We start from the raw sequence: 684,846 nt of genomic DNA on the forward strand, positions 1-684,846 counted from the left end.
TGTTTCAGCTGCTCTCTTCAGGTACTCCGTATCTCCTCCGAATGATCCGGCTTCTTGATACATCCAGTGGCAATCCAAAATAGAGCCAAATTATCACTCTGTTCACTCTTTAAGAGCCAAAATAGCTCATTATTCCCATAGATCCGGTTTCCACTCGAAATAAAGGGGTTATATAAAATCCTGAAAATTCAGGTAACCCGCTGCTCTCTCATCCGATACAATCCGGTTGCCAGGAATCCCATTCCATCTGATCCCGCCAGATCCCATGTACCCACAATGCAGATCGTCCATCTGGCAGCCGATCCTTTCGTACAACAGATCCTGTCACATAAACATCTGATACATCTGTTTACTTCCGGTTCCATGTGACATCTCCAGTGGAAATAGTGGGGTTTAATATCCAGTAGTGAATCATATAGTCTCTGCTTCAGTGAGCGGTTCGATGGTTGATCCGTATCAGGGGATGTGATTATGAGTGGACGATGAAGGCAACAGATCAATGGGTCTTTTTAAAAAATACCTCGGAAACAATAAGATCTTCAAAAACCGTGAGATTCTCAGGCATAGCTACCGTCCGCAGACGCTTCCCCACCGGACACCCCAGATTGATTCCATCGCGGCGGTTCTTGCCCCCTCGCTGCATAATGAAACCCCTTCCAATATACTGATCTATGGCAAGACCGGAACCGGAAAGACGGCATCCGTCCGGTATGTCGGCGCCGAACTTGAGAATGCCGGAAGCCACTTAAACACCACCTGCCGCGTCGTCCACTTAAACTGCGAAGTGATCGATACCCAGTACCGGGTGCTTGCCCAGATAGCAAAACTCGTCGAGAATGTTGATGACCTCAGCTCTGACCGGACCAGGACTCATATCCCGATGACGGGTTGGCCGACCGATCAGGTTTATGCTGAACTGAAGAATATCCTGGAGAACTCAGGCGGGGTTCTTGTCATCATCCTCGACGAGATCGACAAGCTCGTCAAGAAGAGCGGGGATGAGACGCTCTATAACCTCACCAGGATCAATTCCGATCTCGAACGCTCCAAGGTCTGTATCATCGGTATCTCAAATGATCTCAGGTTCACCGATTTCCTTGATCCACGGGTCCTCTCCTCCCTCTCAGAGGAAGAGATCGTCTTCCCCCCCTATAACGCCCCCCAACTCGTTGATATCTTAAAACAGCGTGCAGATGATGCATTTGTCCCGGGAGCACTTGATGACAATGTCATCCCGCTCTGTGCGGCGCTTGCCGCGCAGGAGCATGGTGATGCCCGCCGTGCACTCGATCTCCTTCGTGTCTCAGGGGAGCTTGCCGATCGGGAGAGCGAAAGTTCGGTGACAGAGAAGCATGTCCGCCTGGCACAGGACAAGATCGAGACAGACAGCATGGTGGAATGCATCGCCACCCTCCCCACGCAGAGCAAGGTTGTCCTCTATGCGATGCTCCTCCTGTACCGGATCAACCAGAAGATCTTCACAAGCGGAGAAGTGATGCGGTTATACCGTGAGGTGACCCGTGAGATCTCCCTCGAAACCCTGACCCACCGCCGGGTGACCGATCTCATCAGTGAGTTAAATATGCTTGGTGTCATATCTACTCGTGTCATATCAAAGGGACGATATGGACGGACGAAAGAGATATCCTTCGATGCCTCAACCGATCGTATCTGGGATGTTGTCCTTAAGGATCCTCGTCTTGTAGAGCATAAAATCTCCAGATTTAATGAAGAGCAAGCCGGTAAACTCTTTAGGTGAATAGAGTATGGACGAAAAAAACAGGGAAATCCTAAGGGTTCTTGAATCCGATTCGCGGATTGGTACCAAGGACCTTGGAACGATGTTGAATCTGTCAACACATGATATTGCGACACGGATCGCCGGAATGGAGAAGGCCGGAATTATACGAAAGTATACTGCCGTCATCGACTGGAAGAAAGCAGGCGACGATGGCGTCACCGCAGTTGTTGAGGTGAAGGTCAGCCCGGAGAGCGAATTTGGGTATGACAGGATCGCAGACCGTGTTGCCAGGTTCCCTGAAGTGAAGTCGCTCCGGCTTGTCACCGGAAGCTATGATCTTCAGCTGATCGTCTGCGGCAGGACGATGCAGGAAGTCTCGGAGTTCGTCTCCGGCCAGATCGCCTCCCTCGAGAGCATCAGGGAGACGGTGACCCATATCGTAATGAAAACTTACAAGGAGTATGGCTGTGAGTTACAGAGAAGTGAAGGGGTTGAACGTCTCCCCTATAGTTTCTGAGAGGGGACGCAACCACCCGCAGAGGAGCTTTGTCTCAGAGCGGGCGGAGATGATTCCCCCCTCCGGGATCCGGAAGTTCTTTGATCTCCTCCTCACGATGAATGACGTGATCTCACTTGGTGTGGGTGAACCGGATTTCAATACCCCCTGGAACGTCTCCGTTGCCGGTATCGACTCGATCGAACGGGGTGCAACAGCATACACCTCCAACAAGGGCCTGGAAGAGCTCCGGGATCTCGTCTCATCGTACCTCATCTCGCGGTACGGGACGAGCTATGATCCACAGAATGAGATCATCATAACGGGCGGTGTCTCCGAAGGCCTTGATCTCGCCGTCAGGACGGTCGTTGATCCTGGTGACGAGGTTCTTGTTGCCGATCCCTGTTATGTCTCCTACAGCCCCTGTGTGATGCTGGCAGGCGGCATCCCGGTTCCACTCCCCTGCCCGGCTGAGGACGAGTTCCGGGTCACCCCGGAAGCCCTGATGGAGAGGATCACAAAGAAGACCAAAGTCGTGATGCTCAACTTCCCCAATAACCCGACAGGGGGGGTGATGAAGCAGGGGGATCTCGAAGCGATCAGTGATATCATCGTGGATCACGATCTCCTCCTCATCTCCGATGAGATCTATTCCGAACTCACCTATGAGGGCAGGCATGTCTCACCGGCATCGCTTGATTCCCTCTGGGAGCGGACAATCACCTTAAACGGGTTCTCAAAGGCATACTCGATGACCGGGTGGAGGGTCGGGTACTTCTGTGCACCTCCTGAGATCACGAGTGCAGCACTCAAGATCCACCAGTATGTGATGCTCTGCGCACCCACGATGTCCCAGTTTGCTGCAATCGAGGCGCTGAAACATGCAGAGGATTCAAAAGACCGGATGGTTGCCGAATTCCGGATGCGGCGAAACCTCTTTGTGGCGGGATTGAACAAAATCGGTCTTCCCTGCCACCTTCCAAAGGGCGCATTCTATGCATTCCCCTCGATCGAATCAACCGGCCTCTCGGATGAAGAGTTTGCCGAGCGGCTTCTGGTCGAAAAGCAGGTCGCGGTGGCTCCCGGCAGCGCATTCGGCCCGTCGGGTATAGGCCATATCAGATGTGCCTATGCGGTCTCACGGGATGATCTGAGTGAAGCGGTCAAGAGGATTGGGGAGTTTATAGAGTCGCTCTAAAACTCCGCTATCCTTTCTGATTATCCACAGTGCATCCTGAATAATCCAAAACCGCCCCAACCCTTTCTCATTGTATCCTCTCGTTACAGGGGATCCGGATCAGAGGTATAATTGGATCAGAGATCCAATGAGAGACTATGCTCGCCGAGCAGGAGATCATTGCCAGGTTCTGTGAAGCCGGCCATCTGGTCGATCCGACCGTCGTCTCCTACCTCAGGGAGCGGGGAGATCCGGCTCTTATCTCAGGTATTCTTGCCGGTATCAGGAAGGATTGCGCCGTTGTCCTCCCCTCACATATCCCTTCGCTCACCCCGAAGAGGGATGGGATCAGGTTCACCGCCGATCCCCTCCTTGAGGTGGTTGAGGGGATGGAAGGATCAGCCGGTCCGGTCCGGCAGATCGAGGATTATGTCTCCCTCTTCAGGAACCGGTACGATTGTCTTGGCTCTCTCATCAGGAAACGATCCGGTGCGATCCCGATCGAGGCTCTGACCCACTCCTCCAGGTTCCGCGACAGCGAGGTCACCATCATTGGTATTGTGATTGATGTGAAGTCGACTGCAAAAGGGCACCGGATCCTTGAACTGGAAGATCCAACCGGAACGATGCCGGTCCTCTTCAATAATGGAAGGGATGGTTTTTCCGATGCAGAGCGGATCGTCCCCGATGAGGTTATCGGGGTCCGGGGCAAACCCTCCCCTGAAGGGAAACTCTTCTATGCGGATCAGCTCTTCCGCCCTGATGTTCCGGTTCAGCATGCCCCCTATACCCCGAAAAATTCCGGGAAGGTGGCACTTATATCAGATATCCATATCGGATCCGATACCTTTCTCCAGGAGCCCTGGGAGCGGTTCTGTGACTGGATCTCTGCTGCTGATGATATCAGCTATCTCCTTGTTGCAGGTGATCTGGTTGACGGTATCGGCATCTATCCCGGACAGGAGAAAGAGCTGACCATCCCCAATATCTATGAACAATATGACCGGCTCGGCGAGATGCTCCAGACGCTCCCTTCCTCGCTTGGGATCGTCCTTGCACCCGGAAACCACGATGTTGTCCGGGGTGCAGAACCCCAGCCGGTGATTCCGCCTGAGTTCCGGTCACAGTATCCAAAGAACTGTACTTTTGTGGAGAACCCGGCCGCCGTCTCGATTCACGGTGCCCGTGTGCTGATGTACCATGGCAGGAGCATCGATGATCTGATCGGGATGATTCCGGGTGCCCGGTATGAGGCGCCGGCAGAGATGATGGAGGCGATGCTGAAACGTCGTCACCTTGCCCCGACGTACGGGCGGAGGACACCTGTGCTCGCAACCGAAAAAGACCGGCTCTTAATCGATCCCGTTCCCGAGATCCTCCATACCGGGCATGTCCATATCACCGGCATCTCCCGGTACCGGGGTGTCCTTGCGGTGAATGCCGGGGCCTGGCAGTCCCAGACCGCCTTCCAGAAGCAGATGAATATCAACCCGACCCCCGGCCAGGCGGTTGTCGTCGATCTCGAACAAATGGAGCCGCAGATCTACGACTTCCTCTCCTGATCTTCTCCTCTTCATCCGATTACCCATATCTCCTGATTTGAACCCCTCTCTTCTGCAATGCAGGTGATAATTCGGTTTAAATATCTGAATCATCAATAGACAATTCATTCATGAAGCTGTACCACCTTCTTTATCTCTGCCTGGTTCTTGCGGCTGTCATCATCATATTCCCCTCGCCGTTTCAGTCGGGGTTCCAATCAGCGGCTGTATCCACCTTCTCCCTTGCCGGAGACAGCCTTGCAGGGATGGATCAGGATACAATGGCAATCTCTTCATATTCCTATGCCCTTGGATTTGATGGGAATAATACCCAACTCCTGCAGAAGAAGGGCGAATGCCTGTATAAGCAGGGGGAGTACCTCGGAGCGGCGGACGTGTATTCCCTTGCCGCTATAATCGACCCGGATAACCCGGCATACCCGGTTGGAAGAGGGCGTGCCCTCCTTATGGCTGGCGATTCTGATGGTGCGCAGGAGTGCTTCAATGAAGCCCTCATCCGCGATCCCGCTGATCCCGATGCCCTCATGACACGGGCGTCTGCCCTCCTCTCCCAGGGGCGTTATCAGGAGGCGATTGTGGATCTCGATTTGCTGATCGCTGCAAACCCTGAAAATGCAGAGTTCAGGATGTACCGGGGAGATGCATACATGTTCATCACCATGAACCATGATGCGGATATGAGATCGATGAAAGGTGCAGACCAGATCATGAGCTCTGGCGGAGAACATGCACGGCTCGCATCAAATGCCTACCAGAAAGCCTCAGAGGATTATATGAAAGCGATGGAGCTCAATCCCCTTCTGACACCTGCGGTGGCAACCCGGATGATGGCGCAGGCAGAGAATCAGGTTGAAACATTTGGGATGATCCTCTCCTCCCTCTGAGCTTTCCCGCCATACATTATGCCCTCTGCGCGCCAGGTTTATTCTCCCGAATAAGAGTTCGTTGATAGACGTAATCAACCAGATAAATTCCATATGATATATAAGGTTCTCGTTCCTTCTTCTATGGAAGGCATACTGAACACATTGGAGGTACCTTAACTATGGATCTTATCTACCTGGCACCTGTTGCTGCCCTTATCGCCCTTGCATTTGCAGGGTACTCCTTCATGATGGTGAAGAGAGAGGGGACAGGAACAGAGGTGATGCAGAAGATCGCCGCCGCGATTCATCTCGGCGCGATGGTCTATCTGAACCGCCAGTACCGTGCAATTGCAGTTTTTGTCGTTGTGCTGGCGATTGTTTTGGCAATCGGAATATCACCCCTCACCGCAGCATGTTTCATCCTCGGTGCGGTTCTATCGGCAACCGCCGGATACATCGGAATGTATACGGCAACCGCAGCGAATGTGAGAACCACAAACGCCGCCCGCCGTGGTATTGCAGAGGCATTCAGGGTCTCATTCTCAAGCGGGTCTGTTATGGGAATGGCCGTTGTCGGGCTGGGTCTCTTTGGACTCTCTCTCGCTTATCTCGCCCTCTCCGCAATGGGTCTTCCCCAGGAGACTGTCCTCTCGACCGTAACAGGTTTTGGTCTTGGAGCATCCTCGATTGCACTCTTCGCCCGTGTCGGCGGAGGCATCTTCACAAAAGCAGCTGACGTTGGTGCAGATCTCGTCGGAAAAGTCGAGGCAGGCATCCCCGAGGATGACCCGAGAAACCCTGCCGTCATTGCAGACAATGTCGGTGACAATGTCGGCGATGTTGCCGGAATGGGTGCAGACCTCTATGAGAGCTATGTCGGCTCGATCATCGCTGCGATGGTGCTTGGTATCACCGCAGTCCATACTGAGATGTATGCCGGCCTCGACCCGATGCAGCTCGTCCTCCTCCCGATGATGATCGCCGCACTCGGTATCTTCTCGGCAATCATCGGTTCATTCTTTGTCAGGACAAACAAGACCGAGTCCAGCGCCATTCACATGGCATTCAACAAAGGCCTGATTGTTGCAATTATCCTTGTTGTGATCGCGACATACTTCCTCGTCACAACCCTGATTGGACCACAGTATGTTGGCATCTTCTATGCCGCAATTGCCGGTCTCGTCGCAGGATTTGCAATCGGTCTCATCACCGAATATTACACATCCTATGACAGGGCACCGACACTCTCGATCGCCAAATCCGCCCAGACCGGATCCGCAACAACAATCATCAGCGGATTTGCAAAAGGCATGGAATCGACCGTTTTCCCGGTCTTCTTCGTTTCAATTGCGATCATCATCTCCTACCAGTTTGCAGGCCTCTATGGTATTGCAATCGCCGCAGTCGGTATGCTCTCGACGCTTGGAATCTCCCTTGCCGTTGATGCATACGGCCCTGTCGCAGACAATGCCGGCGGTATTGCAGAGATGTCACATCAGGATCCAAAGGTCCGGAAGATCACCGACACCCTCGACGCAGTCGGAAACACCACCGCCGCAATCGGAAAGGGCTTTGCAATCGGCTCAGCAGCCTTAACAGCACTTGCCCTCTTCTCTGCATACACCCTTGCAGTCGGTCTTAACATCATCGATGTCACGAACCCGATGGTCTTCGTCGGCATGCTCATCGGTGCCATGCTTCCATTCCTCTTCTGCGCACTCACCATGACCGCAGTAGGAAAGGCAGCATTCGAGATTGTTCTCGAGGTACGCCGCCAGTTCAAGGAGATCCCCGGACTGATGGAGGAGAAGGCGGATCCGGATTACGCATCCTGTATCGCAATCTCCACAAACTCCGCACTCCGTGAGATGATCGCACCTGGCGTCCTCGCTGTTGCAGCACCGCTCCTTGTCGGATACTTCCTTGGCCCCGCGGCTCTTGGCGGTCTCCTTGCAGGATCCCTTGTTGCAGGGTTCTGCCTTGCAATCACCATGGCAAACGCCGGTGGTGCATGGGACAATGCAAAGAAATACATCGAACAGGGCAACTATGGTGGAAAGGGATCTGATGCCCACAAGGCAGCAGTCGTCGGCGACACCGTCGGTGACCCCTTCAAAGACACCTCAGGTCCTGCCATCAACATCCTGTTGAAGCTGATGGCGATGGTGGCACTCGTCTTTGCCCCGCTCCTCATCCTCGTCTGAGGATGATAGCCTCACTTTTTTTTCTCTCTTCTTACGATCTCCTGGAAAATCCTTGCAGATTGTGATCTTGTGCAGATTGCGAAAAAAATCGCAGTTATCGCCATCTATAAAGTCAGGAAAAGCATTAGGTTCTTTATCAGGATGTGACTGATATGAAAAAAACACTCATTCCTCTCCTCCTTCTTCTCCTCATCGGCCTCTCTGCCTCGGCAGGCTGCATGATGGCTGATTCCGGGTACCAGTCTGCACCGGTGATGACCGAGTCTGTTGTTGCCTATGACAGGAACATGGCAGCTGACTCAGCCGCAGCCTATCCCGATCAGAAGGTGATCAAGGATGGATGGATCCGCCTTCAGGCCCGTGATACGAGGGTCGCCTCCGAGGAGATCACCGCAATCGCAGCCCGTTACCATGGCCGTATCCAGTCACTCTCCCTCACCTCGGGCGGGATGAGTGATGGCCGCGAGCAGTTCTCCGCACATATCGTTCTCAGGGTGCCTTCGGATTCGTTCGATGCAGTGATGCAGGAGATCGAATCTGTCGGCACCCTTACCCAGCGTGAGGTAAAAAGCCGTGATGTGACAGCTGAATATACCGATCTCCATGCCGAGAAACGGGCTCTTGAGAACCAGGTGAACCGTCTCACCGAGATCCTTGACAAAGCAGAGACGGTTGAAGAGATCCTGAAGGTTCAGACTGCGATTGATTCTGCACAGCTGAACCTTGACCGGGTGACGGGCAGGCTGAAGCTGCTTGAGTCGCAGATCGATGAAGCGGCCATCACGGTCTCGATCAGGGAAGGGGAACCGCTTGGGATCGATTCAGGGTTCTCGATTACCAGTATCGTAAACACCGGCATTGCTGCGTTCCTCTTTATGATCGGGATCATTATCGTTGCCGTCTTTGCACTTCTCCCGCTTGTGGTAATCGGCGGGGTTGCCTGGTATATAGTGAAAAAGAGAAGAGGATAGGAGAAAAATCCTCTTATAATTTTATCGTCCGAAGCGCCATCCGCATCTCAAGGCTGAGATCAAAATTTTTCACAGAATGGGTGAGCCATCCCGAGGAGACGAGATCGATCTCGCATCCGGCATAGGATCCGGCACTTGCCGGGGTGATGCCCCCGGAGAGCTCCAGCCTGACACGCTCCCGAAGATCGCCGTCTTTGAGGAGCTGAATCGTCATCATCACCGTCTCCGGATCCATATTGTCGAGCATTATGATATCAGCACCAGCAGCAGCGGCAGTACATGCATCTTCAGGTGTCTCCGCCTCCACCTCGATCACCCGGTACTGCGATACGCTCCGTGCACGGGTTATCGCCTCTTCAATACCAACAAGAGCGAGGTGATTATCCTTGATCAGAACAGCATCTGAGAGGGAGTTCCTATGGGGGTCCCCTCCCCCGAGTATAATCGCTTTTTTGTCAAAGAAGCGAAGTCCCGGCGCAGTCTTTCTGGTTCCGGCGATACGTGCGCCCGGTATCACCGAATCGATCAGGGCAGAAAAGCGACGGGTAGCGGTTGCAATCCCGGACATCCTCCCCATGAGATTCAGCACTGTCCGTTCTGCAAGGAGTATGCCATGAACAGGTCCGGTAATATCGAGGATCTGCTGCCCCGGATCGATCCAGTCCCCATCACGTGCGAGGGCTCGTGCCTCAACTCCGCATTCGGCAAAGAGGAAGATCGCCTCCTCGAGCCCTCCGACAACCCCGGTCTCGCGGGAGAGGATCGCAGCCCTCCCCTCAGTATCCGGGATAATTGATCCGGTCGTGATATCGCCATAGGGTGCGTCTTCAGCAAGAAACCGCCGGAGTGATTCATTCTGTATCATGCACTCTTCTCCAAAACAGCCATCATTGCCTCGACCGCTTTTCTGGCAGGCACCGCGATTTCGTCAGGGATCTTCACCTCGTGAATACCATCACGCAGTGACCGATGGAGGTCTTCGATCGTCGTCTTCTTCATATCCTTGCAGATTGCCTCAGGATCGACATGGAACTGCCGGTCAGGGTGGAGTTTTTTGAGCCGGTAACCCATCTCCCGTTCGGTGCAGATGAACCATTCATCGCATTCACATGCATGCTGCACCATGCCGCCGGTTGATGCGATCAGATCAGAGTCTGCCTGAATCTTTGGGGGGCATTCGGGATGGCAGACGATCCGCCACCCTTTCGACCTCGCCTCCCGGATCTGATCCTCTGTGAAGGCGCAATGGACATAACAGTGCCCACCGGGCGGGAGCGGGATAATCCGCTTCTCTGGAATCTGTTTTTGTACAAAGGATGCAAGATTGGCATCCGGTCCAAAGAGGATCGTCTCTGCATCGAGTGACCGGACAACGGCTGCTGCATTTGCTGAAGTACAGGTGATATCTGCGGCCGCCTTCACCTCCACACTCGAGTTCACATAGACGACAACCGCAGCACCCGGATACTTCTCTCGTGCCTCGTGAACCATTTCGGGTGTGAGGAAGTCGGAGAGCGGGCACCCGGCATCAGGTGCAGGGAGCAGGACAGTCTTTTCCGGAGAGAGGAGTTTTGCAGTCTCTGCCATGAACCGGACTCCGCAGACGACAAGCACAGGTTCAGTTGCCCCTGCTGCTTTGATCGCGAGTTCAAGGCTGTCGCCGACGATATCCGCAACATCCTGGATCTCTGCTGGCTGGTAGTTATGGGCAAGGATAAGGGCGTTTCTGGCGATTTTTAACTTTTGTATTTCTTCCTGGATCGTCATGTTCCGATCACCAGCGGGTTATCGAGATTCTTTAACAGGGAGAGGATGGAGAGGGCGGCAAGGTAGCTTGTTGCAGGATTATCGGGGCTTGGCACATTCCTCACCCGGATATATGCATCGCCAAACTCACCTTCGATGAAGATCTCATGGGTGTTTCGATCAGCTTCAGGATCCACCCAGAGTTCAACATCAACCTCATGCCCAGCTGCTAACGTGAGTGCTTCTGAGACATTGGTGTTCTTTGGATAGTTCCTGATACATTCGGTGGCTTTTCCCGAGAAGATCATCATCGGTTTTTCAGCCTCAATATTGAGTGATCTTGGGCTCTTTGTTGTCCTGAGGAGGAAGGTGGAGATCCCCGATATCTGTCCGACCTTTATATTGTCCAGTCCCATCACCGCACCGGAGGGGATATAGATCTTCTTTCCCTTCTCTTTGGCCAGCGTGACAAGCTTCTCGCAGAAGGCTGAATCTGAGAGTGCACCGACACTCATCACCACAAAATCACGGCCTGAGAGAAGGATCCTCTCTCCGTACTCCTGCGCGGCTGTAACCGAGGCCGCCTCGACGACAATATCAAAACCGGCTGATAAAAATGCATTAAAATCTGTGAAAGGAAGGGCACCGGATGCAGCTGCAAGTTCGTCTGCCCTCCCCTCAATCTGGTCAAAGACTGCTATAATCGAGAAACCATTCTGGTTCTTCGCTATGATATGGCCGATATTCCCGCAACCAAGCAGCCCGATCCTGATCATTGGTATTGTTATTGCATTTTCCCGGTATAAACGGTTCTGATCCGGATCAAACCGGTAGTCATCCTGCTCTTCCCGGGGATGACAGATGGCTGGTTACCGCCATCTCTCTCCCATCTCTCTTTTATTGCTTCTTCTCTTTCTTTGCCCTCTTCTTCTCCTGCTTTTTACTCCTTTTCTTCTCTTTCTTTGCTCGCTTCTTCTCCTTCTTCTCCTTCTTTGCCCCTTTCTCCTCCTTTTTCTTCTCTTTCTCCCCGATATTCACGGTTTTGCCTGCTTTCTCCTGAATCCCGGCATGGATCATGACCAGCATCATCTTGAAACGTGTGGCCGGCTGTACCGCATGGGGAATCTTTGCGGGCATGATGATCATCTCACCCTCTCTCAGATAGTGGGAAGAACCGGCGATCGTAATCTCCGCCTCCCCGTCGAGAGCAAAAGCCAGAGCATCAAAAGGGGCTGTGTGCTCGGAGAGACCCTGCCCCTCGTCAAAGGCAAAGAGGGTGACAGTTCCCTCACGGCTCATGATCAGTGTCCGGCTTGCTATTGTATCCTCCTTGTAGATGACCATATCACGTGGCATGATCGTTCTTCCGATGATAGATTCCTTCTCACCTTCAGGCATACAGAATGGATGGATCTGCCATGGTATGAAGCTTATGGCATACCGCCACCACTCTGTGTATTCAGCAATATGCGGCTATATAGGTCTTAAAATTGGATATTTAGATCAGAATGGATTCCAATTGAGGTTTCCCTCCTATTGGTGCCGTCCCCAGAATAATGATATTTAAATGTTGCGTACATAAATCCATGAAAATCGCTCGAAATCAGAATCAGGATTATTATATTAATTATTCCGTTCATTTTAAGGAATATGGTATCATAGTACTCTGGTGAGTTGAAATAATTATGGAATTATCTACCCGAATACCAAAACAAAACGAAGACTATACAGATATAGACCATGATGCACCCCAGTGGAAAGACTGGAGATGGCAGATTGCCCATACGGTCCGGGATCTGAATACCGTTGAGAAGGTGCTTGGAATCACGTTTCCGCCTGAAGAGCGGAAGAAGCTTGAAGAGACGATACAAAAATTCCCCCTCGCGGCAACCCCCTATTACCTCTCCCTGATCAAAACAGAAGACTATGCCCAGGATCCTGTCTTTCTCCAGTCAATTCCAAGACCCGACGAGCTGATCGTTGAAGAGTGTGAACTTGAGGATCCACTGGCAGAGGATAGCGACAGCCCGGTTCCCGGGATCACCCACCGCTATCCTGATCGGGTTCTCTTCCTCGTCTCAAATGTCTGTGCGATGTACTGCCGCCACTGTACGCGGAAGCGGCGTGTCGGCGACCGTGACCGTGTCCCGACATGGGAGGAGATGGAAGCAGGCATCGCCTATATCCGTGAACATCCCGAGGTCCGGGACGTCCTCCTCTCCGGCGGTGATCCCCTGATGCTCCCCGATGAGCTGATTGACCGTATCCTGACCGAACTCAGGGCAATACCTCATGTTGAGGTGATCCGGATCGGATCCAGAACTCCGGTTGTCCTCCCCTTCAGGATCACCGATAAACTCGTCTCTGTCCTGAAGAAGCACCAGCCGATCTGGCTGAACACCCACTTCAACCATCCGCAGGAGATCACCCCGACAGCCGAGCGGGCACTGGCAAAACTTGCCGATGCCGGAATTCCGCTCGGCAACCAGTCGGTCCTCCTTGCGGGTGTGAATGACTGCCCGAGGATCATGAAGGCGCTCGTCCAGAAACTGGTGAAAAACCGGGTCCGGCCATACTACCTCTACCAGTGCGACCTCTCAGAAGGTCTCTCGCATTTCAGAACCCCGGTCGGGAAGGGGATCGAGATCATCGAGAACTTAATCGGCCATACCAGCGGATTTGCCGTTCCCACCTATGTGATAGATGCACCCGGTGGCGGTGGAAAGATCCCGGTGATGCCCACCTATCTTATATCATATTCGACCAACAAGGTGATTCTCAGGAACTATGAAGGTGTGATCACAACCTACCGGGAGCCGGATCACTATACCACGATCTTCTGTGATCGCAACTGCAAGGATTGCTCACTCCAGCTGAACCTGAAAGGGGGCGAAGAGCAGCATGTTGTTGGTATTGCCCGGCTCCTCTCGGATTATGACGAGGCAACAGCCCTTGTTCCTGTAGATTCGGAACGGATGGCACGGAGAGATGACGAAGAGGAGTGATCCGGTAATCAGGGTTGGGGCGAGCATCATCCAGCATGGGCCCCACAACAACCGGATATATCTGATGCGGCTGGATCCGGATGACTGCGATCGCGTACTCAGATGGATCGAAGAGACGCTCGAAACAGAAAGGTACAGCAAAGTCTTTGCCAAAGTTCCCGCAACCTCTGCCCCGGCATTCCTGAAGGAAGGCTTCACCGTAGAGGCTGAAATCCCGGGTTTCTATCCTGATGGTACAGCCTGCTTCTTCCTGGGAAAGTACACCGATCCTGCACGGCAGAAGTACAATGGATCGGGGGTTTCAGAAACACTTGAGATCTCGTGGCAACGTGCAGGAACCGGCCATCCACCCCTGCAGGAAGGATTTTCTATCAGGGAGGCGTCCGGATCAGATGCAAAATCGCTTGCAGAGATCTATGCTTCGGTCTTTCCAACATATCCGTTCCCAATTGATGATCCGGATTATATCTCTGATCTGATTGTGAGCGGGGATGTCCGGTTCTTCCTCCTCCTTTATGGGGATGAGATCGTGGCTGTTTCGTCGGCTGAACTTGATTTCCTCTCAAAAACGGTCGAGATGACCGATTTTGCCACCCTCCCCTCTGCACGGGGGGCAGGTGCTGCCGGTGCCCTCCTTGCCCATATGGAAGGAAACGTCTTCAAGGATGGCTTCCATCTTGCCTATACGATCTGCCGGGGTGAGGAGCCTCCGGTGAATATCCTCTTTGCACGGGGAGGGTACCACTATGCAGGCACCCTGCCGAATAATACCCAGATTGGGGGAGGATTCGAGAGCATGAATGTCTGGTACAAGCCTCTCACTTCTGGCTCTTTGTAGCATTCACCAGACTCATTCCATCATCAAGGGTGGCGACCATATCACCGACATAGGTCTCGTTTGAGAGTCCGATCAGATCCATCGCACCTGTAAAGATCCCGATGAGCTCATTTGCGAGTTCAACAAGCCATTCGACAAATTGCATCATCGAATCAGCCGATCCAAGGGGGGCAGTGGGGTACTCTGCTGCCGAAGCGGTTATGGCACCAATTGGGGAGAAGAGGAGGATGATGGCGATAATGATCAATTCCCTTTTCATAGAATACAACTGATCTCTCCGACAGCATAATACAATTGCCTGCAAAGGATGAGAAAAACAGGCTATCAATAGTATTATCATACCTAAATCCTCAACTACCATTAAATGGCAGATGCGAACCCGAAATCATCTCCTATAAGCATCCTTTACGTTGATGATGAGCCCGCGCTCCTTGAAACCTGCACGCTCTATCTTCAGGAGTATAATGACCTCACCGTAACCACCTGCCAGAGTGCCGTGGAGGCGATCGATCTTCTCAGGACACGATCGTTCGATGTAATCGTTGCAGATTACGATATGCCGGAGATGGATGGGATCGCTCTTTTAAAACAGATCAGAAAAGAGGGGAATAAAACCCCGTTCATCATCTTCACCGGAAAAGGGTGTCAGGAGGTGGTGATTGAGGCGCTCAATTGCGGAGCGGACTTTTACATTCAGAAGATCGGAGAGCCTTCCTTTATCTTCCATGATCTCTCCAGGAAGGTGAGGTATGCAGTTGGCAGAATGAGAAGCGAGATCGCCAGGAAAGAGAGTGATGAGCGGTACCGTGCCGTTGTCGAGAGCCAGAATGACTTTATCTGCCGTTTTCTCCCTGATGGCACGCACCTCTTTGTGAATGATGCATACTGCCGCTACTTCGGACTTGATCGTAAATCTCTCATCGGAAACCGGTTTATGCCGGTGATCCATCCCGGTGATCGTGACAGGGTTAAGGGATTCCTCTCCCAACTCACAAAAGAAAACCCGGCCGGATCCATCGATCAGCGGATCATCATGCCTGATAACAAAGTGCTCTGGCAGCAATGGAATACCAGGGCAATCTTTGATGAAGATGGGCAGATCATTGAATATCAGTCAGTTGGCAGGGATAAAACCTACGAGAAAGAGACTGAAGAGCTTCTGTCCAGGAATGCAGAACGTGCAAAAAGGCAGAGGAAGGCGATCGCGGATCTTGCCCTTGATGACGCAATCCTCTCCGGGGATATGGAGGCTGCCCTGACGAAGATCACGAAGATCGTATCAGAGACACTTGAAACCAGAAGGGTGGGAATATGGACTTTTTCAAAGGACGGCTCCCTTCTCCAATGCCTCTCACTTTATGATGCAGAAGAGAAGAGACAGAATAATGAGATAACTCTGAAGACAGATGGATATCCTCGTTACTTTGATACTTTGAGGAGAAAGCACAGGCTCTGCGTTGAGGATGCCTCCTCGGATTCAAGGGTCAGTGAACTGAAGGATGGCTACCTTGCCCCTCTTGGGATCTCTACCATGCTTGATGTCGGTATTCTGAAGGATGGCAGCCTGATCGGTATCCTCTGTCTTGAAGATACAGGAGCTCCGCGGAGATGGCATGTGGATGAGGAGGGGTTTGCCATTATTGCCGCATCCCTTATCGCACAGCTCTTTGAAGGTGCTGAACGGAGGCAGGCAGAAGAGGCGCTGCGGGAGAGCGAGGAGCGTTTCAGGAGCCTTGCCGAGCATGCCGAGGATATTATATATCGGATCGATCTGCTGCCGGAGATTCATTTTACCTACGTGAACCCCGCTATAGAAGAGGTATCCGGATATGCCCCCCAGGATTATTATGATGATCCCGGGCTTGCAACGAGGATTATTCATCCTGATGATCGCCCCCTCCTCGAGTCGTCCCTCTCCGAAGAGTCATCCGGGATACCCAGCAGATTCCGCTGGATTAGAAAGGATGGTGAGGTGATCTGGATCGAACAGCGGATTGTCCCGATTCATGATAAGGAAGGTGCCCGGATTGCAATCGAAGGAATTATACGTGATATTACCGGGATAAGGCAGGCAGAGCAGGAGGCGCTTCTTGAGACCGATACACGCTATCGGTCACTCTTTTCCTCCATGCATGACGGCTATGCCCATCTTCAGCTGATCAGGGATTTTGATGGAAAACCATCAGATCTCAGGATAATTGAACTAAACCTCGCGATGGAGACGATCACCGGTCTTTCCGGTGATGAGGCTATCGGCAAAACTCTCCTTGAGGCACTCCCGAATCTTGAAAAAGCCTGGATAGAACGGTTTCATGCAACAGCAGATTCCGGTGAGCCTCATATGGCTGAATACCATCATCCGGGGCTGGATACCGACTATGAGGTACTGGTTTACAGCCCGGGAAGAGGAGAATGTGCCCTCCTCTTCCATGATATCACCGAGAAGAAGAAGCGGGAGGAAGAGATGGTACAATCACTCCGGGAGAAGGAGACTCTCCTTAAAGAGATCCACCATCGTGTCAAGAACAATATGCAGGTGATCTCAAGCCTCCTCATGCTTCAGAGAGAGAATATGCCGGATCCAATGATGCGTGAACTCTTCAGGGAGAGTGAGAACCGTGTCTTCTCAATCGCACTTGTTCATGAAAAGCTCTATAGGTCAGAGAATCTCTCCCGTATTCATTATGGCGAGTACCTTGAGATGATGGGGGATCATATTCTGGCTTCACGGAATATCAGCTCTGAGATGATCACCCTGAAGATTGATGCATCTGATATCTATCTTCCAATCGATAATGCAGTCCCTCTCAGCCTGATCACCAATGAACTTCTGACAAACTCCTTAAAGCATGCGTATCCTGATGGAAGGAAGGGAACCATCAGGATCAATCTTCAGAAGAAAGGGGGAGATATCCTGTACCAGTTCAGTGATGATGGGATTGTTTTTCCGGATGAAATTGACTTTCAGAATACCACAACACTCGGGATGGAGCTTGTGAACAACCTTGTCATGCAGCTGATGGGCAAAATCTCGTTGTATCGTGACGGGGGAACCAGATTTGAGATCATCTTTCCCCTCAAACCCAATGGAGAGGATGAAGAATGAGTGAAGCAATCATAATGATCGTTGAAGATGAAGCCGTAACCGCAATGGCTTTGAAGAGAAGCCTGACGAATATGGGTTATTCGGTCTGCGGGTTTTTTCCAACAGGGGAACAGGCCGTAACGAAGGCAGCTGAACTGAAGCCTGACCTGATCCTGATGGATATCAAGCTTGCAGGGAAGATGACAGGTATCAATGCAGCCGCAGAAATCCGGGCAACAAGCACAGTTCCTGTCATTTACCTGACGGCATTTTCAGATGATCGGGTGGTGAATGCCGCAAAGGTGACCGGGCCGTTTGGCTATATCCTGAAGCCGGTCCGGGAGCAGGAGCTGAAGACGACCATCGAGACGGCATTGTACAAGCATGCGATGGATATGAACCTGAGGGAGCATCAGGAGACGATTCGTGTCCTTCTGAATGCAACGCCGGATATACACTTCTTAATCGATACTGAGAAATCGATCCTCATGGCAAACCAGGCTCTTGCAAAAAAAGCGGGAAAAACGGTGAAAGAGCTTGTTGGTTCAAATGTGTACGATCTGGTCTCCTCCGGCTACCTCTCCCCCAGGATGGCCGGCCATTCATTACAGCCCGGACAGAGCAAAGGAGAGTTATTTATCGAGCAGTTGAACGAGCACTGGTATGACGTCGGGATCTATCCTATCGCAAGTCCTAAAGGCACCATAACAAAATATGCGGTTCATATCCATGATATCACCCGAATAAAGGTGATGGAAGAGAAACTAAGGCAGAATGAAGAGTTTTTCAAGTCTATCATCGACGATGTTGCGGATGTTATCGTTATCCTGAATGATGATGGCACACTCCGGCAAAAAAGCCCTTCACTGAACAGATACCTCGGATATTCGGAAGATACGATCCCGGGAATGAGGCTCTGGAATTATATTCATGATGACAGCCTTGCGGTAATCGAGAAGCTCTTTCATGATCTCGGGAAAAACCCGCTTGGCGTTCAGCCCTTCTCTCTGGTCTTCAGATCAGCTGATGGAAAGCCGGTTTATATCCGGGGAATCCTCAGTGATCATTCCGATGATGCCGATTACCTCTTTGATGGTCTGGTGCTGACCGGATGGGTGAGAAAAGAGCAGAAATAATCGGATCTGAATCATTTGAAAAGATAGTATTATTTCCTGTGAATGCTGAAATCGTCTCTATGCCAAACTCCGTGGATTCTCCGATCAGGATTCTGTATGTTGATGACGAACCGGGGCTCCTGATCATCGGTAAAAAACATCTGGAGAAGAGCGGGGAGTTTCTGGTTATTGGTTGCGAGAGTGCCCTTGATGCGATAGCTCTCCTGAAAAAAGAGCACTATGATACGATCATCTCGGATTTTCAGATGCCAAAATGCGATGGCATCTCTTTTCTGAAATATCTTCGGGAGAAGGGAGATGAGACGCCCTTCATCATTCTGACGGGAAAGGGCCGGGAAGAGGTGGTGATCGAAGCACTGAACAATGGAGCAGACTTCTATCTTGAAAAGGGTGGAGATCTGAGGGCACAGTTTGCTGAACTCATCAATATTATCAGGTACGCTACATCAAAAAAGAGGAGTGAGGATGCACTCAGGGAGAGTGAGGAGCGGTATAGGAATGTCGTCGAAGATCAGACCGAACTGATCTGCCGGTTTGCTGCAGATGGAAGAGTACTCTTTACAAATGATGCCTATTGCCGGTATTTCGGGGTTCCCTGCAAAGAAATCGTCGGGAGCAGGTTCAAGCCGGTGATTCATCCGGATGATTCAGGGAAGGTTTATCGTCTCTTCTCTTCGCTCACACAGGCTAAACCGAATGGAACTATTGACCAGCGGACGATCATGCCTGACGGACGTATCCTCTGGCAGCGATGGGACACAAGGGCGATCTTTGATGAAAATGGTTCAATACGGGAATTCCAGTCTGTCGGGCGGGATATCACCGATCTGATGGAACGGGATATGGAACTGAAGAGGGCGAATGAAGAGATCCTTGCTGCATACGAGCAACTGACAGCGATTGAAGAGGAACTGCGGGTACAGTACGATGAGCTGAAGACAACCGAAACTGCTCTTCTGAAGAGCGAGGGTCTTCAGCGGCTTATCCTGCAATCGCTTCCTGATTTTCTGATCAGGTTTGATCGGGAAGGGACATATCTTGACATCCTCAATTATCAGGAAGATCTCCTGATTCTCCCAAAAGACGAAGTGATCGGCCGCCGGGTAACAGATGTGATATCCGGGGAGATTGGAGTTCAGATGATTCAGGGGGTCCGATCGGCAATTGACAGAAATGAATTACAGACCCTGGAATACACCCTCCCTGTCCCGGCGGGAATATGCCATTTTGAAGCAAGGATTGTTCCCTACACAGAGAATGAAGTGATTGCTCTTATTCGTGATATTACTGATAAAAGGAAAGCAGAGGAAGCGGTTATTGAGAGTGAGAAACGCTACCGCTCACTTTTTGAGACCATGCACGATGGATATGCCCTCCACCGGGTGGGTGCTGATCCGGATGATGGTTGTGCCGCTATTTATGTCCTCGATGCCAATCCCTCTTTTGAAATGCTGATTGGAGAGCCTCGCGATAAGGTTGTTGGGAAGTTGCTCACCGAAGTCATTCCTGATGCAGATCCGCATCTCTTCGAACAGATTGTACACACAGCTAAAACCGGAGAATCTGCGGTCTTTGAGATCCGGTTGAATGATCCCGTGCGCTACGTTTTCGTCTCTGTTTACAGCCCGGGAGCAGGTGAGTGTGCCACACTCTTCCAGGATATCACAGAAAAGAAGATGCGGGATGAAGAGACGAAACAATCTCTCAGGGAAAAAGAGATCCTCTTAAAAGAGATCCATCACCGCGTGAAAAATAACATGCAGGTGATCTCAAGCCTGCTGATGCTCCAGAAAGAGACGATCCCCGATCCTGAGATGCGGGAGCTCTTCTCCCAGAGCGAGAGCAGGGTTTATTCGATCGCCCTTGTTCACGAGAAACTCTACCAGTCAGAGAATCTCTCACGGATTGAGTATGGGGAATACCTCTCCATGATGGGGGAGTACATCTTCTCATCCCGCCAGGTGAGGGTCGGGACGATTGCCCTTGATATCCATGCAGATGATATTTACCTCTCAATCGACAAGGCCGTCCCGCTCAGCCTGATCACAAATGAATTACTGACGAATTCACTGAAACATGCCTTTCCCGATGGCAGGAAGGGAACCATTACAATTCGTGTGGAGAAGAAGGAGAATACAATCACATACCGGTTTTCTGATGATGGAATCGGGTTTCCAGCCGATCTCGACTTTGAGAATACCCAGACGCTCGGGATGCAGCTCATCACAAGCCTTGTGAACCAGCTGCTTGGGACGATAAATCTCAGGCGGGAGAAGGGCACTGCCTATGAGATCGTATTTCCGGTTGATCCGGATGGGGAAGAGTCCGGGGATTCAGAAGAAGAGAAGGCCGTTCAAACCGCTGGATTACAGAATAAATAGTATTATTTCTACTCACACCGATTCCTCTTCATGCCAGTCTCGGGTCCGGGATCTGCTCCGATCTCCATCCTCTATATTGAAGATGAACCCGCACTTCTGGAGATTGGAAAACTCTTCCTGGAGGAGGATCTGCTTCTTTCGGTTGTTACCTGTGAAAATGTTCCTGATTCGATCATTTTACTCAAAGAGCGGCAGTTTGATGCCATCATCTCAGATTACCAGATGCCGGGGATGAATGGGATCGATTTTCTGAAGTACCTCAGGGAGAAGGGTGATCGGACGCCTTTCATTATCTTAACCGGGCAAAGCCGGGAAGAGGTGGTGATCGAGGCTTTAAACAGCGGCGCAGACTTTTACATCCAGAAAGGGGGCGATCCCCGATCCCAGTTTGCAGAACTGATAAATAAAATCCACTATGCGGTTGCCACCAGGCGTGGAGAGGCTGAGATAAAGAGAAGGCTTTGGTTTGAGCGATTGATCGGACTCATTTCATCACGGTTTGTTGCATCTGATGATATTGATCTGCCGATCAATGTGGCACTTGAAGACATCGGCTCTTTCTGCGGTGCATCCCGTTCATACATCTTCCTTTTACGGGAAGCTAGCGATGTAATGGATAACAGCCATGAGTGGTACGCAGATGGTGTTTCGCCTGAGATCGAAAATCTTCAGAACCTCCCCTGCTCCCACTTCCCCTGGTGGATGAAGAAGCTTCGTAATAATGAGATCATCAGGATCAGGGATCTTCATGAGATGCCCCCTGAAGCAGCTTCAGAAAAGAGTTTGCTGGAAAAACAGGGTGTCCGTTCATTGATTGCCATTCCACTGATGATGAGTGACGGGCTTACCGGATTTATCGGTTTTGATAATGTTGAGAGGGCCAGGGACTGGAATCAGGAAGATATCAATATTCTCAGGTTTTGTGGCGATATCATCGCAAGTGCACTGGGAAGAAGGCGATCTGAAGATGCACTCAGGAAGAGCGAGATCTTCAACCGCACACTCATAGACCACATTCCTGATTACATTGTCCTCTATGGAAACGATGGGAGGGTTATCTTTGCAAATCCAGCTACAGAACAGGCCTTTGGCTACCCGGTTGAAGAACTTGCAGGTGCTCATGTCCTTTCGTTTGTTCCTGAAGAATACCATGATCTGGTGAAGCAGAAACTGGTTGCACGGGCAGAAGGATTGCCGGTATCGCCATATGAGGTCGAAATCAGAACACAAGAAGGCGGCCGGATAACAGTGCTTGTCCAGGGGGCGTTTATGGAGTACCATGACACTCCGACCAATCTGCTTGTCCTGACAAACATCACCGATCGGAAGAGATCTGAAGAGGCGCTCAGGCAGAGCGAGGAGAAGTTCCGCTCTCTTGTTGAATACTCGATTGAAGCGATTGCAATTCTGGATCCGCAGGGAAGAATTGTGTTTGCAAATAGTTCTGCCGCCAAATTGCTTGATATCGAGGATCATGAAGAACTGATCGGAAGAAATGTTCTCGATTTTGTTGCAGAAGAGTCAAGAGATGGTGCGATCCGTGATCTCATGGCTGTTTTCCAGGGAAATGACGCATATCTTTCAGGATATACCATTCAATCAGCACTGGGGAAAAAAGTATTCGTTGAATGTGTTGGCAAGCAGATTGAGTATGATGGGATGAAAGCAGATCTTATTTCTGTCAGGGATATCACTGAGCGGAAACATTCTGACGAGGAGTTGCAGGCAGCAGACGAGCAATTACAGGCAGCACACCTGAGGCTGCTTGCGGTGCTGGATGGAATTAATGCCGCTGTATATGTGGCTGATATACAGACGCATGAGCTGCTCTTTATCAATAAGTATGCACGTGAGATTACAGGATTCACAGGTGATATTGAAGGGAAGAGATGCTGGTCTGTGATGAAACCGGGGCAGGAAGAACCCTGTGGATTATGCACGAATGCGATGCTCATGCAGCAGGATGGCAGCTATGCAGGAGAGTTCAGATGGGAGTTCCGGAATTCCGAAAACGGACGGTGGTATGACAGCCATGTGAGTGTGATACGGTGGATCGATGGCCGCTATGTCCGTCTGAAAACTGCTATTGACATCACCGAGCGGAAGATGGCAGACGAGGAGGCGCTCCAGGAGAGCGAGAAGCGGTATAGATCGCTCTTTGAATCGATGCATGATGGGTATGCCCACCAGGAGCTGGTCACGGATCCGGATGGCAGGCCGCGTGACTGCCGTTTTGTCGAGGTGAACCCTGCCTTTTCAAAAATCACCGGACTATCGCCTGAGATAATTACAGGAAAGAGTCTGCATGATGTTCTTCCTGAGATGGAGCCGGTGCTGATGGAATACTATGCAGAGGCAGCCAAAACAGGAGAATCGCAGGTTTTTGAACATGAGGAGGCTGGCCGGGATAAAACCTTCGAGGTATCGGTATACTGCTCAAAGGATGGGAAATGCACAAGCATCTTCCATGATATCAGTGAGAAGAAGAAGAGGGATGAAGAGACGAAGCGCTCTCTTCGTGAAAAGGAGACCCTTTTAAAAGAGATCCACCATCGTGTGAAGAACAATATGCAGGTGATCTCAGGCCTTCTGATGCTCCAGAGAAAGACGATCGATGATCCGACCATTCGCGAGCTCTTCCGGGAGAGTGAGAACCGGGTCTTCTCAATCGCACTCGTCCATGAGAAGCTGTACCAGTCTGAGAGCCTCTCCCGCATTAATTATGGCCAGTATCTCAGGACAATGTGTGAAACAATAATCACCTCCCGCGAGATCAGATCCGGAACAGTCAGCCTCCTGATTCATGCCGATGGGATCCACCTCTCAATTGACAAAGCTGTTCCCCTCAGCCTGATAACGAACGAGTTACTGACGAACTCCCTGAAACACGGGTATCCGGATGGAAGGAAAGGGACGATCACCATTACTATGGAGAGGCGGGATAATGAGATGGTATACCGGTTCAGCGATGACGGGGTTGGTTTCCCCGAAGATCTTGACTATACACAGACAGTATCGCTTGGCATGCGGCTTGTCACCAGCCTTGTGATGCAGTTGATGGGCAGTATCTCGATGAAGAGGGAGGAAGGAACACTCTTTGAGATCATCTTCCCGATTGAACCTGATGGAGGAGTATCAGAATGACGAAAGCGACAATATTGATAGTTGAAGATGAAGCCATCACCTCGATGGCATTGAAGAGCAGTCTTGAGGATATGGGCTATTTGGTCTGCGGGATTGCCAGGGCAGGAGAACTGGCAGTGCAAAAAGCAGAAGAGTTGAAGCCTGATCTCATCATGATGGATATCATGCTCGCGGGTGAGATGACGGGGATTGAAGCTGCTGAAGAGATAAGGAAGAACTATCATATTCCTGTCATTTTTTTGACGGCATTCTCAGATGATCAATATATCAATGAAGCAAAACTCACCGAACCATATGGCTATATCCTGAAGCCTGTCCGGGAGCAGGAGCTAAAGACAACCATCGCGATGGCATTTTACAAGAATGCGATGGACAGGATCGTCCGCGAACAGGCGGAGATCATCCGTGTGCTCCTGAATGAGACCCGTGATCTCCATTTCCTCATCGACAGGGATGGCTCCTTCATAGCAGTGAATGAAGCACTGGCAAAACGTGCTGGAAGAGGGGTTGACGAGTTGATAGGATCAGCGGTATCGGAGATGGTTGAATCCGGGTATCTCTCCCCGACGATGGCAGGCAAAACGCTGCCCCCTATCATGAATTATTCCCTGAAGTACGAGGAGGAGTTTGCAGGATCATGGTATGATATTGGTATTCATCCGATCTTCGATCCCGATGGGACTGTCCGCAAGTATGCCGTCCATATCCATGATACAAGCAAGATGAAGGTGATGGAGGAGAGGTTACGGAAGTATTCGGATATGCTGATGAAACGGCTCTTCCCGGGAAAAAGCATCGAGGAGGTCAGCCTTGATGATCTGGGTGATCTGGATGATCTGGTAACATCGGACTTTTTTGACGATCTTAAGGATGCATCTCAGGGATCTCGTTAAATCAGGACTCTATTCTCCCCCATCCTGTTTATCATCACCTTTATCTGAAGCCATAACGAACGATTGAAGAATGACAGAGTATTTTGCCCTCTCTGAGATCGATTCTGCGATCAGGCGCACCCGGGATCTTCTCTGGCCTTTCCGGAAAGGAATCTGGTTCCGCATCGCTCTTATTGCTCTCTTCATCGGCTGGGGCGGCGCCGGGTTCCCGCAGCCTACATGGTCTTCAGGCAGCAGCACCACGTCAGATGATCTCCCCATGGTTTTTATGCCCGAGGCCCTGCCCGATATGGCCGGGCTGATCATTGCCATCGTCCTCCTGATCATAGCTCTTGCCCTCCTCTTCATGCTGATTGGATCGATCTTCCAGTTCGTCTTTGTTGACTGCATACGAACGGGGAACGTGAAGATACGGGAATATTTCAGCCCGCGTGCCGGGATGGGTATCAGGCTCTTCCTCTTCCAGATTGGAATTGCAGTTCTCTTCCTCGTGCTTCTCGCAGCACTTATCATACCGCTCATCATTCTCGCCGGGGGTCTCGCGGGTCCTGCAGGTGGCATCTCACTGGTACTTACCCTCATTCTCTTCTTCCCGATCCTCATTGTACTTGCAATCATCGTCGGGATTATCCAGCTGATTACTATCGATTTCGTGGTGCCGATCATGATCCAGAAGGACTGTGGGGTGATTGATGGGTGGAAAGAGTTCTATTCGATCATCAGCAGACAGTGGATGCAGGGGATCATCTATCTGGTTGTCAGGTTCTTAGCAGCGCTTGGTGCCGGTGTGGTCATGATCCTCTTCACCCTTCTGGCGCTTGGGATCGTTGCCATCCCCTTTGCTCTCATCGGGCTCTTCCTGTACCTGCTGGTTCAGATGGCAAACCTCTCGTTCCTCCTTCTCCTCCTCATCCCATACCTGATCATCGCAATTCCGGTAGTTCTCCTGATAATGGTACCCTTCGTCACCTTCTTCCGCACCTACTCGCTTGCAGTGCTTGGCAGGCTCGATTCAGGGTATGCCATCCTCCCGGAAGAAGAGCAGGCACCTGCGTGATCATCTTCCCCTTACCTTTTTTGCCACAACCTGACTATACTCTGGATACGAGGAAGTCCCATGCACCCTGATGAGATCGAAAGAATTGCCCAGTCCCGCCTCCCCCTGATGAACCCTGTCACGCCAGAGATGATCAAGAGGGCAGGAGAGCTTGCTGCGATCAGTTCAGGCGATAATGTCTACGATATCGGCTGCGGAAACGGCACCCTTCTCTCCCTCTGGCATGATGCATATGGTATCCGGGGAACCGGTATCGAACTGAGAAAGGAATCGGCTGCCGCTGCAAAGAGAGCAGTCGATGAAAAAGGGGCGGCAGATCGGATTCAGATCATTGAAAGCGACGCCGCAGCATGGGAGCCGGATGAACGATCAGACTGTACTGTTGCCATCGGCTCTGCCTTCATCTTCGGGGGTGTAGTGCCTGCCCTCGCTCATTGTGAATCGATCACCAGACCCGGAGGCAGTATTGTTATCGGGGATCGCTACTGGCAGAGCGCCTCTGTTCCGCCGGAATTTGCGGTCCAGTGGCAGGAGATCCCCACTGAATACGGCCTTGTAGCCGCCGCCCGTGATCTCGGGCTCAGGTTACGGGCTGTGATCAGGGCATCTCCTGATGACCATGACCGTTATGAGAGCGCCATCTGGCGGCAGTGTATCAGGTGGCTTGACGAACACCCCTCACATCCTGAGCGGGAGGAGATTGAGGAGTACCTCTGCAAAATCCAGGATGAATATCTCGTCTATGGAAGGGAAGCCTTTGGATGGGCGATATGGATCTTTGGAAAGGGTGCCGAATGATGGTCCGGGGGAGTCAGCCTGGTATTTGAATGCAGCCAGTGCGGCGACTGTTGCAGCTATCTTGGTCTTGTCCATACCATAGAAGCCGATCTCGGTAATCTCCGGTATATTGTTTTGAACCGTTATTCCGGCGAGAGGACAACTGTTACGATCGATCCCGACAAAACCGCCCTTTTTCTGGATAAGAATCGTAAGAAGAGCACCTTTCTAGATCGCCCGGAAGCATGCCCCTTCTTCCGGTTCATCCCTGAGGAAGAGAAAGGCTACTGCTCTGTCCATGCAACACGACCCGATATATGCCGTGATTATGGATGCTGGCGCATGCTCATCCTTGATAGTAGCGGGAGGCGGGCAGGGCGGATCATGGAATCCCGCCATCTCGGATCAGATGATCCGGTTCTCCTTGCCATCTTTGCAGAAAGAGCTCATCTTCTGGAGAAACTATCTGATTTTGATTGGGATGATGCGGTCATCAGAATGATCAGATCAGCAGGGTATCTGGTGCGTACCTGAGCGGGTCTTTTATTTTCCAAACGACAAATAGATCAGGGTGCAGATCCAAACAGCCCTTCCCGCGCAAATCACCTCATTGCGAAGGCGGATTGCAGAACGCTTCTTCTTTCTAGGGCCGGTCTTCATCCTTGCACTTGAGGTATCCGGGGAATCGGGGCTTGTTGAGATCATCAATGCGGGACTCCATACCGGCTATGGCCTCCTCTGGGTCTTTGCAATCGCGCTCATCTATAAGTATGCCTTTGCCTATGGGATCGCCCGCTATACCCTCTCCACGGGGAAGACGATCTTCTCGGGCCTTCGGTCCATTCCTGGGCCGCGGAACTGGGAGGTCACCTTCATCACGATCATCTATATCCTCGAGATGCTTGCATATGGTGGTTTCCTCATTATCGCGGCGCATTTCCTCTATTACCTGCTCCCCATCGATATTCCGATCCAGGTGATTGCGATTGCAACCCTCGCCATGATCCTCCTTCTCCTCTGGAAAGGCAGCTATGAGCGGCTGGAAAAGGTGATCATCGGGATGATGATCCTCCTCTTTACCGGTATCCTCTTCAGCCTCCTTGCCCTCCATGTCCCGGTAACCGAGGTTGCAGAAGGGTTTATTCCGTACCTGGATCCCCATCAGTATATTGAGATTATGGCTCTCCTCGGGGCGGTTGGTGCCGGGTTGAACCTCCTCCTCTATTCGGTCTGGCTTCATGAGAAGACCGGCGGAAAGCCCTGCACCAGCGATCTTCCCGAGAAGATGCGGATCGTCCGGACCGATCTTCTCATCGGATTTGGTCTTATCGCCTTGATGAGCCTGGTATTTCTGGCGATTGGTGCCAATTACAGCCATTCATTCCATGCCATCGATGAGGGTGTCATCTCGGCCATTGCCGTCTCAACCCATCTCTTTATGACAATACCCCTCGCAGCCCCGGTATTCGTCCTCTCTTCGTTCATTCTGCTTGCGGGTGCAGCAATCTCCGGTATGGACGGGCGTGCGCGTGCGATCTGCGGTATCCTCCGGGAAGCGGGCGGTATTCAGATACCGGCAAAGAAACTGTACCGGCTGATCCTCCTTGCTTTCTCTGTTATCATCCTTGCTTCAATCTATATCGGAAGCCCCGAAGCCGTGATCAAGCATGTCTCTGTCGTCTCGTCGATCCTCTTCGCGGTTATCGGATTTGCCCTCATCTATATTGATAACAATCTTCCCCGGGGGCACCGGGGATCCCGCATCTGGCTTGCCGTCATGGCGATCGGATCCGGTATCTTTTTCCTTGTCGGATTGCTTGAGGAGGCGACGATCCTTGCATTTGGCGTACCGTTGATGGAACGGCTCGCAATGGTTCTCCTCGTCCTCTTCGTCTTTGTCAGATCAGATCTGGCCTCGGCATACCGGAGAGGGGTTGCGACAAAAACCGATCTTCTCTGGCTGATCCTCATCTTTGGAGCACTCTCGATATACGGGACATTCCGGGGCTTCAACTTTGAAGGTGTCCTCCTGAACTTCCGGGATCTCGGGCCGATCATCGCCGGACTCATCGGCGGTCCCATAGCCGGTGCGGCAGCCGGACTCATCGGTGGTCTCTACCGGTATTCGCTTGGGGGCTGGACTGCTCTTCCCTGTGCAATAGCCACGATCGTTGCCGGTATATTGGGAGGTGTGGTCGGGAGGCGATGGCTCCCTTTCACACCGCTCCGTCTTGCCATCCTCGGGGTGGCAGCAGAAGTGCTCCATATCCTTGTAATCCTCCCGCTTCTCACTATCGGGACCCCTTTTTCAGAGATACTGGATGTTATTCGCGCAACACTGCTCCCGATGTCGGTGGTGACCGCGGCCGGGCTGATCCTGTACCTTGTGATCGAGAATCAGTACAAGAAGGAGATTGATATGAAGGATCTCGTCTGCTGGATCAGAAAAGAGATCGATCCGGAGCTTGAGACTGAGAAGGATGATCTGTAGATCAGAGGTACTCAGCCTGCACGGCGAGCACACCGGCACTATCGACTGCTGCTGCATATTCTGCAAGCGGCTCTGCATTCACCTCGAGGAACCGGATACCAAACGGCACCTTTGAGAGGATCAGCTCTGCCTGATCGCGCTCACCGAGGATGATCAATGCAGCGGCAAGCGCCTCGACCGACGAGAGGACAAAGGGTTTTCCGAAATTGACCGGGTTTGCTGCGACAAGGAACGGAAGAGCCCTCCGCCCCCGGAAGATCGAGAGCTCTTCCCGTTCAAGCACTTCCCATGAACAGTCGAGGGCGGTGATCGAACGGATCCAACTCCGATCAGCTGGTGAGATGACTACTCCGGCGGTAGGGTCAAGGAGGAGCGTTCCCTTTGGCACCTGTCGGAATGACGGGACAACCCTGACAAAGCCATACCGCTCAAGCCGTTTAATGGTGCACTTCCTGGGATCACAGGTGTTGTCGCGGTACGAGATGAGAGGTATCATGACAGTACTATCTTGCGCCTCATATCACATCAAGCACCGCGATCAATCCATCAATGAGAAGCACCAATAAAGCTGTCATGTATGTGATGGTTGCACCCTGTATCCTCGATCCCTCTCTCCGGGCTGAAGGGATCACTCGGGATGAGGATCTCAGGGCATATGCAGGCTGCCTGAAAAGGTGCTCGGCATTCGGGCTTGAGGTTGTTCCTCTTCCCTGTGCAGAGACGCTCTATCTCGGAAGGAACCGGGCTCCCGGGACATTCACTGAGCGGCTGAACACACCTGAATTCGAACTTCTCATCGACAGGCTTGAAATTGAGGTGCGGCAGATCATCCTTCAGCGGGGGGAGCCGCTCTGCATCATCGGAGCAGACTCATCGCCTGCCTGCGGAGTGAACACCACCTGGTACAGCCCTGAAGAGAAAGTGAATCACCGCGGTGTGTTTCTCTCCCGATTCCGGGAAATACCGGCTATTGATGCGTTTGATTTCGCCCGGTACCGGGTCTATCTTGCGTCACCGCTTTTCACAGAAGCCGAACGCCGATACAATGAATTGATCAGGGATCTGCTTGCCACCCATTGTTTTGAGGTCTATCTTCCCCAGGAGGTGGGTCAGGATTCGGCATGCCGCGATAAGGATGCAATAGATCAGATCTTCCAGTCTCACTGTGAAGCACTCAAAACAACAGACTGGATGGTTGCGATTATTGACGGGGCCGATGCCGATTCAGGCACCGCATGGGAGATTGGGTATGCGTATGCAAAAGGGATACCCGTTGTTTCCCTCAGGACAGATTTCAGGAAAGCAGGTCATAACGAGCATGTGAACCTGATGCTGGAGCGATCATCTGTTGTGGTCACCAGAAAAGAGGATCTGCCGCACACCCTCATCTCCCCGCTTCACCACTGAGTCAGCCCTGCTTTGTTGCCATCAGGATCTCCCCGACAGCCCGGAAGAGATCCTCGACCTCATTGAAGACTGGCACCCTGCCTCTCCTGAGGACAGGAAAGCCGGGCTTCACCGAATCCCCTCCGGGAAGGGCAGCAACCACCATATTCGCTGTATGCTCGCCAAACCGAACGATCTCAAGTGCAAGCTGCTTTGGATCTGCTATTGCGGTCGGAGCAGAAATGATGATGGCAATATCCCAGAAATCCTGGTTCTTCAGGAGAATATCAAAGGCCTTTGCAAACCGTCCTGTGGTTGAATCCCCGATCATATCGATCGGGTTTCTGCCGCTCCATCCCGGTGGGAGGATTGCATCCATCTCAGCATGTACCCCGTCCGGGAGCATGACGAGATCGATTCCGTTCCTCTCTGCATAATCTGATGAGAGGACCGCAAAACCGCCCGCACTCGTCACGACAACAGCCCGGTTCCCTTTTGGATAGCCCTGCCCTGAGAGTATTGTCCCGATCTGGAACGCGGATCTGATCGAGTCGGCAGGAACCACTCCCCCCTGCCGAAATGCCGCACGATAGGTCTGGTAGTCGCCGGCAAGGGAACCGGTATGGGATGCAGCGGCTGCCCTCCCGATCCGGGATCTCCCGGCCTTGATCGCCACCACAGGTTTCTCTTTTGATACCTGGGAGACAGTCTCAAGGAACCGCTTCCCCTCGCGTATCTCCTCGATATAGAGTATGATTACAGAGGTATTCTCATCTTTTGCGAGGAGATCGATGTAATCGACGAAACTGATATCCGACTGGTTTCCGGCACTGATGATAGCAGAAAACCCGATCTCCTCCTGAATGCTCCAGTCCACAATCGTTGTTATCAATGCCCCGCTCTGTGAGATGAATCCAAAGGGTCCCGGGTTTGCAGAATTGTTGCTGAAGGTTGTATTGATCTGTTCCGGCGGCACCATGATCCCGAGGCTGTTTGGCCCGATGATCCGAAGCCCGTTCTTTCTCGCAATGCTGACGATCTCCTCTTCGAGCAGTTTTCCCTCCTCTCCGGACTCCCGGAATCCAAATGAGATGATGACCGCAGTTCTGACACCCTTCCGGGCACAATCCGAGATTATCGACGGAACTACCGCCGCAGGCACGGCAATCACCGCCATGTCAACCGCTTCAGGAATCCCCGTCACCTTCTGATATGCCCTCCTCCCGAGGATCTCCTGATGTCTGGGGTTTACCGGATAGAGCCTGCCGGGAAAAGAGAGGAGGTTTCTTGTGATTGTATAGCCGATCTTTCCCTGATCAGGGCTTGCGCCGACGATCGCAATTGACCGGGGCTTCAGTATAGCGGGATCAAGTGGCAAAAGAGCCATCTCCTCCTGTTTCTGCTGCTCCCCTTCGATGAACCGGGCATCGACTGCGATGCAGCCATCCTCATGGAGGATCAGGGGGTTGATATCAAATTCGGTGAATCCGGGGTGATCGAGGAAGAGATCAGCTGCTGCGGCAATCGCATTAACAAGCGCCTCCTCGTCGCGTGGAGGCTCATCACGGAATCCCCGTATCAGCTGATACCCTTTGATCTCCCGGATCATAGACCTGATCTCCTCTTTATCGAGAGGGAGGATCCTAATCGAAGTATCCCTGAGAAGTTCCACCAGCTTTCCGCCGAGCCCGAAGGTGATCGTCTTTCCAAATGCCGGATCGTTTGCTCCTCCAATCAGGATCTCGAGTCCCGGTGCCGCTTCCTCCTCGATCCGGACACCAATTATCCCGGCATCAGGCCGGAGATTCCCTGCCCTTTCGATCAGCCTGGCATATCCCTCTCTGAGTTCCCTTTCATCCTTGATTCCGAGTATGACACCACCAACATCGCTCTTATGGAGGATATCCGGGGACTCGATCTTCAGTACAACCGGATACCCGATCCTTTGGGCGATAGAAGACGCTTCGTCTTCGTCTCTCGCCAGCCCGTCCCGTGGCACCGGTATGCCGTATTTGGAGAGGATAGAATACGCATCCTGCCCGGATATATGCCTCACTGTCATAGCTACTCCGGAATAGGTCGGCAAGGCTTTATACCTTATCCCGGAGATGGCAGAATACGAATGTTTGTGGTGCTTGAGATCCTGATCCTTCTTCTTGTTGCAAAAGGTGCAGGAGAACTTGTTGAGCGGGCCGGATATCCCGCACTCGTCGGTGAGATCACAGCAGGTCTGATCCTTGGCCCCTCGCTTCTTGGGATCATCGAGCCAAACGAGGTGATCGGAGCCTTATCTGATCTCGGGCTGATCGTCCTCCTCTTCCTCTCTGGTATTGAGACCGATCTCAAGAATCTCGCTTCAGCAGAAAAAGCAGGGACATTAACAGCTCTTTTTGGTGTCGCTATCCCGTTCGCTTCAGGTTTCGGCCTCGGGTACCTCACCGGGATGGATATAATCACCTCTGTCTTCCTCGGGATCGCGCTTGCCATCACCTCAATCGGTATATCGGTTCGTACACTTGTTGATGAACATGCCCTCTCTTCACCGATTGGAAGCATCATCATTACAAGCGCCGTCATTGATGATCTGATTGGCATTCTCCTGCTTGCAACGCTCTCAGCCTTTGCCCTTGGTGGTGGTCTTGCCTCTGTTGCCGGCACTGCCATTCTGGCTCTCATCTTCCTCACCTTCATGGTGACCGGAGGCCGTCGTATCCTTGGGCGGTTGTATGCAAAGGTGCGGCGGCACGCGTCTCATGAGACCGCGTATTCGGCAAGTCTCATCATCGCTTTTTCCTCTGCTGCCGTAAGCCATATTATCGGCCTCCATCTTGCTATCGGTGCCTTTTTTGCAGGTCTTGCACTGAGTGATCGGATTCGGCCTGATCGTTCGATTGAGGGGAGTCTCTCGGATCTGGGACTTGGGTTTCTTATCACCATCTTCTTCGCATCAATCGGCCTTTCACTGACGCTCTCTGCTGAAACATTCCTTGATCCTCTTCTTCTTCCGCTGGTTCTGGTTGCATTCTCAGGAAAGATCATCGGCGGCTATATCGGATCCAGGCCATTTCTTCCAGACTCCGTAAGTGCTCTCATCGTCGGTATCGGACTCTGTCCGCGTGGAGAGGTGGCTCTTGTCGTTGCAACGATTGCGCTCTCTGCCGGAATCATCACCGCGGCTCTCTACACGACGGTGACGGTCATGGTGATAGCGACGGTGTTGATCGCTCCCCTCTTCTTCAGGATGGGATTCAAAGCTCTCCGGCGATCCGGAGATGCTGTATAATCCGGCAGATTTCAATCCTTCCCGCAACTCTGTTTTGAGAGTCGACGACAATGAGATCATCATGCCGGTTCCGCTGCATCAACTGCATCGCATTCAGGATAGAATCATCTTCATGAATTGTAATATGCTCCCTGCTCATCAGATCCCTTGCGGTTGCCCCCTCCTTCTTCAGGTGGCAGGTGATGCATCGTGCAGATCCTGATCCCCGTATTCCGACTGTCGGCAGAATCGATCCGATCAGATCAAGGGGTGTGATGACACCAAGGAACGTTCCCTCCGGTGCAGTTACCGGAATGTCCCCACACCCCTCAACCGAGCCTATTTGGATGAGATCGCGTATTGGAGTATCGGGTAAAATCGTTCGTGAGATCGGTGTCATGATCGATCGGACTTTATCTGATCGATCGTCAACTGGTGGTGCCATCTGTCTCAGTCCGGCAGATTGTACCTGATTGGAAAAAAAGGTTCGTATTGGTTATCTCCGCTTTGCAACAAAGAGGAGAACCCCAAGGAGCCCGATTGCTCCGATAACAGCAAACGGAAGGCTGCCTGATGGTGTGGGTGCCGGTGGCACGGGTTGCGGGGTGAGTGTTGCAGATACTGGTGTTGTCTGTCCTGCTGTCACTTCAAATGAACTCATCCAGTCACTGTATCCTGACATCTTCAGGGTGATTGAGTGGGTCCCCGCAGCGAGATCTGGTACCAGTACCGGAGAATAGCCGCGGAATAGGTTGTCAACATACACTTCGGCGCCGGATGGCCCTGACATGACATTTGCCTTGCCGGTTGTTGCCGGAGCGGTCTGTGGTGTCAGTGTTCCGCTGACGTACTTGATCCCGCCGCCGGTGACCGAGATTGTTGTGGTGTAGTCATAGTACCCGGGCTTTCTCAGCATGAGCGAGTGGGTTCCTGTTGAAACCCCGATGATATCAAAGTAATCGTTTGGATAGGTGTTTCCCTGGTAGTTACCATCAAGGTAGATCGATGCACCCGAGGGGTACGACTGGACTGAAACCGAGCCGGTGGAAGGGGTGCTTGGCGAGAGTACTACATTCTTGGTTGTTGTCTGGCCGGAATAGATCTGCACCGTTTGTGTGGATTTCTGGTATCCTGAGAGCCTGAGTTCGAGGGTGTGAGCCCCGACAACGAGATTACCGACAGTCATCGGTGCGTATCCACGGTAGGATCCGTCAACATAGACATCGGCCCCTGACGGGCTTGAGGTGATTGAGAGGTATCCGGTAGTCTGTGGGGTTGGTGAGAGGCTTGCATAGATATTCGTAGTCTGTCCTGAGTATGCAGTATAGACTGCTGACCAGGCATCATATCCGGGGTATTCCACCTGCACGCGGTGTGTCGTTCCCGCGGTAACCTGGGCTGTCACCGGAGTTGTTCCGATGTATCGCCCGTCAACCCTGACGGTTGCACCCCGCGGGCTGGAATCAATCGAGAAGTACCCGTCATAGACCGGCGTCGGTGTTGGTGCGATCGGCTCAAGTGTCACATGGACGTATTCGGTCTGTCCCGCTGAGGGTTGTGGTGCAGAGACCGTTTTTGCCTTGTACCCGGACTTTGAGACGATGATCGATCCGGGCGGTGTGCCGGTGGTATAGATCTTGATCTCAACCGGAGTTGTTCCTTCATAATGTCCATCCAGGTTCACGTCGGCTCCCGAAGGATCCGAGGTGACAGAGATGATCCCGACATCTCCCCCTATCTGGGCGGAGGCAGGAATCGCTGCACACAGCATTACAACGAATGCAGCCAGAATAATCGAACGTATCATCAGCATGGGATATCCCGATATACGAAACGAAATATGTACATATATAAGTATCGGATCTTTTTCCGGGATCAATTTATAAGAGATGGATGGCGTACATACATCCAATACGGACTATATCTTCCGGTTTTTCCAGATGTTGGGGCAGGTGATTGAAGAATGGATGAATATATCGAAATTGTGGAATTTGAGCTTGGAGGGGAGCACTATGCACTCGATATCCAGCTCGTCCGTGAGATCGTCGAGATGAAACCAATCACGGAGATTCCACGCACCCCCCCTTATATCAAGGGGATTATGAACCTGCGTGGTGAGATCACCACTATTCTCTCATTAAACCACCTCCTCTCCATCGCCGATCAGAGCGATGGTGAACGGAAGATAATCGTCCTCATTCCCGATGCCTCACAGGGCTCAAATGTCGGCATGATCGTCGATGATGTCCACTCGGTGATGCATGTTCCGGAATCTGATATCGATCTCTCCTGCGAGGGGTACGGTGACAGGGTGGCGGATTATCTTCGTGGCATTATAAAAATACCAAAAGAAGGCTATGAAGAAGAGACAGAACGCCTCCTCCTCTGGCTTGATATGAAGCGGCTTCTTGACAGCTTCTTCGCAGATGCCCAGCAGGTCTAGTGCCTTTTTGCAAACCCAATACAGAGTGCAGCTCCAATGAGTGCAAGAACCCATCCTGATGCTTCAGGTGTCGCTGGGATGGTTTCTGTAGGCTGGGGTGTCGGTGTCTCGATCTGCCTGAGCGTCCGTTCGATCGAGGTGGTATCTCCGTTATAAATCACCACATTCATCCCAAAAGGATAGTAGCCATCATGGGAGATGTCAACTGCATATCCTCCAACAGGAAGGGAGATACCAAGCGGCGTCTCTCCGGCATACTCGCCATCAATCTCAACCCGGGCTCCATATGGCTCAACCGTCACCTGGAGCGATCCCCGCTCTTCTGTTGTAAAAGAAACGGTGATCCCGCCGGTTCTGAGCGTCACCGGAATGATCTTGTATGACGCATCCCGGAGATTGCGACGGTCCACGGCCCGGTCGACCGCATACACGGTGTAGGTTCCGGCATCAAGACCGGTTCCGGCGGTATTCCATTTGTACTCCCATCTCCCTGACGAGGAGACTTTGGCGGTGGTAAACTGGCCATCAGCTGCCCTCAGTGAGGGGTTGTGCAGGGTAACTCCCGCGGAGTCAAGGTTTGGCCCGGTCACATAAAGGTAGATGGTTGTGGCTCCGGGGGCAGAACCAGCGAGCGTGATCGTCTCGCCGATCACCGCTTCAAGGGCGGCTCCGCCTGGTACGAGAAGGCCTGCGATCAGGATTATTGCGAGTAGAATCCGGTTCATATGATGATCTATGATGCTTCCCTGATAATGCAGTTTCCCTTCTCTCAGGAGGAACGAGTGCATCCGTACCATGGCCGATCAGATCTCCCCGGTTAGAGCGGAGCAGCCCTTCCCTGACGAGTGGGGCATTCTCCGGATCCATGAACCTGAGGAAAGCCCGCTGGATCGTTCTCTCCCTCTCCTTCGGGATATGCACCTTCTTCATCGTCTCTGGATCTATTCCTGTATGGTACATGGCCGTTGATCTGGTCATCGGTGTGGGGGTGAAGTCCTGCACCTGCTCGGGAGCAAGCCCGGTTCTTTTGATGTAGCAGGCCAGATCGATCATATCAGGAATGGTACATCCCGGGTGTGAGCTGATCCAGTAAGGGATCAGGTACTGCCTCTTCTTCTCTTCAGGCTGGTTCTCCTGAAAGACCCTTCTGAACTCTTCGAAAGCTGATATTCCGGGCTTGTTCATCAGTTCCAGAACATGCGGGCTTATATGCTCGGGTGCAACCTTCAGCTGGCCTGAGACATGGTGGTGGACAAGCTCCCTGATATACCCGGATCGATCGGCAAGCGCGAGATCGAACCGTACCCCGGAGCCACAGAAGACGTGTTTTATCCCCGGCATCTCCCGGAGCCGCTTAAGGAGTGATATCAGTGCGCCATGATCGGTTGAGAGGCTTTTGCAGTCCAGTCCGCAGGATCGGTCAGGACAGCCACCGGCAGTCTTCCAGAGGTTGCAGGAAAGGCCGTACATATTCGCAGACGGCCCTCCGACATCCTGGATCGTGCCCCGGAACGCTTTCATCCTGCTGATCCGATCCACCTCATTCGCAATCGAATCCTCGCTCCGGCTTGAGACTATTCTGCCCTGGTGATGGGCAAGTGCACAGAAGGAGCAGTCTCCAAAACAGCCACGGTGGCTGATGATCGAGAACCGGACCGGCTCAAGTGCAGGTATCGTCTCCCTGTACAGGGGATGGGCGGCGCGGGCAAACGGATGATCGTAGATGGCATCCAGCTCTGCTGTATCGGGGGGCGTCGCCGGGGGATTCTGGATCACGACTGTCTTTGGATGTGGCTGGGCCACTGCATGCCCCCGGATCGGGTCCTGTTCGCGGGCATGGGCGGCAAATGTTTCTGCATACCGGACTGTACTCTCCCTCACCTCCGCATAACCCGGAAGAATCACGAAATCCTGATGCTCGGAGATCTTCCATTCGGCAACCGGCATCGTCCAGCAGGTGCCGGGGATATCCCGGATGGATCGGATCGGATCCCCTGTACTCATCCGATCAGCGATCAGCCGCAGTGTCCGCTCACCCATCCCATAGACGAGCAGATCTGCAGGGGCATCTGCCAGTATGGACTGCCTGACAGAATCAGACCAGAAATCATAGTGTGCAAACCGCCTGAGGCTCGCCTCGATCCCTCCGATCACAATCGCGGTGTTCCTGAAGAGTGACCTGAGCTTGTTCGTGTAGACGATCGTTGCTCGATCAGGCCGTTTCAATCTCCCACCGGGCGAATATGAGTCCGTATGTCGGCGCTTTTTATTCGGGGTAAACGCATTCACCATCGAATCGACATTCCCGGCAGATACGGCAAAGAAGAGGCGTGGGGTGCCCAGTGCCAGAAAATCCTCGTCACTTTGCCAGTCCGGCTGCGGGATGATCCCGACGGTATATCCGGCAGACCAGAGATTACGGCCGAGGATCGCAGCGGCAAACGAGGGATGATCCACATATGCATCGCCTGAGACGATGATGATATCAAAGGAATCGATCCCGAGTTTCTCTTTCTCCCTCCCGCTGATGGGGAGGAATCGAGGCTCTTCAACAAGATTGCGGGTCATGTGAGACCGGTATCCCTGGCCCGGCGGAGTGTCAGGATGAATGCTGATCCCTCCTCCTGCCTTCCGGCAACCCTGTCAGTTACCCGGATAGATCCACCGTACCGCTCAGCCAGTGTCATGCAGATATAGAGCCCTATTCCAAGCCCCTTCTTCTTTGATCCGATCCTCAGGTTCCTGGTAAAGAGCTGTTCCTTATCTGCATCTGAAATCCCTGGTCCGTTGTCCTCAATGGTGACAATCACCTCATCCTCTTCTTCCCGGACAGAAACCCCGATCATTGAGCCTGATCCTCCGTATTTCATCGCATTACTGAAGAGATTAAAGAAGATCCCGGAGAGGAGCTCATCTGCATAGACAACTGCACCCGATGGTGTAAACCTGATATCAACCCCTGACGGCATTGCCCTTTGAATAACAGGATCGAGTGGGATCGGTTTCTGGCTCTCGTCTCCATCCTCGCGGATCGATCGGATCATCATAACATTACGATGGATCTCCGCTGCCGTGTCGAGTGCGGATCTGATGATACCTGTATATCTCTCCCTCTCCTTGTCATTCGCATCATTCAGGAGCTCAAGGCCTCCGCCGATGATCATATGGGCATTATTGACATCATGGACCAGAATATCAAGGAAGAGATGTGCCAGATCATTTGCCGTCTTCAGTTCATCCCGCATCATGCCTGATCGGATGGCACCGCCTATCTCTCTCCCGATACTCATCAGGAGAGACTGTTCATCAGTATCAAAACCTTCCCTCCCCTGGGAGATGAGGTTGATTGAACCGTGAACCGTCTCGTCAGAGATGAGCGGGATGATCCCAACAGCAGTCGGAAAGTTCGGATTAGTGACCTCCCTGATACCGATGATGCCCGATACCCGATCGTCATGGATCTCACAGAAGATGGGCTCTCCCCTTTTGTATACGGAAATATACGGTTCTTTTGTTGTGGGAAGGCAGATATGCACTCTACTTGCCGGGCGGCCGGGCAGACTCCCCCTGCTGACTGCAAGATGCGCTTCGCTTGTATCCGGGCGGTTTGTATAGATGGCAATGAGTGTATTCTCAAAGAGGGCATGAAGTTCGTCCGCTGCAACAGCGAGCGCATCCTCAATCTTCTCTTCGGTATGCATTGCGAGGATCACGGTGTTGGTCATCTGGAGGAGGCGGTACTGGGAAGCAACTTTTCGTTGTGCATCAATAAGGGGGGTGATATCTGTAATATTTGCCATGATCCGATTTCGTTCCCCAATCCTGATCGGTGTTAAGATCACCTCCGTCTTCCTCTCGATCCCTCCGGCAGCCGTATGTATCCACCCAAATTTTATGGGTCCCCGTTCCAGCTGGGCAAGCAGGATCCCCATCCGTGCAACAGAGGACTCTTCACCCGGTTGCATGGCAGGGGAGAGATCCGCTGGTGTTCTCCCGATCAGATTATCCGGGGCTATCCCGAAGAATTCCCCGGAGGCAGCATTTGCCCTTATAATCACCTCATCTTCCAGAATGAGGATACATTGCGGGGAGGATTCAAAGCACTCGTCGAGAAACAGATACTCCTGATCCCGGAATGAGGCATCCGCTTGAGAGCCACATTTTGGGCCTGCCTCATGGTACGCCGGATCAATCCTCTCTTTGTTAATAATGATTGAACTTCGTTCTTCTGGAGTAAAAACATTCTGGAGGCTCTCATCTCATTCTTCCCGGAAATACCCCCCGGATACAGCAGATGATGACAGGTGTAGAGGATACGGAGTAAAATACGGGAGATGATTTCACTCTCTTTTATGTCTTCATAAGAAAAGTGTCGGTTGGGAAGGTCTCCGGAATCTTCTCCTCGGTGATGTCTGTTATAATAGAGAGTATATACCGCATCTGCCCTTTGCTCGAGAAGATGGGTATCTTCTTTGTCCTGAGCATCCTCTGGTCTGATTCCCCGCCCCGTGAGAAGGTCTGGATCGCAAGAATGCTTTCCTGAAGTCTCTCAACCTCTGCGGTTGACCGTGCCCAGAAGGCAGCATACTCTTCAGGGAAGATCCGATCAGGCTTCTGCCCGACGAGAAATTCACGTGGAAATCCGATAAACTCTTCTGCCGCATGATTAAAGAAAACAAGGGTATTATCGTCCATCTCTTCAACTGCGACCATATCAGGGATGTTCTCAACAATAGAGGTGAGAAACTCCTTCCACTGGCGGACTTGCTTGACAGCACGGTTTCTCTCGGTGACATTCCTGAATGAACCCCGGTATCCGAGGAGTACCGGACGATTCTCTGCATCATTGATGATGATCGGGTTTCCCGAGAGCTCGATTGCGATCGACTGGTTATCCGGCTTCATAAAGTTGCATTCAACAAGCGGCCATGCAGTCCGGGCAGATATGGATGGTTGTATCGTTCGGAGAAACCGCTTCTTCTCATCATCTTTCATAAAGTCCGTAAAACGGCAGCCTATCATCTCATCGGGGGAGAGGCCGCAGACCGTCTCTGCACGTGGGCTGATGTAGGTGATCGCCCCTTTCTCGTCGGCTGCCCAGATCACGTCACTGATATCGGAGACAAGTGTCCGAAACATCTCTTCACTCTGCCGCAGTTTCTCTTCTGCCCTGACCTGGTCGGTGATCTCTTCAAGGATGATCGTAATGCCGGGACCCCCGTTATCAAAGACAGTCTGGATGATCTTCTGGCGGAAGAAATGCTCATCACCTCCTCTCATCAGCCGGATCACCTCACCTGATCCGATCTTTCTCCCGGGATCATTGATCTGGGCCATAAGGGCAGGGTGGGAGAAGATGGCAAGCCTGGTCTCTTCCAGGAGAAATCCGACTGTCTCCTCACGGGTGGTTCTGCAGAAGGAGAGGATCTGATCGTTAGCCTGGATGATCTGCCCTTCAGCATTCAGTATCATCACAAGGTCAGAGGAGCTGTTGAGCATCGCGTGTATCGGCACCCGCTGGGAGAGGAAGTAGACTTTTGCCTTCCCAAATGTCCGTTTATCAACTTGCCCTGCAACAAGGAGCATATCGAGGTACCGTGCAGCAGTATTGCGGTTGATACCAAGGGATGAGGCGATCTCGCCGACGGACATTCCGCGCGGATTGCTCCTGAGGAGTTCGGTGATCCGGCTCATTTCGGCGGGGTACGATTGCATCATAGTAGGTATAGCCTGATCGGGATAAATGTATTTCGACATTGCCGTGCATCAAAATTAGCATCAATGCCGAGCATTGAGGGAAACATTTATATTCTAGAATGGCATTTGTAGTAATGGACAACTGTGAATCCCATGGATTCCGGTATCGCCCATCCATCCAGATGAAGGCGTGCGTCCTGCCCCGGGTGCAGCCGACCTCAAGAATTCAAAGGTTCAGACATTCATTCCATAGTGTCCGGCTACACACCTCTCAATCGATCACGATAGCGTCAATCGATCACTACCCGGACAGTCAGATGGTTGCACCGGGGCACGCCACCTTCAACACCAGTCACTATATCCTGTGCCGTGCGGGCATGTACATACCCCTCCTCCTTTTAATTTTTTCTTACAAAATGAGCGATATGCTGGAGATTCAGGCTCTTTCAGGAATCAATGGGAATGCCTGAAAAAAGGCGTGGGGATAGAAAATTTTCATAGGATTTTGTATTTTGTCGTCCTCTGGAGGAGACGCCTTCCGATATCTGTTGAGATCCTCTCCATCGTCTTTGGATCAAGGTATCCTGCCTCTGATCCGCCCGCTTCAACCGAGACATCATCTGAGAACATCGTCCCGCCGAGATCGTCCCCACCTGATGCGAGAGCGATCTGTGTGAGCTTGATCCCGAATTTTCCCCAGGGAACCTGGATATGATCGAAGTTATCAAGGAAGAGCCGTGAAACGGCGATCATCAGGAGATCTTCCCTCCCGGTTGCGCCTGCGGGTGCGAGCCCCTTTTCATAGAGGGAGGTGTTCTGGTGAAGATACGACAGGGGCACAAGCTCGGTGAAACCCCCGGTCTCGTCCTGAACATCCCTGAGTATGCCGAGGTGTGTCATCCGATCTGTGGGTGATTCGGCAGATCCGTACATGATCGTTGATGTGCTTCTGATCCCGATGCCATGCGCCTCTTTGATGATCCCAATCCATGTTTCCGTATCCACTTTTGCCGGGCAGATCACCTTCCGGACATCATCGACCAGGATCTCAGCAGCAGTCCCCTGAAGGGTGCCAAGTCCTGCATCCTTCAGCCGCTCGAGTGCCTCGCGGGTAGAAATTCCGCTTTTGTGAGCGATATAGGCGACCTCATCAGGGCTGGCTGTATGAATATCAATACCTGGCGCCTCATCGTGGACAGTTCTGATAATCTCTGCATAACTCTCCATCGTGTAATCCGGGTGAACCCCGGAGAGGAGGCATATCTCGGTGATATCCCGTGAGAGGGCGAGTTTCACCTTCTGGCGGATGCGATCCGGGTCATCAAAGAAGGCATCCGGATCGCTTTTTTTCCGCCCGAATGCACAGAATCCACAGAGGTTTTTGCAGATATTGGTGATGTGGATATTCTGGTTCCTGACATAGGTGACGGCATCGCCGACCTTCTCCTCCCTGAGTTCATCTGCGGCGCAGCAGATGGAGAAGATATCTCTTCCTGTTGCATTCAGCAGATGGAGCCCTTCGTCATGGGTGAGGCGGTGGCCGCCGAGGCAGTCTTCAATCAGTTGCTTCGTCTGAATCATGGTTTTGCCCTTTAGTTCTTCTCTCTCCGCCTTGAGGCGATCAATTCCTGGATAATAATAATGGCGATAATAAGGATTGCAAATTCAACAATATGGAGTGGGAGATAGCCAACCAGCGGAATGGCAAAGAGGGCCTTGCCGATGATCCACTCATCCTGAACCGGTTCGATTCTGCCGATACCGGGATGTGTTGTAACCTGATCGATCACCGGGTTGTTGTCACCTTTTGTGATGATGCCGCCATGCGGATTCTGAAATGCAAGTTCATTTTCTGCGACCTCTGCATCGATCCTGACCAGAGCACGGTGGATGATCGGGTGGATACTGTCATCGCCATTTGGCCTGAAGATGATCACATCGCCCGGATGCCCAAATGAGCGATGCCCGGATGCCACGCCCTCTTCTGAAGTGATCAGAGCTCCAAACCGGTCTGGTGCAGCAACGAAGACGAGATCGCCGATCTGCATTTCGGGGAGCATACTCCCGGATTCTACAGCCACAACCGCAGGCCACGTTCCTGATGCCAGAAAGAGGATGAGTGCCACACCTCCGACAACACATGCAACCCAGAGGAGATCACGGGCAAGTGAAACCGCCGGATGATCGCTCTCTCTGAACCGGCTGATGAGGGACTTCTCCTCGGGCTCTTGTCTTTGGGCCCTCTTCGATAGAGTCATCTGTGTTTACTGTATGTTACGGCTCGTTCTTGATGCTTTCTCATTGGATGAGAAGAACCACTATTTCGATTATTTTCTATGAGGGGAACTATTTTATCAGCTTCCTCAACAGACATGTACTGATACGTCTATGCCCTGTACAATTATTGTTGGTGGCTTTTTTGGCGATGAAGGGAAAGGCAAGATCGTTGCCCACATCGCCCATCAGGATCACCCGACTATCATCTCCCGTGGTGGCGTCGGACCAAATGCCGGCCACACCGTTTTAGTGGGAGAGAAGGAATATGGTGTCCGGATGGTTCCATCCGGCTTTGTCTATGAAAAAGCCGATCTCTGTATCGGGTCTGGTGTTCTTGTTGATCCCAGAGTCTTTCTCCGTGAGGTGGATCTGGTCGGGGCATCCGGCAGGATCTATATCGATGGACGCTGCGGGGTCATCGAAGAGGAGCATATTACCCGCGACAGGGAGAGCGAGCATCTCTCAAAGAAGATCGGGAGCACCGGATCCGGGTGTGGGCCGGCAAATTCCGACCGCGTGCTCAGGATTTCCCGGCAGGCAAAAGACCTCCCGGAACTCGCTCCCTATATCGTCGATGTTGCAGAGAAGGTGAATGTCGCAATTAAGAACGGCGAAAACGTGATCCTCGAAGGTACCCAGGGTTTTGGGATCTCCCTCTACTTTGGAACCTACCCGTATGTCACAAGCAAGGATACCTCTGCATCCCAGATTGCAGCGGATTGTGGCGTCGGGCCGACACAGATTGATGATGTGATCGTCGTCTTCAAGGCATTCCCGACACGGGTCGGCGAAGGACCCTTCTCAACCGAGATGAGCCTTGACAAATCCCATGAGATGGGTATTATTGAGTATGGGACTGTCACCCACAGGGAGCGGCGGATCGGGAACTGGGATGGCCAGATGGCAAGGTATTCTGCCATGATCAATGGCTGCACCCAGGTTGCGATCACCGGTATTGACAGGGTTGATCCTGCCTGTTATGGAGCGACCAGGTACGATCAGCTCACCGAGACCGCAAAGGTTTTCATCCGGCAGGTAGAGGAAGATGTTGGATGCCCTGTGACTATCATCTCAACCGGGCCTGAACTTTCACAAATTATAGATCTGAGGACGAAGCGATGAAACGATGGCTGATGGATATTCTCTGCTGCCCTGTATGCAAAGGCGATATTATCCTCACAGTGACCGAGGAGAATGAAGAAGAGATCCTCGAAGGAAGCCTCAGGTGTGATGCCTGCCACCTTGACTATCCGATACATGAGGGAATTCCAAACCTGCTCCCTCCTGAGTCGGCAACAGATTAGGAGTCTTTGATCGAATGACTGTCGTTGATGTGCATCTGAACCGCCGGGGGGTTAATACCATCGAACTCTCCGCACGTGAGGCCCCGGTGGATGCAGGGAGCGACCTGTCCATTCGATTGAAAAACTATGGCTCTCCAACCCATGCCACAATAAGGACACAGAACGGGCATGGCTTCACAGATTTTCTCCATGAAAATCTCTATGTGGATGGTGATATTGATTACAGTATACCGATACGGGATTCTTCGGGGGACGGGATATTTGATCTCGAATTCATCACCGGATATGGCGCCAGAACAACCCGGATGAAGGTTGTGGTGAGCAAGGCATGCCCGGTTTGTATTCCTGAAGATGATGTGGAGGTGATGGAAGAGGAGCAGGTAAGAAGGAAGATGCCTCATATGCTTACCCTGATACCCTGTATCATTGCCTGCATCACCTACCTCGTCTGGCTCTCCTTCCGCGGTTCCACGCTTGCACCGGTTGATGCATTCGTCACCGTCTTTATCGTACTCCTTCTCCTGATTGGAGTCGTTACTGCATGCCGCTCTCCGGAACCATCCTGGTAGCGGCCCTTCTTATTGACCGGTGTATCGGGGATCCGCATACCCCGTACCATCCGGTTGCCCTCCTTGGACGGTTTATCGGATGGTGGGGACGGCCGTCCGAATACCGGCGAAGTTTCCACCGCATCGCCGGCTGCATCTTCTGGCTCCTGACCGTCATCCTCTTCATGCTCCCGTTCCTTCTCTTTGATCAGCTGGTGAGGGGATATGAAATATGGTGGCTCTACCTGCTCGCGGCACCGTTTCTCCTGAAGAGTACCTTCGCATGGAGATCCCTCGAAGAACATGCGTTCTCGGTGGAAGAAGGGCTCAGGGCAGATCCCGATGCCGGGAGATCCGCCGTCTCGATGATGGTCTCCCGGAAGACAGCCACACTCACCGACGAGCAGGTCCGATCCGCAGCATATGAATCGGTCGCCGAGAATCTTGTTGATTCGATCATCGCCCCTATCTTTTGGTTTGCAGTTCTCGGCCTCCCCGGAGCCGCAATGTACCGGGCAGCCAACACGATGGATGCGATGCTCGGGTACCGGGATGAGCGGGAGGCGCTTGGCTGGTTCTCTGCTCGTGCAGATGACGTGCTCTCCTATATCCCTGCACGGATTGCCGGTTGCCTTCTTCTGGTATGGTTTGCGCTCCGGGGACGGGGGAGAACTGCTCTCTCTATTCTCCGACGGGATGCAAAGAAGAGGCCGGGTTTCAATGGTGGCATTCCGATGGCGCTCATTGCGGGCGGATGCGGGATTGTATTTGATAAGCCGGATGGATACCGGATCGGGGACTCTCTCCACTCCCTTGGAGAGAGGGGAAGATGCGTGATCGCTGCTGTGCGGGGCGCGACTCTGATCTTTTCGCTCCTCCTGCTCCTCCTGTCTCTCTCTTCTTTTCTTCTATCCGGGGATATTTTCCCCCTTTTCCCTCTTCTGTGACGTATAATAAAGAATAAGGAGTATCTGGTGGCGGAATATCCTTCTTCTCCCATTCATATTGAAAACGCCTGAACAGGCCATGCTATAATTTATCGGTTCAACTGATCCATATAAACCCATGATTCTTGAAGAGCTGAAGTTTGGAACAGAGCTTCTGAAACGGGGTTTTGCATCCATGCAGAAGGGGGGCGTCATCATGGATGTTGTCTCCGCTGAGCAGGCGGTGATCGCAGAGAATGCAGGTGCAGTTGCTGTGATGGCACTCGAACGGGTCCCTGCTGATATCAGGAAAGCCGGGGGTGTCTCCCGGATGGCAGATCCGACAAAGATCGTTGAGATAACAGAAGCTGTCTCGATCCCGGTGATGGCAAAGGTCAGGATCGGCCACTTTGTCGAGGCACAGGTGCTCCAGGAGCTTGGTGTCGATATGATCGATGAGTCCGAGGTGCTGACACCGGCAGATGAGGAGTTCCATGTGGACAAGAAGGCATTCTCGGTGCCGTTTGTCTGTGGTGCCCGGAACCTTGGCGAGGCGCTCAGGCGGATCAATGAAGGGGCTGCCATGATCCGGACAAAGGGAGAAGCAGGCACCGGAAACGTCGTCGAGGCGGTCCGTCACATGCGGGCGATCCAGTCTGAGATCCGGATGCTGAAAGGAATGGATGATCAGGAACGGGCAGGGTATGCCCGGAAGATCGAAGCCCCTGTAGAGCTGGTTCTGGATGTGGCAAACCGCGGACGGCTCCCGGTTGTAAACTTCTCGGCAGGCGGAATCGCAACCCCATCAGATGCAGCACTGATGATGCAGCTTGGTGCAGACGGTGTCTTTGTCGGCTCAGGGATCTTCAAATCAGAAAACCCGGAGAAGATGGCAAAAGCGATCGTCGAGACTGTCCACCATTTCAATGATCCAAAGGTGATCGCAGAGGTAAGCCGCGGTCTTGGCGAGGCAATGCCGGGTATTGATGTCCATACCTTAACTCCAGATGAGAGGTTGCAGACACGTGGCTGGTAAGATCGGTGTGCTTGCCCTTCAGGGCGATGTATCTGAGCATGTAACTGCATTCGAAGATGCGCTTGGCCCGGATGGAGAGGTTTCCCTCTTCCGGGATGCATCCGATATTGAAAAGTTTGACGGGATCGCACTCCCGGGTGGTGAATCCACCACCATCATGCGGTTGATCCAGAAGGCGGGGATGCTCCGCCCCCTTCAGCAGTATGAGGGCGGTATCTTTGCCACCTGTGCGGGGATGGTGCTGCTTGCATCCGAGGTGCAGGATGACAGCCTCTTTGAACCGCTTGGTGTGATGGATATGACCGTAAAGCGGAACGCCTTTGGCCGCCAAAGGGAATCATTTGAGGCTGATATCGAATGTGTAGGTCTTGAAACACCCTTCCATGCGGTCTTCATCCGGGCGCCTGTGGTCACCCGTGTAGGGTATGGAACCGAGGTGCTTGCGTCCCTCCCGCAGGGGTACGTTGCGATCCGGCACGGCTTCCATATGGCGTTTTCATTCCACCCCGAACTTGGTGGGGACCTGAGGTTCCACCGGCTCTTCCTTGAAAGGCTCGGCCTCTGATATTCAGAGGTGTTCGAGCGCTTCTTTTCCAGTCATTCCGATGACTATGCCACGTTTTGTGGCGGGAACGTTAACTTCCTTCACCATCGCATCCAGGATCTCATCGATGGTGGCAATAGATGGTCCATCAACCGGTTTCATCGATAACGTACCTTTCTTTCTGTAAATTCTCTGACCCTGCTCTCCTTGGTTGATCATTCTCTCTCGTCCGACAAATACCTTCTGCCCGTCACCCACTCTTCGTTGATGTCCATCAAGATAGCTCCTATGAGTCTGAGGAGGGACTCATCATTCGGGAACACCCCTGCAACCCTTGTTCTCCGCTTCAACTCTTTATTCATCCTCTCCATCATATTTGTCGTTCTGATTTTCTTCCAGTGTTCTTTTGGAAACGCAGTATAACTCAAAAGTCCGGGGATGAATCTCTCGATAGTATTCGCTGCCTTCCTGTATCCTTTGTCATTTAACTCATCAGCGAGAGCCTGAAGCCTTTCCTCACTACCGTAGGCATCTCTCAGACAGTCACCGATCTCTTTCTGTATCTTGCGAGGGATATTCTTCAAAACTGCTCGTGTACAATGGACCTGACACATCTGCCAGGATGTTCCGAGGAACGCTCCTTCAACAGCCTTCTGGATCCCTGTGTGTCCATCAGAAACAACCATTTGAACTCCATCCAATCCTCTTTCCTTGAGGTCTTCGAAGATTGACAGCCAGAAATCTTCATTCTCGCATGCAGTGATGGTGACCCCGAGAACCTCTCTTCGATAGTCCTCACGAATTCCAGCAACAATCAAAGCTGCCTTGTTGACATATCGAACACCTTCTCTGACTTTAAAGTACGATGCATCAACGATGAGATAGGGAATCTTGTGTTCAATGGGTCTCGTGAGGAATGCCTGAACCTGCTCATCCAGATCTCTGGCCATCCGTGATACAGAGGCAGGAGAGAGCTGTTCGATACCAAGATGACTAACAATATCCTGGATCCTCCGTGTCGAAACACCTTGAAGATAGGACTCAACGATAGCGTTCACCAATGCCTTCTCAACACGGGAGTATTTCCCAAAAATCTGTGTTTCAAAGGGCATATTCCGAAACTGTGGTTTCTGAAGCGTCGTCTCTCCATATCGGGTTTTAAGCGTCCGTGACTTGTACCCGTTCCGAAGAGCCTTTCGCTCATCAGTTCGTTCATAATGACCGGCTCCTGCCTGTTGGAGCGCTTCCATAAGCATCACCTGGTTGAGGAACCAAGTGATCAGATTCTTCATGCCATTCTGATTATCGGAAAGATAATCTTCGATAAATGCATAGGTATCCATGGCCCTGTGTCTCCTTTCGACAAACTATGGTAGGCTGCAGGGCCAATTTAAATTTTACAGAAGATTTGTTACGTTACCGTTTCATCTTCGCTGCCGGGATACCGAACCGCTCAAGTGCAGCGATATCAAAGGCGCCGCACCCTATCATCCCTTCTTCTGTTTTGATGAAGACGAGATTCACAGGCCCGACAGGGATTGCATATCCGTCTGCTGACTGGTTATTGAGTTGAATTGTTGTGTGGATCAATTCTCTTCCCTCTGGTTTAATCATCCAGTGTTCCGAAATAGGAGACGATCCGATCTGCTATCGTCTTTGCAGAGCTCATGGCGACGGTATCGGATCGGACATCGCCCGGCAGGTATCCTCTTCCGATGATGTGGCCAAGGTATCCATATTCATGGGTTGAGAGGAATGCCTCAAGGGTTTCGAGTGCCCGCGAGCCTCCCTTATCTGCGCAGATGGTGATTGCCACAGCTTTCCGCCCGGCAAGACGGCGGTCATGATAAAGTGAGTAAGTACGGTCGATCAGGTTCTTCACCTGTCCGGATACATCAAAGTAATAGGTGGGAGATCCGATCACAAGGAGGTCCGCGTGTATCATCTTCTCTGCAATCTCCGGCCAGTCATCGTTTTTGATCGTGCACCACTTCTCTTCCTTGCATTTTTCGCACCCGATACAGGGATGGATATGTTTGCCTGCAAGGGTGATGTACTCAGTAGGAATCCCTTTTTCAGAGATATGGTTGAGCACCTCCTGAACAAGGATGGCGGTGTTTCCCCCCGCCCTCATACTCCCGGATATCCCAAGAACCTTCATAGGGGTATCCTTTGTCTGGTATGACTAATACCTTGTGATCGAGGCTACAAGACCAATGGATACAAATGCCTTGGTCACCTCTTCGGTTGGATCATCCGGTCGTACAAAGAGGTGGGATCTGCATCTACAATCAGAACATCCAAATTGCGGGATAAAATCACCCCCGATCGCCTCTGCCAGGGAACATTCAAGCCTGGATGATGTAGCTGCCGATACACTCGCAATAAGTGAGATTCCCCTGTCCTGAAGGAGATAATCGATATGCCAGTGCGGCTTCCGTCTGTCCTGTGATGTTGTGAGATGGCGCTGTACCCGGATGAGGCCGCCCGGACCAAGTGCGGAACCCACATAGATGGGGTATCCTTTTGGTATTGTGATACCGCCAAGTGCTCCAACCTGGATCGTTTTGGCGTCAGCCCTGAGGATCAGGGCATAGATCCCTTTATCCATAATATGTTCTGAGGCTCTGTTGCGTGGCGAGGAGGTGCTTTTTCGCACCTTCTGTCACCGGCCGCTCATGCCCCGGATAGAGGCTGTCCACGTCAAGGGGAACCAGTTTATCAACCGAAGCCCTGAGATCGGCAGTACTTCCGCCGGGAAAGTCTGTCCTCCCAAATGATCCATGAGGGAAGACGGTGTCACCGGAGATGAGTGCGCGTTCTGTTTCATCATAGAGACAGATACTTCCCCTGGTATGGCCCGGGGTATGGATCACCCGGAGTTCACCAATCCGGTCGCCGTCAGTGAGGATATGATCCGGTAGTATCATGGGGGGACGTGCACCGAAATTAAATGAGAGGCTCTCCACTTCAGATCGAAGGGCAATTGCATCCTCTTCATGGATATAGACCTCTGCCCCGGTCATCGCCTGAATTTCAGCAAGGTGGGCGATGTGGTCAAAATGGCCGTGCGTCAGAATGATCCTTTTAATCTGGTCGGAAAACCGCTCAAGCGCCATGGGAAAAACTCCGGCATCGATCAGCACCTCACCGATGATATAGGAGTTCGCCTGCCAGCCGCTACCGGGAATCCACTGGATTGGCATGCAGGATAATAAGCTCTCCAGACAGATGGTTCTTATGCACTCACTCATCAGGCAGTGCCAGTCCGGCCTGCCTTCAGGGCTGAACGATCTGGCAGAAGCAGAAGGCATCCCTCCGGAAAAGATGGCAAAATCCATCGCCAGTGGGCGTATTGCTGTTCCTGCCAACCAGCGGCGTGAGATCCGCCCTGCTGCCATTGGAGAAGGGTGCAGGGTCAAAGTGAATGTGAACATCGGCACATCCCAGGGGCGGTGTGATCTGGATCTTGAGATGAGGAAGGCTGAGGCAGCCCTCTCCGCGGGTGCCGATGCCCTGATGGATCTCTCGACAGCAGGGGATCTTACGGCGATCCGAAAGAAGATCCTCTCGCTGCCGGTGCCGGTTGGGACCGTTCCCATCTATGAGGCGATCAGGCGGGCGGGATCAGCTGCCGATCTCACCGCCGATCTCCTCTTCTCGGTGATCCGGGATCAATGCCGGCAGGGCGTGGATTTCCTGACCCTCCATTGCGGGGTGAACCAGGATGCGCTTGAAGCCCTCAGGATCGATCCCCGGATGCTTGGTGTCGTTTCACGGGGCGGGGCATTCCATGTGGCATGGATGGTAGCAACCGGCGAGGAGAACCCGCTCTACTCGGAGTATGACTATCTCCTTGAGATCCTTGCAGAAGATGATGTCACGATCAGCCTGGGTGACGGGATGCGTCCGGGTGCACTCGTTGACAGCGGCCGCCTTGCCAAGACGACTGAATACTTAACCCTCGGAAAGCTTGCCCGCGGTGCCCTTGATGCGGGTGTCCAGCGGATGATCGAGGGGCCCGGCCATATCCCGATCAACGAGGTCGCGTGGAATGTGAAGGTGATCAAAGAGGTGACCGATCATGCGCCCCTGTACCTCCTCGGCCCGCTCGTCACCGATATCGCGACCGGATATGATCATGTAGTAGGCGCCATCGGAGGGGCGATCGCCGCATCTTCGGGAGCGGATTTCCTCTGCATGGTCTCCCCCGCAGAGCATCTGGCGCTCCCCAATGTCGAAGAGATCATCGAGGGGACGCGTGTTGCCAGGATCGCCGCCCATGTCGGGGATATCACCCGGCGGGGGGGCGTGAGCGGGTCTCCCGAGGAGATTCGGATGGCTGTTGCACGGCGGGATCTCGACTGGGAGGCACAGTATGCCGAGATGCTCTTCCCAGACTATGCCCGTTCAATCCATGACCGGGACTCCGAGCGTGAGACCTGCTCGATGTGCGGGGATCTCTGTGCAGTGAAGATGGTGCGGGATCTTCTGCAGAAAAGGGAATAAGTGGGTCTGGGGATTGCCTTATGCAACCCCGATAATCCGCGCGGCAAGGTGTGCGGCGTTCTCGCCACCGTCGACTGCGACACAGGCGACCGGTACACCTTTTGGCATCTGGACGATGGAGAGAAGGGCATCAAGGCCACCCATCTGTTTCCCGGCGACCGGGACACCAATGACGGGTCTTTTGGTTTTTGAGGCGATAACGCCGGGAAGAGCGGCGGACATCCCGGCGATTCCAATAAAGACCTTTGCATCGCTTGCCCTGACATACTCCACAAGCAGTTCGGGGTCACGATGGGCAGATATTACCTTCTCCTCATAGCTCAGGCCATATTCATCGAGTGTTGCGCAGACTTTGCGAACGATCGCTTCGTCTGATTGGGATCCTGCGATGACAGCTACGTCGACCATAGGCTTCACTATCTATTAAGAGGTTTATCTTCTTATAGTACGGACGATCAGGATGCAGAACGAATTACTCCTTATGATGCCAGGGCCGGTGCCTATGCCGGAACGGGTGATAAATGCGATGAGCCGGCAGGCGATTAATCATCGCGGTGAAGAGTTTGGCGGGGTTTATGCAGACTGCGTCAGGGCTCTGAAGCCCTTCTTCGGGACCAAAAACGAGATCTTTCTCCTGAGCGGCTCCGGGACTGCCGGTATGGAGGCGGCGATTGGGAATGTCGGTGTCGGCAGAAAGATCGTCTCGCTGGTAAACGGCAAGTTCGGTGAGCGGCTTGCGGAGATTGGAGGGCGTTATGGCGATATTACGGCTATCGAATCAGAATGGGGGCACCCGCTCCGGCTTGATGCGCTTGCAGAGGCGCTTGAGAACGGTGCCGAAGTCGTAACGATGGTCCATAACGAGACTTCTGCCGGTATTCTCAATCCCGCAGCAGAAGTCGGGAAGCTTGCCCGGAAGCATGATGCCCTCTTCATCATGGACGGGATCACCTCCATCGGCGGCGAGAATGTGGCAGCAGATGAATGGGGAGCAGATATTGCGATCGTCGGCTCGCAGAAATGCCTTGCCGCCCCTGCCGGGCTCTCTGCGGTATCGGTATCGGAGCGGGCGTGGGAGCGCCTCTCAGAGAAACGCCCCTATTACCTTGATCTGAAGGCATATCGGAAGGCTGCATCGAAGAAGCCGATGGAGACCCCCTATACTCCGGCAGTGCCGCTCTTCTTTGCATTCCGTGAGGCATGCCTCATTGCAGAAGAGGAAGGTCTGGAAAACCGGATTGCACGCCACAGGAAACTTGCGGATGCTGTGCGTGCGGCGGCAGCTGCCTGGGGGCTTGACCTGCTGCCGGTATCAGATGCACTTCACTCGCCATCCAATACGGCAACCGCGATTCTGTATCCTGATGGGATCAGCGACTCCGATCTCCGTTCCGGTGTGAAGAAGACCGGTATCCAGATCGCAGGCGGCCAGGATCGGTTGAAAGGAAAGATCTTCAGGATCGGAACGATGGGTGCAGTCGGCACCTATGAAGTGCTTGCAACACTGGCTGCGGTGCAGGGCACCCTTCAGAAACTTGGATATACCCCGGCGGCAGATGGTGTTTCAGCCGCCCTTGAGGTGCTGGTATGAAGATAGGGATCGCAGACACGACCTTCGCACGGGTGAATATGGGTGCAGCGGCTATCGATGAGCTCAAGCGCCATGCCACCGTCAGTATTGAGCGGTATACAGTGCCCGGGATTAAGGATCTCCCGGTAGCCTGCAAGAAGCTCATCGAAGAACGTGGCTGCGATCTCGTGATGGCACTTGGGATGCCGGGCGGGAAGGATAAGGATAAACTCTGCGCACATGAGGCATCGCAGGGCCTTCAGCTCGCCATGCTGATGACGAACAAGCATATCATTGAGGTCTTCGTCCATGAGGATGAGGCAAAAGATGACCGCGAGCTTGCATGGCTCCTTGAACAGAGGACACGGGAGCATGCAGTAAATGCCGTCAAGCTGCTGTTCTATCCACGGGAGCTTGAGCGGGATGCGGGCACCGGCCAGCGGCAGGGATTCCCTGATGCCGGTCCTGCACGACAATAGGAGATGATGATTCTATGACAATTAAACTCGGATTTGTGGTTGCGGAGTTCAACCGTGACATTACCTACATGATGGAGATTGAGGCAGAAGAGCACGCAAAGTTCCTTGGAGCAGAGGTGATCGAGCGGTCATATGTTCCCGGAGCCTATGACATGCCGCTTGCCATCAAGAAGATGCTCAAAGACGGAAATGTCGATGCGGTTGTAACAATCGGCTGTGTCATCGAGGGTGCAACCGGCCATGACCAGATCGTGGTTCAGCATGCATCCCGGAAGATCATCGATCTCTCCCTTGAGTACGAGAAGCCGGTCGCCCTTGGCATCTCAGGTCCCGGTATGACCCGGCTTGAGGCACAGGAGCGGGTTGACTATGCCCGGAGAGCTGTTGAATCCGCAGTGAAACTTGTGCAGCGATTGGCATGAGGCATCTATCACGATCGATCGCTGCGATCACCCCGTCGGCGACGATGGCGATCGCCGATCGGGCAAAGGAGATGGAACGGAACGGGATCGATGTGATCAGCCTCTCCATCGGAGAGCCTGACTTCCCGACACCCTCGCATATTACTGAGGCGGCGATCGATGCCCTGCACAAGGGAGAGACGCACTATGCCCCCTCACGCGGGATTCCCGAACTGCTGGAGGCGGTTGCTGAAAAATTCTCGACCGAGAACGCCGTCCCTGCATCACCGGCCGATTGTATCGTGACTGCCGGGGCAAAGGATGCGATCCGGCTCCTCTGCCAGGCGGTGCTGAACCCCGGTGATGAAGCCATCATCCTTGACCCGTCCTGGGTCTCCTATGAGCCCTGCATCCAGATGGCCGGGGGAAAAGCCATCCATTATCCGCTTGACCCGGTCACCTTCCAGCCCGGGGAGTCGCTTGCGGAGGCGATTACCCCAGCAACCAGGATGATCATCGTGAATACGCCATCGAACCCTACGGGTTCGATCCTGACACGTTCATCGCTTGGGATGATTGCGGATCTCTGTTCCGATCACGATCTCCTTGCACTTTCAGATGAGATCTATGAGAAGCTCGTCTATGATGGAGCAGAGCACATCTCGCTTGCCTCGATTCATGACATGGCAGAGCGGACGGTCACGATAAACGGGTTCTCAAAGGCCTATGCGATGACCGGCTGGCGGCTTGGATATGCGGCCGGTCCGTCGCAGGTGATCAACTATATGAACCGGATCCAGCAGCACTCGGTCTCCCACCCGACGACTTTTGTGATGTGGGGCGGAGTTGCTGCATTGAAGGGCGATCGGTCCTGTGTTACAGAGATGCGGGATGAGTTCGCCAGACGCCGGAGTTTTGTCATCTCACGGCTCAGGCAGGCCGGGTTTGCATGTGCGCCAGCTGACGGCGCCTTCTATGCGTTTGCCAATGTCGGCGGCGATGACAGTGCCGTTGCCTCGGAATGGCTTGAGGAGAAGCATGTTGCGGTGACGCCGGGATCGGCGTTCTGTGCGCCTGGCTGGGTTCGGATGAGCTATGCGACATCGATGGAACGGCTGGAAGAGGCGATGGATAGGGTGTGTGGGGAGTGAGGAGATTTCTCTCATCCCGCTTGATGAGGATTTTACAATTATTCATTGGCATTATAATAATTTTATATATCTTTTACTTCATTGGTACAAATGATATAATTACTACATTAGAAAATGCCTCCATTCTTCTTATTATCTGTGCCATGTGTTGTTATTTTTTGAACAACCTGATAATGGCTTATAGACTTAAGTTGGTAATTGAAGAGATTGGGCAAAAAATTCGTTTTAAATTCGTTTTTTTATCTCATATGGCAGGAATGCTTCTCTCGGATGTAACTCCGATGAGAAGCGGATATGTATACACAGCATATCAACTTCATCAAAGGAATGTTCCACTCAGAAGTGGCATTGCAGGAATAACCAGTACATTCCTGTACGATCTCCTATTTAAATTAGGTTTGGCGATTATTGGTTTGTCCCTTCTTTACTACACCCTTTTCGGGGAGGACATTCTTTTTGTTAGTGTTGGGGTTGTTATATTTCTTTCATGTATAATACTCATTTATGGTATTCTGATGTATCCTCCGGAATGGGTACATAATCTCTTTCACCAAAGGGAGATAACAAAAAAAGCACTTGATCTTGGTGCGGAAAGCAAAAAAATCCAGAGATTATTACCTACTATTCTACTCGTTAGCGTTGTAGGATGGCTATTAAGAGGACTGGAATGGTTTTTTTTGGTATTATCAATTGGGATATTTTCCCTTTCAATTATCGACTGTCTTTTCCTGAATCCAACCCTGACACTCCTCTCAATGGTTCCTTTGACACCTGCCGGTCTGGGATTACAGGAAGCGGGTATAGCTAGTGTAATGGTGGCCTTGGGCGTCTCTCTGGCGATGGGAGTATCTTTCTCATTGCTACTGCGAATAACTGAATTATCTGTGGATTCAATTGGTCTTATTTATCTCCTGAAACGAACGGATAATTCATCTTTAATAGATTTCTATAACTCAATAGATGGAGATATAGATGAACAAGCTTACCATTCTGATCTCCTTGTTCAACGGTTTTTCCAAAGAAGGAAAACGTCAGCAATTGAAGAACATCTGCGATTAGAAAAGGGGCAGATTCTTCTGGATATTGCATGTGGCAGTGGGGTTCAGATCAGAGAGATTTGCAGGGATAAGGCTGGAGTAGCAATTGGTATTGATGCAAATATAAATGCGGTCAGATATGCACGTAGCCGATCACAATCAAATGAAGATTTTTTAATTGCAGATGCATCGTATCTTCCCTTTAAAAATGAAGCTTTTAATCGGATTATATGTGCTGAGATTATTGAGCACTTAATCGATCCAAATCCAACATTATCCGAGTCCTATAGGATTCTTAAAGAGAATGGCCGCTTGGTAGTGACGACGCCGAATGAACGTTCAATCTGGGGGATGTATGAATTGCTATGGGATCTCTTTGGAAGGGGTCGTAATTATGGTGAGACACATCTAAAATTCTATAATCGAAAAGATATGCATCAACTTTTCTCATCTTTTACCGGTGTGAATTGTATGACCTACCTCTGTTTCTCTCCTTTTATTGCACTGGTTGGATCTGAACGATTGCTAGCATTATGGGTCAGAATTGATCGAATCCTGGAAAGAATTGGAATGGGTGTGCTTCTGGTTGTTTCTGGTGATAAAAGACAAAAATAAAGGATCATTGACATAAACCCGGTCTTCGGCAGTAAAAATCAAACTATCAAACATTTGCGTACATAGTTTTATATGAGAGTACATGTTTAATATTCAATTGTTCCACTATGGCTCTTGTAGATGGCTCGAATGTCACCATATCCCATCTTGGGCTCGTTGCCGGTGTGTATGACTCGCTTGGGATCGGCAATCTCATTGATGAACTCATACCCAAGAAACGGCATCACATCGTCTCCCACGGCACCGCTGTCAAAGCACTTCTTCTCAACTCTCTTGGCTTTGTCGAACGGCGGCTCTATATCCGACATTCGGCAGCTAAATTTTCACGCATAATATTTTTCCACTCCCTGCCCGAACAGCCGCGTTATATCCTGTAATTCGTCTGTATAATTGAGAATACGGCACTCAACCCCTGTATCAGTCACTTCTTCGATCTGCCGAACCCGCCTGAACAGATGATAGATCCTAACTTTGCCATTAACAAGAAATAAATTTGTTCTTAGTGATGTTTGTATCGACAAAAATGCAAACAAAACTAAGAACTAATCAGGTTGAGCCGAATGAGAATATATCCTTTCCTATCGGCACCCTTCTCCTCATTGAAAGGCTGTATGAAACCCTGAATTTCTCCTCTGTTTTCGGGAAACACAAGACAAGAGGTATCGACATCAATAATCTGCTTCAAGCTCTTGTCAGCTACAAAATGACGGATAACTTCAGCATAAAGCGGTCTCACGAATGGATCAACCGGCCTGAAGTGCTTACCGAATTCTCTCTCCCTGCATTCAGCGAAAGAACGCTCTACCGTGTCCTTGAAACCCTTGGTGACAACCGGGAAGAGATCATCTCCGATATCCAGGACATCCTGTTTGAGAGGTATGAATTTGAGCATACTAACATCAACATGGACTGGACCAGCATTGTTCTTCACGGTACCAAGGCTCCACTTGGAAAGTATGGCTACAGTCGTGATCATCGGCCAGATAAAAAACAGATCACCGTTGGTATCACAGAACTTGCCGACCCGATCAATATCCCAATTGGGATGACAATTGAACCCGGCAATCTCAATGATCAGACCCATTTCAAGAAGACGTATCGGCAGTCAAGGAACCGGCTCAAAGAGGGATCTCTGGTAATATTTGACAAAGGAGCGAACAGTGTCACCAATACCCAGATGATCCGGGCAGATAATCTCCAGTACATCACCGGAAAGAAGCTCAACAAAAGCGACGACAAGATAATCGCCGAATTCGAGACATATAATCCTCAGATGGTTGATAAGGAATCAGGAATCCGCGGGATTAAACTCGAGAAGCCAAACAGTACGAACTATCTCTACTTCTCAGAAAAGCTGCAGAAAGAGCAACTGGAATCCAGAGCCAGAAAAGTCGTTCGGGAGATAAAAGAAGCAGAGGCCATTCAGGAGAGTATTGACAAGAATAAGGCTCTTCCGAAACGATTCCGGATAAACAATCTTCTTGTGGATGTGGACTACTCCATCCAGACAAAGTTGATTGAACTCTCTGAAGATGATGCTGTCAGGCTTCTTGAAGAGAAGTTCATCACTGGGAGAGAGGGATTCTTCTGCCTGAAATCGAGTAAGAATTTGACACTTACTGAAGCTCTCCAGACCTATCGAAAAAAGGACTCGATCGAGAAGATATTCAACTCACTCAAGAACGAGATCGAGATCAAACCATTGCGCGTATGGACTGATAATAGCATTTATGGCGCTCTAATCATTGGGTTTATTGCACAGTTGTTTGTCTCCCTGATCCGATTTGAGATCCCGGAACTGAAGCATACATCAACAAAATTCATCAAAACGGCGCTATTGAATTTGACAGTTACGGTTGATTCGTGGATGAGGAAGACAAAAAGGTTCATTCACTCCAATTTTGATGCCATTAACACGATGGTTTTACGGCATAATTGGGCAGTTACATGAAATATTGATGGGAAAATCGTCAACTGTCAAATACAGTTTCTCGATGAAATTCTGGAAAAATAAGATCACGATAGTGGATGCTCCCATTTGGTGGCCGAAGCCAAAGTGGCAAACTTAGGTTACAAAATAATATATTCTGAGAAAGGCAACAAAAGGACTCCTGCCTGAGGCGATCAGGTGCCGGATGGACAAGCGCGGCTTCTCAACACCGGAGGAGGTCTGGATGAGAGAGGCAATGCAACCCGAAATCCTAAAGCTCCTCACCTCCCCCTCATTCATATCACGCCCCTACTGGAATGCAGATGAGGTACTTGCAAGCTACCGTGACTTCGTCGAGGGACGTTCATCCTATTCAGGCGAGCTCTGGCGGATCATCTGCACCGAACTCTGGCTCAGGCAGTGTATTGACATGCGCGGCGACCCTTAAGATTGCAAGTACCAGAGACCTGAAGGATATAGTGGGGTATCCCCTTGGGGGTGGGCAGAAATGACAAAATTCCATAACCAAAGGGAGAATACAACCCTTATATCGAGAACATGAGTGACAGAAATTGACGAGAGTGACCTTTGAGCCCATCAAACCACCGATCTGACTTATAAAACCTCCCCATTTTTCCGTCATTCTGCGCTCTTCTGAAAAATCCCATCAATTTATACGTTATTTCCCTCATTTTTCCTGGTCTTCTCACCTTTTTTGCGCCCCTAAGAGGGGTTTTCAGTCAGGTTTATATACTCAGCGTACGACTGGCTCATGGACTCCAGCATTGAGTTCTCGGAAAAAGCAGGTCGAATTAAAGAGATTGAACAGGGAACCTCTATCTCAGAATTCCTGAGTTCATCGCATCTGCACACAATTGCACAGACCATTGAACGAGAATACTACCCCACAGGAAGCACCAGATTCCGTTATCCGGTTCATCTCCTGCTGAAACTCCTTATCATCAAGTGTTTCAGGAAACAATCCTATGCCCGGACAATTCTTCTCCTGACAGACGAGGATTGTTTTCATCTTGGGGCAGAGTTGGGCGAAGATGGGTACATCATACCCAATTCAGCAACACTCCACTACTTCGTGAAATACCGTCTCGGAGTCAAGGGGATGAAACGGCTCATGCACCTTGTCGGCGAGGCAATCCTTCTCTGGGCACAGAATGAGATGGTAGGTATCATTGATTCAACTCCGATTGAAGCTTCCCGGTACGACAAATATGCTCCGTTTCATCCGCACTACTCGGTGAAGATGGATAAAGCGCATATCTTCCATCTGGGACCATACCCTCTTGCAATGGTCTATTCGTATGGAACCGATGCTGATCCATCTCATCTTCTACCTCTTCTTAAACGGGTGAAGACATTGAATCCACGGCTCATCAATGTGCTGCTTGATGCAGGATATGACTCATTTGAAGCACATGCTCAGGTTTGGTATCATCTGAATGCCCGACCCTGTATCGATATCCGGGAAGGAGCAGTTCTCCAGAATGAAGGAAATGTTGAGAGAATCAGACACTGGGTCAACAAGCTCTGGAGAGCAGGGGGAGATATCCACGCTCCCCTGGCTCAACAGTTGAGATTCCTCTTCCAGAACGGAAGAGTGGAACAGGTCGGGATGCATTTCCGAAACAAGAATCTTCTCGACCCTGAATTCTCAGCAATCATGCGAAGCCGTGGTGAGTGTGAACGGGTACATGCCCGGATGAAGGCATCAGTTACCTTTCACCTCAGGAGGATTCAGCATGAAAGCCGGGAACTCTATATAATCCTCAACTTTGTTGTTTATCAAATGCTCCTCCTGACGGGGTTGCGTGCCGGGGTGAAGAACCCGACACACCTGAGTACGTTATTCTGAGGACTGATTCCTGCAGTCAGAAGAGGCAAACCCCTTGGTGAGAGGGGAATAAAGAGAGCGATAGCTTTGTCTTTTCAATGGGTTTTTGGGTAATCTGGCAGTGGAACCGTATCGCTGTTCAAGACAAGGGTAGGGATGTTGAGCTGCTGAGAGAGATCCTCAGTGCTCTTAATGGAGATCTGACGGAACAAATGACCCAGAATTTCATCCCATCAAATCAGGAGGGGTGTTGTTTTGATGGGCTCATACTGGTCTAAGCGGGATATTAATATCCTTGAAACAACCAAACTCTTCATATGGGAAAAAAGAAAACTACAAAGATTCCTGATGATGGCAAAAATACATCTATGGTTGAAAGAAATTATCAATATAATAAGAAATCCTTTTTCGAAATGATAAAATTCAACCGTACTTTTCAACTGGTTTTTTTCCTGACATTCATGGGTCTTTTCCTTCGCTTCTATCAGCTCGGATTCAACTCAATCTGGCTTGATGAGGCATCTACTCTTGTTTTTTCTCGCAAGTCAATAGTTGATATTTGGATGTTGACTGTAGGCGGGGGTGGGGAATTTCACCCTCCGCTTTTCTACTGGATGGAGCATATTATGCTCTTTTTTGGAGATAGTGAGTTTATCCTTCGACTCCTACCTGCACTCTTTGGTGCGCTAACAATTCCTTTGTTTTATCTTGCAGGTCGTGAGCTAATTGATAAACAAACTGGTATTATTGCATCTGCTCTCATTGTTATCTCACCATTTCATATCTATTATTCACAGGATGCACGCTCATATACAATGGCTCTTTTTTTCTTCACACTAACATTTTGGTTATATTGTGTTGCCAGACGCCATGGGGCAACCATTCATTGGTCACTTTTTGCTCTAGCTGGATCACTTACAATCTGGACACATTTTTATACAATTATTCCAGTTGGTGTAATGATTCTATTCGAATTATTCACTCGGGGTCGAGATTATTATCAAAAGGAGCGGAATATTCTACCCTTTGCAATTGGTGTCTCAATTCTTGGGATAACTCTTTTGCCTCTAATTATCGTAGTTTTTAATCTATTTTTCGCGATTACTGATATTGGTGCTGTATATGGGGTACAGGGCTTAGAACTAATAATCTCTACATTTGTCTCCTTTTCAGGATTTAATTCGATAATTGCGGCATTATTCTCCCTTCTTTTCCTCGGGGGTATGTTTGGTATACTTCGTAATAGGTGGGAAATTGGAATATTTCTTCTCCTTATTATGATAATAACCATTTTTATCTCAGTCATTCTCTCACATTCAATGCCGATGAATCCCCGATATTTAATGCCTATCTTCCTCCCCTTTATATTTGGTATGGCTGCTGTATTCAGGCTTATTCCCGAGGGTTTCCGCTCCCCCCACGTGCTCGGCGTAGCCGTTCTTGTCCTCTGCCTCATCCAGGTGCCGTTCCTCGCGGGGTATTATACAACCTATTCAAAGAATGACTGGCGGGGTTTCTCAGGAGTGCTCTCTGAGATAACGGAGCCAGGAGATGTAATAGTTCTAGTTCCGAGCTATATGCATCAGCCTTTTAACTATTACTATTCATATACTTTAGATGGAACACTTCAATCAGCTGCTAATACTGCAGATGATCTCGAAACTATCCGAATTTCTCATCAGGATAACAGGATCTTCTTTATTGTGACCGGCGACATCTTTGCGGCAGATCCATCTGGTGGAGCATATGCATGGCTTGAGAAGAATACCGGGTATGCTGGTTCGCTGACCGGGATACACCTCTTTGTGATCCCGGAGTGATGTGCTGTTGACAGGGAATCCCAAACTCTCCATTATTATACCAACCTTCAATGAAGCAGCGAATATCGGTCGGATGATAGATTCAATTCTTTCTATCCTCAGGAACAGTGGTATTCATGGAGAAGTGCTGGTTGTTGATGACTCTTCGCGTGACGGCACGATCCGGATTGTTCAGGAGATCGCAGCATCCAACCCTGAAGTCCGTATTATTGTCAGGGAGGACGATCCGGGCCTTTCACAGTCGGTTGTTGAAGGATTTTCAGCAGCAAAGGGCGATATCCTTCTTGTTATTGATGCAGACTTTTCGCATCCTCCATCAATGATCCCGGATATGTACAATGCTGTCTGTTCAGGTGCCGATATCGTAGTCGGAAGCCGTTATCTCAAAGGTGGTGGAATCGAAGACTGGCCATTGAAGCGCCGGATCATCTCCCTTGGCGCAACAGGCCTTGCCCGGATTCTTGTCCCTGAAGTAACCGATCCGGTGAGCGGCTTCTTCGCCCTCAAACGATCAGTCGTCTCTGATGCCCCTCTCCGCCCCAGGGGATATAAGATACTCTTAGAAGTTTTGGGAAGAGGCAGATGGGTGACAGTAACCGAGCTTCCCTTCACATTCCATGATCGGGAGGCAGGAGAGAGCAAACTCAGGATGAGCACTATGACTGAGTATGCTGCCCAGGTGAGCTCCATTGCACTCTCTGCCCTGATCTCACGGACAGGTCATGTCTACTCCGAATGGATGAGGCTGATCAAGTTTGGCCTTGTCGCCCTCTCCGGGTTCGTCGTCAATATGGGGCTTTTGTACCTGCTGACGGAGTATGCAGGGTTATATTACCTGGTATCCGCGGTGGTGGCGATTGAACTCTCCATCCTGAATAATTTCATCTTAAATGATCTCTGGACGTTCTCATCCCGGAGAGTGATTCACCGCTACTCCTGGATTAAGCGATTATTTGCTTTCCATATCATCGCCGCAGGGGGCCTGCTCATAAATCTTGGAGTTCTCTATCTCCTCACGGAATTTGGCGGAATCTATTACATGGTTGCAAATCTTGCAGGCATACTGGTAGCATTCCTCTGGAACTTCTTCTTAAACCGCCATCTTACCTGGAAGGGCGGAGTTCCCAAGCAGAACTGAGATCCCTCAATACCAATATTTTTCCTCTCTTCCACAAAAACAGGATAGGACAATGCTCCCTCCCCGCCCAGACGACCCGGCCACCCGCGAAAAGAAGCAGATCGCAGGGGTTGCAATCGCAAGCAACACCTTCCTCGTCATCCTGAAGCTGGCGATTGGTTTTCTCACCGGATCGGTTGCGATCATCTCTGATGCAGTACACTCGGCAACCGACATCATCGCCTCATCTATCGCATATTTTGCCGTCAGGAAATCTGCGCATCCACCGGATGATCAGCATACATACGGGCATGGAAAATTTGAGTCGCTCTCGGGACTCATCGAGGCGACACTGATCCTGCTTGTAGCATTATTCCTCATCTATGAAGCTTCAACTGCCCTGATGCGGGGGGAGAGCACCCTCGACCCCGATCTTCTCGGGCTCGGGATGGTGGCAGTCGGCGTATCTGCGATAGCAAATATCCTGATATCCCACAGGATGATGAAGATCGCCAAAAAGACCGAATCGATTGCACTTGAGAGCGATGCCTGGCATTTGAGGACTGATGTCTATACATCGGTCGGTGTCTTTGCCGGACTTATCCTGATACATTTCACCGGCATACTCCTTCTTGATGCAATCATCGCCCTTGGTGTGGCACTTGTCATCATCAGGACAGGGATCGGCCTTGTGAGGCGATCGCTTGCCGATCTCCTTGACACCCGTCTCCCTGAAGAAGAGGTGGAGCGGATCAGGGAGATCCTGATTGCTCACTGCACTGATTATGTGAACTTCCATGGCCTGAGAACAAGGAGATCCGGCCCTGAGAGGTTCATTGAGTTCCATGTGATGTTTGAGAATGATATCCTCCTCAGCACAGCCCATGATCTGGCAGACCACCTGGAGGCAGATCTGAAGACAGAGTTCCCGAGGTGCCATGTCACCGTCCATATGGAGCCCTGCCATGAGGCATGTGAGGAGTGCGGTGTTGCTCTCTGCCCTGCACGAAGAGAGTGATTGTAACTCCCCTATTCTCTCTTCTTAACCCGCCTTTTTTCGATGGCAAGAATATTTTTCCCATTCTCCCGGAGATAGGATACACCATCCATCATCTCCCTGACGAGATAGATGCCAAGCCCCCCAATCTTCCGCTCATCAATCCCGAGGGTTATATCCGGAGGTGGCAGGCAGAGCGGGTTAAATGGTTTTCCAGAGTCGATAAGGGCGATACTGATCTCCTCCTCTGAACACTTTACCATCACTTCTACCACTCCCTGCTCCTCTCCATATGCATAGGATGAAATATTCGTAAAGATCTCATCTGCTGCAAGCTGGATATCAAAAATCTCTTTTGGCTCTGCACCGGCTTTTTCCAGTGTCTCCTCCAAAAAATCCGCCAGATCCGTAAGGGATTGTATTTCAGCCGGGAATATTCTGCTCGCGAGCATCGGATATGTAATCTGTTATGTTCATAATGAAATATTCCTTCCCTCTCCGATGCAGTTCATCCATAAGGGTGAGAGAGAGGTTGGATTATGACAATCGTTGATCTATCACAGTTCTATTATGATCGTACAGGGAAGAGAAGAGGGAGATAATGTGGATCTTCATTGTGGAGAACCCGGATACCGGGCTGGGGATTTGGGGCAGTACTGATGGACTCTGCCGGGTTCTCAGGCATGCTGAAATAGTATGATTGCAGAGTGAGATGTATGCGCACCCCCTCATATCTCTTCATCGTTCTTCTGATTGGTATTTTCATCGGTGCCGGTGGCACACTGCTCATCAGCGGTTTAACACCAGACGTTCAACCCCTGCCTGATCGCGAGATCATCTTTCAGGTCTCAACGATAGATGCCCTCCTTGAGAGCGTCTATGATGGCGTAATGCCGGTATCGGATCTGAGCCTTTACGGCGATCTCGGGATCGGGACCTTCGACTCGCTTGATGGGGAGCTGATCATGGTTGACGGTGTTGTCTACCAGGCACGTGCAGATGGATCGGTTGTGGTTGCTCCTCTGGATCTTCTGGTTCCGCTTGCAGCAGTGACTTTTTTTGATCCCGATATCACGATACCACATCTATCGACCGGAAATTTTGCTGAATTTGAGGAATATATTGATGGAACAATCAGGTCGGAGAACCTGAAATATGCGATCCGGATAGACGGGATGTTCCCGAAGGTGACGGTTCGTGCCCCTCACAGGCAGGAGCGGCCATACCCTCGCCTTGTCAATGCCCTGGCTGATCAGTATATGGCAACCCATACCAACATCAGCGGAACTGCTGTCGGCTTCCGTCTTCCTGCGTATGTTGCCGGATTGAATGTTCCGGGATATCATCTCCATTTCATCAGCGATGATCGGAGTGTCGGAGGCCATATTGTGGATTTTTCCCTTGATTCTGTAACTGTATCACTTGATGAAACCCTTAACTTCATGATGCGGCTTCCGACAGAAGGAGGTTTCATAGATGCAGATCTCACAGCTGATCTCTCGGATGAGCTTACGGTAGTCGAACGTCCGGGGCAGGATTAGGCGGGATTTTCATGATGATAAGGATTAAGTGCAAATGTAACATATGTTTTACATTCTCAGGCACCTGAATCTGGTGCCGGTGGTGAACAGCGTATGGCATCAAAAATTATAACAGCACTCTTCAGGCCTGAAGAGTTCTTTGGGGAGCTTTCAAAAGAGGAGGCGGCATTTGCAGTGCCGTTTGGAATAGTCATTATCTATAGTATCCTCTCGGCAGTTGCCGGGTACCAGATGGCCGCTCTTATGGCCCCGATGTACGATGTTGCCCTCGAAGGGTATGGGGGTGTCATTGCGATCTTTGGAGCGATCGGTGGCTTCGTTGGAGGTATCATAGTCTGGATTGTTGCAGCGGTTCTCTTCTATCTGGTAAGCATGGCCTTCCATGGTGAAGGTTCGATGAAGAAAGTGCTTGAAGCAGTCGGGTATGGGATGGCTCCACTGATTGCCGCCGCCGGAATCGGGATTGCGTATCTTGCGATGGTCGCCGATCAGGTGGTTGCCCCGGTTATACGTGACATCATGGACACGACAGCTGCCGAAGAGGCGGTCGAGGCATTCATGAACCAGCCGGTAATGGCGGACTTCACCCTTCTCCAGACATTCCTTTCCGTTGTCTTCATGATCTGGGCGGCAAACATCTGGTACTATGGGATCCGTCATGCACGAAAGCTTACAGCACGGGATTCAGGGATCACAGTTATTATCCCGGTAGTCCTTTATCTGATTATAGTCATCGCATCATATGGGGTATTCTGATGAAAAAAGTAATGATCCTGCTGGTTCTTAGCATTGCACTGACATGTGGGATAGTTGGAACCAGCACCGCTTCCCAGATAGGTGTGATCGATGTCTCTCTCGATCCTGAGGTCTTCTTCCCCCATGATACCGGAACAGTAACTATCGTCATTAAAAATACAGGCACTGATTCGGTTGAATTATCACGAGTAAACCTTCAGGGAACCCGGAGTATCTATGTCATCGAGAGTCCGCATTACATCGGAGTGGGTAGGCTGGGTGCTGGGGATACGATGACAACCAGTTTTACTATACGTGCAGGAAACGAGGAGGGTATCTTCTATCCCCGCTTCTCCCTGAATTTTGTCCCGAGTGGCAATATGATGTTTCCGATTTCACTGAAGGTGGATAAAACTCCGATTGAAGCCGGTATCAAAACCCGCCCTGATACCTTCATGGAGGGAAAGAAAGATGTGGTTGTTGTCTCTGTCGGTAATCCGCGTGAAAATTCACTCTCCGGTGTCACTATCACCCCGCAGACAGGAATAGCAGATACTGTCCCAACAAGTATCTTCATTGGCACTCTCCAACCGGGAGAGAAAAAAGAAGCTGAATTTTCTGTCACCCCAACAGGAACAGGCGATATCACCTTCAATGTCGAATACCGCAATGGCCAGAACCGGCAAACCGTCCCCCTCACCATCCCGGTTGTGCCTGGCACCGCAAAGAGGGTTCCTGAGCCGATCGTTTCGAATGTGGAGGTCACATCAATTGCCGGTGGATACCGGATCACCGGGGATGTCTCGAATGCCGGCCTTGAAACTGCCCGCTCTGTCGTGATGACAACAAAGGATCCCGCTGAGCCGATCGATCCTTTCCGGGTCTATGTTGTTGGTGCACTTGATGCAGATGACTTCTCCTCGTTCGAGGTGACATTCACTGCAAAAGATGCCGAGACAGTACCTCTTGTGACCAGGTACCGGGATGATGATGGGAATCTCTACGAGGAGGTTACCCATGTGACGATTCAATCAGGACCGATGCCTGTTGCGGAACAGGATGGCATATCCCCGATGGTGATTGGGATCATCGGGCTCTCTGTTGTGATCGTCGCCGGAGCACTCCTCTACTCGCGTAAGAAGCGATGAAGGCAGCGATCCGGTTCCAGGATGTGACGAAAATATACTCCCTGAAGAGCGGAGACGTCACTGCTCTGGATCATGTGAGCCTCTCAATCGAGGAGGGGGAGTTCATCGCGATCATGGGCCCCTCAGGCTCAGGAAAATCCACTCTTTTGAATATGATGGGGTGTCTTGACACCCCAACAGATGGTGGGGTCTTCATAAACGGCCAGAATATCGGCGAGTTGAATGATGATGATCTGACGATCCTGCGCCGCCGGCATCTCGGCTTCATCTTCCAGCAGTTCAATTTAATCCCGCTTCTCTCTGCAATTGAGAACGTCAGGCTCCCACTCATCCTTAATGGAGGCGCAGATGTGTGCACAGATCGGTGCATGAACATTCTCTCGGCTGTCGGTATCAGCGAGGATCGGCTCGAACATAAACCCTCAGAACTATCCGGCGGCCAGCAGCAGCGGGTGGCGATTGCACGGGCATTGATTAACAACCCTGAGATCCTGCTTGCGGATGAGCCAACAGGGAACCTCGACACAAAAACCGGCGCCCAGATCATGGATCTCCTCTCACGTCTTCAGAAGGAGGAAGGGAAGACGATTATCATGGTTACGCACGATCCGACCCTCTCCCGGTATGCCGATCGCGTGATCAAAATTGTCGATGGGAGGATACAATGAACCGGCCGATATTCTTCCTCTTCGCCGTCAGGAACCTCAGGCTCCACTGGCTCCGATCCCTTCTGGCAATGATCGGCATCATCATCGGTGTTGTTGCAATCACCTCTATGGGAATCCTCGGCTCATCCCTCGTCCTCTCAATATCTGAGGATCTGACCACTGTTGGAGATACGATCGTTGTCGTGCCGCACACAGGGGGAAGTGTCATGGGGCGTGGCGGGGGGATTGCTTCAGATGACCTGATCACCTCCCGCCAGCTGGAGCGGATCATCCGTGCATCGGCTCCCCATACCGCGATCCCTGTCTATTCGGGCGGAGAGCGGATAAGGGTCGGCGGGGAGACCGGATTTGCTGCCATCTATGGAATGAGGACATCAGATGTCCCGCTCCTTCTGGAACTATCAGACGGACAGTACCTCAGGGGGGCTTCCGGTGCAATGGTCGGCCCCCGCCTTGCCGAGACCTATTCACTCAAGACAGGGAGCCGCTTTTCGATCGGGACTGTTGGCCAGAGCCTCCGGGTTGTGGGCATTCTGGAAGAGCGGGGGATGGGTTTTGACATCAACAGCGATAATGCAATCATCGTCTCTGATCGGTGGTTTGAGAGCATGTATAGCCCGGAAGGGTACAATAGCGTCATTGTGAAGGTACGGAGCCTGGATGAGATCGAAGCGGTGAAGGAGTCGATAGAAACCTCATTGAACCGGAGAGAGACCGAGGTGGATGTCTATGATACCCGTGCCATTCTCTCGACCATCCTTGAAACCTTTGGCAGGATCTCAACATTTACCATTGCGATCGGTGGAATATCCCTCATTGTTGCCGGTGTATCGATCTTCAATGTGATGATGATGTCGGTGATGGAGCGGTACCGTGAGATCGGTGTCCTCCGTTCAATCGGATGCCTCAGGCGGGAGATACGACGTATGTTCTTCTATGAATCGCTTTTGCTTGGGATCGCCGGTTCCCTTGTCGGAGGTCTCCTCTCAGTTGCAGGAGGGTATATCGCTCTTTTGATCATGCTCGAGAATACGAGCTATCTCCTTGCCCCTTCAAGCCTCATCTATATTCCCCTCGGCATGCTCTTTGGGGTGGGGACATCGGTCCTCTCAGGGCTCTACCCGGCATGGAAGGCATCGGAAGCAAATCCGATTGAGGCGCTTCGGCATGAATAACCTCTTCCGGAAGTTGGATTGAAAAGAATTATCCCTTATCTTTGAGAATGTACAGGAAAGGTGATCCGGTATCAGGACGATTCTTCTTGCAGGCGGGAGCGGGACCCGTCTCTGGCCACTCTCCCGAAGCAGATGCCCGAAGCAGTTCATCAATCTCTTTGATGAGACGCTCTTCCAGCAGGCATACCAGAGATCCCGCCTCCTCTCTTCCCCTGAAGAGATAGTCGTGGTGACCGGGGCAGACTACGAGTTTCTTGTGAAAAATCAGATTGAAGAGCTTGGGGATGAGGTGATCGATGATCGGATCCTGATCGAGCCATGTGGTAGAAACACACTCCCAGCGATTGCCTGGGGGATGCGCCTCTTCGAAACCGATCCCGATAAGCCGGTTATCATCTATCCGACCGATCACCTGATCGGGACCGGGATGGAAGAGGTGGTTGCCAGTGCAGCTCCGCTCGCAGCAGATCGCCTCGTTACCTTCGGTGTTGTTCCCGATCGTCCGCATACCGGTTACGGATACATCTCTCCCGGCGTTCCCCTCTCAAACGGCTATACGGTAGGTGCATTCCATGAGAAACCTGATCCGGTGGCCGCAGAGCAGTTCATCGCGGATGGAGCCCTCTGGAACGCCGGTATCTTCCTGATGACGCCCCGTGTATTCTTTGAGGAATGCAGCAAATATGCACCGGAGATTGCCGATGCGGATCTTCCTGATGCCTACCCACGGATCCCCTCCATCTCGGTTGATTATGGTCTCCTCGAGCATTCATCACGGGTGGCGGTTGTTCCCCTGACCGTTCCATGGAGCGACCTTGGCACCTTCTCTGCACTGCATGATGCAACAGGCCCTGATCAGGATGACAATGTCGGTGAAGCCTTCATGCTCGATTCCATTGGATGTACATTCATTCACCCTGAAGGAAAACGGGTTGCAGCTGTCGGGGTCTCGGATCTTGTTGTGGTGGATACCGACGATGCACTCCTTGTCTGCCACAGGAATGCAACAGAGCGTGTCCGCGAGGTGGTATCGGCTCTTTCAGCGCTCCATGACAGGACGGTTGAAGAGCATCGTCTCGTCCATCGTCCCTGGGGAACCTATCTGGTACTTGAAGAATCACAGTTCTTTAAGATCAAGCGGATCACGGTAAAACCGGGTGCATCTCTCTCGCTCCAGCAGCACCAGCACAGGAGCGAGCACTGGGTTGTCGTCTCGGGGTGTGCCCATGTCCGGATAGATGGCACCACCCAGGTACTCACACAGGGCGAATCGACCTTCGTCCGTGCAGGTGCAGTCCACCGGCTCGAAAACCAGGGGAAGATCCCGCTTGAGATGATCGAGGTACAGATTGGAGAGTATCTCGGCGAGGATGATATCATCAGGCTTAATGATATCTATGGCAGGTGAGGATGGCTTCTCGGGGCTCGAGGCGGCAATTGTCCTGATTGCGTTTATCGTTGTAGCCGGGATCTTTTCATTTGCGATTCTTGGAGCAGGTTTCTCCTCTTCAGATAAGGCGAAAGAAGTGGTGCTTGATGGCGGGAGATCGGGAACAGCAGTGATGGTCATGGGTTCAGTCGTCGGCCGGGCAGATGATACGACTCACTATATCGAAAAACTCTTCTTCTCTTGTGAGGCAATGGGCGAGCCTGTGCCGGTATCCGCAATCAGGTTCTCAATTCTGACACCTGTTGGGATATATGAGATCCCTTCGTCTTCGGTTGTACTCTCATGGCATAATCAGGTCACGGAGGATGGCTTCCTCTCAGAGGATGAGATTCTTAAGGTTGAAATACTTCCCGATGCCGGAGTACTGACAGCAGACACTCCATTTACCCTTATAATAAATCCCCTCCTGGGTGTACCTGTCAATGTCCGGTGCCAGGTGCCCCCTGCTCTTGCACGGAAAAACTACTACGAGGTGGGTAGTGGATGAGAATGGCCTCACCGGGCTTGAATCAGCGATTATCCTGATTGCGTTTGTGGTTGTCGGTGCAGTCTTCTCTCATGTGATCATCAGTGCAGGTATGGGCATCTCTGATGATGCAGGTTCCAAGGTGCATGAGGGTCTGTCCAGAGCTGGATCAAGCCTAGTTGTTGCCGGATCGATCTATGCAGTTGACCTGAATAATGATCCCAGGATTGCTGAAGGTATCCTCGTTCCCATCAGGCTTCTTCCGGGTTCGGATCCAGTGGATCTCCGGATGGTAACCATCAACCTCATCGGCAGGAATACGTATGAGACCATCGCTCCAAACGATCCTCTCTATACGCCTCTTCCAACAGCTCATTACTTTTCCATCAATTCACCGGCACCACCCGATCAGGATCCGATACTCTGCTCCGGGGATATGGTGACGCTCTTTATACGTCCGATGTACTTATCAAATTGCAAGCCGGGCCATTCACCCACGATTGAGATAATCACACCGGGTGTGCATCCCATCCAGATTCCTCTTAAATTTCCTGCATCCCTCACCCGGTATACCCGGGTCGGATGAGATGATTAAATCCGAAGGCTCAATATTCATGAATAACAGATTATTAACTGATTCGGATGGCTGAGATACCAAAGGAAGAGTACCTTGAAAAATGCACGACAGCATGTGCCGGATGTACATCATCATTATCTCTCCGGTATGTGCTGAAGGCGGCAGGACCGGATACGGTGCTGGTTGTTCCTGCATGCTGTACCAGTATTCTGCAGGGAATTTATCCCAATACCGCATTTAATATTCCTGTATACAATATTGCCTTTGCAGCGGCAGCAGCATGTGCGTCAGGGATGAGCGAGGCATTTGCGAGCATGGGGAAGAAGACCAACGTCATAGTCTATGCCGGTGATGGCGGTACCGTTGATATCGGGATCCAGGCTCTCTCCGGTGCCCTTGAACGGGGGACAGATTTCCTGTATATCTGCTATGATAACGAGGCATATGGAAACACCGGCATGCAGCGTTCTGGTGCAACCCCGATGGGCGCAAGGACGACAACGACACCCGGCGGCAAGACCGATGCGAAGAAGGATCTCGACAGGATCGTCGCTGCCCACAATATTCCGTACCAGGCGACCGCGACCCCTGCATATCCAAAGGATCTTTATGAGAAGGTGAAGACAGCACTTGCCACTCCCGGTCCATCGTTTATTCATATTCTTGCTCCATGCCCCCCCGGATGGCGGATTGCATCTGATATGTCGGTGACTGTTGGAAAGCTTGCGGTGAAGACCGGCTCCTGGGTACTCTGGGAGAGAAAATATGGCGAACTCAGAATCAGCTCCCCCTCAAAGGGTGCAATGAAGAAACGGGCCCCACTCAGGGATTACCTTTCTGTACAGGGGCGCTTCAAGGGAATCTCCGATTCGGCAGTCAATGAGCTGGAGCAGGCGATTGAGAAGAACCTTGCACAGCTCGCAAAAGAGGAGGCAGGAGAATGCTGACGGTAGCAACTGGAAACAAAGCGGTGGCTGCGGCTGTTAAAGAGGCAAAACCCGCAGTGGTTGCGGCATACCCGATCACCCCGCAGACGGAGATCGTTGAGCAGATCGCAGAATACGTCACTGCTGGTGAGATGGATGCACGGTATATCCCGGTTGAGAGCGAACACTCGGCGATGACTGCCTGTATCGGTGCTTCAATCACGGGTGTCCGTACCTTCACGGCGACGAGTTCTCATGGTCTCCTCTACATGCACGAGATGCTCCACTGGGCAGCCGGGGCCCGCCTTCCGATCGTGATGGCGAATGTCAACCGTGCCCTCGGTCCGGGATGGAATGTCTGGGCGGAACATACCGATGCCTTCTCCCAGCGGGATACCGGATGGCTCCAGTTCTTTGTTTCAACTGTCCAGGAAGCATATGATACCACATTGATGGCATTTCGGATTGCAGAAGACACCGGCATCCTGCTGCCGGTGATGGTAAATCTGGATGGTTTTGTCCTCTCGCATATTATGCAGTCTCTTGAGACGGTGGAGATAGGAGACTACATCCCTCCGATGGTGCTTCCCCATAAAATTGATATAGAGAATCCCACAGGGTACGGCACACTCACCGGACCAAATGATCACTTCAAGTTCCGGTGGGAGATTGAACGGGCAATGAGACATTCGCCTTCTGTGATCAGGGATGCAGAAGAAGAGTTTGCAAAGAGATTCGGACGGAAATACGGTCCTACTGACGAATATCTCTGCGATGATGCGGATATCCTGATCGTCTCGATGGGAACACTCGGAAAAGAGGCAGAGGTTGCAGTCGATATCCTCAGGAAAGAAGGCGTCAAAGCAGGATCAATGCGGATCCGCTGGTTCAGGCCCTTCCCAGAGCTCGATATCAGGGACCGCGATCTCGTCGTCCTTGACCGGGGATACTCGTTTGGGTTCGGCGGTGTGCTCACCGACTCGATCAAATCCCGGTACCGCGATGCCTCGATCTTCTCGGTGGTTGCAGGGCTTGGCGGCCAGGAGGTCACCTATGATGATATCGCTGAGTTTGTCAGGAATCGCCGTATGAATGAAGAATACTGGTTTGGGGTTGATGCCTGATGTTTGAGATCAGGATCCATTCCCGTGGCGGGCAGGGTGGTGTGACTGCCGCCCGGCTCCTTGCGATGGCTGCCTTCCTCGATAAGAAGCATGCAACAGCCGCTCCCTTCTATGGTGCTGAGCGGAGGGGTGCGCCGGTCACCTCGTTTGTCAGGATTGATGAGGAGCCGATAAAAATCTACTCACAGATCCGGTCCCCGAATCTCATTGTTGTCCTTGATGCAAGCATCATGGATACCGTTGATGTTCTTTTGGGAATTTTGGAGAATGGAACGGTGTTGATCAACAGCCCCCATCCGATTGATCTCCCCGGTGTCAATGTCCTCACCATCGATCTCACGGGTATTGCACTCTCAGTCGATCTCATCGTATCCGGGAGCCCCATTTTAAATACCCCGGTTCTTGGAGCACTTGCGAAGATGGGTGTTATCTCCCGGGAATCGGCGGAAGCTGCCATCCGTGATATGTTTGCAGATGAGCGGAATGTGAAAGCGGCAGAGGCTGCCTATAAGGAGCTGATTCTATGACCGATCCTGTTGCAATGAGCCGGCCAACAGAGGGGGCTGCCGGAAAGACCGGTTCCTGGCGGACGTTCCGTCCGGTGGTCGACCGTGAAGCATGCAATGCATGTGGACTCTGTGCCATGTACTGCCCTGATGGCTGTATCAATGAAGATCATGAGATAGACCTCGACTATTGCAAGGGATGCGGGATCTGTGCTCAGGAATGCCCCAAAAAAGCAATTAAAATGGAACGGGAAGAGCGGTAATCTCTCTCCCTCCTCTTTTTTCCCCTAAAATGTTCCCTTGAGAAAATATATATAGTATTGGTTCGTCTATAAACGTATAGTTCGTTCAAACACGAACACATTTCATGCCGTGTTCCCGGAGGGTATCGGCGCATACGCCCCCTGCTCTCTTCTTTTTTTGGGCGCGGAATAAAATGCGAGGTTTAGAGTATGGCAAATATCGTATCAGATGTAATATGCCCCTTCTGCGGGACACTCTGTGACGACCTTGAGGTTGAGCTGAGTGACGACGGCAAGAAGATCCTCGAGGTCTATCATGCCTGCGCAATCGGTGCAGAGAAGTTCCTCCACTCGCAGGCCGAGGACCGGATCACCCGGCCCCGGATGATGCAGGAAGATGGAACCACCAAAGAGGTCTCCTATGAGGAAGCGGCAAAATATACCGCAAAGATCCTCTGTGAAGCGAAGAAACCCCTGATGTATGGATGGTCATCGACCTCCTGCGAAGCGCAGAGTGTCGGCCATTCGGTTGCAGAAGCTGTCGGCGGTATCGTCGACAACACCGCAACCGTCTGCCACGGCAGTTCGCTCATCGCCGTCCAGGATGTCGGGATCCCCTCATGCACCCTCGGCGAGGCAATGAACCGTGCCGACCGTGTCGTCTTCTGGGGATGCAACCCGGCACACGCCCACCCCCGGCACATGTCGAGATACTCGGTCTATCCCCGTGGATTCTTCACCGGGAAAGGGTCAAAGAGCAGGAAAGTTGTTGTTATCGACCCGAGGAAGACCGATACCGCATCGCTTGCCGATGTCCATCTCCAGCTTGAGCAGGGCCGCGATTACGAACTCCTCTCGGCACTCCGGGTCGCGTTCCGTGGCGAGAAACTGCCCGATGTTGTTGCAGGCATCCCAAAAGACCAGATCTACGAAGCAGCCGATCTCTTAAAGAGCGGCCGGTTTGTGATCATCTACTTCGGGATGGGTGTAACACAGTCACTTGGCAAGAACCACAACATCGATATCGCGATCGCAGTCACCCGTGACTTAAACGACTACACAAAAGCCGCCATCATGCCGATGCGGGGCCACTACAATGTTACCGGCTCCGGCGAAGTGCTCGGCTGGCAGTACGGGTTCCCGTTCTGTGTTGATCTGTCACGCGGTATTGCCCGGTATAACCCTGGCGAGACCAGTTCAAATGATCTGCTGATGAGAGACGAGGTTGACGCGGTCTTTGTGCTCGGCTCAGATCCCGGCGCACACTTCCCGATCAGCTCGGTGAAGAAGATTTCAGAGCTGCCCTCAGTTGCAATCGACCCCCACCTCACCCCGACGACCGCGGTCTGCAAACTCCATGTCCCGGTCGCCTTTGTCGGTGTCGAGGTTGGCGGCTGCTGTTATCGTATGGACAATGTCCCGATCGAGTCGAGGAAGGTTGTTGATCCGCCGGAAGGCATGCTCACCGACCAGGAGTTCCTCGAGATGGTGCTCGCTGAAGTCAGGAAATGCAAGGGAGTGTAGACCACAATGGCAGAATACCTTATCAAAAACGGTTTTGTCTTCGACCCGGTCCTGGGAATCAACGGAGACAAGAAAGATATCGCCATCAAAGACGGCAAGATTGTCGAGAGTGTCGGCGCTTCAGCAAAGGTGATCGATGCTGCCGGGAAGACCGTGATGGCTGGTGGCGTGGATATCCACGCCCATGTTGCCGGACCGAAGGTGAATGTCGGCCGGAACTTCCGTCCTGAAGACAAGAGACAGGCAACCTATGAACCCGGCAAGGGCGTCAAGCGGATGTCCGGCGGGTTCTCGGTACCGACCGTCTTCAAGACCGGGTACAAGTATGCGGATATGGGGTATACCACCGTCATGGAAGCGGCGATGCCCCCGTTCTATGCAAAACATACCCATGAAGAGATGCGGGATACCCCGATCATCGACCAGGGTGCGTACCCGGTGTTTGGGAACAACTGGTTTGTCCTTGAATACCTCAAAAACGGCGAAGCCGAGAACACTGCGGCATATATCGCATGGCTGCTTCGGATGACGAAGGGTTTTGCGATTAAATGCGTCAACCCCGGCGGTACCGAAGCCTGGGGCTGGGGTCTGAACTGTACAAGTGTCCATGACCCGGTACCCTACTTCGATATCACTCCTGCTGAGATTGTGAAAGGGTTAATCGAGGCAAACGAATACCTCAGGCTGCCGCACAGCATGCATGTGCACAGCAACAATCTCGGCAACCCCGGGAATTACGAGACCACCCTTGATACCCTGAAGCTTGCCGAGGGGATTTCGGCGAAGAACAACTTTGGCCGTGAACAGGTGCTCCACCATACCCATATCCAGTTCCACTCGTATGGCGGCACCACCTGGGGCGATTTCGAGTCCCGTGCCGACAAGATCGCGGATTACGTCAATTCCCAGAAGAACATCACCTGTGATATCGGGTTTGTAACACTGGATGAGACGACGACGATGACCGCCGACGGTCCGTTCGAACACCATCTCTGTGAACTGAACCACCTGAAATGGGCAAATGTCGATGTCGAGCTCGAGACGGGCTCCGGTGTTGTGCCATATGTGTACAGCCCCGATGTCTTTGTCTGCGGTATCCAGTGGGCAATCGGTCTTGAGATCGCGCTCCTTGCAAAGGATCACATGCGATACCACATGACAACTGATCATCCGAATGCAGGTCCCTTCACCCGGTATCCCCGCGTGATGAAATGGCTGATGAGCGCAAAGGCCCGTGACGAGATGTTTGCCGGGATGAAGAACGAGGACAAGGTTCGTGACAGAACCGGCCTGAGCACGATGGATCGCGAACTCTCGCTGTATGAGATCGCGATGATGACCCGTGCAGGAACGGCAAAGGCACTGGGTCTCTCCCATATGTATGGGTCACTGACACCCGGCCTCTGCGGCGATGTCGCGGTCTACGATTACAACCCCGAGACTGCGTCTGATCCCGAAGCAATCGAGACGGCATTTGGTAAGGCTGCGTTCCTCTTCAAGCAGGGCGAGCTGATCATCAATGACGGCGAGATCGTTTCCAACGGGAACAAGAGAACGCTCTGGGTGGATGTGAAGACGAATGAGAACACGCAGGTCGAGCGTGATATCGCCCTGAAGTTCAACAAGTTCTACACGGTCTCCCAGAAGAACTACGAGGTGTATGCACACCACTATGTGCCAAACCCGTTCGTCTTTGAGATCGATGCTACTGTCTGAGGTGGGTGGAGAATGATGATGGCATCTGAATGTATGATACCGAGTGAGATGGATCTCGCTTTTAAGCTTGAGGATGAGGGAATTCTCCCCTCCCGGAGTGTTCGGGAACGGGTTGTTCTCTCCCCGGCATGCTGCACTATTCCGGTGCAGCGGATGCTCCTGATGCAGGAGATGCTGGTGGAGTTGTCAGAAGAACTACGTGAATAATACTCGAGAAAAAGGAGAGGTTGGTTATTCAGGCTACCCTGAATTTCCGATTTGCTTCAAGGGTCTCCTGGGAGATCTCGGTGACCCGTGTCACCATACTGGCGACCTCATCGATACTTGCCGATACCTCTTCGGTACCGGCTGCAGTATCTCCTGCCTCGTGTGCTGTCCTCTCCATCAGGGCGGCAACTTCGTGGATGCTTGCGGTGATCTCCTCAACAGTGGCTGCCTGCTCTTCAGTTGCACTTGCAACCTCTTCGATGCTTCGTGAGATCTTTCCGACCGAGTCGACGATCTCATTGAAAGCAAGAATCGTCTGCTGCATCTGATCTGATCCATCCCTGACGACAGTATTTGCAGTTTTCATCGCAGACGAAGCTTTTTCAGCCCCGGCCCTGAGATTGCCGATCATCTCGGTGATATGCTCGGCAGAGGATCGTGATTCTGTTGCAAGGGCTTTGACTTCAGCTGCAACAACCGCAAAGCCGCGCCCTGCATCTCCGGCACGGGCGGCCTCGATTGCTGCATTGAGCGCGAGCAGATTTGTCTGGTTTGCCAGATCCGAGATGACGCCGACGATCTTTCCGATCTCGACCATCTGGGTGTTGATATCCCTGATGATCCCATCGATCTCGGCGGTTGCGGTGGTGATCTCGGCCATGCCTGCATCTGCCCGCCTGGCAACCTTTGTTCCTTCCTGAGACTGCTCATCAGCGTTTCGTGAGAGTCCGGCAACAGATTCTGCACTTGCGGTAACCTCCTGGACGGCAGCAGAGAGATCTTCCATCGCCTGAAGAACCTGCTGGGCTGAATGGGTTGCCTTCTCGATATGGCCGCTTACGTTCCCGGTGCTACGGGCGATCTGCTGGGTGCCGGTGGAGACTTCGTCGATGCTCGTCTCGGCTTCGTTTGCTGCTTCCACCATCGCCTCCATCAGCCGGTTTGATCCTGCAATGAGGTGTGAGACATCTGCTGAGACTTTGTTTAAGGCAGTCTTCACGGCAATGAGATCCCCGCGGACATTGAGCTTATCATCGATATGGGCGGTGAAGTCGCCGTCAGCAAATGCGCTGGCGACACGGGTGATCTCCTTGACAGTATTATTTAAGACCCTCCCCATCCTGTCAAGGGATTTCCTGAACTCTTCCCACTCACCTTTCATCTGGATATTTGTATCGAATGTCGCAGAGAAGTCTGCCTGAGCGAATGCCCCGCATACACGCATTGCTTCGTGAACGGGTTTTGTGACCGCATCGAGCATGCCGTTTATTCCAAGCATGCATTCTTTAAACTCTCCCTCATGCCGCTCCGGGTCTGCGCGGATCTCAAAGTTACCCTCGGTCAGACCATGCATCATCATCTTTGCATCTCCCATCAGGTGATCAAGCGACTCCTTCAGGGTGGCAAGGCTTTTATCGAGTTTGGAGATTAAAGAGGCAAAATTTTTTGTATCTTCGTCAAAATGAGCGGATTGAAGATTGAATGAGGTGTCCCCCCTTGCGGCTTTTTTGAGGTTTGCGACTAACCGGGTGACTTCTGTAACCACAAAGGTATCCTGTTTCATCTTCCGGTTGATCTCAAGCGTCATATCGCGTGCACTGCATCGGGTTCCAAGTTGCCTTCCATCTTTATCCTTCGCAATCGTGCAGAGAAGCGATACCCAGTGTTCGCTTCCGTTCTTATGCTTGATCCTGAACTTTACTTCCTTCTCCTCTCGTTCCCGGACTGCAAGGGCAGCTTTCACGGAATCAAAATCCTCGGATTTGATGATCCTGCGGAAAAGATCCTTTTCTTTTCGAAAATCTTCAGGGGAATAACCAGTGATCCGCTGGCAGGAAGGCGATACATATAAAAAGGTCCCGTCTGGTCCCAGCAGGAATTCCCAATCCTGGGTTGCTTCAAGGACCTGACGAAAAATATCGTTTGGGTCTGGTATTGTCATGTGTTCTCTCCAACTCCTCTGCTATTCTCAAGTAATGATGGTTCAATTATTTCGAATAGCCTAAGCACTTGCTAATAACTGTGGTTTTTTATCTGAGATGCAATAAATGTATCTTTCTCTCTCCAGAAAGAAACCTTAGAAAAAATAGATTCTCTTGTTCATTGGGTAGAGAGTGTCCTCTCCTCCCGATTCTCAACAAGGATTAAGTATCTGATAGTAGAAGGGTTCTGTATGTTCCGTCTTTCTCTGTGGTGTACTCTTCTCTTAATCGCTATTCTCTGTACTGCAGGGTGTATCCAGTCTGAATCACCTGTTTCCCAGCCATTGCCCGCTCCGGTTGTAACCCCTCAAACGGAACCGGTGCATCCGGCACCCTCCCCAGTCATTCCAGAGCCATATATCGTCAAAGGAAAGGATATCTACGGGATGACTGCTGCTCTCACTTCCCAGGAGCAGGGGACGAATCTCCTTGTCACAGTGACACTTGACAAGACCAATACCATGGGGGTGACAACAGGTCCGGGCATTGAGATGTATGTGACATTCTTTGCGTACAACCTGATGGATCTTCCTGAAGGATACCTCCCACAGACACAGGCAGAGGTGAGGGAATCCGGTATTCCGTATAAAGTCCGGAAAGCAACGATGTATCCGATGAATGTTAAAAAGGTCACAGCAGAACTGCCGGTTGAATCATCCCAGGGACGCCTGGATCTGAAATATCCATACAATTATGGAGCAATCATAGAGAAAATATATTGATTTTGGTATGAACAAAACAATCAAATATGTTCAGGACTAGTATACTCTCATACTCATCTGGAGGTGAAGTCATGACAATCCGAATAAAACCAGCCAAACCTGTGATAACTGCTGAGGTACGGCCTTCAAGGAGGGTGCGGAGGCTTATGATGAACCAGACAGACTTTCCGGTTTCTTCAGAAGCTGTGATGAACCTTTTTGTCCTTGGACTCATGACAATCACCGTTTCAATAACCGGAATTACCCTTGGCATGGTTCTCAGACTGAGTGGTTTCTGATCCGGATTCTCTTCCCCCTACCCCTCCTCAATAATCTTAATATAATCGACCGAAGGGTCAAATCAGCTTCTTCTCCTTTCTATTTGATCTGAATTCTTCCACCCCAACCAGTCCTCTCTACCTGTTCCCACTTGACAGATACAATGACCGGGTCGATATCCCGGACAGTTGTTCCCACATACTCCGATCCTGCCGCCTCTGCAATAGCATAATGCCCATCGCCGCCTGATGCAAGCCAGCTATTGACAACGACAGTGTAACACTGGTCCTCCTTCATTTCTTCCCACCCTCTGGCCTCCAATACTTCGATTCTGCTCACTCGTCTGCCGGGAGTCATGAGCTCTGCCAGACTCTTCCCCTCGTACCTTCCGGTAAAGGGATCCCCCTCCGTATCGATGGTGAACCGTATACCAGATACCTGGAGGAATCCTCCGGTTGGCGGACGTTCACCGGGAAATATTTCATCCCCTGAAATCCTGAGTGCCGATGCCGAGATCTCAAGTGAATCCCTGATCTCTCTTCCCGTCATCTGCACGAGGACGAGTTCGCTACCAAATGGGAGGATCTCCTGCATCATCCCCCAGGATACCGGACCTGGAGAAAAGACCCGGTCGCCCCGGATCGACCCTCCATTTATAAACGCAATATCTGCCTCAGGGAACCAGTCCCGCCATGCATCGGTGATGAGATCTCCAACTTCGGCTTCGCCTCCCCTGACGATCATCTTCCGGGTATCGAGCGGGAAGCTGATCTCCCCGACCGGCTTCTTCATCTCTTCCTCATAAGCAGTGATGAAGGGTGCAAGTACTGCAGAGACGGCTGCGTCTTCCCCTTCCGGTTTGATAACCTCAAAACTCCAGTTGATCACCTCCCTGTAGCTGAGTGTCAGCCTGAGTATCCCGAGGTCATCTCCATATTGGCCGGCCTGGACGATAGGAACAATCCGGTTATCCGGATCCCGCACCTCTTTCTGGAGAACGATATGATCATGACCCCCGATGATTGCATGAATCCCGGCAACATTCTCTGCAAGACGCGTATCTTCCGCTTCTCCCATATGGGAGAGGCAGATGATAACGTCAACATCAGCATTCCGAAGGGATCGGACCGCCTCTTCTGCTGCCACACAAGGATCGGTGACGGTGATGCCTGGGCCGGTTGGAGCTATTGAACATAGTTTTGGTGTCATCAGGCCGAATATGCCTATTTTAAGCTCATCCTGCCCGATGATTGCCCATGGCTTGATGATATGGCTCAGGGTTTCATTTGTAACGATCATGTTAGCCGAGACGATAGGAAACCCTGCATAACCGGCAGCTCTGGCATATCCGCTCTCTCCAAACCCAAACTCATGGTTTCCGGGGCAGACTGCATCATACCCTGCTCTTGTCATGCCGCGATATTCCGGCTCTCCATGAAAGAGAGAATAGGGGGCGCCTATCAGGTCGTCCCCGCTTGACAGGAGGAGGGAATAATCCTCTTCGGCTCGTATTCTGTTGGCAGTTTCAGCGATAGCTGACAGACCCGGACTTTCTACTCCTTCGATGATCCCGGGCGGAAAGATTCTGCTCTGGAGATCAGAGGTTGTAAGGATCGCAAGGTGTATCTCTCTCTCCTGCACAGGCTGGGGAAAGGAAAGTGCTGCGAAGAGTATCATTCCAATAATGACAGCAGCGATGAGCAGGGTATAACGTTTGGACATCATGGCAGGTTTTCTTCTTATTCAAACAAAGGGGATGCGGGGTACCGGCTATCTGATCACCGGATCGCAGATATCCTCTTCGATGTCGCATTTGCCGATATACTGGAGATTGAACTTGTAAAACTGGGTGAACCCGCAGTTCCTGCACCGGACTGTGAAATGGTTGCACCCGACAAAGAGGTCATGGGTTCCAGTTATATGGCAGTTTCTGCACTCTGCTGTCGGCTCAAGGTTCCAGACATCATAACAGGATATCGGGGTGAATGATCCGCTTGAACCCACCTCATGGATGCGGGGGATGAAGACCCTCGTTGCGCCGCAGTTCGAGCAGATCACCTGTGCCTGCTGGGGCACCACTTTGATCACCTGATCGGCGTCTGCATGACAATGGTAACAATCTGTCTTATATTTGGTATAGATGAATCCGGTCTTCATAAAAGAGATTGAAGACGCACAAGAAGAAAAAAGTACCCCTCCCGAAAGGAGGGTCATATGATATCCTGTTTAAAAAGGGGTTGTAGTTGGGATCTTACATCATGCCGGGCATTCCGCCCATGCCGCCCATTCCACCCATGCCGCCCATTGCAGCCATCTCTTCCTCGCTTGGCATTCCGCCGCCCTTTCCGGACGAGGCGATGACGTCATCGATCCTGAGGATCATGACTGCAACTTCTGCTGCTGAGGAGATTGCCTGGGTCTTGACACGGAGAGGCTCGACAACGCCTGCTGCCTTCATGTCTGCTGCTTTTGCTGCGAAGACATCGAGGCCGAAGGTCTTTTTGCCCTGCTCGTGAGCTGCACGGAGGTCGACGAGCATGTCGATTGGGTCAAGTCCTGCGTTCTCTGCGAGGGTTCTTGGGATGATCTCAAGTGCGCTTGCAAATGCTTCGATTGCGAGCTGTGCACGGCCACCAACGCTGGATGCGTATTCACGGAGGCGGAGTGAGAGTTCAATCTCAGGAGCGCCGCCGCCTGCGACAACCTTCTTGTCCTCGACGACGACACCGACAACGCGGAGTGCATCTTCGATTGCACGCTCAAGCTCGTCGACGACATGGTCGGTTCCGCCTTTGATGATGATCGAGACTGCTTTTGGATTGTAGCACTCTTCAACAAAGATCATCTCTTCGCCTGAGACCTTGCGCTCTTCAATCTTGCCGGCTTTACCGAGCTCTTCGGTTGAGATTGCATCAATGGATGAGACGAGGGCTGCACCGGTTGCACGTGCAAGCTTCTCCATGTCGGATTTCTTGACACGGCGGACTGCGAAGATACCTGCCTTTGCAAGGTAGTGCTGGGCAATGTCGTCGATACCCTTCTGGCAGAAGACAACGTTTGCACCGGATGCGATGACCTTGTTGACGATCGTCTTGATCATCTTCTCTTCTTCATCAAGGAACATCTGGAGCTGATCGGGGCTTGTAATGCTGATCTCAGCGTCGACTTCGGTCTTCTTGAATTCGATTGCTGCGTTTAAAAGGAGCACTTTAGCATCTTTGACGAGCTTTGGCATGCCTGAGTGGACACGTTCCTTGTCAATGATCATGCCTTCGATGATCTCGGAGTCGTCGATTGAGCCGCCGACCTTCTTCTCGATCTTGACGTTCTCGGTATCGACGGTTCCGTCCTCATCGGTGACCATGGTGATTGCCTTTACAATGAGTTCACAGAGTTTCTCTTTTGAAGATTCTGCGCCCTTTCCGGTCATTGCGGTCTCGGCGATCTTGGTAAGGATGGCTGTGTCGCCCGGCTGGATGTCAAAGGCGATATCCCGTAAGATCTCCTGTGCCTTATTTGCTGCCTGACGATATCCCTGAGCGATGACTGTCGGGTGGACATCCTGCTCAAGAAGATCCTCTGCCTTCTTTAAGAGTTCGCCGCCGACGACGACTGCTGTGGTGGTTCCGTCACCGACTTCGTCATCCTGGGTCTTTGCGATCTCGACCATCATCTTGGCAGCGGGGTGCTCGATATCCATCTCTTTGAGGATGGTGACACCGTCATTGGTGATGACGACATCGCCGATGGTATCGACGAGCATCTTGTCCATGCCTTTTGGCCCGAGGGTTGTCCGGACGGCTGATGCCACTGCTTTTGCAGCTGCAATGTTCATACCCTGTGCATCGCGTCCCCGTGTCCGGGAACTGCCTTCTTTTAGAATGAGAATCGGTTGTCCTCCAAGTTGTGCTGACATGTAATATCACCAGTGTTTGTTGATAAAGTTGCTTTGTAGTTCTATATAAAGATTATTCAGGTATCAGATTGATGAGATCCGATCCCTCTTCCAGAGAATAAAGCTTTTCTTCCCCGATAACAAGAGTTTTTCCAATTTTTTTCTCTTTATCATAGTCAGAGAGAATGCAGAGGGATCGGGCATGGGCAATCTGGGAGAGGTTCCCGATGAGTGCCGCGCGCTTGACGGTTTTCTGTGCCGTACCAAAACAGGCAAATATTGTGTTTTTCTCGAAGAGGGCAACAAGCTGGAACGGAGCACGCCTGAATTGATGAAGTTCAAGACCCATCTCTTTCAGGTGGCCGGCGGGCGAGGCTGCCTCGATCTCATTCTGATAGATGCTCTCCTGAAGGTCATGTGGACGGTCGATGAAGAGGTCGATCGGCTGGACGATCGCTTCGTCAAAGAGTTCCTCGAGTTTCAATGCCATTTCAAGCGTTGTTCCCATACCGCTTTCGTATTTGCTGATGGTTCGCCGGGATACGCCGAGAATATGTGCAAGATCTCCAAGCGAGAGGTTTTGCCGCTCTCTCATCTCGCGGAGGCGTATCCCGTCGATGCCGACATACAGGCCGCCGGGCGAGGCATAGACAAGAGGGGGAACTCCTTCAACAAGGTAATCATAGAGGGTTGATGGTGCGACTGCAAAGAGGCCGTACCTGAGATAGACTGCACTCCGTTCCAGTGGTGCATCCCTTGCCCTCTCCCCGATGATGATAGGAACAGCCCTGAGGTGGTGTCCCATCGCCTCGAGATCGAATGCGATCTCTTCTGAGACCGAGTCGATCTGGGAGACGATCTTGATGATCACAAGTCCCTTTTTACCTGAAGCGAGCAGGTCAAAGCTCCGTGGTCTGAGGAGGCAACGCTCAGAGACATCATACCCTGCGGTAAGAAGAATACTAATCACCGTCTGGATGAGCCGCTCCTGTACCATCTCTTCTACAACCTACATGGTGAATCTAGGATAATAAAGGATCTGACGATGTCCCTTATGGGCTGGGAGAGCAGATCTATAGATATGTGGATCGGTATCGATGATACGGACTCTCCTCAAGGTATGTGTACCACCTATCTCGGGGCTCTCCTTGCCCGGCGCCTTGAGGAGTCCGGGATGGAGATCCGATCCCTCCGGCTCGTCAGGCTGAATCCGAATATCATCTGGAAGACGCGTGGAAATGCTGCCATTGCCATCGAAGCTGAGGGTGACCCGGACTCTGCCTTTTCGATCGCAACTGATCTCATCGAAGAGCTTGCCGATCTCTCCTGCGAGAAGACGAATCCCGGTCTTGTCGTCTGTGGGGAGATCCGCCCTCCCGCTGCTTTTGCAGAAGAGGCGATCACTGGTTTCTGTACAATTGAAGGCGCTATTGCAGCCTGTGGGGATGCCGGGGCACGATACAGGCTCTGGAAGAATGGACGAGGGATCATCGGAGCTGTCGCTGCTGTGGCAGCGGAGTTCTCAGATGCCACATCCGAGTATCTCGTCTATCGTGATGTGAATCTCCATACGAGCACTCGGTTTGTTGATCCGGTGAGCCTCAGGTTCGCAGAGGAGATGACGTATCCCGGGACATGGGATACCTGTGATCCTGGGAATAATCTGATCGTCTGTGTTCCGCACACCCCGGATCCGGTCCTCTATGGGATCAGGGGGAATGACCCGGTCTGGATCTCTCTGGCGAGGAATCTGGTCATCTCCGAGGCTCCGGTACTTGAGGCGATCTTTGAGACGAATCAGGGAACTGATGCCCATCTGCTTCGTGGATCGGTTGGAACCCTTGAAGAGGGGAGATCCTATTCTGTTCCCGGCATTGTTGCATCCCCTCCCAAAACAGGGATCGGCGGCCATGTCTCTCTTGAGATTACTGATGGCAAAGATCGCCTCACCTGCATGGCATATGAGCCGACAAAGGGATTCCGCGATAGTATCCGGGCGCTTGCACCGGGAGATCGTGTGTATGTCTGTGGCAGTTATAAGAAGAGATCCCTGAATATTGAGAAGATCCAGGTTCTCTCTGCACCCCCGTGCCGGGTTGCGGGAGCCCCCCTCTGCGAGTCCTGCGGCAAAAAGATGACCTCGGCGGGGAAAGATAAAGGGTATAAATGCCGGGTATGCGGGGCAAGGAGCCGGGAGCCCTGTATCAGCTATCAGGAGAGGACGATTCATCCGGGGTGGTATGAGGTTCCGCCTTCCGCCAGACGGCATCTTGCCCGTCCCCTCTGCCGGGGAGAGCCTGTTATTCCGGATTTTCCAAAGGATTACAGTCGGGAGGATTATATCTGATCCCGTCGACTCTTTGCTGATATGATCGATCTCTTTGCATTTGCTGAGGAGTCGGCTGCGTTTACCATGGCCACGATCCGGGATAAGCCGGTAAGGGTTCCTCTTTTGATGGGTATGGTCGCTATTTTCCCCCTGATTTATGGGTATACGGCACGGATTTACCGTGGAGGATCAAAACCCCCGGATCTCTCAAAGCCGCTCGAACTCCTCATTGACGGAATCAGGTTGACAATCGTCTCATTCATCTATGCACTCCCGTTTATCGGGGCGATCATCATCGTCGGATCACAGGGTGATCTCCTGCTGAATCTTATCACTCATGCCGAATCCGGCCTTCTCTTTTCAGAGATCGGTTTCGTCTTCTTTCTGATTGTTGGGATCATACTCCTGTATGCTGTTGTCATCCTCTTCTCGATGATCGGGGTGATCCGAACAGCCAGAACAGGGAAGATCCGCGATGCCTTTGCATTCAGTGCGATTTTGGCCCATATCAGAAGGATTGGTGTCGTCTCATATCTCTCTGCGGTTGTCTTCTATACCATCATCGCATTCCTTGTCTCTCTCCCGGCGGGATACATGATGGAACTCTCCCTGATCGGGTATATCCCGGCATTCTTCATCTATGCAATGGTGACGGTCTTTGCTGCCCGGTACTTCACCCTCGTCTTTGAATCCGGCCTCTCCGATTCATCCAATCAATAACCCAACCACTCTTCCTGGCAACCATTTTTCGAACAGAAGCGAGGTTTCATCTCTTCAGGAATGAAAAAACAACTGCATGTCACAGGAACTTACCCTTCATTTTACTGCCCGCGAGGATGCCCAGCAGTCTGTTCGCATCCTGAAGAAGTCAGGATCATCTGCCCGTCTCACTGTTGAGACGACACTCACCTCTCTGGAGGTGGCTTTTGGCACAATAGATTCGTTTGGGGCGTTTATTGGTTCATTATCTCATGAGGATGAGGGGGATGAAGAGGCGCTTGGGATCGCTTCTGAGATTGTCAGGCTTGAAGAGGAAGCATTCTCCCGGATCATTTCTGCGATAAAAGCTGACGGGGGCAGCTATCTCAGGGCCGCATATGAGAAGACCGATTCACTCTCTGATGAGGAACTGGCTTCCCTTACGCAGGATGCCCGCAGGGTTCTTGAGTATGTCAGGGATGGGTATGTAGAGGAGAAAGATGATCGCCTTCATGTCGTCAGGGAGGTTGATTCCGGGAGCCATATGATTGCTGTCCCGATTCCGCTCCTCCTCTTCCCTGAGAAAGAGGCACTTGAGGAGGCAGGGTTAAGGGGTGAGCGGGTTGTTTCATCAGAGACGCTCTTCTCTGTCCAGTTAGGGATTGATGTGATCTTCAGTTCGGATCCAACAGATCTCATTGATTCGATCCAGGGAACGAATCCTGAAGAGGAAAGTTTTGTTGCATTTCTCGAGCAGTTCTTCCTCCTGCTTACCCTGGCTGACGAGATCGTCTCGCTGATTCAGGAAGGTGCGGCAACACTGCTTGAAATCACTCAGAATATATCCGGGAAAACGGTACCCATTGATGAAGAAGCATATCCTCTCAGGTTTGATGTATCACAGGAGATGGTGCAGCAGCTTGTGGATGCACTCCGCTCTGCCGGGAGGATCACCGGAAAGGATGGGCGGTTGAAGGTTCGATAATAATAAAATTTATATACTTTCCATCCAATCATCGGTCTGGTGAGCATATGGCATACCGATGGAAGAATAAAATCGAGGTTGATGAAGCAGTTGTCGTGGTGATGAATTCTCTTGAGAAGGGTCCGGATCTCTCTCCGTGGCTTGTCAGGACGATTACTGCGGCGATCGATGATTCGGATCCGGCACTTGGCACCTACTTCTTTGAGGAGATCAACAGGCATGCGCCGGGTGCTGTCCGGTTCTTTATGACTGAAGATTGAATGGGGTTTGTATAAGGTTGGGGACAACTCCTCCATTCTCTTTTAATGAAAACCCGGACCAACCCTCCAAAAGCTAATGGCTTAATCATGCGGGAAGCTAACCTGTATATGGTTGAGTGAGGATGCAACACGAATGCAATGATCCGGTATGCCAGATGCATATCCGGCCGGGGATGACGGTATCGGAGCTTGTCGATGCGATGGGTGCAGCTGGTGCATATAACGGGGGATCGCTTGCCGAGGCGGTCTCTATCACCGAGGCGATGTTCTCTGATCCAAAGGCAACGCGGTTTTTTGGCCTTGCCGGGGCGATGGTGCCTGCCGGTATGGGTGGAATTGTCTCGGATCTCCTTGAATGCGGATATATTGATATTCTCGTATCAACCGGAGCCAACCTGACGCATGATATCATCGAGGCGATCGGGTGCCACCACTATCATGGAACCGAGATATGTGATGATGTCGATCTCAGGCACGAGCAGATCAACCGTATCTATGATGTCTATCTTCCGACCGAGGCATTCGAGCGGTTCGAGGAGTTTATGCAGGAGGTCTATTCCGAACTCCCAGAGGGCTCGGTCATCTCAATATCCTCCCTTCTCCGGCATATCGGAGAGCGGCTGGACTCCGGGATCCTTGCCACAGCAGCACGGAAAGGTATTCCTGTCTATTGCCCCGCTATCCAGGACTCAATGATAGGCCTCCAGTACTGGCTCTTCTCGCAGTCGGGCCGGGTTGTTATCGATGCGTTCCTTGATATGAAGGATCTGATGAACCGGTGCTTCTCGCTTGAGCGTGCCGGGGCACTCCTTGTCGGTGGCGGTGTTCCAAAGAACTTCATCTTCCAGAGCATGCTGATGACCGAGAATGGTTTCTCCTATGCCGTGCAGCTCACCGGCGATCGCCCCGATCTTGGCGGCCTCTCCGGGGCAACTCTTGACGAGGCACGTTCCTGGGGCAAGATCAACGAAGAGGCACGTGCAATGACGGTCTATGGGGATGCAACGATCACGCTGCCACTGCTTATTGCCGCCACCCTGGAGAGGCTGGTAACATGAGTACCCTGATCCTTGCCCTCGATGCCACCTCACGGGACAGGGCACTCGCGATTGCAGAATCGACTGCCCAGTACGTTGATGCGATCAAGATCGGCTACCCTCTTGTCCTTGGAGCAGGATTGTCGGTTGCCGGTGAGATTGCTGCACTCGGCGTTCCGGTGATTGCGGACTTCAAGGTGGCGGATATTCCAAATACCAACACACTCATCTGTGATTCTGTCTTTGATGCCGGCTGTTCAGCTGTTATCTGCCATGCATTTCCGGGGAGTGACTCGCTTGCCGCCTGTGTCGAATCCGCACATGCACATGGGGGAGAATGTTTTGTCGTCTGTGAGATGAGCCACCCCGGAGGAGCGGAATGGTTCTCCGGGGGGGTGGCCGAATCGTTCTGCAGGATGGCCGCTCTTGCCGGAGCAGACGGGATCATTGCACCGGCGACCCGGCCCGCCCGTATTGCGGCACTCCGGGAGCTTGTGGGTGCGATGAAGATCTATTCTCCCGGTGTTGGTGCCCAGGGTGCATCTCCTGAAGATGTAAAAGAGCTTGTGGATGGTGTGATCGTCGGCCGTGCAATTTATGGCGCAGAGGATCCCGGGGCCGCCGCAGCAGAGTACGCCCGCCGCTGCCGATGATGAGAAATTCGTTCTGACACCGGTTTATCGGTGGGTGATGAACCCTATGAGTCACTCTGAGGCAGACTGATCCCATGTCCCGTAGTGCCTGAATCTCCACTCTGTGTATCAGGGGGAATATTGATAGCTTCTGCGGGTGCATGCCATGTATGCGGCGGTGTCCACAGTGCGGAAGCAATGATCTCTTTCAGACTGTCGGAGGTTATATCCTAAGTTTGCCACTTTAGGTTCAGCCGCCCAATGGGAGCATCCACTACAGTGATCTCACTTTCCCAGAATTTCATCGGGAAACTGTATTTGACAGTTGACGATTTTCCAATCAAAAAATCATGTAACCGTCCAATTATGCCATAAAATCAGCGTGTTGATGGCATCAAAATTGGAGTGAATGAACCTTTTTGTCTTCCTCCTCCAGGAATCAACCGTAACTGTCAAATTCGTTAGCGCCTTTTTGATGAATTTCGTTGACGTATGCTTTAGTTCTGGGATCTCAAATCGGATCAAAGAGATAAACAACTGTGCAATAAACCCAATGATTAGCGCACCGTAAATGCTGTTATCAGTCCATACACGCAATGGTTTGATCTCGATCTCGTTCTTGAGAGAATTGAATATCTTCTCGATCGAGTCCTTTTTTCGATAGGTCAGAAGGGCCTCAATAAGTGTCAAATTCTTACTCGATTTCAGGCAGAAGAATCCCTCTCTACCGGTGATGAACTTATCTTCAAGAAGCCTGACGGCATCATCTTCTGAGAGTTCAATCAGCTTTGTCTGGATGGAGTAATCCACATCAACAAGAAGATTGTTTATCCGGAATCGCTTTGGAAGACCCTTATTCTTGTCAATACTTTCCTGAATGGCCTTCGCTTCTTTTATCTCTCGCACAACTTTTCTGGCCCTGGATTCCAGCTGCTCTTTCTGCAGTTTTTCTGAGAAGTAGAGGTAGTTCGTACTGTTTGGCTTCTCAATTTTAATCCCGCGAATTCCTGACTCCTCATCAACCATCTGAGGATTATATGTCTCAAATCTGGCGATTATCTTGTCGTCGCTCTTGTTGAGCTTCTTTCCGGTGATGTATTGCATATTATCTGCCCGGATCATCTGGGTATTGGCGACACTGTTCGCTCCTTTGTCAAATATTACCAGAGAATCCTCTCTGAGCCTGCCGCTTGATTGCTGATAGGTCTTCTTGAAGTGGATCTGATCATTGAGATTGCCGGGTTCGATTGTCAGCCCAATCGGGACATTGATTGGGTCGGCAAGTTCTGTGATACCAACGGTGATCTGTTTTTTATCTGGCCGATGATCCCGACTGTAGCCATACTTTCCAAGCGGCGCCTTAGTACCATGAAGAACAATGCTGGTCCAGTCCATGTTGATGTTAGTATGCTCAAAATCATACCTCTCAAACAGGATATCCTGGATGTCGGAGATGATCTCTTCCCGGTTGGCACCAAGGGTTTCAAGGACACGGTAGAGTGTTCTTTCGCTGAATGGAGGGAGAGAGAATTCGGTAAGCACTTCAGGACGGTTGATCCATTCGTGAGACCGCTTTATGCTGAAGTTATCCGTCATTTTGTAGCTGACAAGAGCTTGAAGCAAATTATTGATGTCGAGACCTCTCGTTTTGTGTTTCCCGAAAACAGAGGGGAAATTCAGGGTTTCATACAGCCTTTCAATGAGGAGAAGCGTGCCGATAGGAAAGGATATATTCTCATTCGGTTCAATCTGATTAGTTCTTAGTTTTGTTTGCATTTTTGTCGATACAAACATCACTAAGAACTGACTTATTTCTTGTTAATGGCAAAGTTGGGTTATATTGGATCAGAGTGGCGCTGCAAGCGATGCGGATACCAGGGAGCATTCGTTGTTGAATCCGAAGAGGAGATGCCGCATCCGGAGGCTCCAAAAACCGAATCTCCCGGTATGAATATCCCGCTCTGGATCAGGATACTCGCGATCATATTTCTTCTTATCATCATCTGGATCGCCCTGCCCCGGTGGTAGCTCAGGTATGAAGTACCGTACTGATGGGGTGTCTTCTATGACAAACATCTGATGCGCGTTTGATTTTTTTTAGTCTTTTGAATCCTTTAATCGATAAAATAACTGATAATTTCTGGAATTTGTAATGATCAATGAGGTTAATTAAACCCATGGTTCATTGTAGAGGTCTGCTATCTCAGAATTCTGTCATTCATCATTTAAATACAAAATACGGTGATAGATGCGATTTTAATTGTTCTCTAACAGGGTCAATCCGCACAAAGAAATGCTCCTCTTCTCAGGGTATGGATGGTTGTTTGAAGATAATTAACCTGTAAATGATAGTATTGTTAATTAAAAATTATTTACTAATGCAAAATGATAGTATTTATAAATTGATTTTCTGACCGTTATAATGCAGAGTGTCTCACAATAGTATCTCTCTATCAGAAGCTTCTGGAAAATTTTGTGTTCAGAAGATATGGTATATCAAAAATGGTGAATACATGTCAACGTTCATACATTCTATTTCAAATACATACCTCATTCTTCGTCCGTTTCTCAACCGAAAGGTTGTGAGTTCGCTGTTGATTTACGGAATTTTACCATTGCTATTTATCATCACTCTTTTTTTAGGTCATTTCGAAATATCTCCATTACAAGTCATAAAAATCCTTATAGCTCCAATAGCCAATCTTTTCCCCGGTAATCTCCTCCATATCAATCCCGACTGGACAGTAGCAGAACAGAATATCATCTATCAGATCCGACTTCCCAGAGCGATTGCAGCGGTGCTTGTTGGAGGTGGACTTGCAATTGCAGGTACAGCCTATCAGGGTCTCTTTAAAAATCCGCTTGTTTCCCCTGATATTCTGGGTGTCTCCTCGGGTGCCGGGTTTGGTGCGGCATTTGCACTCCTTCTCTCGGCCAGCTCATTGGTTGTGCAGCTATCAGCGTTCTTTTTTGGTATTGTTGCTGTTACAATCACGTATTTCCTTAGTAGAGTCTATCGCAGAACGCCAACCCTTATCCTTGTTTTATCCGGTATTATCGTCGGAGCTTTCTTTACCGCATTAATATCACTCACCAAATATGTTGCCGATCCCTATGATAAACTCCCCGCGATCACCTTCTGGCTGATGGGAAGCCTCGCATCGGTTAGATATACCGAGCTCTTCCTAATTGCTCCCCCACTTCTCATTTCAACATCAATTCTCATTCTGATCAGATGGAGGATCAACCTGCTTGCCGTTGGTGATGATGAAGCACGGACACTAGGAATCGATACGAAACGGATGTCACAGGTGATTATACTCTGTTCTACCTTCATCACCGCCGGGGCGGTATGTATTGCGGGCATCATCGGATGGGTTGGCCTTGTCGTTCCCCATCTTGGCCGGATGCTTGTTGGACCTGATAATAAAAAGTTGATTCCGGTCTCATTTCTTCTTGGGTCATCCTATCTGCTTGTTATTGATACCATTGCACGGAATCTGACGAGTACTGAGATCCCTCTTGGAATACTCACCGCGATCATCGGGGCACCATTCTTTGCATATCTGCTGGGTAAGCGTTCGGTGGGATGGACATGATTTTAGAAGTAGCGAATGCCGGTTTTTCCTATCCCGGGGGATCGCCGATCTTTTCGGATGTCTCGTTCTCTCTCAAGGGTGGTGAGGTACTCTGTATTCTGGGTCCTAACGGGATAGGAAAATCCACCCTCATCCGGTGCCTGGCAAATTTGCATTCCCTCTGTGATGGATCGATACACCTCTTTGGGAAGGATATGGCAAAAACCAGACCCGTTGATATTGCAAAAAAGATCGGGTATGTTCCACAGGCTCATGAGATCGTCTTTCCCTTTTCAGTCAGGGATTTTGTGCTGATGGGAAGGGCTCCCCACCTTGCGGCATTCTCCTCTCCTGGAAGGGAGGATTTTCAAAGAGCTGACGAGAAGATCGAACTCGTCGGGATCACAAAGATCGCAGAAAAGCCGGTGAACGAGATCTCAGGGGGGGAGTACCAGCTTGCTGTCATTGCCCGTGCCCTGACGCAGGATCCATCGATTCTGCTCCTTGACGAACCAACGTCGCATCTTGATTTCGGCAACCAGATTAAGGTACTCGATATCATCGACAGATTGGTGGAGACAGGTCTCTCGGTTATTATGAGCTCGCATTTCCCCGATCATGCTTTCCTTACATCCAATAACGTTGCCATCATGCAGTATGGCTCTTTTATGGCATATGGCCTGGCTGAAGATGTCGTTACCGAGGAGAACCTGAGACAGACATATGGGGTGGATGTCTCGATTAGCTTCAGTCCAAATGTTGCCCGCCATATCTGTGTGCCGCACAGGTCAGGAAAGTGCCGGTGCCATGATGAGATACACTCCATATGCAGGCACAATCAAGAGGAGATTGCCTGTGCCGGGGGGATGATGATGAGATAAGATCTTTATCATCTTCTGTTATGGCTGTCATCTGCTTACCCGGATACGTCTGATATGAGTATTGTGAGAGTATGAAGAGAAACCGATTGACAAATTGATCGCAATTCCTGTGAATATAGGTGAAATTATGAAGAAAACGCTATCATATGGAGTAATAACAACAATTCTTATGATGATCTGTCTGGCTACCCTGTCATGTGGTTGTACAGATGCCCAGACCGTTTCTGATCAGAGAGGAAGTACTACAAAGATCATCACGGATATGGCAGGTCGAACCCTGGAGGTTCCGTTGAAGATTGATCGGGTCATCAGCACCGTTCCCATGACCACATTTGCTGTGTATGCACTTGCACCTGAGAAACTGATCGGGATCAATATGAATCCAAATAAAATCAATGGTGAAGTGTATATTTCAGATCAGTTCCGAAGCCTTCCTAACATTGGCGGGTGGTTTGGAAAGCAGACCGGAAATTATGAGGTCTTCATGTCTATGAACCCGGATATCATCATTGCAGGAGAAGGCATAGGCGATTTTGCAACTGTGCTCGAAGAACATCAGCAGGTATTTGGTAATATTCCTGTTGTCGGTGTGCTGGATGCCAGAGATTCACGGGGATACGATAATGCGCTGATCTTCCTTGGTACACTTCTGGGTGAAGAAGAGAAGGCAGATGAGCTTGTGGAGTTCTATACGAGGGTATTATCAACCGTTACAGATCGTGTCTCCGTTATCCCGGAGGATGAGCGAGTCCGGGTCTATTATGCAGAAGGTCCAAAAGGGTTAATGACCGATCCAACCGGCTCTTTCCACTCTGAATTGATTGAAGTTGCAGGCGGGATCAATGTCGCAGACTGTGATGTCCTCCCTGGCGTTGGCCAGACGCCTGTTTCAATGGAGCAGGTGACAAGATGGAATCCTGATGTCATCATCGTCAGTGATCCCCCGTTCTATGCAGCGGTCTATTCCGATACGCTCTGGCAGTCGATTTCTGCGGTCAAAAACAAGCGGGTCTATCTCGTCCCCCAGTCACCATACCCCTGGTTTGACCGTCCACCAGGTATCAACCGGATCATCGGCATTCCCTGGATCGCAAAAATTCTCTATCCTGAGATATTCAGTGATCTGGATATGCCTGCGCTTACGAAGGAGTTCTATCTGAAGTTCTATCATTACGAGCTTTCTGAGGATCAGTTGAACACCCTTCTGGTCCCCCCGCTTCGATAGATGGTTTTTTGTCATAGAGTATCTTCGTTACACAACAGGATTATGGAAGGAAGAATGGATGTATGAAAACGGGAGATCCCTCATCTCCTAACAAATATTTTGGGATGTATCTAATGTCAGAGTCAATAGATAAACCGTTTAATGCAGATGGTGCAAAGAAGATGGATTCAATCGCAAAAGGTCCTTTTGCACCGATTTACCCGATAATTGCCGATCAGATTATGGATGTTTGCAAAATCACCAGTGGATCATGTATCGATCTCGGCTGTGGCCCTGCTCATCTTGCAATTGCGGTTGCCAGAGTGAGTGATCTTGCAATTGATGCGGTTGATAGTTCCCCTGATATGCTCACGATTGCAACTGAGAATATTAAGGAGGCAGGGCTATCCGGATGTGTAAGGGTTGTGAATGGAGATGTTCACGCTCTTCCCTATGAAGACTCTTCGGTTGATATCATCATCAGCAGAGGCTCTCTCTTCTTCTGGAATGATCTAAATAAAGCCTTTTTGGAGATATACCGGGTCCTTCGCCCGAATGGAAGGACATTTATTGGGGGAGGATTTGGAACAGATGCTCTGAAAGAGGAGATCTTCCGGAAGATGCGTTCAATTGATCCAAAATGGGAAAAGAATGCAGAAAAACGGTTGAAAATGCAGCAGTCCGATAAGATCCCAAAGGCGCTTGAAGCTGCTGGTGTTGCTGACTATGAGATCCGCCGTGATCTGGCAGGTTTCTGGATAATCATGAGGAAGTGAGTTTCATTGCGCTGTACTCTATGTGAAGTTGCGTGTTCGATCCCTGAAGGGGGATATGGCAGATGCAGTATGTATACGAACAATGGCTCTGCTATCGTCGAGCGGTATCCAGATTCCTTCCTTGCAGCTGCTCCAATCAGTATTGAGACACTACCGCTGCTTCATTTTTCCCCGGGAGGCAAATTTCTCCAGGTCTGTACGGTCGGTTGTAACCTTACCTGCCAGGGGTGCGTCTCTGAGATTCTTGTTCGCCATGCCGAGTCGCTTGGGAGTTCAGATAAAGCTCTGAAAATACGTGATGTCATCAGGATGGCTCTTGAAGAGGGGTGTATGGGTATTGCCTTTGCTCTAAACGATGTTATCGTCTCATTACCAACCTTCTACAGGCTGGCTGAAGCTGCACACCAAAACGGGCTTCTGATTGGATGCTCGACAAATGGATATATGACCGAATCCTCGGCAGCTGCACTTCTCCCTCATGTTGATTTTGTCAATATCGGATTGAAGGGTGTGAGTGCTGAACGGTATCGTTCCTGCGGGGCGAAGAGTGCGGATCCCGTCTATCGAACGATCCGTATGCTCCATGAAGGTGGCGTGCATGTCGAGGTTTCTCTGGTGCATATGAATGGCGGAGAGGATGAGGTGACAGGCACCGCCTCAAGGATTGCGGCTATCTCACGGGATATTCCCCTTCAGATAATGCGTTTTGTGCCTTTTGGGGATGCTGATCTCGTTCTTGAACCGACAATCTATGATAGTGAGGCATTATGTGAGCGTCTAAAACTCATGCTCTCCTGGGTTTATCTCTTCAATTCACCAGGTACTGACTATCTGACAACATATTGCCCTGAATGTTTCAGCCCGTGTATCGAGCGGGAATTTTATGGGCCGATGGGATCGCATATAACTGGGAATGTAAAGAAGCAATGCACGTGCGGGTATCATCTCCCTGTCAGGGGGATCATCCATAGGGAGAGCTTCTCAGAGTCTGGTATGATGGGAGGGTACCGGATAACGAGAGGGCTTGAGATGATATGGGCTATCCTCCATTGCCTTCAGGTTCAGGATAATGACACACTCGCCAGAATCTGGGCTGAGGTGCTTCAAAGCGGGATGCTGAAGAAAGAACTTCATGACAGGATGAACAATATTGAAGCATATGATGACCTCATTATGGATCTTGCCACCCGTTCTGGTATGATTGAGGAAGGCCAGGAACTGTCTGCGTATATTCGAACACGATATGAAAGCGTCCGAAGCAAGGTTGAATCCGCCCCCAAACCACGCGTATATTATGCCATGGGCCATCCACTCTTTGCCATTAATCCTGGCCGGTTTGAGGGTAGGCTCGTTGAGGCTGCCGGAGGCGAATATGTCAATAAAGCGATAGGAAAGGAGGGAAAACCCGGCATCAATATCTCCCGTGAGGAGATGATGGGGTTGAATCCCGAGTTTATCTTCACTTCAGGTTTTATCTCGTCTTCGGTGAGTGATACCTCCCGTTATTGTATGGAACATACTATTGATGTTCCGGCTGTCAGAGAGGGGAATATCTATTCGATGCACCCTACGTGGGACTTTGGAAGTCCTCGCTGGATTCTTGGTCTGATGACGATTGCAAATATTCTCCATCCCGATCGCTGCCAATTTGATATTGAAGATGAAGCACATCAGTTTTACACAAGGTTCTATGGGATACCCTATACATCAGTCTCGCCAAACCGGTCATTTGCACAACCCGGGGTTTTGCATGATTGATACGGTCTTCTGATGGCTGAATCCTTTCACCAGATCTTTTTTTTTGCATCAACCCGCATCCTTTTATCCACCTTCTCCCTAATACTCCGCATGCACCTGAGTGACGAACAGAAGAAGGCGATCGAGCGGTATTCCAGCCTTGATGACATCCCGGCGGATGAGCGGAAGTACAAATGCCATACCTGCCATCATATCGTGGATGAGGAGCCGTGCCCGGCCTGTGGCGAGACGAATCTCCAGCTGATGTGCCCGGTAGATCACTGCCACTGCCCGCACGATATCGTTGAGTCCCTTGAATACTGCCCGCTCTGTGGTGCTCCGGTCTGTCCCGAGTGCGGATCACATGATGTCTCCCAGATCTCGCGGATCACAGGATACCTCTCCGATGTCACCGGTTGGAATGCTGCAAAACAGCAGGAACTTAAAGATCGGGCCCACTACGATATTGGATGAGATATTATCTCCGTGAGAGCACTCTGGTGATTCGGGGGGATTTTGATGCCCTCAGCTCAGGGATCGGTGGCGGATCCGGCAGGGTTACGACCCTCCTGAACCATACGGTGCCGTATGGCTATGATGCGCCTGAGCCGGAGCGGACGCTTGGCCTGGTTGCCGCCTCATTTGGTCTTGGCAACTCTTTCTTCGGACTGATGACGGCAGTGTCGATGCGGCACCTGGTAGTGCTCCGATATGATTTTCTGACCCTCTTCATCACCGCCGGAACGACCCACCCGACACCGGAGGGGCCCGGCACCATCAATATCATCATCACAAGTACCGAAGGGTTCTCCGGATCCGCCCTCGCCGGGGCGTTCATCACCGCCACCGAGGCGAAGGTGCAGGCGCTCCGGGATCGGGATCGCTCCTATACCGGTACAACATCGGATGCGATCATTGTTGCATCGGAGGGTGAGGTGAAACACAAGTACTCAGGTCCCGTCTCTGAAGCAGGCAGCCGGATCATGAGCGCTGTCCGGCATGGGGTGGCAGTGGCACTTGATCGGTATGAAGGGAGAGTCCTCTCTGATAAGCCTGCATTTATCATCTACAGCCGGTTCAATGGCGGGGGATGGGTTGAATGGTCGCCTGTGAACTGCCCGTACTATCCCTGCCATTTCAAGGGGCAGCGGTGCGATCTCTGTTACTGCCCCCTGTACCCCTGCGGTGATGAATCTCTTGGCAGCTGGGTGCAGAGTTCATCGGGCGGCAGGGTATGGGCCTGCACGGAATGCACATTAAACCATGAGCCGGAGGTTGTCCGGCATCTGAAAAGAAATCCTGAGGCGGCCCTGAGTGAACTGAAGGCCGTCTCAAAGAGAAAATAACTTACTCTACTGCGATCCCAAGTGCTGAAGCGAGCTCCTCCAGCGGGATACCATGCACCATTGCGGCTTCGCGGACGGTCTCGTTGTGTGCGATGGCGCACCCGAGGCACCCCATGCCAAAGCTCTGGAGGATGCCTGCGGATTCCGGTTTCTCTTTAACGAGTTCCATTATCGTTGAATCGAGGGTGATCGACATAGAGAAAATTATTGACCTGTGACCTATTTATCTTTGTGTCCCCTGACACTTTCACCCCCCGGTCAGATCTATTATAACCCCTGCCTGCAGATGCATTGTTGGAGATCATTATGGATACCCACGAGATAATAGCTAGAATCTCCCAAAAACTGAAAGCACAGGACATTGTTCCGGATTCAGAGCGTATTGAAGCAAAGATTAACCGCCTTGTATCCGAGTTCGGGGTGCCGCCGGCAGAAGCTGAACGGACAATCCTCCAGGATATCCTGAAGGAGCATGGTAAACAGATCCCAAAGCCCCAGACCTCTTCATCTTTGGATATGACGCGGATTGCCGACCTTTCTCCCGGGGAATGGGTCACCATCGAAGGAAAGGTTGTCTCGGTCACCGATCCGCCTTCCCCTGCTGTTGCCCAGAAAGGAATTATTGCAGATGAATCCGGTGCAATCGGGTTTGTTATCTTTGCAAAAGGTGCCCCGGCACTTCTGAAGGCCGGTGAATGGTACAGGCTGGAGTCTGCTGTCGTCGACGAGTTCCGTGGTCTTGCGAACCTCAAGATCCACTCAGGTACAACCGTCACTCCGATCAACGAAGACCGCACGGTGACTCCTGTTTTCACCAGCATCGCTGACCTCTCTCCTGGTATCGCCTCGATAAAGGGGAAAGTTATCCAGAACTGGGAGGTCAGGCATGACCGGATGCAGCAGACCGGGCTTATTGGGGATGAGACCGGAACGGTGAAATTCCTCGTCTGGAAAGGGGGATCTGACCAGCAGCTTGCAATCGATCAGGTGTACTCTCTCCGTTATGCAGCAGTAGAGGAGTATAACGGCCGCCTCTCGGTAACCATCGATCCCGCTTCCTGCTCTCCGCTTGAAGATGGTGATATCGAAGTCCAGTCAACGGCTCCCGGTGCAATGGAGGAGGCACTCCCCCGGATAGAGGGGAAGATCATCTCTGTTGAATCGTCTGTCTCGGATGCAATTGCCGCACAGGGGATCATCGCAACAACTGAAGGTGCATATGCCTTTACCCTCTGGGCAAATGCCGGTATTTTGCCTCCTGAAAAGGGAATGTGCTATGCGATCGAGGGAGCCTCAAAAGGTTCATTCCGCGGCGCATCCCGGATATCTATGGGGGAAGGTGCACTGATCACCCCGATTGAGGATCGTTTCTTTCCACCCCCTCCACAAACAACGGTTGCCGATCTCTCACCCGGGATAGCCTCAATACGGGTTAAACTCGTCCAGGAGTGGGAAAGCCGGAGCGAAAGGATGCTCCAGACTGGTCTTGTCGGTGATGAGACTGGTGTTCTGAAGTTCATCCTCTGGAAGAATGAGGGTGTGGAAAAACTTCAGGAGAATACCGTCTATAACTTCTTCTATGCTATTGTTGATGAGTATAATGGACGATTATCTGTTAACCTGACCCAGGCGACTGCCCTTCCCGAAGAGGAGGGAGATATAGAGATTGCCCGTGATGGAACAGCGATCCAGGGCGCACTCGTCCATATCGCATCAGGATCGGGGATCGTGAAACGCTGTCCCGAGGAAGGGTGTAACCGTGTCCTCTCCCGCCAGAACTTCTGCCCGATCCATGAGTTCAAACCTGATTTCAAGTATGATCTCCGGATCAGGGGTACCCTGGATGACGGCCATATCGCACGGAACATCCTGCTTCCGCGTGAAGTGGTTGAATCTCTCTTCCAGATGACTCTTGCCGAGGCACAGGAGATTGCCGAGAACCAGCCGCTTGGAGCAGATGAAGTGATCCGCCAGCTTAACGAGCGGGCACTCGGCCGATACCTGAAAGTCACCGCCCGCCAGTTTGAAGATCTCTTTATTGCCAACCATGCTGAATGGCTTACCCCTGACATGAGCAGGCAGACTGCCCTTCTGAACCGTGCAGGAGGCGATCTCGCATGACACAAGCGCGTACCCAGAGTTATGTCCGTGAACCGGCAAAGCGTGTCTTTGCCGCGGAACTCCGCGATGCCCGCCACTCCTTCCGGGAAGGCGATGATGAGAAGAGCCCGACCTATATCCTCCTCCCGACAGGCGAGCGTTCAAACCGGATCTTCATCGTCGGTTCGCTCACACAGAAGGAGAAGCGTGGTGAACAGCACAGCATGTATCTAGCACGGGTTGCCGATCCTACCGGCACCTTCTTTGTCAGTGCAGGATCATACCAGCCCGAGGCGATGCAGCAGATCGCAAAACTCGAATCCCCGGCCTTTGTTGCAGTTGTCGGGAAGCCGAATGCATATGAGACACCTGACGGCAATGTCCTCATCTCGGTTCGTGCCGAGACGGTGACCGCAGTTGATCGGAATATGCGGGATCTCTGGGTGCTTGACTGTGCCGAGGCGACCCTTGACCGTATTGATGCGTTCGAGAAGAGCCCCGATGCCGAAGCAGCACAACGGGAATACAACCCGAATCTTGAATCCTATAAAAAGATGGTCTATGACGCCTTAACGGCGATCAGACAATAATTTTCTCTTTTTTCCAACCGTCCCACGCCTCGATGATCTCTTCGCCAGTAACAAACGGAAAGCCATGCTCCTCTCCATATGCCCGTGCCTTATCTTTCCCAAGGGCGTTTCCGGTCTCGTCATCGAGCATCTCACAGACGGTGACGGCCGGAGTCACCCCCGCCATGATGGCAAGGGCGATCGAGAGCTCGGTCTGGCCCTGCCGCTGGTCAAGGAGGGTATCTGCTGCACGGAGCAGTGCGGAATGACCCGGAGTGCGGAATTCTTTTCCGAATGGCGGGAGTCCGCCCCCGTTCATGGCTGATTGGACGTGTTCTGCGACCTTTGTGATCGTCAGGGCACGGTCATGGTCGGTGATGCCGGTGAAGGTCTCGCGGTGGTTCACCCAGAGCGAGAATGAGGAGTGGTTTTTCCGGTCATAGGGGACATCCCCCTCCTTCTCCCCAAGCTCGCCGCACCGGGAGAAGACATCTGTTGCAAACGGGAGACCGAGTCTCTTCGCCGCTTCCGGATGGATTGCGGTGCAGATTAAGCCCCCGCCATCCTTTCTCATTCTGAGAATATCCTGCGATGTCACCGCATCTGATCGGATCGAGAGATCGGTCTCGCGTTCCCGGTTGTCAAAGTCGTAGATGAGGACGAATTTCCCCTCTCTGAGTGCATTGATTGCGTCGTTAATCATATCCGATCTCCACCTCGATAATATCGTTATCTTCCAGCCCGAGTTCGTCCCTGAGCGGCACACCGGCAATGAGTTCGATGATATCCTCAGGGTAATGCGTCCTGCCTGGCACAATCAGGGCACAGGGGATCCCCTTGATCCGGCAGGGGAGGCAGCGTGCCTCACCAAATGTCCTGTGCTCGTCTGAAAAGCCTGGAATTGTCGTCCATTCAAGGGAATCAAGTTTCTTTCGTACTGGAATACTCTGCTGGATCAGCCTGAGATTCAGGGTGCCGGGGTATGGTTCAAATCCGCAGTTCATCCTGAACTGGTTTTTGTAATGGTCAAGGGACATGTAGTACCGGCCTTCCCCAAGCCCGGAGATGACCGCTCCTTTCAGGATGAAATGCCCGCCGGTTCTTGAGAAGATCCGGCAGTACTCGGCATGTTCACGCCTGAGGATCTCCTCCCCGGTTTTTGTCACCTCAACAGACTGGCCTGATGGATCGACGTTCCTTGTGATCAGGTGGGCTGAATCAAGCGACTTCAAACGGCGGGAGATCGTCTGTGGACTTGTCCCGAGGGTGGTGCCGAGGCTCTGGGTTGATATCCTGACCGGCCCGCGGCACCCCCCGAGAAGAGCAATTGCTTTTAGTACAGGAAGATCTCCCGCATCAGGCATCTGCATGATCATCAAATTTGGGAGGCTGCCTATTTATGGGTATCGAAACCGGTGAGGATCGGGGGTCGTCCGGGAACCCGCCTCATCGGGATCACTTCCGCCCCTTCAAGATTTCCTGCCGCCCAGAGGTAGCGCTCACGGACAGATGCAGGGAGATCTGTTTCCGGGATTGGGACAAATCCAAATCCGGAATAGAACTTTTTGAGGTGCTGTACTGCATACATCGTGAGTTCCTCGTTATAGCAGGCTTCAATAAGCGCTCCCACCACCTGCCGGGAGAATCCGCGGCCACGATAGGTTTCAGGGGTGTAGACGGCATCCACCTCATATCCGTCGGGATGCCGCCTGCATCGGGCAAGGGAGACGATCTGATCTCCGTCAAATGCACCAAATACCCGATCGGAATGTGGCTCTCCCTTCGTCTCATGGTAATCGATCCAGACCACATCTGCATCAGCAAACTCTTCTGATTTCAGTTCACGGATCTCAACTTTTCCGCCCCTCTGCTCCGGGATGAAGATCGGAATCCCTAATTCCAGTATGGAGGTACGATCAACTGCCGGGATCCTCCTTGGCAGGACGATGAGTGACGGGTGGAGGGTTGATGCGGCTTCTGCAATAGCTGTTGCCAGTCCGCTCTCCATTGGATGAACCGTAACGGCAGCCATTGGGGCATGGAGCGGAATATCCGGATCCGGATCCCCTTCGGTGAGGAGGTGTACCTGATATGCACTCACCTGGTCGAGAAAAGCCGCGATAACCTGTCCTGATCCTCGATCTGATGGCGCCCAGATGAGGAGGCAGTCGGTGATCGGCCGTGTATCCTCTTTGATCAGAGGAGGGATGAGCAATAGATCTCCCGGAGCAGCGAGCTCTTTCTCTGAGATGATCAGTGTCGCCTTTGACTCGCTTGCGAGACGTGCTGGTTCTCCTTCACCGATTGATCTGACCCGGATACCGGGGAGATCGATGATCCCGCCGTGAGGGATCATCACCTCACGTGCACCCGGAATCCTCTCAACCAGCGATTCGATTGCCGTCTTCTCCGGGTCAGCCATTACCAGAATACGTCGTGGATCCATCTTATCCTCCCCTCTTTCAGGTGATCCGGTACCCCTCCGGGGGAACAACCATCACAAACCGTGCACCAATACCCTCTCTCCCCTCTTCATGAATGGTGATCCCGGTGATGGCAAGAATCTCCCGTGTCAGGAAGAGACCCTGGCCGGATCGCTCGGTTCCCTCTGAGAAGAGTCTCTTCCTGGCATCATCCGGGATGCCGGGCCCGTTATCCTCAAAACAGATGAAACATTCACCCTCTCGGATCTGATACGTGATAACAAGGGCAGTAGCCCCCGCTGCTGCGGCATTCTCTATCAGATGCGTAAATGCTGCCGGAAGATGCGGATCGGCGAAGATCTCAAGCCGCTCTGTCCATGAATAAACGGTTATCCCTCCTGCATCAATCCTTGTTAAAACACCGGCAATCGTCTCCTGCACCGGCATCCAGGCAGATGGCCGGGATCCGATCTCACGGAAATCCCTGGATATGACGATCTGGCGCCTGATCCCATCGGCCGCTTTTTCGATCTCTTCAAGGAAGGTGAGAGTTGGCGGATCATCAAACCGGATACTTCCAATGGTGAGATGCCGGTACAGCTCTTCAAGCCGTTCCGAGAGTCCATGCCGGATGATCCCGCTCAGTGCTGTCAGCTGGCGGTTTGAGTTCTGGAGGGCGGATCGGATTCTTACCTCTTCGGTGATGTCGCGTATCGATTCGACAGCCCCGACGATCGCATTTCCTGTGTCATAGAAAGGGGTGGCTGCAATCTTCAGATGGGCACCTTTCCCATCATGCAATGCCGGAGCGATCACCTCAGCCTCCATCATATCCCCTCTCCTTCTGATCGCAGGATAACAGGTTTTCGCCTCGATCCCGGGGTTCATGGCACAGTCGATCAGGATTGGCCGCTTCTCTGCATAGAATGGAACCGAGTATGCGTACCCCCCCTTTCCAATCATCTTCATCTTCGGAATGCCTGTCATCTCCTCAATCGCCCGGTTCCAGGCGATCACTGTTCCGTTCTGGTCGATTGCAAAGGTTGCGTCCGGGAGAAACTCGATCAGATCATGAAGTTTCTGTTCGGACTGCCTCATTCGGATTGCCAGAAGCGATATGATCACTCCGATGATCACATAGACTGTTCCCCTTGCGATGATGTAGGCGGTGGTGAAGAGATCCTGGGGCATGAGCAGATATGCCGGGATACAGTAGATGATGGCAATCAGGAACGCAACAAAAGGGCCACGCCGGGGATACCAGTACCCGGCAATGATGATGGGGAAGTAGATCAGATGAGGAAAAACCGTGGTGATACCATACAAAAGCCCTATAACATTTGATGAGAGCGCCAGAATGGCAGCCACACCGACGATAATGATCCGCCGCCGCTCAATCGGATCGGAGAGGAATGGATGATTACGTGTTGCCATCTGCGCACCAGGTTACCTTGAGCCCATCTGAAAAACCCCTGCAGGGCAGTGAATCTCAAAGCGGCCGCCCTGCCGTGGGTCTCCTGTCTCTTTCAGCTCGATACCCGTGATCGCAAGTGCTTCACGTGCGAGGAAGAGGGAGAACCCCCTGCCCGGACTCTGTTCATGCGAGAAGAGCGCCTCTTTTGCGGGTGCAGGAATACCTATTCCATCATCCTCAAGAATGATACTGTAGCCTGCCTTTCGTTCCTCGCAGGTGATCTGGATCCTCTCTGCACGTCTTCTGATACAATCGTTGATAATCGCCCTGATCGCCTCTGCCGCAAAGGGATCGATATAGATTGAAAGTTCGGAGGGTATGGCAGCAGTAATCTCAACTGGATATTCACCCTCGGAGGGTACGAGTGATCCTGCCTTCTGCCATACCGGTGGATTCTCACCGATCTTCTGATACTCCTGGGTGAACCGGGTTGTCTGGATTGCCCGTCCAAGTCCGGTTATTCCGGAGAGGATGCTCTCTTTTGCTGTATCCGGATTCTCTTCAAGAACGCGTGCTGCATATTCGAGTGATTCATGGATCGCTCCAAGCTGGTTTAAGAGCCCGTGCCGGGTGATGCTCGTCACAAGGGAGAGTTTCCTGTGTGCCTCTGAAAGCGCCCTCTCGACCCGTTCACGCTCCATAATCTCAACCTTTAATACATCGTTCTTCTCATGGAGCTGTTCGTTCAGGCTGAAGAGTTCGTCGCGTGCCTCGGAGAGATCGATATTCTTCTGAACGGCAAGGGCATAGGTTGAGAGGAGAATATTCAGGATTGTCTCCCGGTTGGCATCAATATGGTAGCTGTTGCCGGAAATCTGGATGGTCAGGTCATCATCCTGGCTGCCTTTTTTTCTCTTCTCAAAAAAATCCTTCAGCCGATCTAGAATAAATACTGAATCAAAGGGTTTGATGATGAAGTTTTCAGCCCCTGATGAGACGCCATGCACGACATCTTCGGGATCGAAGAGCTGGGTGACGAGGAATACCGGAATAGTGCCATAATCTTTGATCTTCTCGCAGAGTTCATAGCCACTCATCCCCGGCATTACGATATCGCTTAAGACGAGATCGGGTGTCTCTTCGGCTATCCCCCTCAGGGCAGATTCTCCATCTACGGCAATAGTAACCCGGTACCCTTCGCCCTCAAGGATTCTGCGGAGATATTCTGCCTGGGTAGTACTATCCTCTACAATGAGAATGTGTTCTGTCTGCACCATCGCTCTTCCCTCCTTATTCCACGAACCGGTACCTTCCTTTCGGAACGGTTATCTGAAAACACGCTCCTCTTCCAGGCAGACCGCATTCATGGATGGCACAATCGCATGCCGCCAGAATATCCCGTGCCAGAAAGAGTCCAAGACCTGTGTTTTTTCCGAATCCCTGCTCAAAAATGCGGCTCTTTAATGTATCCGGAATGCCTATCCCGTCATCCTCGATGCTGATTATCAGTTTATCGTTCTCTTCCTCTGCTGTTATCCGGAGTGTTGAGACACCTTCTCCATGCAGAATCGCATTGTCAATGATGACACGAAAGACACGCTCGATCAATGGTTCGGCGTAGATCTCAACATCAGGGATTTCAGAATGAACCTGAATCCCCATTAAATCCATCATCCGGCGTGAGCTTTCAACCAAAGACAGGAGATCCAGCCATTCATGATCCATCATGCCAATCTTCTGGAAATCACGGGTAAACTCGATGATCCCTCCGATACGCCGTGAAGCCTGGCGAATCCTCTCCATCGCCTCTTCAACTGATACTTCTTCTTCTCTCGATTCAGCAAGTTCGAGATAACCTTCGATGATGGTCAGCTGGTTTCTGATATCGTCGCGGGTGATATTTGTCATCAGCTGGAGTTTTCTGTGGGCATCAGAGACCTCTTTCTCCATACGCTGCCGCTCCAGCATCTCCTGATGAAGTTCGTCATTTGTCTGCCGCAGTTCCTCCACATATTCCTGAAGCTGTTCGTTCATCCCATAGAGCTCGTCACGGGCTTCCTGAAGCTCGATATTTTTATTGACCGCTGTTGCATAGGTTGAGAGGAGGATCCGGAGGATCGTTTTTCTGTCTGATTTGATGGTATAGGTCTGTTCGCCGGGAGTGGCAATGATCAGATCCCCATCAAGTACGATCCGTCCGTCTTCAGCGGATTCAAGCATATTCAGGATGGTGTCGAGGAGAGAGACGGGATCGAAGGGCTTGATAATAAATCCATCGGCTCCGCTTGCAAGCCCGCGGATGATGTCCTCGGGATCAAAGAGCTGTGTGACGAGCACAACCGGTATGCTGCTCTTCTCTTTAATCTTCTGGCAGAGTTCATATCCGCCCATTCCGGGCATGATAATATCGCTGATGACGAGATCGATCGTCTCTTCATCCAGTGTCTCCAGTGCAGCCCTGCCATCAGAAGCTACAGAGACGATGAAGCCTTCTCGCTGGAGAATACGGCGGATATACTCGGCCTGGGTCGGGCTGTCCTCCACCACCAGGAGGTGGGTCTGCTTATGACTCATGAGGAGCAACCCCCCTGACAACCCTGAGGAATGCCTCCTTTTCAAAGACACTTTTCACGATATATGCATCTGCACCAACATGGATGCCATATTCCTGGTCTTCCTGTGAATCGAGTGAGGTCACAAGCACCACCGGTATGTGGGAGAGTTTCTCGTCACTTTTAATCGCCTCGGTGAGTGCGAAACCGTTGATCTTCGGCATATCAACATCTGATATGACAATATCATACTCCTCCCGCTTAAGCCTTTGGAGTGCTTCTGCCCCGTCAATTGCAGTGGCAACGGTGTATCCGACTTCCTCAAGTATCGATTTGAGGAACTCACGCGAGGTCACTGAATCTTCAACCACCAGTATCCGGCCGCTTTCCGGCTCGGATCTAAAGGGATGCTCAGCTCGTCTCTGGAGTGAAGAGGTGATCAGATCAAGGGGATCGATAACAAGTGCGATCGTTCCGTCATCGAGGATACCCGCTCCGGCAATCCTCCGTACATACCGGAGCTGGCTCCCAAGAGCCCTGACGACGATCTCCTGAACGCTGACGATCTCCTCGACATAGATGCCAAGCCTGCCTGCTCCGGAAGCGAGGATGATGACAGGGACTGGCCGGCCGTCATCCTGCCTGTTGAGTGGTTCATCCCGTCCAAGTGCCCTTTCAAGAGGAATAAGGCGGATAAGTTCATCCCCCAGACGTATCTCATCTGCCCCGGGCTGTATCCTGATCACCGATCTGATCTGCTGCATCGGTATCGCATAGGTCTGCCTGCCGGACCTGACGACGACGCCCCGGAAGTTTGAATGGCGGACCGGAACCGATATGCGGACACAGGTATTCTGTCCCGGAATAGAGGTTACAGAGACGGTTCCCCCGAGGCTGGTTGCCGCATCATCGACGATTGCAAGACCAAGCCCTCTCCCTGAGAGCTTGGTTACGGTAGTGGATGTTGAGAAGCCTGACTGTAGGACGAGGTTTAAGCTCTCTTCATCAGAGAGTCTGAGTGATTCTTCCTGGGTGATAATACCTTTCTCAACAGCTGATCTGCGGATCTCGGCAGGATCGATACCATTCCCATCATCCGAGACATCGATCCCGACACGGCTTCCGGCAAGGGGAACAACCCTGATATGTATCCTCCCCTTTGGATTCTTACCCCTGCTGATACGGGCGCCCGGATGTTCGATACCGTGATCGATCGCATTTCGTGTCATATGGAGCAGTGGATCCTTGAGGGCTTCGAGGATACGCCGGTCGATCTCGATCTCCCCGCCATCAACGATGAAATCCACCTGTTTGCCGGATGATCCCGCAACTTCCCTGACAAACATCTGGAATGGAACGAGAATCTGGGAGAAGGGGATCAGAACGGCTTCATGGATGGTTGCTGCAATGGAGAGTGCCCCCGACTCAAGCACGGTTCGCTCACGGGTATTTGACTGGACCTGGTTTGAGAGGTCGAATTTGAAAGAATCGATATACTCGCGGTTCTTCTTTAAAAAATGTATAATATGGTCAATTGCACGAATATCACGGTCATTAATCTCTCTTCCCGATTCGATTAAATCTTCGATGACGTGCATCTCGCTTGCGATCTGGACCTGTGCCCATTGCCATGATGCGACATCGAGCATCATGTGATCCAGTTCCCGCATCCTGTGGGCAAGCATGAGCCGTGCCGTTAAGAGTTCATCAGATCCGCCGATGAGGCGATCAAGGGTTTTGGTTGCAATCCTGATCGTCTCGGTCTCCCGTATCCGGGGAAGGTCGTTTCTTGGAGTATATGGTTCCTGCTCTTTCTGAGGGTGTGTAGTACTGTTCCTGACAGCCCGGAGTTCCCTGATGATTGCAACCGGAGATACCTTCTCTCCGGCAATGATCGATCGAATGACAAGAACGGCCCGGTGAAAGAGATCATACCCTGCGCTATCTGGGATATAGTCTCCACTCCGGACTCCGGAAAGTGCTGTTTCAAGGTGCTGACAGATCGATTCGATCTCACGGAGTGCTACTGCCCGTGCAGCACCTTTCAGGCTGTGTGTCCTCCGGTAGATCGACTCCGAGATGGCAGGATCGATTGTACCCCTGCCCCGTTCAAGGGCGATGAGATCCTCGGTAATGGATGCGAGGATCTCATCTGACTCATCCCGGAAGGTTGCAAGAAGACCCTCCCTCAAATCATCATCCCATCCCGGCATATCAGACGTGGTACTGTTCGGTGATCTTCTTCAGGCGGATACCGAGTTCATGCAGATCTTCTGCTGTCTTCTCAGCCTTCTGGGTGTTTTCAAGATTCTTCCTGGCAGCGTCCTGGATCTTCTCCATTGCATGTGAAATTCTGTCCATACCGCTCGCCTGCTCGGAGATCGAGTCAGCAATCTCATACGCTTCTTTGGATGAGTCAGCAACAGCTGATGCAAGCACTTCAATTGCCTCCCGTGCCTGTGCAGTCAGCCCGACGGTATCCTCAACCGATGCTGATCCCCGGTCGACTGAAACGACCGTTCCTGATACTCCACGCTGGATATCGGTCAGGATCGTCCTGATATGCGATGTTGCCTGTTTGGACTGTTCGGCAAGGTTATGAATCTCATCAGCAACAACGGCAAATCCCTTTCCGAATTCGCCTGCCTTTGCCGCCTCGATTGAGGCGTTGACGGCAAGAAGGTTCGATTGTTCTGAGATATCCGTGACTGTTGCAATGATCTCCCCGACAGCACTGCTCTGTTCAGAGAGCTTGACGACATTTGTCCCGATGACATCCATCTGGCGGCGGATCTGGTTCATACCGTCAAGGATCTCCTGGATTGATCGCTGCCCGTCTTTGCTGACGAAGCTGGTCTTCATCGCTTTCTCAGTAACCTCGCGTGTCTTCAGATTGGCGCGGTCGGTCTGTATCCTGACGCTTTCGACTGCATCTGTTGTTTCGTCAACGATCCTGACTGTCTGCGAACTCTCAGAGGATAGATGAGAGGTAACCGCGATGATCTCGCTTGATGCTGACGAGATGACCGAGATTCCTTCATACAGTTCTTCGGTGATCAGTTTCATCAGCCGTGATAACTCGATACCAATCGTGTTGAGCGCATCACGGTACGCGATGAACTCTCCTGCAACCGGAATGTCGGGATCAAACCGTGCTGTGAAATCTCCGGCCGCATAGTATCCGGCAAGCCTCATAGCTTCATTCACCGGCTCGGTGATCCGTTCAAGCGTCTTGTTGAAACCAGCGATGATCCTCCGGTAACTGCCGTGGAATGCCTTCTCATCGCCACGGATCTTCAGATCTCCCGCCCATGCGGCATCGGTCATCCTGAGAGTCTCTCTGTGGAGATGGTCAAGAGACTCCATCATCATTCTGATTGCAGGGCGGATCTCGTCACGCTCGTCCTGGATCTCAATCTCCTCGACATATTCCCCGTTTGCGAGACGTTTGATGTTTCCGACGATGTTCGTCTGGAGATTCTCAGCAAACTCGTCCATCGTCTCTGCCATGATCCCGATCTCATCTTTTCTTCTGAGATTCAGCCTGACAGAGAGATGGCCGCTTTTCAGCTCTTTGATCATGAGTACGACCTGTTGGAGCGGTTCAGATATCGATCTGCCGAAGAGGATGGCGACAACGGCTCCGACGATGATCGAGGAGAGCATAACAACAACGAGTGTATCACGGATTGTGTTGATTGGCCCGGTAAAATCAGAGAGATCTGCCCTCGAGACGATATACCAGTCGAGAGGTTCGAAGTAGGTGTAGACATCAACATAATCCATGCTGTCTGCCTGATGGTACAGTACCCCTTCCCCTTCGGATTTAAATGTGTTGAAGAACTCCTGGTCTGCCCAGTTCTCTCCCTCCTGCGTCGGATGGACGACGACGTTGCCGTTTCCGTCGATGACGTACATGTACCCGTTCTTACCGATGACAGTCTGGCGGATACTGTTCTTGACAACATCAAGGGTCTGCTTCTCTTCGGTTCCGACAAAGAGGATTCCGATAACGTTCCCAAATCTGTCTTTGATCGGCTCATATGCCGTAACGTACTGGATCCCAAACAGGTCGCGTGATCCATAGAATGTCCTGTCTCCGATAACCGAGTATTCATAAACATCCATGGTGAGCCATGTCCCTACAGCCCGGCCTCCCTCTTCATTTTTCACATTGGTGGCTATCCTGACGGCATGGTCATCATAGACCTGGAAGACCGTTGCCGCTCCACCGACGAGTGCCTGTACCCGGTCGACGATCTCGAAGTTGTCATTGACAACGTATTTACTCCCGTCTGCGCTGATAAGGGTCATCTGCCCGTCAATGATCTCCGGGGTGCCGTGCTGGTAGAACTGCTGGCGCAGGACATTCAGGTCGCTGTCCACCTTGCTCCTCGTTAAGGTGTAGACATCATTTGTCCACCCTTTCATGTCTACGCCCTGTGTCTGCAGGAGCGTTTCGATCTGCTGGGTGATGACGCCTGTAGAGCTTGTGTATGAAACCACCCCGACAAGCGATGTCGGAATGATCGCAAGAAGAAGGCAGATCACCAGGATCTTTGTTCCAACTTTCATATCTGAGAAGAACCGTATCATGCTATACCTCCCGGAGCGTTATTCCGGAACCGTTTTAATCTGAATGTTTGCTGTATTATCCTGTTCGTTGACCAGCATCGACTCATCTGTCAGGAGGGCTTTTCCATCAATGACGATCAGGTCTCCGACAATGCCGATGAGGTGGCTTTCTGGAATACCCGTCTCTGCTGTTGGCGGGGAGAATGGTTTTTTGAGATGTGATGTGCCCCTGATCCGATCGACAAGGAGGCCGAATGTCATCCTGCCATCCGAGAGGATGATCACGCGGTTGAAGTCGGTCAGTCCCACTTCGGGCATCCCGAAGAATTTCCTGAGATCAACGAGAGAGATGATTCTGCCCCTGACAACTGATATGCCGGTGATAAATGGAGGGATTCCGGGCACAGGAGTGATCTCTCCGGTCAGGATCACCTCCCTGACATACTGCATCTCGACAGCATATTCGACATATCCAAGTGAGAACCTGAGGATCTCCTGATAGGTGATCTGCTCATCCGTATTATCCGGAAGAGTGATTGAGCGTGCGCGGCGCTCAAGAATTGCCTGTGCCTCCCGGTCTTTTGGGGGCTCAATGGATCGGGAGAGCGGTACAAGAGAGAGATCGTCGATGATGATTGTCCCGTCTTCTGCAATGCTTGTGCCGGTCAGCTCTCCCGGGAATGTGGTTTTTAATGCCGTAATTCCTTCGATTGCAGTGGCACAGAGTGCAATCTCACCCTCTTTGATGGCTGTGATAATCAGGGAATCGGATGCCTGTATCACCCGTCTCTCTTTGAAATCGAGTGCAAGCACCGGTATCTGTTTCCCATGGAAATTGATCACTCCTCCTGACTCTTCATCGATGGTGACCACCTTGAGCGTGGATCGGATGATGCTGAGAGGGAGGGCATACTTTTTTCCGTGTTCGCAAAAGCGGAGGTGTTCTGTCATGGCAGATAAAAAGGTATCTTCTTCGTGACGAGATAACTGTTGTGAAACGGATGGTATCGACACCGGCACCGACTTCGTGAAATGTCGAACTTCTGTTCGTTAGATATATCTAATACGAAGCCATAGCAGTACAGGTGAAATCCGGACATCACCAGCAGCTGGCAGAAAAGATAGCGGGAGAGATCACACTCTCGGATATGCCCGGCAAAGCGCTCAAAAAATGGCGGACGAGCTTCAAAATTTCACCGGGCGTCCTTGCAGAGCACCTCGGTTTCTCTCCGTCGGTGATCAGCGACTATGAGAGCGGGAGGCGTAAAAGCCCCGGCACCGCTGTTGTCGGGAAGATCGTCGACAGCCTCTTTGCAATTGATGAGGCAAATGGCGGATCATATCTGGAGAAGTATTCTAAGATGCTCTTCTCAAATCTTGATGAGGATGTCATCTATGATCTCCATGACTTCTCAGATGCGGTTCCGATGGTCGAGCTTGCCGATCTCATCAACTGCCATCTCATCTGCGGCGATGCAGATCACAGTGTTGTCGGCTATACAGTCGTCAACAGTGTAAATGCAATACTTACGCTTTCGCCAAACGAATTTAACAGGATCTATGGGTGGAGTACAGAACGGGCACTGATCTTCACGGATGTATCCAGCGGCAAATCCCCGATGGTTGCGATCCGCGTCACCCCGTTCAAGCCACCCTGTGTGATTCTCCAGGGAATAGATCACGATCTGGTTCATCCCCTGGTGAAGAAACTGGCTGAACGTGACCGGATTAGCGTCTTCTCAACAGCAGATTCAGTAAAAGACATCATTAAAAAACTGAGGAAACAGGCATGGTAGGCATAATCACCTATGGGGCATATATCCCACGCTTCCGGATTAAGGTCGAGGAGATCGCCCGTGTTTGGGGGGCGAACCCGGCTGAGATCTCAGGCGGCCTTGGGGTCTATGAGAAGTCGGTTCCGGATCTTGACGAGAATACTGCAACCATTGCGGTTGAGGCGGCACGATCCGCGCTCGCACGCCGGAGGATTAACCCTGATGATATCGGGGCGGTCTATGTCGGATCCGAGTCGCATCCCTATGCGGTGAAACCGACAGCGGTCACCGTCGGCGAGGCGATCGGAGCAACACCTGTCATGACTGCGGCTGATTACGAATTTGCCTGTAAGGCGGGAACTGCGGCAATACAGACCTGTATGGGGCTTGTCGGATCAGGGATGATACAATACGGCCTTGCGATCGGTGCAGATATCGCACAGGGTGCACCTGGTGATGCACTGGAATATACCGCAGCTGCCGGTGGGGCTGCATTTCTGATCGGAAACGAGGATCCGATTGCAGAGATCAATGCCACCCATTCGTACACAAGCGATACCCCTGATTTCTGGCGAAGGGAAGGGCAGTCGTATCCAAGACACGGGGGCCGTTTCTCAGGCGATCCCGGGTACTTCAAGCATGTCCTTGGCGCAAGCCGCCTCCTCTTTGAGCGGGAAGGAAAAAAACCGGCAGATTACGATTATGCCGTCTTCCACCAGCCGAATGCGAAGTTCCCAACCCGTGCGGCCCAGATCCTCGGGTTTACAAAGGAACAGTACCTGCCAGGGCTTGTCGTCCCGACTGTTGGAAACACATACTCGGGTGCATCTCCGGTCGGCCTTGCGGCAACACTGGATATTGCAGAGCCGGGTGATCAGATCTTTGTCTGTAGCTATGGCTCAGGCTCTGGATCAGATGCCTTCGATATTACGGTGACAGATGCGATCACGTCGGTTATCGATCGATCACAGGCACCCACCGTTGCAGAACTCCAGAAGAATCTCAGGTATCTCGATTATGCATTGTATGCCAGACACAAAGGGAAGATAGTGATGCAAGAATGAGAGATGTGGCAGTAATCGGAATTGGCTGTTCGAAGTTTGGCGAGCGCTGGGATACCTCGTTCCGCGAACTATTTGTCGAGGCAGGGACCCTCGCAATCGAGGATGCAGGGATCGATGGCGAATCTATTGATGCACTCTATGTCGGAAACATGAGTGCCGGAAGGTTCGTTGAACAGGAGCATATCGGGGCATTAATTGCAGATTATGCCGGACTTACCCGTGCAGGCCATACCCCGGCGACACGGGTTGAGGCGGCATGCGCTTCAGGCGGCCTCGCCTTCCGGCAGGCGGTGCTTGCGGTTGCGTCAGGCATGGAGGATATCGTCGTTGCAGCCGGTGTCGAAAAGATGACCGATGCCGGGGATTCGACTGATGTCCTTGCAGCAGCCGCAGACCGTGAGTGGGAAGGGTTTGCAGGCGCAACATTCCCAGGACTGTATGCGATGATCGCAACAGACTATATGCACCGCTATTCGCTTACACGCGAGCAGCTTGCAATGGTTGCGGTCAAAAACCATTACCATGGATCGATGAACCCGATCTCGCAGTTCCAGAATGAGATCACAATAGACACTGTCCTGAGATCGACTCTTGTTGCCGATCCCCTCCGTCTCTTCGACTGCTCTCCTGTCTCTGACGGGAGTGCGGCGGTTGTTGTTGCACCGCTTGAAATGGCACGCGACTTTACCGATGCCCCGGTTACGGTGATCGGTACCGCACAGGCAAGCGACACGATAGCACTTCATGACCGGCGGGACATATCGACCCTTGATGCATCGGTTGCCGCCGGAAACCGGGTCTTTGAACGGGCACGGGTTGACCGGAAAGATGTTGATCTCGTTGAGGTGCATGACTGTTTCACGATTGCAGAGATCTGTGCTGTTGAAGATCTTGGATTTGTGAAGAAGGGTGAAGCAGGCATGCTCTATGAGGAGGGTCAGACCTATATCGGAGGTGACCTGCCGGTGAATACTTCGGGCGGCCTCAAAGCATGCGGCCATCCGGTTGGTGCGACCGGACTGAAACAGGTCTGGGAGGTTGTCACCCAGCTCCGTGGCGAGGCCGGGAAGCGGCAGGTTGATGGGGCTGAGATTGGCATGACCCAGAATGTCGGTGGATCAGGTGCAACTGTTGTCTGCCATCTCTTCAGGAGGGTGTAAAACTATGACTGTTGCGCGATTCTGGAGGAAGATTCCCCAGCGGTATAACCTGATCGGAACGAAATGCGAGAACTGCGGTACGGTCTTCTTCCCGCCACGTTCTCTCTGCCCGGATTGCCGGAGGGATGGAAAGATCGTTGATCACCACTGCTCCGGCCGGGGGAAGGTTGTCACCTATACGGTGATCAGAACAGCAAGCGACCAGTTCTCGAACCTGACTCCGTATGTCCTTGCGATCATCGAGCTTGAGGATGGTTGCCGTCTCACCTCACAGGTGATCTGCGATCCATCGGAGATCACCTTCGGGATGCCGGTTAGATCGGTCTTCAGGGTGATAGCAGAAGACGGGCCTTCCGGTATTATCCATTACGGGACGAAATTCGTCCCGTCATGACCTTTTTTAATGTCATAGGCCGCGTGCCATCTCCCGGCAGAGTACGATCGCAGGAACCGCTCGGTGATTTTGCAGCCCGGGAGAACCGATCCGATCCTCTCCCTGTATTTTCCCTCTTCTTCCTGGAGTGCATAGAGATGGATGGTGCCGCCGGGTTTTGTGATCTGATCGGCAACCGGCAGGAAATCTGCTGCGATCATCGGGAGATTCATCAGGACGCGGTCGAATGTGCCTTGGAAGAGTTCTCCAAGGCGGCGTGCGTCTCCGAGCATCGGGAGGACATTTCTGGTATGGTTTGTCAGGAGGTTCTCTCTCAGGAGATGGATTGCAGAGGGGTTCTTATCGCAGGCGAGGATCCAGGATGCCCTGCCTGAAAGGGCGATTGGAAACGGCCCCACGCCGCAGAACATGTCGCAGATCACTTCGCCTTCCTGTACAGCTGATTGGATCCTCTGGCGTTCTGTTGCAAGCCGGGATGAGAAGTACGCCTGCGAGAGATCGATTGTGAGCCGGTGGCCATACTCCGAGATGGTTGTCCGTGTGGTGGGAATGCCTGCCAGGGTAGTGAATGATTTTGTCCGGAATTCTCCTTCGACTGCTCCATCAGAATAGAGAACGGTATGGGTGGATGGGCGTGCTTTTAAGATCTCTTCTGCTCCCGATACATCATTCTCCTGCATAATCACAATACCGCCGACCTGTTCGTGCCGGGGCAGCGGCGGCGGTGCTTGTATCTCCTCAAAGAGGGCGCGCTCGGTACCGGGAGGCGAACCTGTGACAGGGATGAGGAGTTCTGATCCATCTGCCCTTGGACGGAGGGTGCGATCCAGTGTATCGCCTGCAATAAGCTCCTGCCGTCTTCTCTCCCCCTCAACTTTCTGAACCCTGACGGCCCATCCCTCTTTCATCAGTACAGGATGGTGCGGATACTTCTTATTGGTGTTTGGTTAATCACTCTGTATGGGAAAGGGTGTGCCGGAGATCCTCCGGGATGTATCTTTGGGTGTGCGGATGACAGAGCAGGATGCAACAGTCCTCCTCTCTGCAACCGGAAGGGACGTGCTCAGGATTGCAGAAGCAGCAGATGAGGCACGGGAGATTGCTGTTGGTGATGCTGTAACTTTTGTCAGGAACCAGAATATCAATGTGACAAATGTCTGCGTAAATTCCTGCGGTTTTTGTGGTTTTTCTAGAAAACCCGGTGATCCTAATGCCTATGAGCACACGCTCGAGACGGTTGTGAGGAAGGCAAGGGAGGCACTTGAACAGCACCAGATCACTGAGATCTGTTCGGTCTCAGGTCTTCATCCCGACTATGATGCCGATCAGTATGCCGGGATCATAGCGGCAATCCGTGAAGGTGCGCCGGGTGTTCATATCCATGCAGGAAACCCTATGGAGGTTGCATATGCGGCACGGCAGAGCGGGATTTCGACCGAAGCTGTCCTGAAGATGCTGAATGAGGCTGGCCTTGTATCTCTCTGCGGGACAGCTGCTGAGATCCTGGTTGATTCTGTACGTGACCGGATCTGCCCCGGCAAGATACCGACCGATGAATGGGTGCGGATTATTACCGAAGCCCACAGCATGGGTATCCCGACGACAGCGACCATCATGTACGGGCATATCGAATCAGATGCTGATCGCGCCCGCCATCTTGCGATAGTCAGGGATATACAGGATGAAACGGCTGGATTCACGGAGTTTGTCCCCCTTTCATTCATCCACCAGCAGACCCCGATCTACCAAAAGGGGCTCGCACGTGCCGGTGCTACCGGGAGGGAGGATATCCTGATGCATGCGGTATCCCGGTTATTCCTCGATAATATCAAAAATATCCAGGTCTCCTGGGTGAAGCTCGGGCAGAAGATGGCTCAGCTTCTGCTGATTGCCGGAGCAAATGATCTCGGCGGGACGGTCTATGAGGAGTCTATCTCAAAGAGTGCCGGGGCAGTCCAGACAGATTTCCTCGACCCGCTCGTGATGAAGCGGATGGCAGAAGATCTTGGACGACCTCTCCGTGAACGGACAACGCTGTATCAGCAGATCTGATAACCTATATAGGAACTGGCGTTCTTTTACTTTTATGGGATTTGCAAGCTGTGTTTACTGCGGAAGGGTGCTGACGGCTGCCGGTTCCGGTCCCCAGGGTGCTTCCATGGCTGGTGCCGAACGGGGAAGGAAGCTTCCTGTTTGCCTTGATTGCAGGAGGAGCAAGCGGGATCGTTCCCTCACGATGTGGCTTCGGATGTTGAAGAAGAATGATCGGATGCGGTGGGAGCGTATTGCAAAGTACCATTCCCGAAAAACAGGCGGCCAGATCACGATGGAAGTCAAGCGGGTTGAACGGGAACGGTGAGCTCTTCCCTGTTGCCCCCTCTTCAAAAGTTACATTGCCATGGATGAGTAAAGACTGATCATGGATCAGTATCGATCGGATCTGAGGGAAGGACGCCTGAAGCTGTACGCTCTTGAGAAGGTGCTGCCGCCAGACGACGCGGTATCTCTCAGGCGTGAGTATATTGAGGAGGAGACAGGATCTGATCTCTCTCCTCTGTCATCATATTCGATCCCGATTGACCGGGTGGTCGCCAGGAACTGCGAGAATATGATCGGCTGCGTCCAGATCCCGGTCGGGGTGGCAGGACCTGTTCCTGTGAAGGGTGAGTATGCTGACAGGACTGTATGGCTTCCGCTCGCCACAACCGAGGGGGCGCTGGTTGCCTCGGTGAACCGGGGCTGTTCTGCGATTACAAAAGCAGGAGGTGCAGAAGTCCGGATCCTCCGCGATGGGATGACCCGTGCCCCGGTCTTTGCTGCCAGATCTGTTGCCCATGCCCATGAGGTGGCGGCGTTTGCCGAAGATCACCTTATGGAGATCCAGGAGATTGCAGAATCGACAACCTCGCATGGCGAGCTGATCGGGCTTGTTCCCTATATCGTCGGAACCAGCGTCTTCCTGAGGTTTGAGTTTGATACCAAAGATGCGATGGGGATGAATATGGTGACGATCGCATCGCAGAAGGCAGCAGATTATATCGCAGAGGAGACCGGCGCCCGGCTGGTTGCACTCTCCGGAAATATGTGCACAGACAAAAAGCCAGCTGCGATCAATCTCGTTGAAGGGCGTGGTAAGACCGTGACAGCCGGAGTCTTCCTTCCCGATGCCCTCTGCCGTGACGTCTTCAAATGCAATGCTGCCTCTCTTGCCGAGGTGAATATGCGGAAGAACCTGGTTGGATCCGCCCGTGCCGGAGCGCTTGGCTTCAATGCCCATGCGGCAAATATCCTCGCCGCCCTCTATATCGCCTGTGGCCAGGATCCGGCTCACGTGGTGGAGGGTTCATCCTGCATTACAACAGCTGATCCTATGGATGGCGGGGTCTATGTGGCGGTGACGCTTCCTGCAGTGCAGGTTGGAACGGTCGGCGGTGGGACAGGGATTGCAACACAGGCAGCCTGCCTCTCTCTCCTTGGGGTTGCTGGCAGCGGGGATCCCCCCGGTGCACATGCAAAGGCGTTTGCCGAGATCGTGGCGGCAGGAGTGCTTGCCGGGGAACTTTCGCTCCTTGGGGCACTGGCGGCACAGCACCTTGCACGGGCGCATAAGGAGCTTGGGAGAGGGTGAAATCTTAGTTGGAGAGGAGGGATGCAAGTTCAAGGAACCATGGTATCTCTTCTCTTTGGCATTGATTGATGAATGAGTTGAGGATGCGTCTTCCCTCATCTCCTTTGAGATCGGAATTGTTTCCGGTAATCTCCTTTACCTGCCTTTCCAGTGAGCCTGGGATAAAGAAAACCTGATGCTTGATCGCATCCTTGGTCTGAAATGAGAATTCGGATTGCTGAAGGAGAATATCTTTTCGGAATCTCTCATTGGCCGCTCTTTTCAGTCTCTCCCGTGTCTTCTGATCGTCATCAAGGCAGAGCAACAACCTGTACTTTGGATTCATGTCTTCATAGAGGATAACGAAGTTATCGATGCAGTTCTTCCATCCATCTTCGTCTTTGATGAGAATTTGTACGCTTCTCCCTCTTCTGCCGATAAAATCCCGGACTTTGTTGGATTCGGGGGTTCGCTCTCGCGATTCTGTGAGATCTTTATTATGTACCAACTGATATCGAATTCCCTTCTGTTCAAGGAGAATTGAGAAGAAGATCAGGTCATGTACTCCTTCACAGAGGATTACTGTTTTTTCTGGCATACTCAGATGCCCCGAAGATCAAGTTTCAGCTCTTCGGTTACTCTGCGCCCCTCATCGACGGTATAATCATACTTCTCAATAGTCTCGCCGTCGCTTGTCATCTTTGAGATGAGGAGAAGTTCTTTTTCTGCATCATCCTCCGGATAATCCAGTGCTGTCTGGATGAGGTCATAACTGTGGGTTGTCATGAAGACCTGGACATTGAGTTTTGGAGCATAGGTGAAGAGGGTTTCAATAAAGATAGCGAGGTACTCAGGATGGAGGTGGTTTTCAGGTTCTTCAATGAGAAGGATTCCGTCCTGTGATTTACGCAGATAATGGAATAACGAGAGGAGTGTAATAAATCCGTCACCATGTGCGGATATTGGAATGGTTTCAATCTCATCTCCTCTTTTGTAGAGAACATTATTCTGGGTAAGCCGTTCAAGGTTCCGAACGAGGTTGTGTTCTTTGATGAATTGTTCAAGGAGGTGAATCTCTTCATCATCCATTCTTTTGGGAGAGAGCTTTTCTTTGTGAGATATTTTTATAATTGATTCTTCTTTTTTATTGATTGATGAATCGGATGAACTATAATTGCGAAAACTTTTTAATAAGAAAGTGTAAGTCATTGTATCTGTGAAACCTAAAAGCTTTTCATAACCCTTAATTTCTCCAATATTGCTTATAATTTGTTCCAATTGTTCAGTTACGAATTGTTTGTCAATTAGGTAGTAAGGTATAAATTGATTGCCAAGATCGGAGATTATTACAATAAAATCAATAGATTCAAATATTACTCCAAGATATGCCTCTCTGAAATCATCATCTTCGATATCCATTAGGAGGATTTGAATAATATAATCTCTAATCTGATCATAAGCTTTTGGATCTTCATTTCGTATTATATTGAGGGATCTATATATTTTAACGTGGTTGAGATTTGAGTGTACAATTGCCTTTGATTTGTCGGTTTTTATAAGATTTTCGATAATTCCCTCCTCGAAAAAACGCCTTCTCGCACCTCCAGTTCTGTTAATGTAAATAGCATCCAAAAGGGCAGTTTTTCCTGTATTGTTCTTCCCGCAGATGATATTCAGTTGCCGTGGAGCATAGTCGAGGCTCCCGATGGCTCTGAAATTCTCGATATGGAGTGTATGAATTCTGCCCATTATACCTCTTTTTCAGTCGTAACTATTTATAGGTAGGGTGATCAGCTTGTTTGCGTCTCCATTCTCCTCAATGACCCTGCCGCTCCATGGACTTTGCATCACAACTATCAAATTAAAACAAATTGATAGAAACTGATAGATCCCTCCCCTCTTTTGCTCTCCAAACCTTTATCGTAACAAAATGGCATTAAAAGAACTATGAAGAGCGGAGATTATGGATCTTCAGTACAGGCACTTGAGTCGGCCCTCCTCAGGTCAGATTCCGCCGGGGCAAGGGAGATCCTCAGGGGATCATGCAATCCCGATGAACCATATGCCTGCATATCCGCCCTGATCGAGCCTGCACTCAGGTCAATTGGCGAACAATGGGCTCTGGGGGATGCCGCCCTCTCCCAGATCTATGTGAGCGGGAGGATCTGCGAGGAGTACATCCGCAGCCTGCCGGTTCCTGTGTCAGGGATACGGCAGGATCAGCCGAAGATCGGGATTGTGGTTCTTGAAGATTTCCATACTCTCGGCAAAGAGACCGTTCTTGCAGCCCTCCATGCTTCAGGGTATCGTGTCGAGGATTATGGTGCCGGGACTACCGTTCCCGAGCTCCTTGAACTGATAAAGCGGGATGGAATCGAGGTGCTCTTCATATCTGCCCTGATGCTCCGTGCAGCACTTGAGGTCAGGCACCTGATGGATGGAATCCATGACGAAGGAATACCTGTCCGGGTGATCGTCGGCGGTGCTCCCTTCCTCTTTGATGAGCAGCTCTGGCAGGAGGTGGGAGCTGATGCCTTTGCCCATGATGCGGCAGAAGCTGTTGCTCTCCTGGAAGGAGGGAAGGTATGAGTGGGGATGAGATGACTCCGCTTGAGCGGACGCTGACTGCCCTCTCCCATAAAGAGCCGGATCGTGTTCCGCTCTTCCTGAATCTCACGATGCACGGGGCCCGTGAACTTGGCCTTTCGATTCAGGAGTACTATCAGAAGGTCGAACATGTGGTCAAAGGCCAGGAGCTTCTGATGAAGAAATATGGCAACGACTGCCTCACCGGTTTCTGCTATGGGGCGGCTGAAGTGGAGGCGTTTGGGGGGAGTGTCCGGTTCTTTGAGAACGGTCCGCCAAATGCCGGAGCCCCGCCCATCCGGAATCCCGAGACGATTAGCTCTCTTGAGGTACCGGATCCGGCTGAATGCCCTCCGCTTCAACGGATGCTCGAGGTAACCCGGATTTTGTCTGACCGGTATGGCGATTCTGTTCCGGTTGCGGGTGTAGCTATCTCCCCGTTCTCTCTTCCTGTGATGCAGCTTGGCTTCTCCCGCTATCTCGATCTCCTCCTCGGGGATGATCCCCTCTTCCGGGATCTGATGGAGGTGAATAGTGAGTTCTGCACCACCTGGGCGAACCTCCAGGTTGAAGCCGGTGCAACTGCTGTTGTCTACTTTGATCCGGTCACCTCCCCGACGATCATCCCACCTGAAGTTGCCAGACGGACCGGATGCCGGATTGCACGAAAGATCATTCCAACTATTCAGTGTGGGGTTGCCTATCACCTTGCCTCTGGCCGCTGCCTGGCGATTGCTGATGAGCTGAAAGCGTCCGGGGCGGTTGCAGTGGGCGTGTCGGCACTTGAAGATCTCAGTCTCCTGAAGGAGACGTTTGCCGGGAAGATGGCATTGATCGGGAACCTTGATGGCGTTTCGATGCGGCGGTGGTCGCAGCAGGAAGCAGAAGATAAAGTACGGGAGGCACTATCAAAGGCGGGTCCCGGAGGGGGTTTTATACTCTCGGATAATCATGGTGAGATCCCCTGGCAGGTCGGGGATTCTGTTCTCAGGGCGATCGCAGATGCTTCCAGAACCTATGGGAGATACCCGATCGCATGAAGGAGAGAGAGAGGCTGGTTGGCATCCTTGCCTGCAGGAACCTTGAGGAGGAGGTACAACTCGCCCTTCGGGGTTCAGTGTACGCGAGTATCAGGGCAATCTTCTTTACTCCCCATTGCAGTATGCCGCTCCCTGAGTGGAAGGAAGCGTTTGGAGAGGCATATGACGCACTCTCAAAAGAAGTTGATCAGATCTGTGTTCTGAGCTGCGGCTGCTCTTCCCCGATACCTGAGATTGGTTTCTCTGCCCACCTCCGGTCTCCGGAGATGTTCCTGGCGAAAAATGAACTCCGTTCGCTCTCCGGCCCGGGCGTCTATATGATCTTCTCGGGGTTTGCACGGAAGCAACGTTTGACATTTCCCTGCCAGATATCCCCGCCAGGTGAGCAGAAACCTCTTCATGATACCGGAATCAGGCGCGTTGTCCATCTCAGGACCCGTGATGATGGCACTGCCGATGCCGGTGCAAGGGAGCTGGCGGATCGGCTCTCTGTGCCTCTTTCAATTGTCCCTCTTGATCTGGATCTCTTCTCAGCCCGGCTCAGGGAGACACTCGCCTCGCTTGAGTCTGTTGCCCTCAGTGAAAGGACAATGGTGCAATTGAAAGGGCTTGAGGGGCAGGTTGCAGATTACACGATGGCATTTGATCTCCTGAGGGAAATTGCGGCGGCAGCCACGGAACAGCAGGTGATCAGACGGATCGATCACCTCTTCAGGCTTCTCTTCTCACCCTCGGTAATAGAACATTCTGATACCCCATATGAAGAGGGATCCTCAGGTATTGTTCTGCCGGTTGCTTATGGAGGTGAGGTGCTGCTCTGGTTCAGGCTCGATCACTTCGCACATCCTGAGTTTCTTGACGGGTACAGGAATACTGCTCGCGTCCTCCTTCCGGTTCTTGGCCTTGCGATCAGGAATGCCCGTACATACCAGCGTCTCCTTGATGCAAATGCAGAGAAGGATCAGGAGATAAACGTGAGAAAAGAGGTGCAGGATGCACTCTCTCTTGCGAATAAGAAGCTGAACATCCTGACGGCAATCACCCGGCATGATATACTCAATGATGTCATGGTTGCTGCCGGATATCTCTATCTCACCTCGGATCTCCCGGTATCAGATGAGGTGAAGAGCTATTTAAGAAAGCTGGAAGAGCAGGTGAGTGCGATCCAGAGGAAGGTTGAGTTCACCCGCGATTACCAGGATATGGGTGCACAGATCCCTTCGTGGCAGGATTTTGGATCATATGTCGATGCAATAGCCCCGGATATCCTCAAAGGCTCTTCTCTCTGCCTTGAGAACGAGATTGCGGATATTGAAATTCTGGCTGATCCAATGCTCGGAAAGGTGGTGCATAACCTCTGCCAGAATGCCGTCTTCCATGCAGCTTCCGGGAGCATTCTCCGCTTCAGGGTACTGGAGGACTCCGGGAATCTCGTGATTGTCGTGGCAGATGACGGTCCCGGTGTTCCTGATGAAAAGAAGGAATCAATCTTCAGGCCAGCATTTGGGAGGAGCCATGGATTCGGCCTCTACCTGGTATCAGAGATCCTCTCGATCACCGGGATCACCATTGTTGAAACAGGAACAGCCGGCGCAGGGGCGGAGTTTCAAATAAGGGTCCCCTCCGGAGGCTGGAGGAAAGCCGGGACGCCTCCCGGCGCCTGATAGTTCATCCGGTTATCATCCGGAGGATGCGGCGGAGGATGTAGGGGGTGACAAGTGTCATAAGAAGTGGTGCGATTCCTCCCTGTTTCTTCTTCTCCTCATCCGCCTTTGATTCCCCGATCTTTCTGATTTTATATGCTATGAGGGCACCAATTGCTATTCCGCCGAGGAATGTAAAGAAGAGGGCAGGGATCGGGTGCCTCCTGACACAGGAGAGGGGATCCCGGGAGGTACCTTTCTTACCGGCTTTCTTCTTTTTGTTCTCTTTCATACAGGATTACCTGAGTTTTGCGGCGATCAGGCCGACCATGAACCCAGCACCGGCTGCGATGGCGATCGAGGCGATAGGGTGATCTGCAACGAAACTCTCGACCGTCTCAACACGCTCCTGCATCATTTCCGCTTCTTTTTCCGCAACAGTCCTGATCGTCTCTTCCGCATCGTGAATGACTTCTTTAACCTTCTCCTGCACTTCAGCGGTATCCGGCATCTTCTCAGGCACGAGGCTCTGCAGGGTCTTTTCCATATCCTTCACAAGGGCTTCAAGATCCTCGCCTTCGATCTTGCTCCTGGCATTTTTAAGTTTTTTTGCTGCCTCTTCCATGGCAGCTGCTGCTTCTTTCTTCAGCTCTTCAAACTCTTTCTGGGCTTTCTCTTCCAGATCTGTTGCAGTCTCAGCAACCTTCTCCTCTACTTCCTTCTTTGTTGTCATGATATCACTCTCTCTGTAAATGGCATGGAATTCATGCCTTTCAACAGGTGTTTGTAGTTGGTTGTAGTATAAAAAAGGTCTGTATGGGTGGTCTTGCGTATGTGGTTTTATCAGAAAGAACAGTTTCCGTTCTCTTTTCCGGTCAGGTATCCGATGGCACACTGGATCACTTCCGGATTCTTCGGGAGATTGCCATGGCAAAACTGGTGCGGGCAGTTTGTAAAGAGCGAATTGTCAAGAGGAATGATCTCCGGCTGGATTCCGGGCATCAACGAGTCTGAATGTGGGATCACACCGTCCCCGTCAAATGTTGTATCCCATGTTCCATCCTCTTGAAAGATCCATGTTCTGCCGCCGAGTATTGGGAAAAACGATTCTGTGCGGGTGATATTCCTGCTGAGGATGCACCGGTACCGGATATCATCCCTGAGCCCCGCAGACTTCAATGTAGCCATGGTGACACTGCCGGGGCGGACCTCCTGCACAAGGCTGTCGTCTTCGGGATCATATCCGGCAGGGACAAAGATGCCTTCGAGCAATCGGATCATCTCCTCCCCGTAGACAGGATCGCAGAAGAGTTCTGCCATTGACGATCCATTATTCGGGGGGCCGATCCCGATGAACTGCCTCACCCTTTCAGCCTTCTCCTTTCCATCCTGGACTTCAAGGAGGAAGCGGGTGATATGGGTGCCCATTGAATGGGTGATGATATCGATCTCACCCTGGTACCGGTTTTTCCTCCGCATATCAGCGATGAAATCATGGAGGTCTTCTGCGACGGTGACCGGATGCGGATCGGGGTTCTCCACATAGCCAAAATTCCATGCGGGTATCCCGGCTGCCTCCAGTCCGGCAATCATCTTTTTCCAGATCCCGGGATGGCTGTTCCATCCATGGATCAGGAGAACGGGGCATGCGGTGTTGTGCATCAAATCTCAAACCTTCTTTCGTCCGTACACAAGCGCCCCATCCTTTGGGCAGACCTCGATACACCGGCGGCAGAGGTAACATTCAGATTTACTATCTTCTGCTTTCGCCTCGTTTGTGGGGCATGCCCTCTCGCATTTTCCACACTCAATGCATGCGTCTGTCCGCCTGATCTTATATATAGCTGGAAACGCTCCTATCTGGAGGATTGCCCCGACCGGGCAGACAATCCTGCAGAACGGGCGGTAGATCAGGATAGAAGTGAGGAGAATTACGATAAAGACGAGTGTTCCTGACGAGAGCGTGAGCTTAAAGAAGTCCGAAAAGCCGAAATAGTCGAGGAGCTCGATCCCGAAGAGAAATGCCCCTCCAATCATGGCAACAAGAAATAGTCCCCTGATTGCACTCAGGATGCCTTTCTGTTGCACGGGAATCTTCTTTGTCGGGATGGTGTAGGCAGCCTCCTGTACTGCTCCGATTGGGCAGAGGTACCCGCAGAAGTGGCGGCCAAAGAGAGCAGCCAGGAGTGTAAGGATGCCAAGTCCTATTATCCCGGAGAAAAGGATGGTGCCGATACGCTGTCCCTCTGCCAGATGTTCAACGAGCCCCTGGAACTGATGCGGGATCATCGGAGAGAAGGTGGCAAATCCGAAGATGATTGTGATAATGATGAGGAGGTGCCTGATTCTTGCAGAGAACTGTCCGCCTGCCCAGAGGTATGCAGAGACAATTGAGATGGTGACCGCGTAGACTACGCCTATAAGGAGAAGTGGGTTGAAATTGGCACCAAACATGGAAAAATATTGGCGATGAAGAATCAAATAGATTTGGGATGGAGAAACATCATCTTTTTAGGCAGGCATTTAGGCTCTTTTGAATCAGCTCTCTGTGATATGGAGGATATGGTTGATCGTGTATATGAGGAGGGTATCAGGATGGTGCCAACGCTCTTATACCCGTGTGATACACTACCATGCATGCCGGATGTGAAACGTGATGAGGTGGGACGGAGGGTCTTTTTGCTCAAACAACAGAGGAGCGTTGAAGGGGCAATAGCAATCATCCGTTCTGCACAGGGAAAGAAATGGAATGATATCCCCGAGGAGGATGTCGGGTCACTGCGCCAGATGCTTGAGGAACTCTGGATGCAGGCCGATCGGGAGACCTGGAAGAGCTACTCCTTCTCACGGCTGACACTGAATGATATCCGGGTGATTATTCAAATCGGGTATTCCCTGAAGAATGGTATGCTCACAAAGAAAGATGCTCAAAATCAGCTCAGCGAGATATTCGGGCGTACAACAAGTGAAAAATAAAATCATTGTATGTGTAAGGAAAATGAAAAAAGAGTTATAATTATTGTGCGCATCGCAATTGAAAACCAAATATTGGTTTAATTTTTTAAAATTTTTAATTTGGGTGTATTTTGAGCGCGTAAGGGTGGTATTTCTGGCCGAAATCTCCCGAATATCGGAATATTGCCTGTTTTAAAAACGGGCAATTTAGATAACTATAAATACTTTTATTGCAATTACACCTTTGATTTCCGATGGTTATGACCGCCGGAAGAAGGAGGTGCCCATCACGTTAAAAACTCCCCCCAGCCCGATTCTGTCCTGATTTCCCGAGGGTAACAATCTGCCCGCCAGAATCCGGTTTTCGGGGATGAGATAGATGAGGCCTGAGTGGTTTTTAAAGGAATCGGGATCAGCTGAACCGGAGGTGAAAACTCCGGGACTCTGCACATTATCCGCTTGCATGGGTACGAACAAAAAGGTGACTGGTGAGATATGGTGTCTGAACAATCGCTCCTGCAGACAATCCGGAAGAAAGAACTCGAGATGAATGTCTTAATTGAGGAGGCCCGATCTGAAGCTGCTGCATTGATCGAAGAAGCACGCAAAGATGCGGAAGCGATCATTGTGCGATGTATCGGCGCAGGTGAAGAACAGGGTAAAATCTACTATGAGAAGGAGATTGAGGAGATAAATAAAGAAATTGAAGCTATTGCCGAATGGAGACGGGAGGAAGAACTCGCCATTCGCAACCAATGGGAGAAGAACATACAAAAAGCGGTGGAGACACTCGTAGAACATGTAGGGGCCGGGTCGTAGGCGATGCTCCAGAGGATGGTTAAGGTTCAGGTATTGGGTCCGAAGAAGGATCTCGAATCTATCGTTGATACGCTCTACCAGGCTGGAACCATCCATCTGGAGGATGCCTCACGAAGTCATGAGCAGGGAGGTATCATCCTTCAGAGAGTTGAGTCCAGGGAGGCAGATACGATTGCTGCCAACCTCTCAAAGATTGAAGGGATTGCGCTGGTCCTTCCAAAAAAACCCCCGGATCTTAAAAAACAAACGGATATAATCCAAAGATTAAGCCAGAAGGGCCAGGAATCAATCCTTGAACGGGCCCAGGAGGTCATCCATGAACTTGAGGCAAAAACCAGGGATCTCATTACCCGGAAGACCGATCTTGAGTTTACTATTGCAAACCTCTCCCGATACCAGACGGTGATAGAGAAGATCCTCCCGATAGAAGGCCAGATTCCTGCACTTGAGGGCTTTGAGATTACCATTATCCTGATCCAGGGAGAATTTGAAGGAATCCTCGAGTTGATCAAGGAGAAACTCACCAGGATCACAAAGAACCAGTGTGAGCTGATCTCAGCCCCAATTGACGAGCAGAATATCGCAACAGTTGTTGTCTTTAACAGAAAGTATTCCAGCGACGTCCATACCCTCCTCTATTCACAGAATGTCAACGAACTCAGGCTTCCGCCCGAATACTTAAACCGTCCCCTCCCTGAGATTCTCGTTCTCAATGAAGAGAGACGGGTTGCTGCGGTTAAAGAAGTCCTTGAGGTTGAAGAAGAACTCAGAGAACTCTCACTCACCTGGCAGGATGAAGTTGGTGCCCTCGTCCGCCTCTTAAAAGACAGGCATGAGGAGATCAAGGTCTTCAACAAATTCGGCCAGACTGATTACACTTTTGTTATGCTCGGGTGGATTCCGAGGAAATTCCTGGCTTCCACAAAGAAGACCCTTCATGAGAGCTATGGCGATGAGGTTGTCATTGATGAACTGCCGACAACCCCGGATATGATGGATGAAGCGCCGACATTCTATGCTAACCCGGCAATTCTCAAGCCATTTGAGTACCTCCTGAGCGTCATCTCACACCCAAAGTACCGGGAGATCGATCCCACTCCGATCTTTGCCGTCTTCTTCCCGCTCTTCTTCGGGTTAATTGTGGGTGATATCGCGTATGGTTTCATTATTTTAGGCATTGCCGTCCTGCTAAAGAAGAAGTTTGGAGAGCGGTTTGACTGGATACATCCTCTCATGAACCTGATGATCATCGCCTCGTTTCCGACGATCATCTTCGGCTTTATATTCGGGGAGTTCTTCGGAGATTTTGGAGAGCATATGGGCTGGTTGCACCCCCTTGAGATCATGGGTGTCACCTGGCACCGGCTTGATGCCCTGATCCCGATGCTCGTCCTGTCAATTGCTATCGGGGTATTTCATATCATATTTGGCCTCTGCCTTGGGATCATCAACCAGTGTACCAAGATGCGATGTACAAAGTATGTCTGTGAATGCAGGAAGCATATCTGTGAAAAAGCAGGGATGATCATCGTCATCGTCAGCATCCTTATCCTGCTCGGATCAATTATACGGATTATACCGGAGATCCTGATGTATCCCGGGATGCTTATGCTTGCTATAGCCCTTGCCATGATCATCTATGGAGGGGGGGTGATCGCCAGTATCGAGGTCATCAGTATCATCTCCAATGTCCTCTCCTATGCACGTATTATGGCAATAGGGACTGCATCGGTCATTCTGGCACTGATTGCCAACCAGGTTGGAGGGATGATGGAGGTAGCGTTTGTCGGGGTGATAGTCGCTGCATTAATTCACCTGATGAATGTCCTGTTAAAGATGTTCGTTGCGTCTCTCCATTCATTCAGGCTTCATATTGTTGAGTTTGCTCCCAAGTTCTCTGAAGGAGGAGGAAAAGTCTATAATCCCTTTGGAAAGGGTGGCCGGGGTTGATTCGATGATATGAACAGCCTTTCTGGTGAAAGTGAGATGAACAACATGGCACAATCGCCATGCCTGGTGCGCAATATCTCCATATTCGATTCGAATCCCGATTTTGGGGCTTTTGTGCAGGTAATGAATGAGTCTGTCAAATAATACACATCTGGTACATAAAAGGAGTTGAGTAGGACTATGGATTTTGGTATGCCAATTGGGGCTGGCATCGCATTTGGGCTGGGAGCACTTGGTGCGGGGATCGCAATGTCGAGGATCGGTGCAGCAGGAGCAGGGACGGTGGCTGAAAAGCCTGAACTCTTTGGATATATGCTGATATTGCTTGCAATTCCGGAGACGCTTGCGATCTTTGGTTTCGTCATTGCTGCAATGATCCTGATCATGTAAACGGGGGTGGAAAACAGCACCACTGAAAGCCGGGGAATACCGGAGCAATCCCGGGGCTGTTCTCCAGTGGTTAATCAAATAATCGAATGAGTTATGGAGTGGCAGATGACTGATGAACTGATACAGGCTGTCGAACAATCAGCTCAGGAGGAGATCCGGGGCATTCGGGAGTATGCAGCTGCACAGGTAGCGCGGATAAAAGAGGAGGCACGAGCCGAAGGTAGAAAATTACAACAGCATTATCCCGAGCAATGGAAGAATATGGCTCTTTCCGAGCGGACCGCGATTGTTGCGGCTCGCGAAAAAGCCAGACTTGAACTGTTGCAGATCAAGGAAGGGATCTTTGAAGAGACATTCCGTCATGCCGAAGAGGAATTTGCCGGATTCAGGGATCGTCCGCGGTACGAAGAGTTCCTGAGGCATGTCATTCTGGAGGCACTGGCAGAACTAGATGGTGCATCCGCTCTTCTCCATGTTGACAAACGGGATGAAGCACTCTGTAACAGCATCCTCAAAAAAGAGAATCAAAGCCATCTGGTAATTGCAGATATCGAGTCGATGGGTGGGGTCATTGCCAGTACAACTGATGAATTCATCATCGTCAGGAACACCATTGAATCCCGTTTACAGAGATCAAGGGAAGTGCTCAGGAAAGAGATCTTTTCGATCCTTGACGGAGGGTGAGGCATTATGGATGAGATGGATTATTCATATGCAAATGCCCGGATCAGGGCAATGAAGAGCCGGCTCCTTGACCATCATGCACTCAATGAACTGACAAACAAACCGGATATTGATACCCTCATCGCTTCGCTTGAAGAGACAGCCTATAAAAACGAACTCCAGAAGGCCGGTGTCGAGTACTCAGGTATTCTCCAGGTTGAGACTGCATTGCGACGGGATCTTGTCGTATCATTCCGGCAGATCCTTCGTTTCTTCCGGGAAGAGGAAGAGAGGATCTCTATCCGGATTATCCTAAACCGGTGGGATATTCAGAATATCAAGACGATTCTCCGTGGAAAGAAGATCAATGCCCATTATGATGAGATCGAGGAGAACCTTGTTCCTGCGGGAGAGCTTGATTATGCTGCACTCATTGAACTCGCCCACCAGCCTGATATCAGGGCTGTCATCGACCTCCTCGCCACCTGGAGGATCGAGTACGCACGCCCCCTCACCCGGAAGTTGCAGGAGTACCTGGAGAAACGCGATCTTGCAATCCTGGAATTTGCCCTTGACCGCTTTTACCTTGAGAATGCCCGCTCAGCCTTTACGGGGGATGACAATTACAACCAGGGTATCGTCCTTGAGCTCCTGAAGACCGAGATCGATGTGGCGAATATCAGAATGGTGCTTCGGGTGGTTCGGGACAGGATACATGTCGAAGAACCTGTTGAGTACCTGATCGATGGCGGAAAGTATCTCTCAATGGATCAGCTTGTACAGATGTTGGCTGCCCGATCTCTTGAAGAGGTTGTTAAAGAGCTGATCCAGACGCCATTTGCATTTCTTGCCGAGGTGGGCAGGGAGGATATTATCCAGGAAAGGGTCTCTGTTCTTGAACGTGAACTTGAACTTTTTCTGATCAAAAAGGGATCTGGATGTTTTCTGAAGGATCCCATGAGTATTGCCATCCCTGTCGGGTATATCTGGGCCAAGCAGAACGAAGTGACAAATATCCGGATTATTGCACGTTCCATCATCGGAGATGTTCCTGAAAAGGAGATGCAGAGGGTGATGACCTATGTATAAATGCATGGTGGTCACCGATCCGGAAACTGCCGCCGGATTCCGGATGGCGGGTGTTGAAGTGATCGAGCTTGCAAACCCCGATGATGCGGAGAAACTCGTCACAAAGCTGCTCCATCGTGATGATACCGGAGTTATTGCGATGAATGAGGATTTCATCGAGAAACTGGATCACCGGATCATGGAGCGGATCGAGCGGTCCTACCGGCCGATCATCATTCCAATACCCTCGGGGAAAAAGCAGGTGGAGAAAGAAAGCTACATCGATCGGCTTCTGAGGAGAGCGATCGGCTATAATATTGTTGTGAGGAGATGAGCGTGACGACAGGGAGTATTTCACGAATATCAGGGCCGGTTGTAACCGCCGAGGGGCTGAGAGGATCGATGATGTATGAGGTGGTCCGGGTTGGGACTGATGCATTATTTGGGGAGATCATCAGGCTGGATAAGGATGAGGCGGTTATTCAGGTGTACGAGGACACATCCGGCCTGAAAGTGGGAGAGAAGGTGGAGAGCACAGGAACCCAGTTCTCTGTAGCACTTGGCCCCGGTCTCCTTTCTTCAATCTACGATGGTATACAGCGTCCTCTCCCGGTCCTCTTTGAGATGAGCGGTGATTTCATATCACGCGGTGTCTTTCCCCCCGGCCTTGATCTCTCCCGGAGATGGAATTTTACTCCGGCGGTTTCTGTCGGAGACACTGTGAAGGAGGGCGATCTGATCGGATCTGTTCCTGAATTCCATATCGAGCACCGTATCATGGTTCCCCCATCCATATCCGGGAAGGTAGCAGAGATTCAGCAGGGCGACTATACAGTCACTGATCCGGTCTGCATCCTCGAGGATGGGACGAAAATTGCGATGATGCAGCTCTGGCCAGCCCGAAAACCCAGGCCCTATCGGAAGAAGATGGATCCGGATACGCTCCTCATCACCGGGCAGCGGATCTTTGATACCATGTTCCCTCTTGCCAAAGGTGGGACTGCGATGATACCGGGTGGTTTTGGTACCGGGAAGACGGTTGCAGAACAGACTCTTGCCAAATGGTCTGATACCCGGATTGTTGTCTATATCGGATGCGGGGAACGGGGCAACGAGATGACGGATGTGCTCTATGAGTTTCCGGAATTAATCGATCCCCGAACCGGCCTCCCCCTCATCGAAAGGACGGTTTTGATTGCCAATACATCAAACATGCCGGTTGCAGCCCGTGAAGCATCGATCTATACCGGGATCACAATAGCGGAATACTATCGGGATATGGGATATGATGTCGCATTGATGGCAGATTCGACATCCCGGTGGGGTGAGGCCCTCCGTGAGATCTCCGGACGTCTTGAAGAGATGCCCGGCGAGGAGGGGTATCCCGCCTACCTTGCCACCCGGCTTGCTGCCTTCTATGAACGGGCCGGCCGGGTTATCTGCTTGGGGAAGGATGAACGGATCGGCTCCATCACCATCATCGGAGCGGTCTCCCCTCCGGGCGGCGACTTCTCAGAGCCGATCACCCAGAATACGCTCAGGGTTGCAGGGACATTCTGGGCGCTTGACACTGCACTCGCCTACCGGCGGCATTTCCCTTCTGTCAACTGGATTAAAAGTTACTCACTGTATCTTGAGAGTTTGGAGGACTGGTACGAGAAGGAAGTTGCGGAGGACTGGAAAGATCTTCGGGAGGAGGCGATCTATCTTCTCCAGAAGGAGGTTGAGCTTCAGGAGATCGTCCAGCTGGTGGGGCCTGATGCCCTCCCTGACAGCGAGAAGCTGATCCTTGAGATCTCACGGATGATTCGGGAGGATTTCCTCCAGCAGAGTGCTTTTCATGAGATCGATTCATTCTGTTCACTCGAGAAGCAGTACTGGATGCTGAAGGTGATACTTACCTTCCATGAGATGGCAAAGCGGGCGATGAACAGGGGTATTGGGATCGACTCGATCATGCAGCTCCCGGTGAAGAAGGTGATCGGGCGGATGAAAGAGCTCCCCGAGGCCGGGATGGTGAAAGGGCATATCGAAAGAATTGCAATCGATTTTGCGTCACTCATGGAGGAGGACTAAATGACCGCTGTTCTTGTGAGCCGGGAATATAAGACGATCAGCAACGTGGCTGGTCCCCTTATATTCATCACCAATGCAAAGGATGTCTCATATGATGAGATCGTCAGGATCTATCTGCCGGATGGAGAGGAGAGATCGGGGCGGGTTCTTGAGATATCAAAGGACGTTGCGGTAGTGCAGGTGTTTGAAGGGACAACCGGGATAGACAACAGATCAACAAGGGTGATGTTCACCGGCAGGCCTCTCATGATGAAGCTTTCTCCGGATATTCTGGGGCGGACATTCAATGGGATCGGGAAACCCCGTGACGGAGGTCCGGATATCATCGAGGAGATGGAGGTCGATGTCAATGGAATGCCGATCAATCCCGTGGCCCGGGATAAGCCCGAGGATTTTATCCAGACCGGGATGTCCGCAATTGACGGCCTGAATACGCTTGTCCGGGGCCAGAAACTTCCGATATTCTCGGGAGCCGGTCTCCCTGCAAACAAACTGGCGGCACAGATTGGCAGGCAGGCGAAGGTGCTCGGCGAGGGTGAGCAGTTCTCTGTGGTCTTTGCTGCAATGGGCATCACCTTCAGGGAGGCGTCTTTCTTTACGAGATCATTTGAGAAATCCGGGGCTCTTGGGCGGGTGGTCTTCTTCATGAACCTGACCAATGACCCGACCATCGAACGGCTGACGACCCCCCGGTGTGCCCTGACGGTTGCGGAGTACCTTGCCTATACGCTGAACCATCATGTGCTGGTGATCTTAACCGATATGATCAACTATTGTGAGGCTCTCAGGGAGATATCAACTGCCCGCGAGGAGGTGCCGGGGCGGCGGGGGTATCCGGGGTACATGTATACCGATCTCTCGACGATCTATGAACGTGCCGGGAAGATCAAGGGGAAGAAAGGCTCTATAACCCAGATTCCCATTCTGACGATGCCCGATGACGATATCACCCATCCTGTCCCCGACCTCACCGGGTATATCACCGAAGGCCAGATTGTGCTGTCGCGGGATCTCTTCAGGAGAGGGGGAGATCCGCCTATTGATGTCCTGCCCTGCCTTTCGAGACTGATGAACTCCGGTATCGGCGAGGGGAAGACGAGGGAAGACCACCGGAATGTTGCCGATCAGCTCTATGCCTCTTATGCGTATGGCAGGGATCTGAGGAGGCTCGTTGCGATCGTCGGTGAGGAGGCCCTGACCGAGCTGGACAGGAAATACCTCAAGCTTGCCGATGAGTTTGAGAAGACCTTCATATCGCAGGGCGATGAGAACCGCGGGATTGAAAGGACCCTTGAGATCGGCTGGAATCTTCTTGCCATGCTTCCGGAAGAGGAACTCAAGCGGATCAATGTGAGCTATATTGAGAAGTATCATCCCGGATACCAGGAGGCATGAGAGGTGGAGCAGGTCAAGCCGACACGGATGGAGCTTATCCGGGTGAAGAACCAGATCAAGCTTGCCGAACAGGGAAAGGATCTCCTCCGCCAGAAGATGGATGCCTTGATCCAGGAGTTTTTTCTGATCATGAAGGATGTATCTGATTCCCGGTCGGAGCTTGAGGCAATTGATGCCTCTGCCCGCCATTCACTCCATCTGGCTGTTGCAGTGGACGATTCCGTCGCTGTCCGTTCTGCTGCCCTTGCAACGCGAAGGGGTGTATTCCTGGATATTTCCGGGAAGAATATCATGGGAGTGCCGGTGCCTGTCCTTGAGAAGAAGGTGATCTCCAAAGGGACATTTGAGAGGGGCTACAGTGTGCTTGGTGTCTCGGGCAGAATCGATGAGGTTGCGGAGAAGTTCGAACGCGAGCTGGATCTGATCATCGCACTTGCCGAGACAGAGACATCCCTCAGGAGGCTTGGGGAGGAGATCCAGATGAACCGGAGAAGGGTGAATGCTCTTGAACAGGTGGTGGTTCCTGAACTCAAAGAGATGGCAAAGGGGATCAAGATCGCAATAGAAGAGCGTGAACGTGAAGATCTCTTCCGGTTAAAGAAAGTAAAGAAGATTATAAATCGCAGGAAACAGGCAGAGAAGGCAGAAGCATAAGAGCAGGCTTAACTCTTATGTTATCTCTGCCTTTTATTCAGAGCCCGTGCTGGTTCCGTAGCACAGATGTGATGCCATATGAGGGGTTGCAGGGTTTTGGTTTCTTCCCTTTTGGCCGCTTCAGGGCTTCATCGATCCGATCACGGCATCTGGCAAGTGCCTGCGTCCTCAGCTTGTCGATGGTGCCTGATGCCTTGTCTGAACACCCACCGGACGATCCTTCATTCATAGCAATCACCTCCTTATGCATGCCATCACTGGCTATTTTGTAATGGCGCTTGGTGTATTTATATTTAATTCATGCTGTAAAAATTAAATGATTCCCGATTGCCGATATTATGTCAATAATGGCAAAAACAATGGCGGCGTGGTTTCAATAGTCGATTCTCTCATCTACGGATGCAAGGTTTCCTATCCTCTTCCCGCAATGCTTATCATCTCCTGTGATAATGCGAGAGCAATGTATCACCATGCTCAAATTCCCCAGCCAAGAATGGTCCGTCCGGGCGATCTTGCCGCGACATTCGCATTAAAGGATCAGTCGGATGAGACCTTCAGCCTCCTTGAACACCATAAGAGGCGGGTTCTCCTTTCGTTCCATCCGCTTGCATGGACTGATAAATGTGCAGCCCAGATGCTCTCGCTTGAAGAGAACCGGGAAACATTCTCATCCCTGAATACGGTTGCAGTTGGGATCAGCGTTGATTCCGTTCCCTGCAAGAGAGCCTGGGCAAAGAGCCTGGGAATCGCCAATACCCCTCTTCTCTGTGACTTCTGGCCTCATGGTTTTGTTTCAAGGCTCTATGGGCTCTTCCGGGAGGGAAACGGATTTTGTGAGCGGGCAAATGTCATCGTTGATTCAGATCAGGCAGTGGTATTCAGCAAGGTCTATCCCGTGCATAGTGTTCCTGATATCAGTGAGATCATCGGGTTCCTGGAATCTGATTGATGGAAAAGAATAGGGTGTTCACCCGTCGCGGAGTGATGCGTATCGCCGGGGAGATCTCTCTCATCATCCCTCTTCTCTAACCTGCGAACTTTCCCGACTGCCCGGAAGTGTTGTCCGAATAAAGCATTCTAAAGTCTTTGAATTTGCTTTTGTGGCTCCATGAGGGTCGATATAATATTTCAAAAATACGGGACGTCCTTTGTGAGCTGGAATTGCTTATGGGATACCTTTATGTAGCCGTGTAAACCACGCAAAAGGAGACACTGGTGATTTTGATTCAACAGTATTGAGGAGACAACCCTATGAACGCGAATATGTATCAGGAAGGAACAGAAGAGACACGGGACTATGATGCACTGAGCCGGAACATTGCCGCCGGAAAAGCCGTCGCAAAAGCCATCAGGACAACACTTGGACCACAAGGGATGGACAAAATGCTTGTTGATTCAATGGGGGATGTTGTCATCACAAATGATGGTCTCACCATCCTGGAGGAGATGGAGATCGAGCACCCGGCAGCCAAGATGATGGTTGAGATTGCAAAGACCCAGGATAAAGAAGCTGGTGATGGCACAACGACTGCCGTTATACTGGCGGGTGAACTTCTGAAGATGGCTGAGGATCTCATCGATCAGGATGTACATCCGACCACCATTGTTGAGGGATACCGGATGGCCAGAAAGAGGGCAGAAGAGATACTCATTGAGATCTCTTTTGAAGTCAACCTCGGGGATACTCAGTTATTAAAGAATATCGCTGCAACAGCGATGACGGGTAAGGGTGCAGAGACTGTTAAGGAACGGCTATCGTCACTCATTGTAGAGGCAGTAGAGATGAGTGCTGATGATCAGGGCAAGATCGATGCCAGGGATATCAAAATTGAGAAGATGGTTGGAGGATCTGCTGAGGATTCCATGATTATCAGGGGGATAGTTCTCGATAAGGAGCGGCTTCATCCTTTGATGCCGGATACAGTCCCTGATGCAAAAATCCTTCTCCTTAATGCGGCAATCGAGTTTAAGGCGATAGAGACTGATGCTGAGATCAGCATCACCCACCCGGATCAGATTCAGGCATTCGTTGAGAAGGAAGAGGAGATCGAGAAGGCACTTGTTGATCGGATTATTGGATCCGGTGCAAATATTGTCTTCTGTCAGAAAGGTATCGATGAATTTGCAGGACATCACCTTGCGAAGGCGGGCATTCTTGCTGTTCGACGTCTGAAGAAGTCAGATATGGAGAAACTTTCCGAGATGACCGGTGCAACGATCATCTCGTCTCCCGATGCGATCTCCGGAGATGATCTCGGATTTGCTGGCAAAGTCGAGGCCAAGAGGCTCTCTGGAACATATATGATTGTTGTTTCTGAGTGTAAAAACAAGGAAGCTGTCTCCCTCCTCATGAAAGGAGGTTCGTCACATACTGTAGATGAAACCATACGTGCCGTTGAGGATGGAGTTCGCGGAGTCTGTGTCGCTCTTGAAGATAACAGATTTGTTGCCGGAGGCGGGGCCTCTGAAATAGAGCTTTCACGCCGTCTCAGGAAGGTGGGATCAGATGTGGGTGGCCGTGCACAGCTTGCCATTGAGGCATATGCAGATGCTTTTCTGACCGTGCCACGGACTCTTGCGGAGAATGCAGGGCTTGATCAGATTGAGATGCTTGCTCTCCTTCGTACTGCCCATGAGCAGGAGGGAAGAACCAATGGCATTGATCTCGATACCGCAACACCGATCGATATGAAAGAAGCAGGTGTTATTGAACCCCTTCGTGTCAAGATGCAGGCAATCAGCTCTGCAACTGAAGCGGCTATGATGATCCTCAGGATCGATGAGATCATTGCTGCATCCGGAGCAGGTGGTATGCCCTCTGAAGAAGAGATGGCAGCAATGCAGGCGATGGGAGGCATGGGTGGTGGCATGCCCGGCGGCATGGGCGGAATGCCCGGCATGATGTAAATCACCCCTCAATTCGTTTCACTATGGCTTGCCGATGAGCAAGCCACCCTCCCAATATTGATTTTTTTTTCTTCAATGAGAAACACTATAACCCCACACACCTGACTCAGTATATCATGTTATCGAGACTGCGTGCCCTCCTCGGCCGCCCGGATACGCCGCCTGAAGCGGAGGTGATCCCGTTCTCCAGCCTTCTTTCCTGGCTTGATGAACAGGAGAATGAGATCACATCCCGGATAGCCGGGAAGTTCACCGCTCCAATAAACGAGTTTGATCTTGCGATTACTTCTCTTGAGGAACTCATCCATGCATTTGAGGAAGAGCCTGAGAATCTCGAAGATGAGATCATGCTCCACCCGAAGGTGAAATCGGTATTAAAGACCGCCCGCCCCCAGACCGTCCGTTCCCTCCGCCAGGCACTGGAGAAGAAGCCTTCCGGCGATCCAAAGGAGTACTATACAGCCGCAACCGATATTCTCAAAGGGGTGATTGCGGCTGCGAAGGGGCCAGGAAAGTACCTTCACCTTGTCTATAAAGAGGAGATGCCTCAGATGCGCCGGATCATCAAGGAGATGGGGCGGGCAGTGAATGATATGACGGCTGCCCTTTCCGCCGGTACACAGGAGAGAGAACGGATCGGCGAGATCAGATCCAGGTACCAGAGGCTTGAAGAGATTGGCCGGCTTGTGGGGGAGGCAGTGGATCGGTCACAGTCAGGACAGGAGAGGGAAGCATCCCTGATCAAGGATATAGAGCGTGCTGAAGAGGAACTCTCAGCCATCAGCACTGTTCTTGTAAAGGAGAAGCTCTCCTCTGCAGAACGCGATCTGGAGGTTGCCATTCAGAGCTATGCACAGGTGAGAGCTCCTGCTGCCGGCGTGATCAGGCGGGCTGAAAAACTCCTGAAACATCATAAGTCACCAACCGGTGCCCTCAGGCCACTTCAGGATCTCTCTGAAAGGCAGGTGCCGGATAAGGAGATCTCTCCTGATCTGGAACCGGCACTCCAAACGATCAGATCTCTCGTCACATCAGGTGAACTCCAGTTAAAGAACCGTGAGGAGCAGCAGCTCTTTGGTGAAGGGAATCTGGAAGAGCAGGTGAAGGCAGCCTCTGCCGGGTACTGGCGCCTGGAAGAGCAACTCCGGCAGATCAGGGAGGAGGTGGAATCCGATCCCGCTGTCCGGGAAGAGAAGCGGCTGGTGCAGGAACTGGATCAGATGAAGAAAGAATTATCCGGAATCGGTTCAGCTGCTGCCACTGCGGAAGAAGAGAGAGGCAGGCTTCTGGAAGAGCAGGGTCGCCTCCGTGATGAATTGCAGGAGCTGCTTGGCAACTCCGGCAATGTCGAATTCAGCTAATCGGCCCGATAATAGGTGCGGATTGCCCTCATCATCTCTTCCGGGTGCCGGGTGCCGAGGAGCACCTTCTCACCTGTCTGTTTTTTGCATCGGATCACCTGGTTACCGCTGATGAGATAGGCGATCCCCTCCCGCCTGCAATACCGTATGCCCCATCCACCGCAGTCGCGGATCGGGCGGATGGTGATCTGATCGGCTGCTTCCAGATCGCTCCAGGGGATGATCCGATCCTTCCGAACAATCGGCGGCATCCGGTAGCTGATCCCATCAACTGATACGTGGGTTTCCAGCCTGAGCACTGCAAAGAAGAGAGGGAGCAGCACCCCGAAGGCGAGGATGATTCCTATCTGAACCGGCCCGGCAACCGGTTCTGTCACCAGTGCGGTATACCAGGAGATGATGGCAATCCCGGCAATAAGGGCGATGAGCCACGGCTGCCGGAAGTACTGGGTTTCATGATATTCGAGGCTCATGGGTGAGAGCTCCTTTCTTCAGAAGGCAATATGTTAATTATCTGTAAGAATGTATGGGTATCTGTCTGATGATCCTGCAGTTCACACCATTTGCAATAATCTATCTTGTAACAATAGCAATCGGCTTGTATCTCTTTCATCTGGCAGAGGATATTTCGTTTGCACCGGGAAGGAAACTGGTCAGGCTGGTTATCATTGGCACCATAGTCTGGAACGGCATGTATGCTCTTCAATTACTTGTGATCGATCCCGGAATATTCCTGATATCAATCCTCATCGGAATTACGGGCATATACATGATTGTAGCGGCACTTCTCCTCTTTGCCCTCTCTTATACCGGGCGTGAGCAGTACGTAAATTTTGTGGCATTTGTTCTTCTGATGATTATTCCTCTCCTGATACTATCCGGCATTGCCACAAACCAATACTTTTCTCTCTTCTATACCTCGATTAACACCTATGCTGTAGGGGATCTGATCCTCTTTTTCCTCGAATATGGTCCGTTTTTCTGGGTCCATACGGGATATCTCTGCCTGCTGACCGGATTCACCATATTCCTCCTTTTTATTGCCTGGATGGATTATCCTTCGCTGTACCGCAGGCAGATCGGCATACTGATACTGGTGATCCTTCTCCCTGTCGTGACGGATGGTGTCTTTATCCTGAAATTCGGCCCTTTCCCGGGCTTGCAGATCACACCTGTGATCCTCATCCTGGTGAGCGGAATCCTCCTCTTTGCATCATCACGGTACCACCTCTTCAGCGTCCTACCCCGCACCCAGGCAAGGATCCCCGAACAGCTGAATGACGGCCTTCTTATAATGAATCCGGATGGGATTCTGATCTATATGAACCCGGCTGCCGAAGGATATCTCTTAATCTCTTCTGATCAGGCAGTCGGACAGAAAATAACTGATATCTGCCCCTCTCTTCGGATAGATGATGGAGCCACAGAGATCTCTGTCCTTGATGGTACAATTCTTGAAGTTCGGAAGAATCCTCTTCTCAAGACACGTACTTCTGAAGAGATTATTATCCTCCATGATATTACAATCAGGAGAAGGGCTGAGAAAGGCCTTCGTGAGGCAAACCGTCAGCTTTCGCTCCTCTCAAGTATCACCCGTCATGATATCCTGAACCAGATCACGGTGGTGCAGGGCTATATCGAACTCTCCCGTGATAAAGAAATGGATGCTGAGCTCTCCCGCTATTTTGAGGAGATGAAGAGGGCAACAGAGAAGATCCAATACGAGATTGAGTTTACCCGGATATATCAGGATCTCGGCACCCAGGAACCGCAATGGCAGGAGATCGATTTCATTTTGAGAGCTCCCTGCCGTACCCGCCTCATATGTGAGTGTGATGGATATGCCATTTATGCTGATCCGATGCTTCCGAAGGTCTTTGAAAACCTCTTTGATAATGCCCTCCGGCATGGCGGGCGGGTGACGGAGATCAGTGTCATATGCAAAGAGGTGGACGGATCGCTCAGAATTGCAGTTGTTGATGATGGAGCCGGTATAGCATCTGAAGAGAAAGAGCGTATCTTTGAGCGGGGGTATGGGAAGAATACCGGCTTTGGGCTCTTCCTTGTCAGAGATATCCTCGCCATTACCGGGATCACCATCCATGAAGAGGGGATGCCGGGCGAGGGTGCACGGTTTGTGATGATTGTTCCGGAAGGCGGATGGCGGCGGGATCGGGAATGAGCGGAGAATATAAAAATATTGGTGATATAAAGGATTATAGGATGAATCCGATTACCCGGCTCCACCACAATCTCCACTATATCCGAAAGTCCTTCGGAGTTGCTCGTATTGGAATATTCGGATCATTTGCCCGTGATGAAGCAACCCCGGAAAGTGATGTTGATGTTCTTGTTGAGTTCAGGGAAGGTGAAGAAACATTTGATAATTTAATGGATCTGAAATTTTACCTTGAGGATCTACTTGGGCGGAGAGCCGATCTTGTTATTGCCGATACATTAAAACCACGAATTCGCGAATCTGTGCTGAAGGAGGTTGTGTATGCCTAGAAATCTTCTTCTTTATCTTGAAGATATTCATGATGCAATTGAATCTATCCACTCATATGTTGGATCGCGCTCATTTGAGGAATTTGTCAGTGATCCGATGTGTATTGATGCTGTTTTGTTGCAATTCATTATCATCGGAGAGGCGGTGAAGCAGATTCCTGTTGATCGTACATCCTCTTTTCCAGAAATCGAATGGAGAAAGATTGCAGGACTTCGGGATATTAGTGTCCATTCGTATTACTCTATCAAGCCAACAATCCTTTGGGGCATCATCAAAGGAAAACCCGTTCCCCTGAGTGAAGCAATCGAATCGATGATTTTGTCAGAAGAGGAGAGGCAGTAGAGGGCTGCCTCTATGTCGCTTTTCTTAATTGGATTAATTTGGGGGGCAGTATATCCCTTTGATCAGGACAAGGGGTGTCCCGGCATCGGCTGATCCGGTGATGAGATCCGAGAGGCTTGCCAGCACATCCTCCATACGGCGGGGGGTTGTCCCTTCGCACTCGATGCAGCTGATACCACGGGTTTTCTGTGATTCCTTCTCGATCATCTCCATGATCTCAAGTTCAGATCGTCCCTCTTCATGATACTTGTCGATCAGGTACTTCATCTTCACGCCTTCACGGAGTACCTCTTTGATCCCTTTTGTTGCAGCAAAGGCAGCTTTTGGGTCAGCCAGTTCATAGATGCCGCTTGTCGGATCCTTGTATGCACCGTCTCCAAAGACCAGAATCTCAATATTCTTCCCTGTAAGTTTTTTGATCTCCTGCTGGAGGAAACAGACGAACTCTTCGGATTCAAAAGGAGCGAGCTTGAGCCGGCAGCTCGAGGACATATTGCTCCCTAAAAGCCCCCATTCCGATGTGGGTGGGCAGGTACCGCTGCTGCATATCTCCTGAAGGGTGCAGCAGTTGCCGATTATTGTCTTCAGTACTTTCTTTGTCTTCTCACGGGGGTGGATATTGGCGATGATGACCCCATCGGGATTGAATTCCGCTATCCGCTTTGGGTCATTGCAGAGGATGATTTTTGGTGTTGCACCCTCGCCTCTGATGATCTCTTCATAGAGCGTGAGATAATTGACGCCTGTTAAGGGGTGGGTATAATTACCGTCGATATCATCCGGTGTGAAGAGGCCGCCATGCCGGCGATCAAGCTCCTCGGCAACCTCAGGCGGGAGGATCTGGTTGCCGACCTCGTCATCGGGATAGGAGAACCAGACGATAACTTCGCCTTCTGGAACCGCTTTTGCTATGGATTCGAGGATGAGTGAAAAACGGTTCCGGCTTGCTATCGGGAAGACGACCGCAACCCTGCTATCTGGCTTGAGATCCAATGTCTTCCTGACCTCTTTTGCCGTCTCTTCTGTTGTGATCATATTGTTCTGTGCCCGTGCCACCACCGATTCGGTGATGGAGAGGACATCGCCCTCTGAGAGCATCCCGTCTTCATTCAGCCTGACTGCTTCATCAAGCAGCATCTTATGAAGATCTGATCCAGGAACGACCATGCCCATCTTTATTCCAAAGGCACAGGGGCCAACATATGCTGGTAATTGAAACACGACTATCTCCTCTTCGGTACACCGTTCCTATTCGGACGATGCTTTTTGTACTTGTATCTACTGAAAGGCTTTAGCGTTTCCGAAATGTTGATGAGAGTGGGTAGGCGCATACCGCTTCCTTCCGGATGCTATTCCCGGATGGATGGGTTGGCAGGGAAGCATTGTTTCTCCTCTTTCTCCAGAGGCATTGATACTGACCAGAGGTTTGATAGAGGCTCAGGCGCATTGATGCATATGGCTACTATAGGGAATCAGGTTCTAGGGATCAGCGGGAGTCCGAGGAAAGGCGGTAATTCGGACACTCTTCTTAAATATATCCTGAAAGGAGCTGAATATGGTGGGTATTCAACAGAGGCTGTTCATCTCCGTGACTACCAGTTCTCCTCGTGTACCGGGTGTGAGCGGTGCAGAAAGGATAAGAGCTGTACCGGGCTTCGCGACGGCATGACGCTCATGTACCCGGATATTCTCTCCTCAGAGGCACTTGTTCTCGTCTCCCCGACCCATAACTACAATATTACAGCAGAGATGAAGGCCTTCATCGACCGGCTCTACTGCTTCTATGATTTTGAAGATACCCGGCCGAGGGCGTGGTCAAGCAGGCTTGCCGGGCAGGGGAGGCGGGCAGTGATCGCTTCTATCTGCGAACAGGAGAGCCGGGAAGATATGGGATTTGCACTGGACGCCCTCCGGCTCCCGCTTCAGGCGCTTGGGTATGAGATTGTTGCGGAGATTGCCGTCTTCTCTCTCTTTGACCGTGGTAAGGTGCGGGACTGCCCTGAGGTGCTGGAAGAGGCTGAGGAGGCAGGGAGGAAGCTCTGCTCTCCCTGATCACCCCGCTGTCACAGTGATATCGATCTCCCGGAGGATTATATCCGGGAGAAGATCGATTTTGGAGGTATCGATTCTCCATATTCTATTCTCATCGTTCTCAAAAAGGATTGGAATCCCCGTTTTGGAACTGAAAGCGGAAAACGAGTTCGCAATTGATATGTTGAGATTTTCCCTGAAGGCTTCCGGTATGCGCTCCTGAGTCGACACACGGAATTCAAGTTTTGTCACATTGTCAATAATCGTCTCGGTTATCGCTGTTGACAGGGCGATACGGGCATTAGCATTTCCGCTCACAAAATTCTGGCCTCCTTTGGAAAACGATACACGATTGATATGTATTGTTACCTTCTGCGTGAGATTGCCGGTTATCGTGCCGTTTTCAAATCGTTCAGGAATCAGCTTTTCATCCGTCTGTATTGTTAGGAGCGATCCCGGAAAACCGGAATCAAGGATTGATTGATCCGCCTCGTTCATTGTAGCGTACTGAAGCGGGGTTTCACGGTTTCCGGAATGAACAAACATTATCCCCCATCCCCAGCGATATCCCTGATCCCGCCAGTAGTTCCCAACCGAGGTATAGCTGAAGTTGACGAGGTGAACAGTACTATTTGTCCATATATCCCCGGATTGTTGAATAGAGATACCGGCAACAGGATACGATCTGTTCTCATTCATGACATGCAGGGTTCCGCCTGATCGAATCGAGTTCAGCAGGTTGTCGCCTCCTCCAAGCTGTATCGTCTCGGAAAATGAGAGGGGCTGTTTCATTGCTGCTGCCGCCTCGATATGCGAAGAGAACCTGAGCAGTGCCTTCTCCACGTCCGCGATATGCGCAATCTCGGATCGCTCTTTCATCGTGGGAACAACCGTTACCTGGAAGGCAGAGAGGAGTGTGACCACGATTGCGAGGATCAGGATCATGGCAACAACCGGAGCAACCGCGCTATCGTCTCTCATGGCTTCACCCTCCCCGAGAAGATTACCGCACGATGGGTGAATAGGAGCACCTCTTCATCACCAGCAAGCGGTGTGCCAGGTACGATCGTGAGGTTTGCCCCTAGGTCGAAGGTCTGTGTATTCGGCTCCAGAATGAATACATCTCTTCTGAAGAGCTGGTCATGGGTCTGGTTTCGTATCCTGACAGAGAGTTCGCTGACCTGTATCCAGTCGCCCCCTTTATGGTAGAGTGAAACAGAGTCGGATGAGTGTGCCATTATCACCGACACCTGTGGTTCCCGATCTCCTGGAATGAGATTGAAAGCGGAGACTGCCATCACCGATACCAGAATAAGAACAATTGAGAGCATCAGCATCTCCCCTACAACCGGGGAGACGGCCTCGTCATTCTTCACAGAGCGTAACTTCTTCATATTGCGACACCGTCTCATAATCCAACACCCCCGATCACGACAACAAAACAGATCACGGTAATTGCAAGGAAGATCATTGTGTGTTTCAGCCCGGCAAGGGGGTTGTTCACGGATAACTGTCCTGCCATGATGCCGGAGAACCCTCCAAGAAGGATTGCGACCCAGAACATATCATGGATATTGCTGGATGCGTCTATTGTGGCAAGTTCGGCGAAACTCTCAAGAAAAGAGACATTCAGCTGGTATGCAGTATAGAGGAATACGCCAAAGGAGAGGTAGACTATTGCGACATAAGTAAATGCCGAAGTGAACCGCTCCTGTTTGAGCTTCAGGTAATATTCAAAGTCGGAGATGGCTATCATCAGAACCTCCTGAATCCGATCGGTTACTTCGCTTGCCTTGATCACAAGAGATACCGCTCTTTTCACAGAGATAACGCCTATTCTCTGCTCCATCCGTTCAAGAGACGATGAGAGCACTGATCCGCTCTCCAGCTCTTTTGATACCACCTGCAGCTCCGTGCTGAGAACGCCCATCTGCGATCGCGAGATGCGTGCGATTGCGTTCTGGATGGTCATGCCGATATCCTTCATATCCGCAAGCATCCGGAGAAATTCCGGAATCTGCCGTTCAAGCCTCCGGATATAGAGAGCCCGTCCTTCGTATGCCAGGGCGGGTGGAAGAATCCCTGAGATGATGAGGGCACAGATCCCGGTCTGGAATCCATATCCTGGTGCAATCTCGTTGAAATATCCGTCATACAGGAGGTAGCCTACAATAGTGGCAGATATGGATCCGAATATAATGCTCCAGGTGTAGTCTGCAATATACTGCTTTACGGGGTTTTTTAACTTGAGAATTCGTGAGAAACGAGTCCGTTGTGTCCGGACCTTTTTTTTGTAGTTCAGTGTCTCTTCGGACTCCTGCAGAACAGGGTTGCTGATAAAAAATTCCTGTTCCTCAACCCTGCCCTGTTGGATCTCCATTCCCTCGGCTGGAAACAGTATATACAGGATTGCGATCATTGCCAGTGATCCAAGTGGTACTCCGAGATAGATCATCGGCATATAATCGGTTCCCTGCCCCCCGGAGAGCTGCTGGGCAACGATCATGATCATCGCAATAATCGGTCCTGCGACAAACGCAGTGACATAGACCTCCGCGATGATCTCGGTTGTCTTCATGTTCTTCTGCATATCCTGCTCAGCCACTTCCCGGTAATAGCGGGCACGGGCTGCGAAGAACTGGGTGATACTTCCCCCACTTTCCGATAAAAGGATAAGATCGTTGATAAAATCCGCAAACGAAGCGGAAGGGGTGGTATGGTATATATTCCGCATTGCGGTTGTCAGGTCATCTCCAAAGACTTCAATATCGCGGATAATCGTCCCGCATTCATGGGATACCTCGCCGAAGAGATCTTTTGCCAGCGCAACCTGCCGTAATGTCTCATACAATGTCATCGTCGTCGAGAGCGCCTGCATGTAGGTGATTGCATAGGGAAGATCCTGGTCTATCCGGTTTTTTCGGCCTGATGCGATCAGAAACGGATAGATGTATGCTCCGATACATCCGATGGCCAGGAAACCAAAAAGGAGGATGATACGTGAGGTTGAATCCGGGATCATCCCGGCAATCGAGATCCCAAGTCCGAGATAATCAAGGATGATGATCAATCCAATCCAGGACAGAAAAGCCACGATTGCCGTTGCGGCGATATATAGGAGGTAGGTGTTCACCGTGATTGGTATTCGTCCTCCCCGGAGTGCTTTTGCGAGATCGGCTGTTGTTGTGTTCTCAGGCATGCTCCCCTCTCCGGACAGCCTTTATTGCTTCACTCACCGAAAGCTGATCGAAGACGCGGTCTTCAGCAAGCCTCTCAAGGCATGCTTTCCGAACGGTTATCTCCCTTTTCAGATCGTCTTCCGACCACCCACGCACCATGCGTATTTTGTCTAGAACTAATGATCCTCCATCCTCATGGACAAAAAGGTCTTTTGAGGGATTATACGTGAGTATCGTGTTCCAGGTGATTATGCTGTCCCTGCCCCCGACATGAATCTCATGAACCGAATCACACCTCCTCAATGCCAGCCCCTCGTTATAGTGGAGGCCTTGGATGACGACCAGCTCAAGGGCTCCGAGCATTGCCGGAGCCACACTGATCGGCTCGTTGATCAGCCGGTTGATTGCTTCGTCCACCGTTCCTGCATGGAGGGTTGAATAGGTGGTATGGCCGGTGTTCATCGCCTGGAAGAGTGTCTGTGCCTCCTGCCCCCGCACTTCCCCGACAAGGATATACTCAGGCCTCTGCCGGAGCGATGCCCTGAGAAGAGAGAAGAGGTTAATATCTCCAAAACCGTCCCGGTTTCCGCTCTCACGGGTTCTCGTGGGGAGCCAGTTCTTGTGTGGGAGCTGTATCTCCCTCGTATCCTCCAATGAGACGATTTTGGCGTTTTCCGGGATGAAGAAGGAGAGTGCGTTCATCGTCGAGGTCTTTCCGCTTGCCGTTCCGCCGACTATCAGCATGTTCATCCGGTTCTCAATACAGAGCCAGAGGATTGCAAGTGTTTGTGCGGAAAAGGTTCCAAAAGAGAGGAGATGTACCGGGGTCATCGGGTCTTTCCGGAATTTCCTGACGGTAAATGAGCTTCCCTGCGTGGAGATGACATTGCTGTAGCTGATCTGAATCCTGGAGCCGTTTGGGAGCGAAGCGTCCACGAGAGGGGTTGAGAGCGAGAGTGATTTGTCGGCCTTCTGGGCCAGTTTCAGGACGAAGCGGTTCAGCTCCTCATGCCCGTACATAAGTTGTGTCGGGATGCTTCCATACCTGCGGTGGAAGATAAATACCGGGTGTACTGCCCCGTTACAGCTGATATCCTCAATAGCTTCGTCATGCATCAGTGGATCAAGACGGCCGTATCCCTGGAATGTCCGCTTCAGCATATATGTCAGTACCTGTTTCCTCTCCTTCACGAGGAGGGGATCGAATTTGAATAAGGCATTTCGAAGATCCTTATCCGAGATATTCATCTCTCCCCGTTTTCCGGGAGACTCATAGAGGATGATATCCCTGAGATAATGGTGTACTTCTTCGAGGAGGACATGTTCGTGGGGCGTAATTGAAGGTTCAATAATATAGTAGGCGATCGCCCCTCTCTCCTGCATAATGGCTGCCCATGCATGGGGCGGGGTAAGCCAGTACCGTTCAAGGCATTCCCCGGAAAGGTTCTCAGGGAGATCGGGAAGAGGGGGGATATCGATGATCCCCTCATCGCTTTCTTCTTCTTTTTTAGAAAAGAAACGGTTGGTAAGGTCTCTGATGGATTGAATGGATAGTGAACCCGGTCTGGAACCATTGCCGGTTTCACACACCTGTGATTGTTCTTTTTTGGTTTTTCGGACAAAGTACGGGATGATGGAGGTTGAGTTTGCCTTCAGGGATGCATCTGGAGTTTCGGTTTCCCGATCCTCTTTATTAGTTTTTCGTGTAATGAATGGTATATTCATCCCCATCACGCACCCTGCAATGCTCTGAAAAGATTTCGATCAATGATTATCGGGTTTTCCATGCAATTATCATCAGACAATTATTCTCCTGTTTCCAGTCTCTGTTAATAGATCGGCTCACGGCTCTATACTTGTGTGAAATATTATTTGCTATAAATTAAATAATTTTGCTCAAAGGTTGGTTTCAGCAACCACATATCAACTGTCCCCCCATGAACTCCTCCGTTTGCCGGTAAATTTGATACGCGGGGTCACTCCATTTCTTCTTAAGAAATGGTGTTTTGGTCAACTCATTTGTGTTCAATGGTGTACTTTAGTATGACTAAATACTTCCTCAAAAAAAAATAGTTATACTGTTGCTCGTCTGAATGTTATAATACAGGCAGAGAGAACAACAACCGCACCGATCAGAAGCCCTGCAATCGTTGTTGCCGGAAAAATCCCCTCTTGCAATGCCCGGATTGCATCGATTGCATAGGATACAGGGTTGAGATGCGCAAGGAATGCAAGCCATCCCGGCATCTGATCATAGGGCATAAGGGCGCTGCTTGTGAAGAAGAGCGGCATAGCGATCATCGAGTTGAATGCCGCATAGGAGTCATGATCCTCAAGGCTGAGGGCGACTGTGGTCATGATGGATGAGAGGAGTACGCCGAAGATGAAGAGGATCAGGTATGTTTGCAGGAGGAAGACCGGATTAAGCAGATGGGCTCCGAGTATAAGAGCAATCACCAGTATGACCGTTGTCTGTATCAGTCCTCTCAAGGTTATTGCGAGGATCTTGCCAAAAAGGATGCTCTCTCTTGGCGCAGGCATTGCAAGGAACTTCTGGAGGAACCCGAGGATCTTATCGAACATCAGGAGTGCTCCACCCTGCAGGGATGCCCCGAGCATCGTGAGGACGAGAATGCCGGGGGTGATGAAGTCGAGGTAGTTGTCGGTGAAGCGGATCGGGAGTGCCAAACCGACAAAGATGAGCCATGCAGCTGGCATAACAAGAGAGGTGATGACGTTGATCCTCCCCCGTATCCATCGGCGCAGATCCCTTTCCATATACGTAAATGTGCGTTTCATGCCCGCCTCCTGAGCATCGTCCTGAACCGATGGTGATCAAATGCCATGGTTTCTTCCTGTTCTTCGATGAGTGAGAGGAATACATCGTCAAGGGTTGGCTGGCGTATGACAAACGAATGAATCTTCATTCCGGATTCATTAAGTGCCCGTAAGAGGGGAATTCCTGAATCTTCGCCCGATATCGCTTGGAAACGGAGTTCATCACCGGTCTTTCCGATGAAGGTTACATCAGGAACAACAGTTCCTTTGTATTCTCCCTCCCCCCGTATCGCTATGATCTCATGGCAGTGGAGTGACTTCAGGGCAGCCGGGGTATCCAGTGCGACAATTTTTCCCTTGTCGATGATCCCGACCCGGCCGCATGCATGATCGGCTTCGTCCATGTAATGTGTTGTCACAAAGACGGTCATCCCACCATTCTTGAGGCTGATGATATGCTCCCAAATCTTCCGCCTGCCTGCTACATCAAGTCCGATCGTCGGCTCATCAAGGAATAATACCTCAGGATCGTGGACAAGGGCCTGCGCAAGTTCAAGCCGCCTCCTCATGCCTCCAGAGTATGTTTTTACCATATCATCGGCACGGGAGGCAAGATCCATCTGGGTGAGCGCCTCGTCTGCGGTTTCACGCGGACGGGGAATACCATAAAGATTAGCGAAAAAGATGACATTTTCCCGCCCGGTCAGCTTCATATCAACTGCCATATCCTGCGGAACATAGCTGATTCGATCACGAACCTTGCTGGGCTGTGCCGTAACAGAGTGTCCGCATACTGTTGCCTCGCCTGAGGTTGGGGTGAGAAGTGTGGTAAGCATCTTGACGGTGGTCGTCTTCCCCGAACCATTTGGACCCAACAGCCCGAATATCTCACGATCTATTGAGAGTGTCATCTCATCGACAGCAACGAGATCGTTAAATTTTTTTGTGAGTCCGGATGTTTCGATTATTGCCATGTTAGTAATCATTTCCTCATTCTATTATCACATTTTGTTATTATGCCGGGCGCGTAATTCCCCAACAGTCATAATATCAATTGCACCACCCTGAACAGTTCCATCCCTGCTGTCAAGCCGGTCCTCAAGCCACCCTTCCGTTTCAAGGTATGCCTCCCTCAGGCCTTCAGAGATCTCCGGATCAGGGTTCCAGAGCCCCCTGCTCTCAGCTTCAAGAAGCCTTCTGCCGATCTCTTCGAGTGCAAACGGATTTTCCTCTTTGAAGAAGGCGCGGTTATCGGGATCGAGGACAAAGGTCTTTGCAATCTCGTCAAAGATACGATCGTCGACCTCGCCTGTGGATGCTTCCCACCCATATACGGTGCCGACACGTTTTGCAATATCTCCGGCACCTTTGTACCCATGCCGCTTCATGCCCTCGATCCATGCAGGGTTGAGGAGTTTGGTGGTGACGACACGCCGGAGTTCTGCTGCAAGAGTCCTGACTTCGACTTTTGATGGGGTCCGGGTATCTCCGTAATATGCCTCAACATGCCTGCCAGAGAGATGGCGGGCGGCAGCAGTCATTCCGCCGTGAGTTCCGAAGTAGCAGCAGCAGCCGGTGAGATCATACTCGTCGGTGGCTGTTTTGTTGAAGGTTGCATCGACATGTGAAAGCAGGTTGGAGAGCCCGTCACGGTTTTCTGTGCCGGGGTCTCCATCTCCATACGAATAGCTGTTCCATTCAAGGAATATCTCAGCCAGATCCTTCTCTTCTTTCCATGCTGAGGCATATACTGCAAGGTTGACTCCGTTGCCATAAGTGCCGGGCCTGCTTGAAAAGATCCTCTTTGGGGTTCCACTTTCCTGTGTATGGGCTTTTATAGGGTTATCTTCATCTGTCTCATCAAGCCCGGCAACAATGGCTATGGCCTTGTCAAGGAGCTCGATTGAGCAGAAGAAACAGTCTCTGAGGATCCCGCTTGCACGAATCGTCACATCAACCCGTGGCCGGCCCAGCTCAGAAAGCGGAATGATCTCAAATGAGACGACTTTGCTCCCCCGCCAGACAGGTTCAACTCCGATGAGATAGAGGATCTGGGCAAACTGTTCGCCATCAGCCCACATGAGATCGGTCGACAACCAGTACATTGCTACAGATTCCGGGTACCGGCCATGTTCATCCATGTATGCTGTTAATAATGCATCAGCCAGTTTTTTCCCGACCATCCAAGCGGCTTTTGTGGGTACAGTCTGTGGATCAAGAGAGTAGAAGTTCCTCCCTGTTGGAAGGATATCCGGTTTTCCGCGGGTGATCAGCCCTGAGGGTCCGGGAGGTATAAACCCTCCGGAGAAGCCGTTTAAGAGGCTGCCTATCTCATCTGAAGATTCGATTCCAGCGTCAATCATGGTGATCAGGTCGATCATTTCTGCGAGTTTCTCTCCAGTTCCCGGCAGTGGTGGACGCCCGCATGCTTCAACCACAGCTTCTTCCATCGGGGTGCCAGAAAGGATCGATCTGACAAAAGATAATTCTGCTTCCTCGCGTTCATGAAGAGATTCCGGATCGTCTGGTTGTTTCACCTCTCCATATAGTCCTGAAGTCAGGGCATCATCAAATCGTGCAGCTGCCTGGATGAACTGCACTCTTGCCTCACCTTCCGGCCGCTCCCCGAAGATATGCATGCCATCAGGTATCCGGGACGAGGCGATCACCCCGAGATGCCGATGAATACGTTCAACAAATGCAGTGAAGTCAGATGTACCCTCCCGGAAGCTTTTTAGGTCTGTCTCCTCTCCAATTCCTCCTTCCTCCACCGAATCGATGATCAGGTGCTCAAGGGTATGGGCACGGGCAGGATCGCTCTCTTGTGCACGGGTATATTCTTCGAGGAGCTTCTCAAGATCCTTGAGTGCTCCATATAATCCGCTTGCCTGCATCACCGTCTGCATATGGTTCACAAGTGTTGCACAGGCACGCCTTTTTGCGATTGTTCCCTCAGGGGGGTTATCTGCATTGTAGATATAGAGGTGTGGGATTGTTCCAATTGCAATATCAGGAAAACACCGGTTCGATGGAGCAGCGGATTTTCCGGGCAGGAACTCAAGATTTCCATGAGTTCCCACATGGACGATAACATCAGCACCAAACACCCGTTCAAGCCATCGGTAAGTCGCAAGGTACTGGTGTGTCGGGGGAATCTCCGGATCGTGGAGGATCCTGCATGCCTCACCATCACACCTCGCGCCGGCACATCCCCGCTTTGGCTGGACACAGACGACCGCATTACCATAGGATACTCCGGTGACAACGATTTTACCATCATGCACCATCGCTGCCGGAACACCTTCCATCTCTTCTCCCGGCGGCCTGCCCCATGACTCTTCCAACCGTTTTTGAACAGATGGTTCGAGTTCGGAGAACCATTCCCGGTACGTCTTTTCATCGACCAGATCAAGAGCACCGCCGCAACGGACGATTGATCCGACCGATGTCCATCGGAAGTCGCTGATCGCCCGCTTTTCCATGATCCGATCAATCAGTTCCTTGCCGCTTGAAGGGGGGTCAACGGTATAACCCTCTTGTTTCATCACCTGTATGATCCGTGCAACACTCTCAAGAGTGTCCAGATGGGCACCGGCACCAACTGTTGCTTCGACAGAGGAACAGGGCTTGTTGTGGAGGATGAATGCGACCTTCCGTTCTTTGGGTGACTTAGCCTGAAGTTTTAGCCATGCTTCCGCACGCCGGCAGATCCGCTCAATACGATCCGGGATCGGTTCATGCATGCCGGTCTCCTCACCGGTTTCTATCTCGGTACCGACAGCGAGCATCTCGATCATTCCCTGCATCTCAGGAAGAGCAATGCTCCACCCGATCTCCATGGCAGATGGTCCAAGGGGAGAGTCGAGCCATTCCTGCCGCGTTTTATGATAGAGGAGGATTGGGTGCATCACAGGAACATTCAGATCAGAGAATATATCGCCTGATACTTCACTATTCGAAGAACGGAAGACTGGCTGAAGGTTGATGATAAGTGATACCTCCCCGGAGAAGTTCTCCCTGGCAACTACCGGACCCGGGCGTGCACCGAGATCGACATCCCCACCTGAGAGGCAGAAGATTGGGATGACATCTGCAAATTGCTCAATTCTTCTGATAAGTGCATCGACGATACCGCGATCACCATTTGCCCAGTATGTACGGGAGAAGACGATACCAATTGATTGAGTATGCCTGCGGGGGTGGTTCGAATAATACGCATTCCGATCCGGAAAAGGCTCCGGGCTATCCGGGTGATAGATGCCTTCCCATGGCATTGGCAGGGGTGCTTCAGGTTCAGCATCTTCTCCTTCTGCGATCTTCCGAAGAAACCGGATCATCCTGCAATAGTTCTCCTCTCCCCCGTGTGTCATGTATGCCGAAACAGCGGCAACATATTTGATTGGAATCGTTGAGAGGGACCAGAAATCCTGATTGTGCCCAAAAGAGACAACTGGGATGTCTGTTCGAAGACGTGGTATCAGGTCGTCCCATGCGGGATCGTGAGATGGATGAAGGAGGATGAGATCGGCATCTTCCTGTGAGCGGAGAAACCGATCCTGCACCTCTGGATCGTCTACATTGTGGACGCCGGTGATATCGATATGAACTCCTTCCCGCCGGGCTCCTGCATCAAGGAGAGGAATATCAGATCCCCAGACCATGGCGGCAACTTTCATACTGCTGCTCCTGATACCGCACGGAGCGGTGCAACAATAAGGCCCGCCTCCGGATCATGCAGGATGCGTGCATCGACATTATATACTTCCCGGATACGATCAGGCGTGATCAGCTCCTCTGGTTTCCCAATGGCAACGATTGCTCCGTTCTTCAGCATCATCAGCATATCGGCATACCGTGCAGCAATACTAAGATCATGAACTGCCATCACAACCGTCATCCCGGTTGAGTGGGAGAGATCGGATATGGTGGCAAGTGCCTCAAGCTGGTGGTGGATATCAAGGCTGTTTGTCGGCTCATCAAGGAGGAGGAGTTTTGGATCCTGTGCAACCGCCCGTGCAATCAGCACCTTCTGCTGCTGGCCCCCTGAGAGTTCATTGTATTCTCGCTCAGCCAGATCTTCAATGCCGAGAAGCCGGATTGCATATTCGATCCTCTCGATGTCAACGTCTCCAAGCCTCCAGCTAATATGTGGGGTTCTCCCCATCATCACAACGTCAAAAACCGTTGCAGCAGCTATCTTCGTCCCATTCTGAGGTACATAGCCGATTGTTGTTGCAAGATCATTCCTGCTCATCTGATGGATATTCTGTTCATTGATGAGGATCGACCCTTCGGGGTGCAGGATTCGATCGATACACCTAATGAGTGTTGTCTTTCCGGATCCGTTTGGCCCGACAAGTGCGAGGATTGTGCCGGTTTCCAGCCTGAAAGTTACGTCATAGAGGACGCGGGCACTTCCATATGAAAATTTTACTGTGTCTGTTGCAATAGTTACCAATAATTTCGCCTCCTGCTGAGGAATAGAAATATGAAGAACGGAACTCCGAGAAACGCCGTCATGATCCCGACGGGGAGAATCTGGGGTGCCATGATCGTTCTGCCGATACTGTCTGCTCCAAGGAGAACAAGGGCTCCGACTACTGCAGTTCCCGGCAGGAGGAAGCGGTGATCGCCTCCAAGCACCATCCGGGTGATATGCGGGGCGACAAGGCCGATGAACCCGATTGTTCCCGTGAAGCAGATTACTCCTGCGGTGAGAAGGGATGCTCCAGCCATGCCACCGATCCGTATATGCTCAACAGGAACGCCAAGACTCTTGGCCGCCTCATCGCCTGCGGCAAGGGTGTTTAAACTCCGGGCAGACAGGAGGAAAAGGGGAAAGAGGGCGCCAACCAGTGTCGCCACAACCCCCACCGTCTCCCAGGTCGATCTCCCAAGGCTCCCAAACATCCAGAAGACGACAGCATGCACATCTTCTGAATCTCCGAGGTACTGCAGGAAACTTGTCAGCGCCGAGAAGAGGTACATAATGGCAATTCCTGCCATAATCATCGTCTCCGGGGTGATCCCCCGGATACGGGCAAGCCCGTAGACCGCACCTGCGGCAATAAGGGTGAAGAGGAAGGCATTGCCGATGATGAGCGATCCTCCGGCGGCAAATCCTGCGCCAAGAACGATGGCAAGTGATGCCCCAAAGCTTGCGGCTGATGCAATACCAAGAGTAAAGGGGCTGGCAAGCGGGTTCCTGAGGATACCCTGCATCATGGCGCCGGCAAGCCCGAGGGCGGCACCGGCGAGGACGCCCATGAGGATTCGGGGGAGCCGGTAGTCCCAGACGATTGTTGTAATATCGGGATCCCCACCTGGTCCGGCAAGAATCGTCTGATAGACTTCAATGATCCCAATTGGGTATGAGCCGAGAGTCGCCGCCACCCCGGTCAGAAGGATCAGAAGGGCAAGAAGCCCTCCGATGATCAGGATACGGGTATGTGTCCGCTTTGCATACCCGGTTCGGATGGCGGTGTCGCTCATAGTTCCCTTCCATCAGGATAATAAAATGTTCCCTGCTCGCGGATCTCTGCTCCGGTAATAGTGAACCGTTCAAGGTATTCGGCATGGATATCAGTCGTGTTGATATCTTCAAAGAGATCCGGGTAGAGCCATTTGGCGACTTGAACGAGGGCTGCGGGCGATCCAGTCCCAAAAGCAAACCCTGATGTGACGATATAGATACGATCGTTCTTCACCGCCCCGACACGCTCAAACCCTGGTGTGCCAGTGATCTCATCGTAAAGCTGAATGACATCGTTTCGTTCACCGAGTTTATACCCGGCTTTCCCGGACCAGATCAGGATGACGTCCGGATTTTGGTGCATGACCCATTCATTCTCGACGTCTGCATAGCCGGTTGTGTGGCCTGCGGCAACGTTCACTCCTCCAGCTGCAACGAGGAGATCATGGAGTCCTGTTCCCTCGGAATACGCCCTTCTCCCAAATGACTGGCCGCTTCCCGATTCTGCATAGACACGAACACATTCGTTATAGGGGATTGAGCCGATCCGATCCTCCACGAGAGCGAGGTTTTCATCATACCATGCGAGGTAGTCGGCACAATTATCCTCTTCATTGAAGATTCTCCCGGTCTTTACCATCTCTTCGCGGAAGACTTCGGCTTTATAATACTCCATCCGGATAACCGGGATCCGGGATGGCAGGTGCCGTTCCAGTTTCTCCGGCTCCGGCCACGTGACATAGGTCAAAATGAGATCGGGGTTGAGTGCCAGAATGGCCTCAATATCCGGTTCAGTCCACTTCCCAACGCTTGGAAGCTGGCTCAGTTCAGGGAATTGCAGGGTGTTTGTGTTAATCGTTGAACCCACCCCGACAATCCGGTCATCCCCACCGATAGCGATGATGGACTCTGCGGCATTTGCGTGCATCACCACCACCCGCTCAACAGGGCGGTAGAAGGTGAATTCCGTTCCTGCCGTATCGGTGATTCTGCGGGGATACTCCGGGTAGAGAGTGGCGGCATCCCGGAGCATCACGAGGCCCGGCCCGCCACCCTGGAGGTGGTCGAGGATGCCGGTTGCCAGGATCAGGCGGGCTTCTGCTGAATAGTCATCGGGGTTGTCGGATCCCTGTACCGGACAGATGATAATACCGATGGCGAGGGTGAGGATGATGAGTATCGTGCAAACCTGTTTCATCGTTCTTTCCTCTTGATGAGAATTGCCAGGGACAAGAGCGCTCCGAGCATGGCGGCTACTGGTGCCGGGGACTGCTGTGTCCCGATGTCCGAATGCGTGCCCGCTCCAAGATCAAGTATGCTCCCCCGAATATCCGGTTCACCCTCTCCCCTGATAAGGTATGTAATGGATTCCTCGCCGATGATTGCAAAAAGAATCGTCGATCCATCGGCCCGGATCTGATCTGAGGGGTGTGTCGATCCAAGGAAGGTGTATCCTGCCGGGAGTTCCTCGGTGATCCCCCCGATCATGCCTGGTGGGAGTAGCACCTCCACCGTGATCTTACCCTCCGCATCAGTGGGGTGAATGACCCTCTCTATTGTCCATTGCGGGGTGTTGCTGGTTGTTGCTCCCGAGACCGTTCCGTTCAGGGCGATACAGGTGAAGAAAAAGAGCAGAATGATCAGTATTGTTTTGGGCATGCGGGGCATGATGAATATTTGTGACACCAATTCATAAGTATCTTTCTTTTCATAATATTTGATAGGATGAATGGAAAATGTATAGCACTAAATCAATCTAAATCCTGGACCTGTTGTACTTATCCCGATCTTTTTTGAATACATGTATGATTATTATTTCTAAGGTCATAATAATATCAATGAAAGTCATAATCAGTAACACAGATATATTATAAAGTATTATAGATCCGTTTATTCAGCAGTGGGGGGTATCCGGCTCCGGCTTCGGTTTCCAGATCATATGTCCGGCTCTGGTCATGCTCCGGCTGATGGAGGAATTCTTTCATGAATGCAAGAAAAGATATTGATTTGAGAAAAAGACGCGATGACGCGGTCTCGCCGGTCGTCGGCGTGATGCTGATGCTCGTTGTCACGATCATCATCGCCGCGGTGGTCTCCGGGTTTGCAGGAAGTCTTGTTGCGAGTGCCGAAAGGCCGCCGTCACTGAATGCCGATGTGAAGATTAAGAATGATGGTACCTGGGGGGGGAGTTACTTTGACATTATTGTTCAGGGAGTTAGTGAACCTATCCCGACTCGTGATCTGAAACTTGTTACATCTTGGAGAAAGACGGATGGAACTTCCGGGGGAGCAGAGATTACTGGTCCCTCACCCCCGGCTGAACCGAATTACGTATATGAAGGAGGAGCTCGCGTAGCCCATGCACCATATGGTTTTGGTCCTGGCGTACCAAGCTTTGGCTTTGCTGGAACGTTCCAGCCAGAACAGAGCTGGGGTAATTTTTCACTTGCTGTTGGAACACGTGTGCATAATTCGCCCTATGGCTGGAATGTAGCATATGGTGGTTATGGGGTTACCGTTGATTCCCGGTATGAATACACAAACGGTTCAGTCTGGCTTGGTGGTACAGATAGGGATGCATTGATGGCAATCCTTGGTGAGAACTGGTATACATTACGTCAGGGAGAGATTGTGAATGTAAAACTCGTTCATATTCCAACGGGCTCGACCTTACTTGATAAAAATGTCGCGGTGGAGGAATAAAAATGCGGGAAAAAACAAAGGACATGGAGTCTGGTGTATCACCGGTTGTCGGTGTTATGTTGATGCTAGTCGTCACAATTATCATTGCGGCACTTGTTTCCGGATTTGCGGGTGGTTTGAGCGAGAGTTCAGAAAAGCCGCAACAAATTACTTTGAAAGCAACGTACAGTCAAAGTCAGGGAATGACCATCACACATGCAGGTGGAGATGTTATTCCAACAACTGATGTCAAACTGCTTGTGAGGCCAGCCAGAACATTTGGGGATGCAGCTCATCGGATTAATGAAATAAATCCAGCAATTATAACAAATGATGGCTCTGTTGCTGACGCAGGTGATTCTGCTGCTGCCAATCGCTGGAAGCGTGAAACAGGAATGACTGGCATTCATGCATTCCGTCCGGGTGATACTCACTATATTCCAGTGAATAATAGTGGTTCAGCTGCTACAGCGTATAAAAACTCAATTTATAATACAGAAAACTCCTGGCAACTCCAGCAAAATGATAACAGCGCAACATATACCTTTAAAGCTCCTGCCAATCTTGGTAAGACCTTCTTTTTGGAGATGGTTGATAGTTTTGGAAGGACAATTGCGAAGACAGAGGTTGTAATTCGACCTTGATTATTCTCATTCCTTCTTTTTCACCCCATCCCCATCAACACACCCAGGTTATTCCCGATCACGACACCGTACCAGAGGATGATCGCAGAGAGCGCCACCGCCCCTGATGTCGGTACACGCCTCCCGGCATAGCCGGTGGTTATAATGATGAAGAGGAAGACTGCCGCCTTTACTCCAAGGTGCAGGAGCGGGAAGGCGACGATCCCCTCCATCACCGGGTTTAACTCCACACCGCCAAGTATGAGTATGAGCTCGGTTGTGATGCAGTCGAGCAGGAAGAGGATGCCAAGAACCGTGGCGAGCAGCCGGTGATCGGGGAGGATGAACTCTCCGGTGAGACGGCCAATCCATGGTGCCTCAATGCATGGCTGTGTGGTCATATGCGGGAATCTGGGATTTTAGTATATTAATGTATCGATATGATCGGAGTCTAATTTGTTGATCTTTCATATATTTGGGCAAATTTTGCGAATATTTTTAGGTTTTTCCATAGTTTGTATAATGATCCGATGCACCTGTTGTACGCTCTTCCCTGCATTCCGGCTTTTTCCCGTACCTGCGGCATAACTTCTTTCGTAAAATGTAATCATAAGTGAATAATTAAACGGAAGTAGTAATACGAATAAAGTAAAATGTAGAATGATAACTCTCATGACCTCTCACACAACCCTTCCATTCACCGCTATCATTGGCCAGGAACAGATGAAACTCGCTCTTATTCTCAATGCCGTCAATCCCCGGATCGGTGGCGTGCTTATCAGGGGAGAGAAAGGAACTGCAAAATCCACTGCGGTACGGGCCCTGGCATCTGTCCTGCCGGAGATCGGGATTGTCTGCGGATGCCCGTTCTCCTGCGATCCGGCAGACTCCGATAATCTCTGTCCGGCTTGCAGGGAAAGGATTGCGGAAGCCGGGGTGCCCGGGGAGTCCGATACCACAAGAAGACATGTCCGGGTCGTTACCCTGCCTCTTGGTGCAACCGAAGATCGGGTTGTCGGAACCCTTGATCTGAAACGTGCGATCAAGGAGGGGATCGCCGCCCTTGATCCCGGTATCCTCGCCGCCGCACACCGTGGCATCCTCTATATCGATGAGGTGAACCTCCTAGACGATCATGTCGTTGATATCCTCCTTGATGCAGCAGCAATGGGGGTGAATACGATAGAGCGGGAAGGAATATCTGTTTCGCATCCTGCAAAATTTATCCTCGTCGGCACGATGAATCCCGAAGAGGGTGAACTCCGGCCCCAGCTCCTTGACCGGTTCGGCCTGATGGTCAGTGTTGAGGGGATCACCGATCCTGAAGGGAGGATGGCAGTCATTGCCGCTGCCGAAGGCTGGGATGCAGATCCAAAACAGACTGAAGCAGATCACCTGCGAAAGCTTGAGGAGCTGAGAACCACAATCATCGAAGCACAGGCACGCCTGCCGGAAGTAAAGGTAGATGAGGTGCTTGTCCGAAAAATCGTCGATGCCTGCCTTGCCCTAGGGATCAGTACCCATCGTGCCGAGATTACCGTGGTTAGGACCGCCCGGACCATCGCCGCATTCAGGGGAAGAACCGATGTCCTGCCAGAGGATATCCGCGAGGCGATGGCGCTTGCCCTCCCGCATAGGATGAGGAAGAAGCCGTTTGAGGAGCCGAAAGTCGACCAGGAGATCCTTGATGATATGATCCCCGACGACCCCGACGATCCGGAGGAGCCTGACGATTCACAGGATGAACAGGAGAGCGAGCCCCCGGAAAGTGACGATGAACATGAAGAGCAGGAAAACGGGGGTGAGGGATCGGCTTCTCCGCCACAGGGGATGAACAGGCAGCATGAGATCGGCGATCGCGTCAGCATGGCACCAGTCTGGGATGCACAGGATTCTGATCGCGATATGAGAAAGACGGCACGCGGACGGCGGATCTCCACCCCGACGACCGATCCCCGTGGAAGAAGGACGACCACATCTCCTGCATCGGAATATCGTAGCCTTGCCTTGGATGCCACCCTCAGGGCGGCAGCACCACACCAGCGGAGCCGGAACCGGAACGGATGTGCAGTCGTTATCCATGATGAGGATCTCAGGCAGGCACGGCGCACCGGGAAAGCCGAAGTTGCCTGCGTCTTTGTCGTTGATGCAAGCGGATCGATGGGTGCACAGGAGCGGATGGAGGCGGCAAAGGGTGCGGTTCTCTCGCTCCTTGAGGATGCCTATGTAAACCGGGATCGGGTCGGGCTCGTTGCATTCCGGGGAGATAGTGCAGATATCCTCCTTCCTCTCTCACGCAGCCCGGATCTCGCCTTCCGCCAGCTTACTGATCTCCCGACAGGTGGGCGGACACCCCTTGCATCCGGTTTGATGAAAGGGATGGAGCTTCTCCAGAGAGAAAGGACAAAAAAGCGGGAGATCCTACCCATGATGATGCTGATCTCTGATGGAAGGGCGAATGCCGGATCGGGACCGATCCGCGAGGAGATTAGAAATGTCTCCGATGCAATCGCACGCAGCGGGATCAGAACCGTAATCATCGACACAGAAGCGGTATCTTCCCGCCAGCCTCTTGCACTTGGCTATTGCAGGGAGATTGCGATGAACACCGGGGGCAGGTATTATGCTTTGAATGATCTCTCGGCAGGGTCTGTAGAGGAGATTGCACGGTTTGAGGGAGGGTTCTATGCGGGTTCGTAATGAAATAATTGTAAGCCTGTTTCTGGTCTTCCTGATTATATCCGCGGGATGCACGGTCTATGAGAAGGAAGAGGTCTCATTAAAGGAACCTGATCTCTATGATGATATTGCCCAAAGATTGGTGCAACCCGTTCAGGATGTAGTTGATCGGTTTATTCCTCAAACTGGGGTCTCAACATCCCTACCTCCTTCAAGTGTTCCAGTATCTGTCAATCCAGTAACAGGGTACTCTATGGAAAACTTTACCCCTGACATAACTGCCGTTCCACAACCAAACCCTCCTCTTATAAGATATTACCCGGTGTATTCACAACAATACCGGTTGCTGTATAATCTGGAAGGTCCATATGGGCTGGAGATGGTCTGCAATGAAGCACCGATTAGAATAGAGCTCGAGAGCAACCCGGATCATACTAATCCACGGTTAAGCTATGCGTTATGGGAGCTGATGGATATGGAAACGGGTGAAGTGATCGAAGAGGGTGGTTATGGTCGGGAATACATTGCTACGGGAAAACAGACTTTGGATATCCGCAGGCCCGGGTCATTCCACCTGAACCTTTACGGTGCAAGAATAAATGTAAAGGTTACTGTGCTCTCGCCTCATGCCGCGGACATGGTTCTTCAGCAGCCTCAGATTACATCTCCGTATGAAGATGAAGAAGAATATTACTGGTAATAATAAGGATACGGTACCCCTCATCTTCACTTTTTAATTGTACAAACGGGGTTGCTACCCAGCGCTGAAAATAAGAGTTTGATAAGATTTGGAATGAGTGTTTCCATCAGAGTGGAATACCCAGAAGATGGAGTATGATGATGATGATCACCCCGATGATCCCGCCAATCGCACTAATCAGGATTGTAACGATATTGATCGGGATACCCGGCTCACCGAAGAGACCGATGAAATTCAGGATAAAGAGGATGACAATACCGATGATCGCATTATAGACAAGGTAAATTGCCTTCTTCAGGAAATAGAAGATGACTACTGCGATCACGACTGCGATGATGATGCCAAAGAGCGAGCCGAACATACAGGAATCTCATCGTTCCATCTATTTAAGTTTATATGCTTTTTCCCTGGTACTGATCCTCTGCTGCATACAGATCATTTATCTATCTGTCCTCCCCCTCTTCTCATTGGAGAGATGCAAGCGATGTCACAGTGGAAATGTTCGGTCTGCGGGTATGTGTATGATGAGGAGGCGGGCGAGCCCTCGACAAAGACGGCACCAGACACCCCTTTTGATGAAATCACCCATGAATGGCGGTGCCCGGTCTGTGCGGCAGAGAAGTCCGCGTTCTCGGTTCTTCCAGGAGAAGGCGAATCCGGCCCTGCTCTTTCGATGATCTGGAGGTGCACCGTCTGCAACTACCGCTATTCCGAAGAGAAAGGCGAGCCTGCAACAAAGACACCGGCAGGTACACGGTTTGCAGAACTGGCAGATGACTGGCGGTGCCCGGTCTGCGGGGCTGCCCGTGCAGCCTTTGTGATGGTCCGAAAGGATGCAATCGCCCACGAGCAATCCGGCATGACGGTATCGGATGTGATCATTGACGGACTCCTTGCAGCCGGAATCGATCTCGTCTTCGGCCTCCCCGGCACCTCCTCGCTCGGCCTTGTGGATGCGATCCGGAAGAACGGGAAGGTACGCTATATTGTTGTGCGGCATGAGGAGGCAGCGGCGATGGCAGCATCCGCATACAACAAGCTCACCGGAAGAATCGCTGCCTGCCTCACGATTGCAGGCCCCGGTGCTACGAACCTCGCAACCGGCCTCTATGATGCAAAAGAGGATGGGGCATCTGTCCTCTCCCTGAACGGTCAGGTTGAGATGCAGTATACCGGCGAGTACGGGATGCAGGAGATCGATCAGGATGCCTTCTTCAGGCCGATAACTGTCTATAATAATACCATTTCTGATCGGAAGATGACGCTTCTCCTCCTCTCCCGGGCGATCCGGTATGCAACACTCCGCCATGGTGTTGCCCAGCTCTCGATTCCAAACGATATCCAGAAACAGTCCCTTGATCCTTCAATCTGTAAAACCGAGATTGTGATTGGTGAACCTGCAATCATCCCGGATGCTGCCTCGCTCCGGCAGGCAAAGGAGGCGATCGATTCTGCCATTTCACCGGTTGTGATCGCCGGATTTGGGGCATATCATGATGCAGATGCCGTCCTTGCCTTTGCAGAAGAGATCGATGCCCCGATCCTGACCACGTACCGGGCAAAGGGCATCCTCCCGGAGGATCATCCCCGTGTGATCAGCGTGCTCGGATCGGTTGGATCCCCGCAGGCACGGATCCTGACAGAACGATCTGATCTGATCACCTGCTTTGGTGTCGGGTTCTCGAAGTTCACAAATGTTCCCCTTGAGACCCGTATCATACAGGTGGATACGAATCCTGTGAAACTTGGAATCGGGAAAAAGACGATCCCGCTCTGGGGCACCTGTTCGGAGACGATCCCTCTCCTCACGCAGATGGCCGAAAAGAAGAACCGGTCCGGGCTGGCGGATGAACTTGCCGGAATGAAGAAGGCATGGTTTGCCCAGCTGGAGAAGGAGGCTGATTCAGGTGCAGTTCCGATCCGCCCACCCTACATCATGAAGGTTCTCTCTGAAACCCTTCCTTTTGATTCTGTCATCTGCCTGGATGTTGGAGAGAACCAGTGGTGGTTTGGGCGGAACTTCCTGATGAAACGCCAACGGTTTGTGATGTCGGGGTATCTCGGGACGATGGGCTTTGGGTTTCCGGCAGCAATCGCCGCAAAGCTCGCCTACCCGGAGAAACAGGTCGTCTGCATCACCGGCGATGGCGGCTTCTCACAGGCGATGGCGGACTTTGTCACCGCGGTGAAGTACGATCTCCCGATGGTCGTCATCATCCTGAATAACCGGCAGCTTGGGATGATACAGGTCGAGCAGCTGATGGAGAACTACCCGAACTTTGGAACCGATCTCCATAACCCGGACTTTGCCGCCTATGCAGATGCCTGCGGCGGTGCCGGGTTCCGGGTGGAGCAGCCGGGTGCACTGGAGGGAGTGGTTCGGGAAGCGCTTTCGATGAATAAGCCGGTGATTGTGGATCTGATCTGTGATCCAAGGAGGATTGTGTGATTCTGGATCACTCGCTTTTATAATTATTTATTTACGTTAAGAAAACAAAAATTGATCTATGCGCTACCGGGGCCTGCTTGCAATCCTCCTTCTCTCTGCCGCCCTTGTTCTGAGTCTCATCATTTCTGTGACGATCGGGCCAACGAGCATCAGGCTCTCCTCCATATTTGTGGATGCAACCGCTTACCAGATCATCTTTGATATCCGGCTGCCCCGTGTCATTGCAGCGGTGCTGGTGGGAGCAGCGCTCGCAACTGCCGGATCAGCTATGCAGGCGCTCTTCAGGAACCCGATGGCCGATCCCTATATCATCGGAACATCCGCCGGTGGATCACTTGGGGCGGTTGTCTCGATCGTCTTCCTTGCAGGCGCAGGGCTTCCTGTCTTTGCCTTTACCGGAGCATTCGGTGCTACCTTTCTGGTTTATATGATCGCCCGCTCTGGAGGAAAAGTCCCGGTCGAGACGCTCCTTTTGACCGGCGTTGCCCTCTCGATGTTCCTCTCTGCGATGCTCTCGTTTCTAATGTATAATTCAGGAAAGAGCCTCCAGCAGATTGTCTTCTGGCTGATGGGAGGGTTCTGGACAGTTTCATGGAATGATGTGCATATTGCACTCCTTATCCCGTTTGGATGCCTTTTTATCTACCTTTTTGCACGCGATATCAATATCATCTCGCTCGGTGATGAGGATGCCGTCCATCTTGGGGTGAATGTGGAGCAGCTGAAGGTGCTTCTCCTCTTTGTCAGCTCAGTGCTGGCGGGGATTGCGGTTGCGATCGCAGGTGCGATCGGCTTTATCGGGCTGATCACCCCGCACCTGATGCGGATCATCGTCGGTCCCGATCACCGGGTGCTGGTTCCTGCTGCTATTCTTGCTGGCGGGCTCATCCTCCTCTGGGCAGATACCTTCGCCCGGACACTCGGAAATGAGATGCCTGTCGGAATTATCACCGCATTTCTCGGTGCCCCCTTCTTCATGTTCCTGCTGCAGCGGAGGATCCACGCATGAAAACGGTCGATGTGGTACATCTGGATGTCTGTTATGGGGCACACCAGATCCTTGAGGAGATTGCCTTCTCTGCAACTCCCGGGGAGATGATCGGGATCTGCGGCCCGAATGGATCAGGCAAGACGACACTCCTGAAGGCAATGAGCAGGATCGTCGCCCCTTCTGGTGGCGATATCTACTATAATAATCAGAATATGGAGGATCTCTCCTTCCGGATGCTGGCACAGCGGGTGGCGGTGGTTCCACAGGAGACGGCAATCAATTTCGATTACACCGTCCGCGAGATCGTGATGATGGGCCGCCATCCGTATATCGGCAGGTTCGCATCAGAAAGCAGGGAGGATCACGCGATCTGTGACCGGGTGATGCGGCTTGCCAATGTCTCCCATCTTGCTGAAATGCCGGTGAATGCGATCAGCGGGGGTGAGCGGCAGCGTGTCCTGATTGCACGGGCTCTGGCACAGGAGCCGGACATCCTGCTGCTTGACGAGGCGACCTCTCACCTTGATATCAGCCACCAGATTGAGATTCTGAGTATTATCAGAAAGGAGATGGAGGAGACGACGACGATCAGTGTCTTCCATGACATCAACCTCGCCGCCTACTACTGTGACCGGATCATCCTCCTGAAAGAGAGGAAGATTGCGGCAATCGGATTGCCAGGAGATGTGCTGACCAGAGAGATGATTCGATTGGTCTATGGGGTCGATGTGCTCGTCAGTACTCATCCGACTACCGGGAGGCCGTATATCCTCCCGCTCTATACAGACGGGATGCATGATGCAAAGGCCGGAAGGGTGCATATTGTCTGTGGCGGGGGATGCGGCACACCTCTGATCCGGCGGCTTCACCAGTCTGGCTGGCATCTTACCACCGGTATTCTCAATGTGCTTGATTCGGATTATATAACAGCAGAAGAGCTTGGTATTCCTACATTGAGCGAGGCTCCGTTTGCCCCGATATCAGAGGTTTCCTCATCGCTGCTTATAGAGTATCTTGAGAAAGCTGACCGGATCATCCTTGTTGCCATGCCTGTTGGGAGGGGGAACCTGGATAATATCCGGCTTTTACGTCCGCATGCGAAGAAGATGGTGATCATCGGATCTATCGAAGCATTTGAGGACTATACCGGAGGAGAGGCGGGGTCTGTCCTTGCATCATTGATCGGGAATGGGGCACGGGTGGAGATCTCCATCGACTCTGCCATTCTCTATCTCCGGAAAGAATCCAGTTCTGGTTGATACTATGGCAGATAAAGGAGAGCGTAAATGATGTGTAATGAGAGGAGTTTAATTATGAGACGATTCGTATCTGGCTTGTTTATTATGGTCTTCTGCATAGGGGGAGCTGCCGGTCTTTCAGCAGGAGGAATTGACGCTGAAGAATATGCTGATTCAGCCATGCTTATCGGGAGCTCGATGAAAGGGGATCGATCAATCACCGTCACCGACGATTCAGGCCATGAGGTTACCATCCGGGCATATCCGGAACGTATCGTCTCCCTTGCACCATCTAATACCGAACTCCTCTTTGCAATCGGGGTCGGTCATCGGCTTGTCGGGGTGGCTGAACAGAGCGACTACCCCCCAGAAGCCCGTCAGATTGAATCAATGGGCGGGTTTACCACAATCAGTGCAGAAAAGGTCGTTGCTGCAAGGCCTGATCTGGTGGTGGCTGCTCCAAAGAACTCCGAGGAGGTGTTTAACCGACTTCGATCACTTGGGATAACGGTTCTTGTCATCAATCCGGAAACAATCGATGAGATCCTGGAGATGATCATACTGCTTGGCAGGGTTTGCGGTGCTGAAGATAATGCGGAGATGCTGAATCAGGAGCTTAGCCAGAGAATTGCGGCGGTCGAGGAGCGGGTTGCCACCCGATCCCACACCCCGTCTGTTGCCCATATCGTCTGGCATGATCCGATATGGGTGTCTGGTGACCGGACCTTCCAGAACGAGGTGATCAGAACCTCAGGCGGCAGGAATGCATTTTCAGGAGTTGATGAGTATAAGATCGTCGGCCTTGAAGAATTTGTCTCCGCAAATCCCGATTATATCCTTGTCAGCTCGGGAACTGGAATGGGAAAAGCCGGCTATGATGTCATCTATAACTATGTCATGACAGAACCACGGCTTGCACGGCTGGATGCGGTGCAAAATAACCGGGTTATTATTATTGAATCCGATATCATAAGCCGGGGCGGACCCAGAATTGTGGATGCACTCGAAGAGGTGGCAGAAGCATTGCATCCTGATCTCTATGATCCTTTGGTTCGGGAAATGCCGCAATCAGAAGAATCTTCCCCTTTAGCAGTAATTCCTTTGATTGCTCTCTTCTCACTGGCCCTGTTTATACTACAAAGGAGGAAGCTCTCCTCTCCCTCATAGAGTCCGTGTGACCGCCACCCGCCACTCTGTCCCGTGCAGTGATACGGTCGTCCAGACAGCCTCTTTTGTCTGGTCACGGAAGATATAGCTCCCCTGCCCCTGCCGCTCCTTTGTGACCCGGGTGACGAACTCAACGAGCACGGGATAGGCGGTATAGACGGGATCGTCAAGGGGGAGCCCGATCTGTTCCGGATCGGTATCATAGAGGACACGGCCGTCAGTATCGACGACGGTGATCGAATAGGGTTTTCCGGAAACAACCGGCTCAGCCGCCTCCCCGATCAGGAGGTGCGGTTGAAACACGATGGAGGTGAACCCAAGGAACCTCCCCGGCGGCTCGCTCGCGATCCCGCCCCTGCTGAAGACGGGTGCGCTGATAAACGATGCATCGCCTCCCTCTGCCACCGGAATAATGCCGCTCATGATCGGGCGGCGGGTTGCAAGAATCTGCTGTGTTGCTTTCTGATCCGAGACATCCACGCCTTCCACATCGTGGTGTAAGAATGGTTCAGCAGCAAGAATGATGCCTTCCGGGCTGACGGTGGTGCTGTCGATGACCGCCGGATGGATACTGCTTATTTCAAGCAGGATATCCCGTGCCGCCTTGTTATCAAGGCCGGTTGATCCGAGATCATATGCAGCGGATGCCAGTTTGGTATCAAGCGTCTCCAGCGATGCTGAGATCTCTGACTGGAGCCTGAGAAGGATCATCGCCGCATCATCATCAGGATCCGCATCAGGTACAGGGATAACTACCATTCCGATGACTACTCCGGCAAGCAGGCAGGCAATGGCAATAATGATCGCATGGGAAGATTGCATCAGGAATTGTATCTCCTCATATCTTAAGAATCGATCGACTGCATGATGGTAATTGCCTGTCAGTTCACCTCATCACATCTCAATACTCACCGGATCATCTCCCGGCAGCTTCATTGCAGAGCGGTGCAAGAGATCAGCATCATGAAGAATATGGAGATGAAGAGAGAGGGATCGAAACTGATCATCGAAGTGGATCTCACAAAGGATTTCGGCATTTCAAAGTCAGGTAAATCGGTCATCATTGCATCGAGTGAGGGAAATATTGGACTACCTGATGATGATGAGATCAAGATCGGGCTGAATATCTACAGAAAAGCGTAGAAAACGGGTTATTCTGTAATTTATGGGCAATAATCCTTCCAACGATCCGAGGGCAATAAGTACCACCCATCTTTTTATTCAGGGAGGTGTATGCCAAGCATTGAGCAGAGCATATCCCTGAAGATATGATACTCATCAGTTTGTTCATCCTGAATTTTATCGATGTTGAAGAATCGTGTGGTTGTTGGAGATTCCTGTTCTGCAATGGAATAATCCATCTCAATCCGTATCAGTGTCCAGAAATGGGAGAAACCCTTAGCCTTTGCATTCCTGTGGCTTTTTTCTGCTTCCCCAAGCCTGTTATGAATATTAGATGCATCTCCGCCGCCTTTTATCTCCATTGAGACGAGGGGAAGAAGACCCGAGCGGGCCTCTTCAATAATCTGGATGTCGGGGTCTGCAAAGAATTCAATTCTGAGTATGCGGCCGGAATCATTTGTAAGTGTGATCACCTTCTTCATCTGATCGACAGTCAGGATAGAGGATCTGACAATCTGATGAATCAGGTCAAAGATCTCTGTTGTAGCTGACTGGCCAACAGTATTGTTCCTTCCGCCCCGGAGCTGTGGACCCAGTGTGAGCATCTGGAGATCATGCACCATATCTGTTGAAAGTCCTTCGACACCGCTTACCAGTGCTTTTCCGGTTTCAATCAGGCTCTTGCAGAATGGCTCGATCTCGGGCTCAAGGCGGTGGGGGATTACTCTTTTCTCTTCAAAGGTTTTGAACCTTCCAAAAGGTCCTTTTGTATAGAGCTCCTTCTGTGAAAATCCATACAGGAGTCTGTAATATCCAAGAAGCCCCGGATCTGCCCGTATGAGGAGAGGAACCGGAAAGACACTCTCGCCACGCAGCCCCATTATTGCCAGTTGTTTCAGGTATGCCTCATCGACATATTTGATAAGTTCAGAATCAAGATCGGCGATATGAACCTGCGCAATTGCATGAGCAAGTGCAGGGTGCAGATAGAGCGAGCGAAGTTCCGAAAGCCTGTGGGAGAACTCGATCTGTAATGTGGGAATGAGAATTGGAAAGTTGTTCTCTGTCATGGATGGATCAACTCGCTGATACGCTTATAGGCAACATCCATATACTTCGGGTTGAGCTCAATGCCACAGAATCGCCGATGTAACTTCAATGCCACGATCCCAACTGTACCTGATCCAAAGAATGGATCGAGGACACGATTGCCTTCCTCGCTACTTGCAAGGAGGCAGGGTTCAATCAGGGACTCCGGGAACATGGCAAAGTGATCATAATGATTTGGTTCAGTGTTGATGGACCAGATTGTTCGCCGGTTGCGCCACCCTTTCCGGGATGTTGAAGGCTCCCTGATCTTCTTGGAATCAAAGTAATACTTCTCATTCTTAGAGAGGAGGAAGAGGTATTCATGGCACCGTGTCGGGCGATCTCTCACCGATTCTGGTTGACAATTGGGTTTGTGCCAGATTATATCAGAACGCAAATACCATCCATCTGCCTGAAGTGCAAAAGCCAGCCTCCATGGAAGGCCTATGAGATCCTTTGGCTTGAGGCCCTCCGGGGTAGGTGGACGATAATTCATTCCTCGTGCGATATTTTTCTTATCCGGATCTCTTGTCCTTCTGTTACCACTTGTATAGCTGTCACCGATATTGAGCCAGAGCGTTCCATCAGGTGTTAGTGTTCGCCGCACCTCACGAAAGATTGCAACAAGATTCTCAATATATTCATCAAGTGTGTTTTCTGCACCAATCTGGCCGGGAATATTATAGTCACGAAGTCCCCAGTACGGCGGGCTCGTTATACATGATCGAAATGTGTTATCGGGTATTCTTTGCAGAACCGCCTGAGAATCTCCCTGGATGATGCGTGAGACAAGCTGGGAATAGGTATTCAAATCCTGAACGAGTATCTGGCCATCCGATGCCGGATCTCGTGCTATTGAGTATCCGGAAAAGGTCTGGTTCGTGTTATAATCGATGATACGCTTGTTCATCATCACAGATAAAAATCCTCCCTCAGAATGAATGATATGCCCTTTGCTTTTTGTATATGATTCTCCTCAATGATAACAGCTTACCTGGCCATCACTACCTAGAGCCTGATAGCGAAGGGTGAAAGAAGGAGCTATTCATAGGGATAAATCCTCACGGCAGGTTTCCATCCCCCATGCATCCTCTCTGCTTATCCTCGCTCATCACGACAAGCCTGTTAAAGATCTCCCGTACACCTGTCGGATCGATACCCGCCTCAACCGCCCGATCCACTGCCCGGGCGATCACCTGCTCCCGCTGTGCGGGGTCGACCGGCGGCCTGCCTGCCTTCACCTTCTCATGTGCCATCATTCCGGCCAGCGACTGCCGCCTTTTGATCAGATCGACAATCCCGGCATCTATTGTTGCAATCTCCTCGCGGATCTCATCAATGGTCATGTGGAATCTCTCTCACCCGGTAAAATAAAAAGCCTCCTGATCAGCTCATCCTCTGAGGTTCAGCATGCCGTACCGTACTGCTCCGAGGAGCCCCACATCTTCGTCACAAACAAGGGAAACGGGGATTGTTTCGAGCATATCCTGGTAATGCGGAGCATCGATGAACTCCTCACGGAAAGAATCGTTCATCACGAGGAACGGATTTCTCATCGCAACACCGCCGGTGATGAAGAGGCCGCCTGTTGAGAGGGTGTTGAGCACATAGTTTTTGCATGCACGTGCATAGAACCGGGCAAAAAACTCTGTTGTCTCTGAATCAGGCCCTATTCTCCTGACAACCTGATTTGGAGGAAGCATCTCGCCGGTCAGCCATGCATGCAGGTGGGCGAGACCGGGGCCACTCACCACCAGATCGTTATGCGGGTGCTTTATTCCGGTTCTCTCCATGAGATACTCCATGAAACGAGCCTCATCGCCTCTATAGAAGGGGAAGGCGGCATGGCCGGCCTCTGAAGGAATAACACAGATACTATCGCCCGCTCCCTTTCTGATTGCACAATGGCCAAGGCCGGTTCCGGCGCCGACAACTGCAATGACGCCGCCATCCCCGGATCTTCCTTCCTGTATCACCTCTCCCGCAAGCCCTGTCTCCAGCAGGCAGGCATATGCCTGGGCAACAAAATCATTGATCAGGTGGATCTCTGTCTCCGGCATCTTTGTTTTGAGGGTGCGTATATCAGCCAGCCAAGGAACATTGGGCAGGATTCCAGGCACGCCATCCCTGACCAATCCCGGTACCGCAAGCACCATCGCCTCCCATGAAGAGCCCGAAGCCGGGGCTGCGTACATGAGGGCTTCTTCGATCAGATCGTCAAATGAACTGAAACTGCTCGTTGTGAGCGAAACAGCATTCAGCCGGGATATGGTACCATCATCACCAAGAGTGAACCCGGCGAACCTGCTGTATGTGCCGCCGATATCTGCTGTCAGGATTCCCTGCATTGATTCTTCCCCGATCCGGCATATTTGGTGCCGGATATCATCTCTCCTCTCTATGATCAGATAAAGAATACTATGAGGGCGTAGGTTAATAACGGGGTCAATCTATAAACACAATCATGCCGGTTCATGATATCGAGGCTGTCCTGAAGGTGGAGGAAGAGGCGATCTCACGGATCAAGGCTGCTGAAGATGAGGCAGAGAAAGCAGTCAGTTCCGCCAGGAAAGAAGCGGCAGCATATACCGAAGATGAACTGAAGAAGGCTTCAGCAGAGGCCGAAGAAACCGTTAACCGTGTAATACAGGATTCTGAGGGAAAAGCCCGAGAAATCGCTTCTGAAACGGATCGGCGTGTTGAAGAGATTATGTCTGCTGCTGCCTCACGAAAGGATAGTGCGGTTTCTGCAATCATAGCCGCAGTCACCGGAGGGGAGGATGTTCTATCCGGCTGAGATGCAGAAGGTGACGGTGGGGATCCATCGCCGGTATGCAGCACCGTTCCTCTCAGCTCTCCATGAAGAGGGGATTCTTGAACTGACTCCGATCACCGGTGACGAGCACCTCCTCCACCTTATCTCACCGGTGCAAAGGGATGAGATCCGGCAGGCACTCGCAGCTGCCCAGGCCCGGACCGAGCGTGCTGTGGAGGCGCTCCATGATCACAGGGAAGAGCAGGGAAGGATCACCGGTTTCTTCTTCCCGGATCGGAAATCCCCGGTTCCGGCAGAGCGATCTGATCCCGCCTCACTGCTGAAGGTGGTGGACAGGTATAACCCGGTGATCTCGGAGATCCTCTCCTGCCGGGTTCGCCGTTCAGCTATCCATGAGCGTTTCGCACGCCTTGATGAAGATGAAGAGCATCTTCTCCTCTTTCGGTGCGTTGGAGAGGCCCTCCCTCCGCGTGAGCCATCCCGTTTCATCACCATCAGGGCAGGGCTCATTCCAACCGGTGAATGCGAGGATTTAAACGCACTTTTTGAGGAAGAGGGAATATCAGAGGCAATTGCGCACTCTGCATGCAGGCTGGAGGAAGAGGGGATGATCGCAGTCGTCCTTGCGCATTCACGTGTTGCCGAAAGAGTTGATGCACTCCTCCGTTCAAGGGGTTTTGCGGATTTTACCTTCGGCGAACATGGGAGTTCTGTTCCTGAGGCGCTTGAACATATCCGGAAAGAGAAGGATGCTCTCCATCAGGAAGATGAAGAGATACAGAATTGCCTGCGGGAGAAAAGCTCAGAATACCTTCAACTGCTTGCCGGGCTTGCAGAGGACCTCGGAATTGCACGGGATGCAGTTGATGCCGCCGCCCTCACCGGCTCAACCCGCGATCTCAGGCTTTATTCAGGCTGGATTAAAAGCCATGATCTCCCTCTCCTTGAGAAGATCGGGGATCTTCATGCAGGTGGCACCATGATCTACCGTGCTGTTCCGGGGAAGGACGGGGATGCCGCTGTTCCTGTTGCATACAATCATCCACGCTGGCTCTCGCCGTTTAGGTCACTCACCACGACATTTGCCCCGCCCCGGTACCGTGAGGTGGATCCGACGTTTTTTATTGCTCCGGTCCTCGTCATCACCTTCGGGGTGATGCTTGGGGATGCGGGCTACGGGCTGCTGCTTGCATTGGTTGCAGCAGCCCTCCTTGCAGGCCCTGCACGGTACCCGGGGTCAACCCGTGACTTCTCGTTTATCCTTTTTGCCTGCGGTATCTCCGGCATTCTCTTCGGTATCGTACAGGGGGGCTTCTTTGGGGATCTCCTCCCGAGATTCTTCGGCATATCCCCGCCCTTCGTATTAATCGATCCCCTGATGGATCCAATCACCATCCTCACCGCCGCCCTTCTCTTTGGGATTTTTCACCTGAACATGGGCCTTGGAATCGCTGCATACAGCAATATCAAAGCGGGTGAACTCAGGAAGATGCTCAAAGAACAGGGGGTCTGGTTCATACTCCAGCCCTGTGCGGCAGTTCTTCTCTTCGCATTCTTCGGATGGGCGGAGATTCCACTTCCCCTTCTTTTTGTATCGGGAGCAGGAGCAGCAGCAGCCGCTGCCCTGATCCTCACCTTCGAAGGGCCTCTTGGGTTCTTCAGCATCACGGGGTTCCTTGGGGACTGGCTCAGTTATACAAGGATTCTTGCGCTTGCACTCGCAACTGCCGGGATTGCGATGACCGTGAATATACTCTCGGAGATGATCGGATCTGTCCACCCGTATCTCGCCATCGTTGCGGTACTGTTTGCAGTCGGCGGCCATCTGGCAAACTTCCTGCTCCAGTCCCTGGGCGGATTTATCCATGCCCTTCGGCTCCAGTATGTCGAGTTCTTTGGCCACTTTTATGAAGGAGGCGGCCGCCTCTTCCAGCCATTTGCAACGGATCGTAGGAAGACCATTCTTCCGGAGGATGAACCATGATACCTGAACTAACACCCGGATTTATTCTGGCAGTCACCGGTGCCGGGCTCGCGGTAGGACTGTCTGCCATCGGATCCGGCATGGGTGTCGGTATTGCCGGCGCCACCGGTGCCGGAGTGATTGCCATCAAGCCCGAGAAGTTCGGGCAGGCACTCGTATTTCAGGCTGTTCCCCAGACACAGGGGATGTACGGCCTTCTGGTTGCTGTTTTGATCCTCCTCTCGACCGGGGTGATCGGCGGTGTCGGGGACCCGGTATCCACCCCGATGGGGCTTGCCGCTCTTGGTGCCGGATTAGCGGTTGGTCTTGCCGGCCTCTCTGCCATCGGGCAGGGTATTGCTGCATCTGCCGGGATTGCTACAAGTTCTGAGGATGATACGGCTATGGGGAGATCCCTTGTCTTCTCTGTGATCCCTGAGACGCAGGCTATCTATGGGTTACTGGTTGCGATCCTGATCATGGCATTCTCAGGAATCCTGGCGGGTGATGCGGTTGCGACGATGGCGACCGGGCTTGCCGCGATCGGCTGCGGCCTTGCGGTTGGTCTTGCGGGTCTCTCTGCCATCGGGCAGGGTATTGCTGCTGCTGCCGGCTCTGCCTCTTCTGCTGAGCATGAAGGTGCTTTTGGGCGTGCCCTCGTCTTTTCGGTGATCCCCGAGACACAGGCGATCTATGGATTGCTGGTTGCGATCCTTATCATGGCGTTTACCGGGATGATTGCAGGCGGCCCGATCTCGGATATTTCAATTGGAATTGCCGCAATCGGGTGCGGATTTGCGATCGGCCTTGCGGCACTCTCTGCTATCGGACAGGGCATTGCTGCTGCTGCCGGAGCTGCTGCAACCGCTGAGAAACCGGAATCATTTGGCCGCTCCCTTGTCTTCTCGGTGATCCCCGAGACCCAGGCGATCTATGGGTTACTGGTTGCGATCCTTATCATGGCGTTCACCGGGATGATCACAAGGGATATCGTTCCCACACTTGCCGCCGGTTTTGCTTCGATCGCCTGTGGGATTGCGGTCGGCTTTGCCGCAATCTCCGCCATCGGTCAGGGAATTGCTGCATCTGCTGGGATCGCGACCACATCCGAGAGGGAGGAGATGTTTGGGAAGGGGCTCGTCTTCTCGGTTATCCCGGAGACGCAGGCGATCTATGGGTTGCTGGTTGCTATCCTGATCATGGCATTCACCGGGATCATCACCCGTGATGTGACGGCAACAGCGGCCGCGGGCCTTGCCTGTATCGGGTCAGGATTTGCTGTCGGCCTTGCCGGACTCTCTGCTATCGGACAGGGAATGACTGCCGCTGCCGGGATCGGTGCGGTTGCACGGCGGCCTGAAGCGATGGGGCAGAGCCTCGTCTTCGCGGTGATGGCAGAGACGTTTGCAATCTTCGGCCTGCTGGTTGCGATTCTGATCATGTTTGGGATCGGGCTCTTCGGAGGTCTCTGAATGGGGCTTGAGACGATCATCTCCTTGATTGTAGCAGAGACCGAAGAGGAGATTGCGAGGATCAGGCAGAAGGCAGAAGAAGAGTGTACTGCGATTCGGGAAGCTGCCCGCCTGAGAGTCGAACGGGAACGGGAACGGATCCTCCTTGAAGGTAAACGCAAAGCCCTCCGGGCAGAACGAAAAGTCCTCCTCCAGGCAGAGTACGATGAGATGAAAGCACTCAGGGATGCAAGATGGCAGGGGATCCGGGAGGTATTTGTTGCTGCTGAAGAAGAGCTGGCAGATATTCCTTTAAAGCCGGAGTACCCGGGTATCCTCCATTCCCTCATCATTGAAGGGAGGGAGATTGTCGGGGGAGGAGAGATTGTTATCCTTTGCCGTGCTGCTGATAAAAAAGCGGTTGAAGATGCAGCAGAAGGACTTGACGGGGTTGCGATCCGATCCCTCCCTCTCCATGATCCGCAGATCCAGTCAGGCGGGGTGATCGTCATCTCCGCGGATACTCCCATCAGGTGCGATCAGACCTTCGCAACACGGCTGGATCAGATGAGGGATAGCCTGACACAGCAGGTATCCGGAATCCTCTATGGAGGTGAAGGAGATGGATATTGATCTGATCATCTCAGAACTCTTCACCGGAGAAGGATCAGGGCTGATTCTGATTGCTTTTGCCATTGCATTTTTTATTGCAATCTTTGTGGCAGTCTCTGCGGGATGGTTCCGGATTATCCTGAGTATCGCCTCGTTTGCCTATCCCTCTGCAAGGGTCAGGGCGATGGGCAACCCGCTTGTGACGGCAGATGGTGCAGATACCCTCTCGGATGCCTCAGATCTCCTCGATCTCTTTGAACGGGCGGCGCGGTCCGGCCACATAATCGAGTACCGCGAAGGGATGGGTCCGGATGATACCGAACGGCTGATCCGGCACTACCATTATACCCTGCTTGGCAACCTTGCCGTATCTGTCCCGGATGCGATTCATTCATTGATCCTCGGATATATCCAGGTCTATCTGGCAGAGGAGGTTGCCTCTGTCCTGAGGGGGATTAGCGGTGGTCTTCCGGGGGATCTGATTGAGAAGAGGGCGGTTCCAATCGGGGCATTCTCCAGCTCAGCGATAAGGAAAGCCGCCCACTCCGGATCTGTTGAAGAGGCGGTTCAGCGGCTTGACCGGTCTGGAGTCTTCCCCCGCATACGGGATATCTGGAAGGCAGTTGGCGAACAGGAAGGATATGCTGCATTCGAATCGGCGCTCTTCTCTGAGAGCTACCGTTCTCTGATGATGACCGCCCGTGGGATGGACGAATCCCAGTATGAACCGGCAGTCCTGATGGCGGGACGAATGATAGACTGCGAGAATCTCAGGATTCTTATACGCGGACTGCTGTATGGTGCAGATGCAGCAGCAATTGAACCCTTCCTCATCCAAAGGGGAGGCTTTGAGATCTCAGATGATATGCTCAGAAACCTGGCACGATCTGCTGATCTTGTGGAGCTTGTCTCGCAGATCAGGGAGACGATGTATATTTCCTATATCGAGCCTTTCATTGAGCAGGTGAAGAAGAGCAGGGATCCGGGTATAATTGAGGTGAGCCTGTCACGGTGTCTGCTTGATATTGGCAGGATGGCGAGCAGCCAGTACCATCTCGGGAGCGGCCCCATCCTCCGGTACCTGATGGCGCTTGGCATCGAGTGCGAAAACCTACGGGCGGCTGCTGCCGGAATTCTGTATCATGTGCCTGCCGGGACGATCAGGGCACAGATGGTGGTGGAGGTGAGTATGAGATGAGGATCGTGGCAGTTGGTGATCGTACAGTCATGCTCCTCTGCCGGCTCGGCGGTGTTGCAGAGACGATCCGGTGTGAGGATGATACCTCTGCCGAAGCCGCACTGAAAGAGCTTCTTATGGATGAATCAGTCGGTATCGTCCTTATACAGGATCGGTATGCACGGCCGCTCATCCCGCTTCTTGACGAGCATGGGCGGTCGCACCGGGTCTATCCGGTTGTTGTAGAAATACCGGGTCCACAGGGTCCGGTAAAAGGGGATGATGCCATAACCGAGGCGATCAGGCGTGTTGCCGGCCGGGGGATACCGGGGTGATTGGATGACAGAGAGCAGTATAATTCGGATTACAGGACCGGTTGTCGAGGCTGACCGGATGCGTGGAGCACAGATGTACGAGGTCGTCTTTGTCGGCGAGGATGGTCTCATCGGCGAGATAATCGGGCTGCATAACGATACCGCAACCATCCAGGTCTACGAGGATACCACCGGCATCACCCCCGGTGAGCCGGTCAGGCGATCAAAGATGCCGCTCTCGGTGGAGCTTGGACCCGGCCTTCTTGAGATGATCTATGATGGTATCCAGCGGCCCCTGACAGAGCTTGGTGAGATCTCCGGTGATTTTATCGTCCGTGGGGTATCTGCTCCGGCGCTATCGCGTGAAAAGAGGTTCCATTTCACTCCCTCCCTTTCAGAGGGGGATACAATCCCGGGCGGTGCGGTGATCGGGTCGGTTCCTGAGACAAACCAGATTCTTCACACTATTCTTCTCGCACCTGATCTTTCGGGGACGGTGGAGCGGATCGCATCGGAAGGCGAATATACCGTTAATGAGACGATCCTCTGGCTCAGGGATGCAACCGGCACAGAGAAGGAGATCACAATGCTCCAGCGATGGCCGGTTCGGGTGCCCCGGCCGATACAATCGAAGCTTCCTGCGATCCGCCCCCTGATCACGGGCCAGAGGGTGATCGACTCCTTTTTCCCGATTGTCCAGGGAGGGACTGCCGCTGTGCCAGGACCTTTTGGTGCCGGCAAGACGGTTGTCCAGCACCAGCTCGCCAAATGGTGCGATGCCGATATCATCGTCTATGTCGGCTGTGGTGAGCGGGGGAACGAGATGGCAGATGTACTCAGGCAGTTCCCTGCTCTTGTCGATCCAAAGACAAAAGAGCCGTTGATGAAGAGGACGGTTCTCATCGGGAATACCTCGAATATGCCGGTTGCAGCCCGTGAGGCATCGGTCTATACCGGGATCACGATAGCGGAATATTACCGGGATATGGGGTATTCTGTTGCCCTGATGGCAGATTCGACATCCCGGTGGGCTGAGGCGATGCGGGAGATCTCCGGCCGCCTCGAAGAGATGCCTGGCGAACACGGCTACCCTGCCTATCTCGGCTCCCGGCTTGCGGACTTCTATGAACGGGCGGGGCGTGTGAAGACGCTCTCCGGTGAAGAGGGTTCGATCTCGGTGATCGGGGCGGTTTCGCCGCCGGGTGGAGATTTCTCCGAGCCGGTGACCCAGAACACGCTCCGTATCGTCCGGGTCTTCTGGGCGCTTGATGCCGATCTCGCTCACCAGCGCCATTTCCCGGCAGTGAACTGGCTCCTCAGCTATTCCCTCTATTCGGATCTCGTTGCTCCATGGTGGGAGAGTCATGGGGGGGAAAAATGGGGGGAGATGCGATCGGATCTCCTCGCCCTCCTCCAGAAAGAGAACGAACTCCAGGAGATTGTCCAGCTGGTCGGCCCCGATCTCCTCCCCGAAGAGGACAAGTTCACGCTGAATGTAGCTACCATCCTGAGGGAGTCGTTTCTGGTGCAGTCCGCATTCGATCCGGTCGATACGTTCTGCCCCCCCGATAAGCAGTATCGGATGATGACCCTGATTCACCGCTATTACCGGCTGGGAAAGCGGGCAGTTGGTGAGGGGATGAGTTCGGCAGAGGTTCAGCAGCTTCCGGTGACTTCCCGGCTCTCCCGGATGGGGCCGATGCCGCATGAGGAGTTTGTGACATTCTATCCGGAGACTCTTGAGGCATTGGCTACTGCATTCCCCGGAGGTGAGGACTGATGCCGCCGCTCCGGGAGTTCCAGTCTGTTGTCAGGGTTGCAGGGCCGATCCTTGCCGTATCCGGGATCGATGATGCCGGGTATAATGAGGTGGTGAAGGTTCTCCTCCCCGATGGCACAGTCCGGACAGGACAGGTTCTTGAGTCGAGGAAAGGGATGGCGATTGTGATGGTCTTCGGAGGAACCCGGGATCTTGACTGCGATATCACCGCTGTCCGTTTCACCGGCAGGCCGATGACGATGCCGGTGAGTAAAGAGATGCTCGGGAGGATCTTCTCGGGATCGGCCGAACCGATCGATGGCGGAGGAAGTGTCGTGCCTGAGAAGGAGATGGAGATCTCCGGTTATGCAATCAACCCGACGAAACGGGAATTCCCGCAGGATTCGATCGAAACCGGGATCTCCGCAATCGATGGGATGAATACGCTTGTCCGGGGGCAGAAACTCCCGGTCTTCTCGGGATCAGGCCTGCCACACAGCCTCCTTGCTGCTCAGATCACCCGGCAGGCACGGGTACGAGGGTCTGATGAATCGTTTGCAGTCGTCTTCGCGGCGATGGGGATCACCCACGAAGAGGCCCGCTTCTTCATTGAGGAGTTCTCAGAGACCGGGGCACGGGCACATGCGGTGATCTTTCTGAATAGGGCTGATGACCCTGCGATCGAGCGGATCGTCACCCCCCGGCTTGCCCTCACCGCTGCTGAATACCTGGCATTTGACCTCGGGATGCATGTGCTGGTGGTGATGCAGGATATCACCGCATACTGCGAGGCACTTCGTGAGGTCTCGGCTGCCCGCGAGGAGATACCGGCCAGACGAGGGTATCCCGGATATATGTACACGGATCTCGCGTCCCTCTATGAACGGGCAGGGAGGGTGAAAGGCAGGCCCGGCTCGATCACCCAGCTTCCGATCCTCTCGATGCCGGATGATGATATCACCCATCCTGTGCCTGATCTGACCGGGTATATCACCGAGGGCCAGATCGTCCTCTCACGCGAACTGCACAGGAAGGGAATCTATCCGCCGATCGATGTACTCCCCTGCCTGTCACGGCTGATGCAGGGAGGAATCGGGGATGGGAGGACTCGGGCGGATCATGCGAATGTCTCAAGCCAGCTCTATGCCGCCTATGCCCGCGGGCGACGGCTTGCCGGGCTTGTGGCGGTGATCGGTGATGAAGGGCTTACTGATGTCGATCGCCTGTACCTGACCTTCCTTGATCGGTTCGAGCATGAGTTTGTCGGCCAGAAGCGGGATGAGGGGCGTTCGTTTGATGAAACCCTTGACCGGGCATGGGATCTCCTCTCGATCTTCCCAAAAGATGAGCTGAAGCGGATCGATCCGAAGTATATTGACGACTATTACCGGGGTGGCACCGGGTGAGCAGGAGGCTCCCCCCCGGCACACGCCCGACACGAATCGAGCTGCTGAAGTCCAGAAAAAGGCTGGTGATCGCAGAGAAGGGGCATGAACTCCTCAGGGAGAAGCTTGATGCGATGGTGATGGAGTTCTTCTCCCTCTCAAAACGCCGGGATGAGCTGAGGAGGAAAATGGAGGAGGCGTTTGCAGCGGCATATCCGGCCCTCTTTGCAGCAGAGATGGCAGCGACACACCGTGAAGTTGAGAGCTGTGCAGCAGTGGAGCGGACCATCCCCGATATTCCGGCAATTGAGATGGGTATCATGGGGGTGGGTGTTCCCCGGTTCGATATTCCGGAGCCCCTCAGGGAAGGGCGTGTCCCCGGATACGGCTTCTCGGCAGCGACAGGCAGGCTGGATTTGTCCTCTGATCTTGCTGAAGAGGCAGTTGCCGCCGCCATTCATCTCGCCGAGGTGGAAGGCGCCCTCCTCCGCCTCTCGTCCCGGATCACCTCGGTCCGGCGGCGGGCAAATGCACTTGATTCGATCATGATCCCGCAGCTGAAAAGAGTCATTGCATATATATCGGATTATCTTGAGGAGATGGAGCGGGAGGATCTCTTCAGGAGGAAGCGGACCAAGGCACGGGGGGAGGAGCGGCGATGGTGAATGATTACCTGCCGCTCCTGTACCTGGTGCTTGGGGTTGCAGGGGTGCTGACGGTTGCAATCGGGGGGATTGTATTGATATTGATTGTGATTGGGGTGATCTGATCCGAATCTTCACTCTGCTGTTCAATTCTTTGAAACCGGATAATTCGTGATGATCAGCTCATTGATTGCGCCCCTTCCAGCACCATTTGAATTGATCATCCGTGTTGCAGGTACCCGTTCGATGGTGAAGCCTGAATAGAGATCATCAAAGAAGCAGTCATCGGGATCGGTATTTTTGGGATCTGAGTTCGAGAGCATGACTTTTGCTCCCTTTGCATCAAGCTCCCGGATGAAGTCGGCGAGCCGTACCTGGTCGTCTTCGCCAAATCCATCCTTTGCATATGAGGTGAATACGGCAGTCTTCTCGTTGAGCGGGCGGTAGGGGGGATCAAAATAGACAAAGGTCTTCTCATCCACGACATCCCGGCAGCTGGTGAAGTCTCCCTGCCTGATTCTGGTGTCCACAAGGAGTTTTGCGACATTCCGCAGGTTCTCTGCATTCAGGATATCGGGGTTTTTGTACTTTCCAAAGGGAACATTGAATCCGCCACTCCGGTTCACCCGGAAGAGCCCGTTGAAGCAGGTGCGGTTTAAAAAGATAATCCATGCAGCACGAGTGATCCAGTCCGGGTTGTATTCGGAAAAGGAGATGCTGGTGAGCTGCCTGTTGAAGCTCTCCCTGATCTCATAAAAAAGTGCTTTTCTTCCCTCTTCATCATGCGTGTAATATTCAGATTTCAGTTCTTCGAGTCTTTCGATCAGTGCCTCTGCATCCTTCTGAATGACAGAATAGCAGAGGATGAGTTCGCAGTTGATGTCGTAGAGATATGACTCTTGTATGGTGTGCTGTTCGTGCAGGGCAAAGAAGAGCGCCCCCCCGCCGATGAAAGGCTCGACATACCTGGTGATCTCTCCTGTGGCGATCCCTGGCGGGAGGCGGGAGATGAGTTCGGGCAGAAGCTGTGTCTTGCCGCCCGCCCATTTGAGAAACGGGTGCGCCTGTCCGGGGGTTCGTTTTGGTCTGGGCATTGGTTGTGTATCTCCTTGGTGGCTGCTCTTGCTTCTGTGGTACCAATGTGTACTATGGACAAAAATATCCCCCGGATTGAAACCGGAGCAACATCCTGATACTCCAAGGGCTGGCGGACTCTGGTGTCTGCACCATTCATGGAGCCTAAAAGGAGGGGATGTGGGATTATTCGATTGGATTACCCTTCGATCCCAAGAAACCGGTACAGCGGCTCGATCCCCGGCTCCTCCCCGAGGAAGTCTGTCAGTAGTACCATGCCGTCTGCCATATTGCCCCTCTCAAGAACCGTTTTCCGGTATGCCATTCCGGTTGTCCGGTTGGTCATGCCGTCTTCTTTGAAGCGCTCGACGATATTCATCGCATACACTTTTGACCAGAGATAGCTGTAGTATCCGGCATCGTATCCGCCCATCAGGTGCAGGAAGCTGGCCGGCTTTTGCGTTCCCTCTATTGCGGGTATCCCACGCAGCTCCTGATGCAGCTCTTCATAGATCCGGACGGTGTCAACGGGCCCGTCTGTAGAGTGATAGTTCATATCCTGTAGAGAATTGAGGAGTTGTGAGGAGAATGAATACCCTTTTCCAAAATCTTCCGAGGCGATGACCCTGTCCCGAAGATCCGGTGGGATCTTCTGTTCAGGATCTGTATAATGGCCTGAGATCGATTCCATGATAGCAGGATCGTATATCCACTCTTCGAATGCCTGGGATGGGGTTTCCACAAAGTCCCACTCGACCTCGAACCCTGAGAGTGTGCCATATGGTGCACGGGTGAGGAGATTATGTGTGGCATGGCCCATCTCGTGGAATAATGTCCAGATTTCATCCATTGTTAACAGGGTAGGCTTACCCTCCTGCGGGGGGTTGAAGTTTCCGACTATCGCCGCAGATGGTTGTGCATACCCCTCTTCAGTCATCCTTCCGCTTGTAAGGCCAAAAATGATGAAATGATTGTACTTTCCTTCACGGGGATAGAGATCAAGATAGAGGTGTGCAATTGTAGTTCCATCCGCCTCATCGCTGATTTGGAAGAGCCGGACATCGGGATGCCATACTACTGGATTATTGACTTCCTCAAAGGTTATCCCATAGAGGGATTCATAGATCTCAAACAATCCATTCAGTACCCGGTCAAGGGGGAAGTACTCTTTCACCTCATCCATGCTGTACCCGTACTCTTCGGTTTTGTAGATCTCGGTGAGATAGGTTATATCCCAATGATCGAGCGATTTGGCACCGGGATCAATCCGTTGTTTGATTGAGAGAAGTGTGGCAAATTCAGCTTCCCTCTTCTCCCTGAGGGGTCCTTTAAGATCATTTAAGAATTCCATCACCGAGTCCGCATCTCCTGCCATCCGGCCGTCGATCTGGTAGTCTGCCCAGGTATCATAGCCGAGTTCACGGGCAACCTTCTGGCGAAGCTGGATGGCTTCTTCAAGGAGCGGGATGTTTGTGTCTCCCTGCATGGCATTGTCTGCAGCAAGCATCCGCTTTCGTGTTTCACTCTCATCTGCATAGCTCATTACTGCGATATAATCGGGATAGCTTGTCGTGACGATGTAGTCTCCCGTTTCTGTCCGGCCAAAACCCGCCAGTGCAGATGGGGGGAGGCCGCGGAGTTCTTCTTCTGAGAAGAGAATGGTTGTATTATCACTGTTGAGGTTAGCGTTGTACTCTGCCTCGAGTGCAGCAATCCTGTTTTTCATCCCGATGACCCGCTCAAGCCGTTCGTCGTTGAGGAGGAGCCCCTGCTTCTCGAATCTTCTCAAAGTAACATCACGGAGACGTTTTTCATCTGCTGTCCCGGGTAACGGATCTGCTAAAGCAACATAGAGATCCCGCCGTGCATAGGTCTCTGTTGTGAATATCGATGAGACTTCATAGATGGCCATCCCCTCTTCCCGGACGGTTGCATCGGGATGGACATACCCCATCAATTGCATGGGGTATACTGCATCTGTATAATTGGTGATGATGGTGTCAAAAGCAAGGAAGGTATTCTCAAATGTCCGCTCTTCCTGTGGGATCCGGGCTATTGCATCGAATCTATCTCGTGCCGTGTTTTCTGCCTCTGCATAGAGGAGGGGGATCTCGCCAGGAGCATATTCAGCCTTCATCGGCTGTTCTGTCTGAGTGGCTTGGATCTGGGGCTGTTCGTCACCAAGGCATCCCGCTGATCCCACAAGTGCGAAGAGGATCAGGAGGAGAGAGATAGTAAAGATGAATGTTCCGGGTGATGGGATTGTTCTCATGGTGTTCATTCCGAATTTTCAAGCTGAAGAGATATTTTGCAGAAGAGGAGAAAATATGTTCTGATACCGCTTCTTCCATCAGAGTTCCCACCTCTCTCCCGCACACTCCCCTCTCGTCTATTTTCGGGAAGGCAGAGCCGGATGATTACCTGATTCCGGGGAATAGTTGATTCGGTGATGGATGGAATTTGATCTGAATGAGAAACCCTATCTCTTCATGCAACAGAAATATACAGTATGTTGGAACGTATCTCGACACGTGAGCGCAAGGATCTCGGCATCGCCTGGCTTGCGCTTGCCCTGGCGTTCACCCTTGCTCTCGTCGGCGGATTCTCGGCAACAGGTGTGCATCTTGGAACCGCTGTCCTCTTCTTCCTCCTCTCGCTGATAACGGTCGGGGTGGGCTTTGTGCTCCATGAACTCGCCCACAAGTTTATGGCGATGCGGTATGGGTACTGGGCGGAATTTCAGAAAGATAATCAGATGCTCCTCGTTGCAGTAGCAATTGCCGCTCTTGTCGGGGTTGTCTTTGCCGCACCCGGCGCCACGCTGATCTATGGCCCCACCCTCTCAAAGAAAGAGAATGGAGTGATCTCGGTTGCCGGGCCGGTGACAAATCTCCTGCTTGCAATCCCCTTCGGCTTGCTTGTGATCGGGGGAATGATGTTTGATCTGGGGTGGTTTGTAATCCTCGTTGGCGCAGTCGGTGTGAAGATCAACGCGATGCTCGCTGCCTTCAATATGCTCCCGATCGGCCCGCTTGACGGGAAGAAGGTCCTGGCATGGAACCCGGCGATCTTTATCGTGGTGATTGCAGTCTCGTTTGTGCTCCTGTTCGGGGCGCTGTTTTATCTCTGATTATGCGGGGTTAGGGGTGTGGAGATTTCCCCCTCTTCTTGATTTTATTTAATGGATTTAATTGGTCTAATGATAATGTGGCTGATATAAAAGGCATCTGTCTTCAAATCCAGATCACCTCATCAATAACGACCGGCCGGATTCTGGAGTCGAGTGCATGTTCTGCGATTAGTTCGACGTTTTTGCCAAAAATATCCTCAAGATAAAAAATACATTGCATAAATGTACGAAACCGCTCTTTCTCCTCTTCAAAAGAGACAAGAAGATCTATATCACTCATCTCACCGGCTTCATCCCGTGCATATGATCCAAACAATCCGATCCGTTTAATGCCAAATCGTCTCTGAAGTGTTGGCATCTCTTGTTTCAGCCTGTTTAAAATCTCCCTCTGATGGAGGGATCGGGTTCCCCTCTTTTCGATTATATTCACTGCCTTACCCCCTGCCATGAAGAAATGCGTATTCCATGGTTATGAAATGATCGAGGTTTCCCTCTGGTATTTACACCGGGTATGATTGTGTTCTCTACCGGTTTCTTTGATTACTACTGATCCGTTATTCAACGGTATTGATCAACAACCCAAATGAGATAACTATATTCTCCCGAAGCAATACCAGGAATATAATGAACAAGATCCAGTATGTGTATGACGCCAGCGGCCACAAATAAATGTCATCATTCCAATAGAACTCTGGGAGCAGACACTTCAGTTTCAGAAACCCCGGATCTCACCCTGCAACCCTCAGGAGTACTACGGAATGTACCGTGACATCATCAAAAACCCGGATGAGGTTGCCCGTTCACTTCGTAGAGAATGGAACCACATTTAGTATCGTCACCAATCGATCCACAAAGGGTTATTCTGTTCATCCATGGTTGATTGGTACGTGTGTGCCAGGAATAGAAACATGTATATAAATTTTTGGTACGCTTTTTGATCAATCCGTCTCAATGTTTATATTGGTATATAAATTTTTGGTACATTCTCCGATACTATCGGATCATATAGATGAGATGGTATAGGCTTCTGTTATAATGATCGCTTCGGATTATTACTCCTCTATAATCTCCCACGTACCGCTTCGTGATGAACCGGTACGCCTGATTCTCTTCTCAGCTTTTAATTTGCTAATCTGAGTTTTTATCGCTCTCTCAGTCAACCCGCTCTGTTCTGCCATCTCCTGAATTGTGATTTCCGGGTTTCCCTGAATAAGTGCGATGATCTGCTCCGTGCTCTGTCCAGAACCGCGATCTCCATGCCGATGCACAGTAGCAGTGAAGATGCTCCCCTCCCGGTCATCAGTGAAGTCAATATAGGGCCATTCTTCAAGTACACGCTTTATTCCTGATCCAATTCCGCGATATGGAAGAAGACCTTTGGCGATAAAGGATACGAGGATTGGGTTTCGTATATTGGAGTTTCCGGAACGAATCTTCGCTACTGTCAGGTTGTTTGGCAGATTGCCCGGGCTGATGATCTCAATCCTGTTGTCAAAGATGAATAACCGTATTGGCGCTGTAATAAAGTAATCCCGGTGCACAAGGGCGTTAACCAGCAGTTCCTCGAATACTACTGGCGAGATCTCGGGTACTCCCGGCGCATTGACATTCTGTCCTGCCTGTACCTTATGGATATTTCTCATCACAAAACCCATGGCTCCTTCAAAGATATCAGAGAGCGTTCCGGAAAAATCCTCTGAGTCGATATATTGGCTCACATGGATTGAATTGCCTGGATACCTGATTGCCTTGATAATGAACTGGGGTTTGATCCACTCCGGCCTTTCAGCAAAGAGGAGTACTCCGGCAAGATTCAACATCCCATCATCTGTTGCCAGATTCATGTTCTTTAAGAGGTTTAGCAACTTTTCAGGAGATTCCGGATACGGAAGGTTATAAACATCCCGGAGAAATGCCCGGAATCGAAGTGAATCCAGGTTCCCGATACCCGCTTTTGTCGGCAACTCATCTGCATGAAACTGATCAACGCTCTGAAAAAGGCGGCATAATTCCTCTCTTGAGTTTACCCTCCTTTTGTCAGAACCAACTTTGAGCCAGATAACGCCATTTTTATCAAAGTATGGCTTGTCTCTCCCCTTTGGTATAGTCAATATGATCACAATCCGATCATGACCTATATTGATATTCTCAGTTTGTACCGGGAGTGGACTCCTTACATGTTGTGAAGCGGCATTGCTGATGATCTGGTTAATACGGTTTACATCCCTGAGAGTGAGACCTGGTGCTGATCCATCATCTGCAACACCAATAAGAATAATCCCACCTTCCGAATTTGCAAATGCTGCCATTTCAGCCGCGAGAGAGTCGGCATTGGTTATATCCTGTTTGAACTGACGATGGCTGTCTTCACCGGTTGCAATGATGGCTTTTAGGTCGGAAGGAGTCATTGAACGCTCATACCTTTCGTTTTGTCTGATGTATTGTGGAATCGGATCAATGTGCGTTATTGTACAAGGGGAGAGTACATTACAATTTCCATTGGTTTTTGGGGTATTGAATCTTATTCCCCTTCAGTTTTTGCACTCATCGATTGAAGCTCCCCCATTGCCTTCCTCCCCCTCTTCTTCGCATCCTCAAGCGCTGTCGGGTGGCCCTTGATCCCCTTATACTCGTCCATATTGTTGGCGATGATATTGTCGGTGTATTCAAACCCGATATCATTGAAGAATGCAGTGATTACCGGGTATGCCCCGTCAAAGACATGATCCCAGTTCTGGCCGGCGGTTGAGATGAAGAATCCCTTGTGGCGCCTTATATGATCGTACTCAAAGTAGAGATCCTTCAGGATGAACTTCCTCGCCCAGTAGACCTGCCCCCGGTCGATGAATGCCTTCAGTTCAGCGGTGATCCCCATCGAATAGATCGGGGATGCGAGGGCGACGATGTCCGCTTCCAGGATCTCGTCAAAGAGCGGGGTGATATCATCGGTTAAAACACATTTCCCGGTCTTGTGGCAGGCATTACACCCCTTACATGAGGTGAATTCGAGGTCTCGGAGGATCACCTTCCGGGTCTCTGCACCGGCCTCCTCCGCACCTGCGAGGAATGCATCAAGGAGCGTCTCGGTGTTGCCACCCTTCCTCGGGCTTCCTGAGATCCCAAGGGCGTTCATCGTCTCTCTCCGTTCATATGCTCATCTCTCATCAAAGACGCTCTCCCTTCATCTCCCGCATGGTGGCGATCACGTCATCTGCAAGCGCCACTGCGTCCGCTTCTGCTGTTGGATGATCGTTGATTGCTCCCTTCTCATCGACATTATTCACCATCAGGTACCGGATATCCTTGTTCTTCACATCGATGACATTAAAGAGGCATTTGACAGACGGAATCGCTGCATCAAAGACATAATCCCAGTCCTGTCCCGCCGATGCGAGGAAGATGCCAATCCGCTTCCCTTTCCGTTCAGGCGGCACGATCGGCAGTTTCAGGACATATTTCCGTGATCTGAATACCTGTGCCCGGTCGATGAGGGCCTTTGGCTGTGCCGCAATCCCCATGCAGAAGATCGGCGAGGAGAGGATGATGATATCGGCTTCGATAATTTTTGGCTCAACCCAGACGATATCATCCTTCTGGACACATGCATTCAGCTTCTCACACGCATTGCAGCCTTTACAGGGTGCGATATTGATATCGGCGAGGGCGTGCTTCTCCACTTCCACACCGGGCTGCTTCTCCATCTCTTCGAGCACCCAGTCGAGGAGCGTCTCTGAATTGCCGTGGCGGCGGGGGGAACCGGCGAAGGCGAGGACCTTGATTACCATACCAGAAGATTATCCCCGGTATAGATAAAGGCTCGTCGTTTTCATCCGGCAGAGGTATCTATCTGCTTTGATCGGTGCCCTCGATCCCGTTCACCTGATCCGGACAGGTATCATTTCCCTGATGAAACCGCCTGCATAAACCGATCCCGGATCTCTCCAGGCGAAAGCGGGATATTCGGAACCGCCGAATTGCCGGGCCTGATGATCACGTGGATGAACCGGGGCCCGGCTTTCTTCTCCGATATGGCAGCATCAAGCGCCTCTTCAGTCTGCACCTGCACACAGTTATGGATGCCGGCAGCAGAGGCGACCTGCGCAAGATCAGTGGTGGCATACCCTTGTGTAATCTGGTTCCCGGTGGAGCCGAAGGTGCCGTTGTCAAGGCAGCAGATGGTGAGGTTCTTTGGAGAAAGTGAGGCGATGACGGGAAGGATCGAAGATCCAAGGAGCGAGCCGTCACCGTCGATCACCACCACCTCCCGATCCTGTGCAAGGGCAAGCCCAAGGCCGATCGGGGATGCCTGGGTATAGGAGCCGAGCATGTAGAAGTTCTCAGGGCGGTCGGAAACGGCATGCAGCTCCTTTGAGGGGATGCCGATATTGCTCACACAGAGTGCCCTGCCAAGATGAGGGGCGAGGGTGGTGATTGCATCGTACCGGGTCATCTGCGGCGTATGGATCACTGAACCCGGAATCGAAGGCACTGACCTGTTCCGTTCAGGGAACGACTCTGCCGGGCAGGAGCCGCCATCAAAACAGGATGGGGAGATGAGAGTGACGGTGGGTATGCCCTCGGCAAACGAACGTCGGATCATCTCCTGAAGGCGTGGGAGTTCATCCGGCTCCATGATGGTTGCATATGGGATGCCTGCACCATCAAGTATAGCCGGCAGGCGGGAGTTGAAGGGGATCTGTGCGGGGATCACTTCGTTCTGTATCCCCCGCCAGCTCGCGATGATCGGGAGCGGCAGATGGAAGGTACCGTGGAGTGAGAGGAGGGCATTGAACATATTGCCAAGTCCTGAGCTCTGGATGACAATCGCAGGCCGCCCCCCGGCAAGGTATACGCCGGCTGAGACTCCGACTCCGTCCTCTTCACGGAGGAGGGGAACATGCGGAAAGGCATCTGTTGCCAGGGCACAGAGCGTGCCCGCTTTATCACAGGGGAGGTGGGAGATGAGGGTGATCTCCTCTTCTTTCAGGATTCTGATGATTGCGTCTTCAAACATGGCTCTTCTCCAGAATGCATGCCGGGAGATCTCCCGGGCGGATGGTCTCAACGGGTAATATCTGGTGTTTCTCAGGAACTGCCTTGTATCCGCCGCCGGTGATATTCAGAAGCACACATGCATCCTCTCCGATCCTGCCGCTCTCAACTGCTGCGAGGAGGGCTGCACAGGCGACTGCCGCTGCCGGATCGGGATCGATTCCTTCTGTCTCTTCAAAGAGTCTGCCTGCCGATTCTGCGGCTGCATTCGTGATCCCATACATCCGGCCGCCGCAGGCAGATAGCGCATCAAAGAGGCCGCCCAAAACGGCATATGGTGGTCTCCTGTTCGTCAGGACATCGGCATTGACTGCTGCTATCGCCTCTTCTGCATGTGGCATATCAATCTCCGGAATGATCTCGCGCCGACGTGCCTGCCATGCCGAGACGAGCGGGATGAAGGGGAGGTTCTGGGCGAGATGCAGGCGGGGAAGCCTCCCGCCAAACCGCCCGTCCGCAATCAGCCGGAGCGCTGCCTCCCATGCGGCGATGGCGCCGGTGCCGCTCCCGACCCCCTGTACATAGTGATCTGGGATCTTACCGATAGTAACCGCCGCATCAAGGAAGACGGTGCCCATCCCGTCACGGCGGGCAACATTCTTTGCACCCCCCTCAGGGGTATATCCGGGCATTCCGCTGATCTGATCCGCAATTGCGATTGCATCTGAATAATCTCCATCCACTGCAATCAGGGTGGTATTCCGGGCAGGACTCGTCGTCCAGATCCGGTACAACGCCCGCGTCGGAACGACAAGCAGGACCTGCTGATCCATTGCATCTGCAACCTCGGCAAATGCCCGTCCGGTATTCCCGGCAGACGCAACAACAAGGGTGCCGCCGCCTGTCTCCTTCAGCCGCTGTAGTGTTGGCCAGGCTTCAAGCTCCTTGAAGGAGCAGGTCGGGACATATGCACCCTTAACGGGTGCATAGCCGGTGAAGCCGATCCAGAGATTGGATAGCCCTGCTTCTTTTGCAAACCCGGAAGACTGGAATGTCACAGGTCCCGACTGGGTCTGTGGCACCTGTTGCACAGGGAGCCAGTCTGCATACCGGAAGATGCCTGGCTCATCCCTGATAGCGAGCTGCTTCTCCGGGTAGATCGCACGCAGGAGCCCGTGATGCCCGTCCGGACAGGCAAGTTCACCCTGATCGGGGAATTGCTTCCCGCATACCGGGCACCTGAGCAGGTGGTTCATAATCCCTCCCTGAGGAAGAATGATCCCTCGCGGATCCGATCTGCCAGACGACGGCAGAGCCGCTCTGCCCTGGTGCGGTCAGACTGACGGAGTGTGACCGGAATCTCTCTCTCTCCGATCTGAATTGCTCCGAGATCGATAGAAAAGACTCCTCCCTCACAGGCTGAGGCACAGGCGCCGCAGGCGAGGCAGAGGGAGCGGTTGATGGTATGCCCCTCTCCGATTGCCGCCGCCGGGCAGATTGAATGAGCCATGCAGGGAGTGCAGTCAAGGCACCGATCAGAGTGGATTCTGACACCCCGGTCTGTTCCCCGCCAGATTCTGCCATAATCCGATTCTCCGATCGGCTGGCGGTTGCTGATATCGGCAACAGGGAGTGGGATCTCCTCATCAAGCACCATCAGTCCATCAAGGGATGCAGAATCGAGCACCGGTATTGCAGCGGCAACCGAGGTGAGGCATTCGGGGCCATCTGAAGTGATAAACCCACCCATCATCAGGGGATCCATCCCGTTCATATCTGCTGAACACGCAAGATTCGGCCGCTCCCGGGTCGATCGCGTACCGGTGCCAGTGATGATTCCGTTAACGCCGTTAACAAAAACCGGTGTGCCTGGTGCAAGTGACCTGAGTGAGGGATCGTTTTGTACCGGATTCACCTCCCCGCAACCCGAGACCGATATCTCCCTGCAGGGTCCCCGGAGACCGGTGACCGAGAAGATGGTCGGAAGTACCCCCTCTTCTCTTCTGAGAAATGCGGTATAATTCTTAAATGCCGATCGTGTTGTATGGAGCTTTGCAAAGCCACAATCAGAGATGGTGATATCGTTTGTATACCGCCGCCCGTCTGCCTCCGCCTCAACCTCAATAGTCTTCCCGGCGGCGAGATCAGCAAAGAGGTGGCCGCCGCCATAGCGTTCGTCCCGGTGTGCGGTACCATAGATGATGCAGTCGATGAGGCCGAGCCGTTCATTCGGGCAGGGGCCGGGATAGGCAGGAACGCCGTTTAAAAAGAGTGATTCAGCTTTCCGGAAAGTGCCGGGGGATGCAACAGGCACCGTCAGGACTGCATAAGTCCCCGACATCACCCCGAATGTTCCGCAGGTGACAATATCCACATCCCCGACGGTGAAGGTTTCCCCCTCACGCACCCGTTTCTTGAATTCATCTGCAGGGATGACGGTTGCCTCCCCGCTTCTGATTTTATTGTTGATCTCCTGCGTCGTCTTCACAGTGTTATCCCCTCCACCCTGACCCTGACTCCGTCGCTTGTGGTAATAACCATATTCACCACACCCAGATGAGACAGTCCCATCAGGCAGTATCCGGGCTGGAACCGCTGCCGAAGACCGAATACAGGTTCACGGTTGACAACCTCGGCGATCCCCTCAAATGCATGGACATGATATGCCTTGACATCCAGGCAATCCTCGTTCCGTGCTTCAAGAGGGCTTGTAACATGGCAGGAGATGATTCCGCTCACCGGATCGGCAGCAGTCACCCTGAGTGCATGGGTGATCGGGCATCCCGCCCCGGCAGGCCTCCCGATGACGAGATCTCCCGCCTTGATCTCCCATTTTTCGACGAGATCCGGCCTGAACGGTACAATATCCTTTCTGGTGGACGGCTCACCCGGGAACGGGTGGAGGACAAAGTCATAGGCAAGGCCGAGGATATCGACTCCGGAATAGGATGAATCCTTTCCTTTCACATTCTCCAGGTAGAAGGGGCAGTCCCGGAATGATTTTGCGCCTGCGGCAACAAGTGCGGTAAAGGCGGTGCATGAGGCTGCCCCGCAGAGCCCGCAGTCCTTGCCAGGTGGTTTCCAGGCCATCTATTCACCCCTGAAGAGGGTGTCTGCGCCTTCCAGCCTCCTGACAACCCCGAAATGGTTCTCCCATCCGATCTGCTTCTTTCCGACACAGACCGTACAGACGCCAAGGGGCGGGCTGCCACGGAGCGTGAGTGCCTTTGGATCAGTGATCGGCAGGAGATCGTCGATGATCTTCATCAGGTACCGCATCCCGGTCCCGATGACCGCATTCGTCTCGATGATCTCGACTGCGGGTGCAACATCCCGGATTGCCTCCCTGAAGACCTCCTTCTCTGCCTGTGAGACGAGATCGATCCTGGTGACAACCGCAGCATCGGCAAGAGCGATCATCGGGCTCATCTTATAGGGAGAATGGGTGCCCGAGATCGCAGAGAGGACTGCTATTCCAAGCGACTCGGTGGTATAGGGGGTGCACCTGAGGCAGAGGCCGGCAGATTCGATGATCAGGAATTCGGCTCCCTCCTTCTCTGCCCAGAGCAGGGCATCGGAAAGAACCGTGATCCCGGCATGATCCGGGCAGAGGTCGCCAGAGATGACCTTCCGTGCGGGAATGCCAAACTCACGGGTGATCTCTTCATCCTCGTTTGCATAGATGACATCGATCTTCAGGTACGCAGCAGTTTGTTTTGGGAGATGGGTCAGGATCTGCCGGATAACAGCCGTCTTCCCCGCAGACGGCGGCCCGGCGACGATGATCAGCTTCATGCTGCTGCAACCGTCTCCCTGAGAACCTCCCCTGACCTGAGCCGTTCGCGGAGCGAGGAGAGGTAGAGATCGATCTCGGTGACATGCTTCAGCACAGACTCTTCAGATCCATCCGGCTCAAGGACCGCCTTCACCGCTCCGTTCCCCATCACGATCCTTTTGTCTGACATCAGGGAGACGAGCGGATCATGGGTGACGAAGATGACGGAGGTACCGGATTTCTTCAGGCAGGTGATGACCCTGTCACGGAAGATCCCTGCATTCTCCACCTCATCGAGGAGGATGATTGGTGCGTTTGAGATGATCACTGCATCGGCAACAAGCAGGGATCTCGTCTGGCCGCCGGAGAGGGAGGAGATCCGGCATTCCGGGCGGATAGGCTCACCTGTAAATTCGTTTGCAAGCCGGATCGTCTTCTCGATCAGATCCCCTTCGGTGATCTTCCGTGCACGGAGATGCATGCTCAGGAACTCTGAGACGGTGAGATCCGCAAGGCACTTCGTGGTCTGGGTGATGAGGGCGATCGGCTTGCAGGCAGGATCCCTGACGAACTTTTCGGGCGGTATTTCGCCATCAAGGAGGATCCGCCTGCCGGTTGCGGTATCGCCCTGGGCAAAGACCTCGATATCGTTTATAAAGGCGCTCTTGCCGGATCCGGTCGGGCCGACGATTGCGAGGGTGTCGCCGGGGCGGAGATGGAGTGCCTCAAAGGTTTCGGGGTTGCCATTCCGATCATGGCCGGGGAGGATGGTGATCGTATGCATGATCACTTCTCACTATTGAAGGATGATAATGGTTTTCCTTATTTGAAAATATTATGATCTTAATAGATAATTTATATTATCATATTCTACAATAGTCTAAATTATTCGGGTTTTGTGCAAAAGACTCTCCTTTCTGATCCCGGGATCCAGGCAGCGGGCATCTTTATTAATTATCCTGCTCATAGTTCGGTTCATGCTGGATCGGAACAGGAAGATTGTCCTTGGGATTTTCCTTCTCATCGTTCTTATCATCTCGGGAATTCTGGTGATGATGGCCTTTGAGATCTGCCCGCCGAAAGGGCCATGGAAAGCCCCTCCCTGGTGTGAAAATTATGCTGAGATCCCTCCGATAGCTGCCGGTGAAGCAACAACCGCCGGGTTCTGGGTGTCTGTTCCTTATACGACATCCCCTGATGAGGAGGTCCGTCTGGTTATCGATGGTAAAGCCCCGGTATCGATGGCGCCGGCTGGTGAATATGCATGGGACATATCAGTGCCGGCAGTTGGCCAGGAGTCCTTCTCCTACCATTATACCTCATCTACCGGGAGATCACGCACCTTTGATCGGCAGATTCAGATCCCGAATCACGTCACCTATGATGGCGTATCCGGATGGAGTGAAGAGCCGATAAAGCCTTCATTCCCGCCGGCATTCAGGGCTGGTATCTGGATGCAGGATACCTGGGGGAAGAACTACAACTTCATGATGTTTGAGGATACTCGGAAGAATATTGAGAGCAGCTTTGACCGGCTTGAGCGGATAGGGGTGACAGAAGTTGTCGTCTTTGACTTCTATGATGCTCACTGGGTTAACCAGCCGAATAAGTACGCGTTTGACAGGATGATCCCCCGTGTCTACCAGGATCCGCCCGATGACTGGATCACTTCAACCGAATGGGAGATTGTCCCCGGCACCTTCTGGGACGATCACCGGGACGAGGCAATGAGCCAGGTTGATCTCAACCGGATCGCAGAAGCAGCTCATGCCAGAAATCTCCGTGCCATATGGTCGATGAACTTTGGGTTCACAAGTATCGGAACATATCTTGGTGCGGATTCCATCTGGGAGGCATCTGGTGCGGATTTTGCTGCTCTTGGGGAGGTTGAGCGGACACCCGAATGGATTGATGATTACTTCACAAAATTTGAGGCATTGATGCTCGATCGTGCCGATGCACTCAACAAGGCAGGTTTTGACATGATGCTCATCACCCCGGGCTGGCATAACACGCACTTCTCGCCAGAGGAGGAGCTCGCAAATGCCAGGATGAAACAGATGATTGCAAAGGTGAAGGAGAGGTTCAATGGCGATGTTGCAGTCTCTGTCGATCCTGCCGGTTTCCTTGAGGCAAAAGGGCTTCGTGACGATTGGTCACAGTATGACTACTATCATGATGCGGATGCCATCTTCATCCGAATCTACTCCATCCGGACGGGGCTAGAAACCCTTGCTGAGTTCGAGGAGGCGCTGCCGCCTGAATCATATGATATCACCGATCCGACTGTTGAAGAGATGAAAGCCCTCATCGATCCGCTCCTTGACCTTTTAGAAGCAGAAGCAGAGCGAAAGGACGTCGAAATTTCGCTCTTTTGCTCAATGAGTGCATTCAGCGATGCGGCGGTCACAGATGCCATGACCGTCTTTGCAATGGATCCGACTATGGCGATCGAAGATACCCTCATGGGGCGATACGATCTCCCTGATCCCGACTATGCCCACCAGTCAGATGCCTATGAGGCATGGTGGCAGGCAACAGAAGGAAGGACACGTATTGTTCGATTGATGGGGAGCTATACGTGGGATGATGCGGTGAACGAGCTCTCCCCGGCACGCCTCGATCTTGGATCAAGCATCAGGAACAGGCCTGCAGAAGGTGTCATGCAGAAATGGGCATTCTCTGTCAGGGGATGAATTTACCCCCTCTTCTTTTTCCAAATCGAAATAATCCTAATCCTGATTAGTACTAATCTAAATTAGGTTTCCTTCTTTCCATCTGAAAAGATATGTGCAACCGCCGCCTCGGTCGTCTCCCGGCCTTTCGGCGTCCTTTTCAAAAAACCGATCCTGATCAGGTATGGCTCATACACCTCTTCGATCGTCCTGACCTCCTCTCCGATCGAGATTGCGATCGTCTTCACCCCGACAGGGCCCCCACTGAAGTCACGGGCGACCACGGTGATGATCCTCCGATCCAGATCATCAAGGCCGAGGGGATCGATCCCGAGGATGCCGAGGGCGAGATCTGCTGATTCACGGGATATTGAGCCATCTCCCCGGACCGTTGCATAATCGCGGACCCGCCTGAGAAGCCGGTTTGCGATCCTCGGTGTTCCCCGGCTCCTCTTTGCGATCTCTAGCGCTCCGTCTTCGGAGATTGGGATCTTCAGGATCGCAGCTGATCGTTTCACAATCGAGAGGAGATCGTCCACCTCGTAAAGGTTCAGCCGGAAGATGAGGCCGAACCTATCCCGGAGCGGGGAGCCGAGCAGACCGACCCGTGTCGTTGCCCCAACAAGGGTGAATTGGTCGAGAGGGAGCTGAATCGCCCGTGCCCCCGGTCCCTCGCCGATCATCACATCAATACTATAGTCTTCCATTGCCGGGTAGAGGATCTCCTCGACAACCGGGTTCAGCCGGTGGATCTCGTCGATGAAGAGGAGATCTCCTGAAGATAATGCCGTCAGCTGGGCGGCGAGATCTCCCGGCTTGTCAAGAACGGGTCCTGTTGTGCTCCGTATTGCAGATCCCATCTCACGGGCGATGATCTGGGCGAGTGTCGTCTTCCCAAGGCCGGGAGGTCCCGAGAAGAGGATATGATCGAGGTTTTCGCCCCGGATCTTTGCCGCTTCAATTGCGATCCTGAGCGCCTCCTTAATCTGGGGCTGGCCGACAAACTCGTCAAGCCGGGCCGGCCTGATGGCGGGATCGTCGATCTCATCCTCAAACTTTATCGGGGTGATGATCCGCTCAGTCACGTTCTTCTCTCCTTCATACGCTGGAGTGCAGCTTTAATGATCGCCTGCACACTTCCCGAAGGCAGCCGCTCCATCACCGCCTTCACTGACTCCTCGGCCTCCCGCTCTGAGAATCCAAGAGATACAAGGGCCGACTTCGCATCAGATGCAGGCATATGCCCCTCTTTTTCGATGAATGATCCTCTCCGCTTCTTCATCGTCTCTTTCAGTTCCAGGATCAGCCGCTTTGCACTCTTTGGCCCGATCCCCGATATACTGGTGAGGACACGCTCATCATCGCTGATGATTGCCATGGCAAACTGCTCAAGTGAGATCTGGGAGAGGATGTTGAGTGCAATCTGGGGGCCGATTCCCGAGACATTGATCAGGATCTGGAAGAGTTCCCGCTCGCTCTGCCGGTGGAACCCATACAGGGTGAGGGCGTCCTCCCTGACAACAAGCTGGGTGAAGAGCTTCACTGTTTCTTCGCTCTTTTCTATCTCCCGGAGGGTTGGCTGGCTCACCTGGAGCAGGTAGCCGATCCCGCCGACATCAAGGACGACTGACTTTTCACCCACAGATGAGAGCGTTCCGGTTATGTGTGCGAACATGCTTCTCCTACCTCAGGGTATTGATATGGCAAAGGGCAATCGCAAGGCCGTCGGCGGCATCATCGGGACGGGGGATCTCGTCAAGCTTCAGGAGGCGGCGGACCATATCCTGCACCTGCTCTTTCTTTGCCTTCCCTGATCCTGATACTGCCAGCTTGATCTGGTTTGGCGTATACTCGACGATCCTGATGCCACGCTCTTCTGCCGCAAGCAGAATGACACCCCGCACCTCGGCAACCCTGATTGCTGAGGTGACATTCTTTGTGAAGAAGAGCTCTTCAACTGCGATCTCGTCAGGTGAATGCTCTGCGATAAGTGCCTGTATCCGGGTATAAATCTCGTGAAGACGGTGGCTTGTTGTCCGATCCCGGCCGGATGTCTCGATGCAGCCATAGCAGAGGGGCCGTATCTGACGTTCCTGCTTCTCGATCACCCCGTATCCCACACGGGCAATGCCCGGATCTATCCCGATAACAATCATGATTTATGGATCTTCGGTTCTCATGGTAAATACGGTTATCCCGCGGAGTGCGAATGTGAAGAGGCAATCTTCCGGATCGTAGCTAATAACACTCTCTTCAAAGAATTAAATAAATTAACTTAACTTAAACCTTAATCCTTATCAAAGCCCACTCTGTTATTGGAGCAGACGTGAAACAATAAAAACAGGCACCAACATTCACCACACCTTGGTTTTGTCTGATCTATCGACAATTTTTTATTTTCGGATCAAACGCGTTCTGCCCGGAAATGCTGACGGGATGGGATTGGCACTCCATCCCGTTCCTTCTCTTTTCATCCTTGAATTGAGGCAACCCTGCCGACTGTGCCGTCTGCCAGCCTGACCTTGATCCCGTGGGGATGAAAAGAAGAGTTGGTTAAAATTGTGGTGACAACTCCCTCTGTTGTCTTCCCGCTCTGCTGGTCTTTCTTCTGGATAACGCTCACCTGTGATCCGATCCGGAGATCGGATCGATTCCTGCCATTCATCTGTATATTCTATGCTATCCGGGACGATAAGGGTTTTTAGAAGGGGTCAAGTCCCTCATGAATCACCGCCTCTGGTGCCTCCTGAAGCCAAGGTAAATCCCTCCTGCGACAACTATGAGGAGCAGCACTCCGAGAATCGCCGCAAATGATCCTTCTTTCACGTTCACACGGAAGTCATCCTCAACAACCGCCTGATCGGATCCGATCTTCATGGTGAACTTGTACTCGCTTGCCACCACATTTGATGGCGGAATGAGTGAGATGTCAAAGACTGCCCGTTCCCCTGGAGCAATTCCGGCAACAGTCTCAGGATAGATATCAGCATTCCATCCTGTTGGAGCGGAGATCTCCGGGATAACCGCTGTGAGATCGCCTGCTGTTCCTGAGTTTCTCACCGTGACCTGGAACTCAAGGGGATTGGATCCTGTTGTCTCCAGCAGATACCTGTCGAGCGACACTTCCATGCCATGTGATCCACGGACAGATGCCTCGATATTCGCGGAGTACCGATCTCCTGTCGGGGCTGTAATGACTGATCTGAAGGTGAATGATCCGATCTCTTCGCGGTATTTTGGTGTTACCACCATCTGGATATCCCGCTTATCTCCGGGTGCAAGATATATTGCAGATATATCCTCGGTTGCTGTTCCGGTTCCGGTTGCTATCCGGTACCTGACAGACCACCCATCCGGTACATCCTCGGTTCCGGAAACAAATGTCGCACCTGAACGGCCGATGTTCTCTATGGTTATGCCTATCGTCGTTGAACTGCCTGGTGTCACAGTCACTGCATAGGTTTCCCATGTGGCATCAAGTGCGGTATCCCGAGTCTGGAGAGCCAGATCAGAGAGATCCTCGGTCATTCCGGCACGCACCCGTGCGTTCACCGCTGGTGGCGGGATATACCCTTCCTTTTCTATATTGACCAGATACTCCCTTGGAGAGATGACGGTTCTGAGCGTTCCATCTGAGGCACTGGTCAGATATATTGAGTCTCCTCCGCCTGTTGCTGGTTTTAGTTCAACAGAGACCCCGCCAACCGGCTGGCCGATCTCATCCACAGTTCTGAGTGTAAGATACCCCTCTTCACCCCGGTGCGTTGAATCGATCTGAATGGTGAGCCAGAGTGTGGCATCTCCGACATATACCTTGATCCGGTACTCTCCGATAGGCGTTTCAGAATCTGTCTCAACCTCAAGGGTGACAGTCTCTTTTGTTCCTGTTGGGAGAGTGACATGGGTAACTTCAGCCCCGTCTTTTACAAAACGGAACTCCCAGTTTGCTGTTGTGCCCGAGAATGTATGGACCCAGAGCCTGCCTGTATCTCCTCTTCCAATGCTTTCAATAGTGAGTGGGAATGTCGAGACAGCACCTGCCTCGACAACCCTTCCCGGGAATGGTGTGGACATTGAATACTGCTTATTTGAATCGGTATTGGCTGATGCCATCCCCGGAATGAGGATACACAAGATCAGTCCGATGATTACAAGTTTTCTAATCATTCCACTCACCTCAGATCCATCCTCATAAACCGCATGTATGCAATACCAAAGAAGACGGCCGGGAATGCAAGGAGAGCAAGAAGATGAGAGAGTATCGATCCGGAGGTGTCTGCTGCCGCTGTTGCATACATCCCGCCGCCAGGCCCTGTTCTGACCTGCACCGTTTGTGAACTGGTGATTGTATCCGAGATCGCGTTAAAGCTCATCGTCGGGGAGAAGAGCGACGCGATATCTATCACTGCCTGGCGTCTTGACCACCAGTCCTGCATTTCGGATCTGTACTGCTGGAACTCAGAGGTATCAACCATTCCCTGGAACGCACGTATCTCGCCTTCAGCCTGAGTTGATTGTAACATCCGTGGCATCGAGGGTGGATCACCAGCAATCGCATCAGCAGCCCCGTTCTCCACAAGCACCGGCAATAAGCCGGAGAGAATGATGAAGATAATGAGGGTATAGATTAGCGCTGTCCCGCTTGTTTCAGAGATTGAAGACATGCAGAGTGCAATAGCGAAATATGCAACGATCATCAGGAATGCAGAGAATGCAAAAATCATGATCGATGACCATTCATCCCCTCCCGGCACTATCCCGGTGATCAGGAGGAGGGCGATTGAAACGGCGATTGTCGCGGCAAAGATACATGCAAGTGCCCCTCCTGCACCGATTGCCTTTCCATTTATCACCTCGTCCCGGAATACCGGATGGGAGAGGAGCACCTTCAGCGATTTCGTCTCCCGCTCGCGGGTGATCAGGTCAAATCCGGCGGTGATCCCAAGGAGCGCTCCCATCGTGACGAGGAGAACGCCAACCGACTCAAAGACGATCATAGGGGATGGCCGTGTATCCATTAATCCCCGTTCCTCTGTTCCTGCCGTTGAAAGGCGTTCATTATAGGAATCGAGTGTATCCTGGTATTCGGCAATCCCGCCGATCATCCCGATGATCGTGATTGCAAAAAATATGGCAAAGATCGCAAGAACAGTCCTGTTTCGGAATGAATCTGCAAACTCCTTTCCGGCAACCACAAAGAGTCCGTTGCTCATGCTTCTGCCTCCTTTCTGAACCGCTGGAGAAGCGCTTCTTCGGCAGATCCGGCATCTATCTGAAGATTTTGAAGAGGAATTCCCTCAGATGCAAGGAGATCGGCAATCTCGCAACGGATATCACGGGATGTGACAATCACAGCGCCCTTTCTGTCAGGAGTATAGGAGACCGATCCGATCCCATCAAGAGAAAATTCCGGGAGGGGAATCCTGCCTTCAACACGGACGATCAGATCGCTGCCATGGTCGGAGATCTCCTGCCAGGTGCCATCTGCAACAAGCTTTCCCCGCGAGAGAAGCGCGATCCGTGTGCAGATCACACTCATCTCAGAGAGGATATGCGAGGATACAAGTAATGCCGCACCATCGGCTGCCGCCTCCCGGACTATCCTCCGGTAATCTGATACTCCGACCGGGTCAAGGTTTGCGGTGGGTTCGTCAAGGATGATCACCGGTGGCTCGTTCAGCAATGCCTTTGCAAGGCCAAGCCGCTGCCGCATCCCTTTTGAGTACCCTCCGACAAGGGTTAAAACCCCGTCAAGCCCGACGGTAACGAGGAGTTCATCTATCCTCCTCTTTCTCCTCTCCGTCTCCATGCCATATAGTCTGCCGAAGTAATCGAGATTTTCGGCAGCGTTGAGTCCGGGATAGAAACCGACATCCTCAGGCATGTACCCAATCTTTGCTTTTGCCAGAAGAGGGTTCTTCTGCATGATATGCCCGTCAATTGCAATCACCCCTCCGTCCGGCTCGATCAGCCCCGTTGTCATAAGGATGGTGGTGCTCTTCCCCGCACCATTCGGGCCGAGGAGTCCGACGATCTCCCCTTCGCGTACGGTAAGGGAGAGATTGTCAACTGCCGGCACTCCGTTGTACCGCTTGGTTAAATCTGTCAGTTCAATCATGTTCAGAAGAATGAATGCAGGCTGTTCAATAGAGCATTCTCGCACAATCCTCAACATGTCGGCTCTGAACCATTCCTCCCTTCATCTTATGCATTGACCTGTAGATGATTGTACCATATCCTTTATACTATTTAAAAAAAGAAATTAGACGAATGAATAACCGGCTCTCTGTCTGGCTCACCATATTCATCATGATCACACTGATCTCCACCCCGGTATCCGCATCGGGGCACGATGAGACAGAAGAGCTGCAGATCGTTTTCAAGCGCGAATTCCAGCCACAGGAGCAGACTATTGTGATAAATTCGATGGGGATAAACGGGACTCCCCCTCGCATTAAGTTCCGGGATCCCTGGGTATCATTATTCCCTCATAGTTCGATGCCTTCAACGAATGTGAGGCCTGTCCGGCTGTCAGCAAGACCCCCCATACCCGATGAGAGTGTTGAGCGAACTATCCGGATATACAATGCACAACCCCGTGATCCTTTTCTTCCGATCAGTATTTCGATATTCAGGTTAAAGGTACAACTTAATCCCTCGCTCCACCCTCCTATGAGCATTTATCAGATCAACACCATTCCGACACAGCATGATCCGGTGGAAGAAGTGGAATGGAGAATTGTGAAAGGTGATCAGACAGAGTACTCTGCCCTTTCCATTCCGGAAGAAAAAGACCGGATCTGGGTTGATCTTCTCTTTGAAGAGGGGCCGGTTATATTGACGGTATATTCACCCGATGCCGTTCTTGGTCCGTTTGAGGATGCAGATGACGGTGTTCCCGATAACAGGATATATCTTGAGATTGCCGGAGATACTATTATGCCACAAGGAGAATGGTACTTCCGAATTGAGAACCCCGGTGAAGAAGAGAGCCGGTATACATTCACGATCTGGTACTGATGAATCCACATGCAAAGCTCCTGATTATGCTCATCTGCCTGGCAGCTCTTATCTGGTCTGCCTCGGCGGCCCCCTCCTATACGATCAGCTCAGGGTATGAGAATCCGCCGACAGGAGCAGTCCCTGTGACCCCGGCACCAGTTGGTCTTCTTGAGCTTCCATTCTGGATCTTCCTTCTCCAGGTCTCCTGTTTTCCACTTGAGGTACTGACTGCCATGAAGTTCTGGGCTCTCGCCGGATATCGGCGGGTTTCCGGCTCGAATGTCCTTGAGAACTCCCTAAGGAAAGAGGTCTTTGGAAGGATCTGCAAAGAGCCGGGCATTCACCTTCATGAGCTTGCCAGGAAGTCGAAGTCCACCCTGAGCACCATCCGGTATCATTGTGCGATCCTTGAGCGTTCGCACATGATCCGGGTCGTTGAAGAGAAAGGGTTCAGGAGATTCTTCAGGAACGGGGGAACCTATTCACGTGATGAACTGGATCTCATCTCCTGCCTCCGTTCGCAGACGGCATCTGAGATCCTCAGGATTATCCTGGTGCAACCCGAGATCTCCCGGCAGGAGATCGCAGATACCATCGGCAAAAGCGGCCCCTCAATAACATGGCATATGCAGAGGCTCGAAGAGAAAGGCCTGTTGTCGGTGAGAAAAGAGGGGAGATCGGTCCGGTACATGATTAATGATCAGGTGACCCATCTCCTTGATCAGACAGCTCTTTGGGCTGAAGGTACTGGCTGATTGATATTCTTACTCCACCCGCTGAAGCCCGGTTCGTATCGTCTCAAAATCTCCGTCCTCTGCATCGATCTCATAGAGTACGGTTCCGTATTTTGGGCAGAGTTTTGTAAATGGCATGATGATCTTCTTCTTTTTGATCTTCAGCCCTACAAGCATAGGCTTTGCAAGAAGCATGTGCAGTCCGCGGAACTCAAAATCCGGATACATCTCATACTGTTCCGCAGTGTTCTTCCTGACGTATTCATTCACTTCGTCAGGCTTTGCATCCATCATCAGAACTTTGCCGCCAAGGTTATTGACACAGCGTTCCTTCATAGTATTTGTTCGGACTTTTCAAAATAAAAAACCTCGCATTTTGTTTACGAATTGATCTGATTCGATCATGAGCGTCAGGTAGAAATAGGACAAGCGAGTAGTTTCTGCTATGCCATCCCCCCTTGTCGGACGAAAATTTGGCGTGAATATCATCGAACCACCTGATCCGGAACGGTGCCGGGGTATCAGGGTGCTTGGAATATCCGGATCCAGCCGGCAGGATGGGGATCTGAGTAAATCCGAGCGGCTCCTGAAGAGGGCCCTTGTGAAATACGAAAGCTTCGGCTCGACAACCGAGTTCATAAGGCTGAAGGATCTGTTGATCTATCATTGTGAGGGCAATTACTCAGAAGATCCATCCCACTGTATCTACCCTTGTATGTCGACGCTGAAATACACAGATGACCAGATGCAGAGGGTCTATGACGCGGTGCTCGCCTGCGATATTCTCATCCTTGCATCCCCTATCCGGTGGAATAACCACTCTGCCCTTGTTCAGAAATTCGTCGAGCGGATGAACTGCATCGAGAACCAGTACTCCTGGTTTGGAAACAGGATGATTCATAACAAAGTTGCAGGACTGATTATCATCGGCCATGTGGACGGTGTCCAGCATGTGGCAGGCAATCTTATGAACTTCTTCTCGTGGCTCGGCTTCTCCATCCCTGATGTTGCGATCACCTCGTGGGTGGGGGAGAATGACGAGGATACTACCCGCGACTGGGAGAAGATTGAGGGAAACCCCTACACACAGGAGGATCTTGAGAATATGGTGCACAGTTCCCTCCGCCTCTCATGCTCGCTAAAGGGGATCTGATTCTCCCATCAGTTGCCAACACGCCTCGTTATTCTGGCTGAGGTATCTCTTCCCAGAGCTGAGAGTACTCCTCAGTCAGCTTCCTGATATCCCTGATCTTCCCGTTGGCTGCTTCAAGGATGGAAAGGACCTCGAGGTACCGGGAATCACCGCTCTCATTCAGCTGTGCAATACGCTTCAGGTAGAGTGAGTATTCAAGGTTTAATGCACGCTGGAGTTCGATGTCCCGTGCACGGAGAGAATTGATTGTTTCCTTATTTGAATGGGGGAAGTTTTTTGCGAGCTCCTGGATATTGCCATCAAATATACGGTAAATCCCACGCATCGCTTCAACCTGTCCTTTTGGAAACGGAGTTCCTTTTCTGTGGGCATTGCGGCCGACTTTTGCCAGATCACGAGCGAGATCACCGAGCCGTTCAAGCTCATTTGAGATCCTGACAAGGAGCACTGTCTTCTTTCCCTCAGTCTCGGGCAGTGCCTGCCTTGAGAGGACGAATACAGCTTTCTCAATCTCCTCATCGATATAGTCATTGACAAGTTCCAGTTTCCCTGCCTTCTGGTATACACGGGGTGGTTTTGCTGCATCAAATACAGAGATTGCAGCATCAAATGCCCGATGCGTAATCTCATAGAGGTATTGAACCTCCTTTTCAATGAGGGGCAGCACTTCACCGGGCGACTCCGGCATATCATTTCGAAGTGCAACGGTTCGGAAGAGAATCTCTTCCTCTTCGCCGGGAACAGCACGGATGACGAGACGGGCAAATGGGTGCAGTGCAACAATAAAGATCCCGGAGGCGACGACATTGAAGACAAGATGGGCATTTGCCACCTGTTGCGCCTCTGTTCCCCCGATCAAGGCGATCAAATCAACAAATGGCCCCAAAAATGGAAGAATCAGAAGCACACCCCCGATATTAAAGATGGTATGGGCAGCCGCCGCCCTGCGTGCATAGAGGTCGAGACCGCGTGATGCAAAGAGTGCCGTTGTCGTGGATCCGATATTTGCGCCGAGGAGGAAGGGGATCGCCTCGGGCATCGTGATCATGCCCTGCTGGGCGAGGATGACGACGAGACCGGTTGTGACAGAGCTTGACTGGAATGCGGTTGTCACCAGGAATCCGACAAAGATGGCAAGGGGGAGAAAAGCAATGCCGCCGAGGAGTTCAAGGACCAGTGGATCGTTTTTGTAGGGATCGATCCCTTCATTGACGAGTGTCAGCCCGAAGAAGACGAGACCGAAGTAGAAGAGCGGTTTTCCAAGGAACCTGTATCTCCCGCCGATAAGCCCGATCAGAAACCCGGCAATGATGAAGGCCGGGCCAAATGAGGTGAGTTTAAACGCAACAAGCTGGGAGGTGATGGTGGTTCCGATATTTGAGCCGATGATGATACCAAGGCTCTGGACAAACGAGATTGTCCCGGCATTAACCAGGTTGATGGCGATCACCGTCGTCGCTGCACTTGACTGTACCAGTGCGGTGATCCCTGCACCAAGCAGGAGGCCTTTGTAGCGATTGGTTGTCAGATCTCCAAGGATGGTGGCAAACCGCCCCCGTGCAACAGCCAGGATCTCCTTGCTGAAGTTCTCAATGCCAAAGAGGAAGAGGATTACTCCCGGAACAACAGTGAAGATCAGCTCCCAGGTGGCAACCATAGCAAAAGAATGATGGATTGTTCAGAATAAAAAGGGATCTATCCCCGGATCATTGTTCCAACACCAAGATCGGTGAAGAGTTCGAGGATGAGGTTATGCGGGGCATTGCCGTTGATGATATGGCAGCGCTCGACTCCATTTCTGGATGCATAGATGCATGCGCCGAGTTTTGGGATCATGCCTCCCTGGATGGTACCGTCTGCGATCATTGACTCCACTTCGGCCAGGGTGAGCCGGTGGTAGATCTTCGTGCGTGACAGATCCATCACGCCATCAACATCGGTGAGCGATACAAGCTTGCCTGCATCAAGTGCCACGGCAAGCTCGCCTGCCATCGTGTCTGCATTGATATTGAGGTTATTTCCCGCCTCATCGATTGCAAGCGGTGAGATGACCGGGATATAGCCCGAATCAAGCAGAGTCCTGAGGAGACCGGGATTTACCCGCTGGATCTCACCGACAAACCCGAGATCCACCTCTTCCTCGCGATCCTCGATCATCACTTTCTGGGCATCCATCTTCCGTGCGATGACAAGGTTCCCGTCGTTTCCGGATATCCCGACACCACGGGCGCCGTTCTGTGCTATCAACGAGACGATGGTGTTGCTGATCTTTCCGGCAAGCACCATCATCGCGATCTCAAGGGTGTCCTGATCAGTAACCCGGAGCCCGGCAACAAACTTCGGCTCTTTGCCCATCGCCTTCATCTTCTCGGTGATCTCCGGTCCTCCGCCATGCACGAGCACTACCCGCATCCCGATGTAGTGGAGGAGGACGGCATCCTCGATGACGGTGTTCATGATCGCCGGATCGACCATCGCATGGCCGCCGAGCTTGATCACGATCGTCTTTCCATGGAACTGCCTGATATAGGGGAGTGCCTCCATCAGGACGTCTTCGCGTTTCATGTCGTATACTTCCCATTAATCTCTACGTACTTCTCGGTTAAATCACAACCCCATGCGGTTGCCTCGCCTTCCCCGGAATCGAGATCAATCGAAAAGACGACCGTATCACCCTTCATCGCTGCCTTTGCTGCTTCAAGATCGGCAGTGATCTCTCCTTTCCTGACAAGCGGGGTCTTCCCTTCACCTGTTCCAATCCAGAGGGAAAGATCCGGGATCTCAAAATCCACTCCTGCATATCCGGCTGCAGCGACAACCCGGCCCCAGTTTGGATCCTGGCCATAGACTGCGGTCTTGACGAGCGGGCTTGTCACGACGGTTTTTGCAATCTTGCCTGCATCTTCTTCGGTTCGTGCTCCGGAGACGATCACTTCGATCAATTTCGTCGCACCTTCACCGTCCCGTGCAATTGCCTGTGCAAGCTGAATACATGCGGCAGTCAGGCTCTCTTCAACCTCATTAATGGGAACTTTTCCTGCCTCACCTGTCGCTGTCAGGAAGACGCAGTCATTTGTCGAGACATCGCCATCAACGACGATCCGGTTGAAACTTCGTGATACGGCCCTTTTGAGGATTGCATTGAGATCGTTCTGTGATACTTCCGCATCCGTATAGATGAACCCGAGCATCGTCGCCATATTCGGGGCGATCATGCCGCTTCCTTTCGCGATCCCGCCGACAGAAAATCCATTGCCCTGAACAAGAGCATGTTTCTCCACAAGATCGGTCGTCATGATCGCCCTGGCTGCCTGTACCTCAGCCTCTTCAGAGGATGAGAGTGTAAGAGATCCCGCCTGCTTTTCAATAAGATCGAGGTTCAGGTACCTCCCGATGACACCGGTGCTTGCCACCCCGACACGCATCGGATCAATCCCAAGTGCCTCTCCGCCGATCTCGGCCATCCTGATTCCATCCTCCATGCCCCGCCTGCCGGTATAGGCATTTGCACACCCGGAATTTGCGATGATTCCTTCGAGGCTGTTCTTCCTCATCCGCTCTGCCATCAGGTCTATGACGGGTGCCCGTGCCTTATTCTGGGTAAAGACTGCGGCAGAATTTCCCGATGCCTTTATGAGCGCAAGCCCGTATTTCCCCTCTTTTATACCGGCGGCAGTTACACCGGCGACGCCACAAATACTCTTCACTCCGCCTCATCCTCCTTCTTCTTTCCAATCCCCTCGATGATATCCGCACGGGTGACGATCCCGGCAAGTACTCCATCCCTGAGGACAGGTAAGCGGGCAATACCTTCACGGAGCATCAGCCGTGCCGCCTCCTCAATTGTATCTTTGGCTTCGATGGTGATGATCGGGTAGCTCATCACGGATCTGACCGGGCGTGATCCAATATCCGAAAGAGCTTCCTTGGTCTTTTCCCAGTTGAAGAACTCGCGGATCGGGATCTCTATCACTTCAAGAGGGGATGGGAGCCAGAGGTCTTCGCTTGGCCCTTTCACCGAGAGGAGTGCAAGGATATCGGATTCGGTGATCATCCCGATTAAGTTCTCTTTATCCATCACCGGGAGTCCGCCGATCTTCTTCTCACGGATTATTCGCGATGCTTCGCGGATCGTATCCTCTGCCTGGATCGTCACCGGGTTTTTCGTCATAACTGCTTCTACATTCATTGAAAATACCTCATGGTGTGGCTGATGGGAAGAGGAGTCCTGTTGTCTCTTCAAGCCCGCAGATAATATTCATGTTCTGGACTGCCTGCCCGGCTGCTCCTTTCATCAGGTTATCGATTGCTGATATGGCGACGATCCGCCTGCCCCCCTCTTCAACCTCAAAGGCGATATCACAGAAGTTTGTTCCCCGCACAAACCCGAGTTTTGGTGCCTGGAGCCGGATGAAGGGCTCATTCCGGTACATGTGTTCAAACCGCCGCCTGACCTCGTCGGTAGTGACAGGGCGCTCGGTGATGATGTGGGCGGTTGTCAGGATGCCCCGGGTCACCGGAACAAGGTGCGGGGTGAAGTGGACGCTGGCCTGAGATCCGAGGCGGGAGATCTCAAGCTGCATCTCAGAGAGATGGCGATGTTGTGTCCATTTGTATGGATTGATATTATCTGCAACATTGGGGTAATGGGTCATCTCGGAGACGGTGTCTCCAGCTCCTGATACGCCGGTCTTTGAATCAAAGATGATCGTCCTCGCCAGATCTGCAACCGGGGCTGCTGCCAGTGTTGCTCCGGTTGGGAAACAGCCGGGATTTGCGACGAACGTTGCTCCGCGTACCTCGTCACGGTGGAGTTCCGGGATGCCATATGGCGCTTCAAAGTATGCAGTATGGGAAACGCCGTAGACATCTTCATAGATTGATTGCGGAAGCCGATAGTCTGCTGAGAGATCAATTGTTTTTATCCCGCGTGAATGGAGTGAGCCTGCATACTGCATTGCTACAGTATGGGGAACAGCCAGAAAGACAACATCGGCATCGACATCATCTACATCAGGGTTTGTATAGGTGAGATCAACAAAACCCTTCAGATGGGGTTGATCCCGGCTGATCGGTGTCCCTTCAAGTTTTCGGGACGTGGCACAGGTGAGTTCGGTATCGGGATGGAGGGTAAGGAGCCGCATCAGGTCTCCACCCGCATAACCGGATGCTCCGATGATCGCAATATCCATACATGCTATCTTGCAGAGCTTGGATAAAGGGTTTTACCCTGTTGGGCTGATGGCTACTCTGCCCCACCGGGAATCGGGTGTCCTGTCCGCCTGAGGAGGTCGATTCCGAGTTGTTCGATCGCATCGCGCGATTCCAGTTGTTCGAGGAGATCTTGTGGCAGACCGCCTTTGCCTAATTTTGCGCCGATATATGCTCCGCAGATGAATGCTATTGTATCCGTATTTCCTCCGGCTTGTGATGCGATCTCAAGCAGCTCATCCGGATCCTCAATACGCCGTGACAGGAAGAAGGCGAGAGGTACGGTCTGATATACCGAGCTGTCACTTCCAATCCTCTCAACCGCCCCCTGGATGGAAATCCCGCTCTCATCAGCGAGCCGGATTGCCTCCCTCACCCTGACGCCGAGGAGCTCATCCTCCCGGAGCGCTGCTGCTGCTGCCCTGGCAAGCGGATCGCGATCCCCTGCAAGGGTTGTCCTGATGAGTGTGGCAACTGTCACTGCACCAGCCAGAGCTCCCGGGTGGGTATGGGTAACACTGCATGAGACGACGAGCCGTTCCGAGCACTCGATGAGATCGGTAAAAGCGAGTGCAAAAGGGACTGCAAGTGGAATGCATCCGGCAGTACTGGAATTAACCGCCGCTTCTTTCCATGAACTCTTCTTTAAGCGTTCGCAGGCGGCATGGACAGCACTATCAGGGAACCTGAGCTGACCGGCATTATAGGTGTCCTTCAGAGCAGCAGCATATGCATCTTCAGAATATTCACGATCGGCAATGAGCCTCCCGACAATCATCATCATCTGGGAGTCGTCGGTAAACTGACCGGGTGCCAGTCTATCATTTGGGTGACCCTTGTAGGCTTTCCGAAACATTCTGAGTGGTGCATGGAGACGGGGAGGTGCGGTTTCATTCGGCATGCCGAGCGCATCTCCAAGTGCGGCACCAAGAAGACATCCTTTATACTGTTCGAGCATCAGATGAGGGTTGTTCTTCGAGGTAATAACCCTTGCCGGTCGGCGTAAGAGTCGGAAGGAAGTTGTCTTCCATATGGGGGTGCAAAAATAAAGCTCCCTTTGCCTGAAGAACCATTTTAATGAAACTTATCACACCGTACCTGTACATGGAGATAGACGATTCCCCCCAGAACCCCAATGAACTTGAACGTTTTCTTGGGAAACCTTCTGTATTGTTCAGTAAAGAAGATATAATCCGGTTTGTTGTCCAGAATGGCATCGAGATGATCAACTTCCGTTATGTTGGAGAAGACGGAAAGCTGAAGACACTCAATTTTGTAATAACGGGGAAGGAGCATCTGGATACGATATTAAGTGATGGAGAGCGGATCGACGGATCGCAGCTTTTCTCATGTATTGAAGCTGGTTCAAGCGATCTGTATGTGGTTCCCCGGTACAGAACTGCATTTATGAATCCCTTCTCTGAGGTGCCGACACTTGAGATCCTCTGTTCATTCTATACAAATGAGGGAAAGCCGCTCCCAAATGACCCCTCATATGTCCTGAGAAAGGCTCATGAATTATTCAGGAAAGAGACTGGTGCAGAATTCTTCGCTCTTGCTGAACTGGAATACTATGTGATCGCAGAGCCGGATCCGCTGTACCCTGTCTGTGATCAGCGGGGATACCACGAGTCCCGTCCCTTCACCCAGTTTGAGGAGTTTCGTATCGAAGCACTCCGGCTGGTGGCACAGGCTGGCGGAAAAGTGAAATATGGGCATGCAGAAGTCGGATGTTTCACGCAGGATGGAAGACTCTATGAACAGCACGAGATCGAGTTCCTTCCCACCCCGATAGAGGATGCAGTCGATCAGCTGGTGATCGCAAAATGGATCGTCAGGATGCTTGGAGAAGCATATGGCGTGCAGGTGAGCTATGCGCCAAAGATCACCGTCGGCAAAGCCGGTTCAGGCCTCCACTTCCATATGATGGCGGTCAGGGATGGTGTGAACCTGATGGTCGGAGAGAACGGGCTTTCGGACTTTGCAAAGAAGATGATTTCAGGCCTGCTTGAATGTTCGGATGCCCTGACCGCATTTGGCAATACCATCCCGACATCATACCTGCGCCTTGTGCCACACCAGGAGGCGCCAACCAATGTCTGCTGGGGAGATCGGAACCGATCCGTTGTTGTCCGTGTCCCGCTTGGCTGGATTGGTGACGGTAATATGATCCGTGATGCAAATCCCGACGCTCCACCTGCTGAGATAAAAAGGATGGGGAAACAGACGATTGAACTCAGGACGCCTGATGGTTCGGCCGATGTCTATAATATTGCAGCAGGGCTTGTTGTGGCATCGCTTTATGGTATCCGGATGCCTGATGCTCTTGAGAGGGCACGTGATCTCTATGTTGATGGCAATATCTTCGATCCAAAGAATGCAGAGAAACTGAAGTCACTGAAACAGCTTCCCGCATCCTGTGTCGAATCAGCGGATATCCTTGAAGCAAAAAGGGCTATATTCGAGGCAGATGGCATATTCCCTCCCGCTCTCATCGATTCGACGATCAATAAGCTCAAAAACTTCCAGGATAAAGGGCTGAGTGAGCGGATCTATGCGAAAGAGAAGGAGATAAGGGCAATCGTCGAGGAATTTATTCATATTATGTGAGAGTGCCAGTCGCTCTTTTTCTCTCCAATTTTATTGCTCACCACCAGTCATGCTGCTCAGGACGCCGGATCAGGGAGGGTTCATCCGGGGCAGCGGGATTGTTGATCTCTCTTGATACCGGATATATCTCAATTCTTTCATCTGAGGGGGGAGGTGTCCTCCCCGTAAGCCATTCCCTCTCCCCGACCTCTGTCAGAACATAGGGCATCCTCGGATGAATGCTGCTCACCGGTTCGACAGCTGCTTTTGTCACGATACAGAACGCATCTCTTTCCCTGTCATAGATTCCTGCAAATGCAAGCAGCTCTCTCTCCGGGAATGAGATGTAATAGGGCTGCCTCCGGGCTCCTTCAGTCTTCCACTCAAAAAAGCCGCTTGCCGGGATGGTGCAGCGATCTTCTCTTCCCCCGGATTTTTCTTCCAGACCTTCGATCCGGGCATTAATCCGGCGCCCTCCGCCCCATCTTACGATCCCAAAGACCGCCTCTGTCAGGTGCTCATCCAACGTTATGATCGGAAGGCGCTGGCCGGGTGCTGCATTGTATCGTGGAGGAATTGTTGTTCCACCAAACCGCTCCCTGAGTATTCGGGTTCCGATGATAGTATAGCGTGAACACATCTCTGCTCTCCTCTCTTCATCTCTTTTCAACGGAGAGATCCATAATCAGGGATTTTAAGGAAGGGTCTTTTGAAAAAAAGGAGTTAGATCTGTTTGAAACAGAGGTACCAGTCCTTGCATTCGTACCCTTCTTTGTCACGGATTTCTGCCTGTTCCACGGTCTTTGGCGCAGGAACAACAACTTTGTCGCCCGGCTGCCAGTTCGCGGGTGTCGCAACCCCGTGGGTATCGCTTGTCTGGAATGCCTTTAAGAGACGAACCAGTTCAGGGATATAGCGCCCGTTTGAGAGTGGGTAGTAGAGTATGCCCCGGATGATCATCTGGGGATCGATGTAGAAGACTGCACGGACAGCAGCGGTGGTACTCTGGCCCGGATGAACCATGCCAAAGAGTGATGCTACATTCATGTCAAGATCTGCAATGATCGGGAATGGAATTTTCACTCCCATCTTCTCTTTTACATTCCGGACCCATGCGAGATGGGAGTGGATGCTGTCGATGGAGAGGCCGACAAGCTGTGCATTTAATGCCTCAAATTCTGGATTTGCCTCGGAAAGTGCGATAAATTCTGTCGTGCAGACCGGGGTGAAGTCTGCGGGGTGCGAGAAGAGGACGACCCATTTCTTGTCTTTGAAGTCGGAGAGCTTCATCGGACCATGGGTTGTTATCGCCTCAAAGTCCGGGGCCTCCTGGCCGATCGTCGGCATGCGTGGTCCACAGTCGCAGTACATATCCATATCGTCACACATCAGAATCACTCCTTCATTATCTCTTCCATGGCACTCTTGCCATAGACATATGCGGGCATCCCGGAGAGCATGAACGTGACCCTGAGACCCTCTTCAATCTGCTCTTTGGTTACGCCAAGCTGTTTTGCACCGGCAAGCTGGGCCCGTACTGCATGCTCGTCCCTGAGGGCTGCTGCAATGGCGATGGCCAGTACTTTCTTCGTCTTTTTGTCAAGAGCACCGTCTGCCCAGATATGCTGGTCGAACTTCATGACCATCTCAAACATCTCGGGCTCCTTCTCCATCAGCCCACGGAAGAAGACCGGTACCTTCCCGATCTTCTCTTCGAGTGACTTGAGGTCATCTTTCTTTTTGCTCATACGAGATCACTCCTCAAGTTCCATTGGCTGGCCGCAGCAGATCAGCTCGCCACCGCCGGCCTCTTTGACCTCGACGACATTTCCGCAGATCTCACAGGTGAAGATCTGCCCTTCACTGGATACATTTACCATTGTTCATCACCTCATTCTTCTATCCAAAACCGCGGTTCCGGCTGCATTTAGGTATGCAGCACTCAGATCTTTGATCCACCACGTTTTGGAGGGTTGTTCACATCTTCAGCAGTCTTGATATCAGGCCTGATGTGGGTCATCGGGAAGCACTGGTACTCTGCACATTCGCAGGTCGGGCATTTCCTGAGATCCTCCTCGGCATGAGTCAGGGTCATCTCGGCACCGCAGTCAATGCATACGTACTTGCCGGGGTTTGCTTTTGTTCCTGCCTTTACAATTTCACAACGTTCTTCTGGATTTGACATTGGTGTTTCACCAAAACCTGAATAGGTGTTTGGGCTATATAACTATTGTCAATCACTAACGACTAAAGTCGTGGGCTTGCCCTTCCATCTTCCTGACCGCTTCGGTTCAGGACGGAGTGCGATGGGCTGGTTGACATCAGCCCTTGATGCGATGTTTTTTGCGGCATTGATATCCGCATTATCGGTATATCCACATTGTAGGCAACAAAATTCTGATTGGGTTTTTCGGTTTTCCCGATTGATATGTCCACATGCAGAACACTGTTGAGAGGTGTATTTCGGATCTACCAGATATACCGGGATACCTGCCAAATGTGCTTTATACCGAATATAATTCGCAATTTCATAGAACGCCCATTTACCAATTGCTCCTTTTAATGCTTTGAAACCGGGAACCCGATCTCTGATTCCGGTTAGATCTTCTAACGCGATACCTGATTGGGTGTCTTTAGCCTCGGTAACAATCTGTTTGCTGATACAATGGTTTGTATCATTCTTGAATCGGCGTTCTTTCTTACTGAGTTTCTTCAAATGTTTCTTTGCATTCCATGTACCAACAGATTGGAGAATCCCTTTGATACGGGTGTATTTCTTTCTGGATTCTGTACATGTCTCGCCGGAGAAGATTTCACCTGTTGATGTGGTTGCGATATTGACTATACCGAGATCAACTCCGAGGATCTCTTCAGGTTCAATCTGAGGTTCTTCGGGTATATCAAAAACGATAAGAAGGTAAAAATGGTTTTTGATAAGGACAAGATCAGCCTGACCTCTGACTCGTTTCAGGTCAAGAGGTTGATATCTGCCATATGACATCGATATCCTCTCTCTTCCTTCAAGTGTCAGGATTGAACACATGTCGAGGGTTTTTATCGTCAGGATACGCTGATCGTAGATGATTGCACCATGAGGTTTAAACTCATGATAGCAGGATCGATCCGCAAGATAACTTTCAGATACTTTTCCAATTACTCGGATAACCATCTGAGCCGATAATGCGAACCGATTACGAATGTCATAGTAGAGGTTTTTTTGGATTGTAACCTTATCGAAAACCTTGTTTCTCCATGCAAATTCCGAAACGAAAGTACATGCTTCATTGAATCGCTCCATCGTACTGAGAAGTTTCTGGTGTTGATCTTCCGTTGGATGGAGTTTCATCTTCATTGTCAGAAGCATTAAAGAGAACTATTTCATCTAATTATATAGATATATCTATGGCGGCATTCCTCCCACGACTAAAACCGTGGGCTTCCTGCCTGTTGATGTCGTGACTATTTTTCACTTTTCTGTGGTTTTGAAGAACACTTTTATCTGTTCTGATTGCGAGAATCCTTCATATGGAATGCAATCTTGTGGCACTGCTTGGAAGCCCCAGAAGAGATGGGAATACCGCCATCCTTCTCAGGGAAGCGATCCGTGGAGCAGAGGAGGCCGGATGCACGGTCGAGCTTGTCTGGGTGCCCGGCCTTTCGATCAAGCCCTGCATGGAGATCTTTGTCTGCAAGGCAGAACCCCGGTGTGCGATTAAGGATGAGATGCAGAAGTACTATGATCTGATCAGGGATGCAGACGGACTGATCGTTGCAACTCCTGTCATGACGATGGGTGTGCCTGGAGCCCTGAAGTCGTTTATTGACCGGTTCCAGGTCTTTTATATGGCAAAATATGAGCGGAAGGAACCGCTGATCACACCTGGTGAGCGGAAGGTGCGGAAGATGCTCCTCCTCTCGATTGCCGGGATGAATATTAAAAATCTCTTCTCAGGACTTCTCCAGACGATACATGCATTCGGTGAGATCATCGATTGTCCACTGTGGGACAGCCTGCTTCGGGATGATATGGATACGATAAAGGATCTCAACACGCGGCCGGAGCTTTTAAAAGAGGCATATGCAAAAGGGTATGCACTCGGCGAAGTTGTCCGCAGAGCAAAATCAGAATAAGCCCGCAATTAGAAATATCCTTCTCCATGGAGTGAGCAGAAGCCGTTCTCGGCAACGATGATATGATCGATCAGCCTGATCCCGAGAACCTCGCCTGCTTCTGCAAGCTTTTTAGTCACGGCAATATCATCAGAACTGGGTGTAACATTCCCTGAGGGATGGTTATGCATGATGATGATGGATGCGGCTCGATCCGTTATCGCATCTGCAAAGATCTCACGGGGATGGATCTGGCTCTGGTTTAAGATCCCTTTTGTTATTGTCCGTCTTTTGATCAATTCGTGCGCCCCGTTCAGGGTGATGCAGATGACATGCTCCTGCCGTTCCAACCTGATATCCTCGGCATAGGGGAGTGCGTCTTCGGGGGAGGTGATCTTCGGGCGGTATGTTCTCTCCTGCATCCGACGTGCCAGCTCAAATGCAGCCAGTATCTGGCATGCTTTTGCTTCGCCTACCCCTGGAATTGCGATGAGATCTTCACAGGTTACGGCCATGCCTTTTCTATCGAGGCACGTGCTGATCTCATCAGAGAGGGTGGTGACATCACGCCCCGCGATTCCCCGTCCGATGATCGCAGCAATCAGATCGCCATTTGAGAGGGTGGGCGCCCCACGCGTACGGATCCGCTCACGTGGCCGATCTATCTCAGGTATCTCACGGATCAGGCGTGCCTCCGGCTGCACTTTCATGGTATTCTGGTTTATGGGTGGTTGTGGTTAAGGATGTCGTTCGGTTGAGCCAAAACATTTTTCCTGTTGAACTGCCATTGAACTGGTATGGCAACCGAACAGGATATTATGGAAGCATTCGCCGGCGAGTCACAGGCGAACCGGAAGTACGCAATTTTTGCAGAAAAAGCCCAGGAAGACGGGTTTTCAAATGTGGCAAAGCTCTTCCGTGCTGCATCGAAGGCAGAGGAGATCCATGCACGCCGGCTCCTCAGGATCGCAGGTCTGATCCACTCGACCGCTGACAACCTGAAGGGAGGCATTGAGGGTGAAACCCATGAATTTACAACGATGTACCCTGAGTTTGTCGAGCGGGCACAGGCTGAGGGGAGGAAGGACGCCGAGATCACCTTCACCCATGCGATGAAGGCAGAAGAGGTCCATGCCGGCCTGTACAAAGAGGCACTTGCGGCAGTAACAGGCGGTTCTGATCTCAAGGCAGATGAAGTGAAGATCTGCCCTGTATGCGGCAATGTCTTCATCACCACTCCTCCGGAAAAATGCCCGATCTGTGGGGTTCCCGCAGGCAGTTTCCAGATTGTAGAATAAAACTCCCTCCTCTTTTCAGCAAAGCTTCAAATATCTTCTCCTCGAATGTCTTGTGATATGAGCTTGAACTGGAAGTCGGCTGATCGTGTCTCACTTGGTATTATTGCACTGATAGCTCTGATCACTTTCCTTGCGTTTTTTCCGCTGTTGCAGGTGGTTGTCCTTGCCCTTTCTGTTGCTGTTGTGCTCATTCCATTCCAGGAATTGCTCTCAAAACGGATCAGCCCTGCCCTTTCAGCCTTCTTCCTGACATTTATGGTCGTCACGGTCGGCTTTCTTGCCATTGTCATCACCTTCAATGTGTTGTACCAGAATATGGATTACCTGATCTCTCTCATCTCAAGCGTCCTTGGAAGTCTTCGGCCTGAAGCAATCCCGGATCTCCCGATCCAGTTCTCAGTTTTTAGTATTGACGAAATGATCGATAACGTCCTCCTCTCGGTTAAAGATGCTCTCTTCGTCTATCTCTCCCTTATTCCGACACTCGCAATCCAGCTCCTCCTCTTCGTCCTCGCACTCTCCCTCTTCATCTATTCAGGACCTGGCTTAAAATCCGATTTTCAGAAGATGATCCCCGAAAATTCCCGGAAAAATGTCCTGGTGATCTGGAAACGCGTCTATGATACACTCTACTCGATTTATATCGTGCATTTCTCAATTGCCATCCTGACATTCTTCCTGGCAATTCCGTTCTTCTGGATTCTCGGATTCGACAATATCCTCTTCTATTCGGTTCTCTGTGCTCTCTTTGCACTGATTCCCTTCCTTGGACCTTCTATCATCCTTCTCTTCCTTGCTCTCTATGCCCTCTCAATCCGGGATTTCAAGGCGTTGCTTCTGATCATCTTCATCGGATATCCCCTCCTTGGCGTGTTCACTGATATCTATCTCAGGCCTGTCATGATGGGCAAACGGATTGAGATCCATCCGGTTGTCATCTTTATCGGGTTCTTCGGCGGTATGGCGACGATGGGGCTTGTGGGATTCATCATCGGCCCGCTCCTCCTCTCTCTCTTGATCGGCGGATACCAGATTGCCGTCCAGGAGCTTGGAGGGGTGCCTGCCCCCGGCATGGATGCTGATACATAGCAAAGAATAACTGGTATCCGCGTCTATCCACAAACCATGAGCGAGATCATCGTTTATTCAACGGAACGGTGTCCATACTGTGCGATGGTAAAGGCGTACCTGGGTAAGAAGGGTATTCTTTATACCGCCATTGATGTCGGGAACCCGGAGAATATTGAAGCGGCAAAAGAGATGATCCGGGTCTCCGGCCAGCGGGGGGTGCCGGTCACAGTCATTGATGGCGAGGTGATCATCGGCTTTGATACTGCTGCTTTCAATGAGATCTTCGGGGCAGAAGAAGGTGGCGGTCTCTATGACCTGATCATCATTGGTGCCGGGCCCGCCGGGCTGACGGCTGCCGTCTATGCGGCAAGGAAGATGATGAAGACCCTCGTCATCTCTGAGAATATCGGGGGGCAGTCGAATGAGAGCTGGGCTATTGAGAACTACATGGGGTACCTGATGATCACCGGCACCGATCTGATGGCGAAGTTCGAGGAGCAGGTCAGATCCCAGAGTGTCAATCTGGAACTGGATCGTGTCTCAACCCTCCATAAGCAGGACGATGGGATCTTTTCCCTCTCTACCGAATCGGGGATTGCCTATACTGCGAAAACTATCGTGATCGCCTCCGGAAAACACTCACGGATGCTCGGTGTCGAGGGGGAGAGCACGTATCTGGGGAAGGGGCTTTCTATCTGTTCCACCTGTGATGCCCCTCTCTACCGGGATAAGGCGGTAGCTATCGTTGGTGGTGGAAATTCGGCGGTGCAGACTGCTCTTGAGATGGGAAAGATCGCAACTGAGGTTCATCTGATCGTCCGGAGCAGCATCAAAGCTGATGCGGTCTTCGAGAGCCAGCTGGCTAATCTTTCGAACCTGACAATCCATACCGGTTTTGAGGTTGCCCGGATCGGCGGAGATAAGTTTGTCCGTTCAATTACTATCAGGAACAGATCGACAAATGATGAGGAGCGTATCATGGTTGAGGGGATATTCATTGAGATCGGGCTTATCCCAAATACCGGGTTCCTGAATGGATTCCTTCAGATGAATGAGCTGGGTGAGATCATCGTCGATCAGGACTGCCATACCAGTGTTGAGGGAGTCTATGCTGCCGGTGATGTCACCTCGATTCGAGGGAAACAGATTATTATTGCAGCAGGAGAAGGTGCAAAAGCGGCGCTTGAAGCACATGAATTTCTGATGAAACAGGGTTGATAGCGAATTGACACGCGATGATTATGTGATAGCTGACCGGGACTCCCTCATAGGTGTCGGGCTTTCTGATCTGATGGCTCTGGTATACATTCTTCTTTCCGGGGATACCCGGTTACGGAGACCGCCTCCTCACCGGATCACGTTGAAAATGGGGTTTTGGAGTGACTGATACTCCCGGATGGGTAATCCCATCCCTTCTGGTGAGCACAGTCTTCTGCATACTCGTAAGCTACCTCTCCTTTTCATCGGGTTTTTTCATCATCATCCAGAATCTTTATTATATTCCGATTATCATCGCCTGCATCTACTATGGCTGGCGTGGTCTGCTCTTCTCCATCATTCTCGCCTTCTCCTACCTTGCGATGTTTGCTTCATTTACCCTCGCTCATACACTTCTCCAGGAGGCAATAGTCAGGGTTGTTTTCTTCTCGCTTGTTGCGGGAGTCATTACGGTGCTCTCCTGGTTCAGGGAGAGAACCGAAGAACAACTCCGCGAGAGCGAAGATCGGTACCGGAATGTCATTGAGGATCAGACCGAGTTCATCTGTAGGTTCCTCCCGGATGGCACAACCGTCTTTGTGAATGAGGCATATTGCCGGTACTTCGGTCTTGTTCGTGATCAGATCCTTGGTACACGATTCAAACCGAAGATACATCCTGATGATAGGGAGAAGGTGGATCAGGCTTTTGCTTCTCTCACGCCGGAGAATCCTACGATCATGAGCACCCAGCGGATCATCCTGCCTGATGGCTCGATCTGCTGGCAGCGGTGGAGTGACCGGGCAATCTTTGATTGTGCCGGTACGATCATTGAGTACCAGTCGGTTGGCCGGGATATTACCGAACAGAAAGAGGCAGAAAAGGCGTTGCAGGAGAGTGAACTCTTCAACAGGACACTGATTGAGCACCTTCCTGATTATGTGATCCTCTATGATCCATATGGCCGGATACAGTACATTAACCCCTCCACTGCTGCTGCCCTTGGATATACTGTGGATGAGGTGATCGGCACCCATATCTATTCATTCATCACCGAAGAATGCCATACTCTGGTGCATCAAAAGGTTGTTGAACGGAGTGAGGGGGGGAATCCTCCTCCCTATGAGATCAGGATCAGAAATAAGAGTGGCATGGTATTAACGGTGCTTGTGCAGGGGGCATCGATCCAGTATAATGATTATCCCTCCACACTTCTTGTCCTGACGGATATCACCGAGCGGAAAGTTGCGGAAGTGCTGCGAAAAGAGGCTTTCTATCAGATCGAGGAGAATATGTATCGGTTATCGATCCTAAACGATCAGATCAGAAATCCGCTTGCCGTGATAACCGGGCTTGTTGATCTGGAGCCAGGTCCTCATGCAGGCCAGATACTTGAGCAGGTCAAAGAGATCAACCAGATCATTACGCTTCTCGATCAGGGGATGCTTGAATCAGAGTCGATCCGAGCATACATGAGAAAGCACGATCAGTTCTCTGAGCCGGATCTTCAAGACGACAGAGTCAGCTGATCAATAACTCTTCAGCGCAATTCATCCTCTCCTTTATTCCTCCTGAGATGGCGTATTCCATATCAATAATCTCAGAGATGGGGAAAAGTCATCCATACCTTTATGTAAGACGGAGAGTGTATCTTTCATCTGGACTGATACTGGTGGATGAGAGAGGCCGGGAGCCGGGCGCTTGCAGGAAGGGGAGAGAGGGCGACCAGACCGGGGGTCTATCCTTATATTGCTGGATCCATCCCTTTCAATTGCCAGACCTATGGCTGCCCCTCTCTTCTGAACATAGAAAGCAGATCAGAGAGATATCCCTTGATAGTGCCGTGGTGAGGATGTGACGAAAACTCCGCCTGCAGAGACTGCAAAAATGAAAGAGCATGACGCTCACCTCGAGAGCGAGCACCGGCTCTCCGATATCATCAACTTCCTCCCCGATGCCACCTTTGCGATCGATGAGAACGGGGTGGTGATCGCCTGGAACCATGCGATCGAGGAGATGACTGGTGTTCCTGCAGAGGAGATGATCGGGAAAGGCGACTATGCATATGCAGTCCCGTTCTATGGCAAACCACAGCCGATGCTGATCGATCTCGCCTTCAAGGATGATTCAGAAATTGGATCCCGGTATGATCTCCTGAAGGAGATGCCGGGTGCAATCGAAGCGGAGACACGGTATGCACGGCCGAAAGAAGAGGAGCGTACCCTCTGGGTACGGGTGTCGCCACTGTACAACCGGAACGGGGAGTATAGTGGTGCCATTGAGACGATCCGCGACATCACCAAACGGAATCGGTCTGACGCATTATTGAAGGTAAGTGAGATCCGTTACCGGCGGCTCTTTGAAGCTGCACAGGATGGGATCCTGATCCTTGATGATGATGGTGAGATCATCGATGCAAATCCGTTCATTCTGGATATGCTCGGGTATCGCCTCGATGAGCTCCTTGGAAGAACACTCCCCGAAATCGGACTCCTCCGGGACAAAAAACTCGCAGAAAAGGCTTTTCTTCGGCTGAAGGAAGAGGGGTATATCCGGTACGAAGACCTTCCGCTTGTGACAAAAGACGGGCGGCAGATGGCTGTTGAATTCATCAGTAACCGCTATTCGATCAATGCTCACTCTGTCATCCAGTGTAATATCAGGGATGTAACCGAACGTAAGCATATCGAGGCTGCCCTCCATTCGAGTGAATCTCTCCAGCGTCTTATTCTCACGGCGATGCCGGATATCCTGATCCGGTGCAATGCCGAGGGGAGGTATCTTGACATCCTGACACCTGAAGATGATCGCTTCATGCTCCCGAAGGAAGAGATCCTCGGGAAGACAATCACCGAGGTGACGTCTGAGGAGATCGGTGAGAGGGTTGTTCAGGCGATCGCTCTTGCCCTTGAGACCGGGGAGATGCAGACGATCGAATATGCTCTCTCTGTCCCGGCAGGACACCTCCATTTTGAGGCGCGTATCTCGCCATATGCAGCAGATGAGGTAATAGCACTCATCAGGGATATTACTGACCGGAAGGAGGCAGAGACTGCACTCCATGAGCGGATCAAGGAACTCTCCTGCCTTTACCGTATCTCTGCTGCAATTGAGCACCTTCATCTCACCGAAACAGAGGTGCTCAGGAAAATACCGGAGATCATCCCGGAAGGTTTCCAGCAGCCGGAGAAGACCAGTGTCCGGATCACAATCGATGATTCCACCTACTCGACTCCAGGTTTTACATTGACGAAATGGTCTCTTGTCCGTGAGATACCCATTCAGCAGCAGGCTGGCGGTACGATCACCGTCTGCTTCGATGATGAGTATGATCCCCTCACAGAAGAATCGGTCATGGTCAGGAGTATTGCAGAACAGATCGGCCGGTATATTGAGCGGATACGAGGGAATGAGATGCTTCAACAGAAGAATGAAGACCTCGCAACCGCTGAAGAAGAGCTTCGATCCCAGCTTGATGATCTGGTGGCAACCCAGCAGCAGCTCAGTGAGAGTGAAGAATATATCAGGACAGTACTTGACAATCTCCCGATAGGAGTTGCCGTGAACTCAGTTGATCCCGAGGTGAACTTTGAATATTTTAATAAGAACTTCTTATTGATCTACCGGACAACGGCAGATGCCCTCCAAAACCCGGATGCCTTCTGGGATGTCGTCTATTTGGATCCTGTATTCCGGAGCGAGCTGAGAGAACGGGTTCTCTCCGATATACAAAGTGGTGATCCGGCGCGAATGCGCTGGGAGAATATCCCGATCACCCGGGAAGGTGAAGAGACGACCTACATCAGTGCGATGAACATCCCGGTTCCGGGAAAAGATTTGGCGATCTCAACAGTCTGGGATGTAACGGATCGGGTGAAGGCGGAAGGGGAGATTAAACGCCGTCTGGCATTTGAGATGGTGATCTCCGATATCTCCTCGCGTTTTGTTACAGAATCTGATATTGATGTGGCAATTAACACAGCACTTGGTGATATCGGCGCATTCTGTGGAGCATCCCGCTCATATATTTTTCTTCTTGATTCTTCAGGGGATGAAATGAGCAATACGCATGAATGGTGTGCTGAAGGAGTTTCACCAATGATTGAGAAGCTCCAGAAGCAACCGACCAACCTCTTCCCCTGGTGGATGGAACAGCTGAGAATGGGTGAGAGCATCCATCTTCAATCCCTTGATGATCTGCCTCCTGAAGCGGCAGCTGAGAGGGAGATATTGGAGCTGCAGGGGATTGAATCATTGATCGTCCTACCTCTTCTCATTCGATCCACGCTGGCGGGTTTTATCGGTTTTGATAATGTTACAGAAATAAAAGACTGGACCGAGGAGGATGTTCATCTTCTCAGGCTCTCCTCTGAACTGATCGGATCTGCATTTGAACGAAAGGAGGCAGAAAAGCAGATTGCACTCCATATCAGGCGGGCCGAGGCGCTCCTTGCACTCCACGGGATGTCCGGTGCGAAAGAGCAGGAGCTGATGGATTATGCCCTTGATGCTGCCCTCCAGACGACCGACAGCCGTTATGCCTTCATCGGTACAATCAATGATGATGAGTCGGTGATGACCGTTCATGTGTGGTCTGAAGGTGTGATGGAGGAGTGCCGCGTCAGAGATACGCCCATTCAGTTCCCGATCGAGTCCGGGGGTGTCTGGGGTGAGTGTGTCAGAACCCGCACTCCTACCATCATCAATGACTATGCAGCTCCTCATCCTGCAAAACATGGATTGCCGGAAGGGCATCTTCCGATCTCCCGGTACCTGGGTGTTCCAATCCAGCATGGTTCCCGGATCGTCGCTATCATTGCTGTTGCCAATAAGGAGGATGATTACCTGGACGATGATGTCTCTGCACTGGTGACACTTGGGAATCTGATGGGCGAGCTGATCTTCCGGCAGCGTGCTGAGGCTGCTCTCCAGGAGAGCGAAGAGCGGTATCGATCCGTCTCCACCATCATCACGGATTTCGCCTATTCCTGTGTGAAGGAAGAGGGAGGTGACTACCAGATAGACTGGATGGCAGGTGCTACTGAGCAGATCACCGGGTATGGGATCGACGAGGTGATTGCTGAAGGGTGCTGGGGCTTCATGATCCATCCTGATGACTGGCAGATCTTTGAAGATTCGATCCTCTCACTTCCTGAAGGCGAGTCCTCGGAATGCGATCTCAGGATCATCAGAAAGGATGGTAACATCAGGTGGCTCTCTGCGGAAACCCGGTGTATCCATGATGAAACCGGCAGGAGCCGTATCTATGGCGGCTGCCGTGATATCACCGAGGAGAAGACTGCCCGCCTTGAGCTTGAGCAGAACCAGGCACGGCTTGAGCTTGCTATGGAGGCGGGTGGTATCGCCTGGTGGGAGATGGACTGCCTTACAGGAGAGGTCGCGTTCAGCCCACGGAAAGCAGAGATGCTCGGCTATTCTCCGGATCAGTTCTCCCATTATACCGACTTCACAGGACTCCTGCATCCTGACGACCATGAGATGGCGATGGAGGCGATGCGGGATCACCTGGAGGGGAGAGCAGAACGATATGAGGTTGAATATCGAATCCAGAGTAGCGAAGGTGCCTACCTCTGGTTCCGGGATACCGGAGCGGTAACAGAGCGGAATAAGGAAGGCGCTCCCCTGAAGGTGGTAGGGCTTGTTGTCAATGTCACTACAATGAAAGACGCTGTCGAGGCCCTGCGTGAGAGTGAAAAACGGTTCAAAACACTCTTTATGGGCTCCCCCGTTTCTATCATTATCCATGACAGGGATACCGGCGAGATCATAGATGCGAATCCCAAAGCCTGTGAAAGTTATGGTTGCTCTTCAGTTGAAGAACTAAAAGCACATGACTTCTGGCTGGACTCACCCTACTCTTTCGAAGATGCATTGAAATATATCCGGAAGGCCGCATCCGAAGGGCCGCAGGAATTTGAATGGCTCAACCGTTCTGTGAGTGGAGAATTCTTCAGGGAGCAGGTTCGTTTGTCGTCGGTGGTCATCAGTGGGGTGAAACGCATCCTTGCTACGTCTATTGATATCACCGAACGCAAAAAGGCGGAGATGGCCCTGCGGGAGAGCGAGGCCCTGCTCAGTACAGCCGGACGAATGGCACGTTTTGGTGGGTGGAGTATCAATCTCAATGAAAACAGGGTGATCTGGTCTGATGAGGTGGCGAGGATACATGGGATGGAGCCGGGCTATTCTCCCTCTGTTGATGAGGGGATCAGCTTCTATGCCCCTGAATGGAAAGAGAAGATAACACGTGTCTTTGGCGATTGCGTCCGAAATGGCAGTCCCTATGATGAGGAGATGGAGATCATCACCGCATCTGGAGAGCGGAGATGGGTGCGAGCCACCGGAGAAGCGATTATGAACGCATACGGCAGGATCATCGGGGTGCATGGAGCGTTTCAGGACATTACACAGAGAAAGGAGGCTGAGGAGGCATGGAAGAAGGCATATGCACAGATCGAGGATAATATGGTGCAGTTCTCGGTTCTGAATGACCAGATCAGAAACCCGCTCACAGTGATCATGGCACTTGCCGATCTTGAAGGAGGGGAGTCAGCGGAGAAGATCATCAAGCAGGTGAAGGCAATTGATCGGATCGTCACCCTCCTCGATCAGGGGGTGCTGGAATCAGAGTCGATTCGGAAGTTTATGAGGCGGCATGATCAGCTTTCAGGCTGATCCTGATCCTCTGTTCCCGTCTCATTTTTAATTGTCCGCCAGATGCCATCCGGGACCCTGATCTCAAACCGTGCCCCCTCTCCAAAGACTCCGTTCTCGGTGATGGAGATGCCGGTTATTGAGAGGATCTCACGTGAGAAGAAGAGCCCTAAACCGGTATTTTTGCCATAGCCCCTTCGAAAGATCTTCTCCTTCTTTTCATCCGGGATTCCGGGTCCGTCATCTTCCCAGGTGATCACCAGCAGATCATCCTGCTCCTCACACTGGATTTTTACCCCGGTTGCCCCCTCTGCATAGCGGATGGTATTCTCCATCAGGTTCGAGAAGACCTTCTCGATCATCGGATCAGCAAGCACCTCATACCTGCCACAGCTCTGCCGGATCGGGATCTGATCCCCTCCGATCTCCCCGATCATCTCCTTAATATCCAGCCAGGCCGGCTTTTCAGCACCAAGATTCTCATATATCCGGGTAAACTCAATCTGGCGCTGGATCATATCTGAAGCCCAATGGATCTTCTCCAGCATGGAAAGCAGCTTTTCATCACCATCTGCCTCTTTTTCAGCAAAGGAGAGGAAACCTTTCTGGACCATAATCTGGTTCAGGATATCGTGGCGGGTGATCCCTGAGAGGAGCTGGAGCTTTCTGTTCACGATCTCAAGTGCATCCTCTGCCTGCTTCCGGCTGGTGATATCAAAAATAAACCCATCAAGATACGTGATCCCGCTATCCTGAGAAAAAATCCGCCCCCGCTCCTGCACCCATCGCATGCCCCCGTCCCTGTGGATGATACGATACTGGATATCCCATGGCTCTCTGGCAGAGAGTGATCTGTTAATCGATTCCCGGACATCTCTCCTGTCATCGGGATGGATGATACTCTCGTATGTCCGGACGGAATTTCTGATGAAGTCGGTGTATGGATGCCCGCTGATCTCCTCGATCCGGCTATTCATGTAGATCATTGTCCAGTCTTCATCAGGCAGGCACCGGTAGATGACACCGGGAACATTTGCAACCAGGGAGCGGTACCGGTTCCTGCTCAGCTCAAGTGCCTCTTCAGCATCCTTTCGCTCGCTGATGTCCATAATCTGGACAAGGTATCCTGTTATGCCCTCCTCTGGATCCTGCATCGGGGTGATCAGCACATCCAGCCAGATTGTTCCACTCCGGCTGGTTCTATAGAGGCTGTTGGCTTTGACCTTCTCAAAATCAAAAAGAACCTGGTACCGAACGGATTCTCCTGCACGAAGCCGCTCTTTATCCTCTTCTCCGACATTCGGGTCATCAAAGAGAGAAAAACCCTGGATTTCCTCAACGATCTCGATCCCAAAGAGGTTCAGGCAGGCGGGATTGGCATGAGAGAGTATCCCCTCTGCTGTATAAAGCTCAATTCCAATCGGAGACTGATCATATATGGCATGATAGCTCCTCTCGCTCTTCCTGAGCTCGCTTTCTGCCCGCTTTCGCTCCTTCACCTCCCTGAGGGCCAGATCTCTCAATTCACGGGCTGAATGGATCTCACTATCCAGTTCGGTGACATCCTCAATAATGATCATCGCATGAAGAGGCTCACCATCTCCTCCCGGCTGTCCGATAATGGAGGTCTGCTGGATACGTGGTCTTCCGTCTGCTTTTTTGAATGGAAGAAAGGCTCCATGGAGTTGGGATGAAAAGATGGCGGGTGGTCCGCCCTCAAGCACCTGTTCAATCCGGATCCGGTATGCTGGCGAGGCGAGGCGGGGAAAAACCTCCAGCAGGTTTTTTTTGATCATCTCTTCTGCAGAAGAACCGCTCCATTCGGCAAGTGTCCTGTTCCAGACCAGGATCCTTTTCTCCCGGTCAATGACACAGATGCCGCCCGGCATCGCATCGGAGAACGCATAAAACTGATCGGAGATGGAGTTTTCTTTCCTCATTGAATGATCTCACCCGCGTATTCTCTTTGGTTCTCACGGCAGCTGTTAAGTGGTATCCCACAAGAGATACCCTTCATCTGATTGAGATGATCTCCCGGTATTTGAAAGTGATGAAAATCTGCACTTCTGCAATCTGTGTTCACCTCTTTATTTTCAGTGCCTTATATCCTTTCGCGGGAGATACAAATGTACTGGAATAGAAAAGGCAGAGGTATCACTATCAGTTTATCTCCTCTTCTCCCTGAACAATGGGAGTACACCTGAGAGTATACTACTCCGGAGTGTACAACCAAAAAAAGCAGAGAAAATAATTATCGAAAAAGGAAAATCAATCTTCTATACAGAAGAAGCTCTCTTTGATTCTCTCTCTCTCTCTCTCTCTCTCCTCAGCTCTTCTCCGCTTCAGAATCCTTCTTCCGGTATCCTTCCAGCAGGAGCGTCGCCAGGTTCTTCACCGGCTTGTCGGTCTGCTCCTGGATATGGAACTCGCAGAAGGGACAGATAGTAACGACGATATCAGCACCTGTTGCTGCAATTGCCTCTCCCCGGAGTTTTCCAAGGGCCGCTGCCTCTTCAGGCTGGCCGGATCGCACTCCTCCACCTGCCCCGCAGCACTGGGTCGGCATCGGGATATAGTTCTCTACAACCATCGAGAGGAAGTGGCGTGGGGGCTCGCTTATTCCTTGTCCCCTGAGCAGATGGCAGGGATCGTGGTAGGTCGCTGAGATCGGGAGTTTTGCCGGGGGCTCGATTCCGGCCTTCATCATCACCTCGGTTATATCCATCACGGTAAAGGGCGTCTCATAATCGTTCTTCAGGGTCGCCCCGCACCCGGCACACATCGTCATGACAATGTCAACCCCGCGTGATGTGAATGCCTCGATATTCCTCTTCTTCAGGTCCGGCAGAATTGTTGTCTGCCCGGTCCTGATCAAGGGAGATCCGCAGCAGACCTGTTCATGAGGGATGATCACCCGGATACCGTTTCTCTTCATGACCTCCATTGCATCCAGTGCAGGCTGCGGCACACGCCCGTTGAACATACAGCCGACAAAGAACCCGATCGTCATCTTCACAGGACCGTCAGGCTCGATCACCTCGGGCACCTGTTCGAGGAAGGTTGCCTCTGTCCGCTCGACACTCCTGCCTGTCCGTTCAACGAGCTCGGCAACTGCCTGGTGGCGGGGGAGGGTGAGCCCGGCACGGTTAGCCCGTTCACGGAGCTTCTCGATCGCCTTTCCGGGAATCTTAATCTTCTTCGGGCAGACCTCGACACACCGGTGGCAGGTGGTGCAGGCAAAGAGCCCCCGTTCGATCGCCTCAGTAATCCGGTCTTTTGTATCGCGGGGGTCAAGTGCACATCGCATCTCCTGCCGCATCGCAGTCGGGCCGGCAAAATCAACCACTTTCAGGGCTGGGCATACGGAGACACAGCTTAAGCATTCGATACACTCACGGAGCGGCTTGATCAGCTCCACCTCTTCTTTCGAGAGGCCCTGCGGTGAATCCGAGGGGAGGATCGTCGCCAGCCGCTCCAGCACCGGTGCAATATCGGTTGCGAGATCCCGGATCACCGGGAGTTCAAGCGGGAGAACGATCATCCCGTCTGTTGCCTCTTCCATGCAGGCAAGGGTCGGGTTCCCGTTCACCCGAACCGCACATGAGCCACACTGCCCGGCACGGCAGCACGAGCGGTACAGGAGTGAGGGGTCATGGATTCGCCTGACCTCATCCAGTGCATCAAGCACCCGTGCACCATCATTGACCGAGACTTTGTAGGTCTGCTGGTGTGGTTCTGCATCTTTTGAGGGGTCAAACCTCTGGATGGTAAGTGTGATCTCTTTCATGCTATCCTCCTGTGCAGTTCAATTCCCCGGTATGATGGCAATATCCGGGTATGGCCATAGGGTGAATCTCCAACACTCCAACGGACAGCGCAATCAGTTCTGACATGGGCCCCCCGTGACTCCTGCCGCATCAGTGCGCCATCCAGGATCATCCCGGCAACAAGGAGCATATTCTGTGCGGTCCATGCGTCAAGGATCTCACGCCCCGATGATGCAGAGAGCGGCGAGGCTGCCAGATCCAGGATCGCCTCGCGGGTGGTGGTGAGGGCAGCGGCGGTCCGGTAGATCCCGGCACCATCCCACATTGCCCGTTTCATCCTTGCAACACAATCGGATGGCTTCATCTCACCCGCTCCGAATCTGGCGATCGTCTCTTCAACAGCTTTGATCTGTGCAGCATCGATCTTTCTCATCTGTTTTTCGGATCTCCCTGCCGCCTCTCCTGCCCGCCGCCCAAAGACCTGTGTCTCGGCAAGGGCATTGCCGCCGAGACGGTTGGCGCCATGGACGCCGCCAGCAACCTCTCCACAGGCAAAGAGGCCCGGAACGGTGGTTTCACAGCCCAATGTGATTTTTAGGCCGCCCATCATATGGTGTGCGGTTGGGGCGACTTCCATCGGCTCCTTCCGGATATCAATGCCGAAGGCGAGGTACTGTTCGAGCATCGAGGGGAGGCGCGCCTCGATCTCTTCCGGCGCAAGATGGGTGACATCAAGCCAGACTCCGCCTCTCTCTGTCCCTCTTCCTTCGAGCACCTCGGTTGCAATCGAGCGTGCCACCACATCCCTTGTTGAGAGCTCCATCCTCTCTGGATCATACCTGGACATGAACCGCTCACCATGGACATTCTTCAGGATGCCGCCTTCACCCCGCACCGCCTCGGTGATCAGTCTTCCCCGTGCATCATAGGGATGGACTGCGCCTGTTGGATGGAACTGCACCATCTCCATATCAATAAGTTCAGCCCCAGCCCGGTACCCGAGTGCATAGCCGTCCCCGGTTCCGGCAGTCGAGTTCGTGGTGATATCATAGATCTGCCCGGCACCGCCGGTTGCGAGCACCACTGCATCTGCTGTGATTGCTCCGATCTCGCCGTCCCGTGTCGAGGTGATCGCACCACAGACACGCCCCCCCTCCGTTGCGAGTTCAAGGGCGGTGATCTCGTTTCGTATAATCACGTCAGAAGCGCGGAGCCGATCAAGGAGTGTCATCACGATCTCATGCCCTGTCCGGTCCCCTGCATAACAGGTACGGGGAAACCGCTGGCCGCCGAAGGGACGCTGGGCGATCATGCAGCTCTCCTCTGCATCGAAGACGGCACCCATCCTGATGAGATCCGCCATCCGATCCGGCGCTTCATTCACGAGCACCTCTGCTAACGCCCTGTCATTTAAGTAGGCGCCGCCTTTGAGCGTATCCTCAAGATGGCCAACAATCGTGTCCGCTTCCTTCAGAACTGCGTTATAGCCGCCTTCCGCCATCACGGTGCAGCCGCCCTTCCCTGCGATCGTCTTTCCGATCAGGATCGTCTCTCCATACTGCGCTGCTTCAAGCGCCGCCCTGATTCCGGCACCTCCGCTTCCTATTACAAGAACGTGGCAATCCTCCGTCGTAATCACACCCATCGTATTATAATGATCTGCCGTGAAATAACTTAAAATACATCGTGGGGTTTGGTGAGCCAGAAATGAGGCTTGTTATGAAATTTGGCGGCACATCGGTTGGAGATGAGCAGGCTATCGCCCGCGTGGTCGATATCCTGAAGACCCACCGGGAGAGGGGAGATGAACTTGCGGTTGTAGTATCGGCGATGACCGGTGTAACAGATCAGCTCATCGCCACTGCTGAGGAGGTCGTCACCTCATCCGGGAACCCCCCGATCGAGCAACTGATTCATGCGCTTCGATCACGGCATATGAAGGCACTTGAGGTGGTTGCCCCTGACTCGCTTGAAGAGATCGGGGTGTACATCGATGATCGGCTTCTGAAGCTGAAGCATATCTTGACAGCCCTTCATACACTCAGGGAACTGACACCGAGATCACGGGATTATATTGTATCGTTTGGTGAGCGGCTCTCTGCCCCCGTCGTCTCGGCGGCACTGAACCAGGCGGGGATCCCCTCAACCGTGCTGGATGGGTGCGAGGCGGGGATCGTTACGAACTCCTGCCATGGGGGCGCGGTTGCCCTTCCTGAAAGCTATACCCGCATAAAGAGCCGTGTTCTGCCCCTCCTTCCGGACTGTGTTCCGGTGATCATGGGATATATGGGATGCAGCGAACAGGGGTATGTGACCACCCTCGGCAGGAGCGGTTCAGATTATACCGGATCGATCATCGGTGCCGGTATCAATGCGGATGAGATCTGGATCTGGACCGATGTCGATGGCGTGATGACGACTGATCCGCGGATGATCCCCGAAGCACGGGTGATACCCTCCATCTCGTTCCTCGAGATGATGGAGCTCTCCTATTTCGGTGCGAAGGTGCTCCACCCGAAATCGATTGAACCTGCGATGATGAGCGATATCATGGTCCGGGTGAAGAATACCTTCAATGCGTCTGCCGCAGGCACAGCCGTTGTCCAGACGGCACACCGTGAGAAACGTGTGGTGAAGGCGATCTCGATCATCCGGAAGGTGGCGCTTCTTACAATTGGTGGTGCGCAGATGGCTGGGCGTCCCGGTGTTGCAAGGGCAATCTTCTCGGCACTTGCAGAACGTGAGGTGAATGTGATGCTCATCTCACAAGGGTCGTCTGAGGCGAATATCACTCTCGTGATCGACGAGGATCACCTGATGAATGCGGTGGAGGGGCTCACCGAGATCCAGAAACGGGGATATGTCCGGGAGATCACCTTTGACAAGGATATCGTCGTCATCGCTGTCGTCGGTGCCGGGATGGCGGGCACCCCCGGCACAAGCGGGCGGATCTTCTCTGCCCTTGGAACAGCCGGGGTGAACGTGATGATGATCACACAAGGGTCATCTGAAGTGAATGTCTCGTTTGTCGTGAAGGAAGGGGATGGCCAGCGTGCCGTCAAGGTGCTCCATGATGAGTACCGCTTATCGGAGGCTTGTAATGAGTAATGCAACATACCGTGATGCCGGTGTCGATATCGATCTTGAAGCAGAAGCAGTAAAAGCGCTGATCGGATCGCTCTCGTTCCGCCGGAAGGGAGAGTTCGGGATGGCCGGGGATCTCGGCCATTTCGCAGGACTCATCGATTTTGGCCCCTATCTCCTTGCCCTCGCAACCGATGGTGTCGGGACCAAGATGCTGGTTGCCGATGCCCTCTCCGACTGGTCAACAGTCGGAATCGACTGTATTGCGATGAATGTGAACGATCTCTATGTGATGAACCTTGAACCGGTGGCATTTGTCGATTATATCGCCACCGACTCCCTTGATCCCTCGAAGATGAAGGAGATCGGATCCGGCCTGAACGAGGGTGCCCGGCAGGCGAATATGAATATCGTCGGAGGCGAGACTGCAACCCTCAAAGGGCTTGTGAATGGCCTCGATCTCGCAGGGACCTGTCTTGGGGTTCAGAAACGCGAGATGGTGATCACCGGATCAGCCGTTGCTCCCGGGGACCTGATCGTCGGCCTGCCGTCAAGTGGCGTCCATTCGAACGGTTTCTCGCTTGCCCGGAAGATCGCCCTTGAAAATGGCGGGTACGATGCGGTTCTCCCGGATGGCAGGACTGTTGGTGAAGCCCTCCTCACCCCGACCCGGATCTATGCAGAGGTGCTCTCCATCTGTCGTGCCTGCGAGGTGCATGGGATGTGCCATGTGACAGGTGGCGGTCTCCTGAACTTCCTCAGGGTCGCACCCTACGGCTTCAGTTTTGATGACCCGATGCCGGTTCCGGAGATCATCTCCTGGCTTGCTGAGAAGGGTAATGTCACTGAAGAAGAGCTCTACCGGACCTTCAATATGGGGATGGGTTATGCCTTTATCGTCCCGGAGGCGAGTGCCAAAACTATCCTGAAGATGGTTCCCGGCTCAGCCGTTGTCGGTCGTGTTGTTCCTGAGCGTGGCATCTGGCTGAAGGGAAAAGAGATCAGGTGAACCCTCCCTGAAATCCCTTTTATAGTATCAGCTGTGTATCTTCAGCTATGAAGGTACCTTCTCTTATCATTCTTCTTCTCCTGCTCGTCTCTGCTGCCGGATGTGCAGCATCTGCTCCGTCTGTCGATCTCCCTGCCACTCCGGCGGGCAGCTATCCCGTTCCCCCCGAATATATCCCCGAGGCGACGATCATCCTTGAGCAGCCCGCGGCACTTGTCAGTTCCCCTTATACGGATCGTGGTTTTTCTGCCGCCACCACCGCATCTATCTCCTGGTGGCTCTCGCCTGATTTCTATGAGAACACGAATCTTTACCGGAGATATCTCCGGTCAACAGAAGCGGAACAGTTGGCATATCCGGGAGAGCAGCAGATATTCTTTGGGTTCATAACTGAACATCTTGATCTGGCGATTACCGAATCGGATACCGATGAAGAGATCATCCTCTTCCGTGGCATCTCACCCGGTTTTGCAGAAACCGTCCTCTCGAATGCGGCATATGATGAGGCGGCATTTGCGTCTACTTCCTATGATCTCACCATCCCTCTCATCACCTACGGGAGCAGTGGGGATGACGGGTACAGTAATATCCTCCTGCTGAGCCGATCCACAGGAGATCATCTCCTCTACATTCATGAAGGTGAACGGGAGATCCTCCTGCCACGGGATCTCACCTGGCAGGTTGTTATGGTGACAGAGATAGGGGATCTCTCAATCGAATCCGATTTCCCCCTCTTCTCAAATGGTGAGATGCATGAATCGGTACAGCATGTCCGGCTCATCACCATCGTGGAGCGGGAATCATGATGAGGGAGGAACACGATCCCAAGGCCGATCCGAAGTACGAACAGCCTCAGAAGGCCCGGTCCCGTTTTGTCATAGAGGAGGGAGATGCCCGGATCACCGGTTGCCGTTCACCGGATGAGGCAGAGGTGAAGGAGGGGGAACGGCTCCTCTCGAAAGTGCTCAGGAGAAGAGAACTGATATGATCTCCTCTTCTGATTTATCTGCAGGGAACCCGCCATACTCCTTTTTCAAGTACCCCGTAAGAATAACAGGAAGGAAATACTGCGTTTTTTGGGATTGATATTATGGAAAAGGAACATGTTGTCGAAGAGGGGTCTCTCTTCTGTGCCATCTATCTTGATTACGAGAACCTCGCAGTCTCTGCCGGGCAGTCCTATCCTGCACTGGATACTCCCCTCTCACTCGGCCCGATCATCGATTATGCTGCATCGCTTGGGGATATCTGCATCAGGAAAGCCTATGCGGACTGGTCGGTGGGTGAGTGTGCGGCAGATGTGAAGAAGCTCGTCAAGTACGGGTTTGAGATGCGGCATCTCCCCCAGACGAGTGCCCGGGGAAAGAACGGTGCGGATATGGATATGGCCCTTGATGTCCTTGAGGATATGATCCTGCTTCCGCATATCGGCCTTTTTATCATCGGGTCCGGCGACACCGATTTCATTCCCCTGATCCGCAGGCTTCGTGCACGGGGAAAGATGGTCTATGTGATGGGTTTTGATAATTCTGTCGGGAGTGTTATCAAGGAGAACTGTACAAAGTTCCAGTCGCTTGACGAGCTCCTCGGCCTGAATGCCTCTTCCGGCATTGATCCCGCACTGGATGACGACCCGGCGCTTATCGAAGGCGACCGGATCGCAGCACGTGAACTTCTGATCCGGTTTGTGAAGACGAGAACCGATGAAGGTCCGGTGTTTCTCTCGGATCTGAAGAACCAGCTGATCAGGATCAATCCCGCCTTCTCAGAGAAGAAAATTGGATTCTCCTCATTCAAGAAATTCATCGAATCGCTCGAAGGTGATGTGGTGGAAGGGATCATCACCGACCGGAGAACCGGCCATCCCCTTGTCACCCTCCGCGATCTGGATGAGATTAATTCCGTCCATGTCGATGCAGATGAATGCCTGGCGACCTGTTTGACCTCCCGCCTCCGGTTCATCGGTGATCGGGCTGTCCGCACCCAGATCTTTGAGCAGATCCTTGCTCTCTTCAAGGACAAGCGGCCACGATCCATCCATGAGATCGCTGCTGCCATCCACCCGAAGATCGATCAGTCGGTCTCAAAAGCAACCTTAAACCGGGTCCTCTTCGGCCTTGGTGGTGAAGGACGTGTCTTCCGGTACTACCGGAAGGATCCTATGGTTCCGCCGATCGATTCGCCGCAGGTTTTAAACGAGTCTGTCAGGACTGTTGCCGATATAGAGGTGGTCTATCTCGCATCCGCCCGCGATGCTGTCAAGCGGATCTTCCCTGATATGGATGATACCGAGGTTGAACGGGTCGTCAGGTAATATCAGTAGTCCTTTTGGGAAAACCCGTAGCTCCACGTCAGACCCGGCGATACGATCCCTTCGGGATATGGATGGCGAAACGGGCCCCCTTGCCGGGGATACCCTCTTCAGTGATACTCATCCCGGTGATTGAGAGGATCTCGCGGGAGAGGAAGAGGCCAAACCCGGTATTGGTATAGTATCCTCTGACAAAGATCGCCTTCTTCTTATCTTCCGGGACCCCCGATCCATCATCTTCACAGAGAATGGCGATTCCGCCATCCTGGTTACGGCTCGAAAAGGCGATACGCGTGATCTCCCCGCCATGTCGGATTGCATTCTCGATTAAGTTGTAAAAGACCCTCTCGATGAGTGGATCGGCATAACATTCGATATCCTGAACCTGTACCTCTATGGATACTTCTGCATGGTTCAGCTGGGACGATGCGTTCTCCACAAGATCACGGATATTGAACCAGCCGGGCTTCGTGATCCCGACATTCTGGTAATCACGGGTGAACTCGATCTGCCGCTGGATTGTCTTTGCCTGGGTGAGCGATTTCTGAATAAACTCCTCTGTTGCCGGTGTTGCCTCTTCCATCGCAAAACCCAGGTATCCAAGGAGGGCTGTCACCGAGTTGAGGATATCATGGCGGGTGATGCTTGAGAGGAGGTTCAGTTTGGTATTGGCAAGGCGGATCGCCTCTTCTGCCTTCTTCCAGGGATCAAAGTTGATCACGATCCCGGTAAGGGTTGCCGGGCTCCCGTCAGGATTCCGCCTGGTAACCATCCCCCGGTCATAATACCAGAGGTAACCCCCATCTATCGTTTTTATCCTGTATTCGGCTTCATATAATGCTTTTTTTCCGGTGAGATGATCCCGCATGGCATCCATTGTCTTCTCATGATCATCGGGATGGATCAGATCGGTTATCTCATAGACGGTATTGGGAAAATCAGATGGGTCATACCCAAGCATCGTTGCTTTTTCAGGGCTGTAATCGACGTGGCCTGTTGCCACATCCCATATCCACCATGCAAGACTTCCTGCAGCAAGTGCAGTCTCGATCTGCCCTCTTCCCCCCTCTTCTTTCTCCATAACCATCTTTCTTCCTCGCTGATGCTACTGTATCTGGATCGGTATAGATAATTGATTCGCTAAAAAAGGTGATGGTGCAGTCGGCCTGTTCCGGATAATCCGTTCATCGCCGGGCAGTCTTCTTCCCTTTCGCCTTGGCGCTCTCTTCTTTTCTGCGCTTGACTGCCTTCTTTGTCTCCTGCCTTGCCTCCCGCACGGGAGCTGTCTCCCCCTCCGGCAGTTCTCCTTCGATCAGCTCAACCGAGGATTCTTTTGTCAGGAGCAGATGGTATGCATCGTATTTTTTATGGTGCCTGACAAGCACCCGGTTGAACCTGAGAACCGATCCATATGCTGCCTGACGGAGTGCCGCATTCTCTTCGGTTATATGGTAGGCGGGGAGTGCTGCATATGCCTCGCGTCTTCCGGTGCCGTCACAGATCCGGTAGAGGAAGGTGCCGGAATCGCCGATATTCTCTGAGATCTTTGATGCAATGATATTGATCTTCTTCTCTTCATGACGTGACAGCCGGGATATTCGTTCGGCTTTGGTGCCGGGTGGGACACGGTAGCCAATCTTTTTTCTTCCATCTCTTCTGTGGATCGCAAACGCAGTCTTGATATCGGTGTTATAGAATCGGAACGGCTCTTCCGTTGCTGCAACCGCGTTCATCAGCCGTGTCGGTGCCACCTCGGGTAGGGCGATAAAGCTCCAGCACCGCTCCACCTGGCAGGGCACACCCCGGATATCATTGCAGGGGGCATATATCGGAAGGCCACGTTCTTTCAGGCGGCGGGAGAGATCGCGGAGCGCGGTTGCGTTTGCGAGATCAGCGGGCTCGCAGATGAGGAGCGTCCCGTTCTCCCGGAGTCTCCCGGCAAGCCGCATAACGGTCTCTTCACGGATCATCGGATCATGAATCTCATTGAGTACATTGGCACAGACGATCAGGTCAAAGGGGCCTTCAGGGAGGGGTGACTCCGGGTTTGTAATATCGGTTGCCGATGGCGGAGGAGCCGTTACTCCTCTGTTCTTCTCTGAAATGGGTATTGCTATACTCTTATATGCCTCGATGAACTCGCCTGCCTGCTCTATCGCATGGATGGTTGCCCGGCATCCCGGCATATCGTTTAAGAGTGAGGCAAGGGCGAGTGTTACTGTTCCCGGACCGGATCCGACATCAAGGACTGCCATCCTCCGGGGAAGCAGGCCGTCATTCATCAGTTCCCGGAGGAGATGGCGCATCTGGATGTAATAGACCGGAAAATGGTAGGCGAGATAGGCGAAGATGCTGTATCCGGTTGTGTACCTGATGACCCGTTCATCCCCTTCCTTCCAGTAGGAATCTTTCTGGGCAATGATCGCCTCCCGTATCCGGTCAAGGGTGGCAGGATCGCTCCATGGCTTTCCGGTTTTTGCGGTGATGAACGATTCTATGGCAGTCTGAACGGGAGATTCAACCTTCCGTATTTCAGGCGTAGCCGGTGGCGGGCATGGATCTGCCTGCTTCCACCTGATGATCAGATCCAGACCTTCCTTCACCATCTCGCACCCGCTCTCTGGCAGGAGGGGGAGGATCTCACTGAGCATATGCTGGTGCCCTCGTGGATCGTTCGCTTCTGCAAAGAATGAGGTGAGTGAAAATACCGGCCGCTCTTCCGTCCAGCGGATGAATCTTCTCCTGTTTGTCTCGTCTGTCATCTGATCCTCCTGTACAATCGGATTGCAGGAGTGATGAAACCCACAGGTGGTGAATGGTGGGTATATCTGTTTCTGACTTGTGCATCAGATCAGGAGCAGGGCAACCCCGAAAACCACACACCCGGCAACAGCAAGCGGGATGGTGAATGTCTTCACCGTCTCCGCAACACTCTGGCATGCTGTTCTGTTCACGAGCCAGAAGAAGGGATCGCTTGCATAGCTGATCACCATCGTTCCGGCGGCGATCATCAGGAAGAGGGCAGATGCCGGGATCAGGTGAGGGATCGCAGTTCCCGCAATGATATCCGCGGTGATGACAGCAGTAACGAGCCGGGAGCCCTGTGCGGTCTGGATGAAGCATGCCAGGATGAATGGGATGATTGCAAGCGGGATCATTACTCCAAGGAGGTCAGCGACATCTGTAGGGAACGAACTGGCCGCGATCACCCCTCCGAGGGCACCGGCGCCACAGAGATCAAAGATGATCACACCTGCATGCTTTGTCCCCTCACCAACCGCCTCTCTACGCAGACTTCTCGCAATCAGGAGCACCGCAACTGCCGCTCCGGCAAGGAGAGCAACCGGAAGGATCACGTCTGCACCCACCCCGGGTATCATAAATCCGGTGACGATGATTCCGATCGGCACGATAAGGGGTGCCCAGGCAGCAGCTCTTCCCAAACCTCCGCCTGCTCCCTCCTGCGGCTCATCTATCCGTATGCTGCGCCCTAAAAGGAGAATCATCAGCAGAAGGAGGATCAGTGAGAGGGGAATTGTGATCCGGTTTAATCCGGGATCCGTTGAGAAGACCTGCATGAGAGTTGTCATCACAGGTGCCGGTGCGATCAGGACAAAGGAGAGCACCGATCCGCATGCGACGAGGGAGAGGAGTACCCCTGTCCTCTTCGGATCAGCTGATCTGCCTTTCATCAGTGGTGCAAGGACAAGAAAAGGGGTGATCGCGCACATAAAGGGGACTGCAAGGAGCCATCCGGCAAGCCCGGCATGCATCGCAGGGCGTCGTGATATCGCGGCCAGATCTGCTTGTATCTTCTCTATCCCACCCCCTTTCACCAATGAAAAGGCGATGATCGAGCCGCCCCAGACTGCGACGCCGAGGATGGCAAAGATCCGTCCGGCACCTGCACTTGCGGCATTGATGACGGTCTCAAGAGGAAGTCCTGCAAGCAACCCAAATCCAATGGCTGCACTGAAGAGAACAGGAAACGGAGGGATTCGAAAATATGCTGTCGCTATTGTGATAGCAAGGATACAGATGAGAAAAGCGGAGAGGGTCTCCACCTATTTTTCACTCCTCTTCGGGGACAAATGATGCAATTCTTGCCGCATCAGATATAATTGCACTGTTCCCTGAAGGATCCTCGATGATCAGGGTGAACGGTATCTCTCCTTCTTTTGCATTTGCGAGGGTTTCAAGCCCCTCAAGTGCGGCCCGCCGTTCCTCATCGTCTGCTGAAAGAAGGGTGGTTCTGATCGCGTCCTCGACACGTGCCAGTACTCCCTCGACATTCGAGACAAACCCGAGGCATGCGGGTCCCGGGTTGATAGATATGCCAAGTTCTGGTATCTCGATTCTTGCAGAGGTTGACCTGGCGACACGGACAGAGAGATCGTCTGCTGTTCTGACATCAAACTCATATCGTACCGGACCGCGATCAGTGAGGATCAACGTATCCGTAAGACGAAAGCCGCACGCCTCACAGAGACCACACATCAGGAGAATATCGGAGAAGAAGGGGATATTCTCGGTCTGATAAATATATTCTATCTCTTCTCCACAGAGCGGGCAGGGGCCGGAGAGGGCCTGTTTCACCTAGTTGCCTCCACCGATCTTCTCCCGTGATATCTTCACCGATGTTGGCGTGATGACGACATAGCGCTGGTCGCCAATGCCGATGATATCGCCGTTCACGTCCCGTGCGACATCCTTTAAGTCCTTCATCACCCGCTCAAAGGTGATCTTGTCGAGCTTGAGCTTCTGGATGTCAATGATCACAATGTTGTTGTTGTACACCTCGTCTTTGACTCGTGGTGTATCCTTGAGGTCGTTAATTGTTGCAATCTTGACATACATCAGAGCAGGCTCCTCCCCTGCTGCTGCATCCTCATATGCAGCGAGGTCGAGGTCCATGTACTCCTCTTCCTTAGGGGTGGCACCCTTTCCGCCAATGATGGAATCAAGAAATCCCATGTAGAATCCTTTCTATTGGTAGTTATTAATTCTATCCTTATATCTCCAGGTTCCAGATCGCGTCGCCCACATAGTGGATATTCTTCGCAATCTTCCCCTTCTCCATTGCGCGAATCTCGTCAGCGTCATAGAGTGCTATGACAACTGCAAGCGGTTTTCCATGGCGTTCCTCAACGATAAGCGCTGGTTCTCCCTTCCTGATGTCATTTGTCACTGAAATGACACCGGGGCGCATCACATCAGCCCCGTTTACCATGAACGAAACGGCTCCTGAATCAACAGTGATGCGGCGGGCAGTGAATGGCCGGAGATGCGCACCCCTCAATGTTGGAAATGCCCAGTTTTCACGGGAGATCAGGAGCGGTTTTTTATCGATTAGGAAAATGGAGAGATCTGCATCGGTCTCGGCACGTTCGATGGATGTGGTGTCAAAGAGTGATGCCTCTTCTCCAAGAGCTCTTTCGATCATCTGTTTGATCCCGGCAACCTGGCTCTTTTTAATTGCATGCCGCTTTCGAATCGTGATATCAGCCATGATGGATTCTCCTGTACTATCCACTCCCAGGGAACTAAAGGATTTCCAATGGGTGCGCTATCTTTAAGTCGAACCGGGGCGCATATATGGTTACTCTCCAGGGAGATGCAAAGGGATTTTTATGACCAAACGACCGCTTGATATTCTGGAACAGGTCTTAAACAGGGAACCGGTGTTCATCTCGCTGAAAGGCGGACGAGAAATCCGTGGAATACTTCAGGGATATGATGTTCATATGAACCTCGTTCTTGATCGTGCAGAAGAAGAGACGGAAGATGGCGTTGTCAAACTGGGAACGCTGATCGTCCGTGGTGACAATGTGATCTATATATCCCCTTCAATCGAATAATAAAGGTGATTTACCATGTCGAAAGGAACTCCATCGAAGGGTCTGCGCAACAAGCATTCCCATATTGTATGCAGGCGTTGTGGCCGGAATTCGTACCATGCACGCCATAAGATTTGTTCAGCATGTGGATTCGGACGGAGCGCCCGGATGCGCTCGTATGCCTGGACCAGCAAGAAACCATTGAGAGCAACACATTAAGGCTCGTACATCATGTGCGGCATTGTCGGCATTGTTGACACAGGGGGGGTATCGTTTCCCCTGTATTATGCCCTCTATGCCCTTCAGCATCGAGGGCAGGAGAGTGCCGGAATCAGCACATTTGATGCCGGAACACTCTTTAAACATAAGTCTCAGGGTCTTCTCTCAGAGGTCTTCAACCGTGATATTCTTGAAGAGCTTCCCGGATCGGTTGGGATCGGGCATGTCAGGTATCCGACAACCGGTGAGAACCGCCCGGAAAATACCCAGCCATTGAACTTTTCTCTCAAGGGGCATCACTTCTCTATTGTTCATAACGGCAATCTCGTCAATAATAACGAGCTTGTTGCAGAATATGAAGAACACGGTCATATATTTGCTACAACAACGGATTCCGAGGTGATTGCTGCAATCATCGCGCGTGAACTGACGCTCTCCGGATCCATGGAGGATGCCGTTGTCCTCTGCATGAGGAAACTGGAGGGATCCTATTCTGTTATCACTCTGCTTGATGACACCCTCTTTGCGTTCCGTGATCCACTGGGTATCAAGCCGCTCTGTATCGGGAAGACCGATAACGGGTACATGGTTGCATCCGAGAGTGTTGCACTGGACGCTCTTGGCGCAATATTCATCCGTGATCTCCGGCCCGGCGAACTGATCAAAATTGATAAAGGTGGTATCTCGTGCCGCCAGATCACCAAAACCAATCATACTGCATTCTGCCTCTTTGAGTACATCTATTTTGCACGATCCGATTCTGTGATCGACGGTGTCCTCGTCTATGATGTCAGGAGAAAGATTGGCGAGATGCTCCATCAGGAAGCGCCGGTTGACGCTGATATCATCTCGCCGGTACCAGATTCCGGGACTTCGCTTGCGGTTGGATACTCTGAGGCATCCGGCATTCCATTCAAGGAAGGTCTGATAAAGAACCGTTATATCGGGCGGACCTTCATTATGCCAACCCAGAAGCTGCGCGAGAATGCGGTGCGCATGAAACTGAACCCGGTACGTGGGCATATCAAAGGAAAATCGGTTGTGCTTGTCGATGATTCGATTGTCCGTGGCACAACGTCCCGGAGGATCATCGAACTGGTTCGGGAATTTGGTGCCCGCGAGGTTCATTTCAGGGTGGGCTCACCGCCTGTTGCCGCCCCCTGTTACCTGGGTGTCGATCTGCCGACGCGGAAGGAGCTGATCGCACATAACCGGGCAACTGATGAGGTCTGTTCCTGTATCTCCGCAGACTCGCTCCATCATATCTCGCTTGAGGCGCTGATTGCGGCAACAGGAATCGATGTGTCAGATTTCTGTACAGGATGCCTCACAGGATGTTATCCTGTCGCCATTCCTCACGAAAAATCAGAATGCCGCCATGTGGACTTTATCCATGGGTCGTATCAGACACGGCTCGATTTCTGATCTTTTTTTTTAGCTCTTCGCTGATCTGTTGCGGTTTTTCAATAGGGATCACGTCATCATCTGGTTATCAGGTGTTTGAATCACCATTCGAATCTGTTCACTCAGGCGTTTTTCCCACCGCACCGTCCCCGTCCGCACATGCTCCGCAAGGGAGGTTGAACCGGATATCCGCAGATGCAGCGCGGGAGGGGGCGGGAATGCTACGTGGGCTGCCAGAAGCAGATAAAACCCCGATTCCTTCAGAATCGCCTTTCAGGTTGCTCTGATGAGCAAGGGTTTATCGGCTCTGTCAGCCAGCTCTTTCGCTTGCCCCGCCCCCCGATACCCGCGCCGCACCTGCTTCAAAAGAGCCAGATACATAGCGAGAAGGCATCAGTTTGTGTTGTTCGTGTGGATCAGAGAGGTCTCTCTCGCCCATTATGTGTATGAAAACAGATAGCGAGGGATGGATTTGAACCATCGATCTACGGGTTATGAGCCCGTCGGGATCTCCTGACTACCCCACCTCGCTTCGGAGTATTAATATTCCAATTATTTCTTTAAATACCTTACCGAATTACTGCCAATGAAAGGGCCAAAAAGCGAATCAGTACCAGCTTCCGTGCCACGCTCTTTTGCCGGATACAATCTCCCTTTCCCCTGCAGAAGTTGATGCGAACCATTATCTGAATGTATAGAGAAGAGATTGTATGGATGATGAACTGGAATACCTCCGGCAGAAACGCGCCCAGGAACGGCTCGCAGAGATCGAGCGGAAGGCATCGTTTCAGGGTGTTGTGCCGGTGAGTGAGATCACGTTCAATACCTTCCTCTCTGAAAACCGCTTTGCTGTTGTTGATTTCTGGGCAGAATGGTGCGGTCCATGCAGGCGTGTTGCACCGGTCATCGAAGCCCTATCCCATGAGATGTCGGGGCTTGTTGCATTTGCCAAATGCAATACCGATGAAGCCCCGCGTATTGCCAGGCAGTTCAATATCACGGCGATCCCGACTATCATCCTCTATGCAAACGGAAAGATGATCGACCGGGTCACCGGAGCAGTGCCAAAAGAGACCCTCCGTTCGGTGATCCTCCGGGCATTCGGACTGCCGCCGGGAGCAGAACCCGTCTGAGGGTCTGTCCGGTCTCTATGCCGGAGAAATCCCCCTCTTTTCCAGCAGGCGCTTATTCCCGCATCCACCCCGGGCTCCGTGAGATACTCTCTTCGACACTCCGCTGGGATGATCTCCGATCTGTCCAGGAAATGGCGCTCTCTCCGGAATTAGCCGGTGCCGACCTGATCATCATTGCGCCAACCGCCGGTGGCAAGACCGAGTCGGCCTTTCTGCCAGCGCTTGACGATCTTCTGAAGGCAGGTTCTCCGGCAGTAGGCATCCTCTATCTCTCTCCGCTCAGGGCACTAATTAACGATCAGATCGATCGGATCACCCGGATGACGGCCCCCCTCGGCCTTGAGGTGCGGGCATGGCATGGTGATATCGGGCGATCGGATCGCACCTGGAAGGATGGTGAAGCCCCTCATATCCTTCTCACCACACCCGAATCACTCGAAATACTCCTTGGGGATCCTGTTTATGGATCTGCCCTCACCAATCTCAGATCGGTGATCGTTGATGAAGTGCATGCATTTATGGGTTCAGATCGTGGTGTCCAGCTCGCCTGCCTTCTTGATCGCCTCAATCTCATCTCCGGTAGGCAGGTACGGCGGATCGGCCTCTCTGCAACGGTAGGGAATCCCGAGGCACTGATTGAATGGTTCTCGGGTGAGGGCCGGAGACAGCATCTTGTTGTCTTCGATCCCCCGTCACAAGGCAGGCGTTTCTCGTTTACCATTGATCCTGTGGAGGATGTGCGGATCCGGTCACTGGAAGGGACTATCGCCAACAGAAAGGCGCTCGTCTTTGCCGGGAGCAGGAATGAGGCAGAAAAGATCCATGCTGCGCTTTTGCAGCGGAAGTATCCGGCTTATGTCCACCACTCGGCCATCTCACCTGACCTCAGGAGCGAAGCAGAGGAGGTAATGCAGGGGGACGGTCCTGCGTGCATCGTCTGCACCAGTACGCTCGAACTCGGGATCGATATCGGGGGCCTCGATCTCGTAGTGCAGTACGGTGCACCGGATTCGGTCTCATCATTCCTTCAGCGGCTCGGGAGATCCGGCAGGAGAGGGAAGCCGCCTGAGATGGTGTTTATCCTCGCTTCAGGAGAAGAGGCGCTTTTTGCGGCAGCGGCAATAGAAGCTGCCCGGAACCATGAGGCAGAACCACTGCTACCGCCCCGGTTCCCCTGCAATGTCCTTCTGCAACAGCTCTTTATACTTCTGAGGCGGAGGCGTGGCCTTGGGAGGCGCCCCCTTAAGAAAGAGCTCCTGAATCTTTCTCCTTTTGCCGGTATCTCTGATCAGGATCTGGATTTGATCCTCGATCACCTGCTTGCCAATGGATATCTGGCGATGGATGGAGATCTGATGGTGATCGGGACAACAGCCGAGTTTGAACTTTCCCGATCGCACTGGATCGCCCTCTGTTCGGTCATCTCCGCAGGCGGCGGATACCGGGCAGTGACGCCGGACGGGCAGGCAGTAGGGACGCTTGATCCCTCGTTCGTCGGGATCGCAGCTGAAGAAGGATTCACCCTCGCCGGACGGGGATGGCGGGTGATCTCCCGTGATGACGCACGAAGGGGGCTTCTCGTCATCCCCTCTGATCGGAACGGCCCACGCCCCTTCTGGACCGGCGGCGGGCGGGCGGGGGTATCGCCCCTCCTCGCACACGCAGTGGGACGGATAGCAGCCAGGCGGGGATCAGATCTCCCGTTACCTGAAGAGATGCAGGAGGCGATCAATGACGAGATCCATTCCTGGCCACATGGCATCAGTCTGGAGAAGATCTGTGTCATCCCGGAGCCGCTTGTGGCAGGAGAGCTCATCTCTGTCTGGACATTCCTTGGGGAGCGGCAGAATGCAACTCTCGCCCACCTGGTGAGGCATCTCCTGCCCTCCCGGTGGCCGGTCCGGAGCACGTATGCTGCCGTCACCGTCGAGGTGCCTGATGGTAATAATGGAGAAGAAGAGGTCCGGGATGCCCTGATAGAATTAGGAAGAATGCCGGAGGAGGAGCTGATCGGCTGGCTCCCCCCATTGCCGCCTGAGGCCTGGGCATTTGGCAGGCTGCTTCCTGACGAGATCCGGCAGAGGATGGCGGCGGTGGATGTCTATTTCCTGCCGGAGGTGGTTGCGGCTGTCAGGGAGAGGTATTCTCATCCCTGAAGCGGATCTGCCATTGTGTTCCTTCACCTTTCAGAGTGGATAGTGAGTATCTTCCCTGTATCTGCCGGGTGAATGTCCTGAGCAGTACAATGCCCAGGCTCTGTACCGTATCGGGATCAAAATCATAGGGCATGCCAATCCCATCATCTTTGACAGAGAGGGTGATGCAGTTATTCTGATCCTGCTTGATGGAAATGGCGATATTGCCTTCCTCCCGGCCTTTAAAAGCATGTTTCAGGGAATTTGATATGAGTTCATTGACGATGAAGCCACAATAAATCGCAGTATCGACATCAAGGTTCAGATCATCGATTGTGCAGGTAACTCTGATTTGATCATCATCTCTGTAGGAGAGAACAATCTCTTTGATAAGCCTCCGCATGAACGATTCGATAGTAATCCTGCTTAATTTTTCTGATTTGTAGAGGTGTTCATGGACAAGTGCCATGGAGGTGATCCGGTTCTCGCTTTCACGGAACACTTCCTTTATCCGGCTGTCATCATAGGTGAGGGATTGCAGGTTCAGGAGGGATATGACCACCTGGAGGTTGTTCTTGACACGGTGGTGTATCTCCCTGAGGAGTGTCTCTTTCTCCAGCAGGTTCTCCTGTATCTGCTGCATCATTCGCTTCTCTTTGGTGACATCACGGGCGGCTGCAAAGACGCCCTGAACTGCCCCTTTTTCATCGGAATAGACGCTTGCATTATAGAGCACATCGATCGTATCTCCGGAAGTGTGGTGGATGGTGAGGGCATAATCTTTAACAAATCCAGAATTGAAGGTTTCTATGTATCCTTCTCTTGCTTTATCCGGATTTGTGAAGTAATTGGCAAAATCACTTCCGATAAGCTGGTTTCGATGCAATCCTGTAATTTTTTCCGTGGCACGGTTCACATCTGTTATCAGGCCTTTTGGACTGATGGTGACCAGCGGATCAAGGCTGGCTTCAATGAGGGCGCGGGTATAGAGGGAATTCTTCTGTAATGTTTCTTCCATCTCTTTCTGCTCGGTGATATCCCGCAGAATGCCGGATATGGCGATAATATTTCCATCCCGATCCAGGATGGGAGACATTGATAGAGAAATCCGGAGTATTCTGCCGGAGCTGTGCAGCCGGTTCACCTCCCGCGAGTGCGGTTTCTTTGTTGCAATCATCTCTTTGAAGTACTGATCGAATATGGCTCTATCCTCTCCGGGAGGAATCACGAGCGAGTAGTGTTTGCCGATGATCTCCTCAGCCCTCCATCCAAAGATCTCCTCAGCTCCCCGGTTCCAGGTGAGAAGGTTCGCATCAGTGTCAAGGGAGAGGATTGCATCATATGAGGATTCCACGATTGATGCGAGCCTTTTTTGTGTTCTCTCTGCGTCCAGCTGTTTGGTGATATCCCGCAGAATGCCGGATATGGCGATAATATTTCCATCCCGGTCCAGAATTGGATAAACTGAGAGGCACATTCGAAGTATTCTGCCGGAGCTGTGCAGCCGGTTCACCTCCCGCGAGTGCGGTTTCTTTGTTGCAATCATCTCTTTGAAGTACTGATCGAATATGGCTCTATCCTCTCCGGGAGGAATCACGAGCGAGTAGTGTTTGCCGATGATCTCCTCAGCCCTCCATCCAAAGATCTCCTCGGCTCCCAGGTTCCAGGTGAGCAGGTTCGCATCAGTGTCAAGGGAGAGGATTGCATCATATGAGGATTCCACGATTGATGCGAGCCTTTTTTGTGATCTCTCTGCGTCCCGCTGTTTGGTGATATCCCGTCCGATACCTTCAATCGCGATCAACTGCCCCTCCGGATCCCTGATCGATTTGTATGACTGCTCGACGTAGACAATCCCGCCGTCTTTTCTGACCCACCGGATTGTGAGAGGATCTGTCATCTCCTTGCCCTCCCGGATGGACTCAAGAATATGGTGATCATCCGGGTGCACAATCTGCTCTCCAAGCATCGGATCTTTGTAGTGTTCCTCCGGGGTGTATCCGGTGATCCCTGTCACTGCATCGCTTACAAAGGAGAAATGGGGCACAGGAAGGAGATCATAGCGGTAGATAATATCGGCTGAATTATCTGCGAACATTCGAAAACGCTTCTCACCTTCGAGAAGTTTTCCAGAGAGCATGCCGGTTATGACTCCGGCTCCGGCCATCACCACGGCGCGGGCAACGGCCTCAGTGAGCGCTTCTGGATCCGGTAATATGATGATATGGAGGATCAGGTACAGTGCAGAAAGGAATATGCCAAAGAGGATACCCCGATTCAGGTAGCGGTATGCGGCGAGGATTATCGGGATATAGAAGAGATGTGGATAGACATTGGTATATCCTTGTCCAAGGAAGAAAAGGGATGCGAGGATTGCTGCAAAGGAGGTTCCTGCGAGTAAAATAAAATAGAGATCGATCTCGCTCTTAATCTGTGTTATCTTATTCATACTCAAATTGATGGTGTGTGATCCCAATACCGTACAAAATTGGTGTTCTCGTATCCTCTATTATGTCGGCAGGCAATTATATCATTCGGAAATGCATTCAATATATGCATAGCCAGAAGGTATGGCTGTTCCAGGGTGGTGCTCTATGCCAAAACGGGATGACCATGATGAATACCTGAAGACAATCCTTGATCTCTTCAAGCATGAGCCACGTGGTTTGAGCATCAGCGATATAACTCGTGCAATAGGGCTTAACAGGAATTCCGTCTCGAAATATGTCAACATGCTCTCTATATCCGGCAGGATCGAGATGAAGACGGTGGGTCCCGCAAAAGTCTATTTTCTCTCAGAACGGGTGCCTGTTTCTGCGTTGATCGATTTTTCAACGGATCTCATTGTTCTTCTGGATGAGAAACTCCGGATCGTCAGTGCAAATGATCATTATCTTGCCCTTGCCGGCAGCAGAAAGGATCAGGTTGTTGGAACAAAGATACAGGAAGTGAAATGCCCGATCCTCTCAAACGATATTTTTCTCTCCAGAATCCCGCGATATGGTGAGGGAGAGCAGCAGATAGAGGATATGGTTCTTCTTACCGGAGAGGAGAAGCGGCACTTTCGGATCAGGATTCTCCCTGCTGCTTTTGAGGGCGGGGATTCAGGCTATGCGGTCATCATTGAGGAGACGACCGAAAGGCGGCTTTCTGAAGAGAAGATGGCTTCTGCCCTTCATGAGAAAGAGGCTCTTCTCCGGGAACTGCAACTTCGGGTCAGGAATAACCTCCAGTTGATTACGAGCATGATTAACCTCCAGATGATGGAGTGCCAGGATGATGCAGTCTCTCCAACTCTCAGGGAGACGCAGAACCGGATCATCTCACTCTCACTTGCGTATGATCTTGTCTATGCTCATGGAATGATCGGAGAAGTTGATATGGAGGAGTACCTGATCCACCTTGCCTCTGAACTGCGACGCTCCTTTGATCTGCCGGATGAGGGGGTAATCTGCCTGCCCGCTGACAGAAAGGTCACGCTCGATATCGACACTGCGATCCAGATTGGCCTGATCACCAATGAACTGGCAACAATAGTGATTGATGCTGCGGTAAGAAAGGGAGAACCTGTGAAGTGTGTTGTCTCACTCTCCAAACAGGATGGCTGCCACAGTCTCAGGGTCATATCAGATATTGGAGTTCATACCATTGAAGGTCTTGGGATAACACTTGTCAGAACCCTCGTACACCAGGAACTCAGGGGAAAATTCACGATCCTGCCTGATGGATGGGAGGTGATCTTCCCATGACAGGAAAAAGAAATCAACTCCGTTTCTTCATTGTTGAGGATATCGCTCTCATTGCCCTTGATATCTCACGGAGGATTGAAGGGCTTGGCCATATCGTCGTTGGCACAGCTGAATATGCAGACGCTGCTCTTCAGGGTATCCTTGAAACCCTTCCGGACTGTGTCCTGATAGATATCATGCTCAAAGGGGATGTGGACGGGATCTGGGTTGCAGAGGAGATTAACCGGGTTTCACCACGTCCTTTTGCATATGTGACAGCATACTCTGAGCAGGGGATAATGGAGGATGCAAAGAGAACCAACCCAATAGCTTATCTCGTGAAACCGATCAGGGATAACGATCTCAGGGGGTTAATAGGAATACTCCAGTCTGAATGATCGCAGTGCTGTATGGAATGAGGGTCAATTCATCTGTTGAGTGCGGGCAGTGAAGGTATCCATACCACTTCTACTCTTTTGATTCATTTTTTCACATTTCGCTGATTGTTTTTTGCTGTGTTTGTAGTATTTTTTTTCTTCTCCTCCCCTATCCGCTCAAGCGCAATCTCCCGGTACGAGGCATCGATCTCAAAGCCGATATAGTCTATACCAAGCCGGATACAGGCGATGGCGGTCGATCCGATCCCCATGAAAGGGTCAAGCACAAGGCGGCATCGTTCAAGTCCATGGTCTTTGATACAGAGGGTGGGAAGGCCGATCGGGAAGACTGCCGGGTGGGGCCGCTTCTCATTGATCGTCTCATAGGGGATGAACCAGGTGTTCCCCCGGTCCCGGAGATCTGATCCTGCCCCCTTCCACCTCCCGATATTGCTCTTATCCTGATACGGAACCCCGATCGCCAGCTTATCAAGCGGAACATCTCCGGTTCTTGTGAAATGGAATATGAATTCATGGCAGTCATGATGAAACCGCTTACTGTTAATCGGTTTATAGTGGCCGACCGCGATATCTCCGGTGATATTATTGTACGATCCCATATCGGGACGTGGAATCGCGATCGATTTGATCCAGTGTATCATATTCTGGAGGTAAAACCCCTTCTTCCGGAACTCATTTGCCACATCGATCGGTATCCAGGGGTCTGTCGGTGTACCTCCGATATTCAGGAAGAATGATCCACAGTCCGAGAGAACCCGCTGAGAGGCTTCTGCTACCTCTCCCATCCACTCCAGGTACTCGGCCCTGGTGATTGTGTCGTCATAGGTGGTGTAGGCCTTTCCGATGTTGTATGGCGGCGAGGTGACGATCAGGTCGACTGAGCCTGCTTCCATCGCTTCCATCCCCTCGATACAGTCCATCTGATAGATCTCGTTTGGTTTCATGGCTTTGGCTCCTCCTGTTCTTGTGCGAAAACGATCCGTTCAAGTGTAAGGGTATAGTGGATCGTCTCCCCGGCATGAGGGTGGTTGGCATCGATTGTGACTTTCTTCTCATCGATTGCAAGGATCGTTACAAGCGCATTCTTTCCGCCGGGAAGCCCGACTTTTACGAAATCCCCTTCCTTCGGTTCTCCAATGAGTTCAAGTTTTTTGCGCTTCAGCCTGAAGACGAGCCGCTTATTGTATCGTCCATATGCCTTTTCGGGTGGAAGGATGATCGTTCTGCTCTCCCTCTCTTCCATCTGTCTGAGTGCTTCATCAAAAGAGGGATTGATCGAACCTGCGCCAAGCACCGCTTCAACAGGCCTGTCAGTTTCTGACTCCTCGATGACAGTGCCCTCATCAAGCCGTGCAACGAAATGAACAAAGACTGTGTCGCCTGTCTTTGGATGTCTCATTCTGATGTACCTGTTATCCGGGAGATCTGAAAAAGAGGGGGGGTGTGGGGATTATACGGCTGCCTTCTCTTCAGCCTTCTCCTCTACACCGTTTCCAATAAGGGAGAGGATTGCGGGCATCACGATGATGGCCCCCATCAGCGCAAAGCCGACTGAGATGACTGTGAGGATACCAAAGTTGCTGATGATCCCAAAGCTGGAGGTGATCAGTGCAGAGAAGCCAAAGACCGTTGTCAGGCCGGATATGGTGATCGCGGTTCCGATCTTCTGGACACTCTCGCGGATCGCCTCCATCTTCAGTAAACCCCTCTCCCGTTCCTCATAGTACCGCTCTGCGATCAGGATCGTATACTCCGAGGCAATACCGATCGTCATCGATCCGAGTGTTGCGGTCATGGGTGAATAGTCGATCCCAAGCTCGAACATGATCAGGCTGTTCCACCCGACGATCAGGATGATTGGGACAAGGGGCGTTGCCGCCTTCAGGCTCTTCCTGTAGACGAGGAAGAGGAACGCAAAGATCATCACAAATCCGAGGATGGTCATCGTGGTCTTCGTCTCCCGGATCTGGGTGATCAGATCGGTAAACATCTCTCCCATCCCGGTGAGCGAGGCGGTGATCCCGGGCGGCGGCTGGTGCCAGGTGAGTTCATGCTGGAGACGGTTGATAAAGGACATCGCAATGGTTGCATCCATATCGAGTGTCGAGATCTCGATGAGCGCCATCGAGTGGCCGCTTAAGTAATGGTCACGAAGCTCAGGCGGTATCGTCTCCAGAACCATTCTGAGTTCGGCATCAGTCTCGGGAAGGGTGCCGCCATTGTACTGGATCACCAGGTCTGCTATGCTTCTTGTACCGGTGATCAGCTCGTTATTCTCTTCCTGATACCGCTGGAAACTATGCATCCAGGTGATGGAGTCAAGTGCCGAGACGCGGTCTCCCCTGACAAAGATGGGGGTGGTTTCAGATGGGCCCATTGCACGGGTTACTTTATCAATCTGCACCTTCGCGGGCATATCGGGGGGAACAAAGGTGTTCTCATCGGTATTGACGATGATCTGGTCGTCCACCGAGAACCCTCCCAGAGCAAGGAGTACGCATATTCCAAGGATGATCAGCGGGAATCGGGATATGCCGCCAGCCATCTTTCCGATGCCAAGATTGTACCGGTCTCCAAGTGCCAGCCCTTTCTTTTCCGGGACTGGTTTTGGCTGGTACTTCAGCAGGGTGGCAAAGATCGGGACGATGAAGAGTGCAGCGAGATAACAGCAGACAACCCCGATCACGCAGACTTCTCCAAAACTCCGGATCATCGGAAGCGGGGATGTCCACATCGCAATGAATCCCATTGAGGTGGCGAGCATTGCGTACAGGATCGAGGGTCCGGATTTCGTCATCGTTATCCTGATGGCCTCGGGTAGCGATGAATTCCTGACCTCTTCGTCAAGCCTGGAATGGAACTGGATCGCATAATCGATCCCGATCCCGATTAAGACCGGGAATGCAGCGATCGTCACCATGTTGATCTTGATGCCGGTCAGCCCCATGAACCCAAAGGTGAAGATGAGGCCGCTTGCCACGATTGCAACAGAGAGGAGGCGGTACCGGACGGCACTAAAGAGGAGGCCGACTGCGAGTACCATCAGGAGCATCGCAATACCGATGAGGCTCCCCATCGAGGTCCCCATCTCATCCATCATCTGTTTGGAAAAGGCAGGATTTCCGGTGAGCGAGACAACTGTTCCCGGTGGGGGTTCAGACAGCCGGATGACGGTGTCGAGGGAGTCGACGATCTCAAACTGGGTATCCTCGGAGAGGCCGGTGTCAAGCATCACCTGGATGATCGTCATCGAGGTTGCCGGAACCAGCCGGTCATAGAGTGCAGGATCAATCTGTTCCTGTGCAGCCTCTACCTCGGCAATCGAGGCGGGTATCTCCCCGCCATTGGCATTTGTGAGGTAATCTGTTATCCCGATAACTCCGGTTACATGCCGCTCCCGCACGAGATCTCTCTTGAGGCCCGCGATATAATCGAGAATTATCGGATTTGTCACATCCTCGGTCTCGACGAGGATCATGATAGCGTCTGAAGAGAAGGTGCTCTGGTACTTATCGAGGAGAATATACCGGGGGGTATCCGGATCGATATAGGTCTCTGCACCCGTTTCCATCTGGGTCATGGTCATTCCATAGAGCCCGATGATCAGGAGCAGGACTATTGCTAATGCTATCTTTCCAGGGTGCCGGTTTACTGCATCTGAAAAAGTTTCGTAGATCTGCATGGTGGCAGTCGTCTCCTTAAAAAAAGGTGATTATTGCCGTTTCCGGTAGTACCAGTACCCTGCACCGATCACAACAATCAGGATGGCTCCAATCAGTACTGATGGAATTGATCCCTCACGCGGAACAACTTCCACCTCAACCTTCATTGTCTTAGATATCTGGGTATTGTCAAGTGCGTCCCGGTACCTGATCTCTGAGTCAAGACCATAGATCTTCTCGGTTGCACCCGAGTCGACATTCAGGATGAATCGTGCGATCTTCGTCTCTCCGGGGGCAAGGTCCCCGAGGTATGCGGTATCGTCATTTGAAGTGAAGGGATCGACTGCCGATATCCGTGCGGTTGCCCGGTAAACCTGTGCATCACCGATATTTTTGTATTCGACATCGATGACGGTCTTCTGGCCGGGGCTGACAACAGCCGGGGGGGAGATGGCGGTAAATTCGATCTTGCCCCCCGTATTCACTCCGAATGTTCGTGGTTCTGATGTTTGCATCTGGCCGTTCCTGTCCTTATATTCTGCATAGACAGAGAGGGGATAGTCGCGAGGTTCGGCGTTTGTTGATACGGCAACCTTGAATGTCCGGGTTACGGTCGATCCTGCAGGGAAATCTCCGATAAACGCACTGCCATCAGTCGGGATGAGCGGGCTTGTTCCGCTCCGTTCTATCTTGAGGGTGGCTGAACGGGCATCTTCGGACCCGGTATTCCGGACAGTCAGCGTGATATACCCTTCAGTGCCGACATTAATTGAATCAGTCTGTATATCGGTGACGAGGATCCTGACATCCGGTTTTACGACAACCTGGAGCTCTGCATGGACCACTTTTTTATTGTAATAGTACCTGATGAAGTCATCTCCATGCTGTTCAGCACTTGAGAGGTAGGTGTATTCGATGCTGACCGGTATGGTATAGGTTCCGGCTCTGGCATCCTCATCAAACTGTATGGTAAAGGATGCGGTGGTGCTTTCACCTCCGGTGATGTCCCCGATCATCTGTGGATCGGTCTTAATGGTGAGTGGCGCATCTCCTGGTGCAAGGCTTACGACTGCCATCTTTGCGGTATCTGGGCGATCATCCCGTGAGATGATCTCGCTCCGTACGATCTTGATGATGGTCAGTCCGGTATTTTCAACCCTGATGGTGGCAGTTGCCTCTTCGCCCGGATAAAATTCGTTTGTCCCGGTGATTGCGACCCTGAGATCGGGGGATCCGTAGAGATACTTCTCACCGGCTATTGCCGGTGTGATGATGGCTGCCAGTATCAGAGAGAGAATAAGAATCCCCCTGAGGCAGTTTCTATGAATGTGATGGTTCTGGTTCATTGATTGCACCAATATCTATTATCTTTGAATAGTACTGGTTGCGTCTTATTGTATTTAAATACTCTCTTCATATGTCACAATTGTGGAGGTATTATTCCATTATTTTCTTTTCAAGTGATACCTATTGTAAATATATTTAAATATTAAGTGCTAATAGAGATACTCAATGGAACCTCTCCGGGATGAATATATCGAAATCCGCGAACTTCTCAGGAAACATCCGAATGGTATGAGCGTTACCGAGATAGCGCAGGCACTTGGGAAAAATAAGCACTCGACCGGACGGTATCTCGATGGCATGTATGCGGCAGGGCTTGTCGAGATGAGGATGTTTGGGAAAGCCAAGATCTATTCGCCAGCATATCGCGTACCTCTCGCATCACTCATATCAAAAATGAATGAACGGATCATGATTCTGGATTCTGATCTCCGTCTTCTCGTGATCAACGATGCCTGCCTTGAACTCATGGGGAAACAAAGCGGCGATCTGATAGGCCGGGATCTCAGGTATGTGGAGGTTGCCGATCCCGGTGTGTTCGATCTTCTGTCAGTACTTGAGGGGAAAATTGGCGATTCCGAGCAGGTGCTTGAATATCCCCTTCATCTGGATGGAGGGGAGGTTATTCATCTCCATATTCATATCATCCCATCAGTTGATGAGGCGCATCAGGCGGTGTATGTCATTGTCATGGTGGATATTACAGAAGAAGTCCGTATGATCGATGAGCTCAGGGAGCGGGAACAACAATATCGTGAGCTTGTGGAGATGGCCGATGCAATCATCCTCAAACTTGATAAAAATGGCAATATACTCTTCTTTAATGAGTTTGCCGAGACATTCTTCGGATATCGGAAAGAAGAGGTGCTTGGCAGAAATGTGATCGGGACGATCGTTCCCCCCGAAGAACTCTCCGGCCGTGATCTGAAAGATCTGATTGCGCAGGTCTGTACCGATACTGATTCGTACAGGCGGAATGAAAACGCCAATATCACGAAAGATGGCCGCCTCGTCTGGGTTCGATGGTCTAACCGGGCGATCAGAAGTGATGAGGGTGAGGTGATTGGTGTTCTGTCGGTCGGCAATGACATCTCCGATCGAAAAGAGATGGAGCTTGCCCTCCTCTCTCAGAAGGAACGGCTTGAACGAAGTTTCCAGGAGATCGAGTGCATCCAGCGGTTTTCAGGGACAATCAACTCCGAGATGTCACTCCCTGCACTTCTCCATGAACTTGTCAGGGTGGTTGGGAAATGCTGGTCGAAACGGGGTCCCACCGGGGTTCGGATTACCCACGGGGATGATCTCTATGAGAGCGGAATTCCAGAAGGACTTCCCTTTGTCTTCTCAAAGCCAATCCATGCAAACGGAGAAGAGGTCGGATCATTTGAGGTTGGTTTTGGCGGGAGGGACGAGGAGCCCGGGTATTATGAGGGCAAAGAGCAGCTCCTCTCCATGTTCGCCGAAAAGATCGGGTTTGCTATCGAATGGATGGAGGCGGGATTGAAGGTTCTGAAAGAGAGGGATCTCTCTGATACGATCCTTGCCACCGTGGATGCTGCCATATTTGTTCTCGATCCAAAAGGCCGGATCCTCCGGTTCAACCGGAGATCGGAAGAGCTGATCGGGTACCGTGAAGAGGAAGTTCTCGGGAAGTATATCTGGGAGATGTTCACCTCTCCGGATATGATCAAGGGTGTCCGTGCCCATATCCAAACACTGGTTGAGACAAGGCGTGTTTCACGTATACGGGGCAAATTGACATGCAGGGATCAGACTCCCATAATAATTGACTGGTCGAATTCGGTTATCTGCGATGATGATGGAGCAGTTACCCATATCATCAGCACCGGGCTTGATGTCACGCGCCAGGTGGAGAGTGAAGAGGAGCTCAGGCGATGCAAGTCGGTGCTTGACCGGCTCCTTGCAGATGAGCAGGGTTCTTAATCCTCTTCTCTTATCTGGCAGGTTTTGTTTTACATAGAGGTGAACGGTTATATTCTCCCCCTCCAATCTCTCCTGCATGAGATCAGGTTTCTTCATAGTCGCCATTCTCCTCGCAGCCGTTCTTGTCACCGCTGGCTGCTCCATGGTGACAGGCGGATTGTCGGGGACATCATGGACACTTGTTGCCTATGAGGGCAATGACGGTGAGATGGTGCGGGCAGATACGTATGCCACCCTCCATTTCTCAGAAGATGGCAAAGCCAGTGGAACTGCCGGATGCAACAGCTATTCTGCTGAGTATCGTGCCAGTGAAACAGAGATTGCCTTCAGATCGCCTCTCTCTACCCTGATGTACTGCCCTGATGAGGGTGTTATGGAACAGGAGGGTCGTTTTCTCTTCCTACTTGAACAGGTTCGCTCGTACCAGATTGATGGCGATATCCTGATGATGTACGGGGCAGGTGGCCGGGAGATCCTGGTTGCCGGAAAGATGCGGTGATTCATCAGAAAAGAAACCTTTTTTCCCTTCTCCGATGAACTATCATCTGTTATGCAAAAGGGTTTTTATATTGTTGGACTTTGTCTTCTTCTTCTGATCTCTGTAACGGGCTGCCTTTCTGATTCTGAACCGGAAGTGGTGTCTGATACCTCTCCAAAAGAGATGGTGGCGTTTGTACAGACCGCATTTGAGTATGCTGACATGCATGGGAAAGAGGCTGCACTCCTCGCCTTCAATGATCCGGGTGGACCATTTGTGAAAGGAGATCTCTATATCTTTGCCTATGAAGGGGATGGCACCACACTTGCCCTTCCCTTTGAACCAGACCAGATAGGAACCAGCCGCTCTGATCTCCAGGATGCAGAGGGCCGCTATTTCATCAGGGAAATTATAGAAACCGGTCTTGCAGGTGGTGGTTTTGTCAGGTATCTCTACGCAAACCCAACACATGGCTTTGCCGTGGAACCCAAGATCAGCTATGTGATGAAAGGCGGTGATGGATGGGTGCTTGGATCAGGTCTCTATTCCGCAGATGATACGATGATGCCGGATCCGGAAGTGACAGCGTCCCTTGCCGATTTTGTTGACGATGCCGCACTCTATGCAGAGCGTGTCGGGAAAGAGGAGGCGCTTGCCACCTTCAATGATCTCAAAGGCCCCTATGTCCGGGGTGATCTCTACATCTATGCCCTTGATATGGATGGAATTGCGCTTGCCCTCCCCTACCAGCCCGAGCTTCTCGGGACAAGCATGCTCGATCTCACCGATCACCATGGGTTGAATGTAACGCGTATCGAGATCGCCCTCTCCCGGCTTGGCGGCGGTTTCATCTATTACCATTATCCAAACCCCGGGAGAGGGATGCAACTTGAACCAAAAGTGAGCTATGTCAGGATGGTGGATGATACCTACTGGATTGGAGCTGGCATCTACTATATGGGTGAAGGGACGTTTTCAGATGAGATCGTGATGCAGGCTCTCCTCTCCCGGTATCATGAAGAGACAGAAGCAAAGCTGAATTACCTCGATAACGAGGTGCTGCTTGCAGGAGCCCATGCAAGCGCTGTCGGGCTTAATGACGCTTCCACCCATGAGGTGCTCGCGTATGTCACCGGCACCTCGGAAGCGGTTTATGATGTTGTCTCGTTTGATTCCGAAGGCCGGATCATTGATGTCTATCCCGAAGCATATGCATCGGCTATCGGGGCGGATATCTCAGCCCAGCCACATATCCGTGTTATACTGGATGAGAAGAAGCCGGTACTCTCACATCTGCTCCATACCGTTGAGGGGCAGGATGGAGTCTCAATCGCCTATCCGGTTGTAACTGCTGATGGCAGAATTGCAGGTGGTATTTCCGCGATCATTCTTCCGTCAGTTCTTCTCGGCGGGGCAGCAGAGAAGGCGGAAATCGGATCGCCACACTCGGCACGGGCGATTCAGGTGGATGGCACAGTCCTCTATGCAGAAGATCCAAAGGAGATTGGGGCGATGATCTTCCCGGATCCGGGATATGAAATCTTCCCGGATGTGGGGCATTTCAGATCCCGTATACTGACCGAACCAAAAGGAGCAGCTATCATCGGTCTCTCCGGAGTGAAGAAACATGTCGTCTGGGATACCGTCTCCCTCCATGGAACCGATTGGAGACTGCTGGTTATAAAGGAGTTTTAAGTTGAAATAAGGAGTGAGAGAGGGGTAAAGAAGATCAGAGCAGTTTTGTTTCAGTGGTGGGTCTTGGAATCTTCACAACAAGCACCCTGAAGATCCCCCTGCTCTCATTCATCCATCGGTGTGGGATCATTGCCGGGCTTTCAACCAGCATATCCTTCAGAACCTCTTTCCTCTCCTCTCCGATCTCGACAACACCGGTTCCTTCAAGCACATAGAAGAAGACATCCACCGGAGTGGCATGCTTCTTCAGTGCCTCACCCGGTTCGAGCGTGATGACCACGGCTATTGCATGTTCGGTATCGTATATCTTTCGTGCATCGACATGATGCGGGTTTGGTGCGGAGTGCGCATCGGCAACAGAAACGATCTTCATGTGGTAGAGTTTGTTGGGCGCCGATAATTAACCTTCGTATGGTCAGCCTTTGTAGTTGGTCCAGTAATTATTCAGTGACTCTTTTCGTCTCCGCTCCTTCCGCACCTCTCTCATCTCAGGGTACGTCGGCTCATCGCTCTGCCTTGCAGGGCAGAATGGACAGAGTGCAAAGGGTATCCCGTCTGCTTTGTCCCGGACAGGACAGAGGTACTCTCCTTCCCATGCATCAACGATCTGGCCTCCCGGAAACGGGGTGCCGATTGGATGTGCCGGCTCCTCCATCACAAAGATCCAAAATCCGGCGAGGAGATATTTGAGATAGAGGAAGGTCGGATCATTTGTTTTCGCCTTCTCCCTTGCAGCAGCTTCAACCATTATGAAGTACGATCCAGCCTCTTTTTGGAGGGGTGCCTCTTCTTCGTCACCGGCTCCGTTTCGGGCAAGGAGGAGGAGCCGATGGTGGGCTGGGAAGATCTGCTCCTTCACTTTTGGAAGGAGGAGATCCCGGTACTGATTGGGCAGATTGCGTGTCTTCTCCTCGAATCGTGCATACATCATCTCAAGGTCACGAAGAGAGAATCTCTTCACCTCTGTTGCAAGGAGGCGGATCAGATCTCCCTTCGTCTCTGCATGCTGCATCCGGCGGCAGGAGAGGGCGATCTGATCGATAGTCCGTATCTCTGTGGTGAGATCCTCTGCTTCAGATTCTGCATAGGTGTCGATGAGCAGGGCATGTATATCTTCATCTGATGAACGATCCTGTTTCTTCTCCCCACCGGAGATCTTTCTCTTAAACCATTCAAAGATTGCTTGTATGCTCAATTGTATCACTTTTGTATCTGTTTGAGTGTATGCTGCTCATATGGTGCCCTTCCGAACATCAAAAAGTGAGCGTAAGGATCTCTGCTTCCAAAGTATCTGTATCAAGGATCGCTATCGTTGCCTTCCCGTACCGCTCACCGCAGGCTTCGCCCGGATTGATCAGGATACTCTCTCCTGACTTCCTGATTGCCGGGCGATGGGTATGTCCGGAGATGATGACGTCAAATACCGCCGCCTCAGCAAGTGCCAGTACAGATCCGGGATCATCCCCATGCACCATCCCGATCCTGAGCCCATCAACCAGGAGATCTGCAAAGCGGCTTTCCATCTGTATTGTGCCGCATCTCCTGCCTTCATCCCGGAGCTGCTTCTGTTGACGATCACAGTTTCCAAAGACTCCGACCATCTCACAGGGAAGATCACAGAAGATCCCAAGGGATTGGGTGTCTGTGATATCTCCTGCATGGAGGACAAGTCCGGTATCCAGTGAGACAAATTGATTGATCGCCTCCCGGATGGCGGGGCGATTGTCGTGGCTGTCTGCGAGGATGCCGATCATCATTTAGACGTGTTTTGCATCTGATGTATAATACCTGTATCTCTTTTTGACAAGATCGCTCATGCGAGGCAAACATCCCGGTTCTCTGTCCTGCTACTCACTCCGATGCTCCCTTCTTCAGGAAAACCCTGCCTTTCCCTGTCAGGCGATATTTCTGGAGTCTGCTTCGTGGTTTCTCTGGAATGGTATATTCAATCATTTCTTCTCTGAGCAATACACGTATGATATGGTTCAGTTGGCCGGAGATTTCTGCCTGTCCAAGTTCTCTGGATAGTTCAGATTTTGCCAGGGGTTCACTTTCAAGGTGATGCAAAATGCGCATTGACAACGACTCTGGCTGTGACTCTGGCTGTGACTCTGGCTGTGACTCTGGCTGTGACTCTGTTTTTTTATTTGTTTCTATACTTGTTCGCGTGAAGGTGATGGTAAACCAGTTTTCTGAAGTCTCGATCTTTGGCTCATCAAGGCCATAATCTAAACAGAGCTGTTGCATGCGGCGAATGCCCGATCCAATATGTTCAACGGCCTCCATTCGGTGAAGTGTTCCAAAAAGGAGTGAATTTCTTGGAACACTTCTTGTGCCAAGATCTACCCTGCTCATCCCGGCGGGAAGTCCTCCGGGACTCACAATCTCCACACGATCTGAAAAGATATAGATCTGGACATTCGCTGTAGAGCGGTAATCCCGGTGGGCAAGTGCATTTACCACCGCTTCTCGGAGTGCTTCTTCAGGCAACTCTGGTCTTTCTTCCCGCTTCACATGTTTGATGATGTATTCGACATTGATCTTTGAGAGAATATAGACCACAACGTCATTGATCATTGAATAAATGTCGCTGTTGAAACTCCGCCGATCAAGAATACGGACTTTATCAGTACCCATAAACAAAGCACAGGCAACATCAGCACCAGGGGTGAATTTTCGAATGTCACGAGCCATCAGCCAGGCACCAGCATGGGTCATTTGCCCATCGTTCAGTAGATGAAGGTTTTCCAATGCGATAGCTGGTGTCATATCTCTTGGAATCCTTGCCCTTGTGCGAAACGTAGTCCATATATCATCAGTAAGGTCTTTCTCCAGGGAGAATTTACTACAGGGGCTTTCATCAAAATGAATGAGTCCCTCACGATAAAAGAACTCACGAATTTCTGAACGGGACATCTGCATTGAGGAGGCACCCTCACGAATGTAGAACTTGCCTGCAAAGGAATATGGCTTGCCATGTTGCGTTGGAATCGTTATGCAGAGAACATTGCCAATGCTTTCGATCTCAACAGCAATTGGTGGATCAGAGGAACGGGCAATGTTTTGAACCTCTGATTTAAGGCTATTATGGTTATCGACACCGAGAATCTTCCCGTCATCCCTAACTCCTATCAATATCACTCCCCCTGATGCATTGGCAAATGCACACATTTCCCGTCCGAGGTTTGATGTGCCAGACTGTTTAAACTCGGTAGTATGGCCTTCTCCAAGTGAAATAAGATCTTCCAGGTGTGTTCGCTTCATCTCTAATCCATATTGGTAATATAGCCTGTTCGTAATAGTACATTATTTAATGGAGTATAAAGGGTATCCTTCCTCAGGTATTGCCTCAAGACAGCCTCAAATCTGGTAATGGTGGAAGAGTAGCATGACATGATTGATAACCTGGTAGTTGTATGCCAAATAGAGGATTGATAGATCTGGGATCATTCCTATGCCCTCTTAAAAATATGTGCCTGTCAATTGAGAGATCGATGGCACTTCTCTCATTTATTTTGATGTCGGATTTCCTGGCTGTGCTTTCTGGATGCTTCTGCTGCCGTTCAGAGTTTACATATCCTCACTTTCATACCGCCTCCTCATCCTCCTGCTCAGAGATGTATGGAGACAGCCCTGCTCTTCTTCATGTTCATAATAGAGTTCCGTATCACGGCATTGCAGTTCTCAAGCATCGGCCTCCCATGCCCGAAATAGATCGCCCTCACATCTCTCTCGGCAATAGAAAGCAAAGCCTGAACAAATTTCTCATCATAGGTGGAACCGGGCACACGAATGATCACCGGGGTGTCTCCTACAAAGAGCACTCCGTCCTCATCGCAGTAGAGACAGATTGAATCCTGTGTGTGGCCGGGTGTATGGATCACTTCAAATAAACGATCCCCGATACGCAGTCTCTCCCCTCCCCTGAGGATGGTATCGACATATTTTTGGGAATTTGAGAATGCATAGATGCGAGGTGAGAAGCTCTCTTTTATCTGTTCTGAAAGGGACGCATGATCATAGTGCGAATGCGTAAGAATGACCTGATCCAGCTTTCGCTTCCCTACACCGGTCCGTGCATTCTGTATCTTTTCAATGATTGATGGATCCCGGCCGACATCAACCAGCGTATTCTGATCATCAAGAGCATTCCAGGTGCCGGTGATCAGATAGACATTTGAGGTGTAGATCTGGCTGTCTTCTGTCAGGTTGATGATCTTCATTGAAACACCTCGTTTTTACCTGGGCAGTGGCTCCTCATCTCCCAAGCGGCACTCCATGTAGGTTCTGTAGAGAATCAATGTATCGACTCCACTTCAGGAACGGGAATTGGCAGGCAGTTTTCTGAAGACCTGGGCATTTGGGACGACCTGTTCAAAGAGACCTGCAACCTCGGGAGGCATCTTCTGGGTCTGTTCTGTAAGGAAGAAGCCGCCGTCAACCAGTGTGTCATGGAACATCCTGATCACCTTGATCCTCTGCTCTTCTGTGAAATGGAGGAGGACATTCTTGCAGCTGATCAGTGAGAAATTATTGCCGGGAGGATTACAGGTGAGGAGATCATGCCGTTTAAAGGTAACCCGGTTCCGGACATCCTCAGCTATGATGAAATTTCCGTCTTTATCCGGATCAGGAGTAAAATTCTTTGTAAAGAACTCTTCCGGAATCCTTTTTAATTCCACATAGGGATAGCTGCCCTTTCCGATTATATCTCCAAAGAGGTCTGAATGATCGATGTCGCTAGCAAGTATCCTGACATTCCGAAAGATCATCGCCCCCATATGCTCTTTCAGGAGAAGGGCAATTGTGTAGGGCTCCTGCCCCATCGCACACCCGGCACTCCAGACATTGATATGCGTCCTCCCACGGATGGAGGGGAGCATATGATCGATGATCATCTGGAGCGTCTGGAGATCCCGAAAGAAGTAGGTGAATGCCATGCTTTGGTCCACTAAATATTTGATGGGAGGGATGATAAAACCGGGGTTTGCACCATTGATTGAGGAGAGTCTGTTATGGATGCTTGCGAAACTATCCTGTATCCTCCTTTTTCAGCAGGTTTATCGGGGTCTTTCTGCTTTCTCTGAGACTCTTAATCGAGTTCTCGATGATTGCGTTGCATCTTCCAAATGTCGGCCTGCCATGTCCATAGTAGATCGCCCTCACATCTTTTGTGGCAATATACAAGAGAGCATGGATAAATCTCTCATCGTACCTACAACCCGGCCCACCATGGACCGGAATGGTATCACCAACAAAGAGGACTCCGTCCTCCTCGCAGAAGAGGCATATTGAGTCCCCGGTGTGTCCGGGTGTGTGGATCACCTCAAAGAAGCGATCGCCGACACGAATGATCTCTTTTCCTCTGAGGATGATATCGACACAGCCCTTTGAATTCGAGAAGGCATAGATCGTCGGGGAGAATAGCTTCTTGATCTCGTGGGTTAGCGATGCATGATCATAGTGATCGTGCGTGAGTATCACCTGGTCAAGCTTCCGCTTCCCTACACCGGCAGATGATCTGGTAATCTTCTCGATAATCTTTGGATCCCGCCCAACATCAACCAGCGTATTCTTATCATCCAGCGTCTTCCAGTCGCCGGTGACAAGATAGACATTCGAGGTGTAGATATCGCTCTCTTCAGTCAGGTTGATGATCTTCATGAAAATACCTTGAATTTATCAGGGTGGAGAAGCCCAAATCCCTGGTTTCTTCTTGATGCAAGCTCTGTCATACATCACTTCATCAACTCCATGTCATGAATGGGAGGGGGTGGGTAGCTTTCTGAAGACCTGGGCATGAGGGACGACCTGTTCGAAGAGATCTGCAAGCCCGGACGGCATCTTCTGCGTCTGTTCTGTAAGGAAGAAGCCGCCGTCAACCAGGGTCTCATGGAACATCCTGATGACCTTGATCCTCTCTTCTTCTGTGAAGTGGAGGAGGACATTCTTACAGCTGATAAGAGAGAAATTACTGCCGGGAGGGTTCAAAGTTAGGAGATCATGCCTTTTGAAGCTGACCCTGCTCCTGAGCTCATCATCCACGATGAAATGTCCTTTTTTATCAGGATCGGGGGTAAAACTCTTGGTGAAGTACTCTTGTGGTATCCTTTCCAGTTCTTCAAAGGGATAACTGCCTTTTTTGAGTATTGTCCCATAGTTGTCTGAGTGATCGATGTCGCTTGCAAGAATCCTGACATTCTGAAAGGCCGCCTCTTCCATATTCTGTTTCAGAAGAATGGCGATGGTGTAGGGCTCCGGCCCCATCGCACACCCGGCACTCCAGATATCGATAGATCTCTTCCCATTTTGAGGGGGTGGCATATGATCGACCATCACCTGAAGTGTCTGAAGATCCCGGAAGAAGTATGTGAATGCCATGAATCTGTTCGTATATTATATTGAGACCTGATTTAAAAAGAATCTATCCTGTATTCTCCGGCTTCTGTTCTGGAAGCCACACCGTAAAAGTACTCCCCTCCCCCGGTCTGCTCTCCACGGTAATCCTCCCGCCATGAAGCTGGACATAACGTTGGGCGATAGGAAGGCCGAGCCCCAGCCGGTTATATTGCCGGCTCAGGGTATTCTGATCGGCGATATGGAATGGCTCAAAGATTTTTTCCTGTGCATGTACGGGAATTCCTATCCCGTTATCCCTGATCCCGATTGAATGCCCGCCATCGTCTCCATCATAGAGGAGGGATACCTTGCGGGGAGGTTCATTGAAACGGATTGCATTTGAGAGGATGACTGAAAAGACCTGGTAGAGGAGAGATGGATCTGCTGATATAATCAGGTCCTGTGGAATATCATTGGTTATTTCTGCATCCGATCCACACCCGAATGCCTCTATGATATCGTTGAGAAAGTCGTGGATATGGATTGTATCATAGAGTGGAGTAATCTTGCCGGAATCTACAAGCGAGAGTTCGAGGACCCGATCGATGATTTTCCTCTCCTGATCGATATTCTTCTGGCAACGGTGGAGGAGTTCGACAACCTCTTCAGAGAGGCCAAAGCCTTTTGGATCGGAGGTGAGGAGGCTGAGATAGCCCAGCGCCGGCTGGAGTGGTGTGCGGAGTTCATGTGAGGCGATCATGACAAAATCTGTCTTCCGTTCGATCTCGTCCCGGAGAGCCTTCTGGGTTGTCACAAGCTCTTCAAACTGGGATCGGATCTCCTCTTCTGTCCGGGCAAGCCGCTCATTCATCTCAAGCAGGATGTTGTTTGAATCAAGAAGCTCCTCATTCATCGTCTCAAGTTTCCCTTCAATCCCCTCTGATTTCTCCGCAAGGAGGGTGACGATGAAGGCAATCGCCACAAAGAGCAGAACCCTGATCAGCCCCTCGGTCAGGTATCCGGCTCCTGCATAGGAGAGGAGCATGCCGAGATAGATTGCTGAAAGAAGAATGGAGAAGAGGAGACCATGTCGAGTATAGTAGATACAGGCGATGACTATCGGGATGTAGAAGAGGTTCTGAAAGATGAAATTGACACCTGAATTGAGCGCCAGGAACCCGATTATGATTGACAGCGTGGTTGTAACTGTAACAAGGAGGAGAGGCAGGTATTCATTCGCATTTATCTTCATCTGAGTGTCCTGTATCCCGATCTCTATGCAAAAAAGAAGGATTGGATGAAGGGAGAATTATATCCTTCAACAGATCGCCCGGATGAGAGCGATCCTACATCTTCAGCATATCGCCGAGGAGCTGCTTGATCTCAATCCAGATGATCAGATCTGTCAGATCCTTATCCTTCACCCTGGTCTTCTTCTTGATGATGCCGAGGATACTTGAATCATCATCAACATCAGCTGCACCGGTTCTGTCGACCTGGTTCATCTCGAATGTCGAGACCGAGAGAACATCGTCGACCATTATCCCGACCTTCTTCTTTGTGATATTCTCATCAAGGACAATGATCCGGGATTCCTCCTCAGGCCGATCGTTCTTTCTCATTATGTTCAGGCGATCTTTTAAGTCGATGATGGTGGTGATCTCGCCCCGGAGATCGATGATTCCTTTGATATAGGAAGGGGAGTTGGGGAGGGCGGATATCCGGGTGTACTCCACCACCTCACGGACATCGAAGAGGTCGATCGCAAACTTCTCATCACCGAGGATGAACTCGACGACCTGAATCGACCCTGACATCACCTGGCTATCATCACTGTGCACGTCACTTGCCATGGTTTCATCCCCCTACTTCGCCAGTTTGAACTGCTGGTTCGCCTGGAGGGTCTTGTTTGCGACTGTGCTCACATTCTCAACCATCCGTGCAACCTCGTCGATACCGGCAGATGCCTCCTCGGTTGCCGCTGCTGCATCTCCCGCCTCACGAGCATTCTCATCAATGAGGCCGCTCACTTCATGGACGCTTGCTGTGATCTGCTCGACAGTTGCCGCCTGCTCCTCAGATGCACTGGCAACCTCCTCGATTGCACGGGAGATCTGCTCAACGGACTGGACGATCTCGTTGAATGCGACGATCGTCTTCTCCATCTGGTCGGATCCGGCATGAACAGCGGTATTCGCAGTTCCCATCGCCTCGACCGCCCTCTTTGCCTGCACCTGCAGCTCTCCGATCATGCTTGCAATACTCTCGGCAGATGATCCGGACTCCTGGGCAAGTGATTTCACCTCTGCTGCGACAACAGCAAACCCACGGCCCGCATCTCCGGCACGTGCCGCTTCGATTGCGGCATTGAGTGCCAGGAGGTTCGTCTGGTTGGAGATATCTGCAATGAGGCCGACGATCTTTCCGATCTGCTCCATCTGCTCGTTGATGCCTTTGATAATCTTGTCAACATCTGCCGCAGACTGGCTGATCTCTCCGATACCCTGCTCAGCGGCTGCAGCAAGCTTTGCTCCCTGCTTCGACTGATCGTTGGCATTCCGTGCAAGCGAGGCAACCGACTCGGCATTCGAGGTGACTTCCTCAACTGCTGCCGAGAGGTCTTCCATTGCCCTCAGCACCTGGATGGCTCCATTGTTTGCCTTCTCGGAGTTCTCGCTCACGTGGCCGGTGTTCTTTGCGATCTGCTGGGCACCGGATGAGACCTCCTCGATGCTGGCATTCGCCTCTTCAGAGATGGCAGCGAGTTCTCCCATCATCCGGTTTACTTCACCAATCGACTTTGAAACATTGGTGGAGACATTGTTCAGTGCCTTCTTCAGCCTCTCCATATCGCCTTTTGCAGCGACATCATCTGAGAACCTGGTGCTGAAGTCAGCGTTTGCAAAGGAGTCAGAAACCCGGATCACTTCGTTCACCGGCTTGACAACCGCATCAAGGGTGTTGTTCAATCCATCGATGACTTTCCGGTAGTCTCCCTGGTGCTTCGATGCATCTGCACGGGTGGCGAGCCTTCCATCGACTGCTGCCCCGGCAAGCAGGTTTGCATCATCGATAAGGAGATTGATTGCATCGATACACCTGTTCACGCTATCCTTCAGTTCATTATATTCGCCTTTGAACTCACGGGAGATCTTCTCGGGGATATCACCTTTGCTGATCTTGTTCATCGCTCCGCCCATTCCTTTGATGGGCCTGACAACGGCGTCAAGAACGTTATTTAACCCCTCAATGACGAGCCTGAAATCGCCTTCATGCTTCTCAGCATCTGCACGGATGTCAAGCTTCCCTTCGATTGTGGCCTGGGCAAGTGTGTTTGAATCCTTGACAAGGAGTGTTACAGCAGCAAGACATTTGTTGAGGTTGTTCTTGATCTCTGCAAAGTCTCCCCTATAGTCGTCAGTGATCATCTCGGGAATCTGGCCGTCACTGATCCGGTCGATATATTCAGCAGCAACATTCAGCGGCCCGATGACTGCATCAAGCGTGTCATTGACACCGGTGATGATCTTTCTGAAATCTCCCTGGTGGCGTGATGCGTCAGCTCTCGTATCCAGTCTTCCATCGACTGCCGCTTCGGAGAGCATATTTGCATCATCAATGAGGAGGTTGATCGCATTAATACACTTATTGAAGTTATTCTTGATCTCATTGAAGTCGCCTTTGTAATCATCTGTGATCAGGTCAGGAATCTGCCCCTCACTGATCCGGTCGATATATTCAGCAGCAACATTCAGTGGCCCGATAACCGCGTCGAGGATGTCATTGACACCATGGATCATCTGGGCATAATCGCCCTTGAACTTGGAGGCATCGCCCCTGACATCCAGCCTGCCCTCGCTGGCGGAATCACTGATCATATTCATCTCAGTGCCGAACTGCTGGATTATCGAGACAACGCCGCCAAATGCTCCCGCAACCTGTCCGATCTCGTCCCCGCTTCCATCAGTCTGCATGGTACCTGAGAGATCTCCTTCCTGGACACGCCTGCCGAGATTGACGAGGTCGCCCATTCTGCGTGCGATATTCCTCCCGAAGAGGACTGCGATTGCCCCGCCGATGAGGACAGCACCGATCACGATGATCAGGATCGCGTTCCTGATATCATTAATCGGCCCGGTAAAGTCGTTCCAGTCTGCACCTGCGGCAATATACCAGTCGAGGGGTTCATAGTAGGTGAATGCGACGATCTTGTCCTCGCCTTCCCAGTCATACCTGATGATACCTTCTTTCTGCCTCAGCATCTCCTGGATGAAATCATACTGGGTGAGGCTTTGTCCTTCAAGAGTCGGGTGCACAACTGCGGTGCCTGTTGAGTCAAGAACGTAGATATACCCGTTCTGTCCGATCACCGTTCTCTTGAAGTCTTCCTCTACAACTCCGAGTGTCGCATCTTCCTTAACTCCGGTGAAGAGGATACCGATCACCGCACCGCCCGGACCGCGGATCGGCTCATACGCAGTGATATAGTTGACACCAACGACATTTGCGGTTCCATAGAAGGTCTGCCCACGGACAACGACTGCGTCATAGACCTCCTGGGATACCGGTGTCCCGAGGGCACGCCTGCCATCTGCACCTATGACTGTTGTTGCAACACGGATCGCCTGGTTACCCTGCACCTGGAAGATGGTTGCTGCACCGCCGACCTGGTTTACCACACCATCGACCATTGCGTTATTATCATTCACAACAGTGACCTGGCCCGCGGAATCAACAAGAACCAGCTGTCCATTCTGGATCTGTGGCGTTCCATAACTCTGGAATTCGGCTCGAAGGACATTCAGGCCGACCTCAAGTATATCCATGGTCAGCGAATAGACGGCCTCAGCCTGTTTTGCGCTCTCACTGACACGAAGTTCAAACTCAGTCTCTACCTGATCTTCCAGAGCCCCGCTTGCACTATTATATGCAATGACGCCAAGGAGCACCGTCGGAATGATGACGAGTGCCAGACAGATGATCAGGATCTTCGTCCCGATCTTCATGTTGCCAATTTTTGAGGCTTTCCCCTCTTTCATAATCCATCTCCTCCAAACACACTGGCCGAAAGATATCGGCTCTCTCTCAATCGAAGCTGTTTTTGCCCTGCCGGGCAATTTGGCTTCCTAATATCCATGTTAATCCTGTATTTTCGTTTGCAATACATGGGATTAAATGTATGTCTAAAGGTAGTGGTACTAAAAAAACCCTTTGCTTTAGATGCTCATAACCACCGTTAGTGTCGGTTTGTATACTGCCGGTTTATGCCACTCTTGAATGGTGGATCTGGCTTTGGTGCCGGATCGGGAACGGGATTGAACGGCTCTGTTTCGGTTCACATGATCCCAAATTATTTCCCAAAAGAATTCCTACATAAGGGATGCCTATGCCAACCATTCTGATAATCGACGACTCATCCTTCCAGCGCACCATCATCAAAAAAACACTCAAAAATGAGAGCTATACCTGTATCGAAGCTGATAATGGGCGCCTTGGGCTTGAGATGGCGGAGAGGGAGAGCCCTGACGTTATTATCGTTGATCTGCTGATGCCGGATATGGATGGGATTGAGTTTCTAAAGGCAATACGGGAGAAGGCGATTACAATCCCTGTTATCGTCCTCACATCTGATATACAGGATACCACACGGGATCTCTGCCTGAAACTCGGGGCACGCAGTTTCCTGAACAAGCCGCTCCGTACAGACGACCTTATCCCGGCAATCCGGAAAGTGTTGGAACCTCCCGGTGATGCCTGATGGAGATCGATTCTCTGGATCTGGATGGTATCCGTGAACTGGTGAATATCGGTGTCGGGAAAGCCGCAGGCATCCTCTCCGAGATGACCGGATCAACAATCGAGCTCACGATACCAAATATCAGCATCTATTCGAAGGAAGAGTCCGGGCAGATCATCTCCCAGATAGGTACAGAGCGATACTCTGCTATTTCTCTTGATTTTAATGGAGTATTTTCCGGAATGACATATTCGATCTTCCCGGCAGAGAGTGCTCATATCCTCATAGATGCGATCACCGGGGAAGAGTCAGCAGTTGATGGCTATGAAGGGGCATTCAGCTCAATACAGGCAGAAACGCTCAAGGAGGTTGGAAATATTCTGATCAACGGCGTTATGGGCTCGATTACCAATGTGCTCAAAAGTCAGCTTACCTATTCGCTTCCTACATACAGTGAAGCGGATATTCCTGCCCTTATTCAGAATGTCAGGCAGGAGCACCGGGAGGCAGTCCTGCTTGCAGAGACCCATATGTTCATCCGGAATTTGAATATTGAGGGAAAGATTCTCATTATCATGGGGGCAGAATCATTTGAAACCCTCATCAGAAGGGTAAGGGAGATTGCAAGGGGATAAACAGCCGTGAGCCAGCACGATAGCCTCTCTGTCATAACAGAATTCTCAGATGCACTCCCCGTTGGGATCTGTGTTCTTGATCGGAAGATGACCATTGTCCTCTGGAACAGAACCCTTGCTGAATGGAGCGGTCGCTCTTTTGAGGAGGTGGTTGGGAAAAACCTCCTTGATCTGTACTCTGATCTCAACACTCCGGCATACCGCACCCGGATCGAACAGGTGCTGGATGGCGGTCCTCCGGCAGTCTTCTCTTCCCAGCTCCATACATCATTTATTCCCTGTAGAAAAGCTGACGGGATGCTTCGTGTCCAGCAGACCTCTGTTATCAGGTATCCCGGAAGCGATCAGGATCACTCCTCTGCAATGATCATCATCGAGGATGTCACAGAGCTTGATTCCGAGATACGATCTGTAAGAAAAATGAAAGATCAGGCTCTTCTGGAGGTACAGGAACGGAAAAAGGCTGAAGAGGAGCTTCGGGAGAGCGAGCAGCGGTACCGTCTTGTAGTGTCTGATATGGATGAGTTCATTGTTCGATTCCTCCCTGACAGAACCATACTCTTTGCAAATGATGCATATCTCAGGTTCCTCGGAAAGAGCCGGGATGAAGTCTTTGGGAAGCGGATAGACTCCTTTATCCATCTGGATGACCGTAAGAAGGTGGCAGAGCTGTATGCCCGGATCACACCGGATAACCCGACACACACCATCGAACAAAGGGTTGTAACGGCAGATAGCCCGGATCAAAGGGATATCTGGCAACGCTGGAACACCCGGGCAATCTTCGATGAGGATGGAAACCTCAGCGAATACCAGTCTGTAGGCCTTGATATCACCGAACAGATGTGGCGGGATCTGGAACTTGCCATGATCAACGAGGAGCTGCTGGCAGCAAACAAGCAGATCTCAGAGACCAAGGAGGCCCTCCACCTCATTAACAAGAAGCTTCACCTCCTCTCCGGTATAACCCGGCATGATATCCTCAACAAGATCATGGTCATCGACGGTTTCCTCGGGTTTGCCGAAGAGATAGCAACTGATCCGACACAGGCAGAATACCTCGGGCATGTCAGGGCAGCAGCAATGGTAATCCAGAATATCCTGGTATTCAACCGCCAGTACGAACAGCTTGGAATTGAGAAGCCGTCCTGGTTTGCGATCGATACTCTGATTGAGGGGATCGAAACAGAAGAGCGTCTCCCACTCAATTCAGCATGTGAGAGTTACTCGATCTATTGCGATCCGATGCTTGAGAAGGTCTTTTACAACCTCTATGATAATGCCCTCCGGCATGCTGAAGGGGCAACCCGGATAGAGATTGCCTGCCGCCCATCATCATCCGGCCTAAGAATCGTGTGGGAAGATAATGGCACAGGCGTCCCCGAAGATGAAAAAGAGGAGATATTCAAGCGTGGTTTTGGCAAGAACACTGGTATGGGGCTCTTTCTGGTGCGTGAAATTCTTGCGATCACGGGAATCACCATCACCGAAACAGGTGAGGAAGGAAAAGGTGCACGGTTTGAGATTTCTGTGCCTGAGGGAGCGTACCGGATCGGGAATCCGGCCTGAAGATAACCGATTATCTTACTATTCCTCTCTTTTCCGAAAAGAAAACTCCTTTTTTTCCGCTCTCTTCAGGCAGTATCTTCAAGCAGCTGATCCATAATCGTCAGTATCTGTGAGAGTGTATCAATGGCGGGCATCATCATCAGATTGCCATTGATCGAATACTGATCGCATTTGAGGGTTGTATGGAAGATGATCACTTCGTTCACCTCAACTGCCAGTTCTGCAAGGATCTCCTCGATCGCCGAATGCCCCATATCAATAACGAGGTTTGGTGGGGAGGGGAGCATCACGACACTGAGCAGCTCAGCGGTTGCATTCAGGAATGCAGAAGACATGATGTTTCCTATCTCCTGGAGGGTGCTCTCATCCATCTCAGTCAACTCCCGTTTCTCTTCAGCTATCCCGAGGAGCACATTGGTCATCCGGATGGCTGAATCCAGCGGAAGCAGGAAGATGATATACCCGGCATGATCGATCTCCCCCTGCATCTCAAAGAGGATTGTTACAAAGAGATCGTCAGTGACATACCCATGAATATCCGACAGATCCACGATCTCAACAGCTGGTACGGTCATCTGGATCTGGTGCATCAGCAGGGCAGAGAGTGCATTGGCGGCATGGGATGATCCGATATTCCCAAGCTCATTCAATGCATCCACCTGCATCGGTGTCAGGACTGTCATGCTCTATCATGAATATTCTGTGCCAGGGTACTATAAGGGCATCGGATTTCCCCGGTTACGTTGCCATTGACACCATGGATACTCGCCTCCTGGATATCCACGGGTATCGGGGAAAGAAACAGTGTAGAAAATGTGGAGAAGAATTGCAAAAGAAGAGCTGAAAAGTACAAAACGCCGAGGGGGAGATTTGAACTCCCGAGGTGCCAAACACCAGTGGCTTTCGAGGCCACCGCCTTCCCGGACTAGACTACCTCGGCATAGATCGGGATATAGAATTTCATTTGTGCGGTAATAAGGCTTATGAAGGGTTCTCCTATGCGTAGACTAACCCGCCATCATTGCCCGGAATTGTCTACGCCCCTCTCATAGGTATTTCGTGAGTTCCGTCTCAGATTCCCGGAGCTGTTCCCGTGCCTTCAGGCGTTCAGCAAGACGAATATACTCCTCAATGACCTCCTGCCTGCGTGTTTGTACTGTAAAATAACTCTGGGCAAAAAGGAATGAGCGTATACACTCTTTTCTGGGATCTCCATTCTGAGCAATGAGATGACAGGCATATCTGGTCAGCATTATGTCGGTTATCTCCCGCTCGAATCCTAAACCAGGGGCGACCATTTTGTTGACGTCAACAAAATGATCTGATATCTCATATTTTGCCTCCTCGCTATTGTATGTGGGTTGTTTGAAGCAGGTGCGGCGCGGGTATCGGGGGGCGGGGTCCGCGAAAGAAACAGGCTGGCAGAGGTGATACACCCTTGCTCGAGAGAGCAACCTGAAAGGCGATTCCGAAGGAATCGGGGCATATCTCCTCTGAAAGCCAGACGGAGCATCCTCGCCCCTCCCCGCGCCAGCATCTGCGGCCGCCCAGTACAACCTCCCTTGCGGAGCATGTGCGGACGGGGCAGTGGGCGGTGGGGGAAAACGCCTCAGTGAACAGATCCTCATGGTGATGCAAACACCTGATAATCAGATGATGACTTGTTCCCTATTGAAAACCCACAAGAATCAGCGAAGAGCCCATATTTTGCACTTTTTGATAATCGGCATCATTGCGTAGGTGCTCGATCCCCTCTGTTCAAAAATGAGTGGGCGAATAAGCCCCTTCATCTCTCAGCAGATCCGAAGGTCCACGCAGAACTTACGTCTAAATTACATCCGCGTTCTTTCTTCGTTCAAGGATATTTCTGATGATTGTATCTGGATCTTTCTCCAGTATCGCTCTCCTCTCCTTTGTCCAATCACCTCTTCCAGGCTCATAGATCTGAAGGAAACGAATGGCATCATCCGGTCCAAGCCGCTCAACGAGTACATCAAGCCCTTCCCGCTGAATCTGTTGCAATGTTTTGGCACTCATCGTCTCTCCTCCTCAAGCCAGGTAACAGGATTATATCCTTTTATATGTATGTTTTGATTTCCTATAATAAATGATATGAGATCATCATCTGTACTAATGAATAAAGCATCAACCTTTTCGGCACATGCGATATGAAGCGAATCCATTGCATCACCTCCCATTGCTAATAATTTATGCATGCGGGAAATAATTTCTTCGTTAATATAAATATGTTCGTGTGACGCCAATAACAGTCTCTCAACACGAATTCGCTTGTTAATATCTGGAATATTTGAGATTTCTTCTTGGATAACTTCGCTAGTTACCAGACTCAGTTCATTTATGGAACAGAGGTGAATGATCTCGAGAACTGCTGTCATTTCCAGACGGATCCGAATAGAAGTCTGGTCATCAAATGGTCGGCAGAGACAACAGACATCCAGATAAACTTTTGGGGTGTTCTTCTCAATACCCATTGTATCAGGATCATGATCTATTTATTAAAATAATTGGCGTTAGGTATTCTATACGAAACCGCTCTGCACGAATCCAGAAACCTTTATGCCCCCCCGGACTGCTATCGCCACTACTATCAGCTTGAAATACAGACACTCACTATATGCAGCACACCCCTCTCCGTCTGATCATCTTTGACTTCGACGGGGTCATCGCCGAGTCCATTGCAATGAAGGCAGAAGCGTTCCGCGAGACCTTCTCGTTTGTACCAAAACATCAGGATGAGATCGTGCAGTACCATCTTGATAACGGAGGAATGAGCCGTTTTGTGAAGTTCCGGCATATCTACAAAGAGTTCCTATCAGAAGAGCTCACTCCTGAACAGGAGAAGTGGCTTGGAGAGCGGTATGCGGGAATTGTCCGCGAGAAGATGTTCTCTATCCCGCTTGTTCCGGGTGCTCTTGAGCTCTTAAACGACCTAAAGGGCAGAATCCCTCTCTATGTCGTCTCTGCAACACCCGGGGAAGAGATGCTGGAGATTGCAGATCGGCGGGGGCTTGCAGGGTATTTTGATGGGATCTATGGATCTCCCCGATCAAAGGCGGACTGTATCCGTGAGATCCTCTCTACAAACGGCGTTTCACCTGAAGAAACCCTCTTCATCGGTGATGCTCCACAGGACCATGAGGCAGCATTGAAGACCGGTGTCCGGTTCATTGCAAGGGTGGCGCCGGGCGATCAGGATAGATTCTCAGGAAAACCCGGTGTTGAGCGGATCGTATCCGATCTGCATGAGATCCGGGAGTTCGTGTCACCCAATCTCTAAAAAGGAATTTTGGTATTCTGTAAAAGGAAAAGAAGGGTGGTGGTGTGCTTCCCGGATCAGTGGGACTGGGTGACCATCATATCGTCGACCCTGATCAGGAGGGATGCGATCTCTGCTGCGCTCTGGATTGCCTGGCGCTTTACACGCATCGGCTCAAAGACACCCTCTTCCCTCATGTCGACAATCTTTCCGGAAAAGACATTCAGGCCAGCATTCTTCTGTCCGTTTGAGTGTGCCTTCTTCAGATCCACCAGCTTATCGATCGGGTTGAAACCTGAATTTTCGGCGAGTGTGATCGGAATGATCTCAAAGGCGTTTGCGAATGCCTCGACAGCAATCTGCTCACGGCCGCCGATGGTTGTTGCGTATTCGCGGATACGGACGATCATCTCGGTCTCAACAGCGGCTCCGCCGATGGTGTACTTGCCATCTTCCATTGCATCCTGGATGACACGCTTTGCATCATTGATTGCACGGTCAAGCTCGTCGATGAGGTACTGGGTGGAACCCCGGATCAGAATTGTCACTGCCTTTGCGTTCTCGCAGCCGGAGATCTTTGTCAGATCCTCCCCTTCCATCTGCTCCACCTGGTGTGCGGTTCCGAGGGTCTCGGCAGTCAGGTCTTCCGGTTTGTTGACGATCTCTCCGCAGAGTGCCTTTGCCGCATACTTCATCTCCTTCTCGGTCACATCCTCAAGGGTGTAGATACCGGCCTTTCCGAGGTAGAACTGCACAGAATCGGCGATGCCTTTCTGGCAGAGGAGTACATTTGCACCTGATGCGATGATCTGATCGGCAATCTTCTTCAAAGAAGCTCTCTCAGCATCGCCAAATGCCGCAACCTGTTCGGATGAGGAGATCTTGATCTTTGCCTTGGTCTGGGTCTTGGTGATCTCAAGAGGAGTGCTTATCATCGCAACCTTTGCACCGGTGACGATCTTTGGCATCTGCTCGTCCACACGGGCTTTCCCGATGATAACGCCCCGAACAAGCTCGATGTCATCCATCGCATCACCCTTCTGGGTCTTGACAAGGATGTCATCTTCATCGATGACGATCCTGCCTGATGAACTGTCGGCAACTGTTGCAACCGCATCTACTACGATATCAGCTGCCTTCTCCATGACTGCCTCGATCGTCTTTCCGATCATTGCGGTCTTTGCGATCTTCATCAGGCTCTCTTTATCGTCTGGGGTGACATTGATCGCGAGTTCCGAGAGGATCTCAAGCGACTTTTTCATGCCGAGGGAATAACCCTTTGAGATGTTTGTCGGGTGGATTCCCATCTTGAGCATGCGTTCGGCCTGCTCCATGAATGAACCGACCATGATGGCTGCGGTGGTGGTTCCGTCACCGCACTCATCATCCTGTGCGGTTGCTACCTCGACCACCATCTTGGCGCCGGGGTGCTGAACAGAGAGCTCGCTCAGGATGGTTGCTCCATCATTGGTGATGGTGATATCGTCTCCATGCACGAGCATCTTGTCCATTCCGCGTGGCCCGAGGGTCGTCCTGACCGCTTCTGAGATCGCTTTTGCCGCGAGGATATTTGATCGCTGTGCTTCGTGTCCGCGGGTCTGTTCGACGTTATCCCGCAAAATAATGATTGGTTGTCCGGTTAATTGATTATGACTTGCCACTCTGTAATCCTCCTGTAGTGATAAAAATTGAATTGAACTTCTATATAAATATATCCTATGTTGGGAACCCCGTCAGTCGATTCTGGAGATTCTGAAGAGTGAGTGTACAGGAACCCCCTCAACCTCGGTGATACCGCGCTTATCGAAGAGGACCCATATCGCTACCGGAACTCCGCCATGCCTTCTGAGATAAGCAACAACTTCCTGGATTGTCCTGCCTGAGGTGATGACATCATCAACGATAATACAGCGTTTTTCCTTCACTGTTGCAAAGTTTCCTGAGATTGATCCAATGGGTGTCTCTGATGTGGCGTGTTTTGCAGGATGGTATACAGCAAGGCTGCATCCCTCACGTGCCCCGATAAGGGTGGCAAGCGGGATGCCCGAGATTGCAATCCCGACGATCACGTCGGCATCAAGAGGCTCGGTACGATCTGCTGGTGGGATGTATGCATCGATCATCATCGCTGCCACAGCCTCAATCAGTTGCGCATCACAACTGACCCGTGTCCAGTCTATATGCACATCACGCGGGGCGGCATCTCCCTTTGGCTGGGTTAAAAGCCAGGTGACCGTCTCGATGGAGAGGGAGAGCTCATCGGCTATCTGGCCGGGGCTGTGCCCCTCTTCGAGGAGCAGGCGTGCCCGCTCTTTCAGATCCTCAAGGGATGACATATCTGTAAAAGTGATACCGATCTATTTATGCCTTCGTTTCAGCGACGCACCGCAAACCGGGCAGTCCGTCCCGTTTTCAACATCCCGTCCGCAGCCGGTGCAGACCATCTTCCAGGCACGCCGCTTTGCCTTCCGCTGAAGCATCGGCCTGACCCTGATTCCAAGAGCAGATGCAACATTCTGAACTGCAAAGTCATCTGTTGCCACCTCCCCGCCGATCTCAGAAGCGAGGGCAAGGATGCTGATATCTGTTTCAGAGAGTACACCACGATCCCCTGTTTTCCCGGCTGCCTGGCGAACCTGTATAATCGATTCGGGTGCCGGCTCGGCAACAGTCAGCCCGGACTCTTTCAGGGTATCAAAGCGGCATTTTGATCGCAGATCACAGAGTTCCGCAACGACACCGGGGGTGGTGAAGAGATCGCCTTCAAACGGGTAGTCTCCGAAGAAGAAGGATGCATCACAGATAATTTTCATGCCGATACCTCCACAGAACCCTCCCGCCGGGAAACAGAGATCGAGTGACCGAAATGCCCAAGCAGTGAGATTATGGTCATCGCATGGGAGGTGAGCGTTTTTGTGCCAAATGATCCGCCATAGAGTGCAAGGTAGGGGAGGAGCTGGTCCGCGGCATGGGGATCGAGATCAGATGAATTCCCTTGAAGGAAAGCCTCTGCTGCCATTCTCCCGACGGCTTCGGCAGGAAGCCCGCGTCTTCCAAGTGCAGATCCCCCATGTCCTCCTGAGAAGACCGTACAGGATGATCCAACCGAAGGCCCCTCCTGCCGGCAGATATGAACCCGCAGATCTCCGGCAACAGATGCAGCTGCTTCAGCCTGCCGTGATGCCACGTGATCGGGGAGTCCTGATGATGCAGAGACTATTCCGGAGCCGGTGAAAGCACCAGTGCCGAGCGGGGCGATTCCGGATGGCTCAACCAAAACCCTGACAATGCCGCCCCCTTCCGGGTAGTATCCCCGTGCCAGTATCTCAACCGAGATCCTGCCCCCGTGCGATCTCAGGTACTCAAGGAAGACACGATCGCAGTAATCGATCGTCGGGGCAGCACGCACCTCGGTTCCGCCGGTGATGGTGATGCTGCCTCCGGTTCGGAGTGCAAGGGGAAGCCATGCTGAAAGGACAAGCGGAATACTCCCGGCTGTCCCGATATCAATAGTAATATCCTTCCTCTCCGGTCTTCCGGGAAGGAAGGTGATCTCACCGGATCCAACAAAAACCCCGCTGGTTGTGGCATCTGATATCGCAGCCGCCGCCTTTACCGCAGCGACATGCTGGGCGGCGAGGCCGGGAACAGATCGGTTCTTCCGGATATTCAGAATTGCTACTGCCTCTCCCGAGACAGCAGCAAGGGCAACAGCAGTCCTGACGATCTGGCCTCCCCCTTCAAGGATGCCGCCGTCAATTGTGATCATCTCCTGAGCGCCTCTGCAATTGCCGGAGCTGCGGAGATGAGGGAACAGCCCCGCTCAATCGTATCGCTCGATGCAACACACCTGAATCCGGCTGCCATCAGGCGGGCATACCCTCCCCCTGAGAAGACACCGTGGACGCAGGCGGCAGAGATGCTCTCTGCCCCCTCAGCCGCAAGCATCTTTGCAGCAGTCGCAAGTGTTCCTCCAGTTGAGATGATGTCGTCAACGATGATGACATTCCTCCCAAGAACCCCTACCTCTTTCTCCTCGATCGAGACCTCAAATCCTGAATGCCTCGTCTTGTTGAGATAATTGCAATCCCAGCCTTGGGCTGCGGCCACTCCTTTCGCAAATGCCCATGCACCATCGTCCGGGGCGAGTATCAGGGGATCTTCAATCCCGGTCCCTGCCAGATACTCCCCGATTGCAGGTGCTATCGAGATATTTTCAGCAGGGACGCTGAAGTACTTCAGCACCTCCGGTTCGTGGATATTCACCGTGATGATCCTTTCAACCCCTCTGCTGAGTGCTGCTGCGATTGCACGAATGCTGATCGGCTCCCCTGCATTGAACCGCTTATCCTGCCGTGCATATGCCATGTACGGGATCACAAGGGAGACCTCTGATCCTTCGCAGGCATCGATTAGGAGCAACAGCTCGACAATGGATTCTGCATCGGGGAGGGAAGATACAATAACCGTTCTGTCATCAAGGTCCGCTGCCCGGATATATAACTCATTATCAGGAAACCGGGACATTTTTACCTCCCCCAGGGGTGCCCCAATGTTTTCTGCCACTCTTGAAGCGATAATCTGGCTTTTATCCGTATATATGACCTTCATTGCTTGTATCTCCCGGTACTGAAACTACTTAAACTATCGGTCTCCGATATATAAGCATTCAACATTTGTGTGAGGTATATCTCAGAATGGGGACAGAGACAGAGACTGTGGTGCTTTCAGAAGAAGATTTCAACGAAGAACTTCTCTTTGGAGATATCGAGATAGCAACAACCGCCGACATTGAGGTGCCGCCAGGCCTCATTGACCAGGTGATCGGCCAGGAGCATGCCGTCGAGGTAATTAAAAAAGCTGCAATCCAGCGTCGGCACGTGATGATGATCGGGACGCCGGGTACCGGGAAATCGATGCTCGCCAAGGCGATGACCGAACTCCTTCCCAAAGAGGAGATGCAGGACATCCTTGTCTATCCAAACTCGGATGATAATAATAATCCGCTTGTCAGGACCGTTCCGGCAGGCAGGGGCAAGGAGATCGTTGCCGCCCATAAGATGGAGTCACGGAAAAGGGCCCAGATGCGGAATATGCTGATGCTGATGCTCGTCTTTGGTATCATCGGATATGCCCTCATCTCCGGGATGCTCCTGATGGGCATCATCGCTGTTGCCTTCATCTTCCTCGCATTCAGGACGATGATGCCGCGGGATGATGTGATGGTTCCAAAACTTCTCGTATCGACATCCCCGGATTCAAAGGCTCCCTTTATAGACGGGACCGGCTCACATGCAGGTGCCCTCCTCGGCGATGTCCGGCACGATCCTTTCCAGTCAGGCGGACTGGAAACCCCCTCGCATGACCGTGTGGAGGCAGGTGCCATCCACCGCTCACACAAAGGTGTCCTCTTCATCGATGAGATCAACACCCTCACCCCCCACTCCCAGCAGAACCTCCTGACCGCACTCCAGGAAGGCGAGTTCCCGATCACCGGCCAGAGCGAACGTTCAAGCGGTGCGATGGTCAGGACAGAGCCGGTACCCTGCCGCTTTGTGATGATCGCAGCAGGGAACCTCGATGCAATGCAGGGGATGCACCCAGCGCTCCGTTCCCGTATCAGGGGATATGGATACGAGGTCTTCATGCAGGAGACGATCGACGATACTCGCGCAAACCGGGAGAAGTTCATCCGTTTTATCGCACAGGAGGTCAAAAACGACGGGAAGATCCCTCCGTTTGACAGGAGTGCAATGACCGAGGTGATCCGCGAGGCACGGAGGCGCTCGAATCGGAAAGGCCACCTCACACTGAAGCTCCGTGATCTCGGCGGACTTGTCCGGGTGGCAGGTGATATTGCACGGGGCGAGGGATCCGAGGTAACAAGCCTCCATCATGTCCTTGCCGCAAAAGAGACCGCCCGTTCAGTCGAAGACCAGATATCGGACGAATACATTCGCCGGAGCCGGGATTATGATCTCACGATCGTCTCAGGGACTGCGGTCGGCAAAGTAAACGGCCTTGCAGTCATGGGAAGCGATTCGGGATCGGTACTCCCGATCGTAGCCGAAGTCACTCCTGCCCAGGGTGCGTCCGGCACCGTGATCGCAACCGGTCTTTTAAAGGAGATTGCACAGGAGTCGATCAAGAACGTCTCGGCAATCCTGAAGAAGTTCACAGGCAAGGATATCAGGAATATCGATATCCATGTCCAGTTCATCGGCACCTACCAGGGTGTCGAAGGAGATTCCGCGTCAGTCTCGGTTGCAACTGCGGTCATCTCGGCAATCGAGGGTATACCGGTGAGGCAGGATGTTGCGATGACCGGCTCACTTTCGGTCAGGGGTGATGTACTCCCGGTTGGCGGTGTCACCTACAAGATCGAGGCGGCTGCAAAAGCCGGGATTAAAAAAGTTTTCATCCCCAAATCAAATGCAGGTGATGTGCTGATTGAGGAGCGGTATCGGGAGATGATTGAGATTATTCCGGTCTCCCATATCGAGGAGATCCTCGAGCAGGCACTGGTTCCGACAAACCGTGCAGGATTCCTCGCCAAGCTGAAGAAACTTGCAGAACATGCGATTATTCCTCCAAATCCACCGATCCAGAGTGAACCGGGAGTTGTCTGAGCGTGGATTCCAGACTCAGGTACTGGGATCTCCGCCATGTCAGCGGAGAGCATACCGGCATTGATATCGATAATGGCGAGATCGAATCTGCCGGTGTCACCTTCTTCTCAAAGGCCATCATCCGGGCACTCGGCCCACGTGGCTGGGGAATTGTCGCAGTTTCACCGTTTAATCCCGATGATAAAGGAGCACTCCGTGATTACCTCCTCCGGGCTGAGAAAGCCGCAGTGGTGACTGCAGAAGACGTTGTGCTTGCAGATGCGCCTGATCGGAAACTTCTCCCGGTTCCTCCGGTGAAAGAGGATCCGACAGAGATCCCGCTCGAAGAGAAGGGAACACTCCTGATGCAGATTACTGAAGCTGCCAAAGTTCCCGGTGTATCAAACACTCGCGGCACCTATACGGAACGCTTTGAAGAGGTTACCTTCCTCGACTCTACCGGATACGAGGTATCCTATACGACGTGCCGGTCAGGATTCTCTGTGATGGCAATTGCAAAGCAGAACGGTGCGATGCAGATGGGGTATGTCCGCGATCACAGGATCGACGGCCTCAACCTGAGGGGCAGAACTGATGACGGTATCAGGGCGGGCACTCGTGCAGTGGCTCTTCTGAATGCCCGTGCGGCAAAAGGAGGCAGGATGCGGGCAGTTCTCGACCCGGAACTCGGCGGTGTCTTTGCCCATGAGGCAGTCGGACATGCGAGCGAGGGGGATCTTGTGAAAGAGGGTGCTTCGGTCTTAAAAGACCGGATCGGCACTGCGATCGGGAGCCCGATCGTTACCATCATCGACGATCCGACCATGCATGCATTCGGGTTTGAGCCCGTCGATGCCGAGGGTGTTGCCGGAAAGAGAACCGCAATCATCGAATCCGGTATCCTGAAGCGGTACCTGCATTCCCGGGAAACCCTTGCAGCAGTCGGTAACGGCGATGCAGGCCATGCACGTGCAATGCCCGGAGATCTCCCTATTGTCCGGATGAGCAACACCTATATCGCCCCCGGCGATGCCCGGTACGATGAGATGATCGAGGAATGCCGGGATGGTATTCTCCTTGGCGGTTCACGCGGCGGCCAGGTGGATCCCGGTCGTGGCGTCTTCCAGTTTAATGCAGAGTTCGGGTACCTGATCGAGGGTGGAGAGCTGACAGAGATGGTCAGGGATGTCTCGCTGACGGGCGAGATCCTTTCGACATTGCATGCGATCACCCTCTGTGGGAATGATCTCAAAATGCATCCGGGATACTGCGGAAAAGGTGGGCAGAGTGTCCCTGTTTCTGATGGATCTCCCCATATCCTCCTCTCTGAGGCAATCATCGGAGGTAGTGGCGATGTATAAAGAGATCGTAACTGAGATCATCGAGACAGGGCTCTCCTCTGTAGATGAGGTTGAAGTTGCCCTCCTTACCAGTGAGAGCGTCTCAATAGAGATGAAACGCTCCGTTCCTGCTCATGCAGGAGAATCATTTGGAACAGGGCTGATCATCCGCGTAATCGATTCCGGCCGGATCGGATCATCAAGTACAAGCACCATAGCAGACTGGCGAGTCTGCCTTGATTCGGCAATTTCAAGCGCACGTCTTGCAGAACCGGTACCCTGGGGCGGACTGCCCGATCCTGTTCCCCTGAAGGGCGAATCCCTTTCATTTGACAGTGCTGTCAAAACCGATCCTGATATCGCCCTCTCATACTGCAACAGGCTCCTTGAAGGGGCGTCTGCGTATCCGGAAGCCGAAGTTGTTGGTGGCGGTGCCGGACTTTCACTGGGTTCAGTCCTTCTTGCAAACTCAAAAGGTATCTGGTATGAAGAGGATCACACCTCAGTATCGGCATCTCTTGAGACGATTGCGGATCAGTCGACCGGTTTTGAATATGATCGCTCGTACTCCCTTGATATCGATCCATTTGAGATCGGACGAAGAGCGGCTGAACTTGCCTCGACATCCAGAAACGGGGTTCCGATTGAGACCGGGACCTATGATATCCTTCTCTCCCCTGTTGCCTTCTCGGGGCTCGTTGCCTCACTGCTTCAATCAGCAGTCAACGGGAGATCTGTCCATATGGGGAGATCGTTTCTGGCAGAGAAGCTGGGCGAAGTGATCGGAGCAGAACACCTTTCAGTGATTGACGATCCCTTCTATCCCGGTGGGCTTGGGAACTGCCGTTTCGATGCCGAGGGCGTTCCCACAAGAAAGAATGTCCTCATTGAAGACGGCGTCCTGAAATCATTTGTCTATGATCTGAAGACCGCATACCGGTTTGGCAAAGAGAGTACCGGCAATGCCGCACGAGGGGGAGTTGCAGGCGGGGTCTCGATAGGCCTTCATACCATGGTCTTCTCAGCTGAAACGATGCAGGAACCGGGTGAAGGCCATTGCATCTCAATCAATGATGTGATTGGTGCGCACACCGCAAATCCGCTCACGGGAGATTTCTCGGTTGAAGTCCAGAACGCCTTTATCATGGAGGATGGTATCTGCCAGCACCCGGTGAGAAAGGCGATGATCGCAGGAAATATTTTTGAGATGCTCGGCCAGATCACAGGTATGGGACCGACTCCGCGGCGGGTTGGTTCAGTGATCGTTCCGCCGGTCAGGATCAGCGGGATGCGCCTTGTCGGGTGATGGCGGGTCATGTTTGAGATCATCATTCCACTTCTGGTCATTGTGGCGCTGATCGCCACACTGTATTTTTGTGTTAAGAAAGGGATGACACTGCTTGCAAATGCAGCAGCAGGTCTCATCCTCCTATTTATCACAAATACCTTCCATCTCCTCTCCTTTCTTGGTGTTCCCGATATCCCGATCACCTGGGCGACGGTCTTGATCTGTGCGTTTGGCGGAATCCCTGGTGCCGTCATCCTTATACTCCTTGCAATCGCAGGGATCACTGTCTGACCTATGAAAGCTGCTCTTCGTGCATGGTGTGACAGCCATGAGATCCCGCTTCTTGGGATTGCTTCTGCAAAAGCCTGGAATGAACCACTTTTTCACCCATGGATTCCGGATGCATACCACCCGGGCTCGATCCTCCCCGGAACAGAATCGGTCATTGTCATCGGCCTTCCCATTCCGCTCCCCTCGCTTGAATCCTCCCCCTCGATCCAGTACAGGGAGATGTACAGGACAGTCAACGCTCTTCTTGATCAGTACACCTATCGGATTGCCATATGGTTGAACCGGACCGGATACCCTTCTGTTCCTATCCCCCGTGACGGGTATGGCGGCATCGGGGCACTGGTGAAGAACCCGGTAGCCTTCTTCTCGCACCGGCATGCCGCGTACCTGGGAGGCCTTGGGACATTCGGCGTCAATAATATGCTCCTCACCCCCGAATACGGGCCACGGGTGAGGTTTGGCTCGATCTTCACGACTGCTCACATTGAGCCTGATTCCATCCGGACTGATGATCTCTGCACACGGTGCATGGAATGTGTTGACCGGTGCCCGGTCAAAGCAGTCAGCCCGGATGGCTATCCGGAGGGGCTGACCCAAAAAACCGCGTGCGCCAAATACAGTGCCGGCCTCGATAAAAAAGCGATCTCCCCCTGCGGTGTCTGCATTAAGGTCTGCCCCATCGGATCAGATCGTGCCTTCTATGGGCGACAAGATATCGGGATATACCGGGAAGATGCAGTTGAGACTCCCCTCAGAAAGGCATGGGATCATATCAGATCCCATGGTACTCTCTAGAAGACGCTTGCCTCTGAATAGACGACCACATCATCGGGCTGGATCTCATACGGTTTGATCTCGCGTGAGTGTTGGGATCTCCGCATCTTCACCACCTCAACGGCAAGATGGGTACCGGAGAGATCGGTCGTCCTCACATACCGGAGCAGGACAACGCAGTCGACGAGATACTCGACAAGGCCGTATTTGCTTGCATAGGGTATCTGGGTATCTGTCTCGCTCGTCATGACGAAGGTACAATCTTCATCCCGCATCCTCTCGACGAACCTGAACATCTCAAGCCTCCTGCTCGCCTCATCCGGAAGAAGCCCTTCAAAGAGTGATATCGGGTCTATGACGACTCTGGATGCCTTCGTCTCCCTGATGAGGTCCGGAATATCATTTTTAATGCTGTTTACCGCAAGCGTAAAATCTGTAGGATCAAGTTTGATCAAAAAGAAGGTTTTGTCAAGGTATGCGTCAAGATCATATCCCCGACGTCTGATACTCTCTTTCAGCATCTCGGCCCGCTCGTCAAGGCTGATCAGAATACAGGTCTCCCCCTGTTTCAGACCTTCAAAGATGAAATTGATTGCAAATGTCGTCTTCCCGGTACCATAAGTCCCGATGATTCCGGTGACGGAGTTCTTTACGAGCCCCCCTCCGAGCATCTCGTCAAGCCCTTCTATACCGAGCTTAATCCGTTGATCGGTCCTTCTACCGGGAGGAGTTCTCACTTCACCTGAACTCTCCCGTTTCAGTGGCTCCTGCATCTCTTTCTTCTCATCACGGGGGGGTTCCCACTGATCTTCAGCAGGCGGTATCCACTCATCATCAGATGGAGGCTCCCACTCAGGTTCTACAGGATCTGCCTGCTGGATGATGCCTCCCATTCGTGCAGGCGGCGTTCCTGCCTGGATCGGAGGGATCTTCCGCACCGGAGGCTGTTTATCATCATCGTCAATAAGTGCCGAGAAGTTATCACTCACCTAAATCACCATCCTGATATTCTCGACATCAAACCCGGCTGTTGCACTGATCCGAACCGCAAACTTCACAAGATCACGTTCCTCAAGGTACGGCATCACCCCGCGGAACTTCATAAAATACATGATCCTCTGCCTGCGCTGGCCTGATCCCTCCTCCCATTTGAAGTGGATGACCGCATCCGCACAGTCGCAGATCTCCAGTTCGCGGGACGAATCAAGAATCCCTTTGGTGAGATGGAGGTATATTGTCGAGTTCCAGGTCTTTGCGATCCGCTGCAGTCCCCTGAGGAATGCAACAAGGCTGTTCCATTTCTCCGGACTGTAATGCAGTCCGGAAATATCGGTGATGGAGTCGATGATAATAAGGCTCTGCTCTTTTCCCTCCTCAAGTACCGCAATGAGATCGGCAAGAATACTATCATGATCAGGCTTCTTCCGCTGCATCCGGGCGACGATGCCCCCCTCTCCATCATACCAGTTTGCAGGGACGACACTCCTGTCGAAGTATCCGCTTGAGAGATCCAGAAATGTGACGCGATCTGCGATCCCGGCCGTCAGATCGCTCTTGAATGAATCCATGATCTCACTAATCACGTCTTCTTTTGTCCTGGTGATGCTGATATACCGGATATCTTCCGGAATCATTCTTCCTGCCCCTGCATTCTTCCCCATTCTGGTTAAAGCAATGAGTGAGGTGTATGCAAACTCGGCACTTCCCGCACCGATATCCGATAGCAGAAGGATAAGGGAGCCCGGCACAACTCCTCCGTCCAGGACGGGATCAAGCGAGTTGATCCCTGTTGGCATCCTGCGTGTCGTCTGATCAGCCATACTTCATCTCTCCATTCAATGAATTAAGGTTATGTAGTATCCTCACATGCATAAGCTATATCTCTTCTCCGTGTAAGGTAAGCAGTACGCTCAGGCGATTATTTCGGCTAACCGGGGTTTTCTATGGTAGATGGTGATGATAAGCAGCAGGAAGAACGTGATCTTTTTGCACCGGAGAGTGATCACTTCGGATCAAAGAAGAGTGATAAAAAGAAGAAATCAGGTTTTCTCTCATTTTTGAAGAGGAGATCTGATTCTGATCGTGCTCTGCCGGTAACCAACCCCTGGGATTTCGCCCCTGTCCCGGATCCGCTACATGAACAATCCCCGGAGATCGATGATCCAAAGCAGCCTGACACACCTGTCGGGGATACCGATGCGCGTACACCTCCGGGGTTCTGGAACACCCCGATGGCCGGGCTGGGTGATGAGGAAGAATCTGAAGCCTCTGTTTCTGGTGAAGCGCCATCAGATGAAGAGACGATGGGGTTGCCTGATCAGGAGAGCAGTACCCCTGCCGGAGATGATATCGCTTTGGATGAAGCGGAAGAGGAGGCTCCTGTTCCAAAGCCTGATCCTGATATCCATGATGAGATCCCGGAGACTCCCTCTCCTGAGGATCTGACGGAGCCACTCCCCGAAGAAGAAGTCCCGGCTGAGAAGAGCGAAATACCTGCTGCTGATACCGGAATTGACATTGCGCAGCCTGATGAGAAGACGCCTGATCCTCCCGCTCCCTCTCTACCGAAGACAGGAGAAGAATCCATGCCGGAAACAACCGCCTATCCGTTGAAGGCTGTTTCATCCCCTGAAGAGTCGGTACTGCCGTTTGAAACGGAAGACCCCGTTTCAGCATCCGCACCAAAGGATCAGATCCCACAACGCCGGTCACTCCTCTCGGTATTCCGGAAGAAAGAAGCGGATCTCGTGGTTCCGGAATATCATTATCCAACTGCCGGTCCGCTTGTCACGCCAAGGCTTGCCGAGAACGAGGAGGAGGTCGATAGCTACTGGGTTGAGAAAGGTCTCTCCCTTGTCTTGATCACCTATAACCGGGTGACCCGGCTGAAGGAGTATCACCTCTTTGAACCAATCCTCACTCGTTTCGAATACGAACTTCTGGAACGGCTGTATGAGGATCTCCGCGATATTCTTATTCTTACTGACTCAGAGATCCGGGAACAACCACAGCGCCTCCTCTTCAGAAAGGCGGAAGCCTTAATCAGCCAGTACGGTCTCTCGCTGACACCGGAGACGACATATAAACTGCGGTACTACCTGAAACGGAACTTCCTCGGATGGTCACGGATCGATCCCCTCATGAAAGATCTTGAGATAGAGGATATCTCGTGTGATGGACATGGAATCCCTCTCTTCCTCTATCACCGGCAGCATCGGAATATCAGAACCAATATCCAGTTTCCTGAACAGCAGTTAAACTCGCTTGCCATCTCCCTTGCACAGCGTTCTGGCAAGCACATCTCGATCGGAAGCCCTATCCTTGATGCAACCCTCCCGGACGGCTCACGTCTCCAGCTGACGCTTGGGACTGAGGTGACGAGCAGGGGCTCTTCTTTTACAATCCGTAAGTTCCGCCCTGAGCCGTTCACCCCGATCGAGCTGATGGAGAAGGGGACATTCAATGTCGACCAGCTCGTCTACTTCTGGCTTGCAATCGAGAACAACAAGAGCCTTATCTATATCGGCGGGACAGCATCCGGGAAGACTTCATCCTTGAATGCGATGTCCCTCTTCATCCCGCCGCTTGCAAAAGTTGTCTCGATTGAGGATACCCGTGAGATCATGCTGTATCGGGAGAACTGGATTGCCAGCGTCACCCGTGAATCCCTCACCTCAGAGGGGAGCAGGAGCATCAATATGTTCGATCTCTTAAAAGCCGGCATGAGGCAGAGGCCCGAGTTCATTATTGTCGGAGAAGTGAGGGGGCCTGAGGCGCAGACCCTCTTCCAGGCAATGAATACCGGCCATACCACCTACTCTACGATGCATGCGGGAGGAGTGGATGCCACCATCCACCGTCTTGAGAGTGAACCCTTAAATGTCCCCCGTAACATGCTCCAGGCATTAAACATCATCTCGGTCCAGGCACTTATCTTCCGTGGCTCGGAGCGGGTCAGGCGTTGCCAGGAGATCGTTGAGATCACCGGTATTGAACCAAATTCCGGGAATATCCTTGTGAACAATGTCTTTGAGTACGATCCGGTCTCAGATGAGATGCGGTACTCCGGCAGATCCCATGTCTACTCGGCCATCGCCGCCAACCGTGGGTGGAGCAGGGAAGAGCTCCATGCTGAAATCGAAAGGCGGAGGCAGGTGATCCTCGCACTCCATGAACAGGATATCAGGGATTTCAAATCTGTATCCGAGGTATTCTCGATCTTTGCCATCACCCCTGATGTCATCTTTGACCATATTGGCGATCTCAGACAGGTCCTCTCATGATACCGATGTATGAACGGTTCCGGCGGTTTTCAAGGCGCGACCCGATGCGTTTCCAGCACCTGCGGAATGACATCATATCTGCACGCCTGGGAATCACCGTTGAGCGGCTCTATTATTACGCATTCGTCTATGGATCTGGCATCGGAGCTGCAATTGGTATACTCTTCTATTTTATTGCAGGGGTCTTTGAGCCGATCATCGTCCCCAGTGCTGCCTATGAGTTTACCCGTCAGAATCGGCTTGCAATAGCCTGGCTCTCTGATCTACCCCTTGAAGATATCCTCTTCAGGGCGATCATCGCGGTCATCATCTTCATCATCATCTCCTACCTCACCTACCGGATCGTCCTTGCCTTCCCGGGCCTGATGAAGTCTTCCCGTGCGACCAGGATCAACCTGACCCTCCATAACGCCGTTGCGTACATGTACGCAATGCGGAGGGGTGGAGCCGAACTGATTGAGATCTTCCGTTCCCTCTCAGAGAACTCACATGTCTATGGAGAAGTTGCATTGGAATTCCGGCAGGTTGTCAGGGACTGTGATCTCTTTGCCCACGATATCGTCTCCGCACTCCGTGAACTCCAGATGACGACTCCCTCAGCCAAGATGAAGGATTTTATCCAGGATCTCCTCTCCATTATCGAGAGTGGCGGGGATCTCTCCGGCTTCCTGAAGGCGAAGGTGGGCCTGTACCAGGATGAGGCAAAATTTGAGCAGAAACAGTTCTTAAACACCCTCTCCCTGGTTGCCGAGGGGTATGTGACGCTCTTTGTGGCAGGCCCGCTCTTTTTGATCATCGTGATGGTGGTGATGGGACTGATGGGTCCGGGTGCGCTCATGCAGCTGAATATCGTCATCTATGCTTTAATACCGATAGGGACTGCCATTTTCATCGTCTTTATCGATATGATCTCATCCCAGCCCGAGAGTGTGGAGCGGTACACCTTTATGCAGGAACTAAAGGAATATCCTGATGTTGAGATCACAGAGGGAGATGAAACCACTGAAACCGGACTGATCACGACATTGAAAAAGTATGATCGCTGGACCCGGATCCGTGAATTCGTCTCCGATCCCCTTCATTACTTCCTGATCCTCCCTCACCGCACCTTCTATGTCTCGATTCCGGCAGGCATCATGTATCTTATCTTCTGGTATCTTCAGATCCCCGATTATGGTGATTTCGAGTTTTACCTGACCGTCCTTGACGATTATGTCATCGCAACATTCCTCATCGTATTCGCTCCCTATGCAATTGCGCAACTGATCTGGAGCCGCCGGATAAGTGAGATTGAAGCATCGCTCCCTGATTTCCTCCAGAGGCTTGCCGGGATCAATGAAGTCGGCCTAACCATCGCCAAGGCTCTCTCCATACTGGTGAGGACGAATCTCGGTCTCCTCAGCTATGAGATAAAGAAGATCAAGCGTGATCTTGACTGGGGTGCAAATGTCGAGGATGCACTTGTGCGCTTTGAAGAACGCCTCTCCACACCATCCATATCGCGTACGGTGACGCTGATCACCCGGGCAACTGCAATGAGCGGGGAGATCGGCCAGGTACTGACTATTGCGGCAAGTGATGCCGATATGAGCGAGACTCTCAAAAGGGAGCGGCAGGGGGAGATGTTTCTCTACACCGCGGTCGTCTACCTTGCATTCTTCGTCTTCATCTTTGTTGTGCTTGTGATCGGGACGCAGTTCCTCCCGGTCATTGAGATGACTGATGCAGTCGATACATCCGTGAGCGGCGCCGGGGCTTTCTCAAGCATTGGAGGCATATCTGCCCTCACCTATGGCCGCCTCTTCTATCATGCAGTCGTCATCCAGGCGATCTGCTCAGGGCTCATCGCCGGCTTGATGGGGGAGTCATCGTTAGCCGCAGGTGTGAAGCATGCATGCATCATGGTATTTGCAGCATTTCTGATCTTTGCCCTGATCTGAACCGAGATGCGATAACCTTTAAGTGAACCCGCGTTCAATGAAAATCAGGTGAAACAGAGATGTGCAGCGTTGGTGGTCCGGCAGATATAGAGATTGAAGAGGGAGTGCAGGGAAAGAGCTACATCTGCAATACCTGCGGTGAAAAGTTCAAGACCGTCGGCAAACGCCCGATGTGCCCCTCCTGCCAGTCAGAAGATGTTACTCCGGCATGATCCTCACCCCCGGTGACCGTATTGTCCTCATCAGGGGGCAATCTTCTTTTCTTCTATGTGCCCGTGCCGGCAGGAAGTTCCCTCTCATGATAGAGACCACTGATAGCGAATATGTCCAGGGTATCCACCCTGACGATATCATCGCTGTCTCGGCACCGGAAGGGGGGGATCTGACTCCGGCACGCTACCTTCTCGATCTGGTCCGGATATATGATCAGCCGGTGCTTGTGCTTCCAAGGGGGCACCCGGGATCGGGAAGGCTCCGATATGTCATCTCGGCAGGGCCGGAAATTTTGCTCTCCTGTGAAATTGTGCGGGGAACGCATCCTGAGCAACATCTCATCTGTTCGTCGGCCGAACTCGCGGGACTCGAAATATCCGGCGATAAAGGGTCAGTTTGTATTAAAAACCTGCCAGAGGCGATACACTGGGAATATCTCCCGGAAAACCCTCCCGAAACAGAACAACAATTATAAGAGATACGATAAACCAATTATTCTGTTGCCGTGAGAGGAGGGTTGGATGAAAACTGAGGTTCTGAAGAGCATCAAAAAGACCGAAGAAGAGTATCGTCAGCAGGTTGAGAAGGCGAAACTTGAGCGCGAGCAGATTATCGCAAATGCCAGGTTTGAAGCCGACAACCAGGTTGCCAAGGCAACAGCCGTTGCCGATGAGTACACAAAGAAGCGTCTGGCGGATGCACGAAATGACGCAGCGAAGAAACGCGCCCAGATCCTAGAGGAAGGAAAGCATCAGGCCTCCCTCCTCAAAGAAAAAGGCCGGAAACGGATGAATGAAGCCGTTTCGCTGCTGGTTGAGCGGTTCAAGGAGAGAGTTCATGTTACAGCCTAAGACGATGACGCGTCTGCTTATCGTTGGATCGAAAGAGCAGATGCCGTCAGCTGTGACCGAACTTTACCGTCACCACGTATACCATATCACCGATTATACCGACCAGGGGAAAGAGGGATATGAGGGCTTTCGCATCGGGCAACCGATGGAGGGTGCAACAGAACTCTCGACAGATCTGATCAAGATCCGGTCGATCGAGAGCATCTTTGGGCTCTCTCCCGATGATTACCTCGATACAAAAAAGCGTTCTTCGCGTTCGATCAAAGAGATTATAGAGCGTGAACTCCCTGCAATCGAACAGGAAGTCAGCAATCTCACGGCACAGCGATCGGCAGCAGAAGCACGTATCAAGGTGAATGAACAGCGTATCGCCGAACTTACACCTTTCTCCGGCATACCTCTTGAACTGGGACTTTACAGGGGGTATGAATCGGTATCGGTGATTGCGGGGAAAGCACCCCGTGAAATCGAGATCACCGTCCCACACGAGAAGTTTATCGCATCTGACAAGGGGAACAACACCACGGTCATCTTCTTTAAAAAAGCAGATCGTGCGACAGTTGAACACGCTCTTGCAGAAGCACAGTTCCAGCCGATCCCGATTCCGGAGGAAGAAGGATCCGTCAGAAAGGCAATCGATACCTACCAGTCTGAGATCTCTCAGCTGACTGCGGCTATTGCAGATATCGATGAGAAAATTGCTGATATAAAAGGAAAACACGGTAATTTTCTGGCTGCCTGTGACGAAGTGCTCTCAGCTGATGTTGAACAGGCCGAGGCGCCGCTTCGGTTTGCCACAACCGAACTCACCTTCATCGCCGATGGATGGGTTCCGGTATCTGAAGTTCAGAGCCTGAAATCAGGGCTTGCCCAGGCGACAGGGGACAAAATCCTTGTCATGGAGGTTGAGGAGACTGGCGGTCATCATGATAGCCATGATCACGCCAAGAACCAGCCGCCTGTCGAGTATGATAACCCGGGTTTTGCAAAGCCAATGCAGGCGATCGTGGATATCTATTCACGCCCCCGTTACGATGAGCTTGATCCGACGCTCATGGTAGCAATCATATTCCCGTTATTCTTTGGTATCATCCTTGGAGATATCGGGTATGGTGCTGTTCTGCTCATTCTTGCTCTTGGCCTTCAGAGGATGTTGAAAGGTGAGGCTGTCCAGCAGCTCCTTAAAGTCCTGAGAAATGCAAGCATCTCAGCCATCATCTTTGGCGTTTTCTATGCCGAGATATTCGGGGCCCATCCGGGAGCTCTCGACATCGAGCTCTGGCACCCGATCATCAGCCGGCATCTTTTAATCGGATCTCATGCGTATCATCAGGGAGATATTGCAGTGCTGCTTGTGTTTGCGGTATGGCTTGGTATTATCCAGATGACCCTTGGCAGGTTCATGGGTGTATACAACCATGCACGACACAGGAACATGCTTCATGTCATGGGCCAGGTAAGCTGGATCGCATTCATGTGGGGTGTGCTGCTTCTTATCTGGTCGATCGCGGCTATCCCGCTGATGCCTGATCTGACAATGCTCCCCCCGATCGTGATGGGATTAAACATTGCCGGAATTATCGGTGCTGTTCTCGCCCTCGCAGGGATCATTGGTATCGGAATTGAGTCGCCTCTCGAACTAATCGAACTTCCATCAGTCATCAGCCATTCGCTCTCCTATACGCGTCTGGCAGCTGTCGGACTCTCATCTGTCGCAATTGCAATGGTGGTCAACTTCATCGCAATTGAGATGCTGATTGAGCCGCAGTTTAAGGAACTGACGGCTGTTGGTATTGTTCTCATAATCATAGGGATCTTCGTTCTCCTCATCGGACATCTGCTCAATACGGCACTTGGTCTTCTTGGAGGGGGTCTGCAGTCCCTGAGGTTGCAGTATGTTGAGTTCTTCACCAAATTTTACAAGGGTGGAGGAGAGAAATACAATCCATTTGGAAAGAAACGTAATTTAACGGAGGATTAATATGGTAGATTTAGGAGTCGCAACATTAACACTTGAAATGGTAGCTGAATCGCAGATGGGATTAAAGGCACTTGGTGCCGGACTTGCAGTAGGCCTCACCGGTATCGGAGCAGGTGTTGCTGAGATGGGAATTGGTTCAGCAGCTGTTGGTGCAACCGCCGAGAACAAGGATATCTTTGGTCTGGCACTTCTGCTTACCGTCATTCCCGAAACAATCGTTATCTTCGGCCTTGTTGTCTCGCTGTTGATTCTGTTCTAAATGGAGTCTACAATGGGACTAGAAGTTGTCGTCGAAGAGATCAGGGAGATAGGGCAGAAAGAAGCCACTGCTATCCGGAATGAGGCCAATGAAGAGGCCCGGCGGATCCTAGCGGCAGCAGAAGAGCGTGCAACATCGATCAAACAGGAAGCCGAAACAGAGGTTGATCGGCAGGTTCAGCAGATGGAGGCCCAGGAGGTCTCTGCTGCGAAACTCCTTGTCAGACGTGAAGTCCTCAATGCGCAGAAAGAGCTGCTCGAAGAGGTCTTCAATGCGACAGACGGATCCATCTCTTCACTCCCCGCCACCTTCCATGAGAAGGTGATCCGGGAGCTTCTGAAGAAGGTTGCAAAAGAGATCAAGGACGGTGTTGTGTTCTGCAACAGCCGCGATCAGCAGGCTGTAGAATCAGCCCTCTCTGAACTAAAGACCCTGAGCGGATACTCATATGGTGGCGCCGTCGAGATATTCGGCGGAGTCGTCGTCAAGAGTGCAGACGGACAATTAACCGTGGATCTCAGCTATCAGACCTTCCTGGACGAAGTCTGGGAATCCGGGCTGAAAGACGCCTCGGATATTCTCTTTGGATAGGAGGTATGTGCTGATGTCTGTGGTGATTGGCGGTCCGGCCCCCTATGTCTATGTCTGTACGCGTATGCGTGTACGCAAATCCAAACTGCTTCCGCGGGAAGAATATCTCCGGATGCTGAACATGAGCCTTCCCCAGATCACCCGTCTCATTGAAGAGATGGAGTACAAAAAAGAGATCGATGAGCTTGCGTCATCTTTTGACGGCATTGATCTCGTCGAAGAGGCGCTCTCCTGGAACCTGGCAAAGGAATTCCAGGCAATCCTTGCGATCACTCCCGGCATTCTCAAACAGTTCACAAAATCGTACCTTCGGAGGTGGGATATCCAGAATGTCCTCACCATCATCCGTGGGAAGAAACAGGGGATGTCTGCCGGAAAGATCAAAGAAGTGGTTGTCCCTGCCGGATCTCTTGATGTCCTGTTTCTGGACAGGATGATTGCAGAAGAGTCGGCAGAACGCTCGATCGAGATGCTCAAGAACCTCCCCCTCTACTCAGTCATTGAACGCGAGTACTCAGGTGCAGTTGAAACGGGATCGTTTGGAAGGCTTGAGAATGAGCTGTACCGCCAGTTCTATGCCGATCTCATTGAAGAGGCGCGGAGCGGACTGAAAGGCGGAAACCAGTTCCTTAAGTCGATACAGCTTGATATCGATATCAGGAATATCAAGACGATCTTCAGGCTCAGGGGCCAGCCGGTTTCAGGTGAAGAGACCACTGATGTCTGGATCCCTGGTGCCTCATTCTCAGTCGATGAGCTCAAACGAATCTCTCAGGTCGAGACGATCGATGAGCTTGTCGATACGCTGAGGAAGAAAGTGAAGAGTCCGGCACTCGTTGATGCACTGGAAGGACTTCGTGAAGAGAAACCCATACATGAAGTAGAGAACTCCCTTACCAGGGCACAGCTGGACTATATGGATCGGCTCTCGAAGAGGAACCCATTCTCGATCTACCCGATCCTCGTCTACCTTGAGAAGAAGAAGTATGAAGTGACCAATCTCAGGGCGCTTGCTCGCGGAAAACAGGCAAATCTTCCGGCTGAACGGATCGAAAACTATCTGGTGATATGATGGAGATCGCAGTTATCGGAAGAGAAGAGTTCATTCTGGGTTTCAGGCTCGCAGGTCTTCAGAAGACCTATGCGGCAGAGACTCCGGAGAAACTCACGGAGGTGATTGGCCGGACATTGGAAGATCCCAATGTCGGTATCCTCGTCCTCCAGAGCACTGATATGGAACAGGTTCCAAGAAGGCTTCAGATGGCCCTTGAGAACTCGGTGAAACCGACCGTTATCTCCATTGGCGGCGAGACGGGCGGCCTCTCCCTGAGAGAGAGGATTAAGCGATCAGTGGGTGTTGATCTGTGGAAGTAAAGAAGAAATCAGGAATTCTCAAAAGAATCGCGGGACCTGTGGTCACCGCGGTGAACCTTGACGCACACATGTACGATGTGGTCAAGGTTGGTGATGAGGAGCTGATGGGTGAGGTGATCAAGATCGATGGTGATAATGTCATCATCCAGGTCTATGAAGACACCTCCGGCATCAAACCGGGTGAGCCGGTCGCAAACACCGGACTCTCACTCGCAGTTGAGCTTGGCCCCGGTCTCCTCACCAGTATCTACGATGGTATACAGCGGCCTCTTGAGGTCCTCGTCGAGAAGATGGGGAACTTCATCGAACGCGGTGTCACTGCACCTGGCCTTGACCGCTCAAAGAAGTGGGATTTCAAGCCTGTTGTAAAAGCTGGTGACCGTGTCGAGCCCGGCCAGATCATCGGTGAAGTACAGGAGACGAACAAGATGCACCGGGTCATGATCCCGCCAAATGTAAAAGGCGGTGTTGTGAAGGAGATCAAATCCGGATCATTTACTGTCGACGAGACGGTGATTGTTCTTGATGACGGATCCCAATACCCGATGATGCAGAAGTGGCCGGTTCGTGTGCCACGACCTGTGAAAGAGAAGAAGAACCCGAAGATCCCGCTGAACACCGGACAGCGTATCCTTGATGGTCTCTTCCCGATTGCAAAGGGTGGAACAGCAGCAATTCCAGGGCCATTCGGCTCAGGAAAGACGGTTACCCAGCAGCAGCTTGCAAAATGGTCTGATGCAGAGATCGTCGTCTACATCGGCTGTGGCGAGCGTGGCAACGAGATGACCGAGGTACTGACAGAGTTCCCGCATCTTGACGATCCAAAGACCGGAAAGCCCCTGATGGAGCGGACTGTTCTGATCGCCAACACCTCGAATATGCCTGTTGCGGCCCGTGAAGCATCGGTTTATACCGGTATCACCATCGCGGAGTACTTCCGTGATATGGGCTATGATGTCTCCCTGATGGCAGACTCGACCTCCCGCTGGGCAGAAGCAATGCGTGAGATCTCAAGCCGTCTTGAAGAGATGCCCGGTGAAGAAGGATACCCCGCATACCTTGCAGCCAGGCTCTCCGAGTTCTATGAGCGTGCAGGTCTTGTCGAGACGCTGGCAGGCGGTTCAGGCTCTGTCTCCGTCATCGGTGCGGTCTCACCGCCCGGTGGTGACTTCTCCGAGCCGGTTACCCAGAACACCCTCCGTATCGTGAAGGTCTTCTGGGCGCTTGATGCCAAGCTCTCGCAGCGGCGTCACTTCCCGGCTATCAACTGGCTGAACTCCTACTCGCTGTACCTCGACCAGCTCCAGGACTATTACAATGAACATGTCTCCCCCGAATGGAACAAACTCCGCTCATGGGCGATGGAGGTTCTTCAGAAGGAGTCCGAGCTTCAGGAGATTGTCCAGCTCGTCGGATCCGATGCCCTGCCGGAATCGGAACAGATCACCATCGAAGTGGCACGTATGCTTCGTGAGATCTTCCTCCAGCAGAATGCCTATGATGATGTCGATACCTACTGTGACATGACCAAGCAGTTCGATATCATGAAGGCGATCAAGGTCTATGCAGATTCAGCATATGCCGCACAGGTAGCAGGTGTCAGCCCTGCACAGATCATCTCTGTCAAGGCAAAGTCCGATCTCCCGCAGATCAAGTTCGTCCGCGACTACAAGCCAATGCTTGAACAGATTCTGAAAGGCATGGAATCCGAGTTCACAACACTGAGGGCAGGAGCATGAAGGAATATAAGACAGTTACAAAGATCGCAGGCCCGCTCGTCTTCGTCGAGAAGACAGAGCCGGTCGGGTACCAGGAACTGGTCAATATTGTGCTCTCCGATGGAACCGTGAAACGTGGTCAGGTTCTTGATACAAGCGATGATCTCGTTGTGGTTCAGGTCTTTGAGACGACTGCCGGTATCGGCAGGGACTCAGGCATCCGTTTCCTCGGCGAAGCGATCAAGATGCCGGTCGGAAAAGATATGCTTGGGCGTATCCTCTCCGGAGGCGGAAAGCCGATCGACGGCGGTCCCGAGATCGTTCCCGAGAAGCGGCTTGACATCACCGGTGCTGCGATCAACCCGTATGCACGTGGCAATCCAAAGGATTTCATCCAGACGGGTATCTCCACCATCGACGGGACAAACACCCTTGTCCGTGGTCAGAAACTCCCGATCTTCTCAGGTTCAGGTCTCCCGCACAATGATATTGCGCTTCAGATTGCCCGCCAGTCAAAGGTGCCGGGATCGACCGAGTCGTTCGCTGTGGTCTTTGCTGCGATGGGTATCACCAAGGAAGAAGCAAACCACTTCATGGAGGACTTTGAGCGGACCGGTGCACTTGAACGTGCGGTCGTCTTCTTAAACCTTGCAGACGATCCTGCGGTCGAGCGTATCATCACGCCACGTCTCGCACTGACAACCGCCGAGTACCTTGCATATGAGCTTGGATACCATGTGCTCGTCATTTTGACGGACATGACCAACTACTGTGAGGCGCTCCGCCAGATCGGTGCAGCCCGTGAAGAGGTGCCTGGACGCCGTGGATATCCGGGATACATGTATACCGATCTTGCGTGCATCTACGAGCGTGCCGGTATCATCAAGGGAGTCCAGGGTTCAGTTACCCAGATTCCGATCCTGACAATGCCCGGTGACGATATCACCCACCCGATTCCTGACCTGACCGGATACATTACCGAAGGCCAGATTGTGGTCTCCCGTGAACTTCACAGGAAGGGTATCTACCCGCCGATCAACGTTCTTCCGTCGCTGTCGCGTCTGATGAACCTTGGTATCGGCGAAGGGCTGACCCGTGAGGATCACAAGAAGGTCTCTGACCAGCTGTATGCAGGATATGCAGAAGGAAACGATCTCCGTGGCCTTGTCGCCATCGTCGGAAAGGATGCGCTTTCTGAACGTGACCGGCTCTTCCTTGAGGTTGCGGATTACTTCGAGAACCAGTTTGTCCGCCAGGGAATCAATGAAGATCGTTCGATTGCAGATACCCTTGATGTCGGCTGGTCGCTCCTTGCAACACTGCCTGAGGAGCAGCTCGTCAGGATTGACCGTGACCTGATCAAGAAGTTCCATCCGAAATACCGGAAGGAGTAACCTGCCATGGCGCTCCGCGATGTAAAGCCGACCAGATCTGAACTGATCGCCCTGAAACGGCGTATCAAGCTCTCTGAGCGCGGCTACAAGCTCCTGAAGATGAAGCGTGACGGGCTCATCCTTGAGTTCTTCAAGATCCTTGAACAGGCCAAGGATACCCGTGACGAACTCGCACGGAAGTACGAGCGGGCGCAGGAGATGATCGCCATCGCAGATACAGTCGAAGGCGCTATCGGTGTCAAGGCGGCTGCCTTCTCAGTCGGGGATGTCCCCCGGATCGAGCTGAAGAGCAAGAACATCATGGGCGTTGTCGTACCTGAGATCCAATCATCAAGTGTACGAAAGGGCCCGACCGAGCGCGGGTATGGGATCATCGGTACCTCCTCGGTCATTGATGAGGCAGCAGATGCCTTCGAGGATCTCCTCGAGTCAATCATCCACAGTGCAGAGATCGAGACGACGATGAAGCGGCTGCTGGATGAGATCGAGAGCACCAAGCGGCGTGTGAATGCGCTTGAGTTCAAGGTGATCCCTGAACTCACCGAGGCACGCGATTTCATCAAGATGCGTCTTGATGAGATGGAGCGTGAAGAACTCTTCCGCTTAAAGAAGATCAAGGCCAGATCAGAGGCCTGATCAAACCTTTTTTAGAATAAAGAATGTATAGCCGTAGTATGAGCCATAGATCCTGAATATCTCAATCTCCCTCTCCATAGTATCCAGGAATGAGGCAGTTTCGGCATCTGGGGACCTCTTTCTCCATTCATTGATTCTGGTTTCAACAGGCTGGTAATAGTCTTCCCAGGCTTTCATCGGAAGCCTTATGGTGCTGGTGATGGTATATCCTGCTGCTTCGGCATCCCGGATTCTCTCTTCTTCAGAAGATGTGCCGGGAGAGTCCTCTTCCCAGAACTTCCGCAGATCTTCCGGAGGATTGGATTTATGCCAGCAGATCTCTGATATGGCAAGATACCCCCCATCTTTCAGAAGGGGCTTCCAGGCAGTGATGCCTTGAGAAAAACCCATTATGTTGATTGCCCCTTCAGACCAGATGAGGTCGATGGAATCTTCTTTGAAGGGAAGATTGTCCATTGTCCCGCAGACCGGGGATGTTCCGGGAATATCGCGGATCGCTTGTAAATATGGGATATAGACGTCGGTAGGGACGATCCGGCTGTCTGGTTTTGCATCTGCCAGTATTCGTGTCTGGCGCCCTTTTCCGGATCCTATGTCAAGGATCACCGGATCATCGGGAAGGGAAAGGGATTGTAAAATCTCCTTTGTTATCCGGTTGTCTGCCGGACCAAGCATCGTGAGATCTTCAAAGAATCTGAATATAAGTTCCATGACAGATATTGGAACAAATGCGCAATTAATAATGTCTTCCTCTTCATAGTGTATACATGGAGTTCGGGAGGCTCTTCCATGGTATTTGGTACATTGCAGGATGTTGAGACGAAGGGAAAGACAGTTTTCGTCAGGGTGGACTTCAACTCCCCGATGGATCCTTCATCAGAGACGATTCTTGACGATAAACGGTTCCGTGAGCATATCCCGACGATTCTGGCTCTTGAAGATGCCAAAGTGGTGATCCTCACCCACCAGAGCCGTCCCGGCAAAAAGGATTTTACAACACTCAAATCTCATGCAGATAAACTTGAGCGGCTTATCCGGAGGCCGGTTACGTATATTGATGATATTATCGGAAGATCTGCCCGTGAGGCAGTCTCTTCACTCCGGAACGGCGAGGTGATAATGCTCGAAAACCTCCGCTTTAATGCTGAGGAGAACCTCACAATGAAGCCTGAAGAGGCAAAAAAGACGCATCTCGTCCGTATGCTTTCGGAGAGGGGTGAACTCTTCGTCAATGATGCCTTCGGCACCGCGCACCGGTCGCAGCCATCTATGGTAGGGCTCCCTATGGCGATGAAGTCGGTTGCCGGACTCCTGATGGAACGTGAGGTCTTTATGCTCTCAAAGGTCTTCTCGGGTGCACCCCACCCGATCACCTTCATCCTCGGCGGTACCAAAGTGGATGACTCGATTGCAGTTGCGGAGCATGTGCTGACGAACGGAATTGCTGATCAGATCCTGGCAATAGGGGTTGTCGGGAATATCTTCCTTGCGGCATCCGGAATCGAGGTTGGTCACCCCTCCCGCCAGCTGATCGAGAGCCTTGGCTACTCCGACGAGATTGAGAAGGCAAAGCGGATACTCTCATCATATGGTGATCGAGTGGTGATGCCGGAGTTCGTTGCAGTCCGGGAAGATGGGCAGCGGGTTGAGTATCCTGTTGATCAGATACCAGATGATGTACCGATCCTCGATCTCGGGAGTGGTTCGATCCAGTCCATGGTCAACATGATCAAATCCCAGGGTACAATCGTCTTCAATGGTCCCGCAGGTGTCTTTGAGGATCCGGACTTTGCGATCGGCACCTATGAGCTCATCCGTGCCGCATCCGGGGTTCAGTTCTCAGTTGTCGGTGGAGGACATACGGCGGCAGTGATAGAGAAGATGGGGCTTGAAGCATCCTACTCGCATCTCTCAACTGGCGGTGGTGCCTGTATTGAGTTTCTTACAGGCAAAAAACTCCCCGCGGTGGCGGCACTTGAGGCATCCTGGGAGCTCTTCGGCTAAGAGCTCCCTTCATACTCTCATTCTTTCTGTTCTTCCACCACTTCATCGACAATTGAACTGATCTGCGTGAGCAGGAGGGGATCAAGCCCCTTTTCAGCGCTTAAATAGACTGCCCTGATATCGAGGAGCCGGATCTTGTTTGAGATAAAATGAATGAATTTTGAGATATTAGGTGAGGAGAGGTAGATAAGGAGGGTGCTGATCGAATCAAAGATAAGTGCTGTATCTCCGTTTCTCTTCTTCAGGGCTTCTGAGATGGCAATACCGAGCTCAGTGAGATTTCCAGGATTTGAGGTGAATGTGGTGCCCGGTTGATCACCAGGCACTTTTCCAAGCGAATATTTCGTAATCGCATCAATAAAATGGATACGATCCATTGGGATCCCGTTCTTTGTGTAGAGTTTTGTCAGGAGTGATGAGGGGATATTTGTGGTGACGATGATGCAGGCATATTCTTTGCTGGTCAGGCTTGTGACAATATCCAGATTGGTCTGTTTCATCCGGGCCGGATCAGATATATAGAGGTATATTCCCGATTCCTCTGCTTCCATTCCACCCATCCGCTACTCCTCGTCCATCAGGAATTTCCGATATGATTGTGGGATCTCATCAAGGTTGAGCACAATCGACTGCTGAAGTTCCCTGATATTTTCAATCACCTTCTCGGCGTGGCGGACCTGGATCCGAATGCTTGTATTGAGTTCTTCATCATCAATCTCACCTGTCATGTGAAGATCGGTGATCTCTTCAAGCGAATGGGCAATGATTTCGATTGGGTTCTTCAAACGGAGGGCTGCTTCTGTTATGTATGCAAGGAGTGCCCGTTCAGCCTTCCTGATCTCGGTCAGATCATGCATGATAACGGCGATCCCTGTGGTGATTCCGCGTTCGTCAAGGATTGGAGAGAGTGAGAGTGAGAGTTCGATCTCTTCCCCATCTTTCCTGATACGGCGGGTTTCGATCTGTTTTACCTGCTCACCCCTCTGCACTTTTCGAAGATACTCCTGGTGTTGTTCTTTCTGCCTCTCCGGGATGATACGCTGGATATTCTCCCCGATCATCTCCTCAGCCGTGTATCCAAGTGTATTTTCTGCACCCTTATTCCAGGAGATGACATTGCCATCAGGTGTCTCACCGATGATCGGATCAGGTGTTGTCTCGATGATCGCTCCAAGAACCGCCCTAAGTTCGTGGATCTTTTTTATCGAATCGATGTTTGTGAGAATATGTACAGCACCCATGAACTCCCCCTCATCGCCTAAGACAGGATCGATTGCAACCAGGTACCAATGCTCGCCAAGATTAATGGTATAACTCTCACGCTTTTTTGTCTTTTTAGCCTTGATGAAGGGGCATCCCCGGATATTGGATGGTGTATGGTGGACGATCTGATGGCATCGCGATCCAATGATCACTTCAAGCGGTGTATTGAGAAGTGTTGCAGATGCCGGATTGGCATGGAGGATGATGCTGTCCGGTGAAAGGTAGAAGATCGGATCTTCTATTGCGTTGAAGGTACGTTTCAGAATCTCATATTCTGATAATGCGGGCTTGTTTGTATCGGTCAATCTGATCCCTCTGGTATGACTATGCATCGGATTTACATCTGATAAACCCTTTGGATTGTCAGTCAGCTGGAGATAGTGGTGACCGCCGTCACTCTCCCGGGCACCGTTTTCGTGATACGAAGAGGCATGCCCCCGGTGGGTGCAATCACAAGAGTGAAGCGCTCCCAAGGATAGAGTGGTTCTGGAAGGGTGATGAGGAGATCGAATGTCTCGCCTGCATGGAGGATGTCGTCATCATTTGCCGATCCTAACGGGAGATAGCCATACCGGGAGATGATCGCCCAGTCTCCGGGATTGAGGGGGGACGCATTCTTCCGGGTGATGGGTCTCTCAATGCTGCCGGATATGATACTGATCCGGGTGTAATCCATGTCGATTGCCATATCTCCGATGATCGGTGAGATTGATACCTGTATGGCCCCTATTGCATGTTCATCAGTCTTCTGTGGCCTGATGTCAAAACCCGATACGGTTCGTGGAATGGAGGAGTAGCCGATGGGATCTCCGGTTATCCGGACTGAGTCACCTGACTCACGGATCGCCATAACGACAAGACCGTGCGGGGTGCCGGTGTGGTGGGGGGCAATGATGTGAAGAAGAACGATGGTCCCTGCTACCCCTGCAAGGATGATGAAAATTACTGAAAGGACAGTTATGGCATCATCCTGCATTCTCTTTTTCATATGGTGTTGTCTCATCCGATATTCTTAAGGCTTCTGGCACCCGTCAGAATATCTATGGAATATATTCTTGTTGACGGTGAAGACCGGGGCGATCTGGTGCTCTATGCCCTCTCCACCTGCCGGTGGTGTGCAAAGACCAAAGAACTGCTCCAGAGCCTGAAGGTAAAGTTTCGGTATGTCTATGCGGATCTCCTCTCCCCTGAAGAGATTGAGGAGGCGATCTGTGAGGTGGAGCGGTTCAACCCTGCGGGATCGTTTCCGACACTCGTGATCAATGGGAAAGATGCAATTGTCGGCTATAAAGAAGAAGAGATCAGGAGGATATTTGCACGATGACCTACGATACAACAGCTGAGGAGATTGACGCTCTTGAAAAGGAGCTTATCAAAGATGCAGAGAGCCACGGGTATCACCTGAGCCCTGATCGGGATGCGGTGCGTGGGCTTGTCAAAGGGCTGATCGTGAATACCAGGCGGTACGGCTATCCTGCCTGCCCCTGCCGACTCTCCTTTGGGAAGAAAGAGGAGGATCTCGATATCATCTGCCCCTGTGATTACCGGGATTCCGATCTCGATGATTTTGGTGCCTGCTACTGCTCGCTCTATGTTACAGAAGCGGTTCGAAGCGGACGCGAAGAGCTGCGAGCTATCCCGGAACGCCGCCCTCCACGGAGTGAGCGGAAGAAGGATGGATCGGCGGCTCTTTCGGGGGGTTTTTCCCTACCGGTCTGGCGCTGCCGGGTCTGTGGATATCTCTGTGCACGGGAGAAACCGCCCGAGACCTGTCCCATCTGCAAGGTATCAAAAGAGCGTTTTGAACGATTTGCCTGAAATCATGTCTGAATATGAAATAGCAACATTTGCCGCGGGCTGTTTCTGGGGGGTTGAGGCAGCCTTTGCGGATCTTGCGGGTGTCATCTCCACCCGTGTCGGATACACTGGCGGAAATACCGACAATCCGACCTATGAGGAGGTCTGTAGCGGGAGAACCGGGCATGCAGAGGCAGTCGAGGTGACCTATGATCAGGCTCTCGTTCCGTACGATCACCTGCTGATCCGGTTCTGGTCGATTCATGACCCAACGACAAAGGATCGGCAGGGCCCGGATATCGGGAGCCAGTACCGATCCGCCATCTTCACCCATTCCAAAGAGCAGGAGGAGAAGGCTCATTCGTCCCGGGAACGTATGGATCGATCCGGGAGGTTTGGCAGGCCTATTGTAACAGAGATTCTGCCTGCCGCTCACTTCTGGCCAGCTGAAGAGTACCACCAGAAGTACTTCAGGAAGCATGGGCATTCCTGCGGGATCGGGTTTTAAGGGCCGATCCCACTCTCCTCCTCCTTATTCCTTCTCTCTACCAAGCTCAGCCGTAGCCCCGGCAAGGATCGCCATTGCAGGGATGACCAGGTACCGGGAGCCGATCTCAATAAACCACTCCCAACCACCCATCCCAAAGAGAGCGACCATCACCAGGAGGTCAAGTGCCCAGTTGATCAGAAGCCAGCTGATGCCGATAGTGACCCCGGCAGTAAGCCATTCTGTCTTACCTGGGAGGCTTCTCAGGTACAGGTAGATGAGGAGGGCGCCACTTGCGGCACCAGAGATGATCATCAGGCTTTTGAAGGCGAATATGCCGATGGTGAGTGTGCCGTCCGTCCCATACAGGAAGAGGGAGATTCCGAAGGGGATGAGCCAGGTGAGGATGCCATAGAGGATGAGGCGGAGGTGCGGGTGCATGAATTGTTTTTTGTCTGGATGGATAGTGAGGTTTGTGGTCTGTTGGATTGAGGGATATTGAGAGCGATCGCCAATTTTGGATGATGAGGTGGACTATTTATAACACGTACGTCTCATAAGAGTGTATGGAGAGTGAATAAACGAATATGAAAGAACCAGTTTTAAAAGAACTGCATCTTACGAATATACTCTCATTTGGTCCGGATACGGCACCTATCGCATTATCGTCGCTCAATGTCATCATTGGACCAAATGGCTCCGGGAAGTCCAATCTTATCGAAGCAATCAGCCTGCTCGCAGCAGCTCCAAAGGATCTCTCAGCTCCGGTCAGGGAGGCAGGTGGTGTCAGAGACTGGTTATGGAAGGGTGCAACAAGCCCGACAGCCACTATTGAAGCAACAGTTTCCCTACCTGATCATCTCAGGATGCCTATTCGCCATACTATATCATTTCGGGAACACGGACGCCGGTTTGAAGTAACAGCTGAGCGAATCGAGACAAATGAACCCTATTCTGGATATAATGAACCGTACTATTACTATCGGAATGATGCAGGATTTATCCGGCTAAAGGGAAGAGCCAGATCTGAATCGATGCAGGTTTCTGAAGTTGATAGTGGTGATGTGCGTGAGCTTCCCCGTGATACAATAGATCCTGAACGATCAGTTCTCTCTCAGGTAAAAGATCCCTATTACTACCCTGTTCTGACTGCTCTGACAGAGTTATATGGAGGATTTTCTATTTATCGTGACTGGACGTTTGGACGTTATACTCCTCCACGCCAGCCACAAAAGACCGACCTGCCATCTCAGTACCTCTCTCCCGGTAGTGAAAATCTTCCTCTGATCCTGAATAAACTTGAATTACATGATAAAAAAGTAATTCTTGAGGCGCTTAATGCTCTGTATCCAGAGATCGATGATTATCATGTCCAGATTGTCGATGGAGGCGGGGTCCAGATATACCTGAAAGAAGGATCATTTGACATCCCTGCAACCAGGCTCTCGGATGGAACTCTCAGGTATCTCTGTCTCCTTGCTATTCTCTGTCATCCCAATCCCCCACCACTCATCTGCATCGAAGAGCCCGAGCTTGGGCTGCATCCGGATGTTCTGTCGACTCTGGCTGATCTGATGGTCTCTGCATCAGAGCGGTGCCAGCTGATCGTGACGACTCACTCTGATATACTGGTGGATGCTCTCACCGATAATCCCGAGTCTGTTCTCGTTTGTGAGAAGAGGAATGGCAGCACGCACCTACAACGATTGCAGAGACAAGATCTAAAAGAATGGCTTGAACGCTATAGTCTGGGTGAGCTCTGGATAAAAGGTGAAATCGGAGGGACGCGTTGGTGAGTGCCAAAATCTATCTGGAAGGTGGTGGTGGTAGACAGGATTCAAAGGCTCTGAAGGTAGCCTGCCGTAGAGGTTTCAGCCAGCTACTGGAATCCATGGGATATTTGGGGAGAATGCCCGTACTTGTTGCGAGTGGTAGCCGGGATGCCACATACTCTGATTTCAAAACCGCTCTCAAAAGCCGAAAACATAGGTATACAGCGATGCTCATTGATAGCGAGGATCCCGTTGCTGATCCCGAAAGGACATGGGATCATCTGATGGCACGAGATACATGGAAGAAGCCGGATAATTGCGATGATGAGAATGTTCTCTTCATGACCACCTGTATGGAGACATGGATCGCTCTGGATCGTAAGGCACTGAAGAAGGTCTTTGGTCCCCATCTTCAGGAGTCGGCATTACCCTCGCCTGTTCATATCGAATGTACAAAACGTCATGAGATTCAGAAGGCTTTGATCCATGCCACGCGGAACTCCAACCAACCATATTCCAAGGGCCAAGTTTCGTTTGAACTGGTAGGAGCGCTCAATCCTGATCTTTTGGCGGAACATCTTGTCGTATTCCGGAGAATGAAACGTATTCTGGATGAAAAACTGTGCCCGGTGGAGTAGAAGATGGGATTTCTCGACCGCATCCTCTCCGCCCTGACACCAAAACCTGATACCTCTCCCCGCCGGTATCAGCGATGTGCCTACTGCGGCAAACGCTCAGAGGACCCATGGACAGATGCAGAATGGGACCGCCGTGAGCGGATGTGCGAGGAGTGTGAGTATGCGGAGATGGCGGATGGAACGCTCTGGTGAAGAAAAAAGTGAGGATTAATGGTGCTCTCCCGGCACCCACCGCTCTCCCTCCTTTGTATACTCCTTCTTCCAGATCGGAACCCGCTCCTTCAGCCGCTCGATGATGTACTCGCATCCCTCAAATGCTTCCCGCCTGTGCCCCGCCCCGACCAGAATCAAAACGATGTTGTCGCCGATATCAAGGTCGCCGATCCGGTGGATGATATCAATGGATTTGATCGGAAACTTCGCGAATGCCTCGTCACGGATCGCTTCGAGTTCCTCCACGGCGACCTCCTGGTGTGCCTCAAGCTCGATCCGCTCAATCCCGTCATCACGGACAATCCCGATAAATGAGACCATTGCACCCATTTCGGGGGCTTTTCTCTCTTTGATCAGCCTGTTGATATCAAAGTCTTCCTGGGTAACTATAACAACCATTCTCTTCAGCCTCCGGCAACCGGTGGATAGAGTGCAATCTCATCGCCATCATTGAGGATGATCGCCTCAACCTCGCTGTGGTTGACCCGTTTCCGGTTCTGCATCAGGATGATATACCGGCGCAGGCTGCCGTCCTCATCATAGAGGGATACCTTCATCTTCGGATTTTTCCGGGCGATCTCATCAAGCAGTGCCGCGAGTGTTGTTCCCTCAGCCACTTCCCCGGTGGTCTCTGATCCGAGTATCTCCCTGAAACGTGCAAATGCCTTGATCGTGATCATCATCTTCTTGTCTCCTCCATACGTATTTTTCGTATGATCCTATATAATCGAGTATTTCGGAAGAGATTACCTCAATCTGTTATGTGGTTTTTCTTCGAGCAGATAATCAGGTGTATTGATGACAATCCTGCCATACAGAGTATTCACCTGATGGCTATATCATCATGGTCGAAAAAGTTAACAATTGTGAAGTTCAATAGATCTATGGTGATTCCACTATGAGGGATCGTTTTTGTTGAGAGTACCACAATGAATCAAGGCAATTCCCGGAGTATTCGGCATCTGCCGCCATCAGCCAAGCTTCTGTATAAGATCCTCGAATCAGGGGAGCAGATGACTCAGAAAGAGCTTGTCGCCAGAACATCGCTCTCCGGGCGAACAGTCCGGTATGCAATAAAACGTTTGAAAGAAGAGGGGTTCATAGTTGAACGATACTACTTCACCGATGCAAGGCAGAGCCTGTATAGTCTCAATGAGGGTGTCCTTCAGGCATCGACGGCATAAGGAAGTCTTCTCTGTATCAGAATAGATATTCATCTTTTTCATCAAAAAGGGGGTTCTGGTGGTCTGCCTGATCCCTTGATGAACTGGTTTTTTTTTTAAAAAAGGTCTCCATTACCCGATCTGCATCATTGGAAGCGGAATTGTGGATGATATCATTTTCTTCTCTATATCGAGTATTTTATCAAGATCTGCCTTTGTAGAAGGACCTTTTGGCACCGCCTTGCAACCGGTCGTTCGCATTATCGATGGGGTGAAGGTCCCGATATCCCGTGCCAGATTCATTATCTCTTCTTTATCAAGCCCGATAAGGGGACGGTAAACCGGGATGGCAGCTGCATCATTGAGAACGATGAGATTGTCGAGTGTCTGGGATGCAACCTGACCAATAGACTCGCCGGTGACAATCCCAGACGCTCCAACATTCCGTGCAACAGCTTCTGCAATCCTGTACATCCTTCGTTTACAGAATAAACAGGTATATTTCTCATTCCAACCCTCGATTAACTCTTTCTTTGCGGATGCAAGATATCCATCGGATATGACAATAAGCTCGATATCAGGCTGGTATGGCCGAAGAGCCTCGATTACTTTTCGTGCCCGTGCCAGTGTCGTCTCATCCAGAAATTGATCGAGTGCGACATAGATCGGGATAATCCGGCAACCTCTCTTCATCATCATCCAGGATGCAACCGGGGAGTCAATACCGCCTGATACGAGTGCCACAAGGGATCCGGCTGTTCCGAGGGGAAGACCCCCCGGACCTTTCAGAATGGTGTTATATATGTAACATTGTTCTCCCCGTATCTCGATGAACAGCTCTTTATCAGGATTACTCAGGTCAACCTTCAGATGGGGATACTTCGCAAGAACAAGGCTGCCGGTACGAGCCGCCATCTGTTGGGATGTGAAGGAATGATTGCCGACACGTTTCAGCCGTATCGCAAATGATCTTGCGGTTTTGAGCCCTTTCTCTCTACAGAAATCGAGAAGCCCTCTCTCCAGATCGGCCAGGGAAAATGTCTCCACCTTTGAGAACGAGACGATCCCAAACACTTTGGAGAGGATATCCGGATCTATCCTGCCTGTAAGCCAGATGCGCCCCCGTTCGTGTTTCACGTCAATATCGGGAAGGACTCTTCTGATATTTGAGATCAGAATCTTCTCCCAGCGTTTCCTTACCGGATCTGATTTGAGAAATATCTCAGAGTACCTGATCAACCATTCTTTTGCCATGCTTCATCTCACAATAAATATTTAGAAAAATGAGTTTGAAAGTGAATCAGGAGTGGTTCCATCACACTGTGACTTTTTCCAGTGCCTGATTGAGGTCAAAGATGATATCTTCGATATCCTCTGTTCCAATCGCAAGCCTGATGTAATCAGGAGTGACGCCGGTTGCCTTCTGCTCCTCTTCGGTGAGCTGCTGGTGGGTGGTAGTTGCCGGATGGATCACAAGGCTCTTTGAATCGCCGATATTTGCGAGATGCGAGAAGAGTTTCAATGACTCTATGACGGTGCGTCCGGCTTCAACTCCTCCCTTCACCCCAAATCCGACGAGGGGGCCAAAGTTTCCATTCAGGTATTTTGTTGCCTTTGCGTGGCTCTCATGGTCCGGCAGTCCCGGATAATTGACCCAGGCTACCTTTGGGTGTTGGCTGAGAAACTCTGCAACCGCCTGTGCATTCTTTCCATGCCGTTCAATCCGGAGGTGGAGTGTCTCAAGTCCGATCAGGAAGAGCCATGAATTGAATGGAGAGAGTGCAGCCCCGGTGTCTCTCAGAAGCTGAAGCCTGAGTTTGAAGGCGACTGCAACATTGCCAAGTCCTGGGAAGTTCCCAAAGGTATCCCAGTACTTCACTCCGTGATAGCTCGGATCAGGTTCTGTAAATTCCGGGAACTTCCCGCGGCCCCAGTCGAATCTGCCTGAATCGACAACAACCCCTCCGAGCGAGTTTCCATGGCCTCCGATATACTTCGTGGCAGAGAGGACAACAATGTCTGCCCCATGGTCGATGGGCCGGACTATTCCAACCGCCGTCGTGTTGTCAACCACAAACGGTATCTCATGCTCATGTGCTATTGCCGCAAGCTTTTCGAAGTCGGGGATATCGAGTTTCGGATTTCCAATCGTCTCTGCATAGATGGCACGGGTCTTGTCGGTGATGGCTCTTCGGAATACCTCCGGGTCGGTTGAATCGACAAATACGACCTTCCTGCCGAATTTCGGAAAGGTATAATTGAAGAGCTGATAGGTGCCGCCATAGAGATTATCCGCTGAGACGATCTCATCTCCAGGCCGTGTTATGGTCAGGAGGGCATTGGTGATCGCTGCCATTCCTGAAGCGAATGCAAGACCGGCTGTGCCACCCTCGATTGTTGCCACCCTCTTCTCGAAGACATCGGTCGTCGGGTTCATCAGCCGGGTATAGATATTTCCAAGCTCCCTGAGCCCGAAGAGATTTGCTGCGTGTTCTGTATCCCGGAAGACATATGATGTCGTCTGGTAAAGAGGGACGGCCCGCGATCCAGTCGTCGGATCCGGTTCCTGCCCCGCATGAAGTGCCTGTGTTCCCAGTCGGTATGGTGTTTCTGTCATGGTATTCGTCTCATTCTGCAATCGGTAATTCGTATTTTTCTGCAATTTCGATGAATACATCGGCGAGATAGTGTACCTGCTTCTCACTGAGGCCGTAGGTGTTCAACTTCCAGGTACGTGTGGCACCTGCAAACTCGCCGATGATCCCTCGTTCAGATAACTCGTCACTGAGGAAGAATCCCCTGCGTTTGTGAGTCTTTGCGACGGTGTCAAAGCTCCCTGTTGTATCCACTTTTGTGAGGGTATGTTTCCGTGGATACTCCGAGACGACCCTGCTTCCCGTGATCGAGAGAATCCGGTCGATGAAGTAGTTCGATCGCCGCACCTCATCGTCCCAGTGGAGTGTCCGCTCTTTCACCGCCGGGAAGGACGCCATCATCGAGAGGAGCGTCCCCCCCATCAGGGTGCACCCGAGCATCTGGACCTCTTTGATCCCGAATTTCCTCTTCGTCAGGTCTCCGGTCATTGCAGTGGTGTTCAGGACCTTCTCTGCCCAATCGCTGGATGCGGCAAGTACTCCGGATGGAGCGACAGATGCCATGCTTTTGTGTCCTGACCCGACGACGAAGTCAACGCCGAGCGCCTTCCCATCCACGGGCATGATCCCGACGGTATAGGCGCCATTGTAGAGGATCGGGATGTCGTACTGATGTGCTACTTTTGCAATACCGGAGATATCATGAACATTTGCGTTCTGGTAATCGACATGATCCATCATCACAAGGGCGGGAGTCTTCCCTGTCTCGCGGATCACATCCTCAATCTTCACGGCGGTTGCTTCAGGGGTGACGAGATTCTTTTCGTTGAGTGGAACTTCTCTTACGACCCCGCCTGCTCCCTCGACTGCGAGGAACTCGGTGTAATGGGCAAGTGCAGAGACGATAACACTGTCCCCTTTCGCAACAAGGCTCTGGGCGACCGCCTGGAATCCCCTCCTGGCTCCCGGTACCACACGGGCAACATCCATATTCACAAAGGATGCCAGGTCTGCATGAAAATCAGCAATTCCCGGCTTTGTGATCTTGTCGAGACGGAATGGTTTTCGGCAGGCGTCACAGGTCGAGTACCCGTCACCGTAGGCGGCTATTGCCTTCCTTGCCTCCGGAGTCAGTTTTCCAGCTGCCTGAATCGGCTGGATGTTGATGAAATCCTCTTCCCGTGATCGGATGGGGATACTGTCAGCAATCTTTGTGATACGTGCTGTGCCGGTATCTCCCTCCAGCTCCGAGATGATCGCCTTCAGTTCTGCGATCTTCTCATCAAATGCCGTCTCTTCCACCGTGTCAAGACCTGTGGGGATCGATCCACGATAGATCTCCCGCATATCCTCAAGGGTGAAGATCGCCTCGAATAGCTTCTGTACTCTGATACTCATGATCACTCCCTACTCTGAATAATATGATATATTCTTCCACTTCATCTGAATGGAAATGAATATTCACAATTGTGAACTCATTATAGATTGATTCTAAAATATTTATATCTTCATGAAGAGGTGATTTTTGTCTGTGCATCGGATTTTATAAAATAAGAGCTGGCTGTATGTCCCCGCTTTTTACAGGAGACCCGGAAAAAGCATATGTATCAGATAATAAAGTGCTACAGAAAGGATGATTATCCCTGCACCTCTCCGTATCCCTTCCTGGTACGTGGTCAGAACCCGGAGAATGCCTGAGACTCGCTCTTCGGAGAGGGCTGAGAGGAGAAGAAGCGGTGTCGCCATCCCGATTCCAAAGACGATAAAGTGTACCAGGCTGGTTATGGCTTCGGGTATGGTTGCTGAAAGGGCAAAGATCATAAGGAGCCCGGCGGGGTTGCAGGGGAGGGCAACAAGACCGAAGAATCCACCATACAGCAGAGCTGCTGCATGTTGGGAATGTGCTTTTGGGACCTCTATACCTGGAAAGAGACGGCCCGGATCGAGGCCAAGGATCATTCCTGCACCAAGGAGAACGAGGAGTATGTATATGATCGGGCTCATGAGGCGGATCGCTGTTGATAGCGATGTATTCATAATAGTCACGAAGAGAAGACCGAAGAGAAGCATCGATCCGATCGCACCGGCGCTGACGATGAGTCCCAGATACAGAGGGGAGTTCATCCTCCCCTCTCTATTTGCTGAGGCGAGATATGCCAGATAACCGGGGTAGAGGGGGAGGACACAGACTGCACCGAGAGGGGTATAGATCCCGGCAATAAATGAGAGTATTAGTGTTTCAGAGGTTATCATGAAGAGAGATCTCCGATGATCCAGACAAGCCCCTCTGATGAAAAGATGCCGGGTCCGAGGAAATAGATGGTATCGTTATAGAGCAGTATCGTCTGCGGAGTCGACTGCATGATTCTGATACCGAAAGTCCTGATGAGTCCGATAGACAGTTGGTTGGGTGCAGTGATAAAATGACCCTCGTACTCGTTTTTCTCCACGTATTGCCTGACTGCTGCGTTCCCTTCATCCGGGTCGATATTCAATCCGATGACAACATAGGCTCCGGGATTTTCCCTCTGGAGATCTGTCGATTCTTTGAACTGGGTTCCACATGCGGGACATGAAGTGGTGAAGGTATGGATGATAACCGGCTTTCCAGACCCCATCCAAGATCCAAGGGTGAACTCTTCCTCTGTTAGAATGTCGGTGAGTGGTATTGTCAACCATTCCGGCTTATCTGATGAAGCATCAGTCCCGCTGGAAATATCACTTTCAAGACCGGTACAACCACTGATAAGGAGGATAAGTGCAGTCAGGCAGATGATAATTATTGATTTCATTATATCTTCTCGTCCCATGATCCATCTCCCTTCTAACCCGGGAGGAAGATACAGGTCATCTCTTCCCCTCTCAGATACACCTATTCAACCCTTTACGAAAAAGAAGCTGATGGAGAGCCAGGGCCCGGAATCGAACCGGGATGTAGTTGATCTGCAGTCAACCGCGTAGCCACTCCGCCACCCTGGCACTTTGGTTCTCCCCTTTGTCAGGTAGGTCGCCATACATCTATTAATCGTCATCTCTCATTAGAGTTCAGGCTTAGGAAAAATTTTCCGCATTTAACTACATTTCTCAATATAATCAACAAAATGAAACGACACAATGGCAGGATATCTTCCCTGAATCAGAGGAGAGACCATATAATGAACAGACTGATCACGATCCCGATGGGATGCATGAAATGGATGAGGAATGCTATTATCTCACTGAAAAGAAGAGATTTTGAGATATGAAGTGTTTGTCTGTTTATAAAAGAAGTTGTACGCTATCCCCCTGCCACCGGGGGAAAAACGACAATCTCATCACCATCTGAAACTGTAAGTGTGAATGTCTCATGATGCTGAATCCGGATCTTATTCTTCATCACTATCACAAAAGATCGGAAATGCCCGCTCTCATCAAAGATCACCGTTTCATGTTCCGGTTTCCTGCTTGTGACTGCCTTGATTGCATCAATAATTCGTGTTCCATCTGAGACCTCTATCAGATGCTCTCTCCCAAAGATCTCACCGAACTTTGCAAAAAAACGAATCTTTACCTCCATAATATCCTCCGGATTTTCTACTCCTCTCCCCCACAGACCGGGCAGGCGGGATTTTTCACAAGCCTGATCTCGTCAACCGAAGACAGCTCTCCATCCCAGTGCATGAGCCGGTTCTCCAGAAGCTCCCCTGTGCCGGTGAGGTACTTGATCACCTCGGTTGCCTGCACCATTCCTATGAACCCGGGTGCTACTCCCACGACCGGGAAGACTTCAGCAGGTGGAGGATGTGGGAATATACATGAGAGGCAGGCTGTTTTTCCGGGGATTATCGTTGTTGCCTGCCCGCAGAGCCCGCGTATTCCGCCGTGGAAGAAGGGGATCTTCTTTGTCGATGCTGCCTGGTTCAAAAGATATCTGGTTGGGAAGTTATCCATCGCATCGACGATACCGTCAGCATCTCCGACGAGATCGAGGACATTTGTCTCATCAATGGTTGTATCGATTGCCTCAATTGAGATGTCAGGATTGATCTCCCTGAGTTTTACCGATGCTGATATCGTCTTCCTCTCTCCGATATCCCGGTTGAAGTGGAGTATCTGCCTGTTGAGATTTGTGAGTTCAACACTATCTTTGTCAACAAGAACAATGCGCCCAACTCCTGCAACCGCAAGGTAGATGGAGATGGGAGAACCAAGACCCCCGGCACCTGCGATGAATATCGTTGCTTCCTTCAGCCGTTCCTGGCCCTCTTCGCCGAAGAGCATGATCTGGCGTTTGTATCGATCGAGTTCCTGAACCGAAAACATAGAATCCCTCCAAATGGATTTTACAGGGTATTGTAAGAAGAGCCAAGGCCCGGAATCGAACCGGGATGTAGTTGATCTGCAGTCAACCGCGTAGCCACTCCGCCACCTTGGCATTGGCATTCACAATTGTGACGCTGCCATAATCTACTCTTCCCTCAGATACGTTAATGGCTTCGAATCCGGCAAAAAAAACCTCATTTTGTATCTTCAATCCGAAGGTATAATACTCCACAGAACAAATTATCGGATAATTCACAATTGTGAAAAGGACTGTGTGATGGAATGTCTGCCATGACGCCAGAAGGAAAAGCGTTTCTTGTTGCTATAGGGACCGTGGAGCTTGATGAGCGGCTTATCCCTATTGCAACAAAGACATCAGCAACAGCCGGTCCCGGAGCCGGAGGGACGTCGATCTTCATCCGGTCAGGGGACCACAGAGTACGCCTGACGGTAAAGGAACATTCTCCATTAAAAGCTGTTCCAGATGAAGATGGTGTTCTCCTTCTTCATAACAATGAGCCGTTCATATGGGGAAAACTCGAAACACCGCTCTGCCACTGTCCTGAGCAGGCATATATCACCGTCAGTGAGCGGTGTATCTTCCACTGTAGATTCTGCCCGGTTCCAAAACTGCATGGCGGCAGGAAAAGCATCGAGACGATCATCGGGCTGGTCCAAGAGGCGTCTGCAACCGGGGGTCTCAAGGCAATCTCCCTTACAAGCGGTGTTGCCATATCTCCTGAAGAGGAGGTGGAACGGATCGTTGAGGTGGTGCATGCACTCCACAGCCGTTTTGACCTCCCGATCGGTGTCTCTGTCTATCCGACAAAGGACTCCAGCAGGCTCCTCTATGATGCCGGTGCCGTTGAGATCAAGTATAATGTGGAGACGATGGATCCGGTGATCTTTTCTACTGTCTGCCCTGACTTCTCCTTATCTGAGATACTCGATGCACTCAGGGAGGCGGTCACCATATTCGGGAAAAACGCAGTATTTTCAAATTTCATCATCGGACTTGGTGAGGATGATCAGACCGTGCTTGATGGTGTCACGACTCTGGCCCGGATGGGTGTCATCCCAAATCTCCGTCCGATTTCACCCTCCCCACTTCGTGAAGGGGAGATCACCATTCAACGGCCATCACAGGAACGGCTCCTGTATCTTGCCAAAAAAACCGTTGAGATCCTGGTGCGGTATGGGCTTGATGCCCGGTCTGCCCGGACGATGTGCCTCCCATGCACCGGCTGTGATATCACACCATTTCGGGATATTTACTAATTGAGGTTTTGTACTATGGAAGAAAAAAGAGATGAAACGCTTATCATCCTTGGGTGCCCCGAGGTTCCGGTTCAGCAGGCACTTGCACTCTACGCAGCCGATCGCCTGAATGAAGCTGGCAAAGATGTACTGATCGCCGGGAACAGCGCGGTGCTGGTTCTCCTGAAGGTCTCAGATCCTAAGAAGGTGTACGTAAAGAAGATGGTTGAACTGGATCGGTGTATCGAGGACCTGGCATCAGGGGAAACGACTCCGTCCACCTGTATCGTCTTTGCCCACAATGATGCCGGAATCAGTTATGCAACCACAATCCGGTATCTCTTTGAAGGCCGTCTTATTGTCGTTGTCTTTGGGAGAGAGGCAGAGGAACTCGCAGAACAGCTTGAGATCCCCTGTGAGATGATCGTCGAGAAGGCGGTTCATAATCCTGGCAAACTCCGTAAAAAACTCGATGAGGTGCTGAGATGACCTGTGTTGAAGATCTCGGTTATGATGTCCTCCTCTCCATGGCGTCCTTCAAGGAGTGTCGGGCCTATGTTGAAAAACACTTTAAGGAGGTCTATTATGTCGATCCGGGCTTTAAGATCTTTGATAAGCGGATCATCGGTGTTCCTCCCATTGCTCTTGGGATAGATGGCGATGCGGTCATCCTCCCCTATACAAAACCATGCTATGGCACGTACCTTCTCCGTGTCATATCCTCAGAAGATGTAGTGATGGTACAAAAGAAAGGGAGGGAAAGGCCATAAGGCTTCAGGATTGTATCAGTCATGTGGATAGTGTATTCATCAGATTGAAGAGAGGTGTCAGAAGTGATTGCCCATGATATATCAACTGAAATCCGCTCTCTTGCTGAAGAGACGAATGCAGTGATTCTTGCCCATAACTATCAGGTTGCCGGGGTACAGGATATTGCTGATATCGTCGGGGACTCACTTGAACTTGCCCGCGCAGCAGCAGAGCGGAGAGAAGAGACAATCGTCTTCTGCGGTGTCGACTTTATGGCAGAGACTGCCGCCATCCTCTCTCCTGAAAAGACTGTTCTCCTCCCGGCACCCGATGCCCACTGCCCGATGGCAGGGATGATCACCGGAAGTGAGGTTCGGATGCTCCGTGAGCGGTTCCCTGACGCAGCCGTCGTTGCATATGTGAATACGACGGCTGAAGTGAAAGCAGAGAGCGATATCTGCTGTACATCGGCAAATGCCCTGAAGGTCGTCGAATCCCTCGAAGCAGATCAGGTGGTCATGCTTCCTGACAGAAACCTTGCACGGTATGTGGCACGATTCACAGAAAAAGAGATCCTGCCCTGGCAGGGGTTCTGTTATGTCCACGATATGATGACTATCGCAGATGTCTCCAGAGCCCGTCTCGATCATCCCGATGCAGAACTTCTCGTTCACCCCGAATGTCGGCCTGAGGTTATCGATCTGGCAGATTATGTCCATTCAACCTCCGGGATGATCCGTCATATTTGTGCTTCTGAAAGGCGCGATTTTATCATCGGAACCGAGCCTGGCATTATTCACCAGATAGAGAAACGGTGCCCCGGGAAGCGGGCTTTCCCTCTCTCAGAAAAAGCTGTCTGTATGAATATGAAGAAGACCTCCCTGGAAAAGGTCCTTCTTTCGCTTGAGAATCTGACCCCCAGGATTATGGTTCCTGATGAGATAGCTGCCAGAGCAAGAGTGGCGATTGAGAGGATGCTTGAAATTTAAAGATCTTCGAGTTTTCCTTTCTGTGCAACGAACCGATCCCAGTTAAAGGGCTCGTCAAGGATCTCGACCTCGACATGCCTGATCTCCCCAAGTCCGAGGACTGTCCTCTTCACCTGATCTTTTAGATAGTCGACGAGAGGACAGGCACTTGTCGTCAGCACCATCGAGACGAGAACTGAATCGTCTTCGACATGCACCTCCTTCACAAGACCGAGATCAACGATATCGATCCCGACCTCCGGATCGATAACTGTCCTGAGTGCGTTTCTGACCTCATCTTCCCGGATCAGTTCGTTCCTTTTTGCCTCTTTTGTCACATGGTCGCGTTCAAGCTCAAAGATCCTCTCTTCAAGCCTGCTCTGGCGATCGAGGAGGCGGCTCACTACCCTGAGCATAGGATCCGGAAGGTCCCCATGATCGAGGATTCCCGGGGTCCTCTGTTCATCAGGTCCTGCAATTCTTCCGGGAACTCCAATCACGGTTGCCCCGGCAGGAACGGGCCGGACAACCACCGATCCCGCACCAATCCGGGCACCATCCCCGATCTCGATCGGTCCAAGGACTGCGGCACCTGAACCAACGATAACATCATTTCCGATTGTCGGGTGACGTTTTCCCTTCGTCAGCGATGTTCCTCCGAGAACAACTCCCATATAGATGAGGACATCGTTGCCGATCTCTGCGGTCTCCCCGATGACAACGCCTGAGCCATGATCGATGAAGACCCTTCTGCCGATTGATGCGCCGGGATGTATCTCGACTCCGGTAAGAGCACGTGAGATATGTGAAAGCAGGCGTGCAGGAAAACGAAGCCTGTATCTCCAGAGGCGGTGTGCAATCCTGTGCATCCAGAGGGCATGCATCCCCGGATAGCAGCAGATTACCTCAAGGGTGGATCGTGCTGCCGGATCCTTCTCAAAGACCGTCCTGATATCTTCACGTATGCTCATACTCTTTCTCCTATGGTGTGAAGAGACCCGTTGAAAGGTATCTCTCTCCAGTATCCGGCAGGATAACAACAATCAGCTTTCCTGCATTTTCCTCTCGTTCTGCCACTCTTAGGGCAGCAGTAAGTGCAGCACCTGATGATATGCCTGCAAGAATGCCTTCACTTCGGGCAAGCTTCTGTGCCATCTCTTTCGCCTCTTCTGCGGTGACCTGTATTATCTCATCAATAAGGTCGAGCCTGAGTATCTTCGGAACAAAACCTGCACCGATCCCCTGTATTTTGTGTGGACCTGGTTGTCCCCCGGAGAGAACCGGCGACTCTACGGGCTCGACTGCAATTGCCTTAAAAGATGGTTTTCGCTCTTTGATAACCTCGGCAATCCCGGTGATCGTGCCTCCTGTTCCAACCCCTGCAACAACGATATCAACTTTTCCCTCGGTATCCCGCCAGATCTCTTCAGCTGTTGTCTTTCTGTGGATCTCCGGGTTGGCAGGGTTCTCAAACTGCTGGGGCATGAAGCAGCCCCCTTCTTCTGCAAGAGAGGTCGCCTTCCGGATTGCTCCGCCCATACCCTCCCCTCCGGGTGTCAGGATCAGCTCCGCTCCAAGAGCAGAGAGAACCTGTCGCCGTTCGAGACTCATCGTCTCAGGCATGACGAGGGTAATGGGGTGGCCGCGTGCGGCTGCTACTGCTGCTAAGGCTATTCCGGTATTTCCGCTCGTTGGCTCAACGATCATTATCCTTTGCCCCTTACCGAGCCTGCCATCTCTCTCTGCGCAGTCAATCATCGCAAGCCCGATCCTGTCCTTGACGCTATGCATCGGGTTGAAGGACTCGACCTTAACGGCCACTATTGCAGATAACCCCTCGGTGATACGGTTCAGCCGGATGAGGGGGGTATTGCCGATTGTTTCAGTTATATCATTATAGATCTTCCCCATACCATTTTCCTCCTTATGTGCACCTGCCAACAAGCCTGCTGATCGCCTCACTGGTGATGATGCCGATGACCTGCTTCTTCTCATCAATGACCGGGAGAGCTGATATGGAACGCTCCTGCATTCTTCGTGCTGCTTCCCGGACCGGCTCATCCGGTAAAGCAGTGAGGACATCCCTGCTCATGATCTCATCAAGGGTTTTGTGGCCGCAGGCGACAGCTTTTGCAATATCCCATGATGTTACGATCCCGGAGATCTGTTTCTCTTCTCCAAGCACAGGGAGATGATTGACGCCCTCATGGATCATTATTTTGGATGCTTCAAGTATCGAAGCCGACTCTTCGATAGTGGGTATTCCACCCTCCATTACATTTCTGACGAGGAGACGGTCGAGGAAATCCCCGATAATATAATTGAGCTGCCCGGATTCGAGCAGGAAAGCATCATGCCCGTATTTCGATCGAATTTCGCAGTACTGCACATCTATCCCATTTTCTGTGAGTGCTGCTACCAACTCCTCTGACTGGTATGGCGGGTACAGCCAGTCGCTTGATACCGAGACAACGAGGAACGATGATGTAGCATTTGTAAATCCATCTGCAAGCGATCCCTCCTGAGAGAGATCGAAGTAATCGAGAGCCCGTGTGATGTAGAGGTAGCTGTTTGGATCGAACCGGCGGGTGAAAGAGTCCCCCTGATGATGCAGGTAACTCTCCACCTGAAACTCTGTTGCAAATTCATAGCTGATCCCTTCAGATCCATAGAATCTCCTTCCGAACTTCTCATGCATTGCTTCATCCGAGAGGTACGTGATATGGCCGATCATTCTGGCCAGACCAAGACCGCGCGTCGGAGGATCAGCTGGTGAATACTCTCCCCCTTTCCATACAGGATCTGCCATGATCGCCTGCCGTCCGACTTCATTAAATGCGATCTGCTGGGGCGATGATCGGGCTGTGGTTGCAATGGCAATTACCTTACTGACTGCCTCCGGGTAGAGAACCGACCAGGCAAGTGCCTGCATGCCTCCCATCGATCCTCCGGCAACAGCAGCAAGTCTCCTGATACCCAAATGTTCGATAAGCCTCTTCTGAGCCCTGGCCATATCATGAATGGTTATAACAGGAAAACCCAGTCCATATGTCTTATTGGTCTTTGGATTGATTGATGCGGGTCCTGTTGAGCCCTTGCATCCTCCGATAACGTTTGAACAGATGACGAAGTACCGGTCGGTATCAAACGCCTTTCCAGGTCCAATAAGCGTCTCCCACCACCCTTTCTTACCTGACTCCGGATCAACTCCGGCTGCATGGGCATCCCCTGAGAGGGCATGGCAGATAAGGATTGCATTACTCTTCTCACGATTCAGTTTTCCATAGGCCTGGTATGCGATGGTGTACGGGGTGAGAGTCGCTTTTGATTCAAGGAGAAGCGGCTCATCAAAGGTGACCGTCATCGTCTTGGTTGTTGATAATGATCGTGCCATATCTCTTCTCCTGCTGTTTCACAATTGTGAATCTTCTATACATGAATGAACCGAGGGTTATAAAAAAGTTATTGTTCCGGCTCTTTGGCGAAGATATTTATCGCTCACTGACTTAACAATTGTGAAATAACTTTGGTGGGAAGTGATGGTTCTGAAATTACCCTGTCAGATGATCGTCTGGGATGTACTCCCTGCTATCCGGGCTGCGATCGCAGAGGAGCTGATCTCGTGCGGTTCAACCCAGCAGGAAGCTGCTGAAATTCTTGATTGTGCCCCCTCTGCCATATCGCAGTACCTCTCGGGAAAGAGAGGGTACAGAATTGTTTTTGAGGAGGATATACGCACCCTGATCAGGGCTCTTGCATCTGCTCTCCATTCGGGTGAAGAGATAGATCTGGCATCACAAATATGCAAAATCTGCGTGAAGATGCGGGAAGGTGAACAGGCCTGCGGTTCTTGTGAGGATGTGGAATGAAATGGATGATCTGAAGGGAAACGTCAGGGAAGTATTAAGAAAGAAGTCTCCCCTTGTTATTGCCTTCTCAGGCGGTGTGGATAGCTCCCTTCTGGCAGCCATTGCAGAGGAGGCAATCCCGGGCCAGGTTCGGTATATCCTCCTTGACTCACCTGTTGTTCCCCGGCGGGCAGTTGCTGATGCACTCAGGGTAGCTCAGGAGATTGGTATTGATTGTGAGGTTGTTCCGTTCCCAATTCTTCAAAATGAAGCATTCTGCCGGAACCCAAAAGATCGGTGTGCCATCTGCAAGCGCGATTCGTCACGTATCTTCAGGGAACGTGCAGCTGGTGCTGCAATCGCTGACGGGGCGAACCTCTCGGATCTCGGGGAGTACCGCCCCGGTCTTGCTGTTGCCGATGAGGAAGGAGTCGTCCATCCTTTCATTGAGGCAGGTGTCGATAAACAGGGCATCCGTGAGATGGCACGGCAATGCAATCTGAGCTTCTGGAACAAACCTTCAAATGCCTGCCTTGCCACCAGGATTCCCTATGATGAGCCGATCACTCCCCAGAAACTCAGGATGATCGAGGAGGGGGAGGAGATCCTCTCCGAATGTGGTTTTTCACAACTGCGCCTCCGGGTTCATGGCGATATCGCCAGAATTGAAGTCCCTGAAGATGAACTTTTGGATCTCATCGCCTGCCGTGAGAAGATAACCGATGCCTTCAGGCGCCTTGGCTTTCTCTATGTCACCCTCGATCTTATGGGGTATCGGAGCGGGAGTATGGATGAATAATCATGATTGCCGATACAATCCGTTCCGACTTCCCGATCACCAGTGATCTCATTTATCTCGACTCTGCTGCAACCAGCCTGATGCCCCGGAAGGTTGCAAAGGCGATCTCTGAGTACGATCTCAGGTACAGGGCAAATATTGGAAGGAGTGTCCACCGGCTGTCAGTCATCGCCACCCAGAAATACCTTGATGCTCATGATCGTATTGCCTCTTTCATTGGTGGAGAATCAGGAACCACCGTGATCACAAAGAATACGACTGAGTCGATCGGAATTGTTGCCTCAGGAATCCCCTGGAAGAAGGGGGATCGGGTTGTAACGACGGCACTTGAACACCATTCAAACCTCCTTCCCTGGCTACGTCTCCGAAAGAGGGGTGTTATCGTTGACGTAATCAGGCCGGATGCAGATGGATCGATCGATATGGGAGCATTTGAGGCAACCATAACTGATGAAACCCGCCTCGTTGCGATCACCCATGCATCAAATGTCCTCGGAACACTTCTTCCTGTAAGGACAATTGCTCACATTAGCCATGACCACGGTGCCGAACTCCTCTTGGATGGTGCACAGTCAGTTCCTCATCTCCCAATAGATGTGAAGGATCTTGGGTGTGACTACCTCTGCTTCTCAGGACACAAGATGCTCGGGCCGACCGGGACAGGGGTCCTCTGGATGAAGCAGATGGCTCTCGAACCTCTGCTGACCGGAGGGGGGTCTGTTGAACAGGCATCAGTTGATGGATATACATATCTCGGGGATTACCGCCGGTATGAGGGGGGCACTCCTCCGATCGGGGGAACAATCGGCCTTGGAAAGGCGGTTTCATATCTTGAGTCGATCGGGATGAAGAATATTCAACGTCATGAAGAGCATGTATCCCAACGGCTTCTCAATGGTCTCCTGGATATTGATGGCGTAACAGTGTATGGATCAGAGAATCGCAATGATCGGATCGGTGTCGTCTCCTTTACTGTTTCCGGGATGCATCCACACGATGTTGCCCATATCCTTGATGAGGCAGCGGATATTATGGTACGATCCGGAGATCACTGCTGTAAACCTCTCATGGATCAGCTTGCTCTGCCAGAGGGAACGGTTCGGGCAAGCACCTATCTCTATACAACAGATGAGGAGATCGATCTCCTTCTCAAGACGCTTGAAGAGATAACAAGGATGGTGAGATGATGTTTCTGGAACTTCCGACACTTCGTGTCATTGATGATACTATCACTGAGATCCTTCACCCGGTTATTGAGGAGGTGCCGATCGCCGTCCTTGTGAATGGCAGGCATATCCTCACTGCAATGACAAGCCCGGTGATGCTGCGTGAATTTGTGATCGGCTATCTCTATACCGAGCGGATCATAGGATCCCTGGATGATATCGAGTCGATCAGGATTGAGGATACAAAAGTAAGTGTCCTGACGAAGAATCCTTTTGAGATCCTTGTTTCAAAGAAGACGGTGCTTTCCGGCTGCGGGGGTACAAGCTCGTTTCTGGATTCCACACACCTGCCCACTGCACCAGAAGGTTTTGTCCTCTCTCCGGGTGTGATCCAGGCAGCGGTGAAGGCCGGGCTCACCTCTGATCTCCACACTGAAACAGGAGGAATCCATATCGTCGGGCTTTTCAATAAAGAGGGGGCGGCGATCCGGATCGTTGAGGATATCGGCCGCCATAATGCCCTTGATCGGGCGATAGGTTCTGCTCTTGAAGCCGGAATTGATCTCTCAAAAACATTTGTCATCTGCTCGGGGAGAATCTCATCTGAGATGGCGAGAAAATGTCTCATTGCCGGCATCCCGATTGTTGCTTCACGAGGTGCTACAACGACGCTTGCAGTTGCGATAGCACAACAGGCAAACCTGACACTTATCGGATTTGTCAGATCAAACAAGATGAATATCTACTCTGGTGCAGAGAGGATAACAGGTACTGTCATGGTATCTGAGTGATCTGATGCTATCTGCGTATTGTGGAGGCTCTCAAAAAAATGTGTTCTCCCATCTGCTGGCAGAGCTAAACGGGTCGCTTTACTCATATCGGTGCGAGGGGACAATAACGCCCTGTGCAGATCAGATCTCTGTCCGGATGATCTGAACCGGACAGAGATCTGCTGCATCCATTACGCAATCGCTTAGATTCTGGGGGGCTTCTCCTTCCGCAACGATTCCCCTCACCCGGAATGCTTCATTAATCTGGCTGAATGAATCATCAGGATTCTGCTCGAAAAAGTCTGGGCAGGTATCCCAGCAGGACCCACAACTGATACATCCTATACGATCAATACTGACTCTCATGCGGATTTTCAGGTATTGAGAAAAGACTCATTCGTGTTTATGTCCGGTATTCCCGACATGTTTCTTGCTCTCTCCGGTAGCGCCGGTCACGGAGGCATAGAGGTGGTGTGAATATACTACCCAGCCGATGAACGCTTCAATATATTCCCTTCCGGCAGCTACATCATTCAGATCATATGTTTTCTTCTGCATGACATGATGGAACCGATGGATCAGATCCTCTTCAATCGTATCGAGAATAAAACTGATCGTCTCCCTGGGATCACCGGTCTCGATTGCTTTCTCGGCTCTTGGAACTATCGGCCCTTCGCTGAGCCCGGCGGGTTTCATACCGGTGTAGGGGGCTCCCTCACCAGCACGATGGAGCCGGATGCAGTTCTCAAAGAACCAGTCATCGGCAACATCCTGAGATTCTTCTCCGGCTTTTCTGGCCCGCAGGGTTCTTTCAAAGATATCTTTTAGCTCTTCTTCTGACTCTTCCGGAATCCAGATGAGTACATAGTTGAGGTTCTCTGTTTCCAGCGCTTTTTTAGCCGCTGTAACAACAGGACCATCTCGTGTATCACAATGTGGAGGCATGGCAAATCACTTTTCTTTTCGATAACAAGACCTGCTTACTCATCAGGGATTAATAATGTATCTGTCAGGGAGCAATACCGGCGTTTGTAACTACTTCTTTACCCTTCCTTTATTCCGGTTATTTTTCGATACATCTCCTCGCCAACGCACTCTTTTGCATACCTGCACCACCGGACACAGGAGATGATGTCGTTATAGATGACAAAACCGCATCTCTCGCATGAGGCTTTCATCTCATCCGAGAAGATCTCAATCTCCTCTCCGCATTGTGGGCAGGTTCGTAGTTCAAGTGTGGGATTCCTGAGGTTGGCTGCTCCCGGACATGTAAACTGCATTGGCTGGCCTCCTGATGGAATCAATGGGGAAAGGGACTTTCTCATTGCTCTTCATGCTACTCCTCAATTCATCGATAATCCTGATAATAATTTCTGAAAAAAATTGAGGGGATCTGCCTCAGGACAGTTATGCCTGAAACATCCGTGCCATATCGTCTTCAACAGTTGTGTTTGGCTTCAGATCGAAGTTCTTCACAAGCACATCAAGTACTGCCGGGGAGACGAATCCCGGAAGCCTGGGGCCAAGGGTGATATCCTTTATTCCGAGGGAGAGGAGTGAGAGGAGGACGAGGCAGGCCTTCTGTTCGTACCATGCGATATTGTATGCGATCGGAAGATCGTTGATCCCAACTCCGAATGCCTCTGCAAGTGCCTGTGCGATCACCACAAGCGAGTAGCAGTCATTGCACTGCCCTGCGTCAAGCACCCGGGGGATGCCGCCGATGTCCCCGAGTCCGAGGCTGTTGTACCGGTACTTGGCACAGCCTGCGGTCAGGATGACGGTATCTTTTGGGAGTGCTTCTGCAAACTGTGTATAGTACTCGCGGTCTTTCCGCCTGCCGTCACAACCCGCCATCACGATGAATTTCTTAATGTCCCCATTCTTCACCGCATCGATAACGGTTCCTGCAAGAGCAAGAACGGCATCATGGGCACAGCCGGTGATCAGATCCGCACCGCTCCCCGGAAGAGCCTCGGGGGGTTTGGCAGCCTTTGCTGCTGCTATGACTGCGGAGAAGTCCTTAGCTCCTTCAGGTGATGCCGGGATGTGGGCAACACCCGGATAGCCGGCCATTCCTGTAGTATAGATCCTCTCTTTGTAGGAGTCCTTTGGCGGAACAATACAGTTTGTGGTGATGAGTACAGTGCCGTTGAAACTTTCAAACTCCTCTTTCTGGTGTGGCCATGAGCCTCCGTAGTTTCCATAGAGGTGCGGGTATTTTTTGAATGCCGGATAGGCATGGGCCGGTAGCATCTCACCATGGGTATAGATATCCACGCCCTCATCCTGTGACTGCTTGAGGAGCATCTCAAGATCCAACAGATCATGCCCCGTGATCAGGATGCCGGGGCGCGATCCGACGGTGGTCTTCACACTTGTTATCTCGGGTTTCCCGTAGGTCCCGGTGTTTGCTGCGTCAAGGAGTGCAAGGACTTTGACGCCATATTCTCCGCATTCGAGGACGAGCCCCACCATCTCGTCAACAGAGAGATCCTGGAGAGTCGAGGCGAGCCCTTTCTGGAGGAAGCGCTCGATATCTGCGTCGGTCTTTCCCAACACCTCTGCATGGGTGTAATAAGCGGAAATCCCCTTCATTCCAAAGAGAAGGGTCGATCGAAGCGATCGCACATCTTCGTTCTCTGTTGAAAGAAGACCAACAGCCTTCCCTTTCTCTAACATCTCACCCTCGGAAGCAGGCTTCCAGGTGCAGGCATCAGGCTCATCCGCTCCTGCGGGAGGGAGGGCATCCCGGATCGCAATTGCCTGATTGATCAGATCGATAAATCTCGCCTGATCGAAGTTCACATTCGTGAGGGTTGCAAACAGGGCATCAGCGATAAATTTTCCTGCATCAGGATCATCTGTGCCATTCTCCATCGCAGCAAGGTTCCTGACAGCTATTCCTTTGCAGAGATATGCCAGGAGATCCTGGTATACTGCGATATCATCCTCTTTTCCACAGACTCCCTTTACAGTACATCCGGTGCCTTTGGCCGTTTCTTCACACTGGTTACAGAACATTTCCATTCTCCTTTTGATATCTTTTTGATACAAAATATCTATTGCATACTATTATATAAATAGGAGTGAGTTTCCAATACTATACCATGCAGGAAGGGTGCACGGTTAACCAGTCGGTCAGATACCTCTCAAAGAAATGGATGCTTCTGATCATTCTGGAGCTGTACAAAGGTGAAGCGTACACCAGGCGTTTTTCAGAGCTGCGGCTTACTCTTGATGGGATCACCCCAAAAGTTCTCTCCGAGCGGCTGAAGGAGCTTGAGGATGAAGGAATCATCATCCGGAAGGTGGATGCAACAACCTTTCCGATCAGATCAGAGTACACCCTGACCGAAAGCGGCCTTGACCTGGTTGGCGTGATCAGAGATATTAAGCGCTGGGCACTCAAATGGAAGATAGATAACCTTCCCTGTGGCGAGCAGGATTGTAAGGATTGCATCTTATAGGAGGGAAAAAACATGAAAAGACAGATCATCAGGATTAATGAGGATCTCTGCACCGGGTGCGGGGACTGCATCCCCGATTGCCCTGAGGGAGCACTTCAGATCATCGACGGAAAAGCCCGGCTGATCAGCGATCTCTACTGTGACGGCCTTGGCGCCTGTATCGGCACCTGTCCGGAAGGGGCAATCTCTGTCATCACACGCGAGGCTGAACCTTATGATGAATGGGAGGTGATGCGGACGATCGTCTCCAAAGGCGATGCTGTCATCAGGGCACATCTTGAACATCTGGATAAACATGACCGGATGGATCTCTATGAACGGGCTGTTGCCTTCCTCCAGGAGCATGATATTCCGGTGCCCTACAAGGAGAAAGGACCGACAGAATCCCCCTGCACTCACCCGGACTGTCCGGGAACGGCTCCACACACAATCATCCGGGATGACGTGATGGGAGGTGGTGCCCCGGCACCATCAGAACTTAGGCAGTGGCCGGTTCAGCTCCGGCTCATCAATCCGGCTGCACCATGCTTTGATAATGCGGATCTCCTCGTCTCCTCAGATTGCGTCCCGTTTGCATACGGGAATTTCCATGCCGACCTCCTGAAAAACCGTGTGCTGGTTAACTTCTGCCCGAAACTGGACTCTGATGTTGAAGGATATATCCAGATTCTGGTTGAGATCTTCACCCTGCACAAGATCAAAACGATCACCGTCGCCCATATGGAGGTGCCCTGCTGTTCCGGTGTCCGGTATGTGGTTGAGCGGGCACTTGAGGAAGCCGAGGTGGATATCCCGATCATCGAGAAGACGATCACGGTTTCAGGCGGGATACGGGATTAAGAGAACAATCTCTCCTGCATTCCTGAATAACGAAAAAAGATATTAAGCGAATTATTTCTTCGCTTTTAACTTTTCAATCTCTTCCTCAACCTCTTTTACACCTTCTGCATAGAACTCTCCCTCTTTTGGATCGAGTTCCATCAGGAGCCGGTATAATTCACCTGCATGGACCTTCTCTTCGTCTGCGATGTCGGTTAAGACCTCTTTTGCCAGAGGATTATCGGTTGCATCTGCGATCTGCATATACAGCTGGATAGCCTCGAATTCGGCTGACATGCTGTAGCGGATGGTGCGGATGAGCTCATCATGGGATATCTTTCGGTCGATATTGTTTCCTGCGAATGGATTTGCAAATTCGGGCATAGAATTCCTCCTGTTCTCTATGGGCTGTTCATCAAGCCCTTTCTCTTTGTACGGCATTGATGGTTATAAGTGTTCTTGGTGGGAAAACCGGCTGTCATGGAGGGAATTTTCGTGATGAGGATGGGTATTGTGGTGGCAGGATTGGGGGTGCTCCCCTCGTCTCCGTGGGAAGGCTATTTTATCTCCTGCGGCTCACCGTGAGTTCATCTGAATTTAGGAGAGGATACCATGCACCAGTTGACGACAATCGCACGCCCCATTGATCCAATGTACCCGACAAACCGGGCGATCATCATCCTGACACTCCTCGTCTCGACAGGGGCTGCAGGTTCATCTTTGTATCTGGGTGAAACCCTGTTTCCCGCCATTTTTCAGGGTTTTATCGCCGGTCTTGCCATCTTCTTTGCATGGGCGATCTCCCGGGAGCTTGACCCTGACTCAGAGTATGCTGCGTTTCTGCCTGCTCTGATATGTATCCCTCTTCTCCTCATTGCTCAAGAGCCAGGTTTTCTGACCTCACTCTTCGTGTTGCTCCTTCTCCGGATAGTGAACCGGACAACCGGGCAGCCGGCCGGGTCCCTTGATTTAGCTGCTCTGCTCCTTCTTGCCGGATGGCTGGTTTCCGGGGGTTTCTGGCTGGCAGGTCCCGCAGCGTTAGCTGCCTTTATCCTTGATTTACGGCTGAAAGAACCGGATTTCCGTCAGATATGGTTTGCTGCAGTTCTGGTTATCGGGTTGGTTGCATATGCAGCGTTCTTTGGGATCACCCTGCCACCCCTCCCTCTCCCGGTCTCATCATGGCTCCTCATCTGGATGCTTGCAGCTCCTCTCTTATTCAATTCAGTCCTCTTCAGGAAGGATCAGACTCTGTCTGTGGGTGATCGGACTGGAGAGCCGCTTGATCGGGGCCGGGTGCAGGCTGCCCGGCTCCTTGGTCTCTCTGTTTTGATGGTGGCGATTGCTACCGGGGGGGTGGGTGCGTTTGTTTTGCTATTGCCCTTATGGGCAAGCCTGGTTGGCCTTGGGGTGTCTGGGTGTATTATGTGGGTTGTGAGGGGCGGGCGGTCCTGATAGTGTGCCGATCCCCTCTCCACCTGGATTAATGATCAATTAATATATTATTGAATGTACATTTATTATGTGCTCAAGGGTGATCTCTATGAACATTAATATTGGAAGACCCTATGAAGAGGCAATCCGGAGGATCATCGATAAGGGATATGCGGGGAATCAGACGGAGGTTATTCGTCAGGCTATACTCGCATACGAAAGGATGATTGAAGAAGAAGAGTTGCTGCTGGTTCACAGAGGTGTTTCCATAGAGATGGGTGAGGTTCTGGCCGGAAAAACTCCTCTCACCTCTCTGGATGAGATGAGACGGCTCATTACGAAGTGATCGAATGGAGATCCTCTTCCTTGATGTTGCACGAAGAGAGTTTGAAAGGTTACCAAACGATCTTCAGCATCTCTTCCTTTGGCATTTTGAAAAGATACAATCCATGCCTCCCCGCCGTCATCTGAGGTATGGCATCCCCTCTCATGTTGAGAAGGTGACGCGGCAGGCACGGATTATATATGAGATTCATGAAGATACCCTGTATATCCTCCACTGTTTTGCAGATCACAAGGAATATGAGCAGTGGTATAATTCATATCGCTGATCCGCCTGCCTTCTATCTGCAGGATACAGCTCTACCGGATTGGATCGGAGATAAAAATGATTTTGGTTCTGATACATTACGCCTGGATCAGCCCTGCCGGTATTCGCAGAATTGGCAGAGCGGGCAGGGATAGATTGCCTCGTCCTTGCTTGCAAGGGTGATCGACTTTCCACATTTCTTGCATACATACCTGCCCTCTCCGGGCTTGTCACCACATTTGATTGACATGAATTATGTTCGGATGTTTGCGAATATAAATCTTCTGGAAGAACAACAGGATCTCACCAACGTTAACCTATCCGCACCCTTCATCCTCCTCCACAACCCATGTCTATAAGACAACTATGGGCGGCAATAACAACCCATCTGATAAGCCCCTCCTTACCTATCCTCCTTTTTACCTGCCGGAGTTTGAGTGGTAGTAATCTTTATGGTATACTGGGGTGTACTATAGTATCATGGCGACATCCCAGACGATTAAGCTTGAATCTTCAACAAAAGAGCGACTGACCAGGTTGAAGATCCATCCCCGGGAAACCTATAATGATTGTATTGAGCGCCTGATTGATGTAATGTATGATGATGAACCTCTCTCTGAAGAGACCCTCAGGCGTCTGGATGAGGCAGAGATCTATATAAAAGCAGGAAAATTCAGGCCTCTTGATGACGCTATGAGGGATCTTGATCTCCTGTGATACCTTTTGACATTGTCATCATCCCTCCAGCAGAACGGGATCTTGCCAGACTCGATCCACACTCGGCTCAGCGCATCCAAAAGGCGCTTACAGATCTTGCAAATGAGGAGAACCCGTACAGGTTTATCAAACGTCTGGAAGGGAACCATAACCCTCCGTTCTTCTCACTCAGGGTTGGAAAATACCGCGCTATTCTGAAGATCCATAATGAGCGTCTGATCATTGTCGTGGTTGAGGTGGGACCTCGAAGAACAGTATACAGAACATTCTAACCGATATTTCTTTGTGGGCAACCCGCACCTTTCATCCTCCTCTGCAACCAACATCTAAGAGACAACCATGGGCGGCAATAACAACCCATCTGATAAGCCCCTCCTTACCGATCCCCCCTTCTATCTTTCGGAGTTTGAACAGTCTTACCGCTACATCATTGATGAGTATGATGTCGAACCAAAGGATATTGGGATCTTCCTCCCCTGTGCGATGCGGAAGCCCTACAGCACAAGCCCGAGCCACCAGCTGATCAAAATGGTCATCTCGCAGGTCTTCTCAGACGATCAGTACCATATCGTCGTCTTTGGGACATGCGGGATCGTGCCATCCGAACTTGAGGAGATGTACCCCTATGCCCATTACAAGTACATGCTCGGCAAAGTAAAAGACCAGAAAGTCCTTGATGATTTTCTCAGGATCGAGACCGGCCGCGTTGCCGGGTACCTTGCCAAGACGAAAGGGGTCTACCGGTACCGGATCGCCTACTGCCTTGGGATCTTCCGGGAGGCTCTGATCCGTGGAGCTGAGCAGGCCGGGGTAAGAATCGATCTCATTCTCCCGACCAGGGATATCATCAACAAGGTGATAGAGGAAGGAGACTGTGCCTTCCAGGAAGGGAGCCTCTCGATGGACGACTATCTCGGGGAGTTCTGTGAAGAGCTCGTCCGGTTCAGAAACGATCACCTTAAAAAAGAGTAATTCTCTTCAGATCAAGGGATCCGGCTGTATTCCACCGACTGCCGGGAGCTTTGCCTGCTTGATTAAGACCGGCTCATCCGACTGCCGGATCTTTTCGATCAGGATCTCCTTTCCTTTCTCTGTCATCGCAAATACCGGTACCGAGACACCTGCCTGAACAAGTGCCCGGGCACCTGCGATCTCCCTGATTGGTCCGGATGCGCAGGCTGTCACCAGATCAGCTGCACCCACGAGGGCCTGCGCCTCTTCTATTGTAAAACCGGTTGTGTGGACGCCGATGATGAGGACATTCGGGTACAGGCCCCGGATCGCCTCTGCATCCTGCGGGAGTGCCACGGTGGCGGCGATCCCGGTGAATCCTTCTGCGACCGCACGGGATGCCCCGCCCACCTGATCCATCGCTCCTGTCTCGGGATATACGACGATACCGCCTGCCTCCTCGATCTTCCTGATGACTGAGGGATAGGGGGTCGTAAAGACGAGCCCGGACATCCTGCCGCCGATCCCCTGGACAAGTGAGGGTGTTGGTGCGATCACGGTTCCGGCACCATCACAGGCGAGGACTGCTGCATCCAGCATCCCTGCCTTCATCCCGAAGCTGATGATTTCAGATGCCCCGAACCCGACAAACTCCCGGTCATCTTCGACCTCGCGTTCGGGGGTGCACATCCCAAATGCCTGTATCCGGTGTGTGATGTTTGCGGCAATATGCTCCTTTGTCATCTCCGGAATCGGGTATGCAAACCGCTTTGCAAGGGGGCAGTCATGGATGAGCGGATCACCTACCTCCACCACGATACCGTTTCTGATCACAATCCGTGCCCGTCCGCTTGCCTCAATGATATGTTCGTCCTCTTGTGTCGGCATCTGTTTATCACCTGATTACTCTGGTCTGTTCCTTTTGTTCATTGGCATTTTTTTTCTTGAGAGTACATACGCCTCTCTATTCACCCCTATTCTTACAGATCAGGCAGTCAGGGTTCTTCTCAACTGCTATTGTGTCGACTTCCGCCCTCTCGCCATCCCAGAGGAGGAGGCGGTTTTCAAGGAGTTCACCTGTGTCGGTCAGGTATTTGATGACCTCGTTTGCCTGCACGACTCCGATGAATCCGGCAGTTGTTCCAAGCACAGGAAACGTCTCTTTCGGCGGGGCATGGGGGAAGATACACCTAAGGCAGGCGGTTCTGCCGGGGATAATCGTTGTTGCCTGCCCTGAAAAGCCGTGGATCCCTCCATGGAAGAGCGGAATCCCTTTCTCAAAAGCAGCTTCATTCAGGATGTACCTCGTCTCGAAATTGTCCATCGCATCCACAATCCCATCGGCATCTTTGATCAAGTTGGAGATATTCTCAGAATCAATGGTGGTATGATGTGCCTCTATGATAATCCCGGGATTCATCGCCTCCATCTTCTGCCGTGCCGATTCACTCTTCTTTTCCCCGATATCCGGGGTTGAGTGGATAATCTGGCGGTTTAAGTTCGAGAGCTCAACGAGATCATTGTCCGCGATGATGATCTTTCCTATCCCGGCTGCTGCGAGATAGAGTGCAATTGGGGAGCCCAGGCCCCCGGCTCCTGCGATGAAGATTGCGGCTTGTTTTAGCTTCTCCTGCCCCTCCTCGCCAAAGAGCATGATCTGGCGGGAGTAGCGTCTCTGTTCGTCTGGTGAAAGCACGCTTGTTTCTTCGGATCTTGTGTTATTGGGTAGAGGGGTTATATCTATCATAATATAATTTCTATCACTGCGTTTCCTCTGCAATTATATACCGCAATTGACACCCGGTACCAAAATTCCTGACTTTCAATATAAATCCAAAAAAAGATATACTTTTGGAAATAATTTCAGCTATATGATCCTGGTTATGGTTTATTGACTGGATTTGATAAGGCATACATGCAGACAGGTGTTTACTTATGGATATTCGATATCTGAATATAATTACACTTATTATCGGGGTTGCCTTCATATCAACTGTCATCATTGCAACTTCTTCTCCAAATCAACCTGTTACAAAATACGAAACGAATTGCATCAGTATAATTTGCACAGATTCATATAACGGATCCCCTCTGGCTCTTGCCTCACTCAGTCATTATTTTGGAACAAGCGTGATTGATATTCGTTCGACACCTAAAGAGACTCTGGGTCTTCCAAAACCAGAGGAAGAAGATTTGATTCCCGAGATCGAGGATGATGATGACCTCTTCGTAAAAACTCTTTTGGAAAAGGGCGAAAGAATCTCTGTTTTGGCTACTCTCTGTAATGAATTGGTAAAGGGGGGAAACAGGCCGCTATTGATTACGCAGAGTGAAGAGCTACAGAGATTATCCCTGGAAACCTGGGAAGAAGTTGCATCTATGACAGTTTCTAAGGATTTCATGAAGGAACATCACAATTTTCAACATGCTATGGTCAAGATGATTGCCACAGCCTCGTACTTTTCACGAGGTCTCCCCGGCTCAGTGAGTGAACGCCAGAAAATGATTGTAGATATTACTGAGGCGCAGGCTTCCCTGAATGCTGTAAGAAAAGAGGTAGAGCAGCTCTCGTTAGTCAAGGATGGGAAGAATCCCGCATCGGGTAATTATCAGTTCAGGGTTGATACGGCCACTGAGCATGAAATGGCAAAACAAGAGCTTTCAAATATGAACATTTATCCCTTGCCTGATGGTCTCCTACCAATGGGAAGGGGCTTCAAATACATGGATTCAACACAAAGCAATGATATAATTATATCCCCGCGGTATGCATCAACTCGATCATATTTCTGGTATGAAGATGGAATCACAGGGAAGACAGCTCACGTGAATGCTCCAGAAGGTGCAATTTATATTGTAGTACACCTGCGTGTTGCCCATAGTGGGAACCGTGATGGTAAGATCTATGCCATTAAGACCCCTCCTCTCTCGTCATTCAGGCTGAATGGGGCTGGTGAAGAGTTTCATCCTATTCAGACAGCACCGTTTACCTCCCTTGGAGAGATGTATTCTCAGAAGACGCTGGGTAGGAATGATATAACTACGAGTTCTATCGTTTTTGAAGTGCCATTTGGTTTAAAGCTATCAGACTCGTATCTTGTTATTGATCTTGGGTCAGTCTGGGGTAAGCCTGGATGGGTGCTTGGGTGAAAAAAGGTCCAATAAGTTCTAAATGAGAGTATTACAATTTTTTATAGTATATCAATTTTTCTCATTGGCAAGCTCTAAAACCCGGCACACAGCACAGATCTCCCCGCTACAGATCTCACCGCAACGACGGCACCGGTTAACCGCTCCTTCTCCCCGCACCCCCGGTTCACCTGCACCGACGATCTCCCGTACATCATCGCGAGCAGAGATCAACTTCTGCCGTGTCCCGGGATACTGCAATTCAAGAGAGCTGAGCATCTCCCGCACCTCTCCCCTGAGTGCGGTGTGGGCATACGGGCATTCGGGGAGATCGGTAAATGCCCCCTGCACCATCAGGTAGATCACAATCTCCTTCTCCGAGAGCGGGAGGAGCGGTTTAATCCTTGGAATAAAACAGTCTGGGTATCCGGATGCGGTATCCATAACCATCCGGGGAAGATCGCCCCGAAGCAGGTTCATCAGGACTGATTGTGCCTCGTCATCCAGGTTATGGCCGGTTGCGATCTTGGTTGCCCCGGCACGCCGGGCACCCTCAAGAAGCGCTCTCCTCCTGAGCACCCCGCAGACGGTACATGCCTCCTCTTCGCGGCCTTTGAGCAGGGTGTCGAGGTCGGATCCGAAGAGCTCACGAAAACTGATGATCTGCTGCGAAATTCCAAAACGCCCGACCAATGCAGCTGCTGCCTCCATCGTCTCCTCACGATAGCCTGCGATCCCTTCATCGATGGTTACTGCAACAAGATCCGCAGTTGGCCTGACAGCATCGTTCTCTCTGGCACCTTTCTCTGAAGAGTCATCATCACCACCGGAAGCGAGAATCCGGGAGAGGATCATCAGGAGGGCTGTGCTGTCCTTTCCGCCCGAGAGCCCGACTGCGATCCGGTCGGAATGAGAAATCATGCCCTCGGCTATCATTATATTTCGCACCCGCTCTTCGCAGTCCCTGATGAAATGGTCTGCACAGAGGTGGCGGTCTGGATCGGTGAGCCGGGCAACGGCAGGCTTCGTGCAGAAGGAGCAGGTTTTATCCTTTCCGGGAATATCACCGCTTTCACCATTAATCATCTCTTATCCTCCATGGGAGACGGAAACGATTCTGATCTCATCATCCCCGCGAGCAATGAAATCTTCCGGTACAACAGTTCCATTTCTGATCACGATCACGCTTGTCGGGTTGCAGCCAAACCCATCCAGTATTTCTCGAATATTCTGTGGATCCGGAGGGAGGGTGTGGCGGCTTTTGTCGGGGAGAATCACCTGCATTTCATAGTGATCTGGATCATAGAGCATCATAAAGCTCCTGATGGATGACCCTCATGTCTCTCCCCCGCGTATCAGACTGAACCCTCACATCGGGATCAGCAGCGTTTATCCATCCGAAGCACCAAGCAACTGTGAAAGCTATGCCATCAAGTATCGCAGGAAAACAATCTCAAGTCATGCTCAGCCAGGGAGTGGCATCACGGGGGGATCTGATGGATAAAACCGCAAACGAGGCACTGATCGTTCTTGGATGTCCCGAGGTTCCTGTCCAGCAGGCGCTTGCCCTCTATGCAGCAGACCGGTTGAATGACGATGGATACACGCTCACCATTGCAGGGAACCCCTCTGTTCTGAACCTGCTCAGGATCTCAGATCCAAAAAAGATGTATCTCCGGGAGCTTGTCGAGCTTGAAAAGTGTATCGATGAACTCTCACAGGAGATCCGGCGGCCATCTCTGGTCCTGGCATTTATCCATAATGATGCCGGGATCTCATATGCATCAACGATCCGGTTCCTCTTCCACGGCCGTCTTGTTGTCCTGATCTTTGGGAGGGATGCAGAAGCCCTGGCAGGAGATCTTGATTGCTCCTGCGATCTCATTATGGATCCGGCGGTTCATAACCCCGGCAAACTCAGAAGAAAACTCGATCTGGTGATGGGGTGGGAGAAGCGATGAAAGTAAAGGGAGACTTCTATCGAGCAGAAAGAACATTTCAGGGGGGTATTCTATCATGAGCTGTGTACAGAACCTTGGATATGAGGTGATCCTGGAATACACCTCCTTCAGGGAGAGCCGGGAATATATTGAGAAGCACTATACCGAGGTATACTATGTCGATCCCGGATTCCTCCTCTTTGAGAAACGGATGATAGGGGTGCCTCCGATTGCAGTTGCCATTGAAGGAGCGGACACGGTGATCCTCCCTTATACAAAGCCCTGTTTTGGGACCTACCTTCTCCGGGTGCAGGATGAGGAAGGGGCGGCCTATGTCCGGGCGAATGCAAGACGGAAACCGTGAAATGTCCAATATACCTTCTAAGTGACTGGTTAGTACTTTCAAGACTGACTCTTCCTTTTCTTTTTATGACTCTTCTCTAAAATTCTGATCACCAGGTTTTTCCTGAATTCTTCGGAACGTGGGAAAAGATCCCGCTGCAGCAACCAAAATAATCAGGATTGATTAAAAGCAGTTGCGGCGCGGGTATCGGGGGGCGGGGTCAGCGAAAGAGACAGGCTGGCAGAGGTGATAAGCCCTTGCTCATCAGAGCAACCTGAAAGGCGATTCCGAAAGAATCGGGGCATATCTCCTCTGAAAGCCAGACGGAGCATCCCCGCCCCTCCCGCGCCAGCATTTGCGGCAACCGGCACGAACCTCCCTTGCGAAGCATGTGCGGACGGGAACGTGGGCGGTGGGGGGCTTCTGATATTCAATACGAGTAAGCCAAACAATAGCGAATTGAGACTATTCATGTATTATTATGACCTTTGGATAGTAATGACCTTCAGAAATATGGAGAAGAACCCTTTTTATCTCCTGCTCTGACCCCTCCCGGCTCCAGGGGGGGCACCGCCTGCCTCCTTTCGCCTGTCGGGGTGGGCGACCTGCGGTCACCACGCGGGGCTGATCGCCCCGCTATGAGGATTATGGCGCTATCGCGCCAGAATTGTTGTAATCCGCATCTTATTAGATGATGTGAGGGACGGTAACGCGCCCTGCCGTTCCCCTTCTCCGATGGATCAGCAACCGCCCGCATCGCCCATTTATCTCGCACCGGATACAGTCGTATTGTTGGGCTTACCCATTTCTTTCATTTCCCACCGGCGCCTGCGGGCGATGCCTGCTATCCTTCTGCCCCCCTCAGGAGAGGGTGGATCAAAGGGGGGTTGCCTTGGGTGCCGGATGTCACAGAACAGGTCTTGCGGGTTAGAACAAGGAATCTGTAAGAGCGGTCAATGATAGTCGGAATGCAGGATAAAATTAAAAATTCCCTCCGTTTATATATAAGAATCTTAAAACCGCTTATATCTTTGATGAGCCTGGTTTATGCTCATAGCGTTTATTATCTTAACCAATCGGGCTTCTGCATCAATCCAATAAAAAAGGGTGTGTTTCATAGAGATATGGAGACGGTACGTTTTCGGGTTGGATCCTTTCAGGAGTTTCTTATTGCATCTTTTATGAACTTGCAGAAGATATCTATCAAGACACAATTCGATAATATCTTTGATATGGGCTCTTTGTTTCTTTGGAAGCGTTGATATGTATTTCATTGCTTCGTCACTGAAAATAATATCATACATCCGAAAAGACCTCGTCAATCGAGTGATAACGGGTCTGTTTATCGATTTTCTTTAAATCAGTGATAATCTTCTCAACATCCCAATCATCATCGTTATCCGATACCATAAGAGCCTGATCTGCGATTTCTGAAATGAGGGAGTCGTAACTCTGATTGACTCTCCGCAATTTTGATAGTTTCAACCAGGTTTCATGGGAGATAGAGAGCGTTGTTCTGGCGCTATCAGATGCCATATACTATACTATATATTTGAGGCTTTTATGGTTTTGCACCTTACTCTTATCACCGAACCAACCCCGGGCACTGGGACACCGCTTCCTCACCCTTCCGTCCTTTCAGAGAGCACCTTGAGCGCCTCCCATGCGGCGTCCTGCACGATATCCTTCTCATCGTCGAGCAAGGGACGGATCTGTTCAGCAACAGCCGGATCGCCGATCTTCCCGAGTGCCTCAGCGGCAGCTGCCCGGACCTCAGCCCGTTCATCCCCGAGCAGTGTTAAGAGCGGAGGAATTGCACGGGGGTCCCGGATCTCGCCAAGTGCAAGAGCCACACCCCGGCGAACCCAGCGATCAGCACCCTCGAGGCAGCTGATTAGTGGCCCGACTGCAATTGGATCCCCGATGGCACCAAGCGACTTGATCACGACATAGACGACATCGCTCTCTGGATCGGAGAGGGATCGGATCAGGGCGGTGGCTGCATGCGGATGGTGGATCTTTCCAAGTTCTGTTGCCGCCTTCACGCGGTATGGGATGCTGACATGGGTGAGTTGTTCGACCAGTGTATTGATGCTCTTCCCATCCCGAAGCACCCTCCTCTGGAGAACCTCCATCTCATCTTCTTCCCTGATATCCAGATGCCATCCCCTCCCTATCAACTTCTACTTGCCCTGATCTGAGGTAAAAGTATCTGCTCACCCTTTCTTCCCGCTCCAATAATTTCACTTGAATTGCACCCTCTTTCCGGGTTGCACGTTATGGCCATCAGGCAAGGATCTGATAACTGATGCTACCTGCAGCCGAGAGACAGATTGTATGGATTGAGCCCTAATCTCTCTCTGACATCTTTACAATCCTTACATATTCTCTTTCACTCAGCCTGAATCCTGATGCCACTAAAAAATCAAGTTCTGTTTGAAAGTGAATCAGCCCATCTTCAGCAGCCATAAGGAGAATGCCTATTGTTCCGGTAATTGGAATCCCAAGTTCAGAAGCTGCATTTCTTCCATCCCTGTCATCAATGAGTAGAAGAGCCCCGAGTTCCTGTGCACAAATGATTGCCTCAGACTCTCCACGATCCAGGTTTAGTGACAGTGCATCAACTGCCTGTCTATTATGAACAGTTCTGAGATGAATCCATCGAGAATCTGCAACCTCCGCTGAACCATACAAAGTTCCCCCTCGAATGACGACTTCATTATATACTTCCTCTGGAATCACGATCTCTTCAAAGAAGTCTTTCAGAAGAGAGAGTTTCCTGATCTTCGAAAGTGCGATAAGAGGCGTGGAATTTGAGACAACAACCATGGATTACCGCTCCAGATGCTTTCGGAGGGTTTTTACATCTGACTCTGCATCCTCGGCTGAATAATCAACAGGTATGTTATTCTCATCCAGGAGCATGATCATCTCCCATTTGCTCTTCATTCCTGCAAACTCTGCCGCTTTACCGAGTGATAATCTTCCATCCCTATAGAAAGCAACTGCCAGCGTACGACGTAGGAATCTGTCGAGTTCATCTTCACGGACTTTGATTACGGAAAGAAATGTTTTTGGTATGGTAAAGGTTGCATCCATAGGATCATCACGTTGTGTATATTTTACCTGAGGTAATAAATTTTCTTCCTGTTTGATTGTAGTGTCCGATTATCACCCATATAGGATTATCTTTCCGTTTATCTTACCCGCAATCCCACAGAGGCACACATGAGGCTTATTGAGAAACTCTGGAGATATACTAACACTCTACCCCATCCGGCATCCTGATTATCACTGAGAACAGATCTCTTCCCATCAATGATCACCCCCGACGATCTCCTGGCCACGACCCATGCCTACATTGAGAAGCGTGAAGCCCTCTTCTCAAAGAATGCGACACGGAGCAGTGATGCCATCCGGAGATATGATCGGAAGAAGGAAGATATCCGCTCACCGTACTCCCGTGACGCGGATCGGATCCTCCATTCGCGGGCATATGCCCGCTATATCGACAAAACCCAGGTCTTCTCGCTCCTTGAAAACGATCATATCACCCACCGGGTTCTCCATGTCCAGCTCGTCTCAAAGATCTCCCGGACAGTCGGACGATCCCTCCATTTAAACGAGGATCTTCTTGAGGCGATTGCACTTGGCCATGACATCGGGCATATCCCGTTTGGCCACTTCGGGGAGAAATGCCTCTCTTCAATCTGTGAGGGGGAAGGGCTTGGATCATTTAAACATAATATTCAGGGCGTCCGTTTTCTGGATGAGATCGAGAACCTCGATCTCACCCATCAGGTTCTCGATGGCATCCTCTGCCATGATGGCGAATCAAATGCAACAACCCTCTCATCCATTTCGGTGCCTCCCGATCATGCATTTGAGTTGCTTGAAGATCGATGCAGGGCAGCATCTGCGGGATACGAGATGATCCCGTCCACCCCTGAAGGTTGTGTTGTCCGGTTCTCAGACACAATCGCCTATATTGCCCGTGATCTTCGTGATGCAACCGAAGTCGGGCTCATCGAAGGCTTTGGTGCACTTCCAGAAGATATCAGGTCTGTTCTTGGCGAAGATGAGACAGAGATCATCAACCGGCTCACCCTTGATCTGATGGCATCAAGTGCTGGCAGTGATGATGGAATTATTGGCTTCTCAGAAGAGATTGGGGATGCATTAATCCTCCTGAAACGGTTCAATTACGATCAGATCTACGAGCATCCAAAAACCCGGTCACAGGATCCGATCATCAGGAAGATGTTTGAGGTGGTCTTCTGCTCACTCAAAGACGATCTGGAAGATGAACAAAAGAGATCCAAAATATTTACGGACTTTCTCGATACCCCCTGGCTCTCAGAAAAGTACCGTGCCTCAATCTCCCCGGCAGGTGCGGTCCGCGACTTCATTGCAGGCATGACGGACCGCTACTTCGAACGCCTCTATCTCTCTCTTGTCCTTCCAAAGAAGCATGAGTCTTACCGGGACTAGTCGGGGTCCTCTTTCTGCTTCTTATTCAGATGTGCAGAAGCATACCGGATCGCAGGGTACATGCCACCTGCTGTCGGGTGCACCTCAAAGATATCGGCAAGCTCCCTGACAGATAATTCTTTCTCTGCCATGAATGCAAGGTACATCGCCATTGCCCCGGCATCAGGGGAAGCCTCGGCAAAACTGAGGATCCGTCCGGTTCCTTCATCAACCATCAGGCTGCTGATCCCTGTCCTCCTCTCGGGCAGGGACCAGAATGTTCCCGGTCCTGCCGGTCCGGGAAGTGTATAGGTGATCCCCTCGTCGCTGATTGGTTCAATCCAGGCATATTCATATCCAAGACTCATTGAACGGGGGAGGTACGAGAGATCAACAGGATGGTCGCGTCCTGTAGCAGCATCAGCTGCCGCAAATCCCTGAAGCCGTGCAACCGGTGTGAGCCCCGGCTCCCCGATCACATCACCACAGGCAAAGATCCCGGGGATGCTTGTTTCAAACCTGCTGTTGACGAGAATCTCTCCCTTCTTTCCCTTATCGACACCTTCGATCATCCCGCTGTTTGGCAGAAGGCCTGCGGCAATGAAGACACAATCACAATCGAGGTGAAACCCGCCTCCATCAACTCCTGTAGCAGTATCTACTCCTGCAATACCTGAGACGGATATTTCTTCATGAATAGTGACATCATGGAGATCCTTTTTGGCTGCTGCCTTCAGGCGGGGTGGAATCTGATGAAGGAATTCGCTTCTGCTGATGATATGGGTGTCTGTCCCGAATGAAGAGAATATATAGGCAAACTCAGCTGCCATCACCCCACCGCCGATGATAGCTATCCTCTCCGGCAGTTCTTTCATCTCTTTGATGGTGTGCGGGGTATATACGCCCGGAAGGGTGATCCCTGGGATGGCCGGAATATGGGGTCTTGAACCGGTTGCGATAATGATCCTGTCGGCGTCCTGCACCTCACCGTTCACAACCGCCTTCCCATCGATGACTGAAGCCTCTGCACCATAGATTACCTGTACTCCGGCATGCTTCGTTTCTTCATCAAGTATTGTGGCAATCGTCTGCTGTATGGAATGAATGCCCGCGATCAGCTCAGGAAACCTTACTTCAGGAATGCCACGGGTGATTCCTGACCTCTCACAGAGGGCAGCAGACTGGATCATTCTGGCACAATCATTCAGGCCGCAGACCAGCATGCAGCCATCATGCAGGCATTGTCCGCCAAGGCTTCGCTTTTCAATAAGGGTGACCTCTTCCCCGGCAATAGCAGCTCCCATAGCTGCCATCCGGCCCGCAGGACCTCCTCCGATTACCAGCATCATTTCTGTTCAGCCTAGAGGAGCTCTACTCCCTCATCCATTGGTTCTGCGAGGATCTCACCCGTGGTGGCATTCACCTCAACAATATTCCTTCCCCGGACCTGCCAGACCGGCACATGAACAAGCCAGACCTTCAGATTGATCTGCTCACGATTCGGCTTGAAGGTCTTCTCCTCTGAAAAGATCGCATCGCCACTCTCCGTCTTGATCCGGATCCTCTGGGAGAGCGCAGCTGTTAATGCCTGGAGGATCTGGGTCTCCGCATCCTTTGCGGGGATCGATGGCCTGACTACCTCCGCATTGTCCGGGATCTCAACTGAAATTACCTCCTCAGGGTCAATCTCCTGACGCAGGCCATTGATGGCGCTGATAGCACCTGTTCCCTCTCCATCAAAACAGATCTGTTTTCCCTTGAATGTAGCCTGTCCCATGCAGGAGTACTGGTATGCCCAGTGTGGGATCAGCCTGAGGCGCGCCTCTCCTTTCTGCCCGGAGATACGAGCTGCCTCCTGCTGGCCGACATGTACCGGGAGGCAGGCAATGGTACCAGGGGATGATGCCTGATGCCCAATCTGCCTCTCCTGCATAAGCCCTTCTCTTCTCTGCTGCTTTTGTACTGGTGGCTCTCCCGGCTGGATCCGATAGCGTCTCCCTTCAACCCGCGCCACAGCGGCTTCCCCGGCATATCTCCCAAGATCATCTGGCAGCCAGATTGAGGCTTCATGGGTGTTCAGTCTCTCGTTCCGGGTGAAGATTAGCTTTTTACAGGGTATCTTCTCACCATCCTCTTCAAGGATATATGGTTTATTATCAAAGATCCGTGCCTGCGTGGGATCATCGGTGCACATCACAAGAATACACTCTTTTCCTGAAACTGCAGAGAGATCGAAGGGATCGCCCTCTTCCTCTATATCATATCCTGCAGTTTCGAGGATCAGGGTAATCTCACGGATTGCACGCATCCGTACTGATTCATCCATACCCATACAGGTGTCCGTAAATAGAACAATATTTCGATTCACTTCACAGGCGGGCGAAGGGTTTTATTGAACCGGCTCGACTAGTACATAATGGATACCCCTCTGAAATTCATCCATAACCAGATCGTCGAATATTCTATGCAGGTAACGTATAACCCGCTGGAGAATGAGGGGACTGTTGTCTATAATCTCTTTTTAATCCCCAAATCCGAACGAGAATATGCGATCCAGATCATGAAGCGCGTGGCAGCAGCAGGTATTACGGTTGGTGATATGATCCGGTTTGTCGAACCGGGCGAGACTCTTGAGGGGTATACAATACCACAAGGAATGCTTGGGATATGTACTCTTTGTAGTATAACGCTGGATGGCATTCTTCTCAGGCGCGGAATTGTTACAAACCCTATCGGAGGCGGTATTATTGAGGTGGAGTCAAATCTTCCCCGGAGGTTCACGCATATGATCCTCTATGAAGCAACCACCTTCGACCCGCTTCAGGTGATGGCATCACAGAATCTCACTTCAGTAAACCGGGTGATGAAGGAAGGGAATGGAACTATCCTGGGTAATGTCCGTGAATGCCATATGGAGGCCGAGACGCTCCTTGCTGAAGTACTTGACGAATGTGTTGACAGCCATTTCTCCGGCATCCTTGAGGTCGGGATGCCCAATGCCTCCATCCTTGGCGTCTCTGTGAGCCCCCAGTACCTTGGTATCGTCGCCCTGGGGGGTACCAACCCCTTTGCGGCAATGAAAGAAGACGGTCATCCGGTAACCACCCTTGCGATTAAGGGTCTGATGGATTGCAGCCTGATGGAACCGATCTCACATTTCTGAGCATCGCCCTTTCTTTTGGTTCATACTAATATGCTAAATCTGCCTGCTAAATTCGTTCAACATTCAAGAGAAGAACAGTGACGCGCCCTTCCGCTCTGATTCAAACACTCGCAAGAGCCGCCCGAATCGCCGTTTGATCCCGGTTCATCAACAGGAGCTCCCTGAGGCCACCCAATCCCGCCAACTGCCCTGATGCCCCATCTCTTCTGACTCCCAATCCCGCTTTTTAAATATTCTTACATCGAAGAGAACACTGATGGATATCTGGAATGGCACCCTTCCTGAACCCGATGTCAGGACAGTGGATGATATGCGGATGGTGCTTGCTAATCCTTCCTGTGATGCTTCAGGTCCTCTCTACTATATGTATCGGGATCTGGCCATGAATGATGAGGATCGTGCGCTTCTTCGGGCAGGGCAGATCAGGTATGATATCACCATGATCACCGCCGGGTCTGTTTGTGGCGAGTTCATCAAGACAAAAGGGCACCATCATCCAGAGAACGCTTCCGGCGTTCCGTACCCGGAAGTCTACGAAGTCCTCTCCGGCAGGGGCCATTTCCTCCTCCAGGCAGCTGATCTAACAGACGTTGTCCTGCACCCGGCGGTCAAGGGTGACAAAGTCCTGATCCCCCCGGGCTTTGGGCACGTGACCATCAACCCCGGCAATGATCCACTGGTGATGGCAAATATCGTCTCAGATACCTTCTCAAGCGACTATGCCTTTTTTCAGGCATACCGGGGAGCAGCATACTATGAGACAGATGATGGCCGTTTTATCAAAAATCCTCTCTACACACGTGTTGCCGACCTTCGTGTTCTGGAGGCAGTCGACCACCCGGAGATAGGGATCGTCAGGAGACAGCCGCTCTACAGCCTTATCGGCGATCAGACGATTGCAGACCTGATGAACCGGCCCGAGCTGTTCACGGAGATCTGGGATCAGTGCCTGCGAGACTGAGCGCGGGCAGCCGCTTATGAGCACTCTTCTTTACCAGTGAAAATACCCGCTCCTGGATCTCATTTTCAGCTTTCCAGTGATTCCCTTCAAGGAATTCGAGTGCAGAATCAAGCTCTGCATATGAGATCCCAATCTCTTTCTCATCACTCTGGCCCTGCCAGAGACCGGCAGACGGCTCCTTCTTCATAATTGCATCAGGTATCCCCAGCTCTTCTCCCAGAAGATAGACTTCTTTTTTAAAAAGATGAAGAATTGGCTGGAGATCTGCTGCATTATCTCCCCATTTGGTACAGTATCCGATGAAATACTCTGTTTTATTTGAGGTGCCAATGACAAGACAATTCCTGAGATTTGCCTGGAAGTACAATATTGCCATCCGTGTCCGTGCCATCAGGTTACCAGTGAGGTGCGGCTTGTCGACAAAGCCGTCCATCCGGCGGTATGCCTCGATGATACCATCAATCGGGATGATCTGAAGTGCAACTGCAAGCCTGTCACAGAGTTCCCGGACATCCCTTTCATCTGCCGAAGGCGTAGTTGCAGAAGGGAGGAAGAATGCGAATACGCGCTCACTGCCGACAGCTGCTGTCGCCAGAGCGGCAACCACCGCTGAGTCGATCCCGCCTGATATTCCAAGAACCACTCCGTCTGCTCCCGAAGACCAGATCCCCTGCCTGATGAGGTTCTCGACCCGTGTCTTTTCACAGCCGATATCACACTGCATGATGATCAGGGATAGGTTGTACTCCGATACTACTGTTTGGTATCGGGTATGCAGGATCGAATCCTTTTGCCGATATGGTACACTGCATAGAGTGTTGAGGGGTGGCGTGCGGTATATGCTCCGAGAACTGCCTGGATATCCACGCCGCTTTCGTCTCTTTCCTCCCGCTCATCAAAAACCCAGTCAGAATGGAGGGCGGCATAGAGCCGGACCTCATGTGCCGGAATGGTTTCAAGAGGATAGATCCAGCGAATCTCCTCTGTTCCGGATTTGGATCCAAGAGATCTGATATCTCCCGATATAAATGCCCTGAAGACAGCTTCAGCCTCATCATCAAGGGTCTTTCCACTGGCAACAGCTCTGATCCCGGCACCTGATGCACATGCTGCAATATCCTCTTCTATTGTATGCTCAGGATTTCTCTTTTCGATCTGAAGGAAAACCCCCGCAGACGCAGCGATCTCTTCTGCACTTCTGCGAGCAACGCCTGCGCCATTATCGATATGAAGGGCATCCAGTTTGATATCACGTCTCTTCTCAGTGAGTTTCAGAAGGATCGAAAGGACAGTGGCGGATGCGTATCCTCCGCTCAGGGCAACGCAGATCCGATCCCCTGATCGGAGCCAACGGTTCCTGCGGATCTCCCGTTTTGCCTTTGCCTCCAGATCACGGATGAAGTGATCCCGGCAGAGTATCTGTCCTGAATAGCGCTGGCTGATGATTGCATCATTCCTGCACTTTGTACAGCGCAGATCGCCATCCCTGATCATAGCCTTCGATCACACCCTTATTAGATTGATGTATCTCATCACCAGTAAATACAATCGTATGGAATCTGCCTCCTAACCTGACAGGATCGAATGGGATTCGAAGATGCCCTGTCATCGGGAAGACAGGGCAGCAGGTATCATGATATTTTTCATCTCAGCAATCCAATAATAAGTACAATGCCACCCTCTGCCGATATAGTGCGGGATCTCCACAAGTACGAATACACGATCCTCTATGCAATAGAACGTCTCATGAAACGATACCGGTGGGTTCCTTTTGATGATCTGAAACGGATCACCCGCCTCTCGAAGAATGAACTTGAATATCGGCTGGGTGAACTGATGGAGAAAGATCTCATCAGCTACAATGCCGTCCCCTACCCCGGGTATGGACTCGTCTTTGCGGGATATGACTGCCTTGCCCTCCATACCCTTGCGGGTAGAAAAACGATCTCGGCACTTGGCTCCCTCATCGGGGTGGGGAAAGAGTCCGAGGTGTACGAAGCCCTTGGCCTTGGGGTGATCGTCCTCAAGTTCCACCGGGTTGGCCAGCACTCATTCCAGTCGGTCAGGTTGAAACGGGACTATATGACAGATAATTCCCACTGCCCCTGGATCTTTGCCTCTACCCTCTCTGCAGAGCAGGAGTACGAAGCATTGTTACGTCTCACCGGAAAGGTCAGGGTGCCTGTTCCAATTGACAGGAGCAGAAACACGATAGCCATCTCCTATATCCCTGGTGTGAACCTGAACCAGTGCACCCTGGCAGATCCCCGTCCCGTCTATGAGGAACTGATTAGCGAGATGCAGAAGACCTACTCGATGGGAATCATCCATGCTGATTTCTCCGAATACAATGTAATGGTGAATGAAGACCATTGCTGGATCATCGACTGGCCTCAGTGGGTTGAATGCTCCCACCCGAATGCAGATGAACTCCTCAGGCGGGATGTCGAGACGATCGTCACCTTCTTTAACCGGAAATACCGGATGGGTATTAATCCGGATGATGCACTCTCTGCTATCACCGGGTGATAGGTATGCGGGTCTATGGGATCGATATCGTAAGGGGTTCGGTTCGTTCCCAGTCAAGACGCCCTTCATTTGCACTATGCCGGATTGAAGATGGTGAGATCATCTCTGAGACCGAGGTTTCGCTCTTCCGCCTTCTCAGGATACTCGATGCAGAAGAGCCTGATCTACTTGCAGTTGACAGCCTTCAGGAAGTAGCAGCAGATACAAAAGAGGTTTATCTCTTCCTCCAGTCTCTCCCCCCGAAGACCGAGCTCGTCTGCGTCACCGGCGGCGGTGACCATCGTGAGAGCCTGGCACAGGTTGCAGGCAGGTACAACCTCACCTTCAACCGTTTTGATCCCTTTGCAGAGGCGAGGACATCTGCCCAGGTTGCCTCTCTTGGTGCCGGGAGCCGGGTTGTGGCATTTGCCGATGCATGCCTGATCACCGTCTCGCGAAGGCGTTCTCCCGGCAAAGGCGGCTGGAGCCAGAACCGCTATACGCGGAAGATCCATGGCGCGGTCAGGGCAAAAGGCCGGGAGATCGAGATGACCCTGATTGAAGCAGGCGTACCATATGATAAAAAGGATTTCCGGGCATTCGGCGGCAATTCGCGGGTGATATTCCATGTCAATGCCAAACGTTCAGAGGTTCCGATCTCAAACTCCCGCGGATCCGATGTGCAGGTTTCTGTCACCCGGCCCCGGCTTGAGCGGATCCGTTTTATTCCCCAGACCAGCAAGCCGGGATACCTGATTGCTGGAATTGATCCCGGAACCACAATGGCACTTGCACTTCTGAGCCTTGATGGAGATCTCATCCACCTCTCAAGCTCACGGGTCACCTCAGTTGCAGAAGCAATTGCAGGGATCACAACCTATGGGCGCCCGCTGATCATCGCATCTGATAAGAAAGAGATGCCGGGAACCGTGGAGAAGATCCGCAGGTCCTTTAACGCCGTCTCCTTCCTCCCCAAAAATGACATTCCGGTCTCCGAGAAGTACGAACTTGCCGCTGATGTCAATTATACAAACGATCATGAACGCGATGCCTATGCGGCTGCAATGCTGGCATACCGGCACTACAAGAACAAGTTTGCCAGCCTTTCGAAAAGACTGCCGCCGGGAATTGCACTCGATGAAGTCCGTGCCCGTGTCGTCCGCGGCCTCTCTCTCGAACAGGCACTCGCCGAGCTTTCAGGAGACGAACTTCAGAAAGCACCTGATGAAGCCGCTGCACCGGAAGCAGCAACACCTGAGCCGAAACAGTCCCGTGAACAGGATGAGATGATCCGCAAGCTCCGGGGGCTTGTCTCCGAACTCTATGAGGAATCACAGAAGAAAAATGAGGAGATCTCCCGACTCCATCGCCTCTTAAAGGCGGAGCGGTCAAAGAAGAAGGAGACGGTACAGCGTGATGCCGAGGTGATCCGTCTCCAGGGGATCATTGCCAATCAGAAGAGATATCTCCGAAAAGAGGAGAGAAGAAATAAAGGGATGCGGAAACAGCTTGAGCGGCTGAAGACCTATGCCGACCTGAAACAGGGAGAGGATCTTGTACCGCTGAAGGTGCTTGATGCCCTCTCCCGTGATGCGATCCGGAGGATGCGGTCTGAGATGGGGATGGCGGCTGATGACTGGATCTACCTCCTCAGAACTGATGGATGGGGCATGAATGCGATCCGTGAGCTTGCTGATGCCCCGATCGCGGGAGTGATCGTAACAGGTCAGTCTCCCCCCTCGCAGGATCTTGAGGCAGCATTCCGTGAGCTTGGGATTCCCCTCCTTTCGGGAGAGGGACTTCGTATCCGGGTTCAGGGATCATTTGGGGCATGCCCAAAAAGCATCCTTCTGGAGCGGCATGCCAGATGGCGGGAGGAGCAGGAGCAGTATGAACGAAGCAGGAAAGCAGAGTCGATCGAGGATCTCTTCAAGTCGTATCGTTCGATGCGGGAACAGGAGGTGAAGAAAGGTGGATGATCGAATGCTGCTGGATGGAATCCGGGGGATTGTTGGTGAGAAAGAGACTGAAGATGACTGTTCAGTCCTCGATCTCGGCGACCGCTTCCTCGTGATGACCACCGATATGCTCCATGAAACCACCGACTTTCCGAAAGGAATGACCGATTATGAGATCGGATGGATGGCAGCAGCTGTCACCCTCTCGGATATTGCCTCCATGGCAGCCTCTCCAGCCGATCTCCTGATGGCAGTCGGGCTGGATAATCCGGATCGCCTCTCCGGCATTACCCGGGGTGCCGACGCCTGCTGCCGGTCAGTCGGCGCACGGCTTGCAGGTGGCGATATCGATCGCCATACTGAACTGACGATCGTCTCAACTGCGATCGGTTTTGTGGATCATGGGAAGATCCTCAGGCGATCCGGTGCACAGCCCGGCGATCTCGTCTGTGTCACCGGTATGCCGGGGAGCGCAGAGGCGGGTCTTCGCGGAGATAAGCGGTTCTGGAAGAACCTGATCACTCCGGTGCCCCGTGTCATGGAAGGAAGAGCCTTCTCGAAAGGGGGGGCAACGGCAATGATGGATATCTCAGATGGCATTGCCCTCTCGCTTTCCGATCTCGGGCGGGCATCGAAAGTGGGCTTTTCGCTTGATCCCTCTCTCTTCCCGCTCTTACCGGATCTCCCCAAAGATAGGGCAGTTGATCTCTTCCTCTTCGGCGGCGGTGATTTCGAACTTATCGCAACAGTGCCGCCTGAAAGGTTCCCGGTTATGGGAGTGGATGCAACGGTTATCGGGGTTGTAACAGAGGATATGGCTATTCTTTCCGGGGTGACTCCCCTTCCGCATCGGGGGTATCTCCACCAATGGGAATGAGAGCCGGATCGATTGGTATTAATCCTTGATTGCTATACCCTGATCAATGTACTTCCATGCCCTGATTCCCTTCAAGCCGATCAACCCCAAGACCCGGCTCTCGTGTGTGATGGATCAGCAGGAGCGTGAAGGGTTTGCATATGCAATGCTTCAGGATGTTATATCTGCCGTGAACCGGACAGGGTGCTCGGCAACCCTCCTTTCGACTTCCCCCTATGCCTGCGAGAGTGCACTGGTTGCTGTCAGGGATGAAGGGCTCAACGAGGCGATTGATTGGGCGCTTCCGCAGTTCCACTGCCCGGCATTGATCATCATGGCTGATCTTCCGCTTGTGACCGCAAGAGCGCTCCAGCGGGTGCTCTCAACCGATGCAGATATGGCAATTGTCCCCGGCCGTGGGGGAGGGACGAATGTGATCTTTCTGAAACGCCCGCAGTGTTTCCATGCCCGGTACTATGGGTCGAGTTTTCAGAAGCACCTGGCAATGGCAGAAGAGTGCGGTTTTTCGGTGGATGTGATCGACTCGTTCCGCCTCTCGACCGATATCGATGAGAAGGAGGATCTCGTTGAGGTGCTGATCCATGGAAAGGGTCATGCACGGGAGTACCTGGAATTGCTTGGTTTTTCCGTGATGCATGAGAAGGGCAGGGTCGGGGTGGTAAGGGGCGATCCCTCCCGCACCTGATTCTTTCAACCTCTATTTCTGACAGCGCCCATAAAGAGGCATTCATCAGGGGCGATCGTCTCGATCCCTTCGCCCTCTCCAATCCCAATATCAAGACCACGGACAAGAACAACCGGGATGCATTCATCGGCCTCGCCCATCAAAAGCTCGGCTGCCGATGCAATACAATCCCCGACAGCACGCCTGGTCACCTCGAGCTCCCGACCAAAGAGATCCTTAGTGCCCCGGCAGTCGCCGACAGCTGACATACCCGAACACCCGATGGTAACGCCCGATACGCCAAGCCGCATTGCATGGGTTCTTGAATCGATGACGAGAACCGCCACTTTTCGTTTCGTTCTCTCAAAGATCTCCTTCCGTATCCGGTATGCCGAGGCATTCGGATCAAGGGGCAGGGGAATGATGGTGCCATCCGGGGCATTTGATCCGTCTACTCCGGCATTTGGCAGAAGTGTCCCATCTTTTAAACAGAGGAGAAATCCCGGTATTCCGCCGATCACCTCATCGGATTCGGAGATGACCACCTCGGCAACCCGTGGATCCATAGCATAGCGCTCTGCATATCGAAGGGCGTCGTCTGATGGTATCACATCGTCAAGCGTTATAACACGCCCTTCTGCTGTTGCGAGTGCAGACTCTGCTATGACGATGATATCGTTGTCGTGAATTTCTCCAGCTTCACCGACTGAACCCAGGATCCGCTCAACAATATCGTCTCCCGGCTGTATCAGCCCCGTTTTACATCCAAAGACAGAAAAGGAGATGCTCATCGTCTCCTCATCTCCCCGCAGACTTTAATCAGGTCAGCTGTTTCACGGATATCATGGGTTCTGATCATATCCGCTCCGGAATCGATCAGGAGGGCGGTTGCGGCGAGAGTCCCTGAAAGCCTCTCTTCGGCAGGCTTCCCCAGGAGATCGCCGATGAAACTCTTCCGTGATATCGCACCGAGGAGGGGTTTGCCAAATGTCGCAAACTCACTGAAACGGCGGCATATATCCCAGTCATCCTCAAAGGTGCGCTCCGGTACCCAGCGGCCAACCCCCGGATCGAGGATCAGGTCGCAGATTCCATGCTGTCTGCCCCGTTCAATGACAACAGCCAATGTCCGCATCGTTTCGCCAGTACCGCGTGCATCTCCGGGTGCATGCAAGGCTGCCATTGCGATCACCGGGAGGCCGCTCTCTGCGGCAATCATCGCATATCCCTCGTCGGCAAGTCCATGAATGTCATTTATTGCGTCGATATCATACCTGAGGGCAACCTGAAGGGCTTCGGCATGCATCGTATCGACCGAGATTGGAATCTCAAGCCCTTCAAGCTCTGAAAGACACTGTTTCAGCCGCTCACACTCTTCTGAGACGGGAATCTCGCGGCTTCCCGGTGCGGTGCTCCGTGCACCGATATCGATGATATCTGCACCACCCTCAATCATCCGCTCTGCAGCTGCCAGTACCCTGCCAGGGGGAACAAATGATCCTGAAAAAAAAGATTCGGGGCTTGTATTGATGACGCCCATCAGCCGGACCGGATTTTTTCCGCCGATTCCGGTTTTTCCTATAGAAATTGTCCGCATGACCTCATCGTTTCCGCGGCGAAGGTATTCTCCATCAGGGTGGCGATTGTCATCGGCCCAACACCACCCGGCACCGGTGTGATCGCTTTTGCTTTTGTCTCCACCATCGCAAAGTCCACATCGCCGCAGAGCTTTCCATTCTCATCATAATTTGTCCCGATATCGATGACGGTAGCACCCCAGCCAACCATATCGGCGGTGACAAAACGGGGCCGCCCGACAGCAGCCACCAGAATCTCTGCTCTCTGAGTGATAGATGCCAGATCTGTTGTCTTTGAATGGGCAATGGTGACGGTTGCATCGGCATTTGTCAGGAGCGCAGCCATCGGCCGGCCGACCTCAATGCTCCGTCCGATAACAACGGCATTCTTTCCGGCAGGATCGATTCCATATTCGGAGAGGAGCGTCATCACTCCAAGAGGGGTGCAGGGGGAGAATCGGGGGGATCCGGAGAAGAGCCGCCCAAGGTTTGTCGGGTGGAAGCCATCGACATCTTTCAGGGGATCCACCGCCTCGATTACCGCATGGGTATCGATCTGCTTTGGGAGCGGCAGCTGAACCAGGATCCCGCTGATCATCGGATCAAGATTCAGGCGGTGTACCGCATCCAGCACATCCTGGGTTGATGCCCCGGCATCAAGTTCAACGCCAATTGATCCGATGCCAACCCGTTCGCATGCCTTGTGTTTCATCTTTACATAGAGCTGCGAGGCCGGATCCTCCCCGACAAGAACGGTGGCAAGGCGGGGATATAGCCCTGACTCCTCAATCTTCTCTCTCAGAAGTGCCAGCCGCTTCTCCGAGGTCTTCTTTCCATCAAGGATCATACTGCATCAGGGTAAAGTGGGAAACTGCCTGAGAATTCAACAACCTCTTCTCTCACAGCTTTGATGGTATTGGCATCATTGATATTGTTTATGACACGGCCAATCCAGTCGCCGATCTGTTTCATCTCATCCTCTTTCATCCCGCGGGAGGTGACAGTCGGGGTTCCGACCCTGAGACCTGATGTGACAAACGGACTTCTCTTCTCGCGTGGTATGGTATTCTTATTCACGGTGATTCCTGCTTCCCCAAGTGCATTTTCAGCTTCAAGGCCGGTGATCCCGTGGTCTGAGAGATCGAGGAGGACGAGGTGGTTATCGGTTCCCCCGGAGCAGAGCCTGAGATTATTGTCGGCAAGCGCCTCTGCGAGTACACGGGCGTTCTTTACGACCTGTTTTGCATACTCCTTGTATGAAGGCTGGAGTGCCTCCTTGAAACAGACGGCTTTTGCGGCGATGATATGCATCAGCGGACCGCCCTGCATGCCGGGGAAGACTGACTTATCGATTCCCGGCCCATCCTCTTTTTTGCAGAGGATCGCACCACCGCGGGGACCGCGGAGCGTCTTATGGGTGGTTGTTGTGGTATAGTGGCAGACATCGATTGGGGAGTTGTGAATGCCGGCTGCAACAAGGCCTGCTATGTGAGCGATATCAGCCATGCAGATCGCGCCGACTTCATCGGCAATCTCACCAAATGCCTTGAAGTCTATCTCGCGTGGGTAGGCGGATGCGCCACAGACGATCATCTTCGGTTTTGTCTTCCGTGCCATCTCGGCGATTGCACCAAAGTCAAGTGTCTCACTCTCATAATCAACACCATAACTATGTACCTCATACAGCTTTCCGCTGATATTGACGGGTGAGCCATGGGAAAGGTGGCCGCCCTGGGTCAGGCTCTGGCTCATGATCACGTCGCCCGGCTGGATGGTTGCAAAGTATACTGCCTGGTTTGCCTGGCTCCCGGAATGAGGCTGGACATTTGCATGTTCTGCAGAAAAGAGCTCACAGAGGCGTTCGCGTGCAAGGTTCTCGACCTCGTCATGGAACTCGCATCCGCCATAGTAGCGCTTGCCCGGATACCCCTCGGCATATTTATTGCACATAATTGAACCGGTTGCCTCCATGACAGCCCGGCTTACCACGTTCTCAGATGCGATCAGTTCAAGCCCGAAGACCTGCCTATGGTGTTCTTTTTCGATAATACCGGCGACCTCTGGATCGTCGCGTTGAAGGAATGACATATAAATAGAAATGGCGGTAAAAAGGTAATATCCTTTCTTGTAATCAGTGAGGCAAACCATTATCATCAGTGAGTCAGATCGTACAGAAGAGGGGGAGTGCGCGGGAAATGGATGCACGTATGAAGTTTCTTGAACATGAGCTGGAAGAGAAGGAACGGGAGTTGAAGATGGTGAAGCGCGAGGAAGAACCGGTACATACCGCCACAGCAGATGAGGATGAGAGGATCACCGCACTCGAGCGGAAGGTCCATGAGCTGGATGCCCTGCTCAAAGGAGTGACTGCTGAGATGCTGGATCTCAAATCAGTCACACGGAAACTAACCCGGAATCTTGAGGATCAGGAGATGCGTGGCGGCGATACCGCTTCAGAAGCTCCGCTTCGGAAAGAACCGCGTTCCCGATCGAGGATTGTTCCTGAAGAGGAGCCGGTCCGGGTCCGTGAGCGGCAAGCCCCGCCACCACCACCGCTGGCAACTCCGGGTCCTGAGGCAGAACCTCCGGTGGATACATCGGATATGGAACTGATCATGCAGCCGGATGGCACTCTCAGGCCTGAGAAGCGAAACCGGAATGACTACATTGTGGCGAGCAGTGGCTATGCTCCTGCAACCAGAATGAAGAAGGGTAAGATTGAAAGCAAGATCTATGAGGCCCCCGATGTCGATCCGAAGAGCGGAGTGACGATCTCAAAAAAAGAGAAGGAAGATGATACCTCTCCAAGGACGATCCAGCGGAAAAAATAACCGATATTGAAGGTATGATCGTTTGCACATAACCCTGCTTGAGATCGACAACTTCAAATCATTCGGACGAAAGACGAAAATCCCCCTTGAAACGGGTTTTACAGTCGTCTCCGGGCCGAATGGTTCGGGGAAGAGCAACATCTTAGACAGTATTCTTTTTGCGCTTGGGATCACATCGGCCCGTGGACTCCGAGCTGAACGGCTGACCGATCTCATCAATACCGGCTCAAATAAAAATACCGCCGAGGTGCATGTCAGTTTTTCAGATGGTACCCGGATAACGCGCCGTATCAAGCGGACCGCAAACGGCTATTATTCATATAATTACTTAAATGGACGGCTCTGCAAACAGGGTGATGTCCTCTCTTTCCTTGCCGGACATGGGATCAAACCCCAGGGCTACAATATCGTGATGCAGGGTGATGTTGCCCGGATCATGGAGATGTCGGATATCGAGCGGAGAAAGATCGTTGATGAGATCGCCGGGGTCTCTGAATTCGATCAGAAGCGCGAGCAGTCGATGGCCGAGCTTGAAGTGGTGAGATGGAGGATCGAGCGGGAAGAGATCCTTCTCCACGAACTCATCGAGCGGCAGGAACTGCTTAAAGTCGAGCGGGAAGCGGCGCTTGCATTCCGCCGCCTTCAGGATGAGCTGGATTCCTTCATTGCAAAGAGAAACGTCGTGAAACTTCGTGAGAAGAAGCGGGAAGAGATAGAGATCACAGGGATGATTGCTGATACCGATCGTGCTCTCTCCAGAATAAATGATGATATCGCCCATGACGAGCATGAAAAGGCGTTTCTTCGCGACGAGATGAAGGGAATCGATGAGGAAATCCGCCAGAAGAGCGGACCTGAATATCTCCGTCTCCTCTCGCAGATTGAAGAGTCAAAAGGTGCTATACGGACTTCCGAACAGGGGATCCAGCGAAATACCCGCGATCGTGAAACAAACCTTGAGGCAATAAACCGCAAGTTTGCAGATATCAGGCGTTCGGAGGCAACAGTAAAGGAGAGGACCGAGAGTATAAGGAATCTCTCAATCGACCGGGCAAACCTCGGAATGGAGCTTTCAACCCTGAAAACGAAGATGGAGAAGGCTGAGACTGAACTGAGGGCCGCAAGCAAGGATTCCGAGGGTGCACAGGTCGAGATCTTCTCCTGTATGCAACAGCTTGAAGAACGAAAAGCAGAGCGCTCCCGTCTCCTCTCTGAAAAAGATACGGTTATTGAAAGGAGCAGGATAAGGGTCTCGGAACGTGAGCGGCTTGCTCCAAGGCTTCAGGCAGCACGCGATGAACGGAGCGAAAAGGAACGGGAGATCAGGGAGGCATCAGCCGATCTCGGGCAGATCCGTTCCGTTCAGAAGGCCCACGATCAGCAACTTTCTGCTGTCGAGAAGAAAGCGATGACTCTTCGGGGCTCGTATGAAGAGGTTCGGGCTGAGATCAGATCGCTTGAACAGAAACTGATGCAGCTGGAAGCACGGCAGCAGGCGCATGGTGAGGCAGGGGGCCGTGCTGTTGAGGCGGTCCTCGGGATGGACGGGGTGCACGGGACTATCGCACACCTTGGAAAAGCACCCCCCGAATATTCAACCGCACTCAATATTGCTGCCGGAGGGAGGCTCAACCATGTTGTCTGCCAGGACGACTCCATTGCAGCTGATGCGATCCGGTTCCTCAAGGAGCAGCGCCTCGGAAGGGCAACATTCCTTCCTCTTTCAAAACTGAGGGTGCCGCCCCCGCTTCCCCCGCTTTCAGGTGATGGTGTCATCGACTATGCAATCCGGCTGATCGAATTCGATCCCGCATATGAACGGGCATTCTCTCTTGTCTTTGGAACCTCGATCGTCGTTGATACGATGGAGCATGCACGAAAGCTTCTCGGCAGGCACCGGATGGTCACCCTTGAGGGTGATCTCCTCGAACGCACCGGGGCGATGACCGGCGGCTCGGTGAAACGTGATATTAAAGGGTTTGGTGCCGCCGTCGATCGGGATATGGTGGAACTCCGTGAGCGGCTTGCCGGACTCCGGCAGGAAGAAGAAGAACTTGCTGCATCGATTTCACGACAGAATACTGCGGTTGAAACACTCCGCTCAGACCGGCAGGAGGCAGAGCAGAAGGCGGCACGGCTTGAGCTGATCGTGGAGGAATACGGGAAGCGGATAGCACAGCTTGATACTGATATTGCAGGCCTCTCTGGCGCCCTCTCCGAACTTGAAGGCGGTGAAGCCGAGATAGCGGCCGAGATCGCTGCTCTGGAAGAGACCCTTGATGCGATCACCGATCAGATCGGCACCATCAATGCACGGGTGGATGAGATCAAAAAGCGGATGGAGGCATCCGAGGCGGTCAGGCTTGCAGAGATCATCTCTGATCTGAAACGATCCATCGAGGATCTCGAGCGGCGTCTCCGGAATAAAGAGGCAGATATTGCAGATCTCCAGCGCGAACGCCAGTACTTCTCAAAACGCATCGAAGAGATGACAAAAGAGAAGGAGGAGTTAGTTGGTTCAAATATCCGGCTTGAAACAGAAAACAAATCTTATGAAGAGGAGATAAAGGTCTCCCGCGAACGGATCCTTCAGCTTGAGGAGGAGCAGCGGACATTCTCGGATGAGATAGAGGCGCTCCGCCAGAAGAGGAGTGCACTTGATGAACAGGTTGCCGATATCGAGCGACAGCTTATCCGCCATTCCAATGAGAAAGAACGGCATACGATCCAGGCAGAAGCCCTGAAGGAGCGGGCGCAGTCTATCGCCGCTGAGATCGCCGCGCTCGCCCCGGAGACAGAAGAGATCGAATGCGAGCTTTCTCCTGAGGAGATCGAGGAGGGAATTGCGATCACCGAGCGGCAGATCAGAAAGATCGGGGCGGTCAATATGCTTGCGATTGAGGAGTATGATCGAGTCGTGGCACGGGTGGGGGAGCGGACTGAGAGGAAAGATATCCTCTCCCGTGAACGTTCCGATCTTATTGAGCGGATCGAAGGGTTTGAGCGGATGAAACGCGAGGCATTCCTCTCGACATTTGAGGCGATCGACTCGAACTTCAAGGAGATATATGGGCGCCTTGCGAGGGGCTGGGGTCGGCTCATCCTGGAAAATGAGGAGGATCCCTTTGCCGGTGGTTTGACGTTTGAGGTGCATCCACAGGATAAGGATGTCCGGAGATTGAATATGATGAGTGGTGGGGAGAAGTCTCTTGTGACACTTGCCCTGATCTTCTCGATCCAACGGCATATGCCTGCCCCCTTCTATGGCCTCGATGAGGTGGATATGCATCTTGACGGATCCAATGTTGAGGGGATCTCACAGATGATCAGAAGTCTCTCCGAGACCTCGCAGTTTATCGCCATCTCTCTTCGTAAACCGATGATTCAGGGTGCAGACCGTATCATCGGGGTGACCATACGGCCGGACAAGAGTACCCTTGTTACCGGTGTGAAGTGCAATGCCTGACGAATCGATCAATGAAGAGCCGATCGAGATCCTCGTCCGCATGGCAGAAAGCGGGGAGATCGATCCCTGGAATGTTGATATTGTTCTTTTAACAGACCGTTTCCTCGGTGAGCTTGAGAGGAGGCGCGAGCTCGATCTCCGCATCTCCGGCCGGACGCTTCTCTATGCCTCCATTCTTCTCAGGATGAAATCCGATGCACTGATCGAACGGGTGCCTGATCCGGATGTCGAAGAGGAAGGGGGAGAAGATTTTGGCGAGGAGCTCTTCTTTGACGGGAATCAGGATGGGGAGGGGATCGAGTCGCATCTCGGTCCGATCGAGGTGCTTGAACGGGAAATCCAGCGGCGGATCAAGCGGAAGGAGTACCGGACACGGCCTGTCACCCTTTATGAACTGATCACCCAGTTGAAACTGGCAGAGAAGGAGGAGCGAAGGCGGCAGAGGCGGCGGCATCTGGCTGATGATGATGACCTCTTTGTGATCGCCGAGGATGTCGTCGAGATCGCCCATGAGGAGGCTTTTGAGGAGGCTTCATCCACGATCTATGCGACGCTCCTTCTCCTCGATCCCGATGGATGTACTCCGGTCCCTCTCTCCCTGATTGCATCTGAGATCGGGTGCCACCTGTATGATGTCTATATTCCCACGCTCTTTCTGATGCTTGAGGATCGCGTCGATCTCATCCAGGAGGACTTTTACGGGGAGATCCTGGTTGCACGGGTTCCGGTTCCCGCCCTTTGAGCGGGATGGTTTGATTGTGTTCCCGGATGCGCGGAGCTGCGTTTGTGATGGCGATGGTGGTCTGTTCATCTGGATCCTCTCTGCGCGATCCCCTCCCTGACTGGTATGTTCGGGAGCTATCTCCCCGGTTTGTGGTATTCCGGGGGTCGGGCATCGGTCTGAATGCCTGTTTTATGGTGATCAAAAGGGAGGGTATAAATGGGACTTCTGCGTATCTAATTAGGTCGCAGGGCAACGGGGTGCAACGAATCCGGGAACAATTCTCCCAACGATTCGCTTTACCCGGCCACCTTGCCGGGAAACCGGTCTGGTGGTGACATGCCCGTGTGGGGACAGCTGCTTTGGATATGGCAGCAGTTCCCGGGATCCGGTATCTTTGATGCCGGGTCCCAGAGAGGATGGTTGCAGGGGTTGTTGCCGCTGAATGAGAACCTATATAACTCTTCAGAGACAATGATTGTAGCTTGCAACGAGACACAGATTCGGGGTCAAACCTGGTGTCTGTGAACGCAATCCGCAGTGTATAAATAGGAACACTGCGAATATGGTAACTCCAAGATTCTTTCAGTGGAGGACCAACGCACCCGGATTTGCCGGTGTTGGTTCTGACGTTGGTATTGGCAATGCGGACATTCATTGAATGACCGCTGATTCCGAAAAGTTACAGTCAGTCGAAAGACAAAGTGTGCTTATAAATTACATTCTGGTTGATCCTGCCAGAGGCTATTGCTATCAGGGTTTGACTAAGCCATGCGAGTCGAGAGGTGAAAGACCTCGGCATACTGCTCAGTAACACGTGGATAATCTGCCCTCAGGTGAGGAATAATCCCGGGAAACTGGGGCTAATGCCTCATAGGAGACGGGTGCTGGAATGCTCTGTCTCCGAAAGGTCCGCCGCCTGAGGATGAGTCTGCGTCCGATTAGGTTGTTGTTGGGGTAACGGCCCAACAAGCCTTTGATCGGTACGGGTTGTGGGAGCAAGAGCCCGGAGATGGATTCTGAGACATGAATCCAGGCCCTACGGGGCGCAGCAGGCGCGAAAACTTTACAATGCGAGCAATCGTGATAAGGAAACCCTGAGTGCCTGTCAATGCAGGCTGTTCTGGTGTCTAACACACACCAGGAGAAAGGGCGGGGCAAGACCGGTGCCAGCCGCCGCGGTAATACCGGCTGCTCGAGTGATAGCCACTTTTACTGGGCTTAAAGCGTTCGTAGCTTGGTCGTTAAGTCTCTGGGGAAATCTTTTGGCTCAACCAAAAGGCGTCTCAGGGAAACTGACGATCTTGGAACCGGGAGAGGTAAGACGTACTTCGGGGGTAGGAGTGAAATCTTGTAATCCCCGAGGGACGACCGATGGCGAAGGCATCTTACCAGAACGGCTTCGACAGTGAGGGACGAAAGCTGGGGGAGCAAACCGGATTAGATACCCGGGTAGTCCCAGCCGTAAACGATGTGCGTTAGGTGTGTCAGTGACCACGAGTCGCTGAGGTGCCGAAGGGAAACCGTGAAACGCACCGCCTGGGAAGTACGGTCGCAAGGCTGAAACTTAAAGGAATTGGCGGGGGAGCACCACAACGGGTGGAGCCTGCGGTTTAATTGGATTCAACGCCGGACAACTCACCGGATACGACAGCGGAATGATAGCCGGGCTGAAGACTCTGCTTGACTAGCTGAGAGGAGGTGCATGGCCGTCGTCAGTTCGTACTGTGAAGCATCCTGTTAAGTCAGGCAACGAGCGAGACCCACGCCAACAGTTGCCAGCATGATCTCCGGATTGATGGGGACACTGTTGGGACCGCCTCTGCTAAAGGGGAGGAAGGAATGGGCAACGGTAGGTCAGCATGCCCCGAATTATCCGGGCTACACGCGGGCTACAATGGATGGGACAATGGGTTTCGACACCGAAAGGTGAAGGTAATCTCCTAACCCCACCCGTAGTTCGGATTGCGGGCTGCAACTCGCCCGCATGAAGCTGGAATCCGTAGTAATCGCGTCTCACGATGGCGCGGTGAATATGTCCCTGCTCCTTGCACACACCGCCCGTCAAACCACCCGAGTGGGGTCTGGATGAGGCGGCAGTTTATGCTGCTGTCGAATCTAGGTTCCGCAAGGGGGGTTAAGTCGTAACAAGGTAGCCGTAGGGGAATCTGCGGCTGGATCACCTCCTAATGATCACTTTTCGAAATATCAGCGGTCGTTCAATGAACCGTATAATTGCCAATACCAACAGGAATTAGGGCTCATAGCTCAGTTGGAAGAGCGCGGCGTTTGCAACGCCGAGGCCAGGGGTTCAAATCCCCTTGGGTCCACTACCCTCACATCTGTTTACCAGAGACGTGAGGGTTCCAATGCACCCGGAGATGCGAGTCACCGGGGAAGGGCTGAAGGTTTTCGCAAAAAAACCTGACGATGCTGTGTATAGGTATTGCATCTGGACGTTAAATGGGTTCAACAAAAAACTTAGTATCTGAACCTGGTCTATATGCCGGTTAGTGGATGGCTCGGTTCGAGAGCTGATGAAGGGCGTGCCAAGCAGCGATATGCTCCGGGAAGGTGCAGGGAGCCTGTGATCCGGAGATCCCCGAATAGGACATCCCGATACTTCGGTATCAATCCGTTGAGGATGGGGAACGCCCCGAATTGAAACATCTTAGTAGGGGCAGGAAAAGAAATCAACCGAGATGTCGTGAGTAGAGGCGATCGAAATCGACACAGTTCAAACCGAATCCCTTTGGGGAGATGTGGTGTTGTAAGCCTCCCGTCTGGTGCAGATATCTCAAACGGAAGTCACCTGGAATGGTGCTCCTGAGAGGGTGAAAGACCCGTACGTATACCGATATCTGTTCCTGGGAGTGTCTTGAGTAGTGCGGGTCGGAATTCTCGCATGAATCCGGGGGTCATCAACCTCCAAAACTAAATACTTCTCGAAACCGATAGCGAACTAGTAGCGTGAGCGAAAGCTGAAAAGTATCCCTAAAAAGGATGTGAAAAGCGCCTGAAACTAACCGGTGACAGTGTGTTATGGCATGAAAGGAACTTCTGCGCGAAAGAACCCGTCGCGAGGCGGTAGTATGGGCGACAGTTGCCGATGTCATAACGTACGTTTTGAAGAACGGGCCAGAGAGTTTATTCTATAGGCGAGGTTAACCCGGAAGGGGAGCCGAAGCGAAAGCAACAAGTTCGTAGCATTTATGCATGGAACGACGTATTCAACGTGCGTGGAGTCTATAGGGTAAGACCCGAAACCCGGTGATCTATGCGTGGGCAGGTTGAAGCGTGCCGAAAGGTGCGTGGAGGACCGCAGGCGGTTTTGATATGCAAATCATTCGCGTGACCTGCGTATAGGAGTGAAAGATTCATCGAACCGGGAATCAGCTGGTTCCCCTCGAAACATGCCGCAGCATGACCTCGTCGGAGATGGTTGGTGAGGTAGAGCACTGATTGAGGATCCCGGGGGAGAAATCCCTCGCTCTTCTGTCAAACTCCAAACTCCCCAACGTCTGAGATGACGGGTAGTCCGGACTACGGGGTAAGCTTGTAGTCCGTAAGGGAGACAACCCAGACCGTGGTTGATGCCCCCCAATGTAGGCTAAGTGTCAACACTGAATGAGGTCCCAGGCCGAAGACAACTGGAAGGTGAGCTTAGAAGCAGCTACCCTTTAAAAAGTGCGTAACAGCTTACCAGTCAAGGTTTGGGGCGCAGAAAATGGACGGGGCTAAAGCCTACTGCAGAGACCACGGCGCACCGGTTAACCCGGTGATCGCGTAGAGGGGCGTTCTGCATGGACAGAAGCAGGGGCGTAAGGTCCTGTGGACCGTGCAGAAATGAGAATTCTGGCAGTAGTAGAAGCATAGAACGGTGAGAATCCGTTCCGCCGAAAGGGCTAGGTTTCCTCGGCAATGTTCGTCAGCCGAGGGTTAGTCGGTCCTAAGATGTGCCGTAACTCGAGCATGTCAACAGGGAAACAGGTTAATATTCCTGTACCATACATTCGTAGTCGCAAGACCCTGACGCTTCGGGATATACCATGCGAAATTGTCGTTTCGTTCAAGCGTTCAAAGCGGTGGAGTACCGTCATGGTGAGAAACCGCAGAAGACGTGATGAGGTAACATGGTCGACTCCTGGAGCCCGTGAAAAAGGGAGTGTATGTCCGTACTGAGAACCGACACAGGTGCCCCTGGTTGAAAAGACCAAGGCGTATCGGAGCTAATTGTGGTAAGGGAACTCGGCAAAATGGCCCCGTAACTTCGGGAGAAGGGGTGCCTGCCTGGTGATCAGGCAGGTCGCAGTGACCAGGGAACTCCAACTGTCTAATAACAACACAGCAGACTGCAACTCCGTAAGGACTAGTATAGTCTGTGAATCCTGCCCAGTGCGGGTATCTGAACACCGAGTTCAATCGGACGAAGGACCCGTAAACGGCGGGGGTAACTATGACCCTCTTAAGGTAGCGTAGTACCTTGTCGCTTAATTGGCGACTTGCATGAATGGAACAATGAGAGTTCTACTGTCCCTACCACAAGTCCGTTGAACCTTTTATCCTAGTGCAGAGGCTAGGGACTCCTGATGGGAAGTGAAGACCCCGTGGAGCTTTACTGCAGCCTGTCGTTGTAGTACGGTATTGCATGCGCAGAGTAGATGGGAGATGTTAATCCGTTCCTTCCGGGGAACGGGGAGTCAACAATGAGACACCATCCTTGCTCTGCTGTACTACTCACTCTTCTTCAATGAAGAGGACATCGGTAGGTGGGCAGTTTGGGTGGGGCGCCACACCCTCGAAAAAATATCAAGGGTGCCCTAAGGTCAACTCATGTGAGTCAGAAACTCACAGAAGAGTGTCAAGAGCATACGTTGGCCTGACGCTATGACGCAAAGCAAGTCATGGCGAGAGGAAACTCGGGTCTAACGAACCAATACGCCCTGTTGATGAGGGCTATTGACTACAGAAAAGCTACCCCGGGGATAATAGAGTCGTCGCCGGCAAGAGCACATATCGACCCGGCGGCTTGCTACCTCGATGTCGGTTCTTTCCATCCTGGCTGTGCAGCAGCAGCCAAGGGTGAGGTTGTTCGCCTATTAAAGGGGATCGTGAGCTGGGTTTAGACCGTCGTGAGACAGGTCGGTTACTATCTATCAGGAGTGTTCGGAGTCTGAGGGCAAGAAAGAAATAGTACGAGAGGAACTTTCTTTCGTCGCCTCTGGTGTATCGGTTGTCCGACAGGGCAGCGCCGAGCAGCTACGCGGCAAGAGATAAAAGCTGAAAGCATCTAAGCTTGAAACTCAGCCTGAAAAGAGACTCCGTTATAGGGCACGGGTAAAAGACCCGGTTAATAGGCCCGGGATGTACGCACGAAGGCAACGACGTGTTCAGTCCGGCGGGTACTAACGCCCAAATCCAGGAACTTTCACTAAGCTAATGTTGAACCCAGACGAAATCCAGATGCAATACCTTAACTATCTGCAGAGTACATACTAATACTCCACAGATTACACAGCGCCAAGGTGGCGGAGCGGCCACGCGGCTGACTGCAGATCAGCTACACCCCAGTTCAAATCTGGGCCTTGGCTTGTGGTTATGGCGGCCATAGCGGTGGGGATACACCCGGACTCATTCCGAACCCGGCAGTTAAGCCCACCTGCGTCGAATATTGTACTGAGGTACGAGAGTCCTCGGGAACTATTCAACGCTGCCAATACCACCCCCCTATTATGGAAATAACAACTCTTCTCAGATTACTACACACAAGACGCTCGCGTCTCTTTCTTCTTCGTTCTCATGATATCAGTCATGTATGATTCCTGATACAGTATCCCGGATGACGGATACAATATGCCGGATGCAATGCCCGGGACACCAATACTGAAGTGCGTAACTGAAATACTGTAAAAAGAAAAGAAAGAGGGGTCGATTTTTGTTTTGGGTTCAGCGGGAAACCCTGACCAGAGCACGGGATCAATGAAGCGGAACTCCCGTGATGCTCCGGCATATACTACTCTGACTTGAGGGTATATAAACAAAAGGAGCGGGGTGCGAAAGTGAAATCAGATCAGGGTGCCGCTGCTGCTCCTGATAACTGATGGCCTGTCATTGATGTTCCAGTAAAAGATCCTGTAGTTTCCGTTACCGAGGCTGATGATCGTCGGGTCAATATTGCCCTCTCCCGAAAGGATTACCGAGCGATCAGTAAAGGTGATTCCGTCCTTCGAGGTGAAGCTGTAGATCCCCGGACTTGCATCGTTGAGCCTGCCTCCCTGATAGAAGGGGAATGCCGAAGCGATCAAGAGGTAGGTGCCGTCGGGGAGGATCGTTATCGCCGGGTCAACGAAACCTGCGAGAACCGGCCCTTCACGAGTAAATAAATGTCCGTCATCGGAGATGGCAGATACAATGCCGTGCCTGACATCCTCCCCATCAGAGACATAATAGATCCTTACCCTGCCATCCGGAAGGAGAACTGCCTCAGGGACTGATGCCCAGCCACGATCAGGAGTATTCTGCGAATCAATCCTGATCCCCTCCCTCTCAAAGTACAGCCCGTCGTTTGATATGGCAGAAAAGATGCTATGAACCGCCTGGCCGGGCCCTCCGCTGCCAGTTGCACCCTTGTAATACATCCGTAGCGTCCCGTCTTTTTGTTTCACGATTGTGGGATCTCCAACAGTCATCTCCGGACTCCCCCCGATCCCAGGAGATAGCCGAACTCCGGCTTCTCTCTCAAAGATCATCCCGTCATCTGAAATGGCTGAGAGTATACCCGCAGCACCATTGTAGTACATCCGCACTCTCCCGTCTTCCAGCCGGTACAGGTAGGGAATACTTGCATCATTGAGGCGTACTCCGGAATCAACTGTCCATGTAAATCGTAATGGTTCACCATTCTCTTCAGGCTGTCCAGTCTTCTCTTCTGTTGTGGTGGTTTCTGGTTTCTCTGCCAATATGGCTGCCGTCTGTGGCGGAGATGTTGTTGAAACAGGTGCGGAATCCTCAGGTCCGGTTGTGCATCCCGCAGCAAGCAGTACCAGGGCCAGAATACCAACAGTGATGATATGTATCTTCATCTTACACAAACTCCATAAATTCATTTGGTTTTGGTTTTATATCATTTTGGTTGATAGTATCCGGAATTGCCAGAAAAAATCACTAATGCTCTAATAAATTTTAGAAGAGGGATACCGCTCTTTCAGGAGCAGGTAGTTGACTGCTGACGACTAAAAAAAAGATTACATTCCGGGGGATTCATCCATTCCCAGGAAGAAGAGCACACTCTCTCCATACTCAACAGGTGCATAATGATAGCCGGCATGGGGAACGTCCTTGAACCGGAGAAGCCATGATCCATCGATCTCGCCTGCAATCCTGACTGAGACCGCATCGGGAGTCAGAATATCATCTGTACCTACGATGAGCATCACATCCTTCTTGATACCAGAGAGACCGTCAAACGATCCATTCCATGCAAGGTTTGCCTCTGCCTCCTGCCGCTTTCCTTCAGGGACTGTGGGATCAAGAGCTCTTGATTCAATGAGACCGAGAAGTGTCTTTGTCTCAGGGATCCTGATGCTGTATGTGGATGAATCCAGTATGAGTTTCCTGACCTTCTCAGGATGATCGATTGTAAGCTGCTGGGCGGTGGTAGATCCCATGGAGACACCATAGACATGCATGCTGTCATAGCCCAGCACAGTCATCAGTGCAGCAGCATCGTCTGAAAACTGGTAGATTGACGGGGTTGTTGTGTATGCACTGCTCTGCCCCATTCCCCGGTGATCATAGGTTTACACATGGTACTTCGATGCAAGGATACCGATGAAGGTCTCGTTCCAGCCCTCAATGGTAGCGCCAAATCCTTCGATCAACAGGAGAGGTTCCCCTGACCCAAATTCCCGATAGGCAAGAGTAACGCCGTTTACATCTGCATAATGAATAGGGGTTTCATCGAATGATACTACCGGGAACTGCCGGGCTTCCTGTTCTGAAAGGTGAGTGGTGTCGCTTGCGGCTATACATCCGGCTGTTGCCAGAAGGGTTATGGCAAATAAAAGCAGGGTGAGTGTGAAAATCGATCGTCTATCCATAGTATATCCTCATGTTCATGCATTATATCCGTATGATTATTGTATTCAGTTATGGATCAATAGGGAAAAACGTTATCGATGAGCGTCTCCGAAAGTTCAGGTAAATTAATTAAAGCTCTTGAAAACGTCATAATTGTAAAAAATATCCTCTCTTATCAATTTGACTCAGGATTTATCTTTTGTGAATGCCCGGTCTCCTCTGTATACGCTGACACGTGCTATCGTCAGGATTCTATATGATAAGGATCATCTTACCTCTGGAGACAGGTACTGCTCATGATCTTCGAAGTGCTTCAGTTTCTTATAGACTTCATCTACCCGTTCATCATCATTGCAAACATTATTTTTGCATTGACCGTCGTCTTTATCGAGCGGAAGAACCCGACGGCAACGATTGCATGGCTCATGGCACTCTTCTTTCTCCCGGTAGTCGGCTTTATCCTCTACCTCTTTATTGGACAGAGTTTTCACCGGGATCGGATGTTCCGGGTGAAGAAAGAGTATGATGAAAAGATGACCGATCTGATCGAATCGCAAAAGAAGGAGCTCTTCAATCATCAGATCCCACAACCAGACACTGTTTCTGATGCATACAAGCGGATGATGCTGATGCTGATGGAGAGCAACAGGGCACTTGTGACGACAGATAATGAAGTCAGGGTCTTTATTGACGGAAATTCCAAGTTTAACGCTCTGCTTGAGGCCATCCGGAAAGCAGAGGATCACATCCATCTTGAATATTATATCTTAAAAGATGATGAGATCGGGAGAGAAGTCTTTGCAGCATTAACCGAGCGGGCGAAGGCGGGTGTTACGGTCAGATTCCTTGGTGATGGGCTTGGTGCGGCAGGCCCGAAGAGATCCTTCTATGCATCCTATCTTGAGGCGGGAGGAAAGCTCGCTTTCTTCTTCCCCTCCCTCCTGCATATACGGCATCCGAGGATTAACTACCGAAACCACCGCAAGATCGCAGTTATTGATGGAAAAACCGGGTTCATCGGTGGCTTTAACATCGGTGATGATTACCTGGGCCGTGTCCCGGAGTGGGCGCCATGGCGCGATACCGCTGTGATGGTAGAGGGCCATGCGGTCTTTTCGATGCAGATTCGGTTTATCCTGGACTGGAACTATGCCTCAAAAGAAGATACGATCGAATTCTCCTCCCGTTACTTCCCCGAGTTTAATGGGTCGGCTGAGGTACCACTTCCGATGCAGGTGGTATCAGGTGGGCCTGATACCTACTGGAACCCGATCAAAGAGTCATACCTCAAGCTGATAAGTCTTGCAACCGAGTCAGTGTATATCCAGACACCGTACTTCATCCCCGATGAGAGTATCATGGACGCTCTTCGGATGGCTGCCCTCTCCGGAATTGATGTCCGGATCATGATGCCCTCAAAACCCGACCATTTCTTTGTCTATTGGGCAGGATACTCATATATCGAACAACTCCTTGATGCAGGTGTCCGGGCATATACCTATGACAACGGGTTTATCCATGCCAAAACGATTGTCGTTGACGAAGCTGCTGCATCTGTTGGGAGTGCAAACTGGGATGTACGAAGCTTCCGGCTCAACTTTGAGACGAATGCCATCATGTACGATCATCAGATTGCAAAGGAACTCAAAGAGAAGTATCTTCTGGATCTCCATGTCTGTACCGAGCTGACTCCCGATCGGTTTGCAGCCCTTCCTCTGAAGATCAAGATAAAAAAGTCGGTATCACGCCTCTTCTCTCCGCTCCTCTGAATCATCCTCCCCTTCTTTTTGTCTGGAATGGTTGGATGAAATTTTCGTGCAGTAGGATGATATCAGATTCGTTGTCCTGTGTTTCTGGTACCTGTAATGAATACCTGCCTGTTCAAAGGTATATGGTACAAAACTCCATGCTATGACTCCTGCAGTTGCACATCTTGCGATATATCCCCCTGATGAACCGATGACGTGGTTTTCTCTCCGGATGATCCCATCCAGAAACTCCTCGACGGTCTCTGCTGCAACAGCAGAGACTACATTCCCCACATCGGAGAGGATATGGGCATCTGATCCACCGGTATAGGGGATATCATGGCTTTTTGCATACTTAATTGCCCTCTCATTGAGGCCATACATCATCCCCCCACATATTACCTCGATTCCGTCAATATGATCCAGAACGCCGGGGAGCATCTCTTTCCCGACACATTTGAGGATCCCTCTGTTGATGCCATAGTATCCATATGGATGGGCAGCGATCCTGAGACAGTCATAGTCTGAAGCCACATCCAGACATTCCCTGACCGGCAGATTCCGAAGAAGGCCGGGTGTCTGCCGGTTCCGTTCAATGGTGAAATCATGGAAGAAATCTTCCATATCGCCTGTAGTATAGAAGTAAAAGAGGAGATGGGGTCCTTCACGTGTCTCAAGTTCAATCCCCGGAATAATAAGGATGGCAGGATTCTTTGCGATTGCCTCGATTGATCCGCTTATCTCATTATGATCGGTGATTGCAACACCAATCTTCTCTCTCTCCGCATACCGGATCAGATCAGGTATCTTTGTCCTGCCATCAGAATGGGTTGTATGCAGGTGCATATCAACGGGATAGTATCCATCAGCCCGCAGTGCTACAATATCTGGCGGGCAGTAGCAGATACCTCCTTTATTTTCTGGCATAAACCTTATCATCGGGATATGTGCTCTCTGTTCTAGAAATAACCTCGTTATCCTGCATACTCCTCCAGAAACCCCTCAGCCAGATCATATGCCTCTCTCACCTGCCCGGGCTCCACCTTCGGCACCCCGCAGGCGACGAGATGAATCGTCTCAGTGTGTAGAGTGATCTTTGTTGCATCCGAGTCGCGATAGGGGTATATGGCGACGATATCTTCTGCATCAGCCAGAATAACCTGGTTGCTCTTTAAGATGACCGGATTCTTCATACCGATTCCAGGAAATTCCTCTCCATCCACGGCAAACCGCATGGTCAGATCACCGTTTAAGCGATCGGCATCGAATGCAGCAAGGGGGATCCCTGATCGGATTGATGCCAGGTTATAGGCATCAACTGCGCAATTGATGGTGGGGAGCGGCTTTCCTGCAAGCACCCTCCGCACGAGGGCTTCAGATGCGGGACGGGTCTTTGTCGGGTCAACGCCGACACTCCAGAAGAAGTCGCGGTATGCCCTGAAGAGCGGCTCGTCCCTGATACCATCCAGCGTATACCGGTCTTGTATCCATCTGATGATCTCATCTGCACGGGCTTTGATCCGCGAGCTATCCACCTCAATGGTGAGAGGTCCGATATCACCTTCCGCAATGAAGAGTCCGGGGAAGGCGGTGAGGATATCCGTCTGCATCTCCATGACCGGTACTTTTCCTACTGGAATGATAAAGTGTTTCCTCAGTTACAGTCCCCTTTTTGCCCCATCACCCTGCATCTTTTCCTTTCTGTGGCATTCCTTCTTCCGGATCACGGGGAGATTAATACTTTCATCGTATGGAAGAACGGACGCCCTTCTTTTGCCAGTGTTCGGAGGATATAGATCGGCCTGAGGTAAAATTCACGGTACGCCCTCCTCTGGATGATCCGGATCTCATCAAGCGTAAGGCTCATCGTCTCCACAATTGGTGAGAAGAGATCGAACCTCGACCAGTCCTCCCCAAACCCGCCGGATTCCTGTACGTTTCTATAGTATTCCGTTCCGGGATAGGGCGTTGCGACTGAGAAAAGGGCATAGCTTGCCCGTATGCTCTTCACCAGTGAAACGCTCTTCTTCGCTGTCTCTTTCGTTTCTCCAGGCAGCCCGATTGCAATTGACGCTATCGTTCTCATCCCTATATCATATGCAGTCTCAAATACGGTCATGATCTGTTCAATCCTGGTTCCTTTCCGGATAATGTCCAGAATTTCCTGTTCCCCCGACTCCACCCCGATGAAGAGGGTCTCGCATCCAGCCTTCTTCATCAGCCTGATAAGATCAGAATCGATCCGGTCAACACGGGCAGTACAACCCCACTCGATATCAAGATCCTGCTCAATTAGCAGGTTGCAGAACTCTTCCACCCAACCCGGTATCAGAGTGAAGGTGTCGTCCATGAATGCGATCATCGAGATCCCAAGTGTCTCCTGAATATGGCGGATTTCATTCACGACATTTTGAGGAGAGCGTTTGCGTATTCTTTTACCGTGAAGTGCGGATGATGCGCAGAACGAGCATTGCATTGGACAACCCCTGCTACAGATCATGGTTGCAATCGGCATATTGACATCGAAGATCCGGTAGTTCTCTTTGGGAAGGAGATGGCGGGCGGGATAGGGCAATGCATTCAGATCCTGGATACGGGGTCTGTCCCCATTTTCGATAATCTCCCCACCTGATCGGAAGACGAGTCCCTGTACAATATTCAGGTCAGTTCCGTTTTTTAGAGCCTGATATAAATCGAGAAATGTGTATTCACCTTCTCCTTTAATTATCAGATCAATCGAACTGTTCTCCCGGAGAATGTCATTGTGCATAAAAGTGGCATGAGGCCCACCAAGAACGATTGAATGTTGTGATACACGTCTGACCGCCTCTGCTGACTGGAGTGCCTCGGCAATGAGTGGCGTGGTTGCTGTAATCCCGATGAGAAACGGATCTATCTCTCTTACCTTCTCTTCAATATCACGGTAATCGCTGTCATCTGCTGCACAGTCCATCACCTCGACTGATATCCCGTTCTGCTCCAGAACTGCGGCAATATAGAGAATTCCAAGAGGCGGAATTCTGATATTCAAATACTTCTTGTACTTGGATTTCTGATCAGGGGGATTGATCAGGAGGACATCAACGGTCATTAGTGGTTGTGTAACTACTATGTTTGTATTTAAATGCAGTGATTGCGATAGGCATAGAGTTCATTAAATCTCTTCGAACTGCGAGTTTCTATGATGAGAAACGATATGCCTGGCTGAGTCCTGTTGCACCGTCAGTCTATTGAATGATGCGGGCGAATCGTTAGATTACTATGACTGAACCGATCAAGATCGGAATTATCATTTGCGATCGTTACCGGAGTTGTGCCGGGGGCAAATGTCTGAGATCCCTGCGTAACCGTGAGGGGGCATTTTCTGTGTATAAAAATCAGGACGTGGAGATCGCAGGCTATGCAAGCTGCGGGGGCTGCCCGGGTGGCAATGTCGAGTATGCCCCGCTGGAGATGAAGAAGAATGGTGTTTCTGTCATCCATCTCGCAACAGGCATGATCGTCGGATATCCTCCATGCCCCCGGATCAGATACTTCACCGAATTCATCAGGGAGAAGTATGGCATGGATGTGGTTGTCGGTACGCACCCGATACCGGAGAATTATCTCACGACCCACACGTCGCTAAAGACCTGGGATTCCAAGCTCTGGCAGGAGCTTATCGCTCCAACACTCTCAGACGAGGAGACGAGGAAGGCCTATGATTAGGGTCTCCTCCTGTCCTTTTCTCCATCATCCCGCGGCTGTTTCCGAAAGACCATTCCCTGGAAGATTGCAATTCTGTTCTCATGCTCATCGGTAATGATGACTGTGTAGGAGGCGAGCCTTTTATTTTTCGCAAATTCTTCTGCAACCGCTATCAGTCTCCCCTCCCGTGCGGCGGTGAGGTATGAGATGGAAGCGTTGATCGCCGCTGCCGGTATGCCGTGTGAATTCGAGGCGATGGCAAATGCACAATCAGCAAGTGTAAAGAGAGCCCCTCCGTGGACGGTTCCATGGCTGTTCAAGTGCTTTGGTTGTACCTGCATGGCAACACGGGCATGCCCGGCCCCTGCCTCGATGAGTTCGATCCCGTTCTCCTGCGCATATCTATCGGCATTCAGGAACTGTTCTGCATCATCGGCAACTGTCATGGGATGAGTTTGTGAGCAGTGGACGAAAAAGCTATGGCAGGATTGGTGAGCAACGCAGATGCCTGTTCAAATCGTCACTTCTGGTCATTGAAGAGTACGATACGGGAAGAAGTGGTTGGATCGATTGGAGAATCATCGGACCCTCTCTCCTGGTTATGCAGGATGATTGAACCCTGTTATGCTGAATGCAATGAGGATGTATGGGCGGATCCTGCGCATCTCCTCTCTTTTTAGCAGGCGAAGACTTATATTTGATAATGAATATATCCCCGTTGTTCATTCACAGGAGATATTATGCCCCCGTATATGGAACATACGATTGGATCGATCGTCGTCATCGAGCTACCTGTTCGGGTCGACTCAGTAACGTCTGTGGATCTTGAAAAACAACTTCAGCGGCTGATTGGAGTGAATAAAGGGATTATTTGCGATTTTTCCAATACTACATTCATATCAAGCCTTGGCCTCCGTATCCTTCTCAAGACATATAAAGATGTGAAGCGCCTGGATGGCGAGATGGTGCTCTGTTCGGTATCCGATTACGTCATGGAAGTCTTCGATATATCCGGATTCTCCCGGATCTTTACCATGTACCCTTCACGCACAGAAGCGGTTCCGGCACTTGAAATCTCCCTCAAATCAGGCGGCTTAAACAGGGTGGAGGGGGAATGACAGATGAAATGCACTGTTGCAGAACTGATCTTCGACTATCTGGAGCAGCAGGGTATCGATCACATCTTTGGCGTTCCGGGCCTCGTCCTTGAACCGTTCCTCACAACCTGCGTGAAGAAGGGGTCAATCACCCCCGTCCTGACGAAACACGAGGAAGGGGCGGCTTTTATGGCTGACGGCTATGCCCGGATCAAAGGGGTGCCGGGTGTATGTTTCGCCACATCAGGGCCCGGCGTGACCAACCTCATCTCAGGTGTCGCCGGTGCAAGCCTTGACGGTATCCCGCTGATCGTCTTCTCCGGCCAGATCCCGACATTTACCAACAGAAAAGGAACCCTCCAGGATTCAACGGGCATTGGGATCGATTCGGTGAAGATCTTCGAGACGATCTGTAAAAGCAGCCTGATGATCACCTCCCCGTATGCGGCTGAATATGATCTCAAATCTTCCTGCATCCATGCAATGACCGGCAGAAAAGGGCCGGTACACCTGAGCCTGCCAAAAGACATCCTGATGGAGACAATCGAGGTTGCGACCCCCGAAAAGCCGTTTGAACTTCCAGCGGCAGAATATTTTGACAGAAAACAGGTGATCGAGGCAGCACGCGAACTCTGCGGGGCAGAACACCCCGCCATCCTTGTCGGGACTGGGGCGGTTGCCTCGGGGGCATGCCAGGAGATCATCGAACTTGCGGAGATGTATCAGATCCCGGTTGCAACGACACCCAAAGCCAAAGGTGCATTCCCCGAAGATCACCCGCTCGCACTTGGCGTGCTTGGTCTTGGAGGATCTCCTCTTGCAGAATCCTATATCAAGTCAAAAACAGTCGACGTCCTTCTGGTCGTCGGGTCAAGCCTGAACCAGACCGCCACCTTCTCCTGGGATCCTGAGATCCTCCCGTCCCGATCCCTGATCAACGTCAATATCGATCCCACGATCATCAACATCAACTATCCTGCGGATATACCGCTCATCGGTGATGCAAAGACCGTCATCTCCGAGATCTCCTTCAGGGCGCTTCGGTATCTCGACGAGCAGGAGGCTGCAATCACAAAGAGATCTCTTGCCTTCATGGAAGAGAAGAAACAGAAAGGGATGGTTATTGAACCGGAGAAGATGCAGAGCAGCCAGGTGCCGATCAAACCCCAGCGCCTGATACAGGATCTCCAGGACGGGCTCCCCGATGATGCCATCCTCTTCAGCGATGTCGGGAGCCACCTCATCTGGGCACTCCACTACCTGAAGATGAACAGACCGGGGCAGTTCATCGCACCGTTTGGCCTCTTAACCATGGGGTTTGGAACAGCCGCTGCAATCGGCGGCAAACTGGCTGCCCCTGACAGGCCGGTTGTTGCCATCGTCGGGGACGGATGCTTCGGCATGAACGGGATGGAGGTGGCAACCGCAGTCAATTACGATATTCCGGTCGTCTGGGTTGTAATGAATAACAGCATGCTCGGCCTGATCCATGCATTCCAGTCCCTCTCCCTTGGTGAGGAGACGATACTGACACGATTTAAGCCTATGGATTGTGCAAAACTTGCAGAATCGCTCGGAGCAGTCGGGATCACTGTCCGGGAACCCGGAGAGCTCGCCCGTGTTCTGCCGGAGGCCATCGCCTCGGGAAAACCAACTGTCATCGATTGTATTATCGATCCGGTTGAAAAGCCCCCGATCATCTCCTTTGCCGCCGGTGCACGGGACTACGCTGCCAGAACGCTGCATTAAAATTCCATCTCTCTCTTTTTCACAGGCATTAGGTCTCTCTTTTTACCCGTGTCGCTCCAGAACCCTTTATCTGTCATCACGCCAATCAGCCCGCTATGGAAGAATGGTCTTCCCGCATCGGTTTCATCCTTGCAGCAATAGGATCAGCCGTCGGCATCGGGAATATCTGGCGCTTCTCAACCATCGTCGGGCAGAACGGCGGCGGCGCCTACCTGATACCATATCTTACCGCCGTCCTCCTCGTCGGCCTGCCGCTGATGATCCTTGAGATGCAGGCCGGCAAGCATACACGGAGTGCCGTCATCGCCGCCTTCGAGAAAGCCTCCCTCAGGTGGGCGGGCTGGATCGTCTTATTCGTGGTGATCGGGGTCATCTCATATTATCTTGTCATCACGGGATGGACATTTGGGTACCTTGCCTTCTCCCTCACCGGAACCCTTGAGCCCTTCTCAGACTTTACTGGATCGTACCTTCCAATCCTCTTCTTCATTCTTGCAGCTATTCTCTGCGGGGTGATCGTCTCATCCGGCGTCACAAAGGGGATCGAGCGGACGACGACTATCCTCGTCCCGCTGATCTTCATCCTTCTCCTCATCATGCTTCTCTTCACAATCAGGCTCCCCGGTGCTGCATCCGGCCTTGTGTACCTCTTCACTCCTGATTTTTCAGTCTTAACAGACCCTCTCATCTGGGGGGCAGCCCTTGGCCAGGCATTCTTCTCGCTATCGGTCGGGTACGGGACACTCCTCACCTATGGTGCATATCTGGGATCCGCCGAGAAGATCCCGGCATCTGCGGCAACCGTCACCATCGCAGATATCTGTGTCTCCCTGTTAGCCGGGATCATTATCTTCTCGATCGTCTTCACCTATGGCCTCGAACCAGCAGCCGGGCCTGAGCTCGTCTTCACCACCCTACCCTATGCCTTCGAACTGATGCCGTTTGGTGCTGTCTTTGCCGTCTTCTTCTTCCTCCTCGTCTTCTTTGCCGCAACAAGCTCTGCCATATCATTCATCGAGGTTCCAACAGCCGCCCTGGCAGGAGTCTTTGGGAGATCCAGACGATCAATGGCTGCTCTTGTCACTTTAATTCTCATCATCACAGGCATGCCTGCTGCTGCAAGCTACAGTGTATTATCCCTCAGAATCGCCGATATGCCCATCCTTGACGCAATGGACGAGGTCTTCGGGACGATAGGCCTTTCAGCCTCTGCTCTTCTCCTCTCAATCGCTTTTGCCTGGCTCTTTGACCAGAAGACTCTATGGGGTGACCTTTCAGAAAGCTCTCCCCTCATCCGGGCAGTGCCTATCCTCTGCAGGTATGTGATCCCGGCCGCCCTCCTGATCACCATCACCTTCAGGGTAGCAGCCTTCTTCTGAAAAGCCAGAATAACGTAATAAGAGGCTCCAGACCTCCACAATGTAAGATACCCTCAGCATAGACGATTGCAGCTACATCCGGACTATGCCTGAGAAATCCATTACTACCCATCCCTGAGCAAATCTCCTATCCCGGTGGAATCCAATGTCTCGCCATGGCGATACTATAATTTTATACTCTTTGTTGTCGACCGTGCTGTAATCTCTCCCATCTATCGGAATGAACCCTCGGGAGGTGGTGGCTGGCTGAAGCAAAGGTTATTCAACAAAAACATTCTCAGAATTACTCATGCGCCACTCCCTACCCCTCTCCTTCATTTTCATTATACTGGTTCTCCTCATCTCTGTTGCCCCCACAGCAGCATACACGCCAACGTCCACAGCACCGGTATCTCCGGCATACCTTCCCCCACCCGGGGTGATGCCGGTGGTCATCCTTTCTGGAAGCCCATATGAGATGGGGTACCAGTACGGTCTTCAGGTGCCAGACTATATCGCAATTGTACGGGACTCCTCTCTTGCATCTGCACTCACCAGAGACTCGTATGCAAATATCGTAAACGCATCTCTGGTATCACAGGAGTATATCAGAACGGAACTGACCGATTTTGATTTCATCCGGTTCTTCGATGGGATCTCTGATGCCATGAATGACCAGGGAATCCCATTCTCGCCACTTGATCCGATTATAATGCACTATTATGGAAACCGCGAAGGGCCTGCGGTCCAGGAACACTGCACCGCCTTTGCGGTCTATGAAGAGAATACGGGTCTGATCGCCGGTGTCAATTTAGATTACTATCAGGTTCCCTCAAACTCCTATGGCGTGATCCTGGCACTCTACCCTGATGACGGGTATTCGTGCATTCTTCCGTCTGGTGCAGGACGAATCGGGAGTAATGCTGTTGTCAATGAAGAGGGGCTGGTCTATATCGTCACCTCCGCCCCCTCACGGGGACCCGGGGATAGCGGACCTGGTATCATTGGTTTTCTTGAACTCGCCTATGTTGGGATGACGGCAGGATCTGTCCCCGAAGCTGAGAATATTCTCCTCTCCATCACCCGTGGCTTCTCCTTAAACCGGCTCCTGGCTGATTCGTCAGGAGCAATGGAGGTGATCGAAGCAAGCAGGGTCAGATCTGCTATCCGTGAACCGACGAAGACCAGCCGGTTTGACTCTATCATCGCCACAAACCATTACTTTGAACCGGCCATGCGACCTTCCCAGCCGGTGTGGGACCCACTGGAGTACAATCCCTCAAGTTATTACCGTTATAGTACTGTTGAGAAGATCATCAGCGACTATACCAAACCAATGGATTATACCTTTTTCAAGGAGATCCTCTCTTCATGCGACTGGTGGGACGGCCAGAGATGGCATAGAGATGATCCCTTCAGTACCAACACCGTCAACCGGTTCCACCCTGATGCCCCCACCCTGTACTCCTTCATTGCCGTACCCGGTGATGATATCGTCTCAATCTGTACAGGAAACCCGGACTCTCCTATGTGGGGAACCCTGGCACCTGGCCAGACCGGAACATATGTTAATATCACCGTCGGAACGTCACCGGAAACTCTGGTATACAACCTCAGATCAGATGCCAAATCGGAGATGTGGGAGGCGATGAAGCGGGTACAGGACAGGAGCATGACAGCTGACACGTGGGACTCGATACAGCACGAATACTGGGAAGGGGTCTGGTGGCATGATCGTGCCACGCTCGAAGGTGATCACAACACCCGATCCCTCTCCTATGCACGGGCAGCCACCGCCTTCTCATCGGTGACGGCTCAGAGTAAGATGCTATAAGAGTGTTTGAGGAGGGTGGAACCGGTCTCCTGTCCGGGAGAGGGCATGTCACCCCCTCATCGGGGGCAGCTCCTGACCTTGCGTTCTTCTCGCTCCAGGTCAGTATGGAACCATCCTCCGCCATGAGGTATACCCTGGATTGTCTCAGAAGATCCTATCCTCCGGGCACTCTCCTTCCTCTATTGGTATATGATCGCGTTAGCGCTAGTCACCACCACGTTTCGGATTATTGCACTCTTCTAAAAAGACAAAAAAAGTTGCGAGAGGTTCCGCCCCTCTATTTCTCTCCACTCACGACAAGCCCATAGGGATGGGCAATGACCTGCAATCTTGAAAACCCGATCCCTTCCAGCAGCGTCTCCAGCTCTCCCTGTGTATATGAAGCCCGGACAGATGTTTCAAAACCCTTTCGGATCTCCGTCCCGAGGCAGGAGTTTCGCATAAACCCAAATATCTCCGGTGAGAGATCACGGCGGAGATCGCTTACGAATACACTCCCGCCCGGCCTGATTACCCGCAATATTTCTGAAAAGACCTGCACTGCATCCTCCCATTCATGAAGGGATCCATTGGAGAAGGCGCAGTCAAAGGTATTATCGGGAAACGGCATCGAAAGGGCATTCCCCTCTTTATAGGCCACCCGATCCAAGAGCTGGTATTCAATGGCATTTCTCTCTGCAATTGCAATCATTGCAGGGCTGATCTCAAGCCCCGTCAGATGGGTTCCCTCTGTATGGCTGAGCCATTCAAGCCCGAGATACCCCGGTCCCGGCCCTATCTCAAGTGCATGATCGCCTGCCTGTGTGCACCCCGCCAGCTCATGTACCGGGAGATGCCCCTCATCACGGAGGCCTCTCTGCATATGATCATATTCTTCTGTTGTTCCCTCATCCTGAATGCCATCGCAGGTTTCAGGAATTCTTGATTCAATGATCGGTGTAGTGTTCATATCGTTTCCTTCCTTTTCTGCTGATGCATATCTCGCATCCACCGCCTCTTCAAGCCGTATCAGCCGCCCCTCTCTCCGGAATATCAGCGGAACCCTTTCAAAGCCAGTCTCTCTCCTGAGTGATTGGATAGAGGTGGATAGTGAATCGCTGTCAGATACTCCGGTAAAGCGGGCACAGAGATCTGCAAAAAGCAGTTGCTCGTCTGCTGTCAGGTGTGCCATCCGGGACTCAAGGAAACCAAACATCTTCTCTTCGATATCAAGAATCCATTCCTCACCCTTTTCGGTAGGCTCCACCAGAATGCTCCTCCGGTTCTCTCTATCCTGGATCCTCCTGACGAACCCTTCACGCTCAAGATAATTCACAATATCCGTTGCGGAACTCGGGGAAATATCCAGCATTCCGGCAATGTCCCCCATACATACCCTGGAGAAATACGCAGAATAGAGTACTTCGATTCCTCCCGGACTGAGAATGCTCTTCCGCCCCCTGTCTTTCCCGAAGATCATGTTGATTGCGATCGATACAAATCCAAGGGAGAGCCTGATTCGTGCAGTAGGATCCATGATCCTTCTTCTATTGATCCTCCTGCTATCTTAATATTACGGATATCCGTAATATTTTAGATACTCTTTACAACCACATAATTTCTGAGCTATCCCTTTAGATAAGGTGGATATCCCTCGATATCCTGTCTTGTGGTGTACTTCACTCCGGGAACACCCCTCACTGATTACCGTACTCAAAACAGGGGACAGAACCGGGAACATACCCGCGGAGATCGATACGAGTGACATTCTTTGCAATCCGCCCAGCTAACGCCATGATCTCATGGGTGATCGTCTCATCCACATAATCCTCGCCGCAATTCATACACACCCTTAAATCCAAGCCTATTCAATACTCCTTATGTATCATTTCAAAGCAGGTATTCTCCTCGCTCTTCTGTTTGTGCTCTTCATCACTGCAGCGGGATGTACTGCTCCCGACTCCCTGCTTCCGGATGATTGTGAACCGGATTATCCAATAGATCCCGTGGTTCTGACAACAGTTGACAGAACCGTTCTTCCCGTCCCCGTCCCATCAACTTCACCCGCCCCGGGCCCGGAACAGATCGCAAACTTTTCAGAGTATGGATATGGTGACTGGGAATTTGGCGAGGGACTGGAGCATGAGAAGAGATTTGACCTCATGCCGGATGGATACACCCCTGCATCAGATACCACGACAGAGAAACTGTTGACCTTCTTTACCATGACAGATCTCCATCTCACCGACAAAGAGTCTCCTGCTCAGGTGGTCTATTACGGCTATAAGGGGGGTGTCATTTCAGGATACTCTCCGGCTATGCTGTATACCACCCATATCTTCGATGCAGCAGTCCAGACGGCAAATGCCCTTCATAAAGAGAATCCATATGACTTTGGTCTATTCCTTGGTGATGCAATAAACTGTGGCCAGTACAATGAACTGCGATGGTATATCGATGTACTTGACGGCAGGATAGTCAACCCCGACTCCGGTGACAAGGACGATCCAATCCCCGGGCCTCTCAATGATTACCAGGACGAATACCGTGCAGCAGGGCTTGATGAATCGATCAGCTGGTATCAGGTTCTCGGCAATCACGATCACTTCTGGATGGGTATGTTCCCTCCGGATGATCACGTCAAAAGTGCCATGACCGGCACTGAAGTGTTCGAATTAGGGAATATCTTCTTCGCCCCTCTCCCCCTACAAAGCCGTGGTTTCTATATGGGGGCAATCGATGGCCGGACACCCTATGGCGATATTATCGGTGCAGGGCCAGTCGCCAGCTTCCCTGATGGTCCCCCGACAGTCCCAGCCGATAAAGATCGCCGTTTCCTCTCGAGAACAGAGTGGATCAGTGAATTTTTCAACTCCTCTTCAAGCCCACACGGGCATGGATTCAGCCAGTCCGCCAGAACAACGGGATTTGCCTGTTATTCATTCGAACCGCGATCAGATATTCCGATAAAGGTCATTGTGCTTGATAATACCCAAAGGGACGATGACCCCAGTGAAAACAGCTCCGGATTTGGTTCAATCGATCAGGAGCGGTACGACTGGCTTGTACAGGAACTCGAGAGTGGTCAGGCTGAAGGAAAGCTCATGATCATCGCAGCCCACATCCCGATAGTCATCAATCATGATCCAGCTATTCCCTGTTCGATCATGGAATGGAGTCAGTACGCTGCGGTATCTGATGTTGATCTGATAGCCAAACTCCATACCTATCCAAATCTCGTGGCATGGATCTCTGGCCATCGCCATCAAAATACCGTGATACCTATCAAATCTCCGGATGCTGAACGTCCAGAACTCGGGTTCTGGCAGGTTGAAACCGCATCACTGCGGGAGTTCCCTCAGCAGTTCCGGAACTTCGAATTCGTCTACAACAGCGACAATACGCTCTCAATCTTCACGACCAATGTTGATCCGGCGGTCAGAGACGGTTCCCCCGCTGCCAAATCACGTTCGTATGCGATTGCAGCCTATCAGATATTCGATTACCCAATAGAGAGGATGCCAAGCGGTGCATATAATGCAGAACTACTCATTCAACTGACCCCGGAGATGCAGGAGATCCTCCAGAAGAGATAAAAGAGTTCTGGATTTTGGTTATTATATCGATAATCAGTACCGGTCGCTTCAACCGACCGGTACGAATTAAGGTTCAACTACGAACAACCTTCGTTCAGATTCAAGTGCAATACCTGTGTAACACTGCTATTGCAAGCCCCGCTCTTTAGGGCGGAGTAGTTGAACGATCTTCGCTTTATGGTGTACTCAATTCCTGCAACACCCTTCAGTGATTACAGTGCTCTCAACAGGTTACAGAACCGGGAACATACCTGCGGACATCGATAAGGGTGCCATTTTCTTTTAATCCGCTCAGCCAACGCCATGATTTCATGGGTGATCGTCTCATCCACATAATCCTCACCGCAATTCATACAGATTTCTGCCGGGACTTCTTTTACCACCAGGGTGAACCCTTCCCGCTCGAAGGTGATCGTGGTCATACCGTGCCGTGTCTCTCCACTCTTACAAAGAGCGCACTTCATTATCTTCTCCTCCTCCTGTTTTTTATCCGTTGTTTCATTTATATTCTACACCCTCCTCCTCTTCTTCTGACATCTCCCCTCCCCATGGAGAATACCGGCATCACCTCCTCATATGCCCGTTCCAGCAACACCCGGTAGTAGGCAGGATCCGCCGCCGCCGCCTCCCAGGGGGGATCAGCAATCAGCCGCTTCCCGTCCCGGACGACATACCCAATCTCCATCCCGGCTTCAACAGCAACCCCTGCCATCCCATAGGCACGGATCGCCGATCCCTCGATGCACCGGTGTTTATATTCGGTCCTGCTCACCCGCCGTGTGATGACGAGATCCGCAATCGCCGCAGATGAAAGGCCGGATACTGCCTCATGGAACAGCTCCTGCACCTCCCCGGCAAGATTGTCCAGCTCTGCTGCACACTCCGCCCGCTCAAGCACCGAGAAGATCCCCTCCTGAAACGATCGCACATACGGGGGTGTATCACCCCGGCGTGCGGCAACCCCACGGATCTTCATGGTATCGTCTGTCAGCCGCCCGAAATAGCGGTTATAGGCACCGGTTCCGTCAGCCATCGGGAGGAACGCGATCCAGCGGTACGCCTCCGATTCGGTTGGAATACCGGTGGCTGCCTCAGTCTCCCGGACAAATCGTGGAATATCGCCGCCGGCAACCCAGAGCGAGTCGACGATCCCGTGGAGGACACGGCATCCGCACTCCTCAGCGCACTCTTTTGCTGCAATCAGGATCTCACGGGCATGCCGGGTGATCGCCTCGTGCACCGCAATACAACCGAACTTCGCGTTCCGGTAGCCCGTATAGCCAAAACTGGTGACCAGCATCCATTTCAGGAGGCTGTCCATACCCGCATACCGCTTATCCTCCTTCTTCATGGCTTTCGTCTTCAGCCTGAGCCCGACCACCGGCGCAAGCACTGATGCGAGAAACCCCGCCTCCCCACCCCCGCCAACCGTCTCGGGGGAGAGGTTCTTGCCGACGATGATCGAGGGGTACATCGAGGTAAAATCGACCTGCACGACATCATCATAGACCCCCGGATGCGGCTGGAAGATCATCCCGCCTTTATCAGCCTCACGGAGGCGGGCAATCGGTCGGCTCTCTTCAGGATCCCATTTCCGGAATGGCACCGCAATACCCCGCCTGATCGCCTCGTAGTTCTCGTATGCGGAGATGAGTGTGCCGGGGGTGAGCCGGGCGGTGAGGTTTGGGGCAAGCCCGGTCATCCGGGAGGCAAGCAGCACCCCGGCGATCCCGCTCTCCCGGTACGTGAAACTCCGGGACGAATCAATGAGGCACCGCCCTTCCGGGATGAGCGCCCCTTCCCGGTGAACCATCCGTCCGTAACTCTGGTATGACCGTGCCGAGAGGCGGCTGTATTTCCCTGTCCTGCTGAACGGGAGCAGTATCCCATGCTCTTCTGCGGAAGAGACGAGCACCGGCATCCAGTAGTCGGCATGGGGAAAGATGATCAGATCCGGGTTCCGATCGTCAATGGATGCCGCAAGCTCACCAAGCATCTCCGGAAGAGATCCGGTGATCGCCTTCCCATCCACTGACATTCTGCTCACCATCCGGCTCCGGTACGGGGGATCAGAAACCCTGATCTCCATCCCCGCCAGGCTCCGGTCAAACGAGGTGGCAAACCGGTCCTCTCCAGGAAATGCGCAGGCGGTAAGCCCTTTTTCGGCAAGGAACTGTTGTTCGGGCCGGAGATCAAGGTTGTAGATCTTTGCGCTGTACCCGCTCTGCTCCTCGATCAGCCCGGCAACCTTCCGGGACGCAGCAATCGCATACCCGTCCTCTTCTGAGAAGATCGTCTGTACCCGGCATGGGACAAGACCAAACCGCTCATCCAGTCCATCCAGCAGATCCCGGTGGAGATGGGGATCGTCAAGGGTGAAGAGAAATGAAGGGGTATAGGCAACCCGTTTCGACTCGCTGCCCCTTCCCCAGAAACGGATGCCTCCCCTCTCTGCCGAGGCATCAAGAATCCACATCGCACTCCTTCAACAGCTCAATAAAGACCGAGAAGACCGCCGCCTCAAGCGGATCATCGAATGCGTAGAACCCCTCACCCGTATGGGCACGGGCCATTGCGGCGAGGCGGGCGGCATAGGGCTGTTCCTCCTTCCGCAGTGCCCGGCCTGCCCGCTCCCACCGCCGGGCAATCTCGTTAACTCCCTGCCGGACACTTCCGATGCTCCTCCCCATCAGAATGCCCCCAGTGTCGCCTGACCGGCACGGCTCGCCCGGACACCCTGCTTCCGCACCGGTGCTGCTTCGGGTGCAAGTGTGATGATCCGGTCAGCATATGCAGCCATCTCGCCAAAGAACCGATCCGGGGCAGGTGTGTACAGGATCACAAGCGATCCCGTGGCAACCTCCGCGATCACCTTCCCGATTGCAGCAGCCATACCCCTTCCCCCGGATTCAAAGAGGGTTGGATCATGCTCGATGAAGACGATTGTATGGCCTGCATCCCTGAGGATCGTAAGGAGCTGGTGAGCGGTGAATGCCCGCCTGACATCAAAGGTGGCGCTCCTGTCTCCGGCCCGTGTCAGCAGGCGGGAGCCATTGCCTGAGATATACAGGAACAGGTACCGCCTTAGTTCGGGATGCTCTGTAAAAAGCGTAAGAATCTCCTCTTCCGGGGCAACAATCGCTGCAAATGTTCCGGTTCCAAGGGTAATATATGGTGCAAGTCTGATCTCCATACCAACAGATCTGGATACCTGTGGTATTGAGTATCAGTGCACGGGGTGCGAAAGTGAAGGGGAATTATTTATCTCTTCCTCTCCAAGCTACCATGATAACGATGAATATTGCAATCTCACGACAGGATGGGGTGGTCGTCTTTGCACCGGATGGCAGGCTTGACGGACACGGCTCCGGGATCTTTGATGAAGCGATACAGTCGGGATTTCATGACGACGACTTTGCAGCTGTTGTGGATCTGTCATCGGTTGAGTACCTCTCAAGTGCAGGCATCCGCACCCTTCTTGCCCTTGCAAAGGAGGTGAAACGGCGTGGAGGTATCATGGCACTTGCCGGGGTACAGGAGTATCCGATGAAAGTGCTGAAGATGGCGGGTTTTCACTCGATCTTTCGAATCGTATCCACCGTTCCGGAGGGTCTTCTGGCATGCGGGAAAGACGGGATTGCCCTCTCCCTCATCGATGAACTCTCTGCCTCGTCTGAGAGTTACGGTACTGTCTCATACCTGGTGGAGCGTGCAGGAACCGGCACCGCCCGCCTGAAGGTGCGGGGGAGCTTATCCACCCTTCTCCATGCACGGATCACGGGGGATGATCTGGTGGAATCCACGTTTTCGTCGATCCGGTATTCAATCGGGCTTGGTGCGCTCAGCCCTGATGCAGAATCCGCACTCCCGCTCCTCGGGGAGATGATCACCCTCCATGGTGCGATGGTCTGGCTCCCGACCGATGGAAATGATACCCCGGATTTTCTCGCACCCGCAGGAGAGGATTTTGGGATACCTGTTTATACCGCCTTTAATATCACGCTGGAAGGGCCGTTCCACGAGTACATCTCCTTTGAATCCGAGGATCCGGATGGCATCTCCCTTGAAGATCTCTACCGGCAGCTCTTCTTGCGTGCCAAGGAGAAGCAGAAGGACTTCAGAGGCATCATCGCCCTTGCGATCGCCGGTGTCACTGCCGGGATGACAGGCTCAGGTCTTGCCCGCTCTCCCCTGAAAGAGTACTCCGGCGGACTCAAAGGAACGATCATGGATGAGGATGCCATTGAAGACTGGTGCTCGGTGAATCCTATCCCCCACCATACCGGCGATACTCTCGTCTCATTCGGGGTCGGGGTGGATGCAACCGCAGATCTCTCATCCTATGATCCGGTTGCCCTCCATTCCCTTGCCTACCTCCACCCGGCACACAAAGGCACCGCCGATCAAATGCTCCATAACCATGGCGTTATCTTCCGGGGGGTTCCATGGGATAAAAACGCACCTCTTGAGAAGATGATCCAGACCCTGCTCCAGGAAGCGGAGGTTGCGGATATGCGCCACCTCTTAAACAGCACCCGGTTCCGCCGTGGAAAGATCGGGGTGGCGTACATCAGCGAGGTCGCAGAAGAGTAACCAAGGTACAATCTACAAACACCGGATATGATCATGCCCCTCTTCCCAAGGATCTCAAAGAAGGCCGGGATGCCTCCCGGCTCACTCATTCATATCGGCGAAGAAACCGGTGATCCCATCACCATAACGGTAATGGATTACGATGCAGGAGGCAATGTCACCGAACTGTGTACCCGTGATCCCGCGATCATCAGCAGGTACCGGGACACCCCCTCGGTAACCTGGATCAATATCGATGGTATCTATGACACGAAGATCATCAGGATGATAGGCGAGATCTTCTCGATCCATCCGCTTACGCTTGAGGACCTGATGAACACCACCCAGCGGCCAAAGTACGAAGAGTACCCCGACTATCTCTTCCTGGTCCAGAGGATGCTCACACGATCAGATGGCGAGATCCGATCCGAACAGGTGAGCCTGATCATCACAAAAACCTGTGTCCTCTCATTCCAGGAGCGGGTCGGCGATGTCTTTGACCCCATCCGTCTCAGGATCAGAAACAAAGGGAAGATGATCAAATATGGGGCGGATTTCCTCTGCTACTCCCTCACTGATACGATTGTCGATGCATACTTTGAGGTCCTTGAATCATTTGGCGAAGATATCGAGGTGCTTGAAGATACCCTTATCCAGAACCCGGGTCCCGATACCGTCATCTCGATCCGCCGCCTCAAACGTGATCTGATCGCCCTTAGAAAAGCGGTCTGGCCACTCAGGGAAGCCCTCTCCTCCCTTGAGAGATCCGATACCCCGCTTATCTCGGATCAAACCGGGATCTACTTCCGCGATATCTATGATCACACGATCCAGGTGATCGATGCTGTTGAGACCCAGCGTGATCTCACCGGAGGCATGCTCGATCTCTACCTCTCCACCATCTCCTTCAAGATGAATGAAGTGATGAAGGTGCTCACCATCATCGCGACGATCTTCATCCCGCTCACCTTCATTGCAGGAATTTACGGGATGAACTTCGCATACATGCCTGAGCTTGACTGGGAGATCGGGTACCCGGCAACACTTCTCCTGATGTTTGGTCTCTCCCTTCTGATGCTCGGCTACTTCAGGAAGAAACGCTGGATATAGGAGAGGAGACCTCTTCTCTCCCTCTTTTCGGGCCCTGCTTCCTCACGGAAGAACGCAGTTCCGGGAACCACCTTCGGATGGAAAACCGCCCGCCTCTTCCGTGGTGTTTGAAGCACGTCTTCAACCTCAGCGACAAGGGCAAGGAGATCGGGCCTGACGATCACCCCCCCGCCTGCTGCAAAGAGGGGGGAGAGTCCCTGTGGCGGAGGAGTAGGAGTGATAAAGAGGAACTGCACCCCGCGTCCTTTGGCGAGAGCAGAGAGGAGCCCTCTCTTCTTCTCCACCTCCCCGAAAAACGCAGATGCAGAAGGGTGGGAGATTGTTGCTTCAGCAAAGAATATCACCCCGAAATCATCTTCAAAGAGGAGATCGACTTCAGCAGCAATCGCACCATCTGCGCAGATCCGGAGTCCGCCGTCCCGTGAGTACCAGATCCCTTTTTTTGATCCCCCGTATTCACCAACATCAGCTCCCCACGCAGCGATTCTTTCGATACACCGGCTTTTGTCTCCCGCTTTTCTGAGGAGTTCATAGGCTGCCGCCTCAAAGAACCTCCCCTGAGCCCGCCTGCGTGTTTCATGATCGGGTGAGAGCAGCGCTTCCCGTGTCGAAAGCAAAAGGTGCCGGAGTGCACGGAGCGCCTCTTCCCTGCCCATTTCCGTCTCTCTCAGCAGGCAGATGGCATCCATGGAAAAAAGAGTTCACCGGTGGGTGAAGTAGGCAGTGATCGAGTTCTTCTCCACAGAATCGATCCGGACAAAACCGACCCGCTCGAACTGGATGGTTCTGCCTGCAAAGTCTGCCGCCTCAGCCTCGGCATATCCTTCAAGAACTCCTTCCGGAGTGAGGATACGGCAGGGAACCGCCGCTTCCGGCGGGAGCCACTGGATGATCGGGGCTTTCGAAGCCCTCGCATCGGCAAGCGAATCTCCGGCATACTCAGCATTTTGATCGCCGGTGATCCTGATATTGAAGAGATCTTTTAACCTGATCATCCCGCCACCATCTTTTATCTCGGATGCAGGGATGAGCACCTCTCCCGTGAAGTGAAGCTTCCGCAATCCCCGTTCCTCATCACCCGGATAGCGGGGTGCCTCAGCAATCTGGTCCGGGGCTCCCTCCACCCGGAGAGATACCGGCTCAGGAACGAAGAAGTAGCGGTTTGACTCCTTATCGATGATGTCGCGGTTCTTTGCAAAGAGGTTATCCCATGAGAACGAGATATCGGTCTCTCCGATCCCGATCTCGGTGATCGCAGCACGCACCGCCTCAGGAAGGATTCCGCGGCGTGCGAGAGCACGGAGCGTCCCAAGCCGGATATCATCCCAGCCCGAGTAGATTCCCTCACTGATTCCCTGATGCATCGATGAGGTCGAAAGGACAAGCCCTTCGATGGACATCCGCCCATAATGGAGATAGTGTGGCGGTTTCCACCCGAAGTAATCAAAGATATACCGTTGCCGCCGGGTATTGGCAATATGATCCTTTCCCCGGATCACATGAGTCATCCCGAGGAGATGGTCATCGACTGCCACTGAGAAATTCATCAGGGGATAGACGGTTGCATCGACACGGGGATGGATGGTGCTGTTCACGATACGCATCGCTGAAAAATCCCGGATCGCCGGATCGGGGTGGTCGATCTCGGTCTTGATCCGGACTGTTGCCTGCCCCTCAACGAAGGTGCCATCGAACATCTGCCCGAAGCGGAGAAGATTCTCTTCTGGTGTCTTGATGCGGCATGGGCATGCTTTCTTTTCAATCTTCAGCTCGCGGAACCGCTCAGCCTCACAGGTGCAGACATAGGCCCCCCCAAGCTCGATCAGCTGCCGGGCATACTCATAGTAGATATCGAGCCGGTCGCTCTGGTATATGATATCTGATATCCCAATCCCAAGCCATTCAAGATCCTCTCTCACCATCTGGTAGGCATCGGGATCAACCCTCTTTGGATCGGTATCTTCTATCCGGTAGATATACTTCCCGCCATATCGGCGGATATAGGCATCATTTAAGATGGATGCACGGGCATGGCCAAGATGGAGCGGACCTGAAGGGTTTGGTGCAAACCGCATCACCACCCCGCCATCGGCATCAGGGAGCGGGGGGAGTTCGCAAGACCGCTCTTTCTTCTGGTGCATCGAGGCTATAAGATCGGGTGCAAGAGAGAGAAGCCTCGCCTCCCGCTCTTCGGGGGAGAGTGCTTCGACATCGGCAAGCACCGACTGGATCATTCCGTTCAGTTCCTGTGCCCTGCTCCTGAGTTCGGGATGCGATCCGAGGACAGCCCCGATCACAGCCCCGGCCCGCGGGACACTCTTATGCTTTACTGCATTCTGGAGTGCATACTCTTCGAGGATCCGGCGGATCTCTCCGTCCATCTCAGAACCCCCGGGTCACGAAGAAATCGACCATCTCGATGATCAGCTGTTTCTCTTCGGACTCGGGAAGGACTGATAATCCTGCTTTTGCTTTATGAACAAGATCAAGAGCGATCTGCCGGACCTCGTCAATAACACCTGCTGCTTCAAGCTCCTGGATGACATAATCGATCTCATCATCAGTGAGATTCCTCTTGTATGGGGCGAGATCGATCCCCTTCTCTGCTGCAACGATTGCGATCAGGGTCTTCTTCCCGGCCCTGAGATCAGATGCCCGGTCTTTCCCGCTTGTGCCCTTCGGTGTCAGGAGATCGATCAGATCGTCCTGGATCTGGAATGCGATCCCGGTCGTCATGCCAAGGTTATGAAGTGCCTCGGCCTGCTGTGGTAAACCCCCGCCGAGGATCGCTCCGATCCCGGCAGAAGCCGCATAGAGTGCCCCGGTCTTCTTCCTGACCATATCCAGGTACTCGCCGCGTGTGACCTCATCCTGTGTTTCAAATGCCATATCATCAGACTGGCCGCTGCAGATCTCTTCGCATGCTTTGGCAAGCATCGAGATAGCACGCACCTTGGAAGCCGGATCTGCCTCTGCCTTGCAGATCAGTTCAAATGCACGTGCATAGAGGACATCACCTGCGAGAATTGCTGTTGCTTCATCCCATACAGTATGAACTGTTGGAACACCCCGGCGGAATGAGTCATTGTCCATGATGTCGTCATGGACGAGTGTGAAGGTATGGGTCAGTTCAAGTGCGAGTGCAGCAGGGAAGATCCGATCTGATGATCTCTTCTGCACCGCTTCGGCTGCGAGCATCACCATTGCAGGCCTGAGCCGTTTTCCCCCTGCAAGAAGGAGATGGGCGCTTGCCTTATCCAGTTTTCCGGGTGCATCCCCGAAGTACCTGAATAAGGACTTGTCTACGAGACTCTCAACTGATTTAAGGTATTCTTGTAGATCCATTCTTTTTTCCTCGGATTATTTGTGTACCAGAAGCCGCTGGCCATTCGTCATCAGGTGGACATCCTTGTGGAGCGTGTACCCGAGTTCTGATGCAAACTCCGCATATGCCGCGGTCATCTCGAGACCTCCGTGTGAGGGGATGATATGCTGGGGGTTGAGCATATGAATGAAATCATAATGATCCTCCCGATATGCATGCCCGGTGACATGAAGCTCATCAAAGATCCGTGCCCCGGTCATCCTGAGCCGTGTCTCGGTGAGGTACCGCTGCCCGTAGTTCATCGGGTTTGGTATCACTTTTGCTGAGAAGAGGACTTTGTCTCCCTTCTCAAGGCGGTACGGCGTGTCTCCTGCACCAATCCGGGTCAGAACCGATCCTGGCTCGCCCTGGTGGCCGGTGATGATCGGCAGGAACTTCTCCTTCCCTTCCTTCATCATTCTCCTGAATATGCGGTCAACCGTCCTCCTGTTTCCAAAGACGGAGGTGGATCGTGGGAATGCAACCAGTTTCATCTGTTCGGCAGTCGTTGAGTACCGCTCCATCGAACGGCCCAGAAGAACAGGTTTTCTTCCGATCTCGTGGGCGCACTCGGTGAGTGTCTTCAGCCTGGCAACATGGGAGGAGAAGGTGGTGACCAGGATCGCATTTTTATCATCCTCAAAACTGGTGATCACATCGCGTACAAGATCGCGGGCGATCCGCTCGCTTGGTGCCCTTCCCTTTGAGGTGATGTTGACGCACTCGGTGATGAGAAGGAGGACGCCCTCCTTTCCGATCTGGGTGAGGCGGGCAAAGTCCGGCGGCTCCCCGATGACCGGTGTTCTGTCGAGCTTGAAGTCATTTGCATAGATGACCGCACCATGGGGTGTGTGGAGCACCGCCATCACGGAATCAATGATCGAGTGCTGTGTCCGGACAAACTCCAGTGTCAGGTTCTGTGATATGGTGTACCTGCCGCCTGACTTCAGGGCAAAGAGCTTGTTGTTCACACCAAATTTCTGCTCTCCTGCAATCTGCTGCCGTATCAGCTCGGTGGTGTACGGTGTTGAGATGATCGGGGCATTGTACCGGTGGGCGAGCTTTGGAAGTGCACCGATATGGTCAAGATGCCCGTGTGTGCAGACGATAGCCTTGACTGTTCCCTCGATCCCGTTCATCACAGTATCATCAGGGATTGCTTTCATCTGGATCAGGTCAAGAGAATGCATATTCTCGACTTCGGCATCCTCGTGGATCATGATCCGGTCAAGGCGCAGGCCCATATCAAAGATGACAATATCCTTACCGCAACGAACTGCGGTCATATTCCGACCGACTTCTTCGTATCCGCCGACGGTAATTACTTCTATCTCCATAAATTGTACCTCTAATCGTATTTTTGTATCATTGTGCGAGTCTCTCCGGTGATATAGGTCCGGACTCTCCGCATTTCGCGTACTGTCCGTGCCCCCGAGAGGAACATCGCTGTTTTCAGTTGTCTGTGGATATGGTCGATGGCAGCTGCGAGTGCAGAATCACTCTCCATCGCGGGTGCGAGGAGCGGGAGTGCCATCCCTGCCATATCAGCTCCGAGTGCGAGGGCCTTTGCAATATCAACGCCACTTCTGACGCCGCCGGTTGCAATAACCGGCCCTCCGGTCTCTCTGACTTCGATCAGGCTAACCACCGTTGGTATGCCCCAATCAATGAAGTCATCACCGAGACGGGTGAGTGTGGGATCGTTCATCTCCCTCTCCCGTATTCCTTCTATTTTTGCCCAGGAGGTTCCCCCGTGGCCGCCGATATCGATCGCCTTCACCCCGATATTCCAGAGAAGGCGTGCGGTTTCACGCGAGATACCTGATCCAGTCTCTTTGACGATCACCGGAACAGATGCATCGGAGCAGAGCTCTTCGATTGCATCGAGACACCCGGTTGCATCACGATCCCCTTCCGGCTGAATTGCCTCCTGAAGAAAATTCAGGTGGATTGCAATTGCATCAGCATCGATCATGGAGATGGCTTTCTCTGCCCATGCTGTTCCCTGTTCACGGAGCTGGACAGCCCCGATATTGGCTGCGATGAATGCTGTTGGCGCCTCTTCACGGACAACCCTGAATGAACCGGCAAGATCCGGCCGTTCAAGTGCCGCACGCTGGGAGCCGACCCCGATGGCACACCCATACTGTTCAGCTGCCCGTGCCAGGCAGCGGTTTACCTCTGTTGTGCCGGGATGGCCACCCGTCATTGCAGCAATGAAGAGGGGGGAAGAGAGAGAATGTCCAAGGAACTGGCATGAGAGATCGATTCCGTCCATATCGCATTCGGGAAGGGCGGCATGGACGATCCGTATATCAGAAAATCCACCTGAACCTGCCTCGATATCTTCCTCACTACAAATCCTGAGGTGATCGAGCTTCCGTGATGTGGTGGTTTCATTCCGGCTCATACATCTGCCCCCATGATGGTGGTTCCTCCATGTTCTTCTCCTGCAAGAAATGCTCCGAGGCGGTCAACATGGAATATTGAAGAGATGATCCCCGCATCTGCGAGGGTGAGGAGTTCCTCCACCTTCCCCCGCATCCCGCCGGTGACATCGGTCTTCTGTGAATTGCCAAGATCAATTCCGTTCAAAGTACCGCGGCTGATCGTCCTGACAACATTCCCGCCAGAGAGGACACCGGGAACATCTGTTGCAAGGCCGACACGGCAGGGGGCCACGCCTTCTGCTATCCTGAGCACAAGCTGGTCCCCTGAAACAATGCATGCCCCCTTTGCCCGGTCCATCACCACATCGCCATGCAGCACCGGAACGAGTCCGAGTTCTGCCATCTTTGCCAGGTGTCCTGTTTCAAAAGAGATAAGCCTGCCGTTCTCGGCGAGTGATCCGGAGAGTGGATGGACTCCGATCGCATCGAGTCCGGCATCCCGCAGGACCGATACTACAGTGGCATTCAGGCCTGCCACCGCCCGGTGGGTCTCACCGACACCTATCGCATTTGTCTGCCCGACTCCACCCTGAATTTCATACTTCTCTGCTTCGGGATGGCCGCATGAGCCTGCACCATGAATGAGGATGAGCGGATGGTCATGATGAGATGCGATCATCTCCGCTATCGCGGTGAGCCGGGTATGGTCGATCACACCGGCACTCTGCTTCTCGGTGATTACAGATCCGCCGAGTTTGAGTACAAGCATATTATTCATCTTTCTCTTTCCGTACACCCTGGGTATCGATGCTGGTGATGATTGCACGGGCATCACATGCCTCGATAGCACCGGCGACCCTTGTCTTGGCACTCTTTGAACAGAGTGCGAACATGCATCCGCCACCGCCAGCACCGGTCATTTTTGCACCGAGTGCGCCTGCTGCCCGTGCAGCAAGGACGAGGCGGGAGAGTTGCGGGTGGCCGACTCCGAGCGCCTCAAGCAGCGCATGATTCATATTCATCAGGTTACCAAGCTCACGCGGGTTATTGAAATGGTGCATCGAACATTTTGTTACAGCAGCAATTGCATCGATGATCGGATCGGCAATCTGCGGCCGTGTCTTCTTCAGGTCTGCAACCCGTGCCACCATCCCTGATGTGCTGTGATGGGTGAGGCTGTTTCCGATAACGAGCTGGATCTGCGGCGGCGGGAGCCTCCGTTTTGTGTTGCCGGTGATGAGCACCATGCCCCCGACTGTTGAGACATAGGTGTCTGTTGCGCTTGCCCGCCCGTTCTGGACATTCTTCTCCACGCTGTGAGCCATCAGGGCAAGTTCATCCGGGCTTTTCCCGATATCAAACTCATCGTTGATAGCAAAAAGGGTGGCAACCGTCACAGCAGCAGATGAGCCAAGCCCCGAAGAGCTTGGAAGCTGGGACCTGACATATACCGAACCCGAAACACCCATCTGCCTGAAACATTCGGCTATATAGGTAGAGTTTGGTTTCTTCTGTCGTTTCGCCTTCCTGACTGTAACCATGACACGGGGCTTGATCGCCATTGCGATCCCGGGTTTCCCATAGACGACCGCGTGTTCACCAAAGAGGAAGACTTTACCTGGTGCGCTCCATGTTGCCAACCTATACCACCGCAATGGCTGCGTAACCAACGACTTCAGGATCCCCGGTCACATCGCCGCTTGTCATATATGAGAGGAGTATACCTTTCTCGGCACCGAGATCGGACGTGGCACGGATCATCGTGGCAATGGGGCCATAGCCGCATGCTGATATGCCGAGCTTTGTGATACGCTGGTAGAGTTCATCGCTGTCGAGTGAAAGAATTGCTTCGATTGCCTTTGAATCGAGCTTTTCAGCCTCGCTTCGTGGGATATAATGTGAAAAATCACTTGATGCGACGATGATTGCTTCTTTCTTTGTCTTCTGAAGTGCCGAGAGTATCCTCCCTGATAGTCTTTCTGCCTCTTCCGGAGACTGATCGCCCATCAGGATCGGGGTGATTCTGGCACGTGGAAACCGGTATTTGATGAATGGCATCTGTGTCTCGAGCGAGTTCTCGTCTTCCTGGTGAGCATCCTCATCAACCGGAATTTCAAGTGCAAGAGAGAGCCTCTCATCATTGGTGATGATCCCAAGTGGCGTCTCCCAGGGGAGTGTTGAGACACAGGTGCGGTACCCGCGATGGCTCGGGCCGATGACAATGAATGTACCGGAAAAACCCGGATCGATGCATCCATAACCCCGGGCTGCTACAGCACCTGAATATGGATACCCGGCATGAGGTACAACAATGCCAAGGGGGTGAAGCCGGTCTGTTTTTGTCTTGAAGAACATCTCGAGCACCTGTTCAAGGTGCCCGGGCTCTTTCGGATAAAACATCCCTGCCATTCTACAGTTACGGATCTCCATAGGTCTCCCCCACCTCATCTGGCAGTTGTTCTTCAGACTATTTAAATATCGGTCTCAAAGTCTTCCGGGGTGAGCGATGTTGTGACACCGCGAATCCTGAGCATCTCCTTTGCAAGGAGATAGTAGATCATGGAGAGAGCTTTTCTGCCTTTATTGTTTGTTGGAATGACGAGATCGATATTTCGCAGGCTGTTGTTTGTATCACAGAGGGCGATTGTCGGAATACCGCTCTGTACCGCTTCACGAACAACCTGTGCATCACCGATCGGGTCAGTGACAATAACGACATCCGGTTCGATGTACTTGTTCAGCGTGGTCTCGTTTAAGGCCGGATTTGTCAGCATGCCCGGAATAAATCGTCCGGTTGAGGCCATTGCACCGATTACATCAGCAAATTTGCGTGCAGGATACTGGCCGTACTGTCGTGAGGTAACTACCAGGATCTTTGGTGCTTCAAACCTTGAGAGGAATGTTGCTGCCTGTTTGATCCGCTCATCAGTCTTTCTGATGTCAATGATGTAGAGTCCGTCTCCACGAACCCGGTAGATGAAGTTCATCATCTCATTGCTCTTCTGCTGTGTCCCAATGTGAACGCCTGCTGCAAGGTACTCCTCAACCGGTACAAGAGGTTCGTTCAGTTCGATATCAAGTTCATTCTCGCTCATTCAAAATTCTCCGAAATACGTATTAATTCATTCAGTTTCGCTATTCGTTCGCCTCCGACGATGCCGCATTTCAGGTAGATGCACCCGAATGCAACAGCGAGGTGGGCGATGGTCTCATCTGTCGTCTCTCCCGACCGATGGCTCATCACCGTCTCCAGGCCAAACCGCTCTGCAAGGTGGACTGCCTCGAAGGTATCGGTGAGTGTTCCAATCTGGTTTGGCTTGATTAAAACGGCACTGGCAGATGCAATTTCGATGCCGTTCTGGATACGCTCAGGATTTGTGACGAAGAGATCATCTCCGCAGATGAGGCAGTTGTCATTGACCTGGTCTGTGAGGTTGGAGAACCCTTCAAAATCCTCTTCGTGGAGTGGATCTTCGACATAGACAAGGCCGTATTCATCGACGAGATCGGCGATATAGGCGATCTGGTCCTCGGTGGTCCGGCTCCGTTCACGGTAGATGTACCGCTCCCCATCCCAGAGTTCGGTTGCCGCAACATCAAGGCCGATGGCAACGGTAACGCCGGTCTCATCGCAGACGGTGTCTATGGCTGAACCTATCAGGTCAAGGGCTTCCGTGTCGGTGATCTGTGGCGCCCATGCCCCTTCATCACCTTTTCCACAGGTGATCCCCTGTGCAGTCAGGAGTTTTTTGACCTCCTTGTGAACGAGGGCATTCGTGAAGACAGCTTCTCTTGTGGAGGATGCCCCGATCGGAATGACCAGAAACTCCTGGATCTCAGTTGCACCTGGTGCGTGTGCCCCGCCACCGATGACATTGCCAAGCGGAAGTGGTGCATCTTCGGCAAAGACTCCCCCGAGATATGTGAAGAGCTCCATGCTATATGCCGATGCAGCCGCCTTTGCATTTGCAAGAGAGAGCGCAACGGCGATATTTGCTCCGATTGATCCAAAGTTGCCGGTTCCATCACATTCGCGAAGAATACGATCGAAGCTCCTCTGGTCATGGGAGTCAAGGCCGATCAGCTCGGGGATGACGGTGGTGTATGCGAAAGGAATCGCCTCTTCTGGCGGCCGTACAACAGCCTCATGGGTTCCGGTACTTGCGCCGCTTGGAGCAGCTGCACGACCAAATCCACCTTCCACCCATATATCAGCCTCAATAGTCGGGTTTCCCCGGCTGTCGAGGATGCTTCTGAGTGTGACTGCTTCTATTGCCGTCATGTCACCACGACTTCCCTCTCCCCGAAATGGCGCTTGACGGTGATGGGAATAAGTCCCTGCTCAAACTCCTCAAGTGCAATTTCCAGGGGATCAATGCGTCCTGTTCTCACAAGAACCGGGGCCCCCATCGATATCTGGAGAGCCCGTGCTCCTATGATCCTGGCTCGCTCATATCGAGTGTAGGATATCATGATAATCATCCGTAAAATTTTTTGAACAGAAATGGGGTCGCTGAGATTCGAACTCAGGTCACTGCGTCCCGAACGCAATAGGATAGTCCAGGCTACCCCACGACCCCCCCTTACTGGTAGGGATACAGCTCATTAATAATCTCCTTATGCGAGAGGAGCATCCTTCTGCAGCAGTACCGTTCCAAACCGAGGGAATCGAGGATCTCTTTTGGATCCTCGCCTGCTGCTTTTCGCTCTTTAAACTCATCCCATGCCGTGGAAATGACCTTTCCACAGGTGAAACATCGTACAGGTATCATTGTCCCCGATTCCTTATTAGTCTGCTTATATTTAACGGTACGACTTCTGGAATCTCTTCCGTGCACCGCGTCCATGAGGCTTTTTCGCTTCTTTCTGGCGTGAATCATTCACAAGAAGGGTCCTGTCATATGCAAGGTACACCTCTTTGATCGCCGGATCATTTGTCCAGCCGAGGATGCCACGGCCAAGTGCCGTCCTGATCGCCTCTGCCTGTCCGATGATCCCTCCGCCGGATACATCGACATCAATGTCGATTGTATCTGCTATACCTGGTGCAAGGACGAGTGCTTCTGCGATCTTCATCCTGATCAGTTCAGACCCATATACTTCGAGAGGAACCGAGTTGATTCTGATCCTGCCTTTACCTTCACGCAGGGTGGCGCGAGCGACCGCAGTCTTTCTCTTTCCGCTTGTATTGATTATCTTTGTCAATTCAATCCCTCTGCTTAGAATTTAGCTCCAAGGTTCTGGCTTATGGTCTGAAGCGTAACGTACCTTGGCTTGCTTAACCTGTTCCGGTGTGCTTCCTCAAGCACTTCCATCTCCATCCCGGCAAACTCTTCCGGAACTCCGACATAGGTTTTGACTCTCCGGAAAGCATCTGCACCCGGACCTGTCTTGTACCCAATCATCCCGCGGATTGACCGCTTCATGATGTCGTCAGGCCGGCGTGGGAAGAACGGTCCGCCTTCAACAGATCCGCGAACCCTTCGCTGATGGTATTTCTGGAGGATTTCTGCTCTGCTTCCCGAGAGGATTGCTTTCTCGGCATTGACAATGGCGATCTCCTCGCCATTGCGTGCCCGCTTTGCGACGATGCTCGCAAGCCTTCCGAGGAGGAGATTTTCTGCATTGATGATCGTTACCATTGCTCTTCACCTCAGTATCCGGACACGGCTTCCTTTTGGATTTGCCGATACCAGTTCTTCAATCGTCATACAATCACCGCTCGCCTGTGCGATCTTTTCACGGGCTGAATCGGAGAAGTTTAATGCTGCTACTCTCACCGAATGCTCAAGCACTCCGCTTCCAAGCACCTTACCGGGGACGAGGATGATCTCGCCTTCCTGTGCATAGCGGTTGATCTTGCCGATGTTGACCTCAGCATAATTACTGCTGGACGTGTCGAGCCTCTTTGCAATCTCACGCCAGATCTGTGCCTCACTCTCATGGGATACACTCCTGAGCATCCTGATGAGATCTGTCAGGCGCGGGTTAGTCTTGCCCGTTCTCTTCATCTACTGTCCCTCCATTGATATTTCCTGTAAAGATTCTATGAGTTCATCAGATCGTTTTCTGATATATCGGATACCCTCTTCGACGATCTGCTGTGCCGGAAGCGATCCGTCACTCTCGACTGTAAAGAGGTATGTTGTCTTGTCTGTTTTGACGTGTATGGCCGATTCATCCCCGATACCGGTTCCGATGCATGCTTTCTCGCAGAGTTTGCAGAGAGAGCATACCTCTAATCTTCCGTCAACGACACGAACTGTCTGTCCTTTGACTTCAAGAACCGCCCGCGGACACTCTTCGACACACATCCCGCATCCGTCACACTGGTCGGTTACCTCGATCACAGGATATTGTTTGTATCCGCATGCAATGGTCGCCTGCCATTTTGCATGCTCTGACCCCGTGTTCAGGTATGCGACCGCCTCAATGACAAGCTTCTGGTCTTTCCAGAGTTTTACGAGAGGAATATTCGTATCGACAGGGGCTGTCTCCGGATCCTCTGAGACGAGATCCCCTGAGGTGACCGTACACGGCCCCTCAACGGTCAGAGTGAATATGACCCGACATAGCGGGCAGCCGGCTCCCTCGCATTTGCATGCATCTTTCCTGACAAATCTGCTAAGATCGGTCTTGATTGGGATCATGCCGATCCGGTGTGCAAGCATCTCGTCAAAGAGGACGCTGGTGTTGTCATAGATCCTGACATCCTCAATAGCGAGTGTTGGAACCTCACCGATCATCGCCCGCCTGAGGGCGTTTGCAGATGATTCGGAGGCACCGCTCAGGGTAAATTGTACGATTGAGTCATCGACCCTGCCGAATACGATCTCCATCAGACTCTCCTTCCCCGCCTGCCACCGCGAGCCCGGATACTGTCGTGTGAGACCGGGGTGACATCTTCGATCCTGCCAATGCGGATACCGGCACGGGATAGTGCCCGGATCGCTGCCTGTGCTCCTGGTCCCGGACTCCGCTGTTTGCCGCGGCCGGGTGCCCTGACCTTTACATGCAGGCCGACGAACCCTTTGTCACGGACAGCCTGTGCCACATTGATTGCCATCTGCATTGCTGCATAGGGCGAACTCTCGTTCCGTGCCTGCTTCACGACCATGCCGCCACTGCTCTTGCAGATAGTCTCTGCACCGGAGAGATCGGTCACGGTGATGATCGTGTTGTTAAATGATGCATAGATATGGGCAATACCCCATTTGTCATTCTCAGCTGCCATCTTCAGACCCTCACATTATTGATACGGCCCCGCTCGGGGTTGCTCTCCTTTGCAAGCGAAGATGTTCCATAGTAGCTGATCTGATCCTCTTCGGCTCGTGGAACCATGTATCCCGGAATTGACATGCGCCTGCCGTTGATTGCGATGTGACCATGGTTGATCAGCTGGCGGGCCTGTTTTGGTGAGCGGGCAAGTCCTTTCCTGTAGACGATCGTCTGGAGACGGCGTTCAAGGATATGGCTGACTTTCAGTGAGAGCACATCGTCGATGGTGGCTCCTGCGCTGACAAGGGCATATCTCTGGAGGTGCTGGAGCAGCTCTTCGCGGCGTGCCTCAACCCGTGCCTCTTCAATACCGCCCGAGCTCATTGCAAGAATATCCCTTGCACCCTGCCTGTGGCGACGGAGGATATGGGTTGCCTTCCAGATCTCCTTTTTGTTCCTGAGTCCAAACGTGATTGCAATATTCCGTTCGTCTTCAATCCGCGCCTTTTCAAAACGGCGTTTTGGAGACTGGTACTGCTTGTGGTTCTTTCCTGGATATCCCATATGTACTCACCCCTCACTTCTTCTTCTTGGATACGCCGACCGTTGTTCCGGTTCTTCCGGTTGCCTTGGTCCGCTGTCCGCGTACCTTCTGGCCGGTCTCATGCCTGATGCCCCGGTAACAGCGCATCTTCTTCATGATATTGATGTCCTCATCAAGGGTGAGGGAGACATCGACACCGAGGAGGTGACGGGGTTGTCCGGTATAGAGATCTTTTGGTCTGTTCATCATCCAGGTCGGGACTGTCTCTACGTACTCGTCCACAGCTGCGCGGATCCGGTCAACCTCTTCATCAGAGAGCTTTCCCATCAGATCATGGGTGTTGACGCCGGCCTTGCGTGCCAGAACGAGCGCGGTGTGGATTCCCACGCCCTTGATGCCCGTCAGTGAGATCTGGACCTGCTTGGTGCCGTCGAGATCGGTATTACTGACGCGTACGAAGTAATTCAGTTCGGATTCTTCCATGTTTTATTCCTCTTATTCTCCTTGGAGCGCTGAGGGAGGGATTTGAACCCTCGAGTCCCAGGGGGACACAGGTTTAGCAAACCTGCGCCATACCAGGCTTGGCTACCTCAACAGAGTCATTTCGCATCTTTCGACACTCGCAGTGCGTGAATAGACACCGCTCCATAAAGTGAGTGCTCTATACTATTGGAAGAAAAGGGTATTAATGGTTATGGGTTGTCATCCTTTCTCTGCCGCACACAGCCTGAGGAGACGAGTGCTGAGGTCATGATGGGGATGGCGATAGTTGCATCGCAGAAACACTGGACACGGGGGCAGGTGATCGCTTCTTTTCCCCAGCTTATCGCCTCTTCAAAGGTGCATCCTGAAAGCCCTCCCCAGTGGGGGGCGTCTGTGGTGAACTGGATGGCATAGGCATGGCCGCCGAGATCGCTCTTATGAATGGATGCAATCACCTGTGTCTGCTGGATGAAGTTCTTCGGAACGCCGCCGCCAATATAGACGACACCGGTCTTCTTTGCCTTCTCGACGATCCGGGTGATCTCATCGGTATCTGAGATCTGATCAATATGTACGCTTGTTCCTGCTCTCCGGGCCATAACCATGCTGATCCCAATGGATGAATCTGCGAGTGCAGGGACAAAGATGGGTATGCCTTCCCTGGCACAGGTGGCGGTCAGGGACCGGCCCTCCGGCCTGGTCTCGATGAGCCATTCTCCAAGCCGTTTGATCAGCTCGCGGCTTGAGCCCTGGAACGGGGCGATCGAATCGATAAAGTCAGCAACCTGCTGATCGACATCCCTGAACTGTTCTTCATAGGCAAAGACATCATAGATGCGGTCGATCCCCTTCTCAAAGAGTGCTGCATCATCGACATGGTGATGGCCCCGATAGTGCCTGATACCAAGATGCTCGCAGATGTCATGGAAGATATTTGCGCCTGTTGAGACGATAACGTCAATGAAATGCCGCTCAGCAAGCGTAATAAGGCATTCCTGCATACCTGCAGGGACCATCGCACCTGAGACGCCAAGAAGGATTGTGCAGTCAGAATCGGCAATCATCTCTCTCCAGATGATGTACGCTTCACCCAGTTTTCGTCCCTGAAAACCGGTTCTGCTCATCGAATCGAGGAGATCGGCGATCCGCTCGGTTGGTTTCACCGGAGTGGTGGGGGTCAGCTCCATGCCAGTTACATTGCTGCGTGAAGTATTAAATGCAGGGATGAAGGCGAAAAACGATCAAAAAAAGATGATGATCAGAGTGCACTGATGATCGATCTGCGGGTTACGAGGCCGATCGGCTTCTCATCATTTGTTACAAGTACAGTACTGATATTCTTCTCGGTCATCAGGTCGATGATCGCCCCGACCGGTGTTCCCATTGGAACGGATGTGACGGGCGTGCTCATGATATCCTGTGCAATCAGGTTCCGAATCCGGTTGTCATGATGCTTCACCTCGACCATCTCCTTGAGCTTTACAAGGGCGAGGGCGAGATCGGTCTCGGTGACGATACCAAGGACGCGTCCGTTGTCATTGACAATGAACCGGGTTGCCGAGTCATCCACCATTCTCCGGTGAAGGTGGACGATCCGATCCTCTGGAGAGATTCTGGGTGCGAGCTCGATGACATCCTCAAGCGGGCAGTCGGGTTTCATGACCTTCAGCAGATCGCCCATTGTGACCATTCCGATCAGCTTATGTTCTGCATCCAGAACAACCACAATCTTATAGTTCTGGAGGAGGGGGATGAGAAGATCGATATCCTGGTCGGGATATGCGAAGGTAAAGTCCTCTTTAACCACATTTGCAACATGGATCTGGGTTGGAGGGATGGCTCCGGTCTTCTTGCTGCCGATCTTCTCGGCAATTGTCCGGCGTGATGCGGTTCCGATGACCTTGCCCTGGTTGGTAACGATGATCGGATCTATCCCTTCGCTGAGCATCCTGTCAAGCGCCTCTGTGATGAGGGCTGATTTCGCAATACTGACAGGTTTTGACATGATGTCTTTGATGGTTGTTTTCGTCGTCATTGTGCTACCTCTTTCAGTATGTCATCCCTTTTTAATATGCCTTTGATCTCACCGGCTTCTTCGGCGATGATACTGTTAATATGGTGCTCTCTCATCAACGCAATCGCACTTGATATCGATTCAGCCGGATTGATGGTGATCACAGGCCTCGACATCACATCTTCTGCGATCCCGGACAACTGCCGGACATGCCGCCGGTTCTTGGGTCCTCCGGATTCCTCCTTTCTCAGGTGTACAATATCCCGCTCCGGCACACCGTTCTGGTCGAAGGAATCGAAGAATGCTATGTTTGACTCGGTGATCACCCCGGCAAGCGTCCCGTCATTGTTGATCACCAGGATCTTGTCGTTCCTCTCCCTGATGAGATCAATGACGTGATTGAGCGAATGGTACCGTGAAACAGTCAGCACATCCTCCATGATATCGCCGACTGTTGAAGTGATCTGGTCAACCTCTCCTGATGCCATGATGTCGGTTTTCGTGATGATCCCCTCGACATGCCCACTGGCCATAACCGGAAGCCCGCTTACATCATGAGTAAGCATCATCCCTGCGGCTCTGGAAGCCGGAAGATCCGGTGTTACCGTAATTGGATCCTTCCGCATCATCACCTCAACAGGAATCCTGTCGATCGGCCTTCTCCTCCATATGGGGTCATGCTGCCGGAAACCATATGCAATATCCTTCTTGGTTATGATTCCGGCAAGTCTCTCATCATCCATCACGAGGAGCCGGGAGATCTTATGTCTCAGCATCAGGTTGCGTGCATACGCGATGTTCTCCTGCGTATTGACAACATAGACCGGGGCTGACATTATCTCTTGTACAATCATGGTGCATCACCTCGATGCGAGTGTTCTGACAAGGTCAAATTCTGTGATCATCCCGATAAGCCGGGCATCTTCTGTGACGGGGAATGCTCCGATGCGCTTCTGCACCATCTCCCGTGCAATGTCATTGATACTCTTGTCAGGTGTCGTTGTCTGGAGAGACCCCGTCATGATCGATCGGATCGGTAGCGCTGTAGCCTCACTCACATCTCCTGACTGGATCGTCCTGAAGACTTCGCCGGAGCCGACATACTTCATGATGTCGGTAGCCGTGACGATCCCAAAGAGGACATCACCCGAGACGACCGGGAGTCTTCTGAAATGGTATTTATTCATCTGCCGGGCAACATCGGCAATTGAGCAGTCGGGATTGGTTACCCGCGGGGATTCAGACATCACATCCTCAACCGAGAGGAGGCTCTGGCCCATAAAGAGGGCTTTTAAGAGGTCATGCTCGGTCACCATTCCGACAACTTTCGTCTCATCATCGATGATCGGTGCGCCGCCATGTCTTATATTGACGATCAGGTCGATTGCGTCGTCGATATCATCAGTCTCACGGAGTGTCATCACCTGTTCGGTCATGATCGTCCTGAGGTTCTCATTAATCGCAGAGAGGAAATTACCCTTATGCTTGGTTTTTACCAGGTTGTACCGGTCCCCTCCTCCCATGAAGTCGACAATATCAGATACCGTGATGATGCCCCTGAGCTGGCCGCTCCCGGCATCGGTGATCGGCAACCTGCGGAATCCCTCACGTGTCATCGTTGCGACACCATCGCAGATACTCATCGTCGGAGGAACACTGACAACGTTTGCAGTAGAAATGGCCATGATCCCGCCCTTCCTGTCTGCCGGGCGCGATTTGAATTCTATCGGGCCCCGATTCAACTTTCCCTGCATCATTAGGTGGCGTTCACCTTTGTTCTGGCCTGTTGTATTCTCATGCATGGTGATCCCTTACGTTTTTTGTACAAGGTTCTTCAGGACATCATGGCGATCCAGAATGCCGACGACAGTCCCGTCATCGACCACAGGAATGCGGCTGATGTCATGGGTGACAAGGAGGCGGGCAGCTTCGGAGACCGTGGCGTCCGGACTCGTTGTAAACACCGGTGTTGTCATGACGCGGGATATGGATGTTTTTGTACTGTTTCCAAATGATCGCCTGATACTGCCGTTTTCAATAAGGTCGCGGCGTGATATGATGCCGATCAGCTTCCTATCGGAAAGGACAGGGAGTGATGCATATCCACTCTCAACGATCCTTGAGTATACTTTCTGGATGCTCCAGTCCGCTTCCGAGCAGATCACATTCTTTGTCATCGCATCGCAAACACTTCCGGTGATCTCATGACGTGATACCAGAACCGGAAAGAGGTCCCTGAACAGAATTGCTCCGACGAATACCCCATTCTCTCTCAGGACAGAAACGCTGTCTGTACCTGCTTTCAGAATGACTGACCCGACCATCTCAAGGGAGGTATCCATGGCAACGGATGGCGCTTCACGGATAAATCCCGAGATGGTCACGTTTGATCGGGTATCGGTTACCTTCAGGACATCGGTGATATCGATCATACCGGTGAGATGCCCCTTCTCATCGGTGATATAAATCTCACGATACACATCATCACGTAAGATCTGACGTGCATGGGTAACGTACTCGTCTTTATGGAGGGAATGCACCTCTATCAGCAGATCGCCTGAGACTTTCATTGGATTGACTCCTCATCACGGCATACCGGGCAGATGTTCTGGTTGTCAAGATACATGAGATCGTCAGACATGCTTCCACACCTGTCGCAGACTCCGGCATGGTAGTCGTTCATGCGGTTTATGACGATCAGATCGTTCATAATCTCGTTGATCTCATTTGCTACGCTAAGGATGTCCCGTACAGTAAGGATTCCGATGACTTTTTTCTCCGCATTCACGACCGGTAACCTTCGGACACGGTTAATGACCATCATCCGTGCAGCATCGGCAATAGCTGCATCTGAATCGATCGTGATCAGCGGTGTGCTCATCACTTCCTTTACGTATACCTCGCCAGGTTTTCTGTCTTTTGCCATAACCTTGCAGTTGAAATCCTCCTCAGTAACAATGCCAATCGGCAGATTGTTCTGTAGCACGATACAGCTCCCGACCTCATCACGGCACATTGCACGTGCAGCCTCTGCAGTTGTTGCATTGGCATCGATTGTAGTCGGATTGAGTTTCATCACCTCCCGTACAGGGACGCGGGTTTCGAAGTCCATGTTGTCATTCTGTCTCATTTTCGTTTCACCTCCTTTTCTGCTCTCTTCGCTGATGACACATCTACTATGCAACGCCCATATTAAAAGATTCGTAAACCAGACACCCTGAGATGGTTTTGGTCTGCGGAGTCTCCTCACCAGCACTATTTTGGCAATAGGTGGGTAGTATTAATAAGAATTGGGAGAAGAGTACAAGTACCATGGCAGATCAGGTAACTGCCAGTGTTCAGGGGTTGACAGATGAGTATGTTTACTCGGGCTAAAAAAAGATTGAGTAAGTTTTTTCAGAATATTTTTCGCAGGAAACGTTCCAGAATAGGCATTTATGGCCCCCCAAATGCAGGGAAAACCACACTGGCGAACCGGATTGTCCGTGACTGTTCGGGTGACGCGATTGGTCCTGTTTCAGAGATTCCGCATGAAACACGCCGGGCACGGCGACGGGAAGATGTGGTGATCACCGGAGCAAACGGAAATACCCTCTCACTGGATATTGTCGATACTCCGGGTGTGACAACCAAGATCGACTATCATGAGTTTCTGGAATACGGCCTTGAGCAGGATGAAGCGATCTCCCGTGCACGTGAGGCAACCGAGGGTGTTGCAGAGGCGATGCACTGGCTCAGGGAGGATATCCATGGTGTCATCTATGTGATGGACAGCACACTGGATCCCTTCATGCAGGTGAATATCATGATGGTCGGGATTATCGAGAGCCGGGATCTCCCGGTGGTGATCGTCGCAAATAAGACAGACCTCCCCGATGCAGCACCATCGCGTATCAAGAGTGCATTCCCCCAGCACCCGGTCATCTCATTATCGGGACTTGAAGGGACAAATATGGAAGAACTCTACGATATGATGACCGAACACTTCAGGTGATCTCAATGATACAGGGAGTACAAATCGAACTCATCTCCGCAGACCGGCTTACAAATCTTACAACAATGGAGAAGATCAGGACGATCCTCGACTCGGTCATCCTCGGTAATATTGTTGTCCTTGAGCATGGTCTTACGCCGGATGAACAGAGTATGCTGGTTGAGGTGACTATGAGGGAGATCCGGCCCGGTGGCTTTTCAGGGATAGAGATGGAGACCTATCCGGGTAAAGAGGCTGAATCCGGCGGCATATTTGGGCGGCTCTTCAAAGGGAAGAAACCCCGGCAGGGAAGAATGACTGTGATCGGTCCTGCGGGCCAGCTGAAGATGCTGAAGATTGAACGTGACCGGCTTGTTGCCTGGGCCTCGCTTACATCGGGAGGATAATCAGTACCATGCCTCACAAATGTACCCAGTGCGGCCGCGAGTTTCGGGATGGCTCAACTGAGATCCTGAGGGGGTGCCCAAGCTGTGGAGGGAAGAAATTCTTCTACGTCAGCGAGAAGGTGAGGCATAAGGACGTCCTTGAAGAGAAGAGTATAAGTGAGATCGCAGAAGAGACGAACGAACCGATCCTTGAAGTCAAAACCCCTGAAAAACCCCATGCAGATATGTATGATCGGGTCGAGAGTGTCCGGATCGTTGGTCCCGGGAGTTATGAGTTAAATATTGAGAAACTTGCCAGAAGTGATGAGCGGGTCATTGGTGTCGGCAAGGATGGCAGCTATGTCGTTGATCTCATCTCGATGTCAAAGGCAAAAGGCAAAAAGCCGAAGACGAAGAAATAATCTCATCAATATTCGCCCTATTTTCTTTTTAAAGCCCTATCTTCGCATTATTTCCCAATCCTCCCCAATCTTTAAATAGTATGATGAGCTACAGATAACTGGATTTCTAACAGTAGTGGCCACCTGACCGCACCATGCATTCTCTTTGTATGCTTGTTCCGGGGTGTGTCGTTTCTATCGAATGTACCATACACTGGTACAGACAGATACCCGTCACGGAGGTGATTCTATGACAACACGCTATATCACATCGGTCTCTCAGATTCCGGGGCTCTCGGCTGAGGAGAAGAAAGATATCGGGAAAGTTGAAAACTGGTTCTCTTTCAAGGCAAGTGAATATTATCTGAACCTCATCGACTGGTCTGATCCATATGATCCGATCAGAAGGCTGATCATTCCTGATCCTGGTGAGATTGAGGCAGAAGATGGCGATCTTGATCCTTCAGGCGAATCGACATACACGGTAGTACCAGGTCTTCAGCATAAGTATGCACGTACCGGCCTTCTGCTCGTCTCAGACCGGTGTGCAGGCCTCTGCCGGTATTGCTTCAGAAAACGCCTCTTCGTTGAGGGGGCGGATGAGATCTCTCCTGATGTGACCGCCGGGATTAACTACATCAGGAAACATCCCGAGGTGACAAATGTCCTCCTCACCGGTGGTGATCCCCTGATGCTCCCGACAAGGAAACTCCGCGAGATTATCGCAGATATCAGGACGATTGATCATGTTCATATCATCCGGATAGGGAGCAAGATGCTGGCATATAATCCGATGCGTATCTCAGAGGATACGGAACTTCTTGGTCTCCTTCGCGAATACAGCCTGCCTGAGAAGCGGATCTACCTGATGAGCCAGTTCACCCATCCGCGTGAGATCACGCCGGAGGCCGAAAAGGCAATTTCCGCTCTGATTGATGCGGGTGTCATGATCCTGAACCAGACTCCGATTCTACGTGGAATAAATGATTCAGGTGATCTGCTGGCTGAACTCTTCCGGAAACTCTCCTTCGTTGGTGTGTCTCCCTACTATATCTTCCAGTGCCGCCCGACACATGGAAATCATATCTATTCTGTCCCCATCGAGGAGAGCTACCGGATATTTGAGGAGGCACGATCGCAGGTCTCCGGCATTGCCAAGCGTGCACGGTTTGTGATGTCACATGCCACCGGGAAGATCGAAATTGCTGCCTGTACGAAGGATTACGTGGTGATGAAGTATCATCAGGCAGCAGATCCCGAAGAGATGGGCAAGGTTGTTGTCTGCCGGAGAAACCCCTCGGCATACTGGTTTGATGACTATGTATCGATCGTCGACGAATGCCCCCTCTCCTCAATGGATGGTCCCCGCAATGATCTGGCGACCGGCGCACCCCCGGAAGCCGATACCCTCTCGGAGTGAAGGTTCCCCCTTCCCTCCGATACTCTTAAAGTCTTACCTGTTCTATTAGTATACCGCACAGTATGTGCTGGCTGAGGTAAGTCCGACGTGCTCGATGGCACTGCCCGTTATGGGGGCTTGGGATTACGGCGAGTCAGTTAAGGCTCTTTTCGTGACTTACAGTGAATGGCAACTGCCGGACACTCCTGCACTCTCTTGCAGGCAGCTAAACAAAAAATGAGGTATACATGGCACGAATGCATGCACGACGGAGAGGATCGTCGGGTTCTGTCCGTCCTTATAGAACGGATATTCCGGAATGGTCCAACACCGATCTCGCTGAGATCGAGAAGCTGATTGTTGGAATGAAGAAGGATGGCCTTTCTTCCTCTGTCATCGGTATGACGCTCAGGGACAAGTACGGTGTCCCCGATATCAAGCTGGTGACCGGTAAACGTATCGGAACAATCTTAAAGGAGAACGATCTTGTCTCCGAGATCCCCGAAGATCTTCGGAACCTGATGCAGAAGGCTCTTGGAATGCGGAAGCATCTCTCTGAAAATAAGAAGGATATCCACAACAAGCGCCAGCTCCAGCTGACCGAGTCAAAAGTCAGAAGACTGGTCAGGTACTATACAAAGTCAGGAAAGCTCCCGAAAGGGTGGACATACAAACCGGAGACCGCAGAGATTCTCCTTTCACGATAAATTATGCCTCTTTCGCCGTCAACTGAATTGCTTGCACAGCACCTGAAGTCATCAGGCTTTGTGGAGATCTATGCCCATCACGATGTCGATGGGGTAGCAGCGGCATCAATTCTATGTACGGCGTTAACAAGAATTCACGTTCCATTTCATCTTCATATTTGTTCAACAATCAGGACAGAGATGATCCCAACCGACACACCGGTTCTCCTCTGCGACTTTGGGTCGTCACTATCTGATCTCCCTGATTCGGTGATGGTTATAGACCACCATATCCCGTCATTTTCTGGTGAGTTCCATGTCAACCCGAGGCTCTTTGGCATCGATGGAGATCTTGAACTCTCGGCATCGGGAGCTGCATATTATGTTGCACGTGAGCTTGGTGAGAACCGCGACCTTGCAGGGCTTGCAATCCTTGGCGCAATCGGGGACAGGCAGGAGTTTCTGGGTCCAAACCGCGAGATCCTGAATGAAGGGATCGGCAACGGAGTGATCTCGACCAGGCCGGGCTTCATGCCTGCCGGCCGGACTTTCTATGATCGCCTCTTCCTGGCAACGGATCCATATCTTCCGGGGATATCCGGCAATGAGATTGTATGCAGGGAGATGGCGGGGCTCGTCCATCCGGATCGGCCCGCAGAAGAAGATTCATTCTTCCTCTCGCGGCTCGTACTCGGTGTCGATGAAACCGCATCTGCAATTGCGCTTCAGAGGCTTGTATCGGACAGCTATCAGCTTGAGCGTGAGGTGATCCCCTGGGCTCCTGCGATGTCAGCTGTTATCGATGCCTGTGGAAAATCCGGGCGTGGCGGCCTTGCCGTATCCCTCTGTATGGGTGATCCTGCCGGACTGGAGGAAGCATGGGATATCTTCTCGATATTCAGGCAGAGGATCCTTCAGGGAATTGGCTCAGTCGAAGAGATCGATGAGGGGTGGTACCGGGTGAACGATAAGACAGTCTCGTCCGATGTTGCCGATCTCCTTTCAACCGATCTCACACGGTCATCCCCGGTCTTTGTGATCACAGGAGATGACGAACTCTGCTCTGTCTCTGCCAGAACGCCTCCGGGTCTCCACCTGGATCTTGATAACATTGTCAGGACCGCTGCTGCTGCTGTAGGCGGCAGTGGCGGCGGGCATATGAAAAGGGCAGGGGCGACAATTCCTGCCGGGACTGATACACTCTTCCGGCAGGCGGTTATGGAGGCGATCCCGGCATGAAGATTAAGAGTGGCCGGATCCGGTCATACCATGTTTCGCCCGATTGTGTTGCAGGGAGTCTCTCTCCTGACAATACGGACACTATGGAGATGCATATATCTCACGACTATGTTGAGATGGTGATTCGCGACATGCCGTTGCGTTCGGCAATCGCAACTGTTGACGATTATCTGATGAACCTCTCGATTGCAGACTCACTCTGCTCCGAGAGGATAAAAAAGATGGAACAAGAACAGGCATAAATCGTAGTTTATGGTAATTTGGTGATACGATGGCAAAAAAGAAGCAGGTTGGACGCAGGGTCGAAGGCTGGAAGGCGAAGAGCTGGTACAAGGTCTATACCCCTGAGGTCTTTGGTAAAGTGTTTATCGGGGATATTGTCTCGGCAGATCCCGCAAACATGATGGGCCGCGTTATGCAGATCTCACTCGGTGAGATTGCACAGGACTACTCCAAACAGTACATCAAGATGCTGTTTCGGATTAACAATGTCGCAGGCGATGCAGCGTATACCGAGTTCATAGGCCATGAGGTGACCCGTGATTATATCCGTTCAAATGTTAAGCGGCGGACATCACGGATCGACACAACCGTGACCCTGAAAGTACAGGGTGGCCGTGAGATTCAGGTGACGATCACCTGTTTCACACTGAACCGGGCAAAACTCTCGCATATCCATGCAATCAGGGCAAAGATGGTTGAGGTTGTTACCCGCCTTGCCTCTGAGATGGATTACGATACCTTTGCAAAGGCAGGGGTAAACGGGGATATCTCGCGCGAGATCTTCAAGGAATCACGGACGATCTTCCCGATTCGCAGAATCGATGTGATCAAATCCGAAGCGGTCAGGACGGCAGCTGAGAAGGCTGCTGCCATTGCCGCATAATTTTTTTTTCGCTCCACAAAGGGGCATACTCATAACATATTGAGGTGTATCTCTATGCAGGATGACTGCGCAGAAGATACTTCTCCTGGTACTTGACGGTATAGCCGATCGGCCGTGTGATGCACTGGATGGGAAGACGCCTCTTCAGGCGGCGGCAACACCAGTTTTAGACCGCCTTGCAAAGGAGAGCGTCTGCGGAATCATGGATACCATTGCACCCGGTATCCGGCCGGGATCAGATACTGCACATCTGAGCCTTCTTGGATATCCTCCCGAACGCTATTATACGGGCAGGGGACCTCTTGAAGCTGAAGGATGCGGGATAAAAATGGAAGCCGGGATGATCGGGTTCCGTGGCAATTTCGGAAGCCTTGATTCGAATGGAACGATCCTCGACAGGAGAGCCGGGCGGATCTCTTCAACTGAACCTCTCTGTGCTGCGATCAGGGATGGTGTCGATCTCTCGGCATTTGGTGTGGAGCTATTCTTCGAACCTGGTGCCGGTCATCGTGCGGCTCTTGCATTCCGTGGGGAAGGGCTTGGAGCAGGTGTAACCTCCAATGATCCAAAACATGAACAGCTCCCTCCGCTTCCAATCCGGCCGATGACGGATGCCGGATCAGATCTCCACACATCCGAGGTGGCAAATGAGTTCCTCCGCCAGTCGCAGGAGATTCTCTTCGATCACCCTCTGAATAAGCAGAGGATAGCCGATGGGCTCCTTCCGGCAAATATTGTTCTGATCCGCGGTGCCGGGGTGATGGGTCGGTTTGAGCCGTTCCCCGAGAAATGGAGGATTACAGGGAGTGTTATCTCAGCAGCGGCCCTCATCTCGGGAATCGGATCCGCAGTTGGCCTTGAGCCGGTAACTGTACCGGGGATCACCGGATCGGCTGATTCCGATCTCACTGCAAAAATTGCATATACTGAAAAAGAGCTTGAGAGAAAGGATTTTGTGCTCCTGAATATCAAGGGCGCAGATGAGTTTGGCCATGATGGAAAGCCCCTTTTGAAACGTGATTTCATCGAGGTGATTGATTCTGCCCTTGCCCCGCTTCTTGAATGGAATGATATTGTCATTGCAATCTGTGCCGATCATACGACTCCGTGTTCGGTGATGGATCATTCAGGTGATCCTGTGCCGATCATCATTCGTGGTCCGGGTGTCAGGATTGATTCCGTTGCTGCCTTTGATGAGCTATCCGCTGCAACAGGAGGGCTTGGCAGGATCCGTGGCGGAGATCTTATGCCGATACTGGTTGACTTGATCAATAGATCTGAGAAGTACGGAGCATGAGGTGCAGGTTGGTATGGAGGAGAATGCAGTCCCGGCTCAGAATGGTTCCGTCCCTGACGAGATTCAACTGGAACGCCTGACATTAAAGGGATGTGTCATCCCTGATAAAACCGAGCTGCAGGAACGCATACTCAAGGCACCGGGTGATGTGATCGTCGGCGATCATTCACGAATCGACTATGGGATATCCGGGTATGATGTCTTCATAGCAGAGTCCTGTACCCTGAATGGGGATGTAATCGCAGAGGGTGATCTCAGGATCGGCAACTTCTGTGAAATTGACGGCAACCTCGTCTGCGATGCAGATGCCTTCATTGGCGAGGGTGTTACGATCCGGGGCAAACTCTCTGTGATGGGGAATCTCGATATTGGTGATAACGTCATGATCGAGAAGGGATTTGATGCCCGCGGCGATATCGAGGTCCGAAACCCGATGCCGGTGATCCTCTATATCCTCCTCTATGTCCTGACGATGCTCAGGCTCGAACATGAGGAAGAGATCGACAGGTTCATTGAGGAGATCTGTGAAGATGATGCTCATCCACTTATGCTTCCCTCAAAAACCCACCTTGATGAGTCACGGCTTCAGGTGCAGACCTCAATTGTGATCGGCTCAGGATGCAGGCTCCACGGTCAGATCCGGGGAGAGAAGGCAACGGTTGGGTCGAATACCACGCTCTTTGGAAGTATACGGGCAACAGATTCCATTGCGATCTCTTCTGGTACCGAAATTCACGGGAATGTGGAGGCCGGGCATGATATCGTCATTGAAGAGAATGTCCGGATACTTGGGAATGTGGAAGGGCAGCGGGTGACTATGGATGAGAATGCAACCGTTGAGGGTGTTATCAAATCAGTCGGCGGACTGACAATACAGAGGAAGAAGAGATGAAAGCTGAAGAGATTTTTGAGGTTCAAAACCTGACATTTGTTGAGCCTTCTTTTGGGGATCTATCAGGGATTGACTACCTCTCCGATCTCCTTGTCCTCCCCGCCAGAAGCGATTGTGCCAGGCTTCTGATTGATATGGATGATGATCCCCTGGCAGTAGCCCTTTCGGAAGACGGATCGGCATGGTGGGCATCAACCTGCCTGTACCGGCAGATGACGGGCGAGGAGATCGGACGATTTGAGGAGATTGGCGGTGATCTCTACCAGACAGAGCGGCATTTGTGGGAAAGGGCTGTCCGGAGGTCATTTGCCGAAGAGATCAGTGCTGCGGTAGATCCTGCATTTGAGGATGTTCCTCCGGACAGGACAGGAAAACTCGAATCCCTGATCCACGAGATATGGGGAAGTGAAGGATCTGGTCCATGCATCGACTGCTGCTGTGGCTCGGGGATCGGATCGGCTATTGTTTCAAAGATGGGGATGGAGCCGCTTGCCTATGATAATGATGAAGCGCTCATCGCCCGGGGGCTGATTGCAGGAAGGCTTGATCCGGAAGGAACCCTCTGCATTGATGGCAGGAGTGCCGATGTCTTCCTGCCTCCGGCTGAGAGGGGGCTTGGGATCATGCTCGGTGAGATTCACTCGTTTGGAACAGATCTCTGGGAAGAGCTTGTTATGGTGCTCTTTGATCTCTGTGAGGAGGCGCTGATCACTGTTGGGACCGAACGGGAGTCGGGGCTGATCAGGGAGTGGGGTGCATCGGTGGATCGGAAGATCGAGGTCTTTGAGAATGAGCGTGACCCGATCTACGATCGGTGGGTCTGTGTGGGGTGAGGGTTCTCACACTTCTTCACTCGGGCTTCCATCCATTAATTGCCGCTTCAGAAAGCATAAATACCCCTCTTCCATATTCAGCATATGCACAGAATGGTGAAGGGTTTACGTCAGTATTCCCAGGTTATTTTTTCTTTAACTGTTCTGCTTCTGGCATGTATCGTCACCTCGGGGTGTGTTGCAGAGGAGTCATCCGGAGCACCGGATCTGATCTTTCTGACAGAGGAATTCCCCCCATTCAATTATGATGATGGTGACTTAAAAGGGATCGCAGTTGAGCTCCTGTATGCTGCATATGAGGAGAAAGGGTTCTCATTGCCTGGGGATGCCATACGGATCGGACTCTTCACCGAAGGATATCAGACGACACGCACAACACCCGGATATGCTGTCTTTTCGACTGCGAGAAGACCTGAGCGGGAAGATCTGTTCCTCTGGGCAGGTCCGATCGCGTCGTACGATATCGTCCTCTTTGCACGCCGTGGAAGTGATATCACCGTTGCAGGGGATTCTGATCTCAACACTTTCAAAATTGGTGCAGTTGAAGATGATGTCTCGGTTCTGGAGCTGAAACGGGTAGGAGTAGATGATGCTCAGATCATCACCGATCCTGATCCAATAAACCTGATCCAGATGCTCGATGCAGGGGAGATTGATCTCTTTGCCTCAGGTGATCTTGCAGGAGAGTACCTGATCGCACAGGTAACAGGGAAATACGGCTATTTTAACCAGATATATCGGCTCACGACCGTGGATCTCTATTATGCATTCAACAGGGAGACCCCGCAGCAGGATGTCGAATGGTTTCAGTCTGCACTTGATGCCCTGAAAGAGACACCCTCAGATGGTGGTTTGAGCCGGTACGACCAGATACTGAACCGCTATATCCCATCACGGGGTCTTGCCACCCTCACGTATATGACTGAAGAGCATTATCCGTACAATTTCATGGAGGATGGTGCCCTTCAGGGGATCTCAGTTGATATTCTGGATGAGATCTTCTCGGATCTGAATACTGATCTCTCCCGCGACCAGGTGATTCTCTCCACATGGGAAGAGGGGTACCAAAAGACACTATCTGTTCCGGGATACGTCATCTTTTCAACTGCAAAAACCCCTGAGCGTGAAGACTTGTTCCTCTGGGCGGGTCCGATTGTCAGGAGTAGATACGTCCTCTTCATGCGATCTGGTGAAAGCGTGCAGACGGAAGAGGATCTTTTAAAACTCTCTATTGGAGCGATCACCGATGATATTGCCGGAGATGATCTCCGGTTACTCGGCTATGAGAAGATCACGTACGCAACCGGCGCAGAGGAACTGATACAGGCACTCGAAGCCGGGGAGATCGATGCATGGGCATATGCTGAGTATCCCGGAATCAGGCTGATCGGGATGCATGCACAGCACCCGGAGTCGATCGTCATTGGCTATCCCCTCACGATGCATGAATATTATGTCGCGTTTAACCGTGAGACTCCCGAGCCTCTTATTGTGGCGTTCCAGCAGGCGCTTGACCGAATACGATCAGAAAAGGATGCCTTTGGTGTTAGCCGGTATGAGCGGATCCTCTACCGGCATCTCACTCCGGGATATGCAACTGAGGTGCTGACGAAAGAGGACGCAATCGATCTCGTATCATCGACAGCAGCAGCATTGAAACGGGATGCCCCGGCAACACTCCGGGAGATCAATGCGGCGAGTACCATCTATAATGTCCCTGATAAACCCGGACTCTATGTCTTTGTCTATGATACCGATGTCGTCATGGTTGCCCATGCAACAAATATCCATCTCGTCGGGGTGAGTTTCAAAGGTAAGACTGATGTCACCGGAAAGGCGTTTCGGGATATGATGGTGGAAGGAGCACTGGAGAATGGTTCCGGGTGGGAGGATTATATCTATATCAGTCCGGCAGAGAGCGGACTCTTCTGGAAGAGCACATACTATCAGCTTGTAACCGGGAGTGACGGGAAAGAGTATGTGGTCTGTAGCGGGATCTTCAGGACGGGGTAAAATGGGGGTTGTTTCAGATCGACCTTCCAGATTACATGGTCTCTCAGGTCTGCATAATGGGCGTAGGTTTAGACAATCGAGGTCTTTGAGAATGAGCGTGGCTCGATCTATGACCAGTGGTTGGTCTGTGTGGGGTGAGGGTTCTCACTCTTCTTTACATGTATTGTCCATCATTCAATCACCATTTGAGAAAACATAAATACCTTTCTTCGTAATTTTAGGATATGCACAGGAAGGTGAAGGGTTTACGTCAGTACTCCCTGATTGTTTTTTCTCTCTTAATTCTGCTTTCGGCATGCATTGGCATCTCCGGATGTGTTACTGAGGAGTCATCCGGAGCACCGGATCTGATCTTTCTGACCGAAGAATTCCCGCCATTCAATTATGAAGAGGATGGTGAACTGAAAGGGATCGCAGTTGAGCTCCTGTATGCTGCATATGAGGAGAAAGGATTCGTACTGCCTGATGATGCCATACGGATCGGACTCTTCACCGATGGATATCAGACCGCACGCTCAACACCTGGATATGTCATCTTCTCGACTGCGAGAAGACCTGAGCGGGAAGATCAGTTCCTCTGGGCAGGCCCGATCACATCGTTCAATGTTGTTCTCTTCTCCCGGCGTGGCAGTGGTATCACCGTTGCAGAGGATTCAGATCTCAACAATTTCAAAATTGGTGCAGTTGAAGATGACGTATCGGTTCTGGAGCTGAAACGGGTAGGAGTAGATGATGCTCAGATCATCACCGATCCCGATCCAATAAACCTGATCTGGATGCTTGACCGGGGCGAGATCGATCTCTTTGCCTCAGGTGACCTTGCCGGAGAGTACCTGATCGCAGAAGAAACCGGGAAATACGGCTATTTTAACCAGATATACCAGCTAACAGAGTTGGATACATATTATGCTTTTCATAAGGAAACACCAAAACAGCAGATCGAATGGTTTCAGTCTGCACTTGATGCCCTGAAAGAGACCCCCGCAGATGGTGGGTTGAGCCGGTACGACCAGATACTCAACCGGTATATGCCTTCCCGAGGTCTTGCCACCCTCACCTATATGACCGAAGAGTATTACCCGTATAATTTCAAGCAGGATGGTATCGTGCAGGGTATCTCGGTTGATATCCTTGAGGAGGTCTTCACTGATCTGAACACCGACCTCTCCCGCGACCAGATGTTCCTATCCACATGGGAGGATGGATACCAGAAAGCCCTTACCATACCCGGTTATGTCCTCTTCTCAACTGCACGGACCCCCGAGCGGGAAGATCTCTTCCTCTGGGCAGGGCCAATTATCAGGAGCAGAAATGTCGTCTTCATGCGAGCCGGTGAAAGCGTCCAGACGGAAGAGGAGCTCTTCAAACTCTCTATCGGGGCAGTCACCGATGATATTGCCGGAGATGATCTCCGATTACTCGGCTATGAGAATACCACGTACGCAACCGGCGCAGAGGAACTGATACAGGCACTCGAAGCCGGGGAGATCGATGCATGGGCATATGCTGAGTATCCCGGAATCAGGCTGATCGGGATGTATGCCGAGCACTCGGAATCGATCATCATCGGCTATCCCCTCACGATGCATGAGTATTATGTCACCTTCAACCGTGAGACTCCCGAGCCTCTTATTGTGGCGTTCCAGCAGGCGCTAGACCGGATACGATCTGAAAAGGATGTGTATGGGGTCAGCCGGTACGAGCGGATCCTCTATCGGTATCTCACCCCGGCATATGCAACCGATTTCCTGACTGAAGAGGAGGCAGTAGGGCTCGTCTCCCTGACAGCAGATGCACTTGAAGATGATGCCCCGGCAACGATCCGGGCGATCAATGCCGGGCGCCATCCATACAGAAATGAAAAGAAACCCGGACTCTATGTCTTTGTTTATGACACCGATGTGGTAATGGTTGCTGATGCAACGAATATCCATCTTGTCGGGGTGAGTTTCAAGGGGAAGACCGATGTGACGGGAGAGGCATTCCAGGACAAAATGGTTACTGGAGCATTGGAGAATGGTTCCGGGTGGGAGGATTATGTCTCTATCAACCCGGCAGAGAGCGGCCTCTTCTGGAAGAGCACCTACTATCAGCTTGTGACCGGGAGTGACGGAAAAGAGTACGTGGTCTGTAGCGGGATCTTCAGGACGGAGTGAGAGGGGAAGATCCTACCTCCTCTTCTGTTCGTCCTCATCGGTTCTGCACTCGAGATCCGCGAGGATCATCAGGGGATCATCCTCTTCCCGGACAAGGCTGCGTATCCGCTTCAGCCGTTCGACTCCGATGAAGTGCTCTGCCATCACCCTGCCAAATGGCGAGAGCTCGATCACCCCGCCTTTTCGATGGATAAGCCTGTACTTCTCCATCTCGGGGATGGCATCCTCGAGTGTTCCGACCATCCGCTCGTTCATGGACTCGAGATCCTGCTCGATGCCGCGGGCGACAACGGCATTTGCCGCATATTCTTCACTGCTCTCCTCCATCCCGTAGACGGGTGCGACCTCCTCCATCACGCCCCTGAGAAGGTTGATCGCCACCTCCTCCTCGGTCGCCTTTGACTCCCGCGAATATGATCCGCCGGGCTCAGCCAGGATCACGACACGCCCTGCATCATGGAAGTCGGGCCGGCCGGCTCTTCCGATCATCTGGTGGAACTCCTGTACCGTCAGCCATTCGATCCCCATTGCCAGGGCATCAAAGATCACCTGTGATGCAGGAAAATCAACACCCGCTGCAAGGGCGGCTGTTGTGACGACTGCGGCGAGTTTACCTTTAGTGAACCGGGACTCGATATCTCTCCGTTCCTGTGCCGTGAGTCCGGCATGGTAGGGGGCTGCACGCGGGCCGATTGCATCGGCGATCTGGTGGCAGCGGGATCGTGCGTTTGTGAAGACGATCGTCTGCCCTTTGAATCCTTTGGAAGAGGTCTTCCCAAACTCCTCGAAGATCAGACGCTTGGTTGTTGGGATCTTCGCTTCCCGTTCAACGAAGAGGAGATGGCGATCAAGTGAAACCGGCCGTTCTGCATAGGTGACCAGGTTCGCATTCAGTTTCTTTGCAAGGAGATGGGGTGCACCGATTGTTGCCGAGAGATAGATGAACTGCGTCTTCGGGGCGATCTGCTTCAGGCGGGCGATCATCCCGTCAAGGCGGTGGCCACGCTCCGGATCTTCGAGCATCTGCACCTCATCGATCACCACAGTCCCGATATTCCGAAGCTGCCGCCCTCTTCTCAGGATATTGTCGACCCCTTCATAGGTCCCGATGATGATATCCGATCCCGCATCCCGCCGTGCAGGGGATCGTGTCTCGGGGAGGTTCAGCCGGGAGACGCCGGTTGAGATGGAGACGCTTGCCAGGTTTTTGTATGTCTCGGAGAACCGCTCGTACTTCTGGTTTGCCAGTGCAACCAGCGGCACCAGGAAGAGGAGACGTCCCCGCCCTTCAAGAAGGTTCTTGAGACCTGCCATCTCTCCGATAAATGTCTTCCCACTGGCTGTTGCTGCAACGACAAGCAGGTGTTTCCCAAAGAGGAGACCAGACTCAACTGCAAGCTGTTGTGCGGGCATCAGGGAGGTGATAGAGACTGCATCAACAAACTCGCGGGGCAGCGGGAGCTCTTCCAGCCGTTGTGTATCTGAAACCGGATGCGCATCGACCCTGTCAAAGAGGGTCTTCTTCATATCGAGGTTCTCCGGCTGGATGATCGCAAGGACCGCCTCGAGATCGCGGTGCTCCATCAGGAGATCTTCAATATGGGCACGGGTCTTCTTCCCGAGCTTTCTAAGATGAGACAGTTCGCGTGAGAGTTCTTTCTTTGCACAATCCGGGCAGATCAGCTCACGGCCGCACCGGATTTTGGTCTCTTTGGAGAGCTGGGTGATCTGATCTTCCAGGAGGCAGATTCTGCATATATCGACAAATGAATATGGTATCTGAAGATTTTCCAGAAACTCTTCAAAAGCAGCATCATGCTGGGTCAGATACACCTCGCCCTGGCGAAGAGCGACAAGCAGATCCTTGGTGGGTGTCTTCTTTGGGTGGGATGCACCCGGCCTTCTGACCATAAACTCATCGGGCCGTATCCCCCGTGTCGTCCTCGCAAGGGATACGGTGCCGACATGCCGGATTCTCCGGTCATCAAAGAAGAGGATCCGATAGGCTTTCTTCCATGGGAGGATGATTGCGCTCATAGGTGCTTACTGCACCGCCAGATCGTGGATGGTATAGGAGAGTCCTGCGGTTTCAAGCCGTTTGATAAAGTCGGTGAACTCAGAATCAACAACGATGATCGCACAGTTCATTCCGTGAAATGCTGCTTCAATGACACCTTCTCGTGCGCCATAGAACATATCGGATCTGATGCCTGATCGTTTCAGTGCCATATATGCCTCAACACCGACAGCACCGACGATCTCTGCCTTCTGTACGATCTTGAAGAGCCGGTCTCGCTCAACGACGCGGGACCCGCCCCGTTCGATCCGGGGGACCTTGCAGACGAAGACCGATCCTTCGGTATGCTCGATGATCCCGCTCAATCGTGCAACCCCTACATCAGTTCCCTTCTCGGCATCATCGATGGCAATGCCTGTTGCTGACTGGGTCTCCTTCCCTGCATACAGCCATCCCCCTTTCATGAAGACGCCGACCGAATCGCCTTTCTTCAGATCCTCACCCGCAATTGCAGCCCATATTGCTACCTGCTGTATGATATCCCGCCTGATATGGCGTGCATAGCTCTCGAGCTGCTCAGCACTTGAGAGCACCCACTCAATTCCCTTCCGGGTGACACTGTACCGGCCCCGCCCTTCTGCGGTGATCAGCTCGTCATCTGCGAGATCGCGGATGTACTCGGAGATTGCCTGCGGGGTTACCCCGAGCTTCTCGGCGATCTCCTGCTGGCGTATTGATGGCTGGTGCTCGGCTACTTCGACGAGAACCTGAAACCGTGTCGTCTCCCTTTTACTTCTGAGAAGATTCCCAAGGGGATCCTTACTTTTCTCCATCAAGGAGTATCAACCCCTGTCCCCGGACATCAAAATGTGGCAGACGCTTTGCGATGCCCTTGACATAGATCGGTTTTACACCAACTTTCCGCGCGATCTCGCCGATGGAGGTGTTGCCTGAATCAACTTCAGCCTTTATGTTATCGGATAGTTCCCTGAGTGTCTCGTCGTTAGATGTGGATATATAGAGCATCGAGACGAGATCCTCCATTGTGCACTGGAAATTTGCCCTGAACTTCTGATAATTTACCCGGTATTCCTTCTCTGGTTTTCTTCCCGGAAGCGTTCTCCATTGCTCGTCGATCAGGTTTCCCTTCTTCAGCATCTTCAGGCAATGGTTGATACATTCACCTTCATACTGCTGATTCAGTTCCTCCTCAGTCACCCATGACTTCGAGAGCAATTCATAAACCATTTTATACCCTGAGTTGTTAAACGTAACAAGCAGAGGTACTAGCTCCACCGGGTCGCTTACAATTTTCGTCTTAGGATGATCCGTCACTGCAAAAACCCTATGTACTATATTGCTCTGTAATTCTATAACCTTTGTTGATAATCCATGCGGAGATCTGGCACTATCATCGTCCGTGGGATCGTACAGGGTGTGGGCTTCCGCCCCTTTGTCTATGCAACTGCGGAATCGCTTTCCATCCGTGGCTCGGTCACCAATCTCGGCAGCGAAGTCCTTATTCACGCTGAAGGAGACCGTTTTGACGAGTTCCTCGATGTTGTCACAAGAGGGCCGCGCCTTGCAGCCATAGATGAGGTGATCGTCTCACCCCTTTCAGGTACAATCCCCGACCGTTTCTCTATCCTTGAGAGCAAGGCAGGCAACCTCTCCGGCATGATCCCCCCCGACGTTGCGATCTGCGAGGCCTGTATCCATGATATTAATCAGGTGGATGGTCGTTATTTCAACTATTGGGCAACATCCTGCGTAGATTGCGGCCCGCGGTACAGTATCATACGCGCGCTTCCCTATGATCGGGAGAGAACAACAATGGATCTCTTCCCCCTCTGTCCTTCATGCGAGGAGGAGTACTGGAACCCGCGATCCAGGCGCCACCATGCCCAGACGATCGCCTGTGCGACCTGCGGCCCCTCGCTCACCCTGATGGATCCGGATGGCCGGAGCATGCCGGTTGCAGACCCGATCAAAAAGGCAGCAGAACTTCTTGATATGGGAAAGATCCTTGCGATCCGTGGGATCGGGGGTTTCCATATTGCCTGCATCGAATCTTCAGCAGAACGGCTGAAAGCCCTCCTCGGAAGGACCGGGCAGCCGCTTGCAGTGATGGCTGAAGCAGACACCATCGAACGGGTTGCCATGCTGAATGAGAGTGAGAGAGAATATCTTATCAGCCCCGCCCGTCCGATTGTCGTCCTTGAGAAACGCGATCACACTTCCCACCCGACGATATCAAACCTGCATACCCTCGGGATGATGCTCCCCTATACCGGCCTGCACCACCTCCTCTTCAGTCACCTCACGTCACCGATGCTCGTAATGACAAGTGCGAATGTTCCCGGCAACCCGATGATCACAGAGATCGATCTGGTGATGTCGCGTCTTCGGGGTGTGGTGGACTACTTCCTCACCCATGATCGCGAGATCCAGAACCGGTGTGATGATTCGGTTGTCCGTGACGGCCTGATCATCCGCCTCTCCAGGGGTATTGCACCGAAGAGGACCCGGATTGATCTCGGAGACCGTGCCATCCTCGCTGTCGGGCCTGAACTGAATGCCAATGCAAGCTTATACAACAATGGCTTCTGCATCACCTCCCCTCATATCGGAAATATCAGGAACCCCTCGACCGTCCGCTACCTTGAGGAGACGGTGGAGCGGCTCAGGGGCTTAACCGGCACAACCCCTGAGATCATCGCCTGTGATCTCCATCCACAGTTTCTCTCGACACGATACGCAACAGACCTTGCAGAAGAGCTTGGTGCAGCACTGGTCCCGGTCCAGCACCATCGTGCACATATTGCCGCAACAACCCGCGAGCGGTGTGTCGGGATCGCCATTGACGGTGTCGGGTACGGGGATGACGGGACGGTCTGGGGGGGCGAGATCTTTGTCGGGCAGTCACCGGATTATCTCCGGGCCGGACACCTCGAACAGGTGCTGATGCCGGGGGGTGATGCCGCTACCGCACATCCCGAACGGATGCTCTATGGCATCCTCCCCCGGCCCGAGGTACTGGATCTCCTTGCCGGGCGGGGATGGAATGATATCGCCTCTTCGGCACTTGCACATCAGGTTGAAAGAAGGTTCAACACCATACCAACAACGAGTACCGGCAGGGTGCTTGATGCCGCATCTGCCCTCCTTGGCATCTGTTCTGAAAGGACCTATGATGGCGAGCCCGCGATGCGGCTTGAGGCAGTGGCTGCATCGGGAAGACCCGCAGAATGGGAGCTTCTCATCTCTGAAGAGAACGGCCGGCAGGTGCTTTCGACTTCACACCTGATGGAAGAGGCATTTCTGCGGTATCTTCCCCTGAAAGAGGAGAGCCACGAGATACAGAGGCGTGCTGTTGCGGATATCGCCGCATCCTTCCAGTTCAATCTCGCCCGCGGTATTGCCCGGATGGCAGTGTCGGTTGCCGGAGAGCACGGTATCGGAAAGGCTGCCCTCTCAGGAGGCGTCTGCTACAACCATATGATCAGATCCACCATCTGTGAAGAACTCAGGAGAGCCGGAATCGAGCCGGTCATCAATACCGAGTACCCGCTCGGTGATGGCTGCATCTCATATGGGCAGGCGATCATCGCCGGAAGCAGGTGAATTTCGGATGGAGGCACGGGAGTTTGAGTATCCCGAACGGGAATTCAGATCCCCGCCTGAGGATCCTGATGAGATCGCCCGTGTTGAACTGAAGATCTCAAACGTCATCCAGCTCTTCAATACCCTTGACCCAGCGCCCTTCTATGAAAAAGAACTTGATCCTGATGCTGAAGAGTATATCTATGCCTCTTTTGAAGAGATCCCCTTTGATCAGAAGGCCCGGATAACCGTGTACCTGCCGCTCCCCCTCATCTCCCATGAGGTGACAGAGAATATCAGAATGGGAGTTGCCAACCACTTCCTCTATCTTGGATCACTGGCAGGGCACGCCCTCTCGGTCCAATGGAGGCGTGAGCGGCTGAACCTGGCAATCGGGATCGTCTTCCTCTTCTTCTGCCTGACAATCAGCCAGCATGCATCAGATATCTTCGAACAGGGATCTCTTGCCGGGCTGATCGCTGAATCCTTAATCATCATCGGGTGGGTCGCCCTCTGGAAACCGGTTCAGTTCTTCCTCTATGATCTCTGGCCAATCAGGAAGAGAAGACGGCTCTGTGAAAAGATAGCGGCATCAGATCTTGAGGTAAAACCAAATCCTTCCCACCTCTGATGGTGTATCTTTAAACAAAGAAAAAAGCGGGCCTGCAACAGCAGCGTTAGCACTCCGGGGTAGATACAACTGAATGAAAACCTGTTCCTGCCTTCTTCAGTGGCGGGATTGTCCGGGTAAAAAAAAGAAATTTAGCCGAAGAGGGCTCCAAGACCGGCCATGCCGGACTCTTCTTCCTCTTCCTTCTTTGACTCTTCTTCCTCAGGCGCCTCTTCAGCAGCGGCTGCTGCTACAGGTGCTGCGGCAGCTGCGACAGCAACGGGTGCTGCAGCGGCCTTGCTGATGGCATCTTCGATGTCAACGCCGTCAAGGGCGGCAATGAGCGCCTTTACACGGGATTCGTCTGTAGCGATACCTGCGGCAGAGAGAACTGCCTTGACGGATTCTTCTTCAACTGCCTTGTCAGCAGAGTGCAGTAAGAGAGCAGCGTATATGTACTCCATAATTCAGTCACCTTATTCAACTAATACTTTGATTGTGTTCATCTGTCTGTATGCCTTTGCGATGATGCCATCAATGACATCCTTCTCGTAGATAGCGGCCTCTATACCAAGGCTGCGAGCCTCACGGAATGCCTTTGCAAGGATCGTCTCCATCGTGAATGCAGTCGGATAGGCTGCATTGACCGAGAGGTTGAACGCCTGCTGAACGGCAAGAACGAGCTTGTTATAGTATTCAGTCTCGTCAATACCAAGTACATCCGGAAGATACAGCTCATCCTGGTAGAGTGCGACGAAAAGAGATAAACCGACATCCATCGGCTTAACGTCAAGTTTCGAGAGGACACCGGCTTTCTTCCGGTCAATGACCTCGCCAGCCTTTACGACAGTCTTCGTCTCGCGGATCTTCACCTTGCCGCCATCGATGGTGGCCGGGATACCCGCCTGCTGAAGTTCACTGACGATAGGGCCTGGCTTGAAGCTTGTTGCTCCCTTTTGAACAACGATGTCCTCAGGTGCGATCTCACCAGCTTTGGCAGCCCGCTTTGTCTTCGTCTGTTCAAGGGACTTGAACAGTCTGAAGGGGTTGTCGTTTGTGAAGATCAGTGCCGAGTGTCCGGTGATATGCTCTTTGAGATCGTCATATGGTCCGCCAAGATCAGAGAATGCATGCTCTATGAGCGTGTTTCTCATCACCTTGATGATGGCTCTCTCTTTGAGGTTCCGCCGGATCTGCTGGAACTGTGATGCAGGGATACCAAATGTATCGATGATGCCGATTAAGGCATACTCCTGCACATTCTTCTTGACTTCTTCAACCTCATCCTGCTTCCACTGAGGCAGGTGGCGTGTGTATACTGCCATTTAGATCAACCTCACTGCCGGCCCCATGGTCGTTTTGACAAAGACCGAGCGGAGGTTCTGTGAGCCCTGCTCGAGATCTGCTTCGACTCTTTTCAGGACTGTGTTGATATTCTCTGCGATCTGTTCAGGCGTCATCTCTGTCGTCCCGATCTTCGCAGAAAAAGTCAGCTTATCCTTCGTACGGATCCTGATGGAGCCGCGCAGACGCTCTACAATAGGTCTGATGTCCTGTCCCGGGGGGATGGGCATTGGCATCTTGCCGCGTGGACCGAGCCTTGGGCCCAGCCATCGGCCTACGAGTGGCATAACAGCGGTCTCAGCAAGGAAAAAGTCATAATCGCATGCAACCTGTCTGGCTTCACGCGGGGCACCTCCCAGGCGTTCGATCTCTTCAGGGCCGATGATAATATCGGCACCTGCCTCTTTTGCCTGAGTGGTTATGTCTCCTTTGCCCAGAACCGCGATCCTTTTGGTGCCTGCACTCTCTGGCAGAAGAATCGTCGCATCAATACGGTTTTTCGGCTGCGCCATGTCGATGTTCTTCAGGTTGATTGTGATATCCACACTCTCCCGGAACTTCCTCTCTGGCGCCTGCTCGATTGCCGTGGATACGGCCTTCTGAATCTGGGTTAACTCAACCATTAAATGATGCCTCCATAGTTCTCGACCGCAATAATCACGATCTCCTATGGTTGTCTCTATGTCTATGCATTTAGCTGATCATCGAACTGGCCCGCATTGACCGCGGCAATAGCATCCTGTGCCTTCATGCCTTCGATCGTCACTCCAACGGAGCGGCAGGTGCCTATGACTTCCTTGACCGCATTTCTGAGGTCATAGGAGAGCATCGACTCCTGTTTCATGCGAGCGATCCGAATGATCGCTTCAAGCGGCAGATTACCAACCGGCTGGGCATTTGGGCTTGACGCCCCCTTCCCAACACCAACTTCTTTCATGATCAATGCCGTCGTCGGTGGGATACCCACCGAGATGGTGAAGTTCTTCTTATCGTCGACCTCCACCGTAACTGGCACAGTCATTCCATTGAATTCCGCTGTCTTCTGATTGATTTCATCGACAACGGCCTTCACGTTGATGCCGAGAGGGCCCAGCGCCGGGCCCAATGGCGGGCCTGCGGTCGCTCTACCGCCGGGTACCAGTACCTCGACAGTTTCTGCCATAGTATCACCATGCCGGCAACCCCTTAATGGGATTGTCAGCTGTGGTTCATATATGTCAACGGCAGATCTGATAAATATGATGGGGATGGCTCACTGAAAAAGAGGGGGATTGGAGGTGATCAGATTATCTCTTACTCTTCGTTCTTCCGTTCGATGACCCTGACATGGTCGCCCCGGACGGTGATTGGGATTGGAACGATACTCTCATACAGCTCAACAGTGATCTCTTCCTTTCCGAGATCGATCCGCTTGACAACTGCTTTCTCTCCTTTGAAGGGACCAGCGATCAGTTCGACGATGGTTCCCTCATCAATACCTGAGACAACAGGTTTTGGTTCAAGGTAATGCAGAATATCTTCAAGCTTCGTCTCGCCCGGCACAAGTGCCCGTGCACTTGGGATGCTCTCGAGGAGTTCCTGGATCCGGCCGCGTCCTTCCGGCGACTCAAGGATCACATATCCTTTCAGCTCCTCCGGCACAATCACTGAAGAGACCCTGATATCAACATCATTCCGCTCAACAGTACGGAAGATGGAATCTGCAACCGCGCGTTCCTGCTTTGAGGTCGTCTTAATTGCGTAGTAGTGGTTTACTGCCTCAGTCATTTTGATCAGTTCTAGAACACGAGCATGATCTGGTAGATGATAAATCCAACAAGACCGATTATACAAATTCCGATGCCTGCAACGAGGCCGATTTTGCCGAACTCTTCACGGGTGGGTGTCCGTGCCAGTTTCAGTACACGGATATATTTCCTGAAGAGTTCTTCATTCAGATTAAGACCTTTCAGGTCAGGTTTCTTGAGTTCCGGGATATTCATGGTGATCACTTAAGGAAATCTATATCGTATTGCTTCTGGAGCCGCTGTCCGTGAGGAACATCCGGCTTTCCATATATCTGGGGGGACTGAACCCCGGTGACGATAAGCATCGTTCTCATACGGTTCTGCATGCCCGGATCTATCTGGGCACCCCAGATGATCCGTGCGTCGGGATCGATCCGCTCGTATATCTCCTGAACCACGCCTTCGGCTTCCGACATGGTCATATCGGGGCCTCCGACTACGTTCACGAGTGCGGCGGTTGCACCCGAGATATCCACATCAAGGAGTGGTGAACGGAGGGCTTTCTTCACTGAATCGCTTGCCTTGTCTTCGGAATCAGATTCACCCATTCCGATCATCGCGATGCCGCCCTGTTCCATGACAGATCTGACATCTGCAAAGTCGAGGTTCACAAGACCGGGAAGCGTGATCAGTTCGGTGATTCCTTTCACGGCCTTCATCAGCACTTCATCTGCCACCTTGAATGCGGTGGAGAGCGGGAGCCGTGGGACAACCTCAAGGAGACGGTCGTTTGGTACGACGATGACGGTATCTGCAACCTCACGGAGGTGTTCGAGACCCGCCTCGGCATTCTCCATCCTGTTTGCACCTTCGGCGGTGAAGGGGAGTGTCACAACAGCGATCGTCAGTGCTCCTTCTTCACGCGCAGCCTTTGCTACAATCGGTGCGGATCCTGTTCCGGTACCGCCACCAAGACCTGCTGTGACAAAGACCATGTGGCTTCCGGCAATAGCCCTGTGAAGATCACCCTCACTCTCCAGAGCCGCTTCTTCACCCCTGCGGGGAACCGCTCCGGCGCCAAGCCCTTTTGTCGTCTGCCTGCCGATGAGTATTCTCCGGTCAGCTCTTGTCATTGCAAGGTGCTGGGCATCGGTATTGATCGCAATCATCTTTGCCCCATGGATATTCTCTTCGAACATCCGGGTGATGGTATTGGATCCCCCTCCGCCACACCCGACGACGGTGATGATGGTGCGAAGACTCTTGAGGACATCCTCAAAGTCTTCATCATCCATGGTCCCTTCGAATTTCGGGTTGGCCTGTCCATCGACTATTGGCGAGCTTCGATATTCAGCAGGTGCCTCTCCGGCTACCTCGGCCTCTTCCGCCTTCTTCCGTGATAATGCCTCTTCCACGATTGATCTCATGTTATTCTCTCCAATCCCGGGATTGTGATCTCCTGCAGAACATGGGTGGTGACCATATCGGCCAAAATGACCCTCTCTCCGACATTGACGGCCTGCCCGCTGGCAAGCCTGCCGAAGAGTGGTCCTGCTGGTACCCCGAGTTTGCGCGCTTTCTCAGGGTCAAAACGTTCTCTGCTGATGATAAGGCGATCACCCTCTACAACAGCATGAGAATGTTTCGTGATCTGTTGTACACACAGGGTTATTAAATCACTTGCTAATTGTGCCTCTTCCTCATGATATCCGATGAAGGCAGGGAGGGCAACTGCCCCGCCTTTGGTAATTCTGAAACAGGGGGTGATGGTATCAAGGGCGGTGATGAACTCCTCTTTTCCCACCCTGAGCGCTTCGGTGAGGAGTTCTTCATTGATCCTGACCACCGATAATGCGCAGTCCCGCTCCATTCCATGGTTCTTCAGCAGTGATGCAGCCGCAATTTCTGATGCAAGGGCGGTTGCCCGGCTCCAGGTCTTCCAGGGCACACTTCCCATCTCATGAAGCATACCTTCTGTAACAAGCGGAAGCTGTAGTTCCCCGCAAAGCCCGGCAATCAGATCGTATTCCATCGCGCTGAGCGCTTTTTTATCGATATATCCGGCAACAGCCCCGGTCATTCCGGCCATTCTCCCCACCCTGTCAGCAGTCATGCCCCCTGCCTCCCGTGAATGGGCGATATGGCCAAATGCTCCCCGGGTCTCTGACGCGATCACTGTCTGCCGAACCGCATAATGGGTGCCTCCAAATCCGATCAGGGGCAGAAATGCTCCCGGTACTGCGGAGAGCACGCTCCGGGCAACGGCTTCTGCTGCATCTGTATCATGCCATTCCTTCTCAGTGCTCCCGATCTCGACAAAGAATGATGGGGTCGTCAGATCGGTCGGGCCATGATGGGTGATCTCATAGCCTGCACGATATCCATTGGGAGCATACAGCATCAGGTTCCGGAGCACCGCCTGCATCATTCCGGGATCGGCTGCCGGGAGTTCATCAGGTGCACCTCCATATGCCGCCTCTCCGAAGTTACCGGTCACATGAACCGTCAGCACCGGCTCGGGATTTACACTTGTGTGCCGCGAGAGGAAGATGATCCGATCCGCCTGCACCTTCTCATCGAGATCTTCTTCATGGATGAGCCTTCCATCGACCTCATGGAAGAGCCAGCCATCCTGAAGCAGTGGCCAGGCAGCCTCCCCCTCCTGCCCGATGAGATAATCGATCGCTCTTCTGATCGACACCCCTGCCGGATCAAGGCGGGAATGGATAAGCGCAGTTACCATGCTTTATATCTTTGATCCCGTCTCTAAAAGCCTTGATCCACGCTTCAGGTGCCTTCATGGCGGGTGATCCCATTCTGAAAATGCTATATCATCGGAATGCAATGATTGGTATATGTCATACGACGCAGTAGCTGAGGCATTTGCCGCTGAGGGTATTGAGAAAGAGATCAGGTGCGAAGAGGCATTTGCCATCTCCGAGAAGTACAACATAGAAAAATTTGACATATCCCGGTACTGCAACAAAAACGGCATCAAGATCCGTGGTTGCCAGCTGGGTTGTTTCAAATGAGCCGGTTCATCCGGGTGATCCCGGTACATGAGGCAGTATCCCGCCTCCTCTCCATTGCACCGGATCCCGGAACAGAGATGGTCGGACTATCAGGGGCGCTTTTCCGAATCCCGAATGAAGATATCATTGCGTCACATGATATGCCGGGGTTTGCGAGATCAATCGTTGATGGATATGCGGTACTCTCCTCTGACACCATCGGTGCCGGGGAATCGCTCCCTGCGATGCTCACCTGCACCGGCAGGATCGAGATGGGATCAGGTGATCCGGGATCGATTGTGGCTGGGGAATGCAGGTATGTCCCAACCGGCGGGATGATGCCGGAGGGGGCAGATGCTGTTGTGATGATCGAGTATGCCGAGGTGGCAGGGGATCAGATCCTTGTGATGAAGCCGGTCTCTGGTGGCGAGAACTATGTCGCAGCTGACGAGGACTTCAGATCCGGCGAGACGATCATTCCATCAGGCCACCGGATTCTTCCCCAGGAGACGGGTGTGCTTGCAGCAGCCGGTATCCTCTCTCTTCCGGTACGGCGCATACCGCGGATTGCGGTCATTGCAACCGGAAATGAGGTGGTCGCCCCTGATCAGGTGCCCCTGCCGGGGCAGGTGCGGGATGTGAATTCGATCGTCTGCGAGTCATTCATCCGGCAGTGCGGCTGTATCCCCCTGTCGCTTGGGATCGTGCCGGATGAACCTGATGCACTCACCGCTGCCATACAGGAGGCAGTTGAAGAAGCCGATGCCATCTTCATCTCCGGCGGTAGCTCCAAGGATGACCGTGATGCAACCGCACGGGTGATCGCTGATCTGGGACGGGTTCTTGTTCATGGGATTGCGATATCCCCGGGCAAACCGACGATCATCGGCGAGATCCAACATCATCCCGTGATCGGCCTCCCCGGCCATCCATCTTCGGCATTTATGGTCATGCGGGCGATCTGCGCACCCCTTCTCGCTGTGATGAGCGGTATCAGTCTTCCGGAGCAGACCTGTTCAGCCACACTTGATGCAGGGATCCCCTCTGCAAAAGGGAGGGAGGATTATGTCCGGGTGAAGGTCAGGGACGGGGTGGCAACCCCGCTCTTCTCAAAGAGCGGACTCCTGCATACCCTCGTAGAAAGCGAGGGGTATGTCCGTGTGCCCGCAGAGTCCGAAGGATTTGAAACAGGTTTTGTTGTGGAGGTGATCCTGTGGTGAACAGGTATCTCTCTCTCGTCCCGCTCGAAGAAGCGATCGCACTCATCGGCAGGCGCTGTCCGCCAGTTCCGCGGGTGATCCGCGTTCCCCTCATGGAGAGTGTCGGCAGGGTAACGGCCAATCCTATCTATGCGGCATATTCTGTTCCCGAAGCACATCTCTCGGCAATGGACGGGATTGCGGTCTCTTCGCGGGCAACCAACGGCGCAACCGATAAGCATCCGGTCATCCTTTTGGATGCAGTCCGCGTGAACACCGGCAATGTCATTCCATCAGGCTATAATGCCGTGATCATGATCGAGGATGTCGCATTTGAGGGCGGAGGATATGCGATCAGAAGAGCAGCAGCACCATGGCAGCATATCCGGCCGGTCGGGGAGGATATCGCCGAATCCGAGATGGCTCTTCCCCGGGGCCACCGGATCCAGTACCACGATATCGGGGCGCTTGCCGCATACGGGATCACCGATGTCGCAGTTCTCTCCCTCTCTGCCGGACTTATTCCGACGGGGAGCGAACTGGTGGCTCATGGCACACGCCCACAACCCGGCCAGGTTGTCGAGAGCAACTGCCAGATGGCAGCAGCACATCTCCGCTCTCTCGGAGTCCATGCGGCGGTCTCTCCCCTTGTACCTGACGACCCTGAACGGATACGGGACGCGATTGATGCCGCGGTATCTGCTCATGATATCGTGATCATCTCGGCAGGTTCGTCTAAGGGTACCAAAGATTATACAGCGCAGGTCGTCGGCGAACTCGGCGAGGTGCTGGTTCATGGTGTTGGTATCAAACCAGGAAAACCGGTGATCATCGGGGTGATCCGGGGCAAGCCGGTGATCGGCCTCCCCGGCTACCCACTCTCGGCCCTGACGGTGATCCGGGAGATCATCACGCCGGTGATCAGGGATGCCGGGATCCCGGTCCCATCCCGCGAGGTTATAGAGGCGGAACTGACCCGGACACTTGCCTCGGATATCGGAACCGATGAGTTCGTCCTGATGACCGCCGGCCGCGTGGCAGGACGGCTGATTGCAACACCCCTCTCACGTGGTGCAGGTGTCCAGATGAGTGCGGTCCGGTCCAACGGGGTTCTCAGGATACCTGCTGATTCAGAAGGGCTGGAGGCAGGTGAAATGATTCCGGTTTCCCTGAGTGTGCCGAAAGAGGAACTCGAATCTGCTCTCATTCTAGCCGGAAGCCATGATCCGATCCTTGACCGGCTGGCTGATCTCCTCGCTCCGCTCCCGGTCCACTCTGCACATATCGGGAGTATGGGAGGTATTCTTGCCCTGAAGAGGCGGCACTGCCATTGCGCGCCGATGCATCTTCTTGCACCGGATGGCAGCTATAATGTCCGGTACCTGGAACGGTACCTTGCAGGAGAGGAGGTGACCCTTGTCTGTGTTGCAGAACGGGAACAGGGTATCGTCTCACGGGATGGGATCACCTTTGAGGAGCTGGATTCGGTCTCGTTTGTGAACCGGCAGAAAGGGTCAGGTACCCGGATGCTCCTTGATCACCTCCTGAAGGAGCGTGGTATCGATCCATCGGCGATCTCAGGCTATGATCGGGAGATGACGACCCATCTTGCCGTAGCCCTTGCTGTCCGAAGCGGTGAGGCGGATGCAGGTCTCTGTGTCGCATCTGCGGCAGAGATCGCAGGTCTCTCATTTGTCCCGGTGGGAACCGAGCGGTATGAGATCGGGATCATGACTGAAGATCTCGAAGATCCCCGGATCAGATCCCTCCTTGAAGTGATCGAATCAGATTCATTCAGAACAATCCTGAACGAATCAAGCGGTTACAGGACCGATGCCACCGGTATCAGGCAGACCCTCTCCCTCTAACCCATATCTTTTAGTTCGAGGACTGTCAGGATATCAGTCCGGGTAACAATTCCAACGATTTTCCCCTCTTCGACGACCGGGATCCTCCCGATATTCTGCATTGTCATGATCCTGAGTGCGTCGGTGACCGATGCGGATGGCGGAAGGGTGGTGATCGGCTGCCTGCTCATCACATCACGAACCTGCATCGCTTCGCGGTCGATATCGCTGGTCCTGTGGATATCCGCAAGGGTAATGATACCAATCAGATCCCCCCGGTCCACAACAGGAAATCCAAGATGTTTTGTGGTGTACATCAGCCGTATCACTTCGGTGAGCGGGAGGCTCATCTCGACACTCAGGACCTCTTTTGACATGATCTCGCCGACGGTTACATCCTGGAGGAGGAAGTTCGTTGTAACCATTGACGATTCCTGGCTTGCGCCAATATAGATGAAGAATGCGATGATGATCAGGATGAAGCTGAAGGTGAAGATCCCGATGATCCCAAAGAGTATGGCAAACCCCTTCCCGATATCCGATGCAATCCGTGTTGCACGATGAAGCGGCATCCGTTTTGCAAGCCAGGCGCGAAGCACCCGTCCGCCATCCATCGGGAATGCCGGAAGGAGATTGAAGGCAAAGAGCAGGATATTCAGGATCGCCAGGTATCCGAATCCATAAATGAAGACACCTGCAACAGCCGGGGCTTCAACGACCAGATCAACGGCATATACAAGAATCCAGCTGAGGATCCCAAGCCCGAGGCTGGTGAGGGGGCCCGCAATCGCCATCGGGAGCTCCACTTTTGGGTCCGGGAGCATCTCCTCCATCGAAGCGACGCCGCCGAAGATGATCAGCGTTATTGAGTTGATCTTAATGCCATGGGCACGTGCAATAAGCGAATGGGCAAGTTCGTGGATGAATACACAGAAGAAGAGGGTAAGCGCCACGATCGTGCCGAGAATATAGGGTACAACACCGCTTTCAATGATGGTTCTGTCGATGGGGATGGCAAAGATGCCCTCAATAAATTCGACTGTCAGGTTGATCTGGCTGCCGATGATCCATGCAAAGAGGGGTATCACCAGTAAAAAAGTGATATGAAGGCGGACAGGTATGTCAAAAATCCGTCCTATCTCCAGCGATCCATTCATGCAAGGGAGTATCTTTTTTAAGTATTTAGTATATATCTTGAACAGATTGATATGAAGTGGCAGATCTCAGAGCTCTTTGGAATGAGCGTATACACTGACAGGGCTGTGTTCATCGGTAATGTCGCTGATGTTGTCATCGATATAGATAACAAAAAGATGGCATCGCTTGCCCTGACAAACATTAATCCTGATATTATTGACTTAAAGTCGTTCAAGGGCCTGAAAGTTCCCTATCGCCTGATTAAGGAGGTTTCTGACATTGTGCTTATCCGGCACATACCCGGCGCCTTCAATACGTCAGCCGAACGTGAAATTGACGAATGAAGCGAAGGGAGATATATTCGGAACTCAGGACAATAGCACCCTGTTTCGTCAGGCTTGACGGAAGAGCCTTCCGCTCCGTGGCAGAAGCCCTCGGTCTCGAAAAGCCCTTTGACGAGCGTTTTTCCTCTGCCATGGAGATGGTATCATCGCTTCTTCTGGGGAAAAGCGGCCTCTCTCCGGAGTTTGCCTATACCTTCTCCGATGAGATCAATCTCTTCTTCACCAGGCTCCCATTTTTCGGGCGTGTTGAAAAGCTCGACTCTGTTGCCGCTTCTTTTGCCTCAAGTGCCCTGACAATCGAGCTTTCTCTCCGCGAACCGGTCTCATTTGACGCGCGGGTTGTTCCGGTTGATAGTGAAACTGCGATTGATTATCTCATCTGGCGACAGAAAGAGGCGTGGAGGAACCACAATAATGCCTACGCCCAGTGGGCACTGGGGCAGGATGGCCATTCTGCGAAAACAGTGCAGGAGATGCTCCATGGGATGAATACCGCTGCCATGCACGAGCTGATGCATTCAAAGGGTATCAATCTGGCAGAGACACCCGGGTGGCAGAGGCGTGGACTGGTTGTCTGCCGTGCCTTTGAAGAGGTGAGCGGTTATAATCCAAAAGAGGAGGAGGCTGTGGTTACGCAGAGGAACCGGATTGTATCTGATCGAACTCCCCCGCTCTTCAATTCACAGGAGGGGAGAGTATACCTCTCCTCTCTCATCTCAGGGGCCAAGCAGGGTAATTGATACGCTGAGCCCCTCGATATCCCAGTCTGATGAGAACCCTGCCTCTTCCACCTTCTCTTTTCTAAACACAAGTGATGATGCACGGATCTCTCCTGCAATCCAGTCTGTTGACTGGTCGAGCAGTGATCGGATCCGAAGATCTCCGATGGCAATGGCCGCCTGTATCTGATCGTCGACAGAGAGATCCATCTGTTTGCGCATCTCCTGGACACGCCTGATCACTTCACGTGCATACCCCTCAGCCTCAAGTTCGTCGGTGAGGGAGACATCGACATAGATGGTTGCATCGGGCATTGTGGCCGAGTACACATTTTCCGGGAGTTTCTCACTGAAGGCGACATGGTCTGCCGTGATGACGATCTCCTGGTCGCCGGCGGTGATGGTTGCAGATCCTGCCTCATTGATCTGCTGCCGGAGTGCGGTTCCGTCCGACTCCTCGATCGCATGTTTGACCAGTACCCCGGTCTTTCCAAACTCGGGCCCGATCTTCTTCATCTGCGGCTCAGCCGTCCAGAGGATACGTTCCCAGGTGCCTGAAACAAGCCGGACATCCCGTGTGTTTGCCCGTGCCTTGCAGAGTGGAAGGAGGGATTCGACTGCCTCTTTGACAAGAGCACTCTCTGTTGCAACCACGACCTCGCCGACCGGCCACCGGAGCTTCCGCTTACCTGCCTGCCGTGCATTTGCCACAGCATCATCAAAGGACTGTACGACCTGCATCGCATCCTCGATAGCAGTGCTGATCTGGCTTTCATCTGCCTCTGCCCAGTCGAGCATATGGACGCTGGCCGGATCCCCGCCGAGCCTCAGGTTCTGGTAGATTTGTTCTGAAAGATGCGGAATGAACGGGGATGCAAGCGAGACAAGCCTTCTCATCACGAAATAGATCGTCTCATATGCTTCCTGTTTGCTGGCAGAATCCTCTTCAAGCCACATCCTTGGCCTCACAAGCTGGACATACCAGCGGGAGAGGTCATCCAAGATGAATGAGAGGAGTTTCCGGGTGGCCTGATGCATCTGGTATTCATCCATCGCCCCGCCGATCTCGCGGGTGAGGGACTGGATCCTTGAGACGAGCCACCGATCCTCAAATGCTCCGTCAGAAGCGATTCTGCGGATTACTGTCGGATCATAGGCACCGGCTGCATCCGCTCCCGGCTGGAAGTTGTCAAGCCGCATGTAGGGAATCGGGAACCGGTAGACATTCCAGAGGATATTGAGTGCACGGTGAACCGTCTTAACACCGTCCCAGTTGAATTTCAGGTCATCCCAGGGTGCGCTTGCCGAGAGGATGTACAGCCTCAGGACATCAACCCCGAACTTCTCAATGACCTCCTCGGGGGTGACGACGTTTCCTAAGCTCTTCGACATCTTCTTCCCCTGTGCATCCAGGGCAAACCCGTGCATCAGCACCTGTTTGTAAGGCGCCTGTCCAAAGGCGATTGTGGAGAGGCCGAGCTGTGAGTAGAACCATCCCCGTGTCTGATCCTGGCCTTCAGTGATGAAGTCGGCAGGCCAGAGGTTTTTGAATGCCTCCTCTTCACCCGGATAGCTGAGTGTTGCCCATGAGGCGACCCCGGAATCGAACCAGACATCAAAGATATCCTCGACCCGGTGCATGGTACCGCCGCAGGTGCAGGGGATTGTGATCTCATCGACCATCGGCCGGTGCGGATCGGCGATTGTTCTGCCGGAGAGCTCTTCAAGTTCGGAGAACCTGCCGATCACCCGATAGGTATCGCATGACGGGCAGACCCAGACCGGGATCGGGATGCCCCAGTACCGCTGCCGGGAGATGCACCAGTCGCGCGCACCTTCGATCCAGTCATGGAACCGTGCGCTCCCTGCCCAGTCCGGGAACCAGGTCACTTCGTCCTGTATGGACGCGAGCATCTTCTCTTTGGCATCACTTGCCTTGATAAACCACTGGGAGGTGGCACGGAAGATATTGGGGGTCTTGCAACGCCAGCAGTGGCCGTACCGGTGAGTGATTTTTTTCCCGGCAAGGAGTGCGGAACCGAGTGCGTCGATGACTTTTTTGTTTGTCTCCGTATCCTTGACATAGAGTCCGGCAAATTCGCCAGCTTCCTCTGTGAACCGTCCGGTACCGTCAACAGGGCAGACGATCTGAAGGTTCTCCTTCATGCCGAGGACATAGTCGTCCCAGCCATGTCCCGGGGCGATATGCACCATCCCGGTATTCTCCATGGCAACAAAGTCCGCAGCAACGACACGGTGGGGAATCCGGGCCTGCATAGGGACTGAGGAGATAAGAGGGGATGTATATTCGGTCCCGACAAGCTCTGCTCCCTTTTTGACACCGAGGATCTCATAGTCCTGGTACCGTCCGGCTTTCAGAACGCTCTCAACAAGATCGTCTGCGATCCAGAGGATCTCGGTTACGCCTTCCCGGACTGCCCTCACACGTGCATACGTGAAATCGGCAGCAACAGCAACGGAAACGTTAGCGGGAAGTGTCCAGGGTGTTGTCGTCCAGATGACGAGGTATTCGTTCTCTGCTCCGCTAAGGGGGAATTTGACAAAGATTGATGGATCGGTGACATCCTGGTATTCGACCTCGGCATCGGCGATGGCGGTCTCACATCGCGGGCACCAGTTGACGACACGGTATCCACGCTCGAGCATCCCCTCCTCTTCGACACGTTTGAGGGTGAACCATGCAGCTTCGATATAGTCGTTTGAGATCGTCTGGTATGGGTTCTCAAAGTCAAGCCAGACACCGAGATCCGAGAACTGCCTGCTCATAATCTCTTTATGAGTAACGGCAAATGTCCTGCATTTCTCGACAAACTGTGCAATCCCGAATGTCTCGATGTCCTTCTTTGAGGTAAACCCAAGTTCGTTCTCAACACGGACCTCGATTGGAAGCCCATGCATGTCGTATCCGGCGCGGTCTATTACATGGCGTCCATGCATCCGGTGATACCTGAGTATGGCATCTTTTAGGATCTTGTTCCATGCCGTTCCGAGATGGATATACCCGGTGGTATATGGCGGTCCGTCAACAAAGAAGAATGGCTTTCCATCTTTCCTGAGTTCCTGTACATTTTTGTAGGTATCTTCGGCATGCCAGAATGCACGTGCCTCCTCCTCCACCTCTTGTGGTGTATAACTGCTGGTGACTTCTTCCACCTGGATCCCTCGTTCTCCTGTATTCCTATATGTGCGGTGGAAACAGACAAAGGGTTTTCCACCAAAACCCGGATCGAAAGGTATTTTTTCTTTCAAAAGGGGGGTTGTAGATACACAGGGTGATGATTGATGGAGTATCTGGTACGCACATATGTCGAAGGGGATTATCCTCATATCTGCCGGATAGAAAGGGAACTCTTCGGGGATTACGGCTATTCTCCCATCTTTCTCCGCCAGGCAGGCGAACTCTTTCACGAGACATATCTTGTTGCTTCGCATGGAGACGATCCAATCGGCTACATCATCGGGGCGCAGGAGGCAGATGATCCGGATGAGGCATGGATCCTGAGGGTTGGTGTTGCGGACGAATGGCAGGGGAAAGGTATCGGGGCTGATCTGCTTGATCCTCTTCTTGAATCCTTCAGGAAGAGGGGGGCAAAACGCGTCAGGATCGCACTCTCAAAACGGCATACTCCTGTAACGGCACTGCTCCAGTCAAAGAACTTTGAGATCCTCTCCTATGAGGAATCCTATTATTATCCTGATATTGACCGGATGATCATGGGGCTTCTGCTCTGATCTCTCTCCTGTTCATCAGGAACTTATAGATCTCCATCACCACAAGGACGCCTGAAGAGAGGGCGATGACCGCGATCCACTCAAAGAGTGAGTTCACCTTGCGATCAGGAGAAGGTGATCAGGTGGTCGATCCTGGTTCCGCCGGTCGCCTTCTCCCATTCCTTCTGATCTTTAAACGGGCGTTTTGCAAGGATGGTAGCCTGTGTCTTCTTCCCGATGTCGGGAAGTGCTTTCAGGGCAGATGCCGGGAGGCTGTTGACAGGTACCGGATAGGGGAGAGCTGTCAGCGATCTGCTTCCATAGCCAACAACGGTCGAGTCAACGAGTCTCCGTTCAGTGAGTTCAAGGGGAAGGCCGATCAGGATCGGGTATGTTCCCATCTGGCGTGCAAATGAGGTTCTCCCCGAAATCTCAACGACTGCATCTCTCAGGATGGTTCCGATGGGAAAGACACGGGCAAGCATAACGGGATCGAAATGCTTCCGTGTCCATTCCTTGAAGGATCGGAATGCTCCATGATGTTGGTCGAGCGTATTCTCATTATACGCCCGTGTCCCTTCAAACGGCATCAGCTGCCGGATATTGACCCGACGGACAAGGAGTCCTGATGCGATGAGGTCTTCGAGGAAGGACTGGTTCAGCTGGTAGGTCTCTTTGGTCTCATGGAATAGTCCGCAGACGAAGTTTAAGCCCGGAAGAAGGTGGGGAACGCCATTTTTGTCCCGGATACCTCCTACTTCGTTGACGATTCTGATCGCATCCATCATCTGTTCCGGTGTTGCCTTGAGGTTGTTTGCCGCTATCACGTCAGGATCGGCGGTCTCCATCCCGAATGCGGCGATATCTCCCGGAGTATGGAGCTCGACTATTGCCGCGAGCGCCTCGCGGGCGGCGTCCTCATGCCGGGCGATCGTTCCGGGATTCATGTTATCTATATGGAGGGTTGCCAGATCCGGTGCCGACCTCCGGATCGCCGTGAAGAGATCCCGGATCTTTTCCGGGTCAGGGCGTGGGAACCCGCCGCCACTACTTCCGTATGCCAGCAGATCGGGCTGGCGGCCTATCCGGAAATGGCGGACGCCATGGGCATACAGGGCTGACACTTCTTCTTCAATCAGGTGAATGGAACGGTACCTCGGGGTGCCGTGGAAGGGTTCGGTGCAGAAGGAACACCCGCCGGTATCTGAACGTGAACACCCTTTTGCCGTCTCAAGCTCGAGCATGACATAGGGAAAATGAGGATGATCACGGACGATTCCTGCACCAAGGACACTCCAAAGCCCGCTCTCTGAATAATCCTCCACACCATGGGGCTCTTCCCCCGAGAGGAAGCGGTTTAAGGCAGTTGCTGGATCGCCGGTGAGAAATGCGGTATATCCCGGCATCGGCTCTTTCACTGCCCTCTTTCCACCGCCGGGTGAGATGCCGTAATTGACAGGTCCCCCGAGGAGGAGCCTGCTCCTCTCAAAGAGAGATCCGATCTGCCGCAGTTCAGTCAACGTGGCTGGTGTTCCGGCAAGATACTTGCCGGGGACGGTCTGGCCGGCGATAACGACAACAAGAGGGATCGATCTGAATGCCTGAAGCTCATGAGGTGCGGATCTGATCTGATCGATTGTGGTATAGCGCACCCGATATCCTGCTTCAGTGAGAACGCCTGCCGTTGTCCGGATATAGGGTGATATGTATGGGGGTACACCGAGGCAGGCGGGCTCGTCCACATACCCGTCGATGATGAGGGCGTCAGAGGTCATGGCCGATCATGCCGAGGAGCCGGCGTGCCCAGAAGAGTTTCCCCTTCTTCATCGGATCGACTGTGGTGTCGGAGAGGTCAAAACCGATGAATTTCAGGGTTTTTGCACCGAGAGCGTCTGCTGTGAAGGCGGCGCGGTCGCCGTCAGTGAAGCCGCCGAAGTTATGGATCTGCGGAAGCGGCGCTGCCTGCGTGGTTCCGATCAGTCTTCCCTGAAACCTTGGAACCCATCTCTGGAGGAGCGGCATGTTGTCGCCATGGGCATGGACGATGATAATCGTCTTCCCTTCATTCATGGTGATGAAGGGATCATCTGCACCGTCAAGATCGGTGAAGATAGCGTCCGGGAGAATACCTGCATCATACAAAACGAGCGCCGCGGCATCTGCTGCGATGACTACGCCCTCTATCCGGTCAAGTTCTGATTTGAGGCAGGGGGCATTGCCGCAGATGGTGACGGTCTTTCCAGAAATGAGGGATTCAAGTGCTTCGATATCATCCCGGGGAATGATCCCGGCAAGGAGATCGGCTGCTGCCTCATCAGATTCGCGATCAAATCCAAAATAGTCAAGGATCTCAGTATAATGAGGTTCCCAGTCTTCAAACCTCATTCTTATCCCCGTTATCATCGATCCCGACGATCTTGGTGAAGAGGTTTAAGATCGGGTCAATGATCATCTCAAGGAGTTCCTCCTTGTCACGGACGAGTGAGAAGTAGTTGAGGGGGATGCTTGCTGCTCCCATTGTACCATGCCCACCGGCATCCCCGATATCACCAAATGCCTCTTTGAGGACATTGCCGATATGCACGCGGATATCCTTGTTCCGGGCGGATATGGTGATCTGCTGGTCGGTGATGCCATAGACAAGGGCAGTTGTTACCCCCTCGAGGTTGATGAGCATATCTGCTGCCTGTGGAATGGCATCACGGTTCCGGAGATAGCCGACATTTGCAAAGAGGAATCCATTCTTTATCTTGCGGCTTGTGATAGCATTCCCCATCACATCAACCGTCTCCTGCGAATATGACGGGGACATGATCTTCTCGAGGAGATCCGCATCCGAGAGTGGGAGGAGGTATGCGGCATTATAGAGATCATTGGAGGTGACACCACGACGGAACTCGCGGGTATCTGCCCGTATGCCATAGTAGAGGGCGGTTGCAATCTTTGTATCCACGTTGATATCGAGCTCCTGGAGGTACTGGGCGAAGATGCTGGCAGTAGCTCCGCTCTCAGGGCGGATATCCATAAACTTCGGTTTATTCTTCAGCTCCACACCATCAGAGCTGTGGTGATCGATGATGATGTCAACTGCAAGTCCGGGATCGAGATCATTATTCACACCGGGTGCAGCACAATCAACGAGTGCGAGATGGGTGCATCCCTTCAGCTTTTCAGGTGTGATCCGCTCCATCTGGATCTCAAGGAGATTGACAAATGCGCGATTCTCCTGGTGTCCGACATTTCCATCGAAGAGAATCACACATTTCAGCTCACCTTTGGTTGCGGCCTGGGCGATGGCACAGAGTGCCATGGCACTGGAGATTGCGTCCGGATCGGGGTTTCGGTGCGTGATGATGCCGAGTGTTCCGGTCATTCCTTCAAGATGCGAGTAGAGTTGTTGTGCGCTCCGTGCGGCAACCAGCCGCTTCATATGGTTGACGGCTGACTTTGCAACCACCTGCTGGGGATAGAGCACCACATCCGCCCCCTGCTCAACAAGCTTGTCGACAGAGAAGAGATCTACTGCACGCGCTATACAGAATGCCTGCGGATGGCACTTCTTCGCCAGTCCGACCGCGGCCAGATTTGCCTCCTTATTGCTTGAAAGAACGAAGATAATCTCTGGAATGGGGAGATCACGGAAAAGCTCCGGGTCTGCTATGTCATGGGCAATCGCCTGATATTTATGGTCTTTTAAGTCCTCGACCCGCTTCTCGTCAGAGTCGACAACAACGATATTATCGGTTTCTTTCAGGAGTTCCTCTATGACATTGTAGCCGATGCTCCCGCACCCAAATACCATATATCGGACTACTGGTTTTGGGTCACTCTTTCCACCATCAGCCATACCGTACTCTGGTACTTCCAATATTATAATGGTGATTGGAGGGGGCGATCAGGGGTATTTTCATAAGGCATAAATAGTCCTGATTATAACTGTATTAGGTCAAATAACGGGGCCTGTGGCTTAGTCAGGCATAGCGACGGACTCTTAATCCGTAGGTCAGGGGTTCAAATCCCTTCAGGCCCGTTCTCTTTTGCTGATTCAAGCTTATTCTGTTCGTTAATTGGGGGATATTGAGATTTATATTAATTCTAAGCTTATGTACAATATGATCCATCAATCGAGAGGCGTTTAGCCCGCTTTCCTTGATGAATCTATACGTATCAGGGGTAACTGTGAGATACAGCGTAACTCTATGCTCTTTCGATTGCTCATTTTTTCTGACTCTTCTCTCGTGTCATTTCTTCTCTCCTGTACTTCTGGAACCGGATTCCCTGGATTACGGACGATTCCCCGGAAGAGCTTTCCAAGCACATCTCCTCTGGTGATTATCCGCCATTCATTCCCCAGAGGAGGACATTAATGGCGACATTGCCCCAGAGGATTGTAACCAGCAGAAAGTTTGCATTTTCAGGAGCGCAAGCACCAGTTTGGCATCCCTGTTGCCCCGTTCCGCCTCAATCACCAGCTCAAGCTTGCTGATCGTGAAGAAGGTCAGATTCAGCCCTGAAAAAATCGCAGACTGGGAGATACATGCGATGATACCAATCCAGATCAGAAAATCCACTCGTTCTCCATCTGCTGCAACCTCATTCCCTGGTGAGGGGATGGACGCCGGATCTCATCCATTCTTTCACACTGCCATCAGCATCTCTTCAAGGCTCGGGTACCGTGATTCTATCCGCTCGACACTCCCACCTGCCGCATCAATCTGCGATGTGATCCGGTTGAGCTGATCGATATCCTTTGCCGTTGATACATAGCCCCCGTCGTCCTGGGAGAAGAGGAGTTCTCCGGAAAGTGATGCGGGATCAGAAATCCTGAAATGGATGAAGTAGGTCAGTGATCCAAACTCCTCCCTCAGTTCATCCATCGTGCCAAACGCAACCCTCTCTCCCTCAGAGAGGATTAACACCTGATCGGAAATCTCTTCCACCTGGAAGAGGTTATGGGCAGAGATGATGATCATCTTGCCATCATCACGCAGTTTTCGGAGAAACCCGGTGATAAACCGCGAGGTCATCGGATCGAGCCCTGACGTCGCCTCGTCATAGACGAGTATCGTCGGATCATGGAGGAGCGATCGTGCAATGGCAACCTTCCGCCGCATCCCTTTTGAGAGCTCCCCGAGCTTTTTCCCTTCATCCGCGAGGTTCAATGAGAAGAGAAGCTCATCAGATCGTCTTTTGATCTCCTTCCGGGGCATCCCGTAGATCTCCCCAAAGAATGAGAGGTACGACGAGATCGTCATGGTGTCGTACAGCCGCGACTCTTCAGGCAGGTACCCGAGCCGCTCCTTCAGCGCATTTGGATCGGCAATGACATTGATGCCGTCAATCTCAAGGGTTCCTGATGTGGGCGTGAGCAGTCCTGCACATATCTTCAGGAATGTTGTCTTCCCTGCTCCGTTATGCCCGATGATCCCAAAGATTCCATTCTTATCGATATCAACGTCCAGTCCTTTCAGTGCAACAAACGAATCGAACTCTTTTCGAACATCGCGGGCATGGATCATACTGAGACGGTTCATCGTTTTGATATAATAAGGGTGCCGGAGGAGTACCATACTCCTGAGCCATTCTGTTCTCTCCCTCCACACCCCCATAAAGTTTCGGACATCCCCTGCTCTACCCTTGATAACGACTATTTTATAGAAGAAATGTCCTATGTAGGCGTGCATGAGCGTGGGGTATCTCCGGCAGATCCATGTTGTGGCGCGATGGGAGCTTCTGCGCACCCTCTCGACAATGGGCCGGGGTGTACTGCCTGCTGCAATCATCCTCTTCATCCTCCTTGTTGCTGCATCCGGACTGACAGCACAGAGCGGCCTTCATATACAGGACGGTATCTACCGGCTTGGTACAGACAACCTGCCTGCCGGTGAGGTGATCGCAGAAGATGGAAGGTTCAATGTCTTCATCGATTCACGTGCATCTCTTCTGAACACCCGGCTCTCCTATGATATCGTCATCCTGGGCAGTGAGGTCTATGTCCAGGATACCGAGAAGGGGCGTGCCGCACTCACCTCGCTCGAACAGGTCTTTGAAGGGTATTCTGCATCAATGAATGTGCAGGAACCGGATCTCTATGCAGCATATCCGCTCTGGATCAACCGGATATATGAGAGGAGTACCATCGACTTTTCTGCAACCCAGAGCGGCCAGCGAATCTCTCCGGTTCCGCAGAGAGAGGCGCCTGAGCCAACCGGCCCTGTCATCCCCGTTGCAGCACCTGAAGTATCAGTTCCCTATGAACCAGACCAGCTGAGGGCTGAGATCTCACGGACTGCAGCACAGGATGATACCATCAGCCGGTATTCACAGGTGATCGGCCAGGAATCCGGATCCGGATCATTCAGGACTCCGAACCAGCTCGCACCCCCGCTCCCCTTTGACTCGATCATCCTGATCTTCGTCTTCATCTTCCCCCTCTACTTCACCTCGCAGTTCTTCATGATGAGCATCATGAATGAGCGGATCGAACGGCGGGGCGAGATCCTCCTCTCAGCACCATACCACCCCTCTGCCATCATCATCGGAAAGGCGCTCCCCTATTTCGTGATGATGGTCGCAATCTCATTCATTCTCATCGTGATCAGTTCCCTCCCCGTAAACACCATCCTCCCGCTGATCCCGGTGATCTTCTTCTTCCTCGCAAGCGCGCTCGTCATCGGGATGCTCGCACGCAGTTTTAAGGAGCTCTCATTCCTCTCGATCTTCTTCTCAACGATCGCCACATCCTACCTCTTCTTCCCAAGCATCTTCGCCAATGTCCATGTCGTCTCCCTCATCTCACCACTAACCCTGATCGTCCTTGAGATCCAGGGAGACTCGTTTACCCTGATGGATTATCTCTATTCAACGAGCCTCTTCTACCTCACAAGCATCATCCTCCTCTATGCCGGTGCTGTGAACTTCACTGAAGAGCGGCTCTTCTCGCTCCACCGTCTCATCCCGCGGACGATCGAGTTCATCTCTGCGGGAATATCAAAGACGTACCCGATCCTATCCGTCTCTGTTCTTGGCGGGCTCGTCATCCCGTTCGTCTTTATGGTGCAGCTGATGGGGCTTGTCCTCTTCTTCAACCTCCCGATGCCGCTCTCCCTCCTCCTTCTGATCGGATACGCGGCAGTGACGGAAGAGGTGGCAAAGTCGATTGGAATCTATGCACTGGCAAAAATACTCCCCGGTGGCCTTACCTGGCGGCTTGTCATATTCGGCTCTGCCGGAACTGCGCTCGGTTTTCTTGCCGGAGAGAAGCTCCTCCTTTTTGCAACAATTGCACAGGTGACAGAATCGATCTTTGGGAGCGTTATGTTCCTCTCCCTCCAGCTCCTCTGGATGCCGTTCCTCCTCCATGCAGGTTGCCTTGCAGTCGTCGCAGTCGCCCTGAAAGCCGGGGGATTCCGCTGGTATATCCCCGGTATCATTCTTGCCACACTCATCCATGTCTTCTATAACCTCACCGTCATCGGGGTGATCCCACTATGAAGAGCCGGAATGTCCTGATAGTAACAAAGAAAGAACTTGGCGGAATCTATGCCGAGAAGACGATCGTCTTTGCGATCCTCCTCCAGCTCTTCATCGCACTCTTCTCGTCCTTCCTGATGGTCGGACTGACGACGATGTACGATCCTGATGCTCTTGCCGGATACCAGGGTGTCGAATATGGGATCGGGTATGTCGGGCCTGAGGGAGAGCTCTATTCAATCATCGATGATCGGCGGGATCTTGGTGCCTACAGAATGGATCTGGATGTTGCCATTGCTTCGCTGAAAGAACGCCAGCTCCAGGCTGTAGTCTTTGTCCCGGATACCCCGCCAGATGCCGAAGGCCCCGTTCTTGTTACCCTTTATATGCTCCAGAACGATATCCAGTCAGCAATCGTTGAAGTGAAGATGAAAGAAGCGTTTCTCGTCTATGAAGAAGCACTCAGGAGCACGAGATCTGATCGCCTCACCATGAATCCAATCCTGCTGAATTTCCCCGATTCAGGGGGACGGTCAAACTACTTTGAGTTTGTATTTGGCCTCTTAATTCCGCTTCTTGTCTTCATGCCCGCGATCATATCTGCTGCACTCATCATCGATCTCATCACAGAAGAGTATCAGGCAGGGACGCTTGAGACACTCCTCTCGACAACCGTCACTTATGGCGAGATGCTCTGGGGCAAGATCCTCGCCTGCATCGCAATCGTGCCGATCCAGTCTGCGGCATGGCTTCTTCTCCTTGCAGCAAACGGGATCGTGGTGCAGCACCCGCTTGAGATCCTAACCCATGTGGTGGCGGGATCGATGATCCTGATCATTATCGGCGCCTTCTGTGCGCTTCATTATCGGGAGAGGACGAGTGCACAGTTCATCTTCTCAACAGCGGTCGTCGTCCTGATCATCATCGCAATGTCATTCCCCTACAATCCGCTGAACCTCATCGTCAGGCTCGCCGTCGGGACAATAGGGTCTGCGCACTGGCTCCTGCTCCTGGGTGTCATGGCACTCGCCCTTCTCCTCTCACTCCTCCTGACAAGGTATGCATGGAGGATCAGCCGCCTGCCGCAGTGAGCAGAAGATCAGGCGGCTCTGCCTTTCCGCCCGGAAAAAGCTATATGGGCGGACTGTGAGGTTACCATACTTATATGGTTCTCTCCTATAACCCGGATCTCTTCGTCTTTCTCCTTCTGACAGCAGCAATAGCGCTTCTGATCTTCTTTACCATAATATCCATCCGCATGATCTTCTCCCTCTCCAGAATGAGGGAGATGCGGCGAAAAAAAGAGATGGAAGCATCATTTTCTCTTTTTCCCGATATCCGTAAGAGCCGGTTCCTTCAGGATATGGGGAAGAAATAGGTGAGCCTAAATAGTCGTATCGTCTGAAAATAGTGATATGAATAGCCGGGGGGAGGAATAGGTGCGGTCGAGAAAGGAGGTTGTCTCACTCCTGAAAGGATTAAAGGCTGAGATGGCTGCATCATTTGGGGTAACGCAGCTGGGTGTCTTCACCCCGCCTCTTCCCGGCGACGATGCGCTCCATGTGATCGCCGCCTTCTCAGAGGATCGGGATCTTCTTGATATGGCTGCACTGAGCTGCTTTATTGAGAAGAGGGCGGGTCAGAAGATTGTGCTCATCTCCCTCAAAGGCCTGAGGGATCAACTCACACCCTGTATCATGCAGGCAGAACCCCTCTCCCAGGCACAGGTTCTCCTCTTCCAGAGGGAGATCATCAGATCGATCACTGATATAGAACTCTCCTGCCGCGGGATCATTTACGAAGTCTTCCTCTCGGATGCAAAGACCAGTAACGCGGTTCTCTCTCATATCCGGACGATCGGGATCCTCAGCTCCTGCATTCCTGATGAGTATAAGGAAGCATCGCCATCTGTTCCCTGGGATGCACTGGGTGCACTCCCCGGCATGATCTCACCCTGCTATGGAACTGATCTCAGGCTCGTCTGGAATTGTGTGCAGCGGAGACTGCCGCAGATTCGGGAGGCACTCGAAACCCTGCCCGGTATGAACAGATCGAAAGAGGGTGCAAGGCGCCGGTTTTTCTAGGGGCGCCCCCTTATTCCGATCATCTCCCCTCCCTCAGAAGCAGTACTGCATCCCTTCCTTCTGGAGCTGATCATGGACTCCCTTATATGCCGGGAGAAGTCTTGCCACCAGATCCCAGAACCGCTGTTGATGATTCCTTTCGACCAGATGGCAGACCTCGTGGATGATCGTATATTCGAGGTATGCCGGGGGAGCCATCGCGACCCTGATATTTATGATGATTCCGTTCTTCGGGGTGCAGGATCCAAACCGGCGTTTCTGGTATCCAAACCGCACCCGGGGGCAGGCGACACCGATCGCCTCAGCTGATGCGGCAGCAATTGCCATTGCAACAGGCAGAATCTCTTCTGCATAACAGTCCATCACTGCTTTCCTTAACCGGAGGAGCTCCTCTTCTGCCCGACTGCCGGGGGGAAGGGCGATCCAGAGTTCGTCACGACAGATCGACGCGGAGATCTTTTTTTCCGATTGGGTATGACGGATCGTCAGCAGCCGCCCCTGAAAGGGGATTGTCTCACCCTCTGCATACTGCCGTGAATGCAGATTTTCACGCCATACCCTCTTCTTCGCACGGGTCTTCATGATCCATTTAGAAACATCTGCAATCGAGAACTCCGCCTCTGCTGCGTTGAGTGGAACAGGGGATCGGATCTCAATAGCGAGATCATCACGGATGGTAATTGCGATCCGCTTTCTCTTCCTGTTGACTGTGATATAATAGGGAACCTCTTCACCGTCAAGTGTCACTGTGCCATTCCGAAATCTGCCACTCGTATCCTTCTTCTGAAAGACTGAAATGATCCAGCCCTCGTTTGCCGTCAGGAACCGTCTGGCTGCCTTCTCAGCCATAGGTTCAGGCGATTCGATCTCAAGCCTTCCCCTCTCCCTGACGATGATGCAGGGGTATTTTCTTCGCCTGTTTATCCGAACCGAATAGGCAAATTCCACTCCGCCTACCGTGAAGAGGCCCCCCTGCCACTCCTTCTCCTGATCCCCGGCTCCCATCAGGGATTCTTTTTGTCCTGATGCGGGAAGAAGCCACTGTTCTCTTCAATAGCTTTCTTAGTCTCAGGTGAGAAAATACTAAAGATATGACAATCCGTGCCATCAGCCAGGAAACACTTTCCACACTCCTTGAGATGGCAAAGAGCCAGCACCCGCTTGAGTTTGTTGCCCTTCTCGAAGCGGATAACGGGGTTTTATCGGGCATAAACCTCCTCCCCGGCACCCGCCTTGATGAGCGGAGCGCATCGGTCCTCACCGATATGATCCCCCTTGGGATGTCATTCTCCGGGAGTGCACACAGCCATCCAAATGGTGTTATTGCACCATCAGATGCTGATATCGGGTTTTTCCCACGCTTTGGCTCATGCCACCTGATCATCGGATATCCGTATGGGCCCGATGACTGGCGTGCATTCTCCCGTGACGGATCAGAGAGATGCCTCGAGGTGATCTGACTGATACGGGTAGTTGCCACCGGCACCTTTGATATCATCCATCCGGGCCACCTCTTCTATCTGGAAGAATCCCGGGCACTTGGCGATGAGCTCCATGTGATCGTTGCGCGCGAACAGAATGTGAAGCATAAGCCAAAGCCGATCATACCAGAGGATCAGCGGCTTGCCATGGTGCTTGGCTTAAAGCCGGTCGACCATGCAGTTCTTGGGGATCTTACCGACAAATTCAAACCCATCAGGGAGATTCAACCCGATATCATCACCATCGGGTTTAACCAGCGGTTTGCCCCGGAGAGCCTTGAAGAAGAGCTGAAGAATCAAGGGCTGGATATCCGGGTTGTCAGGACAGGGCAGTTCGAAGATTGCGAATTCTGTTCATCACGGCGGATCATTGACCGTGCCATGCTCCTGCGTGGGTATGTGCCATCGGGAGACGATCAGACTCCATAACATTCTTTCTCATCTTTTCAGCAGAGTCCACCTCAGATGAAGTGAGATGGCAGTACGAAGCCTTGACGATGAGGTTGCACTCCTCCTCATTGAGTGATATAATCGGGCTTCTCAAAACTGCCGATACTGTAGTTCCTCCGTAAGAACCTCCGGACATTCTCCGAGTCGATCCATCCCTTATCGAGCTGTTTGATGATTTCGTTGATCCTGTCCACCTGTTCCACGATCTCGGTTGTGATCTCGTCGCCTGAGAGGGCGGAATAGCCGACGATCACCTGGAGCGGGTTTCTGATATGATCGGCCAGGATTGCAAACTGCTCGATATTCCGGTCAATCTGGATAAATGCCTCTATCTGGATACGTTCTGCCTCTTTCTTCTCTGTGATATCCCGTATCACCGCTGATGCCGCATCCGGGTTTTCTTTGAGGGGAATATGGCTGAGACTCACTTCAATATCTCTTTGTTTCCCGTCTTTCTGGTGTATTGTCCCTTCAATCAGCCCGGTATTTTCAGGGATGACCCAGTGTCCCGCATCTTTTTTAATGCATCCTTGTATGAGCTCATCGATTCCCATGGAATGGATCTCGTCTTCTGTATAGCCAAAGATCTCCGATATCTTCTCATTAGATTCGATGATTTTTCCCGTTTTCTGGTCGAAGATGATAATTCCCTCTGAAATCTGCAGGATAAGGCTCCGGTAACGCTCTTCGGACTCTCTCAGTGCTTCTTCTGCACGCCTCCTCTCCTTCCGATCCTCGGCCTCTTTTAATGCACGGGATATCGATGGAATAAGACGGATGAGATTGTCCTTCATCACATAATCCTCGGCACCGGATTTAACCAGTTCAACCGCCGCTTCTTCGCCGATTGCACCGGAGACGATGATTATTGGAGTATCTATTCCCTGATCCCTGACAATCTGGATCAGCTGGTCTCCTCCAAATCCCGGCATATGGTAATCCGAGAGGATGATATCCCACTCCCCACTCAGAAGCGCCCCGGATAATGTCTTTGCATTCCATACCCTGACGGTATCCGGGGTATATCCACCTTTTCTGAGCGCCCTGATGAGAAGGAGCGCATCATCCTCGGTATCTTCAGCGATAAGCACCCGAAGTTTCGCATCCATCATCTATATCCTCGATTGCGGGCTTGTGTTCAAAAGCAGCCAGTAGTTTCCAAGGGTTCGGACCGCTTCGACAAACTCGGTAAAATCAACAGGCTTTCGGATATAGCTGTTCGCACCAAGTGCATAGCTTCCGATAACATCCTCATCCTCAACCGAGGTGGTGAGGATGATTACAGGGATCACACGCGTCCTCTCGTTGCTACGGATCTCCCTGAGCACCTCAAGCCCGTTGACTTTTGGGAGTTTGAGATCGAGGAGGATGATCACCGGGAGATCATCCTGATCCCGCTCCGCATATGAACCGGTGGCAAAAAGATAGTCAAGAGCCTCCTGGCCGTCACGGACAGCTGCGATAGGGTTTGCAATCCTGTTCTTTTGAAAAGCCCTCAGGGTCAGAAGCTCGTCATCCCTGTTATCCTCAACAAGTAGAATGGTGCCTTTTGAGATCACTGCAACACTCCTGCTCTTTCTTTTGAACCGAGAGTGAAATAAAAGGTGGCACCCTGACCAGGTATTCCTTCTGCATGGATTGTACCTTCATGTTTTGAAATAATCCTGGCTGTTGTTGCAAGGCCGATTCCGGTTCCCGGGAATTCATCTGTTGTGTGGAGTCGGGAGAAGGGGAGAAAAAGCCGTTTTTCATATGCCATATCAAAGCCGTCTCCATTATCGGAGATGCAATAGGTTGTGAGATCCCCTCTCTTCTCTGAGCTGAAGACGATCTCTGTCTTCTCCTTCTTCCCGGTGAATTTCCATGCATTTGAGAAGAGATTTGAGAGGACGCTCCGCATAAGCCCCCGGTCTGCCGAGACGACCATCCCTTCTTCGATCTCAACCTTAACGTTCTCACGAGGTTCCTGCTCCATAATCTCTTCAACTACCTCGTGTGCAAGCTCTGAGAGGGAGAACTTCTGGCGATGGAGTTCTGCCCGTGAGATCCGTGACAGGAGGAGGAGATCGTCGATGAGGGTTCCCATCCGATCAGATGCCGATCTGATCCTTTCGAGATAGAGACGGGCATCCTCTGGGAGAGCGTCTTCGAAATCCTCCTGAATCGCAAGAGAGAACCCATTGATGCTCCTGAGCGGCGCCCTCAGATCATGGGATACCGAGTAGGTGAAGGCCTCAAGCTCACTATTCAGGTTTGCAAGCTCGCGTGTCCGCTCCATTACCCGTCCCTCAAGCTCCTCATTCAGCTGCCTGAGATTCTCCTCAGCCCTGTACCTGAGGACAATCTGCCAGAGTGCCTCCCCAAGGTAGGTGGCAACCCGGAGATCAAACTCATCATATAACCGTGGCTTTCCCCTCAGTGAGATGACCGCCACAACCCGGTCCCCTTCGAAGATCGGGAGGCAGATGCCGCCACATTTTCCCCCGATGACCGGCACTCTCCTTTTGATCACCTCTTCCCATGGCCCGCCCCTGTCTGCCGGAGACAGCCTTGCCATTTCAGGGATATCATCTGAAGATGAGGAGATTTTGAAGAAGCTCTCATCAGGGGAGAGGATGGCACAGTAGGCATGGGTGCTCTCTGTGAGTTTTGCTGCCTCACCGAGTGTTGCAGAGAGGATCTCCTCCTCCCCGGCATCCTGTACTGCGCTGATCCTGATCACCGACTCGAACATGTCTTTAGTCCGGATTATTGCCTGTTCAGCTGCACGTTGCCTGGTGATGTCGCGGATGATCGCGATCCGGTACTCTTCCCCACCAAAGATCGCATGATGCATTGTTATTTCAAGTGTTATCGACTCTCCATCGGGTGAGGGGAGATCCCTGATGATTGCCACCCCGTCACCAATATCCGGCATCTCCGGGTGCAGAACTGATCTCCTGTCCAGACATTCGGCAAGACGCATGCCCCGGAGTTCTTTCTGCTGTTTGTTCAGGAGGCGGCAGGTCTCTTCATTCAGATCAACGATAGTATCGGATCCTGGATCGATGATCATAATCCCGACACTGACCTGGTCAAGGATGAACCTGAATCGCTCCAATTCAAGCAGCCGTACCCGCAGCTCAGGGTAGTAGCTCTTTCGAAAGGATGTTTCTCCCAGCCCGAGGATCTTCTCACGGAGCCTGAGCTGTTCTTCCCGGGTACTTTCAGAGCGCCGCTTCATAGAGCCGCATGACCTCCCCGAGTTCCGGCAGGATTGGATTGGTGACGATGCATCCATCCACCATTGCATGATCGGAGAGTGTCCTGATATCCTTGCTGAGTACACCCCGATCACCGAGCGAGCCGGTTATTCCAACCTTTTCAGCAAGCTCGCGCACCACACCTATGATCGCCTCTGCACCATTCTCCTGTATATCCTCTTCAGATGCACCAAGTATCCTTCCGATCCTGTCATATCGTGCCTGTGCAGAGGGGTAATTGTAGCGTATAACTACCGGCAGGAGGAGGGAGTTGGTCTCGCCATGCGGGAGATCATAGAGTCCGCTGATTGGGTGTGCCATTGCATGCACAAGCCCGAGGCTGGCGTTAGAGAAGGCAAGGCCGGCATGAAGGCTTCCAAGCATCATCAGGCGGGTTGCCTCACTGTCTTTGCTATCATGGTATGCAGGCGGCAGCGCCCTCTTGATCATGCGTATTGCCTCAAGGGCATGGAGGTCGGTCAGGCTGGAGCTCCCGGTTGAGACATACGCCTCGATCGCATGGGTAAGGGCATCAAAGCCGCAGTACCCGATGAACTTCTGAGGCAGTGTCGTCAGAAGATTGGGATCAACAAGCGAGACATCCGGTATGATCGTCTTGCTGATGATCCCAAATTTTCTCAGTTTCTCCTGCTCGGTGATAATTGCAAATTGCGAAACATCAGCAGAACTGCCTGCGGTCGTCGGGATGCAGATGAGCGGGGGCCCCATATGGCGGATCTTGTCAACCCCCTCATACTGCTGAATCCCACCTCCATTCGTAGAGAGGATCGCTATCCCTTTTGCACAGTCCATCGGGCTGCCGCCGCCGATTGCCAGGATGCCGTCGCAGCCATTCTCCCGGTACATGGAAGTGCCTGCATCCACCTCTGTGGTGCGGGGATTCTCAGAGACATGGCTGAAGATGGTGGACGATATCCCGACGGACTCAGCGGCGGATGCGATCTCGCGTACCCAACCGGCTTTGATGATTCCCGGATCCGTGACGATTAAAGCATGGCTGACACCGAGATTATCGAGATAGTGGACTGCCTGCATCCTTGCCCCCTCCCCGAAGATTACCTCCGGCATCACAAACTTCCTGAGCGTATCGACTGTCATCTGTAGAGCCTCCCGGATTTCTCGATCTCTATGTATCATCGGGAACGGAAAACAGTTGTGGGAAAAAGAGGCGGTACCGGGTGCGTACATGCTGATGATGGAGAGATGCTGGAACAGCCGGGTGGCGGCATCTCCCTCTGCCTGGGTGTGGGACGTGCCATGAATTGACGCGCCCGGTCTGGATGGTGTGTCCTGATGGGACAAAAGAGTGTTAAACTTTGCATTAGTTAATACTTTTCATAAAATATGTAATACCCAACCAAGATCCTATCTCTTTTCAGGGTGATACTTCTCCAGATGCAATCCCTGCAGGCAACCTGTATCTTTCATGGCCCTTTTGTCTTTGATGAAGGGGATGCAGCCCGGATCTACCATGCGCTCCTCCCAAAGCGGTCTATTGTTGCCGGAGTGATGGGGAGGACGGCTGCTGCTGCAAGCGGCCTGCCTCTCACCTATGCCGATGCACCTCCCTCTGTGGTGATCAATGGGATGGAGGGCGTCTGTATTCTTGTCAATCGGGGGAAGACGCCCGCCTCGGGGAGGCGTTTTGGCGAGATCGTCGCCTCGCGAGTCAGGGGTGGACTGATCCATATCGAGTGTTCGGATCAGATCTGTTACCTCTGGAATAATGGGGATTCGGCAATTGCAGAGGAGATCTGCGATCAGATCGGGTACCGTCTTGTTCTGTTGAACTCGTCACGGGACGATCAGCCGGAGATGCGGAGGATCTGCGGCTGCATTCCCGGTGAGCCGGTGATGGTTGAAGGGATCACGATCGGGTATGCGACTGCGGAAGAGGCGGTCATCTCATACAAAGAGGGTATTTTGATGCCAATAAGCGGCATACGCCTGAAGCTCCATGGTATCGAGAAGCTGCATGCTGCCGGCTGCCCTCCCCTTGACCGGGCATGGTGCAAGAGCGGCTGGATCAGGACTGCTTTACCCGCAAATATCAGGCGAACCTCTCCCCCCTGCGGCAGGGTACAGACGATCGATCATGCGGGGATCGCCATGTACAGGATGATCACCCCCGATACCTGTGGTATTCTCGCAATCGGGGATGATACCACTGCCGTCTGCGGCCATATCGGAGCAGTACTTGGAATACCGGTCTTTGGGATCACTGATGGGGATGGTGATGATATTGTTCCAGAAGCCTATGCTCCCGGATCTGTTATTGTCCGTACAATCTCTGGAACTGATGATCAGATTGGGCGCGAGATTGCTGCATCCCTCCCACAGGGGGATCAGGTATGCTGGGATGAACTTGTTGCCTCCATGCTTGAAGCTTTTTCCAGTTCAATAGTCCTATGGCGGGATCTCCGATGATGCGGTGTGCGGAATGTAAAGGGAAGGGGCTCTGCGGCCTCCCGAAATGCCCGATCATGCAACGGTTCTATGCACTGACGAATGAGAAGCCGCAGTCAGAATATATGGGCCCGTCTCCATCCATCTTCATCGGAAGCAGCGGGTACCCCCGTGTTGTCGGAGGACCGCTCCTCCTCCGTGAGTCTGACACACCAACCGACTGGATCACCCGCGGCCTTGGTATGGAGGAGATCGTCGGTATCAGGTCGAAGACGATCCGGGGTTCACAGCCGGTCAAAACTGTCCTTGAGAAGGCGCAGGAAGTGGCGCTCTCCTGCAGGCCCCTTGATGTTGAAGCAAGATTTGAAAAGCCGATCCGCTATGATCTCTCGTTTGACGGCACCGTGGCGCCGATCGGACTCTCGGGAAAACTATCAAAAGTCTCTGTTCTTGATAATGCCGTGGTGGAGCCTGCCGTTGATCGCTACACCTCGGATACTGATGTACGGGCAACCGAGGCGGCATCTGCCCTCTTTCAGGAGGGGATCGATGTCTACCGGATCACAAGCCTCCTCACGGCAGGGCTCCTCGGCTCAAAACGGAAGTTTGTGCCGACCCGGTGGGCGATCACCGCCGTTGACGATATGGTCTCAAAGGATCTCAGGAAGCGGGTTTGCCGGCTGGTACCCCTTCAGGATATCCTCGTCCACTCTGCTCTCCTCTATGGCAACAGGATCGTTCTCCTCTTCATCCCATCCCCGGACTTTCGGTTTGAGATGATCGAGCGATGGCAGAGCAACTCCCTCTGGGGTGGAGATGAAGATGTGGTTGTGGTCGATGGAGAGAAAAAGAAGAAACAGGGGTATTCTCCGATTGCAGGCGCCTATTACTCAGCCCGCCTTGCCGTTCTCGAGCATCTGGAAAGCATTGGCAGAACCGCCCGGGTAGTGGTGATCCGGGATATTTCCGGGGATTACTGGGCGCCGCTTGGTACCTGGGTGATCCGGGAGGCAACCCGGGCTGCACTGAAATCTCCTGCCATCCCCTGTCCCGATCTCCAATCCGGGGAGGCGATGGTCACGGCACTCCTTGGCTCATCGTTCTGGCGGAGCCGATCGGATCTGATCCGGGATCTCCGATCCCAGCGGACATTTGCCGACTTTTTCTGATATGATTCTGGGAACAAAACAATAGCTTCATTCACGATCAGGGAAGAGGTATACCTGATTAAATGCTCTTTTCCGAGTTTGCCCTCTTATGTGAGAAGATAGAAGCGCTCGCGAGCCGTCTTGAGATGCGGGATACAATCGCAGATATCCTTCCCGGCCTTGCACCTGACGATCTCCCGATCGTTGTCAGGTTCATCCGTGGTCTGATCTTTCCTGACTGGAGTTCCGCACATCTTGGGATCGGGCCAAATCTCCTCTATGATGCGGTTGCCTATGTGGCAGGCTGGAAACGGAGTGAGGTGATTGCTCTTGTCAACCGTACAGGAGACGCCGGACTGGCTGTTGAACACCTCCTCAAAGAGAAGACCCAGATGAGTCTCTTTGCCGAAGAGCTCATACTCGGCGATGTATATGCGACATTTCTGAGGATGGCCGATACTGCTGGTGCACAGTCACAGAAGGAGAAATTACGGAATGCAAAGCTTCTGTATTCGAATGCATCGCCGCTTGAAGGCCGGTATCTCACCCGCCTGATGCTTGAGGAGCTCAGGATTGGTGTCGGGGAAGGAAGTGTGCGGGATGCTATTGCGATTGCCTTCTCGGTGAGCCCTGATTCTGTGAACAGGGCGCATCAGGTGATGAATGATCTCGGTGAGGTGGCAAGGATCGCGTCTGTTGATCCGGATGCCCTCCTGAATGTGAAGATCGAGCTCTTCAGGCCGGTGAAGATGATGCTCGCCCAGGCGGGATCGATTCCGGAGATGGTTGCAGGCTCAGGCGAGGTCTGTGCGGAGTACAAATATGATGGCAGCCGGTTCCAGTTTCACCGGAGAGGCGACCGTGTTGCCATCTACTCCCGGAGGCTCGAAGATCTGACCGCTGCGCTTCCTGATATTGCCGGACAACTCTCAAACGTCATCTCAGGTGATGTAATCCTTGATGGCGAGGTGGTTGCCATAAGGGATGGGAGGCCGATGCCATTCCAGACGGTGCTCAGGCGGATACGGAGGAAACATGATGTCTCTGCCCATGTGGATCAGATACAGATGATCCCCTTCGTCTTCGATATCCTCTACCGTGATGGTGTCGGGCTGATCGATCTCCCCCTTTCAGAGCGGCGCATACATCTGGAAGATGTGATGAGCGGATGCATCGCACCGCAGATCCGATCGTCTGATCCCGACAAGCTGCTGGAATTCTATCATACGGCACTTGGAGAGGGGCACGAGGGAATCATGCTGAAAGTGCCGGGTTCCCCCTATATCCCCGGTAACCGGGGAAAGCACTGGGTGAAATGCAAGCCGGAAGTCGAGACGATCGATCTGGCGGTGATCGGGGGTGAATGGGGCGAAGGACGGCGTGCACACCATTTCGGCTCCTTCCTCCTTGCCTGCCAGGATGATGCCGGAAATCTCCTCCCGGTGAGCCGTGTTGCGACCGGTATCAATGACGAGACGCTCGGTCTTCTCCATGATCTCTTCAAAGACCGGGTGATCAGTACAACAGGTAAGGAGGTTTCCTTTGAACCGGGGATCATCTTTGAGGTCGGATACTCGGAGATCCAGAAGAGCACAAATTATGGTTCCGGATATGCCCTCCGATTCCCCCGGTTTATCAGGATCCGTGATGATAAGCGGATGGACGAGATCGAGACCCTCGCCCAGATTGAGGATCGGTACCGGCGGTTTGGGAGCCGGCTGGATCCGGGTCATGATCCTGCCGGAGAGCAATAGTCATATACCTGAGTGATGCGATCTCTCTTGTATGGGAGTGGGCACTGTATTGGATCTGATGCCGCATGATGATCCAGACCAGATCAGAGAACGCTTCCGTCTGTATATCCGGGAAAACAGCGATGCAATAGGCCGCTCTCTCCCACTCTTCTTCGCCCATGTCGTCTCCGCTCTTGAAGAAGGAGATGAACGGCTCCCCGATCCCGATTATAATTTTTTTCTGGATGGGATCGCCTGTGAGGTCTTCCGGAACAGTTCCCGGATAAATGATCCTGCTTTCGATTATGAGCTTGGAGCCATCCTTGCAGAACATAAGCGTAATGGGGGCAGAGGCGTCCTTGACCTCGTCTCCGGCCTGCATTCCATCAGGAGGGGGATGTACCACAATGCCATTCCTCTCCTGAAAAAATACCGGTATATCGACCCGCTGATCGGATCGGCCATCGCCTATTGTTACATTCAGGCGGAACGCATGGAGACGGATCACCTTCAATCTGATCCTCTCCTCTCTGCACGGGATCAGTTGATGGCGATGAGCGAACACCGCCCGCCTCTCGTTCCCCACCCTCTCCTTGACGAAGAAGAAGCTGATCTCCTCTCTTCCCTCTTCTGGGATGTCTATGAACAGGCACGGGAATGGTTCCCCCATGATGAATGGTTCCCTGAGATTGCATTGTGTAAAGCCGGGGAAGATGGCGATACCCGCCGGTATGATTCGGTTTTGACTGAGGCTATATCCTCGTTTCCCGATGATATCAGGTTTCTGCGTCGTGCATTCCAGGGGGCGCTTGAGAGGGAATCGCTCGAATCCGCAGCAGTGATCCTCCAGAGGATGATCCGGGTGATGCCTGATGGAATGGAGCCGGCCTATTATGGCCTGAAGCTGGCAACCATCACCGGAAAGGCAGAGATATTCTACCGGTTTAGAAAACAGGCGATAATCCGGGGTATTCCTCTCTATCTTATCCATCTCATCGAGTATATATTTGAGATTCTCCGGAGAAATCAGGAAGGGGCGGTGGAGACGAGAAAGCGTTTTTCGGTATTGTATCCCCGCATCGGTTATATTATGGATCTCTTCACATACCTTGAAGAGGATATCTTTTCTGGTGATCCGGTCCGGCAGAAGAGGGGATTGCAGGCACTACTGCCGATAGTTGACAGATTTGCAATAAGTGTATTAAAGATTGGAGAAGAGTGACCTATGCATGATGATCTAAGTGTTCAGCTTTTTTTGAGATCTCCCTGTGGGATGCTTGTCCTTGAAAAGAGGACAGGAAATGTTATTGCGATTAACTCATCCCTCTCAAAAATCATCGGCTGCCGGAGTGGCTTTGATCTCTCCCTCCCTCTCTCTGCGGTTCTTCAGATCGGCGCTACCACCCAGACGTCACGAGGGGTCTTTGAACAGAAGATACGAAATGCGGTTATTGAGGAGAGGGACGGTTTCACCCAGATGCTCCGCGATGCCTCAGGGGTAAGTGCCGAATACCTGATCAGGCCACGTGCAATCAACCTTGACTATCGTGAATATATCCTGCTCTCCATATCAAAGGTCTCAGATACTGTCTCTTCAAACCTCCTGATGGAAGAGGCGCTTGCCGAGAAGGAGGTGCTGCTCCGCGAGGTCCATCACCGGGTAAAGAACAATCTCCAGGTGATCTCAAGCCTCCTCCAGCTCCAGTCCCAGTTTGTGAGCGATCCGAAGATCCTCGGCTATATGACTGACAGCCAGAACAGGGTCAGGGCACTTGCCTATGTCTATGAACATCTCTACCGGTCAAAGGAACTCGGGCGGATCGACTTTTCCGAATATACAACCCGGATCACCCAGAGTCTTCGGAGGGAATATGGCGCCAATGCACAGAACGTGGCCGTACAGTTTGATATCCAGGATGTGGTTTTGAACCCGGATACCTCGGTGCCCCTCGGGCTTCTGCTCAATGAACTGGTTTCAAATGCATTCAGGCATGCATTCCCTGATGAGCGTGAGGGGACGATCCAGATCTCCATGCACCCGAATGAAAATGGAAGCTATACTCTTGCTATCAGGGACGATGGCATCGGTATGCCGAAAGGAATCAGGATCGAGAAGATCCAGTCGCTCGGCCTCCTTCTTGTCTCTTCCCTGGTGACACAGCTGGATGGAACGCTTGAGTTGAAAACAGGTAAAGGAACCGAGTTTAGGATTGTCTTCAATCCATTGCAATATAAAGAGAGGGAGTGAAGAGATGGCAGAAACCAGTGTTTGGATCGTTGAGGATGAGTCAATAGTCGCAATGGATTTAAAGGCCCGTCTTCTGAAGATGGGATATTCTGTTGTCGGGATATCCGGCTATGCAGAGGAAGCAATAGAAGCGATCCGTCTGAACCTTCCGGATATTGTCCTGATGGATATCGTCCTGAAAGGTACAATGGATGGGATCGAAGCAGCAGCGATCATCAGGGAGGAACTGGAGATCCCTGTTGTGTACCTGACGGCATATTCTGAAGAGGGAACGATCTCACGGGCAAAGGTGACCGAGCCGTACGGGTACATCCTCAAGCCGTTCATGGAACGCGATCTGCAAATTGCCATTGAGATAGCACTGTATAAATCCTCGATGGAGAGGAGGCTTCGGGCGAGCGAACGGTGGCTGAAGACAACAATGCAGAGCATGGGTGAGGGGATCATCGCAACAGATACAGGGGGGGTTGTGAGGTTGATGAACCCAGTTGCATCCAGGCTCACCGGAGTCAGCGAGGATGAGGCGATCGGAACCCTTTTGGGCGCTGTCTTCAGGATTGAGAGCGGTAACGGAAGCCAGGGTGAAGATCCGGTTCTGCAGGCACTCCGGGATCAAAGAGCTATCCACTCTGATCAGCTGATGGTGCTCGTCTCTCCGGATGGCTCCCGGCGGTTTGTTGAGTACACTGCAACTCCGATTACGGATGAGAAGGAACATCTCACAGGGTCAGTGCTGATATTCCGGGATATCAGCGATCGCGTCCGGATTGAAGAGGAGCTCCGCCGACACCGTGAACACCTCGAAGAACTTGTTGCCGAACGGACACTGGAGCTTCGAAAAGTGAATACCCGGCTCGAACAGACCCTTCATTATATTGATATGGCAGAGAAGAAGTGGGTTGAAGAGGCGTTCGTCTCAGAAGTTGCCGGTAATTATCCCGGCCAACCCCGGATGCCGGATGGGCTTATCAGCATTGATTCAGGTCTCCATGTCAGGCTGATCAACTATGCGGCCGAAGAGATGATCGGGTGGACGCAGAAAGATGCCGAGAACCAGCCGCTATCTGCAATTCTTTCGCTTGAAGGCCATTCCAAAGATGCAATCGCAAAACAGCTCCATTCAGTTGTTGCAGGTAGTGCCAGGGAGCCAATGGAATTGGATTGTGTCCTTCTCAGGCGTGATCGTGTGAAAATACAGGTGCGGATCAGTGTCGAGCCATTCCGGGATCACTCCGGCGTGATCAGCGGTGCAACCATCTCAATTCACCGTATCCAGCCCTCTTCTATCGGGAAGATCTAGAATCGATCTGAGCAGTTTTTAAAACTTAAAAATTCTCAATGAATCCTTATCGGCCGGGAGAGGCAGGAGCAGTCGATTCCGGGCGAGGCTACCCTGAGATCGGTATAGGTCATATCGAGGCCAAGCGCCTCCTGTGATGAAGCGAAGGCAACCATGGGGGAGTTGTTCACTTCACTCAGATGCGAGAGGATGACGGTGGAGACTGAGCCATGCAGTTCCCTGAGGCATTCTGCTGCCATTGTGTTTGAGAGATGCCCCTTCTTTCCCCTGATCCGACGCTTCAGGTACTCGGGATAGGGCCCTTCATCAAGCATCTTCGGGCAGTGGTTGGATTCAAGGACAATCCCGTCGCTCTCTGCAAGAAGCTCCATCATCCGGGGGGTGACTGTCCCGGTATCGGTCATGATCGAGAGTGTCAGGTCATCTGATCGTATGGAATAGCCGCATGGTTCGGTGGCATCGTGGGAGACGGCAAAAGGGGTGACTTCGAATGCCCCCACTGTCAGGGGGGTATTGTACCGGCATGCGATATGGGGTGGAGGTTTTTTGATCTGCTGCCGGATAGAGGAGAATGCTGCAAGTGTCCCGCCGGTTGCGATCAGGGGAAGGGAGAGAGCACGGGCGAGGGCATTGGCACTCCGGACATGATCGGTATGTTCGTGGGTGAGGAGGATCCCCTCGACAATTGCAGGGTCTCCGCCCGATTCGGATATTCTGGTGATGATATCACGTTTTGCGATGCCCGCATCGATGATGAGGGCGCTTGTGCCGTTGCTGACGTAGATGCAGTTGCCACTGCTCCCGCTTGCAAGCACTGTGCATTCCATCAGGTACGTATTGGTTGCTCCTGTTAGATAACAGGCGGGGTTATGCCCCCTGATACATCCCTGATCTCTTATATCTCGCCGCCACGCTGTTCAAGCTCGGAAAAGACCGGAGCAAGAGTTCCGCTTAGAATTGATCGTTTTGCAAGCCTGATTAAGTACCTGATATACTGGATATGGGCCAGCTGAAAACTGACGATCAGTCCGAAACAGAGCGAGACGATGACTATCAGACTATAGCCGCTGAGGGTAACCATAGAACACCTTATGATTCTCGTTCAATTTCATCAAGGAGGGGAATGAGAGAGTCTTTATCTGAACATTCCTTCCCGACGATAAGAAATCTCTTCGTATAATACCTGGAGAGAGCGATATATCCTCCGATAAGTCCTATGCCAAAAGCAAGAGCCCCGATGGCGATATAGGCGGAGAGGCTCAGCAGGAGATCACTCATTTCTTCACCATGGGCACTTTTTAACTTCGGACTATATAAATGAGTATCTATTTCTTCGGGAATGTCTGTATTTGGAAAGATTCAATGGATCTCCGGGTGTATAGGTACGTATGTGGAACCAATGTGATATTTCCGGCTGGAAGGAGAAGCGGCGGGGTGATATTTCCGGGGTTCTGGGTGCTGTCCGGGATATCGTCGATCAGATCGAACGGGATGGTGATGCTGCCCTTCTCGATCTGACCGAGCGGTTCGATCGGATCAGGCTGGATACCCCACGAATCCTTCCCGAGGAGATTGAAGAGGCGTACGAAGAGGTGGATGAACGCCTCGTTGAAGCACTCTGTGAAGCAGAAGCCCGGATCACGCGGTTCCATGAACTCCAGAAGGCCCGTTCCCTCTGGCTTGAGGAGATTGAGCCGGGCATCACCCTCGGTGTCCGGACACGCCCGCTTGACCGTGTCGGCTGCTATGTGCCCGGTGGAAGGGCGGCATACCCGTCCACGGTCCTGATGACGGCTGTTCCGGCACGGGTGGCAGGGGTTCCTGAGATCTGCTGCTGCACTCCTCCGCCGGCCGATCCGCTGACACTTGTTGCGATGGATATCGCCGGGGTGACGGAATGCTATCGGGTTGGTGGCGCCCAGGCGATTGCGGCAATGGCACTCGGGACCGAGACGATCCGGCCGGTCGATAAGATCGTCGGGCCCGGAAATGTCTATGTGACTGCGGCGAAGATGCTCCTCCGCGATTCCGCGGAGATTGATTTCCCGGCAGGCCCGTCTGAGATCGGGATCATCGCCGATATGACCGCTGATCCCTCCTATATCGCAGCCGATGTCATCGCCCAGGCAGAGCACGACCCCCACTCGGCAAGCGTGCTGGTGACGACTGATGCGGGGCTCGCCGGGCGTGTCGGTGAGGAGATTGCACGGATGGTTGCATCTTCCCCGAGGCGGGAGATCATCGAAGAAGCCCTCACGCAGTCCGGGTATGTGATCGCATCCTCCCGGGGTGAAGCGGTCCGGATGATGAATGAGATTGCGCCTGAGCACCTCTCGCTCCAGGTGGCCGATCCGATGGCCCTTCTCAGCGAGGTTGGCCACGCAGGCTCTATCTTTGTCGGACCCTGGACGCCGGTTGCCTGCGGGGATTATGCATCAGGCACAAACCACGTCCTCCCCACAGCAGGGTATGCGAGGGTTCACTCGGGGCTTGATGTCCACCATTTCTGTACCCGCAGCCAGGTCCAGATCCTGACCGAAGAGGGGCTTGCGGCGATCGGCGATGTGGTGGAAGCGCTCGCCGAAGCCGAAGGGCTCTATGGGCATGCAGAGTCGGTACGGGTGAGGCGGCGGGGGTAGTTCGTATGGGTGATGGTATGGAGAAGCAGAATGCCATACAAAATCATTGTTGAAGAAGATCCCAATGGCTATATTGCCTATCCAATCGGCTTAAACGGAGTTGTTGTCGCTGAAGGTGATACCTATGAAGAGGTACTTGCTGAGATACGCTCAGCCATACAGTTCCATATTGAATCATTTGTCCGGGATGCATTTGTCGATGTTGATACCATGGAGGCATTCATCGCAGAAGTTGCAGGAAAGCGGCCGACGGATAGATGAATTTTCTTTAAGGTGCACTTCCGCAGAAAGTAATTAAACATTGTATTCACTTGCTTTCTGGTTATCAGAACCGGGAATCATATCTCTCTTGCCCGGACAAATGCTGATGGATCAATTACTCCAATGACCATCCAAAACGAATATGTATAATAACAATGAACGAGGGTATGTTACTTGCTTACAGGATGGCTTTAAAGAATGGTTCAATCAACATCTCAACAACCTGACTATTATGATGCCGCAAAACGACATTTTGATGATGCTACGTACCTTTTTAATATTAAGAGATGTGCAAATTCGGACCATCTTTATGGTCTCTCTTCAGAATGTGCCTTAAAATCAATAATGCTGGCACTTGGAATGGGGCTTACCCCTTCTGGCAGCCCACAGAAAAAGAAACATCGGACACATATCAATCAATTGTGGAGTGAGTTTATTTCTTTTGCCAATACCCGAAATGGCTCAAATTATACTCGGACAATGAGTTTATCAACAAATCCATTTGATAAATGGGATGTCGCAGACAGATATAAACATCGAAGGGAAATATCAAATAAAGTTGTTGGGATCCATCAAAAGGGAGCTGAGGATGTCATGAGAATTCTTGAACAAGCACAATTGGATGGAATAATCAAATGATCTTAAACAAAGGCGTACTTTTTGAAGAGGCACTCAGTAAGGCAACTGAGCTGGCGAAAAATAATCCTCTCCCGCAATTGGATGAACTTATCTATGTTCGTGATCTCCGTGGTCGGATACGCCTAATTCTCTCCGGAAAATGTGATGATTATAGTGATGAAGAGCAGAAAATACAATTGTTTGCAAAATCGCTGAGCGAACAGCTGGGAGTATATGGATATCCCCCTGATCAGAGCATCCTTTTTGCAGGGGATCTGATGATTGGTGAGGAGATCCTTGTATCCCCTGATCGCCGGCTTATTGCTGAAGGGACTGGAGTGAAGTTATGGCTAATCGATCGCCAGATCACCGGGCAGGATTGGATGCGACAACCATTGGAAAGAACGACAAGAAACCAGCGGGTAACGTTTTTTGGAGTCAAGGGTGGGGTTGGACGGTCGACTGCCCTTATTATTTGGGCATGGCACCTTGCTAAGAAGGGGAAGAAGGTTATTATCTTCGATCTTGATCTCGAGTCTCCGGGGGTTAGCAGTACCCTCCTCCCGAATGAACACCTTCCAGACTATGGTATAGTGGATTGGTTTGTTGAAGATGGTGTTGGACAAGGGAATATAATTCAAAAAGAGATGGTTGGTATCTCTCCAATATCACGGGAGTTAATAGGTGACCTCTGGATCGTTCCGGCATATGGCAGGATGACCGGGGATTATCTTCCCAAACTGGCAAGAACCTATGCTGAATCCTCAGAAAGTGGTGATAGCTGGGGAGATAGACTCCAATATCTTGTTGAGCAGATTGAAGTGTCACACCATCCGGATATTGTGATCCTTGATAGTCGGGCTGGCATTCATGATATCGCTGCTGTCTCTGTCACTCGAATGGATGCTGACGCTCTTTTTTTTGCTGTGGATAGCCCCCAAACATGGAAGGCGTACTCATTCTTGTTTGAAAACTTTAACAAAAGTCCTTCTCTTAAGGAACTTCGTAATAGATTTAGGATCGTTGCCTCTATGGTTCCCGAGGTTGGGCGAAAGCAGTATATGACAGGGTTTACTCAGAATGCATGGGACCTCTTCATGGATTACCTGTATGAAGAGACGGGTGATGAAGATCAAGATTATTTTTCTTATGATCTAAAGGATGAGGATGCCCCGCATCACCCCCTCCCGATCTTCTGGCACCGTGCCCTCCAGGAGTTTAATCCTATTGCATCCGAATATGGTATAGATGAAAAAACCATTGAGGAAGCTATGAAAGAATGTATAGCAATTCTTGACCGTCTTTACGATAATGAGAAGGAGGTTCATCCATGAAAGATGATGATGAATATCCACATTTTCTTCGTGATCTGATCCTAAGTGCCCTCCCTGAAGATACTTCCCTCCATGGTGCCTCCCCAAAGATCCATGAGATGTATCTTCCTGACGCTCATGCAAAGGCACTTAGACCAGATAACATGGTTGTTGTTGGAATTCGTGGCTCCGGAAAGAGTTTCTGGTGGGCGGCTCTTCAGCAAAAAAGGCATCGTTCTCTAATCGGTAGCCGTGCAGGGTTGAATGAAGAGACTCGTATCTCAACAGGATTTGGGGAAGATCCACGTCCAGATGATTATCCTGGGAAGGACACTCTATTGATGCTTCTGAAGGATGGTCGATATGAACCCCGAAAAGTCTGGCTAACTATTGTTCTCTGGCATATCGGAAAAGATAATCTTCCAGGGGTTTTTCTCTCACTCAAAACATGGGAGGAACGGGTTGCATGGGTTCAGGAGAATCCAGAACCTTTGGAACGATCTCTCTATAATGCAGATCAACTTTTGATAAATGAGCAGCGTTATCATCTTATCCTTTTTGATGCACTTGACCGGACTGCGGATGATTGGGAGACGATGCATAAACTTGTAAGAGGACTCCTTCAGGTGGCATTGGATATCCGATCATATCAACGGATTCGTCTGAAAATATTTGTCCGTCCTGATCAGATTGAGGATCCGGCGGTGGCGGCGTTTCCGGACTCCTCAAAAATCCTGACCCAAAAGACTGAATTAATATGGTCTAAAATTGGATTATATGGGCTTTTCTGGCAATATCTTGCAAATGATCAAAAAGCAGGAAATGATTTTCGTCAATGGTGCGCCAATCTGATAACCATCAAATGGGAGAAACAGAGCGATGTTTGGATTATTCCAGAAGAGATGCAACGCAATGAGGATAATCAAAAGTTCATCTTTCACAAGATGACAGGACCTTGGATGGGTCGTGATCGCAGGCGCGGATATCCCTATACCTGGCTTCCTAATCATCTTGGTGATGCTAGAGGTCAAGTTAGCCCACGAAGTTTTATAAAAGCACTCAGATATGCAGCTGAAGATAAGTCAAGACCTGATTACTCTTATCCTCTTCATTATGAAAGCATCAAGCGTGGTGTGCAGGAGGCTTCCAGAATAAGGGTTGGAGAAATAGAGGAGGATTATCCTTGGGTTAAAACTCTCATAGAGCCACTTAATGGTCGTTCTGTTCCAATATCAATTCAGGATGTTAATGACATATGGAAAGAAGAGAGTACCCTAACAAATTTAGAGGATACGATTAAGACAGAAAATGTCCGTCTACCACCTGTACATCTAGATCGCGGTACAAATGGTGTTCTGGATGATCTGGCAAGTCTTGGGTTAATTGAGCGAATCTCCAATGATCGAATCAACATGCCTGATGTCTATAGAGTTGGATATAGTCTCAGACGGAAAGGTGGTGTGAAGCCAATCAAGTGATCGCAATCCTTTTATATCCTATACACCGCTTTCCCACTCTTTTCTCCTTTCCACTTTCCTTCTCCGGGTGCAAGCCCTGCGATATCGTCTGCTACCTCCCGGAGGGTGGCGCTGGCGAGATCGGCGAGGTGGACTGCCCACGCCTCCGATGTCCGTGGCATGACCTCGCCGTATTCTCCGTGATGTGACTGGACGATATGGAGGAGGTGGAGGTAGGTTGCATCATCGAGGTAGTCCTTAAACCTCGTGAGGAAGGTGATCCCAAGCGGGATGTGGCCGATCAGATCGTATTCGGGGCGGGCTGCATATCCGATCCCCTTCTCTTCAAAACAGAGGGCTTTTCCGATATCATGGAGGAGTGCACCGGCGATCAGGATGTCGCGATCGATCCCGTAGCTCTTCTTCGCCTCTGCCATGGCAACAGCAATTGTCGCCGTCTCAAGGGTATGTTCTGCAAGGCCGCCCCGGTAGTTATGGTGGCGTTTCTTGGCAGCAGGCTTCTCGTAGAAGCCGCCCGCATCCATCAGTGCGAGGGAGACGACCAGCTTGAGCTGGCCGTTTCTGATCGTCCCGGCGAGGTTCTGTATGCCGATAGCGGTCTCTTTGATATCAACGGGTGAATAGACGAACTCTCCCTTTTCTGATGCCTGGATAGCAGCCGGGGCGGCGAGATCGGCTATTCCATCATTGATATTGATCTCGCACTCGCCATTGAAGACTTTTGCAAAGCCTTTGATCCGGTAGACTTCTCCCTGCTGGAGGCTCCTGCCGAGTGCCTCGATCTCGTCAGCCGATTGTGCCGGCAGCCCCCAGATCTTGCAGGAGATCCTGCCGGTTCTGTCGGCGAGCGTGGCGAAGAGGTATCTGCCGTCATCTTTCTTCTTCCGTATATCGATCTGTTCGAGGAGGAAGAGTGAGTCAACCTCGCATCCGTCGCTTATGTCGGTTATGGTCTGGGTTTTTGGCATGGGATCACCTGAAGGGGGATGTATGGTATTTTTGTTCGGGCTGTTTGTATGAGAATCTGGTCTGTGAGAGGTATTTTGTGTATCGATTGGAGCCTCTATGAATAGAGATCAGGGTAGAGGATATACTTCCATGCAGGGATGATGATGATATCCTTTCCTTCGATCTGCTCATGGCCATAACTGTCCATTGTCAGGATGTACCCCTGAGCCAGATTATATTCATCAAGAGCATCAAGCAGCCCGCTAATCTCTCTCTTTCTTGTCTCGCTGCTCTGGAGATCAGCAGATACCTGGATAGCAGAGAGAACAGCTGGTTCCTTCATAATCAGGAAATCACATTCCTTCCCTGATGCACCTGGGTGATAGAAGAGGGAATATCCTTTCTTTGCCTGCAATAAATAAAGAAAAACGAGGTTCTCGAGTTTCTGTCCGATATTTTCAGAAAACCGGAATGATACGGTATTTAAGAAACTGTTGTCCCCTGTAAACACTTTCTTTGATGCCTGAATCTGTTTCTTCAGGGAATAATAAAATGCAGGCAGCGTGTAGAAGAGATATGAGTCTCTGAAGTACTCGATGTACTGGCTGATTGTGTTTGTGCTCTTCAGCCCTGTTACGCTCTTCAGAGTTGAATATGAAAATCTGGAGGTGGCATTCGAGGCAAGGTAGGTGGCGAGCCGTGCGAGCCCTGCCTGTTCACGTATCATATAGCGGGTTTCGATATCCCTCTTCAGGATGTCATTGAAATAATTCCCGGATAATTCGATGTTCTTCTCTTTCAATACCTCGGGAAAACCGCCATACTCGAGATATTCCTTAAAAAAATGAACAATTTCGGCAGATAGGTTTGAGGTGAGGAGGTGCTCTGCCGGTATCTCTATCTCTTTCAATCGTAAAAACTCGCGGAAACTGAATGGATGGAGATCCAGCACGACATTCCTTCCTGTGAGTGATGTTGCAATCTCTCCTCCCAGTATCTTTGCATTCGATCCTGTTACAAAGACTTTATACCCCTTGAAATGGAGGTTATTTGCCCATCGCTCCCATTGAGGTGCGTACTGTATTTCATCAAAGAAGAATACCGTCTTCTTTCTGCGGGAGAACAATTCTATTGCGATATTTTCGATATCATGGTAGTTGTCCGTTGTGATGTCGAGGAGCCTGATATCTTCAAAATTGATAAAAAGGATATTCTCATCCCGTTGTTGGTATTGATCTGCAATGAGCTTCAGGACGGTGCTCTTTCCTGATCGCCTGATGCCTGTTATTATGACGATCTCTTTTCCACGCATGTATCTCTGTAGATCGATATCCCGTTCTATCGTATCTTCAGGTATCCCTGCAAAGATCTCCTGATGTTGCAGGATTACATCCATGAGCTGCCCTTTATCCATGGTATATCCAACTCAGTTTCTCTCTTGTCGCTTCTCTTATATAACCGTTCTTTTCCATTGAGATGGTTCTTTATAATAAGAATATCATTGGCAAAGAAAGGTTATGGGTGGTTTATCGTGTACCTTTCCATACTCCTCCATTTCGAGCAGCATTGCAAAGCAGCGGAATCAAAAATTGAATGCCCTGGGTGGGCAATTGTATATGGGCGATTCGATCTATATCCGGGTACCACAGAAATTGAGCAGGCAGATACGTCATGATGGTGTGGTGAGTGATGGAAAAGCAGGAATATGGATCTCAGACGCAGCTCGTAATCGGGAAGATGAAGATTCTCATCATCGGAACACTTGGTGCCGGGAAGACAACACTTGCACGGACTCTCTCAGACGAAACCGGTCTTCCGTATATACCCATTGATGGCTGCCGGATCAGATATTCTGATGGCACAATTGTTGGTGAAGAGACGGCATGGCATTATTTTCTGGAGGCTTGTTCAGATCCATCCCCGGCAATCCTTGAGTTCTCAGGAATGGGCCCGTATGCCTGCCAGGTACGCGATGCACTTCTCTATTCGAAATTGCCTGTTGCAATCATCTGGATTGATTGCTTACACGATCTCTGTATCGACAGGGCAACAAAGCGGGAAATTACTATTCCTGCACCATTTAAATGGGCGCCAATCAGCTACTCTGTTCCCGCAATCCATTCCGGTATAGAGATTGCCTGGGAGGAGATGTGGACTAAAGAGCCTTCGTTTCATGTGATGAGAATGGCGCTCTCCCATGATCTACTCCCGAGTGAGGTCTATCAGAGGGTTGCATCATATCTCCAGGATCTCGTTCCAAAAAGGTCTTTTTAGTGGGTCGCTCCTGTGATTGCCAATCCTCGCCCTGGATAAGATCCTCTCTTCTCATCTGAATGATTGCATATTCAGATATGCAAAGATATATGATGATATATTCTCATATATCTCAATATGCCCGCTATCACCACCATCCGTATCAGCACTGATCTCCGGGACCGGCTGGCATCGTTGAAGGTGCACCCGAAGGAACCGTTTGAAGATGTTATCGAACGACTAATCGAGGTTGCGATCGACGATGAACCTCTCAGTGATGAAACGATCCGGGTAATAGAGGAGTCGCTTGCCGATATCAAAGCTGGTAGAGTTCAATCTCTTGAAGCTGTTGCAAGCGAACTTGGTCTTCTGGATGACTGATTGAATGGCGTATAAAGTGTTGATCTCAGCCGTTGCAAAAAAAGATCTTATCTGGCTCCCGGTACCTGTTGGAAAGGCAATATGCCGGGAGCTAAGCACGCTTGCCGGTGAAACGAATCCAAAAATCCATGTAAAAAAGCTCAAAGGGAGCAGCGAGCCGTCTTTTTATTCTCTACGGGTGGGGGACTACCGGGTCATCCTCACTATTACAAATGCGGTGATGATCATCCACGTTATTGAGACAGGTAATCGAAGCCCGGTATACTGTCAGTATTGAGGGTTATAGGACGGCAGATGCCTCGTTTAGCGCTCCCCCTGTCCGATTATTTATTCCCTGCCTCCCCTATCTCCTCATCAGAGGGATCGAGGATACAGAGCCTGGCAGCGGCACGTGCCTCCAAAAAAGCCTCTTCCGCTTCTTCGCTTCTGCCGAGCCTCGTGAGTGCCAGCCCCCGGTAGTACCATTGGAACCGGGTTTCTGCCACAAAGCCGAGCACCTTTTCCCATGCTTCTATTGCTTCTGCATGCCTTCCGAGGGCATCGAGGGCAGCACCCCGGATGTACCATGGAATGCAGAAATCCGGGTATATTGCTATCGCCTGATCGCATGATTCGATTGAATCAGCATATCTGCCAAGGGAGTTGAGTGAAGACCCCCGCAGTGCCCATGCATCCACATAACGGGGCTCGATCTTCGCTGCCCGGTCATATGACAGAATCGCCTCCTCATACCGGCCGAGGGCATGGAGGGCACGGCCCCGGCTGGTCCATGCCGGAGCTAAACCGTCATCATGCCGGACTGCATTTTCAAAGGCTTCAAGGGCCTCTTCATATCGCCCAAGGGTGCTCTGGACCAATCCCCGGTCATTCCATGCACCAGCATGCTTCGGATTTATCGTGAGTGCCCGGTCATATGACAGAATCGCCTCTTCGTACCTGCCGAGCCCCTCTAGAGCACTGCCCCGGTTTATCCATGCGATGCAATGTCCCGGCTCGATCTGGAGTGCCATATCATAGGATCTGAGGGCCTCTTCGTGCCGCCCGAGATTGCTCAGTGCCGCACCGCGATTATTCCAGGTATCGACATGGCCGGGATGGTGGGCGAGTGCCCGGTCAAAATAATCGAGCGCTTCGGCATAGTGCCCGGCGACCTGGAGCTCGACACCTTTGTTGAAATCGCTTTTCCTGAGAAAGTCAAAGAGTGGCATGGTGATGATCCTGGTTATGTAATATGGTTTCTATTCAGTGGCTTTCATGCTTTGGGCTCATGCAAAACCAGGGTAGAAAATATAATTAATGGAGTGAGAACTCTTCATCTTAAGTTCTCCGTCTTCATCGCTCCAGACAGATGTGCCTTCCCTTTATCAGTGAGGCGATATTGCTGCAACCGGCTGGATGGCTTCTCTGGAATTGTCATCTCGATAAAGCCTGCTTCCAGGGCAGGATGAATATAATTCTCCCTGAAATTGTGCCGGTGTGTCATACTAAGCCCTGATCTCAGTTCCTTAGAGGATTTTTCTCCATCAGCAAGGAGTGGCAGCAACCTCTCAACAGGGTCGGTCGACCGGGTCGCCGACTGGGTCACTGACCTGACCGGTGAGCCTGCACTATTCCGTTCTGACACATGATATCCCTCTCCATGCTGGTGAAGAAACACAGTGACCCGCACCCTCATGCCAACCTCAACCATAACCGGTTCGGGGAGTCCGAGTTCTTCCGCGTCACGTAAAATCCGACGAAATCCGCTCCCCCACTGTTCGATCAGGCCAATTTCCCTGAATATTCGTGCAATGACGCGGTTTCGAATTTTGGAAATACCCTGCTTCACGTCTTCAATCGTCATTCCAGGGAGCAAAATTCCTGGATTCTCGATCTCGATCCGGTCATCAAAGAATGATACACGGATTGGAGCACCTTTCTGGGAATAATCGGCATGCACAATTGCATTGATGAGGACCTCGCGGAGTATTGTCAGGGGGATACTCCAGACATCCTTCCGCCGTATTGCGGAGAAATCTGCACCCCTGAATGCATGCTTTTTGAGGAAGAGCATCACGCTCTCCACTGCATCCGGAAAATGATCGCGAATGTCGATATGATCGAAGATATCAGCCTTGTCAGTACCGCGGAACCTGCCGCACTGAATCCATGCATCAGGGAAGGAGTACTCCCTCTTCCTTCCAAAGAGGAGAATGGCGCCGTTTGTCAGCACCTCTCTTCCCTGCATGGGAACGATGAGCTTCAGGGTCTGGAGCTCTTCCCGATTCAACTCCCTGATCCCAAGGAAACTCTTCTTCGCAGCTTCAATGTCCAGGTCATTGATCAATTGATCCACAACCGGCAACTCATCGAAGGAGACACCGGAACAACTCCGGTGCAGCTCTTCGATAAGTTCCCGATCGGCTTGTCTGTTGGTGGATCCAAGCCGTACATAGACACCCTGATCCGGCCCCTCGCTCCTGATAAAATGTGGCCTTCGTCCACTTGGGTACACTGTCACTCCAAGCAGTGTCTTCTCTCCGATCGAAAAGAGTTCAATATCCGGGACAAGACGTGGAGCGATCGTATCGGCAATAAGGCTGCAGAGCCTCTCTTCCTCATCAAGCGGATCAGCGATACCCACAACAGCCCGTGATCCATCCAGAACACCAAATATGATCTGTCCGCCTGCCGTATTTGCAAAGGCGACTATTGCCTTGAGTATCTGCTTTGGCGAGCTGAGATCACGCTTGAATTCGAGGGTTTTTCCTTCCGGAAGCTGGATGATATCTGAGGGTGGAATCATTGAAATGCTCCAATTAGTGTTTACTATGACCTTGAGGCTTCACATTGCCGGGTGCAGAATCAATATTGGGTGAAGCAGATTTTGACAACGTGATTGTTTTTTTGCATTATATCCTTTCTTCCCAAGCATTGTCATAGTGCGGCTTTCTCTTGTTCAGCAGACATTACAGCCCAAACAAGAAAATGGATTCCTTCTCTTACCACTCAACCTCCATCACTGCCCGCTCCTCCTCCTTCAGTTCAGGCATACCAACGCCCTCGAACCGGTACTTCTCCATCGGATCGTAGGAGGCATGGAGTGTGCACTTGTCAAGGATATCCACAAACTCACGCAGGAATATACGGGGGATTACATCGATCCGGCCACCAAACCGGAGTGTTATCCGGTCGATCATCGCCCGTATGAACCTGAGGTTCACCCGTTCCGGGTCCACCTCCGCATATGCCTCGCCATAGATCTCAATGACCCGGGATGCCACCTCAAAGAGCCTCCTCTCATCAAACCGCTGAAGAACGATCTGGGTCTGGAGAGGATTCGCAAAACCGTCATCCTCCATCACCTGCAACCGGTCATAGAGCGGGGGGAGCGACCTGATCCCTTTTGGTCCCTCAAAGAAGGAAGGAGTTCCCGTGAAGAGGAAGAATGAGTGGGGCATCTCGTTTCTGTCAACAGAATCGATGATCCTCCTCAGGTTCACATACCCTTTCTCGCGGAGCGGCCGGGATGACCCCTGTGTCGTCTCCGCCTCATCAAAGGCGATTGCAATTCCCCGGTACCCTGCCTGGACGATGATCCTCGTCAGTCCCCGGAGGAAGGGGAGTGCTGAGCCTTCATCCACTGCTCCTTTCAGGCCTGCCTCGGACTTGAAACTCCGGCCAACCGTCTCCTCGCCGGATATCCAGCCGAGGGCTGCCTGTGCGATAGCGAAGTCGCCCCGGTTGTTTGCCTGGTAGTATGTCCTGACCGCAGCCGCGAGGCCGGAGTTCTCTTCGGATATCCTTAGGAGGGACGCCTCGATCTCTTCCGAAGCAGCCGCTGCCAGCCGCTCTTCATCCTCCTCGCCAAGCGACTCGATCAGCCGTTCTTCGATCCCAAAGATCCAGGTATCTATGATACTCTTTAATGCAGCCTCCCCGGTCCCGGTCCTGAGGTTCTGTGCAATCGCACGATAGAGGCCGGCAAGCTTGTGGAGCGGGGTGTCCGGAGAGATGACGACATGAGCAGTTGCAAACCCGCTGTTTCTCGCAATCTCAAGGGCACGGCAGATCAGAAAGGTCTTCCCGCTCCCAAAGTCGCCCCTGAAAAACTTCAGGTCTGATCGTCCGGCTGCCACATACTGAAGCTGATCGGCGATCACCCGCTCCTCGGTCGCGATACCGACTGCGAGCCGTTCAAGCCCATCTGCCGGGACAGTGCCCCGCCGGAGGGCATTGATGATCCCGATACTCTGAAGTTTCCGGTCGTTCTGTGTATTATCTAAAGATCCAGGCATATATCTCCCCATTCTCTGAGATGCCACGCTTCTCGATTATGCTGATCCCTTCTTCGCCTGCCTTCTTGATAATCTCATTGATGATCCCGGCAACACGCCTCGTGCCGAGAAGAGATCTGAGTTCCATCTCAGTTGCTTCCGAATGCTCCCGGATGAAGGCTGCGGCTTTCTCCTCCTTTTCGGTGAGCATCAGCCTCTCCCAGATCGGGATCTCTTCAGAAACCGCATCCGCCTGCATCCTCTGTATCACCGGCCTTTCAGAGAGTGCATGATCTTTTGCCTGTGAGAGGAGGGGGATAAAATCCTCAATTCTGATCGAGGAGGGATAGCAGGGCATCATATCAAGCCCGGTCAGGCAGTGTTCCTTGCATGCCTGGTAATCCCTTTTGTCAAGGGCATCGGATGCCGCATAAAGGGAGGCGACTGCGAGGATCTCTCTCCCGTTTGCAGTGAGATCCGGGATCATATCCATCAGCTGCCCGATGAGTCCATGGGTGATCTTCATGTTCTGGTACAGTTTCTCCTTACCATGGACAATCTCCCCTGCCATCATCTCGAGATCCTCTGCTCTTTGGATATGTGAGAGGATGTAGAGGATCACCTTCTCAGCCTCACGCCACTCGTGGTTTCGTGCAGAAAATGCAGCATAGGCGATGCCTCCACGGAGATAGTGGCTCCGGTATCCCCGGTAGAAGGTATCGCGGGCACGGGAGAGATCACCATAGCGTTCATACATCTCTCCCATCGAGACCAGGCAGACCCATGAAGGATGCGGTTCGAGGAGGGTGCCGATCTCCTCGATCACGGAATCCTGTCCCTTTGCCAACTCAAGGAAGGCGATATATTTTTCGATGATCACCTTCAGCGACTCCGGGTGTTCAAATGACCCGAGCTGTTCAGAGAGGAGCTCTGCATATTCTTCCCCTGCTGCATCCATCTCGCCTTTCGCCCTGAGCAGATCGCAGAAAAGAAGGTGGTAAATCGGCTCATCCTGGATCTCCCTGAGAGAGCGGAGCATTAAAATCGCCTCATCATAGGAATGAAGCTGTTTTGCAAGCAGCACTGCTGAGAAGAGGAGTTCGCAGTCTCTAAACTCCCGGATGTACCCTCTATAGCGTGCATATGCCTCTGCCGGATCAATCCGTGCAAGGGCAGATAGCCAGAGGCGGAGATAGATCAGATCGCTCTCCCTGATCCATGCCTCTTCAGCTGCATCTGCTGCCTCGGCATATCGTTTGGATGCGATTAATGCCTCGATGTACCCGGTTTTTTCCCCTCCCGCCGGTTTCATCTGCCTGTATATGGCAATCGCCTCATCAGCCTCCCCGATCGCAACCAGTGACCTGAGAAGAAGGAGGCAATCCGGGGGGTTCTGTGAGATCCGGACAAGGGCTTTCTGTACAGGAATGGCGCCACGATGATCTCCCTTCCCGGCAAGGATCCGGGAATACTCCCTGAGTGCAACAGGGTTCTGCTGGTCGAGGCGGATCGCCTCGGCATATCCGGCTGTCGCAGCAGGGATATCCCCTCTCCTCCTGAACACCTCTGCGAGCCCGAGATGTGCCTTTGAAGAGCCGGGAATTGTGGAGATGAGATCCAAAAAGGCAGCCTCGGCATCGCCCAGCCTCCCGAGTGCAAGAAGGTTCTCAGCAGCCAGGATCTCAAGCGCAATCTCCTTTGATCCGCTGCAGAGTGCCAACGACTCTTCATATGCTCCTGTCTCGTGGAGGAGAAATGCCTGTTGGATCCGGTCTTCCGGTGATATATCTTTCATCGAATGCGTATCCTGAGGAGTCCTGCAAGCATCGCTATCGAGTCAGTCATCCTGACGCTTGATCCGCCCCGGTCACTCCAGCTGATCGGCAGCTCGATCACGTCATACCCGGCATTATGGGCTCTCCAGAGGAGCTCGACATCAAACTCAAAGCCGGTGGACTCCACCGTATTTAGTATGCTGTCGATTAATTCCCGCCGGAATGCCTTTGCTCCGCATTGTGTATCTGCATATGGCAGCCCAAAGAGGATGCGTATCAGGATATTAAAGACCCTGCTCTGGACCCTGCGCATCAATCCCTGCCTGATCGGGATCATTGATTCGGGCATCCATCGTGATCCGATCACGCCATCTGCCTGATCGAGGTGCGAGAAGATCTGGTTCATCTCTTCAATGCCCGTTGAGCCATCGGCATCCATAAAACCGATATACTTTCGTGTGGCCTTTTTCATGCCCCTGGCTATGCCGCCGCCTTTGCCGAGCCGATCAGGAGAAGAGATGCAGGTGATATCGCAGTCGGGATTCTCCACGGTGAACCGGGAGACGATCGAGGCTGTTGCATCGGTTCCATCTGAAATAATGATGATCTCACCGCCAAATCCGATGAGATCGATGAGGAGGCTGCCTATCCTCTCCTCCTCATTATATGCAGGAATGATAAGGCTGCAATCCTTCTCAGGTACCAAATCCATGGTGTTATGCATTCAGTGTCGAGACGATCGCTTCACCAAATGCCTTTGCAGCAGTTGGTCCATTTGCAGTTATGATCTTTCCGTCGACAACAACCGGATCATTCTGCAGGGATGCACCCCCCTCTTTCATCGCATAGATTGAAGCGGGGCTTTCAAAGACCGTTGCCTTCTTACCCTTGAGAACACCTGCAAGCGCGAGGACAGCCGGGGAGAGGCAGATGGCTGCAACGACTTTTCCCTTCTCATTAAAGTCACTCACAAGCGAAACCAGCTCCCGGCTGCTCCAGAAGAAATCCTGTGCTCCGAGTCCGCCGATGATCACGATGCCATCGAATTCGGCAGCGGAAACGTCACCAAATGTTACGGTCGCCTCCACACGGTCCCCAATCATTCCCATGCACTCACCGGTCTGTGTGGATCCTATGACTGTTTCTATTCCCTTTGCCTTGAATATCTTCATCGGCTCACTCAGTTCTTCATCACGGAACCGATCTGGTGCAACTGCTACCAAGAGTTTCATGTATACTGGTATCGGAAACAATCACATTAAGGGTTTTCACGGGGGGAGGCTATCGACAATATGATCCCCTGGCTTTGTGAAGGTAGAAAATGACGACCGCCCCGATGATGATAAGCATGAGAATGGTTATGATTGCAACGATATTATGGCCAGTAAAACTATCTATGAGTGCGATACCTGAGGCAATGGTAAGGGCTGACAACCCGGATCCTGCAATAATACAGAGGAATGCCGGACGAGGGCTAATGCCCATAACCCTGCTGAGGATGGTCCCGTTAATCGCCCCTGATCCCTGAAGAGGGAAAAAGATAAAGAGGAAGAGTCCGAAGAGGGAGAGCCGTGATATCCATGAATTCGTTTCTGAGATCCTCTTCATACTCTCGTTACATTTCATGAAGATCTCTCCAAACCATGGGATTTTCGCTATATGGTGAAAATTCATTGCGATAAAGCATGCGCTTGCACAATCTATGATAAAAACAGCCGAGGCGATCATCCACCAGTCATATCCGAGAATGATGGCACATGGGATAACCGACTCCTTTCCGGCTGGCGGGATGACATATGCAGCCAGAAGGCTGAGAAACTGAAGCATTCTCCCTTCCGGAAGCATGAGGAGCAGAAGGAAAAGAAGTGGCAGAAAAAAGAGGAAAGGAGAGATGATATACGCAATTTCTGTCCATATTAAAGGCCTTTTGCTATCATATGTCTTCTCCAGATCCTCAGGAAGGGAAGAGATCTGCATATGATCTCTTCTCTGTCATTTTAGTGGATAAACTGATTGTGTCTCTCGTCCTGAGCAATTGAGCCCATCAAAACAACACCCCTCCTGATTTGATGGGATGAAATTCTGGGTCATTTGTTCCGTCAGATCTCCATAATGGGCCCTGAATATATCACTCAACTGCTCAATATCCCTGCCCTTGTCTTGAACAGCGATACGGTTCCACTGCCAGATTACCCAAAAACCCATTGAAAAGACAAAGCTATCGCTCTCTTTATTCCCCTCTCACCAAGGGGTTTGCCTCTTCTGACTGCAGGAATCAGTCCTCAGAATAACGTACTCAGGTGTGTCGGGTTCTTCACCCCGGCACGCAACCCCGTCAGGAGGAGCATTTGATAAACAACAAAGTTGAGGATTATATAGAGTTCCCGGCTTTCATGCTGAATCCTCCTGAGGTGAAAGGTAACTGATGCCTTCATCCGGGCATGTACCCGTTCACACTCACCACGGCTTCGCATGATTGCTGAGAATTCAGGGTCGAGAAGATTCTTGTTTCGGAAATGCATCCCGACCTGTTCCACTCTTCCGTTCTGGAAGAGGAATCTCAACTGTTGAGCCAGGGGAGCGTGGATATCTCCCCCTGCTCTCCAGAGCTTGTTGACCCAGTGTCTGATTCTCTCAACATTTCCTTCATTCTGGAGAACTGCTCCTTCCCGGATATCGATACAGGGTCGGGCATTCAGATGATACCAAACCTGAGCATGTGCTTCAAATGAGTCATATCCTGCATCAAGCAGCACATTGATGAGCCGTGGATTCAATGTCTTCACCCGTTTAAGAAGAGGTAGAAGATGAGATGGATCAGCATCGGTTCCATACGAATAGACCATTGCAAGAGGGTATGGTCCCAGATGGAAGATATGCGCTTTATCCATCTTCACCGAGTAGTGCGGATGAAACGGAGCATATTTGTCGTACCGGGAAGCTTCAATCGGAGTTGAATCAATGATACCTACCATCTCATTCTGTGCCCAGAGAAGGATTGCCTCGCCGACAAGGTGCATGAGCCGTTTCATCCCCTTGACTCCGAGACGGTATTTCACGAAGTAGTGGAGTGTTGCTGAATTGGGTATGATGTACCCATCTTCGCCCAACTCTGCCCCAAGATGAAAACAATCCTCGTCTGTCAGGAGAAGAATTGTCCGGGCATAGGATTGTTTCCTGAAACACTTGATGATAAGGAGTTTCAGCAGGAGATGAACCGGATAACGGAATCTGGTGCTTCCTGTGGGGTAGTATTCTCGTTCAATGGTCTGTGCAATTGTGTGCAGATGCGATGAACTCAGGAATTCTGAGATAGAGGTTCCCTGTTCAATCTCTTTAATTCGACCTGCTTTTTCCGAGAACTCAATGCTGGAGTCCATGAGCCAGTCGTACGCTGAGTATATAAACCTGACTGAAAACCCCTCTTAGGGGCGCAAAAAAGGTGAGAAGACCAGGAAAAATGAGGGAAATAACGTATAAATTGATGGGATTTTTCAGAGGAGCGCAGAATGACGGAAAAATGGGGAGGTTTTATAAGTCAGATCGGTGGTTTGATGGGCTCCAATTGTATCGGCCATCTTCTCTTCGTGCAGGCTCCACCCTGAACCCATGAAGCGCATAAAGATCAGAATTGTAGTATCAGGATATGCCGTTCCTGACCCGGCCCGAAATAGTCGTGCTCAAATGAATCCTCAGTAAATCCAAGGGAGCGATAGAGGGGGAGAGCCGCATGGTTTTTTGGTGAGACCGAGAGGAGTACCTGCGCAACCCCTGTCTCTTCAAATGTTGTGAGGAGCTGCTCAATTAATTTCCGGCCGATTCCCTTTCTCGTATGGCGATCTGCCACCTGGAGCCGGAGAACCCATCCCGTATCAGGGGAAGAGCTGACGATGGATCCGATGGTATAGCCGACGACTTCGCCATCTGCCGCTGCGACGAAGAATGTATCGCCAGCTATTGCCTGCATCTGCCTGATGAAGACATATGCACCTTGAATTGAGCCAGAACTCCGTTCCTCAATCCGGGAGACTGCCTCAAAATCCTCTGGTATTATTCTTCGGATGATGACCATAATCTAAGAATGGTGGCTGTATAAAAAAAAAGAAGTGAATTATCTCCGCCTGTAGGCGATGAGCACTGCTGCGCCGACTGCTCCAGCAAGAACTGCCAGGATCGATACCGGGGAAGGCTGGGGCTGGGTTGGTGCAATAGGCTGCAGGTTTGCATGGAGTTTTACCGTCTCTCCTGCTGCAGGCCAGTCAGTGATCTGGCTGGTAAAGTCTGAGTATCCTGCCTTTGAAACCCGGAATGTCTGGTAGGGGGTGGCTGTCGCATAGACCTGCACGGTCAGCTCGCCATTTGTAATCGTGCCTTTGAGATCATTGTCAAAGTAGACATTTGCGCCATCCACATTTGCATAGATGGTGTACCAGCCGATGCTTCCACCGATCGGTGCGGGCTCCGGGGTTGGCTGGGCAGGCTGCAGGGTGGCATACAGGTCAACAGTCTCACCCATTGCGGGATAATGGGTAATCTGTCCGGTATAGGGTGTATAGCCATCCTTTGTCACCATGAAGTAGGTGACCGGGGTGCCGGTGGTGTAGTACTCAACATAGAGTTTCTGATCTACGGTCTGCCCCTTGTATTCTCCTCCAAAATAGACGTCGGCTCCATCAACATTGCTGTGGATGAGGAACCAGGCCTTGTCTCCTCCGACCATCGCCGAGGCGGCGGGGAGGATCACCGCGATTGCGATGATTAATGCCAGGAAATGCTTGATTGTAACCATTTGAATTCCCATCTTTTCAGAAGGTGTTAATTATATAAAAAATATGGCGTCGAAATGCTTATGCCGGGCTGAAGGCGACTCATAAAGGATGAATTATATAGAGCGCCTGAAGCTGGATTCAGATCAGGCAAACCCGTTTTTTAAGATGATGGGAGTCAATGTCATCTCATTTGCCGAGGGTCACGCGGAACTGTCTATGGAGATTGTGCAGACGATGCATAATGGTGTCGGATGGCTCCAGGGAGGCATATTCGTTGCACTTGCCGATGAAGCGATGGCGCTTGCCCTCTATACGGTGCTTAACCAGACCGAAGGGATCGCCACCATCTCCGAATCAACCAGTTTCCTCCGTGGAGCACGGGATGGAACAATTGTTGCGCGCGGATGGGTGGTCAGGCGTGGACGGCGGGTCGCTTTTACAGAAGCTGAAGTCCGAAGAGGCGATGGATCGGGAGAAGTTCTTGCCAGGACGACCGCATCCTTTGCAATCGTTTCAAAAAACTGACCGTCCGGGTATCCCCTCCATTACCAACCGATGCGAAGGATAATAGTTTGAGAAAAGAGACGGATCTTAAGCGGGGGTCTATCTTGAAATATATTGTTGTTACCGGAGGGGTGATGAGTGGCCTTGGAAAAGGTATCACTGCTGCCTCAATTGGACGTATCCTGAAGAACCGTGGTTATATCGTAACTGCGGTGAAGATCGATCCATACCTCAATATCGATGCGGGCACGATGAATCCTGCACAGCATGGCGAGGTTTTTGTGCTCCGTGACGGCGCGGAGGTCGATCTTGATCTTGGGAACTATGAACGGTTCATGGATATCGAGCTCACCTCAGATCATAATATCACCACCGGAAAGATCTACCGGACCGTCATCGATAAGGAGCGGCATGGGGATTATCTCGGGGAGACGGTCCAGATCATCCCCCACATAACCGATATGATCAAGTGCCTGATCAGATCAGCTGCTGAAAACTGGAGGACAAACGGCGATCCGGCAGATGTCTGTATCGTCGAGGTTGGCGGAACTGTCGGCGATATCGAGAGCATGCCGTTTCTGGAGGCAGTTCGCCAGATGCATGGCGAGTCTGCACCCGGTGACTTTATACTCGTCCATGTCACGCTCATCCCCGCAGATTCGATGGGTGACCTGAAGACAAAGCCGACCCAGCACTCGGTGAAGGCGCTCAGGGAGCTCGGGCTGTATCCTGATGTCATCGTCGGCAGAAGCGAGCTGCCTGTCGGAGCCCATACGAAGAGAAAGATCTCGGCCTTCTGCGATGTACCGGAACGGGCGGTGATCAGTGCCACAACGGCCCCCGATACCTATCATGTCCCGATGGAGCTTGAGAAAGAGGGGCTTGCTGATGTCCTGATGGATCTCCTCCAGCTGGATGTGCATACTCTCTCAACTGACTGGTACAGGGTTGTGACCAAAGAATATACCAGCAGAATCACCGTTGCCATCGTCACCAAGTACGGGGTTGAGGATGTCTATATGAGCATCAAGGAGGCGCTGAAGCATGCAGGGCGCTCCCTCTCGACTGAAGTGAATATCAGGTGGATCGATGCCGAGGATTGTGAGGATTCCGCCTTCAACGAGGTTGACGGTATCCTGATCCCCGGCGGATTCGGGACACGCGGCATCGAAGGAAAGATCTCCGCGATCCGGTGCGCCCGCGAGAAGAAGATCCCTCTCCTCGGCCTCTGCCTCGGCTTCCAGCTGGCTGTCGTCGAATACGCCCGGAATATCGCAGGGTTCAGTGATGCGATCAGCGCGGAGATTGGAGATGGCACTCATGTGATCATGATCCTCCCCGAACAGGAGGATGAAGTTGATCTCGGTGGAACGATGCGGCTTGGAGACTATCCGGTTACGATCACTCCGGGTACAATTGCGGATCGGATCTATAAGGCACCTGAAGTGATCGAGCGGCACCGCCACCGTTATGAGGTGAACCCGGAGTATATACCGGTGCTTGAAGAACATGGCCTCATCTTCTCGGGAAGAAACGGGAACCGGATGGAGATTTTGGAGATATCAGATCATCCGTTCTTCTTTGCGACCCAGTTCCATCCCGAGTTCAGGTCACGTCCGACACGGCCATCCCCCCCGTTCCTCGGGTTCGTTACAGCATGTAAAACCGGAAAAAAGACAACATAGGTGACAACCATGGTAAATGCACAGAAATTCATTGAAGAAGCAGTTGAGGAGATAAAAGTAGCAGCAGCGGATGGCCATGTTGTCATGGCGCTCTCAGGCGGTGTCGACAGCTCGGTCTGTGCAGCTCTTGCAGCACGGGCAATCGGCGATCGGCTGATCCCGATCTACGTGGATACCGGCCTGATGAGGAAGGGCGAGAGTGCCCGGATAAAGCAGCTCTTTGGCTCAATCAATCTCAAGACCGTGGATGCCGCAGCTGAGTTCTTCACCTCCCTCAAAGGGATCATTGATCCCGAAGAGAAGAGGAAGGCGATTGGAGAGCGGTTCATCAGGATATTCGAGCATGAGGCAAAGGAGACCGGGGCCGAATATCTCCTTCAGGGAACCATCTATCCCGACAGAATCGAGAGCGAGGGCGGGATAAAAAGCCACCATAATGTCGGAGGAATGCCGCTTGACATCACATTCAAGGGAGTTCTTGAGCCGCTCCGGGACTTATACAAGGATGAGGTCAGGGTCGTTGCAGGTGCGCTTGGCCTGCCGCCTGAGATCCAGCACAGGATGCCGTTCCCGGGACCGGGCCTTGCAGTCAGGGTGCTTGGGGAGGTAACGCCAGAGAAGGTTGCGATTGTCAGGGAGGCAAACAATATCGTCGAGGAGGAGCTGATCGAGACCTACAGTCCATGGCAGTGCTTTGCCGCCCTCATCGGCCTTGGAACCGGTGTGAAAGGCGATGTAAGGCTTCATGGCTGGATCGTCTCTGTGCGTGCGGTAAACTCCCGCGACGGCATGACCGCAGATCCCCTCCGCCTTCCCTATGAGACCCTTGATCGGATTGCATCCCGTATCACCTCGGAGATCCCCGGTGTGGCACGGGTTGTCTACGATGTAACCCCAAAACCCCCTGCAACAATAGAATATGAGTGATGAATATGACTGATTACAAGAGTCTTGATGCCAGGTACTACATGCCTGCCTTCTCCCGGACGATGATGATCCGGCGTGGGAAGGGATGTACTGTCTGGGATGCTGATGGACGTGAGTATCTCGATTGTGTGGCAGGTATTGCCGTCTGTAGCACCGGCCATTGCCATGACCATGTCGTAGAGGCGATCTGCCGGCAGGCAAAGGAGCTGATCCACTGCTCAAACCTCTACTATGTTCCCGGACAGGCAGAATATGCAGAGCGTCTGGCAACGGCAACCCAAATGGCGCAGGTATTCTTCTCAAACTCCGGCGCTGAAGCAAATGACGCAGCACTGAAACTTGCACGGGTTGCGACAAAGCGAAAAGAGACCATCGCTTTTACCCATGGATTCCATGGGCGGACGATCGGATCACTTGCTGTAACGCATAAGCCTGCTATCCGCGAACCATTTGAACCTCTTGGATACGGGTGCAGGTTTGTTGAGTACGGGGATCTCGATGCACTCAGAAAAGCCGTCACCACAGATACTGCCGCAGTCATCCTTGAACCCATCCAGGGTGAATCCGGTGTCATCATCCCGCCTGAAGGGTTCATTGAGGGTGTCAGGGAGATCTGCGATGAGAAGGATGCACTCCTCATTGCTGACGAGGTGCAGACCGGCATGGGCAGGACCGGATCCTGGCTTCGGATGCACCAGACAAAGGTGATGCCCGATATTGTCTCGCTGGCAAAAGGGATCGCATCAGGGTTCCCGATCGGGGCAATTGCAGCACGTGAAGGTCTTGCATTTAAGAAGAGCGAGCATGGCAGCACCTTTGCGGGCGGGCCGCTTGCGATGGCCGCTTCAATGGCGACGATGGATGTCATCGAGCCGATCCTCCCCGGGATTGCAGGGAAGGGGAAGCGGTTTAGTGAAGCGCTGGCGAAATGGAATCCCCGTGTCTGCGGACTGATGATCGGCATCACCGTCGGCGAAGTGGAATGTCCGAAGGTCCAACAGCTCTGTCTTGATCGCGGCGTGCTGGTCAATTGTGCCGGAGATGGCAATCTCCGGCTTGTCCCGCCGCTGATCATCTCCGAGAGTGAGATCGATCGTGCAGCAGGAGTCGTTCATGAAGCCCTCACCGAGGTCCTTGGTTAGATCCTGTTTTCTGGACGGGGGATATGTCTTTGCCGGGAAGGCAGAGGATATCGCAGAGAGGTACGGTTTCTCCGAGGTGGCACGGCTCGCCTCAAACGAGAACCCCTCCCCCCCTTCAGATTCGGCACAGGCAGCAGCACAAGAGGCTATCCTCTCCTGTAACCGCTACCCCGGCACCACGCATGAAGAACTGATCAAAAAACTACAGGAGATCTATGGCTCATACCCGGTTGTCGCCAGTGCGGGGATGGATGGAGTCATCGAGACCATCGTCCGGGCACTCATCACCTCAGGTGATTCGGTGGTTATCTCCTCACCCACCTTCTCCTTCTATGGCCTTGCCGTCACCGCACAGGGAGGGAAGGTCGGATATGTACCGAGGAATGCCTCCTATGAAGTCGATCCGGAATCATTCATTGCAGCTGCACGGGACGCGAAACTCTCTTTCATCTGTTCCCCGAATAATCCCACGGGAACGGTTACGCCGCCTGAGGTGATCGCTTCTATCCTCGAGAATATCAACGGCATCCTCTTCCTCGACAACGCATATGTCGAGTTTTCAGATGTTGATTATCTGCCGCTGCTGGATCGGTACGAGAACCTGATCATCGGGAGGACGATGTCAAAGGTCTATGGGCTTGCCGGATTCAGGGTCGGGTATGCGTTTGTTCCGGAATGGTTCAGACCCTGTTATATGCGGGCGGAGACGCCGTTTGCACTGAATGCGGTCTCCGAGGCTGCCGCTGTCGGCGCACTCTCCGATACTTCCTATGCAGATCGCTACATCGCCCATGTTACACGGTGGCGGAGACGCTTCTGTGAGGAGATCCCCTATCCGGTTGCCCCGGGTGGTGCGAACTTTGTGATGATAGATCTTGCCCCCCGCACCGGGAAGGAGGCGATGGATGCACTGGCAAAGAAGGGTGTGCTGGTGCGTTCATGCGAGAGTTTCCCCGGACTTGGCGAGACCTTCATCAGGGTCTCTATCGGTGCTGACTGGGAATGCGAACGATTCCTCTCTGCGATTGTGTCACTATGATGATCGGCCTGACCGGAGTTCCCGGTACCGGAAAAACCACTGTTGCGGATATCCTTGAGGGACGGGGGGTGTATGTTGTCCGGATCAACGACACAATCACTCCCTATATTCTCGGAAGGGACCCGGATCGTGATACAATAATCATCGACGAAGAGCTCTGGGCAGCGGAGTTCCAGCCGGTTGATGGCGTGGTGGAAGGCCATCTTGCCCATCTCCTCCCCTGTGACCGGGTGGTGATCCTCAGGTGCGATCCCGATGTGCTTGTCGATCGGCTGATTGGGCGTGGATATTCTCCTGAGAAAGCAGAAGAAAATGCCCTTGCAGAAGCGCTTGACAGCACACTCATCGAGACCCTCGAGAACCATGATCCAGAAGTGATTTATGAGTTCGAGACGACAGATACAACGAGCGAGACAGTTGCTGACTTTGTTCTGGATGTCAGGGCGGGAGATGCCTCCCCCTCACATGGCACCTGTGACTGGTCTCTCTATCTCATGAACCGGATGCCATGACCCTGGATCAACTCCGCCCTCACATGACCGGGATTGTAACCCCGGTTGCAAGGCTCTCGATACGCCTCGGCCTCACCCCGAATACCTGCACGGTACTCGCACTTGTAGCGGCAATGGTTGCCGGAACTGCATTCTGGTACCGCGAGATTGGCCTCGGCGTCCTCTTTGTCGCCGTAAATGCGTTTTTTGATGCGATAGACGGTGCGATTGCCCGTGAATCCGGCTCTGCCGGTGTGAAGGGTGATTTCCTGGATCACGTGCTTGACCGGTATGCCGATATCATCATCATCGTCGGGATCTTTGCCGGAGGGTTTGCCTCATGGGAGGTCGGTGTCTTTGCCCTCACCGGTGTATTGATGTCCTCATATCTTGGAACCCAGGCCCAGGCGGTCGGGGTGGGCCGGTACTATGGCGGGCTCCTCGGGAGGGCCGACCGGCTGGTTCTGATCCTGCTTGCGGGGATTGCGGATATTCTCCTCCCGGCAGGACTCTTCTCATGGACCTATCTTGGGATCATGCTCCTGCTCTTTGGCTTCCTCGGCCATATCACCGCAATCCAGCGTTTCCGTTTTGTCTGGCGGGAGCTGAACCGTTCAGAGTGATCATCGCCTGGTATATGGCGATGATCTGCTCCACCTCAAGGACGGTCCGCTCTACAATCGCCCCGGTTCTGCCGGAGTCCACCATATCCCAGACAACGCCGCCACCGGCTTTTGTCTCATCGCCGATGAACCGCTTCAGGAGATCGGTATGGGTGACCGGGTGCGGGATGGGATGGCGCTCCCTCAAATATCCGATCCCGGCTGAAGCAAGGTCGAGCACCCGGCAGCAGCAGAAGGTCTCGTAGAGGTCTTTTGGGGGAGCGATGCTGTGGATGAGTGCTCGCGAGTAGAGGAAGGGGATATCAAAGGTTCCGATCCCAACACCTGCTATGATCAGATCTGCTTCGTGCTTCTCTTTTCCTTCCAGTTTCGCCCAGCATCCCTGAAAGAGTGAATAGATTGCTGCCAGGAGATCCCGCTCGGATTCATATTCCCATATCCAGTGTCCCTGTATCCCGGGTGAGTCGATCTGAAACGGGTTGCAGCAGCTGAATGCACCACCTATGAGATACACTCCCGGGAGATGCGGGTTTGCGGCAAGTGAGGGGATCCTCGGCCTGCTCCGGAGTGGTTCCGGGACATATGCCTCAAGATCGAAGAAGAGGATGGTGGTTTTTTTCGGGTTCAGTCGTGCCATGTCTCTGAAGAAATTAGCGTGTTATTCATTTCCATTGAGGAAACAGAAGGGATCTTCTGCATGGATGTCACCGGCGAGCCTGAGCGCCCTAACCCTGCATCCGCCGCCGCAGAGGGTGATATACCGGCAATTTCCACAGTGTCCGGTAAGTGCGGGTGATGCCTCCCTGAAGATCGAGAGGACCGGATGATCAGTTGCATCCCAGATCCGGGAGAATGGCTGGTCCCTGACTGATCCGACCCGGAGCTCGTCTGCCTGTGCAAACTGGCAGGGATAGACATTCCCCTGATGGTCGATGTTGGCAACCCGTGTCCCGGCACTGCATCCGCCTTTAAGGGATGCGACAAGCTCTTCTGCCTCGGCGATATCGTCGGCATTGTCCCGTTTCATTGCAGCAAGGAGGTGGATGGCATCCTGGGGCGAATCGACGGTGAGAAATTCCATTCGTTTCGGATCAGTTTCTTTTGCCCGCCTGTAGAGGAGTGTGAGCGCATCATCCACCTCACCACCGGAGAGCTGGAGACGGTTGTAGGCGTCTATTCCTCTCCCGCTTGGGACAAGCCAGTACAGGCAGAAGCGGGAAGCCCCGATCTCTTCTGCGAGATCGATGAGTGCGGGGAGTTCGGCATAGTTCTCTCTTGTCAGCGTCACCCGGACCCCGCACCTGACGCCTGCATCCCTGCAATGCGCAAATGCAGCAAGAGATCGTTCAAATGCGTCAGGCGATCCACGGAACCTGTTGTGGGTCTCTGCGGTCGCACCATCAAGCGATATCCCTGCATAGCCGATCCCGCCTGCCTTGATCTGCTCTGCGACTTCCTGTGTGATCAGGGTTCCGTTTGTCGAGAGGGCGGTCATAATGCCTCTCTTTCGCGCATGATCTGCCAGGGTCCAGATATCCTCCCTGAGGAGCGGCTCTCCGCCGGTGAAGAGGATCAGGGGAACTCCCATTGTTGCAAGGTCATCGATGAGTGCTAATGCCTCGCCTGTTGTCAGCTCGTTATTTGTGCCGTTTCCCGGACCCGATCGATTATAACAGTGGATACAGTTCAGGTTGCAGCGGGTTGTGAGGTTCCAGAAGATGACCGGCCGGTACTCGGCTGCATAGGCGAGGTACTCTCCACGGGATCCATTCCCTCCATTCTTCCTCTGATGCATCATGCCGCTGATTGTCCCTTTTCCATGGAGGCACTGTGTGATCCTGTTCATCTGGTTCCCTCTCCTGTCTGATCGAGCCGGACTGCCGGGACACGCTTTAACTCTTCGGTACTAAAGAGCACCTGGTACCCGGTGATCCCTTCCTCACGTGCAAACCTGCGTACGATGGAATAGACTTCGTCCTGTGTACGGTTATGATGAACGGTATAGACAGAGTACTCCCATTTTCCGGGAACGGGCTTTCTCAGGTAGCAGTGTGATACTCCGGGAAGATTCGCGAGCCTTTCAAAATCTTCCCATCCTTTTGGCACATTCCAGGCGACAAGTGCGTTTGCAGCAATTCCGATCTTCCGCTGGTTGATCCGTGCCCGGATCTTCCTGATGATCCCTGCATCCTTCATCTTCCGGATGCGGGTGATGACCTCCTCCTCCGGGATGCGAAGCCGGGATCCGATCTCAGCAAATGGCTGCTCCACCATGGGGACCCCCTCTTCAAGTTCCCTCAGGATTGCCCGGTCAGTCTCGTCCATCTGATTCCTCCGGGATGCAATGAAAGCGGACATCGATCTTGTACGATCTGATAGTGGGGAGGCTGATCATATCCTCATCCGAAATACCGGCTCTCTTCTGGATATCTGATAGTGTCGATTCGATCTCCTCCCCTGTTCCCCCGGCGATGGTGAACCAGATGGAATAGTAATGATCCCGCCGGTAGTTGTGAGATACTTCAGGGTAGCTGTTGATGATTGCTGCGACTTCATCTATTTGCTCTTCCGGGATGTGAAAAGCGATCAGCGATCCGGCATTCAGGCCGAATTTCCGGGATTCAAGGACAGGTGAGATCGTCCTGATGATCCCCGATTCTTTCAGGCGGCAGATGCGTTCCAGGCACTCCTTTTCGCCGAGTTCGATCTGATCCCCGATCTCCTTCCAGGGGCGGGGAGTGAGGGGAAGATCATCCTGCAGGGCATCAAGGAGGAGGAGATCGATCTGATCCAACTCGTTATCTGTTCTTATGGTAACACCTCCCGTGGCTGGTAGGAACACCAGGGATCTTCTCCGAATATCTCATCTGTCTGGTGTTTTGGTGCGGCGAGCCCGTCACACCAGCGGGGTGAAGATGCGGGGTTCTGGTATGCACGGGCCCGGCATCCTCCACAGGCGGCCTTGTAGGTGCAGCGGCCACATTTCCCCGTGATATTGTTCAGGTCGCGGAGTTTTACAAAGAGTTCCGACCTGTACCAGATATCCGAAAATGACGTTGTTTTCAGGTTTCCAACAGATACTGTGAGGTATGGGCACGGCGTCACCTCGCCGGTTGCATAGATCCGGCAGTACGTGATCCCGGCGAGGCATCCCCGGCCCCACTGCGGGTTCTCTATGCCAAGATCATCTGCAATCCTTCTGAACTGCGGGGCACAGGTCGGCCGGATATTCAGGCCGCTGTTTCGATACCTGGCCAGTACCTCGCGGATAATCCCCTCATATTCCTCTGGTGTGCTGAGGCTGATCCCTTCGCCCCGGCCGGTTCTGACCGGGAAGAAGAGGTGATAGTCTTTCACTCCTTTATTTATGCAAAATTGGATGAGAGAGTCGATATTCTCTATATCCGGCCTCGTTACCGTCATATTGATCTGCACCGGGATTTCTGCTGCATTGCAGGAGTCAATTGCATGCACCGCCCGCTCCCATGCCCCTTCCACCCCGCGGAACGTATCATGGATGGCAGGATCGGTCGAGTCGAGGCTGATTGCTACTGCCTTTATTCCCGCCTCTTTCAGGCGGAGTGCCATCTCTTCGTCAAGATAGTAGCCTGAGGTGCCCATCACCATCCTGAGCCCTTTCTCTGTCCCATAGGCTGCGATCTCACAGATATCCTCCCGGAGCAGGGGTTCGCCGCCGCTCAGGACAAGGATCGGACTGCCGACGTCTGCTATCTGATCGATTACTTCCTTTGCCTCGTCTGTTGAGAGGACGCCTTCCGGCTCGCTATTTCCAGCATCCACGTAGCAGTGGGCACATTTCAGCGGGCAGCGGAGGGTTATGTTCCATGATATGAGGCGGGGAGGATCTGGATCTCTTCCCTGAAGATTCCGGATGGACATTCAGCTCTTCTTCTCGATCTCTTCAAGGACTGATCTGATCCGGCGCAGTTCATCGAGGACGGGATCTGTTGATCCTGGTACTGCGGTTTCACCGCCTGATTCGGTTGCGATGGCAGGGCCGGATCTGACATATCCCATGATCAGTTCGCGGAGCTCTTCTGCTCCGGTGATGCCGTTTAAGCTGAGCTCAGCCATCGGCTGTGCAGAATAGCCGGCTGTCTGGAGATGCAGGGAGGAGATCCCAAAGAACCGCATGACAGGACCCTGGTGGATATCGACATTTGTGATCCGTGAGTAAGGCACGATCGCATTCTGCCGGAACCAGACGCCCCGCCTCCAGCTGATCTCTGTTGGTGTCAGTTCGTAGATAATTGACTTGTAGTACAGCCCAAGCCAGTAGAGGATAAAGAGGAGCACCGCTGCAATCGGGATGGTGATGATCAGTCCGGTGATATCCGGCGTCACGGCGAGGATACTGATACAGAAGCCCCCAAGGAGGATGAGGGCGATTGCGTAGGTGAGGTAATAGTATTTCTTCAGCGCAGGATCGGGATTGAATGTCTCCCCAATCCGATAGGGTTGTGTGGTCATGAAAGAGTAATCGTGGTCTGAATATAAAGGGATTGCGAGGGAGTGAGTGAAATATTGAGTTGATTGGTGCATATAATCTCTCTCCTCTTTCATCCGGAAGCTATACTTCCCATGAAGAACCGATCAATGGTATGGCGATGCGATCCATCCGTGTCCGTGAGGAGACGAAAGTGATGCCTGATGATCTGAAAACGCATCCTGCTGATACTTACGACTCAATCATCTGCCGCCTCATCGATTCTGTCTAAGATGACGAGCCGCTCACCCGGGAGGAGATTGAGGGAATAAAAGCGAGTGAAGCTGATATTCAGGCAGGCCGCTTTCGGAGTCTTGAGGAGATATCAAAGGATCTGGGTGACGACCTGGTTGTCAGGTGATAAAAGAAGATTACCTATCTGCCCAGAGCAGATGGATGTTGCAGAACTCCCGTACTTTGACTGGCTCTTCATCGGTCTCGAAGTACGCCGTTGGAGCCATCCCTGGCTTTAAATGGGCAAGACAGGTGCCGTTCTTCGTCTGGAGTTCGATCCATTCGACGTAGTGGTTTGGCTCCATCGGGTGCGGGGTCGAGCCGACGGTGACAACATATCCCTTCCCTGATCGCTCGATGATCGGGACATGCTTCTCGGTGGTCTTATCGGCTGTCTGTTCGATGAGCAGTTCCATATCTTTTCCGCAGCAGACGAGTTTGCCATTTGCTGCATGCATGACGCTGGTGATGTTTCCGCAGACGCCGCATTTGTAGATCTGGCCCTTTTCCGTCATAGGCAATACTACACAGGTTCAGATTTAAAAAAGTTGTGTTATGGGGGTTTATTGAATCAACATACTACTCATTCGGCATGTTTCGCCGCAATCGTCTTTGCGAGCTCTTTTATCGCGGTAATGTCTTTTTCAGTGGGGTGGCCTTTGATATAGACCGGCTCGATGACCTCGCACTTCAGTGGGGCAATAATGTCTGCAATCTGTTTTACTGCCTTTCCACCCCAGCCAAATGATCCGATGACTGTTGCGTACTTCGCCTTCGGCTTGATGGCGGCTGCAAGATATGCTGCATAGATTGCAAGAGGGTGGGCACCGAAGAGAACTGTCGGGGTGGCGACGATGACTGTCTTTGCTTCAACGAGGCTCATTGCCAGAAGCCCGATATCGCTCTCTGCCAGATTGAACCGCTCGACATCCACTCCCTCGCCGATAAGGGCATTTCCAAGGATGTCCACCATCTTCTTTGTACTTCCATGCATCGAGACATAGGCAATAACAGCGGTGTTCTTTGGATCCGCAGTTGCCCACTCCCGGTAGTATCCCAGGATCAGGTCCGGGTTGTTATAGAGGGGGCCGTGGCTTGGAGCGATGATCTCAACATCGAGGCTCTCGATAGTGTCAAGGTATGCAGGTATGCTGCCTGCAAAAGGCATCATGATCTCGGCATAGTAGCGCTTTGCGGATTCATAGAGCCGCTCGGGGTCATTGATATAGAGATCAGATGCAGCAAGATGGGAGCCGAGGAAGTCGCAGGTGAAGATGATCTGATCTTCCGGGATATAAGTAAACATGGTATCCGGCCAGTGGACCCAGGGGGCGTGGAAGAACTGCATCGTCTTTCCGCCAAGATCGACTGTTTCCCTGTCTTCAACAACCCGGATCCTCTCCTCTTCAATGCCGAAAAACTCAATTAAAAGCTCTTTTGCCTTTGGGCTCGTCAGGACGAGTGCAGACGGATACAGTTCAAGCAGGAGCGGGAGGCAGCCGGTATGATCCTGTTCGGCGTGGTGGACGACGATGTAGTCGACCTCATCGGCTTGTGCGGTCATCAGATTTGTGACCAGCTCCATTTCCATCTCCTCGCTTACGGCATCAAGGAGAACGGTCTTCTCACTTCCTTTCACCAGGTATGAATTATAGCTTGTGCCTTTTGGCGTAGGGATCAGGGAATCAAAGAGGCGGAGATCCCAGTCTATTGCCCCGACCCAGGAGATTCCATCTTTGATCGATCGAACAACCATGTTTCCTTCACTCCTTCTTCACAAAGAGGGCTTTGCGTGCTGCACAGACCGGGCATACCCAGTCCTCGGGGAGTTCTTCGAATTTCTTTGATTCTTTCTCATCATTGTGAATATGTCCGCAGATTGTGCATTTCCATGAGCTCATTCTCTATTCCTCCTTTGCTATCTCAATCGGTGAAAAAGCGGATAAGGTTTTTGATCACGGCTGTCCGATTCACCGTTTTGAAACCCGGGGGCAGGGGCGGGACGTTCCCTCTGCCTCTCAATGGATCTTGATCTGCCGGGGATTGTTGGATCTGAGGCTTTTTTCGTCTCAATCACTGTGAATAATCAGGAGGGATGAAGTCTGGTGCATCTCCAAACGACCCAATCATCTCTTCCTGCCGGGTCATAAGGCTGACAATGACGAATTCCTTCGTATGCGATTCGGGTTGCTTCAGAACCTTGTCTGAGGTGGCCTGAAAGAACTCATCAAAAGCGGATTTCATCAGAGAGAGCTCCTCATTGAATCTCCTGAGGGTGGTTTCTGAGACAACAGCATTGTCATCGTACTCTTCAAGGACAAGTTCAGCAGATCGGATCATCGCTCTCTGCTTTTCATCAACCTTCTCATATTCACCCAAAAGATACTCTCTTCGAGGCTCTTTGGATGCATCGATCAAGGTCCGCATCCTGCCATCAAGGATCTCCACACATCCCCGTGATTCATAGAATCTTGTCTTATCCCCTGAATCTCCTGAGATAATGTATGAGAATACCCAGTTTGCACCTTTATTCTGGCTATCCTGCATCTGGTTCATTACAAGAGCCATCTCCGGAGTGAGAAGAGGCGTTCCGGCCAGGTCTTTGTTCTGGGTGGAAGCAGGCGGATCCACAGCCATGCATCCTGCCGAGATGATCAGGATTCCGGTAAGAAGAGCCAGGAGAAGGCAGGATCTTCCAGATTTCATAGTGAGTAATAATCAGGAGATTTTATAAACGTAATGGTGGATCGTCTGCCGGTTCGGGGGGTGAGATAACGGTTGAGGTGATGCCGATGGCTGTCCTTTCAGGCCAGCAGGTTGCTGAGATGATTGTCAAAAAACATGAATAGGCGGTTGGTGGGTATTAATTGCCCTTCATATCGCAGAGTGCCCCATACGGGCACCACTGGCACCGCTGATAATCCGGTTGGGCCGGGAAGTCGCCTGTCTGTATAGAGTTGAGCATCTCCTTCAGATTCTCTGTGAATGCCCTGATGCTCTCTTCGGTTGGCAGGTAGTCGATGATCCGGTTGTCCGCAAGATAGAAGAGCGATGCCCGTTTTGGCAGTTCTCCAAAGAGCTCCCTGATCGCCATTGCGTAGAGGTTGAGCTGGATATTCTCAGGGACACTCTTCTTTGTCATGCCTGAAGGTGTTTTTCCGGACTTGAAGTCGATCACCACATAGCCGCCGTCCGGCGTCTGCTCGATCCGGTCGATATACCCGTGTATCTCGCGGCCGCAGAAGGTGAAGCCAAACCCTTTCTCAGGCGCGATGATCGTGTTTGGGTTCGTCTCCTGCCACTCCATATAGGTCATGAGGAGGTCGCGGGCTGATGCCTTATTCTGCTCTGCCTGCGTCTTCGACTCGAACTGCTCAGGCGCCCAGTGCTTCTCAAGCAGCTCCTCTATCTGTTCATCTGCCGGACGGTCCGGGTCGAGGTTCTCGATGACGGCATGGATACCGACGCCTTTTGCAGCTGCCGGTGCAGGGCCGGGAGGCTCTGCAATCTTCAGGATATGCCTGAACCTGAACTGAAGCGGGCAGTCTTTGTATTGTTGCAGCTTCGAGTACGAGAACGCCATCGTCTCCGGGACCATTGCCTGTTCCGGGGGTCTCCTGATAATCTCGGTGATCGGCGTCTCGGTCGAGGCGGCTGCCACGAATGCGTCGCGGTCAAACTCCTCTCTTCCCTCTTCGGAATAGCCCCGGACCCTCTCGAGCGTCATCAGATCCTGGAGGGCGGTTGAAAGCCGCATCTCGGCAATCGCCCTGATCGCCTGCTCCTGGAGCCGGGTCCGGGCTTCTCCGGCCGGTGTCTCCTCAGGGAAGGGGAGATCCATATTCAACGCTGCCGGCTCGACCAGCTTGATCAGCGGGTTTTCACGGAATGCCAGCTCTTCAAGGAAGGCTGAGGGCTTTGTCTCCAGCTTGTTCTTCCCATACCATTTCGCATAGGTGAGGTACAGCCGCTCCTCGGCTCTTGTCATCGCGACAAAGAGGAGCCGCCGCTCCTCCTGAATGAAGAGTGCTTTCTCGTCCTCGCCTGCCCGGAGCCCTTTGGCGAGATCCGGTGGGACCACAAACTGTTTCTCCCGGTAGTTGAGCGGGAGCTTCCTCTGGGCGAGATCGACGACAAAGACAACCGGGAACTCCTTTCCCTTGCTCTTATGGATGGTGAGGATCCTGACTGCGTCGGTCTCCTCACGCTCCTCGATCTCCACAGAGAAGCCTGAGAAGTACTGGAGGTACTCAAGGAACCCGCCGATTGTCGCATCACGGGTGATCTGGTCATACTCCTGCGTGATCTCAAGGAACCTGGCAAGGTACTGCCGGGTCAATGCAGCCTCATCATTGAGGGCTGACCGGTAGAGCCCTGATGCCTGCATCATCACCTTATGGACGAGTGCCGGGAGCGTCTGCCTCTCCTTCTCCTCGATGAACTGCCTGAGCATCCCGATGATCTCGCTGATCTTTTGGGCATAGCCGGGGGTCACTGATTGGGCATCCAGCATCGTCTCGTACACAAAGTCGTTTCCGGGTTCCGGATCAGATCTCCCGTCTCCTGACCCCCTCCGTGCCCCGGTATTGATCGCCTGCACAATGGTCTCGGGGATGGAGCAGAGCTTCATGATCCGGTTGAGTGCGATGCCCGCTGTCAGGGGGTTGTTGATGATCCAAAGGTATGCGATCATGTCACGGATGACCGGCAGACGCAGGAAATCAACATCGGCCTGGTAGATGCAGGGGATGTTATGCCGTTTCAGGGCTGCCTGGAACTTTGCGCCATCCTTCCTGCTCCGGCAGAGGATGGCACAGTCCCGGTACCTAAGCGGCCGTGCCGGCTCGCCGCCCCGTGGAGGGAGCGGGCTTCCCACGAGCCGCTCGATCTCGGTTGCAACAAACTCTCCTTCCCCCTCCTCGTTTCCGCAGGCTGCGACCACAACCGGCTCTCCTGCAGGTTTCTTTGAGATGAGTTCTTTCTGCTGCCGGTTTGGCGCCCTCTGCATCAGCTGGAAGGCAAGCTGAAGGACTGCCGGCGGGTTTCTGTAGTTCTCGTCCAGCAGGACTTCCGCATGTTCCTTCGCCCACTCCCTAAAGTCCAGGATGTTTGTCAGGTATGCTCCCCTGAACCGGTAGATGGTCTGGTCGTCGTCCCCGACCACACAGAGGTGATCGCCTGCAAGGAGCTTGACGAGCTCGAGCTGGGCGAAGTTCGTATCCTGGAATTCATCGACGAGGATGTAGGGGAAGCGTCTCTGGTAGAGGCTTCGTATGCCCGGATTGTTCCGGAGCAGGCTGACTGCCAGAAATATCATGTCATCGAAGTCGATGAGATGCTCGTCCTGCTTGTACTGCTCATAAGCCCTGTAGACCTTCAGCAGGTCAGTGAGCTTGTTCTGATAATCCCGCTCCTCTTCCGTGACTTCTGTCTGTTGTTTTCTCTTCAGGTACTCATCAAGCATCGCAGGCGTGATCAGCTCGTCACGGAATGCGCTGATACCATCGACGATCGCGGTGATGATGTCTGAAGAGTTGTTTCCGATCCGGATATACTCAAAACCAAATGAATCGATATTCCGCAGACCCCAGACGAGCACATTGGTCCGGCTGATGATCCCGTTTGCGATTGAGATCCCGCTTGTGAGCATATTCTCCCGGAGCATCTCAAGGCAGAAGGAGTGGAAGGTATGGATCCCGATATCCTGGTGCGGCCGCAGTGTTTCGATCCGCTCGCTCATCTCGGCTGCCGCTTTTTCCGAGAAGGTGAGGGCAAGGATATGTGTGGGGGAGACTCCCCGGTCAAGCAGGTGAAGGATCTTCTCGACGATCACCTTGGTCTTGCCAGACCCGGGGCCGGCGAGCACGAGCTGGAAGCCGCTGCCGGTGACGGCTTTCTCCTGTGAGGGATTGAGGGGCATACTGATCGTATGATTGGTCTCTGGCAGGAAAAAGATGGCGGGGGATCAGGGGATTTTTAAGCGGTGGAGAGGTAAGGGCTATCCGGAGAAAAAGATCATCTGTGAATATGAGTCCGAAGAGATTGAGACTGATGGCAGAACCATGCATATCATCTCCCATATGTCTGGTTCACCCGGACTGCTCTCTTCTCCGGGTGGCTATTCTATTGGCCATACATGTTCACAGGAAAAACCGATTTGGGTAATTAGAAACTTTTTTAAGCGATTAAGAATACCTCTCCCCATGCAAAATCCATTAAAAAATGTAGATCTCAGACTTTTTTTATCACTTCTTCTTCTCATCGCTCTTGTTATCCCGGCAACTGTTTCGGGATGCACAATCTTTGGAATAACACCCGGAGCATCTGAAGATGGCACAGTGTATCTTGGCCATACGAATGATGGTGTCGGGATGGACTGGAGAGAGATGGATGACATCTTTGTGACCTATATCCCCCCGGCAACGCACCAGCCCGGTGACAAGCGGCCGGTCTTCTTTGATCCAAACAGTGGATCTGATGCTGCAGGAAGTAAGCAGGGTTCGTCATCGAATCCTGTTCTTGGCTATATCGATCAGGTTCCCTCGACCTATGGCTATTACACCGGCTCATATGGGATGATCAATGATCAGAACCTGATGAGTGCCGAATGCACAGATTATGCAAAATACGAACCCCAGGCTGAAGAGAACAGGAGACTCTTCTACTCTTCAGAACTCTCAAATGTTGCTCTTGAGCGATGTACTGGTGCAGAGGAGGCAGTACTCCTTGTTGGAGATCTGATTGACCGGTATGGATACTATGGCACCGGCGAGACCCTCATCTTTGCAGATGCAGGGGAGATCTGGGTGATTGAGATGTGCGGGAACCCGGACGGCGATGGAGGGCTCTGGGTTGCGCAGAAAGTAAAGGATGGAGAGGTCTTTGTTGCTGCAAATACATTCAGGATCCGGGATGTCTCACCCGGGACACCTGACATGCACTACTCGGATAACCTCTTCTCTGTTGCAGAGCGTGCAGGCTGGTGGTCGCCATCAGATGGTCCGCTTGACTGGCTTGAAACGGTCAGCTATGGCGAATATTCGCATCCCTACTACTCACTGATGCGGGTCTGGAGGATCCAGGACACCCTCGCTCCGTCCCTCAAACTCAGCCCGTATGTTGAGGATACGTATACGAGGGAGTATCCATTCTCATTTGTTCCCGATGAGAAGGTGAATTTCAGTACCGCTCTGAACCTGTTCCGGGATCATTACGAGGGAACAGAGTTTGACAGGACCGCGGGACTGGCGGCAGGGCCGTTTGGAAATCCATACCGTGTGCTTGGGCCTGAAGATGCCCATACGAACTTCCAGAATGAAACCACACTTGAAGTTCGTGCGGGAGCCTATCCGAGGGCAATCTCTGAGATCTTCTGTAGTTACAGTTATATCACGATGATCCGTCCGGATCTCCCCGAAGAGGTGGCCGGCGTGCTCTGGTTTGGGCCGGCAGTGCCCTATGAGACGGTGTATACGCCAATCTATGCACGATCTGATAACCTCTCTTCCTCGTATACAAGCGGCAGCCGTATCATATATAATCCGGATACCGCATACTGGACATTCTGTCTCCTGACGAACTGGGCGGGTCTTGCGTATAACATGATGATTGTGGATATACAGGAAGAACAGCAGAGTCTTGAGGCAGAATCATTACGGCTCCTGATGGAGGCCGATGAGCAGGCAGTTGATCGTCTTACTGCCGGTGATACTGCCGGTGCAACGGCTGTCATGACCAATCTGACGGTGGAGCGGGGTGATGCCATCATAAAGAGCTGGAAGAGCCTGACAGCAACAATGATCGTGAAATATTCAAATGGTCTTTTGACAGATCCAGAGACCGAAGCGGTGGAAGAGCCCGGGTACCCGGACTGGTGGTACAATGATACCGGATATCAGTACGGACCAAGAATCTACCAGTATAAAGAGCTCATGGACACTCCGGATCTCACCTATACCGGCACGCGGGTTATTGTCTCAAAGGAGATGCCTTTTGATGGAATTATAAAGTTGTTGTGAGAGCCGCCTGTATCTTCATGGTTCCTGATGTGGTAGCCACACCGGGACCCTCTCTTTTCAGGCTATTCGCTGATTCGTGTGGGTTTCAAATAGGTTATGAGTCAATATCTGGTTATCAGGCGTTCCCCACCGCCCCGGACCCGTCCGCAAGTGCTTCGCAGGGAGGTTGAACGGGTGGCCGCAGATACAGCACGGGAGGGGCGGGAATGCTTCGGGGCTGCCAGAGCAGATAAACGCCCGATTCTTCGAATCGCCTTTCAGGTAGCTCTCTTGAGCAAGGGTTTATCAGCTCTGTCATCCTGCTCCCTCGCGAACCCGCCCCCCGATACCCGCGCCGCACCTGCTTCAAATTACCCACAAAAAATAGCGAGGAGGCTCTTTTTAATATTGAAGCTTTCTCTTCACTTTCCCAACTTCTTCCCGGACTTTTCCTTCGACCTGTTCAATCTTCCCTTTGATCAGTTCGGTTTTGTTGCCCGTTACATTCCCAACTACTTCACAGCCTCTTTTCGGATAATTGAAAAAAATGATTTTTATCGGGGTTATCAGATATTTCCGCTGGTGAATGTACCCTTAGTGCTGCCTTTCTTCTCAACAAAGGCGCTTTCGATGAGATCCCTGTCAACAAGCGGTGAGATCTCGCCGGTCTTTGCATAATGATACAGAAGAGCAACGAGGATACCCTGAAGTGCGGATATGAGAATGACAGAGACTGCAAAGACGATGATAGTCAGTATAAGCATGCCTCCGAATACCTCAAAGGGGAGGAAGATAGCCGAGAAGAAGGTACCGGCCATAAGCAGAAATGCCGGGATCATAACAACCACAAATGAAAAACCGGCAATGACCGTCTCGCTCCATGTCTGCTTAAACAGGCCCCAGGATTCCTTTATAGAAGCAACTGCACCAAGATCTTCAAATAATATAACCGGAATTACAAAGAAGGTGACAAGATTCCAGGCAGCAGCGGCAATTCCGACCACAATTTCGGTGAGAATTCTGCCAAGAGGATTGTCGGATTCACGCAGAAGGCTTAAAATAAGACCGACTGTTGCCGCAATGAATGCCCAGGTAAATAGTGAAACGATTTTTGGCATTGCTGCACTGATCCCGTCTTTGAATGCGGGATCATTGCCCTTTATCACTTCTGTTGCATTATACACAATTCCGGCTTTGAAGAATGACGATACAAATGCCGTAACTAAAAATATAGCAAAGAGCAACAGAATCCAGAGTGCATATCCGGTTACTCCCATCTTATCAGGGTCAATTCCGGTTATACTGAATATAAACAGGGCAGGAATGAATAACAGGCCGAGAATGAGCAGAATTATAATTCCTGAGATGATCGGATAGAATACAAGACTCTTCTCCCTTGAGAGAATGGAAAATGTCTGTTTAAACAGATGCCATCCCCGTGCAATTCTTTGAAACATATTTTCCTGTTTGCTCTTGGGATATAAATTAAATCTGGAAGAATAGCTGATTCACCTGGAAGAACTTCGAATAACCTCCCCCCATCGATAGAATATAGAGTGCGGGATCGGTCTGTTTTCGCCGATTCCTTTTGATCCCCCCTTTATATCGGTGCGCCGATCCAAATTGATCCCCCTTTTCCAATCTCGCCCTTCAACTCTTTCTTTCCAGCTCCTTCATCAAACCAGATATTTCTAATGCTACACAAAGCTGGATGTTCCATCCATCTGCCCTGCTACTGACGGGAATGTTTTGCATGGTGGAGGGGTGGATCACTTTTCGATGATCCGGGTGGATCAAAATTAAATGAGCGAAAACAGCAACATATGCTCATATGGATCATAGGGATGTCAGATGAAGAAAACAATCAGTGAGATCCGGAAAGAGGGAATTTGCGCACTGAGCAAAGCTCTTGGACCTGTTGATATGGCTCGCTTTATTCAGAGTTATGAGTCTGGAAGTGGGGATTATACAAAAGAGCGGCATGAGTGGCCTCATGACGATACTGAAGCTTTGAATCAACGATTGCTTGAGAGGGAGAACCAGAGGAAGAAGGTCTAATCCTTAAGACGCTGTTTTACTTGAGATTTCAGGATTTTTCGAAAGATGCCCATGGTGGCACGTGGAGATTCGCTTGTCTCTCTTGTCTCAACCCGGGCCGTAACTCAGGCCCCAACCAGGGCTGCAACAAGGCCCGTGATTCTTTACTTGTTCGGTTACTTGTTCGGTTACTTGTTCGGTTCGATATTCAATACTCTTCGATTGACTCCCCTTTGAGCGTATAGCCTGTCCTTAAAAGGCTAAAATAGAATGGGGTGTCTGTCTCCCTGAGGTCTGATAATCGGTTGGATGTCAGGATGAGGATATGGGTTTCAACTCCCACTTCCTCAGAGATTGCCTTCTCAATCTTTGCCGCCATCATCTCGAGATCCGGTGCATATTCGGGTACGAGAAGATAGAGAACACGATTGTATTCGCTCTTCGAAAAAAATGTTTCCACTTCAGAAACTGATTGTTTCTGATTCGTGAACACATGGGCACACATTGGCATGCAGATATGATATTTTCTTCATGATGGAATACACAATCTACATCTGTTGAAGGCAATGCACATTGAAAAGGAAATCCTATTCATTGCCTGGGAATCCCCGGAGGGAGGGTAGAGGCTCACTCACCTGGCCACTCTATCTTTACCCAGGCTGATAATTTCGAAGAATTGAAGGCAATGGTTCATGATGCCGTATGCTGCCATTTTGAGGAAGATGAACGGCCCCGCATTATCAGGCTCCATCAGGTTCTTCCTCCAGGGGATGAATGACTGAAATATCGAATGTGGATGGCGGCATATGTCCGCTGGATCAGAGATCTCCTCTTTCTCCTCTCCTTAATCTCCCTCTCCACACCAGACAACCTCCTTTTCGACAGTACGGCAAAGATATTTGCTTAATCCCTGTTCGGTGACAAGGTCCACATTGCGGCCAAGGAGATCTTCGAGAAAATAGACTAACTCCATGAAGTTACGAAAGGTTGCTTCTCCAGGTGCAAATTCAACCAGCAGATCGATATCACTGTCCGGGTGATCTTCTCCTCGCACTACCGAGCCGAAGCATCCGATTCTTGCAACGCCAAAACGTTTCTTAAGATGGGAAGAATTACTTCAAGCTGACGGATAATGGGATCGTTCTTTTGCCGGTTTCCCAGCATCTCCCTGTTTGCTTCCATTGACATTATACCCGGATCATCGTTCATAACGGCACAGCTTCCTGAAGAATCCGATCACGGACAGCCCAGTGGAGTCCTTTATCGCTCAGAACATCTACTTTTCGTCCAAGGAGGTCTTCAAGATCATGGATGAGTGCAATATGATCAAGGAGGCTTGTTCCTGGTTTAAAATCAACGAGGATATCAAGGTCACTTTCCGGGTTCTCTTCTCCCCGGATTACCGAGCCGAAGAGCCGGATATTCACCGCTCCACGTGCTGCTGCCAGTCGCTGGATCGCCTCCTTCTGCCTCATCACTTCATTATAGAAGCTCATTGTATCGACTTGATCCTGATATTGTCGGGCGAAAGGATAATCATATTGCCATGTAGCCAGAGGAGATCCAATCTTGATCTGGCGGCAATGGAACGGATAGCATCCGTTAGTATTATACGGTTTCTATCCAATTCTTATCAACCAATTCTCATCAACGAGGAGCGATATGTCTGATATAACGATCACCATCCCACAGGAGATTGTATCTGCACTTCGCCTTCCCCCTGATAGCGTAGAGTCCGTCCTTTATGAGGAACTTGCTATTGCTCTCTATATGAGGGGAGTGCTCTCTTCAGGAAAGGCTGCCAGACTTGCCGGTCTGAAACGCTGGCAATGGGAGGAGCTTCTCGGATTACGGAAGGTTCTGCGTCATTATACAGATGAAGATCTTGAAATGGATATCGCCTATGGTTCGGGTGATGAGTAATTCATCACCTCTTATCCATCTTTCATTGATTGGTCGAATAGATCTTCTTCGACGTTTTTCTTCAGTTATCATCCCTCCTGCAGTCTGGAATGAAGTTGTAGAAGATGGAGATGATCGACCGGGTGTTGCAGAAATCCGCCTCTTGCGTAAAGAGGGTTGTTTATCTGTGGTTCAACCTAAAAATACAGCTCTCCTCCATCTTCTTGAGAATGATCTTCATCGAGGAGAAGCGGAAAGTATCGTTTTGACATTCGTCATGGAATACACCTCTTGATTCCCCCCTCAACGCGATGTGTATGAGGAGGAGTTTGGTCATGGGTGGGCAAAAACGAATGAGCCTTTCTTTATATACCCTGGTCAAAAAGGAATGAGCGTATACATTGCTATCTCCTATTGCTCTGGATGACTTGATGGCATGTACCTGATAAGGCTGAGAACATCCAGAATCACATTTTGTGCAGCATCTCGATCCATATGCCCGTACATCTGGAGGGCATCCCGGTCATCAGGGATTATTGTGAGAACTTCCAAAAGGAACGGATATGTCTGCATCATCTCACCCAGAAACATGAGATCGAGTTCTTTTCCGCCATTGTCAGGATCAATCAGGGATAGGATATCCGCCCGGTCTTTCCGGAGCTTGCCTTTCTCCCAGTCCTCGTTGTCTGACGTGTGCTCCTGTATCCTGTATGCACGATCCCATGCAGCTTTTACTTTTAGGAGCAACAGGAGCGAACGTTTTGGTATGGTGACTGATGCTCCTGGTGAGATCTCTTTTTGAATCGTCCTGCCATTCAGGAGGGTCATCGGGCAGGATTCATCCCGGCCCTCGAAACAATTCCTCTCATCCTGTGAAATGAAGTCGATGATGATCTCGCCTTTTTGAGGGGTGACCTTTACAATACTGTTGCGAAACGGAGGATTACGTCTCCTGATGAACTCCCGGCTCGCCAGCAGATGACGCATGAGATGCTGTCTTGTTCTCGAATTTGTAACCAGATCGATATCGATTGACCCATACCACGGACTATAGCAGTACACTGCCCATCCTCCAATCAGGACCGGCACGGGATTCTCCGGACGTTCCCGGCCATTGACCCAACGATAGATCTCTGCAAGCTCCGCTAAGGAGGCTTCGATCAGAGAACGGGTGACTTCATAAGCGGGCATAGTCTTCCACGAGTTGTAAGGTCAGGTCACGGCCACTGTAGCCCATCCCTGCCAGATCAAGCAGAGTGTGTGCCGGTGAAACAAGCCGGATATCTTCGATTATACGTGTGTCAGAGAAGACATCCCGATCCGGCTTGTATACCCTGACCTTAATTCCCTGTGTATCCGTGGCCTCAAAAGAATCGAGGAACTGATCGATCTTTTCCTTCTGGATATAGATGTACACCGAGTCATGGCGGAATCCATAGTGTGTATAGATTCCTCCTGCCGTAAAACCTGTGAACCCGCAATCGACATCCTGCGAGTCACACATATGAGTGATCGTCTGTGCGGCCGAGGTAGCATCAGTCTCCGGGAGAACTCTCTCGTCATAATATAATTTCTCGAATGGGCGTTCCCATGCGATGCCGTTGAGCAGTTTAGGAATATCATTGAGTTGGATATGGTTGTTTTCAATGACAATGCCCTTTGCAATCAGGCTCTTCACGGTTGCATGAGCCCACCCGTACGAGACATTCGCTTTCATGGCGAGCTGCCGGATGGAGGTCTCCTTCATGGTGAGGAGTGTGGTAACGATCCTCCAGGACTTTTCTGAGCTGATCTTTTCGATACGGCGTACATCTGATTTTTCATTTTTGTTGTTGATCTTTGCCCGGTATGGTAACGTAATGATCCGGATATCGCAGGATTTGGCGATCTTCTCGATCTCTGAAGGTATCAGCTTGCTTGCGATGATAAATTCTATAGTTTTTTTATTGAATTCTGTCGAGCCCAGAAGGTTTTTCAGGATAAGCTGGCGTCCGATGGTATCGATGGAGAGCCTTGACGTGATTTCTATGATGTATTTTTTTGAAGAATCATCGATAACCATATCGACTCGAAACGGGACACCCTCCAAAACCAAAACATCCCATATAATGGATGCGTTATCACTAATTCCCAGTGTACGCTTAATATGTTCGAGAATCTGATTCTCATTGCTGGTTATCATGATGGTGTATTATCACTATAATGCGATACCTATATAAATGTATCAGTGATAATCGACCTTGTTGATAGTATCGCATTTTAGTGATTATTTTATAAAGGTATCAGTGATAATTAGGGTGAATGGTGTGCGATGGTATGTAAAAGATCAATCGGGCTACAGGAATACCTTGTACCTGTTATTTCATCCCCATAGATGGGCTGATCTGTGTCATTCGTTAATGATGATAAGGGAAATGTTCTGTCCATCAAAAACTGATCCAGTTCCCTCAATACCCCCTCTTCCCCGGGATCACCCCTCTCACCCCGCCCTTCGGCTCCTCCATATCCCCAACATACCGCGGAATCACATGCAGATGTAAACCGGTATTGACATGGAGAGGTGATACTTTCTTAACGATGGAATACAGACTATAACTTGTTGAAGGCAATGTACAGAGAAAAGGAAATCATATTCATTGTCGAGGAATCCCCGGAGGGAGGGTATGAGGCTCACTCACTTGGCCACTCTATCTTTACTCAGGCCGACAATTACGAAGAATTGAAGGCAATGGTTCATGATGCCGTATCCTGCCATTTTGAGGAGGATGAACGACCCCGTATTATCAGGCTCCATCAGGTTAAGGATGAGTTAATTGTCGTATGAAAACTCCTCGGAATGTCAGTGGCACTGAATTAATACAGCTGCTTTCTGTAAAAGGGTACAGGCTTGTTCACCAGACAGGGAGTCATGCAAAACTCAAAATGATAGCGAATGGAAAACCTCACACAATTACCGTTCCACTTCATGATCCGATACATATTGGAACGTTTCGAAAAATACTCAAAAACGTCGCTGATCATTTGCAGATTCCAATCAGCAAACTTGTAGAGGAACTTTTTGGCTCTTCGCTAATCAGTGTGGGTTTTAAATAGGGTTTGATTCAACAATTTGCTAATCGGGGTTTGAATCATGCACGAGGAACTGTTCACTCTGGCTCTGAATATTCAGGAACCATGGATGGTCAAACGGGTGGAATTTGACAAAAATGAACGAAGATTGGATATCTGGATAGACTTTGTCACCGGTTCAAAATTCGACTGTCCTAAGTGTGGTTCCGGAGGAAAGCCGGTTCATGATACCAATGAAAAGATCTGGCGTCATCTCAACTTCTTTCAAAACAAGACGTATCTCCATTGCCGCGTACCTCGAGTGATCTGTGAATCGTGTGGAGTCCACCAGGTACACGTTCCCTGGGCCAGGAAGCAGAGTGGCTTTACGCTTCTGATGGATGCGATGATCCTGCTCATGGCTGAGGATATGCCTGTTGCAAACGTTGCTGAACTGATCGATGAACATGATACACGAATATGGCGTGTTATCCACTATTATGTTCAAGAAGCTCGAAAGGACGAGGATTTCTCTGATATAGTATCCATTGGAATTGATGATAAGTCCAGTGCAAAAGGTCATAAGTACATCACTGTAGTTGCGGATCTTGACCAATCAAAGATCATCCATGTGTGTGAAGGTCGGAGTTCAGATGCTCTCACATCATTTTACCTGGACTTTGTTGCTCATCATGGTGATCCTGAAATGATTGAGAGCATCTGTTGTGACATGTCACCTGCCTATATCAAGGGAATACGAACGAATTTCCCGAATTCTGCAATAATCTACGATAAATTCCATATCATGAAGTTGGTGAACAGTGGCTTGGATGACGTACGACGTGAAGAACAAGGGACCAATAAAGCATTGAAGAAGACCAGATACATCTGGCTGAAGAATCCGCATAATCTGACTGTAAAACAACAAAAACAGCTTGGTTCTTTAAAAGATATGAATCTCAAGACATCACGAGCCTATAATCTGAAACTCTCGCTTCAAATGCTTTGGTCACTTGATAGTCAGGAATCTGCAGAAGCCTACTTCAAACGTTGGTATTTCTGGGCAACCCACAGTAAGTTAGACCCGATGATTAAGGTTGCAAAAACGTTGAAGAGTCACTGGAATGGTATTGTGAATTATTTCAGATATCGCGTAACGAACGGTCTTTTGGAGGGGTTAAATAGCTTGATTCAGTCAGCAAAAACAGCTGCAAGGGGATATCGATCAACGAAGTATCTGATGGCCACAATCTACTTGAAACTGGGGAAGCTGGATTTCAAACTACCCACATGAAATAGCGAAGAGGCAACTTTTTTATCCTTGAAGATGTGCATGGCTGGATCTCCATGCTCCCTCATATCTCCTCTCCTCTCAATACCCCCTCTTCCCCGGGATCACCCCTCTCACCCCGCCTTTCGGATCATCCATATCCCCTACATACCTCGGAATCACATGGACATGCAGGTGCATCACGCTCTGCCCGGCCGCCGCCCCGATGTTCACCCCGATATTGTAGCCGTCGGGGGCATAGAGCTCGTCGAGCAGCCGACGGGCATCATGGACGAGAGCCAGAAGGGCGGCCTGCTCAGCCTCGGTTGCGAGAAAGTACGAGGCCACATGCCGGAAGGGGATGAGCAGCAGGTGGCCGGGGCTCACCGGATAGAGGTCATACCGGGCGTAGGCGAGATCGTTTGCGAGGATGAGGGAGGAGGGGGCGGGGGTGCAGAAGGGGCAGGTGGTGTCTTCGTCCTGGGCTTTTTGGGTATTGTTCAGATCGACCATGGTTCATATCCTCTGATGGTGATGAGGTAGGTGGTTTTTTCGGTGAGCTGGGTGAAGGCGTGATCCTGCCAGTCGCTTCCCGGAGCGTCCATCCCGAGGAGAGAAACTTCGATCTCACGCTCGAAACGGTGAGGCCAGTGATCGTGAAGGAGATCCCAGTACCCGATGATCGGTTCTTTTCGTGATCTGAGGAATTCTGGATCAGGTATCCGGTTACTCTTCTTATTATTGACTGACCCTGTTGCTGGAAGCAGGTTCCAGAGATCATTATTCTTCCAGATGGAGAAAGGCAGGAGATGATCGACATGCATTGCACCAGATGAGGAGATGGCCTTTCCCGACCAGGCACAGCTGATCGATCCTTTCCGGTCGATGACCGAGCTGTAGATCGCCCGTGCATCGGCAAGTGCCCGCTCGGTCGTCGGTGTCGTTCCGAGGAGGGAGAGCATCGCCTCTTCGGTGATTGTCTTTGTTTTATCTGCTGATGCGGTAAATGCTGCCCATTTCTTCAGGATGCACTCCTCCCCTGAGATGAAGCTCCCGAAATACTCAAAGATTGTCGCGAGATCACTGGATAGCGAGAATGAGCCTCCGTGTTCGATGAGATAACCCCGGTCTATCTCTCCCTGTGATGGCAGACGGGGCAGGGGTTTTGTATATTGAAAAATCGAGTAATGCTCCTTTGATTGTGAGAAGCCGAGATGTTTCATCGGCATAATGGTGATAGTGTTTCGAATCTCCTTCACAAGGGTCCGGAATGCCGGTTGTATTTCTCCGGGTATCAACCCACGTGAATAGTCATTATAGAAGACCGAGAAACCGCCCCGATCCCGATAATAATCGATAATCGGGGTGAAGTATTTTCGAAACGCCACTTTGTTCCCCGGCTCGGTATCCGGCTTCTCCCCGTTCTTCTGCGGGATGAAGGCCGGGGCAGCGAAGATCGGATAGTAATAGAGTATCCACTTCTCAACAAGAAGGCCGAGAGGGAACCAGACCCGATCATTCCCGGTATCATCCTGACGGAGATGGCCGTACTGCTGGCAGACTTCGATGACACCACGGAGCAGGGCATATTTGTAAGTCGCATCTGCACTGTCGCGTTCGATGATGTTGTTTATCTTCTGGTATGCGGCTAGATCCATTGTGGTTAGAAGGGAGGTTGGGGGGAAGGGGGATAGGTTTTTCGCTTCATTAATGCTCGTGTGTTTTTTAACCGGCAAGTTTTGTATAAGGGTAAATAGTTATACTGTGCATATTTTATTTTATTTCTCCTCTTGTTGTATAAATGTTTTTTAATTTCTCTAAATTAATATCAAATTCTACTAATTTTTGATTTATTATTTCAGTTGTGAGATTATCATTTGAATAGTCTTTCAGTGAAAAATAAAATTTTTCAATATTGTTCTTTATTTTAGTTAAATGTTCATCTTTCATGACCCAATATTCCACTGAAAAAAAAGCTTGGTCTCCTAATAAATGATTTGGATGGATTAATATTGGGACTCCAACTTTTCCATTATCAAATGTCGCCTTAAACCAATCAATAGCTTCATGTAATTGACCTGCTTCACGTTTTGCTATTTTTCGCTCATTCTCAACCTTATTTTTACATTCTATTATCCAATACTGATTATTATCAACTCGCCACAGATTATCTGGACCTTTTCCAGTTTGTTTTTCTGGTCTTTTTGAATCAAAACCGAGAATATAGCCCAACTTACATATATTCTCTTCAAATATCTCAGATGACTGGTTAAAATGTAACATATTCGTGATTGACTTGATAAAATACATTAACTCTGTTTTATCATCATACCTACTGATTAAATCTAATATTTCCTTGGCACGATTATGAGATGATGCTGTAGATTTTTGATAAGTTACTTCCATTTCTGGCCTAAATAATTTATTATTTAACTCAAAAGCTTTCATTTGAGCCTTTTTTGAATCAGATGGACTTTGTCGATATTGATAGGTTGCCTTGAGTTGTAAATACCAGCCTTTTTCCCTTTCGTCACTGGCATTATCGATGAGTTTTTGGATGGAAATGGCTGCTTTTGAATCCTTTCCCATTTTAAAGGCTTTTTCTGATTCCATCTCTAAAAGAAAACGACTTATATTTTTATTTGATATACTTGTGGATTTAATGTCAGACATCTTATCTTTATAATAATCCTTCCAATCTTCATCTCTTTCTAAAAATTGTGATATTAATTTTTCCATCACTTCGAAGACGTTACCTTCGCTTCTCATATTCATAGCCAGTTCTTCTCCAATTACTATTTGCTGTTGTGTTTCCTGGGAGAAATCTACTCTTTTGCTATGAACTGATAAGAAATCTGTCAATTTTGTCCCAATTATTATTACAATTGAATAATCACTTTTGCCTCTGATTGAACGTCCAATTCCTTGCTCAATTTTCTGTGCGAGCATTTGTCTAATTAATGGTGAATTTGGGCGTGTTAACTGAATGTACCTATCAGATAAATTTGAATAAGATGGAAGAGAATCAAAACATAAGATTCTACATGTATCATCTGGCAAATCGATTCCATCATATTGATTTACTAAAATTTTTATCTGCTTAGCTTTTCTTTGTTTAATCTGCAAATTTAATTCTTCAATTGTTTCCTTTATGCTCGATACTTGAACACAATCTGATTTTTCCCAATCTTTAGCAAGGTTAAAAGATGGAACAATAGTGATAATTCCAAAATATCCATAATTTTTAACTAATTTTTCCAGCCAAGATATTATTTCTTTCCTTTCAAGATGGATGTCAATTAATGATGGAATTAAAATTAGTCTCTCCCCATTAAAATGTTCTTTATCATAGACGAGCGGTGACAGTACACGATTCGGATCTATTCCTAAATCCTTGATCAAAAAAGCATCATCTGTTAATGTTGCCGAAAGAAAAATTCGACGTTTGCAATCAGAAAATGATGGAATTAAATCAATAGGTACTAGGCGTGGAGAAATTTCCATTCTTCTCCCTGAAAAATAACAGTTACATACATCAAGGTTATTCTTTATTAAATTCCAAGAAAATTTAATGTTATCATTGTTTTGATTATCACTTAATATCTTTAGAACAGCGTCCTTTTGATCATACCAGTGCCAATAAGGTACACAAATCATACAATCATCGTGTTTACATAGAATATCGTTTACAGTTCCAGGTTCCTGTTGTTTTAGAGTTTCAAAAAATAAATTAAATATCTTTTTATATATTTCATCATCCCTATCTATGTTTATTGAAAATGATTCTCGAATAATATCAAGGCATTTATGTGCATCATCCATTACTAACGCACCTATTTCAGTAATATCAGAGCGAGAATCAGCAAATCCAAATTTTGATAAGCCATTGAATAATTTATTACAAGTTGTAACTAATATTGCCTCTGAATTCTTAAATTCACGAGGTAATTCACGAGTAGGTAAAGGTTCTACAGTTTTTATACCAAATAATTTTGCTTGCTGAATTGTTTGATTAACTAAATAGGTATTGGGGCATAGATATAATGCAGGACCTTTTCCCTCTTTTAGCGAGGATAATAAACTCAATAATCCGATTAGAGTTTTCCCATATCCTGTAGGTAATTTTATTATCGTATCAATATTTTCGCGGTGTTTTTGATACCACTCTGTTAAAATGTATTCTTGGGGTGGCCATAAATATTCTTTTCCCACCGTTTTGTCTAATTTTTCAAATATTTTTATAGGGTTTGAATCCAATGATTGTACTTTTCCGCCCTTCAGTTTTTTAAAATCAACCATTATTAAAACCTGATTGTGAAATGGTGATTATATTAATAAATATTTTTGTGTGGTTAATTGATTATGATGATAGTACCCATTATTACCAATCATTCTCCTGTAAGTAACCCTCACTTCCTCTCAAGTATCTTCCTCACATCGGTTGCCCGCCTCTTGGCCTAACACATCCTGACCCCCACTCATGCGAGTGTTTTTTTACTGGCGAGTGTCTTTTGTTGCTTATAGTAGGTGATCAGTGAGGCAATCATCGATTATTTATCATAGGGCAGGTGTTTGTGCATATCATTAGTGAGCCCTTTTTTTGACCGCCACAGGTAAACTTTTTTTTTTTATACAGCTATTAACCGGAAGAATGCCTTTGACGCCATTGCAGACCTTACCGATACCTGCCAGGTGCTCTACTTCACCTGCCAACCGGAGACGGTTGTAATGGAGATGCATTGTGCCCTACCAAGCCACCATCCTGATCATCCAACCATTGTAAAAAAACTCTAAATCTCGTGATCTCTCAATAATACTCCTTGATATATTCATACGCCCGCTCAAATAGATCCTGATCCTGGTGGAGCTTATATTTAAAAAGCGTCTTACGCAAGGCCATTTTTACTTCGCGTTCGCCTGCATGTGTATTTTGCCATCCGTCAAACCGGACGAAACGCACAATATCGTCGATATCATTGACTACCCGCTCCACTATGATGGGTGTCTCTGAATTTTTAACCTCCTCAAAGAGCTCGGTCAGTGCGGCTTTCCCTTTTTCTTCTCGCTCAACTGGTGGCTGGAGCCGGTGGGTGGAAACAACATCACGTGCCAGGTTGAGGAGCTCTTTAAGAAACTCCACGCTTGTAATCAGCCCCTTTTCATGACGTTCTTTTAAGTCTTCAAGGCGTTCTCCGAGCGGTCTGAAACGAGGATCATTGAGGTGTTTGCGTAACCACCGGGATACTTTTATCTCAATTTCTTTTGCCTTCTTATGCGGATCTGGTGTATTGAGAACTGCCTCAAGAAGGTCTGCATCAAGAATGAGTGTGTCGAGATCATCCCGGACTGTATCGACATGAACATGACTATGAATCAGATCGATTGTCTTAGCGCCAAGTGCATGCCAGAGGAGACGTCCACTGCCGGATGATGGTTTGACCGATTCGTACACTTGTGAAAGCCAGCGATAGTCAGTTTCATACTCGTTAAGGATGGGATCAGGCGATATCGCTTCCCATAGACGGCTGAGATAACTGTAATCTCGGGCATAATTATCACGGATTTCATTACTTGGAAGACATTCTTGAGCTGCGATCAAACCTTCGTATCCAGAGATAAAACGATCAACTCCCTGAAAATATCCTAAACATTTCTGCATGGCTTCAGGTAGTTTTTCTTTGAGCTCTCTTAGATTCGTAATAACATGAATGATACCTTCATCATCAAACTGAATTGCCTGGGCAACGTCATCAAAAACTCCAAGGTAATCAACTATCAGCCCATGAGTTTTTGTATCGCCATATGGTCTGTTTGTACGACAGATTGCTTGGAGAAGAGTGTGGTCACGCAATGGTTTGTCAAGATACATCGTCTGTAAAATTGGTGCATCGAAACCGGTGAGTAGTTTGGATGTGACAATCAGTATTTTCAGTGGGTCTGCGGGATCACGGAAACGATCAAGGAGTTTCTCCTCAGCATCCCGTTCTCGACGATATGGTAAATACCCCTCTTCACCACTGTTGACCGTCATGACAATGTCTGATACATCAGGAGATAGAAATTCATCCAGAGTCTTTTTGTAGAGAACACAACTCTCACGGTCGAAAGTAACAACCTGAGCACCAAACCCGGAGGGTTTTACCTTCTCCTGGAAATGTTTGGCAATATCGGAACCGATCATCTGGATACGTTCAGGAGACCTCATAAACTCGGCCATCTTTGCAGCTTTGTGAGCAAGTTGTTCTCTATCGAGATCACTGAGACCACCTGTAAGTTCTTTAAATGCTTCATCGATGGCTTCCTTATCAATACGAATTTCAATTAGCCGTGGCTCAAAATGCAGTGGCATGGTTGCTCCATCCCGGACCGATTCATCGAATCTGTACCTGCTCAAATAACCGCTTTCATCCTCGATTGCGCCAAATGTATAGAACGTGTTTCTATCTGCCCGATTTATTGGAGTTCCGGTGAGCCCGAAGAAGAAGGCATTCGGGAGAGCAGCCCGCATTTTTCGCCCAAGATTTCCTTCTTGAGTGCGGTGGGCCTCATCCACCATGAGAATGATATTATGACGTTCATTAAGGATGCCGTCTGCTTCAGCAAATTTGAAGATTGTTGTGATGATAATCTTCCTGATATCCTGAGCCAGTAGTTGTTCAAGTTCCGGTCTGCTATCTGCCTTTATCAGGTTTGGCGTCTCTGCGGCATAGAATGTACTTGAGATCTGAGTATCAAGGTCGATACGATCAACAACTATTATTACTGTGGGATTCTTGAGAGCGGGGTGAAGCCGTAATTTGCGAGCTGCAAAGAGCATCAGCAATGACTTTCCAGATCCCTGAAAGTGCCATATAAGCCCTTTTTTTGGGTTGCCGGCCACAACCCTGTCGACAATTTTGTTGACTCCATCGTACTGTTGGTACCTGGCAACAATTTTTATCCGACGTTTCTTCTTATCTGTCGCATATATAGTGAAGTTTTTCAGGAGATCAAGCAGCACATGTGGCCGTAAAAGAGCGTCGATTGCTTTGTCGATCTTCTGAAGAGATGGGGTTTGTGAGTCGGCTTCAATACGCCAGGGTCCCCAGAGCTCAACCGGAAGACCAATCGATCCATATCGAAACTCCTTTCCCTCAGTGGCAATGGAAAGAAGATTTGGTACAAAAATTTCCGGTACATTTCGTTCGTAATCATCATGAATCTGAAGTGCACCATCAAGCCAACTCTGGCTTGGTCGAACAGGTGTCTTTGCCTCGATAATTACTAACGGAATACCATTTACAATAAGCACAATATCCGGCCTTTTCTCAGTCTTTCCGGCTCGGTAAGTAAATTGTGAGGTGACATAATATTGATTCTTTGACAGGTCGTCGAAGTCAAGAAGTCGTATGGTTACATGTTCACCATTTTTGCCAAATGGCATTGATCGCTCGCCAGTGAGCCATGCAGCAAACTCCTCATTCGCTTTTATCAACCCGTCGGCTCGAACACCCATGATAATGGCTCGGAGCTTATAGAGAACATCATCAGCTCTGTTTGGTTGAGCGGCAATATCGGGATTGAGCCTGATTAAGGCCTGACGTACCCAGTGTCCCACCAAAACATCCTGTGGCTGGCGAAGTAGATCAATTGAAGCAACATGTTGCCAGCCGATGCCTCTGGAGATGTAGTTGCCACTCGTTTCTCTGGTTGTGTTGGCTCTGCTGGGCCGGGTGGAACCTGCCAGACGATCCCGGATGTAGGCTTCGACGGTGTTTGATTCGTTGAAGATCATCGATTACCACCGCTTTGCTTTATGATCGTATCACCATTAGTGAAAATTTGATTTATTAATTTCATTTTTATTAATTTTGTTGCTGCGATATCTTCATAAGCGTTGGTTAGAATTGTAGCGATTTTCGATAATAATTTATTAACCTGTTTAATTTCCTCTTGTGGAGGAATTGCTATGATGAATGTTTGAAGATCTTGTTTTGTAATCGCTTCGAAAATCGATCCCGCTGCAATCCTGTGTAAATAATCTATATGGCTTTCTATATAATTTATGGTATAATCAGTTAAATTTTGATCTATGCAATGAATTGCTGAAATACCTCGACCGATACAGACATCACAAAGAGCAATATTCACTTCTCCAACAGGTGCTCGAACAGATATTAATATATCTCCTTCTTTAGCAACTTTCAAGGGTTTTGAACAGTATTTTGATATTATTGGATGTTTGTTTCCAAATTCAGTTACGCCCTGAATAAAAGGGAGGCCATAACCCGAATCATTGTAACTTGATGACGGAGGTGATTGCCCCATTATTATATGGAAGAGATTTGTGTTAGCAAAATTTGTTGTTACCCATGTTTTTGGGATCATTCCAATTCCCTCATTATGCTCAAACTCTGTATGGCCAATTCCTTTAGTAAATAAATTCTTCATCAATCTCTTCTTTAGCCTCTCTGTTTCACGAATGAGAATCTCTTTTGTATTGATACAATTTTCCATCGCAGAAAGAACTTTGACATATTCCTTCTGCTCCTCCAACGGCGGCAGAAGGAATTGTTCTTTAGCCAATGTCTTCCAGTTTATTGTGGGTGAGAGAGAGCCAACTGAGATTTCCTTTGCTCTCTCCATGAAGAGATCACTTTGCATAAAATATGGTAAATATTCAGGTTGCACAACATCTGGACAAGCACGAAGCACCATAGCATGTGCTGAACAGATTCCATCAAAGTCAGCAACAGCTACTTTTCTCTGATACACTCTTCGACGGCCAAAAATAATATCGCCTTTCTTAAACAGAAGTTTTGTGGCTCCTACATCTGATGGAGAACCCCAACGGCGAATTTTTAATGAGTCTGGATCAAGGTGCTCAAGACCAACATAATATTCTACATCGGCGCTTGATGGTTTGTCTATACGATCATTGACCATCGTAGCCATCTCATCAAAACGCCAATATTTCCACCCTTCCTTAAGCACTTCAGTCATGCTGCACTTCCTCAGATATGAGATCATCCAGCATCTCGACCATCTCATCCATCTCCTGCCAGAACTCTCTCCCATTCGCCTCAAATGCTGTCCAGATCTTCTTCAGATCATGGCTATCATCATAAGAATTACTATTTCCATTCGGCCGTACATATCGTGGAATTGAGAGATTCCCTCCCTTTTCAAGTACTTCTTCGATGGTTGCGACCTTTGCAAAACCAGGTTCGTCTGAAAACGCCTGATATGCTGTTAGAATCCGCTTTTGATTCTCGGCACTCAGGAAACTCTGTGCTCGCTCTCTTGTGATTTCATGGACTGCATCGATGAAAAGGATCTTTCCCTTTCGCTCCTGAGGCTTCTGCGTCTTGCAAATAACTACACAGGCCTCCATAGGCGAGTTGTAGAAGAGATTTGGTCCAAGTCCCAGAACACATTCAAGCAGATCAGACTCAATGAGTTTTCGCCGCATCTCGGCCTCCTCATTTCTGAAGAGTACACCATGAGGGAAGAGTATTGCACATCGCCCTGTTTTTCCGTTTAAACTCTTCAGGATATGCTGAAAAAAGGCATAATCTGCCCGACCTTGAGGAGGAGTGCCCAAGAAGTTCCGGCCCCATGGATCGCTCTGCCAAGCTTCACGGTTCCACTTCTTTATCGAATATGGGGGATTGGCAAGAATCACATCGAATGTCCGTAGCCGATCACGCTCAATGAAAGCCGGGTTGGTCAGAGTGTTTGCTGCAACTATTCTGAAATCCTCCACTCCATGTAACACAAGGTTCATTCGCGCAATAGCAGCTGTGATCTGGATCAACTCCTGACCATAGAGACCGAGAGTTCTGACATCTCCGTTCCGCCTTTTCACCTCTGCAAGTGCTGAGATAAGCATTCCACCTGTCCCAACAGTCGGATCATATATTGTCTCACCCGACTGTGGTTCCAGCATCTGTGCCATAAGGTGGACGAGTGTCCGGTTCGTATAAAACTCCTGAGCAGTATGGCCGCTGTCATCAGCAAACTGCTTGATCAGATATTCATATGCGTTTCCAAGTTCATCTTCGGGAACGGCACTCAGACTCAGACAGTGCCTTGAGAAATGCTCGATGAGGTTCTTAAGAGTCTCATCTGGCATCTGAGCCTTGTCAGTCCATGAGGCATTGCCAAAGACTCCGCTGAGTCGCTCAGAATTTGCAGCTTCTATGGAACGAAACGCGGTAAGCAGTGCTCGACCAACATCCTGTGTGGTATTCCGGACTTCTGGCCAATGAGCGCCCTCAGGTATTCTGAACCGATCATTCGCAGTGTCATAAGCAAATGTTGTATCTCCTGTCTCAGCAAGTGCACTCTGATATTCTTCATCCCAAACATCAGAGAGTCTTTTGAAGAAGAGTAATGGAAAGATATACTGTTTGTAATCCCCTGCATCAATTAGGCCACGGAGGAGTTTAGCAGCACCCCAGAGATATGATTCGAGTTGTTGTTGACTCAGGTGCTCGATAGCGGCATTCATTTAATCCATCCTCCCTCGATAAGCACCCTGCGGAGCTCTTCCTCTGCATTACGGGCCTCTGAGAGTGCTTCTTTGAATGCAGCAACAGCTTCTGGAAGTGGAGGTATCTCCTCTTCAATGGGTGGTTGGACATAGCGTGTGATATTCAGGTTCCAACCTTCATCCTTTATCCGACTCACTGGAATGACGGTGGCCTGGTGTTCCACATCAGAAAAGTCCTGTACCCAGGTGACAATTAGTTTGACATGTTCAGGGTCAAGGAAATTTTGAGCACGTCCTCGCCGAAAGAGGTTAGATGCATCAATGATCAAAACCTTCTCTCTCCGCTCAACCGGCTTATTATTCCGGAGGATTACTACAGCTGGAGCAAGACTTGTCCCATAGAAGATATTTGGTGCGAGTCCAATGACAGCCTCAATTAAATCCCCCTCAAGAAGTTGCTTCCTGATGGCTCCTTCAGCCCCCTTTCGGAAGAGAGCGCCTTGAGGCAATACTACAGCCATGCGTCCCGATATGGGAGCCATGGACGCAACCATATGCTGAACCCAGGCATAATCACCGTAATTAGCAGGAGGCAAGCCATAGATTGTTCGTCCCCAGGGATCTGATTCCCAGACTTCCCGACCCCACTCCTTAAGCGAAAAGGGAGGATTTGCAATGACACAATCAAAGGTTGCAAGACCTCCAGTGCTGGAGTCAGTGAACGCTGGGTTTCGGAGCGTGTCCTCTCTCACAATCTGAAAATCCTCTATACCATGTAAGACCAGATTCATTCTTGCGATTGAGGCGGTTGTAAGGTTCTTCTCCTGACCAAAGATTTTACCAAAGAAGGTCCTTGGATCTCCATCGGCACGCTGGACATGCTCAATTGCTCCAAGGAGCATACCTCCGGTTCCACAAGCTGGATCATATATACTCTCACCCTCTTTTGGATCCAGAATATCAACCATCATACGGACGACACTTCGTGGAGTATAGAACTCACCCGCCTTTTTGCGTTTGGTAATATCTGCAAACTTCCCGATGAGGTACTCATAAGCATCACCAAGGATGTCCGAACCAACAGCTGTGTTTCCAAGAGATACTTCCGAGAGCCCTTCTATCAGATCCTTCAGGATCTCATCAGTCAGCATCTCCCGGTTGCCCCAATCGGCCGCTGTACCAAAGACACGATAGAGAGTGTCAGGGTTAGCCAATTCGATCTCTCTCATTGCGTGGGCGAGCGCCTCCCCAACATTGATCGGAGTCTCCCGTATATCACGCCAGTGACAACCTTCAGGGACATTGAATCTGTGTACTTCCGGAAAATCAACAGGATCAACATCGCCAAATATTTTTGCTGCCTCCTCTCTTTCCTCATCCCAAACATCGCAGATTCGCTTGAGGAATAACAATGGAAGGATATAGGCCTTCCAATCTGTTCGATCTACTGCGCTGCCACGAAGGATCTCGGCACAGTTCCAGAGGTGGGATTTAAGACCTTGAAGAGTTAGCGTCACAGTATATCACCCTGAAGTGAAGGTTTGATTAATACATGATTCCGTTGTTTTTTCTTTAAATATGGGCAATTACCAAAAGGACTGCTATTCGGTAGTAGGATCTTTGAATTGTAAGTCATCATTTCCCCTCCAGATGATTCATTAAATCTGTGAGTGAGTTGCACATATCTTCATACTTTTTCTGTCTCTGAGCATTCAATGTTTCAAGTTTGTTTGTTTCTCTATCAAAGTCAAGAGAAATATCAAACTCAGGTAATTGTGTTATATAATCTGATACCTCAAGAGCGAAGTCCCTATCCGCTATCTCCTTAATTGAGCAGACTCTACTAAATCCATCACTATCACTAAAGGAGTTGTAGGCCTTCACGATTGCCGAAATATCTTCATCCCGGAGGATATTTTGCGTCCTTCCTGGGAGAAAACTCCTGGATGCATCAATAACTAACATCTTGTTTTTACGGCTCGGTGATTTATTCCTCTTGATGATAAGTAAATTAACTGGTACTGCCGTCTGTGGATAGAGTAGTTTTGGAGGGAGCCGTATGACTGCCTCAATGATGTCGGCTTCAATTATTCTTCTCCTGATATCCCCTTCACTCCTTTTTCTAAAGAGCATTGAGGGTGGAACACCCACAACAAGTGTGCCATCATCTGCTAATGATGCAATGCAATGTTGAAGATAAGCTAAATCTCCTTGTGTGGTTGGTGGAACACCATAAGTAAACCGACCATAGGGATCGTATTGAGCAATATCTTCTCCCCAGTTTCTCACGCCAAAAGGAATAATCGAGATGATTTTATCAAATAGCTTCAGGTTTCGGCCATCAGCAAATCCAGGCTGTCGTATGATATCTCCATTATAAACCTGAATGTGATCCTCTCCTGCTATGAGCATATGTAAATGTAGTAACTGGGCAGCGTCTCTGATTTGTGTCTGAGCAAATAGATTGGGTTGTGCATTTTCACTTTTGTTTTTTGCAATGGTTGCTGCACGGAGAAGAGTAATGCCACTGAAACTGAATGGATCTAAGATCTTATCGTCTCTCTGCAAATCACATAACATTGAGAGTAGTGTCGCCAGATTATCGGGTGTCTCGATATCTCCCCTTGCCTCTTTCGAGGATATAATCGACTCTCTGAGTTTGATGCAGATGTTATGTAAATCAAGTGGGTCATTTTGTATAAGACCCGCGAAATCAATCGTTGATACAATTGAGATAATCGATTGTAAAAATCGGTTCCAGCTCTGTTGCTCACCAAAACTTCCTGGATGGTAATTGAGATCAGAAAACCACCCTTTATATTCAGGATAATCAGCCTCTATCCGGGAAAAAGTGGCATTTAAAATCGTTCCGAGTTCAAATTTCTCGGCTTCCAATTCTTTCCATCTGACAATATCATCACCTCTTCGATCTGAAAGAGATTTTAAACCCAATATTCCAAGAACATAAGGATAGGCTTCATTCAAGGCCATATATGATCGGGTCTGATCAAAAATGTTCCAGATTTTTTTTAGGGTGTCATCAAAGAAGGAATTCATCGGTTCACCCCCAATGAACGAAATATTACATAGTCACGGATCTTCCTCACGGATGCCTCTTCGTGATGAAGTAAATGTAGATAGTCTTCTGTATTCTTGAGATAATGTTGTACTTGTTGTTGAGTCTCTATTGATGGTAGTGGGATTTTGATACCAAGAAGATCTTTTTTATTTATTGAAGGGGTGATCACTCCACGAGCATTTGATGCTATCGTATGCTGCCCTTCCGGACTATTGAGATAGGCAGCAACAACCTCTGGGAGTGCCTTATTTGGATCAAGTCGAAGACCAATGAGATTAGTTGTGAACAGGAAACCTTGAGATGATGTGTCAATAATTCCAACCTTAAAATTGGGTCCTCGAATGGCAATCACCAAATCCCCTTCTTTAACATAACTCTCTGGTTTTATTCTTGGACTCGTAATAACCCGTTTATCGAGTGATGTGGTGTCAACCCGTCCATCAATAATATCTTTGATATTTATTACACTATAGACGTCTTGTTCATCTGGATTTGGTATTCGAGCTGCTACACCAGTTATCAGATCAGTAGTTATTTCGTTTAATTTAGTCATTGTATTCATCAATCATCAACCCCTAACTCTACATGCAATAATTAGTAGGGCTCTACTAAATATCGTATGTAGAGTCAATGTCGTGTGAGATAATAAATGTTTCCTCTATTTTCCTCACCCCCAGATTCTAGATAATCTTTTTACCAGTCGCATGAAGATACCGGGTATGTAGGAGAGGCGACGATCAAGCGGATACTGGTCGCAGCAGATCCGCTCACCTTCTATGACACGTATGGCGACGCCGTCTTCCTCACACGGGATGAGATGGTAGCATATCTGGAGAATCAGGAGAAGTGGAAGGCCACTCGGGTCAGGAAGGGTAATGAGAGCCGGAAACGGAACTGGATAGCACTGGAGCTTGAGGATATCCGGGCATATGAAGCGGTCAGGAAGCCGGAGCGGTTTGTGCCGGTTGGAGGACAGTATCTAAGGGATTAATGACAACACTCTGACCAGACTTAAATGAAGATCATCAATATCGTCTGCTCCGGCGATCTCCATCAGACAATTTTATTTCAGCGGCTGGAGGAACTCCCATCAGATTCCTACAGGTATGATCCCGAGCAGTACCATGGGGCATATATCCTCATCTCCGGCGGCAAAGTCACTCTGTATCGAAGTGGGAAGTATATCATTTATGGCCTGAAGTCCCTTGACCAGGTCGACGGAGCTTTTGAAGAGTTCCTCTCCATCATCTCTTCCATCATCGATTGTGCGGCGGCATCCGATCCATTGTCGGTGCCGAAAGTGCAGAATATCGTCGGGATGGAAGATTTCGGAATACCTATCAACCTCTCCCGGTTTGTTATCGCAGAAGGAATGGAACAGGTCGAGTATGAGCCTGAGCAGTTCCCCGGTGTCGTCTACCGGGGTGAGATAGGAACTGCCCTCATCTTCTCATCGGGGAAGGTGATCTTCCCCGGTTTTAAAGAGCTTGATGTGATGGCGGCTTTTGCGGATGATCTGAAGGAGAAGGTTGATCGGATCTGAGAGGTGGTGCCAATTCACGGCCGTACCATGAGACCTCTCTTATCGTCCTCATCTCAGCTTTATCCTTACTCCCCTATGAAAAATCACTGAGAGATTTAACTCTGGTTATTGGGGATATTTTGTCATTTTTAGGGTAATATAAGCCTATTATGAGCCATGTTGGTTGGAGTGAATGCATGCCTACGAAAAAATATAGGTTCTTCTCTCTCATCTCGCTGAAAAACTTCAGGTGGAGCTTTTCCCAGAGGAGTTGCAGATCCTGGTATTTTCTCCACCAGCTTCGATATGATTCAAATAGCTCCCAGTCAAGGCATTTAATGTCGTGAGTTTTTCCATCAGCACACCCATCGCATCTGAATTCATAGGCAAATGGATGAGGGAGATCCGCAATAATCGGTATTCTTTCACTGGTCAGGGACTGTTGATATTCTGTTGAGAGGGGAGGCTCCTGTAATGGTTCCCTTGTATAAAATCTTAGAATTTCAGTTGGTTTGATGAGACCAAGGGATGTTTTATCTGTTTTATACTGTTCCATAAGATCTTCAAGAGAAGGAGCAACTTTTGGCAGCAAAATCCGGTTTCTCTCATCCCATGGGGCGTGTCCCGCTCTCTTCCCGGAGGAGAGCGATTGATCGAGTACCCGGATCGAGTCGGGGCGAACCCGATAACTCTCCTTTCTTCCCAATTTCTCATCGGTTGCCTTTTGACAATCCACCTCTATCCAGTCATATCGACTGATTTTTTGAGAGCCGGTAAACAATGAAAAAGGCATAGGATATAATCGAATCCACTCCCCTTCATCCGTTACTCCAGCAGTACACACCGATGAACCGTGCTTTTTGCTTTTTTCCGGATATGCCTTCACTGTGACAAGTACCTTCTTCGTCTTCCAGGTCACAGGTCAACAACCTCCAACCCCTCCTCCCGGAATCGTTCTGCGATAACTCCCCGGTGGCAGTCGGAGGCTTTTGCCTCAAAGCAGAGGAGTGCCACTTTCTCATCTTCTGCTATGGTTTTGATGGTATTGAGATAGGCCGCTTTTTCACCCAACTCCTGATGGTATTCATGGAAGAGTTGTGCATATCCTTCATCAGTGAGGTTCTGCCGCCGGGTGCTCTGGATGCCAAGTTCAGGCATATGGAGATAGGTGATTCCCATATGTTGTAGGTAATTGGAGAGCTGGTTCTTTGAGAAACCATATTTCATACTGAACGCATTCCTTCGCACGTCAATTACTTTTCCGACTTTTGAATCGATGAGCATCGAGAGGAAACGATCAATACTTTTTCCCTCATATCCGATTGTGACAACGCCGGTCTCATCCCTCTCATATGTTTGCCGCTTCTCAATCTCAGAAAAAATGGTGGTTTCCGGATAGTGTGAATAAATATGGTCAATGAGTTCCTTCTCGGTTTTATCACCAAACTGGCGTACTACCTGATCGATTGCCCTCTGGATGGAACGATCAGGGAGTGGACACTCCTGATTGAGGGACGTCACCATCGTATTTGTTTCAAGCAGGTACCCGTCCCTCTCCAGATGGCTAATATCTGTATATAGCTGGAATGAAAACGGGCCATACCTGTATGGAACAAAATCATAAAGGGGATTATCCTGTGATGCCAGGAATAGTAATTTGACCAATTGTAATTTGGTAAGGCTTTGTTTTTTACCAAGCAGGTATAAGAGAGCCCGCTTCTTTTTCGTTATCATAATATAAGGAATGATTCACATTTTAGCGCTTATAAAACTGGCGGGTAGGATGTGAAAGTGATGAAAATTGGATAATTGGATAATTAGATAAGTAAGTGGGTGAAGTTGATTCTCTGTCCTATCTCCCCTTCCCTTCCTTTCCTCTCCCTCCTCACTTCCTCTCAAGCATCTTCCTCACATCGCTCGCCCGGTACCGGAGGGTGACCTCGCTCGTCCGCCCCTTCGCCTGCCGGATCGTGATCCTGATGAGGGCATAGGTGGCAAGCGACCTGAGGAGCTCATAGAAGGTGGTATAGGAGATGGCGTGAGCGGGGGGCTCGGTCTCGGGATGATGGAGCTCAGGGTACTCGTGTTCAGGGGTTTGGGTCTCTGTGAGGTGGTGCTCAGGGTGCTGTTGTTCATCCTGCATCCGGGCATCCGCTCCATGAGGGCCTCTGCCGGAGTCATATCCCGGCTCCGGCTCGGCACATGCCGCCAGCTCTCCTGATTGCGGTTCGGCGGCTCGTTGCGGCTGTAGTTTTTGGTACTGCTCACGGTGTTCCCGCTGATCTCCCTGCTCCCGCTGTTCCCGCTGTTGCCGCAGCCGTTCGTGGTGCCCGGCTGCCAGCACCTCCTGGAGCCGCGAGAAGATCCGGCCGGATGTCGGGGGCAGGGGCTCGAGATACTCTCTATACTCTCCATATCCTCGATATCCTCCATCCTCTCCATATCCTCGATATCCTCCATCCTCTTCAGACCTTCCATGCCCGCTATACCCGTTATACCCGCTATACCCGCTGGAGCCGTCATACTCCCCACGTTCCCCACGCTCCCCACGCTCCCGATACTCCCTCTCCTCCTCATACCTCTTCCTGGCTGCTATCTCGCTCTCCTCGACCATCCTGGCAATGACCGAGAGGAGCGTCCGCTCCTTTTCGGTGAGGACCGAGACGAGGCCCCGGAGGTGGGTGAGGCGGGCATCGCCGTAGGCGGCGGCAACATCCTCTTCGGTGACGGTGGTGTGGGCCGCCCGTTCGGCCCTGAGGATGGAGCGTTTCAGGAGGTCGATGCCGACCCGGAGATCGCCCGGCTCGGTTGACTTGGTCCTGTGGGTGATCAGGTCGAGGATCTCAGGCGAGATCACCCCCGGATAGGCCGCCTGCCGTGCCCTCTCTCTCAGGATGCCCCGGATCTGGTTTGCAGTATAGGGGGGAAAGAAGACCTCTTCTGAGCAGAGGCTCGAGATGACCGATGGATCCAGCCTGCGGGAGATGTCAAGTGCGAGATCGCTCTCGACAAGGATGACCGATACACGGCAGCCGGGATAGTCGAGGTGGATCCGCAGGAGCGAGGAGAGGATCTGGGTGTCGGTCCCCTCATGGATCAGGTGGTGGATATCGTCAAGGCAGACAAGAAGGACAGGTCTCCCGGATTCTCTCTGGTTTTGTCTCTGGGATTGTGCCGGTGCCTGCCTCTCTGATCGTTTTCCGGATTCTCTCCCGGATTCTCTCCTGGGCTCTCTCCCGGACTGAAGCGCCTTTGCGACGGCATCCACCAGTTTCCTGAGGGGAACGCCGGAGCTTGGGGGTGCATGGCCGACCAGTTCCCGGTAGATCGTGGAGAAGACCGCAAATGCAGTCCTGTTCTGCTGGCAGTTCACGTACACCGGGATCAGGGTCTGCGAGGCATCCCTGATCTGGGTGAAGAGATGATGGATGCAGGTCGTCTTCCCGGTACCGGGGAGCCCCCGGCAGAAGATATTCGCCGGCCGCTGCCCCCGGAGGCCCGGCCGGATCAGGAATGCCATCTCCTCAAGCTCAGGATCGCGGAAGAGCACCTGGTCGGGGATGTGGTCGCACTCGAGGATATCAAGGTCTTTTATGAGCGGCTTATCGGAGAAGGCGTGGTTTTTTGAGAATAATCGGGAACTGCTTTTAACAACCGATGAACTGGTAAGGCTTGTTTCTGTACTCATACCATTAAGGATGCAGTATGGGTAATAAGAGATGAACCGTGCACCCTGAAAGTGAATTGCCCCTTAATTAAAGCTTTTGCCGCTCGCGGAGTGAGGTGTGAAAGGGGTGTTGAATCACTACTCGCCCAACTTCCCCACTACTTACCTGCCACTGACCCACTACTTCCCCACTACTTACCTGCCACTGACCCACTACTTCCCCACTACTTACCTGCCACTGACCCACTACTTACCTGCCACTGACCCATTACTTACCCACTACTTCCCCACCACTTACCCCCCACTCATCCACCCAAAGGGGATCGATCACGATGCAACAACCGGATCATGAGGAGTGACAAAAAACAGGTGCGAAATGATAAAGGGCGGTGGGAGTGGACGAGTCACCAAACATCCTCCGGGGGGGCACTGCCATCCCCCTCCGTATGTCGGTGAAGGCGGCCTCGCGGCCACCAAGCGGGGCTGCTCGCCCCGCAATTGAGGATACCTGGCGCTTCGCGCCCATTTGTTGTTTCAGATCTCTCCTCCCTCTCAACCGAATTTTTATGCCTGCTCGCTATTTCCTGTGGGTAGTATGAAGCAGGTGCGGCGCGGGTATCGGGGGGCGGGGTGGCGAAGGGAGCCGGATGACAGAGGTGATAAACCCTTGCTCATCAGAGCAACCTGAAAGGCGATTCTGAAGGAATCGGGTTTTATCTGCTTCTGGCATCCTACAAAGCATTCCCGCCCCACCCTGCGCCGTATCTGCGATCCCCCGGTACAACCTCCCTGCGAAGCATCTGCGGACGGGGAGAGGGGCGGTGGAGGATTCCCCAGTGTTTCTGGATATCCAGCGCCTGAGTGAACAGATCCTAATGAATGATTCAAACACCAAATAGCCAGGTGATGACTCGTTCCCCAGGTAAAACCCGCAACAGATCAGCGAAGAGCCCGATCAACTGCTACAAAACAATCAGAGACTCCGATAGGCAGGCCGCTTCAGTCCTCACCGAATCCCATACTCCTTCATGATCTCGGATTCGGGGATGAACTTCCCTGCCTTCATCTCTTTAAGAGCTTCTTCGAGGCCGATCTCTGCCTCCTCTCCCAGTGGCTCATCATCAATGGCAAGCCTGAGCAGATGCTCGATAACATCATTATATGACTCTTTTGGGTGGTTTTTGAGGGATTCCAGCTGATCCCTGAGATCACATCTGATACGAATGGAGGTACCTGTCCGCATAGTACTGCTCACTCTGTTTTGTCAGGTAATTGAGGTGACGATCCATTACCTCCCAGGATGCCCCGATACCTGGTTCGCCTCCTTCCTTCATCCATACCTGCCTTCCATCTATCCATTCATCCATACTTTCCATACCCCCTACCCCTCCCTACTCCAGGCACTTCCAGTAAAAGAACCGGAAAGACCGGTTCTTCTCCCGGGCCACCTGGATCGAGTACCGCTTGATGATCTCGATCATCAGATCGATCCGCGATACGTAATGGTCCGGGATCATCCGGTTGAACCGCTCCTTGGTGATCCGGTCGGTGCCGGGCAGGGTCCGGAGCCCAAGCGATCGGGATGCATGGTCGTTTAGGCCGGCGAGATACCAGCCTTCGATCTCTTTTATGACGATGATCACCTTGTCAGCATCGAGCTCCCGGTACCAGCGTTTCAGGCGGTTCTTCTTTGCCCTCACATTCCTTTCCCTGTCGATATCGGCGATCATCAGGTAGTCGTCGCCCATCGCACTGATCCCCCGGATGAAGCCGTCCACCCGGATATGCTTCATCCCGGCATAGGCGATCAGTTCAACTCTCGCATATCCCTCCTGGAGTTCCCTTTTCAGGACCCCTTCGAAGAACCTGATATCATCAGGGCCTTCACAGAAGACAAAGAGCCGGTTCATAGGTCAACCATACAATAGCAGATGGAGAGGACGAAAGGGGTAGAAGCCATGGAAGCCAGGGTCGAGAGGGAAGCCATGGTTGGTGCAGCATCATGCACGATAACATCGTCATGTCGGAATCGCATCATCTTCAGAGCCCGAGCAGGTTCTGGATATACAGCTCTTCAATCCCGACCTCATTCTTCAGGAATGTCCTGACCTCCTCGCGGCGGGCGGGCTTCGTGATGATCGAATACCCAAGCGAATCCCGTGAAATGAGAAGGATATCCTCGATATCCGCATGCCTGACGACGCCCGGATTGTGGGTTGTGATCAGGATCTGCTTGTTCCGGGCAGCATCTGCAAACATCGAGACGACACGGGCGATCAGATAGGGATGCACGTTCTTCTCGGGCTCCTCGATGACGATGAAGGGTTTCTCATCAAAGTAGAGGGCACAGATGAGGTTGATCACGTTTACTGTCCCATCAGAGATCACCGAGGATGGCAGGGGGTGATCGTCCCCGTACCGCTCCGTCACCGTGAAGTAGATGGATGAATCCATGAACTTCCGGACATCGATATCCTGCACGAACGGAAGCAATTCGGTCATCAGGTTCGATAACCGCCGTTTCTTCTCGGGATCAGAGAGGATGCCCCGGAGGACGATCGCCAGGTTCGATCCATCCTCCTCGAGATCGCTCCTGCCCGAGAGGGGGATCGCCTTCCTCGGAGTGCGGGGATCAAAATCATAGATGGCGATCTCGGCAAAGAACCGCTGGAAACCGGGCATCGGCACAAGCAGCGGGTTCTCGATGAGCAGGGTCCCGGTCCGCGGAATATTCTTCTGAAGGTATGGCGGGATGATCTCTGAGATCTCAATTGCGATTCCCTCAGGCGTTGAGAGATCATAGAAGACCCCGTCCTCTGTATGGGTGATCACAAGCTCTCCCTGCCCGATCACGCCCTCACCCAGTTCCGGTTTGCAGGAACAGCTGATCCGGAGATGATCTTCAAGGATCTGGTATCCCCCCTCCTGTATCTGCAGGGAGAAGCGGTACTCGATCTGGTGGAAGGAGAGGGTGTGGGTGCCGCCTGCTGTGTCCCGGACCCCACTAAAGACTCCGAGTTCATTCTCGAAGATGATCCCAATCTCTGTCGGGACATCGGCAGAAATCCTGATGTTCCTGATATATTCAGCCCCCCCCTGAAGGGAGATGGCATTTCCAAGCCCGTGGCGTGCGATGTCGCGGAAGAACCGGAATATCCTGATGAAGTTCGTCTTGCCTGCCGCATTCGTCCCGATCAGGATATTATATTCATCCAGATCCACGTTGAGATCCGAGAAACTCTTGAAATTCCTGCATGAAACCTGTTTAATCCGCATATCTCCCTCTTCCCCCTCGCAAAGGATGATCTGATCCAATCTTCGATATAGCTTTCCTTCAGGATTATCCGGAAATCCGGGAAAACCTTCCAGCAAAAAATCTACGAAAAAACCCGGAGCGATCCTGTTCCAACATTCGGATCATGGAAGTTTGAAGCACAAGCGGACGGAGAGGGGCGGTGGGGGGATTAAAATGCCGATCGTTCTGTCGATGGAGCCAGGAATGGATCTGTCCCCGAACATCCTCCGGGGGGGCACTGCCAACCCCCTCCGGATGCCGGTGAAGGCGACCGTGCGGTCACCAGGCGGGGCTGTTCGCCCCGCACGTGAGGATATTGAGCGCTTCGCGCCCACTTCCTGCTACTGCTCCCTCTCCTATCCCAGCCAGGGTTTTTCATCCACTGTTGCTTGTGTGAAAAAGGGATCTGTAGTGAGGAGCAGACCATACTATCCAGCTGACCTTAGCTTAGGAATCAGGGAATCTGGCAATCAGAAATGAGGAGAAGAGCCACAATCAAAAGAAAAAAATGTTTTCCTGGTGAATCTAGGGATTCAGCAGGTAGATCGATGCCGTCAGGGCGGTTGCAAAGGTTACCCAGCAGATATAAGGGATATTCAGGTACGCAGCCACCTTTGATATCCGGTAGAAATAGACGATCATCCAGAGGATCAGGCACCAGAGGATAATGATGCAGATCAGCCCGAGGAAGGGTGACGGTATCCCGAAGAAGAGGAATGACCAGATTCCATTAAAGAAGAGCTGCACAAAGAAGATGCCGCATGCCACCTTCACCTCCCGCCGCTCCCATCCGGATTTTATGATCAGGAAGAGGGAGATACCCATCAGGATATAGAGTATCGTCCATGCCGGCCCAAAGACCCAGCTCGGTGGGGTGAACCATGGCCTTGCGATCGTCTGGTACCATCCCGAGACATTCGTTGCTGTTGCGATGCTCCCGATCGCACCGGTCATAAGCGGCAGAAGGACTGCCCCGATGAGTAAGGCGGCATCCCGGAGTGTTTTCACAGGAGATTCCATATGAGATGACTTGCCCTCCATGAAGAAAAGCTTTTCATATCATGCAACGAGCATCTGGCTATGAAGATCTCGATTATACTCTCAATTGGGATTATACTTGCATCTCTTGTACTTGTATCGGGTTGTGCAACTGATCCGCCCGCCACACCAGCTCCTGTTGGTGAATCCCCCGTCACCGTGGACTGGAATCCTGATGGGATCATCGAATCAGGCGAATACGAGTACTGGCAGGCACTCTCTGATACGATGGAGATCCACTGGACCACCACCGACGAGGCGATCCGGATCGGACTCGCCGGGAGAGCAGCCGGCTGGGTCGGCATCGGCCTTGGCACCCCCCGGATGATGGCGGGCGTTGATTATATCGCCGGATATCTCGATGGGGAGACTGTCGTTGTCTGGGATCTCTTCAGCGAGAATCCCCGCTGCCCGATACAGATGGACACTGCGATCGGAGGAACCAATGATATCCTCAGGTATGGAGGGCAGCAGGTGGATGGCGTAACCACAATTGAGTTTGAGCGGCTCTTTACAACCGGTGACGAGTATGACTATGAGATCCGGGCCGGAGATCCGATCGCGATCATCTGGGCGCTCTCTGACAGCAACTCGATGACGGTTCCGCACCGTGAACGCGGCTCAACAACAATTATCCTCAGGAGGTAGATACAAACAATGTTAATCGCAGCAATTGCATACACGCCGGTCCTTGGCCTCCCCCTGGTCGTCGTCCTTGGGATCATCCTCTTCATCTCTCTCTGCATCACCGCATCGATTGCGGTTATGAAACGGAGAGGGCGGCTTCAGAATGTGCCGTTCACCTGGCATTTCCGGATGGCGGGAATCTCTATTCTCATCGCCCTTCTGCACGGGGTTCTGGGCATCTCCATCTATATCGGGATCTAAGTGGATCCACAGAGAAAACAGGAGAATAGAGCGGAATATCCCCTCCCTTCTCAATGAAAAGGGGTGCCTCGCCACCTCTTACGACCATAGCAGCAGAAAGCCCACGACTTTAGTCATGGGATGAATGCGTCAACGCCGACCCATAAACCTTATCTAATATCCACTCATATTATTATATAGATGGCAAAAGAACGATGGACGCACTCGAATACAACGGTATACAACATCGGATACCATATCATATGGTGCCCTAAATATCGACGTAAAGTGCTCGAATCTCCGGTATCTGACAGGTTAGAAGTTCTTCTCAGGGAGAAGGCAGATGAGATCGGAGTTGTCATCGAAACAATGGAGATAATGCCCGATCACCTCCATTTGTTTGTCAAAACAAAACCTACTGCAAGTCCACACTGGATCGTACAGCAGTTCAAAGGGTATACATCAAGGACACTCCGACAGGAGTTCGAGATATTGAGAACTCGTTTGCCGTCATTGTGGACTCGTAGCTACTATGTTGAATCATGCGGACACATCTCTGAAGATGTTGTGAAAAAATATATCGAAGACCAGAAGCGGAATTAACATGATCTTAACCTACAAACTCCGGCACAACCGCGATTTCAGCGATGAATTAAAGAAAGCGTTTGCTGTAGCGGAGTTTGCAGTTAGAAATCCGAAATGCCGTTCGTCCGCTGCAGTCAAAGAGATTGGATTAAAATCAGCCATCTCAAACCAGATCCTCAAGAAGTATGGAAGCCAGAAGACAATCAAGCGAGTACGGAACGTCAATCTGGTTGTACCGGGACAGTCAATCAAAGTGGATCGAGATACTCGAACAATCCGGGTTGTCCCGTTGAAATTGACTCTCAACTACCAGTTTCCAGAGTTCGAGAAGGTTAATCAGATTGAGATTGATGCCAACTACGCCTATGTATCATGTACCGTCTTGGAAGAACCGGATATGATACCTCGACAGTTTATCGGGGTTGATCGGAACACTACGGGGCATGTGGCGGTAGCAGCGAATCCTGATACCGGAAAGATCGAGAAACTTGGTAAGAAGGCAATCCACACGCACCGGAAATACTCCGTGATCAGAAAACGCCTTCAGAAGCAGGGAAAGTTCCGCAAACTGAAAGCGATCAAAGATCGTGAGTCCCGTATCGTCAAGGATCTGAACCATAAAATTAGCCGCAAGGTTGTCGATATGGCAAAGGATCAAGACGCAGCACTCGTATTTGAGGATCTGACCGGTATCCGCAAGACGAGGAAACAACACCGTTCATTCAAATACGCCCTGCACAGTTGGTCGTTTTATCAACTACAACAGTTTGTGGAATACAAAGCCAAGCTGCTCGGCGTTCCTGTCCTCTACATTGATCCAGCATACACCTCGCAAGATTGCTCTCGGTGTGATGGAAGAGGTCAACGGCGAGGAAAGGAGTTTAAGTGTCCGGTCTGCGGGCACGTTGATCATGCTGATGTGAATGCGGCATTCAATATCGCACTCCGTCAAAAGGGCATGGTTGATCGTGTACAGAAAGAGATGTACACGATGGGAGCACTGATACCCCACGACGCAATGCTTGAAGAATGCCTAAGCAACGTCAGAACCCCATGACTTTAGTCGTGGGAGTATGTCAGAGGAAGACCCCGTCTATGAGTATCTTAATTCCGATGATGATCAGGATCACGCCGCCGATGAGCTCGATCCGCTCCCCAAGATAACACCCGAATCTCCGGCCGGCCCAGATCCCGATGATAGATCCGGCGAAGGTGACAACGCCGATGAGAAGAGCCGCAGGGAGAATCTCCACATCAAGAAGAGAAAACGTGGCACCGACTGCGAGTGCATCGATGGATGTGGCGATTGCAAGAAGGGTGAGGGTAAAGAGGCTGGTAATCCCCGCCTCCCTCTCATCTGCCTCTCCCTGAAATGACTCATAGCACATCTTCCCGCCGATCAGTACAAGCAGGATGAAGGCAACCCAGTGATCGAACGAGGCGATCAGCTCGCTCCCCGCCTCCCCGACAAGGTACCCGGCGAGTGCCATCCCTCCCTGGAAGAAGCCGAAGAAGAGGGCTGCCCGGATGCCGTAATAGAGAAGATTCTTCTTCAGGGTGGCACCGGCGGCAATCGAGACAGCAGATGCATCCATCGCAACGGCGATTGCAATTGCAAGGAGTGTTATCTCATTCACCGGTACCGCCTCACCGTCCTGCTGGATCCAGTTCCATTGGAAACATCCATTCGGATCATCCTCAAAAAGATTGCCTCCCCGCTATTTAATATAGGTTGTTTGAAGCATCTCGCCCCCTCCCGCGCAGCATCTGCGGCCGCCCAGTACAACCTCCCTGCGAAGCACATGCGGACGGGGGAGGGGTGGTGGGGAGAAACGTTTCAGCGAAGAGCCAAAATTGCATTCATTTAAGCACCAGATAGCCGGATGATGACTCCTTCCCTATTGAAAACCCGCACCAGATCAGCGAAGAGCCAAAAAAAATTACAGCCCTCTCTTCTCTCCCGGCAACCCCCCATCACTCTTTGGGATGAGGGGGCGGTACACGAGATCGGTCTGCCCAAGCGAGACCAGGATCTCGCCTGCTGCATTCCGCACCCTGATATCAGGATCATTCAAAGCCTCTTCAAGCGGTGCCACCGAATACCGCTCAAGGCTCCGGAGTGCATCAGTCAATCCTTTCATTACCCCGTTGTCGGTATCCCTGAGCATCCTGATCAGGGGGAGGACAGCAGCCTCACCGATTTCGGCTGCCTTCTTCCACTGGCGGGTGGCGATGAAGTAGATCACCCGCTCGTCATCATCAGACGGCTGCCAACTGATCCGGTCAAGAGACGCAGCCGCCGACTGCCTGACGAAATGATCCTCATCCACGCAGGCAGAGAGGAGCACCGGGAGATGCTCTTCACCCCCGAAAGAGCCAAGGGCCTCGGCGGCTGCTGCCCTGACATTGGGGTTTTCATCAGATGCCGCCTCTTTGAGGTGAGGGAGTGCCCTCTCATAACCGAGCTGGCCGAGGGTCCTTGCGGCATTCACCCGGAGTACGTAGTAGTCTTCAGAGAGAAGATCGATCAGGAGCAGAACCGCTGCATCACCGAGGGGACCAGGCTCTTTCAGGGAGCCAAGCTCTTTCCACTGCCCAAGGGCAATCCTGCGGGCGGCATCCTCTGTCTCATCGGCTGCCCTGGCATTCAGCCGGTCAAGTGTAAGGGCAACAAAGCGGCGGGAACGGTACGGCAGCGAGAAGAGCCCACCCTTGAGTCCCGGGATGGCAGCAGGCCCGATCGCAGCAAGCGTCTCCACCACACGCTCACTCTTCTCTTCATCTATTGTCCCAAACAGGCTGACCAGGGATGAAACAGCCGGCTCCCCGAGAGAGGCGAGGGCAACGGCTGCAAACCCGGATACCTCCGGATCGTCATCCTCCAGTAACCCGATCAGAGGCAATACCGCAGGCTCCCCGATTAAACCGAGTACGGTATGTGCAGCAGCCCGCCGCTTTTCGCCTCCCCCGACGGCAGCAGAGACGAGCGGAGAAAGGGCATCGGGCATCAGGGCGAGGAGAGCTGCTGCCGCACCATCCCGTATCTCCTCATCAGGTGATTCAAGTGCCCTGATCAGTCCGGGGATATCCTTCCTCTCTCTCAGTTTCTCAATATTGGGACGTAATATGTCGATGAAACCCATGGATGCCTCGTTATGGTACCTATTCAATGTTCTTCTATATGTGGGTATTGTGATCAGTCTCTGTTTTTGTCTCTCTTTTCACAGGGTTGTTTCGAAACGGTTAAAAAAGCTTTTTTCTTACAATTATCTCTATAAATCATCATGGAGATTTTCAATGCTTAAGATCACTCATTCTTTGATCTCCCCCCTTGTCGTACTCGCAATCTGTTTCATTCTTGTGTGCGGCTGTGTTGGAGGAGAAGTGCCCCCTGTGGACGATGATTCATCTGCAATCGATATTGAAGGGCACAGTCTGGAGCCAGATTACGCCGATTCGTACTACTGGCTGACCATTCCCTCTGTCCAAAAAGAGGTGGATGTCTTCTATGTCTACCCGACAGTCAGTAGCAGTCCGGACGGGTTTATGGATATTACCAGCGATGATGAACGGGCGCTTGCACAGGGTATCTTCGATGCACAGGCGAGCGTCTACACTTCACACGCCAATGTATTCGCTCCGTTGTATCGGCAGATGTCAACACAGGTTACCATGGCACCTGATATGCTTGCAACCGATACCGAGGAGTTCAAGCGAGGCGCGGTTGATGTGCAGGATGCCTTTGAATACTACATCACCAATCTCAACGAGGGTCGCCCCTTCATCATCGCGGGCCACAGCCAGGGAACGATGGCATTGATCGAGCTGATCAAAAACCGGTTCGGGGATGACGAAGATCTTCGCAACCGTCTGGTTGCCGCCTATCTCATCGGTTATACGGTGACTGACGCCGATCTGGAAGCAGCCGGGCTTACCGCGGCACAGGGTGCGGATGATACGGGGGTTGTGGTCACCTATAACACGCAGTCGGTGACATCGGTTGGCGGTCCCATGCTGATGGCCGGAGCACACTGTATCAACCCGCTCAACTGGAAGACCGATGATACCTATGCTCCTGCTTCGGAGAATATGGGTGCCCGGTTCTACAATGATTCGACCGGCGAATTCCTGCGTGAAGTAGAGAACTACTCTGATGCAGAGATCAATCCGGAGACCGGAGCACTCATGACGACTATACCGGAGGGTGAGGAGCTGGATATCGGGGCATACCCCGAGGGTGTGTACCACCGCTATGACTATGCATTCTGGTACAGGAACCTTGAGAAGAATGTCGACGACCGGATCGATGCATATCTGAACCAGATGGCTGGTTCGAATTCATGAGATCCCGAACTGATACAACGGATCTGCAAGGCCTCCGGGGAAGAGCGCTCGGCATCCCCGTTCAGCTGCCCCCTTTCGATCCCGATAGCGACGTTCCGGAAGCTCCTGAGTATTCGGACCCAAAGAGCTGGATCACTCTCCCCCCACACTTCAGCAGAGAGCATCAACCCGTTGATCTCTTCTGGGTCTACCCGACCATTCTTTCGGATGACTCCACGTACCTGATGAATATCCGCAATCCCGGCCTGCGTGAGAAGGCCGCCTGGACCCTGGTGGAGCAGGCGAGCATCTTCGACGGATTGGCAAACATCTATGCCCCGTACTACCGGCAGAACAACGTGAAGATCAACCCGCTGATGCTCACCGATGCACGACCGATCTTCGAGCCGGGGCAGAACGATCTCGTCGCCGCATTCCGGTACTTCCTTGAACATATCAACAGGGGAGAGCGGCCGATCATCCTTGCAGCCCACAGCCAGGGCTCGGTCAGGGTTGTCGAACTTGCAAAAGCAGGTGAACTCCTTGCCGGTGATCCCGTCTCGATGGAACGGCTCGTAGTGGCGTACGTCATCGGGTACTCCATCACGCAATCTGATCTGGATGCAAATCCTCTGATGAAGATCGGCACAAACGCCACAAAGACAGGTTGCTTCATCACGTACAACACGATATCAGACGAAGAAGGGAAGGAGAAGGAGGGCCCCACCATCCGCAAGGGATCGTTTGTGGTCAACCCGCTGACCTGGAAGACCGATACCGGGTTTGCACCTGCATCCACCAATTCTGAAGCGGTCTTCTTCAGGCACGGCGATCCGGAGCACCCGGTGAGGTACCCGCACTTCGCGGCGGCACAGGTCGTGAACAATGCGCTGGTGATAACAGATATCACGCATCCCGAAGAATTGCCGGCAACAAGCGTCACGTTCCCAGAGGGTGTGTACCACATGTACGACTATGCGATCTTCTACGGCAACCTGCGCAAAAATGTTGAAGATCGGATACGTTCGTATTTTGAGAGATAGGGAAGACCAACGATCCCTATCCACACAGGCGACAATACGTGAAAACAATTGGTTCAAAGGAGAGAGATCAGTAACAAGAAGTGGGCGCGAAGCGCCAGTTATCCTCTCCCGCCTGGTGGCCGCCAGGCCGCCCTCACCGGCATCCGGAGGGGGTTGAGGGGTGCCCCCCCGGAGGATGTTTTGGTGATTGGTTCATTCTTGGTTTCATCGGGATAATGATCTGAAACTCCCCACCACCCCTCTCCCCGTCCGCATATGCTTCGCAGGGAGTTTGTAATGGCTTCCCGCAGATGCGGCGCAGGGAGGGGCGGGAATTCTCCAATGGCTGCCAGAGGAGATACACCCCGATTCTTCGAATCGCCTTTCAGGTTGCTCTCTCGAGCAAGGGTATATCACCTCTCTCATCCTGATTCAGCCTTACCCCGCCCCCCGATACCCGCACCGCATATGCTTCAATCCCTGTCGCACCTTATGTTCCGGGCGAGTGGCGTTGGGATCTCTGCTATTGTCATGTCAATTCTAAAATGTCGTAACTTTATTATATGATGAATGTAGTATAATATATAATGAGAAAATATGTTGTGACTCTCACCAAGGAAGAACGTGATGCCCTTGAAGCCCTCTCCTCCAAAGGTAAACATTCATCACAAGTAGTTCTGAATGCCCTCATTCTCCTTGGATGTGATGAGGGTGAGCACCAGCCACAGCGTTCAACAAATGAAGAATTATCTCGTGTTCTAAATATCAGTATGAGAAAAATCGACCGTGTTAAAAGCAGATTTGTTCTGGAAGGTCTTGATGAGGCACTGACAAAGAAAAAACCAGATAGGATCTATGACAAAAAGACCGACGGTGATTTCGAAGCTCGATTAATTGGCTTAAGTTGCAGTGAACCGCCAGAGGGCTATTCCCGGTGGTCACTTCGATTGCTGGCAGATAAAATGGTTGAACTTGAGTACGTTGACACAATATCTCATGAAGCCGTTCGTCAGGTTTTAAAAAAACGAACTCAAACCGTGGCGAACTCAGGCGTAGGAAATACCTCCTAACCAGAACGGTAATTTCGTTGCTCAGATGAAACAGGTTCTGGATGTGTATAAGCGACCATTTGATTCACACCATCCAGTTGTTTGCATGGATGAATCCACAAAACAACTCATTTCTGAAACTCGACAATCAATACCCTGCACACCAGGATATCCCGCCAGACATGATTATGAGTATCGCCGTTGTGGCACATGTAATATTTTCATCGCATGTGAACCTCTTGCCGGGAAACGATTGGTAAAAATAACTCATCGAAGAACCAAGCAGGATTGGGCCGAATTCCTGCGTGATATTGCTGCCCACTATGAAGATGCAGATACAATACCCTGGTTATGGATAATCTGAATACAATACCCTGGTTATGGATAATCTGAATACACATGGACCTGGATCACTCTATGAAACCTATCCTCCCGAAATAGCCAAGAGTCTCTGGGATCGGTTTGAGTTTGTCTATACGCCAAAACATGGAAGTTGGCTAAATATGGTAGAAATAGAGCTGAGCGTTCTCACCAGCCAGTGCCTTGATCGAAGGATAGACAGTATTGAGGTCGTCCAGAGAGAAGTTAAAGCATGGGAAGAATCCCGAAATAACAAAGATAGTCGGATAAATTGGCAGTTCACGACTGAGGATCCACGAGTGAAGTTATCTCGCCTTTACCTGACTTTTGAAGGTTGACGTGACACTAGTCTGTTCACCCTGTGATTATGGAAACACAGAATAGATCTCTTCCCTGCTCTTAATCCTGTGGAATAGTAACCTGTCATTCTCAGTCAGTTCGATCCCTATTCGATACTGACCACTTCTAATCCGAAAAAAGCCCGGCATACCACGCATCTTTTGGATATCAAACTCAGAAAAAATATCTTGTGATTCTGGAATCAGATGAAAGACCAAATCCTCAATCTTTTGTTGATAGGGTTTCGGAATTCTTGCCAGATCCTTTAGAAATGTTCTTTTATATAGACAATCAGGCATTTCAGACTGATCCTTTTAATTTCTGATAATACTTTATTGCCTCTTGCCGTGGGAGTGGTTCATGATCATCGGAATTGATAATGAATTGAGCAAGACCATGTTCCTCTATAACTGCCTCGATCTTCTCAAATGTCCCGATATCCACTATGACACTGACCGGTTCATTGTCTTCTGACATTATATATTGGCGTTTAATTTCAAGCATCTCTCTTTGACCTTACTATCGATGGTTTTGGTTCCTATTTATACTTTTGATGGTGGATGCAATAAGGATACAACAATTACTTAACCAATAGCCCTCCCCCACAATCTCCAAATTCATGTACACCTAACGGATGGAATGGAAGAGAGACAAGTAACAAGAAGTGGGCGCGAAGCGCTCAATATCCTCACTGGCGGGGCGAACAGCCCCGCCTGGTGGCCGCCAGGCCGCCTTCACCGAACTCCGATGGGGGTTGAGGGGTGCCCCCCCGGAGGATGTTCGGTGACAGGTTCACTGCAAACCCCTGTCAAACCAGAACAAAACAGGTGAAACCCTACTTCCTCACCTCTTCCCAATTGCCCTCTCAATAATCCCCGTCCTGTCGATCTCCCCTTCCTTTCCTGCAAGGACCCGCTCCCCGAACGTGGGGGCATCCCTCTCGTAGAGCACCCCGAGCGGGATTGCCCCTTCACCGGCATAGTGCCACTCACGGATCAGCTGCTCTGCGGAATCGCGGTTCGATGGGTCATGCCCGTCCGGCGTATAGACGTGCTCGTTATAACAGGCATGGGCATCATAGAAACTGGCACAGACCTGGAGGACCTCCACAAACGAGAACCCCTTATGCTGGATGGCACGCTTCAGCACCCCGGCCATCCCCTTCTTGTCTCGTGAATAGGAGCGGGCAATGAAGGTCGCACCGGATGCAAGCATCAGGTCAAGCGGGTTGAAGGGATCCTCATGTGTCCCTTCCGGCGTCGATTTACCGGCAAAGCCGGGGGGCGATGTCGGGGTGTACTGGCCGGTTGTCAGGCCATAGACCCGGTTGTCATGGATGATCACCGTGATATCCACGTTCCGCTTTGCTGCAAAGATCAGGTGGTCGAGCCCCTCTGCATAGGCATCGCCATCCCCGGCAGAGCAGATCACCGTCAGCTTCTGGTTTCCGAGATGGATGCCGGTTGCCACCGGGATACCCCGGCCATGGATTGAATAGAAACTATTCGTCTGCATATAGTCTGCAATCTTTGCATGGCAGCCGATGCCGGAGACGAGAACCACCTCTTCAGGCAAAAGCCCAAGTCCGGCAAGGACGTCCTTTATGGTATGCTGGATCACAAAATTCCCGCATCCGGGGCACCAGGTGTTCTGTGCACCGCTGATATACTCTGCTCCCTTCATTGCATCACCCCCCTCACTTTCAGTTCCAGTTCATCAAGGAAAAATGGCCTTCCGCTCACATTTGAGATCCTTCGATCAGCGATGATCCCATATCCCCTGAGCAGGGAATCCAGCTGGCCGGTGGCATTCTCTTCAATTACGATCATCCGCCCGACACCCGCCAGTGCATCGGCAAACTGTGCAAGCGGGAAGGGTTCAAGGACGATCGGTCGGATCACCCTGAGCGAAAGCCGCTCCCCTATCTCCCGGCAGGCTTCTCCGGTAGATCCAAAGCAGATGAGGGCAACAGGTGCATCCTCTGCGCCATCAACCCTGAGACAGCCATAGTATGCCATCTCATTCTCTATCGTTGCCCCTTTCCGGATCAGCTTCACTGCATGGGCAGCAGCCTGACCTGGATCTTCGGTTGTGATCCCTGAATCATCATGGGTATAGGAGTTCACCTTCACCACATTGCCGGTAAGCGGAGGCGGATAGAATGGGGAGATCCCATCCGGCGTATTGCAGTAGCGGGCATATGTTCCACGGGGAGAGCGGACAGACGCAACCGGCACAGGGAACGCAGGATCGATCTCCGTTGACTTCGGATGCTCACCGAGGTTTTTGTCAGAGAGGACAAAGACCGGTACCTGGAACTGCCAGGCGAGGTGCATCGCACGGGCAGACCATTCATATGCCTCTTCGGTGGTGCCCGGAGCGATCACGATCCTCGGGAACTCGCCGTGGCCTGCATGCAGGACGAAGCTGAGATCCCCCTGCGATGAGTAGGTCGGCATCCCGGTGGAGGGGCCCGGCCGCATCGCCATCACGATCACCACCGGCTGCTCGGCCATCCCGGCAAGCGAGACGCCTTCGGTCATCAGGCAGAACCCGCCGCCGGATGTCCCGACTGCAACCCGCCTTCCCGCATAGGATAGGCCGAGCGCCATTGTGATCACCGCGATCTCATTCTCGGGATGGAGCACAAGAAGCGGGGTTCCCTGGGCCAGATCCGCCATCGTGTGCAGGATCGATGATGACGGGGTCATCGGGTAGGAGACATAGGCATCAAGGCCGCCCCGGATCAGCCCGAGTGCAATCGCATCGTTCCCGGTTAAGAGCGGAAGAGAATCGTTCTTCTGAATTGGGATCTGCATCCGCTCTTCAGCCGCATGGTATCCCCTGAGGGCAAGCCTGAGATTCTCTTCTGATCGTTTTCCAAACTCCTTAATGATCGCTTCTCCGAGGATTTCGGGAGGTATCCCGGCAGCCCGGCAGAGCGCTCCGACCAAAACAGTGTTCCGGGCAATCGGCGCTCCTCCTTCCTCCCTGATGATCGTGCTTGCGGGAATTCCAATCCCCTCACCCTTTGCAACATCAGCATCATAGATCAGGACTGCCCCCTCTCCATGCCGGTTCACCGTCTCCTGGTCAAGTGCACAGACGATATCGGGCTTTCCACAAATCGCCCCGATCTCATGGTCTGCACAACGGAGAATCGCATAGTTATGCCCGCCCCTGATGAGGGAGGGGTAGTCATAGTACATGTACACGTAGTAGCCGAGGAGGCCAAGCACCCGGCCGATCAACATCCCTGCCTTGTTGATCCCTTCACCCGCCTGCCCGCCAATACAGATCGAATAGTCATTCATTTATTTCACCTTCTGACAGTCTTCAAACCCGATGATCCGCTCGGGATGCGTATAGACGGTGAACCGCCCCTCCCGCGTGAAACAGATCAGTGTGATACCGGTCTTCTCTGCCATTGCTATCCCCTGGTCGGTGGAGGCGGCACGGGAGATGATGATCGGGATGCCCGCATTGGCAGCCTTCTGCACCATCCCCGACGGCTGCCGCCCCGTGCAGCCGATCACACATTCTGATAAGGGGAGTTTATTCAGGATCGCGTGGCCGACGACCTTGTCGACAGAGTTGTGCCGCCCGATATCCTCGCACCTGATCGCCAGCTCTCCCTTATAAAAGAGGACCGAGGCATGCAGTGCGCCGGTCTTCAGCCAGGCATCGGAGTCAATCGACTCCCTCACCTCAAGCACCTTCTCTGGAGTGATTCTGGATTTCGAGTGAACCAAAGGGGGTTCTGCCTGGTTTGCATACCCGCCTGATGACTCAAGCGTTGCCAGATACTCCCCCGTCACCGGGGCCTCGACATAGATATTCTCATCGATGACGGTGACCGAATCGATCCGGTCAGCGATCCCCGAGCAGATGATAAACCCCGCCCCGAGTTCACGGAGGTGATCGTCTGAGGCGACCATCGTCAGGAGCGGCGTATCATTCAGGTGGAGGGAAAAGGTATCCTCGCAGACGATCGCATCGTCTATCTCCGAGATCGTACCGTTTTTGTACATGATCCCGGTATGATGAACAAGATTCATCCGCCCACCTCCGATCGAACCCAGTCAAGGTATGGCTGGCTCCCCTCCTGAACCGGGATGACAAGTATCTCAGGTACATCATAGGAGTGGATCGCCTCGATCCGCTGTATGAGATCCCCGCTCACATCAGCCGTTGTCTTGCATATCAGGAGCTGCTCATCATCAGAGACCACCCTGCCATCCCACCTGTACACCGATCGTACCGGGGTGATATTCACGCAGGCAGCAAGCCGCTCTTCAATAACTCTCTTCGCAATCTCTTCTGCTTCGCCCGGAGGAGCTGTACAGAGTATCAGTACAATATCAGTATGATCCATCTCCAATCATACCAAAAAGGACTGGTGATGTAAAAAAGGATTTGGAACTATCACTCACTCGCAGGAATGGCAGTCGCCGCAGCCTGCACATGCCACGTCACCCCACGGGGGAAGCCCCTGCCTCTCCCGGTAGTTGTTTATCGCCGCGTGGATCGCCTCCTCGGCAAGTACCGAGCAGTGGAGTTTCTGGGCAGGGAGCCCCTCGAGGGCTTCTGCAACCGCCTTGTTTGAGATCTCCCAGGCTTCTTCGAGCGTCTTTCCGATGATCATCTCGGTTGCCATCGAGGAGGAGGCAACTGCTGCCCCGCACCCGAAGGTCTGGAATGCTGCATCCTCGATTCGATCCTCATGGATCTTCAGAAAGATCCGCATGATATCCCCGCATTTCTGGTTCCCGACCTCGCCGATCCCATCGGCATCCGGGATCTCCCGCTGGTTCCGCGGGTTCATGAAATGATCCATTACCTTCTCTGAGTACATCTCTCTTCACCTGCTCCTGAGTTCTTTTGGTGTTAATGGCGACATATCCCGGAGCCGCTGCACCACCTTCGGCACAGTCTCCAGAACATAGTCGATCTCCTCTTCTGTCGTCTCCTCCCCGAGTGTCAGCCTGAGCGATCCATGGGCAATCTCATGGGGGATGCCGCAGGCAAGGAGGACATGCGAGGGATCAAGGGAGGCGGATGTGCAGGCACTCCCCGTCGATGCTGCAATCCCATGTGCATTCAGGAGAAGGAGTATCGACTCCCCTTCGATATACTCGAAGATGTAATTGACGTTATTTGGGAGCCGCTCTGTGGGATGGCCATTCAACCGGCTCGCCGGGATTGCACCAAGCCCGGCAACAAGCCTCTCTCCCAGCCTGATAATCCGCTCCGTCTTCTCAGGCATCAGGGCACCCGCACGCTCTATTGCCACCCCGAGCCCGACGATTGCAGGGACATTCTCGGTCCCTGCACGCCGCCGCTTCTCCTGTGCCCCGCCATGCATGAACGGAGCAATCCGGGTGCCCTTCCTGATATAGAGTGCACCGATGCCCTTTGGCCCGCTGAACTTGTGGGATGAGAGGGAGAGGAGATCGACATTCAGGGCATTCACATCGACTGGGATCTGCCCGACTGCCTGGACCGCATCGGTATGGAAGACGATCTTCTTCGATCTCGCAATCTCACCGATCTCAGCAACCGGCTGAATAGTCCCGATCTCGTTATTTGCGAGCATGATCGTGATCAGGATCGTATCGTTTCGGATCGCAGCCAGAACATCCGCAACCCTCACCCGGCCGAACTCGTCAACCGGGAGGTAGGTCACCTCGTATCCTTCCTTTTCAAGTGCCTCGCAGGTATGCAGAACCGCGTGGTGCTCGATTGCGGATGTGATGATATGCCGCCCTTTCTTTGCATGGGCTGTGGCAACCCCGCGGATTGCCCAGTTATCAGATTCGGTTCCGCCGGAGGTGAAGTAGATCTCATCCACTCCTGCCCCGATCGCCGCCGCAACCTTTTCCCGTGCCTCCTCTACAGCGGTGCGCGAGGCTGCTGCGATGTCATAGAGCGATGAAGGATTCCCAAAATAGTCAGAAAAGTACGGAAGCATCGCAGATACGACATCGGGGTGCGTCTTCGTCGTTGCAGCATTATCCAGGTAAATGAGGCGTTTTTCCATCTCCACTCTCCACGTCAGAAGGTATCGTCATTGAATGGTATAACCATTTGTCAAGGGGAAGTATCCGGATTCTCAGTGATTCTTAAGTACCGTAAGATTGAACAGTACCCACAATGTACGCAGACAGACTTGACAACCTACCCCCCTATCTCTTTGCCCGTATAGATGAGATGAAAGAAGCAAAGATCCGCTCAGGTGTCGATGTCATCGATCTCGGCGTCGGCGACCCGGATCTCCCGACACCCCCGCATATTGTCGAGACGCTCTGCACTGCAGCACGGAATCCGGCAACCCATCACTACCCATCATACCTGGGCCTCTCCACCTACCGCGAAGCAGTTGCCACCTGGTATAAAAACCGGTTCGGTGTCACCGCAGATCCAAAATCCGAGATTATCACGTTGATTGGATCAAAAGAAGGAATCGCCCATGTGCCGGAGGCATTCGTCAACCCCGGCGATGTCGTCCTCGCAACCGATCCCGGGTACCCGGTATACAAGACCTCGACCCTCTTTGCAGAAGGGATCTGCCACCCCCTCCCCCTCACCGGGGAGAACAATTTCCTCCCGGATCTCGATGCCATTCCAAAGGATGTCCTGAAGAAGACGAAACTCCTCTTCTTCGGGTACCCAAACAACCCTACCGCAGCAGTTGCCCCGATGAAGTTCTTCGATGAGGTCGTTGAATTCGCACGGGAACACTCAATAGTTGCTGTCCATGACAATGCATACTCGGAGATCACCTTTGACGGATATGTCGCACCCTCATTCCTCCAGGCAGATGGTGCCTCAGAAGTCGGGATCGAGATGCACTCCCTCTCAAAGACCTATAACATGACCGGCTGGCGGCTCGGGATGGCGGTCGGAAACAAGGAGATCATTGCTGGCCTTGGCCGTGTCAAGACGAATATCGACTCCGGTGCATTTGATGCGGTACAGCTTGCCGGTGTTACAGCACTCACCGGCCCGCAGGACTGTGTTGCCGATGCATGCAGGATCTACCAGGAGCGGCGCGATGTCCTCGTCAAAGGTCTGGGAAGCCTGGGATATGATGTCTCTGCACCAAAAGCCACCTTCTATGTCTGGATGAAGGTCGATGACTCCATGAAGTTCTCAGCCCGCCTCCTTGACGAAGCAGGCATCGTCGCCACACCCGGCATAGGGTTTGGCGCAAACGGCGAAGGCTACGTGAGGTTTGCAATCACCCGGTCTGTTGAGCGGATTACAGAAGCAGTTTCACGGATGGAGGCGATGCACTGATGGCCATGCAGCTCCCCTCCCACCTCACCATACAGAACGGGCACCTGATGAGCGGCTCACACGATCTCGTCGATCTTGCAGGCCGGTTTGGAACCCCGCTCTATGTGACAAACGAAGATCAGATCCTTGCTAACTTCGAGCGGTACGAATCCGCGTTATCCGGCTGGTACCCGAATGTCCGCCTCCTCTTTGCAGCAAAGGCAAACGGGAACCTTGCTGTTCTCCGGGCGCTTGGACGGGCCGGTGCCGGTGCCGATGTCTTCTCCTCAGGCGAACTGATGCTCGCACTCCGTGCCGGGATGAAGCCGGAGCGGCTCCTCTTCAATGGCAGTTCCAAGACAACAGACGATCTCAGGCTTGCTGTTGAGACGGGAGTCCGGGTCTCGGTCGACTCGATCGATGAATTAAACCAGCTCTCCAGGATCGCATCTGAACAGAAGAAGACTGCCCAGATCGCGTTCCGGGTGAACCCGGCACTTGAGGTTCCCACCCATCCAAAGATTGCAACAGGCCTTGCCACCACAAAGTTCGGGATTCCGGCAGCAGAGATCCTCTCTGCATACCAGGCAGCACTCGATGCCCCCTATGTTGTCCCTGTCGGACTTCACTGCCATATCGGATCCCAGATCCTTGATGTCGAGCCATTTGCCCGTGCCGCCGCCGTCATGGCGAAGGTGGCAGGCGAGGTGACCGATATTGGCGTCAAACTCGAATTCCTCGATATCGGCGGGGGTCTTGGCGTTCCATACCACCGGGAAACCGATGTCGCCCCGACACCGGAAGAGTACGCACGAGCCGTGATGCCCGTCTTCATTGAGGGGATCAACGAGATTGGGATCTCTCCCGAGTTCTGGGTCGAACCCGGCCGCTGGCTTGTGGCAGAATCAACAGTGCTGCTGACGAAAGTAAACTCGGTGAAAAGGGCATACAAGACATTTGCAAATGTCGATGCCGGGTTCAATCTCCTGATCAGGCCAGCCATGTACGATTCATGGCATGAGGTGACCATGGCAAACAAGGCAGATCAGATTGGAGTGGAAGACGTGACGATCGCAGGGCCGATCTGCGAGACCGGAGATATTCTGGCAGCAGACCGCCTTCTTCCAACACCAGATGCAGGCGATATCGTCGCCGTCCTCGACTGTGGGGCATATGGGTTTGCCATGTCCTCCCAGTACAACGGGCGTCCCCGATGCCCTGAGGTGATGGTGAAAGGGGATCGTGCCGAAGTGATCAGGAGAGGAGAGACACTGGATGATATCTGTGCCACCATGCAGGTTCCATCGTGGCAGCAGGAATGAGCGTGTACTGTGAGGTTTCATTACGCACTTGTCGATGATATTCTGAAACAGGAAGAGTTTGATCGGCGGATCGAGGAGAAGATCACATCCCATGGCGGGGCGATCGACGAGACGGCTGCAGCACTTCTCGTCGTTGAGGATCTTGGGAGGAGCCACCAGAAGATTCAGGCGATCACAAATTCTCCTTCCCTTGTCTCATTCTTTGGAAAGGTGATACAGGTCACCGATCCAAAAGAGTTTACCCGCGAGGATGGATCGTCGGGATGTGTTGCACGGGTCGAACTCGCTGACAGTACCGGCTCAATCCCTCTTGTCCTCTGGGATGAGATGGCAGCCGGAGTAAGAGAGCTTGAGGCAGGCACCGTCATCGAGGTGATCGGGAGGCCGAAGAAAGGGCGGATGACCGAGGTGCATGCGCTTGCGGTCAGGGAGACCTCTGTTGAGATCACAATCTCCGAGGAAAAATCCCGGTCATTCATCTCCAGTGCTGATATCGATGCCCGTATCCTTGTTATTGATCTTCCCCGCACCTTCACCCGGCGGGATGGTGTGGAGGCGACTATCCAGGAGGCGATCATCGGTGATCCATCCGGTTGCGCCCGGTTCGTCACGTGGGATCCCGCCCTTCTTGAAGGCATCTCCGAAGGTGCATCCGTCAGGATAACCGCTGCGAAGCGGCGTTCCTCAGATGAGGGGATTGAGTATATTGCACAGGATGAGACACGGATCCTCTTGCTGGATGATCCAATTCAGTTCTCCTTCTCGCCGGCGCCTGAGGTCCGGGAACGGGGGATCTATTCTGTCAGGGGAACGATCACCTCTCTCCATCCTCCCCGCCAGTTTACCACCCGGCGGGGAGAGCCATCATGGGTGAGAAACCTCTTCATTGAAGGGCCGCTCAGGATTGTGATCTGGGGGGATCGTGCACGTGAACCATTCTTCTGTGGTGAGACGATCGAGATCTACAATGCCGGTGCACGGCTGAACCGGTTCGGCGATGTCGAACTCTCGGTCGGGTTTGGGAGTGCCATCCGGGTGGTTCCGGATGAGACCGAAGAGCGGGTGATCGAAGGGGTGATCATCCTCACCTCCGAGGGAATGGCACTCTCGGATGGGAAGAACCTCTTTCTGATTGAATCATCAGATCTTCTGCTTGCCACCCGCTACCGCATATCCGGCAGGGTCTCGGGGCGGCGGCTCGTTGTGGATAGCGCCGAACAGATTCCAGTTGATCCCGGTTTGCTCAGAGAGAGGGCAGCTGCCCTCACTGACCCTTCACTTTCACCCTCCGGGGTCAGGCATTGATAACCTCTCCGCTTGAATATCAGAGTATATCTCAAATTAAGGAAGTGAGAAGATATGCCAGAAATCGCAATAGAAGATGTACCGGGTGTCGGCCCGGCAACCGCTGACCGCCTCCGTGAGGCCGGATACTGCACAGTCGAAAGTATCGCAACCGCCTCTCCCGTCGATCTCGCCGAGGCAGCCGAGATCGGCGAGGCGACTGCAAAGAAGATGATCAAGGGTGCCCGTGAGATTGCGGATATCGGCGGGTTCAAGACCGGTACCGATGTCCTGCTCAGGAGGCAGGAGGTCCGGAAACTCAGGACCTTTGTTCCGGAGTTTGACGAGCTCCTCGGCGGCGGTGTGGAAACCCAGGCGATCACCGAGTTATATGGCGAGTTTGGTTCGGGAAAGAGCCAGATTGTACACCAGCTTGCTGTCAACTGCCAGCTCCCCGAAGAGTGCGGCGGCCTGGGCGGCTCATGCATCTTCATCGATACCGAGAATACCTTCCGGCCCGAGAGGATCGCCCAGATGGTAGAGGGTCTTGAGGTCGATTGCGAGGTGGGAACAACAGATGATTTCCTTGCGAATATCCATGTTGCGCGGGCGCATACCTCGGATCACCAGATGCTCCTCATCGATACCGCGCGTGAGCTTGCCAATGAGAAGAAGGAGAGCGGCATGCCGGTCCGCCTCTTCATCATCGACTCGCTCACCGGACACTTCCGTGCAGAATATGCAGGGCGGGGCACCCTCGCAACACGCCAGCAGAAGCTGAACCGGCATATGCATGAACTCTTCAAGCTCGTCGATGAGCATAATGGCGTCGCGCTTGTGACAAACCAGGTGATGTCCAACCCGGGCGTCTTCTTTGGGGATCCGACAAAGCCGATCGGCGGAAATATCGTCGGCCACTCAGCGACATTCAGGCTGTATCTCAGGAAGAGCAAGGCAGGAAAACGGATTGCACGCCTTGTGGACAGTCCGAACCTTCCTGAAGGCGAAGCAACGTTCATGGTCGAGAAGGCGGGTATCAAGCCGTGCTGAAAGCAGTAGTCTGCGATATCGACGGAACCATCACCGATGATCGCCGGAGGATCAGCATCAGTGCGATCGAGACACTCCGGATCTTTATTGACAGAGGGATTCCGGTGGTGCTCGCATCAGGAAACACCCTCTGTTTTCTGGATTCGATAGCCCGGATGATCGGAACCAATGGAGCAGTTATCGGGGAGAACGGCGGGGTATTCCAGACCGGATTCGATGGCACGCCTCACATTACCGGTGATAGATCACTCTGTCTCCATGCATATGATCGTCTTGTCACTCATTTCAAAGAGCAGGGAATAACATTACTTCCCTACAGTATGGAACTGCGGTATGCCGATGTCGCTTTTGCACGCATCGTTCCCGTTGATGAGGTGGTATCTGTTATCGCCGATCTCCCTGTCCGGGTGATCGATACCGGATTTGCCATCCATCTCCAGACTCCCGGAATCTCGAAGGGATCAGCACTTGCAGCACTTGCCCCGCTCCTCTCCCTTACTCCCGGGGATTTTGTTGCTGTTGGTGATTCTGATAATGATCTCGAGATGCTTGAGGTTGCAGGTTATGGAATAACCATGGAAAATGGCAGCGAAAAACTGAAAAAATTAGCTGATCTGGTGACAGATCAGAAGTATGGCGAGGGTTTTTCCGAGGGTCTGCTATCTGCCCTTGAGCGCTTTGAGTGAAATCTTCACCTGAGCATATACCGATCAACAACGATATAATCCTTAATATCCTTGACAGCTTCAAACGGGATGAGCATACAATCATCATCCAGTTTGTAATGGGATGTATCAAATCCGGCATCGGGCTTGACGATCAGGTTGATCACCTGCCCGCTCCCCACGTCGATGATAATATTTTTTAACTGTCCGATCACCTTGCCGTCACTACTCATGACCTTCTTCCGCCGGAGCGTACGAGCAAACGCCTTTGTCATAGAAAGATGGTTGGCTGATAACTATATAAACTATTCCTATTTTCCCGAACCGGGGCGTTAAAGGGTGGGAAAAACCCTGATGATATCCGATTGTGTGAGGATGCCGGCAGGTTTTCCTTCGGCAACAACGATCACTCTGCCAATTTCCCGCTCTTTAAATCGCCGGATAACCTCATAGAGGCGTGTATGTTCGGGAACCAGAATGACATCGTGAGTCATTATGTTTTTCACCGGTGTATCCAGGGATTGTCCGGCATCTATTGCACGTGCGATATCGGTGAGGGTGACGATCCCGAGCAACTCTTCATTGAATATGACAGGTACGCCATGTATACGGTTTTTCGAGCAGATGGAGACGGCTTCCCTGATCGTCGCATCAGGCGGCAGACTGATCAAGGGCGAACTCATGTAGTGGCGGATCGATTTCTTCGGGAGCGATGTCATCTCTGAGATTGAGATGAGAAGCGCACCCTGGATCTCGTCACGGCCAAAGACCTCCCCCCGGATCATCAGCTTGTTCACCGGTGTCGGCCCTATCGTGATCTCTTCGCCGATAGTGAAATTCCGGACACTCCCGACAATTTTTATCAGTGAATGGCAGAGATCGGGATGGCAGAGAGTTGTGAAGTCGACCTCAGTCACCCGCACGCCCGGAATCGGGATTCCGTTTCTTGATATCGTTACCTCAGCTGCATCATCGGTCGGCTTTATATTCAGCTCCTTATATGCCTGTGCAGTCGGATGATATCCTCCCTTTGGTCCCGGAATCCCGTCAACCAGGCCGAGCGCCTTTAATGCCTGCATCTGGTTTCTGACGGTGCCGGGATTTCTCTTGATAATCCCTGCAATATCGTCTCCTTTGATGGGATGAGAATGTTGATGATAGAGTGAGATTAATGTTATAAGAATATCTTTCTGGATAAGTGAGAGATCCATAATGATTGATCATACATATCCGGATAAATAGCTTGGGGAAACAGAACCAATGTTTGATACAATACCAACAGTTCCAACTGCAGATGAGATACTCGACCGGAGTTTCCGCCGTGCAGCAAAGAAGATGCGGGATAAGAAAAATAAAGACCGTGCCAATGAAGAATTCGTCATGGCGGTCACACAGGCAGTCCATGACAAGCTGGTCTCAATTATCCAGTCCTTCCCTGAGTTCGATACCCTCCCACCATTCTACCGGGATCTCGTGGATATCCTCTATGGGATTGAAGAGATGAGAAAAGCCTTTGGCGGAGTCGGGTGGGCCGCAAAACATACACGGGATGTCGGAAAGGATCTTGCACGATCGATGCGGCGCTCTCCCGAGAACCTTGCCCTACGTAAACAGGCAGTGGCACGGATCGCCTCGATCGTCCACCAGATCGATAAGGATCTCAGGTTTTTGAATGACACCCGGAACGTGCTCAGGAAGCTTCCTGTCGTCTCTCCCGATGAGTTTACGATTGTTGTGGCAGGGTACCCGAATGTCGGGAAGAGTTCGTTCATCAGGCTCGTCTCAACGGCAACGCCGCAGGTGGCATCGTATCCCTTCACCACAAAAGGGGTCATCGTCGGCCACCGTGAACTGAGCTGGCGTGAACGTGTCCAGTTCATTGATACGCCCGGGATCCTTGATGCCGGAAACAACAGGGAGCGGAACAAGATCGAGCGGCAGGCACTCAACGCACTCATCTATGTGGCAGATGTGATCCTCTTCATCATTGATCCAAGCGAGCACTGCGGATATGATCTTCCCACCCAGCAACTCCTGCTTGAGGAGGTCCGGAGTTTTGCTCACGTCCCGGTGATCGTCTGTGCAAACAAATCCGATCTGGCGCCCTATCCGGGTGTCCTGAATATGTCAACAGTGACCGGGGAGGGGGTTCCCGAGGCGCTTGAAGCAGCCCTCAGAGAACGAGGACCCACGCCCATTCGGAGACAAGAAGACATCCTGCCAGAAAACCAAGAATAACTCCCCCATTCAATGGTGGAAGTCCCGCCTGGGGTTTGCCAGAGAAGACCATCATCAGGAGCACTCCAAGTCCGATGAGTGCCCCTGTCGCAGCGCCGATAGCGGGAACCGGGGATTGGATGAATGTATATGCCGAGACGACCAGTATCGCCGGCATGATCGCATCCCCCATCCCCATCAGGAACGTGCCCCGTTCTTTTTTGACCTCAGTCCCTTCAGCTGAAGGCGTGATCTTCTCATATGATCCGGTGTATCCGATCTTCTTTGGGATGATAAAGAGGATCGGCATCTTCTGATCCATCACCCCCTCAGCGAGCGTGATCATATGCTTTGTCCGATACACCGATAGTGCATCATAGACTGCAAGCAGAATCAGCAGGATGATCACCGGCAGGACAGCAAGTGACGCACCGAAGATGGCCGCCACTCCTGAGGCAAGGACGATGCCGAGCGAATCGATCACGTACCATCTTGGATACCGGTAGAGAAGGATGATTGCGAGGATTGCCGCCACTGCTGCCGCTCCTCCTGCCACAACAGCCGATCCGATAAAATGGCCGGATATTGCCAGGAAGACATAGAAGTACGTGAGCAGGATGGCTCCGCCGATAATGAGGCTGATGAGCTGCTGTTTTGCATATTTGATCAGCAGGAGGAGGACTGCGGTGAAGGTGAGGAGAATAGCAAGAAAGATGATCGGATTTGCCATTGAATCGGGGTCTTCAAATGCGGTCAGCCCGGCAGCCTCAACAGGGGCTGCAAGGAGCACGCCTCCGAGGATCACTGCGCAGAGAATAAGAGGCATGCCGATGATGGCAGAGATGTTCTGTCGGTCCATAATATCCTGCTCCGGATAGGTAGCTTAATCATTATGGTTCTTCTTATGGTAAAACATGGATCTTCGTGATTATGTCTGGGATCTGATCCTGATCATCATAATGGTGTCATCAACACTCGTTCTTGTACTCAGGCTCTGGCAGGATCTCACGATAGTACTTGGAGCGACCCTGATGATGCTCTCGCTGGGTGGTCTCTTCCTCTCGCTCGGGATGAAGATTCGGAGTCTTGAGGATAATATTATCGCCCGGGAGAGGACGATGCGTGTCAATCTGGAAGAGATCTCAGTCAGCCTCAATCGGAAATATGACCGGACTGTTGAACAGCTCGGTGAGATCGTCGACAGCCTGACACGGCGGATGTACCGATAAAAGAGGTCTCTACTTGGGAGTTTCTATTCGTCCTCTGCTGGAAGGATGCAGGCATCCGGTCGGCTTTGGAGATATCCCCGGAGTTGCGGCAATAGATGCAAATAACGCACTCTACCAGTTCCTCTCAATAATCAGGCAGGCCGACGGCACCCCCCTCCAGGATACGAAAGGGCGGGTCACCTCACACCTCTCAGGTCTCCTCTTCAGGACCGCACACTTTCTTGAGAACGGTATTCTGCCCCTGTATATCTTTGATGGCTCACCACCTGAGTTTAAGGCCAGAACTATTGCCGCAAGACGCGAGATCAGGAAGGCTGGTGAAGAACAATGGACAGAAGCCTTGGAACGCGGGGATACCGGTGCGGCATACCGCGCGGCGATGCAGTCCACCAGGGTGGATGCCAGCATTCTTGCGAGCGGAAAGGAGCTTCTGGATGCACTGGGAGTTCCCTGGATGGTCGCCCCCTCCGAAGGTGAGGCGCAGTCTGCTCATTTCGTCAATAGCGGGATTGCCACTTATTCTGTCTCCCAGGACTATGATTCACTCCTCTTTGGGGCTTCAGTCCTCGTCCGGAACCTGGCCGTATCCGGGAAACGGCGGATCGGGGGGAGGCAGGTGACGGTTTCTCCCGAACGGATCTCTCTCTCCGAGTTCCTTGATACACTTGGGATCACCCGCGAGCAGCTCATCCGGATAGGGATTCTTATCGGGACAGACTTCAATGAGGGGATCCACGGGATCGGGCCGAAGAAGGCATTGAAGATTATCCGTGAAGAACGATTCTCCGAGGTGATGGCAGAGAAGGCACCAGATACCGATCCGGAACCAATTATGGAGTTCTTCCTCTCTCCTCCGGTTACAGAACAGTATCAGCCGGAATGGAGATCCCCCGATCCCGACTCTGTCAAACAGATCCTCTGTGAAAATTACGGGTTCTCACAAGAGCGGATCCTTCCGGCGCTTGAACGTATAGCAGGTCCACAGAAAGGGCAGTCCGGGCAGATGCGGCTTGATGCCTGGAATTAGTATATTTGCCGGATATCCAGAGGGAATCGCCCTCTCTTCCTCCCCAAAGTATAAATCCACAGGGTTGATTATCAACTATGCTTTCCAGTGCATTCCATGAGGCGCTCCATGATCAGATCCATCCTTTCATCATAGGGGTGGCCGGGGACAGCGGATCGGGGAAGACAACATTTACAAAGATCATCAGCATCGTCCTCGGTCCGTCCCGTGTATCGACGATAACACTTGATGACTATCACCGGTACGACCGGGATGAACGGGCCGCATTGTCCATTACCCCCCTTCATCCCGATGCAAACCGCTTTGACCGTCTTGCATCGGATGTAGCCGCCCTGAAGAGGGGTGAAACGATTCAGAAGCCGGTCTACAATCATACAAACGGCACTTTTGATCCGGATATCCCCTTCCGGCCAAAAAACATAATTATCCTCGAAGGACTTCATCCCCTCTTCACAGAGGAGCTCAGGGAGATGATCGATCTCGCAATCTTTGTCGATCCGCACCCTGATGTCAAGTATGCATGGAAGATACGGCGTGATGTTGGTGAGCGTGGCCATACCCGTGAGGCTGTTCTGGCTGAGATTCGCACCAGAGAACCTGATTATGGGGAGTATGTAGCTTTCCAGAGGCAATATGCAGATTATGTCATCAGGATTGATGAAAGCCTGGCAGCGCCAGGCCGGGATCCCCCCGTCTATTCAGTCTCCCTCCTTCAGGCCGATCCAACCGCCTGTCCCCTTACAAATGTACCATTCACCCTTGATCTCTCGCGGATTCTCCCGCTCGTGGACGGTCCTTATAGCATCTCCGGCGGTAATACTGAACTGGATGGCAGGAGACTTGTCTCAATGAGGCTGGATGGATATCTCCCTTATGGGTTTGCACGTTCCCTTGAGGAGAGTATCGAGACACAGACAGAGATCTGTGCATTGCCTTTCTTCCCGGGAAAACAGGTCTCCCCAACAGATGTGATCGCATTATTGATTGCATGGCAGATTATCTGCCGCCAGTGTTCTCTCACCGAATCTCCAGTCTGAGCAGTGCATCTTTTTAACAGAGCAAAGGTAATCACTGATGCACTATGGATCGGACCGAGCATTTTGCGATCATCGCCCGTGATATCGGGGCAATCCTCCAGTTTCTGGCTCTTGCCTCATCCGTTCCACTGATTGTTGCGATCATCTATTCGGAATGGCATGTCTTCCTTCCGATGGCACTTGTTCCGCTTATATTCTTTATCCTGGGCAGCTTTTTACGAACCATCCCCCATTCAAATAAACAGGCCCGGCTCTCGGTGGCACTCAGCGCAGTTGCGATGATCTGGCTCATCTCCTCCCTGATTGGGGCAATCCCATTCTATATCGTATGTGGAATGCCCTATATTGACTGTGTCTTTGAAGCGATGTCAGGATGGACAACCACCGGCCTGACGATGGCATCCGGCCTTGATGACTTCCCAAAAACGATCCTCTTCTGGCGATCCTTCATGCAGTGGCTTGGCGGGATGGGTATCGTTGCCTTCACCGTGACGATGGTGCATCGCTCAGGGCTTGTCCAGAAGGAGCTCTACCGCTCGGAAGCGCGATCTGAGGCGCTCATGCCGAGTGTCGTCGACACCGCAGTCCAGATGTGGAAGATATACGTCATCCTGACACTCGCAGGGGTTGGCCTTGTGATGCTTTCAGGGGTCTCCTTATGGGATGCACTGAATCTCTCCCTTGTCGCAATCGCAACCGGCGGCTTTACCATGTACGATGGCGGGATCGCCCATTATAATAATCCATTTATGGAGCTTGCCCTCATCCCGATCATGATTGCGGGAGCACTTCCCTTCAAGCTCTATTTCATGATCTATGCAAAACGGATCTTAGCCTTCTATCGGGATCTCCAGCCATTCCTGCTCTTCTCAATCATCGCTGTCGGGATACTGGTTGTAACCTATGATCTCACCAGGATCGCCTCCTTCCCGATCTCCGATTCCCTCCGGCAGGCCCTCTTCATGACGGTATCAGCAGCGACAAGCACAGGTTTCCAGAATACCGATCCCTCGCTCTGGCCGCATGCGACGATCCTCTTCCTTGCATCCCTGATGGTGATCGGCGGATCAACAGGGAGCACTGCCGGAGGTATCAAACTTGGGCGGGCCATCATCTGTTATGAAGGGCTTGTCTGGTGGTTCAGGCGGATCTTCATCTCGGGCCGTGCAGTCATCCCGTTCCGGCATGAGGGGCGGAGTATTCCGAAGATGATCGCCGAGTACGAGGTCTCAAAGAATATGCTCGTCATCGTCCTCTACCTCGTCATCATCTTCGCAAGCACCATCCTGATCCTCCAGTTTGAAGGGCCCGGATATGATTCAAGCCATGTGATCTTTGATGTGATCACTGCAATCTGTAACAATGGCATCTCCACAGGGCATATATCCTCAGATATATCAGATGGAGGAAAGATCTTATTTATTCTTCTGATGTGGCTTGGAAGGCTGGAAGTGATCCCGGTTGTTGTCTTAATCGTTGGGGTTGCGAAGGGCTTTGATCGGGCCTGATCTTTTTTCAATCAGGGTGAAGTTATCACAACTTCTTTAGTTCACAAACTCCAATATCAGAGTGATGAGACAGATTGCCCTCTATGGAAAGGGTGGTATTGGAAAATCAACAACCTCGGCAAACCTTTCGGCGGCATGGGCCGACAAAGGGCTGGATGTGCTTCAGATCGGCTGCGATCCAAAACATGACAGTACCAGGATGCTGATGAATGGCCGCGTGATCCCGACCGTTCTTGACCTGATTCGGGAACATAAGACGGATCTGACCGTCTCCGATGTGATCTATCCGGGATATTCGGGAGTGCGATGTGTCGAAGCGGGAGGGCCCGAGCCTGGTATCGGCTGTGCCGGGCGTGGTATCATCGCAACCTTCCAGCTCCTCGAGAAGCTCGGTGCGTTGAGAGGGGATCTGATCGTCTATGATGTGCTGGGTGATGTCGTCTGTGGCGGGTTTGCAATGCCGATGCGGGAAGGATATGCAGAAGAGGTCTATCTTGTCACTTCGGGAGAGCTGATGAGCCTCTATGCGGCAAACAATATTGCAAAAGCGATCTCCCGTCTCAGTGCAAATAAGCGGAGCAAAGTCCGGCTTGCCGGTGTGATCGGCAATGGGAAGAATATCGAATGCGAGGATGAGCTGATCTCTGAGTTTGCAGAAGCAATAGGATCGCAGATGATTGCATTCATTCCCCGGTCAAAAACCGTCACACAGGCTGAACTGAATAAGAAGACCGTGATCGAGTATGCTCCGGCTTCACCCCAGGCCGAGGTCTACCGGGGCTGTGCAGAGGCCATTCTTCTGAATACGGAGTTCTCAATTCCGACACCACTATCAATCGATGATCTTGAATCGCTCGCCTATCGATATCTCAAGGAGTGAGGGCTGCACCTTAACGGGTGTCCTCTCGGTGACCGGTTTTCTGGAAGATGCAGTGACGGTGATCCATGGCCCTTCAGGGTGTACTCACCACAATGCCTCACTCCTGCATGCCTCGTTAGCCGAGATCGATGAGGTGAAGATCCCCTGCTTTCTCTCGAGTAATATCAACGAGGAGGAGGTAATATTTGGCGGTGAACAAGCACTGCTGGATGCGCTGGATGCCGCAGAAGCACGGGATCCCTCTCTGATATGTGTTGTATCCACCTGCATTGCCGACACGATCGGCGATGACACTGCCGCACTCTGCAGGCAGAAGCGGGGTGTGCCGGTCATTTATATTCCCGGTGCTGGTTTTCTCGGGGGAGGTTTCTCCGAGGGAATTCGAAACGCTCTTGCTGCCCTTCTCAATCTTGCAGATGAGACCGGAGAAAGAGCAGGTGAAGAAATTTTGATTGTCGGGGAGAAGAATCTCGAATACGAGGCAGAAGAAAATTTTAATGAGATCACCCGACTCCTCTCCCTCCTTGATCTTGCTCCCGGCATCCGGTTCGTCCGGCATTCGTCTGTTTCAGACTGCCAGAAGATCGGCTCCGCACCGATGGCTATCCTGCGTGAATCATCACTCCAGCCGGTCGGCTCCATCCTGGGCAGCCGCTTTCATATCCCCATCATCCCCGGTTTTCCGGTTGGAACGGATGGTACTTCTGCTTTCCTCAAGCAACTTGGAGCATGTACCGGAATCGATCCCGGTTCGGCACTCCGGGATGAAGAAGGGCTGATCAGTGACCTCTATAGCAGCTTCGATGATCTCCGGTGCGAGTCCGTCCGGCTGAATAGAACAGGTGCAGATCCACAAACGGTTTTTGCAGCTGAATCTGCACTCGGAGCACTTCAGATGAAAGAGGTGTCAGGTAGCCATCTCCTTCCCCTGCCCTATGATCCACCTGTTGGAATCGCCGGAACCAGGCGAATGCTCAACTCATGGAGGAGGAGTCTTTCCCGTGCCTGAATGTACAAACCCTGTCTGGCCCTGTGCCCTTACCGGTGCAGTCTCTTTTCTGGCTGGATTTGGCGACCTTGCGGTTGTGATTCATGGCTCAAGCGGCTGTTATTATTACCCGAAATCGCTCGTCAAGAGACCGCTTCATGGTTCCTTTATCCTGCATGATGAGGTGATCTTTGGAACAGGTGCCCGCCTCCGGTCAGTTGTCTCGGAGGTTCTGGATGGGGGAGCCGGACGGGTGGCAGTCGTCAACTCCTGTGTTCCTGCGCTGATGGGTGAGGATCTTGCCTCGGAACTGGACGATCTTCCCGTTCTCATTGTTGATTCTCCTGGTTTTCTCGGAGATGCCGAAGCCGGATTTACACTGGCAGCCGAAACACTCCTGAAGGAGGCAGAGATTACAGCTACCGGGGTGAATCTTGGGGGGATCTGCCTCCTCGATCCCTTCTGGCGTGGGAATATGCATGAATCAAAACGAATTCTTGCGATGGCCGGGATACCGGCCGGAGTGATCCTCTCACATGATCAGTTGAAATCGCTCAGGAATGCCGCACCGATGACGGTTACGGCAAATCCTGATTATACAGCTCCGCTTGGGCGTTCCTGCGGCTCGCTCCTTGGGCTCTCCTCCCTGAAGCAGACCCTGACGGATGCAGCTGATACGATCCCCGGTGCAGATCCAACACCGGTTCTTGAAGAGTGTGAGAGGGCTGAAGAGATGGTTATTGCCGCTTGTGAGAAGTACCTGCGAAGGAACGATCCCCCTGTTGCCGCACTCTGTGCACAGTCCGGGTATGCAGCATTCTTTGCAGAACTCCTTGTGAGGTATCTCGGATCAGAGCAACCACTCATCCTTCCAAGGAATGCAACAGACTCTCCGGGTATAACTGATTACGATCAGATCAGATCAGCCCTCTGCCGGGATGCATACGATCTGGTGATTGGATCGTCCTATGAAGCCCGCATCCTTCCCGATGCGGCATTTGCCGGGATCACTCCCCCGAACAGGGGGCATATCATGCTTGGCAGCCGTCCCCTTGCAGGGGTTGAGGGAACTCTCCATGCAGTAGAGTTGATCCTGAATGCGGTGCTGGATCAGAAGAAGAAAAACGCTTATGATGCCACCAGGGGCAACAGGCATACAAGATGAAAATGATGGGTGTTCCCATGCATTTTCAAATGAAATGACATTATTCCCTGCCTCTCCAATATGCGGAGAAGAGTATCAGGGCGAATGCAACCAGTGGCACTATCAGCGCTGAGGGTGCAGGCGTCGGCTCCGGTGTCACTGGTTCTGGTGTTTGTGTTGGAGCCGGTGTCGACCCAGGTGTTACCGGTTTGACCGTCGGCGTGGATAGTGGTGTGGGTGTTGGCTCCGGGGTTGTTGGTATTGGAGTTGCAGTTGGAGTTGGTGCCGGTGTGAATGCTCCAATGTTGAAACTGACGATATTTGAGTCTTCTGCATAATTGGCAAACCCTTGTGGTTTTCTCCATCGCGCCTGTACTTCATATCGACCAACACCCATATCGTTGAGCGTGAATGTACCTCTTGCAGCATCGGTATCCGAATATGTCTCTGTACCTGTCAGATTAATTGCACTGAGATCGGAATTTCCGATGATCATTCTTTCTGAACCGCCCGGACCTGTGAGGATAATATCAACCTGTGCATAATATTTTGTTCCAACTCGATAGGAAGCACCAACGTTGGGGCTGATAATTTGAATGGCCAACTTTGTAGTATCGGGTATCCTGCTTAATTTTGCAGCAGACTCGTAATGATAAGGGTTTCCGAGCACGACGTCAACTGATAAAGTCGGCTTTTCAATTAGTACGTATCGAGATCGTTCGACAGCGACGGTTGAATTGTATGCATAATATATTCCATAGCGACCGGCAACTTCTGAATCAAGTACATTCACATTGGTGTCATCTGAGATTTGGATCTCAGAGAGAAACGCTTTATCCGGATCATCATCATGATATCGTCTCAGTGAGGATACGGGATTATTGCCAGCATCCCGAAGATTAGTCAGGTCCAATCCTCTTTCGTACACGAATAGCATATCGCCTCTCTCTATTACATTAATTGTAGGCGTTCTGGCTGTAACGGGTGTTGTGAATATGAGAGATGAGAGTATGATGATTATACAGATAATGCAGGTCATCTGCCATTTTTTCTTCATATATAACCCTATAATTGTATCAGAATAAAAAGGATTCGCCACTCAGTGTCTTTCAATTATCGGGGTTTATTGCTGGTTTAAGAAATATGCTGACCTTTCCGGATGATCAGAAGGTCATGATTGTTTCCAACATTCAGATTGAGTTATCAGAGCTCAGAAAAACAGGCTTTTCCTCATTTTTGAGCAAAAATTGAAAAAAAGCGTTATTTGGGGAATTAAATCACCCCTCTCTTCGGTTTTACCCGTTAATCCAGTAGCTGGCTTTGTCGGGATTTGCTGTGATCCAGGCACGGGCGGCCTCTCTGTCAGGGACACCCTCTTCGATGCTGGTCATCACTTCTGCAATGTCCACAGCACTCCACTGGAACCGCTCAAGGATCGCGTATGCTTCAGGATCATCTGTCTTCAGGCCGCTGCGTGCCACAGTGACGACATCTTCTGCCTCACCATATATACCTTTTGGATCATCAAGGAACTTCAGGTCGAACCTGCCGAATTTCCAGTGTGGTGCCCATCCTGTGACGACAATCCATTCCTCATTATTATATGCGGAACGGAGTTCGGCTGCCATTCCGGCACTGCTGGATGCTACAAGCTCGTAATTCAGACCGTATTCGACGATTGCATCTTCAGTTGCCTGCATGATACCTGCACCGGGCTCAATACCGATGATCTTTCCATCGAACTTGTCTGCGACAGCGTTCATCTCCTCAATTGAGTCGATGGTCACATACTGTGGAACAACAAGACCGATTCTGGCATCTCCTGGAATGTTCTTCTGGACATAATCGAGCCGGTCACCATACTCTTCCCAGTACATGCTGTGGGTATGGGGGAGCCAGGCAGTTGTTGTGAAGTCGATATCGCCGCGTGCAAGCCCTGCATAGAGGGGTCCTGCATCTACTGCGATAAGGGTTACCTTATATCCGGCTTCCTCAAAGACTTCCTGCATTACATGGGTGCTGGCAATTGCACAGTCCCAGGTGACATAGCCGATTGAGATCTCCTTCTGAGGTTCGGTTGTCTCGCCGACACACCCTGCTGCGAGGAGTGCGGTGCAGAGCATTAGCCCTGCAAAAAGTGAGATAAACAGTTTCTTTGTAATCATTCATTCACCATCCTTTTTAATTGTTTGAAATCTAACTAAATCTTTAGAGAGACCAGTTGAACTTTTGTGGCTAATATGTGAAAAAAGTTTTTGAGTATGTTTATATATTATTATGAAATGGAGCCCATATCTTCATTCCCGCGCCTTCTCAGATTTAATCAGGCCCTGGGTTATCCGGTCAAGAATGATGGCGATGATCACAATTGCAAGCCCTGCCTCAAAGCCCATGGCGATATTCACCCGCTGGATGCCAACAAGCACCTGGTACCCAAGACCGCCTGCTCCGATCATCGATGCAATGACGACCATCGAGAGGGCGAGCATGATACACTGGTTGACCCCTGCCATGATCGTCGGGAGAGCAACCGGCAGCTGCACCTTGATCAGCTTCTGCCTGGGTGTTGCGCCAAAGGCATCTGACACTTCAATAAGCTCGATTGGGATCTGCCTGATTCCAAGGTTGGTCAGGCGGATTGCAGGCGGCATTGCGAAGACAACCGTTGCGATCATGCCTGGCACATTTCCAAGGCTGAAGAAGATGACTGCCGGGATCAGGTAGACGAATGATGGCATCGTCTGCATGAAGTCGAGGAGCACCCTGACAACAGCATTGACAGAGTCATTGCTTGCTGCAAGGATGCCGATCGGTATCCCGATCAACAGGGCGATGATGGTTGATGCAAGGACGAGTGCAAGCGTCATCATCGCATGGCTCCAGAGCTGGAGGTTCCAGATCAGGAGCAGTCCGGCAATGCTCAGGAGCGAGAGCCGTACATCTCTCCGGGTGATCAGGAAGATGAGGATACCCAGAATCGGGATCATTACAAGCGGCGGGAGCAATGTCAGGATATCCTGGAAGCCGTTTAAGAGGAATCGGAGAACTGCAGTGATCCCGTCCAGCAGCCACCCGAGGTTCGCCTCAATCCAGTCGACGATATCGGATACAAACTGTCCGATTGGGATTTTTGGAAGATCGATTGAATAATTAAGCGACAATTGGCTCACTCTCCTTTCGTGCTAATGCCGAGAGGACCGATCCTCTCACGATGATCCCTTTCAGTTTGCCGTCCTGATCAACGACCGGGAGTGGATATTTACTATCGGCAATGATCGGGATAATATCACCAAGCGGAGTTGTGAGATCGATTATTGTAAGATCATTGACAACGATCTCTTCAAGGGTCGTATGATCTTTTTTTACCGCCTCCACAACATCGTCGATTAAGACAATTCCCTTCAGCAGGCGGTGCTGTGTCACGACAAAGAGGCTTGATATACCATATTCTTTCATCAGGCGTGCAGCAAGACGCGGCCCGCTCCTGCATGAGATGACCGGATCCGCCTTCTTCATCACATCCTGTGCGGTCAGCACCCTGGTCATATCGACATCGGCAACGAACCGCTCGACATAGTCGTTGCTTGGGTTCATCAGGATCTCCTCAGACGTTCCGACCTGGATGATCTTTCCATCCTTCATCAGTGCAATGCGGCTTCCAAGCTTCAGTGCTTCATCGAGATCGTGGGTGACAAAGATGATCGTCTTATTCAGCCGCTCCTGAAGTTCGATCAGCTCATCCTGCATATCTCTCCGGATCAATGGATCAAGTGCACTGAATGCCTCATCCATCAGCAGGATTTCGGCATCGCTTGCGAGTGCACGGGCAAGCCCCACCCGTTGCTTCATCCCCCCCGAGAGTTGATCGGGCATGCTCTGCTCATATCCGGCAAGCCCGACCAGTTTCAGTGCCTCAGCTGCTTTTGCATGCCGCTCTTCAAGTGCCATTCCCTGAATTTCAAGGCCGAATGCAACATTGTCGAGGACGGTTTTATGCGGGAGGAGTGCAAAATTCTGGAAGATCATTCCGGCCTGCTTTCTCCGGAAATCCCTGATCTCATCCTCATTCATCGTCACAACATCATTCCCATTGATGACGATACTCCCAACAGTCGGGTCGATGAGACGGTTTAAACACCGAAGAAGCGTTGATTTTCCGCACCCCGAGAGGCCCATCAGGACGAATATCTCCCCTTTGAATACCTGAAACGAGATGTTATTCAGCCCGACGGTCTGGCCGGTCTTTTCAAGAATTTCGTTCTTTGTCTTCCCGTCCCTGAGCATCCGGAGTGCCTTCTCCGGCTTGCTTCCAAATATTTTTGAGAGGTTTTGTACTTCAATTAAGATTTCAGGTTCATAGTCATCTCCCATCAGACACCTCCTGTCAATGGATTACTGTACTCTTCAATCATCGTTCCACATACACAACATGAACCAATCAATAATTATGCATCCTTACCGGGTCGCAGAAGAATTGCTTCACCCTGTTTAGGTAATCCTTGTTAAAAGACCTGATAACTGTTTTGGATTTTTATGTAAAAATAATTTATTAATTAATAATATAATTAAATTCAATCAGCATCGACTGAGATGAATCGTAACCGGTGATCTGCTTCACAAACGCTTTACACTCCGGAGAACAACATGTTCATCATAATGGCACCGCAGAGAAAGACATCACGGGAGAAGAAACAGGCTGATCCCATCAACTGGACCAAAGTGGGGGCAATTTCAATTGCTGTCCTCTTCGCCGTCATGATGGCAGCTTCCCTCCTTGGAACGGCATGGATTGGCGGGATGAGAACTGTTCAGCCCGGTGATCTGGTTGTAATTGATTATACCATCTATAATGAGAATGATATTCCTGTCCTGACCACTCTGGAAGTTGTCGCTACAGAGGCGGAAGAGGCTGGGAATTTTGTATATCTCTCCGGCCCGATTGAGGTCTCGGCCGGGTACAGCCTCCCAGACGATATGATCGGAATCCCTCACAAGTACGGCAAAATGGAGCCTTTCGGCTTATTCATGACCGAGTTCCAGGAGATCACCTCTGCTCCAATCGGATACAAGGAACGTGATCGTGTTGTTGTCCCCTTTGCTATCGAAAGCCCGGAGAATCCATTTGAAAGAGAATTAACAGAAGAACAGATGGGGGAGATGGGCTATCCCTTTGATGAGCTCTCTGTCGGAGATATGATCATCCTCGGTTTTGCCGACTCACCGCAGATAGCTCTGGATGATGCAGAGCCTGATGTCAAGTTGCGATTTGCATTTATCAAAGAGAAGACCGATGAGACGGTGCTCATCAGGTATGGGTACTCCTATGCTGTCGTCACCATCAACTCGGTAACAGCAATCTCTTAGATCCAATACCTTTTTTATCTCAAATCCCAAGAATCTCCATCATGTCAGTGAAGATTCTCTCCTTTTATCAGGATGGGTGTATGGGGTGCCTTGAGCAGGAATCGATTAACGCAGAAGTAGAGGCAGCCCTTTCGGTCTCTATCGAATCGATCAATGCAAAAGAGCAGCCGGATTATATCAGCAGGTATTCGTTGAAGGTGACTCCGACGACGATCATCTTCAGTGATGATCAAGTGGTGGAGAAGGTGGAGGGTGTCCTTCATCAGGAGGAGTTCTCAGCTCTCCTGAAAAAGTATTTATGATCGTTCCCCATAGACACGCTTGATAAAACGAGCTTCAGCATATGATCCGGGCTTTCTGACGACAGCGCCATCCCGGAGCTTGATCCGTGTCACGCGGAACTGCCGGCCCCCGACAGAGGCAATCTCCCCGATAGTATAGACCGTCTCACCCTCGACTTTTTCGTACAGGGGGTAGGTCACCGCCCCTTTGTGAAGGGAGGCACGGATGATCACTGAATCTATGACCCGTGTCCATATACAGGTTATATCACGCGTATTGGCTCTCATTCTGCGCGCAGGCCCGAGTTCGACCCCGGTCACCTCCACACCAAAGATGTCGTCTCCCACATCCGCAACGTACGTATTGCCGACCTCGACGATCTCATCATCGGTCAGTTCAATCGTCCCCTGCCTGGATTCTCCTTCACTGCTGATGATCGCCCGTATCTCAATTACTTTTGGTATTTTTATTGCAGAGCGGTGTATATGGCTGCATTCAGAGCATTGAACTGTGGCAGGCTCACCGTCACGAAGGATCTCATGATCGGTCTCTTCCCCACAGACCGGACATTTTACTGATATCGACATACTCTATTAGATTGTGTGCAGACATCATAAACAATGGAGATCAAAGAAGTGATCACCTGCCATGGACATCCGCATGTCAGGGGCACTCACAGGACCACATTTGAGATCACCTGCGAGGATGAACTCTCTTTGCAGGGCGATTGTATCATCGGGGTATCGGCAGATAAGGGGGCTCTGGATCTTGCCGATGACTTCTGTTCCCTCCTTGCGGATGATCGCGCTATCCTGACAACACACCTTCGGGCAGGAGACACTACCTGTGAGATCAGATCCCGTGGCTCATCGCAGATGACATTCGATCATCCGACCGATCTCGTCTGGCGGAGGAGTGATTTTGTCTGTGGGCGCACTATTGGGATTGGATCGGATTATGTTGCACGGACACTGCCACGCGAACTCATTGAGATCCTCTCTGGCGGGGCGGAGATGATTGTTATTATGACCGCAAGCCGCGAGGAGTGATCGGGATCACTCTTCAGCAATCTCAAGGATGCGGAGTTCAGCCTGTGTCAGGTAGTCTTCACATTTTTTGATCAGTTCAATTCCATCTTTATAGAGCCTGACACTCTCATCGAGGGGAGTATCCGGATCTTCAAGTCTTCGTGTAATATCACGGAGCCGTGTAACCATCTCTTCATACGTCTCTGTCATGGCGTACCTCTGTAATTGTTGCGTCCATCTCACCATCCTGGAGATAGATCGTCACCAAATCACCCTTCGCGAGCAGATTAACCGATCGGATCATCTCTCCATCTGCAAGGATGAGGGCATATCCCCTCCGAAGCGGAGCCCTCAGATCTGCCGATCGGATCTCTGCTGTATACAGGGCAAGATTACTTCTCTGTTGTGCGATCTTTCTGGCTATCGCCTGTTGGAGTCGTTCAAGAAGCTCGGCGGAAGCCTGTTTCATATCGCTGATCCGCCGTTTTATCCTCCGACTCTCTATCCTGAGCCGGATCTCTTCAAGTTCGAGTCCACGTTTCTCCAGACGGTCAAGAATAAGGTTCTGTAGTGCCGATCGTGCTTCAGTATGCTCCCGCAGGAGGGTGACCCGATCGGGCACGATAAGTTCTGCGGCAGCTGACGGTGTCGGCGCCCGCAGATCACTTGCAAGATCGGCAAGTGTCACATCGACCTCGTGCCCGATAGCGGAGACGATGGGGGTTCTGCATGACGCAATCGCCCGGATCACATCCGGATGATTAAATGCAAAGAGGTCTTCAAAACTCCCTCCGCCGCGTGCAACAATGATCACATCCGCATGCCCGTCGATCCGCCGGATTGCCTCTGCAATATCCAGGTGCGCATACTCCCCCTGCACCTGGGTCGGTGAAATGATCAGATCAAGCGGAAACCTTCGGGAGAGGACATTCCTGATATCCTGAAGCACTGCTCCTGTCGGGGACGTAACGACGCCGACACGGAGGGGATACTGCGGGATCGGTTTTTTTGTTTCAGCTGCAAAACAACCTTCTGCTGAAAGTTCACGCTTCCACTGCTCCAGAAGAATGAATTTTCCTCCGGCCCCCGCATGGATTACGCTCTCTCCGATAAACTGGGTCTTGCCATAAGGAGGATAGAAGTCAACATACCCATTCACGATCACATCCATCCCGTTCTCAGGAGGAGGTGATACCCGGACTGCTGATCGTCTCCAGATGACACAGTCGATTGCGGCATCCCCATCGCTGTTCTTCTCTGAGAGGGTGAAGTACATATGTCCTGATGAATGGAGACGGTAGTTTGTTACCTCACCCCTGACCGAAATGCCGCGTAGCAGAGGGGTATCAAGCTCCTCCCTGATGATCCGGGTGAGATCCTGCACTGTGATAACCTCAGGATCGCCTGAAACCAGGGTTGCCTGTTCTTCACCGGGCATAGGAATCTATTTGTGGCGGGATGAGAAGAAACTGCGTATGCTGCGAACCGGTGTATCAAGCATGTTCTTTCATGAATATGCCCTTGCCTCAATCTTCTCCGGTATCCGTGGTGCCGGGCTTGATACGGTTGAGTTCTGGCTCGAAACCCCCTCTTTCTGGACAACCGGCAGGAATATATCTGAACTGAAAAATGCTCTTGACGAATTCCCCTCCCTCTCCCCGGTTACCGTCCATGCTCCCACCCTCGATCTCAATCCGGTTTCAATTAACCCGGAGGTGGCGGCTGTATCGGTTGATGCCGTCTGCTCGGCGATTCTGACAGCAGATGATATCGGGGCAGAGGTGATCACCATCCATCCCGGCAGAAGGACCGCAAAACGTCCCCCGAGCCGGGCGGATATGCATAGGTTTGCAATCTACATGGAGGCAGTTGAGGCAGCGTCACGCGGGCTCTCTGTTGCGGTTGCCATCGAAAATATGGAGCCGAGAATAAACAGCCTCCTCTCAACACCTGAGGCGATGCGGGATGCGCTTGATGAGTACCCGCATCTCTCCTTCACCTTTGACTATGCGCATGCCTGCATCGGGGGGGAGGAGCTGGCTGAAGAGTTCGCCAGGCTGAATTATGATCGGATCAGGAACATCCATGCCAGCTACGGCTCGCCAGAGCTCATGCATGCACCCCTCGGCGGGACAGAAAAAATGGAGGGATTAGTCAGAATTCTTGCATCTGTTGAATATGATGGCCCGGTCATCTTTGAGATCGAGGATCTCGCTCTCCCGGACAGGCTCAGCTACCGGGAGAAGTGTGCACTCATTGCCGGTGAGGCGGAACAATTCCAAAATGCATGGCACAAAGGAGTACATTTATCATTACAGACTTCAATTGATTGATAGATACGAATCGCCTATGAACGATACTTCATCTCAAATCAGCGGTTGGGAGTGAGTGTACCATGGCGGCTGATGGACTTCACTTCATCCTCTTTTTTGTCTGCCTCTTACTCTCTGCTTTTTTTTCGGGTTCAGAAGTGGCCCTGATCGCAATAACGCGGGCAAAAGTAAGAACACTTTTTGCTGAAGGCACGAGAAGTGCCATGGCTCTGGCACTGCTCAAAGAGAATACCGATCACCTGCTGATCACAATCCTGATCGGAAATAACATCGCCAATGTCTCGGCAGCGGCGATTGCAACTGCAATCGCAATCGATTACTTTGGGGATGCGGGAGTTGGGATTGCCACAGGAGTTGTCGTTATCCTGATGCTCGTCATTGGCGAGATCGGGCCAAAGACCTATGCCTCGAAGCGCGTCGATTCATTTGCCCTTTTTGTCGCTCGTCCGATCCTGTTTCTTGAGAAGATATTCTCTCCCATCCTCTGGATCTATGACCGGATCAGGCGGGTGAGCACAACCGATGAGGATCTTTTACTCCAGCACGGGGTCACCGAGGAGGAGATCAAGGAATGGATCGATGTCGGTGAAGAGAGCGGTGTAATCGAAGAGAATGAGCGTGCAATGCTCCATTCCGTCTTCCGCTTCGGTGATACAATTGCACGCGAGGTGATGACTCCCCGGCCCGATGTGGTGATGATTGAGGATTCCACAAACCTGAATGAGGCGCTGGATATCTTCCATGAGACCGGTTTCTCACGCCTGCCTGTGTATCATGGCGAGGGTGAAAACATCATCGGCATCCTGAATGTGAAGGATGTATTCCGGGCGATCCACAGCGGTGTTCCCGATGTTTCTATCCCCGATATGATTCATGATGTCTACTTTGTACCTGAATCCAAGAAGATTGACGATCTCTTAAAAGAGCTCCAGTTCAAGCAGTCTCATCTTGCGATCATCCTCGATGAGTATGGTGTCTTCTCAGGGGTGGTGTCAATCGAGGACATTCTGGAAGAGCTTGTGGGCGACATCCTGGATGAGTTTGATATCGAGGAGGATGAGATTCAGGATATGGGAAACGGCACCTATCTGATAGATGCGCAGGGATGGGTTGAGGATATCAACAATTCCATCCCCATCCCCCTTCCGCTTGAGCCGGATAACTATGAGACGGTCGGGGGCCTCGTCTTCACCCGGCTTGGGAGAATCCCCCATATCGGTGAATCCATCGTCATCCCTGAGGTGAACGGGCGGCTCACGGTCACACAGATGAGGGGGAGGCAGATCCTGAAGGTCAAGCTTACACTCGAATCTCTTCCGGAGAACTGATCAGTATTATCGGTAGAGCCTTCCCATATATTCCCATGAAACGCATCGTCATGCTTGCGTCAGGCCGTGGTTCAAACTTTCAGGCTGTCGCCTCAGCGATAGCGCGAGGCATGATCAATGGGCGGTGTGTAGGGCTGATCGTCGATCGGAGGGAAACGCTGGCTGCTGTCCGTGCAGAGGAGTTCGGGATACCGGTCTTTACCATAGATTATTCCGGATTTTCGACAAAAGGTGAGTACGAAGAGGAAGTTATCAGCACTCTCAGGTCTCTTGCCCCGGATCTTGTGGTCCTCGCAGGGTACATGAAGATCCTGGGATCATCCATTATCAGGGAGTATGCAGGCCGGATCATCAATATCCATCCCTCGCTTCTTCCTTCGTTTCCGGGTCTTGATGCGCAGGGGCAGGCACTTGCATACGGGGTGAAGATCTCCGGCTGCACCGTTCACTTTGTAGATGAAGGAACAGATAGCGGACCGGTGATCCTCCAGAGAGCAGTTCCTGTCCTGGATGATGATGATCCCGGAAGCCTCGCCGAGCGTATCCTTCTTGAAGAGCATATCGCCCTCCCCGAGGCTGTTTCGCTCTTCTGCGAGGATTATCTCCGGATCCTTGGGAGGGCGGTGATCAGGCTGGATTCTGATTTGCATAAAGAGAGATCCCGGAGCGCCTGAGATGGGAGAGAAAAATCGTTTTGGAAATGGAAAGAAGATCGCCCGTGAGCGGATCGAGATCCTCTTTGAGAATGCAACAAAGTGGGCCGATGAAGATTCTGAGCGCTCACGCCGTTGTATCCTGATCGCAAAGAGGATTGCCATGAAACAGAGGATCCGTATCCCGAAGCGATTCCGGCGTTTGTTCTGCGCACACTGCCATTCCCTCCTGAGACCGGGTATTAACTCAAGGATCAGGATTCAGCATGGCAGGGTTATTATGACCTGCCTTGCATGCGGCCAGAGAAAACGCTATCCGGTGGTGAAGCACGATGCCAATAAAGTATGATAAATCAGGAATCCAGACATTAAAGCCGACGATCTGGGTGGGAAAACATGGGGTGACGCCGGAGGTTACCAGTGAGATCCGCGCCCAGCTTGAGGTAAGAGAAATGATTAAGATCAAATGGCTGAAGAATGCCCCGATGGATCCCCTCACAGTGGTGGATGGAACGGGTGGTGTGGTGGTCACAACCCGCGGCAGGACAATGGTCATTGCAAAGAAACGTGGGTAGGCTCCACCTGCCCTGACTCTCCTTTTCATCCAGAAATTTATATCTGCTGTTCCGCCCTATACGTAAAGACTGTTAGTGAACCACAACAGTGAGGAATAGAACATGACTACAGTATTTGATATCCCGGCAGAACTCCTTATCAGGAAGGTTGCAGAGGAACTCAAGGGTAAACCCGAGATCCAGGCACCATCATGGGCAGAGTATGTCAAGACGGGAGTTCATAAGCAGATGCCACCGGAGAACACCGACTGGTGGCATATCCGTGCAGCAGCAGTGCTGCGCCGTGTCTATGTTGATGGACCGGTCGGAGTGGAGAGAATGAGATCAATCTATGGTGGGGCCCAGAACAGGGGTTCCCGCCCATCCCGGTTCAGAAAGGGGAGCGGCTCGATTGCACGGAAACTTTTCCAGCAGCTCGAAGCAGCCGGTCTCCTTGAGAAGGCAACAGGAGGCCGACAGGTCTCGCCAGCCGGCCGATCATTCCTGGATAATGTTGCATACAGCCTCAAAGCAGAGGTTGCAGAAGCAGCACCGGGAATCGGGAAGTATTGAGGTGATGTGTACATGGGAGACGATGAGTTATCTGAACTCCGGCAACGGCGGCTTGCCCAGATGCAACAACAGCAGCAGGCAGAACAGCATGAGGCCCAGCGCCAGCAACAGATTGACCAGCAGGTCCAGATGGTGCTGATGCAGGTTCTTGAGCCAGAAGCACGTGAGCGGTTAAATACAATCAAGCTCACAAAACCTGACTTTGCACGAGGCGTTGAACAGCAGCTTGTCATGCTCGCCCAGCAGGGTCGGCTCTCAAGTACGAAAAAGATCACTGATGCACAGCTCAAAGAGCTCCTCAAACAACTGGTACCGCAAAAAAAGGACTTTAATATCCGAAGGGTATGATGAAGGTCGGAATGCTCTATAGTGGTGGGAAAGATAGTTCTCTTGCTGCCATCCTGCTCTCGCGGGATTATACTGTAGAGCTGAACACGTTCGTATTCAATCCCGATCGGAAGGTTCCTAAAGTCGCGGCGGCGGCAGAGGCTCTGGGTATGCCCTGGAAAAAGAGAACCTTTGCGTCAGGTTTCATTGATGAGGCCATTGGAGTACTCGTTCGGTGTGGGTATCCAAATGAGGCAATCAATGAGATTCACCGACGGTCCCTCTGTGCGCTTGCACAGGAGTATGAGGTGGTCGCCGATGGTACCCGGTTCATGGACCGGGTGCCTATGCTGAACCCGTCTGAGGTGCAGAGCTTTGAAGACAGGATGGGGGTTTCCTATATACGCCCCCTTCTTGGATTTGGAAGGCGTGAGATAACACGCCTTGTGGATCGGATGCTCACCGTAGTCTATGGTGAGACTTCGATGATAGAAAATGGTGATTATGAAGCTGAAATCCGTGAGGAGATGACACTGCGTGGCATCGACTGGAGCGGAATCTTCCCTCTGAATCACCAGCAATCTCTCGTTTGCGGGAGAAGAATAGATCAGGTTGGTGAATACCAATGAGCAAACTGACAAAAGGTCGAAAGATACGAATGGCGAAAGCCACCCAGCAGAACCGGAGGGTTCCGCAATGGGTCATGATCAAAACGAAGCGTGCAGTTGTATCGCATCCAAAGCGGCGCAGCTGGAGACGCAGCAGTCTGAAGGTGTGAGCAATGGTCGAGGCAGAGAAGGAACAGATCTACATCATCCCTCTTCGGGATACAAAACGCGCTCCCAAATGGAAGCGTGCAAAGGTTGCTGTCAAGGATGTCCGGACATACCTGCAGAAGCACATGAAGAGTGAAGACGTCAAACTTGACCGGAGCATCAACGAGAAGATCTGGGAGTGCGGGAGCCAGAAACCCCCATCAAAGATCCGTGTCCGTGCGATAAAATTCTCGGACGGTCAGGTTCAGGCAGAACTTGCCGGGGAGTGAAATGAACTATACCCTGTCCCTCAATGGCGATCCGAATATCGGGGTTTTTGCCCGGGCATTTGAGGAGTTTGCGATTGTTCCCGAAACGGTTCCGGATGAGTTTGCCAATACCATAGCGGAGCTTCTGGATGTTGAGATCGTCCGGACGTTCCTGCAGGGGTCATCCATCATCGGATCGCTCATCACCGGCAACAGCCGGGGTATGGTGGTCTCCGGCATGATAGGGAGTGAGGAGCAGAGGCGGCTTGAGGAGTACGGGGAAGTGCTGCTCATGGATGAGACGATGAATGCCGCTGGCAATTGCATGATGGTCAATGATGAGTTCGCCCTCGTTCACCCTGAGATGCCTGCCAGGCTGATCGACCGGATCAGTGATTTCCTCAAGGTTCCGGTTGAGCGGATGCAGATCGCCGGAATTCCAACCGTTGGAATGGCCGCCGTTGCAACAAATAAAGGCATTCTTCTCTCTCCGCGGGCAACCCCGCAGGAAATCGAACGGGTTGAGTCTTTCACCTCGCTTCCGGTCGGCTGTGGATCCGTCAACATGGGTTCGAATCTGGTTGGAGCAGGTATTCTTGCAAACTCGAAAGGGTTTATTGCAGGCAGCGAGACGACCGGTTTTGAACTCGGACGGATGGAAGATGTATTTGGATTACTACGGTGAGCTGAATGGAGTTAGCAGAATTTGAAATTACAGGTCTGATGAAGATTGGTGATGCATGGAAACCATACACCAAGGTGATTTCAGCACCAAACGAAGCACAGGCGAAAGAGCGGATCTATACTCTCATGGGAAGTAAACACCGCATCGAGAGAAGATTAATCAAAATTGAGAGCATAAAGAGTGTCAATGGCGAGTAAAGAAAGTACTCCGACACCTGAAGAGGAGTTTCAGGCACTTCAGATGTACCTGAATGAGTTTAATCAACAGATTGAACTCTTTTCCCGGCAGTTCCAGTTTATCGAACAGGCGAGGATGGAGATGATCACCTCTATTGAAACCCTCAGGGGACTGAAGGAGACAACAGATGCTGTATCACTCCTTCCGCTTGGCGGGGGCGCTGCCATCCTTGCAAAGGTGATCGATCCCGATTCGGTCCTCGTTTCTATCGGATCTGATATCTCTGTCAGAAAGACCAATGACGAGACCGTCTCCTTTATGCAGGAGCGGATCACCGAGATGGAAGCCCAGGGAAAACGTCTTGCAGAGACGATTCAGAAGCTCCAGGCTCAGGCGGCAGAGGTTGGCGGACGCCTTGAACAGCTGTACCAGGCTGGTCAGGGACAACCTACCGGCCGGAGCTGATGCCGGAGTATGTTTGAAGGCTTAAAAAACAAATTAAGGGATGTCCGGTCACGATTTGGTGCCTCAATCGAGGAGCATATCGAAGAGTCGCCGGCCGTCTCCTCTCCTTCACCGGAGATTCATCCCGGAGAAGAATCTTTTCCCCGGGGAGAACTCATACCGGAGGATCGCCGGACAGGTGAGTTGTCCTGGAAAAGGATTGGAGAACCCGTTCCTGAGACAAAATCCCAGAAAGATGGTTTTTTTTCGAAAGTCAAAACCCTCGTCACGGAACGGGAGTTCATACTGACTGAAAAGGATCTCAATGAGCCGCTCTTTGAACTGGAGATGATCCTTCTTGAGTCGGATGTTGCACTTTCGGTTACCGATGCGATCATCGCCCATATGAGAAGTTCACTTGTCGGGAACCACAGGAAGATCCGGCAGAGCCCTGATGAGATTGTGACTTGCGCCCTGAAGAATGCACTCCGCGAGGTGCTTGGCGAAGGGCTGGATCTTTTAGCCTTCATACGTTCACATGAGAAGCCTGTCAAAATCCTCTTTACGGGCGTCAATGGTACCGGAAAGACAACCTCAATTGCAAAAGTAGGTGCTTTTCTCAGAAGAGAAGGATTCTCTGTCGTCATCGGGGCTGGCGATACCTATCGTGCCGGTGCCATCGAACAGATCCGGGTACATGCCGATCGGCTTGGAATACGGCTTATCCACCACCAGGAGGGAGCAGATCCATCAGCTGTCCTCTTTGATACCGTCGAGTATGCCCGTGCTCATAACGTCGATGTCGTCCTCGCCGATACCGCCGGCAGGTTCCATAACCGTGCGAACCTGATGAGCCAGCTCGAGAAGATCAGGCGTATCTTCAAGCCCGATCTCATATTCTATGTGGATGAGGCAACTGCCGGAAACGATGCGGTTGTCAGGGCAGCCGAATTTGAAAAGACGATCGGGGCGGATGGTGTCATCCTGACGAAGGTTGATATGGATAAGAAGGGCGGATCTGCCATCTCGATCGCCTATACGATCGGAAAGCCCCTCGTCTTCCTGGGTGTCGGCCAGGAGTATGAGGATATCGTCCTCTTCACGCCTGATCTGATCATAAACGAGATATTAGCGGAAGATGCCTGATGCTTGATTCACTCTCAAACTCATTAAAGGATGCTGTAAAGAAGCTCGCAGGAAAAGCTGTCGTTGATCGTGCAGCAGTTGACGAGCTTATCCGTGATCTCCAGCGTGCCCTTATCCAGGCTGATGTGAATGTCAAGCTGGTGATGGCACTCTCGCAATCCATCAAGACCCGTGCACTTGAAGAAGAACCTCCCAAAGGGATGGGGGTTCGGGATCATGTCCTCAGGATCGTCTACCAGGAACTCGTCTCGATGATGGGTCCGGAGACAGAAGTCTCGCTCAGGCCCCAGACAATCCTGATGGCGGGCCTTCAGGGTTCAGGGAAGACAACAACGACCGGAAAACTCTGCCGGTACTTCCAGCGAAAAGGGTTGAAGGTTGGTGCCATCTGCTGTGATAACTTCAGGCCAGGCGCATTTGCCCAGCTCCAGACCCTCTGCCAGAAGATCAATGTCCCGATCTTTGGCGACCCGGAAGAAAAAGATGCCCTGAAGATCGTTAAGGAGGGAATGGCTGCCTTTCGTGATGTCGAGGTGGTCATCGTTGATACAGCCGGGCGGCATGCACTTGAAGATGATCTCATCGAAGAGATCATGCAGATCAATGCCGTTGTCAAAGCCGATCACCGCTGGCTTGTTATCGATGCAGCACTCGGGCAGGGTGCACGCGATCAGGCACGGAGGTTCCATGAAGCAATCGGGATCGATGGCGTTGTCATCACGAAGATGGATGGAACCGCAAAAGGCGGTGGCGCTCTCTCTGCCGTTGCCGAGACGAATTCAAGCATCGTCTTTATTGGTTCAGGCGAAACAATCGACGATCTCGAGCGGTTTGATCCAAATGGGTTCATATCCAGGATGCTCGGGATGGGGGATCTGAAAGCCCTCGTCGAGCGTGCCGAAGAAGTGATGGGTGGGGACGAGCTCGATGTCAATGCGATGATGAAGGGGAAGTTCACACTCAAGGATATGTACAAACAGCTTGAAGCCCTGAATAAAATGGGTCCCCTGAAGCAGGTTCTCTCCATGCTCCCGCTTGGCGGTATGAATGTGCCAAACGAGGTCTATGATGTCACTTCCGTCAAGATGGAACGGTACCGGATCATGATGGATTCGATGACCGATTCCGAGATGGATGACCCTTCGCTCCTTGGTACATCACGAATACACAGGATTGCAATGGGATCGGGCTGCTCTGTCGATGATGTCCGCGAGCTGATAAAATACTATAAGATGATGCAGCGTGCCCTGAAAGGCTTTAAAGGTGGCGGCCGTTTCTCGATGAACCGGATGATGAAGCAGTTTGGCGGCGGGGATAAGCTGGTATAATCTCTCTTTCCCGGGATCTTACCCTCTCTGAACAATTTTCGTAAAGGCTTCTTTTGTAAGCCTTCCCTTCTTTGAAATAACCTTTCTCTTCGGCATTTTTGTCAGGTGTGCAACAAGGACGACACTCTCTTCAAAGAGTTCAAGGCCTCCCTCCTCAAAATCATCGAGATCGATTGTTATGGCAGAAAGCGAATCCGGCAGCCTTCGCGAACAGGGTGCAAGGAGGAGGTCTCCGGATTCTTCTGAAAGCACAATAGCGGGCCTGACTTTTGGTTGATCGCCCGGATAAAAGGAGAATGGTGCCAGGACAACATCTCTTTTTTTGTAAGTACTCATGGATTCTCTCCTCTCTGTCATTGATGCAGGCAGTTCTGCCCTATTCCGTTTCTATTAAGCTGGTGTACATCCATATAGATATGTATAATTGTCCCGGTATGAGACGAGATTCCTCCGGGATGCCATATGGAGCCTGTTATGAGACGATTTGCTATCCTTGGCCATCGTGCCGTCACCGATCCCGGTTTTTCCTTAAATGATATGCCCGGCAGTGCAGGAAGAATGGATGTCCTCTGCCGCTGTGTCAACTCCTCTTTCTTTCTCTCACATGATCTGAGGCGGGATGTTGAATGCTATCTCATCCTGAAGGGAGGCCCAGAGACGACGATCCTCTTCAAAGGAGAGACCGTCAGATCGTTAAATCCTGATGAACGGAGTGCCGGTGCCCTGATCAAAAAAGCGCTTGGAAAGATCTGTGGGTCGGAGTTTATCGAATCCTCTCCCGGTGTTTTCATCAGGCGCGGGGGGCTTGCGAGGCTCTTGTCCGAGTATCCCTTCGCAGTACTTGATGAATCGGGCGGCGATATCCGGACTGTCAGCTCCCTGCCGGAGAACCTTCTCTTATCTGATCATCAGAACTTCACTGAAGAGGAAGAGGCACTGACAGCTGATCTCATGCGACTCTCTGTCGGCCCGCAGGTGCTCCATGCCGACCATACCATCACCATCTACTTAAATGAAGCCGACCGGAGGCTGGCATGAGCGAATTGCTTCCACTTGTCGGATCCATCCTCGAATACGGGGCGATCTGCGATCACTGCCTGGGAAGGCTCTTTGCAAAGCGATCATTCGGGCTCTCCAATGCAGAAAGGGGCCATGCACTCCGTGTAGCCCATGCAATGGATACAAATCAGAGATTTGCCCCCTATGAAGAGGGGACCTGTTTTGTCTGCTCCGATCTCTTCAGGGAGATCGATCTCTGGGCCGGGCGTGTCGCCGGGGCAATAGCGGATATCGATCACGAGACTTTTGTGATCGGAACCCGCGTTCCGCCGATGATGGCCGAGTCAGAAGAGATGCTCTGGAGCGACTTCTCTCTCACCGATCCCGAACCCCTGAAATCCGAGATGAACCGTGAGGTTGGGAAGGCGGTAGGTACTCTCACCGGAAGACGCGGAGATCCGAAGAATCCTGAGGTGACGGTGATCTTAAACATTGCTGAAGAAGCAGTGGAGGTGCAGATCGCCCCGGTCTTCTTCTATGGAAGGTACAAAAAGCTCGAGCGGGGGATCCCCCAGACTCACTGGGATTGCCGCGCATGCCATGGCGCCGGATGTGATGCCTGTGGCGGCACTGGCAAACAGTACCCTGATTCGGTTGAAGAACTGATAGGTCTGCCGACAGTCGGGCTTTTCGGGGCGGAAGGTTTCGTCCTCCATGGTGCAGGGCGTGAGGATATCGATGCACTCATGATCGGTACCGGCCGCCCATTCATCATGGAGGTGCTTGCTCCCCGGCAGCGGAAGGTGGATCTTCCCGCACTTGAGTCTGCCATTAATGCATCGGCATCCGGCAGGGTCGAAGTGGCCCTTTCCCGCTGGAGTAGCAGGCGTGAGGTGGAAACCCTTAAATCGCACAAGGCTCATAAAACATACAGGATTCTGGTCGATATTGAAGGCCATACTTCCCTGGATCTGGTCGAAAAAGCTCTGGAAGCCCTGAATGGGGCGGTGATTCATCAACGCACCCCTCAGCGTGTATCCCATCGGAGAGCAGATCTCATCAGGAAACGTACGGTCGTCGATATCGGGTGTCTTGGGGTTGAGGACGGCCAATATCTGATCCAGGTGGTCGGTGAGGCGGGACTCTACATCAAAGAACTCATATCAGGGGATAATGGGAGAACAACGCCCAGTTTCTCAGAGATCCTCGGCAACCCTGCACGGGTATACACACTTGATGTTGTATCGGTGGAGGGTATGCCGGAGCAAGGAGAGGAGTAATCATGGCACTACATAACGGTCCACGGAAAAAGACTCGATATAAGTTTAAGAAAGCACTCAGAGCACGTGGTCTCCCACCGGTCACCTCGGTTATTCAGGACTTCGAGATGGGGCAGAAGGTTCACATTGTTGTGGAGCCAAGCATTCAGAAAGGCATGCCACACCGGAGATTCCATGGAAAGACAGGCACCGTCATCGGGTCACGGGGACGTGCCTGGGTTCTTGAGGTTCCAGACGGAAATGCGGTGAAGGTTGTCATCGCGAAACCACAACATCTAAAAGCTCAGAAATATTAAATAGACTATATCTGGTGATTGACATGAAAGTTAAGGCATTTGTTAGCGAAGAAAGGGTCACCCTTCCAGAGATCCGTGAGGATCTCCTCCGGATCGAGGCAGCCCGCCTCGAAGCCGGGAGGGAGCTGTCTTACGAGCTGAGGAAGAGCATCGAACATGTCAACCACCTCTCAAAGCTCTCTCCTGAAGCATCAAGAGAACTTCTTGGTGAACTGCTCGCGCTTGAGAAGATGAAACCAGAGATCGCATACAGGATCGTGAATCTGATGCCCCGGAACAGGGATGAACTTCGTGCAATCTATGCAAAAGAACGGTTCACCCTGACTCCTGAAGAGCTGGATGTAATCCTCGATCTGGTTTCAGCTCGGAAATAGGTGGTTTGAGCATGAGAGCGGAGAAGAAAGAGAGTCAAGCGCTAGCGATTGATGTACTTCAACATGGGTATGCGGATGACCCGCGCCCAATCCTGAAGCGCGAGCCTATTGTTCTGGCAGTTGGTGTGGATCAGTTCAAACTTCTAGAGATCATTCCAAAGATCCCGGATATCCAGATTCACGAACTGCTTTATATCGGAGATGGTGAACGGCCGAAGGTCGAGCGTGTGAAACGCAGGCTGAAATATGATGAACTGACCGCGACTGCAAAGCTGGAACTGCCCTATGCAATCGCGAAGATCGTCAGCCAGAACGAGGAGCGGTTTGTTGAGTTCTTTAACAAATCCGTTCCAATCAGCCTGAAGCTGCATATGCTCCATCTCCTTCCCGGAGTCGGGAAGAAGATCCTCACCGAGATACTGGAAGCCCGGCATCGAAGCCCCTTTACAAGCTTTGAGGATATCCGGACACGCATCAAGGCAGTTCCCCATCCTGAGCGGATGATTGCCGATCGGATCCTGGAAGAGCTGATGGATCATGATGTCAAATACCATCTCTTCACATCACGATGAGGGCACGGCACGATCAACATTTTTTGAGTGACGGCTCTGCCATTCTGCGAATCGCAGATGCAGTCCCGATTGCAGGAAGGCGTGTTCTTGAGATTGGTCCCGGAAAAGGGGTGCTTACAGAAGCACTCCTTGAACGGGGTGCAACCGTTCTTGCAGTAGAGCTTGATTCTTCACTAGTCGATCATCTCAGGGATCGTTTCCCGGATCAGATCGAACGGGGAGATCTGATCCTCATCCACGGCGATGCCACCCGGTGTGCCCTGCCAGAGTTTGATATTGTCATCTCCAATCTCCCTTATTCTGCATCATCCCCGATCACCTTCCGGCTGCTCGAGATCGGTTTTGAGGTGGCAGTACTGATGTACCAGTGGGAGTTTGCACGGAAGATGATGACCCCTGCAGGAAACCCCGATACAAGCCGTCTATCGGTGATGGTGCAGACGTATGCGAAGGTGAAGCCGTTATTGGAACTCTCGCCCGAGGCATTCTCGCCCCCTCCTGAAGTCTGGTCGATGGTGGTAAAGATCACGCCGGTTGATCCGGTAGTTGAAATTTCTGATCGGAAGGTGTATGCCGATCTTGTCCGTGCCCTCTTCTCGCAGAGGAGAAAGAAGGTCCGGAACTGCCTAAAGAGTGCTGCGGGTGTCTTTGGGAGAGAGCGGATAGAATCCCTGATCGCATCCCTTGATGACGAGACGCTCTCCCAGAGGCCCGAGAACCTCCCTCTTGAGCGGTTTGCCGAACTTGCGAATGCCCTCTCTGCTGAATAACCGGGAGGAGTGATGTCTCTTCCACAGCCCGAGGTCTACTCCCCTGCCGAGGATACGTTTCTCCTCCTGAATGCAGGCCTCAGGATCATTCGTCCGGGAGACCGGGTGCTTGAGATCGGAACCGGGAGCGGTGAGATCGCCGCTCACCTCCAGGATGCCGGGGCACAGGTGGTTGCAACCGATATCAACCCATTTGCCGCCTCATATGCCCATAGCCGTGGAGTGCCGGTGATCCGGTGCGATCTCTTTGCGGGCATCTGCGGAACCTTTGACCTGATCCTCTTCAATCCCCCGTACCTGCCGACAGCGCCGGATGAGCGGATCGATGACTGGTTTGAGTATGCCCTTGATGGCGGAGAGGATGGCAGGGAGACGATTAAGCGGTTTCTTGCGGATGCTCCTGCATTCCTCTCAAAAAATGGCAGAATCCTCCTTTTGATCTCCTCTCTCACCGGGATCTCCGAGGTCTCAAAACTCTTTGCTGATGCCGGGATGATCACGTTTGTTGTCTCGGAAGAGTCTCATGAAGGAGAGAAGCTTCTCGTCCTCCTCGGAATGAAGGATCTCTGCCGGGTTTAGGATTGTTCTGCCGGGCAGAACCGGCAGAGGGCATAGGGGACATCATCCTCCTTCTCCCTCACCGGGCAGCAGACGACGCCACCCTTCAGCTCCACCTTCATCCCCCCGGGGAACGGGGTGCCGATCGGGTGAGCGGATTCGAAGAGAACAAAGATAAGATAGCCCGTAAGGAGATAGTAGAGGAGCCTCCCCATCGGAGCCATATGGGCATCGCCGGATCGGTCCGGGGCGAGGCATGCCTCCTCCATCATCCGGCAGAAGGTTGCAAAGAGGACAGGATCGGGGATCTCTCCGGGAAGCGTATCGATTCTGCCCTCCCGTTCCATCAGGAGGATCCGGTGGTGCGTCCCGAATACCTGCTCATGAGCTGATGCTGCATATGCCTTCCGGTAGGGGGGAGGCAGGCTCTGGATCTCTCGCCTGAGTGCGGCTGCAATTCTCATCAGGTCATGGGGGGTATAGCGGTGGATCTCTGTTGTGATCAGGCGGGCAAGGCGGGATCTCGTCTCTGATTCAGCGAGTGCGGAGGCAATCCTCCTGATCTCCTCTTCTGCCTCGGAGGGCTTTAGTTCCAGCCGTGAGTGTGTCATATCGCTTTTTTCACCCGATTGCCTCTGGATTATATCAACTGCTCTTTCTTAATCATTAATGGGTAATGATGTGGTAAGGTATCTCTGATCGGAAGAAGTTATATATGGACAAATTGTAAATGTCATTTACAATATGTCCACATCTACTGGAGCTACCAGCCCGATGATCAGGCGGGATGCAGAAGAGAAAGTTCGTGAACTTGCCCGTGGGTTTCCAGCTGTATCGGTGATAGGTCCTCGCCAGTCGGGTAAGACGACGCTGGTAAAGACGGTATTTCCTGATCTGCCCTATGTATTACTGGAAGATCCTGATACCCGTTCATTTGCAGAGGAGGATCCAAGAGGTTTTCTTTCTAATTATGAAGAGTCCGGAGCCATTCTTGATGAGGTGCAGCGGGTTCCAGAGCTCTTCTCCTATCTTCAGGGTGTTCTTGACAGGAATACAAAGCCGGGGCAATTCATCCTGAGCGGCTCCCAGAACTTCCTTATGATGGAGAGGATATCGCAGTCCCTTGCAGGGAGAGTTGGGATCATCAAACTGCTCCCGCTCTCGATGCGGGAGCTTGCCAATGCCGGCATTATACCAAATCGATATGAGAATCTCCTATATGATGGATTATTTCCCCGCCCCTACAGCAGCACAATTCGTCCTGGAGATTTTTATTCGTCATATATCCAGACATATATCGAACGCGATCTTCGCCTCCTGAAACAGGTGCAGAACCTCTCGACATTCCAGACATTCATGAAGATGTGTGCATATCGTTCCGGGCAGGTGATCAACTATTCTTCACTCGCCGATGACTGCGGTATCACCCATAACACGGCAAAAGAATGGCTTTCCCTTCTTGAGACATCGCTCCTCATCTTCTGGTTACGCCCCCACCATAAGAACTTCAATAAACGGCTTGTAAAGAATCCCAAACTCTATTTCACTGATCCGGGACTTGCAGCCCATCTGGCAGGGATACAATCTGCCGATGATATCACGTACCATCCGTTGAAAGGTGGTCTCTTTGAGACTCTGATCATTACGGAATTATTAAAATTCAGGCTGAATCGGGGCAGGGAGTCTACCCTCTACTACTGGCGTGATAAGGCTGGGCATGAAATCGACTGTATTATCGAGTATGCCGGGCAGACGCCCATCCCGGTCGAGATCAAATCCGGAAGAACAGCAAGCGCTGATTATTTCAAGGAGATTACCTACTGGAATACTCTCTCGGGAAATACGCCCGAACAATCATTTGTGTTCTATGGGGGGGATCAGGCGCAGCAGCGGTCCCGGGGGCAGCTGATCGGCTATTCTGATCTGCATCCTCTCCTCAGGTTCCTTGAATAGATGCGATAATGAGGAGGATATTTTGATCTCCGCGCATCCCTCAGGCAGGTGATCGCATCGATTCGAATGTATCTTTAAAAAACGCTCCTGAAGAAGATTCTTCTCTTCTCTGACCTTCATATATATCTCTGTTTTTCAGGGGAAACCTGCTTCCCCACCAGTTCATACAAACTATCCTATATTAAAAAGATCCATATGTATAGCTATGGCCAACGGAATGACTGTTGCTGAGAAGATATTCTCATCGAAGTGCGGCAGGACGATTAGAGCGGGTGACGTGGTCATGGCAGGCATTGACGCTGCGATGATCCATGATATCACCGGACCTCTTGCCATCACCCAGTTTTGGGAGATGGGAGGGGAGCGTGTCTTCGATCCGGAGAAGATTATTCTTCTCTTCGATCACCAGATTCCTGCCGACTCCATTCCGGCGGCAAAGAACCACGTGATGATGCGTGCGTTTGCTGAAGAGCAGGGGATCAAAAACTATGATCTCCGTGAGGGTGTCTGCCATCAGGTTGCTCTCGAGAAGGGGCGGGTTGCCCCCGGCGACATCGTCGTCGGCAGTGATTCGCATACCTGCATGTATGGGGCGGTCGGGGCATTTGCCACCGGAATCGGATCAACTGACATGGGCTTTGCCCTCAAGTACGGTGCCCTCTATTTCCGGGTGCCGGAGACGATCCGGGTGGATGCTGATGGGACGTTTGGCAGGCGGGTCGGCCCAAAGGATCTGATCCTCAGAATGGCCGGGGATATCGGGGCGGATGGCGCCACCTACCGGGCACTTGAGTTTGGGGGATCAGCGTTTTCATCCATGAATATGGCAGGGCGGATGACCTGCGCCAACATGGCGATCGAGATGGGCGGAAAAGCCGGTATTGTCCCACCGGACGCGGTCACGATGGAGTACCTGAAGGACCGGGGCTCATTTGATCCCATTGATATCGCTCCTGATTCCGATGCCGGTTACCTTGAAAAACGGGGATATGATGTATCTGATCTCTCCCCGCAGGTCGCTATCCCCCACAATGTCGATAATGTCGCACCGGTTGAAGAGGTTGCAGGGCGGAAAGTCGACCAGGTTTTCATAGGCTCCTGCACAAACGGGCGGTTTGAGGATATGCAGGAGGCAGCCGAGGTGCTCGGTAATGAGAGCTTCTCTGAGAAGCTCCGGGTGATCATCATCCCGGCATCCCGTGACGAGTACCTCAAGACCCTCAGGGCAGGTCTCATCGAGCGGTTTGTAGAGGCTGGAGCGCTTGTAGAGGCACCCTGCTGCGGCCCCTGTATGGGCGGGGCATTTGGGCTCCTTGCTCCGGGCGAAGTCTCGCTCTCCACCTCGAACCGGAACTTCCGGGGGAGGCAGGGGAGTACTGATGCAGAGGTATACCTCTGTTCACCGGCAACTGCCGCTGCAAGTGCATTGTATGGCGAGATCACCGATCCGAGGGAGGTGTAGTAGATGCGTGTCTGGAAGTTTGGAAATGATATCGATACTGACGCGATCATACCGGGTCGGTTTTTAACGATCTATGATGAGAAAGAGCTTGCATCCCATGCATTTGAGGGAACCCGTGACGAGTTCTCAAAAAAGGCAGCGGCCGGGGATATCATCGTTGCAGGCAGGAACTTCGGATGCGGTTCATCCCGTGAACATGCCCCGCTTGCGATCCGCGGTGCCGGTGTCAGGGTGATCATTGCAGAATCATTTGCCAGGATCTTTTATCGAAATGCGATCAACACCGGCCTTCTGCCGGTGACATCTTCAGCAGCAAAAGAGATCAAGGACGGAGCGGTCATCTCTGTCGATACTGCGGAAGGTTATATCGAATCAGATGGGAAGCGGTATCCGATCGATCCGGTTCCCGAATTCCTCCTTGAGATCATCAGGGCAGGCGGACTTGTAGAATATGCACGGGCACACCCGGAGGTAAAGACATGCACAGAATAGCAGCAATCGGAGGAGATGGGATTGGTCCTGAGATCATTGAAGCAGGCAGGGCCGTCCTTGATGCAGCAGGTGAAAAGTATAATTTCGATATCGACTGGGTCGATTTTGATATCGGGTCCGAGCGGTACCTCAGAACGGGCGAACTCCTCACCGAAGAGGATATTGCAGGGCTTGAATCCTGCGACTCGATCTACTTTGGTGCGATCGGCGATGACCGGGTAAAGCCGGGGATCATCGAGAAAGGAATCCTCCTTGCGCTCCGTTTCCATTTTGACCAGTATATCAACCTGCGCCCGATCCAGCTTCTTCATGGTGTCCAGACACCGCTTGCCAACAAGACGCCTGATGATATCAACTTCCTGGTTGTCCGGGAGAATACCGAGGACTTCTATGTCGGGATCGGATCCCGGTTCAAGGGTTCAGAGAAGACGAGCCTTGAAGTGATCAGAAACCTCTATTCCATAAAATTTGGGATCGATGTCGAGAGTGATGCCGAGGAGATTGCTTACCAGATCGGCTTAATCAGCCGTGAAGGTGCAGAACGGGTGATCCGGTATGCATTTGAACGGGCAGCGGATCGGGGGAAGAAGTGTTCGTCGGTTGATAAGGCAAATGTCCTCTCGGATATCTACGGACTCTGGCGCGAGGTCTACACCGAGGTCTCAAAGGGATACCCGGATGTAGAGACCGAATTCACCTTCGTTGATGCGGTCACGATGTGGTTTGTCAAGAATCCCGAATGGTTTGACGTGGTTGTCACCCCGAATATGTTTGGTGATATCGTCACCGATCTCGGCGCTATGATCCAGGGCGGCCTTGGTCTTGCACCAGGAGGCAACATCAACCCTGACGGGATCTCGATGTTCGAGCCGATCCACGGATCTGCACCCAAGTACAAGGGTATGAATGTCGCAAACCCCCTGGCAACAATCTGGGCGGGCTCCCTCCTCCTGGATTCGCTTGGCGAGAAAGAGGCAGCAAATGCTGTCTTAAAAGGTATTGAGTCCTCTATTGTGGCAGGGCATGTCACAAAAGATATGGGTGGCTCCCAGTCGACGAGCAGTGTCGGCGACTGGATAGCTGGCAAAATCAGGTCCGGCGAGTAAACAGAACAAAGGCAACCCCAAGCAGGATGCCGGAGATCACCACTGCGGTGGATCCGGCACTCTGTTCAGGTGCTGTCGGGAGTGGTGCTGTCGGGAGTGCTACTGTCATAACCTGATCAGGTACTCGAACCGGTTCAAGGGTTGTTGAAACGCTGCTCGTCTTTCCTGAATCAACTGCAACAAGTTCGGAATAGGACTGGTAATTCTCTTTTTGAAGATTGATCAGGTGAAGGCCGAGATCTGCCCGTGAGATGATGTAGGATCCCTCAGCATCTGTTGTGCCGACGAAGTTCTGGTTCTGGAAAATACTTGTGCCGGGATCCGAGGTAATGACAATACTGCCATATTCCCGGAATTGTGTTCCTGTGCGTGCGAGAACTGCATGCACCCTGACTGTCTCCTGGGGCATGATGTAGGCAACACCGTTCCAGTTCTGATAACTGCCGGCTTTTTTCAGCTGAAATCTCATCATGCCTGCACGCAGGTCAGTGACGGTGAGGGGGGTATAGCCGCGAAAGACATTGGTGATATAAACCTCTGCACCATCTGGCTCTGAAGTGATCTGAATCGTTCCGGTCGGCTCTGCCGAAGCAGGCGAAATACAGAGGGCAAGGCAGAGAAGCCCTCCAAGAATCAGGATAGATGTCCGGATCTGCATAGCATGCTATACTCGTCCTGTGATCTAGATAATAGTTCGTCCCGAAGGGTACCTGACTGCCATTCCTTCATCTGTCCGGAGAACCGTTCCTCCGGAGAGAGCGAAGGCTTTACTGAGGTACCTCAGCTGCCTGGTGTCCGGGAGAGTATCGCCGGTTGAAAGGGTGATCTGTACGGTCTCCTCATCAATTTTCTTGAAGGTGATTGCCATCAGATCAACGCCATAGGCAGCATACCGGGTGATCAGGGTGAGGGCGGCGCGTTCAAACCTGATTGGATCCATGATGGCGCTGAGGTTTTCATCAGTGGCGCAGACAGTGACGGCTCCCTCGTTCACAACCTGTACCCTCCCCATACGGAGTGCAAGAGCGGCAGCAAAATCATCATCGGATGCAGACTCAAGCAGCTGATCGGCATGACGTGGATCAAGCGAATCGACAACAGCCCGGCAGAGAACACAGGGATTACAGTCTTTCAGGGTTGCAACAGGCCGAAATCCACGGAAAAGAGTCATATAATCGTTGATCAGCTCGTCAAGGTGATCGATGAGCCAGGGTTCGATCACAGCACCAAGGCCCCCCCGATCAATGAGCCGTTCAATTTTCCCTGCGATATTTGCGGCATTCAGTGCAAGCAGAATGGGTTGATGGGCACCCTGCCGGTATTCTTCGGCAAAACTGTTGTATCTGGCAAGCAGATCATCAACCGCTGCACAATCAAGAACTGATGAGATCTCTCCGGCAGATGCTCCTTCCTCAAGCTCTGCAAGCATATGAGAAACAAATGCGATCCTGCCTGAGATGATCGTGAGAGTTTCATCGATCTCCGCCATCAGATCCTCAGCAAAGAGCGCTGTCTCCTTCATCCTCTCGGGTGTGAAGGTCTCGATCCCGCTTAGTTTCTCGACCTGCCTGAGAACAAGATCTATGCTCCTGATTGCATCGGCTGAAGGGATTGGGTTTCCATGGCCCGAGTAGCAGACTGTAATATTCTCTCCGCAAATCATCTGTCTGATCCCGATGAGGGAATGAAGCAGATCATCACGTGAATAGCCGACTATTCCTGCAACACCGGGAGATCCTGCAAAGAGCGTATCTCCAATGAAGAGTCTGTCCCCGATCCTGTAACAGATACAATCCGGGCTGTGTCCGGGTGTATGATAGGCGGTGATCTCAAGATCCCCTGAGAATGGTATTGTCTCTTCAGAAAGGCCGTACCTTCCGGTCTCCTGATTCCCGGAGAAGAGGGGATTCCCAAGGAGTGTCGGCGATAATCTCTTCCCAAGGAGTGTTGCCTGGGTGACTCCGTAATCTTCTGTTTTCAGGGCTTCGACACCTGATACATGCGAATAGGCGCGGTCTGCAAACAATGAGAGTTCGGGGTGGCTGACGAGTGAATGGCAGTGATCCATATGGGTATGTGTCAGCAGGATGCCGGTTAACTGCCGGTTTTCAGGGAGATCGGATATGACGGAGAGGATTGTATCTGCCTGCCCCGGGATTGCACCGGGGTCGATCAGGATCAGATCGTCTTCTGATCCGATGAGGTAAGAGTTTGATGAGAGGATATCGATCTTCCTGATCATCGGGTAGAAGGAGAGATCCCCGTCACCTGATAACCGGCTCCATCCTCTCAAATCCATTCTTCACCGGTGATGCGCAACTGCATCGGTTACGGTCTTCTCGATGGTAAAAATTGATGTAAACCCGGTCAGCCGGAATATCTTCTCGACTTCTGTCCTGAGACCGCAGAGGATCACATGGCGCCCTGATCCCTTCAGTTCTTTCTCGATAACAAGCAGTATGCGGAGCCCCCCGCTGCTGATATATTCGAGACCGTCACAGTTCACAATTACGTTTCTTTCCTGTTCCCCGGCAAATGATCTGAGGATATTCTCTGCCTCTGGTGCGGTTGTCGAATCAATTCTTCCAAAAAGATTCGCATGCCTGACACCCCCTGTCTCTGCTATGGTAATCTCCATCATTAATATCCACGCTCTGTATCTGATAGGAGTTGAAAGGTAAAAACGTTATATTCTTTTTTAGCGTAGGATTAGAAAGGTTGAAGTGCTGAGTTGGAGATAGCAACCGGAATCAGGAAAAAAATGATCCCTCTGCAAAAGGATCTGCGAGGGCCGAATTCTCATCCTGGAGGGGATTTTGTATCGTATCCAGAATGGAGAGGAGATCGCGTCCCCGGTATGGTTTTGGAAGGACTGCACAGAAACCATGCTCCCGGTATGCTGACATAACCGGATCATCCGAGTATCCGGAGGAGACTATGGCCTTAATAGAAGGATCTTCCCGATACAGGATGGCCATCGCCTCTCTCCCGCCCATTCCCCCCGGTATGGTAAGATCCATTATGACAGCGTCGAATGCATCTCCATTCTTTTTCGCCTCTCTGTAGAGGTAAATCGCCTCATCACCGTCTGTTGCAGTTGTAACTTTATACCCTTGTTGTGTCAGTATCACCGATGCGATATCAAGGATCGCCTCATCATCGTCCATAATCAGGATCGACTGATCTCTTCCACAGGGGATTGTCAAATCGCATGTCCGGCATGAAAGAGCTTTCTTCGATGCCGGAAGGTAGATCGAGAATGTGGAACCGATACCGGGCTGTGATACGACATCGATTGTACCGCCATGTTTTTTGATAATTGAGAGGCATGATGCAAGTCCAAGCCCGTTTCCATTCTGCTTTGTAGTAAAGTACGGGTCAAAGATTCTGGTGAGATTATTCTGTGAGATCCCGCATCCCTGATCATGTACAGAGATACAGAGATAGTCTCCCGGAATACTGGTTCCCATATCCTCTTCTATTGTGCAATTCTTTGCATTCACAATGATGATACCGCCATCCGGCATAGCCTGATTGGCATTGATGACGAGGTTGCTGATCACCTGACCGATCTGGCCGCAGTCCACGTCAGCTGTCCAGAGATCCTGTTCGATCGAAATCTCCGCCCGCGAGGCTGTTCCCTGAAGAACAAACAGGCTCGTCTCTTTAATGAGATCGCGGATATCAGCAGTCTCCTTCACAGGCGATCCGCCTTTTGCGAATGTAACAAGCTGCCTGGTCATATCGCGTGCACGGAGTGCTGCTGTTTCGGCACGTTCGATCCGATCAATTGCTGCGGGATTATCTGTTATCTCCATTCTGGCTATCATCAGGTTTCCGGTAATCGCTGTGAGAATATTATTGAAGTCATGAGCAATTCCCCCTGCAAGAAGGCCGATCGACTCAAGTTTCTCTATTCTGATCATCTCATCCTCATGGCGTCTCCGCTCTCCTATGTCCCGGATGACACAGACGCTTCCAATTGCCGCTCCCTTGCAATCCCGAATCGGAGCAGCTGAAAATTCAATGGGGCAAATGAGGGAATCTGCCTTTTCCAGGTACAGATCCCGTGAGATCATGATCGGAGCATTCTTTGCTATTGCCTCTGATGCCAGTTCATCTGCGGATAGTGCATCTCCATCTCCCCCCTGCATCTGGAGGACAAGGCTGATATCCATCCCGATCAGATCATCCTTTGATCTGCCGATCAGATCTGCTGCAGGTTTATTGATGAGAATGATTCGTGACCTGGTATCGGTTGCAATCACCCCGTCGGTGATTGAAGATAACGTGACAGATAGGCGTTCTCTCTCCGCAGCACCCGCCTGCTCAGCTGCTCTCCGTCTCTCTATCTCGGATGTCAGATTTACATTAATATGGGAGAGTTCTGTAGTTCGTTCCCTCACAAGATCCTCAAGATGGTTCTGGTATCGGGCAAGTTCTTCTTCCGCAGCTCTCTTCTCTGTAATATCCCTTGCAATCCCGAACAGGCCGCTTATTATCCCCTCTGAATATCTTGGCTGTATATGGAGATCCAGAACCCGCTCCTCTCCTTTTTTTGTCCTGATCTTCGTCTCAAAAGACTGTTTGTTTATTGAGGTTGTCTGAATTGGCTCTTCCTCATTTGGTGTCTGATGTGAGAAGTCAGGAAAGAGTTCTGACATATCTCTTCCTATGAGCTCTGTTTTTGTATATCCGGTAAGGGTCTCAGCCATCCTGTTTGTACTTGTAATTATTCCTCTTGTGTCTGTGGTGAAGAAGATGTCATGGGCATCGTTGAAAAGATGGCGGAAACGCTCTTCGCTCTGCTTCAAAAGGTTCTGTGATCTCTCAAGCGAGTCGAGCATTTTATTCACTCCCGATGCAACCTGGGCTATCTCATCATCCCCGGTAAAATTGATCCGGGATGAAACTGATCTACCCTCACGAATCGATCGAATCCCTGTTCTGAGCCTGTTTAATGGATCGAGTACCATCCTCTCCATTATGCCCATGGTCACAGCTCCACTGATGATGCCCAGAATGACAAGGGCAAGAAGTGAGAACTGGATCGCAGACTGGCCGTTCTGAAAAATATCCCGTGGCATCTCAACTTTCATGATTAAACCCGGGTTTCCATGAAGATCAGACAGGATTGTATAGCCTGCTACGGTATTCTCATCAATCGGTTTCACAATCTCTGAATGATCCGAAATCAGAAGCGACTGAACCTGCCGGATATCCTCCGGATTATTGTGATGGTGGCTTTCATAGACTGATAACTGGAGATCTGTCTGCTGGGAGAGGATCCCCATCTCTGCCTCATCAAGATATCGGCCTACAATGATTGTTCCAGACGGCTCTTCCTGTCCGCTTCGTATGATAGGGCGTGTTGCAATCAGCATTGGTCCTGATCCGAGCACAAGCATTCCATTCTCAGCAGTGATATCCTTCTCTGTCATCTGGGAGAGGAGGCTTCGTGGTGTCGGCATCACATGGCCATAATCCAGATTGATATATTTATGGTTGATTATCTCTTTCTCATGATCGACAAAGAGAATGATGTTGATATTTGATCCGGTAAACTTTTCATCGGGAAATGCCGACTGAAAATATACATGATCACGGGTTTCTAAGAAGGAATTCGTCTCTTCGGCACTCGCCCAGGAATATGCTATCGCATCCAGTTTTCTAATCTCACCGGCTATTGCATTCTCTGCACGCTCAATATTCTGGTGCATTGCATTCTCTTCAAGTTTGGAAAAACCCTCCATGACGATCATCTGGGAGCAGATGAAGAGGATGCAGGTCATGATGAGGCAGGAGATCGCAATTGCGAAGAGTGTTTTAAATCTGAGTGAACCGGGCAGGAATCGTTTAATTATTGTGTTGTATCTGTTCAAATCAAGGGAGATCAAGGGACTGATCCTCTTCTCTTCAGACAGAGCACTATCATCTTGCATCACCCTGTTTCTTGTCCCGGTACTGCATCAGAACTTGTGTTTGAGAATATTGATGCCATCGGATTATCTGGGTTATCTGATTCCAATAGAGATCTCTATTGTTGTCAGAATCTCAGTTGAGAGAACCTATGCCGGTTCGTGAGTATGGTACTGATTGACCGGGGCAGGAGAGATACTCTCTTCCGGGGAGGTCTGGCATAAGTATGATTGAACGGAATCAAAAAGTTCTCATTGTTGTTTTTATTCTTGTTTTAAGTGTATGGTCGGTTTATTTTGGAGGGGCAATAATTGGATCAGATGGAACCGGATTACCTGAATCGAAAATAAATGACAGAAGCCAGGAGACGGTTATCACCATTGCCGGATCAACGACCGTCCAACCAGTCTCTGAAATCCTTGCAACAGTCTATTCAAGATCCAATCCCGGTGTTCTGATCGCGATTGAGGGGGGTGGATCCGGAACAGGGGTTGAGCGGGGAGGATCGGGTGATGTCTCTATTGGTGCCTCTTCCCGCCCGATCAAGGATAGTGAGCTGATGAAGTATCCATCACTTGTTATCCATAAGATTGGAGGCTCTGGCGTGGTTGTGATCGCGAGCAGAACGTATCAGCATGACGCAATAGCCTTTGAAGAACTTCAGGCTCTGTATAATGGCGAGGATGATGATCTTTCAATGATCCCCCGTCTTTTTGATATCAGCTATATTGTGCAGAGGAGCGATCCATCGGGGACTGAAGAGGTCTTTGCAAACTGGCTCTTTCCTGGAGCAAAGACTGTTGATTCCTCGCTTTCAGCGTGTGATCGAAATGCCAAAGGTATGATTGTCCAGATGGCTGCCGAGGGGAATGCAGGTGTCCTGAAAGCAGTGAAAGAAAAAGATGGAGCAATCGGCTTCGTTGATTTTGGATATGCCGAACATGATCCTGGTGTTAAAATTCTCCGGATCTATGATATGGGAAGCAGTGTTGCTGTTCCGGAGCATTCCTCGGAAATACGTCTGGCAATACTGAATGAACTGAAAGGCGATCCTTTGAGTAACGATCTGAGGTATATTCCGGCTCTTACAAGGGAGCTGCTCTACCTGACAAACGGTACCCCGGATAGTGAGGTTGGATCGTTTATTCGATTCGCACAATCTGCCGAAGCACGGCGTTACTTTAATGAAATTGGATATTTCTCGATGAACGAGATTGATGAAATATGAGGTGAATGATGGAATCGACAGAGATACTTATTGTTGAAGATGATCCGGTTATCTCACAGGTACTTTCCGGCACGCTCAGTACATTTGGTTATTCGGTGTGCGGGCAGGCACGATCAGGTGACGAAGCTATTCTACAGGTCATCGCAACGAATCCCGATCTCGTGATGATGGATATCGGCCTTGAGGGGATCTGTGATGGTATCGTTGCTGCTACCTATATTCACCAGTTCTTCTCGGTCCCTGTTGTCTTCTGCACCGGGCAGTCAGGCGGTGATTCTATTGAACGGGCAAAGACTGCACAACCTTTTGGTTATCTCTCAAAACCCTTCTCCGATCAGGAATTATATGGAACCATTGAGATCGCACTGAACTCGCATGCCCTCTTCATGAGGCGGTTTGGCATTAAGGGATGCAAACTCGACACCCTCCTCTCGCTTGACACCGGCATCATGTTTCTTAATAATGATGGCAGGGTGCTCTTCAGCAATCCCTCTGCCGGGTATCTCACCGGATGCTCCCATAATGAGGCATTCTTCCAGCATATTAACGATATTATGGATTGCGAACCTGTTGTCTCGATGATGGATGAGGAATTCTCTCTCTGGGGTTGTATTACAGAAACGAGTATGATAGATCTGATTGGAACATCTAAAGACCTGACTCTCAGGATCGCTGGCGGGAGGAAACGCCATGTCCGCCTTCAGGCAATGAGGAAGAGAGATTACCGCGGGGCGATCATAGGGTATATCATAAAACTGGATGAGATGATCACTATGCCTGCCAGGACTGAGAAGCGGGTCCCCGCAGGTCTTGTGCAGTAATAAAAAACTATAATATGTATAGATCCCTAACGAAAGGTTAGCCACACACGATGTGGCATAGGAGGAATGTAACTATGGTATGGGACAGGCGAAGATACCCATTTGGATCGATCGGACAGGAGATCGATGAGATGATGGCAGAGATGGAGGCCCGCTTCCAGGATATCTTCTCCGGAAGCAGAACCCTCCTGCCGGAAACCGCTGGCGGAGCAGGAGGCGGGATGGCCGATCGCTTCATGCCCGCCATCCGGGGCGAGTTCAGGGTCGATGTCAGCGACCATGAGGACGAACTGGTGATTGTTGCCGATCTTCCGGGATTTGAGAAGGACGGTGTCAGTGTCCAGCTCATTGATCCACGGACGCTTGAGATTGCAACCCGCTCATCTACCGGGAAGAAGGATGAGCGTGAGAACTACTACATGAGGGAGAGGATGTATGGATCGATGCGCCGTATGGTCCGCCTCCCGGTTGAGGTAACTGAAGATGGGGCACAGGCCTCCTTCAAAAACGGGGTTCTTGAGGTGCACCTGAAGAAGACCGAGATGCCTTCGGTGCGGTCAATTCAGATCGAATAGTCGAAAATAAAAAAAAGCTACAGAGTGTCTGAATCCCGGGTGGATTGCAAAGCCGACAGGAATCCCCCTCATTCAACAGCAACTCAAAAAGAGAGCAGCATACAGAAAGAACCGCTTCAGTACCAAAAGCCCCGCTGAATAGAGAGAGGGGAGGAAATTCTCCCCCCCCCTCAACTGGCGGGAATGGGTGATCTCATATAGTTCTCAGATCAGACATTTATCCGGAATCTGTTTCATTCACTATCCGGGTATGTGGCCTGATTAGAAGAATATCCAATGAAAAGAAGATTTGTGGGTGTTTTGTGCAGAAGAATGAGCCAATAGACAAGAAAAAGGTCCGTGACTACATGACCTACGATGTCGTCTCCGTGAAGGCAGAAGGCATGATAAAGGATGTCATCGATCATATCCGTTCAACCCAGCACGATGGTTTTCCTGTTCTTCGTGGAAACAAGGTCGTCGGCTACATCTCGGCACGCGATATCATCGGGGTGCATCCGTCAGTTCGGATAGAACAGATCATGTCCCGCCACCTGATCGTTGCCGATCCCGATATGCCGATAACCGATGCCGCCCGTGTCATCTTCCGTTCAGGTATCCAGAAACTGCCGGTCGTGAATGAACAGAATGAACTGGTCGGGATCATCTCAAATGCCGATGTGATCAGATCCCAGATCGAGCATGTATCCCCCGGAAAAGTCTACAACTTCATGTCGACGTTGAAGAAACTCTATGGGATCGAACCGACCCTTGAGAGGGGCAATGTCCCGGTTGACCGGCTCCGGCCGACACAGGGCAAGATCTTTCAGGACGAGCTCGAAGGCCGGATGTATGAGATCAAAAAAGGACTTGCTGAACCAGTCATCGTCGTGAAAAGGTCTGGAAAATGGATCATGGTCGATGGCCACCACCGGGCCATTGCAGCAAAGCGGCTCGGCATCAGGATGCTTGATGCCTATATCATCGTGATCGATGAAGATATCGAACTTGGACTTGAACGGACAGCAGAGAGCATGAAACTGTACTCACTTGATGATATCCAGGTGATGGATTATGCACGCCATCCCCTGGTTGCGATCACTCACCGTCTGGTTCCACACGATTGAATTAATCCACACCACTCTCTCTTCCAACTTTCCCCGATTCTTCCCATGCTTTTCTCTTTGCAGAACACCTCTCTGTATCCTTAAAAATGGAGGCTTCAAAAAGCCGGGAAAAAGGTAAGGGGAATTGGCAATGTTTGCCCGGAAGAATCAGGCCGGAGTTATGACCCATCCCATGTCGTATCAAATGCCTCATTGAGGACGTACTCTTTCACCACGTCACCATCGGGTATGAGAACCTCAGGCCAGAGCCGGGTGCGTGAATGAATGACGACGCCATCTCCAAGATTTGCACGTGGCCCGATCACCGTATCATGCTCGATCGAACAGTTTTCGCCAATGCGTACATCATTATCGATGATGCTCCCGCTGACGGTGGAGCCAGGCCCGATTGAGACTCCCGAGTAGAGCGATGAGGAGAAGATCTTTGCCCGGCTATTGATGCTGCAATGATCCCCGATGGATGTGTAGGGACCGATGATCACATCCTCCCCGATTGTTACCCCTTTTCCGATAGAGACCGGCCCGATAACGCGTGATCGCGGTCCGAGTGTGATCGAATCACCAAACCTGACAGGGCCTGTGATCTGGGCATCCTCAACACTCAGATTGCCCTGTATTGTGGTGATCCCGACATCATTCAGCTTCCATCTCTCGGCCTGCCTGAGCATTGAGGGGGATCCGACATCGGTCCAGTTTCCTCTGGCAAGCCATCCTTTCAGTTGATATCCTCTGTTCATCAGGTCAGGGAAGAGATTACGGGCAAAATCATATTTGGTTTTCTCCGGTATATACTCAAAAATCTCAGGATTGCAGACGTACATCCCGGTGCTGGCGAGGTTTGAGAAGACTTCTCCGGGCCCCGGCTTCTCCTTGAACCGCTGGATGGTGAAGGTTGCATCGATCTCTGCAATCCCATACTCGCAGGGATCATCGATCCCAATCAGCCCGATTGATGCGATTGCATTCATCTTCTTATGTTCGCGGTAAAATTCGAGGAGATTGATATCCGTGACATGATCTCCCCCGACGACCAGAAATGGCATGCCATCAAGATACTCCTGCGCATTTTTTACTGATCCCGCCGTTCCAAGCTTCGTCTTCTCCTCGACATAGGTGATCTCGGCGGAGAAGAGTGAACCATCGCCCAGCACCTCTTTTATCCGATCGCCAAGATATCCAAGCGTGATGACGATATCAGTAAATCCGAGATTGGCGAGGTGCACAACAAGATGCTGGATGGAGGGGATCCCTCCTATTGGTATACAGGGCTTTGGCCGCTCAAACGTCAGCGGACGGAGGCGTGTCCCTTCACCCCCGCACATGATGCAGACTTTCATGGTAAGGAGATATAACCCCGTATCAATTAAATGACATTGATCTGCTCTCCGGATACCCTTATCACTCTTCAGCATGAGAGAGAATGCATGGGTTCTGAGTTCACCTGCACCCTCTGCGGCAGATGTTGCAATGGTTTTGGCCGTTATATTACGATTAACCAGAAGATCGGGGGCGCATACGGATGCTCCCTCTCCCTTACAAAAGAATCCTTCATGGCGGTTCTCGATCCGGGCAGATCTGATCTCTTCTCTGATACTTCATACCAGAATGAGCATCCTCATGCCTGCCCGTTCCTCAGGAGAGAAGATGATGAGAGGGTCATCTGTACGATCTACCGGTCACGGCCGGGATTCTGTCGTGACTATCTCTGCTGTACGGGGAAGGTGATGCGTCAGGATGTCCTCTGCGGCGAGATGAAGGGGAGGCGTGATCTGAAAACCGAAGATCCCGGCCTTCAGGAGGAATGGATATGCCTGAAGGAGCGGTATGGTGGTGCAGCCGATTCGGATTGGAAGGAGGAGGTCAGAAAGGCTTTGACCACATCAGGATACAAGGTGATCTTCTATGAGTGAAGAAGGGATGCGGATACTGGAGGTGAAGGGGGAGAAAGTTCCCTGCCTCCCGGAGAAGTCGGTTACTCTTGATCGGTGCCGCTTCTGTGCCCATTCGCGCTATTTCGAGGTGAATGGAATACGGATGCCCTCGCCTGCACGGGCATACTGTTCACGGAGCGGTGCAACAGATGAGGTGGATCTGAAAGCGGTCACACGGGTCTGGTGTGATGATATGATAGGTGAAGGCTACCGCAGTATCATGTCGATCATCAGCTGATTTCAGATCAGAGACCCTTCCAGAACTCCCACCATCTCCGGGTCTCCTGCGGAACTGGCAGCTGATCTTTCTGCCATTTCAGATCGAGGATATGGTGTACAACCCGGATCTCTTTTTTGAGATCCACAACAGCATCAGTCAGGCTCTCCAGTGAGCGGTTGATCACCTTCACCTCCTCAAAGCTCCTCTCCCGCGGCACCGGAACAAATGAGTTGTCTTCGGTATATTTCTCAACACCCGCCTCAATAAGCCTTAAAATTGCCTCATTTCTCTCGATCCTCTTTTCAGTGGCGAACTGTTCGATCTGATGTGCCAGATCGTTCTCAAGGGTAAATGAGATCCGAATACTCATAGGGTAACCTCCTTAATCTGCCTGTTCATTGCTTCTCTTCTCCCCCGGAATAACTGGGGGCCGCCAGCTCAACAATCGCATTCATATCGAGATGCTCCTCCAGATGACGGGCAAGATGGTCATAGGGATCAGTTCTCTCCTCTTCGGTATAAATCAGCCCCTTCTTCCCGTAGAGGTACTGAAGCAGGGCAGTAACAGCAGATGCATTCTGGAAGAGGCCGTGGAGATAGGTCCCAAATACCAGCCCGTCATCTGATACCGATCCATCTCCCTCGAATGCTTCGGTTCCTCCGGCGCTGATCGTCTCGCCCATATGGATCTCGTATCCGCTCACCTCCCCCATTGCACCCAGGATCGGCCCAACCTGCCGTGCCTGTCGTGTCACCCGGATCGTTGTCTTCTGGTACTCCGAGAACGATGTCTCAACAGGCAGCATATTCAGTCCATCATATACTGCCTCACCACTGGATTCGATGCCCTTGTCATAGATCCTCCTCCCGAGCATCTGGTATCCCCCGCAGATACCAATCACCGGCACACCACGTTCCCGTGCTTTTGCTATCGCATCGCCTGTCCCGGTTCTCCTGAGATGCAGGAGATCCTCAACAGTATTTTTTGTTCCAGGTATGATGATGCAGTCATAGGTATCGAGCGGATCACCGGGCCGGACATAGGTGACAGACGTGGATCGTTCAAGTGCTTCAAAATCTGTGAAATTCGATATCCGTGGCAGATGGATGATTCCTATCCGGATCGGAGATGATGATGCGCGTTTATCGGAGAGTGAGAGTGAATCCTCACTTGGGAGGTTGAGATCGGTAAAAGGAACAACCCCGAGAACCGGAACCAAACAGGTCTCTTTGATCAGATCGATTCCTGAAGCAAAGATCTCGGGATCACCCCTGAATTTGTTGATGATCACACCGGCAACGAGGGAACGAACTTTTGGCGGAAGGAGGCTGATCGTCCCATACAGCTGGGCAAAGACCCCTCCCCTTTCGATATCTGCTACAAGGATGATTGGGATTTGAAGTCTTTCAGCAAGCCGTATATTGGCAATATCACGATCATAGAGGTTCAGCTCTGCTGCTCCGCCCGCCCCTTCGCAGATGACACATCCTGTCTCTGCCATGAGATCCTCGTACGCAGCGACTGCCACTTCAAGAAGCGCGTCAGTCTCCTTGTAATAGTCACGTATCGGGAGGTCACGATAGGGTTTTCCAAGGACGATCACCTGTGAGATGCTTTCAGCTTTTGGCTTTAAGAGGATCGGGTTCATCTCAGCGACCGGCTCGCGGTGTGCAGCGATCGCCTGCATCGCCTGGGCAATACCTATCTCGCTGCCATCTGCTGTGACGTAGGAGTTGAGGCTCATATTCTGCGCTTTAAATGGTGCGACTGTATATCCACGATTGAAGAGCGCACGGCATATACCGGCAACAGTGACACTTTTTCCGACATGGGAGGCGGTTCCAAGCACCAGAAGTGACATGGTTCATTTGTTCTCTCTCCATGAAGATAAAAAGGGACATTCTGATCTTCTTCGATCCCGCACACTCTGCCTCCTCCCAGCGCATACAATAAATAGAGATGAACGTCCAGTACTGGTTAATGAACAGTGGCATCTGCCCAAAATGTGGCCTTCCGAAAGAGCTGTGTATCTGCGAAGAGGTCGCCAAGGAACAGCAGAGAATTCTCGTGAAGATCAACCGGAGACGGTATGGGAAAGAAGTGACCGTTGTAGACGGTCTCGATCCCTATGAGATCGATCTTGAAGATCTCTCAAAGTTCCTGAAGAGCAAACTTGCTTGTGGAGGAACCGTAAAAGGAAATACCATCGAGTTGCAGGGGAATCACCGTGACCGCGTGAAAGATCTGCTCTCTCAGAAGGGGTATAAAATTGATAATATAAATTAATACCCTCCCTCCTTCTTCTCTCAATTCCTCGTTTTTTTATATTCACGTTAGATGGCGAACCGAAAGACCAGCCAGCCGATCAGGACCATCATGGCTGAGAATTTCAGTCCTGCCATTGCCCTCCCCTCACCCATCTGGCCTGCGACAAGCCCGGAGAAGAAGCCCTGCAGGATGACCGCGTGCGAGAAGATCCTCTTATAAAAGTCGATATCAATCGATGCCATAAATCCTGCCCCTGCACCGGATGCCTCTGCGGCCCTGCCTGCTTCTGCCATTGTACCGAGGAATGTGCTGGTCAGAATGCCGATGACGAACATGTAGACGAAGAAGGATATGATAATGATCACAATATAAATGAACATATTGTTTAATCGATCGGTCTTCAGGGTGACAAACTCGTAGGTATCGATTGCTGCTGCACGGAGGACATTTGAGATATCTCCTCCGGCCCTGCTCGCTTTTGCGATCAGATCCACACTCCTGGTTGCAAGAGGCGTCTGTATTCTTTCACCAAACCGGAGCATCGCCGGAACAAACGGAACATTCCATGACATCTCCTGATCCAGGCGACGGATATGCGGTGTCAGGGCGCCATATTCTGCGCGGGAGACAAGGGCAACGGCTCCGGGCAGTGTCATACCGGATTCATTCATCCCTGCAAGGTCACGGAAGAAGTTTGGGAGTGCGGACTCAAGGCTCCTCTGCCGGCGATCATCAAAAAAGTCGAGGAGGGCAAGTGGGGTGATGATCAGGAGCGTTGTGACGATCAGGATGTCATCAATTATGGTCGTTCCAAGAACAAAATTCAGGCCGAACTGCTGATAGACGATGAAGAACCAGATGAGGGCGATTACGAGCGAGAGGGGAATTGTCAGATAGAGTGAATGGATGGGGTTTTTGATCAGTGATTGAACCGGGTGCTGTATAAAACCCGAAAATCCCCTCTCTTTTTTACTACGCCTCTCGATCTTATCGTGGATGTTCCTGTCGGCATCAATCTCTGCTACCTGTCCCTGCCTTCTCCACCTCATCTCAGACCTCCGGAGTCATGGAATCGATCATAACAAGGAACATGGCACTTCCAAACGGCATGATCAGGTAGATGATCACATAGAGGAAGATCGGATCTCCCCCACCGGAGAGCATCGACATCACCGATTGCAGAATGACGAGAAAGAGTGTTCCTGCAACGAGGGCTGTTACATAGGATTCGGATATCAGCCCCAGTGTGTCAAGGAATGCCTTCTGCTGCTGCCGGTTCTCAATGGCATACTGGTTTGCCTTCAGTTTGAAGTACTCAGTCAGGTTGCTTCCGCTTGATATTGCCCCCATTGCTCCCTGCAGAAACTCTTTCAGCCGGTCACTTGGGGTGATTGTCGAGACGACCCGTAATGCATCGATGAGATCGCGCCCGAATACATCGATCTCACGGGCAATATACCGGGCTTCAGCGGCACTCTCGCCATAGACTGGTGATTCTCCAAGAAGGCGGAAGATCTCGGCGGGGGTGATCCCGGCGGTGGACATTGCGGTGATATAATTGATCGCGTGTGGAAGGCTTGCATCTATCTTCCTCTTCCTCTCACCTGCCATAATCGGGGGGTACATCAGGAAGAGAAAATACGTCGATCCGGACACAACCATCAGGGTCAGGAGCGTGATTGCAATGGTCCCGACGATCAGGAGCAGATCCGCATATTCGTAGACGACAACGGGGAGCGATCCGCTGTAGGTGATCAGGTTCGGAATCTTAAAAAAATAGCTGAGGACTCCGGCAACTACAGCGGCAAGAACTCCGGCTATTGCCGAGGTTAAGGTTGCTGATGCAAGGTAGGCCTCAAATGGCACTTTGTGGCGGGCAGAGATGAGACTTCCATGCAGTTCGATGTAACTCTCTTTCTTCTTCCGCATCCTCTCTCCGAGGAGGTTGAAGCAGAAGAGTTCATACCTGTTCATAGAGATCCCCTCTCACGCGGGCGATCACATCATCGGGGTTTCTGAAGTAATCCATTAGAATGGCAGAAACATCCTTATAATGCCTAATTTTCCGTATTCTCATCCATTCAAGAACCTCCTGCCTCCGTTTCAGCTCCTCCTGGATTCTCTCGTCATCCCATCCGCGCTCCTCCATGATATCCTCAAGGATATAGGATTTCCCTGAATAGGAGATCTCATCTGTCGAGGGTTTCCACCTGAAGACTTCATTGGTGATCAGTTCGTTTGTCCGTGGATCGATATCGAGGATCTCGATAATCTGCTTGTTTCTTCGGATCCTCTGCCCCCCCACACGTGCCTGAACCTGGATAGAGACGAGATCGAGTGCTGAGAGCATATTCCTTGGCACATTCATCGGCGGGTTCTCAAGCCGGTGTACAACACTTGAAACCGAATCCGCATGGGTAGTTGAGTACGTGATATGGCCGGTACTCATTGCCTGGAAGAGTGTCAGTGCCTCTCTCCCACGCACCTCACCGACAAGAAGGTATTCGGGACGCTGCCTGAGGGCAGCTCTCAGAAGTTCGTAGAGATCGATCTCGCCACGCCCACCCGTATCAAAGGAGTCGCGGGTGACACTTGGGATCCAGTTCGCGTGAGGGAGCTTCAGTTCACGCGTATCTTCGAGTGTGATGATCTTTGCAAGCGGAGGCATGAAGAGGGAGATTGCATTCAGCGAAGTTGTCTTCCCGGACGCTGTTCCTCCTGCAAAGATGCATGACTTGCCGCTCTCAACGGCAAGCCAGAGAAATGCTATCGAGAGGGGGGAGAAGGTCTTCCATTCGATGAGGTCTGTCGGGGTGATCGGCTCATCACGGAACTTCCTGATCGTAAAGGTCGATCCATGTGCAGTCACCTCGGTTCCGAGAGTCATCTGGATACGGGATCCATCCGACATTGTTGCATCCAGAATCGGCTCCGCAATCGAGATATATTTTCCAGCCCTCTGCGCAAGTTTTGTCACAAATGAATCCAGATCAACAGAACTGGTATAGCAGAGCGATGTCTTAATCGACTCATACCGGGTATGGTAGACGAAGATCGGCGACTTCAGCCCGTCACAGGAGATATCCTCAATGAACGGGTCATGCATAATCGGATCGATCAGTCCGTCCCCTATGAACTCACAATCCATCCGGTAATGGATCTTCTCCTCTTCGACAGGAGTGAGGCTGAGATCAAAGTCTTCGATGATCCTGCGGCTGGCCTCTCTGAGTAGTTTCCGTGTCTCCTCCCTGGAGAGACCACGGGTGCTGATATCCAGTGTCTCAAAGAGCCGGTTCTTAATCTCGTTGTATAACGCTTCTTCGCCTTCTGTCAGCAGGGGCTCTATGACCTGGTAGGTGTATTCATGGGAGAGGACATCGTAGAGGATTCTGATATATGCATACGGGGGGTGTACCGGGTAGAGCTCAACCTCCTCGACACCGGGCGGAGGTGTATATCGAAGATCGAGCAATGGGCCGTGGGTATCAGGATGGTACTCCTCGCGCAGACGTCTTTTAGGTGAGAGTCTCTGGAGAATGGAGGGTTTTTTCGATCCTTTCCCATCCAAAACAGGCTCATCTTTCTCTGATGGCTTCTCAATTACGACCTCTTCGGGGATGGGGATCTGTTTCTTCTCTATGACCACCTCCTGGAGCGGGATCGGATGAGGTGGCTTATGACGAATATCTCCGGCTTCCGGATCGCCTGCGCCACCCTTCTCCCCCGGACGCTCATCAGGTACTGGCCAAGGAGTTGGTGTTTTCTCTTCTGGGATCGGGGAGGTTTCCTCCCCGGCTATCGGGTGGCTCATGTCGTCCTCATGAGTTGCCGCGATCAGTTCTTCAACAAGGTCTTCAAGATCATCCCCGGTATCCTGCTGTTCACCCATCTCTTCAGGTTTCTGCCTCTTCTTCAGGAAAGAGAAGATAGTGCTCCTTTCTCTGCCCATCTCCTCTTCTCTGATCTGTTCCTCCCCATCTGTCTCTTCCTGTGTGGTGCCATGGCGTTTATCATCCTCAGGTTCCGTTGCATGGGATGGCTCTGTTGCACCATACTGATCTCTTCTCGTCCTCTGATCCCATTGTTTCCCCATCTCTCTGAGGGGATCAGAGCCCTCGTCCGGACTACCGCCCCATTCCGGTCTTCTGCCCGTCTCTTCCTCCCCGCTCTCCGGAGTCCCCGGCAGTAACCATCCGGGGACAGCCTGATCGATTTCTCTCTCTGCCGGTCCTGCCTCTACTTCCGTTTTCTTTTTCCGTTTGATGAATGAGAAGAACCGGTCCCGTATCCGCCTCTTCATCATGCAGCTCCATCAACTGGTATTGTAATCTCCATATCGCCACCCGGATATCTGAAAGTCTTGTGGCCAATCAACCTGATACCCTCTCGCAACCGGCATTCGTACTCCCCCTCCAGAAGCCGAAATGATGCCTTTCCATTCTGATCGAGCGTATCTGTTCCGCATATGCGCCCTTCGCTCCAGAGCTCGATCCTGAGGGGTACAGGTCTTCTCTGGCCAGATGCCACCCTGATCGTAAGCCTGCCGACTCCGGAGGTTTCTGCAGGCGATCTGGCTTCCCTCCTCTTCTTCACTGCTGCGTGTGCAAATAACCGTTCAGGGTGATAGATGCGCGCACAGCTGGCGAGACCTTCTGCTTCTGCTACCGGTAGAGGGGATATTGTGTAGATTGGTTTTGTCGGAAGCCTGAGCACCGCAATATCTCCATAGATCGTTCCTGCGCCATCAGCATATTCAGCACCTGCGGGTTCCCCTGAGATGAAGATGACCTGTGCCCGCACCCCGTCAACCTCCATGCAGGAGATCGTGCCGGAAAAATGCCACTGTACAGCATTCAAAATGCAGTCTGCAAGTGTTCCTGATCTCTTTTGTGACTCATCTGTATCGGGCATCTCTGTTTCTCCTGCACTCCCGGGGTTCTCCTTTCTGACCCTCTATTATGAATCGCACGTGATCATACGCAGAGTACCAGAGAATCTATGCCATGCCATATATAATCTATCAACCAGAATAGTTCATTTATGATATCGTACCTGGCCATCCCCTTTCTTCTGGTGGCATTGACATTTCTCTATGGATCCTTTCTGGATATCCGCGATCGCAGGGTACCGTTTCGGACATGGTATCCGATGCTCCTCCTCTCTCTCCCGTTCACAGGGTATGTCTATTATCTCCTCTTGCTTGGAGATCTACACTGGTTTTTGATCATTGCCCTGACGACTCTCGTCTTCTCAGGGGTAATGTATGCGATTGCATATTTTGGCCTCTTCGGTGGTGCAGATGCCTGGGGTCTTATTTTTATCGCTCTCCTGATACCTCTCTTTCCATTTGAACCGCTCCTTGGGTATCCGCCAGTTCCAATCTTTGCCTTCAGTGTCCTCGCAAATGCTCTCATCCTGAATCTATTCATTCCGGTTTTTCTCTTCATCTACAATCTGGCGAAAGGGAACAGGGCTCCGCTCCTGTACATGTTCATCGGTTTCCCGGTTCAATCTGAGAATATCCGTTCGGTCTTTGGCTTTGTAATTGAGGATTTTGAAGAGACAACAGATGGTTTAAAGCGCCGTTTCATCCCATTTGCAGAGGCGATCAGCAGGATGGCACGGGATGACCGTGTGTATACGCGTGACCTCCGGGAGCAGCCAGATGAATTCCGGAAAGAGCTTGCATTGTATACACAAGCTGGTTCTGTCTGGATATCCTATGGTGTTCCGTTCTTCATTCCGATAACCGCCGGGCTGATCGTTTCATGCCTCATCGGTGATATACTCTTTACATTGATGATGGCGCTTATGGGGGTCTGATTGGTATGATCGAATTAGATTATCAGAACGGGCTCATTCCGGTTGTTGTACAGGATGCAGAGACACGTGAGGTGCTGATGGTTGCCTGGGCAGATGAAGAAGCTGTCTCCCTCACACAACAGACCGGCTATGCCCACTATTACAGCAGAAGCAGGAAGAAGATATGGAAGAAGGGCGAGGAGAGCGGCCATCTCCAGCATGTCGTCGGGATCAGGACTGACTGTGATGCAGACACTCTTCTCTACCTTGTCTCACAATCCGGTGCTGCCTGCCACCTCGGGTATCGATCATGCTTCTTCAGGACGCTTGATGGAGACGTTCTCTTCGATCGTATGGTTGACCCGGAGACGATATACAAATAATTCTTCTCTCTGGCAACCCCCGTTTTTTTGGAAGGTCTGTTTTCCGGGGCGGCCGCCTGGAGAGGCGCATTTGAACAAAAACAGTATCGGTTTTCTCTCTCTATCATCCGGTTAATATCCGCTTCTTTTCCTCTCTGGCCGAAGTCGCATGATATTTATATCCTAGTATCTCTTACGTTATGGTGTAGAGAAAATAGAATAGCAGAGTCTGACGTGGATCCCGGGTCAGGCGTATACGATAAGAGCGGTGATCCGGGATCTTCCATATCGGAACGTATATGAATAATGGAACCTATTGGGGCGATATAATAAAAAAATGGCTGATTATTGCCGTTCATGGGAATGATCAGCATATTCTCACTCCGATAACCATAATCAAGAGTTTACAATGGTAGAATTTTTATGAAACTGGTACCTGATACGAGCGTTGTCATTGATGGGCGCATTACCTCAATGATACAGAACGGCGAATGCAAAGGCGCAACAATAATCATTCCTGAAGCTGTTTTTGCGGAACTTGAGGCACAGGCAAACCATGGGCGGGAGATTGGGTTCTCCGGACTGACTGAGATCCAGGAACTCTGCCGCATGCGGGATGAAGGATTAATCGAGCTCAAATTTGTGGGCGAGCGGCCCCGGCTTGAACAGGTGAAACTGGCAAGCGGCGGTGAGATCGATTCGATGATCCGGAATGCCGCAATCGAATATGATGCATCCTTTATGACCTCCGATATCGTCCAGGCTGAGGTTGCACGGGCAAAGGGAATCCCTGTCATCTTCATGAAGGCGCAACAGGAGAACTTCACGCCGCTTGGTATCGATCACTTCTTTGATGAAAATACCGTGGCAATCTATCTCAAGGAACGGGTAGCTCCATATGCCAAGAAAGGCCGCCTGAAGGAGATGAGGATCGAGCAGATTCGCGACTCCCCGATGACCGAGTATGAGCTGCGTAAGCTTGCACAGGAGATCCTTGAACGTGCCAAGCGCCACCCGGACGGGTTTATTGAGATCGAGAAGAAGGGAGTGACAGTCGTCCAGATCGGATCGCTTCGGATCGCAATCACCCGCCGCCCGTTCTCAGACGGGATGGAGATCACTGTCATCCGTCCGATTGCGGATGTCTCACTTGAGGATTACAGCAAGTCTGATGAGATCAAACAGTCGATCATCAGCGAGCGGTCGGGAACACTCATCGTCGGCCCGCCCGGATCAGGTAAATCGACACTTGCCCAGAGCATCGCCATCTTCCTTGCAGATTGCAACTATGTTGTGAAGACAATGGAGACCCCGCGTGATCTTCAGGTGCCGGATCATATCACCCAGTACACCGCGCTTGACGGGAATATGGCCCAAACCGCAGAACTTCTCAGTCTTGTCAGGCCTGATTTTGTTATCTTTGATGAGATACGGAAGCCTGAGGATTTCCAGATCTATGCGGATCTCCATCTTTCCGGGATCGGAATGGTCGGGGTTCTTCATGCACACAAAGTTCAGGATGCACTCCAGCGTCTCCTCTCACGGATTGATGTCTGTATTCTCCCCCAGGTGATCCCCTCGATCATCTTCGTCTCCGAGGGTGAGATTGAACGGGTCTATTCGCTCACGCTCTCAATCGATCGCCCAATCGCACTTTCAGGACAGGGAATGGAAGTAACTCCGTCCCCGGTTGTCAAGGTGGCAGATAGTGAGACCGGCCTTGTGGTGGTCGAGATATTCCGGTATGGCGGCGAGACGATAGTGTACCCGTTGCACAGCCAGGATTTATCTCTCCAGACACCAAAATCCCGGAATACAGGAAAAACCGATATCCCTGCACATGTGGAACCCGAGCCTGACACTCCTTCCTCAAGTCCGTGGCAGGCGATTGAAAAGGAGATCCAGAGAGAGATCGGCAGGTTCACCGAGGGTTCTGTGGATGTCAGGATGATCTCTGACAGTAAAGCATCTGTCTATATTGAAGATCGTGATATCCCGGCTGCTATTGGAAAAGGTGGTAAGAATATCGCTTCAATTGTGAATAAGGTCGGTGTTGGCATTGACATCCGCTCGCGAACCGAGCTGGATTCAACCCACCCGGCAGAAACCATTGAAGAGCCAACCGTGCAGTCTCCGGCCACGGGCGGGGTGGCGATCAGAACAGATAAGAAATTCCTGATCCTCGCCTGCCCCGAACATGCAAGCAAGATCGTTGACGTCTTCTCAGGTAAGGAATACCTCTTTACCGGCACTGTCGAGGAGAGCGGGGAGATTCTTCTTGCCAGAAACAATTCCATTGCCCAGGAGATGCTCAGGCGGGATGCCGAGGGTGAGAAGATCACGGTTCGTCCGGTGGAGTAACCGGGTTTAGTGTTTGAGGGGAGTTTTATTGTGGGTGATTCTGAACTGAAGCTGTCTGAAGCGGATGTTGAAGAAGAATGGAAGAATGCATTCCATTCCGATCCATCATCAAAAGAGAAATGTTATATCAATGTCGCATATCCGTATCCGAGCGGAGCGATGCATGTCGGCCATGGCAGAACCTATATTGTGCCGGATGTTATTGCCAGATTCTGGAGGATGAGAGGGCGGCAGGTTCTCTATCCAATGGCATTCCATGTGACGGGATCGCCTGTTATCGGGATCTCAAAACGGATTGCACGGGGAGATGAAAAGACTCTTTCATTGTACCGGGATCTCTATAAAGTGCCTCAGGATGTCATTGACAGGTTCTCCGATCCCCTTGCAATCGTCGATCATTTTTCAAATGAATACGAGCGGGTGATGCGGAGACTCGGCCTCTCGATCGACTGGCGCCGGAGGTTTACCACAATCCTTCCCCAGTACTCAAAATTCATCGAATGGCAGTACCATCACCTCAATGGACAGGGCAGGGTTGTCAGGGGGGAACATCCCGTTAAATACTGTCCGCAGTGCGATAATCCGGTCGGCGATCACGATCTCCTCGAAGGGGATAAGGCGGAGATTGTCAAATTCATCTTCGTAAATTTTGAATCTGATGGCTTTTTGATCCCCTGTGCAACACTCCGCCCCGAGACGATCTACGGGGTGACCAATCTCTGGATCAACCCGGATGTCGATTATGTAAAGGCGGATGTCGATGGCACCGTCTGGCTCCTCTCACAGGAGGCAGCAGACAAGCTTGCACTCCAGAAACATCAGGTGTCAATTGTCGGCGAGGTGAATGGCGCTGATCTCATCGGCTCATTCGTCTCCCATCCCCTCTGTGGACGTGTTCGTATACTTCCGGCAGGATTTGTGGATCCGGATATGGGATCCGGCATCGTGATGAGTGTTCCGGCACATGCACCTTTTGACTATATCGCCCTCTCCGATCTTCAGAAGAAGGGAGAGTACACCGATATCGAACCGGTATCGCTGATACAGGTTGATGGATATGGCGCAATCCCGGCGAAAGAGGCGGTGATCCGGCATGGGATCGTCGATCAGTTCGATCCGAAGATGGACGAGGTGACCCAGGAGGTCTATTCTGCCGAGTTCTCACGTGGAAAACTCCTTGCACGATGCGGGGAGCATGAAGGAAAACCTGTTCGTGTTGCACGTGAGGATGTTGGCGCTATCATGGAGGCGGATTATGGCTCGATCTGGTTCTATGACTTCGATCAGCAACCGGTTGTCTGCCGGTGCGGAAGCCGTGCCTTTGTCAGGATCCTTGATGATCAGTGGTTCCTTGCCTATAGCGATCCTGTCTGGAAACAGCAGGTGCATGACCAGATCGAGAAGATCACACTTGTTCCACCCGAGGTGCGGGCAGAGTTTGACCGTACTGTCGACTGGCTGAAGGACTGGGCATGCACCCGGCGTGTCGGGCTTGGCACGCGGGTTCCCTGGGATCCGAAATGGCTCTTTGAACCGCTCTCGGATTCAACCGTCTACATGGCATATTATACGATTGCCCACCGGATCAGCGGGATTCCTGCCGCGTCCCTCACCCCGGAGGTATTCGATTACATCTTCCTGGGCAGAGGAGAGCCCAAAGGTGTTGACAGATCGATCCTTGATGAACTGAGATCCGAGTTCCTCTACTGGTACCCCTACAACTACCGCTTCTCGGCAAAAGATCTCATCTCAAACCACCTCACCTTCCAGCTCTTCCATCACCGTGCCATCTTCCCCGATGAACTCCAGCCACAGGGTATGGTCGTCTTTGGGATGGGGCTTCTGGATGGAGCAAAGATGTCATCCTCCAAAGGAAATGTATTCCTCCTGGAAGATGCCGCAGAGGAGTTTGGCGCTGACACGGTTCGTATGTTCCTGGTCGGTTCAGCCGAGCCCTGGCAGGATTTTGACTGGAGAAATGAACTCGTATCATCCATACGAAAACAGATTGAACGGTTCATTGCCTATGTTGCAGAGTCAAAGGATGCAAATGGCACTCATGATGTCGATGCATGGCTCTCCTCCCGTCTCCAGCGCCGGATCGCCCGCATGACCGAGGCACTCGAACTCTTCCAGACCCGGCAGGCGCTTCAGGAGGCATACTTTGGGATCGAGTCGGATCTGAAATGGTACCGCCGCCGTCTGCCTGCCGGTTCAACCGGTGGCACAGTGCTCCGTGATGTCGCTGATGCCTGGATCAGGCTGCTTGCACCGGTGATCCCCTTCACCTGCGAATCGCTCTGGCGTGAGATGGGGCATGAGGGGCTGGTCTCCTATGCAGAGTGGCCGGTTCCCGATCAGAGCCGGATCAATCCTGAAATAGAGCTTGCAGAAGAGTTAATTGTACGAACCGTCGAAGATATCGAGTCAATTATGAAAATTCTTCCGGTTACAGCAGAAAAACTTACCCTTCTGATTACTCCTGAATGGAAGAATGAGGTCTTCAGGCGGGTTGCAGCAGCTGAAGATCGGAGATCGGTGACAAAAGAGCTGATGAAGGATGAATCGATGAGAAAGCGTGGAAAAGAGGCGGCAAATGCTGTTCCACAGGTTATTAAGCTGATCCACAGCCTCCCCCCGGCACTTGTCGACCAGATCTCAACACGTGCACCTGATGAGCATGCAATCTTTTCACAGGCGGCGTCTTTCATCGAAAAAGAGTTCTCGGTGAAGGTGGAAATCCTCCATGCAGATGGGAGCGGCCATCCAAAGGCAGGAATGGCACTCCCCTTCAAGCCTGCAATAGTGATAGAGTAAAAAAACGCCTCTTCGCTATTTCATGTGGGTAGTTTGAAATCCAGCTTCCACAGTTTCAAGTAGATTGTGGCCATCAGATACTTCGTTGATCGATATCCCCTTGCAGCTGTTTTTGCTGACTGAATCAAGCTATTTAACCCCTCCAAAAGACCGTTCGTTACGCGATATCTGAAATAATTCACAATACCATTCCAGTGACTCTTCAACGTTTTTGCAACCTTAATCATCGGGTCTAACTTACTGTGGGTTGCCCAGAAATACCAACGTTTGAAGTAGGCTTCTGCAGATTCCTGACTATCAAGTGACCAAAGCATTTGAAGCGAGAGTTTCAGATTATAGGCTCGTGATGTCTTGAGATTCATATCTTTTAAAGAACCAAGCTGTTTTTGTTGTTTTACAGTCAGATTATGCGGATTCTTCAGCCAGATGTATCTGGTCTTCTTCAATGCTTTATTGGTCCCTTGTTCTTCACGTCGTACGTCATCCAAGCCACTGTTCACCAACTTCATGATATGGAATTTATCGTAGATTATTGCAGAATTCGGGAAATTCGTTCGTATTCCCTTGATATAGGCAGGTGACATGTCACAACAGATGCTCTCAATCATTTCAGGATCACCATGATGAGCAACAAAGTCCAGGTAAAATGATGTGAGAGCATCTGAACTCCGACCTTCACACACATGGATGATCTTTGATTGGTCAAGATCCGCAACTACAGTGATGTACTTATGACCTTTTGCACTGGACTTATCATCAATTCCAATGGATACTATATCAGAGAAATCCTCGTCCTTTCGAGCTTCTTGAACATAATAGTGGATAACACGCCATATTCGTGTATCATGTTCATCGATCAGTTCAGCAACGTTTGCAACAGGCATATCCTCAGCCATGAGCAGGATCATCGCATCCATCAGAAGCGTAAAGCCACTCTGCTTCCTGGCCCAGGGAACGTGTACCTGGTGGACTCCACACGATTCACAGATCACTCGAGGTACGCGGCAATGGAGATACGTCTTGTTTTGAAAGAAGTTGAGATGACGCCAGATCTTTTCATTGGTATCATGAACCGGCTTTCCTCCGGAACCACACTTAGGACAGTCGAATTTTGAACCGGTGACAAAGTCTATCCAGATATCCAATCTTCGTTCATTTTTGTCAAATTCCACCCGTTTGACCATCCATGGTTCCTGAATATTCAGAGCCAGAGTGAACAGTTCCTCGTGCATGATTCAAACCCCGATTAGCAAATTGTTGAATCAAACCCTATTTAAAACCCACACTGATTAGCGAAGAGCCAAAAAAACCTACTCTTCTTTTGGTTTTGCCCGCTTCACCCGTTCTTTTGTCGAAAATCCGGTGAGGAGATCGAGGTAATGCCGGAATTTCTTATTGGAGTCGAGGATATCCTCATCACCTGCTGTGATATCTGACTCGGTATCGACAAATGCCGTCTTGTTCTTCTCACCCGGCCAGACCTCCAGCCGCTTGATCGCCTTAAAAGAGATGATGTAATGCCCGTCTTTTTCTTCAGGCTCAACACCGAAGATCTCAATGAGCCCCTTTGCCATCCGTTCTTCAAGGTCTTTTGTCTGCCCTCTTTTGACTGGATATTCCTGCATAGTATTAATGTAGGTGGGGCGTCTATGTAATTTTAATGTCCAATGAAACGAGTGATCTGAAGATCATCTCAAGCGATCTCAAGGAGAAGGGAGCGGTTGTGATGATGGGGTTCCCCGGTTCCGGGCTTGTCGGGAGCATCGCCCTGCAGTACCTGGTGGATCAGATGGAATTTACCCATATCGGCGATATAACCAGCCGGTTCTTCCCCCCGATGTCGATGATGCAGAAGGGGGTTATTCATGCAGCGGTCCGTATCTATGAGAAGGAAGGATTTGCTGCACTTGTTGCGGATATTCCCATTCACCCTGCAATCTGTTATGAGGTGGCAAATGGTATCCTCGACTGGCTGGAAGATTATGATGTGAAGGAGATCGTCACCATCGCCGGTATTGTGACCAATGAGGCCGAAAAGAGGGTTTTTGGTGTGGCAAGCGATGAAGCAGCCGTCTCGAAGATCTCGGATCATACGATCATCCTCCCGATGGGTAGCATCTCGGGTATCGCATCAAGCCTTCTGACGGAATGCAAACTGCGGAAGATCCCCTGTATCGGTCTCCTGGGCGAGACGGTGAATAATCCCGATCCGCGGGCGGCTGTCTCTACGATCAATGTATTGAATGATCTCTACTCCTTAAACCTGGATACTGCACCACTCCTGGAACAGGCAGAGGAGATCGAGATGACGATGCAGCGGCTCGCTGAGGAAGTACAGGGATCGGAGGTGCCGCAACAGAAGAAGGAAAACCTTCCGATGTACGGGTGATCACAATGATGGTAGCAGCATTAACCGGCATATCCTCACAGGTGATAGCAGATCTCAAACTTGGCAGACCCAGAACCATCGAACTTCAGAGCGCTCATAATATTATCACCCTTTCAGAAGTGCAGCCGGGGGATCCAATCTTCCTGACATCCGTTGCACCTGAAGATCTATCACCTGGGGATTCCGGCATCATCCTTGAGGTACAGATAGTATCTATCTCGATGAAACGGCTGATTGAATATTCGCATGCCAGTTTCTTCGAGGAGCGTGAGCGGACCTCGGCACGTGTCCAGCTGAGGTACTGTGGGACATCAATCGTTAAAGAAACAGGGGATCTTGGGTGTTGTAAGGCAGCCCGGGTGGATGTGGTGAAGTGCACCTGTTTCCACGCGGTCTGATCTCCTCTTATTTTTTCAGCTGATTAATACAGAATCCGACATTCTCACCGAATCTGCGGATGGTATCCATCCCTTCGGTATCATCCTGCACCTCGCTCTTCTCTTTTCCAAAGGCCATGTTCCAGTAGGTGGATCCACAGACGATCATATCATTGATCAGGTAGAACATCAGGAGTTCCTGGATGGTTGCGGTATGGCCCCCTCTCCGCGCAACAGCAATCGGTCCTCCGACCATCCGCGAGAGGAACTGGTCATTTCCACGTGAGACCATCCCGATCCTCTGGAGTGCCGACATCAGCTCCCCGCGGGCGGTTCCGAAGTAGACCGGTGTTCCGACGATTAAGCCGTCTGCTGATCTTATCGTTTCAATCATCTCGTTGATCCCGTCATCAATTGCGCATCTTCCGGTCTTTTTGCAGGAATAACAGGCGATACATGATGCGATCTGTTTTCCCCTGAGGCTGATATCCTCTGTCTCAACCCCTTCTGCACCCAGTGCTTTTTTGCATTCTTCAAGTGCGAGTTCGGTGTTTCCCCCTTCCCGGGGGCTTGCGTTGATGAGTACAACTCGTGCCATGATGCTCTTCTGGTTGACCCGGCAGATAAAAAAGATTATTCTGAGGTGAGCCAGTCATAGAGGAATACTGCGATAAGTGCCCCTGCAATTGGCCCTATGATATAGATCGGGAAGAATTCCCAGAAGTTCTGCCCTCCAAGGAGGGTGTTTCCGAGGTACGGACCGAAGGTACGTGCAGGGTTCAATGATGAACCGGCGATATTTCCGGTTGTGGTGATGATACCGGCGACGGTGAGGCCGATGATCAGTCCGGCAAACCCTTCAGGTGCCCGCTTATCGACAGCCACACCCATGATGACGAGCATCAGGAGGAATGTCCCGATCGCTTCTGCAAGTATCGCTTCGGTATAGGAGATCCCGTGGAATGGTGCGGTTGCTCCAAGTCCTCCCATAAGTACTGCATCCGGGCCGGTACATCCGAAGAAGAGGATGCTTGCAAGTGCTGCTCCGATCAGCTGGGCGATGATGTAGGGGGCGACATCTGATGTCGGGAACCTCTTTGTTGCCCAGAGGGCGATTGTGACTGCCGGGTTGATATGTGCCCCGGAGATCCTGCCAAGTGCATAGATGGCACCGGCAATGGCAATACCAAAGGCAAGACCTATAGCAAGCCAGTCTGCGAGCCCCCCGAAGTACCCGATCCCGATATTGAATTCGGTGAGTGGTTCTTCTCCGGCAGAGAGCATCAGGGTGACAGTCGCTGCTCCTGCTCCGAAAAAGACGAGGAGGAAGGTTCCAATTATCTCAGCTACACATCGTTTGGCAAGTGATACCACGAGTAAAACCTCCAATTATGTATGGAACGCCTCATAGCAGGGTGGGCAGAGGATCCGTGGAATATTCTTCTTGAGCTTTTTTGCCGGGAAGGGGTAGCCCCCTTCCCAGTTCTCTGTCTCCTCCCTCATTGCATGCTCCATACAGATTCCCATGCCGCAGACGATACAGATTGCAACCGCATCGCTGTCTTTCCCCTCCTGGGCGCAGATATAACATTTCATACCAGACACCACCTTATACAGCGTTTTTATATTCACAATACTGGTGCCTGAAGTCAACAAGGCATGCCGCAGCACAATCCTTACATGCCCTGACAGGGGCAGCAGGCGTCTCCTTGTGAAGTGCGATGATGTTGGTCATCATCGTTGCAGTCACAGGTTCGCTCGTTAAGAGGCACGGATAATCAGAGAGCCTCATAAGGGCAGATGCCCGAACAGTGATCGCACAGGCAGGGTATGCATACCACTGCGGGTTCATCAAAACCTCGTTCTGATCAACTGGAGAGAGATCGATCTCACATCCTGAGACTTTCGGCTTGAGTTTCCCTGCTGATCCGGCTTTTGCCCTCCGTGCCCGGTCAAGGATCTTCCATCCCCGGTAGATCATATCCATGAAATCGCAGTTATGCAGCTCAGCCGCTGCACCACGGGTCGGGTTCAGCTGGACGAGGTTATGGAACCTCTTGGTGAGGAGATCCACAATCATCGGCGCATTGAATCCGTCAAGTTCAAGAATGTATTCTGTTGCACATGCAGATGCACCGGTTGCAACCGAGAGAATATCATATTCGCTCTTCATCTTTGGCACAGCGGCGGCAAGGGTCTTTTCCATCACCTCTGTCACCGCATCGATGGTTGCCATGATCACATCGTCCTTGCACATGTTGAAGGTGGACTGGGCGATGTGATGGGCGATATCGCCGACACAGTATGCCGGGATGGTGACGATATTTCCATAATGCACGCCGTCATCCACTGCCTTCTTTACAGCCGGTGTGATGAGGCGGCGATACTCGCTCATGTACTTCCTGACATCAAATGAGGTGTGTCCTGCCTCATCCATCAGTTCGGCCTGGGCATCAACCGGGGTCTTATAGATCTTCTGGACCTGCTGAACCTCCTTCTTTGATGCATCCGCAAGAGAGTCGCCCGCTTCAACACGTGTTGCAAAGACCTCCCCGACACCATAGGATGTGTTCATGCCCCAGGATTTTGAGGCAAGTATTGTCTGTTGGTGATCTTTTGGAATTTTTGTTTTCTTCAGGATCTGGTTGACGATATTGCTTGTACTTCCGGGGATCATGGCAAAATCCACAACACAGGTGGGCCCGTAGAATCCGGCATATCGGCGTGCGGATTCCCGCCCGATCAATGCCTCGGATTTTCCAATCCGGGTGACGAATGCATCAAGGCTCTTTTTGAACTTCGTGTCTTCATCACTGAGGATCTCAAGGACGACCGGAGTCTGGTAATGTTCGACAAAGGGATCGTCTTCCGGCCGTATGGTTTTTGTCAGGCCTTTCAGTGCGGTAAAGTGTGCAGTAACTGACGTCTTGTGGAGGTCAATCACAGCAGCACTCTGGCCGGTTCCAGCTTTCATCTTCTTGACAGCTGCAACATAGGGTTCGGCATCGGTGATCGAAAACGCTGTCCCCCGCTTCTTTTTAATCGTCTCAACATCTGCCCGCTGGGCAGCCATCGCTTCTGCGATTATTTTCTTGTAGAGTTCGGACATTGCTAACACCTCGTAAATCGGGTAATTTCCCGATATGCCGCATTATGATCTTACTGTATAATAATGCTATTGCTAAATGAAATAGAACAATAAATGATATTATATTTACGAAATACTCTCATTTATCCTTCAAAAAATCAAATGTTAAGGAGAGTATTCCTGTTTTCTTTCTCTGGTCATTTTTGAAAACACATATAACAGACCAATTCATATACTATTCTATTTGTATGATGGTTGCATGGACAATCTGCCATTTTCTTCGTGGATTCGATACTGTAACCTGGAACCAAAGAAGAGTATTAATGGTGGCCTGATCGGGAATGGCAGCAAAGCAGATTCTAATCGTTGAAGACGACGTGATGATAGTTGAGATGCTCGCTGTCATGCTCCGAAAGCTTGGGTATGGCGTCTCGGGTATTGCCACTTCAGCAGATGAGGCAATCATGCAGGCAATACAGGGCACCCCCGACCTTGTCCTGATGGATATCGGGCTTGAAGGGAGGGCAAACGGGATTGCTGCTGCAACGATCATCTACCAGTTCTTCGCAATACCCATTGTCTTCTGTACTGCCCATTATGGGAGTGATGTATTAAACCAGGCCAAGCAGGCCCAGCCATTTGGCTATATAACAAAACCTTTCAATGAACGCGATCTTTTCAGCGTCATTGAGATTGCCATCAATAATTATCTCTCAACACGCCCCTCAGGAACAGATGCAAGACAATTCAAGGAACTGCTCCATATTGATGCCGGGGTGATGTTCCTTGATACCGGTGGCCGTGTCCTCTTCATGAACCCCTATGCGGAACATATCACTGCAATTACTCACAAACAGGGGTTCTATCATAATGTCGACAAGGTCATCAATAACTTTGAGATGGCTTCAAAAACACAGAAACAATACCCCTCTCTTTGGGATGCAGTCCGGGAGAGTGTTGTTATCGGCACAGGACACGATATCATCATCACGACACGGAAAGGCAAGAGGAAGGCAGTCCACCTGAAAGTGATGGTGAGGAAGAATAACCGGAATGAGATTATCGGCTATATTCTCAAGCTTGATGAGAATATCGGGAAGAGCCGCACCCTGAATCGATATTAATCCCTTCTTAACTTCCAAGGGGTTTTATTCTCTGCTTTTTTTCCAGACTATGCATAGTTCCCTGGCTCCAGGCGCATCTCTTCATGGCCTCATGGATTCAGGGGGGAGTATTCCCCCTGTTCAGCCGGCGATCACAGGGTTGGCATGCTCATCAAATGGGTTCTTCCGCATCGCCAGTGAGAAGAGATATGGATAGTGTGACTTCAGGTACCGCATATACTCAATCCACTCCGGGGTGAGCAGATCATAGACACGCCTGATATCGATGGTGAGGTGTGCTATATCCTGCCCGGGAAGGCTGGCAATATCATCCCTGCTCTCAAGTTCTTCTGAGAGATGGAAGACGGCACGGAGCGCCTCGGTGAATGTAGCATGTTCAAGGAGAGCCGGGTTTTCAAGCAGACGCAGCAGAAAGTCACGATGCTGAATGAGAAAGTTGCGGAGATCCTGAAGATCGATCCTTTGGATGATGACTGTTTGTTCTGTTCCCTGAAGATGATTCCTGATTTGATCGAATTCAGTCTCGGTCCAGGAATCCCTGATAAGGAGATTCCCCCGGAGTTGATCGAGATGTGGATCTACATCTGAGAAGTGTTTCAGGAGTGTTGCTCCGACCTCGGAGAAGAAGATGCCAATGACCATATTCATCTTCTGGAGCCTCTCCCTTTTTGAGCGGACTGCTAACAGCTGGTTTAAGATGATCGTCACCAGAAGGACATTCACCGGCAAAAAGCCGAGCGCATTGAAGATATAGGTGAGGGTGTTGCTCCCCCCCTCATCCCCTATGATCAAAAACTTCAGCCCGTAGATGAGCGCTGTTGAACAGATGAGTGCTATGCCGAGTTTTGTCTCCCATTTGAGTCGCATTGTACCTGCCCCTTATAGATTAATTGATGCTTTTTGCATGGAAAAAGGAAACTGTCCTTCAGGTGATGATAAGGAACCAGACAAGAAAGACCAGGCTCTGGAGGATCGTCACCGGAATACCGAATTTCAGGAATTCAATAAAGGTGATGGTTGCACCCCGTTGTTCTGCGTTCTGAATGATGATGATATTGCTTGCAGCACCCAGTATCGTCAGGTTTCCGGCAATGGTGCTCCCTGCTGCAAGTGCAAGGAACGCAGTATCTCCTGCACCAGCCTCAAGGAGCATCGGAATGAGCAGGGCAACGAAGGGGACGTTCGAGACGATCTGGCTCATCACAAGGCTACCGGTGATGAGAATTGGGATCGAGAGGATCTGATCCTGGGAGATTGCTGACTGGATTGCTCCGCTCGCAAAGACTGCTCCCATTAGGATGAAGAGCGCGATGAAAAAGACGAGTGTTGCATAATCCACTTTTTTAAGGATTTGGAGCCGCTTGCGGGAGAGGATGAGTATCGGCATTGATGCGATGAGCGCTATCCCGGCGAGTCCCGGCCATGGATTGTAGCCAAGAGATACAAGCAGTATCCTCAGCAGAATCAGGAGAATGAGGAGTGTGAGTGAGATTTTGCAGAGGGCTGCCATGCCGGGATCGTGGATCCCTCCCTCGGGCATGGCCGGTGACAGGGTATCTGGAATGTTGGGGATGAGACGTAGTATAACAGCATAGAGGATTAAACCGGAGATGAGTGTCGGAATCAGAAGGTAGAGGGGAAAGGTGAGAAACGGGTTCGCCATCCCGCTTGAGATGGCAATGAGCAGGTTCTGGGGATTTCCTATCGGGCTTACTATGCTCCCTGTCGTAATTGAGCCTGCAAGTGCGAGGAGGAAGATCCGATCCGGGATATTGCAGGTGCGGGCAAGGACGAGGGCAATCGGGGTTCCGATGATTGCAAGGGTGTCATTCATCAGGAGAGCCGAGAAGGCCCCCATCACGAAGATAAAGAGGAAGATCAGTCCTCGCGTCGTTCTCTGTGAAGCGAATATCCTGGTTGCGGTATGGGCGAGATAGCCGCTCTCCTCCATTGCAGCACCGATGATAAAGACGCCGAAGAGGAAGATGAGAATTTCATAATTGATCGCAAAAAGGGCGGCTATCGGGGCTATTGATCCTGCCAGAAGTGCAGCTACTGCTCCACCGAGCATGATGCCCCAGATGGGCAGCCTCACCTTTCCGACCTGGCGGAAGGCGATCGCCACCATCACCGCTGCGAGAATAAGAGTAGCATTATCCGTGATCAGGATTGCGCCTGCATGATTATGAAGAATTGCCTCTCCGATCAGATCTGCGAAAGCGTCATATAGGAGTTACTCCTATTGTGGCATATGAAGTATATTCATTACCTTCTGATGGCACTCCTTCTGGCTGCTGCACTCTCTGTTGCCGGGTGCACAGAGACGCCGGAGGCGGTTGTGCCGGTTGCAACTCCTGAAGTAACGCAGACTCCTGCAGAAACGCCCACCGGCTGGTCTCTCACCCCGGGTCCGGTTGGAACGATGCCTGTTGGAAAAGTGGTCTCGACCTCCGTTGAACGGGATCCTATCCGAACAGATCTGATTGTCCGGTTTGATGGAGGGCAGGGGATGAACTTCGTTACGTTGATTGAAGCCACGATGTATACCTCTGATGGACGTGTTGAGACAAAATATATCGAGAGACCGCTCAATATGGGCAAATCGGTCACATTTGACGGAACACGGGGATCTGATCGGGTAAAGATTACCGTGTACTATAGTAGTGGAGAGGTTGTTGTGATCAGCGATGCCCTCCACGAATTCAAGAGCAGATGAATATTCACTCCTCTCTTCTTTTCCATCTGATAAGGACTCCATCGTCCATTTGTCCGACGTGATCGAGGGTGAGCCTTGGGAAGAGCGATTCATCAATAAATCCCTCTCCATCTGCAAGTGTCGGGGCAGTCTTTCCGCCGATGATCAATGATCCGAGATATACATTCAGCTCATCAAAGAGACCCTGGCTTAAAAATGACCAGATCACAGTGCCTCCCCCTTCAACCATCAGGGTTGCAATCCCCCTCTTCTTCAACTCCGGCATAAGAGAGTGGAGGTCGACAGTATCCTCTCCGCAGGTGATGACTTCAGCATACTCTCCAAGTGCCTCCACCCGTTTTGGATCGGCTTTCCTTGCAACAGCGATGATCCGTTTCCCTTCCCCTTTCCTAAGTATGTCAGCTGTTGTCGGCGTCTCTGCACCCGAGTCAAGGACGATCCTTACCGGGTTCTCATCTGCCTTCCTGTTTTTCCGCTTCTGACGGAGAACCGGTGATTTGACTGTCAGTGACGGGTCATCCGCATGCACCGTTTTGATACCGACAAGGATGGCGTCACAGGCAGCACGCATCTGGTCGACACGGGAAAAATCGTCTGATCCTGATATCCGTACCTGGCGCCGCTCCCGTGTCGAGAGTTTTCCATCGGCACTCATGGCAGCGTTGATGATGATATATGGCCGCATCTGAAGTATGGGTTTATAGATGATGGGTGATATAGGCTCTGGGTTCAATCGTTGAGGTAGTGTATTTTTCACCCTATCCGGCAAACCATGATCCCATGGGAAACCTGACAGTTGCAGCGATCGCACCTCCTGATGTTCTGCGTGAACTTGGAAAGAAGGGCACCTCATCGGATATCACTTTTTATAACCTGAAACGTGATCTGGATACGGTCACGCTCGTTGAGCCGTCCAGGTATCCCGATCGGCTCTCATCCCTCTTCTTCTCGGTCTCGATGGCACAGGCAGCCATCCTTGTTATCGACGAGATCACACCGCAACTTGGGGAATGTATCCTGATGCTCGATTGCGCAGGTGTTTCTGAGGGGTATATAATACTCAGAAATTACCTCGGGCAGGATCAGGTTGAACCACTCTTCAGAGGAACTGTTCTTGAAGGGTACAGGTTCTGTGAGCCGAACTGGATTGAGTTAAAAGAGCTTCTCCTAAAGGATGCTGCACTCATCAAGTCTGGTGAACCTCCGGCAGGATCAGAGCCATATGGTACAATGGCAATCGATCACCATTTCAATGTCAAAGGTATCGGAACGGTTGTCCTTGGGGGCGTCGTTGATGGCTGCCTCAGAAAGCATGATCAGCTGAAGGCGCTTCCCGGTGAGAAACAGGCGATACTCCGGTCAATCCAGAAGCATGATGACGACTCGGCGTATGCGGTGAAGGACGACCGGGTTGGCCTTGCCCTGAAGAATATCGAGGCTGATGATCTGGATCGCGGGTTTGTACTCACAACAAATCCGGCAGTTCTGGTCACTGATCAGATACATGCCGGGGCTTCACTTGTAAAATACTGGCCCTCCCCGATTCATGAGGGGATGGTTCTCTATTCTGGCCACTGGATGCAGTTCATCTCCGGAAAGGTGACTGCAGTTATGGATGATGGGGATTTCCGGCATCCTACCCTGACGATCAGCCTGGAGAAACCACTCGTCCACCTCCCCGGTGATACCGTTGTGCTCCACTATCTTGAAGGGGGAAAGCTCAGGATTGTGGGTTCCCTCAAACTTGCCTGAATGCGCGTTTCGGGGCTTTTGTGGGGTTAATTGAGAAGAAGGTATAAATGCTTCGGAAGATCAATATATAATTGTATGGGAGATATGAAAACCCTTTCTTCCTTTGGAAAGGGTGCGCATTCATCGTTATTTATCAGGCTATGGGTCTTTTCCGCCCTGACGGTGACTGCATATCTCATCACCTATCATGGTGTGCAGCATGGTATCCATGATGTCTATCCTGCCCTTTTTCTGCTTCCGATAGTCTTTACCCCCTTCCTCTTCCCCCGGCGTGAGACGATTATTGCGGTTGCGATTGCACTTGGGTATTTTGCACTGGTCTTCTCACTTGCACGGAATGATGTTGCGATCATCTATGCATCAACGGTTAATTTCATCCTCTTTATTGCATTTGGCGTCTTTGTTGCGGTTGTTGCGGATCATGTCCGGGTGAAGGCCGGGAGATACTCCCGGATGCTTGAATGTTCGGAATCATGCACCCTGATTGTGGATAGAAAGAGACGGACGATCATGGATGCCAATCCTCTCTCTCTGAGCCTGCTGGTACCCGGTGCATCATCAATATTTGGAAAAGGATTGCAGCAGCTCTGGCAAAATCCCGAGAGGGCAGATTATCTCCTCGATGAAATAGAGAAAGGGAGATCTATATCTGATCATGAAGAAGTACTCATTGGAAGAGATGGAGCCCCCCATATCTTCCGGCTTTCGGGATCGGTTCTTGATGATGATGCGGTATTGATCTCTGCTGTTGATATCACGCCATTAAAGAATGCAGAGAAGGCATATCAGAAAACCCGGATCGAATACAAAGAGACACTTGACTCGATAGATGAGCCGATCCTTGTCATCAGCCCGGATCATCATATTCTTCTGAATAACCAGACAGCCCTTCGGCATGCCCAGAAGATTCGGGGAGTCACCGATATTGTTGGTAAGCCCGTTCTGGATTTCTTCCCCTGTTTGCAGATCCTCTCGGATCCATATGTTCATGAAATGGTATTCTCAAAGGAAAAGTCGATCAAGCGGGATATCCTCTATGAAGAATCCGGCGTGGAGAAGTGGTTTACTGTTCATATTAACCCGATTAAGCGGGGACAGGGGAGTGGATCTGCGATTGTGATGATCCACGATATCACCGAGAAGAAGAAGAATGAGGCTTTATGGAAGAAATCAGAGTCCGCACATCGTATAATCTTCGAAAATGCCGGTGCCGGGATCCTCATCATTGATGAAAACGGCTGCATTCAATCTGTCAATGATGAGTTCTGCACGCTGACGGGATATGAGAAAGAGGAGCTCCAGGGGAGATCCCTCATTCAGCTCCTCTTCCCCGAAAAAGATCATCCGATCATCCAGGCCTGCATCAGCACCGATGCCGGGCATGAGTCTCATGAGGAGTATGAGGTTACCATCATCGATGCACAGGGTGATGAACGGAACTGCATGCTTCTGACTGCAATTATTCCGGATACACGACACAGGGTTGTATCCATCATCGATATCACCGAAGAACAGCGGATGCTCGATATGATGCTCGAACAGGAGGCAAACTATCTCCAGCTGATACGCCATGTGCCTGTAGGAATCTTCACCTGTGGAAATGGGGTGATACAGTTCGTCAATCCTTCATTCTGTCAGATAACAGGGTATTCCGAGGATGAGCTTCTGGGTGAGCGGGTTTCTTCAATCTTCCCGGAGGCTCGCGGGCTGCCGCAACAAAACACTCCGGCAGAGATTGTCTTCTCGAGGAAAAATGGCGAGTTCTCTCCAGGTACCGTGGAAATGCGGGCATTTCGATCAGATGGCGAGCCAGTTGAACTTGGGATCCTGATTGATATATCGACCCAGAAACGACTTGAAGAGAACCTCAGGGGTGAGATCGAACGAAGATCTGACTTTGTGATGGTTGCCTCCCATGAACTGAGAACACCTCTTCAGCCTGTTGTTGGCTATCTCAGTCTTATCCTCGCAGATCCGGGCTCCCTGAACCTCCCGCCGGATGTGGTGGAGATGCTGACGCTCTGCCAGAAGCATATCGATCAGGAGCGGCGGATCATCGATCGGATGATTGCCCTCTCACTTGTTGACTCAAATAAGATTGTACCGAATTCCCGGGAGATACCAATCCGGGATCTTATCGAGGATATCATCGTTGAGTATAATTGTCGGGCAGATGCCCGGGTGAAGAATGAGGTGCCGCCATCTGCCACCATCCAGGGAGACCCGGATCTCCTCTATCATGTCTTCACCAGCATCATCAGCAATGCGGTGAGGTATAATGAACCGCCCCGTGGGGTTTCAGTGGAGTATGAGGCTGATTCTGATGCCCACATCATCCGGGTTATCGATAACGGCATGGGAATTGATCCGGAATCTCTCTCCAATATTTTTGAACCGTTCCATATCGCGGATCTCCAGAAATTAACACGGGAATATAACCGGCTGGGGCTTGGTCTTTCTATTGCACAACGGTATGTTCAGGTTCATGGCGGTGAGATCAGCGTCTCAAGTGTTCCCGGGAAGGGGAGTATTTTTACCATACGAATACCCATGAGGTTAGTAATATGACAAAGACGGTGATGGTGGTCGATGATGATATCCCGAACCTCACGGTGATGGGACTTCTCCTGAAGAAGCTTGGGTATGTCGCAGTCACCCATAATAACGGATGGAATGCGATCGCAGCAATCAAGGAGGAGATGCCTGATCTGGTTCTTCTGGATCTGATGATGACGCCTATCGACGGATGGCAGTTCCTTGATGAGATCAAAAAAGAGGGAATTATCGGCCTTCCTGTGATGCTCTTTACTGCAAAATATATTCGTGATGAGGAGATTGAGCCCTATAAAAATGAGATCGCCCTCATTCTCCAGAAACCCGTCTCCTTCAAGGAGCTTGAAGCGACTCTGGGCGAGTTCTTCAGCTCCAGGTCATAAACGAACAACCAGACCTCATCACCCTCATTTTGGAATAAGCATTATTTTGTTCTAAATGACGCCTCTTCCCGGTGTCAATTCATAACGGCTATATATGATCTTCAACGTAATCTCTATTTCATGAACGCTAAGGTGTGTGCCGCTCTCGTTGCGGCAGTTGTATTGTCCTTGTTTGCAGCCGGTTGCATGGGTGGGGAAACTCCCGCTCCGACTGACCGGCCACTCTACATTGTTGGTATTGATGGTGATTACAGGCCATTCAGCTATATCGAAGCTGATGGCTCTGCTGCCGGATTCGATGTCGAATCTATCCAGTGGATCGGTGAAGAGATGGGTTTTGATGTGAAGATCCAGCCGATGGCATGGGACGGCATCGTCACAAGCCTTGTCACCAAAAAGATCGATATGGTCTATTCTGGGATGACGATCACCCCGGAGCGGCAGGAGCGTGTCAGCTTCTCAGAACCCTACTGGATTGTAAACCAGGCAGTTGCCGCACGTGCAGACTCCGAGATGACTATCGAGGATGTACTTGCAGGCAAGGTTGTTATGGGTGCACAGCGTGGTTCGACTGCGGCAGATTATATCCAGATAAACCTGGTTGATACAGGCCTCCTCGCTGGAGATGACTTCAAACAATATACAGGCTTCTCGCTTGCAGTCCAGGATCTTGAGAACAAGCGTGTTGATGCAGTGATGTTCGATGTCCCGGTCGTGAATGAATTTATCCAGACGAATGGTCTCCGGAAGGTCGGTCTCGTTGAGACGGATGAAGAGTATGGTGTTGCAATCCGGAAGGAAGATACCGAGCTCCTCGCCACCATCAACGAAGGCATCGACCGGCTTCAGGCATCACCTAAATGGGATGAGCTGAAGCAGAAATATGGCCTTGAGTAACTGGTTTAGGATCAATTATCCCAACCAAAAACTCATTTCCCCTACCTTTTTCTCATCACGGAGACAACACTTTGAGTACTTCTATCTGCCCTGTTCTTTCAGGGTATCTTTCCGTGGTGATCCTGTTTGAGTATTCTTTCCCCGGCCATTGTTGATTCCCTCCCCTATCTCATCTCCGGTGTCTTCACGACTCTCGGGCTTGTGATCCTTGCCCTTGGGCTTGGGCTTCTGATGGGGATTCCAATGGCGCTTCTTCAGGTGTATGGCCCTGCCCCCCTTCAGTACTGTGTCCGCACCTATATCTGGATCTTCCGCGGACTCCCGATTCTGGTTCTTCTCTTCCTCTTCTACTTCGGAATCATTCCGGTAATCGGCTTTGATATTGGACCATTCTGGATTGCGGCCGTTGTACTTGGATTTCGGACTGCGGCATACCAGTCGGAGATATTCAGAGGTGCGATCCTCTCGATCAGCGAGGGGCAGATGCTGGCGGCACGATCCCTTGGAATGTCGCGTTTCTGTGCGATCAGAACCGTTGTACTTCCCCAGGCACTGAGGAGGGCGCTCCCCGGCTGGACAAACGAGTACCCGATCCTCTTGACGGACTCATCAGTCTGTTACGCGATTGGAGTGGCAGAGTTGCTGACGAGGGGCAACCAGATCGTCGCACGAATAGGGGATCCGATGACGGTCTATGTTATCGTTGCAATCCTCTTCATCCTCTTAAATTATGGCGGGCAGTGGATCTTCGGCAGGATTGAGAACCGATATAAAATTCCAGGATACGGACACGGTGATGCATAAGATGACCGATGGAGAGATCATTCTCAGGGTGGAGGATATCCACAAATGTTATGGCGATATCGAGGTGCTCAAAGGTGTCTCCTTTGATGTCCGCCGGGGCGAGACGAAGGTCTTCATAGGACCTTCAGGAACAGGAAAGAGCACCCTGCTCCGGTGCATCAATCAGCTGACAATTCCGGATAGCGGTTGCATCTGGCTGAATAATGAAGAGGTGACACATTCCGGCCCGCGGATCAACCAGTTCCGCCAGAAGATCGGGATGGTCTTCCAGAACTTCAACCTCTTCGATCACTTGACAGCGGTTGCCAATGTTGAGATCGCCCTCATCAGGGTGAAGGGGATGAGCAAGGCCGATGCCCGGAAGAAGGCGCTCGAGGAGCTCCAGCAGGTAGGTCTTCTCGATAAGGCAAACGCATATCCGGCAGAACTCTCAGGCGGTCAGGCGCAGCGTCTCTCGATTGCACGGGCGCTTGCGATGGATCCGGAGGTGATCCTCTTTGACGAACCGACCTCTTCCCTCGATCCCGAGCTGACACGGGAGGTGCTTGAGGTGATGAAGCGGCTGGCACGGGCAGGGATGACGATGCTCGTCGTCACTCACGAGATGGGGTTTGCCCTCTCGGTGGCAAATGAGATCCTCTTTATGGAGCATGGGACGATCGTTGAGAAGGGATCGCCAGCTGATATCCAGACAAGCCCCGCATTTGCACGGACACGGATGTTTCTTGGAACATTCCAGGATGATTGATGAACAAAGATGATTGACCTCCAGTTTGACTTCGAGATCCTGCTGCCAGCCCTCTATAAGGGCGCGCTTGTCACATTTGCCCTAATCCTCGTATCTGCACCATTTGGTTTTCTGAATGGAATCGGAATTGCACTTGGAAGGACATATGGAAACCGGCTTGTATCGAGGCTCTGCCACGGGTATGTCCTCTTCTTCAAAGGTTGCCCGCTCCTCCTTCTCCTCTTCATCATATACTTCGGTCTCCCGTCTCTTGGGATCACCTTCACCGCATTTACCTCGGCGGTGATCGGCTTCATACTCTGTAATGGTGCATATAATTCAGAATATATTCGTGGAGGAATCCAATCGGTATCCTCCGGGCAGATGACTGCCGCCCTGTCTCTTGGGATGTCAAGGGTGCAGGCGATTAGGAGTATCATACTCCCGCAGGCTTTGCGAAAATCACTTCCCGGACTCTCAAATGAGTTCATCTACCTGATCAAGTACTCGTCACTGGCATACATGATCACGGTTGTCGAGATCACAGGGGCAGGCAATATTATTGCAACGAAATATTTTGCCTTCTTTGAGGTCTTCATTCTGATCGGAATCTTCTATCTTGCTCTTGTAACAGTTGCAGGACGGGTTATCGCGAGGATAGAGAAGAAAATTGCAATTCCCGGGTTTGGCGGAGTATAATTATTCGTCTTCCATTCCTGCAAAGAAGACCATTCTGGCTGGCCGCCTGAGGACTGCACCGCAACGGGGGCATACTGCTGTATCCCTGCATGCAGGGCTACAGGTTGCACAGGTATCAAGAACAACAAAGACATTCTCACAATGGGGGCAGAGCCAGTCTTCCATGCTGTTCTACTCCTCCTTCCCGAGTGTCTTCATAACGAGCAGGGTGATGTCATCAGACTGTGGATTATCCCCGGCAAATGCACTGATATCCTCGATGATTGAGGCGATGATCCCGGCCGCCGTCTCGCCCTGGATTCCTCCGAGCACTGCCTCAAGCCGCTCTTCTCCATAGAGCTCATCGTCTTTGTTCTCTGCTTCGGTTACCCCGTCTGTATAGAGGACGAGGAGATCATTTTCATGCAGGAGTATCTCAACGGTTTCAAGTTCGATATCCTCAATGACGCCAAGGGCAATGCCTTCTGCTTTCAGGAGCGTGATCGAATGATCGTCACCACGCAGGAAGACCGGTGGATTGTGTCCGGCGTTGACATAGGTGAGCGTCTTCTTGTTGGCATCCAGAATAGCATAGAAGAGGGTGACGAACATGCTCGTCTTTGAATCCTCGCAGATCAGCCTGTTTGCCTGGGTGATTGCCACGGCTGGTGATGGCTCGTCTGCCGTGCTCGCCCTTACAAGTGTCCGTGAGAGTGCCATGAAGAGGGCGGCTGAAACACCTTTTCCTGAGACATCTGCAATAACAAGGCCAAAACGCCCGTCCCCGATCGGTATGAAATCATAGAAGTCACCCCCGACAAAGAGGGCGGGGATGCTCTTTGCCGCAAGGTCAAAACCCCTGATGATCGGGGCTCTGTCCGGGAGGAAGCTCTCCTGGATACTGCGGGCGATCTCCAGTTCACGTGAGAGCCGCTCCCGCTCGGCTGTCGTCTTCTCGAGATTGGCCATCATCGCGCTGAGATCTTCTGCCATCTTGTTGAAGTTACCCGCAAGTTCCCCAAACTCATCCTGTGTTCCGGTCTCGACACGGTATGCCAGATCCCCTCTTCCGATGGCATCCGCTCCTTCTCCAAGCCGCTTCAGCGGTCGGGTGATCGCCTGCGAGAAGAGTGCGGATCCGGCAACTGCTGCCGCGATGAGGATGACCATGGTGATGATAAAGAGATGCATTGACCGGGTTATCTGCTGGTCGATCTGATCGGCAGTTTCTGCCGTCTGCCGGCTGAGTTTCCCGCCGGTTAACGTCGCGGGTTCGATGACCGTTTCGACCGGCATCACGATGGCAATGCTCCAGCCTGTCGTTTTCACGGGGGCATATGCGACGAAGACATCATTTCTGTCGAGAGAGATCCTGCTGATTCCGGTCTCACCCCTGACCATCTTCTGAGCAACATATTTGATCTCACGGTTAGGCGCTTCAAGAAGGTTTTCGGTGGTAAAAGACTCATCCCAGAGCTGATCCTCGGCGGTGAGTCCGGGGCGGGTGATGACATGACCATCGGATCCAATCAGCATGCCATACCCGTCTCCCCCGAATGATGTGTCGAGGATCATCTGGTTGATCGTCTCGATGGTAACATCCGCACCGATAACCCATTCTTTTGTCTGATCAGGTATCCGGTATGAGCAGGTGACGGTGAGACCGGTTTTTCCTGCATCGACATAGGGTCGTGACCAGACAATCCCATCCTGGTTGAGTGCGTTTTGGTACCATTCCCGGCTCCTGGGATCAAATTCCGGCGGCAGATCATCTGCGTACGGGTACAATCTGAAGATCCCGGATCCGGTTCCGATATAGATCCAGGTGATGTCCGTATGTGCGGTCTGAGCCGGGATCATAATCCTCTCAAGGGCCGCAAGCTCCCTCCGCTCTTGAATATCAGGGTGGGCGCCGGGTGCGATCACCTCTTTTGTTCTGGTTGTGTCAATAGAGATGACATCCGGCTGAATTTCATCTGCATAGATAGCAATGGCCCGGATCGCCTTCTCAGCATCCTCAAAGTAGAGGGATGTATACTCTGCCTGATCGACTGCCATCCTGAGGAGGTACTCTTCGGCATCCTCGATGAGTGCCGCAGTGCTCTCCTCAACTGCCTGGCTGCCAAGTTTCTCGCTCTGCTCGATCGCGGTTCCGCCGAGGGTGGTGATTGCCGAGGATGCAATTCCTCCGGCGATAAGGAGAGATATAACTGAAATGGTGAGGAATGCCAGGAGAATCTTTGTTCTGACGGCCATCGGCGGGATCGGCAGGTTCATCTTATAAGAGTCATCTGGATGGAATATAAGTGCTTTCTTCATAGTGCGCTGAATTTATCATCTTCAGATACCACTTCTCTTTCATATGGGTCAGAGTATCTATGATGAGTCACTCCTCCTCCACGAGCAGCATCGGGGAAAGATCGAGGTGCGTGGCAAGGTGCCGGTGAAGAACCGGCATGATCTGAGTGTTGCCTATACTCCCGGTGTTGCCGAGGTTGCCAGGAAGATTGCTGCTGATCCGGAGTGTGCATACCGGTATACGCTGAAAGCAAATACCGTGGCTGTTGTCAGTGATGGATCAGCGGTGCTCGGCCTTGGGGATGTCGGAGGGTTTGCGGCGATTCCTGTCATGGAGGGAAAAGCGCTTCTCTTTAAGGATTTTGCAGGTATAGATGCGTTCCCTATCTGTTTTGAATCCAAAAATGTCGATCTCGTGGCTCATATAAGAAATATCGGCTCTTCGCTAATCAGTGTGGGTTTTAAATAGGGTTTGATTCAACAATTTGCTAATCGGGGTTTGAATCATGCACGAGGAACTGTTCACTCTGGCTCTGAATATTCAGGAACCATGGATGGTCAAACGGGTGGAATTTGACAAAAATGAACGAAGATTGGATATCTGGATAGACTTTGTCACCGGTTCAAAATTCGACTGTCCTAAGTGTGGTTCCGGAGGAAAGCCGGTTCATGATACCAATGAAAAGATCTGGCGTCATCTCAACTTCTTTCAAAACAAGACGTATCTCCATTGCCGCGTACCTCGAGTGATCTGTGAATCGTGTGGAGTCCACCAGGTACACGTTCCCTGGGCCAGGAAGCAGAGTGGCTTTACGCTTCTGATGGATGCGATGATCCTGCTCATGGCTGAGGATATGCCTGTTGCAAACGTTGCTGAACTGATCGATGAACATGATACACGAATATGGCGTGTTATCCACTATTATGTTCAAGAAGCTCGAAAGGACGAGGATTTCTCTGATATAGTATCCATTGGAATTGATGATAAGTCCAGTGCAAAAGGTCATAAGTACATCACTGTAGTTGCGGATCTTGACCAATCAAAGATCATCCATGTGTGTGAAGGTCGGAGTTCAGATGCTCTCACATCATTTTACCTGGACTTTGTTGCTCATCATGGTGATCCTGAAATGATTGAGAGCATCTGTTGTGACATGTCACCTGCCTATATCAAGGGAATACGAACGAATTTCCCGAATTCTGCAATAATCTACGATAAATTCCATATCATGAAGTTGGTGAACAGTGGCTTGGATGACGTACGACGTGAAGAACAAGGGACCAATAAAGCATTGAAGAAGACCAGATACATCTGGCTGAAGAATCCGCATAATCTGACTGTAAAACAACAAAAACAGCTTGGTTCTTTAAAAGATATGAATCTCAAGACATCACGAGCCTATAATCTGAAACTCTCGCTTCAAATGCTTTGGTCACTTGATAGTCAGGAATCTGCAGAAGCCTACTTCAAACGTTGGTATTTCTGGGCAACCCACAGTAAGTTAGACCCGATGATTAAGGTTGCAAAAACGTTGAAGAGTCACTGGAATGGTATTGTGAATTATTTCAGATATCGCGTAACGAACGGTCTTTTGGAGGGGTTAAATAGCTTGATTCAGTCAGCAAAAACAGCTGCAAGGGGATATCGATCAACGAAGTATCTGATGGCCACAATCTACTTGAAACTGGGGAAGCTGGATTTCAAACTACCCACATGAAATAGCGAAGAGGCGAAATATCGCTCCGGTATTTGGCGGGATAAACCTGGAGGATATCGCGGCTCCCCGGTGTTTTGCGATTGAGGCTGCCCTCCAGGATATCGGCATACCGGTGATGCATGATGACCAGCATGGAACTGCGGTTGTTGTGCTCGCTGCATTGATCAATGCATGCAGGGTGCAGAAGAAGAGCCTTGCTGAACTCAGGATTGTAATCAGCGGTGCCGGTGCGGCAGGTACCGCCATCGCCCGCCTGCTCAAATGCGTTGGGATAAGCGATTGCACCTGTATATCGGTGCGGGATATCATCGTCTGCGACAGGCAGGGGATCATCCATAGGGGACGGCGTGATATCCTCTCGATCCCTCATAAATACCTCCTTGCTCATGAGACGAATGAAGAGAACCGGACAGGCGGGCTTTCCGAGGCTCTCGTTGGTGCCGATGCCTTCATCGGCGTATCCGGACCCGGACTTGTCACGCAGGATATGGTCCGATCGATGGCAAAACATCCAATAATCTTTGCGATGGCAAATCCTGTTCCTGAGATTCTGCCTGAAGAGGCAAAGGCAGCGGGTGCCGGGATCATCGGGACAGGCAGGAGCGATTATCACAACCAGATTAATAATGTCCTTGTTTTCCCGGGGATATTCCGTGGTGCGCTGGATGTGCGTGCGACACGGATCACCGACGAGATGAAGATCGCAGCTGCCCATGCCATTGCAGCATATATTCCACATCCGACAAGGGAGTACATCCTCCCATCGGTCATCGATCGCGGGGTGAGCCGGGCGGTGGCAGCGGCGGTTGCAGAAGCCTGGACCCTCTCATGCACCAGGGAGTCTTTTATCTGATTGCACCCATCTTTTCTATAGCATGAATGCCGGTGATAAGAAGTTCCCGATTTATCATCTGCTGCTGGTGGCAGTCTTCCTCCTTGGATCGGTCGGCCTTGCCCACCTTGAAGGCCTCTCGTTCTTTGATGCCGTCTATTTCATCATCGTAACGGTGGCAACAGTCGGGTATGGCGATATCGTTCCGACAACAGATGGCGGCCGGTTCCTGGTGATGGTGCTTATCCTTGCCGGGGTGGGGACATTCCTGACGGTTGTTGCCTATACAATCGAGCTGATGATCTCAAGGAATGATCTCCGTTCAAGGCAGAGGAAAGTTCGTATGATCATCGGTGTCTTCTTCTCTGAGGTTGGTGTTCCGATGTTTCATCTCTTCAAACCGGGTGTTTCATCTTTTCAGCAGGATGACGATCTCCTTGTGCAGAATGACTGGGATAAAAAACAGTTTCTTGCCGCACGAAAACGCCTTTCTGGCAGGTCTTTTGGGGTCGATCTGATGAAGATCGATCGGATCGCCCTCTGGAAGTTCCTTGCTGAGAAGCGTGGCTTTATGATCCAGCTCCTCCAGCACCCGATGCTCTTTGATGATGAGCCCTTCTCAGAGATGATCACCGCGATATCCCATCTTCAGGAGGAACTCTCGGCACGGCGTGATCTGGTGCATCTCTCCCAATCAGATGCTCTCCACCTCTCACGTGACTGCGATCGCGTGCTCCGCCTGCTTGTAATAGGATGGCTCGATCATATGGAATACTTACAAAGCCATTACCCGTATCTCTTCTCGCTCTCTGTCAGGACAAATCCTTTTGATCCCGAGGCGTCTGCTGAGATTGACTGATTGGATCAGGGTTATTCCGATATGCGTTCTTTGGGATAATAATCTCAAACCGTGCCCCCTCTTTCCAGGTGCCGGTTTCGCTGATCGTCATCCTGGTAATCGAGAGTATCTCGCGGATCAGGTAGAGTCCAAGCCCCATCTTGCTTCCCCGGATATGGGAAAATATTCTCTCTTTCATATCTTCGGGGACACCGATCCCATCATCTTCAACAGTCAGCACCCCGTATTCTTCAGCCTGGTGAAATGAGATCTCAATTCTGGTTGCTCTCTCCCCATGAATGACGGTATTATGGAAGAGATTTGAGAAGACCTTCAGGAGGAGCGGATCAGCAAAGATCTCAAGATCCCCGGTATGTACCTCAAGCATATTCTCAGAAAGGCCAATCTCTGATTCAGCCCATCGAATGACTGTCTCCACGTGCTGCCAGATGGGCTCATGGACCCTGAGATTTTCATAATCAGCTGTAAAGGTGATCTGCCTCTCTATCGTCCTGACAGCTTCGTTAAGTTTTCCCATGTATCTCTGGATTTCAGGATCATCGGGGATCTCCTCCTGAATAATGGAGCCATAGCCGAGGATGGCGGTGATCTGGTTTAGGATATCGTGTCTTGTGATCGAGGAGAGGAGATTGAGTTTTTTATTTGCCACTTCAAGGCTCTGGCGTGCCCTGTACACATCCGATATATTCCTGATGAAGATGGTGGTGCCGATCGTGGTCCCTTTCCTGCTGGCAAATGGCTCTGTTCGCACCTCGAATATCTCGTCTCCATCATCACGATGGATGAGGTGCGATCCTTTCATGTCATGGATCCCCCATCGCCTGAGAATATTCATCCCATCTGTTCCTTCAATCTCCGCGAACGTATTGCCAACGACGATTGTTGCAGCACGGTTCATATCAACCACCCGGTTGTTCTGGTCAAGGACGATTACACCGTCATTCATCGTTTCGATGACCGTTTTTCTTGCCAGAGGTACGATCGTGAAGAGGCCGAGATTCGTATTGCCGCTGATAACGATGAGAGAGAGCGTGATCAGGAGTGCAAACGGTGTCAGATCAACGCCGGGGAACGGGTCAAGGCGGAAGAGGTACAGGAGATTGAAAAGGATGGGTGTGATGATTCCGATAAAGAGAAGAAATAACTGCTCGCGGACACGGGGCGTGCTTGCGGTATACCGGTAGATCAGGATGCAGATCGAGCATGCGATAAGGAAGTATGAGTACAGGGTATGCAGCGGGTAGATCGGGCCGTATATGACCTCCCAGACGATCGTTCCAAGTACCAGCTGTTCGGTGACGCCGGAGTAGAAGAGGCCGTGGATACTGTTAGTCCCGACGAGAATGACATTGATTATGGGGATGATGAAGAGAATGGCGGCTCTCTGTGCGGTTGCAAACCACCGGATGCCGGTAAATGCACAGGCGATGAGGAAGAAGGTTACCGGAATCCCCGAGAACCCGATGGATGACAGGGTGGTGATGGCGAGCTGGGAACCCGGATCCGCTGCCATATAGAGACAGGCATCCCCGAAAGCCCAGATGGCTGCAAGTACCAGAAAGAGCGTAACAGGTCCTCTCAGCTGTTCGCTCCAGCTCCCCCTGAGATGGTATGCAGATATGGCAAATACGAGGGCGACGATCAGGAGAGTCGGGGTGAGGATTGAGAACTGGAATATCATAACGCTAATCTCTCAGAGTGCTCTTCATAAATAAAAAGGTTATTCGTTGATTGCTTCCTTTCCGATTACTCAAAACCCAAAAAGCAGATAATTACCCTGTGTCAGGATACTCCCATGCGGGAGGGCGGGGTGTGCCCGCCTGCAGGGAAAGTGGTATTAACGGTAATAAATCCTGACCGTTCCTTCTGTTGAGAGCCGTTTCTGCTGGCCATATGGCTCTATGACGAACGCAATCCCCTCATTCGCATGGGCTTCGATCGCTCCATCGGAGATTCCGGTGTAGGATTCGATATACGAAAGGGTATTCCTGTCAAAGAAGGGGTTCTCATCCCATGCTCTCGTATATGCATGAGCCTCTTCGAGTGTCATGAACCGGATGGTTACCGGGGCCTCGGTTTTTACCTCAAGCTTCAGATGTTTCTGCATGATGGTATTTACCGAGGGTACGATCTGTGAATAGCCGCTTTCAGGGGAGAGCTGCTCTTCGCGCCAGAACACCCAGTTGCCACTAGATGCCGGTGTGGATTGGGGAGTTGTGGAATCAATTGGGCTCTCCCCGCCAATGGTCTGTGTTGCTTCACCGACTTCAGATAATGCACCGCCAATCGTATCTTCAACGCTTCCCATGATCGAATCGGTATCAAGGACAACTCCGGTCGGATCCGTCGAACAACCGGCGAAGAAGATGGCTGCAATCAGGAGCAGAAAAGCAGTAATCTCGTGTATTCTCATAAATCTTTTCACGCACTATTTATATAAAAAGGTTGTGACGTGCGATCTTTTGCGATCTGATTTATGCTTATTTCATCAGGCAAATGACTGCGTTTTCATCGCCAGCCTTTTTCGACTGCAAGACGACAGGTTTTAAACTCTTGTCATAAATTATTCACTATGAAATGCCGGGGAATCGGATGCCTTATACTCATCGCTCTTCTCCTGCTCAGCTCGGCAGGGTGCAGCGAGAGTTCCGGATCTCAGGGTGAGCCTGACCAGACTGGTGTTGTATCACCCGTTGATCATAAAGGAATCGGCCTTCTCTTTATCAATGAATATGAAGGCGGCCATGCTTATCGGACGCCATCCGGCACCTTCCTGGTTTTGGATCTCAGGGGATCATGGACTGGGATGGGGCGTCAGTATGGCGGCCTTGCCGGGGAGGATCTTCGCCTCTTCCATGACAGGATTGTGGCGGATCTCAACAGCCGCGGTGTTTCGGGTGATCATCAACTGGCGACTGCACAGGAGTTATTTGACAGTCTCTCACCGGAATTGCAGGAACTGCTCAAGGGAATGAGGATAGTATCCGTAATCCCCTGTAAATTTAATTAAGGCTCTGTACCAAGTTAGAATTGCAAAAGAGGAACAGAGCCATGGATCTATACGATTTAGCAGAAGATTATCTTTCCGATCCAAACGGTGCGATGCAGACCCTGCTGACCACCTTCATGAACATGATTATGCGCTGTGAGGCTGAGAAACAAGCCGGAGCAGGGTATTATGAGCGTTCTGAACACCGCACCGCCACAAGGAACGGTTATTCAGAACGAGGTTTAAAAACACGATATGGAGATATCAAGCTTCAGAAACCTGAGTTTCGTGAGAGGCCATTCCAAACAATCCTCTTTGAACGCTACTCACGAGTTGAACGCGCTCTTATTCTTGCAATCACCGAGTCCTATATCAACGGTGTCTCGACCCGGAAGATCAATGACACGATGAAACATTTCGGTATTACCAATATCTGTCCGGATACCGTATCCAGGATGGCCAAGGAACTTGACGGCGTTGTACAAGAATTCAGAAATCGCCCGATAGAACAGCCATTTCCATATTTAATCGTTGATGCAACGTATCTCAAGGTCCGTCGCGGTACCCGGGTCGTATCCCAGGCTCTTCTCATCACAGCCGGGATCCGGGAGGATGGGTTCCGTGAGATACTCAGTATCGACCTGATGGACAGCGAAGGTGAAGCCTTCTGGTACGACCATTTTGAGATGCTCAAGGAGCGTGGTCTCCACGGAGTACAACTTCTCATCTCTGATGGACACACAGGGATTCAGAATGCAGTTCAACGAGCTTTTCTCGGTTCAAGCTGGCAGATGTGTCATGTCCATATGCACAGGATCATCAAATCCAAGGGGATCAGGAGGTGCGATATAAAAGTCGTTGTTGAGATTGTCAGAAATGGAATTCAGGGAGATTTCCAGGAACTCCAGAACGCCATACAACAGTTGGAAGAGATGGGATACAAGAGTGCTGCGGCAAGTCTTGAACGGTTCTCTACGGACCTCCTCAACTACCAGGCGTTTCCTGAAGAGCACTGGAAACGTCTCAGGACAACGAACATGTTGGAACGGGTGAATCTTGAGATTAAGAGGAGATCACGAAGTATTGGGGCGTTTCCGAACGGCGATTCAGCGATGCGTCTTATAGGTTCGATCCTGATTGATAAGAACGAAGACTGGCTCTGTGGCAAACGATACCTCACGATCTCGCCTCCTGTAGATGAGACAACCAGATCGTCCAGAGAGTGTTCTGTAGCTGTTCAATAGCCCTTTCATATGAACTGCCGTTGAATTCCCGTAGAAAAGGAATAACGGGTGACTGGTGCCCAGTGGCTGCATGTGGTCGGGGGTGGGTGAGCCCACCCCCTTGTCGTTAGGATAGCCCGCTGTACTGGAAAAGAATTTGCGACAGCCAATTGTTGCACATAATGTTTAATATAGAAGAGATCGAATTGGTGTTAGGTACAGGTCTTGCCTAATTTACAGGACGATACTGACATAACCGGAATGAGCGAGACATCCGGGCTTACAATGGATGAGGTGCTGGTTACGAATGCCGGTATGATCCTCTTAACCGATGCAATCCTTTCGGATCGGCTGCCGGGTCTGCCTGAGGATCTCCCGGCAGGGTGCAGCGGGATCGGCGTCTGGGATCAATATACAGAGGATGGCAGCGTTATCTTTGGCCGGAACTGGGATATCGATCGGGCATCGATGAGGGAGTACATGGAGTTCCTCTCTGTTGTTCTCCTCCACCCGGATGACGGCTATGTGTATGCCAATATCCATCCGCTGGGAAACGTCTATCTCGAGAGTGGTATGAATGAATTTGGTCTCTTCATAGAACTGAATAATGGAGGCCATTCTGATCCGTCTGAACCTGCGGATCGTCAGAACACAGCCTCTGTGCTTGTCGATGTTTTGAGAGAGTGCCGCGATGTCGAAGAAGCGGTTCTGATGCTGAAGGGTATCCCGGCCGATCTCTCCTATATTCTCCAGATTGCAGATCCTGCCAATGCAGTATCGCTTGAGCGGGGAACCTTCGATGCCAGGGTGCGGGATCCTGATGACGAGGGCCTTGTGATCGCAGTGAACCACTTCATTCCTCCCTATCCGCCGGAATGGAATGATTGGATTCAGCCGCCACGGACTGATGAAGATGATCCAAGATACAGCAATATGCTCCACCTTGCACAGTCACCGGCGTATATGGGCCATTTCACCCCGGAACTGATGCAGGAATACCTGATGGTTCCGATGGAAGAAGGCGGTGCCTATCATGCTGGAACGGTGTACCAGGTTGTTGCGGTTCCAGAGACCCGGACTATCTGGTTACATGCCTGTGAGTATTCAGAGTGGGAAGAGATACCTCTGGTGTCCCTTCTCAAATAATGTTCACCCTGCGATAACAGGTACATTCATCCTCTCAGGGGAGAAGTGGAGTATATCCGGGTCTTCGAATGCTCTGGTTCCTCTTCGCACTCGGGGGTGCAGTCTCCCAGGCAGTCTATGCCGGCATGGTGAAACGCCTGCTCACAGGGAAGCAGATCTATCTACTGGCAGGTATTTCATTTCTCTCTGCCTCGCTTCTCCTCTCTGCAATAGTCCTTTTTGTGGGCGTTCCGGTAACGGGGCCGGGTCTTGCCCCGGCAGTCCTTGGAACGGTTATAATCAACATCATCGCAACCATCCTGCTCTACCGGGCACTCACCAAAAGCGATCTCTGCCTCTGTATCCCGATGCTGGCGTTCACCCCGGTCTTCCTCCTCGTAACGTCGTTTTTGATCCTCGGGGAAGTACCAACCCCTGCCGGTGCCCTCGGTATGGTGCTTGTTGCATCCGGCGCCTATATCCTTCATCTTGATCCTTTTGTACGAGGACCTGCTGCGCTTGCAATACCGTTCCGAAGGCTCTTTTCGGATCGGGGGGTGCAGTCGATGCTCGGTGTTGCCTTCCTCTTCTCAATCTCGGTGAACTTTGACAAGCAGGTTGTCGAGAACTCCGATCCCTTCTTCGGATCGGTGCTCGTCTTCCTCCTGCTTGCTCTGGCGTTTCTCATTCTCGCCGCCCTTGACAGGAGAGGGAGGAAGGATATTGTACCTGTAACGCCTTTGTGTCTCCTCCTCGCTTATCCGGCGGTTGGGTTTGTGCTTGTATGGGAGATCGTCATGATCAACATCGCCTATACGATGGCAATTGTTCCGTATGTGATCAGCGTCAAAAGGCTTGCAATTGTCTTCTCGGTGCTCTTCGGGCTCCTGATCTTTCAGGAAGAATTCAGCTGGGGAAGAATCCTTGGGGCGGTCATCATGGTCGCCGGTGCCGGTATGATCGCGGTTTTTGGGTGATCTGGGGAAACGTGTTGTGGCGAAAATTACCTTCTTGTACAGATAATCGCCACAGCAAGCCCTGTTATGGCAGCAATAATCCCAAAACCTGTAGCAGCCGGTGTTTCTGTTGTATCTTCATGGACCGGTGACGGGGTTATGGAAGATGGGATTGGAGTGTGTGGAGCCTCGACTATCTCTGCCTCTTCAAGGAGCAGAAACCGTGTCTGCGTCTGCTGGCCGGTTTCGATCGACTCAATGGTAACCAGGTATTCATCAGGAATAAAGCCGGTTGAATCGAAGGTAAATGACCAGATGTTTCTTCCCTCCTCTTCAATGACCGTCGCCATACCGGAGGTTCCGGAGAACCCTGAAGGTTTCTCTTTGGCAGTCGGCTGGAATGAGAGTGAAACAATCGTGATGATCAGTTCATTCCCGGCAGCGAGATTCGTTGTACCGGAGATATGGATCATCTCTCCCCGTGTGTATGTGTCCATCTGAGTGCCGCTGTCGGCTGCCGAGCCTGTGGATGCCAGGAAGAGGCAGATGATCATAAGGATAAGCGCACCCCTCATCAATCTGCGTGCTTTTTGTCGTAATTCTGATAATGTCATCTCTGATCCTCTTCTCTTTTTCATCGTAAAAAAAGTGCCTGGTGATCCGGGCAACCTCTGGTAATTGCCGGGTTATAAATCCTGCTCATGTACCGGGGACGTAAAGCCCGCTCACCACGATATACTGGTTTTCATCGCTACCCTCAACAAGCCTGAAGTAAGCTGATTTCCTGTATATGCCTGTTTTTTCGGGGATCATCCAGATGTAATCCACCCAGCCTGAACCATCCGCAAGGGCGGTTTTTCGGATCTGATCACGGTACGCTGTGCCTGCAATATCGGTCTTTCCTTTTCTGTTCACTCCGATGAGGAGCGGGTTATCTGCCTCTGCAACGATTGTCAGATCGGTATCATAGACAAAGACATAAAGTGCCCTGTTTTCACTGTCCCAGAACGGATGTTCACCGGCATTGATCCGGGCGATTGTGCCGGATGTATCCCTCTGTATCTCGCCGGCAGTAAACTCCACCAGTTCTGTCACTTCTTCTGCAGTGACAGGCGGATTAACAAGTGAGGAAACCCCGACATACCTGTATACTATACGCTGGTATTCGGTTACACCGGTCTCATCTGGTGCATACCTGATGGTGTCAAGTGCCGTCTGGAATGCGTCCACGACAGAATCAGGTGTATCGATATTGAATGCGTAATAGAGATCATGGGAATCAAGTGTATAGATGACTTCGAAAGAATCGGGATCTCCGGTTACTACTTCTGAAAAGTGCCTGCCAGCAAGGTCCCCATAACACCAGAGATCGATTATATCCTCTTCCATCATCATGATGAGCCCTTCAACATCCCCGGTTGAATAGATGGCATCCCTATCGACACCAATCTCCTCGAGTATGCCGGTGGCAGCATCCCCCTGCACAACCCCGATCCGGTATGTATTCAGATCTGCCGGCCCGGAGATTGCAATATCTGCCCCCTTCTCAGAAAAGATCACTTTTCGCTCGGAGATAACCGGTCCTGCCCATTTGAAGTCGTCTTCCCTCTCCGGAAGCCGGATTGTTCCAAATATTGCGGTATTCTCCTCTGAAAGCGCTCTGTCATAGGCATATGCCCATAAGCGCACCTGAATCTGGTCCGGGGATATCGGGGTTCCCATCTCTTCAAATGCCGCCGTCAGGAGGTCAACTAAAATTCCTCTGGTCTCCCCGTCCTCCATATAATTGAAGGGGGGATAATTTTCTGTCAGGAATGTCAGATCCGTTGAAACTGTCTGAACCGGGGCTGGCTCACCTCTTTCTTCATGGGTCATGCATCCGGGCGCAAGTACCAGCAGTACCAGCACTCCGAGTATGAGAGCGATGCTTATTGGTTTCATGTAACTACTCTTGTATCACACTGTACTAGTACGTTACCACTGAAAAGTCAGAATTGTGTCAGATCTTTTGTTTCCATCCAGCCATGTGCCGGCACCGTCAACACAAAGCGAGCCCCTCTTCCCGCCTCCCCATTTTCGATGAGCGTAATCCCTGTCACTGAAGCGATATCGCGGGCGAATGCAAGGCCAAAACCGGTGTTTTTGCCATAGCCGTACCTGAAGATCAGCTCTTTTTCCTTATCCGGGATGCCGGTACCATCGTCCTCGACTGTGAGGAGGACACTCCCCTCTTCCTGTCCGGCTGTCGAGATGGTGATTGTTCTGATGGTATCGCCGTGGCGGATGGCATTTTCAAGCAGGTTATATATCACTTTGACAAAGAGGCGATCGGCATAGATTGCGATTGGTTCTATATGGCGAATGATCGTGATCCCCTCTGCCTGAATATTCTCCAGAGCCTGGGCGATCATGAACTGTAGTGGCTGCCAGACGGGATCATGTGCTCCTATCTCCTGGTATTCACGGGAGAATTCGAGATGGCTGATGATTGTGTCGACTGTCAGGCTTGCCTGGCTGAGATATCGCTCTTTCTTCTCAGGATTATCTTCTTCTTTGAGAAGTTCAAGATAGCCGCCAAGGGCAGTTACCTGGTTGGCAATATCGTGGCGGGTGAGCCGTGTCAGCCAGTTCACCTTCTCGTTCGCAACCCTGAGGGCTGTTTCTGCCGCCTTCCTTTCGGTAATATCCCGTATAATAAGAATGCAGCCGGCTGGCTCGCCATCCGGAGAATGCACGCGGGATGCTGCGATGCTGATTGCTTTTCCCCTGATACTTTCAGGATTTGCCTCAAGGTCCCTGATCCTTCCGCCCTGCTCCTCGTGCATTCGGATCGTTTCACAGATCTCTTCCGGAAGGATCTGCTGTATTGCGGTTCCCTGGAGACTGCCCGCCTGGAGTCCGAAGATCTCATATGATGCTGTATTTGCCGAGATGATCCGGCCTTCGGGCTCAACCAGCAGCAGCCCGTCCGGCATCGTTGCGATGATATCCGGTCCTGCGGTCTCCGGTTTCAGTATGAAGAGGCCGTATCTCATGATCGCTACTGTGATACAGAATGAGAAGATGGAGATTCCGATGAAGATGAAGTTCGGTGCTGCAATACCAAGCAAAGGAAGGAAGATTCCTGAGATCATGCCAGAGCCAACAGCAGCGAGCAATCCCAAACAGACGAGGCGGTTCTGCCGCCGTATACTCCCTTTTGGTGTAATGAACCAGGCAGAGGCGATCAGGTATATCGCCCAGATCACCACGATCACAACAAAGAGTGCTGAGGCGATGTAAAATGGCCCAAATACTATCGGCTCATATACCCATCGTGCTCCATCAAAGACAACGGTATACATTGTTTCGGTGAAGCTACCCAGTGTTGAGAAGATAACGGCAGGAAGATAGAGGATTGCAAGGAGGTGTGGCAGGTATCTCCTCTCAGATAACGGATTGTTGGTGAATGCCAGGATGAAGTGTGCGGCAAAGGCAGCTAATACCGGCCATAAAGAACTGAATTTCAGCCAGAACTGCACTCCTTCATAACTTGTTGACTGCCATATGAAGAACTCACCAAGCGCCCAGTATGTTGCCGTCGCCATTGCAGCCAGGAAGATGATGGCGGTCTTTGTATCCGGGTTTTTTGCATAGACAAAGATTCCAAGACCGAAGGTAATGAAGGCGGATAGAAGGCAGGTGAATATCAACAGTGATTCGAGGATCATGCAGACCTCCGGCATCGAACAGGCCTCCCGACGAACGATCTCCGGTACGGGAAGGAGTGTTCTGGTAATGGCAATGTTTTATAGGATTCTGCATCACAGGAGAAAAGCATATGTCTTCCCGGGATGGAATCGGTAATAATCTCTCGTATTTCTGTCTGCAAACCAGCTGCATGATGATTGGATGGTTCCAATGACACAGCATATTTCTTTTGAGAGAATTGTTCTCTATATCGTTGTTTTCATCATAATCTTTGTCATCTTCCTCTCTGCCGGGTACCTAGCACAGGCCGATCATGAGGGGCGATCTGGCAATCTGGTTGTTCCATCCCCTCTGCTTACAACCGGTGCCGGCCATCAGCCGATAGGCTGCTGGTTCCATAGTGGATTCGATCCGCTGCTCGGGCCGTTTGAGGAGAGACTTGAGCTGATGAGTATCGGCACCTTCAGGAGCGAGATTCTTGCCCCTGCGTTTGCAGAGGATCTGATCATCATCAGGGGATTCTGGCGGCGTGGAGATGATTCATCCATCGGGCTCTTTGTCAGCAATCTCATGATCAATGAGATCCGGTACGATCCATCTGAAAAGGTCTTTGTTAATGTGGAAGGGTACCGGTATGAGCGGGTACGTAGCCGGGATACGCCTGAGAGGCTCCGGATGACACTGTTCTCTTCCCTGCCTGACAGGTGACTGGTGCCCGGCAGGTATTCTGCCTGCTTCCCGTCTTTTTCCCCCTGTATCTTCAATGGAGGGATAGGAAAATTCTGTTATTTAAAATAGGGCAACATATATTATCTATTACTTCTGTCTTTACATGTAAATAAGGAGGTTTTGGATCATCCCGTCGAAAAAACCAGAATTATCCGGTATTTCATACCGATGGCTGCAGATTGGGGTGATCTTCCTGATCATCATTATTGTGACGGGTGTGATCCTCTATGTGAACTACTCCGGTTCACGCAGTATGCATGAAGAGCATACTGATACCCTTCAGGAGAATACCGAATACGCTCTCATCCAGTCTCTCTCTCTTGTAGACAAGGGCTTGATCCTCTTCGATCAATCACTTGATTACCGACTTCGTGAACCGATGAATACCTTTCTTACTGCATATGAGGAGAGTGGAGGCGATCCCTCGGCGATCGATCTGGATGCTTTGAAGGATCTGCTTGGTCCGGGGTATGAGCTGTATATCATTAATGAAGCGGGGGTGATCGAGTATACCACCTTTTCTCCTGATTATGGGATGGATTTCTCAGTGTATCCGGCATTCTTTAAGAAACTCACCGGCATCCGGGAAGGAGATGAATTTGCTTCTGAGCGGATTACTGCTGGTTATGGTGGCACTGACACACGGAAGTTCGTATACCATCCGACATTGGATCATAGGTATATCCTTGAGATCAGCTACTATGATGATGAGATCCGGTCAATGCGTGGGGATCTCAAATACACAGAAGCTGCCGCGAAGATCAAGGAGATGAACCCGTTCCTCACCTCGGTCAGGCTCTTTAATGTCCTTGGGCAGGAGATTGGGAATTTTGAATATACCCCGGGTGAAGAGGAACGGCGTATTATATCTGATGTACACCGTTTTGGTGATACATATGAGCACTTCGATCCATCGAGTGGAACCATAACCCGGTTTGTGCTTGTAGATCTCACCCATGAGACGAATCCGGAGGAGATGAATCTTGTCGCGGAACTGGTCTATACCATCGCCCCTATAGAGAGCAGGCTTCAGACGATCCTCCATTCCCATCTCTTCATCGGTCTACTCGCACTGATCCTCGGAGGAACTCTTGCCTTCTCAACCACGATGTACTTTACCCGGCCAATCCAGGACTTAATGGAAGATACCGAGGCTATCAGGGATGGTAACCTGTCTCACCCCGTTCGCGTATCGACACTCCCGGAACTCAGGAGCTTCTCCCTCTCTCTCCAGGAGATGGTTCAGAGGCTCCAGAAGATGATGATCAGCCTGCAGGAGTCAGAGGATCGGTACCGGACGGTTGTTGAGGATCAGACCGAGCTGATATGCAGGTTTCAACCGGATTCAACCATAACATTTGCGAATATGGCATTCTGCGATTACTTTCATCTCGACTGTGATGAGATACGGGGCGAACCCTTTTCTTCCACTCTCAAAGCCGGTAATGCCTGTTGTTTTGATGGTTTCGACGTATCCCTCTCTGAAGAAGAGCCGGTGATGACAGTGGATCGGCGGGAGGATCTCCCGGATGGCACGGCACGATGGCAACACTGGAGTGTCCGGGCGCTCTTTGATGATAACGGAGTTATTAATGAATACCAGGCAGTAGGCAGGGATATCACCGAGGCAAAGAAGGCCGAGGCGGCACTCAGGGAGAGCGAGGAACGGTATCGTTTCATTACAGAGAATACTGCGGACAATATCTGGATTGCTGATATGGAATTTAACCTGAAGTATACGAGCCCCTCAGTTCAAAAGTTGAAAGGCCTGACTGTCGAAGAAGCCCTTTCCCAATCTGTTGAGGAGTCCCTGACTCCGGGGTCCCTGCAACAGGTGATGGAATTGTTTGAGAGGGAGATGGCATATGAAGCAACAGGCGAGGCGGATCCGGAGAGAACTGTCATCTTTGTTACGGAGGAATATACAAAGGATGGAAAGGTCCTCTGGTTTGAAAACTCTGCTAAGCTCATGAGGGACCCGGATGGCAACCCGGTTGGCATCCTTGGCAGCTCACGTGATATTACCGAGAAGAAGCGGGCTGAAGAGGCATGGGAGGAGGCGTTTGCCCAGATTGAAGAGAATATCTACCAGGCTTCTATCTTAAATGACCAGATCCGTAACCCGATGGCGGTGATCATGGGGCTTGCCGATCTTGAAGGCGGGGAGAGGATGGAGAAGATCATAAGCGAGGTGAAGAAGATCGATGAGATCATCACCCAGCTTGACCGTGGGGTACTTGAGTCGGAGTCGATCAGGGCATTTATGCGTAAACGATATGAAAAGGATCGCTATGGGTATCGTCAGGATGAGGATGAAGAGCTGATATGATCCTCACCTTTTCCTGGGATTGCATTCAAATGAACCCGGATCAACACATGCCATCATGTGCCCAATCTGCGAAAGATGCACTCCCTTCTTCTCATATATGGTAATTCCCGCTGCAATCTCCTCTTCAAAAGGCTTGAATAATGGCACAATCTCCTCGGAAAAAACATCCGCAATACCATATCGTATCCCTGATGCGCCTGATATCTCCCTGATTTCTGAAACAACATTTTCCAGGGCGAAGAAGAGATCCGCACCAAAGGTGTCTGTCTCTCTGTCCTTATTGACCAGCTGCTCCCAGTATTCGTGGTGCCTGAAGGTTTTTCTCCCCCGGTCACCCCCTCTGCCTGTCAGAGAAGAAGCCAGACTTTCTTCACCCTTAAATTCCCGTTTGATGCCTCGATCACCAAGTTTATTTGATTCCTCACGCTCTCCCGGCAATGCAGAGATCAGTGCCCTGACGACTATGGTGAGGGAGATAGCCCAGCGGGTATTTTGGTAATCCTCCTCTTCATCCGGATCGGGTTTGAAGAGTTCATCAGAACAGGCATCAAAAAAAGAGAGATATGCAGGGAGAGCAGCATGCAGATCAAGATTCCTTGAAATAATCTGCCGCAGTGTGGCTGTACCCTTTTCCATGTTACTCGTGTACTTTGCATGGTATGAGCGATCTCTGCTCTCTTCTGCGATCATGATAAAGGCAAAGATCTCCCGCAGTCCGGACAATGTTATTTTGATCGGCTTTGCCGGGGCGCCTTTTTCATTCAGGATTGGATCAAGCCTGTCGAGATGCCCCTCATCAACCATCTGCCTCACAATACGGTGGACATATGCATGGTCGAGGCCGAGATTCTTTGCGATATCGTAGACGGTTCTCTCCCCGACCTTTGCCAGATAGCCCAGTACCAGGATCTTTTTGTTGATGTTTGTCATACTATGACTCAGCAGCTCATCTTTGCTTCACTCTCTCTGATATACGTTTCTAGTGGTGAATCCGGGGTATCAGGACAGGTGAGATCCCTTTGGTGATCTGGATCGTATCAGGTGGTTCTGCCTTTTACCCGTAACTATCATCGGTTATATATGAAGAGGGTTTTTAAGAAGGTGAGTTTTCCCGGGAGGATGAATACTGCAATTACAGCTCCCCAATAAGGATTGATGAGGAAAAGGAAATGTCCTCTGGAGAGTGAGGGAAAGGGATATGAGTATCTGAATTGGTATAACTAATTATCATCAGGAGAATGCCATGTCTCTGCCAGATCGTTTAACCCTGAAAAAGATGATTGCAGTCTTTCTCCTCTTCGCAGTTCTCCTCATTGCAGGATGTGTGGAGGATCCGTCAGACTGGAAGAGCCGGGGGGATCAGCTCCTCAGTACAGATCATTATGAAGAAGCAGTTCTGGCATATGACAGGGCACTTGATCTTGATCCTGCCGATCCGGTGGTGTGGAATAACCGTGGCTATGCACTCTATCAGCTGAACAGGTATGATGAAGCGGTGCAATCCTGCGATTCTGCACTTCTGATCGATCCTGTGTATGCTGATGCCTGGAACACCCGTGGTGGCGCCCTTGCTGCATCAGGCTATTTTGAGGAGGCAATCGTCTCCTATGATCGAGCCCTTGAATCTGATTTTGAATCTGTGATTGTCTGGAATAACCGGGGTGTCGCCCTCGCCAGGCTTGGTCGGTATGAAGAGGCAGTCGAATCCTATGATCGTGCCCTTGCACTCGATCCGGAGTATGATCTGGCAGGTTTAAACCGTGCAAAAGCGATTGCACGACTGAGCAGGATGGAAACTTCCTGATGTACCCCTGTGATCCCTTGCACGTGGCTTTCTTCGTCTTCCGGAACGCCTCTTCAGGTATTCTCTCTGATGTGCAGTTCCTCTCCCACAAAGTTATAAACCCTGAGCCAATACAGTATCAAAAGGGGGATCAGATATGACCGATAATCGGGTATGGATCGTAGAAGATGAATCAATCGTTGCAATGGATTTGAAAAGCCGCCTCCAGTCACGGGGGTATGAAGTGCTTGGGATCTCCGGATCCGGAGAGGATGCGGTTGCGAAGATACGCCAGCATAAGCCGGATATTGTGCTGATGGATATCGTATTGAAAGGGGATATGGATGGAATCGCAGCATCGGGTATCATCAAGGAGGAGCTTGGGATTCCCGTTGTCTATCTCACCGCGTATGCGGATACAAAGACCCTGGAACGGGCAAAACAGACTGAGCCATATGGTTACATCATCAAGCCGTTCAAGGAGTCGGATGTGATCAGTACCCTTGAGATCGCGCTCTATAAATCGTCAATGGAGAGGAAGCTGCGGGAGAGTGACCGGTGGATCAGGACAATGATCCGGAGCACGGGTGAGGGGATCATCGCCACTGATACAAAGGGGCTTGTGAAGTTCATGAACCCTGTTGCGGAGATCCTGACTGGTTATAAGGAAAAAGACGTCATTGGTGAGCCCGCCAGTGAGATCTTCCCCCTCACCATGGAAGGAAAGGGTACTTCCCCACTTGATCCAGTGACACAAGCCCTTGCCAATGAAGGCTTTCTTACATCAGATGAAGATGAACGGATCGTCCTGACCGCAAAGGATGGAACAGAGCGGTATGTGGGCTACATCGCCTCCCCGATCAAGGATGATCGTAAAAAAATCATGGGAGCTGTTCTGACATTCCGCGATCTGACCGAACGTATCCGTATGGAGGAGATAGTAAAGCGGGTTGTGCCTGGGATCAGGGATACCCCGTTCCGCGATCTCTTAAAAGATGAGATGGAGAGAATCGGTCGCTCGAAATAATCCCAATCCCTCTTTTTTCTGGTCAAATTTCATAAGTAACTCCGCCAGACTCTCCTTTCCTTTGGTGTCAGGGACAGCTATATCTTCTTATAGTACTCACATTATTAGAGAGAATCCTCTCTGCCATCCCTTCCTAAAGGAGATTATTTATGAAGCTTTTCTACCATACGCGAAATATCTGCCGGCATAATTATCTCCTTGATGTACTCTGTGGTTCCTGTCGGTATCTCTCATCTTCATGCAGATTCGAGAAGGGAATTATTTCTGCACATAAACAGCTTACACAGAGGGGTGATCGGGTTATTATTATCGGCGGTGGCGATGGCAGAACCGCAATTGCAGCTGCGAATCTGGTCGGGTCCGATGGTAAAGTATGGATATTTGAAGGCGGTGATCGATCCTGTCTCCAGATCAGCCGACTTCTGGATGCCAAGGGGCTGTCATCCTCCTGTTCTGTCCGGCATGCGGTCGTTGGCCCCCTTATTGATGTGTATGGCGGGGATTGCCAGGAGGCTCTCTCGCTCTCCCCTGCCGATCTCCCCGAGTGCGATATCCTCGAACTTGATTGTGAGGGATCTGAGATTGAGATACTCAGGCATCTCTGCATCCGTCCACGGGTGATCATCGTTGAGATCCATCCGTTTCATTTCTCAGAAGAGCCCACATGGGTCTTCAACCGCTTACAGGAAATGGGATACCGGGTTGTATACCGGAGCGGGCATGATGGGATCGAGATCGATCACGACGATTGCCTGGAGCTCCTCTCCCGTTCACGGATCTATGGTGGAATCATGTTGAAGAACGGGGCTACAACACCTGTTGTTGTTGCAGCGGTTTTGAATCTGGAGAGATGAGGGTACCTGAACCTGAAGCTCTCCCTCCTCACGCAAAATCTTCAGACTCCCTTCTTCTCCCTCGCTGAAAAAACTTCCAGGGCAGCTGCCATACCGTTTAAGGCTGCCGGGAAGCCCGCATAGACTGCCATCTGGATGATCACCTCTTTGATCTCCTCCTCAGTACACCCGACAGCCAGTGCCATGTCGATATGTGCCCTGAGCTGGACGGGGGCATTGCCGAGTGCGGTTAAGGCGGCAACTGTTGCGATCTGCCGGGATCTGAGATCGAGGCCAGGGCGGGAGAGGATATCTCCATAGGGGAATTCGACGGTTATCCTTGCGAGATCCGGTGAGAGATCCTGTATATTGCCGAGCATCGACTGGACGGATTCCCCTCCCATCTTCTCCAGCTGGGCAAGACCCCGCCGGTACCGTTCGCCTGAGGCTGGTTGTGCATCTGACATACCGGGAGTATGCTTCCTGAGAGGAGATAATGTGGAGGGGTGGGGGGATGGTTTTATTATAAGTGATGCCAATCTTCCCTCCAGACTAAAACAGGTTGTGCAGGTACCGGGAATTGATCTGCCTGCCGGAGGCGATGATATATGCCGGATGAAGCGACAAGGGCGACGAAGATGGGGTGTCTCTGTACCTCAAATTGTATCATCCGTTTTCTTATTCCGATTATCCTCTTCCTGCTGGTGGTCTTCTTCCTCTGCCCGCTTTTAATGCGGGTTTTATGATGAGCCTGCGCCTGTTTGGGCTCTTCGCTGATCTGTTGCGGATTTTCAACTAAAATGGCAAGGAGTCCTCTTCCTTTTGGTAAGGGTAGTTGACACTACAGGTATGGAATTAGCGAGGAGGCATTAATTCCCTGTCTCCTGTGGAGGGGAGCTTGATTCGTACTTATCGGGCATAATGAAGAAGAGAATACCTGCAAACAGGATGCCCACTACACCAAGGACAGAGAATGCCTGAATGGCTCCAACAGTATCTGCCATGATTCCGGCAGCTATCGGGCCGATGATGTAGCCGATATTAAAGAAGAAATCTTTCAGCTCAAGCACTTCCTTTTTGGCATCAGGAGCTGCCTGTATGTAGTTTGCAGATATGCTGTTTGCAATTGGTGTGGCTAAGCAGGTGAAGCAGGCGGATGCGAAGACGACAAGTATGATGATTATCGGATTCTCGATAAAAGAGATTGTTGCCAGGATGACCGATCCGATGAATAGCCCGATAATAACTGTCATCTTCTCTCCAAAAACCTTTGTTATCGGGCCAATGAACGCACCAATGAATAGAAGCGGGGCAAAGTACGCAGTCATAAAGAGCCCGTCGAATGGTTCAAAAATCAATCGTTCTGCTACGATTGGTCCAAGGGTAATAAAAAACGCATCATTTAAGGTTGATACCGCGATGAGAAACAGGAGAGGGAAAATACAGCCGCCAACACGCTTCCACGACCTGATCTCTTCATAAAAGCCCCTCTTGGAATAGGATTCGACAGATGGAATGAACTGTTTCACTCCGCCTGCTTCGCGGAGAAGCAGAAGGAAGAAGAAGGCGGAGATCGAGAGGAAGACGAGTGCTGTTCCAAATGGCTCCCATCCGACAACCTTGTCGACAACTAAAAAACCCGCTATAAGGGGAGCAATCAGGCATCCTAATGCCCGAAAAGCTTCGAGAATCCCGAATTTTGCGGACATCTCATCTTCGGGGATAAACCTGCTGTAAAAATCAAGTGTTCCGAAGTTGAGGAGGCTATAGAAGAAACCCCACATGATCATTCCGATAACAAACAGGATGAATGCATGTGCACTCCAGATCACAAAACAATAGATCAGGGATACAAGGAACATGAAGGTGAAGAGCAACCGGTAATATGCCTTCTTAAAGATTTTATAGAGTGCGAAGGAGTAGAAAGCCCCGGATACCGCTGCTGTTGAGAAGATTATTCCCACAAGTGTCTTTGAATACCCCTGTTCCAGAACCAGCAGCGGGACGACATAGGTGATAATCACATCAAAGAGCATGAAGAAGAGAAACATCATGCAGAAGTAGAGAAAAAGGGGATTTTTGGGCCTTGCCGAATAGATTCGTTTTACCAACGTTCCAAAACCCATGACGGATTACCTTCCCTTTTGAATTTCTTTGGATAATTATTCAACTTATTTATATTTATTAAATACAATAAATTTATATGGTATTTTTGATAAATGTGGTGGGAGTTACTTCTCATAAGGCTTTTTGAAGAGAGAGAGTTCTATGCCCGCTTGTTTTAGAATCGCTATCTCTGTCCCTTTTTTAAGTTCTTTGTGAAGTGGAACCGAAAAAACCCGCCAATCTTTTTGTACTATGACATGGCTGGAGGTTTGTCTTTGTACGGTAAAGCCTTGTTTAACAAGGAACCTTATCATTTCAGCTCCAGATATAACAGGCAGTTTAGGCGACATTAGCCACTTCTACTTGTGTGATCTCGAGTTTAATGGCTTTCGTCTTCTTCTGAAGCTCCTCATTTTGTACTTCCAGTACAAGTTCAATTGCCTCTTTAATGTTGTCAAGAGCTTCCTGTCTGGTTTCTCCCTGGCTTATCGCTCCGGGAATCTCAACACACTGGATAGTGAAGCCACCATCTTCCTGAGGTTCAAGAACGACAGTATATCTCATACTACAGAATAGGCAACTCAACTACATGTACTCTTCTATTGGGAGAAACTGTAAGCTCACTATAATAAGCAGGCAAACATCCATTCAATCCTACCTGCCGTTGATGACCGTCGTACCAGCTATCTGCTGTGCCTCCCTGTCCCAACCATCAAACTCTGGGCGATCATCCTAAAAAATCCTCAATTATCCCCGCGATCTCCTCAGGCTCCACAAAGATCATCCCGTGCGCCTGCCCTTCGCGGATAATGAGCGTGGCATCCGGGATTTGATCTGCGATGATCACCGAATTTTCAGGAGGGATGACGATATCCTGATCCCCGGTGATGAGAAGTGTCCTGGCATGGATTGTGGAGAGATCCGCATACCCCCCTTCCCATGACCGGAAGGCAATGAACTGCTCCTGCACAGCAACCGGATCGGCAACTTCGCCGTAGTCCACAAACCAGGTGGAGGGGTCAGGGTGGGCGGTGCGGAATGATTCGGTGAGGAGGACCTTTCCTGCACGATCAAGGTTTTCTTCCGGAGTTTTCAGTGTCTGGTTCATCCAATCCATCACCCATTCGTCGGGTTGCACCCGTTCCGAACCCCCGCAATCGGTGTTCAGGAGGATGAGGCGGTTGACTGTGTCTGGATACATGACCGCATATTTAAGGGCGATCATCCCGCCCATCGAGTACCCGACGATATCAACGCGGGGGGTAGTGCAATACTTCTCATACCCGTCAGAGCCCCCTATACTGCTATCCCCTGCGGGGCACTCATTACCAGCCTGTCCTTCTCCTGCCAGCTGGAGGATCACGTCGTGCAGATCGATCGCTCCCTGCCGGATGGTAAACGTTACATCCGGGTTCTGTATGCCCGATACTCCACGGTGGTTATAGAGGATCACTCTGCGGGATTCTGCGAGTTTCGAGATCATCCGGCCCGGCCACTCGTCCAGGGTCATCCCATACCCAAGGACAAAGATGATCGGAGGCTGCTTTTGTCCATCCCCCTGTCCATTACCCTGCCCACTGGTGGTATTCCGGGTGGCATTCAGAGTGTCGTTATGGGCGGCAGCGTGGAGTGGACCATGGATAGCATACCGGAGAGGGATGCCGTCTGCTGTCATGATATACGTATAGGGAGATTCATTGCTGCCAGGGAAGGGGGTTGTTATGTCTTCGGGGACGGTGGTATCTGAACTGTCAACACACCCCGCTGTTCCGATGAAGGCGATTGTTAAGGATATGAAGAGGAGAACGGGGAGAAGGCGTGTGAAGGGAGCTTGCATGGTGAATAATCATTTCTGATTGGTAATATTGGTTCTGGGAGGACCTGGGTCTTTGATCAGGCATAATCAGATGCCACCGTTCCCCACCTCTAATCCCCCTGTGATCGATAATTCCACAGAAGATTCAGATGGTGATACTTGATGCATGATGAGGACAGAATGGAGATATCCAGATACCCTTCTCATCTACCCAAGGATCTGATCCAAATGGCAATACTGTGGCCCCGCAAACTAACCCCGGATATCCTCGCCGATCCCGGCAGGAGAGCAGAACAGAAAGTGTATAATAAGCTTGCTGAGGTGCTCGAAGACCCCTTCACCGTCTTTTACTCACGCCCCTGGCTTGGGACGCTGAAGAACGGGAAGCCGATTGACGGTGAATGCGACTTTGTTGTCGCCCATCCGGACTATGGTTTTCTTACAATCGAGGTGAAGGGCGGCGGCATTGCCTATGATCCTGCCTCTGATACCTGGACCAGCACCGACCGGTACGGAAGCACCTGGGATATCAAGAACCCGGTGAAACAGGCAAGCGATTCAAAGCATCAGATCCTGAAGAAATGTCAGGCGCACCCGACTTGGGGATATCGCCGTGTGGGTATTAGCCATGGTGTGATCCTTCCGGATATTCCAGCGATCGAGGGTGATCTTGGGGCGGACATTCCACGGAATATCCTCTGCTTCATGGAAGAGTTTGAATCAGATCTCAGGTACTGGATACTTGACCTGCTGGAGGGCGAGATGGCAAGCGACTACCGGGCAAATCCGCTTGGCAAGGAGGGGATGGCAATCCTTGAGGATATCCTCGCCCATCCCTTCCAGTTGAATGTGCCTCTTCACCGGGTCATAAAGGATGACGAGGAGCGTATCCAGACCCTAACTCCGCTCCAGTACCAGATCCTGGCAGGCTTTGCCAATACCCGGCGGGTGGCGATCTCCGGCTCTGCCGGTACCGGAAAGACGATCCTTGCAATGGAGGAGGCACAACGCTGCATACAGGCTGGGGAGCGGGTTCTTCTCACCTGCTACAACCGCCCTCTCTCCGAGTACATGAAGATGATGATGGAATCACAGGACCTCCTCATGACAGGGAACTACCACAAGGTCTGCGATGAAATCTTCAGGGAGGCTTCTGTTGAGGTAGATATGGAGAAGATCGATAGCGAGCTCTTCCTGGAGAAATATCCTGCTCACCTGCTCAAAGCACTTGAAAAGATTCCGGAGAGACGCTTTGATACCATCATTATCGATGAAGGGCAGGACTTCCCTCCCCTCCTCCTCAAGTCACTTGAGTCCGCACTGGATCCGGATGGTAAACAGAAGATCCGGCTCTTCTATGATAACAATCAGGACGTCTACCACAATCAGGGGAAATACCTCGAAGAGTTGTATGAGATCCCCTTCACCCTCTCTCTGAATCTGAGGAACACGCAACGCATCCACGAGATAGCCCGGCTCTTCTACAAGGGGCAGGAGACAACGGCCATCGGGCCGGAAGGCCTTGAGGTCAGGTGGATCGAGGCCGGAACCCTGGCACTTGCACGGAAAAAACTCGAAGAATATATCCATACCCTTGTTACCAAAGAACAGATTCCGTCATCTGATATTGCAGTCCTCATTTCGACCCGTGATGACAGGGAGAAGTACAGCACCGGCAGGGAGATCGGCGGGCAGCGGTACCAGTTCTGTAATGAGCGGTATCTGAATGATAACTCCGACTCGATCATATTTGACTCCGTCAAACGGTTCAAGGGGCTGGAGAGCCCGGTCGCCATCGTTGTGCTGGACGATGCGCTGATCAACAGTGACGAGATGCTGTACGTGGCGTTCTCCCGGGCACGGCTGCTGCTCGCGGTTGTGGGGAGCAGGGTGATGATGGAGAAGATCCGGGGGAAGGCGGGGGAGATTGAAGAGGAATCTTCTAGGAAATAAGGTGCTCATCTGGATACTAGTGAAGGGAGAGGATAGTTGAGACTGTCAGTATAAAATAGAAGAACGAATTGGATCAATGTGGCGATTTTTCATAAAAAGGGCGATTCCAACAGGTTATTAAAGTTTCAGGATAAGATACGAAGATCTGGAATGAAGATTTTCATTGAATTGAATAATTGATAGGAGAGAGGGAATGGCTGAGGAAAACAAACTGAATAATAAATTACTTGTTTCGAGAATTGCCTGGAATAATATTGGATGGAGGGGTTTTGATTTCGAGGGATATAAAAATCGTGATAAATATGGTTTTAAGTATGTGAAAGAGCACGGAATTGCCCACGAATGGTGGAACTTCTACCCCTTTGAAAAAGAGTATTATTATGGCCAGATTGATTTCCGCGGTAAGATCCCTTCTTCAATCCAGAATGATGCCCTTGTCCTGTTTATCAGCATCAATTACAATGATAACAAATCCTACTTCGTAGGTTTTTATTCCCATACCGAATTTGGGAAATATCAACCCAAAATAAAAATTATTGATACAATATCCGATAAATCCATCAGAGATCAGATTTTGGATGACATCAACAACTCAAGAGTGATTGAAGATAAAGAATCAAGTATATTGGATTTCCCAAATTATTCATCGAAAGCAAAAGAGGGAGATTGTATAGTTTTTATCAAGCCGATTCCAATTGACATAACCGAGGATCTGGGACCAAAAAAACTAGGTAATCCCTCTTACTATCTGGTTGGGGAGGACAAAACCATCAAACCCCGGAATGTAAAAAAGCTCCTTGAAAAAGCTATGAATTTTTATGAAGGATTATTGGTCTCCAAGGAATTTGACGAGAAATCGGTTAGGGAAATAATACGAAAAACAGAGAAAGCAATGGCGGATTATTTTGATTCATCGGAAATGAATGGGGATCGTGTGGAAATGACGAAAATAAAAACAATTTTGGAAAATAAAAAACAGCTTATCCTATATGGGCCTCCAGGAACAGGAAAGACGTTTAGTGCAAACATGTTCATTCATGCATCATCGAGTGCAGGATATTCGGTTTCAAATGAATTGTTGATGGATCAAAGGATATATTCCCTCACTGTCTACGAACCGCGTGACGGAGAGGTCAAGTTGAAAAAAGAGGGAGAGGCTTTCAATTATCAATGGGGAGCTAGAAGAAACTGGCAAAAATATTATGATGAACTTCAGGAAGGTGATATTGCCCTTGTATATACGGCGGGAAACTCTAAAAAATATACAACACTTGTGAAATGCATTCAGAAAAAAGATAATTCATTGGATTTTCAAATAATCAAACAATTCAATGGACCAACATTTCAAAAGTTAAAAAACAATCCGATTTTTAAAAATTCAGTATTAAATGCGGGTTCGATGAGTTTCAGTCTTGTTAGACTGTCTGAAAATGACGTGAAGGAGATATTTGCTCTTTCTAATGATTTCTCCCCTGAATCATTGGATATTGGGTTTGAAAGAATTGATGAATCAATTGGAAACTGTCAACTCGTTACATTTCACCCCTCTTTTGGATATGAAGATTTCATTGAAGGCCTGAGACCGACCATCAACGAGGATAACCAGATTATATATGATGTTGAGGATGGAATTTTCAAGAGGTTTTCTAGGGATGCCTTCAATGTACTTATGAAAAGAGCGGAAATAGAGAAACAATGGATGATACATGGTAGCATACCTGAACTCTCTCCTGAAGAAAAAAGGCAGTTACTTACAAATGCCGATGAAGTGCCTTTCTACCTCGTCATCGATGAGATCAACCGTGGTGACATATCCCGAATCTTCGGTGAGCTGATCACGCTCCTTGAAGCCGACAAGCGGTATGGTGAGGCCAATGAGATTACAACTACACTCCCCTACTCAAAGACATCCTTTGCGATCCCGCCAAACCTGTACCTGATCGGGACGATGAATACGGCAGATAAGTCGATTGCACTCGTTGATACAGCACTCAGGCGCCGCTTTGGTTTCATTGAGATGATGCCTGACTATGAGCTATTAGACAGGCTTTTTGCGGACGTTCCTGACGAGGTAAAACCAATTGCTGAACTCGCAACCTCCCTCCTCGAAGAGATCAACATCCGGATACGAAACCGCTATGACCGGGATCACCAGATAGGCCACAGCTACCTTGTGCCGCTCAAGGATGCACAAACCCGTGATGAAGCAGTTGAGATCCTGCAATCTGCCTGGTACTATGAGATATTACCGCTCCTTCAGGAGTACTTCTATGACTCGCCAAAGAAACTGCATGAAGTCATAGGAGATGCGTTTGTTTCTGTCGAAGGCGATCATAGCTTCTGTTTCACCGACGAGCTTTCAGGAGAGGCATTTATTGGAGCTGTTCAGGGTATTGCATCCCCAGGTTCGGGCACCCGGAATGATGATATTGATGATTCGGATTGAGGGGAACCGGGACTGAGGAGAACTGATGGAGCCAATAACCCTTTTTGAGTACGACACTCTCGATTTCACGCTCTCTGATGTCGCCGGGGGCGATTCATCCTCACTCCGGCTCACTGATAAGATGCTTGACGATCTTGACGCTCTGAATAAAGGCCGGTTCCTTGATCTCGGGCGGAAGACGATCCGGGCAAAAAACTTCGTCGGCATCATGCGGATTAAGGGGCTCTCAATCCAGATTCTCCCAAAAGTCCTCAAAGATGAACGAAATAAAAAACATCGGAAACTGGCTGCAACCAATCTCCTCGCGATGCTCTCCCACTCGGGTATGTTCCCGGTTACAAAACCAAAAGCCTCTGATCTGGATTCTGACCGATATGATCTCTTCGAGATATTTATACGGATATTTGCAGAGGAACTTCATCGTCTGATCCATTCCACACGCTCAAGGGATTACATCCGCAAGTCCGATGAGCTGAGATTTGTCGATAACGTACCTTTCTTTCTGTAAATTCTCTGACCCTGCTCTCCTTGGTTGATCATTCTCT

General features: G+C 51.6%; 697 protein-coding genes, 9 tRNA genes, 3 rRNA genes and 4 pseudogenes. 366 read left to right on the forward strand and 347 right to left on the reverse strand.

Features of this window, described 5'->3' with window-relative positions; genetic code table 11:
- The first annotated feature begins 475 nt into the window (after positions 1 to 475).
- From ACYUBO_RS00005 to ACYUBO_RS00035, 7 genes are all read left to right on the forward strand, one after another.
- Positions 476 to 1,759: an ORC1-type DNA replication protein gene (locus ACYUBO_RS00005; protein WP_460371398.1), complete on the forward strand. Its 1,284-nt coding sequence runs from the start codon at positions 476 to 478 to the stop codon at positions 1,757 to 1,759.
- 7 nt (positions 1,760 to 1,766) lie between these two features.
- The gene (locus tag ACYUBO_RS00010) at positions 1,767 to 2,258 is read left to right on the forward strand and encodes an Lrp/AsnC family transcriptional regulator (protein WP_300331303.1); all 492 of its coding nucleotides are present in this window, start codon (positions 1,767 to 1,769) and stop codon (positions 2,256 to 2,258) included.
- Between the two features lie 49 nt (positions 2,259 to 2,307).
- Positions 2,308 to 3,435 carry an aminotransferase class I/II-fold pyridoxal phosphate-dependent enzyme gene (locus ACYUBO_RS00015; RefSeq protein ID WP_460372412.1) on the forward strand — a complete coding sequence of 376 codons (1,128 nt, stop codon included), beginning with the start codon at positions 2,308 to 2,310 and terminating at the stop codon, positions 3,433 to 3,435.
- 137 nt (positions 3,436 to 3,572) lie between these two features.
- Positions 3,573 to 4,976, forward strand: a complete 1,404-nt coding sequence (locus ACYUBO_RS00020) for a DNA-directed DNA polymerase II small subunit (RefSeq protein ID WP_460371400.1) — start codon at positions 3,573 to 3,575, stop codon at positions 4,974 to 4,976.
- 110 nt (positions 4,977 to 5,086) lie between these two features.
- Positions 5,087 to 5,860: a tetratricopeptide repeat protein gene (locus ACYUBO_RS00025; protein WP_460371402.1), complete on the forward strand. Its 774-nt coding sequence runs from the start codon at positions 5,087 to 5,089 to the stop codon at positions 5,858 to 5,860.
- A 161-nt stretch (positions 5,861 to 6,021) separates the two neighbouring features.
- A complete protein-coding gene (locus tag ACYUBO_RS00030) occupies positions 6,022 to 8,046 on the forward strand; it encodes a sodium-translocating pyrophosphatase (RefSeq protein ID WP_460371404.1) in 2,025 nt (674 codons plus the stop codon).
- Positions 8,047 to 8,198: 152 nt separating this feature from the next.
- Positions 8,199 to 9,017: a DUF4349 domain-containing protein gene (locus ACYUBO_RS00035; RefSeq protein WP_460371406.1), complete on the forward strand. Its 819-nt coding sequence runs from the start codon at positions 8,199 to 8,201 to the stop codon at positions 9,015 to 9,017.
- A 13-nt stretch (positions 9,018 to 9,030) separates the two neighbouring features.
- On the opposite strand, the gene nadC is transcribed toward ACYUBO_RS00035, so the two are convergent.
- The 4 genes from nadC to ACYUBO_RS00055 all read right to left on the reverse strand — a co-directional run bounded on the left by nadC (position 9,031) and on the right by ACYUBO_RS00055 (position 12,161).
- Entirely contained in the window at positions 9,031 to 9,882 is an 852-nt protein-coding gene (gene nadC, locus ACYUBO_RS00040; RefSeq protein WP_460371408.1) for a carboxylating nicotinate-nucleotide diphosphorylase, read from the reverse strand.
- A complete protein-coding gene (nadA, locus tag ACYUBO_RS00045) occupies positions 9,879 to 10,784 on the reverse strand; it encodes a quinolinate synthase NadA (RefSeq protein ID WP_460371410.1) in 906 nt (301 codons plus the stop codon). The genes nadC and nadA (ACYUBO_RS00045) overlap by 4 nt, the downstream gene beginning before the upstream one ends.
- Positions 10,781 to 11,539 carry an aspartate dehydrogenase gene (gene nadX, locus ACYUBO_RS00050; protein WP_460371412.1) on the reverse strand — a complete coding sequence of 253 codons (759 nt, stop codon included), beginning with the start codon at positions 11,537 to 11,539 and terminating at the stop codon, positions 10,781 to 10,783. Before nadX ends, nadA (ACYUBO_RS00045) begins: the two co-directional genes overlap by 4 nt.
- Before the next feature lie 121 nt (positions 11,540 to 11,660).
- Positions 11,661 to 12,161, reverse strand: a complete 501-nt coding sequence (locus tag ACYUBO_RS00055) for a cupin domain-containing protein (RefSeq protein ID WP_460371414.1) — start codon at positions 12,159 to 12,161, stop codon at positions 11,661 to 11,663.
- Positions 12,162 to 12,448: 287 nt separating this feature from the next.
- Here ACYUBO_RS00055 and kamA point away from each other — a divergent pair, with 287 nt between their 5' ends.
- Both kamA and ablB read left to right on the forward strand, forming a co-directional pair.
- A complete protein-coding gene (gene kamA, locus ACYUBO_RS00060; protein WP_460371416.1) occupies positions 12,449 to 13,768 on the forward strand; it encodes a lysine 2,3-aminomutase in 1,320 nt (439 codons plus the stop codon).
- Positions 13,752 to 14,606: a putative beta-lysine N-acetyltransferase gene (gene ablB, locus ACYUBO_RS00065; protein WP_460371418.1), complete on the forward strand. Its 855-nt coding sequence runs from the start codon at positions 13,752 to 13,754 to the stop codon at positions 14,604 to 14,606. The genes kamA and ablB overlap by 17 nt, the downstream gene beginning before the upstream one ends.
- On the opposite strand, the gene ACYUBO_RS00070 is transcribed toward ablB, so the two are convergent.
- Complete coding sequence (locus tag ACYUBO_RS00070; RefSeq protein ID WP_460371420.1) at positions 14,587 to 14,865, reverse strand: hypothetical protein; 279 nt, start codon at positions 14,863 to 14,865, stop codon at positions 14,587 to 14,589. The two genes, ablB and ACYUBO_RS00070, sit on opposite strands and share 20 nt — an antisense overlap.
- Before the next feature lie 105 nt (positions 14,866 to 14,970).
- On the opposite strand from ACYUBO_RS00070, the gene ACYUBO_RS00075 reads away from it, so the two are divergent.
- The 9 genes from ACYUBO_RS00075 (at position 14,971) to ACYUBO_RS00115 (ending at position 29,570) form a co-directional block, all read left to right on the forward strand.
- Positions 14,971 to 17,712 carry a PAS domain S-box protein gene (locus ACYUBO_RS00075; RefSeq protein WP_460371422.1) on the forward strand — a complete coding sequence of 914 codons (2,742 nt, stop codon included), beginning with the start codon at positions 14,971 to 14,973 and terminating at the stop codon, positions 17,710 to 17,712.
- The gene (locus tag ACYUBO_RS00080; protein ID WP_460371424.1) at positions 17,709 to 18,827 is read left to right on the forward strand and encodes a response regulator; all 1,119 of its coding nucleotides are present in this window, start codon (positions 17,709 to 17,711) and stop codon (positions 18,825 to 18,827) included. The genes ACYUBO_RS00075 and ACYUBO_RS00080 overlap by 4 nt, the downstream gene beginning before the upstream one ends.
- Before the next feature lie 59 nt (positions 18,828 to 18,886).
- Positions 18,887 to 21,208 (forward strand): PAS domain S-box protein, encoded by a 2,322-nt coding sequence (locus ACYUBO_RS00085; protein WP_460371426.1) that lies wholly within the window; start codon positions 18,887 to 18,889, stop codon positions 21,206 to 21,208.
- A 30-nt stretch (positions 21,209 to 21,238) separates the two neighbouring features.
- Positions 21,239 to 24,352: a PAS domain S-box protein gene (locus ACYUBO_RS00090; protein WP_460371427.1), complete on the forward strand. Its 3,114-nt coding sequence runs from the start codon at positions 21,239 to 21,241 to the stop codon at positions 24,350 to 24,352.
- Entirely contained in the window at positions 24,349 to 25,245 is an 897-nt protein-coding gene (locus ACYUBO_RS00095; RefSeq protein WP_460371429.1) for a response regulator, read from the forward strand. The genes ACYUBO_RS00090 and ACYUBO_RS00095 overlap by 4 nt, the downstream gene beginning before the upstream one ends.
- Before the next feature lie 70 nt (positions 25,246 to 25,315).
- A complete protein-coding gene (locus tag ACYUBO_RS00100; protein WP_460371431.1) occupies positions 25,316 to 26,302 on the forward strand; it encodes a DUF7544 domain-containing protein in 987 nt (328 codons plus the stop codon).
- A gap of 60 nt (positions 26,303 to 26,362) precedes the next feature.
- Positions 26,363 to 27,100 carry an SAM-dependent methyltransferase gene (locus ACYUBO_RS00105; protein ID WP_460371433.1) on the forward strand — a complete coding sequence of 246 codons (738 nt, stop codon included), beginning with the start codon at positions 26,363 to 26,365 and terminating at the stop codon, positions 27,098 to 27,100.
- Between the two features lie 18 nt (positions 27,101 to 27,118).
- Positions 27,119 to 27,613: a YkgJ family cysteine cluster protein gene (locus ACYUBO_RS00110; protein ID WP_460372414.1), complete on the forward strand. Its 495-nt coding sequence runs from the start codon at positions 27,119 to 27,121 to the stop codon at positions 27,611 to 27,613.
- A gap of 37 nt (positions 27,614 to 27,650) precedes the next feature.
- Positions 27,651 to 29,570: an Nramp family divalent metal transporter gene (locus tag ACYUBO_RS00115; RefSeq protein WP_460371435.1), complete on the forward strand. Its 1,920-nt coding sequence runs from the start codon at positions 27,651 to 27,653 to the stop codon at positions 29,568 to 29,570.
- A gap of 1 nt (position 29,571) precedes the next feature.
- Here the strand turns inward: ACYUBO_RS00115 and ACYUBO_RS00120 are convergent, their stop codons facing one another.
- On the reverse strand, positions 29,572 to 30,066 hold the full coding sequence (locus tag ACYUBO_RS00120) for a DUF367 family protein (RefSeq protein ID WP_300330591.1): 495 nt from the start codon (positions 30,064 to 30,066) through the stop codon (positions 29,572 to 29,574).
- 53 nt (positions 30,067 to 30,119) lie between these two features.
- Here ACYUBO_RS00120 and ACYUBO_RS00125 point away from each other — a divergent pair, with 53 nt between their 5' ends.
- Complete coding sequence (locus ACYUBO_RS00125; RefSeq protein WP_460371437.1) at positions 30,120 to 30,977, forward strand: nucleoside 2-deoxyribosyltransferase; 858 nt, start codon at positions 30,120 to 30,122, stop codon at positions 30,975 to 30,977.
- Position 30,978: 1 nt separating this feature from the next.
- On the opposite strand, the gene ACYUBO_RS00130 is transcribed toward ACYUBO_RS00125, so the two are convergent.
- On the reverse strand, positions 30,979 to 33,018 hold the full coding sequence (locus ACYUBO_RS00130; protein WP_460371439.1) for an acetate--CoA ligase family protein: 2,040 nt from the start codon (positions 33,016 to 33,018) through the stop codon (positions 30,979 to 30,981).
- Positions 33,019 to 33,078: 60 nt separating this feature from the next.
- Here ACYUBO_RS00130 and ACYUBO_RS00135 point away from each other — a divergent pair, with 60 nt between their 5' ends.
- Positions 33,079 to 34,239 carry a cation:proton antiporter gene (locus ACYUBO_RS00135; RefSeq protein WP_460371441.1) on the forward strand — a complete coding sequence of 387 codons (1,161 nt, stop codon included), beginning with the start codon at positions 33,079 to 33,081 and terminating at the stop codon, positions 34,237 to 34,239.
- On the opposite strand, the gene ACYUBO_RS00140 is transcribed toward ACYUBO_RS00135, so the two are convergent.
- Together ACYUBO_RS00140 and ACYUBO_RS00145 are read right to left on the reverse strand one after the other, a co-directional pair.
- Positions 34,205 to 34,663, reverse strand: a complete 459-nt coding sequence (locus tag ACYUBO_RS00140) for a CBS domain-containing protein (RefSeq protein ID WP_460371442.1) — start codon at positions 34,661 to 34,663, stop codon at positions 34,205 to 34,207. The two genes, ACYUBO_RS00135 and ACYUBO_RS00140, sit on opposite strands and share 35 nt — an antisense overlap.
- Positions 34,664 to 34,714: 51 nt before the next feature.
- Positions 34,715 to 36,031, reverse strand: a complete 1,317-nt coding sequence (locus tag ACYUBO_RS00145) for a PEGA domain-containing protein (protein ID WP_460371443.1) — start codon at positions 36,029 to 36,031, stop codon at positions 34,715 to 34,717.
- A gap of 150 nt (positions 36,032 to 36,181) precedes the next feature.
- On the opposite strand from ACYUBO_RS00145, the gene ACYUBO_RS00150 reads away from it, so the two are divergent.
- Positions 36,182 to 36,661 (forward strand): chemotaxis protein CheW, encoded by a 480-nt coding sequence (locus ACYUBO_RS00150; protein WP_300328032.1) that lies wholly within the window; start codon positions 36,182 to 36,184, stop codon positions 36,659 to 36,661.
- Here the strand turns inward: ACYUBO_RS00150 and ACYUBO_RS00155 are convergent.
- The 4 genes from ACYUBO_RS00155 to ACYUBO_RS00170 form a co-directional block, all read right to left on the reverse strand.
- On the reverse strand, positions 36,658 to 37,386 hold the full coding sequence (locus ACYUBO_RS00155; RefSeq protein WP_460371445.1) for a PEGA domain-containing protein: 729 nt from the start codon (positions 37,384 to 37,386) through the stop codon (positions 36,658 to 36,660). The two genes, ACYUBO_RS00150 and ACYUBO_RS00155, sit on opposite strands and share 4 nt — an antisense overlap.
- A complete protein-coding gene (locus ACYUBO_RS00160) occupies positions 37,319 to 39,229 on the reverse strand; it encodes a YgiQ family radical SAM protein (protein ID WP_460371447.1) in 1,911 nt (636 codons plus the stop codon). The genes ACYUBO_RS00155 and ACYUBO_RS00160 overlap by 68 nt, the downstream gene beginning before the upstream one ends.
- Positions 39,226 to 40,875 carry a sensor histidine kinase gene (locus tag ACYUBO_RS00165; RefSeq protein WP_460372416.1) on the reverse strand — a complete coding sequence of 550 codons (1,650 nt, stop codon included), beginning with the start codon at positions 40,873 to 40,875 and terminating at the stop codon, positions 39,226 to 39,228. The genes ACYUBO_RS00160 and ACYUBO_RS00165 overlap by 4 nt, the downstream gene beginning before the upstream one ends.
- Before the next feature lie 136 nt (positions 40,876 to 41,011).
- On the reverse strand, positions 41,012 to 42,379 hold the full coding sequence (locus ACYUBO_RS00170; protein ID WP_460371449.1) for a PAS domain S-box protein: 1,368 nt from the start codon (positions 42,377 to 42,379) through the stop codon (positions 41,012 to 41,014).
- Between the two features lie 98 nt (positions 42,380 to 42,477).
- Between ACYUBO_RS00170 and ACYUBO_RS00175 the strand changes: the two genes are divergently transcribed.
- Positions 42,478 to 42,828: a hypothetical protein gene (locus tag ACYUBO_RS00175; RefSeq protein ID WP_460371451.1), complete on the forward strand. Its 351-nt coding sequence runs from the start codon at positions 42,478 to 42,480 to the stop codon at positions 42,826 to 42,828.
- Positions 42,829 to 42,853: 25 nt separating this feature from the next.
- Here the strand turns inward: ACYUBO_RS00175 and cofH (ACYUBO_RS00180) are convergent, their stop codons facing one another.
- Positions 42,854 to 43,939, reverse strand: a complete 1,086-nt coding sequence (gene cofH, locus ACYUBO_RS00180) for a 5-amino-6-(D-ribitylamino)uracil--L-tyrosine 4-hydroxyphenyl transferase CofH (protein WP_460371453.1) — start codon at positions 43,937 to 43,939, stop codon at positions 42,854 to 42,856.
- 11 nt (positions 43,940 to 43,950) lie between these two features.
- A complete protein-coding gene (locus ACYUBO_RS00185; RefSeq protein WP_300328053.1) occupies positions 43,951 to 44,616 on the reverse strand; it encodes a S24/S26 family peptidase in 666 nt (221 codons plus the stop codon).
- A 130-nt stretch (positions 44,617 to 44,746) separates the two neighbouring features.
- On the opposite strand from ACYUBO_RS00185, the gene ACYUBO_RS00190 reads away from it, so the two are divergent.
- The 6 genes from ACYUBO_RS00190 to pdxT all read left to right on the forward strand — a co-directional run bounded on the left by ACYUBO_RS00190 (position 44,747) and on the right by pdxT (position 49,014).
- Positions 44,747 to 45,757: an adenylosuccinate synthetase gene (locus ACYUBO_RS00190; protein WP_300328055.1), complete on the forward strand. Its 1,011-nt coding sequence runs from the start codon at positions 44,747 to 44,749 to the stop codon at positions 45,755 to 45,757.
- Entirely contained in the window at positions 45,754 to 45,939 is a 186-nt protein-coding gene (locus ACYUBO_RS00195) for a methytransferase partner Trm112 (protein ID WP_300328058.1), read from the forward strand. The genes ACYUBO_RS00190 and ACYUBO_RS00195 overlap by 4 nt, the downstream gene beginning before the upstream one ends.
- 14 nt (positions 45,940 to 45,953) lie before the next feature.
- The gene (locus ACYUBO_RS00200; RefSeq protein WP_300328060.1) at positions 45,954 to 46,508 is read left to right on the forward strand and encodes a DUF7524 family protein; all 555 of its coding nucleotides are present in this window, start codon (positions 45,954 to 45,956) and stop codon (positions 46,506 to 46,508) included.
- Positions 46,481 to 47,434 carry an adenosylcobinamide-phosphate synthase CbiB gene (gene cbiB / locus ACYUBO_RS00205; RefSeq protein ID WP_460371456.1) on the forward strand — a complete coding sequence of 318 codons (954 nt, stop codon included), beginning with the start codon at positions 46,481 to 46,483 and terminating at the stop codon, positions 47,432 to 47,434. Before ACYUBO_RS00200 ends, cbiB begins: the two co-directional genes overlap by 28 nt.
- Positions 47,435 to 47,552: 118 nt before the next feature.
- The gene (gene pdxS, locus ACYUBO_RS00210; RefSeq protein ID WP_460371458.1) at positions 47,553 to 48,449 is read left to right on the forward strand and encodes a pyridoxal 5'-phosphate synthase lyase subunit PdxS; all 897 of its coding nucleotides are present in this window, start codon (positions 47,553 to 47,555) and stop codon (positions 48,447 to 48,449) included.
- On the forward strand, positions 48,439 to 49,014 hold the full coding sequence (gene pdxT, locus ACYUBO_RS00215; protein WP_460371461.1) for a pyridoxal 5'-phosphate synthase glutaminase subunit PdxT: 576 nt from the start codon (positions 48,439 to 48,441) through the stop codon (positions 49,012 to 49,014). The genes pdxS and pdxT overlap by 11 nt, the downstream gene beginning before the upstream one ends.
- 3 nt (positions 49,015 to 49,017) lie before the next feature.
- Here the strand turns inward: pdxT and ACYUBO_RS00220 are convergent, their stop codons facing one another.
- The 6 genes from ACYUBO_RS00220 to ACYUBO_RS00245 all read right to left on the reverse strand — a co-directional run bounded on the left by ACYUBO_RS00220 (position 49,018) and on the right by ACYUBO_RS00245 (position 52,199).
- Positions 49,018 to 49,155 carry a DUF1805 domain-containing protein gene (locus ACYUBO_RS00220; protein WP_460371462.1) on the reverse strand — a complete coding sequence of 46 codons (138 nt, stop codon included), beginning with the start codon at positions 49,153 to 49,155 and terminating at the stop codon, positions 49,018 to 49,020.
- Between the two features lie 53 nt (positions 49,156 to 49,208).
- Positions 49,209 to 50,336 (reverse strand): IS256 family transposase, encoded by a 1,128-nt coding sequence (locus ACYUBO_RS00225; protein ID WP_460371464.1) that lies wholly within the window; start codon positions 50,334 to 50,336, stop codon positions 49,209 to 49,211.
- Between the two features lie 73 nt (positions 50,337 to 50,409).
- Positions 50,410 to 50,607 (reverse strand): hypothetical protein, encoded by a 198-nt coding sequence (locus ACYUBO_RS00230; RefSeq protein ID WP_460371466.1) that lies wholly within the window; start codon positions 50,605 to 50,607, stop codon positions 50,410 to 50,412.
- Positions 50,600 to 51,154 carry a flavodoxin family protein gene (locus tag ACYUBO_RS00235; protein ID WP_460371468.1) on the reverse strand — a complete coding sequence of 185 codons (555 nt, stop codon included), beginning with the start codon at positions 51,152 to 51,154 and terminating at the stop codon, positions 50,600 to 50,602. Before ACYUBO_RS00235 ends, ACYUBO_RS00230 begins: the two co-directional genes overlap by 8 nt.
- Positions 51,155 to 51,178: 24 nt before the next feature.
- On the reverse strand, positions 51,179 to 51,604 hold the full coding sequence (locus tag ACYUBO_RS00240) for a GIY-YIG nuclease family protein (protein WP_460371470.1): 426 nt from the start codon (positions 51,602 to 51,604) through the stop codon (positions 51,179 to 51,181).
- Entirely contained in the window at positions 51,597 to 52,199 is a 603-nt protein-coding gene (locus ACYUBO_RS00245; protein WP_460371472.1) for an MBL fold metallo-hydrolase, read from the reverse strand. The genes ACYUBO_RS00240 and ACYUBO_RS00245 overlap by 8 nt, the downstream gene beginning before the upstream one ends.
- On the opposite strand from ACYUBO_RS00245, the gene thiC reads away from it, so the two are divergent.
- The gene (gene thiC / locus ACYUBO_RS00250) at positions 52,198 to 53,502 is read left to right on the forward strand and encodes a phosphomethylpyrimidine synthase ThiC (RefSeq protein ID WP_460371474.1); all 1,305 of its coding nucleotides are present in this window, start codon (positions 52,198 to 52,200) and stop codon (positions 53,500 to 53,502) included. The two genes, ACYUBO_RS00245 and thiC, sit on opposite strands and share 2 nt — an antisense overlap.
- 18 nt (positions 53,503 to 53,520) lie before the next feature.
- Here thiC and purE read toward each other — a convergent pair whose 3' ends face one another.
- Positions 53,521 to 53,910: a 5-(carboxyamino)imidazole ribonucleotide mutase gene (gene purE, locus ACYUBO_RS00255; RefSeq protein WP_300328094.1), complete on the reverse strand. Its 390-nt coding sequence runs from the start codon at positions 53,908 to 53,910 to the stop codon at positions 53,521 to 53,523.
- A 52-nt stretch (positions 53,911 to 53,962) separates the two neighbouring features.
- Between purE and ACYUBO_RS00260 the strand changes: the two genes are divergently transcribed.
- The 12 genes and pseudogenes from ACYUBO_RS00260 (at position 53,963) to ACYUBO_RS00315 (ending at position 66,489) form a co-directional block, all read left to right on the forward strand.
- Positions 53,963 to 55,093 (forward strand): pyridoxal-phosphate-dependent aminotransferase family protein, encoded by a 1,131-nt coding sequence (locus ACYUBO_RS00260; protein WP_460371476.1) that lies wholly within the window; start codon positions 53,963 to 53,965, stop codon positions 55,091 to 55,093.
- Entirely contained in the window at positions 55,090 to 55,551 is a 462-nt protein-coding gene (ribC, locus tag ACYUBO_RS00265; protein ID WP_300328100.1) for a riboflavin synthase, read from the forward strand. Before ACYUBO_RS00260 ends, ribC begins: the two co-directional genes overlap by 4 nt.
- 14 nt (positions 55,552 to 55,565) lie before the next feature.
- Entirely contained in the window at positions 55,566 to 55,973 is a 408-nt protein-coding gene (gene ribH, locus ACYUBO_RS00270) for a 6,7-dimethyl-8-ribityllumazine synthase (RefSeq protein WP_292737109.1), read from the forward strand.
- On the forward strand, positions 55,970 to 57,103 hold the full coding sequence (locus ACYUBO_RS00275) for a pyridoxal phosphate-dependent aminotransferase (protein ID WP_460371478.1): 1,134 nt from the start codon (positions 55,970 to 55,972) through the stop codon (positions 57,101 to 57,103). The genes ribH and ACYUBO_RS00275 overlap by 4 nt, the downstream gene beginning before the upstream one ends.
- On the forward strand, positions 57,100 to 58,755 hold the full coding sequence (locus ACYUBO_RS00280) for a flippase-like domain-containing protein (RefSeq protein WP_460371480.1): 1,656 nt from the start codon (positions 57,100 to 57,102) through the stop codon (positions 58,753 to 58,755). The genes ACYUBO_RS00275 and ACYUBO_RS00280 overlap by 4 nt, the downstream gene beginning before the upstream one ends.
- 107 nt (positions 58,756 to 58,862) lie before the next feature.
- Positions 58,863 to 59,057 (forward strand): annotated as a pseudogene (locus ACYUBO_RS00285) (DUF4277 domain-containing protein); the annotation flags it as partial.
- Between the two features lie 221 nt (positions 59,058 to 59,278).
- On the forward strand, positions 59,279 to 60,706 hold the full coding sequence (locus ACYUBO_RS00290) for an IS1634 family transposase (RefSeq protein ID WP_460371482.1): 1,428 nt from the start codon (positions 59,279 to 59,281) through the stop codon (positions 60,704 to 60,706).
- 136 nt (positions 60,707 to 60,842) lie between these two features.
- The gene (locus tag ACYUBO_RS00295) at positions 60,843 to 61,133 is read left to right on the forward strand and encodes an asparagine synthase-related protein (protein WP_460372418.1); all 291 of its coding nucleotides are present in this window, start codon (positions 60,843 to 60,845) and stop codon (positions 61,131 to 61,133) included.
- Positions 61,134 to 61,457: 324 nt separating this feature from the next.
- Complete coding sequence (locus tag ACYUBO_RS00300; RefSeq protein ID WP_460371484.1) at positions 61,458 to 62,555, forward strand: transposase; 1,098 nt, start codon at positions 61,458 to 61,460, stop codon at positions 62,553 to 62,555.
- Positions 62,556 to 62,851: 296 nt separating this feature from the next.
- Entirely contained in the window at positions 62,852 to 64,354 is a 1,503-nt protein-coding gene (locus tag ACYUBO_RS00305) for a glycosyltransferase family 39 protein (RefSeq protein WP_460371486.1), read from the forward strand.
- Between the two features lie 7 nt (positions 64,355 to 64,361).
- A complete protein-coding gene (locus ACYUBO_RS00310; protein ID WP_460371488.1) occupies positions 64,362 to 65,492 on the forward strand; it encodes a glycosyltransferase in 1,131 nt (376 codons plus the stop codon).
- Positions 65,493 to 65,544: 52 nt separating this feature from the next.
- Positions 65,545 to 66,489 carry a cation diffusion facilitator family transporter gene (locus ACYUBO_RS00315; RefSeq protein ID WP_460371490.1) on the forward strand — a complete coding sequence of 315 codons (945 nt, stop codon included), beginning with the start codon at positions 65,545 to 65,547 and terminating at the stop codon, positions 66,487 to 66,489.
- An 11-nt stretch (positions 66,490 to 66,500) separates the two neighbouring features.
- Here the strand turns inward: ACYUBO_RS00315 and ACYUBO_RS00320 are convergent, their stop codons facing one another.
- Positions 66,501 to 66,920, reverse strand: a complete 420-nt coding sequence (locus tag ACYUBO_RS00320; protein ID WP_300329947.1) for an ATP-binding protein — start codon at positions 66,918 to 66,920, stop codon at positions 66,501 to 66,503.
- Positions 66,921 to 67,184: 264 nt separating this feature from the next.
- Here ACYUBO_RS00320 and budA point away from each other — a divergent pair, with 264 nt between their 5' ends.
- The 15 genes from budA to ACYUBO_RS00395 all read left to right on the forward strand — a co-directional run bounded on the left by budA (position 67,185) and on the right by ACYUBO_RS00395 (position 80,473).
- Positions 67,185 to 68,009 carry an acetolactate decarboxylase gene (gene budA / locus ACYUBO_RS00325; protein ID WP_460371492.1) on the forward strand — a complete coding sequence of 275 codons (825 nt, stop codon included), beginning with the start codon at positions 67,185 to 67,187 and terminating at the stop codon, positions 68,007 to 68,009.
- A gap of 93 nt (positions 68,010 to 68,102) precedes the next feature.
- Positions 68,103 to 68,765 (forward strand): YIP1 family protein, encoded by a 663-nt coding sequence (locus ACYUBO_RS00330; protein WP_460371494.1) that lies wholly within the window; start codon positions 68,103 to 68,105, stop codon positions 68,763 to 68,765.
- Positions 68,765 to 69,892 (forward strand): COG1361 S-layer family protein, encoded by a 1,128-nt coding sequence (locus tag ACYUBO_RS00335; RefSeq protein WP_460371496.1) that lies wholly within the window; start codon positions 68,765 to 68,767, stop codon positions 69,890 to 69,892. The genes ACYUBO_RS00330 and ACYUBO_RS00335 overlap by 1 nt, the downstream gene beginning before the upstream one ends.
- The gene (locus ACYUBO_RS00340; protein WP_460371498.1) at positions 69,889 to 70,560 is read left to right on the forward strand and encodes an ABC transporter ATP-binding protein; all 672 of its coding nucleotides are present in this window, start codon (positions 69,889 to 69,891) and stop codon (positions 70,558 to 70,560) included. The genes ACYUBO_RS00335 and ACYUBO_RS00340 overlap by 4 nt, the downstream gene beginning before the upstream one ends.
- On the forward strand, positions 70,557 to 71,735 hold the full coding sequence (locus ACYUBO_RS00345; protein ID WP_460371500.1) for an ABC transporter permease: 1,179 nt from the start codon (positions 70,557 to 70,559) through the stop codon (positions 71,733 to 71,735). Before ACYUBO_RS00340 ends, ACYUBO_RS00345 begins: the two co-directional genes overlap by 4 nt.
- Positions 71,736 to 71,814: 79 nt before the next feature.
- Positions 71,815 to 73,143 (forward strand): mannose-1-phosphate guanylyltransferase/mannose-6-phosphate isomerase, encoded by a 1,329-nt coding sequence (locus ACYUBO_RS00350; protein ID WP_460372420.1) that lies wholly within the window; start codon positions 71,815 to 71,817, stop codon positions 73,141 to 73,143.
- On the forward strand, positions 73,133 to 73,672 hold the full coding sequence (locus tag ACYUBO_RS00355; protein WP_460371502.1) for an archaellin family protein: 540 nt from the start codon (positions 73,133 to 73,135) through the stop codon (positions 73,670 to 73,672). The genes ACYUBO_RS00350 and ACYUBO_RS00355 overlap by 11 nt, the downstream gene beginning before the upstream one ends.
- Positions 73,665 to 74,237: a flagellin gene (locus tag ACYUBO_RS00360; RefSeq protein ID WP_460371504.1), complete on the forward strand. Its 573-nt coding sequence runs from the start codon at positions 73,665 to 73,667 to the stop codon at positions 74,235 to 74,237. Before ACYUBO_RS00355 ends, ACYUBO_RS00360 begins: the two co-directional genes overlap by 8 nt.
- 56 nt (positions 74,238 to 74,293) lie before the next feature.
- The gene (locus tag ACYUBO_RS00365; protein ID WP_300332354.1) at positions 74,294 to 75,175 is read left to right on the forward strand and encodes a thiamine pyrophosphate-dependent enzyme; all 882 of its coding nucleotides are present in this window, start codon (positions 74,294 to 74,296) and stop codon (positions 75,173 to 75,175) included.
- Positions 75,169 to 76,278, forward strand: coding sequence for a transketolase C-terminal domain-containing protein (locus tag ACYUBO_RS00370; RefSeq protein WP_460371506.1), 1,110 nt, complete (start codon positions 75,169 to 75,171; stop codon positions 76,276 to 76,278). Before ACYUBO_RS00365 ends, ACYUBO_RS00370 begins: the two co-directional genes overlap by 7 nt.
- Entirely contained in the window at positions 76,278 to 76,805 is a 528-nt protein-coding gene (locus ACYUBO_RS00375) for a 2-oxoacid:acceptor oxidoreductase family protein (RefSeq protein WP_300332358.1), read from the forward strand. The genes ACYUBO_RS00370 and ACYUBO_RS00375 overlap by 1 nt, the downstream gene beginning before the upstream one ends.
- On the forward strand, positions 76,802 to 77,047 hold the full coding sequence (locus ACYUBO_RS00380) for a 4Fe-4S binding protein (protein ID WP_292734690.1): 246 nt from the start codon (positions 76,802 to 76,804) through the stop codon (positions 77,045 to 77,047). Before ACYUBO_RS00375 ends, ACYUBO_RS00380 begins: the two co-directional genes overlap by 4 nt.
- A 189-nt stretch (positions 77,048 to 77,236) precedes the next feature.
- Positions 77,237 to 78,550 carry a formylmethanofuran dehydrogenase subunit B gene (locus tag ACYUBO_RS00385; protein ID WP_460371508.1) on the forward strand — a complete coding sequence of 438 codons (1,314 nt, stop codon included), beginning with the start codon at positions 77,237 to 77,239 and terminating at the stop codon, positions 78,548 to 78,550.
- A gap of 6 nt (positions 78,551 to 78,556) precedes the next feature.
- A complete protein-coding gene (locus ACYUBO_RS00390) occupies positions 78,557 to 80,266 on the forward strand; it encodes a formylmethanofuran dehydrogenase subunit A (protein ID WP_460371510.1) in 1,710 nt (569 codons plus the stop codon).
- A 33-nt stretch (positions 80,267 to 80,299) separates the two neighbouring features.
- Positions 80,300 to 80,473 carry a hypothetical protein gene (locus tag ACYUBO_RS00395; RefSeq protein WP_460371512.1) on the forward strand — a complete coding sequence of 58 codons (174 nt, stop codon included), beginning with the start codon at positions 80,300 to 80,302 and terminating at the stop codon, positions 80,471 to 80,473.
- A 28-nt stretch (positions 80,474 to 80,501) separates the two neighbouring features.
- Here the strand turns inward: ACYUBO_RS00395 and ACYUBO_RS00400 are convergent, their stop codons facing one another.
- A complete protein-coding gene (locus ACYUBO_RS00400; RefSeq protein ID WP_460371514.1) occupies positions 80,502 to 82,415 on the reverse strand; it encodes a methyl-accepting chemotaxis protein in 1,914 nt (637 codons plus the stop codon).
- A gap of 231 nt (positions 82,416 to 82,646) precedes the next feature.
- Here ACYUBO_RS00400 and ACYUBO_RS00405 point away from each other — a divergent pair, with 231 nt between their 5' ends.
- Both ACYUBO_RS00405 and ACYUBO_RS00410 read left to right on the forward strand, forming a co-directional pair.
- Positions 82,647 to 83,177 carry a hypothetical protein gene (locus tag ACYUBO_RS00405; RefSeq protein WP_460371515.1) on the forward strand — a complete coding sequence of 177 codons (531 nt, stop codon included), beginning with the start codon at positions 82,647 to 82,649 and terminating at the stop codon, positions 83,175 to 83,177.
- A 71-nt stretch (positions 83,178 to 83,248) separates the two neighbouring features.
- Entirely contained in the window at positions 83,249 to 83,455 is a 207-nt protein-coding gene (locus ACYUBO_RS00410; RefSeq protein ID WP_460371517.1) for a hypothetical protein, read from the forward strand.
- A 79-nt stretch (positions 83,456 to 83,534) separates the two neighbouring features.
- Here ACYUBO_RS00410 and ACYUBO_RS00415 read toward each other — a convergent pair whose 3' ends face one another.
- The 4 genes from ACYUBO_RS00415 to ACYUBO_RS00430 all read right to left on the reverse strand — a co-directional run bounded on the left by ACYUBO_RS00415 (position 83,535) and on the right by ACYUBO_RS00430 (position 88,327).
- Positions 83,535 to 85,160 (reverse strand): bifunctional metallophosphatase/5'-nucleotidase, encoded by a 1,626-nt coding sequence (locus ACYUBO_RS00415; RefSeq protein ID WP_460371519.1) that lies wholly within the window; start codon positions 85,158 to 85,160, stop codon positions 83,535 to 83,537.
- A 45-nt stretch (positions 85,161 to 85,205) separates the two neighbouring features.
- Positions 85,206 to 85,592 carry a hypothetical protein gene (locus tag ACYUBO_RS00420; protein WP_300332889.1) on the reverse strand — a complete coding sequence of 129 codons (387 nt, stop codon included), beginning with the start codon at positions 85,590 to 85,592 and terminating at the stop codon, positions 85,206 to 85,208.
- Positions 85,593 to 85,686: 94 nt separating this feature from the next.
- Positions 85,687 to 87,351, reverse strand: a complete 1,665-nt coding sequence (gene thsA, locus ACYUBO_RS00425) for a thermosome subunit alpha (RefSeq protein WP_460371521.1) — start codon at positions 87,349 to 87,351, stop codon at positions 85,687 to 85,689.
- Positions 87,352 to 87,403: 52 nt separating this feature from the next.
- Positions 87,404 to 88,327: a transcriptional regulator gene (locus ACYUBO_RS00430; RefSeq protein ID WP_460371523.1), complete on the reverse strand. Its 924-nt coding sequence runs from the start codon at positions 88,325 to 88,327 to the stop codon at positions 87,404 to 87,406.
- 84 nt (positions 88,328 to 88,411) lie between these two features.
- Between ACYUBO_RS00430 and ACYUBO_RS00435 the strand changes: the two genes are divergently transcribed.
- The 6 genes from ACYUBO_RS00435 (at position 88,412) to pyrF (ending at position 93,293) form a co-directional block, all read left to right on the forward strand.
- Positions 88,412 to 89,677, forward strand: coding sequence for a TiaS agmantine-binding domain-containing protein (locus tag ACYUBO_RS00435; RefSeq protein ID WP_460371525.1), 1,266 nt, complete (start codon positions 88,412 to 88,414; stop codon positions 89,675 to 89,677).
- A 21-nt stretch (positions 89,678 to 89,698) separates the two neighbouring features.
- Positions 89,699 to 90,379 carry a DUF4013 domain-containing protein gene (locus ACYUBO_RS00440; protein ID WP_460371527.1) on the forward strand — a complete coding sequence of 227 codons (681 nt, stop codon included), beginning with the start codon at positions 89,699 to 89,701 and terminating at the stop codon, positions 90,377 to 90,379.
- Between the two features lie 76 nt (positions 90,380 to 90,455).
- On the forward strand, positions 90,456 to 91,343 hold the full coding sequence (locus tag ACYUBO_RS00445) for a hypothetical protein (RefSeq protein WP_300332866.1): 888 nt from the start codon (positions 90,456 to 90,458) through the stop codon (positions 91,341 to 91,343).
- A 47-nt stretch (positions 91,344 to 91,390) separates the two neighbouring features.
- On the forward strand, positions 91,391 to 91,603 hold the full coding sequence (locus ACYUBO_RS00450) for a hypothetical protein (RefSeq protein ID WP_300332863.1): 213 nt from the start codon (positions 91,391 to 91,393) through the stop codon (positions 91,601 to 91,603).
- Between the two features lie 122 nt (positions 91,604 to 91,725).
- On the forward strand, positions 91,726 to 92,661 hold the full coding sequence (locus tag ACYUBO_RS00455) for a deoxyhypusine synthase (RefSeq protein ID WP_460371530.1): 936 nt from the start codon (positions 91,726 to 91,728) through the stop codon (positions 92,659 to 92,661).
- Positions 92,658 to 93,293: an orotidine-5'-phosphate decarboxylase gene (gene pyrF, locus ACYUBO_RS00460; protein WP_460371532.1), complete on the forward strand. Its 636-nt coding sequence runs from the start codon at positions 92,658 to 92,660 to the stop codon at positions 93,291 to 93,293. The genes ACYUBO_RS00455 and pyrF overlap by 4 nt, the downstream gene beginning before the upstream one ends.
- A gap of 327 nt (positions 93,294 to 93,620) precedes the next feature.
- Here pyrF and ACYUBO_RS00465 read toward each other — a convergent pair whose 3' ends face one another.
- The gene (locus ACYUBO_RS00465; RefSeq protein WP_460371534.1) at positions 93,621 to 95,048 is read right to left on the reverse strand and encodes an IS1634 family transposase; all 1,428 of its coding nucleotides are present in this window, start codon (positions 95,046 to 95,048) and stop codon (positions 93,621 to 93,623) included.
- A gap of 45 nt (positions 95,049 to 95,093) precedes the next feature.
- On the opposite strand from ACYUBO_RS00465, the gene ACYUBO_RS00470 reads away from it, so the two are divergent.
- The 8 genes from ACYUBO_RS00470 (at position 95,094) to ACYUBO_RS00505 (ending at position 102,794) form a co-directional block, all read left to right on the forward strand.
- Positions 95,094 to 95,300, forward strand: a complete 207-nt coding sequence (locus ACYUBO_RS00470; RefSeq protein WP_460371536.1) for a hypothetical protein — start codon at positions 95,094 to 95,096, stop codon at positions 95,298 to 95,300.
- Positions 95,301 to 95,785: 485 nt separating this feature from the next.
- Positions 95,786 to 96,871: a FecCD family ABC transporter permease gene (locus tag ACYUBO_RS00475; protein ID WP_460371538.1), complete on the forward strand. Its 1,086-nt coding sequence runs from the start codon at positions 95,786 to 95,788 to the stop codon at positions 96,869 to 96,871.
- Positions 96,868 to 97,731: an ABC transporter ATP-binding protein gene (locus tag ACYUBO_RS00480; protein ID WP_460371540.1), complete on the forward strand. Its 864-nt coding sequence runs from the start codon at positions 96,868 to 96,870 to the stop codon at positions 97,729 to 97,731. Before ACYUBO_RS00475 ends, ACYUBO_RS00480 begins: the two co-directional genes overlap by 4 nt.
- Before the next feature lie 127 nt (positions 97,732 to 97,858).
- Positions 97,859 to 98,956 carry an ABC transporter substrate-binding protein gene (locus tag ACYUBO_RS00485; RefSeq protein ID WP_300333966.1) on the forward strand — a complete coding sequence of 366 codons (1,098 nt, stop codon included), beginning with the start codon at positions 97,859 to 97,861 and terminating at the stop codon, positions 98,954 to 98,956.
- 113 nt (positions 98,957 to 99,069) lie between these two features.
- Positions 99,070 to 99,711 (forward strand): class I SAM-dependent methyltransferase, encoded by a 642-nt coding sequence (locus tag ACYUBO_RS00490; protein ID WP_300333963.1) that lies wholly within the window; start codon positions 99,070 to 99,072, stop codon positions 99,709 to 99,711.
- A gap of 69 nt (positions 99,712 to 99,780) precedes the next feature.
- A complete protein-coding gene (locus ACYUBO_RS00495) occupies positions 99,781 to 101,469 on the forward strand; it encodes a radical SAM protein (RefSeq protein ID WP_460371543.1) in 1,689 nt (562 codons plus the stop codon).
- 90 nt (positions 101,470 to 101,559) lie between these two features.
- Complete coding sequence (nrdD, locus tag ACYUBO_RS00500; protein ID WP_300332409.1) at positions 101,560 to 101,922, forward strand: anaerobic ribonucleoside-triphosphate reductase; 363 nt, start codon at positions 101,560 to 101,562, stop codon at positions 101,920 to 101,922.
- Positions 101,919 to 102,794 carry an adenosylcobinamide amidohydrolase gene (locus ACYUBO_RS00505; protein WP_460371545.1) on the forward strand — a complete coding sequence of 292 codons (876 nt, stop codon included), beginning with the start codon at positions 101,919 to 101,921 and terminating at the stop codon, positions 102,792 to 102,794. The genes nrdD and ACYUBO_RS00505 overlap by 4 nt, the downstream gene beginning before the upstream one ends.
- A gap of 1 nt (position 102,795) precedes the next feature.
- Here ACYUBO_RS00505 and ACYUBO_RS00510 read toward each other — a convergent pair whose 3' ends face one another.
- Positions 102,796 to 102,990 carry a DUF1858 domain-containing protein gene (locus tag ACYUBO_RS00510; protein ID WP_300332405.1) on the reverse strand — a complete coding sequence of 65 codons (195 nt, stop codon included), beginning with the start codon at positions 102,988 to 102,990 and terminating at the stop codon, positions 102,796 to 102,798.
- A gap of 110 nt (positions 102,991 to 103,100) precedes the next feature.
- On the opposite strand from ACYUBO_RS00510, the gene ACYUBO_RS00515 reads away from it, so the two are divergent.
- Positions 103,101 to 104,915: a hypothetical protein gene (locus ACYUBO_RS00515; RefSeq protein ID WP_460371547.1), complete on the forward strand. Its 1,815-nt coding sequence runs from the start codon at positions 103,101 to 103,103 to the stop codon at positions 104,913 to 104,915.
- On the forward strand, positions 104,912 to 105,484 hold the full coding sequence (locus tag ACYUBO_RS00520; RefSeq protein ID WP_300333861.1) for an RPA family protein: 573 nt from the start codon (positions 104,912 to 104,914) through the stop codon (positions 105,482 to 105,484). The genes ACYUBO_RS00515 and ACYUBO_RS00520 overlap by 4 nt, the downstream gene beginning before the upstream one ends.
- On the opposite strand, the gene ribB is transcribed toward ACYUBO_RS00520, so the two are convergent.
- From ribB to ACYUBO_RS00565, 9 genes are read right to left on the reverse strand one after another with little or no spacing between them, the layout of a single operon-like run.
- Complete coding sequence (ribB, locus tag ACYUBO_RS00525) at positions 105,474 to 106,166, reverse strand: 3,4-dihydroxy-2-butanone-4-phosphate synthase (protein ID WP_460371549.1); 693 nt, start codon at positions 106,164 to 106,166, stop codon at positions 105,474 to 105,476. The genes ACYUBO_RS00520 and ribB overlap by 11 nt on opposite strands.
- On the reverse strand, positions 106,159 to 106,827 hold the full coding sequence (locus tag ACYUBO_RS00530) for a DUF120 domain-containing protein (protein ID WP_300333865.1): 669 nt from the start codon (positions 106,825 to 106,827) through the stop codon (positions 106,159 to 106,161). Before ACYUBO_RS00530 ends, ribB begins: the two co-directional genes overlap by 8 nt.
- A 29-nt stretch (positions 106,828 to 106,856) precedes the next feature.
- Positions 106,857 to 107,909 carry a GNAT family N-acetyltransferase gene (locus tag ACYUBO_RS00535; protein WP_460371551.1) on the reverse strand — a complete coding sequence of 351 codons (1,053 nt, stop codon included), beginning with the start codon at positions 107,907 to 107,909 and terminating at the stop codon, positions 106,857 to 106,859.
- A 16-nt stretch (positions 107,910 to 107,925) separates the two neighbouring features.
- Positions 107,926 to 109,320: a PAS domain S-box protein gene (locus tag ACYUBO_RS00540; protein ID WP_460371553.1), complete on the reverse strand. Its 1,395-nt coding sequence runs from the start codon at positions 109,318 to 109,320 to the stop codon at positions 107,926 to 107,928.
- A gap of 12 nt (positions 109,321 to 109,332) precedes the next feature.
- A complete protein-coding gene (locus ACYUBO_RS00545; RefSeq protein ID WP_300333615.1) occupies positions 109,333 to 110,577 on the reverse strand; it encodes a response regulator in 1,245 nt (414 codons plus the stop codon).
- Positions 110,578 to 110,590: 13 nt separating this feature from the next.
- A complete protein-coding gene (locus tag ACYUBO_RS00550; RefSeq protein WP_460371555.1) occupies positions 110,591 to 111,874 on the reverse strand; it encodes a hybrid sensor histidine kinase/response regulator in 1,284 nt (427 codons plus the stop codon).
- Positions 111,864 to 114,044 (reverse strand): hybrid sensor histidine kinase/response regulator, encoded by a 2,181-nt coding sequence (locus ACYUBO_RS00555; protein ID WP_460371557.1) that lies wholly within the window; start codon positions 114,042 to 114,044, stop codon positions 111,864 to 111,866. Before ACYUBO_RS00555 ends, ACYUBO_RS00550 begins: the two co-directional genes overlap by 11 nt.
- Positions 114,045 to 114,066: 22 nt before the next feature.
- Positions 114,067 to 116,448: a methyl-accepting chemotaxis protein gene (locus tag ACYUBO_RS00560; RefSeq protein ID WP_460371559.1), complete on the reverse strand. Its 2,382-nt coding sequence runs from the start codon at positions 116,446 to 116,448 to the stop codon at positions 114,067 to 114,069.
- An 18-nt stretch (positions 116,449 to 116,466) separates the two neighbouring features.
- Positions 116,467 to 117,378, reverse strand: a complete 912-nt coding sequence (locus ACYUBO_RS00565; RefSeq protein ID WP_300330875.1) for a chemotaxis protein CheW — start codon at positions 117,376 to 117,378, stop codon at positions 116,467 to 116,469.
- A 134-nt stretch (positions 117,379 to 117,512) separates the two neighbouring features.
- On the opposite strand from ACYUBO_RS00565, the gene ACYUBO_RS00570 reads away from it, so the two are divergent.
- From ACYUBO_RS00570 to ACYUBO_RS00585, 4 genes are read left to right on the forward strand one after another with little or no spacing between them, the layout of a single operon-like run.
- Entirely contained in the window at positions 117,513 to 118,223 is a 711-nt protein-coding gene (locus ACYUBO_RS00570) for a helix-turn-helix domain-containing protein (protein WP_300330871.1), read from the forward strand.
- Positions 118,217 to 119,266: a hydroxymethylglutaryl-CoA synthase gene (locus ACYUBO_RS00575; RefSeq protein ID WP_300330866.1), complete on the forward strand. Its 1,050-nt coding sequence runs from the start codon at positions 118,217 to 118,219 to the stop codon at positions 119,264 to 119,266. Before ACYUBO_RS00570 ends, ACYUBO_RS00575 begins: the two co-directional genes overlap by 7 nt.
- Positions 119,263 to 120,426, forward strand: a complete 1,164-nt coding sequence (locus tag ACYUBO_RS00580) for an acetyl-CoA acetyltransferase (protein WP_300330863.1) — start codon at positions 119,263 to 119,265, stop codon at positions 120,424 to 120,426. The genes ACYUBO_RS00575 and ACYUBO_RS00580 overlap by 4 nt, the downstream gene beginning before the upstream one ends.
- Before the next feature lie 4 nt (positions 120,427 to 120,430).
- A complete protein-coding gene (locus tag ACYUBO_RS00585; protein ID WP_300330860.1) occupies positions 120,431 to 120,820 on the forward strand; it encodes a Zn-ribbon domain-containing OB-fold protein in 390 nt (129 codons plus the stop codon).
- Here the strand turns inward: ACYUBO_RS00585 and ACYUBO_RS00590 are convergent.
- Positions 120,793 to 121,728, reverse strand: a complete 936-nt coding sequence (locus ACYUBO_RS00590) for a class I SAM-dependent methyltransferase (RefSeq protein WP_300330857.1) — start codon at positions 121,726 to 121,728, stop codon at positions 120,793 to 120,795. The two genes, ACYUBO_RS00585 and ACYUBO_RS00590, sit on opposite strands and share 28 nt — an antisense overlap.
- Positions 121,729 to 121,780: 52 nt before the next feature.
- Here ACYUBO_RS00590 and cofH (ACYUBO_RS00595) point away from each other — a divergent pair, with 52 nt between their 5' ends.
- Genes cofH (ACYUBO_RS00595) through hmgA form a run of 3 tightly spaced genes read left to right on the forward strand, consistent with a single transcriptional unit; the run spans position 121,781 to position 124,448 of the window.
- A complete protein-coding gene (gene cofH, locus ACYUBO_RS00595) occupies positions 121,781 to 122,872 on the forward strand; it encodes a 5-amino-6-(D-ribitylamino)uracil--L-tyrosine 4-hydroxyphenyl transferase CofH (protein ID WP_460371563.1) in 1,092 nt (363 codons plus the stop codon).
- Positions 122,873 to 122,906: 34 nt separating this feature from the next.
- A complete protein-coding gene (locus tag ACYUBO_RS00600; protein ID WP_300331982.1) occupies positions 122,907 to 123,179 on the forward strand; it encodes a hypothetical protein in 273 nt (90 codons plus the stop codon).
- Positions 123,180 to 123,239: 60 nt separating this feature from the next.
- A complete protein-coding gene (hmgA, locus tag ACYUBO_RS00605) occupies positions 123,240 to 124,448 on the forward strand; it encodes a hydroxymethylglutaryl-CoA reductase (NADPH) (protein WP_460371565.1) in 1,209 nt (402 codons plus the stop codon).
- A gap of 4 nt (positions 124,449 to 124,452) precedes the next feature.
- Here hmgA and ACYUBO_RS00610 read toward each other — a convergent pair whose 3' ends face one another.
- On the reverse strand, positions 124,453 to 125,025 hold the full coding sequence (locus ACYUBO_RS00610; RefSeq protein WP_300331989.1) for a hypothetical protein: 573 nt from the start codon (positions 125,023 to 125,025) through the stop codon (positions 124,453 to 124,455).
- A 2-nt stretch (positions 125,026 to 125,027) separates the two neighbouring features.
- Positions 125,028 to 126,176 carry an AAA family ATPase gene (locus ACYUBO_RS00615; protein WP_460371567.1) on the reverse strand — a complete coding sequence of 383 codons (1,149 nt, stop codon included), beginning with the start codon at positions 126,174 to 126,176 and terminating at the stop codon, positions 125,028 to 125,030.
- Positions 126,177 to 126,374: 198 nt separating this feature from the next.
- Between ACYUBO_RS00615 and ACYUBO_RS00620 the strand changes: the two genes are divergently transcribed.
- Genes ACYUBO_RS00620 through ACYUBO_RS00630 form a run of 3 tightly spaced genes read left to right on the forward strand, consistent with a single transcriptional unit; the run spans position 126,375 to position 129,717 of the window.
- On the forward strand, positions 126,375 to 127,016 hold the full coding sequence (locus tag ACYUBO_RS00620) for a cobalamin B12-binding domain-containing protein (protein WP_300331996.1): 642 nt from the start codon (positions 126,375 to 126,377) through the stop codon (positions 127,014 to 127,016).
- Complete coding sequence (locus ACYUBO_RS00625; protein ID WP_460371570.1) at positions 127,013 to 128,053, forward strand: uroporphyrinogen decarboxylase family protein; 1,041 nt, start codon at positions 127,013 to 127,015, stop codon at positions 128,051 to 128,053. The genes ACYUBO_RS00620 and ACYUBO_RS00625 overlap by 4 nt, the downstream gene beginning before the upstream one ends.
- Positions 128,050 to 129,717, forward strand: a complete 1,668-nt coding sequence (locus ACYUBO_RS00630) for a sensor histidine kinase (protein WP_460371572.1) — start codon at positions 128,050 to 128,052, stop codon at positions 129,715 to 129,717. The genes ACYUBO_RS00625 and ACYUBO_RS00630 overlap by 4 nt, the downstream gene beginning before the upstream one ends.
- Positions 129,718 to 129,721: 4 nt before the next feature.
- Here ACYUBO_RS00630 and ACYUBO_RS00635 read toward each other — a convergent pair whose 3' ends face one another.
- The 4 genes from ACYUBO_RS00635 to ACYUBO_RS00650 all read right to left on the reverse strand — a co-directional run bounded on the left by ACYUBO_RS00635 (position 129,722) and on the right by ACYUBO_RS00650 (position 132,150).
- Positions 129,722 to 129,988, reverse strand: a complete 267-nt coding sequence (locus tag ACYUBO_RS00635; RefSeq protein WP_460371574.1) for a hypothetical protein — start codon at positions 129,986 to 129,988, stop codon at positions 129,722 to 129,724.
- Positions 129,989 to 129,994: 6 nt separating this feature from the next.
- The gene (locus ACYUBO_RS00640; RefSeq protein WP_300332369.1) at positions 129,995 to 130,429 is read right to left on the reverse strand and encodes a glycine zipper domain-containing protein; all 435 of its coding nucleotides are present in this window, start codon (positions 130,427 to 130,429) and stop codon (positions 129,995 to 129,997) included.
- Positions 130,430 to 130,539: 110 nt separating this feature from the next.
- Positions 130,540 to 131,358: an esterase/lipase family protein gene (locus ACYUBO_RS00645; protein WP_460371576.1), complete on the reverse strand. Its 819-nt coding sequence runs from the start codon at positions 131,356 to 131,358 to the stop codon at positions 130,540 to 130,542.
- A 6-nt stretch (positions 131,359 to 131,364) separates the two neighbouring features.
- Positions 131,365 to 132,150, reverse strand: a complete 786-nt coding sequence (locus ACYUBO_RS00650) for a 4Fe-4S binding protein (RefSeq protein WP_460371578.1) — start codon at positions 132,148 to 132,150, stop codon at positions 131,365 to 131,367.
- A gap of 108 nt (positions 132,151 to 132,258) precedes the next feature.
- Here ACYUBO_RS00650 and ACYUBO_RS00655 point away from each other — a divergent pair, with 108 nt between their 5' ends.
- The 10 genes from ACYUBO_RS00655 to ACYUBO_RS00700 all read left to right on the forward strand — a co-directional run bounded on the left by ACYUBO_RS00655 (position 132,259) and on the right by ACYUBO_RS00700 (position 141,666).
- Positions 132,259 to 132,672, forward strand: coding sequence for a hypothetical protein (locus ACYUBO_RS00655; RefSeq protein WP_460371580.1), 414 nt, complete (start codon positions 132,259 to 132,261; stop codon positions 132,670 to 132,672).
- A gap of 474 nt (positions 132,673 to 133,146) precedes the next feature.
- Positions 133,147 to 133,470, forward strand: a complete 324-nt coding sequence (locus ACYUBO_RS00660; protein ID WP_460371582.1) for a hypothetical protein — start codon at positions 133,147 to 133,149, stop codon at positions 133,468 to 133,470.
- Between the two features lie 33 nt (positions 133,471 to 133,503).
- Complete coding sequence (locus tag ACYUBO_RS00665) at positions 133,504 to 135,420, forward strand: V-type ATP synthase subunit I (RefSeq protein ID WP_460371583.1); 1,917 nt, start codon at positions 133,504 to 133,506, stop codon at positions 135,418 to 135,420.
- Positions 135,421 to 135,600: 180 nt separating this feature from the next.
- Positions 135,601 to 135,810, forward strand: a complete 210-nt coding sequence (locus tag ACYUBO_RS00670; RefSeq protein ID WP_255333016.1) for a V/A-type ATP synthase subunit — start codon at positions 135,601 to 135,603, stop codon at positions 135,808 to 135,810.
- Between the two features lie 105 nt (positions 135,811 to 135,915).
- Positions 135,916 to 136,494 (forward strand): V-type ATP synthase subunit E, encoded by a 579-nt coding sequence (locus ACYUBO_RS00675; RefSeq protein ID WP_460371585.1) that lies wholly within the window; start codon positions 135,916 to 135,918, stop codon positions 136,492 to 136,494.
- A gap of 6 nt (positions 136,495 to 136,500) precedes the next feature.
- Positions 136,501 to 137,562 carry an ATP synthase A1 subunit C gene (ahaC, locus tag ACYUBO_RS00680; protein WP_460371587.1) on the forward strand — a complete coding sequence of 354 codons (1,062 nt, stop codon included), beginning with the start codon at positions 136,501 to 136,503 and terminating at the stop codon, positions 137,560 to 137,562.
- A complete protein-coding gene (locus tag ACYUBO_RS00685; RefSeq protein ID WP_460371589.1) occupies positions 137,555 to 137,875 on the forward strand; it encodes a V-type ATP synthase subunit F in 321 nt (106 codons plus the stop codon). Before ahaC ends, ACYUBO_RS00685 begins: the two co-directional genes overlap by 8 nt.
- The gene (locus ACYUBO_RS00690) at positions 137,872 to 139,617 is read left to right on the forward strand and encodes a V-type ATP synthase subunit A (protein WP_460371590.1); all 1,746 of its coding nucleotides are present in this window, start codon (positions 137,872 to 137,874) and stop codon (positions 139,615 to 139,617) included. Before ACYUBO_RS00685 ends, ACYUBO_RS00690 begins: the two co-directional genes overlap by 4 nt.
- Positions 139,618 to 141,012 carry a V-type ATP synthase subunit B gene (locus ACYUBO_RS00695; RefSeq protein WP_300333250.1) on the forward strand — a complete coding sequence of 465 codons (1,395 nt, stop codon included), beginning with the start codon at positions 139,618 to 139,620 and terminating at the stop codon, positions 141,010 to 141,012.
- A gap of 3 nt (positions 141,013 to 141,015) precedes the next feature.
- Positions 141,016 to 141,666 carry a V-type ATP synthase subunit D gene (locus ACYUBO_RS00700; protein ID WP_460371593.1) on the forward strand — a complete coding sequence of 217 codons (651 nt, stop codon included), beginning with the start codon at positions 141,016 to 141,018 and terminating at the stop codon, positions 141,664 to 141,666.
- 37 nt (positions 141,667 to 141,703) lie between these two features.
- On the opposite strand, the gene ACYUBO_RS00705 is transcribed toward ACYUBO_RS00700, so the two are convergent.
- Positions 141,704 to 141,895, reverse strand: a complete 192-nt coding sequence (locus ACYUBO_RS00705; RefSeq protein WP_300334461.1) for a hypothetical protein — start codon at positions 141,893 to 141,895, stop codon at positions 141,704 to 141,706.
- An 87-nt stretch (positions 141,896 to 141,982) separates the two neighbouring features.
- Between ACYUBO_RS00705 and ACYUBO_RS00710 the strand changes: the two genes are divergently transcribed.
- From ACYUBO_RS00710 to ACYUBO_RS00720, 3 genes are all read left to right on the forward strand, one after another.
- Positions 141,983 to 142,615: a redoxin domain-containing protein gene (locus ACYUBO_RS00710; RefSeq protein ID WP_460371596.1), complete on the forward strand. Its 633-nt coding sequence runs from the start codon at positions 141,983 to 141,985 to the stop codon at positions 142,613 to 142,615.
- A gap of 302 nt (positions 142,616 to 142,917) precedes the next feature.
- Positions 142,918 to 144,573: a thermosome subunit alpha gene (thsA, locus tag ACYUBO_RS00715; RefSeq protein WP_460371598.1), complete on the forward strand. Its 1,656-nt coding sequence runs from the start codon at positions 142,918 to 142,920 to the stop codon at positions 144,571 to 144,573.
- Positions 144,574 to 144,689: 116 nt separating this feature from the next.
- The gene (locus ACYUBO_RS00720) at positions 144,690 to 145,934 is read left to right on the forward strand and encodes a coiled-coil domain-containing protein (protein ID WP_460371600.1); all 1,245 of its coding nucleotides are present in this window, start codon (positions 144,690 to 144,692) and stop codon (positions 145,932 to 145,934) included.
- Here the strand turns inward: ACYUBO_RS00720 and ACYUBO_RS00725 are convergent.
- A complete protein-coding gene (locus ACYUBO_RS00725) occupies positions 145,931 to 146,407 on the reverse strand; it encodes a hypothetical protein (protein ID WP_460371602.1) in 477 nt (158 codons plus the stop codon). The two genes, ACYUBO_RS00720 and ACYUBO_RS00725, sit on opposite strands and share 4 nt — an antisense overlap.
- A gap of 68 nt (positions 146,408 to 146,475) precedes the next feature.
- Between ACYUBO_RS00725 and ACYUBO_RS00730 the strand changes: the two genes are divergently transcribed.
- The 3 genes from ACYUBO_RS00730 to ACYUBO_RS00740 are packed head-to-tail and all read left to right on the forward strand — an operon-like array spanning position 146,476 to position 148,785.
- Entirely contained in the window at positions 146,476 to 148,116 is a 1,641-nt protein-coding gene (locus tag ACYUBO_RS00730; protein ID WP_460371603.1) for a sensor histidine kinase, read from the forward strand.
- Between the two features lie 41 nt (positions 148,117 to 148,157).
- Positions 148,158 to 148,442, forward strand: coding sequence for a nucleotidyltransferase family protein (locus ACYUBO_RS00735; RefSeq protein WP_300328637.1), 285 nt, complete (start codon positions 148,158 to 148,160; stop codon positions 148,440 to 148,442).
- Positions 148,435 to 148,785 carry a HepT-like ribonuclease domain-containing protein gene (locus ACYUBO_RS00740; RefSeq protein WP_460371605.1) on the forward strand — a complete coding sequence of 117 codons (351 nt, stop codon included), beginning with the start codon at positions 148,435 to 148,437 and terminating at the stop codon, positions 148,783 to 148,785. The genes ACYUBO_RS00735 and ACYUBO_RS00740 overlap by 8 nt, the downstream gene beginning before the upstream one ends.
- Positions 148,786 to 148,818: 33 nt before the next feature.
- Here ACYUBO_RS00740 and ACYUBO_RS00745 read toward each other — a convergent pair whose 3' ends face one another.
- Positions 148,819 to 150,006, reverse strand: coding sequence for a coenzyme F420-0:L-glutamate ligase (locus ACYUBO_RS00745; protein ID WP_460371607.1), 1,188 nt, complete (start codon positions 150,004 to 150,006; stop codon positions 148,819 to 148,821).
- Between the two features lie 234 nt (positions 150,007 to 150,240).
- Between ACYUBO_RS00745 and ACYUBO_RS00750 the strand changes: the two genes are divergently transcribed.
- The gene (locus ACYUBO_RS00750) at positions 150,241 to 150,837 is read left to right on the forward strand and encodes a flavodoxin family protein (RefSeq protein WP_300328646.1); all 597 of its coding nucleotides are present in this window, start codon (positions 150,241 to 150,243) and stop codon (positions 150,835 to 150,837) included.
- On the opposite strand, the gene ACYUBO_RS00755 is transcribed toward ACYUBO_RS00750, so the two are convergent.
- From ACYUBO_RS00755 to ACYUBO_RS00805, 11 genes are all read right to left on the reverse strand, one after another.
- Positions 150,838 to 151,797, reverse strand: coding sequence for a flagellin (locus tag ACYUBO_RS00755; protein ID WP_460371609.1), 960 nt, complete (start codon positions 151,795 to 151,797; stop codon positions 150,838 to 150,840). It abuts the gene before it with no gap.
- A complete protein-coding gene (locus ACYUBO_RS00760; protein WP_460371611.1) occupies positions 151,794 to 152,210 on the reverse strand; it encodes a type IV pilin N-terminal domain-containing protein in 417 nt (138 codons plus the stop codon). Before ACYUBO_RS00760 ends, ACYUBO_RS00755 begins: the two co-directional genes overlap by 4 nt.
- Positions 152,211 to 152,224: 14 nt before the next feature.
- Entirely contained in the window at positions 152,225 to 154,015 is a 1,791-nt protein-coding gene (locus ACYUBO_RS00765; protein WP_460371613.1) for a type II secretion system F family protein, read from the reverse strand.
- Positions 154,008 to 155,720 (reverse strand): type II/IV secretion system ATPase subunit, encoded by a 1,713-nt coding sequence (locus tag ACYUBO_RS00770; RefSeq protein ID WP_460371615.1) that lies wholly within the window; start codon positions 155,718 to 155,720, stop codon positions 154,008 to 154,010. Before ACYUBO_RS00770 ends, ACYUBO_RS00765 begins: the two co-directional genes overlap by 8 nt.
- A gap of 348 nt (positions 155,721 to 156,068) precedes the next feature.
- Entirely contained in the window at positions 156,069 to 156,794 is a 726-nt protein-coding gene (locus ACYUBO_RS00775) for an ABC transporter permease (RefSeq protein ID WP_460371617.1), read from the reverse strand.
- The gene (locus ACYUBO_RS00780) at positions 156,791 to 157,747 is read right to left on the reverse strand and encodes an ABC transporter ATP-binding protein (RefSeq protein WP_460371619.1); all 957 of its coding nucleotides are present in this window, start codon (positions 157,745 to 157,747) and stop codon (positions 156,791 to 156,793) included. The genes ACYUBO_RS00775 and ACYUBO_RS00780 overlap by 4 nt, the downstream gene beginning before the upstream one ends.
- Positions 157,748 to 157,774: 27 nt before the next feature.
- Positions 157,775 to 161,449, reverse strand: a complete 3,675-nt coding sequence (locus ACYUBO_RS00785) for a cobaltochelatase subunit CobN (protein ID WP_460371621.1) — start codon at positions 161,447 to 161,449, stop codon at positions 157,775 to 157,777.
- Complete coding sequence (locus ACYUBO_RS00790; RefSeq protein WP_460371623.1) at positions 161,446 to 162,231, reverse strand: ABC transporter ATP-binding protein; 786 nt, start codon at positions 162,229 to 162,231, stop codon at positions 161,446 to 161,448. The genes ACYUBO_RS00785 and ACYUBO_RS00790 overlap by 4 nt, the downstream gene beginning before the upstream one ends.
- On the reverse strand, positions 162,225 to 163,265 hold the full coding sequence (locus ACYUBO_RS00795; protein ID WP_460371625.1) for a FecCD family ABC transporter permease: 1,041 nt from the start codon (positions 163,263 to 163,265) through the stop codon (positions 162,225 to 162,227). The genes ACYUBO_RS00790 and ACYUBO_RS00795 overlap by 7 nt, the downstream gene beginning before the upstream one ends.
- A complete protein-coding gene (locus tag ACYUBO_RS00800) occupies positions 163,262 to 164,443 on the reverse strand; it encodes an ABC transporter substrate-binding protein (RefSeq protein ID WP_460371627.1) in 1,182 nt (393 codons plus the stop codon). Before ACYUBO_RS00800 ends, ACYUBO_RS00795 begins: the two co-directional genes overlap by 4 nt.
- Positions 164,440 to 164,913: a hypothetical protein gene (locus tag ACYUBO_RS00805; RefSeq protein ID WP_460371629.1), complete on the reverse strand. Its 474-nt coding sequence runs from the start codon at positions 164,911 to 164,913 to the stop codon at positions 164,440 to 164,442. The genes ACYUBO_RS00800 and ACYUBO_RS00805 overlap by 4 nt, the downstream gene beginning before the upstream one ends.
- A 315-nt stretch (positions 164,914 to 165,228) precedes the next feature.
- On the opposite strand from ACYUBO_RS00805, the gene ACYUBO_RS00810 reads away from it, so the two are divergent.
- Both ACYUBO_RS00810 and ACYUBO_RS00815 read left to right on the forward strand, forming a co-directional pair.
- Positions 165,229 to 165,948, forward strand: a complete 720-nt coding sequence (locus ACYUBO_RS00810; protein WP_460371631.1) for a type IV pilin N-terminal domain-containing protein — start codon at positions 165,229 to 165,231, stop codon at positions 165,946 to 165,948.
- A gap of 2 nt (positions 165,949 to 165,950) precedes the next feature.
- Positions 165,951 to 166,571, forward strand: a complete 621-nt coding sequence (locus tag ACYUBO_RS00815; protein WP_460371632.1) for a type IV pilin N-terminal domain-containing protein — start codon at positions 165,951 to 165,953, stop codon at positions 166,569 to 166,571.
- Between the two features lie 20 nt (positions 166,572 to 166,591).
- Here ACYUBO_RS00815 and ACYUBO_RS00820 read toward each other — a convergent pair whose 3' ends face one another.
- On the reverse strand, positions 166,592 to 166,951 hold the full coding sequence (locus ACYUBO_RS00820) for a DUF5658 family protein (RefSeq protein ID WP_460371633.1): 360 nt from the start codon (positions 166,949 to 166,951) through the stop codon (positions 166,592 to 166,594).
- 271 nt (positions 166,952 to 167,222) lie between these two features.
- On the opposite strand from ACYUBO_RS00820, the gene ACYUBO_RS00825 reads away from it, so the two are divergent.
- Both ACYUBO_RS00825 and ACYUBO_RS00830 read left to right on the forward strand, forming a co-directional pair.
- Positions 167,223 to 169,250 carry a magnesium chelatase subunit D family protein gene (locus ACYUBO_RS00825; protein WP_460371635.1) on the forward strand — a complete coding sequence of 676 codons (2,028 nt, stop codon included), beginning with the start codon at positions 167,223 to 167,225 and terminating at the stop codon, positions 169,248 to 169,250.
- Positions 169,237 to 169,929 carry a hypothetical protein gene (locus tag ACYUBO_RS00830; RefSeq protein ID WP_460371636.1) on the forward strand — a complete coding sequence of 231 codons (693 nt, stop codon included), beginning with the start codon at positions 169,237 to 169,239 and terminating at the stop codon, positions 169,927 to 169,929. Before ACYUBO_RS00825 ends, ACYUBO_RS00830 begins: the two co-directional genes overlap by 14 nt.
- A 106-nt stretch (positions 169,930 to 170,035) precedes the next feature.
- Here ACYUBO_RS00830 and ACYUBO_RS00835 read toward each other — a convergent pair whose 3' ends face one another.
- Positions 170,036 to 170,290 carry a pro-sigmaK processing inhibitor BofA family protein gene (locus ACYUBO_RS00835; RefSeq protein ID WP_300328657.1) on the reverse strand — a complete coding sequence of 85 codons (255 nt, stop codon included), beginning with the start codon at positions 170,288 to 170,290 and terminating at the stop codon, positions 170,036 to 170,038.
- Positions 170,291 to 170,413: 123 nt separating this feature from the next.
- Here ACYUBO_RS00835 and ACYUBO_RS00840 point away from each other — a divergent pair, with 123 nt between their 5' ends.
- The 4 genes from ACYUBO_RS00840 to ACYUBO_RS00855 are packed head-to-tail and all read left to right on the forward strand — an operon-like array spanning position 170,414 to position 175,774.
- Complete coding sequence (locus ACYUBO_RS00840; protein WP_300328660.1) at positions 170,414 to 172,378, forward strand: thiamine pyrophosphate-dependent enzyme; 1,965 nt, start codon at positions 170,414 to 170,416, stop codon at positions 172,376 to 172,378.
- Between the two features lie 58 nt (positions 172,379 to 172,436).
- Positions 172,437 to 173,387: a FecCD family ABC transporter permease gene (locus ACYUBO_RS00845; protein ID WP_460371638.1), complete on the forward strand. Its 951-nt coding sequence runs from the start codon at positions 172,437 to 172,439 to the stop codon at positions 173,385 to 173,387.
- The gene (locus tag ACYUBO_RS00850; protein ID WP_460371640.1) at positions 173,384 to 174,628 is read left to right on the forward strand and encodes an ABC transporter ATP-binding protein; all 1,245 of its coding nucleotides are present in this window, start codon (positions 173,384 to 173,386) and stop codon (positions 174,626 to 174,628) included. The genes ACYUBO_RS00845 and ACYUBO_RS00850 overlap by 4 nt, the downstream gene beginning before the upstream one ends.
- Positions 174,629 to 174,682: 54 nt before the next feature.
- Entirely contained in the window at positions 174,683 to 175,774 is a 1,092-nt protein-coding gene (locus tag ACYUBO_RS00855; RefSeq protein ID WP_460371642.1) for an ABC transporter substrate-binding protein, read from the forward strand.
- Here ACYUBO_RS00855 and ACYUBO_RS00860 read toward each other — a convergent pair.
- Positions 175,769 to 176,596 (reverse strand): cache domain-containing protein, encoded by an 828-nt coding sequence (locus ACYUBO_RS00860; RefSeq protein ID WP_460371644.1) that lies wholly within the window; start codon positions 176,594 to 176,596, stop codon positions 175,769 to 175,771. The two genes, ACYUBO_RS00855 and ACYUBO_RS00860, sit on opposite strands and share 6 nt — an antisense overlap.
- Before the next feature lie 42 nt (positions 176,597 to 176,638).
- Between ACYUBO_RS00860 and ACYUBO_RS00865 the strand changes: the two genes are divergently transcribed.
- Positions 176,639 to 176,917: a hypothetical protein gene (locus tag ACYUBO_RS00865; protein WP_300331176.1), complete on the forward strand. Its 279-nt coding sequence runs from the start codon at positions 176,639 to 176,641 to the stop codon at positions 176,915 to 176,917.
- Positions 176,918 to 176,991: 74 nt separating this feature from the next.
- On the opposite strand, the gene ACYUBO_RS00870 is transcribed toward ACYUBO_RS00865, so the two are convergent.
- The 4 genes from ACYUBO_RS00870 to ACYUBO_RS00885 form a co-directional block, all read right to left on the reverse strand.
- A complete protein-coding gene (locus ACYUBO_RS00870) occupies positions 176,992 to 177,966 on the reverse strand; it encodes an XcyI family restriction endonuclease (protein WP_460371646.1) in 975 nt (324 codons plus the stop codon).
- A complete protein-coding gene (locus ACYUBO_RS00875; protein WP_460371648.1) occupies positions 177,963 to 178,898 on the reverse strand; it encodes a DNA-methyltransferase in 936 nt (311 codons plus the stop codon). The genes ACYUBO_RS00870 and ACYUBO_RS00875 overlap by 4 nt, the downstream gene beginning before the upstream one ends.
- Before the next feature lie 148 nt (positions 178,899 to 179,046).
- Positions 179,047 to 179,331: a chorismate mutase gene (locus tag ACYUBO_RS00880; protein ID WP_460371650.1), complete on the reverse strand. Its 285-nt coding sequence runs from the start codon at positions 179,329 to 179,331 to the stop codon at positions 179,047 to 179,049.
- Positions 179,332 to 179,376: 45 nt separating this feature from the next.
- A complete protein-coding gene (locus ACYUBO_RS00885; protein ID WP_300331170.1) occupies positions 179,377 to 180,333 on the reverse strand; it encodes a glucokinase in 957 nt (318 codons plus the stop codon).
- Positions 180,334 to 180,449: 116 nt separating this feature from the next.
- Here ACYUBO_RS00885 and ACYUBO_RS00890 point away from each other — a divergent pair, with 116 nt between their 5' ends.
- Genes ACYUBO_RS00890 through ACYUBO_RS00930 form a run of 9 tightly spaced genes read left to right on the forward strand, consistent with a single transcriptional unit; the run spans position 180,450 to position 190,087 of the window.
- Positions 180,450 to 180,782 carry an ATP synthase subunit B family protein gene (locus ACYUBO_RS00890; RefSeq protein WP_460371652.1) on the forward strand — a complete coding sequence of 111 codons (333 nt, stop codon included), beginning with the start codon at positions 180,450 to 180,452 and terminating at the stop codon, positions 180,780 to 180,782.
- Positions 180,766 to 182,745, forward strand: coding sequence for a V-type ATP synthase subunit I (locus ACYUBO_RS00895; protein ID WP_460371654.1), 1,980 nt, complete (start codon positions 180,766 to 180,768; stop codon positions 182,743 to 182,745). Before ACYUBO_RS00890 ends, ACYUBO_RS00895 begins: the two co-directional genes overlap by 17 nt.
- Entirely contained in the window at positions 182,742 to 184,196 is a 1,455-nt protein-coding gene (locus ACYUBO_RS00900; protein ID WP_460371656.1) for an ATP synthase subunit C-like protein, read from the forward strand. Before ACYUBO_RS00895 ends, ACYUBO_RS00900 begins: the two co-directional genes overlap by 4 nt.
- Positions 184,197 to 184,808: a V-type ATP synthase subunit E gene (locus ACYUBO_RS00905; RefSeq protein ID WP_460371658.1), complete on the forward strand. Its 612-nt coding sequence runs from the start codon at positions 184,197 to 184,199 to the stop codon at positions 184,806 to 184,808.
- On the forward strand, positions 184,798 to 185,985 hold the full coding sequence (locus tag ACYUBO_RS00910; RefSeq protein WP_460371660.1) for a V-type ATPase subunit: 1,188 nt from the start codon (positions 184,798 to 184,800) through the stop codon (positions 185,983 to 185,985). The genes ACYUBO_RS00905 and ACYUBO_RS00910 overlap by 11 nt, the downstream gene beginning before the upstream one ends.
- Positions 185,982 to 186,299 carry a V-type ATP synthase subunit F gene (locus ACYUBO_RS00915; RefSeq protein WP_460371661.1) on the forward strand — a complete coding sequence of 106 codons (318 nt, stop codon included), beginning with the start codon at positions 185,982 to 185,984 and terminating at the stop codon, positions 186,297 to 186,299. Before ACYUBO_RS00910 ends, ACYUBO_RS00915 begins: the two co-directional genes overlap by 4 nt.
- Positions 186,300 to 186,303: 4 nt before the next feature.
- Positions 186,304 to 188,058: a V-type ATP synthase subunit A gene (locus tag ACYUBO_RS00920; RefSeq protein ID WP_460371662.1), complete on the forward strand. Its 1,755-nt coding sequence runs from the start codon at positions 186,304 to 186,306 to the stop codon at positions 188,056 to 188,058.
- Positions 188,058 to 189,443 (forward strand): V-type ATP synthase subunit B, encoded by a 1,386-nt coding sequence (locus tag ACYUBO_RS00925; protein ID WP_460371664.1) that lies wholly within the window; start codon positions 188,058 to 188,060, stop codon positions 189,441 to 189,443. Before ACYUBO_RS00920 ends, ACYUBO_RS00925 begins: the two co-directional genes overlap by 1 nt.
- Complete coding sequence (locus ACYUBO_RS00930; protein ID WP_460371666.1) at positions 189,440 to 190,087, forward strand: V-type ATP synthase subunit D; 648 nt, start codon at positions 189,440 to 189,442, stop codon at positions 190,085 to 190,087. The genes ACYUBO_RS00925 and ACYUBO_RS00930 overlap by 4 nt, the downstream gene beginning before the upstream one ends.
- Positions 190,088 to 190,212: 125 nt before the next feature.
- Here ACYUBO_RS00930 and ACYUBO_RS00935 read toward each other — a convergent pair whose 3' ends face one another.
- Together ACYUBO_RS00935 and ACYUBO_RS00940 are read right to left on the reverse strand one after the other, a co-directional pair.
- Complete coding sequence (locus ACYUBO_RS00935; protein WP_460371668.1) at positions 190,213 to 191,160, reverse strand: DNA adenine methylase; 948 nt, start codon at positions 191,158 to 191,160, stop codon at positions 190,213 to 190,215.
- A 179-nt stretch (positions 191,161 to 191,339) separates the two neighbouring features.
- The gene (locus ACYUBO_RS00940; protein ID WP_460371669.1) at positions 191,340 to 193,412 is read right to left on the reverse strand and encodes a M3 family metallopeptidase; all 2,073 of its coding nucleotides are present in this window, start codon (positions 193,410 to 193,412) and stop codon (positions 191,340 to 191,342) included.
- A 237-nt stretch (positions 193,413 to 193,649) separates the two neighbouring features.
- Between ACYUBO_RS00940 and ACYUBO_RS00945 the strand changes: the two genes are divergently transcribed.
- Positions 193,650 to 194,270 (forward strand): zinc metalloprotease, encoded by a 621-nt coding sequence (locus tag ACYUBO_RS00945; RefSeq protein WP_460371671.1) that lies wholly within the window; start codon positions 193,650 to 193,652, stop codon positions 194,268 to 194,270.
- 103 nt (positions 194,271 to 194,373) lie between these two features.
- Here ACYUBO_RS00945 and ACYUBO_RS00950 read toward each other — a convergent pair whose 3' ends face one another.
- From ACYUBO_RS00950 to ACYUBO_RS00995, 10 genes are all read right to left on the reverse strand, one after another.
- Entirely contained in the window at positions 194,374 to 194,718 is a 345-nt protein-coding gene (locus ACYUBO_RS00950; protein ID WP_300332202.1) for a nucleotidyltransferase family protein, read from the reverse strand.
- 604 nt (positions 194,719 to 195,322) lie between these two features.
- On the reverse strand, positions 195,323 to 196,678 hold the full coding sequence (locus ACYUBO_RS00955; protein WP_460371673.1) for an RNA-binding domain-containing protein: 1,356 nt from the start codon (positions 196,676 to 196,678) through the stop codon (positions 195,323 to 195,325).
- 113 nt (positions 196,679 to 196,791) lie between these two features.
- Positions 196,792 to 197,403, reverse strand: a complete 612-nt coding sequence (locus tag ACYUBO_RS00960; protein ID WP_460371675.1) for a flavodoxin family protein — start codon at positions 197,401 to 197,403, stop codon at positions 196,792 to 196,794.
- A 31-nt stretch (positions 197,404 to 197,434) separates the two neighbouring features.
- Entirely contained in the window at positions 197,435 to 198,055 is a 621-nt protein-coding gene (locus ACYUBO_RS00965) for a flavodoxin family protein (RefSeq protein ID WP_460371676.1), read from the reverse strand.
- A 110-nt stretch (positions 198,056 to 198,165) separates the two neighbouring features.
- Positions 198,166 to 199,284 carry a sulfopyruvate decarboxylase subunit beta gene (gene comE, locus ACYUBO_RS00970; RefSeq protein WP_460371677.1) on the reverse strand — a complete coding sequence of 373 codons (1,119 nt, stop codon included), beginning with the start codon at positions 199,282 to 199,284 and terminating at the stop codon, positions 198,166 to 198,168.
- Complete coding sequence (locus ACYUBO_RS00975) at positions 199,277 to 200,518, reverse strand: cysteate synthase (RefSeq protein WP_460371678.1); 1,242 nt, start codon at positions 200,516 to 200,518, stop codon at positions 199,277 to 199,279. Before ACYUBO_RS00975 ends, comE begins: the two co-directional genes overlap by 8 nt.
- Positions 200,515 to 201,750, reverse strand: coding sequence for a methanogenesis marker 16 metalloprotein (locus ACYUBO_RS00980; RefSeq protein ID WP_460371680.1), 1,236 nt, complete (start codon positions 201,748 to 201,750; stop codon positions 200,515 to 200,517). Before ACYUBO_RS00980 ends, ACYUBO_RS00975 begins: the two co-directional genes overlap by 4 nt.
- Positions 201,747 to 202,352 carry a (Fe-S)-binding protein gene (locus ACYUBO_RS00985; protein ID WP_460371682.1) on the reverse strand — a complete coding sequence of 202 codons (606 nt, stop codon included), beginning with the start codon at positions 202,350 to 202,352 and terminating at the stop codon, positions 201,747 to 201,749. Before ACYUBO_RS00985 ends, ACYUBO_RS00980 begins: the two co-directional genes overlap by 4 nt.
- On the reverse strand, positions 202,353 to 203,057 hold the full coding sequence (locus tag ACYUBO_RS00990; RefSeq protein WP_300330335.1) for a GTP-binding protein: 705 nt from the start codon (positions 203,055 to 203,057) through the stop codon (positions 202,353 to 202,355).
- On the reverse strand, positions 203,054 to 203,821 hold the full coding sequence (locus ACYUBO_RS00995) for an ATP-binding cassette domain-containing protein (protein ID WP_300330332.1): 768 nt from the start codon (positions 203,819 to 203,821) through the stop codon (positions 203,054 to 203,056). The genes ACYUBO_RS00990 and ACYUBO_RS00995 overlap by 4 nt, the downstream gene beginning before the upstream one ends.
- Positions 203,822 to 204,014: 193 nt before the next feature.
- On the opposite strand from ACYUBO_RS00995, the gene ACYUBO_RS01000 reads away from it, so the two are divergent.
- A complete protein-coding gene (locus tag ACYUBO_RS01000; RefSeq protein WP_460371685.1) occupies positions 204,015 to 205,733 on the forward strand; it encodes a glycoside hydrolase family 113 protein in 1,719 nt (572 codons plus the stop codon).
- Positions 205,734 to 205,795: 62 nt separating this feature from the next.
- Here ACYUBO_RS01000 and ruvB read toward each other — a convergent pair whose 3' ends face one another.
- The 7 genes from ruvB to ACYUBO_RS01035 all read right to left on the reverse strand — a co-directional run bounded on the left by ruvB (position 205,796) and on the right by ACYUBO_RS01035 (position 211,830).
- A complete protein-coding gene (gene ruvB, locus ACYUBO_RS01005; RefSeq protein WP_460371687.1) occupies positions 205,796 to 206,797 on the reverse strand; it encodes a Holliday junction branch migration DNA helicase RuvB in 1,002 nt (333 codons plus the stop codon).
- Positions 206,794 to 207,387, reverse strand: a complete 594-nt coding sequence (gene ruvA, locus ACYUBO_RS01010; protein ID WP_460371689.1) for a Holliday junction branch migration protein RuvA — start codon at positions 207,385 to 207,387, stop codon at positions 206,794 to 206,796. The genes ruvB and ruvA overlap by 4 nt, the downstream gene beginning before the upstream one ends.
- A 7-nt stretch (positions 207,388 to 207,394) precedes the next feature.
- Complete coding sequence (ruvC, locus tag ACYUBO_RS01015) at positions 207,395 to 207,868, reverse strand: crossover junction endodeoxyribonuclease RuvC (RefSeq protein WP_460371691.1); 474 nt, start codon at positions 207,866 to 207,868, stop codon at positions 207,395 to 207,397.
- Between the two features lie 314 nt (positions 207,869 to 208,182).
- Positions 208,183 to 208,377: a YwbE family protein gene (locus ACYUBO_RS01020; RefSeq protein WP_460371693.1), complete on the reverse strand. Its 195-nt coding sequence runs from the start codon at positions 208,375 to 208,377 to the stop codon at positions 208,183 to 208,185.
- Between the two features lie 62 nt (positions 208,378 to 208,439).
- On the reverse strand, positions 208,440 to 209,879 hold the full coding sequence (locus tag ACYUBO_RS01025; RefSeq protein ID WP_460371694.1) for an NEW3 domain-containing protein: 1,440 nt from the start codon (positions 209,877 to 209,879) through the stop codon (positions 208,440 to 208,442).
- Positions 209,880 to 209,884: 5 nt separating this feature from the next.
- On the reverse strand, positions 209,885 to 210,925 hold the full coding sequence (locus ACYUBO_RS01030) for an ABC transporter permease (RefSeq protein WP_460371696.1): 1,041 nt from the start codon (positions 210,923 to 210,925) through the stop codon (positions 209,885 to 209,887).
- Positions 210,922 to 211,830 (reverse strand): ABC transporter ATP-binding protein, encoded by a 909-nt coding sequence (locus ACYUBO_RS01035; RefSeq protein ID WP_460371698.1) that lies wholly within the window; start codon positions 211,828 to 211,830, stop codon positions 210,922 to 210,924. The genes ACYUBO_RS01030 and ACYUBO_RS01035 overlap by 4 nt, the downstream gene beginning before the upstream one ends.
- A 152-nt stretch (positions 211,831 to 211,982) precedes the next feature.
- Between ACYUBO_RS01035 and ACYUBO_RS01040 the strand changes: the two genes are divergently transcribed.
- Both ACYUBO_RS01040 and ACYUBO_RS01045 read left to right on the forward strand, forming a co-directional pair.
- On the forward strand, positions 211,983 to 212,732 hold the full coding sequence (locus ACYUBO_RS01040; protein ID WP_460371700.1) for a hypothetical protein: 750 nt from the start codon (positions 211,983 to 211,985) through the stop codon (positions 212,730 to 212,732).
- On the forward strand, positions 212,732 to 213,469 hold the full coding sequence (locus ACYUBO_RS01045; RefSeq protein ID WP_460371701.1) for a winged helix-turn-helix transcriptional regulator: 738 nt from the start codon (positions 212,732 to 212,734) through the stop codon (positions 213,467 to 213,469). Before ACYUBO_RS01040 ends, ACYUBO_RS01045 begins: the two co-directional genes overlap by 1 nt.
- Positions 213,470 to 213,478: 9 nt before the next feature.
- Here ACYUBO_RS01045 and ACYUBO_RS01050 read toward each other — a convergent pair whose 3' ends face one another.
- On the reverse strand, positions 213,479 to 213,784 hold the full coding sequence (locus tag ACYUBO_RS01050; RefSeq protein ID WP_460371703.1) for a DUF1894 domain-containing protein: 306 nt from the start codon (positions 213,782 to 213,784) through the stop codon (positions 213,479 to 213,481).
- 109 nt (positions 213,785 to 213,893) lie between these two features.
- On the opposite strand from ACYUBO_RS01050, the gene ACYUBO_RS01055 reads away from it, so the two are divergent.
- A complete protein-coding gene (locus ACYUBO_RS01055) occupies positions 213,894 to 214,601 on the forward strand; it encodes a flavodoxin family protein (RefSeq protein WP_460371704.1) in 708 nt (235 codons plus the stop codon).
- Positions 214,602 to 214,629: 28 nt separating this feature from the next.
- Here the strand turns inward: ACYUBO_RS01055 and ACYUBO_RS01060 are convergent, their stop codons facing one another.
- The 6 genes from ACYUBO_RS01060 to ACYUBO_RS01085 are packed head-to-tail and all read right to left on the reverse strand — an operon-like array spanning position 214,630 to position 220,770.
- Positions 214,630 to 216,258, reverse strand: coding sequence for a Na/Pi cotransporter family protein (locus ACYUBO_RS01060; RefSeq protein ID WP_460371706.1), 1,629 nt, complete (start codon positions 216,256 to 216,258; stop codon positions 214,630 to 214,632).
- A 38-nt stretch (positions 216,259 to 216,296) separates the two neighbouring features.
- Complete coding sequence (gene argB, locus ACYUBO_RS01065) at positions 216,297 to 217,166, reverse strand: acetylglutamate kinase (protein WP_300331412.1); 870 nt, start codon at positions 217,164 to 217,166, stop codon at positions 216,297 to 216,299.
- Entirely contained in the window at positions 217,163 to 218,308 is a 1,146-nt protein-coding gene (gene argJ / locus ACYUBO_RS01070; protein WP_300331415.1) for a bifunctional ornithine acetyltransferase/N-acetylglutamate synthase, read from the reverse strand. The genes argB and argJ overlap by 4 nt, the downstream gene beginning before the upstream one ends.
- Positions 218,305 to 218,790, reverse strand: a complete 486-nt coding sequence (locus ACYUBO_RS01075) for a CBS domain-containing protein (protein WP_460371709.1) — start codon at positions 218,788 to 218,790, stop codon at positions 218,305 to 218,307. The genes argJ and ACYUBO_RS01075 overlap by 4 nt, the downstream gene beginning before the upstream one ends.
- Before the next feature lie 10 nt (positions 218,791 to 218,800).
- A complete protein-coding gene (argC, locus tag ACYUBO_RS01080) occupies positions 218,801 to 219,793 on the reverse strand; it encodes an N-acetyl-gamma-glutamyl-phosphate reductase (protein WP_460371711.1) in 993 nt (330 codons plus the stop codon).
- A 53-nt stretch (positions 219,794 to 219,846) separates the two neighbouring features.
- The gene (locus ACYUBO_RS01085; protein WP_460371713.1) at positions 219,847 to 220,770 is read right to left on the reverse strand and encodes an ADP-ribosylglycohydrolase family protein; all 924 of its coding nucleotides are present in this window, start codon (positions 220,768 to 220,770) and stop codon (positions 219,847 to 219,849) included.
- A 146-nt stretch (positions 220,771 to 220,916) separates the two neighbouring features.
- Between ACYUBO_RS01085 and ACYUBO_RS01090 the strand changes: the two genes are divergently transcribed.
- Positions 220,917 to 222,422 (forward strand): glutamine synthetase family protein, encoded by a 1,506-nt coding sequence (locus ACYUBO_RS01090; protein ID WP_460371715.1) that lies wholly within the window; start codon positions 220,917 to 220,919, stop codon positions 222,420 to 222,422.
- Positions 222,423 to 222,459: 37 nt separating this feature from the next.
- On the opposite strand, the gene ACYUBO_RS01095 is transcribed toward ACYUBO_RS01090, so the two are convergent.
- The 6 genes from ACYUBO_RS01095 to ACYUBO_RS01120 form a co-directional block, all read right to left on the reverse strand.
- Positions 222,460 to 223,041, reverse strand: coding sequence for an SOS response-associated peptidase (locus tag ACYUBO_RS01095; RefSeq protein WP_460371717.1), 582 nt, complete (start codon positions 223,039 to 223,041; stop codon positions 222,460 to 222,462).
- Between the two features lie 83 nt (positions 223,042 to 223,124).
- Positions 223,125 to 223,790, reverse strand: a complete 666-nt coding sequence (locus tag ACYUBO_RS01100) for a peroxiredoxin (protein WP_460371719.1) — start codon at positions 223,788 to 223,790, stop codon at positions 223,125 to 223,127.
- A gap of 5 nt (positions 223,791 to 223,795) precedes the next feature.
- Complete coding sequence (locus ACYUBO_RS01105) at positions 223,796 to 224,149, reverse strand: carboxymuconolactone decarboxylase family protein (protein ID WP_300332315.1); 354 nt, start codon at positions 224,147 to 224,149, stop codon at positions 223,796 to 223,798.
- 6 nt (positions 224,150 to 224,155) lie between these two features.
- Positions 224,156 to 224,281 carry a desulfoferrodoxin FeS4 iron-binding domain-containing protein gene (locus ACYUBO_RS01110; RefSeq protein WP_292737317.1) on the reverse strand — a complete coding sequence of 42 codons (126 nt, stop codon included), beginning with the start codon at positions 224,279 to 224,281 and terminating at the stop codon, positions 224,156 to 224,158.
- 62 nt (positions 224,282 to 224,343) lie between these two features.
- On the reverse strand, positions 224,344 to 224,586 hold the full coding sequence (locus tag ACYUBO_RS01115; RefSeq protein ID WP_300332312.1) for a zinc ribbon-containing protein: 243 nt from the start codon (positions 224,584 to 224,586) through the stop codon (positions 224,344 to 224,346).
- Between the two features lie 48 nt (positions 224,587 to 224,634).
- The gene (locus tag ACYUBO_RS01120; protein WP_460371722.1) at positions 224,635 to 225,765 is read right to left on the reverse strand and encodes an RNA-guided endonuclease InsQ/TnpB family protein; all 1,131 of its coding nucleotides are present in this window, start codon (positions 225,763 to 225,765) and stop codon (positions 224,635 to 224,637) included.
- 161 nt (positions 225,766 to 225,926) lie between these two features.
- Here ACYUBO_RS01120 and ACYUBO_RS01125 point away from each other — a divergent pair, with 161 nt between their 5' ends.
- Positions 225,927 to 226,532: a flavodoxin family protein gene (locus ACYUBO_RS01125; protein ID WP_460371723.1), complete on the forward strand. Its 606-nt coding sequence runs from the start codon at positions 225,927 to 225,929 to the stop codon at positions 226,530 to 226,532.
- A gap of 8 nt (positions 226,533 to 226,540) precedes the next feature.
- Here the strand turns inward: ACYUBO_RS01125 and radC are convergent, their stop codons facing one another.
- Positions 226,541 to 227,221: a RadC family protein gene (gene radC / locus ACYUBO_RS01130; RefSeq protein ID WP_300332308.1), complete on the reverse strand. Its 681-nt coding sequence runs from the start codon at positions 227,219 to 227,221 to the stop codon at positions 226,541 to 226,543.
- Positions 227,222 to 227,308: 87 nt separating this feature from the next.
- On the opposite strand from radC, the gene ACYUBO_RS01135 reads away from it, so the two are divergent.
- The 5 genes from ACYUBO_RS01135 (at position 227,309) to ACYUBO_RS01155 (ending at position 236,773) form a co-directional block, all read left to right on the forward strand.
- The gene (locus ACYUBO_RS01135) at positions 227,309 to 227,809 is read left to right on the forward strand and encodes a rubrerythrin family protein (RefSeq protein WP_460371725.1); all 501 of its coding nucleotides are present in this window, start codon (positions 227,309 to 227,311) and stop codon (positions 227,807 to 227,809) included.
- Positions 227,810 to 227,866: 57 nt separating this feature from the next.
- Complete coding sequence (locus tag ACYUBO_RS01140) at positions 227,867 to 228,898, forward strand: AI-2E family transporter (RefSeq protein WP_460371726.1); 1,032 nt, start codon at positions 227,867 to 227,869, stop codon at positions 228,896 to 228,898.
- A gap of 36 nt (positions 228,899 to 228,934) precedes the next feature.
- Positions 228,935 to 230,098: an FAD-dependent oxidoreductase gene (locus ACYUBO_RS01145; protein ID WP_300328612.1), complete on the forward strand. Its 1,164-nt coding sequence runs from the start codon at positions 228,935 to 228,937 to the stop codon at positions 230,096 to 230,098.
- 161 nt (positions 230,099 to 230,259) lie between these two features.
- Positions 230,260 to 231,606 (forward strand): PAS domain S-box protein, encoded by a 1,347-nt coding sequence (locus ACYUBO_RS01150; RefSeq protein WP_460371728.1) that lies wholly within the window; start codon positions 230,260 to 230,262, stop codon positions 231,604 to 231,606.
- 325 nt (positions 231,607 to 231,931) lie between these two features.
- A complete protein-coding gene (locus tag ACYUBO_RS01155; protein WP_460371730.1) occupies positions 231,932 to 236,773 on the forward strand; it encodes a PAS domain S-box protein in 4,842 nt (1,613 codons plus the stop codon).
- Here the strand turns inward: ACYUBO_RS01155 and ACYUBO_RS01160 are convergent.
- From ACYUBO_RS01160 to tfrA, 3 genes are all read right to left on the reverse strand, one after another.
- Positions 236,758 to 238,692, reverse strand: a complete 1,935-nt coding sequence (locus ACYUBO_RS01160) for a PAS domain-containing protein (protein WP_460371731.1) — start codon at positions 238,690 to 238,692, stop codon at positions 236,758 to 236,760. The genes ACYUBO_RS01155 and ACYUBO_RS01160 overlap by 16 nt on opposite strands.
- Positions 238,693 to 239,078: 386 nt before the next feature.
- The gene (gene tfrB, locus ACYUBO_RS01165) at positions 239,079 to 240,539 is read right to left on the reverse strand and encodes a fumarate reductase (CoM/CoB) subunit TfrB (protein ID WP_460371733.1); all 1,461 of its coding nucleotides are present in this window, start codon (positions 240,537 to 240,539) and stop codon (positions 239,079 to 239,081) included.
- Positions 240,536 to 242,164 (reverse strand): fumarate reductase (CoM/CoB) subunit TfrA, encoded by a 1,629-nt coding sequence (tfrA, locus tag ACYUBO_RS01170; RefSeq protein WP_460371735.1) that lies wholly within the window; start codon positions 242,162 to 242,164, stop codon positions 240,536 to 240,538. The genes tfrB and tfrA overlap by 4 nt, the downstream gene beginning before the upstream one ends.
- A gap of 62 nt (positions 242,165 to 242,226) precedes the next feature.
- Between tfrA and ACYUBO_RS01175 the strand changes: the two genes are divergently transcribed.
- From ACYUBO_RS01175 to ACYUBO_RS01195, 5 genes are all read left to right on the forward strand, one after another.
- Positions 242,227 to 243,627, forward strand: a complete 1,401-nt coding sequence (locus tag ACYUBO_RS01175) for an aspartate kinase (protein ID WP_460371737.1) — start codon at positions 242,227 to 242,229, stop codon at positions 243,625 to 243,627.
- On the forward strand, positions 243,620 to 244,612 hold the full coding sequence (gene purM, locus ACYUBO_RS01180) for a phosphoribosylformylglycinamidine cyclo-ligase (protein ID WP_460371739.1): 993 nt from the start codon (positions 243,620 to 243,622) through the stop codon (positions 244,610 to 244,612). The genes ACYUBO_RS01175 and purM overlap by 8 nt, the downstream gene beginning before the upstream one ends.
- 47 nt (positions 244,613 to 244,659) lie before the next feature.
- Positions 244,660 to 245,418: an ADP-ribosyltransferase family protein gene (locus ACYUBO_RS01185; RefSeq protein ID WP_460371740.1), complete on the forward strand. Its 759-nt coding sequence runs from the start codon at positions 244,660 to 244,662 to the stop codon at positions 245,416 to 245,418.
- Complete coding sequence (locus ACYUBO_RS01190) at positions 245,415 to 245,600, forward strand: hypothetical protein (protein WP_460371742.1); 186 nt, start codon at positions 245,415 to 245,417, stop codon at positions 245,598 to 245,600. Before ACYUBO_RS01185 ends, ACYUBO_RS01190 begins: the two co-directional genes overlap by 4 nt.
- A gap of 102 nt (positions 245,601 to 245,702) precedes the next feature.
- The gene (locus ACYUBO_RS01195; RefSeq protein WP_460371744.1) at positions 245,703 to 246,926 is read left to right on the forward strand and encodes an NYN domain-containing protein; all 1,224 of its coding nucleotides are present in this window, start codon (positions 245,703 to 245,705) and stop codon (positions 246,924 to 246,926) included.
- A 37-nt stretch (positions 246,927 to 246,963) separates the two neighbouring features.
- On the opposite strand, the gene ACYUBO_RS01200 is transcribed toward ACYUBO_RS01195, so the two are convergent.
- From ACYUBO_RS01200 to ACYUBO_RS01225, 6 genes are all read right to left on the reverse strand, one after another.
- A complete protein-coding gene (locus tag ACYUBO_RS01200) occupies positions 246,964 to 248,010 on the reverse strand; it encodes a PAS domain-containing sensor histidine kinase (RefSeq protein ID WP_460371746.1) in 1,047 nt (348 codons plus the stop codon).
- 97 nt (positions 248,011 to 248,107) lie between these two features.
- Positions 248,108 to 249,685: a small ribosomal subunit Rsm22 family protein gene (locus ACYUBO_RS01205; protein ID WP_460371748.1), complete on the reverse strand. Its 1,578-nt coding sequence runs from the start codon at positions 249,683 to 249,685 to the stop codon at positions 248,108 to 248,110.
- An 84-nt stretch (positions 249,686 to 249,769) separates the two neighbouring features.
- Positions 249,770 to 250,987 carry a GntT/GntP/DsdX family permease gene (locus tag ACYUBO_RS01210; RefSeq protein ID WP_460371749.1) on the reverse strand — a complete coding sequence of 406 codons (1,218 nt, stop codon included), beginning with the start codon at positions 250,985 to 250,987 and terminating at the stop codon, positions 249,770 to 249,772.
- A 7-nt stretch (positions 250,988 to 250,994) separates the two neighbouring features.
- On the reverse strand, positions 250,995 to 251,519 hold the full coding sequence (locus ACYUBO_RS01215) for a ZPR1 zinc finger domain-containing protein (RefSeq protein WP_460371751.1): 525 nt from the start codon (positions 251,517 to 251,519) through the stop codon (positions 250,995 to 250,997).
- Positions 251,520 to 251,897, reverse strand: a complete 378-nt coding sequence (locus ACYUBO_RS01220) for a cell division protein SepF (RefSeq protein ID WP_300332377.1) — start codon at positions 251,895 to 251,897, stop codon at positions 251,520 to 251,522.
- Between the two features lie 37 nt (positions 251,898 to 251,934).
- Positions 251,935 to 252,432, reverse strand: coding sequence for an RNA-binding protein (locus ACYUBO_RS01225; protein WP_460371753.1), 498 nt, complete (start codon positions 252,430 to 252,432; stop codon positions 251,935 to 251,937).
- A gap of 121 nt (positions 252,433 to 252,553) precedes the next feature.
- Here ACYUBO_RS01225 and ACYUBO_RS01230 point away from each other — a divergent pair, with 121 nt between their 5' ends.
- Genes ACYUBO_RS01230 through purF form a run of 3 tightly spaced genes read left to right on the forward strand, consistent with a single transcriptional unit; the run spans position 252,554 to position 254,404 of the window.
- Positions 252,554 to 252,781 (forward strand): LSM domain-containing protein, encoded by a 228-nt coding sequence (locus ACYUBO_RS01230; RefSeq protein WP_255333528.1) that lies wholly within the window; start codon positions 252,554 to 252,556, stop codon positions 252,779 to 252,781.
- A 15-nt stretch (positions 252,782 to 252,796) separates the two neighbouring features.
- Positions 252,797 to 252,979 (forward strand): 50S ribosomal protein L37e, encoded by a 183-nt coding sequence (locus tag ACYUBO_RS01235; protein ID WP_292737367.1) that lies wholly within the window; start codon positions 252,797 to 252,799, stop codon positions 252,977 to 252,979.
- A gap of 12 nt (positions 252,980 to 252,991) precedes the next feature.
- Positions 252,992 to 254,404: an amidophosphoribosyltransferase gene (purF, locus tag ACYUBO_RS01240; RefSeq protein ID WP_300332382.1), complete on the forward strand. Its 1,413-nt coding sequence runs from the start codon at positions 252,992 to 252,994 to the stop codon at positions 254,402 to 254,404.
- A gap of 436 nt (positions 254,405 to 254,840) precedes the next feature.
- On the opposite strand, the gene ACYUBO_RS01245 is transcribed toward purF, so the two are convergent.
- A tRNA-Met gene (locus tag ACYUBO_RS01245) sits at positions 254,841 to 254,915 on the reverse strand.
- Positions 254,916 to 255,093: 178 nt separating this feature from the next.
- Here ACYUBO_RS01245 and trxA point away from each other — a divergent pair.
- Both trxA and ACYUBO_RS01255 read left to right on the forward strand, forming a co-directional pair.
- The gene (trxA, locus tag ACYUBO_RS01250; protein ID WP_300332384.1) at positions 255,094 to 255,516 is read left to right on the forward strand and encodes a thioredoxin; all 423 of its coding nucleotides are present in this window, start codon (positions 255,094 to 255,096) and stop codon (positions 255,514 to 255,516) included.
- A 17-nt stretch (positions 255,517 to 255,533) separates the two neighbouring features.
- Positions 255,534 to 257,672 carry a DEAD/DEAH box helicase gene (locus ACYUBO_RS01255; RefSeq protein ID WP_460371755.1) on the forward strand — a complete coding sequence of 713 codons (2,139 nt, stop codon included), beginning with the start codon at positions 255,534 to 255,536 and terminating at the stop codon, positions 257,670 to 257,672.
- On the opposite strand, the gene ACYUBO_RS01260 is transcribed toward ACYUBO_RS01255, so the two are convergent.
- Positions 257,647 to 260,100 carry a PAS domain S-box protein gene (locus tag ACYUBO_RS01260; protein WP_460371757.1) on the reverse strand — a complete coding sequence of 818 codons (2,454 nt, stop codon included), beginning with the start codon at positions 260,098 to 260,100 and terminating at the stop codon, positions 257,647 to 257,649. The two genes, ACYUBO_RS01255 and ACYUBO_RS01260, sit on opposite strands and share 26 nt — an antisense overlap.
- A 145-nt stretch (positions 260,101 to 260,245) precedes the next feature.
- Here ACYUBO_RS01260 and ACYUBO_RS01265 point away from each other — a divergent pair, with 145 nt between their 5' ends.
- Together ACYUBO_RS01265 and ACYUBO_RS01270 are read left to right on the forward strand one after the other, a co-directional pair.
- Positions 260,246 to 261,400 carry a sensor histidine kinase gene (locus ACYUBO_RS01265; protein ID WP_460371759.1) on the forward strand — a complete coding sequence of 385 codons (1,155 nt, stop codon included), beginning with the start codon at positions 260,246 to 260,248 and terminating at the stop codon, positions 261,398 to 261,400.
- Positions 261,397 to 261,777, forward strand: coding sequence for a response regulator (locus ACYUBO_RS01270; RefSeq protein ID WP_460371761.1), 381 nt, complete (start codon positions 261,397 to 261,399; stop codon positions 261,775 to 261,777). Before ACYUBO_RS01265 ends, ACYUBO_RS01270 begins: the two co-directional genes overlap by 4 nt.
- Positions 261,778 to 261,860: 83 nt before the next feature.
- Here the strand turns inward: ACYUBO_RS01270 and ACYUBO_RS01275 are convergent, their stop codons facing one another.
- From ACYUBO_RS01275 to ACYUBO_RS01290, 4 genes are read right to left on the reverse strand one after another with little or no spacing between them, the layout of a single operon-like run.
- Positions 261,861 to 262,721 (reverse strand): DNA-methyltransferase, encoded by an 861-nt coding sequence (locus ACYUBO_RS01275; protein ID WP_460371763.1) that lies wholly within the window; start codon positions 262,719 to 262,721, stop codon positions 261,861 to 261,863.
- Positions 262,718 to 263,176 (reverse strand): FKBP-type peptidyl-prolyl cis-trans isomerase, encoded by a 459-nt coding sequence (locus tag ACYUBO_RS01280; RefSeq protein WP_460371765.1) that lies wholly within the window; start codon positions 263,174 to 263,176, stop codon positions 262,718 to 262,720. The genes ACYUBO_RS01275 and ACYUBO_RS01280 overlap by 4 nt, the downstream gene beginning before the upstream one ends.
- A gap of 51 nt (positions 263,177 to 263,227) precedes the next feature.
- A complete protein-coding gene (locus tag ACYUBO_RS01285) occupies positions 263,228 to 265,459 on the reverse strand; it encodes an efflux RND transporter permease subunit (RefSeq protein WP_460371767.1) in 2,232 nt (743 codons plus the stop codon).
- A 30-nt stretch (positions 265,460 to 265,489) separates the two neighbouring features.
- The gene (locus ACYUBO_RS01290; protein WP_460371769.1) at positions 265,490 to 266,785 is read right to left on the reverse strand and encodes a COG1361 S-layer family protein; all 1,296 of its coding nucleotides are present in this window, start codon (positions 266,783 to 266,785) and stop codon (positions 265,490 to 265,492) included.
- A gap of 166 nt (positions 266,786 to 266,951) precedes the next feature.
- Between ACYUBO_RS01290 and ACYUBO_RS01295 the strand changes: the two genes are divergently transcribed.
- The 3 genes from ACYUBO_RS01295 to ACYUBO_RS01305 all read left to right on the forward strand — a co-directional run bounded on the left by ACYUBO_RS01295 (position 266,952) and on the right by ACYUBO_RS01305 (position 270,900).
- Entirely contained in the window at positions 266,952 to 268,727 is a 1,776-nt protein-coding gene (locus ACYUBO_RS01295) for a PAS domain S-box protein (protein ID WP_460371771.1), read from the forward strand.
- A gap of 76 nt (positions 268,728 to 268,803) precedes the next feature.
- Positions 268,804 to 269,226 carry an META domain-containing protein gene (locus tag ACYUBO_RS01300; RefSeq protein ID WP_460371773.1) on the forward strand — a complete coding sequence of 141 codons (423 nt, stop codon included), beginning with the start codon at positions 268,804 to 268,806 and terminating at the stop codon, positions 269,224 to 269,226.
- 51 nt (positions 269,227 to 269,277) lie between these two features.
- A complete protein-coding gene (locus ACYUBO_RS01305) occupies positions 269,278 to 270,900 on the forward strand; it encodes a cache domain-containing protein (protein WP_460371775.1) in 1,623 nt (540 codons plus the stop codon).
- Between the two features lie 34 nt (positions 270,901 to 270,934).
- Here ACYUBO_RS01305 and ACYUBO_RS01310 read toward each other — a convergent pair whose 3' ends face one another.
- The 11 genes from ACYUBO_RS01310 to ACYUBO_RS01360 form a co-directional block, all read right to left on the reverse strand.
- A complete protein-coding gene (locus ACYUBO_RS01310) occupies positions 270,935 to 271,273 on the reverse strand; it encodes a cupin domain-containing protein (protein WP_460371776.1) in 339 nt (112 codons plus the stop codon).
- A gap of 42 nt (positions 271,274 to 271,315) precedes the next feature.
- Positions 271,316 to 272,095 (reverse strand): DUF2115 domain-containing protein, encoded by a 780-nt coding sequence (locus ACYUBO_RS01315; protein ID WP_460371778.1) that lies wholly within the window; start codon positions 272,093 to 272,095, stop codon positions 271,316 to 271,318.
- Positions 272,096 to 272,153: 58 nt separating this feature from the next.
- A complete protein-coding gene (locus tag ACYUBO_RS01320; protein ID WP_460371780.1) occupies positions 272,154 to 272,657 on the reverse strand; it encodes a metallophosphoesterase in 504 nt (167 codons plus the stop codon).
- Positions 272,658 to 272,751: 94 nt separating this feature from the next.
- Complete coding sequence (locus ACYUBO_RS01325) at positions 272,752 to 274,164, reverse strand: ATP-binding protein (protein WP_460371782.1); 1,413 nt, start codon at positions 274,162 to 274,164, stop codon at positions 272,752 to 272,754.
- Between the two features lie 347 nt (positions 274,165 to 274,511).
- Positions 274,512 to 275,123 (reverse strand): MBL fold metallo-hydrolase, encoded by a 612-nt coding sequence (locus tag ACYUBO_RS01330; protein ID WP_460371784.1) that lies wholly within the window; start codon positions 275,121 to 275,123, stop codon positions 274,512 to 274,514.
- A gap of 93 nt (positions 275,124 to 275,216) precedes the next feature.
- Positions 275,217 to 275,840, reverse strand: coding sequence for a CheR family methyltransferase (locus tag ACYUBO_RS01335; protein ID WP_300332429.1), 624 nt, complete (start codon positions 275,838 to 275,840; stop codon positions 275,217 to 275,219).
- 91 nt (positions 275,841 to 275,931) lie between these two features.
- The gene (locus ACYUBO_RS01340) at positions 275,932 to 276,564 is read right to left on the reverse strand and encodes an MBL fold metallo-hydrolase (protein ID WP_460371786.1); all 633 of its coding nucleotides are present in this window, start codon (positions 276,562 to 276,564) and stop codon (positions 275,932 to 275,934) included.
- Between the two features lie 93 nt (positions 276,565 to 276,657).
- The gene (locus tag ACYUBO_RS01345) at positions 276,658 to 277,281 is read right to left on the reverse strand and encodes a CheR family methyltransferase (protein ID WP_460371788.1); all 624 of its coding nucleotides are present in this window, start codon (positions 277,279 to 277,281) and stop codon (positions 276,658 to 276,660) included.
- A 43-nt stretch (positions 277,282 to 277,324) separates the two neighbouring features.
- Positions 277,325 to 278,491 (reverse strand): ATP-binding protein, encoded by a 1,167-nt coding sequence (locus ACYUBO_RS01350; RefSeq protein ID WP_460371790.1) that lies wholly within the window; start codon positions 278,489 to 278,491, stop codon positions 277,325 to 277,327.
- 94 nt (positions 278,492 to 278,585) lie between these two features.
- Entirely contained in the window at positions 278,586 to 279,092 is a 507-nt protein-coding gene (locus ACYUBO_RS01355; RefSeq protein ID WP_300331429.1) for a chemotaxis protein CheW, read from the reverse strand.
- A 12-nt stretch (positions 279,093 to 279,104) separates the two neighbouring features.
- The gene (locus ACYUBO_RS01360; RefSeq protein WP_460371792.1) at positions 279,105 to 282,278 is read right to left on the reverse strand and encodes a Cache 3/Cache 2 fusion domain-containing protein; all 3,174 of its coding nucleotides are present in this window, start codon (positions 282,276 to 282,278) and stop codon (positions 279,105 to 279,107) included.
- Between the two features lie 347 nt (positions 282,279 to 282,625).
- Here ACYUBO_RS01360 and ACYUBO_RS01365 point away from each other — a divergent pair, with 347 nt between their 5' ends.
- Genes ACYUBO_RS01365 through ACYUBO_RS01375 form a run of 3 tightly spaced genes read left to right on the forward strand, consistent with a single transcriptional unit; the run spans position 282,626 to position 285,180 of the window.
- Positions 282,626 to 282,997: a response regulator gene (locus tag ACYUBO_RS01365; RefSeq protein ID WP_460371794.1), complete on the forward strand. Its 372-nt coding sequence runs from the start codon at positions 282,626 to 282,628 to the stop codon at positions 282,995 to 282,997.
- Positions 282,997 to 283,611, forward strand: coding sequence for a chemotaxis protein CheC (locus tag ACYUBO_RS01370; RefSeq protein ID WP_460371796.1), 615 nt, complete (start codon positions 282,997 to 282,999; stop codon positions 283,609 to 283,611). Before ACYUBO_RS01365 ends, ACYUBO_RS01370 begins: the two co-directional genes overlap by 1 nt.
- 6 nt (positions 283,612 to 283,617) lie before the next feature.
- Positions 283,618 to 285,180, forward strand: coding sequence for a PAS domain S-box protein (locus tag ACYUBO_RS01375; protein ID WP_460371797.1), 1,563 nt, complete (start codon positions 283,618 to 283,620; stop codon positions 285,178 to 285,180).
- A gap of 65 nt (positions 285,181 to 285,245) precedes the next feature.
- On the opposite strand, the gene ACYUBO_RS01380 is transcribed toward ACYUBO_RS01375, so the two are convergent.
- From ACYUBO_RS01380 to ACYUBO_RS01400, 5 genes are all read right to left on the reverse strand, one after another.
- Entirely contained in the window at positions 285,246 to 285,863 is a 618-nt protein-coding gene (locus tag ACYUBO_RS01380; protein WP_460371799.1) for a chemotaxis protein CheC, read from the reverse strand.
- 172 nt (positions 285,864 to 286,035) lie between these two features.
- Positions 286,036 to 286,120, reverse strand: a tRNA-Ser gene (locus tag ACYUBO_RS01385).
- 106 nt (positions 286,121 to 286,226) lie between these two features.
- Positions 286,227 to 286,433: a hypothetical protein gene (locus ACYUBO_RS01390; RefSeq protein WP_300331128.1), complete on the reverse strand. Its 207-nt coding sequence runs from the start codon at positions 286,431 to 286,433 to the stop codon at positions 286,227 to 286,229.
- A 574-nt stretch (positions 286,434 to 287,007) separates the two neighbouring features.
- Entirely contained in the window at positions 287,008 to 287,217 is a 210-nt protein-coding gene (locus ACYUBO_RS01395) for a hypothetical protein (protein WP_460371801.1), read from the reverse strand.
- Positions 287,214 to 287,672: a PIN domain-containing protein gene (locus ACYUBO_RS01400; protein ID WP_460371803.1), complete on the reverse strand. Its 459-nt coding sequence runs from the start codon at positions 287,670 to 287,672 to the stop codon at positions 287,214 to 287,216. The genes ACYUBO_RS01395 and ACYUBO_RS01400 overlap by 4 nt, the downstream gene beginning before the upstream one ends.
- A 143-nt stretch (positions 287,673 to 287,815) precedes the next feature.
- On the opposite strand from ACYUBO_RS01400, the gene ACYUBO_RS01405 reads away from it, so the two are divergent.
- A complete protein-coding gene (locus tag ACYUBO_RS01405; RefSeq protein WP_460371805.1) occupies positions 287,816 to 288,478 on the forward strand; it encodes an HAD family hydrolase in 663 nt (220 codons plus the stop codon).
- Between the two features lie 56 nt (positions 288,479 to 288,534).
- Here ACYUBO_RS01405 and thsA (ACYUBO_RS01410) read toward each other — a convergent pair whose 3' ends face one another.
- The 5 genes from thsA (ACYUBO_RS01410) to ACYUBO_RS01430 form a co-directional block, all read right to left on the reverse strand.
- Positions 288,535 to 290,118 (reverse strand): thermosome subunit alpha, encoded by a 1,584-nt coding sequence (gene thsA, locus ACYUBO_RS01410; protein ID WP_460371807.1) that lies wholly within the window; start codon positions 290,116 to 290,118, stop codon positions 288,535 to 288,537.
- 72 nt (positions 290,119 to 290,190) lie between these two features.
- The gene (locus ACYUBO_RS01415; protein ID WP_460371809.1) at positions 290,191 to 290,793 is read right to left on the reverse strand and encodes an orotate phosphoribosyltransferase-like protein; all 603 of its coding nucleotides are present in this window, start codon (positions 290,791 to 290,793) and stop codon (positions 290,191 to 290,193) included.
- A 21-nt stretch (positions 290,794 to 290,814) separates the two neighbouring features.
- On the reverse strand, positions 290,815 to 291,270 hold the full coding sequence (locus ACYUBO_RS01420) for an NOB1 family endonuclease (RefSeq protein WP_460371811.1): 456 nt from the start codon (positions 291,268 to 291,270) through the stop codon (positions 290,815 to 290,817).
- Entirely contained in the window at positions 291,267 to 292,226 is a 960-nt protein-coding gene (gene rtcA / locus ACYUBO_RS01425; RefSeq protein WP_460371813.1) for an RNA 3'-terminal phosphate cyclase, read from the reverse strand. Before rtcA ends, ACYUBO_RS01420 begins: the two co-directional genes overlap by 4 nt.
- On the reverse strand, positions 292,223 to 293,068 hold the full coding sequence (locus tag ACYUBO_RS01430; RefSeq protein WP_460371815.1) for a ribose-phosphate diphosphokinase: 846 nt from the start codon (positions 293,066 to 293,068) through the stop codon (positions 292,223 to 292,225). Before ACYUBO_RS01430 ends, rtcA begins: the two co-directional genes overlap by 4 nt.
- An 86-nt stretch (positions 293,069 to 293,154) precedes the next feature.
- Here ACYUBO_RS01430 and lonB point away from each other — a divergent pair, with 86 nt between their 5' ends.
- Genes lonB through ACYUBO_RS01455 form a run of 5 tightly spaced genes read left to right on the forward strand, consistent with a single transcriptional unit; the run spans position 293,155 to position 298,779 of the window.
- The gene (gene lonB, locus ACYUBO_RS01435; protein ID WP_460371817.1) at positions 293,155 to 295,086 is read left to right on the forward strand and encodes an ATP-dependent protease LonB; all 1,932 of its coding nucleotides are present in this window, start codon (positions 293,155 to 293,157) and stop codon (positions 295,084 to 295,086) included.
- Positions 295,083 to 296,426 carry a TldD/PmbA family protein gene (locus ACYUBO_RS01440; RefSeq protein ID WP_460372422.1) on the forward strand — a complete coding sequence of 448 codons (1,344 nt, stop codon included), beginning with the start codon at positions 295,083 to 295,085 and terminating at the stop codon, positions 296,424 to 296,426. The genes lonB and ACYUBO_RS01440 overlap by 4 nt, the downstream gene beginning before the upstream one ends.
- A complete protein-coding gene (locus ACYUBO_RS01445; protein ID WP_460371819.1) occupies positions 296,419 to 297,711 on the forward strand; it encodes a TldD/PmbA family protein in 1,293 nt (430 codons plus the stop codon). The genes ACYUBO_RS01440 and ACYUBO_RS01445 overlap by 8 nt, the downstream gene beginning before the upstream one ends.
- A gap of 9 nt (positions 297,712 to 297,720) precedes the next feature.
- Complete coding sequence (locus tag ACYUBO_RS01450; protein WP_300333280.1) at positions 297,721 to 297,984, forward strand: pro-sigmaK processing inhibitor BofA family protein; 264 nt, start codon at positions 297,721 to 297,723, stop codon at positions 297,982 to 297,984.
- Positions 297,985 to 297,987: 3 nt separating this feature from the next.
- A complete protein-coding gene (locus tag ACYUBO_RS01455) occupies positions 297,988 to 298,779 on the forward strand; it encodes a 4Fe-4S binding protein (RefSeq protein ID WP_460371821.1) in 792 nt (263 codons plus the stop codon).
- Here ACYUBO_RS01455 and ACYUBO_RS01460 read toward each other — a convergent pair.
- Together ACYUBO_RS01460 and ACYUBO_RS01465 are read right to left on the reverse strand one after the other, a co-directional pair.
- On the reverse strand, positions 298,776 to 299,747 hold the full coding sequence (locus tag ACYUBO_RS01460; protein ID WP_460371823.1) for a KaiC domain-containing protein: 972 nt from the start codon (positions 299,745 to 299,747) through the stop codon (positions 298,776 to 298,778). The two genes, ACYUBO_RS01455 and ACYUBO_RS01460, sit on opposite strands and share 4 nt — an antisense overlap.
- A complete protein-coding gene (locus tag ACYUBO_RS01465) occupies positions 299,748 to 300,578 on the reverse strand; it encodes an RAD55 family ATPase (RefSeq protein ID WP_460371825.1) in 831 nt (276 codons plus the stop codon).
- Between the two features lie 123 nt (positions 300,579 to 300,701).
- Between ACYUBO_RS01465 and ACYUBO_RS01470 the strand changes: the two genes are divergently transcribed.
- From ACYUBO_RS01470 to ACYUBO_RS01530, 13 genes are read left to right on the forward strand one after another with little or no spacing between them, the layout of a single operon-like run.
- On the forward strand, positions 300,702 to 303,041 hold the full coding sequence (locus tag ACYUBO_RS01470; RefSeq protein WP_460371827.1) for a type II/IV secretion system ATPase subunit: 2,340 nt from the start codon (positions 300,702 to 300,704) through the stop codon (positions 303,039 to 303,041).
- A complete protein-coding gene (locus ACYUBO_RS01475; RefSeq protein ID WP_460371829.1) occupies positions 303,038 to 304,981 on the forward strand; it encodes a type II secretion system F family protein in 1,944 nt (647 codons plus the stop codon). The genes ACYUBO_RS01470 and ACYUBO_RS01475 overlap by 4 nt, the downstream gene beginning before the upstream one ends.
- Before the next feature lie 59 nt (positions 304,982 to 305,040).
- Complete coding sequence (locus tag ACYUBO_RS01480; protein ID WP_255332694.1) at positions 305,041 to 305,193, forward strand: hydrogenase maturation nickel metallochaperone HypA; 153 nt, start codon at positions 305,041 to 305,043, stop codon at positions 305,191 to 305,193.
- Positions 305,190 to 305,669, forward strand: coding sequence for an alpha/beta hydrolase (locus ACYUBO_RS01485; protein WP_460371831.1), 480 nt, complete (start codon positions 305,190 to 305,192; stop codon positions 305,667 to 305,669). Before ACYUBO_RS01480 ends, ACYUBO_RS01485 begins: the two co-directional genes overlap by 4 nt.
- 46 nt (positions 305,670 to 305,715) lie before the next feature.
- A complete protein-coding gene (locus tag ACYUBO_RS01490; RefSeq protein WP_300328499.1) occupies positions 305,716 to 306,045 on the forward strand; it encodes an ATPase in 330 nt (109 codons plus the stop codon).
- Positions 306,032 to 308,026, forward strand: a complete 1,995-nt coding sequence (locus ACYUBO_RS01495) for a V-type ATP synthase subunit I (protein WP_460371833.1) — start codon at positions 306,032 to 306,034, stop codon at positions 308,024 to 308,026. Before ACYUBO_RS01490 ends, ACYUBO_RS01495 begins: the two co-directional genes overlap by 14 nt.
- Position 308,027: 1 nt before the next feature.
- A complete protein-coding gene (locus tag ACYUBO_RS01500; RefSeq protein ID WP_300328494.1) occupies positions 308,028 to 308,285 on the forward strand; it encodes a V/A-type ATP synthase subunit in 258 nt (85 codons plus the stop codon).
- 12 nt (positions 308,286 to 308,297) lie between these two features.
- On the forward strand, positions 308,298 to 308,876 hold the full coding sequence (locus tag ACYUBO_RS01505) for a V-type ATP synthase subunit E family protein (protein WP_460371835.1): 579 nt from the start codon (positions 308,298 to 308,300) through the stop codon (positions 308,874 to 308,876).
- 13 nt (positions 308,877 to 308,889) lie between these two features.
- The gene (locus ACYUBO_RS01510; RefSeq protein WP_460371837.1) at positions 308,890 to 309,948 is read left to right on the forward strand and encodes a V-type ATP synthase subunit C; all 1,059 of its coding nucleotides are present in this window, start codon (positions 308,890 to 308,892) and stop codon (positions 309,946 to 309,948) included.
- Positions 309,948 to 310,250 carry a V-type ATP synthase subunit F gene (locus tag ACYUBO_RS01515; protein ID WP_460372424.1) on the forward strand — a complete coding sequence of 101 codons (303 nt, stop codon included), beginning with the start codon at positions 309,948 to 309,950 and terminating at the stop codon, positions 310,248 to 310,250. The genes ACYUBO_RS01510 and ACYUBO_RS01515 overlap by 1 nt, the downstream gene beginning before the upstream one ends.
- Positions 310,241 to 311,989 carry an ATP synthase subunit A gene (locus ACYUBO_RS01520; protein WP_460371839.1) on the forward strand — a complete coding sequence of 583 codons (1,749 nt, stop codon included), beginning with the start codon at positions 310,241 to 310,243 and terminating at the stop codon, positions 311,987 to 311,989. The genes ACYUBO_RS01515 and ACYUBO_RS01520 overlap by 10 nt, the downstream gene beginning before the upstream one ends.
- Positions 311,986 to 313,362: a V-type ATP synthase subunit B gene (locus ACYUBO_RS01525; protein ID WP_460371841.1), complete on the forward strand. Its 1,377-nt coding sequence runs from the start codon at positions 311,986 to 311,988 to the stop codon at positions 313,360 to 313,362. The genes ACYUBO_RS01520 and ACYUBO_RS01525 overlap by 4 nt, the downstream gene beginning before the upstream one ends.
- A gap of 6 nt (positions 313,363 to 313,368) precedes the next feature.
- Complete coding sequence (locus ACYUBO_RS01530; RefSeq protein ID WP_460371843.1) at positions 313,369 to 313,998, forward strand: V-type ATP synthase subunit D; 630 nt, start codon at positions 313,369 to 313,371, stop codon at positions 313,996 to 313,998.
- Here ACYUBO_RS01530 and ACYUBO_RS01535 read toward each other — a convergent pair whose 3' ends face one another.
- A complete protein-coding gene (locus tag ACYUBO_RS01535; RefSeq protein WP_460371845.1) occupies positions 313,999 to 314,709 on the reverse strand; it encodes a class I SAM-dependent methyltransferase in 711 nt (236 codons plus the stop codon).
- A gap of 78 nt (positions 314,710 to 314,787) precedes the next feature.
- Between ACYUBO_RS01535 and ACYUBO_RS01540 the strand changes: the two genes are divergently transcribed.
- The gene (locus tag ACYUBO_RS01540; protein ID WP_300333697.1) at positions 314,788 to 316,002 is read left to right on the forward strand and encodes a phosphoglycerate kinase; all 1,215 of its coding nucleotides are present in this window, start codon (positions 314,788 to 314,790) and stop codon (positions 316,000 to 316,002) included.
- Positions 316,003 to 316,019: 17 nt separating this feature from the next.
- On the opposite strand, the gene ACYUBO_RS01545 is transcribed toward ACYUBO_RS01540, so the two are convergent.
- Genes ACYUBO_RS01545 through ACYUBO_RS01555 form a run of 3 tightly spaced genes read right to left on the reverse strand, consistent with a single transcriptional unit; the run spans position 316,020 to position 318,253 of the window.
- Positions 316,020 to 316,562 carry a DUF7504 family protein gene (locus ACYUBO_RS01545; RefSeq protein WP_460371847.1) on the reverse strand — a complete coding sequence of 181 codons (543 nt, stop codon included), beginning with the start codon at positions 316,560 to 316,562 and terminating at the stop codon, positions 316,020 to 316,022.
- Between the two features lie 3 nt (positions 316,563 to 316,565).
- A complete protein-coding gene (locus tag ACYUBO_RS01550) occupies positions 316,566 to 317,597 on the reverse strand; it encodes a PAS domain-containing protein (protein WP_460371851.1) in 1,032 nt (343 codons plus the stop codon).
- A gap of 35 nt (positions 317,598 to 317,632) precedes the next feature.
- Entirely contained in the window at positions 317,633 to 318,253 is a 621-nt protein-coding gene (locus ACYUBO_RS01555) for a hypothetical protein (RefSeq protein WP_460371853.1), read from the reverse strand.
- A 54-nt stretch (positions 318,254 to 318,307) separates the two neighbouring features.
- Between ACYUBO_RS01555 and ACYUBO_RS01560 the strand changes: the two genes are divergently transcribed.
- The 3 genes from ACYUBO_RS01560 to msrA are packed head-to-tail and all read left to right on the forward strand — an operon-like array spanning position 318,308 to position 319,570.
- On the forward strand, positions 318,308 to 318,589 hold the full coding sequence (locus tag ACYUBO_RS01560) for a glutaredoxin family protein (protein ID WP_460371855.1): 282 nt from the start codon (positions 318,308 to 318,310) through the stop codon (positions 318,587 to 318,589).
- The gene (locus ACYUBO_RS01565; protein WP_460371857.1) at positions 318,586 to 319,083 is read left to right on the forward strand and encodes a ferredoxin-thioredoxin reductase catalytic domain-containing protein; all 498 of its coding nucleotides are present in this window, start codon (positions 318,586 to 318,588) and stop codon (positions 319,081 to 319,083) included. The genes ACYUBO_RS01560 and ACYUBO_RS01565 overlap by 4 nt, the downstream gene beginning before the upstream one ends.
- 4 nt (positions 319,084 to 319,087) lie before the next feature.
- On the forward strand, positions 319,088 to 319,570 hold the full coding sequence (msrA, locus tag ACYUBO_RS01570) for a peptide-methionine (S)-S-oxide reductase MsrA (protein WP_460371859.1): 483 nt from the start codon (positions 319,088 to 319,090) through the stop codon (positions 319,568 to 319,570).
- 24 nt (positions 319,571 to 319,594) lie between these two features.
- Here msrA and ACYUBO_RS01575 read toward each other — a convergent pair whose 3' ends face one another.
- On the reverse strand, positions 319,595 to 319,990 hold the full coding sequence (locus tag ACYUBO_RS01575; RefSeq protein ID WP_460371861.1) for a hypothetical protein: 396 nt from the start codon (positions 319,988 to 319,990) through the stop codon (positions 319,595 to 319,597).
- A 146-nt stretch (positions 319,991 to 320,136) separates the two neighbouring features.
- On the opposite strand from ACYUBO_RS01575, the gene ACYUBO_RS01580 reads away from it, so the two are divergent.
- From ACYUBO_RS01580 to ACYUBO_RS01590, 3 genes are read left to right on the forward strand one after another with little or no spacing between them, the layout of a single operon-like run.
- Positions 320,137 to 321,345: an AAA family ATPase gene (locus ACYUBO_RS01580; protein WP_460371863.1), complete on the forward strand. Its 1,209-nt coding sequence runs from the start codon at positions 320,137 to 320,139 to the stop codon at positions 321,343 to 321,345.
- Positions 321,342 to 321,959, forward strand: coding sequence for a DUF4276 family protein (locus tag ACYUBO_RS01585; protein ID WP_460371864.1), 618 nt, complete (start codon positions 321,342 to 321,344; stop codon positions 321,957 to 321,959). Before ACYUBO_RS01580 ends, ACYUBO_RS01585 begins: the two co-directional genes overlap by 4 nt.
- A 3-nt stretch (positions 321,960 to 321,962) precedes the next feature.
- On the forward strand, positions 321,963 to 322,151 hold the full coding sequence (locus tag ACYUBO_RS01590) for a hypothetical protein (protein WP_460371866.1): 189 nt from the start codon (positions 321,963 to 321,965) through the stop codon (positions 322,149 to 322,151).
- Positions 322,152 to 322,166: 15 nt separating this feature from the next.
- Here ACYUBO_RS01590 and ACYUBO_RS01595 read toward each other — a convergent pair whose 3' ends face one another.
- The gene (locus ACYUBO_RS01595) at positions 322,167 to 322,571 is read right to left on the reverse strand and encodes a molybdenum cofactor biosynthesis protein MoaE (protein ID WP_460371868.1); all 405 of its coding nucleotides are present in this window, start codon (positions 322,569 to 322,571) and stop codon (positions 322,167 to 322,169) included.
- Between the two features lie 5 nt (positions 322,572 to 322,576).
- On the reverse strand, positions 322,577 to 322,855 hold the full coding sequence (locus ACYUBO_RS01600) for a ubiquitin-like small modifier protein 1 (protein ID WP_460371870.1): 279 nt from the start codon (positions 322,853 to 322,855) through the stop codon (positions 322,577 to 322,579).
- Between the two features lie 300 nt (positions 322,856 to 323,155).
- Between ACYUBO_RS01600 and ACYUBO_RS01605 the strand changes: the two genes are divergently transcribed.
- On the forward strand, positions 323,156 to 323,356 hold the full coding sequence (locus tag ACYUBO_RS01605; RefSeq protein ID WP_460372426.1) for a winged helix-turn-helix domain-containing protein: 201 nt from the start codon (positions 323,156 to 323,158) through the stop codon (positions 323,354 to 323,356).
- 111 nt (positions 323,357 to 323,467) lie between these two features.
- On the opposite strand, the gene thiI is transcribed toward ACYUBO_RS01605, so the two are convergent.
- The 9 genes from thiI to ACYUBO_RS01650 all read right to left on the reverse strand — a co-directional run bounded on the left by thiI (position 323,468) and on the right by ACYUBO_RS01650 (position 330,343).
- Positions 323,468 to 324,589: a tRNA uracil 4-sulfurtransferase ThiI gene (gene thiI / locus ACYUBO_RS01610; RefSeq protein WP_460371872.1), complete on the reverse strand. Its 1,122-nt coding sequence runs from the start codon at positions 324,587 to 324,589 to the stop codon at positions 323,468 to 323,470.
- A 61-nt stretch (positions 324,590 to 324,650) separates the two neighbouring features.
- Positions 324,651 to 325,952, reverse strand: a complete 1,302-nt coding sequence (locus ACYUBO_RS01615; RefSeq protein ID WP_460371874.1) for an O-acetylhomoserine aminocarboxypropyltransferase/cysteine synthase family protein — start codon at positions 325,950 to 325,952, stop codon at positions 324,651 to 324,653.
- A 10-nt stretch (positions 325,953 to 325,962) separates the two neighbouring features.
- Entirely contained in the window at positions 325,963 to 327,327 is a 1,365-nt protein-coding gene (gene pscS, locus ACYUBO_RS01620; RefSeq protein ID WP_460371876.1) for an O-phospho-L-seryl-tRNA:Cys-tRNA synthase, read from the reverse strand.
- A gap of 180 nt (positions 327,328 to 327,507) precedes the next feature.
- Positions 327,508 to 328,182, reverse strand: coding sequence for a cytochrome c biogenesis CcdA family protein (locus ACYUBO_RS01625; RefSeq protein ID WP_460371878.1), 675 nt, complete (start codon positions 328,180 to 328,182; stop codon positions 327,508 to 327,510).
- Complete coding sequence (locus ACYUBO_RS01630; protein WP_460371880.1) at positions 328,179 to 328,721, reverse strand: TlpA family protein disulfide reductase; 543 nt, start codon at positions 328,719 to 328,721, stop codon at positions 328,179 to 328,181. Before ACYUBO_RS01630 ends, ACYUBO_RS01625 begins: the two co-directional genes overlap by 4 nt.
- 115 nt (positions 328,722 to 328,836) lie before the next feature.
- Positions 328,837 to 328,908: transfer RNA gene (locus ACYUBO_RS01635), tRNA-Cys, on the reverse strand.
- Between the two features lie 298 nt (positions 328,909 to 329,206).
- Complete coding sequence (locus ACYUBO_RS01640) at positions 329,207 to 329,485, reverse strand: ubiquitin-like small modifier protein 1 (RefSeq protein WP_460371882.1); 279 nt, start codon at positions 329,483 to 329,485, stop codon at positions 329,207 to 329,209.
- Between the two features lie 17 nt (positions 329,486 to 329,502).
- Positions 329,503 to 330,231, reverse strand: a complete 729-nt coding sequence (locus ACYUBO_RS01645; RefSeq protein WP_460371884.1) for a HesA/MoeB/ThiF family protein — start codon at positions 330,229 to 330,231, stop codon at positions 329,503 to 329,505.
- Positions 330,232 to 330,271: 40 nt separating this feature from the next.
- Positions 330,272 to 330,343: transfer RNA gene (locus tag ACYUBO_RS01650), tRNA-Cys, on the reverse strand.
- A gap of 179 nt (positions 330,344 to 330,522) precedes the next feature.
- Here ACYUBO_RS01650 and ACYUBO_RS01655 point away from each other — a divergent pair.
- Genes ACYUBO_RS01655 through nadA (ACYUBO_RS01670) form a run of 4 tightly spaced genes read left to right on the forward strand, consistent with a single transcriptional unit; the run spans position 330,523 to position 333,227 of the window.
- Positions 330,523 to 331,509: a radical SAM protein gene (locus ACYUBO_RS01655; protein ID WP_460371886.1), complete on the forward strand. Its 987-nt coding sequence runs from the start codon at positions 330,523 to 330,525 to the stop codon at positions 331,507 to 331,509.
- Positions 331,510 to 331,524: 15 nt separating this feature from the next.
- On the forward strand, positions 331,525 to 331,977 hold the full coding sequence (locus ACYUBO_RS01660; RefSeq protein ID WP_460371888.1) for a DUF1890 family protein: 453 nt from the start codon (positions 331,525 to 331,527) through the stop codon (positions 331,975 to 331,977).
- Positions 331,974 to 332,258 (forward strand): DUF1894 domain-containing protein, encoded by a 285-nt coding sequence (locus ACYUBO_RS01665; RefSeq protein WP_460371890.1) that lies wholly within the window; start codon positions 331,974 to 331,976, stop codon positions 332,256 to 332,258. The genes ACYUBO_RS01660 and ACYUBO_RS01665 overlap by 4 nt, the downstream gene beginning before the upstream one ends.
- 54 nt (positions 332,259 to 332,312) lie before the next feature.
- The gene (nadA, locus tag ACYUBO_RS01670) at positions 332,313 to 333,227 is read left to right on the forward strand and encodes a quinolinate synthase NadA (protein ID WP_460371892.1); all 915 of its coding nucleotides are present in this window, start codon (positions 332,313 to 332,315) and stop codon (positions 333,225 to 333,227) included.
- On the opposite strand, the gene cysE is transcribed toward nadA (ACYUBO_RS01670), so the two are convergent.
- From cysE to metX, 3 genes are read right to left on the reverse strand one after another with little or no spacing between them, the layout of a single operon-like run.
- Complete coding sequence (gene cysE / locus ACYUBO_RS01675) at positions 333,224 to 334,177, reverse strand: serine O-acetyltransferase (RefSeq protein WP_460371894.1); 954 nt, start codon at positions 334,175 to 334,177, stop codon at positions 333,224 to 333,226. The genes nadA (ACYUBO_RS01670) and cysE overlap by 4 nt on opposite strands.
- A gap of 10 nt (positions 334,178 to 334,187) precedes the next feature.
- On the reverse strand, positions 334,188 to 335,117 hold the full coding sequence (gene cysK / locus ACYUBO_RS01680) for a cysteine synthase A (RefSeq protein WP_460371896.1): 930 nt from the start codon (positions 335,115 to 335,117) through the stop codon (positions 334,188 to 334,190).
- Between the two features lie 13 nt (positions 335,118 to 335,130).
- The gene (metX, locus tag ACYUBO_RS01685) at positions 335,131 to 336,600 is read right to left on the reverse strand and encodes a homoserine O-acetyltransferase MetX (protein WP_460371898.1); all 1,470 of its coding nucleotides are present in this window, start codon (positions 336,598 to 336,600) and stop codon (positions 335,131 to 335,133) included.
- Positions 336,601 to 336,745: 145 nt separating this feature from the next.
- Here metX and ACYUBO_RS01690 point away from each other — a divergent pair, with 145 nt between their 5' ends.
- The 4 genes from ACYUBO_RS01690 to fdhD (ACYUBO_RS01705) are packed head-to-tail and all read left to right on the forward strand — an operon-like array spanning position 336,746 to position 339,810.
- Positions 336,746 to 337,075 carry a transcriptional regulator gene (locus ACYUBO_RS01690; RefSeq protein ID WP_460371900.1) on the forward strand — a complete coding sequence of 110 codons (330 nt, stop codon included), beginning with the start codon at positions 336,746 to 336,748 and terminating at the stop codon, positions 337,073 to 337,075.
- A gap of 1 nt (position 337,076) precedes the next feature.
- The gene (gene larE, locus ACYUBO_RS01695) at positions 337,077 to 337,853 is read left to right on the forward strand and encodes an ATP-dependent sacrificial sulfur transferase LarE (RefSeq protein ID WP_460371902.1); all 777 of its coding nucleotides are present in this window, start codon (positions 337,077 to 337,079) and stop codon (positions 337,851 to 337,853) included.
- A 2-nt stretch (positions 337,854 to 337,855) separates the two neighbouring features.
- Positions 337,856 to 339,040 carry an aminotransferase class V-fold PLP-dependent enzyme gene (locus ACYUBO_RS01700; protein WP_460371904.1) on the forward strand — a complete coding sequence of 395 codons (1,185 nt, stop codon included), beginning with the start codon at positions 337,856 to 337,858 and terminating at the stop codon, positions 339,038 to 339,040.
- Complete coding sequence (gene fdhD, locus ACYUBO_RS01705) at positions 339,037 to 339,810, forward strand: formate dehydrogenase accessory sulfurtransferase FdhD (RefSeq protein ID WP_460371906.1); 774 nt, start codon at positions 339,037 to 339,039, stop codon at positions 339,808 to 339,810. The genes ACYUBO_RS01700 and fdhD (ACYUBO_RS01705) overlap by 4 nt, the downstream gene beginning before the upstream one ends.
- A gap of 120 nt (positions 339,811 to 339,930) precedes the next feature.
- On the opposite strand, the gene ACYUBO_RS01710 is transcribed toward fdhD (ACYUBO_RS01705), so the two are convergent.
- The 4 genes from ACYUBO_RS01710 to hcp all read right to left on the reverse strand — a co-directional run bounded on the left by ACYUBO_RS01710 (position 339,931) and on the right by hcp (position 342,813).
- Positions 339,931 to 340,155, reverse strand: a complete 225-nt coding sequence (locus tag ACYUBO_RS01710) for a ferredoxin (protein ID WP_460371908.1) — start codon at positions 340,153 to 340,155, stop codon at positions 339,931 to 339,933.
- A 27-nt stretch (positions 340,156 to 340,182) separates the two neighbouring features.
- A complete protein-coding gene (locus ACYUBO_RS01715) occupies positions 340,183 to 340,734 on the reverse strand; it encodes a DUF6448 family protein (RefSeq protein ID WP_460371910.1) in 552 nt (183 codons plus the stop codon).
- A 98-nt stretch (positions 340,735 to 340,832) separates the two neighbouring features.
- Positions 340,833 to 341,069 carry a hypothetical protein gene (locus tag ACYUBO_RS01720; protein ID WP_460371912.1) on the reverse strand — a complete coding sequence of 79 codons (237 nt, stop codon included), beginning with the start codon at positions 341,067 to 341,069 and terminating at the stop codon, positions 340,833 to 340,835.
- A gap of 127 nt (positions 341,070 to 341,196) precedes the next feature.
- On the reverse strand, positions 341,197 to 342,813 hold the full coding sequence (hcp, locus tag ACYUBO_RS01725) for a hydroxylamine reductase (protein ID WP_460371913.1): 1,617 nt from the start codon (positions 342,811 to 342,813) through the stop codon (positions 341,197 to 341,199).
- Positions 342,814 to 342,899: 86 nt separating this feature from the next.
- On the opposite strand from hcp, the gene ACYUBO_RS01730 reads away from it, so the two are divergent.
- Positions 342,900 to 343,259, forward strand: a complete 360-nt coding sequence (locus ACYUBO_RS01730) for a winged helix-turn-helix transcriptional regulator (protein WP_460372428.1) — start codon at positions 342,900 to 342,902, stop codon at positions 343,257 to 343,259.
- A 12-nt stretch (positions 343,260 to 343,271) separates the two neighbouring features.
- Positions 343,272 to 344,099, forward strand: a complete 828-nt coding sequence (locus ACYUBO_RS01735; protein WP_460371915.1) for an ATP-binding protein — start codon at positions 343,272 to 343,274, stop codon at positions 344,097 to 344,099.
- A gap of 51 nt (positions 344,100 to 344,150) precedes the next feature.
- On the opposite strand, the gene encB is transcribed toward ACYUBO_RS01735, so the two are convergent.
- Positions 344,151 to 344,462, reverse strand: coding sequence for an encapsulin nanocompartment ferritin-likeEncB family encapsulin nanocompartment ferritin-like cargo protein cargo protein (gene encB / locus ACYUBO_RS01740; RefSeq protein WP_460371917.1), 312 nt, complete (start codon positions 344,460 to 344,462; stop codon positions 344,151 to 344,153).
- A gap of 228 nt (positions 344,463 to 344,690) precedes the next feature.
- On the opposite strand from encB, the gene ACYUBO_RS01745 reads away from it, so the two are divergent.
- The 3 genes from ACYUBO_RS01745 to ACYUBO_RS01755 all read left to right on the forward strand — a co-directional run bounded on the left by ACYUBO_RS01745 (position 344,691) and on the right by ACYUBO_RS01755 (position 346,123).
- Positions 344,691 to 345,533 carry a hypothetical protein gene (locus tag ACYUBO_RS01745; protein ID WP_460371919.1) on the forward strand — a complete coding sequence of 281 codons (843 nt, stop codon included), beginning with the start codon at positions 344,691 to 344,693 and terminating at the stop codon, positions 345,531 to 345,533.
- Positions 345,534 to 345,621: 88 nt separating this feature from the next.
- On the forward strand, positions 345,622 to 345,858 hold the full coding sequence (locus ACYUBO_RS01750) for a hypothetical protein (protein ID WP_460371921.1): 237 nt from the start codon (positions 345,622 to 345,624) through the stop codon (positions 345,856 to 345,858).
- A gap of 4 nt (positions 345,859 to 345,862) precedes the next feature.
- Complete coding sequence (locus tag ACYUBO_RS01755) at positions 345,863 to 346,123, forward strand: hypothetical protein (RefSeq protein ID WP_460371923.1); 261 nt, start codon at positions 345,863 to 345,865, stop codon at positions 346,121 to 346,123.
- Between the two features lie 87 nt (positions 346,124 to 346,210).
- Here the strand turns inward: ACYUBO_RS01755 and ACYUBO_RS01760 are convergent, their stop codons facing one another.
- Positions 346,211 to 346,351 (reverse strand): zinc ribbon-containing protein, encoded by a 141-nt coding sequence (locus tag ACYUBO_RS01760; protein ID WP_300330388.1) that lies wholly within the window; start codon positions 346,349 to 346,351, stop codon positions 346,211 to 346,213.
- 230 nt (positions 346,352 to 346,581) lie between these two features.
- On the opposite strand from ACYUBO_RS01760, the gene ACYUBO_RS01765 reads away from it, so the two are divergent.
- From ACYUBO_RS01765 to ACYUBO_RS01775, 3 genes are all read left to right on the forward strand, one after another.
- A complete protein-coding gene (locus tag ACYUBO_RS01765; RefSeq protein WP_300330385.1) occupies positions 346,582 to 346,818 on the forward strand; it encodes a DUF7557 family protein in 237 nt (78 codons plus the stop codon).
- On the forward strand, positions 346,815 to 347,090 hold the full coding sequence (locus ACYUBO_RS01770) for a type II toxin-antitoxin system RelE family toxin (protein WP_460371926.1): 276 nt from the start codon (positions 346,815 to 346,817) through the stop codon (positions 347,088 to 347,090). The genes ACYUBO_RS01765 and ACYUBO_RS01770 overlap by 4 nt, the downstream gene beginning before the upstream one ends.
- Before the next feature lie 67 nt (positions 347,091 to 347,157).
- Positions 347,158 to 347,790: a DUF5591 domain-containing protein gene (locus tag ACYUBO_RS01775; protein WP_460371928.1), complete on the forward strand. Its 633-nt coding sequence runs from the start codon at positions 347,158 to 347,160 to the stop codon at positions 347,788 to 347,790.
- Positions 347,791 to 347,796: 6 nt separating this feature from the next.
- Here the strand turns inward: ACYUBO_RS01775 and ACYUBO_RS01780 are convergent, their stop codons facing one another.
- Positions 347,797 to 348,657: a methanogenesis marker 8 protein gene (locus tag ACYUBO_RS01780; RefSeq protein WP_460371930.1), complete on the reverse strand. Its 861-nt coding sequence runs from the start codon at positions 348,655 to 348,657 to the stop codon at positions 347,797 to 347,799.
- A gap of 76 nt (positions 348,658 to 348,733) precedes the next feature.
- On the reverse strand, positions 348,734 to 349,516 hold the full coding sequence (locus ACYUBO_RS01785) for a HesA/MoeB/ThiF family protein (RefSeq protein ID WP_460371932.1): 783 nt from the start codon (positions 349,514 to 349,516) through the stop codon (positions 348,734 to 348,736).
- A 188-nt stretch (positions 349,517 to 349,704) separates the two neighbouring features.
- Here ACYUBO_RS01785 and ACYUBO_RS01790 point away from each other — a divergent pair, with 188 nt between their 5' ends.
- Positions 349,705 to 350,919: a hypothetical protein gene (locus ACYUBO_RS01790; protein ID WP_460371934.1), complete on the forward strand. Its 1,215-nt coding sequence runs from the start codon at positions 349,705 to 349,707 to the stop codon at positions 350,917 to 350,919.
- Between the two features lie 51 nt (positions 350,920 to 350,970).
- Here ACYUBO_RS01790 and ACYUBO_RS01795 read toward each other — a convergent pair whose 3' ends face one another.
- Positions 350,971 to 351,984, reverse strand: a complete 1,014-nt coding sequence (locus tag ACYUBO_RS01795) for a TIGR00269 family protein (RefSeq protein WP_300330989.1) — start codon at positions 351,982 to 351,984, stop codon at positions 350,971 to 350,973.
- 3 nt (positions 351,985 to 351,987) lie between these two features.
- Positions 351,988 to 352,212: a sulfur carrier protein ThiS gene (locus tag ACYUBO_RS01800; RefSeq protein WP_300330995.1), complete on the reverse strand. Its 225-nt coding sequence runs from the start codon at positions 352,210 to 352,212 to the stop codon at positions 351,988 to 351,990.
- A gap of 110 nt (positions 352,213 to 352,322) precedes the next feature.
- Between ACYUBO_RS01800 and ACYUBO_RS01805 the strand changes: the two genes are divergently transcribed.
- Positions 352,323 to 352,859: a DUF1890 domain-containing protein gene (locus tag ACYUBO_RS01805; protein ID WP_300331000.1), complete on the forward strand. Its 537-nt coding sequence runs from the start codon at positions 352,323 to 352,325 to the stop codon at positions 352,857 to 352,859.
- 55 nt (positions 352,860 to 352,914) lie between these two features.
- Complete coding sequence (locus ACYUBO_RS01810; protein WP_300331005.1) at positions 352,915 to 353,202, forward strand: DUF1894 domain-containing protein; 288 nt, start codon at positions 352,915 to 352,917, stop codon at positions 353,200 to 353,202.
- Between the two features lie 1,275 nt (positions 353,203 to 354,477).
- On the opposite strand, the gene ACYUBO_RS01815 is transcribed toward ACYUBO_RS01810, so the two are convergent.
- The 4 genes from ACYUBO_RS01815 to ACYUBO_RS01830 form a co-directional block, all read right to left on the reverse strand.
- Positions 354,478 to 354,717, reverse strand: a complete 240-nt coding sequence (locus ACYUBO_RS01815) for a hypothetical protein (RefSeq protein WP_460371936.1) — start codon at positions 354,715 to 354,717, stop codon at positions 354,478 to 354,480.
- A gap of 86 nt (positions 354,718 to 354,803) precedes the next feature.
- Complete coding sequence (locus ACYUBO_RS01820; RefSeq protein ID WP_460371937.1) at positions 354,804 to 355,316, reverse strand: HEAT repeat domain-containing protein; 513 nt, start codon at positions 355,314 to 355,316, stop codon at positions 354,804 to 354,806.
- Between the two features lie 214 nt (positions 355,317 to 355,530).
- Positions 355,531 to 356,010, reverse strand: a complete 480-nt coding sequence (locus ACYUBO_RS01825; RefSeq protein ID WP_460371939.1) for a PIN domain-containing protein — start codon at positions 356,008 to 356,010, stop codon at positions 355,531 to 355,533.
- A 3-nt stretch (positions 356,011 to 356,013) separates the two neighbouring features.
- Positions 356,014 to 356,280 (reverse strand): UPF0175 family protein, encoded by a 267-nt coding sequence (locus ACYUBO_RS01830; protein WP_300334486.1) that lies wholly within the window; start codon positions 356,278 to 356,280, stop codon positions 356,014 to 356,016.
- A gap of 219 nt (positions 356,281 to 356,499) precedes the next feature.
- Between ACYUBO_RS01830 and ACYUBO_RS01835 the strand changes: the two genes are divergently transcribed.
- Complete coding sequence (locus ACYUBO_RS01835; protein WP_460371941.1) at positions 356,500 to 357,672, forward strand: deoxyguanosinetriphosphate triphosphohydrolase family protein; 1,173 nt, start codon at positions 356,500 to 356,502, stop codon at positions 357,670 to 357,672.
- Here the strand turns inward: ACYUBO_RS01835 and ACYUBO_RS01840 are convergent.
- Both ACYUBO_RS01840 and ACYUBO_RS01845 read right to left on the reverse strand, forming a co-directional pair.
- The gene (locus tag ACYUBO_RS01840; protein ID WP_460371943.1) at positions 357,669 to 359,000 is read right to left on the reverse strand and encodes an FAD-dependent oxidoreductase; all 1,332 of its coding nucleotides are present in this window, start codon (positions 358,998 to 359,000) and stop codon (positions 357,669 to 357,671) included. The two genes, ACYUBO_RS01835 and ACYUBO_RS01840, sit on opposite strands and share 4 nt — an antisense overlap.
- Positions 359,001 to 359,011: 11 nt before the next feature.
- Positions 359,012 to 359,977: a hypothetical protein gene (locus ACYUBO_RS01845; RefSeq protein ID WP_460371945.1), complete on the reverse strand. Its 966-nt coding sequence runs from the start codon at positions 359,975 to 359,977 to the stop codon at positions 359,012 to 359,014.
- Positions 359,978 to 360,067: 90 nt separating this feature from the next.
- Between ACYUBO_RS01845 and ACYUBO_RS01850 the strand changes: the two genes are divergently transcribed.
- Both ACYUBO_RS01850 and ACYUBO_RS01855 read left to right on the forward strand, forming a co-directional pair.
- Positions 360,068 to 360,814, forward strand: a complete 747-nt coding sequence (locus ACYUBO_RS01850; RefSeq protein ID WP_300334350.1) for a DUF128 domain-containing protein — start codon at positions 360,068 to 360,070, stop codon at positions 360,812 to 360,814.
- A 256-nt stretch (positions 360,815 to 361,070) separates the two neighbouring features.
- The gene (locus ACYUBO_RS01855; protein WP_460371947.1) at positions 361,071 to 361,775 is read left to right on the forward strand and encodes a glucose-6-phosphate isomerase family protein; all 705 of its coding nucleotides are present in this window, start codon (positions 361,071 to 361,073) and stop codon (positions 361,773 to 361,775) included.
- On the opposite strand, the gene ACYUBO_RS01860 is transcribed toward ACYUBO_RS01855, so the two are convergent.
- Together ACYUBO_RS01860 and ACYUBO_RS01865 are read right to left on the reverse strand one after the other, a co-directional pair.
- Entirely contained in the window at positions 361,741 to 362,499 is a 759-nt protein-coding gene (locus ACYUBO_RS01860; protein ID WP_300333911.1) for an NAD+ synthase, read from the reverse strand. The two genes, ACYUBO_RS01855 and ACYUBO_RS01860, sit on opposite strands and share 35 nt — an antisense overlap.
- 29 nt (positions 362,500 to 362,528) lie before the next feature.
- Complete coding sequence (locus tag ACYUBO_RS01865) at positions 362,529 to 363,269, reverse strand: PP-loop family protein (RefSeq protein ID WP_300333913.1); 741 nt, start codon at positions 363,267 to 363,269, stop codon at positions 362,529 to 362,531.
- A gap of 177 nt (positions 363,270 to 363,446) precedes the next feature.
- On the opposite strand from ACYUBO_RS01865, the gene ACYUBO_RS01870 reads away from it, so the two are divergent.
- Genes ACYUBO_RS01870 through cofC form a run of 4 tightly spaced genes read left to right on the forward strand, consistent with a single transcriptional unit; the run spans position 363,447 to position 367,803 of the window.
- Positions 363,447 to 364,304: a serine/threonine-protein kinase RIO2 gene (locus tag ACYUBO_RS01870; protein ID WP_460371950.1), complete on the forward strand. Its 858-nt coding sequence runs from the start codon at positions 363,447 to 363,449 to the stop codon at positions 364,302 to 364,304.
- Positions 364,305 to 364,309: 5 nt separating this feature from the next.
- On the forward strand, positions 364,310 to 366,262 hold the full coding sequence (locus ACYUBO_RS01875) for a DUF460 domain-containing protein (protein WP_460371952.1): 1,953 nt from the start codon (positions 364,310 to 364,312) through the stop codon (positions 366,260 to 366,262).
- Entirely contained in the window at positions 366,255 to 367,118 is an 864-nt protein-coding gene (thiL, locus tag ACYUBO_RS01880; RefSeq protein WP_460371954.1) for a thiamine-phosphate kinase, read from the forward strand. The genes ACYUBO_RS01875 and thiL overlap by 8 nt, the downstream gene beginning before the upstream one ends.
- A 46-nt stretch (positions 367,119 to 367,164) precedes the next feature.
- Positions 367,165 to 367,803, forward strand: coding sequence for a 2-phospho-L-lactate guanylyltransferase (gene cofC / locus ACYUBO_RS01885; RefSeq protein ID WP_300330465.1), 639 nt, complete (start codon positions 367,165 to 367,167; stop codon positions 367,801 to 367,803).
- Between the two features lie 5 nt (positions 367,804 to 367,808).
- On the opposite strand, the gene cofE is transcribed toward cofC, so the two are convergent.
- Genes cofE through glyA form a run of 4 tightly spaced genes read right to left on the reverse strand, consistent with a single transcriptional unit; the run spans position 367,809 to position 371,447 of the window.
- On the reverse strand, positions 367,809 to 368,573 hold the full coding sequence (cofE, locus tag ACYUBO_RS01890; RefSeq protein WP_300330460.1) for a coenzyme F420-0:L-glutamate ligase: 765 nt from the start codon (positions 368,571 to 368,573) through the stop codon (positions 367,809 to 367,811).
- Complete coding sequence (folP, locus tag ACYUBO_RS01895; protein ID WP_460371957.1) at positions 368,570 to 369,379, reverse strand: dihydropteroate synthase; 810 nt, start codon at positions 369,377 to 369,379, stop codon at positions 368,570 to 368,572. Before folP ends, cofE begins: the two co-directional genes overlap by 4 nt.
- Complete coding sequence (gene folD, locus ACYUBO_RS01900; protein ID WP_460371959.1) at positions 369,361 to 370,206, reverse strand: bifunctional methylenetetrahydrofolate dehydrogenase/methenyltetrahydrofolate cyclohydrolase FolD; 846 nt, start codon at positions 370,204 to 370,206, stop codon at positions 369,361 to 369,363. The genes folP and folD overlap by 19 nt, the downstream gene beginning before the upstream one ends.
- The gene (gene glyA / locus ACYUBO_RS01905; RefSeq protein ID WP_460371961.1) at positions 370,203 to 371,447 is read right to left on the reverse strand and encodes a serine hydroxymethyltransferase; all 1,245 of its coding nucleotides are present in this window, start codon (positions 371,445 to 371,447) and stop codon (positions 370,203 to 370,205) included. Before glyA ends, folD begins: the two co-directional genes overlap by 4 nt.
- A 119-nt stretch (positions 371,448 to 371,566) precedes the next feature.
- On the opposite strand from glyA, the gene ACYUBO_RS01910 reads away from it, so the two are divergent.
- The 8 genes from ACYUBO_RS01910 (at position 371,567) to rrf (ending at position 382,096) form a co-directional block, all read left to right on the forward strand.
- The gene (locus tag ACYUBO_RS01910) at positions 371,567 to 372,190 is read left to right on the forward strand and encodes a hypothetical protein (protein ID WP_460371963.1); all 624 of its coding nucleotides are present in this window, start codon (positions 371,567 to 371,569) and stop codon (positions 372,188 to 372,190) included.
- Positions 372,191 to 372,212: 22 nt separating this feature from the next.
- Positions 372,213 to 375,656 carry a chromosome segregation protein SMC gene (smc, locus tag ACYUBO_RS01915; RefSeq protein ID WP_460371965.1) on the forward strand — a complete coding sequence of 1,148 codons (3,444 nt, stop codon included), beginning with the start codon at positions 372,213 to 372,215 and terminating at the stop codon, positions 375,654 to 375,656.
- On the forward strand, positions 375,649 to 376,398 hold the full coding sequence (locus ACYUBO_RS01920) for a segregation/condensation protein A (RefSeq protein ID WP_460371967.1): 750 nt from the start codon (positions 375,649 to 375,651) through the stop codon (positions 376,396 to 376,398). The genes smc and ACYUBO_RS01920 overlap by 8 nt, the downstream gene beginning before the upstream one ends.
- A gap of 700 nt (positions 376,399 to 377,098) precedes the next feature.
- Positions 377,099 to 378,565, forward strand: a 16S ribosomal RNA gene (locus ACYUBO_RS01925).
- A 69-nt stretch (positions 378,566 to 378,634) separates the two neighbouring features.
- Positions 378,635 to 378,707: transfer RNA gene (locus ACYUBO_RS01930), tRNA-Ala, on the forward strand.
- 158 nt (positions 378,708 to 378,865) lie between these two features.
- A 23S ribosomal RNA gene (locus tag ACYUBO_RS01935) occupies positions 378,866 to 381,805 on the forward strand.
- 91 nt (positions 381,806 to 381,896) lie between these two features.
- Positions 381,897 to 381,968, forward strand: a tRNA-Cys gene (locus ACYUBO_RS01940).
- A gap of 6 nt (positions 381,969 to 381,974) precedes the next feature.
- Positions 381,975 to 382,096, forward strand: a 5S ribosomal RNA gene (rrf, locus tag ACYUBO_RS01945).
- Together the 16S, 23S and 5S rRNA genes with 2 tRNA genes alongside form the textbook arrangement of a ribosomal RNA operon.
- A 346-nt stretch (positions 382,097 to 382,442) precedes the next feature.
- On the opposite strand, the gene ACYUBO_RS01950 is transcribed toward rrf, so the two are convergent.
- From ACYUBO_RS01950 to ACYUBO_RS01960, 3 genes and pseudogenes are all read right to left on the reverse strand, one after another.
- A complete protein-coding gene (locus ACYUBO_RS01950; protein ID WP_460371968.1) occupies positions 382,443 to 383,459 on the reverse strand; it encodes a glycoside hydrolase family protein in 1,017 nt (338 codons plus the stop codon).
- A gap of 162 nt (positions 383,460 to 383,621) precedes the next feature.
- Positions 383,622 to 384,164 (reverse strand): annotated as a pseudogene (locus tag ACYUBO_RS01955) (alpha/beta fold hydrolase); the annotation flags it as partial.
- 12 nt (positions 384,165 to 384,176) lie between these two features.
- Positions 384,177 to 384,476 (reverse strand): alpha/beta fold hydrolase, encoded by a 300-nt coding sequence (locus ACYUBO_RS01960; protein WP_460371970.1) that lies wholly within the window; start codon positions 384,474 to 384,476, stop codon positions 384,177 to 384,179.
- A gap of 276 nt (positions 384,477 to 384,752) precedes the next feature.
- Here ACYUBO_RS01960 and cls point away from each other — a divergent pair, with 276 nt between their 5' ends.
- On the forward strand, positions 384,753 to 386,225 hold the full coding sequence (gene cls, locus ACYUBO_RS01965) for a cardiolipin synthase (RefSeq protein WP_460371972.1): 1,473 nt from the start codon (positions 384,753 to 384,755) through the stop codon (positions 386,223 to 386,225).
- On the opposite strand, the gene ACYUBO_RS01970 is transcribed toward cls, so the two are convergent.
- From ACYUBO_RS01970 to ACYUBO_RS01980, 3 genes are all read right to left on the reverse strand, one after another.
- Positions 386,199 to 387,131, reverse strand: a complete 933-nt coding sequence (locus ACYUBO_RS01970; protein ID WP_460371974.1) for a PHP domain-containing protein — start codon at positions 387,129 to 387,131, stop codon at positions 386,199 to 386,201. The genes cls and ACYUBO_RS01970 overlap by 27 nt on opposite strands.
- A gap of 47 nt (positions 387,132 to 387,178) precedes the next feature.
- A complete protein-coding gene (locus ACYUBO_RS01975; protein WP_460371976.1) occupies positions 387,179 to 387,820 on the reverse strand; it encodes a B3/B4 domain-containing protein in 642 nt (213 codons plus the stop codon).
- A gap of 107 nt (positions 387,821 to 387,927) precedes the next feature.
- A complete protein-coding gene (locus tag ACYUBO_RS01980; RefSeq protein WP_460371977.1) occupies positions 387,928 to 389,295 on the reverse strand; it encodes a B12-binding domain-containing radical SAM protein in 1,368 nt (455 codons plus the stop codon).
- 170 nt (positions 389,296 to 389,465) lie between these two features.
- Between ACYUBO_RS01980 and ACYUBO_RS01985 the strand changes: the two genes are divergently transcribed.
- Positions 389,466 to 389,912, forward strand: a complete 447-nt coding sequence (locus ACYUBO_RS01985; RefSeq protein ID WP_460371979.1) for a CGGC domain-containing protein — start codon at positions 389,466 to 389,468, stop codon at positions 389,910 to 389,912.
- On the opposite strand, the gene ACYUBO_RS01990 is transcribed toward ACYUBO_RS01985, so the two are convergent.
- Positions 389,909 to 390,337 (reverse strand): PaaI family thioesterase, encoded by a 429-nt coding sequence (locus tag ACYUBO_RS01990; RefSeq protein WP_460371981.1) that lies wholly within the window; start codon positions 390,335 to 390,337, stop codon positions 389,909 to 389,911. The genes ACYUBO_RS01985 and ACYUBO_RS01990 overlap by 4 nt on opposite strands.
- Before the next feature lie 294 nt (positions 390,338 to 390,631).
- On the opposite strand from ACYUBO_RS01990, the gene ACYUBO_RS01995 reads away from it, so the two are divergent.
- From ACYUBO_RS01995 to ACYUBO_RS02010, 4 genes are all read left to right on the forward strand, one after another.
- On the forward strand, positions 390,632 to 391,009 hold the full coding sequence (locus tag ACYUBO_RS01995; RefSeq protein ID WP_300334359.1) for an STAS domain-containing protein: 378 nt from the start codon (positions 390,632 to 390,634) through the stop codon (positions 391,007 to 391,009).
- Between the two features lie 3 nt (positions 391,010 to 391,012).
- Positions 391,013 to 392,737 carry a thiamine pyrophosphate-binding protein gene (locus tag ACYUBO_RS02000; protein ID WP_460371983.1) on the forward strand — a complete coding sequence of 575 codons (1,725 nt, stop codon included), beginning with the start codon at positions 391,013 to 391,015 and terminating at the stop codon, positions 392,735 to 392,737.
- Between the two features lie 95 nt (positions 392,738 to 392,832).
- Positions 392,833 to 394,116, forward strand: a complete 1,284-nt coding sequence (locus tag ACYUBO_RS02005) for a sodium-dependent transporter (RefSeq protein ID WP_300334058.1) — start codon at positions 392,833 to 392,835, stop codon at positions 394,114 to 394,116.
- Between the two features lie 289 nt (positions 394,117 to 394,405).
- A complete protein-coding gene (locus tag ACYUBO_RS02010) occupies positions 394,406 to 395,929 on the forward strand; it encodes a C45 family autoproteolytic acyltransferase/hydrolase (RefSeq protein ID WP_460371986.1) in 1,524 nt (507 codons plus the stop codon).
- A 277-nt stretch (positions 395,930 to 396,206) separates the two neighbouring features.
- Here ACYUBO_RS02010 and ACYUBO_RS02015 read toward each other — a convergent pair whose 3' ends face one another.
- Together ACYUBO_RS02015 and ACYUBO_RS02020 are read right to left on the reverse strand one after the other, a co-directional pair.
- Positions 396,207 to 397,445 (reverse strand): methyltransferase domain-containing protein, encoded by a 1,239-nt coding sequence (locus tag ACYUBO_RS02015; protein ID WP_460371987.1) that lies wholly within the window; start codon positions 397,443 to 397,445, stop codon positions 396,207 to 396,209.
- Positions 397,446 to 397,605: 160 nt separating this feature from the next.
- Positions 397,606 to 397,752, reverse strand: a complete 147-nt coding sequence (locus ACYUBO_RS02020) for a hypothetical protein (RefSeq protein ID WP_460371989.1) — start codon at positions 397,750 to 397,752, stop codon at positions 397,606 to 397,608.
- Positions 397,753 to 397,788: 36 nt separating this feature from the next.
- Here ACYUBO_RS02020 and ACYUBO_RS02025 point away from each other — a divergent pair, with 36 nt between their 5' ends.
- Positions 397,789 to 399,504: a TIGR03768 family metallophosphoesterase gene (locus tag ACYUBO_RS02025; protein ID WP_460371990.1), complete on the forward strand. Its 1,716-nt coding sequence runs from the start codon at positions 397,789 to 397,791 to the stop codon at positions 399,502 to 399,504.
- A 212-nt stretch (positions 399,505 to 399,716) separates the two neighbouring features.
- Here the strand turns inward: ACYUBO_RS02025 and ACYUBO_RS02030 are convergent, their stop codons facing one another.
- Genes ACYUBO_RS02030 through ACYUBO_RS02045 form a run of 4 tightly spaced genes read right to left on the reverse strand, consistent with a single transcriptional unit; the run spans position 399,717 to position 402,697 of the window.
- On the reverse strand, positions 399,717 to 399,968 hold the full coding sequence (locus tag ACYUBO_RS02030) for a type II toxin-antitoxin system MqsA family antitoxin (RefSeq protein ID WP_300333297.1): 252 nt from the start codon (positions 399,966 to 399,968) through the stop codon (positions 399,717 to 399,719).
- 38 nt (positions 399,969 to 400,006) lie between these two features.
- Positions 400,007 to 401,980: a type B DNA-directed DNA polymerase gene (locus tag ACYUBO_RS02035; RefSeq protein WP_460371992.1), complete on the reverse strand. Its 1,974-nt coding sequence runs from the start codon at positions 401,978 to 401,980 to the stop codon at positions 400,007 to 400,009.
- Entirely contained in the window at positions 401,967 to 402,194 is a 228-nt protein-coding gene (locus tag ACYUBO_RS02040) for a DUF8156 family protein (protein WP_460371994.1), read from the reverse strand. The genes ACYUBO_RS02035 and ACYUBO_RS02040 overlap by 14 nt, the downstream gene beginning before the upstream one ends.
- Positions 402,194 to 402,697: a hypothetical protein gene (locus ACYUBO_RS02045; RefSeq protein WP_460371996.1), complete on the reverse strand. Its 504-nt coding sequence runs from the start codon at positions 402,695 to 402,697 to the stop codon at positions 402,194 to 402,196. The genes ACYUBO_RS02040 and ACYUBO_RS02045 overlap by 1 nt, the downstream gene beginning before the upstream one ends.
- A gap of 101 nt (positions 402,698 to 402,798) precedes the next feature.
- On the opposite strand from ACYUBO_RS02045, the gene ACYUBO_RS02050 reads away from it, so the two are divergent.
- On the forward strand, positions 402,799 to 404,097 hold the full coding sequence (locus ACYUBO_RS02050; RefSeq protein WP_460371998.1) for an STAS domain-containing protein: 1,299 nt from the start codon (positions 402,799 to 402,801) through the stop codon (positions 404,095 to 404,097).
- 33 nt (positions 404,098 to 404,130) lie between these two features.
- Positions 404,131 to 405,186, forward strand: coding sequence for a magnesium/cobalt transporter CorA (gene corA / locus ACYUBO_RS02055; protein ID WP_460372000.1), 1,056 nt, complete (start codon positions 404,131 to 404,133; stop codon positions 405,184 to 405,186).
- Here corA and ACYUBO_RS02060 read toward each other — a convergent pair.
- The 27 genes from ACYUBO_RS02060 to ACYUBO_RS02190 all read right to left on the reverse strand — a co-directional run bounded on the left by ACYUBO_RS02060 (position 405,159) and on the right by ACYUBO_RS02190 (position 424,329).
- On the reverse strand, positions 405,159 to 405,875 hold the full coding sequence (locus ACYUBO_RS02060; protein WP_460372001.1) for a hypothetical protein: 717 nt from the start codon (positions 405,873 to 405,875) through the stop codon (positions 405,159 to 405,161). The genes corA and ACYUBO_RS02060 overlap by 28 nt on opposite strands.
- A gap of 12 nt (positions 405,876 to 405,887) precedes the next feature.
- Positions 405,888 to 407,567: a glutamate--tRNA ligase gene (locus tag ACYUBO_RS02065; RefSeq protein WP_460372003.1), complete on the reverse strand. Its 1,680-nt coding sequence runs from the start codon at positions 407,565 to 407,567 to the stop codon at positions 405,888 to 405,890.
- 1 nt (position 407,568) lies between these two features.
- A complete protein-coding gene (locus tag ACYUBO_RS02070) occupies positions 407,569 to 408,531 on the reverse strand; it encodes a polyprenyl synthetase family protein (protein ID WP_460372005.1) in 963 nt (320 codons plus the stop codon).
- Positions 408,532 to 408,546: 15 nt separating this feature from the next.
- Entirely contained in the window at positions 408,547 to 409,887 is a 1,341-nt protein-coding gene (locus ACYUBO_RS02075; RefSeq protein WP_300333092.1) for an RNase J family beta-CASP ribonuclease, read from the reverse strand.
- An 11-nt stretch (positions 409,888 to 409,898) separates the two neighbouring features.
- Positions 409,899 to 410,960 (reverse strand): type 2 isopentenyl-diphosphate Delta-isomerase, encoded by a 1,062-nt coding sequence (gene fni / locus ACYUBO_RS02080; RefSeq protein ID WP_460372008.1) that lies wholly within the window; start codon positions 410,958 to 410,960, stop codon positions 409,899 to 409,901.
- Positions 410,957 to 411,718 carry an isopentenyl phosphate kinase gene (locus tag ACYUBO_RS02085; RefSeq protein WP_460372010.1) on the reverse strand — a complete coding sequence of 254 codons (762 nt, stop codon included), beginning with the start codon at positions 411,716 to 411,718 and terminating at the stop codon, positions 410,957 to 410,959. The genes fni and ACYUBO_RS02085 overlap by 4 nt, the downstream gene beginning before the upstream one ends.
- The gene (gene mvk / locus ACYUBO_RS02090) at positions 411,711 to 412,580 is read right to left on the reverse strand and encodes a mevalonate kinase (RefSeq protein ID WP_300333113.1); all 870 of its coding nucleotides are present in this window, start codon (positions 412,578 to 412,580) and stop codon (positions 411,711 to 411,713) included. Before mvk ends, ACYUBO_RS02085 begins: the two co-directional genes overlap by 8 nt.
- Before the next feature lies 1 nt (position 412,581).
- The gene (amrB, locus tag ACYUBO_RS02095; protein WP_300333116.1) at positions 412,582 to 413,370 is read right to left on the reverse strand and encodes an AmmeMemoRadiSam system protein B; all 789 of its coding nucleotides are present in this window, start codon (positions 413,368 to 413,370) and stop codon (positions 412,582 to 412,584) included.
- A 41-nt stretch (positions 413,371 to 413,411) separates the two neighbouring features.
- Positions 413,412 to 414,035 carry a 30S ribosomal protein S2 gene (rpsB, locus tag ACYUBO_RS02100; RefSeq protein ID WP_300333119.1) on the reverse strand — a complete coding sequence of 208 codons (624 nt, stop codon included), beginning with the start codon at positions 414,033 to 414,035 and terminating at the stop codon, positions 413,412 to 413,414.
- Positions 414,032 to 415,222, reverse strand: coding sequence for a phosphopyruvate hydratase (eno, locus tag ACYUBO_RS02105; protein WP_460372013.1), 1,191 nt, complete (start codon positions 415,220 to 415,222; stop codon positions 414,032 to 414,034). The genes rpsB and eno overlap by 4 nt, the downstream gene beginning before the upstream one ends.
- Complete coding sequence (locus ACYUBO_RS02110) at positions 415,219 to 415,413, reverse strand: DNA-directed RNA polymerase subunit K (protein WP_300333730.1); 195 nt, start codon at positions 415,411 to 415,413, stop codon at positions 415,219 to 415,221. The genes eno and ACYUBO_RS02110 overlap by 4 nt, the downstream gene beginning before the upstream one ends.
- A 32-nt stretch (positions 415,414 to 415,445) precedes the next feature.
- A tRNA-Pro gene (locus ACYUBO_RS02115) sits at positions 415,446 to 415,520 on the reverse strand.
- Between the two features lie 3 nt (positions 415,521 to 415,523).
- Positions 415,524 to 415,712, reverse strand: coding sequence for a DNA-directed RNA polymerase subunit N (locus ACYUBO_RS02120; RefSeq protein WP_300333725.1), 189 nt, complete (start codon positions 415,710 to 415,712; stop codon positions 415,524 to 415,526).
- Between the two features lie 31 nt (positions 415,713 to 415,743).
- The gene (locus tag ACYUBO_RS02125; RefSeq protein WP_300333722.1) at positions 415,744 to 416,145 is read right to left on the reverse strand and encodes a 30S ribosomal protein S9; all 402 of its coding nucleotides are present in this window, start codon (positions 416,143 to 416,145) and stop codon (positions 415,744 to 415,746) included.
- Between the two features lie 14 nt (positions 416,146 to 416,159).
- Complete coding sequence (locus ACYUBO_RS02130; RefSeq protein WP_300333719.1) at positions 416,160 to 416,582, reverse strand: 50S ribosomal protein L13; 423 nt, start codon at positions 416,580 to 416,582, stop codon at positions 416,160 to 416,162.
- A 6-nt stretch (positions 416,583 to 416,588) separates the two neighbouring features.
- Positions 416,589 to 416,951, reverse strand: a complete 363-nt coding sequence (locus ACYUBO_RS02135) for a 50S ribosomal protein L18e (protein ID WP_300333716.1) — start codon at positions 416,949 to 416,951, stop codon at positions 416,589 to 416,591.
- On the reverse strand, positions 416,952 to 417,779 hold the full coding sequence (locus tag ACYUBO_RS02140; RefSeq protein WP_460372016.1) for a DNA-directed RNA polymerase subunit D: 828 nt from the start codon (positions 417,777 to 417,779) through the stop codon (positions 416,952 to 416,954).
- Positions 417,779 to 418,174 carry a 30S ribosomal protein S11 gene (locus ACYUBO_RS02145; protein WP_292736998.1) on the reverse strand — a complete coding sequence of 132 codons (396 nt, stop codon included), beginning with the start codon at positions 418,172 to 418,174 and terminating at the stop codon, positions 417,779 to 417,781. Before ACYUBO_RS02145 ends, ACYUBO_RS02140 begins: the two co-directional genes overlap by 1 nt.
- Positions 418,175 to 418,176: 2 nt before the next feature.
- Positions 418,177 to 418,722 (reverse strand): 30S ribosomal protein S4, encoded by a 546-nt coding sequence (locus ACYUBO_RS02150; protein ID WP_300331601.1) that lies wholly within the window; start codon positions 418,720 to 418,722, stop codon positions 418,177 to 418,179.
- Positions 418,723 to 418,735: 13 nt separating this feature from the next.
- Positions 418,736 to 419,185: a 30S ribosomal protein S13 gene (locus tag ACYUBO_RS02155; protein ID WP_300331604.1), complete on the reverse strand. Its 450-nt coding sequence runs from the start codon at positions 419,183 to 419,185 to the stop codon at positions 418,736 to 418,738.
- 27 nt (positions 419,186 to 419,212) lie between these two features.
- A tRNA-Ser gene (locus ACYUBO_RS02160) sits at positions 419,213 to 419,297 on the reverse strand.
- Between the two features lie 97 nt (positions 419,298 to 419,394).
- Positions 419,395 to 420,372: a deoxyhypusine synthase gene (locus ACYUBO_RS02165; protein WP_460372019.1), complete on the reverse strand. Its 978-nt coding sequence runs from the start codon at positions 420,370 to 420,372 to the stop codon at positions 419,395 to 419,397.
- A gap of 71 nt (positions 420,373 to 420,443) precedes the next feature.
- Positions 420,444 to 421,220 carry a CBS domain-containing protein gene (locus ACYUBO_RS02170; RefSeq protein ID WP_460372021.1) on the reverse strand — a complete coding sequence of 259 codons (777 nt, stop codon included), beginning with the start codon at positions 421,218 to 421,220 and terminating at the stop codon, positions 420,444 to 420,446.
- A complete protein-coding gene (locus ACYUBO_RS02175) occupies positions 421,217 to 422,053 on the reverse strand; it encodes a CBS domain-containing protein (protein WP_300331620.1) in 837 nt (278 codons plus the stop codon). Before ACYUBO_RS02175 ends, ACYUBO_RS02170 begins: the two co-directional genes overlap by 4 nt.
- Before the next feature lie 6 nt (positions 422,054 to 422,059).
- Positions 422,060 to 423,001 (reverse strand): CBS domain-containing protein, encoded by a 942-nt coding sequence (locus ACYUBO_RS02180; RefSeq protein ID WP_300331624.1) that lies wholly within the window; start codon positions 422,999 to 423,001, stop codon positions 422,060 to 422,062.
- 9 nt (positions 423,002 to 423,010) lie between these two features.
- Positions 423,011 to 423,769: a CBS domain-containing protein gene (locus ACYUBO_RS02185; RefSeq protein ID WP_460372024.1), complete on the reverse strand. Its 759-nt coding sequence runs from the start codon at positions 423,767 to 423,769 to the stop codon at positions 423,011 to 423,013.
- The gene (locus ACYUBO_RS02190) at positions 423,766 to 424,329 is read right to left on the reverse strand and encodes a CBS domain-containing protein (protein ID WP_460372026.1); all 564 of its coding nucleotides are present in this window, start codon (positions 424,327 to 424,329) and stop codon (positions 423,766 to 423,768) included. The genes ACYUBO_RS02185 and ACYUBO_RS02190 overlap by 4 nt, the downstream gene beginning before the upstream one ends.
- Positions 424,330 to 424,551: 222 nt before the next feature.
- On the opposite strand from ACYUBO_RS02190, the gene dipA reads away from it, so the two are divergent.
- The 13 genes from dipA (at position 424,552) to ACYUBO_RS02255 (ending at position 437,360) form a co-directional block, all read left to right on the forward strand.
- Complete coding sequence (dipA, locus tag ACYUBO_RS02195) at positions 424,552 to 425,193, forward strand: divisome-positioning GTPase DipA (RefSeq protein ID WP_300332084.1); 642 nt, start codon at positions 424,552 to 424,554, stop codon at positions 425,191 to 425,193.
- Positions 425,194 to 425,198: 5 nt separating this feature from the next.
- Positions 425,199 to 425,579, forward strand: coding sequence for a divisome-positioning protein B (dipB, locus tag ACYUBO_RS02200; RefSeq protein WP_300332086.1), 381 nt, complete (start codon positions 425,199 to 425,201; stop codon positions 425,577 to 425,579).
- Positions 425,580 to 425,587: 8 nt separating this feature from the next.
- On the forward strand, positions 425,588 to 425,980 hold the full coding sequence (gene dipC, locus ACYUBO_RS02205; RefSeq protein ID WP_300332088.1) for a divisome-positioning protein C: 393 nt from the start codon (positions 425,588 to 425,590) through the stop codon (positions 425,978 to 425,980).
- A gap of 229 nt (positions 425,981 to 426,209) precedes the next feature.
- Positions 426,210 to 427,379: a KamA family radical SAM protein gene (locus tag ACYUBO_RS02210; RefSeq protein ID WP_300332090.1), complete on the forward strand. Its 1,170-nt coding sequence runs from the start codon at positions 426,210 to 426,212 to the stop codon at positions 427,377 to 427,379.
- 227 nt (positions 427,380 to 427,606) lie between these two features.
- Positions 427,607 to 428,065, forward strand: coding sequence for a 30S ribosomal protein S15 (locus ACYUBO_RS02215; protein WP_460372029.1), 459 nt, complete (start codon positions 427,607 to 427,609; stop codon positions 428,063 to 428,065).
- 3 nt (positions 428,066 to 428,068) lie between these two features.
- Complete coding sequence (locus ACYUBO_RS02220) at positions 428,069 to 429,283, forward strand: DHHA1 domain-containing protein (protein ID WP_460372031.1); 1,215 nt, start codon at positions 428,069 to 428,071, stop codon at positions 429,281 to 429,283.
- Positions 429,280 to 429,525, forward strand: coding sequence for a KEOPS complex subunit Pcc1 (locus ACYUBO_RS02225; RefSeq protein WP_460372033.1), 246 nt, complete (start codon positions 429,280 to 429,282; stop codon positions 429,523 to 429,525). Before ACYUBO_RS02220 ends, ACYUBO_RS02225 begins: the two co-directional genes overlap by 4 nt.
- Positions 429,526 to 429,554: 29 nt before the next feature.
- A complete protein-coding gene (locus tag ACYUBO_RS02230) occupies positions 429,555 to 430,169 on the forward strand; it encodes a 30S ribosomal protein S3ae (protein WP_300330934.1) in 615 nt (204 codons plus the stop codon).
- 61 nt (positions 430,170 to 430,230) lie between these two features.
- On the forward strand, positions 430,231 to 431,466 hold the full coding sequence (locus ACYUBO_RS02235; RefSeq protein ID WP_460372035.1) for a 2,3-bisphosphoglycerate-independent phosphoglycerate mutase: 1,236 nt from the start codon (positions 430,231 to 430,233) through the stop codon (positions 431,464 to 431,466).
- Between the two features lie 13 nt (positions 431,467 to 431,479).
- Positions 431,480 to 432,358 carry a polymer-forming cytoskeletal protein gene (locus tag ACYUBO_RS02240; protein ID WP_460372037.1) on the forward strand — a complete coding sequence of 293 codons (879 nt, stop codon included), beginning with the start codon at positions 431,480 to 431,482 and terminating at the stop codon, positions 432,356 to 432,358.
- Positions 432,355 to 433,191, forward strand: coding sequence for a hypothetical protein (locus ACYUBO_RS02245; protein ID WP_300330925.1), 837 nt, complete (start codon positions 432,355 to 432,357; stop codon positions 433,189 to 433,191). Before ACYUBO_RS02240 ends, ACYUBO_RS02245 begins: the two co-directional genes overlap by 4 nt.
- A gap of 84 nt (positions 433,192 to 433,275) precedes the next feature.
- Positions 433,276 to 435,204, forward strand: coding sequence for a transporter substrate-binding domain-containing protein (locus ACYUBO_RS02250; RefSeq protein ID WP_460372039.1), 1,929 nt, complete (start codon positions 433,276 to 433,278; stop codon positions 435,202 to 435,204).
- A 224-nt stretch (positions 435,205 to 435,428) separates the two neighbouring features.
- Positions 435,429 to 437,360: a transporter substrate-binding domain-containing protein gene (locus ACYUBO_RS02255; RefSeq protein WP_460372041.1), complete on the forward strand. Its 1,932-nt coding sequence runs from the start codon at positions 435,429 to 435,431 to the stop codon at positions 437,358 to 437,360.
- A gap of 12 nt (positions 437,361 to 437,372) precedes the next feature.
- Here the strand turns inward: ACYUBO_RS02255 and ACYUBO_RS02260 are convergent, their stop codons facing one another.
- The 3 genes from ACYUBO_RS02260 to ACYUBO_RS02270 are packed head-to-tail and all read right to left on the reverse strand — an operon-like array spanning position 437,373 to position 440,712.
- Positions 437,373 to 439,397: a DEAD/DEAH box helicase gene (locus tag ACYUBO_RS02260; RefSeq protein ID WP_460372043.1), complete on the reverse strand. Its 2,025-nt coding sequence runs from the start codon at positions 439,395 to 439,397 to the stop codon at positions 437,373 to 437,375.
- A gap of 6 nt (positions 439,398 to 439,403) precedes the next feature.
- Positions 439,404 to 440,210, reverse strand: coding sequence for a DUF7839 domain-containing protein (locus tag ACYUBO_RS02265; RefSeq protein WP_300333014.1), 807 nt, complete (start codon positions 440,208 to 440,210; stop codon positions 439,404 to 439,406).
- Complete coding sequence (locus ACYUBO_RS02270) at positions 440,197 to 440,712, reverse strand: ArsR family transcriptional regulator (protein WP_300333016.1); 516 nt, start codon at positions 440,710 to 440,712, stop codon at positions 440,197 to 440,199. The genes ACYUBO_RS02265 and ACYUBO_RS02270 overlap by 14 nt, the downstream gene beginning before the upstream one ends.
- A 57-nt stretch (positions 440,713 to 440,769) precedes the next feature.
- Between ACYUBO_RS02270 and hypF the strand changes: the two genes are divergently transcribed.
- Together hypF and ACYUBO_RS02280 are read left to right on the forward strand one after the other, a co-directional pair.
- Positions 440,770 to 443,001 (forward strand): carbamoyltransferase HypF, encoded by a 2,232-nt coding sequence (gene hypF, locus ACYUBO_RS02275; RefSeq protein ID WP_460372045.1) that lies wholly within the window; start codon positions 440,770 to 440,772, stop codon positions 442,999 to 443,001.
- Positions 442,955 to 443,611: a hypothetical protein gene (locus ACYUBO_RS02280; protein WP_460372047.1), complete on the forward strand. Its 657-nt coding sequence runs from the start codon at positions 442,955 to 442,957 to the stop codon at positions 443,609 to 443,611. Before hypF ends, ACYUBO_RS02280 begins: the two co-directional genes overlap by 47 nt.
- A 131-nt stretch (positions 443,612 to 443,742) precedes the next feature.
- On the opposite strand, the gene rpl12p is transcribed toward ACYUBO_RS02280, so the two are convergent.
- The 8 genes from rpl12p to ACYUBO_RS02320 form a co-directional block, all read right to left on the reverse strand.
- A complete protein-coding gene (gene rpl12p, locus ACYUBO_RS02285) occupies positions 443,743 to 444,054 on the reverse strand; it encodes a 50S ribosomal protein P1 (protein WP_300331854.1) in 312 nt (103 codons plus the stop codon).
- 12 nt (positions 444,055 to 444,066) lie between these two features.
- Positions 444,067 to 444,915 (reverse strand): 50S ribosomal protein L10, encoded by an 849-nt coding sequence (locus ACYUBO_RS02290; RefSeq protein ID WP_460372049.1) that lies wholly within the window; start codon positions 444,913 to 444,915, stop codon positions 444,067 to 444,069.
- Positions 444,916 to 445,557 carry a 50S ribosomal protein L1 gene (locus ACYUBO_RS02295; RefSeq protein WP_300331860.1) on the reverse strand — a complete coding sequence of 214 codons (642 nt, stop codon included), beginning with the start codon at positions 445,555 to 445,557 and terminating at the stop codon, positions 444,916 to 444,918.
- Positions 445,558 to 445,619: 62 nt separating this feature from the next.
- Complete coding sequence (locus ACYUBO_RS02300; protein ID WP_300331863.1) at positions 445,620 to 446,096, reverse strand: 50S ribosomal protein L11; 477 nt, start codon at positions 446,094 to 446,096, stop codon at positions 445,620 to 445,622.
- Between the two features lie 131 nt (positions 446,097 to 446,227).
- A complete protein-coding gene (locus tag ACYUBO_RS02305; protein ID WP_300331866.1) occupies positions 446,228 to 446,701 on the reverse strand; it encodes a transcription elongation factor Spt5 in 474 nt (157 codons plus the stop codon).
- An 11-nt stretch (positions 446,702 to 446,712) separates the two neighbouring features.
- Positions 446,713 to 446,916 (reverse strand): protein translocase SEC61 complex subunit gamma, encoded by a 204-nt coding sequence (locus ACYUBO_RS02310; protein WP_300331869.1) that lies wholly within the window; start codon positions 446,914 to 446,916, stop codon positions 446,713 to 446,715.
- A 5-nt stretch (positions 446,917 to 446,921) separates the two neighbouring features.
- On the reverse strand, positions 446,922 to 448,088 hold the full coding sequence (ftsZ, locus tag ACYUBO_RS02315; RefSeq protein WP_460372053.1) for a cell division protein FtsZ: 1,167 nt from the start codon (positions 448,086 to 448,088) through the stop codon (positions 446,922 to 446,924).
- Positions 448,085 to 449,404: a D-aminoacyl-tRNA deacylase gene (locus tag ACYUBO_RS02320; RefSeq protein WP_460372055.1), complete on the reverse strand. Its 1,320-nt coding sequence runs from the start codon at positions 449,402 to 449,404 to the stop codon at positions 448,085 to 448,087. Before ACYUBO_RS02320 ends, ftsZ begins: the two co-directional genes overlap by 4 nt.
- Positions 449,405 to 449,516: 112 nt before the next feature.
- Between ACYUBO_RS02320 and ACYUBO_RS02325 the strand changes: the two genes are divergently transcribed.
- The 3 genes from ACYUBO_RS02325 to ACYUBO_RS02335 are packed head-to-tail and all read left to right on the forward strand — an operon-like array spanning position 449,517 to position 452,739.
- The gene (locus tag ACYUBO_RS02325) at positions 449,517 to 449,693 is read left to right on the forward strand and encodes a hypothetical protein (protein WP_300333638.1); all 177 of its coding nucleotides are present in this window, start codon (positions 449,517 to 449,519) and stop codon (positions 449,691 to 449,693) included.
- The gene (locus ACYUBO_RS02330; protein ID WP_460372057.1) at positions 449,690 to 450,892 is read left to right on the forward strand and encodes a molybdopterin molybdotransferase MoeA; all 1,203 of its coding nucleotides are present in this window, start codon (positions 449,690 to 449,692) and stop codon (positions 450,890 to 450,892) included. The genes ACYUBO_RS02325 and ACYUBO_RS02330 overlap by 4 nt, the downstream gene beginning before the upstream one ends.
- A complete protein-coding gene (locus ACYUBO_RS02335) occupies positions 450,886 to 452,739 on the forward strand; it encodes a molybdopterin biosynthesis protein (protein WP_460372059.1) in 1,854 nt (617 codons plus the stop codon). Before ACYUBO_RS02330 ends, ACYUBO_RS02335 begins: the two co-directional genes overlap by 7 nt.
- On the opposite strand, the gene ACYUBO_RS02340 is transcribed toward ACYUBO_RS02335, so the two are convergent.
- Positions 452,736 to 453,875 carry a CBS domain-containing protein gene (locus tag ACYUBO_RS02340; protein ID WP_300331883.1) on the reverse strand — a complete coding sequence of 380 codons (1,140 nt, stop codon included), beginning with the start codon at positions 453,873 to 453,875 and terminating at the stop codon, positions 452,736 to 452,738. The genes ACYUBO_RS02335 and ACYUBO_RS02340 overlap by 4 nt on opposite strands.
- Positions 453,876 to 453,926: 51 nt before the next feature.
- Here ACYUBO_RS02340 and ACYUBO_RS02345 point away from each other — a divergent pair, with 51 nt between their 5' ends.
- Together ACYUBO_RS02345 and ACYUBO_RS02350 are read left to right on the forward strand one after the other, a co-directional pair.
- Positions 453,927 to 454,199: a PRC-barrel domain-containing protein gene (locus tag ACYUBO_RS02345; protein ID WP_300331886.1), complete on the forward strand. Its 273-nt coding sequence runs from the start codon at positions 453,927 to 453,929 to the stop codon at positions 454,197 to 454,199.
- A complete protein-coding gene (locus ACYUBO_RS02350) occupies positions 454,196 to 454,939 on the forward strand; it encodes a tRNA(His) guanylyltransferase Thg1 family protein (RefSeq protein ID WP_460372062.1) in 744 nt (247 codons plus the stop codon). Before ACYUBO_RS02345 ends, ACYUBO_RS02350 begins: the two co-directional genes overlap by 4 nt.
- Here the strand turns inward: ACYUBO_RS02350 and ileS are convergent.
- Complete coding sequence (gene ileS, locus ACYUBO_RS02355; RefSeq protein WP_460372064.1) at positions 454,916 to 458,092, reverse strand: isoleucine--tRNA ligase; 3,177 nt, start codon at positions 458,090 to 458,092, stop codon at positions 454,916 to 454,918. The genes ACYUBO_RS02350 and ileS overlap by 24 nt on opposite strands.
- A gap of 129 nt (positions 458,093 to 458,221) precedes the next feature.
- Here ileS and ACYUBO_RS02360 point away from each other — a divergent pair, with 129 nt between their 5' ends.
- Positions 458,222 to 458,671, forward strand: a complete 450-nt coding sequence (locus ACYUBO_RS02360) for a GNAT family N-acetyltransferase (protein ID WP_300333325.1) — start codon at positions 458,222 to 458,224, stop codon at positions 458,669 to 458,671.
- Between the two features lie 104 nt (positions 458,672 to 458,775).
- Here ACYUBO_RS02360 and ACYUBO_RS02365 read toward each other — a convergent pair whose 3' ends face one another.
- Genes ACYUBO_RS02365 through ACYUBO_RS02375 form a run of 3 tightly spaced genes read right to left on the reverse strand, consistent with a single transcriptional unit; the run spans position 458,776 to position 462,497 of the window.
- Positions 458,776 to 460,425: a radical SAM protein gene (locus ACYUBO_RS02365; RefSeq protein WP_460372066.1), complete on the reverse strand. Its 1,650-nt coding sequence runs from the start codon at positions 460,423 to 460,425 to the stop codon at positions 458,776 to 458,778.
- Positions 460,415 to 461,035: a 6-hydroxymethylpterin diphosphokinase MptE-like protein gene (locus ACYUBO_RS02370; protein WP_460372068.1), complete on the reverse strand. Its 621-nt coding sequence runs from the start codon at positions 461,033 to 461,035 to the stop codon at positions 460,415 to 460,417. Before ACYUBO_RS02370 ends, ACYUBO_RS02365 begins: the two co-directional genes overlap by 11 nt.
- Positions 461,025 to 462,497: a DHH family phosphoesterase gene (locus tag ACYUBO_RS02375; protein WP_300332186.1), complete on the reverse strand. Its 1,473-nt coding sequence runs from the start codon at positions 462,495 to 462,497 to the stop codon at positions 461,025 to 461,027. Before ACYUBO_RS02375 ends, ACYUBO_RS02370 begins: the two co-directional genes overlap by 11 nt.
- A 109-nt stretch (positions 462,498 to 462,606) precedes the next feature.
- Here ACYUBO_RS02375 and ACYUBO_RS02380 point away from each other — a divergent pair.
- Positions 462,607 to 462,680 (forward strand) — tRNA-Lys (locus tag ACYUBO_RS02380).
- A gap of 313 nt (positions 462,681 to 462,993) precedes the next feature.
- Here ACYUBO_RS02380 and ACYUBO_RS02385 read toward each other — a convergent pair.
- Positions 462,994 to 463,221 (reverse strand): hypothetical protein, encoded by a 228-nt coding sequence (locus tag ACYUBO_RS02385; RefSeq protein ID WP_460372071.1) that lies wholly within the window; start codon positions 463,219 to 463,221, stop codon positions 462,994 to 462,996.
- Positions 463,222 to 463,287: 66 nt separating this feature from the next.
- The gene (locus ACYUBO_RS02390; protein ID WP_460372073.1) at positions 463,288 to 464,184 is read right to left on the reverse strand and encodes an ABC transporter ATP-binding protein; all 897 of its coding nucleotides are present in this window, start codon (positions 464,182 to 464,184) and stop codon (positions 463,288 to 463,290) included.
- Between the two features lie 148 nt (positions 464,185 to 464,332).
- Here ACYUBO_RS02390 and ACYUBO_RS02395 point away from each other — a divergent pair, with 148 nt between their 5' ends.
- The 4 genes from ACYUBO_RS02395 (at position 464,333) to ACYUBO_RS02410 (ending at position 468,207) form a co-directional block, all read left to right on the forward strand.
- Positions 464,333 to 466,144, forward strand: coding sequence for an ABC transporter permease family protein (locus ACYUBO_RS02395; RefSeq protein ID WP_460372075.1), 1,812 nt, complete (start codon positions 464,333 to 464,335; stop codon positions 466,142 to 466,144).
- Positions 466,141 to 467,214: an ABC transporter permease family protein gene (locus tag ACYUBO_RS02400; RefSeq protein ID WP_460372077.1), complete on the forward strand. Its 1,074-nt coding sequence runs from the start codon at positions 466,141 to 466,143 to the stop codon at positions 467,212 to 467,214. Before ACYUBO_RS02395 ends, ACYUBO_RS02400 begins: the two co-directional genes overlap by 4 nt.
- Positions 467,215 to 467,288: 74 nt before the next feature.
- The gene (locus ACYUBO_RS02405; protein ID WP_300333820.1) at positions 467,289 to 467,501 is read left to right on the forward strand and encodes a hypothetical protein; all 213 of its coding nucleotides are present in this window, start codon (positions 467,289 to 467,291) and stop codon (positions 467,499 to 467,501) included.
- A gap of 61 nt (positions 467,502 to 467,562) precedes the next feature.
- Positions 467,563 to 468,207 (forward strand): HepT-like ribonuclease domain-containing protein, encoded by a 645-nt coding sequence (locus ACYUBO_RS02410; protein ID WP_460372079.1) that lies wholly within the window; start codon positions 467,563 to 467,565, stop codon positions 468,205 to 468,207.
- A 33-nt stretch (positions 468,208 to 468,240) separates the two neighbouring features.
- On the opposite strand, the gene ACYUBO_RS02415 is transcribed toward ACYUBO_RS02410, so the two are convergent.
- Positions 468,241 to 469,212 carry a M48 family metallopeptidase gene (locus tag ACYUBO_RS02415; RefSeq protein WP_460372081.1) on the reverse strand — a complete coding sequence of 324 codons (972 nt, stop codon included), beginning with the start codon at positions 469,210 to 469,212 and terminating at the stop codon, positions 468,241 to 468,243.
- Between the two features lie 86 nt (positions 469,213 to 469,298).
- Here ACYUBO_RS02415 and ACYUBO_RS02420 point away from each other — a divergent pair, with 86 nt between their 5' ends.
- Positions 469,299 to 469,667: a Mov34/MPN/PAD-1 family protein gene (locus tag ACYUBO_RS02420; RefSeq protein WP_300332329.1), complete on the forward strand. Its 369-nt coding sequence runs from the start codon at positions 469,299 to 469,301 to the stop codon at positions 469,665 to 469,667.
- On the opposite strand, the gene ACYUBO_RS02425 is transcribed toward ACYUBO_RS02420, so the two are convergent.
- Positions 469,641 to 469,763: a hypothetical protein gene (locus ACYUBO_RS02425; protein WP_460372084.1), complete on the reverse strand. Its 123-nt coding sequence runs from the start codon at positions 469,761 to 469,763 to the stop codon at positions 469,641 to 469,643. The genes ACYUBO_RS02420 and ACYUBO_RS02425 overlap by 27 nt on opposite strands.
- Between ACYUBO_RS02425 and ACYUBO_RS02430 the strand changes: the two genes are divergently transcribed.
- A complete protein-coding gene (locus tag ACYUBO_RS02430) occupies positions 469,728 to 470,117 on the forward strand; it encodes an FAD synthase family protein (protein WP_460372430.1) in 390 nt (129 codons plus the stop codon). The genes ACYUBO_RS02425 and ACYUBO_RS02430 overlap by 36 nt on opposite strands.
- An 86-nt stretch (positions 470,118 to 470,203) precedes the next feature.
- Here the strand turns inward: ACYUBO_RS02430 and ACYUBO_RS02435 are convergent, their stop codons facing one another.
- The 4 genes from ACYUBO_RS02435 to ACYUBO_RS02450 are packed head-to-tail and all read right to left on the reverse strand — an operon-like array spanning position 470,204 to position 474,499.
- Entirely contained in the window at positions 470,204 to 471,250 is a 1,047-nt protein-coding gene (locus ACYUBO_RS02435; protein WP_460372086.1) for a PAS domain S-box protein, read from the reverse strand.
- Positions 471,251 to 471,697: a response regulator gene (locus ACYUBO_RS02440; RefSeq protein WP_460372088.1), complete on the reverse strand. Its 447-nt coding sequence runs from the start codon at positions 471,695 to 471,697 to the stop codon at positions 471,251 to 471,253.
- Entirely contained in the window at positions 471,694 to 473,361 is a 1,668-nt protein-coding gene (locus ACYUBO_RS02445) for a sensor histidine kinase (RefSeq protein WP_460372090.1), read from the reverse strand. Before ACYUBO_RS02445 ends, ACYUBO_RS02440 begins: the two co-directional genes overlap by 4 nt.
- Entirely contained in the window at positions 473,345 to 474,499 is a 1,155-nt protein-coding gene (locus tag ACYUBO_RS02450) for an iron-containing alcohol dehydrogenase (protein WP_460372092.1), read from the reverse strand. Before ACYUBO_RS02450 ends, ACYUBO_RS02445 begins: the two co-directional genes overlap by 17 nt.
- Positions 474,500 to 474,796: 297 nt before the next feature.
- Here ACYUBO_RS02450 and ACYUBO_RS02455 point away from each other — a divergent pair, with 297 nt between their 5' ends.
- The 6 genes from ACYUBO_RS02455 (at position 474,797) to ACYUBO_RS02480 (ending at position 482,236) form a co-directional block, all read left to right on the forward strand.
- The gene (locus ACYUBO_RS02455; protein ID WP_460372094.1) at positions 474,797 to 475,828 is read left to right on the forward strand and encodes a DUF2117 domain-containing protein; all 1,032 of its coding nucleotides are present in this window, start codon (positions 474,797 to 474,799) and stop codon (positions 475,826 to 475,828) included.
- The gene (locus tag ACYUBO_RS02460) at positions 475,810 to 476,976 is read left to right on the forward strand and encodes an Nre C-terminal domain-containing protein (RefSeq protein ID WP_460372096.1); all 1,167 of its coding nucleotides are present in this window, start codon (positions 475,810 to 475,812) and stop codon (positions 476,974 to 476,976) included. Before ACYUBO_RS02455 ends, ACYUBO_RS02460 begins: the two co-directional genes overlap by 19 nt.
- A 62-nt stretch (positions 476,977 to 477,038) precedes the next feature.
- The gene (locus ACYUBO_RS02465; RefSeq protein WP_460372098.1) at positions 477,039 to 478,709 is read left to right on the forward strand and encodes an ATP-dependent DNA ligase; all 1,671 of its coding nucleotides are present in this window, start codon (positions 477,039 to 477,041) and stop codon (positions 478,707 to 478,709) included.
- Positions 478,710 to 478,740: 31 nt separating this feature from the next.
- Entirely contained in the window at positions 478,741 to 479,910 is a 1,170-nt protein-coding gene (locus ACYUBO_RS02470; RefSeq protein WP_460372100.1) for a hypothetical protein, read from the forward strand.
- A gap of 3 nt (positions 479,911 to 479,913) precedes the next feature.
- Positions 479,914 to 480,936 (forward strand): sensor histidine kinase, encoded by a 1,023-nt coding sequence (locus ACYUBO_RS02475; protein WP_460372101.1) that lies wholly within the window; start codon positions 479,914 to 479,916, stop codon positions 480,934 to 480,936.
- Positions 480,937 to 480,940: 4 nt separating this feature from the next.
- Complete coding sequence (locus ACYUBO_RS02480) at positions 480,941 to 482,236, forward strand: ATP-binding response regulator (RefSeq protein ID WP_460372103.1); 1,296 nt, start codon at positions 480,941 to 480,943, stop codon at positions 482,234 to 482,236.
- Between the two features lie 35 nt (positions 482,237 to 482,271).
- On the opposite strand, the gene ACYUBO_RS02485 is transcribed toward ACYUBO_RS02480, so the two are convergent.
- From ACYUBO_RS02485 to ACYUBO_RS02495, 3 genes are all read right to left on the reverse strand, one after another.
- A complete protein-coding gene (locus ACYUBO_RS02485; RefSeq protein ID WP_300332975.1) occupies positions 482,272 to 483,063 on the reverse strand; it encodes an MBL fold metallo-hydrolase in 792 nt (263 codons plus the stop codon).
- A gap of 68 nt (positions 483,064 to 483,131) precedes the next feature.
- Positions 483,132 to 483,317 carry a hypothetical protein gene (locus ACYUBO_RS02490; protein WP_300332974.1) on the reverse strand — a complete coding sequence of 62 codons (186 nt, stop codon included), beginning with the start codon at positions 483,315 to 483,317 and terminating at the stop codon, positions 483,132 to 483,134.
- An 8-nt stretch (positions 483,318 to 483,325) separates the two neighbouring features.
- The gene (locus ACYUBO_RS02495) at positions 483,326 to 483,514 is read right to left on the reverse strand and encodes a hypothetical protein (RefSeq protein WP_300332973.1); all 189 of its coding nucleotides are present in this window, start codon (positions 483,512 to 483,514) and stop codon (positions 483,326 to 483,328) included.
- A 110-nt stretch (positions 483,515 to 483,624) separates the two neighbouring features.
- Between ACYUBO_RS02495 and hisD the strand changes: the two genes are divergently transcribed.
- From hisD to ACYUBO_RS02520, 5 genes are all read left to right on the forward strand, one after another.
- Entirely contained in the window at positions 483,625 to 484,875 is a 1,251-nt protein-coding gene (hisD, locus tag ACYUBO_RS02500) for a histidinol dehydrogenase (RefSeq protein ID WP_460372106.1), read from the forward strand.
- Between the two features lie 30 nt (positions 484,876 to 484,905).
- Positions 484,906 to 485,136 (forward strand): type II toxin-antitoxin system HicB family antitoxin, encoded by a 231-nt coding sequence (locus ACYUBO_RS02505; RefSeq protein WP_460372108.1) that lies wholly within the window; start codon positions 484,906 to 484,908, stop codon positions 485,134 to 485,136.
- Positions 485,137 to 485,334: 198 nt separating this feature from the next.
- On the forward strand, positions 485,335 to 485,775 hold the full coding sequence (locus ACYUBO_RS02510; RefSeq protein WP_460372110.1) for a hypothetical protein: 441 nt from the start codon (positions 485,335 to 485,337) through the stop codon (positions 485,773 to 485,775).
- The gene (locus ACYUBO_RS02515; protein WP_460372112.1) at positions 485,772 to 487,088 is read left to right on the forward strand and encodes a KGGVGR-motif variant AAA ATPase; all 1,317 of its coding nucleotides are present in this window, start codon (positions 485,772 to 485,774) and stop codon (positions 487,086 to 487,088) included. Before ACYUBO_RS02510 ends, ACYUBO_RS02515 begins: the two co-directional genes overlap by 4 nt.
- Positions 487,085 to 488,545 (forward strand): hypothetical protein, encoded by a 1,461-nt coding sequence (locus ACYUBO_RS02520; protein ID WP_460372114.1) that lies wholly within the window; start codon positions 487,085 to 487,087, stop codon positions 488,543 to 488,545. Before ACYUBO_RS02515 ends, ACYUBO_RS02520 begins: the two co-directional genes overlap by 4 nt.
- Before the next feature lie 11 nt (positions 488,546 to 488,556).
- Here ACYUBO_RS02520 and ACYUBO_RS02525 read toward each other — a convergent pair whose 3' ends face one another.
- Positions 488,557 to 489,513, reverse strand: a complete 957-nt coding sequence (locus ACYUBO_RS02525) for an HD domain-containing protein (RefSeq protein WP_460372116.1) — start codon at positions 489,511 to 489,513, stop codon at positions 488,557 to 488,559.
- A 95-nt stretch (positions 489,514 to 489,608) separates the two neighbouring features.
- Positions 489,609 to 490,907, reverse strand: a complete 1,299-nt coding sequence (locus ACYUBO_RS02530; RefSeq protein WP_460372117.1) for an ATP-binding protein — start codon at positions 490,905 to 490,907, stop codon at positions 489,609 to 489,611.
- Positions 490,908 to 491,182: 275 nt separating this feature from the next.
- Between ACYUBO_RS02530 and ACYUBO_RS02535 the strand changes: the two genes are divergently transcribed.
- The 3 genes from ACYUBO_RS02535 to ACYUBO_RS02545 all read left to right on the forward strand — a co-directional run bounded on the left by ACYUBO_RS02535 (position 491,183) and on the right by ACYUBO_RS02545 (position 492,404).
- Positions 491,183 to 491,767, forward strand: a complete 585-nt coding sequence (locus ACYUBO_RS02535) for an AAA family ATPase (RefSeq protein ID WP_460372119.1) — start codon at positions 491,183 to 491,185, stop codon at positions 491,765 to 491,767.
- Positions 491,768 to 491,884: 117 nt separating this feature from the next.
- Entirely contained in the window at positions 491,885 to 492,127 is a 243-nt protein-coding gene (locus tag ACYUBO_RS02540) for a DUF7557 family protein (RefSeq protein WP_460372121.1), read from the forward strand.
- 4 nt (positions 492,128 to 492,131) lie between these two features.
- Positions 492,132 to 492,404 (forward strand): type II toxin-antitoxin system RelE family toxin, encoded by a 273-nt coding sequence (locus ACYUBO_RS02545; RefSeq protein ID WP_300334309.1) that lies wholly within the window; start codon positions 492,132 to 492,134, stop codon positions 492,402 to 492,404.
- A 46-nt stretch (positions 492,405 to 492,450) separates the two neighbouring features.
- Here the strand turns inward: ACYUBO_RS02545 and ACYUBO_RS02550 are convergent, their stop codons facing one another.
- From ACYUBO_RS02550 to ACYUBO_RS02595, 10 genes are all read right to left on the reverse strand, one after another.
- On the reverse strand, positions 492,451 to 493,335 hold the full coding sequence (locus ACYUBO_RS02550; protein ID WP_460372123.1) for a tetratricopeptide repeat protein: 885 nt from the start codon (positions 493,333 to 493,335) through the stop codon (positions 492,451 to 492,453).
- A 104-nt stretch (positions 493,336 to 493,439) separates the two neighbouring features.
- Positions 493,440 to 494,912 (reverse strand): ATP-binding protein, encoded by a 1,473-nt coding sequence (locus ACYUBO_RS02555; protein WP_460372125.1) that lies wholly within the window; start codon positions 494,910 to 494,912, stop codon positions 493,440 to 493,442.
- Between the two features lie 196 nt (positions 494,913 to 495,108).
- On the reverse strand, positions 495,109 to 496,404 hold the full coding sequence (brxD, locus tag ACYUBO_RS02560; protein ID WP_460372127.1) for a BREX system ATP-binding protein BrxD: 1,296 nt from the start codon (positions 496,402 to 496,404) through the stop codon (positions 495,109 to 495,111).
- Positions 496,385 to 498,178, reverse strand: a complete 1,794-nt coding sequence (locus ACYUBO_RS02565; protein WP_460372129.1) for a tetratricopeptide repeat protein — start codon at positions 498,176 to 498,178, stop codon at positions 496,385 to 496,387. Before ACYUBO_RS02565 ends, brxD begins: the two co-directional genes overlap by 20 nt.
- Positions 498,175 to 498,882: a glycosyltransferase gene (locus ACYUBO_RS02570; protein WP_300330262.1), complete on the reverse strand. Its 708-nt coding sequence runs from the start codon at positions 498,880 to 498,882 to the stop codon at positions 498,175 to 498,177. The genes ACYUBO_RS02565 and ACYUBO_RS02570 overlap by 4 nt, the downstream gene beginning before the upstream one ends.
- Complete coding sequence (locus tag ACYUBO_RS02575) at positions 498,875 to 499,390, reverse strand: DJ-1/PfpI family protein (protein ID WP_300330259.1); 516 nt, start codon at positions 499,388 to 499,390, stop codon at positions 498,875 to 498,877. Before ACYUBO_RS02575 ends, ACYUBO_RS02570 begins: the two co-directional genes overlap by 8 nt.
- Before the next feature lie 49 nt (positions 499,391 to 499,439).
- On the reverse strand, positions 499,440 to 500,135 hold the full coding sequence (locus tag ACYUBO_RS02580; RefSeq protein ID WP_460372131.1) for a small multi-drug export protein: 696 nt from the start codon (positions 500,133 to 500,135) through the stop codon (positions 499,440 to 499,442).
- 305 nt (positions 500,136 to 500,440) lie between these two features.
- Positions 500,441 to 501,538: a transposase gene (locus ACYUBO_RS02585; protein WP_460371484.1), complete on the reverse strand. Its 1,098-nt coding sequence runs from the start codon at positions 501,536 to 501,538 to the stop codon at positions 500,441 to 500,443.
- Positions 501,539 to 501,783: 245 nt separating this feature from the next.
- Positions 501,784 to 502,230 carry a GNAT family N-acetyltransferase gene (locus ACYUBO_RS02590; protein WP_460372132.1) on the reverse strand — a complete coding sequence of 149 codons (447 nt, stop codon included), beginning with the start codon at positions 502,228 to 502,230 and terminating at the stop codon, positions 501,784 to 501,786.
- A 39-nt stretch (positions 502,231 to 502,269) separates the two neighbouring features.
- Complete coding sequence (locus tag ACYUBO_RS02595; RefSeq protein WP_460372134.1) at positions 502,270 to 502,959, reverse strand: PEGA domain-containing protein; 690 nt, start codon at positions 502,957 to 502,959, stop codon at positions 502,270 to 502,272.
- 76 nt (positions 502,960 to 503,035) lie between these two features.
- On the opposite strand from ACYUBO_RS02595, the gene ACYUBO_RS02600 reads away from it, so the two are divergent.
- The 7 genes from ACYUBO_RS02600 to ACYUBO_RS02630 all read left to right on the forward strand — a co-directional run bounded on the left by ACYUBO_RS02600 (position 503,036) and on the right by ACYUBO_RS02630 (position 509,338).
- Entirely contained in the window at positions 503,036 to 503,452 is a 417-nt protein-coding gene (locus ACYUBO_RS02600; protein WP_300332761.1) for a PaaI family thioesterase, read from the forward strand.
- A gap of 83 nt (positions 503,453 to 503,535) precedes the next feature.
- Complete coding sequence (gene pyrG, locus ACYUBO_RS02605; RefSeq protein ID WP_300332763.1) at positions 503,536 to 505,116, forward strand: glutamine hydrolyzing CTP synthase; 1,581 nt, start codon at positions 503,536 to 503,538, stop codon at positions 505,114 to 505,116.
- A 9-nt stretch (positions 505,117 to 505,125) separates the two neighbouring features.
- The gene (gene guaA, locus ACYUBO_RS02610; RefSeq protein ID WP_300332765.1) at positions 505,126 to 506,043 is read left to right on the forward strand and encodes a glutamine-hydrolyzing GMP synthase; all 918 of its coding nucleotides are present in this window, start codon (positions 505,126 to 505,128) and stop codon (positions 506,041 to 506,043) included.
- Positions 506,044 to 506,048: 5 nt separating this feature from the next.
- Complete coding sequence (locus ACYUBO_RS02615) at positions 506,049 to 507,185, forward strand: aspartate aminotransferase family protein (protein ID WP_460372136.1); 1,137 nt, start codon at positions 506,049 to 506,051, stop codon at positions 507,183 to 507,185.
- A complete protein-coding gene (locus ACYUBO_RS02620; protein WP_460372138.1) occupies positions 507,157 to 508,224 on the forward strand; it encodes a pyridoxal phosphate-dependent aminotransferase in 1,068 nt (355 codons plus the stop codon). The genes ACYUBO_RS02615 and ACYUBO_RS02620 overlap by 29 nt, the downstream gene beginning before the upstream one ends.
- Complete coding sequence (locus tag ACYUBO_RS02625; RefSeq protein ID WP_460372140.1) at positions 508,188 to 508,736, forward strand: adenylate kinase family protein; 549 nt, start codon at positions 508,188 to 508,190, stop codon at positions 508,734 to 508,736. The genes ACYUBO_RS02620 and ACYUBO_RS02625 overlap by 37 nt, the downstream gene beginning before the upstream one ends.
- On the forward strand, positions 508,733 to 509,338 hold the full coding sequence (locus ACYUBO_RS02630) for a CDP-alcohol phosphatidyltransferase family protein (protein ID WP_460372141.1): 606 nt from the start codon (positions 508,733 to 508,735) through the stop codon (positions 509,336 to 509,338). The genes ACYUBO_RS02625 and ACYUBO_RS02630 overlap by 4 nt, the downstream gene beginning before the upstream one ends.
- Here the strand turns inward: ACYUBO_RS02630 and ACYUBO_RS02635 are convergent.
- Genes ACYUBO_RS02635 through ACYUBO_RS02660 form a run of 6 tightly spaced genes read right to left on the reverse strand, consistent with a single transcriptional unit; the run spans position 509,283 to position 513,829 of the window.
- Positions 509,283 to 509,975, reverse strand: a complete 693-nt coding sequence (locus ACYUBO_RS02635; protein WP_460372142.1) for a 3'-5' exonuclease family protein — start codon at positions 509,973 to 509,975, stop codon at positions 509,283 to 509,285. The two genes, ACYUBO_RS02630 and ACYUBO_RS02635, sit on opposite strands and share 56 nt — an antisense overlap.
- A gap of 21 nt (positions 509,976 to 509,996) precedes the next feature.
- Positions 509,997 to 511,184, reverse strand: a complete 1,188-nt coding sequence (locus ACYUBO_RS02640; protein WP_460372144.1) for a radical SAM protein — start codon at positions 511,182 to 511,184, stop codon at positions 509,997 to 509,999.
- A complete protein-coding gene (gene ahbB, locus ACYUBO_RS02645) occupies positions 511,181 to 511,663 on the reverse strand; it encodes a siroheme decarboxylase subunit beta (RefSeq protein WP_460372146.1) in 483 nt (160 codons plus the stop codon). The genes ACYUBO_RS02640 and ahbB overlap by 4 nt, the downstream gene beginning before the upstream one ends.
- On the reverse strand, positions 511,650 to 512,132 hold the full coding sequence (ahbA, locus tag ACYUBO_RS02650) for a siroheme decarboxylase subunit alpha (RefSeq protein ID WP_460372148.1): 483 nt from the start codon (positions 512,130 to 512,132) through the stop codon (positions 511,650 to 511,652). Before ahbA ends, ahbB begins: the two co-directional genes overlap by 14 nt.
- 14 nt (positions 512,133 to 512,146) lie before the next feature.
- Positions 512,147 to 513,238, reverse strand: a complete 1,092-nt coding sequence (locus tag ACYUBO_RS02655) for a radical SAM protein (RefSeq protein WP_460372149.1) — start codon at positions 513,236 to 513,238, stop codon at positions 512,147 to 512,149.
- The gene (locus tag ACYUBO_RS02660) at positions 513,239 to 513,829 is read right to left on the reverse strand and encodes a PH domain-containing protein (RefSeq protein ID WP_460372151.1); all 591 of its coding nucleotides are present in this window, start codon (positions 513,827 to 513,829) and stop codon (positions 513,239 to 513,241) included.
- A gap of 59 nt (positions 513,830 to 513,888) precedes the next feature.
- Between ACYUBO_RS02660 and ACYUBO_RS02665 the strand changes: the two genes are divergently transcribed.
- Positions 513,889 to 514,077 carry a hypothetical protein gene (locus ACYUBO_RS02665; protein ID WP_300331388.1) on the forward strand — a complete coding sequence of 63 codons (189 nt, stop codon included), beginning with the start codon at positions 513,889 to 513,891 and terminating at the stop codon, positions 514,075 to 514,077.
- 139 nt (positions 514,078 to 514,216) lie between these two features.
- Here ACYUBO_RS02665 and ACYUBO_RS02670 read toward each other — a convergent pair whose 3' ends face one another.
- From ACYUBO_RS02670 to ACYUBO_RS02690, 5 genes are all read right to left on the reverse strand, one after another.
- Positions 514,217 to 514,594, reverse strand: coding sequence for a desulfoferrodoxin (locus ACYUBO_RS02670; protein WP_300331392.1), 378 nt, complete (start codon positions 514,592 to 514,594; stop codon positions 514,217 to 514,219).
- A 68-nt stretch (positions 514,595 to 514,662) separates the two neighbouring features.
- Positions 514,663 to 515,835 carry an FprA family A-type flavoprotein gene (locus ACYUBO_RS02675; protein ID WP_460372154.1) on the reverse strand — a complete coding sequence of 391 codons (1,173 nt, stop codon included), beginning with the start codon at positions 515,833 to 515,835 and terminating at the stop codon, positions 514,663 to 514,665.
- A gap of 7 nt (positions 515,836 to 515,842) precedes the next feature.
- Positions 515,843 to 515,980, reverse strand: a complete 138-nt coding sequence (locus tag ACYUBO_RS02680) for a rubredoxin (protein ID WP_460372155.1) — start codon at positions 515,978 to 515,980, stop codon at positions 515,843 to 515,845.
- Between the two features lie 172 nt (positions 515,981 to 516,152).
- Positions 516,153 to 516,785, reverse strand: a complete 633-nt coding sequence (locus ACYUBO_RS02685) for a hypothetical protein (protein WP_460372157.1) — start codon at positions 516,783 to 516,785, stop codon at positions 516,153 to 516,155.
- A 157-nt stretch (positions 516,786 to 516,942) separates the two neighbouring features.
- Positions 516,943 to 519,999: an ATP-dependent helicase gene (locus ACYUBO_RS02690; RefSeq protein WP_460372158.1), complete on the reverse strand. Its 3,057-nt coding sequence runs from the start codon at positions 519,997 to 519,999 to the stop codon at positions 516,943 to 516,945.
- Between the two features lie 283 nt (positions 520,000 to 520,282).
- On the opposite strand from ACYUBO_RS02690, the gene ACYUBO_RS02695 reads away from it, so the two are divergent.
- A complete protein-coding gene (locus ACYUBO_RS02695) occupies positions 520,283 to 522,097 on the forward strand; it encodes a dipeptidase (RefSeq protein ID WP_460372159.1) in 1,815 nt (604 codons plus the stop codon).
- Between the two features lie 545 nt (positions 522,098 to 522,642).
- Here the strand turns inward: ACYUBO_RS02695 and ACYUBO_RS02700 are convergent.
- Positions 522,643 to 523,533: a DUF6159 family protein gene (locus tag ACYUBO_RS02700; protein ID WP_460372161.1), complete on the reverse strand. Its 891-nt coding sequence runs from the start codon at positions 523,531 to 523,533 to the stop codon at positions 522,643 to 522,645.
- A 394-nt stretch (positions 523,534 to 523,927) separates the two neighbouring features.
- Between ACYUBO_RS02700 and ACYUBO_RS02705 the strand changes: the two genes are divergently transcribed.
- Positions 523,928 to 524,134 (forward strand): hypothetical protein, encoded by a 207-nt coding sequence (locus ACYUBO_RS02705; RefSeq protein ID WP_460372163.1) that lies wholly within the window; start codon positions 523,928 to 523,930, stop codon positions 524,132 to 524,134.
- Positions 524,135 to 524,321: 187 nt separating this feature from the next.
- Here ACYUBO_RS02705 and ACYUBO_RS02710 read toward each other — a convergent pair whose 3' ends face one another.
- The 3 genes from ACYUBO_RS02710 to ACYUBO_RS02720 form a co-directional block, all read right to left on the reverse strand.
- Positions 524,322 to 524,606 (reverse strand): hypothetical protein, encoded by a 285-nt coding sequence (locus tag ACYUBO_RS02710; RefSeq protein ID WP_460372165.1) that lies wholly within the window; start codon positions 524,604 to 524,606, stop codon positions 524,322 to 524,324.
- Between the two features lie 351 nt (positions 524,607 to 524,957).
- Positions 524,958 to 525,167 carry a nucleotidyltransferase family protein gene (locus ACYUBO_RS02715; RefSeq protein WP_460372167.1) on the reverse strand — a complete coding sequence of 70 codons (210 nt, stop codon included), beginning with the start codon at positions 525,165 to 525,167 and terminating at the stop codon, positions 524,958 to 524,960.
- Between the two features lie 151 nt (positions 525,168 to 525,318).
- Positions 525,319 to 525,609, reverse strand: coding sequence for a nucleotidyltransferase family protein (locus tag ACYUBO_RS02720; protein WP_460372169.1), 291 nt, complete (start codon positions 525,607 to 525,609; stop codon positions 525,319 to 525,321).
- 166 nt (positions 525,610 to 525,775) lie between these two features.
- Between ACYUBO_RS02720 and ACYUBO_RS02725 the strand changes: the two genes are divergently transcribed.
- A complete protein-coding gene (locus ACYUBO_RS02725; RefSeq protein WP_460372171.1) occupies positions 525,776 to 526,036 on the forward strand; it encodes a UPF0175 family protein in 261 nt (86 codons plus the stop codon).
- Entirely contained in the window at positions 526,017 to 526,310 is a 294-nt protein-coding gene (locus ACYUBO_RS02730) for a PIN domain-containing protein (protein ID WP_460372173.1), read from the forward strand. The genes ACYUBO_RS02725 and ACYUBO_RS02730 overlap by 20 nt, the downstream gene beginning before the upstream one ends.
- Before the next feature lie 116 nt (positions 526,311 to 526,426).
- Here ACYUBO_RS02730 and ACYUBO_RS02735 read toward each other — a convergent pair whose 3' ends face one another.
- Together ACYUBO_RS02735 and ACYUBO_RS02740 are read right to left on the reverse strand one after the other, a co-directional pair.
- Positions 526,427 to 527,206, reverse strand: coding sequence for a hypothetical protein (locus tag ACYUBO_RS02735; protein ID WP_460372175.1), 780 nt, complete (start codon positions 527,204 to 527,206; stop codon positions 526,427 to 526,429).
- On the reverse strand, positions 527,193 to 528,077 hold the full coding sequence (locus ACYUBO_RS02740; protein WP_460372177.1) for a hypothetical protein: 885 nt from the start codon (positions 528,075 to 528,077) through the stop codon (positions 527,193 to 527,195). The genes ACYUBO_RS02735 and ACYUBO_RS02740 overlap by 14 nt, the downstream gene beginning before the upstream one ends.
- 537 nt (positions 528,078 to 528,614) lie before the next feature.
- On the opposite strand from ACYUBO_RS02740, the gene ACYUBO_RS02745 reads away from it, so the two are divergent.
- Genes ACYUBO_RS02745 through ACYUBO_RS02755 form a run of 3 tightly spaced genes read left to right on the forward strand, consistent with a single transcriptional unit; the run spans position 528,615 to position 530,357 of the window.
- On the forward strand, positions 528,615 to 528,839 hold the full coding sequence (locus ACYUBO_RS02745; protein ID WP_246496093.1) for a hypothetical protein: 225 nt from the start codon (positions 528,615 to 528,617) through the stop codon (positions 528,837 to 528,839).
- Positions 528,836 to 529,108, forward strand: a complete 273-nt coding sequence (locus ACYUBO_RS02750; protein ID WP_460372179.1) for a type II toxin-antitoxin system HicA family toxin — start codon at positions 528,836 to 528,838, stop codon at positions 529,106 to 529,108. The genes ACYUBO_RS02745 and ACYUBO_RS02750 overlap by 4 nt, the downstream gene beginning before the upstream one ends.
- A 37-nt stretch (positions 529,109 to 529,145) precedes the next feature.
- The gene (locus ACYUBO_RS02755) at positions 529,146 to 530,357 is read left to right on the forward strand and encodes an ISL3 family transposase (RefSeq protein WP_460372181.1); all 1,212 of its coding nucleotides are present in this window, start codon (positions 529,146 to 529,148) and stop codon (positions 530,355 to 530,357) included.
- Between the two features lie 78 nt (positions 530,358 to 530,435).
- Here ACYUBO_RS02755 and ACYUBO_RS02760 read toward each other — a convergent pair whose 3' ends face one another.
- The 9 genes from ACYUBO_RS02760 to ACYUBO_RS02800 form a co-directional block, all read right to left on the reverse strand.
- The gene (locus ACYUBO_RS02760; protein ID WP_460372182.1) at positions 530,436 to 530,846 is read right to left on the reverse strand and encodes an HIT family protein; all 411 of its coding nucleotides are present in this window, start codon (positions 530,844 to 530,846) and stop codon (positions 530,436 to 530,438) included.
- Positions 530,834 to 531,991, reverse strand: coding sequence for a DUF8808 domain-containing protein (locus ACYUBO_RS02765; protein WP_460372183.1), 1,158 nt, complete (start codon positions 531,989 to 531,991; stop codon positions 530,834 to 530,836). Before ACYUBO_RS02765 ends, ACYUBO_RS02760 begins: the two co-directional genes overlap by 13 nt.
- 115 nt (positions 531,992 to 532,106) lie before the next feature.
- Positions 532,107 to 534,632, reverse strand: coding sequence for a DEAD/DEAH box helicase (locus ACYUBO_RS02770; RefSeq protein ID WP_460372185.1), 2,526 nt, complete (start codon positions 534,630 to 534,632; stop codon positions 532,107 to 532,109).
- Positions 534,633 to 535,140: 508 nt separating this feature from the next.
- A complete protein-coding gene (locus ACYUBO_RS02775) occupies positions 535,141 to 538,107 on the reverse strand; it encodes a type I restriction endonuclease subunit R (protein WP_460372187.1) in 2,967 nt (988 codons plus the stop codon).
- Complete coding sequence (locus tag ACYUBO_RS02780) at positions 538,104 to 539,315, reverse strand: restriction endonuclease subunit S (protein ID WP_460372189.1); 1,212 nt, start codon at positions 539,313 to 539,315, stop codon at positions 538,104 to 538,106. Before ACYUBO_RS02780 ends, ACYUBO_RS02775 begins: the two co-directional genes overlap by 4 nt.
- Complete coding sequence (locus tag ACYUBO_RS02785; protein ID WP_460372191.1) at positions 539,308 to 540,825, reverse strand: type I restriction-modification system subunit M; 1,518 nt, start codon at positions 540,823 to 540,825, stop codon at positions 539,308 to 539,310. The genes ACYUBO_RS02780 and ACYUBO_RS02785 overlap by 8 nt, the downstream gene beginning before the upstream one ends.
- Positions 540,822 to 542,324: a type I restriction-modification system subunit M gene (locus ACYUBO_RS02790; protein ID WP_460372193.1), complete on the reverse strand. Its 1,503-nt coding sequence runs from the start codon at positions 542,322 to 542,324 to the stop codon at positions 540,822 to 540,824. The genes ACYUBO_RS02785 and ACYUBO_RS02790 overlap by 4 nt, the downstream gene beginning before the upstream one ends.
- Positions 542,325 to 542,442: 118 nt before the next feature.
- Positions 542,443 to 543,864, reverse strand: a complete 1,422-nt coding sequence (locus tag ACYUBO_RS02795) for an N-6 DNA methylase (RefSeq protein WP_460372195.1) — start codon at positions 543,862 to 543,864, stop codon at positions 542,443 to 542,445.
- Positions 543,861 to 544,448 (reverse strand): restriction endonuclease subunit S, encoded by a 588-nt coding sequence (locus tag ACYUBO_RS02800; RefSeq protein WP_460372196.1) that lies wholly within the window; start codon positions 544,446 to 544,448, stop codon positions 543,861 to 543,863. The genes ACYUBO_RS02795 and ACYUBO_RS02800 overlap by 4 nt, the downstream gene beginning before the upstream one ends.
- 141 nt (positions 544,449 to 544,589) lie before the next feature.
- Here ACYUBO_RS02800 and ACYUBO_RS02805 point away from each other — a divergent pair.
- Together ACYUBO_RS02805 and ACYUBO_RS02810 are read left to right on the forward strand one after the other, a co-directional pair.
- Positions 544,590 to 544,877, forward strand: a pseudogene (locus tag ACYUBO_RS02805) (DUF365 domain-containing protein); the annotation flags it as partial.
- A 24-nt stretch (positions 544,878 to 544,901) separates the two neighbouring features.
- Positions 544,902 to 545,429, forward strand: coding sequence for a hypothetical protein (locus tag ACYUBO_RS02810; protein ID WP_460372198.1), 528 nt, complete (start codon positions 544,902 to 544,904; stop codon positions 545,427 to 545,429).
- Positions 545,430 to 545,502: 73 nt separating this feature from the next.
- Here ACYUBO_RS02810 and ACYUBO_RS02815 read toward each other — a convergent pair whose 3' ends face one another.
- The 8 genes from ACYUBO_RS02815 to ACYUBO_RS02850 form a co-directional block, all read right to left on the reverse strand.
- Positions 545,503 to 546,327, reverse strand: a complete 825-nt coding sequence (locus ACYUBO_RS02815; protein WP_460372200.1) for a DUF8758 domain-containing protein — start codon at positions 546,325 to 546,327, stop codon at positions 545,503 to 545,505.
- Positions 546,324 to 547,142, reverse strand: a complete 819-nt coding sequence (locus ACYUBO_RS02820; RefSeq protein WP_460372202.1) for a DUF488 domain-containing protein — start codon at positions 547,140 to 547,142, stop codon at positions 546,324 to 546,326. The genes ACYUBO_RS02815 and ACYUBO_RS02820 overlap by 4 nt, the downstream gene beginning before the upstream one ends.
- Before the next feature lie 151 nt (positions 547,143 to 547,293).
- A complete protein-coding gene (locus ACYUBO_RS02825) occupies positions 547,294 to 549,096 on the reverse strand; it encodes an AAA family ATPase (protein WP_460372204.1) in 1,803 nt (600 codons plus the stop codon).
- A 985-nt stretch (positions 549,097 to 550,081) separates the two neighbouring features.
- On the reverse strand, positions 550,082 to 550,318 hold the full coding sequence (locus ACYUBO_RS02830) for a DUF7557 family protein (protein WP_460372206.1): 237 nt from the start codon (positions 550,316 to 550,318) through the stop codon (positions 550,082 to 550,084).
- Positions 550,284 to 550,442: a hypothetical protein gene (locus tag ACYUBO_RS02835; protein WP_300329783.1), complete on the reverse strand. Its 159-nt coding sequence runs from the start codon at positions 550,440 to 550,442 to the stop codon at positions 550,284 to 550,286. Before ACYUBO_RS02835 ends, ACYUBO_RS02830 begins: the two co-directional genes overlap by 35 nt.
- A gap of 24 nt (positions 550,443 to 550,466) precedes the next feature.
- The gene (locus tag ACYUBO_RS02840) at positions 550,467 to 550,985 is read right to left on the reverse strand and encodes a hypothetical protein (RefSeq protein ID WP_460372208.1); all 519 of its coding nucleotides are present in this window, start codon (positions 550,983 to 550,985) and stop codon (positions 550,467 to 550,469) included.
- Positions 550,986 to 551,115: 130 nt separating this feature from the next.
- A complete protein-coding gene (locus ACYUBO_RS02845; RefSeq protein WP_460372210.1) occupies positions 551,116 to 552,390 on the reverse strand; it encodes an AAA family ATPase in 1,275 nt (424 codons plus the stop codon).
- 505 nt (positions 552,391 to 552,895) lie between these two features.
- Complete coding sequence (locus ACYUBO_RS02850) at positions 552,896 to 553,390, reverse strand: TspO/MBR family protein (protein WP_460372212.1); 495 nt, start codon at positions 553,388 to 553,390, stop codon at positions 552,896 to 552,898.
- 60 nt (positions 553,391 to 553,450) lie between these two features.
- Here ACYUBO_RS02850 and ACYUBO_RS02855 point away from each other — a divergent pair, with 60 nt between their 5' ends.
- From ACYUBO_RS02855 to ACYUBO_RS02870, 4 genes are all read left to right on the forward strand, one after another.
- Complete coding sequence (locus tag ACYUBO_RS02855; protein ID WP_460372214.1) at positions 553,451 to 554,056, forward strand: DOMON domain-containing protein; 606 nt, start codon at positions 553,451 to 553,453, stop codon at positions 554,054 to 554,056.
- A 9-nt stretch (positions 554,057 to 554,065) separates the two neighbouring features.
- Entirely contained in the window at positions 554,066 to 554,296 is a 231-nt protein-coding gene (locus ACYUBO_RS02860) for a hypothetical protein (RefSeq protein WP_460372216.1), read from the forward strand.
- Between the two features lie 180 nt (positions 554,297 to 554,476).
- A complete protein-coding gene (gene tnpA, locus ACYUBO_RS02865) occupies positions 554,477 to 554,878 on the forward strand; it encodes an IS200/IS605 family transposase (RefSeq protein WP_460372218.1) in 402 nt (133 codons plus the stop codon).
- 1 nt (position 554,879) lies between these two features.
- Positions 554,880 to 555,917 (forward strand): RNA-guided endonuclease InsQ/TnpB family protein, encoded by a 1,038-nt coding sequence (locus ACYUBO_RS02870; protein WP_460372219.1) that lies wholly within the window; start codon positions 554,880 to 554,882, stop codon positions 555,915 to 555,917.
- A gap of 19 nt (positions 555,918 to 555,936) precedes the next feature.
- On the opposite strand, the gene ACYUBO_RS02875 is transcribed toward ACYUBO_RS02870, so the two are convergent.
- The gene (locus tag ACYUBO_RS02875) at positions 555,937 to 556,497 is read right to left on the reverse strand and encodes a manganese efflux pump MntP (protein ID WP_460372221.1); all 561 of its coding nucleotides are present in this window, start codon (positions 556,495 to 556,497) and stop codon (positions 555,937 to 555,939) included.
- A 303-nt stretch (positions 556,498 to 556,800) separates the two neighbouring features.
- On the reverse strand, positions 556,801 to 558,030 hold the full coding sequence (locus ACYUBO_RS02880; protein WP_460372223.1) for a HEAT repeat domain-containing protein: 1,230 nt from the start codon (positions 558,028 to 558,030) through the stop codon (positions 556,801 to 556,803).
- A 223-nt stretch (positions 558,031 to 558,253) separates the two neighbouring features.
- On the opposite strand from ACYUBO_RS02880, the gene ACYUBO_RS02885 reads away from it, so the two are divergent.
- From ACYUBO_RS02885 to ACYUBO_RS02895, 3 genes and pseudogenes are all read left to right on the forward strand, one after another.
- Entirely contained in the window at positions 558,254 to 559,204 is a 951-nt protein-coding gene (locus ACYUBO_RS02885) for a DUF3089 domain-containing protein (protein ID WP_460372225.1), read from the forward strand.
- Entirely contained in the window at positions 559,201 to 560,226 is a 1,026-nt protein-coding gene (locus tag ACYUBO_RS02890) for a DUF3089 domain-containing protein (RefSeq protein ID WP_460372226.1), read from the forward strand. Before ACYUBO_RS02885 ends, ACYUBO_RS02890 begins: the two co-directional genes overlap by 4 nt.
- Positions 560,227 to 560,792: 566 nt before the next feature.
- Positions 560,793 to 561,952 (forward strand): annotated as a pseudogene (locus tag ACYUBO_RS02895) (IS630 family transposase).
- A 27-nt stretch (positions 561,953 to 561,979) separates the two neighbouring features.
- Here the strand turns inward: ACYUBO_RS02895 and ACYUBO_RS02900 are convergent.
- The 8 genes from ACYUBO_RS02900 to nifS form a co-directional block, all read right to left on the reverse strand.
- Positions 561,980 to 562,252, reverse strand: coding sequence for a type II toxin-antitoxin system RelE family toxin (locus tag ACYUBO_RS02900; protein WP_460372228.1), 273 nt, complete (start codon positions 562,250 to 562,252; stop codon positions 561,980 to 561,982).
- A gap of 1 nt (position 562,253) precedes the next feature.
- Positions 562,254 to 562,457, reverse strand: coding sequence for a RelB antitoxin-like protein (locus ACYUBO_RS02905; protein WP_460372229.1), 204 nt, complete (start codon positions 562,455 to 562,457; stop codon positions 562,254 to 562,256).
- A 339-nt stretch (positions 562,458 to 562,796) separates the two neighbouring features.
- Entirely contained in the window at positions 562,797 to 563,636 is an 840-nt protein-coding gene (locus ACYUBO_RS02910) for a thiamine pyrophosphate-dependent enzyme (RefSeq protein WP_460372231.1), read from the reverse strand.
- On the reverse strand, positions 563,633 to 565,267 hold the full coding sequence (locus ACYUBO_RS02915) for a 2-oxoacid:acceptor oxidoreductase subunit alpha (protein ID WP_460372233.1): 1,635 nt from the start codon (positions 565,265 to 565,267) through the stop codon (positions 563,633 to 563,635). The genes ACYUBO_RS02910 and ACYUBO_RS02915 overlap by 4 nt, the downstream gene beginning before the upstream one ends.
- Entirely contained in the window at positions 565,268 to 566,011 is a 744-nt protein-coding gene (fdhD, locus tag ACYUBO_RS02920) for a formate dehydrogenase accessory sulfurtransferase FdhD (RefSeq protein ID WP_460372235.1), read from the reverse strand.
- A complete protein-coding gene (gene cutA, locus ACYUBO_RS02925) occupies positions 566,008 to 566,328 on the reverse strand; it encodes a divalent-cation tolerance protein CutA (protein WP_460372237.1) in 321 nt (106 codons plus the stop codon). The genes fdhD (ACYUBO_RS02920) and cutA overlap by 4 nt, the downstream gene beginning before the upstream one ends.
- A gap of 54 nt (positions 566,329 to 566,382) precedes the next feature.
- Complete coding sequence (nifU, locus tag ACYUBO_RS02930; protein ID WP_460372238.1) at positions 566,383 to 566,808, reverse strand: Fe-S cluster assembly scaffold protein NifU; 426 nt, start codon at positions 566,806 to 566,808, stop codon at positions 566,383 to 566,385.
- Positions 566,809 to 566,814: 6 nt separating this feature from the next.
- Positions 566,815 to 567,993 carry a cysteine desulfurase NifS gene (gene nifS, locus ACYUBO_RS02935; protein WP_460372239.1) on the reverse strand — a complete coding sequence of 393 codons (1,179 nt, stop codon included), beginning with the start codon at positions 567,991 to 567,993 and terminating at the stop codon, positions 566,815 to 566,817.
- A gap of 113 nt (positions 567,994 to 568,106) precedes the next feature.
- Between nifS and ACYUBO_RS02940 the strand changes: the two genes are divergently transcribed.
- From ACYUBO_RS02940 to ACYUBO_RS02960, 5 genes are read left to right on the forward strand one after another with little or no spacing between them, the layout of a single operon-like run.
- Positions 568,107 to 569,252, forward strand: coding sequence for an LL-diaminopimelate aminotransferase (locus tag ACYUBO_RS02940; protein WP_460372241.1), 1,146 nt, complete (start codon positions 568,107 to 568,109; stop codon positions 569,250 to 569,252).
- A 5-nt stretch (positions 569,253 to 569,257) separates the two neighbouring features.
- On the forward strand, positions 569,258 to 570,553 hold the full coding sequence (gene lysA / locus ACYUBO_RS02945; protein ID WP_460372432.1) for a diaminopimelate decarboxylase: 1,296 nt from the start codon (positions 569,258 to 569,260) through the stop codon (positions 570,551 to 570,553).
- A 9-nt stretch (positions 570,554 to 570,562) separates the two neighbouring features.
- Positions 570,563 to 571,858: an OB-fold nucleic acid binding domain-containing protein gene (locus tag ACYUBO_RS02950; protein WP_460372243.1), complete on the forward strand. Its 1,296-nt coding sequence runs from the start codon at positions 570,563 to 570,565 to the stop codon at positions 571,856 to 571,858.
- 54 nt (positions 571,859 to 571,912) lie between these two features.
- Positions 571,913 to 572,887 carry a DNA repair and recombination protein RadA gene (gene radA / locus ACYUBO_RS02955; RefSeq protein ID WP_460372245.1) on the forward strand — a complete coding sequence of 325 codons (975 nt, stop codon included), beginning with the start codon at positions 571,913 to 571,915 and terminating at the stop codon, positions 572,885 to 572,887.
- Entirely contained in the window at positions 572,881 to 573,573 is a 693-nt protein-coding gene (locus ACYUBO_RS02960; protein ID WP_460372247.1) for a phosphoglycolate phosphatase, read from the forward strand. The genes radA and ACYUBO_RS02960 overlap by 7 nt, the downstream gene beginning before the upstream one ends.
- Positions 573,574 to 573,578: 5 nt before the next feature.
- On the opposite strand, the gene ACYUBO_RS02965 is transcribed toward ACYUBO_RS02960, so the two are convergent.
- Positions 573,579 to 573,827 (reverse strand): PRC-barrel domain-containing protein, encoded by a 249-nt coding sequence (locus ACYUBO_RS02965; RefSeq protein ID WP_300334342.1) that lies wholly within the window; start codon positions 573,825 to 573,827, stop codon positions 573,579 to 573,581.
- Positions 573,828 to 573,884: 57 nt separating this feature from the next.
- Positions 573,885 to 574,763 (reverse strand): CBS domain-containing protein, encoded by an 879-nt coding sequence (locus ACYUBO_RS02970; RefSeq protein ID WP_300334339.1) that lies wholly within the window; start codon positions 574,761 to 574,763, stop codon positions 573,885 to 573,887.
- A 49-nt stretch (positions 574,764 to 574,812) separates the two neighbouring features.
- On the opposite strand from ACYUBO_RS02970, the gene ACYUBO_RS02975 reads away from it, so the two are divergent.
- Positions 574,813 to 575,790 carry an NOG1 family protein gene (locus tag ACYUBO_RS02975; protein ID WP_460372249.1) on the forward strand — a complete coding sequence of 326 codons (978 nt, stop codon included), beginning with the start codon at positions 574,813 to 574,815 and terminating at the stop codon, positions 575,788 to 575,790.
- On the opposite strand, the gene ACYUBO_RS02980 is transcribed toward ACYUBO_RS02975, so the two are convergent.
- Positions 575,726 to 576,628, reverse strand: a complete 903-nt coding sequence (locus ACYUBO_RS02980; protein ID WP_460372251.1) for a presenilin family intramembrane aspartyl protease PSH — start codon at positions 576,626 to 576,628, stop codon at positions 575,726 to 575,728. The two genes, ACYUBO_RS02975 and ACYUBO_RS02980, sit on opposite strands and share 65 nt — an antisense overlap.
- Positions 576,629 to 576,683: 55 nt before the next feature.
- Between ACYUBO_RS02980 and ACYUBO_RS02985 the strand changes: the two genes are divergently transcribed.
- The 7 genes from ACYUBO_RS02985 to ACYUBO_RS03015 all read left to right on the forward strand — a co-directional run bounded on the left by ACYUBO_RS02985 (position 576,684) and on the right by ACYUBO_RS03015 (position 583,603).
- Positions 576,684 to 576,998, forward strand: a complete 315-nt coding sequence (locus tag ACYUBO_RS02985; protein WP_300332455.1) for a hypothetical protein — start codon at positions 576,684 to 576,686, stop codon at positions 576,996 to 576,998.
- Between the two features lie 13 nt (positions 576,999 to 577,011).
- A complete protein-coding gene (gene fen / locus ACYUBO_RS02990) occupies positions 577,012 to 578,025 on the forward strand; it encodes a flap endonuclease-1 (protein ID WP_460372253.1) in 1,014 nt (337 codons plus the stop codon).
- A 77-nt stretch (positions 578,026 to 578,102) separates the two neighbouring features.
- Positions 578,103 to 579,062, forward strand: coding sequence for a phosphoribulokinase (locus tag ACYUBO_RS02995; protein WP_460372255.1), 960 nt, complete (start codon positions 578,103 to 578,105; stop codon positions 579,060 to 579,062).
- 44 nt (positions 579,063 to 579,106) lie between these two features.
- Positions 579,107 to 580,570: a TrkH family potassium uptake protein gene (locus ACYUBO_RS03000; RefSeq protein ID WP_460372257.1), complete on the forward strand. Its 1,464-nt coding sequence runs from the start codon at positions 579,107 to 579,109 to the stop codon at positions 580,568 to 580,570.
- Between the two features lie 64 nt (positions 580,571 to 580,634).
- Positions 580,635 to 581,450 carry a Ni-sirohydrochlorin a,c-diamide reductive cyclase ATP-dependent reductase subunit gene (gene cfbC, locus ACYUBO_RS03005; protein WP_460372258.1) on the forward strand — a complete coding sequence of 272 codons (816 nt, stop codon included), beginning with the start codon at positions 580,635 to 580,637 and terminating at the stop codon, positions 581,448 to 581,450.
- Positions 581,416 to 582,459 carry a nitrogenase component 1 gene (locus ACYUBO_RS03010; RefSeq protein WP_460372260.1) on the forward strand — a complete coding sequence of 348 codons (1,044 nt, stop codon included), beginning with the start codon at positions 581,416 to 581,418 and terminating at the stop codon, positions 582,457 to 582,459. Before cfbC ends, ACYUBO_RS03010 begins: the two co-directional genes overlap by 35 nt.
- Entirely contained in the window at positions 582,452 to 583,603 is a 1,152-nt protein-coding gene (locus tag ACYUBO_RS03015; RefSeq protein WP_460372262.1) for a nitrogenase component 1, read from the forward strand. Before ACYUBO_RS03010 ends, ACYUBO_RS03015 begins: the two co-directional genes overlap by 8 nt.
- A gap of 40 nt (positions 583,604 to 583,643) precedes the next feature.
- Here ACYUBO_RS03015 and ACYUBO_RS03020 read toward each other — a convergent pair whose 3' ends face one another.
- From ACYUBO_RS03020 to ACYUBO_RS03035, 4 genes are all read right to left on the reverse strand, one after another.
- On the reverse strand, positions 583,644 to 584,639 hold the full coding sequence (locus ACYUBO_RS03020; RefSeq protein ID WP_460372264.1) for a DUF3821 domain-containing protein: 996 nt from the start codon (positions 584,637 to 584,639) through the stop codon (positions 583,644 to 583,646).
- Positions 584,640 to 584,877: 238 nt separating this feature from the next.
- Complete coding sequence (locus tag ACYUBO_RS03025; protein ID WP_460372266.1) at positions 584,878 to 585,747, reverse strand: glycine betaine ABC transporter substrate-binding protein; 870 nt, start codon at positions 585,745 to 585,747, stop codon at positions 584,878 to 584,880.
- 132 nt (positions 585,748 to 585,879) lie between these two features.
- Positions 585,880 to 586,743, reverse strand: a complete 864-nt coding sequence (locus tag ACYUBO_RS03030; protein ID WP_460372268.1) for an ABC transporter permease — start codon at positions 586,741 to 586,743, stop codon at positions 585,880 to 585,882.
- The gene (locus ACYUBO_RS03035) at positions 586,733 to 587,953 is read right to left on the reverse strand and encodes a quaternary amine ABC transporter ATP-binding protein (RefSeq protein WP_300331287.1); all 1,221 of its coding nucleotides are present in this window, start codon (positions 587,951 to 587,953) and stop codon (positions 586,733 to 586,735) included. The genes ACYUBO_RS03030 and ACYUBO_RS03035 overlap by 11 nt, the downstream gene beginning before the upstream one ends.
- A 273-nt stretch (positions 587,954 to 588,226) precedes the next feature.
- Between ACYUBO_RS03035 and ACYUBO_RS03040 the strand changes: the two genes are divergently transcribed.
- Positions 588,227 to 588,946 (forward strand): hypothetical protein, encoded by a 720-nt coding sequence (locus ACYUBO_RS03040; protein WP_460372270.1) that lies wholly within the window; start codon positions 588,227 to 588,229, stop codon positions 588,944 to 588,946.
- A 41-nt stretch (positions 588,947 to 588,987) separates the two neighbouring features.
- Positions 588,988 to 589,248 (forward strand): thioredoxin domain-containing protein, encoded by a 261-nt coding sequence (locus tag ACYUBO_RS03045; protein ID WP_300331283.1) that lies wholly within the window; start codon positions 588,988 to 588,990, stop codon positions 589,246 to 589,248.
- On the opposite strand, the gene ACYUBO_RS03050 is transcribed toward ACYUBO_RS03045, so the two are convergent.
- The gene (locus ACYUBO_RS03050; protein ID WP_460372272.1) at positions 589,243 to 589,815 is read right to left on the reverse strand and encodes an HVO_0476 family zinc finger protein; all 573 of its coding nucleotides are present in this window, start codon (positions 589,813 to 589,815) and stop codon (positions 589,243 to 589,245) included. The two genes, ACYUBO_RS03045 and ACYUBO_RS03050, sit on opposite strands and share 6 nt — an antisense overlap.
- 33 nt (positions 589,816 to 589,848) lie before the next feature.
- On the opposite strand from ACYUBO_RS03050, the gene ACYUBO_RS03055 reads away from it, so the two are divergent.
- The gene (locus tag ACYUBO_RS03055; RefSeq protein WP_460372274.1) at positions 589,849 to 590,277 is read left to right on the forward strand and encodes a DUF371 domain-containing protein; all 429 of its coding nucleotides are present in this window, start codon (positions 589,849 to 589,851) and stop codon (positions 590,275 to 590,277) included.
- A gap of 6 nt (positions 590,278 to 590,283) precedes the next feature.
- Here ACYUBO_RS03055 and xseB read toward each other — a convergent pair whose 3' ends face one another.
- The gene (xseB, locus tag ACYUBO_RS03060; protein ID WP_300331277.1) at positions 590,284 to 590,466 is read right to left on the reverse strand and encodes an exodeoxyribonuclease VII small subunit; all 183 of its coding nucleotides are present in this window, start codon (positions 590,464 to 590,466) and stop codon (positions 590,284 to 590,286) included.
- Positions 590,450 to 591,694 (reverse strand): exodeoxyribonuclease VII large subunit, encoded by a 1,245-nt coding sequence (gene xseA, locus ACYUBO_RS03065; RefSeq protein WP_460372276.1) that lies wholly within the window; start codon positions 591,692 to 591,694, stop codon positions 590,450 to 590,452. The genes xseB and xseA overlap by 17 nt, the downstream gene beginning before the upstream one ends.
- A gap of 37 nt (positions 591,695 to 591,731) precedes the next feature.
- On the opposite strand from xseA, the gene ACYUBO_RS03070 reads away from it, so the two are divergent.
- From ACYUBO_RS03070 to ACYUBO_RS03140, 15 genes are all read left to right on the forward strand, one after another.
- Positions 591,732 to 592,589, forward strand: coding sequence for a sugar phosphate isomerase/epimerase family protein (locus ACYUBO_RS03070; RefSeq protein WP_460372278.1), 858 nt, complete (start codon positions 591,732 to 591,734; stop codon positions 592,587 to 592,589).
- Between the two features lie 62 nt (positions 592,590 to 592,651).
- Positions 592,652 to 593,917 (forward strand): hemolysin family protein, encoded by a 1,266-nt coding sequence (locus ACYUBO_RS03075; protein ID WP_460372280.1) that lies wholly within the window; start codon positions 592,652 to 592,654, stop codon positions 593,915 to 593,917.
- A gap of 35 nt (positions 593,918 to 593,952) precedes the next feature.
- Positions 593,953 to 594,591: a phosphoribosylglycinamide formyltransferase gene (gene purN, locus ACYUBO_RS03080; RefSeq protein WP_460372282.1), complete on the forward strand. Its 639-nt coding sequence runs from the start codon at positions 593,953 to 593,955 to the stop codon at positions 594,589 to 594,591.
- 1 nt (position 594,592) lies between these two features.
- A complete protein-coding gene (locus ACYUBO_RS03085; protein ID WP_460372283.1) occupies positions 594,593 to 594,919 on the forward strand; it encodes a ribonuclease P protein component 4 in 327 nt (108 codons plus the stop codon).
- Positions 594,903 to 595,145, forward strand: coding sequence for a YhbY family RNA-binding protein (locus ACYUBO_RS03090; protein ID WP_460372285.1), 243 nt, complete (start codon positions 594,903 to 594,905; stop codon positions 595,143 to 595,145). The genes ACYUBO_RS03085 and ACYUBO_RS03090 overlap by 17 nt, the downstream gene beginning before the upstream one ends.
- A 102-nt stretch (positions 595,146 to 595,247) precedes the next feature.
- Positions 595,248 to 595,697, forward strand: coding sequence for a 30S ribosomal protein S19e (locus ACYUBO_RS03095; protein WP_300328747.1), 450 nt, complete (start codon positions 595,248 to 595,250; stop codon positions 595,695 to 595,697).
- 12 nt (positions 595,698 to 595,709) lie between these two features.
- Positions 595,710 to 596,045 (forward strand): DNA-binding protein, encoded by a 336-nt coding sequence (locus tag ACYUBO_RS03100; protein ID WP_300328743.1) that lies wholly within the window; start codon positions 595,710 to 595,712, stop codon positions 596,043 to 596,045.
- Positions 596,042 to 596,653 carry a DUF7411 family protein gene (locus tag ACYUBO_RS03105; protein ID WP_460372287.1) on the forward strand — a complete coding sequence of 204 codons (612 nt, stop codon included), beginning with the start codon at positions 596,042 to 596,044 and terminating at the stop codon, positions 596,651 to 596,653. Before ACYUBO_RS03100 ends, ACYUBO_RS03105 begins: the two co-directional genes overlap by 4 nt.
- Positions 596,650 to 596,802, forward strand: a complete 153-nt coding sequence (locus ACYUBO_RS03110) for a 50S ribosomal protein L39e (RefSeq protein ID WP_255331977.1) — start codon at positions 596,650 to 596,652, stop codon at positions 596,800 to 596,802. The genes ACYUBO_RS03105 and ACYUBO_RS03110 overlap by 4 nt, the downstream gene beginning before the upstream one ends.
- A 3-nt stretch (positions 596,803 to 596,805) precedes the next feature.
- Positions 596,806 to 597,069, forward strand: coding sequence for a 50S ribosomal protein L31e (locus ACYUBO_RS03115; RefSeq protein ID WP_300328734.1), 264 nt, complete (start codon positions 596,806 to 596,808; stop codon positions 597,067 to 597,069).
- A gap of 1 nt (position 597,070) precedes the next feature.
- Positions 597,071 to 597,733 carry a translation initiation factor IF-6 gene (locus tag ACYUBO_RS03120; protein ID WP_300328730.1) on the forward strand — a complete coding sequence of 221 codons (663 nt, stop codon included), beginning with the start codon at positions 597,071 to 597,073 and terminating at the stop codon, positions 597,731 to 597,733.
- Positions 597,734 to 597,738: 5 nt separating this feature from the next.
- Positions 597,739 to 597,930, forward strand: coding sequence for a 50S ribosomal protein L18Ae (rpl18a, locus tag ACYUBO_RS03125; protein ID WP_300328725.1), 192 nt, complete (start codon positions 597,739 to 597,741; stop codon positions 597,928 to 597,930).
- On the forward strand, positions 597,920 to 598,375 hold the full coding sequence (gene pfdA, locus ACYUBO_RS03130) for a prefoldin subunit alpha (RefSeq protein WP_300328722.1): 456 nt from the start codon (positions 597,920 to 597,922) through the stop codon (positions 598,373 to 598,375). Before rpl18a ends, pfdA begins: the two co-directional genes overlap by 11 nt.
- A 9-nt stretch (positions 598,376 to 598,384) precedes the next feature.
- Positions 598,385 to 599,500, forward strand: a complete 1,116-nt coding sequence (gene ftsY, locus ACYUBO_RS03135) for a signal recognition particle-docking protein FtsY (protein ID WP_460372290.1) — start codon at positions 598,385 to 598,387, stop codon at positions 599,498 to 599,500.
- Entirely contained in the window at positions 599,500 to 600,828 is a 1,329-nt protein-coding gene (locus ACYUBO_RS03140; RefSeq protein ID WP_300328714.1) for a signal recognition particle protein Srp54, read from the forward strand. The genes ftsY and ACYUBO_RS03140 overlap by 1 nt, the downstream gene beginning before the upstream one ends.
- A gap of 18 nt (positions 600,829 to 600,846) precedes the next feature.
- Here the strand turns inward: ACYUBO_RS03140 and ACYUBO_RS03145 are convergent, their stop codons facing one another.
- Complete coding sequence (locus tag ACYUBO_RS03145; RefSeq protein WP_300328711.1) at positions 600,847 to 601,164, reverse strand: type II toxin-antitoxin system PemK/MazF family toxin; 318 nt, start codon at positions 601,162 to 601,164, stop codon at positions 600,847 to 600,849.
- A 138-nt stretch (positions 601,165 to 601,302) separates the two neighbouring features.
- Here ACYUBO_RS03145 and trmY point away from each other — a divergent pair, with 138 nt between their 5' ends.
- Genes trmY through ACYUBO_RS03180 form a run of 7 tightly spaced genes read left to right on the forward strand, consistent with a single transcriptional unit; the run spans position 601,303 to position 605,698 of the window.
- On the forward strand, positions 601,303 to 601,866 hold the full coding sequence (gene trmY / locus ACYUBO_RS03150; RefSeq protein WP_460372433.1) for a tRNA (pseudouridine(54)-N(1))-methyltransferase TrmY: 564 nt from the start codon (positions 601,303 to 601,305) through the stop codon (positions 601,864 to 601,866).
- Complete coding sequence (locus ACYUBO_RS03155; protein ID WP_460372293.1) at positions 601,863 to 603,107, forward strand: tRNA pseudouridine(54/55) synthase Pus10; 1,245 nt, start codon at positions 601,863 to 601,865, stop codon at positions 603,105 to 603,107. Before trmY ends, ACYUBO_RS03155 begins: the two co-directional genes overlap by 4 nt.
- A 2-nt stretch (positions 603,108 to 603,109) precedes the next feature.
- Positions 603,110 to 603,403, forward strand: coding sequence for a 50S ribosomal protein L21e (locus ACYUBO_RS03160; protein ID WP_300328704.1), 294 nt, complete (start codon positions 603,110 to 603,112; stop codon positions 603,401 to 603,403).
- A 23-nt stretch (positions 603,404 to 603,426) separates the two neighbouring features.
- Positions 603,427 to 603,777 (forward strand): RNA polymerase Rpb4 family protein, encoded by a 351-nt coding sequence (locus ACYUBO_RS03165; RefSeq protein ID WP_300328702.1) that lies wholly within the window; start codon positions 603,427 to 603,429, stop codon positions 603,775 to 603,777.
- 11 nt (positions 603,778 to 603,788) lie between these two features.
- Positions 603,789 to 604,349, forward strand: coding sequence for a DUF655 domain-containing protein (locus ACYUBO_RS03170; protein ID WP_300328699.1), 561 nt, complete (start codon positions 603,789 to 603,791; stop codon positions 604,347 to 604,349).
- 23 nt (positions 604,350 to 604,372) lie between these two features.
- Positions 604,373 to 605,119, forward strand: a complete 747-nt coding sequence (gene rsmA, locus ACYUBO_RS03175) for a 16S rRNA (adenine(1518)-N(6)/adenine(1519)-N(6))-dimethyltransferase RsmA (RefSeq protein WP_460372295.1) — start codon at positions 604,373 to 604,375, stop codon at positions 605,117 to 605,119.
- 12 nt (positions 605,120 to 605,131) lie between these two features.
- Positions 605,132 to 605,698 carry a HemK2/MTQ2 family protein methyltransferase gene (locus ACYUBO_RS03180; RefSeq protein WP_460372297.1) on the forward strand — a complete coding sequence of 189 codons (567 nt, stop codon included), beginning with the start codon at positions 605,132 to 605,134 and terminating at the stop codon, positions 605,696 to 605,698.
- On the opposite strand, the gene ACYUBO_RS03185 is transcribed toward ACYUBO_RS03180, so the two are convergent.
- The gene (locus tag ACYUBO_RS03185) at positions 605,695 to 606,288 is read right to left on the reverse strand and encodes a DUF2115 domain-containing protein (protein WP_460372299.1); all 594 of its coding nucleotides are present in this window, start codon (positions 606,286 to 606,288) and stop codon (positions 605,695 to 605,697) included. The two genes, ACYUBO_RS03180 and ACYUBO_RS03185, sit on opposite strands and share 4 nt — an antisense overlap.
- 133 nt (positions 606,289 to 606,421) lie before the next feature.
- Here ACYUBO_RS03185 and ACYUBO_RS03190 point away from each other — a divergent pair, with 133 nt between their 5' ends.
- From ACYUBO_RS03190 to ACYUBO_RS03205, 4 genes are all read left to right on the forward strand, one after another.
- A complete protein-coding gene (locus tag ACYUBO_RS03190) occupies positions 606,422 to 607,630 on the forward strand; it encodes an ATP-binding protein (RefSeq protein WP_460372301.1) in 1,209 nt (402 codons plus the stop codon).
- 205 nt (positions 607,631 to 607,835) lie between these two features.
- Positions 607,836 to 609,092, forward strand: coding sequence for a 3-isopropylmalate dehydratase large subunit (locus ACYUBO_RS03195; protein ID WP_460372303.1), 1,257 nt, complete (start codon positions 607,836 to 607,838; stop codon positions 609,090 to 609,092).
- A gap of 3 nt (positions 609,093 to 609,095) precedes the next feature.
- The gene (locus ACYUBO_RS03200; protein ID WP_460372305.1) at positions 609,096 to 609,584 is read left to right on the forward strand and encodes a 3-isopropylmalate dehydratase small subunit; all 489 of its coding nucleotides are present in this window, start codon (positions 609,096 to 609,098) and stop codon (positions 609,582 to 609,584) included.
- The gene (locus tag ACYUBO_RS03205; RefSeq protein ID WP_460372307.1) at positions 609,572 to 610,690 is read left to right on the forward strand and encodes an isocitrate/isopropylmalate dehydrogenase family protein; all 1,119 of its coding nucleotides are present in this window, start codon (positions 609,572 to 609,574) and stop codon (positions 610,688 to 610,690) included. The genes ACYUBO_RS03200 and ACYUBO_RS03205 overlap by 13 nt, the downstream gene beginning before the upstream one ends.
- Here the strand turns inward: ACYUBO_RS03205 and ACYUBO_RS03210 are convergent.
- The 4 genes from ACYUBO_RS03210 to ACYUBO_RS03225 all read right to left on the reverse strand — a co-directional run bounded on the left by ACYUBO_RS03210 (position 610,674) and on the right by ACYUBO_RS03225 (position 616,632).
- Positions 610,674 to 611,348 carry a PEGA domain-containing protein gene (locus ACYUBO_RS03210; protein ID WP_300334781.1) on the reverse strand — a complete coding sequence of 225 codons (675 nt, stop codon included), beginning with the start codon at positions 611,346 to 611,348 and terminating at the stop codon, positions 610,674 to 610,676. The genes ACYUBO_RS03205 and ACYUBO_RS03210 overlap by 17 nt on opposite strands.
- Before the next feature lie 24 nt (positions 611,349 to 611,372).
- The gene (locus ACYUBO_RS03215; protein ID WP_460372308.1) at positions 611,373 to 612,989 is read right to left on the reverse strand and encodes an MBL fold metallo-hydrolase; all 1,617 of its coding nucleotides are present in this window, start codon (positions 612,987 to 612,989) and stop codon (positions 611,373 to 611,375) included.
- A 3-nt stretch (positions 612,990 to 612,992) separates the two neighbouring features.
- On the reverse strand, positions 612,993 to 613,331 hold the full coding sequence (locus ACYUBO_RS03220; protein ID WP_460372310.1) for an STAS domain-containing protein: 339 nt from the start codon (positions 613,329 to 613,331) through the stop codon (positions 612,993 to 612,995).
- A 109-nt stretch (positions 613,332 to 613,440) separates the two neighbouring features.
- A complete protein-coding gene (locus ACYUBO_RS03225; protein WP_460372312.1) occupies positions 613,441 to 616,632 on the reverse strand; it encodes a PAS domain S-box protein in 3,192 nt (1,063 codons plus the stop codon).
- Positions 616,633 to 616,835: 203 nt separating this feature from the next.
- Between ACYUBO_RS03225 and ACYUBO_RS03230 the strand changes: the two genes are divergently transcribed.
- From ACYUBO_RS03230 to ACYUBO_RS03245, 4 genes are all read left to right on the forward strand, one after another.
- Complete coding sequence (locus tag ACYUBO_RS03230; protein WP_460372314.1) at positions 616,836 to 617,837, forward strand: PstS family phosphate ABC transporter substrate-binding protein; 1,002 nt, start codon at positions 616,836 to 616,838, stop codon at positions 617,835 to 617,837.
- Positions 617,838 to 617,842: 5 nt separating this feature from the next.
- Complete coding sequence (locus tag ACYUBO_RS03235; RefSeq protein ID WP_460372316.1) at positions 617,843 to 618,658, forward strand: response regulator; 816 nt, start codon at positions 617,843 to 617,845, stop codon at positions 618,656 to 618,658.
- 74 nt (positions 618,659 to 618,732) lie between these two features.
- Positions 618,733 to 619,233, forward strand: a complete 501-nt coding sequence (locus tag ACYUBO_RS03240; RefSeq protein WP_460372318.1) for an Hsp20/alpha crystallin family protein — start codon at positions 618,733 to 618,735, stop codon at positions 619,231 to 619,233.
- Between the two features lie 320 nt (positions 619,234 to 619,553).
- The gene (locus ACYUBO_RS03245) at positions 619,554 to 620,339 is read left to right on the forward strand and encodes a CBS domain-containing ParB/RepB/Spo0J family partition protein (protein WP_300334455.1); all 786 of its coding nucleotides are present in this window, start codon (positions 619,554 to 619,556) and stop codon (positions 620,337 to 620,339) included.
- 158 nt (positions 620,340 to 620,497) lie between these two features.
- Here the strand turns inward: ACYUBO_RS03245 and ACYUBO_RS03250 are convergent, their stop codons facing one another.
- Complete coding sequence (locus ACYUBO_RS03250; protein ID WP_460372320.1) at positions 620,498 to 621,676, reverse strand: nucleotidyltransferase family protein; 1,179 nt, start codon at positions 621,674 to 621,676, stop codon at positions 620,498 to 620,500.
- A gap of 87 nt (positions 621,677 to 621,763) precedes the next feature.
- Here ACYUBO_RS03250 and ACYUBO_RS03255 point away from each other — a divergent pair, with 87 nt between their 5' ends.
- Both ACYUBO_RS03255 and ACYUBO_RS03260 read left to right on the forward strand, forming a co-directional pair.
- Positions 621,764 to 622,249, forward strand: coding sequence for a YkgJ family cysteine cluster protein (locus tag ACYUBO_RS03255; RefSeq protein ID WP_460372322.1), 486 nt, complete (start codon positions 621,764 to 621,766; stop codon positions 622,247 to 622,249).
- Complete coding sequence (locus tag ACYUBO_RS03260; RefSeq protein ID WP_460372324.1) at positions 622,242 to 622,508, forward strand: hypothetical protein; 267 nt, start codon at positions 622,242 to 622,244, stop codon at positions 622,506 to 622,508. The genes ACYUBO_RS03255 and ACYUBO_RS03260 overlap by 8 nt, the downstream gene beginning before the upstream one ends.
- 7 nt (positions 622,509 to 622,515) lie before the next feature.
- On the opposite strand, the gene ACYUBO_RS03265 is transcribed toward ACYUBO_RS03260, so the two are convergent.
- Together ACYUBO_RS03265 and ACYUBO_RS03270 are read right to left on the reverse strand one after the other, a co-directional pair.
- Positions 622,516 to 622,860, reverse strand: coding sequence for a type II secretion system protein E (locus ACYUBO_RS03265; protein ID WP_300330007.1), 345 nt, complete (start codon positions 622,858 to 622,860; stop codon positions 622,516 to 622,518).
- A 25-nt stretch (positions 622,861 to 622,885) separates the two neighbouring features.
- A complete protein-coding gene (locus ACYUBO_RS03270; RefSeq protein WP_460372326.1) occupies positions 622,886 to 624,352 on the reverse strand; it encodes a cobyric acid synthase in 1,467 nt (488 codons plus the stop codon).
- Between the two features lie 119 nt (positions 624,353 to 624,471).
- On the opposite strand from ACYUBO_RS03270, the gene yciH reads away from it, so the two are divergent.
- Positions 624,472 to 624,777 (forward strand): stress response translation initiation inhibitor YciH, encoded by a 306-nt coding sequence (gene yciH / locus ACYUBO_RS03275; RefSeq protein WP_292734391.1) that lies wholly within the window; start codon positions 624,472 to 624,474, stop codon positions 624,775 to 624,777.
- Positions 624,778 to 624,824: 47 nt separating this feature from the next.
- On the opposite strand, the gene ACYUBO_RS03280 is transcribed toward yciH, so the two are convergent.
- Genes ACYUBO_RS03280 through ACYUBO_RS03295 form a run of 4 tightly spaced genes read right to left on the reverse strand, consistent with a single transcriptional unit; the run spans position 624,825 to position 629,670 of the window.
- Positions 624,825 to 625,808 (reverse strand): type II secretion system F family protein, encoded by a 984-nt coding sequence (locus tag ACYUBO_RS03280; RefSeq protein ID WP_300330016.1) that lies wholly within the window; start codon positions 625,806 to 625,808, stop codon positions 624,825 to 624,827.
- Position 625,809: 1 nt separating this feature from the next.
- The gene (locus ACYUBO_RS03285; protein ID WP_460372328.1) at positions 625,810 to 626,733 is read right to left on the reverse strand and encodes a type II secretion system F family protein; all 924 of its coding nucleotides are present in this window, start codon (positions 626,731 to 626,733) and stop codon (positions 625,810 to 625,812) included.
- Positions 626,720 to 629,062, reverse strand: coding sequence for a type II/IV secretion system ATPase subunit (locus tag ACYUBO_RS03290; protein ID WP_460372330.1), 2,343 nt, complete (start codon positions 629,060 to 629,062; stop codon positions 626,720 to 626,722). Before ACYUBO_RS03290 ends, ACYUBO_RS03285 begins: the two co-directional genes overlap by 14 nt.
- Positions 629,059 to 629,670 (reverse strand): hypothetical protein, encoded by a 612-nt coding sequence (locus ACYUBO_RS03295; protein WP_460372332.1) that lies wholly within the window; start codon positions 629,668 to 629,670, stop codon positions 629,059 to 629,061. Before ACYUBO_RS03295 ends, ACYUBO_RS03290 begins: the two co-directional genes overlap by 4 nt.
- A gap of 129 nt (positions 629,671 to 629,799) precedes the next feature.
- Between ACYUBO_RS03295 and ACYUBO_RS03300 the strand changes: the two genes are divergently transcribed.
- The 4 genes from ACYUBO_RS03300 to leuS all read left to right on the forward strand — a co-directional run bounded on the left by ACYUBO_RS03300 (position 629,800) and on the right by leuS (position 636,101).
- Complete coding sequence (locus tag ACYUBO_RS03300; protein ID WP_300330428.1) at positions 629,800 to 630,582, forward strand: A24 family peptidase C-terminal domain-containing protein; 783 nt, start codon at positions 629,800 to 629,802, stop codon at positions 630,580 to 630,582.
- 8 nt (positions 630,583 to 630,590) lie between these two features.
- Positions 630,591 to 630,944, forward strand: coding sequence for a phosphoribosyl-AMP cyclohydrolase (hisI, locus tag ACYUBO_RS03305; protein WP_460372435.1), 354 nt, complete (start codon positions 630,591 to 630,593; stop codon positions 630,942 to 630,944).
- A 402-nt stretch (positions 630,945 to 631,346) separates the two neighbouring features.
- Positions 631,347 to 633,284 (forward strand): PINc/VapC family ATPase, encoded by a 1,938-nt coding sequence (locus ACYUBO_RS03310; protein WP_300330425.1) that lies wholly within the window; start codon positions 631,347 to 631,349, stop codon positions 633,282 to 633,284.
- Positions 633,285 to 633,314: 30 nt separating this feature from the next.
- Positions 633,315 to 636,101: a leucine--tRNA ligase gene (gene leuS, locus ACYUBO_RS03315; protein WP_460372334.1), complete on the forward strand. Its 2,787-nt coding sequence runs from the start codon at positions 633,315 to 633,317 to the stop codon at positions 636,099 to 636,101.
- A gap of 20 nt (positions 636,102 to 636,121) precedes the next feature.
- Here the strand turns inward: leuS and ACYUBO_RS03320 are convergent, their stop codons facing one another.
- Entirely contained in the window at positions 636,122 to 637,333 is a 1,212-nt protein-coding gene (locus ACYUBO_RS03320) for an ISL3 family transposase (protein ID WP_460372336.1), read from the reverse strand.
- Between the two features lie 78 nt (positions 637,334 to 637,411).
- Positions 637,412 to 637,726, reverse strand: a complete 315-nt coding sequence (locus tag ACYUBO_RS03325) for a DUF5611 family protein (protein ID WP_300333950.1) — start codon at positions 637,724 to 637,726, stop codon at positions 637,412 to 637,414.
- A 35-nt stretch (positions 637,727 to 637,761) separates the two neighbouring features.
- Between ACYUBO_RS03325 and ACYUBO_RS03330 the strand changes: the two genes are divergently transcribed.
- Together ACYUBO_RS03330 and ACYUBO_RS03335 are read left to right on the forward strand one after the other, a co-directional pair.
- Positions 637,762 to 638,490 carry a proteasome assembly chaperone family protein gene (locus ACYUBO_RS03330; RefSeq protein WP_460372338.1) on the forward strand — a complete coding sequence of 243 codons (729 nt, stop codon included), beginning with the start codon at positions 637,762 to 637,764 and terminating at the stop codon, positions 638,488 to 638,490.
- Between the two features lie 5 nt (positions 638,491 to 638,495).
- Positions 638,496 to 638,888: a DUF473 domain-containing protein gene (locus ACYUBO_RS03335; protein ID WP_460372339.1), complete on the forward strand. Its 393-nt coding sequence runs from the start codon at positions 638,496 to 638,498 to the stop codon at positions 638,886 to 638,888.
- 7 nt (positions 638,889 to 638,895) lie between these two features.
- On the opposite strand, the gene ACYUBO_RS03340 is transcribed toward ACYUBO_RS03335, so the two are convergent.
- The 4 genes from ACYUBO_RS03340 to ACYUBO_RS03355 are packed head-to-tail and all read right to left on the reverse strand — an operon-like array spanning position 638,896 to position 641,976.
- Complete coding sequence (locus tag ACYUBO_RS03340) at positions 638,896 to 639,465, reverse strand: flavodoxin family protein (protein ID WP_460372341.1); 570 nt, start codon at positions 639,463 to 639,465, stop codon at positions 638,896 to 638,898.
- 35 nt (positions 639,466 to 639,500) lie between these two features.
- Complete coding sequence (locus tag ACYUBO_RS03345) at positions 639,501 to 640,241, reverse strand: MIP/aquaporin family protein (RefSeq protein WP_300330615.1); 741 nt, start codon at positions 640,239 to 640,241, stop codon at positions 639,501 to 639,503.
- A 15-nt stretch (positions 640,242 to 640,256) separates the two neighbouring features.
- Positions 640,257 to 640,463: a DUF2180 family protein gene (locus ACYUBO_RS03350; protein WP_300330612.1), complete on the reverse strand. Its 207-nt coding sequence runs from the start codon at positions 640,461 to 640,463 to the stop codon at positions 640,257 to 640,259.
- Between the two features lie 13 nt (positions 640,464 to 640,476).
- Positions 640,477 to 641,976 carry a DUF2193 domain-containing protein gene (locus ACYUBO_RS03355; RefSeq protein ID WP_460372343.1) on the reverse strand — a complete coding sequence of 500 codons (1,500 nt, stop codon included), beginning with the start codon at positions 641,974 to 641,976 and terminating at the stop codon, positions 640,477 to 640,479.
- Between the two features lie 320 nt (positions 641,977 to 642,296).
- On the opposite strand from ACYUBO_RS03355, the gene ACYUBO_RS03360 reads away from it, so the two are divergent.
- Positions 642,297 to 643,079 (forward strand): response regulator, encoded by a 783-nt coding sequence (locus ACYUBO_RS03360; RefSeq protein ID WP_460372345.1) that lies wholly within the window; start codon positions 642,297 to 642,299, stop codon positions 643,077 to 643,079.
- A gap of 120 nt (positions 643,080 to 643,199) precedes the next feature.
- On the opposite strand, the gene ACYUBO_RS03365 is transcribed toward ACYUBO_RS03360, so the two are convergent.
- Both ACYUBO_RS03365 and ACYUBO_RS03370 read right to left on the reverse strand, forming a co-directional pair.
- Complete coding sequence (locus ACYUBO_RS03365; protein ID WP_460372347.1) at positions 643,200 to 643,946, reverse strand: MJ1433 family protein; 747 nt, start codon at positions 643,944 to 643,946, stop codon at positions 643,200 to 643,202.
- A 58-nt stretch (positions 643,947 to 644,004) separates the two neighbouring features.
- Positions 644,005 to 645,207: an SLC13 family permease gene (locus ACYUBO_RS03370; protein ID WP_460372349.1), complete on the reverse strand. Its 1,203-nt coding sequence runs from the start codon at positions 645,205 to 645,207 to the stop codon at positions 644,005 to 644,007.
- A gap of 123 nt (positions 645,208 to 645,330) precedes the next feature.
- Here ACYUBO_RS03370 and ACYUBO_RS03375 point away from each other — a divergent pair, with 123 nt between their 5' ends.
- A complete protein-coding gene (locus ACYUBO_RS03375) occupies positions 645,331 to 645,795 on the forward strand; it encodes a hypothetical protein (RefSeq protein WP_300330601.1) in 465 nt (154 codons plus the stop codon).
- A gap of 4 nt (positions 645,796 to 645,799) precedes the next feature.
- Here ACYUBO_RS03375 and ACYUBO_RS03380 read toward each other — a convergent pair whose 3' ends face one another.
- Positions 645,800 to 646,480, reverse strand: a complete 681-nt coding sequence (locus tag ACYUBO_RS03380; RefSeq protein ID WP_460372351.1) for a 2,5-diamino-6-(ribosylamino)-4(3H)-pyrimidinone 5'-phosphate reductase — start codon at positions 646,478 to 646,480, stop codon at positions 645,800 to 645,802.
- A gap of 95 nt (positions 646,481 to 646,575) precedes the next feature.
- Here ACYUBO_RS03380 and ACYUBO_RS03385 point away from each other — a divergent pair, with 95 nt between their 5' ends.
- From ACYUBO_RS03385 to ACYUBO_RS03415, 7 genes are all read left to right on the forward strand, one after another.
- Entirely contained in the window at positions 646,576 to 647,547 is a 972-nt protein-coding gene (locus tag ACYUBO_RS03385) for an EF-Tu/IF-2/RF-3 family GTPase (protein WP_300331775.1), read from the forward strand.
- Between the two features lie 75 nt (positions 647,548 to 647,622).
- Positions 647,623 to 650,115, forward strand: a complete 2,493-nt coding sequence (locus ACYUBO_RS03390) for a PAS domain-containing protein (protein ID WP_460372353.1) — start codon at positions 647,623 to 647,625, stop codon at positions 650,113 to 650,115.
- A complete protein-coding gene (locus ACYUBO_RS03395; protein WP_460372355.1) occupies positions 650,112 to 650,483 on the forward strand; it encodes a response regulator in 372 nt (123 codons plus the stop codon). The genes ACYUBO_RS03390 and ACYUBO_RS03395 overlap by 4 nt, the downstream gene beginning before the upstream one ends.
- A 120-nt stretch (positions 650,484 to 650,603) precedes the next feature.
- On the forward strand, positions 650,604 to 651,380 hold the full coding sequence (locus ACYUBO_RS03400) for a basic amino acid ABC transporter substrate-binding protein (RefSeq protein WP_460372357.1): 777 nt from the start codon (positions 650,604 to 650,606) through the stop codon (positions 651,378 to 651,380).
- Between the two features lie 126 nt (positions 651,381 to 651,506).
- Entirely contained in the window at positions 651,507 to 652,184 is a 678-nt protein-coding gene (locus ACYUBO_RS03405) for an amino acid ABC transporter permease (RefSeq protein ID WP_460372359.1), read from the forward strand.
- 1 nt (position 652,185) lies between these two features.
- Positions 652,186 to 652,932, forward strand: a complete 747-nt coding sequence (locus ACYUBO_RS03410; protein WP_300334732.1) for an amino acid ABC transporter ATP-binding protein — start codon at positions 652,186 to 652,188, stop codon at positions 652,930 to 652,932.
- A gap of 9 nt (positions 652,933 to 652,941) precedes the next feature.
- Positions 652,942 to 653,610 (forward strand): amino acid ABC transporter permease, encoded by a 669-nt coding sequence (locus ACYUBO_RS03415; protein WP_460372361.1) that lies wholly within the window; start codon positions 652,942 to 652,944, stop codon positions 653,608 to 653,610.
- Here ACYUBO_RS03415 and ACYUBO_RS03420 read toward each other — a convergent pair whose 3' ends face one another.
- Both ACYUBO_RS03420 and ACYUBO_RS03425 read right to left on the reverse strand, forming a co-directional pair.
- On the reverse strand, positions 653,611 to 653,775 hold the full coding sequence (locus ACYUBO_RS03420; RefSeq protein ID WP_300334726.1) for a hypothetical protein: 165 nt from the start codon (positions 653,773 to 653,775) through the stop codon (positions 653,611 to 653,613).
- A gap of 6 nt (positions 653,776 to 653,781) precedes the next feature.
- Complete coding sequence (locus ACYUBO_RS03425) at positions 653,782 to 655,866, reverse strand: SpoIIE family protein phosphatase (protein ID WP_460372363.1); 2,085 nt, start codon at positions 655,864 to 655,866, stop codon at positions 653,782 to 653,784.
- A gap of 85 nt (positions 655,867 to 655,951) precedes the next feature.
- Between ACYUBO_RS03425 and ACYUBO_RS03430 the strand changes: the two genes are divergently transcribed.
- The 4 genes from ACYUBO_RS03430 (at position 655,952) to ACYUBO_RS03445 (ending at position 659,296) form a co-directional block, all read left to right on the forward strand.
- Complete coding sequence (locus ACYUBO_RS03430) at positions 655,952 to 656,356, forward strand: hypothetical protein (RefSeq protein ID WP_460372365.1); 405 nt, start codon at positions 655,952 to 655,954, stop codon at positions 656,354 to 656,356.
- A gap of 37 nt (positions 656,357 to 656,393) precedes the next feature.
- Positions 656,394 to 657,605, forward strand: a complete 1,212-nt coding sequence (locus ACYUBO_RS03435; RefSeq protein WP_460372181.1) for an ISL3 family transposase — start codon at positions 656,394 to 656,396, stop codon at positions 657,603 to 657,605.
- Between the two features lie 115 nt (positions 657,606 to 657,720).
- A complete protein-coding gene (locus tag ACYUBO_RS03440) occupies positions 657,721 to 658,458 on the forward strand; it encodes an NAD(P)-dependent malic enzyme (protein WP_460372367.1) in 738 nt (245 codons plus the stop codon).
- A 22-nt stretch (positions 658,459 to 658,480) separates the two neighbouring features.
- The gene (locus ACYUBO_RS03445) at positions 658,481 to 659,296 is read left to right on the forward strand and encodes a potassium channel family protein (protein ID WP_460372369.1); all 816 of its coding nucleotides are present in this window, start codon (positions 658,481 to 658,483) and stop codon (positions 659,294 to 659,296) included.
- Here ACYUBO_RS03445 and ACYUBO_RS03450 read toward each other — a convergent pair.
- On the reverse strand, positions 659,250 to 660,977 hold the full coding sequence (locus tag ACYUBO_RS03450; protein WP_460372371.1) for a sensor histidine kinase: 1,728 nt from the start codon (positions 660,975 to 660,977) through the stop codon (positions 659,250 to 659,252). The two genes, ACYUBO_RS03445 and ACYUBO_RS03450, sit on opposite strands and share 47 nt — an antisense overlap.
- A 156-nt stretch (positions 660,978 to 661,133) precedes the next feature.
- Positions 661,134 to 661,709 carry a hypothetical protein gene (locus tag ACYUBO_RS03455; RefSeq protein ID WP_460372373.1) on the reverse strand — a complete coding sequence of 192 codons (576 nt, stop codon included), beginning with the start codon at positions 661,707 to 661,709 and terminating at the stop codon, positions 661,134 to 661,136.
- 159 nt (positions 661,710 to 661,868) lie between these two features.
- On the opposite strand from ACYUBO_RS03455, the gene ACYUBO_RS03460 reads away from it, so the two are divergent.
- From ACYUBO_RS03460 to ACYUBO_RS03475, 4 genes are all read left to right on the forward strand, one after another.
- On the forward strand, positions 661,869 to 662,306 hold the full coding sequence (locus ACYUBO_RS03460) for a hypothetical protein (RefSeq protein WP_460372375.1): 438 nt from the start codon (positions 661,869 to 661,871) through the stop codon (positions 662,304 to 662,306).
- A 41-nt stretch (positions 662,307 to 662,347) separates the two neighbouring features.
- Positions 662,348 to 663,529, forward strand: a complete 1,182-nt coding sequence (locus ACYUBO_RS03465) for an IS256 family transposase (protein WP_460372377.1) — start codon at positions 662,348 to 662,350, stop codon at positions 663,527 to 663,529.
- Between the two features lie 204 nt (positions 663,530 to 663,733).
- Positions 663,734 to 664,654, forward strand: a complete 921-nt coding sequence (locus tag ACYUBO_RS03470; protein ID WP_460372379.1) for a C45 family autoproteolytic acyltransferase/hydrolase — start codon at positions 663,734 to 663,736, stop codon at positions 664,652 to 664,654.
- A 68-nt stretch (positions 664,655 to 664,722) separates the two neighbouring features.
- Positions 664,723 to 665,610, forward strand: a complete 888-nt coding sequence (locus ACYUBO_RS03475; RefSeq protein WP_460372381.1) for an EamA family transporter — start codon at positions 664,723 to 664,725, stop codon at positions 665,608 to 665,610.
- A gap of 26 nt (positions 665,611 to 665,636) precedes the next feature.
- On the opposite strand, the gene ACYUBO_RS03480 is transcribed toward ACYUBO_RS03475, so the two are convergent.
- The 3 genes from ACYUBO_RS03480 to ACYUBO_RS03490 all read right to left on the reverse strand — a co-directional run bounded on the left by ACYUBO_RS03480 (position 665,637) and on the right by ACYUBO_RS03490 (position 669,314).
- The gene (locus ACYUBO_RS03480; protein WP_460372383.1) at positions 665,637 to 666,203 is read right to left on the reverse strand and encodes a hypothetical protein; all 567 of its coding nucleotides are present in this window, start codon (positions 666,201 to 666,203) and stop codon (positions 665,637 to 665,639) included.
- Positions 666,204 to 666,288: 85 nt separating this feature from the next.
- The gene (locus ACYUBO_RS03485) at positions 666,289 to 667,530 is read right to left on the reverse strand and encodes a cache domain-containing protein (protein ID WP_460372385.1); all 1,242 of its coding nucleotides are present in this window, start codon (positions 667,528 to 667,530) and stop codon (positions 666,289 to 666,291) included.
- A gap of 47 nt (positions 667,531 to 667,577) precedes the next feature.
- Positions 667,578 to 669,314 carry a histidine kinase N-terminal 7TM domain-containing protein gene (locus tag ACYUBO_RS03490; protein ID WP_460372387.1) on the reverse strand — a complete coding sequence of 579 codons (1,737 nt, stop codon included), beginning with the start codon at positions 669,312 to 669,314 and terminating at the stop codon, positions 667,578 to 667,580.
- A 175-nt stretch (positions 669,315 to 669,489) separates the two neighbouring features.
- Here ACYUBO_RS03490 and ACYUBO_RS03495 point away from each other — a divergent pair, with 175 nt between their 5' ends.
- Both ACYUBO_RS03495 and ACYUBO_RS03500 read left to right on the forward strand, forming a co-directional pair.
- A complete protein-coding gene (locus tag ACYUBO_RS03495) occupies positions 669,490 to 669,987 on the forward strand; it encodes a hypothetical protein (protein WP_460372389.1) in 498 nt (165 codons plus the stop codon).
- A 205-nt stretch (positions 669,988 to 670,192) separates the two neighbouring features.
- A complete protein-coding gene (locus tag ACYUBO_RS03500) occupies positions 670,193 to 672,337 on the forward strand; it encodes a PAS domain S-box protein (RefSeq protein ID WP_460372391.1) in 2,145 nt (714 codons plus the stop codon).
- A gap of 3 nt (positions 672,338 to 672,340) precedes the next feature.
- Here ACYUBO_RS03500 and ACYUBO_RS03505 read toward each other — a convergent pair whose 3' ends face one another.
- Positions 672,341 to 673,267, reverse strand: a complete 927-nt coding sequence (locus ACYUBO_RS03505) for a MarR family transcriptional regulator (RefSeq protein WP_460372393.1) — start codon at positions 673,265 to 673,267, stop codon at positions 672,341 to 672,343.
- 313 nt (positions 673,268 to 673,580) lie between these two features.
- Here ACYUBO_RS03505 and ACYUBO_RS03510 point away from each other — a divergent pair, with 313 nt between their 5' ends.
- The 3 genes from ACYUBO_RS03510 (at position 673,581) to ACYUBO_RS03520 (ending at position 676,001) form a co-directional block, all read left to right on the forward strand.
- Complete coding sequence (locus tag ACYUBO_RS03510; RefSeq protein WP_300328309.1) at positions 673,581 to 674,141, forward strand: tetratricopeptide repeat protein; 561 nt, start codon at positions 673,581 to 673,583, stop codon at positions 674,139 to 674,141.
- A gap of 136 nt (positions 674,142 to 674,277) precedes the next feature.
- Positions 674,278 to 675,147 carry an ATP-binding response regulator gene (locus ACYUBO_RS03515; RefSeq protein ID WP_300328314.1) on the forward strand — a complete coding sequence of 290 codons (870 nt, stop codon included), beginning with the start codon at positions 674,278 to 674,280 and terminating at the stop codon, positions 675,145 to 675,147.
- Positions 675,148 to 675,296: 149 nt separating this feature from the next.
- Positions 675,297 to 676,001 carry an FkbM family methyltransferase gene (locus tag ACYUBO_RS03520; RefSeq protein WP_460372396.1) on the forward strand — a complete coding sequence of 235 codons (705 nt, stop codon included), beginning with the start codon at positions 675,297 to 675,299 and terminating at the stop codon, positions 675,999 to 676,001.
- Between the two features lie 41 nt (positions 676,002 to 676,042).
- Here the strand turns inward: ACYUBO_RS03520 and ACYUBO_RS03525 are convergent, their stop codons facing one another.
- A complete protein-coding gene (locus ACYUBO_RS03525; RefSeq protein WP_460372398.1) occupies positions 676,043 to 676,447 on the reverse strand; it encodes a carboxymuconolactone decarboxylase family protein in 405 nt (134 codons plus the stop codon).
- Positions 676,448 to 676,588: 141 nt separating this feature from the next.
- Here ACYUBO_RS03525 and ACYUBO_RS03530 point away from each other — a divergent pair, with 141 nt between their 5' ends.
- Positions 676,589 to 676,726, forward strand: a complete 138-nt coding sequence (locus ACYUBO_RS03530; protein ID WP_460372400.1) for a hypothetical protein — start codon at positions 676,589 to 676,591, stop codon at positions 676,724 to 676,726.
- Positions 676,727 to 676,849: 123 nt separating this feature from the next.
- On the opposite strand, the gene ACYUBO_RS03535 is transcribed toward ACYUBO_RS03530, so the two are convergent.
- From ACYUBO_RS03535 to ACYUBO_RS03550, 4 genes are all read right to left on the reverse strand, one after another.
- The gene (locus ACYUBO_RS03535; RefSeq protein WP_460372402.1) at positions 676,850 to 678,034 is read right to left on the reverse strand and encodes an MFS transporter; all 1,185 of its coding nucleotides are present in this window, start codon (positions 678,032 to 678,034) and stop codon (positions 676,850 to 676,852) included.
- A 177-nt stretch (positions 678,035 to 678,211) separates the two neighbouring features.
- Positions 678,212 to 678,436 carry a type II toxin-antitoxin system HicA family toxin gene (locus ACYUBO_RS03540; RefSeq protein ID WP_366898144.1) on the reverse strand — a complete coding sequence of 75 codons (225 nt, stop codon included), beginning with the start codon at positions 678,434 to 678,436 and terminating at the stop codon, positions 678,212 to 678,214.
- Entirely contained in the window at positions 678,426 to 678,650 is a 225-nt protein-coding gene (locus ACYUBO_RS03545; RefSeq protein WP_255333490.1) for a type II toxin-antitoxin system HicB family antitoxin, read from the reverse strand. Before ACYUBO_RS03545 ends, ACYUBO_RS03540 begins: the two co-directional genes overlap by 11 nt.
- A gap of 163 nt (positions 678,651 to 678,813) precedes the next feature.
- Entirely contained in the window at positions 678,814 to 679,923 is a 1,110-nt protein-coding gene (locus ACYUBO_RS03550) for an alpha/beta fold hydrolase (protein ID WP_460372404.1), read from the reverse strand.
- 207 nt (positions 679,924 to 680,130) lie between these two features.
- Here ACYUBO_RS03550 and ACYUBO_RS03555 point away from each other — a divergent pair, with 207 nt between their 5' ends.
- From ACYUBO_RS03555 to ACYUBO_RS03565, 3 genes are all read left to right on the forward strand, one after another.
- Positions 680,131 to 681,855: an NERD domain-containing protein gene (locus ACYUBO_RS03555; protein WP_460372406.1), complete on the forward strand. Its 1,725-nt coding sequence runs from the start codon at positions 680,131 to 680,133 to the stop codon at positions 681,853 to 681,855.
- A 193-nt stretch (positions 681,856 to 682,048) separates the two neighbouring features.
- Positions 682,049 to 684,301 carry an AAA family ATPase gene (locus ACYUBO_RS03560; protein WP_460372408.1) on the forward strand — a complete coding sequence of 751 codons (2,253 nt, stop codon included), beginning with the start codon at positions 682,049 to 682,051 and terminating at the stop codon, positions 684,299 to 684,301.
- Between the two features lie 25 nt (positions 684,302 to 684,326).
- Positions 684,327 to 684,809, forward strand: a complete 483-nt coding sequence (locus ACYUBO_RS03565) for a 5-methylcytosine restriction system specificity protein McrC (protein ID WP_460372410.1) — start codon at positions 684,327 to 684,329, stop codon at positions 684,807 to 684,809.
- The last annotated feature ends 37 nt before the right edge of the window (positions 684,810 to 684,846 follow it).

This window comes from Methanocalculus sp. MC3 (assembly GCF_054767395.1).

Excerpts from the sequence above, each read along its gene's own strand:
- ACYUBO_RS01255 (WP_460371755.1), top strand. The coding sequence starts at position 255,534 with ATGCCGGAGAAATCCCCCTCTTTTCCAGCAGGCGCTTATTCCCGCATC.
- ACYUBO_RS03435 (WP_460372181.1), top strand. The coding sequence starts at position 656,394 with ATGCACGAGGAACTGTTCACTCTGGCTCTGAATATTCAGGAACCATGG.
- ACYUBO_RS00490 (WP_300333963.1), top strand. The coding sequence starts at position 99,070 with ATGTCAGAGTCAATAGATAAACCGTTTAATGCAGATGGTGCAAAGAAG.
- ACYUBO_RS01745 (WP_460371919.1), top strand. The coding sequence starts at position 344,691 with ATGCACCAGTTGACGACAATCGCACGCCCCATTGATCCAATGTACCCG.
- ACYUBO_RS01765 (WP_300330385.1), top strand. The coding sequence starts at position 346,582 with ATGGCGACATCCCAGACGATTAAGCTTGAATCTTCAACAAAAGAGCGA.
- ACYUBO_RS01340 (WP_460371786.1), bottom strand. The coding sequence starts at position 276,564 with ATGAAGATCATCAACCTGACTGAAGAGAGCGATATCTACACCTCGAAT.
- ACYUBO_RS01575 (WP_460371861.1), bottom strand. The coding sequence starts at position 319,990 with ATGCACCCGCACCTCCGCCTCATCCTCTATGGCATCCTCACCTGGCTC.
- ACYUBO_RS01445 (WP_460371819.1), top strand. The coding sequence starts at position 296,419 with ATGTATAAAGAGATCGTAACTGAGATCATCGAGACAGGGCTCTCCTCT.
- ACYUBO_RS03455 (WP_460372373.1), bottom strand. The coding sequence starts at position 661,709 with ATGAGAATACACGAGATTACTGCTTTTCTGCTCCTGATTGCAGCCATC.
- ACYUBO_RS00735 (WP_300328637.1), top strand. The coding sequence starts at position 148,158 with ATGAATCCGATTACCCGGCTCCACCACAATCTCCACTATATCCGAAAG.
- ACYUBO_RS03055 (WP_460372274.1), top strand. The coding sequence starts at position 589,849 with ATGGAGATCAAAGAAGTGATCACCTGCCATGGACATCCGCATGTCAGG.
- ACYUBO_RS00380 (WP_292734690.1), top strand. The coding sequence starts at position 76,802 with ATGACCGATCCTGTTGCAATGAGCCGGCCAACAGAGGGGGCTGCCGGA.
- ACYUBO_RS01390 (WP_300331128.1), bottom strand. The coding sequence starts at position 286,433 with ATGCTGACCAGATATGCCTGTCATCTCATTGCTCAGAATGGAGATCCC.
- ribH (WP_292737109.1), top strand. The coding sequence starts at position 55,566 with ATGACAATTAAACTCGGATTTGTGGTTGCGGAGTTCAACCGTGACATT.
- pyrF (WP_460371532.1), top strand. The coding sequence starts at position 92,658 with ATGAGTACCCTGATCCTTGCCCTCGATGCCACCTCACGGGACAGGGCA.
- eno (WP_460372013.1), bottom strand. The coding sequence starts at position 415,222 with ATGACGGCAATAGAAGCAGTCACACTCAGAAGCATCCTCGACAGCCGG.
- ACYUBO_RS01145 (WP_300328612.1), top strand. The coding sequence starts at position 228,935 with ATGAGCGAGATCATCGTTTATTCAACGGAACGGTGTCCATACTGTGCG.
- folP (WP_460371957.1), bottom strand. The coding sequence starts at position 369,379 with ATGCGGACAATTTCTATAGGAAAAACCGGAATCGGCGGAAAAAATCCG.
- ACYUBO_RS03100 (WP_300328743.1), top strand. The coding sequence starts at position 595,710 with ATGGGAGACGATGAGTTATCTGAACTCCGGCAACGGCGGCTTGCCCAG.
- ACYUBO_RS02250 (WP_460372039.1), top strand. The coding sequence starts at position 433,276 with ATGCACAGAATGGTGAAGGGTTTACGTCAGTATTCCCAGGTTATTTTT.
- ACYUBO_RS00585 (WP_300330860.1), top strand. The coding sequence starts at position 120,431 with ATGACTGTTGCGCGATTCTGGAGGAAGATTCCCCAGCGGTATAACCTG.
- ACYUBO_RS02020 (WP_460371989.1), bottom strand. The coding sequence starts at position 397,752 with ATGAATTGCGGCGAGGATTATGTGGATGAGACGATCACCCATGAGATC.
- ACYUBO_RS02215 (WP_460372029.1), top strand. The coding sequence starts at position 427,607 with ATGGCACGAATGCATGCACGACGGAGAGGATCGTCGGGTTCTGTCCGT.
- ACYUBO_RS01595 (WP_460371868.1), bottom strand. The coding sequence starts at position 322,571 with ATGGTTGTTATAGTTACCCAGGAAGACTTTGATATCAACAGGCTGATC.
- ACYUBO_RS03110 (WP_255331977.1), top strand. The coding sequence starts at position 596,650 with ATGAGCAAACTGACAAAAGGTCGAAAGATACGAATGGCGAAAGCCACC.
- ACYUBO_RS02190 (WP_460372026.1), bottom strand. The coding sequence starts at position 424,329 with ATGAGACAGAATGACAACATGGACTTCGAAACCCGCGTCCCTGTACGG.
- ACYUBO_RS00415 (WP_460371519.1), bottom strand. The coding sequence starts at position 85,160 with ATGATGTCCAAACGTTATACCCTGCTCATCGCTGCTGTCATTATTGGA.
- ACYUBO_RS01415 (WP_460371809.1), bottom strand. The coding sequence starts at position 290,793 with ATGTCATCCCTTGAGGATCTGAAAGAGCGGGCACGCCTGCTCCTCGAA.
- ACYUBO_RS03485 (WP_460372385.1), bottom strand. The coding sequence starts at position 667,530 with ATGAAACCAATAAGCATCGCTCTCATACTCGGAGTGCTGGTACTGCTG.
- nadX (WP_460371412.1), bottom strand. The coding sequence starts at position 11,539 with ATGATCAGGATCGGGCTGCTTGGTTGCGGGAATATCGGCCATATCATA.
- ACYUBO_RS02770 (WP_460372185.1), bottom strand. The coding sequence starts at position 534,632 with ATGGTTGATTTTAAAAAACTGAAGGGCGGAAAAGTACAATCATTGGAT.
- ACYUBO_RS02685 (WP_460372157.1), bottom strand. The coding sequence starts at position 516,785 with ATGAAATCTGGAAGATCCTGCCTTCTCCTGGCTCTTCTTACCGGAATC.
- ACYUBO_RS01330 (WP_460371784.1), bottom strand. The coding sequence starts at position 275,123 with ATGAAGATCATCAACCTGACAGAAGACAGCCAGATCTACACCTCAAAT.
- ACYUBO_RS00185 (WP_300328053.1), bottom strand. The coding sequence starts at position 44,616 with ATGACTCTATCGAAGAGGGCCCAAAGACAAGAGCCCGAGGAGAAGTCC.
- ACYUBO_RS03040 (WP_460372270.1), top strand. The coding sequence starts at position 588,227 with ATGTTCATCATAATGGCACCGCAGAGAAAGACATCACGGGAGAAGAAA.
- ACYUBO_RS01160 (WP_460371731.1), bottom strand. The coding sequence starts at position 238,692 with ATGAGGAAAGAAAACTCCATCTCCGATCAGTTTTATGCGTTCTCCGAT.
- ACYUBO_RS01665 (WP_460371890.1), top strand. The coding sequence starts at position 331,974 with ATGACCTGTGTTGAAGATCTCGGTTATGATGTCCTCCTCTCCATGGCG.
- ACYUBO_RS00870 (WP_460371646.1), bottom strand. The coding sequence starts at position 177,966 with ATGACAGAGAACAACTTTCCAATTCTCATTCCCACATTACAGATCGAG.
- tnpA (WP_460372218.1), top strand. The coding sequence starts at position 554,477 with ATGGCAAAAGAACGATGGACGCACTCGAATACAACGGTATACAACATC.
- ACYUBO_RS02185 (WP_460372024.1), bottom strand. The coding sequence starts at position 423,769 with ATGAAAGTCTCAGGCGATCTGCTGATAGAGGTGCATTCCCTCCATAAA.
- ACYUBO_RS00655 (WP_460371580.1), top strand. The coding sequence starts at position 132,259 with ATGGTTGATCGTGTATATGAGGAGGGTATCAGGATGGTGCCAACGCTC.
- ACYUBO_RS01550 (WP_460371851.1), bottom strand. The coding sequence starts at position 317,597 with ATGCATAGTCATACCAGAGGGATCAGATTGACCGATACAAACAAGCCC.
- cfbC (WP_460372258.1), top strand. The coding sequence starts at position 580,635 with ATGAGACAGATTGCCCTCTATGGAAAGGGTGGTATTGGAAAATCAACA.
- ACYUBO_RS00825 (WP_460371635.1), top strand. The coding sequence starts at position 167,223 with ATGACCTCTCACACAACCCTTCCATTCACCGCTATCATTGGCCAGGAA.
- ACYUBO_RS03250 (WP_460372320.1), bottom strand. The coding sequence starts at position 621,676 with ATGAAAGTCTGCATCATGTGCGGGGGTGAAGGGACACGCCTCCGTCCG.
- ACYUBO_RS02835 (WP_300329783.1), bottom strand. The coding sequence starts at position 550,442 with ATGGATGAATGGATAGATGGAAGGCAGGTATGGATGAAGGAAGGAGGC.
- ACYUBO_RS00575 (WP_300330866.1), top strand. The coding sequence starts at position 118,217 with ATGGTAGGCATAATCACCTATGGGGCATATATCCCACGCTTCCGGATT.
- ACYUBO_RS01980 (WP_460371977.1), bottom strand. The coding sequence starts at position 389,295 with ATGACCGTTGATGTCCTCCTGATCAATCCCCCTGATCAGAAATCCAAG.
- ACYUBO_RS01565 (WP_460371857.1), top strand. The coding sequence starts at position 318,586 with ATGACCTACGATACAACAGCTGAGGAGATTGACGCTCTTGAAAAGGAG.
- ACYUBO_RS03230 (WP_460372314.1), top strand. The coding sequence starts at position 616,836 with ATGATTGAACGGAATCAAAAAGTTCTCATTGTTGTTTTTATTCTTGTT.
- rpl18a (WP_300328725.1), top strand. The coding sequence starts at position 597,739 with ATGGAGTTAGCAGAATTTGAAATTACAGGTCTGATGAAGATTGGTGAT.
- ACYUBO_RS00670 (WP_255333016.1), top strand. The coding sequence starts at position 135,601 with ATGGATTTTGGTATGCCAATTGGGGCTGGCATCGCATTTGGGCTGGGA.
- ACYUBO_RS03210 (WP_300334781.1), bottom strand. The coding sequence starts at position 611,348 with ATGCAGATCCGGACATCTATCCTGATTCTTGGAGGGCTTCTCTGCCTT.
- ACYUBO_RS01495 (WP_460371833.1), top strand. The coding sequence starts at position 306,032 with ATGTTACAGCCTAAGACGATGACGCGTCTGCTTATCGTTGGATCGAAA.
- ACYUBO_RS01540 (WP_300333697.1), top strand. The coding sequence starts at position 314,788 with ATGGTATTTGGTACATTGCAGGATGTTGAGACGAAGGGAAAGACAGTT.
- ACYUBO_RS02450 (WP_460372092.1), bottom strand. The coding sequence starts at position 474,499 with ATGACAGTCGATACGCTCAGGAAGTTTGTGATGCCGGAGGTAATCTTC.
- ACYUBO_RS00895 (WP_460371654.1), top strand. The coding sequence starts at position 180,766 with ATGTTCTATCCGGCTGAGATGCAGAAGGTGACGGTGGGGATCCATCGC.
- ACYUBO_RS02850 (WP_460372212.1), bottom strand. The coding sequence starts at position 553,390 with ATGGAATCTCCTGTGAAAACACTCCGGGATGCCGCCTTACTCATCGGG.
- ACYUBO_RS02520 (WP_460372114.1), top strand. The coding sequence starts at position 487,085 with ATGAAAGATGATGATGAATATCCACATTTTCTTCGTGATCTGATCCTA.
- ACYUBO_RS02870 (WP_460372219.1), top strand. The coding sequence starts at position 554,880 with ATGATCTTAACCTACAAACTCCGGCACAACCGCGATTTCAGCGATGAA.
- pdxS (WP_460371458.1), top strand. The coding sequence starts at position 47,553 with ATGATTCTTGAAGAGCTGAAGTTTGGAACAGAGCTTCTGAAACGGGGT.
- ACYUBO_RS02370 (WP_460372068.1), bottom strand. The coding sequence starts at position 461,035 with ATGAGGTTTGAAGACTGGGAACCTCATTATACTGAGATCCTTGACTAT.
- ACYUBO_RS00385 (WP_460371508.1), top strand. The coding sequence starts at position 77,237 with ATGGCAAATATCGTATCAGATGTAATATGCCCCTTCTGCGGGACACTC.
- ACYUBO_RS02510 (WP_460372110.1), top strand. The coding sequence starts at position 485,335 with ATGGTTCAATCAACATCTCAACAACCTGACTATTATGATGCCGCAAAA.
- ACYUBO_RS02915 (WP_460372233.1), bottom strand. The coding sequence starts at position 565,267 with ATGAATGACTATTCGATCTGTATTGGCGGGCAGGCGGGTGAAGGGATC.
- ACYUBO_RS03265 (WP_300330007.1), bottom strand. The coding sequence starts at position 622,860 with ATGAGTATTCGGATCTCATTTACCCTTGAGAACGATCTGGCACATCAG.
- ACYUBO_RS02330 (WP_460372057.1), top strand. The coding sequence starts at position 449,690 with ATGAGCCGGTTCATCCGGGTGATCCCGGTACATGAGGCAGTATCCCGC.
- ahbB (WP_460372146.1), bottom strand. The coding sequence starts at position 511,663 with ATGGACGAGACTGACCGGGCAATCCTGAGGGAACTTGAAGAGGGGGTC.
- ACYUBO_RS01360 (WP_460371792.1), bottom strand. The coding sequence starts at position 282,278 with ATGAAAGAGGGGAAAGCCTCAAAAATTGGCAACATGAAGATCGGGACG.
- yciH (WP_292734391.1), top strand. The coding sequence starts at position 624,472 with ATGAACAGTGGCATCTGCCCAAAATGTGGCCTTCCGAAAGAGCTGTGT.
- ACYUBO_RS01785 (WP_460371932.1), bottom strand. The coding sequence starts at position 349,516 with ATGATAGATATAACCCCTCTACCCAATAACACAAGATCCGAAGAAACA.
- ACYUBO_RS02975 (WP_460372249.1), top strand. The coding sequence starts at position 574,813 with ATGTTTGATACAATACCAACAGTTCCAACTGCAGATGAGATACTCGAC.
- ACYUBO_RS01515 (WP_460372424.1), top strand. The coding sequence starts at position 309,948 with ATGGAGATCGCAGTTATCGGAAGAGAAGAGTTCATTCTGGGTTTCAGG.
- ACYUBO_RS01175 (WP_460371737.1), top strand. The coding sequence starts at position 242,227 with ATGAGGCTTGTTATGAAATTTGGCGGCACATCGGTTGGAGATGAGCAG.
- ACYUBO_RS02995 (WP_460372255.1), top strand. The coding sequence starts at position 578,103 with ATGCTTTCCAGTGCATTCCATGAGGCGCTCCATGATCAGATCCATCCT.
- ACYUBO_RS00225 (WP_460371464.1), bottom strand. The coding sequence starts at position 50,336 with ATGGATACCTATGCATTTATCGAAGATTATCTTTCCGATAATCAGAAT.
- ACYUBO_RS03335 (WP_460372339.1), top strand. The coding sequence starts at position 638,496 with ATGATGGTAGCAGCATTAACCGGCATATCCTCACAGGTGATAGCAGAT.
- ACYUBO_RS02145 (WP_292736998.1), bottom strand. The coding sequence starts at position 418,174 with ATGGCAGCTGAGAATGACAAATGGGGTATTGCCCATATCTATGCATCA.
- ACYUBO_RS01365 (WP_460371794.1), top strand. The coding sequence starts at position 282,626 with ATGCCAACCATTCTGATAATCGACGACTCATCCTTCCAGCGCACCATC.
- ACYUBO_RS01655 (WP_460371886.1), top strand. The coding sequence starts at position 330,523 with ATGACGCCAGAAGGAAAAGCGTTTCTTGTTGCTATAGGGACCGTGGAG.
- ACYUBO_RS02705 (WP_460372163.1), top strand. The coding sequence starts at position 523,928 with ATGAAGAAAACAATCAGTGAGATCCGGAAAGAGGGAATTTGCGCACTG.
- ACYUBO_RS03035 (WP_300331287.1), bottom strand. The coding sequence starts at position 587,953 with ATGGGAGATGACTATGAACCTGAAATCTTAATTGAAGTACAAAACCTC.
- ACYUBO_RS00450 (WP_300332863.1), top strand. The coding sequence starts at position 91,391 with ATGGCATACCGATGGAAGAATAAAATCGAGGTTGATGAAGCAGTTGTC.
- ACYUBO_RS00695 (WP_300333250.1), top strand. The coding sequence starts at position 139,618 with ATGACCGCTGTTCTTGTGAGCCGGGAATATAAGACGATCAGCAACGTG.
- ACYUBO_RS03530 (WP_460372400.1), top strand. The coding sequence starts at position 676,589 with ATGCCGGATGAAGCGACAAGGGCGACGAAGATGGGGTGTCTCTGTACC.
- ACYUBO_RS00565 (WP_300330875.1), bottom strand. The coding sequence starts at position 117,378 with ATGACAGAACACCTCCGCTTTTGCGAACACGGAAAAAAGTATGCCCTC.
- ACYUBO_RS02255 (WP_460372041.1), top strand. The coding sequence starts at position 435,429 with ATGCACAGGAAGGTGAAGGGTTTACGTCAGTACTCCCTGATTGTTTTT.
- ACYUBO_RS00200 (WP_300328060.1), top strand. The coding sequence starts at position 45,954 with ATGACTGTCGTTGATGTGCATCTGAACCGCCGGGGGGTTAATACCATC.
- ACYUBO_RS02690 (WP_460372158.1), bottom strand. The coding sequence starts at position 519,999 with ATGCCCCTCAATCCCTCACAGGAGAAAGCCGTCACCGGCAGCGGCTTC.
- ACYUBO_RS01845 (WP_460371945.1), bottom strand. The coding sequence starts at position 359,977 with ATGGATGAATCAGTACGGATGCGTGCAATCCGTGAGATTACCCTGATC.
- larE (WP_460371902.1), top strand. The coding sequence starts at position 337,077 with ATGGATGATCTGAAGGGAAACGTCAGGGAAGTATTAAGAAAGAAGTCT.
- ACYUBO_RS00710 (WP_460371596.1), top strand. The coding sequence starts at position 141,983 with ATGATTCCCGATTGCCGATATTATGTCAATAATGGCAAAAACAATGGC.
- corA (WP_460372000.1), top strand. The coding sequence starts at position 404,131 with ATGCCCCTCTTCCCAAGGATCTCAAAGAAGGCCGGGATGCCTCCCGGC.
- ACYUBO_RS03290 (WP_460372330.1), bottom strand. The coding sequence starts at position 629,062 with ATGATGAAGAGGCGGATACGGGACCGGTTCTTCTCATTCATCAAACGG.
- cbiB (WP_460371456.1), top strand. The coding sequence starts at position 46,481 with ATGCCGCTCTCCGGAACCATCCTGGTAGCGGCCCTTCTTATTGACCGG.
- ACYUBO_RS01090 (WP_460371715.1), top strand. The coding sequence starts at position 220,917 with ATGGAGATAGACGATTCCCCCCAGAACCCCAATGAACTTGAACGTTTT.
- ACYUBO_RS01580 (WP_460371863.1), top strand. The coding sequence starts at position 320,137 with ATGAAAGAACCAGTTTTAAAAGAACTGCATCTTACGAATATACTCTCA.
- ACYUBO_RS02755 (WP_460372181.1), top strand. The coding sequence starts at position 529,146 with ATGCACGAGGAACTGTTCACTCTGGCTCTGAATATTCAGGAACCATGG.
- ACYUBO_RS02545 (WP_300334309.1), top strand. The coding sequence starts at position 492,132 with ATGGCGTATAAAGTGTTGATCTCAGCCGTTGCAAAAAAAGATCTTATC.
- ACYUBO_RS03050 (WP_460372272.1), bottom strand. The coding sequence starts at position 589,815 with ATGTCGATATCAGTAAAATGTCCGGTCTGTGGGGAAGAGACCGATCAT.
- ACYUBO_RS01860 (WP_300333911.1), bottom strand. The coding sequence starts at position 362,499 with ATGCAGTGTGATATCGGCTGTGAAAAGACACGGGTCGAGAACCTCATC.
- dipA (WP_300332084.1), top strand. The coding sequence starts at position 424,552 with ATGAGTATGTTTACTCGGGCTAAAAAAAGATTGAGTAAGTTTTTTCAG.
- ACYUBO_RS00235 (WP_460371468.1), bottom strand. The coding sequence starts at position 51,154 with ATGAAGGTTCTTGGGATATCCGGGAGTATGAGGGCGGGGGGAAACACC.
- ACYUBO_RS02345 (WP_300331886.1), top strand. The coding sequence starts at position 453,927 with ATGAAGTGGCAGATCTCAGAGCTCTTTGGAATGAGCGTATACACTGAC.
- ACYUBO_RS00145 (WP_460371443.1), bottom strand. The coding sequence starts at position 36,031 with ATGCTGATGATACGTTCGATTATTCTGGCTGCATTCGTTGTAATGCTG.
- kamA (WP_460371416.1), top strand. The coding sequence starts at position 12,449 with ATGGAATTATCTACCCGAATACCAAAACAAAACGAAGACTATACAGAT.
- ACYUBO_RS02740 (WP_460372177.1), bottom strand. The coding sequence starts at position 528,077 with ATGGTTATCGATGATTCTTCAAAAAAATACATCATAGAAATCACGTCA.
- ACYUBO_RS00305 (WP_460371486.1), top strand. The coding sequence starts at position 62,852 with ATGGGAAAAAAGAAAACTACAAAGATTCCTGATGATGGCAAAAATACA.
- ACYUBO_RS02680 (WP_460372155.1), bottom strand. The coding sequence starts at position 515,980 with ATGAGCTCATGGAAATGCACAATCTGCGGACATATTCACAATGATGAG.
- ACYUBO_RS02360 (WP_300333325.1), top strand. The coding sequence starts at position 458,222 with ATGGAGTATCTGGTACGCACATATGTCGAAGGGGATTATCCTCATATC.
- ACYUBO_RS02635 (WP_460372142.1), bottom strand. The coding sequence starts at position 509,975 with ATGGCACGACTGAACCCGAAAAAAACCACCATCCTCTTCTTCGATCTT.
- ACYUBO_RS00740 (WP_460371605.1), top strand. The coding sequence starts at position 148,435 with ATGCCTAGAAATCTTCTTCTTTATCTTGAAGATATTCATGATGCAATT.
- ACYUBO_RS03225 (WP_460372312.1), bottom strand. The coding sequence starts at position 616,632 with ATGCAAGATGATAGTGCTCTGTCTGAAGAGAAGAGGATCAGTCCCTTG.
- ACYUBO_RS02300 (WP_300331863.1), bottom strand. The coding sequence starts at position 446,096 with ATGGCAGAAACTGTCGAGGTACTGGTACCCGGCGGTAGAGCGACCGCA.
- ACYUBO_RS03395 (WP_460372355.1), top strand. The coding sequence starts at position 650,112 with ATGACAAAGACGGTGATGGTGGTCGATGATGATATCCCGAACCTCACG.
- ACYUBO_RS00365 (WP_300332354.1), top strand. The coding sequence starts at position 74,294 with ATGGCTGAGATACCAAAGGAAGAGTACCTTGAAAAATGCACGACAGCA.
- ACYUBO_RS01235 (WP_292737367.1), top strand. The coding sequence starts at position 252,797 with ATGTCGAAAGGAACTCCATCGAAGGGTCTGCGCAACAAGCATTCCCAT.
- ACYUBO_RS03325 (WP_300333950.1), bottom strand. The coding sequence starts at position 637,726 with ATGCAGGAATATCCAGTCAAAAGAGGGCAGACAAAAGACCTTGAAGAA.
- ACYUBO_RS00290 (WP_460371482.1), top strand. The coding sequence starts at position 59,279 with ATGCAAACAAAACTAAGAACTAATCAGGTTGAGCCGAATGAGAATATA.
- ACYUBO_RS01950 (WP_460371968.1), bottom strand. The coding sequence starts at position 383,459 with ATGAAGATACATATCATCACTGTTGGTATTCTGGCCCTGGTACTGCTT.
- ACYUBO_RS00300 (WP_460371484.1), top strand. The coding sequence starts at position 61,458 with ATGGACTCCAGCATTGAGTTCTCGGAAAAAGCAGGTCGAATTAAAGAG.
- ACYUBO_RS01535 (WP_460371845.1), bottom strand. The coding sequence starts at position 314,709 with ATGGAACTTATATTCAGATTCTTTGAAGATCTCACGATGCTTGGTCCG.
- ACYUBO_RS02155 (WP_300331604.1), bottom strand. The coding sequence starts at position 419,185 with ATGGAAGAATCCGAACTGAATTACTTCGTACGCGTCAGTAATACCGAT.
- ACYUBO_RS00435 (WP_460371525.1), top strand. The coding sequence starts at position 88,412 with ATGTGGATCGGTATCGATGATACGGACTCTCCTCAAGGTATGTGTACC.
- ACYUBO_RS00685 (WP_460371589.1), top strand. The coding sequence starts at position 137,555 with ATGTATAAATGCATGGTGGTCACCGATCCGGAAACTGCCGCCGGATTC.
- ACYUBO_RS01505 (WP_460371835.1), top strand. The coding sequence starts at position 308,298 with ATGGGACTAGAAGTTGTCGTCGAAGAGATCAGGGAGATAGGGCAGAAA.
- ACYUBO_RS03085 (WP_460372283.1), top strand. The coding sequence starts at position 594,593 with ATGGGAGAGAAAAATCGTTTTGGAAATGGAAAGAAGATCGCCCGTGAG.
- ACYUBO_RS01990 (WP_460371981.1), bottom strand. The coding sequence starts at position 390,337 with ATGACAGTTGCCGATGATGCAGAACAGTTCCTGAATGCCGATAGATAT.
- ACYUBO_RS02695 (WP_460372159.1), top strand. The coding sequence starts at position 520,283 with ATGCAAAATCCATTAAAAAATGTAGATCTCAGACTTTTTTTATCACTT.
- ACYUBO_RS03180 (WP_460372297.1), top strand. The coding sequence starts at position 605,132 with ATGTCTCTTCCACAGCCCGAGGTCTACTCCCCTGCCGAGGATACGTTT.
- ACYUBO_RS00615 (WP_460371567.1), bottom strand. The coding sequence starts at position 126,176 with ATGGGCAGAATTCATACACTCCATATCGAGAATTTCAGAGCCATCGGG.
- ACYUBO_RS00085 (WP_460371426.1), top strand. The coding sequence starts at position 18,887 with ATGCCAAACTCCGTGGATTCTCCGATCAGGATTCTGTATGTTGATGAC.
- ACYUBO_RS02375 (WP_300332186.1), bottom strand. The coding sequence starts at position 462,497 with ATGGCTGATGGTGGAAAGAGTGACCCAAAACCAGTAGTCCGATATATG.
- ACYUBO_RS00405 (WP_460371515.1), top strand. The coding sequence starts at position 82,647 with ATGTTCCGTCTTTCTCTGTGGTGTACTCTTCTCTTAATCGCTATTCTC.
- ACYUBO_RS00560 (WP_460371559.1), bottom strand. The coding sequence starts at position 116,448 with ATGATACGGTTCTTCTCAGATATGAAAGTTGGAACAAAGATCCTGGTG.
- radA (WP_460372245.1), top strand. The coding sequence starts at position 571,913 with ATGCCAGAAATCGCAATAGAAGATGTACCGGGTGTCGGCCCGGCAACC.
- ACYUBO_RS00510 (WP_300332405.1), bottom strand. The coding sequence starts at position 102,990 with ATGTCGATCACCCTCGATTCAACGATAATGGAACTCGTTAAAGAGAAA.
- ACYUBO_RS02785 (WP_460372191.1), bottom strand. The coding sequence starts at position 540,825 with ATGAATGCCGCTATCGAGCACCTGAGTCAACAACAACTCGAATCATAT.
- ACYUBO_RS02180 (WP_300331624.1), bottom strand. The coding sequence starts at position 423,001 with ATGCATGAGAATACAACAGGCCAGAACAAAGGTGAACGCCACCTAATG.
- ACYUBO_RS02490 (WP_300332974.1), bottom strand. The coding sequence starts at position 483,317 with ATGGTTACCCTCAGCGGCTATAGTCTGATAGTCATCGTCTCGCTCTGT.
- ACYUBO_RS00345 (WP_460371500.1), top strand. The coding sequence starts at position 70,557 with ATGAACCGGCCGATATTCTTCCTCTTCGCCGTCAGGAACCTCAGGCTC.
- ACYUBO_RS01420 (WP_460371811.1), bottom strand. The coding sequence starts at position 291,270 with ATGAAAATTATCTGTGATGCATCCTTCTTCTTCGGAGACTACCCGTTT.
- ACYUBO_RS02965 (WP_300334342.1), bottom strand. The coding sequence starts at position 573,827 with ATGACAAAGGCGTTTGCTCGTACGCTCCGGCGGAAGAAGGTCATGAGT.
- ACYUBO_RS01370 (WP_460371796.1), top strand. The coding sequence starts at position 282,997 with ATGGAGATCGATTCTCTGGATCTGGATGGTATCCGTGAACTGGTGAAT.
- ACYUBO_RS02175 (WP_300331620.1), bottom strand. The coding sequence starts at position 422,053 with ATGATTGTACAAGAGATAATGTCAGCCCCGGTCTATGTTGTCAATACG.
- ACYUBO_RS00535 (WP_460371551.1), bottom strand. The coding sequence starts at position 107,909 with ATGGATCCACGACGTATTCTGGTAATGGCTGACCCGGAGAAGACGGCA.
- ACYUBO_RS03550 (WP_460372404.1), bottom strand. The coding sequence starts at position 679,923 with ATGCAAGCTCCCTTCACACGCCTTCTCCCCGTTCTCCTCTTCATATCC.
- ACYUBO_RS01795 (WP_300330989.1), bottom strand. The coding sequence starts at position 351,984 with ATGATTAATGGTGAAAGCGGTGATATTCCCGGAAAGGATAAAACCTGC.
- ACYUBO_RS02075 (WP_300333092.1), bottom strand. The coding sequence starts at position 409,887 with ATGGAGATAGAAGTAATTACCGTCGGCGGATACGAAGAAGTCGGTCGG.
- ACYUBO_RS02470 (WP_460372100.1), top strand. The coding sequence starts at position 478,741 with ATGGGAGTGGGCACTGTATTGGATCTGATGCCGCATGATGATCCAGAC.
- ACYUBO_RS01105 (WP_300332315.1), bottom strand. The coding sequence starts at position 224,149 with ATGAGCAAAAAGAAAGATGACCTCAAGTCACTCGAAGAGAAGATCGGG.
- ACYUBO_RS01430 (WP_460371815.1), bottom strand. The coding sequence starts at position 293,068 with ATGAAGGTCATATATACGGATAAAAGCCAGATTATCGCTTCAAGAGTG.
- ACYUBO_RS00905 (WP_460371658.1), top strand. The coding sequence starts at position 184,197 with ATGGGGCTTGAGACGATCATCTCCTTGATTGTAGCAGAGACCGAAGAG.
- ACYUBO_RS00445 (WP_300332866.1), top strand. The coding sequence starts at position 90,456 with ATGTCACAGGAACTTACCCTTCATTTTACTGCCCGCGAGGATGCCCAG.
- ACYUBO_RS03535 (WP_460372402.1), bottom strand. The coding sequence starts at position 678,034 with ATGATGTTTCTCTTCTTCATGCTCTTTGATGTGATTATCACCTATGTC.
- ACYUBO_RS03090 (WP_460372285.1), top strand. The coding sequence starts at position 594,903 with ATGCCAATAAAGTATGATAAATCAGGAATCCAGACATTAAAGCCGACG.
- ACYUBO_RS00100 (WP_460371431.1), top strand. The coding sequence starts at position 25,316 with ATGACAGAGTATTTTGCCCTCTCTGAGATCGATTCTGCGATCAGGCGC.
- ACYUBO_RS02465 (WP_460372098.1), top strand. The coding sequence starts at position 477,039 with ATGCTCTTTTCCGAGTTTGCCCTCTTATGTGAGAAGATAGAAGCGCTC.
- ACYUBO_RS01820 (WP_460371937.1), bottom strand. The coding sequence starts at position 355,316 with ATGGAGGTTCTCCAGAGGAGGGTGCTTCGGGATGGGAAGAGCATCAAT.
- ACYUBO_RS02940 (WP_460372241.1), top strand. The coding sequence starts at position 568,107 with ATGTACGCAGACAGACTTGACAACCTACCCCCCTATCTCTTTGCCCGT.
- ACYUBO_RS03285 (WP_460372328.1), bottom strand. The coding sequence starts at position 626,733 with ATGAACAGGTATGAACTCTTCTGCTTCAACCTCCTCGGAGAGAGGATG.
- ACYUBO_RS02290 (WP_460372049.1), bottom strand. The coding sequence starts at position 444,915 with ATGGCAGTATACACACGCCACCTGCCTCAGTGGAAGCAGGATGAGGTT.
- ACYUBO_RS01470 (WP_460371827.1), top strand. The coding sequence starts at position 300,702 with ATGGTAGATGGTGATGATAAGCAGCAGGAAGAACGTGATCTTTTTGCA.
- ACYUBO_RS02615 (WP_460372136.1), top strand. The coding sequence starts at position 506,049 with ATGACTGATTACAAGAGTCTTGATGCCAGGTACTACATGCCTGCCTTC.
- ACYUBO_RS00610 (WP_300331989.1), bottom strand. The coding sequence starts at position 125,025 with ATGCCAGAAAAAACAGTAATCCTCTGTGAAGGAGTACATGACCTGATC.
- ftsY (WP_460372290.1), top strand. The coding sequence starts at position 598,385 with ATGTTTGAAGGCTTAAAAAACAAATTAAGGGATGTCCGGTCACGATTT.
- ACYUBO_RS02830 (WP_460372206.1), bottom strand. The coding sequence starts at position 550,318 with ATGCGGACAGGTACCTCCATTCGTATCAGATGTGATCTCAGGGATCAG.
- tfrB (WP_460371733.1), bottom strand. The coding sequence starts at position 240,539 with ATGAAAGAGATCACACTTACCATCCAGAGGTTTGACCCCTCAAAAGAT.
- nadA (WP_460371410.1), bottom strand. The coding sequence starts at position 10,784 with ATGACGATCCAGGAAGAAATACAAAAGTTAAAAATCGCCAGAAACGCC.
- ACYUBO_RS01640 (WP_460371882.1), bottom strand. The coding sequence starts at position 329,485 with ATGGAGGTAAAGATTCGTTTTTTTGCAAAGTTCGGTGAGATCTTTGGG.
- ACYUBO_RS00910 (WP_460371660.1), top strand. The coding sequence starts at position 184,798 with ATGGATATTGATCTGATCATCTCAGAACTCTTCACCGGAGAAGGATCA.
- ACYUBO_RS00770 (WP_460371615.1), bottom strand. The coding sequence starts at position 155,720 with ATGAATATACCATTCATTACACGAAAAACTAATAAAGAGGATCGGGAA.
- ACYUBO_RS00630 (WP_460371572.1), top strand. The coding sequence starts at position 128,050 with ATGAAGGAGAGAGAGAGGCTGGTTGGCATCCTTGCCTGCAGGAACCTT.
- ACYUBO_RS03460 (WP_460372375.1), top strand. The coding sequence starts at position 661,869 with ATGAAATGCCGGGGAATCGGATGCCTTATACTCATCGCTCTTCTCCTG.
- ACYUBO_RS01475 (WP_460371829.1), top strand. The coding sequence starts at position 303,038 with ATGATACCGATGTATGAACGGTTCCGGCGGTTTTCAAGGCGCGACCCG.
- ACYUBO_RS02110 (WP_300333730.1), bottom strand. The coding sequence starts at position 415,413 with ATGATATCCTACACTCGATATGAGCGAGCCAGGATCATAGGAGCACGG.
- rpsB (WP_300333119.1), bottom strand. The coding sequence starts at position 414,035 with ATGAGCGAGAATGAACTTGATATCGAACTGAACGAACCTCTTGTACCG.
- ACYUBO_RS00550 (WP_460371555.1), bottom strand. The coding sequence starts at position 111,874 with ATGAGTCATAAGCAGACCCACCTCCTGGTGGTGGAGGACAGCCCGACC.
- ACYUBO_RS02235 (WP_460372035.1), top strand. The coding sequence starts at position 430,231 with ATGACTGCGCAGAAGATACTTCTCCTGGTACTTGACGGTATAGCCGAT.
- ACYUBO_RS02700 (WP_460372161.1), bottom strand. The coding sequence starts at position 523,533 with ATGTTTCAAAGAATTGCACGGGGATGGCATCTGTTTAAACAGACATTT.
- ACYUBO_RS03095 (WP_300328747.1), top strand. The coding sequence starts at position 595,248 with ATGACTACAGTATTTGATATCCCGGCAGAACTCCTTATCAGGAAGGTT.
- lysA (WP_460372432.1), top strand. The coding sequence starts at position 569,258 with ATGCAGCTCCCCTCCCACCTCACCATACAGAACGGGCACCTGATGAGC.
- ACYUBO_RS02565 (WP_460372129.1), bottom strand. The coding sequence starts at position 498,178 with ATGAAAGATATATCACCGGAAGACCGGATCCAACAGGCATTTCTCCTC.
- ACYUBO_RS03200 (WP_460372305.1), top strand. The coding sequence starts at position 609,096 with ATGCGTGTCTGGAAGTTTGGAAATGATATCGATACTGACGCGATCATA.
- brxD (WP_460372127.1), bottom strand. The coding sequence starts at position 496,404 with ATGCCTGGATCTTTAGATAATACACAGAACGACCGGAAACTTCAGAGT.
- hcp (WP_460371913.1), bottom strand. The coding sequence starts at position 342,813 with ATGTTCTGTAACCAGTGTGAAGAAACGGCCAAAGGCACCGGATGTACT.
- ACYUBO_RS02405 (WP_300333820.1), top strand. The coding sequence starts at position 467,289 with ATGGTTCTCTCCTATAACCCGGATCTCTTCGTCTTTCTCCTTCTGACA.
- ACYUBO_RS03410 (WP_300334732.1), top strand. The coding sequence starts at position 652,186 with ATGACCGATGGAGAGATCATTCTCAGGGTGGAGGATATCCACAAATGT.
- ACYUBO_RS02775 (WP_460372187.1), bottom strand. The coding sequence starts at position 538,107 with ATGATCTTCAACGAATCAAACACCGTCGAAGCCTACATCCGGGATCGT.
- ACYUBO_RS00755 (WP_460371609.1), bottom strand. The coding sequence starts at position 151,797 with ATGAGAGACGATAGCGCGGTTGCTCCGGTTGTTGCCATGATCCTGATC.
- ACYUBO_RS00620 (WP_300331996.1), top strand. The coding sequence starts at position 126,375 with ATGAAGAGCGGAGATTATGGATCTTCAGTACAGGCACTTGAGTCGGCC.
- ACYUBO_RS03120 (WP_300328730.1), top strand. The coding sequence starts at position 597,071 with ATGAACTATACCCTGTCCCTCAATGGCGATCCGAATATCGGGGTTTTT.
- ACYUBO_RS03430 (WP_460372365.1), top strand. The coding sequence starts at position 655,952 with ATGGGTCAGAGTATCTATGATGAGTCACTCCTCCTCCACGAGCAGCAT.
- ACYUBO_RS00505 (WP_460371545.1), top strand. The coding sequence starts at position 101,919 with ATGAGATATTATCTCCGTGAGAGCACTCTGGTGATTCGGGGGGATTTT.
- ACYUBO_RS03450 (WP_460372371.1), bottom strand. The coding sequence starts at position 660,977 with ATGATATTCCAGTTCTCAATCCTCACCCCGACTCTCCTGATCGTCGCC.
- ACYUBO_RS00840 (WP_300328660.1), top strand. The coding sequence starts at position 170,414 with ATGTCACAGTGGAAATGTTCGGTCTGCGGGTATGTGTATGATGAGGAG.
- ACYUBO_RS02265 (WP_300333014.1), bottom strand. The coding sequence starts at position 440,210 with ATGGAGAAAAGTAAGGATCCCCTTGGGAATCTTCTCAGAAGTAAAAGG.
- ACYUBO_RS00820 (WP_460371633.1), bottom strand. The coding sequence starts at position 166,951 with ATGACCACACAGCCATGCATTGAGGCACCATGGATTGGCCGTCTCACC.
- ACYUBO_RS01625 (WP_460371878.1), bottom strand. The coding sequence starts at position 328,182 with ATGATAACCTCTGAAACACTAATACTCTCATTTATTGCCGGGATCTAT.
- ACYUBO_RS01805 (WP_300331000.1), top strand. The coding sequence starts at position 352,323 with ATGCCATCAAGTATCGCAGGAAAACAATCTCAAGTCATGCTCAGCCAG.
- ACYUBO_RS03360 (WP_460372345.1), top strand. The coding sequence starts at position 642,297 with ATGGCAGCAAAGCAGATTCTAATCGTTGAAGACGACGTGATGATAGTT.
- ACYUBO_RS00815 (WP_460371632.1), top strand. The coding sequence starts at position 165,951 with ATGCGGGAAAAAACAAAGGACATGGAGTCTGGTGTATCACCGGTTGTC.
- ACYUBO_RS00675 (WP_460371585.1), top strand. The coding sequence starts at position 135,916 with ATGACTGATGAACTGATACAGGCTGTCGAACAATCAGCTCAGGAGGAG.
- ACYUBO_RS01525 (WP_460371841.1), top strand. The coding sequence starts at position 311,986 with ATGAAGGAATATAAGACAGTTACAAAGATCGCAGGCCCGCTCGTCTTC.
- ACYUBO_RS03540 (WP_366898144.1), bottom strand. The coding sequence starts at position 678,436 with ATGTCGCCTAAACTGCCTGTTATATCTGGAGCTGAAATGATAAGGTTC.
- ACYUBO_RS00600 (WP_300331982.1), top strand. The coding sequence starts at position 122,907 with ATGGGATTTGCAAGCTGTGTTTACTGCGGAAGGGTGCTGACGGCTGCC.
- ftsZ (WP_460372053.1), bottom strand. The coding sequence starts at position 448,088 with ATGAGATCAATCGTGGAAGAGGCATTATCACGGAAGAAGGCGGAAGAG.
- ACYUBO_RS03000 (WP_460372257.1), top strand. The coding sequence starts at position 579,107 with ATGGATCGGACCGAGCATTTTGCGATCATCGCCCGTGATATCGGGGCA.
- ACYUBO_RS01700 (WP_460371904.1), top strand. The coding sequence starts at position 337,856 with ATGATTGCCGATACAATCCGTTCCGACTTCCCGATCACCAGTGATCTC.
- ACYUBO_RS03145 (WP_300328711.1), bottom strand. The coding sequence starts at position 601,164 with ATGAGTACTTACAAAAAAAGAGATGTTGTCCTGGCACCATTCTCCTTT.
- ACYUBO_RS00965 (WP_460371676.1), bottom strand. The coding sequence starts at position 198,055 with ATGGTAATCAAGGTCCTCGCCTTCGCCGGTTCCCCCCGCCGCCACGGC.
- ACYUBO_RS00800 (WP_460371627.1), bottom strand. The coding sequence starts at position 164,443 with ATGAAACAGGTTTGCACGATACTCATCATCCTCACCCTCGCCATCGGT.
- ACYUBO_RS02725 (WP_460372171.1), top strand. The coding sequence starts at position 525,776 with ATGTCTGATATAACGATCACCATCCCACAGGAGATTGTATCTGCACTT.
- ACYUBO_RS03165 (WP_300328702.1), top strand. The coding sequence starts at position 603,427 with ATGAAAGTTAAGGCATTTGTTAGCGAAGAAAGGGTCACCCTTCCAGAG.
- ACYUBO_RS00725 (WP_460371602.1), bottom strand. The coding sequence starts at position 146,407 with ATGAGCCTCGAATATCATGAAACCCAGTACTTCCGGCAGCCGTGGCTC.
- rpl12p (WP_300331854.1), bottom strand. The coding sequence starts at position 444,054 with ATGGAGTACATATACGCTGCTCTCTTACTGCACTCTGCTGACAAGGCA.
- ACYUBO_RS01345 (WP_460371788.1), bottom strand. The coding sequence starts at position 277,281 with ATGGCATTCACATACTTCTTCCGGGATCTTCAGACACTTCAGGTGATG.
- guaA (WP_300332765.1), top strand. The coding sequence starts at position 505,126 with ATGGTAAATGCACAGAAATTCATTGAAGAAGCAGTTGAGGAGATAAAA.
- ACYUBO_RS02555 (WP_460372125.1), bottom strand. The coding sequence starts at position 494,912 with ATGATTCCACCCTCAGATATCATCCAGCTTCCGGAAGGAAAAACCCTC.
- ACYUBO_RS02350 (WP_460372062.1), top strand. The coding sequence starts at position 454,196 with ATGAAGCGAAGGGAGATATATTCGGAACTCAGGACAATAGCACCCTGT.
- ACYUBO_RS00955 (WP_460371673.1), bottom strand. The coding sequence starts at position 196,678 with ATGACTCCTTCCGACCTAAAAGCCATCATTGCAACCGGTGAAGACAGC.
- ACYUBO_RS01100 (WP_460371719.1), bottom strand. The coding sequence starts at position 223,790 with ATGTGTGACGATATGGATATGTACTGCGACTGTGGACCACGCATGCCG.
- ACYUBO_RS00150 (WP_300328032.1), top strand. The coding sequence starts at position 36,182 with ATGGATGAATATATCGAAATTGTGGAATTTGAGCTTGGAGGGGAGCAC.
- ACYUBO_RS00720 (WP_460371600.1), top strand. The coding sequence starts at position 144,690 with ATGTTATCGAGACTGCGTGCCCTCCTCGGCCGCCCGGATACGCCGCCT.
- ACYUBO_RS00455 (WP_460371530.1), top strand. The coding sequence starts at position 91,726 with ATGCAACACGAATGCAATGATCCGGTATGCCAGATGCATATCCGGCCG.
- ACYUBO_RS03205 (WP_460372307.1), top strand. The coding sequence starts at position 609,572 with ATGCACAGAATAGCAGCAATCGGAGGAGATGGGATTGGTCCTGAGATC.
- ACYUBO_RS03565 (WP_460372410.1), top strand. The coding sequence starts at position 684,327 with ATGGAGCCAATAACCCTTTTTGAGTACGACACTCTCGATTTCACGCTC.
- ACYUBO_RS02150 (WP_300331601.1), bottom strand. The coding sequence starts at position 418,722 with ATGGGATATCCAGGAAAGAACCACAAGCAGTACCAGTCTCCAAAACGC.
- ACYUBO_RS01730 (WP_460372428.1), top strand. The coding sequence starts at position 342,900 with ATGCAGGAAGGGTGCACGGTTAACCAGTCGGTCAGATACCTCTCAAAG.
- ACYUBO_RS00900 (WP_460371656.1), top strand. The coding sequence starts at position 182,742 with ATGATACCTGAACTAACACCCGGATTTATTCTGGCAGTCACCGGTGCC.
- ACYUBO_RS00320 (WP_300329947.1), bottom strand. The coding sequence starts at position 66,920 with ATGCTCGCGAGCAGAATATTCCCGGCTGAAATACAATCCCTTACGGAT.
- ACYUBO_RS01205 (WP_460371748.1), bottom strand. The coding sequence starts at position 249,685 with ATGACAGACGAGACAAACAGGAGAAGATTCATCCGCTGGACGGAAGAG.
- ACYUBO_RS02435 (WP_460372086.1), bottom strand. The coding sequence starts at position 471,250 with ATGATGGATGCGAAACTTCGGGTGCTTATCGCTGAAGATACCGAGGAT.
- ACYUBO_RS00430 (WP_460371523.1), bottom strand. The coding sequence starts at position 88,327 with ATGGTACAGGAGCGGCTCATCCAGACGGTGATTAGTATTCTTCTTACC.
- ACYUBO_RS00935 (WP_460371668.1), bottom strand. The coding sequence starts at position 191,160 with ATGCCCAGACCAAAACGAACCCCCGGACAGGCGCACCCGTTTCTCAAA.
- ACYUBO_RS00175 (WP_460371451.1), top strand. The coding sequence starts at position 42,478 with ATGGCATTTGTAGTAATGGACAACTGTGAATCCCATGGATTCCGGTAT.
- ACYUBO_RS02495 (WP_300332973.1), bottom strand. The coding sequence starts at position 483,514 with ATGAGTGATCTCCTGCTGAGCCTCTCCGCCTATATCGCCATCGGGGCT.
- ACYUBO_RS01690 (WP_460371900.1), top strand. The coding sequence starts at position 336,746 with ATGGTTCTGAAATTACCCTGTCAGATGATCGTCTGGGATGTACTCCCT.
- ACYUBO_RS01760 (WP_300330388.1), bottom strand. The coding sequence starts at position 346,351 with ATGTCAATCAAATGTGGTGACAAGCCCGGAGAGGGCAGGTATGTATGC.
- ACYUBO_RS02210 (WP_300332090.1), top strand. The coding sequence starts at position 426,210 with ATGACAACACGCTATATCACATCGGTCTCTCAGATTCCGGGGCTCTCG.
- ACYUBO_RS00355 (WP_460371502.1), top strand. The coding sequence starts at position 73,133 with ATGGCAGGTGAGGATGGCTTCTCGGGGCTCGAGGCGGCAATTGTCCTG.
- ACYUBO_RS01600 (WP_460371870.1), bottom strand. The coding sequence starts at position 322,855 with ATGATGATCACGATCAAGGCATTTGCACGTTTCAGGGAGATACTCGGA.
- ACYUBO_RS02570 (WP_300330262.1), bottom strand. The coding sequence starts at position 498,882 with ATGCATAACACCATGGATTTGGTACCTGAGAAGGATTGCAGCCTTATC.
- ACYUBO_RS00530 (WP_300333865.1), bottom strand. The coding sequence starts at position 106,827 with ATGCCTGATGCGGGAGATCTTCCTGTACTAAAAGCAATTGCTCTTCTC.
- ACYUBO_RS02005 (WP_300334058.1), top strand. The coding sequence starts at position 392,833 with ATGGAAGAATGGTCTTCCCGCATCGGTTTCATCCTTGCAGCAATAGGA.
- ACYUBO_RS02060 (WP_460372001.1), bottom strand. The coding sequence starts at position 405,875 with ATGGATGCCATCTGCCTGCTGAGAGAGACGGAAATGGGCAGGGAAGAG.
- ACYUBO_RS00055 (WP_460371414.1), bottom strand. The coding sequence starts at position 12,161 with ATGCCTGAAGGTGAGAAGGAATCTATCATCGGAAGAACGATCATGCCA.
- ACYUBO_RS00885 (WP_300331170.1), bottom strand. The coding sequence starts at position 180,333 with ATGCAGGGAATCCTGACAGCAGATATCGGCGGCACATACAGCAGGTTC.
- ACYUBO_RS01295 (WP_460371771.1), top strand. The coding sequence starts at position 266,952 with ATGGAACCTCTCCGGGATGAATATATCGAAATCCGCGAACTTCTCAGG.
- msrA (WP_460371859.1), top strand. The coding sequence starts at position 319,088 with ATGTCTGAATATGAAATAGCAACATTTGCCGCGGGCTGTTTCTGGGGG.
- xseA (WP_460372276.1), bottom strand. The coding sequence starts at position 591,694 with ATGCCCGGTGAAGAACAGGCAACCCTGGTTTCAGGCGATCCTGAGGTT.
- ACYUBO_RS00475 (WP_460371538.1), top strand. The coding sequence starts at position 95,786 with ATGTCAACGTTCATACATTCTATTTCAAATACATACCTCATTCTTCGT.
- ACYUBO_RS03295 (WP_460372332.1), bottom strand. The coding sequence starts at position 629,670 with ATGCCCGATACAGATGAGTCACAAAAGAGATCAGGAACACTTGCAGAC.
- ACYUBO_RS02760 (WP_460372182.1), bottom strand. The coding sequence starts at position 530,846 with ATGGTCGATCTGAACAATACCCAAAAAGCCCAGGACGAAGACACCACC.
- ACYUBO_RS01490 (WP_300328499.1), top strand. The coding sequence starts at position 305,716 with ATGAAAACTGAGGTTCTGAAGAGCATCAAAAAGACCGAAGAAGAGTAT.
- ACYUBO_RS02000 (WP_460371983.1), top strand. The coding sequence starts at position 391,013 with ATGAAATGCACTGTTGCAGAACTGATCTTCGACTATCTGGAGCAGCAG.
- ACYUBO_RS01750 (WP_460371921.1), top strand. The coding sequence starts at position 345,622 with ATGAACATTAATATTGGAAGACCCTATGAAGAGGCAATCCGGAGGATC.
- purE (WP_300328094.1), bottom strand. The coding sequence starts at position 53,910 with ATGGTCGACGTAGCTGTCATCGCAGGATCCCAATCAGACGAAGCGATC.
- ACYUBO_RS01355 (WP_300331429.1), bottom strand. The coding sequence starts at position 279,092 with ATGGCAAGTGACGTGCACAGTGATGATAGCCAGGTGATGTCAGGGTCG.
- ACYUBO_RS01875 (WP_460371952.1), top strand. The coding sequence starts at position 364,310 with ATGCGGGTCTATGGGATCGATATCGTAAGGGGTTCGGTTCGTTCCCAG.
- ACYUBO_RS02135 (WP_300333716.1), bottom strand. The coding sequence starts at position 416,951 with ATGAAGAGAACGGGCAAGACTAACCCGCGCCTGACAGATCTCATCAGG.
- ACYUBO_RS00395 (WP_460371512.1), top strand. The coding sequence starts at position 80,300 with ATGATACCGAGTGAGATGGATCTCGCTTTTAAGCTTGAGGATGAGGGA.
- ACYUBO_RS00170 (WP_460371449.1), bottom strand. The coding sequence starts at position 42,379 with ATGATGCAATCGTACCCCGCCGAAATGAGCCGGATCACCGAACTCCTC.
- ACYUBO_RS02860 (WP_460372216.1), top strand. The coding sequence starts at position 554,066 with ATGTTAATCGCAGCAATTGCATACACGCCGGTCCTTGGCCTCCCCCTG.
- thiI (WP_460371872.1), bottom strand. The coding sequence starts at position 324,589 with ATGGCAAAAGAATGGTTGATCAGGTACTCTGAGATATTTCTCAAATCA.
- ACYUBO_RS00275 (WP_460371478.1), top strand. The coding sequence starts at position 55,970 with ATGAGGCATCTATCACGATCGATCGCTGCGATCACCCCGTCGGCGACG.
- ACYUBO_RS01835 (WP_460371941.1), top strand. The coding sequence starts at position 356,500 with ATGATCACCCCCGACGATCTCCTGGCCACGACCCATGCCTACATTGAG.
- ACYUBO_RS00515 (WP_460371547.1), top strand. The coding sequence starts at position 103,101 with ATGGATACCCACGAGATAATAGCTAGAATCTCCCAAAAACTGAAAGCA.
- ACYUBO_RS02220 (WP_460372031.1), top strand. The coding sequence starts at position 428,069 with ATGCCTCTTTCGCCGTCAACTGAATTGCTTGCACAGCACCTGAAGTCA.
- ACYUBO_RS02535 (WP_460372119.1), top strand. The coding sequence starts at position 491,183 with ATGGAAAAGCAGGAATATGGATCTCAGACGCAGCTCGTAATCGGGAAG.
- ACYUBO_RS03160 (WP_300328704.1), top strand. The coding sequence starts at position 603,110 with ATGGCACTACATAACGGTCCACGGAAAAAGACTCGATATAAGTTTAAG.
- ACYUBO_RS00420 (WP_300332889.1), bottom strand. The coding sequence starts at position 85,592 with ATGAAGACCGGATTCATCTATACCAAATATAAGACAGATTGTTACCAT.
- ACYUBO_RS01720 (WP_460371912.1), bottom strand. The coding sequence starts at position 341,069 with ATGCAGTTTACATGTCCGGGAGCAGCCAACCTCAGGAATCCCACACTT.
- ACYUBO_RS02445 (WP_460372090.1), bottom strand. The coding sequence starts at position 473,361 with ATGAAGCGGCGCTCTGAAAGTACCCGGGAAGAACAGCTCAGGCTCCGT.
- ACYUBO_RS02750 (WP_460372179.1), top strand. The coding sequence starts at position 528,836 with ATGAAAACTCCTCGGAATGTCAGTGGCACTGAATTAATACAGCTGCTT.
- ACYUBO_RS01025 (WP_460371694.1), bottom strand. The coding sequence starts at position 209,879 with ATGATTAGAAAACTTGTAATCATCGGACTGATCTTGTGTATCCTCATT.
- ACYUBO_RS02660 (WP_460372151.1), bottom strand. The coding sequence starts at position 513,829 with ATGACCACACAACCCTATCGGATTGGGGAGACATTCAATCCCGATCCT.
- ACYUBO_RS00760 (WP_460371611.1), bottom strand. The coding sequence starts at position 152,210 with ATGAAGAAGTTACGCTCTGTGAAGAATGACGAGGCCGTCTCCCCGGTT.
- ACYUBO_RS02365 (WP_460372066.1), bottom strand. The coding sequence starts at position 460,425 with ATGACCTCTGACGCCCTCATCATCGACGGGTATGTGGACGAGCCCGCC.
- ACYUBO_RS01000 (WP_460371685.1), top strand. The coding sequence starts at position 204,015 with ATGCTGGATCGGAACAGGAAGATTGTCCTTGGGATTTTCCTTCTCATC.
- ACYUBO_RS00545 (WP_300333615.1), bottom strand. The coding sequence starts at position 110,577 with ATGGTGCAGACAGAACACATTCTCATTGTAGAGGATAGTACTACCCAG.
- ACYUBO_RS01970 (WP_460371974.1), bottom strand. The coding sequence starts at position 387,131 with ATGCCAGAAAATAAAGGAGGTATCTGCTACTGCCCGCCAGATATTGTA.
- ACYUBO_RS03480 (WP_460372383.1), bottom strand. The coding sequence starts at position 666,203 with ATGACATTATCAGAATTACGACAAAAAGCACGCAGATTGATGAGGGGT.
- ACYUBO_RS00650 (WP_460371578.1), bottom strand. The coding sequence starts at position 132,150 with ATGTTTGGTGCCAATTTCAACCCACTTCTCCTTATAGGCGTAGTCTAC.
- ACYUBO_RS02420 (WP_300332329.1), top strand. The coding sequence starts at position 469,299 with ATGACAATCCGTGCCATCAGCCAGGAAACACTTTCCACACTCCTTGAG.
- budA (WP_460371492.1), top strand. The coding sequence starts at position 67,185 with ATGCGCACCCCCTCATATCTCTTCATCGTTCTTCTGATTGGTATTTTC.
- ACYUBO_RS00985 (WP_460371682.1), bottom strand. The coding sequence starts at position 202,352 with ATGGCCTGGAAACCACCTGGCAAGGACTGCGGGCTCTGCGGGGCAGCC.
- ACYUBO_RS00195 (WP_300328058.1), top strand. The coding sequence starts at position 45,754 with ATGAAACGATGGCTGATGGATATTCTCTGCTGCCCTGTATGCAAAGGC.
- ACYUBO_RS02030 (WP_300333297.1), bottom strand. The coding sequence starts at position 399,968 with ATGAAGTGCGCTCTTTGTAAGAGTGGAGAGACACGGCACGGTATGACC.
- ACYUBO_RS00245 (WP_460371472.1), bottom strand. The coding sequence starts at position 52,199 with ATGCCAATCCAGTGGATTCCCGGTAGCGGCTGGCAGGCGAACTCCTAT.
- nifU (WP_460372238.1), bottom strand. The coding sequence starts at position 566,808 with ATGTACTCAGAGAAGGTAATGGATCATTTCATGAACCCGCGGAACCAG.
- ACYUBO_RS01120 (WP_460371722.1), bottom strand. The coding sequence starts at position 225,765 with ATGCTTCTGACAATGAAGATGAAACTCCATCCAACGGAAGATCAACAC.
- ACYUBO_RS00990 (WP_300330335.1), bottom strand. The coding sequence starts at position 203,057 with ATGAAGCTGATCATCGTCGCCGGGCCGCCGTCTGCGGGGAAGACGGCT.
- ACYUBO_RS02720 (WP_460372169.1), bottom strand. The coding sequence starts at position 525,609 with ATGAGCTTCTATAATGAAGTGATGAGGCAGAAGGAGGCGATCCAGCGA.
- ACYUBO_RS02015 (WP_460371987.1), bottom strand. The coding sequence starts at position 397,445 with ATGGATCCTACTGCACGAATCAGGCTCTCCCTTGGATTTGTATCGATC.
- ACYUBO_RS01190 (WP_460371742.1), top strand. The coding sequence starts at position 245,415 with ATGATGAGGGAGGAACACGATCCCAAGGCCGATCCGAAGTACGAACAG.
- ACYUBO_RS00330 (WP_460371494.1), top strand. The coding sequence starts at position 68,103 with ATGGCATCAAAAATTATAACAGCACTCTTCAGGCCTGAAGAGTTCTTT.
- ACYUBO_RS01465 (WP_460371825.1), bottom strand. The coding sequence starts at position 300,578 with ATGGCTGATCAGACGACACGCAGGATGCCAACAGGGATCAACTCGCTT.
- ACYUBO_RS03280 (WP_300330016.1), bottom strand. The coding sequence starts at position 625,808 with ATGAGGTGGAGAAGGCAGGGACAGGTAGCAGAGATTGATGCCGACAGG.
- ruvA (WP_460371689.1), bottom strand. The coding sequence starts at position 207,387 with ATGTTCGCACACATAACCGGAACGCTCTCATCTGTGGGTGAAAAGTCA.
- ACYUBO_RS02295 (WP_300331860.1), bottom strand. The coding sequence starts at position 445,557 with ATGGTTGAGTTAACCCAGATTCAGAAGGCCGTATCCACGGCAATCGAG.
- ACYUBO_RS01225 (WP_460371753.1), bottom strand. The coding sequence starts at position 252,432 with ATGGCTGATATCACGATTCGAAAGCGGCATGCAATTAAAAAGAGCCAG.
- ACYUBO_RS00850 (WP_460371640.1), top strand. The coding sequence starts at position 173,384 with ATGAAAACGGTCGATGTGGTACATCTGGATGTCTGTTATGGGGCACAC.
- ACYUBO_RS02585 (WP_460371484.1), bottom strand. The coding sequence starts at position 501,538 with ATGGACTCCAGCATTGAGTTCTCGGAAAAAGCAGGTCGAATTAAAGAG.
- dipB (WP_300332086.1), top strand. The coding sequence starts at position 425,199 with ATGATACAGGGAGTACAAATCGAACTCATCTCCGCAGACCGGCTTACA.
- ACYUBO_RS02515 (WP_460372112.1), top strand. The coding sequence starts at position 485,772 with ATGATCTTAAACAAAGGCGTACTTTTTGAAGAGGCACTCAGTAAGGCA.
- ACYUBO_RS03355 (WP_460372343.1), bottom strand. The coding sequence starts at position 641,976 with ATGTCCGAACTCTACAAGAAAATAATCGCAGAAGCGATGGCTGCCCAG.
- ACYUBO_RS03310 (WP_300330425.1), top strand. The coding sequence starts at position 631,347 with ATGAAACTGGTACCTGATACGAGCGTTGTCATTGATGGGCGCATTACC.
- rtcA (WP_460371813.1), bottom strand. The coding sequence starts at position 292,226 with ATGATCACAATTGACGGCGGCATCCTTGAAGGGGGAGGCCAGATCGTC.
- ACYUBO_RS02890 (WP_460372226.1), top strand. The coding sequence starts at position 559,201 with ATGAGATCCCGAACTGATACAACGGATCTGCAAGGCCTCCGGGGAAGA.
- ACYUBO_RS03475 (WP_460372381.1), top strand. The coding sequence starts at position 664,723 with ATGCTCTGGTTCCTCTTCGCACTCGGGGGTGCAGTCTCCCAGGCAGTC.
- ACYUBO_RS02855 (WP_460372214.1), top strand. The coding sequence starts at position 553,451 with ATGAAGATCTCGATTATACTCTCAATTGGGATTATACTTGCATCTCTT.
- ACYUBO_RS00950 (WP_300332202.1), bottom strand. The coding sequence starts at position 194,718 with ATGGCAGGGGGTAAGGCAGTGAATATAATCGAAAAGAGGGGAACCCGA.
- ACYUBO_RS00540 (WP_460371553.1), bottom strand. The coding sequence starts at position 109,320 with ATGGCAACACGTAATCATCCATTCCTCTCCGATCCGATTGAGCGGCGG.
- amrB (WP_300333116.1), bottom strand. The coding sequence starts at position 413,370 with ATGGAGATCCGTAACTGTAGAATGGCAGGGATGTTTTATCCGAAAGAG.
- ACYUBO_RS03400 (WP_460372357.1), top strand. The coding sequence starts at position 650,604 with ATGAACGCTAAGGTGTGTGCCGCTCTCGTTGCGGCAGTTGTATTGTCC.
- ACYUBO_RS01815 (WP_460371936.1), bottom strand. The coding sequence starts at position 354,717 with ATGGCATCTGATAGCGCCAGAACAACGCTCTCTATCTCCCATGAAACC.
- ACYUBO_RS00805 (WP_460371629.1), bottom strand. The coding sequence starts at position 164,913 with ATGCCCCGCATGCCCAAAACAATACTGATCATTCTGCTCTTTTTCTTC.
- glyA (WP_460371961.1), bottom strand. The coding sequence starts at position 371,447 with ATGTCATTCCTTCAACGCGACGATCCAGAGGTCGCCGGTATTATCGAA.
- ACYUBO_RS03115 (WP_300328734.1), top strand. The coding sequence starts at position 596,806 with ATGGTCGAGGCAGAGAAGGAACAGATCTACATCATCCCTCTTCGGGAT.
- ACYUBO_RS02600 (WP_300332761.1), top strand. The coding sequence starts at position 503,036 with ATGAATTATATAGAGCGCCTGAAGCTGGATTCAGATCAGGCAAACCCG.
- ACYUBO_RS02010 (WP_460371986.1), top strand. The coding sequence starts at position 394,406 with ATGCGCCACTCCCTACCCCTCTCCTTCATTTTCATTATACTGGTTCTC.
- ACYUBO_RS02780 (WP_460372189.1), bottom strand. The coding sequence starts at position 539,315 with ATGACTGAAGTGCTTAAGGAAGGGTGGAAATATTGGCGTTTTGATGAG.
- ACYUBO_RS00400 (WP_460371514.1), bottom strand. The coding sequence starts at position 82,415 with ATGACAATACCAGACCCAAACGATATTTTTCGTCAGGTCCTTGAAGCA.
- ACYUBO_RS01870 (WP_460371950.1), top strand. The coding sequence starts at position 363,447 with ATGCCACCCTCTGCCGATATAGTGCGGGATCTCCACAAGTACGAATAC.
- ACYUBO_RS02590 (WP_460372132.1), bottom strand. The coding sequence starts at position 502,230 with ATGGTCATCATCCGAAGAATAATACCAGAGGATTTTGAGGCAGTCTCC.
- ACYUBO_RS01095 (WP_460371717.1), bottom strand. The coding sequence starts at position 223,041 with ATGTGTTCACGCTATACTATCATCGGAACCCGAATACTCAGGGAGCGG.
- ACYUBO_RS03520 (WP_460372396.1), top strand. The coding sequence starts at position 675,297 with ATGAAGCTTTTCTACCATACGCGAAATATCTGCCGGCATAATTATCTC.
- ACYUBO_RS02245 (WP_300330925.1), top strand. The coding sequence starts at position 432,355 with ATGAAAGCTGAAGAGATTTTTGAGGTTCAAAACCTGACATTTGTTGAG.
- cofH (WP_460371563.1), top strand. The coding sequence starts at position 121,781 with ATGGGAAAGGGTGTGCCGGAGATCCTCCGGGATGTATCTTTGGGTGTG.
- ACYUBO_RS01020 (WP_460371693.1), bottom strand. The coding sequence starts at position 208,377 with ATGAATGGCAGGAATCGATCCGATCTCCGGATCGGATCACAGGTGAGC.
- ACYUBO_RS02655 (WP_460372149.1), bottom strand. The coding sequence starts at position 513,238 with ATGTCCATCCGGAATCTTCAGGGAAGAGATCCAGATCCTCCCCGCCTC.
- ACYUBO_RS01050 (WP_460371703.1), bottom strand. The coding sequence starts at position 213,784 with ATGAAGGAACGCTGTGTCAATAACCTTGGCGGCAAAGTTCTGATGATG.
- ACYUBO_RS02305 (WP_300331866.1), bottom strand. The coding sequence starts at position 446,701 with ATGACTGAGGCAGTAAACCACTACTACGCAATTAAGACGACCTCAAAG.
- trxA (WP_300332384.1), top strand. The coding sequence starts at position 255,094 with ATGGATGATGAACTGGAATACCTCCGGCAGAAACGCGCCCAGGAACGG.
- ACYUBO_RS02910 (WP_460372231.1), bottom strand. The coding sequence starts at position 563,636 with ATGAAGGGAGCAGAGTATATCAGCGGTGCACAGAACACCTGGTGCCCC.
- ACYUBO_RS00315 (WP_460371490.1), top strand. The coding sequence starts at position 65,545 with ATGCTCCCTCCCCGCCCAGACGACCCGGCCACCCGCGAAAAGAAGCAG.
- ACYUBO_RS00390 (WP_460371510.1), top strand. The coding sequence starts at position 78,557 with ATGGCAGAATACCTTATCAAAAACGGTTTTGTCTTCGACCCGGTCCTG.
- ACYUBO_RS01300 (WP_460371773.1), top strand. The coding sequence starts at position 268,804 with ATGAGATCAGGTTTCTTCATAGTCGCCATTCTCCTCGCAGCCGTTCTT.
- ACYUBO_RS00855 (WP_460371642.1), top strand. The coding sequence starts at position 174,683 with ATGAGACGATTCGTATCTGGCTTGTTTATTATGGTCTTCTGCATAGGG.
- ACYUBO_RS02595 (WP_460372134.1), bottom strand. The coding sequence starts at position 502,959 with ATGGGAATTCAAATGGTTACAATCAAGCATTTCCTGGCATTAATCATC.
- ACYUBO_RS02980 (WP_460372251.1), bottom strand. The coding sequence starts at position 576,628 with ATGGACCGACAGAACATCTCTGCCATCATCGGCATGCCTCTTATTCTC.
- ACYUBO_RS00130 (WP_460371439.1), bottom strand. The coding sequence starts at position 33,018 with ATGACAGTGAGGCATATATCCGGGCAGGATGCGTATTCTATCCTCTCC.
- xseB (WP_300331277.1), bottom strand. The coding sequence starts at position 590,466 with ATGACAGAGACGTATGAAGAGATGGTTACACGGCTCCGTGATATTACA.
- ACYUBO_RS01455 (WP_460371821.1), top strand. The coding sequence starts at position 297,988 with ATGAAAGCTGCTCTTCGTGCATGGTGTGACAGCCATGAGATCCCGCTT.
- ACYUBO_RS01275 (WP_460371763.1), bottom strand. The coding sequence starts at position 262,721 with ATGAAACCAAACGAGATCTATCAGATGGACTGTATCGAGGGGATGGAA.
- ACYUBO_RS03425 (WP_460372363.1), bottom strand. The coding sequence starts at position 655,866 with ATGAACCTGCCGATCCCGCCGATGGCCGTCAGAACAAAGATTCTCCTG.
- ACYUBO_RS00995 (WP_300330332.1), bottom strand. The coding sequence starts at position 203,821 with ATGCATACGATCACCATCCTCCCCGGCCATGATCGGAATGGCAACCCC.
- ACYUBO_RS03445 (WP_460372369.1), top strand. The coding sequence starts at position 658,481 with ATGAATGCCGGTGATAAGAAGTTCCCGATTTATCATCTGCTGCTGGTG.
- ACYUBO_RS01450 (WP_300333280.1), top strand. The coding sequence starts at position 297,721 with ATGTTTGAGATCATCATTCCACTTCTGGTCATTGTGGCGCTGATCGCC.
- ACYUBO_RS00520 (WP_300333861.1), top strand. The coding sequence starts at position 104,912 with ATGACACAAGCGCGTACCCAGAGTTATGTCCGTGAACCGGCAAAGCGT.
- ACYUBO_RS01975 (WP_460371976.1), bottom strand. The coding sequence starts at position 387,820 with ATGGAGATGCAGACGGATATCCTCACCGCCTTCCCCGGACTCTTCATT.
- ACYUBO_RS01985 (WP_460371979.1), top strand. The coding sequence starts at position 389,466 with ATGACTGAACCGATCAAGATCGGAATTATCATTTGCGATCGTTACCGG.
- ACYUBO_RS02795 (WP_460372195.1), bottom strand. The coding sequence starts at position 543,864 with ATGAATTCCTTCTTTGATGACACCCTAAAAAAAATCTGGAACATTTTT.
- ACYUBO_RS00105 (WP_460371433.1), top strand. The coding sequence starts at position 26,363 with ATGCACCCTGATGAGATCGAAAGAATTGCCCAGTCCCGCCTCCCCCTG.
- ACYUBO_RS00795 (WP_460371625.1), bottom strand. The coding sequence starts at position 163,265 with ATGAGCGACACCGCCATCCGAACCGGGTATGCAAAGCGGACACATACC.
- folD (WP_460371959.1), bottom strand. The coding sequence starts at position 370,206 with ATGATCCTTGATGGAAAGAAGACCTCGGAGAAGCGGCTGGCACTTCTG.
- ACYUBO_RS01310 (WP_460371776.1), bottom strand. The coding sequence starts at position 271,273 with ATGAAGATCGTTTCTGTTGCCGATGCGCACTCCGCACCAAACCCGCAT.
- ACYUBO_RS00410 (WP_460371517.1), top strand. The coding sequence starts at position 83,249 with ATGACAATCCGAATAAAACCAGCCAAACCTGTGATAACTGCTGAGGTA.
- argC (WP_460371711.1), bottom strand. The coding sequence starts at position 219,793 with ATGGATATTGCGATCATCGGAGCATCCGGTTATGCGGGTGGAGACCTG.
- ACYUBO_RS02045 (WP_460371996.1), bottom strand. The coding sequence starts at position 402,697 with ATGGAGATCAGACTTGCACCATATATTACCCTTGGAACCGGAACATTT.
- ACYUBO_RS01545 (WP_460371847.1), bottom strand. The coding sequence starts at position 316,562 with ATGGGTGGAATGGAAGCAGAGGAATCGGGAATATACCTCTATATATCT.
- ACYUBO_RS01260 (WP_460371757.1), bottom strand. The coding sequence starts at position 260,100 with ATGAATAAGATAACACAGATTAAGAGCGAGATCGATCTCTATTTTATT.
- cutA (WP_460372237.1), bottom strand. The coding sequence starts at position 566,328 with ATGGATCATACTGATATTGTACTGATACTCTGTACAGCTCCTCCGGGC.
- ACYUBO_RS01125 (WP_460371723.1), top strand. The coding sequence starts at position 225,927 with ATGGAATGCAATCTTGTGGCACTGCTTGGAAGCCCCAGAAGAGATGGG.
- ACYUBO_RS03415 (WP_460372361.1), top strand. The coding sequence starts at position 652,942 with ATGATTGACCTCCAGTTTGACTTCGAGATCCTGCTGCCAGCCCTCTAT.
- ACYUBO_RS01400 (WP_460371803.1), bottom strand. The coding sequence starts at position 287,672 with ATGGGTATTGAGAAGAACACCCCAAAAGTTTATCTGGATGTCTGTTGT.
- ACYUBO_RS01500 (WP_300328494.1), top strand. The coding sequence starts at position 308,028 with ATGGTAGATTTAGGAGTCGCAACATTAACACTTGAAATGGTAGCTGAA.
- ribC (WP_300328100.1), top strand. The coding sequence starts at position 55,090 with ATGAAGATAGGGATCGCAGACACGACCTTCGCACGGGTGAATATGGGT.
- cysK (WP_460371896.1), bottom strand. The coding sequence starts at position 335,117 with ATGGGGAAGATCTATAATGATATAACTGAAACAATCGGCAATACCCCC.
- ACYUBO_RS02310 (WP_300331869.1), bottom strand. The coding sequence starts at position 446,916 with ATGAATATCCCGGAACTCAAGAAACCTGACCTGAAAGGTCTTAATCTG.
- hisD (WP_460372106.1), top strand. The coding sequence starts at position 483,625 with ATGTGGAACCAATGTGATATTTCCGGCTGGAAGGAGAAGCGGCGGGGT.
- ACYUBO_RS00230 (WP_460371466.1), bottom strand. The coding sequence starts at position 50,607 with ATGATTAAACCAGAGGGAAGAGAATTGATCCACACAACAATTCAACTC.
- ACYUBO_RS01920 (WP_460371967.1), top strand. The coding sequence starts at position 375,649 with ATGCCTGACGAATCGATCAATGAAGAGCCGATCGAGATCCTCGTCCGC.
- ACYUBO_RS03440 (WP_460372367.1), top strand. The coding sequence starts at position 657,721 with ATGCATGATGACCAGCATGGAACTGCGGTTGTTGTGCTCGCTGCATTG.
- ACYUBO_RS03505 (WP_460372393.1), bottom strand. The coding sequence starts at position 673,267 with ATGACAAACATCAACAAAAAGATCCTGGTACTGGGCTATCTGGCAAAG.
- ACYUBO_RS00260 (WP_460371476.1), top strand. The coding sequence starts at position 53,963 with ATGCAGAACGAATTACTCCTTATGATGCCAGGGCCGGTGCCTATGCCG.
- tfrA (WP_460371735.1), bottom strand. The coding sequence starts at position 242,164 with ATGGGTGTGATTACGACGGAGGATTGCCACGTTCTTGTAATAGGAAGC.
- ACYUBO_RS01185 (WP_460371740.1), top strand. The coding sequence starts at position 244,660 with ATGAAGGTACCTTCTCTTATCATTCTTCTTCTCCTGCTCGTCTCTGCT.
- ACYUBO_RS03220 (WP_460372310.1), bottom strand. The coding sequence starts at position 613,331 with ATGATGGAGATTACCATAGCAGAGACAGGGGGTGTCAGGCATGCGAAT.
- ACYUBO_RS01060 (WP_460371706.1), bottom strand. The coding sequence starts at position 216,258 with ATGGTTGCCACCTGGGAGCTGATCTTCACTGTTGTTCCGGGAGTAATC.
- ACYUBO_RS01285 (WP_460371767.1), bottom strand. The coding sequence starts at position 265,459 with ATGCAGATCTACGAAACTTTTTCAGATGCAGTAAACCGGCACCCTGGA.
- ACYUBO_RS03045 (WP_300331283.1), top strand. The coding sequence starts at position 588,988 with ATGTCAGTGAAGATTCTCTCCTTTTATCAGGATGGGTGTATGGGGTGC.
- ACYUBO_RS02165 (WP_460372019.1), bottom strand. The coding sequence starts at position 420,372 with ATGGAGCTGACCCCCACCACTCCGGTGAAACCAACCGAGCGGATCGCC.
- purN (WP_460372282.1), top strand. The coding sequence starts at position 593,953 with ATGAAACGCATCGTCATGCTTGCGTCAGGCCGTGGTTCAAACTTTCAG.
- ACYUBO_RS01325 (WP_460371782.1), bottom strand. The coding sequence starts at position 274,164 with ATGAAGCGAACACACCTGGAAGATCTTATTTCACTTGGAGAAGGCCAT.
- ACYUBO_RS02425 (WP_460372084.1), bottom strand. The coding sequence starts at position 469,763 with ATGGAGCTCATCGCCAAGTGCCCGGGATTCTTCCAGATAGAAGAGGTG.
- ACYUBO_RS02970 (WP_300334339.1), bottom strand. The coding sequence starts at position 574,763 with ATGGATCTCTCACTTATCCAGAAAGATATTCTTATAACATTAATCTCA.
- ACYUBO_RS01715 (WP_460371910.1), bottom strand. The coding sequence starts at position 340,734 with ATGCCTCCACATTGTGATACACGAGATGGTCCTGTTGTTACAGCGGCT.
- ACYUBO_RS03155 (WP_460372293.1), top strand. The coding sequence starts at position 601,863 with ATGAGCGAATTGCTTCCACTTGTCGGATCCATCCTCGAATACGGGGCG.
- ACYUBO_RS03170 (WP_300328699.1), top strand. The coding sequence starts at position 603,789 with ATGAGAGCGGAGAAGAAAGAGAGTCAAGCGCTAGCGATTGATGTACTT.
- ACYUBO_RS02070 (WP_460372005.1), bottom strand. The coding sequence starts at position 408,531 with ATGGATCTACAAGAATACCTTAAATCAGTTGAGAGTCTCGTAGACAAG.
- ACYUBO_RS00010 (WP_300331303.1), top strand. The coding sequence starts at position 1,767 with ATGGACGAAAAAAACAGGGAAATCCTAAGGGTTCTTGAATCCGATTCG.
- ACYUBO_RS01335 (WP_300332429.1), bottom strand. The coding sequence starts at position 275,840 with ATGGCATTCACCTACTTCTTTCGGGATCTCCAGACGCTCCAGATGATC.
- ACYUBO_RS02240 (WP_460372037.1), top strand. The coding sequence starts at position 431,480 with ATGGAGGAGAATGCAGTCCCGGCTCAGAATGGTTCCGTCCCTGACGAG.
- ACYUBO_RS00480 (WP_460371540.1), top strand. The coding sequence starts at position 96,868 with ATGATTTTAGAAGTAGCGAATGCCGGTTTTTCCTATCCCGGGGGATCG.
- ACYUBO_RS02400 (WP_460372077.1), top strand. The coding sequence starts at position 466,141 with ATGAAGAGCCGGAATGTCCTGATAGTAACAAAGAAAGAACTTGGCGGA.
- ACYUBO_RS01615 (WP_460371874.1), bottom strand. The coding sequence starts at position 325,952 with ATGACAGAAACACCATACCGACTGGGAACACAGGCACTTCATGCGGGG.
- ACYUBO_RS01850 (WP_300334350.1), top strand. The coding sequence starts at position 360,068 with ATGGATACCCCTCTGAAATTCATCCATAACCAGATCGTCGAATATTCT.
- ACYUBO_RS03490 (WP_460372387.1), bottom strand. The coding sequence starts at position 669,314 with ATGCCGGAGGTCTGCATGATCCTCGAATCACTGTTGATATTCACCTGC.
- ACYUBO_RS00375 (WP_300332358.1), top strand. The coding sequence starts at position 76,278 with ATGTTTGAGATCAGGATCCATTCCCGTGGCGGGCAGGGTGGTGTGACT.
- ACYUBO_RS03370 (WP_460372349.1), bottom strand. The coding sequence starts at position 645,207 with ATGGTGGCGATCGCCTTCCGCCAGGTCGGAAAGGTGAGGCTGCCCATC.
- ACYUBO_RS01380 (WP_460371799.1), bottom strand. The coding sequence starts at position 285,863 with ATGACAGTCCTGACACCGATGCAGGTGGATGCATTGAATGAGCTTGGG.
- ACYUBO_RS00340 (WP_460371498.1), top strand. The coding sequence starts at position 69,889 with ATGAAGGCAGCGATCCGGTTCCAGGATGTGACGAAAATATACTCCCTG.
- cysE (WP_460371894.1), bottom strand. The coding sequence starts at position 334,177 with ATGAGCATACGTGAAGATATCAGGACGGTCTTTGAGAAGGATCCGGCA.
- ACYUBO_RS02455 (WP_460372094.1), top strand. The coding sequence starts at position 474,797 with ATGCAATCCCTGCAGGCAACCTGTATCTTTCATGGCCCTTTTGTCTTT.
- ACYUBO_RS02325 (WP_300333638.1), top strand. The coding sequence starts at position 449,517 with ATGTCATACGACGCAGTAGCTGAGGCATTTGCCGCTGAGGGTATTGAG.
- ACYUBO_RS03465 (WP_460372377.1), top strand. The coding sequence starts at position 662,348 with ATGGATCTATACGATTTAGCAGAAGATTATCTTTCCGATCCAAACGGT.
- ACYUBO_RS00465 (WP_460371534.1), bottom strand. The coding sequence starts at position 95,048 with ATGCAAACAAAACTAAGAACTAATCAGATTGAACCGAATGAGAATATA.
- ACYUBO_RS03555 (WP_460372406.1), top strand. The coding sequence starts at position 680,131 with ATGGCAATACTGTGGCCCCGCAAACTAACCCCGGATATCCTCGCCGAT.
- ACYUBO_RS00835 (WP_300328657.1), bottom strand. The coding sequence starts at position 170,290 with ATGTTCGGCTCGCTCTTTGGCATCATCATCGCAGTCGTGATCGCAGTA.
- ACYUBO_RS03330 (WP_460372338.1), top strand. The coding sequence starts at position 637,762 with ATGTCCAATGAAACGAGTGATCTGAAGATCATCTCAAGCGATCTCAAG.
- ACYUBO_RS00070 (WP_460371420.1), bottom strand. The coding sequence starts at position 14,865 with ATGAAAAGGGAATTGATCATTATCGCCATCATCCTCCTCTTCTCCCCA.
- ACYUBO_RS00090 (WP_460371427.1), top strand. The coding sequence starts at position 21,239 with ATGCCAGTCTCGGGTCCGGGATCTGCTCCGATCTCCATCCTCTATATT.
- ACYUBO_RS01660 (WP_460371888.1), top strand. The coding sequence starts at position 331,525 with ATGGAAGAAAAAAGAGATGAAACGCTTATCATCCTTGGGTGCCCCGAG.
- ACYUBO_RS03260 (WP_460372324.1), top strand. The coding sequence starts at position 622,242 with ATGAGTGAAGAAGGGATGCGGATACTGGAGGTGAAGGGGGAGAAAGTT.
- ACYUBO_RS02025 (WP_460371990.1), top strand. The coding sequence starts at position 397,789 with ATGTATCATTTCAAAGCAGGTATTCTCCTCGCTCTTCTGTTTGTGCTC.
- ACYUBO_RS03240 (WP_460372318.1), top strand. The coding sequence starts at position 618,733 with ATGGTATGGGACAGGCGAAGATACCCATTTGGATCGATCGGACAGGAG.
- ACYUBO_RS01115 (WP_300332312.1), bottom strand. The coding sequence starts at position 224,586 with ATGTCAAATCCAGAAGAACGTTGTGAAATTGTAAAGGCAGGAACAAAA.
- ACYUBO_RS01830 (WP_300334486.1), bottom strand. The coding sequence starts at position 356,280 with ATGGATGCAACCTTTACCATACCAAAAACATTTCTTTCCGTAATCAAA.
- ACYUBO_RS00890 (WP_460371652.1), top strand. The coding sequence starts at position 180,450 with ATGCCGGTTCATGATATCGAGGCTGTCCTGAAGGTGGAGGAAGAGGCG.
- dipC (WP_300332088.1), top strand. The coding sequence starts at position 425,588 with ATGCCTCACAAATGTACCCAGTGCGGCCGCGAGTTTCGGGATGGCTCA.
- ACYUBO_RS03025 (WP_460372266.1), bottom strand. The coding sequence starts at position 585,747 with ATGATTACAAAGAAACTGTTTATCTCACTTTTTGCAGGGCTAATGCTC.
- ACYUBO_RS00095 (WP_460371429.1), top strand. The coding sequence starts at position 24,349 with ATGACGAAAGCGACAATATTGATAGTTGAAGATGAAGCCATCACCTCG.
- ACYUBO_RS03105 (WP_460372287.1), top strand. The coding sequence starts at position 596,042 with ATGATGAAGGTCGGAATGCTCTATAGTGGTGGGAAAGATAGTTCTCTT.
- ACYUBO_RS00940 (WP_460371669.1), bottom strand. The coding sequence starts at position 193,412 with ATGAGAACAATCCCATCACCCGGAACATTCATCTTTACTATCTCTCTC.
- ACYUBO_RS00015 (WP_460372412.1), top strand. The coding sequence starts at position 2,308 with ATGATTCCCCCCTCCGGGATCCGGAAGTTCTTTGATCTCCTCCTCACG.
- ACYUBO_RS02505 (WP_460372108.1), top strand. The coding sequence starts at position 484,906 with ATGCCATACAAAATCATTGTTGAAGAAGATCCCAATGGCTATATTGCC.
- ACYUBO_RS03255 (WP_460372322.1), top strand. The coding sequence starts at position 621,764 with ATGGGTTCTGAGTTCACCTGCACCCTCTGCGGCAGATGTTGCAATGGT.
- ACYUBO_RS00025 (WP_460371402.1), top strand. The coding sequence starts at position 5,087 with ATGAAGCTGTACCACCTTCTTTATCTCTGCCTGGTTCTTGCGGCTGTC.
- ACYUBO_RS02800 (WP_460372196.1), bottom strand. The coding sequence starts at position 544,448 with ATGAATACAATGACTAAATTAAACGAAATAACTACTGATCTGATAACT.
- nifS (WP_460372239.1), bottom strand. The coding sequence starts at position 567,993 with ATGGAAAAACGCCTCATTTACCTGGATAATGCTGCAACGACGAAGACG.
- ACYUBO_RS02905 (WP_460372229.1), bottom strand. The coding sequence starts at position 562,457 with ATGCTTGAAATTAAACGCCAATATATAATGTCAGAAGACAATGAACCG.
- ACYUBO_RS00880 (WP_460371650.1), bottom strand. The coding sequence starts at position 179,331 with ATGACCATTGATGAGATCCGCGAGGAGATTGCAACAATAGATGCCGGG.
- ablB (WP_460371418.1), top strand. The coding sequence starts at position 13,752 with ATGACGAAGAGGAGTGATCCGGTAATCAGGGTTGGGGCGAGCATCATC.
- ACYUBO_RS00845 (WP_460371638.1), top strand. The coding sequence starts at position 172,437 with ATGCGCTACCGGGGCCTGCTTGCAATCCTCCTTCTCTCTGCCGCCCTT.
- ACYUBO_RS02735 (WP_460372175.1), bottom strand. The coding sequence starts at position 527,206 with ATGCCCGCTTATGAAGTCACCCGTTCTCTGATCGAAGCCTCCTTAGCG.
- ACYUBO_RS01480 (WP_255332694.1), top strand. The coding sequence starts at position 305,041 with ATGTGCAGCGTTGGTGGTCCGGCAGATATAGAGATTGAAGAGGGAGTG.
- ACYUBO_RS00440 (WP_460371527.1), top strand. The coding sequence starts at position 89,699 with ATGATCGATCTCTTTGCATTTGCTGAGGAGTCGGCTGCGTTTACCATG.
- ACYUBO_RS02675 (WP_460372154.1), bottom strand. The coding sequence starts at position 515,835 with ATGGTTGTTCGATCGATCAAAGATGGAATCTCCTGGGTCGGGGCAATA.
- nrdD (WP_300332409.1), top strand. The coding sequence starts at position 101,560 with ATGCACCTGAGTGACGAACAGAAGAAGGCGATCGAGCGGTATTCCAGC.
- ACYUBO_RS00240 (WP_460371470.1), bottom strand. The coding sequence starts at position 51,604 with ATGGATAAAGGGATCTATGCCCTGATCCTCAGGGCTGACGCCAAAACG.
- ACYUBO_RS01485 (WP_460371831.1), top strand. The coding sequence starts at position 305,190 with ATGATCCTCACCCCCGGTGACCGTATTGTCCTCATCAGGGGGCAATCT.
- ACYUBO_RS00730 (WP_460371603.1), top strand. The coding sequence starts at position 146,476 with ATGATCCTGCAGTTCACACCATTTGCAATAATCTATCTTGTAACAATA.
- ACYUBO_RS02065 (WP_460372003.1), bottom strand. The coding sequence starts at position 407,567 with ATGGACGGAGAGATCCGCCGGATCCTCGAAGAGTATGCACTCCAGAAT.
- ACYUBO_RS01350 (WP_460371790.1), bottom strand. The coding sequence starts at position 278,491 with ATGAAGATAAATGCGAATGAATACCTGCCTCTCCTCCTTGTTACAGTT.
- ACYUBO_RS02825 (WP_460372204.1), bottom strand. The coding sequence starts at position 549,096 with ATGAGTACAGAAACAAGCCTTACCAGTTCATCGGTTGTTAAAAGCAGT.
- ACYUBO_RS02415 (WP_460372081.1), bottom strand. The coding sequence starts at position 469,212 with ATGGGAGCCGGGGATCAGGAGAAGGAGTGGCAGGGGGGCCTCTTCACG.
- ACYUBO_RS02485 (WP_300332975.1), bottom strand. The coding sequence starts at position 483,063 with ATGGAATGCACAGTGCTTGCAAGCGGGAGCAGTGGCAACTGCATCTAC.
- fni (WP_460372008.1), bottom strand. The coding sequence starts at position 410,960 with ATGAGCCGGAATGAAACCACCACATCACGGAAGCTCGATCACCTCAGG.
- ACYUBO_RS00580 (WP_300330863.1), top strand. The coding sequence starts at position 119,263 with ATGAGAGATGTGGCAGTAATCGGAATTGGCTGTTCGAAGTTTGGCGAG.
- ACYUBO_RS01910 (WP_460371963.1), top strand. The coding sequence starts at position 371,567 with ATGAAGTTTCTTGAACATGAGCTGGAAGAGAAGGAACGGGAGTTGAAG.
- ACYUBO_RS00075 (WP_460371422.1), top strand. The coding sequence starts at position 14,971 with ATGGCAGATGCGAACCCGAAATCATCTCCTATAAGCATCCTTTACGTT.
- ACYUBO_RS00830 (WP_460371636.1), top strand. The coding sequence starts at position 169,237 with ATGCGGGTTCGTAATGAAATAATTGTAAGCCTGTTTCTGGTCTTCCTG.
- ACYUBO_RS03300 (WP_300330428.1), top strand. The coding sequence starts at position 629,800 with ATGATATCGTACCTGGCCATCCCCTTTCTTCTGGTGGCATTGACATTT.
- ACYUBO_RS00765 (WP_460371613.1), bottom strand. The coding sequence starts at position 154,015 with ATGCCTGAGAACACAACAACAGCCGATCTCGCAAAAGCACTCCGGGGA.
- thsA (WP_460371598.1), top strand. The coding sequence starts at position 142,918 with ATGAACGCGAATATGTATCAGGAAGGAACAGAAGAGACACGGGACTAT.
- ACYUBO_RS03070 (WP_460372278.1), top strand. The coding sequence starts at position 591,732 with ATGCTGCGAACCGGTGTATCAAGCATGTTCTTTCATGAATATGCCCTT.
- metX (WP_460371898.1), bottom strand. The coding sequence starts at position 336,600 with ATGGCACGATCATTATCAACAACCAAGACGATGACGGTCACCTTTGAT.
- ACYUBO_RS00690 (WP_460371590.1), top strand. The coding sequence starts at position 137,872 with ATGAGCGTGACGACAGGGAGTATTTCACGAATATCAGGGCCGGTTGTA.
- ACYUBO_RS03185 (WP_460372299.1), bottom strand. The coding sequence starts at position 606,288 with ATGACACACTCACGGCTGGAACTAAAGCCCTCCGAGGCAGAAGAGGAG.
- ACYUBO_RS02130 (WP_300333719.1), bottom strand. The coding sequence starts at position 416,582 with ATGGTAACGATCATCAATGCAGAAAATCTCCTCCTCGGAAGGCTTGCG.
- ACYUBO_RS01140 (WP_460371726.1), top strand. The coding sequence starts at position 227,867 with ATGAGCTTGAACTGGAAGTCGGCTGATCGTGTCTCACTTGGTATTATT.
- ACYUBO_RS00975 (WP_460371678.1), bottom strand. The coding sequence starts at position 200,518 with ATGAACCACCTGCTCAGGTGCCCGGTATGCGGGAAGCAATTCCCCGAT.
- ACYUBO_RS03515 (WP_300328314.1), top strand. The coding sequence starts at position 674,278 with ATGACCGATAATCGGGTATGGATCGTAGAAGATGAATCAATCGTTGCA.
- ACYUBO_RS01270 (WP_460371761.1), top strand. The coding sequence starts at position 261,397 with ATGACAGGAAAAAGAAATCAACTCCGTTTCTTCATTGTTGAGGATATC.
- ACYUBO_RS00775 (WP_460371617.1), bottom strand. The coding sequence starts at position 156,794 with ATGAAACGCACATTTACGTATATGGAAAGGGATCTGCGCCGATGGATA.
- ACYUBO_RS01200 (WP_460371746.1), bottom strand. The coding sequence starts at position 248,010 with ATGGTTATGGAGAAAGAAGAGGGGGGAAGAGGGCAGATCGAGACTGCA.
- purF (WP_300332382.1), top strand. The coding sequence starts at position 252,992 with ATGTGCGGCATTGTCGGCATTGTTGACACAGGGGGGGTATCGTTTCCC.
- ACYUBO_RS02575 (WP_300330259.1), bottom strand. The coding sequence starts at position 499,390 with ATGAAACTCTTGGTAGCAGTTGCACCAGATCGGTTCCGTGATGAAGAA.
- ACYUBO_RS02340 (WP_300331883.1), bottom strand. The coding sequence starts at position 453,875 with ATGAATGGATCGCTGGAGATAGGACGGATTTTTGACATACCTGTCCGC.
- ACYUBO_RS01290 (WP_460371769.1), bottom strand. The coding sequence starts at position 266,785 with ATGAACCAGAACCATCACATTCATAGAAACTGCCTCAGGGGGATTCTT.
- ACYUBO_RS02640 (WP_460372144.1), bottom strand. The coding sequence starts at position 511,184 with ATGAACAGGATCACACAGTGCCTCCATGGAAAAGGGACAATCAGCGGC.
- ACYUBO_RS02530 (WP_460372117.1), bottom strand. The coding sequence starts at position 490,907 with ATGGATAAAGGGCAGCTCATGGATGTAATCCTGCAACATCAGGAGATC.
- ACYUBO_RS02475 (WP_460372101.1), top strand. The coding sequence starts at position 479,914 with ATGCATGATGATCTAAGTGTTCAGCTTTTTTTGAGATCTCCCTGTGGG.
- ACYUBO_RS02540 (WP_460372121.1), top strand. The coding sequence starts at position 491,885 with ATGCCCGCTATCACCACCATCCGTATCAGCACTGATCTCCGGGACCGG.
- encB (WP_460371917.1), bottom strand. The coding sequence starts at position 344,462 with ATGCCCGAATTTGCAAATCCATTCGCAGGAAACAATATCGACCGAAAG.
- ACYUBO_RS00160 (WP_460371447.1), bottom strand. The coding sequence starts at position 39,229 with ATGACCCGCAATCTTGTTGAAGAGCCTCGATTCCTCCCCATCAGCGGG.
- ACYUBO_RS02820 (WP_460372202.1), bottom strand. The coding sequence starts at position 547,142 with ATGATAACGAAAAAGAAGCGGGCTCTCTTATACCTGCTTGGTAAAAAA.
- hmgA (WP_460371565.1), top strand. The coding sequence starts at position 123,240 with ATGGATCAGTATCGATCGGATCTGAGGGAAGGACGCCTGAAGCTGTAC.
- ACYUBO_RS03190 (WP_460372301.1), top strand. The coding sequence starts at position 606,422 with ATGTCCACATCTACTGGAGCTACCAGCCCGATGATCAGGCGGGATGCA.
- ACYUBO_RS02630 (WP_460372141.1), top strand. The coding sequence starts at position 508,733 with ATGACCCTGGATCAACTCCGCCCTCACATGACCGGGATTGTAACCCCG.
- ACYUBO_RS03235 (WP_460372316.1), top strand. The coding sequence starts at position 617,843 with ATGATGGAATCGACAGAGATACTTATTGTTGAAGATGATCCGGTTATC.
- ACYUBO_RS03350 (WP_300330612.1), bottom strand. The coding sequence starts at position 640,463 with ATGAAATGTTATATCTGCGCCCAGGAGGGGAAAGACAGCGATGCGGTT.
- fdhD (WP_460372235.1), bottom strand. The coding sequence starts at position 566,011 with ATGAATCTTGTTCATCATACCGGGATCATGTACAAAAACGGTACGATC.
- ACYUBO_RS00370 (WP_460371506.1), top strand. The coding sequence starts at position 75,169 with ATGCTGACGGTAGCAACTGGAAACAAAGCGGTGGCTGCGGCTGTTAAA.
- ACYUBO_RS00485 (WP_300333966.1), top strand. The coding sequence starts at position 97,859 with ATGAAGAAAACGCTATCATATGGAGTAATAACAACAATTCTTATGATG.
- ACYUBO_RS00875 (WP_460371648.1), bottom strand. The coding sequence starts at position 178,898 with ATGATGAACAAGCGTATCATCGATTATAACACGAACCAGACCTTTTCC.
- ACYUBO_RS00660 (WP_460371582.1), top strand. The coding sequence starts at position 133,147 with ATGGTGTCTGAACAATCGCTCCTGCAGACAATCCGGAAGAAAGAACTC.
- ACYUBO_RS00220 (WP_460371462.1), bottom strand. The coding sequence starts at position 49,155 with ATGAAACCGGTTGATGGACCATCTATTGCCACCATCGATGAGATCCTG.
- ACYUBO_RS00860 (WP_460371644.1), bottom strand. The coding sequence starts at position 176,596 with ATGCAATCTTCCCATGCGATCATTATTGCCATTGCCTGCCTGCTTGCC.
- ruvC (WP_460371691.1), bottom strand. The coding sequence starts at position 207,868 with ATGATTGTTATCGGGATAGATCCGGGCATTGCCCGTGTGGGATACGGG.
- ACYUBO_RS02395 (WP_460372075.1), top strand. The coding sequence starts at position 464,333 with ATGAGCGTGGGGTATCTCCGGCAGATCCATGTTGTGGCGCGATGGGAG.
- ACYUBO_RS01405 (WP_460371805.1), top strand. The coding sequence starts at position 287,816 with ATGCAGCACACCCCTCTCCGTCTGATCATCTTTGACTTCGACGGGGTC.
- ACYUBO_RS01555 (WP_460371853.1), bottom strand. The coding sequence starts at position 318,253 with ATGAAAAAGAGAATGCAGGATGATGCCATAACTGTCCTTTCAGTAATT.
- ACYUBO_RS03560 (WP_460372408.1), top strand. The coding sequence starts at position 682,049 with ATGGCTGAGGAAAACAAACTGAATAATAAATTACTTGTTTCGAGAATT.
- ACYUBO_RS01710 (WP_460371908.1), bottom strand. The coding sequence starts at position 340,155 with ATGAGAGTCAGTATTGATCGTATAGGATGTATCAGTTGTGGGTCCTGC.
- ACYUBO_RS01780 (WP_460371930.1), bottom strand. The coding sequence starts at position 348,657 with ATGCCGACACAAGAGGACGAACATATCATTGAGGCAAGCGGACGGGCA.
- thiC (WP_460371474.1), top strand. The coding sequence starts at position 52,198 with ATGCAGGATAATAAGCTCTCCAGACAGATGGTTCTTATGCACTCACTC.
- ACYUBO_RS00080 (WP_460371424.1), top strand. The coding sequence starts at position 17,709 with ATGAGTGAAGCAATCATAATGATCGTTGAAGATGAAGCCGTAACCGCA.
- ACYUBO_RS00785 (WP_460371621.1), bottom strand. The coding sequence starts at position 161,449 with ATGAAAGTTGCCGCCATGGTCTGGGGATCTGATATTCCTCTCCTTGAT.
- ACYUBO_RS02460 (WP_460372096.1), top strand. The coding sequence starts at position 475,810 with ATGGCGGGATCTCCGATGATGCGGTGTGCGGAATGTAAAGGGAAGGGG.
- ACYUBO_RS02040 (WP_460371994.1), bottom strand. The coding sequence starts at position 402,194 with ATGGGGAGGAGCATCGGAAGTGTCCGGCAGGGAGTTAACGAGATTGCC.
- ACYUBO_RS03375 (WP_300330601.1), top strand. The coding sequence starts at position 645,331 with ATGAAGTATATTCATTACCTTCTGATGGCACTCCTTCTGGCTGCTGCA.
- ACYUBO_RS01735 (WP_460371915.1), top strand. The coding sequence starts at position 343,272 with ATGAAAAGACAGATCATCAGGATTAATGAGGATCTCTGCACCGGGTGC.
- ACYUBO_RS01865 (WP_300333913.1), bottom strand. The coding sequence starts at position 363,269 with ATGATCAGGGATGGCGATCTGCGCTGTACAAAGTGCAGGAATGATGCA.
- ACYUBO_RS00640 (WP_300332369.1), bottom strand. The coding sequence starts at position 130,429 with ATGACAACAAAGAAGGAAGTAGAGGAGAAGGTTGCTGAGACTGCAACA.
- ACYUBO_RS00945 (WP_460371671.1), top strand. The coding sequence starts at position 193,650 with ATGTTGGAACGTATCTCGACACGTGAGCGCAAGGATCTCGGCATCGCC.
- ACYUBO_RS03320 (WP_460372336.1), bottom strand. The coding sequence starts at position 637,333 with ATGCACGAGGAACTGTTCACTCTGGCTCTGAATATTCAGGAACCATGG.
- ACYUBO_RS03195 (WP_460372303.1), top strand. The coding sequence starts at position 607,836 with ATGGCCAACGGAATGACTGTTGCTGAGAAGATATTCTCATCGAAGTGC.
- cofE (WP_300330460.1), bottom strand. The coding sequence starts at position 368,573 with ATGAGCATCTCCTTTTCTGTCTTTGGATGTAAAACGGGGCTGATACAG.
- ACYUBO_RS00030 (WP_460371404.1), top strand. The coding sequence starts at position 6,022 with ATGGATCTTATCTACCTGGCACCTGTTGCTGCCCTTATCGCCCTTGCA.
- ACYUBO_RS02625 (WP_460372140.1), top strand. The coding sequence starts at position 508,188 with ATGCGAACGATTCCTCTCTGCGATTGTGTCACTATGATGATCGGCCTG.
- ACYUBO_RS01075 (WP_460371709.1), bottom strand. The coding sequence starts at position 218,790 with ATGAATGTAGAAGCAGTTATGACGAAAAACCCGGTGACGATCCAGGCA.
- ACYUBO_RS01230 (WP_255333528.1), top strand. The coding sequence starts at position 252,554 with ATGACCAAACGACCGCTTGATATTCTGGAACAGGTCTTAAACAGGGAA.
- ACYUBO_RS00155 (WP_460371445.1), bottom strand. The coding sequence starts at position 37,386 with ATGAACCGGATTCTACTCGCAATAATCCTGATCGCAGGCCTTCTCGTA.
- ACYUBO_RS01855 (WP_460371947.1), top strand. The coding sequence starts at position 361,071 with ATGGATATCTGGAATGGCACCCTTCCTGAACCCGATGTCAGGACAGTG.
- ACYUBO_RS02120 (WP_300333725.1), bottom strand. The coding sequence starts at position 415,712 with ATGATACCTGTACGATGTTTCACCTGTGGAAAGGTCATTTCCACGGCA.
- ACYUBO_RS02620 (WP_460372138.1), top strand. The coding sequence starts at position 507,157 with ATGAAGCCCTCACCGAGGTCCTTGGTTAGATCCTGTTTTCTGGACGGG.
- ACYUBO_RS01030 (WP_460371696.1), bottom strand. The coding sequence starts at position 210,925 with ATGAGCAACGGACTCTTTGTGGTTGCCGGAAAGGAGTTTGCAGATTCA.
- ACYUBO_RS02225 (WP_460372033.1), top strand. The coding sequence starts at position 429,280 with ATGAAGATTAAGAGTGGCCGGATCCGGTCATACCATGTTTCGCCCGAT.
- ACYUBO_RS03340 (WP_460372341.1), bottom strand. The coding sequence starts at position 639,465 with ATGGCACGAGTTGTACTCATCAACGCAAGCCCCCGGGAAGGGGGAAAC.
- ACYUBO_RS02140 (WP_460372016.1), bottom strand. The coding sequence starts at position 417,779 with ATGGAGATCGTATTCGGCAGGGTCGATGACTCAATCGTACAATTTACC.
- ACYUBO_RS00920 (WP_460371662.1), top strand. The coding sequence starts at position 186,304 with ATGACAGAGAGCAGTATAATTCGGATTACAGGACCGGTTGTCGAGGCT.
- fdhD (WP_460371906.1), top strand. The coding sequence starts at position 339,037 with ATGATGTTTCTGGAACTTCCGACACTTCGTGTCATTGATGATACTATC.
- ACYUBO_RS03385 (WP_300331775.1), top strand. The coding sequence starts at position 646,576 with ATGGGAAACCTGACAGTTGCAGCGATCGCACCTCCTGATGTTCTGCGT.
- ACYUBO_RS01045 (WP_460371701.1), top strand. The coding sequence starts at position 212,732 with ATGAATCCACATGCAAAGCTCCTGATTATGCTCATCTGCCTGGCAGCT.
- ACYUBO_RS01995 (WP_300334359.1), top strand. The coding sequence starts at position 390,632 with ATGCCCCCGTATATGGAACATACGATTGGATCGATCGTCGTCATCGAG.
- ACYUBO_RS03510 (WP_300328309.1), top strand. The coding sequence starts at position 673,581 with ATGTCTCTGCCAGATCGTTTAACCCTGAAAAAGATGATTGCAGTCTTT.
- ACYUBO_RS03420 (WP_300334726.1), bottom strand. The coding sequence starts at position 653,775 with ATGGAAGACTGGCTCTGCCCCCATTGTGAGAATGTCTTTGTTGTTCTT.
- ACYUBO_RS01085 (WP_460371713.1), bottom strand. The coding sequence starts at position 220,770 with ATGCTCGAACAGTATAAAGGATGTCTTCTTGGTGCCGCACTTGGAGAT.
- ACYUBO_RS01280 (WP_460371765.1), bottom strand. The coding sequence starts at position 263,176 with ATGAGACATCCAAAGACAGGCGACACAGTCTTTGTTCATTTCGTTGCA.
- ACYUBO_RS02730 (WP_460372173.1), top strand. The coding sequence starts at position 526,017 with ATGGTTCGGGTGATGAGTAATTCATCACCTCTTATCCATCTTTCATTG.
- ACYUBO_RS01825 (WP_460371939.1), bottom strand. The coding sequence starts at position 356,010 with ATGGTTGTTGTCTCAAATTCCACGCCTCTTATCGCACTTTCGAAGATC.
- ACYUBO_RS03545 (WP_255333490.1), bottom strand. The coding sequence starts at position 678,650 with ATGAGATATACTGTCGTTCTTGAACCTCAGGAAGATGGTGGCTTCACT.
- ACYUBO_RS01035 (WP_460371698.1), bottom strand. The coding sequence starts at position 211,830 with ATGATTGAACTGACAGATTTAACCAAGCGGTACAACGGAGTGCCGGCA.
- ACYUBO_RS00470 (WP_460371536.1), top strand. The coding sequence starts at position 95,094 with ATGGCAAAGTTGGGTTATATTGGATCAGAGTGGCGCTGCAAGCGATGC.
- ACYUBO_RS03495 (WP_460372389.1), top strand. The coding sequence starts at position 669,490 with ATGACACAGCATATTTCTTTTGAGAGAATTGTTCTCTATATCGTTGTT.
- ACYUBO_RS02035 (WP_460371992.1), bottom strand. The coding sequence starts at position 401,980 with ATGTGGATTCTTGATGCCTCGGCAGAGAGGGGAGGCATCCGTTTCTGG.
- ACYUBO_RS03215 (WP_460372308.1), bottom strand. The coding sequence starts at position 612,989 with ATGGATTTGAGAGGATGGAGCCGGTTATCAGGTGACGGGGATCTCTCC.
- ACYUBO_RS03525 (WP_460372398.1), bottom strand. The coding sequence starts at position 676,447 with ATGTCAGATGCACAACCAGCCTCAGGCGAACGGTACCGGCGGGGTCTT.
- ACYUBO_RS01755 (WP_460371923.1), top strand. The coding sequence starts at position 345,863 with ATGGAGATCCTCTTCCTTGATGTTGCACGAAGAGAGTTTGAAAGGTTA.
- ACYUBO_RS03390 (WP_460372353.1), top strand. The coding sequence starts at position 647,623 with ATGGGAGATATGAAAACCCTTTCTTCCTTTGGAAAGGGTGCGCATTCA.
- ACYUBO_RS00625 (WP_460371570.1), top strand. The coding sequence starts at position 127,013 with ATGAGTGGGGATGAGATGACTCCGCTTGAGCGGACGCTGACTGCCCTC.
- ACYUBO_RS02320 (WP_460372055.1), bottom strand. The coding sequence starts at position 449,404 with ATGGTAACTGCGCTTATCCATTCCCGCCTTGATCCGGCAGGGGTGTCG.
- ACYUBO_RS01055 (WP_460371704.1), top strand. The coding sequence starts at position 213,894 with ATGCCATCCCCCCTTGTCGGACGAAAATTTGGCGTGAATATCATCGAA.
- ACYUBO_RS00915 (WP_460371661.1), top strand. The coding sequence starts at position 185,982 with ATGAGGATCGTGGCAGTTGGTGATCGTACAGTCATGCTCCTCTGCCGG.
- ACYUBO_RS01320 (WP_460371780.1), bottom strand. The coding sequence starts at position 272,657 with ATGATGATCGGCATCCTCGCAGACAGCCACGACAATCGCCCCGCCATC.
- ACYUBO_RS02985 (WP_300332455.1), top strand. The coding sequence starts at position 576,684 with ATGGATCTTCGTGATTATGTCTGGGATCTGATCCTGATCATCATAATG.
- ACYUBO_RS00865 (WP_300331176.1), top strand. The coding sequence starts at position 176,639 with ATGATGGTAATTGCCTGTCAGTTCACCTCATCACATCTCAATACTCAC.
- ACYUBO_RS00705 (WP_300334461.1), bottom strand. The coding sequence starts at position 141,895 with ATGAATGAAGGATCGTCCGGTGGGTGTTCAGACAAGGCATCAGGCACC.
- ACYUBO_RS01840 (WP_460371943.1), bottom strand. The coding sequence starts at position 359,000 with ATGATGCTGGTAATCGGAGGAGGTCCTGCGGGCCGGATGGCAGCTATG.
- ACYUBO_RS02170 (WP_460372021.1), bottom strand. The coding sequence starts at position 421,220 with ATGACGACGAAAACAACCATCAAAGACATCATGTCAAAACCTGTCAGT.
- ACYUBO_RS02670 (WP_300331392.1), bottom strand. The coding sequence starts at position 514,594 with ATGACGGAAAAGGGCCAGATCTACAAATGCGGCGTCTGCGGAAACATC.
- pscS (WP_460371876.1), bottom strand. The coding sequence starts at position 327,327 with ATGAGTATCAGAGTACAGAAGCTATTCGAGGCGATCTTCACCCTTGAG.
- ACYUBO_RS00750 (WP_300328646.1), top strand. The coding sequence starts at position 150,241 with ATGGCTACTATAGGGAATCAGGTTCTAGGGATCAGCGGGAGTCCGAGG.
- ACYUBO_RS00020 (WP_460371400.1), top strand. The coding sequence starts at position 3,573 with ATGCTCGCCGAGCAGGAGATCATTGCCAGGTTCTGTGAAGCCGGCCAT.
- ACYUBO_RS02550 (WP_460372123.1), bottom strand. The coding sequence starts at position 493,335 with ATGCCACTCTTTGACTTTCTCAGGAAAAGCGATTTCAACAAAGGTGTC.
- ACYUBO_RS00645 (WP_460371576.1), bottom strand. The coding sequence starts at position 131,358 with ATGCACAACACCGCATGCCCCGTTCTCCTGATCCATGGATGGAACAGC.
- ACYUBO_RS02390 (WP_460372073.1), bottom strand. The coding sequence starts at position 464,184 with ATGAACCGTCTCAGTATGATCCATGCCCGCGATGTTCGAAAAGAGTTC.
- ACYUBO_RS00635 (WP_460371574.1), bottom strand. The coding sequence starts at position 129,988 with ATGAAAGAGAACAAAAAGAAGAAAGCCGGTAAGAAAGGTACCTCCCGG.
- ACYUBO_RS00590 (WP_300330857.1), bottom strand. The coding sequence starts at position 121,728 with ATGAAAGAGGGATGGGCCGTCAGGGTTCAGAAAGTTGAGGGGGAGAGA.
- nadC (WP_460371408.1), bottom strand. The coding sequence starts at position 9,882 with ATGATACAGAATGAATCACTCCGGCGGTTTCTTGCTGAAGACGCACCC.
- purM (WP_460371739.1), top strand. The coding sequence starts at position 243,620 with ATGAGTAATGCAACATACCGTGATGCCGGTGTCGATATCGATCTTGAA.
- ACYUBO_RS02280 (WP_460372047.1), top strand. The coding sequence starts at position 442,955 with ATGGCTGCATCTCATATGGGCAGGCGATCATCGCCGGAAGCAGGTGAA.
- ACYUBO_RS00810 (WP_460371631.1), top strand. The coding sequence starts at position 165,229 with ATGAATGCAAGAAAAGATATTGATTTGAGAAAAAGACGCGATGACGCG.
- ACYUBO_RS01395 (WP_460371801.1), bottom strand. The coding sequence starts at position 287,217 with ATGAGTGCCAAAACATTGCAACAGATTCAGCGGGAAGGGCTTGATGTA.
- ACYUBO_RS02580 (WP_460372131.1), bottom strand. The coding sequence starts at position 500,135 with ATGCAGATCTCTTCCCTTCCTGAGGATCTGGAGAAGACATATGATAGC.
- ACYUBO_RS02810 (WP_460372198.1), top strand. The coding sequence starts at position 544,902 with ATGAAGATCATCAATATCGTCTGCTCCGGCGATCTCCATCAGACAATT.
- comE (WP_460371677.1), bottom strand. The coding sequence starts at position 199,284 with ATGTTTGAAGACGCAATCATCAGAATCCTGAAAGAAGAGGAGATCACC.
- ACYUBO_RS01790 (WP_460371934.1), top strand. The coding sequence starts at position 349,705 with ATGGATATTCGATATCTGAATATAATTACACTTATTATCGGGGTTGCC.
- ACYUBO_RS03270 (WP_460372326.1), bottom strand. The coding sequence starts at position 624,352 with ATGTCACTTCTGGTGCTTGGAACCGCCTCCCATGTCGGAAAAAGTGTC.
- ACYUBO_RS01960 (WP_460371970.1), bottom strand. The coding sequence starts at position 384,476 with ATGGATAGACGATCGATTTTCACACTCACCCTGCTTTTATTTGCCATA.
- ACYUBO_RS03365 (WP_460372347.1), bottom strand. The coding sequence starts at position 643,946 with ATGCGACTCAAATGGGAGACAAAACTCGGCATAGCACTCATCTGTTCA.
- trmY (WP_460372433.1), top strand. The coding sequence starts at position 601,303 with ATGAGACGATTTGCTATCCTTGGCCATCGTGCCGTCACCGATCCCGGT.
- ACYUBO_RS02050 (WP_460371998.1), top strand. The coding sequence starts at position 402,799 with ATGAATATTGCAATCTCACGACAGGATGGGGTGGTCGTCTTTGCACCG.
- cofC (WP_300330465.1), top strand. The coding sequence starts at position 367,165 with ATGTACTTCCATGCCCTGATTCCCTTCAAGCCGATCAACCCCAAGACC.
- ACYUBO_RS01560 (WP_460371855.1), top strand. The coding sequence starts at position 318,308 with ATGGAATATATTCTTGTTGACGGTGAAGACCGGGGCGATCTGGTGCTC.
- ACYUBO_RS00120 (WP_300330591.1), bottom strand. The coding sequence starts at position 30,066 with ATGATACCTCTCATCTCGTACCGCGACAACACCTGTGATCCCAGGAAG.
- ACYUBO_RS01195 (WP_460371744.1), top strand. The coding sequence starts at position 245,703 with ATGGAAAAGGAACATGTTGTCGAAGAGGGGTCTCTCTTCTGTGCCATC.
- ACYUBO_RS00135 (WP_460371441.1), top strand. The coding sequence starts at position 33,079 with ATGTTTGTGGTGCTTGAGATCCTGATCCTTCTTCTTGTTGCAAAAGGT.
- ACYUBO_RS01645 (WP_460371884.1), bottom strand. The coding sequence starts at position 330,231 with ATGTTTTCGGTTCAGGAACTCGATCGATACAAACGCCAGATCATGCTC.
- ACYUBO_RS01590 (WP_460371866.1), top strand. The coding sequence starts at position 321,963 with ATGGGATTTCTCGACCGCATCCTCTCCGCCCTGACACCAAAACCTGAT.
- ACYUBO_RS00960 (WP_460371675.1), bottom strand. The coding sequence starts at position 197,403 with ATGAACGCCCTTGGGATCTCAGGAAGCCCGAGGAAGGGTGGCAACACC.
- ACYUBO_RS02260 (WP_460372043.1), bottom strand. The coding sequence starts at position 439,397 with ATGAGCGCAATCATCCTCCCATGGAAGAAAGCCTATCGGATCCTCTTC.
- ACYUBO_RS02840 (WP_460372208.1), bottom strand. The coding sequence starts at position 550,985 with ATGAACCGGCTCTTTGTCTTCTGTGAAGGCCCTGATGATATCAGGTTC.
- ACYUBO_RS00125 (WP_460371437.1), top strand. The coding sequence starts at position 30,120 with ATGAGAAGCACCAATAAAGCTGTCATGTATGTGATGGTTGCACCCTGT.
- ACYUBO_RS01220 (WP_300332377.1), bottom strand. The coding sequence starts at position 251,897 with ATGGGATTTCTTGATTCCATCATTGGCGGAAAGGGTGCCACCCCTAAG.
- ACYUBO_RS01775 (WP_460371928.1), top strand. The coding sequence starts at position 347,158 with ATGGGCGGCAATAACAACCCATCTGATAAGCCCCTCCTTACCGATCCC.
- ACYUBO_RS03020 (WP_460372264.1), bottom strand. The coding sequence starts at position 584,639 with ATGAAGAAAAAATGGCAGATGACCTGCATTATCTGTATAATCATCATA.
- ACYUBO_RS00035 (WP_460371406.1), top strand. The coding sequence starts at position 8,199 with ATGAAAAAAACACTCATTCCTCTCCTCCTTCTTCTCCTCATCGGCCTC.
- ACYUBO_RS02525 (WP_460372116.1), bottom strand. The coding sequence starts at position 489,513 with ATGCCAAAAACCCAGACCATAACCGACATAAGCGACGGATGCGAGGTT.
- ACYUBO_RS02230 (WP_300330934.1), top strand. The coding sequence starts at position 429,555 with ATGGCAAAAAAGAAGCAGGTTGGACGCAGGGTCGAAGGCTGGAAGGCG.
- ahaC (WP_460371587.1), top strand. The coding sequence starts at position 136,501 with ATGGATGAGATGGATTATTCATATGCAAATGCCCGGATCAGGGCAATG.
- ACYUBO_RS01630 (WP_460371880.1), bottom strand. The coding sequence starts at position 328,721 with ATGAAATCAATAATTATCATCTGCCTGACTGCACTTATCCTCCTTATC.
- ACYUBO_RS00925 (WP_460371664.1), top strand. The coding sequence starts at position 188,058 with ATGCCGCCGCTCCGGGAGTTCCAGTCTGTTGTCAGGGTTGCAGGGCCG.
- ACYUBO_RS00335 (WP_460371496.1), top strand. The coding sequence starts at position 68,765 with ATGAAAAAAGTAATGATCCTGCTGGTTCTTAGCATTGCACTGACATGT.
- ACYUBO_RS01810 (WP_300331005.1), top strand. The coding sequence starts at position 352,915 with ATGAGCTGTGTACAGAACCTTGGATATGAGGTGATCCTGGAATACACC.
- ACYUBO_RS03140 (WP_300328714.1), top strand. The coding sequence starts at position 599,500 with ATGCTTGATTCACTCTCAAACTCATTAAAGGATGCTGTAAAGAAGCTC.
- ACYUBO_RS02480 (WP_460372103.1), top strand. The coding sequence starts at position 480,941 with ATGGCAGAAACCAGTGTTTGGATCGTTGAGGATGAGTCAATAGTCGCA.
- hypF (WP_460372045.1), top strand. The coding sequence starts at position 440,770 with ATGCGGAGATCTGGCACTATCATCGTCCGTGGGATCGTACAGGGTGTG.
- radC (WP_300332308.1), bottom strand. The coding sequence starts at position 227,221 with ATGAAAGTGCAGCCGGAGGCACGCCTGATCCGTGAGATACCTGAGATA.
- ACYUBO_RS01265 (WP_460371759.1), top strand. The coding sequence starts at position 260,246 with ATGCCAAAACGGGATGACCATGATGAATACCTGAAGACAATCCTTGAT.
- ACYUBO_RS00190 (WP_300328055.1), top strand. The coding sequence starts at position 44,747 with ATGCCCTGTACAATTATTGTTGGTGGCTTTTTTGGCGATGAAGGGAAA.
- cls (WP_460371972.1), top strand. The coding sequence starts at position 384,753 with ATGATCTTCGAAGTGCTTCAGTTTCTTATAGACTTCATCTACCCGTTC.
- ACYUBO_RS03075 (WP_460372280.1), top strand. The coding sequence starts at position 592,652 with ATGGCGGCTGATGGACTTCACTTCATCCTCTTTTTTGTCTGCCTCTTA.
- ACYUBO_RS00780 (WP_460371619.1), bottom strand. The coding sequence starts at position 157,747 with ATGGCAATAATCGAAACATCCGGACTCACAAAAAAATTTAACGATCTC.
- ACYUBO_RS02085 (WP_460372010.1), bottom strand. The coding sequence starts at position 411,718 with ATGAATAATATGCTTGTACTCAAACTCGGCGGATCTGTAATCACCGAG.
- ACYUBO_RS02765 (WP_460372183.1), bottom strand. The coding sequence starts at position 531,991 with ATGGATCTAGCCGCATACCAGAAGATAAACAACATCATCGAACGCGAC.
- ribB (WP_460371549.1), bottom strand. The coding sequence starts at position 106,166 with ATGATTAACGACGCAATCAATGCACTCAGAGAGGGGAAATTCGTCCTC.
- thsA (WP_460371521.1), bottom strand. The coding sequence starts at position 87,351 with ATGTCAGCACAACTTGGAGGACAACCGATTCTCATTCTAAAAGAAGGC.
- ACYUBO_RS01135 (WP_460371725.1), top strand. The coding sequence starts at position 227,309 with ATGGCAACCGAACAGGATATTATGGAAGCATTCGCCGGCGAGTCACAG.
- ACYUBO_RS03380 (WP_460372351.1), bottom strand. The coding sequence starts at position 646,480 with ATGCGGCCATATATCATCATCAACGCTGCCATGAGTGCCGATGGAAAA.
- ACYUBO_RS01510 (WP_460371837.1), top strand. The coding sequence starts at position 308,890 with ATGTCTGTGGTGATTGGCGGTCCGGCCCCCTATGTCTATGTCTGTACG.
- cofH (WP_460371453.1), bottom strand. The coding sequence starts at position 43,939 with ATGATTCAGACGAAGCAACTGATTGAAGACTGCCTCGGCGGCCACCGC.
- ACYUBO_RS00495 (WP_460371543.1), top strand. The coding sequence starts at position 99,781 with ATGTATACGAACAATGGCTCTGCTATCGTCGAGCGGTATCCAGATTCC.
- ACYUBO_RS01110 (WP_292737317.1), bottom strand. The coding sequence starts at position 224,281 with ATGGTAAATGTATCCAGTGAAGGGCAGATCTTCACCTGTGAGATCTGC.
- pfdA (WP_300328722.1), top strand. The coding sequence starts at position 597,920 with ATGGCGAGTAAAGAAAGTACTCCGACACCTGAAGAGGAGTTTCAGGCA.
- ACYUBO_RS01530 (WP_460371843.1), top strand. The coding sequence starts at position 313,369 with ATGGCGCTCCGCGATGTAAAGCCGACCAGATCTGAACTGATCGCCCTG.
- ACYUBO_RS01800 (WP_300330995.1), bottom strand. The coding sequence starts at position 352,212 with ATGATGCTCTATGATCCAGATCACTATGAAATGCAGGTGATTCTCCCC.
- lonB (WP_460371817.1), top strand. The coding sequence starts at position 293,155 with ATGGGGACAGAGACAGAGACTGTGGTGCTTTCAGAAGAAGATTTCAAC.
- ACYUBO_RS01305 (WP_460371775.1), top strand. The coding sequence starts at position 269,278 with ATGCAAAAGGGTTTTTATATTGTTGGACTTTGTCTTCTTCTTCTGATC.
- ACYUBO_RS00140 (WP_460371442.1), bottom strand. The coding sequence starts at position 34,663 with ATGGCACCACCAGTTGACGATCGATCAGATAAAGTCCGATCGATCATG.
- ACYUBO_RS02900 (WP_460372228.1), bottom strand. The coding sequence starts at position 562,252 with ATGCCTGATTGTCTATATAAAAGAACATTTCTAAAGGATCTGGCAAGA.
- argB (WP_300331412.1), bottom strand. The coding sequence starts at position 217,166 with ATGAAACGCGAAGACGTCCTGATGGAGGCACTCCCCTATATCAGGCAG.
- ACYUBO_RS01040 (WP_460371700.1), top strand. The coding sequence starts at position 211,983 with ATGAATAACCGGCTCTCTGTCTGGCTCACCATATTCATCATGATCACA.